This window comes from Rhizobium sp. YTUHZ045, assembly GCF_051124255.1.
Classification (GTDB): domain Bacteria; phylum Pseudomonadota; class Alphaproteobacteria; order Rhizobiales; family Rhizobiaceae; genus Rhizobium.
Genome location: NZ_CP101432.1, coordinates 336,423 through 1,247,301, shown reverse-complemented (window position 1 = coordinate 1,247,301; position 910,879 = coordinate 336,423). Strand labels below are relative to the sequence as shown.

Genomic DNA, 910,879 nt, shown 5'->3' with positions numbered 1-910,879 from the left:
CTGGAAGGTCACGAGATTGGCGCCCGGCTGCAACAGGCCGGAGGGAACTTCGAAAGTGACGGCGGAAGAGCCGTCCGCCGAGCTGACCCGCTGCTGACCGATCGGACGATTGTTGAGATAGACGGTCAGCGCGGAGGCTTCCGGCGCGACGACGATCGAATTCTGATAGGCGAAGGTGAAACTTGCCTTGGCCGCCGCCTGCTCGGGCGTCAGATAGACAGACCATGACCGGCGGTCATATTCGCCGCTGAGGCTGAATTTCGAAAAGGGCACTAGATAACGCCTGATATCGCGGTGGCGCGGTTGCGAAGCGGCATTCGCCGGTGCCCCGGGCTGGGGCGCCGCCGTCGCCGGCTGCGGCACGACAGTGATCGGCGCAGGAGCGGGCGCGGGCGCTACGGAAATGGGTGGCGTGACGGGCGCTGGCGCCGTTGCTGCAGGCGGAGCGGGCGGCGTCAATCTCGGGGCGGTGGACGCGCCGGGCGGCCGCTCGCCGGACATGTCGAAGGGCGCCGTCTGCGCCTGGGTGACAGCGGGGGTATGCAACAGGAGGAGCGCGACGGCGACGATCTTTCTCATCCGGCATTGACCTTTGCCGCTCGCTGCTGCGCCTCCCGCTCCGGCCGCATGCTGCGGAAGAGGTAAACCAGGCCGCGGCTGGTCTGATAGAGGGACAGGCCGAGAAACCAGATGGTGCCGCGAATGAGGCCCGGATTGCGGCGCCGAGATTCCTGGAACTGGGTCCACTGATCGGAATTGGCAAACATCAGATCGGCGATCAGGCGATGATCAAGCGCGCTTTTCGGCACGTACTGGCAGCCGACATTGCTGATATCGCCTGATGGCTCGATGTTGCGGACGATCAGCGGCAGGGTTTCCAGATCTGCACCGCTATAGGGCCGGAAGCGCATCTCGCCGGGGGCGCCGACGAGCAGTTCATCGAGATGCTTGTTGAAGATATGCAGCCTTGCGCCATGGACGGAGACGTCCTCGATCGAGGCCGCATACCACTTGCCGTTGGCGTAAAACTCGCAGCGCCGGTTGACGCGAACGCGGCGGGACAAAGCGCGCTCGCCACGTTCCGATACGACGCCGAGTGCGCAGCCGGCCATGATCAGATTGATAATGTTCCACCCGCCGACGACAAGCGTAACGTCGGCCTTATAGGGCTCGGCATAAATCCTGTAGAAGGTGATGACGAGCGCGATGATCTGTACCGCAAAGATTACGAAGAAAGGACGGCTGATCTCAGACAGGCGGCTGACGGCGATCGATTCATCCTTGGCGGTAACCTTGAAGGTCGGCTTCCGCGGATTGAGCATGACCGAGACGACGGCCGGCAGCAGATGTACCGTCTGGACATATTCGTAAAGCTCGGAAATCCAAGGCCAGCGGAAGGATCCGTAGAGGTAGTTCTGCATCATCAGATTCACGAGCATATAGGCAAGCGTATAGGCAAGGAATTCGCCGCCGGAGGCCGTGAAAATTTCCAGGTCGAAGAACAGGTAGAAGAGCGGCGCAAACAGGAAGATCGTGCGCGGGAACGGGAAGAGCCAGAAAAGCGTGGATGACATGTAGCACAGGCGCTGCGGGATCGACAGGCCGCGCTTCAGAAGCGGGAAGCGGAAGCGCAGGATCTGCATCATGCCCTGCGCCCACCGGCTGCGCTGGCCGATGAAGCTTGCGAAGGTGGCCGGTTGCAGCCCGGCGATCAGCGGCTTGTCGACATAGATGCTGTTCCAGCCGCTGCCATGGAGAGCCAGCGCCGTCTCGCAATCCTCGGTAATGCTGATGCCCGAAAAACCGTTCTGGGATTCGAGCGCCTTGCGGCTCAAGACTGCAGCCGAGCCGCAGAAAAAGGCGGCATTCCATTTGTCGAGGCCGCGCTGAATGATGCCGTAGAACATCTCATTCTCGCTCGGCATTTTTTCGAAAGTGCGGAGATTGCGTTCGAGCGGATCGGGATTGATGAAGAAATGCGGGGTCTGGACGAGAAAGAGCTTCGGGTCGTCTTCGAAATAGCCGACCGTCTCGAGCAGGAAATCGCGAGCCGGCGCGTGGTCCGCGTCGAAGACGGCGATGAGTTCGCCGGTCGAATGTTTCATGCCGTTGTTGAGATTGCCGGCCTTGGCATGCTCGTTGCGGTCGCGCGTGAGATAGGTGACGTCAAGATCCTGGCAGAGCTGCTTCAGCTCGACATGGCGGGCCGCCGCCGCCTGGGCCTCGAGCAACTTGCCGGAATTGCGCTTCTGCATGGTGCCGCCGTCGTCGAGCAGCCAGACATGCAGCTTGTCGGCCGGATAGTCCATCGCCTTGGCGGCAGCCAGCGTGTTTCCGAGAAGGCCGGCATCCTCGTTATAAGAAGGCACGAACACATCGACATGGGGCAAGCGCCCGGGATTGGCGGCTCGCGATGGGCGCGACGGAAGCGGTGTGGCGACGATGAAAAGGCTGAGCGCCAGCATCGCGACGCTGTACATTTCGGCAAGGTAGAGCAGCAAGCCGGGAATGAAATTCTCAGGCTGGTTCAGCGGCGGCAGGGTGTTGGTGGTGCGCCAATAGACGTAGCGCAGCACGATCGACGTTCCGAAGGCAAGCGCCACCAAGCGCCATGTCCCCTCGCCCTTCAGGATCTTAATGAGCGCCATCACCGAGACGACCGTAATGCTGGTGATGAGCTGGGTCTGCAGATTAACCGGCAGAGTGATCAGCACGATCATGCAGAGCGAAACAACGGCCCATATGAAGACACTGCGGGCTTTGCGCATCGACGTTCCTTCGAAATTGCGCCGGGGCACCGTCTGTTACCCCGGGCATGCTCTATCTCCGGCAGACGGCCGTCATGGCCGCGTCGCCTATGCAATCCGGCGAGGGCACCGTGACGCCGATCGCTCTTGCCGATTGTTCCAGCGGCGCGGCGGCCGGATCCGGCGCGGCACTCGTCTGTGGCGCCTCGCTCGGCAGCGGCACGCGCGGACCGATCGGCGTCGGCAAGGGCGCGGCGTCCTGCGCCGGTTGCTGGCTTGGGGTGCTGCGAACCGGAGCTGTCCGCGGCAGGCGGACTACGGCAGGCGCCGGCTCATAGCCGATCGGCATCGGGCTGGCGCGATATCCGCCCTCATCGGGATAGATCGGTTCACCGGTACGACCGAGCGCCGCACTGGCGGGGGGCGGGTCACCATACGGATTCCAGGTCGGGCCGTCGAAGGTGCCGGTGATGGTATAGCCGTAGACGATTCCGAGCAGTTGGCGCTCGGTTGCGCGAGCATCGCACAGGCGCAGGCGCAGCTGGATCATGCCGAAATTGCGCGCCTGGGTATTGGCGGCCGCGCTCGAGCGGATCTGCTGCCAGGCATAGATGCAGGTATCGCCGGCGCGGCTGCGGCCGGAAGCATAGCCGAAGGGGCCATAGGCGTTCTGCAGGAAGGTCGCCGATGTCGCCATCGGCACGCCGGGAGCTGAACGGGCCACCTCGCGGGCAATGCCGCTCTCGTTGATCATGCTGAAGCTGGCATTGCCCATCCCGGGATTGGCCCCGGAAGCACCGAAGAACTCGGCTTTCAGAAAATTCTGGCCGGGTACGGAAGACGAGGTGAACAGCGAGATCGTCTGCTCGACGCCATTGCCGCGCTTGCGCTCGACGACGTTGACAATCGACGGCCCGCCCGGCGGCGGGAGGACCAGCGCCTTTTCAGGCGCCACGGTCTCCGGTCCGGAAGGCTGTCGCACACCGCCTGTCGACGTGCAGCCGGCCATCAGACCCGCCACGGCCAGCAGCGATATCGTCTTCCCCAAGCGCATGTCTCGAGCCGCCGTAATCGTCTTTCCAGATATCCATTCGCAGACCGAAACGCGACGGACCGTCGAATCAACGGCCACCCGGCCGTTCACCTGACATAAATCGCCAACACGGTTAACGAAGAGTAAAGAGCCCGACCCTGATGCCACCAGACGACTCGTATTGAACGTGATTCGGACAGCTCAACCGTATGGTGCATAAACCGGTTTAGCAACAAACAATCGGCGCGCCGGCTTCTTCTCCCACGACGCCAAGGCGGTAGCGGAACTATGCGGCATGGCCGGCGTTGCCTTGGTGTCCAGAGTTCAAAAAGGAGGTTATCCCATGCGTAAGATCATACTGGCTACGGCCGCCATGCTGACCATCTGCTCGGCCGCCTTCGCACAGAGCACGGTGGTTGTCACCGATCCCGCACCAACCGGTTCCGTCGTCCTACCCGGCGAGGTGCGCACCTATGTCATGGAGCAAAACACGCCATCCGTCGTCTATGACGGCGAAATCACGGTTGGCGCGACGCTGCCGGATACTATTGAAGTCCATACCGTGCCCAATGTCGACGGCTATGCCTACACCGTTGTCAACGAGCGGCGCGTGATCGTCGAGCCGAAGACACACCGCGTGATCCAGGTTCTCGAATAAGGGATTGGGGCTGGAGACGCATAGTCCTGTACGACTTCACGTCCCCTCATCTCCCGCGCTCACCGGCACGTTCAAGAGTTCACGGATCTTATGGGCGAGTTGCTCCAGGCTGAATGGCTTGGCGAGCAGCGAGACGCCGTGGTCGAGCACGCCATTGTGGACGATGGCATTGCGCGTGTAACCCGTGGTGTAAAGAATCCGGATCGCCGGCCATTTTTCTTGAACGGCATCAGCAAGCTGACGTCCGCTCATCTGCGGCATGACAATATCGGTGAAGATCAGATCGACGTCGGGGTTCTCCTCCAAAAGGAGAAGCGCCTCCACGCCGCTTGCCGCCTGCAATACGCTGTAACCGAGTTCGTGGAGGCTTTCGGCGGTCATGGTGCGGACATGTTCGTCGTCTTCCACCACCAGGACAGTATCGTTAACGCTTCCCTGAGGAATCGGCTGGGCGCCGACGGCGGCCAGGCGAGCATCCGCCTTGCCGACATGACGCGGCAGATAGATCTTCACCGTCGTCCCCCGGTCGATCTCCGAATAGATCTTGATGTGGCCGCCGCTCTGTTTGATGTAGCCGTAGACTTGGCTCAGCCCGAGACCAGTTCCCTTGCCGGGTCCTTTGGTGGTGTAAAACGGGTCGAAGGCACGGTCGATTACATCGGCCGACATCCCGATGCCGGTGTCGGTGATACTGATCATCACATACTGGCCCGCCTCGACCTCCGAATGCATGCGCGAATATCGCTCGTCAAGTTCGGTGTTGGCGGTCTCGATCGTCAGATGACCGCCGCCGGGCATGGCGTCGCGCGCATTAACGGCAAGGTTCAGCATGGCGTTTTCGAGTTGGCTGAGATCGGCGAACGTCGGCCAGAGGCCACCGGCAAGCACGGTCTCGATTCGGATATGTTCGCCGAGCGTGCGCCGCAGCAACTCCGACATGCCGCCAACCAGCTTGTTGACGTCGATCATCTCCGGGGCCAGCGGCTGCTGACGAGAGAAGGCCAGAAGACGTGCGGTCAATACCGCGGCTCGCTGGGCGCCGTCTCTGGCGTTCTGAAGGGAGTTCAGCAGGCGCGGATCCTCGTGTCCGGTCATCCGCCGCTGAGCGAGATCGAGATTGCCGATGATGATTGCCAGCATATTGTTAAAATCATGGGCGACCCCGCCCGTGAGCTGACCGATCGTCTCCATCTTCTGCAACTGTCGCACCTGCGCCTGGGCGGCGGCATTCTCTTCCATCTCATGCCTGAGTTCGGCAGTGCGCTGCACCACCGTTTCCTCAAGGCGCGCATTGAAGCTGTTGAGCTCGCTGCGGAGGCGACTCTGCCTGCCATAGGCGACAATAATCGTTTCCATCAGACCGATTATGATCACGGCATTGATGAGAAAGGTCGCAAGACCGATCCATTGGCCGGCGCTCACCGGCCAGAAGGCATCGTGCGGCTCGACGAAAAACTGCTGGACGAGGAAACCGGCGAGCATGGCCGCCACGAAGCCAGGCCCGGCGCCGCCCATGAAACTTGCGAGCAGGATCGCCGGAAGGAAGCTCAGGAAAGGAAATCCGGAGAGGTAATCACTGGCGGCAAGTCTTAGAAGAAAGGTCAGACCGACGAAGGCAACGGCCAGCGGATAGGTATAGCCCGGCCTGTGACGCAGCCAATCCGTGGCACTCAACAAATCCATTCCACACCCCTTCTCGGCCGTCGCGGAAACGGCATCCCAGCTTTTGCACATCGAATTTCGCCGGGCAATATGCTGTTTCCAAAGCGCGGCGCGATCTTTCAGATTCGCTTGCCGCACCTTGGATTTTTATGTTTACACATATCGGCGTCTCAAAACGGCTGCACTGTTTTGTGCGACAAGTTTTCCACCACTGCGCGTGGTGTCTTGACGGGCTTCGCGAGCGGTCCACATAAATCTTCGTGCCCCGGCAGGGGAATGGGGGGACGGGATCATGAAAGACATATTCATTGTCGAGGACGATGCGCTGATCGCCATGTTGCTCGAGGACATGCTGAGCGATCTCGGCTATCGGGTTCGTGCGAGCGCGCCGGATCTGGAACGGGCGCTCGCAACCGCCAGGGACGCGGAGTTCGACGCTGCAATCCTCGACGTCTCCCTCGCCGGCCGTAGCTCGCTGCCGGTCGCAAAGCTGCTTGACGAACGCGGCAAGCCCTATCTCTACGCAACGGGATATGGCAGCGCCCCGGAAGGCAGCAGCCCCAGCGCGCTCCCGGTGCTGCGAAAGCCGTTCCAGCTCAGTGAGCTCGAACAGGCGATGAAGCAGCTTTGCGGAACCTAATCAGCGCACCTGATCGAGCAGACGCTTGCATTCCAGGAGGTCGTAGAGAGCCTCCTGAAGCAGCGCCCTATCTTCCTTGCCGACGCTCGATTTGCCGATCGAGACTTCCGGCTGCTCGTCGTCTCCGGCGACGAAATTGAAGAACCGGCGGGTGATCGGCGGCTTGGCACGGCCGACAATCTGATCCTCCTCCGCCATGCCCACACGCGGTTCCCCGGCGCCCGCCTCCTGCGCACCCGAGGCAAGCGCCTCGACACTGGCGAGATCGCCGTGGCCAACGGAGATGACGAACTTGTTGCCGTTGGTCTTCAGAAGCTTCTGCACGCCCTTGATCGTATAGCCGTGATCATAGAGCAAATGCCGGATGCCCTTGAGGAGGTCGACGTCCTCCGGCCGGTAGTAGCGACGGCCGCCGCCGCGCTTCATCGGCTTTATCTGGGGAAACCGTGTCTCCCAAAAGCGCAGCACATGCTGCGGCAGATCAAGATCGTCTGCGACTTCGCTGATGGTGCGAAAGGCATCGGGGCTCTTGTCCAACGTCATATGCTACGCAACCTCACAGGCTCAATCCAACTGCGACTCACCATATTTCAAAGGTTTGGCGTCGACAATTCAAGTCATGTCTCGACGTTGCGCACAGGGGATCGATCAGCGCGAGAAAAAAACACTGCACCAGGAAGAGGAAGTCCGATCTCAGAGAGCCGGATTCTGCGGCTTCAGCTTGATCTTGCGGGCGACATGCGCTTTGAGGATGCGCGTCTTCAGCACGTTCGAAGCCTTGAAGGTCATCACCCGGCGCGGAGAGATCGGAACCTCCTCGCCGGTTTTCGGATTGCGGCCGATCCGCTCGTTCTTATCGCGAACCTGGAAGGTGGCGAAGGAGGAAAGCTTGACGGTTTCGCCCCGCACAATGGCGTTGCAGATTTCGTCGATGACGGTTTCCACAAGTTCAGCGGATTCGGTCCGGGAAAGACCAACCTTGCGGAAAACGGATTCCGCCAGGTCTGCTCGCGTCACTGTTTTTCCGGTCATGGTTTCCCCGCCCATTACAAAATATTTTTTGAAAGCGAACGAAGAGTATTTGTCTTGCGCCTCACGGTCAAGCTCTTGTTCGCCGCCAGTTTTTTAGGATTCGTGCTTACCAGCGGAGCAGAACAGCGCCCCAGGTGAAGCCGCCGCCCATCGCTTCGAGCATCACGAGGTCGCCCTTTTTGATGCGGCCGTCGCCGGCAGCGGTCGCAAGCGCGAGCGGGATCGAGGCGGCTGAGGTATTGCCGTGCAGGTCGACGGTGACGACGACCTTGTCCGCATCGATGTTCAGCTTCTTCGCCGAACCGTCGATGATGCGTCGATTGGCCTGGTGCGGCACCAGCCAGTCGAGGTCTTCGGCAGTTGTCCCGGTCGAATCGAAAGCGGCCTGAATGACATCGGTGATCATGCCGACTGCATATTTGAAGACCTCGCGGCCTTCCATGCGCAGCTTGCCGACGCTGCCCGTCGTCGACGGTCCGCCATCGACATAAAGCTTGTCCTTGTGCGAACCGTCTGAGCGCAGATGCGCGGTCAGCACACCGCGATCGGCAGACGTCCCCTCGCCTTCTGCCGCCTCGAGCACGATTGCGCCGGCGCCATCGCCGAAAAGCACGCAGGTGGTGCGATCGTTCCAGTCGAGAATGCGCGAAAAAGTTTCGGCACCGATGACGAGAACGCGCTTTGCAAGGCCGCCGCGGATATAAGCGTCGGCGGTCGTGACCGCATAGACGAAGCCGGTGCAGACGGCTTGGACGTCGAAGGCAAAACCGTGGCTCATGCCGAGACGGCTCTGGATGTTGACCGAGGTTGCCGGAAAGGTGTTATCCGGCGTCGAGGTGGCACAGATGATAAGATCGATATCGGCAGGCGTCAGGCCGCCATTGGCAAGCGCCGCACGCGCGGCGGCTTCGCCAAGCGAGGCCGTCGTCTCGTCGTCGCCGGCTACGTAACGCTGGCGGATGCCGGTGCGCTGGACGATCCATTCGTCCGACGTATCGACGATGGCCTCCATATCACGATTGGTCATCACGCGCTTCGGAAGTGCGGCTCCGAATCCGCGAACCACTGAACGGATCATATTCGATTGAACCCCATAGCTCATGCCGCTTCCGGGCCTATGGGAGGCAGCCGCTTGGCATGATATTTCTTAAGATCGTTTTCTATTTTCTGATTGAGGCCGTTCTTAGCCATGTCGTAACCGACCTCGATGGCAGCAGCGATGCCTTCGGCGTTGGCGCCGCCATGGCTCTTGATGACGATGCCGTTCAGCCCGAGAAACACTCCGCCATTGACCTTGCTCGGATCGAGCTTCTCGCGCAGCATATCGAAGGCGCTCTTGGCGAAGAGATAGCCGATACGGGCGAGCAACGTGCGCGACATGGCGGCACGCAGATATTCGGCGATCTGCTTGGCGGTACCTTCGGCGGTCTTGAGCGCGATGTTGCCGGAGAAGCCTTCGGTGACGACAACGTCGACCGTGCCCTTGCCGAGATCGTTGCCCTCGACGAAGCCGGAATATTCGAGCGAATCAATATTCGCCTCGCGCAACAGGCGGCCGGCCTCCTTGACCTCTTCTTGGCCTTTCACCTCCTCGACACCGACGTTCAGAAGGCCTATCGTCGGGCGTTCGATCTCGAAAAGCGCGCGCGCCATGGCGCCGCCCATCAGCGCAAAATCCATCAGTTGCTGCGCATCGGCGCCGATCGTCGCACCGACATCGAGCACGATGCTCTCCCCCTTCAGCGTCGGCCAGATCGCCGCGATCGCCGGGCGCTCGATATTGGCCATCGTGCGAAGACAGAATTTCGCCATCGCCATCAGTGCGCCGGTGTTGCCGGCAGAGACAGCGACATCGGCATCGCCCGTCTTCACCGCCTCGATCGAGCGCCACATGGTCGAGACATAGCGGCCGCGGCGCAGCGCCTGGCTCGGCTTCTCTTCCATGCTGACAGCAAGCTCACAGTCGTGAAAGACCGATTTTTCCTTGAGTTTCGGGAACTTGGCGAGAAAGGGATCGCACTGTTCTTTAAGACCGTAGAAAACGAAGGAAATATCCGGATGCCGATCCAGTGCCTTTGCGGCGCCGGGGATGACAACCTGGGGACCAAAGTCGCCACCCATGAGGTCGAGAGATATTCTGATCACGCGTCCCTGATCCTTCTTTTCGCCGAGGCGCGAAATTTGGGCCAAAATACCGGTTTTGGCGTCGCATACAACTGAATTATGTCAAATGCCAGAGATGCTTCAGTCCTTTTTCCAGTCCTTGAGGACCGCGAAAGCGGAGGGTTTTTTGTCGTTTTCGCCGCTATCCTCGATATGGCCCTTGAACTCGGCACCCTGCTTGCGGGGATAGGGATCGATCGCGAGAGCGGCGAATTCGGCAACCACCTCGCCGGCATCGATCGTGTCGCCGACAAAGGTCTCGGGCAGATCGGGACCATCGGGATCGAGCAGCATCTCGCCGGCGTCGTTACCGGGCTGGCGTGCAAGCTTGGAACCCTCAGGCACGAAAATCTGCTCGAAACTTTCGTCGATCACGGCTTCGACCGGTTCCAGCGTCACGACGCAGGACTGGACGATCTTCGCCTGTACGCGACCCTTGACACGCACGCCGTCGCGTTTCCAGCGGGCGATCTGCAGATCGGCGCTGAGATCGTCGACGGAGACGACGCTCCAGGCCTCGGCAAGCGCCTTCAACTCGCTGGTATCAGCCTCGATATGAACCTCGACGGGATTGGCCGAGATGTGGCCGACCTTGACGTGATAGGAGAAGGGAACATCGTCCCGATCGTTCTTCATCGTTTCCTCCTTCAGGCGACCGGCGGCAGCGTTGCCGAACCACTCGCGATCAGCTCTTCCGGAACGGCGGACAGATGAGATTCTGCGGCGATCATCCAGCTGGCAAGGCCGGACATATCGGCCGGTGTCTCGGTTTCCGGATAGATATTGCGCGTTAATGCAAGAGCCAGCGCTTCGGCATCGCCGGCGTCCATCGCCTTCGAATAGGTTTCGAGCCGGCCGTAGAACATGCCGGCGAGCTTCTTCATGCGTTTCGGCACGCTGTTGTCGCCGATGCCGAGCTCGCGGATCGAATAATCGATGTCCTGAAAGAAGGCATCGACGATCTCCTGGGCAATCTCCTGGCCGCTGACGGCCGAGGCGCGCGTGCGGCGAAAAAACAGAATCATCACGATCGACAGCATTTCGAAGCGGCCCATGACCGTATCCGGTACATTGAGCCGCTCATAGAGATCGGGCATGCGCGCGGCTGCGGTCAGCGCCGCATATTGCCTGTCGACGATCACCTGATTGTTGTTTTTCTTGCGGAAGAGCCCGAGGATCATTGTTTTTTCCGGAAATGCCTCATTCTTCACGCCGGCTGGCGTCCGGCCTTGTTGCATGATTTCGAAAGCTGGTTTACCGAAGCAGGCGCGAATTGCAATGCCGTTCGTGGCCAGCTTCGGGACGACGCCTTCGAGGCGCCAGCGAAGCGAATTCGGGAAACTCGACCCGGAATGGCCACAATGGTTTTGCAGGAGGAAAGCGTGCAAGGCCCAAAATGGCTGCTATCGACACCCAAGGGAGTAGATGTCGTTGAAGAAACGGTATTTCAAGTCTGACATGAAACTCTTCAGCAGCGCGGCCATTGCCTTCATAATCGCCTCCACATCAGTTCTTTCAGGCTGCCAGACCGGCACAGTGCTCAACGGCGGCTATGTTGTCGATCAGCAGTCGCTCAATCTCGTTCCGGAAGGTTCCAGCCGCGAACAGGTCCTGCTTTCGCTCGGCACGCCATCGACGACGGCGACCTTTGACGGTGAGGTCTTCTATTATATTTCGCAGCGGCGCACGCGCGCCGTCGCCTTCCAGAAGCTGAAGGTCGTCGACCAGACCGTTCTGGCCATTTACTTCGACAAGAACGGCGTCGTCACCCGCCGTGCCAATTACACACTGCAGGACGGCAAGGTCTTCGATACGATCTCGCGCGTCACGCCGACCGGCGGCAAGGAACTCACCTTCCTGCAGCAGATGCTCTCCGGCGGCAGCGCAGCAAGTGCTGCCCGCAGCCTGTTCGGCGGCGGCGCCGGTGGCACGCCGCAAAATCCGAGCAGCCTGCGCTGATCGACACGCTTTCAATGAAAAACCCGCCGGAGCGATCCGGCGGGTTTTTTAGTGGATGTCATCTCGGCCGGGGCGCGCATCTCGGCCCAGTAAATTTGTCGAGGCCTGCCCCTCATCCGCCTGCCGGCACCTTCTCCCCGTTTTGACTGGGAGAAGGTGATATGCCGCACCGTCTCGACCCCCCGCAAACCTCTCGCATGGCACGTCCCCTCTCCCCGTTTTTACGGGGAGAGGGTTAGGGTGAGGGGCAGTGTTTGGTCAACTATCTAGCCGGTTGCACACATCGCCGTTGCGGCATCAGCCCGCGAGAATGGCAAGCAACAGCAGCGCAACAATGTTGGTGATCTTGATCGCCGGGTTGACGGCGGGGCCGGCGGTATCCTTGTAGGGATCACCGACGGTATCGCCGGTAACAGAGGCCTTGTGCGCATCCGAGCCCTTCATGTGACGCACGCCGTCTTTGTCGACGAACCCGTCCTCGAAGCTCTTCTTGGCATTGTCCCAGGCGCCGCCGCCCGAGGTCATCGAGATGGCGACGAAGAGGCCGTTGATGATGACGCCGAGCAGCGATGCGCCGAGGGCGGCAAAGGCCGAAGCCTTGGAGCCGGAAATCAGAAGCACGCCGAAATAAACGACGACGGGAGCGAGCACCGGCAGCAGCGAAGGCACGATCATCTCGCGGATGGCGGCCTTGGTCAGCAGGTCGACGGCCTTGCCGTAATCCGGTTTTTCCGTGCCTTGCATGATACCGGGCTTCATCTTGAACTGCCGGCGAACCTCCTCGACGATCGAACCGGCGGCGCGGCCGACGGCTGTCATGGCGATGCCGCCGAACAGATAGGGAATCAAGCCGCCGAAAAGCAGGCCGGCGACGACGTAAGGGTTCGACAGTTCGAACGAGATCGTGCCGATATTGGCGAAGTAGGGATACTGGTCGCCGTGGGCCGCAAAATACTGCAGGTCGTTGGCGTAGGCGGCAAAGAGCACCAGCGCGCCGAGACCGGCAGAACCGATCGCGTAACCCTTAGTGACCGCTTTGGTGGTGTTGCCGACGGCGTCGAGCGCGTCGGTCGACTTGCGGACTTCCGGCGGCAGATGCGACATTTCGGCGATGCCGCCGGCATTGTCGGTGACTGGGCCGAAAGCATCCAGCGCAACGATCATGCCGGCAAGGCCGAGCATGGCGGTGACGGCGATGCCGGTGCCGAAGAGGCCGCCGAGCTGGTAAGTGGCGAGAATGCCGCCGACAATGACGATCGCCGGCAGGGCGGTCGATTCTAGCGAGACCGCCAGACCCTGGATGACGTTGGTGCCGTGGCCGGTCACTGATGACTGGGCGATCGAAACAACCGGGCGCTTGCCGGTGCCGGTATAATATTCGGTGATGACGACGATCAGAGCGGTGACGACGAGGCCGACGAGACCGCAGATGAAGAGGTTCGTACCGGATATGTCGGCGCCAGCGACGGTCCCGAGCGAACCCCAGCCGACCGTCAGCGAAGTGGCCGCGCCGAGACCGATGATGGAAAGCAGGCCGGTGACGATCAGGCCCTTATAGAGTGCGCCCATGATCGAGCCGTTCGAGCCGAGCTTGACGAAGAAGGTGCCGATGATCGAGGTGATGATGCAGGCACCACAGATCGCCAGCGGATAGACCATTGCAGACTGGAGGATCGGCGCGCCGGCAAAGAAGATCGCTGCGAGAACCATGGTGGCGACGACTGAAACCGCATAGGTCTCGAAGAGGTCGGCGGCCATGCCGGCGCAGTCGCCGACATTGTCGCCGACGTTGTCGGCAATCGTCGCCGGATTGCGCGGATCGTCTTCGGGGATACCGGCCTCCACCTTGCCGACGAGATCGCCGCCGACATCGGCGCCTTTGGTGAAAATACCGCCGCCGAGACGGGCGAAGATCGAAATCAGCGAGGCGCCGAAACCGAGCGCCACCAGCGCGTCGATGACTTCGCGCGAGCCGCTCTCATGTCCGAGCCCGACCGTCAATATTGTGTAATAGATGGACACGCCGAGCAGTGCCAGGCCAGCGACCAGCATACCGGTGATCGCACCCGACTTGAAGGCGATGTCGAGACCGGCGGAAAGGCTGGCAGAAGCCGCCTGCGCGGTGCGCACGTTGGCACGGACGGAAACGTGCATGCCGATGAAACCGGCGGCACCGGATAGCACTGCGCCGATCAGGAAGCCGATGGCGGCGGTGGCGGAGAGAAGCAGCCAGGCTGCGATGAAAACAACGACGCCGACAATGGCAATGGTTCTATACTGGCGCGTCAGGTAGGCTTGGGCACCCTCGCGTATGTAGCCCGCGATCTCCTGCATCCGGCTGTTGCCCTGATCGGCGGCAAGCACCGACCGGGTTGCCCAGGCGGCATAGACCACCGAGAGCAGACCGCATGCGATTACGCACAAAAGAATGGTCATTTCGCTCTTTCCTCCATAGGCCGGAACTCACTCCTTTTCCGGCAGATACGCCGCCGACTCGCCTTCCTCTCCACAGAAATGCACAGCTAAGCGGTGGGGAGATTGCGTGGTCGATTACGTGGCGTCAAGTCCGCAAAGGCCGAAAACCATTGCGGTACGAAGAAAGACGTAGGTGAGATTGTTCGGCGGCTAAAGAGTTACTTCTTCGCTTCGCCGCGGACCTGCTTGGCGATGCGGTCGAGTACGGCGTTGACGAGCTTCGGCTCGTCGTCATCAAAAAAGGCTCGAGCGATCTCGACATATTCAGTGACGATGACCGCCACCGGGACGTCCTTGCGATCGAGGAGCTCGAAGACGCCGGCGCGCAGGATGGCGCGAACCGTGCTGTCGAGGCGCGACAGCGCCCAATCATCCTGCAGCGCTGCAGCAATTAGCGGATCTAGACGGACCTGATCACGCACGACGCCGGAGACGATCGAGCGGAACCAGGCGGCATCAGCCTTCAGATAGGTCGCGCCGTCGAGTTCCTGGCCGAGGCGGTGCGCCTCGTATTCGGCGACGATTTCCAGAACGCCGGTGCCACCGACATCCATCTGATAAAGCGCCTGAACGGCCGCCAGGCGGGCAGCGCCCCGCTGGTTCGCAGTCTTGACCGGCCGTTCCGTCTTGTCGTCGTTCATTCGTTATGCACCCAGTTTCTGCTTCAGCGCGATCATCGTCAGAGCGGCACGAGCGGCAAACCCGCCCTTGTCCTTGTCCGAACGGCGGGCGCGCGCCCAAGCCTGTTCGTCATTTTCTACGGTCAGAATGCCGTTGCCGATGGCAAGGGATTCACTAACCGCGAGGTCCATCAGAGCGCGCGAGGATTCGTTCGATACGATATCGAAATGATAGGTCTCGCCGCGAATGACCATGCCAAGAGCGACATAGCCGTCATAATGCGTGCCGCCATTGTCGTCCCCATCGAGCGCCATGGCAATCGCCGCTGGAATTTCCAACGCGCCGGGAACGGTGACGACCTCATAGGTGGCGCCGGCCTGCTCGAGCGCAAAGGTCGCGCCTTCGAGCAGCGCATCGGCCATGTCGTCATAGAAGCGGGCCTCGACGATCAAAATATGGGAAGCGGTCTCTCTCGACATTGTTTACCTTCGGTTGGCGGCACTTTTTCCACTCGACAGCCCGCGGTCAAAACATGCCTTCATCGGAATGGCAAGCACTTTCGGCCGGTGCCGCAACTGCGAAAGAGGAAATATCGACAAGGGGATAGCCGCACCATCCCTGCCGAGCCGGCCAAGCCTCCGAAATCCGCTTTTCCGGAAGCGCGGAAAACGGCAATTCGAAGGCCGTTTTCATGAAGAATTTTTAATGCGCTTTCAGTGACTTAACCTATTGAATGGCGAAAACGGCGACGCCAACTCCTTATCGTGACGCACGACGATCCCCTGCACGACAGCCGACCGTCAAAGCAGATGAAAGGATTAAATCATGAACCGCGTTGTCACAATCACCATCGCCGCAGCCCTCTCCTCTCTCGCATTTGCCGGCGTCAGCCGGGCCGAGAGCTTCGGAATGAACTCCGCCCAAGGCATCGAGCAGACGCTCAGGACCTTCCGGGGCAATAACTTCAATGTCGAGCAGGTCCGCAACTGGCACAATCTCGACGATGAGACGACAGGTCCGCGCTCGGCCCCGGAACGCTCCGGCCAGGCCATACGCGGCATCCAGGCCTCGATCGATGCCAACAGATCGCTTGCACACCGTCTGAACAACGAGGGGGTCGATGTCCGCAACATCGTCAATGCCGAACAGGCGGCGGACGGAAGCGTGACCTTCTACGTCCGCTGAGGTCACGACAGCAACAGAGCGTCCGGCGCATCCATCCGAAGCGCGGCGCTCGAAGCATGGGCGGCGTTCTCCTCTCCGCCCATGCCGAGGATTTTCCCGGATCAGCGCGCGATTGCCATTGAATTTTCCGGCAAGATGATAGCTTCTCTCCTGCAACAGGAGAACATCATGACGGCGGAATCGAAAGCGGTGATCAATATCGCTGATCTCAAGCTCGACCACTGGATACAGGGCGAACTCTACGAAGGCGCCGACGTCTCCTTCGGAGCGCTGCTCGGCCTGAGGGGCCTCGGCATCAGCTACAATGAGGTGCCATCCGGAAAATCGAGCTGCCCCTTCCACAATCACCATGTCGAAGACGAGCTGTTCTACGTAATCGCAGGCACCGGCGAATACCGTTTCGGTGACGAGCGCCAGCCGATCAAGGCAGGCGACGTGCTCGGCGCACCGGCGGGCGGACCGGAAACGGCGCACCAGATCATCAACACCGGCACGGCCACCCTCGTCTATCTCGGCATCTCGACGATGGCGAAGACCGAAATCGTCGAATATCCCGATTCCGGAAAGTTCCTCGCCAAGACCAACAGGGACGCGACAGAAACCGGGCGCTTCCGCCATATCGGAAGGACCGAAGGCGATCTCGACTATTGGGACGGTGAGCCCGGCGCCTGAACGCGACTTCCACAAGGACTCGTCGTGATCGACATACCCACCTTGGAAACAGAGCGGCTGACGCTTCGCCCTCACCGCCTCGACGATTTCGAGGCGCATGCGGCGCTATGGGCGGACGAAAAGGTCGTTCGCTTCATTACCGGTGCGCCGTCGACGCGCGAGCAGAGCTGGAGCCGCATGCTGCGCATCGCCGGCATGTGGCACCATATGGGTTTCGGCTTTCTGGCGATCGTGGAAAGGGAAAGCGGTAGGTTCATCGGCGAAGCTGGTTTCCTCGAAGCGCGGCGCGATATGGAACCGTCGATCGAGGGAACGATGGAGATCGGCTGGGCGCTGATGCCCGCGGCTCACGGCCGCGGTTATGCCACAGAGGCGCTGACGGCCCTGATCGGCTGGGCGGAAACGCACTTCCCGGGAAAGCCGATGAGCTGCATCATCAGCCCCGAGAACCAGGCCTCGCTCAGGGTCGCTGCCAAGCTCGGGTTTCGCGAGACGGTGCGCACGCAGTACAACGGCGAAGTCATTCAGTTTTCACGCTAGAAATTCCGCGGTCAACATAGCGCAGAGTCCCACCGCAGCGGCCCGATGCTCGTGGCATGATCTCACACCGCAGATACTTTCAGCTCTGCGGTGAGATGACAGTACGGGGATACCGTGGTTCAGGCCGACTTGATCAGCCCGCAGACCTTCTCGACGATCTCCATCTCCATATCAGGGTAGATGGGAAGGCAGAGCACCTGTAGTGCTGCTTCGTTTGCGACCGGCAGGTTCGACAGCTGGGCGGAAGGCAGGCTGCGATACATCGAGAAGCTTGAAATCAGCGGATAGAAATAGCGGCGCGGATGAATGCCGTTTTCCTTCAATAACTCATAGAGCCCATCTCGTGAAATGGGATAGCCGGGACGGACGAGGATCGGGAAATAAGAGAAGTTGGAGACGGTCTCGCCGGAACGGTCCAGGCATTCAATGCCCGCAACGCCGCGCAGCCGCTCGCGGTATGCACCGTCGATGAGCTCACGCCTTTCGAGTGCAAACTTGATGTATTTCAGCTGCAACAGGCCGAGCGCAGCGTTGAACTCGCTCATCTTGCCGTTCGTGCCTGGCGCCACCACGGTCACTTCATCGACGTAACCGAAGTTCTTCAGCTGGTCGATGCGGGTCTTCGTCTTGATGTCCGGGCAGATGATGGCGCCGCCTTCGAATGTGTTGAAAACTTTCGTCGCATGGAAGCTCAAGATGGAAAGGTCGCCGTGATTGAGAACACTTCCCCGTTCGTCCTCCACGCCGAAGGCATGGGCGGCATCATAGATGACCTTGAGATTGTAGAGATCGGCGATCTTCTGGATCGCATCGACGTCGCAAGGGTGGCCGTAGCAATGCACCGGCATGATCGCCGTCGTCTGCTGCGTGATCGCCGCCTCGATCTTCGCTGGATCGAGATTGAGCGTCACCGGGTCGATGTCGACGAAGACGGGTTTTAAGCCGTTCCAGAGAAGCGAGTGCGAGGTGGCCACGAAGGAATAAGGCGTGGTGATGACTTCGCCCGTGACGCGGAGTGCCTGAAGCGCCGTCAGCAGTGCAATGGTGGCGTTCGAAAAGAGGCTGATGTGCTTCACGCCGAGATGGTTGCAGAGCTCCTGCTCCAGTTGCCCGTGGAATGGCCCGCCATTGGTCAGGATGCGATTGTTCCAGATCGCTTCCAGCGAAGGAATGAATTCTTCAAGCGGCGGCAGGCTGGGCTTTGTTACATAGATCTTTTCGTTTTTCATGACGCCGTCCAGGGTTGGGCCCTATCACGGAATGGGCCTGGTACGAACATCAGGGCTTAACCTGTTGCGAAGCTGACCAGCGAAATTCCTGCCAACAGTGTGGCGCAAGCTTCACGTCCAATAGTCGGCACCCATACGAATGCCGCATCGTGAATCACGAAGACGGCAGCCATTCGCGAAGGACAACGCCTTGACGATCAATCAGCCCATTTCTTCCTTGCCGGCCGGTCTTCCCGATCTGGCGCTTCTCACGGAGAAAGCTGCCGGGACGGGATCCGTCATCATCTATCAGCCTTATCTCGACCCTTCGCAGCGCAGCCAAATCGACGCGGCGGCCATGCCGCTCGACATCTCGTTCAATACGCAGGCCACGACCCGCGAATATGAACTCTTCCGCACCCTGCATCAGCATCACGAGGCGATCGGCCTCGGCGAGGACGTATTCTGGGGACTGCTCTCCAGCAAATTCGAGATGAAGTCGGTGACGAGCTTCCCGTCCTTTGTCACGGAGGCGGAAAAGGCCAGGGCAGAAGGTGCGGACGCCTATCTTTACAATCCCCTGATCGGCCACGCGGCGATCTACAGCAACGTTTGGGAACATTCGCTGCTTGGCGGTCATCCCGGTATGGACCCGATTTTCCTGCACATCCAGGACCTCGGCTATCCGATTGCGCCGCCGCAGGACAAGACTTCCTTCGCGTTCTGCAATTATTTCTGCGGAAACCGGAAATTCTGGTCCGAGTATTTCGCCTTTTGCGAACGCATTCTCGAATCGCTGGAACACCAGGCGCGCGCCGGCACGCCGGCGGGCACCGCCTATGCCGGTACAGCCCACTATTCGCGCGATGCCAACGCGAAGATGCGCCCCTTCGTGATCGAGCGCCTGCTCGGGCTCTATGTCCAGCAGGCTGCCGCCTCCGGATTGAAAATCGCCGCCTTCGTACCGGCTCTTGCCGATTTCGAATGGAAGTTCGGTACCCGCCTCGGCCGGATGCTGCATGGCCTCTTTGCCGCCAAGGAAGCCTTTCTGAAGACCCGTGACGAGGCTCTGCTGACCTCGTGGCAGGAGGGCCGCCAGCCGCTCATCAAGCAGCCGCATCTGATCTGGATGGCTGACGATCCGCCGGGCTGGATGCCGCGCGGCCAGTTCATCGGCGGCCGCGAATTGATGCGCGCCTATGCTCCGCAGGCCGCAGGAGCCTCCCCGATGCCGCAGCAGCCGGTGCGGACGGAAAGGCCCGCTATACCAGCTGCGCCGAAAATCGAGCAGCCGCTCCGCAACCCGCTGCAGCCTTTCGCCGGCGGATGGCAGGCACACAAGGATCGTCATTGCATCTGGATCGTGACGCCCGAAAACTACAATCACAGCCACGCCTTCGACGAAGTCGCACTCGGCATGCAAGGCGCCTTCGAGGAACTCGGCGGCTCGGCACCGATCGTCCGCGACATGAATGCATTCGCCGGCCGTGCGCCGATCATCTACGGCGGCAATCTTCTCCCCGCCGAAATCGTCGGCCATCTGCCGAAGGACAGCGTCATCATCAACCTCGAGCAGGTGTCCGAGGAAAGCAGCTGGATCAATTCGCGCTATACGTCGATTCTGAGGGCGATGCCGGTGCTCGACTACAGCCCGCGCAACCGCGAAAACCTTGCCGCCAAGGGCATCGATCATGCCGGTGTGCTCGAAATCGGTTACAGCGGTTGCCTGAGCCAGATCCAGCACAACCCCGTCAAGGATATCGACGTCCTCTTCTATGGCTCGATGAACGAACGCCGCCACCATATCCTGAAGACGTTGAACGACAGCGGGCTCAAGGTCGCGCACCTCTTCAACATCTATGGTGCGGAACGCGATGCGGCGATTGCCCGCGCCAAGATCGTCATAAACATCCATCATTATGCGAGCGGCGTTTTCGAGATCGTGCGCATTTCCTATCTGCTCGCCAATCGCGTTTGCGTGCTGACGGAAGGCGACATCCGCGATCCAGACCTCCAGCCCTTCATCGGCGGGTTGGCAATTGAGCGCTATGACGACATGATCGAGCGCTGCTACAAGCTGATCGCAGATGCAGACGAGCGCGATGTCATTGCCGCGACGGGCTTTGCGGCCATGCGGAGCCGCTCGCAGGCGGAGATGCTGATGAACGTCATGAAGGCCGCAGAAAAGGTAAGTCATGCGCATTGAGACCGCGGCCATCGAGGGCATTGTTGCAATCACGCCGCCACGCTTCGGCGATCACCGCGGCTACTTCTCCGAGGTATTCAAAGATGCCTGGTTCCGGGAAAATGTGGCCGACGTCACGTTCATCCAGGACAATGAGTCGCTTTCGGCGCAGGCTGGAACCGTCCGGGGGCTGCATTTCCAGATCCCGCCCTTTGCACAGGGCAAGCTGGTGCGCTGCCTTGCCGGTCGGATCATGGATGTCGTCGTCGATATCCGCGAGGGATCGCCGAGCTTCGGCAGATGGCTCTCTCAGGAGCTCTCGCCGGAAACCGGCAAGCAGCTCTGGATACCGGCCGGTTTCGCACACGGATTCGTTACGATCGAGCCGAACAGCGTCGTCAGCTACAAGGTAACCGCACCCTACAGCCCGCAGCATGATCGGGGCATCGCGTGGAACGATCCGATGATCGGCATTCGCTGGCCGTTCGATGAGAGAGAGATGGTGTCGTCCGACAAGGACAAGACGCTGCCGCGGCTCGCCGATCTGCCAAGCCATTTTTCCTATTCAGCACAACAACCCAAGGATTGATCGTCGATGCGCATACTGGTCACGGGCGGAGCGGGCTTCATCGGATCGGCATTGGTGCGCCATCTTGTCAGCGAGATCGGCGCGGAGGTGCTGAATGTCGACGCGCTGACCTATGCCGGCAATCTGGCATCGCTGAAATCCGTCGAATCGGCGCCGAACTATCAATTCCTGCGCGCCGACATCTGCGACCATGCCAGAATGCAGGAAGCATTCGCATCCTTCCGCCCTGATATCCTCATGCATCTGGCAGCAGAGAGCCATGTCGATCGCTCTATCTCGGGCGCGGCCGATTTCATTCAGACCAACATCGTCGGTACATTCAGCCTGCTGGACGCCGCACGGCACTATTGGGACGGGCTTGACGCGCGCAGCAAGAGCGCCTTCCGCTTTCTGCATGTCTCGACGGACGAGGTGTACGGCTCGCTCGGCGACCAGGGCCTCTTCGAGGAGCCGACGCCTTACGATCCGTCATCGCCCTACTCCGCATCCAAGGCCGCGAGCGACCATCTGGCGATCGCCTGGCACCGCACCTACGGCCTGCCCGTCGTCGTCTCCAATTGCTCCAACAATTACGGTCCGTTCCATTTCCCGGAAAAGCTCATTCCGCTGATGATCCTGAACGCATTAGAGGGCAAGCCTCTTCCGGTTTACGGCAACGGCGCGAATGTTCGCGACTGGCTCTATGTCGAAGACCACGCCCGCGCGCTCTTTGCGATCGCATCCAGAGGACGCCCCGGCGAAAAATATAATGTGGGCGGCCGCAATGAGCGCAGGAACATCGATGTCGTTCATCGCATCTGCGCGATCCTCGACGGCGTCTACACTGACAAGGCACCGCATGCGCGTCTGATTACCAACGTCACGGACAGGCCCGGGCACGACGCACGCTATGCGATCGATGCCTCGAAGCTCGAAAGCGAACTCGGCTGGAAGGCGCAAGAGACCTTCGAAACCGGTATCGAGAAGACCGTGCACTGGTACTTGGAAAACGAATGGTGGTGGAGGCCTCTACGCGAAAACGTCTATTCCGGCGAACGCCTCGGCGTTTTCAAGGGACGATAAGCGATGCGCATTGCCGTCACCGGCAAACAGGGCCAGATCGTTCAGTCGCTGCTCAGACGCGGCGCCGAAACGGGCGTCGAAATCAGTGCGGTCGGCCGCCCGGAAATGGACCTCGCAAATCCCGCAAGCATCGCCGCCGCTTTCTCGGCTCTGCGCCCGGATGTGATCGTCTCGGCGGCGGCCTATACGGCGGTCGACAAGGCCGAGAGCGAAGCCGAGCTTGCTTTTTCTGTCAACGCGGCGGGCGCCGGGGCGGTTGCCGAGGCTGCCGCGCGGATCGGGGCTCCGGTCATCCACATTTCGACCGACTACGTCTTCAGCGGCGACAAGGCCTCCGCCTATTCCGAAGAGGATGCGACGGCGCCGATCTCGGTCTATGGGCGTTCGAAGCTTGCGGGCGAGACGGCCGTCGCGGCGGTGAACCCGAACCACGTCATCTTGCGCACAGCCTGGGTCTATTCGCCCTTTGGCAGCAATTTCCTGAAAACGATGCTGCGGCTTTCCGAGACGCGCGATCATCTTCGCGTTGTCGCCGATCAGACAGGATGCCCGACCTCGGCACTCGAAATCGCCGACGCGATTCTTGTGATCGCAACCCGCATCGTAGCGGATCCTGCGCCATCGCTGCGCGGCACTTTTCACCTGACCGGCAGCGGCCAAGCAAGCTGGGCGGACTTCGCCGAAGAGATATTCGCGGAGCTTCTTAAATCCGGCGGCAAAAAGGTCGAGGTCGAACGCATCCCGACGGCGGACTATCCGACACCGGCGAGGCGTCCCGCCAATTCACGTCTCAACGGCGACAAGCTCGCCAAAACATATGGAATCCGGCTCCCGGAGTGGAAGCAGTCCATGATGGTGGTCATGCAAGACCTTTTGAATAAAGGGTCTTTAAGGAGATGGGCATGAAGGGAATTATTCTCGCCGGCGGCACAGGCACACGTCTGCATCCGATCACAGAGGCTGTCTCGAAACAGTTGATGCCGGTCTACGACAAGCCGATGATCTACTATCCGCTGACGACGCTTATGCTCGCCGGCATCAGAGAGTTGCTGATCATCACCACGCCTCACGACGTCGAAGCTTTCAAGCGCCTTCTCGGCGATGGCTCGCAATGGGGAATTTCGCTGACCTATGCCGTACAGCCGAGCCCGGACGGCCTCGCCCAGGCGTTCATCATCGGCGCCGACTTCGTGCACGGCGACAGCTCGGCACTCGTTCTCGGCGACAACATCTTCTACGGGCACGGCCTGCCGGAAATCATGAAATCCGGCACGAGTCGTCGCGAAGGCGCGACGGTCTTCGCCTATCACGTCACCGATCCGGAACGCTATGGCGTCGTCGGCTTCGACGAAAAGATGAATGCGCTGTCGATCGAGGAGAAGCCGAAGGAGCCAAAATCGAACTGGGCGGTGACCGGCCTCTATTTCTACGACCAGCAGGTGGTCGATATCGCCGCCAACCTGAAGCCGTCACCGCGCGGCGAATTGGAAATCACCGATGTCAACCGTACCTATCTCGAGCGCGGCCAGCTTTTCGTGGAGTTGATGGGCCGGGGCTATGCCTGGCTCGACACCGGCACGCCGGACAGCCTGCACGATGCCGCGGGTTTCGTCAGCACGCTGGAGAAACGCCAGGGTTTCAAGATCGCTTGTCCCGAGGAAGTCGCCTGGCGCATGGGTTACATCTCGCCGGCCGAACTCGCCAAGCTCGCGGAGAAGCTCGGCAAGAGTGCCTACGGCCAGTATCTGAGGAAGCTATCCCCGGATTGGTGAACCATCTGGCTGGCGCCGCCTCGCAGACGGTAGTTGGACGTCTCAGGCGCGCAGATGATGTTCCTCGCGCCCGGCATGCCAGTCGTGGCGCGACACCGGAAAGCAGTACAGGTTTGTAATTCAGGCGCTCGGGAATTCCGCCAGCCTGGCAGCGTAACGCGCCATTGTATCGACTTCGAAATTGACGAAATCGCCGGCTTTGCGCTCACCCCACGTGGTGACGTCGAGCGTGTGGCGGATGAGCAGGACGTCGAAATCGGTGCCGTCGACCGCATTGACGGTCAGCGAAGTGCCATCGAGTGCAACCGACCCCTTGGGGGCGACGAATCTCGCCAAATGCTCGGGTGCACGCAGTCGAAAGCGGGTGGCATCGCCCTCCGATGTCACCGAGAGGATTTCCGCCTTGCCGTCGACATGGCCGGAAACGATGTGGCCGCCGAGTTCATCTCCGATCTTCAGCGACCGTTCGAGATTGATGCGGCTGCCCTGCTGCCAGGTGCCGATCGTCGTCAGCCGCAGCGCCTCTTCCCAAGCTTCCACTTCGAACCAGCGGCCATTGCTGCCTTCATCAGGCAGGCCGGTCACGGTGAGGCAGATGCCGGAATGGGAGATGGACGCGCCCATATCGATGGTCGCAGGATCGTAACTTGTTGCGACGCGCAGCTTGATGCCCTCCTTCAGGGGGGAAACGGATTCGACTATGCCGACATCGGTGACTATTCCGGTGAACATCAAAGCCCTCTTTCGTATTCGTCCAGGCGATCGTCGCCAAACATTCGCGTGCTCATATGCATGAAACCGGATGGTATGTCGGTTGCCTGCAACGGGGATTCAATACCGCCCTCACCGATGACGCCGGGCGCCTGATAAAGCAGGATGCGGTCGACGAGATCTGCCTCAAGGAAAAGCCGCGCCGTCTTTGCACCACCCTCGACCAGAAGCGAGGAAATGCCGCGTGTTGCGAGCGCCGGCAGCAGGATTTCCGGGTGATAGGGATTGCAGTAGACGATCTCAACGCCGGCGGCTTCGAGTGCGGTGCGGCGGGAGTCTATGTCGGTGGCGTCGGTGGGTGGGATACCCCCCTCTGCCCTGCCGGGCATCTCCCCCACAGGTGGGGAGATTGGCAGGGGGCTAGCCCTTTGCTCTACATCTTGCCTCGAGGCGAAATCATCATCGGAAGCTTGGGAATGCGGATCGCGCTCCTTGCCGATCTCCCCCCTTGTGGGGGAGATGCCCGGCAGGGCAGAGGGGGGTAAACCCTCGGCCTCCAATAATGATACGTCCTCTCTGGCCACCACGATGACCGGCACCTCCCGCGCCGTCTGAACCAGCTTACTCGTCAGCGGCAACGCAAGAGACGGATCAAGGACGATGCGGATCGGCGACTGTGCTTCGAGGCCTGGCGTGCGCACCGTCAGAAGCGGGTCATCCGCTATCGCGGTGCCGATGCCGACGAGGATCGCGTCGGATTCGGCGCGCAGCGCCTGAACCTCGGCGCGGGCCTCCGGACCTGTGATCGTCACTTGGCCCTCCCCCTCCCGGCCGATCATGCCATCGGCGGAAACGGCAAGTTTGAGAGTCACATAGGGGCGGTTCTTCGTCTGGCGGGTGAGATAGCCGGCCAGCGAACGCCGGCCCTCCGTCTCCAGTACGCCGGCATCCACCTCGATGCCGGCTTGGCGCAGCATGGCGATGCCTCGGCCGGAGACGCGCGGATCGGGATCGGTGACGCTGATGACCACGCGAGCCACGCCATAGGCGATCAGCGCCTCGGCGCAGGGCGGTGTCTTGCCGTGATGCGAGCAGGGTTCGAGCGTCACATAAGCGGTGGCGCCGCGGGCAAGTTCGCCGGCTTCGGCGAGCGCCTGCGGCTCGGCATGCGGACGGCCGCCGAGCGCCGTGACCGCACTGCCGACGACGACGCCATCACGAACGATGAGGCAGCCGACGGAAGGGTTGGTGGCGGTGCGGCCGAGATGCCGGCGCGACAGGCGGATCGCCGACGCCATGAAACCTTCGTCATCCGCCGTGACGCTCATGGCTCATCTGTCCAGCGGGTCGCGGGCGATCTTGGCGTTGATTTCGGAAATGACCTTCTCGAAATCCTCGGCAAGCGAGAAATCCCGATAGACCGAGGCGTAGCGCACGAAGCCGACATCGTCGAGGCTCTTCATGGCTTCCAGCACCTGCAGGCCGATCTGCTCGGAGGAGATTTCCGTCTCGCCGGAACTTTCGAGCCGGCGGACGATGCCGGAGACGGCACGCTCGATGCGATCCCGCTCGACGGGGCGCTTGCGCAACGCGACTTCGAAGGAGCGCACCAGCTTGTCACGATCGAACGGTACCTTGCGGCCGGTCTTCTTGATGACCATCAGCTCGCGCAGCTGCACACGCTCGAAGGTGGTGAAACGCCCCCCGCAATCCGGACAGATACGCCGCCGGCGGATGGACGTATTGTCCTCCGCCGGACGCGAATCCTTGACCTGGGTATCTTCCGAACCGCAATAGGGGCAGCGCATCGCTACTCCTTACCCCATGTAGCCATACATGGGGAAGCGGTCTGTGAGGTTGACCACCTTGCCGCGCACGGCGGCTTCAACGGCGGCGTTGCCGTCATCGGAATTGGCGACCTTCAGGCCGTCGAGAACCTCGACGATCAGATTGCCGATCTCGCGGAATTCGGCTTCCTTGAAGCCACGCGTCGTGCCGGCCGGTGCGCCCAAACGCACGCCTGATGTGACGAAGGGCTTTTCTGGGTCGAAGGGGATGCCGTTCTTGTTGCAGGTGATATAGGCGCGGCCGAGCGCTGCCTCGGCGCGCTTGCCGGTGGCGTTCTTCTTGCGTAGATCGACCAGCATCAGGTGGTTGTCGGTGCCGCCGGAGACGACGTCGAGGCCGCCTGCAATCAGCGTTTCGGCCAGCGCCCGGGCGTTCTTGACGATCTGAGCGGCGTATTCCTTGAATTCCGGCTGCAGCGCCTCGCCGAAGGCGACCGCCTTGGCAGCGATGATGTGCATCAGCGGACCGCCCTGCAGGCCGGGGAAGACGGCCGAATTAAACTTCTTGGCGAGATCCTCCTCATTGGTGAGGATGACGCCGCCGCGCGGGCCGCGCAGCGACTTGTGCGTTGTCGTCGTCGCGACATGGCAATGCGGGAACGGCGACGGATGCTGGCCGCCGGCAACGAGGCCGGCGATATGGGCCATGTCGACCATCAGATAGGCGCCGACGCTGTCGGCGATCTCGCGGAAGCGCTTCCAGTCCCAGATGCGGGAATAGGCGGTGCCGCCGGCGATGATCAGCTTCGGCTTGTGTTCTTCGGCCTTGCGGGCGACTTCATCCATGTCGAGAAGGTTGTCGCCTTCGCGCACGCCATAGGACACGACGTTGAACCACTTGCCGGACATGTTGACCGGCGAACCATGCGTCAGGTGGCCGCCCGAATTCAGGTCGAGACCCATGAATGTGTCGCCGGGCTGCAGCAGCGCCAGGAACACGGCCTGGTTCATCTGCGAGCCGGAATTCGGCTGGACGTTGGCGAAATTGACGCCGAATAGCTTCTTGGCGCGCTCGATCGCCAACTCCTCGGCGATGTCGACGAACTGGCAGCCGCCGTAATAGCGCTTGCCGGGGTAACCCTCGGCATATTTGTTGGTCATGATGGAGCCCTGGGCTTCCAGCACGGCGCGGGAGACGATGTTCTCGGAAGCGATCAGTTCGATCTCGTGCCGTTGGCGACCGAGTTCCTTTCCGATCGCGCCGAAGATTTCCGGATCGACGTCCGCAAGCGAGCGATTGAAGAAGGATTCGGTGGAAGCATTGGTCATGGGCGGGCTCCTCAACTGGAATGCGCTGAGGTATTAGCCTTCCGCCGGGGCAAGGGCAATACGAAGAACGACATTTGCTGGGCAAAGCGCGCGCTGCAGCTCTTTTGTGAGCACGCCTCGGCAGGACGCGGCAAACAGAGCCCTCCCCGGCATAAAAAACCGCGCCCGAAGCGCGGTTCTCAAAATCACGACGCAGAGGGCGCCGCTTATTGAACCGGCTGCTCCATGCCGGCCGTCGTGTCGAGCGCGAGCTCGGCATTGCCGTCCATCTGATAGATGTCGTCGCGGAACTGGACGATGCCGTCGGGCATGCCCCAGGCGGAGATGTAGACGAAATAAACCGGAACTTCGGTGGCGAGCTTGATCGGCGTGTTGACGCCGCTTGCGATCACCTGCTCCATCTGCTGGCGGCTCCAGCCCGGCGTCTCGCGCAACAGCCAGGTCGACAGGTCACGCACGTTCTGAACACGGACGCAGCCCGACGATTCAAAACGCATGAGCTTGTTGAACAGGCCCTGCTGCGGCGTGTCGTGCATGTACTCGCCGTTCTTGTTGTAGAAGTTGATCTTCGTCGATGCCATGGCGTTGATCTTACCCGGGTCCTGGCGGAACATCAGGTTCGGCGCCTCGCCGTTCCAATCGACAGTCTCCGGAGAAACCTCATTGCCCTTGCCGTCGATCAGACGGATCGCGTTCTTTTCGAGATAGGTCGGATCCTTGCGCATGAGCGGCATGATGTCCTTTTCGACGATCGAGCGCGGCGCGGTCCAGTAAGGGTTGAGGATGACTTCGTAGATCTTCGAATTGACGAGATGCGTCGGGCGGCTCAGACGGCCGACGACCGCGGTGTGGCGCGTCGCGACGCTGCCGTCTTCGACGGCCTCGACATAGGCGGCCGGAATATTGACCATCAGATGGCGCCGGCCGAGATCTTCCGGGAAGGTCTGCAGGCGGACCAGGTTGGTGTTCAACTGCTGCAGGCGGACATCGGCCGGAATATTCATCGCCTTCAGCGTGAACTCGCCGAGAACGCCATCGGACGGCAGGCCGTGACGCGCCTGGAAGCGTTTGACGGCGCCGTCGACATAGGAATCGAAAGCGTTCGACATGCCTGCCTCGCGCGGCAGGTCGCCGGTGATCGCAAGGCGCTGGCGCAGCGCCTGGACGGCGGGAGAGGAAACGCCGAGCTGCAGGCGCTGATCACCGGGATTGACTTCGGGCCAGCCGCCGGCTGCCGCAATCTGCTGATACTGCATGATCGCCTGCTGGGCACTCGCGACCGATTGGGGACCGAGGATCGGCGTGTTGGAAACGACGGCCGTCGCCGTGCGCGAAGCCGCCTTGGCATCGAACTGGTCATCCCAGTTGCCGCGGCGCGGTGCGTTGATCAGCGTATCGAGCGCCGACTGCGCCAATGCCGGCGCGGCCATCGCGCTGGCGCCTATCGTTGCCGCGGACGCAAGGAAAGCGCGGCGCGAGAGAGCTTCATTTCCGTTTTTCTTCGACATAGTCCCAACCACTGAATGCCGCATGCAAGGAAGCGCGGCGCTTTGCGATATCACTGCGCCTTAACGCAGATCCCATCCATTCGTTCTTCCGGCACATCGGAAAATTCCGCCCGCCGCACCGCAAGATTGCGATGCGGAAGTCTGAACGTTCCTGATCCATTGAAAGCGCCGGTTGTTAACATTCCGCTGCCACACCAATATGGCCAATTCGTGTTGTCAGGCCGAGGGCAACTGCCGAAGGCCGAGTTCATCACGAAACGAACCATATGACGGGTAAATCGTGCCGGTTAATAACGGCTAAAAAACGGCTTGGAAACCGGCCTTTGCGCTTGCCTGGCCTGCGTTGCAAAGATGCCACGCGGGCGCGAACGGCAAAACCGGACGCGCAGGGAACGCATCCGGTTTTCTTCAACCCTGAAAGGAGGTCGAGGGTCTTAGAGGCGGTACATGATCGAGTCGTTCCAGAAACGATCGAGACGCTGGAGCAGCTTGTTCATCTGGGTGAACTCGTCGGTGCCGATGCCGCCGACCTTATCGATCGAGGCGATGTGGCGTTCGTAGAGCTTGGCGACCGTTTCGGCGATGTCCTGGCCGGTTTCGGTCAGGCTGATGCGGACTGAGCGGCGGTCGATGCGGGAGCGCTGGTGGTTGATGAAACCGAGGTCGACCAGCTTCTTGACGTTGTAGGATACGTTGGAGCCGAGATAGTAACCTCGCGAGCGCAGCTCGCCGGCGGTCAGCTCGGAATTGCCGATGTTGAAAAGGAGCAGCGCCTGGACGGCGTTGACGTCACTGCGACCCTGACGGTCGAACTCGTCCTTGATGACGTCGAGAAGACGGCGATGAAGACGTTCGACAAGATGAAGGGATTCCATGTAAAGATCACGGATGCCCTGATCCTGCTGGTCACGGAAGTTGGATACCGCCTGCGGCTTGATTTTCGTGTTCATATTGACTGCCTCACTGTTTTGTTTGGCGGTGTCGTTTTCTTCCCGCCTTGAGTGAGACCCTATCGAATACATATAAAATTCGACTTAAACCGCAGGCTTAATGGAGCCTTACCGCAAACCCCACGTTGTCTCAGGGTAAATCAACACTTACCTGGCGGCGGTGCCGGCGCTTTTCCAGCCAGAGCAACAGGCGGAAAATGCAGTAGACCACGGCGACCATGAGATGCAGCAGGATGATCAGCTTATTGGGCCCGAAAATGTCAGGCAGCAGACCATACATGAGAATCTGCCCGCCCGCTGCCAGCACCCAGATAACCGGCCCCCAGGAGACGGTGAGCCAGAGGCCGAGGGAGGCGACGGGGAAAAGCACGGCAAGGCTGGTGCTTGCCACCTTCCACGGCAGGCTCAAAAGATCGAAGCGGCCGGCCCCGACCAGCGAATAACCGACGAGCATCGCCCAATATTGCAGCCCGAACCAGAAGCAGGATACGGCCACCAGTCTCAGGAACAGGATGAAGAGAAGATCCGCCAGCGTGCGTTTCGGTATTGTCGGGGAATCGATTTCCATAGCGCAAACATCGGTTCGGGATCGGATCGTTACAAGCAGTTTTTCCGCCGCGGCCATCGTCCGGTTTGGATTTTCCGGGCGCCATGATAATGAGCGCTCCGATAAATGGAATGGGCCAGGGATAGATATCATGCAGGACAAGACGCATCTCGTCGACGACATCACCGGCCATCGCCGCATGCGGCGCAATCGCAAGGCAGACTGGACTCGCCGGCTGGTGCAGGAAAACCGGCTGACGGTAGACGACCTGATCTGGCCGATCTTCGTCGTGCCGGGCTCCGGTATCATCGATCCGATCCCGGCTATGCCCGGCGTCAACCGTATGAGCATCGACAAAGCAGTCGAGGCCGCGCGCGAAGCGGCCGGCCTCGGCATTCCGGCGCTGGCGACCTTTCCCAATATCGATATGGAACTGCGCGACGAGACAGGTTCGAACAGCCTCGAGGCCAACAATCTGATCAATCAGGCCACGGCGGCGATCAAGAAGGCGGTGCCCAATATCGGCGTCATCACCGATGTCGCGCTCGACCCCTTCACCAGCCACGGCCATGACGGCATTCTGAGAGACGGCGAAATCGTCAACGACGAGACGGTCGATCAGGTGGCGCGTGCCGCGGTGATGCAGGCCGATGCCGGCGCCGACATCATCGCTCCCTCGGAGATGATGGACGGGCGCGTCGGCGCGATCCGCAGGGCGCTCGATGCCGCCGGCCATCAAGAGGTCGGCATCATGAGCTATGCGACGAAATTCGCCTCCGCCTTTTATGGCCCCTATCGCGAAGCGATCTCGACCGGCGGGCTGCTGAAGGGCGACAAGAAGACCTATTATATCGACCCGGCCAACGGCACCGAGGCGATCCGCGACGCCGCCCTCGACGTCGAGGAAGGCGCCGACATGCTGATGGTCAAGCCCGGCCTGCCCTATCTCGACATCTGCTGGCGAATGAAGGAGGCCTTCGGCCTGCCGACCTTCGCCTACCAGGTTTCCGGTGAATATACGCAGATCAAGGCCGCAGCGATGAACGGCTGGATAGACGGCGAGCGGGCGATGCTCGAAACGCTGCTGTCGTTCAAGCGGGCGGGATGCGACGGCATCCTCACCTATTTCGCAGTCGAGGTGGCGAAAATTCTCAGCAAACGGTGATTTCGGGGCGAATGATTGTATTTCGCCTCGCCGATACCATATCAGCGGCATCGCTTTTGCGAGAGGAGATTGAGATGAGCTACAACCCCAATTCGCTTTATGCCGCACCGGAGGACTGGCGCGCCTATAGCGGCGTGTTGAGCCGCCGTGTCTTTGCCTTCATCCTCGATTACCTCATCGTGGCGCTGCTGTGCATTCCCGCGGCAATCGTTCTGTTCTTCCTGTCCATCGTCACGCTCGGCCTCGGCTTCTTCCTCTACCCTGCCCTCTTCGTGATCGTCGCCGGCCTTTACTTCGGCCTGACCGTCGGCGGGCCGACCCAGGCTTCGCTCGGCATGCGGGCAATGGGGATCGCGATCGTGCGCGTCGACGGACGGCCGATGGATTTTCTGACGGCGATCGTGCATCTGGCGCTGTTCTGGATTCTCAACTCGGTGCTGACGCCCCTCATCCTGCTTGCCGGCCTGTTTATCGAGCGCAGCCGTCTCATCCACGACCTCCTGGTCGGCACGGTGACGGTGCGCACTGCCTGACAGCTGCCTGACATCTTGGCGGCGGAGACGAAAAAACTCTCCGCCTTCCCTGCATCCGGCATCACGACGCTCCATATCCAAAAATTAGAAGACTGAAATGAAGGGCGGAGACCGCCGCGCTGTTGACGTTTTCTATTCTTAGGTCATGCTGTCAGAAAACGGCACTGTCTCGACAAGGAAACTTCCGCGACAAATGAATACGCAGACGACGCCATCCCCGCAGTTTTATCTGACGGCTCCGGCTGCGTGTCCGTATCTGCCGCATGAGATGGAGCGCAAGGTCTTCACCCATCTGGTCGGCCCGCGGGCCGCGGAGATGAACGACATCCTCACCCAGGGCGGGTTCCGCCGCTCGCAGAACATCGCTTACCGACCGGCCTGCGAATCCTGTCGCGCCTGCGTTTCCGTGCGGATTCTCGCCCAGGAATTCGAACCGACGAAATCGATGAAACGGGTGCTTGCCGCCAATTCCGATGTCATCGCCACCGAATTCGCAGCCCAGCCTTCCAGCGAGCAATATTCACTCTTCCGGCGCTATCTCGATTTCCGCCACCAGCAAGGCGGCATGTCCGATATGACCGTGCTCGATTATGCGATCATGGTGGAGGACACGCATGTGAACACGCGAATCATCGAATACCGCCGGCGCGAGGAAGGCTCCGGGCTGGAGGAGCGGCCGAAGGGCGAACTGCTTGCCGCCGCACTGACCGACACGATGAGCGACGGGCTGTCGATGGTCTATTCCTATTTCAATCCGGCGCTCGAGCGGCGTTCGCTCGGCACGTTCATGATTCTCGACCATGTCAGGCGCACGAAAGCGCTCGGTCTGCCGCATGTCTACCTCGGCTATTGGGTTCAGGGGTCACGGAAAATGGACTATAAGACCCGTTTCCAGCCGCAGGAGCATCTGACCCCGCGCGGCTGGGAACGTTTCGACCCCTCCTCCATGCCCGAAAGCACGCGCGACTGAATGTTCCCCACCGCTCTTTCCGATCATCGGAAAGGCCTGCTGCTGACGGCGATCGGCGGGCTGGCACTTTCCATGGATATCCCGCTCGTCCGCCTTGGCGACGGTGACATCTGGTGGGTTCTCGGAATGCGGAGCGCAGCAACGATTGTCGCCACGCTCGTGATATTAGGAGCAATGCGCCTTGTTTCGGGCAAGTGGCCGGTCCTCGTTCCGGGGCGACCTGGTCTTATCGCCGGTCTGCTCTACGGTCTCTCTTCCCTAACTTTCGTGCTGGCCGTCTTCAATACGGCCACGGCCAATGTCGTCTTCATCGTCGCCTTCAATCCGATGTTCGGGGCGCTGCTTTCCTGGATTTTCCTCAAGGAGAAGCCCCCGGCCGCGACGCTGATCGCCATGCTGTTCATGATATCAGGCGTCGGACTGATTGTAAGCGAAGGACTTGCCAGCGGCCATATCTTTGGCGACGCCATGGCGCTTCTCAGCGCGCTCATTCTTGCCGCAGCCATTACACTCGGGCGTGCCTCGCGCCGGCAAATGGGCTTCGTGCCGCTGCTTGCCGCCATCCTGCCGGCCGCGCTCGGCCTCGCGCAAGCTCTGCCCTCAGCGTTTGCAATCGCCAATCCCGGCTGGATCCTCCTCAACGGCGCCGTCATCATGCCGGTCGCCTTCTGGTGTCTTGCGACCGGGCCGCGCTACCTCTCCGCACCTGAAGTCGGCATGTTCTATCTACTGGAAACGGTGCTGGCGCCGATCTGGGTCTGGCTGATCTTTGCCGAAACGCCCGTAACGACGACGCTCGTCGGCGGCGGCATCCTGACGGCGACAATCGCCGTGCATTCCCTCTGGATGGCGCGACGCAAGAGCGTCAGGCAAGTCTTATGATGTGAAGTTGTCGCCCCTCGGCGCCATGTTATAACGGCGTTACCACAGAGGATAGAGCGATGAACGTCACGATCCGTAAGATCGGCAACTCCGAGGGTGTCATTATTCCCAAGGAGGTCCTTGATCGCCTTGGATTAAAAACAGGCGACTCATTGGAACTGCAAATGGAAAGCGGCGGCATCAATTTGAGGCCGGCTGACGAAGATTTGTCCCGTCAGCTCGAGGCGGCGCGACATTTCATGGACAAGTATAAGGTCGCTTTGAAGAAGCTGGCCGAATAATGGCCTTCAAATTCCTGACAAGGCCATTGGTGGAGACTCTGCAGACAATGCAGATCGAGCGCTTCGGCGGGCTTGCCGGGTTGCGTGACGAAGGCGCTTTGGAATCCACCCTCGGCCGGCCGATGCATAACGCCAATTACGGTTGCGACGATGTCATCGAACTCGCCGCAGCGTTCTTTTCGGCCTTGCCCGCAACCACGCATTCGTCGACGGCGACAAACGCATCACGATCGTCCGCCGGTGTATTCCTTCTCGAAAATGGCTACGAGATCGAGACCACCGACGCCAATCTCTACGCTTTCGTCCTTGCCATCGCCGCCGGCGAGATTGACGAGGAAGGCGCGACACGCTTCCTTCGGGACTTCAGCGTGCCGCTCAACCGGTAGCCTTCAACTGTTGCTGTTCCAGTTCCCTGCCGAGCGCTTCGACGACATGCGCCCAGCCTTGCCGTGTTTTCTCCTCGTGTGCGGCCCATTCGGCGCACATTTCGTGGGTCAATGTCAGGCGGCTGCCGCCGCCGAGAGGCTCGATGTCGATTTCGACGCGATCGCAATTGTGGTCGTGCTCTTCGACGGAAAAGCTGAAGACCATGCGTTGCGGGCGCTTCAATTCAAGGAAGACGCCCTGATGAAAGGCGTCTCCGGTCGGGCGGCGGTCGACAACGAAGAAACGTCCGCCGACGCGCGGATCGATGTCGGCACGGATGACGTGACCATCATCAGTCGCAAACAGGAAGCGGCGGGCAATTTCCGGATTGAGCCAAGCGTCGTAGACGACCGCCGGCGGCGCCTTGTATGTGTGGCTGACATGCAATTTGATGGTGCTGGCGGGCATCGATTTTCCTCCGGTAGGGCGCGTGCGCCTTCCCGAGGCGCAACGAACCGCAGCCGCTCCGTCCGCCCACGCAACCGGCCTTCTCTTCATTTTGATAACAGCAATGAGATAGAGAAGTTCCCGCGCCCGCCAAGAGCCGAGAGCGGAATTTAGTTCGACAAAAAATCAAGGCCTTACGGCGTCCTTTGCGCGCCTGAACAGGCGCGCGGCGCTGTAAAGCCTCAGCCAGCGAATTTGCCACTGCGCGGGAAGCCCTTCGGCACGGTCCGTCCGGCGCTGGCGCGATCGCCCAGCCATTCGGCGAGTTCGTCCTTGTTCTTCGTGAAGGTGCGGCCGGCGCTGTCTTCCCAGACGAGGCCGTCTGATATCGCGAAGCAACGGACGTCGGAAATGCCGCCATCCTTGTAGCGCTGCAGGCGCACGCCCTTGCCACGCGACATTTCCGGCACCTGCGCGAGCGGGAAGACCAGCAGCTTGCGATTCTCGCCGACGACTGCGATGTGATCGCCGCTGACGGGCACCAGCAGCTGCGTTTCCTCCGGCAGCGCGACATTCATGATCTGCTTGCCTTTGCGCGTATTGGCGACCAGCTCCGCCTCTGGCACGACGAAGCCGTTCCCAGCCGTCGAGACGATCAGCTGCTTGCGCGAGGGATCGTGGACGAAGGCGGTCAGCACAGCCTGGTCGTTATCCATGTCGACCATGATACGCAAAGGTTCGCCGTGGCCGCGACCGCCCGGCAGCTTGTCGCCACCGAGCGTGAAGGCCTTGCCGCCTGTCGTAACGATCAGGATCTTGTCCGTCGTCTGCGCCGGGAAGGCCACTTTCAAGCCGTCGCCCTCCTTGAAGGTCAGGGTCGACGTGTCTGCGATGTGGCCCTTCAGGGCGCGGATCCAGCCCTTTTCGGAAATGACGACGGTGATCGGTTCCTTCTCGATCATCGCCTGCTGGATCGCTTCCTCGTCGGCTTCGGGCGCATCGGCGAACTGGGTGCGTCGACGGCCGACCTCGGTCGCCTTGGCGAATTTCTTCTTCACTTCGCCGATTTCCCAGGCGACCGTCTGCCACTGCTTGTCGTCGGAGGCAAGCAACGCCTCAATCTCGCTCTTTTCCTTGGTGAGTTCGTCGAACTCCTTGCGGATCTCGAATTCTTCCAGCTTGCGCAGGGCGCGCAACCGCATGTTGAGGATCGCTTCGACCTGATTGTCCGTCAGGTCCCATCGCGCCATCATGACCGGCTTCGGCTCGTCTTCCTCGCGGATGATCCGGATCACCTCGTCGATATTGAGATAGGCGATCAGAAGGCCGCCGAGGATTTCGAGACGCTTGTCGATCGCGGCCAGACGGAAGCGCGACCGGCGCTGCAGGACCTCGCGACGGTGGTCCAGCCACTCCTTCAGCACTTCGTTCAGCGCCATGACCTTGGGGATGCGCCCCATGGACAGGACGTTCATGTTGAGCGGAAAGCGGCTTTCGAGCTCCGTCAGCTTGAACATCGACTCCATCAGGATCGTCGGATCGACGCTCCGGGACTTCGGCACCAGGACGATGCGGATGTCCTCGGCCGATTCATCGCGGATGTCTTCCAGCAGCGGCAGCTTGCGGGCAATCAGCAACTCGGCGATCTTCTCGATCAGCCGCGATTTCTGCACCTGGAACGGAATTTCGGTGACGACGATCTGATAGCCGCCGCGGCCCAGATCCTCCGTCTGCCATTTCGCCCGCACGCGGAAACCGCCGCGGCCGGTGCGGTAGCTCTCGATGATGCTGTCGCGGCTGTCGATGATGATGCCGCCGGTGGGGAAATCCGGGCCGGGAATGAACTCGACGAGCTTTTCGACCGTCGCATCGGGATGCTTGATCAGATGCAGGGCGGCATCGCATAGCTCATGGGCATTGTGAGACGGGATCGAGGTCGCCATGCCGACGGCGATGCCGGAGGAGCCATTGGCGAGCAGGTTCGGGAAGGCGCCGGGAAGCACGACCGGCTCGGAATTCGATTCGTCGTAGGTGTCGCGGAAATCGACCGCATCCTGATCGATCCCTTCGAGCAGCAGTTCGGAGACCGCCGTCATCTTCGATTCGGTGTAACGCATGGCGGCAGGGCTGTCGCCGTCGATATTGCCGAAATTGCCCTGGCCGTTCACCAGCGTATAACGCTGCGAGAAATCCTGCGCGAGACGAGCCAGCGCGTCGTAGATCGACTGGTCGCCGTGCGGATGGTAGTTACCCATCACCTCGCCGACGATCTTGGCGCATTTTCTGAAGGCTGAAGTCGGCCTCAGCCCCATCTCGTTCATCGCGTAGACGATGCGGCGATGGACAGGCTTCAGCCCGTCGCGCACGTCAGGCAGCGCGCGGTGCATGATGGTCGATAACGCATAGGCGAGATAGCGCTGCTCAAGCGCCGCCTTCAGGTCGACCGGTTGGATGTTGTCGTCGTCTCCGCCGGAAGGCGGCAAAATCTCTTGTCCCATAGGTCCTGACTAGCCCAGAAGAGGCTGGCGGGCAAGGAATCCAGGCCATTGCAGCTGTGGATGAAGTCTTCCGGCTGATATCAAAGGATGAGACAAGCTCATCGCGGCAATTTGGATTTCGTTTGCCCTTCCCTTCAACAAAAAATTAGTGGGCCGCAATATAAAGCAGGCCCAATCCGTAGTAGCGTAACTGCAGATTTCCAACCGTCACACGCCACCAGAGGAATCACCCTATGAACTTTTACCGGACAACGCGGCTGATGCTGTCGGGCGCAGCCTTTTTCTCGCTCGCAGGCTCGGCTTTCGCTCTCGACGGCGCCGATCTGCTGAAGAAGCTCAATGCCGCCTATGCCGCGCAGGGCGGAACGATTTCGGCTGAAGGCATCGATATCGACGGCACGACGGTGACCTTGAAGAACGTCAGCCTCAAACCGACCGGCGGCGAAAGCCTGCCTATCGGCGAAGTCACTCTTTCCGGTGTCGAGGAAGACGAGGACGGCGGTTACTATATCGAAGAAGCGACCTTCCCCGACATCAACAAGACCGAAGATGGCGTCACTGTGACGGCGCAGCAGCTGACGCTTGGCGGCATTTCGATCCCGTCAACGCCCGGCGGCGACTCGCTCGATACGATGATGCTCTACGAAACAGCGCATACCGGCCCGCTGAAGGTGGTCAAGGACGGCGCGGAAGTCTTCTCCGTACTCGAAAGCAACATGAACCTGACATTGCGCGAAGACGAATCCGGCTTCGATTTCGACGGCGCTTTTAAGAGCATGAAGGCCGATCTCAGCAAGGCCGAGGATGCGCAGAGCAAGGACGCGATCGAGAAGCTCGCCCTGCAGCACGTCCAAGGCGACATCACCATGAAGGGCGCCTGGGAACTCGCGCCCGGCACGATCGACATTTCGGAATTCGCCTTCGACTTCACCAACATCGGCAAACTGAACCTTGGCTTCAAGATCTCGGGCTATACGATGGCCTTCATGAAGTCGATGCAGGATGCGATGAAGCAATCCGAAGCCAATCCGAACAAGGAACAGTCGCAGCAGGCGCTCGGCCTCGCCATGCTCGGCCTGATGCAGCAATTGTCCTTCGAGGGCGCAAAGGTGCGCTTCGAAGATGCCTCGATCACCAAGCGCGCGCTCGATTATGCCGGTTCGCAGCAGAACATGTCCGGCAAGCAGATGGCGGATTCGCTGAAGGCGATGACGCCGATCATGCTGGCGCAGCTCAATATCCCGGAACTGCAGAACGCCGTTTCGGCCGCCGTCAACACCTTCCTCGACGACCCCAAGAGCCTGACGGTCAGCGCCGCCCCTGAAAAGCCGGTGCCGTTCCCGACGATCGTCGGCGCTGCCATGGGCGCTCCGAACACGCTGCCCCAGGTGCTCGGCGTCAAGGTTTCGGCCAACGACTGATCGCTCAAATCTCAAGAAAGGGCCCGGCAGTTCCGCTGCCGGGCCTTTTTGTTTGCAACGGGGACGATGAGGGCAAACGAAAAGCCTGGCGATTGCGGCCGCCGGGCTTTCTCATTGGGAAACGAACTCAGTCCTTTTTGACCGGCGGAATCGGCCGGATCGCAAGCTCGCGCAGCTGCGTCGGCGTCGCCGGGCTCGGAGCGCCCATCAGCAGGTCCTGAGCCTGCTGGTTCATCGGGAAGAGCGAGATTTCGCGCAGGTTCTTCGCGCCGACGAGCAGCATGATGATGCGGTCGATGCCGAAGGCGGCGCCGCCATGCGGAGGTGCGCCATACTGGAAGGCGCGGTAGAGGCCGCCGAAACGGTCCTCGACGTCCTGCTGGCTGAGGCCGACCTTCTCGAAGGCGGCAACCATGGTTTCCGGCGACTGGTTGCGGATCGAACCCGAGGCGATCTCGAAGCCGTTGCAGACGGCGTCATATTGGAAGGCCTTGATCGTCAAAGGATCCTGGTTCTGCAGCGCGTCGAGGCCACCCTGCGGCATCGAGAACGGGTTATGAGCGAAATCGACCTTCTTTTCTTCCTCGCTCCATTCGAAGAAGGGGAAGTCGACGATCCAGCAGAGCTCGAACCGGTCGCGGTCGACGAGGTTGAGTTCTTCGCCGGCCTTGGTGCGGGCCTCGCCCGCAAACTTATAGAATTTTTCCGGCTCTCCGGCGACGAAGAAACAGGCGTCGCCGTCGTCGAGGCCGAGCTGCGTGCGGATCGCATCGGTGCGCTCCTCGCCGATGTTCTTGGCAAGCGGTCCGGCGCCTTCGAGCTTATCGCCTTCCTTGCGCCAGAAGATGTAGCCAAGGCCCGGCTGGCCCTGGCTCTGCGCCCAGGCGTTCATGCGGTCGCAGAAAGCACGCGAGCCGCCTGTTTTGGCAGGGATCGCCCAGATCTGGACCTTCGGGTTGGAGGCGATCATGCCGGCGAAGACCTTGAAGCCGGAGCCGGCGAAATGCTCGGTCACCGCTTCCATGACGATCGGGTTGCGCAGATCAGGCTTGTCGGAACCGTATTTGCGGATCGCCTCGTCATAGGGGATGCGCGGCCATTCCTTGGTGACCGGCTTGCCTTCGGCAAACTCCTCGAACACCTTGGTCATCAGCGGACCCATCGTGTTCCAGACGTCTTCCTGGGTGACGAAGCTCATTTCGAGGTCGAGCTGGTAGAATTCGCCCGGCAGGCGATCGGCGCGCGGATCTTCGTCGCGGAAGCACGGCGCGATTTGGAAGTAGCGGTCGAAGCCTGCGACCATCAGCAGCTGCTTGTACTGCTGCGGCGCCTGCGGCAGAGCGTAGAAGGTGCCGGGATGAATACGGCTCGGCACGAGGAAGTCGCGCGCACCTTCCGGCGAGGAGGCAGTCAGGATCGGCGTGGTATACTCGGTGAAGCCAGCGCTGCCCATTTCACGGCGCATGGCCGAAATCACCTGGGTGCGCTTGACGATGTTCTTGTGCAGGGTTTCGCGGCGAAGATCGAGGAAGCGATACTTGAGGCGAACGTCTTCCGGATAATCAGGCTCGCCGAAGACTGGTAGCGGCAACTCCTTGGCGGCGGAGAGCACTTCGATCTCTTGGGCGTAGAGCTCGATCTCGCCGGTCGCCATGTTCTTGTTGACGGTGTCTTCGGTACGGGCCTTGACGAGGCCGTCGATGCGGATGACCCATTCGCCACGCACCGTTTCCGCTGTCTTGAAGGCAGGGCTATCCGGGTCGGCGACCACTTGGGTGATGCCGTAATGGTCGCGAAGGTCGATGAAGAGAACGCCGCCATGGTCGCGAACGCGATGGACCCAGCCGGCGATGCGGACGGTCGAGCCGACATCCGTCTTGCGGAGGGCGGCACATGTGTGGCTGCGGTAGCGATGCATAATCTCAAATCCTGGCATGTGGCTGAAGACGGCAGCAGGGGTTCGAAGACCCTCCCGCGCCGACAAGAAAATCGGGCGGAAAAGCGCATGGACGCTCCGATTTGTCAAGGCTTGGCGCGCCCCGCCCCTGGGTTTGGCATGCGTTTATGGCGAGGCTGCGACCCACAGGCTGCGGCAGTTTGGCCGCGTTTCCCGTATTGATGAAGATGCGGCTCAACTTTAAAAGGATCGGCATTCCCATCCTGGAGCCGCCGCATGCCTCTGCTGACCCGCCGCAACCTTCTGAGGGCATCCGCCGTCGCGGGCGCCTATGGCGCCGGCGTCGCCGTTGCGGGCAAATTCGGGCTTGCCGAGGCGGCGCCGGAACCGCAGCTGCTGATGGCTGTAAAAACCGAGGCCATGCTGACCGAGGCGGGTCCGACCAGGGACATCATGAGCTGGGGCCATGACGGCATGCCGCCGGTTCTGCGGATGACCAAGGGGCGGCCCTACTCGGCAAGGCTGAAAAACGGGCTCGACGAGCCGACGACGATCCATTGGCACGGGCTTCGCATCGACAACCGCATGGATGGCGTGCCGTTCGTGACGCAGCCCTATATCTATACCGGCGACAGCTTCGATTATGCCTTCACGCCGCCGGATGCCGGTACCTTCTGGTATCATCCGCATTGCAACACGCTGACGCAGATGGGACACGGCATGACCGGCATGCTCGTCGTCGAGGATCCGGCCGATCCGGAGTTCGATGCGGAAGTGCTGCTCAATCTGCGCGACTGGCGTCTCGGAGGCGACGGGCAGTTCATCGCGCCCTTCCGGCCGCGCGACGCTGCCAAGAGCGGCACCTACGGCACAGTGCGCACGGCCAACTGGCGCCAGGAGCCGCAATATGATGCGCCGGCCGGCGGGTTGGTGCGGCTGCGCATTGCCATCACCGACGTTACGCGCATCTTCTCGCTGAAGATGGCGGGCGCAAATGCGACCGTCATCGCAATCGACGGCAATCCGGTGCCGAAACGCTTCCCCCTCGACCTCCTGCAGATCGGGCCGGGCCAGCGGCTCGATCTCGCCGTCCGCATGCCGGATGGCGAAGGCGCCGTCGTGACACTGGAAGATATTCGCGGCACGGCACCGAAGATGATCGCCAGCCTGCGTGCCGTCGGAGCATCGCTGAAGCGCGACATCGGCGATCTCGGGCCTCTTGTCCGAAATCCTGTCCCGAAGGCCGATCTTTCCGCTGCCGAACAGATCCCGCTGGTGTTGAGCGCCACTGCGGAAAATGCCGCCGTCGAGAGCATCTGCGGCACGCTCGGCTACAGCTTCTGGGCGATCAACAAGGTGCCCTGGCCCGGGGACACGCCCGATCCGACGGCGCCGCTGGCGGAACTGAAGCTCGGCAGGAGCTATGTCTTCAACCTTGAGAACACCACGCCGCACGCGCATCCGATCCACCTGCACGGAATGAGTTTCACGGTGATCTCCTCCTCGACGCGGGAGGTGATGCCACTGGTGTCCGACACCTACCTCGTCCAGCCGGATGAGAAGGTGCAATTGGCCCTCGTCGCCGACAATCCCGGCGATTGGGTGCTGCATTGCCATATCATCGAACATCAGAAGACAGGAATGACCAGCTATATCAGAGTGAGCTGAAGCATTCGCCTTGCCTCAGTTTGGACGTGATTCTTCTTCAGCAATGCTCGAAGCTTATGCTGTTGTATTGACATATCGAAGCGAAAGGAGAAGGAAGGTTCAACCGACCTTTTCCTTGCGAATGAAATGATATGATCGAAACCACCGCCGAATTGGCGGCCGCCTGCAAAGAGCTGGCCAAGTCCGACTTCATCACCATCGATACCGAATTCCTGCGTGAGACGACCTTTTGGCCGGAGCTTTGCCTGATCCAGATGGCAAGCCCGACATTGGAGGTTCTCGTCGATCCGCTGGCGAAGGGCATCGACCTCGCTCCCTTCTTTGACCTGATGGCGGACACGAAAGTGTTGAAGGTCTTTCACGCGGCGCGCCAGGACATCGAAATCATCTTCAACCGCGGCAATCTCATTCCGCATCCGATCTTCGACACGCAGGTCGCGGCCATGGTCTGCGGTTTCGGCGACAGCGTCTCCTACGACCAGCTGGTCAGCCGCATCAAGAACGTCCATATCGACAAGTCGTCGCGTTTCACCGACTGGAGCCGCCGGCCGCTCTCCGAAAAGCAGCTGGAATATGCGCTGGCCGACGTCACCCATTTGCGCGACGTCTACCTGTCGCTGAGCGCAGAACTCGACCGCGAAGGCCGCACGTCGTGGCTGCGCGAGGAAATGGACATTCTCGAAGCGCGCGAAACTTACGACATGCATCCCGACGACGCCTGGCAGCGTCTGAAGATGCGCCTGCGCAAGCCGCAGGAGTTGGCGGTCCTGAAATACGTCGCCGCCTGGCGTGAGCGCGAGGCACGGGCCCGCAATGTACCGCGTTCGCGCGTCTTGAAGGACGATGCGATCTATGAGGTCGCCCAGCAGCAGCCTAAGGATTCCGAAGCGCTCGGCCGCTTGCGCACGATTCCGAAGGGCTGGGAGCGCTCGGCCGCCGGGACGGCGGTCGTCGAAGCGGTCAACGCTGCGCTTGCCCTACCGAAAGCCGAGATGCCGCATGTGCCTCGTCAGGCACAGGCCCCGGAGGGCGCAGCTGCCGCCGTCGAACTCTTGAAGGTGCTGCTGAAGCTGATCTCCGAAAAACATGGCGTGGCGCCAAAGGTGATCGCCAACAGCGAGGATCTCGACAAGATTGCCGCCGATGGCGAGAACGCCGATGTCGCTGCCCTGCATGGCTGGCGGCGCGATCTTTTCGGCGAGCCCGCACTGCAGCTGATCCAGGGGCAGATCGGATTGCGTTTCGCTGGAAGGAAGGTTGAAACCGTCAGCCTCTGAAACCAAACTGAATTCGCTTGACGCTTTTTTCCCAGCTGAAACAATGGCTGGAGGAAACCTCAGGCGAAGAGGCGGCATGCGAGAAATATCTCCAACGCAGAACTGGATCTTGATCGCGATCGTGCTGGCTGCGAGCGGCGTCATCTACGATCTGATGTTCTACTCCAATCAGACGCCGGTCATCGGGGCGATCTTCGCGCTCTTTATCGGCATGCCGATTCTCGCCTTCGAGCGCAAGGTGCTGTTTCGCACCCTCTACCGACGGATCCAGAGGCTGCCGACCTTCGTGTTCATCATCACGGAGCTGGTGATCTACGAGATCCTGATGAGCATCGGCTTCGCCTGCGCCGGCCTCCTGCTCTGGTCGCTCGGCATGCTGAAGCCGTCGTCGTTCCTTGATCTCGTCGTCATGCCGTTCGAGGTCTTCCTCTATGCGCTTGCCGTCTGCTCGGCACTGATCTTCATCCTGCGCGTGCGGGAATTGCTCGGCCGCGAAGTATTCGTCAGCATGCTCATCAGCCGCTATCGTAATCCGGTCAAGGAAGAGCGTGTCTTCCTCTTCATCGATCTCGTCGATTCGACAGCTTTTGCGGAAAAGCACGGCGACCTCAGGGCACAGCAGTTGCTGAGCTCGCTGTTTGCGACCTTCGCGGAGCCGGTCCGGCGCCACAAGGGCATGATCAACGACTATGTCGGTGATGCGGCGATCATTACCTGGCCGCTTGCCCGCGGCGTCAAGGATGCGCGCTGCGTTCGCTGCATCTTCGATATCCTCGCCGATATCGAAGCCAATGCCGCCGGCTGGCGGAAAAATTACGGCCAGGTGCCGAAGCTTCGCGTAGCCCTTCATGGCGGCGAGATCATCACGGCGGAAGTCGGCGTCGACCACCACAAAATCAGCTATTTCGGCGATACAGTGAATACGACCGCCCGGCTGGAGACGCTCTGCCGCAGCCTGAACCGGCAGGTGCTGATCTCCGCGGAGCTGGCCCGGCGCATGACTTTTCCCGACGACATTTCCTGCGAAGATCTCGGGATCCATGCCGTCAAGGGACGCGGCCAGGCACTCGGCGTCATGGCGCTGTCCTCGCGTGCGGTGACCGTCCTGAACACGCCCGCAGTCGTTCTGCACGGCTGAGCAAGTCCATTTATCACCCGTCACCAAAGCTTCACCCAACCGTCAATTCGCTGACACGGAAGCCCTGTTAAGCGGAAGCCATTCGCATCCGTTCCATGGGGATATTATGAAGGACGTCCTTTTTGCTTCCGTATCGCTTTTCATCCTGATTGCCGGCCCCGTTTCGGCCGACCAGCAGCAGTTCCCGGCCAATCTCGCCGGCCAGGCGATCCTGCCAGCCAATACCATGGTTCCTGCTCCGGCCGACGCCCCCGAATTCCTCAAGCATTCCGGCAAGTTCACGACGCCGGACCGCAAGCGCACCGAAGCACTCGGCAGCGTTCCCGGCAAGGACGGCGCGCGCGTGACGGACCTCAAGCTTCCGTTCGACGGCCAGCCGATCCAGGGTTTCTCGGGCATCAAGACGATGGCCGACGGGACCTTTTGGACGCTCTCGGACAACGGATTCGGTTCCAAAGCCAACTCTTCCGACTCCATGCTGTTCCTGCATCAGATGAAGTTCGACTGGACTGCCAACAAAGCTGAGGTCGTCAAGAACCTCTTCCTCTCCGATCCAAACAAGATCGCGCCGTTCCCGATCGTGCTCGAAGGCACAGAAAAGCGTTACCTCACCGGTGCCGACTTCGACATCGAATCGATCCAGCCGGTTGCCGACGGCTTCTGGCTGGGCGACGAGTTCGGTCCCTATATCCTCAAAGTCGATACCGAAGGTCGCCTGACGGACGTGATCCCGACGACGCTCGACGGCAAGGCGGTGCTTTCGCCCGACAACCCGCTGATCCAGCTGCCGGGCAATCCGGCCGCCAAGATGCCGGTCTTCAACCTGAAGCGCTCGGGCGGCTTCGAAGGCCTTGCCATGTCGAAGGACGGATCCAAGCTCTACGGCCTGCTCGAAGGCGCCATCTACAAGGATGACGGCACAATGGAAACGGCTGACGGCCATACGGCCATCCGCGTCATTGAATTCGACGCTGCCTCCAAGAAGTGGACCGGCCGCAGCTGGCTTTATCCGTTCGAAGACAAGGGTGTATCGATCGGTGATTTCAACATGCTCGACGACTCCACCGCTCTCGTCATCGAGCGCGACAGCGGCGCCGGCACCAGCGATAAGGCCTGCGCCGACCCGAAGCAGCCGAAGCCGGATTGCTTCGAAGCTCCGGCGGTGCTGAAGCGCGTCTACAAGATCGAGTTCAACGACGCCAATGTCGGCAAGGCCGTCCGCAAGATCGGCTATATCGACCTCCTGAACATCCAGGACCCCGACAACAAGAAGAAGGCCGGCAACAAGGACGGCGTCTACGACATGCCGTTCGTCACGATCGAAAACGTCGACCGCGTCGACGCCACGCACATCATCATCGGTAACGACAACAACCTGCCCTTCTCGGCCGGCCGCGCCGTCGACAAGGCCGACAATAATGAGTTCAGCCTGCTTGAGGTTGGTGAGTTTTTGAACGCGAAGTAATTTGGGCTCTAATGTGAGATTGAGAGGGCGGCGCATCAGTGCCGCCTTTGTTGTTGAGGGCGTGCCGCAAATCAACCTACTCGAACCGGAACGCCAGACGCTTGTTCGTCAGCCGCGACAGCTGCTGCAGGCGACCGTCCAGGCGTTCGCCGGCGAAATCGCGGTATTCCGGCGGCACCACGAATTCGAGGTCGAAGTCCGGGTTCGACGATTTGCGGAAGGTCAGGTTCTTGACGACGCCGGGCATTGAGGCCGAGAAGAGGTAGACGACGCGCAGCATGCCGCCGAGCAGCTTGGCGCGCTCGATGAACTGCGGAGTGGCGATCTGCGCCAGCGGGCCGGTGGCGCCGTCGTCATGCAGCCCCTCGAAACGGTAATAATTGGTGAGCGCGATGAAGGCGCGACCGGGATGGCTGATGCCGACGAAGGACGAGTGGGCAATGACGTTCAGCGCCTGCAGGCCACGGTAATCAGGATGGGCGCGCCAGCTGATATCGGCGAGCAGACAGGCGGCCTGGCGATAGCGGCTTTCCTCTTCGGTTTCCTGAACGTCGAAGAAAGGCATCATACGGCCGGTCCATTCCGCCAGTTCGCGGGCGTGCTCCGGCGAACGGGCACGCAGGATCGCCAGTTCGCCTGCAGCGGCCAACAGCGGATCGGCGCGGCGCTCGGCCTCAGACAGCAGCGAATAAAGATATCCCTCGCGCACGCCCTGCGCCGAGAAGGAAATCACCGACGGCTTCATCACGCTCAGCACCTCCTTCATGGCGACGGCGCCGAAGGGCAGCAGCGAGCGGCGGTGCTTGGAAACGGCCTGCAGCGCCGGCTCGCGCGAATCGCGCGCGGTCATCACCTGTTCGAGGAACAGCATCATCGCTTCAAGCGATACCTCATAGCCCTGCATCATATGCAGCGGATAATTGGTGATCTCCATGTGCAGCTTGGCGATGTTTCGCCAGGTGCCGCCGACGGCGTAGAAGGTGCGCCCCTCGCCGTTCGCCAAAAGCTTTGCCGTCTTCAGCTGCTTGCGGGCGAAGTCACGCGCTTTGGAAAGAGAACCGCCGGCATATTCCGACAGGCGCAAACCGCCGAGGGGCAGCGTAATGCCCTTGCCGACCTCCTTGCCCTTGATGTCGATCAATTCAAGAGAGCCGCCGCCGAGGTCACCGGCAATGCCGTCAGGATTGAAGAAACCGCTGATGATGCCGAGCGAGGCGAAACGAGCCTCCTCCTCGCCCGAGAGCACCCGGACGTGGCGCTGCAGGATCGTCTCGGCCTGATGGATGAAATCGGGGCCGTTGCTCGCCTCACGGGCGGCGGCCGTCGCCAGCACATACATGGTGGCGGCCCGCGCCTGATCGGATAGGGCCTTGAAACGGTGGAGCGCCGCCAGAGCCCGAGCGACGCCCTCTTCATCCATCTTGCCGGTGACGGCTATGCCTTTGCCGAGGCCGCAGAGGACCTTTTCGTTGAAGAGGATCGTAGGCGAACGGGACAGGCCTTCGTAGACGACAAGACGAATGGAATTCGATCCGATGTCGACGACGGAGACCGGGGCGATCCCTGGAAGGCGCCCCTGGGCTTCAGATTCAACCATATGGTCCAGTTTTACTTGTTGTTGCGGCCTTCGAGCAGGCCGGCGATCAGTTTCGGCGCGCTTGATTTCAGAGCTTCACCACGGCCTGACAGGCTCGGATTAGTCATGAAATACTGTTGCGCATTGAACGGCTCCTCGCCCCTGCGCACTTCCATGCGCCGCGACGTACCGTCGGGCAATATCTCGTAGCTTTGTTGATTGTCAATCACGTTGCCGAGCATAATCTGTGACAAGACCTGCTCATGAACAGTCGGATTCGTCAGCGGAACCATGGTCTCGACGCGGCGGTCGAGATTTCTCGGCATCATGTCGGCCGAGCCGATGTAGACCAGCGCCTTGTCGGAAGGCAGGCCATGGCCGTTGCCGAAGCAGAAGATGCGGCTATGCTCGAGGAAGCGGCCGATGATCGACTTGACGCGGATCTTCTCCGAGAGACCGGGCACTTGGGGACGCAGGCAGCAGATGCCGCGCACGACGAGATCGATCTCGACGCCCGCGTGGCTGGCGCGATAGAGCGCATCGATAATGTCGGGGTCGACGAGCGCGTTCATCTTCATCCAGATCGCCGCCGGCCTGCCGTTCCTGGCGTGTTGAATCTCTTCATCGATGTGACGCAGGATGCGCGGGCGCAAGGCATTGGGAGAGACGGCGATCTGCATTCCTTCTTCAGGTTCGCCGTAGCCGGTGATGAAGTTGAAGATGTTCGCCATGTCGTGGGCGATGACGGAATTGCAGGTGAAATAGGAGAGATCCGTATAGATCTTGGCGGTGATCGGGTGGTAGTTACCGGTTCCCAAGTGACAGTAGGTTCTGAGCTTGCCTTCCTCGCGGCGGACGATCATAGACATCTTGGCGTGGGTCTTGAGCTCGATGAAACCGAAAACGACCTGCACGCCGGCGCGTTCGAGATCGCGTGCCCAGCGGATATTCGCCTCTTCGTCGAAGCGGGCCTTGAGCTCCACCAGCGCTGTCACCGACTTGCCGGCTTCAGCGGCATCGACCAGAGCGCGGACGATCGGGCTGTCGTTCGAGGTGCGGTAAAGCGTCTGCTTTATCGCCAGAACGTCAGGATCGCGCGCAGCCTGGAGAAGGAACTGGACCACCACATCGAAGGATTCATAGGGGTGATGGACGACCATGTCCTTCTCGCGGATGGCGGCGAAGCAGTCGCCGGCATGTTCGCGGACGCGCTCGGGAAATCGCGCATTGTAGGGCTGAAACCTGAGATCGTCGCGCGGCGCCTTGGTGATCTCCGACAGAGTGTTCAGCGCCAGGAGCCCCGGCAGAACGGCGACGCGATTGTCAGGGATGCTGAGTGCCTGCACGACGAACTGACGCAGCGAGGCCGGCATTTCCGAATCGGTCTCGATGCGGATGACCTTGCCGCGGCGGCGTCGCTTCAGTGCCGTTTCGAAAAAGCGCACGAGATCCTCGGCCTCTTCCTCGACTTCGATATCGCTGTCGCGGATGACGCGGAACGTACCGGAACCCTGCACCTCGTAGCCCGGATAGAGACGGTGAATGAAGATGTTGGCGACGTCTTCCAGCGTGATGTAGCGGATCGTGTTCCCATCATCGGGCAGCCGGACGAAGCGGTCGAGCGCCACCGGCAGGCGCAGCAGCGCCGTCATCGGCTCGCGGCCATTCTTGCTGACGAGCTGCAGCCCGATCGAAAAACCGAGATTGGGAATGAAGGGGAACGGATGAGCCGGATCGATGGACAGCGGCGTCAGCACCGGGAAGATCGCCTGTTCGAATTCGGCCGCCAGCCACTGGCGGTCTGCATCACTCAGGGCGCCCGGGCGCACGATCAGAATGTCTTCCTTGGCGAGATACTGCTGCAGCACGGCGAGCGAAGCCTGCTGCTCCATCTGCAGATGGTCGATCTCCTGCAGGATCGAATCGAGCTGTTCGGCCGGTGTCTTGCCGTCGGGGCTGCGGATGGCGATGTTCTGGCGCACCTGGCCCTCGAGGCCGGCAACGCGCACCATGAAGAACTCGTCGAGGTTGGCTGCCGAAATCGACAGGAAGCGAACGCGCTCGAGCAGCGGATGCTCGGTATTCAGCGTCTCTTCCAGGACGCGCCGGTTGAACTGCAGCCAGGAGAATTCGCGATTGATGAAGCGCTCGGGGCTCGCCAGCAGTTCTTCCAGCGGGGGGACATTGTCGTTGGTTTCCGGAGTGAGTTCCTGATGTTCTGCGACTGCGCTGTCCATGGTCCGCTTACCCCGTTTTCAATCGCGACGGCAATTATATCAGTTTCACGACGGATCTGTGACAGTCAATCGGCCAGTTCCGAATTTCCCAATTCATTCAATACCTCGGCAGCAAGAGACCGGGTGATTTTCGTGCCCCGCGACAGGGCCAGCCGGTCGAGCCTTTCGACGATCATCTGGGCCGCGTTCAGCGACCGCTCCATCCGGTTGACGATATAGAGCACGAGTTTGTCATCTATATAAAGCTGCCGGTCGGCGAAGAGCTTGACGATCACCTGCGACAACAGGGCATCATCCGGCTCACCGATCTCGACGACGGTGGCGGCCTTGAGGCGAGAGCGCAGATCCGGCAGCAGGACCGGCCACGACATCGGCCATAGACGGCTTGTCATCAGCAGGCTGGTGCCGTTTTCGCGCACGCTGTTGATGACGTGGAAGAGCGTGTTGTCGTCGAAGCCGAGACGATCGGCATCCTCGAACAAGACAGGGCCGTTCGCCGCCGTGACCGCGGCATTGGAGCCGACCTTGGGGTGAATGATCTCCGCTCCGCTGTGTTCTTTCCAGATCCCGGCCAGGTGCGATTTTCCGGATCCTACCGGACCGGCGAGGACAACGACCGGTGACGGCCAGTTCGGCCATGCATCGACGATCGAAACGGCGGCGGCGAGACGCTCCGAGATCAAGAGATCGTCGCGGCCGGTTGCAACATCATGTGAAAAGGCCAGGGGAAGCTGCTCTCCGGCCTTGCGCTTCGGATCAGCGTTCTTCACGTCATTCATTGGGTACTGATTTCGTCTTCCGGGCGCGGCCGCCTGATGACCCGCCAAAATAAAGATCGCTCTGAAGGTAGCGTGAAAGCGCGAAGCGGACAAGAACGCCGACGGCCGCGGCGGCCGGCACGGCGACCAGAAGCCCGACGAATCCGAAGAGCGCGCCGAAGGCAAACAGCGCAAACATCAACCAGACCGGATGCAGGCCGACGCTGGAGCCGACGAGCTTCGGCTGCAGGATGTTGCCTTCGAGGAACTGGCCGCTGAAGAAGACGGCGAGCACCAGCCCGATCCAAGGATAATCCGGCCAGAACTGCACGAGTGCCACGCCCACAGCGAGAATGAGGCCGACTAGCGAGCCGACATAGGGAATGAAGCTGATCATGCCGGCGAAGAGGCCGATCAGCAGGCCGAAATTCAGCCCGACCAGGGAGAGGCCGGCGGCATAATAGACGCCAAGGATGAGGCAGAGCGAACCCTGGCCGCGAATGAAGCCGGCGATCGCCTGATCGACTTCCTTGGCAATCTGGCGGACGTCGCCGACATAATCGCGCGGGATCCACTGGTCGACCTTGGCAACCATGCGGTCCCAATCGAGCAGGATATAGAAGGCGACGACGGGGGTGACGACGAGCAGCGATATGACGTCGACGATCGCTTTGCCGGAATTCCAGAGCTGCGCGAAAAGCCCCGTAAGGAAGCCCATGCCTTCGGAGAGGATGCCGGAGAGATTGTCCTTGATCGTGCCGGCCTGGCTCTTGACCCAGTCCGGCAGCAGCGAATTCTGCGTCTGGGTGACGAACTGCTGCAATTGGCTGATATAACCCGGCAACCGCTCGGCGAAATCATTGAACTGGCTGATGAGCACGGGAATGAGGATCATCAGCGCCAAAGCGAAGACGACAACAAAGGCAATGAGGATGACGATGGTCGCCATCATACGGCTCAGGCCGAGCCGCTGCAGCCTGTCCGCCACCGGATCCAGGAAATAGGCAATCGCCATGCCGGCGACGAAGGGCAGCAGGATCGAGCTGAAGACATAGAGGAAGGCGATGAAGAAGACGAGCACGGCCAGCCAGAAGAATATCTGGCGCTTCAGACTATTGCCGCTGACATGCTGTGGCATCGCTTCCCCGCTGATCGCTCGCCGCCGCCCAAACGCCGCGCCCGATCCGGCGCGGCCATCAAGCACATAGGATGCAGGCGCAAAGATGGTCAACCCTGTCACATCAAATCCCGGAAAGCCTCGGGGGAGACGTGGGAAATTGGGGGCTTTTGCCATGCGACGCTTGCATAAAGGCCCCTGTCATGCAATTGCGACCGGCAGATGACGCGGCGCGTCTGCCGCCCGGAAATAGCCATCGGAGACCAGCATGAGCCAGTCTGGAAAAAACGGCCTGACCTATAGCGATGCGGGCGTCGACATCGATGCCGGCAACCTCCTCGTCGAGAAGATCAAGCCGGCGGTGCGCTCGACGCGCCGGCCGGGCGCCGACGGCGAGATCGGCGGCTTCGGCGGGCTCTTCGATCTCAAGGCGGCGGGCTTCACCGACCCGGTTCTCGTCGCCGCCAATGACGGCGTCGGCACCAAGCTGAAGATCGCGATCGACGCCGACTACCACGACACCGTCGGCATCGACCTCGTCGCCATGTGCGTCAACGATCTCGTGGTCCAGGGCGCCGAGCCGCTGTTCTTCCTCGATTACTTCGCGACCGGCAAGCTCGACCCCGACCAGGGTGCTGCAATCGTCGGCGGCATTGCGGCGGGCTGCCGCGAGGCGGGCTGCGCGCTGATCGGCGGCGAGACGGCCGAGATGCCCGGCATGTATTCCTCCGGCGATTACGATCTCGCCGGCTTTGCCGTCGGTGCTGCCGAACGCGGCAAGCTGCTGCCCTCAGGCGATATCGCCGAGGGCGACGTGATCCTCGGCCTTGCCTCCTCCGGCGTCCATTCCAACGGCTTCTCGCTGGTGCGCAAGATCGTCGAACTCTCCGGCCTCGGCTGGGATGCGCCGGCGCCGTTCGCCGAAGGCAAGAAGCTCGGCGAAGCGCTGCTCGAACCGACCCGCATCTATGTGAAGCCGCTCCTGAAGGCGATCCGCGAGACGGGGGCGCTGAAGGCGCTCGCCCACATCACCGGCGGCGGCTTCCCGGAAAACATTCCGCGCGTGCTGCCGAAACATCTGGCCGCGGAGATCGATCTTGGCGCCGTCAAGGTCCCGCCGGTCTTCTCGTGGCTCGCCAAGATGGGCGGGGTCGAGGCCAAGGAAATGCTGCGCACCTTCAATTGCGGCGTCGGTATGATCGTCGTCGTCGCCAAAGAGAATGCCGCCGCGGTATCGCAGGCGCTCGAAGCCGAAGGCGAGAGCGTCATCATGCTCGGCCGCATGATTGCCCGCGCCGAAGGCGCTGCCGGCACGGTCTACAAGGGTACGCTTGCCATATGAGCGCGCCGCGCAAACGCGTCGTCGTCCTCATCTCCGGCGGCGGCTCCAACATGATGGCGCTGGTCGCGGCGGCGAAAGCGGCCGACTATCCGGCCGAAATCGTCGGCGTCATTTCCGATAAGCCGGACGCCGGCGGGCTCGCGAAGGCAGCGGCCGAGGGCATTGCCACCTTCGCCTTTCCTCGCAAGGACTATGCCAGCAAGGAGGCGCACGAGGCGGCGATTTTTTCTGCGCTCGATGAACTTTCGCCGGACATCCTCTGCCTGGCCGGCTACATGCGGCTGCTGACGGCGACCTTCATCCAGCGGTATGAAGGCCGGATGCTCAACATCCACCCTTCCCTGCTGCCGCTGTTTCCGGGCCTGCATACCCATCAGCGCGCCATCGACGCCGGCATGCGCATCGCCGGCTGCACCGTGCATTTCGTCACCGAAGGCATGGACGAAGGGCCGACGATCGGTCAGGCGGCCGTCCCGGTTCTCTCGGGCGACACGGCCGAGAGCCTTGCCGCGCGGGTGCTGACCGTTGAACACCAGATCTATCCGCAAGCGCTGCGGCTCTTTGCCGGGGGTCTGGTGACGATGGAAGGCGGCAAGGCGGTGGGTGCTGAGGTTTCGCTTGCCGTGCCGAAGGGGCAACTGATTTCTCTGATCGGCGACCGCGCATAAAAGGCATTTTCATGCCACGCGGCTCAGATTGCTAACAAAGCCCGGCACGTCGCTATGCTCGGACTTGTCTTAGTCCTGCCATTTCGAAAGCTGCCCCTCATCCGGCTGCCGCCACCTTCTCCCCGCTCGCGGGGCGAAGGGGATATGCCGCACCCTCTCCGGTCCCACTCGCTCTCGCAGGGCACGTCCCCTCGCCCCGTTTACGGGGAGAGGGTTAGGGTGAGGGGCAACCATCGGCACGAACCGCAGTTTTGGGAAAATGCATTAAGCCGCCAGCGCCCGCAGCGGATGCAGCGTGCCGTCGCTGTAGACGAAGCGGCCGGCGCGGAAGGTGGCGCGGATGCGGTTGATGTCGCCGGGCTCCACAACGACCAGATCGGCGCGTTGGCCGAGGGCGATTTCGCCACGGTCCAAGAGACCAGCGGAGCGGGCGGCGTTGCCGGTCGCCATGGCGACGGCTGCTGGCAGCCCCCCTTCCACCGTATCGGCAAGCTTGAATATGCCGGGGACGAAGGCGGCCGGATGATAGTCTGCGGCGATGATGCTGAGCAGCCCGGTCCTTGCAGCGTCGAGGGCGCTGAGATTGCCTGACATCGACTGGCCGCGCAGGGCGTTCGGCGCGCCCATCAGCGTCCAGAGGCCGCGGCGTCGCGCCTCTTCGGCTGCAGGAGCGGTGACCGGAAACTCGCTGATGGTGACGCCGAGATGGTGCATTTCGGCAACTTTCTCGACGCTGTCGTCATCGTGGGAGGCGAGCGACAGCTCGTGCTTCAGCGACAGCGCGACAATCTCCTTCAGCTTCGCTTCGATCTCGGGATTGTTGCGCATGGCGATACGCTTGGCGACGATCTCGGCGGCCATTTCCTCGGAGATGGCGCGGCGCTCGGAAATGCTGAGGATGTAGCTCTGCAGGTTGTTGTACTGGCCCTGGCCGGGCGTGTGGTCGGTCAGCGACACCATGTCGATCTGATCGGCATTCAGCAGCCGCTCGAGTGCGGGAGCGGCGCCGACATTGGTGATTTCATAGCGGGCATGAACGCGGTGGTCGATCAGGAGGTCATCACGCAGCCGGTTGATGCCCTCGATCACCGCCGACGTCGTCTCAAGCGAGCGGACGTGGCCATAAACGCTTTCCGTGGCGAAAGAGACCGCGGCAAAAGCTGTGGTCACACCGGCAGCGGCAAGCTTCTTGTCGAGTTCGTGGATGCCAAAGTCGATCGGCATGGTCGCGTTCGGCCGCGGCGCGATCTCGCGCTCGATCATGTCGCCGTGCAGGTCAACGAAGCCCGGCATCAGCAGCAGCCCGCGGCCATCGATCGCAGCGCCGGCAACCGGCTCCGGCCGGATCTCGGCGATGGCGCCGTCCTCAACACGCACGGAACCTTTGCTCACCACCTCGCCCGGGAGAACGAGGGTGAAATTGCTGAGCCACATGGGCTTTCTCCTGACCGCATCCGATGATCGACAAACCGCAGCGGATAGAACCGCTTCGTGACAAACGTATGAATTTACGCGCGCCGGCAATTTAATGCCGGAGCCGACGTGGGTGATCGAACGATCCCCCCAGACATCCAACTCGCTATCTGATCCTATCCCGGTTCAACGCGGCCCATTGCAAAAGCATGATCGTCTTGGCGTCGAAAATCTCGCCGGTCTCGATCATCCCTGCAGCGTCGTCGAGCGGGATTTCCAGAACCTCGATATCCTCATGCTCCTCGTCCAGACCGCCGCCTTCGGCGACGCGATCGGCGGTGTCGATCAGGGCTGCGAAGAAGTGGACGACTTCGCTAATGGCGCCCGGCGACATGTAGCATTTAAAGAGGAAGCGCGCCTCGCGCAGGCGATAGCCGGTCTCCTCCATCGCCTCGCGGCGTATCGCCGTCTCGGGATGATCGTTATCGAGAAGGCCGGCCGGCACTTCGATAACCCAGGCGGGATCGCCGTTCAGATGCACGGCAAGACGGAACTGGCGGACAAGGACGACCAGATCGCGTTTCGGATCATAAAGCAGAATGCAGGCGGCCGGCGTGCGGTGGTAGACCTCCCGCTTCAACCGCTGGGTCGCGCCGTTACGGTCGATATAGTCGAGCAGATAGCTGCTCAACCGCGTCCACCCATTCGACAGTATTTCCTCGCCGACGATCTTCACCCGTGATTTCGGCTGCATCATGCTGCGTCCTTGCGAAGCCAGACCTTGTTGTCGTGTACCGCCGCTCCGCCATAAGGCGCGACCGGATCGGCGCCCGTCAGGACGTTGATGCCCTCGCCGTCGACATGCGCCTTGTTCGGCCAGAGACCCTCGGCAATCAGAACGCCCGGTTTCACCTCCGTGGTGATACGGGCGTGGATGCGGAGATCGCCGCGGCTGTTGCCGATGCGGACGAGATCGCCGTGGGCGACACCGTTGGCTTCGGCATCGACAGGATTGATCATCACCTCGGGACGGCCCTCTTTCTGACGAGACGTCTTGGTCTCCGAAAAGCTCGAATTCAGGAAGTTGCGCGCCGGCGACGTGGCGAGACGGAAGGGATGCTCTGGATCGGCAACTTCGATGATATCGACCTGATCGGGGAAGGCCGGAAGCTCGGCATGCGGCCCGAGCGCGCCGATGGCGGCCGGCGGCTTGTTCGGTGCGGGCTGGTTGATCCAGTCGGGGCGGAAATGGAACTTGCTGTCGGCATGAGCAAAGCCGTTCAGGAAATGGGCGTCCTCGAAAGCCGGCTGGCGATCGAACCATTTGTGTTCGAGGAAATGATCGTAATCCGGCAGGTCGCTCGATCGGAGGATGCGGTCGATCATCTCGCGGGCGGTAAAGCCGAAGCCGGGACGATCGGCGACGCCGAGGCGTTTTGCCAGTTCCTCGATGACGAAGAGATTGGTGCGCACGGTCGGCGGCGGCTCGACCAGCTTCGGTCCCAGCAGGATGTGGTTCTGGCCGCCGGCGCGGTAGATATCGTCGTGCTCAACGAACATGGTCGCAGGAATGACGATATCGGCGATGTCGGCCGTTTCGGTCATGAACTGCTCGTGGACGGCGACGAAGAGATCGTCGCGGGCAAAGCCGCGCCTCACGAGACGCTGCTCGGGAGCGATGTTGGCGGGATTGGTGTTCTGGATCAGCATCGCCGTCACCGGACCACGATGGCGCAGCGCCACCGGATCTCCGGTCAGCACCCGGCCGATCTGCGACTGGTCGAGCATGCGGATATCGCCGTCCTTCATCAACCGGCCTGTCAGTTCCGCATTATTCATGCGGAAGATATCGCTGTTCGAATGGAAGGCGCCGCCGCCCTCATATTGCCAGGAGCCGAGAACGGTGGCGACCGACGCGGCCGCATGCATGGCGACCGCGCCGTTGCGCTGGCGGGTGAAACCGTAGCCCAAGCGGAAGAAGGTCTTCTTCGTCGTGCCGACGAGGCGGGCAAAGGCTTCGATCTCCTCGACCGACAGACCGGTGATCGCAGCGGCCCATTGCGGCGTCTTCGTCTTCAGATGCGCTTCGAGACCCTGGGGATCGTCGGCATATCTCGCCATGTAGTCACGATCGGCATAGCCATCCCGGAAGGCGATGTGCATGGTGGCGCAGGCGAGCGCAGCATCGGTGCCAGGCTTGACGATCAACGCCATGTCGGCCTGCTTCATCGTCGGATTGTCATAAATGTCGATGACGACAATCTTGGCGCCACGCTCTTTGCGTGATTTGACGGCGTGGGTCATGACGTTGACCTGGGTCGAGACCGCATTGGTGCCCCAGATGACGACGCAATCGGTGCGGCCCATCTCGCGCGGATCAGGCCCACGGAGCGTGCCGGTTGCCATGGTGAAGCCGGTCCAGGCCGGATTGGTGCAGATCGACGAGAAGAAGCCGGAATAGCGCTTGGCGTGGCGCAGCCGATCGATCGAATCGCGCTGCACCCAGCCCATCGTGCCGGCATAGAAATAGGGCCAGATGGCCTCGCTGCCGTCCCTTGCCTCGGCCTTCACGAAGGCTTCGGCGATTTCGTCAAGCGCATCGTCCCAGGAAATCTGCTGCCACTGCCCTGCCCCCTTGGCGCCGGCGCGGCGCAGGGGATGCAGCAGCCGGTCGGGATGATAGAGCCGTTCGGCATAACGGGCGACCTTGGCGCAGATGACGCCCGAGGTGTAGGAATGGTCGCCGGCGCCGCGCACGCGTCCGATGCGGCCGTCCTCCGATATCTCAACCTCCAGCGCGCAGGTGGAGGGACAGTCGTGCGGACAGGCCGTGTGGCCGATCTTGCTGTCCAGCTTCGGGGATTTGGCGTCAATGGGGGTCGCAATGTTCATGGCATTTGTATATGCCAAGGCCTGCATGGCCAAAAGCCAGAAAAACTCCCCATGACGTGAATTCATACGGACATCAGCGAAAATGAACTACCGCCATATCTACCACGCGGGCAATTTTGCCGATGTGCTGAAACATGCCGTGCTGGCGCGACTGATCCGCTACATGCAGAAGAAGGAGGGCGCCTTCCGCGTGCTCGATACGCATGCCGGCATCGGCCTCTACGACCTCTCTTCCGAGGAAGCGCAGAAAACCGGCGAGTGGCAGGCCGGCATCGGCAAACTGATGGAGGCCGAACTCGGGCCTCAGGTCTCCGAGTTGCTGGAGCCCTACCTCTCGGCGATCCGCGAACTCAATCCCGACGGCGGCATCCGTTTCTATCCCGGATCGCCGAAACTTGCGCGCATGCTGTTCCGACCGCAGGACCGGCTGTCGGCGATGGAGCTGCATCCCGAGGACTTTGCCCGCCTGCATCGGCTGTTCGAGGGCGATCACCACGCCCGCATCACCGAACTCGACGGCTGGCTGGCGCTCGGCGCGCATCTGCCGCCGAAGGAGAAGCGCGGCATCGTGCTCGTCGACCCGCCCTTCGAGGAGGAGGACGAGTATGAACGCCTGGCCAAGGGACTCGAAAAGGCCTATCGCCGCTTTCCCGGCGGTACCTACTGCCTTTGGTACCCGTTAAAGAAGGGCGCGCCGATCAAGGAATTCCACGAGGCTCTGCAGGCACTCGACATCCCGAAGATGCTTTGCGCCGAACTCACCGTGCGCAGCGACCGCGGCATGACTGGACTGACCGGCTCCGGCCTCGTCATCGTCAATCCGCCATTCACACTAAAGGATGAGTTGCACCAGATGCTTCCGGCGTTGAAGGACCATCTTGCCCAGGACCGCTTCGCCTCCCACCGCGCCTTCTGGCTGCGCGGCGAAAACAAGACGATCAAGAGCGATTGACCGGGCAAGCTGCTTCGGGAATAGTCCGTCCCACCGCCCCAGAGTCTCACCAGGTGTTCCATGAAGCTCCTCTGCTCACCGGCCTCGCCCTATTCCAGCAAGGTGCGGATGGCCGCACATTTTCTCGGAATCGAGTTGAACGCCATCCGGGTCGATACCAATACCGGGCCGGCGATCCTGGTGGACAACAATCCACTCGGGAAAATTCCGACGCTTCTGACGGAGGAAGGCGCTTCGATCTTCGACAGCGTGGCGATCATGCATTATTTCGACCGGCTGACGAAGGGTGGCCTCTATCCGTCCAAAGACGGCAAACGCACGGATGCGGAAGTGCTTGAGGCGCTCTGCGACGGTATCTGCGACTGCCTGCTTACCATCGTCTACGAGCGCCGCTTCCGTGACGAGGAGAAGGTTCACCAGCCCTGGATCGACCGGCAATGGAAGAAGGTGACGGCCGGGCTTGCTCATCTCAGCGCCAGGCCGCCGAAACTCGGCAAGAAGCTCAATGGCGGACATTTCGCCCTGGCCGCCACGCTCGACTATCTCGACCTACGCTTCAAGGACCAGTGGGAAGCCGATCACGCGACGCTGGTCGACTGGCTGGCGCAGTTCGAAAAGAAATTCCCTGCTCATCGCGAGCTCAAAGCCAGCGCCTGATCCGGAGCTGAAACGGAGCACCGGACAGCAGACAGCAAAAAGCCGGGCGATGAGCCCGGCTTCTGCATATTGGGATGTTCAATCGGCTTAGAACTTCACGCCGATACCGAGCTTGACGCTGTTCTCGTCGTAACCGCGCGAGAAGCTGCCGGAGTCGAGGTCGTAGTCCTTGCTCTGGTAGTCGGTGTAGCGATATTCCAAGCGCGTCGTGATGTTGTTTGTCACGAAGGCTTCGACACCGGCGCCGACCGTGTAACCGTAGTTCGTCTTGCTTTCGTCCGAAGTGCCGTCGGAAACCTTGACGTTGCCGAGGGCAAGACCGGCCGTGCCGTAGAGCAGGAAGGGATTCATGTCGTAGCCGACGCGGCCGCGGACGGAGCCGTTCCAACCATACTTGTTCTTGACGCCGCCCGAGGAGACGTCATCGCCGCTGTAGCCAAGATCCGATTCAACGCCGTAAACGATCTGGCCTGCTTGCCAGTTGTAACCGGTGAAGACCTGGCCGCCGAAACCATAGGTGTGGCGGTCGGAACCGAAGTCACCCATGTTGTAGGTGCCGGCGCCGCCGAGATAGAAGCCTTCCCAGTTGCCGGCCGGCTTGACCGGGGCGTCCTGGGCAACCGGTGCTTCCGGAACCTGGTCGACGGCATCAGCCGCCTGAGCTGCCGAAACGCCCGCGATTGCAAAAGCAGAGGCCATGAGGCCAGCAATGAGTACACGCATACTTTTCTCCTTTCAGTCCCGCGCCGCTTTCATCTGTCTATCAGCGAAGCATTGGCGGGGAAATTGCCAGATGTCCCTTCCGGATCGAGACTGAAATTGGAACTGAAATGCGGATTTGAAAGAGCCAAATTGTGATATCATTGTGGCTGCCGCATGGCGGAAATTCGATGTTGCTTGAGAGCAACATAGGATTCATTAACCCTACCGAATGGTTAAACTTAAAATACTTATTTTAAGAAACAACATTATTAAATAATACATAGAATATCCCGGCCATGGATGCAACTGTGGCCGCCTATTTATATAATCTCCGCCCGCCCTTATATAGGTTGCACACAGACTCGCGGGATCAGAAGGCAAGATTTTGAACCACAGAAGACTTCGCTCAGCCCTGATAACAGGGGCGGCCAAGAGAATAGGCAGGGCAATCGCCGAAGACCTTGCTGCAAATGGCTTTTCCGTCGCGATCCACGCCAACAGCTCCCTCGGCGAAGCCGAAGAGCTGGCGGCGGAATTGCGGCGAAAGGGACAAAGAGCGGTCGCGTTGCAGGCCGACCTTACCGATATCGGCGAAACGGCTGAATTGGTCGCGAAGGCGTCGGAAGCGCTCGGGCCGCTCGATCTGCTCGTCAACAATGCGTCGGTTTTCCAGCATGATTCCGCCCGTAGTTTTAACGCAGCCACATGGGCGCTGCACTTCGATCTGCATGTGCGTGCGCCCTCGATCCTCGCGGCCACCTTCGCGCAGCAGCTGTCTGCCGAGGCGGCGGGACTCATTGTCAACATTATCGACCAGCGCGTCTGGGCACTGAGACCGAGCTTCTATTCCTACACGCTCTCCAAGTCCGCGCTGTGGACGGCGACGCAGACGCTTGCCCAGGCTTTGGCGCCCCGCATCCGCGTTAATGCGATCGGCCCCGGGCCATCAATGCCGAGCGAGCGGCAGTCGTTGGAGGACTTCCAAGCGCAGGTCTCAGCCCTTATCCTGCAGCGAGGGCCGGCACTGGAGGAATTCGGACAAACGATTCGTTTCCTTTACGACACCCCCTCGATCACCGGCCAGATGATTGCCCTCGACGGCGGCCAGCACCTTGCCTGGCAGACGCCCGATGTGGCGGAGATTAAGGAATGAACGGACGAAAGCTGCCGGATGGCGGCGTTCTCTACGATGATACGGATGAGAGCGAAGACGAAATCGAGGTGGAAGGCGACGTTTCCGCCTCGCCTCTTGCGGCAGCTGTCGACTGGAACGCCGGCAGCCTCAACGAAACCGGGCTCATCGGCGCCGAACTGATCGGCGAATTCGTCAAGCGCCTGCCGAACAGCCCCGGCGTCTACCGCATGTTCAATGCCGAGGGCGACGTGCTCTATGTCGGCAAGGCGCGCAGCCTGAAGAAGCGCGTCGGCAATTACGCCGTCGGCCGTGTGCATTCCAACCGCATCGCCCAGATGGTGCGCCAGACGGCGAACATGGAATTCGTGACGACGCGCACGGAAACCGAAGCGCTACTCCTGGAAGCGAATCTGATCAAGCGCTTGCGGCCGCGCTTTAACGTGCTGCTGCGCGACGACAAGTCGTTTCCCTATATCCTCATCACCGGGGATCACCGGGCGCCGGCGATTTTCAAGCATCGCGGCGCCAGGGCGCGGAAAGGCGATTATTTCGGGCCTTTCGCTTCGGCCGGCGCGGTCGGGCGCACGATCAATTCGCTGCAGCGCGCCTTCCTGATCCGCACCTGCACCGACAGTGTCTTCGAAACGCGCACGCGACCCTGCCTGCTTTACCAGATCAAGCGCTGTTCCGGGCCCTGCACGCACGAGGTCAGCGACGAGGGGTATGCCGAGCTGGTGCAGGAGGCGAAAGATTTCCTGTCCGGCAAGAGCCAGAAGGTGAAGTCGCATATGGCGGAAGCCATGAACCAGGCGGCCCAGGACCTCGATTTCGAACGGGCGGCGATTTATCGTGACCGCCTTGCGGCACTTTCCCATGTCCAAAGCCACCAGGGCATCAACCCGGCCGGTGTCGAGGAGGCTGACGTTTTCGCAATCCAACACGAAGGCGGCGTCTCCTGCATCCAGGTGTTCTTCTTCCGCACCGGGCAGAACTGGGGCAACCGCGCCTATTTTCCGAAGGCCGACCCGCAACTATCCAGCGCCGAAGTTCTGAATGCCTTTCTCGCGCAATTCTACGACGACAAGCCGGTGCCGAAACAGATCATGCTGTCGGAGACGGTCGAGGAATTGGAGCTGCTCGCCGCAGCGCTCAGCGAAAAGGCCGGCCACAAGGTCTCCATCCTCGTGCCGCAGCGCGGCGAGAAGCGCGATCTCGTCGAGCATGTGGTCGGCAATGCGCGGGAAGCGCATGGGCGAAAGCTTGCTGAGACGGCGTCGCAGTCGCGGCTGCTCGAAGGATTCAAGGAAACCTTCGGGCTCGCCTATGCGCCGCAGCGCATCGAGATCTACGACAACTCGCATATCATGGGCACTAACGCCGTCGGCGGCATGGTGGTGGCGGGGCCGGAAGGCTTCGTGAAGAACCAATACCGCAAGTTCAACATCAAATCGACCGACATCACCCCCGGCGACGACTTCGGAATGATGAAGGAAGTGATGACCCGGCGGTTCTCGCGGCTGATCAAGGAGGAAGGCATTCCCGACCGGACGGCGCAGACAGCAGCTGCCGACGCTGCCGACATGCCCTTCCCCGCCTGGCCGGACGTGATCCTCATCGACGGCGGCCAGGGGCAGATGACGGCGGTGCGGGCCATCCTGGCCGAGCTCGGCATCACCGACAGCGTGACGGCGATCGGCGTCGCCAAGGGTGTCGACCGCGACGCCGGACGCGAGCGCTTCTTTGCGCCGGGACGCGAGAGTTTCACATTGCCGCCGCGCGATCCTGTGCTCTACTTCATCCAGCGCATGCGCGACGAGGCGCACCGGTTCGCGATCGGCTCGCACCGGGTGCGGCGCAAGAAGGAGATGGTCAAGAACCCACTCGACGAGATCGGCGGTATCGGCCCGTCGCGCAAGCGCGCGCTGCTCCAGCATTTCGGCACGGCGAAGGCGGTTTCCCGCGCCGCCCTTTCCGACCTGATGGCGGTGGAAGGTATTTCGGAAGCCGTGGCAAAGCAGGTCTATAACCATTTCCACGACGACGCCGCGAAATAAGCGGCGGCCGTCGCAAATTCCACGCAATGGCGGTGAAAAGACAGAAAGAATGTTGACGGTTCCTGGCCAAAGCCGTCATCTACATCGACCCGAAAATCGAAATCGGTTTTCGTAAAGACGCGGCGCTGCAGCGGCGCATCAATTCAGAGAAACGATCCATGGCATCGCGTGCGTACAGCCTTCCCAACCTTTTGACTTACGGCCGCATCCTCGCCGTGCCACTGATCGTTCTTTGCTTCTTCGTCGAGGGCAGGCTGTCGATCAGCAATACGGCGCGCTGGGTGGCGCTGTGGATCTTCATCATCGCCTCGATCACCGATTTTCTCGACGGCTATCTCGCACGCATCTGGAACCAGACGTCGAATATCGGTCGGATGCTCGATCCGATCGCCGACAAGCTGCTGGTCGCCTCGATCCTTCTCCTGGTCGCGGCCGACCAGACCATCGCCGGCTGGTCGATCTGGGCGGCAATCATCATTCTCTGCCGTGAGATCCTGGTTTCCGGCCTGCGTGAATATCTAGCGGCGCTGAAGGTCAGCGTGCCGGTGACACGGATCGCCAAGTGGAAGACGACGCTGCAGCTCGTCGCCATCGCCTTCCTGCTCGCGGGACCTGCCGGCGACGAGATTTTCCCCTATACGACGCAGACGGGCATTGCGCTCTTGTGGATCGCAGCACTGCTGACCATCTATACCGGCTACGACTATTTCCGTGCCGGGCTGAAACATATCGTGGATGACGAGGAATGACGCGGCTTGTCTATTTCGCCTGGGTGCGTGAGCGCATCGGCAAGGGCGAGGAGGAGATCGACCTCCCCTCCTCCGTCGTCACCGTCGCCGATCTTCTGAATCATTTGAAGGCGCTGGGCGAGGAATATGAAGCCGCACTTCAATATCCCGAGGTGATCCGCGTGGCGCTCGACATGGAGCACGTCGAGCATGACGAGCCGATTGGTGCGCCCCGTGAGATCGGGATTTTTCCGCCGATGACGGGGGGATGAGACGGTGACGGTGGTGCCGTGTCGCTACCCCCCTCTGCCCTGCCGGGCATCTCCCCCACAAGGAGGGAGATTAGCTGGGCGCACGGGCTTCCTCAAACAATTGGCGTTTCAGCCCGGCGAAGCGGTAAATGGTCAAGAAGAGCGTGCCACTTGTGATCTCCCCACACGGCACAGCCTTTCCGCATTCTTCATAGCGGCTTCAAAGCAGCGGAGGATTTCGCTGTGACCATCACCCCCACCATCCGCGTCCAGCGCGAAGACTTCGACCTGCAGGCCGAAGTCGATCTCCTCTCGAAAGGCAAAGCAGACATCGGCGCCGTCGTTACCTTCTCCGGCCTCTGCCGCGATGAAGGCGGGAGGCTGGCGGCGCTTGAACTCGAGCATTATCCCGGCATGGCCGAAGCCGAGATGACTCGCATCGGCGAACTCGCCATCACCCGTTTCGGGCTGCTCGGGCTGACCGCCATCCACCGCTACGGCAAGATCGCTCCTGGCGAGAACATCGTGCTCGTCGTTGCAGCCGCCCCGCACCGGCAGGCCGCCTTCGACGGCGCCAATCTCGTCATGGATTTCCTCAAGACCGCAGCCCCCTTCTGGAAGAAGGAGCACGGCAAGGACGGCGCCAGAGGCGACTGGGTCGCTGCGAAAAACGCCGACGACGCGGCGCGCGACAAGTGGAAATGATCAGAGCATGATGCCGAAATGTGTGCGCGGTTTTCGGCTAACATCATGCGCCATTTCTAAAGCACCACACGCTCCCTGCGGCTCATAACCAGAAGCAGGACGAGCAGCGAGAAGACCACCAGATCCCGCCAGACGAATGCGCCATAGGCGCCCCACAAGGTTTCGACAACGGCAAGCCCGGCAGCGCCGCCAGCCGAACGCAGCGGATCGGAATAGCCGCCGACGGCTGCGATCAGCAGCACCTTGAGCCCGAACATCAGTCCCGCGCCGAAATCCATCGAACCGTAATAGAAGGTGGCGAGAATGCCGCAGAGGGTGGCGACGAGAGCAGCTGCCGCATAGGCGACAAGGAAGACACGGCTGGCGCTGGTACCGCAGAGCTCGGCGGCCAGCGGATCATCGGTGACGGCTCGCCAGAGGCGACCCCAGGCCGTGCGCCTGAGGATCAGCGCACCGAACGCGACGATGGCTGACATCAGCGCCGTGTCGATCAGCTGGATATAGGTGAGAGTCACTTTGAACGGACCATCACTCCAGAAGACAACAACCTGGTTCAGGAACGGCGGCAGCCAGATCGCTCTTGTATCGGCGGCAAGGCGGGCGGTTTCCATCAGCACGATCATGATGCCGAGCGCGGCAACGATGACGGTGTTCGGCGATTTGCTGGCCAGCGGCAGCATGATGGAGCGGCCGATCCAGATGCCCGCGGCCAGTGAATAGACAAGCGCAGCGCACGCGCCGATCGCAATGGCAGCCGGCAGCACCAGCCAGAACCTGACATAGGCGAGTTCGGTAAAAAGCAGCAGGATCTGGCCTGAGAAGGCGAAGATCGCCCCATAGGTGATATCGGCCCGCTTGGTCACGCCGAAGGCAACCGCATAACCGAAGGCGAGCGCGGCATAGAGGGCGGCAAGCGGCACCGCATTCGCCAGTTGTTGCAGAAGATAGGCCATTCCGAAGACTCCGCGTCGGCAATTATAACTGGTAAAACCTATTTCACCAGTTATAATTTCCTCATGAGCTTTTCCTGGACCCCTCACCGTTTTGCCGGCGGTGCACTGGCGCTCGATGTCGCCAACAGCGTCGTTCTTCGCGACGACCCAAAGCGGCGGGTCGACCGCTTCGCGAGCCGCGAGCAGATGCGCAACTTCCCGCGCGCCGCCGCCGAATTCTGCGCCGAACGGGCCTTGTTCGGTGAGATCGCACCGGTGGCGCCGCAAGACGAAGTCGGCTTTATCGCGCTGCGCGAGGCGATCGACCGCTACTTCCGCAAGCGTATACTGGATGGCGCCGACGACCAATTGCTGGCCGAATTGCTGGAGGCGCTAGCGAAGATCTTGCGCCAGGCAAGTCCGGCAAGCTTGGCGGCGGCGACCGCCCATTCGGTGCTCAGGCTGATTGCCATGCCGGATCCCGAGCGCATGAAGATCTGCGGCAATTGCGGCTGGCTGTTCATCGACCGCAGCAAGAACAAGAGCCGCGCCTGGTGCGACATGGCGATCTGCGGCAACCGCGCCAAGGCGAACCGTCACTATCGCCGTAAGAAGGAGGAGACGCCATGAGAAAACATCTGATCGTAACAGCGGCGGCAACAAGCCTTCTGCTGTCCGCCTGCCAGCGGCAGGCCGAAAATCTCGTCGAAATCACCGGCCATCTTTTTGTCTTCAATTATCGCGTCGCGAGCGCCACCTATCTGCTGACGCTGAAGAAGACAGGTCCTATCCCCGACGGTTCGGTCATCATCGCCGAATTCGAGAACCCGCAAGGCGGCGACTCGCTGGTGCTGAACCAGAAAATCTACCCGATCGACGACAAGATCGCGCTGCAGAGCGAAAACCTGCACTGCGTGCGCAAGGACCGCCCCTATTGGGTGAATGTCCGGCTGGTCGACAAGGACGGCAAGGTGCTGCAGCAATTGAAGACGGAGTTCCGCTCCGACCTCGACCAGACGGTGCTGCCGAGCAAGCCGCTCGTCGTCGGCGCGCTTTACGACAAGAACCCGGAGGTCTTCAAGCCTGACGGCAGCGTCGATTTCTCGAACACCGACAAGTGCCCAACATAGAAAAAGCCGGGGCGAGGCCCGGCTTTCGAGAGTCAATTCAACGCATTGCGCAGCAATGCCGAAGCGCGGCCTCAGCCGACGATTTCGGTGTCGGAGAACCAGTACTTGATTTCCTGGGCAGCCGTTTCCGGAGCGTCGGAGCCGTGAACGGAATTTTCGCCGATCGACAGGGCGTGAACCTTGCGGATCGTGCCTTCGGCAGCGTTTGCCGGGTTGGTCGCGCCCATGATTTCGCGGTTCTTGAGGATCGCGCCTTCGCCTTCCAGGACCTGAACGACGGTCGGGCCGGAGGTCATGCCTTCGACGAGTTCGCCGAAGAAGGGACGGTCTTTGTGAACGGCGTAAAAGCCTTCAGCTTCGCGGCGGCTCATCCAGACGCGCTTGGAGGCGACGACGCGCAGGCCGGCATCTTCGAGCATCTTGGTGATGGCGCCCGTCAGGTTGCGCTTGGTTGCGTCAGGCTTGATCATCGAGAAGGTGCGTTCAATCGCCATAGTCAAATCCTCTGTTTTCTCGGGAAAAGTGGGCGGTCTTTACCCGCCCCAACGGCCGAAAACAAGAGGCTGGCGGCAATTTCACGCCGCTGTCACAGTCCTGCCGCGGCTTTCGTGGAGATCGAGGCAGCGTTCGAACCAGGCCATGACGGGATCGTCGGCGGCAAGCATGGCCAGTCCTGCGGACACCCGCAGCCATTGCAGCGCGCCGAAGACGATATAATCGGCAAAGAGCGGCGATTGCCCGCCGATGAAGGGCTGAAACCTCAGCATGTGACGGAGCGGCTCCAGCTTGGCGCCGAAGGCAGCCTTCTCCGCCTCGCTGTCGGCGGCAAAGACTTCCAGCGGCTTGCCGAGCCTGACCTCGCGGCTCTGACGAAAGTAGGCTTTGTCGCCTTCGTCGAGGATCGCGTGGATATCGAGAAGGGCGATCCGCATGATCGCCGGGTGGATGATCATCTGCGAATAGCCCTCAACCATGCGCGACAGCGCCTTGCCGCCCTCGCCATTGAACAGCGACGGCCGCTCCGGATATGCCTCTTCGAGATAGAGGGCGATAGCAAAACTGTCCGAGATCAGCCGGCCATCATCGTCGAGCACGGGCAGGGTCGATGATACGCCGCCGCCGATGTCGCGGATGCGGGCGTAGGTCGTCGGGATCTCCTTGAAATCGAGCCCCTTATGCGCGAGCGCCATCACCGCCTTCCAGCAATGGGGCGAAAAGAAGCGCCGTTCGTCGGCGCCGCAGAGGGAATAGAGGGCTCTAGTCATGACAATCCTTTCGAGGTCTTATCTGCCTGCATTCGACGACAGAAAGCGAACGCGATCAAATCAGGAATTTTCATGGCGCCATCACTCGGATTTCTCGGGAAAGCGGCTAGACTTCGCCAACAACGCCAGGGGACCATATGCTTAGACATTTCAGGATGCTCTCAGCCTATAACCGCTGGGCCAATGCCCAAGTCTATACGGCTGCGGCCGAACTGAGCGAGGCGGAGTTCCGCAGCGACAGCGGCGCGTTTTTCGGCTCGCTGCATCGCACGCTCAATCACCTGCTCGTCGCCGACCGCATATGGATGAAGCGCTTCACCGGCATCGGCGAAGCGCCGGTGACCCTCGATGCCGTGCTTTTCGAAAAGCTGGACGCGCTTGCAGCCGCGCGCAAGGCGGAGGACGAGCGCATCATTGCCTGGACAGGTAGTCTCGATGAGGCGAGCCTCGCCGGCAACTTCACGTATGTCCCGGTGACGCAGCCGATCCAGATCACTCAGCCGCTGTCGAGCGCGCTCGCGCATCTCTTCAATCACCAGACGCATCACCGCGGCCAGTGCCACATGACGCTGACGGCGCTGGGCAAACCGAGCCTCGGGCTGGACCTTATTTATTTTCTGCGCAGCGAAGGCGCGAGTGGCTGTGAGGCAACGGCTTCATCAAGACTGAATTAACCGCCTTCGCCGGTTCCCATCGCCAATCCGGCGCTTCCCTTCGCAAGTTCAGCTTCTTTTAAAAGCTTGAGAGCATAGCGGAAGTGACAAATCAGGCCGGGCGCGAGGGATCGTCATGCAGAATGCAAGCACAAACGCACTGGTGGCGCGCGAGGCTGTACGCCCAGGGCCAATGACGGATATCCAAAAGATCGCGCATCACATGGCGCGGCTCAACGTTGCCGCGCTGCCGCGCAACTACGAACTCTTTCATGAGGCCATCATCGGGCACAATCCTGGTCTTGCGCAGGATATCGCCGCGCTCGGACCGCAGCCGCAACAGGCGATGCTCGACGAACTCGGACTGAAATACCGGCTTGTCGGCCATTGCGGACTGGCGGGCGAGACGTCGCGCAACGAGGCCAGCCTAACGCTGCGCGCGGTGGCGGAAAGGCTTGCCGAAGGATTGCGGCACAGAGACGCCTTTGCCCGCGCCTGCGGCATGATCCTGAGATCTGTCGACGGTCATGAGGACCAGAGCCTTGCCGCCTTCATCGGCGAGGTCGATTACCTCTCCGCCTCGCTTGCAACTGTAATGTCGGCGGAGATGGAAATCAGCGCCAGACTGCAGGACGACATCAACAGGCTGGACACGCTGGAGCGCGGCATTTCGGCGATGCAATCGGCCACCGTCGCCGACAAGATCACCGGCCTTGCGAACCGCATCGCGCTGAACCGGCAGATCACCGAACTCTACGAACGTGAAGAGGGTGCCGCCGGCAGCGCGCTGATCATGGTGGATATCGACGATTTCACCGAGCTCAACGACAGATACGGCACTCAGGCAGGCAACAAGCTCTTGAAGAAGCTTGCCGCGCTGTTTCGGAAATCGGTGAAGAAGAACGACTTCGTCGCGCGCACAGAGGCCGACGAATTCGCCTTGCTGTTTGCCAATGTCGGCATGCAGGATGCGATCGCTATCGCCGAGCGCCTGCGCGCCTCGGTCGAAGAAAATCTTGTCTTCGCCACCTCAGACAAAGGTGACAGCGGCAGGCTGACCATCTCGGTCGGCGTGGCGCTCAGCGCCGATGCGGCGACACCGGGACATCTCCAGGCCAACGCCCGGGTCGCGCTGCTTGCCGCGAAATCGAACCCCCGCCTGCCGGTACAAGCTTTCGGCCGCTGAGGCGTATGACCGCTGTCGGTGCGGGCGAGCAAGCTCGCGGCCGGACGAGCAAGCTCGCCGCCGGACGAGCTCGTCGGGGGATAAGCGGTCTTGCCTTGGCGGGCGGTTTCGGCCAAAACGCCGGCCATGATCACGATTACCGATATTTCCGCCCGCATCGCCGGACGCCTGCTTCTCGACAATGCCAGCGTTTCGCTGCCTTCAGGTACGAAAGCGGGGCTGGTCGGGCGCAATGGCGCCGGCAAATCCACGCTGTTTCGCGTCATCACCGGCGAGCTCGGCTCGGAGACCGGCTCGGTGTCGATTCCGAAGGCGGCGCGTATCGGTCAGGTGGCCCAGGAAGCGCCGGGAACCGAGGATTCCCTGATCGAGATCGTGCTTGCCGCTGACAAGGAACGCGCGGCCCTGCTTGCCGAAGCAGAAACGGCAAGCGACCCGCACCGCATCGCCGAAATCCAGATGCGCCTCATCGATATCGATGCCCATTCGGCCGAGGCGCGGGCTGCGAGCATCCTCGCCGGCCTCGGCTTCGACCAGGCGGCGCAAGCCCGCCCCGCCTCCTCCTTCTCCGGCGGCTGGCGCATGCGCGTAGCGCTCGCCGCCGTGCTGTTTGCCGAGCCGGACCTGCTTCTGCTCGACGAGCCGACCAACTACCTCGACCTCGAAGGCACGATGTGGCTGGAGGACTATATCCGCCGCTATCCGCACACGGTCATCATTATCAGCCACGACCGCGATCTCCTGAACAATGCGGTCAATTCCATTGTCCATCTCGACCAGAAGAAGCTCACCTTCTACCGCGGCAATTATGACCAGTTCGAGCGGCAGAAGGCGGAAGCCGACGAGCTGCAGACGAAGGCCAAGGCGAAGAACGAGGCAGCGCGCAAACATCTGCAGAGCTTCATTGATCGCTTCAAGGCCAAGGCTTCCAAGGCCCGGCAGGCGCAATCGCGCGTCAAGGCGCTCGAGCGGATGGGGACGGTCGCAGCCGTCATCGAGGATCATGTGCAGCCGATCACCTTCCCCGAGCCGGAGAAGCAGCCGGCCTCGCCGATCGTCGCAATCCAGGGCGGCGCCGTCGGCTACGAGCCCGGCAAGCCCATCCTGAAGAACCTCAACCTGCGCATTGACAATGACGATCGCATCGCCCTGCTCGGTTCGAACGGCAACGGCAAGTCGACCTTCGCCAAATTCATCTCAGGGCGACTGTCGCCGGAGAGTGGCGAAGTGAAGCTCGCGCCGAGCCTGAAGATCGGCTTTTTCGCCCAGCATCAGCTCGACGATCTGATCCCCGAGCAGTCGGCGGTGGAACATGTGCGCCGGCTGATGCCAGCCGAACCGGAGGCCAAGGTGCGCGCCCGCGTTGCGCAGATGGGGCTTGCGACCGAAAAGATGGCTACCGCCGCCAAGGATCTTTCCGGCGGCGAGAAGGCACGCCTGCTGATGGGGCTCGCCGCCTTCCATGCGCCGAACCTGCTCATTCTCGACGAGCCGACCAACCATCTCGACATCGACAGCCGCCGTGCTCTGATCGAGGCGCTGAACGATTACAACGGCGCCGTGATCCTGATCTCGCACGACCGCCACCTCATCGAGGCGACCGTCGACCGGCTGTGGCTGGTCAACGGCGGCACTGTCACCACCTTCGAAGGCGATATGGACGAGTATCGCGACCTCATTGTCAGTTCCGGTAAAAAGAAGGAAGACAGGCCGCAGACCAGCGACGATACGACTTCGAAGGCCGACCAGCGCAAGCTCAACGCGGAAAAGCGCGCCTCGCTGACGCCGCTGAAGAAAAAGATCAACGAAATCGAATCCTTGACGGCGAAGTTGGAGAAACAGATTCAGGCTCTTGATGCGGAGCTTGCGGATCCGACTCTTTATGAGAAGACGCCCGCCAAAGCCGCCGAAAAGGCAAAACAGCGCGGCGAGGCCGCGGCAAAACTCACTGCTGCCGAGGAAGAGTGGCTGATGCTGTCGTCCGAATATGAAGAGGCAATGGCAGGATAGCCACAGTCTTTTAGGAAACGCCGCGGACTGCCACGCGTTAACGAGAATTCCTGCCGATCTCAACCGATCGTTAACCATAATTCGAAAGGTTGTCTCAACATTCACTACTGATTTGTTGAGCCCTTTCCATGCATCGATTTTTCGTTCTTTCCTGGATCGCCCTTGCGGCCGCCCTCTCCGCCTGCAGCACGACCAGACAAGCTCCCGACACCTCGATCAAAACCGCCTCCGTAGTTGCGCCCGAGGGGCGGACGCCTTCCGGCAATCCGGCCAAGGATGATGATGCAACGCCGCTCTTTGTCGGCCCGCATCACCTTTCCGGGAGGACGCTGGAGGTCTCTTCGCTTGCCGATTTCAAGCTCAACGACAAGGAAGTGATCCTGAGCTTCGACGATGGCCCGATCCCCGGCCGGACGGACAAAGTGCTGGCGATTCTCGACCAGTTCGGCGTCAAGGGCGCCTTCATGATGGTCGGCGAGATGGCCGAGATGCATCCGGCGCTGGCGCGCAAGGTGGCAATGGAGGGCAATGCGGTCGGCAGTCACACCTATGACCATGCCAACTTGACCTCGCTGAGCTTCGATGCGGCAATGGACGAGGTGCTCAAGGGCGAGCTGGCGGTGACCAAGGCGACGGGAACAGACGTCTCCTTCTTCCGCTTCCCCTATCTCGCCGAGAGCCAGAGGCTGCGCGCCGCTATCGCCATACGCGACATGGTCGTCATGGATGTCGACATCGACAGCAAGGACTATTTCACCAGCACACCCCTGTCCGTGACGCAGCGGACGATGAACCTGCTGCACAAGCGCGGCCGCGGCATCGTTCTGATGCACGACATCCACAAGCGCACCGCGAGGATGTTGCCGACCCTGCTTTCGAAACTCGAAGCCGAAGGCTACAAAGTCGTGACGCTGAAGTTCAAGAAGCCGCAGGTACCGAACGATCTCGTCGCCTCAGCCGATATGGTGATGACCCGCTAACGCGCCTTGCCAAGGCGGAGCCGGCTGCCTAGATCTGGGCGACGTCAATGCAAGCGGCAGCTCAGATATGAACCTTCATCTCGAAACGGACGAAGATCCGCGGACCCGCCAGTTCATCACTGAACACAATGCGCTCTCCGACGCGGCATTGAGAACGCAGCAATTTGCCGAAGATCGCGACGCGATCAAAGCGCTTATCGAGCGGCAGGACAGGCTGATCGTGCCGATGCGCCGCGGGGGCTGGCTGTTCGATTTCCGGCAGACCAAGGACAATCCGCTCGGCGTCTGGCTCCGCCTGCTGGCGGACCAGGCTCCCCTGCCCGATGCAGCCTGGGAGCCGGTCTTCGATCTCGATGCCTTCTGCGCCGGCGAAGGCAAGCGCTGGAACTGGCGCGGCGCCGTCACCTGCCCGTGGGAACCGACCCGCGTCCTGCTCATGCTTTCGGACGGCGGTTCCGACCTCATCCGCCTGCTCGAATTCGACGCGGAACGCAAACAGGTCGTGAAGGGCGGTTTCGACACGCCCGCCGCGCGGTCGCATGCCACGTGGCTCAGCCGCGACGAGATCTGTTACTTCGGTTCGATCGACCGATTTTCGGCGACCCGCTCGGGATGGCCGCGCGTCGGGCGGCGGTTGAAGCGCGGGCAGCGGCCGGAAGAAGCCGCCATCATGTTCGAAGCCGCTGATGAGGATGTCTATGGCTTCAATCTCGTCATCGACCCTGCCCTATCGGGCGGTTCGACAGATACCGGGCTGATCGACATTTTCGTCGCCAGCCATGAAATCGGCGTGGCCAGCGCTTTCCTCATTGCCGATGATGGCGCGCAACGGCGCATCGATCTGCCCAAGGAAGCCGATTTTCAGTTCAATCATAATCATTGCCTCTGGCGGGCTAAGACGGAGGAGCGCGTTGCGACCGGCAGCCTGGTGCTCCAACGCTTCGACCCCAGTTCGGAGACGATGCTGCTGGGGTCGGAGCGAATCCTGTTTCAGCCCGACGAAGGTCAGTCCGTCGCGCAGATGATGCTGATGCGCGAATGGTGCGTGTTCATCGTTTCCGACCGGCTGCGCCCACGTCTTATGGTGCTCGACCTGACAAAGGTAAATGCCGAACAGCGGGAAATCGCGCTGCCGGCGGAGATGCAGACGGCTTATGTCAGGCCCCTCTATGCGGATCTGCATCATGGCGACGACACACTCCACATCGTCGGCCAGGGTTTCCTGCAGCCGCCGACCTGTTACCGTCTCGAACTCTCCGATCGCAGCAGAGAGCCCGAGCCGATCTTCACAGCGACGGCGCCGAGCTATTTCGATGCGACTGATATGTCGTCGGAACTGCTGGAGGCTGTGTCCGAGGACGGAACCAAGGTCGCCTACCGGCTGGTGCTGCCGCGGCAGTGGACCAATGGCGCACTGCCGGTGCTGATCTACGGCTATGGCGGATTCGACGTCTCGATGTCGCCGAATTACTCCGGCGTAACCGGCCGCTGGCTAGAGCAAGGTGGCGCCTATGTGCAGGCCTATATCCGCGGCGGCGGTGAATTCGGGCCTGACTGGTATCGCAGCGCCAAACGGCAGGGGCGAGACCGGGCCTTTGCCGATTTCGTCGCCATCGCCCGCGATCTGGTCGCTCGCGGTTACACCATGCCATCCCGAATTGCCTGCCAGGGCGGCAGCAATGGCGGCCTGCTGACGGGCGTGATGCTGACGCGCTACCCGCATGATTTCGGCGCGGTCTGGTGCCAGGTGCCGGTGCTCGACATGACACGCTTCCACCTGTTCAGCGCCGGCCAGGCGTGGATGGATGAATATGGCGATCCAGATACGCCGGCGGACAGGGAATTCATGCTCGGCTATTCGCCGCTTCACAATATCCGGCCGGCCAGCGAGGTCACTTATCCGCCGATCTATATTGAAAGCTCCAGCAATGACGATCGCGTGCATCCCTCGCACGCACGCCGTTTTGCTGCGCGGCTGGAGGAAGCAGGACATCAACTGCTCTTCCACGAATTCGGCTTAGGCGGGCATGGCGGCGACGGCAGTTCCGAGGAGCGCGCCGCCCGCGCGGCGATGGGTTACAGCTTCCTTCGCGAGACCATCATGCGATAGGATAGAAAGGAATGGAGGAGCAGAGCTTGTCGGCGCTCTTCTTTCTGCTACAACACGCCAAATAAATCATACTTTTCATACAGGCACGAGCGAAACACATGTCCCCTATCAACCTCGCCATCGTCGGCGTCGGCAAGATCGTCCGCGACCAGCACCTCCCTTCCATCGCCAAGAACCCGGACTTCAAGCTCGTCGCCACGGCAAGCCGTCACGGCACGGTCGAAGGCATCAACAGCTACACCACGATCGACGCGATGCTCGACGCCGAGCCTTCGATCGATGCCGTGTCGCTCTGCATGCCGCCGCAATACCGCTATGAAGCCGCCTACAAGGCGCTCGTTGCCGGCAAGCATGTCTTCCTGGAAAAGCCGCCGGGTGCAACGCTGAGCGAAGTGGCCGACCTCGAGGCGCTGGCGAACAAGCAGGGTGCGTCGCTGTTTGCCAGCTGGCATTCGCGTTATGCGCCGGCCGTCGAAGCCACCAAGGCCTTTCTTGCTTCGACGACGATCAAAAGCGTGCATGTGATCTGGAAAGAGGATGTCCGCCACTGGCATCCGAACCAGGACTGGATCTGGCAGGCCGGCGGCCTCGGCGTTTTCGATCCCGGCATCAATGCGCTGTCGATCGTCACCCATATCCTGCCGCGGCAGGTCTTCATCACCGGGGCTGTGCTGGAATTCCCAGAAAATCGTGATGCGCCGATCGCCGCCGACATTCACTTCCGCGATGCAGACGGCCTGCCGGTTCATGCCGAATTCGACTGGCGCCAGACTGGCAAGCAGAGCTGGGACATCGTTGCGGAAACGGCAGCCGGCCAGATGGTCCTCTCCGAGGGCGGCGCCAAGCTTTCCATCGACGGCACGCTGACATTCGCCGAACCGGAACAGGAATATCCTTCGCTCTATCGCCGCTTCGCCGAGATCATCAAGGCGGGCAAATCGGATGTCGACCTCGCACCCCTGCGCCACGTCGCCGATGCTTTCATGCTCGGCAAGCGGAAATTCGTCGAGGCGTTCCACGACTGAGCCATTTGAGGTCCTTTCCTGTCGGCTCCGACGGCAAGGACCCGCTCAAGCCTTCTTCTCCCACCGCCCTTCCGGTGTCTGCTGCCAATAGGTGAGGTTATGCCCCTCGCCTTTCAGCTTCTTCCATTGCGCGCGGGCAGTTTCCAACTGCTCCTGATCGTGACCGTCGAACATGAACACGACGCGCTCATAGGCATCGGCCGGCGGCGGCTCGGCACCGTCGACAACGAAACGAACCGTCGCCGCATTGGCATTGTCCCCCGTCGCCGTCAAAAGCACCGGCTGGCTTTCGGCAAAATCGCCTTCGTCGGTCCCATGCGGCAGGAAACTCTCCTCCCGGAACGTCCAAAGATGCGCATCGAGTGCATCGCGCCGCGCCGCCTCGCGCGTCTGGACGACGACGCGCCAGCCGCGCTCGACACTTTTGTCGAGGAGCGGTGGAAGCGCGTCTTCCAGCCTGGTTTCGGTCAGATGATAGAAGAGAACGTCGGTCATCGGGATTCATGATGCGCGCGAACGAGCTCGTCGAGCAGGCGCACGCCGAAACCGGAACCCCAGGACTGGTTGATCTCATCCTGCGGCGAGCCCATCGCCGTGCCGGCGATATCGAGATGCGCCCAAGGCGTCTCCTGCACGAAGCGTTTGAGGAAATGCGCCGCGGTGATCGAGCCGGCCTGGCGGCCGCCGGTGTTCTTCATGTCGGCGAATTTGCTGTCGATCAGCTTGTCATAATCCTTGCCGAGCGGCAGGCGCCAGAGTTTCTCGTTTGTGGAAAGGCCGGCCGCCGTCAGCTGTGCCGAAAGCTCGTCGTCATTGGAGAACAGGCCGGCGTGCACGTTGCCAAGCGCCACCACGATTGCACCGGTCAGGGTGGCCAGATTGATCATGAACTGTGGTTTGAAGCGATCATTGCAATACCAGAGCGCATCGCAGAGCACGAGGCGGCCTTCGGCATCGGTGTTGATCACCTCGATCGTCTGGCCGGACATGGAGGTGACGATATCGCCCGGGCGCTGGGCGTTGCCATCGGGCATGTTCTCGACCAGGCCGATGATGCCGACCGCGTTGACGGCGGCTTTGCGGGCGGCGAGCACGTGCATCAGGCCGGTCACGGCGGCGGCACCGCCCATATCCCCCTTCATATCCTCCATGCCGGCGGCCGGCTTGATTGAAATGCCGCCGGTATCGAAAACGACGCCCTTGCCGATGAAGGCGACCGGACGGTCCTTGCTCTTGCCGCCCTTCCACTGCATGACCGCCAGACGCGGCGGACGCACGGAGCCCTGCGCAACGCCGAGCAACGCACCCATGCCGAGACGGCGCATTTCCTTCTCTGTTAGGATCTCCACCTCGACGCCCAGCTTTTCCAGTTCCTTCGCCTTGGCGGCGAATTCGACAGGTCCAAGCGCGTTCGGCGGTTCGTTGACAAGGTCACGGGCGAGATTGACACCGCCTGCGATCGCTTCGGAATCGGAAAACGCCTTCCTGGCGCCGTTCGCGTCGGCGGTGACGATCGTCACCTTAACGGGTTTTGCCGGCTTTTCCTCGTCATCATTCTTCTTTGTCTTATAGGTATCGAAGCTGTAGGCGCGCAGCAGCATGCCGAGCGCGAAATCAGCGGCGGCGCGCGCGTTCGTCTCAAGGCCGGGCACGTCGACGAAGATGGCGGCCTTGTCGGTATTCTTGATTTTCGACGCCGCGGCGCCGCCGGCTTTCAGCCAGTCGTGAGCGGTGAGTTCGCTGGCCTTGCCAAGCCCGACGACAACGATGCGCTCGACGGGGGCTCCTTCCGGGGCGACAATATCAAGCGCGGCCATTGATTTAGCGGAGAATCGAGCGATCTTGGCAGCCTTGGCGATCACGCCTGCCGGATCAGCCGTTTCGGTGCCTGCGGCGCTGTCGGCCTCCGCAGTTTTCAGCAGGATCGCGAGCCCGCCATTGAGCTTTACCGACTTCGAGAATGAAATTTCGAACTTTACTGACATGTCTTCTCCGCTGGGATTCTTGAAATCCGTCCCTGGCGGATAATTTCGCGTTTGGCGGGTCTGTCAATGGCTCGCGACTATTGTTAAGGTCGCCCGCGGCCGTCCAGGCTCTCGTGTTTTCGTCAGTTTCGTAGATATTCGCGTTGACAGTTTTTTCGAAAAATCGATGGCAGGGCCCTGTGATCCGCCTGCCGAAAACGACTTTCGGTGCATTCCTGTTTCTGTTCTGGGCGTGGTGGGCGCTGCTTGCCATCTTTCGCGCCTTCCCTGGAATAGACATTTATTTTTCCCAGCTTTTTTTTGTGGGCGCAGATTGTGACGCGACTGCCGCTGCCGGGAGCATCTGCGGCGGCTTTCCCTATCGCGACTCGGGGAATTTCGACCTGCTGCGAACCATCTTCTTCCGCCTGCCTTACGTCGTGGCGATCGTCATGGCGTGGAAACTGATCGAATGCTACCAGCAGCACGGCGCGACCTTCAACGCCGAGCGGGCGCGTAAGCTCAAGGTCGCGCTCGGAACGCTGCTGATCGGGCCGGTGCTGCTCGTCAATGTTATCCTGAAGGAACATTGGGGCCGGCCGCGGCCGGTGCAGACGGATATTTTCGGCGGGAGCCTGCATTTTGTCGAGGCCGGCTCACTTGCCGGCAAATGCGTCTCGAACTGCTCCTTCGTGTCCGGCGAGGCGGCGAGCGCTGGATGGCTGTTCTGCCTTCTGCTCTTCGTCCCGAAATCGCTGCGTTATGCGCTGGTGCCACCGGTCGCCGCGATCTCGCTCCTGACGCCCGCCATGCGGCTATCCTTCGGCGCGCATTATCTTTCCGACGTGACGCTCGGATGGCTCTCCTCGCTTGTCATCTTCGCAGCGCTGCTGGCGTTAACTGAGTCGCAACAGGGCCAAAAAAATTCTGAAAATTGAATGAATTTTTGACACCTGCTTGTCGCAAAAGCGCGACAAAGAGCGTAGAGGGATTCTCCTGCAAGCCGTTTTGGCGTGCAGGTGCTTTCAAGGGCCGGCATGAAACTACTCGAGACATACATATTGCGGCGCGTCGGCCAGATGTTTCTCGTGGCGCTCCTGCCCGTGTTGGCAATCATCTGGACGACACAGGTCCTGCAGCGCATCAATCTCGTCACCGACAGCGGCCAGTCGATCGGCTCGTTTGCCAAGCTGGCGACGATGATCCTGCCGTCGATCATTCCCGTGGTGCTGCCCTTCGCCCTCGTCATCGCCATCACCCAGACGCTGACGACGATGAACAACGATTCCGAGCTGACCGTCATCGACGCGGCCGGGGCACGGCGAACCATTCTGGTCCGGCCGATCCTGCTGCTTGCCGCCGTCATCAGCGTCTTTTCCTTTTTCGTCGACAACATCGTCGAGCCACGGGCAAAGACGGTGGCGCGTCAGATGATCGCCGAAACCTACGCCGATCTCCTCTCCTCGGTTATCGAAGAAAAGACCTTCCGCAAGCTCGACGAAGGTCTCTATGTGCAGATCTCACAACGCCTGGCGGGGCGGATGCTGAAGGGCCTATTCGTCGCCGACGAGCGGGACCCGGCCTACGAGCTCATCTATTACGCCAAGGAGGGCGCCGTCGACGATACCGGCACGACGCTGATCATGCACGACGGCGAGGTGCATCGCAAAACGCCCGACGGCAACGTCTCGGTCATCAATTTCGATTCCTATTCCTTCGACCTCTCCGACATGACGGAGAGCCGCGGTCAGGCGACGCTGAAAGCCAGCGACCGTGACCTGTGGTTCCTGTTCAATCCGGATCCGAACGACAAGGACTATACAATCCGCCCCCAGAGCTACCGCGCCGAATTGCATCGACGGCTGACGGACTGGATCCTGCCCGTCGTCTTTGCATTGTTCTCACTGGCGATCGCCGGCGACGCGCGCTCGCACCGGGAGGCTCGGCTGCATCCGATGGTGAGCGCGCTCGGCTATGCTTTCGCGCTACGATGGGCTGCTTTCTACGCGGCAAACCAAATCGACACCGATCCGGAATATATCGCGGTTCTCTACGCCATCCCGATCGTCAGCAGCATCATCTCGATCATCTTCCTCGGCCTTCACAAGCGACTGGTCATGCCTTCGTTCGTCTGGGACCGGATATCGGTTTCCTGGAGACGCATGCAGGAAAGACTGCTTACCGCGACCAGCAGGTCCGGCGGGGGCGCGGCCCAATGATGTTCGGGACATTGTCGCGTTATTTCTTTCGCCGGTATCTGGCGACGACCTGCTGGTTTCTGATCGGCGTATCGGCGATCGCCTTCCTGCTTGATTTCAGCGAGACGGCTGGGCGCATGTCCGGCCTGCCCGGCTACACGATCGGCGGCGGCATCGTGATGACCGCCGTGCGCCTGCCGCTCATCCTGCAGCAGACAATCCCCTTCGTCGCCCTCTTCGTCGGCATGACGGTGCTGATTGGGCTCAATCGGAAATATGAGCTCGTGGTCACGCGCGCGGCCGGCATCTCGGTCTGGCAATTCATGTTTCCGTTCATCGCCGGCTCAATTGCGCTCGGCGTGCTGACGATGACGGCGCTCAACCCGCTTGCCGCCTGGGGACAGCGCCAGGCGCTGCTGGTCGAGTCCGACTGGCGTGGTGAAAACGCGGTTCTGCGCAAGGCGCCGCAGATTCCGTGGCTGCGCCAGATCAGCGGCCGCGACGATGTCATCATAGGCGCCCAGACGGTCCAGGAGAACGGAACCAAGCTGATCGACGCCGTATTGATCCATTTCGATTCAAGCGGCCGAGTCATTCTGAGACAGGATGCCGCCACGGCAAAGTTGGAAGATGGTTACTGGCAGCTTAACGGCGTCGTCGAGCGCAAGCCTGGCGAAATCCCACTGCGCAAAGCTTCGGTCCAACTTCGCACCAATCTGAAACAGGATTTCGTTCAGGAGCGGCTGACAGCGCCGGAAACAATTGGTTTCTTTGACCTTTCCAATCGCATTGCGGCGGCCAAATCCTTCGGCATCTCGACCAAGGCCTTGGAGACGCAATTCAACTCCCTGTTGTCTCAGCCTTTGCTGCTGGTGGCCATGACTCTCATTGCTGCAACAGTGTCCCTAAAATTTAGCCGGTTCAACCAATCCCGCTCCGTGATTCTGGGTGGAATCCTGTCAGGCTTCATGCTTTATGTCGTCACCGTGCTTGTTAAAGCATTCGGAAGCAGTGGAGTCGTGCCTCCCTTCGTGGCGACCTGGATACCGGTTGTCGTCGCGTTGGCCTTGGGCGCGACTATTTTGCTTCATCAGGAGGACGGCTAGTGGCGGTAGGCGACCGCAAGTATTTTAGTAAACAGTTGGTTGCCCTGCTTGTCGGTGCGGCTCTATGTTCCTATTTCGGCAGCGCCCCGGCCTCCTATGGCCAGGCCAACACGCCTGAACAAAATATCGAGAATAAGATTCCCGAAGGGGCCAAGCTTCTGCTTTCGGCCAATGAACTCGTCTATAACCGTGACGCCGAACTCGTGTCGGCGATCGGCGGCGTGCAGATCAACTATGGCGGCTACAAAATGGTCGCGCAGAAGGTCGAGTACAACCAGAAGACCGGCCGGATGATGGCGCTCGGCAATGTCGAGCTCGTCAGTCCGGACGGTAACCGCATCTATGCCGACAACCTAGACGTGACCGACAATTTCGCCGACGGGTTCCTGAACTCGCTGCGCATCGAAACTTCCGACAATACGCGTATCGTCGCCGAAAGCGGCGAGCGGGTCGGCGGCACGAAGATGATTCTCAACAAGGGCGTCTATACCGCCTGCCTTCCCTGCGCCGAAGATCCGAAGCGCGCACCGTTCTGGCAGGTCAAGGCCAAGCGCGTGATCCAGAATGGCGAAACCCATACGATCCGCCTGGAGCGGGCGCGTTTCGAGCTGCTTGGTTACCCGATTGCCTTCGTGCCGTTCATCGAGGTTCCCGACAATACGGTGAAGCGCAAGTCCGGCTTCCTGTTCCCGACGATGAGCCTGTCGCAGAACCTCGGCTTCGGCCTTTCCATTCCTTATTATTACGTGATCTCGCCGAGCATGGATGCGACGGTCACGGCGACCGGCTACACGGCCCAGGGCTTCCTGGTCGAAGGCGAATTCCGTCAGCGATTCGAAAACGGCACGCATATCCTGCGCGTCGCCGGCATCGACCAGGCAAAGCCGGACAATTTCAGCTCGGGCACCAGCGATGCCGAAGCCGAGCAGCGCGGCATGGTGGCGTCAAAGGCGGAGTTCCGCATCAATCCGCGCTGGACGTTCGGCTGGGACGTCATGGTGCAGAGCGACAACAATTTCTCGAAAACCTACAAGCTGCGCGGCTTGAGCAGCACCGATCGCACGAACCAGATCTACCTGACGGGGCTCGGGAAACGGAATTATTTCGACATGCGGGCGTTTTATTTCGACGTCCAGGATGCCGATCGGACGAACACGGCCGAAAAGCAGCAGGCCATCGTCTATCCCGCGCTTGATTATCACTATGTCGCGCCTCAGCCGCTTGCAGGCGGTGAACTTTCTGCGGACGTCAACCTGACGAATATTTCGCGCACACACGACGACTTCTATACCGTCGACGGATTCGACCGGTTCCGTGGCCTGAAGGGCCAGACTTCGCGTCTGACGGCCGAACTTCAATGGAAACGCACCTATGTCACGCCGACCGGTCTGGTGATCACGCCGCTTCTGGCCGCGCGCGGCGACGCTTTCGCGTTGAACATGAACGACCCGACCGGTTACGCCGGCAATTATCTTGACGACGAATCCGCCACTCGCTCGATGTTCACCGCCGGGCTGGAGATGCGGTATCCGATCCTGATGACGACTGATAACAGCACGCATATTCTGGAGCCGATCGTCCAGATCTATGCGCGCCCCGACGAGCAGCTCGCCGGCCGGCTGCCGAACGAGGATGCACAGAGTTTCGTTTTCGATGCCACCTCGCTCTTCGACCGCGATAAATTCTCTGGTTACGACCGCGTCGAAGGCGGCACCCGCGCCAATGTCGGCTTCCAGTATACCGGGACGTTCGACAGTGGTTACAAGCTGCACGGCATTTTCGGCCAGTCTTATCAGATCGCCGGCCAGAACTCGTTCGCGACCGATGACCTCGTCAATGTCGGCGCGGATTCGGGCCTCGAAACCGACCGCTCCGATTATGTCGGCCTCGGCGGCGTCGAAACGCCGTACGGTGTTTCCGTTGCGGCCTCCTACCGGCTCGACGAGAAGGATTTCGAATTTCGCCGTGGCGACCTGACGACAGCCTACCAGAACGACACCTTCCAGACGCAGGTGACTTACACGCATCTCAGCGCTCAGCCGGCCTATGGCTTCGCCGAGGACAACGACGAGATCCAGACCAGCAGCAAGGTCAAGTTCAAGGACTATTGGTCGATCTTCGGCGGCATCGCCTGGGATCTGAACAACGATGTGATCAGCCGCCGGACACTCGGCCTTTCGTATGAGGACGAATGCACGATCTTCACGATCGCCTATACGGATAGCAGGGATTCCGACGACGAGTCGGCAAGCGACTGGACGATCGGCGCGCGGCTGACGTTCCGCACGCTTGGCGACATCAAGATCGGCTCCGACACTCTCTCCAACTAGCCGGCGGACGGCGTAAACATGGCCTCAAGTCATTCTTTCGCCGTAAGCCTGTGCAGGACATTGCCGCCAGTCGATATCCGAGGCATAGGAGTTTCGCACCGCGATGGAAGCGATTTCCGCGTGTCTCGCACTGTGGTAAGGACGCCGCGATCAAAGTCTCGCGGCGCTATTGGGAGGTCAACAGATGATTGACGCGAAAAAAGCTATAACCGCCCTTCTCGCCGGCGCAGCGATTGCCTTGCTGACGGGCCTTGCCGGCCCGGCGCTTGCTGCAAGCGGAGTCCAGGCCGTGGTGAACGGCACAGCCATCACCAGCGGCGACGTCGCCAAGCGTCAGGCCTTCCTGCGCCTGCAGCATACCAAGGCCGACGCCAAGACCGCCACGGAGCAATTGATCGACGAGACGCTCAAGCGCCAGGAGGTCGCCCGCGTCCATATGTCGGTTTCGCAGCAGGACGTCGATGCGTCTTTCGCACGCTTTTCGGCCGGCAACAAACTTTCCGTCGAACAGATGTCGCAGATCCTCGATCGCGCCGGCGTCGGCGTCGACCATTTCAAAGGCTTCATCGCCGTGCAGATGAGCTGGCCGCGCGTCGTCAATGCGCGCTACGGCTCGACCTCGCGGCTGTCGAATTATGATCTCGTCTCGCGCATGATGCAGAACAACAAGCAAAAGCCGGTGACGACGGAATATATGCTGCAGCAGATCATCTTCGTCATTCCTGAGGCCAAGCGCGGCGCCATCACCGGTAAGCGCAAGGGCGAGGCCGAGGCATCGCGCTCGAAATTCCCCGGCTGCGATCAGGCAAAGACCTTTGCCGCAACGATGCGCGATGTTTCCGTGCGCGATCTCGGCCGCATGCTTGCTCCCGAGATCCCGCCGGATTGGAAACCTCTGGTCGAGCAGGCCAAGGGCAACACGACAGGCACCCGCGTTACCGAGAAGGGCGTCGAATATCTGGCGATCTGCAGCCAGCGCCAGGTCTCCGACGACCAGGCCGCCGAAATGGTCTTCCGCCAGGAGGATCTCGACAAGTCCAAGGCCGGCAAGAACGGCCCACCGGAAAACGAAAACAGCAAGAAATACCTGGACGAACTGCGCAAGAAGGCGCAGATCGCCTATCGCTGACCGACGATGGCGATACCCTTCTCACGACCGCTTGCGCTGAGCCAGGGCGATCCCGCCGGCATCGGACCGGATATCACCCTGACGGCCTGGCTCCAGCGGCGTGAACTCGGGCTTCCGCCTTTTTTCCTGATCGGCGATCCGGATGTTTTGGCTCTACGGGCCCGCCAGCTCAATCTGGCGGTTTCCATACGTGAGGTCGACAGGGCCGGCGAGGCCACCGGCATATTTGCCGATGCTCTGCCCGTCATGAGCGTGCCGGCCGGCATTGAGGTGGTGGCCGGCGAGCCGCATGCGGCAACGGCGAAGGGCACGATCGCGGCGATCGAGAAAGCAGTCTCGCTTGTCATCGGCGGCGAGGCACTCGCAGTCGTCACCAATCCGATCGCCAAGGGCGTGCTCTACGAGGCGGGTTTCCGGTTTCCCGGCCATACCGAATTTCTCGCCGATCTTGCCGCCAGGGCGACCGGCAGGCCGGTGACGCCGGTCATGATGTTGTCGGGACCGAAACTGAGGGCCATTCCAGTTACCATCCACATTCCTGTCCGCGATGTGCCGCAAGCACTGACCGGCGAACTGATCATCGAAACCTGCCGGATCGCCGATGCGGATCTCAGGCAGCGCTTCGGTATCGACGCGCCGCGCCTTGCCGTCGCCGGCCTCAACCCGCATGCTGGTGAAGGCGGAGCGATCGGCACGGAGGATGAGGACATCATCCGCCCATCGATCGAGCAACTGCGTGACGAGGGTATCGACGCGATCGGCCCCCTGCCGGCCGATACGATGTTCCATGACGAGGCGCGGGCGCGATATGATGTCGCCATCTGCATGTACCACGACCAAGCGCTGATCCCCGCCAAGGCACTCGGTTTCGACGACAGCGTCAACGTGACCCTCGGACTTCCCTTCGTGCGAACCTCGCCGGACCACGGCACCGCTTTCGGCATTGCCGGCAAGGGACTGGCGCGCGAGCAGAGCCTGGTTGCAGCACTGAAGCTTGCCGCCCAGCTCGGCCGCACCGCCGAAGGCCGCCGCTGATGGCAGCACTCGATGGCCTGCCGCCGCTTCGCGACGTCATTCAGCGTCACGGCCTCGATGCGCGCAAGGCGCTCGGGCAGAACTTCCTGCTCGACCTCAACCTCACGCAGAAGGTCGCCCGCACCGCAGGCGCGCTCGAAGAGACCACCGTTTTCGAGGTCGGCCCCGGCCCCGGCGGGCTGACCCGGGCGATTCTGGCGCTCGGCGCCAAGAAGGTCATCGCCATCGAGCGGGACGCGCGCTGCCTGCCGGCGCTTGCCGAGATCGCCGACCACTATCCCGGCCGACTGGAGGTGATTGAAGGCGATGCGCTGAAGACGGATTTCGAAGCACTGGCGCCGGAAGGACCCGTCAAGATCGTCGCCAACCTGCCCTACAATGTCGGTACGCAGCTGCTGGTCAACTGGCTGCTGCCGAGGGCCTGGCCGCCATTCTGGCAATCGATGACGCTGATGTTCCAGAAGGAAGTCGGCGCCCGGATCGTTGCCGGCGAGGACGACGACCATTACGGCCGTCTCGGCGTGCTCTGCGGCTGGCGGACCGAGGCGCGCATGGCCTTCGACGTGTCGCCGCAAGCCTTCACACCGCCGCCGAAAGTGACTTCGACGGTAGTGCATCTTGTCCCCAGGGCGAACCCCATCCCGTGCGCCATCGCCAATCTGGAAAAAGTAACGCAGGCCGCTTTCGGCCAGCGCCGCAAGATGCTGCGCCAGAGCCTGAAGCCACTCGGCGGCGAGAGCCTGCTCATCAAGGCGGGAATCGATCCGGCGCGGCGGGCGGAGACCCTCTCAGTCGAAGAATTCTGCCTTCTCGCAAATAGCCTTTAGCGCCACATTTCCTTATGGAGGCACAGAGGACGCGCCTCAGAGCGACGGTGTCTCTTCCAGCAGCTCTCGGACGAAATCGAACATGCCATGGCGGCGGTCGCGGCGCAGGCGTTCGGCCTTGACGATCGACTGGACGGCGTCGAAGGCGGTGTTGAGATCGTCATTGACGATGACATAATCATATTCGCGCCAGTGGGCGATCTCGGCGCGGCTGTTGGCCAGACGCGTCTGAATCACCTCCTCGGAATCCTCGGCACGGCGATGCAGCCGCGACTGGAGCTCCGTCATGGTCGGCGGCAGCACAAAGATCGAGACGACGTCAGCCGACATCTTCTCCTGCAACTGCTGGGCGCCCTGCCAATCGATATCGAAGAGCATGTCGCGGCCTTCGGCCATGGCGTGCTCGACCGGCTCGCGCGGCGTGCCGTAGAAATTGCCATGCACTTCGGCCCATTCGAGCAGCGCGTCGCTATCGCGCAACCGCTCGAACTCGCGCACACTCTTGAAGTGGTAATGCACGCCTTCGACTTCGCTCGCGCGGCGCTGGCGCGTGGTGACGCTGACGGAGAGACCGATATGCTTATCGGTCTCCAGAAGCGTGCGCGCAATGGTGGACTTGCCGGCGCCCGACGGCGACGAAATGACAAGCATCAGACCGCGGCGGGCGATCTGCACGGGCGAGGATTTCGCCGGTTTCATGTCCTACTCCAAATTCTGGACCTGCTCGCGGAACTGGTCGATCACGACTTTCAGCTCGATGCCGGCGGCGGTGACCGCCGAGGCATTCGACTTCGAGCAGATGGTATTCGATTCGCGGTTAAATTCCTGTGCAAGGAAGTCCAGTCGGCGCCCGGCAGGCCCGCCTTTCGCCAGGAGATCGCGCGCGGCGGCGATATGCGCCTTCAGACGATCGATTTCTTCGCGCAGATCCGCCTTGGTCGCCAACAAAGCGGCCTCCGCGTGCAGCCTGTCACGGTCGAGAGCGGCCATGCCGTCCATGAGCAAGGCAACCTGTGCCGCAAGCCGGGCCGAGATCTCCGCCGGCGAACGTGAGGGATCCATCTCGATCGTCCGCGTCAGGCTCTCTATCGTTGCGACATGATCGAGAAGGATGCGGGAAAGCGCCGCCCCTTCCTGTGCGCGCATTGCCTTGAGATCGGCAAGCGCGGCGAGCAGGCCGGCGACAATATCGGTATCACGGGCGGCAAGCGCCTCCTCGCCATCCTCGCCTTCACGGAACTCCACGATGCCGCGCACGAGAAGCAGCGTATCGAGCTTCAAAGGCGCCGGATCGATCACATCAACCAGTTGCTCGCGCATGGCGAGCACGGCAGCGAGCGCCTCTTTGTTCAGAACTGCCTCGAAACGGTTCTCGTCGGCGGTGACCGACAACGATGCCTGCAGGTTGCCGCGGCTGAAGGTTTCGCCGGCAAGGCGGCGGACCTCTGCCTCCATGCGTTCGAGACCGGGCGGCAGGCGCAGGCGCAGGTCGAAACCCTTGCCGTTGACCGAGCGCAGTTCCCACGCCCAACGCCAGCGGCCGCTCGTTCCCTCGCGCCGCGCAAAACCGGTCATCGACTGCAAAGCCATGCGAGCCTCCCGAAACTGTCAGTTGATCTTCTTTTTCTTCGGCGGCACGACGGTCGCGCCATTGTCGCCCGGCTGTTCTTCCGGCTGGCCATCGACTGCGATGTTCGGGTCCGAGCCCTTGTCGGCCTCGAGCTTGCGCCAGCGCTTGACGTTGGCATTATGCTCCTCGAGCGTAGCGGCAAAGACGTGGCCGCCGGTGCCGTCGGCGACAAAATAGAGATCTTGGGTTTTCCAAGGGTTGGCGACGGCTTCCAGCGCATCCTTGCCGGGATTGGCGATCGGCGTCGGCGGCAGGCCCTTGATGACATAGGTATTGTAAGGCGTGTCCCGTTTCAGATCCGATTGGTAGATCGGCCGGTCCGCCGGTTTTCCCTCGCCACCGAACAGCCCGTAGATGATCGTCGGATCGGACTGCAGGCGCATGCCCTTGCCAAGCCGGTTCAGGAACACCGAAGCGACATGGGCACGTTCGTCGGGAATGCCGGTCTCCTTTTCGACGATCGAAGCGAGCGTCACGAATTCTTCTTTGGTTCGCAGCGGCAGCGAGGAGTCGCGCTTATCCCAGATCTGGTCGACCAGCTTCTGCTGTGCAGCCGCCATCTGTTCGATGATTTCCGAGCGCTTGGTGCCGCGCGAGAATTTGTAGGTGTCCGGACGCAGGCTGCCTTCGGCCGGCAATGCGGCCGGCAGATCGCCTTCCAGCACCGGATCCTGCAGCATGCGGTCGAACATCTGGCGGACCGTCAGGCCTTCCGGAAAGGACACCGAATAGAGGATGGACTTGCCCGATTTCAGCAGCTCCATGATATCGCTCATGGAGGCTCTCGCCTTGATCTCATATTCGCCGGCCTTCAAGCTCTCGCCGGCGGAAAGATGAGTCGCCGTTAGATATCGAAAGATACGTGCATCGGAGATGATCGCGTTGCGCTCGAGGTTCGAGGCGATTTCGGCGAGACCCGCACCGTTGCGGACGATGAAATTGGTGTTGGTCTGCAGCGGGCCCGGGCTCTGATAGGTCGAGGTCGCGTAGTAGAAGCCGATGACGGCGAGGACGCAGACCAGCACAGTCATCGTCATGATGAAGTTCAGGAAAAGGACGATCTGGCTGCGAGCGTTCTTGGAGCGTTTCGGCGGCTCGGGAACACGTTCCGGACGCAGGGCTTCGCTCGGCGACTTCGGGATGATCGGTCCCTTCTGCGCCTGGGTATCGTTGCTCTGGTTCGTCGTATCGCTCACCGGCAATCCTCTATAACTCGGCCGTCATTTCGCTATTTCGCGAAGCAATGCGGCAAAAAGCAGGTTCTGCCACCGTTCAACGAAGCCGCTGCCGGTCCCTGTGCTTTCACACGGCCTGCTACGACGGGACCCTTACTGTGCGTAGCGGCGCAGCACGAGCGATGCGTTCGTACCGCCGAATCCGAACGAGTTGGACAGCGCCACATCGATTTCTCGCTCACGAGCCTTGTGCGGAACAAGATCGATCGCTGTCTCGCGTTCGGGATTGTCGAGATTGAGCGTCGGCGGCGCAATGTTGTCACGGATTGCAAGTGTCGCGAAGATCGCCTCGATCGCGCCGGCAGCTCCGAGGAGGTGTCCCGTCGCCGACTTGGTCGAGGACATGGAGATCTTCGACGCCGCGTTGCCGACCAGGCGCTCGACCGCCTCGAGCTCGATCGTGTCGGCCATAGTCGAAGTACCGTGGGCGTTGATATAATCGATATCGGCCGGCGTCAATCCGGCGCGCTTCAGCGCCATCGCCATGCAGCGGCCGGCACCCTCGCCGTCTTCAGAAGGCGCGGTAATATGGTAGGCGTCGCCCGACAGGCCATAGCCGACGATCTCGGCGTAGATCTTGGCGCCGCGCGCCTTGGCATGCTCCAGCTCTTCGAGCACGACAATGCCGGCACCCTCGCCCATGACGAATCCGTCACGATCACGGTCATAGGGGCGCGAAGCCTTCTGCGGATCGTCATTGTGCTGGGTCGACAGCGCCTTGCAGGCGGCAAATCCTGCCAGCGAAATACGGCTGACGGGAGATTCCGTGCCGCCGGCGACCATGACGTCGGCGTCACCAAGCGCGATCAGCCGCGCGGCATCGCCGATCGCATGCGCACCTGTCGAGCAGGCGGTGACGACCGAATGATTGGGTCCGCGCAGCTTGTGGCGGATGGAAACCTGACCGGAGACGAGATTGATCAGACGCCCCGGAATGAAGAAGGGCGAGATGCGGCGCGGGCCCTTGTCGCGCAGGGTGTAACCTGCCTCGACGATACCTTCGATGCCGCCGATGCCGGAGCCGATCAACGCGCCGGTGGCAATCTGATCCTCATCCGTCTTGGGATGCCAGCCGGCATCGGCAAGCGCCATATCGGCGGCGGCCATGCCGAAGATGATGAAGGGATCGACCTTGCGCTGTTCTTTCGGCTCCATCCACTGATCGGCATTGAAGGTGCCGTCGGTACCGTCACCGATCGGGATACGGCAGGCGATCTTGGCGGGAAGGTCGTCGACTTCGAATTCGGTGACCAGACGGGCGCCGTTCTGGCCGGCAAGCAGCCGCGACCACGTCACCTCAGTTCCGCATCCCAAGGGTGATACCATGCCGGTACCGGTGATGACGACACGTCTCATCGCGTGCTTTCCCCCGTCTCTTATGTTCTATGGAGAAATATGCCGAAAAGAAAAGGGCGGACTCCAGGCCCGCCCTTTCTCAAATATATAGGATCAGGCCTGGGCCTTCTCAATAAATTTCACCGCATCGCCGACCGTCAGGATCGAGTCGGCAGCGTCGTCGGGGATTTCAACGCCGAATTCTTCTTCGAAAGCCATGACAAGTTCGACCGTGTCGAGCGAGTCAGCGCCCAGATCGTCGATAAAGCTGGCGCTCTCGACGACCTTGTCGGCATCGACGCCAAGATGATCAATAACAATTTTCTTTACGCGTTCTGCGATATCGCTCATGTCGGTTTCCTCGACCTTATGTCCTGATCGGAGTGCCGTTGCGGCACCCTTACCCTGTTTCAGCCTGCGATGTTTTCAGACATCCTCGGCAAACTCGTTTACCCGGCTTCAGAGATGTCCCAGGCTTGCGAAAAGCCCGCCGGTCCGTCTGCTTTCTCGGGACGACTGTTCACAGTCATTGGCCCGCTTAACATGGTTTAAGTCTGCCGCAAAGCCAGAAAATCAACGCTTCGTGATTGCTCAACATGCTATTGCGGGAAATATCTCCGTGCCGACAGTTTGTCGTTTCAGATCATCGCCATGCCGCCGTTTACGTGCAGCGTCTGGCCGGTCATGTAGGCGGCTTCGGAGGATGCAAGGTAAGCAACAGCCGAAGCGACCTCGCCGCCCGTGCCCATGCGCTTCATCGGGATCGCCCCCATGATCGCTTCCTTCTGCTTGTCGTTCAGCTTGCCGGTCATGGCGCTTTCGATGAAGCCGGGCGCGACGCAGTTGACCGTCACGTTACGGGTGGCAATTTCCTGCGCCAAGGACTTGGTGAAGCCGATCATGCCGGCCTTGGAGGCGCAGTAATTGGCCTGCCCCGGATTGCCGGTGACGCCGACGACGGAGGTGATGTTGATGATACGGCCATATCGGCGGCGCATCATCGGATGCGTCAACTCGCGCGTCAGGCGGAAGGTCGCCGTCAGATTGACTTCGAGGACCGCATCCCAGTCCTCGTCGCTCATGCGCACGAACAGACCGTCCTTGGTGATGCCAGCATTGTTGACGAGAATATCGACACCCTCGAGATCGGCCTCGGCCTTCTGGCCGAGCGCCTTGACCTCGTCACGGTCCGACAAGTTGGCCGGGAAGATCTTGACGCGCTCGCCGAGCTCGGCCGCCAGCGTTTCCAGCTTCTCGACACGGGTGCCGTGCAGACCGACGATGGCGCCCTGCTTATGAAGAAGGCGGGCGATTTCCTCGCCGATACCACCCGATGCGCCGGTGACGAGAGCCTTGCGGCCGGAAAGATCGAGCATGGAAAGGTTCCTTATATCTGGAGATATCAATCAGGCCATGAGGGCGGCGACGGTCGCGTCGATATCCGAAGGACCATTGACCGAGACGCCGTTGATTGTCTTGTCGATGCGGCGGGCAAGGCCGGTCAGCACTTTGCCGGAACCGAGCTCGTAAAGCGTCGTGACGCCGTTTGCCGCAAACCATTCCACGGTCTCGCGCCAGCGGACCTGACCTGTCACCTGCTCGACCAGGAGGCTGGCGATCTCGTCAGCGCCGGTCACAGGCGCCGCGCGGACATTGGCGATCAGGGGCACGGCGGGATCGGACTTGGCGACCGCTGCCAGCGCCGCGCGCATGGCCTCGGCCGCAGGCGCCATCAGCTTGGAATGGAAAGGAGCGGAGACCGGCAGCAGAATGGCGCGCTTGGCGCCCTTGTCGGTCGCAAGGCCGGCGGCCTTTTCGACGGCTGCCTTCTCGCCCGAGATGACGATCTGGCCGCCGCCATTGTCGTTGGCGATCTGGCAGGCGCCGGTAGCGGCGGCCTCCTCGCAGACGGCAACGACGTCGGCATGTTCGAGGCCGATGATCGCGGCCATGGCGCCGACGCCGACTGGGACGGCCGCCTGCATGGCATTGCCGCGAATACGCAGCAGCCGCGCCGTATCCGCGAGCGAAAAGGTGCCGGCGGCGCAAAGCGCCGAATATTCGCCAAGCGAGTGGCCGGCGACATAGGCGACCTTGGACTTAAGATCCACCCCCTTGGCCTGAAGAACACGGACGACGGCGATTGATACCGCCATCAGCGCCGGTTGGGCGTTCGCCGTCAAGGTCAACGTGTCCTCGGGACCGTTGAACATGACGTCGGAAAGCTTTTCACCGAGCGCTTCGTCGACCTCTTCGAAAACGGCGCGGGCTTCGGCGAAATTCTCGGCGAGATCCTTGCCCATGCCGACGGCCTGGCTGCCCTGGCCGGGAAAAGTGAAAGCGATGGTCATGTTCATGTCCCTGACTATGCCCCTCAAGGCTGTTTTGCCTCCAATTGACATTCTTTCCGGCAGAGTCAAGTGGCGCTCCATTCTCCGCAAAGCCTTTCGCGCCCGCGCAAAAGCCCGGATTTTGCTCTTGCGCTCCGTCAAATCCAGCCTAGATTCGCCCAGACCCTTCCAAGGCTTCCCTCTCTCTCCCAAGGTTTCTCCATGAAGTACAACTCCCTAGGCCGAACCGACATTTCCGTTTCAGAAATCTGCCTTGGCACCATGACCTGGGGCTCGCAGAACAGCGAAGCCGACGCTCATGCGCAGATGGACTACGCCGTCGAGAAGGGCGTCAATTTCTTCGATACCGCCGAACTCTACCCGACCACGCCGGTTTCGCCCGAAACGCAGGGCTGGACTGAAGACTATATCGGTAGCTGGTTCAGCAAATCCGGCAAGCGCCGAAATATCGTGCTTGCGACCAAGGTCGCCGGCCGCGGCCGCGATTATCTGCGCGGCGGCGAAGGCGCGGACGCAAAGAACATCCGCCTGGCGCTCGAGGCCAGCCTGAAGCGGCTGAGGACCGATTACATCGACCTCTATCAGGTCCACTGGCCGAACCGCGGCCATTTCCACTTCCGCCAGAACTGGAGCTACAATCCCTTCACCCAGGATCGAGACCAGGCCGTCGCCAATATGCTCGAAATCCTGGAAACACTGGGCGCGCTGGTGAAGGAAGGCAAGATCCGCGCGATCGGCCTTTCCAACGAGACTACCTGGGGCATCCAGAAATATCTGACGCTCTCAGAACAGAAGGGCCTGCCGCGCGTTGCCAGCGTCCAGAACGAGTACAATCTGCTCTACCGCCATTTCGACCTTGACCTTGCCGAACTCTCGCATCACGAGGATGTCGGGCTGCTTGCCTATTCGCCGCTCGCCGGCGGCATTCTGACCGGCAAATATGTCGATGGTCTGAGGCCGAAGGGTTCGCGCGCGTCGATCAATCCCGATATCGGTGGCCGGCTGCAGCCGCTGCAGGAGCCGGCGACCAAGGCCTATCTCGCGCTCGCGGCTCGGTACGGCATCAATCCGGCAGTCATGGCGCTCGCCTTCTGCCGATCGAGGCCCTTCATGACCTCGATCATCATCGGCGCGACGTCGATGGAGCAGCTGAAACTCGATATCAGCGCGGCCGAATTGACGCTTTCGGATGATATCCTGACGGAGATCGCCAAGGTGCATCGGCAGTATCCGCTGATGCTCTGATCTATCCCCGCATCGCCCGGACGCTGCCGATCGGCAGCGTCGGGTTCGAATCTCCGATTGCGCTTGCCTTTCGCCAAAAAATCCGTATAAGCCGCGCTGTTCGTTAACCCGGTCTTCTGGCTGGTGGCTGAACGGAGGGCCGGTTTCCTGTCTGGAAATCGTTCGGAACGGAAGCGTTCCAGCCTCCCGTGTCTCCGCTCTCGACCGTCTCGGAAACGCTTTTCTTGCCTGGGTCCGCCCAATCAGGAGCAGTCGTTGAGGCTTAGCCGCCGAATATCGGGTTGAACCAAACGCAAGAAAGGCAAAGCTGTCATGGCTCTTTATGAACATGTATTCCTTGCCCGGCAGGATATTTCCGCTCAGCAGGTCGATGCCCTCGTAGAACAGTACAAGGGTGTGATCGAAGCTAACGGCGGCAAGGTCGGGCGCATCGAAAACTGGGGCCTCAAGTCCCTCACCTATCGCATCAAGAAGAACCGCAAGGCGCATTACGCCCTGATGGACATCGATGCACCGGCAGCAGCGATCCAGGAAATGGAACGTCAGATGCGCATCAGCGAAGACGTTCTTCGCTACATGACCATCGCCGTCGAAAAGCATGAAGAAGGCCCATCTGCCATGCTGCAGAAGCGTGACCGCGACGACCGCGGCCCGCGCGAAGGCGGCGACCGCGGCCCGCGCCGCGAATTCGGCGACCGTCCGCCGCGCCGTGACGGCGAGTTCCAGCGCGCCCCTCGTCCGGACCGCGCTCCCCGCGAAGACCGTGCATAAGGAGATATAAGAATGTCTGAAGCTTCCTCCGCTCCGGTCCGCCGTCCGTTCCATCGCCGCCGCAAGACCTGCCCGTTCTCCGGCGCAAACGCTCCGCGGATCGACTACAAGGACGTACGTCTGTTGCAGCGCTACATTTCCGAGCGCGGCAAGATCGTTCCGTCCCGCATCACGGCCGTTTCCCAGAAGAAGCAGCGCGAACTCGCCCAGGCGATCAAGCGCGCCCGTTTCCTCGGCCTGCTGCCTTACGTCGTCGCTTAATCGGCCGATGTGATGACATTTAGGGGAAGGCATTCGTGCCTTCCTACTCCCTTCCGCGATGGGCGCGGATCGGAATTCTTAAAACCCATGTTGAGATGTTTCTGAATTCGATTCAGCAACGGCCTCTAACTGCTTGATGAAGCAGGACAGCGACCTTGAAACGACCTGATCTTAAAACGCTGCTGATCGGCGCACTCGCCGGATTGACCGCCGCCTTGCTGGTGCTGGGCGCGAGCATGCAGCCGTCGTTTTTCAGCGCGCTTCTCTATACGGCCTCGGCGCTGCCGATCCTGCTCGTCGGGCTTGGCTGGGGCAATGCCGCTGCAATTTCAGCCGTTGTCACGGGAGCGGCGCTTGGTGCTATCCTCATCTCCCCGTCTTTCGCGCTCATCATGACGCTGGTGACGCTGCTGCCGGCCGGCTGGCTTAGCCATCTCGCCAATCTCGCGCGTCCCGCCTCCGAAATCGGCGGCCCAGACCATCTGCTTGCCTGGTATCCGCTCTCCGATATCCTGCTGCATCTGTGCGGCCTGGTGACGCTTGCCGTCATCGTCATCGGCGTGATGATCGGCTATGGGCCTGATATCACCGACCCGATCGTCGATCTGCTGATCACCTCGGTCAAGCAGCAGCAGCCGGAATTCATGCCCGATCCGGCGGCAACCGCGCAGACCAAATCGCTGATCCTGCTGATGCTGCCGGCCGTCCAGGGCTGCATGTGGGTCAGCATGCTGTTTGCCGCCTATTATTTCGCCGTGCGCATCGTCGCCGCATCCGGCCGCGGCCTTCGGCCGCGCGAGGATATTCCTTCGTCGCTGCGCATGAACCGCAATTCGATCTTCATCTTCCTGGCCGGGCTTGGCGCCTGCTTCTTCGGCGGCGTTCCGGCGCTCGTCGGCGCGACCGTGGTCGGCACCTTCGGCGCCGGTTTCATGCTCTCCGGCTTCGCCTCGCTGCATTTCCGCACACGCGGCAAGGACTGGCGGATACCGGCCCTCATCCTCTGCTACCTGGCTTCGATGCTTATGCTGCTGCCAGCTCTCCTCATTCTGGTCGTGGGTCTTAGCGATACGCGCAAAGCGATCGCTCTGACCCCGACGAAAGATGCTGATACCTCCAAACAACCCGACACGAAAATCTGAGACACAAGAAAGGAACAAGAAAATGGAAGTCATCCTTCTCGAACGCATCTCCAAGCTCGGCCAGATGGGCGAAACCGTAAAGGTTCGCGACGGCTTTGCCCGCAACTACCTGCTGCCGCTCGGCAAGGCACTGCGCGCCAACGCCGCCAACAAGGCCCGCTTCGAATCCGAGCGTGCAACGCTCGAAGCCCGTAACCTCGAGCGCAAGTCGGAAGCCCAGAAGGTCGCCGACGTCCTCGACGGCAAGTCCTTCATCGTCGTACGCTCCGCCGGCGAAACCGGCCAGCTCTACGGCTCGGTCGCTGCCCGTGACGTTGTCGAAGTTCTCGCCGCGGAAGGCTTCAACATCGGCCGCAACCAGGTTCACCTCAACACGCCGATCAAGGCGATCGGCCTGCACAAGGTCGAGCTGCAGCTGCATGCCGAAGTCGAAATCAACATCGAGCTGAACGTTGCCCGTTCGGCCGAAGAGGCAGAGCGTCAGGCCAAGGGCGAAGAGCTCACCTCGGTCGACGCGATCTACGGCGTCGACGAAGACGCACTGCGTCCGGAAGATTTCTTCGATCCGGAAGCCGACGGCCTCGACGAAGACGAAGCATAATTCTCGACGGATATTCCTCGATAGGGAGAGCCCGGCCACCGTGCCGGGCTTTTTCTTTTCGTACGTTTCGGGTCCGCGCAGCCCTCGGGTCGCCTTTTTAGCGGGGGATTACCCGGATGTTTTTGCTGCGTTCCCGATGTCATCGGGCTAACATATCCTTCTCCGGAACGGATGAGCTGAGTCGGCTCCGTACCGTGTCCTGCAGGTGACACTGCCAGTATTTCGCATCTGTGGCGCCCGGGACTGTGGAGAAGTCGAACAATGGGCACAGCGTTCAGGATTCAGGCGGGAGACGAGCCCCGCTCCTTTGGCAGCCCCTTGATTTTCTCCATCCGGAATTGCAAATCCGGAGGTGGAAAAAGACAGAACGGATGATGATGAACGACGCCGCTCGAAAGATTGCAGCCGTTGCTCCGTCGGAGCAGCACTACCGCGAAGCACCCAACAATATCGAAGCCGAGCAGGCGCTTCTCGGCGCCATCCTGATGAACAACGACGCCTATTACCGGGTGTCGGACTTTCTGAAGCCGATCCATCTTTACGAACCGCTGCACAGGAAGATCTTCGAAGTCGCCGGCGACATCATCCGCATGGGCAAGATCGCCAATCCGGTGACGATTAAGACCTTTCTGAAGGCCGACGAGAAAGTCGGCGACATGACGGTTTCGCAATATCTGGCAAGCCTCGTCAGCAATGCCGTCACTGTCATCAATGCCGAGGATTACGGCCGGGCGATCTATGATCTCGCCCTGCGCCGGGCGCTGATCACAATCGGCGAGGATGTCGTCAACATCGCCTACGACGCGCCGCTTGACATGCCGCCGCAGTCGCAGATCGAGGATACCGAGCGCCGGCTGTTCGAGCTCGCCGAAAACGGCCGCTACGACGGCGGCTTCCAGTCCTTCAACGACGCCGTCGCGCTCGCCATCGACATGGCGGCGGTCGCCAAGGAACGCGACGGCGGCCTTTCCGGTATTTCTACCGGCATCCATTCGCTCGATGCGAAGATGGGCGGCCTGCAGCGTTCGGACTTGATCATTCTCGCCGGGCGTCCCGGCATGGGCAAGACCTCGCTTGCCACCAACATCGCCTATAACATCGCTGCCGCCTATGAGGGCGAGGTGCAGCCGGACGGCAGCATGAAAGCCAAGAACGGCGGCGTCGTCGGGTTCTACTCGCTCGAAATGTCGTCCGAACAGCTCGCCACCCGTATCATCTCGGAGCAGACGGAAGTCTCCTCCTCGAAGATCCGCCGCGGCGACATCAACGATGCCGATTTCGAAAAGCTCGTCGCCTGCTCGATGATGATGCAGAAGGTGCCGCTCTATATCGACCAGACCGGCGGCATCTCCATCGCTCAGCTTTCAGCGCGGGCGCGCCGCCTCAAGCGCCAGCGCGGCCTCGACGTGCTCGTGGTCGACTACGTGCAGCTGATGACCGGCTCGGGCAAATCAAGCGACAACCGCGTCCAGGAAATCACCCAGATCACCACCGGCCTCAAGGCGCTCGGCAAGGAACTCAATGTTCCGATCATCGCGCTGTCGCAGCTCTCGCGTCAGGTCGAAAGCCGCGACGACAAGCGTCCGCAGCTCTCCGACCTTCGCGAATCTGGTTCGATCGAACAGGATGCCGACGTCGTGCTCTTCGTGTTCCGCGAGGAGTATTACGTCAAGAACCAGGAGCCGCGCGATCCTCACGACCCGAAATATCCGGAATGGGAAGCGCTGTTCGACAAGGTGAAGGGTACGGCCGACGTCATCATCGCCAAGCAGCGCCACGGGCCGACAGGCACGGTGAAGCTCGCCTTCCAGGCGGAATTCACCCGCTTTGCCGATCTCGCAGATCCTTCCTTCATCCAGTATGAGGAACATTGACGCGCTTTCCCGCGTCGATTTTCTTCAGAGTCCAGCAGCCCGCAACAGTGCGACCGTTGCGACGCCAACCACGACGCTTGCGAGCATCGGCAGGCGGCGCGCGGCGATCGCGGTTGCCGCGCAGGCCAGCGTCTCCGCCCAGCCGGTCGCAAAGGCTGTCGGGGCGATGACGGCCATCAGCACGGCCGGCGGAATGGCTTCGATTGCCGTTCTCCGGCGCTCATCGATCTCGACATGCCGGATCAGGACGAGACCGCTGATGCGGGTAAAGACGGTTGCGGCTGCCATCGCGAGGATGGAGATGAGAATATCGAAATGCAGCGTCATGCCGCCTGCTCCCGCGCCCTGCCCTGCCAGAGGGCCATTGCCATCCCAGCCAGCGCCCCGGCGGCGATATACCAGACCCCTGGCACGAAATGGTGGACAGCAACGGAAGCGGCACCGCTTGCGGCAAGCACGGCGCCGGTTTCCGGCCCTTTCCAGAAGCCCATGACCAGCACGACGAAGACAGCCGGAAAGGCGAAGTCGAGGCCGATGACGGCCGGATTGCCGAGAAAGGCGCCAAGCAGTGCGCCTGTCAGCGAGGAACCGACCCAAGCGAGGTAAAAGGGCGTGACGATGCCGGCATACCAGGCGGGCCTCAGCCGCGTGCTGCCGGCCCGGAATTCCGCCATGGCCCAGAGCTCATCGGCGAGGAAGAGCATGGCGATATAACGTTTGATGCCGGGGAAGGACTGCATCTTGGTGCCGAGCGAGGCGCTCATCAGCACGTGGCGGATATTGACCAGCAGGGCTGCAAAGCCGACGCCGATCCAGCTTGCCGGATGCGTCCAGATGTCCATCGCCACGAATTGCGAGCCGCCTGCAAAGACAAGTGCGCTCATCAGCGTCGTTTCCAGCGGGGAAAGGCCCTTCGTGGCCGCGACTGCACCGAAGACCAGGCCGATCGGCAAGACGGCGACGACGAGCGGAAAGATGGCACGCATTCCGGCAAAAAATTCGCCAAGACGAAATTCGCCGGATGGCCGGCTGTGCTGCAACATGGCAACCTCCTGATTAAGATCGCGGAGGGTTAGCCCAGCCCACCATGGCTGTATTGAACGAAAGTGATCAGCCCAGGCGGAACTGGCCGGGCGTCACGCCCGTGCGTGCCTTGAAGTGCCGAGTAAAGTGCGCCTGATCGGCAAAACCACATTCCAGCGCGATGTCGGCTGGCATGCGACCCTGCCGCAGCAGCCGCCGGGCCACCTGCACCCGCCGATCCGTCAGGAAGGCGTGCGGTGTGATGTGATATTCCTTGCGGAAGGCGCGGATGAGATGAGCCCGGCTCAATCCCGCCACTTCGGCCAGTTCCTTGAGGCCAACATCGAGGTCGAAGTTCTCGATCAGGTATTCGCGAGCGCGGGCGACGGCGCTTCGCTCCTTGGTATCGACAGGCACGACAATCGTGCTGCCGTGACGCGCAAAGATCGCCGCCAGCACCGAGAACATTCCTTCATCGGACTCGAGAGCGCCTGCGCCGCTCTCCAGCGTTCGGTGAGCGGCATGAAAGGCATTGGCGAGCTCGGGATCGCGTGGAAGCGCGCCGGAAAAAGAGGGTGTCGCATGGAAGGCCTTGCCGGTGACATCCTCCAGAATATCGACGAACAGCTTCGTGTCGGGATAGATCATGCGGTAGCGGTAGCCTTTACCGCCCGGAGCGCCGTCATGGATGACACCGGGATCGATCAGATAAAGGTCGCCCGGACCGGTTTCCTCCCGCCTGCCGCTGAGGGTCGCGATCTGCGTGCCGCTTTCGATCGCGCCGATGCTGAACGTATCATGCGCATGCGGCGCATATTCATGGGTGAGAAAAGTGGCGCTCAGGCATTCCATGTCGCGGAAGCGGCTATCCCGCCAGAAGCGGGCCGATTCCACATTGGCGAGCGGCATGGCCTCCGCCGCCTCTTTCTGCGATACATTCTGCATCCGGCAAAATTAACGCGAAAGCCTGCATGCGTCTTGAACAAAAGTGATCGTACAAGAAGCAAAGGGTGATATGTGACCGCCTGCGCTTTTCCTTGGCCACAATGCTCTCTAGACTGAGCGGGACGGTTCCTTCCATTTCCTCACGGCGATTCATGACAGATTTTCCTATCCCCTCCGATGACGATGATCTTTTCACTTCCGCGGGCCTGCGGCTGACCGTTGATCTGAGTGCGCTCACGGAGAACTGGCGCGACATGGCGCGCCGCTCGGGTGCGGCGCGCGCCGCAGCCGTCGTCAAGGCGGACGCCTACGGCACGGGCATCGAGGACGTCGGCGAAGCGCTCTATCTCGCAGGCGCCCGGGATTTCTTCGTCGCGACCGTCGATGAGGGCGTCACCCTTCGCCTCTATGCGCCGGAGGCACGCATCTTCGTGCTCTCGGGCATATGGCCGGGCACGGAACGGCGGTTCTTCGACAATGATCTCGTACCGGTGATTTCCTCCGACGAGCAGCTCGCCTTCTGGATGGCGGTGCTTGCCGATTACGGCGATTACCCCTGCGCACTGCATGTCGATACCGGCTTCAATCGGCTCGGGCTGCACATCGACGACGCTATCGTCCTTGCCGACGACGTCTCGCGGCCGGCCAGTTTTGCGCCGGTGCTGGTCATGAGCCACCTCGCCTGCGGCGACGATCCCAGCCATGCCATGAACCGGCAGCAACTCGAATCATTCCGTAGGGTTACTGCCGCTTATGAAGGCATCGATGCAAGTCTTGCAGCCTCGGCCGGCATTTTTCTCGGAGAGGATTATCATTTCGACCTGACCCGTCCCGGCATCTCGCTCTATGGCGGAGAGGCGGTCAGCGGCATGGCGAACCCGATGCGGCCGGTCGCCACCGCGGAAGCGCGCATCATTCAGGTGCGCACCGTCGAAGCCGGCGAGACCGTCAGCTACGGCCGGGCACTGCAGCTTCGCCGCAGAAGCCGGCTGGCAATTGCGTCAGCCGGTTATGCAGACGGTTACATGCGCAGCCTGTCGAGCGCCGGCGTGCCGCTGCGCCAGGCTGTACCGCAGGGAGGGCAAGGCTTCATCGCCGGATACAAGGTGCCGGTTGCCGGCCGGATCACTATGGACCTGACGATCTTCGATATCACCGACCTGCCCGAGAACGCCGTGCGCGCCGGCGATTATGTCGAGCTGTTCGGAACGAACATGCCCCTCGACGACGTGGCACGGGCGGCGGGCACGATTGGCTACGAGATCCTCACCAGCATGGGGCTGCGCCACGAACGGCGCTACGTCGCCGAGGAATAGGCCTACGGTCATCGACTGCTGAGGGCAAGACGCACACCGAGCGCCACGAAAAGCGCGCCGAGGCTGCGATCGAGCCATCGTCCGATTTTCGCATTACGCCTGAGCGCATCGGCAAGGCGTCCTCCGAGAAGCACGAGCGGCGGTTCTATGAAGGCGGCGACGGCGATGATGAGTCCGCCGTGCAGCATCAGCTGCGCCCATGCCGGCCCTGCCCCCTCGACGACGAATTGCGGCAGGAATGCCAGGAAGAATATCGCCACTTTCGGATTGAGCAGCGACACCAATATCCCTTGCCGATAGATCCTTGCGGCCGCCATTTCCTCACCAGTCGCGTTCATCGGGCCGTTGTCGCCGCCGCGCAGAGCCTGAATACCCAGCCAGACGAGATAGGCAGCACCGAGCCATTTGACCGCAGAGAACGCCAGGGCAGAGGCGGCGAGCACGGCGGAAAGACCCAGTGCCGCCATCAGAACGTGCAGGCAGGCCTGACCAGACGCCGAACAATGCGGAAAAACCGGCGCGTTTCCCGCCTCTCATCGTATGGCCGAGGATGAAGGCGATGTCCGGGCCTGGCGAGAGGTTGAGCAAAATCGCCGCCGACAGAAATGCAAGCCAGTGCGCGAGCGAGTAGTCGAACATCTTCACCGTTCCTGATGATCAGAGGCGAAAAGCATAGGCACCGCTAGGGCTGATGGGGAAATCATTAGTTTTGATCCATTGCGATAGCCATTATCTCGGACACGACAATGATTCGGTGAAGCTTTCGACGGCTTCATTTGTGGAACGCGACTGAAAGAAAGATTGATGGCGAAGGCGAGGACACAGTTCATCTGCCAGAATTGCGGCGCGGTTCACAACCGCTGGGCCGGCAAATGCGATAATTGCGGCGAGTGGAATACGATCGTCGAGGAAGACCCGATGGGCGGCATCGGCTCCGGTCCCGGCAAGACGCCGAAGAAGGGCCGGCCGGTGGCTCTGACGGCGCTGTCGGGTGAGATCGAGGAGGCGCCGCGCATCCATACCGGCATGTCGGAACTCGACCGCGCGCTTGGCGGCGGTTTCGTGCGCGGCTCGGCGGTGCTGATCGGCGGCGATCCCGGCATCGGCAAATCGACGCTGCTGATGCAGGCAGCCGCCGCCCTTGCCCGGCGCGGCCATAAGATCATCTATGTCTCCGGCGAGGAGGCGGTGGCGCAGGTCCGCCTGCGAGCGCAGCGGCTTGCCGCCGCCGATACCGACGTGATGCTGGCGGCCGAAACCAATGTCGAGGATATTCTGGCAACGCTTGCCGAGGGTAAACGCCCCGATCTCGTCATCATCGATTCAATCCAGACCCTGTGGAGCGAACTGGCGGAGTCCGCGCCAGGAACGGTGACGCAGGTGCGCACCGGCGTGCAGTCGATGATCCGCTTCGCCAAGCAGACGGGTGCGGCCATGGTGCTCGTCGGGCATGTGACCAAGGACGGGCAGATCGCCGGGCCGCGCGTCGTCGAACACATGGTCGATGCCGTGCTTTATTTCGAAGGCGACCGCGGCCATCACTACCGAATCCTGCGCACGGTCAAGAACCGCTTCGGCCCGACCGACGAAATCGGCGTCTTCGAAATGTCCGACAGAGGGCTACGCGAGGTCGCCAATCCCTCCGAACTATTCCTCGGCGAGCGCAACGAGAAATCACCTGGCGCTGCCGTCTTCGCGGGCATGGAGGGCACCCGCCCGGTGCTGGTCGAAGTGCAGGCGCTGGTGGCGCCGACATCGCTTGGAACGCCGCGGCGCGCCGTGGTCGGCTGGGATTCAGCCCGGCTGTCGATGATCCTGGCGGTGCTGGAGGCCCATTGCGGCGTCAGGCTCGGCCAGCACGACGTCTATCTCAACATTGCCGGCGGCTACCGCATCTCCGAACCGGCGGCCGATCTCGCCGTCGCCTCGGCGCTGGTTTCGTCGCTTGCCGGTATTGCCCTTCCCGCCGATTGCGTCTATTTCGGCGAAGTCAGCCTGTCGGGCGCCATCCGGCCGGTTGCGCACACCGCCCAGCGCCTCAAGGAAGCCGAGAAGCTGGGCTTTTCCGCTGCGCTGCTTCCTTCCGCCTCCGCCGAGCTGCCGAAGGGCTCCGGCGGGCGATGGAGCGAGGTCGAAAGCCTGCCGGATCTGGTTGCGCGCATCGCCGGGTCCAAGGGAGCGCTGCGTGTGGAAGACGAGGTTTGATCCTTTCATTGCCGCGAATGGTAATGTTATAGGAGGCACACGATAAGGCCGACACGGCCGCCGAGCGGCAGTCCTGGAGTTGAATTTTCATGCCCATTACGATTTTCGACGGTATTGTCATCGGCGTCGTGCTCTTCTCCGCCGTGCTGGCAATGGTCCGCGGTTTCTCGCGCGAGATCCTTTCGATCGCGAGCTGGGGCGGTTCGGCCGCCGCCGCCTACTACCTCTATCCGTACCTGCTGCCCTATGCGAAGAAGTACACCGATGACGATCGCATCGCGATCGCCGGTTCGGCCGCCGTCGTCTTCCTGATCGCGCTCATCGTCATTTCCTTCATCACCATGAAGATTGCCGATTTCATCATCGACAGCCGCATCGGCGCTCTCGACCGCACCCTCGGCTTCCTGTTCGGCGCGGCCCGCGGCCTGCTGCTGATGGTCGTTGCCGTCGCCTTCTGGAACTGGCTGGTCGATGTCGACCACCGGCCGGCCTGGGTCAACGAGGCCAAGTCGAAGCCCTTCCTGGATTCGATGGTCGTGAAGCTGAAGGCGGTGCTGCCGGAGCAGTTTGCCCAGATGATACAGGCAAGCTTCCGTGATAAGATGCAGCCGGCACAGGGCAGCGAAGGCGCCACGCCGCCGGCGGCCGATCAAGCGCCGGCGGACGACGCGCCCGCAGGCGGCGCGCAGCAGCCGGCGAATTGACACAGTGTTCAGCAGCTTGACTCGCCTCGCGGCAATTGCCATTTGAGCGGGACGTGAAATAAGGGTCCGGCCGGGCATTCCAGCTCCGCCGGACCTAAGCCGTTTCAGAGCCCGCTGAACGGGCTTTGAAAGCAGATGTCGTTCAGCACGAAGCTCTCGGAAACCTGTGAGATTTCCGGTATCGTGCTATTGGTAATGCCGATCCATTCTTGTGAGAGCAGAGGCCCGCAGAAATGAACCAGTCCCATTCCTTCCCAATCGACGATCCGCTCGACGGAGATACGCTGCATGAGGAATGCGGCGTTTTCGGAATTCTGGGACATCCCGATGCCGCAACTCTCACAGCTCTCGGCCTGCACGCCCTGCAGCACCGCGGACAGGAGGCAGCCGGCATCGTCTCCTTCGATGGCAAGCGCTTCTATCAGGAACGCCATATGGGGCTGGTGGGAGACCACTATACCAATCCAATGACGCTGGCCCGCCTGCCCGGCAGCATAGCGATCGGCCACACACGCTATTCCACGACAGGCGAAGTAGCGATGCGCAACGTGCAGCCGCTGTTTGCTGAACTGGAAGAAGGCGGCATCGCCATCGCCCATAACGGCAATTTCACCAATGGCCTGACGCTGCGCCGCCAGATCATCGCCACCGGCGCCATCTGCCAGTCGACATCCGATACCGAAGTCGTCCTGCATCTCATCGCCCGCTCGCGCCATGCTTCCACATCCGACCGCTTCATCGACGCCATCCGCCAGATGGAAGGCGGCTATTCGATGCTCGCCATGACCCGCACGAAACTGATTGCCGCGCGCGATCCCACCGGCATTCGCCCGCTTGTCATGGGTGAACTCGACGGCAAGCCGATCTTCTGTTCGGAAACCTGCGCGCTAGACATCATCGGCGCCAAGTTCATCCGCGATGTCGAAAACGGCGAGGTCATCATCTGCGAAATCCAGCCTGACGGCTCGATCAGCATTGATGCCCGCAAGCCGAGCAAGCCACAGCCGGAGCGTCTCTGCCTGTTCGAATATGTCTATTTCGCCCGTCCGGATTCGGTCGTCGGCGGCCGCAACGTCTATACGACGCGCAAGAACATGGGCATGAACCTTGCCAAAGAATCGCCCGTCGATGCCGATGTCATCGTGCCGGTACCGGATGGCGGCACGCCCGCGGCTCTCGGCTATGCGCAGGAAAGCGGCATCCCCTTCGAATACGGCATCATCCGCAACCACTATGTCGGCCGTACCTTCATTGAGCCAACGCAGCAGATCCGCGCCTTTGGAGTCAAGCTGAAGCATTCCGCCAACCGGGCGATGATCGAAGGCAAGCGCGTGGTGCTGGTCGATGATTCCATCGTGCGCGGCACGACGTCGCTGAAGATCGTGCAGATGATCCGCGAGGCCGGTGCGCGCGAAGTCCATATCCGCGTCGCAAGCCCGATGATCTTCTTCCCGGATTTCTATGGGATCGATACGCCCGACGCCGACAAGCTGCTCGCCAACCAATATGCCGATGTCAAAGCCATGGCCAAATATATCGGAGCGGATTCGCTTGCCTTCCTGTCGATCAACGGACTTTACCGCGCCGTCGGCGGCGAGGACCGCAATCCGGCCCGCCCGCAGTTCACCGACCACTACTTCACCGGTGACTATCCGACCCGCCTGCTCGACAAGAACGGCGAGTCCATGGGCAACAAGCTTTCGATGCTTGCCAGCAACGGCTGAGCCGCTGCCGCTTTGACTTTCGCTTCCGAGGGGCCTATTGCGCCCCTCACCTTTGCAAGCAAATCCGGAACCGGACAGATGAACATCAATCTTGAGGGCAGGATCGCACTCGTCACCGGTGCGTCGCGCGGCATCGGCTACTTCACAGCCCTTGAACTTGCCAAGGCCGGCGCCCATGTGATCGCGTGCGCACGCACGGTCGGCGGACTCGAGGATCTCGACGATGCCATCAAAGCCGTCGGCGGCAGTGCGACCCTCGTGCCCTTCGACCTTGCCGATATGAATGCGATCGACGCACTCGGCGGCTCGATCTTCGAGCGCTGGGGCAAGCTCGATATCCTCGTTGCCAATGCCGGCGTGCTCGGCGTCATTTCGCCGATCGGCCATATCGAGGCGAAGGTGTTCGAGAAGGTGATGAACATCAACGTGACGGCGACATGGCGGCTGATCCGGTCGGTCGATCCGCTGCTCGCCCGCTCGGATGCCGGCCGCGCCGTAATCCTGTCTTCTGGCGCCGCCCACAAATGCCGTCCCTTCTGGGGCGCCTATTCCGCATCAAAAGCCGCTGTTGAGGCGCTGGCCCGAACCTGGGCCGGCGAGAGCCAATCGACGCCGCTGCGTATCACCAGCGTCGATCCGGGCGCGACCCGCACGGCGATGCGGGCGCAGGCTGTGCCCGGCGAAGATCCGCAGACGCTCCCGCATCCCTCCGAGGTCGCCAAGGCGATCCTGCCGCTGCTGGGCCCCGGCGTGACAGAGACGGGCAAGCTGTTCATCGTGCGCGAGAATAAGCTCGCCGATTATCGCCTGCCGGAATAAACAGACGCTTCAGTTCGCGGCAACAGCCGGGAACAGATGTGCGAACCCTGTTTCGGCGGGGCATAAGACATTGAGGTCCACTGGTCCCCGGATACCGTCCAGGGAGCCGTTGTCAGCAAATTGCCAGATCGACCAGCGACTGCAGCCTTCCTGCGTCGGCTCCTTGAAGACGCTTCGCAGCCAAAGGTAATGCTCGGGGAAGCGAGCCTCGTTGCCTTTCAGATACTGATCGAAAAATTCCCGCGTGACGTAGAAGATCGGCTTTTCCGGAAAGATCGCTTTCAGTTCGGTGACGAAGGCATTGACCTCCGTTGCCATTTCCTCGACCGTCGGGACCTTGTTGCAATTACCGACAAATTCCAGATCGATGGCGATCGGCAGGGTTCGCGGCGCCTTCGGCACGGTGGCCAGGACATTCTGCGCCTGATCCTTGCCCGGGCGGCAGAAGGTGAAGAAATGGTAGGCGCCTCTCACCAGCCCTGCATCTCCGGCACGTTGCCAGTTCTCGGCGAACCTGGAATCCTTGTGATCGCCGCCTTCGGTCGCCTTCATGATTGCGAAACGCACGTTCGGCTGGGCGGCCACCGTCTTCCAATCGATGTCGCCCTGGTGATGGCTGACATCGATGCCTTGGATCGGATAACGCGACAAGGTCGGATTGTTGAAGCGAAGCATGCCGAAATCGTATGCGAAATATGCGGCCGCGACCATCAGAATTGCAGCCGCACCGATCGTCCTTCGAACAACGCTTCCCACTCATTCCTCCCGTATTTCCAGCAGCTTCCGAACCGGCTATACGCGATTTGCGCCACGAAAATGGCAGACGAGCCTCAGGGGATGCAGCGCACCGGATAGGTCGCTCGAGTTGCCGCCGATCCTCCCCTCCCCCTCTTGACCAAACGCCATTCCCGCGCCATAAAACGCGGCATGAAAACGGTTATCTGCATTATCTGCGGAAAGATTATTCGCTAGCGCACGCGCTGGCCTGGCCGTTTTCGTCTCCCCAATTGTCAAGATGCGAAACGCCCCGGCCTGCCGGTCGCGATTTTTCTGATCGTGCATTTGGGAGAGTGAAATGGGCGGCACGCCGGAACTGAAGCTGTACAACACGCTGACGCGGGAGAAATCGGTCTTCAAGCCGATCGATGCCGAGAACGTCCGCATGTATGTGTGCGGCCCCACGGTCTATGATTTCGCCCATATCGGCAATGCCCGCCCGGTCATCGTCTTCGACGTGCTGTTCCGGCTGCTGCGCCATCTCTATGGCGAAGATCGAGTCACCTATGCCCGCAACATCACCGACGTCGACGACAAGATCAATGCGCGGGCGCTGAGAGATCATCCCGGCCTGCCGCTCAACGATGCGATCCGCGCGGTCACCGAAAAGACCGAGACGCAGTTTCACGCCGATGTCGCCGAACTCGGCTGTCTGGAGCCGAATGTCGAGCCGCGCGCCACCGATAATATCGCAGAGATGATCCAAATCATCGACAAGCTGATCGGCAACGGGCATGCCTATGTGGCGGCAGGCGAAGTGCTGTTCGACACCAAATCCATGGCCGATTACGGTCAGCTTTCGAAGCGGCCGCTCGACGAGCAGCAGGCCGGCGCCCGCGTCGCCGTCGACGCGCACAAGAAGAATCCGGGCGATTTCGTGCTCTGGAAAGTGTCGAGCCACAACGAGCCCGGCTGGGAGAGCCCCTGGGGCCGCGGCCGGCCGGGCTGGCATATCGAGTGCTCCGCGATGAGCAGGCGTTATCTCGGCGATGTCTTCGACATTCACGGTGGCGGACTGGACCTGATCTTCCCGCATCATGAAAACGAGATCGCCCAATCGCGCTGCGCCCACGGGACCGAGGTGATGGCGAATGTCTGGATGCACAACGGCTTCGTTCAGGTCGAAGGCCGCAAGATGTCGAAGTCGGAGGGCAATTTCGTCACCATCCACGATCTGCTCCACACGGAAACCTTCGGCGGCCGCAAATGGCCGGGCGAGGTGCTGCGCCTTGCCATGCTGATGACGCACTACCGCGAACCAATCGATTTCTCGATCAAGCGGTTGGAAGAGGCCGAACGCCTGCTCGCCAAATGGCCGACCTTGGAGGCCGGCGATGCCGCAGCCGATGACAGCGTGCTGAACGCGCTGGCCGATGACCTGAATACCGTCGCCGCCGTGCAGGCGCTGCATGCGCTGGCGCAATCCGGCAACGATACCGTCTTCGCCGCAAGTGCGGCGCTCCTCGGGGTGCAGCCGAAGAAAGTCGAAATCGACGAAGCCTTCGCAGCGGCGGTCGATGCGCTGGTCGCCATGCGCCTCGAAATGCTGAAGGCGAAGAACTTCGTCGAGGCCGACAAAATACGCGACGACTTGGCCGCAAAGGGCATCCAGTTGAAGGACGGCAAGGATCCGGCAACGGGCGAGCGGGTGACGACGTGGGAGGTCAAGCGGTAGGATGGATTGGGTGGTAGAGGGGCGTGTAGCCCAGAGCGAGAGGCTAAATATGTCGCATACACCAGTCCCGCCGCAACGGCGGGCGAATGCCAAGCGTATGCGCAAGGCTATGACTGATGCCGAACTAAAGCTCTGGAACGAACTTCGCGCCCATCGCCTAATGGGTCTTGGCTTTCGCAGGCAGTTGCCGATTGCGGGCTATATCGTCGATTTCGCATGCCCCAGCCATCGGCTTGTCGTGGAGGTAGACGGCTCGCAGCATGCCATTGCCGAAAATGCCTTCTACGACGACATCAGGACTGAGCGCCTGAAGGCAGATGGCTGGACCGTCCTGCGCTTCTGGAATGACGATATTCTCCGGGATCTGGACAATGTATGCAGCCATATCATCCGCACCATCGGAAAGGACCTGCCATGACCACCTACTCGGGCGGATGCCGGTGCGGCGCGATCCGCTTTCGCGTCAGCGGCGACCTCAAGGATTCGTCGATCTGTCATTGCCGCATGTGCCAGAAGGCGTTCGGAGCCTATTATGCACCGCTGGTCTCGGTGCGCGTCGCCGATTTCGAATGGACGCGGGGGGAGCGCAAAAGGTTTCGCTCGTCGAATTTCGTCGAGCGTGGTTTCTGCGGCGATTGCGGCACGCCACTGACCTATGAAGCCCCGGATGGGATGGCGATTGCGGCGGGCGCGTTCGACGATCCGTCGCAGCTGCCGCCGACCGTTCAATGGGGTTTGGAAGGCAAGATCGACTTCGTCGATCATCTGCACGAACTGCCGGGAGAACGGACCGAGGCGGATCTGACGGCGGGCTCCTTCCTGCACGAACTGATTTCCTATCAGCACCCCGACCACGACACGCAGGTCTGGCCGCCGGAGGAGCGCACTTGATGCACGAGACGAGACAGACCGGCGGGTGCCAGTGCGGCGCGGTTCGTTATCGCGCGCTGGGCGAACTCGGTTATCCCCATATCTGTCACTGCCGCATGTGCCAGAAGGCGGCCGGCAATTATTTCCTGCCGCTTGCAGCGGCCAAGCGCGAGCATTTCGAACTGACGCGCGGCGATCCCAAGTGGTTCCGCTCCTCCGATCTCGTCCGGCGCGGCTTCTGCGGCGATTGCGGCACACCGCTGTTCTACGATATTCCCGAAGAGGATTTCATCAACATCGCGCTCGGCTCGCTTGATGATCCCGATGCGGTCAGGCCCGTTATGCAATCCAACACTGGCCGCAAGATGTCCTGGTTCCATGCCATCGACGGGCTGCCGGTGGAGGCCGAGCCAGATACGCACGACCGCGAGAACGCGATCGCCGCAAGCAATCATCAGCACCCGGATCACGACACTTCCCATTGGCCACGGAGAATTCCATGACGGATAAGATCAGAACAGGCGGATGCCAATGCGGCGCCGTGCGCTTCCGCATATCAGGCCAGTTGGGACGGCCCTCGATCTGCCATTGCCGCATGTGCCAGAAGCAGTTCGGCGGCTTCTTCTCCGCACTCGTCACCGCACCCGAAGAAGGTATGGAGTGGACACGCGGCGAACCGAGCTACTTTCAATCCTCGGTCAATATCGACCGCGGCTTCTGCAGCAATTGCGGCACGCCGATGACCTATCGTCATCCGGGCGGACTGGAGCTTGCGATCGGCACCTTCGATGACCGCAGCGATCTCGCACCGCAGATCCAGGTCAATTATGACGCCCGACTGCCATGGGTCGAGACGATATTCGATGCGCCCGTGCACAAAGACCCGGATTTCTATGCCCGACAGGAGGCGATTATCTCCTTTCAGCATCCCGATCACGACACCCAGGCCTGGCCCGCAAAAGGCGTGAAAATATGACCGAAATCCTGCGCACGCTCTATCCCGAAATCGAAGCCTATGCCTCCGGCCATCTCGATGTCGGCGACGGCCATGTGATCTACTGGGAAAGGTCGGGAACGCCCGGCGCCAAACCCGCGGTCTTCCTGCATGGCGGCCCGGGGGGCGGCATCTCGCCTTCCCACCGCCGGCTTTTCGATCCCGCACTCTACGATGTCATGCTGTTCGACCAACGCGGCTGCGGCAAGTCGACACCGCATGCCGAACTGAATGCCAACACCACCTGGCACCTCGTCGCCGATATCGAGCGCCTGCGCGAAATGGCCGGCGTCGAGAAATGGCAGGTGTTCGGCGGCTCCTGGGGCTCGACGCTGGCGCTCGCCTATGCCGAGACCCATCCCGAGCGCGTGTCCGAGCTCATCCTGCGCGGCATCTACACGCTGACCAAGGCGGAGCTCGATTGGTACTACCAGTTCGGCGTGTCGGAAATGTTCCCCGACAAGTGGGAGCGTTTCGTCGCTCCCATTCCCCCGGAAGAGCGGCATGAGATGATGCATGCCTATCATCGCCGTCTGACTCACGAGGACAGGAACGTGCGCCTTCAAGCCGCGCAGGCCTGGAGCATCTGGGAAGGCGAAACGATCACGCTGCTGCCGGAACCGTCGACCAGCGGCAAATTCGAAGAGCCGGAATTCGCTTATGCATTCGCCCGCATCGAGAACCATTTCTTCGTCAATGCCGGCTGGATGGACGAGGGACAACTGATCTGCGATGCCGGCAGGCTCAGGGATATCCCGGGCGTGATCGTGCATGGGCGCTACGACATGCCCTGCCCTGCCAAATATGCCTGGCTGCTGCACAAGGCCTGGCCGAAGGCGGAGTTCCACCTGATCGAAGGTGCGGGCCATGCCTATTCGGAGCTGGGAATTCTCGATCGGCTGATTCGGGCGACGGATAAGTTCGCCGGGAAGCCGGACTGATCATTTGGGGCAGCCCCTCACCCTAGCCCTTTCCCCGCTCGCGGGGAGACGGGACGTGCCCCGCGATACGGTGCGGCATTCCCCTTCTCCCCGTCAGAACGGGGAGAAGGTGGCGGCAGCCGGATGAGGGGCAGCATCCGCAGTACAACAACACCCGCTCGCCGGGAGGAAACGACATGAAAGAACGCATCTACCTCTTCGACACGACCCTCCGGGACGGGCAGCAGACGCCCGGGATCGACTTTTCCGTCGAGGACAAGATTGCGATCGCCGCCATGCTCGACGAGTTCGGCCTCGATTACGTCGAAGGCGGATATCCCGGCGCCAACCCGACGGACACCGCCTTCTTCAGCGAGAAGCGCACCAGCGAGGCCACCTTCGTCGCCTTCGGCATGACGAAGCGAGCAGGCGTTTCGGTCTCGAACGACCCCGGTATTGCCGGCCTGCTGCAAGCCAAAAGCGATGCCATCTGTTTCGTCGCCAAGAGCTGGGATTACCATGTCGCGGTGGCGCTTGGCTGCACCAACGAGGCAAACCTCGAATCCATCGCCGAAAGCGTCAAGGCGGCGGTCGGCGCAGGCAAGGAGGCGATCGTCGACTGCGAACATTTCTTCGACGGCTTCAAGGCCAATCCGGCCTATGCGATCGCCTGCGCGAAGACGGCCTATGAAAGCGGTGCTCGCTGGGTCGTGCTCTGCGACACCAATGGAGGGACGCAGCCGCCGGAGGTGCGCGCCATTGTCGAGGCAGTGATCGCGGCCGGCGTGCCCGGCCGCTGTCTCGGCATTCACGCTCACAACGATACCGGCCAGGCCGTTGCTAATTCGCTTGCTGCCGTTGAAGCCGGCGTCCGGCAGATCCAGGGCACCTTGAACGGCATCGGCGAGCGCTGCGGCAATGCGAATCTGGTGACGCTGATCCCTACCCTGGCGCTGAAGAGCGCCTACAACACCCGTTTCGAAACGGCGATCGACGAGGAGAGGCTGCTCAACCTCACCCGGCTCTCGCACGCCTTCGATGAGCTCCTCAACCGCTCGCCGGATCACCAGATGCCTTATGTCGGCGCCTCTGCCTTCGCCACCAAGGCCGGCATTCATGCTTCCGCTCTGCTGAAAGATCCTCGCACCTACGAACACGTGCCGCCGGAAAGCGTGGGCAATTTCCGCAAGGTCATGGTCTCGGACCAGGGCGGCAAGGCGAACTTCATCAATGCGCTGAAGCGGCGCGGCATTATCGTCGCCAAGGACGATCCGAAGCTGGATCTCCTGATCTCGATCGTCAAAGATCGTGAATCGATCGGCTATGCCTATGAGGGCGCGGATGCGAGCTTCGAACTCTTGGCGCACCGCACGCTCGGCACGATCCCGGAATTTTTCACCATCGAAGGCTTCCGCGTGATGATCGAGCGCCGCTTCGACAGTCTTGGCCGTGTGAAGATCGTCTCGGAGGCGGTGGTCAAAATCACCATCGATGGCCAGACGCTGATGTCGGTCGCCGACGCCGAGGGTCCGGTCAACGCGCTCGACCTGGCGCTACGCAAGGATTTCGGAAAGTACCAGCACGAGATCGACGATCTGGTTCTCGCCGATTTCAAAGTGCGCATCCTCAATGGCGGCACGGCGGCAATCACCCGCGTGCTGATCGAATCCACCGACAGCGACGGTGTGCGCTGGTGGACGGTCGGTGTCTCCGAGAACATCATCGACGCTTCGTTCCAGGCGCTGATGGATTCCGTCATCTACAAGCTGATGAAGAACCGGCAGCTGGCGGGGAAGATCGCGGCGGAATAAGTCTGTGCCGCCGGGATTCGTCTATCGCTCGGGTTTTCGCTTCAAATCCTCTCAGCCTTCATTCAACGAAATGAATTGGCCTATTCACGGTGCTTAAGCTAGGCCGGATCAGAAGAAGAACAAACATGGAAACACCCGATGTCGACCGATGCATCCGTTCCACTGGCCAAGAACGAAGATAGTCCACGCGGTTTCGCCTTCGCGCTGACAGCCTATCTGCTCTGGGGCTTCCTGCCCTTCTACATGAAGGCGGTGGCGCATATTCCGCCGGCCGAAGTCATTGCCCACCGCATCGTCTGGTCGCTGCCGTTGGCCGGCATCGTGTTGGTCGTGCTCGGACGCACGGCGGACATCCGCGCAGCGTTGCGCTCGCCGCGCATGCTGGCGATGGGGGCCCTGACCGCATCGCTGATCACCGTCAACTGGGGCACCTATGTCTGGGCGATCGGCGCCGGCCATTCGCTTGATGCAGCACTAGGCTATTTCATCAATCCGCTGTTCAGCATTTTCCTCGGTGCGGTGCTGCTCAAGGAAAAGCTGCAGCCGCTGCAGATGGCAGCGATCGCGCTTGCGGCACTTGCCGTCGCCATTCTGGCCCTGGACAGTGGCGGCATCCCCTGGGTGGCGCTGACGCTTGCGATCAGCTGGGGTTTTTATGCCTTGCTGCGCAAGACGCTGCCGCTCGGACCCAATCAGGGCTTCTTCCTCGAGGTTCTGATCCTCAGCGGCCCCGCCCTCGTCTACATCCTCTATCTCGAATACGGCAACGGACTCGGCCATTTCTACCGTACCGGCCTTGCCGATACGACCCTACTTCTCGGCTGCGGTGTCATCACCGCCGTGCCGCTGATGATCTATGCCAACGGCGCCAAGCTCCTGAAGCTCTCGACGATCGGCATCATGCAGTATATCGCGCCGACGATGATCTTCCTGATCGCTGTCTTCGCCTTTCATGAGCCGCTCGGCACGGCGCGGATGATCGCCTTCCCGCTGATCTGGGCGGGGCTGTTCCTCTATAGCTGGTCGATGCTGAAGGGAAGCCGCGGGCGCTAAACGCGCCCGCCGCCTACATCTTCGAAATTACCTCGTCCTCGCCGTCGCGATCGGCCGCAAGCTGGGCTGCCTGGGCCATGATCGCCGGAATGATGCCGGCGACGTCGTCGACGACGAGCGGCTGCACCCGATGTGCGGTGTGCAGGAAGCCTTCTTCAGTCATATGGCGCATCAGTTCCATCATCGGATCCCAGAAACCGTTGATATTGGCAAAGACCATCGGCTTTTCATGGCGGCCGAGCTGCGCCCAGGTCATGATCTCGACGATCTCCTCCAGCGTGCCGATGCCGCCGGGCAGCGCGACGAAGGCATCGGAACGCTCGAACATCGTATGTTTGCGCGCGTGCATGTCAGGGGTTACAATAAGTTCGTTGAGCTGACCGAGCGAATGGCGAGTCGCTTCCATATCGATCAGGAATTCCGGGATGATGCCCGTGACCTGACCGCCGCCTGAAAGCACCCCGCTTGCAACCGCGCCCATGATGCCTTTGGTACCTCCGCCATAGACGAGGCGCAGGCCGTATTCGGCGATCTCTCTTCCGAGAGCCCGCCCGGCCGCCATATGGGAAGGATCGCGTCCAGGCCTTGAGCCGCAGTAAACGCAGATGGATCGAATCGATACAGATTGTTCGGTCATACGGCAAAACAACTATTCCATTTCAATGCAGTCAAGAAAATTGACTGAAAAGCAGCGTGCCGAGCTTGCGAAATTGCGTTGAATGCTTGTGAAAAGCATCGGAAATCGCTAGCAATTTCGGTTACTACGGCAAATTGCCGCCTTGGGAGACATAATGATGAAGAACCGTGCCGGCTTGCTGGCCCTTGCAGTGCTCGTAATCGCAATCCTACTGATGGTATTCTTCGTCATGCCGCGCATCGGCAGCGATGCATCCAAAGTCGGCGACGCCATCAACCAGGCGGGCACGGAGCTCAAGAACACGGTTAACGAAGCGGCAAAGACATCACGCTCTGCCGTGGCCGACTCGACTGGGGTCGCCGATCAGGTCAGACGCCTCTCGGCCGATGCCGGCGTGGCGCTCGGCGAGCTGAAGGCGCTGTTTGCGGACGGCAAAGGCCCGGCCATTGATGTCTTCACCGCCGCCAAGACCAAGGCCGTCAATGCGCTCACCGCACTTGTCGGCTTCACCGTTCCCGAGGGCATCGATCCCGCAACACAAGCCATTGCCGCCAAGGCCAAGGAAGGCGGCGCCAAGGCGCTCGCCATCGTGCAGTCGCTGCCGGAAAATATGGCGGATGCGCCTGCCGCGATTGCCAGGGCCGAAGCTGCGCTGACCGGTGCGCCCGAACCAGCCTCTGCCGCGACCCCGGCGGCCGCAAATGCCGGCCCGAAACTTCCGGCCTTCGACGTCCTGCGCGTCGAGCCTGATGGATCGACCGTCATCGCCGGCTCCGCCGAGCCGAACGGCAAGCTCGAAGTGCTCGACGGCGAAAAGGTAGTGACGACGGCCAACGTCGGTCCGAGCGGCGATTTCGCGGCCGTCCTCGACGATCCGCTCCCGGCCGGCGACCACCAGCTCGTGCTCAAGGTAACGGACAAGGATGGCAAGACCGCGCTTTCCGAAGAAGTCGCCACCGTTTCCGTGCCGAAGGACGGCAATGCCGCCAATCTGCTCGCCATGGTCTCCAAGCCCGGCGCGGCGAGCCGCATCATCACGGCGCCGACAGGGGACACCGAAGTCGCCGACGCCTCCAATCCGTTGGCGCCGGCTGCGGACAAGCCGGCAACTGGCGGGACCGCTGCAGCCGACGCGCCTGCCGCAACAGTAGCGCCAACCGGTGAGCTGGCGCTGCAGACGCCTGGTCTGCCCGACGCCTCCGCCGACGGCACAGATGCGACACCGGCCGTTCCAGGTGCTGGCGAAACCAACGAGGCCACCGCGCCCGATGTGATGGTCAACGCCGTCGAGATCGAGGGCAACAAGATCTTCATTGCCGGCACGGCGCGTGCCAACGCCAAGGTCCTCGGCTATGCCGACGACAGCCTTGTCGGCCAGGACACGGCCGGTCCCGACGGCCATTTCGTCATCGATGGCGTCGCGGCGCTTTCGGTCGGCGATCATAGGATTCGCGTCGACGTCGTCGATCCCGCGGGCAAGGTGATCGTGCGGGCCGCAGTGAACTTCAATCGCCCGGCGGGCGACCAGGTGCGGGTTGCCGCTCAAGCCGGCCCCGCCGATGCAAATGGTGCTGCCTCGATGGTGCCGCTCGACGAGGGTGAACTCGGCAAGCTCAAGGCCGAAGCCGGCAAGGCGTTCGGGCTCTTGAAGGGGCTGTTTGCCGATGGCCAGCTGCCCGGCGCCGAACAGCTGGCGGCGGCGCGCTCAGCAACGGAATTCGCGCTGCGCTCTGTCGCAGACTTCCGCCCGGCGGCGGATGCGTCCGACAGCTTCAAGCAAGCCTCAGGCGCCTCCTCGCAGGCCGCCGCCAAGGCGCTGAAACTGCTGCAGGATCTGCCGAAGGACGCAAAATCGGTCGGCGCCGGGCTCGACGGGCTTGGTGCAATCATCGGTGAATTGACCGACACGCCCGCACCGGCCGCGCCCGCCGCAAAAGGTACTGCGAGCAATCAGCCGAAGACGATCGAGCAGGCACCGCTGACGGCAAACAATGCGGCGGTCATCATCCGCCGCGGCGATACGTTGTGGCAGATCTCCCGCCGGACCTATGGGCTCGGCGTGCGTTATACGACGATCTACATCGCCAACGAGGACAAGATCATCGACCCGGATCGTATCCGTCCCGGGCAGATTTTCGGCCTGCCGAAGGACGCGCTGCCGAACGCCGAGGAGCTGCACCGCAAGCGGCTCTCCAAGCAGCACCTCTGAAAGGCCGCTCCTTAAGCGCAACGCGAGTTGATGAAGCCGGGCAGGAGAAACGCCCGGCCTCACTTTTCCCGGCCCCCGCACGTGTTGTATTCCTCGGCCCGACGCCCTATCTGCCGGTGGCGGTTCGGGATTCAGGTAAGCGCTTCAGGTGCGCCCCTGCCCCCGCCTTGCCGGAGATCGAAGAAAATCATCCGGACTGGAGACACGGCATGGCAAACGGCAAGACAGTCTCGGAATCCCACCTGCTGCGGACGCTTTTCAACCTCTGGCCCTATATGTGGCCGGCCGGGCGAACCGACCTCAGGATGCGAGTCGTCTGGGCGTCGGTCTATCTGCTGATCTCCAAGTTCGTCCTGCTGCTCGTCCCCTATTTCTTCAAATGGTCCACCGATGCGCTGAACGGCAGGATGGACCTTGCCGGCACGGTACCGCCGCTGCTTGCCGGCGCCGTAGCCCTTGTCATTGCCTATAACGTCACCCGGTTGATCCAGCTCGGCCTCAATCAGCTGCGTGACGCGCTCTTTGCCAGCGTCGGGCAACATGCGGTGCGCCAGCTCGCCTATAAGACCTTCGTGCACATGCACGAGCTGTCGCTGCGCTTCCACCTGGAGCGAAAGACCGGCGGCCTGTCACGCATCATCGAGCGCGGCACCAAGGGCATCGAGACGATCGTGCGCTTCACGATCCTCAATTCCGTTCCGACCGTGATCGAATTCCTGCTGACGGCGGTTATCTTCTGGTGGGGCTACGGCTTTTCCTATCTTGCGGTCACCGCCTTCACCGTCTGGGCCTATATCTGGTTCACGATCCGTGCATCCGACTGGCGCATCGCCATCCGCCGCTCGATGAACGACAGCGACACCGACGCCAACACCAAGGCGATCGACTCTCTCCTCAATTTCGAAACCGTCAAATATTTCGGCAATGAGGAAATGGAGGCCAAACGCTTCGACAAGTCGATGGAGCGCTACGAGAAAGCGGCGACCGAAGTCTGGACGTCGCTCGGCTGGCTGAACTTCGGCCAGGGCGTCATTTTCGGCATCGGCACGACCATCATGCTGGTGCTTTCGGCGCTGGCGGTGCAGCGCGGCGAGCAGACGGTCGGTGACTTCGTCTTCGTCAATTCGATGCTGCTGCAGCTTTCCGTGCCGCTCAATTTCATCGGTTTCGTCTACCGGGAAATCCGGCAGGGCCTAACCGATATCGAGCAGATGTTCGATTTGCTCGAGGTGAAGGCCGAGGTCAAGGACGCCCCCGACGCTGCCGAGCTTCGAATCCGCCAGGGCGCGATCTCCTTCAAGGATGTGCACTTCGCTTACGATCCGGCCCGTCCGATCCTGAAAGGCATTTCTTTCGATGTGCCGGCCGGCAAGACGATCGCCGTCGTCGGGCCGTCGGGCGCCGGCAAATCGACGCTGTCGCGCCTGCTCTATCGTTTCTACGATATCCAGAGCGGCGCGATCACCATCGATGGCGAGGATATCCGCACGGTGACGCAGAAAAGCCTGCGATCGGCGATCGGCATGGTGCCGCAGGATACCGTGCTGTTCAACGACACGGTCGCCTACAATATCCGCTACGGCCGCACATCGGCGAGCGATGGCGAGGTGTTTGCAGCGGCCGAGGTGGCGCAGATCGCCCATTTCATCGAGGCGCTGCCCGAAGGCTTCGAGACCAAGGTCGGCGAGCGCGGGCTCAAGCTTTCCGGCGGCGAGAAACAGCGTGTGGCGATCGCCCGCACCATCCTCAAGGCGCCGCCGATCCTGATCCTGGATGAGGCGACGTCGGCGCTCGACACGACGACCGAACGGGAAATCCAGACCGCCCTCGACGTGGTTTCGAAGAATAGGACGACCTTGGTCATCGCCCACCGGCTCTCGACCGTCATCGGCGCCGACGAGATCATCGTGCTCAAAAGCGGCGAGATCGCCGAGCGCGGCACCCATGCAGCCCTCCTCGAAAGGAACGGCCTCTATGCCTCGATGTGGAACCGCCAGCGCGAGGCGACGCAGGCCGAAGAGCATCTGAAGCAGGTGCGCGAAAGCGACGAGATGGGCGTGATCACCCGGCTTGCCCCGGCAAGCTGAAGCGGGAGGCGGTAGCGTTGCCAGCCACTAACGTAAAGGTGAAATTGTTGAAACGATCTCCAGCAATCGTTTTTTTTGCGGCAAGGCTTTATAGGCTGCTCGTGTCTTCCCGAACCTTCAGGATACGGTCTATAAGACCCCATTCAAGCGCTTCCTCCGCCGTCATGAAGCGATCGCGATCCATCCCGCGTTCAAAGTCTTCGTAGGAACGTCCGCAATGCTCCGCGTAGAGCCGTGTCATGCGTTGCTTGGTCTTTAGAATCTCCTCGGCATGAATCAGCATGTCGGAAGCCTGCCCTTGAAAGCCGCCGGAGGGCTGGTGAATGAGGATGCTGGCATTGGGCAATGCAGCTCTTTCGCCGGGTTCGCCTGCCATCAGCAGGAACGATCCCATTGAACGGGCTGTCCCCATGCAAAGTGTATGAACCGGCGCACGGATGAAGCGCATGGTGTCGTACATGGCCAGGCCGCTGGTCACGGCGCCGCCCGGCGAATTGATATAGAGGTTAATGGGCTTTTTGGGGTTTTCCGCTTCCAGAAACAGCAGTTGCGCACAGACGAGCGCCGAAACGGTATCGTTCACCTCGCCATTGAGGAAGATAATCCGCTCCCGCAGAAGCCTGGAATAGATGTCAAAGGATCGCTCCCCCCGGCTGGACTGTTCTATGACCATAGGGACGAGTTGCATCGCTTCACGCATCGGCGATCCTCCTGACTTTCAGAATTTAAGGGGGAGGCTCGCCGTGTCAGGCGGCGAGCATGAGGGGCGGGCTGTTGCTGTTCGCCGACGCTCTTGCCACTCCACCGAATCTTGCGTCTGTCAGTTCGTGGGCGATCCGGAGGCAGGTGCCGCCGGTGGCATTCGGGGTGATCGTGAACGTCACGGTGCTTTCGAGGAATGGCGGGTTATCGTCACGCAGCTTGTAGCGAACTTCGTGGCCGGGGGTGACGGTGATCGCATCGGGATCAGCCAATGCTGCCTTCGGCAACCACCTTTCCCGAAGTTCGGGAATGGTGACGGCACGCCAGACCTTCTGCGGCGGATCGCGCAAGTCAAACTGCAACTCGACGCCGCTATCCTGCTCCTTGGTCATCCCTTCGCTCATTGATCCATGTCCTTCAGCAAGACTTTGAGTGCTGCGATACGCTCCGGCCAATAGGCGCGGTATTTTGTGAGCCATTGGGCGATGAGAGCCAACCCATCGGGATCGACCTGGTAATTCACGAAACGTCCCTGTCGCTCTTCCCTCACGAGCTTTGCACTGCGCAGAACTGCGAGGTGTTGCGACATTGCCGGCTGGCTAATCCCCATGCCCTCGCGCAAGGCAGTAGCGTTCATGCTCCCTCCCGCCAGCTTCTCAAAGATCGCACGGCGGGTCGGGTCTGCCAAAGCTCGGAAGAAGTCATTCTCGATCATGCGAACACATAAGCACATACTTATGCGATTCGCAAGCTACTTCGAGGCAGCTTTCTGTTGCTGGTAGCGTTACCGGCTTTTGTTGTTCAGAACCACGACGGCGGAACCACGGTCAGGGTCGCAGCATTGCTCAGGAGCTGGTTTTTCGCTAACCAGCAAAAAACGACAACGCAAGGAGACCGGCAGCCATGAGCCTGTTCAACACGGTTCGCAACACGATCGTGCCCGTGCACAAGGAGGGTTACCCCTTCGTCGCCGCCTTCTTCGTCGCATCGCTGGTGCTGGGCTGGATCTTCAAGCCGCTTTTCTGGATCGGCATGGTCTTCACGCTCTGGTGCGCCTATTTCTTCCGTGATCCCGAGCGCGTGACGCCGCAGGACGACGATCTCGTGATCTCTCCCGCCGACGGCAAGGTCTCGGCGATCCAGATGGTGACCCCGCCGGCAGAGCTCGACCTCGGCTCCGAGCCGATGCTGCGCATCTCGGTCTTCATGAACGTCTTCAACTGCCATGTGAACCGGGCGCCGATGCGTGGTCGCATCGTCAGCATCAATTACCGGTCCGGCAGCTTCGTTAACGCCGAACTCGACAAGGCGAGCGAGGACAACGAGCGCAACGGACTGGTGATCGAAACACGGCACGGCCAGATCGGCGTCGTGCAGATCGCCGGCCTCGTGGCGCGGCGTATCCTCTGCTGGGCAAACACCAACGAGCCGCTGGACGCCGGCGAACGTTTCGGACTGATCCGCTTCGGTTCGCGGCTCGACGTATTCTTGCCTGCCGGTGCGGCGCCACGAGTCTCGCTCGGTCAGACGGCGATTGCCGGGGAAACGGTCATCGCTGAATTCGCCTCGGCCAAGGGTCCGGTCATCAGCCGCCGCAGCTAAGGCGCGGAACCTCCGAGCCCTTGCCGGAATTGCTCTAGGAACGATTGGAACGCGACATGGAAACACCCTTTCCGCCTTTCGAGCCAAACGGGCCGGATGATTCCGCCCGCGGTCCGCGCCTGCGCGAGATTCCGTTCCGCCTCGTCTTTCCGAATCTCATCACCATTTTGGCGATCTGCGCCGGGTTGACGGGCATCCGGCTCGCTTTCGAGAACCGTTACGAGCTCGCCGTCGCGATGGTGCTGCTCGCCGCCTTCCTCGACGGCATCGACGGGCGCGTGGCGCGGCTGATGAAGGCGACCTCGAAATTCGGCGCGCAGATGGATTCGCTTGCCGATATCGTCAATTTCGGCGTCGCGCCCGCGCTCGTCGTTTACGTTTTTGCCCTCGATCAGGCTCGTTCGCTCGGCTGGATCGCCGCCTTGATCTATGCGATTGCCGCCGGGCTTCGCCTTGCCCGCTTCAATGTCATGGCCGAGCGCGAAAACAAGGCGAGCTGGCAATCGGAATATTTCGTCGGAGTGCCAGCGCCGGCCGGCGCCATGCTGGTGCTGCTGCCAGTCTATCTCGGCTTCCTCGGTCTGGCGACGGACCGCACCTTCGCCTATCTCTCGTCGATCTACACCGTCGCCATCGCCTTCCTGCTGATCAGTCGGCTGCCGGTCTGGTCGGGCAAGTCGGAAGGCAACCGCTTGCGCCGCGATCTGGTGCTGCCGATGATGCTCGGCGTCGTGCTCTATGTGGCTCTGCTGATGAGCTACACCTGGGAGGTGATGGTCTTTACCGTTGCCGCCTATCTCATATCGCTCCCCTTCGGCGCACGCAGATGGCGGCGGAAATACGGGACCCTGACGATCGAGGAACCTGGCGTCGGCGACGACGATATCGGCCGGCACATCTGACCTGCGCGCGCTTCCGGATTCTCCGGGCCACGGAATTGCATCTCTCCCTGTTGTCAACTGTTCCCGGATATACGCCCACGTTTTCCCGGGGAAAACCGCTCTGCGGTTTTTATGGAACCGCTCCCTTCAGTAAGTATTAACCAACGTAGGCTTCAGTTAAGCCTCGCGAATTATGGTGGGCGTTCACAAATCCTGATAAGCGACGCCGCCGTTTTGTCGCTATTTCTGACCAAACAGCAAAATACAAAATACCCAGGGAAGCAACACGCAAGGAGAGTATCGTGACTTCGAAGAAGAGCATTACCGGCGAACAACAGGCGGCCAAGCCAGACCTCGCCGCCAACTATCGCCCGGTCGGCTTGAAGGCCGTTGCCGCGGCATCGCTGATGACAAAGAACAAGCCGGACAGCGTCAAGAAATCCGCTTGAGGCGCCGAGCTTCGAACGGCACATCCGCGCTTCACGTTTTGCGGCTGCCGTCATCCCAAGACTGCGGCATGCTTTGTTGACATGCCTCCGGCATTGCGGGTGAGCCGAACAGACCGCGGTACCGGAAGTGCCTACGTCGTTTTAGAAAAAACTCAGCTGGCCGTGATCCGGCCTTTGTTTCGCAGGCGCCTCAGGCGGTCTTTCGACGACAACCGGCTCTTGCAGGTCCGGCCCCATATTGGCAACCTTGTTGACCTTGTCGGAAATCGGGATCGCCTCGAAGAAATCGCCCTGAGCAGGCTGCATCAGGTCGACCACCTCGCGCGGTTCCTGCGTCTTGCAATCGAGCCAGCGCGAGAAGTCCTCCGGTTTGATGACGACAGGCATGCGATCGTGGATCGCGGAGATGTCCGCATTGGCTGACGTCGTCAGGATCGCACCGGTATCGACCTCCGAGCCATCGGCCGAGGACCATGTCTCCATCAGCCCGGCAAAGGCGACGACCCCGCCCCGGCGCGGCCTGATCCAATAGGCCTGCGACTTGCCGCCGCTCTCCTTGGAGGGGCGATGCCATTCGTAAAAACCTGAGGCCGGAATAAGCACGCGGCGATGACGCATCGCCGCTCGAAACGAGGCCTTGCCGATCGCGGTCTCGGCGCGCGCGTTGATCAGCAGCGGGAAATCCCTCGGATCCTTGACCCAACCTGGCGTGAAGCCCCATCGCACGAGAACGGCGCGACGATCGGGCAGATTGCTGCCCCGCTCCCGGCCCTCGCCTGCCATGACCACGAGGATCGGCTGCGTCGGGGCGATGTTGTAGCGCGCCGGGAAGTCCTCGAGATCGAGACCGGAGAAGGAGTCGCGCAGGTCGGCGCTGGAACTTGTCAGGGCGAAACGTCCACACATCGTCCTGTCTTTGCAGCCGGCCCGAGTCCGGTCAAGGCGCGTTGCATGCTTTTGCGTGACGGCTTCAGGCGCGCGGCGCAAAGAGGATGACGCTCGCCCCGGCAAGGCAGATCAGTCCGCCGCCGATATCATAACGATCGGGCACCCGGCCTTCGATCAGCCACAGCCAGGAGAGCGAAGCAAGAATGTAGATGCCGCCATAGGCTGCGAAGGTTCGACCGGCGGCATCGCTCGGCACTAGCGTTAGAAGCCAGGCGAAAAGCGCAAGCGAGATCATGCCCGGCGCCAGCCACCAGATCGGCTTCTCAAGCTTGAGCCACGCCCAGAAGGCGAAGCAGCCGGCGATCTCGAAAACGGCGGCAAACGCGTAAATGATATAGGTCACGCAAAGCCCTTTCGAATATTTTTTGCCTCCTTGTTGCACAGATGTCGTTATTTCGCGAACCGCTGCGCAATTTTTTGGGGCTTGTCTTGGGAGCTATCCCACAGGAAAATCGGGCCGGCCCGCAGCCGCGATCCGCAATCATCGGCCCGTCAGATCGAATAGGCCATCACAGCAAGAGCAGCCATGACCTCCACCGCCAAAGCCGCCTCCTCCGCCATTCTCGAACGCGACGGGCGATTCCTTCTGGTATTGCGACGCAACCCGCCCTCTGCCGACATGTATGCCTTTCCCGGCGGCCGCGCCGAGCCGGGCGAAACGCCGGAGCAGACCGCGCTGCGCGAGTTCCGCGAGGAAACCGGCATCTCGGCGCACGATCCGCGGCTGTTCTCTACCTATGACCTCAAGACGCATGGGCCGGATGGGAGCATCAGGAGCCATTTCTTCCTGTCAGTCTTTTGCGTCGACGCCGACCGGGAAATGGTGGCGGAAGCCGCCGACGATGCGGCGGCGCTCGGCTGGTATACGGTAGAGGAGATCCGGCGACTGCCTGTGCCGCAAAGCGTGCTCGAATGCGCGGAACGGCTGGCGGGCGGTGAATAGAAGTGGAAACTTTCAGACGCGCCTTGTTGCCGTCACGCTCAACGTATCAAGTGGAAGCATGATTCCCGTTCGACGCGTTGTCCTGTCCCTGCTCGTGCTTGCCGGGCCCACCATGGCTCAGGGCAAGAATACGGCGCCTGCGCAGGAGGAGATTGCGCCGCCGGTCGCGGCCGTGCCCGTGCCCTATGACGACAAGCTGGCGCGGCTCGCCGAAGTGCTGGGTTCGGTGCATTATCTGAGAACGCTCTGCAAGGCGGCGGGCGGCGATGAGTGGCGGGAAGGCATGAAGCAGCTGCTCGATTCGGAGACGGGTAACGAGCCGCAGCGCAAGGAAAGGTTGACCGCGGCCTTCAACCGCGGCTATCGCGCCTTCGCCTCCGTCTATACGGATTGCACCCCGGCGGCCATCGTGGCAGAAGAGCGCTACCGTAACGAAGGTGCAACACTCGCCACAGAAATTACTTCGCGCTTTGGAAATTGACATTTAATTAACCTGTTTTCGCATGCGGACGTGTCGTTTTGGGAAAAGGCTGTTAGTGTTATTAACGGTGCAGTAAGACATGAGAAGTTCTGAGGAAAAGACAATGGAAGCAAGCCTCAACGACATCGACGACATGATCGTCCACGAAAAGATGCAGGCGGCTCTGGAGTACCAGAACGAGGCTTGGGCCGACGGCATGGCCGATGGGATCGAGCCGGAGATCATAGCTGATGCCGCCATCGCGCATGCCCTGCGCGAAACCATCCGATTGCACGGGGAAAACAGCGCCGAAGCTCTGCTCGATTCGCTGCGCGACCGTATGCTTGCCGGCGAATTCTCCGCCAACCGCACCCTGCAATAAATATTCAGAGAGTTCGATGCCCATCGGTAAAGAGAAAGTTTCGCGAATTCGGCTCGCGCCGGTGTTGCTTGCGTTCAGCCTTGCCGCCGGCAACGCCTTCCTCGCGCCCTCGGCCTATGCGCTTTCCGAACTCCATAAGATCCCCGGCCAAGCCCCCAACGAGGCGCCGCCCGCACAGGGAAGTGCTGAGGGGCAGAACCAGCCCCAGGGCACCACCCCCGGCGTTCCCATGGCCGAGCCGCTGGTCAACAGCCAGAACAGTGAGGGCGTCGACAAGACGCCGGGCGCCCAGGACGCATCCAAGCCGGTCGAGGTAATTTACGACATCAACAAGGCGCCCGAGCCGGTTCGCAAAATGCGCCAACAGATTGTCGAAGCCGCCGCCTCCGGCGATCTCGAACGGTTGCGACCGCTGATGGGCACCGGCAAAGACCAGACGCAGGTGACGGTGGGTGAAGCAACCGACGACCCGATCGGCACGCTGAAAGATCTCTCCGGCGATCCCGACGGAGATGAAATTCTAGCCATCATGCTCGATATCGTCTCGACCGGTTTCGTTCATGTCGGCCAAGGCACAGCCGACGATATGTATGTCTGGCCCTATTTCGCCGAGAAGGATCTGAAGTCGCTGACACCGCCGGAACGGGTCGAGCTGTTGCGCATCGTGACCGCTGGCGACCTTTCCGACATGCAGGAATTCGGTGGCTATAATTTCTACCGCCTCGGCATTACGCCTGACGGCAAGTGGAAGTTCTTCACAGCGGGCGACTGACGCCGCCTCGCATGCGCCTTCCGCATGTCGCATGACCTTGCGATCCACTCCACGAAGTCATACCTCTGAGCGACGACCAACGCGACAGGTTCCGCCATGCCAGCCGTATTCCTGAAAGACCGCTCACTGCTCTCCGTCGGCGGCGCGGACGCCCAATCCTTCCTGCAGAACCTGATCACCACCGATATTGTTTCGCTTGCGCCCGATGAGGCGCGGCCTGGAGCACTGCTGACGCCGCAGGGGAAGATCCTGTTCGACTTCATGGTCTGGCGGGACTGCAACGGCTACCTGATTGAAACGGATGCGGCCCAGCTCGAAGGGCTGGCGAAGCGGCTGACGATGTACAGGCTGCGGGCCGCCGTTACGCTTACGCCTCAGCCTGAGAATGGCATTACCGTTTGCTGGGGCGAGGATACCGATCGCATCGGAGGTGCCCGAGACAGCCGCTTCGCCAAGGCAGGTGTCCCGCTGCGCCGCCGGGCAGGAAAGCATGGCGATGATGCGCCGTCACTCTATGAGAGCTTGCGTATCCGCCACGGTATCGTCACCTCGGGATCCGACTTTGCCCTGCAGGACGCCTTCCCGCATGACGTGCTGATGGATCTGAACGGCGGCCTCTCCTTCAAGAAAGGCTGCTATGTCGGCCAGGAGGTCGTCTCGCGCATGCAGCACCGCGGCACTGCGCGCCGGCGCGTTGTCACCGTGTCCGCCACTACGGCCTTGCCTTTAGCGGGCACGGAGATCACCGCCGCCGGCAAGCCGGTGGGGACACTCGGTTCGGTCGAGGGCGGCAGCGGGCTTGCGATCGTGCGAATCGACCGCGCCGGTGCTGCAATGGCGGAAGGCACGCCGCTGCTGGCCGGCCAAACGCCGGTTTCTCTCGCCCTGCCGCAATGGTCCGGCCTTGTCTTTCCCACCAGCGCAGACGAGGCCAGCGCGTGACGGCCAAAGCTCCGCGTGCCTGGCAACGCATGCTGTCCGGGCGCAGGCTCGACCTGCTCGACCCCTCGCCGCTCGATGTCGAACTCGCCGATATCGCCCATGGTCTCGCGCGCGTAGCACGCTGGAACGGCCAGACATCGGGCGATCATGCCTTTTCGGTGGCGCAGCACAGCCTCGTCGTCGAAGATATTTTCCGCCGTTTCAACAATGCGCGGCCGGAGGAATGTCTGATGGCGCTGCTCCATGACGCGCCTGAATATGTGATCGGCGACATGATCTCGCCGTTCAAATCCGTGGTCGGTGGCGGCTATAAGGCGGTGGAAATGCGGCTGGAGGCCGCCGTGCACCTGCGCTTCGGCCTGCCGCCTCACCCATCGCGCGATCTCAAGGACCGGATCAAGAAGGCCGACACGATCGCGGCCTATTTCGAGGCGACGGTACTTGCCGGCTTCACGCCCGCCGAGGCGCAGAAATTTTTCGGCCAGCCGCGCGGCATCAGCAAGGAGATGTTGCTGATCGAACCTTTGCCGGCGCTGGAAGCCCAGCGGCTGTTCTGCGAGCGCTTTGCGGCGATCGAGGCCGAGCGGCAGATGGTATCGTGAGCTTGATCGTCGTCTCGCCGCTCTCGCGCATCGCCGAAATGGCGGTGCGCCACAAGGCGCGTGACATGATCAGCCTGATCGCCAAAGAACAGGCCTTTCATCGGCCGGGTGTGATCGCGCCCGATCGTCACCTGACGCTTTCGATGAACGACATCACCTTCAAGGGCACGGGCGGTCTCGTGGCGCCTGACGAAACGCATGTACAGGCGATCATCGAGTTTGCCGCATCGTGGCGGCAGGAGACCCCGCTGCTCATCCATTGCTGGATGGGCGTGTCGCGATCACCGGCCGCGGCACTTATCGCCGCTCTGTCGATCGCGCCGGATCAGGACGAGGAAGAGCTTGTCCGTCGGCTGCGCGCCGCTTCACCTTTCGCAACTCCGAACACCCGGCTGATCGAGATCGGTGACACCTTGCTTAGCCGCGGCGGCCGGCTGGTTGCGGCGGTAAGGGCGATCGGGCGTGGCGCCGATGCGGACGGCAATGCGCCCTTCCTGCTGGCGATCCGGAACCCTGCCTGCGGTTGACGCTGCTGGCGTCTGCTCCATCTTGGCCTCGACCTCGCAATCTCCACAGGGCCAGATCATGGAACAACAAGCAGCCGATGTCCTTCTCGCCACCCGCACGGCACTCAGCCAGGCAAGCGCACTTGCAGTCCAATATTCCTTCTCCATTCTCGGGGCGTTGATTCTGCTCGTCATCGGCTGGACGCTGGCCGGCTTTGTCAGCCGCTGGGCCTATGAGGGCCTGTCACGCATCCATGGCATCGACGAGACACTGGCGCGTTTCTTCACTAATGTGGTGCGTTATGCGCTTCTGATTCTGGTGTTCATCACCGTGCTCGGCCAATTCGGCGTCCAGACCGCCTCGATCATCGCCGCCCTCGGCGCAGCCGGCCTGGCGATCGGGCTGGCGCTGCAAGGGACACTGCAGAATATCGCGGCCGGCATCATGCTCCTGATCCTCAGGCCGTTCCGGGTCGGCGAATATATCGAAACCAGCAGCGTGGCCGGCACGGTGCGAGAGGTCGGATTGTTTGCGACAGAACTCAGAACCGGCGACGGGCTCTATCGGCTGGCGCCAAATTCAACGCTGTGGAACACGCCGATAACCAACTTCAGCCGTGAGCCTACGCGGCAGAACGACTTGAAAATCAACATTTCTCGTGAGGACGACCTCGATCAGGCGATGGAGACGTTGATGGGCATTGCCAAAGGCAACCCAAGGGTGCTGCCGTCACCGGCACCCAGCGTTTTCATCGACGCGCTCGGTGACAGCACGATTTCGCTAACGCTACGCTACTGGGCAAAGACCGGTGACTGGTGGCAGGTCAGCCGCGATATGGTGAAGCGGGTAAAACTTGCCTTTGACGAAAAGGGCGATCCAGCCGCTGTGCGGGACGGTGGAAATTCCGCGCTGGGAAAAAGGTCCAACGGCACGGCGGCGGAAAAGCCAACACGGCAGTGAAACATTGCAGCGCGGGGCGATCGTCGGCCTATTCGACCACGCCGCAAGCAAGTCTTTCCCCGGCGCCACCGGAAGGCTGACTGCGATAATCGTCGGAATTGGCGTGCACCATCAATGCGCGGCCGCGAATGCCATCTTTCTTGCCATCGAGCGTGACCATGCCATCGAAGATCTGAGCTCTGAGCACGCCATCCTGTCCAACATACTGGTTGGGCATGTCGCCGGCATGCGGCCCCTTGGCGGCGAGAATGCCGTGTTCGGCAGAGCCCGGGTTGAAATGACCGCCTGCCGATTCGTAATGGCTTGCCGCGTCGCAGCGGCCGGTTTCGTGAACATGAAAGGCCACCCATTTATTCGCCGGCAGCCCCGATATCTCCACTTCGATTAGAACGCCGCCATTGGCGGCGGCCGTCAATTGGGCCCGACCATTTTCCTTGCCGTCCTCGCCGACGAAATTGGCGACCGCCGTCTGCTTGTCCTGGGCACTTGCCGGCAAGGCAAGGGCCAGCAGGCTCAGGGCGGCGATGATGCGCATGGCTTTCATGGAGATCTCCTTCCGTCCGGATGTCCTTCTGAACGTCTCAGCCCGGAAGGTGTTCCTCTGCGGAGCATCCAACGAGAAAAGCCGACCAACGGGCCGGCTTCAGATCACGTGAACGATGCTATCGTCAGGCGACGGCGTCGAAATCGAACTGCCCGTAGGTGTTGCGGTAGAGATCGTCGGATTGGCTGCCGGTCGCAGACGCGCTCTGCTGCAGCGGATAGGGCACGGCGATGCTGCTTGTCGTGCCGCTGTCGTGGGTATCCATCATCAGCGCAATCAGGCTGCCGGAAAATTTGGGCTGAGTCTCGCTGCCCATGTCTTCCTCCAGGAGTTCCTTGATGATGCCTGGCTTCTCATCGGCGGCACGTTCGCCGCGGCTCAATACGCCGTCGCCGTTTAGATCAAGCCGTGAAAGTGTCGCAAGATACGCATATGACGTGTCTGAAACGGATGTGGTGCGGGTCATACAAACCTCCATTCACCGCCTTTTGCCGGTGGTGTTTGTACGCAATACGAGGTGGGAAATCACTATTGACTCGGTGGTTAAACTGATTTGCGCAGTGCGTCAATAAGTTGTTAACTACTCGTTAACAATGGTTGACAGAAATTAACGGAGCGCGCTCGAACCGGGTTTCCGCCGCTGGCCGCCCCGGTATTCCAGTAATTTCCCAATATGGAAAGCAACCTGTCTGACGACGTGCACCTCTGCTGCACTGCAACCGAATATTAATCCGCCCGCTCCAAAATAGCCATCAGGCATTACCCGTACGTCACTCATAAAAATTGATTTCAATGGTTTCTCTGAGAAAGGTTTTCATGTCCGGTATTTTGAGGCACGTCCATCAGACGCGACGGCTCTTGCTATTGCCGTCAGCCAAGATGCTTTCCCATGAAGGCTGAAGCACTCTTCTGGCGGCAATGCACAGAGGCTGTCATGGCCGACGGATCAATTGACGCGCAGCGTCTGATGGAGCTGGTGATCGCAACCTATCGCGGCCATGAAAGCGACTATGATGCAATCGAGAGAAGTGCGGAAACCCTTCAAAAGGAAAACCAGACGCTGAGAGGGAATATATCGGCGCTCAGTCAAGCGTTCGACGGACAGAAAAAACTCTTCGAGATCGTCCTGAACAACCTGCCGCTCGGCCTCAGCGTTTTCGACGCCGGCCAGCGGCTGACGCTTTACAATATTCGCTTCCCTCAGCTCTTCGGCCTGACGCCGGAAGATATCGCCGCGGGCGCGACGATTGCCGAACTCATCGGCAAAATGCGCGGCAACGAAAGCACCGCCTCCAAAAGCGTCCGGCAGACAGCACGACCTTCCCTCGCCAAGGCAGAAAGCAGCAGCATCCGCCGACGCGAATGGCAGATGCATGATGGCCGCATCATTCAAAGCGTGGTGACCATCCTCTCCGACGGCAGCAGCATCGCCATTCATGCCGATATCACCGAGGATCGAAAGGCCGCCCAGCGCATCACCTATCTCGCCCATCACGATCCCCTGACGGGTCTTCCCAATCGGATGTATTTCCGCGAGCAGGTCGATGCGACGCTCGCCGAGCGCAAGCCGCACGAGCAGATCGCCCTCGTCCATCTCAATCTGGACCGCTTCAAATCGATCAACAACACGATCGGCGTATCGGTCGGCGACAAGATCCTGCAGCAGGTTGCGGAGCGCATCCGAGCTTCGGCTGGATCGGAAAACACGCTGGCGCGCCTCGGTTCGGACGAATTCGCCATCCTGCAGACGGGTAAGCAGCAGCCTAAAAACGTGACGGTGCTGGCCGACCAAATCCGCCGCGCGCTTTCCGAGCCATTCCTGAACGGCGAGAAACAGGTGACGCTCAGCGTCTCCATGGGTATTGCAATCGCTCCTGAGAACGGCGGGGAAACCGATATCCTGCTCAAAAATGCCGGCGTGGCGCTGTCGCATGCCAAGGCGGACGGACGCAAGCGCGAGCGCTTCTTCACCGGCGAAATGGAAGCGCAAATGCAGTTGCGCCATGCGCTGGAGGCAGATCTTCGAGCCGCCGTCGAGAACGGGGAATTCGAGCTGCATTACCAGCCGCTTTACGATCTTGCCGAGCGGCGGATCTGCGGTTTCGAAGCGTTGATCCGCTGGAACCATCCGTTCCGAGGCCGAGTGCCGCCGATGGATTTCATTCCGCTTGCCGAGGAGGTCGGCCTCGTCGTCGATATCGGCCGCTGGGTTTTACGCCAGGCCTGCAGGGATGCGGCCCAATGGCCGGAAAACATCAAGGTCGCAGTCAATGTTTCGGCGATCCAGTTCCGCAGCGGCAACCTGACGCAGGACGTCAGCGAAGCGCTTGCCGCCGCCGGGCTGTCGCCATCGCGGCTCGAACTGGAAATCACCGAGAGCGTGCTGATGGAAAACCTCAGCGAGGTGCTGCCGATCCTGCATGCCCTGAAGGACCGCGACATCCGCATCTCGATGGACGATTTCGGCACCGGATATTCCTCGCTGAGCTATCTCTCCAGCTTTCCCTTCGACAAGATCAAGATCGACAAATCCTTCGTCAACGACATCGTCGACAGCAAGGAAGCGCATGCGATCATGCGCGCGATCATCCTGCTCGGCGATGCGCTCGGCATGCGCGTCACCGTCGAAGGCGTCGAGACGGCGGCCCAGCTGACGCTGCTCGAAAGCGAGGAATGCGACGAGATCCAGGGCTATCACATCAGTCCGCCGCGCCCGGTCCGTGACGTGCCCCATCTTCTCTCCCCGCCGCCGAAGAGCAGCGGCGCGACAGCTTTTCAGACGCTCGAGCGCTGACCTCCCTCGATTGCGACTCGCACGTTGAGCCGCTACAAACCGGCTTCGAGATCTCCGTTTTTCGTAGCGGCGTCTTCCTGTGAAGCTCCCTTTGCTTTCGGCCGGCGCTCCTCGACGTTTTTCTTCCGACAAGAGGTGGCACAATGTTCGAGGCCGAAGCCTTCTCCCCTCATGAAACGCTCGCAGCGGCGCTGATCGCACACGCCGCCGAAGGCGACGACGGCTCACACGATCTTGCCCATATCTTGCGCGTCTTCAGGAACGCCATGCGCATCCATGCGGGAGAAGGCGGAGATGGGCGCATCCTTGCCGCCACCGTGCTGCTGCACGACTGCGTCGCCGTCGAGAAGAACTCACCCTTGCGGGCAAAAGCATCGGCCTTGGCGGCGGAAAAGGCTTCGGTGATCCTTTCCGAACTCGGCTGGAGCGAAGCGGATATCGAAGCCGCGGCCCACGCCATCACCTCTCATAGTTTTTCCGCCGGGGTGGCGCCGCAGACGCTCGAGGCGAAGATCCTGCAGGATGCCGACCGGCTGGACGCGATCGGCATGGTCGGCGTCGCACGCTGCTTCTATATCGGCGGACGAATGGGATCGGGACTCTACGATCCCTTCGACCCCGCGGCAACGAACCGGCCCTTCGACGACAAGCGTTATGCCATTGACCACTTCCAGACGAAGCTGTTCAAACTGGCGGAGGGATTCCAGACCGAGACCGGCCGCCGGATTGCGGCCGCGCGCGACAAGAGCCTGCGCGATTTTCTCGCGGCGTTCATGGATGAAATCTAGAGAACTATATCCAGGGAGAACGGCATGCGCATAAGCGACCTCTTCATATACCCGCTCAAGAGCGCTCGCGCCATTGCGCTGCCCGCCGCCGATATTGGCGCCGAGGGGCTTGCCGGCGACCGGCGGGCGATGATTATCGATTTGAACGGTCACTTCATCACCCAGCGCGAACTGCCGGACCTCGCGCGCATCGAGATCCGTCCGGAACCCGGCGCCTTTCGGCTGCTGATACAGGGAAAGTCTGAGCTAGCGGTGCCTCCGCCTCGGCCTGAAGTCCGCATGGATGTGACCGTATGGAAATCGACCGTCAGCGCCGCGGTCGCCGATCCCGACAGCAACAGGCAGCTTTCCGAATGGCTCGGCCGCGAGGTGCGGCTGGTCTTCTTCGACGGGCAGGCACGGCGGACGGCGAACGCCGAATGGGCCGGCGAAGGCTCGCCCGTCACCTTTACCGACGGATACCAGATCCTGGTGACGACGACGGGCTCACTGAAGGCGCTGAATGCCGATCTCGCCGCGCATGGCGAAGGCAGCGTCGGAATGGAACGTTTCCGTCCGAACATCGTCATAGACATCGATGAGGCATGGCCGGAGGATCGCTGGGCAGCGATCGAAATATCAGGCGTTCGTTTCGATCTCGTCAAACCTTGCTCCCGCTGCATCATGACGACGCAGGACCAGTTGACCGGTTCACGCGAGGGGCCGAACCCGATGCCGGCCATGGGTCGCATCCGCATGTCTGCCGACCGGCGTGTGCCAGGGCCGCTCTTTGGCTGGAACGTCACGCCTCGCGGCAGCGGACGGATCGCCATCGGCGACGAGGTGAAGATCATCGAGGCGCGGCCGGAGGGCTGGGCGATGAAGGTTCGCGCACGAGAGTAGGTTGAATTGCGGAAGGGCTGAGGGCGCTTTGTCCCTTATACATCGCAACATTCTCCCTCATTGCTGTGACAGGCACAGGAATGAGGGAGCGTGGGGAGAGTTTCACCGTCTCTCACCCATGCCGAGTGCGGCGTCGATAGCCGCCATGACGTCAGCCGACAGCGGTCCCTTTTCCAGTGCGCCGGCATTTTCCTCCACTTGGCTGATGGTGCGGAAGCCCGGAATGGGGAAAGTGCGCGGCGACCTCGCCAGGAGCCAGGCGAGAGCCCCCTGTGTCAGCGTGCGGCCGCCTGACGTCAGGAGATCGCGGACGGCATCGAGCCTTGCGGCAAATTCCGGAGCCATGCGCCCGTCCTTGAAATAGACCATCCAGGGGAGTGCCGCGCCGCGGACATCCTTGGCGCCCACTACCTTGTCGGAGGTGAACTTGCCGGTGAGCAGCCCCATGGCCAGCGGACCGCGATTGATGGAAATCAGGCCCTTCCCTTCGATCACAGCGATCATCTCCGGCACCGGATCGAAGACGTTCATCGTATGCTGGACCGAGACAAAGCCGGCGCGGCCGGCATGGCGGGCGGCGCGATCGGGAAAATCGGTGCTCCAGCCGAATGCGTCGATCTTGCCTTCGGCTCGCAGCGCCTCCAGCGTATCGAAGACAGCATCCGACTGTTCCAGCGGAAAATCATTGATGTGAAACTGTAGCAGATCAAGGCGATCGCGCTTGAGACGGCGCAGCGATGTCTCAACCGAGCTGCGAATGAACGCCTCATCGGCGAAGGCGCCAATTGCCTGCTTCGTCTCCGGATCGGTCGCGAAGCCGAATTTGGTGGCGACGATGATGCCGTCACGATTGCCGACCGCCCGGCCGAGCACCTCTTCCGAGTGGCCGGCGCCGTAGTTCGAGGCAGTATCGAAGAAGCGGACGCCGAGCGCGATGGCGCGATCGATCGCTTCGACGGATTCATTGTCGTCGACTTCGCCCCAACCAAGCGGCGTGTCACCAGCGAAGAAAGGGCCGCCGATTGCCCAGCACCCCATGCCGAGGCGCGGGATTTCGCGACCGTTCCAGAGCGTGATCGTCGTCGGTGATGCGGTCTTGGTCAGCATGGAATCCTCCTTGATTGGCAATCAAGAGATAGGAGCCACCGATCAGCGGGTAAACCGCCAAATCCGGAGGATATTTTGCAGCAGTAAAAAATCAGGTCAGGCGGGGACGCCGTTCGGATCGGAAAGCGTCCGCGAGGCTGGATCAAGCGCCCTGAGCGCGGCCCGCACGAAACCGTCACGGGCTGCCGCAGCCTCGATGCCGCGCGGCTCGTAAACATGGCGATGCAGGAAGAACCCGGTCAGACGGAACGCGGCAGCAAGGCTGTCGAAGTCCGCCGCGTGATTGCCTTCGACACCGAGGAAGGGCGGCAGGACCAGCATCTTGTCGGCCCACGGCGCCCCGGCGCTACGGCTCACGGCGCGGCCGGACTTCGGCGAGACATAGACGAGATCAGAGCGGGCGCCGGTCGCCGCGCATTCGGCAAGATCGAGCCCGAAGCCGAGATCGTTCAGCACCGCCAGCTCGAAACGTACGAAAAGCTCACCGGCATCGGCCGGGTTGTGCAGATGATCGAGGATCACCTCCAGCGCGTCGAAGAGATGCGGATGCGGGTCTCGCTCCGGCAGCAGCCGCAGCAGAGCGCCCATCGCCTGGACCCCGTAGACGGCGGTCGCCGTTTCCATCAGACGGGCGGCGCGCAGCGTCACAGGCTCGACGCGGAATTCGCCGAGATGTTCGTCGAGCCGGGCGCGCCAGACGACCTCGACGGCATTGCCCGCCTGCAGCACCGGCTGCATGGCGCGCGAACGGCCGGAACGCACCAGGCCGAGGTGACGGCCGCGACCACGCGTCATAACCTCGGCGATGACGCTCGTCTCGCCGTGGCGTTTGACACCCAGAATGATTGCCTGGTCCTGCCACTGCATAAGAAGTTCCTGCGACCGATTACCTTATCGTAGCGCATAAATCGGGAAACCGGAATCGATTTCCCGAAGGATTGCCCGCAGTTTCAAAGTGATAGCATCAGGCGCTCTCAAGCAGATCCCGCGTCCGTCACGGACTACGTTAGGCCGCAGCCGGCAGAAGCCTCTGCAGGAATTCGCGCATCGCCTTTTCGTCGAACGGCTTCACCAGCAGCGGTATGTGCTGAAGGTCGCACGGGAAGTCACGTATATCGGAATAGCCACTGACAAAACCGAAGGGGATGCCGGCATCGAGAAGATGGCGGGCAAATCCGAAACTCATGCCCTCGCCTAGGTTGACGTCGAGAAGAGCGAAATCATACGTCTCCGCAGCGATGGCGGCTCTTGCCTGATCGAGACTGCCGACAATATCGATGCTCTCGACACCGGCCATGCGCAGGATATCCTCCGCCTCCATCGCGATGATCAGACTGTCCTCGAGAACCAAAACACGGAGTGCGTTCATGCTTCCGCGCCCCTCGTCGGGCGCTTTTCGCAGCGCCCTGGCCCTTTCGCCAACATCATTGCCCTCCGGTGCCCCGCATGGCACGCTATCGGTGAATTGCGCCACCAGTTCTGAATAAACCATTTTTCTGCCCGGTCGATAAGAATCAAAATCGGAGGAAAGATGACGACCGACCTTATTTTCCGAAAAGCTTAACTGCATTTAAAAAAGACATAGGCCATCGGGCTAAATGAAGGGACGCTTGCCCTCTCCAAGTCCTTCCCAACCGGCGATCGCCATTAACTCCTCACCGTTTTGAACTTCGCAGCCGCGTTCCTGCCAGCGGATCAAACCGCGTTCTCCAAGCTTTCTCAGCGTCTTGTTGGTGTGAACGATGGAAAGACCGAGAGTGTCGGCGATGTGCTGTTGAGTGATGGGGATGAATTTGCGGCCGTTGAAGAGATCGAGCTTCCTGCCGCGCTCATACAAGAAAGCGATCAGATAGGCTGCTCTTTCCAATGCAGTGCGACGGCCGATGGAGAGGAGATGCTCATCCAATATTCGTTCTTCGCGCGCGGCAATCCACGTGATGTCGAAGGCGAGCGAAGGATGTTTGTTGTAGAGCGTCATCAGCCGGTCGCGCTCGAAGACGCAAAGGGAAACGGGAGACAGCGCTTCGATGGAATGCTGCATTTCGCCGGCGATCGTTCCCTGAAGACCGATCAGGTCGCCCGGCATGATGTAATTCAGAATCTGGCGGCGCCCGTCCTCCAGCATCTTGTAGCGGAAGCCCCAACCGGACAGCACGGTGAAAAGATGAGCGCTGTGGGCGCCTTCGACAAGAATGGTGGAGCCGGCATCGACGGCAAGCTCGCCGCGTTTGAAACGTGAAACGAATTCCAGCTCGTCTCGGCTGAACTCCCTGAAATGCGGCAGAGGCCGCAATGGACATAATTCGCAAGGGGTCTTGAATGAATGGATGCGTCTCGACGTCGCCATGCCTGCCCCGCGGTCGCGCAAACGACGGCCAGTCTGGCCGCCGTTGACCGAGGAATGCGCAAAGCTCGGATTCGTTCCGCAACGAGACGGATTTTTTCCTAAGAAACAAGGGGCTGGAGGCTTCTCGATAAAATCGTTGCCGTCCTTATTTAGGGAATTCGAGGCCCATTTCGCGGAAGCGCTCGGGGTCATCGCCCCAGTTCTCGCGGACCTTGACGAAGAGGAAGAGATGGACCGGCTGCTCTAATATTTCCGACAATTCCTTGCGGGAGGCAGTCGAGATCGCCTTGATGGTTTCGCCACCTTTGCCGAGGGCGATCTTCTTCTGGCTATCACGCTCGACATAGATCACCTGCTCGATCCGAACCGAGCCATCCTTACGCTCTTCCCACTTTTCCGTTTCGACATGCGAGGAATAGGGAAGCTCCTGGTGCAGGCGCAGGAACAGCTTTTCGCGGGTAATCTCCGCGGCGAGCTGACGCATGGGGAGATCGGAGATCTGGTCTTCCGGATAGTACCACGGCCCCTCCGGCAAGGTGGTGGCCAGATAGTCCATGACATCGTCGCAACCGGAACCGGTTTCGGCCGAGATCATGAAAGTGCGATCGAAAGCAATCTTCTCATTGGCGGCGGCGGCCAGCGCCAGCAGATCCTCGCGGTTGACGCGGTCGATCTTGTTGAGCACCAGGATCTTCGGCTGCTGGACTTCCTTCAGGCCCTCGAGGATGGCTTCGGCGTCGCCGCGCAAACCGCGCTCGCTGTCGATCAGCAGCATGATCAGATCGGCATCCTTGGCGCCGCCCCAGGCAGAAGTCACCATGGCCCGGTCGAGCCGACGGCGCGGCTTGAAGATGCCGGGCGTATCCATGAAGACGATCTGGGCATTGTCATGAATGGCAATGCCGCGGACGATCGCGCGCGTCGTCTGCACCTTGTGACTGACGATCGACACCTTGGCGCCGACGAGGCGGTTCACCAGCGTCGACTTGCCGGCATTAGTCGGCCCGATCAGCGCAACGAAACCCGAATGTGTCGGCCCATTGGCTTTTACGGCAGCTTCGGCCGCGATATCTTCTTCTTGTGTCATTGTCCCGTCAGTTTCCGGCAGACGATTGCTGCCAAATGCCTTCACGCTCGAGCATCTTGGTCGCCGCAACCTGTTCGGCGGCACGCTTCGACCGCTCTACGCCGGTTTCCGGCTTTATGCCAGCAACTTCTACCGTCACCTTGAAGCGCGGATCATGATCCGGTCCGCTGCGTTCATCAACCCGATAGATCGGTGTGACGCCGAATTTCGCGTGTGACCATTCCTGCAGCTCGGTCTTGGCGTCGCGCTTGGCGCCGTCGGCCCTGACCGCCCTGCCCTGCCAATAGCGCAGGATGAACCGGCGGGCGACTTCGAGACCGCCATCGAGATAGATCGCGGCGATCAGGCTCTCGACGACATCGGCGCGCACATTCATCATGCGCTTGCCGGTCAATTTCTTCACATCGGCGCCGGTGCGGATATAAAGGTGGAGATTGAGTTCGTCGGCGACCGCTGCACAGGTTTCGGCGCTGACGAGCTGGTTGAGGCGAACCGAGAGCTCGCCTTCCCCGGCCGTGCCGAAGGTGCGGAACAGAAGCTCGGCGATGCAGAGCCCGAGGACCCTGTCGCCGAGAAACTCCAGCCGTTCGTAGTTGCCGCCCTTTTCGGTACGGGCGCTGGCATGGGTCAGTGCCCGGTCCAGGCGTGCCTTTTCGGCGAAGTCATGGCCGATCAGGCTTTCGAGCTTTGCGCGGTCCGCCGCAGAAAGCGTCTGCGCCTTACTCATTCAACGACCTTGAAAAGGCGGTCCCAGCGCATGTTGGTCGGCCACTTCCAGATTTCGCGGAAAGACGTGTCGTTGCCGAGCGAGAAGAAGATGACGCTGGCGCGACCGACAAGATTTTCAGCCGGCACGAAGCCGACGTCGAAGCGGCTGTCGAGCGAGTTGTCGCGGTTGTCGCCCATCATGAAATAATGGCCTTCCGGCACGATAAACTCACGGGTGTTGTCGCCGCGCGAGACCGGCGACTGGTCGAGCGTGTCGTAAGTCTTGCCGTTATCAAGGGTTTCGCGGAAGACCGGTACGTCCTCGCCCGGATCGAGCTTGTAGTCCGAGGTGAAACTGCCATCCGCCACCTTCGGAACCGGCTTGCCGTTGACGTAGAGGACGCCGTCGGTGACCTGGATATGGTCGCCGGGCAGGCCGATGCAGCGCTTGATATAATCGACATCGGGATTCGGCGGGAAGCGGAAGACGACGATATCGCCGCGCTTCGGATCGGAGCCGAAGATGCGGCCGCTGAAGAGATCAGGCGAGAAGGGCAGCGAATACTTCGAATAGCCGTAAGCGAACTTATTGACGAAGATATAATCGCCGACGAGCAGCGTCGGCATCATTGAACCGGACGGAATGGTAAAGGGCTGGAACAGCACGGTTCTGATCACCATCGCCAAAATCAGCGCCTGAATGATGACCTTGATGTTTTCCCAGAGGGCGTTCGGCTTGGTATCGACTTTTTCGGACACGCAGTCTTATTCCTTCAAGACGCCGTAAAGGCGCAATTCCTTCTGCCGTTCTCTCTAGCGGCTTCGGCCGGTTGCGGCAATGGCGACAACATGAAAAGCGACGAGAGGTCGCGTTGAAACGCTTCTGCGGTCGCTACCAAACGCTCCCGGGGTCGCGTTGAAACGCTCCCCGGGGTCGCCATCATGGCCTTTCGGGCAACGCCTCGATGATAACGAAGGCCTGCGCCAAGGGATAATCATCGGTTATTGTCAAATGAATGGCGGGTCTATGGCCCGCGGGCAGCATCGCTTCCAGGAGCGCGGCGGCGGTACCGGTCAGTTGCATGGTCGGCTTGCCGCTCGGCAGGTTGACGACGCCCATGTCCTTCCAGAAGACGCCCTGGGCTATGCCGGTGCCGAGCGCCTTCGAACAGGCCTCCTTGGCGGCGAAACGCTTGGCATAGGATGCGGCGCGGTTTGCCCGGCGGTCGGAACGGGCGCGCTCGATCTCGGTGAAGCAGCGATGAGTGAAGCGCTCGCCGAAGCGCTCGATCGATTTTTCGACACGACGAATGTCGATCAGATCGCTGCCAATGCCGATGATCATGCCGGAACCTTCCGTCGCTCAAGAATTCTGTACCGGTTCATACGCTCGGCATGTCGCTGGCCGTACCCGCCAGGCGCAGACGTGCCCGCTCCAGCAGTCGCGTGCGGCGGCGGGCCTGAAAACCTTTGACGGTGTAGAACGTCAGCGCATAGAGCGCAACGGCGGTTACGATTCCCGGTGGGATGGCGCCGATCAACATCGGCTCCAGCACGGGCTTCCACAATTCGGTGAAGTTGAGCTTGTGAAAGAGCGCGGCGAGATCCACCGCCTGACCGGCCAGATGATCCTCACGGCTGAGCAGCAGATGGCCGATTTCCCAGGTGATACCCCAGATGAAAGGATAGGTCAGCGGATTGCCGAAGGCCGCGCAGCCGAGAGCCGCGGCCACCATATTGCCGGAGAGGAAATAGGTGATGACGAAAGCCATGACGAAATGCACGCCAATGAACGGCGTCCACGAGACAAAGACGCCGGCGGCAACACCGGCCGCAACCGCATGCGGCGAAGCGCTCAGGCGCAGAATGCGCATTGTCAGGTAACGGATCGGGCGAAGGAAACCTTTTCGGGGCCATAGAAGCTCCCGCATCTTTTCCTTGAAACCCGCAGGCTTGCGACGGCGAAACAACATGGCCGCTATTTAGTGCAGTGCACCGGACCATGACAAGAGCGGCAATGGTACCGCCCGAAACAGCCCCCTTATCTTTCTTGCAAAGGAGCATCTTCATGCCGAGGGGCGCTCATTATACGTAACGTCCCTCACTCGACAAAGTATAAAGGCGGTGTCAGCGATTGCGGAACAGACCGCGATCGACCTGACGCTGACGAAACTCGAGATCGATACGATCCAGCGAGCCGTTCAGATAGGCCATTTCACGTTCCTGCGTCGTCGGCGCGCGAAAGGCGCGAGCGATTTTCCTGATAGGATCAAACATTACCTTGTCTCATCTTCTGTTTACGTTTTCGATGACCAGAAGATAGTCCCGGCAAAGGTTAATTACCACCGCCGCAACATGGACACAGCTATGCGCTCAACGCATTCCTTGCCTTATTGCTGCGCCGTCGCGAGTAGAGACCGATGATAAAATGTGCATTTTGGTCGATCAGCTCCATGGCAGGCCTGACAAAAGCCTACTCATAGAGCCGCCGGACCGTGGCGATGCAATCCAGGTCCTTCATCTGGGCGAGCAACTGGTTGAGCTGCCGCAGGTCCCACACCTCGACTTCGAGCATCATCTCGGTGAAATCGGCTGCCACGCGCACCGTGTTCAGCATGCGAATATTGACGTCGAGCCCGGCCACGGTCTGGGCGACCTTGGCAAGCGTGCCGGGCTCATTCAATGCATTCACCATGATACGCGCCATGAAACGCGATTTGTTGGCCTCGTCGAGATCCCAGCGCACGTCGATCCAGCGATCGGGCTGATCGTCAAAACGCTGCAGGCTCGGCGACTGGATCGGATAGATGGTAATGCCCTTGCTCTGATCCATGATGCCGACGATGCGGTCGCCGGGCACGGCGCCGGTCGAGGCGAACTTGACGTCGACATTGCCGGACAGGCCGCGGATCGGGCCGACATCGACATCGGCATCGAGTTCCGAATGGCCGCCTTCGGCCCCTGTTTTAGCCTTTCCGGGAATCTTGAAGATCATGCCCGCGGCGCTGCGGACGTTGAACCAGCCGTCATCGCCGGAAGGCTTGACGGTGACGCGCTCGTCCTGGTGATCAGGATAGACGGCGCGCAGCACGTCGAGCGAGGACATCTCGCCGCGACCGACGGCGGCGATTGCATCCTCGACATCCTTCTGGCCCAGACGGTGCAGCGCCGGCTTCATCGCCTCGCGCGAGAAAATCTTGCCGGCCCGGTTGAAGGTGCGCTCGAGAATGCGGTGGCCAAGGCCTGCATATTGCTTGCGGATCGCCATGCGGGTGGCGCGGCGGATGGCAGCCCGCGCCTTGCCGGTGACAACGATTTCTTCCCACGCCGCCGGCGGAACCTGCACGCCGGAGCGGATAATCTCGACCTCGTCGCCATTCGCCAGCCGCGTCACCAGCGGCATGATGCGGCCGTTGATCTTGGCGCCCACCGTCGTGTCACCGATATTGGTGTGCACCGCATAGGCGAAATCGATCGGGGTGGCACCACGCGGCAGGGCAATCAGCTTGCCCTTCGGCGTGAAGCAGAAGACCTGATCCTGAAAGAGTTCGAGTTTGGTGTGCTCAAGGAATTCCTCCGGGCTGTCACCCTCGGCGAGCGCCTCGATCGTATGGCGCAGCCAGGAATAGGCATTGGATTCGCGCGAAAGAATGTCGCCATCGGCATTGGTGGCGCCATCCTTGTAGAGCGTGTGGGCGGCGATGCCGAACTCGGCGATTTCGTGCATGCGCTTCGTGCGGATCTGCAACTCGATGCGCTGGCTGGAGGGGCCGACGATGGTGGTGTGGAGCGAACGGTAATCGTTCTGCTTCGGCGTCGAGATATAATCTTTGAACCGGCCGGGCACGACGCGCCAGCGCGTATGGACGATGCCGAGCGCCCGGTAACAGGATGGAATGTCCTCGACGATCAGACGGAAGCCGTAGACATCGGAAAGCTGTTCGAAGGAGAGCGACTTCGACTGCATTTTGCGAAAGACCGAATAGGGCTTCTTCTGCCGGCCCTTGACATAGGCGCTCGTCAGGCCGCTTGCGACCAGCAGGTCGCGCAATTCGGCCTCGATCTTCTTGACGATGCCTTCGTTGCGTTTGGAGAGCTCTTCCAGCCTTTTCGTGACGGTCTCGTAGGCCTCCGGGTTCATGTGCCGGAAGGAAAGCTCCTCGAGTTCCTCGCGCATATCCTGCATGCCCATGCGGCCGGCGAGCGGCGCATAGATTTCCATCGTCTCCTCGGAGATGCGGGCACGCTTGTCGGCCGACATGTGATCGAGGGTACGCATATTGTGCAGGCGGTCGGCGAGCTTGACGAGGAGCACCCGCACGTCATCTGATATGGCGAGCAGCAGCTTGCGCAGGTTCTCCGCCTGCTTGGCCTTCTTGGTGACCAGATCGAGCTTCTTGATCTTCGTCAGCCCCTCGACCAGGCGGCCGATGTCCTCACCGAAGAGTTCGTCGATTTCGGCGCGCGTCGCCGTCGTATCCTCGATCGTGTCGTGCAGAAGGGCGACCGCGATCGTCGATTCATCGAGATGCATATCGGTCAGGATGGCAGCGACCTCGAGCGGATGGGAAATATATGGGTCGCCGCTCGCGCGTTTCTGCTGGCCATGTTTCTGCATGGCGTAAACATAGGCCTTGTTCAGCAGTGCTTCATTGGCATCGGGCTTGTATTGCTGAACCCGCTCCACGAGCTCGTACTGCCGCATCATTCCAAAGCCACTCCGACAAAAATAAAAGCGCGCCAATCAACGATTGGCGCACACATGGGCAATAATATGCCTAAGCAATAAAGGCGCAAGATTGACGATTGGTAATCGTCGCTCTTTTCCGGTTCAGATCCGGTCGAGACGCTTAATAATCGTCGCTCTTTTCCGGCGGCACGAGGCCCTCGATACCGGCAAGCAGCTCTTCTTCCGACATCTGGTCGAAAGTGATCGTCTCCGGCAGGTCATCCTGCTCCTCGCTATCGGCGGCAGCAGCGCCGCCGGCCGCGATCATGCTGGCCGGATCGGGCTCGGGCTCGTCGACTTCGACATGCTTCTGCAGCGAATGGATCAGATCTTCCTTGAGATCATCGGGGGAAAGCGTCTCGTCGGCGATCTCGCGCAGCGCCACGACAGGATTCTTGTCGTTGTCGCGATCGATGGTGATCGAGGCACCCTGGGAAATCAGCCGGGCGCGGTGGCTGGCGAGCAGAACCAGCTCGAAGCGGTTCTCCACCTTGTCGATGCAATCTTCAACTGTGACACGGGCCATTGCCTGTCCTTTACGGTCGTCATTTCGGGATTAGCACGCCCGATACAATTAAAACCGGGCAAATACAAGTTTTTCGTTCCGGCTCTCCTCGTCTTTATCCGGTGCCGAGCTAAATTTCCATGGAGAATGTGACAATTCTACCAAAGGTTGCTTGGAATATGCGGAATCGTGCCCTAAATCTCTCTTATATGAATAGATGGTAAAGTAAGCATCAGATCAAGGATCACAATAAGCCATTGTATTTATTGCAATTTGATGCCCTGCGAATTTCGATTTCTCTCATTGGAATTGATAAGCGATGTTTGACCCACGCGAAAAAATTGCACTCTTCATTGACGGCGCCAACCTCTACGCTGCATCCAAGAGCCTCGGTTTCGACATAGATTACCGCAAGCTCTTGAAGGCATTCCAGAAACGCGGCTACCTCCTGCGCGCCTACTATTATACGGCGTTGATCGAGGACCAAGAATATTCATCGATCCGTCCTCTGATCGACTGGCTCGACTATAACGGCTACAAAGTCGTCACCAAGCCCGCCAAGGAATTCACCGACTCCATGGGCCGGCGGAAGATCAAGGGCAACATGGACATCGAGCTGGCGATCGACGCCATGGAGCAGTCGGAAACCGTCGACCATCTCGTCATCTTCTCCGGCGACGGCGACTTCACGAACCTCGTCGAAGCGCTGCAACGCAGAGGCCGCAAAGTCTCGGTGATCTCGACCATGGCGACGCAGCCGCCGATGATCGCCGACGACCTGCGCCGGCAGGCCGATCATTTCATTGATCTCTTGTCGCTGAAGGCTGAGATCGGTCGCGATCCCGCGGAACGGGCGCCGCGCCCGGTCGAAGTCGCCCCAGCCAGCGATTTCGGGGACTAATCGAAGCGTCGCGAGCCGATCGGCTGCGGCGTGATGGGTTAGCCGTTATCCTTCAATAAGCGGCTCTTCTGCCGGTTCCAGTCGCGCTCCTTCTCGGATTCGCGCTTATCGTGCAATTTTTTGCCCTTGGCGAGCGCCAGCTCCATCTTCGCCCGACCCCGATCGTTGAAATAGATCTTCAGCGGGACCAGCGTCATGCCTTCGCGGTTGACGGCGGAGCGCAGGCGATGGATTTCACGGCCCGACAGCAGCAGCTTGCGGCGCCGGCGCGGCTCATGATTGAAACGGTTCGCCTGCAGATATTCCGGCAGGTAGGAATTGATCAGCCAGATCTCGCCGTCCTCATCCGACGCGTAGGATTCGGCGATATTGGCCTTGCCTTCGCGCAACGACTTGACCTCCGTGCCCTTCAGCACCAGACCTGCCTCATAAGTATCGATGATCTCGTAGTTGAAGCGGGCCTTGCGGTTTTCGGCCACGACCTTGTTCACCACGCGCTGGCTGCCTTTGGGGGCCATGACGATATTCCCTTCGGGGCGCGAAAAGCCGCGCCCTCATTGCTTACCCCTTATGTAAGGGAACGAGCCGGCCTTGTGAAGGCGGCCGGTCTCCTCAGTTCAGCAATCCTGCATGACGCATGGCGGCATCGATCGCTGCTTCGGTTGCCGGCTCCAGCGTCGAAAGCAGCGGCGAGCGGACGTTACGGCTCATGCGGCCGAGCTTGGAGAGACCGTATTTGGCGCCGCAGAGACCCGGCTCAAGGAAAATTGCCTTGTGCAGCGGCATCAGGCGGTCCTGATATTCGAGCGCGCGGGCGTATTCACCGGCCAACGTCGCGGCCTGAAAATCGGCGCAGAGGCGCGGGGCGACATTGGCCGTCACCGAGATGCAGCCGACGCCGCCATGGGCGTTGAAACCGAGGGCTGTCGCGTCCTCGCCGGACAATTGCCTGAAATCCTTGCCGCAGGTGATGCGCTGCTCGGAAACACGCTCGATCTTGCCCGTCGCGTCCTTGACGCCGACGATATTGCTATGTGCCTTGACGAGAGCACCCATCGTTTCGGGCGTCATATCGATCACCGAACGGCCCGGAATATTGTAGATATAGATCGGCAGGGCAACGGCCTCGGCAATCGCAGAAAAATGCGCAATCAGCCCCTTCTGCGTCGGCTTGTTGTAATAGGGCGTGACGACGAGCACGGCGTCGGCGCCGACCTTTTCGGCGTGCTGGGCGAGTTCGACCGCCTCACGCGTATTGTTCGAACCGGCGCCGGCCATGACCGGAACGCGTTTTGCCGCCACTTCGATGCAGAGTTCCACGACCTGCTTGTGCTCGGCATGCGACAGCGTCGGCGATTCGCCGGTCGTTCCCACCGGAACGAGACCGCTGCTGCCTTCCTTGATCTGCCAGTCGACATGGGCAGCGAAGCTCGCTTCGTCGATCAGTCCGGCATCGGTGAAGGGGGTGACGAGGGCGGGAATGGACCCATTGAACATGCAAAGCTCCTCACGACCAAATCCTTGCTTCGGCCGCATTCCATGAATATTTTGCGCACCATAAAGCGCTGAAATCATCGCGACAAGCGCGGAGAGTTCGGTTTAGGGCAAATTCCGATAGCAGATGTGAATGAATTTTACCTGGTACGGTAAGGTTTCGTTAAGAAGCCTCTAGCCAAATGAACAGGGCGTGTTTTCCGTTGCGAGATCCCGGATGAAGAAAGCTGTCCTGATTCTGACCGCCTTCGGCTTCGTTGCCGCCGCGTGGGGCAGCGTTGCGTCCCCGCTTCCCGGCGAAAGCATTCCGACGCCTGAAGTCAAGCCGATCGGCTTCGTCCCAGAGACCTCCATACCGGAAGCGCTGACAACCGGCGCCATCCCGCGCAATCAGGCCGTTGCGCCGGTCGCCAATGATCTGAAAACCGGACTCGACGCGCTTTCTGCCAAGAACCCGCAACTGGCTCTGTCAATCCGCGACAGCATGCGCGAGGATACGCTCGATCGCCATATCCTCACCTGGGCGATCGCCGTCTCCGGCTTGAAGGGCGTTCCCTCCTATCAAATCGCCAGTGCTGCGCAGGAGCTCAAGGGATGGCCTGGCCTTTCCAGGCTGCGCGCCTATTCCGAACGCGCGCTCTACGACGAAAACCCCGACCCGTCAGCCGTGCTCGCCGCCTTCGGCGACACCGCGCCGGAGACGATGCAGGGCGCCATCATTCTCGGGCGGGCGCTGATTGCGACAGGCAAGCAGGCGCAGGCAGCAAAGTATATCCGCAAGGTCTGGCGCACCGAGGCGCTCGACAAGGCGAGCGAAGACAAGATCCTCCTCGAGTTTTCCGCCCTGCTGACGCCAGCCGACCACAAGGCGCGGATGGACTATCTGATGTATCGTGGCCGGGTGGCGCAGGCCAAGCGCTTCGGCGACATGGGCGAGGCGCAGTCCCTCTACAAAGCCTGGGCCGCCGTCGACGCCAAAGCTGCCAATGCCGACGCGCTGCTCAATAGCGTCGAGGCGAAATGGCGTGGCGATGCCGGCCTGCTGTTCGCGCGCATCGAATATCTGCGCAGGCAGGACAAATATGCCGAAGCGGCGGCGCTTCTGGAAAAGATGCCGCGCGAGCCGGGCGAACTCGTCAATTCCGGAGAATGGTGGAACGAGCAGCGGATCGTCAGCCGCGGCCTCGTCGACCAGGGACAATTCAGACCGGCCTATCGCATCGTCGCAAGCTCCGCGGCAACCAGCCCGACTGATATCGTCGAGGCCGAATTCCATGCCGGATGGTATGCGCTGCGCGGGCTGCAGGACCCGACAACGGCGGAAAAGCATTTCCGCAAGATTCTGGCGACTTCGAACGGTCCCATCTCGGTGTCGCGCGCCTGGTACTGGCTCGGGCGAGCAGCCGAGGCCGGCGGCCCCGGCAGTTCCGGCGAATTCTACGGCAAGGCCGCGAATTTTCCCGGCACCTTCTATGGACAGCTCGCTGCCGAAAGGCTTGGACGCAAGACGCTCAACGTCAGTTATCCCACGCCGAGCGCAGCCGACCGCCAGCGTTTCCAGGCGCGCGAGGCCGTGCAGGCAATCGCCCGGCTTGAGGCAGCCGGCCACGGTTGGCGGGCCGACATCCTCTATCTCGCACTCGCCGATCAGCTGCAAAGTCCCGGTGAACTGGCGATCCTTGCGGCGCAGGCCGAGCAATCAGGCAATCATCATCTGTCACTGCAGGTCGGCAAAATCGCCTATGGCCGAGGCATCGATGTCGCCGCGCTCGCCTTTCCCGTCGGCGTAATCCCGCCGAATGCCAATATCTCCGGCTCCGGCAAGGCGCTCGCCTATGCCATTGCCCGGCAGGAAAGCGCCTTCAATCCGGCCGCCGTTTCGGCAGCGAATGCACGCGGCCTGCTGCAGCTTCTGCCCGGCACAGCTCAGGCGGTGGCCAAACGCCACAACATCACCTTTTCGAAGGACAAGCTGACGGCCGATGCGGGCTACAATGCGACCCTCGGTGCGCATTATCTCGGCGAGCAGATCGAAGCCTTCGGTGGCTCCTATATCCTCACCTTCATCGCCTATAATGCCGGGCCGAAGCGCGTGCCGGAATGGATCGGACGCTACGGCGACCCACGCGGCAGGCCGATCGACGAAATCATCGACTGGATCGAACGCATCCCCTTCCCCGAGACGCGCAATTACGTACAGCGGGTGATGGAGAATTATGAAGTCTACAAGGCCCGCCTCGGCCAGCCGACGGATATCGAGCGCGACCTGATCGGCGGACGCGGCGCCTCCTGAAGTCGTTTGGCGCGGCTTGAAAAGCAGGCTGGTCTTTGTTTTCCGCATGTCTTTATCGCAAAACCGCTGCACACTTTTGCGAGACATGCTCTACACCTTCCAGATCAGACAGGTCTCGAGGAATGCGATGCCGGACGTGGATGCAGGCGGTTTCCAGGAACGATTTTACCATTCTTCCGATGGGCTGACGCTTTATGCCCGCGACTACCGGCCCGCCGGGGCCGCAGCCGCCGAAAGGCTGCCGGTGATCTGCCTGCCCGGTCTGAGCCGCAATGCCCGGGACTTTCATCCGCTTGCGCTGCTTCTCAGCCGCGACAGAACTGGCCCGCGTAGAGTGATCGCCCTCGATTCGCGCGGGCGCGGAAATTCCGCATGGGATGAGAACAAGGCCAATTACAATCTCGCTGTCGAGACCGGCGACATCATTGCCGCCTGCACGGCATTCGGCATCGAGCGGGCGGTTTTCATCGGCACGTCGCGCGGCGGCCTGATCCTGCACTTGATCGCGGCGGCACGGCCGGATCTTCTCGAAGCCGTGGTCCTGAACGATATCGGACCGGCGATCGAGGCGGGAGGGCTGGCGCTCATTCGTGACTACCTAAACAGCGGCAGGAAGCCGGCCGACTGGAAAGAGGCGGCCGACATATTGCAGGTGAATCATGGCGCCTCGTTTACTGCGCTTACGGGCGAGGACTGGCGCGAAATGGCGCTTGCGCTATATCGCGACGTCGGCGGAAGGCCGGTCGCCGACTTCGATCCGGCTATCGCCGAGGCACTGAGATCGATCGATTTCAGCCAGCCGCTGCCCGATCTGTGGGCACAATTCGAAAGCCTGAGCCGCTTTCCGCTGATGTTGATCCGCGGTGAAAATTCACCGCTGCTGTCGCAGGAAACAGTGAACGAAATGGCCCGACTGCATCCCGGATTGGTCCTTCACACCGCCGGAGGGCAAGGACATGCGCCCCTCCTCCATCTCGGCAATATCTCTGCAGCAATTCGCGCTTTTCTGGCCACTTGCCGGTAGGCTGTATCTGCAAACGGATGCGGCTTCCGCTGATACACAGACGCTTTTGGGGGCGGCCGCCTGGAGGTCTGGCGCCACCTCCATCCCCGGCGTGTGTAGGACGCCCCTCGCCCACACCTCGTCCGCGGCCCCCTCAGTTCGGTTCCCGGATGGCATCATCCAGGCCGCGCAGCAGCGGATAGAGGAAATAGGAGATCACCGTTCTGTTGCCCACCTTGATCTCTGTGGAGACGGTCATGCCCGGCAGCAGCCTGACCGGCACGTCCGAGACGTTCAGCCTCGTATCGGCAAGCAGGATGCGAGCCTTGAAGAAGGGCGCGGCCGGCTGGCCCGGGGTGGCGGTCTGTTCCTGCTGCTGGCCGGTCATGAACGCGTCCTGGCTGATGGTGCGAACCTCGCCCGACGCGGTGCCGTATTTCTGGAAGGGATAGGCGTCCAGCTTGATGCGGGCCTCCTTACCCACGGCGATGCGGCCGATGTCGCGGGTGTTGATCGAGACTTCGGCTTCGAGCGGCACGTTGATCGGCACCAGTGTGACGATCGGTTCGGCTTCGCGTACCACGGAGCCGATGGAGCGCTGGGCGAGGTCGAGCACGACGGCGTCGGCAGGTGCTGTCAGCGACACCATGTTGCGGCGCAGCTCCATCTTCTTCAGCTCTTCATCCGCCATGTCGCGCTGGCCGCGCAGCTCGACCAGCTGTTCCATCGCGGCGCGGCGGAAATCCTCGATGAAGGCCTGCCGGTCGGCTTTGAGCTTGGCAAAGGTATGCGCGGCCTCGTCGGCCTTGCCGCGCACGGCCGTCAGATCGGACTCGACGTCGAGGCGGGCGTCGCGCGAGCCGAGCATGGTGATCAGCGATCCGCTCTGCGTGTTGAAGAGCCGCTCGCGCGCTCCTTCGATCTGCGAGAGCGTGTCGCGTCGGTCGATGAGCACGGCCTCCTGGTTCTTGGCCGCGGCAAGCGCTGCCGACTGGCCGGCGATCTGCTGCTCGAAATTCTGCAGCTGCGCCGTGTAGAAGGCCCGCCGCTGGCCGAAGAGCTGCAACTGCAGCATCTCGTCGGGCGTCGATCCGGCCATCATTGTGTAGTCATCGCCGGCAAGTTCCGCCTCGATGCGCTTCACTTGGGCGTCGAGTGCGGAGAACTTCGCCTGCTGCTGGTCGACATCGGCCTGGCTGAAAGTGGCGTCGAGCGTTGCGAGCGTTTGTCCGGCACGCACCACCTCGCCGGCCTTCACATCGATCGTGCGAATGATCGAGGTTTCCAGCGGCTGGACGACGATGGTCGGTTGCGTGGTGACGAGTTTGCCGGGCGCGATCACCACCTCGTCGATCTCAGAGACGGACGCCCAGATGATGGTCGCAGCGATCAGCGCCGTCACGCAATAGAGCGTCATGCGCGCAATGCGCGGCGGAGCACGTTCCTCGAGCTCGACGGCATCGGACTGAAATTCCGCGATAACAGGCGGCAGCGGCGGGCGGGCGACGAGCAGCCCGGTCCTTCCGTCTGGCCCCCTATTCGAGGGGCCATGGTTCGAGGAGCCCTTGTCTGATGAAATTGGCAGGTTCTCGCTGGATTTTGTCACACGCGCGTTCATGCGACCTGCCTCATTTGCTGGGCCCACAGGTGGCGATAAGTCATGCAGCGCGACACCAGCTGGTCGTGCCGGCCGATATCGGCGACCTTGCCCCGATCGATGACGAGAATGGCATCGGCATCCACAAGCGTCGAAAGCCGGTGCGACACGATGACGACGGTGCGCCCGGCGGCGATCCGGCTCAGATTTTCGCGGATGATCGCCTCGCTGTCGGGGTCGAGCGCGCTCGTCGCCTCGTCGAAGATCAGGAGCTTCGGATCGGTGATCAGCGCGCGCGCTATGGCAAGCCGCTGCCTTTGGCCGCCGGAGAGGTTGGCGGCGTTTTCTTCCAGCATCGTGTCGAATCCGCGCGGCAGGCGCTCGACGAATTCTTCCGCGCCGGCGATGCGGGCGACCTCCATGATTTCCTCGATGCTGGCATCCGGTTTGGCGGCAGCGATATTGTCGCGCACCGTGCCGCGAAACAGGAAATTATCCTGCAGCACGACGCCGATGCTGGTTCTCAGATGCACGAGATCGATTTCGCGGCTGTCGTAGCCGTCCATGCGCACCAGCCCCTCCTGGCTCTGATAGAGGCCCTGGATCAGTCGGGTGATCGTCGTCTTGCCCGAGCCGCTCTTGCCGACGACGCCGAAGACGCAGCCCGCCGGAATGGCGAAGGACACATTGTCGAGCGCAGGCGCCGCATCGGGAGCATAGCGGAAGGTGACCCTGTCGAATTCGATGCGGCCATGCAGATGCGGCCGCACACCTCGGCCGCGTCCGGCCTGTTCCGGCCGCTGGTTCATGATCTCGCCGAGCATGCGCACGGAAAGCGCCACTTCCTGATATTCGTGCACCATGGTGACGATCTGCACCAGCGGCCCCGAGACGCGGCCGGCGAGCATATTGAAGGCGACCAACGCGCCGATCGTCATGGAACCGCTGAAGACATCGAGCGCGCCGAGCCCGATGATCGCCACGCTCATCAGCTTTTCCAGAAGCCCGGTCATCGACTGGGCGATGGTGGAGATTTTTTCGACCCGGAAACGCACCGAGATCGACTGCGCCGAATAATCGTCCCAGACCTTGCGCTGTCGCGCTTCCAGCGCCAGTGATTTCACCGTGCGCATGCCGTGCACGGTTTCGACAAGCAGGGCCTGCCGGTCGCCTTCGGCTTGGTAGAGCGCCTGCAGACGGCGTTGGAACGGCCCGACGAGCATCATCACGACAAGCCCGACGAGCGCCGCGAAGCCGAGCACCACGAGCGTCAGCTTGACGCTGTAGAGGAGCAGGATCGGCACGAAGACGAAGAGCGATACGCCGTCGAGCAGCGTCAGGAACAACCGGCCGGTCAGGAATTCGCGGATCCGTCCCGTCTGCTGCATATGTTTGACGAGAACGCCGGCCGATGCCTGCTCGAAGAGCGCGATCGGCAGGTTGAGCAGATGGCCGAAGGTGCGCGTCGCCACCCGAATGTCGATCCTGTTGGTGGCGTAGAGCAGCAGATAGCGGCGCAGGAAGCTGAAGGTCGCGTCGAAGACGAGCGCCACCGCGATACCGACGGTCAGGACCGTCAATGTCGCGTAGCTCTGATGCACGAGCACCTTGTCGATGACGAGCTGGAAGAACATCGGCGTTGTCAGACCCAGCCCATAGAGCACGAAAGCTGCGAGCGCCACATCGCGGAAGAAGCTGCGCTGCCGGATGATTTCGGGGACAAACCAGCGGAAGCCGAAGGGCCGGTCCTCATCCGACATACGGTAGTTGCGCTTCAGCAGAACCACCGATCCGAGCCAGGCCTTGGCGAATTGCTCCTCGCTCAGCAGCATGACTTCGGGGCGCGTGGCGAGCGGGTCGAGAACGCGGATCCGCTCATCCTCGCCCTCCCCGAGAGCGCCGGCGATGACCACCCAGTTGCCGTTCGAAAGTTCGGCAAGCACCGGGAAAGCCTCGCCGAGTTGGAACAGGCTTCGCCAGTCGAGGGCCAGATGCCTGGCCCTCAGACCGGCATCCTTGGCCATTCTGAGCATTTGCCGCACCGCCACCGGATCGTTGCCGACGCAATAATCGTGCTGCAATCGCTCAGGAGAAAGGTCGACGCCGTGGTGACGCGCGACGAGCGCAAGACAATGCAGGTTGGTATGCAGAAAACCACTCATGGCCCACCCGAAACACTACGAGACCGAGGCTGTCCCTGTTGTCAGTTGAAATTCGGCGAGGCGTTTGAAGCGCCCTGCACCGACTGGATATCGGTGGCGGCTGCAGCCGACATGTCACCGATGCGACGGACCGCGCCCGCCTCGACCAAGCCGCCAAGCGCCTTCTGCATGAGATCAACCGCATTGGCGAAGGCGTCGACAGGCATGATGATGCGCTGGCGGAAAACCGGCTTCGGATTGTTGTTGGCGTCCCGATCGGTGGCCGAGAGCGACATCAGGTCGATGCGCACGATCGTTCCTGTGACGGTGATTTCGCCGATACCGTCTGCATAAAGTTCGCTGCTCATTGTTCTCTCCTCTGGTTGATAATCAAAACCTGTTCACCTTTGAGTCGGCGCATCGGATTATCCGAAATTCGCTTCACATTTTTCCGTTCGATGCGTGCGTATCGTGCCGCCATGGCGGAAACGGATCGCGAAGACCGACGGCGGTCTGAGGATCGAAACCCGTCTCGTCACCGGTCAAGCAATCGTCGAGCGCGATGCGGATGGCGCCCTCGTCGAAGCCGGAGCCGATGAAGACCAGCTCCTGACGGCGGTCGCCCCAGACATCGTCCCAATGCCGGTCGAGTAACTGGCGGAATTGCGGATGGCGCGGCCAGTGCGCCCGCGGCACCGAGGCCCACCAGAACCCTCTGGTGTCGATGCGGCATTGCGTACCGGCAATCGACAGCAGACCGATCTCGTCCGGCCGGGTCGCCAGCCAGAAATGGCCTTTCGCCCTGATGACGCCGGGCAATGGCTGCTTGAGCATGCGGCCCAGCCGCGCCGGATCGAAGGGGCGGCGGCTGCGATAGACGAAGCTTGTTATGCCGTATTCCTCGGTCTCCGGCACATGATCGCCCCAGCCGTAAAGCTCCTTGTGCCAGAGTGGATGGCGGGCGGCCTTGGCTTCGCTGAAAAAGCCGGTATCCAGGATCGCGCCGAGCGGCACCTGGCCGAAGACCGCCTCGATGACAAGGGCATCCGGATTGAGTGCTGCGACGACCCGGCGAACTTCGGCGAGACCGGCGCTGGGCACGTCGCCCGCCTTGTTGATGATGACGACATCAGAAAATTCGATCTGCTCGACGAGCAGTTCCACGAGCTTGCGCTCATCGTCCCCGTCACGCCTTTCGCCGCGATCGGCCAGAAACTCGTCGCTCTGGTAATCGGCAAGCAGATTGACCGCATCGACGACGCAGACCATCGTGTCGAGCCTTGCCACGTCGCAAAGGGCAGCTCCACTCTCGTCGCGGAAGGAGAATGTCGCTGCTACCGGCAGAGGCTCGGCGATCCCCGTGCCCTCGATCAGCAGATAGTCGAAACGGCCGGCGGCCGCCAGCCGCCGCACCTCGCTGAGGAGATCTTCGCGGAGCGTGCAGCAGATGCATCCATTGGTGAGCTCTACCAGAGTCTCATCGGTGCGCAGAAGGTCTGCACCTCCCTCGCGCACGAGATCCGCATCAATGTTAACCTCGCTCATATCGTTGACAATGACCGCAACCCGACGACCCTCCCGATTACTCAGGACATGATTGAGGACAGTCGTCTTCCCTGCGCCGAGAAACCCGGCGAGAACCGTAACCGGCAATCTGTTGTCTGCACGCATCATCGATACTCTCACTCTTTACTCGATGGTCGGCTTGCATCCTTGTGGGCGTTACGCCGCGAGCTGCGGTTTGAACGCCACGTCCACATAGTAGTTTGTGCTGTTGTAAGTGCTGGTCGGGAACAACCCGCTCGATCCATAGGCATAGAGGCCATTGTCGCCGCTGAACGCCCTGAGGTCGCCGCTGGTCTTCTCAGTGCTGAAATAATTGCCCGTCGCCGAGTAATTGCCGTTTGTGCTGTAGGAAACGACGTAGGTCGTATCCGCTGCGACCGCGACCTGCTGGGTGAGCGTGGCAGTCTGCCAGCCGCTTGCCGTTTCGTTGCTGAAGGTGACGGTTGCAAGCAGCGTGCCCGAGGCGGTCCAGAGATAACCATTATGCGGGCCGGTATTGTCGGCGCCCTTATAGAAGCGGATCCCTGTGACCCAGCCGGCCGTGTCCGCCTGAAATTTCATGCCGAGATTAACCGGATGATTGTCGTTCACCGAGACGACTGCAGGCGTTTCATTGGCGCTGAAGAGGTTCTGCTCGCTCCCCTGGGCGTTGACGGTAAGCCCAACCTGGGCGGATGCCGTGCCGCCCTGACCGTCGGCGATGGAATAGCTGAAGCTCGCCGGCCCGGTATATCCTGCCGTCGGCGTGAAGGTGACGGTCTGCGTCTGATTGTCGTAGGACACCGAACCGTTGACCGCGCCGCTGACGCCGGTGATGACAAGCGGGTTGCCATCCGCATCGCTGTCATTTGCGAGCAGATTTGCAGCGGCGATCGACAGAGCCGTATTAGTATAAGTCGTATAGCCGTTGTCATTGGCGGCGACCGGCACCGTATTGCCCGTCGATTGATTGAAGACGACGTCAACCCAGTAATTCGTCGACTGATAGCTTGACGTCGGGAAGATCGAGCTTGATCCGACCGAGTAGACGCCATTGCTGCCTGCAAGCGCCGTCAGCGAGCCATTGATATGTGCCGTGTTGAAATAGTTCGACGTCGCCACATAGGTGCCGGTCGTGTGGTAGGAGGCGACATAGGTCGCACCCGCCGTGATCTGTAGCGGCGTGGCGAAGTTCGCGGTCTGCCAGCCGGAGAGCGACTCGTTGGTGAAGGTGACCGTTGCGATGAGCGTGCCGTCGGCTCTCCAAATGGAGCCGGTATGCACGCTGGTATCGCCGGCAGCCTTGTAATAGCGGATGCCCGAGATCGTGCCGGTCGAGGAAGCGACGAACTTCATGCCGAGTTCCAACGCCGTATTGTCGTTGAAGCTGCCGCCGGTCGGTCCCTCACTTGCCGTAAACAGTGTCTCGCCAGCCGAACCCGTCTGGACGGTCAGGCTGACATTGCCTTGATCCGTGCCGCCGCGCCCGTCCGACAGCGTATAGCTGAAGCTCGCCGGTCCTGAATAATCGTTGGCCGGCGTGAAGGTGATGGCGCCGGTCTGCTTGTTGAGAGCGACCGTGCCATTGACGGCATTGCCGACGGCCGTGATGGTCATCGCATCGCCATTGGGATCGGTATCGTTTGCCAGGAGCGAGGCAATGGAGATAACAAGCGTTCCGTTGTGGCCGGTGATCAGCCCGCTGTCGTCGGTCGCGACCGGCTGGCTGTTGGGGCCGGCATCGAAGACCACGTCCACCCAGTAGTTGCTGCCGCCGGGGTTCTGGCCGGGGAATGTGCTGGGCGTAGTGCCGTAGGCGAAGACGCCGCCGCCATCGACGGCCTTCAGCTGGCCGCTGGCATAGGGCTCGTTGAAATAGTTCTGGGTGAGCGAGTAGTAGCCATTGCTGTGATAGGAGGCCACATAGGTCGTGCCGGCCGCGATCTGGATCGGGCTGGAGAACATCACCGTCTGCCATCCCGAGAGCGATTCCCCTGTCGCAACGCCGGTCGCCAGCAGCGTTCCGGTGCTGCTCCAGAGGCTGACGACGTGTTCGCCGATGTTATAGAAGCCCTTGTAGAAGCGGATGCCCTCCACCGAGCCTGCCGTCGTCGCTTGGAAGCGCAGGCCGAGCTCGACTGAATCGCGATCGACCGCTACTTCGGTCGCGGGCTTTTCCGCCAGCGTCCACAGGCCCTGCGTGCCCGGCAGCGTAACGGTGACCTGCTTGCCGGCCGATGGCGCCTCCAGATTGACGCTGTCGTCGACGGCGCGTGACAGGATCGTATAGGTGCCGCTCGCCTGGACGACCCAGTTATAGCTCCAGTTCTCGCGGCCCGTGGCCTTGAACCAGTGCTGGCCGCCATCGGTGGAGACCTCGACGCCGGCAATGATGCCGCCGCCGAAATCCTGCGCCGTTCCTGATATCGTCACATGCTGCCCTTCGAGGAAGCTTGCGCCGACGATGGGCGAGGTAATCGACGAGGTGGGCTTCAGCGTGTCGGTCGATTGGGTCGCGAGGATCAGGCTCGCATCGAGCGTCGTCGGCTGGATGCCCATGTCCGCGAACATGTTGACCATCGCCTGCTGCACGTTGCGATCGGTTGACGTTGCCGGCCCCTGATGCTGATCGTTCAGCCCCCAGGACCAGAAGACGGTGCCGGCGCCGAAGACGAGTGCGCCGCTTGCCGCCCGGTACATGGTCAGGCTGTGGGTCGCCACCGCATCGCCGACCGTCGAACCGTAATCGCGCAGATAAGTGTTGACCGCCACCGAGGAGAGCGACAGGTTGATCAGTCCAGCCGGACGGAATCCATTCTCGACATCCGAATCCCATTCATAGCCGAGCAGGTTCTGCACCAGATTGTAAGTCTCGCCCGGCTGCAGCTCTGCCACATCGGTATTGCGCCAGAAGCGAAGGTTCGAATAGTCGTAGGGGATGGAGATCGTATCCTGGCGGTAGCCGTCCACCTGAAACATCGTGCCCGTCAGCGAATTTTCCGGCTCCTGCCCCGGATCGGCGTAACGCGGATCGCGCCAGGTTCCGGTGCCGATATTGCTCGGGTCCGTGCTCGTGCCGTAGGTCTCCTTGTAGCAGACCATGGTGCGGTAGGCTTGGCCGCTGCCATCGATGCTGCTTTCCCAGCGAACCTTCCAATAGACTTCGTTGCCGCTCCAGAAGGCGAGGTTTACGCCGGCATCGCGCGCGGCCTCCACATTGGTGCGCTGCCCGGCCGACCAGTATTCGTCATGGCCGACCGACAGGAAGGCATCATGGTTCAGCAGCAGGCTACCGCTACGCGTCGCATCGACACCGGAAATATAGGACACGTCGTAGCCGTTCTGCTCCAGCCACTGGATGGCTGAATGCTCGACGCCAAAAATGAAGTCGTGCGAGCCGCCGACCGGGCTCGTATTGGTGATGATCGGCCTGTTGTAGCTGATCGCCGAGGCGCGACCGATTGCGGTCAGGCCGCAGCTGCAGTTCGGCGGCAAGTAGCCAATCATGTCAGCGGGATCGACGGGGACATCGCCGTAATAGAGGCTGGCGCCGCCCCAGGCATTATAGGCCTGCCACGTGGTATCCGAGGTCTGGAAAACGATATTGCTGTGCGAGGAGTCGTCGCGCACGACGAAGGGGATGATGCTGGCATCCTCGGTGCCGTCCTCACGCACCAGCTTGGCGAAATAGACCCCGGAGACGGCATCAGTCGGAATCTGCCAGCTCGCCGAGACCGACCAGTTGCCGCAGTCGATGAGACCGAGCGACATGTCGACGATCGGATGCGGCTGGATCTGCGCCGTGGTCAGCTGCTGCTCGATCGAGTCGACCTTGCGCGCACCGGCCCCGCCGTAATAACCCATCCGGTAGATATCGATGCGGTAATGCGTGGAATCGGTGGCGATCTTGAAATCGACCGTCTGGCCGATATTTGTGCTGATTTCAGTGGCGAAGCCCTGGATGGTGCCCTTGCCATCGCCCTCCAGGCCCCACTCGCTGATCGGGTTGCCCTGTTTCAGGTTTTCCAGTGCGATCTTGTTGAGCGTGACCGCAGCCGGAGCCGCCGCCGGTGCGGCCAGCGCTGAGACCGCGGTCGTATCGGCGGAAGCGTCCTGGCTCGGCTCCACCGTGAGGGATGCTATCGAGGTATGAAGCCGCAACGAAGCCGTGTCGAGACTGCTGGAAGACGTCACCGGCGCCGCCGTCGTGGCGCTTCCGGTGTCAGCATCGCTGGCAATACCCGTCAGCACGGGGGCGGCAGGCAGTGTAGCAGCCTCTTCATAGGGATCCGGGGCAAGTACGATGTCTTGCGATGCCGAGGAAGTCGTGTCGAAGATCGTCGCAGCCGACGCCGTCTTCGTGGATGTGTCCTGCGCGCCGCCATCGGCGGCAGTCGCCGACATCGGCGTCGACGATGCAGGCGACGACTGCATGTCGCCTGATGATATCAAGGAAGATGTAACCGTGCCGGTGAGGGATGATTGAACGGTTGCGCTGCCTTGATTGGCAAAGTCGGAAGAACCCTGAGTGCTCGAAGACACGACGGTCGGAGTTCCAAGCAGCGCGGCCCAGGCCGAGGTTGTGTGACTGATGCACGGCGTGCCGCCGGCAGCAGTCAAGTATTTGCGATTCCTCACATGAAATCTCAGCAAGAGCGGCGTCCCCATTCCCGTCGACCAGCATTGAATAGCTTCATCCTGCCAGCTTTCGGAGCGGAACGTACGACAGCAATCTTGGGTATGTGGGTGGTACTCCATACGCCGATATGATGATCCTCACCGCATATCCGGTTCTGGAGCCGTCTGGTGCTTCCGCTAAGCGGCGGACGCTGTGTAAGAGGAAGCTGGTCGGTCTTGTGTTGCCGGTCCGGCTGGTCGAGCCGGCAAACTCCGGCGCCGCCCGGTGCTACCAGGCCGGAAAGGGATCTTCGAGAGCCGACCAGTCCCGCGGATCCGAGCTGGCCAGGCAGTCGTCCAACGCGCTGCGGACGCCTGTCTCGTCCATGTCAACACCAATGAACACGAGTTCCTGCCGACGATCGCCCCAAGCGCTGTCCCATCGGCGCTCGATATGCTGGCGAAACTGGTGGTGGCTCGGCCAGTCCTGCCGGGGAACGGCCGCCCACCAGAGCCCCATGGGTTCACAGCGTCGTTGCGCTCCGGCCGCCGACATCAGACCCACGTGACGCGGTCGCGTGGCCAGCCAGAAATGACCTTTGGCGCGGATGACCCCTGGCCAGGGCTCGTCCAGGAATGCCCGAAACCGTATCGGGTCGAAGGGACGCCTCGTGCGATAGACAAAGCTCGATACCCCATATTCCTCCGTCTCCGGAACATGAGCACCCGGGCTGTACAGTTCCTTGTGCCATAACGGGTGAGCGGCGGCCTTTGCTTCGTCGAAGAGGCCCGTACTGAGAATGGTTGCAAGAGAAACCTTGCCGAAGTCCGTCTCCACCTGGTGCGCATCCGGGTTGAGCGCAGCCACCGTCTTGCGGACTTCTGCGCGAATTTCCTCGGTCGCGTCCGAGACCTTGTTGATCACGACTACGTCGGCAAACTCGATCTGGTCCACCAACAGGTCGATGAGTGTCCGCCGGTCCTCGCCGTCCCGCTGCATGCCGCGATCGCGAAGCAGATCGGCGCTGCCGTAATCAGCCAAGAGGCTGGCGGCGTCGACGACAGTCACCATCGTGTCAAGTTTGGCAAAATCGGAGAGCGAAACACCATTCTCGTCGCGGAAGGAAAAGGTGGCAGCGATGGGGCGCGGCTCGGCAATGCCGGTTCCCTCTATCAGCAGATAGTCGTATCGCCCCTCTTCGGCCAGTCGCCGCACTTCCGTCAGGAGGTCATCGCGCAGGGTACAGCATATGCAGCCATTGCTGAGTTCAACCAATGCCTCCGTCGTATGCGACAGGTTGCAGCCGCCGTCTCGAATGAGACTGGCGTCTATGTTCACTTCGCTCATATCGTTGACAATGACAGCGACCCTGAGGCCCTGACGATTGGTCAGCACGTGGCTGAGAAGCGTCGTCTTGCCGGCGCCGAGAAAGCCGGCGAGCACTGTCACAGGGAGCCGGCCCTTGTTCATCGCTGTCGCTTGAATGGGAGCGGAGGCCGCGTTCCTCTCTGCGATCCGCATTTGCGTCGTGTCAGCCTCATTCGAAACCGATCCCCTTTGCATCACGCGACCAGTTGCGGCCGGAAGACGACGTCGGCGTAGTAATTGGTTGAATTGTAGCTGTTGGTCGGGAAAAGACCTGCGGTGGCGGAACCGCCATAGGCATAGACGCCATTGCCGCTGGCCGGCGCCGTCAACGGACCGTTGCTGACAGCGGCCGTAAAGAAATTGCTGGTCGCCACGTAAGCGCCTGTCGTGTGATAGGAGGCGACATAGGTGGTATTGGCGGCGATGGTGACTGGGTTTGTGAAGTTCACCGTCTGCCAGCCGCTCGCGGTGGTTGTGGTGAAGGTGGCGGTGGCAAGCTTGGTGCCTGTCGCGGTCCAAAGGTCGACGACATTCTGGCCGTTGTCATTGGCGCTGCGATAGAACCTGATGCCGGTGACATCTCCGGCAACGTTCGACGTGAACTTGACGCCAAGTTCGAGCTGCTGACCATCGTTGAAGGTCCGGCTCGGCGTGCTGGAAGCAGAGAACAGGCTGTAGGTCGTCGGTGCCGTCGACACGGCGATATTAAAGGTCTCGTTGGCGGCAAGGCTGCCGAGATCGGTTGCCGTCACCTTGATGCCGTAAGTGCCTGACGTCGTCGGCGTGCCGGAGAAGGTGCGCGTCGAGGCGTTGAAGCTCAGCCAGGAAGGCAGCGCCGTGCCATCGGCGGACGTTGCCGCATAGGCCAGCGTGTCGCCGCTGTCGACATCGGTGAAGGTGGTCGTCGGCAGCGTGAAGGAGAAGGCAGAGCCGACAGTGGCGTTCTGGGTCGTCGTCTGGACGGCCAGCACCGGCGCATCGTTGGCGCCATGGATGGTGATCGTCAGATTCGCCGTGGCCGTGGCGCCAGCGCTGTCGCGCATCGTGTAGCTGAAGACATCGCTCAGCGTGTTGGTCGACTGTCGCAGCGCCTGGACGGTCGCATTGTTCTCGTTGACCGCATAGCTATAAGCGCCCGATGCATTGAGCACGAGACTGCCATAAGTGCCGTTCAGCGCCGAGCCGAGCGTGCCTGACGTCGTCCCGAAACGGACTGCCGTGACGGTCTTGGTGTCGCCGGTATCCGGATCGGTGTCGTTGGTCAGCACGTTGCCGCTGGCGGCCACGCCGCCCGAACCATTGGCCACACCGCCCTTCTCGGTCGCATCCCCCGTATCGGCAACCGCCGTCGGCGTCGTATTGCCTGATGTCGACACGGCGATATTAAAGGTCTCGTTGGCGGCAAGGCCGCCGAGGTCAGTCGCCGTGACCTTGACGCCGTATGTGCCTGACGTCGTCGGCGTGCCGGAGAAAGTGCGCGTCGAGGCGTTGAAGCTCAGCCAGGAAGGCAGCGCCGTGCCATCGGCGGACGTTGCCGCATAGGCCAGCGTCTCGCCGCTGTCCACATCGGTGAAGGTGGTCGTCGGCAGCGTGAAGGAGAAGGCAGAGCCGACAGTGGCGTTCTGGGTCGTCGTCTGGACGGCCAGCACCGGCGCATCGTTGGCGCCATGGATGGTGATCGTCAGGTTCGCCGTGGCCGTGGCGCCGGCAGCGTCGCGCATCGTGTAGCTGAAGACATCGCTCAGCGTGTTGGTCGACTGGCGCAGCGCCTGGACGGTCGCATTGTTCTCGTTGATGGCATAGCTATAGGCGCCCGATGCGTTGAGCACGAGACTGCCATAGGCGCCGGTGAGCGCCGAGCCGAGCGTGCCTGACGTCGCCCCGAAGCGGACCGCCGTGACGGTCTTGGTGTCACCGGCATCCGGATCGGTGTCGTTGGTCAGGACGTTGCCGCTGGCGGCCACGCCGCCCGAGCCATTCGCCACGCCGCCCTTCTCGGTCGCATCCCCCGTATCGGCAACCGCCGTCGGCGTCGTGTTCGAGCTCGACGTGGTAAACATCACATCGACAAAATAATTCGTCGACTGGAAGGTGCTCGTGGGGAATAGGCTGTTGCTGCCATAGGCATAGACGCCATTTCCGCTGGCCGGCGCCGTGAGCGGACCGCTGGTTACATTTGAGGTGAAGTAGCCGGTGGTCGACGAATAGTGACCGGTATTGGTATGGTAAGATGCGGTGTAGGTTTGTCCGACCGTCAGCGATACCGGACTGGTGAAATAGGCGGTCTGCCAGCCGCTGGCGGTCTCGCTTGTGAAGGTGAGGGTCGCAACACGCGTGCCGGTACTCGACCATAATGAACCTGTATGCGTGCCGGTATCCTGGCTGCCCTTATAAAAACGAATGCCGGTGACCGTGCCTGCCACGGAGGTTTGGAATTTGACGCCGAGTTCAACCGCCGAGGTATCGTTGGTGTTGACAACCGCCGGCGTCGCCGAACCGAAGAGAGAGGTGTAATTCGGCCCGCTGACGGTGACCGTTCGTCCCGCCGAGGGCGTTTCCAGGTTGACGTTATCATCGACTGCACGAGACCGGATGGTATAGGTGCCCGTGGTTTGCGGCTGCCAGGTATAAGTCCAGTTCTCATCACCCGTCGCCGGATGCCAGCTCGCCCCGTTGTCGGTCGAAACCTCGACCGCGGCGATAACCCCGCCTCCGGTATCGGCAGCGGTGCCGGTAATCGTCACGGTGGATCCAACGGTCGCCGTGGCGGGCACCGTGATGACCGATGTCGGCGCAGTGTGGTCCAACGACGCGGTCCCGGCGGTGAGCCCCGACTGCAGTGTTCCAGGCTGAATGCCCATGTCGGCAAGCAAATTGACCATTGCCTGCTGCACGCGAGGATCCGTCGGAGTCGCTGTGAGGTCGTGATTGTCGCTGAGCCCCCATGTCCAGTAGACCGTGCCAGCGCCGAACACCAGCGCACCGCTGGGGGCGCGATAGAGCGTCAGATTGTGGGTCGCGGTCGCATTGCCGGTCGTGTTTCCGTAATCGAGCAAGTAGGTGCTGACCGGAAGTGTCGTCGACGACAGCTTCACCAGGCCGGCAGGATCGAAGCCGTTATCGGGCGCCTCGTCCCATTCGTAACCGAGATAGTTCTTGGTGAGCGTCGCCGTCTGCCCGGGCTGAAGATTGGCAACGCTCGTATTGCGCCAGAAGCGAAGGTTGGCATCATCATAGCCAACGGTGATCGCGCCGAGGTTGCTGCCGACATCGTCGACCTTGAACAATTGACCGGTCAGCGAATTCTCGGGATTGCCGCCGCCAATAGCCGGTGGGCTGAAGCGTGGATCGCGGAAGGTGCCTGTCCATTGGTCGGAAGGATCGATATCGCCGCCGGCCCATGTCTCCTTGTAGGTGATCAGGGTGCGGTAAGGCGTGCCGTCGGCGCTATAGGCGTTGCCCCAGCGGGTACGCCAATAAACCTCGTTACCGCTCCAGAACATGAGGTTGACGCCCGCATCGCGCGCGGCCTCGACATTGGTTCTCTGCTGTCCCGACCAGTATTCGTCATGCCCGGCATCGATATAGGTCTTGTGATTGAGCAAGAGGCTGCCATAGCGGTCGGCGTCGACACCCGACAAGTAGGAGACGTCATAGCCGTTCTGTTCCAGCCAATAGATTCCCGCATATTCGGCGCCGAACAGATAGTCTTGGGGACCGGCGTAAGTGCCGACCCCGCCGCGGGTGGCAATCGGCCTGTTGTAGCTGACCGCATAGGCGCGACCGGCACCTTGCCCCGTCGCCGGCCCGTTGCCGCCATACAAGTTTGCGCCACCCCAGCCGTTGTAAGCTTGCCAGGTCTCATCCGCGGTCTGGAAGACGACGTCGCTGTGGCTGTCGTCGTCGCGCACGATGAACGGAATGTGGTTCGAGCCAGCGGTGCCATCCTGACGCACGAGCTTGGCGATGTAGACGCCCGAGACGGCATCATCAGGTACGGTCCATGACGCCGAGACGGCCCAGTTGCCGGCGTCCACTGTGCCGGTCGTGGCATTGCGCAACGGACTGGGCTGAGTCTGCAACCCGGTGTGCTGCATGGTCGCGACCTTGCGGGCGCCCATGCCGCCATAATAGCCGAGCCGATAGATGTCGATCCGGTAGTTGGTGGAGTTGGTATTGATCTTGAAGCTGATCGTCTTGCCGTTGTCGACGCTGATGTCAGTCGCAAAGCCTTCGATGTTGGAGCTACCGGCACCGACGATGCCCCACTCGCTCTCCGGATTGCCCTGCTTCTGGTTTTCCAGCACGATTGCGTTGCTGGCCACCGCCGCGGCCGCCAGGCTCTGCGTTGTCGATGACCCCTGCGTAGAAGGCTTAGGTGGCTTCGTCACAGAGCCGGACAGGATACCGATATCCTTGGATTTTGTTCCCGTTCCCGTCTCTCCCCCACCTGGCAGGGTTCCATTGGTGAGCGCCGCGTCCGACCATGTTGCAGTGCCGGGCCACCCCGAGAGTGGGGACAAGTCACGATCGAGAAGCGGATCGCTGACCGAGGCGCCGATGGCCTGCTTAATAGCCACATAGTCCGGCCCTTCGGTCAGCCTGGTCCCCGGCAATTGACCGTCCTGTTGAAGCAGGGCGCCGCCATGAGCCCAATCGAGAATCCGAGTGGGGGAGGTATAGTAGCCGCACCCGCACACGCCAAAGGGCATGCCGAAGGCCAGCGAATTCGCGCCGGCGTCGTGCGCTGTCGTCTGCCCTGACGGGCTCGATTCGAGAATGACGACCTTGCCCGAATGAGCACGCCCGGCCGCCACCTTAGGAGCACCTTGCCCCGAATCTGTCGGCGCAGGACTTTGCGGCAGATAGGGAGCCAGAGGATCGTCGCCCATGGAACTCATTGCGGTATAGGTGCGCTGAAGGGACGCTGCACCCCCGAACGCAACTCCGTTCGCGGGCCCCTGGAAATTCGCAAACTCCGGCATAAGATCCGACAGCGTGGCCGCATCACCGCTTCGACTTCCCATTTCGCCAGGCTTTGCGAAAGTGTCAGGCAAGGACCGCTCTTCGAGGCTGTTGTCCGCCTCGCCGTTCACGTGCGCTTTCTGCCCGCCATCATGCTCGTTGAGGGCCGCATCCGTATAGGGATCGTCGACAAGGGCGCCCTGCTTGTGTCCGTCGGCGGTTTGCGCCGATGCCGCAAGTTGAGCTCTATCCTTACTTTTTTCGGCCGGCTTGCGCGGTCTTTCCTTTCCCCCGACGGTCAGCCATCGGGGCACCAACGAATCCACCAGAAGTGAGTGCGAAATCCACCGGCGAGCGTTGCGATACATGGCGGGTACCTCTCGCTATATTTATCGGATCAAATCTATGAGGATCGTTTGAAACGACTCTGGGAAGTATAGTCGAAAAATAAGCGAGTATATCCTACGCCTTTCGCTCTACGGGCGGCATCCTTTGGGCAACGGCCGTGTTGCATGAACTAATGACGGGTGTGACGGGCCGCAAAGCTCGCTGCGCTCGGTGCAGGGCCTCAAGCCGCGGCGACGGCTTCGTCCATCATCGCCACATGGCGGCACTGACGCTGGAAACGCCCAGGCAGGAAGCAACGGACCGGATCGACCAGGCGATGACAAAGGCCGTCTGCATCTGGGGACTACAATCGGGCACGAGCATGCGATCTCAATCCTTCGATGCGAGTGCGCCTATTCCTGCGTGCATGATCGCGTGATTTTTCAGGATGATACCTCTCCGAGATATACGCTCCTGCTCGATTTAGACTGAGGCACCCACCCTATCTCATCAATAGTGATGAGGCAAAGCAAACGACCTTCACCTTCCTCAAGCCTTCGCCAGACTGCACACTAACGATGTGGCTTCGGACCTGCCGGCCGGCGGTCGAACAGCGTCAAGGGATTGGATCAGCATCCGTTGAAGAATGTTTCGCAGGCGAGATATGTATATGAATTCATCGCACCGCATCCTCCAGCTGCTCTTTCGCACGACGTTTGCCATCGGCGCACTCGCCTTTCTTGGCGGAGCGATGTCGCCGGCTCTCGCCGATAGCGCGTCCTTGCCTCCGCAAACGAAAATCCGTCTGACGATCGTCCAATGGGTGCAATCCAAAGGCCAATATGAACGATGGGATGCGCTTGGCGGCGAATACACGGTCTCGGATGAGAGCACGCTTTTCTTGCCTTTTCTCGGATCCCTTTCCGTCGGCAATCTCGAAAAAACCAATCTCATAAACGAGATCGCCAAGCGCCTGCAGGAAAAAATCGGGTTGGTTCAGCCACCCGCGGTCACGATCGAAATTCTCGAATATCCACCAATCTATGTTGTGGGAGACGTCACCACGCCCGGAGAATATAAATTTCGTCCCGGGCTTACCGTTCTGCAATCCCTGGCTATGAGCGGCGGCCCGTTTCGCTCTAAAACTCCGCTGCAAACGGAGTCGATCAAGCTCGTCGGCGAATTGCGGGAAATCGATCACTCCATCCTGCGCAGCACGGCGAAACTGTCGCGACTCCAGGCCGAGATGGCCGGTGCGAAGGAAATCACCTTCGATCAGGCGGCGGGCGCCGATCAGCAATTTTCCGCTGGGATATACAGCGAGGAGAGGGTCATTTTTCAAGCTCGTGCAAATGCGCTGGAGCGGCAGTCAAAGGCGCTCACGGAACTGCGCGAACTTTTGACCACCGAAATCTCGACTTTGGAAGAGAAACTGGTGGGCGCAGACGATAATATCAAATCAGTTGAGGACCAGCTGACCAGCGTCAAGTCCCTGGTGCAGAAAGGCCTCACGATCTCGTCGAGGCAGTTGGACCTGGAACGGTTGCTGACGACCTACCGTTCCGACAAGCTCGACCTGGTTACCGCCATCATGCGGGGTCGTCAGGCAGTTAGCGAGACAACGCGGAACCTCGAGGGCCTGTCCGACACGCGTCGGAGCGAAGTCGCGGTCGAAGCGCAGGCGGAACGGGCAAATCTCGATCAGCTCAAAATGAAGCGTGAGATGACGCAGAAGCTGCTTATCGATGAACTTGCTGCCGACGACGGCTTGAAAAACCGCAGCGTGGAGCTCCCGATCACTTTTACCGTCAGCCGGCGTAACGAAGGACGAATCGATCAATTCCAAGCCTCAGAAACGACGACGCTAGCGCCGGGTGACGTCGTGAGAGTTGTTCGGCCGCAAATTTCGGACGAGCCGTCCGAGCCCACCTCCGATCAATCTGGGGAGATGGAGCCAGAGACGCTTGCAAATCGGGCAAGCCAGTGACCTGTGGCGAAAGCACGATCACGGCGAAAGCGGCCGTGAGACCGAGAGATGTGAGATCCCGCCGCCTCGAATATCATGAGCGATATGACGGTCTCAAGAAGACCGCGCGCGCCGCGCATCTCCGAAGCTGCGTTGGGCGCCGGGCCCGGGGTAAAGCGTCGGAGATGCTGCCCGACAGGATAAAAGCTAGGGATATCTGATGACCTTGCGCATGATCCCACCCAGCGGTCAGTCTTATACCCAAATCTTGAAGTCGACGATATTGATGGGCGGTTCCTCGCTGGTGAATGTCGCTCTCAGCATCGTTCGCAACAAAGCCCTGGCTGTTCTGCTCGGGCCGGAAGGAGTGGGGCTTATCGGCCTTTACGGGGCAATCCTCGATATCGCGCAGGCAATAGCTGGTCTGGGCGTGAGCAGCAGCGGTGTGCGCCGGGTCGCCGAGGCGGCGGGGGCCGACGACGGAGAGAGGATCGCGCGGTCGGCGACAGCGCTCAGACGCATCTCGCTGGTGCTCGGGTTGTTCGGCGGGCTGTTGCTTGCGGTGCTGGCCTTTCCGGTCTCCAATCTCACCTTCGGCGACTACCAGCACGTCGGCGGCATTGTGCTGCTCTCCCTCGCCGTATTCTTTCGCATTGTGTCTGCCGGACAGGCTGCTTTGATCCAGGGCTTGCGGGGCATTGCGAATCTTGCCCGCATCAACGTGCTCTCCGGACTCTTCGGCACGATTGTCAGCATCCCGTTGATTTATCTGTTCGGCGAAAAGGCGATTGTACCCTCTCTCGTGGCGATCGCGGCCGTCTCGGTTCTTCCCACCTGGTGGTACAGCAAACAAATATCCACGCAGCCACCGCCGATGTCGGCGCGCCAGTTCGGCCGAGAAGCGAAAGCCCTGTTCAGGCTCGGCGTCGCTTTCATGGCAAGCGGACTTCTGACCTTCGGCGCGGCCTATGCTATCCGCATCATCGTGCTGAATGAAGGAGGCGTTGTGGCGGCGGGGTTGTACCAGGCAGCCTGGGCGCTTGGCGGCCTCTACGCCGGTTTCATCCTGCAGGCGATGGGGACAGACTTCTATCCGCGCTTGACCGCAATCGTGGACAACGATGTCGAGTGCAATCGGCTGGTCAATGAGCAGGCGGAAATCAGCATGCTACTGGCCGGCCCCGGTCTGATCGCCACCCTGACCCTCGCCCCGCTCGTGATGAGCATGTTCTATTCCGCGGAGTTTCATGGGGCCGTGGAGCTTCTGCGATGGATCTGCCTTGGAATGATGCTCAGGATCGTCGCTTGGCCGATGGGCTTCATCGTCCTGGCGAAGGGTGCGCAGACGATCTTCTTCTGGACCGAGGTCGCAGCAACGCTGGTGCATGTGGGGCTGGCGTGGCTCTTCGTATCAAAGTTCGGCACGACAGGAGCCGGCGCGGCGTTCTTCGGCCTCTACGTCTGGCATAGTATTCTGATTTACGTGATCGTGTATCGCCTCACCGGCTTTCGCTGGTCGCGCGCCAATCGCAGGCACGCGTTTCTCTTCCTGCCGGCATCGGGACTGGTCGTCTCAGCCTTTTTCCTGTTACCGTCATGGGCGGCGATGGTGATCGGCTGCGTCGCAGCAGTCGTGACAGGGCTTTACTCGCTACGCATGTTGGTCAAACTGCTTCCGCCGGAATCGGTGCCCGCAATCGTCAGAGGATGGATCACGAAATTCGCATGAGAAAAGCGCGCTTCAGATGATGCGCGCTTTTCTGATGTTGTATCGACATGCCGCCTCGTGCAGGCGTCACTTCAGGCAGGTACGACGTGCTCAACGGGCTGATGGGCGGCGCGCCCGGTGCTGACGTCGATGATGGCCCGGCGCAATGTGTCGACGACCCTGACGAGATCCGCCTCCGTCATCTGAGCATAAAGCGGCAGGATGACGGTTTGCTGCTGCGCAGAAACGCTTCTCGGCAGGTTGGCGGCGATGCGATGGGAGTTTTGACCGGAATAGGCGCCCTCGAGATGAATGTTCATCACGCCGCGCCGCGTCGATATTCCTTGATCGAGCAGCGCCTGCATGACGGCTCGCTGGTCGATTTCGTCCGACAATCTCACGCAGAAGCTTTGCCAGTTACTGCGAGCCCAGCGGGGCTCGGTCGGAACCGACAGACCTGGGATCGTGGATAGGCTCTCGCAATATTGCGAGGCAAATCGCCGTCGCTGTGCAACCAGCTCCGGCAGCCGCCGCAGTTGCACCCGTCCGACCGCCGCCTGTAGGTCGGTCATACGGTAGTTATAGCCGAGCTCATCATAGTCCTCGAAGATCACCTGTTTGGAGCCATGGCGGACAGCGTCGGTGACGCTCATGCCATGTTGGCGCCACAGCCGGAATTTTCGGTCATATTCCGGATTCACAGTCGTCAGCATGCCGCCATCACCGGTGGTGACGACCTTTCGGGGATGGAAAGAGAAGCAGGCAATATCGCCATGCGGTTTGCCGATCTTTTCGCAACGCCCTTCCCACAGGATTTCGCTTCCCGTCGCACAGGCCGCATCCTCGATAACCGGTATCGAATTGCGCTTGCCGATCTCCACGATCGAACGGAGATCGCAGGGCATGCCGAGTTGATGCACGCACAGGATTGCTTTGGTGCGGGGCGTGATTGCCGCTTCGATCAAGCTGGGGTCGATATTGTAGCCATCCGGCTCGATATCGACGAAGACGGGCACCGCATTGCAGTATCGAACAGCGTTCGCGGTGGCGATGAACGAATGGCTGACCGTGATGACTTCGTCACCGGAACCTACGCCAACCGCCATCAAGGCGAGATGAAGCGCGGTCGTGCAGTTGGAAACGGCGCAGGCGTGCTCAGTGCCGACGAACGCCGCGAATTCCTTCTCAAATGCCGCGACTTCCGGCCCCTGCGTGACCCACCCCGACAGGATGACCCGGCGTGCGGCCTCGGCCTCTTCCTCTCCGAGGACGGGTTTGGCGACTGGAATTGTGGATTGAGGTGAGCTCATGCTGCCGCCCCTCCCGCGGCGGTCTGCTGCTGCCACCAGGCAACGAGATCGCGAAGCCCCTGTTCCATTGATATCTCCGCCTTGAAACCGAGGAGCCGTTCGGCCTTGCTGATATCAGCGAGACGACGGGTTACGCCGTTGACGGTCCGGGCTTCTTTGTGCTGTGGCTCGAGTGAAACGCCCATGACGCTGCTCAGCATCTGAGCGAGTTCCAGGAGGCTTATTTCCTGCCCGCTCGCGACATTGAATACTTCGTCCGTGACGTCGCTCTTTGCGGCGAGAATGTTTGCGCGCGCGATGTCGCGTGCATCGACGAAGTCCATCGTCTGGCTGCCATCTCCATAAATGAGCGGCGGCATTCCAGCCGCCAGGCGCTCCATCCAACGGATCAGCACTTCCGTATAGGCGCCGTAAACGTCCATTCGCGGTCCGTAGACGTTGAAATAACGCAGCGCCACATAGCGCAGGCCATACATTTCCGCGAAGCTGCGCAGCAGCCCCTCATTGAACGTCTTCGCCGCACCATAGATCGTCCGGTTATTGTAGGGATGATGCTGCTCGGTCGTCGGGAAGCTTTCGGCCAGCCCCAGCACCGAGGCGGAGGAAGCAGCAACGACCTTCGACACGCCTGCCTTCACGGCAGCTTCGAGGACGTTGAACGTGCCCTCGGCCAGAACATCGAAGGCGAGCCGCGGTTCTTCCGCGCATTGCGTGATGCGGATCGCCGCCTGGTGAAAGACGACGTCGACGCCTTCGAAGGTTTTCGCCAGCAGTGCCCTGTCGCGGATATCACCTTCGATGATGTTGACGGAGCCGCTTGATATTGCCGTGCTGAGATTGTCCCGGCGCCCGCGCACGAAATTGTCGAGGACGATGATCTCGCGAGGTTTTTCCAATGCAACAAGATCGGCAATATGCGAACCGATCAGACCGGCACCGCCGGTGATGAGCACCCGTTTGTTTCTCATGATCTTTCCTTACGCGACATGTTCGTCATCGGATCATTCTCCGAACGCCAACGTATGAATTTCGCCGGTACACCGGCGGCAACCGAGAACGGCTCGACGTCGGAAACGACAACTGCACCCGCTCCAACGATCGCCCCCTTCCCGATGGTCACGCCGGGAAGAATGGTCGCATTCGTTCCGATATCGGCCTCGGCACAGATGCGGACCGGCTTGATTTCAAGATCCGTACGGATGATCGGCACGTCTATCGGCAGTGCGGTGTGGGTCGAGCCAAGCACCTTGGCCCCCGGCCCCCACCCGACAGAATCCTCGATCACAAGTTCGCGCGCGTCGAAATAGGCCATCGGGCCGATCCAGACATTGTCGCCGATGACGCAGGTGCCATCGTAGCGTCCCTGGATGTAGGCCTGAGCGCCGATGAACACGCCATTGCCGATTTCGAAGGTTTCCGGATGTTTGAAACCGGCGCCGCCTGCGACCTGCAGACCTTCGCCGCAGCTGCGCGTGATAGCCCGCCAGATGGCTTTGCGCATCAGCGCGTCGACGACGCCGTCGCCTGTCGCGAAGCGGCCGTAGAGTTCGATCAGGCCGGCGCGCCCATATGCTTGCCTGAGCTCTTCGGCGAGCCCCGCTTGATAGGCTGGATCTGCCGGCTTCTGGCTGCGGCCGTGGACGGCCTGCACGACACGAGCCTCGCGTGGACTAGCTGACATAGGCATACTCCAGCGCAGCCGCGACCTGATCGACGTGCTGTACGGGCATTTCAGGGTAGATCGGCAAGGAGAGAACCTCGCGTGCGGCGGCTTCCGAGACCGGGAAGTCCCCTGCTTGGTAACCGAGGTCGGCATGGGCCTTTTGCAAATGAACGGGAATAGGATAGTGCAGACCGGATGGAATGCCCTCTGCTGTGAGCACACGCTGCAGGCCGTCGCGATCGCTGCTTCTGACGGCATAGACATGGTAGACATGCCGCCGCTCGGCAGCCTCGACAGGCGTTCGCAAATGCGGCGATCCTGCAAGCAGCGAGGAGTAGCGGCGGCCATGCGAACGGCGAGCTTCGGTCCAGGCTTCGAGATGCCGGAGCTTGACGCGCAGGATTGCACCCTGGATGGCATCCATGCGGTAGTTGAAGCCCTTCAGCAGATGGTGATAGCGCTGTTCCTGACCCCAGTCGCGCAGCATGCGCATTGTCTTGGCCTGCTCATCGCTGTTCGTGACGGCGATGCCGCCCTCGCCGCAGGCGCCGAGGTTCTTACCGGGATAGAAGCTGAAGCAGCCAGACGCGCCGATGCTGCCGGCGCGCGCGCCCTTATACCACGCGCCATGTGCCTGGCAGGCGTCCTCGATGACCGGGATCCGGTGGCGATCGGCGACCGCCATGATGCCATCCATATCGGCCATCTGGCCGTAGAGATGGACGGGAATGATCGCCTTGGTCCGGGAGGTAATCTTCGCCTCGAGTTGAGCGGGATCCATCGTGAGCGTCACGGGCTCCACATCGACGAATACCGGTGTTGCGCCCGTGTAACAGATAGCCGACACAGTCGCGACGAAGGTGAATGGGACGGTGATGACTTCATCGCCGGGACCAACGCCCGCCGCAAGCAAAGACAGATGCAGGGCACTCGTCCCGGTGTTGACGGCGATCGCGTGTTTGACGTTGCAATAATCCGCAAATTCCTGCTCAAGGCGGATGACTTCCTCGCCCAGTATGTATTGCCCAGAGGCGAGCACGCCGAGCACGGCGGCGTCGATTTCGCTCTTGATCGATTGATATTGTGCTCTGAGGTCCAGAAAGGGGATCATGCGATGCGCCTCGCCTCTTCGAGCTCGACGATACGACCGCGCTGCGCGAGCGAACGGCTTGCGGCTTCAAGGACCCGAACGACACGCAACCCGGCATGCCCGTCCGTAATGGGCCGGGAATTCTGCTCAATGCACTCGACGAAGTGATCCAGTTCGCGCTTCAATGCCTCGGTCATATCGAGCTTGGGCGCCCACATATCGCCGCTGCGGTAGCCGACCAGCATCTGATGCACCTTCTCGCCGTACGCATCGGAATTGGGGCACATGGTGATGCCCTTGTCATAGACCTTGATCTTTTCGCTGGGCTCGAGATCGTCATAGACGATCATCTTGTTGCTGCCGCCGATCAGCGTGCGGCGCACCTTGACCGGCGCCAGCCAATTGACGTGGATGTGCGCGATGAGCTTGCTCTCGAAAAAGAGCGTCAGATAGGCGATGTTCTCCGGCTCGCCGAGCACGTGGCTCATGCCCGTCGCGGAAACAGCCACCGGTTTTTCCTGCAGGACGTGGTCCAGGATGGAAAGATCGTGCACCGCGAGGTCCCAGATGACGCTGACATCATGCTGAAAGAGCCCGAGATTGACCCGAACCGAGTCGTAATAATACATGTCGCCAAGGCCGCTTTCGACCAGTTCGCGCATTTTCCGGACGGCGCCGGTGTGGACGAAGGTATGATCCACGGCGAGCACGAGGCGTCGGCGCGCAGCTTCATCGACCATTCGCGACGCTTCTTCCGCCGTCGCTGCCATCGGCTTTTCGACGAAGACATGTTTTCCGGCCATCATCGCCTGCATTGAAAGCTTGAAATGCGTCGAGACCGGCGTCGCGATGGCGATCGCGTCTACTCTCGGATCGCGCAAGACTTCCTCGAAATCGTCCGTGACCGTTATTGCGGGGTACCGGCTTTTGACGGCCCCCAACCGTTCGACATTGAGATCACAGACTGAAACAAGGTGGGCGCCGGCCGCTTCAGAGATGTTACGAACCAGATTTGGACCCCAATACCCGTATCCGACAACAGCGATACCGATCATTCCATTTCTCCCAACGCAAACATGTCTACCGGTCCGTCATTGACGCGGCCGATTACCCTGGCCGGAACGCCCGCGACGATGGCGCCGTCTGGCACGTCCTTTGTTACAACCGCTCCGGCGCCGACCTGCGCAGCCTCTCCGATGGTCACGCCGGGCAGGATGGTGGCGTTGCTGCCAATCGACGCGTGGCGCTTGACGAGTGTAGGGATGAGTATCCAGTCGGTCTCCGTCTGCAGGCTGCCGTCCGGATTAATGGCGCGCGGGTAGGTGTCGTTCGTAAACATGACCCCGTGGCCGATGAACACGCCGTCTTCCAGCGTCACGCCCTCACAGAGGAAGGAATGGCTGGAAATCTTGCAGTCTCTCCCGACTACGACATTCTTCTGAATTTCGACAAAGGTGCCGATGCGCGTTCCTGCGCCGATCGTGCAGCCATACAGATTCACGAGATCTCGATGGTGGATGACGCTGCCGTCACCCAGCTTGACATTTGATGCAATCATCCCTGAAAACCCCTACTACTCCTAACAGGGCCCGATTTTCAGTTGAAACAGACAATCGGGCGATTGCGTCCAAGGTTTCAAACCAACAGGACAAATATTTCTCTCACCTCAAAGAGAATTGTTTTCGTCATCCGAGTAAAGAAACAAAACGTTTAAGCTTATTCACCCAAAGGCGTATCTACTTATGACGACTTACGCCCTGGTGTATGCCCTGCACCAGCATTGGTGGCGGGCTCATCCTCCCTACCCGTCGCCGCGCCTACGCCGAAGACAGCGATTGTTTCCATGTGTTTAGTGGCCCGCGGCAAATCGGAAATATAATAACATAGACTATCTGGAAGACATCGTAGTAAGACCTAAGTCTATACTCAGGCTTATCTTCGGATTTAAATTCGATACGGTAAGTTGTGCTGCACTTAGCCTATATTAGCTACTGTAACGTTCCGCGAATTGTGGTATTCGATTCCTACTTTAGAGTTTCCCAAACCCCCGTATTGAGAGGGGTCGGTACTCGGGTCGTAGTGAAGCGTAACGTGTTAGTGGGAGGGTGAAGCTGTGAATTCAGCACTTATACCGAATTTGGACCTCAGGCAGGAACACGTACCTCTTCATAGGATAGAAAATAACGCGCACACACTCGCGTTGTCGGCGGGACAAACGCATTCGCTTGTCATTCTCGACAATCGTGAACTTGATCGCCAATGCCTGGCGCAATGCATGGCTGCGCAAAAAGCGGACCTGCAGATTCTGGCGTTTGGATCGATTGAGGAGTGGAAGCAGAAGCGCGACGAATACGCTCCGCTTGCAGCAATCCTCTTGAACATCGGCGGCAAAAAGGTCGATGAACCAGCCGTTTCGGAGCAAATCCGCAAACTTTCTTCGGAATTCGCGTCTACACCCCTTATCGTATTGGCCGATAGCGACGACTTCGGCCAAATCGTTAGGGCTCTTGAGTACGGCGCCAAAGGGTTCATACCCGCCTCGGTCAGCGTCAGCGTCTGCATGGAGCTGATCGCGCTGTCGGTGGCAGGAGGAATATTCGTGCCTGCAAGCGCCTTGTTCGCCATGCGTCACCTGCTGGACTCGAGCAACTCGACCGCCCGTCCGCTCTCCGGCATCTTCACCGATCGTCAGGCAGAAGTGGTGGAGGCGCTCCGACGCGGAAAGGCGAACAAGATCATCGCCTACGAGCTCAATCTCAGAGAAAGCACGGTGAAGGTGCATGTCCGCAATATCATGAAAAAGGTCAAGGCGACGAACAGAACGGAAGTCGTGTTCAAGCTCAACGATCTTTTTCAAAGTAATCTTTCGGGCGGCTTAGCAGCAAACTGACGGTGCCGATGCGGTCAGCCGATAGACTTGCTTCGCATCGCCAGCACATTTTCTCTCTAGAGCCTGCTGCTTTCATACGGAAGCATATCCTGAGTTTGTGAGGTAGTTTGCGCATTCTGCTGGCGAGAAGCAGTCGAGCATTTCACCAGCCTTGCGCCATGTCGCTTCGACTGTGCGAGGCTGTTCTCTCCTAATTAGGTGCTTGAGCTTGGCAAAGACTTGCTCGATGGGATTGAGGTCCGGGCTGTAAGGCGGCAGGAAGAAGAGGTGCGCGCCTGCGGCCCGGATGGCACGACGGACAGCTTGGCCCTTATGGCTGCCGAGATTGTCGAGGATGACGATGTCGCCCTTGGCGAGCGTGGGCACGAGGATCCTCTGGATATAGAGGGTAAAGAGTTCGCCGTTGATCGGCCCATCGATGACCCAAGGGGCGTCGATGCGGTCGCAGCGCAAGGCGGCAATGAATGTCAGGGTTTTCCAGTGCCCATGCGGAACCGCGGCACATAGGCGTTGACCACGCGGTGCCCACCCCCTGAGGGGCGCCATGTTGGTCTTGATCCAGGTCTCATCGAGAAAGACCAGCCGCTGCGCTTCGATCCGCCGTTGATGGGTCTTCCAACGCAACCGTTTCCTGGCGATATCCATCCGCGTCTGCTCGGCCGGCAGAACCGTTTTTTTTGAAACTCAGGCCCTCGGCCCGGACGAACACCCAAACGGCGCGTCGCTCGGTCTTGATGCCGCGTTCGGCCAGTTCCGCCACAAGGCCTCGCGTCGTGAACGGGCCGGATCGACAGCGCTGGCGCAGCCAGTCGGCCCGTTCGCCGGACAAAGTCCGCTGCTTGCGACCGCCGACGCGGCCGGGCGTCAGAGCGCCGGTCTCCGCAAGGCGCTTCTTCCACTTCGAAACACAGGAGGGAGCAATCGCAAGTGCTGCTGCGATCGATCGTATCGTTTCTCCGGTGTTCAGGCGCGCCATCGCCCGTTCGCGAAGATCCTCAGAATATGGGTGCGTCATCCTTGCCGGCCGTCCTTTTCCGGTAGGACAGAGAATCATATTTCAGCTGATTTGCGAATCTGCGATTCTGAAAAATCGAAGCGTGCTCTAGAGGTGGCGGCACGGAAATACGCCACCGAGTCGATCATCTAAAGCGTGCCGCGATCTTCCGGATTCGCGTGTCACGCTTTAGGTGCTTGTTATCGCAGTGCCATTTCCCCACAGCTAATTGCCGGTGCCCAAAGGACGCCTGGAAAGCGCCAGCCGAATCTTGCTCAGCTGAGCTTTCTGCGAATGGGGGACCAGACGCCGCCCAAGATGCCAAAAATATCGGAACTCCGGCAGAGGCGGCACATTCGGCCTCAACCCATTCAGGCGCAGCTTGATCATTAGGCCATCTATGCCCGAATAGACTCGCAGGCGCCAACCAGCATCAGGTTTGAACTGTGGCGGTGCTACTTTCTCACCACCGCTTGCGCCAGCCCGAACCTGACGAACAACGCTTGCAAAATCTGGCTGCCGGCACTGTTCAAGAGTATCGGCGAACCAAGCAAGCCACTCGGAATCGGTTCGATCAGGAAGCTGATGAATGCTTTTCCGATCAATGCGATGCCGTCCTGAGACGACCCCATCGGCTGAGCGAGCGAGTTCAGCGATCACGAGGCGCGCGCGTCTGAACTCGTCATGCGACAGAGAAGGATAGAAGTTTTGCAGCCTCCGCGCCCGCTCAAACTGGCCTCTGCAGATCAAAGCAAGAAGGAAGTAGGCCCACTCGACCGGATCCGGATCGCGTGCCCCATATTCGATGGTGGTCACCTTGATCAGGTCCACCAGAAGGTCATAGGCGCGATCGGCGTCACCCTCCTGCAATGCGCAGACGGCAAGGCGCAATTTCGCTTCGGGCAGGTAAGATACATAGTCGAGGCAGCTGAGGTAGCAGTGCTTGGCCTCCTCCACCCTACCCTGTTGGAGAAGCAGGTCCCCCTGCTTCAGCAAGACACGATCGCTTGCTTGCCCGACGATATGGACGCTCTCTTGCTTTGAGATACGCCTGACCTTTGTAAGATCGCCGAACGGGCCGGACTGGATGATCTTTTCGCCGAATTGCAGGCCTCTGTTCAGCATGAACCACTGATATATTTGCGGCCTGTGGCTCAACGTATGACGTGAATGGATCAAGTTGAAACCGGCTGTTGTGATGCGTCTTATTTCGTCGGGATGGGCAAAAAGATAATCCAGTCGCTCGACCACGTTGCGGCCGTCAACAAAGAGGCAGTTCTCCATGTCGACAAAGCCGGCTGCCTCCACTGCTGCCGTACGCTCCGTCACGAGACAGGCCTTTGCTCCGGGGATCTCAAAATGCTTGCGTACGACCTCGCCGCCCATGGTGCCGCAGGTGGGGACGACAAAGCTCGCGTTGAGCGCCCGCGCATAAGCTTCTCCAGAGAGGAGCTGAGCAGCCAGCTTGCTCTCATACGCGTGTTGCGGCGAGACCAGACAGGGATACCGGTCGCGGATCATCGGAAAAACTGTCTGTCGCCAGGGATAAAGGCCATAGGCCTGACCCGTGAGCGTGACCGGGATGACCTTTTGCTGCCCGTAGTCGTGATAGACCTCGGGATCGATGAAATTTGGCCAGACGAACAGATTCTCCCTCACCGCCGGCATATACTCCGGCGCCATGGTTGCGATCGCGAAATACGTCTCGATGCCCCACTGCTCCATGTCGGAAAGGAAGCCGGCGCGTCGATCGCACCATGCATCTGCGTTATGAAGACCAAGTTTCGGAACGGCGAGATGGGTATTGGTGTTGCTGATTTTTATCCGACGTGAGCCATGCGATCGGTAACCGCTTTCAAACAACGTCAGATCCGGTTGGTATCTGTCGCAGATCTCGGCATAATCGCAGTCGCGGTTAACGACGAAGACATCGAAATGTGTGGCGAGGCATTTGACCTGCTGCTGCATGTGCAGCAGCAGGTAACCGGCCGCGTTCGCATTGGGCTGATGGTCCCATTGAAAGAAAACGAGCCGCGGTTTCCGATGATCGGCCTTGCTGCTCATGTCCCTATCGAATGGCTTCGGGAGCATTGACTTCGACGCTCGCAGAGGCCAGATGCGGATAGGGCACTTGCCGGGACTTGACGTTGAAACTGTTGTTTACTCCGCCGGAAAGCTTCCACTCAAAATAAGCGATCGTTCTCTCAAGCCCCTCACGAAGGTTCACCTTCGGCTGCCAGCCCAGTTGTTGCGTTGCGCGGCTGATGTCGGGCTTGCGTTGTGTCGGATCGTCAATCGGCAGAGGCTTGAAGACGATGCCCGACTTCGATCCGGTCATTTCCACCACCATTTCTGCCAATTCCCGAACCTGGAATTCTCCTGGATTGCCGAGATTGATCGGTCCTGTAACCCCGGCGGGCGCCGCCATCAATCGGATGAAACCGTCGATCAGGTCGTCCACGTAGCAGAACGACCGTGTCTGCCTGCCGTCGCCGAAGATTGTAATCGGCTCGTTGCGAAGCGCCTGAACAATGAAATTGGAGACGACACGGCCGTCATTTGTCTGCATTCGCGGACCGTAGGTATTAAATATCCGCGCCACCCGGATTTCCACGCCATATTGACGGTGATAGTCGAAGAACAGCGTCTCGGCGCAGCGCTTGCCTTCGTCATAGCATGCCCGCGGGCCTATGGGGCTGACGCTGCCGCGATACTCCTCGGGCTGCGGATGGACTGCCGGATCGCCATAGACCTCGCTTGTCGATGCCTGGAAGATCTTTGCCTTGGTGCGCTTGGCCAGGCCGAGCATATTGATCGCCCCATGCACATTGGTCTTCACGGTCTGCACGGGATCGTGCTGGTAGTGGACCGGAGATGCTGGGCAGGCGAGGTTATAGATCTCATCGACCTCCACATAAAGCGGGAATGTGATGTCGTGGCGGAGTATTTCAAAACGAGGATCGTCAAGAAGGTGCAGTACGTTATCGCGCGAGCCGGTATAGAAATTGTCCACGCAGAGAACGTCATTGCCCTCTCGCAAAAGCCTTTCGCAAAGGAATGATCCCAGAAATCCGGTGCCGCCGGTAACCATAATTCGCTTCTGTCCGTGCATTGATTTGCTCCGTTGTTAATGTTTGCCCACCGGGATGGAGAACATGTCAGCAGGCTCCCTTGCCTTTCAGGACCGCAGGAATTGTGCTGAGAAGGATGTGCCAATCGAACCACAAGGATCGATTGTCGATGTAGAACTCGTCGAGTTGCTGCTGCAGTTCGATATCCGCATTGCTTCGTTCGGATATCTGCCAAAGCCCCGTCAGCCCCGGCGTTACCGAGCGCCGCTTGGCGCGAAACTCGCTGTCCATCGCCGAAAGGTGATATTCCGGGAAGGGACGCGGTCCCACGAAGGACATCTCTCCTGCAATGATGTTCACCAGCTGCGGGAGTTCGTCGAAACTCGATGAGCGAAGGACATGCCCGATCACCGGCAGGATGCGCGGATCCTGCCGAAGCTTGAAGTGGTTCGACCACTCGGCTTGTATGTCCGGATTGTCCCGGAACAATGTTTCGAGGCGTTGTTCCGCATCTCTGTACATCGTCCTCAGTTTCAGGACGCGCACCGGCTTGCCGGACAAGCCTTCCCTGGCGTGTCTGAAGAAGACGGGACCCGGATCGATGGCATAGATCGCTGCGGCGGCAACCAGAATGCAGGGCATCAGCACCAGCGCTGCCGGGATAGCGATCACGAGATCGAGGACTCGACGAACCAGGTTCGAGCTTGCCGATCTCCCGCCGACGGCCAAGCGAACACCGATCTCTCCGCCGACGTCAGCCGGTCGCAAACCGGTTATCTTGAAGTTCGGCGTGTCGGAGAGGAGGATGACTTCGGCGAACTGGCGACGCATCGTTGCCAAGTCGGCGACAAATGAGCCCGTATCGTCAGCGATCAAGGCAATTGACGGCCCGCCGTCGGGTGATACTTCCGAGGTATCGGGAGAAGAGAATTCCGGCCGAATGCCATAGTGCCAATGCTCTGAGAAATACGCCACAAGCGCAGGGATGCGATTGCGGGCACCGACGATCACTGCCCGCTCACCCCAGATACCAAGCCTCCAGGACAGTCCTCGTGCGGCCACACGCATAAGAGGTTGAACAACCAATCCGAGGCCCATGAAGGCGATGATTGGAAGCAGCACTCCTAGTCCTTCCGGCAGAAGGATCGCCCCAAGCGCTGCGATGACCACCACCTTGAAGGACGCTGTCGTGCGGCGGCGCAGATGTTCGTGGTCGTGAAGCCGATATCCGGGATAGAGCGCGTTCGATGCATAAAGAACGATTGCTGCCAGCGCTGCGACGGCGAAAGCGCGCTCCAGCACCATGTTCTCCGAAGAGTTCGAAAGGAACGGCAGGAGAAGAAGATAGGCTATCAGGTAGCTTGCGATGTCGCCGGCAATCAGAAATGACGACGTAGCGAGCCGAGGCAACCTGCGCCTGAATGGAACCGGTATTTTCAGCTCTGCCCGCTTGCTGAATTCGGCGGTCGGTGTGGGGTTTGCCACGAAAGGTTTCGTCTTCCGCAGGTCGGACGTGATTGCTGACGGCGCAAATAGGGACATGATCGCTTCACACCTTTACGGCTGTTGCTTTTGGCGCACTCGATCCAAAAACCTCGTCTTCGATCGGAAACTTCCGAAGCCCCAGTCTCTGGAATGCTGTCAGTGAGATGAAGGTCGGCACGACGAGGGCATACCGCCGCCACAGCCGTCGCGGCTCGCACAAAAGACGAAAGGCCCATTCGAAGCCGCTTCTTTGAATGAACCTTGGAGCTTGCCGCTTAAGGCCGGCGTGAAAATCGAATGCAGCTCCGACGCCGATAAGCATCGATGCATCCAGACGGTCACGCATGCGCGCCATCCAGAGTTCCTGCTTGGGGCTGCTCAGCCCCACCCAGATGATATCGGCGCCGGATCGATTGAGCCGGTTCGCAATATCGGCTTCCTCTTGCGGTGACAGTTTATGAAAGGGCGGTGCATAGGAGCCGGCTATCTCAGCTTCCGGGAATTTCGCGAGAAGCTGCGCCTGCAAGTGCTGCAGCGTCTCGGGCGTTGCGCCATAAAGGAAGTGGCGTATTCCCTTCGATGTACCGGCCTCGAAAACAGACAACATCAGATCAGGTCCGTACACCCTGTCGCTGTCCACATGGCCAGCACGCTTCAACGCCCATACCAACGGCATGCCGTCGGGGGTCACGAGGAATGCCCGGTTATGTATCGACCGGAGCTCTGGGTTATCTTGACATCGGACGACACCGTGTGCGTCGCGAACACACACATATTCCCTCCTGCCGTCTTCAATCCCTTTTTGAATAAAACCGGTCGCGCTTTTAAGATTAACTGCCGAAATGCGAACACCAAGAACATTAGTCCATTCCAGGGAGTCCTTTTGTTTAAGAACTGAAGTTTGGCTTCTGTCTGTCGGTTGCTTTCCCATGACCTACGCTTTCGCGATTTAAACTGTCATCAGAATATGCCGGCAGAGCGATTGTCTCCATACTTTCAGTTCCAACTATTGGACGTAGAAGACACTTCATATTCCTACGCCTTCGGCCGAGATAAGTTACAATATTCGAAGTAAGGCGGCGTACCCCACGGCTTGCCGCGTTGCTCTTTTTGATGAGTGCGACCCCGAAAGAGCGGTTTGACCTTCACAAGGCCGTAGAAGATAGTCACTCTCGCGCCAAGCCCGTGCGGACCTGCGCGCGAATAAAGCGGGGGAGAGATGATTAACCCAACAGGCGAGATGACTGGGCTGACGAACCGTCAGAACTGCCCGACAAACCAACCCTAGCAGGCTTCCGCGCCGGGAACTTGATGCGCGCACCTGCGTCGGCGCAGGCTTCGTCGTGGCGCAGGATCCGTTGGAATTTTCGCTCTGGGCACGCTCGCCGAAGCCATGACGTCATAGCTCTTGCCGGCAGTAGTCATTTTCGCGTCACGATCGGGGCGCTATTGCGCCGAGCAACCGCCGGCGAGTGGTCTGAGCTTCGTGTGGAGCGCAATACTCCCGCCAGCAGCGATATAGCCCGTCACGTTGCCGTTCTTGTCAATTGGAGCGCGACGCTACGCTGCCTACGTCGATCCCAGCCTTCTGAAGATCGCTTAGACTGCCAAACTCTCCCGAAGGCATGATCTCCGGGTGTATCCTGAAGCTCTTGTCGTTCAGATTGCCGTTGTAGCGATTACGCGCAAATTGCACCGATCCAAGCTTGTGGTCAGGCACGTAAATGTATGCCGCCAACCCATTGCCGCTGTCGACCGACACGATATTATCCTCGATGCGATTGGGGCCCGCCCAAGGCGGATGCCACCCCCGGCCCGTACCGTCATCGACGCGAAAGGCAGCCCCAGATCCGCCGGCAATGATGTTCCCCGTCACCAGGTTGCTCCAGCCGCCGTTTATGCCGATCGCCGATATATTATCCGAAAGCGTATTTCCTTCGATGCGCACTCCACTGGCCTTGCCGTCGGTATAGATCGCCCAACTGATAGGAGAAGGCCATTCACTGGTATTTTCATATCCAGGGGGCCAGAATGTCCCATCGACCCTGTTCATAAGCTGACCTGTTCCGGTGACGAGATTGTAGCGAATGCTGCTGTTCAAAGGGTCGGTCTGTTCACCCATCATCTTGATGGCGCCGCCGTCTGCCGTTTGCTGATTGGCGTTGCGGACCACGTTGTGTTCGATGATCGCGTCATGAACTGCGTCCTGATCTCCCCATAGCGAGCCACCGGCGATACCGAACTGGGCTGCGTTTTCGATGAGATTATGAGCAATCCTGACATCATCGGCAGCCTGGAACCATATCCCGGCCGTTTCGAAATAGACCCTGCCGATGTCATGGATGTGGTTCGACAGGATGGTCGCACCGTGCGATTTGAGGAAGGTGCCATAGGTCGTGCCGACATAAATCCCGTTGCCGGCCACATCCGCAATCACGTTGCCGGCAATCAGGACATCTTTGCTCTCGGAAACGTGGATGCCTACGCCGACATTGTCGATGGAATTGCCGAGCAGCCGGACGCCGTCCGCCCGGTCGAGCCGTATGGCACCGAAGCTCCTGGTGTCGGTACCGAACTTGCCGCTGCCGCGCGGATCCCCATCCCTGAACTGGAGCCCGGATACAACCATTCCATCGGCTCCATCCAGCCTGAAGAATGTCGGCAGGATGCCGGCCACAGCCGTAGAGCTGATTGGCAATCCATCGGTCGGAATATAGACGAGTTGCTCCTTGGCGCGGTCATACCACCACTCGCCAGCAGCATCGAGCAGGGCCGCCGCCCCCGCCAGGAAATAGCGGCTGCCTTCCGCGGTGAAGAAGTAGGCAGTGCCTCTGGTGTTGATGGTCCGGTTGCCGGTGTCGATTGAAACTACCGGGAGGGTGTCACTGCCCCATTGGCTACCGGGGCTAAAACCACCGACAATATGGGCGACAAGCCCCGCCGTATTTTTCGAGATCGGAAGATCGCCGGCATGGAAGCAAAAGCGCGTATTGCCATGCCATATGTCGTCATCCTCTGTGCACTTGGCCGCAAAAAGCCATCCTTTGCGCGGATCTCCATCAAACGGGGCGTTGGGAAAGCGTGCCTGCGTCTGCAGCGCGCCCTTGACGAAAAGGTCGCCCACGGCCCTGCCTGGAGGCAGCTTCAGTGATGCCGTCCAGCGGCCATCGGCCTGTGCCGTCCAATTGCGTACAAGCGGGCCGCCGTGCAGAACCGGCGCTTCGTTGCACCTCGCCGTGATGACCAGACCCGCGTCGCGCGCGTCGAAGACTATCGGTTCAGAGAGATAATAGTCCCCGCCGCCCAACGCGATCGTGTTTTCGCCGCCCTTCTTGCGCGCAGCATCCTGAGCTCTCTCGATACTGAGAAAAGGACCGTCGGTATGCTGAGGGTTGGGTTTGGGAAGACGCCCACTCCAACCGTCCTTGCCATCAGGAGAAACATGGAATACCGCCCGGGCCGCAGATGTGCCCGTTGGTACATTGCTCAGTGAAGTCCCCTTCAGCCTGTCGGAAAAGGTCGCCGGCGACGCCTCCGCGCAAGTCGCTTCCCTAAGCGCCGTCTGCAGCTTATCGGGCGCATCTGCGTCCGAGGTCACTGAGGCCAGGTTGCTTGGCTGCGGAAAGAGCGTCGCAAACAGAATGCTCAAGATCGGTGCGAAATGCAGTCTCAAGTCTGCAGCTCCGCCGTTTTTCTGCGCGCCGATGCCCGCATTTTCTGGCCGGGACTCGTTGAAACAACGGGCTCGTATAGAGAGAACATGATGATGCCCGACATAAACAGAACGAAAATCGCGTCATTCTGGATCAGGAAGATGGTCTCGGTCATGTTCATCACCAAAATGACGACTGTGAAGACATTCAGCCAGAGCCAGCAATAGTGCGGGTCCCTGCATTGGAGGATCGCCCCTTGGCGCAATGCCTGTAGAAGCATCAGAGTGAACAAAATCATTCCGCTTATTCCGAAGTTCAGCAGTGTATCGCGGAATCCGCTATGGGCGTGGGGAGCCATCCATTGGATCTTCGACCAGATAATCCAGGCCTCGGGGTTCGCCTCTGTCCAAAAGGCCTGGTAGCCGAAGCCGAGCAGCAGATGATCGGCAATCTGACCATCGACCAGTTCCCACAAGGGCACTCGGCCCGTCAAAGTGGCATCCTTGCCAAGCGCCTCCAGGAATGGAACCAGGAATTCGTGAAGCAAAAGGAGGAGCCCCATGAACATTTGGACAAAAAACAGGATGAGGACTATGCGGCTGATGCCACCGATCCGCCGCAACAGGGAATAGAACCCGATCAAGCAATAGGCCGATACCGTCGCAATGATCGCGGTCATCGATCCGGAGCCCATGAGACAGGCCCCAGCCGCGATCAAGAAAAGCAAAGCGGTTCGCCGTAAACCCCGGCTACCGTCCATTAAAACGGCCGTTGACACCAGTATCATCATCGCGGCATACCAACCGAGACTGTTCTTATGGATGAATATGCCACGCACGGCGCCGTCCATCGGCATGCGAGCGAGACTCGGCGACGCCACGAAGACCAGCAGGCTGAGGACTATGCATGTTCCGAAGGTGGCAAATGCCAGCAGAAGCAACTGCCGTGGTGTGAAGCGTATCGCCAGCACGTAAGCCAGAAGCACCGTAAAGAGCAGGCCGATAGCGCGCCTGAATGTCGTTGATGGGCCCACCGACCAGAAGACGGACACAAACGGCATGGCGACTATCAGGGGGACAAACCAATTTCGCTTGAGCGCCGTTAGAAAGTGCGGAAAATTCCGTACCAGCATCAACAATGTAAAGCCGTATACGGGCAGACAAAGCAGACGCAATATAGACCTGGCGTGATCGCCAAGGGATCCGTCGGCGTCCGCCAGCATGAGCGGGAAAAGGGCGCCCGTCTGAAGGAAAAGGCAGAAGCCCGCGCCCCAGCACTCTATCGCTCGCCAACTGACGGTCGGCCCATTCGCGGCTCTAAGCGTATCGGCTCTCATTATCGGTCCCGATTTGCCTGGACAGATGAGAGGCTTTTGATCGCGGCAATTTGGAAAGACATGGGTCCCCTTTCACAGCTGCGCTGCTTACCAACGAACATCCCGCCACCCCCCCAGTCAACTGACGCAAACGAAGGCGCAGCTAAGCCTAACGCGCATACCCACCGTCCAAGGACGTTGGTTGGGTTAAAGCTCACGGCCTACCCCTCCCCCAAAAGTTGGTGCTTGGACCAACGGCATTGCCCATAAGAGCAGATGTCACCCGTGACCAATCGCCGGTAGCTTGGCTATGAAAACATACCGCGAAGATCGCGCTGAGCTGCAGTTGGTGGTGAAGCGAGGCAATAATTCTGGCGCAGCTGGCTGTTGGCAGGTGACGCTTGGAAGGGTTGGGATTCTTATGGTTCTGCGTCATGGTCCTGGTTTCGTATGCACTATAACGGAAGCGTCACGCGTTGCGGTGGTGATCCTACGAGCTCAGGGCGAAGGCCTGATCGCGCAGAATGATCCCTGTCCGCCTCTCATTTCTTTCCATCAATTCGCGTTGCCGAACGAACGAGCATTCGCAGCTCCGGCGTACCGATGTGTCGCGCAGCAACGCGCTTGAGAGGGGGTGTCATGGAGCGACCGACGATCAGCGTCCTCATCAACAACTACAACTATGGTTGTTTTCTTCCTCGGGCGATCGACAGCGCCTTGCGCCAAAGAGCGTCTGATGCCGAGATCATCGTCGTCGATGACGGCTCGAGCGATCAGTCGCGCTCGGTTCTCGAAGGTTATGAGAAGCAGGTGAAGGTGCTCTTCCAGGAGAACCAGGGACAGGCCGCCGCCATTAATGCCGCTGTGAAAGCAAGCAGTGGCGACATCCTCTGTTTTCTCGATGCCGATGACTGGTGGGCGCCTGGCAAGCTGTCGGCAACAGCCGCTGCTTTCCAGTCGAATCCTCATGCATCGCTTGTTTATCACCGACTTCAGCCAACGCAGACCGATGGCTCAATAGCTTTCAAGCCAATTCCTCGGACCTTGTGTTCGGGAGATTTGTCGTCGCGGCTTGCGAGATCGGCTGGCTGGTGGCCCTTCCCACTGACGTCAGCCATCGCCGTAAGACGCAGCGCCTGGGATGCGGCAGGAGATATTCCCGAGCAGTTCCACATTTCCGCCGATGCCTGGCTCACGGGCCTCTACCCATTTCTGGGGGATGTTGTCGCCCTGTCGGATTCACTCGGATTCTACCGGATTCACAACAATAACTGGTATCGGCCAGTCGATGACGCCGCCATGCTGCGAAAGCGGATGGCCCATTGGCGGACTGTCGTTGACGCGACGAACCAGTTTCTTTCCGCGCACGGTTTAGCCGCAAGGCTGCGTCTGACCGATCACTTTCCGTATCGGGTCGCCTCAGCCAGGCTGGAGGGCGCAGATGCACGCACCCGGTTCAGACTTGCCGCGGAAGGTTTTTTTTTCGCCGGAGAACCAAACTTGCTGAGGCGTATGCGTGAGGCATTGCGGACAGCCCGCGACCTTCCTCGACGCGGTCAGGCGGTTAGCTTGTCGGAGTCAGCACGATGAAGGCGCTGATGCTGGTTTCCGAACTCGAAGACTACACAATCTCCTTCGCCAGTGGTGTGGCGCAACACCTGCAAGTCGTGCTCGCAGTCCCGCGTCGGCGCTACGCCAACCTTGTCTCCTCTTTCGACCCGGCGGTCGATCTGCACCTTTTGGACTGGCCACGGCACCGCTCGCTCTCCAATCCCTGGTTCCTACACCAACTCACGCGTCTCATCCGGCACGAGCGGCCGAATGTCATTCACCTTCTGAGCAATTCCACGCTCTGGCTGAACTTTGCTGCGCCATTCTGGCGGCCGATCCCGCTCGTGACGACCGTCCATGATGTTGACGTGCATCCCGGCGATTCCGACACCCGAACGCTGCCTGCCTGGGCTCCGCGCTTGATCGTGCGGCAATCAGGCCATGTCGTCGTCCATGGCGAGGGGCTGAAACGAATGGTTCTCGAGCGATATTCAAAATCGCCCGAATGCGTCCATGTCCTGTCGCATCCGGCCATTCATCGCTACGCGGAACTTGCTCGACAGCACAAGATGACGCGGCGCCACGCAGATGGAACCTTGCGCGTCCTGCTTTTCGGGCGGATTTTTGCTTACAAGGGGTTGGAGCATCTGATCCGTGCCGAGGCGATGCTGAAGGACCAGCTCCCCAATCTGCGGATCACGGTCGCCGGCCGCGGCGATGATCCCTGGATCTTCCAACCTCTTATGGGCGAAGCCGGCCGCTATGATATTCGCAACCACTTTATCGAGGATATGGAGGTCGCCCAGCTTTTTCTGGACGCCGATATCGTTGTTCTTCCCTACACGGAGGCCTCGCAGAGCGGTGTACTCAACCTTGCCGCGGCATTTGGCAAACCGGTCATCGTGACCGATGTCGGCGAATTGCGCGCCACCGTTCTGCCGAACGGACTGGGAATGGTGGTTCGGCCAGGGGACGTCGAACAGCTCGCCAGCGCCATCCGAACACTAGCAGATAACAACGAACTGAGAAGCAGCTTCGGAACCAGCGCGCTCGCCTGGGCCAGAGGTCCTAATTCGCCTGAACAGGTCGGGGCGCAGGCTGCGGCCGTTTATCGTGAGGTGGTCGGAGCATGCGAATGACGACGCTCACGGAGGGGAATCGGATAGCGGTGCGGAATGCCGCAGCAACCGTGCGCCACTATGTCCCGGGTGGTTGCGAGAACGGCGGCGGAATTGGCAGGCTGGTCGGCTATATATCAAGCACGGCGAAGGAGGCTGGCGAAAAGCACCTCGTCACCGACACCAGAGGGCCTCGCTGGTCCCTGGTTACGTCGCCGATGCGCCTGCTCGGCGCCATCCTGATGATGGCCAAGGATCGGATAATTGCTCCGACACGCATTCACCATATCCATATCGCCGGTCGCGGCAGCACCGCAAGAAAACTGATCCTTACTGAGGCTGCCCGCTTCCTCGGGTGCTCTCATATATTACACCTGCACGATTACGATTATGCGAGTGACTTTGCCGCACGCTCGCCACGGCAACAAATGCTCATACGCCGGATGTTCCAACATGCCGACCAGGTGGTAGCACTGGGGCAGCGCGACCGCGTGACGCTAACGACGCTTCTGGGCGTGGACGAGCGCCGCGTTGCCGTCATCCGCAATTGTGTTCCTGACCCGGGGGCGCGCAGTGTTCACGTCGGCAAGATGCCGTTGATCGTCTTTCTCGGGCGACTGAGCGAACGCAAAGGAGTTGGGGAGCTTCTGCTTGCCTTAAGTCATCCGATTATGAAGGAGCTCCAGTGGCGGGCCGTGCTGGCCGGCGACGGACCTGTGGAAGACTACCGACGCCAAGCCGCAGCCTTGGGCCTTTCAGATCTAGTGAAAATGCCGGGCTGGCTCGGCGCCGACGAGGCGCAAGCTTTGTGTGCACGGGCAGATATCCTGGTCCTACCTTCGCATGCCGAGGGCTTGGCAATGGCTGTGGTCGAAGGGCTCGCCCACGGGCTTGCGGTCGTTACCACGCGCGTCGGCGCGCATGGCGAAGTCATCTCCGACGGTGAAACGGGCGTCTTCGTGCCTGTCGGAGACCAGGATGCCCTGGCTGCGGCGCTGGCGAAACTCGTCAGCCATCCGGAAATCCGCAACCGCCTCTCAGCCAAGGCCCGGGCTCATTATCTCAATCAGTTCAGTATGAAGGCCTACATGCGATCGCTGGAAAAACTCTATGACGCCGTCTCCGCGCAACCTCAAACGTCGGTTGGTGAATGATGACCATTTCAACTATCCCGCCAGACCGCAACACCTCGCTCTCGTCGATGCGCTACGATCCCCGGTTTCAGGTAGAAACCAGGTCGGACGACTTTGACCTCACTTCGGGCTTGCGTCTTATCCGGCGAAGGATGGTGATGATCGTGGCTATCATCACGCTGTTTATGGCGATCGCCGCAATCATGGTTTCGGGATTGAAGCCGAGTTTTCATGCCGAGTCCCGGCTGATTATCCACACGCCTCTGGCGACGAAACTCGGCCCGGAGGAATCCGGCCGCAACGATCCGCTGGACGCCACATCGGAGACCGAACGGCTTCTTTCGAGAAGCATTGCAGAGCGGGTAATCCGCGACGTGCGTCTCGATCAGTGGGCCGAATTCAATCCGGCGCTGCGGGAGAGGTCGTTTATCGACAGGATCCAAGGAATGCTGCGCGGTCTGGTTGACAATGAAAAACAATCCCGGCCGATACAAAACAGCATCGAGCCGATCATCCCGAAATACTACAAGGCATTGCGCGTATGGCGCGATGGCCAGGGTGACGTTATTCAGATCGGATTCGATGCGAGCGACCCCCAACTGGCGGCCTCGGTCCCGAACCGACTCATCAGCATCTATCTCGAAGAGCGGAAGGACGGTCTGCGGGGGCGCCTGGACGCGGCAGAAGAATGGCTTCTGCAGCGTATCGCCGAACAGAAGGAGCGCACTGCAGCAGCACGCGATGCCGCCGACGCGTATCAGAAAACGATGGACGTCGTCTCGAATGACAATGATCAGGTTGAACAGATCAAGTCGATAATGGAGCTGGGCGAGCGGCAAACGAAAATCGAACAAAGCCGCACTGAAGCAAGATCAACGATAGCTGCACTGGAAGCGGCCGACGACCTCTCGTTTGCCCTGCAGAATATGGTTATTCCCGACAGCATTGGCGCAATGCAGCGGGAGCTTCGTGCGCAGGAGCAAGATCTCGAACGCCTTCTCGAGACATATGGCAACACGGCCCAAGCCGTGATCGATATGCGGGCGAAGATTCTCAAATCCCGCAGCGATCTCAAGCTTGCCGCCGAGCGATACCTTCAATCCATCCGCTCCAAGCTTGCAGCGCTCGATCATGAAGGCGACGCGGTCCGGTCGGCCTTGGCGGCTGCTCATGAGAAACGCGCTCGCTCTGCCCTGGCGCAAACGGAGCTGGCGCGACTCCAACGCATGTCTGACAAGGAGCAGACCGCGCTTGATAAGCTCGAGGAGCAGCGCCGTGGCCTGGCTGCGCAAGCCATGCTGCCGGGAGCGGAACTGGAAGTTCTGTCACCGGCGGCAGTACCGCTGGCACCGCAGGGGCGCGGACGACTTTTCTATCTGGTCGGCGCCCTCCTGGCTTCGATATCGATCGCGGTAACAGCCGCTTTCGTGGTCGAGATGCTGGATAACTCGGTCCGCAGCTTCGATCAGATGGCCGGAATGCCTCGCGTTGCGCCGGCCGGATTCATCCCGCGCCTGAAACGGAAGGACCGGGGGGATCCATCTATGCTCTTTGGGTACATTCAAGACGGGATGTTTGACGAAGCAATTCGCTCCGTCATAACTTCGCTTAAACAGTCCAACGGCGGAAAGCTGCCTAACAGTATTGTCGTGACGTCGGCTCACAGCGGAGAGGGCAAGTCGCTTGTCGCCAGATCACTGGCAATCGATCTCGCCGCCAACGGGATTCCGGTGCTACTTGTTGATGGCGACCTCAGACACGGAAATCTCGACTCGTTTTTCAAGTCAGAGCTACAGCAGGGATTGAACGAATTCCTGTGTGGACAGGCTGGAATCCGGGACATCATCGATCACCATCCGAGCGGCATCGACTTCATTCCGGCCGGCAATGCCACTCTCCATCGGCGCGCCCGCATGACGGATGCGGCTGACATCATCTCGATGGCCGCCTCGCTGGGCCAAGTCGTCATCTTCGACAGCGCACCCGTGCTCGCCTCGGCTGATACGATGCATCTGACGGCCTTAGCAGAACGAACGCTCGTGGTGGTTAAATGGGGTAAGACGAGCCGTCGCGCCGTCGAATTTTGCTTACATCAGCTGAGGACCGCACGCAACGCGGAGCTTTGCGTTGCCATAAACAACGTCAATCCGAAACAACACGCCATGTACAACTTCAGCGATTCGGAATTGTTTGTGAAATCATTGAGGAAATACCACGAATTCACCTGAACCTGGACAGCATTCACATCTGATTCCGCCGAAACAAATTACGGAGACCGTAGTGAAGAATAAAAACAAGGTTGCGCTGATTACCGGTATAACAGGTCAGGACGGTGCGTACCTGGCCGAGTTTCTCTTGGAGAAGGGCTATATTGTTCACGGCCTCAAGCGACGCTCATCGTCCTTCAACACCAGCCGCATCGAGCATCTATACGAGGATCCGCATGTCGACAATCCCCGGTTCATCTTGCATTTCGGGGACATGACCGATTCAACGAATCTCATCCGTGTCGTTCAGGAAACGCAGCCGGACGAGATCTATAACCTCGCAGCACAGAGCCACGTTCAAGTCTCTTTCGAGACGCCGGAATATACGGCCAACGCGGATGGAACCGGCGCACTTCGGCTGCTTGAAGCAATTCGCCTCCTGGGACTGACCAGGAAGACGCGCTTCTATCAAGCGTCCACCTCAGAGCTCTACGGCAAAGTTCAGGAAGTTCCGCAAAGCGAAACGACGCCTTTCTACCCTCGATCACCCTACGCAGCGGCCAAGCTCTACGCCTATTGGATCGTGGTCAATTATCGCGAGGCATATGGCATGCACGCCTCGAACGGCATCTTGTTCAATCATGAAAGTCCGATCCGCGGCGAGACCTTCGTGACCCGTAAAATCACCCGGGCGGCGGCTGCGATCCATCTTGGACTGCAGGAGCGGCTCTATCTCGGCAATTTGGATGCACAGCGCGACTGGGGACATGCGCGCGAATATGTCCGTGGGATGTGGCTGATGCTGCAACAGGACGAACCGGAGGACTATGTCCTTGCAACCGGCGAAACGCACTCGGTTCGCTCCTTTGTCGACAAGGCCTTTGCCAAAGTGGGCATGCCGATTGATTGGCGTGGCAACGGGGTTGAGGAAAAGGGGTATGACAAGACATCCGGTCGGTGCGTGGTGGAGATCGATCCGGCTTATTTCCGCCCGACTGAAGTTGACCTTCTGATCGGTGATCCGACGAAGGCGCATACGAAGCTTGGCTGGAAACACGAGACCAGTCTTGATCAGCTGGTTACGGAGATGGTCCGCGAGGATCTGAAAGTCATGGCACGAAATGTCCCGGCAGTGAGTGTAACCAGAGCCTTTGCCTATGCCTGAGGTGATCTGTCGCCGGCCACCGCGGCGTGGCGGGCTCCGCGATCGTGCGATCGTCTCGCTTCCGACAGCTGAGAGATTCAAACACTACCCTGCACAAAACAAAAAGCCCGGCTCGAGAGCCGGGCTTTCCTGATCGACCGAAGTCAGACCAGATTAGAACGAACGCTGCAGGCGGAAGTAGCCCGAGGTGGAGTCGTCGCCGTCTTCCGGATCGAGGTACTGAACCGAAGCCTTGGCGTAGAAGTTGTCGACGATCTGGTAATCAACCGTCAGGCCAACCTTCCAGGCATCGCCGTCGGCGAAGTCGTTGCCGTCAACACCGTAGTCGCTGTAGTACTGGACGCCGGGGGTGATCTTGAGCTTGTCGGTTGCCTTGATAGCGTATTCGGCAGCGATAGCCCATTCAGCTGCGGTGTAGTAGGAGCTCGGGCCGGTGGCGTAGACGGCTGCGAGGCCGAGCGTGCCGGGACCGATGTCAACCGTACCCATAGCGCGGACGGCGCCTTCTTCGTTGTCGACGTCGTAGCCGGCAGTGATCTGGTAGCTGAAGATACCACCCTTGCCGCCGAGGCCGACGGCAACGCCGACGTTGTTCGGATCTTCGTCAGACTTGAAGAAGCCGTCTTCCAGTTCGTCGACGCTGATGCCAGCGTAGAAGGCGTCGGTTTCATACTGATAACGGATGGAGTTATGCAGCGTGACCGGAGAACCGATATCGTCGGTTTCGCCCGAAAGACCATCGTCCCACCAGCTGTAGAACAGACCAGCGCGGAAGCCTGCGATGTCGAGGTAAGCGGAGTCGAGCTTGGCGTTCTGGTCCGAAGCGTTGTCAGCATTGAACTGCATGACGATGACGCCGGTCAGCGGACCGTACTCGGTGTCGCTCTTGGCGGTGAACTGAACCTGGCCGCGAGTGACGGCATCCCAATCGGAGTCGTTACCACGATCATCGTTAGCGCCGACTTGATCGCCAACGTTAACCTGGAAACGGATGTAGCCGTTGATCTTGAGGCAGGTTTCGGTGCCCGGGATGTAGAAGTAGCCGGTGCCGTAAGCGTCGCAGACGCGAACATATTCAACCGGTTCCGGCTCGGCAGCAACAATAGCGTCAGCAGCCTGAGCACCGGAAACTACTGCGAGAGCAGCAGCGGAGCCGAGAAGAAGGCTCTTGATGTTCATAAATGACCTCCAATTCAAAGTTTCGATCGGGTTTGGGATCTTTCGCTGAGCAGCGTTCCCTGCCCCATCCCCGTGTTTTAAGAAGTGGACGATCCGTCGCCCTTGCTTCCGAGGGTGAAAATACAAGACGGCGGCCGTCACGCAATCACCAACTTACTCGAATGGGTGGTTTGCGGGAGCCTTCCCGACATTCTGTTGCCGAAAGGACACAAGTCGGGCAACCGGCCCCGATTTCCTTTATGCTTTGTTAAGAAAAGCCTGATTTTGCCGCTGCTTAGCCGAAGTCGACAAAGAGCTGGACATGCGTCTTCCGACGCATTTGCGACACGTTTTTGACAAGTTCGGGCTATTGCGGAAGAGATGGCAGTTCCGAAAGGGTAACCGGACGTTCACCGATCACAGCCTGACGGCTGAAGCGCGGGACGTGATTCCCGCCAGCGATTCTCTCTCTTCGAAGCGATTCTCCCTTGTCGCGACTGGCAGGGATAGCCGATTAAGCGGCCGTGTTTCGCCGACGGAAGTTGAGACCAGAGACACGCGGTGGAAATCAAAGTGGCGGAGAAGATGGGATTCGAACCCACGATACGCTTTTGACGTATACTCCCTTAGCAGGGGAGCGCCTTCGACCACTCGGCCACCTCTCCGGTGCGGCCTAACTAGGGTGAGCGGTCTTTGAATGCAAGGGTTTTTTCAGTTTTCACCAGAAGAAATGCAGGGGCCGGCGTTTCGGCTTTTGACGGACAGCGAGAACAATCGCTCGTCTGCGCCCGCCCCCGAAAGCTCGGCCGATCGTCCTTCAACCGCACGCGCCTGGCGGCGCGCGCTTGCGGACTCAGCTCAAGAGGCTCTTGAGATCGGCCGAGGGGTCGGCGAGGATCGCTCGATCGGGATTGGTGCCAGATTCCAGAAGCTTCTTGCCGGTCACATAAGCCTTTGCGTCATTGATCGCGTCGACCGCGATCAGCCGACCTTCCCTGAAGTACCAGATCGAATGAGCACCTTCGCGGGCGCCGGGACGCAGCAGCGTGTCGTCATAGCCGAGATTGAAGCCGGCAATCTGCAGCTTGACGTCGTACTGGTCGGACCAGAACCACGGCTTCGGCTCATAGGGCTCGCCGCCGCCGGCGATAACGGCTGCCGCAGCTTCAGCCTGGTCGACGGCGTTCTGCACCGATTCGAGTCTGATGCGCCCACCCTGCCATGGAAGTGCGGCGCAATCGCCGGCCGCAAAAATCGCCGGATCGGAGGTGCGGGCGAATTCATCGACGATGATGCCGTTGGCGACTTCGAGGCCGGCTTCCTTGGCAAGCTGGTCGTTCGGCACGACGCCGATGCCGACGACGACGAAATCGACGTCGATGACCGATCCGTCGGAAAGGGCGGCGCCGGAAACCCGACCATCCTTGCCGATCAAATGTTTCAGGCCGGTCTTCTCGCGGATCACTACGTCGTGGCTCTCGTGAATGGCGCGCATGAGGTCGGCCGTTTCCTTCGCCGCGACACGCTGCAGGATGCGATCGGCCATTTCGATGACCGTGACCTCAAGGCCGCGATGGCGGGCGACTGCCGCAGCCTCGAGGCCGATGTAACCGCCGCCGATGATGAGGACGCGCCGGCCGGGGCGCATTTCATCGGCCAGCAGATCGGCATCGCGCTTGTCGCGGGCGACATAGACGCCTTCGAGATCGCCGCCGATTGCCGCCGGCAGCCGGCGCGGCGTCGAGCCGGTGGCGAGCACCAGCGTGCCGTAGTCGAGAACGGAGCCGTCCTGCAGCAGAACTTGCTTGCTGTCCCGCTCGATCTGCTCGGCCCAGGTCGAAAGGCGAAGATCGACGTCGTTGTCGGCATACCAGTGTTCCGGGCGGAACAGCAGGCGGTCGAAGCTCATTTCGCCGAGCAGATATTTCTTCGAAAGCGGCGGGCGCTGATAGGGGGCTACATCCTCGGCGCCGATGAGGGTGATCGGGCGCGTATCCTTCAAAGCACGCAGTTTGGCCGCCAAGGCGAAACCCGCCTGTCCCGCGCCGATGATCACCACTTTATCCGTCACGATCTCACTCCTGAAACTAGGCTCGACACTTACGCCAAGGCCTATCCCCTGCCCCATGCGCCGTCAACGGAAAGCGGCTTCTTACATTCAGCCGATTTCGATCCAGCGACGCTCGTGGAAGGACTGTGCCATGGCATGCACCGACTTTTCTATCCTGAGACCGTCTTTAAATGTTACGATCGACGACGGCTCGCCCGATATTGCCCGGATCAGCTCGCGGCACTCGATGATCTTCAGATCATTGAAGCCGAGGCCATGGCCAGGAGCCGGGATGAAGCGATCATAGGGCCGATGGGCAGGCGCCGCCAGTATCTTGCGGAAGCCCTGCTCCGAACCGGGGCCTTCTGCCTGATAGAGTTCGAACTCGTTCATGCGCTCCTGGTCATAGAGGATCGAGCCTTTCGAGCCGTAAATCTGCAGGGCGATCCGCCCCTTGCGACCCCAGGCGGCGCGATTCGCCATCAACACCGCGGAGATGCCGCCGCCGAGCCGCATCAGCACATTGGCGGCATCGTGATTTTCGACGGCACGGCGGCCACCCTGGTTGAGCGGACGGTCGGCATAGGGCTTCACCATGTCTGTTATGACGGCCTCGACGTGGCCAAAAAGATACCAGAGCAACGACAGCGGGTGCACGGCGAAATCGTCAAGCGCACCATAGCCGGCGGAAAGCTCGCTCTTCCAATAAAAGAAGACGTCGGGATCGGCCATGAAATCCTCGTCCATTTCGACTCGGACATGATTGACCGTACCGATGGCACCGTCGCCGACAAGCTTCCTGATGTGCCGCATGACGGGATTCTGAATGTAATTATAGCCGAGAACGGCAACCTTGCCGGAACGCTCGGCCGTCGCCAGCATGCGCTCGGCATCGGCATAGGCGGGCGCCATCGGCTTCTCACACCAGACATGCTTGCCGGCTTCCAGGGCTGCAATCGCCATCTCGGCGTGGAACTGGTTGGGCGTGGTGACGGAAACGACGTCGACCTCGGGGTCGGCGATCAGCGCCCGCCAGTCGGCCGTTGCCTTCTCGAAGCCGAACTCGCCGGCACGGGCCTCGGCAAGCCCGGCATTGGCTTCAGCCAGGTGCACGAGCCGCGGACGCTCGACATCGCCGAACACGGTCTTCACCGCATTCCAGGCCAGCGCGTGGCACTTGCCCATATAACCCGTGCCGATCAAACCGATGCCAAGTGGCTTCATTTCCGTCTCCTCCAGAAGTGTGCGCGGATTTTTGGAATATTTGGATCATTTTGACAAGAGACCGCTGGCAGGCATATGGCCTTCATTTTTCGGTGCGATTGTATAAAACCCATTCAATTTCAGGTGATTAAAAACAATTAGGCGCGCCGTTCGAAATCGTCTATGCTCGGCGATATGGAATATTTGTTTCATCCCGTGAGCCGCAAGCATGGATAATGATCCCCAAAGGCACGCGCGCGTGCCGCGCGATTTCGAAAGCCTGCGCAGCACCATCATCGAGCGTAAGGCGAACATGCCGAAGCGGCTGGCGCAGGTCGCCGCCTTCGCGCTCGGCAATCCCGACGAAATCGCCTTTGGCACGACGGCGAGCATCGCGGCCGCCTCCGACGTCCAGCCTTCGACCCTGGTACGCCTCGCGCATCATCTCGGTTATGAAGGCTTTTCCGATCTGCAGAGCATCTTCCGCGAAAGACTGCGCGACCGGACACTGAGCTATGAAGAGCGGCTCGTCACACTGGAGCAAACGAGCGGCGACGACGAAGACGCCAACCTGCTTTCCGGATTCATTGCCGCGGCGAACCAGTCGGTCAACCGGCTGGCTGCGACGGTTCAAAGCGAGACGTTCACGAAGGCGGTGGATATCCTCGCCACCGCCGAAACGATCTACCTGATCGCCAAGCGCCGCTCCTATCCGCTGACGGCGCACATGAGCTACGCATTTTCCAAGCTCAACATCCGCCATCAGATCGTCGCCTCGCCGAACGGAGTCGATCCTGAAATGGTGCAGTTCGCATCGCCGAGGGATGCGGCGATCGCTGCGAGCTTCTCGCCCTATGCAGCCGACAGCCTCAGCCAAAGCCAGGAGCTTGCCGATCGCGGCGTCCCCGTTATTGCGATTACCGATTCGGCCTTTTCGCCGCTCGCCGCCTGCGCCACGCATTGGTTCGAGGTGGCGGAAGCGGATTTCGCCGGGTTCCGCTCGCTTTCAGCGTCGATGGCGCTCACCATGGCGCTGCCGGTTGCGATCGCCGAGCGGCGTCGCAAGCGTCAGCATCACAAAGCTGGAAAAGAGAAAATGGAATAAACATTCCGAATTGACAAAATATCGGAACCAATGTTTCATTATTGACATTCGCAGGCACTGGAAGCCGCGCAAAATCTAGCGGGAGGACATCATGGTACAATCGAATCCGGGTTCACAGCCGGAGCCGGCGCTTGATGTAATCACCATCGGCCGCTCCTCGGTCGATCTTTACGGCCAGCAGATCGGTTCGCGACTGGAGGACATCGCCTCCTTCGCCAAATCCGTCGGCGGCTGCCCGTCCAATATCGCCATCGGCACGGCGCGGCTCGGCCTCAAGTCCGGCCTCATCACCCGCGTCGGCGACGAGCAGATGGGACGCTTCATCCGCGAGCAGGCGGCACGCGAGGGCGTGGCGACCGATGGCATCGTCACCGACAAGGAACGGCTGACGGCGCTGGTGCTGCTGGCGGTCGAGGCCGAGGGCGTGTCGCCGATGATCTTTTATCGCTCCGACTGCGCCGATATGGCGCTCGAGGAAGGCGATATCGACGAGAACTTCATCAAATCGTCGCGCGCCGTTCTCGTTTCCGGCACGCATTTTTCGCGGCCCAACACCGAAGCCGCGCAACGCAAGGCAATCCGCATCGCTAAGGAGAACGGCCGCAAGGTTATCTTCGACATCGACTACCGGCCGAACCTCTGGGGCCTTGCCGGCCATGCGGAAGGCTTCGAACGCTATGTGAAATCCGACCGAGTCTCCTCGAAGATGAAGGAAACGCTGCCCGATTGCGATCTCATTGTCGGCACTGAAGAGGAAATCCTCATCGCATCCGGCGCCGATGACGTGCTCGGCGCGCTGAAGGAGATCCGGCGGCTGACGCCGGCGACGATCGTGCTCAAGCGCGGCGCCATGGGCTGCATCGTCTATGACGGGCCGATTGCCGACGATCTCGAAGCCGGCATCGTCGGCCAGGGCTTCCCCATCGAAGTATTCAACGTTCTCGGCGCCGGCGACGCCTTCATGTCCGGCTTCCTGCGCGGCTTCCTGCGCGACGAGCCGCTGCAGACCTGCGCCACCTGGGCCAATGCCTGCGGCGCCTTCGCGGTCTCTCGCCTGCTATGCTCGCCGGAATATCCGACCTGGGCCGAACTCGACTTCTTCCTGAAGACCGGCAGCAAACATCGGGCGCTGCGCAAGGACGAGTCGATCAACCATATTCACTGGGCATCCACCCGCCGCGGCGAAATCCCGCTTCTGATGGCGCTTGCGATCGACCACCGCTCGCAGCTCGTCAGCGTCGCCGACGAGCTCGGCGTCGACCACAAGAAGATCGTCGCCTTCAAGCGACTGGCGGTCGAGGCGGCAGCACGCGTTTCGAACGGCCGCGACGGCTACGGCATGCTGATCGACGAGCGATTCGGCCGCGACGCCTTCTTCGATGCGGCGACGAAGAATTTCTCCTGGATCGGCCGGCCTGTCGAACTGCCGGGCTCGAAGCCGCTGCGCTTCGAATTCAGCCAGGATATCGGCTCGCAGCTTGTCGAATGGCCGCTCAGCCATTGCATCAAGTGCCTGTGCTTCTATCATCCCGACGATCCAGCCGAATTGAAGACGGAGCAGCAGGAGAAGCTGCGCACGCTATTCGAGGCCGCACGCAAGGTCGGCCGCGAACTTCTGGTGGAAATCATCGCCGGCAAGAACGGGCCGCTCACCGACGATACGATCGCCACCGCGCTGGAGGAACTCTACGCGCTCGGCATCAAGCCTGACTGGTGGAAGCTGGAGCCACAGGCTTCCGGCGAAGCCTGGAAGAAGATCGATGCGGTGATTGCCAAAAATGATCCATGGTGCCGTGGTATCGTCCTTCTCGGGCTCGAAGCGCCCGCAGAGGAACTGATCTCCTGTTTCGAGGCGACGCTGGCGGCTCCCTCGGTGAAGGGCTTCGCCGTCGGCCGGACAATCTTTGCCGATCCGGCGCGCGCCTGGCTCTCCGGCGAGATAAGCGACGAGGCGGCAATCGCCGACATGGCCGGCCGCTTCCGGCAATTGACAGAGGCTTGGCTTAAGACGCGTGGGCTTCACTGAGAATTAGACCCCTCCCCAACCCCTCCCCACAAGGGGGAGGGACTTAAGTTGAGGCATCGCTTCACACCACAAACGAGCTCTGGTGCGGACGGAAGGTTGCGGTGAAATGCGGCGAGCCCAACGAGTGGCCCCTCCCCTTTGTGGGGAGAGGTTGGGGAGGGGAAACCAACTAGAACGAAGATTGCGGGAGGCCCCGATGGGCAAGACGATACGGTTGACGATGGCGCAGGCCGTCGCGCATTTCCTGAAAGTACAGATGACTGTTGTCGACGGCAAAAAGGTGCCGATCTTCGGCGGCGTCTGGGCGATCTTCGGCCACGGCAACGTCGCCGGCATCGGCGAGGCGCTTTATCAGGTGCGCGGGGAATTGACGACCTACCGCGCCCACAACGAGCAGGGCATGGCGCATGCCGCGATCGCCTATGCCAAGGCAAACTTCCGCACGCGCTTCATGGCCTGCACGACCTCGATCGGTCCCGGCGCACTGAACATGGTGACGGCCGCGGGCGTCGCGCATGTCAACCGCATTCCGGTTCTCTTCCTGCCCGGCGACGTCTTCGCCAACCGCGCGCCGGATCCGGTGCTGCAGCAGATCGAGGATTTCGGCGACGGCACCGTATCAGCCAATGATGCATTCCGCCCGGTTTCGCGTTACTTCGATCGGATTACCCGGCCGGAGCAGATCATCACGGCGCTGAAGCGCGCCATGCAGGTGCTGACCGATCCGCTCGATTGCGGGCCGGTGACATTGTCGCTCTGCCAGGACGTTCAGGCCGAGGCCTTCGATTATCCGGAAAGCCTGTTTCAGGAAAAGGTCTGGGCGACCCGCAGGCCGCAGCCGGATGCGGACGAACTGGCAAATGCCATCGCGCTGATCAAGGCATCTGAGAAGCCGGTGATCGTTGCCGGCGGCGGCGTGCTCTATTCGCAGGCGACGAAGGAACTCGCCGCCTTTGCCGAAACTCACGCCATCCCCGTCGTTGTCACTCAGGCCGGCAAGTCGTCGATCAACGAGACCCATCCGCTGGCGCTCGGCTCGGTCGGCGTCACCGGCACCTCGGCGGCGAACGCAATCGCCGAAGAGACGGATCTCGTCATCGCCGTCGGCACGCGCTGCCAGGATTTCACGACCGGCTCCTGGGCGCTGTTCAAAAATGACAGCCTGAAGATGGTCGGCCTCAACATCGCCGCCTATGACGCGGTGAAGCACGACAGCCACCCTGTGGTGGCTGATGCGCGCGAAGGGCTGAAGGCGCTTTCGGCAGGCCTTTCCGGCTGGAAGGCGCCGGCGGCACTTACCGAGAAGGCAACGGCGGAAAAGAAGGTCTGGATGGAGGCTGCCACCAAAGCTATGGCGGCGACCAACACCGCCCTGCCTTCCGATGCGCAGGTGATCGGCGCGGTGGCCCGCACGCTCGGCGGCGAGAACACGACCGTGCTTTGCGCCGCCGGTGGTCTGCCCGGCGAATTGCACAAGCTCTGGCCGGCGACGGCGCCGGGCAGCTATCACATGGAATACGGCTTCTCCTGCATGGGTTACGAGATCGCCGGCGGGCTCGGCGCCAAGATGGCGCGCCCTGAACGGGATGTCGTCGTCATGGTCGGCGACGGTTCCTACATGATGATGAACTCCGAGATTGCGACCTCGGTCATGGTTGGGGTGAAACTCAACATCGTCGTGCTCGACAATCGCGGCTACGGCTGCATCAACCGGTTGCAGATGGGAACCGGCGGCGCCAACTTCAACAATCTGCTCAAGGACTCCTATCACGAGGTGATGCCTGAGATCGATTTTCGCGCGCATGCCGAAAGCATGGGCGCCATCGCTGTCAAGGTTAGTTCAATCGCCGAACTCGAGCAGGCGATCGTCTCTTCTAAGAAGAACGATCGTACATCCGTCTTCGTCATCGACACCGATCCCTTGATCACCACTGAGGCCGGCGGCCATTGGTGGGATGTCGCGGTGCCGGAAGTCAGCCCGCGCGAAGAAGTCAACCAGGCGCGCAAGGGTTATGTCGAAGCCCGCGGCTCCCAGCGCATTGGCTGAACAGGTTAACCCGTTTTTCCGCAGGAGCCGACCCGCTCCTCCGCAATGTCTTTAAGGAGAATATTGATGAAGGCCAAACTCGGCATGTCGCCCATCGCATGGTGGAACGACGACCTTCCTGAGCTTAGTGACGATGTGTCGCTCGAAGAATGCCTGCGGCAATCGCGCAGCGCCGGTTTCACCGGCATGGAGCAAGGCCGCCGTTTCCCCAGTAACCCGGAAGAGATGCTGCCGATCCTGCGCGCCGCGGACGTGACGCTGTGCGGCGGCTGGTTCTCCGGCACGCTTGTCAATGAGGAGCTCTCGGCCAACAAGGACCGCATTGCGCCGATGATCGAGCTGTTCAAGGCCGTCAACGCGCCCTGCATCGTCTATGGCGAAGTTGGCCGCTCCATTCAGGGCGACCGCTCCAAGCCGCTCGCGACCAAGCCGCGCCTTTCCGACGACGAGATGAAGGCCTATGCGCGCCGCGTCACGGAATTCGGCGAATGGTGCGCTGAGAAGGGCATGCCGCTCTCCTATCACCACCACATGGCCGCCGTCGTCGAAACCGAACCGGAACTCGACGCCTTCATGCGCTCTTCGGGCGAAGGTATTCCGCTGTTGCTCGACGCCGGGCATCTGGCCTTTGCCGGCGGCGATGTGCTGCGCGCCATCGACAATCACCACGCGCGCATCAACCACGTCCACGTCAAGGACATTCGTCAATCCGTCGTGGATGGGCTCGACCGCAGCCGGCAGTCTTTCCTCGACGCCGTGGCGCTTGGCGCCTTCACAGTGCCGGGCGACGGCTCGCTCGATTTCGGCGCCATCGTCCAACGCTTCGCCGACCATGGCTATGAAGGCTGGTTCGTCGTCGAGGCCGAACAGGATCCGCGCAAGGCGCCGCCGCAGAAAATGGCCGAGATCGGCCATGCCGAACTGATGCGCGTCATGACCGCGGCTGGTTATACTGTGGAAACGGAAGGCTTTCCGAAGGGGTAACGGGCCGAAAGACCCCCCTCACAAGAGGGACGAACTGACCGGACCGCTGGAGCAAGCGGCCCCCTCATCCGCCCCCCTTCTCCCTAAGGGGAGAAGCGAAAAGCGACGGCGCGGCATATCCCTTCTCCCCTCGGGGAGAAGGTGGCGGCAGCCGGATGAGGGGGCTGCGCCCACCAACATACGAGGAGAAACACCAATGCCAAACCTCAAGGTGAAACCATCCGGCACACATGGCCGCGTCACGCATGTCACCCCGGAAAATGCCGGCTGGACCTATGTCGGCTTTGATCTGCACCGCATCAAGCCGGGCGAGACGGTTTCGGGCGAGACCGGCGATCGGGAAGTCTGCCTGGTCTGGGTGACAGGCAAAGGCAAGGCGTCGGCCGGCGCGAAGGATTTCGGGACGCTCGGCGAGCGGATGAATCCCTTCGACGGGGCGCCGCATGCGCTTTATATCCCGATGGGCTCGACGTGGTCGGTCACGGCGGAGACCGATCTGGAACTGGCTGTCTGCTCGGCGCCCGGCGGCGGCGGCTATGAGGCAAAGGCGATCCCGCCCGGCACGCATCCGCAGGTGACGCGCGGCAAGGGCACGAATGTGCGCTACGTCAACAACATCATGCCTGAGGACGATAATTCGGCGCATTCGCTGCTCGTCGTCGAGGTGATCACGCCGGGTGGCCATACCTCCTCCTATCCGCCGCACAAGCACGATCAGGACGACCTCCCGAACGAGAGCTTCCTGGAGGAGACTTACTACCACCGCCTCAACCCGCCACAGGGTTTCGGTTTCCAGCGCGTCTACACCGACGACCGCTCGCTCGACGAGGCGATGGCAATCGAGGACGGCGACGTGACGCTGGTGCCGAAGGGCTATCATCCCTGCGCGGCAACGCATGGCTATGATCTTTATTATCTCAACGTCATGGCCGGGCCGAAGCGGATCTGGAAATTCCACAATGCCGCCGAGCACGAATGGCTGCTGAAGGCATGAAGCCCGCGCTCGATCGCTAAATAATCTGACAGCGCCAAACTATCGGTGATGGTTCACTGCCTCCATCCAATGAGGATGGAGGATCATCATGCACAGCTCGCATTTCACCATACCGGCCAGCAATATCCGCTCTTCGCGGCGGCCCGGCCTTCTTTCTGCAGCCGCCACAGCAGTCCGCTGGCTGGGGCGCAAGATCAGCGAACGGCGCAACTACAATGCGCTGATGGAACTTTCCGACGATCAGTTGAAGGATGTCGGCCTCTCCCGGGGGCAGACAGAAAGCGACGTGCACGTTTACAGCCGCTACTGAAACATCAGACTCACTGTGGTACTGTGCCCCAGCGCAGCCTTGTCGGGCTGCCTGCCTGAACCGGACGATACAATGTCGCAGTTTTCAACAGCTCTGCTCCTGAAAACCAAGACCGTCACCATTCGTGACGTCGTCTGCAATGGCGAGTGCCGCCACAAGAGCGGCGAGGAATGTGCTCACAAAACAAGCCTCGTCTATCCCTATCGCGGTGTCTTTATGCGCCATGTCGGCCGCACGGATACGGTGGCTGAAGCCAATCAGGTGCTGTTCTTCAATACCGGTCAGGGCTATCGGATCAGCCATCCGATCGCGGGCGGCGACGGCTGCATCGACCTGTCGATCGACGAATCCATGCTGCAAGAGCTGGCGCCGAAGGAGCAGGCGCAGCCCGGCCCGGCCTTTTCCTTCCGCCGCCAGCGCCGGCGGATCGACCCGCGCGCGCAAGCGCTGGTCGCCCTGCTGCGCCACGGTCTCAGGCGCAACGTCGCCGAAACGCTCGAGGCGGAAACGCTGGCCCTGACGCTGGTTCGCCGCTCGCTCGGCGAGCGCACCTCGCATGCGGCCGGCGCCAGCCTCGGCCGGCAGAAACTCGTCGACCGGGCAAAGCTGGTGCTTTCCTCCGATCTCGCGCGACGCTGGACGCTTGCGGAAATCGCCTCGGAAGTCGGCGTTTCCCCTGTTTACCTCACCCAGGTCTTCCAGCAGGTCGAGGCCACGCCGCTCTATCGCTATCAGCTGAGGCTGCGGCTTGCCCGGGCGCTCGATTTGCTCGGCCAGTATGAGGATCTGACCGCGCTCGGGCTCGATCTCGGCTTTTCCAGCCACAGTCATTTCAGCGCTTCCTTCAAACAGGCCTTCGGTCAGACTCCGGCCGAATTCCAGCGCTCGGTGCAACTGCGACGCCGACCTTAGAGCCTTTCCGAGTTGATAATCGCTAAAGTTTTCGACAGCGATGACGCGGTCTTCGATGCTCTTATGATGCTGTCCCGATCCGGGGACGATCAATGGAGGATTACCCGATGAAGAAGACCACATGCGCTGCCTGCGACTGCGAACTCGGCGCCGAGACCATCACCGTCAAGCTCGGCGGCAAGACCGTCGAAGTCTGCTGCCGGGAATGCGCCGAGGCACTGAACGAGGCGGAGGCTTCGACATCGGCCGCGCAGAGCGGCAAGGAATAGAAGCCAATCGACGGAAGCCGCACAGGAAGGCGCGGCTTCCGTCTCTCAGGCGGGCAGAAGCCCGTATCGCCAGCCGCGGCGCCTGGCATTCTCAGACAGCACCAGCAAGGCAAGCACCACCATGCCTGCCTCGGCAAAAACAGGCACCATCCAGATTCCCTGCTCGCCGAAGACGAAAGGCAGCAGGAAGGTGAGAGGCAGGGTGAGAAGATAGGGTCGCGACAGACCGAAGATCGCCGCGCGCGGCGCATCGCCGATCGACTGGAAATAGGACGACAGGATCAGCATCTGCCCGAAGAGAAAATAGGCGCCGATCGTCCAAGGCAGAATTCGTCTGACCTCGGCGATAATGGCGGGATCGCCAACAAAGACGGCGCCGATGCGGCCAGCCAGCAATTCCACCGTGATCTCCACCAAGCTGCAATAGACGAGCGCCGAGAGCATGGCGATCTGCAGGCTGCGGCCGACGCGCAACCCAAGGCCGGCTCCGTGATTGTTGCCGGCGATCGTCTGTAGGGCGATGCTGAGACCAAGCAGCGGCAGATAGGCGAAGGTCAGGATACGGGTGATGATGCCGTAGGCGGCAATGGTGGCGGTATGATCACGCGTGCTCCAGAGCGAGACGTTGACCAGAATCGCGGCCGTGGCAAGCGATATGCCGATGAAACCGAGGCTCATGGGAGCGCCCAAGGCGACAATGCCGCGCCATTCGACAAGGGCGAATGCGGGAGAAGGCCTGAGCGTCGCCGGCCGGCGCCAGCGATAGACGAGCACGGCGGCGAGACAGACGAATTGCGAAGCGATGGAGCCTGCGGCCGAACCGAGCACGCCCCAATGCATCACCGCCATGAACAGCCAGTTGGCGAGGATGTTGAGCAGCGAGGCCGAGAGCGTGACCGCCGTCATGAAACCGATCCTGCCTTCACAGCGCAGCCCGTCGAGATGCAGCGACAGGAAAAAACTCACCGGCGTCGCGGCGATCATCGCGCCCATGAAAAGCATGGCGCCGTCGGCCACGGCCGTGTTCTCGGCGGCGCCGGCATCGATGATCCGCTCGCCGAGGGTCCAGTAGATCACGATGAGGATCACGACGACGGCGAGCGCCAGCGTATGGGCGCCGGAAAATACCCGGCGCGCGCCCTGGCGATCGCCGGCACCGAGCCGGCGGGCGAGGATGCTTCCCATGCCGTTTGAGACGAGCGATTGCAGGGCGACCAGCAGCATCAACCCCGGGAAGATCAGGCTGACGGCTGAGAGCGCGTCGGGGCCGACATAGGCGCCCAGGAAATAGGCGTCGACGACAGCAAAGAGGCCGTTGACGGTAGTGATCGCGACGATCGGCGCCGCAGTCCTGATGAATACGCCCGGCAGCCAGCCGGTGAGGAAGTCATTGCCTTTGGAAGGATCGGTCATGGAGAAATCCGTGTGATATCGGGCGACATCCGCTGCGCTTGAACAAGCGCATGCGGGCAGCCAGGAAAGGATGAGGAGCAAATCAGAGATCGAGCGCCAGATGAGGCACGCCGTTCGAGGTCTTCCTGGGGGAGACGCCGTCGGCATCGATCTGTGCACTCACGCGCCGCCGAAAGGCTGAAAAACTCTCGAAGGTGACCACGTCAACCGCTTCGTCGAAATGGATGGTGATCCGGTAGAGGCCACCCGGCAGAGCCGAAAGCGAGAGGATTTCGCCAGTGAACGGCTGATTGAGATAGCGGCCGCGAATATGGGCGCCGACGAAGAGCGGCGTCTTCGCAGCCGCATTGGGTTTTGCCGCCAGAGCCGCCAGCGTGTTCCAGTCACGCGCGCCGTGCTGGCGGGCGATCATTTCCAAGGCCGCACTGTGGGTCAGCGCGCTGCCGCGATCGTTCATCGCCTGGCGCAGGCGCTTGGCCTGGGCCTTCAGTTCTTCAATGCCGGGATAGGTCGTCATGGAGTGAGCCTTCGCAAGGCATGCTCTTCGACTGTCAATGGGAGCTCGCATTGCCGTCAGTCAGCATGCACAAGGGGCCGTGACCATGATCGCGAGGGCTTCACCATGGATTTTCATCCGCGAGCGGCTGGTGCCTCGAACCGGGGCTTTGTATGCGCGATCGCTGTCGGCATGTCAAGAATGGCGCGGCTGCCCCCCGAATTGCGCGAATTTGGAGCAGATCTGGACGGAATCGGTGCGATTTTCAGCCGATCTCGGCAAAAACCTTCAAACTTAACGACAATCTTCAGCAATCGTCAGCACTCTTGCATTATTCTCTGCTTACGATGAGCGGAGGCTAAAAGGGCCTTTCAGATGCACCTCGACACAGAACACCCCAAGCCGGAACGTGCTTACCGGGAATTCAATCTCGACAAGCCGGGCAATATCATCTTCGTCGGCCACCATCTCAGTACCGGGACGCAGGTACGCTGCCTGATCCGCACGATCACACTTGCCGGCGCCGTGCTCGAAGTCAGTCCGAGCCTGGAGATGCCGAGTCATTTCTTTCTCGAAATACTCGGCATCCATGACGAAATCGGCGCCACCTTGGTCAAGCGCGAAAACGAACTGGTGACGATCAGCTTCAACATGCTGCTCAATCCGGAATTCCTGCACCACGTGCTGCGACTGAGCTTCGAAAACTGAGGCGTCTTCCAATCACCGCCCGGTCCCGGCGCGGCCTCCTCGTCTCGCCTCTTGTTGCCGAGAGATGCGCGATGATCGCTATGATCCAGAGAAGTCCGCGCCATTCCGGGCCATCGAGCGGATCGGCCATGGGATCGCGGCGCATCCGGCAATTGCGGGACGCGACCTCGTTGAAGAGAACTACCCAGTTGAGAAGCATTGCCTATCCTCCATCTATTGCTGGAGTAGTTGAGCTAAGCCTTCACGCCCCCGTTATGTAGAGGCATGGAGGAAAGGGGGTTTTCATCCATGAAAGAGGCGAGCTGGGACGACCTGCAGCTTTTCTTCCATGTCGCGACCGGCGGCGGTCTATCGGCGGCGGCGGCGCGGACGGGGCTCAGTGCGCCGACGATCGGCCGGCGTATGCTGGCGCTCGAACGTGTGACCGGCCGGTCGCTGTTCAACCGCGGTCCCACAGGCTACTTGCTTGCCAAGGACGGTCAGGAGCTGCTCGATCGCGTCCGGCTGATGCAGGATGCGGCCCGGGCGATTTCCGACTGGCGCGGTGAAGTGCTGACGCTGCCGATTGTGTCGACGGTCGTCGACAGCTGGACGTCGCGCTTTATCGCCGACCACCTGGCCAGCGTCTGGACGCCGAAAGACTGTTTTCGCATGTGTTACAAGACTTGTGACGCGAGTGTCGATTTCACCTATCGCGAGGCGCATATCGCCATTCGCCACAGCCGGCCGGACGGCGGCAACGTCGCGATCCGCCGTTCAGTCAAGGTGGCGCATGCGGTTTATCAGGCGGCCCATTACGACGAGACCAATTGCAACTGGATCTCACTCGGAACGGACATCGCCATCACACCGGCGGACAAGTGGACTTTCGAACAGCCGGATTATTGGATCACCAGCTGGACGAACACGCCGCATATGCTCTTTTACCTGATCCGAGGCGGCGCCGGCCGCGGCGTGCTGCCCTGTTTCATCGGCGACCAGGAGCGCAAACTCGTCCGCGCCGGGCCTGTCATCGATGAATTGACCTACGAGATGTGGATCGTCGCGCATGACGACGAGCGGCAAAGGCCGGAAGTCAAGACGGTCATCGATCGCCTGGCCACACTGTTTGCCGATCATGAGGATCTGTTTGCCGGAGAGAGACCGTTGGTCTGAAGCGAACAAGAAATGCGGGCCAGAGGCCCGCGTCAGTTCATCGATCGGTTTCATCATGCTGCGAGATGCCGCTCGATCTCGTCGATCGGCAGATTGGTATAGTCTTTCGCCAATTCCGCCGATATCGCTGCCTGCGTCTCGGCGCTCAGCGCCGGCCGCAAGGTGCCGAGCGCCTTCGGCGGTGCGATGAGGACGATACGGCGCGCATCCTTTGCCTGCGTCAGCTCGTCCATTCGCTCCGCCACATGTTTCAGAAATTGCGCTTCGGCCTGCTCCTGCCAGCTGGTCTCTTCGACAGCGCTGCGGCTCAATCCGTCTGCGGCATGGCTGCGGCCGGGCTTGTCGGCGCCGAGTTCGCGATCGGGCTCGTTCGGCTGCGTCAGGGTTTCCAACACCTTCAGGTTCATCAGCTGGGCATCGCCGGCGTTCTGCATGATCAGGGCCTTGGCTCCATTGCAGACTACGATCCATGATTTTCCGGGGATTCTGACGTCGGTCATCTTCAACTCCTCGCTGTCGTCATCGACGCGCCCCTTGCTCGCCGATCTAGACAGAACGCCCGGCCATTGAAAGAGTTCGAGAAAACAGCGCCGGAAATGATCGCGGCGCAATCCGCCATCGAGCTTGGCATGACAGCCTGCGTGCCGATTGTGAACATCAGGAGTCCCGCTTGGGAACAAAATTTAAACTCGTTAAAATTGTCATCATATGTTTGACGAATGTGCAAAACATTCATGGGACCGTGACTGGAGCAAGATCAGCTTGCTCAGAGCAAGAACCCCAACTGTGCCCTGTCTGACGGAGAATGTAAGATGACTATGCTCCGCGCCACACACCTTGCGACGGTCAAATCCGCCATTTACGACCTGCGCTGGGAAGAGTTCCACGTCAAGCGGCCGGCCCGCATCGTCGCCGTGCGGCCGTGCCTCACCGGCGTGTCGATGCGAAGCGCCGAGATCATCGACATATCGCAGGGCGGTGCGACGTTCATCGTCTCGACAACCGCCGGTCTGCCGAAACATTATTATCTGAACATCCTCGGCCTGGCTTATCGCATCGGTTGCGCCGAGGTCTACCGCCATAAGGAACGCATCGGGGTAAGGTTCATCAACCTCCTGGATCCAGAGGTTCTGCGACGCGTCGTCCGCGCCGACTTCCTTGTCGGCAATATGGAAGCGATCGACGCCAGGCGTGCACCGATGTTCCGCGAGACGAGGCTTGCCGCCAGCCCGGTATAAGTCCCCGGATGGGAAACTGTCCGAGGAAAAATCGTCCAGCAATTCAAATCACTCGTCGCCTTGCCGATTGAAAGGGACGCATCAGGAGCGCCGTGGCTGCGGAATAATCTTGCTTGCCATGGCTGGGCCCGGGCCTATTGTTGCGCCTGATCTCAACATGTCCGGAAACCGCTTTCGCATGTCCGCCTTCTCGCGCTTTACACCCCTCATCAGCGCCCTGCCCTCCACAGTTCCCTTCGTTGGCCCCGAGGCCATCGAACGCGAGCGCGGTCGCGCCGTCCTGGCGCGAATCGGCGCCAATGAGAACGGCTTTGGCCCAGCCCCTTCCGTGCTTGCCGCGATCCGCGAAGAGACGCACGATATCTGGAAATACAACGACCCGGACAATTTCGCGCTGCGGCAAGCACTTGGCGCACATCTCGGTGTGGCGCCCGCCAATATCGCCATCGGCGGCGGCATTGACGAACTGCTCGGTCACATCGTCCGGTTGGTGATCGAGCCGGGGTCGCCCGTCGTTACCTCGCTCGGCGCCTATCCGACCTTCAACTTCCATGTCGCCGGTTTCGGCGGCCGGCTGGTGACCGTCCCTTATGTCAACGACCGCGAGGATCTGGACGGGCTGCTCGATGCCGTCAGGCGCGAGAATGCGCCGCTTGTCTATTTCGCCAATCCTGACAATCCGATGGGAAGCTGGTGGGACGCCGACAGCATCGTCGCATTCGCCCGGACGCTGCCCGAGACCACGATGATGGTGCTGGACGAGGCCTACAGCGAAACGGGGCCGGCAAATTCATTGCCGTCGATCCCCTCGCTCATCGATCTGCCGAACATCGTCCGCACCCGCACCTTTTCCAAGGCCTACGGGCTCGCCGGTTCACGCACCGGCTACGCGATCTCGACCTCGGGCACGGCACAGGCCTTCGACAAGATCCGAAATCATTTCGGCATGAACCGGCTGGCTACGGTTGCAGCGCTGGCGGCGCTCAAGGACCAGGCCTATTTGGCCGAGGTGGTCGGGAAGATCCATGCGGCACGCGAGCGGATCGGCCGCATCGCCCGGGCAAATGGTCTTGAGCCGCTGCCCTCGGCGACGAATTTCGTGGCGATCGATACCGGTCGCGACGGCGCCTATGCGCGGGCGATCGTCGATGGCCTGATGGAGCATGGCGTGTTTATCCGCATGCCTGGTGTTGCGCCGCTCAATCGCTGCATCCGCGTCAGCGTCGGACCGGAGGCTGAGATGGCGCTGTTCGAGGAAGCGCTGCCGCAGGTCCTGAAGACGCTCGCCTGAGGTTTTTATCCCTGTCCGCCGACATTGGTCGGTCTTCCCCTTTTGTCCGCGTATTGCGTTCAGCGGAGTTCCTCGGCGAGGCCGATCAGAATCCCTTCAGGTCCGCGAATGTAGCAGAGCCGATACGCATCCTTATACTGAACGACTTCCCCTACGAGCTGCGCGCCGCGCCCGCGCAGTCTCTCAAGCGTCTCGTCAATGTCATCGACTGCGAACATGACGCGGAGGTAGCCGAGGGCGTTGACCGGGGCGTTCCGGTGATCTGCGACGACAGGCGGCGCCAGAAAGCGGGAGAGCTCAAGCCGGCTGTGGCCGTCCGGTGTGCGCATCATGGCGATCTCGACACGCTGATCTCCCAGTCCGGTGATACGTCCGGCCCATTCGCCTTCGACCGTCGCCCGCCCTTCCAATTCGAGGCCGAGCTCGCGAAAGAAATCAATCGCCTCTCCGAGGTCTTCGACGACGATTCCGACATTGTCCATTCGCTTGAGCGCCATGTTTTGATCCCCAAGGTGTCGTTGCAATCGACGAGGTCTTGCCTCGTCTAACGAAGGACGTCTGAGGCGTCCCAACACCGACAACCTCAGAAAACGTCTGTTGGAGCGCCGTGGGTCCGTTTGGACACGCGGCGCTCCAACAGTTGAGGTATCGTTCTGTCCGGAATCGTTTCGGATTCTCGGTCGGTGCGTTAGTGAACCGTCATCCATTCGCGGGCAGCGCGGAGTGCTTCCACGAGCTGCATCTTGTTCATGGCGGCGGCCACGTCGGCGCGGAGCTCGGCGGCGCGGTCGTTGCCCTTGATCGCGGCGATGTTCAGCCACTTGTGGGCGGCAACGAGATCGACGGCGCAGCCGCGGCCGGTCGCATACATCAGACCCATTTCGCAGAAGACATCGGCGCTGTTGTTGTCGCCACCCATGGTGGCCATTTCAGCATTGTGCATTTCAAAGCGTGCCATCGGTTTTATCCCTGTTAGCCTGTCTACGACTTACCCTGTTTTACCTTCGGACCCTGCCGTCTACGCGGCTTTGCGGCCCTTCCGGTCCGGCGGGTTTACCCCGCTCATCTGATGGCTTGACTATGCCAAACTGCTTTCAAAAAACGCCTAAAATGCATGATTAATTTGAGACAAACAAACTGCAAACGCTTGGTAAAATTGGGTTTTTGTTAAACATCGGATTGCCTGCGATTTAAGGACTTTCGTTCGAATTTTACAAAAGATTCAGATTTGAAAATAAACGGATCGTTCATCATGAAAACAGCAGGCGACGAGTTTAAAAGCTCTACGGTCGGCTTTTCGGCTGCTTTCAGCGACCGGCAGCTGGCTCTATTTATCTTTACGTTCGCGTCAGTTATTTTCGCGGTCGGTCAGAGGACATCAGGGAGGAAAAGATGATCCGCAGTCTCATTCTTGCCGGCGCTATCGCCGTGATGGCGGGCACAGCGAATGCTGAGGAACCTATCGTCGGCAATTGGAAGACCGCCTCCGGCGAAACGGCGGTGATTGCCGCCTGCGGCGGCAGTTATTGCGTGACGCTGAAAACTGGCAAATATACCGGCCGCAAGATCGGCACACTTGCCGGGACCGGCGGCAGCTACGCCGGCGAAATCACCGACCCCGCCGCCGACAAGACCTATAGCGGCTCAGGAAAGATTTCCGGCAATTCACTGAAGATGCAGGGCTGCGTGATGAAGATCCTTTGCAAGACGCAGACCTGGACGCGGCTCTGACGAGATAAAACCAGGCGCAACAATCATCCCAAACGTATAATCATGCCGGTCGAAAAGCCGGCATGCCCTCGAAGTCTTCCCGACTTGCCAATCGTCACTGCAATCGCCAGACCCTGCCCCGCAAGCTGAACGGTGGATGAACCGGCATCTCAGCACTCGTTCAGCCGAGGTGTGGCAAAACTCATGTCACGGTTAGGTTGCGTATCGGGGGCCTGGGATGAAGTTCTATATTCTGGCAAGACGTTTCACCATCATCACGCTGTTTGCGGCGGTCTTCGCCGTCACATTTTCGGCGGTCGTCGTGCACAATGGCGGGGGCGGTACGCAGTCGCATTTCGGTGCGAACTATACCTGCCTGGAGAGAAGCGGAACCTTCTGCGCGCCCACGGTGCGGTGAGGGCAACAAGCTCGCAAGAGGATAAAAAATCGGATTCGGCCGGCGCGCGTCGTTTGCTTGTCAAAAACAACTCTCTATAATGCGTCATGAACAAACGAATCTCCCCTCTGTCGCCCCTCGACATTTCCTCTCCGCCCCCTTTCCAGCCCGAGAGCTTCGATGATCCGGCCAAGGCCGTCGAGACGCTGACAGCGCTTTATGAACGCAATACGGCGTTCCTGATCCAGAGCTTCACCGACCTTGCCCAGGGTGCTCCGATCGCCTCGCGCTACCGCGCCTTCTATCCGCAGGTCAGCATCGAGACGACGAGCTTCGGCCATGTCGATTCGCGCCTCTCCTACGGCCATGTCACGGCGCCCGGCATCTACACGACGACGGTCACCCGGCCGAAGCTCTTCAGGCATTACCTGAAGGAGCAGTTGTCGCTGCTGATCAAGAGCCATAATGTTCCGATCGTCGTCTCGGAATCGTCAACGCCGATCCCGCTGCACTTCGCCTTCGGCGAGGGCGCCCACGTCGAAGCATCGGCCTCAGCATTTGTCGACGTTCCAATGCGCGATATCTTCGACACGCCCGACCTCAACACCACCGACGACGAAATCGCCAACGGCGAATATATCCCGCCGCCAGGAGAGCCCTCGCCGCTTGCGCCGTTCACCGCCCAGCGCATCGACTATTCGCTCGCGCGGCTGTCGCATTATACGGCGACGCATGCCGAGCATTTCCAGAACTTCGTGCTGTTTACGAACTACCAGTTCTATATCGATGAATTCTGCAGCTGGGCGCGCAAGCTGATGGCGGAGGGCGGCGACGGCTACACCGCCTTCGTCGAGCCCGGCAACATCGTCACCCTGCCCGGCTCAAGCGTGCCGGAAACGGATGCGACACTTTCCCGTCTGCCGCAAATGCCGGCCTATCATCTGAAGAAGAAGGGCCATGCCGGGATCACCATGATCAATATCGGGGTCGGCCCTTCCAACGCCAAGACGATCACCGACCACGTCGCCGTGCTGCGCCCCCATGCCTGGCTGATGCTCGGCCACTGCGCCGGGCTTCGCAATAGCCAGCGGCTGGGCGATTACGTTCTCGCCCATGCCTATATGCGCGAGGACCATGTTCTCGACGACGACCTGCCGGTCTGGGTGCCGATTCCGGCGCTGGCCGAAGTGCAGGTGGCGCTGGAAGCGGCCGTCGCCGAAATCACCGGTTACGAAGGTTTCGAGCTGAAGCGCATCATGCGCACCGGCACCGTCGGCACGATCGACAACCGCAACTGGGAACTGCGCGACCAGCGCGGGCCGGTGAAGCGGCTGTCCCAGGCGCGCGCCATCGCGCTCGACATGGAATCGGCAACGATCGCCGCCAATGGCTTCCGCTTCCGCGTGCCCTACGGGACGCTCCTCTGCGTCTCCGACAAACCGCTGCATGGCGAGTTGAAGCTGCCGGGTATGGCGACCGCCTTCTACCGCACGCAAGTGAACCAGCATTTGCAGATCGGCATCCGTGCGGTCCAGAAGCTTGCGGCCATGCCGAAGGAAGCGCTGCATTCGCGCAAACTGCGCAGCTTCTTCGAGACGGCATTCCAATAAGCCGTTTCTTTATCGGCCGGTCGCAACAGGCGCCGAACTCTGCGCAAGCATCTGCGGCGTGCCGGCAGCGATGTTCAGCCCTGCAATCAACAGAGTGAAGGCGACGAAGACGAAAGCGACGCGCAGAAGGGCCTTCAGCCCAGCGCTTTCGTCGAATGCCAGCCCGCGCTTCTCATGGCGGCGCGCCCAGATCTGGCTTGCCAGCGCGATTTCAAGAATACTCATTGCCATTCTCCTCGACAGGTTTCGACGAAGCCTTGTCGAGTGCTCACTTGTCATTTCGACAGGTGACCGGCACAAAAGATTTTTCCTGACGCTGTCGAAATGCCCGCACCCCATTCGTCCAGAGGTATTGAAACCCTGCAAGGAGGCTGCCCGCAATGAAATATCTCTGCCAGGTCTGGTTCGATGGCGCGATACTCGACGCCATGACGAAAGAGGAGAAGGCCGACCTCGACGCGAATTCCCTGAACTATGACCGGGATCTCGTCGAAAGCGGGCATATGATCATTGCCCAGGCGCTGCAGCCGCCGACATCGGCGGTGACGGTCCGTGTGCGGGCCGACGAGACATCGGTAACAGACGGTCCTTTTGCCGAGACGAAGGAAGCGCTCGGCGGCTTCATTCTGATCGAGGCAAAGGACCTTAACGATGCGATCCGCGTTGCCGCCGGCATCCCGCTTGCGAAGCTCGGCGCAATCGAAGTGCGGCCAATCCATGTATTCGGAACCAAATGAGGAAAGAGCGATGAAATTTCTATGCCAGATCTGGTTCGACACGGAAAAAAGCAAGCTGGTCCCTCAGAGCGAATGGGATGCGCTCACACAGGAGTGCATCATCAGCGACAATCGCTGGCGCGAGAGCGGTCACCTCCAGGTGGCGCTCGCCTTGTATGAACCGTCAACAGCGGTCACGGTCCGCCTGCGCAATGGCGAAGTTTCTGCGACCGATGGCCCGTTTGCTGAAATCAAGGAGCACCTCGGTGGTTTTGTGCTTATCGAAGCCAACAGTATCGAGGAGGCGAAAACGATCGCGTCGAGTTTTCCGATCGTCAAATATTCCTCGATTGAAGTGCGCCCGACTTACGCGATCCAGGATGGGAAATAGCCATGCGCTATATCTGCCTAATCTACAACAGCGCCGACACGGATGGCAGGCTGACGCCTGGTGAGACCGATGAACTCATCAAAGCGCATTTCGCCTTCGATGAGGAGCTACGCCGTGACGGCATCATGATCCACGCCGATGCCTTGGAGATGCCTGACCAGGCGACGGTGCTGCGCGTTCGTAACAACACGCTCTCCGCCACCGATGGCCCCTATGTCGAGACGAAGGAACATCTCGCCGGCTTCTACGTCATCGAGGCGCCGGACCTCATGCAGGCGAAAGAGATTGCCGGACGGATCCCTTCGGCGCGTTTCGGCGCGGTCGAGCTCAGGCCCGTGCGGACACTCCCCGCGCCGTACTGAGGAGGTGCGCCGCTGGAGAGCGTGATCGAAGAGATTTATCGAACCCAGTCGCGCCGGGTGCTGGCGACGCTGATCCGCCTGCTCGGGGATTTCGACCGAGCGGAGGAAGCGCTTCAGGATGCCTTTGCCGCGGCGGCCCGGACATGGCCAACGGATGGCGTTCCCGGCAACCCGTTCGCCTGGCTCGTCTCTACAGGACGTTTCAAGGCGATCGACACAATCCGGCGGCGAGCGCGCTTCGACGCCTCGCAGCATCACATCGAGGACAGCCTCTACAGCGTCGACACAACGGAGATCGGCGATATGGAAGCGATCGAGGACGACATGCTGCGGCTGATCTTCACCTGCTGCCATCCTGCTATCCCATCCGATGCCCAGACGGCGATGGCGCTCCGCGAAATCTGCGGATTGACCACCGAAGAGATCGCCCATGCCTTTATCGTTCCGGCGCCGACGGTCGCCCAGCGGATCGTGCGCGCCAAGAACAGGATACGCGCCGCGAATATCCCCTACGAAGTGCCGGGCCGCGACGCACTGCCTCAGCGGCTCGATCAGGTGCTGCACGTCATCTATCTTGTTTTCAACGAAGGTTATTCCGCCTCATCCGGCGAGGATGTTGTCCGCGCCGACCTGACCGCCGAGGCGATTAGGCTGGCGCGGCTGCTTCTGGCGCTGCTGCCGCATCCTGACGCCCGTGGTCTTCTGGCGCTGATGCTGCTGCAGGACTCCCGCCGCTTGGCACGCAGCAACGAGCAGGGATCGCTGGTGCTGCTTGCCGACCAGGACCGGTCGCTCTGGGACCGTGCAAAAATCGCGGAAGGCCTGGCGCTGCTCGCCGAGGCGATGCGGGTGGCGGAGATCAGCGCCTATACGGCGCAGGCGGCGATCGCTGCAGAGCATGCCAGGGCGCCGACCGCCGAAGAGACCGACTGGCGGCGCATCGCCTTCTACTATGATCTGCTGCTGGCGGCGCAGCCCTCCCCGATCGTGGAACTCAACCGCGCCGTTGCGATATCAATGGCGGAAGGGCCAGCGAAGGGACTGGATCTGGTCGATGCCATTTTAGGGCGTCAGGAGCTCAGGTCCTATCACCTCGCCCATTCGGCGCGCGCCGATTTCCTGCGCAGGCTTGGCCGCACCGAAGAGGCGATCGCCGCCTATCAGACGGCACTGTCGCTCTGTCGGCAGGAGCCGGAGCAGGCTTTTTTGCGGAAACGGATTTCAGAGCTTGCCGCGGCGCCCGAGCGGCAGTGAGATTGCGGTGCCCGTCAGCGCCGAGACGATGATCAAGAGATGCGCATTGACGCTTGCCTGCGCCAGCGCGGCCAGAGCCATCCGCTCGCTGGAGGCTCCGAGCGCAATGGCGCCGGCGGTGATGCCGGCCGGATAGGTGCCGACGCCGCCCGGCGCGTGCACCGGCAGAACGGAGGAGAGTTCACCGCCGAGCGCGCCGCCGAAGCTTGCCGCCATCGGCAGCACGCCCATCAGGCCGAGCGCCCATGCGAGCACGATCACCTTCACCAGCCAGTTGACGATGGTCATCGCCCAGGCGCGCGCGAAGGCTGCGGCATCGAGCGGCAGCCCGTTTTCGATCTCAACGACGAATTTCTGCGCCTTATCAGGCAACAGCCTGGCAGCGAGCCGGAACAGCGGCTTGCGCGCGGCGAAAGCTGCGACCGGCAGCAGCAGGAAGACTGCCCAAAGCGACCATGCGACGAATGCATCGGCCGCGGCAAGCGCAAAGCCGATACCGGCGGCAGCCAGAAGCGCGTGCAGGTCGAGCAGCCGCATGACCAGGAGCGCCGAGGTTCCGCGGGTCAGCGGAATGCCGAACTCGGTGCGCATCAGCAAGGGAAAGCTGGTCTCGCCGGTGCGGAAGGGCAGCATGATGTTCAGGAGATTGTGGATCTGCGTAACGCGAAAGAGAACCGCGAAGCGGCCCGCCGTCTCCTTGGGAAAATAGTCGTAGATGCGCCAGGTACGCAGGAAATAGGTGCTCGTCAACGCCACGAGCGCGCCGATCACCGGGCCTGCCCCGACATCGGCCCATTGGCTGATGATGACGGGCCAACCCCAGAACCATTGTACGAAGAGCGCATAGGCTGCGACAATTACGACCGTCAGCGCCGTCATGCGATTGCGCATAAACCAGGACTGCTGGCTTTCAACGATCGAACTCTTCATGTAGTAGGCATTCCTCGCTTGGCGTCGGCATGAGCCTCGGCTCCATTGCCAGGCGTTTTAGGAGAAATGAAGGTTGGGCACAACGGCGGAGTTGAAGCGACGGCGGCGAGATCGCTTTAAGGCCGACCACCGCCGCGGCAGACCGACAGATCACGGCGTCTTGCCGGCTTGACTTGGAGATCGATGTTGGAGCGCATTACCAGAAACATCACGAGCGCGAGCATTTTTCTGGCAGTCTATTTCCTGCTGAACATCGTGCTCCGCATCGCATTGCCCCATACGCTTGATCTCGACGAGGCGGAACAATCGTTCTACTCGCAATATCTTCTGGCCGGCTACGGTCCGCAGCCTCCCTTCTACAACTGGATCCAATACGCCATCGTCTCGGTCACCGGAATCACGATGTGGGCGCTCTCGGTTCCGAAGAACATCATTCTCTTCGGCTGCTATCTTTTCTATGGGCTGGCTGCCCGCGAGGTGCTGAATAACCGTCTGCTCGCACCCGTCGCTATGCTGAGTCTGATTACCCTGCCACAGGTCGGCCTGATGGCGCAGCGCGAACTGACCCATACCGTTGCCCTGCTGTTTGCGACCTCGCTCTTCCTCTTCGGCTTTTTTCGCACACTTCGGCAGCCGACGATCGGGAGCTATCTCGTCATCGGCATCGCCACCGGCATCGGCCTCATCTCAAAATACAATTTCGCCATCCTGCCGTTTGCCGCCTTCGTCGCGGTCCTGGTGGACCGAAAGTGGCGCAGCCGTCTGTTGGACTGGCGTCTGCTGCCGGCGTTCGCAATCGCCATTCTGATCATTCTGCCGCATGCGCTATGGCTGCCCGATAATCTCATCAGCGCTTCGGCCCCGACCATGGAGCGGATGACCGCCGAACACGAGGCCGCCGCTGGCCTTCCCCGCATCGGTCAGGGGCTGTTGTCCCTCGTCATCGCCGTCCTCGGCTTCGTCGCACTGCCCATCGTTCTCTTCGCAGCAGCCTTCCGACGGGATTTCTTCCGTGCGCTTTCCGCGTCCAGTCCGATGATCCGGGTCATCGAGCGAATGATGATCGTGAGCCTGCTCGCCTTCGTCGGTGTCGTCATCGTCGCCGGCGCGAGCGATATCCACGAGCGCTGGCTCGACCCGTGCCTGCTCATCATGTTGATCTATCTGTTCCTGAAGCTCGAAACCGCCGGCGTCGATCTTTCCGCCGGCCTAGCACGCTTCCGGCCTGTGGTGCCGGTCTTCATGGTCGTCATACTGGCGATCCTTCTGCTCAGGATCGTCGGCATGCAATATACCGGCGTTTACACGAGAACGAACGTGCCCTTCGCGAATTTCGTTGACGAACTGACCGCGACCCGCAAGCCGGTTCTCATCGTGGCGGGAACCAAGTTCGTGGCCGGCAACATGAAGCTGGAATTCCCCGACGTCCCCGTCGTGATCCCATTCTTTCCAGGCCCCGGGGTGCCTGAATATGCGGCTGCGAAGGGTCCTGTGCTCGTCGTCTGGCGCGGAGAAACCGCAAATGACCCCACCATTTCTCCCGACTTTGCCGATGATCTCGTGAAGTCGGGTATTCATCTGCAGGAGGTGAAGACGCTGACCCTTCCCTATCTTTTCGGTGACGGCAAACATACGTTCTCGATTGGTTATTCCTGGGTAGAAGGCGGCGCGAAGTAGGGTTTCGGCAAGTCGGCCGATTGCGGGGAAAGCGGCATTGCCCGCTGGCAACGGGCGGACACTTCATGTAGTAGGCTTCCGCAAGCGCGGTGGCGGCAGTAAGATTGCAAGGCCGCCCGGCCTTTTGGAGATGCAAAGTTGCAGACAACGGTAGAGCCCATTCGCGGCACGAATGATCCGGTACAATCGCTCGAGCTGTCGCTGGTCGTGCCCGTTTTCAACGAAGAGGAAAGCGTCGGCCCGCTGGTCGAGCGCATCGTTGCGGCGATGGCCGAGTATCCTCATCGCTGGGAACTGATCCTCGTCGACGACGGCAGCACGGATGCGACGCTCGTCAACGCCCGAAAATTCGTCGGCCGCAAGGGCCTGGCGCTCCGGATCGTCGAGCTGCAGCGTAATTTCGGCCAAACCGCCGCCATGCAGGCCGGCATCGATACCGCCCGGGGGCGGCTGATCGCGACGATGGACGGCGACCTGCAGAACGACCCGAAGGACATCCCTGCGATGGTCTCGGAGCTCGAGCGGCGCGAACTCGACCTGCTGGTCGGCTGGCGCAAGAACCGCAAGGATGGTCTGTTCCTGCGCAAGATTCCCTCCTGGTGCGCCAACTACCTGATCGGCCGCATCACCGGCGTCAAGCTGCACGACTACGGCTGCAGCCTGAAGATCTACCGGGCCTCGATCATCAAGCAGGTGAAGCTGATGGGCGAGATGCACCGCTTCATCCCAGCCTGGGTCGCCGGCGTCGTCCCGAGTTCGCGCATCGGCGAGATGGCCGTCACCCACCATGCGCGCGAGCACGGTGTTTCGAAATACGGCATCTCGCGCACCTTCCGCGTTATCCTCGATCTGCTGTCGGTGATGTTCTTCATGCGCTACAAGGCGCGGCCCGGCCATTTCTTCGGCTCGCTCGGTCTCGGTCTCGGCGCGGTTGCCATCTTGATCCTGCTCTATCTCGGGTTCGACAAGTTCATCATGGGCAACGATATCGGCACACGTCCGATGCTGATGGTCGGCGTCGTGCTCCTGCTTTCGTCGGTACAGATGATCACCACCGGCATCCTGGCGGAAATGATCGCGCGCACCTACTATCGCGACGATGCCTCCCCGAACTACATCGTCCGGGAGATCTTCGACGATCAAAGCCAAGCATAAACCGGCAGCACGATGCTGAACCGGGCGACGAGGACGATCAGAACCGCGGCGCTGCTGCTTGCAGCCTATTTCGTGCTGAACATCGCGCTCAGGCTGGTACTTCCGCACGCGCTGGAACTCGACGAGGCCGAGCAGTCCTTCTTTTCGCAATATCTGCTGGCGGGTTATGGCCCGCAGCCGCCCTTCTACAACTGGATGCAATATGCCATCGTTTCGGTGACCGGCTTGTCGATGGGCGCGCTTGTCATCCCGAAGAACATCCTGCTCTTCCTGTGTTACCTCTTTTACGGCCTTGCCGGACGCGAGGCGCTGAAGGACGAGAAGCTTGCCGCCGTCGGAATGATGGCATTGATCACCCTGCCCCAGGTTTCCTACATGGCGCAGCAGGATCTGACCCATACGACGGCGCTGCTCTTTGCCAGTTCGCTCTTCCTCTACGGCTTCTTCCGCACGCTCGAGCGGCCCGACATCGGCAGTTACCTCCTGCTCGGGCTTGCGACCGGCATAGGGCTGATCTCGAAATATAATTTCGCGCTGATGCCCGTCGCGGCGCTGATCGCCGTCCTGCCCGATTCCGAATGGCGGCGCAGGGTGCTGGACTGGCGTATCCTGGCAGCGATCGCCGTCGCGCTCATCATCGTGCTGCCGCACGCGATCTGGCTGCGGAGCAACCTCGAATTCGCCTCCTCCGATACTCTGGTCAAAATGGCCGCTGGCAATGAACCGGCCGGAGCCTTGCGCATCGGCAAGGGCATTGTCGCCTTTGTCATCGCCATCATCGCCTTTGCGGCGCTGCCCATCGCCATTTTCGCCGCCGCCTTCGGCCGGAACTTTTTCAGGGCGCTCGCATCCGGAAACCGCTGGACAGGGATGATGGAGCGGATGATGCTTGCCAGCCTCGCCGGAATCCTTTTGATCGTACTGTTCACCGGCTCCACAACGGTGCGTGAACGCTGGCTCGACCCGTTCCTGCTGGTGCTGCCGATCTATTTCCTGGCAAAGATGCAGGCGGCCGGGCTTGACCTTTCCGCCGGACTGCGCCGCTTCCGACCCGTCGTGCCGGTGCTGATGGCCTGCGTCCTGGTGGCGCTCGGCTTCCGCGTCGTCGGCGCCGGGCTGATCGGCACCTACACCAGGCCGAATGTGCCGATGGCCGATCTCGCCCGCGGAATGACGCGACAGGCCGAACCTGCGCTGGTGATCGCCTCGGATACCTATGTCGGCGGGAACATGCGGCTGCAGTTTCCCGGCGTGCCCGTGGTGATCCCGGATTTCCCTGCACCCGGCATCCCGGCCTATGCGACATCGGACGGACCAGTGCTCATCGTCTGGCGCGGCAAGAAGACGGCGACGGCCGCCGATGCGGTCATGCCGGAGCGATTTTCATCGGCGCTGGCGGCGGCCGATATCGCACCGCAGGAGATCGGCGCCTTGTCGCTTCCCTATCATTTCGGTCGCCAGGGCGATAATTTCGCACTCGGCTATGCCTGGGTTCGGCCGGGAGCGAGATAGATGAGCGAGACCAGCCTTCGCGACGTCAGGTGGGTTTTCATCCTGCTGGCCGCCTATTTCGCCCTTCAGATCGGTGTGAGGCTGGCGACATCGCATTCGCTCGATCTCGACGAGGCCGAACAGGCCTTTCGCTCACAATGGCTCGCCGCCGGTTATGGCCCGCAGCCGCCCTTCTACAATTGGCTGCAGTATGCCGTCTTCCAGTTTGCCGGCGTCTCGCTTGCCGCCCTGTCCGTCGTCAAGAACCTTCTGCTCTTTATCTCCTATCTGCTGTATGGCCTGACGGCGCGGCTCGTCCTGCGTGACAAGGCGCTCGTGGTAATCGCAACACTCGGGCTGCTCACCATTCCGCAGATGGTTTTCGAGATGCAGCGTGACCTGACGCACACGGTCGCGGTCTTCTTCTCGGCCAGCATCTTCTTCTACGGTTTCATCCGCAGCCTGAAGCAGCCGAGCCTTGCCTCCTATCTGATCGCGGGCATCGGCATCGGTTTCGGTCTGCTTGCCAAGTATAATTTCGCCATCCTACCGGCCGCTGCCCTGATTGCCGCGCTGGCGGATACACGCCTGCGGCCGCGAATCTTCGACCGGCGGCTGGCGCTGACCGTGATCGTGGCCCTCGTCATCATCCTGCCGCATCTCTTCTGGCTGAAGGACAATCTCGATTTCGCAACCGCGCGCACGCTGGAGAAGATGACGGCGAGCGGCCATGCGAGCTATCCGATGCAGGTCGCCATGGGCATCGGCTCGCTCGCTCTCGCCGTCATCAGCTTCGCCGGATTGACCATCGCAGTGTTCGCGATGGTCTTCGGCAAGAAGCTTCGCTCAGCACTGACTGCCCAATCGGAATGGACACGGCTCCTCGAGCGGATGCTGCTCGTCTTCGTCATCGGCATCCTGCTGTTGATCATCTTCGGCGGCGCGGTCGGCATCAAGGATCGCTGGCTGGTGCCGATGCTCTTCATAGTGCCGCTTTATCTCTGCCTAAAGATCGAGGCGGCAGGGGTGGAGACCGACAAGGCTTTGCGGCGTTTCATGCCGATCGTTGCCATCATCATGATTGGCGTGCCGGCCGCCCTTTACGGCAGTGTGGCGAGCGCGCGCTTCTCAGGTCATTACGAGCGGCTGAACAGACCTTATGCCGGCATGCTCGAAAGCTTGCGCAGGCAGGCCGAACCGGCGGCAATCCTCGCCGGTGACAGCCTGCTCGCCGGCAATCTCAGACAGGACATTCCCGGTATTCCCGTGCTTTCGGTCGATTATCCCGGCTTCAAGCCGGATGTCTCGGGAAGCCGCCCGCTTCTCCTCGTGTGGCTCATGCTGCAGAGGGAGAAAAACGAAGGGCTGCCGCCGGCCATGGCGCAATGGCTCCAGGTCAATCTCGGCGTATCCGCGCCCGACGCCGCGGTGATCGATGTGCCATATCTCTACGGGCGCGGCGACGACCGTTATCGCTTCGGTTATGCCTGGATCAACCAGGCCAACTGAACGACTTCATGATTTCAGCTCCTTCCAGGCCGCATCCAATGCCAGCCTGGTGATTCTCGCCATCTGGTCCACCTCAGCGTGGCTGATGACGAGTGGTGGCGAGGCGAGCATGCGGTCGCCGGTGGCGCGCAGCACCAGGCCGTTCGCCAATGCGTGATTGCGGACGAGCGCGCCGACCTGATCGGGCTTTTCGTAACGGGTGCGCGCGCTCTTGTCGGCAGTAAGCTGCAGGCCGCCCATGAGGCCAATGCTGACCGCCTCGCCGACAAGATCGTGTTCGGCCAGTGCTGCCCAGGCCTTGCCGAAGTAGGGACCGATATCGTCGCGCACGCGCTCGACCAGTTTTTCCTCCTCGATGATGCGCAGGTTTTCGAGTGCGGCGGCGGCGCAGACCGGATGGCCGGAATAGGTGAAGCCGTGATTGAAATCGCCGACCTCGTTGATCAGCACATCGGCGATGCGGCCGCTGACGAGCACGCCGCCGATCGGCAGATAGCCGGAGGAAAGCCCCTTGGCGATCGGCGCGAGATCGGGTTCGACGCCGAAATGCTGATGGCCGAACCAGGCGCCCAGGCGGCCGAAACCGCAGATCACCTCGTCGGTTACCAGCAGGATATTGCGCGTCTTGCAGATGCGGTCGATCTCAGGCCAGTAAGTGTCGGGCGGAATGATGACGCCGGCAGCCCCCTGCACCGGTTCGGCGACGAAGGCCGCGACATTTTCCTCGCCGAGTTCGTCGATCTTGGCTTCGAGCTCGCGGGCGACTTTCAGGCCGAATTCGGCGGGTGAGAGATCGCCGCCCTCGCCGTACCAATAGGGCTGCCCGATATGGACAATGCCTGATATCGGCAGATCGCCTTGCTCATGCATGTACTTCATGCCGCCGAGGCTGGCGCCGGCGACGGTCGAGCCGTGATAGCCGTTCCTCCTCGCGATCACGATCTTCTTCGACGGCTTGCCGACGGCGCTCCAATAGACGCGAGCCATGCGGAACCAGGTGTCGTTCGCTTCCGAACCGGAGCCGGTGAAGAAAATATGGTTGAACCGTTCGCCCGCATGCGACGTCACCTTCTGCGCCAGCAGCGCCGTCGGCGTGGAGGTCGTGCCGAAGAAGGTGTTGTAATAGGGCAGCTCGTTCATCTGCCTTGCAACCGCTTCGGCGATCTCTCGGCGGCCGTAGCCGATGTTGACGCACCAAAGGCCGGCGAAGCCGTCGAGATATTTTCTGCCGTGACTATCGAAGATGTAGACGCCCTCGCCGCGCTGAATGATCCGCGTTCCCTCGGCGTTCAGCTTCTTCATGTCGGCGAAGGGGTGCAGATGGTGCGCGGCGTCGATCGCAGCAAGGTTGGAGGGCGGGTAAGTATCGGGCATCACTGGCAAAAGATCCTCGCGGATTGAAAGGCTGCTGTCGATGGGATAGGAGCTTGGCCTTGTCCCGGAGGATTTTCAAGGTCATGGTGAGCGACAGGATGGACGGCAAGGCCGATGGAGACCCACGTTTCGATATCCTGATCGTCGGCATGAATGGCGAGCTGCGCGGCAAACAGCTTCCGACCGGCAGCGAAGGCAAGGTCTGGGCCGGCGAGATCCGCCTGCCGACATCGACACAGTCGCTCGACATCTGGGGCGACGACAATGACGACATCACCGGCCTGTCGCTGACCATCGGCGATCCCGACGGGATGGTCGTTCCAGACCGACGCAGCCTCGCGCCAATGCCCTGGGCGCCGGAGGGCTCGATGCAGGTCCTCGCCACCATGTGCGAATTCGACGGCACCCCGAGCTTCATGGATCCGCGCGCGATCCTCGCCTCGGTGGTCGAACGCTACAGGCTGCGCGGGCTGACGCCCGTCATCGCCACCGAGCTGGAATTCTATGTGATGTCCGCAGACTGGCGCGAGACCGGACGGCCTTCCCCGCCCGAAAGCCTCACCTATCGCGGCGAGCCGAATGGTTTCCAGCTCTACGACATGAGCGCCGTCGACGCGCTCGACAGCTATCTGCGGACGCTGAGGGCCTATGCCAAGGCGCAGGGGCTGCCAGCGGACGCGACGACAGCGGAATTCGGACCCGGCCAGTTCGAGGTCAATCTCATGCACCGACCCAGTGCGCTGGCGGCAGCCGACGACTGCCTTTATTTGAAGCGCATCGCCGAACAGGCGGCGCGCCGCCACGGGCTGAAATCGACCTGCATGGCCAAGCCCTATTCCGACCATGCCGGTTCCGGCCTGCATGTGCATGTAAGCGTCACCGACGAACAGGGCCGCAACATTCTCGACGCCAAAGGCGGCGAGCCGAAGCTGCTGAAATCGGTCACGGCAGGTATGCTCGACAGCATGCGCGAGGCGCAGCTGATCTTCGCCCCCCTCGCCAATTCCTACCGGCGCTTTCAGCCGGGCTCCTTCGCGCCCGTCGATCTGAGCTGGGGCAACGGCCATCGCGGCACGGCAATCCGCATACCCGAAAAGGACGGGCCGGCCGCACGCATCGAGCATCGCGTCGCCGGCGCCGATGCCAATCCTTATCTGCTGCTGGCGGCGATCCTCGGCGGCATGCTCACCGGTCTCGACCGCGAGCTCGATCCCGGCGAGGAGACGACGCCCGCGCACACGCCCGCAGATACGACGCGACTGACGCATGATTTCCTGAGCGCGGTCGAGACCTTCCGCACCTCGCCCTTCATCGCCGATATCTTCGGCAGCCGCTATCAGGCGCTCTATGGGGACACCAAGCGCAAGGAAGCGCTGGCGCATCTTCGCACGGTCTCCGATTTCGACTATCGCACCTACCTACCGCGTCTCTGAATCCTTCCGTTACGCCGCGGGTTCGCGGCGTTCGTCCGCATCGATCTGAGCCGCCAGACCCTGCTTGACGAGAACCTTCAGTTCGCCCGGATGCAGACGGATCAAGACGTCGCGTTCGAGCGGCAGCAGCTCCCCGTCCATCACGCAATTGGCCTTGGAGCGCAGCTTCGGGAAATGCAGGCGCACCTCGGCCGGGTGCATTACCATGACGTCCGCGTTCTCGCGGACCTTACCGCGCATCATATCGAAGGCAAGGCGGACGACACCGAGCGGTTTCAGCGGATTTGCCGTATAGAAGCCGAGTTCGCCGCTTCTCAGATTATCGGCATAAAGCAGTGCATTTTCGCCAAACGGGTTGTTGGAGACCGAGACTGCCGAAACCCGGCGACGCTCGCGCATGCCGGCCGCTTCGAACTCAACCTCGAATTCGGGCGGATTGAAGATAACGCCGAGGGCCGCCTTCGTGCTTGCCCTGATCTTGCCCAGCCGCGAGCGATAGCTGTAGGAATTGCGATAGCGCACCATGCGGGCATGCAAGCCGGCGGAAAACTGATGAATGAAGGGGCGGCCGTTGGCGCTGGCAATATCGACATTGTCGATCTCGCCTGATGCAAGCACGTCGAGAGCCTGCCAGATATCGAGCGGCACGCGCAGCGAACGGGCAAAGAGGTTCATGGTGCCGGCCGGTACGACGCCTAGTGCGATACCGTTCTTCCAGGCGATCGATGCCGCCGCCGAAATCGTCCCGTCGCCGCCTCCGGCGACGATGCCGTCGATATCGTCGCGCTTGGCCGCACGTTCCATGGCCGGAATGATTTCATTTCCGGAGAAAACGATCGCGTCGAAATCGTGCCCCGCATCGCGGAACGCTGCTTCCGCCCTCTTCTCGTAGGCCAGCATATCGGTGGTCTTGAAGGTACCGCCGTCGCGATTGAAAAAGCCTACAAGCTTCATGAGGGCTCCCGTCCCTGGCGCGGAAATGGTCCTGCCTTGCTCCTCAAATGGTTGCGGCACTGACGATTTCAAGCGCCGCCCTGGCGCGGCAGAAATGACAGAAATGCAAATGTTGCAACGGACATATGCACATAGCAGGACGCTGCACTGCGAAAAATGCACTCGACGCCTGCCGGCATATTACGGATAGATCAGATATCGCCATCTTCCTTCCCGCCATTTGTCCCGATCGCCTCGTGGCCGCACTTGGCCAGTGGCCTGCCGAGCAGAAACCGTCCAGAGAGAGCTCCCATGAGTGAGATCGCCATCAACGATTCCATCGGTACCCAGCCTGCTGACGAGCTGCCGTCGGCAACGACCGTGGCTTTGGTTCAACTGGCGCTCGCTTGCGGCGGCTTCGGCATCGGCACCGGCGAATTCGCAATCATGGGGCTGCTGCCCAATGTGGCCGATACCTTCTCGGTGACGACGCCGCAGGCGGGATACGTCATCAGCGCCTATGCGCTCGGCGTCGTCGTCGGCGCGCCCGTCATCGCCGTGCTCGCCGCGAAGATGGCGCGCCGCACATTACTTTTGTCGCTGATGCTGGTCTTTGCCCTCGGCAATATCTCGAGCGCCGTGGCGCCGACCTTTGAGACCTTCACCGTCCTGCGCTTCATCACCGGCCTGCCGCATGGCGCCTATTTCGGCGTCGCCGCACTTGTGGCCGCCTCAATGGTGCCGATTCATCGGCGGGCACGCGCTGTCGGACGCGTCATGCTCGGACTGACTGTCGCAACGCTCCTCGGCACGCCGCTGACGACGCTTTTCGGCCAATCGCTGGACTGGCAGGTTGCGTTCCTGTCGGTCGGCGTCGTCGGCCTGCTGACAGTGGCCTTGATCTGGGTCTATGTTCCGAAGGACAGGGTCTCCGAAGAAGCGAGTTTCTCACGTGAACTCGGCGCCTTCCGCCGACCCCAGGTCTGGCTGACGCTCGGCATCGCCGCTGTCGGTTATGGCGGCATGTTCGCTATGTTCAGCTATATCGCCTCGACGACGACCGAGGTGGCGATGTTGTCGGAAACGGCCGTTCCGATCATGCTGGTGCTCTTCGGCGTCGGCATGAATGCCGGCAATTTCATCGGCTCGTGGCTCGCCGACAAGTCGCTGCTCGGCACGATCGGCGGCTCGCTCGTCTATAATATCGTCGTGCTGACCACCTTCTCGCTGACCGCCGCCAATCCCTATATGCTTGGCCTCTCGGTCTTCCTCGTCGGCTGCGGTTTTGCCGCCGGCCCGGCGCTGCAGACGCGGCTGATGGATGTCGCCGCCGACGCACAGACGCTGGCCGCAGCTTCCAACCATTCCGCCTTCAACATCGCCAATGCGATCGGCGCGTGGCTCGGCGGCCTCGTCATCGCCTGGGGCTACGGCTTTGCGGCCACGGGCTACGTCGGCGCAGCACTCTCCTTCCTCGGCCTCTTCGTCTTCGCCGCCTCAGCCCGCCTGGAGAGGCGCAGCCGGCGCGTGCAGCCCGCCTGAGGACATGCGCAACTCACGTCCTTCCGGGCTGCAGAAGACATAATCGTCGCCCCAGGCGGCAAGCGCATCGACGACCGGCTTCAGCGTCATGCCTAGCGGCGTCATCGCATAATCAACACGCGGCGGCACCACCGGGAAGACGGTACGCGACACCAGACCGGACCCTTCGAGTTCGCGCAACTGCTTCGTCAGCATCCGCTGGGTCACGGCCGGTAGCTTGCGGCGCAGTTCATTGAAGCGCAGCGGGCCCTTCATGAGGTGAAAGAGGATCACACCCTTCCATTTGCCGTCGACGTAGCTCAGCGTCGCCTCTACAGGGCAACCGGGAAAATTCCTGACGAGTTTGGCGCGCGGCAATGACATTTACAGTATCCTTTTTGGTACTACGTACAGAATTTGTGCATTCTTGCGTCGCTCGAACATAGTGCGCATCTAGCTTCCGTGCAAAGAACACAGGAGTTTCCCATGCGCGCCGTCGCTTATAAAACCCCACAGCCCATTACCGCCGAGACCTCGCTGATCGATGTCGACTTGCCGATGCCGGAAGCTCGCGGCCACGATCTGCTCGTCGAGATCAAGGCGGTCTCCGTCAATCCCGTCGATGTGAAGGTGCGCGCCCATTCCGCGCCACCTGCCGACGAACTGAAGGTGCTCGGTTGGGATGCCGCCGGTGTCGTCAAGGCCATCGGTGCTGACGTCACGCTGTTCAGGCCGGGCGACGAGGTGTTCTACTCCGGCGTCATCAGCCGTCCGGGCAGCAATGCCGAATTCCACCTCGTCGACGAGCGCATTGTCGGCAAAAAACCGAGGAGCCTCGATTTCGCGGCCGCAGCCGCCCTGCCGCTGACCTCGATCACCGCTTATGAGACGTTGTTCGACCGGCTGAAGGTGCAGGACCCCATTGCGGGCCCGGCACGCGCCATCCTGATCATCGGCGGCGCAGGCGGGGTCGGCTCGATCGCCATCCAGATCGCCCGTTCTCTCACCGACCTCACCGTGATCGCAACGGCATCGCGGCCGGAAACGCAGGACTGGGTGAAGGCGCTCGGCGCACATCACGTCGTCGATCACTCCAGGCCAATCGCGCCTCAGGTGGCAGCGCTTGGTATCGGCGCGCCGGGATTCGTTTTCTCGACAACCAATACCGACAGTCACGTCGGCGACGTCGTGGAAGCCATCGCGCCGCAGGGCCGCTTCGCACTGATCGACGATCCCAAGACACTCGACATCGTGCCCTTCAAACGCAAGGCCATCTCCATTCATTGGGAGCTGATGTTCACCCGCCCGCTTTATGGCACGCCTGACATGATCGAGCAGCACAAGCTGCTGAACAAGATTTCCGAACTGGTCGACGCCGGACAGATCCGCACGACGCTCACCGAGACCGTCGGTCCGATCAATGCGGCAAATCTGAAGAAGGCACATGCGATGGTGGAAAGCGGCCGTATGAAGGGCAAGGCAGTGCTTGCAGGCTTCTGATTCGCACTTGCACGAAGGATTTTTAAGCCGTCAGCCGCAAGTCATTACCACACGCCGGAATGCCGCACCGCACAGGTGCGACATTCTGGCGTTAAGCATTTATCCTGCTTGACTTTTTCGGCGTTCGGAGCCACCTAGCATGACACGTGGATGACATTCATCTTCCGCGCATTTCAACGGAGCCATCACTCAGATGCCAAGCGACAGTAACAGTCGATTGCCTTTGCCGTACGCGGCCGCCCTCGTGCGCTGACCGACTCCTGTCGGCTCGCCCGATCGGACGCTACGGCGGATCGACGGAAAGGCGAGCCTCAATGAATATCAACCGCTTCCCTCTGCGGGCAGGCCATGCCGCCCGCGCCTTCATCAACAATAGCCGCGGCGCAACGATCGCCGAACGCGTCGACGCCATGAATGCGCTCAGCGTCCAGGATGCCGGGCGGGTGCTGTCGGGCATGCCGCTCGACTATGCTGTCAATATGCTCGACCGGCCGGAGCTTCGCAACGCCGCCCAGATTCTCGCGCTGATCAGCGCCGAGGACGCCGCACGGCTGATGCACGGCATGTCCAACGACCGCGTCGCCGACGTGCTGCTCGAACTCGATGGCGAGACCCGGGCCCGGCTGTTCTCCAGCCTCGACGAGCCGGTGCGCGTCGCCATCCAGCACCTGATGGGCTATCCGCCGCGCACGGCGGGCGGCATCATGACGACGGAATTCGTCAGTGTCCCCAACAGCTGGACCGTTGCCCAGACGCTCGACCATGTACGCCAGGTCGAACGCTCACGCGAGACGGTTTACGCTATCTACGTGCTCGATGAGTTGAGCCATGCGCTGCAGCATGTGGTAACGCTGCGCCGCCTCATCACCGGCGAGCCGGATGCATCCATCCTCTCCGTGGCTCAGAAGGGCGCGCCGGTTTCGGCCGATCCGCTGATGAAGCAGGAGGACGTCGCCCGGCTGATCCGCAAACACGACCTGCTTGCACTGCCGGTCACCGACGAGCACGGGCAGGTGCTTGGCATCGTCACCGTCGACGACGTGATCGACACGATGATATCGGACACGACGGAAGCCGCCCAGAAGTTCGGCGGCATGGAGGCGCTCGGCCAGCCCTATATGAAGATCGGCTTCGCCGGCATGATCCGCAAGCGCGCCGGCTGGCTCGCCGCCCTCTTCCTCGGCGAGATGCTGACAGCAAGCGCCATGCAGCATTTCGAAGGCGAGCTCGAAAAAGCCGTGGTGCTGACGCTGTTCATCCCGCTGATCATGAGCTCGGGCGGCAATTCGGGTTCCCAGGCCACTTCGCTGATCATAAGGGCGCTGGCGCTCGGCGAATTGAAGCTTTCGGACTGGTGGAAGGTGCTGTTGCGCGAACTGCCGACCGGCATCGTGCTCGGCGCGATCCTCGGCCTCGTCGGCTTCGTCCGCATCGTCTTCTGGCAATCGGCGGGGCTCTACAATTACGGTCCGCACTGGCCGATGGTCGCCGTCACGGTGTTTGCCGCGCTGATCGGAATCGTCACCTTCGGCTCGATCTGCGGTTCGATGCTGCCATTCATGCTGCAGAAACTCCGACTCGATCCGGCCAGCGCCTCTGCGCCCTTTGTCGCCACGCTGGTCGACGTCACCGGCCTCGTCATCTACTTCTCGGTTGCGCTGCTCATCCTCAGCGGGACGCTGCTGTAGCGCGCCCGAACGGCAGGACCGAGGGGGCAGAATGGCGCCCCTCACCCTAGCCCTCTCCCCGTTTTACGGGGAGAGGGGACGTGCCTTGCGAGAGGTCGGTGGGAACGGAGAGGTTGCGGCATATCCCCTTCGCCCCGTTTACGGGGAGAAGGTGGCGGCAGCCGGATGAGGGGCCGGCATCAGCAATCTCCCGGGCCGAAGATGACCCCGAATAACCGCCGCCAAGCCCAACGAAACTATTTCCCCTCGGGCAGCTTCAACGGTCCGTGTGTCTTGATGCTGCGAATGGCGAAGTTGGAGCGTATGTCGCTGACATTCGGCAGGGTCAGCAGCGTCTCCGTCAGCAGCCGTTCATAGGCGGCGAGATCCTCCACCACCACTTCCGCTAGGAAGTCGGCCGTACCTGAGATCAGAAAGCAGGAGACGATCTCGGGAATGGCGAGCAACGCCTTCTGCTGCGCCTCGGAATTTTCGCGGCTGTGATGCACCACCTTGAATTCGACGAAAACCGTCAGGCCGAGACCGACCTCCTTGCGGTCGATATCGGCGGTGTAGCCGCGGATGATACCGGAGCGTTCGAGATTGCGGATGCGGCGCAAGCAGGGCGACGGTGAGAGGTTCACCTTCTCGGCGATCTCGACATTGGTGGCGCGCGCATCCTCCTGCAGGCATTTCAGGATGGCAATATCGAATTTATCGAGATTTGGCATTTTCGAGAGATCCATCGGCATCATTTGGCAGAAGATTGCGTATAGCACGATTTTCAAGCCACAGATAGCAAGGACATGCCCCAGCCTCCGGCGCTAATCTCTTTCTCAACCGGACAAGATTCGGACGGAGCAAAGGATTAGGACGATGAGCACGATCGCATTTTCGAACGACACGTCACCATCGCAGAGCCTCGGTTATGCCGCCGGCACCATCACCGTGCTGATCTGGGCGACCTGGTTTCTGGCGACCCGCCACAGCGCGGCGACGTCACTCGGCTCCGTCGATATCGGCCTCATCCGCTTCGGCATTCCGGCGCTCGCGCTTTCGCCCGTCTGGCTTCGCATCGGTCTGCTGCCGAAAGGCGTGCCGCTCTATCTGCTGGCGATCATGGTCGCGGGCTGCGGCGCGATCTTCTTTCTGGTCACGACGCTTGCCATCCACTCCACACCGGCCGCCGCCTCCGGCATCCTGCTCGGCGGCTCCATGCCGCTTGCAACCGCATTGATCGGCATTCTGTTGTTTCGGGAGCGGCCGGATGCCACACGCATTGCCGGGCTGGCGGCAATCGTCGGCGGCGTGATGATCCTGCTCGTCCGCAGCCTTGCCGATGCCTCCCTGCCCTGGACGAGCTTCGTCCTGCTGCCGGCCGGCGCCGTGCTCTGGGCAAGCTACACCCATGCCTTCCGCCGCTCGGGTCTGACGGCCATTCAGGCCAGCGCGCTGATTGCAGCCTGGTCCTTCCTGATCATGGCCGTGCTCGCACTCGTCTTCGGTATCTCGCTGCAGCAGGCCCCGCTTGCCGAGATCGGACTGCAGGCGTTGAGCCAGGGCATTCTGTCAGGCCTCGTCGCCATGGTCGCCTATGGCACGGCGGTCCGCATTCTCGGCGGAACGCAGGCCGCCGCCTTTACGGCATTGACGCCTGTTCTTGCGACTGTCGGCGGCGGTCTCCTCCTTGGTGAAACGATTGGTCTTGCCGAAATCAGTGCAGCAGTGATCACCGGCATCGGCGTCGCGCTTTCAACCGGTATCGCTGCACGACGCTGACCATCAGCCACAATCGACAATATCAAGCCGCCGGCAGCCATCGCTGCCGCGGCTTTTCAGTGTGTTCTCGATCGTTCAGGCCTGGATGACAACGACCCGGGCACCAACCGCGACGCGGCCATAGAGATCGATGACATCGTGATTCATCATGCGGATACAGCCGCTCGACATAGCGAGGCCGATCGATTCCGGCTGATTGGTGCCGTGAATGCGGAAATGCGTGTCATTGCCGCCGCGATAGAGATACATCGCCCGTGCGCCGAGCGGGTTGTTCGGGCCACCGCCGGCGAGCCTGCGATAGCGTTCCTCGCGACGCTGCATGTTTTCCGTCGGCGTCCAGCTCGGCCACTCGGCCTTGCGGCCGATATAGGCGTTGCCGGCAAAGGCCAGCCCCTCGCGGCCGACACCGACGCCATATCGCATCGCCCTGTCGTCACCCAGGACGTAGTAGGCGCGACGCGCCGGCGTGTCGACGACGATCGTGCCCGGCGCATGTGTGGTTTCATAGGCGACTTCCTGGCGGCGAAGTTCCGGCTTGATCTTATCGATCGGCACCTGCCTCAGCGGAAACTTTTCATCCGGAAGTGCTGCATAATTCGTCTGGCTATTGAGGCCGGTCGAGGAGCAGCCGGCGACAAAAAGCGGCAGAGCGATCAGAAAACCCCGGCGGGAGATCGTCATGAATGTGTCCTTAGTGCGTCAACAACATGTCGCAAGCTAAGGAATTTATGGTTAACGAACGGCTAACGGCAGCCGGCGAAAGGCGATCACGAAGACGTCAGCGGTCGAAATCACCGCCGATGTCGGCGATGCACCTCACATATTCGGATAGACCGGCCCCTCGCCGCCCTGCGGCGGCACCCAGTTGATGTTCTGGTTCGGGTCCTTGATGTCGCAGGTCTTGCAATGCACGCAGTTCTGGGCGTTGATGACGAAGGTCTTGTCGCCATCCTTCTCCACCCATTCGTAGACGCCGGCCGGACAGTAGCGTGTCGACGGCCCGGCATAGATGCCGAGCTCGGAGCTCTTCTGCAACGCCATATCCTTGACCTGCAGATGCACCGGCTGGTCTTCCTCGTGATTGGTGTTCGACAGGAACACTGAGGACAGGCGGTCGAAGGTCAGAACGCCATCCGGTTTCGGATAGGCGATCGGTTTGTGGTTGGCGGCCGGCTCCAGGCTCTGCGCATCGGTCTTGCCGTGACCAAGGGTGCCGAAGAAGGAGAAGCCGAACAGCGTGTTCACCCACATGTCGAGGCCGCCGAGCGCGACGCCGACGGCCGTGCCGAACTTCGACCACAGAGGCTTGACGTTGCGCACCAGCTTCAGGTCGCGGCCAATGTCTGTGGCGCGCCATTCATTCTCGATCTCGACCACTTCGTCATGGCTGCGGCCTGATACAATCGCCGCGGCTATCTTCTCGGCCGCCAGCATGCCCGACAGCACCGCATTGTGGCTGCCCTTGATGCGCGGCACGTTGACGAGACCGGCCGAACAGCCGATCAGCGCGCCGCCGGGGAAGGAAAGCTTCGGCACCGACTGATAGCCGCCCTCGGTGATCGCACGCGCCCCATAAGACAGCCGCTTGCCGCCCTCGAAGGTGGATCGGATCGCCGGATGGGTCTTGAAGCGCTGGAACTCCTCGAAGGGATAGAGATAGGGGTTCTTGTAGTTCAGGTGGACGACGAAGCCGACGGCCACCAGATTGTCTTCGAGATGATAGAGGAAGGAGCCGCCGCCGGTTTTCATGCCAAGCGGCCAGCCGAAGGAGTGCTGCACCAGACCGGGCTTGTGATTCTCCGGCTTGACCTGCCAGAGCTCCTTGATGCCGATGCCGAATTTCTGCGGCTCGCGGTCCTTCTGCAGGTCGAACTTGGCGATCAGCTGCTTGGCGAGCGAACCACGCACGCCTTCGCCGATCAGCGTATATTTGCCGCGCAGCTCCATGCCGCGGGTGTAGTTGGGACCAGGCTCGCCATTCTTCTCGATGCCCATGTCGCCGGTGGCAACGCCGATCACCGCGCCTTTGTCATCGTACAGCACTTCGACGGCGGCAAAGCCCGGATAGATCTCGACGCCGAGTTCTTCCGCTTTGCCAGCCAGCCAGCGACAGACATTGCCGAGAGAGACGATGTAGTTGCCGTGATTGTTCATCAAGGGTGGCATCAGCACATTCGGCAGACGGATCGAACCGGCGGGGCCGAGGACCAGGAAGTGATCGGCGGTCACCTCGGTCTTGAAGGGATGGTCGGCATCGTCACGCCAGCCGGGCAGCAACCTGTCGATGCCAATGGGATCGACGACGGCGCCGGAGAGGATATGGGCGCCGACCTCGGCCCCCTTCTCCAGCACCACGACGGACAGTTCCGGATTGACCTGCTTCAGCCGGATCGCCGCCGCCAGACCGGCAGGACCGGCGCCGACGATCACAACGTCGAATTCCATGCTCTCGCGTTCGGGCAGCTCAGTCGTCTCGGTCATTCACTCTTCTCCGCTTGGCCAGTGGCCATCATCCCATGGCCACTGTCTTGTCAAAACCGCGCAGCATTGTCGAGCCGGGATGCGACAGCCAATCCTCAATTCGCACAAAGACATTTCAGCCGATGCGAGACTTACAATAACGCTTACGTTAACATCAATTGTGAAACCCGCGAGATCACGGCCCTCCCTTTCCTTTTTTGTCACCCGCGCCTTATACATCCCTCGAAGACATTTGGAGGAAATCATGGATCTCGGTATCAAGGGCAAACGAGCGCTCGTTCTTGCCTCCTCGCGCGGGCTTGGCCTCGGCATTGCCACAGCACTCGCGCGCGAAGGCGCAAACGTGCTGCTGTGCGGACGCAGCGGCGAACAGCTGGAGGCCAATTGCGCGGCGATCAACAGCGAAGGCAATGGCCGGGCCGACTGGATCTGGGCCGATCTTGGCGATGAGCGCTTCGTCGAGACGGCAACGACGGCAGTGAAGGAGAAGTTCGGCGGCATCGACATCCTCGTCAACAATACCGGCGGGCCAACGCCCGGCACGACGGAGGAGATGACGGCCGAAAAGCTCGAAACCTATTTCCTCTCCATGGTCGCCCGGGTGATCACGCTCACCAATGCGCTGCTGCCAGATATGAAGGCGCAAGGCTGGGGCCGCATCCTGACGGTCGCCTCATCAGGCGTGATCGAACCGATCGCCAACCTGGCGCTGTCGAACACGCTGCGCCCGGCGCTTGCCGGCTGGAGCAAGACGCTTGCCTCCGAAGTGGCGAGCTTCGGCATCACCACCAACCTGCTTCTGCCGGGCAGCATCCTGACCAGGCGGCTCGACGACCTCGACGGCGCCGCGGCAAAGCGGACGGGCAAAAGCCTCGAGGAAATCCGCGCCGACAAGGAGGCGCGCATTCCTGTCGGCCGCTACGGCAGGGTCGAGGAATTTGCCGCAACGGCCGCCTTCCTGTGCAGCCAGCCGGCAAGCTACATTACCGGCTCGCTGATACGCTGCGACGGGGGCTCCGCACGGTCCGTCTAGAGCCGCTCAGGCCGCACGGGCTGCCGCGGCGGCCCAGGTCGCCGCGCTCCGGATCATTTGTACGACATTGGCTGGATCGTCGGCAAGTTCGGCGAGTTCGGAAAGCCGATGGAAACCCGTCAGGATCGTGATGCGCCGCCGGTCGAGCCTCCGTCCGGTCAGCATTTCATAGCCAGAGACGATGCGCGCGGTCAGATCGGGCGAGATGAAGTTCGAATAGATGAACTCCTGGTGCAACGGACCGAAACCTGAATCGGCGAAATCGTAAATGCCGTTGAGCTTACCGTGCCCGTGATCGAATGCCATATTCCAGCCGTGGCCATCGAAGAAACCAAAGACGCTGCCGAAGGGATCCGGCGGCAAGGCTTCGAAATCCGAAACAGCGCTCTCCGCAAAGCCCTTGATATCAGCCGGCAGCAGCGGCAAAGCCTTCGTCCGAACCGCCTCCGGCGATTGCCATGGCTGGATCGCTCCGGCGCCGGCCGCCCGTAGAAGATCGGCATCGAGCGCGTGCAGCTCGGCGTAAAATCGCGCGAGGTCATCCGCGAGCCGCTGACGGTCGCCCTCCCGAAGCGCATCGTAGTCTTCGGCAATAAGGTGTTCACCCTCGAGCTTGGCGTGGCTGGAGAAGATCGGCGGCCCGTCGTGAATGCGCATGTCGGGAACCGCCATCGACAGCGACGGTCGGACGACATCGAGCAAAGCGGCTTCTTTCACAAGCGCTCTTTCGGCGCCTATATGGCGGGGAAACTTGAAGATCAGCGTGTCGTCGACGTCGATCGCGATCGAATCCCAGTCCTTTGCCGCCAGCTTGAAGACGGAGCCGGTCAGTTCGGGAAATACGCTTGTGACGACAGAGCGAAATTCGCTGGCATCCAATTCAGTCATGACGAGCTGCCTTCTCTGTTTCCCCATCTTTCGCGCGTGGGGAGTGGCACCGAGCTGTTGGGAACCGCCGGATTGCAGCCTTCGAGCCCGCGCCAATTTGCACTTCACATATATTAGTATAACCTGAATATTACGGAATATTCATTACAAAAATTTAAGCCATTATAACCACTTAGTGATCGCGACACGGGAATTATGTCCTTTTTGCGCCGCAATATAAGCGGCTCAATCAAAGCATAAATTTGCACCCGTGCTCAAACCCCGGTCTCACCCATGAAGAAATTTTGGATCACCGTCAGCTTTGTCGCAATCGCCGCGGTCGGCGTTTGGCAATTCGGGAATCTCGTCCCTTATGCCGCGCACATTCCCTACCTTTCGCAGCTCATCAAGCAGCCGGCCGGCGGCAATGGCGGCAGCAGGCAGGCACAGGGCGAACAGACGCAGGCCAATCAGGCGCCGACCGACCAAGCCGGGAATGGCGGGCAACACCAGGGTGGCGGACGCAGACGTGGAGGTGGTGGCCCGACCGTCGTCAAAACAGTCGCTGCGGTGAAAACGACGCTGCCGACGGATGTCACCGCGTCCGGCTGGGCCGATGCCGACGACAATACGACCATGGCCGCACAGGAACAGGGCCTGGTCGTCAGCATCAATGCGCAGGATGGAGCCACCGTCAAAGCCGGCGACCTTATCGCCAAGCTCGACGACCGGACGGCGAAGGCGGCGGTCGACAAGGACAATGCGATGATCGTCCGGGATACGGCAACGCTTTCGGAAGCGGAGACGGCCCTGGTTCGCGCACAGGACCTGTTCGACCAGAAGGCGGGCACCCAGCAGAGCCTCGACCAGGCAAGAGCTGCCCGCGACACCGCCGCGGCCACAGTCGAGGCTGACAAGGCCACCCTGGCCTCGGATCAAATCACCCTCGAGAATACGGATATCCGGGCGCCCTTCGACGGCCGGCTCGGCGATATTGCCGTCAGCAAGGGCGCCTTCCTCAATGCCGGGTCGGCAATCGTCACCATCGCGAAATATGATCCGATCTATGTGAAATTTCACCTGCAGGAGCGCTATCTGCGCGTCCTGAAGAAAGCGCTGGCAGCTGGCCCGGTCGAGGTCAGCACAGTTCCCGCTTCCTCCAAGGGGCAGGTGCGCAAGGGCGAGGTCAGCTTCTACGACAACACGGTCGACACGGCCTCGGGCACGATCTTGGCCAAGGCGAAATTCGAGAATGCCTCCGGTGCGCTGTGGCCCGGCCAATCGGTCAATATCGTCGTGCATTTCAACAATGACGAACAGCAGGTGGTGGTGCCGACGGTTGCCGTCAGCCCCGGCCCGGACGGGTTCTTCGCCTTCGTCGCCAAGGACGGCAAATCGCATCTGACGCCGGTCACCGTCGCCCGCGCCAATGGCGGCTTCACCGCTATCGAATCGGGTCTTCAGCCGGGCGACCATGTCGTCATCGAAGGCCAGGGCCAGCTCAGCGACCAGCAGGCAATCAACGAGCAGTTCGACGACAAGACGCTTGACGTCGCGTCTGCCGAAGAGCCTCGGCAACTGCGGCAGTCTGAGACGATCGCGGTGGGAGCTCAGCAATGATCCCGAATTTCTGTATCCAGCGCCCCGTCGCAACGACGCTGCTTGCCATCGGCGTCATTCTGGCCGGTCTTGCCGGCTACCGGCTCGTGCCGGTTGCAGCCCTGCCGCAGGTTGATTTTCCGACGATCAACGTTTCGGCGCAGCTGAGCGGTGCTTCGCCGCAGACCATGGCGACCTCGGTTGCCACGCCGCTGATCAAGCAGTTCGAGACCATTCCCGGGATCAGCGAAATCAGCGCCTCGAGCTCGCTCGGCAGCACCAGCATCGTGCTGCAGTTTGATCTCAATCGCGATATCGATGCGGCTGCTGCCGATGTGCAGGCGGCGATCTCACACGCGACGCGGCAGCTGCCCGACAACCTGACGACACCACCGAGCTATCGCAAGACCAACCCGGCCGATGCGCCTGTGATGCTGCTCTCCGTGCAGAGCAACACCATGCCGCGCAGCAAGCTCGACGAGATCGCCGAGGACATCATCTCGCCATCGCTTTCGACGCTGCCCGGCGTTGCCCAGGTCAGCGTCTATGGTGCGCAGACCTATGCTGTACGAGTCGAGGTCGATCCCAACAAGCTGCTCACACGCGGCATCGGCATCGATACCGTCAACAAGGCGCTTTCTGCCGCCAACAGTCAGCAACCCGTGGGGACGCTGCAGAACAATTCACAGAGCATGACCATCACCGCGAATACGCAGCGCACCAATGCCGACCAGTTCCGCTCGCTCGTCATCGCCAATCCGAACGGCGCGCCGATCCATCTCGGCGACGTCGCCGATGTGCAGGACGGCGTCGAGAACCAATATACCGGCAGCTGGTATGACGGCCAGCGCGGCATCATCCTCGCCATCCAGCGCCAACCGGACGCCAATACGGTCGATGTCGTCGATGCAATCAACGCCAAGCTGCCGCAGTTGCACGCCGAAATTCCGTCTTCGGTCACGACCGTGGTCATGAACGACGCCGCAAAACCCATTCGCGCCGCCATCGCCGATGTGAAGTTCACACTGTTCATGACAATCGGCCTTGTCGTTCTCGTCATCTACCTTTTCACCGGTCATGCAACGGCGACGATCATTCCGGGACTTGCCGTTCCGCTCTCGCTGATTGCGACCTTCGGCATGATGTATGTGCTCGGCTACAGCATCGACAACATTTCGCTGCTCGGGCTGACACTGGCAGTGGGACTCGTGGTGGACGACGCGATTGTCATGCTCGAAAACATCCTGCGTCACGTCGAAGAAGGCATGCCGGTGCGCGAGGCGGCGATCAAAGGGGCCGGCGAAGTCAGCTACACGATCATATCCATGTCGGTTTCGCTGATTGCCGTCTTCATCCCGATCCTCTTGATGGGCGGCGTCGTAGGGCGCGTGTTCAACGAATTCGGCATGGTGGTCGCCATCGCCATCATATCGTCGGCGATCGTCTCGCTGACGGTGACGCCGATGCTCGGCTCGCGCCTTTCCAACAATCACAGCCGGCCGCCGCTCCTCATTCGCCTCTTCGATGCCGGCTTCGAGCGGACGCTCAACGGCTACGACAGGGCAGTCGGCTGGTGCCTTCGCCATCGTCTGACGATCCTCGGCGTCTTCCTGGGCTCGGTGGCATTGACGTTCTATTTCTTCATGACGCTGCCGACCAGCTTCTTCCCGCAGGAGGATATTGGCCGCCTGTCGATCAGCACGCAGGCTCGACAGGACATTTCCTATTCCGCCATGGAGGCGCTGCAGCAGCAGGCGGCTGCCGTCGTCAAGGCGAACCCGGCCGTCAACCATGTCATGTCGACGATCGGCGGCAATCCGAACAAACCGCAGAACAATGGCTCGATGTTCGTCGAACTCAAGGACAAGAAGGAGCGCCCGCCGCTTGATCAGACGTTGCGTGAGCTGCGCACCGCGATCAACAAGATCCCCGGATTGCAGGCCTTCGTGACGCCGAACCAGAGCCTGCGCTTCGGCGGCCGCCAGACCGCAAGCCAATATCAGCTGGTCATCCAGGCGCTGAGCGCCGACCAGACCAACCTCTGGGCCGGCAAGATCCAGGCGGCGATGCGTGGTGACCGCGGGCTGTTCACCGATGTGACGTCGGATGCCCAGAACAACGCCCTGCAAGCCAATATCGTCATCGATAGTGAGCGGGCGGCCGCCTATGGGATCGACAACGATACGCTGCGCACGACACTGCAGGAATCCTTCAGCGGATATACGGCGGCGGAGATCCAGTCGACCGGCGACAGCTACGACGTCATCGTCGAATACGACACCAGCAAACCCTGGGACGACCAGAAGCTGTCGGAGATTCGCGTCGCCTCGTCCAATGGCAGTCTGGTGCCGCTTTCGAACTTCGCGCACGTGCAGCGCACCACCGGCCCCGTGACGATCAACCAGACGGGCCAGCTTGTCTCGACTACCGTTTCCTTCAACCTGCCGGAAGGCGTTTCGCTCAGCGACGCGACGGCAGCGATCGACCAGATCAAGAAGGAGATCGGCCTGCCGGCCGATGTCTTCACCTCCTATGGCGGCACGGCCGAGATCTTCGAACAGTCGCAGGGCAATACGCCCTATCTGATCCTGGCGGCGGTGCTGACCATCTATGTCGTGCTCGGCGTGCTCTATGAAAGCTTCATCCATCCGCTCACCATTCTGTCCGGCTTGCCCGCGGCGGCCTTCGGTGCGCTGCTTGCCTTGAAGATCATGGGCTTCGACCTGTCGATCATTGCCCTCATCGGGCTGCTGATGCTGATCGGAATCGTCAAGAAGAACGCGATCATGATGATCGATGTGGCGGTGGAGACCATGCGCACGACCGGCGAAAAGGCGACTTCGGCGATCCACGAGGCCTGTGTGCGACGCTTCCGACCGATCATGATGACGACCTTCTGCGCCCTGCTCGGCGCGCTGCCGATCGCACTCGGCACCGGCGCCAGCTCGGAGCTGCGCCAGCCGCTCGGCATAGCCGTCGTCGGCGGCCTCGTCGTGTCGCAGTTGCTGACGCTGTTCATCACCCCTGTCATCTTCGTCGAGATGGACCGGTTCGGCCATTTCCTCGGCTGGCTGATGGGCCAGAAGAAGGTCGAGGAGCCGGTGCTGCAGGAGACAAGGGCGCTGGCCGCCGAGTAAGGCGTTCTGACGATACCGGGCCTTGCCTGTCCGCTTCTTGCCCTCCGAGCGGCGAAGAAGCGGGCGCGGCAACGGGTCTCGATCTTCAAATCCACTTGAATGTCTCACGCCCCTGTGGCATCAACCGCCCTCCTTGATCCGGGCGTCCTTACGCCTTTGCGGAGTGCTGCTCCGTCTCCAGCAACAATCGGCATGAAGAGGTGCGGGCATGGCTCAGGCGCTGGGTTTCGACTTCGGCACGACGAATACGGTTCTCGCCATGGCGGATGGCGGGACAACGGGTTCGATGACGTTCACAAGCGCGGCCGGGACGGCCGACAGCATGCGGACGGCACTCTCCTTCATGAAGGACGCCCAGCTCGGCGCCTCGGCGCTGAAAGTGGAGGCGGGCCATGCGGCGATCCGGCAATTCATCGACAATCCCGGCGAATGCCGGTTCCTGCAGTCAATCAAGACCTTTGCGGCAAGCGCACTGTTCCAGGGCACACTGATCTTCGCCAAGCGGCACAATTTCGAGGACCTGTTGGAGATCTTCGTGCGGCGCCTGCGCAACTATGCCGGCGACAGCTGGCCCTCGGATGTCAGCCGAATCGTCACCGGCCGGCCGGTTCATTTCGCCGGCGCCAGCCCCGATCCGGCGCTCGCGACCGAACGCTATAACGAAGCGCTGTCGCGCTTCGGCTTTCCCGAAATCCACTATGTCTACGAGCCGGTCGCCGCCGCCTTCTATTTCGCGCAGAACCTGAAGCAAGATGCGACGGTGCTGGTTGCCGATTTCGGCGGCGGCACGACCGACTATTCGCTGATCCGCTTCGAAAGCGTCGCCGGCAGGCTGACGGCAACGCCGATCGGCCATTCCGGCGTCGGCGTCGCCGGCGATCATTTCGACTATCGGATGATCGACAATATCGTCGCGCCGCTGATCGGGAAGGGAAGCCATTTCAAGAGCTTCGACAAGATTCTCGAAGTGCCGTCCAACTACTATTCCAGCTTCGGCCGCTGGAACCAGCTGTCGATCTTCAAGACCACGCGGGAATTCGAGGATCTGAAGAAACTGGTGCGCACCAGCCTTGAGCCGGAAAAGCTCGAAATCTTCATCGACCTCATCGATCATGACGAAGGCTATCCGCTCTACCAGGCGGTGTCGGCGACGAAGATGGCGCTCTCGGCTGCCGACGAGGCACCTTTCGAATTCGCGCCGCTTGGCCGCGGCGGACAGCGCAGCATCAAGCGCCGCGACTTCGAAAGCTGGATCGCCGAGGATCTCGCCCGCATCGAAGGCGCGCTCGACGAGGTGCTTGTCAAGACCGAGACGAAGCCTGCTGACATCGACAAGGTGTTCCTGACCGGCGGCACCTCCTTCGTGCCGGCCGTGCGCCGCATCTTCACCGAGCGCTTCGAGCGCGACCGGATCGAAAGCGGTGGCGAACTGCTGTCGATCGCCCATGGTCTGGCGCTGATCGGCGAACGCGACGACATCGCGCAATGGACTGTGCAATAAAGCGGGCAAGCGCGGCCAATGTGCCGCCCGCCCTTTCAATGCCACGATCTCTTCGCTAGATTTGCCGTATGATCTCCGCCAACGACCTTTCCCCCGCCGAGCTTGCAGCACTTCTGCATTTCCATGCGGATGCCGGTGTGGAATGGCTGCTGGAAGAAGAGGCGGTCGACCGCTTCGCCGAATTCGAGGCGATGAAGGCTGCGCGCCGTCCGGCCGCGCAGACGCAGCAGGAATCATCTCCCGCTGAGCAACGTCCGTCGCCTGGGCAGCGCCAGACATCGCCTCGTCCGAGTGCAGCAGCACGTCCGACCCCGGCCGCCGGGCCGCAGCCGGCAATCCCGGACGGCGAGGCCGTGCAGCAGGCGCGTTTCGTCGCCGAATCCGCGCGGTCGCTCAGCGAGCTGAAGACCGCAATCGAATCCTTCAACGGCTGCAATCTCAAGCACAGCGCCCGCTCGACCATCTTTGCCAGCGGCGACCCCGGCAGCGGCATCATGGTGATCGGCTCGGCGCCGAGCGCCGAAGACGATCGTGAAGGTACGCCCTTCTCGGGAAAATCCGGCCAGTTGTTCGACAAAATGCTGGCGGCGATCGGACTTAGCCGTGCCAGCGTCCTGCTGACGCAGGTCATTCCCTGGCGGCCGCCCGGCAACCGCGCGGCGTCGCCGGCCGAAATGGATATCTGCCGACCCTTCATCGAGCGGCAGATTGCGCTCGCCGAGCCGCAGGCGATCCTGCTGCTCGGCAATTTCGCGGCGCGGTTCTTCTTCGGAGAAAACGATACGATTCACGGCTTGCGTGGCCGCTGGAGGGAAATTGCCGTCGCCGAGCGCGTCATTCCCGCCATTGCCAGCCTGCATCCTCAGGATCTGTTAACCGCACCTGTCAACAAACGGTTGGCCTGGAACGACCTGCTGATCTTTCAAGCGAAGCTTAACTCGCTCTCTTTGCTTAGAAATTAGTCGAAGTGAACCATTCATAAAATGATCCATGCATATTTCGCATGGCTGCGTCGCGTTACGATGCATTGCGGAATCGATGTTGCGCTGCAATATAAAGCCGTGTCTTGGGAGGAATTACAGGAACCAAGGCCATGAACAAACGATTTCGTCCTATCCATTGCGGGTTTGAAACCCTTCGTCTCGCCGGCGACCAGATTCGTTCCACTCACGGCTATAGCCGCTTCGGTTTTGCCGCGAACGAGCAGATGGTTGCCCGCGGCACCGGCATCAACAGCCGCACGGCACGTCCGAACGCCATTTTTTCCGACTTCCAGCAATATTAAGCGGCGGGCGCTGCCGCGCCGCGCATCTTTTCGGAGGCAGAAAAGGCCTCCATTTAACGAATCGCGCAGCCGCCTGCCCGTTCATGTCAGAGCAAGCCACCATGTCGACGATCCTGCTGTCGCTTCTGCGCAATATCGAAACCTTCGAACATATCCGCGTCGCGGTCTGCGCCGCACGGGAGTATGAGCGCGAGCTGTCGGTCAGGCCTGCCGATGTCGCCTCGGATCTTGGCGCGAGTGCAGCGGCGATCGTTCTCTGATCAGACTGCCATTTCTTCGATCCGGGCTTTCGCCCATTCGAAGGCTTCGTCGACATAGGCGAACTTGACGGCCTGCCAGGCGCAATATTCATCAACAAAATCCCGCGATATCCAGAGCCGCGTCTTGCGCGGCTCGTCATGCCAGCCGACGCAGCCGCGCTGCGCCGCCTTCGCCAAGAGCCGCTGCAGGTGCGTGCGCGACATCATGAAATCGGCGGCGAGCGCGCGGGTTTCGACGCGGCCGACGACAAACCTGCCAGACGCGGTGTTCTCGATATCCATCCGGCTGATGAAGTTGTCGACGACGAGGCCGCCGGCTTCCGTCCAGAGAAATTGCGCCACCTGCTCCGGCGGCTCCCGCCAGGCGGCGTCTTCCAGGCAATGGCGTGCGATGCGCGGCTGAACAAGCTTCATCAATGCTGGATTTGCCTGGAAAAAGGCCGCCCTTTCGCCGCCGTCCAGCAGGTCGAGCGCCGCCAGATTGGCGTGAATCCAGCCAAACATTGCCTGGTGGCTGACAATGGCCGGTTCAAAATGCCGTGGGCGGCGCCGCTCGTCGCCAGGCGTGTGAGCGATGAAGCGGTAGGTGTAAAGTTCTTCGATGAAAGCGAGCACGGTGTTACGGCTCGCCACCTTGTGTGCGGTGATGCGGCCGGTCAGCCGAACGGCGGTGAAACCCGACGTCGGGTCGCGCGGATCATATTCCAGGTGGAGAGCATAGGCGGTCTGTGTCAGGAGCCAGCGCTGATGGGAGGCGAGCAGTCGCGCCAAACGTGGACCGGCGTCGAACATGCTGCGCGTCTGCCCAGCCAGAAAGCGGATGCTCATCAAAAAGGAGCAGTTCCCCGCCAATTGCTCCGCCGTGAACGCCATTATGCTTTTCTCCATCTCCGCTCGCCGGCCAGCGTTCGGAGCAGTGATATCGAAAGCCGCAAACCGGCTCATTCAGACATGCATAGCATTGAATAAATGATAGTTTTTCATGTTCAACAATCATATTCCGCAGGTCGACGCCATCCCAAGAATTCGCCATTCTTTTCGCTCACCGGAAGCAAGCCTCGCATGACGGCAATCTCGGCGTTAAATAGTGCCGGTCGGCACCTCAGGCTTGCGGCGTCGTCGCCTTGCGCGCCTCTCGCTGTTCGATGCCCAGCTGATGCTCGCGATAAATGATGAAGATACCGGCAGCAACGACGATGACGGTACCGATCAGCATTGTGACGGTCGGCACGTCGCCGAAGACGAAGTAGCCGACGATACCGCCGAGCAGGATCGACGTATATTCGAACGGCGCGATGGTGGAGACATCCGCATGGCGGTAGCTTTCCGTCAGCAGAATCTGGGCGACGCCGCCGCAAAAGCCGGCAGCGACCAGATAAAGCGCCGACGGCCATGGCAGGACGAGCCAGCCGAAAGGAAGGGAAGCCAGCGAGAAGACCGACGCGGTCAGCGAAAAATACAGCACGATCGTCGCAGTCTTCTCTTCTTCGACGAGTCGACGCACCTGGATCATCGCCATGCCGCCGAGAACGGCCGAGAGCAGCACGCAAAGCGCGCCGACGGCCTGTTCGGCTTCCATGCCGCCGTCACGAAACAGCGTCAGCTTCGGCCAGGAGACGATGGCGACGCCGACGATTCCGACGAGAACGGCGCTCCAGCGATAGATGCGCACGGTCTCACCGAGAAAAACCGCGGCGAAGATAACGGCGACGAGCGGCAAGGCGTAGCCAAGCGCGATCGCCTCCGGCAGCGGCAGATGCAGCAGGCCGTAAAAACCGAAAGCCATCGACAGGATGCCGATCGTGCCGCGCTTCAGGTGGCCGAGCGGGTTGGCGGTGTGGAAGGCTGCGCGCAGCTGGCCGATATAAGCGAGATAAGCCATGATCGGGAAGAGCGCGAAGAAGGACCGGCAGAAGGTGACCTGGCCCGGCGGGATATCCGGGCCGGCCAGCTTGATGAAGGTCTGCATGGCCAGGAAGACCACGACCGACGAGACTTTCAGCGCAATGCCTCTCATCGGGTTTCTGAGAACCGAGTGCATGATCCTGGCTCTGATGCTGACTTAAAAGGAACGGGGAGACGCATCCGACTCGGGGACGCGGCGAGTGACGTCTGTCATCCTAGCTAAAGAAAATCGAGATGGGCGAAAATTTATCGCTTTTCGCATCCGATCCGACTGGTCAGGCGGGAGAGCGGCGCTGCCGCGCTCGATCCGATATAGCGCCTTTCGGCCGACAGCCACGTTCATCCGGCTCCCATAGATATTTTGCCTGCGAACTTCGCGTTTGCGGGCAATTTGCTTTAACTTTAGTTCAGACTTTAATGTAATCATGCCCGTCAATTTAGGCAGAGTGCGCCCGCCTCTGTATCCGCGGTTGTCAAATAACGGTCTTCAGGAAACACCATGCGAACAGATACCGGCCAGGTCATTCATCTGGCAGATTACCGTCCCACCGACTTCGTGCTGGAACGCGTGGACCTGACATTCGAACTTGATCCGACCGAGACAAAGGTCGAAGCGCGTCTCATCTTTCATCGTCGTCCGGGCGCCGACATCGCGGCGCCGATCGTGCTCGACGGCGACGAGCTGACGCTGGCGGGGCTGCTGTTCGACCAAGTGGAGCTTGACCCTTCGCGTTATGATGCGACGCCGGAAAGCCTGACGGTGCGCGACCTGCCGGAAAGCGCCCCTTTCGAGCTGACGATCACCACGATCATCAATCCCGAGGCCAATACCCAGCTGATGGGCCTCTACCGCACCGGCGGCGTCTACTGCACGCAATGCGAGGCGGAGGGCTTCCGCCGCATCACCTACTTCCCCGACCGACCCGACGTGCTTGCGCCCTATACGGTCAACATCATCGCCGACAAGGACGCCAACCCGCTGCTGCTGTCGAACGGCAACTTCCTCGGCGGCGCCGGCTACGGCCCCGGCAAGCATTTCGCCGCCTGGTTCGACCCGCATCCGAAGCCTAGCTACCTTTTCGCCCTCGTGGCCGGCGATCTCGGCGTCGTCGAAGACACCTTCACCACCATGTCCGGCCGTGAAGTAGTGCTGAAGATCTATGTCGAACACGGCAAGGAGCCTCGCGCAGCCTATGCGATGGATGCGCTGAAACGCTCGATGAAGTGGGACGAAGAGCGGTTCGGGCGCGAATATGATCTCGACATCTTCATGATCGTCGCCGTCTCCGACTTCAACATGGGGGCGATGGAGAACAAGGGTCTCAACGTCTTCAACGACAGATACGTCCTTGCCGATCCCGAGACCGCGACCGATGCCGACTACGCCAATATCGAAGCGGTCATCGCGCATGAATATTTCCACAATTGGACCGGCAACCGCATCACCTGCCGTGACTGGTTCCAGCTGTGCCTCAAGGAAGGCCTGACGGTCTATCGCGACCAGGAATTCTCCTCCGACCAGCGCTCGCGCCCGGTCAAACGCATCGCCGATGTGCGCCATCTGAAATCCGAACAGTTTCCGGAGGATGGCGGCCCTCTGGCCCATCCGGTGCGGCCGACGACATATCGCGAGATCAACAACTTCTACACGCGGACTGTCTACGAGAAGGGCAGCGAAGTCACGCGGATGATCGCCACACTGCTCGGCAAAGACGCTTTCAAGCGGGGCATGGACCTCTATTTCGACCGCCATGACGGTCAGGCCGTGACGATCGAGGATTTCGTCAAATGCTTCGAGGATGCAAGCGGGCGCGACCTGACGCAATTCTCGCTCTGGTACCATCAGGCCGGCACGCCGCTCGTCACCGCGTCGGGCAGCTACGATCCGGCGGCCAGCACCTTCACCCTGTCGCTCGAACAGATGGTCCCGGCGACACCCGGCCAGTCGAGCAAGGAACCGATGCATATTCCGCTCAGCCTCGCGCTCTTCGGCGAAAACGGCGGCAAGATCGAGCCGAGCTCCGTCAGCGGTGCGGAATATGCCGGCGAGGTGCTGCACCTCACCGACCGCGCACAGACGGCGATATTCCACGGCATCGGCTCGCGCCCGGTCGTCTCGATCAACCGCAGCTTCTCGGCGCCGATCAACCTGCATTTCGATCAGAGCCCGGCCGATCTTGCCCGGCTCGCCCGTTGTGAGACGGATCACTTCGCCCGCTGGCAGGCGCTGACCGATCTGGCGCTGCCGAACCTTCTCAAGGCCGCCCGCGACGCGCGTGAGGGCAAGCCCGTCGCCTGCGAGGCGACCTTCGTCGAGACGCTGATTGCGGCTGCCGCCGACGAGAGCCTCGAGCCCGCCTTCCGCGCTCAGGCGCTAGCTCTGCCGAGCGAATCCGATATTGCCCGCGAACTCGGCAGCAACAACGATCCCGACGCCATCCATACCGGCCGGCAGGCGATCCTAAAACAGATCGCCGATGCCGGGAAGGATGTTTTCGCCAGCCTTTACGCGGCAATGACGACCTCAGACGCCTTCAGCCCGGATGCCCGAAGCGCCGGCCTGCGCGCCCTGCGCAATAGCGCGCTTACCTACCTCTCCTATGCCGAGCAGACACCGTTTCGTGCCAAGGCCGCCTTCGACGCGTCCAACAACATGACCGATCTCAGCCATGCGCTGACGATCCTCGCCCATCATTTCCCCGAGAGTGAGCAGACCAGCGAGGCGCTCACAGCCTTCCGCGACCGCTTCGCAGAAAACGCGCTCGTCATCGACAAATGGTTCGCGATCCAGGCCGGCATCCCCGGCACCAAGGCCTTGGAGCGGGTCCGCGCCCTGATGGAAAATTCGCTGTTCAAGCGGACCAATCCGAACAGGATGCGGGCGCTGGTCGGCACCTTTGCCTTCGCCAATCCGACCGGCTTCGGTCGTGCCGACGGCGAAGGCTACCACTTCCTTGCCGGTGAGATTCTCGAAATCGACGAGCGCAACCCGCAACTCGCCGCCCGAATTCTTACCTCGATGCGCTCCTGGCGTTCGTTGGAGCCGACGCGTGCCGCTCATGCTCGCGCCGCATTGAGCAAGATCGAACAGGCGCCCAACCTTTCCACTGACGTGCGCGACATCGTGGAGCGCACGCTTAAGGGGTGATTTGCTTGAGCCGGCCGCCGTGCAGGATGTGACGGCCGGCTGGCCGCTTGATTCGAATCGCTCAAAAATTCCAGAAATTTAAATAGTTAACGGATTTTTACCTTTGCCTCTGGACAAGGCGAATCACCCGTGATTCTCTAGGTCAGGTTCGAGCGAGCGGCGCGCGAATCACACGAGGGACAAGGCGAAGAGATGATGGACGTGCGGCGGGCAACCGTGGCCGGAGGACGGCTGCGTGTCGATTTTTACGGGTTGAAGGCCTGGCGAAACAGCCTTTCCGGTCACGCGACATCGGAACCGCTCCTTCGTCATCTGCCGAAGGCGGAACTCATCTTGAAGCGCACCATTCCGGCGCTGATCATTGCCTTCCTCTCCGTCGTCGCCGCCTCGCATTTCTTCGGCATGATGAATGAATATGCCCGCCTGGAGGCTTCCGCACGCCATGCCACCGCGCTCTCGGCGGCGACTGCCTCGGCGGTGTTTGCCGATGCCTCCCAGATCTTCGACAGCGGCGATATCGGCCAAGCGCAGACCCGCCTCGCCAAGTACCTGCCGCAGGATCGGCTGGACAGCGGCGCTTTCGTGCTGCTGGTGCAGGCCAGCGGCAAGGTTTTCGCCGCGACGACTGCCGGGCTCTCGCATGTCGGCAGCAATGTCGGTGACTTCTTCCCCGAGGTTTCGGCAATCCGACGTTTCGGCGATCGAGCCGGTGTCATCGAAACCACGATCGGCGGCGTGCCGCACTATGCCGAGATCACTTTGATGGGCAATGCCGGCGGCTATATCGTCGCCGCCACCTCGATCGAGGAGATCAGCCAAGTCTGGCGCGAGGAACTGGCGCTCAACGTCACGCTGTTTGCCGGCATATCCTCGATCCTGCTCGTCATCCTCTATGCCTATTACACCCAGGTGAAGCGCGCCCGCGACGCCGACGATATCTTCCTGGAATCGAACCTGCGCGTCGAGACGGCGCTGTCGCGCGGCCGTTGCGGCCTCTGGGATTTCGATTTCGAGAACCGCGAATTCTTCTGGTCGCGTTCGATGTACGACATGCTCGGCCTGCCGGGTTCGGACAAGACGCTGGGCTTCGGCGAGGCCGCGCGGCTGATGCATCCGGATGACGGCGGCCTCTATGAGATCGCCCGCGCCATCGCCAACGGCCATTCCGGTCAGGTCGACCAGATCTTCCGCATGCGCCATGCCGGCGGCCACTATGTCTGGATGCGCGCCCGTGCCCAGGTGATCCGCAGCAATTCCGGCCGCATGCACCTGATCGGCATCGCCATGGACGTGACCGAACAGCACCGGCTCGCCCAGCGCTATGCCGAAGCCGATCAGCGGCTCGCCGACGCTATCGAATGCACCTCCGAAGCCTTCGTGCTCTGGGACAAGAACGATCGGCTGGTCATGTGCAACACGCATTTCCAGGAAGCCTACGGCCTGCCGGACAGCGTGCTGGTGCCCGGCACCGAGCGCTCGATCGTCAATGCCGCCGCCGCCCGCCCCGTCATCGAGCGGCGGGTCGCCGATGCCGATGGCTCGGGGCGGACGACCGAGGTGCAGCTTGCCGACGAGCGCTGGCTGCAGATCAATGAACGCCGCACACGCGACGGTGGCAGGGTCTCAGTCGGCACCGATATCACGCTGATGAAACGTCATCAGGAGCGGCTGCGCGAATCCGAACGTCGGCTGATGGCAACGATCGGCGATCTCTCCGCCTCGCGTCAGACGCTGGAGCTCCAGAAGGCCGAGCTTTCGACGGCCAACGCCAATTACCAAGCGGAAAAGGAACGCGCCGAGGCCGCCAACAAGGCGAAGTCGGAATTCCTCGCCAACATGTCGCATGAGCTGCGCACCCCGCTCAACGCCATCCTCGGCTTCTCCGAGATCCTGCAGAACCAGATGTTCGGTCCTCTCGGCTCGCTGAAATACGACGAATATGCCCGCGATATCCATGACAGCGGCAAACATCTGCTCAACGTCATTAATGACATTCTCGACATGTCGAAGATCGAGGCCGGCCATCTGAAGCTGCACCGCGAGCGCATAGACCTCGTGCCGCTGATCGAGGAAAGCCTGCGTTTCACCGCCATTCCGGCCGCCGAAAAGAACATCGTGATCGAGCAGCGCATCTCGTCGGGCCTGACGCTGACGGCCGACCGCCGGGCGATGAAACAGGTGCTGCTTAATCTGCTCTCCAATGCGGTGAAGTTCACAGATAATGGTGGGCGCATCGCCTTGCGCACGCGCCGCGTCGACGGCGCCGTCTTCGTCACCATTGCCGATACCGGCATCGGCATTCCGCGCTCGGCGCTGTCGAAAATCGGCCAGCCGTTCGAGCAGGTGCAGAGCCAATACGCCAAGAGCAAGGGCGGCTCCGGCCTCGGACTTGCCATCTCCCGCTCGCTGACTTCGCTGCATGGCGGCCGCATGAAGATCCGCTCACGCGAAGCTGTGGGCACCGTGATCTCGCTGCGCATTCCAGATGATGTTTAGGTGAACACCTTGACCGTTTGCGAGTTGGAATGATCTGACTCGAAACTCGCCATGAAATTTTGGCCGACGCCTTCTCCAGGCTCAGATTAGACGCAACACCTTCCCCCATATTAGCCGCGCCGCGCCAAATCGGCAGTAGGCGAGACGCCGAAATGCGAACGATATTCGGCCGAAAACCGCCCCATGTGGATAAATCCCCATTGTCGCGCAATCTCGGACACCGTCGCTGACGGTGCGGCCTGAACCAGGTCACGCCGCGCACCTTCGAAGCGGAGCTGCCGCAGGAAAGACATTGGCGTCGTATTCAGGAATCTGCGGAAATTGACTTGCAGCGTGCGTGCACTCACACCGGCCGCCATAGCCATGTCCGCAATTGTTATCGGCAATGCCGCGTTTGCCTTTGCAAATTCCATCGCTCGTTTCAACTGTGCCGGTGTGATGTAGCATGTCCGAGCCGACGCCAGTTTTTGCGACAGCGAATGCTGTATGTTCTGCGTTATCAGCGAGCAAAACATCTCCTGAAACCCGGCCAGGGCAATAGGAGAGACGACGAGTTGCGAGCCGCAAATCTCCGTCCGGAAGAACCGCATCAGGTTCATCAATTGCAAAGCTGGCCCCGTCGCCAGGTCCAACGATGGAGAAAATTCGAAGTCGGCCGGTACGAAGCATTCAAAAGAATCGGCAAGCGCTTTGTGCACCAGGTGTTTCGGAACCGAAAAGCCCTCGGCGATCGAGCCTTCGCCAATTTCCACGCCGGAATATCGGTCGGCAGACGTCAACAGCCCCTGTGAGCGGCCTACATCGAATTTCGCACTCCCCGTCGCGATGGCATGGCCGTCCCCATGGTCGGCAAAGAACAGGTAGTCATCGATTTCCAAGCCAACTCGCAGCGATCGATGAACTGAACTCGACCCCGTCCATCCGACAAACTCGCCGAGTGCCTGCGCGCTGAAGGAAAAGTCGCCAACCGAATCCTTACCTACCGGACGGAACGAATTATCCGTCTTTTCAGCTGACAGGCATTCCGACACATCGCCTGTCGTCATCGCGGTTGTCGGAATGGAAAAAGTAACGGCTTTCATCTTGCCTCATAAGGACCACATGGATTTCCGCTTCCGTGCGAAGCGAGTTCATCGATGTAGACGGTTTTTGCGGTGGTGAAAATCAGCCGGGCGAGGTTCCGCTCACAATCTTCGCAGATCCCTTGCGCATGTCCTCCGCGGGATGCTCAGGCGGTCTTCACCACATTCGAGAAGATCTTCCTGACCGCTTTCGAAAGCCGTTTCACCTCCCCTTCCAACGTTCTGATGTCGGGGCAGTCGCCGGCGCGGCAGACGAGTTCAACGAGGCCGGCCGGCGCATCCTTCGGGTCGAACTCGCTCTCGATGCAGAGTCGGATCAGCTGTGAAAGACTGGTGTAGAGCGTAAAGGCTTCGAGGCATGTATCGAGGTCGGCCGCCGACATCAGCCGGTCGCCAAGCAGCTTAAGCGCCTCGCCGGTGCTCTTGCCGTTCACGGCAATGCCGACGCCCCTCGTTGGCGCGATCAACGCCAGATATTGGGCAATGAATTCGAGATCGATGACGCCGCCGGGGATCTGCTTTAAGTCCCAAAGGCCGGATGGCGGCTTCTCCTCGTCGATCAGTTCGCGCATCTCGGCAACGTCATGCGCCACCTTGGCGATGTCGCGATCTGAAGTCAGCACTTCGCGGATAATACGTTCCGCCTCGGCGATCAGGCTTTCATCGCCTGAAATCAGCCGGGCGCGGCTGAGCGCCATATGCTCCCAGGTCCAGGCCTCTTCGCGCTGGTATTTGCCGAAGGCATTGATGCGGGTGGCGACCGGGCCCTTGTTGCCGGAGGGGCGCAGCCGCATGTCGACTTCATAGAGCACGCCTTCGGCGGTCGGCGCCGACAAGGCGGCGATCAGTCGCTGAGTGATGCGGGTGAAGTAACGCGTCGCGTCGAGCGGCTTCGACCCATCGGATTCGGACGCCGCATCATCATAATCATAGAGCAGGATCAGATCGATGTCGGAACCTGCCGTCAGCTCGAAGCTGCCGAGCTTGCCCATGCCTGATATGGCGACGCGTCCACCGGGATAATCGCCATGCGCGGCCCGCATCTCGCTTACCACGGCATCGAGTGCGGCCGCAATGATGAGATCGGCGAGGTGGGTAAAGGCGCGGGCGGCCATTGCGCCATTGATTGCGCCGGTGAGCAAGCGGATGCCGATCAGGAAGCGCTGTTCAGCGGCGAAGATGCGCAGCCGGTCGAGCACCTCCTCATAATGGCGCGCCTGGACGAGCGAGCCCTTCAGGCGTTCGCCGAGATAGTCGCGCGTCGGCAGCTCGGCCATCAGGCCAGGATCGAGCATGCCGTCGAAGACATGCGGCTTGGCGGCGATTACCTCGGCCAGGCGGGGGGCGGAGGACATGATGTTGACGATCAGCGACAGGAGCGCCGGATTGCTGCCGAGCAGCGAGAAGAGCTGAATGCCGGCGGGAAGACCGGAGATGAAACTGTCGAAGCGCAGCAGCGCCTCATCAGCGCGCTTGCTTTCGCCGAAGACGCGCAGCAGCTCGGGCGTCAGCTCCGTCAACCTTTCCCGTGCCTCCACCGATTGCGTCGCACGATAGCGGCCGTAGTGCCAGGTGCGGATGATGCGCGAAATGTCGGATGGCCTGGTGAAGCCAAGCTTCTTCAGCGTCTCCAGCGTGTCCGGGTCGTCGCCCTGTCCGGTGAAGACGAGGTTTCCGGTTTCGGTGGAAAGCCTGGTCTCCTGCTCGAAAAGGCGGGCATAACGACGCTCCACCGTCTTCAGCACCCCGACCAGCCTTTCGGAGAAGCTCGGCGTGTCGGAAAACCCCATCATGAAGGCGATGCGCTTCAGGTCGGCGTCGGTCTCCGGCAGAAGGTGAGTCTGCTCGTCGCGCACCATCTGAATGCGATGCTCGACGTCACGCAGGAACCAGTAGGCCTCCGTCAGTTCGTCGCGCGTCTCCGCATCGATCCATTTCGCCTTGGTGAGTTCGCCGAGTGTCTCCTCCGTCGACCGGCCGCGTAGCGCCGGCATGCGGCCGCCGGCGATCAGCTGCTGCGTCTGAACGAAGAACTCGATCTCGCGGATGCCGCCGCGGCCAAGCTTGACATTATGGCCCTTGACCGCGATCGCCCCATGACCCTTATGCGCGTGGATCTGCCGCTTGATCGAATGGATATCGGCGATTGCCGCGTAATCGAGATATTTGCGGAAGACGAAAGGCGACAGCCCGCGCAGGAATTCCCCGCCGGCAGCAAGGTCTCCGGCCACCGCGCGCGCCTTGATGAAGGCCGCCCGCTCCCAGTTCTGGCCCCTGCCCTCATAATAGATCATCGCCGCATCAACCGGGATCGCCAGCGGCGTCGAGCCGGGATCGGGACGCAATCTGAGATCGGTGCGGAAGACGTAGCCGTCCGCCGTGCGCTCCTGCAGGATGCGCACCAGCCGGCGCATCATCCTCGGAAAGATGTCGATCGCATCATCCGGGTCGGCCACGATGCCGGCCTGTTCGTCGAAGAAGACCACGAGATCGATATCGGAGGAATAGTTGAGTTCGCACGCGCCGAGCTTGCCCATGCCGAGCACGATCAGGCCCGAGCCCTCACTTGGTTTGGCCGGATCGTGCAGCCTGAGCTTTCCCCCCTCATGCGCCGAAAGCAGCAGATGGTCGATCGCAGCCGCGACCGAAGCCTCGGCAAGCGCGCTCAGCCAGGCCGTTGTCGTCCGGCTGTCGAAAATGCGCGAGAGATCGGCGAGCGCAACGAGAAAAGCGGCCTTGCGCTTGATGATGCGCAGCCTGCTCATCACCACGGATTCCCCCGGCGCCGCCCCTTCACCGTCCCGCCGCCAGCAGCTTCGCGCCTCGGCGATCAGCGCTTCGATCTGCGGCTCCAGCGGTTCGCTGATGGCGCCGGCAAGGACGGCGGGATCGAGATTGACGATTTCACGCAGGTAGGGCGACAGCGACAGCACGGCGGCAATGAAGTCGCGCACCCGCCCGTCCGTCTTCAGCATTGCCGCAATTAACGGCTCCCTTTTGCCCGCCTCCTGCAGATCGGCCAGCGCCAGCTTCAGCTCCGTCTGGCTCAGCGGACGCAGCAGCCCTTCAGCGACATCCTTCAGGCCATGCGTCGATTTCGTCAGCATGCGCTCTCCCTGGCTTGCAGAAGGCGTGGCGATTATCTGGAATTGGGGTCGCCGCCTTCGGTTCGGAGGTAACTTAGTGTCCTGGTGGAAAACCGCCAATACGCGATTCAGCCTATCGCAATCGGACAAGACCCTCAGGCGGCCTTGGCCGGGAAGATCATGCTGACCGTCAGCCCGCGCTGTTCGGACTTGTCGGGGTTGGTGTCGGAGAGCTCCAGCCGGCCGTTATGCAGCTCCATGACTGCTTCCACCAGCGAAAGCCCGAGCCCTGTGCCTGGCTTGGAACGGCTTTCGTCGAGGCGAACGAAGCGCTTCACCACATCGTCGCGCCGGTCGGCCGGAACGCCGGGCCCATGATCGGCCACCGACAGGCAGATGCCCTCCGGATGACGGGCAAGCTTGAGGGACACTTCGCCCGCCCCTTCCGTATCGGAGGAATATTTGATCGCATTATCGAGCAGATTGAAGATCGCCTGGCCGATCAGCTCGCGATTCCCCTGCACCTCGATGCCCGGCTCGACGCTCGCCCTGAGGCCGAGACCAGCCTCCTCAGCCGCCGGTTCGTAAAGTTCGGCACTGTCGGAGACGATGGCCGAAAGCTCGACCGGCGACATCTCCGCCGCGACCGACCCGGCCTCGACGCGGGAGATCATCAGCAGGGCGTTGAAGGTGCGGATCAGCTGATCCGATTCGGAAATGATGCCTTCCAGCGCCGCGCGACGCGTATCGCCATCCGTCATATCGAGCGCATCGGCGGCCTTGTTGCGCAGCCGTGTCAGCGGTGTCTTGAGATCATGGGCAATGTTGTCTGAGACCTGCCGCAAGCCTTCATTCAACTTCTCGATACGTTCCAGCATAGTGTTCAGCGACATCGACAACCGGTCGAATTCGTCGCCGGATCCGCCGACCGGCAGGCGTTGCGACAGATCGCCTGCCATGATCTTCTTGCTCGCATCCGACATGCGGTCGATGCGTTTCAGTGCGTTGCGGCCAATGCCGAACCAGATGATGATCGCGCCGAGTCCCATGATCGCCAAAGCCACCATCAGCGCCTGGCGCACCAGCAGGCGGAAACGCTCGGGATCGCCGAGGTCGCGGCCGACCAGGATTCTCAAGCCGTTGTCGAGCACAAAAATGTTGGCGATCGCCTTATGGCGGCGCTCGATACCACCACCGTCTGTATAACGCTGATAGGCGAAAGGAGCCGAGGTCCAGCCGACCTCCTCGAAGACACCGGGCTGCACCGAGGCGACGTTGCCGGCGAGAATATCCCCCGAAGGACCGGCGATGATGTAGAGATTGGCGCCGGGCTGACGGGCACGCCGTTCCATCGTGCGCAGCAGAAGGTTCATGCCGCCGGTGTCATAGGCGCGCTGCACCTGCTCCACCTCCTGCCGGACGGCATCGCGAATCTGGCCTGTCAGCAGCCGTTCCGACATCGCCGTCACATAGAAGACGAGCGTCGCGGCGCAGATGGCGAATAGTAGAATGTAGAGTGCCGAGAGGCGAACTGCGGTGGACTTGAAGAGAACCCTGAAGCGGCTCATCCCTCATCCTTGATCATATACCCCGCGCCCCGAATGGTCTTGAGGAGCGGCTGGCTGAAGTCCTTCTCGATCTTCGAGCGCAGGCGCGAGACATGGACGTCGATGACGTTGGTCTGCGGGTCGAAGTGATAGTCCCAGACATTTTCGAGCAGCATCGTTCGGGTGACCACCTGGCCGGCATTCTTCATCAGATATTCGAGCAAGCGGAACTCGCGCGGCTGCAGCGGGATTTCCTTGCCGCCGCGGCGCACCTCGTGGGAGAGCCGGTCGAGTTCAAGATCGCCGACGCGATAGACGACGTCCTGTTCCGGCGTGCCCTTGCGGCGGCCGAGCACTTCGACGCGCGCCAGCAGCTCACTGAAGGCATAGGGCTTTGGCAGGTAATCGTCGCCGCCGGCACGAAGGCCGGTGACACGGTCGTCGACCTGGCCAAGGGCGGAGAGGATGAGGACCGGCGTGTGGATGCCCTTGCGGCGCAATTCGCTGATGACCGAAAGTCCGTCGCGGCGCGGCAGCATGCGATCGATGACGATAACGTCGTAGGTGTTCTCCGACCCCATGAACAAGCCGGCCTCGCCGTCGCTGGCGTGATCGGCGACGATACCCGCCTCACGAAAGGCTTTCGTGAGGTAGGCCGCGGCTTCGAGATCATCTTCGATGATGAGAATCTTCATGCGGCCGACATTACCCACCGGCTGCGTTTCGGCAAGGCTCAAAGCATCTTGCTGCGGGGCGGCGCTCATCGCGATCATCCTTGAAAGGTCAGAAGAAACCAGCCGCGCGGACCTTGGTCCGCACGGCTCCGATTTTCTTTACGGATCAGCCCTGGCCGTTGATCGGAAGCGCGACGAAACGGCTTCCTTCGCTGGACTGGATCTGGAACAGCGCGCGGGTACGGCCGTCCTTCTTGGCCTGATTCAGCACCTTGACGACATCGGCGGCAGTGGAAACCTCCTGATTGTTGACCGAGGTGATCTTTTCGCCTTCCTTGATGCCCTTGTCAGCGGCATCGGAGTCGGGATCAATGCCGGTGATCGCCAGGCCCTTGCCATCATCGGAAGGGCCGACGGTCAGACCGAGATCGGCAAGCGCCTTCTCGGAAGCGGGAGCCTCAGGCTGCTGCGGCTGATTATTGTTGTCATCGGCATTGGCATCCTTCTGATCCGCCGGCAGCGTGCCGAGTTCGACCGTCAGCGACTGGGCCTTGCCGGCGCGCCAGACCGAAAGCTCGGCCTTGCTGCCCGGCTGCATCGCACCGATGCGGCGGCTGAGATCACGGGCATCCTTGATCGTTTCGCCATTGAGTGCCGTGACGACGTCACCGGCCTTCATGCCGGCCTTGTCACCCGGCGATCCCGGCTGCGGGGCGACAACGAGGGCGCCGCTCGGCTCGGAAAGGCCGATGGACTCGGCGATATCCTTGGTCACCGGCTGGATCTGGACGCCCAACCAGCCGCGGGAAACCTGGCCATCCTTCATCAGATCGGCGACGACATCCTTGGCGGTCGAGGCGGGAATCGCGAAGGCGATGCCGACGCTGCCGCCCGAGGGCGAGAAGATCGCCGTGTTGATGCCGACGACCTCGCCGTTGAGATTGAAGGTCGGACCGCCGGAGTTGCCGCGGTTCACGGCCGCATCCACCTGCAGGTAATCGTCATAGGGACCGGAACCGATATCGCGGCCGCGGGCCGAGATGATGCCGGCGGTGACGGTGCCGCCGAGACCGAAGGGATTGCCGACGGCGACGACCCAGTCGCCGACGCGGACATTGTTGTCGTCGGCCCAGTTGACATAGGTGAACTTCTTGCCCTTGCCATCGACCTTCAGCACGGCGAGGTCGGTGCGCGGATCCTTGCCGATCAGCTTGGCGTCGAGTTCAGTGCCGTCATTCATGACCGCGACGAAGGCCTGACCGTCGGAAACAACGTGGTTGTTGGTGACGATGTAGCCGTCATCGGAGATGAAGAAGCCGGAGCCTTGAGCGACCGGACGCAGACGTCCCTTGCCCGGACCGTTCGGGCCGCCCGGACCACCAGGGCCGTTCTGGCCGAAGCGCCGCTGGTGGCCCTGTTGGTCGTTTGGATCCTGGCCAAACTGACGGAAGAAGCGCTTCAGCGGGTGATCGTCAGGCAGGTCATCGAAGCCGCGGCCGTTGAAATCGAAGGAGAAGCCGTCATTGTCGGCGACCGGATTGACGCGGTTTTCGACGCGAACGGAAACGACGGCGGGTGAAACGGCATCGACGACATTGGCGAAGCTCGGAACGGCAGGCGCCTGAACCTTGACCGCTTCAGCATAAGACCGGGTGATTTCGAGCGGAACGCCGGTTGCGAGCACAGCGGCTGCGATACCGGCGACGGTAGAAGCCTTGAGCACCATGGCGAGGGACGGACGTCCGTTGAAATTCTTCAGCATTGGAGCACCTTCTCTTGTTCTTAGATCTTCAGACCGGCGACGCCGGATCAGTCGATGACTAAAGATATAGGACGCCGCACCTTACTGCGAACTGTCCGGCCAATGAAAAGTTGGTAATGTTTGTGATCTCTGCTTGCCCGAATTCGGGCCATCGCGACGCAGGACGCCATCCAGCGTTACTTATCTAAAAGCTCACTCAGCTTCGCCTGCTCTTCCGGCGTCAGCTTGCTTCCCGTCGGTCTGCCTGTCCTCTTGCGCGCAAAGACGAGCAGCGACGCGCCGCCGGCAAGGACCAGCAGCACCGGGGCGCCCCAGAGCAACAGCGTCCTCACGCTGAACCTCGGCTTCAGAAGCACGAACTCGCCGTAGCGCGAGACGATATAGTTGAGCACCGCCTCATCGCTGTCGCCGTTGCTGATGCGCTCACGCACAAGCAAGCGGAGATCCTTGGCGAGCTCCGCATTGGAATCGTCGATCGACTGATTCTGGCAGACCATGCAGCGCAGTTCGGCCGATAGCGCTCGGGCGCGGGCCTCCAGCGCCGGATCGGCCAGCACCTCGTCGGGATTGACGGCGAAGGCGGAAACGGGTGCGAAGAACACGAACACGGCGACGAGGAGACGGGAGAGACGCATCATTCCGCCGGCTCCATCGCAGGAGCTGCGGCCTTCGCCTTCCGGCGCGGCGCGCCGACGCGCAGGCGCCGGTCGGAGAGCGAGACGCAGCCGCCGGCGGCCATGATCAAGGCGCCCCCCCAGATGCACAGTATGAACGGCTTCCACCAGATGCGCACGACGATACCGCCGTCCTTGGTGGCGTCGCCGAGCGAGACATAGAGCTGGCTGAGGCCGAAGGTCAGGATGCCCGCCTCCGTCGTCGGCATCTGCCGGGCGGTATAGAGCCGCTTGGCCGACCAGGTATCGGCAATGGTGACACCGGCGCGGCGGATGGTGAAGTGGCCGCGCTCCTCGGTGTAGTTCGGTCCCTTGGCCGCCCGCATGCCGTCGAACTCAAGGCTGTAGCCGCCGGCATCGACCGTGGCGCCCGGCTTCATCTCTACGACATGTTCGCTCTGGAAGGTGGTGACGGCGACGATGCCAAGCACGCTGACGCCGAGCCCGGCATGGGCGAGCGCCGTGCCGAAGGCTGAGCGCGGCAGGCCCGACAGGCGGCGCCAGGCGATGGAGCCCGCCACCTTGCCGATGCCGGCCCGATACCAGAGATCGGCAATGGCGCCGAGGATCAGGAACAGCCCGGCCGCCAGCCCCAGCACCGACAGTACCGGCCCGCCATGTTGGAGATAGAAGAAGACGACCGCGGCGGCGAAGGCGAGAGCCGCGACGGCATAGAGCCGCTGCAGCGCGCCGAGCAGATCGCCGCGCTTCCAGGCCAGCAGCGGCCCGAACGGCACGATGACGAGCAGCGGCGCCATCAGCAGGCCGAAGGTCAGGTTGAAGAAGGGCGGCCCGACGGAGATCTTGTCGCCGGTCAGCGTCTCCAACAGCAGCGGATAGAGGGTGCCGGTCAGCACCGTGCCGCAGGCGACCGTCAGGATCAGATTGTTGAGGACGAGCGCCCCTTCACGCGAGATCGGCGCAAACAGCCCGCCGGCCGCAAGCTTCGGCGCCCGCAGGGCAAACAGCGACAGCGCCCCGCCGATGAAGATCAAGAGGATCGACAGGATGAAGACGCCGCGAGTGGGATCGCTGGCAAAGGCATGCACCGAAGTCAGCACGCCGGAGCGCACCAGGAAAGTGCCCATCAGCGATAGCGAGAAGGTCAGGATGGCGAGCAGCACCGTCCAGATCTTCAGCGCCTCGCGCTTCTCCATGACGAGGGCCGAATGTAAGAGCGCCGTGCCGGCTAGCCACGGCATGAAGGAGGCGTTCTCGACCGGATCCCAGAACCACCAGCCGCCCCAGCCGAGCTCGTAATAGGCCCAGTAGGAGCCCATGGCGATGCCAAGCGTCAGACAGGTCCAGGCCGCCAGCGTCCACGGCCTGACCCAGCGCGCCCAAGCGGCGTCGATGCGGCCTTCGATCAGGGCTGCCACGGCAAAGGAGAAGCAGACGGAAAAGCCGACATAACCGAGATAGAGCAGCGGCGGATGGATGGCGAGCCCGATATCCTGCAGCACCGGATTGAGATCGCGGCCCTCGGCCGGGGCCGGATCGAGCCGCAGGAAGGGATTGGAGGTCAAGAGAATGAACAGGGTGAAGGCGAGCGAGATCCAGGCTTGCACGGCAAGTACATTGGCCTTCAGCGTCTCCGGCAGATTGGCGCCGAAGATCGCGACCAGGGCGCTGAACAGCGCCAGGATCAGCAGCCAGAGCATCATCGATCCCTCGTGATTGCCCCAGACGCCCGAATATTTGTAGATCAGCGGCACCAGCGAATGCGAATTCTCCCAGACGTTTGCGACCGAGAAGTCGGAGACGACATGGGCATAGGTCAGCACGGCGAAGGCAAAGGCGACGAGCGCAAACATGACAAGCGAACCGACGCTCGCCACATCCATCATCGCCGGATCATGGCGGCGGGCGCCGATCACCGGCACGATCGAGACGATCAGCGCCGTCGCCAGCGCCAGCACCAAAGCGTAATGGCCGATCTCGATGATCATGGCGTCGCTTTCGCCTCCTGCCCCTGCCCCGGATTTTGTTGGCTCTGTCCTTGGCCCTGGCCCTGGTCTTCCTGCCACAGCCCCTGCTGCTTCAGCTTGTCGGCCACCTCCTTCGGCATATAGGTCTCGTCATGCTTGGCCAGCACGGTGTCGGCGACAAAGACGTTGCTGCCGGCAGCAAACACGCCCTCGGTGACCACCCCCTGGCCCTCGCGGAACAGATCGGGCAGGATGCCGGTATATCTGACCTTCACCGCATTGGCGCTGCCGTCGGTGACGGAAAACTCCACCGTAGAGCCGGCGCCGCGCACGACGCTACCCGCCCCGACCAGGCCGCCGAGCCGGATGCGGGTCTCCGGTGCCACCGGCGTCCTGGCCAGATCAGCCGGCATGTAGAAATAGGCCACCGACTGGCTGAAGGCGAACATCACCAACAACACCGCCGCCAGGATGAAACTCATCCCGCCAGCAATCACCGCAAGGCGCTTCTGCTTGCGCGTCATTGCGTCATGCCCTCCGTGGCAATGCCAAGTTCCCTGGCAAGCGCCAGCAATTGCCGACCCTGCTCGCCGGACGGCGGAAAGGCGGCCAGCCCGCGCTTCAGGGCGTCGGCTGCGCGATTCTTATCGTTCAATACGGCGTAAGAACGGACGAGGCGGATCCATCCCTCGAAATTGTTGGGATCCTCGCTGAGTTTGGCATCAAGGCTTTCGACCATGCCGCGGATCATCTGCTGGCGATCGTCGGCGCTCATGTTTCCAGCCGCCGCCACATCTTCCGACGTCGGTCCGCCAGGCGCCGCCGGCTGAGCCGCGCCGCCGTTCTTGGCGATATGTTCATTGACCAGCGGCAGCCAGGGTGCATCGGCCGGCGATTGCTGCGCCAGCGCCTCGAAAGCCCGGCGGGCCTCGTCGGCCCGCCCCGCCTGTTCCATGCTGAGCGCGATGTAGAAGCGGGCACGCGGATTATCAGGCTCCAGCGTCAGCGACTGTTCCAGCGCCTGACGCGCTTCCTCCGTCACGACGCCGTCCGAAACCGCCATCAGCGTCTCGGCAAGGCCGTCGAGCCGGATCGGGCTCGGGCCTAGAAGCCGGATCGCATTGCGGTAGGCGACCTCGGCATCGGCAATCCGCATCGTGCGGAAATAGATCGGCGCCAGTACGTCCCAGCCCTTGCCGTCGTCGGGATTCTGAGCCAGATGCCGCTCCGCCTTGGCGATCAGCACCGCCACGTCGTCGCCTGGATTTTCCAGCCGCGCTTCCAGCGGCTGCGACGGCAGATCCGGCCTGCCCGTCGTCAAATAAAGACAGAGTCCGAGCACCGGCAGGATGAACAGGACGAAGACTTCGGTGAGACGGTGATGCCGTGCGGGTTTGTCTACCGTCTCCGGCTCTGCGGCAGAGACGGCGATCAGCCGCCGGCCGATTTCGGCCCTGGCGTAATCAGCCTCCTCAGGCGTGATCAGCCCGCCAGCAAGATCGCGGTCGAGTTCGCGCAACTGGTCGCTATAGACCGCCGCCTCGCCGGCGCGGCTGTTCTGCGCCGCCTTCGCACCACGCAGAAGGGGGTAAAGCAGGATGACGGCGACGGCTGCCGTCAGAACGGCAACGAGAATCCAGAACAGCATATCGGCCCAAATACGTGAAGCACACGCCTATTCCAACTGCCAAAGCCGGAATGACGAAGATTTGAGGCTATTCGCCGCATTCTAGGGCTGAAAAGACCTCAACCGAGCGGCGACCAGCTGCCGTCTTGGTTGCGGCAGGCTGCACCCCGCGCCACGGTCTCCTTGCCGTCGACCGTCAGCGTATGGGTATATTGCCGGCAATTCTGCGAGCCAACCTGATAGGGTGCGGCCGCCACGACCTTGCCTGTGGCGTCCTTGCCGCTCCAAACCACCGGTTGGCCGACCGCCGCCCCTTCCAGCGCCCGATACTCTGCTTCGAGCGCCCGCTGCTTGTTGCTATCGCTCAAGTTCACACCGCTGCGGCCGACGATGCCGCCCTGGAGCGCGGTGATGAAGGCGGCCGAGGCGGAGGGTTTGCTCGAAAAAATGCCACGCGAAGCGGCACCCTTCGTCGTCGTGCAGCCGGTGAGCGCGACGGCGAGAAGAAGGATGGAAACCATCATGCCTTGCGAGCGTAGAATCATTGCGTCGAACCACGATCAGAGGTCAAATTCAGCCGATCGAAGTGCAGCGTCCCCGTGTCAGCATTGTGGCAAAGCATGCTATACATTTGCCACTATCCTTGTGACATCAAGCAGTTGGTCATGCAACATCCTTTGTGACGCCAGGCAGTATAAGCTTCGCCTTCAGCCCGCCCCACTCGCCGCGGGACAGTTCGAGCCTTCCCTGGTATTCGTTGGAAATCTCGGTGACGATCGAAAGGCCTAAGCCGGTTCCAGGCTTGCTTTCGTCGAGCCTGCGGCCACGCTTCAGCGCCTCGCGGATCTGGTCGGGCTCAAGGCCGGGGCCGTCATCCTCGACGGCAAGCTCCACCCAGCGCCGGCGGGCGCTCGCCTCCACCCCTTTCACGTCCTCGCCAGCCTCGACGGCCGAAAGCCGCACCCTGCTCTTGGCGAAACGCGCCGCATTTTCCAGAAGATTGCCGACGGTTTCCTCGAGATCCTGCTGTTCCATGGCAACGGCAAGATGCGGCGGCGACACGACAAGATCGAATTCGGTATCGACGTTCAGCCGGCGCATGACGCGCACCAGCCGCTCCAGCGCCGGTTCGGCGTCAGTGCGGGCGAGCACGGATTCGCGCTGGGCGGCGATGCGGGCCCGATTGAGATAGGATTGCACCTGCCCCTGCATCGATTCCGCCTGGCTGCGCACCAGTTCGCCATGAGACTTTTCAAGGACGCGTGCCTCGTTGAGGAGAACGGCAATCGGCGTCTTCAGCGAATGGGCGAGATTGCCGACCTGCATGCGAGCCCGCTCGACGATGCGGCGGTTGCTGTCGATCAGCGCGTTCACCTCGTTGGCGAGCGGCAGGATTTCGCGCGGGAAGTCGCCTTTCAGCTGCTCGCTCTCGCCGGCGCGAATGCGCTCCAATGCGGCACGCGCCTTGTCGAGCGGCTTCAGGCCATAGAGAATCGCCAGCGCATTGACGATCAGGCTGCCGACGCCGAAACCGGCAAGCGCCAGATAGAGGCTGTGGGAAAAGGTGCGGACATCGTCCTCGACGACGTCGACATTGCCGGTGACACGGAAGCGCGCCGCTCGCCCGTCCGTGTCGAGCACCACTTCGGTTTCGGCCACCTGCACGCGGTTCCCGGAGGCATCCGTCACCTGGTAGTAGCGCTCATAATTCTTGTCGAAAGGCGCCTCGACGACGGAGGGTACCGGAATGAGCGCCGAGCCGAGCGAGGGCGAGACCAACGGCGCAGTGGTATAAGTGCCGAGCGGCTCCACCACCCAATACCAGCCGGTCTTCGGCTGGGCGAAACGCAGGTCGCCGAGCTGCGGGCTGCCGCTCAACGCCCCCTGATCGCCGATCGTCACCGAATTGATGACGTTATAGAGCTGCGCCCGCAGCAGATCCTGAAAACCGCGTTCGGCGCTCTTACGGTAGAGCGTCGAGATCAGTAGGCCGATCACCACCAGGGCCACCGTCGACCAGACTGTGGTCAGCAGCAACACGCGTGCGGTGAGGGACTTAATTCGCATGTTTCGGCGCTTGGATGCGGTAGCCGAGACCGCGCACCGTTTCGATCAGATCGACGCCCATCTTCTTGCGCAGACGGCCGACAAAGACCTCGATCGTGTTGGAATCGCGGTCGAAATCCTGATCGTACATGTGCTCGACGAGCTCGGTGCGCGAGACGACCTCGCCCATGTGATGCATGAGATAGGCGAGCAGGCGATATTCGTGCGAGGTCAGCTTCAGCGTCGTGCCGTTGACTGTCGCCTTCGACGATTTGGTGTCGAGCCGCACCGGCCCGCAGACGATCTCGGAGGAAGCATGCCCGGCCGCGCGCCGGATCAACGCCCGAATGCGCGCCAGAACTTCCTCGACATGGAAAGGCTTGGTGACATAGTCGTCGGCGCCGGCGTCGATGCCAGCGACCTTGTCGCTCCAGCGGTCGCGCGCCGTCAGGATCAAGACCGGCATGCCGCGGCCGGCGCCGCGCCATTTTTCCAGCACGGTGACGCCGTCCATCTCCGGCAGGCCGATATCGAGGATGATGGCGTCATAGGGCTCGGTGTCGCCGAGGAAATGGCCCTCTTCGCCGTCGAACGCCTGGTCGACGACATAACCCGCCTCCTTCAGCGTGTCGGTCAGCTGCCGGTTCAGGTTGACGTCGTCTTCGATTACCAGGATGCGCATCGGTCCGCCTTCGTCCGCTTCAAATCGATCATGTTTGAATAGACCGATTCCGCTTACATCGGAACCTTTACCGTTACCTTGCGTGGACGCTGGCCGTTGCCCGACACGAGAACGGTAATGATGCAGCTATCGCCCACCGGTTGCACGGATAGGAGCTGCCCGCCCGTCTGTTCGACGACCTGGGCTGCGGCGGCGCTGCAATCGCCAGCCACGCGCAGGACGAGGGTGCCTGCGCCATCCGGTGAGGGCGCCGATACCACCAGTCCGGCGGCCACTACTGCGACGCTCAGAGGAAAGGCCATGTCTTACGCTTTCAAGGTAATTCCAACTTGCTGCGAATATGTACTCAAGCGACCTGAATGGCAAATGAATGCGCTGTAATACAGGGCGTTTAGAACGGTTCTCGACTGCTTAGCGCAATCGATTTCAGCCCTTGGAATCGGCTGCTGCCACAAGTGCCGGCGGTCCGCCTTGCGCCTGGAAACGAGGCGTCCCGCCGCTGGAATCCGGATGCTGGCCAGCGCCTCCGGCAAGCATGCAAAACCGGGGTGATCCCACGGTGGTCATCGTTTCCGAATCGGCCGCGATTCGCGCCGAACAGCAATTACGTCAGGCCGGCTGGCAGCGGCACGCATCAGGGCGCAGCGGGTCGTCCTCAAATTGTACCGCTCTCTCATATCGTTCGTTGATCTTTTCATCCGTTCGAAAAAAACGCAGGCGGAGGCATAGCGGAATTGCCGTTCGCAGCTTTCGCTGGCTGGTTGAAACTGCTATCCCTTGCTGGCCCCGCATTTCAGACTCTATCAGCCCCGATGCCAAATTCCTTCCGCTTCCGCTCGGCGCAGACGGTCATCGTCCTCGCCGTCACCCAGCTGATCGGCTGGGGCACGACCTTCGACATGCTCGGAGTCATGGGCCGCATCGTGGCGGCCGATCTTGGCATGGCGAACGAGGTGGCGTTCGCCGGCCTGACCATCATGATGATGGTCAGTGCGATCCTCGGTCCGGTGACCGGTCGCTGCCTTGCCCACTATGGCGCCGCCCGGGTGCTTTCGGCGGCTTCTGTGACCTTTGCGCTCGGCCTCTCTCTGCTTGCCGCCGCAAACGGCGTCATTCTCTATTCCGCCGCCTGGATGGTGATCGGCGTCGGCGGCGCGCTTGGCCTGTCGGCGCCCGCCTACACTGCAGTCGTGGAGCGCGAAGGGATGAACGGCAAGCGCGTCATCGCCGTCCTGATGCTGTTCACCGGGCTCTCGAGCGCTGTCTTCTGGCCGATCCTCAGCCTGCTCAACGACACCTTCGGGTGGCGCCTGACCTTCCTCATCTGCGCGGCGCTGCAATTGTTCCTATGCCTGCCGCTGCATCTTTTCGCCCTGCCCAGCCCGATCGCCGCCCAGGTCGGCGGCGGCGCGGCCGACATCGCCCCGGTGACGCTGTCGAAGGCGGCGCGGCGCAGAGCCTTTCTGCTGATCGCCGCCTCGACGACCATCACCACCTTCATCACCTTCGGCATCTCGCCATCGCTGCTGGAGATCTTCCGCCAGTCCGGCGCCTCGCCGGCTTTCGCGCTGCAACTCGGCTCGGCCCGCGGCATTCTCGGCATCTCGGCACGGTTCCTTGACATGCTGCTCGGCCGGCGCGGTAATCCGATCCTCAGCGCCGCTACTGGCATCGGGCTGATGCTGACGGGCTTCCTGGTGATGCTGGTCGCCAGTCCTTCGACGCCGCTGCTCGTCACCTTCATCCTGTTCTACGGCTTCGGCGCCGGCGTGATGACCGTCGCCCGCGCGCTTCTGCCGCTGGCCCTGTTTTCGCCGCGCGAATTCGGCCTGCAGTCGGCCCGATTGTCGCTGCCGCAAAACCTTGCCAATGCCGTCGCTCCCGTCGTCTTCACCGCCATCCTCGATCGCGCCGGCACCAGCCCGGCGCTCTTCGCCGCAGCCGTGCTTGCGGCATTGTCGCTGGCTTTCGTGATGATGCTGATGACGCTGGTGCGTGGCGCGCAGTCATCGCAGCCGAGCCCCGCCACCTCGTAGGCAGGCGGATTTGCGAATCTTCTGAATCGCTTGCCGCGGCTTTTCTAAAAGGCGCCTTCAGTGGCTCAGAAGTTTATTCAACTGTGCGATTCTACTCCAGAAGATTGCTCAGCCAATCGAAGCTTAAGGCGAGCCAATCGATTGCGAGTTCAGAGCGGCTGCGTCACGGCCGTGCGGCTGTCGTAATCAGCAGCGATGCGTTTTTCCCGGAGGGGACGCACGCGCTCGATCGAACGCTGGTAATCGGGGTGCGCCTTGTAAGCGGCGAGAGCCGCCGCATCATCGAATTCGCCATAGACCACAAGATCGATCTCGGTGCCCAGCTGATCGGTCTTCACGTTCGTACCGATTTCCAGCAGTCGCGCGTGCGGAATGCCGGTCAGGATCGAAAGTCCCGCCCTCACCTCCTCCAGATGTTCCTCCTGCACGGTGAAGAAGACGATATGGCGGATCACGCGGAAGCTCCTGTCAGATTCCAGAGGGTTGGCCCGCGCGATAACACGCGCGCCGCAGGCCTTCAACCGCGCGGCCGGTCCTGCGCGGCATCCGGACGCAGTGCCGCATGGAAGGCCATGGCGTAACCCGCAAGCTTCTCGGCCCGGTCGGTGCCGTTGACGATGCGGCGCGCATTGACCCAATCCTCGGTCGTCGCATTCAGGTGATCGGCGAGTTTGTGACCGGTAAAGCTGCCCTGCAGCATGCCTTCGATCAGGATCGTCACCGCCGCATCCATCTCCATTGCCCGATCGGGATCGGCGACGAGATCGATGCCGGTCAGCGCACTCATAGTCTCGTAATTCCGTTTATGGGTGAGCTGCACCAGTCCGCGCCCGAGCCAGCAGCGACCATGCTCGTCCGGCCGCCAGTAGGGCGTCTTCACCCAGGAGAGCCGGCCCGCGGCAAAGGCGATTTCTAGGATCTCGACTGCGCGCAGATCGCTTTCGGCCAGCGTCTCGCGCACCGGCTGCATCGTATAGGCGGTTTCATGATAGGCCGTGGCAAGGATATAGGCGAGCCATCGGCGATCGGCCTGGGTGAACCGCTTTTCCCAGGCGTCGAGAATCGCCGTCATGCCCACCACCTGAGGCTGAGTCAGCCCGCCTTTGAAAAGCTCTTGGCGCACCGCATCAAAAAAGAATACACGGTCCATGTGGACAACCATTCCGCGCTTCCCGTAGACGTTACGGTTAAAATCGTCTTAATCGATTAAAATAAACTTAATCGTTTTAAGTGCCTAAGCCCCTGATTTACATTCCTTTTGGCTTATGCGATGCATTTTCTTGCCCTGAAGCCTTACCACCACAAGAGGAGACTTCCGATGCAGGCGCCCGCCAACACACAGCCCACTATTCCCCAGCATGTCCTCGACCAGATGGAAAATGAGTGGCGCCAGATTCGCCCTGAGCGCGAGAATACCCGTCCGAGCCAGCAGCCTCAACAGCAGCGCTGAGAAATACAGCAAAGCGGTGCGGATGTAAGGCCCGGCCTCATTGCGCTGCGGCCTCAAGCCGGTTTGCAAGCGTTTCCAGCGACTGGGTGAAGACGGCTCTATTCCTAAGTGCGCGCTATTAGCACCAGAGCACCCTGAATGCCGCAGACGCCTTCCTCAGCCAGCGTCTGCGCATCAGCACAGCCGGCCCGCATGAGGGCCGAACGCAATGCATCGATCCAGCGGATGAAATAACCGGCGATCGCCGAGAAAAACCGCTCACGGGTGTCGTGGAGCGCGAAGGCGCCGACGAGGCAGATGCGGCCGCCGGCGCGGAAGTAATCGTTCACATTGACCCACATTGCCGCGATCGCCTGACGGGCGTCGTCATGCCACAGCGGCCGATATCGCCTGCGACGCGATTTAAAGACCAAGCTCGGTCAGGCCGGGGTGGTCATCCGGCCGCCGGCCGAGCGGCCAGTGGTATTTGCGCTGCGTTTCCCGGATCGGCAGATCGTTGATGCAGGCAAAACGGCGCTGCATCAAGCCCGTCGCGTCGAATTCCCAATTCTCATTGCCGTAGGAGCGGAACCAATTGCCGCTGTCATCGTGCCATTCATAGGCAAAGCGGACGGCAATGCGATTGTCGGTAAAGGCCCAGATTTCCTTGATCAGCCGGTAATCCAGCTCCTTGGCCCATTTGCGGGTGAGGAAAGCGACGATCTCGGCGCGGCCGTTGATGAATTCGGCGCGGTTGCGCCAGCGACTATCCGGCGTATAGACGAGCGAGACGCGCTCGGGATCTCGACTGTTCCAGCCGTCCTCAGCGAGACGAACCTTCCGGGTGGCGGTCTCGAGGGTGAAGAGCGGGACGAGGCTGGACATGATCTTTCTCCTGTATTGAGTTGACTGTAGCGATTGGTAAGAACATCAGCGAGCATCATGCTCACCTACCTTCTCCGCGGTCGAGATTGCGGCTCCAGCGCAACGGCAGGGCATCCGGGCGAAGCACGATGCTCTCGGGCTTAAAACGCCACAGCCTTTCGGCCCTTTCAAAGCTGGCGAGTTCAGGCGAAGACAGCAATATTTCGGCCCTTCCGGTGATCTGCAGCATATCGCCGGTTTCGAAATCGACGAAGACCAGCCCGGCCGTCGGATTAACGAGAAGATTGCCGAGCGTGTTGAAGAACCGGTTGCCGGGAAAATCGGGGATGGTCAGCACGCCGTCGGTACCGAGCCGCGCGAAGCCGGCATTGCCGCCGCGATGGGAGACATCCACCTGCCGCTCACCATTCTCACGATCGACATAGGAGGCGACGAAAAACGTATCGGCGCTCCCGATCATCCGCCGCGCCCGGTCGTCGAGGCTGACGGAGTGAAGCGGCCGCATCGAGGTGGGCTTATCGGGATCGCGGACAAAGACGGCTGAGCGCGGCTGGATATATTGCGGGCAGTTGCCGAAGCTCTGGCCGACCCGCAGGCGGAAAGCCTCGGCATCGGTCCTGCGAATCACGCCGTTCAGCCGATTGCGCCTGCGGGTATCGAGCTGGATGCCGAGCAGCGCGATCGCGTCTCCATCTTCCATGCCTGCGTCGGCAGGATCGTCCGGGTCGCGGCGCAGATCCACGTCGAGAGCCTCCGGCACCGGCGAGGACATGAATCCCGGTCGCCCCGCCCGCACCGTCGCCCAGACATTGCCCTTGGCGTCGACCGCGCCGAGCACGACGAAAGGCAGCATCGGAAAGAAGGCGCGGTGCTGTTCGGGCATGGCCTTGCGAATGAAATTGCGCCCTGGCCCGTCCATGCGGTCGACGACGCCGATACTGCGCTGCATGGCAAGTTCGCCCTCATGCCAGGGCGATGCGGCACCCTGTCCTGTCTCATTCAGCATCATGGCCTCCTTGTGGGATCATCGGGAAGCCGGGACGACAATCCGCCCCGGCGACTGTTCATGCGGCAAGGCCGATCTTCGTCTTCCGAAAGCCGACGAAACCCGGCAGCGCCTCGATGCGCGCAAGCCATGCGCGGACGCTCGGATAGGCCGAGATATCGACATTGCCCTCCGGCGCATTGGCAATGTAGCTGTAAAGCGCGATGTCGGCGATCGTCGGCCTGTCGCCGAGCAGGAAGCTGTCGCCGGCGAGCTCCGCCTCGACCAGTGCGAGGATGCGGTGCGCCCGGGCAATCACCTCCTCCGTACGGAAATCAGCGCCGAAGACAGTGACCAGACGGGCCGCACACGGCCCGTACGCAATCTCGCCCGCGGCGACCGACAGCCATTTCTGTATCCGCGCCGCAGCAACCGCTTCCTCCGGCAGCCAATCGGTGCGGCCGTATTTGCGCGAGAGATAGACGAGGATAGCGGAGGAATCGGCAATGATCGTGCCGTCATCATCGAGAACCGGCACCTGGCCAAAGGGATTGAGCTTGAGGAACTCCGGCGCCTTGTGGGCGCCTGCCGCCAAGTCGACCTCGAACAGTTCATAGGGCACACCAAGCAGCGACAGGAAAAGATGGGCACGATGCGAATGGCCGGATAGCGGGTGATGGTAGAGTTTCATGATGGCTCCTGTGGCAACGAAGGCGATTGGCGATGGCTGCTCGGAACCATCGGCAGCGAATTTACGGCCTTCCGCTGAGTTGGAGTAGAATGCTAATCTGAAAGACAGATTTCCAATTTATGGAAGGATAGGATGGACCGCCTCGAAGCCATGACCGTGCTTCTCACCGTCGTCGAACAAGGCAGCCTGTCGGCCGCCTCGCGGCATCTGCACTCGCCGCTTGCCACCGTCAGCCGCAAGGTTTCAGAACTCGAAGCACATCTGGGCGCCCGGCTCTTGCAACGGACCAACCGGAAGATCGGGTTGACGGAGGCCGGCCGCGCCTATGTCGAGGCGGCGCGGGAGATTCTCGACCGCTTGGAAGAGGCGGAGCGGACGGCGGCCGGCGAATACCGCGCACCGAAGGGTGAACTGACGATGACGGCGCCGATCGTCTTCGGTCGGCTGCATGTCCTGCCCATCGTCGTGGATTTTCTGAAGGCCTATCCCGATATCAATCTCAGGCTGATGCTGGGCGACCGGCTGGCGAACCTCGTCGAGGATCATATCGACCTGGCGCTCAGGATCGGCAATCTGGCCGATAGCAGCCTGATCGCCACAAGGCTCGGCGCGATCCGCCGCACGGTCTATGCAAACCCGGATTATGTTGCCCGGCACGGCGCAATCCGCCACCCCAGCGATCTTTCGGTGCATGACTGCATCACGTTCGAAGGCATGGCCTCGACGCGAAGCTGGACATTCGTCGAGGGCAAACGCGACCTCGTTGTGCCGATCCGATCACGACTTGCCGTCAACACCGCCGAGGCGGCCGTGGATGCCGCCGTCGCCGGTCTTGGCATCACCCGCGTGCTCTCCTACCAGGCCGCCCGCGCCGAGAAGGCAGGCCTGCTGGCGCCACTGCTTGCCGATTTCGAACCGCAGCCGGCGCCGGTGCATCTCGTCTATCCCTCGCAGGGGCTGGTGCCACTGAAACTGCGGGCCCTCATCGATTTCGCGACGCCGCGCCTGCGCGCCGCGCTGAAGTAGCCCGCAGCTTCAGGCCAGCTTGCCCTCTTCCGCCTTATAGAAATACTGGCTGGCGACCAGCCAGCCTTTCAGTGGCCTGAGCGGCGGAATGCAGGTGGCGAGCATGAAGGGACCGGTGACGAGAAGATGCGCCCAGATCGGCGCCGAGAAAGCCACCTCCAGCCAGACGCCGAGCAACACGCTCGGGATGCAGGCGAAGCAGATGACGAAGAAGGCCGGGCCGTCAGCCGGATCGGCGAAAGAAAAATCGAGGCCGCAGGCTTCGCACTGCAGCTGCAGCGTCAGGAAGCCCTTGAACATATGACCCTGCCCACAGCGCGGGCAGCGTCCCCTGATGCCGGTCTGCATCGGAGGAAGCGGGGGATATTCCGTGTCCATGATGATTGATCCTATCTCACGGCTCATTCAATGCCGCGCAATGTATGCATTCAATACAATACATTGTACGGAAGACACCGATCAATCTGCCAGATTGCCGCAGAAGCCCCCGAACGATCAAGGGGCCGGTCGCAGATGGGCGCAAACCATTCGAAGAGCGGCCTGGCAGGCCGCGACGCAGCCGGATCAAAAGAACGAAGCCGCCATCTCCGGCGGTCCTTCCAGCGCATGGGCCATGAACTCCAATGCGCCTTGCAATTTCTGGCGTGCAATCGGGCCGCCGAGGCAGACCCGGACAGCCTCAGGCGCGGCACCCCCGACCGTGAAGGCATCGCTTGCCACCACGCCGATGCCAGCGGAATGCATATGGCTGCCGAAGGTGGAACGGGTCCAACCGTTGGTGAGAGGGAGCCAGATATTGAAGCTGATCGGATCGGCGCGGTAGCTGCCGGCGGGCAGAACGGCGGCGACCATCTGCTGGCGGGCGCCCGCCTCTGCGCGAATGAAGCGGAGGATCGCATCGGCCGTGCCATCCTCGATCCAGCGGGTGGCGAGTGCCATATTCAACGGCGAGGCCATGACATTGTTTGCGCGCATGGCGCTAACGAAGGGCCACACCGCCCTGGTGTCGGGCGCCACGACATAGGCAAGGCGCAGGCCCGCGCCGAGGCATTTCGCCAGGCCGCCAATATGCCAGGTCAGATCGGGCGCCGTCGCCGCAATCGGCGCAGGCCCTTCTTGCGGAATGAAGCCGTAGGCATCGTCCTCGACGATCGGCAGGTGATATTTGCGGGCGACGGCTGCGATTTCCTCACGGCGGCCGGCGGGAATCGTCAGCGTCGTCGGGTTCTGCAGCGTCGGATTGAGGTACAGCGCCTTCGGCTTCAACCGCTCGCAGGCCGCGGCCAAAGCATCCGGCCGGATTCCATCCCCGTCCATCGGCAGGCCGGCAAGATTGAGCCGCAACTGGGCTGCGATCGAGCGCATCCCGGGATAGGTGATGATTTCCGAAAGTACGGTCTCGCCGGGCTTGGCCAGCAGGCCGAAGATCGCCAGGAGAGCCGGATGGGCGCCCGGCGTGACGAAGAACCGCTCCTGCGAGGGCGTCAGACCGCGGCGGCCGAGCCAGGCGGCGGCGGCCTCCTTGTCCACGACTGAGCCGCCGAAGCCTTGATAACGCAAAAGCGGGATCAGACTCGCGGCTACCGCCGACATGCCTTCACGCATGCGGGCGATCAACTCCAGATCGTCCGGTTCCGGCGGTAGGTTCATCGAGAAGTCGACAACCGACGCACGGCGGGGATCGGGCGCGTAATCGGCGCCTAAGTCCTGGTGCTGCCTGACGGCAGCGCCGGTGACGAAAGTGCCTCGACCGACATGGGAATCAACGAGGCCGCGCTTCTGCGCCTCGACATATCCTCTCGCCACCGTGGTGAAATCGACGTTCAGCCGTTTGGCAAGTTCGCGCTGCGGCGGCAGCCGGTCACCTGCTACCAAGTGACCGCTGCGCAGATCCATTTCGATCAGATCGGCGATCGCCATGTAGCGCGGGCTGCTGCTGCGGCTGAGATCGGGATGCCAGTCCTTCATGTCGTGATCCGTGCACGTCTGATTCCTGGATTGACTGTATATTGTTGCGCAGCGCCCTACCACCCCCGCATAGTCCGGTATTCCTCCACGCCAGGAGAGGCGGTGGCGGAAATTCCCGCCGCTCCAACCTTGCCGCCGCCCCTTCATCTCCTTACCTATGGAAGGAGAAGTGCCGGCTTTCGGCGTTGCGCGGCGGCGCCCATCGGGATGAAAGCATGAATATCGATCCTATCTTGCGGTCAGTCGTGGCCGTCCGTTCCACCATTCCGGAAGATGCCTTCACGGCGGAGACGCTGGGCACCGTCCGCGAGGGCAGCGGCGTGGTCATTCGCGACAATGGGCTGGTGCTGACCATCGGTTATCTTATCACCGAGGCCGAGGAAGTCTGGCTGACGACCCTGGACGGCCGGGTGGTTCCCGCCCATCCGCTTGCCTATGACCAGGAGAGCGGTTTCGGACTGGTGCAGGCGCTCGGCGTCCTGAACGCGCCGGCGGTGGATTTCGGCGATGCGGCCGCGGCCAAGCCCGGCGATCCCGTCGTGCTTGCCGACGGCATCGGCGAATATGTCCAGGCAAACATCGTGGCCCGGCAGGAATTCGCCGGTTATTGGGAATATCTGCTGGATGAGGCGATTTTTACCGCGCCGGCTCATCCCGCATGGGGCGGCGCGGCGCTGATCGGCGCGGACGGCAAGCTTCTCGGCATCGGTTCGCTTCGTCTGCAGATGAGCCAGGACGGCGAGGTGGCCGATATCAACATGATCGTTCCGATCGATCTTTTGCCGCCTATCCTGGACGATCTCTTGAACCGCGGCCAGGTCAACAAGCCGCCGCGGCCCTGGCTCGGCGCATTCTCCGCCGAAAGCAGTGGCGGCGTGGTGGTGATGAGCGTCGCCGAAGGCGGCCCGGCCGCCGAGGCCGGCCTGCGTCAGGGCGATATCATTTCGGAAATCCGCGACGAAGAGGTCGATGGCCTAGCCGATTTCTACCGCAAGCTCTGGAGCAGCGGCCCAGCCGGCGCCGAGATTCCGATGCGGATTCTGCGCAACGGCCGGGAGGCCTGGCTGCGGATCAAATCCGCCGACCGCAACAGCTTCCTGAAAAAGCCGCAGCTGCAGTAGGTCGCGCCCTGCTGGCCTCGCAAGAGGGGCCGGTCATCCGGCGCGCCTGTTCGACGCATGTTCTCTCGTTGACTTGGAGCTGCCGTTGAAAGATGCTGCCGGCAGTCCTGGGATGAACGGAGTTTGCGGTCCATGTTCGATCATATCTCCATCGGCGTCAGAGATCTCGAAAGAGCCCGCCGCTTCTACGATGCGGCGCTGGCGCCGCTCGGATATGAGCGCCTGTCGAATTCCGACGGCATGATCGGCTACGGTTCCGAACAGGTCGGCCTCTGGGTGATGCAGGTTGCGCGCCCCGTTGTGGCCGACATGCAGTCCGGGCTGCATTTCTGCTTCGTCGCGCCGGACGAGGCTGCGGTCGACGCGTTCTATGCGGCTGCGATCGCCTCCGGCGGCACGGACAACGGCGAACCAGGCATCCGGCCGGATTACGGCCGCTTCTATTATGCCGCCTTCGTCATCGATCCGGACGGCTACCGCCTCGAGGCCTATTTCCACAAAGGCGAAATATAACGGCCGTCGGGCCGCAGCTCTTGAGGGGCCGAGGACAGCCCTCGCCCGTCAGCCAGCCTGTCGGACGGCGCAATGATCATCATGCCCAGCATCTCGGAGGTGCGAGCTGTGCCTGCGCCAGAGCCTCTGTCAGCCGCGAAAATCCCGTTGCGTTGCTCCGGCGAAAGGCGCATTGTTTCAGCTTCGGCAGCCATCGCACGGGCGCTGCCGACTGAGGGTTTCATAACCCCCGCCCCGACGAAAGGAGGACGTCGATGTCTTCCACTTCCGATAAGCCCTATCTGACGTCATCCGATCTCGACATGCTTCAGGGCGTGCTCGACGCCGCCGGCTATACAACAAAAATCCCGGTCGAGGACGAACAGGCCTGCAACGCCGCAGCTATGCTGTTGATCAAGCTGTTCCAGGAGGGCGTCACCTCGCCGGTCATGCTCTTACGGGCGCTCGAATACCATTTCGGCAAACCGAAGAAGCAACCGAAACCGGTCACCCCCGTCTGCAACCGCTATGCGATCCAGGGATTGCCGCGCGAACGCCGAACCAAGCCGCCGGTCAAATTCTGCAGGCGGGTAACGCGCGGCCAACAGCTTTCAATTCCAGTCCAACGGGAGATCCATCCATGGCAAAAGGACAGCTGAGAAGCAATCGCGAGGCCCGCAAGCCTAAGAAGGACAAGCTGGCGACGAAGCCGGAAACCAGCTTCGCCGGACAGATGAAGACGGCAGCCCAAACCGCGCCTCAGGGCAGCGGCGCGCCCAAGGGCGGCGGTCAGCCTCACCGGTAGCCGGTTACATCAGCCGGTTTGCCCGGCTCCTGCACTTCCAGCAGATAGCGCCAGCAATCCGGCCGCGAACCGTCGATGTCGTCGAAACCATAGGCCTTGGCCAGCCCGCCGCTCGACAGCGACTGGCCGTTCCAGCGGGCGCGGTCGGGATCGGCCGACAGCGCGGTGACCGCACGGCCGATGAAGCGCGGAGTTTCGGAAATGGCGAAATGCGGCTGCACCTTGGTCGCGTCGCGCCAATTCTCCTCGCCCACACCATAGGCCTCCAGCATCATTTCGGAGCGCAGCCAGCCAGGCGTGATCGAAACGGCGGTGGCGCCGTATTTGGCTAAGTCCTGCGCATGAGCCCAGGCCATGCGGGTAACGCCCGTCTTGACGAGGTCGTAGAAGGGCGAGAGCCGGTAATGCGTGGCATTGTATTCGGCCGTGCCGTCGGTTACCTCCACCAGCAGCCCGCCCGGCCGCTCGATCATCAGCGCCAGCGCGTAATGGGCGGTGATCAAATGCGTCTCAATGCCGAGCCGCAGCATGCGCAGGCCCTTGTCCAACGAATGCTCCCAAACCGCCTTGTCCCATTCGAACAGCCTTTCGCAGCTCCAGATGTCATTGACGAGGATGTCGAGCCGGCCGACTTTCGTCCGTATGCGCGCGACGAGCGCCTCGACCTCATGCGGAACGAGATGATCCACCTGCACGGCAATGCCCTGGCCGCCAGCCGACGTCACCAGCTCGGCCGTCTCCTCGATCGTTTCCGGCCGCATATATTCGGATTGCTCGGCGCGTGTTGTGCGACCCGTCACATAGACGGTGGCGCCGGCAGCGCCGAGTTCCACCGCAATGCCTCGGCCGGCGCCACGCGTGGCGCCCGCCACCAAGGCCACTTTCCCCCGCAAATCCGCTGTCACGTTTCCATCCTCCACGCTAGAACCGAGAGCCGGCGGACTGCCACCGGCCCTAGTTGAATATAAACGAATGTTCGTTCATATTAAAAATGAACGCAAGAGGAAATTCATGCCGCGCCGCCGCACCCTTTCCGACGAACAACTTCTCGCCATGGTGCTGGCCCTGATCCATGCCGAAGGGCCGGATGCAGCAACGTTTGCGGCGGTGGCGAAGGCGAGTGGCCTTTCCGGTTCAACACTGGTTCAGCGTTTCGCGACAAAGGCGGCGATGTTGCGCGCCGCGCTACTCTACGCCTGGGACCGGCTGGATGCGGAAACAGAGCGGCTTGCCGGCAGCGTGGCGAAAACGCCGGAGGGCGCCGTCGCGCTGCTCGTCGGCCTGTCGCAGGATTACGGCGACGATGCCGCCGCCTATGGCGAGGGATTGCTGGTCCTGCGCGAGGATTTTCGCGATCCGGTGCTGCGCGCCCGAGGTGCGGCCTGGGGAACGACGCTGACGGCGGCGATCGCACAATGTTTCGGCTCGGCGAAGGCGCCGGAAACGATCGCCCGGCTGATGCTGTCACAATGGCAGGGATCGCTCACCTGGTGGGGCTTTGGCGCCGGCGGCCCGGTGGCCGCCTATGTGGAGACCGAATTGCGGCGCTTCCTGTCAGCAGTGGAATTATGACCGCCGCTCACGCTTCTTCTTCATCCTTTTCCGCGCCCACGGTCAGCGGCCAGTCAACGACGTAATCCTCGAGATCGTCGATATCGATCTCGTTTTCATTGATCGTGCGGCCGCGGGCGGAAATGCCGGCGGCGTGGACGGTCTCGGGATCGCCGGAGACAAGCGGATGCCACCAGTAGAGATCGCGGCCCTCATTAATCAGCCGGTAGCCGCAGGTCGGCGGCAGCCAGGCGATCTCGGGCACGTTCTCCCTGGTCAGCTGCACGCAGTCCGGCACGAAATCCCAGCGGTTCTCATAGCTGGAGCAGCGGCAGCTGTGGCCGTCCAGCAATTTGCAGCTGACCGAGGTGAAATAGATATCGCCGCTATCCCATTCCTCGAGCTTGTTGAGACAGCAGAGGCCGCAGCCGTCGCAGAGGCTTTCCCATTCGGCGGCGGTCATTTCGGCAAGCGTCTTCTTCTTCCAGAAGGGCAGATCGTTCATCGTCCGTTTCTTGCAACAGCGGCCCGCAAAATCACGTGACCGCCACTCTATCTCTCTTGTTATCCGCGGCAAAATCAATCAATTCTTCACCATGCTCCTGGTATCGGAGAGCTTTCGGGCGATCGGGCCTCGCGCTTTCGTCGCTTCCGGCGACCGGACATGAGGCAAGCGCGATCAGGCGGGAATACAGGACGTGCAGGATCCGGACAACCTTGAAAAAGGGCCTGAAAAGGAAGCAGACAAGCGAACCGGTGACACGGTGGGCAGGCGGCCGACCAGGAGCCGCCACATTCTGCTGCGCATCGATTCGTGGATCGATTCGACCGTCTGGAACGCCGGCTTCCGCGCCGCAGAGATCTGGGAAGACACCACCGTCTTCTTCCGCCGCTTCCGCGTGCGCGGCTGGAAACGCATTGTCTTCGAGCTCGCCGGCGAAGGGCTGACCCTCGGGGCGGCCGGCGCGGTGCTGATGCTGGTGCTTGCCCAGCCGGCCTTCGAGGCGACCAAGGAGGACTGGCGCAATCGCGGCGATTTCGCCGTCACTTTCACCGACCGCTACGGCAACGTCATCGGCCATCGCGGCGTCATCCACCAGAATTCCGTACCGATCGACGAGCTGCCGGATTCCCTGATCAAATCCGTCCTTGCCACCGAAGACCGGCGCTTCTTCGACCATTTCGGCATCGACGTGGTCGGCCTCTTCCGCGCGATGGTGACCAACGCCCAGGCCGGCGAAGTCGTGCAGGGCGGCTCGACGCTGACCCAGCAGCTGGCCAAGAACCTCTTTCTTTCCAACGAGCGCTCGCTCGACCGCAAGATCACCGAAGCGTTCCTGGCGCTGTGGCTCGAGGCAAACCTTTCCAAGAAGGAAATCCTCTCCACCTATCTCGATCGCGCCTATATGGGCGGCGGCACCTTTGGCGCTGCTGCGGCGGCGCAGTTCTATTTCGGCAAGAATATCACCGATGTGAACCTTGCCGAGTCGGCGATGCTGGCCGGCCTGTTCAAGGCGCCGGCCAAATATGCGCCGCACGTGAACCTGCCGGCGGCGCGTGCGCGTGCCAACGAAGTGCTGACCAATCTCGTGCAGAGCGGTCTGATGACCGAAGGCCAGGTGATCGCCGCCAGACGCAATCCGGCGACCGTCGTCGATCGCAACGAGGTGGAATCGCCGGATTTCTTCCTCGACTGGGCTTTCGACGAAGTGCAGCGGCTTTCGCCGCGCTTCCACCAGCACTCGCTGATCGTGCGCACGACGATCGACACGGGCATCCAGAAGGCTGCCGAAGATGCGGTCGAGACGTCGCTGCGCGAATATGGCGAGGCTTATCACGCCAAGCAAGGCGCCATGGTGATGATCGAGAACGGCGGCGCCGTACGCGCCATGGTCGGCGGGCGGGATTACGGTGAGAGCCAGTTCAACCGCGCCACCAAGGCACTGCGTCAGCCCGGCTCCTCCTTCAAGGTCTATACCTACGCGCTGGCGATGGAGAGCGGGATGACGCCGCAGACGACGATCGTCGACGCGCCGATTTCCTGGGGCAATTGGAGCCCGCATAATTACGCCAACCGCTATGTCGGCCGCATTACGCTCGAGACGGCGATCGCCCAGTCGATCAATACCGTGCCGGTGCGGCTTGCCAAGGAAAAGCTCGGCATCCAGCCGATCCGGGCGATGGCGAAAAACCTCGGCGTCGAAACGCCGATCCGCGACGACGTCACAATCCCGATCGGAACATCGGAGGTGACGGTGCTGGATCAGGCGACAGCCTATGCCACCTTCCCGGCCGGCGGCTATCAATCGCGCCGCCACGGCATTACCCAGATCCTCGATTACGAAGGCGATGTGCTCTACGATTTCGATCGTGACGAGCCGGCGCCGAAACGCGTGCTGTCCGAGCAGGCCGATGCCTACATGAACCAGATGCTGTCGCGGGTTCCCTATGTCGGCACGGCACGAAAGGCGGCACTCGACAACGGCATCCTGACAGCCGGCAAAACCGGCACGACTCAAGCCTATCGCGATGCCTGGTTCGTCGGCTTCACCGGCAATTACACCTGCGCCGTCTGGTTCGGCAATGACGACTATACCTCGACCAACAACATGACAGGCGGCTCACTGCCTGCGATGACCTTCAAGCGCGCCATGGACTACGCCCATCAGGGTGTGACGTTGCGCCCCATCCCCGGCGTCGAAAACCCCCTGCCCTCGGAGAAGGATCTCGCCAAGACCGTCGCCGCCAAGCCGCAGGACGGACTGCCCCAGCTCATCCGGCCGCGTATGCTCTCGGTGCAATCGACAACCATTCTCAAGAAGCTCGGAGAGAAGTTGAAGGCCGCCGCGCCGCCGACGCCGCAGAAGGTGGCGAGTGCGGATTAGGAGCTGCGTGGAAGTGTCGCTTTTCTCTGTCTCCGCGAGCATGCAGACGAGACCAGCCGCCTCTGGACAGATCGGCGTTCATTCCCACCCGGCATTCCACCCTGCCAGAATCAGTGTTAACCCTGTCATCCCGGTTTCCAAGGTCATGACGTGTTTCGATTCCCCCTTTTCATCCTGATCACGCTGATCGTCGCCTTTGGCGGCGGGATCATGATTTCGCTTTATGCGCTGGATGCGACACAGGGTTTCGGCGCGATCAAGCTCGGCGCCTGGGAGGCTTTTCCGGCGTTGCAAACAGTCGATGCCGACCCTTACGCCAAGTCGCATCGGGCCCGCGCCGGCAAGCTGCTCTACGGCAGCGCCGAGGGCCTGACCTTCACGGCGAGCGTTGACGACGAAGGCGCACGGCTGAATGCCGGCTGCCGCTACCGCCTCAGCGGACAGACGCCACCCGCCCGGCTCTGGACGCTCTTTACCGCCGACAATGGCGGCAATCCGGCGGCGGTGAAGACCGGGCTTCCGGCGGCGCTTAATTCCTGGACGGTGCTGCGCCAGCCCGACAGCAGCTTTTCGATCGAGATCTCCGCCGTCGCTCGGCCGGGCAACTGGCTGGCCTTGCCGCAGGCCGGCACCTTCCGGCTGGTGCTGACGCTGTTCGATACGCCGACCGCCGGCAGCTCCGGTGTAATCGATCTCGCCATGCCGAAACTCACCAAGACCGGGTGCGGCAATGGTTAGGATCTTCTTCGCCGTCCTGACCGGGCTTTTCGGTGCGGCGCTGCTGCATCTCGTCATTATCCTGTCCCTGCCGCATTTCACCGGCAGGGATGCGGCGACTCGTGTGGCGGCAGAGGGCGATCTCAACAATTTCTATCTGCTCGGCGAGCAGTACGACGAGGCTGGGCTTGCCAATGGCGACCCCTTCCTGCGGACCGCCGTCTGCTCCTTCGATGTCGAGGATGCGCCGGTGCATTTCACCGCTAAGGGCAATGTGCCCTTCTGGTCGATCGCCATCTACGACAGCGCCTCCAACGAGGTGTTCAGCATGAACGACCGGACATCGGTCGGCGGGGCGCTCGACGTCCTGGCGGGCGGGCCGATCCAGTTGACGGACTTGCGCAAGAACCTGCCGAGGGAACTGGACCAAGCGATCCTGGTGGAAATGGCGCGGCCGGACGGTTATGCCGTGCTACGGACGCTGGCACCGCAGGCAAGCTTCGACGAAGCAGCGCGCAACTTCCTGACGGAAGCGGGCTGCGAGCAATTCACCCCCGGCAATTAAGCGGGATGTCTGTTCTCAATTTCGGCATCACGCTCCGGGGTTGAGGAAGCGCTTACTTCTTCCGGGCGCGCGGCGCGGGCGCCGGACCATGTCTAGGCTTCTCGGCGAGCCGCTCGTAGCGGACCCCGGTGAACCAGAGGATCTTGGCTTCGAGCGGTTCCTTGTCCGGGCGACGCGGCGCCCGCGGCCGCCGATCCGCCAATGCGACTACTATTGCCATTCTCGTCTCCATGCACTGCCCGAGACGGATGAACTTGCGACGGATTTCACCCTGCCCGCCAATCTGCGGGCCGGCGCGTCCTGCGGTGCCGGCATGGCCGAACCGAGGGCATTCGCGCCTTTCCCACGGCACCTGACTGAAATACCGTGATGCGGAGTTTCGACGATCCAAACACTCAAATCGCGTCGTTCCTGTCCGAATTGAGACACATGACAGTTAACAGTTTACTAATATTCGGTGGATGCCAAATACAGTTTCCGTAACTTCCTCTTCAACGCTTGAAGAGTCGATTTAGTTTCATGCCCCCGGTGAAAGATCGGAAGGCGGCCGGTAATATAAAATTGGAAACAATTCATACGGTTGACGGTATCTGCCAGCCGCAGGCGGTGCCGGTGTTGCAAATATGCGGCACAAAAATATTCGTTGCGGCACATCCGGATCGGCTTTGGTTTGTCCCGCATTGGCCACGCGTTTCGGGAGAGGGACCGATCGCAGTTCCCGCCACGCTCGAAATGGCGTAGCGGCCCGATTTTCATCTTTCTCGTTGCGGCATGTTCGAATCGCGAGAACCGATCCGAAGGGAGGAACGAGCTGTTTCAGCCGCCGCACTGGCCGCGGGAACTGCCGCAGCGCCCTTTCAAACCCGATCGCCTTTCCTTGCCGGCTAACAATTCGCCGCACGTTCCGCAGGCATATTTCTGTTTCATTTTAAGAAAATCTTCAGCATCCATTAACCGTACCGGTGTAGGATTTGTTCATATCCGTGTGGTCCGAGAGGCGCCTCCACCAGCGCTATCGGCCCGTGGTTTCCCTTGGTTCTGCGTTTTCAGGGTGTGCTTGTGCGTGACCGGTTTCGAGACCTAGAGGGCCCATTGGCCGTCAGGAAAAAGGACGTGGTGTTAATGGCGACGGTGAGCAGTTTCGAGAGCCTATCTCGTCCGACACGATCCGAGCTGCGCCAATTCGCCGAACTTTTCACACCGCTGTTCCAAGCTTCCTCCGAGGAGGCCAAGCGGCAGGCGGTCGCGGCCCTTTCCCAGTGCGAGACCATGCCGGCAGCCGTGGCGCTGTTCATCGGCAATCAGCCGATCGAGATCGCCGCACCTTTCCTTGTCGCCTCGAAGGCCATTGCCGACGACACGCTGATCACCATCGCGCGCATGCAGGGTGCGGCGCACGTCAAGGCGATCGTCAGCCGCGACTCGCTCTCGCCGAAGGTCATCGACGCGCTGGTGGCGTTGCGCCAGACCCAGCCGCGCGCCGCGGCTGCTTCGGCGCCGATCACGGAACCGGTGACCGTCCCGCTTTCGCCGGTTCAGGTGGAGAGCAACGAGGCCGAAGCGCTGGAGGAGCAGCGCGTCGCCAATGAAGAAGCCTTGCGCGGACGCATCCTCGATCTCGCCGGCCATCTCGGCCGCGATGATAAAGACAGGCTCGGCCTGCGCACCCTCACCGACGTTCAGGAGGCGCTGCTGGTGCGCTTCGCCCGGTCGCACGAGGCGACGCATTTCGCCACCGCACTTGCCGATGCGCTTTCCGCCAGCCGCTGGCTTGCCGAACGCATCATGCTCGACCTCTCCGGCCAGCAGCTCGCCATGACGCTGACGAGCCTTGGCATGGGCTTTCTCGACGCGCTCTTCGTGTTGGAACGCTTCTATCCGCATCTTGCCGAACAACAGCACAATGTGACGCGCGGCTGGATGGTGCTCGATGCGCTCGATCCGGAAGAATGCCACGAAAGGGTGGAGGCCTGGCGGCGCGCCGATCGTTACACCTACAAGGCCGAGGCACCCGATTCGGACACATCTCGGAAAACAGAAACCCACCGCTTCATCCGTCAGGCGCCGGTGCAGCGCGATATGCGCGCGCTGGGGCGGCGGTCGCGTTGAGTTGAAGAAGACCTGACCCTCAGCGATCCCCCGCCAAGGGGATCATGTCCCCCAATTCCTCCGCCTCCAGCTCGACGATCCAGAGATCGGGGTCGAAGCGGCGTTCGCGATCCAGTATCGCCCGCACCGCTTCCGGATCGCTTCGCGCGAGACGGACTTCGAACAACCGGTCTCGGATCTCGTCTTCGCCGAAGGCGGTCTGCGGCGCCGGCGCATAGAGGGTCTCCAGGCCGTCGCGGAAGTGCTGGCGGATGAAGATCGCGCCCGCCTCCTCCGCGCCCTTCTTCTCCACAGCCGCGAAATCGCCACTCGCGAAGACGCGGCGCAGAAGGGAAGATACGAAGATGTCGGCGCGTAATCTCATCGGCGCGGTATAGAGCCTTTCCGGGTTAGATTGAAGCATTCTGTTGGCTCAAACGGAGTCTGATGGTCGACCGGCCGGCGCGCGTCGTAGCGCAATTCTACGGCCAAGCCGGCCGGTCGATCAGCCGGCCCGTTTCAGCCAACCCTCCCGCAGATTTGCCAGGCAAATCTGCAAGACCTTGGAATCGCCGGACGCACTTATCACTTCGCCACGGCGAAGCGGCGCGGCCGGTGGGCCGGGCATCTCTAGCCAGGATCAAGGCGATCGGCTCGGATGTACCTGGGGTATGCCCGTCGCCAATCGCCTTTGCCCTGACGAAAACCTGCTCCGGCAGAATGCTTCAATCTAGCTCGGAAAGGCTCTAAGACCGGCGCACGAGCGCCGGCAATCCGCAGTCAAGCGTTGACGAATGCGTCAGACCCTGATCGCCAGCCGCAAGCCACCCCAATGGCGGCCCCTGACGGTGATCGGCGCGGAGATATCCTTCATCATCACGAAATTGCCGCCGCCCATGTCGCGGCGATAGGTCTGGACGAGGAAAGGTGCGGTGCTGCGGCCGGCGGCAAGGCCGACGCGATCGGCGAAGACGCGGCGATTGCGGCAATTGGCGGTGTTCCAGACGGTGTCGCCTGGCCGCTGTGGCTGCGAAAACTTCCGGTTATGGGTCGGCAGATAGCCGTTTTCGTCGACCGCCGCGCAGAAGGCGACGCGCTCGTCCAGGGCGACGACGGCCTCCTGGATCGGCGGCAGCAGGCGGTCGGTGAGCTCGGTGAAGGCGGCCATCACCTGAACCGGATCCGTGCCAGGCAGCGGCCGGTAGCGCCGGTCGAAGAGGGCATCGAAACCAATCTGACCCTCGGCGACGGCGCGTTCGAAAGCGCCTGATATCTGCCTTGCCACCGATTGTGCTTCCTCGATCCAGCGGCTGTCGGCGGTCTTTACGCCGGCGCTCGCCGTCAGCTGGATCAGCGTTTCCGAGAGGCCAACGACGCTGTCGACGCGTTTTGCCGCCTGCTGCAGCCTGACATTCGAATCGGCGACCTCGCCGGACATCTCGCCGAGCTTCTGGACGAAGCCGGCGCATTGCTGGTCGACCGCCTCGGTGGTGTTGGCCATGACGGTCGAACTGTCGAGAATGCGGGTGATGACATGTTCCATACTTTCGAAGGCGCCGCGCATCGCCTCCGACTTGTCGCGCACGCCGGCGGCGCTGTCGCGGGCATCACCGCCGACCGCCGACAGCCGGTCGATCTTCACCCGCAGCTCATCCAGCGTGTCCTGAATGGAGCCGGTCGCCTTCGACGTCTGCAGCGAAAGTGCGCGCACTTCGGCGGCAACCACGGCGAAACCCTTTCCTGCATCGCCGGCGCGCGCCGCCTCGATCGCGGCATTCAGCGCGAGAAGGTTGGTCTGGCGGGCTATGGTGCTGATCTCCTCGGCAATCTTGTCGACATCGGCAAGCGATTTCGAGAAGCCGGCGATTTCGGCGCCGATGACGTTGGAAGCCTGAACCATATGGCCGATCTCGGCAACCGAGCCGGACAAGCGGTCGGCCGATTCCTTGAGCATCTGGCGGGCTTCGGCCGCCGTGCGGTCGGTCTCGCGCAGCGACAGGGCGACCGAGCGATTGGTCTCGGCAATCGAAAGTGCGGTGCTGGTGACATGATCGAAGGCGGAGGCGTGGCGCGCCGACATCGCCGCCATGTCCTGGATGGCGCCGGCAATATCGACGAGATCGATGCCAAGGGTGGAGGCTTCTTCAGCAAGGCGCTGCAGGATGTGGCGCAATGCCTCGCGATCCGGGCTTTCCGCTTCGACCGCCGGCTCTGCGGCCAGATCGTCTTTCGCCTTCAGCGCATGCATGACCGACATTCCCCCGCCGCAATGGGCAAAGCTTCGGACAACATGGTTAACAAGTTGCAAACGGCGCTAGGGTCTTAGACTTAGGTTGTAAGCGCGAACGCCTTAGATCGCACCGATTTCCTTCAACTTCTTCAGCACCGCCTCGTTCGGTTCCCCGTTTTCGGGGAGGTTATAGTGCTTCTGGAAATGGCGGATGGCAGCGCGGGTCTGCTCGCCCGCCACACCGTCGACGCCGACATTGGCATAGGCCATGTTGGAAAGGCCCTTCTGGATTTTCAGCACCAGGTCGACGGTGGCGAGCTCGCTCGATGGAAGCTGCTTTGCGGCTGGCGGAGCCGTCTTGACGGTCTTTTCGGCGCTGCGGATCGCGGCAGCCACCGGGTCTTCCGCCGCCGCCTTCGAGGTGACATCCTCAGGCGGTTTTTCCACAGGCACAGTCGAGGGGCCGGCAGCCTCGGTTCTCAGCGCGGCCAGCACCTCCGGCGTCGCTTCCCCAGTCTGGGCCATGCCGACGGTCTCCTGGAAAAACAGGATGGCGGCGCTGGTGCGGGGACCGATGATGCCGTCGGCGGTGCCGTTATAGAGGCCGCGGCGCACCAGCTGCTGCTGAATGTCCATGACGAGTTCGCTCGGCTGTTGCGCCGGTGCAGCCGGCGCCGGCGTCGCGCTGGTGGTGGCTGCATCCTCCGGCCGTTCGATCCGGAAGGTGGTGACGTCAGCCGGCTGTTCGTCGGCTGGACGGCGCGCACCGAGTACATTGGGAGACTGCGGGTCGCGGGTGCGGAAAATCGGGTGCGGATGCAGGCCAGGCTGATACCAGAGCGCGTTGGCCGCAACGAAGGAGAAGATAACGAAGAAGGCGATCGTGCCGCCGGCGACCGACGGATTACGGCCGATGACGCCGCCGAGCGCGGACGCCCCCTGCAGCCCTAGACCACCCAGCGCGGAGGCGCCCTGCAGGCCGAGCCCCCCGAGAGCGGCCGCACCGGACACGACAAGGCCCGGCTGCTGCCGTCGCTTCTTTCCCTTAGGCGATTTTCGCTTGCGCGCGGCCATCGAAAAGCCCCTCTTCCAATTCTGCTCCGGTGCCGACCGCGTCCTTCAGCCGCGGCGGAAATTCGACGGTCGCGCCATGGCCGGCATTTTCGGCGCGCCGGGCGCCCGAGCCATCCACCGCGATCTCAACGGTGATGATCGTACCTTCGCCCGGCTGGCTGGCAATGGCAAAATTGCCGCCATGCAGCGCCACTAACCCCTTGACCAACGAGAGGCCGAGACCGCTGCCCTCGAAGCGGCGGGTGTAATCGTTCTGAATCTGGACGAAAGGTTGGCCGAGCATCGCCAGCTTTTCGGCGGCAATGCCGATGCCGGTATCGCTGACCGTCAGCTTCAGAATGCCGTCACGCGCCGCCGCATCGACCGAGACAACGCCGCCGGCTTCGGTGAATTTCACGGCATTGCCGACGAGATTGATGAGGATCTGCTGGATGGCGCGCTGATCGGCGACGATCTCGCCAAGCCCGCGCTGAATCCGGCTCGTCAGCGTGACGCCCTTGGTCTTTGCTTGCAAAGCCAGCATCGATTCGCAGGATCTGACGGAGCTTGAGATATCGAAGGCATCGAGAATCAGCTCGTAGCGCCCCGCTTCGATCTTGCTCATGTCGAGCATGGTATTGACGACGGAGAGCAGATGCGCGCCGGATTCGCGGACGAGCCCGACATATTCACGCTGGCGGTCGTTTTCGAACTTCCCGAAATATTCGCCGATCAGAATATCGGAGAAGCCGAGGATGGCATTCAGCGGCGTTCGCAGTTCGTGGCTGACGGCGGCGAGGAAGCGCGACTTGGCATCATTTGCCGACTCGGCGTCGGCCGCACGGTTCTGGGCTTCGGCCCGCAGCTGCTGCTCGACGGAGACATCGCGCAGCTGGGCGATGACGGCGGCAAGCTCGCCATCGGCATCACGGCGCGCCGTCATGTCCATCCTCAAATAGGCGAACTGGCGCTGATCGCGCGAGACCGAAGGCCGGTCGAGGCGCAGATCGACGCTTGCGGCATCTTCGCCGCGCCTGAGCTCATCGAGCGCCTGCAAGAACAGGATACGGTCTGAGACATGCACCTGCTCCAGGAAGCCCCTGCCCTTCGGATCGCGCATCCAAGCAAGGAAATCGCGCCGGTCGCGGCCGCCGATGGTGGCGACGCTGCCGTGCGGATCCAGGAAGAAGACGAGGCCGGGGGTGACGGCGAGGAAGAAATCCTCGGCCGACTGTGCGGCAATGCCGGCGGACGAGCCCTGGCGGGCCAGCGCGATGCTGCCGACGGCGGAAAAGAGAAAGGCGGCGCAGACCATGGCGACGCCGGCCGGCAGCGCGACGGCCGGACTGGTGACCGCCGAAAGACCGACAGGCGCGGCGACGAGAGCGGCCGAGGAGAGCAGCACGAGGCGGCGCAGAATCGCAAGCTCGCGCTGGCGCACGGCTTCGCCGCCGCCCGTCCGGGAAAGCCAGCTTGTCGCCGCCCGGTCTACGAGGGTCGTCACCCAGCCGCCAATGTCACTCAATACTCGCACGCAATACCCGCCCAAAGAGGCTGTCTGTCGATCCGGACAATAGGCCGCCGCGACTTAAGGAAAGGATAAGGCAAAGGCGCTGTTCACAGCCAGAAAGAGCAGAAATTCCCATTTTGGAGCATCCGCGCGCTCCTTTGCTTTTTGTGGTTAATGGCCAGTAAGCGGCGGATTTCCTTCATATTTCAGCATCGCGTTAACTCCTGTGGCAAGGCGAACCGGCAAAAGCCCTGCAATTGCAAGCAGGTGCCGCCCTGATACTTAACGACAATCGCTCGCATTCGACTTAAATGCGGCTCAAATGCACTTCGCTAAAATTCGAATTAAATTTGCCGCAAATGCGCACGAGTTTCGAAAAGCGGCATTCGCAACTTGCCGATATGGTGAAAGCACACCGGACAACCGGCCTGATTCGGCGACAAGAACCGGACGGGAAAACAGGATGGGCAACGACAATGTGGTTTCTGATCAAAGGATCCTTCTGGTTTGGCCTTGTGCTCGTGCTTCTTTCCGTCTTCAGCACGGAGGGATCCGACAAGCTCGCCGGCGGCCCGCAATTGCAGCTCTCCGATGCATTCACGGCGGCGAGCGGCGCCTATGATTATCTCACTGGCATGTGCTCGGAAAAGCCGGAGGTCTGCGCCAAAGGCGCCGAGACCCTGACGGCGCTCGGCTACCGGGCCCGTGAGGGCGCCCGCGTGGCTTACGAACTTCTCGACAGCCAATTCACGGACGAACCGACGACGACCGCAAGCCCCGCCGAACCGGCAAACCGGGTGGCAGCCGCCGCACCCTCCCTCGCCTCTCCTTCCGTTCAGGAGAAGGCACGCGAGGCAAAGGCTGCGCTCAACCAGCCGATGCCTTACCGTCCGCCGGTCGACGATGAAGCCGCGACCGTAGTAACCGGCGCGATCCCGCTGCCGACGCCGAAGCCGGCGATCTGACGAAATTGCGCGAGCAATCGGCCCGGCGCGCATGAGCAACATTCGGAGGCGGGACCGCTTCTCAATTGAATTCTAAAGCGCGGTGCGATCCTTAAGATTCGCCTGCCGCGCTTTAGGTCCTTGGTTTGCCGCATGTCTTTCACGCAAAACCGCTGCACACTTTTGCGCGACATGCTTTAGAGCTTGCATCGGTGGTCCGCATGACGCGGAAATGCCCCATGCCTGACGTGCCTGCCCTGTTTAACTCAGCAGATTGCTGCGCCGTGAGGATGCCCATCCCTCACGGCGTTTCTTTTGAGAGCATGTCGCGCAATAATGTGCGGTGGTTTTCGATAACGACGTGCGTAAAATAAAAGCTGGAGCGCGGCATCGGCAAGACGACGCGCTTTAGCGGTTCAAATCTGTTGGTCTATCACCTATATGCAGTCCTAGAGCATGTCCGGACGCAAAATTGCCGTGTCGTTTTGCCAGCATGCCAAAAGGTGAAAGGCTTTTTATGGCATCCCTCGACCAGATCATCGATGACTTCGCCTTCCTGGACGATTGGGAAGACCGCTACCGCTATGTCATCGAACTGGGCAAGGCGCTGCCCGAGCTCGCCGAGGAAAAACGCACCTCGGAGAACAAGGTGATGGGTTGCGCCAGCCAGGTGTGGCTGGTGACGCATACGTCGGGCGATCCGGAAAACCCAATCATGAGTTTCGAAGGCGATTCCGACGCGCATATCGTGCGCGGCCTCGTCGCCATCGTACTTGCAACCTATTCCGGCAAGCCGGCTTCCGAGATCGCTGCTCTCGATGCCTTCGAGATCTTCTCGAAGATCGGCTTGGTGGAGAACCTGTCGTCGCAACGCTCGAACGGGTTGCGCTCGATGGTGAAGCGAATCCGGGAAGAGGCGAAAGTCCGCGCCGCGGCCTGAACGCGATCGATTCGGTCGGTCAGCGCGGCCGATCGCGCATTTGCGGAGACGGCCAATCGACTATATTAACACTTCCTTATAGTATAGGAATACATTCTACCTCACCCTCCCAAGCGTAAGAGAGGCTTCCTGATAATATCCCGTCTCCCCAGTGCATGATTTGCGACAGCGGCGGAATAGTCAGGGAGATTATTATCCTCGTTCAGAACAGGATGAACTCTGGGCCGTTTGCACTAAAGTCTGAATCCTGCTTTCATTTAACAGGCCCGGACAGACAGCGCACGGAAACGCATCCGGTTTTCGGCATCATGTTTGCGGTACAGACAGAAAAGCCGGGCACAAGACCCGGCTTTTGTCGTTGACTGCTTCGAAAGCTCAGCCGCGGCCGCGCTTGCGGCGCTGACCCAGGCCCATCTCCTTCGCCAGGCGCGAACGCGCTTCGGCATAGGCGGGCGCTACCATCGGGTAGTCGGTCGGCAGGTCCCATTTCTCACGGTATTCTTCCGGCGAGAGACTGTGATGCGTCATGAGGTGACGCTTGAGGGACTTGAAGTTGCCGCCGCATTCCAGGCACGTAATCTGCTCGTCCTGTACGGACTTGCGGACAGAGACTGCAGGCTTCTGCTTTTCGACGACAGCCGCAGCGGGCTGCGGTACGGACGTGTTGCTCAGTGCCGAATGCACGTCGGAAATCAGATTTGCCAGGTCGCTGACCGGGACAACATGGTTGCTGACATAAGCCGCGACGATGTCGGCCGTCAGTTCCACAAGCAGCTCCGGCCCATTGCCGGTCGCCATATCCGTCATATTTTTTCTCCTGTTAGCATGCTCAAACGATCTTTGACTGTCACGCCAAAGACCCGCCTCGTAGAAGCGAACAGCAAAAGCACAGGAAGCAATCTTCTGTTTCGAAAAACGTGAAATCCACCCCTAGATTCCGAAGTCCGAGACCTGTTCTTATACTGCCTGACCGAAAACCACTACCGTCTTGCTCCAGGCGATGGCCCCAGTTAGACATTGAAAAATCAAAACTGAGGGACCTGGAAGCAGAACGATTGTAATTCACAATCAGAATTCTACTTGCATTTTCAAATACCATCGTTTGGCCGAAAGGCCAATTATTATTTGTCGTTTTTCTTGAGAAAAAATGGCTGACGAAGAATTATAGGACTTTAGGCCAAGCTTTACTCACAGCTTCCTGTGCATAAGTTCGGCGTAAAACAGGTTAAGACGCCAATAGCAGGGGTTCAGAGAGTTGCCGTGATCAGGCCAGCGAGCGGGAGAGACGCGTCAGCAGCCGGACGACCGAACCGTGCAGGATAAAGAGCAGAAGCGTCAGCGGCCAGAGCAGGCAGGCGACAAGCCCGGCGAGACGATGAAACGTCAAACCGGCATGATTCGCCCAGCCCTCCAGCAGCGTGACCGTCATGGCGGTCACGGTCACGAGGCCGTAGAGCAGGACGATTGCAGCTTCAAACACCAATGGCTCCTCAATGTACGTAACATTAACCCTAACAGAAAACCCTTAATAGATGTAAAAGCAGAGGTCTTCCCTGATAGCTGCATGCCGCCATTCCCGCGGCCCGGCGCCGGAGGCTTGATGAAACAAGGACGGCGCACCACATTTCTGGCGAAACGGAACCGCCCTTCGGCGAAAGGAGCACGTCATGTCCGAAACTGCAACCACCGCCAAGATCCATAAGTCAGACGCCGAATGGAAAGAGCAGCTCACGCCCGAGCAATACCGCATTACCCGCCAGCACGGCACCGAACGCGCCTTCACCGGCCCCTACTGGGATTCCTTCGAGACGGGGCTCTACCGCTGCGTCGGCTGCAACGCGCCGCTTTTCCGTTCTGACACGAAATTCGACGCCGGCTGCGGCTGGCCGAGCTATTTCGAAGCGGTTTCTCCCGATGCTGTGACCGAGCATCGCGACACGAGCTACGGTATGGTGCGGACCGAAATCCGCTGCGGCACCTGCGACGCCCACCTCGGCCACGTCTTTCCCGACGGCCCGCCGCCGACCGGCCTGCGCTACTGCATCAACGGCCACGCCATGGTATTCGAGCCAGGGGAATAACGCCGAGCCATGATCGGCACGATCAAAGCACTCCAGGCGGCATAGGTCGCCGCGGCGAATTAAGTTCCGGAGGCCACCTGAGCCCGGCAAAGGCCGCGCCGGCCTACGACGTCTCGGCCGCAATTGTCACCTTCTCGGCGGCCGATTGATCGTGCCGCCCACTCAAGTGGGCTGATCCGCCGCTTCGACCCTGACCAGAAGGGACCGCAAGTCGGTCTCATTTAGAGTCTCTTTTTCGAGGAGAAGCCGCGCCGCCCGTTCCAGCATGCTTTTGCGTTTCCGAAGCAATTCCACCGCCCTGCCGAACGTCTCGTCGACAATCCGTCGGACCTGTTCGTCGACCGCTGCGGCGGTTTCGTCGGAATATTCATGCTCCTGTGGTCCGTAGAACGGCTGGTCTGTCGCAAGGAATGAGCGCCGGTCCTTCTCAAGCGCGACGTGCCCCAGCTTTTCCGTCATTCCGTAGCGGGTGACCATGGCGCGGGCGATATCCGTGACCTTGACGAGGTCGTCGGCCGCACCCGTGGACAAACGGCCATAGATGATCCATTCAGCCGCGCGTCCGCCGAGCAAGACCGCCATCTTGTTCTCGAGCTCCTCGCGGGTCATCAGAAATCTATCCTCCGTTGGCCGCTGAATCGTATAGCCGAGCGCGCCAATGCCGCGCGGGATGATCGAGACCTTGTGGACAGGATCGACACCAGGCAATGCCATCGCAACCAGTGCATGGCCCATCTCGTGATGGGCGACAATCTCCCGCTCCTTGGGATTGAGCAGCCGGTTGCGCTTTTCGAGACCTGCGACAATGCGTTCTACCGCGTTGTTAAAATCCTCCATACCGACAGCATCGGCTTTCCGGCGCGTGGCGAGCAGCGTTGCCTCGTTCGCGAGATTGGCAAGGTCCGCACCCGTAAACCCTGGTGTCAGCGCGGCAATCTGCTCGATGTCGACTTCCGGCGCCAGCTTCGACTTCTTCAGATGCACGTTGAGGATCTCGATGCGTCCGGCCTTGTCAGGGCGGTCGACCAGCACCTGGCGATCGAAGCGGCCGGCCCTGAGGAGGGCGGGATCGAGGATTTCCGGCCGGTTTGTGGCGGCAAGCAATACCAGCCCCGTAGACGAGTCGAAGCCGTCGAGCTCCACGAGCAGCTGGTTGAGAGTCTGCTCCTTTTCGTCATGACCGCCCGCCATCGGACCGATGCCGCGGGCCGGCCGAGTGCATCGAGCTCATCGATGAAGATGATGGCCGGCGCCTTGGCGCGCGCCTGTTCAAAGAGATCGCGGACGCGCGCAGCACCGACGCCGACGAACATCTCGACAAATTCGGAGCCGGAAATCGAGAAAAATGGTACACCGGCCTCCCCTGCGACTGCGCGCGCCAGCAGGGTCTTGCCGGTACCAGGTGGGCCGACGAGCAGCACCCCTTTCGGCATCCGGCCACCCAGCCGGCCGTAACCTGCCGGATCCTTGAGGAAGTCGACGATTTCCTTGAGCTCCTCCTTGGCTTCGTCGACCCCGGCCACATCCTTGAACGTCACGCCGGTGTCAGACTGGACATAAATTCGTGCCTTGCTCTTGCCGATCTGCATGAGGCCGCCGCCAATCCCGCCACCCATGCGCCTCAGCACGAACATCCAGATGCCGACGAAGAGCGCCACGGGAATAAGCCAGGAAAGAAGATCACGCAGGAAGGTGCTTTCGATCTGACCGGTTACGATCACCCCATGGCTCTGAAGCTGCTGGGCGAGGCTGGGCTCCACACGCGTCGTCAGAAAAAAGGCCCGGCCGTTCTGCGGCTCCTTGTAGCGCCCCTGGATAAAGTTGTCGGAGACGGCGACTTCGGCGACCTTGCCGTCCCGGAGGTCCGTTTCGAACTGGCTGTAAGAGATCCCTGCAACTTGCGTCGTCGTCGCAAAAAGATACTGGATTGCCACGAGGACGAAGAAGGCGGCGATCCAATATCCGATGTTGAACTTTGTCTTGCTGTTCATAGCCATGAGGCCGCTCCCGGCTAGCGGATGACCAGCAGCAGCCGGCCGCCATCGCGGATCAGTTCGAGGGCGACTATAGCTGGTTTTTCGGCAATCGTCCGTCGCAAGTCGGCGATGGAAGCAACGGGAACGCGGTTTATCGCAACGATTAAGTCGCCGGCCCGAATACCGGCGCGAGCCGCGGTGCTGCCGGGAGCCACATTCTCTATCAGCACGCCGGAGACGCCCCCATCCCGCAATCCCCCTTTAGGGGCGTCCCGCATGCTGGCACCCTCCAGCGCCGTGCCGGACAGATCTGCAGGAGAGTGGTCTTCGGCAGCGATGGTGGCAGCAATCACCCTCTCGTCATCGCCACGCTTCACAGTCAAGCGGACGTTGCTGCCCGCCGGCGTAAGGCCGATCCGATTCCTGAGGTCAGTCGCGCCATGAACGGGACGCCCGTCGATCGCCGTCACCACATCGCCGGTCTTTAGTCCGGCCTGCTCGGCCGACGAGCCAGGCTCGACATTGGCAATCAGGGCGCCCCGCAAATCGCCAAGTCTTAGTGCCTCAGCCAGGTCGGGCGTTATATTCTGGATACCGATGCCGAGCCTGCCACGTCGCACTTCCCTATGGGCAATCAATTGATTCATCACCGTCACCGCCATATTGCTTGGAACGGCAAATCCGATGCCGACATTGGCGCCGGCGGGGCTGAGGATCGCTGTATTGACCCCGATCAGCTTGCCATCGAGCGTTACCAGGGCGCCCCCGGAATTTCCCGGATTGATCGAGGCATCCGTCTGAATGAAGTCCTCATAGCCTTCGATGTTCAAGCCGCTGCGTCCGAGGGCGCTGACGATGCCCGACGTAACCGTTTGACCGAGCCCGAAAGGATTCCCGATCGCGACGACATAGTCGCCCACCTTGAGGGCGTCGGAATCGCCGACCTGGATCGCCACAAGATTTTTTGCGTCGATCTGGAGCAGCGCGATATCGGTTTCCTTGTCACTGCCGATGAGTTTTGCCGGGAACTGACGCCCATCCTTCAGCGTGACGGAAATCTCCGTCCCGCCATCCACGACATGATGATTGGTGAGCACATAGCCTTTCGCAGCGTCGATGATGACCCCAGAACCGGCACTCATCCTACCCCGCCGTTGCTGCTCCGGCACATCAAAGAAGTGGCGGAAGTTCGGATCGCTGTAGAGAGGATTGTTTTCGGCTGGTGACCGCGAGACGACAGCGATATTAACGACGGCTGGGGTGATATGATCGAGCATCGGCGCTAAGCTTGGCAAGGTGGCAGCCGAAGGTACAAGCGCCGCTGTCTGTGCAATGACGGGGGTGACGGTGATCAGGACGGCTCCGGCGGCGATAGCTGCGGAAACGGCGATCGTGCGGAGCCTCGGGGCTAAATCGAACATCGGTTTGCTCCTCGACTCTCCTCGTTTGAAACTTGAATTCGGAAGAACGGGCCCGGCGGCCGGACCCGTTCTGAGCCGCTTATACGGTTGACAGCGGATGGTTATGGCTGAACCAGATGCTGCCGGCGGCCACTACGGCGACGACAACACCCCACAATCAGATGCACCCACATCGCCGCTGTCACGGCCGCAAAGCCCAGCACCCACGGTGCGACGACGGCCCATACGCCCAGGACAAGATTGACCCATTCCTCCACCTCATAGAAGGCGTAGAGAGCCGCTGCGGCGATCAGGGCGATGGCAGCGCCGACGATCCAGGCATTCCATGCGGCGCCGCTCTCGGCTGCGAAGCCGAGCAGCCATGGTGAGATCAGAAGAGCAAGACCGGCAACGATATTGACGATATCGAGAGCCGTCCGGTTGTTCGAATTCAGGGACTTCAGCATCGTTCATTTCTCCTCATCTGTTGTTTGACATCATCGATCGACCGCCTCATGCGATGAGGCGACGGGTGCGGCGGCAGTGCTTGAAAGGCCGTCGCCGCGAAGCTCGATTTTCGTGGGTGCAGGTGGTGGCAAAAAGCATGCGCCTGCTTGCGATGCGAACAGAAATGGCGCCATCTCGTCGTCGGCGAACGCACCGCAAGCAATCTCCTGCAATGCCATCTCGCTCGCGCTTGCGCACCGCGGATCAAGCCTTGGTTCGGCACCCCGCCTTAGTGCGCGGGTGCGGGCTGCTGCCGCGAGCGACAAAGCGAACCTGTTCGGAAGAATGTTCTGGCAATCGAAAACGATATGCGGATCCATGACCCACCTCATGCAGCTTCCCGATTGGCCACAGGATGTGTTTGCGCGCTCTCGACATCCCGCTCGAGGGCAAGCAGGGCCTGCTCGACCTCATGGAGACGCGACGACCGGTCGTTCTCCGGCATGCCTTCGTTTGTTGCCTGGTCGAGAAGATATTCCGTCCAAGCCCAATTCATAAGGATCGAGCGCTTCGCTTGCAGCGAAAGGGAGGGATCAACAACGATGTCCATCGGCGACGACCACGTCGCCGGACCGGAAGAATCTCCTCGACTTGTCGCACCGTCCATGGCCTGCCCGTAGCTCTCGCTCAGCGGGGCAAGGCCAAGCCGGTCCAGTGTCGCGTCAGCGAAAGCATGCGACATTTTTTCGGTTCGGCGGCCGGTCATACGCTTTGCCGTAGCAGCAGGCCGTTGCACGACATAAGTCAGACCGTGACGCTCGGCGTACCGGATGGCGGATCGCAGCGTGGGAAATTCGAGTTCCACCTGCGTCAGCATATCGCGATCACCCGTGTAACCCATCAAAGGTTCGATGAATGGGGCGCTGCTGCGCTCGAAGACGAGCCGCCAGCCCTTCGTTCGCGCTTTGCCCGACGTCGCAACGGAGCGGCACGGCTTGAAGATACGGGCAACGGCATTTTCGGGAAACAGTGATTGTCCGAACGAAAGTTTGCTCCGTTCGTTATCGTTCGACGCGCAGATAGTGTCAGATATTGGGGTTTTCCGATGTGTGTCTCTTGCGGTCTCCATGGTTCTATCCCTCCCTATCGGCGAAGGATGAGCGGCGGCCGGCCAGGTGGCCGGCCGCCGCGCTCGTCAGCTTCTGATGGCGATGCGCTTGACCTGTGACTGCGCCTTTTCGGTCTTTGGCAGAGTGACAGTCAGAACGCCGTTCTTGAAGGTGGCGTCGACCTGGTCTTCCTTGACCTCGGTGCCGAGCGGGATGCGTCGTTCGAAGCGGCCGTAGTAGCGCTCCGAAAACTGCTTCTCCTTGTCTTCCGTTTCCGAACGCTTCTCACCCTTCAGCGTGAGCACGCCGTCATTGAGAAAGACCTCGATGTCCTTTTCTTCAAGACCGGGTACTTCGGCCGTAACCTTGATTTGCTTCTCAGTGTCCGAAATCTCGACACTCGGCCAGCCTGCACCGAAGCCGCCGGCGCCGCGATGTGACGGCAGGCCGGGGCCAAAGCCGCGAAAAACGTCGTCGAACAGCCGGTTGACCTCGCGGTGAAGCGACAGGAAAGGATCGCGGTCGTCGTCGCGAAGGAGACTCGGCATCTGATTGCCGTTGTTGCGGCCCCAGGGAATCAAATCACGAACACTCATGGCTTTACTCCTTTCTGGTGGTTCTTCGGCATTCCGGTGGGCGCCAGACGACGTCTGGCGCCACGTCTGCTCCCTGCTATTGGAACGCTTAGGCCGCCACCTGTTTCTCACCTTCGATCTGCTTTGTCTCGGCCTTGGGCAGCACCCCGTCGGCCTTGATCTCGATCTGGCGCGGCTTCATCTCTTCGGGAATTTCGTGCTTGAGATCGATGGTCAGCAGACCGTTGACCAGACCCGCGTCGACAACCTTGACATGATCGGCCAGTTCGAACCGACGCTGGAACGAGCGTCCGGCAATGCCGCGATGCAGATATTGAGCATCTTCGCTGTCTGCCTTCTGCCCTGATACCATCAGCATGTTCTGCTCTTGGGTGATTGCCAGCTCGTCCTGCGAGAAGCCCGCCACTGCCATGGCAATGCGGTAGTCGTTCTCGCCGGTCTTGACGATATCGTAGGGCGGCCAGTTGTCGATTGTCTCGGCGCGGCCTGCAGCCTCAAGCGCGTTCAACATTCGCTCAAAGCCGATGCTCGACCGGAACAGGGGAGAGAAATCGAGGTTTGTCCTCATAGCCATATCCTCCTTGCAAGCAACATGGACACAAGGAGACGCCAAGAGCGACCGGCGTCTCCTGGGCTTCTGTCGATCCCTATTGGGCGATCAACAATACTAATATAATTCAGTGTCTTACGGTTTCAAGGGGATCGAATTTCTCGACGAGAAAAATTGATCTTTTCGAATACGCCACCATATGCTCTGGAGCTTGAGCGAGGAGCAATTGTTATGACAATGACTTCACACGACGTCGTCGCCGTCCTTGGGCCCGCCGACAAAACGCTTGTGGCCGAGATCATCGCAACAGGTGCAACCCAAGCCGAGCTTGCCGAGGCGTTTGCATGGGCCAACAACGACGAGGCCCTGGTGGGTGAAGGGCGGCATCTACCGACCGGCAGGGTTGCTGCGCTTGTTGACCTGCTGAGGTCGGACGAAGAGGAACCCGATTAGAAAAGGCGGTTGACCCGCCTTCCCTGCACCGTCCTTCATCAGGCCGTGGTGAGCACGCTGACATCGCCCTGTCGATTGATGACATCGACCACGACCTGGTGTCGAGACCGACGGATGGCCACGTCAGCCGAGCAATTGCCGATCAGCAGACGCCGCAAGATTACCTCGTCGAGAAACGAAGGAAGGCGCGGCACGCTGAAGCTGATCTGCAAATTATTCGGATCGAAGTCGAGGCCAAGGCAGGATTGCAGCAGCGACAAAGGGGCTGCTGCCGCCCATGCTTGCGGCGAGCAGGCAACCGGATAAGAGGTAGGACCGCGTGCCCGTTGACGTGGCAGGCCGCAGAGGAGTTCGGGAAGCCGCCGCAGGTCGATATAGGTCGCAGCGGCAAACAGCCCCTCGAAGATTCGCGCGGCTTCGGCGCGATAGCCATAGCGGGCAAGACCGCTGGCGATCATGGCATTGTCATGTGGCCAGATCGAGCCATTGTGGTAGCTCATAGGATTGTAACGTGCTTCGGTCGAGGGAATGGTCCGGATGCCCCAGCCACAGAAGGAGGAAGCATTCATAAGGGTGCGGGTCACCTGTGCGACCCGTTCAGGATAAGCAATACCGGTGAACAGAGCATGGCCGGCATTGGAGGATCGGACCCGGCAAGGCCGTTTATCCCCGTCGAGAGCCAACACATAGGTGCCGAGTTCCTCATCGAAGAAGCTCATGTCAAAGGCGTGGCGCAGTCCCTCCGCGCGCGCGAGAAAGCTCGCCGCGCGCTCCGGCTTGCCCCTCCACCGGAAGATTTCGGCAGCACTTTGCCAAGCGCCGTAGACATAGGCTTGGACTTCGGCGATCGCGATTGGGCCCCGGGCCAATGTGCCATCGGCATGGAAGACCGAGTCGTGGCTATCCTTCCACGCCTGATTGATCAGACCTTCTTCCGTCAGCCGCCCGTATTCGACGAAGCCGTCGCCATCGCGATCCCCATGTTCGTCGATCCATGTCAGCGCGGCTTCGAGATTCGGCAGGAGACGGTCGATGGTCGCAAGGTCACCAGTTCGTTTGAGATAGTCGCCGGCCAGCATCACGAAGAGCGGCGTCGAGTCGATGCTGCCATAGTAACGCCGGAATGGAACCTCGCCGAGTTCGGCCATTTCGCCGCAACGCACTTCGTGCAGGATCTTGCCCGGCTCGGCGTCTGAAGCAGGATCGACGTTCGTCGCCTGATTGGCAGCAAGATGACCCAGAACCCCGCGGGCGATCTCCGGATCGAGCCAAAGTGTCTCAAGCGCCGTGATCAGGGCATCGCGGCCGAAAACGGTGCTGAACCAGGGAATGCCGGCATAAGGATAGGGGCCTTCCGGCTTGTCGGTGATCAGCATGTAGAGGTCAGAGGCGCTGCGCCGCGCGACTTCGTTGAAGATCTCGTTGGAAGTTGTGACCGACGCTGCGCGCGAGGAGGAGGCGCGCAACGCACGGCGGGCATCCCGCAAGGTAAGAAAGAAGGAAAGGCGGCTCAGTCGATCGGCGGAGGTGTGGTCGCAGCCGATCTGGATAAAGAGCGATTTGGTCTCGTGCGGCTCCAGATGGATGTCGTAAGTGACGAGATCGCTACGAATCTCGGCCGGTTCAGGCATGAAGGAAAGGCGCGTCGACCGCTTGCGATCGTCCAGGCCAATATAGGAAAGCAGGATCCAATCCTGTTCCACGACGGCGGGAAGATGGTGCCCTCGCCTTGACCTTGCGGTGCCGCGGACTTCAAAAAGATCGGCGAAATCGGCCCCGAAAGAGATCTGAATGCGAACATGTTGCCGCCGCTCGTCATAATTCCTCACGGCCAGCCGTTCATAACAACAGGCATTCCAGAGAAAGCGTGATCTGCGCAGATGAATCACGTCATGGCCTAGAACCAGCCTTCCCTTGTCATCGAACTGATCAGGATTGGTAAGATCACAGGTCAGCGTGGCATTGTCATCCCGCAGCGTCGACGACAGAAGCATGGGCCGCTGTTCATTGATCGTCAGGTAAAGATGCGAGAGATGACGGGTGTCCCGGTGAAAAAGGCCTTCCGGACTGCCGGGACCGGAAAGAGCATCGCCATTATGATCGAAGACGGCAAAAGTATCGCCGTGCTTCAAGGTACGCGGCCGGCGCTCCTGCAGCGATGCGGCGGCCGGAATGAAGAACTGAGCGACCGGCGCCGTCAGGCCTGACGATGCCTTGGCGGGGTTGCTTTCCGCAGACACGTTCGACATGCCTCCTCCTTGCCTCAGGCAACAGCCTGCAGGTCGGGCGCTTGACTACGCGACCGGCGGATCGGCGCAGCTTTGATGCGAACACCCGGCAGGTTGCGATAGATGTTGAGATAGTCGCACGCCATTCGTTGTGCAGTGAACCGCTTTTCAAACGCGGCCCGTACCTTGTGCCGATCGAGGCGCAGCGCCCATTCGACGTTTTCGGCCGCCTCCGTGACGCTGTCGACCAGGATGCCCGAGATGCCATTGTCAATGACCTCGGGAACCGAACCACAGCCGAAAGCGATGACCGGCGTGCCGCAGGCCATGGCTTCGATCATCACCAGCCCGAAGGGCTCCGGCCAGTCGATCGGGAAGAGCAGAGCGCCTGCATTTCCAAGGAAGGCAGCTTTCTCACGTTCATCGATCTCGCCGATGAATTCAACATGCGGATTGCTCTTTATCATCGGCTGGATGACGGTTTCCCAATAGGCCTTGTCGGCATTATCGATCTTGGCGGCGATCTTCAGCTGCATTCCGACCTTTGCCGCGATCTGGATCGCGCGATCGGGGCGCTTTTCCGGAGAGATCCGACCAAGAAAAGCCAGGTAATTGCCTCCAGGGTTTTGCGTGAAGGGAAGCAGATCAGCCGGCAGTCCATGATAGACCGTTCCGCGCCAGTCGACCGGCGGCATCGGACGGCGCTGGTCGTTGGAGATCGACACCATCGGAATATCCGGGAACGCCGCGTAGAACGGCTTGAGATCCGGCAGGTCGAGCCGGCCGTGCAGTGTGGTGACAGTGCGGTCGGCGAAATCGCGGATCAGCGGGAAATGCAGCAGGTCGATGTGGAAATGCAGCACGTCGAACTCATGCGCCCGCTGACGGATCTCCTCCAGCATCAAGACCTGATGCGGCAAATGTTCCTTGACCGCAGGGTTCAGCCGCAAGGCGACGTCCGCACATGACACGAGCGTCGCCCGGGTGACGGAATCGCCGCTGGCAAAAAGCGTGACCTCATGCCCCTGTGCCACGAGTTCTTCGGTAAGGTAGGAAACGATCCGCTCCGTTCCCCCATAGAGCTTTGGCGGAACGCTCTCGGCGAGCGGCGCAATCTGAGCGATCTTCATCGGCAAAACCTCCTCAGTTGAGCAAACAGTCGTCGGCAACATCATGCCCGCGTCCTTTAGAGGCACACGGCAGGCCGGACGGAGGGTCAGGTTTCAAGTAGCGGTCGGCGCCGTCCTCCTTTCCAGTAGCTGCACAAGCCAAGGCCGGGAAGCCGGCGTACCGACGGTCTTCGACGACGCGTCCTGTGGGCACTCAAGGGAGCGGACGTATCTTGTTTCCCGGATGGTCGATCGCCTTTGTCCAAAGCCTTCAGCGCTTCGAGGATCTCGTCGTAGGATACAGCTTTTTCGGTCCCGGGGTAAAGGCGAAGGGCTGGTACGGATTCGATCGCGAAGATATCGGATGCCCATGAAGCGAGAATGGCCCGCTTCTCGTCGTTGCCGATGTCGGCGGCGGTAAGCACGTCACGCGGGTGACTGAAATGTTTCGCTGGATGAAGCAGATGTGCCGCACTGATGGCAGCCATGGCGCTCTGCTGCATGGAATTGCTGATGCTTTCCTTTCTCATAGCTCGCTCCATTGATGTTGACCGATGGAACTTGGTTCATTCGAGAGCGTGCGGCCCGCCCCGATGGCAGAGCGGGCCGAGTGGTCGCTGTTAGAAGTCCATGCCGGCGCCGGCGGGCATAGCCGGAGCAGCTTCCTTCTTGGGCTTCTCAGCGATCATCGCTTCTGTCGTCACCAGCAGGCCGGCAACGGAGGCGGCGTCCTGAAGTGCGGTGCGCACCACCTTGGCCGGATCGATGACGCCCTGCGCGTAGAGATCGCCATATTCGCCGCTCTGGGCGTTCCAGCCATAGGAGAATTCGCTCTTCTCGCGCAGCTTGCCGACAATGATGGAGCCTTCGGCGCCGGCGTTTTCGGCAATCTGGCGAACCGGGGCTTCGATCGCGCGGCGGACGATGTCGACGCCGACCCGCTGGTCGTCATTTGCCGTCTTGACGGCGTCGAGCGCCTTGACTGCACGCAGCAGCGCTACGCCGCCGCCCGGCAGAATGCCCTCCTCGACCGCTGCGCGGGTGGCATGCAGCGCGTCGTCGACGCGATCCTTCTTCTCCTTCACCTCGACCTCAGTCGAGCCGCCCACGCGGATGACGGCAACACCGCCGGCGAGCTTGGCGAGGCGTTCCTGCAGCTTCTCGCGGTCATAGTCGGAGGTGGTTTCCTCGATCTGCGCGCGGATCTGAGCGGTACGACCGTCGAGCTCCGCCTTCGAACCGGCACCGTCGATGATCGTGGTGTTTTCCTTTTCGATGGCCACCTTCTTTGCCCGGCCGAGCATGTTGAGCGTCACATTCTCAAGCTTGATGCCGAGATCTTCGGAGATGACGGTGCCGCCGGTCAGGATGGCGATGTCTTCCAGCATGGCCTTGCGGCGGTCGCCGAAGCCAGGCGCCTTGACGGCGGCTATCTTCAGGCCGCCGCGCAGCTTGTTGACGACGAGCGTTGCGAGCGCTTCGCCTTCGACGTCTTCAGCGATGATGAGGAGCGGCTTGCCCGACTGAACGACGGCTTCGAGAACCGGCAGCATCGACTGCAGGTTCGACAGCTTCTTCTCATGAATTAGGATATAGGGATCCTCCAGTTCGACCCTCATCTTGTCCTGATTGGTGACGAAGTAGGGGCTGAGATAACCGCGGTCGAACTGCATGCCTTCGACGACTTCGAGTTCGGTTTCGGCAGTCTTGGCTTCCTCGACGGTGATCACACCCTCGTTGCCGACCTTTTCCATCGCTTCGGCAAGGTAACGGCCAATCTCGGCATCGCCATTGGCGGAGATCGTGCCGACCTGGGCAATTTCGGAATTGTTGGAGATCTTGCGGGCGTTGGTCTTCAGTTCCGCCACGATAGCATCGACGGCGAGATCGATGCCGCGCTTCAGGTCCATCGGGTTCATGCCGGAGGCGACCGCCTTGGCACCCTCCTTGACGATCGCTTGGGCGAGCACCGTCGCGGTCGTGGTGCCGTCGCCGGCGAGGTCGTTCGTCTTCGACGCCACTTCGCGCAGCATCTGCGCACCCATGTTCTCGAACTTGTCTTCGAGCTCGATTTCCTTGGCGACCGAGACGCCGTCCTTGGTGATGCGCGGCGCGCCAAAGGATTTGTCGATGACGACGTTGCGGCCTTTCGGACCCAGCGTGACCTTCACGGCATTGGCCAGCACATCGACCCCACGCAGCATGCGTTCACGGGCATCGCTATGGAATTTCACTTCTTTCGCAGCCATTCTTTAACTCCTTCAATAGGCAGCTTTTTTGACTAACGCGGGGCGAACGCCTCAGGCGGCGATCTTTTTGGCCGCCTGGGCTTCGATAACACCCATGACGTCGCTTTCCTTCATGATCAGCAGGTCCTCGCCGTCGATCTTGATCTCCGTGCCGGACCATTTGCCGAACAGGATGCGATCGCCGACCTTGACGTCGAGCGCCTGGATCTGGCCGGCATCGTTGCGCGCACCGGGGCCGACGGCGATGACCTCGCCTTCCTGCGGCTTTTCCTTGGCGGTGTCGGGAATGATGATGCCGCCCTTGGTCTTTTCTTCGGAATCGACGCGGCGGACGAGAATGCGGTCATGAAGCGGTCGGAACGACATGTTTTCCTCCAATGGACAAACAATAACGATGTTGTTCCCCTGGCCGGACCAGATGACCAGTCCGGGCGGGTGCAAACCTCTGTCGAGCGTTTTGCGCGCATTGATCTGGTTTTGCGATTTTTCGATTTCAAGAGGGCGCAGAGAAAAAATTAGCACTCACCCCAAGCGGCTGCTAACACCCTGAGAAGGAACAACAAAAGCCGCCGTTGCGTTGAGAATCCCGTTGATGGACGCCAAGATATGCGCCACCTTCTCGTTGTCGTGAAACGGAGATGAAGCATGCAATTTTCATCGGATCTAGAGCGCCAGCTCAGCGGTTACGGCCTTACCACTGCCCACATCCTCTACCGCCTTCCGGATTTCGAATCCGTCCTGCAGACTTATGTCTGGCAGGATTACGATCTCGCCCCGGGCTTTCCGGAAATGCACAAGTTCCTCGATTTCTGGCAGTCCAACCTTGACGGACCGCTGCATTCCGTCCGCTATAGCCATCAGCGGCTGATCGGACCGAATGAATGGCGTCGGGTCATTGGCGAGTTAAGGCTGCACTAGTTCGAACCGGACACATTCCACGTCGGCCAGGCATTGCTGCCATAGCTTTCGTCAACCTGCACGGAATCTATGCAAAAGCCCGAGTTCACTCATGCTCGGCAGGGCATGGCCAATTTGAAGGCGCAGAAAGGCCTGCCGGCAATTTGGTCGAGGCATCGCCGCAGGCCAGGTCGATCTGCGCCTGCTCGAGGCCGGCGGCAGCCGAGAGGTCAAGGCCTTCGATGCGGGTCAGGAACATGAAGGCGCGCTCGAACGTCGCAGGGCCTTCGAAGACGGCGCTGGAGAGATCGGCGCGGGAGAGATTGGCGAAGGAGAATTTCACCCCCGTCAGTACCGCCTTATCGAAATCGGCGCGGCCGAGTTCGGCCTTTTCAAAGCTCGCGCCGGAAAGCCGGGCTCCCGCGAAATTGGCGCGCTGCAGCTCGGCCCCGGCAAAGGACGCGGCGTCCGCGACAATATTGGCGAAGCTGGCGCGATAGGCCTCGATCTTGGCGAAGTTGGCCCCTTCGGCATGTGACCCCTCAAGCGAGGCGCGCACCAAGCTCGCCTTTTCCAGATTGGCGGATTTGAAATTCGAACCGCTGAGATCGGTCAGCGAGAAATCGGTGCTGAAGAGATTGGCGCCTTGGAGATCACTGCCCTGCAGCATCAGGTTCTTCTTCGTGCATTCCTGCCAGTCGAGCTTCGGTGAGGCCGTGCTGCCGCAATCGGCACCACGCGAGGAAATCGGAGCAGCGGCGAGAAGAAGGAAGGCAAGGAGGCCGAGCGGCGATCTATGCATTACCATTGAATTGTTGATCTCCATGACGCTTATCACGCCGCCTCTCGCGAAGCAGGCGGCCTCTCTTTTCTACACAGCTCAGAATACAATAAAAAGATGGTGACCGCTCCGGCAATGATTTGCCGGTTCACTCCGTCCAGCGAGCGCTCGTCCCTCCGTCGGCCTTGGGCAGGCAGCTCAATCGGTCTCGCCGGGCAGGCGAAGCTCCATGCAGGTGAGGTCCAGCCAGCGGCCGAACTTGGTGCCAACCTCGGAAAATCTGCCGGCAATGCGGAAGCCGAGCTTTTCGTGCAGCCGGATAGAGGCTGTGTTATCAGCCTCGATGCCGGCGATCATCACATGGATATTGGCGGCCGCCGCACGCGCGATCAATTCGCGCATCAGGGCCTCGCCGATGCCGGCGCCGCGATGATCCTTGTCGACATAGACGGAATGTTCGACGGTGTGGCGATAGCCTTCGAAGGCGCGCCAGTCGCCATAGGAGGCGTAGCCCGCGACCTTGCCCGACATCTCGGCGACAATGACCGGAAAGCCGCGGCCCTTGCGCGCGCTCAGCCATTCCCGTCGGTTCTCGAGATCGACGAGCGTTTCGTTCCAGATCGCCGTCGTGTGCTCGACGGCATGATTGTAGATATCCCGGATGGCAGGAAGATCGGCTTCGGTGGCGTCGCGGAGAAGGACGGCGTCTGTCATGGGCGCTCGGTTCGGATTGACTGCGCGGGTTGGCATACGCTGCTGATCAAAAGATGTAAACGGCTGACACGCCAGAGAAAGGCTCGCGGGACGCGCTCGGCAGGCCGCAGCTCAGAAGGCTGGCATCGGCAGGCTGAAACAGGTGAAGACGGCTGAATAATGCACAGCCGCGGCGATGACGACGAAACCGTGCCAGATGGCGTTCTGGAAACGTAGTTTCTCCCAGACATGGAAGATGACGCCGAGCGAGTAGATAACGCCGCCGATAACGATCAACAGCATCGAAGCGGAGGGAATGCGCGCGGCGACAGGCCCCGCCACCAGCACGCCGCTCCAACCCATGGCTAGGTAAAGCAGGATGGCGAGGCGGTCATAGCGCCCTGGAAACACGCATTTCAGGACGATGCCGACAGCTGCGAATAGCCATATCGCCATCAGCATGAAGAAGAGCAGCGGATCGTCGGCGCCGCGTTCGAGAAAGGGCGTATAGGTGGCGGCGATCAGGATGAAGATCGCCGAATGATCGAAGCGGCGCAGGAACCATTTGGTGCGCGAGACTGGCCAGAGATTGTAGGAAAAGGAGATCGCAAGCGTCAGCACCAGTCCGACGCCATAGATCCAGGCGGCGGCGAGCGCGCCGTGGGAGCTCCAGACCGTGGCGTAGAAGATGAGAGCGGTAGCGCCGATCAGCGCCAGCACGAGACCGACGCCGTGGACGATGCCGTCGGCGATCAGCTCATATCTGTCGTAAGCCCAGCGAATACCGTTGAACTCGGTCATGCACGCCAACCCGTTTGGTACCCGATTGCGATGGTCGCACCGAACGGGCGGGGGCGCAACTGCGGCGCATCGTGCGCGCGGTAAATCTTCGTGACAGACCACACAGGCGACCTCGACGGCGGCGCAGATTCAGATCTTCTGCCGCTCGACCAGCACGGAGCACTTGGCGTGCCGCACGACGCGGTCGGCCGTGGCGCCGATAAAGTAGTTGGAAAAGTCCGGAATATGCGAGGCGAGGATGATGAGGTCGGCGCCGTGGCTTTCGGCGGCTGCGATGATGGCTTTGGCCGGCGGACCGTTGCGGATGTCGATCGTCGCCGTGACCCCGGTTGCGGCGACCAGCGCTTCCAGCTTGTCGCGGCCGTCCTTCATGGCGTCCTCGAGCATGTTGGCCGGCAGTTCGATCGCGACATAGGTCGGCACATCCTCGACGACGTTGAGCGCGACCATCTGGCCGCCCGCGTCGAGCAGCGAGGCGGCCTTGCGGAGAATGTTCTCTCCCCTGTCGAGGCTGCCGAGCGCGATCGCCACGATGATTTTCCTGTACATGGCTCCCTCCATGACTGAGATGCATAAGCTTGCTCAGATGAAGATATGGGCGCATTGACTCCGATCAAGCCGGTGAAGGTCATCGTCAACATCTGCTCAACGCTTCATCCTCAAAAACAAGCCTTCTGTGAACAATCGGGATAGGCCATATAAAGATCAAGTACGGCAGCCGAAGAGACCAGGCGCATGAACCGGCGAGACTTCCTCGGATCTGCCACGGGCGGCATGGTTGCCGCCACCGCCGGTACGCCTTCAACTGCAGAGGCAGGAGACCCATTGATGACGACAGAAACATCCTATGCGCTGACGCGGCCTGCCTATATCGACCAGTCGCATCTCGTCGTCACCGATCTCGGCCTCGTTTCCGGCTTCTATCAGTCGATGCTCGGCCTGAAGGTCATCGAGAAGACGACGAGCGGCGAAGTACTGGGTGTCGGGGGCCATCCGCTGCTGACGCTGACCACGGCAAAGGACGCGGCAGTCGCGCCACGGAATGCCGCAGGCCTTTTCCACACAGCCTTTCTGATGCCCGACCGCACCGAACTGGCGCGCTGGCTGCGCCACGCCGCCCAAAACAACGTTGTGCTCGACGGCGCCTCGGACCATCTCGTCAGCGAGGCGATCTACCTTTCCGATCCCGAGGGCAACGGCATCGAAATTTATGCCGATCGGCCACACGAGGGATGGAAATTCCTCGAGGATGGCATGGTCGAAATGGCGACGCGGCGGCTAGACCTGCAGGCCCTCTATGACAGCGCACCGGAGGATCGCTGGGGCGGCATGTCTGAGGGAACGGCAATCGGCCATCTGCACCTGCAGGTCGGCAATATCCCGCAGGCCGACGCCTTCTACCGCGACGTGCTCGGTCTCAAGCTGATGGCCCGTTATCCCGGCGCAAGCTTTTTTGCCACCGGCGGCTATCACCACCATCTCGCCGCCAACATCTGGAACAGCCAGGGCGCCACTGCCCGCGCCGACAATATGACCGGGCTGTCGGACTACCGGATCCGTTTCAACGACAAGGCGACGCTCGACGCGGCGGTTTCCAGGCTCGACGCGCTGGAGCTCAACAGCGAGAAGCGCGACGGCGGCGTCTTCCTCAAAGATCCCTGGGGCATCGGCCTGACACTTTCGACCTGAACCTGAAAACCCTATTGAACCTTCTCGGTTCCTGATGGCGTCGTCACCTGCGTCGGTCCGCCGCCGTTTCCGCTTGGCGTCGGCGACCGGTCTGTCGCTTCGGGCGGCCGTGCAGGGCCGGAGGCCGGGTCGTTGTTGAAGGCGCCGGGACCGGAGGGCTGCGTATTGATCGCATCCGGCTTGGTCGAAGCCGTCGCCGTCGGATCATTGTTGCCGGGGTCCGGCCAGATCGCAACGCTTACGCCGGCAATGATAAGAACTGCCGCGCCCGCCACAAGAACGGTCCAAACCCACCAGCGCCGCTGATCGGCGGCTTTCAGTCTCGCCTCCTCCGCATAGGGGGGATCGGTCGAATAGGTCTCGGTGGTTTTCGTCTGATCGGGATCTGCAATCATGAGCACTCTCCTTCCGAGGTCGAACGCCAGCAACCGCGAGGTTGTTCCGGCGGCAGGATCAAATCGGCGCGCGAGCCGATGAAAGGATGAATGCTTCGGCGCCCTTGCCCGCAGGCTGACCGATGTCTTTAACGACGGCGCCATGGACCGGCGGAACCGGAACCGCATCGGCGCGTTTTTGTGGCGAAGCAATGGGGCTTCAGGGACCTCACCGCATGGGCATCGCCAACGGCATCCGCAAACACGCAAAGAAGATCGCCATCGGCGAACGCCAACCCAGTGCCTGGGCCAAGTCGTTGCAGGAGGCAGCAGAGGAACTTCCCGTCCCGCCGGTGCACCGGCTCGAGAAGGACGGGCTCGACATCAGCATGGCCTGGGCGATCATCGGCATTTTCGCCATCCTCGGCCTTGCCGCCGTCTACACGATGTCGCTGATCCTCATTCCGGTCACCCTTGCCGTCGTCGTCGGCATGATTCTCGGCCTCGCCGCTGAAAATCTCAGCAAAATGGGCGTGCCAAGGCTTGCCAACGCCTTCCTTCTGTCAAGCGGCGTGGCTTTGGTCATCGTCCTGCTGGTCAGTTCGCTTGCTGATCCGCTGGCGACCCTTGCCAACGAAGCCCCGGCTTTCGTCGAACGGATGATAAGCCGCATCATGCCCTATCTGGAGCGCATCGAATGGCTGCACATCACGCCGGCGACGTTCGAAAGCGGGCCGATGTCGATCGGCGCGCTGCTCGAAAACACCGGAAATGTGCTGCATGTGGTGACAACAAGCCTGACGCCGGCGCTGGTACAGGGACTGATCTTCTTCGCCGCGCTGCTGCTCTTTCTTGCCAGCCGGGTCAATCTGCGCAAGACGATCATCATGACCTTCCGCACCCGCCCACAACGACTGGCGGCGATCCGCGTCATCAATGGCGTCGAGCAGGTGCTCGGCTTCTATTTCGCCACCGCTTCGCTGATCTACATCGGGCTTGGCGTCGTCATGACCATCATCGCCTATGCGAGCGGCTTGTCGGCGCCGGTGCTCTGGGGCTTCTTCGCCTTCCTGTCGAGCTTTATTCCGTATCTCGGCATCACGCTGATGACGCTCTCCGTCGCCATCGCCGGCATCATCACCTATGACGGCTTCATCGTCGGCCTGGTGCCGGCGGCCGCCTTCTTCACCGTGCATCTCGTCATGGAGAACCTGATCTTCCCGGCGGTGATGGGGCGGCGGCTGGAAATCAATCCCTTTATCGTCTTCCTCGCCATCCTGTTCTGGACCTGGATGTGGGGTGCCGTCGGCGCAATGCTGGCGCTGCCGCTGTCTCTGATCGTCATGACTATCATCGAGGAACTGCTGATCGAGGAAAAACCGCAGCCGCAATTGCCGAAGTGATCAAGCGAGGAGACATAAGTGGCGGCCGATCTCGATCTCGACGAATCCGATCATGACCAGATGGTCAGTGGCCGTTCGCTCTGGGGGAAGAATGCCATACGTCCGCAATGGCGGCCGCTGGCCCAGAGCTTTTCGACCGATGTTGCGGTGATCGGCGGCGGCATCACCGGCGCGCTGATCGCAGATCATCTGACGGCGCGCGGCTTTTCCGTTGTTATCATCGACCGGGAAGAGCCAGGCTTCGGCAGCACCGCCGCCAGCACCGCGATGCTGCAATGGGAAATCGACAGTACGCTCACGGAACTCGAGGCCTATTACGGCTTCGAACGAGCGGCCGGAATCTATCGCCGCAGCGCCGCTGCCGTCGCCGGTCTTTCCAAGCTGATCGCAGCGAACGGAATCGCCTGCGGCTTCCGGCCGCGCAACACACTTTTTCTCGCCTGCAACCTGGAAGGCGCCCGCAACCTCAGGGAAGAGCGCCAGCTTCGCCGGCGGGCGGGGCTGCCCGGCGTCTATCTCGAACATCCTGATCTCTTTACGCAATTCGAGTTCGATCGCGATGGCGCAATCTATTCGCCGGGTTCGGCGGAGGCCGATCCGCTGCTGCTCACCTGGGCGCTGATCGCAATGGCGGTCCGGCGCGGCGCGCAGCTGGTCAGCGCTTCCGTGACCGCGCTGCACAGCGAAGGCGATTGCGTCACGGCGGAGACGGATGGCGCCCATGTCATCGAAGCGCGGCATGCCGTGCTGGCGACCGGCTATTCGATGCCGGGCCTCGACATGCCGAAGCTGCACCGCACAAGTTCGAGCTGGGCCTTCGCCACCGTGCCGCAGGATCCCGCCACATTCTGGCGCGACCGGGCTTTGCTCTGGGAGGACAGCCATCCCTATCTCTACATGCGCACGACCGCGGACAATCGCATCGTCGCCGGCGGCGAGGACGACGGTACGATCGATGCCGCGGCGCGGGATCGAAAGCTGCCGGCCAAGATCAGCGCCGTCCGGGAGAAGATGAAGCGGCTATGGCCGAGAGCGGATACCCGCATCGCCCATGCCTGGGGCGGAACCTTCGGCGAGACGGCCGACGGCCTGCCGCTGATCGGCCCGGCGCCCGGGATGCCGCATGTCTTCGCCGCCCACGGTTATGGCGGCAACGGCATCACCTTCTCCTATCTCGCTGCCCAGATGATCGGGGCGATGATCGCGGGGATCTACCGCGACTGGTTCGAGGACTTTGCGCTCGACCGGGAAGGACCGGGGATACGGCGGTTTGGCGAGGACAGGTTGGCGGCTGGAGATGCGTTGCGGTAGAGGCTTCGCTTTGGCTATTGTGCCGCGCCACACGGTCTTCAACCGCAGCCCTACTCCGTCGTCTTGTCGTCGCCCATATCCTCGACATCCTCAAGACGAACGAACGCCGTGCCCTTCATCTTGAGATCGACCAGTGCCTTCGCCACACCCTCGCCCGCCGCATGGTTGGGCTGATTGATGTGGGAGATGACGACATCGCCGTCCTTGGCGGAGGCAATGCGCTTTTCGGTGATAACAGCGCCAAGCAGCGAACCACCGTCGCCGTTCACCGAATAGCCGGCGATGCGATAGCCCATGGCGCGGATCTCGCCGATGGCGGAAAGATCGTATTTGGCCGTGGAGCCGCGGAACCAGTGCGGCGCGGGGATGCCGGCCGTGACCATCGCGGCGGCGCCGCCTTCGACTTCCTGCTTCACCGCCCGCGGCGAGCCGGCCGAGGCGATGCCATAGACGAGCGTCGGCGCGTCGACGGCCGGAATATGGTTCTCGCCGTGGTTTTCGAGCTCGAAGAGATCCGGATTTTGCAGGAAGACGGCAAGGGCTTGCGGGTTGCGCTTCAGCCAGCGGGCGGTGACGAAGATCGTTGCCGGAATGCGCTCGCGCACGAGGGTCGAAAGGATGCGCTCGTCCGCCTGCCCCATGCAGGCGTCGAAAGTGAGCGCGATCCGGGCATGGCCCGCTATGTTCGAACGGGCAATATGCAGATGCGGCTCGACGAGCTTGACCGCCGGCGCCTTGGACGCACCAATTCGGGCCGGGGCCGAAGCGATGGGCGGCGGCATTTCGTCCGCCAATGCAGCGGAGACGGAGGCGAGAAGCAAGGCCGATGTGAGCAGGATGCGGTTCATGTCATGGACTTTACGATTCGAGCGCCGCGACTCTAGCCGCTCGCCTTGCCAGACGCCATGTGGCCGGATGTCACCGCAGCCGCCGGCGGGAGACCGCATCAATCGTAGAGATAGTACTTGTCCCACTTCTCACGCGGCACCTTCTCACCGATCTGGTAGTCGAGCTGGCGCACGTTGATATGCTGCGGGCCGGTGATGCAATTGTAGGAAAGATGATACCAGTCGCCCTTGCTGCGGAAGACCGCGCCCGGCGCCTGCAGCGAATTGTCGCCGGCGATCGGGTCCTTGAAGGTATAGGCGATCACCTTGTCGGGCTTGAAGCCGGTGCTGTCCTTGTTGATACGGCTCATCGCTTCCGTGTCGCAGCTCTGTTCCAGGCGGGTGGAGGGATCGAGTTTTTCCAGCTGCTTCTTGATTGCCGGGTCGACGGCAAAGGCGGGGGCAGCCAAGCCGGCCAGGGATACAAACAGGAGCAGACGTTTCGGCATTGCGGAGGAAATCCCTTACTGTTGTACAGTCTCATCCTGCCGCCGGCGGCTTGCCGGGGGCTGGGCGCGTGCAAAATTCGCTCTGTGATAGCGGACCTCCTTAAATATTGTGGTGACATCAAGGCAGGGCGGGCGGTGCAGTCTCCTCGACTGTGGACGGTCACCTGCACCCTTGGCGCTTGATCCGGCGGCGGCGCGCCTCTATCTCTTGCCAACCCGACATTCCCACCGGAGCCAATTCCTTGTCCGTCTTCAAGAGCCTGCCGACACCGCCCGCCGCACCGAAAAAGCCCGTCTCCGATACGCGCCACGGCATTACCCGCACGGACGATTACGCCTGGCTGCGCGCCGACAACTGGCAGGCAATGTTCAAGGACCCGTCGATCCTCGACCCCGAGATCCGCCGGCATCTGGAAGCCGAAAACGCCTATATGAACGCGGCGATGGAGGATACCAAACCGCTGCAGAAGGCGCTGTTTGCCGAAATGCGCGGCCGCATCAAGGAAGACGACAGCTCGGTACCGATGAAGGACGGCGCCTATGCCTATGGCACGTTCTATGTGACCGGCGGCGAACAGCCGCGTTATTTCCGTATTCCCCGTGACGGCGACGTTGCCGACGAGACGATCCGTACCGTGCTGCTCGACGGCGACGAAGAAGCCGCCGGCAAAGCCTATTTCCGCCTCGCCGGCCTCGACCATACAAGCGACCATAGCCGCGGCATTTGGGGCTATGACGACAAGGGATCGGAATTCTTCACCCTTAAAGTGCGCGATCTCGCGACCGGGGAAGATCTCGAGGACCGGATCGAAAATACCGGCGGTGGCGGCGTCTGGGCGCCTGATGGCAAGAGCTTCTTGTATTCGGCGCTCGATGAGAACCACCGGCCCTCGAAGGTGTTCCACCACATTGTCGGCCAGCCGCAATCGGAAGACCGGCTGGTTTATGAGGAAGCCGATGCCGGCTTCTTCATGGGTGTCGGCGGCTCGCTGCTCGACGACTTCATTTATATCGATATTCACGACCACGAGACCAGCGAATACCGGCTGCTGTCGACCAAGGATTTGACAGCCGAGCCGAAGCTGGTGGCGGCGCGCGAGGAAGGCATCGAATATTCGCTGACCGAGGGCGGGGATGTCTTCTACATCCTGACCAATGACGGCGGCGCCAAGGATTTCAAGATCATGGAAGCGCCGGTGGACAATCCGGGCAAGGAAAACTGGCGCGAAGTCGTCGCTCACAAGCCCGGCACGCTCATCATCAGCCACATGGCCTATGCCCGCCATCTTCTGTGGCTGGAGCGCAAGGACGGGCTGCCGCGGATCATGATCCGCGACCGGGCGACCGGCGAGGAACATGCGATCGCCTTTGCCGAGGAGGCCTATTCGCTCGGGCTTTCAGGCGCGGCGGAATACGATACCGACGTCATCCGCTTCTCCTATTCCTCGATGACGACGCCGTCGCAGCTTTACGACTACAATATGGTGACGCGCGAGCGCACATTGCTGAAGACTCAGGAAGTACCCTCCGGCCACAATCCTGAGGACTATGTCACCCGCCGCGTTTTCGCCCCGGCATGGGACGGCGAGACGGTGCCGGTTACCCTACTCTATCGCAAGGATACGGCGCTCGACGGCTCAGCACCCTGCCTGCTTTACGGCTACGGCGCCTACGGCATCACCATTCCGGCCGGCTTCAACACCAATTGCCTGTCGCTTGCCGACCGCGGCTTCGTCTATGCCATCGCCCATATCCGTGGCGGCAAGGACAAGGGCTTTGCCTGGTACGAAGACGGCAAGATGGACAAGAAGACGAATAGCTTCAAGGACTTCGTCGCGGCGGCGGATTATCTGAATCAACAGAAGTTCACCTCTTACGCGAAAATCATCGCCGAAGGCGGATCGGCCGGCGGCATGCTGATGGGCGCCGTCGCCAACATGGCGCCGGAGAAGTTCGCCGGTATCATCGCCGCCGTTCCGTTCGTCGACGTGCTCAACACCATGCTTGATGACACGCTGCCGCTCACCCCGCCGGAATGGCCGGAATGGGGCAACCCGATCGACAGCAAGGAGGAATACGAGCAGATCGCCGCCTATTCGCCCTATGACAATGTCGAGGCAAAGGCCTACCCGCCGATCCTGGCGCTCGGCGGCCTGACCGATCCGCGCGTCACCTATTGGGAGCCGGCCAAGTGGGTGGCGAAACTGCGCGACAAGACAACGGGCGAGGCGCCGATCCTGCTGAAGACCAATATGGACGCCGGCCATGGCGGGGCGTCGGGACGGTTCCAGCGGCTGGAGGAGATTGCGTTCGAGTATGCGTTTGCGATCAAGGTGGCGGGGAAGATGTAAGGGGTTGGATGGGGCGTGCGGTGTGGCGCCCCCCACGGCAAAGGGAGAGAGAAATGCCCGTCTACATCGCCCTCCTCCGCGCCATCAATGTCGGCGGCACCGGCTCTTTGCCGATGACCGAACTCAAAGCGATCTGCGAAGGCCTCGGCTTTACTGACGTGAAAACCTACATCCAGAGCGGCAATGTGGTTTTCCGCTCGGATGAGGCGGAAAAGACGGTGGAGGAGCGGCTCGACGAAGCGCTCGGCCGCAAGATGGGCAAACGTCCAGGCGTGATGGTGCGCAGCCGTAAAGAGCTTGACGATATCGTCGCCAACGCCCCTTTTCCCGATGCCAAGCCGAATTTCCTGCTCGTCTACTTCCTGCCCGAAAAGGCCCCGGCTGATGCGCTGGAGAAAATGTCTGCGCCCGATGGCGAGGAGGCGAAGCTCGCCGGCCGGGAGATCTATGTGCATTATCCCAATGGATCCGGCCGCTCGAAGCTGAAGCTGCCGGCGCTGAAGCCCGGGACCTCGCGCAATCTCAACACCGTCCGCAAGCTTGCGGAACTGGCCGCTGACATGGAGGGCAAGGACCGAGCGCAACGCGCATAATTTGATTCAAGCGACGCGCGTCAAGCCTTTGTTTCTCCAGGCACCTTCATCCCTCTGGCCTTATAGCCGCTGATCTCCTCGCCAGCGGTCGGCGAGAAACGCAGATTCCAGACGGTCGCGGTGATCGAGATGAGGGTGACGACAATGAAGGCAGTAGAGAAATCGTCCAGCGACGGCGTTTCGACATTGTTGAAGGCCATCGAGCCGTGCAGCGCCAAGGCGCCGACGCAGATGCCGAGCGACAGCATCAGCTGCTGGAAAGTGGTGTAGAAGCTGGTGGCCGAGCTCATCCGCTCCTTTTCGATCTCGTCATAGGCAATGGTGTTGTAGGCGGTGAACTGGAAGGACAGGAAGAAGGCGCTGAGCACCAGGACGACGAAGATCAGCGGCATCGGCCAGTCCGGCCGAAAGGCGGCGCAGAGGGCATAACCGGCCGTGCCAAGGATGCCGTTGAGGACGAGGCTTCGGCGGAAGCCGAGCCGGCTGAAGACAAACTTCGCCATCGGCTTCATGGCGAGCGCGCCGAGCGCGGTGGCAATGACGATCTGGCCGGCTGCGGCGGCCGACAGCCCGAAGCCGATCTGGAACAGCAGCGGCAGCAGGAAGGGCTGGGCCCCTTGCGTGATGCGGGTCAGCGAACCGGCGATGACCGATGTGCCGAAGCTCGGCACCTTCATCAGCGAAAAATCCATGATCGGCGAGGGATGCCGGCGGGCATGCCTCAAATAGGCAATGCCGAAGATGAGGCCGATAGCGATCAGGAAGATCGAGAAGGCGCCCTCGCCTTCGTGGCTCGACATTTCGAAGCCGAAAAGCAGCGAGCCGAGCGAGATGCCGGATAGCACGAAGCCGATCGTATCGAAGTGGCCGGCCGCCTTGCCCTTCACCTCGTCGATATAGATCGAGACGAAGATCATGCCGATAATGCCGATCGGCACGTTGATGTAGAAGATCCAGCGCCAGTCGAGATAGGTGACGATGAAGCCGCCGAGCGGCGGACCGACGATCGGGCCGATCAACGCCGGCACCAGCAGCCAGGACATGGCGCTGACCATATCCTTGCGGGCGACGCTGCGCATCAGCACCAGACGGCCGACCGGCATCATCATGGCGCCACCCATTCCCTGCAGCAGCCGCGCCAGCACCAGGAAGGGCAGCGTCGGGGCCAACGCGCAGAGGACGGAGCCGATGACGAAGACGGCGATCGCCGCCCTGAACACTGTGCGCGAACCGAAGCTGTCGGCCATCCGGCCGCTCGCCGGAATGAAGATCGCCAGGCTGAGGAGATAGGAGGTCAGTGAGATCGACATGGCCGGCGCGCTCACAGCGAAATCGCGCGCCATGGTGGGCAGCGCGGTCGCCAGCACGGTCGCGTCGATATTTTCCATCAGCATCGCACTTGCGACGATCATCGCGATCACCCGAAAATTGGGCGCGGCGCGCCGAACCATCGGCGCCTGGTAAATCTGATCCGACATCGTCCGGAATCACTCACGGTGGCGCGGCGGAGCAGAGGAAGCAGCAAGGCCGCGGGGATGACATGGCACAAAGCCAAGGGGAGACGATCTGCTATACGCCCGAGATCATGGCGGGGCTATGGCCTTTCTGGCAAAGCAGCTTTGACGAGAGGTAAAAGCAGATCACGATTCCTTGCATCAGCATGATCTGCGTGACGGCCGACCGACCGGGTGCGCAAGACCGGCTTGCGCGCGGGCCACCCCGGCCCTACCTATGAACAATGACCTCGACCCCGCAGAAAATCCGGTCCGGTGCGGCCTTTCCGTTCGACAACAGCTATGTCGGCTTGCCCGAGCGCTTCTTTGCGCCACAAACGCCGACGCCGGTGGCCGAGCCCCGGCTGATCAAGCTGAACGAACCGTTGGCCGCCGAGCTCGGCCTTGACGTCGAGACGCTACGCCGCGACGGCGCGGCGATCTTTTCCGGCAATCTCGTTCCCGAAGGGGCCGAACCGCTGGCGATGGCCTATGCCGGGCATCAGTTCGGCGGCTTCTCGCCGCAGCTCGGCGACGGCCGGGCGATCCTGCTCGGTGAGGTGGTCGACCGCAGCGGCAAGCGTTTCGATATCCAGCTGAAGGGCGCCGGGCCGACACCTTTTTCGCGCCGCGGCGACGGCCGGGCGGCAATCGGGCCGGTGCTCAGAGAATATATCATCAGCGAGGCGATGTTCGCGCTCGGCATTCCCGCCACCCGGGCGCTGGCGGCCGTGACAACGGGCGAACCGGTCTATCGCGAAGAGGTGCTGCCGGGCGCGGTCTTCACCCGGGTGGCGGCGAGCCATATCCGTGTTGGCACTTTCCAGTATTTCGCCGCAAGGGGCGACACAGACGGCGTGCGGGCGCTCGCCGATTATGTAGTCGACCGCCACTATCCCGAACTGAAGGCTGCCGAAGAACCCCATCTCGCGCTGTTTTCGGCAATCGCGGAGCGCCAGGCGGCGCTGATCGCCCGCTGGCTGCATGTCGGCTTCATCCATGGCGTGATGAATACGGATAATATGACGGTATCTGGCGAGACGATCGACTTCGGCCCTTGCGCCTTCATGGATGTCTATAACCCGGCGACCGTCTTCTCGTCGATCGACCAGCATGGCCGTTATGCCTATGCCAATCAGCCGGCCATCGGCCAGTGGAACCTTGCCCGGCTCGGCGAAACGCTGCTGCCGCTGATCGGCCCCGAGCCGGACGGCGCGGTCGACAAGGCCAATGCCATCATCCGCGCCTATGGCGAGCGGTTCCAAGCCGAGTGGCTTGCCGGCATGCGAAGAAAAATCGGCCTTGCCGGCGAAGAAGATGGCGATCTCGAGCTTGTCCAGGCGCTGCTGTCGCTGATGCAGGCACAGGGCGCCGATTTCACCCTGACCTTCCGGCGGCTCGCCGATCTGGCCGGCAACGACGGCGCAGAGCCCGCCTTTGCCCGGAGCTTCCGGGAACCGAAAGCCTGCACCCCCTGGCTCACGCAGTGGCGCGAGAGATTATCGCGCGATCCGCAGACATCGGCCCAACGCGCCAGCGCCATGCGCCGCGTCAACCCAGCCTTCATCCCCCGCAACCACCGGGTCGAACAGGCGATCGAGGCTGCGGTCGAACACGGTGATTTCTCGCTGTTCGAGGCGCTGCTCACCGTGCTGTCGAAGCCGTACGAAGACCGGCCGGAATTTGCCGCTTATATGGAACCGCCGAAGCCGGAGGAACGAGTGCTGCAGACTTTCTGCGGGACCTAAGCGGCTTCAATACAACCGTACCGTGACATCCACCTGCGGCAAATGCAGCCGTTGAAAGGCATCTCCCTCGCTCTATCTGCCTGACCGGCGGACCTTTTCCGCTGATCCCCCACCGGCTAACCCACGCGGGAGACAGCCTTATGGCGCTCGTCATCACCTCCATTCTCTTCATCATCATCGGCGTTGCGCTCGGCGGCGGCGGGCTCTGGCTCATCACGCTCGGCGGCAGCATTTTCTATCTGTTTGCCGGCCTGATGTTCCTCGTCACCGCAGCGCTGCTGCTGATGCGCAAGGCGGTTGCGCTCTGGGTCTATGCGGTGCTCGTGGTCGCCGCACTCGCCTGGGCGATCTGGGAGGTGGGATTCGACTGGTGGCAGCTCGGTCCGCGCGGCGGCGTCATCATCCTGCTCGGCCTCTGGCTGCTGACGCCCCGGATCCGTCGGCCACTCGGCTTTCGCAGCCCGACCGGCATCGTCTACGGCGCCAATCCCTGGCCGCTCGCCGTGCCGGTCATTCTCGCTATCCTCGTCGCCGTCTATTCGATGACGACGGATCCGCATGATCTGGCCGGCGATCTGCCGAAGGATGCGGTCGCCGCCAATCCAGCCTTCGGCGGCAGCGTGCCGGACGGCGAATGGCACCAATATGGCCGCACGCCGTTCGGCCAGCGCTATTCGCCGCTCGACCAGATCAATGTCGAGAATGTCTCCACCCTGAAGGAAGCCTGGCGGTACCAGACCGGCGACGTCAAGCGGCCGGAGGATATCAGCGAGACAACCTATCAGGTGACGCCGCTCAAGGTGAAGGACACGCTCTATCTCTGCACGCCGCATAACTGGGCGATCGCACTCGACGCCAAGACCGGCAAGGAGAAATGGAAATATGACTCGAACTCGGGCATGAATCCCAACCGGCAGCACCAGACCTGCCGCGGCGTCACCTATTATGCCGATCCTGATGTCGCCGCCGGCCAGCCCTGCGCCGAGCGCGTCTACCTGCCGACCTCGGACGCCCGGCTGATTGCGCTCGACGCGGCCGACGGCAAGGTCTGCACCAGCTTTGCCGATCAGGGCGTGCTGCATCTGGAAACCGGCATGCGCTTCAATCCGGCCGGCTATTATTATTCCACATCGCCACCGGTCGCGGTGGCGGGCAAGATCATCATCGGCGGGGCGGTGAACGACAATTATTCGACCGAGGAGCAATCCGGCGTCATCCGCGCCTTCGACATCAAGACCGGCGCACTGATCTGGAACTGGGATTCCGGCAATCCCGACGTGACGACGCCGATCGCCGACGGCCAGACCTACACCACCAACTCGCCGAACAGCTGGTCGGTCTTCAGCGTCGACGAGGCGCTCGGCATGGTCTACATCCCGCTCGGCAACCAGGTGCCCGACCAGATCGGCATCAACCGCAGCGACAATGTCGAGAAATTCTCTTCTTCGATCGTCGCGCTCGATATCGCCAGCGGCCAGCTGCGCTGGGTGCGCCAGACGGTGCATCACGACCTCTGGGACATGGACGTGCCGGCCCAGCCGGCGCTGATCGATCTGACGAAGCCTGACGGCAGCTTGGTTCCCGCCCTCGTCGGCCCGACCAAGCAGGGCGATCTCTATGTGCTCGACCGGCGCAGCGGCGAGCCGATCATCCCGACCAAGGAGATTCCGGCGCCCGGCGGCGCAGTCTCGGGCGATCATACGTCGCCGACGCAGCCGATCTCCGACCTCACCTTCTCGCCCGAGCCGCTTCGGGAAAAGGACATGTGGGGCGTATCGCTGTTCGACCAGCTCCTCTGCCGCATCGACTTTCACCGCTACCGCTATGAGGGCCGCTACACGCCGCCGTCGCTGAAAGGCACGATCGTCTATCCCGGCAATTTCGGCACCTTCAACTGGGGTTCGGTGGCTGTGGATCCGGAGCGGCAGATCATGTTCGGCATGCCGACCTATCTCGCCTTCACCTCGCGCCTGGTGCCGGCCGCCGACATTCCGCCGCGAGGACAGGACGAGAAGGGCAGCGAACAGGGGCTCAACCGCAATGACGGCGCACCATACGGCGTCTTCATGGGTCCCTTCCTCGGACCGCTGCAGATCCCCTGCCAGGCGCCGCCATGGGGCTATGTCGCCGGAGTCGACCTGCGCACCGGCAAGATCGCCTATATGCACAAGAACGGAACCGTCCATGACATGACGCCGCTGCCGCTGCCCTTCAAGGTGGGCGTGCCCGGCATCGGCGGGCCGATGCTGACCAAAGGAGGACTCGCCTTCCTCGGCGCGGCGGTCGACAATTACCTGCGCGCCTATGACGTGACCAACGGGCGCGAGCTCTGGCGGGCGCGCCTTCCGGCCGGCGGCCAGGCGACGCCGATGACCTATACGACCGACGACAACAAGCAATATGTCGTCATGGTCGCCGGCGGCCACGGCTCGGTCGGCACCACGCCCGGCGATTACGTGATCGCGTATACGCTACCGTGATGGGAAATCTTCTCGCGAGCTCCATGCGGCCGCCGCATGAGCCCCACGGAAAGTGGAGCGTTTCGATCACCCGCGTTTCCCTCACATTCCGTCATCGGCGGGCCTGACCCGGCGATCCATGCTGCGGGGCGCCGACTGGAGAGGTGACGTCCGGCGAAACCCACCCTGAAGTCAGGTGCATGGATGCTCGGGTCAAGCAAAAAGCGGATGCCGGGAGCCTCTATCGCCGGCCTCGGCGACATAGACGGCGGCACGACGGACACCAGCGGAGCGGAAAGCGAATGGGGCAGAGGTCTCCTTCGCCGCATGCCTACTCCGGCAACCCCGCCATACGAAGCGCCTCTATATAGCGGTTGCGGTCATCCGGTCGCCGGAACGGTGGGAGAATATCGGCGAGGTTCGAAAGCCGAAGCGCCGGATCCAGCAAGCGCAGGCGCGCAATCGTTTCCCCTGCTTCCGCTTTCCGCCCGGCCATGGCTTGGCCCGCCGCCATCACCCGCATCGCGCTCGGGTAATTCGGCTGGTGGCGCAACGATTTTGCGGCCCAGACGGCGGCGTCCTCGTAACGACCGGCGCAGAAGTGAGCCAGGCCGGTGTTGAACTGCCAGGCAAACAGGCGCGGATCCACGGGGCTCAGCCTCATGGCGAGGGCAGCATGTTCGACGGCCTTGTCCGGCTCGCCGAGGCAGGCTCGCACCCAACTGCTGACGCCCAGCGCAACGGCCAGGTACGGATTGAGGAAGAGCGCGCGATCGATGCAAGCCGCGCTGTCATCGAGGTCGCCGCCGACATAACCGAGCACATATCCGCCATAGGCGAGCGCGACTGCATCGTCCCAGCCGAGTTCGACGGCTCTTCTCGCCAGTTGGGTCGCCTCGGCAATTTCGTTGGCCGGATCGATCATCCAGCCATTGCTCTTGCGGGTCGCGTAGCATCGCGCCGCCCGGGCGTGGGCGATGGCAAAATCCGGATCGCGCTCGATTGCCTTCATGAATAGCCGCAGAGCCTCGTCGACGACTGATCTGTTGGTCACCGTCCGGTCGAAGGCCGCCAGCCCGCGGAGATAATAGTCATAGGCGTCGAGGCTCTCGGTCGGCTTGCGTTTAGCCCGCTCGATCTCCGCCTCTTCCACTTTCGGCGTTATTGCGCCGACAATGCTGGATGCGACCTGATCCTGCAGATCGAACAGGTTCGCCAAAGTTCCGTCAAAACGGTCTGCCCAGAGATGCGCGCCGGTCGAGGTGTCGATGAGTTGTCCGGCGATACGAAGCCGGTCGCCCGCGCGGCGCACGCTTCCCTCGACCACATAGTCCACGTCCAGCTCGCGCCCGACCCGCTTTATGTCGACGGCCTGCCCCTTGTAGGTAAAGCTCGAATTGCGGGCAATGACATAGAGGTGACGGAATTGCGCAAGAGCGATGGTGATATCCTCGACGATGCCGTCGGCAAAATATTCCTGCTCGACATCACCGCTCAAATTCTGAAACGGCAACACCGCAAGGGATGGCCGATCATGATGTTTCGTCGGAGCGGAGAAGACCTGCGGCTGCGGCTCGACTGCGGCCGCGGCCCGCCGATCACCGGATCGCTGCCGCGGTTGCAGCGAGGCAGCCAGGGACGACGTCTCCGCTTCGGGTTCGACATCCAGATGCTTCTTCAGGAGAGCTCGGCAGGTCTCGAACTGGCGCAAGGCCATGTTCTCGTGGCCGCGGAGAGCATGGATCCGCATCAACGCCCTGTGAGCACCCTCCGCCGTCGGGTCAGAGGCGAGAAGCCTCTCGGCAAGCGCTTCACAGGGCGGTTCTTCCGCGGAGCCTGGTTCCAAGAGAGCAAGGCTCAAACGTTCCACGAGCTGCAGCGCCTTGCGCTGATATGTGCTTCGGTACGGTGCGAACCACTCAGCCAATTCATCCGGAATGGACTCGCCTTCAAGCAGATCGCCGCGGTAGAGATCCGCTGCGGAGGCGAGATCTGCGCTCGCCCCCGTCCCCAGCTTCCGGTCGAAGAGCGAAATGTCGGCTTGATCAGGATCGACGAAAAGCGCCACCGTCTCCTGATCCCCTTCGATAGAGACGGTGGCGTCACTGCTCGCCGGGAACGACCGCCTGATGTCGACCAGCGCCTGCCGCAAACTATTGCGGGCCTGCTCATTAGCTCGTCCCGGCCAGAAGGCTTCGGACAGCACCTCCCTGCGACAGCCGCGGCGGCCTGCCAATGCCAGGGCAGCAAACAGCAGCGACGTCTTGCGCGTGGCGAAGCGGACTGGCCGGCCTTCTCCGGAGATGACCTCGAGACCGCCTAGCAACCTGATGCGCATAGAAAGCCCCCAGACTTTGAACCGCCGCTCGCAGAATAGCATTTGGGAAGACGGATTTAACACCGATTTAGCGGCGGCTTGTTGAAGTTTTCTTCCCGGTTCACGCTCAGCCGAACAGGCCGAAAACGCCCGCATGGCAGATTTCCACCCGCACATCACAAGTGGAGATCGGAAATGGCTCATACGGAAACACAGCCCATCGTCAGCGCGCCGACAAACCAGGTGGCTGGCCCCATGAACATCATCGCAAAGCTGATCGCTGGCCTGCAGGCGTGGCGACGGGCGGTCGTGAGCCGGCAACGACTGGCCGAGCTGACACCCGATCAGCTGAGAGACATCGGTCACCCGGAGGCCAATCGGCCCGTGCTCGAAATCAAAGCGGGCCTGATCACGAACTTGATGTCGATGCGATAATCAATTGCTTCTGAAGCGATTTAACACATCACACCATCTCGGTGATCATCCTGCCGACTTCGGCAAAGATCGGGTTGAGATCCTTCGTCGGCGCCGTCGCTTCGGCGATATAGACGGCAGCGACGATCGGCCCACGGTCCGGCGGCCAGATAACGGCGATGTCGCCGAGGGAGCCGTTCGGGCCGGTGCCGGTCTTGTCGCCGACCTTCCAATCGGCAGGCAGGCCCGCCCGCAGCCTTTCCTTGCCCGTGGTGCTCGCCACCAGCCAGGCGATCAGCTTGTCGCAAGAGGCCCCGGTCAACACCGAGCCGAGCGTCAGATTGCCGAGCGTATCGAGCATCGCATCCGGTGCCGTGGTGTCGCGCGGATCGTCCTTACGACCCTCGTTCAGTGTCGGTTCGGTGCGGTCGAGACGCGTGGTGCCGTCGCCGATCGAGCGCAGCCAGTCGGTCAGTGCCGGCGGGCCGCCGAAACTTTCGAGCAGCAGGTTGCCGGCGGTGTTGTCGCTGACCGTTACCGCCGCCTCGCAGAGTTCGGCGATCGTCATGCCGTCGGCACCGGCGTGTTTTTCGCTGAGCGGCGAATAGTCGACGAGCTTGTCCCTGCCGTAGGTCACCCGCCGCTCGAGGCTCTCCTGCCCCTTGTCGACGCGGGCAAGGACGAAGCCGGCCGCCAGCGCCTTGAAGGTGCTGCACATCGGAAAAGCTTCGCTGCCGCGATAGCCGAAGGAAATGCTCGTCTGGGTGTCGAGCACCGAGACGCCGAGGCGTCCGCCGGTGCGCTTTTCCAGCGCGGCCAGGCGACGCTCGATATTGTCGTCGCCCTCCCCCGCAGTTTCCTGTGCATTGGCCGCAAGCGCCAGCGTGGACAGGCCCAAAGCAGGCAGGCAGAGTGCCGAGCCGATCAGCATGCGGCGAGTAAGGCTGGGATCCATGAATTCCTCCGACGATTCGGAGAATAGAGCTAAGGACCGATTGCGGCGGCATCTCGTCCCCGCTGCAACCTTGTTGTCAGCCGCTGCACCCTTGTTGAGTAGCAGCGATTTCGTCCTCCGCCCGCAGCAATCAGGCGGCGCGCGTGACCTCGACCGTCACATGCGACAATTCTTCCAGCGCCGAAAGCCTGTCCTTGTAAAAGGCCGGATCGCGCGGCTGCGAGGTGACGACCGCGACAATCGCTGCATGATGGCCGGGGCCGACCTGCCAGACATGCAGGTCGGTGATCCGATCCTCCTCTGTCTCGATCGCCTGGCGGATTTCGCCCGGCAGGGTCTCGCCTTCGGGCATGACGTCGAGAAGGACGCCGCCCGACGATTTCAGCAGGCTCCAGGACCAATTGGCGATGACCAGGCCGCCGACGATGCCCATGATGGGATCGAGCCAGAGCCAACCATACAGGCTGCCGAGGGTCAACGCCGCGATGGCGAGCACTGACGTGAGCGCATCGGCCATCACATGCAGATAGGCGGCGCGGATATTGTTGTCGCCGGCCTCTGCGTGATGGTGGGCATGGTCGCCGTGACCGCCATGGCCGTGATGGTGTGCGTGGTGCCCATGCGCATGATGAGCATGCGCGTGCGCATGATGAGCATGCGCGGCATGACCGCCGCCGGCCAGCAGCCAGGCGCTGGCGAGATTGACGGCAAGGCCGATGACCGCGACGGCGATTGCCTGGGCAAAGCCGATCGGCACCGGATTGGAGAGGCGCAGCAGGCTCTCCCAGGCCATCAGCAGGGCGATCAGGGCAAGGACAATGGCGCTGGCGAAGCCGGCGAGATCGCCGAGCTTGCCGGTGCCGAAGGTGAAGCGCGGATTGCGCGCCTGCCGGCGGGCAAAGAGATAGGCGAGCGCAGAAATCAAAAGAGCGCTGGCATGGGTCGACATATGCCAGCCATCAGCGACGAGGGCCATGGAGCCGTAGACGGTGCCGGCGGCGATTTCCGCCACCATCATCACCGCCGTCAGCGCAATCACCAGCCAGATGCGCCGCTCGTTGCGCAAATGATCGGCCCCGAGGAACACATGATCGTGTTCGAGGGCTTTCACTTCGACTTTCCCGATCCCGGCATTCATTCCCAGGGTCCTTCTCTCATCAGCGGATATAGGTTCTCAGCACTTCAGATATTTCTTCGACCGCCTCGGCCCGGGCTCTGTCGTCCTCGGCATTGAGCACGTGCTCGCGCAGGTGATCATCCAAAACCTCGCCGGTCAGCCCGGTCAGCGCGCCCCGAATGGAGGCGAGCAGTTGCAGGATTTCGCCGCAGGGGCGTTCAGCCTCGAGCGCCCGCTCGACCGCTTCCAGCTGCCCCTTCAGGCGGCTGACGCGGGCAACAAGCTTCTTCTTCTGCAGGGTGGTGTGAGACATCGCGGACCTTCATGTAGCATAGGGGGGTATCCTATTGAGGTTCTCGGCTGGATTCAAGATCTGAGATGTTTCAGCGTCACGCACTCACGCCATTGACAAATGCCGCGTTTGCGGCGATGGATGCTGCATGATCAAGAACGTGCACCAGAGCCGCTCGTATTTTTGGCTGTACCTGTAAAGGGCGGCCGGACAGATCATATTGTCAACAAGCCGCCGTCAGGCGGCTTTGTTGTATCGGCAGCGTCCTGACGGCAGATTATCAAAGGACGCGAAGACCATGACTGAAATCGAAGACAGCGAAATTTCACTGATGCGCCCATCGGTGGTGACGATCCGCGCCGCCAAGCCGCGCGACCTGCCCGAGCTCAACGAGATGATCGCGCTGCTTGCCGCCCATCATGGCGACGCGGCCGCGACGACGCCGGAGCAATTGGAGCGCGACCTGTTCGGCCCGCTGCCCTGGATCACCGCGCTTGTTGCCGAAACCGGCGAAGGGCTGATCGGCTACGCGATTCTCGTGCCGCTCTACAGGGCGCAGGAAGGCAAACGCGGCATGGACCTGCACCATCTCTTCGTGCGCGACGGCCATCGCGGCCACGGCACCGGTCAGCTGCTCGTCGACCGCGCCCGCGAGACGGCGCGCAATGCCGGCTGCGGCTATCTCTCCGTCAGCGCCGCGACCGGCAATGTGCTCGCCCACCGCTTCTACGAACAGATGGATTTCACGCCGAGACCGGTGACCGGCATGCGTTACATGCAGTCGATCGCATAACCCGCCCCGCGAGTCTAAGTCTGTGTTGATGAGGAGATTTCATGCCTGACTTCAAACTCCATTGCTTCGCTCTCTCGGGGAACGCCTACAAGGTCGCCCTCTTCTTCGCCCTTGCCGGCATCGAGTGGGAGAGCATTTTCGTCGATTATCTCGGCGGTGAAACGCGAACCGAACAATGGCGCGAAACCATGAACGAACAGGGCGAGGCGCCCGTGCTCGAACATGGGCAAACGAAGATCAGCCAATCGGGGGTTATCCTCGACTACTTGTCAGAGGTGACGGGGCAGTTCGGGGCGCAGTCAGCCGAAGAACGGCGCGAGATCATGCGTTGGATCCTTTTCGACAACCATAAATTCACGAGCTATTACGCGACGTTGCGGTTCATCTATGGCCTTCAGAAGAGCGGCGAGACGCCGGTCGTCGAGTTTTTGAGGCTGCGGGCCAAGGCTGCCTATGCAATTGTCGACGGCCACCTTGCCCAACGAGCCTTTATGGTCGGCAACCGGCTGACAATCGCAGACCTCTCCTTGGCAGGCTACGTCTTCATGCCGGAGGAAACCGGGATCGATCACAGCGCCTATCCGGCGATCGCAGCCTGGAAAGACCGGATCAGCAGCATGCCAGGCTGGCGCCACCCCTATGATCTGATGCCGGGTCCCACCTCGCTTTAAACAATTTGAACAAGCGTCCTCGTCCGCCCGAATGGACGCACCGCGGCTTTAACGTCCCGGCACGGCCTTGAGATAGGCGGCGATCGCCTCGCGGTCGGCAGCCGGCAGGCGGGCGATATTGTGCTGCACATCGACCATCGAACCGCCGACGGAATCGAAATCGGGCGTGAAGCCGGTTTCGAGATAGTTGGCGATATCCGCCTCGCTCCAGTTGCCGATGCTCTTCGAAGCTGGGGTGATATCGGGTATGCGCCCCTTCCCCTCCGGATTAGGCGCGCCGGCGAGCCACAGATCGGCCTGGAAGCCGCCGAGCGCGTCGCGCGGCGTGTGACACTCACCGCAATGGCCGGGGCCTTCGACGAGATATTGCCCGCGCTTGATCTTGTCGTCGCTCTTGGCGAGCGCGACGCGCGGCTGATCGTTAAAATAGAGGAATTTCCAGCCGCCGAGCGCAAGGCGGATGTTGTAAGGAAAGGATAATTCATGCGCGGGCGCGACGCTGGCGCTCTTCGGCAGGGTCTTCAGGAAGGCGAAGAGATCGTTGACGTCCTTGTCGCTCATGCGGGAATAGGAGCCATAGGGAAAGGACGGGTAAAGATGCTCTCCGCCCGGGCCGACGCCGCGCTTCATCGCATTGCCGAATTGGGCGAGCGTCCAGGCGCCGATGCCGGCCTTTTCATCCGGCGAAATGTTCGGCACGTGGAAGGTGCCGAAAGGGCTCTTCAGCGCCAGACCGCCCGCCAGCGTCAGCCTGGCATCACCTTCGGAACCGGGTGCCGAATGACAACTGACGCAGCCGCCCGCCCAGAAGACCATCTCACCGTTTGCCGGATCCGGCGCGCCGAGACCGGCCCAATGGCTCTCCGGCAGCGGATCGGGCACGGTAACGACATAGACGGCGCCGCCGCCGAGAACGGCGACGCCGATCAGACAGAGCAGTAACCGGATGAACCTGCGGACCATGCGCCGCCTCCCCTGTTGCCGACGTGACCCGCCGTCGATCGCAAATCAGGCGATCCGCGCCGGCGGAGATTGCTGAGGCCGGGCTATCATTCCTTAATACGATAGGCCTTGTGACAGCCGCCGCAATTGGCGCCGAGTGTATTGAGCGCGGCACCGACACCGGCGGCATCGGCCGGGAGCTGAGCGAGGGCGGTTTCCGCGTCGGTCGAGAGCTTTGCGGCCCGCGCCTTGAAGTCATCCATGTTTTCCCAGACCTTGGGGCTGACCTCGGGATCATTCATATCGCTGCCCGGCTTGAACTGATCGGGGAAAACCTTGGCGGTGGCGGCGATCGTCGTCAGCGCCGACCTTACCGTCTCGGCATCATAGGGCTTCTCGCCCTTGGCGATGGCGGCCATGGCGCCCGCCGAACCGCCGATCTTCTTCATCAGCGCAATACGCGAATCATGGGTACCATCGGCGGCGGTCACCGAACCGAAGGCGATGGCGGCGATCGCTGCGGCGGCAGCTACTGCTTTCCAATTCATATTTCCTCTCCGTTTTCTTGAGGCCAGGGCAGCCGCTGGCCAATCTGCACCGGGAGCATGACAAAATCCATGCGTCTAGGCAGTCACGTTTTGCCGGAGGGTCATAAAAACAATGTGATAACCGGCGGCTCAGGCGGTTTTCCAGCCTTGCCAGAGGCTGAAGGCGGAGACCGCAACCAACAGCAGTCCGGCGCAGCGGCCGACAAAGGCCGTGGCGTCGGGATTTGCCACCAGCAGATCGCGGCTGCGGCCTGCCGTCATCGCCAGCGTTCCGTAAACGGCAAACTGCGTGACGACGGTCATGGCGCCCATGATCAGCCCCTGCAGCCAGATCGGGCCATATTCAGGCTTGAGAAACTGCGGGTAGACGGCGAACATGAAAATATAGGCCTTGGGATTGACGAGACAGGTTACGGCGCCCTGGCGGAAGGCGCGCCAGCCGGAGCGCGCCGTCGCCGGTCCGACCGCCTCGACGGTGATCGAACTGCGCATCAGCGAAACGCCAATCCAGATCATATAGGCGACGCCGGCAAAGAGCAGCAGGTTGAAGAGCTGCGGCAGCATGGTGACGAGCACGCCGACGCCGGCCGCACCATAGGCCGAATGCACGGCACCGCCCGCCATGATGCCGCCCGTTGCCGCGAGCCCCTGCCTGATACCGCCGGTCAGCGCGTTGGCAAGCACGAAGAGCATGTCCATGCCCGGCACGATGATGATGCCAAAGAGAAGGGTAAAGAAGAGCCAGAGGTTTTCATGGTAATTCATGTCAGTTGCCACCTTCAGTTCCACGGGCCATTTTCAAAAGACCCCGATTGATTTCAATCCGATAGGTGGCTCTATACGCAAACCCAACTGACAGTGTATTGTCAGGAGCGTGAGAAATGGAGAGGCAAAATGCGCAAGGCCTCGCGGCTTTTCGAGATCATTCAGATCCTGAGGCTCGCCAGAAAACCGATGACGGCCGCTGTCATGGCCGAGACGCTCGAAGTGACCGTGCGCTCGATCTATCGCGACATTGCCGCCCTCCAGGCAATGCGGGTGCCGATCGAAGGCGGTCGCGGCATCGGCTACATCATGCGGCCGGGCTTCGACCTGCCGCCCCTGATGTTCTCGATCGAGGAGATGGAGGCGATCGTTCTGTCACTGGCGCTGCTCGAACGCACGGCCGACGAGGAGCTGAAGCAGGCCGCCCGCAGGGTCAACCAGAAGATATCAGGCGCCGTGCCGGGGCCGCTTCGTGAGGCGATGAACAGCAAGGCGCTTTATGCCTGGGGCTCGACCGCGCAGCCGGCTGCCATCGACCTTGCGGTCGTGCGCCGGGCGATCCGCGACGAACGCAAGCTGATGCTCGCCTACCGCGACGAACTCGGCCGCGCCAGCGAACGGACGATCCAGCCGATCGCGCTGATCTACTATTCGCAGACCGCCAATATCGTCGCATGGTGCGAGTTGCGACAGGCGATCCGCAATTTCCGCAGCGACCGGGTGGAGGGTTGCGAGGAGGCCGACGATTTCTTCAAGGGCGACGGCGACCGGCTGCGGGATTTGTGGACGAGCGGCTGGACGCAGAAGGCTGTGTCTGCGTGAATCAGCCGCATGGCCGATCATCGACGCTCACATGCGCGTCGACGTGCCCCTCATCCGCCTGCCGGCACCTTCTCCCCGTAAACGGGGCGAAGGGGATATGCCGCGGCCCCTCCGTTCCTCATCAACCTCTGGTATGGCACGTCCCCTCGCCCCGTTTACGGGGAGAGGGTTAGGGTGAGCGGCAGCTATTGCACTGATCTGACGGCAGAGTGGCACAAGCCTGAGCAGGATGAAAAGACGTGCCGGCCCCGGTCGCAGCCTAATAAACCAGCGTGCGGCTTTCCTCTCGGCCGAAACCGCGGATCTCGATGCGGTTGGGGTGCAGCTCGACGATGGCGAAGGCGTTCTGGTTCTCGGTGTCGACCACGCCCCTGAAGTTGACGAAGTGGCAGGCGCCGGCCTTGCCGTAATTGCCGACATGGTCATGGCCGTTGAGATAGGCGACGACATGGGGCTGCGAGGCGAGCAGCGCGACGACGCGCTCGCTGTCCCACATGCCGTGCTCGCCGGGCGGATACACCGGATAATGGTTCATCACGATGACCTTCTCGCCGGCGGCAGCCGCGTTGGCGATCTCGTCGCCGAGCCAGGCGAACTGTTCATCGCTCAACGCTCCGTTCCAGTGATGGGCGTTCGCCGCCTCCTTGGCTTGCAGCTCCGCCAGCATCCGTGCGGCAAGAGCGCGATGAGGATGGTTTTCCGGCGGCGCGAAGGTACTGACCTCGTTGCCGTCCAGCACGATGAAGCGCCAGCCAGGACGGGAAAAACGGTAATAGGGCGCGGGCATGCCAAGACGGGCGGCGACTTCGGAAAGGTGCCCGGCGGAAACCGAGAAATCGTGATTGCCGAGCAGGAAGAGCGCCTCGTGCCTCAGCTTGCCGTAGACCGGCAGGATGTCGTCGAAGCTGGAGAAACTGCGGTCGATGACATCGCCGAGCGTCATGACGAAGCTCAACTCCTCGCCATTGAAGACCTCGATCGCCTCGGCGACCTTAACGAGGCTGTTGGCGTAATAACGGTCCATCGCCGCGTGCGGGGCAACCGCCGCATATTGCGGGTCGGCGATGATGCCGAAGCGGAACAGGGGAACAGCAGAGGACGACATGGAGCGTGATTAGGAGCGGCCGATGACAGGGCTGTGACGGCTTCACACGAAAAGAAAACACCCGGCGTTTGCGGCGCCGGGTGTCGAACTGGGTGAAGTCGCTTACTTCGTCGCTTCTTCGTAGCGTTCCAGGACGTAATCCCAGTTGATCAGGCTATCGATGAAGGCTTCGAGATATTTCGGACGGGCATTGCGGTAGTCGATGTAATAGGAGTGTTCCCAGACGTCGACGCCGAGGATCGGGGTGGCGCCGTGAACCAGCGGGTTTTCGCCGTTCGGGGTCTTGGAGATTTCGAGCTTGCCGTTCTTGACGGAAACCCAGGCCCAGCCGGAGCCGAACTGGGTGGCGCCGGCATTGGCGAAATCGGCTTTGAACTTGTCATAGCCGCCGAGATCGGAAGCGAAGGCTGCTTCGAGCTTGCCCGGCAGCTTGTTGCCGCCGCCGCCCTTCTTCATCCACTTCCAGAAATGGATGTGATTGTAGTGCTGGGCGGCGTTGTTGAAGAGCCCGGCATTGGTGCCGAAAGACTTCTTCACGACCTCTTCGAGCGAGAGATCCGAAAGGCCGGCTTCGGCGGCGAGCTTGTTGCCGTTGTCGACATAGGCCTTGTGGTGCTTGTCGTGGTGAAACTCCAGCGTTTCCTTCGACATGAAGGGGGCAAGCGCTTCGTAATCATAGGGAAGTTCAGGCAATTCGAAAGCCATGTCAGATCTCCTCTTGGCAATAGATTGCGTCCTCGGCAGGTGAGGCGGAACATAGGAGGGGAAAGGAGGAGAGGCAACCGGCGAAATATCAAAAAACGATCGGACGGAGGAAAATTTGCCTCAGTTTCAGGGCGAGATTCAAGCGCGCAAATCGCCCGCCATGCCGCCGCCAAAACCGCTTACACCGGCAACAGACACAGTGGAGATCAGATATGAAAAGGAATATAATCCCGCATCTTGCCATTGCCGCGCTTCCGTTTCTTGTCACTGCGGCCCGTGCCTCTTCGGACGAGGCCTGGGAACAGCTGGCAGCCGACGTGGAAGCCAAGTGCAGGAAGGCCGCGGTCGCGATCGAGAAGCCGAAGGCCGCCGTCGATCCCTTCGGCACCTCGCATTACGGGCTGGCCCTGGTGACGGGAAGGCCGAAAGGGGCCAAGGGGCTCATCGTCCAGATCTGCGTCTATGACAAGCAGGAGAAATCGGTCGAGATCGGCAGCGCGATGGATGCTGAGAAGCTCGGGTTCACGTCAGCGAGATAGCCGGCCACCGTGGCGGTTTGTGACTTCAGTCACATTCCGAGCGGAACCCAACCCCGCTCTCAGGAGTTGAAGTTCTCAGTTTTTGGAGCGCCGCGCCTCTGTGAGAGGCGCTCAGGCGCTCTATGTTTGCGACAAACGCATGATTTACCCCGAAAATCGATTCCGATTCTCAGGTTCATGCGCAGGGAGGGTCAGGCATGTCGGAGCGTCGCAACAGGGCGGACGATCAGCAGAAAATCTATCAGCGCTGGGCACCGGTCTACGACCGCGTCTATCGCGGCATCCTGCGCGACGGCCACCGCAAGCTGGCCGCATTTGCCGCCGCGGCCGGCACCGATATTCTTGAAATCGGCGTCGGCACCGGCCTGACGCTCGCCCACTATCCCAACCGATGCCGGGTGACAGGCATCGACATTTCCGAACATATGATCGCGCGGGCGCGCGAAAAGGTGCGGCGCGAAAATCTCCAGCATGTGCAGGCGCTCGAGGTGATGGATGCGCATGCGTTGCGCTTTGCCGACAAATCCTTCGACGTGGTCTGCCTGCCCTTCGTCATCACGCTCATTCCCGAGCCCGAGCGGGCGCTGGACGAATGTGCCCGGGTGCTACGGCCGGGCGGCGAGATCATCCTGGCGAGCAAGCTCGGCGACGGCGCGGGTCTGCAAGGTGTGATCGAGGCGGCGGTGGCGCCGCTGGTGCGCCACATCGGCTGGTCGTCCGCCTTCCGAATCCACCGCATCGTCGCCTGGGCCGAGCGCCGCGGCGATTTTTCAACAACCGATATTCTGCCGGTTTTTCCGAACGGCTTTTTCAAGATCGTCCGCCTGAAGCAGCGCGGCTTTTCCTCCTGATACCAAAAGTTTTTTCCGCATCGCCGATCCTGATGCTACCGTTCGCCTGAGGGGACTGCATGACATCGGATATCTTCTTCTTCATCGCTGTCGGCTTCTGCGCGCAGATCGTCGACGGCGCGCTCGGCATGGCCTTCGGCGTGCTGTCGACGACGAGCCTGCTGGCTTTTGGGGTGCCGGCGGCCAATGCCAGCGCCATGACGCATGTGACGGAAATGTTCACGACGGCGGCATCAGGCCTGTCGCATGCCTATCATCGCAATGTCGACTGGCGGCTGGTGGCGCGTCTCGCCCCGGCCGGCATGATCGGCGGCGCGATCGGCGCCACTCTGCTTGCCAATATCGACGGCAAGGTGATCGAGCCCTTCGTGTCGGCCTATCTGATCGCGATCGGCCTCCTGATCCTCTACAAGGCCTTCCGACCGCAGATCAGGCGCGAGGTGCGCGACTGGGCCGTGCCGCCCGTCGGCTTTTGCGGCGGCCTGCTCGATGCGATCGGCGGCGGCGGGTGGGGTCCTGTCGTCACCAGCACGCTGATCGGGCGCGGCCATGATCTGAAACGGGTGATTGGCTCGACGAATTTCACCGAATTCGCGGTGACGCTGACGATTTCGATCACCTTCGTCGTGACGCTCGGCTGGTCTGAGCTCAATTCGGCAATCGGCCTCATCATCGGCGGCGTCATCGCCGCCCCTTTCGGCGCCATCCTCGTCAAGCGCCTGCCGGTGCGGGCGCTGATGGTGGCGGTCTCGATGGTCATCATCACGACGTCGGCGTTGCGGATCTTCTAATGCCCTTTCGGCGGGTCAGAGATTGCGGCCGAAATAGACCTCTACGGCGGCGATCCTGTCGCCGCGGAAACGAAGGCTTTCCATGTTGGCGAAGCTTCCGCCGTCCAGTTTTTCAGCGCGGTAGCGGACAGCAGCCTCATCGCCGTTTATCGCCAGGAACTCGATGTGGATCGCGCGGAAGAGCGGCTCCTTTGGCCAGCAGCGCTCGAAATAGGCGGCTCGATCGATATGATCGTCGCGCGGGCTGGAAAAGGTGAAATCCTCCGTCAGCATCGCGCCGGCAATATCCTTGCGGTCAGCGAGATAGGCGGCGTAGAGATCACGGACGGTCTGCTCCCGTGTCGGGATCATGGCGTTCATGGCATGTCCTCCGATTGACTGATTGCATTACGCAATCGGATATGTCCTAGCACTTTTCCGAGAAATGATCGAGATTGCGGCGCGATTGCGCTACAGGATCGATGCAAGGAATGACAGACACACAATGGGGCGCCGGGGTTAAGCTTGGCTCGATCTACTGGAAGCGCAACCTTGCCGTCTCGCTGATCGGCTCCTTCACCACGATCGTGGCGATGACGCTGCTGCTTCCCTTCCTGCCGCTCTATGTCGAGGAACTCGGCGTGACCGACCATGCGGCGATCGTGCAATGGTCGGGCATCGCCTATGGCGCCACCTTTCTTGCCGCGGCCCTCGTTGCGCCGCTCTGGGGGCGGCTCGGCGACATCTACGGCCGCAAGCTGATGCTGGTGCGCGCCAGCCTCGGCATGACGCTGGCGATTTCGCTGATGGGCATGGCCGGCAATGTCTGGCAACTGGTGGCGCTACGCCTGTTCGTCGGGCTTGCCGGCGGCTACTCCTCCGGCTCGATGGTGCTGGTGGCGACGCAGACGCCGAAGGACCGCTCCGCCTGGGCGCTCGGCGTGCTCTCCTCCGGCATCATGGCCGGCAATCTCGTGGGGCCGCTGATCGGCGGAGCTCTGCCGCCGATCATCGGCATCCGCGGCACGTTTCTCGCCGCCGGCGGCATGATCTTTTTCGCCTTTCTCGCCACCACCTTGCTGATCAAGGAGGAGAAGTCGCCGGATCGCCGCCAGGCGGCCAAGGCGAGCGGCGGCTGGAAATCCATCGCCGACAGGCGGCCTGTTATCGCCATGCTGGCGACCGGCATGCTGCTGATGCTCGCCAATATGTCGATCGAGCCAATCATCACCGTCTATGTCGCCGAGATCGTCCCCGTCGAAGCGCAAGTGACGATGATATCCGGTCTCGTCATGTCGGCTGCCGCCCTCGGCAGCATTCTTTCGGCCTCCTGGCTCGGCAGGCTCGCCGACAGGATCGGCCACTGGCCGGTCATAGCAGGCGCGCTCGCCGTCGCGGGCCTGCTACTGATCCCGCAGGCCTTCGTCACCAGTTCCTGGCAGCTAATTCTCCTGCGTTTCCTGATGGGTGCAGCCCTCGGCGGGCTTCTGCCCTGCATCGCCGCCGTCATCCGCCATAGCGTGCCCGACAGCGCCGCCGGCAGCATTCTCGGGCTTTCGGTCTCCTCGCAATATGTCGGCCAGGTGGCCGGCCCTGTCCTCGGCGGTTTCGTCGGCGGGCATATCGGCATGCGGGCAGTTTTCCTCGGCACCTCGCTGCTGCTTGTCGCAGGCGCGGCCTATGCCTGGGCGGTGCGGCCGCGGGAGGTTAAGACATCAAACATGCGCGCTTCCGCAGATCAGCTCGACGCCTGAGCGGGCGATCGCCTCCAGCGTTTCGCGGCTGTCGCCGGCGCGGGCGCGCACGGCAAGCGAATGCATGACGGCGGAAGCGAGCCTTGCCAGCGCCAGCGGGTCGGCGCTTTCGGGAAGCTCGCCCCTTTCAACGGCAATGCGCATGCGCTTTTCGATCTCACCGTCGAAATCGTTCAGGCTGCGGCCGAGCACCTCGCGAACACGCTCATGTTCGACAGCCTCGACCGAAGCGGTGCCGATCAGCAGACAGCCGCGGGCGGCGGTTTCGCCATGCAGATAGATCGCCAAAGCACCGGCATAGACGCGCGCGAGATTGTCGCGCAGCGGCAGCGACGGATCGAGCGCCTGCTTCAGGACGTCCATGCCATCCTGCCGATAGGCCTCCAGCGCATCGAGATAGAGGGCCTCCTTATCGCCAAAGGCGCCGTAAAGGCTTGGGCGGTTGAGGTTGGTCGCGGCACTGAGATTGTCCAGCGAGGCGGCGGCAAAGCCCCTGTCCCAAAAGACATCCCGCGCCTTGCCGAGCGCTGCCTTGGCGTCGAAGGCCCGTGGGCGGCCGCGCTTCTTCTCATCCTTCATATTTGTACCACTTCGCAATAAATTCTTGACGAAGGACATTTTATGCGAAACAGTACAAATGTCCAATCATTACGGCGGGCGGAATCTCGCCGCCTCCGCAAACAGGGGAAACCGACGATGAAACTCTATATGCACGCCGCGGCCTGCTCGCTTTCGCCGCACATAATCTGCCGGGAGCTGGGACTCGACATCGAGCTCGTCCAGGTCGACCGGAAAACCCACAGAACAAGCAATGGCGAAGATTACCTTGTCATCAATGGCAACGGCTATGTCCCTGCGCTGATGCTCGACGACGGGAAGGTACTGACCGAAGGACCGGCGATCGTGCAGTTTCTGGCGGAAGGCTCGGCCCTGCTGCCGGAAGTCGGCGACATCAGGCGCAACGAGGTTCAATCCTATCTCAATTTCATCACGGCCGAACTGCACAAGCCGATGGTGCTGCTGTTCAATCCGATCTATTCCAGCGTGCATGAGGAGATCCGCGCGCTGATCTCGAAACGGCTTGCCTGGCTGAATGACCGTTTCACCGCACCCTACCTTACCGGCGATGCCTTCACCGTGGCCGACGCCTATCTATTCGTCTGCCTCAACTGGTCGCCCTGGATCGACATCGATCTGAAACAATGGCCTGATCTGCACGGCTTCATGGCTCGTGTCGCGGCGCGTCCCAAGGTGCGCGAGGCGCTGCAGGCGGAAGACCTTCAGGCGTTCGATGCCGACGGCGTCTATTTCGCCCCGCAAGCCTATCTTGCCTCGGCCGGACGGGCGGGCGAGCCAGTACGGCCGTAGCGCCGGCCGCTCTCAGAGTGCGTTGACGGCAACCGGCAGGGCGCGCTTATGCGCCGTCGCCCGATAGGCGGCAAGGATCCGGCGGCGAGCAATCTCGCCGACCGGCTTGCCTTCAAGAAAATCGTCGATCTCGTCATAGGTGACGCCATAGGCCTCCTCGTCGGGACGCAGCGGCCGCTGATCCTCGAGATCGGCGGTGGGCACCTTGAACACCAGATCGTCCGGCGCGCCGAGCCGCTTGGCCAGCAGTCGGACGCGGCGTTTGTTGAGCCCGGCAAGCGGCAGGATATCGGCCGCACCGTCGCCGAACTTGGTGAAGAAGCCCATGACGGCCTCGGCGGCATGATCGGTACCGATCACCAGCGCACCGAGCGCGCCGGCCAGCGCGAACTGGGCGATCATCCGCTGACGGGCCTTGATGTTGCCGAGGATAAAATCCTGCCGGCCGGCATCGGCGAAAGCGAGGCCGCCGTTTTGAGCGGCGGCCAGCATCGCATCCGCCGCCGCCTTGATGTTGACCACCATTGATCGGTCGGCGCCGATCGTGGCAAGCGCCCGCTCCGCATCGGCCTCGTCCACCTGGACGCCATAGGGAAGGCGCACGGCAATGAATTCTGCAGAGTGGCCGCTGTCGCGCAGCTCCCGCACGGCCTTCTGAGCGATGAGCGCCGCCGTCAGCGAATCGACGCCGCCGCTGATGCCGAGCACATAGCCGCGCATGCCGGAAGCGACGAGATAATCCTTGAGAAATTCGGTTCGCCGCTCGATCTCGTGCTCGGGATCGATCTCGGCGGCAACGCCGAGCTCGCGGATGATCTCGCCTTGTTCGTCGGACAGCACGGTCATGGGTCGTTTCCTCGGTGTTATGGAGTTCGCGGGCACTATGGCGGAAAGATGTGGGAAGGGTAAGTAAGAGGCCTCCTTCGCAGCTGCCGACTGCCCCTCTAACCCTTTCCCCGTAAATGGGGAGAAGGGACGTGCCCTGCGAGAGGTTGGTGGGGACGGCGAGATTGCGGCATGGTCCCCTTCGCCCCGCTTGCAGAAGGTGCCGGCAGGCGGATGACGGGCGGACGCGCCTACCTTGCGATCGTAAACAGCTCCACCGGCTCAACAAATCCCTTCAGCCGATGGGCTCCGACGGAGACGGCGTCCACTGCCCCCGCCTCTGTGCGGAACGGCGCCGACATCAGCATGGCCTCTCCCAACTCACTGCAGCCGGTCTGGATGCGGCTGAGCAGATTGACGTCGCGCTGATCAGGGTGAAGTCGAGACGGTTGCCGGAGCCGATATTGCCGTAGCTGACCTCGCCGTATTGCAAGGCGGTGCCGGCCTCCACGCCGATGCCTTCATATTGGAACGGTCGATCTCATCGAGAATGGCGCTGGCCGAGGCGAGAGCGGCGCCGCAGGACGACTACCGGCCGGTCGAATTCAGCATCAACGCCGTCTATCCCAACCGCAGCCATCTGGCGACGAAAGTACGACTGTTCATCGATCTGCTGGCGGAGAGATTTGCGGAGAATCGGAAGTAGATGACCTGAGGGGCAGTCATCGGGGCTATGGCTGCCCTCACAGCAAGAAAATTGCCCCTCACCCTAACCGTCTCCCCGCTCGCGGGAGAGCGGATGTGCCAAGCGAGAGGCGGGCGGGGAACGGAACGGTCGCGGAATATCCCCTATCATCTCGGCGAATGGTTCGATTGCGGGCGCTGCACATTTGCGGGCGATCTGCATTCACCGGCCCGCAACGCTTCCGCAAGGCGGAAATGACGATTGGCCGCTTCCGCGTCGCCTTTTGCCTGAGCGAGCAGAGCCAGATTGTAGTTCGTTCCCGGGTCGTCCGGTTTCAACTGGAGAGCGGCGAGGTAGTGGCGCTCTGCCGCGGGCAAGTCCCCGATCTCGTGAAGCAGGACGGCGAGATTATTATGGGCCTCCACATAGTTCGGCCTCGCACGAATGGCGGCGCGGTACTCTTCCTCCGCCCTACGCTGATCACCCGGTTCGAGCAGCATGGCATAATTGTAATGCGCCTCTGCGTAATCGGGCTGATGCTCCAACGCTCTCACATAATGGGCTTCTGCACCTGCCGTATCTCCCATCCGCTCCAAGAAGACGCCGTAGTTGTTATTGGCCTCGGCGAAGGCGGGTCGGAGACGAAGGACTTCCCGGTATTGGCAGTCGGTCTGAACCGGATCGTCATTCGCCTCGAGAAGGCCCGCATATCGCAGACGAGCATCCACAAAGTCGGGACGAAGGCGAATGGCGTCACGATAATGCATTTCCGCGCAGCCTATATCTCCCATTTCCTGCAGCAGGATCGCATAATTATAATGGCCTTCGGGATAATTCGGCCAAAGGCGGAGCGCCTCCTGGTAATGCTCGGCGGCTTCGACGGCGTCACCCAGCCTTTTCAGAAGAATTCCGAGATTGTTGTGAGCCTCCGGGTATGTGGCGCGGAGTTCCAGTGCCCTGCGATAGCAAAGCAGTTCGTCCTCCACCGCACCAGCACTTCGCGATCCGAACCCGACCCCTCTCAGGAACCAGTCCTCCGCGGTCATTTTGTCCTCGGGCCTTGCGGCAAGTGCGGCCTGGTCGACGGACACCATCCTGTAGAGCTGGCGACAGGCCAGAAAGTCGCCTTTGAGCTCGAAACTTCCAGCATCCTGGAAATTATAAACGGGAAGGTCGATAAGCTCGAGAATAGTCTGTGAGATAAACAACGAGTCCGGGTCGGCGCTCGCTTCCACACGCTTCGCGATATTGATAGCCCGGCCGATCCACGCGTCGTCGTCTGAAATCCGGTAGCATTCGCCGAAGTGGCAGCCCACGCGGATGGGAAGATCATGCCCGTACTGAGATGCGGCCAGAGAACGGCGGCGTTGCTTCCAATACGCGATAAGCTTCAGCGAGAAGTGAACCGCGACGTCCGCGGATTCGAAAAGAAAAAGGTGACCATCCCCCGTGAAGTTTTCATGCCGCCTGCCGTACTGGCTGGCCAGGGACTGCGACAGGTAGCGATATTCCGTGACGATTTCCGCTGCCGCATCCCGTGAGACATTGTTCCAGACCGCGGAGTGGCGGACGAGATCGGTGAAGATAACGGCGAAGTAGATACTCATTTCGTTTACCGCCGATCGGCGCTATCATCTTACAAAGTGAGCGCATCGAGGTTGAACTTCATCCAGTACACAGAAGGAAACCCATCATGCCACAGTATATGGTCGAAAGACACTTGCCCGGCATCACTCCGCAGCAGCTTTCAGCCGCCGCGGCACGCGCAAAGGTCGTCACTGCTGAAATGACCGCACAAGGCAAGCCGGTCAGGTATCTGCGCTCGACCTTCGTGCCATCGGAAGAGAAATCTTTCTGCCTATTCGATGCGCCTTCTGCCGAGCATGTCGAGGAAGCAAACCAGATCGCGCAAATTCCTTTGCAGCGTATTATCGAAGTCCAGCACATTGCTGCCGACGATCTGGCCTGAGATACTATTTTCAAAGGATCGACGGTCGCGACCTGCGAAACGCGGTCCAACGGGTTGAGACCCGTGGCTCGACCCACGCCAAGGTATTGGCAGGCGGATGAGGCGCAGACTTGAAACTTACCAGCTCGGACCTCCCATGCCCTACGCTTGCGCTTGGGACGTTCGCGGCTGCAATCAATTCACTGGATCGATTGCTCCCGCTTCGCCGGACCTCTCCGGCCCTGCGCTTGCGCTCCGGGCGTTCGCAGTTGCAATCGATTCACCGGATCGATTGCTTCGGCTGCGCCGAACCACTGCTCACTCCTCGCTCTCACTCCTTCCATGGGCCCAGTCCATGTAGAGTTCCAGCGCCTTGCGGGTGACGGGACCTTCCTGGAAATTGCGGTCGTCGAGGCGAGTGACGCCGACGACCTTGGAATAGTTTCCGGTGGTGAAGATCTCGTCGGCCTGCATGAAATCCTCCACCGAGAGCGTGGCTTCCACAACGTCGAATCCGGCCTTGCGCAAGAGGCCGATGACGCGGGCGCGGGTGATGCCGGCGAGGAAGGTGCGGTTGGCGGCCGGCGTCATTACCACGCCGTCGCGCACCAGGAAGACGTTGGAGGAGGCGGTTTCGACGACGTTGCCGTTGAGGTCGCGCACCAGCGCATTGTCGAAGCCGCGGCTGCGGGCCTCGGCGATCATGCGGCCGCTGTTCGGATAGAGCGAACCGGTCTTCGCCTCGGTCATCGCCGTTTCCGGCGAGGGACGGCGATAGGGCGAAACGGTGAGGCTGGTGCCGCCATGGCCGCCCATCGGCGCCTCGAACAGGCAGAGCGCGAAGCGGGTCGATTCGGCATCGACGGAGACGACGCTGCCGGGCGAACCATGTTCACCCCAATACATCGGCTTGATGTAGATCGCCGTGGCGCCATCGAATTTGGCAATACCCTCCCAGGCGAGTGCGGCGATTTCCTCGGCCGATTTCACCGGCTTCAGGCCCATGGCGAGGGCGGAACGGTTGACACGCTGGCAATGCAGGTCGAGATCCGGCGCGATGCCGTCGAACCAGCGGGCGCCGTCGAAGACCGAGGAGCCGAGCCACATGGCGTGCGAGGTCGGCCCGATCAGCGGCGGATTACCGGGGAGCCACTCCCCGTCGACATGAGTCCAGGTGGTTGAACGCGGTGATGTATCGACGGCCATGCTGCCCTCCCTATCAAATCGGGAAAGCAAAAGCCGCAGCGGCAAGCCCGGTCAAGGACAAATCCAGGTGGGAAATGCGGAAGCAAGAAAAATGCCGGACCACACCGCCGGGCCGCAATATTCGTGCGCGGCGACGCGAGCTTCGGCGATGGGTGCATCAGCAAAAATGATGGAATGAATGTTGGATCGGCCAGCTGCCGCATGCGATGATGATGAACCGCGGATAGCTGCAAGGAAGACGCCGATGAAAGCCATGTTCTACGAAGCCTTCGAACAGGCGCCCGAAATCCGCACCCTGCCCGATCCCACGCCTTCCGAAGACGGCGTCGTCATCGCGGTCGGCGCAAGCGGTCTCTGCCGCAGCGACTGGCACGGCTGGATGGGCCACGATCCCGATATCCGCCTGCCGCATGTGCCGGGACACGAGCTTGCCGGGCGGGTCGTCGCCACCGGCCGCGGCGTCATGCGCTTCAAGGTCGGCGACCGGGTGACCGTGCCCTTCGTTTCCGGCTGCGGCCATTGCGCCGAGTGCCATTCCGGCAACCAGCAGGTCTGCCCGAACCAGTTTCAGCCGGGCTTCACCCATTGGGGCTCCTTCGCCGAATATGTGGCGATCGATTATGCCGACACCAATCTGGTGCACCTGCCCGATTCGATCGAGGACGCGACGGCAGCAAGCCTCGGCTGCCGCTTCGCCACCTCGTTCCGCGCCGTCGCCGACCAGGCGCGCACCGGGCCCGGCGAATGGATCGCCGTGCATGGCTGCGGCGGCGTCGGCCTGTCGGCGATCATGATCGCCACCGCACTCGGCGCCAATGCGATCGGCATCGACATATCGGAAGAGAAACTCGCCTTCGCGCGCGAATGCGGGGCGGTGGCGACGGTCAATGCGTCTGAAGTCACCGACGTAGCCGAAGCGGTGCGCGAGATCACCAAGGGCGGCGCGCATGTCTCGATCGACGCGCTCGGCCACCCCGCCACCTGCTTCAATTCGATCAAGAATCTGCGCCGGCGCGGCCGGCATGTGCAGGTGGGGCTGATGCTCGGCGAATACGCCACCCCGCAGATTCCGATGGCGCAGGTGATTGGCCACGAACTGGAAATCTACGGCAGCCACGGCATGCAGGCCTGGCGCTATGACGCGATGCTGGCCATGCTTTCGGCCGGCAAGATTGCCCCGCAGAAACTGATCGGACGCCGCGTCAGCCTCGAGGAGGCCGTGCCGGCGCTGATGGCTCTCGACAAGGCTGAGGCGACAGGGATCAGCGTGATTACGCGGTTTTCATAGGGAGCGTTTCCCCCTCCCGGCTGGGACGAACACGAGAGGAAGCGATAACTTTCCCGGAACGACCAATGACTCCTTTGGGGCCGCTCTTTGACCGGAAAAGTCGAGAATGCGGAACAAAATTCGGAAGCACCCCAACAAGCAGAAATCGGATGAGCTTGATCTCTGCTATGGAACCTCAGCATAGCGGATGATGCTCTGATTTTGGACGTTGGCGACTAGTTCATCAGAACGAGACAAAAATCGGCGGAGCAAAGGCGAGGAATTTGAATCGTTGTATCCTAAGGCGAGATCAATTGTCGGAGGCACACCCTCAAGTGCTCTAGCAACGACATTTGGCGTCAGCATATTTTGCGCATAAAGCGGAATAAGCGTTATTCCACCTGTAGACACGACGAGCGACATTGCTGATGGTAGGACTTCGCCTTCGTACTCTGCCTTGAGTGTGATCCCAACGTTCGACGCGTAATCTTGGATCACGGATTGCAATACGGGAGAAATTCTAGCGGAACTGACGTAAGTTTCGCGGGCAAGGTCCTGCGGCCGGATCTTTTTGCGCGACGTCAAGCGATGGTCCGCCGGCAGCACGGCGATCAGTGGCTCCTTTGCTAAAAACTTGAAGGACACACCAACACTCTGCGTCTCGGGGCGAAGGAAAGCGACGTCCAGCTTGCCTCGCATCAGTGCCAGAGCAAGGTCCGGGGAAGACTGACTGGACAATATGATTTCAACCTCCGGCGCTTCCTCACGAATTATGCGCAATGCATGGGGTAGCCACACGACCTCTTGCCCTGCGAGAAAACCGATAATGAACGACTGCTTTTCCGGCCGTTCTGCCCGCCGGGCCCCTTCCGCAGCCGCCTCGACTTGCAATAACGCCAGCCGCGCGTGATCGAGAAAAACTTTGCCGGCGGCGGTGAGCGTCACGCCGCGCGACTGCCGTTCCAACAATTTTACACCGACTTCCGTTTCCAGATCGCGAATTTGCCTGCTGAGTGAGGGCTGGGAAGTGTGAAGCCGCCGCTCTGCTGCGGTCAGCAAGCTTCCCTCCTCCGCAACAGCAACAAAATAGCGCAAATGCCTGAGTTCCATTGGGCCCTCGCTATACCTTTAAGGCATAGCTCGAACGTAGAAGGTATTTGTCTTTGATAAAAGGGGAATTTAACTATCGTCGCAATTTCTGGATATAATCGAACCCGCCTCACCGAAGTACTTCTCAACCAACTCTGTCCAATCGGAGAGGAAACGCTAAATGTCGAAAGAGCCTATTGCAGTAGCTCGTCGATGAATGGCTCTAATTGATTGATTATGATCTTCAAATTAATGTTTAACCGCGCAGATGGAGCGACGCGATGCCTACAATTACAACCACGGATGGCGTAAACATCTTCTACAAGGACTGGGGCTCAGGCCAGCCGATCGTTTTCAGCCACGGCTGGCCGCTGTCGGCGGACGACTGGGACGCCCAGATGACCTTCTTCCTTCACCACGGCTACCGGGTAATCGCCCACGATCGGCGCGGCCACGGCCGGTCCGACCAGCCCGGCACCGGCAACGACATGGACCACTGGGTTGCCGACCTCGCGGCCCTGACCGAGCACCTCAACCTGCGGGACGCGATTCACATCGGCCACTCCACAGGTGGCGGTGAGGTGGCTCGCTATGTCGCCCGCCACCCGGAGCGCGTCGCGAAGGCAGTACTGGTCGCTTCCCTGACGCCGAACATGTACCGGAGCGGGGACAACCCATCCGGTCAGCCGTCGGAGTGGTTCGAAGCGATCCGCGCGGGCGTGCTGGGCAACCGGTCGCAGTTCTTCCGGTTCGTCCCTGAAAACCCGTTCTACGGCTACAATCTCGACGGGGCCGAGCCTTCGGAGGCGATCATTGCGAACTGGTGGCGCCAGGGCATGGCCGGTGGTGCCCTGGCTCACTACGCGACCGTCGACTCTTGGCTGGAAGATTATACCGAAGACCTCAAGAAGATCACCGTGCCAGTGCTGGTGATGCATGGTGAGGCCGATCAAGTCGTCCCCTTTGCAAGTTCCGTGCCGCGTGCGGTCGACCTGCTCAAAAACGGGTCGCTGAAGACCTATCCGGGCTACCCCCATGGCATGCTGACCACACATGCAGATGTCCTCAACCCCGACCTGCTCTCGTTCATCAGGTCTTGACGACATCGACCGGACCGCGGCCGTCACCCAACGTCGGCCGGACGATCTGTCACCCGGAGTGCCGGGTGACACCTGTCGCCATCGACATGCCGGCATCGCTGGTCTCATCGACCAATCGCTAGGTTCACTGCACAGGCATATGATCTGTCACTGCCTGAGGTAACGGAACGGTTCTGCGGTTGGTGGACAGTTTCCGGTATTTTGACGGTGTTAGGTTGTGGTGGCGGAGAAACACCCGGTTGAAATTTGACAGATTGCGATAGCCCACCTCGAAGCAGATGTCCGTTATCGGTAGAGAGGTATCGGTCAATAGCTGGCCCGCCTTCCAGATACGAAGCTTGTTGACGTGGTCGGTGAAGCTGTGGCCGCTGTTTTTCTTGAAGAATCGCGAGAAGGCGCTGTCGCTCATGCCGACCATGCGAGCCATATCAGGCAACCGGATATCCTCCGACAGGTTGGCGAACAGATATGCGAAGACCTGTTGCAGGGCTTCGAGCGAACCATAGCTCAGGTCCGGCACGTAAGCCTCCGAAGACAGCGTATCGAACTCGTCGGTGTCCCGCAGCAGCGAGAGCAATGACAGGAAGGTCGAAAGCCGCACCGAGCCGGACTGGAACTCCATGTCGAGTATCAGCGCCTCAGCCCGTTCCCGCGCTCGGCCCCTGAAGGAGAGCCCCCGCTTTGCGCGGGCGAAAAAGTCACGCAGCCCCGCCAGTTCCGGCAGGAAGGCCGAAGCCTGCTCCAGCTTGGCCGGCAGAAACTGGATGACGATGTCACGTCCTGGAATGCGCTCATCCGGCCCGAGCGGCGTCACCCAGTCGTGCGGCAGGTTGCTTCCGATGACGGAGATATGGCCCGGGGTGAACGCGCCGACATGATCGCCTGCAAGTAGGACGCCGCTGGCGTTGGGAATATAGTGGATTTCCACCTCCGGGTGGAAATTCCAGACGTTGCGTTCCCACGGATAGTCGTCGCGGCGCCAGAGGAACGACTCGTCCGCGCCGGTCAAGACATATTCAAATCTCGCGACCGTCGGCGAAATAACTGACATTGCGCACATCCTCCCGTGTCTCCCAGCATGCCCCATACGCCGACAATCAATATTAGATTGTGCAATGCACACAAGAAACCATGAATAAATTCGGTATTTCGCGCATGAGAGTATCAGTATTGCGCAACGGCCGCGCTTGTGTCCACCCGTTCTTTCTACAACTATTGTGGTCCGTTGGGCGTCTTGGAGGAGAGTTTAGACGCACGACCGGACCGACTTTGCGATCCAAATGGAGGAGAACAATGAACAGTTTCGTCAAAGCCGTGGGCGTCGGCTTCATTTCGCTTGGCCTTTGGAGCTCGACCGCTCTTGCTCAGGATTCCTGGTGGAAGACTGCCGCCCAGCCCTATCAGGGCGCAACCATCCGGGGCATCTCGGAATCGACCCCAGCATCGAAATATGTCGAGCAGGTGCTCGGTCCGAAGTTCACCGAAGAGACCGGCATCAAGGTCGAATTCGAGGCGACATCCTGGGACCAGATGTACGACAAGGCGATCAAGGACATGGAGGCCAATACCGGCATCTATGACTTCGTCTATATCGAGCAGGACATCGTATATACGTATCTGGCCCGGAACTTCCTGGTCGATATCACCAAGTCGCTCGCCGATAATGCGAAGATCGCTTCGCCGGACTTCAAGCCGGAGAATTTCACCACTTTCCTGAACTATTTCAGGGATCCGAAGTCGGGCAATGTCATGGGTGTTCCCATGGAAGCATTCATCAAGCCTTATCTCTACCGCAAGGATCTTTTCGATGATCCGGCGATCCAGAAAGCCTACAAGGATTCCACCGGTGCGGATCTGAAGCCCGCGACGACGCATGAAGAGTATACCCAGATCGCCAAGTTCTTCACCGAATACGGCGCAGACAAGGAGCTCTGGGGAACCACCGTACAGGCCTCGTCGAGCCACCCCGCCGCCTTCTACGAATTCTTCGAGTCGGTCGCGCCGACCTTTGGCGTGTACAACTGGGGCATCGATGGCACGACCTTCGCGGCCACCGAAGCGAATGGCGGCCAGATGAACTCCGCCGCCGCGAAAAAGGCGCTCAACTACTGGATCGGCCTGCTGAAATACGCGCCGCCGGAATCGACGTCGTCCACTTGGGACGAGGTTGCCGGGACATTTGCCGCCGGCCGCGCAGCCCAAGGTCTCGTCTACGGTGAAAACGCTGCCTGGATCGCTACCGACGAAAGCAAGTCGACCGTCGTCGGCAAGGTGGGAGTGGCATTGCCTCCGGTCGAGGCGGGTGTCATGGAGGCAGCCGAATCAGGCAAGGGATATATCGGCTATTACGATGGTGGCGCGTTCGGCATCCCCCATTCGTCCAAGAACAAGGACGCGTCGCTGCTATTCCTGCAGTATATCGGTCAGGCTTCAGTGCAGACCGACTGGGCGTTGGCCGGCTCCCGCATCGTCATGAACTCGACCTACGACGATCCCAAGATCGTCGATCAGGACAAGAAGATGAACGGCTACTACACGCTGATGCGTGAGGATGGAAAGCTGTTCGCCGGAGCGCCGCCGTTCCCGTTCCACGCGCAAGTTCTGCAGGTAGTCGCGCCGTTCATCTACAAAGCGATCGTCGGTGAGATCAAGCCGGACGATGCGTTGGACCAAGCCGCCACCGCAGCTGAGGCTGAACTCGTGAAGCTCGGCTACCGCAAGTAAAAGACCGCACCTCCCAAGCGGTTGGCGGCCGCCTTCAGCAAGGTGGCCGCCCCTTTCCTGACTGCGGTTTTCGGGCCTGCCCGCGACGCTGGTAGTCAGGCGAATTAGTTCAAGGACGATCTGACGGAGCGCAGGATGAGACAATCCAACATCGGATGGCTGTTTCTAACACCAGCCACGCTAATCCTGTTCGTCGTCGGGTTCGTCCCCTTTATCTACATTCTCTATGTCGGCTTCTTCGACTGGAACACCAACGCAGTCGACCCAACCCTGCGCTGGGCCGGCCTTCAGAACTATCGCAGCCTCGTTTTTGACACGACATTCCTGAACTCGCTTGCGCGCACGCTGGTCTTCGCATTCTTCGTCGTTGTGAGCGAACTGTTGTTAGGCTACGTCCTGGCCCGCGCGCTGATGGCGGACCGCCTGTGGGGCCGGCAGTTCTTTCGCACGATCCACACACTGCCGATCGTTGTCGCGCCCATTGCAGTCGGCGCTACCTGGCGGCTGCTTTGCGTTCCCGGCTTCGGCATCGTGCCCTATTACCTGAAACTGTGGTTCGGCATCGACTACAACATCTCGACTAATGCCTATCACGCCTTCGTCACGGCGATCATCATGGACCTGTGGCATTGGACGCCGTTCGTTACGCTGTCGCTCATGGCGGGACTGACCGCCTTGCCGAAAGAACCGCTCGAACAGGCGCAGATCGACGGCGGCAACAAGCTGCAGATTTTCTGGTACGTGATCGTTCCGATGTTGAAGCCGGTGCTGCTGACAACCGTCTTCATCCGGCTGATGGACGCATTGCGCTCGGTCGACGAAATCTGGATGCTGACCAAGGGTGGCCCGGCTGAGGCGACCCGGTTCATCGGCCTTCATATCTGGATCAACGTCTTTCCGAAGACCGATTACGGCTACGGTGCGGCCATGTCGCTGCTGACGCTATACGTCACGATCGTTCTGAGCTGGCTGCTGTTCGTTGCCATGACCGGCCGCAAGGGAGGCGCACAATGAGACGTTCCGGTATAGCGTCCTTCGTCCTTTGGATCTGTCTGACCATTCTGACACTGCTTCCGGTCTGGTGGATGCTGGTCGTTTCCATGCGCCCCCGCGTGAAGCTTTATTCGAAGTCGTTCCTCATCGACGATCTTTACTGGAACAATTTCCTGGCGGTGCTGAACAGCTCGACCTTCCTGCAGTATCTCTGGAATTCGCTGATCGTGGCGACATCGAACGCAGCGCTGGTGTGCGCGCTCGGCCTGCTCGCGGCGTTCGGGCTGTCGCGTTATAAAATCGGCGGCGGTGACAACGTGTTTTTCTGGCTGATCACCAACCGCATGGCGCCGCCAGCCGTGTTTCTGCTGCCGCTCTTCCTGCTGTTTACCAAGTGGTTCGTGTTCGGCGATTTCATGCTGTTCGACACGAAGATTGGCCTAATCCTGCTCTATTGCGTCTTCAACCTGCCCTTCGCCGTCTGGCTCTTGAAAGGCATGCTCGATGGGATCCCGCTGGAGCTTGACGAAGCGGCGCGGGTCGATGGTGCGACAACCGGCCAGGTGCTGTCCAACGTCATCCTGCCGCTGGCGCGGCCGGGGTTGGCCGTCACCTTCATCCTGACCTGGATTTTCGCCTGGAACGAGTACCTATTCGCAGCGACCCTAACGTCGTCGGCTCACGCCAGGACCGTGACGACAGCGCTTGCAGAATATGTCTCGGTGACCGGAACGAACTGGGGCGAGATGGCAGCGATGGCGTTCCTGACCACGCTCCCGGCCCTCATCGTGCTCGGCTTCGTCCAGAAGCACATCGTGACCGGCCTCACGTTCGGCGCATTGAAAGGGTAAGATGATGGCTGGCGTTCAACCCCAGAAAACCCAACGCGACGGATTCCTGCCTATCCGAACCAACGGCTTCGACAGGGGCTTCATCTCGGTCGTGATCCTAATCCTGGTGCATCTTCTCTGGATGCGCTTCCTGGAGGGCGTGTTGCCCCTATGGGTGGCGACGGTGCTCTGCCTGGCGCTGGCCGTGTTCATTATCCGAAAGGGCTGAAGACATGAGATCACTCGTCCTCGAGCGCAAAGACGAACTGCGCATTCGCGACCTGGACCCGAAGGAGGCGCTCGGTCCCACCGACGTGCGCATCGCCATCAAGACCGTCGGCGTCTGCGGATCGGACGTTCACTATTACACCCACGGCGCGATCGGCCCGTTTGTTGTGCGCGAGCCGATGATCCTCGGCCACGAAGCCGCCGGCATCATCGAAGAGGTCGGCAGCGCGGTCCAGAACCTGAAAGTGGGCGACCGCGTTTGCATGGAGCCCGGCATTCCCGACCCTCAGAGTCGCGCGTCGCGGCTGGGTCTCTACAATCTTGATCCCGCGGTGCGCTTCTGGGCGACGCCGCCGGTGCATGGCGTACTGAGACCGAGCGTGGTCCACCCGGCGGCCTTCACCTTTAAGCTTCCGGACAACGTTTCCTACGCCGCTGGCGCTATGGTCGAGCCGCTGGCTGTAGGCTTTCAAGCAGTCTCCAAGGCGAGGCTGACGCCCGGTGCGATCGCGCTGGTCACGGGCGCCGGGCCGATCGGCATGGTGACAGCGATCGCGGCGCTGTCGGCTGGTTGCGCCAGAGTTATCGTTACCGATGTTGTCGACGAAAAGCTTGCCGTGGCGCGCAAGCTCGGCCCTGCCATCATGACCGTCAATGTACGCTCGCAGGACCTGAAGAGTGTCATAGCCCGCGAAACCGACGGCTGGGGCGTCGATGTCGTCTTCGAATGTTCCGGCGCGGCCGACGTGATCGCCGACACGGCGCACCATGGTTGCCCCAGCGGCGCCATCGTCCTTGTCGGCATGCCCCTGAAGCCGGTCCCGCTCGATGTCGTCATCGCCCAGACCAAGGAGCTGCGCATCGAACACGTGTTCCGCTACGCCCATGTCTACCCGCGCATCGTCGCGCTGTTGGGATCGAACCAGATCAATGTCGACGCGCTGATCACCGATACCTACGCTTTCGAGGATTCTGTCGAGGCGTTCGATTACGCCGTGCGACCGAAGCCGTCCTCCGTGAAGATCCAGATCGAGCTTGGGAGGTAGCATGTACCTGCGGAAGTTGGATCTCAGTGGCGGATGCAGGATACACCTGGTGGTGAAGCTGCCCGTGGACCCGTCCCGAATGATCGGCGGCCAAGCCGCCACAACTGACTAAGGATTGACACATGGCGACGATCGAGCTCCACCAGGTCGACAAGCATTACGGCTCCTATCACGCACTGCGCAACATCTCGTTCGACATAGCCGACGGTGAGTTCGTCGTGCTGGTCGGTCCCTCCGGTTGCGGCAAATCCACGCTGCTGCGGTCGCTTGCCGGCCTTGAGGAGATCACCGGCGGCACGATCAAGCTTGGCGGAAATCGCGTCGACAACATCGCCGCCAAGGACCGTGACGTGGCGATGGTGTTCCAGAACTACGCGCTCTATCCGCACATGACCGTTCGGGAAAACATGGCCTTCGCGCTGAAATTGCGCGGCGAGAATCTTGCGGATCGCAATACCAAGGTCGACAAGGCTGCCGAGATGTTGCGACTTACGCCCTATCTCGACCGATATCCGAAGGCGCTTTCCGGAGGCCAGCGGCAGCGTGTTGCCATGGGGCGTGCGATGGTTCGCCGCCCAAAGGCGTTCTTTTTCGACGAGCCGCTGTCAAACCTGGACGCCGCGTTGCGCGTAGATATGCGTTCGGAAATCAAAACTCTTCACCAGCGCCTCGGCGCGACTTCCGTGTATGTCACGCATGACCAGATTGAAGCCATGACAATGGCGGACCGCATTGTCGTGCTTCGCGACGGCAAGGTGGAACAGATCGGTGCGCCACTAGAGCTTTACGACAGGCCGGCAAATATCTTCGTCGCCGGCTTCATCGGATCGCCGGCGATGAACATGCTGCCGGCCACAATCGATCTCTCCTTGAACTCAGCGCGGCTCGCTGACGGGTTGGCCCTTCCCCTTCCACAAGGCACGCGGGCGAGTAACGGCCAGGAGGTTATATACGGCGTACGTCCAGACCAGTGGATACTGTCGAATGGCGATGCGGGCGTACCGGCAACTGTCGAGTTGATCGAGCCCACGGGGGCCGAAATTCTGCTGGCAGTCCAATTGGCGGGCAAGCGGGTCTTGTGCGCCTTTCGCGAGCGCCACGCGCTGAAGCCGGGCGACAGGATACGGCTCGACGTCGATCCTGCCGCGGCTCATGTGTTCGACAGGCAAACCGAGCAAAGACTCCCGTTCTGAGCAACAGGCATCGGAAGGATCAACCATGTCGGACTTTACAGGAAAAACGGTGATCATAACCGGTGCTGGCAAGGGTATCGGTCGCGCCTGCGTTGAACTGCTCACCCACCGTGGCGCTCGAATCGTAGCCTTGTCGCGTACGCAGGCCGATCTGGATGATCTTGCGGCAAAGTTCGGCGCGACGGTAATATCAGTCAATCTCGCCGACAATGCAGCAGCACGCGCCGCCATGAAGAAGGCGGGACTGGCAGACGCGCTGATCAATTGCGCGGGAACCAACGTGCTTGAAAGCGTCATCGATATGACGGAGGAGGGCTATGAGCAGGTCCTCGGCATCAACCTGCGGGCCGCGCTGATTTGTGCGCAGGAGTTCGCGCGGGCTCGCATTTCAAACGGCGGCGGCGGTACGATCGTGAATGTGACCTCGATCGCCGGACATCGTGGTTTCGTGGATCACGTGGCTTACGCCGCTTCGAAGGCGGGACTGGAAGGCGCGACACGTGTCATGGCCAAGGAACTCGGCGCCTATGGAATCCGAGTCAATGCAGTGGCGCCTACGGTTACCATGACGGAGCTTGCCGCGAAGGCATGGTCCGAGCCTTCCAAACGTAATCCGATGATTGTTCGCCACCCGATGGGGCGCTTTGCAGAGGTCGACGATGTCGCGCGCTCGATCGCACTGCTTATTTCAGAGGACGCAGCCATGATCAGTGGCGCAGTCCTGCCAGTCGATGGCGGCTTCCTTGCTGTCTGAAAATCAAAAGGCGAGACAAGACGATGACTAAATCACTCGAAGGAAAGATCGCTGCGGTAACCGGCGCAGCTTCCGGTATTGGCCTGGCGACGACCCGTGCCCTGGTCGATGCCGGCGCCAAGGTCGTGATGGTCGACTACAACAGACAGGCGCTTGAAACATACGCTGCCGAGTTCGGCGACGCCGTAGTCATGCAGGTCACCGATCTTCTGGACGCTGCAAGTTGTGCGGCCATGGTGCCGGAAATCCTGGCAAAGGTCGATCACCTCGACATCATGCACTGCAATGCAGGATCCTACATCGGCGGGGATCTTATCGATACCGATACCGCGGCAATCGATCGGATGCTGAATCTGAACGTGAACGCCGTCATGAAGAACGTCCGCGATATCGCTCCGCATATGATCGAGCGCGGGACCGGGGACATTTTGGTCACTTGCTCCGTAGCCGGCCATGCGCCGATCCAGTGGGAGCCGGTCTATTCCAGCTCCAAATGGGCGATTACCAGTTTCGTCCAGATCATGCGCCGGCAGTTGAAAAACCACGGGATCAGGGTTAGCCAGGTCTCGCCCGGCCCGGTCGTTTCCGCTCTGCTTGCCGATTGGCCCGCGGAAAACCTTGAGAAGGCAAAAGCCAATGGGAGTCTGATCGAGCCCTCAGAGGTCTCCGATGCCATCATCTTCATGCTGACCCGCCCGCGAAACGTTACAATCCGGGACATGATTGTCTTGCCGACAAATTTCGACATCTAGGTATAGCCGCAGTGTTTTCCTCCGCTGGCGTCGTGTTGCTCTCGACCACCTCAGTGATCTCCACCCGGCTCTTCAGGGCGTGTCTCGTCAACAGCGTGAACAATCCAGCGAATAGGACTCTTGTGACCTAATCAGAACGTCGGTCGCATGGCCGCCGGAATTGGCCGGGACACCTCGAATCTAAAAGCCGGCGGTCTCGCGCACCTCGATCGCCCCCATCCGAGCGAGCGGGTCCCGCACCGCGATCGCCATTACCTCGGCAAGGTTCTTCGCTTCGATGAGCAGGAAGCCACCCAGATGCTCTTTGGTCTCTGCGAAGGGCCCGTCGGTCCAACTTGCCTTGCCGGCCCGAACGCGCAATGTCTTTGCGGTCTTTGGGTCGGCAAGAGCATTGGAGGCGAGATAGTGGCCTGATCGTTGGAGTTCTTCATTGGAAGCCAAGGACTGCCGGTCGATCTCGGCCCATTCCTCCTTGCTGGCGGCATCAGCAAGTGTTTGATCGATGTAGAAGAGACAAAGGTAGCGCATCCGTTTCCTCCATGGTGCTGCCGATACTAGTCGCATTTGGATACCGCGAATCGAGAAAGAGCAAAAAACGCTGCCAGTTAAGCTTTCCGGTGAGAGCGGCTTGCTGCTCTGCGTGACCAGTGCCTCATCGTGCCTTTTGTTCGCTTCGCTTTCCTTGCTCGCCATTCTTCTGGGATCTCTATCTCTCCGCTTGAGCTAGCGGAGGTGACCTCCGACCCATCAATCCTAGATGTGAGCCGAAGAAGAGGATATATGCGAACAGCCGCATTGCGTCTCGCCGGCACTGTCACGCGCCGACTACGGGAAGAGGGGCGACGGCGGCGCAGCTGAAGGCAAACGCACTCATACCAGCGGGGTCAGACATCGTGGACGGTTTCTGGTTCCAGCACTCTGATCATCTGGGTGGAGAGGTCATTCTCCGATCTTTCAAGTGGAGACTCTGGGGGCGCCAAGCCGATGTCACGGAGCAGGCGAGAATTAAACCGCGAGAGTTCGCTCACGCTTCGGCGGTACCTTCGCTGATGTTTCAGCAGCATCCAAACGGCTTGCAAAGTGCGCACGGCACTGAAGCGCGGCGACTGTAGTTCGACTTGCCCGGAATACATAGTGGCAGCCATACTTGTCTCTCCTTTGACTGGCTCACGGCGCTCCGTCTTAATCGAACAGGATCGGCTGAAATCGACACGCTGGATTCAGGACCTTGGTCCGAGCGGGTGACAAGACGGTGCGCGGACATGGACGTGTTTGATGAGACACGATCTTGAGGGAATAGCGCCGGCCGACCCGCAGGACTTTGTGATGGCGATTTTCATCATGAAGGCAGCGGGCGTACCCACTGTGGTTCTGTCGAAACTTCACACCAAACGATGTTCCGGCAAATTTTCGGGTGGCGGAGGGACGGCTAGAACGGGCAAGAACAGCCGCCGCATTTCTATGGGCCCTTTCTGTGTCGGCGGTATTACAGGTGGAGAGTCCTCGGAACGCGGCAGGCCCGTGTCATTTTCACGCAGGCCGCCCTGGATCGGGGACCTTGCGGAAGCGGCCCGCTGCACCGATATCGGCCGCGACGCTTCATCAGGCATTATCCGTGCCGAAGCCATCCGGCGATCTTGCCCCGGCAACGGGGCGGTTGCCAAAGGCGGCGCAAAGGTCTAACGGCTGCGCCGGCAAGAAGGCACCTACAAGAAAAGCCTCGTTAAGAAGAAGAAAGAGACATGATGTCCAACTCGTTTGTGAAAATGCCTGCCGAAAACACGAAGCGATATTTCGTGCTCGGCGAACGGATCGAGCGGCGGCTTCGGCTCCGCGGAACCTGGTTCAACATCTTCGACGTCACCGTGCCATCCGGCAGCCGGACGCCGAAACACGCGCATGCAAGCCCGGAAGTCTTCCGCATTCTCGAGGGCCGTTTGACGATCTGGCGGCTGACCGACAGTGGTCCCGAGGAGATCGAGGCCAGTGCTGGCGACATCGTCACGATCCCGCCTTTCACGGTGCACGGCTATGCCAACCGCGGGGCCGTTCCGGCTGTCTTTTCGGCCGTCGTCGATCGCGAGATGGCAGAGTTCATCGAAACGGAAGGCACGAGCGAGCCGCTGAAAGCCCCCTCGCCTGAGACGATCGCCCGGATGATGGCCGCGGCCAATGCTTATGGGATCACCATTCTGGCGGCGTGACATTCGAGCGCGTGATGCCGGAGCGTTCGGCGTTCGGCATCACGCAGGAATGAGTGAAGGCATGCTTGCCGCCGTTTTTCGAAACTGTCACATCAAGGCGCTATAAGGAATTCGCCCAGCGCCTCTTGCGCCGGACCTGTTTCACCGCCAAAATTGCGCCATGCCTGATAGCGACCCATCCAGTACAAGCTCCGCCCGTTCAAACCGGAAAGCCGCCGCAGAAGATGGCGGCGCCTGTCGTAGACGGTATGACGACGTCTGCCTGACCTCGTATCCAGCCGAGCTCACAGAAAGCTTTGCCGATGGGTGATGCGCATATATAGCGTCTCTGCGAAAGCTCCGCCGCCTCGCCTTATGCGGCATCAAAACCTCAACGAATAGGGTCCCTGTGTTTCTGGAAATTGGAATTGTGGCGTTTCTCACCATCCTGAATGGTGTGCTCGCCATGTCTGAGCTGGCTGTCGTATCTTCTCGAACAGCCCGCCTGAAGGTCCTCTCCGACAATGGGAGCAAGGGTGCAGCTCAAGCCATCAAACTTGCCGAAAACCCCGGTCGCTTTCTTTCCACGGTTCAGATCGGCATCACGCTCGTCGGTGTTCTCTCCGGCGCTTTTTCCGGGGCCACGCTTGGCGGCCGCCTGACGGCATGGCTGGAGGCGCAGGGAATGTCATCGACGGCCGCTGACGCCATTGGCGTCGGCTCCGTCGTCGTGGCGATCACCTATCTTTCCCTGATCGTCGGCGAACTTGTGCCAAAGCAGATCGCATTGCGGGAACCGGAAGCGGTTGCCGCGAGGGTCGCGCCCGCCATGGCGCTGCTTTCACGAATTGCGCTGCCGCTCGTCTGGCTTCTGAACGCGTCGGGAAATCTGATGCTCAGGCTGCTCGGCCAGACAGGAAAAGCCGGCGACAACGTCTCTGACGAGGAGATCAAGACCGTTCTGGCCGAAGCGCAGTCGGCGGGCGTCATCGAAAGCGAAGAGTCGGCGATGATATCAGGCGTCATGCGGCTGGCGGACCGCACCGCCCGGGCGCTGATGACGCCGCGGCGGGACGTCGAAATTATCGATATCGACGACAGTCTCGATGAAATCCGGGCGCAGTTGCACCGGACGAAGCGGTCTCGACTGCCGGTCCGCAAAGGCAGTTCCGACGAGGTCATCGGCATCCTGCCGGTCAAGGATTTTTACGATTCGATATCGGAACACGGCAGCGCCGATATCCAGGCTCTAACGCAGGACGTCCCGGTCGTTTCGGACCTTGCAACCGCGACCAGCGTGATCGAGGCGATCAGGAAATCGCCTGTTCACATGGTGCTGGTATTTGACGAATACGGCCATTTCGAAGGGATTGTCTCGTCAGGCGACATTCTGGAAGCGATCATGGGCGCGCTGCAGGAGGGACCGGTCGATGAGCAGGCCATCGCGCGTCGAGACGATGGTTCCTATCTCGTCTCCGGCTGGGCGCCGATCGACGAATTCGCCGAGTTCCTGAACCTCAAGCTCGAGGACGATCTCGAATATCAGACCGTGGCCGGCCTGGTGTTGGAGGAGCTGAAACATCTGCCGGAATTGGGGGAGAGCTTCACGAGAGATGGATGGCGCTTCGAGGTCATTGATCTCGATGGCAGGCGCGTGGACAAAATCCTCGTCTCTGAAGTTCGCGACTGAGCTCTACCGGCGCAACATCGAAACGATCCGCATCCGCCACAGGAAAGACGTGGCCCGACATCAGGAGGTATCGCCATGGCATGGTCCGCCAGCCAATATGTGAAGTTCGAGGACGAGCGCACGCGGCCGGCGCGCGATCTTCTGGCGCAGGTACCGCTGCAGAGCCTTCGCCGCGCCGTCGACCTCGGCTGCGGCCCGGGCAATTCGACCGAGCTCATCATTGAGCGTTATGGGGCTTCCGGCGTCTCCGGCCTCGACAGCGACATCAACATGCTGGAGGCGGCCCGCAGGCGGCTGCCGGGCACAGCCTTTGTCGAGGCGGATCTTGGCAGCTGGCAGCCGACGGAGCCCGCCGATCTGCTCTTTGCCAATGCCGTCTTCCAGTGGCTGCCCGATCATCTCGACATTTTCGAGCGGCTAATGGACGGGCTTTCCGAAGGCGGCGTTCTTGCCGTGCAGATGCCCGACAATCTCGGCGAACCCTCGCATCTGGCGATGGAAGAGACTGCCCATGCCGGCCCCTGGAAGGCCGCCTTCGAGGCGAAGAGCGTGCGTCGCCAGCCGCTGGCACCGCCGTCCACCTATTATTCCAGGCTGATTGCCAAGGCGGCGCGCGTGGATATCTGGCACACCATCTACAATCACCCGATGGCCGATGCGGGGGCGATCGTCGAATGGGTCAAGGGAACCGGACTGATGCCCTATCTCGCCCATGCCGGCGAGAGACATCGCGAGGCTTTTCTCGCCGATTATCTGGAACGGGTGGAAAAGGCCTATCCGAAGCTGTCGGACGGGCGGGTGCTGCTGCGGTTCCCACGGATTTTCATAGTAGCGGTGAAGAAATGACCGACTGCGAACGACGTGCTTTATTTGACGGCGGCCAGTCCGCCAGCCAACAGCGCATCCAGTTGGGCGATCTCCGCTGCGGTGAGGCTGATCCCTTCGGCTTCCGATTTGATGCGCGCGGCGAAGCGGCGCTGCGACGGAAGCCGCGCGCCTTGCCCGACGATCGTTTCGAAGAGCGCTTCGGCGCGCGCGAACGGATCGCCGGGGCGGCCCTTGGCAAAGGCTTCGGGTGACATCGCAATGATCAGTTCGCCATGGAAGGGCGCCAAGGTCGTCGTGCCGAGGTAGTCTAAGACCTCGGGACTGGTGAGATCGCCGATCATGATGCCGGCGAGCAGCTCTATCATGGTGGCGATGGCGGACCCCTTATGGCCGCCAAAAGGCATCATTGCGCCTTCAAGCGCGGCCGCCGGGTCAGTGGTCGGATTGCCGTCAGCGTCGATCGCCCAACCCTCCGGCAGTTGCTTGCCGGCGCGCCGGTGCAGTTCGATCTCACCGCGCGCCGCCACCGACGTGGCAAAATCGAACACGTAGGGCGGCTGGTCTTTGCGAGGCCAGCCGAAGGCAAGTGGATTGGTGCCGAGCAGAGGCTTGCTGCCTCCGGATGGGGCAACCGTCGCATAGCTCGGACACATCACCAATGCCGCCAGGCCGTGCGCGGTCAGCGCCTCGACCTCGGGCCACAGGGCCGAGAAGTGCGAGCAATCGTTGATGACCATCGCGGCGATGCCAAGCCGCTTGGCGCGTTCCGCCAGGGCGGGTACGCCCAGTTCAAACGCCGCGCTGGCGAAACCGCCCCGCGCATCGACCCTGACGATGGCGCTGCCGTCATCCGGTGCAACGACGGGAGCGGCATCAGGCATCACCTTGCCCGCCTTTACCGTGCGCAGCGCACCCTCGATGCGGTATATTCCGTGCGACTTGCAGGCATCGCGTTCTCCGGCCACGATGACATGCGCCAAAGCCGCCGCCTGCACCTTGTTCAATCCTGCGCGCTCGAAGATGGCAACAACTCGATTTTGCAGGGCTTCGACGCTCAGGGTAACGGCTTCAGTCACGCAATTCTCCATCCAAGATCAAGTTCCGCTTTCGCCCGCCCTGCTTTTGGCCGCCAGTGACACGCTGGCAAGTCCTCCACTGCCTTGCAGCCCAGCTGCGCCATCGTTGCCCTCAGTTCGGCTTTCAGGACGTTCATCAAATGATCGCCGCCGCGACGCCCGATGGCGGCGGAAGCAAACAGGAATGGCCGGCCGATCAGGACAAAATCGGCGCCGAGCGCCAGCATCCGGGCGATATCGAGGCCGGAGCGCACGCCTCCGTCTGCGAAAAGCAAGGCCTTGGGGCCAAGTCGTGCGCGGATTTCACCGATGACCTCCGCCGCCGACGGCGCGGCGTCGAGTTGGCGTCCCCCATGATTGGAGAGGATCAGACCATCGCCGCCCAAGGACATATATTCCTCCGCTTCGTCGGCGCGAAGCACACCCTTGACCAGGATCTTGCCTGGCCATGCGTCTCGGATTTTCTTGAAGCGCTCGCGCGTGACGTGACCCGTCATCACCCTGCCGACAAATTCGGCCGCTGCGGCAAGGCTCGCGCCCTTCGGGTAGTAGGGCGAGAGATTGGCAAAGTCGGGAGCGCCGTTTTGCAGAATGCCCATCGCCCATGACGGACGCATCGCCACCTGCATGATCGTCGAAAGGTCATAGACCGGCGGGATGCTCAAACCATTGCGGATGTTGCGCTCGCGCCGCGTGGACGCTGGAATGTCGACAGTCACGACAAGAACGTCGTAGCCCGCTCTGCGCGCCCGCTCCACCATGTCCTCTTCCATGGCGGGATCATTGGGTGGATAGAACTGGAACCAAGTGTGATCACCGCCTGCAGGGCGGATCGTCTCAAGCGAGGTGTTGGCGAAAGTGCTGAGGATATAGGGTAGGTTATGCTGCCTGGCAGCCTGTGCCAGCGGGAGCTCCGACCCGGGCCACAGAAGGCCGGCCAGCCCAAGCGGCGCGACGGCAAATGGCGCGTCGAAACGATGACCGAACAGGCTTGCGCCGATATCGGGCTCGTCGGCGTCGGTCAGGTAGCCCGGCATAAGCACCACCTCTTCCATGGCCGCCAGATTGCGCCGAACGGAAGCTTCGCGCCCGAGTCCGCCGGCGAGATAGTCCCAAGCGAAACGCGGCATGCGTCTTTGGGCGGCTTTTTCCATGTCGGCGACGCAGGGAAACCGTCGTTCTAGCGCTAGGTCCATCTCGGGTGCTTCGATGTTGAGGAGGAAGGGGACCGCTGATCGCCTGGCGTTTCGCGGCGGGGACTGGTTGCTTCGATCAGGGTTCGTTTGACGTCATCGCGCCAAGCAGTTTCGGCAGGTCGCCGAAGCGGGCGACGAGGCTGAAGACGATCGCTGCGGTCGCCACGAACAGGATCGTCACCGCCGCCATGGTCGGCGTGTAGCCGTATCGCAGCGAATTGAAGATCTTGATCGGCAGCGTTTCCAGCGTGAAACCGACCGTCATGTAGGCAACGATGTATTCGTTGAGCGACAGCACAAAGGCAAAAGCGTAGCCGGACACGATGTACGGCGAAATTAGCGGCAGAACGACGGTTCGGAACACAGTACGGTCGTCGCCTCCCAAGGTCGAGGCGGCCTCCACCAGTGAACGGTCGATCGCCGAAAAGCCGAGCGAAATGGTCACCAGCGGCAGCGTGACGAAGAAAATGGCGTGGCCGATCACCGCCGTCCAGGGTTGCCCGTAAAATCCGGTCGTGGCCCAGAAAGTCAGCAGGCCGAGCGCCGTGATAACCGGCGGCAAGGTAAAGGGCGCCACGCCGAGCAACTGGAAAATATTGGCCCAGGGAGCGTGGCGGCGCCAGAGGAACCAGGCGAGCGGCAAGGCGATCAGCACCGCAAGCGCCGCCGACGACAGCGCCAGCACAAGCGACGCGATCAGCGCGTTGCGCCATTCCATGTCGAGAAATATCTGGCCATACCAGCCGAGCGAGAAGCCTTGCGGCGGGAAGGTCAGGCTCTGCTTGGCATTGACCGAGACGCCGGCGACAATGATCAGCGGCAGAGCGAGAAACAGTCCGACAATCCCGAAAAGAACGTTGCGGAGAATGGTCATTTAGTCGCCCCTCCTCGGCGGCCAACGAGCAGGGTGAGCGCTACAAGGGCCAGTGTGACCAACACCAGGAAAACCGCCATCGCAGCCGCGAAGGGCATGTTCGACTGATAGATAGCCTGGTCGGTAATGTGCACGGAAAGCGTCCAGTGCTGCGGGCGGCCGAGCAGTTGCGGCAACAGATAGGACCCGAGCGCGAAGATGAAGACCATGATCAGCGTGGCGAGAATCGTGTCGCGCAACGCAGGCACGACGACGGTGAAGAAGGCCTTGACCGGCGAAGCGCCAAGCGTACGCGCGGCCTCCGAAAGCGTCGGATCGAGCCGCACCAGCGCGGGGTAGAGCACCAGGACCGTGTAGGGGAAGGCCTGATAGACCATGCCTGTGACGACCGCTCCGATGCTCGGCGTCAGGGCGACTGCCTGCTGCATGAGGCCGAGCCATACAAACAGATTGGTGATGCCGGCCGTGCGCGAAAACAGCGTCGACCAGGCGAAACCGATGATTACCTCAGACAAAGACAGGATCGAAAGGAGTGCGACCAGCCAGGCCACCTGGGTGCTCCGCTTCATGCGGATCAGCAGGTATGTGAAAGGCAGGGCCAGAACGACACAGGTCGCGGCCACCGCGATCGCAAGCAGCAGCGAGAAGCTGAGCACTCCCCCGAAGAAGGCTGAGAGGAAGCGGATATAATTGTCGAAGACGAAATCAGGCGTGTAAAAGCCGCCCTGCTGGCGTTTGAAGAAGCTGACGGAAATCATCGTGCCGAAAGGCACGACGAAGAAGACTATCAGCATGATCGCCGGGAAAGCAAGCGGGGCATAGTCGCCGAGCGTCTGCGGAGGTTCGCGTCTCATTGCTCGAGCACCACGCAATCCTTGTCGGTCAGCGCAATGCCCACCCTCTGGCCCACCGCCACGTCAGGGCGCTCGCGCGGCGTCGAGACCGCAATGAACTGCTGACCGCCGACATTGACAAAGGTTTCGACGACGCCGCCGAGATCGCGCACGAAGGTGACCTCGCCCGTCAATGCGCCGGCCTCGGGCGGCCCCAGGCGCACGTCTTCCGGCCGGATCGAAAGCGTGGCGCGCTCGATACCTGCCGACAGCGACAGGGCTGCGACCGGCTGCCCCAATATGATGACTGCGCCGCCCTCCCGCCTGGCTTCGACCAGATTTGTCTGGCCAATGAAATCCGCGACGAAGCTGTCTGCCGGCCTGCGATAAATTTCGGTCGGCGACGCCGCCTGGCGTATCTGACCGCCGTTCATGACCACGACCTTATCGGCCATGGTCATCGCCTCGCGCTGGTCGTGCGTGACGGCGATCGTGGTGATGCCGAGCCGCTGATGAAGCTGGCGAAGCTCCACCTGCATGGCTTCGCGCAGCTTGGCATCAAGCGCTGACAGCGGCTCGTCGAGCAGAAACAGTTTCGGCGAAATCGCCAGTGCCCTTGCGATTGCGACGCGTTGCCTCTGGCCGCCGGAAAGTTTCGACACGGAGCGGTCAGCGTAGCCCGGCAAATAAATCATCGCCAGCAGCTCTTCGACGCGCTTCGCCTGCTCGTCCTTGGGACGGCCGCGAATGCGCAGTGGATAGGCGATATTCTCGCCTACCGTCAGGTGCGGGAACAGCGCCAGCGACTGGAACACCATGCCAAGCTCGCGCTGGTGCGTCGGCGTCCTGGTGATGTCTTTCCCGTTGAGCGTGATGCGGCCCGAGGTCGGCAGATCGAGACCTGCGATCATGCGCAACAAGGTCGTCTTGCCGCAGCCGGAGGGGCCGAGCAGACAGACGAATGCCCCGTGCGGCACCGTCAGGTCGACATTGTCGACGGCGCGAATGACGTTGAAGTCCTTGACGATATTCTGAAGCGTGAGTCCCGACATATGCCTCTTCCCGACCGAAAGGCAGGCCCCTGAACGGGGCCTCGCGAAAGCACGATGAGCGTCAGCTGGCGATCATTTCCGTCCACTTCTCGTTCAGCCAGTCGGCCTTGGAGAGGTACATGTCGTAGTGTGGAATGATCGGTTCGATGTCGGAGGAAACCGCCGCAAATTCCTTCTCGTTCAGATCGGTCGTTTCGCGCTTGACCGTTGGCGACGTGCCCACCTTGCGTGACAGCACGGCCTGGATCGAAGGCTGACACATATAGTCGATGAAGATATGCGCCTCTTCCGTCTTCTTCGACGCCTTCGACAGCGCCCACGAACCTGCGTCCTGAATGCCGCCCTCCTTCGGGAAGGTCGAGCGAACGGGCTGGCCGTCCGCGGCGGCGAGGCCGGTCACGTCGTGATAATACTGTCCCATCGGGATTTCACCCGACTTCAGCGCCTGTTCGAACTGCGCCTCGTCGCGATACCACAGTCGGACATTCGGCTTCAGCTCGGCCAGCTTGGCGAAGACCTTGAGGATGCTCTCCTCAGTGTCGAGCGCCTGGGCGCCGCCGAAATAGGTCTTTGCCGTCACGTCGAGCAGGAAGGAGTTGGACACGAGCGCCAGCAGACCGAGCTTGTCGGCATTGGCCGGGTCCCACAACGCTGTCCAGCTGGTCGGCGCTTCCTTGTAGACGTCTGTGTTGGTGACCAGGGTGATGAACCATGAGACCGCGCCGATGCCGGCGACGCGGCCATCCGGGTATTTGTTGATGAAGCGCTCAAGCAGGTTGCTGGAATTCTTGATCTTCGCGAGATCGAGCGGAGCCCAGAGCTCTGTGGCCTGGCCCTTGCGCATCGACACCTGCGACATCATCGAAACGTCAGCCGGCGCCTGGCCCGCCTGGGCTGCCTGCTGCATCTGCACCAGCCAGGCCTCGCCGGTCGGCTCTGCGACGGATTCGACCGCGATGCCGGTCGCCTTGGTGAACTCTGGAAAGATGTTCTTGTCGAACGAGTCCTTGAAGTAGCCGCCATAAACACCGACCTTCAGCGACTTGTCCTGAGCGCGCAGCACATTGGGCATCGCCAACATGGCAACACCAGCACCTATTCCGACGCCGAGCACGGTGCGGCGGTTCATTGTCAATTTCGTCATCGTCTTTCTCCTAACCGATGCGGCACGCCGCTTCCCTCTTTCAATGTATTCGAGGCCTTTGCGGCCTTCTTGTCGTTCCTGGCCTTGTGCTGCGGCCAGGCCCGTCACGCGGTACGGCGGATTGCCGGGCTGAACGCCATCAGGCTCAATATTTCGAACAGCATCTGCGCGCCGGCATGGGCTGTGTTGGTGGTAGCGTCATACTGGGGCGCGACCTCGACGACATCGCCGCCGACCAGGTTCACGCCCTTGAAGCCGCGGATGAGCTCCAGCGCCTCGCGGGTGGTGAAGCCGCCAATCTCCGGCGTGCCGGTGCCCGGCGCGAAGGAAGGATCGAGGCTGTCGATGTCGAAGGAAAGATAGGTCGGCCCATCGCCGATGACGGCCTTCGCCTTTTCGATGATTGCAGGGATGCCCATTGCCGAGATCTCCTCGGCATGGATCACCGTCATGCCCGAGGCGTAAGAAAACTCCCAGAGATATTCAGCCGAGCCGCGAATGCCGATCTGAATCACGCGCGTCGGGTCGAGCACGCCGTCGAGCACGGCGTTGCGGAACGGTCCGCCGTGGTGGAACTTGGTCAGGTCGTAAGCACCGCCGGTGTCGCAATGGGCGTCGATATGGATCATACCGACTGGCCGCTCCTTGCCGACAGCCCTCAGAATCGGATGGGTGATCGAGTGGTCGCCGCCTACCGAGAGCGGCAGCACCCCTGCGGCAACGATCTGCGCGACGCGTTTTTCGATATCCTCATGTGACAATTCCAGCCGGTAGCGGCTCTGAAACGCTACGTCGCCAATGTCTGCCACGCGCAGTTCCTGAACCGGCGCGCAGCCGAGCACATGGTTGTAAGGACCGATGCGCTCAATGGCTCGCAACGCGCGCGGTCCAAAGCGCGAGCCCGGGCGGTTCGTCACGCCAAGATCCATGGGCACGCCGAGGATCGCCACCTGCAGATCACCGAAATCCGGATTCTCGTTGTCGACCTGCATCAGCGGGGCGGAGAGGAATGTCGGGATTCCCGAATAGGGCGCGAGCCGGGTGCCGCTCTTGTTAAAAATCTTCTCCGCTACCTTGCGGAACTCCGGATGGTGCAATTCACCGCCGTGGCTGTCGCCATATCTGGTTCGGAGTTCGGAAAGCTTGGTTTCATTCCAGGACATGACGGCCTTCTTGAGGATGACGATGCTGCGATCAGGATGGCAAATCGGTCCTCGGCTGCAGCTCTGCCGCAGAGGCCGATGGCTTCTTCAGTGATTGAACGGCAAGCTCGCTGGAAAATCAATTGATATTAATCTACAGTTTCATGCGATTTTTTCTCACAGGTCGTTGTCTCATGTCCAGCCGTCTGCCGCCCCTCAACCCGCTGCGCGCGTTTGAGGCCACTGCTCGCCATGGATCGGTTTCCGCCGCAGGCCGCGAGTTGAATGTCACCCACGGCGCGATCAGCCATCAGATACGCACCTTGGAGGAATCGCTCGGCGTGCGCCTGTTTGAGCGCGGCGGCAAATGGTTGAAGCTGACCAGCCAGGGCGCGTTGCTGATGCCGGTCGTCTCCAACGCATTTTCGGAGATCGCAGCAGCGAAAGCCGCGATGACCCGGCCGGCGACCGGCGGCACGCTGCGGATAACCTGTGTTGCGGCGGTGCTGTCGCTCTGGCTGATGCCACGGCTGCAGGAGTTCACCGATCAATACCCCGATATCCAACTCGACCTGCGCGCCTCGAATGACCCGAAAAATCTGAGTTCCCCGAATGTCGACCTGTGCATTCTCTACGGCGGCGGCAACTGGCCCAATTGTTGGTCGCGCCTCTGGAGCCGGATGGAGCTCTTCCCCGTCGCCAGCCCGGCCCTCATGAACAGGCGGCCGTTGCGTTCCCTGCGCGATCTGCGCGACCACATGCTCCTGCATGCCGATCGCGGCAATGAGTGGAACACCTGGCTCACCGCAGCCGGCGTTGCGATGCCGGCGCGCCAGCACATGATGAGCGACGCGCGCCTGTCTATCGAGGCCGCCATGTACGGTCATGGCATTGCGCTCGGCGACAACATCACCACCGCGCACATGATTGCACGGGGCGAGCTGGTCGCGCCATTCGATCTTACGGTTCCGGCCAATGACGCGGTCTATGTGGCCTGCCGATCCGAGGCTCAGGCGACGCCAATCGTCCGCGTCTTCATCGACTGGTTTTATGCTTCGCTAGTCCGCAACTGAGCATGGGTTGAGGCTGCTTGGCTGAGCGCCAACCTTGACATCGCCACGCCCGCTGCAACTCACCGGCTCTCGGCACTCCCGCCGCCCCAGTGTGTCAAATGGGCGTTACATCTCGCCACTTATGTTGCCGCGAAACCGGCAGGCAGTATAGTCGGCGGCAAAATCGGAGACGACACACAATGCACGCTGCCCCTACCCCGCCGGTCACCCTTGTCATCTTCGGCGCCACGGGCGACCTGACGCGCCGCCTCCTGGTGCCGGCGATCATCAACCTGACGCGCCAGGGCCTCGTTGGTGAGGACCTCAGCATTCTCGGCATCGGCATCGAAGCGGGCGACGACGAATTCCTGCGCGGGCGGCTCGATGCCTTCCTCAATCATCTGAACGGAGACGAGCAGACGGTCAAGGACCAAGCCTGGGAGAGCCTGCGCCGGCGCATTTCCTATATGTCGGGCGATTTTACCAAGGATGACATCTTTTTCGAAATCGGCAAGCGGCTGGGGCCGAACGCCAATGCCGCCTTCTATCTCGCGGTGCCGCCATCCTTCTTCGGCACCATCGTCGAGAAGCTTGCCGCCCATGGGCTCACCGATGAAAGCGAGGGCGTCTTCCGCCGCGTCGCGATCGAGAAGCCGTTCGGCACCGATCTCGCCTCTGCGCGGGCGCTCAATTCCCAAATCCTCGCCCAGATCGGCGAAAGCCAAGTCTACCGGCTCGACCATTTCCTCGGCAAGGAGACGGTGCAGAACCTGATGACGGCGCGTTTCGCCAACATGATCATCGAGTCCCTGTGGAACAGCCGCTATATCGACCACGTGCAGATCACCGCCGCCGAGATCGTCGATGTCGGCAGCCGCGGCAAATTCTACGATGCCACGGGGGCGCTGCGCGACATGGTGCCGAACCATCTCTTCCAGCTCTTGGCGATGATTGCCATGGAGCCGCCGAACAGCTTCGATGCCGAAGCGATCCGCAACGAGAAGAGCAAGGTGCTGAAGGCACTGCGCATCTATACGCCCGAGGAAGCAAAGAGGCATGGCGTGCGCGGCGCCTATGCGGCCGGCCCGCTCAACGGCGTCGATCTTCCCGCCTATCGCGACAGCAAGGATGTTTCGCCCGACAGCCGGACCGAGACCTATGTGGCGCTGAAGCTTTATGCCGATACCTGGCGCTGGGCCGGCGTCCCTTTCTATTTGCGAACCGGCAAGGCACTGACGGCACGCGACACCGAGATCGTCATCACCTTCCAGCCGGTGCCATTCGCGCAGTTTCGCGAGACCGAGGTCAATCGCCGCCTGCCGCCGAACCGGCTGGTGATCCAGGTACAGCCGGACGAGGGTTTGAGCATGGAAATCTCAATCAAGTCACCGGGGCTTTCGGTCGATACGACGCCCGTGTCGCTCGATTTCCGCTATGCCGACAAGTTCGATATCGGCAAGACGACCGGATATGAATCGCTGCTCTATGACCTCTTCATCGGCGACCAGACGCTGTTCCAGCGCGCCGACGGCATCGAGGCCGGCTGGGCGGCGGTGCAGCCCTTCCTTGACATCTGGAGCAAGGATCCGAGCACGCCCGAAGCTTACGCGCCGGGCAGTATGGGTCCCACCTGCGCCGACGAGCTCATCGAGCGCGACGGACGCAAATGGCACGAACTCGGGGTCATCCTGCACCGCGACAGCCAGAACGGCAAATAGGGCGTGCCTGGATCATTGACCTTCGCGGCATGCCGGGCTGACGGAGGCGCCGCTGTTGCCGCCCTGCGTGGCAAGCGCGCCGCGGGCCTTGCGCGGCGGGCAGCGCGCCCAGTCGACGCGGCCGCTCGGAGCGCCGTTGTCGACGCTGCCGGTTTCGATGGAGTCGAGCGGGATGACCAGACCGGTTTGCGGCTCGGCGCCTGGTGCGGTGCCGAGCGGCGGCGTGCCGTCGATGCGGCCGCTAGCATCCATGCCCATGTTCGATTGGGCAAGCACCGGGGCGGAAAGGCTGAGGAGAGCGATCGACGTTGCTGCAATGAACCTGCGCATGATGCTGTTCCTTCTGATGTCAACGATGCGGCAGAAACAGCAATTCTACTCCCTTGTTCCCTCTGGAGCGAGTACGGGCGATCAAAGTTTGGCGAGCAGATTCGAAACGTCACTAAGGCTCAATCACGCCATCGCGAGAGAACCGTCTCGAGGCCCGTCGGATAGAGATCGAGCCCGGCGTCACGCAGCATGTCGCGGCCGAACCAGCGCGCCGTCGCCGCCGTTTCGTCCAGTTCGCAATAGCGGATCTCGTCGCGCTCGTAGAGGCCTTGATCGGCCAGTTCGACATCGGCGGCGAAGATGAATTCGTGGCCGATCGAACCATGGTGTTCGAAGATATTTTCGAGAACATGCCAGGGGCCGACGGATTTCCGTGCCGAGCTCCTCCCGGATTTCGCGGTGCAGGGCCTGTTCGCGCGTCTCGCCGAATTCGATCGAGCCGCCGAGCGGCCGGACACCTTTGATGCGGCCACTGTCATCTTCCACTTCCGCGGCGAGCAAGCGGTTCTCTCGCCAGGCAAGGCCGATCACCTTCACCCTGATCTGCTGCGGCGGGCGCCAGATGGTCATGCAGTTCGTCCATCTTGAGAGCTTCAGGGAGCGACAAAAGTAAAGCCCCGCAGCGGCGCCGCGGGACTTTTGCCCTTCTGTCGTCGTTTAGACGAACTGGCTGAGGCCGGGGACGGAGGCGACGACTTCGTCGACGACCTCTTCGCCGGCATATTGCTTGGCGATCGCAATGGTCTCCTTGGCGAGCGAGGTGATCTCGCCCATGCCGAGGCCCTCGCCCATAAGCTGCTGGCCGAGCCCCATGATGCCGCCGCCGCCGAGCGAGCTCATCAGCCCGCCGAGCAGACCGCCGCCGCCGGCACCCGCGCCATTGAACTGGGCGACGAGATCGGCGCCGCCGGGGATGGCCTCGATCATCCGGGCGACAGGGCCGTCAGCAGCCTCGCGCTGCAGGAAGCCGAGCATCATGCCGAGCGCCTTCTCCGCCTGCTCCGGGGAAATGCCCACCCGATCGGCGATTTCAGTCACAATTCCATTCATCGTCAGCCTCCTCATATTTTTTGACGTTAACGTCAACGTTAATCGAGATTCGAATGCAACTCAAGCCAGCGGTTTCGCTTTCGATGCAAACAGTTGTCCGCATTCACCTGCCTGCTTATAACAGGGAAACAATGGTTCGATGAAGGCGACGGAAGCCGGACCTTCTCAACAAACGGCGGCAGGGCCGAAGGGAGATTGCGATGATCGAGGAAGGGAAGATTTTCATCGGCGCGAGCCGCAATCCCGACGACAGCATCAACAAGCCAGAATATCTCGACCTGAAGTTCGGAAACCGCCACGGTCTCGTCACCGGCGCCACCGGCACCGGCAAGACGGTGACGCTGCAGGTGCTGGCCGAAGGTTTTTCCCGGGCCGGCGTTCCGGTCTTTGCGGCCGATATCAAGGGCGATCTTTCCGGCATCGCCGCCAAAGGCGAGCCCAAGGATTTTCTCACCAAGCGCGCCGAGCAGATCGGTTTCACCGATTACGAATTCGACCAGTTTCCGGTGATCTTCTGGGATCTGTTCGGGCAGAAGGGCCACCGGGTGCGCACCACCGTCGCCGAGATGGGGCCGCTGCTGCTCGCCCGGCTGATGGACGCTTCCGAGCCGCAGGAAGGCGTTATCAACATCGCCTTCAAGATCGCCGATGAGGCCGGCCTGCCGCTGCTCGATCTCAAGGATTTCACCTCGCTTTTGAACTATATGGGCGAGAATGCCACCGAGCTTTCCAGCCAGTTCGGCCTGATCTCCAAGGCCTCGGTCGGCTCGATCCAGCGGGCGCTGCTCGTGCTCGAACAGCAAGGCGCCGAGCATTTCTTCGGCGAGCCGGCGCTGAAGATTTCCGACATCATGCGCACCCACACCAATGGCTACGGCCAGATCTCCGTGCTTGCCGCCGACAAGCTGATGATGAACCCGCGGCTCTATGCCACCTTCCTGCTGTGGCTGCTGTCTGAGCTGTTCGAGGAACTGCCGGAAGTCGGCGACCCCGACAAGCCGAAGCTGGTCTTCTTCTTCGACGAGGCTCATCTGCTCTTCAACGACGCGCCGAAGGTTCTGATCGAACGCGTCGAGCAGGTGGTGCGGCTGATCCGCTCCAAGGGCGTCGGCGTCTATTTCGTCACGCAGAACCCGCTCGACGTGCCGGAAACGGTGCTCGCCCAGCTCGGCAACCGCGCCCAGCATGCGCTGCGCGCCTATTCGCCGCGCGAACAGAAGGCGGTGAAGACGGCGGCCGATACCTTCCGCCCGAACCCGGCCTTCGACTGCGCCACCGTCATCACCAACCTCGGTACCGGCGAGGCGCTGGTCTCGACACTGGAGGCCAAGGGCGCACCATCAATCGTCGAGCGCACGCTGATCCGCCCGCCGTCGGGCCGCGTCGGCCCGCTGAGCGATGGCGAGCGCCAGCAAGTGATGGACAGGAGCCCCGTCCTCGGCGTCTATGACGAAGACGTCGACCGCGAATCCGCCTTCGAAATGCTGGCGGCGCGGGCAAAAAAGGCGGCGGAAGCAGAGGCCGCCAAGCGGGCGCAGGAAGACGCGGCCGAACAGCCGGGCACGACCTCCGGCTGGAACCTGCCGGGCTTCGGCAGCGATGACGACAACCGCCAGGGCCGCGGCCAATCGCGCGGTCGATCCGGCTACCAGCGGGAAACGGTGGTGGAAGCGGCGATGAAGAGCGTCGCCCGCACGGTTGCCACCCAGGTCGGCCGGGCACTGGTGCGCGGGATTTTGGGGAGCTTGAAGCGGTAGGCATTTGCCGCGGCAGCGCGCTTGAGCCCCTCATCCGCCTGCCGGCACCTTCTCCCCGCTCGCGGGGCGAAGGGACCAGGCCGCGACCTCTCGGTCCCTCACGAAGCTCTCGCGTGGCACGTCCCCTCGCCCCGTTTACGGGGAGAGGGCTAGGGTGAGGGGCAGCTATCAGGTCTGCTTGAAAGAATGCAGAATCGCCACTTTGCCTTGAACCCAACGCCTTCCTCCCCTAAATTCCCCCCATCGACCATTTCAAGAGGATGTGTGCCGCAATGGATTTCAACCCGATCGCAATGCCAGTTCGCCTTGCCAACGGGGAAATCCATAACCATGCCTGCATCCATTACTCTCTCGCAAATTTCCTGGGCGACGCCTGACGGGCGGCCGCTTTTTTCCGATCTCGATCTCAGTTTCGGCAGGGACCGCAGCGGTCTTGTCGGACGCAACGGCGTCGGCAAGACGACGCTGCTGAAGCTCATCTCCGGTCAGATCCGGCCGCATTCGGGATCGATATCGATCAACGGCAGCCTCGGCGTGCTGCGCCAGAGCGTTCAGGTTGCGGCTGACGAAACCATTGCCGATCTCTTCGGCGTGGCCGGGGCGCTCGCACTTCTGCGTCGTGCCGAAGCCGGCGCGGCAACGGCCGACGAGGTGGCCTCGGCGGACTGGTCGCTGGAGGCACGCATCGCAACCGCGCTCAACCAAACGGGACTCGACGCGGAGCCGCAGACGCCGCTTGCCGCACTCTCCGGCGGGCAACGCACACGCGCCGCGCTTGCTGCGGTCATCTTCAGCGAGCCGGATTTCCTGCTGCTCGACGAACCCACCAACAATCTCGATCGCGACGGCCGCGCGGCGGTGATCGCGTTGATTTCAGGCTGGCGGGCCGGCGCCGTCGTCGTCAGCCATGACCGGGAACTGCTCGAAAGCGTCGACCAGATCGTCGAACTGACCTCGCTCGGCGCGACGCGCTACGGCGGCAACTGGAGCCATTACCGCGAGCGCAAGGCCCTCGAGCTTGCCGCCGCAGAGCATGATCTTGCCGATGCCGAAAGGCGCATGGCGGAGGTCGCCAGGAAGGCGCAGGCGACCGTGGAGCGTCAGGCACACAGGGACAGCGCCGGGCGGAAGATGGCCGCCAAGGGGGGCATCCCGCGCATCATGCTCGGCGGCATGAAGGAGCGGAGCGAAACCACCGGGGGCGACAATGCGCGTCTTGCCGAACGACGGCGCGCCCGGGCGCTTGAAGAGGCCAAGGCGGCGCGCGAAAAGATCGAGATCCTGCAGCCATTGTCGGTGAGCCTGCCGCCGACCGGGCTGCCGGCCAGCAAGATCGTGCTGAAGATCGACGGCGTGACGGCAGGCTATCAGCCGGATGAACCCGTCATCGAGAATCTGTCATTCGACGTGACGGGACCGGAACGTATTGCCATCACCGGACCGAACGGTTCGGGCAAGACAACGCTGCTCGCGCTCATCACAGGCGAGCTCAAGCCCCGGGCAGGCACCGTCTCAATAATGACCGGTTTCGCCATGCTCGACCAGAAGGTGAGCCTTCTCGATCCGTCGACGTCGATCCGCGACAACTTCCGCCGGATCAACCCGCAAGCCGATGAAAACACCTGCCGGGCCGCGCTTGCCCGCTTCATGTTCAGGGCCGATGCGGCAATGCAGACGGTTTCGACCCTCAGCGGCGGCCAATTTCTGCGCGCCGGACTTGCCTGCACACTCGGCGCCGCACCACCGCCGCTGCTGATCCTCGACGAGCCGACTAACCATCTCGACATCGACTCGATATCAGCGGTCGAGGCGGGTCTCATCGCCTATGACGGGGCGCTGATCGTCGTCAGTCACGACGAGACATTTCTCCAGAACATCGGCATAATCCGGCGGCTGGAATTGCCGGGCGATGCGGTTGGGTGATTGCGAGGTAACAGCAGCGCCCGCCGCCGGCACCGCTCCATTCCCCACCCGCTTATGAGAGCGCGGCATCCTCCAACGTCCCTCATGCTGAGGTGCGAAGCCCCAGAGGGCGCAGCCTCGAAGCACGCCGCAACGCTGCTTCTTACATCCCTCTGACGCCGGCGCACCCGCCTCGTCCTTCGAGGCCCCTACGGGGCGCCTCAGGATGAGGCTCTCTTGGGCTCCGCGGCTCACTTGCCTCATCTTGCGCGCAATGGTATTTCCATCCTGCAACCCTTTCGAGAAAGGAGGATCACGCTATGCAGTATTATTTCCGGCATCATCGCCAGCGTGGTCCCGTCAACGCCCTGCAAATGCGTTTGCAGGGCTGACCAGAGACGCTTTTACATCTCTTCCTGGTCTGCCCTTCGTGGCCGATGCGCCGCCGTCAGTTGACTGCGCGCATTCCCTTCATTCCGGGCGCGAAAGACGCAATCCGTGATGGCCTGATGCCACCGATTTCGTCTGCTCCCGGTCAGGACCAGAGAACGAATATGACCCTCATCAATATGCACAATCTCGGCGTGACGCTGAGCAAGCCGCTGTTTTCCAACCTCAATCTCGTCGTCAATTCAGGCGACCGCATTGGCCTCGTCGCCGCCAACGGGCGCGGGAAATCCACCCTGCTTGCCTGCATCACGGGCGCGCTGGAGCCGAGCGCGGGCGAGATCACCAAGGCGCGCGGGCTGACGATCGGCCATGTCGCGCAGAATGTGCCGGCCGCCCTTTTCGATACGCCGTTCTATAATGCGGTGCTGCAGGCGCTGCCGGCCGATCAGGCCGAAAGCGAGAGCTGGCGCGTCGACCTCGTGCTGGAATCGCTCGAGGTGCCGGAGGTCATGCGCGGCCGGCCGCTGAAGCAATTGAGCGGCGGCTGGCAGCGGCTGGCGATGCTTGCCCGCAGCTGGGTCAGCGAGCCTGACGTGCTGCTGCTCGACGAGCCGACCAACCATCTCGATCTCGAAAGGATCGCGCAGCTGGAAAGCTGGCTGAATGCGCTGCCGCGCGAGGTGCCGGTCATTCTCTCCAGCCATGACCGCGCCTTTCTCGATGCGACGACCAACCGGACGTTGTTCCTGCGGCCGGAGCAATCGCCGGTCTTTGCGCTCCCCTATAGCAGGGCACGCGCCGCCCTCGACGAGATCGACGCCTCGGAGGCACGCCGGTACGAGCGCGACATGAAGGCGGCGGAGCAGTTGCGCAAGCAGGCCGCCAAGCTCACCAATATCGGCATCAATTCCGGCAGCGACCTGCTCGTCGTGAAGTCGAAGCAACTGAAGCAGCGGGCGGAGAAGCTGGAAGATGCGGCAAGACCGGCGCATCTCGAACGTTCGGCCGGCGCCATCCGGCTTGCCAACCGCGGCACTCATGCCAAGGTGCTGGTGACACTGGAAGACGCGGCGGTGACGACGCCGGACGGGACGCTGCTGTTCAAGACCGGTCGTCAGTTCATCTGCCAAGGCGACCGCATCGTGTTGCTCGGGCTCAACGGCGCCGGCAAGTCACGGCTGGTGTCGATGCTGAAGCAGGCGATCGAGAGACCGGGGACCGGGCCGGATGGGATCAAGGCGACGCCATCACTGGTTCTCGGCTATGGCGACCAGGCGCTTGCCGATCTTGCCGACAAGGATACGCCGATCGGCATGATCATCCGCCGCTTCGATGTCGGCGACCAGCGGGCGCGGGCGTTGCTCGCCGGGGCCGGCATGACGATCGATATGCAGGCGAAACCGATCGGGCAGCTTTCCGGCGGCCAGAAGGCACGGCTCGGCATGCTGGTGCTCAGGCTGACGGAGCCGAACTTCTATCTGCTCGACGAGCCTACCAACCATCTGGACATTGAAGGCCAGGAGGCGCTGGAAAGCGGGTTGATGGCGCAGGAGGCGAGTTGCCTGCTGGTATCGCACGACCGCAGTTTCGTGCGGGCAGTGGGAAACCGCTTCTGGCTGATCGAGAAGAAGCGGCTGGTGGAGGTGGAGAGCCCGGAGGGGTTTTTTGCTTCTGTCGTGAGGTGATTGTGGGATGCCTCGCAAGAGGCTGCCCCTCACCCTAACCCTCTCCCCGTTCAAACGGGGAGAGGGGACGTGCCCTGCGAGAGGCCGGTGAGGGAACGAGAGGTCGCGGCACATCCCTTCTCCCCGCAAGCGGGGAGAAGGTGCCGGCAGGCGGATGAGGGGCCCATTGCAGATCGCAACTGCGAAAACCTACCGCTTCGGCGCCACCAGGCAGAAGAAGGCGCCCTGGGGATCGGTGGCCTGGATGATCCAGCTGCCGCCGGGGACTTCCATCGGGCCGTTGACGACCTTGCCGCCGCCCGATGTGACGCGTTCGATCGCCGCGTCGATGGCGGGGACGATGAAATAGTAGCTCCAGCAGGGCATGGGCACGCTGTCGGGCTTGGTCATCATGCCGCCGATCTGCCGGCCGTCATGGGAGAAGAGGTAATAGACGCCCATCGGCCCCATATCCATCTCGCTGTCCTTCGTCCAACCGAATCGCTTGGAATAGAAGTCCAGCGCCTCTTTGCCGTTGCCGGCATAGAGTTCGTGCCAGCCGATATTGCCGGGTGCGTCGGGGGCGAGTTCCGGCCAGGTCTGTTCCATCGGCGCCGGCGTCATGATGCAGATGACGGCGCCATGCGGATCGGCGACGACAGCGAAGCGGCCGACGGTCGGGATGTCCTGGGGCGGCCGGCGGACTGCGCCGCCATTGGCGGCGAAATCTCTCGCCGTCTGATCGACATCGTCGACACCGACATAGCCCGTCCAGTTCGGCGGAATGCCCTGGCCTTCAAGCTCGGCCGGAAACTCCATCAGGCCGGCGACCCCGATGCCGTTCGCCTCGAAGACCGTATAGGTCGGCATGCCTTCCACCTTCATTTCGGAGGTGGTCCAGCCGACGACGGAGCTGTAGAATTTTGCGGCGGCTGAGGTGTCTGATGTCATCAGCTCACACCAAATGAACTTTCCATGCGTCTTGGACATCATGCTCTCCCTCTTCTGACGCCGCCTTTTCGCTTGGGCGTCGTGATTGTCAGATTTTGCGGATGTAATGCGCTTCCATGAACTGCTTCCACGAGCCGTCCTCCTGCTTGGCGCTGGAGGTGAAAGTGCGGCGATTGTCGTCGATGAAGGTGATCTGCTCGCGGTAATCGGCAAGGCCATCGCCGCTGAAGTCGGGTCCAGTGGTATAGAGGTCGAGAACATTGCCGGAGGCGTCGACCTCGCCTTCATAGACCCACATATAGTCCATCATGCTGCCGATCCAGCTGCCGACATATCTGCCTTTTTCAGCGTTGTAGCCGAGCGTCAGGATCGTGGTGGCCGGCTTGCCGTCGGGCATATGGCCGGTCCCTTCGGCGACGAACCAGATGCCGTGAAGGGAGCGGACGGTCTCCGTCCAGTCGTGGCCGTCGGACATCTCGGGTGCGGTGACGCTCCAGTCGCCGACAAGTCTTTCCAAAAAGGAATGCTCTTTCAGTACTTCGGCGGCCTTCATCATGCTCTCCTCCCTTCGAATGACGATATCCCAGATGTTTGATGGCTCAGAGACAGCAGGACGATGTCGTCGGAGCATCCTCATATTCATCATGGCGGCGTACGAAATTCATCGTGCTCTCCTCGTTGCGGCCCTTCGGCGCGCGGTCGAGGATCATCAGGGTGCCGATCAGTTCCTCCGGGCCGCGGGCGTAGCTCGAATAGGTATGAAAGACCTCGCCCCTGTCGTTGCGGTAGAAGGCGCTAAGGCCCGGCAGTTCGTCATGCGCCTCAGCCGGCTCGATAGAGGTGAAATTGTAGAAGACCTTGTCTTTGGCAAGATCCTCCGGACTGAAAGAGACGTGATAATCGAAATTGAAATCGCTGCCGAAGGACGAGACCCAGGGAAATTTCCAGCCCATGCGTCTTTTGTAGGCGGCGATCTTGTCGAGCGGAGCACGCGAAACGGCCACCCAGGTGACGTCGTGATGGTTGAGATGCGGCAGCGCGCCATCAACGTGATCCGAGAGGAAGGAGCAGCCGGGGCAGCCGGCCTGCCAGTCGGGACCGAGCATGAAATGATAGATCAGAAGCTGGCTGCGGCCGTCGAAGAGATCGGCGAGCGATTTCTTTCCCTCGGGCGTTTCGAAGACATAGTCCTTGTCGACCTTCACCCAAGGCAGCGCCATGCGCTCGGCGTTGATGCTGTCGCGCAGCTTCGTCGCCTCTTTTTCCTTCAAGAGCAGGGCACGCCGGGCCTCCAGCCATTCCTCACGGGAAACAACTTCGTTCTGCATGAAATGCGCCCTCCTCCGGCGCTGCCGGCGAGCCGGCTCATCCCCTTCTCCTTGACTAATTACATTGATATCAATATAAAATGAGCATGTCAAATTCGATCGAGATTCCCTTTTCGACGACGCTGATGGTGCGCGACACCTGCCTCTGCCTGCATGTGCAGCGCGCGGCACGCGCGCTTGCCCGGCTGTTCGACGATGCGCTGCGGCCGGCCGGCCTCACCAACGGGCAGTTTTCCCTGATGATGTCGCTGAACCGGCCGGAACCGCCGCCGATGGGGCCGGTCGCCGCCCTGCTCGCCATGGACCAGACGACGCTGACGGCGGCGCTGAAGCCCTTACAGCGCAGGGGCTGGGTGGCAGTGGTGGAGAACCCCAAGGATAGGCGCGGCCGGCTGCTCAGCCTTACCGCAGAAGGCAAGGCGGTACTGGCAAGAGCACTGCCGATCTGGGAAAGCACGCATGCGGCCCTCGACGATGAATTGCCGGGCGGCGGCGTTCTACGGCTGCGGCAGGATCTGCAGGCGCTGTCGGGGGTGACGGTGGAAGCGCCGAAGCCGGCTGAGGCGTCGGGCCGGCCGCGTCAAAGTGGACGGGCGACGGGCGATTAGGGCGACCTGCCCCTCATCCGCCTGCCGGCACCTTCTCCCCATTTTGACGGGAGAAGGGATATGCCGCAACCTCTCCGTCCCAAGCCGACCTTTCGCAGGGCACGTCCCCTCCCCCCGTCAGAACGGGGAGAGGGTTAGGGCGAGGGGCAATTCCAAGGCGCTGAATCGCCGTGATCAGGCGACGGTGACCGGAACTTCGGTCGAGGTGCGCATGGCGTGGCTGTAGGGGCAGACGATGTGGGCCGCGGCAGCAAGTTTTTCGGCGGTTTCGCGGTCGAGGCCGGGGATATTGACCGTCAGAGCCACTTCGATGCCGAAGCCGGTGCCGTCTTCGCGCGGGCCGATGCCGACCTTGGCGGAGACGGTCGTCTCTTCCGGAATCTTGACCTTCTGCTGGCCTGCAACAAATTTCAAGGCACCGAGGAAGCAGGCGGAATAGCCGGCAGCGAAGAGCTGTTCGGGATTGGTGCCGGTCGCGCCATCACCGCCGAGTTCCTTGGGAACGGTCAGTGTCACGTCCAGAACGCCGTTTTCGGAAACGGCGCGGCCGGCGCGGCCGCCGGTGGCAGAGGCTTTGGTCGTATAGAGAATAGGCATGACGATCTCCTTTGGTTGGCCCTTCGATCGGGTCGGAGTTTTACTATCGCACAATTAAATTGTACGCAAGTTAATTTTGCAAATTGCATTTCACGAATGGAAAGAGGACAATCGCGGCCTCGGGGATGACGGATATGAAAGCGCAAACGGTAAAGACGATGGAGATACCTGAGGAAGAGAAGCGGCTGGAAAAGCAGCTGTGCTTCGCCGTCTACGCGACGGCGCATGCTTTTACCCGCGCCTATAAACCGATCCTCGACAGGGTCGGCCTCACCTATCCGCAATATCTGGTAATGCTGGTGCTGTGGGAACGCAGCGCCCTACCGGTGAAGACGATCGGCGAGCAGTTGGACCTCGATTCCGGCACGCTGTCGCCGCTGTTGAAACGGCTGGAGCAGAGCGGGCTGATCAAGCGCATCCGCGATCTGCGCGACGAGCGACAGGTGATCGTGTCGCTGACGCCGAAAGGCGAAGCGATGAAGTCAGAGGTCGATACGATCATGACGGCGATCGGAAAAGCCGCCGGCTGCACGATCGAGGAAATGGCCGAGATGCGCGACATTCTGCATCGGCTGCGGGCCAATCTCGGCCGGGCCGGCGACGGCTGAAAGCCCCTGCCCCAAGCCGGTATGACGTCTGCGGCGGGATCAGGACCGCCGAGTGGCGGCCTTCGCCGTCGAGCGGCGCTTTTTTGCAGGCGCAGGTGCGGCATCCGCGTCTTCGGCGGCCTGCTGCAGACGAAGCGCCCTCAGCTTCTCCGTCTTCTTGTCACGCGCCGATGCCTCGGCGGCAATGATGGCGCGGGCCGTGTGATCGGTCGCTTCGGCCTTGTCGCGAGACGAAAGCTTGGCGGGGTTGAAGAATTCTCCCTTGGTGGCGGTCATGTGCCCCCTTTCTCGGGTAGTGCCGGCGTTTGATCCTTGCATTTCGGATGCCAACATCATTTTACGGCCGGGCCGTACTTCCACAAGGCCGAGATGTGGCGACCGGCCCGTGACATTAGGGCCGGCATGCCACGGCCGGATCAGCGAGCGCGGACAGCCTTCTTCGGCGCCGGCAGCAGGCCCTCGCGCTGCAGCTTCTTGCGGGCAAGTTTGCGCTGGCGGCGAACGGCCTCCCCCTTTTCGCGGGCACGCTTCTCGGACGGCTTCTCATAAGCGCTGCGCGCTTTCATTTCCCGAAAAAGCCCTTCACGCTGCATCTTTTTCTTAAGCACGCGCAACGCCTGATCGACATTGTTATCTCTAACGAGTACCTGCAAACGAATATCCTTCCTGTCGGCGGCGAGGCCGCTGTCATATGATAAAAACGGCGGGCTACTTGCCCATGCGGATTCCCGAAAATTTCAGCCACGGCTCGGCATCATCGGCTTTGGCGGCCGCCTCAAGTGACGCCGCCCGTGGCGATTCCCCGATGTCGATATCGTCATCGGTGATGCGGCGCTCGAAATTCTCGCCGGTGAACTGAACGCGATATTGCACGTGCCCGTGATCGTTGGGCAGGATGCTGGCGATCCGGCATCGCTTGTCTGCCTTTGCCGTGCGGGTCAGGCCGGACTTCAGCACGATCATGTCGCCGACCTTGTAACTTGGTCTGCTCATTCTGCGTCCCTCAACTCTTCGGCTGCTCAACTTCAAAACAAAAGGCCGGGCTTGAACCCGACCTCTTCCAGTCATTCAGCCACCAAGCTGCCTTTGATGGTCAGCGCGCTGCCAGTACATCCGTGGTCAGCGCGCCGCAATCTGTGGTCAGCCAAGGCGAATGACAATCATGCGGCCTGAAGGTTGTCGGCCGCGCTCTTGCCGGAACGCTTGTCGCGGACCAGATCGTAGCGGACCTTCTGGCCTTCGGTGAGTTCGCGCATGCCAGCGCGCTCGACTGCCGAAATATGGACGAAAACGTCCGTGGAGCCGTCATCAGGCTGAATGAAACCGAAACCTTTGGTGCCATTGAACCATTTGACTACGCCTGAATTCATAACGATTTCCTTTTCAACCGTTTGAGTGCACCCGTGGCAGAATATCCGCGGGAAATATCGATGCTGAGAGGAGATCTGACGAAGCGCGTTGGCGCATGGACAAAGGTCACGAGCATATTCGATAGGCACCATGTAGGCCTTTTACCGAATTAAGCAATGCTAAATCGAAAATAAAACTTTTCCGAGCGGTGAGCAGAGGCGGCCGACTGGCGACCGCCCCGGCGGCGTCACTGCCAGACGACGATCGGCGCCTTTGTCGGAACGCGGTCGTAGAGATCGATGATATCCTGGTTCAAGAGCCTGACGCAGCCCGAGGAGACGGCCTTGCCGATCGAGCGCCAGTCGGGGTTGCCGTGCAGGCGATAGAGCGTGTCCTCGCCGTTCGAGAAGATATAGAGGGCGCGGGCGCCGAGCGGGTTCTTCAGGCCCGGTTCCATGCCGCCGTTCTCGATCGAATATTTGACCAGTTCCGGCTGGCGGGCAACCATCTCGTTCGGCGGCTTCCAACGCGGCCATTTCTGACGCCACTGGATGACGCCCGATCCCTGCCAGGCGAAGCCCTCACGACCGATGCCGACGCCGTAGCGCATCGCCATGCCGTCGGCCTGGACGAGATAGAGGAAACGCGACGGCGTATCCACGACGATCGTGCCTGGCGGCTGGCCGGTAGGGTCGAGGACACGCTGGCGATAGTAGCGCGGATCGATCTCTTCATAAGGAACGGCGGGAATGAGGAAGCCGCCGTCCTCGACGGGTCCGTACATGACGGCAAGCTCCGGACCGCTCGGCACGCTCGACGCTCCCGGTGACTGGAACAGGCGCATGGGCGAGCGGTAGATGATCGACGTGTCGCCGGATGTCACGGTGTTGGCGGAGGAGGCGCAGCCGGTGAGCGCGGAGGCTGCCGTCAGAGCCGAAAGGGAAAGAAAGCTGCGGCGGGAAAGATGTCTATCGGAACTCATGACGCGGGACTGATTTCCTTTGATGCGGGAATGCTGGAATAACGACATCAAGAAATCTATCGGCTTGCGCCAAATAAACCATAGCTTCACGCAGACGTGTTCCGGCCGGAGCCGACGATATGAAGAGCGCTGTTGCAGCGCTACATCACAACGATCTCGGCCTTGGCGGGAAGCCGGTCATAGAGATCGACGACATCCTGGTTCAGCATGCGCACGCAGCCCGACGATGTCGCCTTGCCGATCGACTGCCAGTCGGGCGTGCCGTGGATGCGATAGAGCGTATCCTGGCCGTCCTTGAAGATATACATGGCGCGCGCGCCGAGCGGGTTCTGAAGCCCGGGATTCATGCCGCCGTTTTCCGCCGAAAAAGCGCGGACTTCCGGCTGGCGCGAGACCATTTCGACCGGCGGCGTCCAGCGCGGCCATTTCTGCTTCCACTGAATGACGCCGCGGCCCGACCAGGCGTAACCGTCGCGGCCGAGGCCGACGCCGTAGCGCATCGCCTTGCCGTTAGCCTCGACCAGATAGAGGAAACGCGCCTTGGTATCGACGACGATGGTGCCGGGGCGCTCGGTCGTCTGATAGTCGACCTCCTGACGCAGGAATTGCGGCTGGATCCGGCTGACCGGGATCGCCGGCAGAGTGAAGTCCTCGGCGCGCTGCTCGCCATACATCGCCATATGCACGGGATTGGTGAGCGGCAGGCCGTAGGTCTGGTGGAACTGGGTCTTGTAAAGCTCGCGCGTCTGCGGCACCGGCTGATCGGGGATCGGCCGCACCCGGCGCGGATCGACGCCCGGCGGCTGATAGAAGACCGGCGAGGTTTCCTGGACGAAGCGGGCGGGCGAATCGGCAGCGACATCGGGGATCAGGATGTTGCAGCCGCTGAGCGGCGCGACAGCAATCATAAGCCCGGCAATCGGGAAAACCCGGTGCAGAAAATTCATGGGACCACCCTAGTCAACGATCGGCGAGACAGCGATATCTGGCGCGACGATTGCATTCGCGGCTGGTGCGAGGCTGGCGTTCGTTGCAATGCACGACCATGGCTGTTCCACCGGCGGCAGAGCTTACGCCGCCACACCGTGGAAGAAGCGGATGCTCTGTTCGATCTCGGCCGGCAACGCCGAGGTGTGGTTGCCGGCGACGGTGTCGGTCTCGATATGGACGCCGGCGGCGCGGGCGCGGCGGGCGAGCAGATCGGCGCGGTCGTTGAAATGCGCCTCTTCGGTGCCGTGGACGACCCGGATGGGGCATTTGAAGCTGTGGGCGTAACAGAGCGCCGAGCGCACCTCGAATTCATGCGCATTGCTGTCGTCGAAGCGGATGTCCTGGGGATAGCGGCTGAAGAAACGGAAGGCGTTGGGATTGCCCGAAATCGGCGCGGCGGCGCGGAATTTTTGGCTGCTCATCGCCGTCAGCATGGTCAGCGTGCCGCCGATGCTATGGCCGGCGATGAACAGGCGGCCGGAATCGACGCCCGGCAGATGCGCCAGGCGCTCGGTTGCGGCAAGCACATCGTCGACCTCATCGTAGAAGCCGGAAAAATTGCCCCTCTGGCCGTTTTCGCCGCGCAGCGACGGCATCATCACGACATAGCCGGCATCCATGTAGGGCTTCATCAGCTGCCAATGGCCGATGCCCATGGCATTGCCGCCATGCAGGAAGAGCACGGCCGGCTTGGCAGTGCGCTCGCGTTTGTACCGGGAAACCCATGCCACCAGTTCGAGCTCGCCGCCATAGCCGGAGCGGTAGAATATCTTCTCGGCGTCGGCAGGCGCGGTCAGCGGTTCGTATTTATCCGGCGCCGGCCCCTTTTGCAGGAGTTTCGTGCGGAAGCGGCGGCGGACCGCGGCATAGTCGTGCTTGGCAAGGCGCGGCTCGTCGGGGACATCGAAGGCGGTCGCCATGCGCGGCAGGACGAGCGCGCCGGCAAGCCCCGCCAGCACGGCGCGGCGTTGGCGGAAAAGGGAATTTTGTTCATGCGAGCTCATGACGCGGCACCCAAATCATTTCCCCGGCACGCCAGATTTGCATCGGAAAACCGATGCCGCCAATACACATGATGTTGAAAATATTGCCCTGCGTCATTGTTGCACAGGTTGCAACGCAAAGCCTATCGCAACAATCTGCACCGGAAGTCCGATCGTAAGCGAAATAGGGAATCAATGCCGAAGCCGCAGATGGAACTCCAGGCCATCATTTCGAAGAGTCCGCTGCTCTCGACAGTGCTCGAACGCTGGGACGAAATCGACTTGCCCGATGGGCGCCTTGTCGCCGGAGCGATCGCCCAGACGGTGTGGAACCACGCCTTCGACTTCGTCCACGATCACGGCATCGATGACATCGATCTTGTCTATTTTGATGACAATGACCTGTCCGAAAGCGCGGAAGCAGACCACTCGGTCCGTATCCGGAGCTTGTTCTCCGATCTGCCTGTCTGGATCGATGTGAAGAACCAGGCGAGAGTTCATCTTTGGTATGGGCAAAAGTTCGGGCATGTGATTATGCCCTACACATCCACGGATAATGCGATCACCACCTTTCCGACAACGGCTGCCGCCGTCGGTATTCGGCCGGTGGACAACAGGCTGGATCTATACGCGCCCTACGGCTTGTCCGATTTATTAGCGCCGCTCGTCCGCGCCAACAAGAAACAGATTGGCCGGGAGATCTATGAAAGGAAGATCGCGCGCTGGCGTAAACTGTGGCCGGATCTTCAAATCATCCTCTGGGACGAGTAGGTGGCCGGCCGATGACTTTCCCAAGCCGCTGCAAGCGTTGGGGACATGCCTCGGGTCACTCCGGCTTCGCATCGATCATGGCGACCAGTGTGCGCAGCCGGTCGGCCTCGTAAGGAGGTTTGTCGGGGCGAAGGCGGGCTATGCGCGGGAAGCGCATGGCGACCCCCGATTTGTGCCGGGTCGAACGGTTGATGCCCTCGAAGGCCACTTCGACGACAAAGCCGAACTCTCTGTCGGCGCGGACGGCCCGTACCGGGCCGAAACGTTCGGTCGTGTTGTTGCGCACGAACTTGTCGAGCAGTTCGAGTTCGGCATCGGTGAAACCGAAATAAGCCTTTCCCACCGGCACCAGCTGTTCGCCGTCCTCGTCATCGGCCCAGACGCCGAAGGTGAAATCGGAATAATAGCTGGAGCGCTTTCCGTGGCCGCGCTGGGCATACATCAGCACCGCATCGACATTATAGGGATTGCGCTTCCACTTGAACCAGGGGCCTTTCATGCGGCCGGCCTGGTAGATGCTGTCGCGCCGCTTGATCATCACGCCCTCGATGACCGGATCGGGCGGGGCGGCGCGCAGAGCATCGAGCTCCTCCCATGAGGAGAAAGGCACGAGCGGCGAGAGGTCGAATCGGTCGTGGGGGGCGCGGTCGATGATATCGGAAAGGCCCTCGCGGCGATCGACATAGGTTCGGCCGCGAATATCCTCGTCGCCGTCGAAGAGCAGGTCATAGGCGCGGATGAAGGCGGGATAATCGTCGAGCATCTTCGCCGTCACCGTCTTGCGGTTCAGGCGCTGCTGCAGGTCGGAGAAGGTGCGGGTCGGGCTGTTGGAACGGGCGGTGCCGCCGACCAGCAGCTCACCGTCGACGACGCCGGAAAAATTGATCGCCTCAAGAATATCGGGAAAGGCGCCCGAAATGTCGTCGCCGGAGCGGGAATAGATCTTTCGCCTGTCGCCGGAGCGCGACAGCTGGACGCGGATGCCGTCCCATTTCCACTCGGCGGCGTAGTCGGCCGGGTCGAGACCTGCCAGGTCTCCCTCCTCCACGGCATTGGCGAGCATGACGGAATGGAAGATCGCCGGTGTCGCCAGCGCCGGTTTGTCGCCGCCGCCCGCCAGCCATTGGAACAGCGTCTCGTAAGGCGGCTGCAGGCCGTGCCAGAGAGTCTCGATCTCGGTGACGTCCTTGCCGCCGAGATCGGCCAGCGCCTGTTTGGCAAGACGGGCGGAAACGCCGATGCGCAACGCGCCGGTCGTCAGCTTGATGAAGGCGAAACGGCCGGAGGAATCCAGCCGGTCGAGCAGATCGCGGACATAGGCGCGCACTTCGGTGCGGCCGAGACCGTTCATGCGGGTGACGACCTCGCCGAGACGCGGCTGAGCAAGGGCGGAGCGGTCTATATCCCGCTCATTGTCCCAGACAAGCGAGATGGTTTCGGCGAGATCGCCGACATAGTCGTAGGAATAATGAAACAGCACTTCGTCCATGCGTTCCAGCACCAGGTCGCGCAACATAGCAGGCTTGACGTCGCGCACTTCGAGCGTGCCGGCGATGGCGGCAAGGCCGTAGCCGCGGTCCGGGTCGGGCGTATCGCGGAAATAATCGGTGAGCAGCTTGAGCTTGCCGTTGCGGCTGGGGGTCAGGACCAGGCGGTCGAGGACGTCGGCGAAGGCTTTCATGCGGGCCTCCGCATTCCGGGAGAAAATTCCTCCCCAACTTTGCGAGGAGAAGACCCCTTCCCAACCCCTCCCCACAGGTGGGAGGGGCTAACGCGCGGCACTGCCCCGCCTTCTTTCAACCACAGCGTTTGCGGCGATGATTTTGTGGCTGGACGGAGCGGCAGGTTAAGCCCCTCCTCCTTGTGGGGAGGGGTTGGGGAGGGGTTTTGACGCGTTCTCCGGCTCATCTCAATCCGCCTCATCCTCATAGCCCACGAGATGCAACGGTTTCGCCTTGATACCCTGCAGGTGGCACCAGCGCACCAGCGCCTCCTCGCGGCCATGGGTTACCCAGACTTCAGCCGGATTCAGTTCGCGGATCGTTTCGGTCAGTTCCGGCCAGTCGCAATGATCGGAGATGACGAGCGGCAGTTCGACGCCGAGCTGTTTGGCGCGTTGGCGCACCATCATCCAGCCGGAGGCGAAAGCCGGCAGCGGCTCGTTGAAGCGTCGCGCCCAGCGGTCGGCGAAGGCCGGGGACGGGCCGATGACGACGGCGCCCCGGAAGGTGGATTTGTCGCGGCTTTCGATCGTGGCGGGCTGCAGCTCGCCGAGATCTATTCCTTGGCCGACATAGTAATCACAGAGCTTTTCCATGGCGCCGTGGATATAGATGGGCTCGGCATAACCGGCATCGCGCAGCAGCCGGATGACGCGCTGGGCCTTGCCGAGCGCGTAGGCGCCGACGAGATGGGTGCGCTCCGGAAATTGCCGGAGCGAGGCCAGCAGCTTGCCGGTCTCGTCGATCGGATCTGGATGATGGAAAACCGGCAGGCCGAAGGTCGCCTCGGTGATGAAGACATCGCAGGCGACCGGCACATAGGGCGCGCAGGTCGGGTCTGGGCGGCGCTTGTAATCGCCGGAGACGACGATGCGGGTGCCGTTCCTCTCGATGGCGATCTGAGCCGAGCCGAGCACATGGCCGGCGGGGTGAAAACTCACTTTGACGCCATTGATCCCCAGCTCTTCGCCGAAATCGGCTATCTGCTCGCTGGCGCAGAAGCCCTCGCCATAACGCAGGCGCATGATGTCGAGCGTCTGACGGGTGGCTAGCACGTTCACATGCCCCGGCCGGGCGTGGTCGGAATGGCCATGGGTGACGAGCGCCCGTTCGACAGGCCGCACCGGATCGACGTAAAAGCCGCCTTCCGGGCAATAGAGCCCTTCCGGGGCGGGATAAAGCAGCGCATCAGCTCTCATGATGCAAGAGATAGCGGGAAACGGGCGCGGGGCCAGAGGAAGCGATTGTCATCACCTGATCCCGTCGAGAAAGGATAAAATCGCGGCGTTGAACTCCGCCGGCCGCTGCAGTGGCGCGAAATGGCTGACGCCGGGCAGGTAGATCATCTGAGCGTCCGGGATGCTGCCGGCAAGATATTCGGCATGCTCGGGCTTGATGAATTCATCGTGTTCGCCGAGCACGATCGCGATCGGAACGCCGATGCGGCCGAGGTCGGCCGCCCCATAATTCGGCTCGGTCCGCATCATCAGGCTGACCGCCTCGACGAAGGAATTGAAATCGTCCGGCGTGGCGGACAATGCCGCATAATCCTTGGCGTGGCGAGCGAAACATCGGTCGATGACCGGGGTCGGAACGAATTCCAGCGTGCCGCTCGGATCCATGTTGCAGGCGAAGAAGAAGACGCCCTCGACACGCGACGGCGCCGTCATGGCGAGGATCAGCGCGATGCAGGCGCCATCGCTCCAGCCGACGAACGCCGCCGTTTCCAGCCGCAGTTCGTCCATCACCGCCAACACGTCGGCAGCCATCAGCTCATAGCTGTAGGGACTGACATCGCGGGTGCTTCGTCCATGGCCGCGGCTATCGATCAGCACGACACGGCGGCCACTGGCAAGGAGCGCCGGGACCTGGTAGCCCCAGTTGCCGCTATGGCCGAGGCCGCCATGCAGCAGAATGACGGCAGGGCCTGTGCCGTAGCTCGCATACCAGATGCGGGCGCCTGCGCGCCCGACATGGCCTTCGACAGCAGCCAATGGCAGCGGGGCCGCCCCCTGCGCTTCGAAATGAATGAGCTCGTCGTCCTGTCGTTCCATAGCGGTCCCAATCCTTTCCGGCGAATAATCCCGCGCATAGAAAAGCCGGAAAACAGCCCAAGAACAACCAGAATCGCTTCCTAGCTGTTGCCTTCGTCGATGCAATCATGAGGAGCAAAGAGATGGGCAGGAAGCTTTTCTATTGCGCGGCGGCGATCGCGCTCGCGGCCGCCGGCATTTATCTCAACAATGCCAGCCGCATTGCCGAGCATCGGCCGGGAAAGCCGGTGCTGCTCGCTCATCGCGGCATCGCCCAACGGTTCGACGAGACCGACCTGAAGAACGACACCTGCACGGCGAGCCGCATGCTGCCGCCGAAACACGACTATCTGGAGAACACTATTGCCTCGATGCAGGCGGGCTTCGCCGCCGGCGCAGATGTCGTCGAGATGGACGTGCATCCGACAACGGACGGCGAATTCGCCGTCTTTCACGACTGGACGCTCGACTGCCGCACCGACGGGCACGGCGTGACCCGCAAGCATTCGATGGCTCAAATGAGAAGGCTCGACATCGGATACGGCTATACCGCCGACGGCGGCAAGACCTTTCCCTTTCGCGGCCAGGGCATCGGCATGATGCCGACGCTGGCGCAAGTACTTTCGACCTTTCCAGATCGGCGCTTTCTCATCAACATCAAGAGCCGCGATCCGTCCGAGGGGGAAAAGCTCGCCGCCGTGCTGAACGCGCTTCCGGCGGCACAGCGGGCCGGCATCATCGTCTATGGCGGCGACGAGCCGATCGACGTTCTCGGCCGGCTCGCACCGGATATCAAAACCGCCTCGCGCAAAAGCCTGAAGGGCTGCCTGTTCGGCTATATCGGCTATGGCTGGACCGGCCTCCTGCCCGAGGCCTGCAAGCATCGGATGATGCTGGTGCCGATCAATATCGCGCCTTGGCTGTGGGGCTGGCCGGACCGCTTTCTCAACCGGATGCAGGATGCCGGAACGGAGGTTTTCGTGCTCGGCCCCTATCGCGGCGGCGATTTTTCCACCGGCATCGACGATGCCGCGCAGCTGGCGCGGCTGCCGCGGGATTATGCGGCAGGCCTGTGGACGAATGAGATCGAGACGATCGGCAAGCTCATGAAATGAGGCGGAGTCTCCGCGCGCCTCAGAACTCCTCCCAATCGCCGCCGGCGACTGCCGTATTGCCGTGGAAGGCCGCGCTCACCTTCGCGGCCATTGCACGCGGTGCCGATGGAATGGGTCTGGAAGCCGCGGTTGCCACGGCGGGGCGTGATTGGCGCAAGCCCCCGCTTCCGATGTTAAACTGCCCCAGCAGCTGGAAGAGCGCGTCGGCCTCCTTGGCGAGGCTGTGGGCGGCGGCCGTCGATTCCTCGACCATGGCCGCATTTTGCTGCGTACCCTGGTCCATGGTGTTAACCGCGGTGTTGATTTCCTTCAATCCCGTCGCCTGCTCCTTGGAGCTTTCGACGATTGCCAGAACATTGCCGTTGACCTGCTGAACCTGAGCAACGATTTCTTCCAGAGCCTTGCCGGTCTCCCCGACCAGGCTCACTCCGCTCTTCACATGCTCGTTGGAGGCCCCGATCAGCTCCTTGATCTCCTTTGCCGCCTTGGCCGATCTCTGGGCAAGCTCGCGAACCTCTTGCGCGACCACCGCAAAACCCTTGCCGGCATCGCCCGCGCGTGCCGCCTCGACGCCGGCGTTCAGCGCCAACAGATTGGTCTGAAACGCGATTTCGTCGATTACGCCGATGATATTCCCGATCTCCGCCGACGATGTTTCGATCTTGCCCATCGCTTCGACGGCGTTGCGGACAACCGCGCCGGAGCGCTCGGCATTCTCGCGGGTCCTCCGCACCAGCTGGCCGGCCTCCTGTGCGCGGTTGCTGGAATCGGAGACGGTTGTGGTGATCTCTTCGAGCGCGGCGGCGGTTTCCTCGACGGAGGCCGCCTGCTGTTCCGTGCGCTTCGACAGATCGTCCGAGGCGGAACGAACCTGCTGAGCTCCGGCCGCGATGCCGGTTGCGTTTTCGGCCACGGCCTGCATCGCTGCGCGCAGCTTGCCGACGGCGGCGTTGAAGTCGGTCCGGATTTTTTCCAGCGTCGGAATGAATGGAGTTGCGACTTCCTGGGTCAGGTCACCGCCCGACAGCGCCATCAGGGATGCCGCCAGCTGATCGACGTTGTTGACGCGGGCGGTCACGTCAGTCGCGAACTTGACGACTTTGAAGACCTTGCCGTTCATGTCGAAGATCGGATTGTAGGATGCCTGGATATAGACCTTTCTGCCGCCCTTGCCGATGCGCAGAAACTCATCAGCCACGAATTCGCCACCTGACAGGCGCGTCCAGAACCGCCGGTAATCGTCAGTGTTGGCGTAAGCGCTGTCGCAAAACATCGAATGATGGCGGCCCTGGATCTCGGCCAACTGATAGCCGAGCGCCGACAGGAAATTCTCGTTTGCCGTCAGTATCTCGCCCTTCGGCGTGAATTCGATAACCGCCTGGGCGCGCGACAGCGCGCTTATCTTGCCGGCATCCTCGGCGCTCTGCATCTTCTGCTTCGTGATATCGGTCGCGAACTTCACGACCTTGTAGGGTTTCCCGCCGCTGAAGACCGGATTGTAAGAGGCTTCGATCCAGATTTCCTTGCCGCCCTTGCCGATGCGTTTATACTGGCGCTGATCGAAATCGCCTCGGTTGAGCCTCGCCCAGAACTCGCGATAATCGGCCGACGAGGCTTCTGCCGGCTCGACGAACATCCGGTGATGCTGGCCGACAATCTCGGACAAGTCGTAACCGAGGGCAGCACAGAAATTGGCATTGGCCGTGAGAATCTTGCCGGTAAGGTCGAATTCGATGATGGCCTGTGACCTGCTCATCGCGGCCAGTACGGCCTTGGCATCCGAACCGAAGCCGAATCCTATTTTCTTCATGCTGTTCCCCCTCGCTCAAATCGAGCGCATGACTGCCGCCACCCACCGCGGGCTTGCGCTGGACGGGCACCCCGGAAATAAAATCCGATAAATTCTTTAAGCTTCCTTTAACCGAGCCGTCTCGAAATCGGATGCGTGACATCCGAGCAACGCTGAAAAATAACGAAGCACAAACAGCGACTTGACCTGAGGTTTCGCCAGGGATGCTGATCTTTCGGGACGTTGTCAAACATGCCGCCACCGATTTTTTCGCCTTTGCGGGTTCGAATGGTTCGAAGATCCGTAAACTCTTTGTTAATCAACGGCCGCCCGCCCGTTGCCGACAGTCAAGGGCCTTTCCGTTTTTCTCTGCACATGCATATTTTTTCCGTCCTTCGAGCCGGCAGAATCAACTTCAGATACGAGCGGCAAGTGGACACATCAGCCGCCAAGCGCCGGATGCGAGGCAATCGGAGAAAGACATGCCGCTCGAGGCCGAGTTCAATCGAATTGAGGAAGTCGCTGCAGGCTTCAAGACGCATTACGAAGTCTTCAAATACATGAAGCGCCTCACCCAGGATCTGGGGATGACGGCCTTCCTGATCATGACGCTTCCTTCGGTCGATGTCGTCGAAATCGGCGCGACGAAGATCATCACCAACTGGCCGGCGGAAATGGTCGATTATTACGACGCCCATAACCTGATGGTCGACAGCCCGGTCATCCGAAGGATGCTGAGATCGACCAGCCCCTTCAATTATGATGTCGAGGCGATCAATACCGATCGCGGCGAAGGCAAAAAGTCCACCGTCATCGAGTTGTTCAGGCGGTACGGCATGGAAAAAGGCGCCTATTTTCCCGTTCATGATGCCGCGGCCGGACGCGGTGCGATGTCGATTTCGGGGTCTCGGAATTTCAGCATGGTCGAAATGTCGAAACTCCTGTTTATCGCGACGCTCATCTATGATCGGCTGTCCCAGCTGACATTGAACGAGAAACACAAGCCGGTTGCCTTTACGCAGAGCGAGCTGGACTGCCTGAGGATGACGGCCGGAGGCAGGAAGAGCAGCGAAATTGCGAAGCTTCTCGATCTGTCGGAAAGCGCGGTTAACAATCAGATCGGCAGCGCGATCAGGAAGCTGGGATGCACGACGAGAACGCAGGCGGTGGTCAGCGCTCTGCGTCTCAATATCATTCGAGTCTAAACCAACGATCGGCTGGCGACCGGCTTAGGAAAAGTTCAGAGAAGCTGCGCCTGCAGCAACAGCGGCACCACCTCCGGCAGGACGGGCTTGGAGAAGCGGTAGCCCTGCGCCTCCTCGCAGCGTGCCCGCCGCAGGAAATCCATCTGGGCATCGGTCTCGACGCCTTCGGCGAGAACCGAGAGCTTCAACGTCTGCGCCAGCGAGATGACGGCCGAGGCGATGGCGACGGCTGTTTCATCGCCCGGCAATGCCTCGACCAGCGAACGATCCATCTTCAGCCGGTCGAAGGGGAAAGTCTTCAGTGCCGCAAGGCTGGAATAGCCGGAGCCGAAATCGTCGATCGACAGGCGCACGCCGAGCACCCTCAGCTGCTCCATCATGGCGAGCGCACGCTCGGCATCCTGCATCACCACGCTTTCGGTGACCTCGAGCTCCAGCCAGCGGGATTGGAGGCGGTTGCGCTCCAACGCCTCGCCGACATGGCTCGCAAAATCCGGATCGGCGAACTGCTTCGCCGAAACATTGACGGCGATCGTCACCGGCGTCAGGCCCATATCCTGCCAGTTGCGCGCCTGGCGGCAGGCCTCGTTCAGCACCCAAAGGCCGAGGGGAACGATGAGGCCGGTCTCTTCGGCAATCGGGATGAAACTCGCCGGCGGCACCCTGCCCTTTGCCGGATGGTTCCAACGGACCAGCGCCTCGATGCCGGTGATGCGGCCGGTGGCGACATCGACCTGCGGCTGATATTCCAGGAACAGCTGATCGGCTGTTATCGCCTGATGGAGCTCTTCCTGCTCGCCGCGCGGCATGCCGACCCCGCTGCTGTCGCCATCATGATGCTGCAGCGTGTTGCGGCCGAATTGCTTGGCGCGATACATGGCGCGATCGGCATTGGCGAGAAGCTCTTCCGAGGTGGAGCCGTCGACGGGAAAGGCGGCGACGCCGATACTCGAGGTGATGATGATCTCACCGCTCTCGCCTTGCATCGGCCGAGTAATCGCCTTCTGCAGATCGCGAAGGCGGCGGGTGATGCCGGCATCGTGGCTCGACTGGTGGACGAGCACCACGAGGAATTCGTCTCCGCCAAGCCGCACCACCATATCCGAGGGACGGATGCTGTTGGCCATGCGGGTGGCGATCTCCTTCAACACCTCGTCGCCGGCGGCGTGGCCGCGGCCGTCATTGACGTCCTTGAAATTATCGAGATCGATATAGGCGACCGTGACTTTGCGATTGTTGCGCCGGGCCTGGTCGAGGATGCCGGCCAGCCTTTCCTTCAGAAAGGCGCGGTTCGGCAGGCCAGTGAGATCGTCATGATGCGCCATGAAATGGATGCGATCGTCGACGCGCTTGCGTTCGATGGCGATGCCGGCGATGTGGGTGGCGAGCGCCAGCAGCCTCATTTCATGCTCCGTCGGACGGCGTACCTCCCGGGAATAGAGGGCGAAGGTGCCGAGCACATTATTCTGCGAGGTCGCGATCGGCGTCGACCAGCAGGAACGAAAGCCGAAAGGCGCAACCAGCGCGCGGAAATCCTCCCACAGCGGATCGCTCAGCACGTCCTCGACGATGACGGGCTGGCCGCGCCAGGCGGCGGTGCCGCAGGAGCCGACCTTGGGGCCGATGGTGACACCGTCAATGAGCCGGCTATAGCCGCCGGGAAGATTGGGAGCCGCACCGTGATAAAGCCGGGTGCCCTCGCCGTCGAGCAGGAGAACCGAGCCGTCGATTCCCGTCAGCTGGGCTTCGATCATCAGCACCAGCGCTTCGAGGATCATCGGCAGCGGTTCATTGCGGGCGATCATCTCGAGCAGTTTCGCCTGGCCGCGATGGAGATCCTCCTGCAGCTTGCGTTCGGTGATATCGCGGGAAACGCCGATCAGCCCGACGACCTCGCCGCGATCGTTGCGCAGCGGTATTTTCGAGGTCAGCCGGCATACCGGCTTGGCGGCGCCAGGAAGGACGACCGTCTCCTCCATGTCGATGCGGGCTACGCCGCTCGCCATGATCTGCTGCTCGATATCGAAATGGCGGCGCGCCGCCTCGAAATCGAACAGGTCGAAATCACGCTTGCCGGCGATCTCTTCGGCGCTGAGGCCGAGGCTGGCCGCCGTGACGGCGTTGGCGAAGACGAAGCGGCTGTCACGATCCTTGACGTAGAGGAAGTCCGGAAGTTCGTGGATAATCGCCTTCAGGCGCAGGTTCTCAACGCCTTCCGAGAAGTGATGGGCGGTCGACGCCATCATCGCTTCGGTCGCGGCAACGAAGCGCCGTGTTTCGGCCGTCAGGGAATCGAGCGATTCCCATCGCCCGGCACTCGCTTCGTGCATAACGCCATTCTCCCGCAGCGGCTGAAGGCCCGCAACATCCGTTTATTTTCCCTTCAAAGTAGTCTCCATTCCCTTCGGGTTGCTTAAATGAAAGAGTGAATAACACACCAATATAAGCGGCGAGATCCTGCCATCGGCCCCTGTCGCAGCAAGAATTTCGGATTGATGTGACGGGCCTGTGCCAAAAGAAGACAGGCGGGCTGGCACGTTTTCTGCTACGGGCGCGTCATGACAGGAGAGCCCGGAATGCCTTTTCGCCGCGACATGCTTCTCTTTCTCGGCGCCTCCGCGCTTGCGGGCGGGACATCGCGCACGCTTGCCTCGCCGCTGACGGCTGCCAGCCAGCCGGATCTCCGCGGTACGATCGACGCGGTGGAATATCGCGCCGTTCCAGAAATTGGGGACCGCAAAATCCGCAACCTGGAGCAGATGATCAGACAGGCGGCGGCCGAGAACGTGCCGGTCTTCCTGCCGCCCGGCACCTATAAGATCTCCAACCTCAGCCTACCCGACAATACCCGCATCTCAGGCGTGCCCGGCGCCTCGCGGATCGTCTATACCGGCGACGGCCATCTGTTTGCAGCCGAAAACATCAGGCGCATCGAGCTTTCCAATCTCGTCATCGACGGCGGCAACCGCTGGCTCGGCGACTACGCCGGCGGGCTTCTGCAATTTACCGGCGTCGACGAGGTGCTGATCGACAATTGCGAGATCGGCGGCAGCCGCAAACACGGCCTGCAGCTGGAGCGCTGTGGCGGGCGGATCGAACGCAGCCGCATTTCGGGCGCCGCCCAGTCCGGCCTCTACGCTGTCGATTCCGCCAATCTTTCGATCGTGGCAAATACGGTCTCGGATTGCGGCAATGGTGGCATTCTCGTGCATCGTTGGAGACAGGCGGAGGACGGCACGGTCGTCTCCGGCAACCGGATTTCCAACATCCGCGCCAATGACGGCGGCACCGGTCAGAACGGCAACGGCATCAATGTCTTTCGCGCCGATGGGGTGATGGTGGTGAACAACCAGATTTCCGACTGCGCCTTTACCGCCATCCGCGCCAATTCGGCCTCGGACATCCAGATCACCAGCAACCAGTGCCGCCGCTCCGGGGAGACGGCGATCTATGTCGAATTCGCCTTCGAAGGCGCGGTCGTATCCGCCAATATGATCGACGGGGCGGCAAACGGGATTTCGATCGCCAATTTCGACGAAGGCGGCCGGCTCGCAAGCGTCACCGGCAATGTCGTGCGCAACCTGACGCTGAAAGGTCCCTACACTCACGAGGTCGGCTTCGGCATCGGCATTGCGGCGGAGGCCGATACGCTGGTGTCGGGCAATGTGATCGAGGGCGCGCCGCGCTGGGGCCTGCAGATCGGATGGGGGCCTTATCTCAGAAATGTCGTCGTCAGCGGCAATGTGGTGCGCAAGGCGCCGGTGGGATGCGCCGTCTCAGTCGCCGCGGGCGCTGGTGCCGCCATCATCACCGACAACATCTTCCAGGAGGTTGGCGGAGGGGCTGTCCTCGGCTTTGAGTGGGACAGACAAGTCTCCGCCGAAATGGCGGGCGGCCGCGCGCCCTATGCGCAGCTGACCGTCGAGCGAAACCGCGTGTCCTGACACGCGGCTTTTGCTCAGTGCGTCTGATAGGTGCCGGTGACGGTCGCTTCCGCCAATGCGTGTTTCTTCGCCTCCGCCCACATTGCGCTGATACCGGCGGCATCCGGAGTAGAAAGCTTCGGCACGTCGAGGGCCGCCAGGCGGAAGACGTAGTGATGCGGGCGATCGCCTGCCGGCGGCTGCGGACCGTCGTATCGGGTATTGCCGAAATCGTTCTTGTAGAAGCGGGGGGCTTGCTCCGGCGCCCTATCGACGCTTTCGGCAAGGGCGCTCCACTGCGCCGGGATATTGGCAATGCCGCAGTGGCGGAACGTGCCGCGCGGAGCATCCGGATCCTCGACCACCAGAGCGAAGCTCCGGGTCCCGGCGGGAGCACCGCTCCAGGCAAGCGGCGGAAAGAGGTTCTCGCCGGCTCGCGCATATTTCTTCGGGATCGGCTGATCCTGGGCAAAAGCCTTGCTGATCAATGTCAAGGTCATGAAACTCTCCTTTCCTGATCGGGGCTCCTTCCTAATCGGGGCTCCTTTGTGATCTGGGCTCCTTCACCGTCAGGGACGACCGCTCCCTTTTTTATGCTCGCTCTCCTGATTGCGGCCACGCATGATGCCCCGATCGTCATTGCGAGGGTCCGGATCGGCCTTCAGATCGCCTTTCCGATAGGCCTCCTTTGCCTGCGCATTGCGTTGCAGATCCGCCTTGGCGTCGAAATCCTCGCCGGCATTTGCGGTTTTCTCGCGTTTCTCGATGACACGAACCTGTTGTTCATGTGTCTTCTTGCCCGTCATTTGTTCCTCCTTTGCCTGGTGCGCGCTGCGCACGCGGGTCATCGCATTCGACGCCTCGACGGCGCCAATCTCTGGGTCCAACCCGCCGGCCCTTTCATTGTTCCCCCTGTCAGGCAATTGTGCTCGATCTGCCGCCGGGGAAGGCGCTCGCCAGATCAAAAGCTTTCATCATCCCATCAGCGGCGAGGACTTTTCCTGGGGTGATCCGGCGTTTACCTTTTCTGCGACACATCGAGGGGTATCGTCATGCTGACAATCTATGGGGTCTATCGATCGCGCGCTTCGCGCGTCTACTGGATGGCGGATGAACTCGGGCTCGAATTCCGCTCCGTGCCGGTGCTGCAGGCCAGGCGGCTTGCCGACCCGCTCGCCGAAGAGGCGCCGCTCAACACGCATTCGCCTGAATTCGCAACTCTCAACCCGATGGCGCAGATCCCCAGCATTCGCGACGGCGACCTCGTCATGCACGAGTCGCTGGCAATCAACCTTTACCTTGCGCGCAAGCATGGCGGGCCGCTTTCCGGCCAAACCGTCGAGGAAGACGGATTGCTGACGATGTGGACGATCTGGGCGGCTTCGCAAGTCGAGCCGCATTCGGTGCGCATCGTGCTGACCTATGACAACGGGCTTGAAAACAGCGAGGACGGCAAGCGGACGATCGCCGCCGCCTGCTATGGGCTGCGCCGGCCATTTGCGGCGCTCGAAGGTCACCTTGCCGGCCGTCAGTGGATCGTCGGCGAGCGCTTCACCGTCGCCGATCTCAACATCGCCGAGGTGCTGCGCTATGCCCAGAGCGAGACGGACCTTTTCGACATGCATCCGAACATCAAGGCCTGGATCGAACGCTGCCAGTCCCGCCCGGCCTACAAGGCGATGCAGGCGGCGCGCGGCAAGGAGCCGATCGAAGTCTAAGGCCTACTGGAAAAGCGCCAGCGTGCCGGCCATTTCCTCACGGATCCAGGCCTTGAAATCCTTGACCTTCTTCGGTTCGCGCGCGCCTTCGGCCGTCACAAAATAATGGCCGAAGCCGGTTTTCGCGCGAATGCCGAAGGGTGCCGCCAGCCGGCCTTCGGCCAGCGCGAAGGCGGCAAGCGTCTGCCAAGCGAGCATGACGCCCTGGCCGGCGATCGCCGCATCTAGGCAGAGCGAGGCGTCGTTGAAGACGTGGCGCGTCGACAGTGTCGCGCCCGACAGCCCTGCCTCGCGCATCCAGACTTCCCAGCTGAACATGGCAAGGCCATCAATGATGGCAGGCAAAGCGAGGATGTCGGCGGGCTGTTTCAGGTTCGCCGCCATTTCGGGCGAACAAACGGGAAAGACCTCCTGCTCTAGCAGCAGTTCGGCCTTCACATCGGGCCATTTGCCGGCGCCGACGCGGATGCCAATGTCGACGTCTGAGATCGCGGGATTGACGAGATTGGTCGTTGCATCCAGCCGCAGCTTGATGTCGGGGTAACGTTCGGCGAACCGATGAAGCCGATGGACGAGCCAGCGGGCGGCGAAGACCGGCGCCACCGAAATGGTCAGGATCGTATCGTCCTTGCGGCTTGCGATCGAGACTGCCTGCGAAAGACGGGCAAAGCCTTCGTCGAGCGCTGCAAGCACCGGCCGGCCGGCTTCGGTAGCGATCATGCCCCGGGCGGTGCGCTCGAAGATCACTTGCCCCAACTGCGCTTCGGCCTTGATCACCTGCTGGCTGACGGCGCCGACCGAGACGCCGAGCTCGTCGGCGGCCGCCTGCAGCGAGCCGAGACGACCGACGGCCTCGAGCGCGCGCAGGCCGTTTAGATGGACGCTATTCAGGTTCTTCATATAGTTTTTCTATAACGGCACCGCAGTAATCTCAATTGAAAAAGCACCGGCGCAGGCAGACATTGCAACCATCCAGGATCCCCGCTCTGCCAGCGATGGCACGATGCGCGGGAGAGCTTGTTCGGCACCAGCCGCCGGGTGATCATCTTTCCGTGCCGCTGGAGAATGCGAGGTTTGCCATGTCGTGGCTGAAGTTTTTCTTGAAATCTGCCGCGGGGACGCAGATCGGGCCGGCCTGGAAGGATGACCCGTTGCGGCATCCCGAGGTCCAACGCATGTCGCTGCGCGAAATCGCCGATCTGCCGCTGGGGGCGGAGACCGGTTTTCATGCCGAGGCCAGGCCGCAGCTGGCGAAATGCGCGTGAGCACCGCTGCCGCACATTTGCTGAATTAGACGTGGCGATCGCGCCGGTGGTGAATGCAGGAAGCAGCGCTGGAGGGCGTCCTTCGAGGCTCCGCCCTTTGGGCTGCGTGCCTCAGCAACCGTGTTGTTGCGGTTCGCTCCATGGGGTTCGTCTTTTGATGATAGTGTTGATCATGACGATGAATTTCCGCATGGCGGCGACGAGCGCGACCTTGGGTGGTTTGCCGGCAGCGCGCAGTCGTTTGTGGAAGGCCTTGATGGCCGGACTGCAGCGAATGGCCGAGAGCGTTGCCATGTAGAGGGCGCAGCGGACGGTGGCGCGGCCGCCGGCGATGTGGCGCTGGCCACGCCAGGTGCCGCTGTCGTGGGCGACCGGGGCGACGCCGACGAGGGCTGCGAGTTTCTTGTCGTCGATGGCGCCGAGTTCGGGCAGTTCGGCGATGAGCACGGCGGCGCCGACCTCGCCGATGCCCGGCACGGTCAGCAGCAGGTCGCGGCGTGCGGCCATGTCGGGTTCGGCCTCGGTGGCGAGCGCGATGGCGGCATCGACGCGGGCGAGCTGGCTTTTGAGGGCGGCGAGGGTCTCGCCGATCAGGGTGGCGACGGCTTGCGGGGCGTGTTCGAGGCGGTTCTTCTCAGCGACCGCCATGTCGATGAGCTGGCGGCGGCGGGTCACGAGGGCAGCAAGCGCGATGCGGCCGTCGTCGATATGGGGGATCTGTGCCGGACGCATCGCTCTGGCGAAGTGGAGAATGACGCGGGCGTCGACCTGATCGGTCTTGGCCAGCCGGCCGCTGGCCCTGGCGAAATCGCGCACCTGGCGGGGATTGACAACGGCGACGGCAATACCGGCGGCCATCAGCGCCCTGACGATCGCCATCTCGTAACCGCCGGTGGCCTCGACGACGGCCAGCTCGGCGCCGGCTATCGCCGTCGCCAGCGCGGCCCGGCCTGGCGCGTCGTTGTCGAAACGGACAACGGCGCGTTTGCCCTCGACGGCCACGTCGAAATGGGCTTTCGAGACATCGATGCCGACCATGAAAGCTTGCGGGATACGCATGGGTGCTCCTCCTTGCAACGCGGGCTCGAAGCCCAATCAACCGTTCGAGCGAAGACATCGCGACGGAGATGCTCGCTGAGGCACGAGTTCGAAACCCAAGGATGACACGCATCCCCGTCGCGCAGCCCGTTTATACACCAACGGCAACGTACAAGGATGAGGAGCGTTGGAGGGTGCCGCAGCCAATTGGAGGCATTGGTGGTTCCGAAGCGAAGCGCTCCGAGAGCCTTATCCTGAGGTGCCGCGCAGGGGCCTCGAAGGACGAGGCGGGCATGCTGCCGTTGAAGCATGCCGTTCATTATCTCGTCGGATTGCCCGGATCCTCGCTGACGCCGACGCGGTGGCGATAAACCATTTCCCAACCCTTCCAGCCGTTGAACAGAAGAAGGGCGGTCGCGATCAACGACAGCACCAATCCGGTCGGCACGATGAAGTCGCCGCCTTCGGCCAATCGGCGCCAGAGGTTGACGGCCTCGATCAGGACGAGGACGACATTGCCGATCATATGGAACCAGGCGTCGCGCAGGTCGCGAATGCGGCTGTCGCCGAGAAAGTCGGTCAATCCGGCAACGGCCGCCAGCGCCGCCATGACAAGGCCGGCGCCGAGCATCCAGTTGGTCGCATCTGCCCAGGCGGGATCGCCTGATCTGGCGTAGAGGATGTCGACGACCAGCGTGCCGACGAAGGCAGCGACCGGGAACGGGATCAACATCGGGTGGATCGGATGACCGGCAATACTCAGGGTGCTTTTCGGATTCATCTTATTGTCCTCCGACCTTTTTCAAAGCGTCTTCCCTATGGGCGGCTATATGATCGCTCTTGATCTCGTACTGGGGCGACGCCTCGGTCGCCCGATGGCGATGCCCTTTGTAATGGAAATCCCGGGTGTGGATCGCAATGATGCGGCCGGAGACCTGCCCGGCCTCCGAATTCCAGGTAACGTGATCTCCCCGAGCAAATTTGGCCATGTCGAACAACTCGCCGGATTCCAGTTGCATCTAACATCTGAACCGCCTTGTTTGTTCCCGTCATAATCGACATGCTGAAACCTGCGGCTGTGGAGAAGAGAGGCCGGCACAGAAGGTCCGCGCCTCGCAAAAAGCATCGCCCGGCAGAAGCCTCTCTGCCGATATGCGCTTATCCGCGTTGATCGCCAGCTCATCAGGGAGAGCCCACTATGAAAGACGTCGTCGCTTTGGTCACCGGCGGGAGCCGCGGCATAGGGCGCGGCATTGCCCTTGCTCTGCTTGCCGAAGGCGTCACCGTTCATGTGACCGGCAGGACGCGTTTCGAGGCGGAGGCAAAGCAAGCGGGATCGGCGGGATCGCTCGAGGGGCTCGAGTTTGAAGCGGCAAAACTGCCGGGGCGCCTTTCCGTCCATCGATGCGATCACGCTAGCGACGCCGACAGCGAGCGGGTGGCCGAAGCGATCCGGGCCGGCGGCAGGCTGGATATTCTGGTGAACAATGCATGGCCGGGCTACGAACGTATGGTGGAAGACGGGGAATTCACCTGGCCCAGGCCATTTTGGGAGCAGCCGGTGTGGCGGTGGGAGGCGATGATTGGCACCGCGCTCAGGGGCGCTTTCATGATGTCGCGCGCGGTCGCTCCGTTGATGATCTCGGCACGACGCGGCCTCATCGTCAACATATCCTTCTGGGCCGCCCAGCTCTACGATGGCAATGCGGTCTATGGCATCACCAAGGCCGCCGCCGACAAGATGGCCGCAGACTTCGCCCATGAGCTGCGCCCTCACAGTGTCGCCGCCGTTGCGCTTTATCCGGGGCTCGTCCGCACCGAAGCCGTTCTTGAGAACGCCGAGCATTTCGACATGAGCAATTCGGAATCACCTCAGTTCATCGGCCATGTCATTGGCGGGCTGTGGCGCGACCCGCTGCTCATGTCGAAATCCGGGCGCGTGCTGATCGCCGCGGCATTGGCGCGGGAATACGGCATCGCCGATGTCGACGGCACCCGGCCGGTTCCGCTTAGCGCTGCCGACTTTGCGGGGAACGCCGGACCCTCTGCCGGAGCCAGCGAACTGGAAGACTGTTGAAATATCGAGGGCCCGATGATAATCGCTGAGTCGGGTCTGCAGTTCACCCAGGCATCGCCGTTCTTCGGAACACGCTAAACCTGACAATAACCGAGATATGGACATCGATCCCGTGCCATGTCGGAAGGGCGATCACCGGTAATCCATCCGGAACGGCACGACCAAAGGATAGGTCATGTCCAGAAAACTCATTCCTCTCCAGGTGAGCGATGCGTCCTCATTTGCCAAGTCGCTGCGCCTCCAGCTCTCCGCCCATGAAGGGCTTCCATCTCACCTCCAATTCTTGAACATGCTGGCACGGGCTGCCGGTTACGGCAATTTCCAGAGCCTGCGTGCAAAAGCCGGTCCCGCAGAGAGCGAGGGGCAGCTACCGGCATCCGTGCCTGCCGCCTATGTCGAGATCGACCGGAAGCATATCGATCGCGTTCAGCGCAGCTTTGACGAAGAGCTCCGCCTAGTGCGCTGGCCCTCGCGGCGCATGGATCAGATCACGGCGCTTTGGCTTCTGTGGTCACAGATTCCCTCGACCACGGAGATGTCCGAGAAGGAGGTCAATGCTCTTCTTCGCGACAGGCACCTGTTTGGAGATCACGCATTGCTGCGTCGGGAACTCTGCGAGCTCGGACTGATGAGCCGGACGCGCGACGGCAGCGTCTACCGGCGCGTCGAACGGCCGATGCCGATACACGCATCGGCAATCCTCAGTCAGCGTTCCGAACGCCAAGCGAGCTGATGCCGACCTCCGCGGAAGCGCCTGATCGAAGAGAGCCTTCGATCAGGCGCCTCATTCTTCTTGCGTGTCATCATCGCCGCCCCGCCTCTTGCGGCGCGGACGGAGATTGCCGAAGCCGATATAGTGATCGGCATCCGAGGTGTTCCATCGGCCTGCGAGGAAGATGATCGCAATGGCCGCGGCAACGATGAGCAAGGCGTAGATCTTGTCCATGCCTTCAATGTAGCGCAGGCGGAGATCGGTCAAGGTCGTGGCGACACAAGGCCGAAGTGATCGATCGAAACGCAACTTCAGCTTGAACGAATCCCACTTCGCGTTAGCCTGCGTTCTCAAGCCCATCGCCGCCCGAGTCGGCTCGCTTCATATCCGAGGGAATAGACATGCCGGCTTTGATCGAAGCACGGGGCGTCAGCAAGCGCTTCCGGCAGCACAAGAGATTTCCGGGTCTCATCGGCGCCTTCAAGACGCTGGTGACCAGCGAATATACCGAGGTTCAGGCCGTTTCCGATATCAGCTTCGATATTACGGCCGGCGAGGCAGTCGGTTATCTCGGCCCGAACGGCGCCGGCAAATCGACGATGATCAAGATGATGACCGGCATTCTGGTGCCGAGTTCAGGAACGCTTTCGGTGCTCGGCCGCACGCCGCATCTCTCCCGCATGGATAATGCGCGCGAGATCGGCGTCGTCTTCGGCCAGCGCAGCCAGCTGTGGTGGGATCTGCCGCTGATCGACAGCTTCACCCTGCACCAGCGCATCTATGATATCCCGGCCGCCCGCTATACGAACAATCTGCGCCAGTTCAGCGAGCTGCTCGACCTCTCGCCCTTCCTCGACCGGGCGGTGCGCCAGCTCAGCCTCGGCCAGCGCATGCGCGCCGAGATCGTCATGTCGCTGCTGCACGATCCGAAGATCCTGTTTCTCGACGAACCGACGATCGGGCTCGATGTGGTCGCCAAGGATGCCGTGCGGCGCTTTCTCGCCGAGATCAACCGGGAACGCGGCGTCACGATCATCCTCACCACTCATGATCTGCAGGACATCGAGACGATCTGCCCGCGACTGATCATGGTCGATCACTCCAGGCTGATCTTCGACGGCGAATTGCGCAGCCTGCGCGCCGCCCTCGGCTCGGCCCGGCGGCTGACGCTGGAATTTGCCAGCGACCCGGGGCCATTGCGGCTCAGCACGGCGTCGCTCGTCAGCGATGAGGGCCTGCGCAAGGAATATCTGATCGAGCGCGAGGACGTGTCGCTGGTCAAGATCCTTTCGGAGGTCGGCAGCGACCGCGACCTCAAGGATGTAGCGCTGCACGAGCCCGACATCGAAGAGGTCATCCGCACCTTCTACCAGGGCCGCAACGCCAGGGCCCGAGCCTCATGAGCACCTATCTCGCCTTCACCCGCAACGCCCAGGCGCCCACACCATGAGCGCTTATCTGGCCTTCACACGCAGCGCCTTCCACGCGCAGCTCGCCTACCGCAACGAGGTCTGGGCCAACATCTTCGGCAAGCTGGTGCAGGTCGTCGCCCGCGTCGCCATCTGGCTCGCCGTTTATGCCGGCGTCGGCGCGACCGTCGTCGACGGCGTCTCGCTGCAGCAGATGGTGACCTACGCCCTGCTCGGCGGCGCTGTCATGGGCGCCACCCGTCCTGAAAGGGTCATCGGCGAGATCGGCCGGTCGCTCAAAACAGGCGATATCGCCGTCTGGCTGCTGAAGCCGCTTTCCTATCCGCTCTATCTCTTCGCCAATGAATGCGGCAGCTTTTCCTACCGCCTGGCGACGCAGGTGATCCCGACCGTCGCCTTCACCGCCTTGTTTTACGGCATGCTGGCGCCGGCGAGCCTGTTTCACGGTCTGATGTTTATCGCCTTCTGGGCGCTATCTTTCGTGCTGATCTTCCTGATGTCGGCGCTGTTCGGGCTGATCGCCTTCTGGCTGATGACGAGCTTCTCGCTGGACTGGATTCTCGGCGCCCTGCTGCATCTGTTCTCCGGCCTGCTGGTGCCCTTCTGGTTCTTCCCCGAGCCCTTAGCGACGATCGCCCGCCGCCTGCCCTTCGCCTGGGTCGTCTATTATCCCAATGCGGTCTATCTCGGCAGGCTTTCCGTCGCCGATACCTGGCTGCATCTCGGCCTCGGTCTCGGCTGGGCCGGACTGTTCCTTATGGGCGTGCTCTGGCTATGGCGCCTGGCCTCGCGCCGCATAACCGTGCAGGGAGGCTGATCGTGCTCCTCCATCACCTCCGCGTCATTCCGCTTCTGGTGCGCATGCATGTGCGCTCGCAAATGGAATATCGCGGCGCCTTCTGGCTCGACCGGCTTGCGCAGATCCTTTCCTATGGCAGCGTCTTTGCCACGATCGGCATCCTGCTTGCCCGCTTCCAGACGCTTGGCGGCTGGACCTGGCCGGAGCTGGCGCTGCTCTTCAGCTTTCAGCTGCTTGCCTATTCGCTGGGTGCAGCTATGAGCTTCGTCCAATTGCGCGATCTCGAGGAGCTGGTGCGACTCGGCACCTACGACACGCTCCTGGTCAAGCCGTTCAGCCCCTGGGCCTATCTCGTCTTTTCCGGCCTCAATATCGGCTATGCCGGCCATATTATCCTGGCAGTGCCGCTGCTCTGCTGGGCTGTCCTGTCGGTCGATTTCGCCTGGACGGCCGCGTCCGTGGCGTTCCTGCTTGCCGCGATCGTCAGCGCGACGCTGCTCACCGGTGCGATGATCACCATGATCGGCGCGACGGCACTGATGTGGGTACGCTCGAACCACCTCTTCTCGATCTTCTTCGGCTTCTGGGAACTGACGCGTTATCCGCTCAACATCTTTCCCGGCAGCATCCAGCTGACCCTGATCACCGCCGTGCCGCTGGCGCTGACCAGCTCGGTCCCGGTCGGCGCCCTGCTCGGAAAGCCGATCCCGATTCTCGGCGATTGGGCCGAGCCGGTCGCGCTCGCCGCCGGCCCGGTCTGGGTGCTCATCGGCATCGCCCACTGGCGCTACGCCACCCGCAAATACCAGGGCGCCGGCGGCTGATGATCGGCCAGCCGAGAACACCCTCATTGACCTGCCGCCCTTCCTCTCTTATATAGCTAGACAGTCTAGCCAGGAACAGTTTTATGGAATGGCAATTGCAGGACGCGAAGAACCAGTTCTCGAAAGTGGTGCAGAAGGCGCGAGACGAAGGACCGCAAGTGGTCACCTTGCGCGGTGAGCGCGCGGCTGTCGTATTGTCCGCCGGCGATTACGACGCCCTGCGTGCCGGCCGTCCGACGCTGGTCGATGATCTGCTGGGCGGTCCTGCCTGGGACGATGATCTCGCCGATGCGGTCGAAGCGAGGGCCAAGAGTCCCAGCCGTGGCGTGGCCTTCTGATGTATCTCGTCGATACCAATATCGTCTCTGAGGCGCGACGCAGCACGCCGCAGGCGGTTTCCTGGCTGCGCTCCGTCGATCCGCTGAGCATCCATCTGAGCGCGTTGACGCTCGGCGAGATCATGCGCGGCATTGCCCTCAAACAGAGGTCGGATCCGAAGGCCGCGACCCACTTAGCCGAGTGGCTGCGCAAGCTGCGCCACGACCATGGCAGCCGTATCCTTCCGGTGACCGATCAGATTGCCGTGGAATGGGGCCGCATCGCAGCAATCCGGCCGCGCGGCGACATTGATGGACTGATCGCTGCGACGGCGATCGTCCACGATCTCATCGTCGTCACCCGCAATGTCGGCGATTTCCGCGACACCGGTGCATCCGTAATCGACCCCTGGCAGACGTCAGCGTGAATGCAGGGGCGGCTACGACCGGCCCCGCATCACAGACGGGTTTTGACATCTCAGGGCGGATCAGCCCCGGTCATAGACCAGCGCCCGCTGGACGGCGGGGCGCTGCAGCATGCGGGCGTGATGGTCGCTGACCTTTGCGAAACGGGCGGGATCGACGCCGTCGGACGGCAGCCAGTCGGTCATGACGAAGAGATAGGGATCGGCAAGCGAATAGGTCTCGCCCATCACCCACGGGCCCTCGAACATCTTCTCTTCGATCAGCATGAAGCAATCGGCCATATTCTGCGGCACCTTCGCCTTCATCGCCTCGAGCGCCGCCGGCTCGTCGGCCCAGCGGGAGCCGCGCGGGCGGTGGGCATGGTTCACATGCACGGTCGAGCAGAGATAGCTGTTGAAGGATTGCAGCCGCGCCATTTCGAAGGCATCGCCGAGCGGCGCGAGCTTCGCGGCCGGTGCGCTTTCAGCGATGAAGCCGAGAATCGCCGGCGTTTCCGTCAGCACGCCGCGCTCGGTAACGAGCGCCGGCACCCGACCCTTCGGATTGATCTTCAGATAGTCCGGCGAACGCTGCTCGCCGTCGCGGAAGTTGAGCTTTTTTGTTTCGAATGCAAGGCCGGATTCTTCGAGAGCAATCAGGCTTGCGAGCGCGCAGGTTCCGGATGCGTAATATAATGTCAGCATGATTATCGACTCCCTTTCGGCACGTCTTATAGCGCGGGGATTGGTGCGCCGGAACCGGGGAGATGGCGGTTGCCTAGGCTTTCGGGAGCCGGACAATGAACGGCGTGCCGGGAGGCTGCCCCTCATCCGGCTGCCGCCACCTTCTCACCGTTCTGACGGGGAGAAGGGGTATGCCGCACCCGCTTCCTCTATCTCAAGGTTGCGTTTGGCACGTCCCCTCTCCCCGTCAGAACGGGGAGAGGGCTAAGTGAGGGGCGCCCCACGGGACACCCTTACTCACCCGCAGCCCGGCACATCCTCCAGCCGATGCCAGACCGGGATGCCGCGTTCCCTAGCGATGCGCACGTCGTTGTCCGCGCCCTTCGATTCACCCGGCAAGCGCAGCACGCCCTCGCAGAGCTGCAGCAGCCGGCCAGCGACCGGGTGGAAGATCTGCTCGTAGAGCGCATCGCCGACCGATCTGCCGCCGGCGGCGTGCCAGATCGGCAGGGCCACCCATTCGCCGATCATCGGCACATGGCCAGCCTCGAACAAGGCATAAGAGGGTTCTTCCAGCCGCTTCAGGTTGGCGGCCATCTTTTCCGGGTCGTCGCCCGTCCCGGACCGATAAGGCCCGGCAATCAAAATCAACATGATCCACTCCATCGCTCCGCTTCTGTGCGAGCACTCCCGGCCTCATGCACGGGATTTCCTGAAATGCACGATATTTCTTGAATGTCGAGTCATTTCGTGCAATATCATGCCATCTCGTGAATTTTCGTGCGGAGACACAATGCTGACGACGCAGCGCAAGACCCTGATTCTCGACATCTTGCGCCGCGACGGCCAGGTGATCGCCAAGCGTGTCGCCGACGATTTTTCGCTTTCGGAAGACACGATCCGGCGGGACCTCAGGGAAATGGCGGCGGAGGGACTCTTGAAACGCGTGCATGGCGGTGCGATGCCGCTGGCACCGGAGCTGCCGGATTTCACGGCGCGGCGCAGCGTCTCGTCCGAAATCAAGGCGCGGCTCGGAGCCGCGGCGGCGGCGATGGTCAAGCCGGGGCAGATGATCTTCCTCGACGGCGGCACGACGACCGCGGAAATTGCCAGGCACCTGCCACGCGACATGGCGCTGACGGTCGCGACCCACAGTCCGACGATCGCGGCCGAGCTCGAGCACCATCCGACGGCCGAGGTGATCCTGGCGGGCGGACGGCTCTACAAACATTCGATGGTGGCGACCGGCGCTGCGGCGATGGCGGCGATTTCCCAGCTGCGCCCCGATCTCTTCTTCCTCGGCGTCACCGCCGCCCACCCCGTTCACGGGCTTTCCACCGGCGATTTTGAGGAAGCCGCGATCAAGCGGCATATCGCCCGCTGCGCAGCCGAAACGCATGTGCTGCTGACGGAGGAGAAGTTCGATCTCGTCTCGCCCTGCCCGGTGCTCGGCATTGCCGAGGTGGCGGGACTGATCGTGCCGGCCGAGATTGCGGCCGAGCGGCTGAAGCCCTATCGCGACCTCAACGGCACGATCGCTGAAGCGTAACCCTGCGCAGAAAAGTCAGGGGCTCGATGGCGTACGAAAACCGTGCGCAGTTTTCCGCATCATGCCGAGAAGACAGAGGTCGCTCTGATATCGCCGACATGGATGCCGTTCCAATTGCGTATCGGCATCGCGGAGAAGGCCATCAAGGCTGCATGCACCGTCTCTTCAGTCTCGAAGAAGCGGGCGAGTGTGGCCGCCACCATGGCTTCGGCGGCGCGGGTGGCGCCATCCTCGCATTTGAGCGCGATGGCGATGCCCTTTTCCGGGATGGCGGCGCAGAAGACGCCCTCGGCGCCCGTCTTGATGAAGATGCGACCGGGAGCGATCTGCATCAGTTTGGTGCAGGCGCGGCCGGAGCCGGCGACATAGAAGGGCTCGGCCATGCAGGCCTCGATCAGGCGCCGGGATGCTTTGGCGCGCAAGGGCTCCAGACTGGTGCCGGTCGCCATCTTCGCAAAGCCGTGGGCCAAGCTGCGCAAAGGCACGGCGTAGGTCGGGATGGAGCAGCCGTCGGTGCCGCAGCTCTCGGCGCCGAGCACGGCTCCAGTCAGGCTTTCCATCACTGCTCGGATCTCGACCTGCAGCGGGTGCTCGTAGCCGACATAACCTTTCGGGTCGATATCGCGGTGGCAGCAGGCGCAGATGAAACCGGCGTGCTTCCCCGAGCAATTGTTGTGCAGCGCCGTCGGTGCGCCGAGCGTGCGGGCCTGATGGATCAGGACTTTCTGGTTCATCGACCAGTGGGCGCCGCATTCCAGCGCTTCGGCATTGCGGCCGGCACGCGACAGCATCGAGGCGGCAAGCGCCACATGTTCGTCCTCGCCATTATGCGAGGCGCAGGCGAGCGCCAGCTCCTTATCACTGAAGCCATAGGCATCGGCCGCACCGCTCTCGACAAGCGGCAGCGCCTGCATCGCCTTGCAGGCCGAGCGTGGGAAGACGGCGGCGTCGATGTCGCCGAGCGAAAAGACAAGCTTGCCGTCGCCATCGACGACCGCCACCGCGCCACGATGACGGCTTTCGACGAGCAGGCCGCGGGTGACTTCGACGGTGACGGGATTGGTCATGGGCTCTCATCCGAATGCTGGCGGGATGCGGCAGGCATAACGCGTCGGGGCGCGAAAGCCAACGGGGTTCAGATGGCACCACAATCCGGCGACGGCCGTGAGTTTGGTGCCTCCTCCGTCATCCCAGGCCCTTCAGCCCGGATCCAGCCGGGCTCGACCAGGCAGGCCGGTCGGTCGGCCATCACCTCATCCAACACCCATCACGGAAACTGACGCAAGCGATCGAAAACTATCGTTTCTCTGATGTGTCTGTTGCGGCTAAGAGTGGTGCATCAGGAACCGCCCCCATGTCATCCAGCTTCTCCCTCATCCTGCGCGACAACAGAATCCGCATTCCGGCCGTGACGCTCGTCGCGCTTGCCTTTACCTATGCCTCGACCGTGCCTTACCAGTCGATCATCGGGATCAACGAACTGGGCTTAAGCAACGGCGCCTATTCGGCGCTGGTGTTCTTCTCGGCGATCGTCAACGTTGCGACGAGTCTGACGCTCGGCATCTGGTCGGACAGGCTGAAGGAGCGCCGGCCGCTGGTGCTGGGGCTTTCGGTCGCCGGCATGCTCGGCTTCGGGTCGATCGCGATCATTCACAGCCCGGCAATCTTTATCTTTTCGACGCTGCTGCTGGTGCCGATGAGCGGCTCCACCTATTCGCTGCTCTTCGCCAGCCTGCGCGCCAGGACCAACCAGATGGAGCGTGGCGAGGGCGCGGCGGTGACGGCGACGGTGCGGGCGCTGTTTTCCGGCTCCTGGGCGCTGGCGCCGGGGCTGATCGGCCTTTATCTCGTCAATTCGCCATCGATGACGCCGGCCTATGGCATCGCGGCACTCGCCAGTTGCACCTGCTTCTGCCTGTATTTCTTCTTCGCCCCCGGCAACGGCAGCGCCGGCCCTGCTGCCGATCCGGTGGGTTTCCTCGCTTCGCTGAAACGGATCTTCATGCCGAACGTGCTGATCCGCGTCGTCATCATGTCGCTGCTCTTCGCGTTGCAGCGGCTGAACGGCATGCTTCTGCCGCTGATCATCACACGTGCGGCGGGCGGAAACGTCGCCGATGTCGGTTTCATCGCCGGGCTGACGGCGCTTCTCGAAATGCCGTTCATGATGATGTGGGGCCTAGCGCAGCGGCGCTTCCGCACCGCGCATGTGCTGGCCTTCGGCGCGCTGATCTACTGCGCCTACCTGCTGCTGCTCGGATTTGCTTCCGCGCCCTGGCACATCTATGCGCTGCTGCTCGTCAATGCCTGCGGCGCGGCGGCAATCCTCAGCGTGCCGATCACCTATCTGCAGGACCTGATCGCCGACCGGCCGGGGCTCGGAACCTCGCTGCTCTCGCTCAATACCTTCATCGGCACCGGCATCGCCGCCGGGCTCTTCGCATTCGGCACATCGCTCACCGATTATTCCGGCACCGCCTTCGTCGGCGCCGGCGCGGGTCTCGCGGCGATCGGAGCGTTGCTCCATCTGGAAAGCAGCAGGCGGCAGGCGCGGCAGCCGGCCTGAGTGCGGCGCAGGGCACACGCCCGCTTCAATCGCCAAGGCTTACCGCGTCGTGATGCGGTAGGCGCAGCGGCGGGCGCCGGTGAGGATATGTTCGCTGCGCTCGACGTCGGCGCTGAGGACAGCGCGGAACGTTTCGAGTTCGGAGCGGCAGAAGCCGGCGCAGGCGGTGGCCGCCGCGCAGATCGGACAGTGATTTTCAACCAGCATGAAGGAGCCGTCCGCCTCCTGCCAGCTGTCGGCCATATAACCCTCGCGGGTGCGGATCGCAGCCAGGCCCTCGACACGCGCGGCCAGGTCGCCTGCGTTTTCGAGCTCGTGGCGATAGCGCTTCAGCGTCTCGGCCTCGCGGGCGGAGATGACGGTGTCGAGCGCTCCCGCTCCAAGCTGATCGACGAGGGTACCGAGGAGAGCGGCCGTCAGTTCGGCATGGCCGTCGGGGAAGCGGCGATTGCCGGCCGCCGTCAGATGCCAGAGCTGACGCGGCCTGCCCCTGCCGGCAGCGGCAACGGTGACCGGCTCCACCAGCCCCTCCTCTGCCATCTTCGCCAGCTGCTGGCGGGCCGCCTCGCCGGAAATGCCAAGCGCATCGCCGATCGCCGAGCCAAGCTGCGGGCCGTCGGTCTTGAGCAGGATCAGAATTCGGTTGGCCGGGGACTGACGCATATTTTCCAAGCGAAGCCTTGTTTTAATTGGAGCGACGTGTAATTTTCCAATTTATATCTTGGAAAATAATTGCCCACCAGCAAAAACATTGGGAGCCTCCCATGTCCGATATCGACCAGACCATTGCCATTCCGAATGCCAGTTCCGTCTTCCGCCTGTTCCTGCCGGAACACCTGCCGGCGACCTTCATGCTTGCCAGCGGCGTGACGCTTTACGCGGTCGAGAGTTATATCACCGCCACCATCACCCCCTCGATCGTGCGCGATATCGGCGGCCTTGCCCTGATTTCCTGGGTGACGAGCTTGTTCGTGGCGGCCGCCATTCTCGGTTCGATCTTCGTCGCCATGCGCCCCCGGGGAATCGGGCTCCGTGTGGTCTATGTGATCGCGGCGCTGATCTTCGGCGTCGGCAGCATAGTCGCGGCAATCGGTCCCTCGATGCCGGTGGTGCTGATCGGCCGCGTTGCCCAGGGCCTGGGCACTGGAGCGCTGGCGGCCCTCGGCTATGCCTTCATCCGCTACGTCTATCCGGAACCATTATGGCCGAAAGCCTCGACACTCTATGCGGCGATCTGGGGTGTGGCGACCGTCATCGGGCCGACGCTCGGCGGCTTCTTTTCCTCAGGCAGCAATTGGCGCTACGCCTTCGTCGTGCTCGTGCCGCTCGGTCTTGCGATGGCGGCGCTGGCGCCGCGGCTTTTGCCCGAGGTCAGGGACGAACGCGAACAGGCGGGAACACCGGTCCTGCAGATCGGGCTGCTGCTTACCGCCGTGCTGATGGTCAGCACGGCCGGCGCGATCGACGTGACAGCCGTCAAGGCCGTACTGATCATCGCCTCGGTCGTCGCGGTCTCTGCCATGCTCGTTATCGAGGGCCGAAGCCGCAACCGGCTGCTGCCGTCCGGCGCCGTCAACCTTTCCCGGCCGATTTGCCGCGTCTATCTGGCGATGCTCGTCATGACCGTCGTGCTCGTCAGCGACGTCTTCATTCCCTATTTTCTGCAGGTGCTGCATGGAGTAACGCCGCTGATCTCGGGTTATCTGGTGGCGCTGGTCGCCCTCGGCTGGACCTTCGCCGCCTTCCTCAGCAGTTCGTTGAGCGGCCGACAAGCTTATCTGGCGATCATTGCCGGCGCGCTGATCGAGACGGCGGCGACCGCTTCGCTGGTTCTGTTTCTCGCCAAGGACAATCCGCAGGGGCATTTGCCGCTCATCCTGCCGGCGGCGGCCGCCATGTTCATGATGGGCTTCGGCATCGGTCTCGGCTGGGCGCATTTGGTCGCCATGGTGCTGAAGCTCGTCGCCAGCAACGAACAGGACAAGGCATCAGCGGCAATCCCGACGATGAGCTCGCTTGGCGGCGCCTTCGGCGCGGCCTTCGCGGGCGTCATCGCCAATGGCGCCGGCCTCGTCGATCCGGGCGGCATATCAGGCGCGCTGTCGGCGGCGCACTGGCTTTATCTGCTGATGGCGCTGCCCGGCGTTTTGGCGGTCGGCGTATCTATAACGCTCGGCCGACGCGCAGCATGATCTTGCCGACATGGCTGCCCTCTTCCAGCAGCCGGTGCGCCTCAACGACGTCTTCGAAGGCGAAGACCTTCTGAACGACGGGGGCGATGGTGCCCGCTTCGAGCAGCGGCCAGACCTCCGAGAGCAGATCGTCGCGGATGGCTCGTTTTTCCTCGGCCGTGCGCGGGCGCATGGTGGAGCCGGTGACCGTCAGACGCTTGACCATGATCGGCGAGAGATTGACCTTTTCGGCGACGGCCCCGCCGAGGAAGGCGATGATCGACAGGCAGCCGTCCTTTGCAAGCGAGGCGATGTTGCGCTCGAAATAGGCGGCGCCGATCATATCAAGGATGACATCGACGCCGTGACCAGTCTCGGCCTTGATCACCGCGGCGAAATCCTCGTCCCTGTAGTTGATGGCGCGTTTGGCGCCGAGCCTTTCGCAGGCCTCGCATTTTTCCTTTGAGCCTGCCGTGGCGTAGACCTCGGCGCCGAAGGCGCGGGCAAGCTGGATCGCGGTCGTGCCGATACCGCTCGTGCCGCCATGGATCAGCACGCTTTCGCCTTCGGTCAGCCCGGCCATCTGGAAGAGATTGGCCCAGACAGTGAAGAAGGTTTCGGGAAGGGCCGCGGCCTTGACCGCATCATAGCCCTTGGGAAAGGGCAGAACCTGCCCTGCCGGCAGCAGGCAATATTCGGCATAGGCGCCGCCATTGGCAAGCCCGCAGACCTTGTCGCCGACCGCGTGGCCTACGACACCCGGGCCGACGGCGACGATTTCGCCTGCCAGCTCCAGCCCGAGAATCGGGCTCGCATCCTTAGGTGGAGGATAGCTGCCCTGACGCTGGGCAATATCGGGACGGTTGACGCCGATCGCCTCGGCGCGCACGAGGACCTCGCCTTCGCCGGCCACCGGCAGCGGACGCTTGCCGATCACCATCACATCAGGCCCGCCGAAGGACTTGAGATCAATGAAACGCATTTCCTGAGGCAGTGACATGGCGCGGCCCTCCTGATCCCGGAGGTTCGGAATAGATCAGCCCGGCCGGCTTGGGAAGGCTAGAAGCGGCAAGGGCGTCAATTCGCCTCGCCCAGGAAATGGAAGGCGAGACCCTCCTCGCTCTCCTTGGCGGCCGACTTGATGACGGCAATTTCGGCGCTGACTCGGTTGATATCGTCGATGACGAGGCCTTCCGGCAGCTCGAGAACGCCAATCGAGCAGCGCATCAGCGGGAACAGAGCCTCGGTGCCGGTGCGGTCGTGGCCGAGGATGCGCCCTGCGGCGCGGTGCTCGTCGGAATAAAGATCGAGCACGTCGTCGTGGAAATCGCTGATCAGCCGGTCGAGGATCTCGGTCAGCTCCTCCTTGGTCCAGCCGACGACGCCGATGAAGAAATCGTCGCCGCCGACATGGCCGAGGAAATGGCGCTCGGCGAAGAAATAGCGACGCATCAGCGCGGCAAACAGCGAGATCGCGTGGTCACCGAGATGGAAGCCGTAAGCATCGTTGAAAGGCTTGAAATTGTCGAAGTCGCAATAGCAGAAATGCCGGACCTCATCGCCGTCGCGGCCGGACTGGCGCATGAAATCGCGGATGGCGTGGTTGCCCGGCAGGCCGGTCAGCGGGTTCTGGTCCTGGGCGGTCTTAAGTTGCTTCTCGTTGATGACCTTGATCAGCGAAGCGGCGGAAACGACGCCGGCATAACGCATATTGTCGGTCAGGATCAGGCAATCGCTGCCTTCCATATTGGCGAAGATCGCCATCAGCTGCTCGGCATCGCTGTCGAGGCCGACGATCGGCGCCATCTCGACGAAATGCGAAATCGAGCGCTCGTACATCTTGTTCTTCAGGAGGTCGCGGCCAAAGGGCTGATAGATATATTCCTTGAGATGATGCTCATGGATAACGCCGCGCGGCTCGTCATTAGCGTTGAGGACGGGAAAGAAGGCCTGGCGCGGATTGCGGCGGAAGAGCTCGAAGACGCTGTCGATGCTGTCGTTTTCGTAGACCGTCGGCAAGAGCTCGATCTGCTTGCGGATGAGGATTTCGTCGAGCGACTGGCTGCCGCGCTTGCTCTTGCCGAGCTCCTGCAGATGCGGAAAGGATGGGGCCAGCTCCGACATATGCGTCGTCGGCCGCGAGATGAACCAGCCCTGGACGAGGTCGACGCCATATTCGCGGCAGGCGATGAATTCGGCTTCGGTCTCGATGCCTTCGGCGATGACGCGCGTTCCGAGCACGTGGGCGATGTTGACGATGCTCTTCAGCAGATGGCGCTTGCGCGGGCTGCGGTCGATCTCAGCTACGAAATGGCGGTCGATCTTCAGATAGTCCACGGCATGATCGCAAAGCAGTTTCATCTCGCCGTGTCCGACGCCGAAATCGTCGATCGCCAGCTTGAAGCCGGCCTTGCGCAGCGTGGAAACCAGGGCGGCGAATTCCGGCACGCTGGTATTGTCGAAACGTTCGGAAAATTCGAAACAGATGGAGGACGGCGGAATATTGGCTGTCCGCAAATGTTGCAGCAGGCTTTCGACCAGGCGCTCGCCATTGGGGATCAACCGGACGTCGAGATTGAGGAACAGGGTCGAGGTGGAGAAATTCGACAACGTCGCGAACTTGGCGAGCGCACGGCTGGCGACCATCTGTTCGAGCTGCAGCAGTTGGCCGGTCCGATGCGCCTCGTCGAGAATGTCGGCCGGCGTGTCGTAGCCGATGCGTTCCTGGCCGCGCATAAGGGACTCGTAACCGAACACCGTACCGGTGCCGGCTTCGACGATCGGCTGGAAGGCGTTCTCGACCACGAGCTTGGCAAGAGTTACCATCTGATCGCTCGCATAGCGGCGCAGGACGCCAGGCTCGACGGCGCCAGCCAAGGATATTGCAGTGTTCATTGTGGGCCGATCTCCACTGCGACTTGTTCTTCTTGCTCAGAAACCTGCCGCAGAAGGATCAACGAACCCTTTCGCCAATATGAAAGTTTTGTGAAAGACACGGATCCCCGCCACGCGTCCCGCGTGAATTCGAATTCCCGAGCACAATCAGGCGCTTGTTCAGGCGGAGCGACGGCGCTGCGCCTCGTGATCGGCGAACATGTCGGCGACGCATCTGCCGTCGGAGGCGGCGCTCTCGTCGTCGAGGAGATCTGCCTTGATTTCGCCGAGCTTGCGGGCGGTATCCCAGAGGCGAAGCGCCTCGCGGACGACCTCACTGCTCGAGGCGTAACCACCCGTGTCGACGGCGGCACGGATGCCCGCTGCCTGTTGCGGAGAGAGGGAAACGGTGACCATCGGCATGAACTTCCTCCCTTATTTTCTTCAGGCAGTACCCTGCCTTTGGGGGACGCATGACCATTTTCGGCATTCCCGGCGCTTCAAGCCGGCGCCTTGGTGCGTTCGCACAACCATCCGGCATGCCGGACGATCCTAATCCCTAAAGTCTAATCCCCCGCCATTCCCTTGTCAAAAAAGAAAAGGTCCATCGCGGTTCAACTGCGCAAGCCAAGGCCAACGGCGATCATCGTCCACCCCTGGACCATCAGGTCGAAGGCTAGAAAAAGGCCAAGGATCCAGAGGCTGTTGACCGGCCAGCCCAGTGCGATGACAAAGCCGGCCAGCGCCGTCATGACGCCGCTTGCAGCGATCCAGCGCCAGCCCTTGAGCGGTCGCATGCGCATCCCGACCCAGAGACGGAATATGCCGGCCACCAACAGCGCAATGGCAAGAAACAGGGTCAAGGCGGCCGAGGTGAAGATGGGATTGACGAAGGCGCAGATACCGGCAAGCACGTAAAGCACGCCGCTCAAAGCCCAGAAGAGCACCTGATCCCAGCGGCGCAACTGAAAAGCGTGGACGAGGTAGATGACGCCGCCGGCCAGCATGAGCATGCCGACATAAAAAACCGAGGCGACGGTCGCCATCAGCAAATTGCTGAGGGCGATGAGTCCGCAGATAAGAAGCAGAACCCCGAGGCCGAGGAACCATACCCATTTCGACCGCAGCGAGGATTCCGGCATTTCGTTGAAGACGCTGGTCATAGCACACCTCCTGATCACTTGAATATGTTGCCCCAGCTCTTCCGGAAAAGATGTGAGCCAAATCAATTCGCCGAAGATTTTTGTTGATTGATCAGTCAATCAAAAATACCATGGCGCGGTTTTCAGAGGGTTGTCGTTTGCCGAAAGTCGGAATGGAGCCGGTGCGCCGCAAGGCGCTTGTCGATGCGGCGCTGCGGGTGATCGGCGATCACGGCTCGCTTGCCGTCACCATGTCCGACATCGCCCGCCAGGCCGGCGTCTCGCCAGCCCTTGCCCATCATTATTTCGGCAGCAAGGAACAATTGCTGATCGAGACGATCCGCTCGCTGCTGAGGCAGTTGCGCAGCGATACGGTGGCAGCGCTGAAGGCAGCGAAGACACCGCGCGAACGGCTTTCGGCGGTATTCCGTGTCAGCTTCCACGCCGACCAGTTTGCGCCGGAGACGATTGCCGCCTGGCTTGCCTTTTACGCCGAAGCGCAGCGCTCCGAGGAGACGCGGCGCTTTCTGGTGATCTATGCCAGCCGGCTGCGTTCGAACCTGCTTGCCGATCTCAAGGCGCTGCTGCCGGCCGACGCCGCAGAACGCATCGCCGAGGGCGCTGCGGCGATGATCGACGGGCTCTATATCAGGCAGAGTCTGAAATCGGCGCCGATCGGCATCGAAGCCTCGATCGCGCTGACGGAGGATTATCTGAACGCGCTTCTATCCACCACCTCCCCCAAGGACAAATGACATGAAAGCCCAGCCGAAAGCCTCGCACTTCATCGACGGCGAATATGTCGAGGATACCGACGGCACCGTCATCGAGAGCCTCTATCCCGCTACCGGCGAAGTGATCGCCCGGCTGCATGCCGCAACGCCTGCAATCGTCGAAAAGGCGATTGCAGCGGCCAAGCGCGCCCAGCCGGAATGGGCGGCAATGAGCCCGATGGCACGCGGCCGCATCTTGAAGCGCGCCGCCGAGATCATGCGGGAGCGCAACCGCGAGCTTTCCGAACTGGAGACGCTCGATACCGGCAAGCCAATCCAGGAAACGATCGTTGCCGACCCGACCTCGGGCGCTGATGCCTTCGAATTCTTCGGCGGCGTCGCGCCGGCCGGCCTCAACGGCGCTCACATTCCGCTGGGGCAGGATTTTGCCTATACCAAGCGCGTGCCCCTCGGCGTCTGCGTCGGCATCGGCGCCTGGAACTATCCGCAGCAGATCGCCTGCTGGAAAGCTGCCCCGGCGCTTGTCTGCGGTAATGCCATGGTGTTCAAGCCTTCCGAGAACACGCCGCTCGGCGCCCTGAAGATCGCCGAGATCCTGCATGAGGCGGGATTACCAAGGGGGCTCTTCAACGTGATCCAGGGCGACCGCGACACCGGGCCGCTGCTCGTCAACCATCCCGATGTCGCCAAGGTGTCGCTGACCGGCTCGGTGCCGACGGGCCGCAGGGTCGCGGCCGCCGCCGCCGGCAGCCTCAAGCATGTGACGATGGAGCTCGGCGGCAAGTCGCCGCTCATCGTCTTCGACGACGCCGATCTCGATTCGGCGGTCGGCGGGGCGATGCTCGGCAATTTCTATTCCACCGGCCAAGTCTGCTCGAACGGCACGCGCGTCTTCGTGCAGAAGGCGATCAAGTCCGAATTCCTGAAGCGGCTGAAGGCGCGCACCGAGGCGATGCTGATCGGCGACCCGCTTGATGAGGCGACGCAGGTCGGGCCGATGGTCTCCTGGGCGCAGCGCGAGAAGGTGATCGCCTATATCGAGAAGGGCAAGGCCGAAGGCGCGACGCTTGTTGCCGGCGGCGGCATTCCGAACAACGTTTCGGGAGAAGGATATTACGTGCAGCCGACCGTCTTTGCCGATGTCACCGACAATATGACCATCGCCCGCGAGGAGATCTTCGGGCCGGTCATGTCGGTGCTCAATTTCGACGATGAGGACGAGGTGATCGCGCGCGCCAATGCCAGCGAATTCGGCCTCTCCGGCGGCGTCTTCACCGCCGACCTCACCCGCGCCCACCGCGTCGTCGACCGGCTGGAGGCCGGCACGCTGTGGATCAACACCTATAATCTCTGCCCGGTGGAAATCCCCTTCGGCGGCTCGAAACAATCCGGCTTCGGCCGCGAGAATTCGCTGGCGGCGCTGGAGCATTATTCCGAGCTGAAGACGGTTTACGTCGGCATGGGGGCGGTGGCGGCGCCTTATTGAGAAATATGTGACCTTGCCCCTCACCCTAACCCTCTCCCCGTAAGAACGGGGAGAGGGGACGTGCCAAACGCAGCGTCAAGGTTGAGCGAAGCCGGTGCGGCATATCCCCTTCTCCCCGCAGGCGGGGAGAAGGTGCCGGCAGGCGGATGAGGGGCAGGCTCCAGGAAAAACAAGAAGCAGCCGGATGATGGCAGCTCGAGGGAAACAAATAGATGCAAGCAGATTTCGTCATCATCGGTTCGGGCTCGGCCGGCTCGGCGCTGGCCTACCGTCTCTCCGAAGACGGCAAGAACAGCGTTCTCGTCATCGAGGCGGGCGGCAGCGATTTCGGGCCGTTCATCCAGATGCCGGCAGCGCTTGCCTGGCCGATGAGCATGAAGCGCTATAATTGGGGCTATCTCTCCGAGCCGGAGCCGAACCTCAACAACCGGCGCATCACTGCGCCGCGCGGCAAGGTGATCGGCGGCTCCTCCTCGATCAACGGCATGGTCTATGTGCGCGGCCATGCCGAGGACTTCAACCGTTGGGAGGAGCTCGGCGCCAGCGGCTGGGCCTATGCCGATGTCCTCCCGTATTTCAAGCGGATGGAGCATTCGCATGGCGGCGAAGAGGGCTGGCGCGGCACGGACGGGCCGCTGCACGTGCAGCGCGGCGGCTTCACCAATCCGCTCTTTCGGGCTTTCATCGAGGCCGGCAAGCAGGCGGGCTTCGAGACGACGGAGGATTATAACGGCAGCAAACAGGAAGGCTTCGGGCTGATGGAGCAGACCATCTTTGCCGGCCGCCGCTGGTCTGCCGCCAATGCCTATCTGAAACCGGCGCTGAAGCGCCACAATGTCGGGATCGTCTATGGCCTGGCGAGCAAGATCGTCATCGAGAACGGGCGGGCGACCGGCGTGGAGATCGAACGCGGCGGCAGGACAGAGGTGGTGAAGGCCAACCGCGAGGTGATCGTCTCCGCCTCCTCCTTCAATTCGCCGAAGCTTCTGATGCTGTCGGGCATCGGCCCGGCCGAGCATCTGAAGGAAATGGGCATCGAGGTGAAGGCGGACCGGCCGGGCGTCGGCGCCAATCTGCAGGACCATATGGAATTCTATTTTCAGCAGGTGAGCACCAAGCCGGTGTCGCTCTACTCCTGGCTGCCCTGGTTCTGGCAGGGCGTGGCGGGCGCGCAATGGCTGCTCTCCAAGGGTGGGCTCGGGGCCTCCAACCAGTTCGAGGCCTGCGCCTTCCTGCGCTCGGCACCTGGGCTGAAGCAGCCCGATATTCAGTATCATTTCCTGCCGGTGGCGATCAGCTATGACGGCAAGGCCGCGGCCAAGAGCCACGGCTTCCAGGTGCATGTCGGCTACAATCTGTCGAAATCGCGCGGCAGCGTGACGCTGCGCTCACCCGATCCCAAGGCCGATCCGGTGCTGCGCTTCAACTATATGAGCCATCCGGAGGACTGGGAGAAATTCCGCCACTGCGTTCGGCTGACCCGCGAGATCTTCGGGCAGAAGGCCTTCGACGCCTATCGCGGCCCGGAGATCCAGCCGGGCGAAGGAGTGCAGAGCGACGATCAGATCGATGCCTTCCTGCGCGAACATCTGGAAAGCGCCTATCACCCCTGCGGCACCTGCAAGATGGGCGCCAAGGACGATCCGATGGCTGTGGTCGATCCGCAGACGCGGGTGATCGGCGTCGACGGCCTGAGGGTCGCCGACAGCTCGATCTTCCCGCACGTCACCTACGGCAACCTCAATGGCCCCTCGATCATGACCGGCGAGAAGGCGGCAGACCATATCCTCGGCAAGCAGCCGCTGGCGCGCTCGAACCAGGAGCCGTGGGTCAACCCGCGGGCGGCGGTCAGCGATCGCTGATATCGAGTCGTTGGGTCTCAGAGAAATCCGATCCACCGTCCCGCCAATACAGCGGCGATCCAGATCGCGATAGACAGGGCTGCGGAGAAACGCAGGCTTGACCGTATCAGGCCAGTAGCGATGAGTGTTTTCCACCCTTGCCCGGAATGAACCATCACTAGGTTGAGCAGGCCCAGCCCAATCAGCCCGAGCTTGGCGAGAAAGGCGGGGTTCACGGCATATTCGACCGCCCGCACGCTGAAGAGGCAGAAGCCGGTCGCGATCGCCAGGACGAGGCCGACTCCGGCCGAATGGGAGAGAAACGGCGCGACGACCTCGACGGGTACCTTGCGGAAGCAGCCGGCAAGCCTGAGATCAAGCGGCAGAATGGCGCCGACCAGGAGGCCGATCGACAGAATGTGAGCGGCATTGACGATCATATAGAGCGTCCCCGAGCGCCTCAGAGCAACCGCGGGTGCCGTGGCCGACAGCCATTCGAGAATGTCGATCACGACAGCTCAGTTCGTCCGGATGCGGTCGGGATAGATATCGTAGCGCTTCTCGCCGATCGTGATGCGGACTGCCTTCATCCGCTTTTCCTTCGGATCCTGGGAACGGTTTCCGAGCGCCACGACCTGATCGCCGGGCTTTGCGACGCCTTCGACGAAGCCGGAGCGTTCCGTCTGCCGCGGATTGCCGAGTTCGACGCGCCAGACACCGTCATCGGCGGTAGCGACATCGAGTGTCGGATGCGGCCAGCCCATCGATATTCTCTGGATGGTGCCGCGCAGCTCGATCTGGTCCGCCTCGGCCCACGACCAGCCGTGATGGGCGGCAGCACCCGTGGCGAAAACCGCCAAGAGCATTGCCGCGGCTAGTACCCGCTTTACTGAAACTATCGGCATGATGGTTCTCCCTACCCGAATGGGCAGGCAGGTGGAGCATGCCGGCGGGAAGGAAAGGTATTTCACCAAATCTTGAAGAAAGAGGTGGTTCCCTTCCAGCAAACCGGTTTAGGAAGAGGCCTTATCCAATATTCCCAGGCCTGCCAGTGTCCTATCGCAAGTCCAGACTTCTTCGCAGATCCCGTGTCCTCTGGGGCTCCTTTTCGCTGTGGCGTCCGCGGCTGATCTTCTGGTTCGGCGCCTTCGCGATCGGCATCATCAGCGTCGGCTTCGCCAGGCTTGCCGATCTGGCGCAGCGCGGCTTTGCCGGCGTAACCGCCTCCGGCCAATGGGGTTTTTTGCTGCCGCTCATCATCACCCCGCTCGGCTTCATGCTGTCGGCCTATCTCGCGGCAACATTCTTCCCGAACGCGCAGGGCAGCGGCATTCCGCAGGCGATTGCCGCGCGCCATCTGCGCGATGCGGAGGACCGCACGCGGCTGCTGTCGCTGCGGCTCGTCGTCGGCAAGATCCTGCTGACCGTTCTGGGGCTCGCGAGAGGCGCATCGATCGGCCGTGAGGGACCGACCGTGCAGGTGGGCGCATCGATCATGCTGGCCGTCGCCCGCTTCGGTGGCATGGCGCAGGCGCGCGGGCTTATCCTCGCCGGTTCGGCGGCCGGCATCGCCGCGGCCTTCAACACGCCGCTCGCCGGCATCGTCTTCGCCATCGAGGAAATGAGCCGGACCTATGAGTCCCGAGCGAACGGCCTTGTTTTAACGGCCGTCATCCTTTCGGGTCTTGCCGCCCTCGGACTTGCCGGCAGCTACAATTATTTCGGGTCCACCGCGGTCGCCCCGGCCTCGGTGGGCGACTGGGAACTGGTGCTCATCTGCGGCATCGGCGGCGGCGCACTGGGTGCGGCTTTCAGCGGGCTTGCGCTCCATCTCGGACAGCAGGTTCGCCGGTGGGCACATCCGCAGCCGCTGCCGCGGATGGTGATGCTGGCAGCGGCCTGCGGGCTTGTCGTCGCGGCGATCGGCATCCTCTCGGGCGGCATGACCTTCGGAACGGGCTACGACCAGGCGAAAGGCGCCGTCGAGGGCAATCCCCTGCCCCTGCTGTTCTTCCTCGAAAAGCTTCTTGCGGGCTTTCTGTCGATGATGTCGGGGATTCCGGGCGGCATCTTCGCGCCCTCGCTCTCCGTCGGCGCCGGCTTCGGCAGCACGATCGGCCAGATCATGGGCAGCAGCATAGCGCTTGCGGCTATTCTCGGCATGGCCGGATATTTCTCCGGCGTGGTGCAGGCACCGATGACCGCCTTCGTCATCATTCTGGAAATGACCGGCGACCATCAGGCCGCAATTCCGATCATGGCGGTATCGATGATCGGCTACATCACCTCGCGCATCCTGTCGCGCGAGCCGCTCTATCACGGCCTGTCACGCGTCTTCATCGCCGCAGCGATCCGAGCCCGGCGCGCCAGGGAAACGGCTGAGAGCTGATCAGGCGAGCAGGCGGGTGACTTCGGCGCCTTGCCGCGGGGCGACGGCATCGGCGATCGTAGTCGAGAACAGCACCTTGCGTGTGGCGTCGGCCACTTTGGCGAAGACGTGTCTGATTTCGCAATTCTGTTCGCCGTCGCAATCGTCGCACCTGCGATAGGCGGTGATCGACAGGCACGGCAGCGGGGCGATCGGACCATCGATGATGCGCAGGATTTCGCCGAAGGTGATGGTGTGGGCGGGCTTGAGCAGGAGATAGCCACCCTGCTTGCCCCGGCGGCTGACGACGATGCCGTGATGTTTGAGGTCTAGCAGGATCTGTTCGAGGAACTTCTTCGGGATCTTCTGCTGCGCGGCGATATCGGAAATCATCACCGGTTCGTCGGCATCGGCATCCGCCAGAACCGTCAGCGCCCGCAGAGCATATTTCGCCTTTTGCGTAATCATCTCAGACCGTCAACACACACAGGCAGCGCGAATCTTCGCACCGCTTCAAGATTACTTTCGCCTCTATTGCACAACCAGCATGAACGGAATTTGAACGCGCCGGAGAAAGACTTGAGAGACAAGCACTTCGGCCTTGTTTTTCATTCTTGGCCAAGCTCAAGCAATTTATGCTAAAACAGCGCGTCCCGCACCTTTTTCAGCATCAATTCAGATTTCCGATTGACAGGCTGCGTGTAACTCTACTAATTTTATAGACATTCAAGCTGCCAGTGCCGATTTCCATCCGCGGGCGGCTGCTTTTCTGCATCGCGGCAGCTTCGGAGAGATATTTGCTCCTGTGGCCGCAGCTTTCGAAATCCCTTTTTCTGTCCGATCCAGGCTTGAACTGCGATACTCCGGTCAACTAAGGACAGGATTCTCATGACTGTTATCAATCCGAATGCAGAAGCCGAGGCGCTGAACGACAAGCTGGCAGGCCTCGACCTTGCCGGACGTCTGTCGCTGGTGGCAGGCCTTGGCGGCCGCGTGGTGTTCACCACCTCGCTCGGGATCGAGGACCAGGTGATCACCGCCGAAATCGGCACGCACCGCCTGCCGATCGACATTGCGACGCTGGAAACCGGCCGCCTGTTTGCCGAGACGCTTGATCTGATTACCGAGACGGAAGCCCATTACGACATCCATATCCAGCGCTTCGGGCCTGAGAAGGCCGATATCGACGCCTATGCTGCGCAATACGGCCTCAATGGTTTCTACGACAGCGTCGAGGCCAGGCATGCCTGTTGCGGCGTGCGCAAGCTGAAGCCGCTTGCGCGTGCGCTCGAAGGGGCGACGATCTGGATCACCGGCCTGCGCCGCGGGCAATCGGCCAACCGCGCCGAAACGCCCTTTGCCGAATATGACGCCGAACGGCACCTCCTGAAGGTCAATCCGCTGGCCGATTGGGACATCGAGGCGATCAAGGCCTTCGTTTCCGAAAACGGCGTGCCGGTCAATCCGCTGCATGCGCGCGGCTACCCCTCGATCGGCTGCGAGCCCTGCACGAGGGCGATCAAGCCCGGCGAGCCGGAACGCGCCGGCCGCTGGTGGTGGGAGCAGGACGAGAAGCGCGAATGCGGCCTGCATGTCGCCGAAGAGGCCGCGGCGATCGCCGCACAATAACCATCTTCACGGCTTTTCGGATCAGGGCGCGGCGATCGCCGCAGGCCCCGAAGAGCCACAATCGAGAAAGCCCTGCGGGCAGCCGCAAGGACCGACAGTCTGGAGTAAGACATGCCCGATAGCCGTCCGGATACGGAACTCAGCAATCCCCAGAGCGCCAAGGCGCCGCTCGACCCGCATCTGAAAGCGCTCGAAAACGAATCCATCCACATCTTCCGCGAAGTCGCAGCCGAATTCGAGCGTCCCGTCATGCTCTATTCGATCGGCAAGGATTCCTCGGTGCTGCTGCACCTGGCGCGCAAGGCTTTCTATCCCGGCCGCGTGCCCTTCCCGCTCTTACATGTGAACACCGGCTGGAAGTTCCGCGAGATGATCGCCTTCCGCGACGAGACCGCGAAGAAGTACGATCTCGATCTCATCGAGCATATCAATCCTCGAGGCGCGGCCGAAAACATCACGCCCTTCACCCATGGCTCGGCCGCCTTCACGGACATCATGAAGACCGAAAGCCTGCGCCAGGCGCTCGATGCCGGCCAGTTCGACGCCGCTTTCGGCGGCGCCCGGCGCGACGAGGAGGCAAGCCGCGCCAAGGAGCGCATCTATTCCTTCCGCACTCCGGACCATCGCTGGGATCCGCGCAACCAGCGACCGGAACTCTGGAACATCTACAACGGCATGATCCGCAAGGGCGAGAGCGTGCGCGCCTTCCCGCTGTCGAATTGGACCGAGGTCGATATCTGGCGCTACATCCAGGCCGAGGACATCCCGCTCGTGCCGCTCTACTACGCCCGCAAGCGCAAGTTCGTCGAGCGCGACGGCATGATCATCCTTGCCGAGGATCCGCGCCTCGAGCTGCTGCCCGGCGAAGTGCGCCAGGAGGGCATGATCCGCTTCCGCACGCTCGGCGACTTCCCGCTGACCGGCGCCATTCGTTCCGAGGCGAGCACGCTCGAAGAGGTGATCGCCGAACTCGAAATCGCAACGGTGTCCGAACGCCAGGGCCGCGCCATCGACCGCGACCAGTCCGGCTCCATGGAAAAGAAGAAGCGTGAAGGATATTTCTGAGATGACCGCAGCCAACACCGCCGTCTCGGCCGCAACCGTCGCCAGCCTGCCCGCCGCCGAGCCGCAGAAGGCTCAACGCGACTCGCGCCCGCTGCGCCTGATTACCTGCGGCAGCGTCGATGACGGCAAGTCGACCCTGATCGGCCGCCTGCTGTGGGACACCAAGGCCGTCAAGGAAGACCAGGCCGCCACGCTGCAGCGCGATTCCACCGGTAAGCAGAACGACCTCGGCCTGCCCGACTTCGCGCTCTTGCTCGACGGCCTGCAGGCCGAACGCGAGCAGGGCATCACCATCGATGTCGCCTATCGCTATTTCTCGACCGACAAGCGCTCCTTCATCGTCGCCGACACGCCCGGTCACGAGCAATATACCCGCAACATGGCGACCGGCGCATCGACGGCCGATCTCGCCATCCTGCTCGTCGACGCGCGTCTCGGCATCCTCGAACAGACGCGCCGCCACGCTACGATCGCCTCGCTGCTCGGCATCAGGCAGTTCGTGCTTGCCGTCAATAAGATCGACCTGACGGGCTATGACCGCGCCGGCTTCGAGAAGATCAGCCACGAATTCCGCGAATTCGCTCTGTCGCTCGGCGTCAAGCAGATCACCGCCATTCCGATGTCGGCGCTGAAGGGCGAAAATGTCGTCTATACCGGCCAGGGCGCCATGCCCTGGTACACTGGCCCGACGCTGGTGGAAACTTTGGAGCTTGCGACCGTGCGCTCGTCGCAGACCGTCGGCTTCCGCCTGTCGGTGCAGCGTGTGTCGCGTCCGGGCGAAAGCTTCCGCGGCTATCAGGGCACGGTTGCCGGCGGCTCGGTCAAGCCGGGCGACAGCGTCATGATCCTGCCGTCGGGCATGGTCGCCAATGTCTCCAAGATCGTCACCTTCGATCTCGTGCGCAACGCCGCCGTTGCCGGCGACGCGATAACGCTGGTGCTCGACCGCCAGGTCGACGTGGCACGCGGCGACATGATCGTCTCGATCGACGCCCAGCCGCAGGTCGGCCTGGCCTTCGACGCGCAGATCGTCGCGCTGCAGCCCGAAGGCATCGAGCCCGGCAAGCGCTACTGGCTGAAGAGCGGCAGCCGCCGCCAGCGCGTCCAGGTGCAGCCGCTCAGCCAGCTCGAATTGAAGACCGGCACCTGGAACCCCGCCCAGCGGCTCTACATGAACGCCATCGGCAAGGTCCGGCTTGCCTTTGACGAAGCGGCGATCTTCGATCCTTACGAGCAGAACCGCCAGTCCGGCTCCTTCATCCTGATCGATCCGGAGACCAACAACACGGTCGCCGGCGGCATGGTGACCGGCAAACGCACCGAACTCGGCGGCCTGCACAATGGCGAAGCCCGCGTCATCCTCTCGCTGCCGGCCGACTTGGCCGAGCAGATCATGGCCAGCGAACTCTTCGCCAGCCGCAGCCACGAGGCCGAGGTCCGGCGGATGACGGCAGCCGAGGCGGCCGAGTTGTGGTCGAGCGCCGCAAGCGATATTTGATCATGGTTCAAGAGGCCAGCCAGACTGGCCTCTTTTCCAACACGCGGACTCCCCAAGCAGACCTCCGCCGAGAGGTTGCAGCCCTGAGAACAGTCACTTGACCGCCCTGCGAACGGTTTCGATGAGAAGACCGAAATCAGTGGGCTTTTCCAGGATGACCGCGCCCGCGAGGACTGGGTCAGATGCAAGTTCATGGGCAGGACTTGCTGTCGCCAGAACGATCGGGACATTCAACTGGCGAAGCTTCGCAGCTACCGCGGTCACTCTTGCCTCGCCGAGATGAACGTCAAGGACAGCAACGTCAGGTCGATCCTGCTCCAGCAGATCGAGAGCGCGCTCGTTCGATGACACCGGGCCAAGCACCTGCAATCCGGCAGCGGTCAGTTTACGCCGGAGTTCATCGGCGATGAAGAACTCGTCCTCGACGACGAGGACCTTGGTCGCGCCTGCCCTCGTGTCGACAATATCGCTCACATGACCTCACATCGGGAATTTGATCGTCGCAGTGAAACCACTGGGAGGATAGTTAAGTTCCACGCTTCCACCCATATGGGCGGCGAAGCCTTCGATTAGTTCGGTCCCGTAGCCCTGGCGTACAGACTCATGAATAGGCGGCCCTGCTTCCTCGCGCCACTGACATACGAGCCACGTCCGGTCCCGCGGCCCGGCTTCCATTTCCCACGTCACCCGTATCTTTCCGCCGGGCACCGAGGCAGCACCATGCTTCAACGCGTTCGTGCCGAGCTCGTGCAGGATCATGCTGACCGGGAGAACCTTTGAACTTCCAAATTCTACGGACGGTCCAGAGCATTCGAGCCGTTCCCAAACCGTCGCACCGACCGCGCCTCGCAGCAATGCTTCGAACTCAGTCAGCCCGCCAATGGCAGCAACTTCCTGAGCTCGAAAGGTGATATCCAGCCTTCCAAGCAGCGCTTCCTTGAAGCTTGCCACAGCCGGATCGTCGGTCCTGGTGTTGTTCACGACCGACTGAACGACGGCCGACAGGTTCCTCAGCCGATGCCGCATCTCGGCCACGATGAAGTCCATCTCGGCATCGTGGCGCCGGCGCTCCGTCACGTCGTCGAAGATGACCAGGATGTTGGGACTGTTGTTATCCGGATGAACGAGGCGGCGGGCATCGACAAGGAATGTACGCTGGCCGATCGTCGGGAATTCATGCTTCACTTCGAAGGCAATGACGGCGGCCGCCCGTGGGATCACCGAGGCTATGAGCTGCCGAAGCTCCGGAATATCCCATTGCCCATTTCCAAGCCGGAAGAAGTTCTGTGAGAGGATGTCGTCCCGCTCGACTTCGAAAGTCTTGATGAACGCATTGTTTGCGGTCGTCACACAGAAATTCTGATCCAGCACGACAACGGGCTGGGTCATCGTGTCGACGATGCCTTGGGCCTGTACGTGTCCGGTCTTCATCAGGCGATACAAATCTTCCAGCAACATAGATGCCATTCCCTCCTCACCACCGCACGCCTAACGAGTCGACAATATGAAGGCCCCCACAGCCCCTGCGTCTAAAGTAATCTTTTCTGCATGGCTGGCAATGTCCGCCAGATGGCGGCCCGGTCGAGCCCGGTGACAGCGTCATGGGCTGCCACCGGCTGCCCTGCCACCGAGACTATGTTTGCCATCCGTTGCTTTCTCCCGGTCGGATGCTTGGAACTAATGACGGGCGAGACTGTTTCAGCTGTGACTTTGGCATGACGTTGACACGCCCTCCTGGCTGGGTAAGCCTCGATTTTGAGGAGACTTGCATCATGAAATTTTCGTCCAGATTTCGTTCAGTCGCGGCTGCGGTTATCGCGGCAGCGGGAGTAAGCTTCGCCGGCTCCGCGCATGCCGACAGCGGTACGATCAGCTTCTCGGTCTACAAGGCTGCCTTCTTTGTGGGTGGTACTGGAGGCGAAGGCACATTGACCTTCCATGGTCGCCGCTATCCCATCACTGTCGGCGGCATCTCGGGTGGCCTCGCCTTCGGGGCTTCTAAGACCAATTTTCATGGTACCGTTCGCCATATCCGCCGCGCTCAAGATGTGACGGGGGTCTACGGTGCGGCGGGCGGTGGCGGCGCGGTCGGCAAAGGTGCCCAGATGATCGTCATGACCAATGAGAAGGGCGCCGAACTCGAACTCTCGGGCAAGCAGGTAGGCCTGCAAGTCAACGCCGATCTCAGCGGCATTGCCATCACGGTAAAGTAAGGGCCGTCCCGAAGTGGTCGCGATGCGCAGAGTTGCTAGCGGCTGGCGGCCCGGTCAGTGTGCGATAATTCACAGACTGGCCGCTAAAAAACAGTGGTGCAGAAAACGGACTTTCTCAATTCACGATTCGCAGTTACCGCTTGCCCGCGGGCTCATGTGAGCACATTCTTATAATTGGATCCTGGCGGTGCGGTGAGACGAGAGGTCAGGCCTGAAACGCTCAATCTCGACCTCGCAGTACTTCACGTGGCGCCTTTGCTCGACTGATCCCGAGCGAGGAGGTTATCCATGTCCACAAACCATGTCGACCATCCGCTACAACCGGGCGACCGGGTCCCGAACGTTGTGTTTGATGCAATCTCGCACGAGGGGAAGATCGCACTTGATGATTTTCGTGGCCGCAGCCCGTTGTTGATCGGTTTGTTTCGAGGCCTGCATTGCCCATTCTGCCGGCGCCACGTCGCCGCCATGTCATATCTCAACCCGGTACTGCGTGAGAAAGGCGTCCAATCGCTGGCTGTTGTAAACACCCCGGTCGAACGCGCGCGGCTCTACTTCCGTTACCATCCGATACCCGATCTTCTTGCTGCTTCCGATCCGGTACGGGCTTCGCACCAAGCCTTCGGCTTACGCGAGGTCGGGATCGATACGCTCATGGCGATACGGATCGATCTTCCGGGCGAGTTGCCCGAGCCTATGGGCGTGAGGGCAATGGACGAATTTCTCAACGAGAAGGAAGGATATCAAATGACGGAAGCCGATCAGCAGATGATGACCGCCGACCATGGGCAGCTTGTCGGTCAGTTCCTCATCGACCGGGAGGGCATCGTACGGTGGAGCTTCACTGAAGCTCTGGAGCCCGGGCTACAAACATTCAAGGCACCGAATTCCCAGGAATTGATGTCGGTAGCTTCCCAAGTCGCACCTTGAGAGGAAAACTCGCTCGACGCCCACCGCCGGGGTGGTGAGTTCCGGAACTGCTGCGACCTTTTGCGGTAGAACACTCCGCATCACGCGGATATATAGATCATGCTGCGTTGGCTTTTTAGCGGTACCCGATGCCCCATTTTCCCGATTCCCCAGGTGAAAGCGTTAGCAGCTCGATCTCGGGTCGCAATCAGACAGCAGATCCGGCAGCGCAAGCGGCCGCCTCGGATCCACCAGACATTACCAAAGTCGACGACCCGCAACCGCCCGACGGATCCTTCGGCCAAACCAGACAGGCCGCGAGCAATCTATTCCGGGCACTGCGTCACGATTTGCGGGCAAGCGCCGCCTTGGCGAAGAGCAGAACGGCCGCTTCGGTTTTGAGGCGGAAGCTCAGGAGGTCGATGCGGCGGGCAGCCACATCGGCTCCAACTCAGTGGATGACCACCGCTCTGGCCAGAACCCGCCGCAGGATTCGCGATCGGCGCACCAATCCGGCTGAAAGCAGCCAGCCCCGGTCCCTTCTGGCGGGCTGGCGGAAATACGCTCTCGGGTCGATCCTTCTTGTCTGCCTCCTCGTCGGAAGCGTGCTGGTGTGGGCATTGAAAGACGTGCCCTGGAGCGAGATCCGGGATGGAACGCTGAAGCCGGTCGTGGTGCTGGAAACCGCCGATGGCGCGCCATTGGTGAGACAGGGGCCTTATCAAGGTCCCTATGCGCGATACGACCAGTTTCCACCCCATCTGATCGATGCCGTGCTGTCGATCGAGGACCGCCGGTTCATGGATCATTTCGGCGTCGACCCCAGGGGCATCGGCAGGGCGTTTCTGCGGAACTTGGAGGCCGGCTCGGTGGTGGAGGGCGGCAGCACCATCACCCAGCAACTCATCAAGCTGCAATATCTCGACAGCGACCGGACGATAAAACGAAAGATACAGGAGCTTGTCATCGCCGTCTGGCTGGAGTGGAAGCTCGGCAAGCATGAAATTCTGACGCGCTATCTCAACAGCGTCTATCTTGGCGCCGGTGCGACCGGCATGCCCGCCGCCGCGCGCATCTATTTCAACAAGGATATCGGCGCCCTCAACCTTCCGGAGTCGGCGATGCTGGCGGGGCTGCTGCGAGCGCCGAGCCAATGGAACCCCATCGACAATTTCGAAGGCGCCCGGCAGCGCACCCTGGTCGTTCTCGACGCGATGACGGCCAATGGCAAGATCACCGCGCCACAGGCTACGGAGGCCAAGACGAGCTTTGCCAAGCTGCACCCAACAACGCCGACGCCGCGCTCCGGCAGCTGGTTTGCAGACTGGATTTCGCCGCAGGCGAGCGAAATCGCCGGCTCCTCGCCAGGGTCGACGACGGTGCGCACCACGCTGGTGCCGCAGTTACAGCAGATCGCCGAGAGGATCGTGAAACGGTCTTTGGACGGCGAAGGAAAATCCGCAGGAGCATCGCAGGCTGCGCTGGTTGCGATGACACCGGACGGCGCTGTCGTTGCGATGGTTGGCGGGCGCGACTACAAGGCGAGCCAGTTCAACCGCGCCGTCACTGCGATGCGCCAGCCGGGCTCCACCTTCAAGCTGTTCGTCTACTACGCAGCATTGAAGGCTGGGCTCACCTTGTCCGACCAGATTCTGGACGCACCAATTGAAATCGACGGCTGGTCGCCGGAAAATTCCGGCGGCAACTATAGTGGGTGGGTGACGCTCGCCGAGGCGTTCGCGAGATCGCTCAATGCCGCGTCGGTATCGCTTGCCCAAGAGGTCGGTCTGGACAATGTGATTGCCGCGGCGCGCGAACTCGGCATCGATGCGCCACTGGCCGACACGCCGTCGTTGGCGCTCGGTACCTCCGAAGTCAATCTGCTCAATCTCACCAGCGCCTATGCCTCCGTCCAGCTCGGCAAGGCCCCCGTCAAGCCCTGGGGTATCATCGATTTCCAAGCGGCAGGGCAGCCAAAGGCCTTTCGCGTTGGCGCCCAATCGAAGCCGAATGTCGATCTTTCGCCTTACCAGTCCGACCTCCTCGGGCTCCTGCAGTTGGTGGTCGAGCGCGGCACTGGACGTGGTGCAGATCCCGGCACCTTTGCGGCCGGCAAGACCGGCACCAGCCAGAACAATCGTGATGCCTGGTTCGTCGGCTTCACGGACGCCCTCGTCGTTGGCGTCTGGGTTGGTAATGATGATGACGCGCCGATGAAGGGGGTGACGGGCGGCGCCCTGCCCGCCCATATCTGGCGGGACTTCATCCGCGAGGCGACGATCGAGCCGACGCTCAACGGAGTGCGGTCGAGCGAAGCGGTCGTCGACGGTCAAGCCGCCCCGCAGTCCTGCAACATCACCGCCTGCTCGCGCAGCTACCGCTCCTTTCGCCCATCCGATTGTACCTATCAGCCCTATTCGGGCGGCCGAAGGCTTTGCGAAAAGTGATCTGGTTCGGCAGAGATCCAACCGCAGGGACTACCTGCCAAAAGCGTTTTTCAGCGCATCGACGACGACGCGGACGGAGGGGACGTCCTTGATATCGGCATGGACCACCAGCCAGACCTCTCTCGTCAACGGCTGTTCGGTCTCGATGCGCTGGAGACCGCTGGACTCCGCGACGGCGAAATCGGGGAGCATGACGACACCTGCACCAAGGCTTGCAGTTGCAGCCTGAAACTCCAAAACGGACGATCTCACAGCGATCGGCCGGCCGGCGGCCAGTTCGATCAGCCGCAATTGCTGCGGTGAGGCATTCATGGTTTCGTCGTAACCGATGAAGGTCCAGTCCGTCGGCGGAACCGTTTCGAGATAGGCCTTCGATGCGTAGAGATGAAAGCTTGTCTCACCGAGCTTGGCGATCGCGTAATCTCCGTCCTCAGGACGCGACATTCGCACGGCCACATCCGCCTCCCGCCTGTTGAGGGAGGCGAGGCGCTTTTCTCCGACAAGCGTGATCTCAACGCCGGGATGGTCTCGCCTGGCGGCTGCGATGGGTTTTGCAAGCAGCATGCTCGAGAGCGCGGGAGGGGCACTGATCCTGACATGGCCGCGCAAATCCGTGGCGCTGCTGCGACCGAGTTGCTCGATGGCCGCTGTCTGGACGGCGACGAGAGCGGCGTATCTCGCAACCTGCTCTCCGTCCGACGTCATGATGATGCGGCGTCCGCGGCGGTCCACGAGTTTACGTCCGAGACTGTCTTCAAGCGACGAAACGCGCCGGCTGACGGTCGCATGTTCGACGCCGAGTTGCTTTGCTGCACTCAGCAAGGTTCCCGATTGCGCGAGGGCCAGGAAATGCCGAAGGTCGTCCCAATCGATTTTTGTGAAATCTCTCCCAATCATTGTGCAGTAATAGGCAATTTTCACTCATACCGCCATCGCTTAATTTGCCCGGATCAAGGAGATCACGAGCGATGACTGACCAGATTGTATGGCTGAATGTCCCCGGCGACATCACCCAATTCCATGTTGAGCAGCACCAGTGGGAAGGCCCCGGCCCTGGCGAGATCCGAATCCGTCACGAAGCGGTCGGGACGAACTTTCTCGATGTTTACCACCGAAAAGGTATCTACCCGATGCCGTCCTACCCCGCGGTGATCGGCGCCGAAGCGGCTGGAATCGTCGAGGCTGTCGGTTCGGGCGTCTCGATGTTCGAAAGAGGTGATCGCGTCGCCTATGCCGGGCCTCCGGTCGGCGCCTATCGCTCCGCGCGCAACATCGCCGCTGAAAGGGCGATCAAGCTGCCGGATACCCTTTCGGCAAAAACGGCGGCGAGTTCGCTCCTCAAAGGCATGACCGCCTACATGCTGTTGAAGAAGACCTATGATGTGCGTGCAGGAAACCACGTTCTGATCCATGCGGCTGCCGGCGGGCTCGGCAGCATCCTCGTTCGCTGGGCCGCGTCGCTCGGAGCCACGGTGATCGGAACGGTCGGCTCCTCCGAAAAGGCAGCCCTCGCCAGATCTTGTGGAGCCGATCACCTGATCGTCGGGCGCGGCGCCGATTTGGTCGCGGAAGTGAAGCGGCTGACGAACGGGCTCGGCGTCGACGTCGCCTATGACGGGATCGGCGGGGATACGCTTCTCAAAAGCATACACTCTGTCCGCCCATTCGGCATGGCTGTCACCATCGGTCAGGCCGCCGGCGCCATTCCACCGGTGCCTGTCGAGGAACTTCGCCCGGGCAAGGCGCTCTGCCATCCGAGCATCATGGCCTGGTGCGCTGACGTCAGACAATATCGCGAGGCTGCTCTCGCTGCGATCGGGGCGATGGAATCGGGGATCGTTTCGCAGATCGGCGCCGAATACCGTTTGGCCGATGTTGCGAAGGCGCACGAAGAGATGGAATCCGGGCGCGCGGCGGGCAGTATCCTGCTGATCCCTTGATGGGCTCGAGAAAGAACACCGGCAGAAATCATGGATCGCCAGCGCTTCCGATCCGCGCGGCGGCCTTCGATGGTCTGATCCGGTCGGTCGATCCGCAGCGACCGGCTGGACGCGTCTATCCAAAAAATGGCATTATCTTATCCATTCCGGCCATCTAGAGCGGGAAAACCTATTTCGATAGAGTGCCGCCATCGAGGTGGGCGATCGGCAACGGACCGGCCGCCCTGCCTCGTAAGCACGCCGGCTGTCTCGCCGGCGTTGAGTGACGGGAAAGGATGAAAAACATGTCTACAGACAACAAGCCACTGATCGCAGTCACGGGCGCAACGAGCAAACAGGGGCGGAGCGTCGTTGCGACGCTTCTTGAAAGCCAACGTTTTCGGGTGCGTGCTCTCACTCGACGAAAGGATTCGCCCGAAGCTTTGCGTCTGGAAAAACTCGGCGCGGAAATCGCCGTCGTGCCCCTCGAACTCGGCCTTCAGAAGGAATTCGCTGCGGCATTCAAGGGCGCGGATGGCGCGTTTCTGATGACGCCGCCGATCGCCCCGCCAGAGACGACCGAAGCACCTCTCGGCCGGCAACTGGCGGATGCGGCCGTGGAGGCCGGCGTAGGACACATCGTCTTCAGCACGCTCGAGAATGTCGACAAGATCACCGGTGGGACGAAATATGCGCCGCATTTTACCGACAAGGCGCGGGTTGCCGATTACATTCGCGGCCTGCCGATTTCTCATTCCTTCGTCATGCTGGCGTTCTTCTACACAAACCTTATCGAGTATTATGCGCCGCGGATGGAAGGCGACACCCTGCTCTTGCCGATTTACCTTCCGGAAGATTTCCGCGCGCCTTTCGTCGATCCGCTGACGGCGACGGGGCCTGCCGTCCTGGAGATTTTCTCAAATCCTGAGCGCTACAACGGCAAAACGCTGCCGATCGTCGGCGATATCATTTCTCCGAGGGAGATGGTCGAAACCTTCCGACGCGTCACCGGCCTCAAGGCCGAGTATCGAAATGCTTTCACCAGGGATGGCCTGCTGCGCTATTTCCCGGAACTTGCCGCCAACGAATTTCTGGTTCGAGAGCTTCTCGGAATGGTCGAATATGCGGTCGAATATGGCTATTTCGGCAAGGAACACGATCTCGAATGGAGCCGCCGGCTCAATCCAGAGACGCTCAACTGGGAGCAGTTTCTGCGGACGACGGGATGGCGCGGCGACAAGCGGTCTTTCGGAAGTTGAATCAGCGGCTTACGACGGCCGGATTCCCGGCAGCTTGGCAATCTCTGCGGCAAGAAAGTCGACTAGCAGCCGAACGCGGGCAATGGCTGCACGCTCCGGAACAATCAGCAAGCTTAGCGGAACCGGCGAAGGCCGATAGTCGCCAAGCACCACTTCAAGCCGGCCGTCGTCCAGCAGATCTTGAACCAGCCAGAGATGTGTAGGACCGATGCCGCGTCCGGCGGCAAGAGCTTCGCGCGCCGCAAGCCCGTGATCGACACGCAGCCGACCGCCGACCGGGATCATCAATCTGGCGCCATCGGGGGCGGAAAGAACGAGCTGGTTGCTGCCTGCCACATTGGACATCACGATGGTTTCGTAGCGTGACAGATCGGCCGGACGCTCCGGCCGCCCCCGGGCGGACAAATAGGCCGGAGCGCCAACCAGCAGCCGCTGGCTCTCTCCGACCGCATGAAGTTTCATCGAGCTGTCGGCGAGAGGTCCAAGGCGAAGCGCCACGTCAACGCCTTCGCGAACCAGGTCGATGCGTTCGTCCGTCAGGTTGAGGTCGATGCGGATGTCCGGATGCCTGTCTTGGAAGTCGAAGATCATACGCGTGACATGCATCACACCGAGCGCTGCCGTACAGGAAAGCCGAACAGCCCCCGCCGGAGCCTGACGGGCATCTCTGGCTTCCTCAGCGGCCTGTTCGACCAGGCGCAGGATCTGAAGGCAGGTGGTATAATAGCGACTGCCCTCCTCCGTCAGGGTGACGCGGCGGGTGGTGCGGCTGAGCAGCGGCACGCCGACAGCCTCCTCGAGTTCATTGAGGTGCCGCGTCACGGTGGATTGGCCGAGGCCCAGCTCCTTTGCGACCATTGACAGGTTGCCGCGCTCAGCGACCCGCACGAAGGTGCGCATCCTGTCGAAAGACAATCCGGTCTTATCCATTCTTAAGCACAGTGGTGGCCATCCGCTCCATATACGGAATAATCCTGACTGTGCCCAGACCTCAAGGCGCCCCACTTCCATTATGGCGGCACGTGCCAGATTATCGCGTCGAACCGCGCGGCACGATGGAAAAGCCGCAATTGACCCTGTCTTCCCGGGGCGGCTCACCATGAATGGCATGCAGCAGCATGTCGGCGACGCGGTAGCCGATGTCCTGGCGCGGGATGTGCACCGTCGTCAGCGACGGCTCGATGAAGGGCGAAAATTCCAGGTCGTTGAAGCCACAAATGCCGACATCCTCCGGCACGCGGATGCCGCGCGCCTTGCATTCGATCAGCACGCCGAAGGCCAGTTCGTCGCTCTGGGCAAAGACGGCATCGACATTGGGCACGCGCTCAAGCAGGCGGGAAAACAGCTCTCTGCCGAGACCGATACGGCTCGGCGCATCGCCGCCGATGATGAGATCCTCGTGGAAAAGGCCGGCTTCCCGCATCACCGCCTCATAACCCTCAATGCGCCGGCGCGAGCGGACATCGGCGCCGCGACCGATGAAGGCGATCCGACTATAGCCCCTCGACAATAGGAACCGGGTGGGCTCGGCGCCCGCCATATAATGATCGAGGCCGACGACCAGGCTTTGCGGCTCCTGACTAAGATCGGTGACATGGGCGATGGGACAGGGGGCGCTCGCCAGCAGCGGCAGAAGATCGCCGTAGTCCTCGGCGCCGGCGATGATGACGCCGGCCGGCTTCTGGGTCAGGATGGATTTCAGCAGGCCGGCTTCACCCTCGCCATGGTGCAGCGTGCTCGAATATTGCACGGTGAACTCCGTGCCGCGGAAACAATCCTCGATACCGATCATCAGGGCGGCGAAGCCGTACTGGTGCAAGGCGGGGGTGATGACGCCGACAATACCGTTGTGGCGGCCGGCCAGCGCCCGGGCGGCAAGATTGGGGATATAGCCCATCTCCTCGACCGTGCGCAGAATCTCCTCGCGCAGATCCTCCGAGACGATTTCCGGATTGCGCAATGCACGCGAAATGGTGATCGGGCTCACGCCCACCTTCTTCGCCACGTCGCTCAGCTTCACATGCATCCCGCGCTCGGCTTTCCGCCCCCGCTCAACCGAATTCTTCATCGCCCCTCATATACCGTGGGCCAGACGCGCCTGCGGCCGATTCCCCGGTCATGACTTCCTGACGAAGAAATATTTTAGAGTCCACTAACTTTTATAGCCGCAACGGGTTCCGGAGATCCGACTTTGCCGAAGCGAGCGGGACCGCCTTTATCAGGCGAGACGGCCGACAGTTTGGCGGGGAACGCGGCGGCTGGCGCCGGCATCGGCGACGGATGTTAAACTTCAGTAATGTCTTACAAATCGGCAATATAAACATGATCAATATTTAATTTGTAAAGCCCTCCGGCGTGATCATATTTAATCCCGAGCGCGAATTCTTCTCCCCTCCCCGATCGTCGCCTCCCGACGATCCGCGCCGGCGAACGGAGGAATTGGCGCACCTCATCCGACGCCAGGTCCCAGACATGGAACTGCGACGCCATCACAAGCCAACGTTCTCGCAAGGGATAACCACCATGTCACATATTCTCAGCAAACATCGCACAGCAGCACTTGTCGGGGCCGCCATCATCGCCGGCGCGGCATGCCTTCCCTTCGCCGTCAATTCGCCCAGCGCCTTTGCCGCACCATCGGACACGGGCGGTATTCTCGCCCCGAGCGGCTCCTTCGCCTCCGTCGTCGACGCCGACAAGCCTGCCGTCGTCACCATCACCACGACGATGAAGACGACGGATGTCAGCGCCGAGCAGGAATCGCCGATGGACGAGCAGTTCCGCCAGTTCTTCGAGGATCAGGGCATTCCCCTGCCACGCCCGGCCCCGCAACAGCGCGGCTCCCAGCATGCGATGGCGCTCGGCTCCGGCTTCATCGTCAACCCGGACGGCGTGATCGTCACCAACAACCATGTCATCGACAATGCGCTCGACATCAAGGTGACGCTCGACGACGGCACCGAGCTGCCGGCCAAGCTGATCGGCGCCGATCCGAAATCCGATGTCGCCGTTCTGAAGGTCGAGGCAGGCAAGCCGCTGCAGACCGTCGCCTGGGGCGATTCCGACAGGCTGAAGCTCGGAGATCAGATCCTGGCGATCGGCAACCCCTTCGGCATCGGCACGACGGTAACGGCAGGCATCGTCTCGGCCCGCGGCCGCGACCTGCATAGCGGGCCCTATGACGATTTCATCCAGATCGATGCGCCGATCAACCACGGCAATTCAGGCGGTCCGCTCGTCGATCGCGAGGGCAAGGTCGTCGGCATCAACACCGCCATCTACTCGCCGAACGGCGGCAGCGTCGGCGTCGGATTCGCCATTCCCTCCGACGAGGCCAAGGCGATCGTCGCCAAGCTCGAGAAGGATGGTTCGATCAATCACGGCTATCTCGGCGTGCAGATCCAGCCGGTCACGAAAGATGTCGCCGACGCCGTGGGCCTCGACAAGACAGGCGGCGCGCTGGTGGCTGCCGTCTCCGCCGATACGCCGGCTGCCCATGCCGGCCTGAAGCCCGGCGACATCGTCACCTCGGTCGGCGGCGAGACCGTCAAGACGCCGAAGGACCTGTCGCGTCTCGTCGCCGATCTTTCGCCGGGCACGCAGAAATCGCTTGGCGTCTGGCGCGACGGCAAGGCGATCGATCTCAACGTCACCGTCGGAGCCAATGCGGATGGCCGGAAGCAGGCTGCGGCGACAAGCCCGGAAGCGCAGGGCCACGCCTCCGGCCAGCCGAGCCTCGGCATCGGCCTTGCCGACCTGACGCCCGATGTGCGCCAGCAGCTCAACCTGCCGCGCTCCGTCAGCGGCGCGGTGGTCGCCAGCGTCAATCCGGATAAATCGGCCGCCGCCGCCGGCATCCAGTCGGGCGACGTCATCGTCTCGGTCAACGACCGGCCGGTGCACAATGCCCGCGACGTCAAGGCCGCAATCGCCGAAGCCGGCAAGGCCGGCCGCAAATCCGTGCTGCTGCTCGTCGAACGCGACGGCAATAAAACCTTCGTCGCCGTACCCTTCAACGCGGCCTGAGGGCCGCGTCCGGCAGATCTTCATCGCCGTGCCTTTGCCGCGGCCACCGCCCCTCATCCGGCTGCCGCCACCTTCTCCCCGTAAACGGGGCGAAGGGGACAAGCCGCGACCTCTCGGTCTCTCGCCAAAAGTCTCGTAGGGCACGTCCCCTCTCCCCGTCAGAACGGGGAGCGGGTTAGGGTGAGGGGCAAGCCATCGACGCGGACCGGACAGTCGTGGCACAAGGCCGAGGATGGCGTCGGAATCTATGGCTGTCCGGCTCCGGTACAGAGCTGCGACCAGCCCTCGTAGCGCATGGTAAATGCCGGCATTTCTCATGAAAAACCAACAGACCGCCGGCTTTTTCGCGCCGGAAAGCGACACGGAAACAAGCAGTTGCGCCATTCCCTGACATTCCGGCTAACGGGCCTTCAACTGCCGCTGGACGAATTAACCCTACTGCCTTACCTTAATATCAGCATCAACTTGAATACATCCCGCCCTGTGACATCGTATTTTTCATGATCGCTAATTTGTTCCGGCACGGCGCGCCGGAACGGTGACCCGCCTTTCCCGAAAGGACCGGCTTCATGCAACAAGCAGCGCCGCAACATCAAACGGAGGGGTATGCCATGAATAACGTTGTGGAATTTCGTGCCAAATGCCCGAATGACAAAAGTCTGGCCGACTGTCGGGAAGCGCTTGAGCCGCAGGTGATGAAGCTCGTCGCCGAAGCCGTCGCCAGGGGCTACCCGCCGGCCGAAGCGGCCATGGTGGTCGCCGATATCGCCGACGACTATATCCTCATGCTGTCGCGCGAGCTGCGGCATTGATGTCGGCGTGCATAAGCATCCGCACGCCGATAAGCCGGTAGCAAGGGAATCAGTGGACCGCGCAGCGCCTGCCGGGGTAGCAGGGGGTACAGGAGACGAGACCAGCCGCGCGGCCCGGCGATCCAAACGCCGGATAGTGCCGGAAGTTCCGGCCCCGGCGTTATCGCCATTTCGGCAGGCGCGGCGGCGCGTTGGCCTGAATCTCGTGCAGCGGCGCATGAGACCCGAGCAGCTTCTTCAGCTTCTTCTCCTCCGCCGGGCCAATCCCAAACTTGCGGCAATGCTCGGCAACATCATGTTCCCGAGGCCCGGGAATACGAACTTGGCGATTGCTCATGCTCTTCATGTCTGTTTCCTCCTTGAAGAGGATAACAAACAGGCGGCGGTTTTGTTCGTTAGCAAAGTCTAATTTTAAGTAAGGCATCGGAGGCGGCAATATATCAGCCGAGCTGGCGCCGTTTTGCTGCGTATGACTTGCCCGGCCAAACAGCGCAAAGACGGCGCACCGCTCAACTGATCTTCAGCCAATGCCTGAGTGCCGCCACAGCCCCGTCGCTGGCATAGGCAATGACCCCACCCGTCGTCAGCCCGGCGAAGGCAATCAGCCCTGAGATGCCATAGCCGATCGATTTCATCCGTTTCCACTCTTCGAGCGCCGGGCCGACCGTCTCCTGGTTCTTCTCGACGGTATCCTTGAGCGTCCCGATCTCGGCGCGGATCTGCGCATCCGCTCCGCCTGTCATCGCCACCCTGGTATCGAGATGGGCGATCTGCCTTGCCTGTTCGTCGAGCCGCTTGTGGACCACGGCTCGGCCCTCATGGGCATTGGCTTTTTCGTCGCTCATCTCCTGGCGCAGCAGCGCGACGTTTTCCTCGATGCCGGTCAGCCTTCCCTCCACGCGCCCGAGGGCGCGCAGGATATCGTCATTGGATGTCATGGCGTGGCCACCTCAGGAATTGAATTTCAGCTTTTCGGACTGGGCAATGCCGTTCGAAATCCGGTCGATCATGACCGGCTGCGGATGGATGAAGGAGACCGGCGAAAGCTCCCCGACAGACGGCGCCGGACGCACTACGGAGCCAACCGGCATGACGACGGCGCTCACGCCTTGATAGGTGATGACGTTGCCGGCGATGCTGGCGACGACCTGCGTGCTCATGCGCGCCAGGCCGTCCGGGCCGGAATAGATGTGCAGCGTCTGCTCGGGCCTGAAGATGCTCGCATCCGCGACGACAATCTGGTTATAGGTGGCAACGCCGTCAGTTCCGGCCTGCGCGGTCAATGTCGTGCTCGCAAGCTCCAGCATGCCTGGCCAGACACCGCCTCTGGAGGGGGAGACCCAGGCTGCGTAAGTATCGATTGCAGCATCGCAGCAGGCCGATGACTGCGCAAGAATATCATCGCGAAGCCGCCATTTGCCCGAAGCGTCGGTTCCGTCCGACGGCCAGCTGTTGTTGGTTCCATAGACCTGATACTCGGCCCTGAGGCCGAGATCGTTGCAGGTGATCGTCCCGGTCGCCGGCGAAGTGCCGCCGGCGAAACTGTAGGTGAAGGTGTTGGCGTCGACGACCGATATTACATAGCTTCCATTGTAAGCGGTCGGCGTTGCTCCCGAGATACCGACGGTCTGGCCTGTCGCAAGTCCGTTGAGGCCGCTTGCGATGGTCGCCGTGGCAACCGTGCCGACCGAGGTCAGCGTGATGTTGCGTGTGATCGTCGTCCGCCCGAGCGGCGGGAAGGCGACGATTCTGACGCCAGAATATTCGGCGCGCAGGCGGGTGACCAGGGAGCGGTAATTGGTGGTGAAGAACTGCGTATAGGTCGAGGCCGTGTCGTTCTGCCCCATCTGGTTTGTTATGACCGTGAACGGCCATTTATTGCCGTTGAAGGCGATGATTTCGCGGATGATGTCTCGGCGCCTGGTCGCGATCGAGGAGCCGCTGCCGGTATATTCGCGGACGGAGCCGGCGCCGGGCATGCCGATCAGGCAATGGGGGATGCGGCCAGGGCCGCCGTCCCTGTCAAGCCAGCGGCGCAGCCAGCCGAGGTTGCCGCGCGCATCGGCAGCGGAGGAATATTCCTGGCGCGCCTCTCCGATGCTGTCGACGAAAGCCAGCGCGACCGGCCTTCCATCCCAGTCGCCCTTGGCGACCATGAAATCGGCCCCCCAATATTGCGGCTGCGCCTGCGTGCCGTAGCCGGTATCGAGGCTGACGGTGCTGTCGGCGAGCGGGCTATCCTTGAAGGCGAGAAGCGTGGCGAGATCGCCGGCGCCCCAGACGCGTTCGCCGCGATGTTTCTGGATGCGGTAGACCGGCCAGATCTTCTCGCCGACGGCGGTGTGATAAAACAGCCAGATTTCGATTTCGCTTTCCGGCGCGACGTCGGGGATGATGAGCTCGTCCGTCCAGGCGCCATTCGTCTGGTCGGCAACGGTCACCGTGTTCGCCCCGGCGAAGGTGCAGGGGTAGAAGACGCCGGCGACGCGGACGAACATGGCGTCGGCGACCACGGAATTGCCCGGCGTGCCGATCGTGCCGGTGACGACGGTTTCCTGCGGCGAATTTCCGCCTTCCGTCGAGGCGAACCCGGAGAGATGGAAGCGGAAGGTCCGCGTCTTATATTGCGGCGAGTTGACGACGATCTTGGTGCAGACATAGTTCGTGCCGGAGGCGGCGGTGACGATCGTGCCCGAAGGCATGCGGTTGCGGGTGGCGAAGAACATGTAGCGGTCGAGGTCTCCGGCGCTCCCGCCCGCGCCGCGCGGCATCGGATTGGCAAGGGCGAGCGAAATGGCATTCATCATCGGCGTGTTCCGTATCGGCTGGTGAGGTCATCATAGAATTTGACGCTGCGCTCCTGGCGGGCGTTGGCGCGGTCGAGCGCCTGGCGCTCGCGGGCGAGGATCGCGATCAGCGGCTCGCCCTCGCGGACAGGCGCATGCGCTTCCTGCCTTCTGAGATCGTCGGGCAGCGGCGGCAGCACGATGCCGGCGGCGACCTGCCCTTTGGCGACCGCCGCCGTGTTCAGGCGCTCAGTGGCGGAGCAGCCAGTCACGATCAGCAGCAGTGACAGCGCAAGCACGGTTCTTTTGCGAAAGCTCGAGTTCATAGGATCGGATCTCGTTTTCCAAGGTGTCTCTGGCGGCCTGTTCGGCGGCCTTGGCCGCCTCCAGGCGCTTGCGGTGCTCCTCACCGGCGCCGGCCGCCGCATCCCGCTGGCGCTCCATCTCGGCCGCCCTGGCTTCGGCGGCGGTCTTTTCGGACGTGAGGACGTAGCCGGCGCGCGCCTGGCGCGCCGCCGAGGGGTAACCGATCGAGACGGCATAAAGGTAATAGAGCACGAGGCCGGCAGCGATGCCGGCGCCCATTTTCAGCGTATCGAGAAGGCCGAACATCAGATGCCCTCCAGGCAGAAGGCGCGCTCCTTCTGCCGGCGGCGGGTCAGGCCGGGAAAGGTGATGCCGGCGGCGCGATTCCATTTGAGGAGAGCCTCGCAGCCCTCCGCCGTCCTGCCCTGATTGATCAGCTTGACCGCGCTCGAGCCGCAGGCCGCCCTGACGCCGACATTGTAGGCGAAGGAGGTCAGCGCCACGAAGCGGGCATCCGGCAGCGGGGCCGTGACGCACCGCTCTATGCCATCGGCATAGTGCTGCAGCTCGAGCGAAAGCAGCGCCTTGCACTGCTCGATCGTCTTATAGTCGCCCGGCTTCACACCATTGGTGCTGCCGTAGCAGATCGTCCACGGCTGGCCTTGAGTGGCCGGGTCCGGATAAGCGTGCTGCCGAAGCCCTTCGAAACTTCCGACCAAAGCAACGGCCATCGCGGCCGCGGCGCTACCTTTCTGCAGGCGGTTTGCCATTCAGTTCTCCTGAGATTTTCTGCTGGACGAAGATGCGGGCGACGATTGCCGCCGCGGCGAAGAGCCCCGATGCCGTGGACATGGCGAGCTGGATGTAGAGGTTGCCGGACACCCAGGTCGCGGCGAGGACATTGGAGACGGGCTCGAGGACGATGAAGAGCAGCGCCAGCCCCATGAGGCGGACGCTCCAGGCGCGCCTCAGCACCGTGCGCCAGTTGTGGACGAGCATGGGGGACTCCGGAGGGCTGTGGAAAAACCCGCCTCCCGAATGGAGACGAGTGTTGAACTGTGGCTCCCCGGCGACCCAATAAAAGTACCGCGCAGTACACTAATAGTTGTCTATTGCTAAAGTTTTCTCTTAAGGGTAGTCGAGGGCCGGAATACGGCTAAAGCGGTGCCGCTCTGTATGTCGTGTTCCCAGATTTGCTTGGGCCAGTGGCAGGAGTCACGGCCTGTCTAGCCTTCAAGGCTCTCAGGTTTCGAAGATCGAATTAGATGGCCGCACAAGCTCGTTCAAAAATAAGTGCTCGCACTTTTTTCGCTTATCTTGTGAGCCTCGCACTGCTTGCGTTTCTGGTTAGCTCAATCAACTGGCAAGATACTATTCGTATACTTAAGGACGGCGTTCACCCAGCCTCTCTGTGGCCATTTTCGATTACGGCTCTTTTGATCGCCGTGATATACGGTTGCCGTTGGCAGCTGCTGATAGGTGGAAAACTTAAGAAGAGCACCTCTCTTATAGCCTCCATTCTCTGCCTCGGAGGCAATATGTTTCTCCCTGCAAGAGGTGGAGATCTGTTGCGAGTCCACTACAGCCATGTTGTAGGCCGGATAGCTCAAGCCGAGGTGTTTGGCAGCCTGATGGTCGAAAAGGTAATCGATCTCATTACGATCGCTGCCGTCGGCGTACTAGCTGCTGTAATCCTAACACTATCAATGGATTCCGCCCACACTAACGTATTATTTGTTTCAATATCTTCGGCTCTCGGACTTGCGTTCGGTGCCATTGTCCTGGTGAAATACTTTAACGCGCTTCTCCTGAGATGGGCCAGCGCGGTATTCTCTTATTTCGGGCATGAATCCTTCTTCAATAGACACGTCGCAGTGCTAATACGCAGCGTGGGTGAGCAAATGACGCTCAACAACCTGTTCTCTCCCGGTATTCTTACATTGTTAATGTGGTTGTCGGCGTACGCTCTCTCGTATGTGTTTGCCGCACAGTTTGTGGGAGTGGCACTCAGCTACGAAGAGGCGCTCGTCGTGTTGTTCGCAGGGGCTCTAGGGCTGATGCTTCCTGCTGCACCCTCTGGTGTCGGAACTTTTCATGCTTCAGTAGTTTCTGCATTCCTTCTCCTGGGGCGCTCCTCCGCTGAAGGCTTTCTTGTAGCGACAGCTATCCATCTCCTATTTTTCACAGCTTATGTCCTGCCGGCAGCGATCCTTTACGGCCGGTGGCGCTTGGCGCGCGTCTTGCAAAGTTAGAACTCATGAGAGAATATTTCTATTCCCTTCTCCGGAAGTACCTGGAGCTTTTTATACTTCCTCAGAATTCCGTCGTAGAAATCGACCCTGCTTCGTCACTTCTAATAGGTGCGATGCCCCAAGGTCGAGTCGCGTTCCGTTCAGAGTCTAGTGAAAACTCCTCCGCTGAGAGCTTTCTAGAAAATGCAGTACTTCCTTATCAACAGCTTAAGCAAACCTGCGCTGAATACTTAGTGATTGGTGGACTTATTCACTACGAACGTGACATTCAAAAGCTATTCGCCGATCTGCATAAGGCGTGCAATCCGGAAACTCGCCTCGTGCTTACTTATTACAGCGCCCTATGGCGACCTTTGGTTAATCTCGCGTCGGCCCTGGGCTGGCGAGGCAACTTACCTGAGGCGAACTGGTTAGCGCATGAGGACGTTCGAAACCTACTGGAACTCGAAAATTTCGAGTTGATCAGCTTAGATCAAAAAGTCCTAGTCCCGCTGTATATTCCGCTGGTGAGCAACTTCATCAATCGCTACATCGCCCCTCTGCCGGTATTCAGAAATCTTTGTCTTTTGAACATCGCTGTCGCAAGACCTATAGCGATGAAAGAAGTCGACGCGCCATCCGTCTCAATAATCGTGCCCGCGCGAAATGAGGCCGGCAATATTGACGCGATCGTCAGGCGCATTCCATCCATGGGGCCCAAAGACGAAATCATCTTTGTCGAGGGCAATTCAACGGATGAGACCTGGAGTGCGATCCAGGCCGCACAAGCCCTCTATGGATCAGAGCGCAGAATTCTAATTGACCAACAAGAGGGAAAGGGAAAAGGGGACGCCGTTCGGAAGGGGTTCAGCCTTGCTTCGAACGAAATCCTTATGATTCTTGATGCAGACATGACCGTTCCACCCGAGGATCTTCCCAAGTTCTACGCTGCGATCAAAGACAACAAGGGCGAATTCATCAACGGAACCCGGCTTGTGTATCCAATGGAGAAGAAAGCGATGCGTTTCTTCAACCTGCTAGGAAACAAGTTTTTCGCTATGGCCTTCTCGTTCGTTCTCGGCCAACGGTTCAAAGACACCCTCTGCGGAACAAAGGTAATCAGTCGGGCCAATTATCTAAAGCTCGCCAGAAACCGTTCTTACTTCGGCGATTTCGATCCGTTTGGAGATTTCGATCTAATTTTCGGCGCAGCAAGAATGGGGCTGAAGATAGTTGAGGTTCCGATCTGCTATCGCCAGCGCCTCTATGGAGAAACAAATATTTCTCGTTGGCGCCATGGCGTTATCTTGCTGGCGATGCTCGCATTTTCCGCTCGGCGAATAAAGTTCATCTGAGATGAAGATCGAGAATACAGAACTCTACGATTATGATTTGGCAACGACTTTGGAGAATCGTGACCGACTCCAAAAAAATCGCAACCTAATGCTTTGGTATCGCGAGCTGTACTCACAGTTGTTCGACCATATCCCAAACTTTGCTCAGAAGAAGGTACTAGAGATAGGTAGCGGCACGTCACCACTGAAATTATTTCAGCCGCATGTAACCACCACAGACGTCCTCAATCTTGATTATTTAGATATCGTTTTTGATTGTCATAACATAGCAGATCTACAGGACATCCCAGACCGCAGTATTGATGTGATCACCATGACAAATGTACTACATCACCTGCGCGATCCTATTTTCTTTCTCAGCGGCGCAAGCCGCAAACTTAAAAAAGGGGGGCAGCTCGTACTCGTTGAACCTTTTTTCTCCGCCGTTTCCTTTCCCTTGCTTAAGTTCCTGCATCATGAACCGGTTAATTTCAAAATTTCGCAACCGCTTCTGGATACAATTGAAGGCCCCTTATCGTCTTCAAACCAAGCAATGCCCTATATGATGTTCTTTTCGCGTCGTGATTGGCTGACACGATTGTCAGACCAATACGATTTAAAGGCGACCAAATTAGGTTATTTCACGAGTATTGCCTACATGGCGACGGGAGGGATCTCCAGGGTATTGCCGATACCACACTGGCTTTATCGGCTCTATCTCCCAATTGACAGGCGGCTTGCCCGTACGTTTCCGAGACTGTTCGCGTCGTTCTTTAGCGCGCACCTGATCGCAAAGTAACAACGATGAACACGACGATCATCTCCATCGCTAATCTTCTATATAGGTATTGTTATCCGCTCTACTATCCAATCTATTGCGTATGGAAGAGCTATTCAGATCGGACTGAGCGAGCGCTATTACGAGAGCTTGTTGGGCCTGACATGACGATTGTGGATGTGGGTGCAAATATCGGGGTTTACACTCGCTTTCTGTCTGGTCTTGTCGGCAGCCGTGGGATTGTGCATGCTTTTGAGCCCGCCCCCGCGAACTATCATAGACTAAGAGAAAATTTGCGGAACCTGGCCAATGTTCGATTGAATCATGCTGCGGTTGGGGACCGAAGCGGAGCTATCAAGCTCTTCATATCTGACGAGTTAAATGTCGATCATCGTACCTTTGACAGCGGTGACGGTCGACAGGCAATCAGTGTCCCACTCATGAACCTCGATCAGTATTTCCCAAGCGGAACGCGCGTAGATCTGATTAAAATCGATGTCCAAGGCTACGAACTTAGCGTGTTGCGGGGCGCTGAGCGCGTGCTGCAGGAAAACGTGAATATCAAGATTTTGATGGAGTATTGGCCTTACGGCCTCTCAAAGGCCGGAGTGGATGCGGCAGATCTCCTCGCCTTTATCGGTCGACTTGATCTGGAAATACAAATGATTGGCGGTGCTGCTTTGCATAAGTTTGACGGCGCTCAGTTTGACCCGCAGGACGCCAGCCAATACTGCAATCTGATCCTCAGCAGACGCTCGCGTCCGTGAGGCCACCAACAACTTAGGACGAAATCACATGCTGTCGACCAGCAACAAAATCAGGATTGCCCGCTCTATTTCAACGGCAATTCTTTGGGGCCGCGGTCTTTTTCACCTTCCGTCAGAGCTTATCGCCGTGCGGAGGGGAGTGACTTGGTCTATCGACCTAAAGGAAGGGATAGATCTGGCAATCTACGTCCTGGGTGGCTTTGAGGTGCAAACTCTGAAGCTCTATGCGCGGCTAGTCAACGAAGGCGATGTCGTTCTCGATATCGGCGCAAACATCGGAGCACATACTTTGCCGTTGGCACAACTTGTCGGAGCAAGCGGCAAGGTGTTTTCCTTTGAACCAACCGCTTTTGCATTCGGAAAACAGAAGGCGAATATCGCACTCAATCCAATGTTAGCGCCGCGTATCAGCGCCCATCAGATGATGCTCATGGCAACAACTGACACTAAATTGCCTGACGCGGTGTATTCGAGTTGGCCGTTAGAAACTACAGGCGATCTGCATCTTGAACATCACGGGCGCCTGATGGGTACAGTTGGCGCGGCTATGAGTACCCTTGATGAATTTGTTGCAGCGAACAGGATCGATCGCATTGATTTCGTTAAGTTGGACGTTGACGGACACGAAAGCGATGTGTTGCTTGGCTCCAAGAAAACAATAGAAAAGTACCAGCCTAAAATCCTGTTGGAGCTTGCGCCGTACGTATACAAATCGCAGCCAGAAAAATTTGATGAGATTCTGAATTCACTCTGGAGCATGGGATATGAGATATCCGACGTTGCTAGAAATCGAAAACTGCCGCGAAACCCGGACTTTGTTAGATCGGTCATCCCCACAGGCGGAGGATTGAACGTGCTCGCTACTAGAGATTGATACCGCGTAAAGCATTTCCGCAGCCAGTTGTTGGGGAATTTGGAATCTCAGGAGACATCATGAGCGACTACATTCAACGCGTGCCCAGAGTCAGCAGCTTGGTTCTTCTGACTATTTCAGTTTTGTGCACGCACTGGATGGCCTTCTTGAATGAAGGGATATTTGCGGAAGACGCCGGCCTGTTCTCGTCACTATTTTTTAGAGACTGGAACGCAATCATGAACATGTATTCGTCCGCAGCTGTACCAATGTTCACATATTACGTGTGGCCGTTATCTTATATTCCAAATGTTTTTCTTCTTAAATCCGTAGTGATTTTCGGCGTATACGTAGCTGTTATTTTTTCTTATCTTATCGCCTTGAGATGCGGGTTTCTCAATGAAAGAGAAGCTTTTTATATTGCGCTTTTTTCGAACCTACTACCAATAACGACCGTCACAGTAATAATAACATACTCAACTTACTTCAACGCGTATGCGCTATTCCTGGTGGCGACGTACCTATTTGTCTCAGGTGAACGGATTCACGGAGGCCTTCACTACCTCTCCAGAGGGGCGTCTCTCTTTATCTACTTTGTGTCATTTACACTTAATTCTTTGCTTGTACTTTACGCCGCTGCTTTCCTCCTTGCATACCTCGTCCACATTAACGAAGCGGGCCGGCAGGTTGGCCTAGGAGGGTTCAGATCCACATTTTTTTCATTCTGCAGATCAAAACTGGATTATGCAACTCTTCCTATCGTATATTGGGTGCATAAAGGATTATATTATGAGAAAACCGGGCTTTACAAGAATTATAACAGCTTTGATATAAATCTCCCGAGCATCGCATATAATGCTTACCGATTCTTGGTTGACGGAATTATAAAGCCTATTGCGTTTAGACCTATTGCAATCGGGGTTGAGTTCAATTTTTATGTATTTTTCGTTGTTTTCTTATATTCGATATTCTTTGTCACTTTATTTTTTCTCTTGAGAACACCGCCCGCCGAGAATCCGGACATCGACAATCGGAGTTTAGACGGCGGCCTTAAGATAGTAAGCTTTGGGCTCTTCTCACTTCTTTGCGGAACTCTTCCCTATATCCTTGTCGGAAAGAGTCCTGAGCTTGGCGTGTTGATGAGAAATGGGATTTTGATGCCCCTCCCCCTAGCCGTGATCGCGGTCGGTGTTTTCCGATTTCTGAAACGAAAAACGCCTAGCTTGCAGGGCAAGAGAGCTTCGTTCGTGCTTCTTCTGGTCGTTCTTACATTATTTACAAATCGCTGGTGGGGAAGTTACGCAGCTTGGCAGGCACGAGCGGCAAAAGACTTGGCGGTCTCGCAATATTTTATTGATAATCCACAATGGTCGACTTTTTCGAATTATTGGATCACCGATAAGTTTCCGATGCCGGGCGAGGCCTCCGAATATGGGTTTGCTGATTATACTTCGAAATTTCACATAATTTGGGGCGGACAGACCAGGATGGCATTTACGCCTCATCACATAGAGTTCTTCGGCATCGACTCGGCGCCAGGCGTAAAGCCAGTTCATTCGACGAACCCCACACGTATCGCCTTTTTCTGCGACGCCTGGGCCAGCGCAAAAGATATCGATCTGAGTGGATCGCAAGCTGAGCTTGAAATATCATCCAAAAAAAACTCTTGGGATAATGCATCTCTCGCATACGAGTATCTATATTTTCGCTTTATCAGACCTAGCGAGTTGAAAGCCCACTTAAGTGGCTTGGTAAATGTGACGCTGCGAGCACTTTGACAGTATAGGGGTGTGTGAGATGCCGAGACGCCGGCATTTCCTCACACCGATTTAGCTGCGGTATTTAATGACCTTCGCCGGTGAACCAACTGCAATTGCATAGTCCGGGATGTCCGTAGTTACCACGGAATTTGCCCCGATTACCGCTCCCGTCCCTATCGTCACGTTCATCAATATTTTGGCGCCAGCGCCAATCCAAACATCGTCACCAATTTCGACAAAACCGATTTCGGCCTTCTGAAGCCTGATTGGCGTATCGCGCCTCATGCCGTGGCCGTGATCGATGATCTGGACATCAGAGCCGATCAGGACATCATTGCCGATTGATATCCGGTTTTTCGCCGTAATGATGTTGCGCCGGCCAATTACGGTGTTGTTGCCGATAAAGACTTTGGGCTCTGGCATTGTAAGTTGAAAGAACGACTGATCTTGGATGGTGACGTTGTCGCCGACCTCAAGGACGGCATGACCGACCATGCGAAACTCAGCGCTTTGCTTCACCACGAGATTTTCGCCGGCGGCGGTGAAGTAGCGGAAACGTTTATAAGCAGTGACGAGCCGCTGGATTACGCCGCCTCGATTGCGATATGATGCCTTGTCGACCTGTGCCATTTCTACTCCTGGCGTGATGCCAGCATGTCAAACATAGGTGTGGAGCTTATTCAAGAGCTCCTTCCGCAAGGGAAATGGAAGCCATCGGTCCAGATCCAGATGCTACCGGTAGAGCCGCCCAACGTCATACGAATTTGCCGACTTGTATTTGTCCATATCTCCTGCGACCCCACTGCGAAACCGCTTGCCACCTGGATAGAGCCAACGTTGGCCCCATCGCCTCCGGCGCCGGCAACAAGTGCGCCTTGGGCAGGATCGGATAGCAGAGCTGCGTTGGTCGTTGCCGACGATGTGAACTCGAAACGCAGCTTAGCTTTGGCTTTGACTCCATTTGGCACTGTTAGCGCCAGAAGTGTCGAGGTCGTAGAAATGGCGGCACCCACGGCATCCTTGACCGGCGTCACAAAGGTATATTCGTCACGTGGATACAGAACAAACGGCCGAATGTTCGAACTTCCGTCCGTCAGTACCACGCCGACACATTTGACGATCGTATAGCCGGTAAGCAGTGTCGTAGTGATGCCGCCGATGGTCGGTGAGGTCGAGAAAACCACGTCGAAAGACAGGTCGGCATCCTTGCGCAAGGCGTAGGCAAAGTATGTCGCATTTGCTGCGACGGCACCGGCATCGAGGCCGCCCGCGCCCGTTCCGGCCGCAAATGTTCCCGTCACCCTCTTGGTGAACGCCGCTGCGCTGGAAACGAAGCTCGACCCTGTTCTGGCCGAGCCGGAGGCAAAGTCGATATGGGTGTTCGGGTTGCTGCTGTTGGTGGAAAGGATGAGGCCGACAACGAAATCGCCTACAGCCGAGCTGTCGGCTTTACTCTGGATCCTGGAATAGACCTTATCGGTGAAGAAAGCGGCGCCCGAACATATGATGTTGACGCTATGGCCGTTCTTGAGGACAAGCGTCGCCGCACCGTCGATCGTCTCCGAGCCTGTGGGATCAATCGTCACGTCGCCACCGTCGGCAATGACGCAATAGTGCCAGTTTGCGCCGAGCGTTGCCGCTGCGCCGAGGGTGAGCATCGCGGCCTGGGTAAAGCGATGGACCGCATTGTCGTCGGACGCCACCGCCGTGTAATCGCCTGACTTTGCCGCATAAACCAACGTCTTGTCGAACCCGACGTCGACGCCGTTCTGCGTGAACCCTAGGAGGCCGCCGCCCTTCAGATACAGGCCGGTCTGCGGGTTGGTGGCGAAACCGATGCCGGGCGCCGAAACCGTGCCGCTTGCCGCTTTGAGTGGCGCGGTCATGGGCGCCGAGCCGTCGCGCGGCAGCGAGTTGGTGATTTCGTTGCCGAGGTCGGTGGTCAGCGTGTTCCAGGGTGCCGGGTCGATGACCTGGCCGACAGAAGGCGTCGTTCCGGCGGGTTTCGCATAGACGCCGGTTGATGGATTTCTGGGCATTCATCGTCTCCAAAGAAAAAGGCCCCGCGATTGCGAGGCCATTGTGGCGTGTGTAGCGATGCCAGGTGACGGGCGGCCGCATTTTTGCGCGGGTTGATTAGCCAAGTCGAGAGATCGACTGCCCCGGTCCGACACCTCAAGATCGCGGATATGGAAATGCAGCGTCCTCCCTTAAGACGGGCACTTGAGTTTGTCCGCTGTTGAGATCAGGCAACGCGGGAAAAGACGGCTCGAAAGAGACGCCCTGTTTTCCGCTTTGTTTTCTAAACGTCGGCCTATCGTCTCTTGAACAAGAGGTCGGCTCCATAGACATCCGCGCGGGTGCCGATCACGCCGCTGTTACGGCCTTCAAAGCGAGCAGCGAGATCAAAGCCCATTTCGTCGGCTATTCCCCTTAATGATGCTTCTGAAATGGTCTGGTGCGGATATCGTATCTCTATGTTGTCGAATCCTTCAGGAACCGGGCCAGCGCCATTATCGAAGAGTCGGGACGACTGGATGGTGAAACGCTTCTTTTTCGAGAAGGCATTCCGCGCCAGATAGGCGTAACGAGTTGTCCGGCTCAGCGCCTCCCGCCACAATTGTTCCGGATCGGCCAAATATTGCAGCGTGCCGCTGCTGTAGAATACGTCAAACTTAGCCGGTAATTGGTCGGAGTACGATATCGCCGGCCTCAACGCCTGCGCGGCGTCAGCCACGGATTTTGTCTCTACCACTGTGAATGACCAGGCCGGGAACTGCTTTTGCAAAACGGCGCACAGTTCACCAGCGGATCCGCCAAAATCAACGAATCGGCCGGACGGGATATCCATGGCCGGCAGAAGTTCCGCGGGTGTTTGGACATAGGACTCTTCCTTCCCAATCAATTGTCGCGACCGTTCTATCCGGAATGCTGTGAGACGCTCATCTCCATACGCGGGAGCTGCCGCGGCGGCTCTTCTCCATGATCTGTACGACCTCTCACGCGTCCGCCACTGCTTTACGGCTGCAATTGCGGAACCAGGTAGAACCTTTTTGACGAGAAGTTTGAGCATAGAGGCCTGCATTTGGAATATGGCAAGTGGCAGTCGAAGATGAACTGACCGTCTACAGCACAAACAGGCCGCACGCTACCCACAGTTTTACCGCGGCAAGATCTCAATTTATAGTACTAACAAGTCTCCTATTTCCAGCTCGTACCGGCTTGTTTATTCCGGCGCGACCGTCGGCGCCGAGCCGTCACGCGGCAGCGGATTGGTGATTTCGTTGCCGAGGTCGGTCAGCGCCTTCCGGGGCACCGGTCGATGACGTGGCCGACGGAAGGTGTCGTGCCGGCGGGTTTGGAATAGACGCCAGTTGATTGGTTTTGGGCATTGGTCTTCTCCGGAAGAACGACTGCTGGCGTGTTACGCTACAGATTTGGTTGTTGCTGCCCTTGAGCGGCTTGCTGCGAAAGAAGGGCTTGAGCAAGCGCAGCGGCCCGCGGGTTAGTAAGACGCGTGGGCTGGATCAGTTGATTCTGGAGGTAAGCGCGAACCGGGGGAGATAAAAGAAGTCTTCCGGCCAAATAGGGGGCAGCGCCGCCGGCTATGGTGCCGAGCATTGCTCCATGACTACCGGCCAACTTACTGCCTACGCCGGCGCTCACAAGGGCCGGAATGCCTTTTTGGATAAAACTGCGCACCGGTGAGCCACCGGAACTGGAAAGCGGTTTGAGGACCTCTTGCCCTGCCTTTACCAGGGCGGTGAAATCCCCATCCTCTGGGGCGGATGCGCGAGGGCTCTGCGGTCTCATGGCGCTTTGCAAGTGCGATGGAGAGATGATGCCTTTCGGAGCATCCTCGCCCGCAGCGGCGACGGCCTTTTCCAGATCCAGATAATTGCGGTACTGACGCTTTGCCTCCTGCCAGGCGTTCAGGCTATTCGTGTTCTGCGCCGCAATCGATCGCTCCATGGCATCATCCAGAGCGTTGCGGATACCGGACAATGCTTTCAAAAGTTTCGGATCGTTCGCGCTGTCCGCTTGCGCATCTTCGAGCCGAGAGCGGATCGCTTTGTAGGTTTCCCCTTGGTGGCCTCCCTTCGCCAGACGTTCAATACCGATTATCGAATTCTCGAGGATCGGCACACGCACGCCGTCCCCCACAAGATCATGGTAGCGGCGCATGGCTGTCGTGATGTCGTTGGCGAGTTGCGGATCAGCGATCAGGCTGTTATTCGCGGCGGTCGCATCCAAGTCATCGCCGATGCGTGTTAATGCCTGATGCATCACCTCATGCGTGGCACGGTCTGCGTCGATGCCTGCACGCGAAAGTGCCGCGTGCGTGTGTTGCTCGCCTTGCATTTTGTTGAATTTCTTCGCCGCTGCTCCACCAAGGTCGCCTTCGGCGTTGAGTAAGGCGGCGCTGCCAGACGCCTGTCCCCCCGTCAGCTCAATCCCCTCGTTTCTCAGCGTTTGATTCATCAGCTGCCGTTCGGCGGAAACCGGCAGCGGCGTAATTAAGCGTTCTCCAGCCGAAATAATACCGGGGCCGAGAAGCGCGCCGACGAGGCGAGCATATGGCTCCAATTTCGTGTCTTTGGTGAACTGCCCCGCAGCTTCGCTGGCAACCGCAGGGATCACGGCGAATTTGCCGATGTTCGTCAGCAAGTTGCTGGATCCACCAGTAAACACGCCGGGAACGAACTCGCCAACCGTTTCCGCATATTCTCCGGGGAGTGTCTTTGGCGCATATAGATTGTCATCCATCGCGCCACGGAAGTAGTCTTGGGCGCCGTAGACGGCTTTATCCAGGCCCCCCGTCCCCTCGTTTCCGAAACTGTCTAGAATGGCCCGTTGTTCCTCGTTCATCGGCGGTAGCCCGAAGGCTGATCGCACCAGCGCATCGCCTTGGCCGTAGAGATACGCCGCGCCCTTCTCGCCAAGACGTTTTGCGGTCACCGGCAGCATGACGAGCTCGACACCACCACGGACAACGCCGCTGCCGAAGCTCTTCGCCACATCGCCAATGATCGAAGGCTCTTCGGGCGTCTGCGGCTCGCCAGTGATCAGCTTCTCGAGCGGGTTATGCTCGCGCTTCTGTCCTGTCTGCTCGCCGGACTGCCCCGCATTGGGGGCGGCCCCAAGGCGGGGCATTTTCTTCAATGCCGGGGCTTCTTTAAAGTTTGACATCAAAGCTCCTATGGATTTGGGGATCGATGTAAGATTTTCGGACAGCCGCTTGCTGACGTCTACTTCAACCGCGGACGGGCAGGTTGGGCGAAAGCGGCTCAGGGGCTCCGGCCTCAGAACGCTGACTTAATTCTGGACTGCCAAGTCCAGGCGCTGTTCATAGAACATTGCGCTGGCCGCTAAACAGCGATGAGAGGAAGCCCGAAGCCTTCGCCGGCGGAGTTGAAGGCGTGCCCGTCGGCACAGCGGGAGCTTCAGCTGTAGCCGCCTTCTGCTCCTGATCTGCTTGCCTGATCGCCAGCCCACCCATCAGGGCCTGCGCCAGCCGCGCCGCGCCCTGCCAGGGTGATTGTACCGGACTCGCATCCATGCCCTGCTGCAGCATGGCGTAGGCAAGCCGCTTGCGCTGACCTTTGGCGTCGCTCTGCGTCTTTCCGGCATCGCCGCCGAAGATATATGCCATCAGCCCACCGCCTTTCCGTAATCGACGCGGTCGAAGCCGTCTGCATGTTCGAACACCGCGTCGGGGTGAATCTTGCGCACGTCGTCGGACATCAGGCCGATCTGCATCGGGCCGCCATCCTTGTAGCGGAAGGCGTAGACCGGCAGGCCGTTGTCCAGTGTGCCGACGCGGCGGCTGTCTTCCTTCAGCCGCCGGTCGGATTTCGCCCAGCCGCCGAGTAGTGTGCCGCCGAGACCGAAGAGGCCGCCCATGGCGGCATTCGCCTGGGAGACCTGGCGGTCGTAGAGGCCCATCTTCTGGTTAAAATTCTCGTTGATCAGGCCGGCCTGGTCGACGGTCGGCAGCTGCGTCGTCGGCGTATTGACGTAGCTCGGCTGGTGCACCTGCGAGCCAGACATCAGCGCCGAGATTTCGTTCAGCGGCTGGTTGCGCTCGGTCAGGATCGAATTCTGCGCATTCGAATACATGTCGCCGAGATACTGATTGGAGGCGGCCTGCTTGCGGGTGGAGAAATCGCGCATGGCGTTGTCGTAAGCCGCCGAGCCCATGGCGATGCCCTTGTCTGCCAGGCTCTGCTCGAGGCTCGCCTGATCGCGGTTCCATTGGTTGTCGAAGCCGGAGCGCCAGTGATCGTTGACGTATTTGTCGACATTGCCGGCGCTGAGATCGACATTGGTGCCGAGGATGCCGGAGACCTTGGCGGTCTGGTCGTTGGCGAGCCTGGCCAGGCCGAGCTGCGTCTGCTGCGTCTGGTCGTAGATCGCCTGGTTCTCGGGCGAATAGGACTGATAGGCGGAATAGGTCGGCAGCTTGTAGGTCTTGCCGTTCTGGTCGGTCATCGTCTGGTAGCCGCTGACCTTGTATTCCAGCGAACCATCCGGCGTGTACTGGTTGGTGTGGCTCAACCCCGCATTGGCGACGGCGGTGTCGACGTTGGTGGCCGTCTGCGCCGCTGCGGTCTGGGTCGGATCAGGCGTCTTGGGGGCCTTTGGCGTGGAGACCATAGGGAAAATCCTCTTTCATGATGGCGTAAAGCAGCGCGTCGCAATCGCCGAAATAGCCGCGCTGGCGGCCTTCCAGCTCAGCGCCCACTCTGGCGAGCAGCCTCTGGGCGCGGCTGTTGTCGGCGCGGGTGCGGCAGGTGGCGCGGCGGCAGCCGAGCTGGTGGAAGACGTAGTCGAAGACTGCGCGCATCAGCGTCAGCGACAGCCGGTCGGCGGCAAGCGAGATCTCGATATCGTGCTCGGTCCAGACGTTGAAGACCAAGCCGGCGAGAATCCCGCCGCGGTTGACATGGGCAAGCGTCGTGTAGGGCGGGTGAAAGGTGACGCCGATCCTCGCCCCCACCCAGGCGGCGATCTCGGCGCTGGGTTCGCAGACGATCAAATCGGCGCGCCCCTCTCGTAAAGCAGCGAACCGCCGACGACGGCGGCTTCCGAGACGGAGCCCGACGAGCCCGAGATCAACGCGCGGATCGTCGGCGCCAAGGCCGAACCCGCGCCGCCGGCGGAGGCGAATTTGCGCACCAGCGAAATGCCGGGGAATTTCGAAACACCCCAGATTGCCGTTCCCCATTTCGCCGCCGCATTGTTCTCGACGGACGACAGAAGCGCTGTCGGCACCTTCGTCTGGTAGTCGACCGAGATGCCGCCATACATCAGCGTTGACACGCCGATCTCGGCCGTCACCCCGATCAGCTTCGAAAGCTTGGTCGAGAGCCCGTCGCCGAAGCGGCTCCAGGCGCCGACCATCAGCGCGTCGATCGCCGCGCCATTGTCGTTTGCCCCGACCTCGGCCTCGTAAAGCGTGCCGTCGGCGGCGCCGAAGAACAGCCGGTCCTGCCATGTCGCCCAGCAGGAGGCGGGCATGCCGACGAAGCGGCACCAGGCGCCGGTCTCGGTGTTCATCACATATTGATAGGGGCCGAAGGAGGACGGCAGGTTGACGATCGCCATCTGTCGCGCCGGGAAGCTCGAAAGCTGCCACTCCAGCGAGCTCGTGCCGGTCGCCGCCACGGTCGCCCGCCATGTCGGGCCGATCCTGGCGGTAATGGCGCCGAGGCTGGTGGCGCCGCGATCGAGCTGCACCGCCTTGGTGATCGGCACGATGCCATCGGTGGTCATGATCGCGAGATCGGCGCCGACCGAAAGCAGGCACCGATCGAGCCCAAGCGGCCGGCCGAGCTTGAAGGTGCCGATCAGGCCCCAATTCGAAGCACTGGAAGGATCGGAGCCCTGGAAGACAATCACCTCGCCTTCCGAAGAAATCAGCACCAGGCACTGCTGCAGGCCCGTCGATACCGGGATCGTCCAGACGTTGATCGCAACCAGCGTGCCGCCATATTTCATGTTGCCGCCGACCGGCAGCACCGTCGCCGCGCCGCTGACGGCGTCGGTGGCGAGGTACCAGACATTGGTCGAGTTCTTTTCGATGAACCACAGGCGCGAGCGATAGGCGGTGACGGCGCTGAGCAGCGAGGCATCCGGTATGCCTGTTATCATCGTCGAGGCGACATAGGGCGTGGCGGCCGAGCCCTTTTCCAGCTGGGCATTGGTCACCGTTCCCGTCACGGTGACGGTGAGCGTGCCCGCCGCCGACGTGAAGGTGAGCGACACCCGATTGCCGGCGCCCGTCCCGTTCAGCGTGCCGGCGAAGGCGCCGGAGAGCGTCACGGAACCGGTGCCGAAGAAGCTCAGCGTATAGGCCACATTCTTGACGGCGACATTCTGGGTGGCGAGCGTTGCCGTGCCCACCAGGAAATTATTCGTCCAGGAGCTGCCGTTGAAGATCAGCGGCGTGTCGAGGCCGTTGACGAGGCGCAGGAATTCCTGGCCAGCGGGGTTGGTATATTGCTGCACCGACCAATGGGCGCTGGCGAGGCCTGAAACGACAGGCGCGCCGGCCGCACCGCCCACCGTGACGTCGAAGATCTTGTCGCCGGCGGCGGCAAACAGCCTGTTGGCCACCCCGGAATAGGGAATGACGGTCTGCACATCGGCGCCGAGACCTGTGGCAAAGGCGAGGAAGCCGTAGCGGGCGCGCACACGGTTGGCCTCGGGAAAGAAATTGTCGAGCTGGAAGGCCGCATCTTCGGGCATGTCGGCCATCTCGACATCAGTTCGCCAGCCGCCGATCGGCGCGATCCAGTCTTTGCCCGGCGAAACGCGGCGGGTGCGCCCATTCGGGGGGACAGGTCTGCGGGTCATGGCGTCACCGTGATCGTGCCGGGCCAATAATTCTCGAGCGCCTGTCCCCTCGCCGGCAGCGAGAGGTCGACAGGCCCAGCGGCGCGGTCGGCGCCGATGGCGGCTTCCTTGGATCGTTCGAAACTGGCGAGCTCCTCGCCGTAATCGAGGCCCTTGGCCCGTTTCCAGCGCCAGATCAGCGACAGTTCGAGCAGCTCTTCGGGAAAGAGCGCCGTGTCGGTGTCGCCAACCCAGTTGGCGGCAGTGGTCGCGCCGCCATTCACGGCCACCCAGAAGCCGGAGACATAGGCATACTCGATCGTCTCACCCGCAACATTCGGGTAGATATCGAGCCTGCCCGCCGCCATTCGCCAGATCTGCGGCACCGGGGTGGCATTGAGGATGGTGTGGCGCTGCCATGCCTGCGGCTCCACCGGGCCGTTGAGCGCTGAGAGACGGGAGACGTTCCAGATCCGCGCATTGGCGGCGAAGCGATCCCAGTCGCCGGGCGGTTCGGCCGGCTCGGGGGCAGCACCCGTCGCTTCGAATTGCCGCCGCACCATCAGCGCCGACCAGTCATGGGCCCGCATCAGGTCGCGGCCGGCGCGGGTGGAAAGGATGCGCAGCTGCATGATCTGCGGATCCGCAGACGACATGACGGCCGTCGGCGGATCGAGATCGATCTCCGCGCAGACGTTCTGAATGATGGTCAGCAGCGACATGCGGGGATCTCCGGTTCAAAGCAGCTGAGTGTGTGGCGGATAGGCGAATTGAGGTTGTGACGCGTGGCCCCCTCATCCGCCTGCCGGCACCTATGCCTGGGCCGAGCCACTGGTCTCGGCGCGTCCTTCGAACACCCGCTGGGGAGAAGAGGGTATCGAGACGTCGCGGCAAATCCCTTCGCCCCGTTTACAGGGAGAAGGTGCCGGCAGGCGGATGAGGGGCAGCTTGTTTTCAGGGGTCTTCAGCGCGTCTTCAGGCCCCTTGCCGGCCACGGCCCCTGCCGTCGTCCTCCTTTTCAAGCGCCTCGAAGCGCAAGGCCATCTCCTTCATCTGCTCCTGCAGACGGCCGACCTCTTCCTTCAGCCTTTCGTTTTCGGCGGCGAAGGCCGAGGCGGCGCTGGAGTTTTCGGCGGTCGCCAGATAGGCGCGGGCGGCGGCGGTCAGCTCGTTGGCGCCCATGCCGACCTTCTGTTTGGCCGTATCGGAAAGCGCGGCGAGCTGCTCGACGGTGTAGATGTTGATCGCCTCCAGCTCCTTGATCTGGCTGGGCTTCAGATAGGGCCATTGCGATAGCGGTGTGCCGGTCAGTTGCTCGCGCGCGGCAGCGCCGTCCTTAAAGCGCTTGTAGGCGTCGGCGAAACGTTGTTTGTCGTTCTCGGTCACCTCGCGGTAGACCTCGGTGTGCTTGTCACCTGCGATGAAGATCCGGACGAATTCCTTGTCGGCAAAGATCGGCCGGCCCTCCTTCTCGGTCAGAAAGGTCTGTTCGACCGGCTCGAGGCTGAAGGAGGCATAAATTCCGGTGTTGCTGTCGGGCATGGTGTTTGCTCGCTGTTGATGGCGGGGAAATGGGGGATGGCGATGTCGTGCGGATGGCTGCCCCTCACCCTAGCCCTCTCCCCGCTCGCGGGGAGAGGGGACGTGTCCCACGATCGGTCCGAGGGGAACGGAGAGGTTGCCGCATATCCCCTTCGCCCCGCACAAGCGGGGAGAAGGTGCCGGCAGGCGGATGAGGGGCACACCGCACACGAAGAGGTCAGCGAAACGGGCGCCAAAGCGCCCGTTGGCTTGTTTTAATTCACCTTCGACAGAAACGGCCGCATCAGCGTCGCCTCCAGCACCCCCGTCGCCGTGATGGTGATGCCGGTGCCGTTGGCCGTCGCATTGGCCGAGAGCGTAATGCTCTGGACAATGCCGTTCGGACTGTAGGTGATGCCCGCAATCGTCGTGCCGCCCGGAATGCCGGTGCCGGCAACGGCCGCGCCGATGAACGGACCGGAACCGGCATTAAGGCCGGTTAGGTTCGTCAGCACTGGGGAAGCGTTGACGGTGGTTGCCGCAAACGTCTGGTTGGCGGCGGCAAAGTTGACATTGGCGATCGCCTTGGTGCCGACGGTCGCCGAAGCCGGGGCGCTCGCCTGGCCTGCGGTGGTGGTGGTTTCGGCAACGACGAGGGCCGCCGTTGCACTCGCCACCTGGGCCGGCGCCTGGCCGTTGCGCTGCAGCCAGATGTAGTAGGTGCCGGGTGCGAGCGTGATGGCACTGAGCGGGCCACCGGTCAGCGTCGGCGGCTGGGCGGCGCCGGAGAAGACGCCGCAGCGCTGGCCGACGACGGCGGCGGCCGTGGTCAGCAGCGAGGCGACATAATCCCGGCTCCACTGGAACCACTGGCCGGGCTGCAGGGTGGTCTGCGAGGCGAGCACCAGCTGGCAATAGACCCATTCGGATTCGCGGTCTCCGCCGGCGATGGCGCCGAGGGCGAAGTTCGGCCCCGGAATGCCGGAGCCGGCGACGATCGGGCCTTCGACGACGAACGGGTTCGCGCCAAGACGATCGGTCTGGGAAATTGCGATGGTCATGGATGTTGATCCTTTCGTTCGATCAGGCGAACAGCACGCCCTGCAGGAAGGCGTTGTTCATGGTGAGGTTGCCGGCAAAGCCCATCAGCTGGACGAAGGCATCCTGGTTCGTGTTCATGCGCTCATCACCGATCGGCGCCATGTCGCGGTCGCGGTGCGGGCGGTAGAACAGGTATTTGGTGTTGAGGAAGAACATCTGGTTGGAAGGCGCGCCGCCGCCGAAGCCGCCGTCGAAGATCACGTCGGCGCCCATATATTGCAGCGACTGGAAGCCGGCCATGCCCTTGTCGGCGGAGGTGATGCGCTGGATCGCCTGCAGCGATTCCCAGTAGAGGCGGAAGAAGTTGTTGTCGGCGACGACGAGATCGGGCGCGTCGGAGCCGCGCACGCAGGACATATAGAGCCGGTTCATATAGCTCTGGATGTTGGCATTGGTGGCGGCTGCACCGCCATCGGCCGAAGCCGAGAATTTCTGGTTGCGCCAGAAACCCCAGGTGGCGCGCGAAATGCCGCCGACCGTGCCCGAAGTCGGCGAGGTCGAGATCAAGAGCTGCAGCCCGCCGATCTGCCGCCCGCCGTCGGCCGTGCCGTCGGAATAGCAGTCGAGGGCGATGTTGTTCTTCAGCGTCGTCTCGGCATTCTCGATGCGCTGCTCGAGCAGATCGAGGATCGCATCCTCGCCGGAGTTCTGCAGCTGTTCGAGGCCGGACATGGAGACGGCGACCGCGGCCTGCTTGAGGTCGTATTCGGCAGCGGTGATGACGTCGGAGGGCTGGACGTTCAGGATGTCGTAGCCGGAATAGCGCTTGAAGGTCGAGTTTTCCTGGTACTGCAGTTCCTGGACGATGGTGCGGCCGCCGGAGACGGGCTTCTTGCGGCCGCGGCTGTTGAGACGGGTGAGAAGACCGTTGTTCTTCGTCACGTCGTCGGCGACCGTGCCGCTGCGGTTGCGCAGCGTCGTGGTGACGATTTCAGAGAGGTTGGGCGAAATGGGCATTGATGATTCCTTTGATCAGAATTGGCCTTTGATCAGACTTGACCGCGCGCGGAGCGCATGGCGTCGCGAAGCGAGTCTCGGATTGACGTGGGCTGGCCTCTTGCCGCATCGCGGGTCGGGCCCGGAGCGGAAGATCCAGAGATGGATCGCGAGGCGCGGCGGGCTTGATCTGCCGCTGCGGCCCTCTGGGCTTGCTGGTCTCGGACGAAGGCGGGCGCAGTCTGGCTGATCAACTGCTGGCGAATGTCCGGGCGCATCCAGCATGCGGCGTCGTAGGCGTCCTGCAGTGTCGATGCCCGCCCCGAATTGATGAGGGCGACCATGTCGTCGAGAACGTCTTGGGCATGCGCATTGGCCGGATCGGAAAGAAAGGCATCGACTTGAGTTTCGGTGTCCCTCTTCCTCAGTACATGTTCGACCGTGGCCTCGACATTGATAGGCCCGGTCTGGCGTTGGGGCTGCGGTCCTGCCTGCTCATGGCGCTGCATCGCCTCCCCCGCCCGGCCGTTGACCAGGGCGTGAAGATTGACGCCGGCCACCTTGGCGACGTGCAGGACGGTGTTGACGGGATCGCGGATCAGCGCGTTTTCCCATTCGATCGCCCGGCGCATGACATCGGCATGGGTCATGCCGGCCTGGCGGACGATCGGAGTAAACTCCTCGAGGCCCTTGTAATCCTGCAGGACGCGGAAGCCGCGATCGACCTCCTGCTCGCGCTTGGCGATCGCCGCCTGCACCTCGTGCGGCAGGCTTGCAAACTGCGCCTTGGCTTCCGCCGACCAGCCGGGCGGCACCCGGCTGACGGTGGTGGCGGGCTGCTGGCGGCTGTCGATCTCGCCTGTCTGCTGTACGCCATGAGCCTCGGCAGCCTGCCCTACCCTGGCGGCAACAGTCTGCTCCTGCCCCTTGGCCAGGAAGGGGCCGTTTTCGCCGTCGCGCGGCTGGCCCGGCAGATCGCCCGGTCCGCCTTCGACGGTGTCGATCGCCGCTTTCAGGCTGTCGCGGACGCTGACCGGCTTGTCCGCGCCAAAATCTTCGCTGCCGTTGCCGGCCTCGTTCAGGTCTTCCATATCCATCTTGGGGATTTCCTATTTCGGGGATTGATGCCCGTTCAGGTTCAGGCGTTGTATTCGGCGTAGACCCGCCGCAATTCGTTGCGGATCGCCGTTCGATCTGCCTTCGGCCTTTCGATCGGCTGCGGCCTCTCATTGCCGATCTCGACCACGCCGGCCGCCCGGTAGGCGGAGCGCAGCTTGGCTTTCGAGGTGTAATGCCGGCCGTCATGCATCGACTGGATCTCGATCGTGTCGCTGACGAAATGCGGTGCCGGCAGGTCCGACTGCGCCAGGTTTCTCACCCGCATGCAGTTGTGCGGCCACGCGTCGAGCGCGTGCCAGCCGCCGCAGACGCGGCAATAACGTTCTCTCATCTTTGCCTCTCGGGATTATTGATAGGCCGGCTGCGCCTGGAACTGCTGCAGCGCCTGCGCCGCCGCCTCGCCGCGCGCCTGGTCCAGGGTGGCGCGATGCTCGATTTGGGCTTGCGCCACGCCAAGCTCGGCCTTGCGCCGTTCGGCGCCGGCCTTCACTTCGGCTGTCTTCAGCTTCAGCATCTCCACGGGCGAAGGCTGCGGTTCCGGTTTCGGCGCGCTGGCCGCCTCGGAGAGCTGCGCGCCCACCTGCTCCAGCATGCTTTCAAGCTGGCGGCCGGCCCGGAAGCCGCGGGCGGCAAAGAGCAGCGTCTCGACCATCACGGGCACCAGCATCGGGTTCTGCTGCGCCATGGCGCCGGCCTGCTGCATGAAGCCGCCGACCATCTGGACGAATTCCATGCGCCGCTGCTTTTCGGCGTCCTCGTCGGGTTCGATCGTCGAATCCGTTTCGATGTCGATCTGGAAGCCGCGAATGCTGTCGTTGCGCAGGAGCTGCACCACCTCGTCGATGCTGGGCTGCGCCATCATCTGCTGCAGCTGCGGCGGCAATTCGGGCGCTGCCATTTCGGGGAGCGATTGGGCCGGTTGACCCATCTGCTGCGCCCGCATCGCCGCCTGCCCGGCTGCCATCTCAATCTGCTGCATCTGCATTTGCACCTGCTGCTTCTCGGCCATGGACGGCAGCTTGATACCGCTCACCAGCATCAGCGTTTCCGGCTGGAACTGGTCGCAGATGATTTCGCCGGCAAGGCGGATGATGTCGCGGGCAAAGCGCGCCAGTTCGGCCTGGCGGTCGCGGATGCGGATCGAGCCCCACTGGCTCTTGATGCGCTGCGCCGTCGCCGTCTCCGACGCTTGCGTGTCGCCGCGCACGATGTCGGAGATGCCGGTGATCTGGTAGACGTCCTCGATCAGCTGCTTGCGCGCCGCCATGCAGGCGACGATCACCTTCTGCACCTCGTCGATCGGCAGCGTCACCACCGCCTTCGAGCCGCCCTTGTCGGTGAATGCCGCCCATTCCGGGATCGGCACCATCACCATGTCGTTTTCGGGCCGCATCGCCTTTTCGATCGCCGGCGAGACCGCGCCGTCGCCGGAGGGATAGAAGACTTTCAGCCGCAGCTGGTCGGTCAGCTTGTTGATGCGCCTGGTCAGCAGGTCGATCTCGTCACATTGCTGCTGGTAATAAACGTAATCGGGAACTGGGATCAGGGAGCTCGTCGACATCGTGCCATAGGCCGGGCGCGGGCAAGGCCAGAAATGCGTCAACTCCAGCGGCGGCTCGGAAACTTCCAGCGCCACCGGCGAGCCATCGGCGATCCAGACGGTGTAATTCTCGCTCTTGCACCAGATTTCCCAGACATGGGTCTTGCCCTCGTTCTCGGCACGCTCGGCCTGGCTTTCGCCCTTGCAGCTGCCGGCAGCCTCGGCCGCGCCCGAGACCATGGCCTCACGGCCGAAGCGTTTTTCCATCTCCTCGCCGCTCATCGGCACGCGCCGCGCCACCCAGGTGACATCCTTCCAGCGGCGGGCCGGCGAATGCAGGAAATCCGACCAGTGCACATAATCGATGCAGACGCGTTCGTCGGCGATCGTTTCGAGGGCTGCACCCATCTCGCCGGGCAAGCCACCGACCGGCAGGTTCGAGGGCGCGACGCCCATGTCGAGCGGCTCGAAATCGGCCTCATAACGCAGCCACACCGTGCCGCGGGCGCAGAGCAGGAAATCGTCGCGCACCGCCCGCATGATGGAGTCGAGATCGGCCTCGTCGCCTGTGTAGGCGAGATTGCGCTCGACAATTTCCGAAGCGATGCGCGCGACGGGATCCGCGTCCTTGAAGCGGCGCTCGACGACCGGCTGCGGCACGCGGGCATAGACGGCCGGCTGCAGCACCGCGGTATTGGCCCAGAGCATAGGAAAGCGGCGCTTGGCGGCGCTCGTCTGGTCGGACTGCTGGTCGAGATAGATCTTCTCGATCTTGACGCAGCGGTCGTGCCAGGACTTGAAGTAGCGCTGGGCGCGCTCGAGCTCCTGCTGCCAATGGGCGCCGACCTTCGCCGGATTCCAGTGCTGCCCGCCCTCCAAATCAGTTGACTCGTCTTCCATCAAACACGCTCGCTGTATTCAGGGGTGGAATCGGCAAATTGGTTGAATGTCATGGTCTGCAATGTCGGCAGCGGCTTGCGCTCGGGCTTCAGTGGCTCGGGCGCGAGGCCGCTGAAGATGATCGCCAGGCCGCCGAAGGCGTCGGCGCCGTGCGAGGCCCAGTTGTGCAAGGGCTCGTCGCGGAAGACGCTCAGATCCTCGTCCCATTCCTTGCGGTAGTTGCGTAGGCATTTGATGCCCTCGGCGCAGCCGGCCTGGTCGAACTCGACCTTTGCAAGGATGCGCCGGGTGCCGTTGATGCGGTCATGCACATAGGCGCGCTCGACCTTGCGGACGGTGCCGAGGCCGCGCGCCTTGACCTCTCTCAGCATCACCTCGATCCGGGTCATGCCGCCGCGCGTCCATTCCCTGACCTTGATATCATGCGGCATGTTGTGGACGCCGTAGACATAGCCATGTTCGCCCGCCCGCCGCTCCAGCTCGTCGAGCATGCCGTCCATGCCGGTGCCGGTATGCTCGAAATAGCCGATCATCCTCACCCGGCCGGGCAGCACCTGGAACAGCCAGACGCTGTTGGCATCATCCATGCCGATGTCGGAGATGGTGTGAACGGGGTAGCCTTCCACATGCGGGAAGACGCCGATGCGCTCCTCGGCATCCGCCACCGCCATCTGATCGGCGTAATAGGCGCCCTCGACGCTCGCTTCGAAGGCTTCGGCGGGTGTCGAGGGATATTCGCGCTTCATGTCGCCGAGCTGGGTTTCGGCCTTCTTGACGTACCAGGCCTTCTGCGCCGCGGTCAGGGTGATCCCCTGCTCGGCAAGCTGGCGGAAATATTTGACGAAAGCGTCGCTGATGATGACGCCTTCGGGGGCGATCGAATATTGCGGCTCCTTCCACCAGGGGAAGAAGTGGAACTTGAAGTCGAGTTCGCTCAGGACAAGTGCCTGGCGCTGCTTGACCTGGGCATCTTCGCAGAGCGAATAGAAATGCCCTTCCTGGCCTTCCGCCGTGCTTTCGATGAAGACCAGCTGGCCGGCCTGCACCGTGTTCAAGGCGCCGGTCCGGACTTCCCGCGCCTTGTCGGGATATTTGGCGCAGAGCTTTCCATATTCGGAGATATGCAGATATTGCAGTGTGCCCGAGCGCAGCGACGTGCCGACGCGGATGCTCGAATTGTTGGCGAGCAGCAATTCGCTCAGGTTGGTCCTGACGACAGGCACGGCGTTGCGGATGCCCTCCGGCAGGTTGTCATAGGGATATTTGATCTTGTCCCGAAAGATCGTCTGCACGTCGCCAAGCGTATGGGCGATGGTGCCGGCTCTTATATCCCGGTTGAAGACGCAGGCATCGAGCATGAATATCTGGATGAAGGTGGTCAGCCCAAGCTGGCGGGCTTTCAAGAGCACGTTGAGATAATGCATCTCGTCGAAGAAGCTCGTCTGCATCAGGTTCATCTCGAACCGGACGCGCCTGCCCGCCTTGTCGGTGATCCAGTAGAGATTGTTCAGCCGCCAGCGCCAGTCGGAAAACTGGTCAACCGCCGCTTGGAAGTCCGCGCGTCCTGCCATTGACCGCCTCCAGCAATTGCGAGACTTCGCCGGTCACGCCCTGTTCAGGCTCGACCTTGGCGCCGTATTTCTTCGGCCTGAGCTTCTCGGCGACCCATTGACGGGTGGCGATGCGCAGCTGCGAGCGCCTTATCGCCTCGCCGTTCTCCTGCCAGCCGGTGGTCTCGCCGCTAGCATTCTTCTTTTCGATCCAATCGTCGCTGCTGTTGTCGGCGATCTCGACCATCTCGTCGACGAAGCTGTCGGCCATGATCTCGCGCGCCAGCGCATATCGCGCCCGGAACGCCGCCTTGTCCTCATCCGCCAGCCAGGAGAGCACCGTCGATTTCGCCGGCATGTCCTCATCCCGGCAGATCGAGCGCAGGCTTTCCCGGTCGGCGATGCGCGCACAGATTTTTTCCGCCAGCGCCTGGCTGAACTTGCTCGGCCTGCCCATTCGGTCGGCCTGACGCTCAGAACAAGGCGATGATATTGGAGGCCGTCGTCCCCGTCAGCGCCACGATCGCCGCGTGCACGGGAAGGATCGTCCCGGCCGGCACGCTCTTGAAGATGACGGGATCCATATCCCGCCGCGGCGCAATCGCCACATCACCGGCCGTGCCGATATAAAGCGCACGCGCCCCGACGATGGCGGTATCGTTCGGCGTCACCACCGCGGCCCGCGAGGCCGGAGCAATCGAAGGGTCCATTGCAGTTCTCCTTGGAAAAGGCGGCTCTTGATCCCGACGCAGCTGCATCAGGCGCTGTTTCGGTAGATTGCGACAGAACGCACTCCCCACCCTCCGTCATCCCAGGGCCTGACCCTGGGATCCATGCCCGTTGCCGCTAGTGGAGGCCGACGTGGATCCTCGGGTCAAGCCCGAGGAAGACGGAGCAAGAGGTGCGCGCTGTGCCAAACCCGCGTTGTGTTCGATGACGCCGGCCAGAAAGCCCTGCCGAATGACGCACACCATCGAAGCGTCGCCGGCCTTCACCGCCGGCATCACCTCTGAATTCAAATTTCGCAGCTTGGATTTACGGTAGGATTAAATGATCCGCCGGGGGGTGATCAAGAACTTTCCAGCGCAGAAATTCACTCCGATGCCGATTCGAAATCGTCGAAGACGAATTGTTCAAACGTTGGGCCGAACGTCCCTCCACTCTCCGTCATCCCAGGCCTTGAGCCTGGGATCCATGCTCGCGTCTGGTAGAGACCAGCCGTGGCTTCTCGTCAAGGGTAAGCCCGGCCCCTCACCCTAACCCTCTCCCCGCTCGCGGGGCGAGGGGACGTGCCCTTTTGAGAGGTCGGAGAGGACGGAGAGGTCGCGGCATATCCCCTTCGCCCCGCGTGCGGGGAGAAGGTGGCGGCAGCCGGATGAGGGGCGGGAGCGTCGACAAATCTAGCAGCTTGGATTTACGGTAGGGATTAAGTGATCCACCGGGCGGTGATCAAGGACTTTCGACCGCAGAAATTCACTCCAATGCCGATTCGAAATCTGCGAAGACGAATTGTTCAAACGTCGGTCCAAAACGTCCCTCCACCCTCCGTCATCCCAGGCCTTGATCCTGGGATCCATGCTCGCGTCTGGTAGAGACCAGCCGTGGCTTCTCGTCAAGGGTAAGCCCGGCCCCTCACCCTAACCCTCTCCCCGCTCGCGGGGCGAGGGGACGTGCCCTTTTGAGAGGTCGGAGAGGACGGAGAGGTCGCGGCATATCCCCTTCGCCCCGCGTGCGGGGAGAAGGTGGCGGCAGCCGGATGAGGGGCGGGAGCGTCGACTGCGAACAAATCTAGCAGCTTGGATTTACGATAGGGATTAAGTGATCCACCGGGCGGTGATCAAGGACTTTCGACCGCAGAAATTCACTCCAATGCCGATTCGAAATCTGCGAAGACGAATTGTTCAAACGTCGGTCCAAAACGTCCCTCCACCCTCCGTCATCCCAGGCCTTGATCCTGGGATCCATGCTCGCGTCTGGTAGAGACCAGCCGTGGCTTCTCGTCAAGGGTAAGCCCGGCCCCTCACCCTAACCCTCTCCCCGCTCGCGGGGCGAGGGGACGTGCCCTTTTGAGAGGTCGGAGAGGACGGAGAGGTCGCGGCATATCCCCTTCGCCCCGCGTGCGGGGAGAAGGTGGCGGCAGCCGGATGAGGGGCGGGAGCGTCGACTGCGAACAAATCTAGCAGCTTGGATTTACGATAGGGATTAAGTGATCCACCGGGCGGTGATCAAGGACTTTCGACCGCAGAAATTCACTCCAATGCCGATTCGAAATCTGCGAAGACAAATTGTTCAAACGTCGGTCCAAAACGCCCCTCCACCCTCCGTCATCCCAGGCCTTGATCCTGGGATCCATGCCCGTCCCTGGTGGAGACCGGCCGTGGATCCTCGGGTCAAGCCCGAGGAGGACGGAGCAAGAGGTGAGCGCTGTGCCACACCACGTGGTGTTCGATGACGCCGGCCGGAAAGCTGCCGAATGACGCACGCCATCGAAGCATCGCCGGCCTTCGCCGCCGGCATCACCTCTGGACTCAAATTTCGCAGCTTGGATTTACGGCAGTGATAACTGATGTGACGGGGGGTGATCAAGAACTGATTGTGGCTCTGCCGCCAGTTCGAAATCTAGCCTTCTCGTGCCAGATTCCTCCACCCCGCGCGGACGCCGGATTTGGCAAAACGCGCTTCCCCCACCCTCCGTCATCCCAGGGCTTGACCCACTGCTGTCCGGTTTAAATTTGGTCACCATTGGAGGCTCATCTGGTGGGGATTGGCTGGTGGAATACCGGCGGGTTGTAACAGGCGGTCGATCCTGCGGCGATGCATGAGATTGGCGCCCACCAGGCGGGCGAAGGCGAGCGGGCTTGTGACGGTGGTCTGGTCTGCCTTGGCCATCTGCAGCAGCAGATAGGCGATCAGGGCGACGGCGATCTGGATGCGCACGGCATTCTCGCTGTTGCCGAGGAAATGGCGGATCTTCAGCGTCTGCTTGACCCAGCGGAAGAACAGCTCGATCGCCCAGCGGCGCTTGTAGAGCGCGGCGATCTCTTCTGCCGGGGCATCGAGATCGTTGGAGAAGATGCGCAATACCTTGCCGGTTTCGATCTGCACGCCGATCTCCCGAACCGGCCCGCTCATCGGGTTCCTGCGGCTTTTGGCCATGCGCTGCGGCAGGAGGCCGACCCGATCCGACAGGATGGTTCCATCCGGGCTAACCGCTCTTTCCTCCGTGACGGCCAATTTTGTATGGGATTTGAGGCGCGTGACGATGCGGCAGCCGGCGGCATTGAGCTTTGCCCACCAGCCGAAATCGTAGTAGCCGAGGTCGAAGACATAGGTGGCGCCCGCCTCGATGGGCATTACCTTGGCGGCGGTGATGTCGTTGACATTGGCCGGCGTCACCGCCGCATAGATCGGCCGTTCGGCGTTGGCATCGTAGATGACGTGAACCTTGGCGCCGCAGGCCTGATCGGAAAAGCGTGCCCAGTCCGATCCCGCTCCGGAAAGGCGCAGACTGCTGCTGTCGATCAGATGCACCGCCTCGCCGACGGCCCGCTTGAGCCCACGCCCAGCGCGTGACACCATCTGCGCGAACAGCTCGGCGAAGACCGCACTCGGACGCAGGCCATTGGCGTCGGCAAGGGTCGAACGGGACACCGGTTGAGCGCCGAGATGGTAAAGACCGCTGCTGTGGCTTTGCAGACCGCCGACGATCTCGCGCAGGCTGACGGCCCCGGAGAGCTGGCCATAGAGCAGCGCGACCAACTGGCTCTTCGTCGACAGCCGCCGCACGTGCTTGTCGGCCTGATGCTCCTCCACAAGTCTTTCGAAGGCCGTCCACGGAATCCGCTTCAACAGATCATGAAAGACGCTATTCTCATGCCGCACGGTGTTGCTCCTCTTTCGTGTCCGGGATTGTCGCCAAACATCCGAATACGAGTAGAATCAACACCGTGCGCCATGTCCACCAAATTTAAACCGGACAGCAGTGGGCTTGACCCTGGGATCCATGCCCGCTGCTGGTGGAGACCGGCCGCGGATCCTCGGGTCAAGCCCGAGGAGGACGGAGCAAGGGGTGGGCTCCGCGGCAAACCGCTTCGCCTCCACCCCTCTTCTATGGCCGCGTCAGGACCGACGTCTCGACCCAGGTGTTCAAGAGGTCGTTCCGCTTGCCGACGACGACGACCTTCATCCAGGTGTTCTTGCCTTCGATCAGATAGGCCGTGCCGCTTTCCTTGCGGTCCGTCGTTACTGAACCTACCGAGGCCGCCGAAAGGCCGGCCTCAAAGGCTTCGAACTCCGCGCTTGAACACCGCAAATCCTCCGAACGATCGTCCGCCAGGACACCGAAATAATTGAGCTCGCAGGTAGCAGAGAACAGGCTTCGATATTCCTGAAAATGGAAGTGGAACTGCAGCCCACTCGGCATCTGGTAGGTCCCGCCGCCAGTTCGAGGCTCAGAGGTTGGATTAACGACAGGAGAAGGCCTGTCGACGGTCCAATCGCCTCGATCAAGTCCGCTGTGCAGGGCAGCCAGGTTTTGACCATTCAACACGCAAAGCTTCAAGGTGTCATTGAGAGGGCACGCGGCTGTCCCATTCCCACTCACCAGGATCGCAATTACCAACGCTGCCGGAAAACGCACTTGACCATCCAAAACCATCGCCATCGAACCCACCGGCACCTTAGGTCGTATGCCGGAGAAGGCAAGACGGCGCCCCTCCTGAAATCGGAAGAAAACTAAATGCGTTGAATGCCTGGATAGAGCCACCAAGCGATTCCATCCAACGTGAGCGAGGAATATACTATCAACAGGCCGCCGATCACAGATGGAGGAGTCTGTGAAAACCACCATCTCAGCACTTCTTCTTTGCCTCGTCACTTTTATCGGCGTGCACCTGTCCGCGAACCCCGCCGATGCCGAGGAACTGGTGCGGTTCGAAAGCGCCCCCGTCAAGCTCAGCCCGTTTCGCATCCGCAAGGCCCTCGAACAGGGAGAAATTCTCTCCCAACCGCAGGGCACACCGTTGCTCGGCTATCTATCCCGCCCTGCCGGCGATGGCCCCTTCCCGGCGGTCGTCGTCATGCATGGCTGCGATCGCCTGCGTTTGAGCGTCAAGGAGCTTTGGCCGAAACGGCTGGTGAGATGGGGCTATGTCGTGCTTGTCGTCGACAGTTTCACCACCCGCAAGCTCGACGACACCTGCCGAAGCACGCTTCCAGAACGCGTCTTCGATGCCTATGGCGCCTTGGATTTTTTGTCGAAATCAGGCTTCGTCGATATCAGCCGCGTCGCCTTGATGGGCTTTGCGGCCGGCGCCACCGCGGCGATGGACGCCACGAAGATCGACGGGAACGAGCAGCTTATGGAGCGCAAGTTCAGGGCGGCGGTCGCCTATTATCCCGCCTGTGACGCAGATCGTGGCGATCCGAAGGTACCGACCTTGATCATGACCGGCGAACGCGACAATTGGAGCCGGGCCGAGCGATGCCAGAAGCGGCTTGCCCGCCTCAGCGACAATGCCCCGCCCGTCGAGCTCAATGTCTACAAGGGCATTTATCACAATTTCGATGCGCCGGAGTTCATGGTGGGAAGGAGGGTGCTGGGTCATATCGAAAAATACGACCCCGACGCCGCGGCGAAGTCCATGCGCAGCGTTTACGCCTTTCTACGCAAGTACCTGGCAAACTAAGCCTGCCTGATCTCAGGAGGATCGATCGCGGCGCAGCTCCCCCAACCTCCGCCATTCCAGGGCCTTAGAGCCTGGATGCCTCCCGCCGGTTGCCCGGCATTTACCGGCTCCCCAACCTCCGTCATCCCAGGCCTTGAGCCTGGGATCCATGTCCGCTGCCGACGTGGGGCCGGTGTGGATCCTCGGGTCAAGCCCGAGGAGGACGGAGTGTGAGGCGATCTCTGCGGCAAATTAATCCAGGGCGCTATTTACGCCCCGAACTGAACGCCTAAACGTCGCTCGGCCGCCCTGACGTTGCCTGGCTCGCCGAGGACGTGAACGCTTCTTCGGCGCTCGGCACTTTCCCCTCCGGCGTCAGATCGTCGACGGCCTTCGGAAGATCGCGGCTCAGCCGCCCGAGGATCTCCTGATGCGAGAGGCCGGTATTCCTGGCGATCTCGTCCAGGACATCCGGGCCGAGGGCTGTGGCAAGTTCGCCGTCATTGATGTCGGCATTCTGCCCGCGGCGCACCCAGGATTCCATCTTGTCGCCCTGGCCGTTCTGCTGGAACGTCTTCAGGAGGTCGCCGAGACCGCCGCTAACGATGCTGCCGGACGTCAATCCACCGAGAAGGCCGCCCAAGCCGCCCAAACCACCGCCGGAGCCGGCCAGCCCGCCGAGAATACTGCCGAGCCCGCCTGATGGCTGGCCACCTCCGGCGCCTGCCTGCTGCGGGTTCTGGAGGCCGCGCAGGAGTTCCCGGATCTTGTCCCTGTTCTGGTAACCGGCAACCGCAAGAACGGCGAGAAGCGCCTTCATTTGACCGCTCATCATGATGAAATCCTCCTGTGGTGCTCCGTGGGTTCAAGCCAGCCGGAGCGCTGTATGGGCGCAATGTTCACAAGGTTGGAAAGCTCCCCGCCGGCGCGCGGAAGATCCCGTGCCGGCGGCATTGTTCGACTGTCTCAAGGCCGCATCAGATTTCCGGGCAACCGCGCCGGTTAGCAAAGATCATCCGATCCGGCCCGCGGCGGGTCATGCCCTCGACGACGATGCTGCGCGGCGACATGCGCACGATTCGGGCCCGCCGCAGGCCTTCGCTGCGGGCGATGTCGAGCGCATCGTCGGGATCGCAGCGGCGCGGCCCCCGGCGGTCGTAGCGGTCGTAATCGCGATCACGGTCACGGTCGTAGACGCCGACGCCGCCGGGGCCGATGCGCAGTTCCATATCCTGGGCGGCGGCAATCGTCGGTGCGATCGTCAGGCCGGTCATGGAGGCCAGGCCGATCAACACGAACTGAAGAGACTTATGCATGGATTCCTCCCATGGCCTTTGTTTGCTTATCGCCATACCAACATCGCCATCGGGATTTTGTTCCGTGAGGCCGGAGGAGCCTGCGGGGAGAAAGCAAGGGCCTGCACGACAGCGCGGAGCCGCTCAGCGTGCTCGGGCGTGATGCCCCAGCCAGGCGACTGCGAAGCTGCAGATCGAGGCCGCATCAACCAGCACCGATGGCGCGTCTCCAACCAGGCCCTGTGCGCCCTGCCCGCCGGCGAGAAAGGCGCTGACGACCCCGGCGAAGTAATCGCTTTCGAGGCCGGGCACGACCGGGTCGCCGGTCTCGAATTCCTCGAGCATGCGCCATACCACGCCTGCTGGCGTGGCAAAGGGCACCTCGTAGCGGCGCAGGCGCTTGTTCGGGATTTCAGCCAGGTGCTCGGCATGGTGGAGAAGGGTCATCGTGTCGAGCGGGGCTCCGGCCATGAGGACCTTGCCGCCGGCCGCCACGAGTTTGGCGAGCGGCGAGCCATCGCCATAGCCGTAATCGAGTGGATGATCGGCAGTGAGCCAGTCGGCCCTGGCGCCGATCGCCGCGACCGAGGCGCCCGGATTGCCGCTGCGCCGCGCCCCTGGCGTGGTTCGAAGGAATTCCGGGAAGATGCCGTTATCGCGGATTGCCCGGGAGCTCATGGGATCGAAAGGCGCAATGTGGTCGCGCCAATCGAAAGGAACGCGGCCGTTCTCGTCAAGCAGTTCGTCATAGGCGCCGTTCCAGTCCGCATAGGCGACGATGGTGCCCGACGGGCCGACGACATCGCGCAGCGCATCGATGAACATGTCGGGACCGTTGAGCAACCGCCCCAGCCTGCTCATGGCGGCATGAACCATGACCATGTCGCCGGCGCGAAGTCCGAGCTTTTCCAGATCCTGGCTGAGCGAGAGACGGGTGTGAAAGTGCGGAGCGGTCATCGGCCAACGATCAGCAGGACACGACCCGGAGTCAATGCTCCCGGGCGGACTCAGGGCACCATCGCTCGCAATACCCTGCTGCCGCTCACGCGCCTCGTGCCTCCGCGCCCGCGGCGGGCTTCCGTATGGTGCACCGCTTTCAAGGACATGAACCTGGTGGACCCTCTACCGCCGATCGGTGCCCCCTGGGCCATCCTTGCGATCTATGAAAGCTTCGGCTTCATCCACCACGCGTTCCTTGATGGCATCATGAGCATCGGACGCAACGTCCACGGCCTTGTGATAGACTTCCGACGCTACCTCTTTGCCTTGCGCGACGACGTCCTGGGCCTGATGGCTGAGGCTATCTCTCGTGCTATCTGCGGCTTCGCCGACCAACTCATCCTCGGTATCGGTATGGGGCAGCGCCGCGCCGATCGCTGCACCGACCGCGAAAGCCAGGGCACCGCCGACGAGCGGCTGGTCGCGGAAATGGGTGAGGATCGACTCGTTGAGTCTGCTCGTTTGCTCCTGAAGACTGGTCGCCGCCGAAGAGGATCGGCTCGACAGCGAGCTCGCCGCGTCAGACGCGCGGGCGCTGAGGTCGCTCGCGGCGCTTTTCGCCTGCTCCCATTTCTCCGCCGCCCAGCCGGTTGCCGCGTCGAGCATTGCACCAGTCTCGTCGGCGATCTGATTGATCTGCTTTCCGCTAGCGTCGGCGAAGCCACGATAGGTCTTGCCCGCCTCGTCCATGAAATGGCCGGCACGACCTCCTGTTTCGTCTGTCAACGCTTTCAACCTCTTGCCGGATTCATCGGCAAAATGGCTGTAACGGGCTCCGTTTTCCATTGCCGGCGGGCCAATCCGGCGAACCCGTCCAGTCGCCGGGTAAAGCGGGTATTCAGGATCCTTGCTCCAGGTCGCCGTGTCGCCTGATGAAGGACTGCCTTTTGCCATGAGCCAGGCGAGGCTCACGCCCATTAGCGCGACCGGCAGAGGGTTCGCCTTGAGGGCGTGGCCAAGATTGCTGACATACTCTGCGCCGCCGCTTCCCTTGGCATATGCGATGACCTCATCGATGAGCTGGCCCGGCGACATCCGTTCCTGAATCGCGTCAATCCGATCTCCTATGCGGCGGCGGTCTTGGTCGATCTCCCACTGAAGCTCGGCCGATGTTTTTTCCGTTGAATTTTCCATCAGATTTTGTCCTTCACAACATCAACGTCGCGGCGAAGCGAAGTCGCAGTACGATCCAGTTTCATGTTGTTGGCGCGAAGCGCGGCGAGGCCCCGGGAGACCAAGCCCCAAGCGATCCCGGCAATGATGATGCCGACGATCAGAGAGGCGAGCGCACCTGCAGTGGTTTGGGTAAAACCCTGTGTCACGAGGAAGGCCGCGAGACCGCCGACAAGCGCACTCAGCAGGACGCCGACTGCCCCGATCGCCAGGACCAATCCGAATAGGAGAACCTCCACGCCGCTGAGCGCCTGCGAAAGTTTTTCCGAGGCTTCCGTCTTGGCAAGGTCGATTTCCTTGCGGAGCAGGCCCGTGACATCACCCAAGAGGCCACTGACGAGCTCGGAGAGGGGTGTGTTCTCTGAAGTTTTAGCCATTGTTCTCGCCTCCGGTCGTTGCGGCGCCGGGGCGCAGGCCAATCGACGGTTCGCGCGCCGCGGCAGCTGTTTGCCTTTTCGCGGAGGCTGTCAGGAAGCGGCTTGCCGCCAGGCCCGCAAGTGCGGCGATCCCGAGAAAGGCCAGCGGTTGCCTGCGCCCGAAATCCTCGGCCATAGTGGCGATTTCGCCGATGTCCTTGCCTTCCATCCGCCGAGCGACGGTCTGCACGCTCCGCCCGATTTGCCTGGCGTATCGCCCGACCTCAGCCTGACCGGAGCTCTCCATTTCGGCGCCAGCTTTCTCAAGTGCCGTTGCAACGCCGCCAACCTGGCGAGCAGCGAAGCTGGTGCGTTCGGAAATGACTTCCTTGGCTTTCTCGACGGCCGTGTCGGCGCCTTCCTTGATCGCTTCCTTGGCGGCGGAAATGTCTTCGCTCACCTTCGTTTCCAGATCGGAAACGGACGTGCGCGTTCCCGGCGAAGAACCAAAAGCTGGGGATGAGGACGGTGTCTGCGCCGTTGCGCTTCTTCCTGCCGGATCTGTGAAATCGTTTTGCATGTCTAACCTCCCATGCCGTGGCGGCGACTGCCGCAGCCCCGAACCACGGGTGCCCCGCTTTGTTCCGCGAATGCGCTTCAAACGTTCCGCTTCGGCATGGCTCAGATCTGCGACTGCAATGAAGCAGCGCCGTCCTCGGCTCCTTCTTGATCTTTGGCAGGCGTGACAATGGACGCTGCGACGTAACGCTCCTCCCTGTCGCCATCGTTGAAGTAGTAGACGGCGAGCAGGGATCCCTCACCGCATTTTACCATTCTGGGATAACCGAGATCAGCCGTGCCGCCGTCGCTGCGGATGACCTTCTCGGCGCCCCATGTCTCGCCGTCATCGAAACTCGTGCGCATCCGGATACCAAATGGCGGATCACGATAGCCGTAGACGAGCAGCAGCATGCCTTCGATACGTCCGAGCGCTGGCGGGTTGCCATTGCTGCCGGTGTCGCCGACAATGCAGCCTTTCCGTGTCCAGGTCTTCCCTTCGTCGTCGGAGGTGAAGGCTTCTATCCAACCCTTGCCACCGCCCCTCCCCATGCAGCGCGTCAAGGTCAGCATGGCGCCACCGGAAAGCGCCACCGATGCCGGCATGATCGAATAGCCCTCAGGTTCCGGGCCGACAAAGCCTTGAAGGACGAAGCTGCGCCCGCCGTCCGCAGTGCGCGCGCAGAACACCCTGCCTTCCGAACCGTCCTCTTTGGAGGTGCTGAGCATGAAGAGCGCATGTTCCCTGCCAAGAGGCACGATATCGGTGCGCGCCGAGATCGGAAGGTGCAAACCGGTGAAACGATACGGACCCTGCCATGTCAGGCATCGATCCCGGCTGACATAGAACCAGCTGACCGCATCGCCCCCTACATCGGTTCTGGCGCACATGACGATCGTCTCGGGATCGAGAAAGTCTATGGGTTCATCCAGACGGCCGAGGTCAGCACGAACCGACAGATGCGGACGGATCTTGAGATCGGCGTTCAGGTGCTCATCGGCCGAAAGCGAGAGCCCACCCGGGACCCGGCCGCAGAACGGCTCGTCCATCCATGTCAGTCCGCCGTCCAGGCTGCGTGCCTGCCAGGGTACGAATGGATAATCACGGTCCAGTTCGTGCAATTCCCCCTTCGCTCCGAGTTTGCCGCGCGCGAAGACGACAACGATTTCGTTACGCCAGGACCAGAGGCCATAATTTGCCGGCCAGGCTGCGAACTCGCCCTGTCTCCTGTAGATTTCAATATGGCGGAATTGCATGTCCATTGGGGCTTCCGCTGTCATAGCGTCTCGACTGGAAGTGCCCGCACGAGCAGTTCATCCTGGCCGAGCAGCCGTTCGAGTTCGCGACGGTATTGGCGCCACCACGCCCGATCGAGACTGCCCACCATGACTTCGATCACGATGACGGTATCTTCTTCAGTGCCCTCGTCATTGGACCAAAGCCCTTTTGCGGGGGAATTGAGATAGGCCGTCACACCGCCATGGCGCTCCGTCATCTCGCGCTGAATTGTCGCGATAATGTCTCCGATGTCGATCGTCGCTTGCGGCGCTGCCGGAATAAACAACTGAATCAAATGCATGTGGAATTCTCCTCGTCTCGCAAACTTCGCAGGTCTGACGAGGTTCCAGCCCGGCTCTAAATCTGGTGCGATGTCATGGTGTCGGCTCCGCGCCGAAATCGCCGATATCCGTCGGACGACAAGGAAAGCGGCAGCAGGCGGTGGTCGCCGTCGTGCAAGGTGCACCGGGCCGCGGTGGCGAGCCCAGACGCAAGGTGCCGTCATAGGGCTGATCAAGCATCCCTTTTCAGTTCATCCCGAAGACAGATACCAATTAGTATTGACTCATCAATTAGTCACGGCTATTGTGTTTGCATGATCGAGACCACCCCAATTACCACTGTCATGCGCGCGCTTGCCGATCCTACCCGGCGGGCGGTGTTCGAGCAGATCGTCCTCTCCAAGGAGATCACCGTCGTCGAACTGACACGGGCGAGCACCGTCACGCAGGGCGCCGTCTCGCAGCACCTCAAGGCGCTGAAGCAGGCGGGCCTCGTCGCCGAGCGCCCCGAGGGCCGCAATGTCTATTACCGCGCCGAGCCCGAAGGCCTTGCGCCGCTTGTCGACTGGATGAGCCATTACGGCACCTTCTGGCGCGAACGTTTTGCCGATCTCAGAACCTTGCTGAAGGAAATCGATCCATGACCGACACCGCATTGAAGCCCGACACGCAGGAGATCGTCGTCGACGAAGTGTTCCCGCACGCGCCGGAAACAATCTGGAAAACGCTGACGTCAGCCGAGTTGATGGGCCGCTGGCTGATGATGCCGGCGGGCTTCGAGCCGGTCGAAGGCAAGCGCTTCACCTACCAGACGACGCCGGCCGGCGCCTGGGACGGCACCATTCACTGTGAGGTGCTGGAGGTGAAGCCGAATGAGCGTCTCTCCTATGCCTGGAAAGGCGGACATGCCGAGAATGCCGGCTACGGCTCGCCGCTCGATACCGTCGTCACCTTCCTTCTCTCCAGGACGGAAAACGGCACACGGCTGCGCCTCGTTCATTCCGGCTTCCTGCTTCCGAGGAATGAAACCGCCTTCCAGAAGATGGGCGAAGGCTGGAAGAAGGTCGTGAAGAATATCGGCACCCTCGCCGGCAGCGAGGACTGATCCGCACGAGCCACATCACAAATTTGTTCAGGAGAAAGCAATGAGCAAGCCTTATACCGGCGGCTGCGCCTGCGGCGCCATCCATTACGAGATCTCGGCCGAGCCGATTGCGATGAACGACTGCCAGTGCCGCGATTGCCAGCGGACGAGCGGCACCGGCCACGGATCCTATCTGACCTTCCCGAGCCGGCAGGCGGTGAAGCTTGAAGGAGTGGCCAGCCACTGGCAGATGGTCGCCGACAACGGCAATGTCAAAACCCGCGGCTTCTGCCCGGCCTGCGGCGCGCCTGTTTACCTGACCTTCTCCTACATGCCCGATTTCTTCACCATCCACGCAGCCAGCCTCGACGAGCCCGAGCGATATCAGCCGCAAATGGCAACCTACACCGTGCGCGGACTCGCCTGGGATCGGGTCGATCCTGACGTGGCGAAATTCGAAAAGATGCCGCCGATGTGATGCTCGGGAAGCGCCCGCAAAATGGTCTCTCGGGTGCTCGGTCGCGAGCGGGGAAGATTCCGCTCACGACATCGTTGCTTGCCCACCGGGGGTCGAGTTTCTTCCTGCCATTGCGGAGTCCATAAATTATCTTTGACATTTCTACGCATAGAATATAACCATTTGGCTATATAGCTGATTGGTGATTTATGGACGACAGGCTTGATGCGATTTTTTCCGCCCTCTCCGACCCCACACGCAGAGCAATTCTCGCGCGGCTTGCCAACGGCAAGGCGACCGTAGCCGAACTCGCGGACCCCTTCGAGCTGTCTCAACCCGCCATCTCAAAGCATCTCAAAGTCCTGGAACAGGCCGGGTTGATCCGCTCCGGCCGGGAAGCGAATTCGCGTCCCCGCATCCTCGAGCCGGCAGCCTTGAAGACAATTGCGGATTGGATCGCCGATTACAGGCGCTTCTGGGATGAAAGCTTCGATCGTCTCGATGACTACCTCTCCAAGGTACAAGGAAACGAAAATGACCAATCCCGAGACCGAAACAGACAATAGCCGTGACTTGGTTCTCGTGCGAAGGTTCGATGCCCCCTGCGATCTCGTTTTCAAGGCATGGACCGACCCGAAAGCCCTGGTGCAATGGTGTGGCCCTCACGGCTTCACGGCGGTCGGCGACAGGCTGGAAGCCTGGCCAGGCGGCAGACACCGCGCCTGTCTGATTGCACCGGATGGAGAAGAGCATTGGGTCGGCGGAAGATATCTGGAGGTCGAGCCGCCGCACAGGCTTGTCTTCACCCATGCCTGGGAGACCGCAACCGGCGAAACCCGCCCCGAAACGATCGTCACGATCACCTTCAGGGAAAGCGACGGAGGCACGGAAATGACTTTTCGGCAGAGCGGATTTGCCAGCGCATCCTCGCTTGAGGGTCATGAATCCGGTTGGTCTCAAAGTTTCGAACGATTGAACTCTTTTCTGGGAACCGCCGAAGGGCAAAATCATGGGTAAGGCGACAATGAAGCTTTACTATTGCGAGACGCTCAATCCGCGAAAGGCATGCGCCGCCGCGCGTTTTCTTCAAGCCGACGTGGAGTTCGTCAGGGTTGACCTGGCCAGCGGAGAGCAGCGAACCGCGGAATTCCTGGCGCTAAACCCGAACGGGAAAGTCCCGGTGCTGCAGGAGGAGGCCGGAACCTTATGGGAAGCGAACGCCATCATGTGCAGGCTGTCCGACACAGTCGCGTCGGATTTCTGGCCGCATGACCATCGGCAGATCGACGTGCTGCGCTGGTTGAGCTGGGATGCCAGCCATTTCACGCGGCATGGAGCAACGCTGTGGTTTGAAAGTTTGATCAAGCCGTTGTTCGGCGGGAAGCCTGACGTCGCCGTGATCGAAGACGCGAAGACGAGTTTTCGGCTCCATGCCCGGGTGCTCGACGATCATTTGGCCGAGAACAGCGTCGCCGTCGGGAAGACACTGACCGTTGCCGATTTCGCACTGGCAGTTGCACTTCCTTATGCAACCGCTGCCGACATACCACTCGCCGAATTCCGGCATATCCAAAAGTGGTACGCACGGCTTGAAGAACTGGATGCTTGGCAAAACCCTTTTCCAGCCTGAGAGGCACGCGCCAAGGGCTATTGCGGTTTGATAGGTGTTATCGCCGAAGCCCCGCTGAGGACATCGTCGTCTTCGACCTCTTCTCCGCAGCAACGATTCGTGCCTATATTGCCGCTATGCCGAGCACACCACGCCATAACGGGGCGCGTTGCTGCAAAGCGTCCTGGGCATTGCCAAACCGGCGGGTACATTCTGTCGTGAGCACCACAAAGTACTTGCTGATCTTGCCGCTGATGGCGGTCATCGCCTACATGGCGATCGTGGCTCTGGTTTATTTTTCGCAGGCAAGACTGCTTTATCCCGGAGCCGGCGCCACACCTGCTCCGGACCACCCGAGTTGGGGCGAGTCGGTCCACGTCAAGACGCCCGACGGCGAGATGCTTCAAGGATTGTACAGCCAGAGCGACAGCGACAAGCCTTGCGTGCTCCTGTTTTTCGGAAACGGTGACCGCGTCGACAATTACGCGTTTCTCGCTCAGGCGCTGGCCGCGCACGGGATCGGCTTGCTGGCGATTTCCTATCGCGGCTATCCCGGATCGACCGGCTCACCTAGCGAACAGGGGCTGCTGACCGACGGCATCGCCGCATTCGACTGGCTTTCGGCACACGCCGGAAGCGAGATCGTCGTGCTCGGCCGGTCACTTGGCACCGGCGTCGCCGTGAACACCGCCGCGAAGAGGCCGGCCGCCGGGGTCATTCTTGTATCGCCGTACCTGTCGGTTCTGTCGGTTGCGCAGGCGCGCTATCCGTTCCTCCCGGCTGAAATTCTTCTCAAGGATCCGTTTCGCTCGGACCTCAACATAGGCAAGGTCAGACAACCGAAGTTGTTCCTCCACGGCAGGCTTGATGACAGCATCCCACTGTCTTCAGGGCAGGCGCTGTACGAGATCGCACCCGAACCCAAGCGAATGGTGATCTATGACAGTGCGGGTCACAACGACATCTTCAGCGATAGCCTGATCGGCGACGTGGTCCGTTTCGTGGAAGCGCTGAAAGGAAGCGGTCCCAGATCCCGTCAGGAACAGGAGCCGGTTCCCGGCGTGATCGAGCGATAGATGGCTTGACTGTGTGATCAGCAGACAGTTAGCGCTTTTGGCGTCACGCACCGCCACCACATAATCGTTTCGCTTTTTCAGATTGAGGGCCACGCATGCGCGGCCTACGCATGCGCCGGCCGCCAATGCGGATAGGTGACATAGGCGGTGAGCGCGCCCTCCTCATGCGAGCGGATCGTCACGGTCTCGCCCTTCGGCATGTAGACGATCTCGCCCGGCCCGGCGCTGACCGTCCCCGCCTCTGTCGAAACCGAAAGCCGTCCTTCCAGGACGATCATGACATCGTCGACCGCAATCGTTTCGGTCAGGCTCTGGCCCGGCGCGTAACGTCCGTAACCGATGGTGATCGGCCCGCCATGCCGCTCATCGACGAGATTGCCGACGCGGATATCTGCCTCCTGCCCGGGGGAACGCTCCAGCGAAGCGTCAGCAATCGTGAATTTCTGTATCTTCATCGTCCACCTCCATGCCGCCGGCTTAGGTAACGCGGAAATCTCCTGCGCCAAGTCCGCAGCTTGGCGCGAGCCACGAAAGCCCCGACTTCATCGGCACATAGAGTGGCAAAGGCCGCGTCGTCCGCACCCATTAGCCAGCCTGCAGCTGAGCTCCAGTGCACCAAGGGCGTGTGAGGAGTGACAGAGTTCTACCAACAAAGAGCTAATTGGAAAGTCCAAAGGATCGGAGCATAGTCCGCGCAGTGGAGTTCAGCGCGCGTGGGGAAAAGCGGGACACTGGACTCCCGCAGCCACGCCTCGACGACTTAGCAGACAACATCGACAGGTTGATGCGGAGGTAGCGTGATGGCGCAGGGCGTTGTTTCTCTCAGCGGGACTCTGACTCAGAATCAGACCTTGGCGGCAAACGTCACCGATGTTGACGGGTTGCCGTCAGGGACGGTCATTACCTATCAGTGGCAGCAGAGCAGCGATAACGGTGTCACATGGAGCAACATAACGGGCGCAGCCACAGCCGCCCTGACCTTGCAGCAGGCTCAAGTCGGAAAGCGGGTGCGGGCAACCGCTGCTTACACCGATGCTTTGGGTAACCAGGAACTGGTTGCCAGCACCACCAATACCGCCGTCGCCAACGTGAGCGACATAGGCGTAGTCGCGATCACCGGTACACCTGTACAAGGCCAAGCCCTGACCGCCGCGGTCTTGGATCTGGATGGGCTCGCCAATGTATCGATCAGCTATCGCTGGCAGCAACTGATCGGAAACACCTGGAGCAACATCGCAAACGCCACCGGCTCGACGTGGACGCTTCAGGCAGCGCAGGTCGGCAGGCAGGTCCGCGTCCAGGTAACCTATACCGATCAGTCGGGAGGAACCGAAAACAATCGAACCAGCCTGGCCACATCCCCGATCGTCGCGAGCAATCCTGCCGGCAACGACATTGGCGTCGTCTCCATCATCGGGGCCGCAAATCAAAATCGCACGATCGCGGCGGGTGTTACCGATGTCGACGGGCTCCCGGCCGGGACCATCGTCGCTTACCAATGGCAGCAAAGCGGCGATGGCGGCGGCACGTGGGGCAACATTGCCGGCGCCACTGCGAAAACCCTCAGCCTGCAGCAAGCACTGGTTGGGAAGCAGGTTCGAGCGACCGCCACCTATACCGATGCCCTTGGCAACAACGAGGCGGTCGCAAGCGGTCCGACGACGGCAGTCGCCAACGTGAACGACGCAGGCGTGGCGACGATCACCGGTACGCCCGTTCAGGGCCAGGCCCTGACCGCGGCCGTTACCGACCTCGATGGGCTCGCCAACGTGTCGATCACCTATCGCTGGCAGCAGCTGATCGGGACGACCTGGACCGACATCGCCGGAGCCACCGGTCCGAGCTGGACACTCCAGGCAGCGCAGGTGGGCAGGCAAGTCCGTGTGAGGACCACTTACACCGATCAGCTGGGTGGTGTCGAAACCAACCGGGCGAGCGCGCCGACCGCAGCGATTGTCAGTGCCAACAACCGTCCGGGTGTGCTTGGCATCAGCGGGACCGCGACGCAAGGTCAGGTGCTGACGGCCGCTGTCACCGACGCGGACGGTGTGCCGGGATCGGTGAGCTATCAGTGGCAGCAGAGCAGCAACGGCACCACGTGGAGCAATATTGGCGGAGCGACTGCCAACACGCTGACCCTGCAGCAGGCCCAGGTCGGCAATTTCGTGCGGGCAACAGCCAGTTACATCGACAACCTCGGCAACAGCGAGAATGTCACCAGCCCGGCGACGTCCTCGGCAGTCGCCAATGTCAACGATCCCGGCGTGATCTCGATCACTGGCATAGCGAGCCAGGGCCAGACCCTGACCGCCAGCCTCAGTGACATCGATGGCCTGCCGGCAAGCGTCACCTATCTGTGGCAGAGCAGCGACAACGGCAGTACGTGGAGTGACGTCGCCGGCGGGCAAAGCCTGACCCTCGGCAGCAGTCTCGTCGGCAAGCGCGTGCGGGTGAATGCCACCTATACCGACCTGCGTGGCACTGGCGAGACCGTCGTGAGCGCGGCGACTGCGCCGATTACCTCAGTAAGTTCCAGCCCCGTCAGCCTCTTCACCACCCAGACACCGGCCCAACCCAACTTCACCGACGGGCCGGGAGTGGACTGGGAAGTCGGGATGCGCTTCGTCAGCAGCAATACCGGTTCGATCCAGGCGGTCCGCTATTACAAGTCTCCCAGCGAGACCGGCACGCATGTCGGCCGCATCTGGTCGGCTACCGGGCAGCAGCTGGCAAGCGTCACCTTCACCAATGAGACCGCCTCAGGCTGGCAGCAGCAGACCTTGGCAAGCCCGCTGGTCATCAATGCCGGCACCACCTATGTCGTCTCGGTCAATGCCAACAGCTACTATTCGCTGACCTCGAACGGCTTCGCCAACCCGATCAGCAATGGCGGATTGACCGCCCCGGTCGGCGCCGGTGTCTACAACGAAACCATTGGCACGTTTCCAGCCCTGGTCTACCAGAACGAAAACTACTTCCGCGATGTCGTGTTTTCTGCCGCGGCGGCCAATCCCGACAACCACCCGGGTGTGCTTGGCATCAGCGGGACGGCGACGCAGGGTCAGGTGTTGACGGCCACTGTCACCGACGCGGACGGTGTGCCGGGATCGGTGAGCTATCAATGGCAGCAGAGCAGCAACGGCACCACCTGGAGCAATATCGGCGGAGCGACTGCCAATACGCTGACCCTGCAGCAGGCCCAGGTCGGCAATTTCGTGCGGGCAACAGCCAGTTACATCGACAACCTCGGCAACAGCGAAAATGTCACCAGCCCGGCGACGCCCTCGGCAGTCGCCAATGTCAACGATCCCGGCGTGATCTCGATCACTGGCACAGCGAGCCAGGGCCAGACCCTGACCGCCAGCCTCAGTGACATCGATGGCCTGCCGGCAAGCGTCACCTATCTGTGGCAGAGCAGCGACAACGGCACTACGTGGAGTGACGTCGCGGCCGGGCAAAGCCTGACCCTCGGCAGCAGTCTCGTCGGCAAGCGCGTGCGGGTGAATGCCACCTATACCGACCTGCGTGGCACTGGCGAGACCGTCGTGAGCGCGGCGACTGCGCCGATTACCTCAGTAAGTTCCAGCCCCGTCAGCCTCTTCACCACCCAGACACCGGCCCAACCCAACTTCACCGACGGGCCGGGAGTGGACTGGGAAGTCGGGATGCGCTTCGTCAGCAGCAATACCGGTTCGATCCAGGCGGTCCGCTATTACAAGTCTCCCAGCGAGACCGGCACGCATGTCGGCCGCATCTGGTCGGCTACCGGGCAGCAGCTGGCAAGCGTCACCTTCACCAATGAGACCGCCTCAGGCTGGCAGCAGCAGACCTTGGCAAGCCCGCTGGTCATCAATGCCGGCACCACCTATGTCGTCTCGGTCAATGCCAACAGCTACTATTCGCTGACCTCGAACGGCTTCGCCAATCCGATCAGCAATGGCGGATTGACCGCCCCGGTCGGCGCCGGTGTCTACAACGAAACCATCGGCATGTTTCCAGCCCTCGTCTACCAGAACGAAAACTACTTCCGCGACGTCGTCTTCTCTGCTGGATCAAGCGTTGCCTTGCGGGACAACGCCACCATCTACGTCAGTGAAACAGCGGGCGCTGCAACAATCACCGTCGTTCGCACAGGCAGTACGAGCGGACAGCTGACACTGGAGTACACGACCAACGAGATCGGCGGAGCCGGAGCGGCACAGGCTGGAGCGGACTATACGTTGCCGACCTTCAATGGCCGAGCCAATACGGGCCAAGTTGTTTTCGAGGACGGCGAGAGCAGCAAGACGTTTGCCATCCCAATCGTCAATGATCCTGATGCCGAAGGAACCGAGACATTTTCTGTCGGCATCCAGAATCCCGGGCCTGGTGGCTCCCTGGCAGCGCCGCGGACTGTCCTGGTCTCCATCGTCGACAACGATTCCGCACCAACCATCTCCCTGAACAATCCGGTCATCACCTTGTCGGAGGCGGCCGCCGCCGCCACCATCACGGTTCAGCGCAGCGGAAACATCGATGCCACGGCCACCGTCGCATATGCAACGAGCAATGGCAGCGCGATCGCGGGCTCCGATTATACGACAACAACGGGCGTGCTCACCTTTGCCGCAGGGCAAGCGATCCAGACCATTTCTGTTCCGCTGCTCAACAACACGACGGCCGAGAGCAACGAAAGCTTCACTTTAACCTTGAGCAACCCGACAGGTGCTGTCCTGGGGAGCCAAACGACTGCGACCGTCAACATCCTGGACGACGACAGCAACCTCGGCAATCTGGTCCGACAGACCGTCGTGTCCGGCTTGACCGAGCCAACGGCCCTCGATTGGACCCCCGATGGCCGCTATATGATTGTCGCGCAGCAGAATGGCATTGTGCGGGTGGTGGACAACGGCACGCTCAGATCGACGCCGCTTGTCGATTTGTCCAGCCAGGTCAACTATACGCCCGGAGACCGGGGGATGCTGGGGCTGGCAATTCATCCGAACTTCGCGGCAAATCCATACGTCTATCTGCTCTACACCTACGATCCGCCGGAAACCGCGAATGGAACCGGCCTGGCGGGACCGGATACCAAAGGGAACCGTCCTTCGCGCCTCATTCGGCTTACGGTCAACCCCAACACGATGATTGCCGATCCGGCCAGCATGGTCGTGCTGGCCGGTACCAACAGCACCTGGGCATACACCAGCCGTCCGGATCTCGACAGTACCGGTGCTGTGAACATCCCGCCGTCCGGCATCGTCAACGGCACCACCATTACCGCCCCTGCAAGCCAGATCGAGGTGGGAACGCAGGACAACGATCCAGATCGCGCCGGAATCCAGAACCAGAATATTCGGGACTATCTGGCGACGGACAGCGACTCCCATTCCAATGGAGCACTCCATTTCGGGCCCGACGGCATGCTGTACTTCAGCAACGGAGACGGCACCTCATACAATTTCATGGACCCTCGCACGGTTCGCGCTCAAGACGTTCACAATCTGTCCGGCAAAGTCCTGAGGATAGATCCGATGACCGGCGCGGGTGTTCCTGGGAACCCCTTCTATGACCCCGCAGATCCGAACAGCAATCAGTCCAAGGTATTCTATTCGGGCGTGCGCAACGCCTATCGCTTCACCTTCGATCCAGTGACCAACCTGCCCGTGCTCGGAGATGTCGGCTGGACCACTTGGGAGGAAATAAATACCGGCCCTGCAGGATCGAATTTCGGTTGGCCGTATCTGGAAGGTCCTGGCCGAACAGGCGGCTACCAGGATCTCCCTCAAGCGATCAGCTTCTACAACAATGGGAACCGAAACAGCCCTTCTGATCAGGCTGCTGTTTTTCCGCTGCTATCGAGAAGCCACGGTTCGCCCGACAACGCCACTGCGATCACCGTCGGGGACTTCTACAACGACAACACCCTGATGTTTGCGGATCTTGTCAATGGAAATGTCTACACCGCAACGATGAACGCAAGCCGGCAGATCTCGAACGTACAGGTCTTCGATACGGGCGTCCCCTATCTGGTAGACATTCAGAAGGGACCGGACGGCTGGCTTTACGGCGCTGATTTGGGCACCGGCACTATCCGTCGCTGGGCAGACCCCAATGCGCCGACCGGCGCGACCCTGTTGACACCGACTTGAGCCGCAGCATTCAGGATGGGATTGGTGGCGCGGCTCAATCGGTCGTCGTGAACAAGGCTGCCAGCGTGACCGGTGTTTCACACCCCACCTTGAACGATTCATTTGATAAGCAGATGTTTACCGTCGCGACGCATGGATAGGTGTTCATGTCAATTTGATTGCAAACTGCTATATAGCTTCCCACTCTCATCGGCACGGACGGCGATCTGCCCCTGGACCCGAACGCTCCACACGTCGTTGGCAACTCCACCCGCCAGCCGTTCGACGCGAACCGCGTCTTCACCCCAATGCCTGAGTGCGTCCCATCCCATCGGCAATATCCCTAGCGGACCGTTTTTGAAATCAGTGGGAGAAGTAAGGAAGGTTTGCGCCGCCGCAATGGCTGTTCGTCCTCTTCAATACGGCGGATTTCGGATGGTCCCGAAGTTGAATGTCTCAACCATGGTGCTGATAGGTCAGGGAAGTAGGGGTGGCAACGGGTTTGTCTTTCACGACATACTCGTTTTGCTCCTCGTCACCTTTCCTTGAATTAGTTCTGATGACCGCAATTGGCGGACGGCGGGCCTGAACGGCCTTTGGATCACTAATGATAATAGGGGCATATATGGGCAAGGTTATCGACTTCGATCCGCGAAAGCGTCGGAAGTAGAAGGCGAGAGGCAAACCGCCGCACGGACCGCAGAGGCGCTATGCCCGCAAAGGTCCAAACAACAGTCACTGGGAGAGCTTGCACGAACAATCTGTCGTTCGATACCAGTGAAACACAAACAGCGACCCGCAGCGGGAAACAAAATGCGCCCAGCTTTTAGAATATTGCAGCAGCAATTGGATCTGTCGTTCTCATCAGCGTTGGCGTGGTCGTGAAGGGGCTGCTTGATGCCAATGACCACATTGACCGCTTTCGGTTATGCAATTGAACCCGGAAATGGCACGGAGTGTGGTTGCTGCGACTCGTTCGCGCCACTCTAGTGCTTTTCCCCAGAGGAGTCGGACGACCCGGTTGGTCAGAAGCGACAGGACGTGATGGTCACTCGCTCGATGAGCGCGGCCGCGCCTTCATAGTCGTAGGCGTCCGCTATCCCAGAAACTATGAGATCAGAAAACGCGGCGGTTACGTTGCTTTCTTGCGCTTCGCAGGGAATATTCCTTTAAATGCTCTATCAATACGCAAGAAATTAGAATGTTAAACATCGTGAACGTTGTAAGTGGGAAGTCACCCTATCGGTCTGAATTCTGTTTCTTATGATCTAAATGCCCACGTACATGTCCAAAGTTCGGCGCATGCGCGCTCTTGACGGCTTGCGCGGCCTGGCAGCGCTCGGTGTCGTGGCCTATCACTATCTCGACACACCCGCTTACTATGGTCTCCTCGGCGTCGAGCTGTTCTTTGTCATCAGCGGCTTCGTAATCCTGATGACGCTGGAGCGCGTTCGCTCGCTTTCTCAATTTGCCATGGGCCGTGCCTGCCGCCTGTATCCCGCTTACTGGCTTTCCGTCGCGGCAGCCGGCCTATTCTTGTGGGCAACCAACCAGACTCCCGGGCAAACCGTCCTCATCAATGCCACGATGCTACAGGCTTTCCTCTACGCGCCCAATCTCATCAGCCCATATTGGACCCTGGCGTACGAACTCGTGTTCTACGCTGCGATGGCCATCGTGTTTGCGGCCAAACGCCTTCGGAATATCGACGTTGTTGCGGTTGCTTGGCTGGCCCTCATGATCCTGGTCAGAAGCCTCATGCTCCTGACTGGACATGGCTTTCGCCTCTACAACGACTGGATGGTGCAGTCGCTGCTCATGCCGCAGTTCGGCCACCTGTTCATCGCCGGCATGATGCTCTACCGGATCAATACCGGCCGGGCGACGATGTTGACCCGGGTGGCGCTCGTCCTTTCCGTTCTTTACTCGCTCTTCGGCCGTCCGGATTGGGCGCATATCGGTCCGCTCCTCTATTTCTCAGTCAATGCGGCGTTCGTCGTCGCCGTGTGGGCCGCCTCGACGGGCCGGGCACGAGCTTTGGCCACACCATTGCTGGCGGAGCTGGGGGTCTGCTCCTATTCGCTCTACCTGTTGCACTTGCCCGTGAAGCTGATTTTGAGCCATCTTTTCGGTCAACTGAGCGAGCAGCCGTGGTTCCCCTTCATTGTCCTTTTCCCAGCCGCCGTCGGGGCCGCGCTTCTTTCACGGAGATACGTCGAACAACCTGCTCAGCTGTGGGCCAGGAAGCGGCTCGAGCCTGCCCCTGCGACGGCCGAAAAAACTGTTTGAATCGCGCAAGCTGCGGAGACGGTGCGGTTTTTCAGCTCAAGCAAGAGAAGACGAGACGGGCGTCACCAATGTCGTCGTCTGGCCCAGGCTATTCGAGCGTTCACAACGGGTTGCGCTCGTGCCTCGACGGTGGCGGTCAACGGTCGCATCCAGCGGGAGTTTGAAGGCCACATTCGGCCCGAACTGTCGGGCCGTGCGGAGCGTCGCTTGGGAGCGGACCGGAAAATTGCCTCCGCACGACCCAACTCTGAGATGGGTGGATCGCAAGCTGAAAGGCGTGTGCGATCCGAAGTAACTGCCTCTCTGCCGCGATCCGGTGACTTAACATCACTGTGCTGCCTGTGGTTCCCGTACACTACCGGACAAAGAAGCCCTCGCAAGGGGGCAAGTCTTGGCAGGCGGCGCCAGGCATTGTGGACATTGGAACATGAGCCGCCGCCAAACATTATGTGCTTGCAACCTGGCTCATTCCCATTGAAGGAGATTCCACGTGAATAACTTAATCTGGCTCGTCGGCGCCGTCGTCATCGTGCTCGCTATCCTGAGCTTCTTCGGCTTCCGTTGAGAAAGAAGTGCGGCGGCTCAACTGCACCATCCATGAACGCAGGAGCACGCCGCTACGCCGGACGAAGAACCCGACCGGCGCAGCATGTTATATGGGGAGCATTAGCAGGGACTTAAATGTCTGCTGTCGTACCCACTGTGGATCGAGGCTGTCCGGTCGAACTCGCGAACTGGATGCGTCCGCGTTTGATGGCGCCTCACATGGAAACGGCGCCATGAGGCCGCGGGCGTTAGAACCCCTCACCTTGATACGATCCGAGGATGAATTCGATTGAACATCACTCGGCGATTTCTTTCGAATTGTCTTGGAAGTGGGCTCGAACAGTCTCGTCAAGATCGATCAGCTTGTCGATCGCTTCCTCAACAGCGGCGGGGTGATCGGGCATAGTGCGGTTCCCGTACGATGCCGGACAAAAAAAGCCCCGCCGAAACGGGGCAAGTCTTGACAACACGGATCGCACAGGAGGAACACCCGTGCTTTCCTGTTGCCTCAACGAACGAGGGACCGGCTAGGTTCCGTTACAGCGTTGGAGATAGTTAAACTCAGCTTCGGCCTTCTTAATTAGGCCAATCTCCGCTTGCTACGGTTTCGATTTTCGCCAGCCGGCCGCTCAAGTCGTCTGTGATCCGGAACGGCCTGCAGTGGAAGGATGTGCTGTTTATCCGAGCTCGTCGATCTCGCAATCACGAGATGAGGTGTTGAATGGCCCTTCCGACGAGCCGCAGCTCGTCGAACTGCGTCACAAATTCATAGGATATGACAAAGAAACCAGAGAAGAACAGACCTGGAAAGCGTTCCTCAGCCGTTAGCACAGACGGCATCAATAGCTTCTGAAGAGGGCGTGCAACCAGAAGGGCTGTGCACACGCCTACAAAAGCGCCACCCAGGATGTCGGTCGCATAATGATAGCCAGCATAGATGCGCGGCAGGCAAATCACGAACGTCGACCAGATGAAGCAGGCCGCACCAAGCGGTCGGGATGCACGCCACATCGTTGTCGATACCGCGAAGGTCAGCGCGGCATGGTCACTGGGGAAGGAACTCCAATGCTCAAGCGCTTTCGGATCAACGCCCAAAGGCAGCACGAAGTCGGGATTGCCTGAATGCAGCGGCCTGAGACGCTCTGGCAGAAACAGTTGTATAAATCGCGATATGCCAATTCCGAAGAACATGTCGATGATGCATTCGACAACAACCTGCTTCCACTTCTTTCGAAAAAACCATAAAAACCATAATAATATAAATAGAGTCAGAAATTTTACAGTGTTCAAGTCAAGAAAATGAATAATGAACTTATTCGCTATAATCGACTTGGATGAATATTGACCCATCAGCTTCATCACGAAGGTGTCGAGACCGTTCAGCATTTGAGAAGCCAGCCAATTTCTTTGGTTTGGAATGATCTATGATGTATAGTTATGTCATCATCCCATTAAGACCACTCCGCGCAGCCGGCGACACAGCAATAGTGCTCGATAATCAGGTTAGCGCCCGGCGCCGATGATGCCTTTATGCCCTTGTCCACTCACGGTGATTACAGCAAACTCGTTTGCACCGGCTCCCCGTCGTTGCTGATGATGGTGGAGCCATAGGCCTCGCGCGAGATCACCCTGATTGCATCGTTCGGCAGCGGGCGGGCGAGCGCCTTCGCCTCTTCCCAAGGGGCGCGCATCCACACGTCGACTTCTTCTTGCGTCAGCAGCAAGACCGGCATCGCCTTTCCATGGATCGGTTTGACGACATCGTTGGGGTCGGTGGTCAAGAAGCCGTAGAGGTCGTCGGTCGTAAGACCATCCTTGACTTTCCGAACGCTTTGCCATTGCGGAACGTGGATCCCAGCGAAGAACATCAACGGCCTACTGTCGTCACGGGCGAACCACGCGTTCGGCGTGCTTCCACCGTCCTGTTTGCTGGCGGGATCGGGTTCGGCAAAACTGGTCACCGGCACTATGCAACGGCTCTGGACGCCGAACCATTTCTTCCAGTGCGAAACATTGAGGTTGCGGACGTTGGTGACGCCCTTATCCGGCTCCGTCCGGATGAGCATGTCCATGTCGACGGGCTTGCCCTTCTGGCGCAATTTCTCTGCCCGGGCCTCAGCTGCCTGTTTGATCACGAAGAATGGCGAAGGAAGACCCCATCTCGCATGGACAAGCTGCTTGCGGCCATCTGCTGTGTTGCGGACGATCGGGCCCAATTGGTCCGGGTTCATCTGGTAGGCCGGCATCAAGTTGACCAGACTCTCGACGTCTTGAGCCCACTTATTGACCCAATCCTTCGCATCCATCCGGTATAGATTGCACACATCTCCCTCCTTCGGCGTCCAGGCCCCATTGCGGGCCACTTCGTCCGTATCGATAAACTGGCCGTCCCAGCGATCCCTGAATTGCTCTGCAGCTTCGCGGCTGCTGAAGCAAAAGACAAGATAGCTATCCCACTCGATCGACGCCCTACAGCTCTTCGATCTGCTGTCCAGTGCGAGCGCGGAGGTGATGACCGTACCCCGATCGTGAACGGAATAGGGGTGTTCGCCGGAGTGATAGTTGCCCCACCAGAGTATGACATGATGAGGAAGATCAGTTTTTAGGCGCCATCGGGCGCTAGGGTTATCTCGGCGCGACGCCATCCTACAAAACTCCGTCTTCCCAGATTGGTTTTTTGACCGACGTCACTTTGACCAGTCGGCGCACTGGAAGCTTGCCGATTTCAGCCCCCCAGATCTGAACGACCTTCAGGTTCATGTATTCCCTTCGGTCGCAGAGCTGACACCGGAACCGGCCGACCAAGCGATCGAGGCTCACGTCCTTCGTCAGCTTCAACAGATCTCGCGGAAAAAACCGGTAAGTCCTTCGACACAGCTGGCACGTTACCTCGAGCAATTGGTTAGCATCAGCCGCGTCGCGCAGGGTCCACCCGCGCAACTTCTTGGAATAGTTGATTTCCGGCATGGTCAGTCTCGGTCGTATCTCGGCCGCCACCCACGCGTGATCCCTCGGCCCATAGCGCCTTCGGTCAGCACTAGCTGCCAGCGAAGGTGACGGATGTCTGCCAGGAGCGTTCCTATCGCCGCTTGCACATCGCCTTTGTGATAGGCAAGCACCTCGGCAATCTCATCATCAACCATGGCTTCGCCAATCGGCTGCTCGCGCATCCCGTGCTCCATACTTTAGTTTTCAGATTGGCGGCCGCACGCCGATGTTCTCATTATGTTCACGCGGGCGATGGAGTCAATAATCCTCTGTTTCTTTTCGAGGGCGGCTGATGTCGTGGCAGTGTGGAGGGCGGTTCCGCCTCTCAGCGAAGCTGACGAGTCAGAGGACGCTGCGGACCGAGATTAACCGGGCTGATGATCTCGGGGCCGGTATTCTTCAGATTGTCAACGCCCGTGCCGATCGGCCACATGGTCAAAAGGTCGGCCGAGTATGGCTTCATCAGGTCGGATGGATTTGGATCAGGAGATAGCCAGCGCTCATAGTCTTGCCGACGGAGAATGACCGGCATTCGTTCACTGATTGTCGTCATCATCTCATTCGGCGCGCAGGTGACGACGGCGAAGGTGCGGATATCGATGCCGGCTGGGTGGCGCCAGAGCTCCCAAATGCCTGCGAGGGCAAACAGAACGTCCGTCTTCATCGCGATAGCATAGGGTTGCTTGTCTCGGCTGTGGGCGGAGATCAACTTCCACTCAAAGAATCCGTTGACTGGGATCAAGCAGCGCCGAGACCGGTAGGCAGGCCCGGCGAGTCTATGTGCGGCAATCTTTTCGCAGCGAACATCGACCAACGGGCGACGCCGGTCGGTAGGCGTTCTAGATGCCGGCGCCAGTCCCCACTTTGCTATTGCAAAGACCGGGGCAACGATACCGGTTCCCGGCGCTGCTTCTTGGATGATGATCGGATAGACTTGGCCTGGTGAGCCGTTGTATCGAGGGATGCGGTCAACCAAGCCGTCAAGCTCGCCGTATCCGGCGAAAGAGAAACTACGCGCGAGCTCGTGAAGCGATTCTTTGATGTAAACGCGACTACACATTCGGTATTCCATGGGGAGACTACTTATTTAGATATAACCCTCCCTCAGCAGGTCAAGGCAGCAGAAATGTTTTCCTCGCCGCGACTTATGAAGTGTCAATACTCAATATGGGTCAATTGCATTTTAAGATATGGCTGTTCAACTTGCGGTATGACAACGGCGCCTTTTTGCTATCATTGGCTATCAGAAGTCCAGCTCGGCATTCGGGAATATCGGGGCGCTGCTGCTTGCTGCGCGAAAAGAGGGCCAGTTGGTCTACGTCGGATCGGTCGGAACTGGCTCCAGGGCAAACGACGCGCTGGAGCTCCGCGCTGCGATGGACAAGCGTAAGGCGTCAGCGCCTGCTGTGAAGTCTACCGGCCGTCGCCGCAACCTGGTTTGGATCAAGCCTACACTCGTCGCCGAAATCGAACATCGAGCATGGACACATGATGGAAAGCTGCGCCACCCGTCATACAAGGGATTGCGGGACGCTGCTGATAGTGCGGCAATTTTTGATTTATAGGAGATGGCGATTGATGGTGATAGGCTGCCACCAAGTCAGCGAGATGGCGCACTTTCTTTGACATTCATGCTGAGCACTGGATTCTTTGGGAGGCTAGGGTGACGAAGCGCCTGTGTATCAATTGTCTAGTAGGTTTCGTTCTCTGTTTACTTGGTGCGTACGCCCTAAGTATTTTCAGCGGTGGCGTGGAACATATAAATGGATTCGCGAGATACATATACAATATTCTTTGGGCGCTTCTTGCGATACTGTTCCTGCCGGGGCCAGCGAGTTATTTATTCTCGCGGTCGTGGCCGGAGGTATGCAAGGATGAAGCCAATAGGGAATTTGTGCGCAAGAACCCCTTGTTGATGTTTTTCGTCTGGCGCGAAATCAGGGACGAGGGATTGGAAGTGCAGCATTAGTGGCAGTATGCCGTTAACCTGCAGGAAATCGCGCTCGCGAAGAAACCGCAGATCACGCGGTGCCATCAACATCGCCATCTTCGTGCAGCTCATTCACCGGCAGATCATTAAGGGGCTGCGCGAGGTGCAGGATAACGCGGCCGCTTTTGACTTGAAAGGGCAAGGCTAAATAGTTCCCGCCAGGCCAAAAACTATGAAAATCAACATGACAGAGGTCACTACCACGAAAGAAGGTCCGGCGATAAAGAACTTCTCTTTTGGCTTCATCAACACGCAATCATCATCACCCCCGCGATCGGCCCAGTGGGCCTCGGGCCCGAAATCTTCGGTGAAATTGAAGCCGTTTCTACTGTAGAAGATGATCGATCTGATGAACCAATACCAGTAGTAGGCGCAAAAGGGGCCGACAATGCAGAGGGCAATCCATAGCTGAATTCGATCTTCGCTCAATCAAGCTTCCCCATCAACATCGCCATCTTCGTCCAGTTCGTGCACCGGAAGTATTCTTCTCCGTCCTCTCCCAGGCGATGAACCTGATGGCGTCGCAACGCCGTTGCTTTCATCAAGGACGTCCGCCTCGTGGCAACTATTGTAAAACGAAGCGCTTCTGCTCTTGCTCGACACGTTCCGGTGGATAGCAACCCTTCGCCCAGCTATAGCTGAATGCGACTCTATCAAACTTCCCTTGGAATTCGTTGACGGACCACTGCAGCAAAGCTCCTCGCCAAAACATACCTGCCAGCTTCTGGCAACCGAACCGAACACATCGGAGGTAGACGGCATCGGAGGGCGTACAAGTAAAGCCAAATGCCTGCAGCTTACTGGCGAGGAGAGCTGGATTGCCGTTCGCTTCACTTACAAGGCTATCCACCCATCGCTCATATTCCTTGACGAGAAGCGGCGGTTGGCTGTCAGCGCGTAAGGCCGCCGCTTTGGCGGGGTAACACCAGGCAGAAATACAAAGTATGATCAGCAACCGATAGACACGATAATTGCTCAAGAGGCGCTCCTAAGTCGCGGCTTTCAGCCGAGAGGTTTCCATCTATCAAAATAGCAGCGAAACCTCCAATCCGAGTGTCACATTGGTGGGACAAGGTAGCTTAGGAGAAAAGCGCATAGAAAGCTGCGGGAGCCGGGCCGTTGTCATACGCACCTGCGCGTGCAATTCTGTCGCGTAGACTGTTTGGGCAAGGTGCACATGGCGGCAACAACATTCGCATCTCCACCCTGGTGGAGAATTGCAGTTGCACTAATTGTAGTGCCTTTGGTGGCATCCTTCGCATATGCCGTTTACGCACCAGCCTATCAGGGCCTGCCGGATATGATAGAGCGCGTTGTCCAAACGACTGCAGTTGTCGCGTTCTTCGGTGCGTATCCGCCAACCGTTGCATTAGGGATACCATTGATCCTCTACCTCAGGGGACGAGTACGGGCATCTCTTGCAAATTGTGCGATGGTCGGGGCCTCCATTGCGACCTTCCCGTGGTTTTGCCTAGCTATATTTTTCGGCCCCGACGAGGCCTACACGAATGATCACATGACCTACCAACACGGGATGATGACGTGGTGGGGATTGCTGGAAGCAATCGAATTGCTCACAGAAACAGCTGTATTCGGAATTGCCGCGGGGGGATTGTTCTGGCTGATCGCCGCGGCCGGCATCGAAAAACAGCCCCCTTCTAAAGTGTTTGAATAGCGGCTCTCGGTATCGCCTGATGACGGTGCCGGACAGGGTCATGGGGTCTCGGCTGCCGTAACCGTTATTCCGACGGGTTGGAGAAGCCGCGGTAGAAGCGCGTCGGCTGCAGCAGCGAACTGGTGATGTTGGCGATGATCGGCCCATCCGCCTCGCTCTTCGCCTTCGCTTCCTTCCACTCCGGATCGGCGATGAACTCGGACCATTTTTGCTCGCGCTCCGCCAGCGACCGCCATTCGAGCAGATAGGTCAGATCGTTGCTGGAAGAACCGATCATCGTTGTCCAGAAGCCGAGTGAGCGGATGCCGAGCCGTTCCCAGATCGCCAGCGTCGCGGTCTCGAAACGCTGTTGCAGTGCCGGCAGCCTCTCCGGCAGACAAGTATAGATGCGCAATTCGTGGATCATCGGATGCCCCTCATGAATGCCCTTTGGAGCGTCCTCAAGCCGCTCACGGTAATGAGGGGCAGCTTATAAAGTTTCGCAAGGTAATCAATGGTTCCGCGGCGCGCCATCCTCGAAAGCGAGGATCGGAGCTCGGGCGCATTCCGAAAACCAGTGCGAACTGACCGGCCCCGGCCGCATGCTGCTCCCCGGCCGTCGAGGTAGTGGCGGGAAGATTTCAGTGTGCGCCGCCCGTTTCCTCCTGTGCCCTCACGATGGCGTCCGCTTCCTTGCCGTATAGCTCCTCGAAGTGATCGAAGGTCTTGGAAAAGTAACCAATGCCCTGCGTCGCCGAGCGCAGCGCCCGCGCCAGATCGTCAAGTGCGCCGCCCGGAACAAGTGCCCGGAAGATGTCCCATCCCTTGGCGTTTTCATCCCGGTCGAAGCCGAGAACCTGACCCTTGAGAGCCGACACGATCTGGACGAGGCTGCCGGAATAGATCGACGGAATGTGAATTTCGCTGCGGAAGACTGGTTGCATTAAAACGGCCGAGCCTTCGGAAAGCGCCTGTCGCACTCCCATTTTCGAAGCAGTCCTGAAGGCGTGTTCCGAACTGTCGACGGCATGGTGCTGACCATCGAACAGCGTTACGCCGACATCGATGACCTGGAAGCCGAGCGGCCCTTTCTCCATCGCTTCGCGCGCGCCTGCTTCGACGGCAGGGATGTAGTTGCGCGGAACGACGCCACCCTTGACGGTTTCGCTGAAGGTGAAGCCCCGGCCGCGCTCGTTGGGGCGAATGCTGAGCTTCACATCCGCGAATTGCCCGGCGCCGCCGGTCTGTTTGCGATGCCGGTAGTGAACCTCGGACGGCTTCGCGATGGTTTCACGATAGATCGGGCGGGGCGTTCGATCTGTTACCTCGATGTGGAAGACGTCGGACAGGGTTCGGCAGAGATCGCGCAGATGTACCGGGCCCTGGGCGCGGACGAGCTGGGCGCCGGTGCCTTCCTCCTGCAGAACGACAAGACCGCGATCCGTCTCGGCAAGTTTTGCCAGCGTTTCGGAGAGTTTGTTTTCATCGCGTTCGCTGCCCGGGACCAGGATCCTTTCAAGCATCGGCGTCGGTGGCTGGGTCCATTCGGGCGGGGCGACCGCCGCGTTTGATGTCAACAGCGACGGGACGGGCAAGTGGTCGGACTTGACTGTTGCGAAGACATCCCCCGGTGCAGGCGTGATCGCCGAGCTGGACCGTCCGTTTGCGGGATCCTGCACGGCGCCGAGGCCGGAGCCGCCGAGTGATGCGCCTTGCCGCAGTCCCTCGCCAAACGCACGCACCAGCACAGTCTTGCCGATATTCTGACGATGATAGGCATGGAAGCTCACGGCGGTCAGCTTGTTTTCATCGACATTGCCCGCACGAGCCAGGCGCTGTCGAAGAGCCGTGACCTGCGGCGCCTCGTGGCGCAGCGCTTTCATCAGCCTCATCATGCCGTTGCCGTGACTTGCGGCGCCGATCAGGACCGGAATAATCCTGTTTTCGCTCAGAACCCGCGATGAAATGGCATAGAGCGCGTCGCTGGGCGGCTCGCGATCTTCGATCAGTTCCTCAAGAAGCCAGTCATCGAATTCGGACAGGTGTTCCAAAAGCTCGCTGCGCGCTTCGTGCTCGCGCTCGGCAGCACTTTCGGGGATTGCGATCAGCGCCGAAGTCTGGCCTTCCCGGTAGCGCCACGCCCGTTCGGAAATCAGATCGCAACTGCCGACGATCTTGTCTCCCTCGCGGATCGGGATCTGGCGAAGCAAAAGCGTGTGGTTGGCGTAGTCTTGAAGCGCGGCGATCACGTCCCTCAGCCGCCCTCTCGGTTCGTCCATCCGGTTGACGAAAAGGATGCAAGGCGTCCCCGAGGCTTCGACTATCCGCAGATAGGGCGCGGCGAGCACAGCCTCCTCGGGTGCCGGAGAAACACACAGAATGCAGGCGTCGCTGGCAAGAAGCGCATGCTGCACATGCGCCAAGGCTTCGTTGGGTCCTGGCGCATCAAGCGCGCACCACGCCTCATTTCCAAAGGTGAATTCCGTGAGGTTCAGTCCATAAGGGGAGCTGGATTTTCTCGGCGTTCCCTCCAACGAGCCGAGCTTTTCGACGACCGTCGATTTTCCAGTCTGCGAGGGTCCAAGTACGGTAAAGCAACGCATCGGCATTCCTCCAACTGCCATAGACACAACTTTCAGCCATCATAGGATGCCCTGAACCGCGGCAAGGCGCCAGAGGCGTTCAGTTTCACAACGCTTTGACCTAAAGACGTAGGAGCTGTTCTCGAATTGCCAGCGGGACTGACCGCAGGGGCTGCAGACGCATCCAAAACGATCGATCCTGTAGTGATTTGTCAGATGCTGCGCCGCCGGCGAGTTGGGCGGAAACGCACCCTCAACCTCCGTCATTCCAGGCCTTGAGCCTGGAATCCATGGCCACAGCCGATGATGCCGGCGTGGGTCCTCGGGTCAAGCCAAAGAGGGAAGACGGCTTGATGGAGGTGGAGGTCGCCGGGGCATTACCGCTTACCTTTTGTTGACTCACCCGCGCTTGAACAATAACTTGGGAACTTGGTCGTGGGGCTTGTCCTCAAATGACGGATCATTCTCTTCAGCGTCGCCTTGCCGTCATCGTCGTTGCCGATGTGGTGGGATATTCACGCCTGATGGAGGCTGATGAAGTCGCAACGCTTGAGAACCTCAGGGAACTCCGTTCGGGCACTATCGAGCCGGCTGTGATGCGTCATAACGGTCGCATCTTCAAGGTCGTGGGCGACGGCTTCCTGATCGAATTCGGCAGCGCGGTGGACGCGGTCGCAGCAGCGTTGGAAATGCAACGAGCCACCACAGCTGTTGAGGCTTCCGAAGACAGGCGCCTGCTTTTGCGCGTGGGCGTCAATCTGGGAGATGTCATCGACGACGGTTCAGACGTCCTCGGCGACGGGGTCAATGTCGCGGCGCGCCTCCAGACGCAGGCAGCGCCGGGAGGTATCTGCATTTCAGCCAGCGTTCACGGCGAGATCGTCGGCGAGATCGCCGATCAGTTCTTCGATGCAGGCGAACGCTACCTGAAGAACCTGACCCGCCCGGTCCACGTGTGGCATTGGCCGGATGCGCTGCAAAGCATATTGCCGCTGCCGGAAAATCCCTCGATCGCTGTATTGCCGTTCACGAATATGAGTGGGAATGAAGCGGACGAGCCTTTCGTCGACGGCTTGACCGAAGACCTGATCACCGACCTTTCCCGCACGGCTGGCCTGTTCGTCATCGCGCGCAATTCCGTCTACGGCTACAAGGGCAAGCCGATCGACGTCCGGCTCGTCGCCCAGGAACTCGGCGTCCGCTACGTCCTCGAGGGGAGCGCCAGACGCGCAATGGGCCGTGTCCGCATCAATGCTCAATTGGTCGACGCGCTTGGCGGCCAGCACTTGTGGGCCGAACGGTTTGACAGGACGTTGGAAGATGTTTTCGAGTTGCAGGATGAGGTCAACGCCAAGATTGTTGAAGCTCTCGTCGGCCGGCTGACCATTCCGACGCCGCGCAATCGGCCGAAGAACTTTGAGGCCTACGACCTGTGTGTGCGCGCCCGCCTGCTGACGGAAGAGTCGCCGCAAACCGAGCGTGAGGCCTATATGCTGCTCCAACGCGCGGTCAAGCTCGAGCCATCCTATGCCGAGGCGCTCGGTCTGCTCGCCTATAACCGTTGGCTTGCCTGGACTCATTTCGGCGAGCCCGAAGATCCGAACCGTCGGATGGCGGTGACATCAGCGCAGAAGGCAGTCGACCTCGATCCCAACGATGCCGGCTGCCGTTACGTTCTGGGGACCATTCTGGCTTATGAGCGGCGATGGGAAGAATCCGAGGCCGCCTTCGCCATGGCCCTGAAACTCGACCCCAACCACGCCGACACCTGGGCCGCCATGTCTGATATGTCCGTGCTGGACGGCAGGATTGCCGACGGACTGGCGCAGATCGAAAAAGCTCTGCGGCTCAATCCCTATCCGGCCTGCTGGTATCTTTGTCACCTTGGGCAGGCGCAATACGCTGCGCGTGACTATGAGGCGGCAACCGCTACACTGCGCAGGAAAGAAACGTATCGCACCAACTCACGCAAATTCCTGGCTGCTGCGCTTGCGCAGTTGGGCCACCATGAGGAGGCGCGGCGAGAAGCGGAATTGTTCCTGATCGCCCACCCTCATTTCACGATCAGTCATTGGCTCAGTTCCCAGCCGCTGCGCGACGCATCTGTACGAGACCACTTTGTCGACGGCTTCCGAAAGGCTGGCCTGCCGGAGACGTGACAGTGGGCGGGGACTGTCCCGACGCGTTTGTGACAATCGCTCCTTTCGACAGCCCAATTGCCGTGCAACATTGATCGTCGTGAATACGTCTAACGAGCCTAATGATCGGATCCCGGCGCCGCGCACACAGCACCTGCCGGCAGCATCCTTCGCACACTTGACCTCGTCACAGGAGAACGAAATGTCCAAATCCATCCTCGACATGTCAATGTCCCTCGATGGCTACATCGCCGACGATAACGATTATCTTGGAGGCGAGGATGGAGAGCGGCTGCACCACTGGGCGAGCGCGGACGGGGAATCCGCTCAAGCCGGGCCTGTCCGTGAATTTGAAGCCGAATGGAAGGCGGCCGGCTCAGTCCTTGCCGGCCGGCGGACCGCCGAGCTCATGGATCACTGGGGAGGCAGTCATGACGGCGCCCCGATCTTCGTGCCCAGTCACCGGCCTCCGCCGCCCGCCGCGCGTTGGGGTTATCCGTTGGTGACCTACGTGAATGACGGAATCGAGAGCGCGATGGCGCTGGCGAAGGCTGCGGCCGGCGATCGGGACGTGCAACTGCGGGGCGGTTACACGGCGCAAGAAGCACTCCGGGCCGGGGTGCTGGACGAGATCCAGATCCATCTGATCCCAGTGCTGCTCGGTCGCGGCCGCCGGCTGTTCGATGTTTTGCCGTCAGAGATCGAGCTGGAGCTTGTCAGGGTAATCGACACGCCGCAGGCGACACACATCCGGTATCGTGTCCGTCGCCCAGCCAGTTCCTAAGGGTCTGGCGCGGGCGCATTTCTGCCAGCTCTGTCCCCACGCTATTATTCGAACGGCAATACGCGCCTAGTCAAGGTGCGAAGCAAACAGCGCTCGCGATGATTGCGCAAGAGCCGATAATCGTAGCGATTTGCGAGGCGCCGCGCTGCCGGCGAGTTGGGCGGAAACGCACCCTCATTCTCGGTCATTCCAGTCCTTGAGCCTGGAATTCCTAGCCACAGCCGAGGAGGCCGGCCTGGGTCCTCGGGTCAGGCCCGAGGACGACGGAGGGGGGACCTTCTGCCGATACAGTATGCGCGCGCCAAAGGCGCACGCACCGCCATCGCAGGCCTCAGCGGAAACCGCGGCAACGGCGAGGCACCAACAGCGCGAACATTGCCACTTCTACTTGTCTTCCCCTTCCGCCTGGATGCGATCCAACACGGCTTCCGGCGCGATGTCCTTCTTCAGCTCTTCGACCTCATGGTCCGCCTCGGTCGGGACTTCAAGCTTCTTTGCAATGGCTTCGACCATGGCGATCAGGCGTGTCGTCTCGTGTTCGTTTAACAAGCTGATCTGGAGGTCGAGGTCGGCGCGGATATTGTCTTGTGCAGCCATTCGGTTCTGGTTGATCAAGACGAACGTCGAGAGAAAGATCGCCTCGACCGAAGCCTCCATAGCGAGAATCACCAAAGAGGGGTCCCAGGGTGGAACCTGCGGGAGCAATCCTACATTGGCGATGATCCAGACTCCGTAAAACACGATGTGAATGTAGACGAACATCATGGAACCGGCGAACTTGCTGATCAAAGCAGCGGAACGCTCCTGAGCAGACGCTGCATTTTGGCTCTGCCGGCGGCGCTGCATGATAGCTTCGATGTTACGGGTTAACGCAGGCGTTAATCCTTCCGCGGGCGGTGTTGTCGGGCTTTTGCGCTCCGGATGGTCGTCGTTCATTCCGCAATCCTCGGATCTGTAATTGATGGTTTCCACCTTTGCCGAAAACTGCCCTACGAAGATCCGGTTCAATGTTGGCTGCAATTCCCTGGTGCGAACGTCGCCCCGGCAATTTGCGCTAAGCGTTGCCACCGTCGTTCTGCAATATCTCGCTTTGAGTGGAGTTGACTGTGGGCGCGGCGAACTCAGACAGCAATCAAGTGTCATGCGGCAACTCTGCGCTGGCGAGTAGGCTTGACCGAAAGATTGCACGCGCTTGACGACCGGGTGACTAGCTACCTCCTCCGCCGCACAGTGTGGAACATTCACCACCGAGCGCGGTTATGGGCCAGTTCAAAGGAGGACGCGGCATGTATCATCACGTCAAAAAGCTCATGTACACCGTTCGGGTGGATGAGCCTGATCCCCGATTCGGAAATATGCTCCTTGAGCAGTTCGGCGGCGCCAACGGCGAACTCGCGGCGGCGATGCAATACTCGATCCAAGGCCTGAACTGCGAGGATCCCGGGCGGAAAGACCTGCTGATGGATATCGGCACCGAGGAACTCAGCCATCTCGAAATCGTCGGCACGCTTGCCAGAATGCACCTAAAACCCTTGAAGTCCGTTCGCGAGGAGGCTGAAGCCGATCCTTTGATTGCCATTGCTGGAGGCGGCGGCGTGAACCTCTTCAATTCCATGGGCAACCCCTGGACGGCCGACTATCTGAAGATAACCGGCGAGCTCGACGTGGATTTGCGAAGCAACATCGCAGCCGAAGCCCGTGCGAAGATCGTCTATGAACGCCTGATCGACTTCTGCCGCGATTCCGGCACGAAGGACGCTCTGCAATTTCTCATGACAAGAGAGATCACCCATATGCGGGCATTCCAGCTCGCACTCGAAAGCATGGGTAGACCTCCCCTCAGTGTTGGAAGAATCGCTCCCACACCGGGGCTCGTCGACCAATTCTTCAACGACTCGACGGGCGAAGGCGACCTCGGCGAGGTCGATGTTCGCGGCCCGTGGAACGAAGGAGAGCCCTGGAAATTCGTCGAGGCTCCGGCGTTCCAGGGGTTCAAGGGCGGCGACGAGACTGCACCGGCAATCGAAGCGCGAAGCGCGCCGCCGGAAAGATCGGAAGGGATCGAGGCGGTGCTCGTGGACGAGCTTCGCGACCTGCTGCATGCCGAAAAGCAGTTGCTCAAAGCGCTCCCCAAGCTGCAGAAGGCAGCCCGCTCCCAGCAACTGCAGACCTTGCTGCAGAAACATCTTGCCGAGACAGAAGCGCAGGTCGAACGGCTGAACGAGTGTCTGCGAATACTCGGCTCCGCGGCAAGAGCAAAACCTTGCAAGGGAATGGCTGGCCTGATCGAGGAGGGTGAAGAGGTGATGGCGGAAGGCAAGAAGAGAGAAGACGCTCCTGCAGATCTAGCTCTCATCAGTGCAGCATTGCGCGTCGAACATTACGAAATTGCCGCTTACACCACCGCGCGTAATCTTGCCCTTCAGCTTGCACAGCCGGCGGTCGCTCGATTGCTGACATTGTCGCTGGGTGAGGAACAGAATGCGGGCCATCTCTTGGATCAGCTTGCTCAACCCCTTATGTCGGCGGCAAGAATGCCTGCCAGCGTCCGTTGACGTGGCTGGTAATCGTGGCACCCGCGGAGGCGTCAGAGGCGCCGCCGGCGGGTGCCGCTTTACGGCAGAAATTGGGCTAAGGCTCTATCGCACGCCTCCCCGTCGAGCTTCCTGGCAGCGGCTCAACTTTGATTTGCGAGATCGTGAGCGCCGACGTAGAGCAAGGCTCAGGCTCAACCGGGGCCAAGCAACGACGGCATCCCTTAGCGTGCTAGAGGGCTAGCCTCGTTCAGATCGTTTCGAATCGCAGTGGCCGCTATGCCCGCCTGCCCCATTGCGGTCCCGATCTGGTCCAAGCCGATGACCACGTCTCCCGCTGCATAAAGGCCAGGAAGGCTTGACCTTTGGTGACCGTCGACGATGACGCAGCCGTTCTCCGACAATTCTGCGCCGACCATAGCTGCCAGTTCCGACCGAACGTCCGATCCTAGCGCCGGGTAAATAGACGAAAACACGCCGATGCTCGAAGCTGTTGCGACTGTGATCCTATCGCGCTCAGGGTCGATAGATTTTATCGGACCTTTCTGGAGGCCGATCCGCAAGTCCCGCAGCCGATTGAGCTCAATCTCCGAGAGCTCGTGTTCCTCTTGCGGAGTAATGATCGTTACGTGTGTCGTATAACTCCGCAGGAACAGCGCCTCTGCAAACGCTCTCGATCCGCAACCGATGACGGCGACAGGCTTGTCGGTGATCTCGAACCCGTCGCAGACAGGGCAGTAGCGGATAAGGCCGCGCGCAACAGCCCCGTCATGACGCTCGGCCAACATCGGTGGTTTGCGGTCCACGACGCCGGTGGCGAGAAGGACTGTTCGCGCTCGCATGCCGCCACGGCTGGAAACAACGTGAAAGCCGTCATGCTCCTGCTGAAGCTGTCTGATGCCCTCACTGCGGATCTCAACTTTGTACCTTTGAAGCTGCGTGCGCATCCTGGCGAGAAGCTCCCTTCCGCTGATACCCTCCGGGAACCCTGCGAGGTTATGGGAAATCGGAATGGCGGCGGCACGACTGCTATGGTCGTCGAATACGGTTGTCGAAAGGTGATAGCGCGCAAGATAAACGGCCGCAGTCAAGCCAGCAGGTCCACCTCCGATGATAATGCAGTCGCGCATCGTGTCTCCAGACCGTCGCCGCTCAAGATGTCGTAAGGCGTTGGAATAACTCACATCGCCTGCATCGACCAGGTAGATCGCTCCGAGGAAGCCGTCCGGCGTCTGCTGCTCTTCAGGCGGATACCAAGATGGTAATCATCGCTAGTGCAAAGCCAACGCCGGCCCCAGCGAGGCCCGGTGTCATATAACCGGTAAATCTCCCGGCTTGACCGTGCCTGATCTCCTCAGCCGTCCCGAGAACGGCCGCCAGGCCGGCAGCAATCCAGCATGCAAGCGTCAACGTCCCCAAAAGTATCGCCCAGTGCGGTGCGTCGATTGAAAGCACGGTCATGCGAATACCCTCGCGGCGAGCGCCGCCTCCATGAACGCCCTGCGGGCTCCCTCGGCACTTCCACGGCGAGCGATGGCATCGACGCATCTGCGCTTGGCGATGCCGAACTCACGAGAATTGGTCGACGGCCAGCGATGGAGAAGCGCCGCAAGCGCCGCATCCGGGCCCTCAATGCGCTCACGCATGCCGTCGCCGATCCGGATGTATACCGGTGGCTTCCAAGTGAGATGGAAGTCGACGTCGATAACGTTTTCCATTGCAGACCTCATTGCCAGGCTTTCCCCGACAACCGGCTTCAGGTGTCCGGGTTCCCAAGCCGTAATGGTTGGTCCGTTATCGGACAGCTTGGAAGAGAGGATGGGAGAAGACGAACCGCTCGGAGGACATCATGAATCTGTTCAGCGCCGCCGACGAGCGCTTCGGCGGGACCGACATACTGGTCAACAATGCCGGCATCATAAAGCTGGCTCCGATTGCCGATATCGGCGACGCGAGTTTCGAGCAGCAGATCGCCACAAACTTCACAGGGACATTCCGCGCCGTTCGCGAAACAGCCCGTCGGCTCCACGATGGTGGGCGCATCATCAATTTTTCTTCCGTCGTCGGCGCTTACGGGCCGACTTACGGCGTCTATGCGGCAAGCAAAGCCGCCGTCGAGGCGATCACGCACGTCGGCTCGAAGGAGCTCGGCCGGCGCGGCATTACCGTCAATGCGGTGGCGCCCGGTCCCGTTGAGACCGAACTGTTCATGTCCGGCAAGCCCGACGAGCTGGTCCAGAGAATCGTCGGTACCATTCCGCTCGGGCGCCTGGGCCAACCGGATGACATTGCCTCAGTCGTTTCCTTCCTGGCCGGCCCGGAAGGCGGTTGGGTGAACGGTCAGGTGTTACGCGCCAATGGCGGCATGATCTGAAGCAGAACCCACAAGAAGGGAGATTCCAATGCCATTCATTAATATAAAGACACCTGAGGGCGCGCTTAGCCGCTCCCAGAAGGAAGAAATCGTGCACCGCGCCACCGACATGCTGGTGGAGTACTTCTCCGAGGCGGCACGGCCACACACAATGGTACTGATCGAGGAAGTGAAGGACGGCGGATACGGGCGTGCCGACGAGATTTTCATCCTTCCGGATGCCTATCGCGTCAAAGGAGACGGTTGATCCCGGAGTGCTCGGAGCTGGTGCGGAGGTTCCCCACCAGCTTGCATAACCAGGCAGAGAGCGCCGGTCTGGAGACGCGAGCAGCGTGATCTGCCACGCCATTTTCGCGCAGCGGGCGGTGTCCGGATTTATGAGGGGATGATCGCACCAGGGATACGGTGGCAGCAATCTAGTTGGCGGGCGGATTGGTTACTCTTGCAGGTTGCTCAGCAGGTTTCGACTGCCTCATGTTCTTATTGGTATGGTCCGCGACGAAGGAACAAACACAAGGCCCGGGGAGTTAATGCGGTAGTCGGGCGTAAGCGTAATCGGAGCGTGGCGCTCTCCCCATCCCTCGGGTGTCCGAGGTTGCTTCCAGCTTTCGAGCTGTGACGCGGGGTTCGAATCCCTGCCCCGACAGCCATATCCGCTCAATCGAACAAAGCCTGCGATTTCTCGTCAGGATACCTAACCTATAGCACTCCTTCTCTGAGGGATGCCTGATCACCTCGCCATCGAACTGCACCACTAACCTGCGGGTACAAGCTGGCTAAGCCCACGATCCCTCGAAACAAAGATAGCTGAAATCATGCAGTCTCCTCCATCAGTGATGGATGCTTCCCTCCGGCCACAGTGCTTTCACCCTCGCAGCCTTCTCCTCGTGAGTGTTTCTGTCATCCAATGCATAGTTCGGCACGACCCGGTTCGAAAACTTTTCATTTAGACCGAAGAAGGCCTCTATGTGCAAATGGTCGTCGTCCGCCAATCGCACGGCGACAGAATGCGTCTTTCGAGAATCGAAGGAGAGCTTCTTTCGATGGCGCTGGGATCGTTTTCCTCACAAGACGCCAGGATGCTACCTGTCTCGAGGTCCAAACGACTCGTTTGCGCGGCGCAACTTATCCGGGCGCTGACCACTAGCTCTGACTGTGCCTCAGGCTTTCTAATTAGCCCGGCGGTCGTATCAGCCGCCTTGCGGGCGGAAACGACGCCTCATGAAATTCGATGCGTTGAAGAGTTTGAAGGAGTTCACGGAGCGTCAAACCCATCTCGTTGATCCTCATCAGCCAAGGAACCGTCGCGGCGCCCCGATTCAACCTTTCAGACCAATTCGGCTAATGGAAAAGGATTACGGAACGCGGCGCATCAGTTCAGGTTAGATGATTGCGCGGCATCCCTCGGAGGATACGAGCTGGTACTAAACGTCAAATCTTTGCTCATTGGAGGAGGCTTTCCGATGAAGATCGCCCAGATCGCACCCCTTGCTGAAAGCGTCCCACCGAAGCTTTACGGCGGAACGGAGCGCATTGTCTCTTATCTGACAGACGAGCTGGTCCGTCAGGGCCACCAGGTAGCGCTTTTCGCCAGCGGCGACTCTGTTACTGACGCCAAACTGGTAGCGTGCTCGCGCATCGCCCTGCGTCTCAATCCTGCAGTCAGGGACCACGTGCCGCACCATATTGTCATGCTGGAGGAGGTACGCCGCCGGGCACACGAATTCGATGTCCTACACTTCCACATTGATCTGCTGCATTTCCCATTGATTATGGACTTCGCGGACCGAACCGTGACGACGCTGCACGGACGGTTGGATCTACCGGACCTTCGAACATTCTACCAAGCTTTCCCGGACATACCGCTGGTGTCGATCTCAAACAATCAGCGGCAGCCGATGCCGCCGGTCAACTGGGCAGGCACCGTTTACCATGGGCTCTCGGACGAGATTCTACCCTTCACCGCAAAGCCGAAAGGAAACTATCTTGCTTTCCTCGGGCGCATCTCGCCGGAGAAGCGACCCGATCGAGCCATACAGATTGCTGCTAAAGCAGGGATCCCCCTGAAGATCGCGGCGAAGATCGACAATGTCGACAAGCATTACTGGGAAACGGTGATCGAGCCTCTGGTGAAGAGCCATAGAAACGTGGAGTTCATCGGAGAGATCAACGAACATCAGAAGGCGGATTTTCTCGGAAATGCCGGTGCATTGCTCTTCCCGATCGACTGGCCAGAGCCCTTCGGAGTGGTGATGATCGAGTCAATGGCATGCGGAACCCCAGTCATTGCGTTCGGCTGCGGTTCCGTCCCGGAAGTGATTGACGTCGGTATTTCCGGTATAATCGTCGATACAGTCACCGAAGCCGTGGAAAACATCGACCGAGCGCTGCGCCTGGACCGCCGCAGAGTTCGCGCAACGTTCGAAAAGCGCTTTTCTGCAAAGCGCATGGCGCGCGATTATCTCGATATCTACCGAACTCTGCCAGGTGTACGTACCCATGGTGCACGCATGCGCCGTGCGACCAGGGCTGCTCTCGGGGTGCAGACCGCTGCATGATGGCGAAGATGGTGGCTGCGACACCGTTTGAAGATCAACTGATTACCGGCGCTATCGATCTCGGTTTCGATTTACGATTTGGGGTATCGCTGCATCAATATCTACTTCGGCAGCCAGTTGACCGTGGGCGTCCCAAATCTCGATTGCCTGCGGGAAGGATACCAGGAACAAGTTGCTGCGAAGGCTTCCTGAGGAGGTTTTTGAACATATCGCATCGGACCTGAAGCGTGTTGATCTTCCAGTCCGCCGCTCGCTTGTTGAACCTAATCGACCAATTGAGCACGTTTGTTTTATCGAGAGCGGTCTGGCTTCAATGGTGGCCGTGGCTTCGAACGGAATAGGCATTGAGGTGGGTCAGATTGGATACGAGGGGATGAGCGGATATCCGGTGGTGCTCGGCGTCTATCGGATGCCAAACCGCGCTTTCATGCAAATTTAAGGGGTCGGGCTAGACTGCCCACCAGCCGCTTCCTGCCGCTCTTGCGCGACGAAGCAACTCGTCTAATGTTTCTCCGCTACGTTCACACGCGGGAGCTGCAACTGGCTTACTCGGCTTTGGCGGCGGGCCCCATACAACATGCACCAGCGCCTCGCGAGATGGCTGCTCATGTGCCATGACCGTCTTCTTGTTGACGATATGCCTGTTACTCACGAGTTTTCGGCGTTGATGCTTGGCGTCAGGCTTTGCAGAGGGCCACTTCAGCATGATTCAATGCGCTCTGGGTTTGGAATACTTCGGACAGGATCATAACGCCTCACTCTCCTATGCTAAAGGGAGGGGGAACGCGACGGTTCAATCTGGCAGGATGTCTTGAGGCGTCGGGCCGTGCGGAGCGTCGCTTGGGAGCTGACCGGTAAATTGACTCCGCACGACCCAACAGTGGACCGTAAGAGGAAGGCATTACGCGAACTGGAACTAACTGGCTTTCTCCCGCGATCCGGTGAGTCAACCTCATTGTCCCAATGTGGTTCCGGTACGATGCCGGACACAAAAAAGCCCCGCCGAAACGGGGCAAGTCTGGACAACACGGATCGCACAGGAGGAACACCCGTGCTTTCCTGTTACTTCGACGAAAGAGGGGCTGGCTAGGTTCCGTTACGGCGTTGGAGAAAGTTGAACTCAGTTCGGCATCTGGCACAGTTAGTCGCATCAACGGACGGATTTGCTGGAGAGTGCAATCTGAGCATATTTCGACGGCGTCGGCGATGACGCCAAGTTCGTCAGCGGCGGTGGCGCTGGCCCGCCGAATGGGCGGCCGGTCTAAATTTTCCGGTCGGAAGGCGGCACAGAGATCGGAGAGGCAGGCCGAGGCGGGAGGTTGGTCGAAGAGCCGGAACTCCGGGGACTTTTCACCGGCTCGGTACAAATCGCAAACGAGAGTCAAACCCGAATTAAAACGGCTGGAATATTCAAGGTGCATCTCACCGCGATTGTCATAGTGAGCCTGCAACAAATGCACCCCGATTATCCAACCGGGCGGGTGATCATCAGCCAGAGAATTCCCAGCACCGCCGCGAAAGCCGGAAAGCCGAAATAAAACCAGGTCCAGAACAGCCGATGGTATCGCGCCGGCAGCGGCTCACCATTTGCAGCTGCTTCTTTCGCAATCTTGCGCATCTCCATCTGCATCCAAACGACCGGCAGCCAAAAAGCACCCGTGATGAGATAAAGAACGATCGACCAAACGATCCAGCGCTCCCAAAGGGAATAGCCGACATACCAGGCGAGCGCTATGCCGGTGACCGGCTGAGCGATCACGGCGGTTGTGGTGAAGACGAAATCCGCAAAGACAACGATCCGCGCGACGGCGGCCACGGTCGCTGCATGGCCGGTGCGATGCGCGACCAACATGAAAAAGGCGATGCCCGCGCCGGTGCCGAGGAGAACGGTGGCGCCGATGATATGCAGGAATTTCAGCACGAAATAGGTCATCGCTCCTCCAAGATTGCGAGAGCAACCAGGTGCAACACGAGGATCGGCCATATCTTTGTCAACGGGCCAAGCGGCTCATTCCATAACTCCGGCAATATCGCGGTGGCGGCCGCCGCATAGAAGAGTGACAGCAGGACAGCTGCGTAAAGGCCCCACCGCGCAGTGCGGCGTATGGCGATGGCGCATCCTATCGCGATGTCTGCAAGTGCCCCGGCAATAACGGTTGATGCGGCCAAACTACCTGCCCCGCCCCCCATCATCAGTTCGACACCCTGCTCGAAACCCGATGTCAGCGAGATTATTCCCGTCGATATCCAGAAGAGGGGCAGCAGCACAAAAGTGACGGGCTTCAGGAAGTAGAGTTTTGCAAACCAACGCTCCTGAACCGAAACAGGCCGACGCGCCAGAGCTTCGTCCAACGATGACGGCCGGATACCCGTAGCGGCTATCCATTCGCTGGGATCACCGACAGCGCCGCGCGCGATCTCCCTTGCGGCCGTGCTTCGAACCGGCGGCCGCCAGCCCAGCAATCCCGCAATATCGCCCAACCAATAGAGAAGGCTGGCGAGCGGGCGGGGCAGCAGATAACGCTTGGCCGGACGCCAGCCAAGCCATCTGCGGTATCGCGTCACAATCTCTTCAAACTCGAGCGCCTGCGGGCCGACGACTTCGAGCGAGATTTTCGACGGGGCCGTTTTGTCGAGCAGCCGAATGACGGTTTCGGCGACGTCTTCGAGCTGCACCACCTGAAGTTTCCCAGTCGATGGCATCACTGGCAGAAACGGCAGCGCCGCAAGTCCGCGAAATAACGCACTGGAGCCGAAGGCAGCATCACCAAGGATCACGGATGGACGCAGTATTACCCAGTCGAGATCCGTCTCCATTAAGGCCATGTCGCCGGAAAGTTTCGTCCGCGAGAACGTCGATGGCTGTTGCCGATCCACTCCAATTGCCGAGAAATGAATCACACGGCGCACGCCGGATTGCTCGCATGCGCGGAACAGCGCTCCCGGTCCCTGCGCGTGGACGCCCGCCATGTTGTGGGTCACTCCGTCCTGCAATGCCCCGGCGCAATTGACGACGGCGTCCATTCCCTCGAGATGATGCAGCCAGGCAGACGGCGCCACTGCTTTGGCCACATCGATTTCAACCCAACTGCCGGTGCTTTCAACCGGCCGTTTTCCAGGACGCACCACACGGATGATATCATGTCCGCATGCCGCTAGCCGGGCGCAGACGGCACTGCCAACAAGTCCTGTTGCGCCGGTAACAAGGATTTTCATATGGACGACCTTCGCATTCAAAAGCCCGAAACTGTGCGTGCAGGATTTCGTTCCAGCGCCCTTCGTGACAATGCCGGGATAACTTTTGAATTGCGTCGACCCAGCCATTCCGAGTGCTTGAGTTCCTGGATCGCGTCGGCTCAAGGCGGCGAGTTGGGTGGAAACGCACCCTCATTCTCCGTCATCCCAATGACGATGGCCATAGCCGAGGACGCCGGCGTGGGTCCTCGGGTCAAGCCCGAGGACGACGGAGGGGTGAACCTTCTGCCGACACAGTATGCGCGCGCCTCCATAAAGGCGCACGCACCGCCATCGCAAGCCTTAGCGGAAACCGCCGCTCGCGACCAGCCGTTCGCCGGTCAGCCAGCGGGCATCGTCGGAAGCGAGGAAGACGGCAACATCGGCGATATCGTCCGGCTGGCCGATGCGGCCGAGCGGCGTCTGGTCGGCCATGTTCTGTTCGAGATCGGAGCCGATGACGCCGGCCGTGTGGGTGCCCTCGGTCTCGACCATGCCCGGCAGAATGGCGTTGACGCGGATCTTGCGCGGGCCAAGCTCCTTGGCAAGCACGCTGTTGATGCCCTCGACGGCGCCCTTGGTGCCGGTGTAGACGGCAGTGGCCGGCAGCCCGATGCTGGTGACCACCGAGGAGATGTTGATGATGCTGCCGCCCTCGCCGAGATGCTTGGCCGCTGCCTGGGTGGTCAGGAGAACGCCGAGAACATTGACGTCGAACATGCGGCGATAGTGCTCCTCGGTCACCTCGCCGATCGGGGCGAATTCATAGACGCCTGAGTTGTTGACCAGCACGTCGAGCTTGCCGAATTCCTTGACCGCGGCATCGACCACGCCCTGCGCCTGTTCGGCCTTGGAAACATCGCCCTGCACCGCGATGGCCTTGCCGCCGGCCGCGCCGATCGCCTCGACCACGGCGTCGGCTCCGGCCTTGCTCGAGGCGTAATTCACCACCACTTCAGCACCTTCAGCCGCCATCGCTTTGGCAATCGCGGCGCCGATGCCCTTGGAGGCTCCCGTGACCACTGCGACCTTTCCTGTGAGCTTAGCCATTTCTTGTTCCTTCTGATCCGGATGGCCGCCGGAATTAGCGGCCTTGTTCCGTAGTTCAGAAATTCGGAACTGTTGATCTCGATGTCAAGTGGCCCTATATAAAATTCATGCGACCGATTTTTCACCCCGCCCTGGAGGACATAAAACCCGAGGCGATCCTCTATGCGCTCTCTGATCCGGAGCGCGTCGCGATCTTCGCCAAGCTCGCCGGCACCGCCTGCGGCGGCACCTGTTCAGCGCTCGCCGATCTCGGCGACCGCGTCATTCCGAAATCGTCGCTGTCGAACCATTTCAAGGTGCTGCGCGAATCCGGGCTGATCCGCAGCGAGCGCCAGGGGGTGGAGATGCGCAACCAGACCCGCTGCGCCGAGCTCGACGAGCGCTTTCCCGGGCTGGTCAGGGCGATTCTGACGGCTTATGGCCAGCTTCCCGAACAATTGAAGACGGGTTGACGGTCCTTGAATACCTTCGATGGGTGCTGCCGGTGCAGGCCTGGGTCCTCGGGTCAAGCCAGAGGACGACGGAGGGTGGGGAGGCGATTGCGGCAAAGCAGACCCCTGGCAAAACCAAGACATCGCGCTTTCTGATCTCACCGCCAAACTTCATCACTCACCGTTAGCCGACGCGCCATCCGCTGCGAATTTGGCAGAACGTACCTTCAAACTCCGTCATCCCGGCCTTGCGCCTCAGTCCCTGAGTCTGGGATCCATGCCCGGCTGATCGAGACTTGCCGACGCGTTATAAGGCTTTGGCAGAAACTTATAACGAAGTGAAATGAGGACTTCGCAGCCTATGCAATATGGAAGTCATGTTGCCCTCCTGAAGCCATTGTGATGTCGCTGCCATTGCCGGCCAACGGCTACGCAGCCCTGCCGGCGCGGCCTAAGGCGGTTGCCATTCGTCGTCGCGCAAAAAGTTAACGAGATCGCGCACTCGGCTTGCGTCACCCCGGGGCTTTGAGCCATGGGTCCCGGTTGCGTGTGCCCCTCACCCTAACCCTCTCCCCGTAGTGACGGGGAGAGGGGACGTGCCCTGCGAAAGGTCGGCGTGGGACGGAGAGCATGCGGCATATCCCCTTCTCCCCGTCAGAACGGGGAGAAGGTGCCGGCAGGCGGATGAGGGGCAACACGCATCGTCCGGCTTTTTTCACACCTCAGCGGACGCGACCGCGGCGCTGATGGCGTCTGCGAGTTCCCGCGCAATTTAGTTAGAACACAACCATACGTATTTGCCTTTGGTTTAAGTTCCGCTGTTAGTGATTGCGCATCGCGATCGGGTTGTGACACAGCCACCACGGGAAGGCCGCCTTTGCATGTTGCATCATTTCATTGCTAACCGATCCGCCAATTTCGGAATCATGGAGGCGGCACAGGGATGATCAGAGTTTGTTCGTTGGTCGTAGGGTGTCTGCTGGCCGTGTCCGGCGTGCTGTTCAGATCTTTCTGGTTGTCCGAATGGGGTGTGCCCAGCTTCATCTTCCTCGCGTGGCTCCTGGCCCTCGGCTTGGGGTGGGGAGCAAAGGACAAGCCGTACTCGATCCGCTTCGGGTTCATCTGCGCCAGCGGCATCGCGCTCGTCCTTCTGGCCACGGTCTACGTCCACCGCTATTTCGGCATCGCCCTGTTGCTCGCGCTCGTTTATCTTGGCGCCAAGACGAAATTCTTTGAACGCCAGTGGGGAGCCGCTCCGACCGGCCGGACGGGCAACCAGCAGCAATGAGCCCCTAGTTGCAGCGAGGCATCGTCACACTCGAGTCGAACTTCACGGTGGAGCACCCTGCCCGTCCTCCCTTACCAATCCGTAAGTTGCCGCCAGACTGTCGTCTCGGCTAGATCTGGCCACTCCAGGCATGTCGGGAGCGGCCGATGCGAATCCTGCTGATCGAGGACGATAGCAAGACGTCCGATTATATCGCCAAGGGCTTCTCCGAGGCCGGGCATGTCTGTGACGTCATCGGCGACGGCCGCGACGGGCTGTTTCAGGCGCAGCGCGAGGCCTATGACGTCATCGTCGTCGATCGCATGCTGCCGGGCCTCGACGGGCTGGCGATCGTGCGTTCCCTCAGGGCTGCCAAGGTCGGCACGCCGGCGCTGTTCCTGACCTCGATCGGCGGCGTCGACGATCGGGTCGAAGGGTTGGAGGCCGGCGGCGACGATTATCTCACCAAACCCTTCGCCTTCTCCGAGCTTCTGGCGCGCGTCAATGCGCTCGGCCGCCGCCCGCCGGTGCAGGAGCAGCGCACCGTCTTGAAGGTCGCCGATCTCGAGCTCGATCTGATCCGGCGGGAGGCGCGGCGCGCCGGCCAGGTGATCGAGCTGCAGCCGCGCGAATTCACCCTGCTCGAGGTGCTGATGCGCGGCGAAGGCCGGGTCATCACCAAGACGATGCTCTTGGAGCGGGTCTGGGATTTCCACTTCGACCCGAAGACCAGCGTCGTCGAGACCCATATCAGCCGCCTCAGGGCCAAGGTCGACAAGCCGTTCCAGGCTCAGCTGCTGCACACGATCCGCAACACCGGATACAGCCTGCATGCCCCTCGAACAGGATGATTTCAGGCCCATCGGCCTGAAAATCTCAAATCCTGTTCGCAATTTAAAGAGTAAGAGCATGATGCCGTCCGAAAACCGCGCACACTTTTCGGCATCATGCTCTAGCCTGCGCAGGAGCACGCCGTTTCGCCTGGCCGTCACCTTCGGCGTGCTCTTCGTCGTCGCCTTCGTCTTCAGCGGCGCGATCATCTATCACATGCTCAGCCTCGGCCTCGGCCGCGATGTCGACCAGTCGCTGAGCGAGCTGAATTCACTGATTGTCTCGACCTATCAGCCCGGCGACACCGAAGATCTGATCAACACGCTGAATAATTATGCAAGCTTCCAGTCGACCTCCGACGGGCTCTATTCGCTGACCGATGCCGGCGGGCGCAAGCTTGCCGGCAATTTCACAGCACCCCGCATCCCGAACGGCGTCTATACCGTCACCTCGGGCGATGTCGGGCTCAAGGGGCATGAACGCTACCGGATGCAGGTCTCGAAGATCGGCCCCTACAGCCTTGTCGTGGCCGAGAACTTCAACGATGCCGACGAGATGCTGCGGATCGTGCTGGTGAGCTTCGAATGGGCGGCCGCCATCGTCGTGGCGACGGCGATCGGCGGCGGCGTCTTTCTCGCCGTTCGCGCCCAGGCGAGACTGGACCGGGTCGCCAACACCATGAACGAGGTCTCCCACGGCGCGCTCGACGCCCGCATTCCGATCACCGGCAACGGCGACGATCTCGATACGGTGGCGATCCAGATCAATGCGGCGCTGGAGCGGCTGCAGCGATTGGTCGAGAGCATGCGGCAGGTGAGCGCCGATATCGCCCATGATCTGAAAACGCCTCTCAACAGGCTGCGCCTGACGCTCGATGCTGCCGCGGCCGAGAATGACCGGCAGGCGGATGTCTCGGCTCTGCTCGACGAAGCCAGAAACGAGAGCGACCGGATCAATCTCACCTTCGAGGCGCTGCTGCGCATTTCCCAGATCGAGGCCGGCGCCCGCAAGGAGCGTTTCCAGGCGACAGATCTCGACGCCGTGCTGAGCGTCATCTCCGAGGTCTATGGCGATGTCGCCGAAGATGCGGGGCAGTCGTTCCGGATCGCCGCGCGCGCTGCCGCCGTCATCTGGGGCGACCGCGATCTCCTGACGCAGTTGATCGCCAATCTGGTGGAGAACGCGATCAACCACTGCCCGGCCGGAACCGGCATCACGCTTTCGCTCCGCCGCCAGAAAGACCGCGTCGTCCTTCTCTCGGTCGCGGATACCGGCCCCGGCATACCCGCCGAGGAAAGGGAAAAAGTCTTCCGGCGCCTCTATCGGATCGACAAGAGCCGCACGACGCCGGGAAGCGGCCTCGGCCTCAGCCTCGTCAAGGCGATCGCCGAGCTGCATTCGGCCGAGATCTCCCTGGCGGAGAATCATCCCGGCCTCCGCGTTTCGATCGCCTTCCCATTGATGCCGGAGAAATCCTGAGCCGCCATGCCGCGAGCCTGATGAAGCGGGCAACAAAACGGCGGATTTCGGCCGCAGCGCGAAAGGGCAGCACGCTCCACGGCCTGCGGCGGCCGAGCCGGTAGGCCGAAAGCCCCGCCTGGATCTGCGAGCAGGGATCGGCCCTTTGGCTCACCGGCAGCGGATCGACGAAGCAGGCGCGCAGCCCCTCATCGAACTCCAGGTCGAAGGCGAGATCATAGGGCAGCCGCATCGGCAGCATCGCCCCAACAATCCAGCCCGCCGCCTTGCGGTTGATCAGATAGGCGCCGGAGCCCTTCTCGCGGGTCAGCGCGATGGCGAGCGAGCGGGCGGCGGTCAGCGGCTCAACCCGGTGCTTCCGCCCGGAATTGACCGTCGAGAGCCGCAGAATGTCCCACTGCGCCTCGTGCTGGAGGGCTGCCTCGAGCAGCTCGGCGAAATCATCGTCGAAGTCGAGGTCGTCTTCGAGAATGAGGGCGAATTCGGCATTGCTGCCGAGGAAGCGCCTGGCGCATACGACATGGCTGAGATAGCAGCCGATCTCGAAAAGGTTCGGCCGGCGGCCGTGCCGGCGGAGATAGGATCTCTCGTCGAAGTCGGGATGCGGCAGGCTCAGCCCCGCCCCGTCGACCGCCGCCACGCGCTCATAGGCAAGGCCGAAGCCTGACAGCAGCCGTTCCATCCGGAACCGGCGCAACGGCGCGCGGTCGAGATTGATGAGATAGGTATTCACCCGCAGGCTGACCGGATGAAAGGCCGGCATAAGGGCGGCAGGCGTGGCGCGCATATTCATGAGACTTGGCCTCGACTTGGCAATGACGGCGCCAAACCTGCACTGCCAATCTCACCGGGACTTCGCCTGAATCATACATTTTCGTAAGCTGCGCCATCGCCGGCCGAGCGATGCATTCTTACGGATTGGTATTGTCCCGGCAAAAAGCCCGTAAGAATGCCGCGCTACATCTCGCTTGCTGCACGCAATGGGTCACTTCCCTTCCCGCGATCATGACGACATCAATCACGCCTTCGATGACGACGGCGACCCATTGCGTGCCGCGCCGGAGTCAGAAACTCGCGTCGGCCGGAACCCCTAATTTCCGGCATGACGCTCGATCGAGTGGGCGAGGTCGATCCATTGAGGGCGATTGTCCCACCAATGAACGTGATCGGGCGCAGGAAAGGACGGATCGGCGAATGTGCCGGCCGCGATGACGACGGTGCCGGGGAAGTATGCGCCGGATCTGGAAAACCCGCCGCCACCGCAGATCCGGCAGAAGGCTTTCATCACATCCGGCACGGCTTCGCCCTGCGGAAACCATAGGGAATAGTCTCCCGAAACGATCCGGACATCTTCCTCACGGAACCATACATTGTGGGCGAGAGCGCTACCGGATGCGCGCTGGCAGCGCGTGCACGTGCAGACGTGATTGTGCACCGGATCGCCATCGACCTCCAGGCACAGGGCGCCGCAGTTGCACTTGGCATGAAAGACTGGCATTTGGCTCATTCCCTGTTCATCTCACGGCGGAGTGCCGTTGTTCAGATCGTTCTGACGCGCCTCGCATCCAAAATACTTCGTCGGTTCGGGAACAACGGGCTTCGCCGATCGTAAGGTCTGCGGGCCGTGCGGAGGTGCTTATAACACAGCCATGCACTTCGATACTCTGTGCGGCCCACTCCGGTCAAAGCCAGGCCCGCATTCTTGCCCACTTCTGATCCGCATCGCGATTGGAGCCGCACCCGCACCCTCGGTCATCCCAGGCCTTGAGCCTGGGATCCATGCCACATCTGATGAGGCCAAACGTGAATCCTCGGGTCAAGCCCGCCGCTCACAGCCGCGATGTCTCGACGCGCAACGCGAAGGCAATCGCGCGCCGGTGAGCCCCACGACGCGACCTGTTACAGAGCGATAAAGGACGCCCCCGGCCGGCCTTTATGATATCCCCGATCCCTAGTAGGGAGGGCTGAAGCCCCAGGCAGCAGGCTCGAGGTAATCACGGGGTGGCTGCATTTCATCCATACCCACCGGCCGGCGCGTCAGCGTCACTATTTTGAACCTCTCGCTGTCTCCCCAGCCAGACCAGTGGTCGTCAATCAGCGGTATGCCGTCCGAAGTCAAGCATTGTCTTAGACCCATATCAGCCATATTTGGTGTCCGGTCATACCATGCGCAGTCCTCGCCGAGCAGCTGATCCTGCTGTCTCATGTCGACCATCCCATAAATCTCGTCGAATCTCCTGAACTTCGGCGCGGGAATCGAGGAGGAGCGGACAGCTTCGAACATGCGCTCCCCCTTGGATGCGGAATATCGAAGCCCCTGGTCTTCAAGCTCGTTCCAGACGGTGATCAGGATCGATCCATCTCCACCGTCGCGCTGTCGGAGCCACCAGGGATAATGACGCAACAGCCTCTCTTTGGATCTGTGGCTAACCAGCTCCGCCTCGAAGTCTCCAGGATTTGGGGTGTAATCGTCGTAACGTGGCCAGGGCGCGAGCCAGGTGCCGGCTTCGAGAAGCTGCATAGGCGGTCGTACCACCGCTTCCGGCACAGGCCCGCGCCGCAGATCCGTCAGCCGCGTCTCGGACATGACCTCCCCGCTGGAGAAAAGGACTTTCGTCGCGATCTCTATTCCGTCCTCGGTCAGGCAAGTCATCCAATTGGGACGGGTCTCGTCCCTGTCCATGCGCCGGACGATCTGCCGCCAGCGACACTGCTCACCGCCGACGGTCTCGACCTCATCCGTTTCCCTGACTTTCGTGATGCCGTCATAGTCTTGAGATGGTTCGACCTGCCTGACCTGAAATGACAAGATTTCACCATTCCTCCTGGTTGCCCTCAGAACCACGTTCTTGAAGAAATGTCCGTAAGAAAGGTCCGTTTCTTCGTTTCGTTGCTCTTCAACACGTGTCCAGCCTTTGTGATGCTGGACGACCCGCTGGCGGTCCCCTTTGGCACTATGGCCGTCACGCACGATCATCTTTGCGGTATAGTCGGGCACATCAGGACTGGCGAAAAACGGAACCTCGCTCGCAAAGGCGGAACCGGCCGCAATCGTGATCACTGCGAAAACAATCAATCTGTACATGATACTCCTCAGCGGGAAGGCGCACACAACCAGTGGAATGACAGGCGCAGCGACATATCAGCCGCAGCTGAACTGCTCGAGCGAGGTCCCCGCCGGAACGAATCCGACCTCCTCGCCTCGTCCTCGGCCTTTTGTCGTCGCCACCAACCCAAACCTGCCAAGGTATTTGAGGCCGGCATAGTACCTCGACGCGGGTGGCGAGCCACGAATCTCTCCGCTCGCTTCGTTTGCTCGTACGTATTCGAAGAGGCGGGGCGCGCCGGGATCGATGCCCTCGTCGGCGGGGTCAGATCCAAAGAATGACAGGCGTTCTGCAAGCGGCGTCCGTTTTGGAATGCTGCCGTTATGACAAGTCGTCCAATAGGCATCTCGTTCCGGCTGGAAGAAATGCAGCCGGTAGCCGGTTCCGAAATAGTATGTCTTTCCGTCATCGCTGACATAGACAACCATCCCGGAATTATAGGGCTTTTTCCAAATCTTGGTCCACTCGCTCGATTGCGACGGCCAAACTGCGCCGAGCTTTTTAAGGGCAAATCGCTCTTCCATGCCCAGACCCCACGCCACGCTGTAGGTCAATTGATAGCCAGCAGGCTCAAGCCGAATGGTGGTCGACCGCACCATCGCCGCATGCCAGGCGGCGTAAACGAGACAGACTGCCCCGATCATCACCAAAACGTAGCGCATACTGCCCCTTGGAGTTCCTCATCTACTGCAATTTTTAGCTGCAGTCTCTCGTTTGTGGAACCACCAATTTTGGATGGCCGAATGGCACATCCCGGTTTGCCTGACGTAAACGCAGGCCGGTGTCGTTCCATTCGGCTTCGACCGCCACGTCCGGCGAAAACACCCGCCCCGACCTCCGTCATCCCAGGCCTTGAGCCTGGGATGCATGGCCACATCTGACGGAGCCAGCGTGGATCCTCGGGTCAAGCCCATTGCTGTCCGGTTCGGACCGCGGACTTGCCCCTCACCCTAACCCTCTCCCCGTAAACGGGGCGAGGGGACGTGCCCTGCGAGACTGCTTGGGGACGGAGCGGCTGCGGCTCAGTCCCTTCGCCCCGCGAGCGGGGAGAAGGTGGCGGCAGCCGGATGAGGGGCCGTGTTCACCGGTCTCCTGGGGATGTCGCCTGACATTGAATTTCCGCTCGTGTCTCGGTTGGAGGGAAGCGTCTGAAAGTAAAAAGAATCAACCCCATCCACCCAGTCCATATTTTAAAGCGGACAGCAGTGGGTCAAGCCCTGGAATGACGGAGGGTGGGGCATGCTCTCCGGCGGCCCCCATCACCCAGCCTTCGCCCTGCGCAGCGCGATCAAACCCCGCCGCAGCCACAGCAATTGCTGCGGCGGCATCTGGCGCAGGTGTTCGTAATCCATCACCGCGACGTTGTAGACGGTGCTGCGCACCTGCGGCCCGTCCTCGCAGCGCAGAAGGACGGCCTGCAGTTCCATCATGCGGTTGCTGGCCTTGCGGGCGCGGTCGGCGAGGCTCTCGGTCACCTCGCCTTCGTGGCCCTTGACGGCAAAGAGCGACTGGGCCCGCGGGCTCGGGGCCGGGATGCCGGTCGTCTTGTGGTAGCGGGCCATGACCTCGGCATAGTCGTCGCCGGCCTGGCGCTGTTCGTCTGATATCAGCCCGTCGAGGAACATGCGGCCGAGGGTATAACCGGCATAGGGGCTTCTGACCGTCTGGTCATCAACCGTCCTGCCGAAGCCGTGAATGCGCCGGCGCGCTGCCATCGCCACGCTGATATTCTCCTTCTCGGTTTCGAAGGGCTTGATCTTGCCGCAGGGGAAACGCTCGACATTGGCCTTGCGCGGCCGGCCGGCGCCCTTGTTAACCCGCTGTATCTTCACCTTGGTGGCCTTGCCGCCCATGCTGATTATCCTTCTTATCGAATGATGCCGTTTCGCAGTGCGGCGGCGACCAGGGCGGTCTCCTTGAACACGCCGAGTTTCGCCTTGGCATTGGCAATGTGAGTGTTGACGGTGATCGGCGAGATGCCGAGGATGGTGCCGATCTCGGCGGCGGTCTTGCCTTGCGCCATCCAACCGATGATCTCTCGCTCGCGCGGGGTCACGGCACTGGTCACGGCACTCATGGCGCCGGCCCGTCGATCGTCGGCACGCGCGGCATCGTCACCTCGGCGCCCGACAGCGTCACCCGCCGCACCCGGTCGGGATGGCTTATCGGTGCGGGCGCCTCGCCGGCGACCGCCAGCGTCTTGCGCGGGTCCTGCCTCGGCGGAAACCGGTCGCGGTTGCGATGCGCCATGTTGATGACGGTGTTCTTCTTCGAGCCGAAGAGTTCGGCGATTTGACGTGCCGACAACCCCTCCTGCCAGAGCTTCTGCGCCTTGACGATCTTGTCTTCCGTCCAGAACAAATCTCTCATCCCACTGCCTCCTGTGCGTCTCGTGCGGCCCTTGCGATGACCGGATTGTCGGGAAACATCTCAGCCAGCGCCCGCTTGGCGCTGAGGCTGCCGTTTGCCGCCTGTCTCAGAAGCCGCATCTTGTGGGCGGCCACCTTCGGCTGCGGCGGTTCGGGCGGCGCCTCGACGCGCGGGCGGCTTTGCGCTTCCATCACCGCCTGCTGCTGGCGGGCGATTTCGGCAAAGGTCGCAGCACTCGGGGCGAAGGCGCGGTTATGATCGCGGACCTTGCCTGACAGGAACAGCTTGGCGGCGCGCCAGACCGCCTCTGCCGGAATGCCGTCGATGGCGACGAGATAGGCGCGGATCTGCATATCGGGATCAATGCCGGCGGAGGCCGGAAAGCCCGAAAGCATCCCCGCTATGATCTTGACCGGAGAGGAAATCTCTTGCGGCATCGACCGTTGTCCTTCTGCCCGTGCTTGCATTGATCGACCCGGCTTCCCTCGCCTTTTCATTGAAATACCAATCGGATTTGATCGCCCGCCAGCCGCGCAGGATCTGCATCTCGGCGGCTTCGACCGGGTTGCCGGTCTTGAGATATTCCTTGAGCTGGATCCTCGCCGCATAGGCCGTCAGCGGCTTTTTCAGCGTGCGGCTGCGATGCTCGATGATTGCCGCCGCCAGCTCCTGCCCCAGCACGGGGCTGAGGATCTCCATGATGTCCTTGCTCATCTCTGCCTTTTCCATGTGATTGCTTTTCCGCTCGCGACGTGTTGCCGTCGTCATACCGCAGCCTCGGCCGCCCTCGGGCGAAGTTGACCAGGGCGCCCGGCCTTAAAGCGCGGCCGGGAAAGCGCCTGACATCGCGGCCGTCATGATCATGCTGGGCGGTGTCGCCCCTCTCGGCGCTGCGAAGACGGTGGATCTCGCTTTCCACCGCAGGCACCGGCACGCCGAGGATGGCTGCGATTTCGATATAATCCCGGCCGGAGCGGAAGAGCTCGAGGGCGTTCATGTGAGCGCCTTGATGCGCCGGGGCAGTGCTCATTCGTTTGATCTCTTTTCCATACGATCCGCGGCCGGGCCCTTCCCGCAAAGCGGGCGCCGGCGAGATTGTTTGTCTCAAATCTTGTGGAAGGTGCCGGCGTCGCCGAGGGAGCGCGGCGACGCCAGCTGCCGATAGCCTTCAGGGAGGAGTGAGGCTGCCGGATTTGCTGTTCGGCCGAGAGCCGGGCAAGACCGGCGTCTGCCGCATCTCTTCGGGCTCGGTCTGCCGGCCGCAATTCTCGCAATGGCGCTCGATCACCTCGGCGATCGACAGCGCCCTGCCGCAGCGTGGGCAGCCGGTGTAGCGGGCATTGTCAATGCCCGAAAGCCGGGGCCGGTTGTTGATGTAATCAGTGCTTGTCATGGGCATAAGGGTACGTAAAATACCTCGCACGTCAAGCGATTTAGGGGATTACATGTACCTTTTTTTAGGGTATTATTTATATCATGTTGAAAGATCAGGAACAATTTGAGCGCGAGGAACGCGCAAAGCGTCTGGTCATGGCCAGGAAGAACGCGGGCTTTGCCGGGCCGAAGGCGATCGTCGATCGTTTCGGCTGGAACGCCAATGTTTACAAGGCGCACGAGTCGGGCCGGAACGGCTTCGGCATCGCCGACGCGAAGAAATACGCCAAGGCGTTCAGGGTCAATCTCAACTGGCTGCAGTTCGGAACCGGCGATGCGCTCGATCCGGAGGAGCGGCCGGTCTCCGTCGCCGACGTGCCGAAGATTTCCTGGGTCAGCGCCGGGCAGCTGACCGAGCAGGCGCCGATCACCGACTTCTCGGAATTCCCGACCGTCGCCGCGCTCGATCTGCCCGATGGCGACTGGATCGCGCTCGAGGTCGAGGGCAATTCGATGAACAAGATCTCGCCGCCAGGCTCGATCATTTTCGTCAACCGCCGCGACAAGCGCCTGGCGCCGAACGCGCTTTACGTCGTCGCCGACGAGACCGGGGCTGCGACCTACAAGCGCTATCGCCCGAACGACAATCCGCCCTTCCAGCCCGCCTCCTACGAGGACGTGCCGCCGCCGGAATTCCACGGCGCCGTCACCATCGTCGGCCGCGTCCGCCGGTCGGTGATCGAGATGTGAGAGCAAGGCTCTTCAAAAAAAATATGAATCTAATCTGTGACTTAACGCTTATCGTTCCAGCAAAATTCCAACGACTTCCCAAAAGATTCAAGATCATCCGCCCGTCCTCACGAGCCGGCAGGATCTGGTCCCAAATCGCGACACTTGCCGTGCTGATCACCGCTTTCGGCGCCACGCAGGCGATCCTGCTTTGAGGTGAACCCCTCACAACGAAGACGGCTCTCAAGACCGAAGCCCGCTCTACCCGGGCTCCAATCGCCCCGCGCAAGGTGCCTGCAGCGACCTCGCGACTGACGCCTGCAAACAACCGCTTCGAGCGCAGGCGTCCAATCTGAAGGCCGCGACGCGCCGCAGAGCGGATCATCGCCCGCCCCGCGCGCCCGCGATATCCTGATCTCTCTCACTCCCTCTCTCCTCTATCTCCTTCCTGTTCCTGAAGGCTGGTGAGGGAGGGTTCCGGCCAAAGCTTCCCCCTACCCCATGAGCAAGGCCCATGAAGCCGGGAGAGCATTGGCCATGTCCTGAAGGCCGGAGCCGGGATGGGACACGTGCCAGAGGGGCCATTCGCTTCGCCCTCGTCCTGATTTTCTGACAGCGCACTTAAGGACTTTCGCTTCCCGCGCCGCTGGGCTTCGTCAGCTCGGGAGTTGCACCCGGTCGCCCAATCATCTGGTCGAGACTACGCCTACGATTCGTACCTCGTCAATCTTTAAGGTATTTTTTATACCTTTTTCGATTGACGATTTGGGGTATGTTATGTACCTTTTCCGATATGCCGACCGGCCGGCACGAGAGGGCAGAGCAATGCAGCATATCCGCAGGATCGAGACCGAGCAGAGCCGGCGGGACACCCGCTGGAATGCGGTGCGAGGGCTCGACGACTGCGATGCCTATATGGCCAACGAGGCCCAGCGCATGGGCGCCCTCGGCTTTGCCTATCTCGGCCGCCCCGAACATTCGGTGCGCGGCCCGTCATGGCTGCGCGGCGCCACGGCCAGCGTCGAGGCGCATTACCGCTATGCCCGCGAGATCATGGGCATCACCGATCGCGATCAGCTCTATGCCTGAGGGAGAAACCGACATGTCCGCCGATTGCAGCGTCAAAGCCTTTTCCGGCTGCGCCTGCCTGCCCGGCCAATGCGGAGAGAAGCCCATTATCCCGGCACCGGTCACCTTCGTCTCCTGGCGGCTCCAGGCAATCACCTGCATCGCCTTCGGCTTTCTGACGGCGATCGTCTCGTCCGCCTGGATGCAGCCGCAACTCAAGAATCCCGACCTCGATAATCGGAAGCAAGCATCATGGAAGTAAGCGAATGGTTTTCGAAGCGCCGCCAGTCAGGAGCTGAACTTGATGTCGCTTGCCCTGGCCGCGGTGATGAATGCCCGCCGCACCTGCTCGGGCTCAGCGACATCGTTGAACACATCGAGCACCAGCAGCTCGGCGGCCTTGGCCGCCGGCGTCTGCTCCGGCCAGTCGTTCAGCAAGGCATTGCCGGCCTGAACGACGTTGTAAACGGTCCTGGTCTTGCCGTTGATGGTGATCTTCACCGGCTTGAAGCTTCGTCGCCTGCTCATGATGCAGCCCCTCACGCGGAACACGCGACTCAACGAGCGGCGGTCGGACTCGTTCCGGTTGCGATGACTATCTCACATGTAATAGTCGCCGAGCGAATCAACTTGCCGGCAGCCGGACGTTCGAGAGCCAGAAAAAGGTGGCGACCGGTTTTTGGGTCGACCGCCTAACGCACGGGAGACGGGGGTTTTAGAAAATCTCGTTGGAGAGCCCCCTCTGAATACATATCAGTCTCGAGTTGTAGATAATTTGCTCCTCGGAGAATAAACCTACAATCTTACGGCTACTCATCTCTATATAGCCGCTAGACTAGCATTCACGATAGTATTAATCATTGCAATAAATATTGATTTGTGTAAAGTAACTGCACAGCGCCCAGACGCGCTATGCCTAAGGAAACACCCCCCTTTCTTAATCCCCGCTTTTCGCGGGGCTTTCTTTATCAAGTTGAATCTCCGGAGGCGGTTGGACCTATTCCGGTTTTTCCTTGGAGCGTGGAGTGCTGTTACCGCGGCAGCTCCGCCTTTCCATCACGCATATTGGCTCCACGAAATCATGACCACGGAAGAGATCAAACGGTGTTGTGCGCATGCAAGCGCGGAGCTTACAGCAGGCAGCAAACGCTTTCTAAGCGGTCCGCATGATCACTCGATCCGAAAATGAAAAACCCCGCCGTGGCGGGGTTTCTAGCTGGTCGGAGTGGAGTGATTCGAACACTCGACCCCCACGTCCCGAACGTGGTGCGCTACCAGACTGCGCTACACTCCGTGACCAGCGGCGCTTCTATAGAACAGCCTATCTGGTTGCACAAGCGCCAAATTTCAAAAAGCCGAGGGATTTTTTGACGGGTTGATGACAGAGGCCGGAATGGGGCGCTGCTGCAAAAAGACACACTCTGAGCAAATCGAACGGAAGTGCAAAAGGGGCAATTTTCTTTTGCCGGGTTCCGCGCTAAAGGGCTCGGCGGGACAGGCGAAACCGTCGCGACGGCGGCTTCGCAGCCATTGCGCTAGAGATCAGGGACGACACGATGAAACTCCGCACCATTACCGCGGCCGGGCTTGCAATTGCGCTTGCCGGATGCACGACCATTCCTTCCGCCGGCAATCCGATCGAGGCCCGCTGGGTCGGCAAATCGGCCGGCGTCTTCTTTGCCGCCTACGGGCCGCCGATCAGCGATCGCGAGGAAGGTGCGAGCACCATCTACACCTGGCGCGGCGGCTACAAGACCGTGCGCATTCCGGCGAAATATGCCGAGGGCGCCGACGGCAAGCGCGGCAAGCAGATCGCCGCCGCCCGCACCGCCTATCTGCGCTGCCAGGCCGAAATCACCACCAATTCCGATTACACGATCCGCGACATCCGCACCGTCGCCGACATTCCCGGCGTTAACGGCCCGTCCTATTGCGCCGAGTTCCTGGCGCCCGAACAGAAATAAGGACGGTTCGTCCGGCATATGGAGACAGGCGGCAAGGGTGCCGCCTGTGACCGCCCGTAACGCGTGGATACCCCCCTCTGCCCTGCCGGGCATCTCCCCCACAAGGGGGGAGATCGGCTGGGCTTTAGGGTTTCCGCAAACAATTTCCGTTTACAACGCCGCTCGTCTTTTCAGACGAATCTGCGCATCGCTCAGCGAGGGACGAAGTCTTCGCCTCCTGCCAATCTCCCCCCGTGTGGGGGAGATGCCCGGCAGGGCAGAGGGGGGTTCCACAGGATGCGACGCCCACGTCTGCCACGCGCCGCGTGATCTCGATAATCGCGATCGTCTTGCCGCGTCCCGTCATTCCGATAACGACAGGAGACCATCGCCGCCCGCCGCGCCGCTCCTAATCACCTCTCCGCCGGACCGTAGAGGCCGAGCTGGTCGAGAAGCGCCCGCTGCCGGTCGGCATTTTCGACCAGGAGGCCGGTGTAGCGCTCGACGATCCGCTGGCGGTGAGCCGGATCGGAAACGGCAGAGAGCGCGCCTGATATGGCGGCGATCTTTTCCGAGGCCTGGCGCAGCTCTTCCAGAAGCTTGGACTTGCCGGCTTCCGCAACCACCTGCTTCGTCACCTTGCCGATGCCGGCCGGCGTGCGGCTGCCGGCCGAGACGTAACCCGCCGGCAGGTCGCCCTTCAGATTGACGACCGACTTGAAGCGGATGACGTCGAAGATCTGGTCGACCGCCTGCTTGGCGCCGGTCACCCGTGAGGGATGGTCGGTGTCGGCAGCGGCATGCGGCAGCAGCTCGAGCTTACCCTTGTGGCGCTGTTCGAGCGGCAGGTAGGGCAGCATCGGGCCGCTCAGCGTGCCGGTCGCAGCGTCCCGGAACAGGTCGGCGTCGATTGCCGCATGCGCGATCTTGCCGGATGCCAGTGCTGCATCGAGCGCATTGGGATCGACGACTTCGCCGCGGTCGTAATTGACGAGCACCGCGCCGTCCTTCATGGCGGAGAGCACTTCTGCATCGACGGTGCCGGCATTCGAATAGACGCCGGTCGATGCATCCAGGCGGCCGAGACCGATATGGACGGAGAGCACATCGGCGCCGCCAGCCGCTTCGACCGGGCTTGCGGCATAGTCGAAACCCTCAGCCTCGATCCAGCGCTTGTGGTGCTCGCGGGCATAGATCGCCACATTCATGCCGAAGGCCTTGGCGAGCTTGGCGACTTCACGGCCGATATTGCCGTATCCGAGCACGGCAAGCTTGCGGCCCTCGAGCTTTGCCGTCGGGAAATCCTTCAGCTGACGGCCGGTGTCGAAATCGCCGTCGGCGACCATGCGGTGCAATCTCTCGACCGGCAGGTCGGGAACGACCTTCAGGATCGCCTTCATCACCATCTGGGCGGTCGCCCGGCTGTTGATGCCGGGCGTGTTCATCAGGGCCGCAGTGCCGCCCTCGCCATTGCCGCCGCCCCAGGAAGCCGAGCCCATATTGCCGGTGCCGGCACCAACGCGCACGCCGCCGAGCGGGAAGACCGAGGCCTTGGGAATGAAGGTCGCCGCCGCGATCAGCGCGTCGTACTGGCCTTTGTCGGTCTGCGGCAGGATCTCCGCCTCGGTGCTGAGGTTCGGCTGATAGAAGAAGTGGATGCGGCCCTTTTCGAGGCCGGCACGATCACTGAGCGGACCGAGATGGAAGACCCCACCCTTCTCCTCGATATAGGCCTTGACCTCGCTGTAATCAGGCTCGCCGTCGGCGCCGAAACGCAGGCCCACCAGGTCGGCGATCAGCACCGTGTAAGCGCGGTTCGGATCGTCCTTGCGCACAGCGCCTTCGGCTTTGACCGGCGCCTCGAAGGTCACGCCGTGCTTTTCCAGCTCCTCCTCGAGAACGACGATCTTGGCTCTGAGATAGGCATATTGCAGATTTTCCAGCAGTGCCACGACATCGTCCGGCTCGCGGATGCCGCCGACCCAGGCGCGGTAATCGCCCGGCGTGCCCGGGAAGGCATTGACGTAGCGGGCCGCGTCGAGGCCGGGCTCGTATTCGCCGTTCGGATGGGTGATGCCCTCATAACCCAGCAGCTGCTTCGACCGGGCGATGATCCGGGCGTGGATGCCGGCGTCGGTGATGCCGTCGTCCTCGACCTTCAGCAGCGTCACCGCAGCACCGCGGCGATCGGCATCGGTAACGGTCAGCGACAGCAGCGGATGCGACTTGACCCATTCGTCGATCACGGCGCGATTGGCGGCGGAGCGGCGGTTGAGCTCGACGACGGAGCCGACCCGGGCTTCCGACTGCAGCAGGCCGAAAGTGGTTTCGGCAAAGGCAAGCGCGCTGTAGGTGTTGATGACGCCGCCGAGCATGCGGTCTTCGGCCGGATCGTAGAACGGGCCGGCATCGACGGAGCGCTTGGCCGAAAACGGCTGGCGGGGATCGATCGGCGGGGCGATCTTCAGCTGCCGCGGGATCGCCCAGGCGGGATCCTGCTGGTTCTTCTCGATCAGCGCCAGCGCATGCGGCGTGAAGGAGGCGACGAAATAACCCGAAATGCCGCCGATCGCCTTCTGGAACGGCATGAACAGGCAGCATTTCGCCATGACGGCGCTCACCAGCTCAGGCTCCCACGGCATGGCGCCGAGCATCGAGGTGGCGTCGAACACCGCATGGCGGTTGGCCGGGTCGCCGTCGAGCCAGCTCAAGAGTTCGCGGATCTCGCGGCTGGTATAGGCGTTCGCCCCCGTCGTCTCGTGGCCGACGCCGACGAAGATCGAAACGCCGAGGGCCGTCAGTTCAGCCGCCGTCGGGATCACGCCCTCGGAGGCGGCGAAATGGATGCGGCTCTCGCAGCCCTTTTCGGCGAAGCGCTGCATCTCGATCAGCTGCGTCGCCCACGACTGGCGGAAGAAGCCGGCGGCCTTGGACGGATCGCTTTCCGGCCACGGCGTGTCGACATAGACGCGCTGGCCGGCGTCGTTGGCATTCATCAGGTGCTGGATGCAGACGGTGAAGCCGCTATGGCCGCCGCCGAGCCCGACCGCCATGCGGTTGACCTTCGGAAAGCCGAAATAGCGATGGATCGCCCGCATCATGTCGGTCAGGATCTTATCGGCCGGGTAGCCGCGATGCATGCTGCGGGAAATCTCGGCCGTGGTGAAGCCGCCGATATCGTTGCCCCGGTCGTCGAACTTGCGATAGGTCTTTTCGATCCAGGCGTCGAAGGCGATGCGCCGCAGGCGGCTGTCCACCTCGTCGGTCGTCGCATCGGTGATCGGCCCGACGCCGAAGAACGGGTTGGACGGCAGCTTCGGCGCACCCGAGGCGGTCTGCCGAAGGGCGATCAGTCGCTGTTCCTGCATCTGCGCAATATCTGTCATTGCCTGCCTGCCTGTTTCCGGAGCTGAAGTTGCCTTCATGGTGAAGCGAGTGCTCCGGCTCGACAACCTCATATGCGCCGAACGACAGGCGAAACGCGCCATTGCTATGGCTGCGGTGATGTTCGCGCGGTTGGCAGCAGGCGAGACGCTCCGATGCCAGCCCCTCATCCGCCTGCCGGCACCTTCTCCCCGTTCTGACGGGGAGAAGGGGATATGCCGCACGCCCTCCGTTCCCACCAACCTCTCGCAGGGCACGTCCCCTCTCCCCGTTTTACGGGGAGAGGGTTAGGGTGAGGGGCAACTCTCTGCTCGGATCCGAGGTCTATTGCCCGTCGACATCGCAACCCGCAGTCGCTCACCTCACTCACAAAACAGACTTGCCGCACGCAACCATCCAGCGTATGTCTTTGCCGTCGCGAAAAGCGACTGCCTCCCTTGATCCGCTCAGTGGCGGAGTAAACAGGTGGACGAATGGGTCGTCCAGGCGGTCGAGCACACGCCGGCCATGCGCATCAGCCATGGTTCGGCCAGCACTCCCTGAAACCAACGCCTGACGAGATCAGGCCTCATCGTGAGCCCTCGGCGTCGCGACGCAATTCCATGATTTGAACGAAATCAGGGATGCGCTGGCGAGCCTCCCGGCTTGCGTCGACCACGGAACGCACCCATGACCAGATCCCTCATCGTCATCTTTACGGCTATTGTCCTCGATGCCGTCGGCATCGGCCTCATCTTTCCCATCCTGCCGCAGCTCCTGCAGGACATCACCCACAGCGGCGACGTCGCCCCCACTATCGGCGCGATGACCGCGCTCTACGCGGTGATGCAGTTCATCTTCGCGCCGGTGCTCGGGGCGCTGAGCGACCGGCTCGGCCGCCGGCCCGTGCTGCTGATTTCGCTTGCCGGTGCAGCCGTCAACTACCTGTTCCTGGCGCTCGCGCCCAACCTGCTGCTGCTCTTCATCGGCCGGGCGATCGCCGGGCTGACGAGCGCTAACGTCTCGGTGGCCACCGCCTATATCACCGACATCTCGCCGGAGGAGAAACGCGCCCGCCGGTTCGGCCTGTTCAACGCCATGTTCGGCCTCGGCTTCATCATCGGCCCGGTCCTCGGCGGCGTGCTCGGCGATCATTGGCTGCGGCTGCCCTTCATCGCAGCCGCCGCGCTCAACGGCGCCAACCTGCTGCTCGCCTTCTTCGTCCTGCCGGAATCGCGGCCTGGCAGCCGCGAGAGGATCGACCTTGCCGCGCTCAATCCGCTGAAGCCGCTGAGCGCGGTGCTGGAGATCAAGAACCTGCTGCCCGTCATCATCCTCTTCTTCCTCTTCAGTGCCACCGGCGAGGCCTATGGCACCTGCTGGGCGCTCTGGGGCAGCGACGCCTTTCACTGGAACGGGCTTGCGATCGGCCTGTCGCTCGGCGCCTTCGGCCTCTGCCAGGCGCTGGCCCAGGCCTTCCTGCCGGGACCGGCGGTCCGGCTGCTCGGCGAACGCGGGGCGATCCTGACCGGCATCGCCGGCGTCTCGATCGCGCTTTGCACCATGGCCTTTGCCGACCGGAGCTGGATGATCTTCGCCATCATGCCGGTCTTCACGCTCGGCGGCATCGGCGTGCCGGCGCTGCAGTCGCTGGCGACCCGGCAGGTCGATGAAAACAGCCAAGGCCGGTTCCAGGGCGTGCTCACCTCCGCCGTCAGCCTCGCCTCGATCGTCGCGCCGCTTGGCTTTTCCGGCCTCTACTTCCTCGTCCGGCAGCAATGGCCGGGCGCCATCTGGCTCTCGGTCGTCGCCGTCTATGCGCTCGCCGTGCCGCTGATTCTGGGTTTCGGGCTGAGGAAGCCGGCGGCTGCGGCGGGCTGACATGGGCTCCCCCTTCGGGTCAAAGCCCTAAGACGGGAATGCCGGAGGTTGTGGTGACGCTTCTTAGCCTGCGTGGCGGCACGGAGCACCCCCCTCTGTCCTGCCGGACATCTCCCCCACAAGGGGGGAGATTGGCAAGAGGCAAACACTTCGCCCTCTCTGTCGATATACGGATGCAAGCGATTTTGTTTGGGGAAGCCCGTGCCGCCAGCCGATCTCCCTCCTTGTGGGGGAGATGCCCGGCAGGGCAGAGGGGGTGTCCACAAGACGGGCGCTTGCCAATCCCCACACCGCCTCCCCCGCCTGCACCGCGCTTGTCGAAATCGCCTTCACGATGACCGGCTGTTCTTCCACGTCAACTCGAACACGCGCAGCCAGTTGTCGAAGGCGAATTTCGACAGGCTCTGCCCGTCGAAGCCGCGCTTGCGCATTGCTTCGAACAGATGCGGCAGACCGCTGGCATCCTTGATCCCGCGGGGGATCACCGCGCCGTCCAAATCCGAGCCGAGGGCGACCCGGTCTTCGCCGACGCGGTTGACGAGATATTCGATATGGCGAACGACGAGATCGAGCGGTGTATCCTCGTTCAGGTCACCATCGGCGCGGATATCGTTGACCGAGAGGTTGAAACCGATCACTCCATCGGTGTCGCGGATCGCATCGAGCTGCCTGTCGGTAAGATTTCGGGTCGACGGGCAGATGGCGTGGGCGCAGGCATGGGTGGCGACGAGAGGGGCATCGCTCAGCGCCGCCACATCCCAGAAACCCCGTTCGTTCAGATGTGCCAGATCGATCATGATGCCGAGCCGATTGCAGGTTCTGACCAACTCCTTGCCGATCTCCGTCAGCCCTGGCCCCGTATCTGGCGACTTGGGATAGGCGAAGGGAACACCGTAGCCGAAGATATTCGGACGGCTCCAGACCGGACCCAGCGACCGCAGGCCCGCCGCATAAAGCCGATGGAGATAGTCGAAACCGCCATCCAGCGCTTCGGCCCCCTCCATATGAAGCACGACGGCAAAGGCGCCGTCGGCCCTCGCCGCCCTGATCTCCTCGACATCGATCGCCAGGCGCATCTGGCCGGCGGAGCGGCGGATCAAGCTTTCCAGCGCCAGCCGCTGGGCTTCGATCTGCCGGCGGGCATAGGCCGGATCGACGGCCTCGGCATAGATCACCTCATAGCCGTTTTCGTTGATGATCAGGTCATTTTCCGGCTGGCGCTCCGGGCCCGCATGCAGCGCAAACAACCCGCCGGCCATGCCGCCCTCGCGTGCCCTCGGCAAATCAAGATGGCCGCTTTCCGAGCGCACGAGAAAATCCCGGCCGGCGGATGTGTACTCCCCCATGAACTGAACCGCGTCATTGTGCCCGTCGAAGACATCGATTTCGGCCATGTCGGTTTTCTCCGGGATCGCGAGATCGTTTATCCATTTTGGCGAGATTTATCTGTCGGCTAAAGCCAGCGGAGGGCCGGGAGATCGGCGAGAGCGGCCCCTCATCCGGCTGCCGCCACCTTCTCCCCGCTTGCGGGGCGAAGGGACCATGCCGCGACCTCTCGGTTCCCCACTAACTCCTCGCAGGGCACGTCCCCTCGCCCCGCGAGCGGGGAGAGGGTTAGGGTGAGGGGCAAGTCGCGATCTCATCGGCCGCGGACAATCACGCCGCCTCTTCCTTCTCAGCCGCCCCCTCCGCCAGCTTGCGCGCCGCGACGAAATCGACCTTGCCGGAGCCCAGCACAGGCACCTTGCCGACGGTGACCTCGGCCGGCACCATCATGTCCATCGCCCCCCTGGATTTGGCGAAGGCGAGGAATTCGGCGCGGGTGGCGGTTTCGGCGTCGGTGAGCAGCACCAGGCGCTCGCCCTTCTTCGGGTCGGGCAGCGAAGAGACGACCGAGAGGGCGCCCGGCCAGAGCTCGGCGGCGAGCGCCTCGATTGCCGCCAGTGACACCATTTCGCCGCCGATCTTGGCGAAGCGTTTGGCGCGGCCGCGGATCTTGACGAAGCCGTCCTCGTCGATGCTGACGATGTCGCCGGTGTCGTGCCAGCCATCGGCCAGCGGTTCGAGCACGCCGGGCTTTTCGGCACGGAGGTATCCGGCCATGACATTGGCGCCGCGCACATGCAGCCTGCCGCCCTCGTCGATGCCCGGCACCGGTTCGAGCTTCCATTCCATGCCCGGCAGGATTTTGCCGACCGTGCCGGAGCGGTTGTACATCGGCGTGTTGATTGAGATGACCGGCGCGGTCTCGGTGACGCCGTAGCCTTCGAGGATGCGCAGGCCGAATTTTTCCATATAGGTCTGGCGGGTTGCCGCCTTCACTGGCTCGGCGCCGGCGAAGATATAGCGGATCGAGCGGAAATCATAAGGGTGCGCCGTCCTCGCATAGCCGTTGAGGAAGGTATCGGTGCCGAAGATGATCGTGGCATTGGAGACATAGATCAGTTCCGGCACGATGCGGTAATGCAGCGGCGAGGGATAGAAATAGACCGGCACGCCCGAGATCAGCGGCAGCACGGTGCCGGCCGTCAGCCCGAAGGAATGGAAGACGGGCAGGATATTGAACACCTTGTCGCCGCTGTGGAAATCGATGCGGGCGGCGGCCTGGGCGGCGTTCGACAGCACGTTGCGGTGGGTCAGCACCACACCCTTCGGCGTGCCTTCCGAGCCGGAGGTGAAGAGGATGACGGCCGGGTCGTCGGCCTGGCGTTTGACGAGCGGCCGCGCCTTTCGCAGAAGGCCGATGAGCTTGTCCTTGAATGAGATTTCGGCTCTGAGATCATCGAGCCAGACGATCGCCAGCTGCTTTTCCAGCTCCTCGATGACAGGGCCGAGCTTGGCCTGGGTGACGAAGGCGCGCGAGGTCAGCACGTGTTTGACTTCGGCCGCCTTGCAGGCGGAAAGGATGTTGGCGGCACCTGATGTGAAGTTCAGCATGGCCGGCACCTTGCCTGATGTCATGACGCCGAGAATGGTCGCGGCGGCGCCATTGGCATTCGGCAGCATGACGCCGAGGTTCTGTTCCGGGAAGCGGGCGCGGAATTTGGCGCCGAGCACGGCGGCCCCCGTCAACAGCTTGCCATAGGTCAGCCGGCCGGTGACCGGATCTTCGACCGCGAGTTTTTTCATGCCGAATTCGTGGCCGGCCCGGATGACGCGCTCGAGCACGGTCGACGAGGTATCGGCGGTGCGGAACAGCAGGTTCGACATCACCTGATAAAGCGCTGCCCCCGCCGCCGTGCGGCGCTTGCGGCCTTTCAGCTCCGGCGGCACTTCGAGCTTCACCGGCTCGAGAATGGTGACCTTGACCTTGGGAAACAGCCGGCGGCGGATCTTGCCGTTGTCGAGATAGGAGAAATAGGTCTTCTCCAGCCCGTCGATCTTGACCGGCACCACCATCGAGCCTGTTTTGTCGGCGACCATGGCGGCGCCGTCATAGACCTTCATCAGCGTGCCGGTCACCGTCAGCCGGCCTTCGGGGAAGATACCGATCGGGTTGCCCTCCTGCGCCACCTTGATCAGCGAGCGCGTCGCCATCGGCTTGGTCGGGTCGAGCGGCAGGAATTTGCACATTTTCAGGAAGGGCCGCACCCACCAGGCCTGGGCGATCTTGTAATCGACGGCAAAGACCGGCTCCTCCTCGGTGATGGCGAGCGCCAGCGCGCCGTCGAGCAGGCTGACGTGGTTCAGCGCAATGATCGGCGCCGGGCCGGCCTTCTTGATGTTCTCCAGCCCCTCGACCTCGAGGCGCATGAAGGCGCGGAACAGGATGGAGATGAAATCGCGGAAGGCATTGGTCGGCAGCATCTTCAGCATCAGCCAGGCGACCGCGAAATTGACGATGCCGAGGCCGATCAGGATCTCAGGGATGGACGCACCGAGCGCCTGGATGACGGCGACGAGGCCGAGGCCGACGGTGATGAACAGCGCCGACAGCACGTTGGCCGCACCGATTACGCGGGCGCGGCGGTCCTCATGCGCCCAGCTCTGCAGGCCGGCGAAGGTCGGCACGGCGATGAAGGCGCCCGAGATCGCCAGGCCGGCAAGATCGATGGCGACGCGGATGGTATTTTGCCCGGCGAAGAACGCAAGGATGGTCGTCGCGTGCGACGTCGAAGCCAGGCCCCAGAGGTTCCAGGCGAGATCGAGGCTGAAGAGGCCGAGCAGCGCGGTGCCAACCGGCGCCGGCAGAAGCACGACGCGGCCCGCCGACATCCAGGCGGCAATGCCCGAACCGACGGCGACGGCAATCGCGAAGACCGTGAGATAGGCCGGCACGACGAGCTCGGAGCCGCCGAGCAGCTCGGTCACCATGGTCGGCAGGATGGAGAGAATGAAGGCGCCGACCAGCCAGAACCAGCAATTCATCAGCGCCGAACGCCACAGCCGCTTATCCTCACGGATTTCCATGACCAGCGTGTAGCTGGAGCGGATGACGTTGCGGTCGATCTCAAGATCCGGCGCCTTGGAGCCGGTCGCCGGGATCATCCGGGCCGACAGCCAGCAGAGCACCGACAGCCCCATCATCATCGAGCCGAAGAGCAGCACATTGTCGCCGCTGGAAAAGGCCAGGGCTGCGATGATCGTGCCGCCGAGAATGGCGATGAAGGTGCCGCCCTCGATCCAGGCATTGGCCTTCGGCAGGTCGCGGCGTTCGAGATGATCGGGCAGGATGCCGTATTTGATCGGCCCGAACAGCGCCGAGACGACGCCGAAGCCGAAGAGCGCCGCCATCAGGACGAAGATGGAGGAGAAGGCCAGCCCGACGACCGCAAGCGCCGCGATGCCGATCTCGCAGCGTTTCAAGAGCTCGGCCACCTCAGCCTTGTCGTGCTTGTCGGCGATTTCGCCGCCGAGTGCCGAGAGCAGCAGGAAGGGCACGATGAGGATGACGCCAGCCAGCGTCACCAGCGCTGCCCCCTCGCTCGCCGACATCTTGTAGAGAATGAGGAAAACGAGCGTATTCTTGAGGAAATTGTCGTTGAAGGCGGTCAGGAATTGTGTCCAGAACAGCGGCGCGAATTTCCGCGATGTCATCAGATTGGTTTGCACGGCGGGACCCTCTTTCGATCGGCAGAGAAGGCCACAGAGTTGTTACGCAAAAGTTGAGCGCGATAACAACTCTGCGATGTGGTTAAGGAAGATCAATCTTCACCGTTACGATTGAATTTGACCAGCAGCTTTTCGGTGCGGGCATCTTCGACCTTGCGGATCAGCTTCTCGGATTCGGCATTGTCGCGCAGCGTCTTGGTGATGTTCACCGTCGTCTGCACCAGCATCAATATGCCCATGGCGAGATAGCCCTTCCCCCAGAGATCGAGCGGCATCATGTAAAGGCCGAGCGCCAGCATGAAGGCGGCGGCGCCGAAGGAGATGTAGGAGAAGCTGACCCAGCTGGCGGAATGTTTCTGGAAACTGTCGTTCATTTCAGTGACCCTTTAATTTCTAGGGGTGGATGGTGGGATGACGATGTCAGGCGGCCGGCGTGATGCGGCTCTTCAGCCGGGCGAGCACGTCATCGGCCGATGAGGTGAGCGGCGCGCCGCAACCGGCATTGGCAAGCTTTTCGATGATGCCGGCCGGCCGCGTGGCGCTTTCCATCTCCTTCAGCGCCGCCGCCGTCAGCTCGTTCTGGCTCTGGCGCAGGCGAAGCCGGGCCAGCGTCTCCTCGGCCTCGTCGAGCGTCGCAAGGCCGGGGCCGGCGACGGCGATATCGAGCTTCTGCGCCTCCTGCGTGGCACGCGCGAGCCGCTCGCCGCGCTGCAGCGCCTGCAGCCGCGCCTCGGCATCCCTGACGATACCCTTCAGCTTGGCGATCGCAGTGGTGAACTGGCTTTGCGCCTGTTCCGACGCGTCGCGCTCGGCCTCGAGAAAGGCGATCGCTTCGGCGGCTTCCCGCGCCAGGCCCTCATTGCCCTTTGTGAGCGCCGCGGTGGCGCGGGTCTCGAGATCGGCGATGCGGGCGAGGATCGTCGCGTGCTGGCCCTTTTCCTGTTCGTTCTGGGCGATGGCGACGGCAACACTGCGCCGCGCCGACTGGATCGATTGCGCCGCATCACGGATCTGCTGGGCCAGCAGCGGCACGGCGTTGCGATCGGCGAAAGCCTGCTCGGCATCATGCGCCCTGCCCCGCAGCAATGTGGAAATCAATTTGAACATTTCTGTCCTCCGGTTTATGAACGTTGTTCACGAGATGAGTTATGGCAGAATCATGAACGACGTTCAAGATATTTTTTGAACGTCGTTCAGAAATTCGAAGGGAAATGGTTAATGGCCGGCAGACGAGAAGAAAAACGCGAGGACCTAAAGACCCGGCTGATCGAGGCGGCGCGCGAGCGCATCGCCCGCGACGGGCTTGCCAACCTGCGCGCCCGCGACATCACCCAGGATGCCGGCTGCGCGCTCGGCGGCCTCTACACCGTCTTTTCCGACCTCGCCGAGCTCGTCATCCATGTGAATTCCGCGACGCTGAAGGCGCTGGAGGCGAGGCTGACGCTTGACGAGGCCAAAGGCAAAAGCCCGACCGATCGCCTGCGCAACCTCGCCCAGGGCTACCTCGCCTTTGCGGTGGAACACCGCAATCTCTGGAAGGCCCTGTTCGACCACTTCCCCCCCGCCACCAGCCCGACGCCGCAATGGCACCTCGACGAACACCTCTTCCTGATGGACGTGATCGCCGAACCGCTCGCCGAACTGCAGCCCGACATGCCCCCCGAAGACCGCGCCATCCGCGCCCGCACATTGTTCGGCGCCGTCCACGGCGTCGTCAGCATCAGCCTGGAGGGCCGCTTCGTCGGCCTGCCGCTGGAGCGGCTGGCAAGAGAGGTGGACGAGTTGGTGCAGACGATTGCAGCGGGGGCGGAGCAGCGGCGGCAGGGGATATGAGGTGGTGTGGGCTGGAGTGGCGTAGACTGACGTCGCGGTTTTTCGCGAAGCCCACCTCATACTCCGTCATCCTCGGGCTTGACCCGAGGATCCACGCCCGCCGACGGGCGCTGGCGTCAAACCATTGAAATTACCGCAGGAAAGGCCCCTCATCCGCCTGCCGGCACCTTCTCCCCGCTTGCGGGGCGAAGGGGGATAGCCGCAACCTCTCCGTTCCCCACCAACCTCTCGCAGGGCACGTCCCCTCGCCCCGTTTTTACGGGGAGAGGGTTAGGGTGAGGGGCAATCATCCCCACGAACGACACCGCCCAAACGCCCCGCCGGGAACCCACACCCCAACTCCAGCATTGAGCCCCCAACCAGAACCTGCTTCACTCCCCCACCCCAAGCCCCCGCGAAAGGAACCCCCATGAGCCGCATCTTCATCACCGGTTCCACCGACGGCCTCGGCCTCGCCGCCGCCCGCACCCTCATCCGCGAAGGCCACGAGGTCGTCCTCCACGCCCGCTCCCACGAGCGCGCCGCGGCCATCGCCGAGACCTCAGCCGCCGCCCTCGGCCTCGTCATCGGCGATCTCGCCAGCGCCGCTGAAACCCGCTCGATTGCCAAGCAGCTCAACACCATCGGCCGCATGGACGCCGTCATCCACAATGCCGGCATCTACCTCGAGCGCAGCCGCGGCGAAACGCCCGAAGGCCACGCCAAGACGCTGGCGGTCAACACGCTCGCCCCCTATCTGCTCACCGTCTGGATCACGCGGCCTGACCGCCTGATCTATCTCACCAGCGGCATGCACCGAAGCGGCGGCAGCACGCTTGACGACATTGACTGGAAGAAGCGGCCATGGAGCGCCAGCCAGGCCTATTCGGAAAGCAAGCTCTACATCGCCACCCTTTCCGCCGCCATCGCCCGCCACTGGCCGGATGTGCTGAGCAACGCGGTGGACCCCGGCTGGGTGCCGACAAAGATGGGCGGCGCCGGCGCGCCTGACGATCTGGAGATGGGGCATCTGACGCAGACGTGGCTTGCGACGAGCGAGAACGAAGCTGCAAAGGTGAGCGGCGGGTATTGGTATCACCGGCAGCAGCGGGAGGCGGCGGCGGAGGTTGGTGATGTTGGGTTTCAGGAGGCGCTGGTGGAGAGGATGGCGGGGTTGACGGGTGTTCAGTTGTTTGCACAGAAGGCATAGGGCAAGACCGGCCGCTATCGGGTGTTGCCGTGTAGGGGTCGATGTCGGTAGGCTTGGCTTAAGCAGTCGCGCCGCCAGGCCGGCAGGGCTGTCTTTAGCAAACTGTGGCCGCTTTGCGCCGTTTGGCATAATCTAGCCTGGTGCTATCCAACGACCTCTGCAAACAGCCCATCCACATCCCTATCCGATGTTGGAGGCGCAAGCATATCCCTAGATAAGCTCCGCTTCCGTTCAAGCAAATCATGGAGCCGCTGGTCAAAGGATCCGTCCTGATGTACGGGATGAATTGCCATAGGCAGGTGGATCGTCACATCCTTCGTTTGCCCGATGCGGAAAGCACGATCGTTGCACTGGTCCTCGACAGCCGGATTCCACCACCTGCTCAAATGAATGACATGGTTTGCAGCGGTTATGGTCAGGCCGATTCCGGCCGCCTTTGGAGACAGGATCAAGAGATCGAAGCCCGCCGGAGCTTGTTGAAAAGTATCGACTACCTCCTGCCGTTGACGCCCGGCCATAGCCCCATTGATGATTTGCGGACGGACAGCCAAGCCGAAATGCTCTGATATCGCTGCAGCAAATGTCCGTTGCATAGCGCGATCTTCCAAGAAGACCAGCGCCTTTTCCGATCGGCGGCGGATATCTTCGAGAAGCGCGACGGTTTTTTGCAGCCGGGCAGAACTGTTGATCCATGATGCGCGCCAAGTGGGATCGTACGCATTGGTGTCATCCCCACGTTCCGGATGAAGTGAGATACCGCGCAGGCGGTGCAAAGTTTCGAGCATGCTTTTGCGAGTCTTCGATCCGGCTTTCGCGATCGCGACGGCGTCGTCGTATGCTCGCGCCTGCGCTGAGGGCATCGTGACCGGATAGGTTGCGATGTGTTTATCCGGCAAGTCCTTTGCAACATCATCCTTCATCCGGCGCAGCATGATCGCGGGCGCGCCACCCTGAGGACGGTCCATTTTCGCCTTCAACTCAGTAAGCGCGGAAGGATCCTCATCGCCATAGAGGTTGGAGAAACTCTTCAGATCGCCGAGATATCCCGGTGCAACCCGGTCCATGATGCACCAAAGATCCTCAAGCCGGTTCTCAATTGGAGTTCCGGTCATCCCGAGAACGAAGTCAATGTTCATCGTCTTAGCAGTATGGCTATTGATGGAATCGGGAGACTTGACCTTCTGCATTTCATCGAAAATCGCAACGGAATAAGCAATGCGCGCAAAGCTCCGGTGGTACAGCGCAAGGGTTTCATAGGTTGTCAGAATCCAATCCACCTGACGGATATAGTCAACGTCGAGCGCGTCTTCCTCTGTCCACCCTGCGCTCTTCGGTCTTTTGAGCGTCTTGAGCCCTGGGCCAAAAGCCTCAGCACAACTGCCAAGCTTGCCCGATTTCAAGTGAATGCTGGCTTCCTTCTTCCAATTGTCGAGAAGTGAAGTTGGAGCGACGATCAGAAACGGTCCTTGTAGTGGGCGGTACATGCCGCGCCGGGCGGCCATGTTGTCCTTGATCCATGCAAGAAAAGCCAGCCCTTGGAATGTCTTTCCGAGACCCATGTCGTCGGCCAGCAGCGCGCCTGGCCAACCCTCCTTCCAGCAATTGCAGAGCCACTCAAAGCCCTGCAGCTGGTGTTCCTTCGGCACTGTTCCGTTAATGCTTTGAGCCGGAAAGGTAAGAGGGATGAGGTTGCCGCGCTTAGCCAACCTAGAATGATAGTCGAGGCCTTCGAGGTTTTCCTTGATGATAAGCACATCATGGTTCGCAGCTGGGAGGGGTTGCCCCTTATCTTGCGCTCCGCCCGAGTATGAGACGCCCTCCTCTCCAAGATGCGTTAGCGTCGTCCTTACATCGGAAGTCCTGTAGGGCTCGTCTTCGAAGTTGACCAAGTCGGAGCCGTCTTGCTCCGCCTGATCACAAAGGACATGGAGTTCCTCAATTTTTTCCGGTGTTGCGTTGATTGTTTTACTGCCAATTTTGACGACGAACTCTTCCGGCAACCAGTGGTTGGATTTTCGGCTTATCCACGGAAGGCTGGGTTTTTCCCATAAACCCAGACCTTCGATGCGGTCTGAGTACTGCACGGTTTCAACGAAGAGACTTGCTGCGAGCGCATCCCCGTCTTCGCCAAGGGCCGACGCGATGCGAGTGCGAGGATTCTTGAGAAAGGCCTTGCGCTCCTCGACAGACGCGCCTCGCAATTGCTTCACGACGTCGAGGGCCGTGCGTAGTGCCGGATCCACGAGCAGATAAGTGTTGCGTGCAATAACGTAGGCTGCGTCGGTTCTGCCAGGGCGTGAAAGAGCGCGTTGGTGAAATTCGTCTTGAAGCTGGGGCGGCAGCAGGGCGTCCGCGTCGTTGCTGCGCTTTTCGGCGCTCGACGTCCATGCAGCGGCGTCGTCCCCATCTGTTTCGGGCGCGTCGTTGCCGTCATCGACCTCGCCAAACTCCGGCTCAGCCAGCCTCGCCATCAGGATTGGCAAAAAGTGGGGTCCATGCGATGTCTCGCGGACGTCGAGCCCGAATGCGCCCGCCTGATAGATTGTTAGAGAACCGACAAATTTGTCGGCCTGCACTTCGTCGCCGAGATATTTTTGCAGTGCTTCCTGAACCTGCTGCCACAGGGGCAAGCGCTCGGAGAAGGGTTTGCCAGAGGTATTGTTGTAATCACGTGCTGCAATATGGATCTCGTAGAGTGGTCGTGACAAACGACCCCACTCTCCTCCTACGCGTAAAAAAGGACCTTGGAAGTCCGGTGCTATTGCGCGCGAATTCTGGTCTTGCCAGCTAAGTAATAGGATGCTGTCGGAACTATCGATACGCCCGCGCATGGAAACGGTAACTGATAGGCCAATCTGTTTCGGAATTCCTAGGAGTTCGACCTGCGACGCCGACAAAGAAAGAATGAATTCGGGCGTGGCAAACACCCCATTACCGGAAGGGACCAACTCGCCCGCTGCGACCGCATGAGAAATGAAGCGAAAACTGGAAGCCGAGCCTGAAGCTGTATCTCCCCATTGCCCGTAGGGAACTGTCTTCTTGCCGAGAAGGCCGCGCTGTTCGAATTCGATGACCGCGCCGTTGTGTTGCGGGACGCATCTGAAGCTCATGACCAACCTTTATTTGTAATCACTAGGCTGCAACCTCGTATTTGTCATCCGGTAGATCCGATCGGCGACGACGCGTTGCCAACTGTATGTTTTCGGCGAGCTATGAGTCTTGACGAGATATCGCGAAGTGTCGGTATCATCCTTCGAAATCGTTACGTCATCCGAACTATAGCTTTTCTGATAAAGTTTCGGAGCGCTCCGCTCTGAAGCGTCTGACCAAATGTTGACTTTGCCGTTGTGACTCCAGTCGGCCACAACGCCTTGCCCGACCTCAAGGAGTAGAACGGCATGTGTGCGCTGGATCTGTTTAGAGCCGGCGCCGTTGAATGTTCCAAAGTCTACGTTCTTGCCGAAGCGGCTACGCGCGAAACGGGCGCCATCGTCCGCAAAGACTACCCACGCGCCCTGGATGATACCCTTGCGATACGCCGCCTCCCAGAAAGCGCGCCGATAGCGCCACATCTCGGCGTCACTTGGATCATTTACCGTGAGGCCGACGATATCGAGGAACTGCCGAAGCGACTGTTCCGTCAACCACGAAACGACCAAAGCCTTGATTTGTGGGAAGCGTTCCCAGCGGCCAGGATAGGTTCGCGGGTCTTTGAAAATCGAAACTATGAAATTGAGGAAAATATCTTTGATCGCTTTCTCAGGAGACTTGCCGAGAAACGGCTTCATCAGTGCTTCGGCAATCTCGAGATCAAGTCCCTTGAATACCAGTTCATTTCGACTGTCGAGCGCATACGATCTGACCATATCTAGGCGCTTCATATGGTCGGGTTCCGCTCCGCTGCCGAGTTCGATCAACAGATTTCGCGTGATCGCCTCCGTAAATCCAGACTGCGCGTCAAGCGCGCTGAACCCCAGCGATCGCATCGCATCCGAAGGCGACATATTCTGCTGCAACGCCAAAGCGGCGATCTTCCTGGGACCGAGCACCGGATCGTAGAGCGCGTAATCCCGTTGATACACGGCAAAAGGCGCACCCCAACGATGACTACCTCGTTGCAGTGCAGAACTGACGAGGTCGAGCCCCGGTCTGTCGGCACGAAACTGAATCAAGTATACGGTGGCTAACGTTCGATACAGCTTGCGCTTGTCGCTTCGGCCAATCTCTTCGATAATTCGGCTAAGAGCATGTGGATTCTCGGCGAGTGAAGGTTTCGCTTCCCACAGACACCAGATGGCGTCTCGGAATTCCATTGTCGACAAGGAGCTGTCCACTTGCAGTAACGGCAGCAATCGTGCGGCTATGTCGTTCAAGGAGGCGGTGTCGCGTCGTGTTCGATCGTCCATGCCCGTTGCGCCGATTGCTTGCGCGGCTTGTTGCGCGTAGGCATACTTGGGTATGACGTCGTGGCCTGAAAAACCGGCCGCGCGTGCCGAGGTCGCCGTGCAGGCATCACGGAACAGGGCAGTCATCTTGCTTTAGCCGCCTCCTGCAGTTTTCCGATTTGCTCTTCCATATCGTCGGTGAGTCGCAGCACGTCCTTCAGCCGGTCTGAGGGATCGACCTGCATCACAAATCGCATGTCGATGCGGCGGTTCTTTTCAAGGGCCTGCCTGGCGATTTCGGGCCCTTCATTGGGCATTTCCGTTCCGGGTATCGGGCGTGTTGAGGAATAGCCGGAGACAGAGAGGATTTCTTTCTTTTCCGGGTTTCTAAGCGTTCTCAACGATGGCTGGAAAGCAGTCAGGGTTCGATAAGTCTCGACCGCCCGCTCGGTCGAAAGTTGCCAATTCCGGCTGTCGCCGGCCGCGGTCTCCGAGCCTTGTTGGTCGGTATGTCCCTCAATGAAAACCGTGTCAATCGCAGCACCCGGTGCAAGCTGCTGGCAATCCGTTGTGCTGTTCGCGACGACGCAACCGGTATAGCGCGGCAGGACCCGAGCAAGAACGGCCGCAAGCTTCCTAACGTTATCCGATGCCTGGGCGTTCAGGTTGGACTTGTCTGTTGCAAAACGAATGGCGTTTTCCGTCAATCGTAGAACGCCGTTTTCCCGGTCGATTTGGACGTCGAGGCCAGTGGCCTTCAACTCACGTTCAAGATCGTTGAGCAGGGCGGTTCGCTCTTTTTGGGACTGGCTAAGGTTTTCCAGCTCTCTGTTGATCTCAAACCGCAAGCCATTCAGTTGCTCGCTCACCTGCCTAATCTTTTCGAGGACCTCTTCTATCTGAACCTTCGATTTATTTGCCTGCTGTTCGGATTCGTCCGTCTGCTTTTGGAATTGCAAAGCGAAGACCATCAGCATGATGATGAAGATGAAAAGTATGCCAACCATCATGTCGGTCATCGACACGAAATAGTTTTCCTCTTCTTCTTCGACCGCCGGACGACCGGCAGCATCGTCAAACGCCAGCATCGCTCACCTATTCTGCCGCTGGCCGGACAGACGATCGCAGATCCGAGATCGAGCCGGAAAATTCGTCAAATGAATCGCTCATCTCCTTCACCGAAGAGGAGAGCGTATTGACCGCGTTGGCCAGCCCCCGATCGACGTCGGTGGCATAGCGGCTCAGTGTATCGCCCTGCCGCTCCGTTGCGGTGGCTAGGTCGCTGATTGATTTTGCTAGCGCTTCATCGATGCGGGCGAAGCGCACTTCGTAGTTCCGCCAAATCTCGGCCATGCTGGTTGATTGCTCGCGCAACGCCGTGTTCAGCTTTTCTGATGCAAACTGGCTGGCGGTCAATGCTTCGACGGCCGAGCGAAGCGAGTCTTCGAAATTTGATGTTGCCGAAGCGATCTTTTCTCCCGACTGCAGCAGCGGCCCCGATGCGGAACGGATATCGGTTGCGGTCTTTGAAAACGCATCTGAAACACTGCGGGTTTGTGACGTTGCTTCACCAAGAGCACTGGTCTGCGAAGAGAGCGCGGAATTGGACCCACGAAGCGCACTCTCAAAGCGTTCTACTTCCTGACGGATAGTGGCAATCGCTTCGGCAAGGCCCGATTTGATGGCCTCGGCGGCTCCCGCTGCAACTGCGCTGACGGTCGAAACGGCGCTTTCCTGTGCGGCTCTAATTTGTTCTTGGGTCTTCGCCACGCCATTACGCAGGTCGCCGTCGAGAGAGACCATGCTGCCTGTGAGCGTAGTAACCTGGCTTTCCAGCTTTTCCATCACCCGGCCCATTGCGGCCTCGATCCGTTCCGAAGCTCCGCCAGCGGCGCGCCCGAGCTCCGTGTCGACCTGTTCGCTCGCCTTGTCGAAAGTGGCTTTCATCGCCGCTAGAATTTCTGCAAGGCCATCACGGTTGCGGTTGGCGCCGTCGTCCATCGAGCGCGCAGCCTCTCCAACCAAGCGGTTGAGATTTTCGGCAGCCTCACTCATGCGGCGGGCGAAGTCCTCGCCTGATCCCCTGACGCCAGTTTGCATGTCGGCAAGGGTCGCCTGCATGGCACCCAGCGTTTCCGCGAGCTGGCGCAGTTCGATGCCTGCGCTGCCCTGTACGCTCGACGAAAATTGCGCGAGCATGTCGTTGATGCCGCTCTGGCTCGTTTCCGTTATTTTGCCGAGCACGCCTGTAATACTGTCGTTGATCGGCGCCATGGCTGATGCGAAAGCCGACTGGATCTGCGGCTCCAGTTGACGGCCCATCTGGGCGAAGAACTTGTCGCTGTTGATCTCCTTGAGCTGATCACGTTGCTCCTTAGCCGCCTCGGCAATCTCAATCGCAACAGCCTGAGGCGGAACGTATTTCAACTTGCTTTCAACTGTCTCACAGAACTTGTGGGCGCTAGCTTCCAGCCAGATTGTATAGACTTTGAACACGATCGACAGGATAAGCGAGCAGCCAAGACCAGCGATCGACGTCGCAAATTTGAAAGCAGCGATCTTAAGCAGTTCGGTCATTGCGTTCTGCATAACGCTCACGTCCTGAGCAGCGGATGCAGCTCCCGCTTTATAGAGCGCCAATACGATGCCCATGAACGTCAGCAGCAGGCCGGCGGCTACGAAATAGCCGGGAATGCTTGACATCATCTTCAGACCAAAAAACTGTTCACGAATGGCGCCGAAACTAATGAAGCTCTGCGGACGCACCGTATTTCTGATGAGTGTCAAATCGCCGACAGATGGCTTCAGGAGCGTTTCGTCAAATTCCCGCCAACCATGACCTATTAGATGGCTATCTCTGAGTTGATGGTAAATCGATTGATCATATTCTTGGGCAAAATCCTCTCGGCTACGCTGCCGCGCGATCACCCGACGCAGGCGATATATGGAGCCGATGATTGTAAGAATGTGAAGAACCAAGAACGTCGCCGCTAACGCGAACGCGACGGCGAAGATAAAAGAAGCTAGGCTTAAGATGAAGTCCGTCTGACTGAGCGCGTCCAGCGCGATCTTCGCTTCTTCTTCGCCCACATGCCCGCCGAGCAAAGCCAAACCGCCACGGACCCGATGGACAACGAGGCCTATATCCAGCGGCGGCAACGCTAGATCTAGCGCGTAGACCAGTCCGATTGTTAAAAACCAAAACGCCACCAGCCTGGTCAGCCAGTGCCAGCCCAAAAACCCGATAGATTTCATTCCCCAGCCCGTCGTCTCGTCGACTTGGAAGCCCACAACCGTGCTTAATCGACCGATGCCCCTAACCGATGCGAATGCGCCGGTTGTTTTTATTCTCTTATAAATGCAGAGATTGTCTAGTGTGACAGGGCAACTCCAGTGTTGAAATTAACGGTCTGAACACTACAGTCGCGCCAAAATCGATTTGGTGAAGGAATACGCATGCTCACAGGTGAAATTCGCTCGAAGGTCGATCAGGTCTGGAATGCTTTCTGGGCCGGCGGCATCGCCAATCCGCTCGAAGTAATCGAGCAGATCACTTACCTGCTCTTCATGCGCGGCCTGGACGACATCCAGACGCGCGCGGAAAATAAGGCCAATATGCTAGGCCGGCCGATCGAGCGGGTGATCTTTCCCGAGGGCGTCTATCGGCAGGATCGCGAGGGTAAGGATGTCACCTATGCCGAACTGCGCTGGTCGCGGCTGAAGAATGAAGATCCGGCGCGGATGTTCCTGCTCGTCTCAGAATTCGTCTTCCCCTTCCTGCGCGAGATGGCCGAGGCCGGCACCGCGCATTCGGAGCACATGAAGGGCGCGCGCTTCACCATTCCGACGCCCGGTCTGCTCGCCAAGGTGGTCGACATGCTGGCGGAAATTCCGCTGGAGGATCGCGATACCAAGGGTGATCTTTATGAATATATGCTCGGCAAGATCGCCTCGGCCGGCCAGAACGGCCAGTTCCGCACGCCGCGCCACATCATCAAGCTGATGGTCGAGCTGATGAAGCCGACGCCGCAGGACGTGATCTGCGATCCGGCGAGCGGCACCTGCGGCTTTCTGGTGGCGGCCGGCGAATACCTGCGCGAAAACCACAAGGGCCTGTTCCGCGACGCCGCGCTCAACCGGCATTTCCACGAGGGCATGTTCCACGGCTATGATTTCGACCAGACCATGCTGCGTATCGGCTCGATGAACATGCAATTGCACGGCGTCGAGGGCGCCGATGTCCGCTACCGGGATTCGCTTTCCTCCAGCCATGGCGACGATGCCGACAAATATTCACTGATCCTTGCCAATCCGCCCTTTGCCGGCTCGCTGGATTACGAGACGACCGCCAACGACCTGCTCGCCATTGTCAAAACGAAGAAGACCGAGCTTCTGTTCATGGCGCTGTTCCTGAAGCTACTCAAACCCGGCGGTCGGGCGGCGGTGATCGTTCCGGACGGCGTGCTGTTCGGCTCGTCGACGGCGCACAAGGCGATCCGCAAGATGCTGGTAGACGATCACAAGCTCGACGCGATCGTCAAGCTGCCATCCGGCGTGTTCCGGCCCTATGCCGGTGTCTCCACAGCGATTGTCTTCTTCACCAAGACTAATTCCGGCGGCACGGATCATGTCTGGTTCTACGACCTGCAGGCCGACGGCATGAGCCTAGACGACAAGCGCCAGATGCTGGTGCCGGAGGAGAAATTCGGCCCGGTGCCAAAGCGAGAACTCGCCGAAGACGAGCACGCGAAGAACAATCTGCCGGATGTCGTTGCCCGCTGGGCCACGCGCAACGGCACCGAGCGCGCCAACCCTCGCACCGGACAGAGCTTTACGGTGAGTAGAGAGGATATCGCGGCGGCGCATTATGACCTTTCGCTCAACCGCTACAAGGAAGTGGTGCATGAGGCGGCAGAGCATCGACCGCCGAAGCAGATCGTAGCGGAGCTGTTGGAGCTCGAGGATCAGATTGCGGCGGGGCTGAAAGAGTTGGAGGCGATGCTGTGACCGCCAAATTAGTCCCAATAGGTGACATTGCGGAATTTATAAATGGCTTTGCTTTCAAGCCCGAAGACTGGAGTGAAAATGGCCTCCCGATTATTCGCATACAAAATCTGACAGGAAGCGGGCGCGAACTCAATCGTACTTTGAGAGATGTGCCCGCAAAGTTTATGGTTCGCAAAGGGGATTTATTGGTCTCTTGGTCGGCGACGTTGGGGGTCTTCGCTTGGCAAGGGCCAGATGCTCTTGTGAATCAACACATTTTCAAGGTGGAACCTCGATTAGATCGCGTGGACATAGATTATCTGCGCCACGCTATCGATGAATCCATTCATAGGATGGAGCGCTTCACACACGGTTCCACGATGAAGCATATTAATCGAAGGGAGTTCCTAGAACACAAAATCTCCCTCCCGCCCCTTGACGAGCAGAAGCGAATTGTGGCGATCCTGGATAAGGCCGATCAGCTGCGCCAGAAGCGCCGCCAGGCGATTTCGTTGCTCGACAGCCTCACCCAGTCGATCTTTCTGGAGATGTTTGGGGATCCAACTGAAAATAGGAAGCTCGAGAGTGCTGTCACGCTTGGTGAAGTCTGCAGCAAGATCACAGATGGAGAGCACCAGAACCCGAATTTTACTGAAGATGGCATGCCGATAGTAATGGCTTCTCAGGTGGGAGAGCGATTTGTCGACCTCAATAATGCCAAATTCGTATCTAGCGCCGATGGATCACGGTTCAGAAAGAAATGTGGCCCTGAACTAGGAGATTTGTTGATTGTTGGTCGCGGTGCAACCATTGGTCGAGCCACTATAGTCGACGCAGACACCCCCTTTTGTTTGATGGGTTCAGTGATTCTTTTGAAACCTAACCGACAGCTCATATTGCCGCAGGTACTTCAAGCATGGATTAAAAACCCAAAAATTCGAGCTCAGCTCTACAAAACGTCAAGTTCATCAGCGCAACAAGCTATTTACTTATCCCACATCAAGAAACTAGATATTTGGATACCTCCGATGAGGGAGCAGTCCATTTTCTCGGAGAGGATCTCGAAGTTGTTGGCGCTAACTAAACAGTTGGACGCTCGCGCAACAGATGACGAAGCTCTCTTCTCCTCGCTCCAACACCGTGCCTTCTCTGGCAAGCTCTGAGGCTCCATGTCCAACTTCGCCTTCCTCGCCGCCGAATTTCCCGAGATCTTCGACAGCGCAAAGCGGGCGGAGGCTCTGGCCGAGGGCGATCCGCGGGCGGCGGCGTTTTACGCGCGGCGTACGGTGGAACTCGCCGTGCAATGGGCCTACAAGCATGATCCCTCGCTCAAGTTTCCCTATCAGAGCAATATTTCGGCGCTGATCCATGAGCCGAGCTTCCAGAAGCTCGCCGGCCAGGCGGTGTTTTCCAAAGCCCGCGTCATCATCAAGATCGGCAATCAGGCCGTTCATGAGAGCCGCGAGACCAAGCCCGCGGAAGCCGCCAATGCCGTGCGCGAGCTGTTCCATCTCTGCTTCTGGCTGGCCCGCACTTACGCGCGCAAGGACCATCCTGCCGACACTCTCGCCTTCGACCCCGCACATCTGAGCCGCAAGCAAGATGTGGTGAAACGCGCTTTCGCCGAGCTCACCCGCATGAAGGGCGAGATGGAGGCGAAGGATGCCGCCTTCGAGACCATGCTGCGCGACAAGGCCGATCTTGACGCCGAACTGAAACGTCTGCGCGCCGAAGTGGCTGCCGCCCGCCGCGAGAACGAGGCGAAGCCCGACCATCATGATTATTCCGAAGCCGAGACCCGTGACCTCTATATCGACCTGTTGCTCAAGGAAGCCGGCTGGAAACTGGACAGTCCTCGCGACCGCGAATTTCCAGTGGACGGCATGCCGAACAGCGAGGGCAAGGGCTTCGTCGATTACGTGCTGTGGGGCGACGACGGCAAGCCGCTGGCGCTGATCGAGGCCAAGCGCACCAAGCGCGATCCGCGCGCCGGCCAGCAACAGGCCAAGCTCTATGCCGATTGCCTGGAAAGGCAATTCGGCCAGCGGCCAGTCATTTTCACCTCCAACGGCTACGAGCATTGGATCTGGGACGATACCGCCTATCCGCAGCGCGCGGTTTCCGGCTTCTACAAGAAAGACGAGCTGGCGCTAATGATCCAGCGGCGCGTGAGCCGCAAGCCGATCGCGGGCCTTGCCGTCAACAAGCAGATCGCCGGCCGCTATTACCAGACCCGCGCCATCTCGCGCGTCGCCGAGGCTTTCGAGGCTCACAAGCAGCGCAAGAGCCTGCTTGTTATGGCGACCGGCTCCGGCAAGACGCGCACGGTGATCGCGCTGGTCGATCTGCTGATGCGGGCCGGCTGGGTGAAACGCGTGCTCTTCCTCGCCGACCGGGTGGCGCTGGTGAACCAGGCGGTGCGCGAATTCAAGCGGCAACTGCCGGAGACTTCGCCGGTCAACCTGGTGACCGAGAAGAATGCCGAAGGCCGCGTCTTCCTCTCCACCTATCCGACGATGATGAACCTGATCGACGAACGGCAAGCGGGGCAAGCGCGTTTCGGCCCCGGCCATTTCGATCTCGTCATCATCGACGAGGCGCATCGCTCGGTCTATCAGCGCTATGGGGCGATCTTCGACTATTTCGACAGCCTGCTCGTCGGCCTTACCGCCACGCCGAAGGACGAGATCGACCACAACACTTATAACCTGTTCGACCTTGAGGACGGCGTTCCCACCGACGCCTATTCGCTCGACAAGGCGGTGGAGGACGAATATCTCGTGCCGCCGCATTCGGTCTCGGTACCGCTGAAATTCCAGCGCGAGGGCATCCGCTACGACGATCTTTCCGAGACCGAGAAAGAGCAGTGGGACATGCTGGAATGGGACGAGGAGGATGGCGGTCCACCGGATAGCGTCGATAGCCAGGCGGTCAACAAATGGCTGTTCAATGCCGACACCGTCGACAAGGTGCTGGCGCATGTGATGACGGAGGGCCTGAAGGTCACCGGTGGCGACAGGCTCGGCAAGACCATCATCTTCGCCAAGAACCAGGATCATGCAGAGTTCATCGAGGAGCGGTTCAACCGCGCCTATCCGCATCTCGCCGGTCATTTCGCCCGCGTCATTACTTTCAAGACGGAATATGCCCAGAGCCTGATCGACGACTTTTCGAAGAAGGATGGCAATCCGCATGTCGCCATCTCGGTCGACATGCTCGACACCGGCATCGACGTGCCTGAAGTGGTCAACCTGGTGCTGTTCAAGCTGATCCGATCGAAGACCAAGTTCTGGCAGATCATCGGCCGCGGCACCCGTCTTTGCCCGGATCTCTTCGGCCCCGGCGAGGACAAGGAATTCTTCCGTGTCTTCGACTATTGCCAGAACCTCGAATTCTTCCGCCAGAACCCGCAGCCGGACGACGGCCGCAACGGCAAGAGCCTGAACGAGCGCCTGTTTGCCGCCCGTTTCGACATCGTCCGTGCGCTCGACGAGAAGCACAGGCTCGACGTCCCTGGCGTGGCCGAACCTCGACAGGAGGGCTACGATGCCGGCGGCGGCAAGCCGCTCGACGAGGTGACAATCCGCAACGAGGCCCTCGATGCGCTGCGGACCTACGTTGCCGGCATGAACCTTGACAACTTCATCGTGCGCGGAAAGCGACGCGCGGTGGAGAAATACAAAACCGCCGACGCCTGGAACGAGCTCACCGACGCCGTGCGCGAGGAACTGCTTGACGAGGTCGCGCCGCTACCGAGCGAAGTCAAGGGCGAGCCGGAAGAGGCGAAACGCTTCGACCTGCTGATCTTCGGGCTGGAGCTGGCGCTGCTCAAAGGCTCGAAGAGCTTCGACCGCCTGAAGAAGCAGCTGATCGAGATCGCCTCGGCCCTCGATGAACAGACGGCCATCCCGATCATTGCCGCCCAGCATCCGCTGATCCTCGACATCCTCTCCGATCCCTGGTGGGAAGGGATCACCGTGCCCCAGCTCGAACTGGCGCGGCTCAGGCTTCGCGGCCTCGTCCAGCACATCGAGAAGGGCAAGCGCAAGATCGTCTACACCAATTTTGAGGACGAGTTGGGCCTTGGTGCCGATATCGATTTGCCGGAGGTCGGCGAAGTCGATTTTGCCCGCTTCAAGCGCAAGGCCCGGCACTTCCTGCGCGAGCATGAAGACCACATCGCCATCGCCAAGCTGCGCCACGGCAGACCGCTGACGCCGACCGACGTCGAGGAACTGCAGTCCATGCTGCTTTCCGCCGGCATCGGCGACGCCAAGCACCTGGAGAAAGCAACGGAAGTGGCACACGGTTTCGGCGCCTTCGTTCGCTCGCTGGTCGGCCTCGACCGCGCCTCCGTCGCCGACGCCTTCTCCGACTTCATTTCAGACGGCGGCGCAACGGCCGACCAGATCGAATTCATCGAAATGGTCATCGAGCACCTGACCGAAAGGGGCGTCATGGACCCTGCCCTTCTCTACGAAAGCCCGTTCATCGACGTAGCGCCGGAAGGACCGCAACAGGTCTTCGATTTCGAGAAGACGAAGAAGCTGGTCGAGGTCATTAGAGGATTGAACGAGAGCGCGACGGGGTGAGGCATCCCCCAGGCAACCTGTACTCTGGCGCAAGGTATCGGGGGAATTTCAGGCCGACATGGCGCGAATCTCGAAGCCGAACTCCTCGCACGCTTCCTCCACCTCAAGCCATCTGCCCCTCAGCGCCACTAGCCGGTGAAGCAAGCGATGGCAGTTCGCGCAAAGCAAGGCCATATCTTTGATCGTTACGGCGCGCTCTCCGGATGTAGAGAAAGGCTCTTTATCGTGATGAGCTTCGAAAATGGAATCGCGCATATCATCTGGGAGGTGAGAACCGGTCGATTTGCAGATGTCGCACGACAGACCTACACGTTTTCGCGCCCTGAGAAGATCACGTCTCAGACCGGCCTTTCGCTCGCGGAATAGATGCTCACGTCGCTCGGCTCTACCTTCAATGAACTGTTTGTCTTCTTCGCTGGTAATTGGCGCAACAGCGTCGGCAATCTCCCACTCGGCGACGATACCCGTGCCCCACCCCTTTTCAGATGGCACGAAATCACGCCGAACAACCAGGGAGTTACGTGCTTTGTCATTGAGATAGTTGTATAAAATATTCGAAGGCGAATAGTAGTTGCCACTCCCTTTTCCGCCCTTCCCATATCGCTCAACCAGCTTTGCCCATACTCGTGGTGCATGCTGTTCTAAGGCATTACGAAATGTTTGGGTGGTAAATTTGCCCCCGAGATAGGGTTGCAGCGCCTCCCATTCATCGTCCAGCATTCCAAACAATTCGGCCATAATATTCCAATATCGACCGATACTTAACTTGCCTCGTGACTCGCGGCAACAGTTAAACCCTCGTGCAAACTGGGATGGGCCTAAAATACTATCTCGGAGAGCAAACGAAAAATGGCTGGGGCGCCTGGATTCGAACCAGGGGATGGCGGTACCAAAAACCGCTGCCTTACCGCTTGGCTACGCCCCACCAGAGCTTGAGCGGCGAACCGCTTGCTCAGAAATCGACGCCTGATTAGCAAAGCTCTTTGCCTGTCACAATGACTAAGTTTAAGCCTCGTGCAGATTTATGCGCGCGAAGCGGCGGGCGGCGTGCTAGCATGAGGCGATAAAATCAACCTGAGATCATCGTTCCGCATGGAAAGTCCCGCATTCGACCTTGTTTTCGAGCCGGCCTATGGGAGGGCTGTGCCGGTTGCTCCTGATATCTTGCGCATCACGGCGGAAAACCCAGGGCCGTTTACCTTTTTCGGCACCAACAGCTATCTCGTCGGCTCCTCCTCGCTTGCGGTCATCGATCCCGGGCCGGAGGACGAGGCGCATTATCAGGCGTTGATTGCGGCGATCGGCGGGCGTCATGTGACGCATATCCTCGTCAGCCATACCCATCGCGATCACTCGCCGCTTGCCCGCCGGCTGCAGGCGGAAACGGGGGCGGTGACGGTGGGGCAAGGGCCGCATCGGCCGGCGCGGCCGCTGCGGGAGGGCGAGGTCAATCCCTTTGCCGAAAGCTCGGATATGGAGTTCGTGCCGGATATCGCGCTCGGCGACGGTCAGACGATAACGGGCGACGGCTGGGCGCTGACAGCGGTGCTGACGCCGGGGCATACGGCCAACCATGCCGCCTTCGCGCTCGAAGGCCGCGACATCCTCTTCTCAGGCGATCATGTCATGGCCTGGTCGACCTCGATCGTCGCGCCGCCGGATGGGGCAATGGCCGATTACATGGCCTCGCTCGACAGACTGATTACGCGCGAGGACGGCCTGCTGCTGCCCGGCCATGGCGGGCCGGTCAACGAACCGAAGACTTTCCTGCCGGCGCTGAAGGCGCATCGGCTCAGGCGCGAGCAGGCGGTGCTGGCGCGGGTTGCTGCCGGCGATCGGGAGATCGCGGAGATGGTGAAGACGATCTATCGCGATACCGATCCGAAGCTGCATGGCGCGGCAGCCCTTTCGGTGCTCGCCCATATCGAGCATCTCATGGAGCGCGGCGAGATTGCAGCGGATGGGCCGCCCTCGCTTGCCGCGCGCTATTGGCCGGGGTAATGAAAGGCGGAGGGAGATCAGCATGGGCCGCGCCGATTACAGCTATCGCACCGATCCCGCCGTTCCCGCGTTTGCCGATGACCGGCCGCTCATCGTCTTCGATGGCGAATGCGTCTTCTGCTCCGGCTGGGTGAAATTCGTGCTGAAGCACGACAGGCAGCGGCGATACCGGTTCCTCGCGGCGCAGACGCCGCTCGGCGAAGCGCTTTACCGGCATTACGGCCTCGATACGCGCGACTACGAAACCAATATCCTCATCGAAGGCGGCCGCGCCTTCTTCAAATCCGACGGCACGATCCGCATGGTGGCAAGCCTCGGCTTTCCCTATTCGCTGGCGAAGCTCTTTCGGCTCCTGCCGCGGCGCGCCGCCGACGCACTTTATGAATTCATTGCCCGCAACAGGCTGAAGATCGCCGGACGCCAGAGCTGCATGGTGCCGACACCGGAGCAGCGCAGCCGCTTCATCGCATGAGCGGCGGCACCTTTTCCCTGCTGATCATCGGCGGCTACGGCGCCTTTGGCGGCCGGCTCGCCCGGCTGCTCGGCGAGGAGCCGCGGCTCAGGCTGCTGATCGCCGGCCGCTCGCTCGAAAAGGCCGATGATTTCGTCTTCGATCTCCGCTCGCCGAAAGGCGGCGCCGGGCGGCTCGGCAGCAACGATCTCGGCGCCTGGCTGCAGGCGGTGACCTTCGATCGCGACGGCGACCTCCGGGAGCAGCTGACGCGGCTGAGACCCGATCTCGTCGTCGATGCCTCCGGGCCGTTCCAGAGCTTCACCGGCGATGGCTACAAGGTGGTGCGGGCCTGCATCGAGCTCGGCATCGATTATGCCGATCTCGCCGACAGCAGCGGCTTCGTCGCCGGCATAAGCGGGCTCGATGCTGAGGCGAAGGCGAAGGGCACCTTCGTTCTCTCGGGGCTCAGCAGCCTGCCGGCGCTTTCCTTTGCGGCGCTGGAGGCGATGGCGCCGCATTTCTCCCGCGTCGACAGCGTCGCCGCCGGCATTGCGCCCTCGGCGCATGTCAGGATCGGCCTCAATGTCGTCAGAGCCATCACCAGTTATGCCGGCAGGCCGGTGGCGCTGCTGCGCGAAGGCCGGCCGGCCGAGGGGCGCGGGCTGATCGACGAGATGCGGGTGACGATCGCGCCGCCCGATGTGGCGCCGCTCGCCAGCCGGACTTTCCTGCTGGTCGATGCGCCCGACCTGGCGCTGCTGCCCGGCCGCTTTGCCGGCCTGCAATCCACCTTCACCGGCGTCGGCACCGAGCCGCAGGCGCTGCAGCGGCTCTTGAGATTTGCCGCCCGGCTGGTGGAGGTCGGGCTCTTACCCTCGCTCACGCCGTTCGCCCGGGCGCTGCAGGCGGCCAGCCATCGCTTCGCCGCCGGCGCCCATCGCGGCGGCATGTTCGTGCGCCTGGGCGGCCTCGATCATGAGGGGCGGCGGCTGACGGCGGATTGGTCTCTGATTGCCGAAGGTGATGACGGGCCGTTCATTCCGGTTCTCGGCGTCGAGCTGCTGGTGCGCCGGCTGCTCGAAGGCAAGCGGCCGCAAAGCGGCGCGCGGCCGGCGGCCGGCGAATTGTCGCTTGCGGATTTCGAAGCGGCCTTCAGCCAGTTCTCGATCGCCTCAGGCATCCGGCTGGATTACCAGGAAGAGGCCCAGCCGCTCTACCGGCGCATCCTCGGCGACGCCTGGGAGAAGCTGCCGCCGGCGCTGGCGGCGATCCATGCGGGCGGCACGCGGCTTGCCTCCGGCCGCGCGCGGATCGAGCGCGGCAGCGGGCTCCTCGCCAGGCTGATCGCCGGCCTCATCGGCTTTCCCGCCGCCGGCGAGGATGTGCCGGTCGCGGTGCGCTTTGCCGCCGATGGCGAAAGGGAGATCTGGACGCGGTCTTTCGGCAGCAAGACCTTTCGCAGCTGGCAGGCCGCCGACCCCGGCCGCGACCGCCACCTGCTCGTCGAGGTGTTCGGGCCGTTCCGGGTGCTGCTGGCGCTGGTGCCGGAGGGGCAGAAGCTCAGGCTTGTGGTGCGCGGCTGGCGGTTTTGCGGCATTCCGCTGCCGCTGTCCCTGGCGCCGGGCGGCGATACCTACGAGGAGGAGCGTGACGGGCGCTTCCATTTCCACGTCGAGATCGGCGGGCGGCTGACGGGGCTGGTGGTGCGCTATTCGGGGTGGCTGGTGTTGGAGTGAGGGGTGGCGGCAAGCGCGCTGCTGTCCCGTTCGTGCTGGGACAGCCCCTCACCCTAACCCTCTCCCCGTAAAACGGGGCGAGGGGACGTGCCCCGCGTGAGTTTGGTGGGGAACAAAAAGGTTGCGGCATGTCCCCTTCGCCCCGCGCGCGGGGAGAAGGTGGCGGCAGCCGGATGAGGGGCACGCGGCGTTCTCCGTGGGTTTGCAGGCGGCCGATCAATGGCCGGCGAAACGCCGCCTGGCGGCTTCGGTGACGGGCGTATAGAGGGCGACGCGAGTCCCCTCGGGATCGGCAAACTGCGCGGTCCGATTGCCCCATGGCAGATCCTTGGGCGGGTGCACCACCGTGACCAGGTCCTTGAGCCGCGCGAATTCCGCATCGACATCAGAGACCATGAATTCGAGAATGGCCGTCCGGTTGGCGCCCGGCTCGGCGCTGCCCTCGCTGAACAAGGCGACCGTTTGGGCGCTGCCGATGGCGAGCGTCGCGCCTGGTGTGACGATCTCGGCGAAGACGGGCGCAAGCCATTCGGCGCGACAGCCCGTCACCAGTTCATAAAAGGCCACCATGCTTTTGATGTCAGCGGCGATCAGGCGGGTGGATGCGAATTTCATGATCTTCTCCCTGGCGCGATGATGGCTGCGCACGATCTGTTGGCTTGCCTTTGTCACACAGCCGTGCTGACAGCGTTGTGGCAGCAGGAGTCAGCAGGCATGCGAAAAGCGGAGCGGCTTTTTCAGATCATCCAGATTCTTCGCCGGTCGAGCCGCCCGGTGACCTCGTCGGCGCTCGCGGAGGAACTGGAGGTCGCCAGGCGCACCGTCTACCGCGACATCGCGCATCTGATTGCCCAGCGTGTGCCGATCGAAGGCGAAGCGGGGTTCGGCTACGTGCTCGATCCGCGATACGACATGCCGCCGCTGATGCTGACGCCCGAGGAGATCGAGGCGGTCGTGCTCGGCGTGCAGATGGTGGCAAGGCTGAATGATGCGGCCATGCGCACTGCCGCCAGCGATGTTATGGCGAAGATCACATCGGTCATGCCGCCGGACCTGCTTCCCTATATGGCCGAGCCGGCGGTCGGCATCAGACCGCAGGATATCGGCGGCGATGCGACGATCGACACGCGGCCGCTGAGGTCGGCGATCAGGGAAGGCCGCAAACTTGAACTCGATTATCGCGCGGCGGATGGGACGGTCAGCAGCCGCATCGTCTGGCCGGTGCTGCTCGGCTATGCCGAGGCGCACAGCCTACTGATCGGCTGGTGCCAATCGAAACAGGCCTTCCGCCACTTCCGCACCGAACGGATCCTCAAGGTCGAGATTCTGGCTGAATCCATCGGCATGTCCAGGAGCCGGTTGCGGCAGCAATGGCAGCGGTGGCGCGATGCCGAAATGCGCAAGCCGGGTGGGCTGCCGTAACTGCCTCCGGCCGACGAGCGACGTCACTGCCTTGTCCGGTTTTCGCAAAAGATCGGAACCAACGACGGCATTGCGGCTTCTTGTGACGGTCGGTCTCGGACGACAACTTGAACTCCGGCTGCCAAAGGAAACAACTCGATGCGGACCAGACTGTCACGGCTCGATGCTACAGCTCTGATGAAAGACGGGAAAAATCGAAAACAGCTATGCTCCACGGTGACGATCAACCCAACTCAACAATCGCAACCGATGTTCCGCAGGCGGGTGCGATCTGTTATCGAAGAAACGGAAGCGGGCAGCTTCGCATCCTTCTCGTGGGAAGTCGTCGGCATGGACGATGGGGCGTTCCGAAAGGCAATCTCGACCCCGGCGAGACGACATCGGCAGCAGCAAGGCGGGAATCTTTCGAGGAAGCGGGCGTCGTGGGCGACGTGGAGGCGACAGCCTTCGGTTCATTCAGCTACCACAAAGACAGCTCGCCGCATCACTACCATGTCACCGTTCACCTGCTGCACGTCGTCGAGGCGCAAGCTGATTTCCCGGAGAAGGGCATGCGCAAACAGAAATGGTTTCCTTTGAAAGTCGCGATCCGAGATGCCGCGCAGCCCGGCTTGAAGGCTCTGCTTTCCAGGCTTGAAGGCGTGGCCCTTTGAAGCTCGGCTTCACCAAATCGCTGTCGAGATTGTTGAAGACGCGACGGCGAGCCGTACGTCTGCTGGAGAAGACATGGAGTCCGCTTCGCCACAAGCCATCCAGGCAGGAGCGACCGAGACTCCAGACGACCTCCGCATTTGGCAGCAACCCCGGAAGGCTTGTGATGAAGACCTTCGTGCCCGCCGATCTGCCAGGCAAGCCGGCCCTTGTGGTGGTGCTTCATGGATGCCGGCAGACGCCGGAAAGCCTGGACGCCGCCAGCGGCTTCTCGAGACTGGCCAGGGAGAGAGGCTTCGTGGTGCTTTACCCGCAGCAGACCCACGCCAACAATGCCCAGAAATGCTTCAACTGGTTCCGTCCGAGCGAGGTCGCTCGCGATCGCGGCGAAGTGCTTTCCATCAAGCAGATGATTGACCATGCCCTCAAACGACACCGAGCCGATCGCACGCGCGTTTACATTGTCGGCCTTTCTGCCGGCGGAGCGATGACAGGTTCATTGGTCGCCAACTATCCCGATATGTTTGCAGGCGCCGCTATCGTCGCCGGAATGCCGGTTGGCGCCGTGCGCGATGCAATGTCGGCGCTCCATGCGATGAAGTCCGGCGCTGCACTGCCCGCGGATGGCTGGGGCGCAAGGATTGCCGAAATCTCCCCCCGCCAACGGTCCTGGCCGCCAATCAGCATCTGGCAGGGGACTGCGGATCGCACGGTCAACCCGGCAAATGCGAGGGCTTGCGTCGATCAATGGCTTGAAGCGAACGCTGTCGATCGAAGCAGCGTCCGTGTCGAGAAGAAGCCCTGGGGCGAGTTGTCCTCTTGGAACGTCGCAGGCGCCCGCCCGGTATCGCTCTATTCGATCCATGGCATGGGGCACGGTCTTCCCGTCAAGAGTCGAAAGCCGGCCCCCTCAGGAGCGACAGACCCATTCGTGTTGGCAGCGGAGATCTCGGCTCCGATCGAACTGATGCGTTTGTGGCGTCTGCCGAGGCGGTAAGCATGCCTGGCCACTCCAGCCGATCTCAACACCGGGCGCTGGGTCTTCTTGCAACGAGTGCTATATTCAATTCCGGTCGTTTCACCTGAGACGATCCGGGAAAGGAATTCTTCCATGGGAGACCAGAAGCGCCCGCTGCAACCCGGAAACACCGCGCCCGCGTTCGAACTCGCCACGGCCAATTTCGACGGAACGGTTTCCTTGGCCGACTTGAGCGGTCGGCCGTTCCTGATCGGCTTCTTTCGCGGGCTGCACTGTCCATTCTGCCGGCGCCAGCTCGAACAGCTTGCCGGCATAGCGCCCATCCTCAGCGCCGCCGGGGTGAAGACCGTGGCTGTTATCAACACGCCGGTGGAACGCGCTCGCCTGTATGTCCGCCACCGTCCGACGCCGGTGACGCTCTTATGCGATCCCGACTGCCACACGCATCGCGCCTACGGCGTGCCGCATGCCGAGTTCCTGCCCGATGGCAGCGGCGAGCAGCCGGAATGGCCTTATCGCGCGACGATGGCGCAGTTCCAGGCGGCGCGCATCAACCCCACGGGCGAGTTCCCGGAACCGCTCCAGCCGATGGAAGCCAACACGGTGCTCAACGCCAAGGACCGCTTCGCGCTTAATGAAGCCGATCATGCGATCTTCGCGAAACACGCCACCCAGCTCGTCGGGCACTTCCTGGTCGATCAGAACGGCACCATCGCCTGGGCACAAATCGAGGCGCTGGACGGACCCAGCAGCCTTTGCATTTTCCCGACTGCAGCGGAGATCATCGCCGCCGTGGGTGAGCTTGGACGCCAGGTTGCAGGGGCGTAGCTGGATGATTGGCGGATCAGGTCGTTCGCTCCCACCTCTCCGCCCTCACCTGTGCTCGTCACAGGAATGTGGGAGGCTTGCTTGGGCGGTCTCGCAGATCTTTGCCGGCGTGCCGTGCTGCACCCCCCTCTGCCCTGCCGGGCATCTCCCCCACAAGGGGGGAGATCGGCTGGGCTTGCCGGCTTCTCCAACAATTGGCCTTGCAGCTCGGCGAAACGATAAAGAGGTAGGAAGGTCCTGCCACTGGTGATCTCCCCCCTTGTGGGGGAGATGCCCGGCAGGGCAGAGGGGGGTGTACACGGCACACCCTCCCCATCACAAAGGAGAGATAAGGGAGGCTTGCTTGGGTTATATTGCAGGGGCGTCGAGTTCGCGACACCGTACGGGTCGCGTCTGCCGCGCCCTCTCCCGGCCCTTCGCTTGGGCTCAGGGCGTTCGCCCCTGCAATCGATTCACTGGATCGATTGCTGCCGCCTCTGGCGGCACCGCGGCTCACCCACCCGCGATCCCCAGGAGTTCGGCGTCGAGCGCCTTCAGATAATCGCCGGCGATTTCAGCGCTGAGGCCGAGGTCGTGCTGGCCGTAGCGGGAGGCGACGCGGATGTCGACGAAGGTGGTTTCGGCCTCTTCGCGCAGGCGGATCATCATATCGAAGCGCAGGCCGAGGATCAGCGTGCGGGTGGTGGCCTGCAGCGTCACGCCGTTGGCGCCGCGGATCAGCTTGGCGACATCGTCGTCATAGGGGCGCGGCGTCGGCACCGGGATGATGCCGGGCGCATCGGTCACGGCGTCGTCGCCGGGGGCGGGCTTGGCCGGCCTGTCCTCGAGATCGCGGTCCGGCTCTGATGTGCCGGTGCTCCTGACGATCGTAAAGCCGCTCTGTTTGGCAACCTTGCGCACCGCTTCCAGCACGCGGTCGAGCGCGCCCTCATAACGCCGGCCGGTGAGTTCGGGATAGGCCTCCATCTGCTTCTCGCGATCTTCAGGCGTCACCACCGGATTGCGCTTCAGCCAGATCTGGTCGGATTTCGGCGGCGATAGCCAGTCCGGTGCCGAGACCGGATCGGTGGAGACATCGTAGATCGCAGGCAGGCTGATGTAGCGCTCGGCGGCCACAGCGCCAATACCAAGCGGAAAGGCGGCATAGATCAGCGCCGCCAGCGCGGCGAGCCCGCCCTCGGCGCCGGTCATCCAGAGGCTGCGCAGGCCGAGCGCGGCCAGCATTGTAGCGAGCAGCGCGCAACCGGCGGCAAAGATCAAAAGCAGCACCAGATAAGGGGTGGCGAGCCCGCCGAAGCGGTGGGCGATCAGCACGGCGAGCGCCAGAACCAGCGAAAATGCCCCGAGGAGCCGCGAAAAGCGGGCGGCGCTGGAAACGGGGCGGTCGTAGCGGATGGCCATCAAACTTACCGGTTGCTCGTCAGCGCCGCGCCATGAACCACGCAAATCGCCATAGACCTGTTTAGAGCATGATGCCGAAAAGTGTGAAGCGGTTTTCGGACGACATCATGTTCTATTTCTTTGATTTAGATCCGGATTCAGATTTCAGGCCGGCCCGGCCTAAAATCATCCGGATCTGGAGCAAGATTCGGCTGAATTGAAACTGTTGTCGCAAGCATATCCGCCGGAATCCACGGCGAAGGCGGAATGGCTATCCGTAAGCCCTTGCTGATATGCCAAAAAAAGGTCATTCTGCCGCGGTTTCATCTCCAGGGTCACGGACAGGAGAGACGGGATGATTTCACCCGAGATAGCAGCAAGGCCGCAGGCGTCTGCGCTTGGCGCGATCGATCACACCGAGCCGTCGCTGCCGATGGAGCTCGTCGAGCTCGAACTGTCGCTCGAAGGTTATGCCGGCGGTGACGCCGGCTTCTGCGAGGCGGTGCGCCAGGCAGCCGGCCGTTCCGGCGGCGAACTGCTGTTCGACCTGCCGGCCGCCGGCCTGATCGAGGATTGCCGGCGCATCGCCGTCTTGCGCATTCCCGATGGCGAGAACATGCGCGTCGTGCTGGCGCTGCTTGACCACAACGGCACCGAGATCCGCATGCAGGCGCCCGACGAGGAGACCAGCCATCTCGTGCGCTTCGCCGATGCCTTCATCGAGGTGCTGGAGCGGATCTGAGCGCGACCGAGATTTCTAGCGCCGTTCGGCCGCGGCTTCCGCCAAGCTGCGGAAGGGAAACTTGCGCCCGCATTCGCATTTGATCATGAAGCTTTCCTGGTGGTTGGAAGCCCGCTGCACGCCGAAGCCGCGCGGCAGGTGATCGACCGTGAAATCCGGATGCTTGCGCTTGGGATCGTCGATCTCCGAGGCCTCGGCAAAACCCGCATTGCCGCATTGCGGGCAGTTCAGTTTCTTCGAGAATCGATCGCGGATGGCCATGCTCGTTTCCAGTGTTTCCGGCCTCCTCATACAGAGGAATCGCCGGCGGCGAAAGTGGAACCATCTGCCTGGGCTGCCGTTCCTTTTTTCAAAAGGAGGCGATCATGCCCAACAGAGACCCGATACCGACACCGACGACTGACACACCGCGCGGCCCGACGCCGACGCCGGGCGTCCCCGACCGCACCCAGGAAAAACCGCCGCTGACCCCAGCCCAGGACCCGGGCGACACCAAGAACCCGCAAGACCCGCCGCTCGACCCGGCGCTCTTGCCGATCGGGGATCCGGCCGGGGCGGCGTGAAGATGCTGCCGTGATTTGCCCCTCACCCTAACCCTCTCCCCGTAAACGGGGCGAGGGGACGTGCCCCGCGAAAGGTTGATGGGAGCCGAGACAGTGCGGCATATCCCCTTCTCCCCGCGCGCGGGGAGAAGGTGCCGGCAGGCGGATGAGGGGCAGCTTGACGCCCTCGCCCGAATGGCATTTCCTCAGGGAAAAGCAAGGACCAACCCGATGCGCATCGCCCTTCTCCTCACCCTTCTCACCACCATGGCCGGCCTTTCCGCCTGCCAGACGATGACGCCGGAGGAGCGGCGGGCGGCGGATGAGCAGCGATGCCTGAGCTATGGTTTCCGCCGCGGCACCGATGGGTTTGCCACCTGCCTGCAGCGCATCGATCTCGACCGGCGGGCCGAATCGCGGGCTGCGAGTGCCGAGCTGATGCACAGCATGGCCTGGGATCTGAACGGGCCCTATGTCTACCGCGATCACTGGCGCTATCACCACTGACGGCAGGCCTCGCCCGGTTTTACCGGTTTTCCGAAATGACCGCCTGCGCCGCCGCCAATCTGGCGATCGGCACGCGAAACGGCGAGCAGGAGACGTAATCAAGACCGATCGTTTCGCAGAAGCGGATCGAGGCCGGATCGCCGCCATGTTCGCCGCAGATGCCGAGCTTCATGTCGTTGCGGGTGCGCCGGCCGCGTTCGGCGGCAATGCTGATCAATTCCCCCACCCCGTCGAAATCGAGCGAGATGAAGGGATCGTGCTCGATGATGCCCTTACGCTGATAGGTGGGGATGAAGGCGGAGGCATCGTCGCGCGAGATGCCGAAAGTGGTCTGCGTCAGGTCGTTAGTGCCGAAGGAGAAGAACTCGGCCGCCTCGGCGATCACATGCGCGCGAAGGGCCGCGCGCGGCAGTTCGATCATCGTGCCGACGAGATAATCGATCTTCATGCCGGCTTCGGCCATGACATTGCCGGCGATGGCGTCGATGCGGGCTTTGACGTAATCGAGCTCGGAACGGAGGCCGACGAGCGGCACCATGATTTCGGGCACGACGGCCGCCCCGGTCTCCTGGGCTGCGGCGACGGCCGCCTCGAAGATGGCGCGGGCCTGCATCTCGACGATCTCCGGATAGGAGATCGCCAGCCGGCAGCCGCGATGGCCGAGCATCGGGTTGAACTCGTGCAGCGCATCGACGCGCTGGCGCAGGACAAGCGGCTCCATGCCCATGGCAAAGGCAACCTCGGCGACCTCGTCGTCGGTCTTCGGCAGGAATTCGTGCAGCGGCGGATCGAGCAGGCGGATCGTCACTGGCAGGCCGTGCATGACGGTGAAGAGGCCGGTGAAATCCAGGCGCTGCATCGGCAAGAGCTTGTCGAGCGCCAGCCGCCTGCCCTTCTCATCCTCGGCAAGGATCATCTCGCGCATGACATGGATGCGCTCGCCCTCGAAGAACATGTGTTCGGTGCGGCAAAGGCCGATGCCCTCGGCGCCGAAGGAGCGGGCGGCGCGCGCATCGGCAGGCGTATCGGCATTGGTGCGCACTGTCATCCGCCTCGCCCGGTCGGCCCAGCCCATGATGCGGCCGAAATCGCCCGACAGCTCCGGCTGGATCATCGGCACCTCGCCCTTCAGCACCTGGCCGGCCGAACCGTCGATAGTGATGATATCGCCCTTCTTCAGGGTGACGCCGATGCCGAGCAGCCGTTCGTTGCGTTGATCGATGCGCATGGTGCCGGCGCCGACAACGCAAGGAATGCCCATGCCGCGGGCGACGACCGCCGCATGGCTGGTCATGCCGCCGCGCGTCGTCAGGATGCCTTCGGCCGCATGCATGCCGTGAATATCCTCCGGGCTGGTCTCGACCCTAAGCAGGATCACCTTGCGGCCTTCGGCTTCCGCCTCCACGGCCTCTTCCGCGGTGAAGACGATGGCGCCGGTCGCGGCCCCCGGTGAGGCCGGCAGGCCGGTGCCGATCACCTGGCGGTTGACGCGCGGATCGATCGTCGGATGCAGGAGTTGATCGAGGCTCGACGGTTCGATGCGCAGCACCGCCTCCTCCTCGGTGATCACCCCCTCGTCCACCATGTCGACGGCAATCTTCATGGCCGCGCGGGTCGAGCGCTTGCCCGAACGGGTCTGCAGCATCCAGAGCTTGCCGCGCTCGATGGTGAATTCGATATCCTGCATGTCGCGGTAATGCATCTCGAGCTCGGTACAGATGCGGGAGAGCTCGTGGAAGGCCTCCGGCATCAGCTTTTCCATGGAGGGCTTGTCGGAGCCGGAGGAAAGCCGCCCCTCCTCGGTGATGCTGTGCGGCGTGCGGATGCCGGCAACGACATCCTCCCCTTGCGCATTGACGAGGAATTCGCCGTAGAGCGCCTTCTCGCCGGTCGAGGGGTTGCGGGTAAAGGCGACGCCGGTCGCCGAGGCATTGCCGAGATTTCCGAAGACCATGGCCTGGATGTTGACCGCCGTGCCCCAGCTCTCGGGAATATTGTGCAGTTGACGATAGGTGACGGCGCGCGCGCTCTTCCAGCTGGAAAAGACCGCGCCGACCGCGCCCCAGAGCTGGATCTCCGGATCCTGCGGGAATTCCCGATCGAGCTCCTCCTCGATCAGCCTCTTGTAGAGCGAGACGATATGCTGCCATTCGGTGGCGCTGAGCTCTGTATCGAGTTCGTGGCCGAGCTTGGCCTTCTCGTCTTCGAGAATCTCCTCGAAGGCGTCGTTGCCGAGGCCCATGACGACGTCGGCATACATCTGGATGAAGCGGCGGTAGCTGTCCCAGGCAAAACGCGCATCGCCGGCATCGTGGCCGAGCGCCTGCACCGTCTCGTCGTTGAGGCCGAGGTTCAGCACCGTGTCCATCATGCCGGGCATGGAGACGCGAGCGCCGGAGCGCACGGAGAGCAGCAGCGGCTGGCTGGTGGATCCGAAATGGCGGCCGGTGATGGCCTCGATCGCAGCTATGCCGGCGCGCACCTCGGCCTTCAGCCGGTCGTCGATATGGCCGCCATTCGTGTAATAAGTGTTGCAGGCGCTGCTGACGATCGTCAGCCCCGGCGGGACGGGAAGACCGAGAGCGCACATTTCAGCGAGGTTGGCGCCTTTGCCGCCGAGTATCTCATGGTCGCGCGCGCCACCCTCAGCCTGTCCGTCGCCGAACCTATAGACCCACTTGGTCATCTTCCCCCCAACACCACAAAAGGATCAGCGTGATCCCTCAGTTTGCTGACATGTCTTGCTCCCCTCGCCGTCATCCTCGGCCTTGTGCCGAGGATCTGCTCCATATCGACTGGCTGCAGATGCTCGGGACAAGCCCGAGCATGACGAAGGAGAAGTTTAACAAACACCGCCAGCGTCTGGGAAATCAGCTTAATGCCTTGGAGTTGAAATGAAAATCGACAAATGCGGCGAAAATGCTGCGTCGCACAATATTTTCACCATCACTGGCGGCTGAAAGCCATGTAACCCCGCCTGAAGAAGGCATAAAAAAAGCTTTGCGGGACTGCAACAATGTCCCGCAAAGCCTTGTTTCCGTCCGGCCAGGAAAACCGGACGGGGGGTCCCTCAACCCAGGGCGATTCATGGAACCGCCCTGATCCTTGTTTTCCGCAACTCCTCAAGAGACGCTTCGCATTTCCAGGGATTGCTCAAACAGCTTCCAGGTCCTTGCCCTCTACCTGAAAAGCGCATCGCAAATTCGACAAATCCGCAACTTTGACCGCCCCGCTCTTCAGCAAAGTCATCAGGTTGCGTTGAAACAACTTCTAATGCAAGTCAGAGAAAAGAGCATCACCCAAATGGAGTAGGAACCGCAAGACAGCCGACCTTTTTTGGTGTTTATCGCCGAATGCGGGAAAATTGCACGCGGTCGGCTCTTCCCCCGGCCTCGGTTGAGGGTCCTGGTCGGCGCGTGCCGGCCATCAGACGACCGCTCGGTCAAGCTCCGCGAGTGCTTTCCGGCCACAAAAGAATCCATCGACGTCTGGGGGGACGGCACACCGGACACAATCAAGCGTTGCAACTATCGCAGAATACATTATCTTGTCAGGCCTCCGCAGATCCGACCCCGGACGTCCAGATGCTCGATTTTGAACCGCAATATTCCACCCCCGGGGTCGAAACGATCGGGCGGTTCATCGATCGGCATTACGGCCTCGCCGGACCTGTGGACTGCCGCCTGCTCAATCGCGGTCTCAACGACAGTTATCTGGTCATCGACAGCATCGGCGAGCGCTATGTGTTCCGGCTTTCACATCGCCGCAGCCGCGGTCCGGCCGACGTCAGGACGGAAACGGCTTTCCTCAGACATCTCCACGAGGCAGGCGTGCCGGTCGCAGCGCCCATGTCGACGCGAGACGGCTCCTTCTTTCTGCAGGGACAGGCGCCGGAGGGGCTGCGCGAGGCTGTGCTGTTCAAGGAAGTTTCCGGCCGGGAGCCGGGCGCGGCAGATGCGGGCGATGCCCGGGCGAACGGCAGGACGCTTGCCCTGCTGCACAATGCGGCGCAGACGTTCTCGTCCGAGGGAGCGCTCTATCGGCTCGACCTCGAACACCTGCTGCATCGCCCCCAGGCGCGTATCCGCGACAGCGGCCTCGTCGAAGACGCGGATGTGCTTCGCGACCTCGAAAGCATCGCCATGCGCACCGCAAAGGCGATAGACGCGTTCAGAAATCTGACCTGGACCCAATGCCACGGCGACTGTCACGGCTTCAACGCGCGCATCAATGACGCAGGCGAAGCGGTCTTTTTCGACTTCGACGACGGCGGGCCGGGATATCTCGCTTACGATCTGTCGGTCTTCCTCTGGGCAAAGGTTTCCTTTGGCCGGAGCTTGACGCCGATGTGGACGGCCTTCATCAACGGCTATCGCGCCATCCGGCCCATAACGCCTGACGATTTCGAAGCCGCTCTCCGCTTCGTGATCGTCCGCCACTTCTGGCTCATGGGCGAATATGCCAGTCGCGCGAACGAATGGGGAAGCACTGATGTCGGCTGGATCGCGCGGCAGGCGGATTTTCTCAAGACCTGGGAGGCAGAGTGCTTCGGCGATCGCCTGTTCTGACGGACGACTCGCCATGAATCCGTAGGGAAATGGGCGTCAGGAACTATCTCATCGAAGGCGTTTCCGGCAGCGGCAAGACCGCCGTGGTCGATCGCGAATAGAAGATGTCGGATTCCCGTTTGGCCGCACGTCTTCAATGCAACGAGCCATGGAGGAAACGATGACGATCACCATCACCGCCTTTGAACGTTCACCCGATCGGGGCCGCGGCCTGGCGCGCGACATGCGGGTTCGCTGGGCGCTGGAGGAAGCTGGCCAGCCCTATGAGGTTCGCCTCGTCACGTTCGAGACGATGAAGCAGCCGGCGCATCTGGCGCGCCAGCCTTTCGGCCAGATCCCGACTTATGAGGAAGGCGATCTGACCCTGTTCGAATCCGGCGCGATCGTGCTTCATATCGCCGAGCGGCATGGCGGCCTGTTGCCTGCAGATGCCAATGGCCGGGCGCGGGCGATCGCCTGGATGTTTGCCGCGCTCAACACGGTGGAGACGCCGATCTTCGAGCACAGCCTCGCCAGGATTCTCGAGCGCGACGAACCCTGGTATGAGAAGCGCCTGCGTTCCCTGGAGGGCAGCATCCGCAAACGGCTGGACAGCCTTTCGGCCCATCTCGGCGACGCCGACTGGCTCGATGGCGCATTCAGCGCCGGCGATTTGCTGATGGTGTCGGTGCTGCTGCGCCTGAAGTCGTCAAACATACTCAACGATTACCCCAGCCTTGCCGCCTATGTCGCTCGCGCTGAGGCGCGACCCGCCTATCAGCGCGCCTTCGCCGCGCAGCTCGCGGTCTTCCAGGCCGCATCGGCGGCGGACTGATCAGGGATCATGGCGGGTCGGTGAACAGCGAAGGAGTTGCACCGCAGAGAAATAGAAGCCGCCTGCTTGGTATGGATCCGAGGGTCAAGCCCTGGGATGACGGAGAGTGTGGTTGGTTTTGTTGCCAGACGCACCGGCGATGCAGCTTGCTCCGCCGCGCCTGCCGTAGCTTCATCGCGCCAGGCGCGCCCCATGGGCCTCAGCACCACCTCTCCGCCCTCAAGTTTGTACCATTTCTCGTCCGTCGCCCCGGCACCACCTCTCCTCCGTCGACGGGCACCACCTCCTCCGTCATCCCAGGGCTTGACCCTGGGATCCATGCGGCTGGCACTGGGTGAACGACGAAGGCGTCCCACGGCAGAGAAATAGAAGTCCGCGTGTTTGGCCATGGATCCCAGGGTCAAGCCCTGGGATGACGGAGAGTGTGGTTGGCGTTCTCACCACGCACCGGCGACGCAGCTTGCGGCTCTGCGCCGGCCGTAGCTTCATGGCGCCCCGCACCAACTCTCATTGGTGATCCGAGGGCTTGACCCTGGGAGCACAGCCTCCTCGCAAAACTCAGGCAATCTCGCGCAGGCGCTCGGCCGTCTGCAGGTCGACGGAGACGAGGGTGGAGACGCCTTGCTCGGCCATGGTGACGCCGAAGAGGCGGTTCATGCGCGCCATGGTGATGGGATTATGGGTGATGATGACGAAGCGGGTTTCAGTGGAAGCCGCCATTTCGTCCATCAGGTTGCAGTAGCGTTCGACATTGTGGTCGTCGAGCGGCGCGTCCACCTCGTCGAGCACGCAGATCGGCGCCGGGTTGGTGAGGAAGACGGCGAAGATCAGCGCCATCGCCGTCAGGGCCTGTTCGCCGCCGGACAGCAGCGTCATCGTCTGCGGCTTCTTGCCGGGCGGGCGGGCCAGGATTTCGAGGCCGGCCTCAAGCGGATCGTCGGATTCGATCAGCTGCAGCTCTGCGGTGCCGCCGCCGAAAAGATGGGTGAACAGCCGCTGGAACTGGCCATTGACGACGTCGAAGGCGGCGACCAGGCGCTCGCGGCCCTCGCGGTTCAGGCTCTGGATGGCGCCGCGCAGCTTGCGGATCGCGTCGATGACGTCGTCGCGCTCCTTGATCAGCGCTTCGAGCTTCTCGCTCAGCTCCTTCTGCTCCTCGTCGGCGCGCAGGTTGACGGCGCCGAGCCGTTCGCGCTCCATCTTCAGCCGCTCCAGCTCGCGCTCGACCTCGCGCGGATCAGGCAGCGCCTGCATCGGCTGCAGGCCGGCGAGCCGCAGCGCCTCATGCGGCGGCACGTTCAGCGCTTCGCGGATGCGGCTTTCGCTTTCGTGCCGTCTCTCGCGGGCCGAAACCAGGCGCTCCTCGGCGCGGCCGCGGCGTTCGCGGTATTCGGCAAGCTCGGAAAGCGCGGTCGCCGCCTTGTGATCGGCATCGCGCTGGATGCGTTCGGCTTCGGCCAGAAGATCGCCGGCATTGCGGCGCGCCTCCTCGGCCTTCTGCAATTCGCTGAGCAGGGCGCGACGCTTGTCGTCGAATTCGTCAGGCGCCATTTCGAGATCGGCCGCCTCTTCGCGCGCCTCTTCCTCGCGCTCGCGCAGTGTGGCGACATGATCCTCGCCGCTTGCCGCCCGCTGGCGCCAGGTCTCGCGCTCCTGGCCGATCGCCATGATGCGACGCTGGCGGGCTTCGTTCTCCCTCGCCAGGCTTTCATGGCGGGCGCGGGCCTCGGCGAGCGTGCCGCGGTCGGTCGCCACCTCCGCTTGCTGGAAGCGCAAACGCTCGTCGATCTCGGTCAGATCAGGCGCGTCCTCCAGCTCGATGCGGGCGTTTTCCTCCTGGACGCCGATCTCTTCCAATTGCGCGCCCAGCTGGCTCGCAGCCTCGCTGACCACATCGCGCCGGCGGATGAGATCGCCGGAAGCCCGCTCGGCCGCAGCCAGCGCCTCGCGCGCTTCGGCCAGATGACGCGCCGACAGCCGGCTCATGTCGCGGGCCTCGGCCAGCCGCCGCTCCTCGAGGCGGATCGCTTCGGCCGCCGCTGCCTGCCGCTCTTCGGCCTCGGCAAGCACATCACGGGCGATCGCCGCTTCGCTTTCGAGTTCGGCCAGGCGGTTCTTCTGGGCAAGGCGCAGCGCGGCAGCACTCGGGGCGTCGGCGCCGGTGACATGGCCGTCCCAGCGGTAGACGGCGCCCTCCTTCGTCACCAGCCGCTGGCCGGGCTTCAGCGCCGCCATCAGCGAGCGCGCCTCCGCTTCCGCGACCAGGCCGATCTGGCGCAGGCGGCGGGTGAGAGCTGATGGCGCGCTGATATGAGCGATCAGCGGCACGGCGCCTTCGGGAAGCGCGGGATCGGCGGCGCCATCCCCATTCTCCGACCAATGGGCCGGCGCCTCGGCATCGAGCGGCGATTCCAGATCGTCGCCGAGTGCTGCACCGAGCGCCGTCTCGAAGCCGCGATCGACCTTCAGCTCCTCGGCAATCGGCGGGAACTTGCCGGCCGCGGCACCGGCCGCGAGCATGCGGGAAATGGTGCGGGCTTCGGTCTCCAGCGCATTCAGGCCGGCGCGGGCCTGATCAACCGGGGCGCGCGACAGGGCCTCGGTCTGGCGGGCGCCAGCCAGCGCCTGTTCGACCGTCTGGACGGCGGCATCGGCATCGGCAAGCGCGATTTCGCCTGCCTCAACCATCGCGCGTTTTTCATCCGGATCGGGCAGGCCTGATATCTTCTCGCCGATCGCCGACAATTCCGCATTTGCTTCGTCCATCTGGCGCTCAAGGCGCATGCGGCGGTCGGCCAGATCGCGAATGGCGCGCTCCAGCTGGTTGCGGCCGGCGGCGGCTTCCGCCCGCTCGGCCGTCAGCTGCGTGAAGGTCCGTTCGCTGTCGGCAAGTTTTTCCGCCGCCGCTTCGAAGGCTTTGCGGGTCTCCTCGGCAAAACGGCCGGAATCGGCCAGGATTTCCGATATCTCGGCCTCTTCGGCATCGAGCTTGGCGAGAATGACGGCATTGTCGGCCACCAGCCGCTCCTCGCGGCGGATATCCTCGGCAAGCTGGGCGAGACGGCGGGTCAGCTCGTCGCGGCGGCGCAGGATGCGGCCGGCATCCTCCTCCAGCTGGCTTCTGGCGATCTGCAGGCGCTGCAGGGCGGCGGCGGCGCGCGCCTCGCCCTCGCGCAGCTCCGGCAGCTTCAGGCTGGCAATGCCCTGATGCTTGGCCGCCTCCATCTGCGCTTGCGCCTTTTCGGCGACGATTGATGTCGCCTGGTTCAGCGCACTGTCGGCCTCGGCCTCGGCCTCCTTGGCCTGCACCCAGCGGATATGCAGGAGCATCGCCTCGCGGGCGCGGATATCGGCCGACAGCGTCTTGAAGCGGTTGGCCTGGCGGGCCTGGCGCTTCAGGCTCTCGATCTGGCTTTCGAGCTGCGCGGTGACGTCGTCGAGCCGCTCGAGATTGGTTTCAGCGGCGCGCAGCCGCAGTTCGGCCTCGTGGCGGCGCGAATGCAGGCCCGAAATGCCGGCCGCCTCTTCCAGAAGCTGGCGGCGGGCCTGCGGCTTGGCCTGGATCAGCTCGCCGATGCGGCCCTGGCCGACCATCGAGGGCGAACGCGCGCCGGTGGAGGCGTCGGCAAACAGCAGTTGCACGTCCTTGGCGCGGCTTTCCTTGCCGTTGATGCGATAGAGCGAGCCCTGCTCACGCTCGATGCGGCGGGTGACCTGGATCTCGTCGCTGTCGTTGAAGGCGGCCGGCGCGGTGCGCTCGCCATTGTCGAGATAGAGCGCCACTTCGGCCGTGTTGCGGGCCGGGCGGTTGCCGGAACCGGAAAAAATCACGTCGTCCATGCCGGAGGCGCGCATGTTCTTGTAGGAATTTTCGCCCATCACCCAGCGCAGCGCCTCGACGAGGTTGGACTTGCCGCAGCCGTTCGGCCCGACGACGCCGGTCAGCCCCCGCTCGATGATGAATTCCGTCGGCTCGACGAAGGATTTGAAGCCGACCAGGCGCAGCTTGTTGAACTTCATGCGGTAAGATCCACGGCAGGAAGCCCCCTCATCCGCCCTACGGGCACCTTCTCCCCGCTGGGGAGAAGAGGGAATCGAGACGCTGCGGCAAATCCCCTTCGCCCCAGCGGGGAGAAGGTGCCGGCAGGCGGACGAGGGGGCCACACCCGCAAACTGCGCTGAAAATGAAAAACGGGCGCACGGCTTTCGCCGTCGCCCGTTGTGGTCGAACGATCCGGTTCAGATGAGGCTGTCGATGAGCTTCGACATGGTGTCAACCGGCATGTCTCCAGAATAGCGCTTGCCATTGATGAGGAAGGTTGGCGTGGCGTTGACGCCGAAATCCTTCGATCCCCTTTCCCGCGTGGCGTTCACTTCATCCAGAAGCTTCTGGTTCGTCAAGCATTTCGTGAAGCTATCCTCAGTAAATCCGGCAAGCTTCGACATCTGCAGCAGTGCCGCGCGGCCGTCATCGGCGGCGGCCCAGACCTGCTGCTGCTTGAACAGCATCGAAACCATCGGGAAATACTGTTCCGGCGTGCTCAACTGCTCCGGATTGGAGGAACTGCAGCGGGCGAGCATGAAGGCGGCCGCCGCACGCGGATCGAACGGGAATTCGCGGATGATGAACTGCACCTTGCCGGTGTCGACATATTTCTGCTTGATGGCGTCGAAGGTGGTGTTGTGGAAATGGGCGCAATGCGGGCAGGTCATCGACATATATTCGACGATCTTGACGGGCGCGTCGGCCTTGCCAAGCGCCATTTCCGGCAGCGCGCCGGGTTTCAGCACCTCGGCCATATCGACATCGCCGTCGGACTGCGGCATGTCCCCCGCCGAGGTGGCTGCCGTCTTGATGGTATCGACATTGGTGCCGTCGGCCATGGTCTTGCCGGAAGACGAAGCATCGGCAGCGTCCTTGCTGTCGTTGCAGGCGACAAGCACGGCGGCAGCTGCGGCGATGGCAATACCGCTGAGCAGGCGGCGTTTCGTCAGTTGCATTTCGGACATCTGCATGGGTTCCCCATAACTAATGAGATTGACGGCGTGACTGTGCGATATAACGGCTTGCGGCCGCCCACAAGGCACGGTTCGCCAACTTCCTTCAAAGAATTGTGACCGCGGGAAGACGACTAGACCAAAAATTGCAGGATTGGAGGTTTTGCTTTTCACCACGATGGATTCGGACGCTCATAGTCATCAGCCACGACTTTGCGGTTCTTGTCGACAGCTGCCCCTCACCCTAACCCTCTCCCCGTGAACGGGTAGAGGGGACGAGCCTAACGGAAGGTCGAGATAGAGGAGGCCGGCGCGGCATATCCCTTCGCCCCGTTTACGGGGAGAAGGTGGCGGCAGCCGGATGAGGGGCTGGTGCCCGCAATCTCCTGAGACTGAAGTGACGGAGGGCGAGCTTAACCGCCACTTTTGTCGGCCTTCATCCGTTCGGCATGCCGGCGTTCGAGCCGCTCGAAGACGACATCGGCATCAATATCCGAACCCGGATCCTCGATCGCCTCGTGGATTTTTCGACGCATGATTTCATCCGTCACATCTTCTTTCCGATCGAACACGCGCCGCATTCACCGTCCCCGCTTGCCCATCACCGCAGTTCCCAGTCGCTCAATCGCCTGGCGCAGCTTGTCGCCCTCTATCCCCTCCATCATGCCTTTGAGCTTGCGGGCGGCTTCGCCCTTCAGCGGCGGCGGGGTGCGGGAGCGGTGGACGGCCTGGGAGACCGGCTTCTGGACGATGCGGATCTGGTGGATGGCGGCGAAGCCGAAGAAGCTGTTGATGCGCTGGATGAGTTCGCCCTGGGCATGGGTGAGGAAGAGCGCGCGCGCCCCTTCGCAGGCAATCGTCAGCACGCCGGGGCGGAAGCTGCCGTCATCGCCGCCGCCGCGGGCCCAGGCGATTTTCTCCGGGCGGGTGCAATCGGCAAAATCCTCGCCGGCGATTTCGCTCCACGAGCCGAGCAGCGCCGTGTTGATGCCGGCGCGCCGGGCAAGGACCGGATCGATCAGCCTATTCGCCAGCTCGGAAATCTGCTTCACATCTTTGCGTGGATAACTCATCGAAAACCTTGGTCGCCCCGACCAACCGCACAGGGAATTGGCAGGGCCGACTTGATCGCGCGCCATTGCTTCGCCAAGTATAGGGCCTTCCCTCCATCGCGGCAAATCATGACGACCACGACACTCGACACGCCCTCGGCAAAGCCCCTCCTCGACTGGTACGACCGCCATCACCGCGATCTGCCCTGGCGCGTTTCGCCCGGCATGGCGGCGCGCGGCGTCCGCGCCGATCCCTACCGGGTGTGGCTGTCCGAAGTGATGCTGCAGCAGACCACGGTGCAGGCGGTCAAACCCTATTTCGAGAAGTTTCTCCGGCGCTGGCCTGACGTCACCGATCTCGCCGCGGCCGACAACGACGAGGTGATGGCCGCCTGGGCGGGCCTCGGCTATTACGCGCGCGCCCGCAATCTGAAGAAATGCGCCGAAGCGGTGGCGAGGGAACATGGCGGCGTCTTTCCCGATACAGAGGAGGATCTGAAATCGCTCCCCGGGATCGGCGACTATACGGCAGCGGCCGTCGCGGCCATCGCCTTCAACCGGCAGGCTGCCGTCATGGACGGCAATGTCGAGCGGGTGATCTCCAGGCTTTATGCGATCGAAACACCGCTTCCCGGCGCCAAGCCGCTGATGAAGGAGAAGGTGGCGCTGCTGACGCCGCCGGACCGGCCGGGCGATTTCGCCCAGGCGATGATGGATCTCGGAGCGACGATCTGCACGCCGAAGCGGCCGGCCTGTTCACTCTGTCCGTTCCGAGACGCCTGCCAGGCGCTGAAATTGTCCGATCCCGAGCTCTTTCCGGTCAAGGCGGCGAAGAAGGAAAAGCCGGTGCGCCATGGCGCGGCCTTTATCGCGGTGACCAGAGAGGGCGAAATCCTGCTCCGGCGGCGCGGTGAAAGCGGCCTGCTCGGAGGCATGACCGAGGTGCCGACGACGGCCTGGACGGCGCGGCTCGACGGCGAAACCTCGGCGGCGGCCGCTCCTTTCGCCGCCGGATGGCAGGCCAGCGGCACTGTTACCCATGTCTTCACCCATTTCGAGCTCAGGCTTGCCATCTGGCGGGCGGCGATTGCCCAAAAGCCTGACATGGATGACGGATGGTGGGAACCCGTTACAAATCTTGAAGCGCAGGCCTTGCCGACAGTCATGAAAAAAGCGATCGCAGCGGCTATTCCTCTCGCATTCAAAACATCCAGGGCATAAACATGACCACCGAAATAAAGCATATCGTTTTCGATATCGGCAAAGTCCTCATTCATTACGATCCCAATCTACCCTTCGCCCGCCTCATTCCCGACGAGGCCGAGCGCAACTGGTTCTTCGCCAATATCTGCACCCATGACTGGAACGTCGAGCAGGACCGCGGCCGTACCTGGGCGGAGGCCGAAGCGCTGCTGATCAAAGCGCATCCGACACGCGAGGAGCATATCCGCGCCTTCCGCAAATACTGGCACGAGATGGTGCCGCACGCCTATGAGGAGAGCGTCGCGATCATGGAGGGCCTGATCGAGGAGGGCTGCGACGTGACGATGCTCACCAACTTCGCCTCCGACACGTTTCGCGAGGCGCAGGTGCGTTTCCCCTTCCTGACGAAACCGCGCGGCGTCACCGTTTCCGGCGATGTCGGCCTCATCAAGCCTGACATCGCGATCTACGAGACGCATACGAAGAGCTTCGGCCTCGACCCCGCCGCGACGATCTTCATCGACGACGCGCCGGCCAATGTCGAAGGCGCCAAGGCTTTCGGCTGGAACGCGGTGCTGTTTTCGGGCGCGGATAAACTGCGCAGCGATCTCGCCGCCCACGGCGTGAAGGTCTGATATCAATGGCCTTCGACCCGGCAGAAGAAATCGAACGCTTCCACGCCGCCATCAACGCGCTGGATTTTCCCACAATCGAGGACTATTTCGCCGAGGACGCGACCTATGTCTCGAACGGCGTCGGCAGCCTTGCCGGGCGCACCGAGATCCTGGCCGCCTTCCGGCGCTATTTCGACGATTATCCCGATCAGACGGCCGAGAATTCGCTGGTGGAAAACCTGACGCCCCTCTCCGGCCGCGCCGTCTGGTCGCTCCGCGCCACCCACAGCCGCACTGGCCAGCCGCTGGTGCGCGAGGGCGAGGAGACGATCACCTTCAATGAAGACGGCCGCATCACGCGCGTCGAGGTCACCGATTACAAGGCGTTTTGACGGTGCAATCCGGACGCTGAAATAGAAGACGCCCGAGGTCGGAACCCCGGGCGCCTTGGCCTTCTTCCGCAACTGGAGGAAACCGGAAGAAGGTATTTCGATCCCGCGAAGGCGCTGCTCAATCCACCTTTGCCAGATCACTGCGGATGACGGACCTGAGCTCGTCGATCGGGCGCAGGGACTGCCCGTCTTCGAAATGCCAGAAGGTCCATCCGTTGCACGCATCGAGACCCTGCACCTTGGCGCCGAGACGATGAATGGAGCCGGCCTCGCCGCCGGAGGCGACGGTGCCGTCGGCGCGAACGATGGCGCTGTAGCGGCGCTTTGCGTCGGTCAGCACCTGGCCGGGCTTGATCAGGCCGCTTTCGACAAGCACGTTGAAGGCAACGCGCACTTCGGCCTTCTTGCCGGTCATGACGGTCAGTTCCGCCTTCCCCAGCGGCTCGACGGCGGCAATGCGGGCCGAAGCCGCATCGATGTAATCCTGCTCCCGCTCGATGCCGACGAAGTGACGGCCAAGGCGCTTGGCGACCGCACCCGTCGTTCCCGAACCGAAGAAGGGATCGAGCACGATATCGCCGGGCTTCGTCGAAGCCATGATGACGCGGGCAAGCAGCGCCTCCGGCTTCTGCGTCGGATGCACCTTCTTGCCATCCTCGCCCTTCAGCCTCTCATTGCCATTGCAGATCGGGAAGAGCCAGTCCGAGCGCATCTGCACGTCGTCATTGGCCGCCTTCATCGCATCGTAATTGAAGGTGTAGCCCTTGGCCTTGGCATTCGGGCTTGCCCAGATCATCGTCTCATGGGCGTTCTGAAAACGGCGGCCCTTGAAATTCGGCATCGGATTGGTCTTGCGCCAGATGATGTCGTTCAAGATCCAGAAATTCAGATCCTGCAACGTGGCGCCGACGCGGAAAATATTGTGGTAGGAGCCGATCACCCAGATCGAACCTGTCGGCTTCAGCACCCGGCGGCAGGCGAGCAGCCAGGCGCGGGTGAAGGCGTCATAGGCTTCGAAGGAGGCGAACTGATCCCATTCGTCGTCGACCGCATCGACCAGCGACTGGTCGGGACGGTGCAGCGTTCCGCCGAGCTGAAGATTATACGGAGGGTCGGCGAAGATCACATCAACGGAGTGGTTGGGCAAGGCTTCAAGGGCGCTCACGCAGTCGCCCTTGATGATCGTGTCAACCCAGGAGTCCGCCTTGACGGAAGCCTTGAGGTCGGCAAGCGGAAAAACTGACGCCATTCTGATACTCACTCATACGCTTTACGCTTAACTCTCCGTTATGGTTACCCAACTTAGTTACCAAAGCCTGAAGCGATGACCGAATTCGGGAATTTATTGTGGCTGCCGGGGTAACCGGGCGCAGGTCCCATCGGACCGAGGGCATCTGTCATCTTTTTATTCCAGATTTTCCCTCACATCAGAAAAACTCAGCATCGAGTCAAACATCAGTTCATATTCCAATGATATAGTATCCGTTATTTTATTACCTTTAGTTCTTCTCATCTCGCAACTAACTTTCTTCTCAAAATAACTACCATTTTCGCTACACTCACCGTCAATTTCACTTGGATTGCCGTTGATCAAACCAGCAGCATCTGAGATTGCTCGCTCCGGGAATGTAACTCCAACGCGATCAGGATATTGGATAAACGTGACAATCATCGAGATGACGTAAAATGCCAAGACAATGAAGATAAAGGAAAATATAGCCGTCCAGGCAAATTTAACGATCCTTGAAGTCCACACAGTTCGGTTTCCGGTCTGGTTTCAGATGAAGACCGTAGATAGCATTCTCTTCATCATCTGACGGATATAATTTGCTGTCACGCGCGCGCCAGTTGCGTGACTGCCAAGAGGCCATAGATAAGCAACTTTCAGGGCGCCGGTGGCCCGCCGGAGCGGCTCTGCATCATGCCGCATCATGGACTTTGCGGCTGTCGGCCGGCGCCTCGTCGCGTTCGAACATGCCGTAATCACGCACGACACTGGCGATCCGCAGGCGGTAATCGGCGAAGACGCCGCCGCGGCCGGCCTGCTGGGCGGCCCGGTGGCCCTCGCGATTGCGCCATTCCTTGACCGCCGCCTCGTCGCGGAAGAAGGACAGTGACAGCAGCTTGCCGCGATTGGTGAGGCTTTCGAACCGTTCGATCGAGATGAAGCCGTCGATGGTTTCGAGCTCGGCGCGCAGCTCGCCGGCGAGATCGAGATATTTGTGGCGTTCGCCCATATAGGGCACGACTTCGAAGATGACGGCGATCATGGCAGCTCCAGCTTGGCGTGGGGAGCGGAGACGTTTTTCAGGAAGATGCGGTCCTCCTTGAGGATGAAGCGTTCGCGTCTGGCAAATTCGTAATTCTCGCGGCCGAGTGGGTCGGCGGCCAGCCTGGCGCGATAGGCTTCGTAAGCGGCGAGGCTTTCGATGTTGTAGACGCCGAAGGCCGTCGTCGCCGAGCCCTCATGCGGGGCGAAATAGCCGATCAGATCGGCGCCGTTGCGAGGAATCGCCTGGCCCCAATTCTCGGCATATTCGGCAAAGGCTTCCTTCCTGAAGGGGTCGATCTCATAACGGATAAAGCAGGTGATCATCGGGTTCTCCTTTGTGCTTCCCGTTTTCGCACATTGCCGGACGACGATGCTTCGGTTACGATCGAAGTATGAAGGAAGGACCAGACATTGCCCACATCGGCGCGCTCATCGGTGATCCCGCTCGCGCCAACATGCTTGCGGCGCTGACCGGCGGGCGGGCGCTGACGGCGACCGAGCTTGCCGGCGTCGGCGGCATCACCGTGCAGACGGCAAGCACCCATCTCGCCAAGCTCGAAGCCGGCGGCCTGATCGCCCAGCGCAAGCAGGGGCGCCACCGCTATTTCACGCTGGCCGACGAGGCTGTCGCCCGGCTGATCGAAAGCATGATGGGCTTTGCCGCCGGCCGCGGACATCTGCGCCACCGGCCCGGTCCGAAGGAGCCGGCGCTGCGCAAGGCGCGCATCTGCTACGATCATCTCGCCGGCGATTACGGCGTGCGCATGCTCGACAGCCTGATTGCCTCAGGCGCGATCGAGGCGGTCGGAGAGGGCCTTGCGCTGACTGATAAGGGCGCGAGCGATCTCGCCCGCATCGGCATTGACATCGGCGGCCTCAGATCCTCGCGGCGTCCGCTCTGCCGCTCCTGCCTGGACTGGAGCGAAAGGCGCGCCCATCTGGCCGGCAGTCTCGGCAAGGCCCTGCTTGCAAGTTTCCTCGACAGGGGCTGGGCGCGGCGAACGACGGAAAGCCGCTCGATCCTCTTTACCCCGGAAGGCGAGCGGCAATTTCTATTGCTTTTTCCGGCTGGATAGACTGGCTGCAGATCTGCAAAAACCTGCCACGAAGTTGCGGACGGTGCTCCATTATGCCCTTGCGGTCTTTTCACCTTCCTGCCGCACATGCGCCCGCAGCGCCGCCAGCGTCAGCGCCAACGCCGCGTGATTGCTCTCGGCTTCACCCAGGACGCTTTGGCCTTCCGCCGTTTCACGCAGTTGAGCACCGTAAAGCGGATCATCCGGCGTCTGTCGGGCGCGGGCGAGGTGCCAGATCGCATCCGGCCGAATTTCCCGGCATAGATCGATGGCGTGATTCACGTCATGGGTGAACGGCCGCGCCATCAGGAAGCTGTGCTCAGACCTGATGCTGCTCGGCAGGTAGTCGCGAGGGCCGTCGAAATCCTTCGGCTCGGCCGGCCGGCCGTCGGGCATATCCGTCCTTTCCAGGGTTTCGATGATATCCTCGATCGTCATACAGTCTTCCTCTTCGTTCACTTTCGGGCATGCCGCGTCCCTCCCACGGCGGCGGTGGTTTCATCTTCCCGGAGCGCCAAAGGTAGCCCTGGCAATGTTGCTGGTTGCCGATCAACCGAATTTCATCGATTTCCCACTCGCCTCGCTTGAGTTGCCGCCCCTCAGCGCCCGCTCCGGTCGAGCCACGCTCGCATTCGGCACGAGCGCGGTCCCATCGGGCGTCCTTTGCTGGCGCGCGAAGCCATCAAGCTAGCAGCCTTTCTTTCGCATCTTCTTTTCGATCTTTGCCTTCCTTTCAGGCCCGTCGCCGGCATGTTTTCCGCCGGTCAAACCATGATCCATCATCGCCTGCAGCTGCGCACAGCTCTTGTGATTGTGGTGCTTGCCGCCCTTCGCGGTGGCATCGGCGGACGTGAATGCAAATAGCAGCGCTGCGGCCGCCGCTGATCGAAAAAGAGCTGACAGCCTCATGGTCCCTCTCCTCTTGTCGCCCATAGTAGGATCAAGCCCTTGGACCGGCAACGCTGCTCGTGTCGCGCCGCTGCAGAACAGCATTGCTAATTTCTTCGCCGCCAGCCGATCGCGATCGGGATCAGACCAAAGTCGGGGTTTTATCCGACCGAGGGCTTAAGAGAGGAACAGTGAGGTTTAACCGAAGTTTGCCATGGAGCTATCCATCCACTCCGGATGCGAAAGCGCTTCAAGAACAAACGGAGGAATATCCTATGATGAAGGTAACACATCTGGCATTGGCAGCGGCCCTTCTGGCCGGCACGGCGGCGTCCGGCTACGCCCAATCGTCAAGCACGGTCGGAACCGGCGGTTCGTCGGCAGGCGGCGGAACTGCGAGCAGCACCGTCGGTACTGGTGGCAGCTCTGCCGGGGGCACCTGCCCGGCCGGCACGACCAACTGCAATTCCGGCTCGTCCTCGACCCTCGGCACTGGCGGCTCGTCGGCTGGCGGCGGCACATCAAGCAGTTCCGTCGGCACCGGCGGTAGCGCTGCTGGTTCGGGGTCCGGCTCGGGCTCTGCTTCGACGCTCGGCACCGGCGGTTCATCGGCCGGCGGCGGCACGTCCAGCAGCAGCGTGGGAACCGGCGGTAGCGCCGCAGGTTCGGGCGATGCCAATTCCGCTTCGAGTGTCGGAACCGGCGCATCGTCGGCGGATGGAGACAAGACCGGCAGTACTGTCGGCACCGGCAGCAGTGCCGCAGGCTCTTCGCACGACAACAAAGGCAAGAAAGGCTGCGCACCGGGCCAGGTCAAGAAGGACGCCGCCGGCACTAAAGGTTGCTGACGATGTCGGCCGGCGCCTTGATGGCGCCGGCCAAAACCTTTGGAGATGAAAGCAATGACCAGATTTCCGACAATCGCATTGACGGCATCGCTCGTGGCGATCGGCGGGCAGGCCATGGCCGAGGAGATCAAGCTCGACGACGGAACGACGTGCACCGTCGTCCAGTCCCAGGCGGGCGACATGTCCACCACCGTCACCGCCGGCAACGGGCATGTGTCCTCGTCGACCACGACAGGGAGCGGTTCGGCCGGCTCCGCCTCGTCATCGGCCTCCGCCGGATCCTCGTCGAGTTCGGGAAGCGTCGACAGCTATTCGACCGCCAGCGTTACCCGGCCCGACGGCACCGTCATCACCAAACGTTCCGATGGAACCTGTTCGGTGACGAAACCAAAGAAATAGGAGATGGCAATGAAACCTATCAATGTTATTGCTGCCGCCTCGATCGCACTGCTCGCATCGAGCCCGGCCGTTCTTGCAGAAGAGTGTAATGCGGCAGGAACCGTTGGAACGGCGGGAAGCGCTGCTGTCGGCGGCACATCCGCGAGCTCCGTCGGGACGGCCGGCGCCTGCCAGACTGACGGCGGCACGACATCGTCGATCGGATCCGGCGGAAGTGCCGCGACGGTCGACGGAAAGGCGCAAAGCAAGACCCACATCAATGACAATGGCGACAAGCTGAAGGCGCAGACCAAGGCCCAGGCGGTCGACCAGGGCACGTTCAGCAAGTCGCGCACCAAGACCAGCACGGACGGCGACAGCTTGCAAAGCACAACGCGTACGATGTCGCATGTTCCCGGCGAGAAGCCGGTGAAAGGCACCACCACTCAGAAGATCATCTTGCCGCAACAATAAGGTAAGTGGGCTCACCTCTCTTGAACAAGGTGAGCCGTGCCCTTATTCCGGGCAAACGGGGAAAAGCAGTTGTCTTGGCTCGGCGCTTCCTCAGTTCATGGCGTTGTGGAAAGTCTCGAAAATCAGCGCCCGCAGCCAGCGATGGGCGGGATCTGCATCCATGCGAGGGTGCCAGGCCTGGACGATGTTGAAAACCGGCACGGCGACAGGCAGGTCAAAGGTCCTGATCCCGCTGATCGGGGAAGACTTGCAATAGGACTTCGGGATAGAGCCGATCAGATCGGAAGCCGCAGCAACGGCGATCACCGCCGGGAAACTCGGGACGATCAGCCTGACATCCCGGTAAAGGTCCAGCTCGGCGAGCGCCCTGTCGACGGGACCGGCATAGTCCGCTTGCGGCGAGAAGACCACATGACCACAGGCGGCATAGCCCGCAGCCGTTAGCCCTGCATCGAAGATCGGATGCCCCGCCCTTGCGACACCGACGAACCGGTCCTCGAAAAGACTCTGGCAACGCAGCTCCCCGCCGTCCCGCGGCAGGACACCGATATCCAAATCGATTGCCGCGTCCCGCAAAGCCTGAACGTCCTTGTCCGATCGCGGCGCAAAACGAAGCCTTATCCCCGGCGCGGCGTTGGCCACGGCGGCGCTGAGGTCGGCGGCGTAGAGAAGCACGAAGGCCTCATTGGCACGGATGGTGAAGTCGCGCCGCACTTCCCGGATTGCCACGGTCGATGGCGGACTCAGCACCGCTTTCACGGCGTCCTTCAACACCTGTACCTCTTCGGCAATCGCCAGGGCATGCGGTGTGGCGACCATGCCGCGCCCGGCCGGCACCAGGATCGGATCGCCGAGTGCCGCCCGCAAGCGCGACAGCGTCCGGCTCATGGCCGATGTGCTGAGGCCAAGCCGGCGAGCGGCGGCCGATACGCTCTGCTCGCGCAGCAACGCATCCAGCGCCACCAGAAGATTGAAATCGAGATCGGACATGGCGCTATTCTATCAGGCATGGCGCTGTATGCAACGGTCAATTGCTTCAGTTGCGTCTGGCGCAGGAGATCGACGAGGGCTAATGAATCGGCCATCCCATAAGCATCCCGGAGTTTCCATGTCCCTCACCTGCACCCCCCCGATCTCTCAAGATGGCCTGGCGTCGCCCCGACGGTACCTGGCTGTCGCCCTCCTGCTTCTGGCAATTGTTCTCGTCGTTCTGGATGGGGCGATCGCCAATGTCGCCTTGCCTTCGATCGCGCTTTCGCTGCACGCGCAAGCGGATAGCACCGTATGGGTCGTCTCCGCCTATCAGCTGGCCGTGCTCGTCGCCATTCTTCCCTGCGGGGCGCTCGGCGAGATCTACGGCGCGCGCAGGGTCTTCCTGATCGGCGTCGCGCTGTTTACCGCGGCGTCCGCAGCCTGCGCCTTGGCGGGCGATCTGCCCGTGCTGATCCTTGCTCGTTTCGCGCAGGGCCTTGGCGCGGGCGCGATCATGGCCCTCGCGATGATGAACCTGCGCCAGGTCCTGCCGCAGCACATGCTGGGTCCGATCATCGGCGTCAATGCCATGATCATCGCCATTTCCTCGGCGGCGGGCCCGGGCCTTGCCGGCGCCATCCTTTCCGTTACGAGCTGGCCCTGGCTGTTTGCGGTCAACATACCGCTAGGCATCATCGTTCTCTTCGGCGGCGGCCTGCTGGGGCAGGTCGAAGGCGCGAAGCGGAAGCTGAATGCGAAGGTGTTGCTGGCCAATACAGCGATGTTCATCCTGTTCTTTTCAGGCGCCGATCGGATTGCGACCGCGCCGGTCAGCGGCGCCGCCCTCATCATGGCGTCGCTCGCCTGCCTGTTCAGCCTGCTGCGCCTCGAACGGAACAGTGACGTCCCGCTCATTCCGACCGATCTCCTGGCCGCACCGGCATTCCGCGTATCGGTCGTCGCCTCGATTTTCTGCTTCTGCGGTCAGATGCTGGGCACCATCGCGCTCCCCTTCTACATGCAGCACAGGCTGCACATGACGCCGGTTCTGGCCGGTCTCTACATGATGGCCTGGCCGGCCGCGACTGCTGTCATTGCGCCGGTCTCCGGACGCCTGGCAAACCGAGTCAAGACGGCATGGCTTTGCGCCATCGGCGGGGCGCTGTTGGCGCTTGGTCTGCTGGTGGCGGGCCTGACGCCGCCCGATCCGCGCGGCATCGCCTTTGTCGTCGGCACCGTGGTCGCCGGCCTCGGTTTCGGATTGTTCCAGACGCCGAACAACCGCATTCTGCTTCTTTCGGCACCGAAAGCCAGAAGCGGTGCGGCCGGCGCCATGCAGGGTACCGCGCGGCTTCTCGGCCAAACCCTGGGCGGGATCTCCATGTCAATCCTATTTGCAACATTGCCGTTGTCGACGGCACTCGACTTTGCGGTGGTCATATCGGGCGGCTGCGCAGCCGCAGCCAGTTTGGTCAGCCTGAGCCGGGCGCGCTACGAAGTGGCGGGACAGCCCGGAGCGTCCTGAACGAGCTTCTGGTCATCCGGGTGGAAGCGGGCTTTACGGAGCCGGTCGCCTGCCGCATCGCAGCCATGCTTGAGATCAGGTTGAGCTTTGGCCGGCCATCGTGTAAAGCCGCAGCATCCCCGGACAAGACCAGATTTCCAGCAAGGCGTGAACAATGGACGGCTTCGATCTCATCATCTTCGACTGCGACGGTGTTCTCGTCGATTCCGAAATCATCGCGGCCGAAGTTGAATCCGCGCTTTTGACGGAGGCCGGATATCCGATCGGCGTCGAGGAAATGGGCGAGCGTTTCGCCGGCATGACCTGGCACAACATCCTGCTGCAGGTCGAGCGCGAGGCCAGCATCCCGCTTTCGGCTTCCCTGCTCGACAAGTCCGAGAAGCTGCTCGACCTCAGGCTGGCGAATGACGTCAAGGCGATCCCAGGCGTCGAATTCGCCGTCTCCAGGCTGCCGATGAAGCGCTGCATCTGCTCGAATTCGAGCATGAAGCGGCTCGACATGATGCTGGGCAAGGTCGGCCTGAAGCCGCTCTTCGCGCCCAACATCTTCTCCGCCAAGGATCTCGGCGCCGACCGCGTCAAGCCGAAGCCGGATATCTTCCTGCATGGCGCAAGCCGCATGGGCGTCTCCCCCGAGAAGACCGTCGTGGTCGAGGATTCCGTCCACGGCGTGCACGCGGCGCGCGCCGCCGGCATGCGCGTCATCGGCTTTACCGGCGCCTCGCACAGCTACCCCGCCCATGCCGACAAACTGACCGATGCCGGCGCCGAGACGGTGATCTCACGCATGAACGACCTGCCGGGCGTCGTTGCAGCGCTTGCGGCCTGGGAAGGCGTGCTTTAAGGCCTCGGCCATTCGCTCGGCTGCTGGCCCCTCAAGCCTGGGATGACGGAGTGTGTGGTTGGCTTTGTTGCCAAACGCATCGGCGTCGCAGCTTGTGAGACGTCGCTGAGGTTTGTGAAGGACGCTCCTCCCGAAGCGCTGGATCTGGCGTCGCTTCATCGCCGTAGCTGAGCCGATGTGCCCAGACACCACCTCTGATGCGGCGGCGGACTAATGCATCCGGCACCACCTCTCTGCACGCCGCGGAGTTATCGATCGCGGCACCACCTCTCCTCCGTCATCCCAGGGCTTGACCCTGGGATTCATGCGGCGGGCACGGCGTGGAAAGGCACGACATCCAACTGCAGGAAAATCACAGAAGCCGAATGCCGGGTCGTGGATCCCAGGGTCAAGCTCTGGGATGACGGAGTGTGCGATGTTGCCAAACGCACCGGCGGCGCAGCTTTTAAGACGTCGCTATTACCGAGGCTTGTGAGGGGCGCTCCTGCCGAAGCTCGTGCGAATGCAAAATCTAGCTGCTCTTCTTGCTCTTGGCTGGCTGGGTGTCGAAGCCGATGTTGACGCGCACCAGCGCGCCGGCGCCGACGGGCATCTTGATGCCTTCCTTGCGGAAGATGACCTGCGTGCCCGGCGAGCCCGCGGGGATTTCAGTCGGGAATTTAGTGACTTCGGAGTAGAGCACGTTCTCGCCGTCGAGAACGCTGACGCGGATCGGCAGCGTCACCGGGCCGGGGGCGCCGGCCGGGCCGGTGATCAGGCGCAGCTGGGCGACGACGGTCATCGTCAGATTGGTGTCGTTCAACATGCACTGGCGGGTGTAATCGCCGAAGGAGGCCTGGACGACGATCTGCTGCGGATCGTCCTTCTTGCCCTTGGCGTAAGTGCGGAAGATCGCATCCTGATCGCGCATGAAGATCTGCGGGCAGGCGCCTTGGACGACGGGGGCAGTCGTGCCCTGCGCGGTCTTGGCAGTGCCGATCGACGGATTGTTCGAGGAGGGGTTGGCGGGCGCCAGCGGCATGATCTGGGCGTTGCCGTTCGACTGGGTGGGCGCAGCCTCCGGTTTGCTGTCGCCGCCGATGCCGAGCGAATTGCAGCCGGCGAGCAGGGCGGCAAGAGAAGCGGAGACGATGAGACGCGAGACCTTGCCGAGCACGATATTCCACCCCTTGCACAAGCGTTTCTTGGTGGCCCCATGTCTTTTGCGTGAGGCCTTTCACGACGGTTTGCGATGGTCTATATCAGCGGCTCAAACAAAAATCGATTGGGTACGCGCCGTTTTGATGCACTTTTCGCCGCCGGATGCGGGCAACTTCAACAAGATAACGGCGATCATATGTCCGCAGCGCCGCGCCCACTCGGTTTCCGGCAAAGCAAGCCATGGCCGGGCCTGGCCGGATTTCTTTCAGCGATAGATCAAGGATGACCAACGTGGATTATATCTCGACCCGCGGCGAGGCCCCTTCCCTCGGCTTTTGCGACGCCCTGTTAACGGGGCTGGCGCGCGACGGCGGGCTCTACGTTCCCCGTGAATGGCCGCACTTCTCCAAGAAGGAGATCCGTGCGCTCAGGGGCAAGACCTATCAGGAGATCGCCTTCACCATTCTCTCGCCCTTCACCAATGGCGAGATCCCGGAGGCGACCTTCCGGGCAATGATCGACGAGGCCTATGGCACCTTCCGCCATCCGGCGATCGCGCCGCTCATCCAGACCGGGCCGAACAGCTTCGTCATGGAACTGTTCCACGGTACGACGCTCGCCTTCAAGGACGTGGCGATGCAGCTGCTCGCCCGGCTGATGGATTATGCGCTGGAAAAGCGCGGCGAGCGGGCGACGATCGTCGGCGCCACTTCGGGCGACACCGGCGGGGCGGCGATCGATGCCTTCGCCGGGCGCGAGCGCACCGATATCTTCATCCTCTTCCCGCACGGCAAGGTCTCGCCGGTGCAGCAGCGGCAGATGACGACCTCAACCTCTCCGAACGTGCATGCGCTCGCCGTCGAGGGCAATTTCGACGATTGCCAGAACCTGGTGAAGGCGATGTTCAACGATGCGGCCTTCCGCGACAAGGTCCGTCTCTCCGGCGTCAACTCGATCAACTGGGCCCGGATCATGGCCCAGATCGTCTATTATTTTACGACGGCGGTGGCGCTCGGCGGCCCGGACCGGAAGATCTCGTTCACGGTGCCCACCGGCAATTTCGGCGATATTTTCGCCGGCTACTGCGCCAAGCGCATGGGCCTGCCGATCGACCGGCTTGTCATCGCCACCAATGAAAACGACATCCTGACGCGGACGCTGAAGACCGGCCGCTACGATATGAAGGCGGTCAAGGCGACAAGCTCGCCGTCGATGGATATCCAGATCTCGTCGAACTTCGAGCGACTGCTGTTCGAAGCCTATGGTCGAGACGCCTCGAAGGTACGCGCGGCGATGGAAAGCCTCAAGCAATCCAACGGCTTCGAGATCGGCGGCCAAGCGCTGAAGGCGATTCGCCGCGACTTCCGGGCCGGGCGCGCGAGCGAGCGGCAGGTGGCCGAGACGATCCGCAAGACCCATGCCGAGACCGGCTACCTGCTCGATCCGCATTCGGCGATCGGCGTCTTCGTGGCAAAGAAGAAAGAGAAGCCGAACACGCCGATGGTGACGCTTGCGACCGCGCATCCGGCGAAATTCCCGGTTGCCGTAAAATCGGCCAGCGGTATTGACCCGGCGCTTCCGACGTGGCTTGCTGGTCTGATGCAAAGGGAGGAGCGCTTCCAGATCATCAAACCGGAGCTGAAAGCCGTTGAAACCTTTATCGGCCAGCACGCCCGCAGCGAGACGACAGCAGGCGCAGAAAGATAGCCAATGACAGTTGAGTGCACCCGGCTCAAATCCGGGCTGACAGTAGTCACAGAAACCATGCCGCACCTGGAAAGCGTTGCGCTCGGAGTCTGGATCAAATCGGGATCGCGCAACGAGACGGAAGACGAGCACGGCATTGCCCACCTGCTCGAACATATGGCCTTCAAGGGCACGGCGCGGCGTACGGCCCGCCAGATCGCCGAAGAGATCGAGGATGTCGGCGGCGAGGTCAACGCCGCCACCTCGACCGAGACGACCTCCTATTATGCCCGGGTGCTCAAGGACCACGTGCCGCTCGCCGTCGACATCCTCGCCGACATCCTGACGGAATCGGCCTTCGAGGAGGAGGAGCTGGAGCGTGAGAAGCAGGTGATCCTGCAGGAGATCAACGCCGCCAACGACACGCCCGACGACGTGGTGTTCGACCGTTTCTCCGAGGCCGCCTATCGCGACCAGACGCTCGGGCGCGCCATCCTCGGCACGCCGCAGACCGTCGTCTCCTTCACGCCGCAGCAGATCCGCACCTATCTCGGCCGCAACTACACGACCGACCGGATGTTCGTGGTGGCGACCGGCGCCGTCGACCACCAGGAATTTCTGCGCATGGTCGAGCAACGTTTCGCCAGCCTGCCGACGCAGCCTTCAGCGCCGCCGGTCATGGAAGCGGCGCGTTATGTCGGCGGCAGCGTGCGCGAGCCGCGCGACCTGATGGACGCGCAGATCCTGCTCGGCTTCGAGGGCAAGCCCTACCACGCGCGCGACTTCTACTGCTCGCAGATCCTCGCCAATATCCTCGGCGGCGGCATGTCCTCGAGGCTGTTCCAGGAAGTGCGCGAATTCCGCGGCCTCTGTTATTCCGTCTATGCCTTCCACTGGGGCTTTTCCGATACCGGCATCTTCGGCATCCATGCCGCAACCGGCGGTGAAAACCTGCCGGAGCTGGTGCCTGTCATCATCGACGAACTGCACAAGTCGGCCAACGAGATCCACCAGAAGGAGATCGAACGCGCCCGCGCCCAGATCCGCGCCCAGTTGCTGATGGGCCAGGAAAGCCCGGCCGCGCGTGCCGGCCAGATCGCACGGCAGATGATGCTCTACGGCCGGCCGATCTCCAATCCGGAGATGATGGAACGGCTGGAGGGCATCACCATCGAGCGGCTGACCGACCTCGCCGGCCGGCTGTTCTACGATACGGTGCCGACGCTTTCGGCGATCGGGCCGCTGGAACAGCTCGCGCCGATGGAAGACATCATCGCCTCGCTTTCGGTCCCGGCGCCGAAGACGATGCAGGCCAGCTGAGCCGACGTCCGTCTGCCGGGAGTGATCGATGCCAAAATCGGTGTTTCGGTTTCTGTCGCGGCAGCCGGATGCGGTGGAGCTGGAGAATGAGAAATACCTCTTGCGCCTGCCGCGCTATCAGGATTTCAACCAGTGGCACCGGCTGCGCGCCGAAAGCCGCAAGTTCCTCGAACCCTGGGAGCCGACCTGGCGGCGCGACGAGCTGACGGAGGGCGCCTACCGCGCCCGGGTCATTCGCGGCAAGCAGGAATATGCCTCCGGCCAGGCGATCCCGTTGTTCATCTTCCTCAAGGAGAACCGGACGCTCGTCGGCGGCATCACCATCGGCTACATCAGGCGCGGTGCGGCACAAAGCTGCATGATCGGCTACTGGATGGGCGAACGCCATGCCGGCCAGGGGCATATGTACGCTGCCCTTCAGTTGGTTATTCCTTACATCTTCTCCGGGCTTGAGTTGCACCGTATTGAAGCAGCCTGTATTCCAGATAACGCGCGCAGCATGCGTCTGCTTGAAAAGGCCGGGTTTCAGCGGGAAGGCTATCTGCGCGGATATTTGAAGATCAACGGTCAGTGGCACGACCACGTGATGTTTTCACGGCTCGCCACCGATACGGATAAAGGCAGGAAAACCGACAGCCGATGACCAGAAACAGCATGCTGCCCAAGTCACCGTCCGGACGAGTGATCGCGGTGATCGCAGCCCTTTTCCTGGCGGTCTTCGCCCTTTCAGCGGGCGTTTCGCAGGCGGCCGAACCGGTGAAGATTTCCCGCGACGATACCGCGCTCGACCTGACGGCGACGACCGAGATCTACGCCAACCAGGGCGAGGCCTTCCAGGTGTCCACGGCCGCCGGCGCCGACGGCATCCGCCGGCGCATCGAGGTCCGGGCGAGTTCGGAGAACCATCAGGGCGACTGGGCGGTGTTTGCGCTCGCCAACGTCTCGGAGGAACAGCTGGAGCGCGTGATCGTCGCGCCGCATTTCCGTCTGGTCAATTCCAAGCTGTTCTGGCCGGATCTCGGTTCGCAGCGCATTATCGCCATTACCCCGAGCGAAGGCTTTGCGCTCGACCGCCAGCCCAGCGACGAGGCCGACGTCTTCCGCATCACGCTCAATCCGGGCGCCGTCATCACCTTCGTCGCCGAACTGTCGACGCCGCAACTGCCTCAGATCTATCTCTGGGAACCGAACGCCTACAAGGATACGATCAACGCCTTCACGCTCTATCGCGGCATCGTGCTCGGCATTGCCGGCCTGCTCGCCGTGTTCCTGACCATCCTCTTCGTCGTCAAGGGCACCTCGATGCTGCCGGCAACGGCGGCGCTCGCCTGGGCAGTGCTCGGCTATATCTGCGTCGACTTCGGTTTCCTCGGAAAGCTCATCAGCGTCGCCTCGGCCGACCAGCGAATATGGCGCGCTTGCGCTGAAGTTGCGCTCGCCTCGAGTTTCGTCATCTTCCTCTTCACCTATTTGAACCTCAATCGCTGGCACGCCCATCTCGGCTACGCCACGCTCGCCTGGGTGCTCGGCCTGGCCCTGCTGTTCGGCGTGGCGATCTACGATCCGTCGATCGCCGCCGGGATCGCCCGGCTGTCCTTTGCGCTGACGGCCGCGACCGGCCTGCTGCTCATCATCTATCTCGGCTTCAATCGCTATGATCGCGCCATTCTGCTGGTGCCGGCCTGGGCGCTGACGCTCGTCTGGCTGTTCGGGGCGTGGCTGACCGTGACCGGACGGCTGGACAACGACATTATCCAGCCGGCGCTCGGCGGCGGCCTGGTGCTGATCGTGCTCTTGATCGGCTTCACCGTCATGCAGCACGCCTTTGCCGGCGGCGCCTTTCAGCAGGGACTGTTTTCCGATCTCGAGCGGCAATCCCTGGCCTTGACCGGCTCCGGCGACATGGTGTGGGACTGGGATGTGGCGCGCGATCGCGTCGTCACCATTCCCGACGTCTCGGTCAAGCTCGGCCTCTCCCCCGGCACCATGCATGGGGCGGCGCGCAACTGGCTGCCGCGGCTGCATCCCGACGACCGCGACCGCTTCCGCGCCACGCTCGACGTGCTGCTCGAACACCGGCGCGGCCGGCTGAACCACGAATTCCGCATCCGCGCCGAGGACGGGCATTTCCATTGGCTCTTGATCCGCGCCCGGCCGGTGCTCGGCTCCAACGGCGAGATCATCCGCTGTGTCGGCACGATCGTCGACGTCACCGAGCAGAAGAATTCCGTCGAGCGGCTGCTGCATGATGCGCTGCACGACAATCTGACTGGCCTGCCGAACCGGCAGGTCTTCCTCGACCGGCTGCAGTCGGTGCTGGCGCTGGCGCCGGGCGGCGAGACGCTGCGCCCGACTGTGATGGTGATCGATATCGACCGCTACAAGCTGGTCAATGATTCCCTCGGCGTTGCCGCCGGCGACAACATCCTGATTGCGCTGACGCGGCGCCTGCGGCGTCTGATGAAGCCGCAGGACACGCTGGCGCGGCTTGCCGGAGACCAGTTCGGCCTCATCCTGGTCTCCGAGCACGATCCGGCCAAGGTCGCCGATTTCGCCGATGCTGTGAGCAAGGCGATCATGGTGCCGATCAATTTCGCCAATCGTGAGATCATCCTGACGGCCTCGATCGGGCTCGCCTCCTGGGTGGACCGGCAGGAGAGCGCCAGCGGCCTGCTCAGTGATGCGGAGCTTGCCATGTATCGGGCAAAACGGGCCGGCGGCAACCGCGTCGAGCCGTTCCAGCCGGCTTTCCGCGACTTCGGCACCGACCGGCTGCAGCTCGAAACAGACCTGCGCCGCGCCATCGAGCGCAGGGAATTGTCGATGGTCTACCAGCCGATCGCCCGGCTTGAAGATGTCGAGGTCGCCGGCTTCGAGGCGCTGATGCGTTGGGAGCATCCGAAACGCGGCAATATCCCGCCGTCGGAATTCATTCCGCTTGCCGAGGCGTCCGACATCATCGGGGCGCTCGGCATGTTCGCGCTCGAACAGGCGACCAATGACCTGATGAGCTGGCAGAACCAGACCGGCGAACTGCCAATCTTCGTGTCGATCAACCTGTCGAGTGTGCAGCTGCTCAACAACGAGCTTTATGACGATGTGCGCTCGGTTCTCGCCAAGACGCATTGCACGCCCTCGCGGCTCAAGCTGGAACTGACGGAATCCATGGTGATGGAAAATCCGGAACAGGCCCGCCTCGTTCTGCAGAAGCTCAAGGAAGCCGGCATCGGGCTGGCGCTCGATGATTTCGGCACCGGCTATTCGTCGCTTGCCTATCTCACCCGCTTCCCCTTCGATACGATCAAGCTCGACAAGGCGCTGGTGCGCGACAGCAGCGACAAGAAGGCAACCGTGCTCCGATCAGTGATATCGATGGCGGCCGAGCTCGAGATGAAGGTGGTGGCCGAGGGAATCGAATCCAACGAGGATGCGATCGAGCTTGCCAAAATGGGCTGCAGCTACGGGCAGAGCTATCTCTTCGGCCCGCCGATGCCGTCGGACTCGGTGCTGCGGCTGCTTCGCGATCGGTTTCCGCTGACGAAACGGGCGTGATCACCGGCAATGATCTCCCTAGAAATGGCGATTGACCGGCGGCCGGCAATATGCGCCACTCGCTTATCATATAAGGAATTTGCGATGCTCAAACTTCTGCTCGCCCTGTCGATCGGCGTCTTTTTCGTTTCGCCGCTTCAGGCCGGTGACGTCCATCCCGTCATGAAAGCCTGCGTGACTGGGGTGAAGCATTGTGAACGATGGACCCAGGAATTCCAGACGGCGCTGGCGCTGGCACAGAAGGGCGATCATGCCGCACAGCAGACCGTGGCTTTCTGCCTGTCTTCCGGATGCCATGGCGCGGTGGTCGTCGACAAGGTCGCCTCCTGCAGCTGGCATCTCGTCATCACCAATTCAGGTGCGGCCACCGTGCTCGACCGGTCCAACCTCAGGAACACCTGCCGGCCGATGACGCCGGCTCAGAAGGACGAAGCCCGTGCTCACGCCGGCGAGCTCGTCCGCAAGATCTATAATCGTGACATGGCGGCGACCGACCAGATGTAGGCCCGGCCTCCTGCGGCGCTCGGCCAACGACACGTAAAATAAATCTCATTGCCCTTGCGGCTTTGGCCGCTATTCTCCTCTCAGGAAAATCGGGAGGACCATAATGATCCTGCATTGCGTGTTCCTGCGGCTGAAGACGGCGCTGACGATGGACGACAAGCAATCGCTGTTCGACGCGATCGTCGCGCTAAAACAGGTCATCACGGGCATATTGGATATCAAATACGGGCCGAATGTTTCGCCCGAAGGCCTGCATGCCGGCTTCGTCGACGGTTTTGCCGTAACCTTCGAAAGCGCCGAAGCCCGGGACGCCTATTTCGTCCATCCCGAACATGTGGCGGTCGGCGAGCGTATCGTCTCCTCGACGGACGGCGGCCTTGCCGGCATCCTGGTCTTCGACCTCAATCTCTAGCGTAGGAAGCGCGCCGCTTGATTCAAAGCTTCATGCGACGCCCTTTCAGAGCGGCCAGCCTTTAGCTCGATTTCGCCATGGCGGCGGCGAGTTGATCGACATTGTAGCGGAACATCTTCTCATAGGTCGGGGCCGGGCCCTTGGCGTCGGAGAGAGATTCGACATAGAGCTCGCCGCCGGGCTCGGCGCCGGTGGCCCTGGCGACCTGCTTGACGAGGCGCGGATCGTTGGAATTCTCGAAGAAATAGGCCTTCACGTGCTCGCTCTTGATCTGCTCGATCAGCTTGGCGACATCGGCGGCCGAGGCTTCGCTTTCGGTGGAAAGACCGAGCGGCGCGAGGAAGCTGATCTTATATTCGCGGCCGAAATAGCCGAAAGCGTCGTGGCTGGTCAGCACCTTGCGGCGATCGTCGGCGATCCCATCGAATTTCGCATGGGCATAGGTGTTCAGTTCATCGAGCGTCTTCGTGTATTTCTCGGCATTGGTCTTGAAGGCGGCGGCATCGGCCGGATCGGCTGAAGACAGCGCCTTTTCGATATTGGCGACCCAGATCTTGACGTTGACAGGGCTGTTCCAGACATGCGGGTCGGTGATTTCGGCGCCATCCTCTTCCATGGTGCGGGTGGCGATACCCTCGGACACCGTCACCGGCTTGCCCTTGTAGCCCGAGGCGGTGATCAGCCGGTCGATCCAGCCTTCCAGACCCTCGCCGCTGACGAAGGCGACGTCGGCCGCCTTCAAATTCTTCGCATCGGCGGGCGACGGCTCGAATTCATGGGGGTCGCCGTTCGGCCCGACCAGGCTCGTCACATGCACATGGTCGCCGCCGACCTCCTTGACGACATCGGCAAGCACGGTGAAGGACGCAACCACCTTCAGCGTTTCGGCGGAAGCCGGCGCGGCTGAGAGCGCCATCAGCGCGGGCAGTGCGGCGGCGGCAAGAAGCAGTCTGGGCGGGTTCATCGAAGTCTCCTTGAGGTCAGCCCTTCAGATGCGGGCGGGGAAAGAGGCGCCGGGCGATGCCGGAGGGCGCGAAAAGGATCGAGAAGGCGTAGATCACAGCTGCCGTCATGATGATCGTCGGGCCGGAGGCGATTTCGAGATGATAGGAGGCGATCAGGCCGAGGTAGCCGGAGGCGGCGCCGGTGGTGGTGGCAATCAGCATCATCACGGGCAGGCTGCGCGACCAGAGCTGGGCGATGGCGGCCGGTAGCATCATCAGGCCGACCGCCATCAGCGTGCCGAGCGCCTGGAAGCTGGCGACAAGGTTCAGCACCACCAGCAGCAGAAAGAGGACATGATAGACCGGGCCGCGGCCGCCGACGGCGCGCAGGAAACCCGGATCGAAACATTCGGCCACCAGCGGCCGATAGATTGCCGCGAGGACGACGAGCGTCAGCGAAGTGATCGCGCCGATCTGATAAAGCGCCGGCGCATCGATCGCAAGGATGGTGCCGAAGAGCACATGCAGCAGATCGATGTTCGAGCCGCGCAACGACACGATCAGGACGCCGAGCGCCAGCGATGCGAGGTAGAAGCTGGCAAAGCTCGCATCCTCCCGCAGCACGGTCATCCGGCTGACGGCGCCCGACAGCAGCGCCACCGACAGGCCGGCGACAAGGCCGCCGATGCCCATCGCCGTCAGCGACAGCGAGCCGGCGACGAGGTAACCGATCGCCGCCCCCGGCAGGACCGCATGGCTCATGGCGTCGCCGATCAGGCTCATGCGCCGCAGCATCAGGAAGACGCCGATCGGCCCCGAGCCGAGCCCGAGGCAGAGGCAGGCGACGAGAGCCCGGCGCATGAAACCGAAATCGGCAAAGGGCGCGAGGAAGAGATCATAGGCCGTCATGCCGCCGGCGCCTCTTGGGATTCGCAGGCCGCGGCATCCTCGTCCCAGCGCTCCGCCATGGCGCGCGCCTGCAAAAGATTGGCCGGCGACATGACCTCGGCGGTCGGGCCCCAGCCGACGAGTTCGCGGGCAAGCAGCAGGGTTTCGGGGAAATGGCCGCGGACGAGATCGAAATCGTGAAGCACGGCAATCACCGTGCGGCCCTCGCCATGCCAGCGCAGGACGAGATCGACGAGATCCCTGGTCGTGCGGGCATCGATTGCCGTGAACGGTTCGTCGAGCAGGATGATGCGGGCATCCTGCAGCAGCAGCCGGGCAAAAAGCACGCGCTGTAACTGTCCGGCCGAAAGCGAACCGACATGGCGCCGGCCGAAGCCTTCGAGGCCGACCGCCGACAGCGCCTCGCCCGCCCTTTTCACATCGGCCGCAGTGATCCGGCCGAAGGCGCCCGATGTCTTCCAGGCGCCGAGCATGACGGTGTCGATGGCCGAGATCGGAAAGCGGCGGTCGATCTCGGCCGCCTGCGGGAGATAACCGAATTCCGCCCGCCCCAGCCGGTGTTCGACCCTGCCCTCGGCCGGACGAAGCTCACCGATGATCGCCTTCAGCAGCGTCGACTTGCCCGCCCCATTCGGCCCGGCAATCGCCGTCAGGCTGCCCGGCGCAAAGGCGCCGGAGACATGATGGACGGCGGGATGCCTGTCATAGGCGACGGTGAGATCGTCGAGACGGATCAACGGCGTCATGGCAGCAGAACCGCCCAATGGATGGTGAGCCAGAGGAGGGCAATGACCAGGGTGATGCCGACTACCCTCGATAGGGCCGATTGTCCCATGAGGCTGATGGGGAGGCGATCGGGGTTTCGCGGCATGGCTCGTCCTACAATGTAATAACATTACGGTTATGTTATAACGATTGCGGCAGGATTGAGGCGGAGTTTAAAGCTGCTCACACAATTGAAAAAGGCGACCGAACGGCCGCCCTTCATGTGTCGCGATGTCTGTGTAATCTTTAGACGATGGCAGCGCTCGAGTCCGCGGCACGCCCCTCATCCGCCTGCCGGCACCTTCTCCCCGCTTGCGGGGCGAAGGGGATATGCCGCACCTCTCCATTCCCCACCAACCTCTCGCAGGGCACGTCCCCTCTCCCCGTTTTTACGGGGAGAGGGTTAGGGTGAGGGGCAGATCTTGTAGCGACATCAGCAGGTTAGGTGACGGCTTTTCGATCGCTCAGAGCTGTTCCAGCATCGCCGCCGCACCGGAAACCGTCGCCTGGCCGGGACTTTCCTCAACGTTGAGGGCTTTCACCACGCCGTCTTCGACCAGCATCGAATAGCGCTTGGAGCGCAGCCCGAGGCCGCCGGCGGAGAGGTCGGCTTCGAGACCGACGGCCTTGGTGAAGGCGGCGTCCCAATCGGCGAGGAAGTGGATCTTGCCCAGGCCGCCGGAGGATTGCGCCCAGGCGCCCATCACATGCCAGTCGTTGACGGCGAGAACGGCGATGTCGTCGACGCCCTTGCCGAGGATGGTATCGCGGTTTTCGAGATAGCCCGGCAGGTGGTTCAGCGAGCAGGTGGGCGTGAAGGCGCCCGGCACGGCAAAGAGCACGACGCGCTTGCCGGCGAAGAGCTGCTCGGTGGTGATTTCGACCGGGCCGTCGGCGGTCTTTTCCTTGAAGGTGGCGGCAGGAAGCTTGTCGCCGATCGCGATCGTCATGGTTTTCTCCTCGGGTTCTGTGGGTTCGGGCTCTGCGGCGGCCGCCGCCGGGGATGGGGCGACTATAAGTGCCGATCAGTCAAAGGCAAGCGTGGTCTCCATCGCCCTGTCGCCATCGATAACAAGCACGTCCCAGCGCTTGCCTGAAATATCGTAATCCTTGGGCAGCCTGCCGATCATCATATCAGTCTTGAAGATGGCGCCATCGCGTTTGCCGCCGCTCTGCTTGGTGAAGGCATAGCCGCTCGGGCCGGTGACGATGATATCGGGGGCGCTCTTCCCGTCACCCGGCAGAGCGAGCGTCAGCGACAGCGTCTTCCTGTCAGGTGAGATCGCATGCGCCGTCACCTTGAAATCATCCGAAGGCGGCTTCGGCAGCGTCGCATCAGCGGCCGCAAGGATCGCCTCTTCCTGCGGATGCGACTGCATGGCACGGCCGAGCTTCAGGCTCAAATTCGCCTGGAAGGGAATGCAGATATCCTTGCAGATGCCGATGAAGACGGCGGCGTCGATCTTCACCTCGCCTTTGCCGGCCGCTGTCAGGGACAGCGGCAGCGTCACCGGCGCGTCATAGGCGATATCCTCGATCCCGCCGTTGAAAAAATGCTTCGGCACGGGATAGCCAATGGCGTCGAGCGTGACGCCGGTCGCCGGCGCTATGGTGACCTGAGGCGGAATGCCACTGTTGCCGGGTTCGCGCCAGTAGGTGATCCAGCCGGGTTTCGGCTCGATCTGCAGGCCGGCGCGAATTTTGCCGCCGGCATCCGGCGCCAGCGCCACGAGGCGCATGCGGCCGCCCTCGGCCTCGGCCCAGGCGCTCATTTCCGCATGGGCCTGGCATAGGGGCATAAGAACAGCGGTCCCTGAGACGGCCGCAATTAAAAACCTACGCGGGACCAAGCTAATAATCATCATGGAACAACGGTTTACCGAAAGTGCTCTCCGGCCGCCAGAAGCCGCGCCCATTTAAATCTTCATTTTCGGTTGATTGATTTGTGACATTGGCCCATCTTTCTCTTGTCGGGGCCTTGGTGCGGTCTGGCAGCAGGAGGAATGATGTCCTTATCGACGCTGAAGAACAGACGGGAACGCGGCTTCTTCGATGGCCAGTTCCTCATCGCCATGCCAGGCATGGAGGACCGCAATTTTGCGCGCACGGTGATTTACATCTGCGCGCATTCGGATGCCGGCGCCATGGGCTTCGTCATCAACCGGCCGCAGAGCCTCACCTTCACCGACGTGCTCCTGCATCTCGACATGATCAAGCAGGAAGAACCGATCGTGCTGCCGCAGCGGGCGCGCGATTTCCCGATCCAGACGGGCGGCCCGGTAGAGAGCGGCCGCGGTTTCGTGCTGCATTCGGACGATTATGCCAGCGACTCCTCGATCCCGGTCAGCGACGACATCTGCCTGACGGCGACCCTCGATATCGTCCGCGCCATCTCCAAGGGCGCCGGGCCGAAGCGCGCGACGATGCTGCTCGGCTATTCCTCCTGGGCGGCCGGCCAGCTCGAAAACGAGGTCGCCAACAATGGCTGGCTCACCTGCCCGGCCAATGAGGAACTGATCTTTGACCGCAACCTCGACGACAAGTACGAGCGGGCGCTTGCCGGCATGGGCATCAACGCCGCCATGCTATCGGCCGAGGCCGGCCACGCCTGACGGTCGCGGCTCCCTGGCGGTCGCGGGAACGAATAGCCGCCAGTGACGTTCCCTTTCCGCGCGGACGACAGGTCCGACGCCGAAGCATGGAGACATCACAGATGGGTAGCACCAGCGACAAGATTTCAGGCAAGGCAAACGAAATTGCCGGCAAGACCAAGCAGGCCGCCGGCAAGGCCATGGGCAATCGCGACATGCAGGCCGAAGGCGACGTCCAGGAAGCCAAAGGCAAGGGACAGGTCGCAACAGGCAAGGTCAAGGACAAGCTCAAAGGCGCCGTCGACCGGCTCTGAACCACCAGCTCAGCCCGGATGAACCATGCCTGCCGCGCACGCGCGCGGCGGGCATTTTTCATCCGCCCCTGCTTTGCAGAGATCAAAACGATGAAACTCTTTGCCTGCGACAATTGCGATCAGGTCGTCCACTTCGATAACCGGCACTGCGTCCGCTGCAATCACCGTCTCGGCTTCCTCCCGGGCGACCTTGCCATGCATGCGCTGGAGCCGCGCGACGAAATGGTCTGGCAGCTCGTTTCCGACCCCGACCGGCACGTGCGCTTCTGCGCCAATGCCGGCCTCGACATCTGCAACTGGCTGGTAGACGTCGAGAGCGACGGTGAATTCTGCACCGCCTGCCGCCATAACCGGCTGGTTCCGAATACCGACACCCAGGACGGCATCGATCGCTGGCGGCGCATCGGTCAGGCGCAGCGTCATCTGTTCTATTCGCTCTTGCGCTGGAAGCTGCCGCATCCCGATCGCGGCCAGGATCCGCAAGGCGGCCTGGTCTTCGATTTCCTCGAAGATTCCCTGCAGGGCAACGGCAATGTCGTGCCGGCCATGACCGGTCATGAGGAAGGCCTGATCACCATCCGCGCCGCCGAAGCCGACGACGCGACGCGCGAACAGGCGCGCAGCTCGATGAACGAGCCCTACCGCACGCTGCTTGGCCATTTCCGCCACGAGGCCGGCCATTTCATCTGGAACAAGCTGGTGCGCGACCAGAACGGCCTCGACGATTTCCGCGCCGTCTTCGGCGACGAGCGGCAGGATTATGCGGCCGCGCTGCAAAACCACTATGCCAACGGCCCGTCTTTGGGATGGCAGGATAATTTCATCAGCGCCTATGCTTCATCGCACCCCTGGGAGGATTTCGCCGAATGCTTCGCGCATTACCTCCACATCGTCGATACGCTGGAGACGGCCCGCGCCTTCGGCATCGCCATCGATCCGCGCGGCCACGAGGAAATCGCCGGCGAGGTCGATTTTCTTCCCTATAGGGCAAAGAGCGCCGAGCAGCTCGTCAGCGCGTGGGTGCCGCTCAGCATTGCGATCAACGCCATCCAGCGCAGCATGGGTCAGCCGGATTCCTACCCCTTCGTGCTCTCTTCGCCTGTTGTGGCCAAGCTCGAATATCTGCATCGGCTGATCCAGGGGGCAGCGGCGCGGCAGCCGTGAGAGGCAAAGCCTCTCCCCGAGCTCGTCACCGAAATGAGAGAGCAGGAGGCAACCACCAGTGCAGGGGAACGCCAGATCGGCACCCTGGTTGTCGTGGCGCCCGCCATATCTCCACCCTCATTCCTGTGCTCGTCACAGGAATGAGGGAGCATGGCGAGATGCCAGCCTCCATTGCGGGCTTTGCTCTGCCCTCGAAAACAGCAAGATCCCACCATGTCCGAGACAGCAGAACTGCGTTCATGGGACGTCACCGCACATTCCGTCGTCCTCGGCCTTGAGCCGAGGATCCATGCCCAATCTGGTGGGTGTCGCGTGGATGTAGGGTCGAGCCCCAGCATGACGGGGATTGGGTTGGACCGGCGGGCTCATTCAAGCCGCGAGCGAGATGATAGGAATAGGAGCGAGACGGCAAACCGCGCACCCTTAAGACGAAACCGCCTTGCCCTTCTTGAAAGGCTCCATGCCCTTGCGGGCGAGTTCGTCGGCGCGTTCGTTTTCGGGGTGACCGGCGTGGCCCTTGACCCAGTGCAGCGTCACCTTGTGGCGGTTGCGGGCCTCTTCAAGCGCCTGCCAGAGTTCGGCATTCTTCACCGGCTTCTTGTCCGATGTCTTCCAGCCGTTTTTCTTCCAGCCGAAGATCCACTTGGAGATGCCGTCCTTGACATAGGCGCTGTCGGTATAGAGGTCGACTTCGCAAGGGCTCTTCAGGGCCTGCAGCGCCGAGATCGCCGCCATTAGTTCCATGCGATTGTTGGTCGTCTCCGCCTCGCCGCCGCAAAGCTCCTTTTCCACCTCGCCGTAGCGCAGCACCGCGCCCCAGCCGCCGGGACCGGGATTGCCGGAGCATGCGCCGTCGGTGAAGATATCGACATGTTTCATAGGCTCAACCCGTATTCGGCGGCCGAACCGATCTGGCGGTGGAAGCGCAGCTTGCGCAGATATTCGAGCGGATCTTTCTTGGTGACCATGGCGCCTTCCGGCGTCATCAGCCAGTCATAGAGCCGCGTCAGGAAGAAGCGCAGCGCCGAGCCGCGCGCGAGCACCGGCAGGGCGGCGATTTCTTCACCGCTCAACGGCCTGACGCTCTGGTAACCCTCGAGCATCGCCATGCCTTTGGTGATGTTGTAGGCGCCGTCTTTCTCGAAGCACCAGGCATTCAGGCAGATCGAGACGTCATAGGCGAGCAGGTCGTTGCAGGCGAAATAGAAATCGATCAGGCCGGAGAGCTCATCACCCAGAAAGAAGACGTTGTCGGGGAAGAGGTCGGCATGGATGACGCCGGACGGCAGGCTCTTCGGCCAGACGGCGGCGAGAAAATCCAGCTCATTGCGGATCTCGCCCTGCAGGCCGGGCTCGACCTCATCGGCACGCGCCTCGGATTTCTCCCAGAGCCCCCGCCAGCCGTCGATCGACAGCGCGTTGGGGCGCTTCAGATCGAAGCCCTCGCCCGCCACATGCATCTCGGCCAGGGCCTTGCCGACCTCGCGGCAATGCTTCGCCTCCGGCTTCCTCAGCCACATCCCTTCGAGGAAGGAAATCAGCGCGGCCGGGCGGCCGGAGAGCGAACCGAGCAGCGCGCCGTCGCGGCGCGGCAAAGGCAGCGGACAGGAGAGGCCGCGGGCCGAAAGATGCTGCATCAAGCCGAGGAAGAACGGTAGGTCGCGCTTTTCCACGCGCTTCTCATAAAGCGTCAGGATCAGCGGCGCCTTGGAAGTATGCAGCAGGAAGTTGGAGTTTTCGACGCCTTCGGCAATGCCCTTATAGGAGAGCAGCGTGCCTGCATCATATTCCGTCAGGAACCATTTCAGATCGTCTTCGGCGATATCGGTGTAGACTGCCAAGTGAGGTCTCGTCTCTGTATTGTGGATGGTAGATGACCGGGACGCGGGTGGCGGCCTAGCCGTTGACGAAGGCCATGTCGGCCGCCGTCAGCTCGATGCTGCGCAATTCGCGGTTGACCAGGAAGTTTTCGGTTTCCTGCACCGTCTCGGCCAGCTCGACGCGGGCATCGAAGCGGGCGCGGAAGGCTTCGATGATCTCGTTGACGATCACCTCAGGCGCCGAGGCGCCGGCGGAAAGGCCGAGCGTCGAAATCGCGCCGATTTCCTCCCAGTCGAGCTCGGCGGCGCGCTGCACCAGGATCGATTTCTTCGCCCCTGCCCTCAGCGCCACTTCGACGAGGCGCTTGGAATTGGACGAATTCGGCGCACCGACGATGATGAAGAGATCGCAGCCGGGGGCTGCCTGCTTCACCACTTCCTGGCGGTTTGTCGTGGCGTAACAGATCGAGTCCGCCGCCGGCGCAGTCAAATTCGGGAAGCGCTCCTGCAGGCGGGCAATGACGCCGGCCGTATCATCGACTGACAGCGTCGTCTGGGTGACATAGCCGAGGTTGTCGGGATCGGCGGGGGCGTAGGCGTCGGCATCCTCGATGGTCTCGATCAGCGAAACCGCGCCTTCCGGCAACTGCCCCATCGTGCCGATCACTTCGGGGTGGCCGGCGTGGCCGATGAGGACGACATGGCGGCCAAGGCGATTGTGGCGCATCGCCTGCTTGTGGACCTTGGAAACCAGCGGGCAGGTGGCATCGAGATAGAAGAGGTTGCGGCTCACCGCATCCTCCGGCACCGATTTCGGCACGCCATGGGCGGAGAAGACCACCGGCTGGGCGCGATGCTCGGCCGGGATCTCGTCCAGTTCCTCGACGAAGACGGCGCCCTTTGCCTCCAGTCCCTCGACGACATAACGATTGTGGACGATCTCGTGGCGTACATAGACCGGCGCGCCATAGGATTTCAGCGCCAGGACGACGATCTGGATGGCGCGGTCGACTCCGGCGCAAAAGCCGCGAGGGCCGCAGAGCCTGATCGTCAAGGGAGGTTTCGCCGCAATATTCATGTCCGTTCCGTCAAAATTCCGTCCAGCGTGGGAGTAAGGGACCTCTAGCCCAATATGGCCGGGAATTGAAGCGATACTATTGCCGAGGCGCCTTGCCGGGTTTTCGGAACCAGGAGATCGCCACCACGGCAACGAGCACGGCGGCAAGTCCGTACCAGGTCAGGGCATATTGCAGATGATCGTTCGGCAGATCGACCTGGGTGACGCCGCCGATCGGCAGGCCGGCCGGGTTGGGCGTGGAATCGGCATCGACGAAGAACGGGATGACGCGCGCCTTCTCCAGACCGACGCTCTCGGCCATGACGTCGAGATCCTTCCAGTAGAAGATATTCTTGCCGACGTCGTTGTCAGGCACCAGCCAGGAGGGCTTGCCGGCAAGTTTGGCGCGCGCCAGGCCCGTGACCGTCTGCTGATCCGTCAGCTGGCCCTGCACGCGCATTTCGGGCTCCTTGTTCTCATAGGGAACGAAGCCGCGGTTGACGAAGAGGATGCGCCCGTCGGCAAGCTCGAGCGGGGTATAGACGTAAAAGCCCGTCTGGCCGCGCCAGGTGGCGAAGAAGTGCCGTTCCTTGTTGTTGATATAGCGGCCGGTGGCAGTGACCTTGCGGTATTCGATATCGCCGCCGGAGGCCGCCAGTGCCTCGATGTCGGCGAGCGGCACCGGCGCGGCAGCCTGGCGCGCGGCGATATCGGCGAGCAGGCCTTGCTTCCAGTGGAGGCGCTGCAGCTGCCAGGTGCCGAGCGACAGCAGGATGGCCAGCGCAATCAACACAAGAATGCCGGTTATCACAGGCAGCCGGCGGCGCGGCGCGGCGCGATCGATATCAGTCACTCAGACGTCCTTCGCGGGCATTGTGGCGGTACTGCATGGCGATGAGGATGCCCTTGAACCAGCGCAGCGTCAGAAGCGACAGGATGATCGTCAGCGGCCCGAAGATGAGGATATGCACCCATATCGGCGGGCTATAATTGACCTGCAGCCACAGCACCATGCCGATGATGATGAAGCCGACGATCAGGATGACGAAGACGGCGGGACCGTCACCGGAATCGGCGAAGGAATAGTCGAGGCCGCAGGAGGCGCAGCGCGGCTGCAGGCCCAGCAGGCCATTGAAAAGTTTGCCATGGCCGCAGCGAGGGCAGCAGCCTTTGATACCGGTTTTTACCGGATCGAGAGGGGGAAATTGCGCGCTGTCGTCGCTCATGCTGCTCCTCTGTACGGCCACTTGCGGCCGCGGCATTTTCGATGCTGCCTTAACTCTCCCATAAAGTATTCGCATCCCGAATGGAAATGCCTGCGCGGTTTCGCCGCTGCATAATTCCTCCGATCGGAATCGATGTGAGGAATGATGCAGCAATTCAAGGCGTTACGGCGTCCTTTGCGTGTCTGAGAAGACACGCGGCGCTGTAATGATTCGCGCCAAACAGAAGAAGAAGACTGATGACCAATGACAGCCATGCCGGACAGATCATCATCCTGAACGGGGCGCCGAGAAGCGGCAAATCCAGCATCGCGCGCGCGATTCAGGACGAATTCGAAGGGCCGTGGATCAACCTCGGCGTCGACGCCTATAACGACATGACGCCAAAACGCTACCTGCCCGGCATCGGCCTGAGGCCCGGCGGCGAGCGCCCGGATCTCGAGGAACTCGTGCCGTTCCTCTACGCAGCCCTTTACGAATCGATCGCCATTCATGCCGGCCTGGGGCTCAATGTTGTGGCTGATCTCGGCCATCACGACAGCTACTCCCAGCCCCTAGGCATCCTTGCCGATTGCGCCCGGCGGCTGGAGGGATATCCCGTGCTGTTCGTCGGCGTCCGCTGTCCGATCGAGACGGTCATGGAGCGGCGCGAGATCAAGCAAGAGGGGCGCGAGACGCTTTATCTCAAAGCCTCCGCAGACGTGTCGGTCCCCGAACCGGTGCAGCGCTGGCAGGACGAAGTTCACCGCCCCGGCATCTACGACATCGAGGTCGACACCTCGGTGCTGACCGCACTCGAATGCGCCGAAGCGATCCGCCACCAGCTCGACCTCGGCATACCCGCCCCTTCGGCCTTCGAACGGATCGCTGGCGGACGGTGATGGCCGATGTCTCAGAGAGGATCGATCACGATGGCCATTGAACTTCGGCAGGTGAAAGAGGCCGAGGATTGGCAGGCCTATCACGCCATCCGACGGCACGTATTGTTCGAACTGCGAGGCCTTGACGGGTACGACGACAACCATCCGGATGAGTATGAAGCGAGCCATATACCGCTCCTGCTGAGGAAAGACGGCGTCGCTCTCGGCACGGTGCGCCTCGATATCTCGGATGGCGCATCCGGTATTGTGCGGCTTGTCGCCATCCTGCCGGAATATCAGAGACAGGGGCTCGGGCGGATATTGATGAACAAGGTCGAGAGCTTGTCGGCAAAGCATGGCCTCAGCCGCCTGCAGGTTCATGCCGCGCCGGATGCCGTGCCTTTCTATGAAAAGCTGGGGTGGGCCATGATTGATGCCGACAGAAGCGATCCGCTCATGGCGAAGGAAATTCAATTCCATCACGGCAGCGGATCGGGGACCGATTCCCTGTTCCCGCGCCCTTAGAGATTCGCCGATCCGGGTCGCATCGCTGCCCGCAACAGTTCAATGGTCTCAACGACCGATCGGCCTTCAACCGGCGGCGGTTCGGCGCGCTCGCAGAATTCGCGCCAGACGAACAGCGTCAGTTCCGCGCCATCTGTAGGCGTTTCTCCCGCTCCCTCCGTCAGAGTCTCAAGCACACGATACCGGCTGTCTTTCCAGAACAGTTTTTCCACCCACTCGTAGATCGGGATCACGTGGAAATGGATCGGATAGCCGGGAGAATGTCCATACCGGCCGATATAGACGCGTCCAGCATTCAATTCCCGTTTCAGTGCATTCTGAGCTCTCGCCAGGAGTGGCCCGAGTTCGCCTAAAGCAGCTTGAGGCAATTCGGACAGATCGTTCGTGTCCGTCTTGGAACTGATCATGAGATAGCCGGGAAGAGCGGAATTGATCCGGTGGTTCACCAGCCACCCGTCCGTCTCGGCAATATGGAAGCGATCGGGGATCTGCAATTGCCATTCCTTCTAGTTCCGGGCTGCGAATATGCGCGAATGCATATCGGCCGCCTTAGTGCTTCTATCCGTCGCTCAGCGCCCGATGGGCACCTCGCATCTTGCACCCTGCCTCACGCCTCTTGCCAAGCGTGCCCCTCAACCTCCGTCATGCTCGGCCCTGAGCTGCCTTGAGCCGAGCATCCATACGGAGCACTCCAAGAAATACGTCTTTCGTTCTTTCGTCGAGGCCCGTGCCCTGGTCCCTGCCACCAACCAACAAAATGCTCGCGGCGTGGGTGCTCGGGTCAAGCCCGAGCACGACGGAGTATGAGGAAGCTCGCGAGGCAAAAGCGCGAAATTGCCAACAAAAAAGGCGGGCACCGAGCCCGCCTTTTGCATTTATTCCGTCCCGATCAGCCTGCGGCCACCGGAGCGCCCCAGCCGCCCCAGACGTAGATGCAGAAGAACAGGAACAGCCAGACGACGTCGACGAAGTGCCAGTACCAGGCGGCTGCCTCGAAGCCGAAATGCTGCTTCGGGGTGAAGTCGCCGCGCAGCGCGCGCAGCAGGCAGACCAGCAGGAAGATCGTGCCGACGAGGACGTGGAAACCGTGGAAGCCGGTCGCCATGAAGAAGGTCGCGCCGTAGATCGAATTCTTGAAGTCGAACGGAGCGTGGGCATATTCGTAAGCCTGCACGCAGGAAAACAGGATGCCGAGCAGCACGGTCAGCGTCAGACCCTGAACGAGGCCCTTGCGATCATTGTGCAGCAGCGCATGGTGCGCCCAGGTGACCGTCGTGCCGGAGAGCAGCAGGATGACGGTGTTGTAGATCGGCAGGTGCCAGGGATCGAGGACTTCGATGCCCTTCGGCGGCCAGACGCCGCCGGTATAGGCCATGCGCGAGGCCTGGATCGCCTCATTCGGAAACAGGCTGGCGTCGAAATAGGCCCAGAACCAGGCGACGAAGAACATCACTTCCGAAGCGATGAACATGATCATGCCGTAACGCAGGTGCAGCGAGACGACGCGGGTGTGAGAGCCCTCATGGGCTTCCTTCACCGTATCGGCCCACCAGCCGTACATGACGTAGAGAACCAGCACGAGACCGATGTAGAAGAGCCAGGGATTGGCGAGTTCGGCGCCGGCGACCTTGAAGGAGCCGCCGTTCAGGTAACGCATGTAGCAGACACCACCGATCGCCATGATGAAGGCGCCGAGCGAGGCGAGAATCGGCCATGGGCTCGGATCGATGATGTGGTAGTCGTGGTTCTTCTGATGCGCATCGGCCATGTGGCTATCCCCGGATGTCTTCCTCACTTCGCTCCCGGCTTAGCCGGAAACGAGCCTTGATCAAAGTTTCTTTTCAATCTTTACCGCTCCACCCTCATTCGAAGCGACGGGCTTCGGACCCTCTTTCGGGTAGAACGTATATGACAGCGTCACCGTGTGGATATCCTTCGATTCCACCGCCTTGACGATTTCAGGGTCGATATAGAACACGACCGGCATTTCGAGCTTCTCGCCCGGCTTCAGGTCCGTTTCCGTAAAACAGAAACACTGCACCTTGTTGAAATAGGCGCCCGCCTCGCCCGGCGTGACGTTGAACACCGCCTGGCCGCGCTGGGTTTCGTTCGAGCGGTTCTCGGCGACGAAATTGACCTGGATGGTTTCGCCGATCTTCGGATTGACCTCGCGCTCGACCGGCTTGAAATTCCACTGCAGGCCGGGAGCGACATTGGCGTCGAAGGTCACACGCATCTTGCGGTCGAGCACGACACTCGACATCTGCTCGACGCGCTGCGTCGTGCCGTTATAGCCGGTCACCTGGCAGAAGATGCGGTAGAGCGGCACGGCGGCATAGCTCATCGCGCCCATGCCGAAGACGAAGCTCAGGCACATCAACACGACGGCGCCGTTGTTACGGCCCTGCTTCCTGGGTGCGGCGGCCTTTTCGCTCATCCGGCCATTCCTCCGCCGATCTTCACGATCGTGATCGCATAGAACAGGACGACAAGGCCGGCTAGCACGAGCCCGAGGGCGATGTTGCGGTTGCGGCGCGACTTCATCTGCTTTTCGGTGAGCTTGACGAGATCCATCAGAACGAGCCTCCTGCTTGCGAGACCAGCGTAGCGGCCAGCCGGTCGATCATCAGCGCGGAAAAGATGGCGAAGAGATAGAAGATCGAGAAGGCGAAGAGCTTCTTTGCCGGGATCATCTTCAGATCGCCGTCCGGCATCCGCCAGACGGCGATGGAACAGGTGATGAAGATCGCTCCAAGAGCGGCGGCGACGAGGCCGTAGCCGAAGCTTGCAAAACCGAGGAAGGACGGCAGCACCGCGCAGATGGCGGTCAGCACCGCATAGGCGACGATCTGATGCTTGGTCATCCGCTCGCCGGCGACGTTCGGCAGCATCGGCACGCCGACGGCCTCGTAATCGCGCATCTTGAAGAGGGCAAGCGCCCAGAAATGCGCCGGCGTCCACAGAAAGATGATCAGGAAGAGAACGGTGCTCTCGATCGTCACCGAATTCGTGACGCAGGCCCAGCCGATCATCGGCGGAAAGGCGCCGGCGGCACCTCCGATGACGATGTTCTGCGGCGTCGAGCGCTTCAGCCACATGGTGTAGATGACGGCGTAGAAAAAGATGGTGAAGGCGAGGATGCCGGCCGACAGCCAATTGACGGCAAGGCCGAGAATGACAACCGAAAAGCCCGACAACACCAAGCCGAAGGCGAGCGCTTCCGACGGCGCGACCCGGCCGGCCGGAATCGGCCGCTTGGCCGTGCGGCTCATGACGGCGTCGATATCGGCGTCGTACCACATGTTCAGCGCGCCCGAGGCACCGGCGCCGACGGCGATGCAAAGGATCGCGATCAGGCCGAGGACAGGGTTGATGTGGCCCGGCGCCAGCACCAGGCCGGCAAAGGCGGTGAAGACCACGAGCGACATGACCCGTGGCTTCAAGAGTTCGAAATAATCGCGCGCGCTCGCTTCCGACATTTCGCCGTCCTCTGCAAGCGCCTCGTGATTGTCGATAACCGTCATCATTCCGTCCTGAATTTACTTATGCCGGACGCCGTATCGAATGCGGCGTCCGGTTTTCCGCGCGCCTTACTTGATGCGCGGCAGCTGTTCCCACTGGTGATAAGGCGGCGGCGAAGGCAGCTGCCATTCCAGCGTCGTCGCACCCTCGCCCCACGGATTTTCGCCGGCGAGGCGCTTCTTGGCGAAGGCTTCGAAGACCGAGAAGAGGAAGATCAGCACGCCGAAGGCCGAGATGTAGGAGCCGATCGAGGAAACATAGTTCCAGCCGGCAAAGGCATCCGGATAATCGATGTAGCGGCGCGGCATGCCGGCGAGACCAAGGAAGTGCTGCGGGAAGAACACCAGGTTGACGCCGATGAACATGACCCAGAAATGCAGCTTGCCGAGGAACTCGTTGTACATGTAGCCGGTCATCTTCGGGAACCAGTAATACCAGCCGGCAAAGATCGCGAAGACGGCGCCGAGCGACAGAACGTAGTGGAAGTGAGCCACGACGTAATAGGTGTCATGCAGCGAGCGGTCGAGACCGGCATTGGCAAGCTGGACGCCGGTGACGCCGCCGACCGTGAACAGGAAGATGAAGCCGATCGCCCAGATCATCGGGGTGCGGAACGAGATCGAGCCGCCCCACATCGTCGCGATCCAGGAGAAGATCTTCACGCCCGTCGGGACGGCGATGACCATCGTGGCGAAGACGAAGTAGCGCTGCGCATCGAGCGACAGACCGACCGTATACATATGGTGGGCCCAGACGACGAAGCCGACGGCGCCGATCGCGACCATGGCGTAAGCCATACCGAGATAACCGAAGATCGGCTTCCTCGAGAAGGTCGAGATGATGTGGCTGATCATGCCGAAGCCCGGCAGGATGAGAATGTAGACCTCGGGATGACCGAAGAACCAGAACAGGTGCTGGTAGAGGATCGGGTCACCGCCGCCTTCCGGAGAGAAGAAGGAGGTGCCGAAGTTGCGGTCGGTCAGCAGCATGGTGATGCCGCCTGCCAGAACCGGCAGCGACAGCAAGAGCAGGAAAGCAGTGATCAGCACCGACCAGGCAAACAGCGGCATCTTGTGCAGCGTCATGCCGGGGGCGCGCATGTTGAGGATCGTTGTGATGAAGTTGATCGCGCCGAGGATCGACGAAGCGCCGGCGATATGCAGCGCGAAGATCGCCAGGTCGACCGCCGGTCCGGGCGTGCCGCTCGTTGCCAGCGGCGGATACATCGTCCAGCCGCCGCCGGTGCCGTAGGCGCCTGCCGGGCCTTCGACGAACATCGACAGCAAGAGCAGCGCGAAGGCCGGAACGATCAGCCAGAAGGAGATGTTGTTCAGGCGCGGGAAGGCCATGTCGGGGGCGCCGATCATGATCGGCACCATCCAGTTGGCGAATCCGCCGATCATCGCCGGCATGACCATGAAGAAGATCATGATCAGCGCGTGCGCCGTCGTGAACATGTTGAACATCTGCTTGGCGCCGTCGATGGCGGCATCGCCCTCATAGCCGTAGACCATCGAGGCCAGGCCATGGAAGATCTGGATGCCCGGCTCCTGCAGCTCCATGCGCATGGCCACCGACAGCGCGCCGCCGATGATGCCGGCGATGATCGCGAAGATCAGGTAGAGCGTGCCGATGTCCTTGTGGTTGGTCGAGAACAGCCAGCGATTGACAAAGCTCGGCTTGTGCCCGTGATCATGGTGATCGTGATCATCATGCGCATGATCGTGATGGGCGTGAGAATGATCGTCGTGAGCGGAAGGTCCAGCCATTGTCCCGATCCCTTTTAATTACTGTGCTTCGGCAACGTCGACGGTCTTTGCGGGACCATCGGTTGCGGCCATGAGTGTCTTGTAGGCGCCGGGCAGGTCGCTGGCGGCCGTGGTCAGCCACTGCTTGTACTTGTCCTCGGAGACGACGCGGATGGCGATCGGCATGAACGCATGGTCCTTGCCGCAAAGCTCGGAACACTGGCCATAGAACAGGCCTTCGCGCTCGGCCCTGAACCAGGTCTCGTTCAGGCGGCCCGGCACGGCGTCGATCTTGATGCCGAAGGACGGCATGGCGAAAGCGTGGATGACGTCGGTCGGTGCCGCGGTCACGAGAACGCGCACCGTCTTGTTGACCGGCAGCACCAGCTCGTTGTCGACGGCGAGCAGTCTCGGATAGACCGACTTGTCTTCCTTGCCGGCGGCCGCGCGATCCTGATCCTTCAAGAGGTAGGAATCGAAGGCGAGCGGGCTGTCGCCCGAACCTTCATATTCATAGTTCCACTGCCACTGGGTGGCGGTCGCCTTGATCGTCACGTCAGGATTTTCGGGCAGCGTCAGCTGCGCTGTCAGAAGGTTGAAGGAGGGAATGGCGAGGAAGAGCAGCACCAGGACCGGCCCCACGGTCCAGATGACCTCGATCAGCGTATTGTGGCTCGTGCGCGACGGAACAGGGTTGGCGCTGGCGCGGAACTTGAAGCAGACGACGATGAGCAGGATCAGGACGAAGAGCGTGATCGGAACGATAAACCATAGGGTATATTGTTCGAACCAATGAATTTCCCGCATGATCGGCGTCGCCGCCGGCTGCAGCGTTGCCTGCCACGGCGTCGGCTGGTCGGCATATGTGCCGGAAGCAAAAAGCAGACAGACCAGCGTGGTCAGGGCTGCATAAGCCTTCTTCATCACCTTATTATCTCCCTCGAGCGCTTGACCTGCTAAATCGAACGCAGAATCCTTGCCATCTTCAGCGCTTCAAACCACAGTTTGGCATTTGCCGCAACAGGCAGGAGCAATTGTCTATGCGGCATTTTTGCTTAAAGCACAGGCAGGCCGAACGGCAAAACATCCCAAGTTTTTCATCGGCATATGAAAAATGCCCTTTCCGGCCGATCCGCCCGCCGTACATTATATGACAAAGGTCCAATTTCTGCCGCAGTCCCCCGGTTTTCACGGGGTGGGGCTTTTCATTTCCGGTGGGCAGCTTCAACAATAGCCGCAATGATTCGATATCCAGAGGTTTCCATGGGTTTCCGTTCCCTCGCGCGGTCGCTTCTCGTGACTGCAAGCATCGCGGCCGCAGCGACGACGCCCGTCTTCGCGCAGCAACCCGCCCCCTCCCCGGCCACGCCCACCACCCCCGCACCGGCCACCCCTGCACCGGCCGCCCCTGCCCCGGCCCAGCAGCCCCCGGCTGCCAACCCGAATATCCAGGTGACGCCCGGCCAGACCCAGCCGCAGGCGCCGGGCACAGTGAAATCCAATCACGGCGCATGGTCTGTCGTCTGCGACAAGCCGGCCGGTGCGGCGACCGAGCAATGCGCGCTGATGCAGAACGTCATCGCCGAGGACCGGCCGGAGGTCGGGCTTTCCGTCGTCGTCTTGAAGACGGCCGACCGCAAATCGAAGATCCTGCGCGTGCTGGCGCCGCTCGGCGTGCTCCTGCCGAACGGCCTCGGCCTCAATGTCGACGGCAAGGATATCGGCCGCGCCTACTTCGTCCGCTGCTTCGCCGACGGCTGTTATGCCGAAGTCGTGCTGGAGGACGAACTGCTCAAGACCTTCCGCAGCGGCGCCCAGGCCACCTTCATCGTCTTCCAGACCCCGGAAGAAGGCATCGGCATCCCCGTCGACCTCAAGGGCTTCGCCGAAGGTTTTGACGCGCTGCCGTGAGGCTGGCGGCCGTCTACCATGGGTCCGCCCCTCATCCGGCTGCCGCCACCTTCTCCCCGTAAACGGGGCGAAGGGACCATGCCGGGACCTCTCGGTTCCCACCTCACCCTCGCAGGGCAAGTCCCCTCGCCCCGTTTACGGAGAGAGGGTTAGGGTGAGGGGCAGTCCTCGAGATCGTTGTCGGCCGCTAGGCCAGTCACCGGAAAAAGAAGAGCGAGAACGACTCCACTCGCACCACGTCTCATCATTTCAAGCAAATTGCCCCCCCAACTGATCATCTCAAAACAGCCGCGCCGCCACCCAGCGCGAAACGATAAAACGCTTACATCTCTTTCGAAGGCCATTCCATTTCCAAGATCGCTCTGCCCAACAAAGAATAATTCGAAGACAGGGCTTCACTCCTTATCAGGTTGAGCCCTATCTAAGGCGTAAGCGAACTCCCGGACGCATGCCATTGGAGCCAGACCATGACCACCGATCTCCTGACGCTTTTCGATGCCGACGAGGCCACGATGCGCGGCCTTGTCGCCGAAGCGCTCGCCGGCGCCGATGACGGCGAGCTGTTTATCGAGCATGCCCGGGCCGAGGCGCTGACCTTCGACAATGGCCGGCTGAAGGGCGGCAGCTTCAATACGGAACAGGGTTTCGGACTTCGCGCCGTTGCCGGCGAAGCCGTGGGTTATGCACATGCCGGCGACCTCTCGGTGGCGGCGCTGAAGCGGGCGGTCGATGCGGTCGGCGCGGTGACGCGCGGCTATTCCGGCACCTATGCCGCCGCTCCCCAGGGCACCAACAAGAAATTCTACGGCGACCAGAACCCGATCGGCCAGCCGAGCTTCGAGGAGAAGGTCAAGGTCCTGCAGGATATCGACGCCTATCTCAGGAGCAAGAACGACAAGGTGCGGCAGGTGACTGCTTCGGTCGCGGCGAGCTGGCAGGTCGTCGACATCCTGCGCGCCGACGGCCACCGTGTCCGCGACATCCGGCCGATGACGCGCATCAACATTTCCGTCGTAGTCGGTGAAGGCGAGCGGCAGGAGAGCGGCTCCTATGGCAGCGGCGGGCGCATCGGCTTTGGCGATTTCATCGCCGAGGGCAGCTGGCAATATGGCGCCGACGAGGCGCTGCGCCAGGCACTCGTCAATCTGGAGGCGATCGATGCGCCGGCCGGCACGATGGACGTCGTTCTCGGCTCCGGCTGGCCGGGCGTGATGCTGCACGAGGCCGTCGGCCACGGGCTGGAAGGCGATTTCAACCGCAAGAAGACGTCGGCCTTTGCAGGCCTTCTCGGCCAGATGGTCGCCGCGCCCGGCGTCACCGTCGTCGATGACGGCACGATCGACAACCGCCGCGGCTCGATCACCATCGACGACGAGGGTACGCCGTCCGGCTACAACGTGCTGATCGAGAACGGCAAGCTGGTCGGCTACATGCAGGATCGGCAGAATGCCCGGCTGATGGGCATGGCGCCCACCGGCAATGGCCGCCGCCAGGGCTATGCCCACGTGCCGATGCCGCGCATGACCAACACCTATATGCTCGGCGGCGACAAGACGCCCGAAGAGATCATCGCCTCGGTGAAGAAGGGCATCTATGCCGTCTCCTTCGGCGGCGGCCAGGTCGACATCACCTCCGGCAAATTCGTCTTCGGCTGCACCGAGGCCTATCTGATCGAGAACGGCAAGCTCGGCGCGCCGATCAAAGGGGCGATGCTGATCGGCAACGGCCCGGATGCGATGAAGCGGGTGTCGATGATCGGCAACGACATGAAGCTCGATACTGGCATCGGCAATTGCGGCAAGGCCGGCCAATGGGTTCCGGTCGGCGTCGGCCAGCCGCATCTGCGCATGGATCAGATCACCGTCGGCGGCACGCAGACCTGAGGCGGAGTATTTCCTCATGGCAGAGATCGAAATCAGACCCTTTGCCGCCGGCGATGCCGATGACGTGCTGTCGGTGATCCTGCCGATTCAGCGCGAGGAGTTCGGCATCGACATCACAGCCGATGCGCAGCCGGATCTCCGGGTCATCCCGGATTTCTACCAATCCGGCAAAGGTCAGTTCTGGGTCGCCGTCAAGGACGGCGCGATCGTCGGAACGCTGGGCTTGAAGGATATCGGTAACAATCAGGCAGCGCTGCGCAAGATGTTCGTCGCCGCCGAGGTTCGCGGCCGCGAGCACGGCGTGGCAGCGCGGCTTCTCGAGCGCCTGTTCGACCACGCCAGAGATGCCGGCCTCACCGACATCTTCCTCGGCACCACGGACAAATTCGTTGCCGCCCATCGCTTCTACGAGAAGAACGGCTTTACCGAGATTGCCAAGAGCGCCCTGCCCCGCTCCTTCCCGCTGATGGCCGTGGACACCAAGTTTTACCGGTATAAGGTCGGCTGACTGCGGATGCCGCAAAGGGTCGGCGGCCGATAACGGCCATGTTCCTGTCGCGCCACAACTGTCATAAAACTGTCACAAACCGAAACTCGGCCCTATCTCTTCAACGGGATAGGGTTTAGGACGGCTCGTCATCCATAGCGCAGATCAAAAATCACGAGGTGTTCATGCTGGGTTGGTTTCGGAAGTTGATGCCGCGCGAAGACCGGTTTTTCGTCCTTTTCGAACAACATTCCAGAACGATCGTCGGCGCCGCACAGGCTCTGGACAGGTTGCTGTCGGGAGTAGAGATCGAGCATCAATGCGAAACGATCGTGCGGTTGGAAGACCAGGCCGACGATATAACGCGCGAAGTCATGCAGGCTGTCCGGCGGAGCTTCATCACACCTTTCGATCGTGGAGACATCAAGGATCTCATCCAATCCATGGATGATGCGATCGACATGATGCACAAGACTGTCAAAACCATCCGGCTCTTCGAGCAGACCAGCTTCGATCCGGGGATGCAGGAGATGGGCAAGACCCTTGTGGAAGCTGCCAATCTCATCGCCGAGGCCATTCCCTTGCTCGATCGCATGAACGCCAATGCGCCGCGGCTTTCTGCCATCGTCGAGCAGGTCACGCGGGTGGAAGGGCGCTCCGACGAGTTGCACGAGCAGGGGCTCAAGGATCTGTTTCGCCGGCACGGCGCCGGCAATGCGATGGCCTATATGATCGGCAGCGAGATCTACGGCGAGCTGGAGAAGGTGGTCGACCGTTTCGAAGACGTCGCCAACGAGATCAGCGGCATCGTGATCGAGAATGTCTGATGGATGCCGCCCTCGCTCTTCCGCTTCTTGTCGGCCTCATCGGCGTCGCGCTGCTGTTCGATTTTCTCAATGGGCTGCATGATGCGGCCAATTCGATCGCCACAATCGTCTCGACACGGGTCCTGAGGCCGCAATATGCGGTCTTCTGGGCGGCATTCTTTAATTTCATCGCCTTCCTGTTCTTCGGCCTGCATGTGGCCGAGACGCTCGGGACCGGCATCATCGATCCGGCGATCGTGACACCGCAGGTGATTTTCGCGGCCTTGATCGGCGCCATCGTCTGGAATGTCGTGACCTGGATCTTCGGTATTCCCTCCAGTTCATCCCATGCCCTGGTCGGCGGGCTGGTCGGTGCGGGCCTTGCCAAAGCAGGGTTGAGCTCGATCGTCTGGAGCGGCCTTCTCAAGACCGCGAGCGCCATCGTCATGTCGCCGATGATCGGATTCCTGCTGGCATTGTTCCTGATTCTGGCGGTGACCTGGACCTTCATCCGGCAAACGCCTTTTGCCGTCGACCGGTCCTTCCGTTTTCTGCAATTCGTGTCGGCATCGCTCTATTCGCTCGGTCACGGCGGCAATGACGCCCAGAAGACCATGGGCATCATTGCCGTGCTTCTTTACTCGCAAGGCTATCTCGGTGGCAGCTTCCACGTGCCGCTCTGGGTGGTGATTTCATGCCAGGCGGCGATGGCGCTCGGCACCTTGTTCGGCGGCTGGCGCATCGTCCATACGATGGGCTCGAAGATTACGCGGCTGAACCCGATGCAAGGATTCTGCGCCGAAACGGGCGGTGCCTTGACGCTGTTCGGCGCCACCTGGCTCGGCATCCCGGTTTCGACCACCCACACCATTACCGGCGCCATCATCGGCGTCGGCGCCGCCCGGCGCGTCTCCGCCGTCAGGTGGGGGCTTGCCGGCAACATCGTGATCGCATGGATCATCACCCTGCCGGCCGCGGCAATGATTTCGGCAGTTTCGTTCTGGCTCGTGAGCCTGTTGGGCCAGCTCGCTTAGTCGATCGGACAGCTGGCGTGGCGCTTAGGCGTTGGGCGTCTGTGCCGGCTGAAACCGCCACTTCCGCTCGATCGCGGCGGCGATGTCGATGTCGTTACGGCGAGCAAACAGCAGGAGGTGACCGAGCAGGTCGGCAGTCTCGTCGGCGAGATCGCGCCTGATATCCTCGGGAGAGCGGCCTTTGGCACGGCCCCGACCGGTCAGCCGGTTCCAGGCCTGGGTGAGCTCTCCCATTTCCTCCTGCAGCTTCAAAAGGAACCAGTCGTCATCCCGCTCGATGCCGCTCTCGGCGACATGGACAGCGGAAGCGGCTTCGAACTGGTCGGCGAGACGGCGCAGCATGGATGTTCTCCTTTTGTTTATGGAGGAGACGCTGATTCCCGCTGCTTGTCCAGAGCCGAGTATGATGCCGCTGGGATCAGCTGTGGTCGGGCAGCAGCACGCAGTCATAGGAGCGCTGCTTCAGCGCATCGCAGGCGGAGGCGGCGGCGTCCTTGCTGGCGAAGCCGACGAAGCGGGCGCGATAGATCCGGTTCGCCCCCTGCCCGACCGCCTCAGTGTAGGGCGAGGCGGAAACCAGCGGTGCGCCGCCTTCCGACTGGGCCTGTGCAAGAAGCGCACGCGCCGCATCGGCGCTGGGGGCCGCCGAAATCTGGATCTGCCAGGTGCCATCGGTCTTCACGGCCGGAGCCTTGCCGGTCTTGCCGGCATTCAGGATCTCGTCCATGGCGACAGGACGCTCCAGCGGCACGACGGCGTCATCGGCAAAAGCCAGGCTCTTGGCTGCGGGATCTTCGTCCGGGCGCCGGGCGTTGAGCGGCACCGGAACATCGGAAGAGTCAGCCGCAGACGCGACTTCGACGGGTTCCCTGGCGCCGACGCTCGCCATCAGCCTGGCGCCGCCGGATGACGAGGCGCGGCCGAGATAGCGGTCGAGCAGCGCTTCCATCCTGGCGTCGCGGCTGCGGGCGGTGCGGCCGCCGAGCACGACGCCGACGACGCGGCGGTTGCCGTCTTTGACGGCGCTGACGAGGTTGAAGCCGGACGCGTTGGTGTAACCCGTCTTGATGCCGTCCATGCCCTGGTAGCGGTACATGAGATTGTTGTGGCCGCGCACGGTCTTGCCGCGGAAACTGAAGCTTGCCGTCGAGAACAGGCGGTATTCATTGGGATAATTCTTGATCAGCGCCACGGCGAGCGTCGACATGTCGCGCGCCGTCGTCACCTGGCGGCTGTCCGGCAGGCCAGAGGCATTGACGAAGACGGTGCGGCTCATGCCGAGCTGGCGGGCTTTGGCCGTCATCATCCGGGCAAAGCCGGCCTCCGAACCGCCGAGCGTCTCGCCGATCGCGGCAGCGGCGTCATTGGCGGATTTGACGATCATGCCATAAACTGCCTCGCGCACCGTTATGGTGCCCCCGGCCTTGACGCCGAGCTTGGTGGGCGGCCGCGCGGCAGCGTATTTCGACATCTGGATCGGCGTATCCCAGGCGATCTTGCCGCGTTTCAGCGCCTCGAAGGTGAGATAGAGCGTCATCATCTTCGTCAGCGAGGCCGGATGGTTCAGCGTATCGGCGTTTTCGGAGGCGAGGACCTTGCCCGTGCGGGCATCGAGGACCAGCGAGGCGCTGCCGGCAAGAGCCGCAAGCGGCGCCGAAACGGCCAGCGTTACGGTCAAAACAGCCGCCAATAGCTTTCTCATGGAGTTCCCCCTGATGCGCTGGCTCTCGATGGGCCGGCCATGTGTCGTAATGTGACAGAAGCCGGAAGTTTGGCGCGACTTTGCGGCAACGCCTACGATTTTTCTAGTCTTTTCATCGCCTTGGTTAACAGAAAACGAAAGAAGCTGTGTGAAAGCGGGATTCAGCAAGGCTTAAGCCGCCGTTGCTAGTTTGCGGCAAAGGACAATGGGCGGCGCATGACGGGGCAATTGAAGCGACTGGCAAAACGCGCGGCGATCGGCGCCGGGCTCGAGGCATCCTCGTTGATCGCCGCGGCCGGCCTGATGCGGCAGGCGCGCGGGCGCGGGGTCATCTTCACGCTGCATCATGTCCGCCCGCACGAGCCCCACGCCTTTGCGCCGAACGCGCATCTTGAAATCACGCCGCATTTTCTCGATGCGGCGCTCAGGCGACTGACGCGCGACGGCTATCGCTTAGTGCGGCTCGACCAGCTGCCGGCGCTTCTGGCCGAACCCGAGGGCGGCCGGCCGTTTGCGGCCTTTACGCTCGACGACGGCTACATCAACAACATGGAGCATGCGCTGCCGGTGTTCGAGCGGCATCGGGCGCCTTTCACCGTGTTCGTCACCAAAGGTTTTGCCGAACGTTCCCACAGCATCTGGTGGGAAACGCTCGCCGTTCTGTTGCGACGGCCAAAAGAAATCCGCTTCGATTTCGGCCACGGCAGCGAGCGGCTGGCCCTCACCAACCCGCGGCAGCAATGGGATGCCTTCGACCGCTTCGCCGGGTATATCCACCGCTTCGACGAGGCGCGCGCCGTTGCCACCCTCGATATGCTGGCCCGGGAACATGGCATCGAGCCGACCGATATCGTGCGCGATCTGGTGATGGGACCGGTGCAGTTGCAGCGGCTCGCCCGACATCCGCTTGCAACGCTCGGCGCCCATACGATCAGCCATCGCGCGCTTGCCCGCCTGCCGGAGGCCGAAGCGCGGATCGAGATGGAAGTTTCGGCCGATTATGTCGAGGCGCTGACCGGCGCCCGTCCTGCCGCGATTGCCTATCCCTACGGCACGCCAGAGGCGGCGACCGCCCGCGAGGAGACACTTGCCGGCCGGCTGGGCTTTTCGGTCGCGGTCACGACGCAGCCGGGGCTGCCGGCGACCGGCAAGATCGGCTATCTCCCGCGCATGTCGCTGAACGGCTACTACCAGAAGCGGCGCTACGTCTCGGCGCTTGCTTCCGGCATTCCGCTGAAACTGATGGGCCGGTAGAGGGTAAGCTAAGGATACATCCGTACCTTTTCCCAGGCCCCGACTGGGGATGGGCGACGAAATTCGATGCGGTCATGCAGGCGGAACTGCTGATCTTTCCAGAATTCGATCGAGGTCGGCCGGATGCGGAAGCCCGACCAATAGGGAGGCCGGGGTATCTCGCCAATGGCGTAGCGGGCGGTGTATTCCGCCACCGCCTTCTCCAGCGCGAATCGGCTTTCGAGCGGACGCGATTGTTTGGAGGCCCAGGCGCCGATGCGGCTGCCGCGCGCCCGCGTCTTGAAATAGGCGTCGGCTTCGGCGTCGCTCACGATCTCGACAGGTCCGCGCAACCGCACCTGGCGGCGCAGGCTTTTCCAGTGGAAACACATGGCGGCTTTCTTCTGCCCCAAGATTTCGCGACCTTTCTGGCTCTCGAAATTGGTGTAGAAGACGAAACCGTCATCGTCGAATCCCTTCAGGAGCACCATGCGGACATTGGGAAGACCATGCTCATCGACCGTCGCCAGCGCCACGGCATTGGGATCGTTCGGTTCGGAGGCCTCCGCTTCCTTCAGCCATTCGGCAAAGAGCTTGAAGGGCTCGCCACTTTCGGTAAAGTCACCGCTTGTTAACTCGTTTGCCGACATATTGGTTCAAATGCCCCGGATTATTCAAAACTCGCCCAGCTTTTGATAACTGGACAGGACGCAGGGTGGAAGTCATAGCAAAGTCATATCGCCATACAAAGGGCCTGCGGCAACGCAGCAGCGTCTTCCTGGTTGTCGGCGCCGCAATGCTGTCGCTTTCCGGCTGCCTCGCGGGCGGGATGGATTTCTTGAGCGAAGCCAAGGTCGACCGGTCGGTGGCCACCGGCACCGTGCCGCAGACGCCGCCGAGCACCGACACGCTTTCGGACGAGATGACAGTGCGCAACGCCGTGACCTCGGCCGATGTGCACAAGCTCGAAGGCCAGCCGCTTCCCTGGGCGAATGCATCGACCGGCAGCGCCGGCGTCATCGATACGATCGTCGAAAACAACGAATCGGGCCAGGTCTGCCGGCAGTTCCGCACGACGCGGCATTCCTATGTCGGGATCGCCAAATTCTACGGCAAGACCTGCCTCGTCGGCGGCGGCAACTGGCAGCTGCTGAGCTTCCAGCCGGAAAGTTAATTTCCGGCGGGAAAGCTAATTTCCGGCGGGAAAGTTAATTTCCGGCGGGAAATTTGATCTGCCGGAACCGATTCGGCGCGCGACAGTTAACGGCCGCCGGCTTTGTCGCGAATGCTTAGCAAAGAGCTAACCATTTACGGCAAAACACTCCCCATCTCTCCACGGAAATAAGAAGTGATTAGCAACTCGGCCGCACGATCGGTGTCGAGAGTGGCTCTGCCTGCCTTTGTGGCCGGTGGCGCCTCACATGTTGATATTGGACTTCGATATTGGGCGGGGATGCCGGGCAAGGACAGGCGTCACCCGCATCGCAACACCGGCGGTTTTGACATGCGCGATCCTTACAAAATTCTGGGCGTCAAGCGCGACGCGGCGGCAGAAGAGATCAAGGCGGCCTGGCGCAACATGGCCAAAGCAGCCCATCCCGACCACAATCAGGACGATCCGACGGCGACGGCGCGGTTCGCCGAGATCGGCCGCGCATACGAAACGCTGAGAGACCCGCGCAAACGCAGCCTGTTCGACAATGCCGTGCGGGTGGCGGAAGCCAAGAAGCAGGAACAGACGATCATGCAGCAGCGCCAGGCCGCGCGCGAGGCTGCGGCCCGCGCCAAGGCGGCGCAGGCCAATGCCGAGCGGGTGATGGAAGAGCTTGCCCGGGCTGCCCAGAAGGCCGCGGCCGAAGGCCCAAAACAGCAGGCCGGCACCGGCGAAGGTGCCGAGGAGATGGTCGAGCGCATTTTCGGCGCGCAGACACGCGCTGCGGCGGGCGGCCAGGCGCAGGGCCGCGCCCAGCAGACGCAGTCCCAGCAGACGCAGGGCCAGACACAGTCCGAAGCGGGCAAACGTGTGGATGGCGAGGCCCCCGAAGCCGAGGAGGAACCCGGCGAGACATCAAACAATGCCGCCAACCTGTCGCTGCCGCTCAGCATCCTGACATCGCTGGTGCGCCGTTTCACCGGCGCCAAGGATAGCGGCCTCGAGAAAGCGCCGGACGAGGTGACGACGGCGACGGTCACGATCGACGACGTGCTGAAAAGCGGCTGGATCAACGCGTCGTTGCCGGAGGGCCGCGAAATCGGCTTCGCGCTGCCGGCCGGCACCACGGATGGTCACGAGATCAGGCTCAAGGGACAGGGCTTCAAGCTGCCGGGCATGCAGCGCGGCGATGCCGTCGTCAATATCCGCATCGCCCCCGATCCGCGCTTCACCGTCGATGGTTTCGACCTGCACGCCGTGCTGCCGATCAGTATCGAGAATGCCGTGCTCGGCACCGAGGCGCGCATCGAAGGCCCGGCCGGGCCGCTTGATATCACCGTTCCCGCATGGTCGGGCTCGGACAAGACGATCGCGATTCCCGGCCAGGGATTGCCGCGGGAAGACGGGAGCAGAGGCGATCTCGTCGTCGAATTGCGCATCATCCTGTGGGAAAAACCCGACGATAAGATCACAGATCTCATGCGGAGCATGCGCGAAGGCCTGTTCCTGTGAAATTTTTATGACATTCGCACCCTTTGTTACGATCCCTAACAGTTGATGATCCAGGCCAAGCTTGAACCGATTAACGGCCTATGCCATAGGCAGGATCGATCAGAATCCTAGGGAGCGAAATATGGCTCAAGCATCCGGCCTCATGGCAGGCAAACGCGGCGTCATCATGGGTGTCGCCAACAATCGTTCGATTGCGTGGGGTATTGCCAAGGCCATTCATGCGCAGGGCGGAGAAGTCGCGCTCACCTATCAGGGCGATGCGCTGAAGAAGCGTGTCGAGCCGCTCGCAGCCGAGATCGACGCGACGCTCGTCGGCCACTGCGATGTCGCCGACGAATCCACCATCGACGCGGTTTTCGAAAATGTCGAAAAGCTGTGGGGCAAGATCGATTTCCTCGTGCATGCGATCGGCTTTTCCGACAAGGACGAGCTGACCGGCCGCTACATCGACACCTCGCCCGACAATTTCACCAAGACGATGCAGATTTCCGTCTACTCCTTCACCTCGGTCGCACGCCGCGCCGAGAAGCTGATGACGGACGGCGGCTCGATGCTGACGCTAACCTATTACGGCGCCGAAAAGGTCATGCCGAACTATAATGTCATGGGCGTCGCCAAGGCCGCGCTCGAAGCGAGCGTCAAATATCTCGCCGTCGATCTCGGGCCGCAGAACATCCGCGTCAACGCCGTTTCGGCCGGGCCGATCAAGACGCTCGCCGCCTCCGGCATCGGCGATTTCCGCTATATTCTGAAGTGGAACGAATATAATGCCCCGCTGCGCCGCACAGTCACGATCGAGGAAGTCGGCGATGTCGGCCTCTATCTGCTGTCCGACCTGTCGCGCTCGGTCACCGGTGAAGTGCATCACGCCGACAGCGGCTATCATGTCATCGGCATGAAGGCGGTCGACGCGCCGGATATTTCGGTCGTCAAGGACTAAGTCCCCCGGAGTCGAGACCGTGCTCATCTACGTGATCAGACACGGTCAGACCGACTGGAATGCCGAGCGTCGCCTGCAGGGCCAGAAGGATGTGCCGATGAACGCCATCGGCCTGGAACAGGCCCGGCAGAACGGCATCGAGCTGGCCAAGATCCTCGGCGATACGGTTGGCGAATTCGATTTTGTCGCAAGCCCGCTCGGACGCACGCGCGCAACGATCGAAATCATGCGCGCCGCCATGGGACTGCCGCCGCTTGCCTATCGCACCGATCCGAGGCTGGTGGAGATTTCCTTCGGAGACTGGGAGGGCTCGACGCTCAAGGAACTGAGGGCGACGCAGGCCGAGCGGGTGGCCGAACGCAATGCCTCGAAATGGGATTTCATTCCACCCGGTGACGATGCGGAGAGCTACGAGATCCTCTCCTGGCGCACAAGCGCATGGCTGCACTCCGTCGATCGCCCGACTGTCTGCGTCACCCATGGCGGCGTCATCCGCACGCTGTTCCAGGCGATTGCCGACCTGCCGAAGAGCACCGCCGCCGAAGGCGGTATACCACAGGACCGGATCGTCAGGATCGATACGCGCGAGCGGACAATCGTCTGGCTGTAGGCATCGCAGGGCGCGCCTGCGCTCAGCGTTGGCCCGGGAGATTGCCGAGACCGGCCCCTCATCCGGCTGCCGCCACCTTCTCCCCGTAAACGGGGCGAAGGGACATGTCGCGACCTCTCCGTTCCCGCTCGCTCTCGTAGGGCACGTCCCCTCGCCCCGTTTACGGGGAGAGGGTTAGGGTGAGGGGCAGCTGCCTTCTCCAGAGTCCTGCCTACTTGACGATATCGAGATCGTTGATGACGCGCTTGCCGTCGACCTCGGTGTAGAAGACGATGACCTTCACGCCGGCTTCGAGGCCGTCGAAATTGAATTCCTCCGGCGCCTGATAGGTCTTGCCATCGTCGAGCGTCAGCACGAGATTGGCCGTGTCGACCTTCTTGATCGTCGCCTCGACATCGGCGCTCTCGGCAAAACCGCTCATCGGCGACAGGAAACTTGCTGTGGCCAAAAGCGTGGCGACGACGAAACGCATGGCAACAATCCTCTTGAAACGCTGCACGAGAACACTGGCCACAGATAATCTCCTGAATATGGCGAAAATTGCCCGTAAGAATGGCTTTTCCCGCCCAATTGATGAATGGCATTTTAAACATAATCAAGGCGCTGCGTTAACCACGCGCTTCCCTCGCTGATCTCACCGCCTCTGCGGCCGGAACTGGATGGCGGCTGGCTTCGTGACGGCCATGCTGCCGCAAAGGAGCGAAACAGCATTTCCGCCGCTGCCGGTTTGACGCAAAGAAAGGCTTTTGCCCCGGCGGTTTTTTGGCCTATGAGTGTCGCGCCTTTTCAAGCAATGGCGCGGCCGGCGGCGACCGGCGCTCAGGCGCCGCCGTGGGAACACATGTCACACAATACATTCGGTCACCTCTTCCGCGTAACCACCTGGGGCGAAAGCCATGGTCCGGCGCTCGGCTGCGTCGTCGACGGCTGCCCTCCAGGTCTGCGCTTCAAGCTCGAAGACCTCCAGGTCTGGCTCGACAAGCGCAAGCCCGGCCAATCCCGCTTCGTCACGCAGCGGCGCGAGGACGACTTGGTGAAGGTGCTGTCCGGCGTCATGCTCGATGCCGACGGCGAGACGATGACGACCACAGGCACGCCGATCTCCCTGCTGATCGAGAACACCGATCAGCGCTCCAAGGATTATGGCGAGATCGCCCGGCAATACCGGCCCGGCCATGCCGACTATACCTACGATCTGAAATACGGCATCCGCGACTATCGCGGCGGCGGCCGCTCCTCGGCGCGCGAAACCGCTGCCCGGGTTGCGGCCGGCGGCATCGCCCGCCTCGTCGTGCCGGGTGTCACCGTGCGCGGCGCCCTGGTGCAGATCGGCAAACACAAGGTCGACCGCAGCAACTGGGACTGGGACCAGGTCGGACAAAACCCGTTCTTCTCGCCGGATGCGGCAATCGTGCCGGTCTGGGAGGAATATCTCGACGGCATCCGCAAGGCCGGCTCGTCCATCGGCGCTGTTATCGAAGTGATCGCCGAAGGCGTGCCCGCAGGTCTCGGCGCGCCGATCTATTCCAAGCTCGATCAGGACATAGCCTCGCTGCTGATGTCGATCAATGCCGTCAAGGGTGTGGAGATCGGCAATGGTTTTGCCGCCGCCGAAACCTCAGGCGAAGACAATGCCGACGAGATGCGCATGGGCAATGACGGCACGCCGATCTTCCTTTCCAACAATGCCGGCGGTATTCTCGGCGGGATCTCGACCGGACAGCCGATCGTGGCGCGTTTCGCCGTCAAGCCGACCTCGTCGATCCTGACCGAGCGCCAGTCGATCGACGCCGATGGCAAGAATGTCGACGTGCGCACCAAGGGCCGACACGACCCCTGCGTCGGCATTCGCGCCGTACCGATCGGCGAGGCGATGGTCGCCTGCGCCATTGCCGATCATTACCTTCGCGACCGCGGCCAGACAGGCCGTCTGAAATAGGAGCGTCCATGTCTTACGATCAGAAGCGCGTCGTCGACGCCATCAGGGCCTTCGAGGCGGGCGAAATCGTCGTCGTCATGGACGACAATGACCGCGAGAACGAGGGCGATTTGATCGTCGCCGCCGTCCACACCACGCCGGAGAAGATGGCCTTCATCGTGCGCCACACCTCAGGCATCGTCTGCGCACCCATGCCGAAGGAAGAGGCCAAGCGCCTCAACCTCAACGCCATGGTGGCGGAAAACGATTCGGCCCACACGACCGCCTTCACCGTCTCGGTGGATTTCAAGCACGGTACGACGACCGGCATCTCGGCCGACGACCGGACGCTGACGGTGCGCAACCTCGCCAATCCGAATGTCGGGGCCGCCGATTTCGTCCGTCCCGGCCATATCTTCCCGCTGGTATCGCGCGAAGGCGGCGTGCTGATGCGCTCGGGCCATACGGAAGCGGCCGTCGATCTCTGCCGGCTCGCCGGCCTGCCGCCGATCGGCGTCATCTCGGAACTGGTCAATGACGACGGCACCGTCACCCGCGGGCCGCAGGTTGTCGATTTCGCCGAGAAGCACGGGCTGAAGCTCGTCTCCGTCGCCGACCTCATCGCTTATCGCCAGCGCAAGGAAACGCTGGTCGAGCACGGCGCGAGCTTCGACATCGACACGCCGTTCGGCAAGGCCAAGGCCCACACCTATGCCCTGCCCTGGGACCCGATGCAGCATCTCGCCGTCGTCTTCGGCGACATCCGCGACGGCGTCGACATTCCGGTGCGCCTGCATCCGGAAAATGTCGCCGAGGATCTCTTCGGCAAGAACAGCCCGGTCGACTTCTACATGGAGAAGATCGCCGCCGAAGGCCGCGGCATCATCGTCTATCTGCGCGAGGGCTCCGTGGGCGTCGGCCATTACGACAATGGCCGCAAGGCCCGCAACCAGGGCCGCGAAGCCCATGCCGAGGCGCAGACGCGCGAGAGCGAATGGCTGGAAATCGGCCTCGGCGCCCAGATCCTCAAGGATCTCGGCGTCAGCTCGATCAAGCTGCTCACCAGCCGCGAGCGCCACTATGTCGGCCTGGAAGGTTTCGGCATCAAGATCAGCAAGACGGAGATCTGCTGAGGGTCAAACGAAAGCCGGATGGCAGCCCCTCATCCGCCTGCCGGCACCTTCTCCCCGCCCGCGGGGAGAAGGGGACATGTCGCACCGGCGTCCTCCATCTCAACGTTTGGCACGTCCCCTCGCCCCGTTTACGGGGAGAGGGTTAGGGTGAGGGGCAATCTGATGCTCTCTCTCGAGGAAATTATCCTCTCCACCCCTCGAGCAACACGACCTTCTCCACGCCAGCAAACCGCGCCACCCGATCCAGCTCCGCCTCCAGCCTCTCCAGCCGCCCGGCTGAAGCCTTGACACCCGGTTCCAGCCAAAGCCGCCTGACGTCGAGGGTCGATTTCTTGCGGTCCGCCTTCATGTCGATGCGGCCGATCAGGCGGTCGCCTTCGAGCAGCGGGAAGACGTAATAGCCATATTCGCGCTTGGCTTCGGGCACGAAGACCTCGATGCGATAGAAGAAGCCGAACAGGCGTTCGGTGCGATTGCGGTCGCGGATCATCGGGTCGAAGGGGCTGAGTACGCGGATGCGCGGCGGAGCGTCCGGATAGGTGTCAAGCGTCGAGAGAAAGTCGGCAAAGGCCCAGGAGGGGCGAGGCTTGCCGCCGGGCGCCGGTTCGATCAGCACTTCGGTCAGCTCGTCACGATGGGCTGATACCCAGCCCTTGGCCTCGTCGGGCGAGACCAGGTTCCAAAAGGCTGCGATCTCGCCGTGGGTGGCGAAACCGAGGCGGGCAAGCGCGCTGCGGCAGGCCCAATCGACGAAGTCTTCGCGGCTCACCTCCGGCTCACGGAATTCAGCGGGGATAACGCGCTCGGTCAGATCATAGATCTTCTGGAAATTCGAGCGGCCGGCGATGGCGAACTTGCCGGTGTGCCAGAAATATTCGAGCGCCGTCTTGTTCGGATGCCAGTTCCACCAGCCGCCGGAGACGTGGCCATCGGCCTTGACGTCGCGCGCCAGCATCGCGCCGTCGCGCCGCACACGTTCATAGGTCTCCTCGAAAGCCGCCTCGAAACCCTCGCCGCGCCACTTGCGCCAGCGCTCGATGAGGACTTTCTCCTGGTGGCGGAACTTGTGCTTCCAATAGACGAAGAAGGCGCTGGGCAGGATGGAGGCGTCGTGCGTCCAGTGCTCGAACAGCGCGCGCTCCTTTTCGAGCAGTGCCTTCAGATGCTCGCGCCGATAGGTCTGGTTGCGGGAAAACAGGATCTGATGATGCGCCCGCTCCACCGTCTGGATGCTGTCCACCTGGACGAAGCCGAGATCGTGGATCAACTGCAGCAGGCCGGCCTTGGTCAAGGCGCGGTTCGGTGAGGCGCTGAGGCCCTGCTTGGCAAGAAAGACACGGCGGGCATCGGAATTGGACAGCAGATTCGTCATGCATCCATCATAACGCGGAAAATCTTCCTAGCCACCCGATATCGACAGCGAGATTTGCTCTTTGTAGAAGCAGTGCTGGTCGGCGCCAGTGACCGCCCCTCACCCTAACCCTCTCCCCGTTAGACGGGGAGAGGGGACGGGCCCTGCGAGACGTCGGCGGGGAACCGAGAGGGCGCGGCATGGTCCCTTCGCCCCGTTTACGGGGAGAAGGTGCCGGCAGGCGGATGAGGGGCATCGGCAACCCCTCCGGTAGAAAATGCGAGGGAATTAGTTTGGATATTCGCTTCGAAGGCGCCGGTGTCAGTTTCGGGGCGCGGGTGGCGCTCGAGCCGCTGACGCTCGGCATCACCGGCAAACGGATTGGCATCATCGGACTGAATGGCTCGGGCAAGACCACCTTTGCGCGGCTGATCAATGGGCTGACCAAGCCGACCACTGGCCGCGTCATGGTCAACGGCCGCGACACGGCCGACGAGAAGACTGTTGGCGCCGATGTCGGCTTCATCTTCCAGTCGCCGCAGAACCAGATCATCCTGCCGATCGTCAAGGACGACATCGCCTTCGGGCTGAAGCGGCGCGGCTTCAGCAAGGCTGAGATCGAGGCAAGGGTGCAAGGCGTGCTGGCCCGCTTCGGCGCCGAGGCGCTAGCCGATCGCCGGGCGCACGAGCTTTCCGGCGGCGAGCTCCAGCTGGCGGCGCTCTGCTCGGTGCTGGCGACCGGCCCGGGCATTCTCATCCTTGACGAGCCGACCAACCAGCTCGATCTCAAAAACCGGGCGCTGGTCGAGAGGATCATCGCCGGACTGCCGGAAAGCGCCATCGTCATCACCCACGACCTTGAGCTGATTGCCGGTTTCGATCGGGTGCTCGTGTTTCACGAAGGGCGGCTTGCCGCCGATGCGCCTGCGGCCGAAGCGGTCGCCCGCTATCGGGAGATCGCCGCCTGATGCAGACGCTCTACGTCGAAGGCAACAGCCCGATGCACCGGCTCTCGCCGCGGGTAAAGCTCCTGTCGCTGACAGCCTTCGCCATCCTGCTGTTCATCGGCCACAATCTCCTCCTGCTCTCGGGCGCCGTGCTGGTGGCGGCGGTGCTCTACGGCACGGTCGGCCTGCCGCTCGGCGAGGCGTTGCGACGGCTGCGGCCGATCTTCCTGACGATTGCGGTCGTCGCCCTCTTCAACTTCATCTTCAATCCCTGGCAGGCGGCGCTCGTGCCCGTGCTACGGTTGACGGCGCTGATGCTTCTCGCCGCCAGCGTGACGGCGACGACTTCAATTACCGAGTTCATCGACGAGGTGACGGCGCTTGCCCGCCCGCTCGAACGCACCGGCCGGGTTCAAGCCGACGATATCGGCCTTGCTCTCGGACTGGTGCTGCGCTTCGTGCCTGAGATCGTCAAGCGTTACCAGGCGATCCGCGAGGCGCACATGGCGCGTGGGCTGAAGGTCCGGCCGACAAGTATGCTTGCGCCGCTGATCATTCTGACGCTGAAGGACGCGGATAATGTCGCCGCGGCGATTGACGCGCGCCGCATTCGGCGGCATGGAAGTTAACGATTTTTTAATACGGAGTTCATGATGAGCACCCGCGACCTCGTCCTTACCGCCCTCTTTGCCGCGATCATCGTGGCGCTCGGCCTGCTGCCGCCGATCTCGCTCGGCTTCATTCCGGTGCCGATCACCGCTCAATCGCTCGGCGTCATGATGGCCGGCGTCGTGCTCGGCGCCCGGCGCGGCGCGATCGCCGTGCTGATCGTGCTGCTGCTCGTCGCGATCGGCCTGCCGGTGCTTTCCGGCGGCCGCGGCGGCCTGGCGATCTTCGCCTCGCCGACGGCTGGCTTCCTCGTCGGCTGGATCTTTGGCGCCTTCGTCACCGGCTATCTCAGCGAGCGCTTGGTCAACCATGGGCAATCCGGCCTGGTGCAGACGGTGAGCTTCTTCCTCGCCGCCATGATCGGCGGCATCGTCGTGCTCTACGCCTTTGGCATCACCTATCTCGCGACCGTCGCAGGCCTCGGCTTCACGAAAGCCTTCGTCGGCTCCATGGCCTTCATTCCGGGCGATGTGATCAAGGCCGTCGTCGCCGCCCTGCTCGGCCGCGCCGTCATGGTCGGCTATCCCCTGCTGCCGGCGCGCGCTTGAGCGTTTAGGGCCTATCCATACCGTCAGTGGCCGCCTTCCATCGAAGGTGGCCACTGCGTATTAGAGGATGTCGCATGGATGCTCGGGGCAAGCCCGAGCAGGACGGAGAGTGGGGTCAAGGTCGAGGCAAGAGCCGAGAAGGGGGAATTCGGACATCATTGCGCCTCGGGCCTACTCCCTCTCCTCAATTTTACCCCTAGACCCGAGACTCCCTCGCCAGAAAAACGGCAGCCCGTTGCCCAAGTCGATCGAGCAATCCTCGCAAAAGGCTCCGCATCGGCGGCTCTCCCCATTTGCATACGGCAAGCGACATGGCGCAGATGATCGCGACGGCCAAAGCCAGTGCCAGCAGCGGCGCCATTCCGCGGGCGGTCAGCCAGTCGAGAAGCTGGACGCCGATGGCGAGATGCAGGAGATAGAGCGGATAGGTCATCGCGCCGAAGGTTTTCACCGATCGAAGCAACAAGGTTGGCAGACGGCTGATCCGCTTGGCATAGCCGACGCTTGCGACGATCGATATCAATCCGGCCAGCCAGATTGCGATTGCGGGAAAGGAGGAGAAAGAATGACCCGCTGCGGCGAGCGTGCGGTCGCTGCTGTTCTCTCCGGCCATGTAGATCTGGGCGCCCCCCGCCGCCAAGGCGCAGAAGAAGCCCAGCCAGGATATCCCACTCATCCGGCCTTGGGACAGCAGCCAGATATAGATGCCGACGGCAAATTGGCAGCCGTAGTAAAAGGGGATGGCCCGCCAGGCGGTCTCGGTGAACATGTCCTGTATGGCTGCATCGGGAACGGCGTAAGACAGCGCGATGAAAGCCGCGCTGGCCAGCGACAGGCCGAGCGCCAGGGCGGACATCCTCGTCTTCTGCCCGGTCGCGCACATGATGAAGACGATGGCGTAGAAGCAAATCTCGCATGCCAGGGTCCAATACTGGCCATCGATCCAGGGCCCCCCGGGATAGAGCGTGATCGAGCGCAGATAGTTCATGAGGATGCGCCAGTTGACGTCCTGTGTGGCAATGACGATCAGCGTCAGCGATGCGCAGATCCATACCGCCGGATAGAGCCGCAGAATACGCCCCTTGAGAAATGACAGGGCGCTGGCGGAAGCGGCGGAATTGACGATGACGAAGCCCGATATGACGAAGAACAATTCGACGCCGACCCATCCGGGCTGGGCGACATTCTCGATCGCCGGCATTTTGTACGGTCTGAGATATAAAGGCGAGGCCCAGGAAGTAAATCCGAGATGGAACACTGTCACCATCAGGGCACATGCAAAGCGCAGTGCGTCGATCCCGTAAATATACGGGTTTCCCGCCGCAGATTTAGCCATATTGATTGTCTCCAACACCTTCGCCCAGCCCGCCTCGACAGACATAGGGCTCAAGTTTCCTGTGACGACCCGTAAATTGGATTGCGTGTCGGATCCGTTCGTCTATTCGCCCGTCAGATCAGTTCCGCAATCCTCGAGGGGGCCTGACATTCCGGCCTATTTGGAGGCCTGGTACGGAGTGGAGTTCGGGCAACAAAAAACCGCCTTGAGGCGGTCGGGCATGCCATCGATTTCCGTTTGATCTAGTCTCCTCCACCGTCCCCGCCACCTCCGTCGCCGCCATCGCAGCCCCCGTCATCAGAGACCTCGAACCCAATTCCGCCATCGCCACCCGAATCGGGACTGCGCCTGGTATTTGCGGTGGTCTGGGCAGTTGTTCCGGCTTTTACCGCGGTTACGGCGAAAGCGAGGAGGCCTGCAACGAGCATGGTCGTCAGAAGATATGAATCCAATCAGTTTCCTTTCGTTTGCTTCAGGAAATCGCGTTTCCTGATCAAAAGGTGTAGATTATTTTTCAATCGCCGCAATAGCACCAATATGAAACTTTCATGACATTTCAGCTCGGGTCAAAACGAGCCAGGCCCCGTGGTTTCCAGCCTATTCCATGGTCGGCGGGCCGCCGGATCGACACTCCGCCGTGAACCATTCCGCAAAGCGGCGAACCGGCTTCTTCGCCCAGGAGCTGGTGATCAGGTAATAGCCTTGAGTCTCTGCCGTCGAAATGTCCGAGAGCACAACGAGGTCGCCGCGATCGATCTCTCGCCGGAACACTTCGACAGGGCATAGTGCGACGCCATGCCCAGCGATTACCGCCGTGGCAAGAATGTTGAAGTCCTGGAATATCGGCCCGCGAAGCGGGTCGGGCGCCGTTATCTCAGCCTTTCGGAACCATTCTTTCCAGCCGTCCATGGATTCATCGTGCAGCAGTTCGGCTGCCGCAAAGGGAACGCCGTCGGCCATCCAGTTTCGCTTTGCCAGATAATGAATGCTGGCCACCGGCTGGTTGCGCCTGGAGAAAAGCAGGCGGCTCTCCCGTCCCCCTGACACGTCTTCTCCCATGGTAATGAGAACATCCAGGCTTTCGTCATCGAAGCGCTCTTCCGCTTTTGCATAGACGATCCTGACATCAAGATCAGGATCGCTCTCCCGAAAAGATGGAAGTGCCGGAACCAGCCAGCGCGACGCGATCGAAGGAATGCATCCCACGGTTATCGAACGCATATTGTGGTCTCTGCGCACGTTGCCGGTGGCGTGGGCGATGGCGGCCAGCGAGCCCGAAACGGCCAGGTAATATTCGACGCCCGCCGGCGTCAGTGCAACGCCGCGTCCGGATTTTTGCAGCAGCTTGCGTCCCATCCATGTCTCCAGATGTTTGATCTGGTGACTGATCGCGGCATGGGTCACGTGCAGTTCGTCTCCGGCCTTTGAAAGACTCATGAGCCGGGCGGTTGCTTCGAAGGCTCTCAATGCGTTCAGCGGCGGCAGTTGCATATGTTCGAATTCCTCACATAAGCAGCAGGATCCATTGGCCACCCGATATGTCGAATCTTTTAGTATCACTCCGAACGTGCCGGAGAATATCCGATCGCCCTCGGCCCGCGCCAGATTATATGTAGAATATTCTAACAAGTCTCTCAAATTAGATCATTTGAAAGAGTCGCGGCTGCAGTGCCTAATGGATCACGGAGATCAAAACATCTCAGCCATTCGCGAGGAGACGAACATGTTTGTGAGAAGCCTGAGAGAAGTCGAGCAGACCGAGCGTTTCGTCGATTGGGGCAATGGCACAAGCCATCGTCTGCTGACCAGGGATGACGGGATGGGGTTTACCGTCTGCCACACCGTTGTTCGCGCCAACACCGAAGCCCTGCTGCAGTACCGCAACCATCTGGAGGCCTGCTACTGCATCCAGGGAGCAGGCGAGGTCGAGGATATGGACGGCAATGTCTTCCACATCCGCGCCGGCGATATCTACGTTCTCGACAAACACGATCGGCACTATTTGCGGGGTGGCAAGGATGAGGATCTCATCCTCGTCAGCGTCTTCAATCCACCATTGAATGGCACGGAACGTCACGATCTAAGCAATAGAAGCGGTTCGGAATACTGAGCCGGCCGCCCCGCCCGCACACCACGCCGTTCAGGTTTTTCGCCGCCGCGGGCGATGGTCCGCGGCGGAAAGCGATGGGTTCGGCGGTGGCCGTCAAACCAGCCCCGGCACGACGAACACCAACCAGGCGACGATCGGGCCGATAATGGCAATCAGCGCGCTATAGATCAGCAGTTGCTTGAGGACCTGCTCTCGCCTGTCATCCGGCGCATTGGCGACCACAAGAGCGCCATTGGTGGAGAAGGGGCTGGTGTCTACGATCGTCGTCGAGATGGCGATGGCGGCGACCACGCCTATGGCGCTGACATGTCCCTGCATGAGGAACGGAACCGCAAGCGGGATGATGGCGCCGAGCAGCGCGGTCGAGGATGCAAAGGCCGAGACGATGGCGCCGGTAAAGCAAAGCAGGAGCGCCACCAGCAGCGGCATGCCGAGACTGGATATGCCGTTCGCGACATAGTCGACCGTACCGGCCTTCTCCATGACGCCGACATAGGTGATGATGCCGGCAATCAAAAGCACGGTCGACCAGCTGACCTTGTCGATGGCCGCCTTCTGGGTCTTCGGGGACAGCAGCGCCAGCGCAACGGCGACGGTCATGGCGACCAGACCGACATTGAACTTGAAAACCAGGGCGCCGATGCCGAGCGCCGTCAGGCCGATCAGGGTGGTGATTCTCTCATTGTTCAGACGCAGCGTCGCCGCCGTATCGGCCGCCGTGCCGTAGGCATGCTCCCGGATCGGCTTTGCCGGCGTGCCGCCGTGGCCCCTGATCGAGGCCGACACGCCCTCGGGATGCAGTTCGGGCAAGGGGCCAGGTGATGTTGCCGGCGCGTGCTTCATGACCTTTGCGCCGCCGAAGGCGAAGAACACCAGCACTGATATCGCCAGGTTGAAGAAAAAGCTCGAGAGAAACAACGACGTCGGAGCGAAAGGCAGGCCGGCCTTCGCGACGATCTGGTTGGTGATGCCGCCATAGATGCTGATCGGTGAAAAGCCGCCTGCCTGGGCGCCGTGGATCACCATGAGACCCATCATCACCGGGTGAATGCGGTACTGAATGGCAAAGCTCAAGGCCACAGGGGCGAGAATGGCCACTGCGGCCGGCCCAAGCGCGCCGAAACCGGTGATGACGGCGGCGACGAGGAACATAACCCAGGGGATCAGGCCGATGCGTCCACGCACCAGGCGCACGGCGCATTCGACCAGCCAGTCGATGGTGCCGTTGATCTGCGCGATGGCGAAGAGGTAGGTGACGGCGACGAGCGTCAGGAACAGATCGCTCGGGAAGCCGGCAAAAATATCGCCGGTCTTCATGCCGATGGTCATGGAGCCGAGAAGGAAGGCGCCGGCAAAAGCAAGCGCGCCCATGTTGATCGGCTGGATCGTCGCAATGATGAACATCGCGACCAGCAGGCCTATGGCCAGTATTTCAATACCCATGATTCCCCTCCCTCCGGCGCCTCCAGCGCCGTAGCTGTTGCGTTCAAGTTTGATGCGGATGCCGACACGCCTCCTCCCAGAGGGCGGTCGCCTTACGTCCTGGTGTAAAGATCGGCGTATTGCTGCCGCAGGATGTTCTTCTGAACCTTGCCCATCGTGTTGCGCGGCAGGTCGTCGGCGAAGATGATGCGTTTGGGTTGCTTGTAGCGCGCGAGGCGGCCTTGGAGGGCGCTGACAATGCTCTTTTCATCCAGGACGGCGCCAGGCTTGCACACGACGACGGCGGTGACGCCTTCGCCGAAATCGGGGTGCGGCACGCCGATCACAGCGCTTTCGACGACACCGTCGATCTGGTCGATCTCGCTCTCGACCTCTTTCGGATAGATGTTGTAGCCGCCCGAAATCACCAGATCCTTGCCGCGGCCGACGATGTGGACATAGCCGTCCCGATCAATCTTGCCGAGATCGCCGCTGATGAAGAAGCCGTCGGCGGTGAATTCGGCCGCGGTTTTCTCCGGCATGCGCCAATAGCCCTTGAAGACGTTCGGCCCCTTGATTTCGATCATGCCGGTTTCTTCAGGCGGCAGCACCTGTCCGGTGGCGGGATCGGTCACCCGCACCGTCACGTCAGGCAGCGGCAAGCCCACCGTCCCGGCAATCCTCTTTCCGTCATAGGGGTTCGACGTGTTCATATTGGTTTCCGTCATGCCGTAGCGCTCGAGAATCGCGTGGCCTGTCCGCGCCTGGAACGCGGTATGCGTCTCTGCCAGCAGCGGCGCCGAGCCTGAGATGAACAGGCGAATGTTGGCCGCCGCCTGTTTGTCGAAGCGCGGGCTTTGCAGGAGACGCACGTAGAAGGTCGGCACGCCCATCAGCATCGTTGCCTGCGGCATCAGCGAAACGACCTCATCGGCGTCGAACTTCGGCAGCAGGAACATCGAGGCGCCGGCGAGCAGCGTGACGTTGGTGGCGACGAAGAGCCCGTGCGTGTGGAAGATCGGCAGGGCATGAATCAGCCGGTCATCTGATGTGACGCGCCAGTAGTCCCGCAGGGTCAGGGCGTTGGAGAGCAGATTTCCATGGGTGAGCATCGCTCCCTTCGAACGGCCCGTTGTTCCCGAGGTGTAGAGGATCGCGGCCAGATCATCGGCGGCGCGCGAGGCATCGACAAAGTCGGCCGGCTCGTCGCGCGCAAGATCGAGCAAAGAGCCGCTACCGTCGGAGTCGAGGGTTTCGACGATCGCGCCGTGGCGTTTGGCGATGGTCTCCACGCCTTCCCGGGCGGCCGGGGCGACGACCACCAGACGCGGCTCCGCATCACCGATGAAATAGTCGAGCTCGGCCAGCGTATAGGCGGTGTTGAGCGGCAGGTAGACGGCACCGCTGCGAAGACAGGCGAGATAGAGGATGAGCGCCTCGGCGCTTTTTTCGACCTGCACCGCAACCCGGTCGCCGGGGCGGATGCCGAGCGTGTCCATCGCGCCGGCGATGCGGCCGGAAAGAGCGAAGGCGTCGTCATAGGTCCATAGGCGGGTGCTATCGATCCGGATGAACGCTGCGTCGCCGGGCGCGGCGGCCCGCATGGCGTCGAAAAGATGGTTGCTCACTTTCGCCCTCCTCCAAGCGTGGAATTCATCAGTTGTACGAATGCTCGAGAGCCCTGCTGGCCATGGCCGCCGCGGCGGCCGTCATCGCTCTGGTTGAGCAGGTTTTTGACGGCGGGCGAGGCGATCACTTCGCCGCGCTGCGCCAGCGCCTCGTGGTTGGCGACGATGTCGTCGAGCTTGTAGAGGTAATTGACCATCAGACCGTGCGCCTGCTGGATAGCCTTGGGCGAGCGGTCGCCGAGGAAATTCAATCGTTCAAGCCGCGCGCCATTGCCGAGATGGAAGCGGGCAACGGGATCGACGGGCCGGCCCTCCGGCGTCCGCTCGGTCAGGAAGTAGCGCGCCGCAAGCGGCAGCAATATGCGCTCCACTTCGGCCGCGCCGTTCTCCTTGCCGGGCCAGTTCGGATCGTCGAGCAAGGCCAGCGTTTTCAGGGCCGCTTCGGATAGAACCAGGCCGTCTGCCGAGGCGCGCACCTTGGCAAGCCAACGGGCAAAGCCCGGGACCGGCGACAGTGTGACGAAATTCTTCAGGCCGGGCAGGTCGCGGCGCAGGTCTTCCACGACCTGCTTGATCAGGAAATTGCCGAAGGAGATGCCGCGCAAGCCATCCTGGCAGTTGGAGATCGAATAGAAGACGGCCGTCGTCGCCTCGTCGGCATTGATCTGCTCCCTGCCCTCATCGAGCACATCGGCGATCGCCTTCGGCACGGATCGGGTAAGCGCCACCTCAACGAAGACGAGCGGCTCGTCGGCCAGTCGCGGATGGAAAAAGGCAAAGCATCGACGGTCGGCCGGCGCCAAGCGACGGCGCAACTCCTCCCAGCTGGCGATCTCATGCACGGCCTCGTATTTGATGATCTTCTCCAGGATGTTTGCCGGCGTCGACCAGTCGATGGGTCGCAGCGTCAGGAAGCCGCGATTGAACCAGGAGCCGAACAGATGCGTGAAGTCGGCATCAAGCGCGTCATAGGCTTCTGATCGGTCTTTGGAAGCAAGCAGCTGCTGACGCATGCGAACGAGCGTGGCGGTGCCGTTCGGCGCGTGATTCAACCGGCGCAGAAGCTCCTGCCGCCGCGGCTCGGCTGCCTGGTGGAGCGCAATAACGGCGGCCGAACTCTTGTCGGTGCGGTAGCGTTCAATCGCCTGGTCGAGCTTGCTCGCATCAGGTCCGAATTTTTCGTGAAGCATCTGGAGGAATGTCTGCGCGCCCTCGCTGTCGAGGGCCTCCCAGCGATCAAGTATCTCGGCCGCAAGGGCCATGCCGGATGCTTCGCCCCGGCTCGACAGCAGCATTTCACAGAGGGTCTGAAGATCGGCTTTGGCGGCGGCCTGTGTGTTGCGCGAGCCGGAAAACAAAAGCTGGCGACCGTGATCCGTGATGCTTTGCAGCATGTCGGTGAAGAAAGACGCCTCGGGCATGCCATTCTCCTCTCTTCCGAAGACCAGCCGTATTGTGCGGCCATTCAGACCATCTGCTTCCCATCGCCGAGCTTCATCGGTAGTATGTAGAGTGTCATCTTTCGTACACGGCGTCAACATTCGTGTATACAAGAATGGCGCTTGTGTATGAAGGATGCGAGACAAATGTCAGAGAATGCCGTCCGGTGGCTTCGGGATGAGATTGAAAACGCGATACTTTCCTACGAGTTCGCCCCCGGTGAACGGCTTGATGAAACGGTGCTTGCCAATCGGTTCGGCGTATCGCGAACGCCGGTGCGCGAGGCGTTGATGCAGCTTGACGCCATCGGGCTGATCGAAATCCGCCCGCGCCGCGGTGCGATCGTGATAGATCCCGGCCCGCACCGGATCTATGAGATGTTCGAGGTGATGGCGGAACTCGAAGGCCTGGCGGGATCGCTCGCCGCACGCCGGCTGGACAAGGCCTCCCGTGAAGCGATCACCGCCACCCACAGCCGCTGCGAACAATCGGCCGGCGCCGGCGACAGCGATGCCTATTATTATGACAATGAGGAATTCCATAAGGCGATCTACGCGGCAAGCCGCAGCGATTTCCTTGAGGAGCAATGCCAGCAATTGCATCGACGCCTGCGGCCGTACCGCCGCCTCCAGCTGCGCGTGCGCAATCGCCTGTCGACCTCCTTCTCGGAACATTGCGCCATCGTCGACGCGATCTTTGCCGGAGATGGAGATGCCGCCCGCCGCCTGCTGCGAACGCACGTGGGCATTCAGGGCGAGAGGTTCAGCGATCTGGTGGCCAGCATGGCGTCGAGATGACGAGAGGCCCAAATTTCAGCCGGCGGAAAGCCGAGCCGCATCGCGGAGATCAAGGAAACCATCTGCGTAAAAACCGCAAGCACCGGGCTCTTACTCTTGAGGTTCATCTCCACGATGAGGGGAAACGAAAGCGTTTTTCTTATTGGGCCAGGCCGAGAGAAGTGCTTTCCAGAAATCCCGCAGCGCCAGAAGCAGCGCGGCTCTCTGTGTTCCATACATGAACGTCACGACGTCGTCGGCGTCCCACCGACCGGTCTCTCGCTCGTCCTTCATCGCTACCTGCCGCAACGCCCCTAATCCAAAAACCCATACAGCCAGTCGCGCGTTTCCTCCGGCAGGGAGGCCGGCTGCTCGTCCTCTCTGTTGCGGGCCTGCCATATGATCTCGACCTCGGCGGCGCGCTCCTCCCCCGTGTCGATCGAAACCAAAAAGCCGATGGAGCGCACGCCGATCTTGTCGATGGCGGCGGTGAAGATTGCCGGCTCGTCATGGTGCAGCGGGCGGTGAAGCATGCAGGAGATCTTGCTGGCGCTATAGAGCGGTTCGTCGTCTACATCGGGCCGTGCCGACCAGAAGCTCGCAATGACGGATTCAGCGTAAGAAATATAGGAGGCCAGGAACATCTTGCCGTTCATATCGACATCGCGAAACGGCACGCGTATTTCCGTCACCCCAGGACGCTTTGACTCACTCATCAACAATACTGCCTTACAACATTCCCCCAAACCGACATTACTGCATAATTCATTGGATCGAAACAGATTTGATTCAAAGCGTTAGAGCCTGGCTTGCAGGTTCTCGAAGGCGCGCCGCGGGTATGACGATGCGATCGGAGCAAATATTGCGAGCAACGGTTCGCGTCCCCGAGCGTGGGCAAGCGCCGCGGGAGCACTTGTTGAAATCGGCGGGCGATGCCCCATCTGCTGTGGAACATGACAGAAGCGGCCGATAGAGTGTCTCCATGAGCACCCGTCTTTACGAACACCCGATCTTCCTGGAACATGTGACGCCCGCCGGACACCCCGAGCGGTCGGACCGGATCCGCGCCATCAACGTCGCGCTGGAGCATCCGAATTTCGAACGGCTGGAGCGCCGGCAGGCGCCGCAGGCGAGCGAGGATGCGGTGCTGCTTGCCCATCCGGAGGAGCATCTTGCCGCTGTCATAAGGGAGATTCCCGAGGAAGAGGATCGGATCAACCAGCTCGAAGCCGATACCTATGCCAGCGTCAAGAGCCTGCAGGCGGCGCTGACCGGCATCGGCGGCGCGATGGCGGCGGTGGACGACGTCTTTTCCGGCCAGGCCGACAATGTCTTCGTCGCCGCCCGTCCGCCCGGGCACCATGCCGAGAAGATGACGGCGATGGGCTTCTGCTTCTTCAACAATGCGGCGATCGCCGCCCGCCATGCGCAGAAGAGGCACGGCGCCGAGCGCGTCGCCATCGTCGATTGGGACGTGCATCACGGCAACGGCACACAGGATATCTTCTGGGACGATGCCTCGGTGCTGTTCTGTTCGACGCATCAGATGCCGCTCTATCCCGGCACCGGCGCCAAGGAGGAGAAGGGCAAGCACAATACCATCGTCAATGCGCCGCTTTCGCCGAATGTCGGCAGCGACCATTTCCGCGAAGCGTTCAAATCGCGCGTGCTGCCGGCGCTCGACGATTTCCGGCCGGATCTGATCATCATCTCCGCCGGCTTCGACGCGCATCACCGTGATCCGCTGGCGCAGATCAATCTGACGGGTGAGGATTTCGACTGGGCGACGGGCAGAGTCCTGGAACTGGCCGACCGGCACGCGAAGAACCGGGTCGTCAGCCTGCTCGAAGGCGGTTATGATCTCGAGGGGCTGGCCGAATCGGCGGGCATGCATATTCTGAGAATGATGAAGGGTTGAGAATGACTGACAGCGCCAAGCCTGAAGTATCAGGCCTTTCCTTCGAAAAGGCGGTCGCCGAACTCGAAAGCATCGTTGCCCGGCTGGAACGCGGCGACGTGGCGCTTGATGAATCCATCGAGATCTATGAGCGCGGCGAAGCGCTGAAGAAACATTGCGAGACGCTGCTTTCGGCGGCCGAGAACCGCATCGAGAAGATCAGGCTCGACCGCGCCGGCAGGCCACAGGGCGTCGAGCCGCTGGACGGCGCCTGAGCGTAGCGAACTCGGCACTTGAAGACGCTTGGCGATCGGCTTTCGGTCGATCTATGATCCCCTTCCGACACCATCAGGGGACAGACAATGACGGACAGATTGAAGGGCAAGGTCGCCATCATCTCGGGCGGCGCGACCGGCATGGGGGGTGCTGCCTCGAAGCTGTTTGCGGCCGAAGGTGCGCGTGTTGCGATCATCGACCGCAATGGTCAGGCGGCCGCCGAGACCGTGAAGCAAATCCGTGATGCCGGCGGCGAGGCCGACTGCTGGACGGCCGATGTCTCGGACGAAGCCGCCGTCAATGCCGCCGTGGCCGGCGTCGAGGAACGCTATGGCGCGGTGACGGTCCTCTTCAATCATGCCGGCACCATCGTCATCAAGCCTTTCCTGGAGACGACGCTTCAGGAATGGGACTGGCTGCACGCCGTCAATGTGCGCTCGATGTTCCTGATGACCAAGGCGGTGCTGCCGAAGATGATCGCCGCCGGCGGCGGATCGATCGTCTGCACCTCGTCGATCTCGGCGGTCGCCGCCACACCGATGGAAGTGCTCTACGACACGACCAAGGGCGCGGTGCATATGTTTGCCCGGGCCATCGCCGTCGAATTCCGCGACCGCAACATCCGCTGCAACGCCGTCTGCCCCGGCTTCATCCGCACGCCGCACGGGCTGCGCGAGGTCGCCGACCTGCAGGCGCTCGGCGTCGATGTCTCGGATGCCGCCATCGCCGCGCAGCAGGGACGGATCGGCGAGCCCGAAGACGTGGCGCGGGCCGCCCTTTATCTCGCCAGCGATGAATCGAGCTTCGTCAATGGCGCTCATCTCTTCGTCGATAACGGCTTCACCGCGATCTGACATCATGGAGCCTCTTCGGCACATCCTGTTGGACGCGCGGCGCTGCAGGGACTATTTGTGGTCGACGTCCCTGCAAGCGGAGATCCCTCATGTCCTTCTTTCCCGGTAAAGATCCCCTGCCCGGCGATGCCTTCGCCTGCGATGCGATCGAGAACCTGATCATTGCGCGCAGCAGCGATATCGGCGGCTTCCAGGTGCGGCGCGCGCTGCCGACGCGGCAGCGGCGGCTGGTCGGGCCGTTCATCTTCTTCGACCGCATGGGACCGGCGATCCTGAAGCCCAATGAGGCGCTCGACGTCAAGCCGCATCCGCATATCGGCCTTTCCACCGTCACCTATCTGTTCGACGGCGAGATCCGCCATCGCGACAGCCTCGGCACGGAAAAAGTCATCCGTCCCGGCGACATCAACCTGATGACGGCAGGCCGCGGCATCGTCCATTCCGAGCGCACGCCGGACAATCTGCGCGGCCACCCGTTGCTGATGTCCGGGCTGCAGACATGGCTCGCGTTGCCCGACGACAAGGAGGAGATTGATCCTTCCTTCGCCCATACGGAAAAGACCGACATGCCGCTGATCGAGACATCAGGGGTGCGCGGCCGGGTCGTCATCGGTTCGTTCGAAGGCATGACATCGCCGGTCGGCACGTTCTCCGACACGCTCTATGTCGATCTCAACCTGCAGCCGGGCGTCCGCTTTCCCTTCGGCGCCGGCCATGAGGAGCGCGCCGTCTACGTGCTGTCGGGCGAGGTGGTCATCGCAGGCGATCGCTTCGCCGCCGATCAGTTGCTGGTCTTCCGGCCCGGCGATCCGATCACGCTGGAAGCCGGCGGCGACGGCTGTCATCTAATGCTCTTCGGCGGCGCGGCGCTGAATTCGAAACGCTATATCTGGTGGAATTTCGTCTCCTCCTCGAAGGAACGGATCGAAAAGGCCAAGGAGGAATGGCGCACCGGCCGTTTCGAAATCGTGCCGGGTGACGAAGAAGAATTCGTGCCTCTGCCGGAGGGGTGACGGCGGCGGATAGGCCGCCTGGAAATCAACCCGCCGCGAAATAGCGCGTCAGCGCCCCCTTCGTGCGATTGACGTAGCCGTCCTGCCAACTGTCGTCGACGTTGAGGAAGCCCGACCAGCCCTTCTTGCCCTGGCGCTTCAGTTCCGCCTCGACCGCACGGAAGCGGTAGTGGTCATAGACATCGAGGATATGCACCGCATAGGCCTCGGCAAGGGCGCGGTCGCCTTTGACGATCAGCATGTTCTCGTCATTGGCGTAGGAAGCCTTGAAACCGAGATTATGGCTGCCGAGGACGACGACGCACTCATCCGATAAGGGATCGATCACCAGCACCTTGTCGTGAATGATGGCGCCGACCTTCTTGGCGGTCAGTTCCTCCGCGCCGAAATCCGCCAGCAGTTGCCGGTCGTCGATGCGCGAGGCCCGGACGATCGAGACATTGGCCTCGTCGAACGTATGCGGTGAGATGGCGTCGACATCGTCGTCCTCGTCATCCGGGTCGTTCTTCCTGCCGGGAACGTAGTTAGGCATGGCCTGCGGGCTGGAAACGGCGCCGGTCACGATCAGCTTCTGGTCCTTGAGGCCGATGTCGATCGCCTCGCCGACGATGCAATCCCTGCCGGACTGTCCGGGATAGAAGGCCAGAAACAGCACCGCATGCTCGGCGCGGCGCATCAGCCGGTAGACCTCGCGAAGGTCGGGCGGTGTATCCTTGCCCTTCCTTCGGCTCTGCATGTTCGGCGAGAACCATGCTTCCACCGAAGCGCCATTGCCGGTGGGCACAATGGACGGCGTCTCGTTCGAGCGACGGAACGCCTTGCTCTGCTGGTTGTCGGGCATGCCGTCGTCGAATTCGACCGGCTCTTCCAGCGTTGCATTGTCTTCCAGCATCCGCTCCCAATAGGAGACATAGGCCGCGGCAACGGCATCGTTCCTGACGATCAGCGCATTGTTGGATTGGCCGGCAAGGCCCGTCGCCGTCCAGTTGGTGCTGCCGGTGAAGACGCTGCGATCCGCGCCGCCAGGCGGAATATGGACGACGAACTTGTTGTGGCCGATCTGACTCGAATTGTTGAACATGCGGTGGTGAATCTCGGCGCCGGCCTCGATCAACGCGTTGCGTGCATGGGCATTGCGCACATCCCAGTCGTCACCGACCTTTCCGGTATTGGCGAGGATGATGCTGAGCTTGTCCTTGTTGGCAAGCAGCAGGTCGAGCAGTTCCTCATCCTCGAGCTCGTAGAGCGCGACGAGGAAGCGGCCAGGCGCATTCATGAAGTCCTTGAGCATGGGAATGACATCGCCGGCAAGATATTTGCGGATGCCGTTTTCCGGATTGGAGATCATGTCGATCAGTTCGTTCGGCTGTTTCACGCCGTCCTCCAAGAGCACGTTTCGCAGCCACTGGGCGGCGAGAATGCCGTTGGTGAAGGTGGACTCGAACTGGCCACGCTTGCGCGTCACATGCACCGGATTGGAGGCGACGGACGGCCCGAGATAACCGAGCGGCCGCGGAGGCCCCTCATAGGCCTTGACCGCGATCTTCTCGAAGGTGCCGTCGAGCTTTTTGATCGGCCGGCCATTTTCATCCCGCTTGTTGATGTCGACGATCTCAGGCGTCGGATCGGGCGCGGCCTGCATGCCCGGCTTCAGGTCGCCGAGCGGGCGGATTTCATAGCGCACGCGGACCTCGTCCGGTCGGCGCTTCATCTCGTTGCGGCGCTTGCGCAGCGTCAGGTCGCGCCAGGACAGCTTCTGCACCGGCCAGAGCGACGTCGTCTGCGGCAGCCAATGCGGATTACGCTGCCCCTTGAAGGCGACCCAGGCGGCGCAGGTCACCCGGTCCTCGCTGCCGTCGGACCTTATCGACACGTTACCCTGTTCGTCGAGATAGACGCGGACGACTTCGAACCCGAGGCACCCGTCGATCTTGGCATCGATGTCCCAGGCCACATAGGCGACCTCGTTGTTCACATAGGCATGCGCTGCAACAATCGTTCCCATGACCCGTCCCCCAGTCAGTCCGGCAACATTGCTACCATTCCGTGTCACATTCAAGCTGTTCGCCAGCGCTTCGCGCATTCGATCGCCCGGGGAAAATCAGGCAAATGCAACTCACAGAAATAGAAAGTGATATCTTCCGAAACCGCTCACACTTTTTTCCGCCATGCTCTAAGGTGAAAACCTTCGGTTCCTGAAATGCACTTGTTTTGCCCCGATCTAATCGAATAAAGCGAAACGAGGAAAAGCAAGAAAGAGCACCCGCCCGTGACACAACTGCCGAAGACTCCCCTGCTCGACCAGGTCATCTATCCAGCCGACCTGCGCAAGCTCGAGGATCGCGAGCTGCCGCAGCTTGCCCGCGAAGTCCGGGACGAAATGATCGATGCGGTGTCGCGCACCGGCGGTCATCTCGGCGCCGGCCTCGGCGTGGTTGAGCTGACGATCGCCATCCACAGTGTCTTCGATACGCCGAACGACCGGCTGATCTTCGATGTCGGCCACCAATGCTATCCGCACAAGATCCTCACCGGCCGGCGCGACCGCATCCGCACGCTGCGCCAGGAAAACGGCCTTTCCGGTTTCACCCGCCGGGCCGAAAGCGAATATGATCCATTCGGGGCGGCGCATTCCTCGACCTCGATCTCGGCCGGCCTCGGCATGGCGATCGCCGCCGATCTGGAGAAGACCGACCGCCGCGTCATCGCCGTCATCGGCGACGGGGCGATGTCGGCCGGCATGGCCTATGAGGCGCTGAACAATGCCGGCGCCCTCGACGCCCGCCTCATCGTCATTCTCAACGACAACGACATGTCGATCGCCCCGCCGACGGGGGCGATGAGTGCCTATCTCGCCCGCCTCGCCTCGGGGCGCACCTATATGGGCTTCCGCGACTTCGGCAAGAAACTGACGGCCTATCTCGGCAAGAACATCGACCGGGCAATCACCCGCGCCGTCGAGCATGCGCGCGGCTACGTCACCGGCGGCACAATGTTCGAGGAGATGGGCTTCTACCATATCGGCCCGATCGACGGGCACTCCTTCGACCACCTGCTGCCGGTGCTGCGCAATGTGCGCGACAATGCCCGCGGACCGGTGCTGATCCACGTCGTCACCCAGAAGGGCAAGGGTTATCCGCCGGCGGAAGCCGCGGCCGACAAATACCATGGCGTCAACAAGTTCGACGTCATCACCGGCGCGCAGGCGCGGGTGAAGCCGAATGCGCCGAGCTATACCAGCGTCTTTGCCGAAGCGCTGGTGCAGGAAGCCGCACTTGACGACAAGATCGTCGGCATCACCGCGGCCATGCCGAATGGCACCGGCCTCGACAAACTCGCCGAGGCCTTTCCGTCGCGCTGTTTTGACGTCGGCATCGCCGAACAACATGCCGTGACCTTCGCCGCCGGGCTTGCGGCGGAAGGCTACAAGCCGTTCGCCGCCCTCTATTCCACCTTCCTGCAGCGCGCCTACGACCAGGTCGTGCACGACGTGGCAATCCAGGGCCTGCCGGTGCGTTTCCCGATCGATCGCGCCGGCTTCGTCGGCGCCGACGGGCCGACCCATGCCGGCTCCTTCGACACAGCCTTCCTCGCCACCCTGCCCGGCTTCGTGGTGATGGCGGCGGCCGACGAGGCTGAACTCAAACATATGGTGCGCACGGCCGCCGCCTATGACGCCGGCCCGATCTCCTTCCGCTATCCCCGCGGCGAAGGTGTGGGCGTCGACATGCCGGCGCGCGGCGAAATCCTGCAGATCGGCAAGGGCCGCATCGTCAAGGAAGGCACCAAGGTGGCGCTGCTCTCCTTCGGCACCCGGCTTGCCGACTGTCTGCTTGCCGGCGAGGATCTCGACGCCGCCGGGTTGTCGACAACGGTCGCCGACGCGCGTTTCGCCAAACCGCTCGACCACGACCTGATCCGCCAGCTCGCCCGCCACCACGAGATGCTGATCACCGTCGAGGAAGGCTCGGTCGGGGGCTTCGGCAGCCAGGTGATGCAGTACCTTTCGAGCGAAGGCCTGCTCGACAACGGGCTGAAGATCCGCTCGCTTGTTATGCCCGATATCTGGATGGAGCAGGCCAAGCCCGAGGCGATGAACGCTCATGCGGGATTGGATCGCGCCGGGATTGTTTCGACGGTGTTCCGGGCGCTTGGACGCGGGGTTGCCGTTGGAGTGGCGGGGTAAGTGATCGGCCGAGGGTGCGCCGCCCCTCATCCGCCTGCCGGCACCGACCGGGGTCGAGCCACGGGTCTCGACCCGTCCTTCGGACCCCCGTAAACGGGGCGAAGGGACCATGCCGCACCCTCTCCGTTCTCCATTAACCTTTCGCAGGGCACGTCCCCTCGCCCCGTTTACGGGGAGAGGGTAAGGGTGAGGGGCAGTTTCTTGCTCGCACCTATGCCAATCTTCTCAATAAAAAAGGGCAGCACATCACTGCGCCGCCCTCTTCCTTAGCCGTTCCTTCCGAAAGCGCGCTCTCAGAACTCCGTCCAGTCCTCCTGAACCGCAACCGCAGCGCTCGCCTGTTTGCCGCCGAAGGCCTTGGTGACCTTGCTGGCGAGTGCGCGGGCCGGTGAGGCGATGGGGCGCGAGGCCGGCGTTGCGGCTGCCGTCCTCTGGACCGGAGCGGCAGGCTCGGTTCCGAGCTTGAACTGGCGCAGCAGCTCGTCCAGGGCGCTTGCTTCCTGGGCAAGCGCATGGCTTGCAGCGGTCTGCTGCTCGACCATCGCCGCATTCTGCTGCGTGCCCTGATCCATGTTGTTGACGGCGGTGTTGATCTCCTGCAGGCCGATCGACTGTTCGCGCGTGGCGGTGACGATCGCGTTGACGTTGCGGTTGATCTCCTGCACCTCGGCGACGATGGCTTCCAGCGCCTTACCGGTCTCGCCGACCAGCGTGACGCCGGTTTGCACATGCGTGCCGGAATTGGTGATCAGGTCCTTGATTTCCTTTGCAGCCTTGGCGGAACGCTGCGCCAGCTCGCGCACTTCCTGGGCGACGACTGCAAAGCCCTTGCCTGCCTCGCCGGCGCGTGCCGCTTCGACGCCGGCGTTCAGCGCCAGGAGGTTGGTCTGGAAGGCGATGTCGTCGATGACGCCGATGATGTTGGAGATTTCGCCGGAGGATTTTTCGATCTGCTGCATGGCCGAGACCGCCTTGCGGACGACATCGCCGGATTTTTCGGCGCCGAGGCGGGTGCGCTCGACGAGATTGCCGACATCCTCGGCGCGCTTGGCGCTGTCGCGCACCGTCGTCGTCACCTGCTCGAGCGCTGCAGCGGTCTCTTCGACGGCTGCGGCTTGCTGCTCGGTGCGATGGGCAAGATCGTCGGCAGCCGAGCGGATTTCGCCAGCGCCTGCATTGATAGCCGAGGCATTGCGGCCGACCGACTGAAGTGCCGCCTGCAGCTTTTCGACGGCGTGGTTGAAGTCGTTGCGCAGGCTGTCATATTGCGGCGCGAACGGCGTCTGGATGCGGGCAGCGACATCGCCGACGGCAAGGCCGGCAAGGCCACCGGCCAGAGCGTCGACGGCATAGCGGAGCTCGCCTTCTTCGCGCGCCTTCTGCTCATCGCTTGCCTGGCGCTGGCGCTCTGCATCGTCGCGCATGCGGTCGGTTTCCCCGGCAAGACGCAGCTTCTCGATCGCCGCCTGCTTGAAGACCAGGACCGACTGGGCCATGCGGCCGATCTCGTCGCCGCGTTCGACAGCCGGAACCTCGATATCGTTCTGGCCGCCGGCGAGCCGGTCCATGGCAGCGGTCATGCCGACGACCGGGCGGACGATGGTGCGCGACATCAGCCAGGCAAGAATGGCGGCGGCTAGCGATGCGACGATGCCACCGGCAAGCAGCGTCGTCGTCAGATCGCTGTTGGCCTCGGCCCGGATCGCCGCGAGCGCATTCGACTTTTCGCGGGCGGTGGCCTTGATCTTGGCGGACGCCTGGCGGAAACCATCGAGCTGACCCTTGGCGGCGTTGACGCCGATCTTGACGACCTCTTCGATCGGCATGTCGGTTTCCTTGCGCGCCTTGGTCTGCGGTTCGGCAAGTTCATGGAAATAAAGGTCGGCCGCCTTCTGCATGCCGTCGATCATCTCGACCAGCTGCGGCTCGCCGGCCGCGGTCTGCTTGGCGGCGGCGATCGCCTTCAGCATGCGCTCGCGATTGGCGAAGACATCGCCATAGGTGCTGTCGCTGCGAAAGAGAATGAAGCCGCGCAGGTTGACCGCCTGCTCGAGCATGGCCTGCAGCGCATCGTCGATCTGGTTGACGAGCAGCTCCGATTTTTCCTGCTCGGCGGACGCGACCGCCGATGCCGTCGCCTTGGAAAAGACGAAAGCCGAAACGGACACGAAGATCAGAATGAGGGCTGCGAACGTGGCCGCAAGCTTCCCATTCAAGGATATGTTTTTAACAGACATCGGTGAGTTCTCCTGGCGACAGTCGGCGCGGCGAGAGACAGTCGCGCGCAAGGCGCAACCGCAGAGACTTGGAATTGGAAACATGATCGGCGGAAGACGCCTGCGCCTTCATGGCACGAAGCGGTTCGGACCAACCGCTGCAATCGTGCCGACCCTATGCGGACAGGCTTTAAATTTGTTTAAATTGCGGATCGCAGGAATTGCCCTGCAACCGGCAGGAATAAAATGCTTGCAAGCGGCGGCTTTGCCGGTCATTCACAGCCGATGTCCGATCAAAACAGCCAACGCCTCGACCAGCTTCTCGTCTCCCGCGGCCTCTTTGCCAGCCGCTCTCGGGCGCGCGACGCCGTGCAGCGCGGCACGGTCCGGATCGCCGGTGAGGTGGTAACCAAGGCCGGCGCGCTCTTCGGCGACGATGCCGATATCGAGATCGACGACCCGGCGCAGGCTTACGTCTCGCGCGCCGCCCTGAAGCTTGCGGCCGCTCTCGACCATTTCCGGCTTGATCCGGCCGGCCATCACTGTCTCGATATCGGCGCCTCCACCGGCGGCTTCACGGAAGTGCTGCTGCTCAGGGGCGCCCGGCACGTCACCGCAATCGATGTCGGCCATGGGCAGATGCATCCGCGGCTATCCGGCGATCCGCGGGTGACGAACCGCGAAGGCCTCAACGCCCGCAGTCTCAGCGCCGACGATATCGGCGAGCCCGCCACCTTCATCGTCTCCGATGTCTCCTTCATCTCGTTGAAGCTGGCGCTGGCTCCGGCGCTCGATCTTGCCGCGCCGGGCGCCGCCGCCGTGCTGCTGGTCAAGCCGCAGTTCGAGGCCGGGCGCGAGGCGATCGGCAAGGGCGGGCTTTTGAAGGATCCCTCGTCTGCTCCGGCCGTCGCATCCGAATTGGAGCGCTGGTTCACCGAGGACATGGGCTGGAAAAGCCTCGGCCTCATTCCCTCCCCGATATCAGGCGGCGACGGCAATCGGGAATATCTTTTGGCAGGATTGAAACCGTGAGCACCGAAACCGTCACGATCGAAAAACTCGGCGCCCAGGGCGACGGCATCGCAAGCGACGCCGGCGGGCCTGTCTACGTGCCCTTTTCCCTGCCTGGGGAAACCGTGGCGATCGCCCGCGTCAAGAGCCATGGCACGATCATGTCGATCGCAGCGCCCTCACCCGACCGGCAGGAGCCGCCCTGCCGGCATTTCGGTCCGGACGGCATCAACGGCACCTGCGGCGGCTGCACGCTGCAGCATCTGGCCGACGGCCCCTACCGCGCCTTCAAGCGCCAGCTGGTCATCGACGCGCTGAAATCCAAGGGGCTGACGCCTGAGGTCGGCGAAATCGTCCCGGCTCACCCGGGCGAGCGACGGCGCGTGGTGTTTGCGGCGCGCAGGACCGAGAAGGACATGCTGATCGGTTTCAATCAGGCCGAAAGCCACCACATCGTCGCCATCGAGGAATGTCCGATCTCATCGCCGGGCATCGTCGTCCGGCTGCCGGCGATCAAGGCGATCGCTGCGTCGCTCGCGACCAGCGCCGAAGCCTTCCGGATCGCCGTGCTTGAAACGCTCTCCGGACTCGATGTAGCGGTCGACGAAATCAAGAAACTCTCCGACCCGCAGCGGCGCAAGGCGATCGAGACGGTGCTGGCCTTGCGCGGCATTGCCCGCGTGACGGTGAATGGAGAAATCCTGGTCGAGCCATCGAAGCCGCTCCTCGATTTCGGCGGTGTCTCGGTTTCGCCGCCGGCCGGCGGCTTTGCCCAGGCGACCAAGCCGGCGGAAGAGGCGATGGCGGAGCTGGTGCTCGCCCATGCCGGCAAATCAAAACGGATCGCCGACCTCTTTGCCGGCACCGGAACGTTTTCGCTCCGGCTGGCGCGGATCGGCCGCGTGCATGCGGTCGAAGCCGAGGGCAAGGCGCTTACAGCCCTCGACCAGGCCGCCCGCAAAACTCCGGGCCTGAAGCCCGTGACGATCGATAGGCGTGATCTCTTCCGACGTCCGCTGATGACGCAGGAGCTGAAGCCCTATGACATGGTCGTCTTCGATCCGCCGCGCGCCGGCGCGGAGTTCCAGTGCAGAGAGCTCGCCCGATCGGCGGTCAAAAAGATCGCGGCCGTCAGCTGCAATCCGCTGACCTTGGCGCGCGATCTCGCGATCCTCGTCGAGGGCGGCTACCGCATCACCGGGGTGACGCCGATCGACCAGTTCCTCTGGACCTCGCATGTCGAGGTCGTGGCGACGCTGGAGAAGTAGAGTTCGCTTCAGCGACGCATGAAGGCCTCGAAAGCGGCCCGCGCCTCTGCACTTTTCAGCCGGGCGGAGAAATGGCGTGCCTCTTCGTCGATACGGGCGATGATTTCTTCCCGCGGCCCGCGGATGAGTTCACGGGCGATCCTCAGCGCTTCCGGCGGCTTGGCGGCAAGCTTTGCGGCGGCGGCCAGCGTCTGGCTTTCAACCTCTTCCGGCGTCGTCACCTTCCAGACAAGCCCGGCCTCCCGTGCCTCCTCGGCGCTGAAGGCCTCTCCGGCAGCGAGCATGGCAAAAGCCCGCTGGTGACCCATGATGCGCGGAGCAATCAAGCTCGACGCAGCTTCCGGCACCAGAGCCAGATCGACGAAGGGCGTGCGGAACTGGCTGCGGTCGGAAGCGATCGTCAGGTCACAATGCAGGTTGAGGGTCGTGCCGATGCCGATCGCCAGGCCGTCGACCCCGGAGACCAGCGGCTTTTCGGATCTGACGAGCGCGTAGAGAAAATCGATCAGTTCCTCTCCCATGCCGCCGCCCATGGCGACGGCCAGAAAATCGCCGATGTCGTTGCCGGCCGAAAAGCTGCCTTCAGTGCCGAGGAAGACCGTCACCCTGATCGTCGCGTCCGCATTGGCGGCATTCAGCGCATCGGTCATGGTGCGGTACATCGCCCGCGTAAAGGCATTCTTCTTTTCCGGTCGGTTGAAGCGGATGAGTTGGACGCCCGGATGGGCGGAAGGCTGCTCGACGACGATATGATCAGTCATGGGGATCTCCTCAGGCAAGCAGAATGCGGGCGGCGGCAAGGCTTGCCGCGCCGTTGACGACCCGGTCGCGAAGGGCTGCGGTCTCGGCAAGCAGGTTTTCAGCGGCGAAGCGGCAGAGCGCGATGCGGCCCTCGGCTTTGCCGTCGCCGCTCTCGGCCAGGCCACCCTTGGCGAGATAACAGCCGGTGAGCACCAGCCCGAACAGGCGCTGATAGGGCGTGGCGCCGGCGAGCGCTTCCGCGGTCCTGTCATCTGCCAGCGCCTTCAGAAGCCAGGTGGTGGCCTGCTCCAGGTCGGCGACGGCTGCATCGAGGCGCGCGGCCGTCTCGCCGAAACCATCGAAATTCGAGCGGCGGACATCGTCGGCGATCCCCTTCAACTCGGCGATGAAGCCTTTTACCTGATCGCCGCTTGAAAGCGGCAGCTTGCGGGTAACGAGATCGATCGCCTGGATGCCGTTGGTGCCCTCGTAGATCGGCGCGATGCGGGCGTCGCGGAGATAGCGCGCCGCACCGGTCTCCTCGATGAAGCCCATGCCGCCATGCACCTGGATGCCAAGCGAGGCGACCTCGACGCCGGCATCGGTCGAAAAGGACTTGGCGATCGGCGTCAAAAGGGCGGCACGCTCCTGCCAATGGCCGCCGTCGGGTGCCCGGCGGGACATGTCGATCGCGTGGGCGCAGGCATAGGAGATGGCGCGCGAGCCTTGGGTCAGCGCCTTCATGGTCAGGAGCATGCGGGCGACATCGGGATGTTCAATGATCGGGCTCATGCCGGCGCCTGACCAGCCCGGGGCCTTGCCCTGCGTGCGTTCGCTTGCATAGGCGATAGCCTTCTGAGTGGCGGCCTCGGCGATCGCCACGCCCTGCATGCCGACGGCGAGGCGCGCATTGTTCATCATCGTGAACATGCAGGCGAGCCCCTTGTGCTCCTCGCCGACCAGCCAGCCGATCGCCCCCTTTTCGTCGCCGAACCGGCCGTCGCCATAGATCATCGTGCAAGTCGGCGAACCGTGGATGCCGAGCTTGTGCTCCAGCGCGTGGCAGAAGAGATCGTTGCGGGGCCCAAGCGAGCCGTCGTCGTTCACCAGGAATTTCGGCACCAGGAAGAGCGAGATGCCGCGCGTGCCGGCCGGTGCATCCGGCAGCCGCGCCAGCACCAGATGGATGATGTTGTCGGCAGCGTCGTGTTCGCCCCAGGTGATGAAGATCTTCTGACCCGATATGCGATAGCTGCCGTCGGGCCTACGTTCGGCACGGGCCTTCAGGACGCCGAGATCGGAACCGGCATGCGGCTCGGTCAGGTTCATGGTGCCTGTCCACTCGCCCGACACCATCTTCGCCAGATATTTCTCCTTGAGCGCGGCGCTGCCATGGGTGCTGACCGCCTCGATGGCGCCCATGGTCAGCGTCGGAGCGAGCGCAAAGGCCATGGATCCGGAATTCCACATTTCGAGAGCCGCGACATTCAGCATGTCAGGCAAGGCCTGGCCGCCGAAAGCCTCCGGCGCCGTCAGGCCGTTCCAGCCACCGGCAATCCAGCTGCGGTAGAGATCACGCCAGCCATCCGGCAGCCGGACCTCGCCATCGACGAGGCGGGCGCCCTGGCGGTCACCGATCTCGGCGAGCGGCGCCACCTCCTCTGTGGCAAAACGTCCCGCCTCGGCCAGGATGGCGTCGACGAGATCCTCGCCGAGATCGTCAAAAAGACCGTTCGACATCGCCTCGCCCATGCCGGCTACATGCTTCAATGTGAACGCGATTTCCTCAACGGGCGCCTTGTACATGCTTTCTCCTCCGTCGGGTGCCTGCACCTCATGCAAAGCCCTCCCCGGCAAGGGCTAGTTGATTTTTACGTAAACGTCAATTTTGATTCATACGACGCAATGCGATAATTCCACCCGGCATGGCGCTTTCTCCTTGCACAGCGGCGCCCATGGACGGCATGGAGAACTGAAGACAATATATCGCCCTCGCAAAGGATCGGCGACCGATGGATACATTGCCCGTCAACATACCCGGTTTCGTCTGGGCCTATCGTTTCTCGCCGGATGAAAAGACGGCGGTGCGGCTGACCAACACCGCGACGGTAGCGGATCTGATCGCCGAGAACTGTTTCTACTGGCTGCATCTCAACCTCGTCGACGCCCGTGTGCCGGCCCTGCTTGAGACGCTCGACGGACTGACGGAGGAGGCGAGATCGGCCTTGACGACGCATGACACGCATGCGGCGCTGACCGTTGACGAGCAGATGCTCTATGGCACGCTCGTCGATTGCCAGCGCGATTTCGACCAGGACACCAACAATCTCGGCTGGCTGCATTTCGCCATGTCCGACCGCTTCATCATCACCACAAGGCTGCAGCCGCTGCGCAGCGTCGAGCGGGCGCGCACGCTGATCGAGAAGAATCCAGGCAAATTCTCGCGACCGGTCGATCTCTTCGAACTGCTTGTGATCGAATTCCAGCGGACGCTGATCGCGATCGTCATCGAACTCACCGAGGAACTCAACCAGATCGAGGATATCGTCTACGACAATGCGCCGCGCGACGAGCGCCGGCGGCTGGCGCCGGTCCGGCGAACCGTGGTGCGGCTGCACCGGCATCTGCGCACCGTGCTGGCGCTGATGCGCCGCGCCGGGGCAGCCGACGAGGACGAAATGCCCTTCGGCTTCGACGATGTGGCCCGGCGGCTGACGAGCCGGCTGGAAACGGTCGACCACGATGTCTATGCCCTGCAGGACCGGGCCCGGCTGCTGCACGAAGAAATCGATTCGAAACAATCCTCAGAGACCAACCGCCACCTCTATCTGCTGTCGATCATGACCGCCTTCCTGCTGCCGCCGACGCTGGTGACGGGTTTCTTCGGCATGAACACCGCCAACCTGCCCTTCGCCGTCGGCGATTACGGCACGGAATACGCCGTCATCCTGATCATCGCCTCGATCGTCTTCGCCTGGTGGCTGCTGCGGCGGGTGGATATTCTTTGAGGGTGAAAGGTTCGGCGTGACTCTCGGAGTGCGAGCTCGCTCCTATTCCGTCAAACGTCGCGGTACTTGCCCACAGAGCTCACCCAACGCTCCGTCATCCCAGGGCTTGACCTGGCTTGACCCGAGGATTCATGTAGGCCTCCTCCACCAGCACTGGGCATGGATCCTCTGCTCAAGGCAGCTCAAGGCCGAGAGTGGGTTAACGCTCTTGCCAATTCGCCGCCGACGCAGCGGATGGCGCGGCGTTGCGCCTATCGCATCATGCGGGACGCGGCCACTGTCAGCATTGCGACGCTTCGTCCATCTGATTATGGCCTCGGCGATGGCGGGCAACCCCGGAGATCGGTGCCCGCGTGATCAGCTGCTTCATGCCACCACCTCGCGCGGAACGGTTCTTGCACGGTTACTAATATGTTCACCGTGGGGAGGCCTGATGTCATGAAGTGGCACACACCTGGAGAATTCAGCCCGCTGATGCTCGTTGTGGACGGGCCGGAAAAATACAAGCTTGTCGCGAGCCTTTGGGAGGCGGCCCAGATGCTCACGGCTTGCTGGCCGCTCGACGACGGGGAAGAATATCTGACCGCGGTGAAGGCTTGCCGGGATGCGATCCACGGGGACCTTCCTGCTGAGGACGCACGGTACGCGCTTATCCGTGCCGCCAAGGAAGCAGGCATTCCGGTGATCACCGTCGTTCACTGAGTTGTTGCGCCGTTGCTTCGTGCCACGGCCCTCCGCTTCGCTCCCCATGTTTGGCCCTTCCCCTCTTCCGTTTGCGGGAAAGGGGAAGGGTGACGGGCAGCATTCGGGACCTATCAATAAGGCGAATAGCACTGCTGGCGCGGGCCATTATAAGGCTGGAAGGTGTTGTCGTAGGCGCGGTAGGACCGGTAGCGGTTCGCGCACCAGGCGACGTGAGCCGAACCCATGCGCGGCGCGGGCGCGGCGTAGCGCGGAGCAGCAATGACCGCGCCGGCGCCGAAGGCGGCGAGCGGATACCAGTAGCCGTTATAGCGGCGATAGCCGGGGCGGTAGTAGGAATAGCCGCGATAGCCGCCATACCAGCCGGGGCGGTAGTAGGCGCCGGGGCGATAGCCGGGCCGGTAGTAGTCGCGGCGGTAAGGCCGATAATAATCGCGGTAGTATTGGACGTTCTCGACAGCCGAGGTTTTTTCAACCTGCGGCGCGGCCGGCATCTGCATTGCTTGCGACGGCACGAAGCCCGTCAGCACGACGGCGGCGGCCAATACCGCGGTCGCAATTTTGTTTCTCAGGCCGATCATTTCTTTCTCTCCATTCAGCAGCGATAACCGCTTGGTCTTACAACGCTTTCGGGAGAAAATGGTTCCAAAAGCGGCCGGAACGGGCCGCTTTTGGATAAGCGGGGTCAACCGGCGCGCTCAGGCGACGGCGGAGATTTTCGCCGTTTCACCCTGCAGGCGGTTCACCATGAAGTTCGAATACCATTCGAGGAACTGCATGACGCCGCCCTCGTGCACGGCCGAATAGGGGCCGGGCTCATAGGCGGGCGAGTGGATGCCGAAGGCATTCTCTTCGACGATCCGGCGGTCCTGGTCGTTGGTCTCGGTCCAGACGTGCGTCAGTTCCTCGAGATTGTAATCGACGCCTTCCACGGCGTCCTTGTGGACGAGCCACTTGGTCGTCACCGCCGTCTCGTTGGCGCTGAGCGGCAGCACTCGGAAGGAGATAGCGTGGTCGCCGAGCAGATGGTTCCACGTCGTCGGATAGTGGAAGAGCAGCATCGTGCCGATACGATTGATCGAGATGTCGTCGGAGATCCGGCGCTGCACGGCCGGCTTGCCCGACATGGTGTAGCTTTCGGCATCCTCGATCAGCGGCATGCGGGCGGTGCGGAACTGGCCATCCGGCGAGATCTGGAACTTGCTCGGCAGGCCGGCGGCCTCGCAGCGCGCCCAATGGCCTGCAATCTCCGGATCGTCGGCGCCGCCGTCTGTGCCGGTGACACTCGGCGCTTCCGGATAGGTGCGGCAGAGTTCCGGGTGATTGGCGGCGCAGTGGTAGCACTCGCGGTTGTTTTCCCAGACGAGCTTCCAGTTGCCCTTCTCGATGATCGTGCTCTGGAAAGCCACCTTGGTCTCGCCGATCCGATGCGGCGCCATATAGGGCTCGATCGTGTCGCGCACCGGCTTGAAATCGGGGGCGACGTCGGCAAGGCAGATGAAAATATAGCCTGCGACGCTCTCGCAGTGGACGGGCTTCAGGTTGAAGCCGGTTTTGTCGAAATCGTCGCCCATGTGACGGGCAAAGGCAAGTTTGCCGTCGAGATCGTAAGTCCACTGATGATAGGGGCAGACGAGACGCACGGAGGAGCCGTGCTCCTTGGTGCAGACGCGCGAGCCGCGATGACGACAGCTGTTGTGGAAGGCGCGGATGACATTGTCACGGCCGCGGACTATGACGACCGGATAGGTGCCGATCTGGACGGTGAAATAGGCGCCCGGCTTCGGCAACTCGCAATCATGGCCCATGAACAGCCAGTCGCGATAGTAGATCATCTCCATGTCGAGTTTGAAATAATCCTCATCGGTGTAGAACGGCTGTTCGAGGCTGAAGCCCTCGCGGCGGTTCTTGAGCTGACGTAAAACGTTGCTGCGAATATCCATCTTCATGTCCTCGTGCACCGGCTGCCGCCTTCAGCGGAAGGCTATGGAAGCGCGCCTGCTAACCTTCTCCTGCGGGAGAATTGTTCATGGCGCCATTTAATCACCTGGCATTCCCGCCGCTTGGTTGTAATGCGACATCGGCTTCGAAATTGACGACAGGAAGCGCGGAGGCTTCAAAACAGCCCCTCCCGGTCGACCCGATGTCCGACTCTGCAGCCAATTATCGTCAATTGCGACATTGCGTAAAGACCGGATTGGCAAAGAAGGCGGCTCTCCGGTATCGGCGATTGTCGCATTTACGACATTGCCGGCTTCCGGCCGATGCGACGGCCGCATCTTAATGCTGCGTTAAGCATACGCTCTTATCCTGCTTTCGACCTCAGACCGACAAAGCATGTAGACCATGGCCAGACTCCGCTATTTCGACGCGAAAGAAGTAATCCGGCCGCAGGAGCGGCCACTGGTCGCCGCCCATTCCGAATTCTTGCGCACCGGCCGCATCCCCCGCGACCGGCGCCACTGGCTGGCCGAGGAAAGGCGCTACCTCACCCATGACGAGGTCGCCGCAAAGACCGGCCGCAAGCTGCAGGCGGCCGGCGAGAAGACGCATCAGCACATCAACGGCTTCCACCACTCGATCCAGTTTCCGAAGATGATCTTCCACCGGACTCTTGAGGACAGCCCGCATCTCGGCTATTGCCACGTCACCGCAGCGCGCACCAAATTCGCCCGCTACGAGGAGGTCAGCTGGGCTTTCTACATCGCCAATTTCTATTCCGAAATCGGCGACAACGACAACTTCTTCGAACGGATCGACGTCGGCTATTCGCGGATGTATTTTGCCGTCGCGATCAAGCCGGGCGAGGAGTCCTCCGAAAAGATGACGGTCGACCGCTCGGTGCGCGGCAACGGGCTGCTCTTTCGCACCCACAATCCGCAGGCAGCGATCCGCAACATCCTGCTGCTCGGCGCCCGCAACGAACAGCTGCGCGAAATCATCCGACAATTGTGAGCGAACAAGGCGATTGATCGCCGGCGACGGAAAGCCTAATGACTGCCGGAACCAGAGACGGGCAGCATATGGCACGCATCATCGATATCAGAGCAGACAGGCAGGCGGCGCTCGAAGCGGCCTGTGCCGCTCTTTCCCAAGGCTTTGCCGTCGCCATGCCGACGGAGACCGTCTACGGCCTTGCGGCCGACGCCACCAATCCGGCAGCCATCACCCGCATCTACGAGACCAAGGGACGGCCGCGTTTCAACCCGCTGATCTGCCATATGGCCGATCTCGATATGGCCGAGCACCATGCCGAGTTCGATCCAGTATCGCGGGCGCTCGCCGAAGCCTTCTGGCCCGGCCCGCTGACGCTGGTGCTGCCGCTGAAGGCTGAAAGCCCGATCCACGCTCTGGCGACCGCCGGTCTCGACAGCGTCGGCGTGCGTGTGCCCAAGGGCTTCGCCGGCACGCTGATCGGCGCCTTCGGGCGGCCGCTCGCAGCCCCGAGCGCCAATACGTCAGGCGCCATCAGCGCCACAAGTGCGGCCCATGTCGAAGCCGATCTCGGGGCGAAAATTCCATTGATCCTCGATGCGGGACCGAGCGCCGTCGGCGTCGAATCGACCATTGTCAAGGCGGAGGGCGGCCGGCTGCGGCTGCTTCGCCCCGGCGGGCTGGCGGCGCGCGAGATCGAGCGCGTCGCAGGCCAGCCGCTGCTGCGCGCCAAAAAGGCATCGGCGGCAATCGAGGCGCCCGGCATGCTCGCCTCGCATTATGCGCCGGGCGCCAGCGTGCGCCTCAATGCGACCAAAGTGGAACCGGGCGAAGCGCTGATCGCCTTCGGCGGTGCGGCGGTCGAAGGCGCGCGTAAGGCACGCATCGTCCTCGATCTCAGCCCACGCGGCGACCTGGCGGAAGCGGCGGCCAATCTTTTCGACTATATGAAGCGTGCCGATGCCAGCGGCGTATCGAGTATTGCCTTCTCGCCGATCCCGGACGACGGGCTCGGCGAAGCCATCAACGACCGGCTGCAAAGGGCTGCCGCGCCCCGCGCGACCAACTGACCCGATAGAAGCGATAGAGGATCGACCTGATGAGCAGCGCCGGCATTTTCACCGATCTTCTCGACCGTTTCGCAGCAATCGTCGGCGAAAAATATGCGCTGCGCGGCGAGGCCGATCTGGCGCCGCACCTGATCGAAAATCGCGGGCTCTACCATGGCTCCTCCCCTCTCCTGCTGAAGCCAGGTTCGGTCGACGAGGTCTCCGCGATCATGAAGCTTGCGACCGAGACCAAAACGGCGATCGTGCCGCAGACCGGCAATACCGGCCTCGTCGGTGGCCAGACGCCGCGCACGGGGCAGGCCGACATCATCCTGTCGCTCGAACGCATGACGAGGATCCGCGACGTCGACCCGGTGGCGAACGTGCTGGTCGCCGATGGCGGCGCGATCCTGGCCGATGTGCAGAAAGCGGCCGAAGCGCATGGGCGGCTGTTTCCGCTCTCGCTCGGCTCGGAGGGCTCCTGCCGCATCGGCGGCAATCTCTCCACCAATGCCGGCGGGACGGCCGTGCTTGCCTATGGCAATATGCGCCAGCTCTGCCTCGGCCTCGAAGTGGTGCTGCCGACCGGCGAGATCTGGGATGGCCTGCGCCGCCTGAAGAAGGACAATACCGGTTATGACCTGCGCGATCTCTTCATCGGCGCCGAAGGCACGCTCGGCATCATCACCGGCGCGGTGCTGAAGCTGTTTCCTCAGCCGCTCGGTCATCAGGTGGCGTTTGCCGGCCTCAATTCGGTCGAGGATGCGCTTGCGCTTTTCAACCTTGCCGCCAGCCTCTGCGGCACCTCGCTCACCGGTTTCGAACTGATGCCGCGCTTCGGCGTCGAGATCACCACCCGCCATATCGACGGCGTGCGCGATCCACTGGAAGCGGCCTACCCCTGGTACGTGCTGATCGACATCTCGACCTCGGATTCGGCCGAGACGGCGGAGCGGATGATGAACGGCGTGCTGGAACAGGGCTTCGAGGCCGGGCTGGTGCAGGACGCCGCGATCGCCGCCTCCGTCGCCCAGCAGAAGGCGATCTGGCATATGCGCGAGAGCATGTCGGATGCGCAGAAGCCGGAAGGCGGTTCAATCAAGCACGACGTCTCCGTGCCGGTGTCGAAGATCCCGCATTTCATGGCCGAGGCGGAGAAAGCCGTCATGGCAGCCATGCCGGGCGCCCGCATCTGCGCCTTCGGCCACATGGGCGACGGCAATATTCACTACAATATTTCCCAGCCGATCGGCGCCGACAAGGCGGCCTTCATCGCCCGCTGGCGCGAAATGAACCACATCGTGCATGGGCTGGTGCTCGCCCATGGCGGCTCGATCTCGGCCGAACACGGCATCGGCCAGCTGAAGCGCGACGAACTGGCGGCAATCCGCCCGGCGATCGAAATCGAGCTGATGCGCCGCATCAAGCGCGCCTTCGATCCGGCTGGTATCATGAACCCCGGGAAGGTGGTCAGTCTCGAGGTGTGAGGTCGGCGAGACCGGCCCCTCATCCGCCTGCCGGCACCTTCTCCCCGCTCGCGGGGCGAAGGGGATATGCCGCAGCCTCTCCGTTTCCACCTCGCTCTCGTATGGCACGTCCCCTCTCCCCGTAAAACGGGGAGAGGGTTAGGGTGAGGGGCAACGAAGGCGAAGTCTGCCGGAATTGCCTCAGGACGACTGCGTGCCGCCGCCGGTCAGGATCTGCAGGGCCGGCGACTGCTGGGTGCTGTTCTGGACGTCGTACATCGCGGTGAAGCGCCGCAGCAGCTTGTCCACCTTCTTCGGATCCTGGAGGTCCTCGAGCTTGACGAAACGATTAATGAGATCGGCCTGTTTGGCGACGTCCATGCCCGATATCTGTGACGGCAGGCTGTAAGCCGTGGTGATGACCTGATAAAGCGCCTTGTCGCCAAGGAGCGAATAGATTGAGGTGATGCTGGAGGCTTTGCGGCTGAAATAGAGCGCCAGGCGGACGCCGTCGTTGCTTTCGCCTTGCTGGGTTTCCAGCGTCTGCTGCAGGTAGAGCTCCTGGGTATTGTCCTCGGCCGCCTTGTTCTGGATGGCGCCGATCTTGGCACGGGTCAGATTGCCGTCCTTGTCGAAGTTGAAGGCAGCGACGATATCCTTGAAGCGCGCATCGGCCTTGGTGTTGAGGTAGCTCTTCTTGTCGTCGGGATCGGAAGTGAAGATCTTCTTCAGCGTCGCCTTGTCGTAATCCTTCGGGTCGAGGTTGTTCGCCTTCAACACCAGATCGGTCAGGCGGCTGTCAGCGAGGAAATCGTCGAGCGACTGCACTTTCGCCATACCCTTGGCGAAATAATCCACCTCGGCGGTTGCGTCCTTCGATGCCTTGTCCTTTACCGGGCCGGCCTTCAGCAGCATGGTCACATGCGCCTTGTAGTCGGTGGCGTATTTGGCCATGGTCGCGTCGGGCAGCGCCTGGAGGGGTGCGGCCGCCTTGCCGTCGGGGCCGAAATTGAAGGCGCGGGCGAGATTGGTAATTCGCTCGTCCTTGAGCGAGGCGATATAGCCGTCCGGATCATAGGCATCGCTCGTCAGGATCTTGCGCATCATCGAGCGCGGCACGTCCTGATCGGTCAAGCCGAAGGCCTGCAGCGCGACATGATAGAGATCCGGCAGATTGTCGTTGCTCCTGGTGAAATCGGCCGTTCGATTGGTGCGCAGGAAATCATTGACGGTCTTGACGTCGGAAAAGTTCAAGAGGCTGCTGCTGTCTGCCATCATGCTCTTGTAATTGTCGGCAACTTCTTCGATCGCCTCGTCGCGCTCGTCGTCATAGCGCGCCATGTAGTTGTCGTTGGTGGTCTGCGCCTGATCTGCGGTCTGGATCGAGCTGACGACGGGAAGCGATCCGTCGGCGGCAAAATTGAAATCGGCATAGAGGTCGGAATAGCCGGCCGCGGCGGCGGCGGTCGCATCAGTCAGGATGCTCCTGAGATCGGCGTCCGTGATATCGAACGGCAGATTGTAGGTGCTCTTCAGGAAGTTGGTGATTGCAGGATCGGCGATGAGATCATCGACATTGGAGATCGTCGCCATACGGGCGGAATAGTCGTCCGTGCGCGCCGTGGCGGCAATTTTCGTGTTGGTGATCTGGGCGGACGTCTGTGCCGCCATGCCGTCCTCGAGCGAACCGTCCGCCTTGAAGTTGAAGGCGGCAGCGACGTCGGCATAGGTGCCGGTGCCGCTCTGATCGGTCAGGATAGCGCGCAGATCGACATCGCTGACGGTCGAGGGGATGCCGTAAGCGTTGCGGATGAAATTATTCAGCCGCCGGTCGGCCAGCAGCTGGTCGACATTGGAGATGCCGGCGATGGTTGCCTGGTAATAGACGGCGGCATCGTCGGCCTTGCTTGCCGTGCTGGCGCTTTGCGCCGCGCTCTGCGTGGCATAGAGGGTCGCGACCGAGCCGTCCGTTTTGAAATTGAACAGATCGTGGACGTCGCTGTAGCCCTGGGCGCTGGCCGCCGAGGGATCGACGAGGAAGCTCCTCAGCGTTGCGTCGGAGACGCTGTCGGCGATCTGCATGCTGGTTCTGAGATAGCTGACGGCGACGGGATCTGACATGATGTCGTCGACATTGGTGACATTGCCGATCATGCTGTTGAAGTGCGTTGCGTTCGCCGCCGATTTGTCGGTGGTCGACTTGCGCTGCGCGTCGGTCTGAATCACCGACCCGTTGATCGAGCCGTCAGCCTGGAAGTTGAAGTCGGCATTGAGATCGGCATGCCCCTGGGCGGCGGCATAGGTCGAGTCCGTCAGAATGCTCTTCAGCTCGGCATTGCTGAAACTGCTGCCGAGGCCATAGGCATCCTTGATATAGCGTGCCAGAACGCTGTCGGCGAGCAGGTCGTCGACATTAGTGATGCTGCTCGACCGCGAGGTCACGCTATAATAATTGGCGGTGCTTGCCGCCGCGTCCTTCAGCTTGTTCGACTGGGCGATCGTCTGTGCACGCGCCGTTGTCGATGTCGTGCCGTCGGCCTTGAAATTGAAGGCGTTGTAGACATTGGTGAAGCCCATCAGCTGGGCGTAGCCGGGGTCGGTCAACACCATGCGCAGCGCCGGCGCGGTGAAATCGGCGCCCATGCTGTAGGCGGTCTTGATATAGGACGTCAGACGACTGTCGGCGACGAGATCGTCGACATTGGTGATCGTGCCGATCTTGGCAGTATAATAGGCCTGGTTGTATTCGGCCGCCGTCTTGCTGACATAGACGACATCGGAACCGACGGAATTGTCGATGATGACGGACTGGTTATTCAGCGTATAGGTCTCGATGATCGACGCCTTCTGCGTCGCGGTCTGGGCGCTGCCGTTGACCGTACCGTCGGCATTGAAGCTGAATTGGGCGGCAAGAGCCTTGTACTTGTCGCCGCCCTGCGCGTTCACGACGCTTGTCGGGTCGCTGAGATCGCTCGTCAGCACCTGCCGCAGGAAATCCTTCGAGGCATAGGTGGGATCGATCTTGAAGGCCTTCAGCACATAGGTGCGCAGCCGGGTGTTGTTGACCAGGTCGTCGACGGTCTGCACGCTGTCGATATTGTTGCTGTAATAGGTGCTCTCGGTGGCCGCCGCCTTGTCGGCATCGACGAAGGACTGCTTGTAGAGGCCGATGAGCTCGTCTTCCTGCGCGTCGGTCTGAACGTCCTTCTCGGGCGCATTGAAGTTGAAGGCGGCCGCGAATTCACGGTAGCGCGTATCGGAGAGCTTGTTGGCGTAGCTGTTCGGGTCCGTTAGATCGCTTTCGAGCACCTTCTTCATGAATGCCTTGGCATAGGTCATATCCTCAAGGCCATAGGCCTTCATGGCGTAGCTGTAGAGCTTGTAATCGCCGAGAAAGTCGTCGACGTCTTTGACCTTGTTGATATTGTCCGCGTAATACTGGGCATCCTTCTTGACCGTCGCCTGCGAGGCGACCTTGTTCAAGCTCGACGTCATGTCCTTCGACAGGATCGTGTAAGCGAGGGAGGCCGTGATCATGAAAAGCGCCCTTTTCGGCAAAATCTCTAAAAGAACGACAAACTGCTGGTAAGCCCATTTTGCCACGCAAAGCTTACCCGAGACTTACCTTTCGACTGCGCCATTTCAGGTCAGCCAGCCGTTCACCTTCCGGAAACCCTGCCGGATTCGGTTTTGATAACCATCAGGGGAGGCAAAGTTTTCTTAACCGCAATTTTTAAGCAGTACGGAAGGGGGGCCGCCTATTGTCGGCCATAGAGGACGAAAAGTCCCGAGGAGAAGACCGCAAACCGGCTCTCAGGTAAGACAAGGGTAGAATGAAATGAACAATCCCGTTTTGAAGCCCGTTTGGGCTGGCACGACGCTGCGTCTCGATCCGTCCCGCTTCCCGCAGCAAATCAGCTACGCCATCCATGATTGTTCGGATGATGTCAGCATCACGATAGACGAACGTGGCGCAGTGCTGCGGAAAGTCCTTCCCTCCAGCGGTCTGCCGCTCTCGATTGCCCTGCCGAGGCGCGTCTTCAAGGGTGTCGCCGCCCGCGCCATCGACCATGGCGACGGCGAGGTCACCGTCACGCTCGAACTTCACCACGCCGATCCCGAGCTCTGCATTCCGCTGCTCGTTGCCCATGATCTCAGCGACATCGCCGCCGACTGGCGCAGCTGGTCGGAGGCCTTCCGCATTCCGATGCTGATGGTCGAGGCAGATGGCGTCGCCCGGCCGCTCGAGGACCATATCGGGGCGCTGCGCACCAGTGACCTCAAGCCGCGTCGCCGTCATTCCTACTTCGCCAATCGCCGTCCGCGCTTTCTCGTGCGTCGCACCACCGGGCAGCTGGGCGTCGCCATGAAGATCGAAGGCAAGGAAATCATCGCCCGCAACTGACCGAAATCGCGACTGTGCCATCTCGGCAGGAAGATCTGGAAGAAGCCAAACCCGGCCCTCGTGCCGGGTTTATCGTTTCACGAACCATTCCATTCAGGGAATGGCAAAGAGCAGCGAAAAGAACAGCCCGGCGAATATGGTCAGGCCGACGCGGTTGTTCGACTTGAAGAGCGCCAGGCATTGGGCGGGATCGTTGATATCAAGGCGGATGATCTGCCAGGCGAACATGCCGGCCGCGCCGAACAAGGCCAGAAAGGCGATGAGATTGGCGCCGGCGAGCGCGAAGGCCGCAAACATCAGCACCAGCGTCAGCCCATAAAGGCCGATCAGCCATTGCCTCGTCTTATCGCCGAAGAGGCGCGCGGTGGAGCGGACACCGATCAGCTCGTCATCCTCCTTGTCCTGATGTGCATAGATGGTGTCGTAACCGATCGTCCAGGCGACGGAGGCGGCATAAAGCAGGATGGCGGCAAAGGAGAGGCCGCCCAGAATGCCGGCCCAGCCCATCAGCGCGCCCCAGGAAAAGGCAAGGCCGAGATAAAATTGCGGCCAGTCGGTGAAGCGCTTGGCATAGGGATAAAGTGCCACGATGCCGAGCGAAAGCAGGCCGAGAAAGACGGTGAACCAGTTGAACTGCAAGAGCACGAAGAGGCCGACCAGCGCCTGAATGCCGATGAAGATCTTCGCGCGTCCGCGGGTGACGCGGCCCGAGGGCAGCGGACGCGAACGGGTGCGCGCCACTTCCATGTCAATCTCGTGATCGACGAGATCGTTATAGGTACAGCCGGCGCCGCGCATGGCGACGGCACCGATAAAATAGAGGAAAAGGTGGGACATCAGCAGGCTGCCGGAATAGAGCCCTTGGCCGATCGTCGCATTGGAGGCGAGCGTGGCCGACCAGAAGCACGGCCACATCAAGAGCTCCCAGCCGATCGGGCGATCCCAGCGTGCAAGCTGCGCATAAGGCCAGAGCCATGGCGGCAGGGTCCGGTAAACCCAGTTATCGGAAGGTGCGTCGGAGACGCGATCGTTGAACTTGCCGGTATCTTGCATGCCATCCATCTAGCGGCGGGCTGGCGATCCGGTCAAGAAGCGATCGCGACGGCGCCAGAAGCGTGTCGCATCAAATCTGATTCCTGTGATCGCTTTGGCTCTTTGTGATGCATGACGCCCGGAACCGCGGCACACTTGCGGGCGACATGATTTGATCACTGCAGAGAGAAATTGAACCTGTAGGTCGCCGAGACACCGATGAGCACCTGGTTCTTCGAGCCGCGCTGCCGCACGAGACTGCTGTCGGCCGCCGGACCCGCCAGTCGCTTATATTCGAGGAAAGAGCTGGCCGACAGGTTTTCCGTCGCCTTCCATGTCAGAGCCGCACCGGCGCCATAGGACTGGATGCCCGATGACGGCTTGTATTGATCAAGCCCGCTCGCCGCCGCCTGTTTGGCGTTGACGCCGTAATAGGCATCATAATAGCCGCTGGTGGCGAATGTCGCGCGCGGACCGCCTGACAGTTGCAGGTTGGGGGCGATATCGGTGAAGGCATCAACGGCGAGATCGGCAACGACGCCGTCATGCGAGCGGATGCCCTGGCGAACTTCGGCGCGGGCGCGCAGGAAATCGGTCGGATAAACTTCGACGAAGCCACCGGCTTCCGCTCCCCATTTGACCTTCTTCATGCCCTTCAGCTCGTGACCGTCGCCCTCATCGCGCGAAGGCACGAATTTGCCGACGATACCGGCGCGGAAGGTGCCATTATCCATGAGGGCCAAGGACGGATTGTCGTTGCGCGAGGAAAAGCGTGGAGCCGAGCCCTGCCGGCCGGCCGAAATCAGCGGGCTGAACCGGAATTCATAACGCCGTGAACCCTCGAATTTCGGCGCTGAAAAGCCGGCGACACCAACGCTCAGATACCAGTCGCCGGACCAGAAATGCTGGCCGCTTTCCTGCGCGGTGGCCGAACCAACGGATGAAAAAGCAATAAGAAAAGAAATCGATACGACTGATCGATGAGACACGTCTGCACTCCAGGAAACGCAAAAACAAAGCCGCGGAGAGCGGCGGCCGCTAGACTTATCCTGATGTCGTTACCCCAATGTTAACCACAGTGAAACTCATGAAACTCATGCCGCACGGGCCGACGCCAGCTATGGAATTTGCCCTATCTCTGGTTCCAGCGGCGGATGACCGGCTCGGTCAGGTCGTGCTCATAACCGAGCACGCTGATGCTGGCGGTATCGAGCACGAAATGCGCGCCACCCTGCGGCGGCAGGCCGAGCCAGCGGGCGGCCAGCACGCGCAGGAAATGCGAGCTGGAAAAGATCAGGATGGGCGCTGCCGCTTGGCGCAGCGCATGGATGACGGCATCGGCGCGGGCACCGACATCGGCAGCCGTTTCGCCGTTCGGGCAGCCGTCGCGAAAGAGCTGCCAGCCGGGACGTTCCGCCAGGATCGCCTTCGTCGTGACACCTTCATAGGCGCCATAGTCCCATTCGGCGAGCTCGTCGCGGATCACCGCGTCCGCTCCGAAGCCGGCGAGCGCGCAGGTGTTGCGGGCTCGCGCCGACGGGCTCGACCAGACGGCGGAAAAGGAAAGGCCGGCCAGCCGCTCGGCAAGTTTTCGAGCGGCGGCTTCACCATTCGCCGTCAAGGGAATATCGCTGCGCCCGGTATGGCGCCCGGACAGGCTCCATTCGGTTTCACCGTGTCGAACCAGATATATTTCGGGAAACGCACTGCTCATCCGCATTCCCTTTCATTCCAAACGTTGCGGCGGTTCAGAACGTCACCTTTTCCAGCGGCGCCCGCCGCGCCTCGAATTCCTTCAGCTTGGCTTCATTCTCGGCGATGTAGTTGCGGTTGTCGGGAACGGCGAACTGGTTCTTGGCGATCTGGATCTGCAGGATGAACAGCTCATCCCAGCGGAAGCCCATTTCGGAACCGGCGAGATAGAATTCCCACATGCGGAAGAACTGTTCGTCGTAAAGGGCCACCGCCTCAGCCTTGCGCGCCACGAAACGCTCGCGCCAGTGGCGCAGCGTATAGGCGTAATGCATCGGCAGGATTTCGACATCCTTGACGAGGAGCCCGGCCTTCTCGAGCGGCGGCAAAACCTCGCCGACGGAAGGGATGTAGCCGCCCGGAAAAATATATTTCTCGATGAAGGCATTGGTGCCGAAGCTCGGCTTCGGACGGCCGATCGAATGCAGCACCATGACGCCGTTGTGGTCGAGCAGGTCCGAGACCTTGCGGAAGAAATTGCCGTAGTTGCCGATGCCGACATGCTCGAACATGCCGACCGAGACGATTCGGTCGAACTTCCGGCCGTTCATGGTGCGATAGTCCTGCAGCTCGAAACGAACACGCTCGGACAGACCGCGTTTTTCGGCGCGTGCGCGGGAGACCTTCAGCTGCTCTTCGCTCAGCGTTATACCGGTGAAATCGGCTCCCTCCGTCGCCTCCGCCAGATACATGCCCATGCCGCCCCAGCCGGAGCCGATTTCCAGGATACGCTGGTTGGGCTTAAGCAGCAGCTTGGCTGCGATATGGCGTTTCTTGGCGAGTTGCGCCTCGTCGAGACTGATGCCCGCCGGGTTAAAATAGGCACATGAATATTGCCAGTCCTCATCCAGAAATAGATCGAAGAGCTTGGCCGAGAGATCGTAATGGTGGGCGACGTTGCGTTTGTTGCGATTGACCGGCACGCGGCTCTTCAATTGCTGCCAGGCAATGCGGCCGACGAGCAGTGCAGCCATCTTGAAATCGAAGATCTCATTGGTGGTGTTCTGCTTCACCAGCGACAGGAAATCATAGATGTTGCCCTGTTCGAGAATGAACCGGCCCTGCATGTACATCTCGCCGAGCTTCATCGTCGGGTCGCGCCGGATGGCGTCTTCAGCCTCCTGATCGGCAAGCCGGGCGACCACCATATCGCCGGTGCCGTCACCGATCACATGGGTTTCGCCATTGGCGAGGGTAAGCTTCAACGAACCCTTGCGGATGATTTGCTGGACGATCGATAAGAAAGCCGACGCCATGGACGCCTCGCAAATGTGACAGGATGGTCACATCAACTTAATAGCTCTCACTCGCCTTACAAGCGCCGGATTTAGCAGTCAGCGCAGAACGCTGCCAAACTGTGGCATTTTTGCCAGAATCCCGGCTAAATCCTTATTTTCGCTTCATGGCTTCGGCGAGTGCAGCGCCGAAAGCACCCTGGCTCTCCGGTTTAGGAGCTGCGGGCCGGCGCTCGTTCTGCGGCCGGGCGCCCTGACTTGCGCGGGAATCACCCCGCGGCTGAGACGCAGAAGAACCATCGTCGCGGCGCATCGAAAGGCCGATGCGCTTGCGCTTGGCATCGACTTCCACCACCCGCACCTTGACGACATCGCCCGCCTTGACCACCTCATGCGGGTCCTTGACGAAACGATCGGCGAGCTGCGACACATGCACCAGACCGTCCTGGTGCACGCCGATATCGACGAAGGCGCCGAAGGCGGCGACATTGGTGACCGTGCCTTCCAGCACCATGCCGGGCTTGAGGTCGGAAATTTCATTGACGCCCTCGGCGAAGGTCGCGGTCTTGAAGCTCGGACGCGGGTCGCGCCCGGGCTTTTCCAGCTCGGCGATGATATCCTTCACCGTCGGCAGGCCGAATTTCTCATCGATGAACTGACGCGGATCGATCGATTTCAAGACGGCGCTGTCGCCCATCAGGGCGCGCAGGTCGCGGCCGCAGGCGGCGACGATCTTCTTAGCGACGCCGTAGGCCTCCGGGTGGACGGAGGAGGCATCGAGCGGCTCCTTGCCGTTCGGGATACGCAGGAAGCCGGCGCATTGCTCGAAGGTGCGGCCGCCGAGTCTTGCGACCTTCAGCAGATCACGGCGCGTCTCGAAGCGGCCCTCGCTGTCGCGGTGGCGGACGATGGCCTCTGCGATCGACGGGCCGAGGCCGGAGACGCGGGCGAGCAATGGCGCCGAAGCGGTGTTCAAATCAACGCCGACGGCGTTCACCGCGTCTTCGACGACGGCATCGAGCGAACGCGACAGCTTCTGCTGATCGACATCGTGCTGATACTGGCCGACGCCGATCGATTTCGGCTCGATCTTGACGAGTTCGGCGAGCGGATCCTGCAGGCGGCGTGCGATGGAGACGGCGCCGCGCAGCGATACGTCGAGATCGGGAAACTCCGCCGCACCGGTCGCGGAGGCGGAATAGACCGAGGCGCCCGCTTCCGAAACGATCACCTTGGTCGGCTTCGGCGCCGGAAGCTCGGCCAGCATGTCGGCGACCAGCTTTTCCGTTTCGCGGCTGCCGGTGCCGTTGCCGATCGAGATCAGCTCGACATTGTGCTTGCGGATCAGCGAGGCGAGTTCGATCTGGGCGCCGCGCACGTCGTTGCGCGGCTGGAAGGGATAGACGGTCGATGTCGCCACCACTTTGCCGGTGCCGTCGACGACAGCGACCTTGACGCCGGTGCGGATGCCGGGATCCAGCCCCATGGTCGCGCGCGAGCCGGCGGGTGCGGCCAACAGCAGGTCCTTGAGATTGCGGGCGAAGACGTGAATCGCCTCCTCTTCGGCCCTTTCGCGCAGCTCGCGCATCAGGTCGAGCGACAGCGACATGGAAAGCTTCACCCGCCAGGTCCAGCTGGCGACCTCCATCAGCCAGCGGTCGCCGGGACGGCTCGTGCCGATCTCGTAGGCAGCGGCGATCATCCGTTCGACCGGCTTATTCGGCGAGGCGGTCTCGGCATCGGCCTCGATGGTCAGCGTCAGCACCTCCTCGTTCCAGCCGCGCAGCATGGCAAGCGCCCGGTGGCCGGGCGCGGTCGCCCAGCGTTCCGAGTGATCGAAATAGTCGGAAAACTTCTCACCCGCCGCCTGCTTGCCGTCGACGACTTTGGCTTTCAGCAGCGAAGCCTGGCGCATATGGGCGCGCAATTTGCCGAGCAGGTCCGCATTTTCGGCAATGGCTTCGGCGATGATATCACGCGCGCCTTCAAGCGCCGTCTTCACGTCGGGCACATCAGCCGTGACGAAGCCTTCAGCGAGCACCGCTGGCTCCCGGCCGCGATCGGCAAGGATCGCCTCGGCAAGCGGGCCGAGGCCGCGTTCCCGGGCGATTTCGGCGCGGGTGCGACGCTTCGGCTTATAGGGCAAATAGAGATCTTCGAGCTCCGCCTTGGTTGCCGCACCCGCGACCTTGGCCATCAGCTCCTCAGTCATCTTGCCCTGGCCGGTGATCGATTCGACGATCGTGTCGCGCCGGGCCTCGAGCTCGCGCAGGTACACCAGCCGCTCGGCGAGATCGCGCAGCTGCGTGTCATCGAGCCCGCCCGTCACTTCTTTGCGGTAGCGGGCGATAAAGGGCACGGTGGCCCCCTCGTCGAGCAGCTCGATGGCGGCCTTGGCCTGATCGGGCCGGGCATTGATTTCGGAAGAGATGCGGGCTGCGAGAAAACGGAGGTCTGCGGCCATGGGATTCCCTATGTCGACGAAAGTTGCGGGACCATAGCGGCGAAAAGCGGCAAGGCAATGCCCGACTGGGGTTTCCACAGCGGAAGTTGACGGGTTGGGGCTACACGGCACAACGCCAACCGTTGCCCACTACCCCATTGCTCTCTTCCGTTTTTGCGGTTGTGCAGATGCGGCATTCTTTGATAGCAGAAGCAACGTTTTTGGATCGCCCTGCCCGCGGGCGCAAGGAAAAGAGTGACATGCCAAACCTTCTTCTCGAACTTCGCTCCGAAGAGATTCCGGCCCGCATGCAGCGCAAGGCTGCGGGCGACCTGAAGAAGCTCGTCACCGATGCGCTCGTCGAAGCCGGCCTGTCCTATGAAGGCGCGCGCGAATACTGGACGCCACGACGGCTGGCGCTCGACATTCACGGCCTGACGGCGCGCTCGGCCGATGTGCGCGAGGAGCGCAAAGGGCCGCGCACCGACGCCAACGAGAAGGCGATCGAGGGCTTTCTTCGCGGCGCCGGCCTTTCGTCCGTCTCCGAGGCCCAGGTGGTGAGCGACCCGAAGAAGGGCGATTTCTACGTCGCGGTGATTTCCAAACCCGGCCGCGCGACGGAAGAGATCGTCGCCGAAGTGATGCCCGGCATCATCCGCGATTTCCCCTGGCCGAAATCGATGCGCTGGGGCAAGGCTTCCTCCAAGCCCGGCGCGCTGCGCTGGGTGCGGCCGCTGCAGTCGATCGTCTGCACCTTCGGCCCCGAACATGAAGAGACCACCGTCATCCCCTTCGAGATCGACGGCATTACCGCCTCCAACATCACCTACGGCCATCGTTTCCATGCGCCCGAGGGAATCACCGTCCGGCGTTTCGACGATTACGTGGCGAGCCTGGAAAAGGCGAAAGTCATCCTCGACGCCGAGCGGCGCAAGGACATCATCCTGCATGACGCGCGCGACATCGCTTTTGCCAACGGGCTCGAACTGGTGGAAGACGAAGGCCTGCTGGAAGAAGTTTCCGGCCTCGTCGAATGGCCGCAGGTGCTGATGGGTTCCTTCGAGGAGGATTATCTCTCCATTCCCTCGGAGATCATCCGCCTGACGATCAAGACCAACCAGAAGTGTTTCGTAACCCGCAGGCAGGGTGAAGAGACGCTGTCGAACAGGTTCGTTCTCGTCTCCAACATCCAGGCGAGCGACGGCGGCAAGGAAATCGTTCACGGCAACGGCAAGGTGGTGCGCGCCCGGCTTTCGGATGCCCTGCATTTCTGGAAGCGCGACCAGGGCGATATGCCCGATCTCGAAACGCTGAAAGCATCTGCGGCAAAGTTCGGTCTCGACCTGAGCAAGCCGCTCGACCAGCGCATGGCCAAGCTCGACGCGCTCGACGTGACCTTTCATGCCAAGCTCGGCACGCAGGGCGCCCGCGTCGCCCGCATCCGGGCGCTGGCAAGGGAACTGGCGGCGATCACCGGCGCCGACCAGACCCTCGTCGATCGTGCCGCCGTGCTCGCCAAGGCGGATCTTCGCACCGAAGCCGTCGGCGAGTTCCCGGAATTGCAAGGCTTGATGGGGCGCAGATACGCGGCGCTGCAGGGCGAAAACGCCTCCGTTGCCGCAGCAATCGAGGACCATTACAAGCCGCAGGGTCCGTCGGACCGCGTGCCGGAGGACAAGGTGGCGGTTACGCTGGCGCTTGCCGACAAACTCGACACGCTGACCGGCTTCTGGGCGATCGACGAAAAGCCGACCGGTTCGAAGGATCCGTTCGCACTTCGGCGGGCGGCCCTCGGTGTCGTCCGCATCCTGCTGGAGCGACGGATCCGCCTGCCGTTGCTGGCGGCCACCAAGGACGGCGATCTACTCTCCTTCTTCCATGACCGGCTCAAGGTCTACCTGCGCGATCAGGGCGCACGACACGATCTGATCGATGCCGTGCTGACGCCTGAAGCCGACGACCTGTTGATGGTGGCGCGCCGCGTCGAAGCGCTGACGGCCTTCATCACCTCCGAAGACGGCAAGAACCTGCTTGCCGGCACCAAGCGCGCCACGCAGCTGCTCGCCGCCGAGGAGAAGAAGGGCACCGTCATCGCCGACGGCGTTTCGCCGGCGCTCTTCAGGCTCGATGCCGAAAAGGAGCTGTTCGCCGCCATAACGAGTGCCTCGAAGGATGCGGCGAACGCCGTTGCCGGCGAGGATTTCCGCTCGGCGATGGAAGCACTCTCCAAGCTGCGCGGCCCCGTCGACCGCTTCTTCGAAGACGTGCTCGTCAACGACGAGGATGCCGCGATCCGCGCCAACCGTCTTGCCCTGCTGCGGTTGATCCGCGAGGCAACGGGAACGGTGGCTGATTTCTCGAAGATTTCGGGATGAGCGGATTTTGAGCTGGGTGCTCTCGCCAGTGCTAACGCGAACGCTGTGCTTGCCGCATGGATCCTCGGGTCAAGCCCGAGGATGACGGAGTGGGTAGTGAGCACTGCGCCAAATGCGGCGCCGCAGACGCAATACGATCAGCGACTTCGAATTCAGTTTCCTAGAGCGCAGCCAGCTTTTCATGGGAAAGATGCAGACGTCCTTTCTTGCCAACAGTGCCGCCCATCTCTCCGTCATGCTCGGCCTTGACCTGCCTTGACCCGAGCATCCATGCCAAGCACTCTGCTTGTGCGGTTTGTTTTGGTCGGTCACCATACATCGATGATCCAGCCCTAGCATCACCGCCCCAATGCGGTTACTCAAGCAGCCATGCAAAACAAGATTCTCGTCAGCGCCTGCCTCGTGGGGCACGCCGTCCGTTATGACGGGCGGGCGAAGCCGTTGCTTCACCCGGCGATCGAGAGATGGCGGGCCGAAGGGCGGTTGGTGACGATCTGTCCGGAGATGTCCGCGGGCATGCCGGTGCCGCGGCCGCCGGCGGAGATCGCGGATGGAGCGACCGGCGAAGAGGTTCTGGCCGGCACGGCTCGGATTATAGAGCTGACGGGCGGCGATGTGACGGAAGAGTTCCAGCAGGCGGCCGGAAATGCCGTGGCGCTCGCACGCCAGACCGGTTGCCGCTTTGCGCTGCTCATCGACGGCAGCCCATCCTGCGGGTCTGGGTTCATCTATGACGGCACATTTTCCGGGCGCCGGCAGGCTGGCAATGGCGTGACGGCGGCGGCTCTCAAAGCGGCCGGTGTCGAAGTGTTCTCCGATCGTGAAATCGAGCGGCTGATCGAGCGCATCGCACGATAGGCCTCCAAATGACACGGCCGCCGGAGAACCGACGGCCGCTAAGAATTTCGTGATAAAAAGGCTTGTTGCCTCCGCGCCGTTTAGGCCGCGCGGCGACCCTGATGTGCAACGGGAGCAGCGCCGGCATTGCCGACCCGGAAGCCGCGGATGAGATCGATCAATTCGTCGGTGTCGCTGGCGAGCGTCTCGGCCGATGCAGTGGTCTCTTCGGCCATGGCGGCGTTCTGCTGGGTGGCGGCGTCGAGCTGGTTCACCGACGAGGAGATCGAGCGCAGCGTCGTGTCCTGTTCGGAGGCGCTGTGGGCGATCTTGGCGACGATCTCGTTGGCGGCCTTGATCTGGTCGGAGATGCGCTTCAGCGCCTCGCCTGCCTCGCCGACCAGACGGACGCCGTGTTCGACCTGGCTGGAGGAGCGGGCGATCTGGTCCTTGATCTCCTTTGCCGCGGCGGCGGAGCGCTGGGCAAGTTCGCGCACCTCCTGGGCGACGACGGCAAAACCCTTGCCGGATTCGCCGGCACGGGCAGCCTCGACGCCGGCGTTCAAAGCCAGGAGGTTGGTCTGGAAGGCGATCTCGTCGATGACGCCAATGATCTTTGATATCTCCGAAGACGATTTCTCGATGCCGCTCATCGCCTCGATCGCCTGGCTGACGATCGCATCGCTGTGGGTGGTCTCGGCACTGACGGCATGCACGCGCTTGCTCGCCTCATGGGCGCCATCGGCCGTCTGGCGGACGGCAACCGTGAGCTCATCGAGGGCGGCGGATGTTTCCTCCAGGCTTGCGGCCTGGCGCTCGGTGCGCTGCGACAACTCGTTGGAGGCGCGGCGGATCTCTTCCTTGCTGGTGCCGATATCACTGCCCTTGGCGCTGACCTTGGCCATGGCGGCCTCGAGATGCGACAGCGCATCGTTGAAGTTATCGCGAAGGGCGGCGTATTTTTGGCCGAGATCGGCGCAGCGGACCGTAAGGTCGCCGCGGGCGATCAGTTCCAGCGCCTGGCCGATCGTCGCCACGACGCGGGCCTGGAGCGCCGTCTCGTCCTGCTGCTGGCGCAGGTTGTTTTCGCGCTCGCTTTCCAGCGCCAGCTGCTGGGCCGCCTCGCGATCGGACATCTGATGGCGTTCGCGGATCTTTTCCTGCAGCGACAGCGTCGCCTTCGCCATCATGCCGACCTCATTGTTCATGCCGGTATGCGGGATGGCGATGGAAACGTCCTCTTCGGAGACCGCCTTCAGGGCGGCATGGACATTGTTGAGAGGGCCAGAAATGCCGCGAATGACGACGTAGGCGGCCGCCATGGCAAGGACGAAGAGAACGATGCTGCCGGAGAGCGCGGTCAGGATCGTGCTATTAATCTGGGCATCGAGATCATCCATATAGACGCCGGTGACAACGACGACCTTCCAGGGGTCGAAGGCCTGGCCATAGGCCGTCTTGCGATAATCGCCGGCCGGCTGGCCTGGCTTGCTGGTGGAATAAAATTCAACGAGACCGCCACCCTGCTGACCGAGCTTGACCAGCTCTTCACGATAGAGCTTGCCCTTGCTGTCCGGCTGCCCCTTCAGGTTCTGTCCGACCTTCGAGGCATCGTAGTGAAACATCATCTGGACATCGTAGCTATAGCCGAAGAAATAGCCGTCAGGATCGTATTTCATGCCGTTGACGGTGGCGTAAGCCTGCTTCTGGGCATCCTCCAGCGTCATTTCGCCTGCGGTGACCTTGGCCTGGTAAAGCTTCAGAACCGAGATCGCCGACTGAACCTCGGCTCGGAGCATGTCGTAACGCTCCTTGTAAATCGCATCGACCGAGGAGCGGATCTGCAGGGACGTCGCGATCGCAAAGGCCACCATCAAGCCGACGATCAGCAATATGAGCTGCTTCGATATTTTCAAATTTTTCATGATTCCTCGCAAAGGGAATGAGCGAATACATTCCGGTGCGGTCTTCTACCGCCTGTGCGAGCGCATCTGAGAAGGACGCGTCTACCGCTGCTAAACAACATGCTGCGACCGGCGAATAAGAATTGAAGGTGACTCAATAAGAAAGCTTTAATTTTATTCGAACTGACGCGAATTTCCCTAAAAATCAGGGGGCTGAGTTACTAAGACAAGCGGTGAGTTTCCCCTCATCGTCGAATATCGCTCGTTTTCGCTCTGCGGATCTGCCGGGGGCTCAAAGCAGGAATGCACCCCCGCTTCTCTTCGAGGGTGCATCCGCTCCACCGCAGTGGAACCCCAAGCGATCGAAACCTTGATCGGGCAGGGGCAGGGAACTGTCGCAGCGACTCAAATTGGCTTAAGGGCACACAGCCCTCTGATGCCGTGGTTTTTTAGAAACGCAGCTTGAATTCGGAAACATCGGGAGCCGGCGGCTGCTCAACCATGCCGGCGGCAACCGGCCTGGCATCGCCGCCAATGACGGCTGCAGTCGTTGCGTTCATGTCGATGCCTGGCGCGGGCGACATCGAAGGTTCGGCGGCAGCCAAGGCTTCCGGCGTTGCCTTGCTGACGAAGACGACGGGCGAACCGCCCATCCAGGCTTCGGTGCGGAAGATCTTCGTTTCGCCGCCGACGTCGCGAACTTCGCTCGCCTGGAGGACGCCGGGTTTCAGTTCCGGCACCGTATAGTCCTTGCGGCTTTGCTCGGCCTGTAGCGGCGGGCAAGCAGTGCAGCTTTCAGTGATGATGCTGCCTTCGGCACGCCCTGCCGTTTTGCCGATCACCTCGATCGAGGAGGCCATCGCCGAGCCTGCCATCAGCAGGACTGCCGCACCGAGGAAAATCTGACGCATCAACGCACCTCCGTCTCACTACGACAGCGGTATAGCGCAGCTTCGTTTCCATCCCGTCAGGGGAAAGGATAAAAATTTAAGGAACGCCACGATTTATGCGTCGTTCGAGGCTTTTTCGCGCTCGATCGCGCGCCAGCCGATGTCGCGCCGGCAGAAGCCGTTTTCCCACCGAACCCTATCCAGCAGGGCATAGGCGCGGCCCTTCGCCTCGGCAACCGTGCCGCCCGATGCCGTGACGTTGAGCACCCGGCCGCCGGTTGCGACCAGCACGTCGTCCTTCATGCCCGTGCCGGCATGAAACACCTTCTCGCCCTCGCCTGCCTCCGGCAGGAATTCGATCGGCGTGTTCTTCTCATAGGTGCCGGGATAGCCCTTCGAAGCCATGACCACCGTCAGCGCCGGATCGTCGCTCCATTCGGCCTCCACCTGATCGAGCGTGCCGTTGGCGGTGGCAAGCAGCAAGGGCAGGAGATCGCTTTTCAATCGCATCATCAGCACCTGGCATTCGGGATCGCCGAAGCGGACATTGTATTCGATGAGTTCCGGCCCCTTCTTCGTGATCATCAGGCCGGCGAAAAATACGCCGGAGAAGGGATGGCCGCTCTCGGCCATGCCGCGTATCGTCGGCTTGATGATCTCCTTCATCGTCCGCTCGACCATCTCGGCCGTCATCACAGGCGCCGGCGAATAGGCGCCCATGCCGCCGGTATTGACGCCGGTATCGCCCTCGCCCACCCGCTTGTGATCCTGGGCGGTCGCCAGCGGCAGCGCATGTTTTCCATCGCAGAGACAGAAGAAGCTCGCTTCCTCGCCATCGAGATAGGCTTCGACGACAACTTCGGCGCCAGCGGCGCCAAAAGCGCCCTCGAAGCAGTCGTCGACGGCATCGAGCGCTTCGTCGAGCGTCATCGCAACAGTCACGCCCTTGCCGGCGGCCAGCCCGTCGGCCTTGACGACGATCGGAGCGCCCTGGGCGCGAATATAGGCTTTGGCTTTCGGCGCGTTGTTGAAGCGCTGGTAAGCGCCGGTGGGGATGCCGTAGCGGGCGCAAATATCCTTGGTGAAGCCCTTGGAGCCCTCGAGCTGGGCGGCACCGGCGGAGGGCCCGAAGACTGCCAGGCCGTCGGCGCGCAGCCGGTCGGCGAGGCCGGCGACGAGCGGCGCCTCGGGCCCGACGACGACGAAGTCGATCGCCTTGTCCTTGCAGAAAGAGGTGACCGCTTCGTGATCCTCGACATTCAAGGGCGCGAGGATCGCATGTTCGCCAATGCCGGGATTGCCGGGGGCGGCGTAGAATTCGCTCATCAACGGCGATTGCGCCAGCTTCCAGGCGAGCGCGTGCTCGCGTCCGCCCGATCCGATCAACAGAACCTTCATGCGCGATCCCTTTCCTGTTCCGTCAGGCGGTTAAGGGCCGAGGGCCGAAAGGTCAAGCGGGAAAGCTTACCAGCCCCCGCCTCCGCCGCCGCCTCCACCGCCGCCGGAGGAGCCGCCGCCGGAAAAACCGGAGGATGAACTCGATGGCGGCGGCGAGGGTATCGTCGACGCGATGGTGGAGGCCATCGACGAGGAGAAGCCGCCGACGCGATCGGAGAAGCTGCCGCTGTTGAAATCGCCGGAATACCAGGAGGGCGCATAGGCTGCGGCCGCGCCGGCGGCAGCGGCCGCAAGCCAGGTCTCGAAGGTGCGCGACCAGGGCTTTTCGACGCCGAGCGCCACCGCATAGGGCAGCAGCGTCTCGAAATGCTGCGGCGACATTTGTGGGGCGCCGGCCATATTCATGCGATCCTTCTCGGCCAGCGTCAGATATTGTCGCAGGCCGTCAATGCCGTCCATCATTCTGGCGCCGAGTGGGGTCGGCGCGCCCATGATGAAGAAATAGAGGACATTGAGCAGCACGATGCCGCCGACGGCAAAGAGCATCGGCGTCTCGTGCAATTCCACCAGCGACGAGGCAAGCGTCAGGACGATAATGGAAAGAATGCCGATGCCGACAAAAACGCCGACCGCTGCGGCGATGACGGCCATGACCTTGGCGAACAGCGATCTGCCCTGGTGCAGCGACTTGACCAAACCGGCGATGAAGACGGCAATAAAGACGGAGATGCCAATCGGGATCAGCATCAGCGCGATCGTATCCGGCTCCAGTGAGCCGAAGACGAACAACGCCACCAGGGCGGCGGCGCTCAGCGCAACGCCGCCGGTGGTGTAGCCGATGTTGGAATTATAATATTTGCCGCGATGCTCCCTCTCGATCGCCGAACGGAAGGACTGGCCGATCGTTTTCACCCGCTCACCATTCGCCTCATCGATCGTCAGCGTCCGGCCTTCGCCGCCGGCGACTTTCAGGAGCTCGGCCTCGCCAGCCTGAAATTTCTCCTTGCCGAGCGGTTTGCCGGTGCCGCGGATGATGATCGAATCCTTCAGGTCTTCGAGCTTGACATAGCCGCGCACCGCAAGATTGAGCGCGGTTGCGGCAAGCGCCGTCCAGCCGCCGCCGGAGAAGCCCTTATTGTCGATATAGTTGACCAGCGCCGGCGAGATGCCGTCTGGCGCATCCCAGCGCGGCACGACGACGCCTCGGGCGGGGTCGCGGCCGACCTTCAGCCAGGATCTGAGGTAGTAGGCAAAAACCAGGATCAGGCCGCCGAAGCCGATGAAATAATTGCGGTTGTCCTTCAGCCACCAGGTGCTTTCCATGTCCGCGCCCGGCGGATCGATCGAGCCCTTCGGCATGCGGATCGCAAAGGTCAGACCTTCTTTGGGGCCAAGAGGCGCGGTGGTGGAAAAGACGATGGCGGCGCCGCTTTCGCTGACACGGGCATCCTTTCCCCTGGCGCCCTGCGGGCCGGTAAAGAAGGTCGTCTCAGCCGCGCGAACATCAGGCGGCAGGTTCACGGTTGCGGTGACTGACCGGATCGGAAAGATCCAGCCATTGCCAGTGACGTTCCAGTAGAGTTCGTCGTGATCGTCGAAGTAGCGGATCTGGCGGTTGGTCCGGTATGTGAAGACGTAGCGATGACGACCCGGCGTCACCGTCACCTCGGCGGAGCCGGCATAAATGCGGATACCGCCGGATATCGATTCCGTGTGCCAGGGCTCGTTCGCGCCATCGCGCGTGACCGAGACCATGTCGAAATCGACGCTGCGGCGACGGCCGCCGGCGTCGGTGAAATAGAGCGGGAAATCCCGGAAGATGCCGTGGTTGATCCGGTTACCCTCGGCGTTGACGGTGATGGTTTCCGTCACCGTCATCACGCCGCTCTTTTCGAGCGCGATCTCGGAGGCGAAACTGTCGATCACCTCGGCTGCAAAGGCCGCCGGGGCGGCGACCATCAGGAGCAGCGCCAAGCAAAAACCCAAAAACCGACGCCCCATCCCTGTCTCCCCGCCGGCTGCCCCGGCTGCGCCTTGCTTCAATCCTTATCCCGATAGGTCACGCCAAGCGCGGCAAGCGTCCGCCAATAGGCGGGGAAGGTCTTGCCGACGCAATCGGGGTCGAGAATAGTGATGCCGTCGATCTTGAGGCCCGCAAGTGCGAAGCTCATCGCGATGCGGTGGTCGGCAAAGGTGTCGATCTCGGCCGGCAACGTCTGACCGGCGAGAGCAGGATCGGAGTGGACGATCAGATCGTCCCCTTCTTCGACCGCCAGACCTTCGCGGATATTGTTGAGTCCGGTGGACAGGGCGCGGATGCGGTCGCATTCCTTGACGCGCAGATTGGCGATGCCGACGAAGCGGACCGGCGTCTCGTTGAAGGCGGCCAGCACGGTGATGGTCGGAACGGCATCCTGCATCTGCGAGCCGTCGATTTCAGCCGGCAGATGCGGAAATTTGGCGATCGTCTCGTAGGCCTTGGCATCCGGCTGGGTGAAGGCATCGTTCGGAACGCCGAGGTCGATCCTGCCATCGCTCAGCACTTCGGCCGCCCAGAGATAGGTCGCGGCGGATGCATCCGGCTCGATGACGAAATCGGCGGCGCGATAGCCGGTCGGCTCGACGCGCCAGGTGACGGGGCTGGTCTTTTCGACCTTGGCGCCGAAGGCCTTCATCGCCGCGGTGGTGAGATCGATATAGCCAAGCGCGCCGATATCCTCGCCGACAAGTTCGATGTCGACCGGACGGTCCCCGCCGGCCGCCATCATCAGCAGCGCCGAAACATATTGGCTGGACAGCCCACCATCGATCAGGATTCGATCGGCCTCAAAGCGGCCGGTGCCTCTGACGGTGACCGGCGGGCAGCCGGTGTCGGCGCTCGCATCGATGCCGAGCTTGCGCATCGCTTCGACCAGCGGACCGATCGGGCGCTTGCGCATGTGCTCGTCGCCATCGACGATGACGGTGCCGTCGACGAGAGCCGCAGCAGCCGTCAGGAAGCGCGTGGCCGTACCGGCATTGCCGAGGAACAGCGGCGCCTTCGGCGGCGTGAGCCTGCCGCTGCCGGTGACAACGAAGGTGGTGTCGTCGGGCTCGTCGATCGTAACACCCATGGCGCGCAGCGCATCGGCCATATAGCGCGTATCGTCGCTCTTCAGCGCGCCGGTCAGCCTGCTCGTGCCCTTGGCAAGACCGGCGAGCAGCAGGGCGCGATTGGTGATCGACTTCGAACCAGGTGGCATCGCGCGGCCCGAAAGCGGCCGGCCCGGCGGGATGATCGTGAGTTTGGCTGTGCGTGTCATGCTATGTCTTCCGTCCATGAGCGAAGCTAAATCGCGTCGCCATCTGCCTTTGCTCTTAACCGCTTTCTCGCAAAGGCAAAATGGCGGATCGTCAGAATTTGACGCTGGGGACGGCGCGATCGGCCTCGTTGGTGATTTCGAAATACTCGCGCTTGGCAAAACCGAACTGGCCGGCAACAAGATTGGAGGGGAAGCTTTCGACCTTGACGTTGAGGTCACGGGCCGCGCCATTGTAATAACGCCGCGCCATCTGCAGCTCACCTTCCATGGTTTCAAGCGACGCCTGCAGCTCGGCGAAATTCTGGTTGGCCTTGAGATCGGGATAGGCTTCGGCGAGCGCGATCACCCGGCCGAGCGCCTGGCCGAGCAGCCCTTCCGCCTGCGCCCTGCCGGCGACATCGCCCGATGGCACGGCCTGCGCCTTGTTGCGCAGCGCAACCACCTCCTCGAGCGTCGACTTTTCATGGGCGGCATAACCCTTGACTGTCTCGATCAGGTTCGGAATCAGATCGGCGCGGCGCTTCAACTGCACATCGATGCCCGACCAGGCTTCCTCCGCCGTCTGCCGAGAGCGAACCAGGCCGTTATAAATGAAGACGATGTAAAGCGCGATGACAGCGATAAGCGCGAGTATCACATACATGCAGATGGGCTCCCCGATTTGATGATCACACGTTAGTGATTCGGCGTAACAAAGTCATCGTGGTGCGGTCGTTCTCCGGCCGATTGCAATCAGACCTTTACATCACTGTTTCTCTAAGAACTGCTCCGCCAATCCGGAGCATAGGCCTCCATCTTTTCGCTTTCTCGCCAAAGATTGAACCGCTCGGTCCAGCGTTGCTCGGCGTTCAGGGCAACAGCGAAAGGAAGATAGTGCTCGTAGCATTCGACCGACATTGCCGGACCATCTATCTCGCCGTGAAAATAACGATTCAAACTAAGGATGTTATTGCGGATCCGCCGCTGCTTCGACGTTGGCATGCGCGACATCGCCAAAACGGCGATAATGCCGGCAATGTGCAGCAAGATCGCCATCAAATATGGCCACTGTTCGCTGATCACCTCAGTCGTACCGATATAGACAAGTGCGACGATCACCATCACCGGAAGACCCACCATCAAACCAAGCGCCTGTTTGAACTGCTCGGCGGTGCCGGTCGCCACGGGAAACCGCTCAGGATCGCGGAACATGGTTACAACTAGAAAAACAACGAACAATAACCCTGAGATGGCGGCGGAAAAGATCAAAAGGCCCGATAAGGAGGCGACGGCAATGCCGAGAGCCAAAATCGATGCTGCAGCCGCCAGGCTGCAGCGATCTTTGCCTCTGATCTTCTGATATTCCTCAGTGACTGTTCTGTGCAATTCATCCCTCACATCAGGCCGGGCATTTTTAACTCTGCGCCGATCGCCGGCCGACGGTTCCTTTGCAATGCCCTTGAATACCAAGCGCGTCGCAGCCGGAAGATCATACCATTTGGCGCGACCCGCCTTGCTCTTCCTTCGGTCTTGCTTCGCCAATAAGTCCGAGGCCTCGGCATCCTCACCCAGGCTGGAAATGCGAAGCGTTCGCTTGACCGCGAGATAGCAGACAGACGCCATGAAAGCCGCCTTTCCCGCGTCTGCCGTCCAATTCCGGAACAGATAGGCTGCCAGAGCGGGGGATATGCTTTGCGTTATTTTGGTGTCGGCAGTTATCGATGGTGCAGGCACAAGCCAGTACGGTCGAAATTTGAGGATAGCGACCAGACCGACGATCAGCGGCCCTAAAATGCTTATGAAGGGGAGAAAGTGGTCGGAAAGCCACCACTGTATCCGCTTGCCGCTCGTGACGGTCACAAAGGTCCCTGCGGGATATTCGATCTCGATATCAGGCAGGACTCGATCCCCTTTGCCTGCTGGAATAGACACCAAGAGCTCATTCGGTGCGCTGCGCGTGACGTCATAGGCCGCCGCCCGGTCCTGTTGCGAAGGGCGCAACGTTCCGCCCGGCGGCAGCTTCAGAGTAAGCGTTTTTTTCGCGCCCTGGCCGTGCACGCGGCCCATATAGGCCGGCAGGAAGAGAACCTCGCGGTCGCCTTCCTGACGAACCAGGCGTCCGAGCCAGTAAGCGATCTGGATCTTTGTAAGACCGGCGGGCAGATCTGCAGAGCAGTCTTTGCAGTGCTCCGCTCCTATGTAGATCGAATAGCCGGGCACATTATTTTCCCGGGAATAATATTCGTCGAGTCCGTCGCGCCGGGCTGCGGCCAATTGGAAATCTCGCCAGTGGACACCACCCGCAGCATCCACGAAACGTTGAGGGATATCGACGTAGACGCCGCCGTAATTCATCGCCAATTTTACCGCGATGTCGAAGTGCTCCGACACAAAGGCAGTGCCGTCGGTGTAGACTTCAACCGTACTGTTTGCCGACTGGACGGTGAACTCCTTGTCAAAATCGCTGCACGAGGTCAGCAGGACCAGCATCGAGCATAAGCTGAGCCATGCTAAAAGACGCAACATCCTGGCGGCGGAATTCTCATCTGAAAATTTAAAGTAAAGAAAATCGTTCTTCAAAAGAGATACCGAAGCTTGCATTGTCGCAACAGCTGACAACGTAGTGATGGTTTGCGCAATACAAAAGAAGTCTGGCCTTGGAGCGACGGAAATTTTCGAGAGTGCTTACGCCGCCTCGCTCGTCAGTTGAGGCCGCCGGCATTCTCCGCTGTCGTCAAACGCCGATATGCGTGAGAATTCGAGCCGCCGTCTGCTCGGGCGAAAGGTCCGTCGTATCAATTTCGACTGTGTGTTCAGCCAGTCCGCGCAACAGTTTATAGTTTGCCCGGAGCTGTTGCAGCTTCACCGTATCCGTCAGCTTGAGCGCCTCGGATCGGCCGGGAGAGATGAGGCGCCTGGCATTCTCCTCCGGCGCGCAATCGAGGAGAACCGCGACCAGATCCGCGCCTCTGGCGGCAGCCAGATCGCGATACCAGGAGAACATCGCACTATCATGCTCGTCATCGGCAAGAGCATCGGTAAAGACGAAACTTTCAGCCGGATCAGCGCGCACGGCATGGTCGAAAAAAGCTCGCCGAATCTGCTCACGCAGAGATAGATGCAGAGGGTTGCTGCGGGCGAAAAGCGCTTCGGCTGGATTAAGCAGCGTGTGATTGTCGATAAGCCGCGCGCCGATTCTTTTCGCCAGCAGGCGGCCGATGGTCAGCTTCCCGGTGCCTGGCCAGCCGTTGATATGGACGATACGGCCGGCAGGCTTTTGCGTCATGCCGCCTCTTTCGACAGGTTGACGCCGCCGGCGTCGGTCAGCAGGAAGGCTTCGCCGCAGGCCTTGGCGAGCGTGCGCACCCGCAGGATGTAGCTCTGGCGCTCGGTAACCGAGATGACGCCGCGTGCGTCGAGCAGGTTGAAGACGTGGCTGGCCTTGATGCACTGGTCATAGGCCGGGAAGACGCATTTGTGCAGGCGCTGATTGTCGCTTTGGCCCGGCGCGCCGGCATCGAGCAGCGCCCGGCATTCCTTCTCGGCATCGATGAAATGGCGATGCAGCATTTCGGTATTGGCGAATTCGAAATTGTGACGCGAATATTCCTGCTCGGCCTGCAGGAAGACGTCGCCATAGCTGATCTTCTCGTCGCCTTCGCGGCCGTTGAAATTGAGGTCGTAGACATTGTCAACGCCCTGGACATACATGGCGAGGCGCTCGAGACCGTAGGTCAGTTCGCCTGCGACCGGCGCGCATTCGATGCCGCAGACCTGCTGGAAATAGGTGAATTGCGAGACTTCCATGCCGTCGCACCAGCATTCCCAGCCGAGGCCCCAGGCGCCGAGCGTCGGGCTTTCCCAATCGTCCTCGACGAAACGGATGTCGTGCAGCAGCGGATCGAGGCCGATCGCCGCGAGCGAACCGAGATAGAGTTCCTGCAGATTGGGCGGATTCGGCTTCAGGATGACCTGATACTGGTAATAATGCTGCAGCCGGTTCGGGTTTTCGCCATAGCGGCCATCCGACGGGCGCCGGGAGGGCTGGACGTAAGCCGCTTTCCACGGCTTGGGGCCGAGGGCGCGCAAGGTCGTTGCCGGGTGGAAGGTGCCGGCACCGACCTCCATGTCGTAGGGCTGCAGCACCGCGCACCCCTTGTCCGCCCAGTAGCTATGCAGGGTCAGGATCAGCGCCTGAAAGGAGCGCTTCGGGTTCATATGGTCTGGGGGAGCTGACATGGGATGGCACCGCTGGCTTGGGAATTATCGGCGCGACAGGTGCCATGGAGGGCGGCAGGGGTCAAGGGTTTTGCGGCGTCAGGCGGCTGTCAGATGCTGATATGGAAGAAGACCAAAAGCTGCCCCTCACCCTAACCCTCTCCCCGTAAACGGGGCGAGGGGACGTGCCCTGCGAAAGGTTAGTGAGGAACGGAGAGGGTGCGGCACGGTCCCTTCGCCCCGCAGGCGGGGAGAAGGTGCCGGCAGGCGGATGAGGGGCCGACGCAGCCACTACTCCTGTTATTCCTCATCCCGCTTCAGCCGGTACTCCCCGGTCACGGGGTCCTTGACCAGCGTGCCGATCGCGCCGGTCTGGCGTTCCTTTTCGGCGCGGCGCGATTTTTCGGTGAGCTTGCGGGCATCGGAGACGAAGCGGCGGTAGAGCCACCAGGCTGAGAACACCAGGACCAGGATCGTGATAAGCTGTGCCATGCCCCTCTCTTGCTCCTCTCAAAGCCCGAAGCGGCTCCACAATGCTCTCTCTTCCGCCGCTTCGACAAGTCCTGTTGCGAGACCTGCCCCCGCGCCTTCGAGTGTAACAGGCGATACGCCGGGAATGCGACGGCCGAAGAGGCCGCGGCCGGCGGTGACGAGTTCCAGCCGCGTCTTCTGGCCGTAGCGCCGCTTCAATTCCTGGCGCATGTCGCCGAGGCCATCGATGAGGCCAAGCTCGAGGCCGCGGGTGCCGCTCCAGAACAAGCCGGAAAACACCGTCGCATCATCCGTCAGCTTGCCGGCGCGGCGCTCGCGCACCATTGCGATGAAGACCTGGTGGATTTCGAGCTGCAGGCTCTTGAGGTACTCGATATCCTTTTCCTTTTCCGGCTGGAACGGATCGAGGATCACCTTGTTTTCGCCGGCCGTATAGACGCGGCGCTCGACGCCGATCTTCTTCAGGAGTTCGGGAAAGCCGAAACCGCCGGAGACGACGCCGATCGAGCCGACTATCGAGGTGGCGTCGGCGATGATCTCGTCGCCGGCAAGCGCGATCATGTAACCGCCGGAAGCGGCGACATCCTCGACGAAGACCAGCACCTTCTTCTGCTTTTCCCGGGCGAGCTCGCGGATGCGGGTGAAGATCAGTCGGGACTGGACCGGCGAGCCGCCCGGCGAATTGATTGTTATGGCAACGGCCGGCGCCTCCTTCATGGCGAAGGCCTTTTCCAGGACGGGGGCGACATTGGCGAGATTGAGGGTGGGGCGGAACTGACCGCCGCCGCTGATGATCGCGCCCTGCAGCCTGACGACGGGAATGGTGAGGCCCTCTTTGCGGAACCGTTTCGGCAGCAGCTTTCTCAAGAATCCGGCCATTTCCCATCCTTCGCTTCGGGTCGCACGATCGTCATTTCGCAATCGCATCCATGTATGCGCTGGAACGACAAACGCAATGGCCGCGTTCCTGAAAAACACCGGATTGATTTTCTTGTTGCGAATGACTTGCATTATCATTCTAATCGGTCATAGTGCACGGACGATAACTAGGTGGAAATGGCATGGACGCTCTCAATCCCAATGCAAACAGCGGCTGGCGGCACGAACGCGGCGAGGCGTCGCTGTCGGATGTCTACCGCACTGTCGGAACGGGGCGTCACAGCTCGATGTGGCGACGGGCGGCAGCCTTTGCCGGGCCGGGCTACATGGTCGCAGTCGGCTACATGGACCCGGGCAACTGGGCGACCTCGCTCGCCGGCGGTTCGAAATTCGGCTATGCACTGCTCACCGTCGCACTGCTTTCCAACCTGATGGCAATCGTGCTGCAATCACTCTGCGCGCGCCTGGCGATCGCCTCCGGCCGCGACCTCGCGCAGGCCTGCCGCGACGCCTTCCCCAAATGGGTTTCAGTGCCGCTCTGGGCCTTTGCGGAAATCGCCATCATCGCGACCGACATTGCCGAGGTGATCGGCACGGCAATCGGTCTCAATCTGCTGTTCGGCATTCCGCTTGAGCTCGGCGTTCTCATCACCGCCCTCGATGTCTTTCTGATCCTCTTCCTGCAGAGGCTCGGCTTCCGCTGGGTGGAAGCCTTCATCATCGCGTTGCTTGGGGTAATCGCGCTCTGCTTCGGCGTGCAGATCTTTCTTGCCGATCCGCAATGGGGCGCCGTCATCGCCGGCTTCTTCCCGACGACCGAGATCGTCACCAACCCGGAAATGCTCTATCTGGCGCTCGGCATCCTCGGTGCGACCGTCATGCCGCACAATCTCTATCTGCACTCCGGCATCGTGCAGACGCGGGCCTATGGTCACACGATTCCTGAGAAGAAGGAGGCGCTGACCTATGCGACGATCGACTCCACCGTCGCGCTCTGTTTCGCGCTGCTGATCAATGCCTCGATCCTGATCCTTGCAGCCGCCGCCTTCAATGCCAATGGCAAGACCGATGTCGTCGAGCTCGGCAACGCCTATGCGCTGCTGTCGCCGCTGCTTGGCCTCGCCATCGCCCCGACGCTCTTCGGCATCGCGCTTCTCTGCTGCGGCCTCAACTCGACGGTGACGGCGACGCTTGCCGGCCAGATCGTCATGGAAGGCTTCCTCAAGATCCGGCTGAAACCCTGGGTGCGCCGGCTGATCACCCGCGCTATCGCCATCGTGCCGGCGGCGGTCGTCACCATCTGGTACGGCAACCAGGGCACGGCTGAACTGCTGATCCTCACGCAGGTCGTGCTCAGCCTGCAGCTTTCCTTCGCCGTCTTCCCGCTGGTGATGTTCACCGCCAGCCGGGCCAAGATGGGCGAACTCGTGGCGCCGCGCTGGCTGAGCGGCATCGCCTATGTGATTGCGGTCGTGATCGCTGGGCTGAACGTCAAGCTGCTCTTCGACTTCGTCACCGGCTAGAGGTTCGAAGCCTGGAATGGGCCGCCCGGCCATTGTTGAAATCGTCGACCAGAGGGGAGAATTTGTGGCTTCCCTCTTCGTGCATGATGAGGGCCGCGCGCAGCGACAGCCGCGCCCGTGAGCCCTTGATGGCGGTCACCAGGATACGGACGGCATTTTCCCCGGGGCGCGGATGGATGGCCGTCACCTCGATGCCGCCAAAGCGGCGGCCGCAGGCATCGATGATCTCTGCTATCGACTGGGGTCTGGCGATCAGCGACAATTGCCCGCCCGGGATCATGATGGCGCCGGCCGTGCGGATCCAGCTTTCGAACAGACCGTCGGTCATCGCATGAGCTTCGGCCTTCAGCGCATCGGGCGTGCGCCGGTCGCCGGCATCGTTGAAGGGCGGGTTCATGATCACGTGATGGAAGCTTTCATCGGCAAGGCCGGCATCGTTGCGCGCCTTGGCGGTCAGCGCTACATCGGCCTCGACGACACTGAGGCGGGCGGCGAGATGGGCGTTTTCCGGCAACAGGATGCTGCGGCGGGCATATTCGGCCATCTCGGCAGAGCGTTCGAAGAGCACCACTTGCGCCTTGGGAAGGCGCGAGGCGACGGCAAGGCCGGCGGCACCGGCGCCGGCGCCGAGATCGGCCACCCTGATCGCGCGATCGTCGGCGACGAGGGCGGCCAGCAGCATCGCATCCATGCCGGCGCGATGACCCCTGCCCTTCGGCTGCACCAGATGAAAGGCGCCGCGATGGAAGGCATCGATGGTTTCAGCCGGTCCGCCGGTCATCGTCCGCTCACGTCCTGTCGCGCAGCTCGCCGCCGAGGCCGGCATCGATCAGAATGCGGCGGGCCCGGTCGGCCATGTCCTCATCCACCAGCAGGCGGCGCGGCAGCATGCCGAGCGAGCCTTCCAGCACGCTCATGCCCTGATCGGCGATGAAGCAGTGAATTCCGGCATCCTTCATCAGGCTCTCGGCGAAGGAGAGCAGAACGGGATCGTTGGCGCGGATAAGTTCATGCATTTGCCGTCTTTTTCCTTCCAATTTCGGCTGGCGCGACAATTCACCCCTTGCCGCGTCCATCGCCCCTTTCTATTGTCAGATGCAATGAGTGAACAGGAGTCCGGGTCGTTGGGCGTGGTCATACCGCTTGAAGAAAGCAAAAACAAACTGGCATCCATCAAGCCGCTGGTCGATCTCACCCGGGCTGACATGGAGCGGGTGAACCAGCTCATTCTGTCCAAGGCCGGCTCCGACGTGCAGATGATCCCCGAAGTGGCGAACCATCTGATCTCATCAGGCGGCAAGCGGCTGCGGCCGATGCTGACGCTGGCGGCCGCCTCGCTGTTCGACTATCGCGGCGAAAACCACATCAAGCTCGCCACCTCGGTCGAATTCATGCATACGGCAACGCTGCTGCATGACGACGTCGTCGACGAAAGCGACCTGCGCCGCGGCAAATCGACTGCGCGGATGATCTGGGGCAACCAGGCAAGCGTGCTGGTCGGCGACTTCCTGCTCGGCCAGGCCTTCCGCATGATGGTCGATGTCGGCTCGCTCGATGCGCTCGACGTCCTGTCTTCCGCGGCCTGCGTGATTGCCGAAGGTGAAGTGCTGCAGCTTTCCGTCGCCAAGAACATGGAGACGACGGAGGACGATTATCTCTCCGTCATCCGCGCCAAGACGGCGGCTCTCTTTGCGGCTGCCGCCGAAGTCGGGCCGATCGTTGCCGATGCCGGCCGCTCCGGCCGCAATGCGCTGAAATCCTACGGCATGAATCTCGGCCTCGCCTTTCAGCTCGTCGACGACGCGCTCGACTATGGCGGCAAGGCCGCCGATCTCGGCAAGAATGTCGGTGACGATTTCCGCGAAGGCAAGATCACGCTGCCCGTCATCCTCGCCTATCGCCGCGGCACTGCGGAGGAGCGCGCCTTCTGGCGTGATGCGATCGAGGCCGGCAACAGCAGCGACGCCAACCTGGAAAAAGCGCTCGGGCTGATCACCAAATACGGCACGCTGAGCGACACGATCGGCCGGGCGGTCCATTACGGCACGATCGCGCGGGACGCGCTGGCGCCGCTACCCGATACGGTATGGAAATCCGCTCTGATGGAAGTGATCGACTTCTGCATCGAGCGCGTCAATTGATCGAACGCCGCGATCGAGGCTGATTTTCTTGCAGCGCCGCTCCAAAAAAGCCATCCTGTTATGACTCAGTGATGACGACTGATTTGCGACCGGCAGCGGCCGGACGCTCTCGAAGAAAGGTTTTCTAATGCGGCAGAGAATTGCCATCCGTCTCCTTACGAGCGCAGCGCTGGCGGCTGTCCTTTCGCTTGGCGGCGTCGCCGGCGTGAGTGCCGAAGATGCGGCCAAGGCGGGCGATGCCGGCAAAGCCGAGAGCTTCTTCGATGCCGATAACGTCACCACGTTCTCAGGCGCCTTCCTCGCCGCGCGCACAGCCGATGTCGATCACGATTACGAGACCGCGATCGCGCTCTACAAGAAGGCGCTGCAGATCGAACCCGGCAATCCCGAGATCCGTCAGCGGCTGATGATCTCGCTGCTGCTCAACGGCGACATCAAGGAAGGCGTCAAATACGCCAATGATCTGAAGAGCGATCCTTCGGTCGAGCGTATCACCACGATCGTGCGCGCCATGGATGCCGTGCGCCGCGACGACTACAAGACAGCCGAGTCGATCCTGAAATATAAGGGTCCGAACGATCTCGACCGGATGATGAACGACCTGCTGCTCGCCTGGGCCCGCGTCGGCGCCGGCCGCGGCAAGGAAGCGCTCGCCATGGTCGAGAAGATGAAGGGGCCGGACTGGTTCCGCATCTTTCAGAACTACAATGCCGGCGCGATCGCCGTCGTTACCGGCGATGTGAAGTCGGCCCGCCAGCATCTCAACGACGCCGTGCTCGACAAGGAAGGCGGGGCGACGGCGCCCGACACCTTCATGCGCGCGGTGATGGCGCTTGCCCGCCTGGAGGCGGCGCAGGGCAATAAGCAGAAGGCGCTCGATGCGGTTTCCGTCGGCGATAATCTGCTGCCGAACTACGCGCCGCTGAATGCGCTGCGCGACAGCATCGAGAAGGGCGAGAAGCAGGAGCAGCAGGTCAAGACGGCCGAAGAAGGCGCCGCCGGCGTGCTCTTCTCCGTCGGCGGTGCTCTGAACCGCGATGGCGCCGAGGATATCGTCTCTCTCTACCTGCAGACCGCGAAGGCGCTCGACCCCAACAGCGCCGATACACTGGTGCTGCTCGGCGGCATCGCCGAAAAGCAGAACCAGATGGACCGCGCCATCTCCCTCTATAAGAAGGTGCCGGAAGATTCGCCGATGCGGCGCATCTCCGAGCTTCAACTCGGCCTCGCCCTTGCCCAGGGCGGCAAGGTCGACGAGGCGCGCAAGCACCTGCAGGCGCTGATCGCCTCCGATCCGAAGGATATCCGCAGCTACCTCGCCTATGGCAGCGTGCTCTCCGACGCCAAGGACTACGAGGCGATGGCCGCCAATTACGACAAGGCGGTCGAAGTGATCGGCCCAATCCCCGGCCGCGCCAACTGGAGCGTCTTCTTCCAGCGCGGCATTGCCTATGAGCGGCTGAAGAAGTGGGACCAGGCCGAACCGAATTTCCGAAAAGCCCTGGAGCTCAACCCCGACCAGCCGCAGGTGCTGAACTATCTCGGCTATTCCTGGATCGACATGAACCGGAATCTCGACGAAGGCCTCGCCATGATCAAGAAGGCTGTCGATCTTCGCCCTGACGACGGCTACATCATCGATTCGCTCGGCTGGGCCTATTTCCGCCTTAACCGCTTCGACGACGCCGTCGACGAGCTGGAGCGGGCTGCGCAGATCAAGGCCGGCGACGCGACGATCAACGACCATCTCGGCGATGCCTACTGGCGGGTCGGGCGCAAGCTCGAAGCAGTCTACCAGTGGAACCGGGCGCTCGCCTCCGAGCCTGAAGCGGCCGAAATTCCGAAGATCAAGGAAAAGATCGCAAACGGCCTGCCCGCTAGCGACGATGCCAAGGCGGCCGACAAGAAGCAACCGGATCCGGCGCCGGTCACGCCGCCGCCGGTCGACAAGAAGTCCTGACGGGCGCGACCGATGCCTGAGCAGGGCTTGGCCGACGCTTTCGGCGTCACCGAAGAGGCGCGCGCGAAGATCAATCTCGCCCTGCATGTGACGGGCCAGCGGCCGGACGGCTATCACATGCTCGATATGCTGGTGACCTTCGCAGATTGCGGCGACCGGCTGGGCTTCCTGCCCGCGCAGGCCGACGCCTTCACCCTGTCGGGCCGCTTCGGAGAGACGCTTGCCGGCGACGGCGACACCAACCTTGTAATCAGAGCGCGCGATCTCCTGCGCGAGGCTGTCGGCGCCCTTGCCTTCCCTGTTCACATCCATCTCCAGAAGAACCTGCCCGTTGCATCCGGCATCGGCGGCGGCTCGGCCGATGCGGCGGCGACCCTGCGGGGGCTGATGCGCCTCTGGGGCTTGCGATTGCCGGTGGAGACGCTGGCGGCGCTGGCGCTGAAGCTCGGCGCCGACGTGCCCATGTGCCTCGAGAGCCGGCCGCTGATTGCCCGCGGCATCGGGGAGGAGATCGAAGCCGTGCCCGATCTGCCGGCCTTTGCCATGGTGCTGGCCAACCCGCTGAAGGGGGTTTCGACGCCGGAGGTTTTCCGGCGGCTCACGGCAAAGAACAATTCACCCCTGAGGCTCGCACACACCGAAGACTGGCTTGCGGCGATCGGCGCGGCTCGCAACGACCTGGAGCCACCGGCACGCCAAGCCGTGCCCGAAATCGCGGCGATCTCGGCGATGCTGCAGGCTGAGGGCGCTCTTCTTGCCCGCATGTCCGGCTCCGGCGCCACCTGCTTCGGGATCTTCGCCGATATGGCCGCCGCGCGCGATGCGACGGCGGCTCTTCACGAGGCGCAGCCCGACTGGTATTTCCAGGCGACGGAAACGGTTTCGGGAGGCATGTGATGGCAGGTTTGGACGAAAAACGGCCCTTCATCGCCGTCGGCATAGCCGTCCTCACCGTCTCGGATACGCGCACGCCGGAGACGGACAAGTCCGGCGATACGCTGGCGGTGCGGATCGCCGAGGCCGGCCACAGGCTGGTCGAGCGGGCGATCGTGCCCGACGACCGGGAGAAAATCGCCGCTCAGGTCAAAGCCTGGACCGAGCGTGATGAGATCGATGTCGTTATCACCACGGGCGGCACCGGCTTTACCGGCCGAGACGTGACGCCCGAGGCGCTGGAGCCGCTGTTCGAAAAGCGCATGGATGGCTTTTCCGCTGTCTTCCACCGTATCTCCTATGACAAGATCGGCACGGCGACCATCCAGTCGCGCGCCACCGCGGGCGTTGCCAACTCCACCTTCATCTTCGCCCTGCCCGGCTCGCCCGGAGCCTGCCGGGACGCCTGGGACGGCATATTGAAAGCACAGCTCGACTATCGGAGCGTGCCTTGCAACTTTGTCGAGATCATGCCGCGCCTGGACGAGCATCTGAAACGCGGCGCAAAGAAATAGACTGGCGCTGCCGTTACAGTGCCGCGATCGCGCCGTCGAAAACCCGATTTAGACTTTCGAGGCCGACGCGCTGGCCTTTGTTATGTGGCAATGCCCGGCAGAGCCGGCATCGAATCCCAGCTATCACCCGACAGCAGAATGCAACTTATGCCGTGGACATCCGTGACGACGAGCGTCCAGGTGCCGCTTTTGGCGGCATAGACCTCGAGAACGGCGTTTTGGTTGATCAGGCCGACGGCGGTGAGCTTCTCACCGAAATTCCTGTCGAGGAAACTGACGACGTCGGGTCGGCCTGCGCAACTGAGCATCGTCTGCGATGCTGCCGAATTCGGATGCGCGATCACCAATGTCGGCAATATGACGGCCAGCAGGCCGTAGATCCTACCGCGTACGCCGTAGATCCTACCGCGCATGCGGTAAATCCTACCGCTTGGCATGACGCACCTCCTTTCGCCGGAAACCCGGCAGAAGAGGAGATTTTTCGCCGACCTGTTCTGCCGTTCACCGGCATTCCACGGCATCCGTTGCGAAGCGCGGCGCTTCGGCGGCGCCATGTCTGAATTATAGCGCGAAATTCTATTGGACGCCATCTTTGCGCGACGAGGGGAGGAGTACAGAATTGCTTCGAAGATCCAGAGGCCCGCCCCTCATCCGCCTGCCGGCACCTTCTCCCCGTAAACGGGGCGAAGGGGATATGCCGCGACCTCTCCGTTCCCCGCTGACCTCTCGTACGGCACGTACCCTCGCCCCGTTTACGGGGAGAGGGTTAGGGTGAGGGGCAGCCGAAGGCGCGAAGGCAGCTTTGGATGACGGAGAGCAGAATTGCTTATCGGGCGGCGCGAGTGACCCAGGAAGGAATGAGCTCGCTGGCGAGTTTGCGCGGTTTCTGGCCTCTGACGAAGTCGGCAACAGGCATCCCGCTTCTGGCGGCGGCGAGCGCCAGGTTCTTCGGCATCAACAAGCCAAGCTCCAGCGGCGGTCGACCGCGGGCAACACGCTGGAAGAACGGCCGTCGATAGCCGCGCGACGCGGCAAAGCGCGCGGGTGTCTTATTCAGCGCCACATATTCGGCGATCTCATCGATCCAGCCGGCCTGCGGCCTGGCGCCCGGCTCGATAAAGAGCAGCCATTCGCCTCGGGCGGAGCGCACGATGTCCTTGATATCCCACTGTGAATGGAAACGGCAGCCAGCGGCGTCGGCGACCCGCGAGGTGCCGTCGCGCGAGCCGTGATCAAGCACGATCACATCGCTGACGAGTCCTTCCACCGCGCCTGCCACCAATACCGATAAGGTCTGCGCCAGTTCGGATTCCTGATCCTGGCATTCGAGAACAACCGTCAACATCGATTATTCATAATGCGCCGCACAATTTTTTGCCAGCACCGTTTTGCGTATTTTGTTCTTGCATTGTTCTCATTTTACCGATAGGAATTTAATCATCACAAACGGGCGGAGACAACGGCTTTCCGCTGCGGGAGAATCCGATGAGAGAGCAGTCCCTGGCAGGGCAGGCCGCATTCGCGCCTGCCAATACGGCAGATATTGCCGATGCGATGATCGTGTCCTCCGGTCTTCGGGTCGAGGTTGACCGGCGGCGCGGGCGTGGAGCGGGACTGAACCCAACAGGCCGGTTCGAAGCGCTGCAGCGGGAGACCTTCGACGACGGTTGGCAAACGCTGGAAGAACTGCCACCGTTCAAGACCGAGGTTCAGATCGAAAAGCCGCGCACCGCGATTACACGCAATGAATCGCCGGACCTTTCCTTCGACCGCTCGATCAATCCCTATCGCGGCTGCGAGCACGGCTGCATCTATTGTTTCGCCCGCCCGACGCACGCCTATATGGGGCTTTCGGCGGGGCTCGATTTCGAGACGAAGCTCTTCGCCAAGCCCGATGCGGCGAAGCTCTTGGAGCGGGAGCTCGCCAAGCCGGGGTACAAGGTGAGGGTGATCGCGATCGGCACCAATACCGACCCCTATCAACCGATCGAGAAGGAATGGCGCATTATGCGCGGCATCCTCGAGGTGCTGAACAAGGCGAACCATCCGGTGTCGATCGTCACCAAGTCGGCGATGATCCTGCGCGATCTCGACATTCTGCAGGAGATGGCCGGCAAGAACCTGGTGCGCGTCGGCATCTCGGTCACCACGCTCGACCGCAAGCTTGCCCGGGCGATGGAACCGCGCGCCGCCACGCCGCCGCGACGGTTGGAGACCATTCATGCGCTGTCTGAGGCAGGGATCCAGACTGCCGTCATGGCCGCTCCGCTGATCCCGGCGCTGAACGACCACGAATTGGAGCGCATTCTGGAATCGGCGAAGGCTGCCGGCGCGACCGAGGCGAGTTATGTCATCCTCAGGCTGCCGCTTGAAGTCAGCCCGCTCTTTCGCGACTGGTTGCTGCAGCACTATCCCGATCGTTACCGGCACGTGATGTCGCTGGTGCGCTCGATGCGCGGCGGCAAGGATTACGACGCCGAATTCGGCAAGCGCATGAAGGGCGCCGGTCCCTATGCCTGGCAGATCGCCCGGCGCTTCGAAATGGCGGCGAGACGCTTCGAGCTGACACGCCGCAGCGTGCCCTTGCGCGACGATCTGTTCGTGCCACCGGATGGCAGCGGCGTACAGCTGTCGCTGCTCTGATTTTTTAAGCTTGCGCATCGGCTGCTCAGAAAATCCGCCCTGTTTTCGAGCCCCGAGCGCAATTTCCGCGGATGGCCCTGACCGCCTCCATCCGCCGGACCGTCCCCGGCCGCCGCCCTGATCCGGGGACTTGCGGGAAATCGGGTTGGCGTGCGAGGTTCAGCCGCATGAAACGTCGCACGCCACCCGATTCTCCCCTGCTTTTCGACACGGTCCCTCTCGTGCCGGATTTCAAGCTCGAGCTCAAAGCCCGCAAGGCCGGCCACTGGCCGGTCGCCGGCGCCGACGAGGCAGGCCGCGGGCCGCTGGCGGGGCCCGTGGTGGCCGCTGCGGTCATCCTCGATCCGAAGCGCATCCCTGAAGGCCTCAACGATTCCAAGCAGCTCTCGGCCCAGCGGCGCGAAGAACTCTTCGCGCAGATCCTGGCGACGGCGACGGTTTCCATCGCCTCCTCCAGCTCGACCCGGATCGACGAAACGGACATACGCAAGGCAAGCCTTGACGCGATGCGCCGCGCCATCTGCAGCCTCGCCACTCCCGCAAGCTACGTCCTGACAGATGGGCTTGATGTGCCGCCCGGCCTCGATTGCCCAGGACAGGCCGTGGTCAAGGGTGACGCCCGCTCGGTTTCTATCGCCGCCGCCTCTATCGTCGCCAAGGTGACGCGCGATCGGATGATGGCGCGGGCGCATCATGTATTTCCCGATTACGGTTTTGCGGCCCACGCCGGCTACGGCACGGCGCAGCACCGCGCCGGCATTGAACAGCACGGCCCCTGCTCCCTGCACCGGATGAGCTTTCGGCCACTGCGGAAGGACGGCGACGAGCCTGAGATGGACGAACTGCTTTCGGAATAGTCGCCGAAAAAAGATCGGCATATTCCGCCTTTGGACTGGCGATCAGCCCCTCATCCGGCTGCCGCCACCTTCTCCCCGCATGCGGGAGAAGGGGATATACCGCACCCTCTCCGTTCCCCTCTTAGTCTAGCTCTCGCAGACACGTCCACTGTTCCCTCGGGACGGAGAGCGTAAGGCCATCCGAGAGCGAGCTGCAAAAGGACAGAGTGGAGGGGGAAGGTGGCGGCGGCCGGATGAGGGGCGGACGCCGGAGCAGGGACGCTACACTGCCTCCGCACGAGGCCAAGCAAAGAACAGGCCTTATCACCAAAGAAAAAGGCCGGGACATGCCCGGCCTTTCCTTATTCCAGTCGATACTGCTCAGTTGAGCCGTGTCTTGACCTGTCCGACGGCGTTGCCGAAGAGCTCGGACTGGACCTTGCCGTCGGCCTTCTTGGCGAGCACCGTTTCTGCGGCCGCGATGGCAAGGTCGACGGCGGCGGAACGCACCGCCTTCATCGCATCGGCCTCGGCCTGCTTGATCTTCTGCTCCGAGAGCGCCGTGCGGTTGGCGACGAATTCTTCCGTCTTCTTCTTCGCCTCGGCTGTCAGCATCTCGGCTTCGCGCTCAGCGGCGGCAACGATATGGGCCGCTTCCGCTTCCGCTTCCTTGCGCTTGCGCTGGTATTCAGCGAGCAGATGCTGGGCTTCCTCGCGCAGGCGCTTGGCTTCGGCCAATTCATTGCGGATCTGGTCGGCGCGGTCGTCAAGCGAGCGTGCCATCATGCCCGGAACCTTCAGATAGACGACCAGCGCCAGAAAGAGGACGAGGCCGACAAAGGCGAAGAAAGTCGCGTCGAAATGAAATTCCATCGATCAAGCCTCCTTCTTGGCGGCCGCGACGGCGGCGGCGACATCTGCCTGCGCAGCGCTGCTGCCGATCAGCTGTTCGACGACGGCGGCTGCCGTTTCCTCGGCAATGGTGCCGACGTCGGCGAAGGCCTTGGCCTTGATGTCGGCGATCCGGGCTTCCGCAGCCTTGATCTTTTCCGACAGGCTGGCCTCGACGGTGCGGCGATCCTCTTCGGCCTTGACCTTGGCAGCGTCGCGGGCGGCGGAACCGATCGCGTGGGATTTGGCGCGGGCAGCGGCCAGTTCACCTTCATAGGTCTCGACGGCGGCATCGGCTTCCGCCTTCAGGCGGCCTGCTTCTTCCAGGTCCTGGGAGATGCGCGTGTGGCGCTGGTCGAGGATGGCCCCGATGCGCGGCGCAATGACCTTTTGCATAAGGAGGTAGAAGACGCCGAACGTAATCACCAGCCAGAGCAGCTGGGATGCGTAGGTCGTCGAATCGAAAGGCGGGAACGGGCCGCGGGCGTGTTCGCCTTCGGCAACACCGGTCTCGGTATGGACCTCGCCTGCGGCCGGAGCGGCATGCGCATCCGTGCCGGTCGCTGCCGCCGGTGCTTCTTCAGCGTAAGCCGGGGTCACAAAAAACATGCTCACCTCCAGGTGGACTGCAAATGCAAAGGATCACGGCTTGCGGTCGCAGGCCGTGATCCATCTATTCGCCGATATCAGACAGCGAAGAGGAGGAGGAGAGCGACGAGCAGCGAGAAGATGCCCAGAGCTTCCGTAACGGCGAAGCCGAATACCAGACGGCCGAACTGGCTGTCAGCAGCAGACGGATTGCGCAGAGCGCCGGAGAGGTAGCTGCCGAAGATATTGCCGAGGCCGAGAGCCGTACCGGCCATACCAAAGCAAGCCAGGCCTGCACCGATGAACTTTGCTGCTTCCGCTTCCATGTTGAACTCCTTTGAAATGGTTGTTGCGGCGAATGACTGACGCCCTGGAGACGTCGTTGTCGTTATCCTTAGTGCCCGCCCGGATGGATTGCGTCGTTGAGGTACATGCAAGTCAGCACCGCGAAGACGTAAGCCTGAAGGAAGGCGACGAGGAACTCGAGACCGGTCAGGGCGACGGTCATGATGAGAGGAAGAACGGCGCCGCCGACACCGACCGCACCGAGGGTTCCAAGCGAGGCGACGAAGCCTGCGAACACCTTCAGCGTGATGTGACCGGCGAGCATGTTGGCGAAAAGACGAACGGAGAGCGAAATCGGACGGGACAGGAAGGAAATGATTTCGATCGAGACGACCAGCGGCAGCAATATGCCGGGCACGCCCGAGGGCACGAAGACATTCAGGAAGTGGAAGCCGTGCTTATAGAAACCGTAGGCGAGCACCGTACTGATGACGAGAATCGCCAGCGCGAAGGTGACGATGATCTGGCTGGTGATCGTGAAGAAATAGGGGAACATGCCGAGCAGGTTCGCCGTCAGCACGAACATGAAGAGCGAAAAGACCAGCGGGAAGAACTTCATCCCCTGCTTGCCCGCGCCCTCCTTCAGCATATTGGCGATGAATTCATAGGACATTTCCGCGACCGACTGCGAACGGCCGGGCACGATGGCGCGGTTCGAGGTCGAGAAGTAAAGGAAGCCTGCGGCAACGGCTGCCGAAGCGACCATGAAGAGCGATGCGTTGGTGAACGAAAAATCAATTCCGCCGATTTCGATCGGCACAATCTTCTGGATCAGGAACTGATGAGTCGGATCGTTAGACACCGCTTGTTCTCTCTCTTTGGCCCGCAGGACGCGGGGTCATTGCACTGGACCGGGACCGGCCCCCTATTTCTTGTCGTCCTTGTCCAGAGGGTGGGCCACCACCCCCGCAGAACGCAGCACGTTCAGAACGCCGGCACAGAATCCGAGAAGCAGAAGAACAATCAACCCCCAAGGCGCCGTGCCAACAAAACGGTCGAGAAGATAGCCAAGGACGGCGCCGACGACGATCGCGGAAATGAACTCGCTGGAAAGCTTCATCGCCTGGGCATAACCTTTGCGGCTTTCCTCGGCGCGGGCTTCGCTTGCCTCTTCCACTTTCGCCTCTACGCGCTTGGTCGCGAGTTCCGCTTCCAGCTGCGCACGGCGCTTCTCAAGACTTTCCTCGCGGTCGTCCGCCATGGATCTCTCCTCGCCTGCCCGTCGCCCGCACTCCCGCTACCCCGGTCATTCGGACCCCGGACGCGAAGGTTGAGAACCTTCCGGCCCGTTCTGAAGTCGCGCGCAACATAGTTTTAGGGCTTGGTATAGTCAAGGCGTAGACGGCTTCTGTCCAGCCAGAAAATAAATTTGTGAAATCAAAGGGATAAGTCGATTTCCGGCCGAGCGCGCAAATTCGACGGAAAGAATCCGCTTTTGGGGGCGGAAAATCGGCATCGCCCAACGCTTTCTCTCAGCTCCAGCCGCCGCCATAGGTGCGATAGAAGACGTGAAGACCGATGCGCCCGACCTTTTCCATGGTCTTTGCCCATTTCGGGCGGACGTAAACGGCATGGTAGTGCGTCGCCGACCCCACCTGCGGCAGCCAGATTCTGCCTGATGTCACCGCCATGGCCACGTCGCGGGCGACCCGCCAGTGATATTGCGAATTCACCCGGTCCTTAATGGCGTCGCAGGCGAAGGAAAACTGGCAGCGGTTGCGCCAATCCTCGTTCTGGTAGACGACGCCGCAGATGCTCTTGGGATAGGCGGGGTTGCGAACGCGGTTGAGTATGACCTGGGCGACGGCCGCCTGGCCCTTCACCGATTCCCCGCGCGCCTCGAAATATATGCCTGAGGCAAGGCATTGCTGCTCGCGGGCGGAAAAGACGCTCGGCGGCAGCACGCTTGCGGCCCAGGCGTGGTCGCCCGGACCGATCTGGGGGACGAAGCGGCCGCTTTCCGGTTCGTTCAGGATCGAATCGAAGGGCGACTGGCGGGCATAATCCGGTGCCGCCGGCGCATAGGCGGTGGCAAGCACGTCGGCCTTGTTGCTGGTGACGAGGCTTGCGAGCATCGCCGGCATGCCGACCTCCGGCCTCACCGGCTGTTTCCTATAGAAAGAGGTGGCGATCTCGATTTCCCTACCCTGGATCTTCGGCTTGACGAAAGCCGACCTGTCCTTGAGATCGAAATTCGGAGTGAACAGCATCTTGGTGCGCTCAAGAATGGAGCCGGCGGAAAAGTCTTTCGGCGGCTGCATCTTCTCGATGGCGACGACGCGGCCCTTCTTCGTGCCGCGAATGACCCGGTCCTCGTCCGGCGTGTCCTCGTGCCCCTTGTCCTTGGCCGTAAAAGCCACCTTGCGGCCGTCGGGCAGCACCATGCCGGCGCCCGAGGCGATCGAGCCGGTCGCTGCCGGATCGGCGAAGGCGAGCTCGGCCTGATGGATGGAGCCGGCCGGCGAATTGGTCAGCACCATGCGCCAGCTCTCCCCCTCACGGTCGAGACCGGCAAGCATGGTGGCGAGATCGGCGTGGGAGGCAACGCTCGGGAAGATCAGCCAGCCGGCAAGCCCGAAGATGGCGGGCGACACCCAGTTCTCGGGAAGAAGACGCAGCTTGCTACGGGAAGGGCTCTTTCGACGCAACACGAACTCCGGGCATGGAACGCGGGAACATGCCATCGAAAATCTCTCATTAACCTTGATGCCTGGTTAACGGGGCGTGCCGGAAAGTAGCAGTGTGAGTTTTTGGATGTTCTAATATGGCTGATAACTTCGTCCACCAGGAGCCGCTGCGCTCATGGTGGCGCTATGCCTGTTGACCTGAACCTGCGGGGCGAGTTCGACGGAAACGAATCCCCAATCTCCGTCGTCCTCGGCCTTGAGCCGAGGACCCATGCCTCAGCTGCTGGTGCGTGCGGTGTGGATGCTCGGCTCAAGGCCGAGCATGACGGAGGTTAGGTGGCGGAAGGGCAAATCCAAAGCGCGGGCGCTGAAGTCAGCAGTCACTTCCATCCATCAAATAATAACGTGCGAGCCCAGCTCCACCACGCGGTTGGCCGGCAGGCGGAAATAGTCCGAGGGGTTGGCGGCGGCGTTGGCCAGCGCGATGTAGAGCCGGTCCTGCCAGTAGGGCATGCCCGACTTGGCATCCGGCACCAGCTTGCGACGGCCGAGATAGAAGGAGGTCGACATGATGTCGAACTTCAGTCCGGTCTTGCGCAGCGTTGCGAGCGCCTGCGAGACGTTCTGCGATTCCATGAAGCCGAACAGCAGTTCGACACGGGAGAAACGCGGGGAAATCTGCTCGACCTTGTAGCGGTCCTGGCTCGCCACCCGCGGCTTATTGACGGTGCGGATCGTCAGGATGACGTTGCGGTCGTGAAGCACGTGGTTGTGCTTGAGATTGTGCAGCAAGGCGGCGGGGGCCGATTCCGGATCGCTGGTCAGGAAGATCGCCGTGCCCGGAACCTGGGCCGGCGAATGCTCGCTCTTGCGCTCGATGGAACTGACGAAGGAGGCGAGCGGAATATCGGTGTGCCGGGTCTTCTCCATCAGGATCGCGGTGCCGCGGCGCCAGGTCCACATGACGACGGTAAAGGCGGTGGCGATCAGGATCGGGATATAGCCACCATCGTGGATCTTCAGAAGGTTGGCGCCGAGGAAGATCATTTCCAGCACGACGAGTGGCGCGAGCGCGATCACGGCGACCGGCAGCGACCAGTTCCAGCGTGCGCGGACGAATTCGAAGGCCATGATCGAGGTGACGACCATGGCGCCGGTGACTGAGATGCCGTAGGCGGTCGCCAATGCGTCCGAGGTCTTGAAGCTCAGCACCAGGAAGATGACGCCGAAGAACAGCACGGCGTTGACCGACGGCACGAAGATCTGTCCCGTATTGGTTTCTGAGGTGAAAAGGATTTCCATGCGCGGCAGGAAGCCGAGGTTGATGCCCTGGCGCACCAGCGAAAAGGCGCCCGTTATGACGGCCTGGCTGGCGATGATCGTCGCCGCCGTCGCCAGGATGACGACCGGCAGCAACGCCCATTGCGGATACATCAGATAGAAGGGGTCGGACATCGTCATCGGATTGCCGAGGACGAGCGCACCCTGCCCGAGATAATTCAGCGTCAGCGCCGGAAACACCAGCAGGAACCAGGCCCATTGAATCGGGCGGCGGCCGAAATGGCCGAGGTCGGCATAAAGCGCCTCGGCACCCGTTACCGTCAGGAAGACAGCACCGAGCACGACGACGCCGTAAAAGCCCTCATGCAGCAGGAAGCTGACAGCATAATAGGGGTTGAAGGCGGCGAGGATGCCGAAATCGTCTGAGATATGGGAGATGCCGGCGGCGGCCATGACGAGGAACCAGAGAGCAGTGATCGGCCCGAAGAACTTGGCGACGGCACCGGTGCCGCGCGATTGCACGACGAAGAGCAGCGCCAGGATCACCACCGAGATCGGCACGATATATTCCGCCAGGCTGGGCGTGACGAGTTTCAGACCCTCGACGGCCGACAGCACCGAAAGTGCCGGCGTGATCATCGCATCGCCGAGGAACAGGGCAGCGCCCATCAGTCCGAGCAGCATCAGCAGTGCGGTATGGCCGTTGGCGGTCTTCATCAGAAGGGCGAGCAGCGACAGCGTGCCGCCCTCACCGTCGTTGTCGGCGCGCAGCAGGAAGAGGACGTATTTGATGGTGACGATAATGGTCAGCGCCCAGATCATCAGGGAAATAAGACTGATGATCTCGAAACGGGTGACGCCGTCATGGGCGACGGGCTTCAGCGCTTCGCGAAAAGCGTAGAGCGGGCTCGTGCCGATATCGCCGTAGACGACACCAACGGAACCGAGCGCGAGATAGAACAGCTTGCGCGGCGTCATGTGGCGTTCGTGCGGATCGCTCTCTTCGGACATGAAATTTCAACAGGCTCTTCAGAGCCAGCCTTTCCAGCGAAAAAAGAAAAAGGGGATGACGGCTGATATTACCATCAAGGCCAGCGAATAGGGATAACCCGCCGCCCAGGCCAGTTCCGGCATGACCTGAAAATTCATGCCATAGATGGAAGCGACCAATGTCGGCGGCAGGAACACGACGGAGGCGATCGAGAAAATCTTGATGATCGAGTTCTGTTCAATGTTGATGAGGCCGAGTGAGGCGTCGAGCAGGAAGGTGATGTTGCCGGCGACAAAGGAGGCATGCTCCGACAGCGATTGAATATCGCGCGAGACAGTGCGGCAGAGCTCCCTGGCCTCGTGGTCCTGCTGGATCGCCGGGACCGTGTAAAAGAACGTCAGAAGCCGGGAAAGCGAGCCGAGACTGTCGCGCAGCTTGCTGATCATGCGGTGATGACCGGCGATATCGCGCAATTTCTGCTCGAGGTAGTTCGAAGGCTTGCGGACCTTATTCGCCCTGCCGAAGACATGCGTCGACAAGATGTCGATGCGCGAGACGGAGGTTTCGAGGATTTCGGCGGTCCGGTCGACGATCGTCTCCAGCAGCTTGGCGAGAAGGGCCGCGCCGCTGCGCCAGTTTTCCGGCAGCCGGTGAAGGGCGGCGATGAACAGCGCAAAGGATTTCGGTTGGGCGTAGCGGATGGTGACCAGGCGGTTTCCGGCCAGGATGAAAGCGACATCGGTCAGCGTCGGCGCGTCGGTGTCCGCCTTCCAGACGAGCGAAGCGGTCATGAAGACGGCGTCGTTTTCGATATAAAGGCGAGCCGACGGTTCGATGTCCTTGAGATCGTCGCGAGTCGGCACCTCGATGCCGAGAACCTTCTCGACATAAAGCTCCTCCTCGCGGCTCGGCTCGAGCATATCGATCCAGACGACATCCTCGGGAAAGGATGCCGGCTGCGAGAGATCGCGGATCTCGACCGATTTGCAATTGGAACGGTAAGCGGTGATCACCGGCAGCGTCTCCGATGCTCACGACACTTCGTGGTCATCATCTTCATTGCAAGCCTTTCCATCCGTCCGCCATCGCGGCAATGCGAGGGTGGCTCGTTCCAGGCCCAAACGGAAGCGGATCAAGAAAGTTCATACAACTCCGGCTGCATCCGGCCTCGAAAGCCAGCATGCGCATTGTGCTCCACCGCATCGCAGTTACCAATCCCTTCGACCTTGCAGGCGGTCCGGGACCTTCGAAACGAAGACGGCCGTCATTGAGCATCTGCAGCAATGCCATCATGGCGCCGCGGCATATGAAGCAAAGCCGTGAAATAATCAAGACATCTTCCGTGAAGCGCGGCTTTTCACCACATTTCCCGCACAATTCGAGGTGGTCGCAACGGTGATTCGGCGCTTCAGCGCTTTGCTGTCATGCGCTCCGGCCCGGAAGTCCTGCCCATAAACCGAGACGTCATTCAAAGACGATCGCCGGCGCCGCGCGCTGGGGCTGGCCGCCGAGCTGCTGCCACACCTTCGCAGCGATGCCGCGATAGATGCCGGCGACGACGCCGTTCGGATCGGAGGCGACGAGCGGCGTGCCGGCATCGGACGTTTCGCGGATGTTCATCGTCAGCGGCACTTCGCCGAGGAAGGGCACGCCGATGCGCTCGGCCTCCTTGCGGGCGCCGCCATGACCGAAAATGTCGTAGCGGGTGCCGGTGTCGGGTGCTATGAAATAGCTCATGTTTTCGACGATGCCGAGAACCGGCACCTCGACCTTGCGGAACATGTTGAGGCCCTTGCGGGCATCGATCAGGGCGAGATCCTGCGGCGTTGAAACGATGACGGCGCCGGCAAGCGGTACCTGCTGGGCCATCGTCAATTGCGCATCGCCGGTGCCGGGCGGCATGTCGACGACGAGAACGTCGAGCTCGCCCCATGCCACTTCGCGCAGCATCTGCATCAGGGCAGACTGGACCATCGGCCCGCGCCAGATCATCGCCGTCTCCTCGTCGACGAGGAAACCCATCGACATGACCTTGAGGCCGTAATTTTCCATCGGATTGATGATACGGCCATCGATCTGCGTCGGGCGGCCGGAGATCTTCAAGAGCCGCGGCATCGACGGGCCGTAAATATCGGCATCGAGAATGCCGACCCGGAGACCGTTGGCGAGCAGGCCGAGGGCCAGGTTGACGGCGGTGGTGGACTTGCCGACACCGCCCTTGCCGGAGGCGACAGCAATGATGGCGCCGATACCGGGGACACCGATCTTGCCGGCGCGGGGCGGCTGTTGCTGCGGCGCATGCGCGTGGCTCCCATGATCATGACCGGCATGACCGTGGGGCGGGTTCGGCGCCGGGCGGGCAGCGGGCGCCGCGGCGGCCGCCTTCTTGTCGGCCGTCAGCGTGACGAGCGCACCCTTGACACCCGGCATCTCCTTGATGACGCGCTCGGCGGCGAGCCGCATCGGCTCCAGCTCCTTGGCGCGTTCGGCCGGAACGGTGATGGAAAAATAGACCTTGCCGTCGGAGATGAAGACATCGGAGACCATGCCGAGCGCGACGATGTCGTGTTCGAGATCCGGTCCGCGCACGGTCTTCAGCGTTTCGAGAACCTGTTCCTTGGTGACGTCGGTCATTCCACCCTCATTGCTTCTTCTCGCAGACTACGGCGCCACGCGTCTTTCAAGGCGCGCACATGATTTTGGCCTCGGCCAATTCCGGCCAAGGCATGAAATCATGCGGTAGAGATAGTGGAGCCGCACGTCTTCGCCAAACAAAATCATCGGGAGGAAAATCAATTTGCCGGCTGCGAAAAACGCCGGCGGGGACCCCGCGAATCCGCTGCGGCCATCAAGTCCGCCGGGCTTTTCGCCCTGATGGCCGCAACGGTCTCTCTCCCCAAGAACCGGCGCAATGCGGGGCGAATTAGCGCAAGCCGAAAAAAAGGCCAGTGAAAAGTGACCGGGAAGGGGAAATCGTAAACAGCTGCGCAAGAAGCGGTGCCAAAAGGCAACAACCGCCACCGACGCCGAAGGCCGGGAGAGAAGCGGCGTCGGCGTCGGGCAGCGGTGTGTCGGCCGCGCCATTTCCTGGCGCTGGTCATCAAAGTCCCCTCTGGACCTCTGGCAAAGGAGATGCAGAAAGCGTGCCAGATGAAAAAATCGGGAAAAGCGCCGAGAAGCGCCGCGGCAACATCCCGGTTCTGCCTAAGAGCTGAGCGGACGGCCACGGCGCGCCACCATCTTTGCGACTTATTTGATCAGGCCGATCCGCAGTGCCTTGGCGACCGCCTGGGTGCGGTTGACCGTGTCGAGCTTCTTGGTGGCGCGGTTGAGGTAATGATTGACCGTATGCTCCGACAGCGCGAGGATTTCGGCAATCTCGGCGCTGGTCTTACCGGCCGCCGTCCAGTTGAGGCAGTCGATCTCTCGGTCGGTCAGCGAATCCGTCATGCGCGTATCGAGGTTGCGGATTTCGGCAAGCCTGTCAAAGACATGGATGGCGATATAACAAAGCTCGCGCATTTCGGCGGCGCTGAAGGGTTCGCGGTCGCCGGAGAAGGAGACGGCACCGCGCAGGCCGGAGGCCTCGTGGGTTGGGAAATAGGCGCCGCGTATCATCCTGAAACGCTCGAACAACCCCGTGACCAGGACGGACTTGCCGTCGTCCCGCGCCCAGGCCTCCCGCGACATGTCGTAAAAGAAAGGCCGCGTCGATGTTCTAAGCCGCCTCAAAACCGGGCTGTTCACCATCAGCGCTTCCTGGTCGTAGAGCGCCAGAAGCTCGGCCGGCCAACTGGTGATGACGGTGTTGGCCTGCAGGTCGAGAGAGGTGATCGGCGGCAGGTTGAGAACCATGAAGGCGCGACTGCGATAGGCTTCCGTGACGCGTTTCAAGAAACGGAAAATATCGAACTGCGTCTTCAGACCGGCGATTTCGTTGATATAATCGTCTTCTTCCGTGGAGGTTTGCGACAAGGGTACCATCACAGTTTTCATCTTCGGCGCCGCGGCCGGTTCGGTTGCATCGAGGCGTGACGAGCGTGTATTGAATTACGTGGAAGCGGTCTCGGCAGACAGGCTTCAGCCAATGCGTGGTTGTAGATTCGCGGGTCATTCCACTTGGCGTGATTCGCCCCCAAATCTCAATATTTCGCTCATCATAAGCATGCTTAGCGAGCCGTCCAGCAAAGGTGATAGCGATACCGTCACCGGCGCGGGCCGAGGCGGACGCGCATGCCCTCCATAATCCTCGCAGCCGCCAGCTGTACGGGAACGGCCCACTGACGCAGAAGTTCCATCGACAGCCGGTAGGCCGGGCCCGTGACCGAAATGCCCCCGATGAAGGTGCGATCCTCCGACCAGACGGGCGCGGCGACGCAGCGGATGCCGGCCTCGTGCTCCTCGAGGTCGAAAGCATAGCCCTGTTCGGCAATCTCGCGGATTTCGGCGGCAAGCGTCTCAGGCGAAGCATGTGTCGAGGCGGTAAAGCTGGTGAAGTTCAGGCCGGCGAGGAGATCGGCAAGAGTTTCGGGCGGAAGCAGCGAAAGAGCGGCCTTGCCGACGCCGGTGCAGTAGCAGGGCGAGGCGTTGCCGATCTGCGAATACATGCGCACCGGCTGACGGCCTTCGACCTTGTCGAGATAGATGATCGACTGTCCCCGGAGAACGCCGAGATGCACCGTCTCGCCGGTCGCCTGCTGGAGTTCGCTCAGGTGCGGTTCGGCAACCAGACGGAATTCGTTGCGCGCCCAGCTGCGCGCGGCGAAATCGAGCAGGCGCAGGCCCGGCGCATAACAGCCGTCACCATCGAGCTCCAGCAACCCCTCCTCCACCAGGTGGCTGAGCTGGCGATGCAGCGTGCCGCGCGGCTGGCCGGCGAGCGTCAGGATATCGGTGAAGCGTAGTGGCGTATCCGCATGGGTGACGAGATCGAGGAGAACCATCAATTTGCCGAGGGTGCCGGTCTCGCGGGCCTGGGCCATGCCGTCGCTTGAAGTCATTGTCTATGTGCCATCGAATCGATCCGCGCCGGCAAGCGTGCGCCCTTGACAGGTAGACCAGCATAATCCGATAATTCCACATAGTCAAATTAAGTTCCGAATAATGGAACATCTGGGAGGGAGGAAACGGTGAGCGCAGTGGCAGCACAATTTCCCGAGTTCAAAGATCGCGCCGTGCTCGTGACCGGCGGCGGATCGGGCATCGGTGCCGCGATCGTCGAAGGTTTCGCACGCCAGGGCGCTAAGGTCTCCTTCATCGACATTGCCGAGACGGCCGGCAGCGAACTCGCGGAAAGACTGTCGCGGGAAACGGCGCATCCGGTGCTGTTCTACCATGCCGATCTGCGCGACATCGAGGCGATCCGGCGCACGGTCGATGTCGTCGTTCAGACATCCGGGCCGATCCGCGTGCTTGTCAACAATGCAGCGTGGGATGACCGCCACGAATTCGACGCGGTGACCGAGGCCTATTGGGACAACAATCAGGCGGTCAATCTGCGGCATGTGTTCTTCACCTCGCAGGCGGTGGCGCCGTCGATGCGGGCAGCCGGCGGCGGCGCGATCGTCAATATGTCATCGATCGCCTTCAAGCTGAACATGGGCGGCTTTCCTTCCTATGCGGCGGCGAAGGCGGCGGTCGTCGGACTGACGAAGAGCATGGCCGGCCGGCTCGGGCCGGAAAATATCCGGGTGAACTGCATTCTGCCCGGCATGGTCGTCACCGAACGGCAGATGCAGCTGTGGCTCACCGAGGAAAGCATCGCCCGCTCGGTCGAGCAGCAATGCCTGAAAGTCCCGCTCAAGGCGGATGCCATCGTCGGTCCCTGCCTGTTTCTTGCATCCGACTGCGCGGCTGCGATGACCGCTCAGTCCCTGATCGTCGATGGAGGCGTTTTGTAATGGCTAATCCCGCTTACGTCGCGGTGGACTGGGGCACCAGCAGTTTCCGGCTCTGGCTGATCGACAGGGACGGCGGCATCCTTGCCGAACGCCGCAGCGGCGAAGGCATGACGAGCGCGGCTAAGATCGGCTTTTCCCAGGTGCTGTCGGGCCATCTCACCGCTGTCGAAGCGCCGCAAGGTCTGCCTGTCATCGTTTGCGGCATGGCCGGCGCAAGGCAGGGCTGGGTCGAAGCCGGCTATATCGACGTGCCCGCGCCGCTCGCCTCGATCCTCACCGCGGCGGTCCGCGTGCCGGGTGAAAGCCGTGACATCCGCATCCTGCCGGGCCTTGCCCAGCGGGATGTGGCGAGGCCCGATGTCATGCGCGGCGAGGAGACCCAGCTTCTCGGCGCACTCAGCCGCGCGAATTCCGCGGCGCAGGCAGTCTGTATGCCCGGCACGCATTCGAAATGGGTGCATGTGGCGGACGGCAAGGTCGCCGGCTTTTCGACTTTCATGACCGGCGAACTTTTCGACGTGATCAGCAAAAACACGATCCTGTCGCATGCCGTGGCAGGTGCCGAACAACAGCCGGCGGATGCGGCTGCCTTCGAGGCGGCCGTATCGGCGGCCTTTGTCCATCCCGCACTTGCCTCCAATCTGCTGTTTACCGCCCGTTCGGGCCAGCTGCTGCACGGGGTCTCCGCCGCGGCCGCGCAGGCCCGGCTTTCCGGCACGCTGATCGGCCTCGAAATTGCCGGCGCGCTGCAGGATGCCGCCAACGGCACCGATATCACCCTCGTCGCCTCCGGACGCCTGCAGGCGCTCTACGAGCAGGCCTTCAACACCCTCTCCCTTGCCTTCACCGCCATCGACGCCGACGCGGCCGTGCGCCGCGGCCTATCGGCAGCCGCCGAAGCCATCTGGCCGAATTGAGAAAGCTGACACGATGAACCGTATCCCCTTCCCTGACATGAAGCGCCCGCTGATCGCCATCCTGCGCGGCATCCTGCCCGACGAGACCGAGAGCATCGTCGGCGCCCTGATCGAAAACGGCCTGACGGCCATCGAGATTCCGCTCAATTCGCCGGAGCCGTTCAAATCCATCGAGATCGCCGCGAAGATGGCGCCGGCCGAGGTGCTGATCGGCGCCGGCACGGTGCTGACGGTCGAGGCTGTCGACAACCTGAATGCGGCGGGCGGCAAGCTGCTGGTGACCCCGAATGTCGAACCGGACGTGATCATCCGGGCGCGCGAATATGGTATGGTGACGATGCCGGGCGTCTTTACGCCGACGGAGGCCTTAGCGGCCGCACGCGCCGGCGCCACCGGTCTCAAATTCTTCCCGGCGAGCGTGCTTGGCCCTTCCGGCATCACGGCGATCCGGGCGATCCTGCCGCCGGAACTGACGATTGCCGCCGTCGGCGGCGTGTCGGACAAGAATTTCGCCGATTACACCAGGGCCGGCATCTCAGCCTTCGGCCTCGGCACCAGCCTCTACAAGCCCGGAATGACCGCGGCAGAGGTTGCCGAGCGCGCCAAGGCGACCATTTACGCCTATGATGCAGCCATGGGAGCGTGAACGTATGACCGAGATTTACGAGTTCGAAGGCAAGACCCTTTGCAACACCAATTCCGTTCTCGGCGAAGGTCCGACCTATGATCCGGACAGCGATACAGTCTGGTGGTTCAACATCCTCGGCAAGGAGCTGCACGAGCTCAACCTTTCGACACGCGCCAAAAAGGTCCATTCGCTGCCGGTCATGGCAAGCGTGCTGGCCCGCGTCGATACCGGACGGCAGCTCATCGCGACCGAAGAAGGGCTTTTCGTGCGTGACGTGGTGAGCGGCAACCTCACCTTCTACGCCGCACTCGAAAACGACAGACCGGAGAACCGCTCAAATGACGGCCGCACCCATCCGTCGGGAGCGCTCTGGATCGGCACGATGAGCAAGCGGGCGGAGAACCAGGCCGGCGCCATCTATCATGTCGCCGGCGGCAAGGTGACAAAGATCTTCAGCGGCATCAGCATCCCGAATTCGATCTGCTTTTCCCCGGACGGCACGGTCGGCTACTACACGGATTCCCGCATCAACCGGCTGATGCGCGTCATGGTCGATCCGCAGACCGGTCTGCCTGCGGGCGAGCCGATCGTGCTCGTCGACAGCATGAACGAACCCGGCGGTATCGACGGTTCGGTGGTCGATGCCGACGGCTATATCTGGAATGCCCGCTGGGGCGCCGGCGTCGTCGATCGCTACAATCCCGATGGCTTACGTATCTCGCGCTACAAGGTTCCAGCCGTCCAGCCCTCCTGCCCGGCCTTCATCGGCGCCAATGCCGACCGGCTGGCGGTGACGACGGCCTGGGAAGGGCTTGACGAGGATGCCCGTTCGGCTCAGCCAAGCGCGGGCGCGCTTCTGGAACTCGGCATCGAGGTCAAGGGCGTGTTCGATCCCGTCTATGTGCTCTGACAGCAACTCGGCCAGCCGCCATGCAAGGCGCTCCCGAGTGGGGCGCCTTTTTCGTTTCCGGGCCGTTCGCCAATAAAAGTTCCGTGATAATCGAGAAATTTTCCGTGTTTTCAACCGGAACCAATCGGCGCACCACTCATTTTCCCTTCGAACCGGCGCGGCAAGGATGATGCATTGCCGGCTCAGCGATCACTCTAGGGAAATGAAAGTAGGTTCGAAATGACACGCAAACTTTTGACGACCGTTGCCGCTGGCGCGCTGTTTGCCACGGCTTTCGCACCGGCGGCATTTTCGCAGACGGCGCCGCAGCCTGCCGATCCCGCCGCGACCAATCAGGCAGCGCCGGCCGATCCGGCTGCCCCCAAGCCCGTCACCCCTGATGTCACTAAGCCCGCGGGCGACGCTGCACAGGCTCCGGCTGCAAAACCGAGCACGGATGTAGCTCAGGGTACCTATCTGACGGAGCAGGCTCCCGACCAGATCAGCGCCAACACTTATATCGGTCAGTCGGTCTACAACGCCAACAATGAAAGCATCGGTAGCATCAACGACCTGATCATGAAGAAAGATGGCGGCATCGTTGCTGCGATAGTCGGCGTGGGCGGCTTCCTCGGCATCGGCGAAAAGGACGTCGCCGTTCCGATCGAAAAAATCACCATCGCCCAGAACACTCAGGACGGCAGTCTCAAGCTGACAACAACCGAAACCGCTGAATCGCTGAAGGCTGCGCCCGAGTTCAAGACATTGGCAATGCAGTCTGCAGAGAAGGCCCCGGCCGCAACCGGTACCGACACGACGGCAACCGGCTCGACCACGCCGAAGTAAACCGCGCGCGGTAGTACAGCGTAGGCGATGGCGCTCCTAGGGGCGCCATTGCTTTTTGCATGTTTCACGCAGTTCACCACGCAAAACCGCTGCGCACGTGCGCTGGTATTGGCTTTTTGCTTTGCGCAATCCCGGACGCAAAACCGCTGCGCACTTTTGCTGGTATTGCTTATGCGCTGACGCGCTCGGCGGGCACCATATCGTAATAGTTCTCGTGCAGGAAGCGCAGCGTGGCGATGCCATCGGCCGGGCGGCCGAAATGGTAGCCCTGGCCCATGCCGCAGCCGAGCGTGCGCAGCTTCACGGCTTCGGCATAATCCTCGATGCCTTCGGCCACGACTTCCAGTTCCAGGCCTTCGCACATGGAAAGGATCGCCTTGATGATGTGTTCGGAGGCGCGGTCGGAATTGATGCGCGAGACGAAGGCGCGGTCGATCTTGATCTTGTCGAAGATGAAGTCGCGCAGACGACCGAGGCTCGACTGGCCCGTGCCGAAGTCGTCGAGCGAGATGCGAACGCCGGCTGCACGCAGATCGGCAATGATGCGGTGGGCGGTGTCGGCCGAACCCATCACCGCCGTCTCGGTGATTTCCAGTTCCAGGCGGTGCGGATCGAAGCCGACCCGGCCGAGGATCGACAGGATGCTGCCGCTCGTGCCGGGGTCCATCAGCTGCGCCGAAGAGAGATTGAACGACAGAAAGAGTTCACGCGGCCAGGACAAGGCTGCTTCAGCAGCCTTGCGAAGCAGGGCCTCCGACAGCGCGTCGATGAAACCACGCTCTTCGGCGAGCGGCACGAAGACGCCGGGCGCCACGAAACCGAGATCGGGATCGTTCCAGCGGGCGAGCGCCTCGAAGCCGACGACCTGATTGTTGGCGAGCGAGACGATCGGCTGGAAGTGAACGTCGATGGCGTCCGTGATGATGGCGTTTCTGAGCGCCTGCTCCAGCTGTGTTGCGCGCTTCATCTCCTGCGCGATTTCCCGCGAATAGACGGTGATCTGGCCGCGACCGCGGCGCTTGGAGCGATAGAGGGCGGTGTCGGCGCTCTTTAGCAGTTCTTCGCAGTCCTCGCCGGCGAAGGGGTAGATGGCAAAGCCGAAGGAGGCGGAGAGGCGAACGTTGCGGTCGCCGAGATCATAGGGCGCCGACAGCACCTCGCGGATCATCTGGCCGAACTTCTCGGCGCTCGCCCTTTCGAAAATCAACGGCAGCACGAAGGCGAATTCGTCGCCGTCGTGGCGGGTGACCAGCGCGCCGTCCGGAATGCAGGCCCTCAGCCGATGGGCGACCTGGCAGAGGATCTCATCGCCGGCCGAGGAGCCGAAGAGATCGTTGATCGGCTTGAAGCTGTCGAGATTGGCGATGCCGATGGTGAAAGGGGCCGGATCGCTGGCACGTTCGGCGGAGATCTGCAGGACCTTTTCGCGCATGCGATTGCGATTTCCCAATCCGGTCAGCGGATCGGTATAGGCCATCGCTTGAAGCTCATTGTGACTCACGGTCAAGGAAGCCGTTTCCGCCGATTTCATCATCCAAATCCGAGCTTTCCTCCGCAGCCGGGCAAAGAATGACCGGGATTTCTTAACAATTCGCTAGTAAATCAGCGGCGTCGGCAGCCTGATTCGCCCCAAAATTGGGGAATTGACGACACGCGCCGCCGGATACCGGTATCATCCGCTCGCTCGGACCCGTGTGGCGTCTTCCATCAGGTATTTCTGGAATATCGTCTCGAGCATGTCGGGGCTGACGGGTTTCATGATGACGTCGTCCATGCCTGATTTGGCGCATTCGGCGCGATCGCGCTCGAAGGCCTGCGTGAGCACGCCGATGATCGGGGTGCGGGCTGCGCCGCCGGCTTCCTCCATCTGGCGGATCAGGCGCGCGGCCTCGAAGCCGTTGAAGCCCGGCAGCGAAATGTCCATCATCACCACGCCGGGCCGGTGTTCGGCCCAGAGGCGCACGACCTCGTCGCCGGTCGCCGCGATCATATGACGATAGCCGAGGCCCTCGAGGATCTGTGAAAACACGATCTGGTTGATATCGTTGTCTTCGGCGACGAGAACCTGCAGGCCGGCCGTATCGTCGGAAGTACTGATTTCCCAATCCGCGTCCGCCCCGTCACCGCTATTGCGGCTGTTGCGATTGAAATGACGGGCGATCTGGAAGGTGAGCTCGTTGGCGATCTGAAAGCCGTCCATGACGAGCGCCGGGATGCCGTATTGCTCGGAAAGCTCGAGGCAGCGCATGCCCATCTGGTTGTCGATGATCAAGAGATCGAGCGAAATGCCGGAGGAGGTGGCGATTTCCAGGAACCGCTCCTCTTCATCCTCACCACGCACCGAGCAGGATTCGAAACCATATTTCGACAGCGTCCGCAGAGCGGCGGCCTCGGCGGCAAGGTCGGCGGTGACGACGAGGATCTTGCGGCCGGAGAAATTCTCCGGAACGATCGCCTCCATCGCCGCCGGCTCGCGGCGCTCCACAGCGCTCGGCACCGGCACATAGGCGCGGCGATAACTCTGGTTGGCGGAGGCGGTGATCGCCGAGGCGCGATCGAACTCCTCGAGATCGGCACCGTCGCGCGGCAGGTCCTGCATGGTCGACACCAGGAAATAGCGGCCGGGCTTGCCGATGCGATGCTTGCGGCTGACGATGTCGCGCTCGATGCCGTCGCGGGAGATCTGCCGCTGGCGGGAGATCGACATTTCGCCGGTCTCCAGCACATGACGATCGCTTTCTTCGAAGCGCTTGGCGATCTCGGGTGAGAAGAGATCGCCGCTCTTGCGCCCGAGCACCTCGTCGGCGCTCCTCTGATATTTCTCGCAAAAGGCGAGGTTCACCGCAACATAGGTGAGGTTGCGATCCTTGACGAAAAGCGGGAACGGCAGGTTATCGAGAATGTCTTCGGTGAGCTGCACCCGTTCCAGGTCCGAGCGCCACTGCGCCTCGCGCTTCTTGTCCTCGGAGATATCGGAAACGACGGTTACGCCGTAACCGCTCGGCAGCCTGCGCTTGACGAAGCGGACCCAGCTGTCGGCGCCATGTCGCTCGGCGGATTCGAAGCGCTCGCGCCAATGCGAGGCGATTTTCTGCGACAGCCAGTCCTCGCGGCTCATCGAGCCGCTCTGCCTGATATCATATTGCTGGCGAACGCCGGTATCGTAGATCGCGCCCAGGAAATCGCGCAGCCGGATGCCCGGCTTCAGCATCTCGGGCGGCAAGGGGAAGAATTCGAGAATCTGGCGGCTTGCGAAAATCAGATGATCGTTCTTGTCGTAGATGATGAACGCTGCCGAAAGGCTGTCGCACACCGCATCGAAGAGCGCCGTCTGCAGATCGGCCCCGGCGAGCGTCCCGTCGGTCTCTGATGATGTGTCCGCCTTTTCGAAGCCGGCACTCATTCCATTTCGTCCCACATCTGTTCGATTTCGCGGCTTCTGGAGGTGTGTGATTAAAAATGCCATTTTTCTGTTAAAACCGGCTTAACACTACCGATCCCCGAATGCGGGGGAGCCGCGGATCACAGTTCCACCAAGCGATCGGAAACCCCTTCCCTCCCGCCCGCGAATCCTCGAAAATAGCTCATGGCCATCAGACAGCTTTCCGAAACGCTCATCAACCAGATCGCCGCCGGCGAAGTCATCGAACGGCCGGCGAGCGCTGCCAAGGAATTGATCGAGAACGCGCTGGATGCCGGAGCGACGCGCATCGAGATCGCCACGGCAGGCGGCGGCAAGGCGCTGCTGCGGGTCAGCGATAACGGCTGCGGCATGGACGCGGCCGATCTGGAACTGGCGATCAGGCGCCACTGCACCTCGAAGATCTCCGAAACGCTCGAGGATATTAGAACGCTCGGCTTCCGCGGCGAGGCACTGCCTTCGATCGGGTCCGTGGCGAGGCTCAGCATCGCAAGCCGCAAGCGCGACAGCGCCGGCGGCCACGAGATCGCCGTTGCCGGCGGCAAGGTCTTGCATCTGAGGCCGGCCGCCGCCAATCCCGGCACGATCGTCGAAGTCCGCGACCTGTTCTTCGCCACGCCGGCGCGGCTCAAATTCCTGAAGACGGAAAAGGCCGAGGCGGGTGCGATTACCGAGATCGTCAAACGCATGGCGATCGCTTTTCCCGCCGTGCGCTTCGTGCTGTCCGGCTCCGACCGTGCGACGCTCGAATTTCCGGCAACGGGCGACGATCATCTGGCGCGCATGGCGCAGGTGCTCGGCAAAGACTTCAGCGACAACGCCATTGCGCTCGACGCCGTACGCGAGGAGATCACGCTGACCGGCTTTGCCGGCGTGCCGACCTTCAATCGCGGCAACTCCGCCCATCAATATGCCTTCGTCAACGGCCGCCCGGTGCAGGACAAGCTGATCCTGTCGGCGATCCGCGGCGCCTATGCCGAGACGATCCCGTCCGGGCGCTATCCGGTGGCGGTGCTGTCGATCGCTCTCGATCCGGCCTTCGTCGACGTCAACGTGCATCCGGCCAAATCCGACGTGCGGTTCCGCGACCCAGGCCTGGTGCGCGGCCTGATCGTCGGCGCCATTCGCGAGGCGCTCGCGCGCGACGGCAGCCGGGCGGCAACGACCGGCGCGAGCGATATGCTGCGCGCCTTCCGCCCCGGTTTCCAGCCCTTTGCCCAACGCTCGCAGGCGCCATGGTCGGCGGAGACCTCGCCCTCCCGCCCCTATCAGCCAGCAACGGGTTTCAGCGAACGATCCCAAGCCGCTTTCGACGGACTTTCGATGCCGACAGCGCGGGCCGAGACGCAGTCTTCGCCACAGCCTGCTGCGCCTGAACCGGCCGGGCGTTATCCGCTCGGCGCGGCGCGGGCCCAGATCCACGCCAATTATATTGTTGCCCAGACCGAGGACGGGCTCGTCATCGTCGACCAGCATGCGGCGCATGAGCGGCTGGTGTTCGAAGCGATGCGCAAGGCGCTGCATTCAAAGCGGCTGGCCTCGCAGGTGCTGCTGATCCCCGAGATCGTCGACATTCCGGAGGAGGATTGCGACCGGCTGATGCAACATGCGGCAGAGTTTGCCGAGCTCGGTCTGGCGATCGAGCGCTTCGGTCCCGGGGCGATCGCGGTGCGCGAAACGCCGGCCATGCTCGGCGAGGTCGACGTCCATGGCCTGATCCGCCAGCTCGCCGACGAGATTGCCGAATGGGATACGGCGTCGGGCCTGTCGGCCAAGCTCGAATATGTGGCGGCGACCATGGCCTGCCATGGATCGGTTCGCTCCGGCCGGCGGCTGCGGCCGGAGGAAATGAACGCGCTGCTGAGGGAAATGGAAGTGACGCCCGGCTCCGGCCAGTGCAATCACGGCCGGCCGACCTATATCGAATTGAAGCTCAGCGACATTGAGCGGCTTTTCGGCAGAAGCTGAAAAAGCTGGCAAAGCCGCCTTTGCGGGAGTATGGCAGACGGATGACAAGTTGCAGGGAACGGAGCGCATGAATTTGTTCGAAGGGCACGGAAACCGCGAGGCGAAGATCCGTTATCTCGACGGCGATTTCCAGATTCTCTCGCCCGGCTCCTATGTCGTCTGTGCGATGACCGGAAAAAACATCCCGCTCGACGAACTGCGCTACTGGAGCGTCGCCCGCCAGGAGCCCTATGCCGACGTTATTTCTGCAATCGAAGCCGACAAACGTGCCGGCATGCTGCCGAACCAGCGGCGTTAGCTCTTAACTTTCATTTCCCTTAAACGCCGCTCGCGACAGGCGACGATCGCCCGGTCGATGATCAGGCTCGGGGCGAGATGATCCTCGAAGACCATGTCGACTTCGATCACCCGGCATTTTTTCGCCAGTTGCTCCGCCTTGCCGTGATGGCCGGAGAGACGAACGAAATCCTTTGACGTGGTGACAATCAGGAGATCCTGGCGTTCGGCGGTCGTCAGGATGTCGTCGATCTCCTCCTCGGTCAGATGCTCGTGGTCGCCGAAGCTCTTGGCGAGGGCTATTTCGGCGCCGCGCGATTCGACGGTGCGGAAGAATTTGGCGGGATCGGCGATGCCAGCGAAGGCGAGCACTTTGATGCCGGCAAGCCGGTCGTCGCCGCGCACCTTCAGCGATGCGGTGAAATAGGGCTTTGCCGCGCGTGCCGCCATGCGGACGATCGCGTCGGCAGCATTGCCGCCGCCGACCTTCAGCAGCGCCGTCGCCGAACGCAGCTGCTGGCGGATCGGCGCACGGACCGGGCCGGCCGGCACGATATGGCCATTGCCAAGGCCGCGCGTCGCGTCGATGACGAGCAGCGCATAGTCAATCGCCAGCCGGGCGCTCTGAAAACCATCATCCATGATGATGAGATCGGCGCCTTCCGCCACCAGACGCCGAGCACCATCGACGCGCCGGCGGGAAATCACCGTCAGCGCCTCCTGGGCGAGCAACAGCGGTTCATCGCCGACGGCGACCGCCCGGTGATGATGGGGATCGACCACGGTCGTCACGTCGAGCGAGCCGCCGTAACCTCTGCTGAGAAAGCCCGGTTTCAGGCCTTTCGCCTTGGCGGCGCGGGCGAGCGTCAACGCCGTCGGCGTCTTGCCGGCGCCGCCGACTGTGAAATTGCCGACGCAGATGACTGGAACGGAAACCGAGGCGCGGCGCGCATGGACCATGCGATGGCCGGCGACACGGCCGTAGACAAAGGAAAGCGGCGCCAGCAGCCAGGCCCGCCAATCGGCTTTCCTCCACCAGAACGGCGGCGCTTCTGAAATCATTTTGCCGTCCCGCTCCCCGCCGGCCAGAGAATTTCGTCTTCCCGGCCGGATTGAGAGATTAAAATCGATGAAAATGCAAGCCTTTACCGATCAGGCCGGCTGCAGATCAGGCAGCAGCGTCTCAAGGGCGGTGATATTGTCGAGCACATGATCGGCAGCCGCAGCAAGTGAATCGCGCGAGCCGGTTCCCGTCAACACGGCGATCCTCAGTCCCGCGCCGGCATTTAGACCCATGTGCAGATCGTGATTGTTGTCGCCGACCATGGCGACCTCTTCAGGCAGAAGACCGGTCGCAGCGCAGAAGCCGAGCACCATGCCCGGCTCCGGCTTGACGCCGAAGCCGCTGTCGTAGCCGGCGATATAATCGACATAGTGGGCGAAACCGAAGCGCTCCGCCGTCTGGCGGATGGAGCGCTCATTGTCGCTGGAGGCGACACCGAGCTTGAAACCGCGCCGATGCAGCCTTGCGAAGAAGCCGGCAAGGTCGGTCACCGGCACGGAAAATTCAGCGGCGCCGGAAAAGAGATCGTCGAGACGGATCGTCAATTCGTCGATGTCGACCATCGACCCGGCGGCGACGAGTCCCTCGGCGATCTGCCTTGTATTGCCGGCGGCGAGCAGGCTGTCGGGGACGATATGGCCGCTCACCGGATCCATGCCGCAGGCGAACAGCAGCCGGTCGGCCAAAAGCGGGTCGCCCTCAGCGGCGATGCGGGCAAGCTCGCGATTGACCGGCAGCCAGCTCTCATCATAGTCGAGCAGCGTGCCGTCCTTGTCGAAGAGGATGCCTTTGATATGCGCCGGGCCGGACATCGCGTCTCCTCAAACCTGGGCTGCGGTCCTGGGCAGCAAACGCGCCTTGACCGTCAGCGGATTGATATAGGGTTCGAGCCCCTTCACCGTCGCCGACAGTGCGCCGCGCATCTCGTGCACGGTGGCGACGCCGGCCTCGATCATGTTACGGCGGGCTTCATCGTTGATCAGCAGGTAATGCACGCCCTTGGCCAGCATTTCGGTATCGCGCACCATTCGGGCGCTGCCGCTGCGGGCGAGCTTCTGATAGGCCTCGCGGAAATTCTGCACATTGCCGCCGGAGAGGATGGCGCAGCCGAGCATGGCAGGCTCCAGCGGGTTCTGACCACCCTCGGCAAAGAGCGAGCGGCCGACGAAGGCGATTTCGGTCAGACGGAGATAAAGCCCCATTTCGCCGATCGTATCGCCGAGAAAGATATCGACATCGGCGGAGAGGACATCGTCGCGGGTCCGGCGGGCGACTTTCAGCCCCTGCTTGACGAGCGCCGCCTCGATCTCGTCGCTGCGCTCGGGATGGCGGGGCACGATGATCGTCAATTGACGATCGCGCTCCTTCAGGGCGCGATGGACGATGCCGGCGGCATTTTCCTCGCCGTCAAAGGTGGAGATCGCCGCCCAGGTCTTGCGATCGCCGATCTGCTTCTTGTAGCGGGCGAAGACAGCGCTGTCATAAGGCGGCGCATCGGTATCGACCTTCAGATTGCCCGAGGTTATGACGGGAACGGCACCGAGATCGCGAAACCGCTCGGCATCGACATCGGATTGGGCGATGACGAGAGCGAGGTTCTCGAACAAGGCCTCAGCAATCGAGGGGCGGCCGCGCCAACGGGCAAAGGAGCGGTCCGACATGCGGGCATTGACCAGGATTTGCGGAATGCGGCGACGGCCGAGTTCCAGCACCGTCGCCGGCCAGATTTCGGATTCGGCGATGATCGCGCAATCGGGCTGCCAATAATCGAGGAAGCGGCTGACGGATGGCTTCAGATCCAGCGGCACATATTGATGGATCGCCTCCTGGCCGAGGCGCTCGGCGGCGAGCCTGGCGGAGGTGATGGTGCCGGTGGTTAGGATGACATGAATGTCGCGGCGGCGAATTTCGCGGATCAGCGGTATGACCGCATTGGTTTCGCCGACACTTGCGGCGTGGAACCAGACGAGCGGACCCTGGGGCCGATTAGCGCTCGGATAGCCGAAGCGTTCCAGGCGGCGCGCACGGTCTTCCTTGCCCTTGGCCGTGCGGTAGGTCAGATAGAGGCCGACGACCGGGGAAGCCACGGTCCCCGCCAGACGGTATGTGCTCAGACCGAGCCGCGCCATCCGGGAGCTCATCGCGCCAGCCTCCGACCCAAGACGATCGACATCAAACCCATTCCCTTATTATCGTTGCGGCCGGAATGGCCGATCAATTTGTTCAGAATGCGTCAAACGATCCGGATCGACGGGCGCCCGATGCACGAAGGCCCGTTCGGCTGGCTGCGGCTGCCGAGGTCAGTTGCCCCCAGCCTTTTGCTGCGGATCGAGCAGACGGTGCATGTGGACGATGAAATAGCGCATATGTGCGTTGTCGACCGTCTGCTGCGCTTTCGCCTTCCAGGCCGTCAGCGCCGAGGCATAGTCGGGAAAAATGCCGACGATATCGAGGCCGTCCAGATCACGGAACTGGACATCTTCGAGGCTTTCGAGTTCGCCGCCGAAAACGAGGTGCAAAAGCTGTTTCTTGTCACCGGAGTCAGTCATTTTCTTGTTCTCTTTCTGCCTAGTTCCTCCGCCACCTCATCTGCGGGATTTTGACGGAAACGTCAACTGTCTCGTCGCCCGGCGAAGGCCGCGAGGAACTCATCAATACGGGGCGCCGGCGCCGCACAGAGGACCTTATGGGTGACGTCGGCCCTGTTATAGACGATGGACTTGCCGTCGAGGTCTACAAGCCCGCCGCCGGCGCAAGCCAGAACGAGATCGGCGGCGGCAAGGTCCCAGTCATGCGAATTGCCCTTGACGAAGGTGGCTTCCAGACGGCCGTCTGCCACCATGGCGATGCGATAGGCCAGCGAGGGGACATATTTTTCGCGTCTCACCCGGTGACGGAACGCCGGCGGAAAGGTCTTCAACAGGTCTTCGCCGATCGCAAGCCGGCTCAACTCGTCCGGCCCGGCGGCGGAAACGGTGAAGGGCGTGCCGTTCTTCAGCGCCACGCCGCCGTCGACGGCCTCGTAGAGCTCTTCGAGCGCCGGTGCATAGAGCACGCCGGCAACCGGGCGGCCGCGATGCACGACCGCGACGCTGACACACCAGACTTGCTGCCCGCCGAGGAAGGCGCGCGTGCCGTCGATCGGATCGACGATGAAAAGCGTCTCGCGCGACAGGCGGTCTTCATCGTCCTCGGTTTCCTCAGACAGCCAGCCATAATCCGGCCGCGCCTTACGCAGGATCGTTTCAAGCGTCTTATTGGCGGCGAAATCGGCGGCGCTGACTGGAGAGCGGTCGCCGTTCTTCCACCAGACCTCGGGAGACTGGTTGAAGAAGCCGTAGGCGACCGCGCCGGCCTCCTTCGCAGCATCGGCGATCAAGGCGAGATCGCTCTGCCAGCGCAGCTTTTCCCTATCGCTCATCCCGTCATTCCATTCCTGCCCGTTTTTACTGCCCGGCGAGCGTCATGCCTTCGATCGCGAGGGTCGGAGCCGCGACGCCGAACTTGCGGTCGATGTCGTTTGCCGGCGTCAGGCGCATGAACATCTCCTTGAGGTTCGAGGCGATCGTCACCTCGGATACCGGGAAAGTGAGTTCGCCGTTCTCGATCCAGAAGCCGGTGGCGCCGCGGCTGTATTCGCCGGTGATCATGTTGACGCCGTGGCCGATTAGTTCGGTGACGTAAAAACCGTTGCCGATGCTGCGGATCAGTTCCTCCGGCGAGATCTCGCCCGGCTCCAAGGCGAGGTTGGTGGAAGACGGCGTGACGGCGCTGCCGCCGCGCACGCCGCGGCCATTAGTCTGCAGGCCGAGCTCGCGGGCCGTCGAGGCCGAGAGGAACCAGTGCTTCAGGACACCGTCTTCGATCATGACAAGCCGCTCGCCGGACACGCCCTCACCGTCGAAGGGACGCGAGGAAGGCCCGCGCACGATCAGAGGATCGTCGGTGATCGAAAGGCCCGACTTCAGCACCTGCTGACCCATCCTGTCACGCAGGAAGCTGGTCTTTCGGGCGACGGCGGCACCGTTGATCGCACCGGCGATATGGCCGACAAAACCACGGGCGACGCGCGGATCGAAGACGACGGTGACGTTCTTGCCGGTCGGCACCTGGCGCGGATTGACGCGCTTGACCACCCGTTCGCCGGCGCGGCGGCCGATTTCGGCGGGATCGTCGAGCTCGGCGTAATAAAGCCGGCTGTCGAAATCATAGTCGCGCTCCATGCCCGTGCCTTCGCCTGCGATGACGCTGACGGAATTGCCGAAACGGGAGGCCATGTAGCTGCCTTGGAAACCGTGCGACGTGGCGAGAACAAGACCGCCCATGCCGGCCGACGCGCCGGCGCCGGAGGAATTGGTGACGCCCTTGACCGCAAGTGCGGCCGCCTCGGCGGCAAGAGCCGCCTCGCGCAGCATCTCGGAGGACACGTCGGTGGCATCGAGCAATTGCAGGTCGGGATAGGACTTGGCAAGGTTCGCCTCGTCCGCCAGGCATGCGAAGGGGTCTTCCGGGGAAACCTTGGCCATGGCGACGGCACGCTCGGCCAGCGCCTGGAGATCGAAGCCCGGATTGGCCGAAACGCTGGCGACGCGCTGGCCGATGAAGACGCGCAGCGAAAAATCGTCGCTTTCCGACAATTCCGTCCCCTCGACCTTGCCAAGCCGGACGCTGACGGATTGCGAGCGAGAGCGAACGACCACGGCGTCGGCAGCGTCGGCCCCTGCCTTCCTTGCCAGATCGATCAATTGACTTGCGCGGGAAAGAAGTGTCGAAGAATCGATTTCAGAGGACATGATTTGGCCTTTCCTTCGGCTTCCATTTATTGTGCACTCTCCCTGGCATCAAGGCCGCCGCCGCCGATTCTTTGCCGGGGCTGCCAGGATGTTTCCCGCCGTCGAAAGAAATTGCCAGCATGTCAGCGCCCAACGACCTTTTCTCCGAAACGATCCTGCTGCTCGGCGGCGCGGTGGTCGCCGCTCCGATCTTCAAGAAGCTGGGGCTTGGCACGGTGCTCGGTTATCTCGCCGCCGGCATCGTCATCGGCCCGGTCTTCCACGGCATCACCGACGGCGAACAGATCCTTGCCGTCGCCGAGCTCGGCGTCGTCTTCCTGCTCTTCATCATCGGCCTGGAGCTGAAGCCAAGCCGCCTCTGGCAGATGCGGCGCGACATCTTCGGCCTCGGCACGGCGCAGGTGGTGGTGACAGGGCTGGCGCTGACCGCGCTCGCCTGGTTTTCTGAAATTCTCGATTGGCGCGGCAGCATCGTCGCCGGCTTCGGCCTGGCCCTGTCCTCGACGGCCTTCGCCATGCAGATCCTTGAGGGCGATGGCGACGTCAACACGAGATACGGGCAGCGCTCCTTCTCGATGCTGCTGTTCCAGGACCTGGCGATCGTGCCGCTGCTCGCGCTGATCACCGTTCTCGACGGCAGCGGCAAGGGCAGCAATACGCCGCTCACCGATTTTGCCGTGGCCGTCGGCGCCGTGGCGGCGATGATCGTCACCGGGCGTTATCTACTAACGCCGCTCTTCCAGATCATCGCCCGCACAGGGGCCCGCGAGGCCATGATCGCGGCCGCCCTTTTTGTCGTCATGGGATCGGCAAGCCTGATGCAGCTTGCCGGACTATCGATGGCGATGGGCGCCTTCCTCTCGGGGGTGATGCTGGCCGAATCCTCCTACCGGCACGAGTTGGAGGCCGACATCGAGCCTTTCCGCGGCGTGCTGCTCGCCATCTTCTTCATCGCCGTCGGCCTGTCGCTGGAGCTGGACGTTCTCGTCGACAATGCGCTCTTCGTCATCGTCACGGTGCCGATCGTCATGGCCGTCAAGGCGATTATCATCTATGGTCTCTGCCGGATATCGGGATCTCCGCACAATGACGCGATCCGCATCGCCTTCCTCTTGCCGCAAGGCGGCGAATTCGGCTTCGTGCTGTTCACCACTGCGGGCGTCGTCGGCTTGATGTCGACGAGCACGGCATCGCTGCTGGTGGCGATCGTCACGCTGTCCATGGCGCTGACGCCGATCGGCGCGGCGCTGTCGAAGCGGCTGCTCAACGGCGATGAACAGGAAGAGCTCGACGAGGATTTCGAAGGTGCGGGCGCCGACGTGCTGATGGTCGGCTTCTCACGTTTCGGCCAGATCGCCGCCCAGATCCTGCTTGCCGGCGGGCGCAGCGTCACCGTCATCGACTTTTCCGCCGACCGCATCCGCCAGGCCTCCTCCTTCGGCTTCCGCATTTATTTCGGCGACGGCACCCGCAAGGACGTGCTGCGCTCGGCCGGGATCGACCGGGCGAAGATCGTGCTCGTCTGCACACAGAAGAAGGAGATCACTGACAAGGTGGTCGAACTGGTGCAAGCGGACTATCCGCAGACGCGCCTTTACGTACGCTCCTATGACCGAATCCATTCGATCGAACTGCGCAACAAGGGGATTGATTACGAGCTGCGCGAAACGCTGGAATCGGGCCTGCTGTTTGGACGGCGGACGCTGGAGGCGCTCGGCGTCTCGGAGGTCGATGCCTATGAAATCGGCGAGGATATCCGCAAGCGCGACGAGGCGCGGCTGGTGCTGCAGGTCTCCGAAGGGCTGCAGGCGGGGCGCGACATGCTGTTTTCCCACCCGGTGCGGCCCGAACCGCTGGTCAAGCCGAAGCGCACGGCCGATCCTTTCGAGGACGATCCGCTGGCGGGAGTCGCGAATGCGGTGGCGGACGCATAAACCTGTTGCCGGAGCTGCGACGGTCGAGCAGTTCGAAAACAGTGGGGCTACTGCCAGAATCTGTCAGCATGTCTCTCTAAATATTCTCCTGCCCGACATACAGGAGGTTTATCGTGTTCGACAGCAACAGCATTCTACTTTTCGTAACCGACGCGCCGAAGAGCGCCAGCTTTTATGCGCGGCTGCTCGGGCAAGATCCTGTGGAGGCCAGCCCGACCTTCGCAATGTTCATTCTGCCTTCGGGCCTGGCGCTCGGACTGTGGGGCCGGACGGGCGTCCAGCCGGCGCCGGCTGCTGCGGGCGGCGGCTGCGAGGTCGGTTTCAAGGTCGCGACAGCGGACATGGTCGATAGGCTCCATATCGAATGGCAGGGCAAGAGCGCGGCGATCCTTCTGCCGCCGACCGACCTCGATTTCGGCCGCAGCTTTGTTGCTGCCGATCCCGACGGGCATCGCTTGCGCGTCTACAACGTCGCGGAGGACTGAACCATGTCCCGCAGCTGGATTGCCGTGGCATCAGCAAACCACGTCCGCATCGGGCGCGCAGCCGGGTTCATGCAAGTCTGTCACGGCAAGGCCGCTCCGCTCAAGCGGAGCGCGCCAGGGGACCGCGTGATTTACTATTCGCCGACTGAAACGTTTGGCGGCAAGGATCGCCTGCAGGCGTTCACGGCCATCGGCGTGGTCGAGGAAACGGCGGCATATCAAGTGGAGGCTCACCCCGGCTTCCGCCCTTGGAGGCGGGATGTCGTCTGGTGGCGGGCCATTGAAACGCCCATCCGTGCCGCTGCTCGATCGGCTATCTTTCACGAGCGATCGGACAGGCTGGGGCTATCGACTGCGCTTTGGTCTCTTCCAAATCGACAATGACGATGCCGAGCTCATAGCCGAAGCGATGCTCGCTGAACCGCTGGCGCATGTCTCGCGGACGCCGGCAACGGTGCCCGTGCAAGGTTCCTTAGCGTTTTAGCCGCGCTTCGATCTCGCGGTCGAGGGCGAATTTCAGATCGTCCTTTACGCCGACGGACATGGCCAGCACTTCGCGAGCCTTGAGGAAATCCATCACGCCGGTGCGGCCGACCGTCGGGCGCAGGAAGATGTGCGGCTGGCAAAGCTTCAGCTTCAGGGAGATCGCCGTCTGCATCATCAGCTGTCCGGAACCGAAGATGCTCTCCATGCGGTTCGGGATGTGGGTGCCGTCGCCCTCGGGAGCGCCGACGACATCGACGCCGACGACGATGTCGGCAAGATCCATCAGGCACTCATAAGGCACAGGATTGCTGATGCCGCCATCGATCATCACGCGGCCGCGCAGGCGCACCGGCATGAAAACGGCGGGGATGGAGGACGAGGCGGCCAGTGCGGGAAACAGCTCGCCCTCTTCGATGATCACCTCGTTCTGCCCGTAATAATCCGTGGTGATGACCTTCATCGGCACCAGCAGATCTTCAAATCGGGCCGGCAGCTCCGACGGCAGAAAAGCTTTCAGGATCCGTTCCAGATTGAACTGGCCGATGCGGATGCCCTTGGCCACCGCATCGCGCACTGTCGTCGGCCTCATGCCCCAGATGCGGGCAACGACGGCGGTCTTGTTGCCGACGGTTGCCAGCGCATGTTCACGGATTTCGGCGCCGGACATGCCGGCGGCCATGCCCGCCCCCATGATCGCGCCGATCGACGAACCTGCAATCGCCACCGGGCGGATGCCGAGTTCGTCGAGGGTTTCGATGATGTGGATATGGGACAGGCCGCGTGCGCCGCCGCCGCCGAAGGCGACAGCGACCGTCGGCAAATCGCTGATCGCAGGCAGTTTCGGACTGATGATCTCTGCCTGCTGCACGCCCCGCCCCTGCGCCTATTGCGGCTGATATCGGAAGAAATGCACCCTGGTGTCGCCAAAGATGCGGCTTTCGAGAAAAACATAGGAAGGGTGGACCGAAACGACAATGTCGGCGCGTTCTTCGAGTACCGCGATCGCGCCCGACCGCAGCCAGCCGCCAACGGCGGCCGCCGCCATCGCCTTTTCGCCGAGGCCCTTGCCATAGGGCGGGTCGGCAAAGAGCACGTCGAAAGGCTCGAGATTGCCGACGCTGCCGAGATCGGTCGCATCGCGGCGCAGGATGCGGGTGCGGCCATGCAGACCGAGCGCATCGATGTTTTCCCAGAGCAGCGCCCTGCCCTCGACGCTGTTTTCGACGAAGAGCGCATGACGACAGCCGCGCGAGACGGCTTCGAGGCCGACGGCGCCGGTTCCGGCAAAAAGATCGAGGATCCGGGTGCCGTCGACACATTCCGGATAGGCATGGCTCAAAATATTGAACAGGCTCTCGCGCGTCCGGTCGGCGGTCGGCCGGATGTCGTTGGATTTTGGCACGGCGAGAGGCCGTCCGCGAAACTCACCGCCGACGATCCGCACCGCGTGTCATTCCCTTTCCTCGAGCACCACCTCTGGACGGACCGCCCGCCGGCCTGTCCCCGGCCGGCCTTTCACCGCCTGGCTTGGCGCCCTTAGGTTTGCCTGAAAAATTCTTGGGTCCACCGGGCTTGCCAGCAAAGCCCTTGCCGCGCGGCTTATCGCCCGAAAGCTTGCCGCTCACAGCCTTGTCGCCGAACGACCTATCGCCGCGCGGACGCTCGGAACGCCCCTCGCCGGCAAAGCTTCTGGCTGTCCGCGGGCGCTCGTCACCCTCCTCGCGCGGCTTTCGATCGCCACGCGGCTTGCCGGCGAAAGGTCGATCGCCGAAGGGGCGGTCGCTGCGCGGACGCTCAGAACGACTCTCGCCGGTGGACGCTCTGGCGGCGCGGGGACGCTCATCACCATCCGCGCGCGGCTTGCGATCGCCGCGCGGCTTGTCGCCGAATGGCCGGTCGCCGCGCGAACGCTCCGCACGGCCTTCGCCACGCGCCGGGCGGTCGCCATAACCGCGGTCTTCGCGGGCCGGGCGATCGCCGAACGAGCGCTTGTGGCCGCGGCCTTCGCCCTCATCCTTGCGGTGGGGCTGCTCGCTCGAGCGGATCCATTCGCCGTCCTCTTCGCGCACACGGTTGATCGGCGTGCGCGGACGATCCTCGATGCGATCGAAAGCATTGGTCTTTGCCGCCGGCTGTTCGCCGCGCCGGCGCGCGGTCTGCGCATTCTTGGCGGCCTTGGCCGCCGCCTTCTCGCCGAGGGGCCGGGCGCCGGGCGCCATCCAGACATTGGCGCTGCGGCGCTGGCCAAGCGGCTGGGCGCGCTTGGGCTTTTCTTCATCCCTGCGGCCGCCGCGGCGATCGTCGTCTCTGCGCCCGCCGGGGCGATCGTCGCGCTTGGTATCGAGGCGGCTCAGCGCCCGTTCGCGCTTATCCTCCTCGCGTCGCGGCCGCTCGCGCTTTGCTGGTGCGGCCGGTGCCGAAGCCTCTTCCTCTTCTTCGGCAGCGACGGCGGGCACATTATAGATCGGCGCGTCGAAATTCGCCTTGGCTTCCTCGATCAGGCGCGGGCCGAGTTGGTCACGCAATGTGCGGCCGCGCACCTCGACGACATGGCCTTCCGGCAAGTCACCGAGCTGGAACGGCCCATAGGAAATGCGGATCAGACGGTTGACATCGAGACCGAGCGCGCCGAGCACATTTTTGATTTCGCGGTTCTTGCCTTCGCGAAGGCCCATGGTGATCCAGACATTCGAGCCCTGGGTGCGGTCGAGGGTCGCCTCGATCGATCCATAGAGCACGCCGTCGACGGCGATGCCGTCCTTCAATTTGTCGAGCGCTTCCTGATCGATCTCGCCATGGGCGCGGACGCGGTAGCGCCTCAGCCAACCGGTCGCCGGCAGTTCGAGGGCGCGGGCGAGGCCGCCGTCATTGGTGAGCAGCAGCAGGCCTTCGGTGTTGATGTCGAGCCGGCCGATCGACATGACGCGCGGCAGTTCTTCCGGCAGGTTGTCGAAGACGGTCGGACGGCCTTCCGGATCGGCATTGGTGGTCACCAGGCCGGCCGGCTTGTGATAGAGCCAGAGCCTGGTGCGCTCGATGCCGCGGATCGGCACGCCGTCGACCTCGATGCGGTCGGCAAGCGTGACGTTGACGACGGGGGTATCGAGAACCGTGCCGTTCAGCGTCACACGGCCTTCCATGATCATGCGTTCTATGTCGCGGCGGGAGGCGACGCCTGCGCGCGCCATCACCTTGGAAATGCGTTCGGCCTTGGTGTCGCTGTCGGCTTCGGCCGCCGCCGAGCGCGCGGTTGCGGCCTTCGCCGGCTTCGCGCCGCCCGCCTTCGGACCGGCCTTCGGCCTGATATCCCGTGAAAGGGGCTTTGCGCCCGGGCGTTTTGGCTTGTCTTTGGGTGTCATTTGCTGTTTGCCTGCCTTTTGGGCCTGTCTATCAGGTCACGCATCTGCGGTTAAGTGGAAATTCTTGCGATCGTGAAGACAAATCGTTTCATGGAGATGGCGCTTGAAGAAGCGCGTGCCGCCGGAGAACGCGGCGAGGTGCCGATCGGCGCGGTCGTCGTTGTCGACGATATTGCTGTTTCACGCTCGGGAAACCGCACGCGCGAGCTCAACGACGTTACCGCGCACGCCGAGATCGCCGCAATCCGGCTCGCCTGCGAGGCACTTGGGCAGGAGCGCCTTACCGGCGCCGATCTCTATGTGACGCTGGAGCCTTGCACCATGTGCGCGGCAGCCATCTCGTTTGCGCGCATCCGCAGGCTCTATTACGGCGCCGAGGATCCGAAGGGCGGCGCCGTCGACAATGGCGTGCGATTCTATGCGCAGCCGACCTGCCACCACGTCCCGGAGGTCTATTCCGGTTTCAACGAGGTGCAATCGGCCGAGATCTTGCGGAGATTCTTTGCGGAACGGAGAGAGGCGCCGTAATCGCTGGCATCTGTGCGCGTGCGCCGAGACAAGCTATTGCAGGAAGTTCCACCACTGCTTGCCGGAATTGGCGATTGCCGCGTCCTTCTTGCGCTTCTTCTGCTTCTTGAGCTCCGGCTCGCCGACGTCATCGAGCTTGGCCGGGTCGTCGACGGTGCGGTAACCGGGCGGCGGATCGGAAATGTAGCGACGCTGATCGACGTAGGAGCCCTTCTGCAGGGCGCGGGCCTCGCGATAGGCCTGGGTCTGGGCTTCGGTCGTTCGCCGGCCGCCTTCGATGGCGGAGCTTGCCAGCGGCGAGCGGTAATTCGGATTGTCCGAATTGGCGTCAGCCTCGGAGACGAGACGGGCACGGGTCTCCTCCGGCGATTCAAGCCATTGCGGATTGTCCTTGTTGGCCACCGTCGGCTGCGGCGCGACGAGGGTCTCTCGCTGGCCCTCAGCCGGCAGCACCAGCGTCGGGCGCGGCGTATATTTGACGCCCTTGTTCTTCGGTTCCGGTCCGGTCAGAGACACGGACTGGCCAAGATCGTCGGTCAGCTGCTCCATGGCGGTCTTGTCGGTGCCGTAGGTCGGGCTGCTGGCGCAGCCGGACACAAGGGAGCATCCCGCCATGACAACAGACAGGCAGGCGCCAATACGGAACCAATGCGTTGCGAACATGAAAACCCTTCCAGCCACCGGTGCAATCGTCGCCCTACCGGACAACCGTCCCCCTGACGCAAAAATCCGGCCATTTTCAGGCAGCTTTTACCGGATGAACGCCGCAATGGCAATTCACCCGGCAAATATCTTCAGGCGCGGATGCCGAGTTCGCGCAAGGCGGCGGCGTCGCGCGCCGAGACGTCGGGATAGTCCGGATCAGAACCGACATCGGTGGTGATGCGCCAGGAACGGGCGCATTTGACGCCTTCGGCAGGCTTCGGCACTACGGCGACGTCAGGCACCTCGGCCAAGCGGAAAGCGTCGGCCGGGCCGGCATCTGACTTGATCGTGATGCCAGAGGTGATGCAGACTTCGCTGAAATCCTGGCCCTCGAGCGCCTTGCGAAGCGCGGCATCGGCGACATAGACAACGGGCGCCGCCTCGAGCGAGGAACCGATGCGCTTATCCTTGCGCTCGATTTCGAGCGCGCCGGTCACGACGCTGCGGATCGCGCGGATCTTCCTCCACTTTTCGGCCAGCGCATCGTTGCGCCATTCCTTGGCGACCGGAGCGAACTGCTCCAGATGCACCGAGATAGCCGAGGGATTGCGTGAGAGCCATGCCTCTTCCGTTGTAAACGGCAGCATCGGCGCAAGCCAGGTCACCACGCAATCGAAGATCATGCGGATGACATAGAGCGCCGAGCGACGGCGGAGGCTGGAGGGCGCATCACAATAGAGCGCATCCTTGCGGACGTCGAAGTAGAAGGCCGAGAGCTCGACATTGGCAAAGTCGATCAATGCGCGGGCGATCTTCTTGAAGTCGAAGGCATCATAATTCTCGCGCACGAGCTGATCGAGCTCGGAGAGACGGTGCAGCATCAGCTGCTCCAGCTCCGGCAGATCGGCAAGCGCGATGACCTCCCCCTTGTCGTGAGCGAGCGTGCCGAGCATCCAGCGGATGGTATTGCGCAGCTTGCGATAGGCATCGACATTGGTCTGGATGATCGTCTTGCCGACGCGCAGGTCATCGGCATAATCGGAGGTCATGACCCAGAGGCGCAGGATGTCGGCGCCGGCATCCTTCATCACCTCCTGCGGCGAGGTGACGTTGCCCTTCGACTTCGACATCTTCTCGCCCTTCTCGTCCATGGTGAAACCATGGGTGAGGACAGCGTTATAAGGCGCGCGGCCGCGGGTGGCAGCCGATTCCAAGAGCGACGAATGGAACCAGCCGCGATGCTGATCGGACCCTTCGAGATAGAGATCGGCCGGCCATTTCAGGTCCGGGCGATCTTCCAGCGTGAAGGTGTGCGTGGAGCCCGAGTCGAACCAGACGTCGAGGATATCCATGACCTGGGTCCACTTGGCCGGGTCATGCTCGTTGCCGAGGAAGCGCTCCTTGGCGCCTTCCGCAAACCAGGCGTCTGCGCCCTCGACATCGAAAGCGTTCAGGATGCGCTGGTTGACGGCCTCGTCCTTCAGGACCTCGCCCTGCTCATCGACGAAGACGCAGATCGGCACGCCCCAGGCTCTTTGACGGGAAAGGACCCAGTCCGGGCGCTGCTCGATCATCGCGCGCAGACGGTTCTGGCCGGCGGCCGGCACGAAGCGTGTGTCGTCGATCGCTCCGAGGGCCCGGCTACGCAGCGTCGTCCCGTCCGGCAGCGTCTTGTCCATATAGACGAACCATTGCGGCGTGTTGCGGAAGATCACCGGCTTCTTCGAACGCCAGGAATGCGGATACTGGTGCTTCAAGCGGCCGCGGGCAAAGAGCGCATTGCGTTCGATCAGCGCTTTGATGACGCGATCATTGGCATCGCCCTTCTTGCCGTTATCGTCGATGACGCGCGCGCCTTCCAGGCCGGGAGCGTCGGCGGTGTAGAAGCCGCCGTCGTCGACCGGGAACGGGATCTTGGTCTCGATGCCGCGGGCCTCGATCTCCCGGGCATGCGCCATCCAGACGTCAAAGTCTTCGCGGCCGTGGCTGGGTGCGGTGTGCACGAAACCGGTGCCGGCATCGTCGGTGACGTGATCGCCCTCGAGCAGCGGGACTTCGAACTCGTAGCCGCCGCCGACGCCCTTCAGTGGGTGGGCGCAGGCGACAAATGAAAGCTCCTTGGCGGAAACATCGCGGAGGCGCTTGTATTGCAGTTTTGCTTTGGCAAACGATTCTTCGGCGAGCTTGTCGGCGAAAACAAGCTTCTCGCCCGGGCGCGGGCCAAAGTCGTTCTCGGCAGCTGTCACTTCATAAAGGCCGTAGGAGACGCGCGATGAATAGGCGATCGCCCGGTTTCCGGGGATCGTCCAAGGCGTCGTGGTCCAAATGACCACGGAAGCGTGGTCTTCAGCAAGCGAATTTGGAGACATCGGGATGTCCTCAATCGGAGCCGGCTTATCCCTGGTGACGACTACATCTACCGTTGCGGGCGCATTCACTACCGGGAATTTCACCCAGATCGTGTCGCTTTCATAGTCGTGGTACTCGACCTCGGCTTCCGCCAGCGCGGTGCGCTCGACCACCGACCACATGATCGGCTTGGAGCCGCGGTAGAGTTGGCCGCTAGCGGCGATCTTCAAGAGCTCACCAGCGATGCGGCTTTCCGCATGGAAGTTCATCGTCAGATACGGGTTTTCGAAGTCGCCCACGATGCCGAGGCGCTGGAACTCGTCACCCTGGACCTTGATCCACTTCTCGGCATAGGCGCGGCACTCGCGGCGGAAGCCGATCATCGCCGCCGGCTCGCTCAGGTCAGGCTTCGCCTTGCCCTTGGCGCGATAGTTCTCTTCCTCGATCTTCCATTCGATCGGCAGGCCGTGGCAATCCCAGCCGGGCACGTAGTTGGCGTCATAGCCGCGCATCTGGAACGAACGGTTGATGACGTCCTTGAGGATCTTGTTCAGCGCATGGCCGATATGGATGTTGCCATTGGCATAGGGCGGGCCGTCGTGCAGGACGAATTTCTCGCGGCCGGCGGCGGAGGCGCGCAGTTTCTTATAGAGATCCATCTGCTGCCAGCGGGCAACAAGCTCCGGTTCCTTCTGCGGCAGACCGGCGCGCATCGGGAAATCGGTTTCAGGCAGATAGAGGGTCTTCGAGTAATCGATCTTTTCGGCTGTTTCGGTCATGTGTGACAATCGTTTCTGGCAGCCCCGTGAGGGCGCGACGGACGTGAAAATAGGTGGCGGCGGAAGCGCCTGCTCGCAAGCGCCAAAAACCCGGACCTCCCGGCCGCTTAGCGCGCGCGGAAGGCCGGGCCGATAATTCGTATCGTCATTGCCAGCCGAGGTTTCGTCATAGCGCCGGTTCATAGGCGTTTTTGCCGGGAAAAGGAAGAGAGGAAATTGCGGCCCGCAATCGGCACCGGTGACTGGAATTGCCAGCGCCGCATCCTTCCGGGAAAGCATCGGACTGGAAAATCCTCTTCGCTCGAGATATAAATCTGACTATCTGACCAGATTCGATCGAGAGATGAATGGCATGAAAAAAATCACGAAGCAAAGCTGGAAGCTCGAGGACGCGAAAGCGCGCTTCAGCGAGGTGGTTCGCCGCGCCCGCAGCGAAGGACCACAGCGCGTGACGGTTCGCGGCCGGGACAGCGTCGTCGTCATCAGCGTCGAAGAGCTCGACCATCTGACCAAAGCTGAGCCGAAGAAGCCTTTCGTCGCTTTCATGGAAAGCCTTGACCTCAAGGAGCTCGACCTTGAGCGAGAGGCCGATTACGGGCGGGATGCCGAGCTGTGATCGGCTGGCTGCTCGATACGAACGTCATTGCCGCTCTGATCAACCCGAACGGTGCCCCCTCCGTCAAATCCTGGGCTGCGGCTCAAGACGAGGAGAGGATGTTCATCAGCATCCTCACGCTGGCGGAATACGACAAGGGCATCGAAAATCTGCCTGAGGACGATCAGAACCGCTATCGCTATGCTGCCTCCCGCGATGCACTGGAAGAGAGGTTTTCGCAACGCGTTCTTTCGCTGAGCGACACAGCCGTCAGGCATTGGGGCGCCATTTCCGGGCGCGTGAAACTGAGGACCGGACATGCACCGTCGGTTGTCGACACGATGCTGGCCGCCACGGCAATCGAGCACAATCTCTATCTGGTCACGCGAAACGTCCGAGATACGCGCTTCTCCGGCGCAGCGGTCTTCGATCCGTGGACCAACGATCCAGATCAATTTCCGCTCAGCCGGAGATAACTCGAAGCCACTCAGGCGAAGCAAAGCTTCCGATCGAGCTCGCCGAGCGGCGTAACGCCCGCCAGCAGCGCCCTCGCCTCCTCTTCGTCGCGTTTGATCTGGGCGACGAGCGGATCGAGCCCGTCGAATTTCAGCTCGGGTCTAAGATAGCCGAAGAAGGAGACGGCACAGAGCTGGCCGTAGAGATCGCCGTGAAAATCGAACAGATAGGTTTCGAGCAGCGGCGCGCCGTTTTCCGTCACCGTCGGGCGGCGGCCGTAGCTCGCGACGGCATCGTGGAGCGTTCCGTCCCGGCGGCGGAAGCGGACGGCGTAGATGCCGGCGGCGAGTTCGGCCTCCGGCGGCAGCCGCATATTGGCGGTGGGAAAACCGAGCTGCCGGCCGAGCTTTTCGCCGTCGATCACCTCGGCTTCGACCGTATAGCGGTAGCCGAGCATGCCGGCGGCTTCGCTGACATTGCCGTCCTTCAGCAGCGCCCGGATATGGCTCGACGAGACGACATCGGCGTTCTCGTCGCGGAAGGCGTCGATCAGGGTGACGCCGAAACCATAGGTCTGGCCGGCATTCATCAGGAAGGCAGGCCCGCCTTCGCGGCCGCGGCCGAAATGGAAATCGAAGCCGGTGACGACTTCGGTGGCGCCTAGCCAATCCTTGAGGATCGAATGGATGAAATCGTCGGCCGAGCGCTGCGAAAATTCGTAGTCGAAAGGATATTCGATGACTGCGTTGAAACCGAGCGTTTCCAGAATCCGGGCCTTGAGCGGCGCGGGTGTCAGCCGGAAGACCGGTGTCTGCGGCCGGAACACCGTGCGCGGATGCGGCTCGAAGGTCAGCACCAGGGCAGGAATGCCGCGCGCCTTCGCTATTTCGAGCGCGCGGTTCAGCACCGATTGATGGCCGCGATGCACGCCGTCGAAATTGCCGATGGCAATGACCCCGCCCTTCAGATGGGCAGGCAAGGCTTCGCGGGTTTCATTGCGGTGGAAGACGGTCATCGGCTGGCTTCTCTTCATGCAAGGCGCGGCATCCACCACTTCGGCGCGGCCTTCTCCCGCTCAAGATAGGCGTTGAGGATCGCCTCGTCGGTCTCGCCGTTCAAGGTGTATTCCTTGGCATGGATCCCGCCGCTGATGTAGAGAAGATCCAGGCCGAGATTCAAGGCGCCGCGCACATCCGTCGGCATACCGTCGCCGATCGCCAGCACACGGTCGGTGGAAAAATCGCCGCGAAGCTCGCGGGCGGCCGAAAGTGTCGCCTCGTAAATCGGCCGGTGCGGCTTGCCGGCAATGCGGGTTTTACCGCCGAGCTGCTCGTAATAGGCAGCCATGGCGCCGGCACAGGGGATGATGCGATGGCCGCGTTCGACGACGAGGTCGGGATTGGCGCAGATCATCGGCACGTCGCGCGCCTGGAAATCGAGGAGCATGTCGGTGTAGTCCTCGGGCTTTTCGGTCTCGTCGTCGAAAAAGCCAGTGCAGACGAGCGATTGCGCTTCACCGGCCGGCCGGCGCTCGACGCCGATGCCTTCAAGAAGCGCCTTGTCGCGCTCGGGGCCGAGCAGAAAGACCGTCTTCGGCCCCTCGGAAATCAGCCCGCGGGTGACGTCCCCCGAGGTGACGATCCGGTCATAGGCGCCGTCGGGAACGCCGATATGGCGCAGCTGCTCGACCACTTGCCAGGAAAGGCGCGGCGAATTGGTGATGAGGACGACGGCAAGGCCGCTCTCACGCGCGGATTGAAGGGCGGCGGCGGCCTTCGGAAACGGATCGACGCCGTTATGAACGACGCCCCAGACGTCGCAGAGCACCACGTCATAGCGATCTGTGATCTCCGAGAAGCTTCCTATCCGCCTGGCCATTCCAATTTCCCGATTTGCTTCAGTCACCGGTGACATTGCAAAGGCGCAAGGCGATGGCAAGGCATTTTCTTCACCTTGGCAGACAAGATCCTCGGCAATCCCGGCGAGAGGGAACGGCAAGGTCTGGCAACGTTGCCATGCCAGACAAGATTTCGGCGGGAACCTCCGATAATTCGCCGCCTCTTCACAATTCCGGCACAAAAATTCGTGATTGCTCTCATTGACTCCTCTCGGAGCCATCCCTAAATGCTCGAGCGCTAGCACTCACCAGAGAGGAGTGCTAACACTTATCCATGCGGGCCGCTCCGGTCCGCGAATGTCATTCGATCGAGGGATTAGACAATGGCAAGCACCAATTTCCGTCCGCTTCACGACCGCGTCGTCGTTCGTCGCGTCGAGTCCGAAGAAAAGACCAAGGGCGGCATCATCATTCCAGACACCGCCAAGGAGAAGCCGCAGGAAGGCGAAATCGTCGCCGTCGGCTCCGGCGCTCGTGACGAGTCCGGCAAGGTCGTCGCTCTCGACGTCAAGGCTGGCGACCGCGTTCTGTTCGGCAAGTGGTCCGGCACTGAAGTCAAGATCAACGGCGAAGACCTTCTGATCATGAAGGAAGCCGACATCATGGGCATCATCGGCTGATCGGCCGATCCGCTTTCCCGAAATGGCTGACGGGCTTTTTGCCCGAACAAATCGAATTCAGGAGACACAAACATGGCAGCTAAAGAAATCAAGTTTGGCCGCACCGCGCGCGAAAAGATGCTGCGCGGCGTCGACATTCTCGCCGATGCAGTGAAGGTCACGCTCGGCCCGAAGGGCCGTAACGTCATCATCGACAAGTCCTTCGGCGCTCCGCGCATCACCAAGGACGGCGTTTCCGTCGCCAAGGAAATCGAACTTGAAGACAAGTTCGAAAACATGGGCGCCCAGATGGTCCGCGAAGTCGCTTCGAAGACCAACGACATCGCCGGTGACGGCACCACGACTGCAACCGTTCTTGCCCAGGCGATCGTTCGCGAAGGCGCCAAGGCCGTTGCCGCCGGCATGAACCCGATGGACCTGAAGCGCGGCATCGATCTCGCCGTTGCCGAAGTCGTCAAGGATCTCCAGGCCAAGGCCAAGAAGATCAACACTTCGGAAGAAGTCGCCCAGGTCGGCACGATCTCCGCAAACGGCGAACGCCAGGTCGGTCTCGACATTGCCGAAGCCATGCAGAAGGTCGGCAACGAAGGCGTCATCACGGTTGAAGAAGCCAAGACCGCCGAAACCGAACTCGAAGTCGTCGAAGGCATGCAGTTCGACCGCGGCTACCTCAGCCCCTACTTCGTCACCAACCCGGAAAAGATGGTCGCCGACCTCGAAGACGTCTTCATTCTCCTCCACGAGAAGAAGCTCTCGAACCTGCAGTCGATGCTCCCGGTTCTCGAAGCCGTCGTCCAGACCGGCAAGCCGCTCCTCATCATCGCTGAAGACGTCGAAGGCGAAGCCCTTGCTACGCTCGTCGTCAACAAGCTGCGTGGCGGCCTGAAGATCGCTGCCGTCAAGGCACCCGGCTTCGGCGACCGCCGCAAGGCCATGCTCGAAGACATCGCCATCCTGACCGGCGGCACCGTCATCTCCGAAGACCTCGGCATCAAGCTCGAGAGCGTCACGCTCGACATGCTCGGCCGCGCCAAGAAGGTTTCGATCTCCAAGGAAAACACCACGATCGTCGACGGTTCGGGCGCCAAGTCCGACATCGAAGGCCGTGTTGCCCAGATCAAGGCCCAGATCGAAGAAACCACCTCCGACTACGACCGCGAGAAGCTGCAGGAACGTCTTGCCAAGCTCGCCGGCGGCGTTGCCGTCATCCGCGTCGGCGGCTCGACGGAAGTCGAAGTGAAGGAAAAGAAGGACCGCATCGACGACGCCCTCAACGCGACGCGCGCTGCCGTTCAGGAAGGTATCGTACCGGGCGGCGGCGTTGCCCTGCTGCGTTCTTCCGTCAAGATCTCTGCCAAGGGCGTCAACGACGACCAGGAAGCCGGCATCAACATCGTTCGCCGCGCTCTGCAGGCTCCGGCCCGCCAGATCGCTGAAAACGCTGGTGACGAAGCTTCGATCGTTGTCGGCAAGATCCTCGACAAGGATCAGGACAACTACGGCTACAACGCCCAGACCGGCGAATATGGCGACATGATCGGCATGGGCATCATCGACCCTGTCAAGGTCGTTCGCACCGCCCTGCAGGATGCCGCTTCCGTCGCATCGCTGCTGATCACCACCGAAGCCATGATCGCCGAGCTGCCGAAGAAGGACGCTCCGGCTATGCCGGGCGGCATGGGCGGCATGGGTGGAATGGACATGATGTGATAGGCGAAAGCCGTCACTGACATCCATTCCGGCACATCCGGAACAGGAAGGGCGGCCCCCGGGTCGCCCTTTTCTTTTGTCCGCTGCGATTCGTTCCGTTGCGCACTATTTTATCCCGTGCAGCGCGTCAGCCGACCTCGAAGCTTTCGTCAGGCTTGCGTCGCCGCTCTTTTTCCAATGCCGAAAAGTGCGCGGGAGATTGCTTCCGGGGGAAGGTTTCTCACGCAATAGATGCCAAACCGTTCGAAAAATGCCGAAACTGGTCACTTCTGGCTGAAGAGCGTGATGATGCCGACATCTCTCACAAATAATGCCGATCCGAACAGGCTCAAAAAGCCGTTGCCGATTGTGCAAAAGCTCCTATAAATCCGCGGCTGCAATTGATGCGCGCCCGGCGATCATTCGCTGTCAGACGAGCGCGGGAAGGCGATGCCATAAATGCGTGTTCGAAGGGCTCAGGTCCGGAGACTCGAATGGCTGCAACGATCGCCGAAGTAGGCGCGGGCATCATGCCCGCCGTCCCATGATCCTGTTTCTTTGTGTTTGCCGAGCATGCGGCGGAGGAGCCGCATCCGAACTGGGGAACGCCTTGTTTAAGATCGCCAAAGCCAATGGAGCCGTGCCCTTGATGACCGGCTCGCTGAACGACAACCATCAAAATCACCAGATGCTGGCGCAGTTGTCGGTTTCCGAAAGCTGGACCGGAGATTTTTCGAGCGGCCTGATCCGTCTCGGCAAATGGAGCGCGATGCTGCACGGCCTCTCCGCCGAGGAATGCGGGCTGCTTAACCTGATCCGCTGCTACGATAGCAAGGATCGAGCCCGCGTGCTGGAACTGTTCGAGCAGGTGGCGACGCACTGCTCCTCCTTCTGCTTTTCAACGACAATCATCATGCCGAACGGCTTGCGCCAGCCACTGTTCTGCATGGGCGAGTCGAACGGGCTCGAGGAGAAATACAGCGGCAGCATAACCGGCGTCTTCATCTTCCCTCGCTTCAAGCTCGAAGGCGCAAGGCAGATCACCAGCCGGCAATAAGACCGGCGACGCTAGATAGAGGCCGCTCATGGCCCGGCCATAACGTAAATGTGGAATCGCTAAATTTTGCGGTTCCACATTTTCAGCCCACGACCGACGGGCCCATTGCAGCTATCCGTACTATCGCATCAAGCGGTCCGGCGGCCAATTTGGATTGGGTAGCTTCATCACCCGCCCGCAAGCGGCCGCCGGCCGCAAAATCAAAGAGGAATCGCAGCGTACCCTTTGGCATAGCGGGAATAGTCATGTTTTACGAAACGTCCGCAAGTGGCCGCGCATAGCGGGCCGCGAGGAAGCACGTCTCGACCAGTATCGGTCACCGCGATGCGGCCGGCATGACATCAGCACCATCCATGACATAGGTCGCATAGCGATGGTCGCGGATAAGGCTTATCTCTTGCCCCCGCCATTCGAGCAGCATGAAATAGGAAGGCCCGCTCGCCGGTTCGGCCGAAACCAGGAATATTTCCCTGCCTTCCAGCCAGGCAGGTTCGACCCTGACGCGCGGATATTCGGCATAATAAGTGAAAAATCGACCCACATCGGCGGCACCCGAGATTTCAGGCCGTCGCGCCTGGCGAAGCCGAACGTCATCAGCCAGCAAGCGACGCAGCGTGTCCCAATCTTGGGCATTGAGAGCGCTGCAAAGTTCAGGGCCTCGGGACTTGGCAACGGCGCAACGTCAGACCGCACGTCGGAGATCGCACGCAATCTCGCCCTACCGCGCGACAGATGGGCCTTGACGGCGTCGACACTCAGTTCGAGCAGCGCTGCGATATCCGCAAGCGACTCTCCCAACACATCCTTGAGGATTACCGCGCTGCGTTGCGGCACCGGCAATTCTGCAAAATGACCCAGGGCGACTCGCACCGTGTCCCGCCGGATCAGCGCGTCCTCCGCGCCGACTGCGCTGATATCGGGCAGATCAAAGGCCATCTCAAGCGGCTCCGACCGGCGCGTACTGCGCTGGCGCAGGGAATCTATGGCTCGATTGTGGACGATGCGAAACAGCCACGGTCGCAGCGACGTGCCTGGTGGGATCGAGCCAGCCGTCGCAAATACCTTGGCAAACGCGTCCTGAATCACGTCCTCGCCGTCGATCACCGAACCCACGAGACGAGCAGCGTAACGATGCAGTTGGGGGCGAAGCGCGTCCGCTTCCCTGGCCAGGTCTGCAAGCAGAGTTTTCCTCTCTTCAGTCCCGAGAGCTGGGTCTTTCGTCATTCGATGACCGTCACACCCGTATCCCCACGCACGGCATAGACCATGGCCTCAGCGAGGCCGGAATCGCCGATCAGTTCGGCGACCGTATCACCGAAAGCCCGCGGCGTCATGTCCGGCCAGGTGGCGGCCTGTTCGGCAAATGTCCGACTCGCCTTCGCAGCATAGGCCCGGATTCCGGTATCGCCCACACCAGTTCCAACGAACATCTGCCGGGGAACGATGACCCGGAACCGCAAGCCGAGGCCGAGTTCCGCCGACAAGTCGTCGGCATATTTTGCAATGAACCACTGCGCGCGCTTGGCGCCGGCATAACCTCCCGATAGCGGCGACCCCTGCACGGCGGCTCCGCTGGAGACCAGCACGACGAGCCCGCCCGGCGCCATTGGCAAGGTCAGGGCAGCCTGTACCCAATGCAGCGCAGCCTTGACGTCTACATTCCAGTTGGTCGTGAATGCCTCCCAGCCAATCCGGTCGATCCGCTCCATGGACGGTTTCGCACCGGCATTCATGATGACGACATCAGGTCGCGTCTGCTCCATGATCCGCCACGCCGCGTCGGCATCAGTTGCATCGGCCGATATGGCGGTGACGGCCAGTTGCTCAGCTGGTCCCTGCACAGCCGTCGCGTTTCGGGCGACCACGGTGACTTCGGCCGCGCGAGCAACGAATGCCTCGGCAAGCCCACTTCCCAAGCCGCGGCTCCCGCCGACGACCACAATTCGCTTTCCTTCCAGATCCATTTCTCAGTCCTCGTTCATTCGACCGCTCGACGACGGTCGCAACAACGACGGTTCAAGAAGGTGAAAAGAGTCATCGCCATCTGCGATTTGTGGAAGCCAGCGTCAAAAAAGTCTGGCTCGACCGAATGCCGCCGTGATTGCGGTCGCCAGGCGAAGCGGATCGCGCCCTTGATACGAGGTTGCTTGTTCCGGTTGACCTATCGCGCCGATCCTCCACATCTGAGGCGATCCCGAATTTCGGCCGATGCGGGTTCTTGCAAAGGTTGACGTTCACTCCCCGGAAGGGACAGGCAATCGAAGCCGCCTTGAATGTTTGAGGAAATCTCCGGCATGAGTAATGCCCCGACCACCAGCGTTATTGGGGTTTTGCTTAAGATGGTCCTCACGATTCCACGTTAGTGGCCGGGCGGCAGGGCGGCCTTTTGCATTTTCCGGCGGATCGTCCGTTACTCCGGTTTGATAGGAATGTTGAGGCCTCTGGTGCTTGCCGGGCGCGCGATGCAGCGCTCCAGCCAATCGGAAACGGCGGGGAATTTCGCATATTCGAGAATCTCACGGCCGCCATAGAAGATATCGGCGCCGCGAATCCAGGTGAAAGTGGTGATGTCGGCAATCGTATATTGATCACCCATGATCCATTGGCGGCCTTTCAGCCGGCCTTCGAGCACGCCGAGCAGCCGCTTGGATTCATCGCGGTAGCGGTCCACCGGATAGGAATTATTGGCGACCTTGTCGGCGGCGAATTTGTGGAAATGCCCGAACTGACCGAGCATCGGACCGATCCCGGCCATCTGGAAAAACACCCACTGGATGCATTCATAGCGGCCGGCGGCATCGGCGGGGATGAGCTTTCCGGTCTTTTCGGCGAGGTAGAGCAGGATGGCGCCGGATTCGAACAGCCCGATCGGCTTTCCCCCGGGCCCGTTCGGATCGATGATCGCCGGAATGCGGCCGTTCGGATTGAGCGATTCGAATTCCGGCGACTTCTGCTCGTTGGCGGCAAAGGAAATATAGTGCGGCTCATAGGGGAGCCCGAGCTCTTCGAGGGCAACCGATACCTTCACCCCGTTCGGCGTCTGCAGTGAATAGAGCTGGATGATATTGGGATTTTCCGCCGGCCAGCGCGTGGTGATCGGAAATGCGGAAAGATCTGCCATAAGAGACTCCATATTATCGGCCGACCATAGAAGACGATGCTCCGGAAAGGCAAGCGAGGGTATTGTTCCATATTGTTGAACGAAGCGTCCCCTTCTGTTTATCTTTCCATGACAGAAGAAATAGGCGACATAGGGGTATCAGAGATCCACAGCGTGCCGGGGGCACCAAGATCTCCCGAGCCTTCAAACGGAGACAATATCCATGTCGAACGCCATCATCCTGATTGCCCGCATTCTTCTGTCATTCATGTTCATCCTTTCCGGCTTCACGAAGCTGACCGATCCCGCCGGTACTGCGGGCATGATCGCCGGTGCCGGCCTGCCGGCGGCAACCCTGTTGGCCTATGTCGCAGGCCTCTTCGAACTGCTGGCCGGCCTTGCGGTTCTCGCAGGCTTCCAGGTCCGTATTGCCGGCTGGCTGCTCGCTGGCTTCTGTGTCTTTACGGGCGTTGCCTTCCATCTGCCCTACGCTAGCGGCACGGAACTCGTGAACATTCTCAACCAGATCATGGTTATGAAGAACATCACGCTGGCCGGCGCGTACATCCTGCTCGCCACCGTCGGCGCCGGTGCCTATTCGATCGACGCACGCCGTGGTCTGCAGGCCGTCGCTGCCCGCTAATTCCATCTCCTCCCAAGCATGCAAAACCCGCCGTCATTGAACTGACGGCGGGTTTTCTTACGCGTTGATAGTAGAGATTAGAGGGCGGCGCGCACCGCGTCGACGATCGCCTGCACGACCGGCGAGTCCACGTGGCTATCCTTGCGGGCGCGCACGAGGCAGGCCTCTGAATGCAGGATGACCCCGTCCTGAAGCACCTTCAGGTGGTTGGCGCGCAGTGTCGAGCCGGTGGAGGTGATATCGACGATGATATCGGCCGAACCGGAGGCGGGAGCGCCCTCGGTCGCGCCGAGGCTTTCGACGATGCGGTAAAGCTGGATGCCGTGCTGGCTGGAAAAGAACTGCTGTGTCAGGCGCCAGTATTTGGTGGCGATGGCAAGCCGCCGGCCATGGCGGGCGCGGAAATCGGCGGCGACATCGCCGAGATCGGCCATGGTGTCGACATCGAGCCAGATCTCGGGCACCGCGACGATGACATCGGCGTGGCCGAAGCCGAGCCGGGCGCAGAATTCGACGCGCTTGTCGACCTCGGCAAAACCCTCCCGCATCAGGTCCTCGCCGGTGACGCCGAAATCGACGGTGCCATTGCCGAGTTCGCGGGAGATTTCGGAGGCCGAAAGAAAAGCGACTTCGACATCGTCCCAGCCTTCGACGCGGCCGCGATAGGAGCGATCGTTGCCGACCGCAGTGATCGGCATGCCGGCCCGCTCGAAGATCGCCGAAGCGTCGTCCTTCATCCGGCCCTTGGAGGGAAGCGCAATGGTGATGGTCATGCGGCTGCCCTTTCGGTTTCGATGCGGTCGAGCCAGAAGGAGAAGCCGACGGCCGGAATACGGTCCGTGGCGCCGAGGAAGGTCAGCAGCCGATCGAAGCGGCCGCCGCCGGCCAGAACCGCGCTCGAGCCTTCCGCCGTCACCTCGAAGACGAGGCCGGTGTAATAATCGAGCGGCCGTCCGAAGGCGGCACGGTAGTCGAGACAGGACAGATCGACGCCGGCATCGGCAAGGGCCGCGACGCGGCCGTTGAAGCGCGACAGCGCGTTGCCGAGCTTCAGGCCGGCAGCGTCGGCAAAGCCGGCAAGTGCTGCGGACGCATTGACGAGTGGCACGTGCAGCGACAGGAACTCTTCCAGCACATGGAAGGCGGCATCGTCGAGACGCGTCTCGGACAGGATGAGCTTTTCCTTGAGGCGCCGGGCGATCTCCAGCGGCGAGCGGCTGGCATTCGTCGAGTAACCCGTCGCCTGCATCTCGTGCTCGATATGGGCGACCAGCGCCTGATCGTCGCCTGATGCAACAATCCTGGCGATATCATCGTCGAGGCCGGTGACGAATTGCGGGCTGACGAGGCCGGCCAGCAGCGCCTCCAGCTGCCTCATGTTGCCGAAAGCGTGGATCAGTCGCTTCTGCCAGCCGAGCGGCAGGCCGAGCGCCTGGACGACCGCCTCGAACACCGCCTGATCGCCCAACGTCACGGCTAAGCGCCGGCCCGGCAGCAGGCGGGCGAGGATGCCGGTGGCGTCGCCGATGGCGCGCGCATCGGCGCCCGGTATGTCGATGTCGCCGAGATCCTCGATGCCGGCCTGATAGAATTCATTGGCGCCGTCGCGGCGCTGGCGGAAGACCTCGCCGAGATAGGCGTAACGCTTGGGTGTGCCGGTCGCCGTCTCGATGTGGCGCAGGCAGACGGGGATGGTGAATTCGGGCCGCAGGCAGAGGCTGGCGCCGGTTTCGCTCTCGGTCATGAAGATGCGCCGGCGCAGATCCTCGCCGGCAATATCGAGGAACGGCTCGGCCGGCTGAATGACCGGCGTATCGATGCGCTCCGCGTTGCGGGCGTCAAATTCGGCAAGCAGGTCGGCGGCGAATTCGGGGAGGTTGATCAGGGGCATGCTGAGCTCCGAACGATAGGCGAGGAGCTTGCCGCAACGCACCCCCCTCTGCCCTGCCGGGCATCTCCCCCACAAGGGGGGAGATTGGCTGGGCGTGCCGGCTTTCCGAAATATTGAGCGTGCGCCAAGTGGCTCCGGCCAAGTAAGATGTTCGATTGAGGCGAGCGGAAGCTCCCAGCCGATCTCCCCCCTTGTGGGGGAGATGCCCGGCAGGGCAGAGGGGGGTATGCCTCAGACATCACCGCCCGCCCTCTTCCGATCCTCCGCCTGGGCGGCAAGGATTTCCTTCACCTTGGCGACGAGATCGGCTTCCGCCACGGTCTCCTGCGCCACGCGGGCCTCGCGCCAGCTGGCATTGTCCTCGATTTCGCCAGAGAGCCGCTTGCCCTCGATCAGATCCTTGATCTGCACGACGCCTTGGGCGCGCTCGTCGCCGCCCTGGATGATCGCGACGGGGCAGCCGCGGCGGTCGGCATATTTCAGCTGGTTGCCGAATTTCTTCCAGTTGCCCTGGAACATCTCGGCGCGGATGCCGGCGGCGCGCAGCTGCTGGGTCATCTTCTGATAGCGGCCCATCGCCTCGACGTCGCCGTCCATCACCGTCACCAGCACCGGCTCGATCACCGCGCTCGCTCCGAGCTTGCCGAGGTTCTTCAGCGCCGTCATCAGGCGCGAGACGCCGATCGAAAAGCCGGTCGCCGGCACCGGCTGGCCCATGAAGCGTGAGACCAGGCCGTCATAACGGCCGCCGCCGCCGACCGAGCCGAAGACGACCTTCTCGCCCTTTTCATTGGTGACGTCGAAGAGAAGCTCAGCCTCATAGACCGGGCCGGTATAATATTCGAGGCCGCGTACGACCGAAGGATCGATCTTGATGCGGTCGGATCCGTAGCCGGCGCTCGTGACGAGCGCACCGATGAAATTCAACTCCTCGACGCCTTCGCCGCCCTTCGAGGTTCCCGCGACGAGTTCGGCCAGGCGGCCGGCGCTTTCGGCATAATCCTTGATGCCGACGAAGAAGAGCACCTTGTCGATCTGCTCCTGATTGAGGCCGGCGCCCTTGGTGAAGTCGCCGGATTCATCCTTGCGGCCGGGGCCGAGCAGCAGCGAGACACCTTGCGGCCCGAACTTGTCGAGCTTATCGATGGCGCGCAGAACGTTGAGCCGCTGGCCGGCCTTGTCGTCGCCGCCGAGGCCGATCGCCTCCAAAACGCCGTCCAGAACCTTGCGGTTGTTGACGCGGATGACGTAGTCGCCGCGCTTGATGCCGAGGGCCTCGAGCGTATCGGCCATCATCATGCACATTTCGGCATCGGCCTGAACACCAGGCGCGCCCACGGTATCGGCATCGAACTGCATGAATTGGCGGAAGCGGCCGGGGCCCGGCTTCTCGTTGCGGAAGACGTAACCGGCGCGATAGGTGCGGTAGGGAAGCTGGATCTCGTTGAAGTTCTCGGCGACATGACGGGCGAGCGGCGCCGTCAGGTCGTAGCGCAGCGACATCCATTGCTCGTCGTCGTCCTGCAGCGAGAAGACGCCCTCGTTCGGCCGGTCGCTGTCGGGCAGGAACTTGCCGAGCGCATCGGTATATTCGAACAGCGGCGTTTCGACAGGATCGAAACCATAATGCTCATAGACTTCCCGGATCTTTGCCGTCATCTCGTTGACGGCGCGGATATCGGCGGCCGTCCGGTCGACGAAGCCGCGCGGCAGGCGGGCCTTGAGCTTTTGCGGTTTCTTCTGCTTGTCGTTCATTTCCGGCAATTCCGCTGACTGTGACAGTGGCGGTGTCCTAGCGGATTGGGCGGGGAGCGGCAAGGGCGAAGGGCCTTGATGCCGCGGCCAGAATCGATTGAACAAGAGGCATTGTCTAGAATGCGGATAGGCTCATGATCATCGAGGCGCTTCTCTATGCCGCAACATTGCCGCTGACCGGCAAGGCCCACCGAAAATTCATCGGCTATTCCGTCAATCTCTGGTCGCGGGCCGGGCGTTGCGCCAGGGATTGGGCCGACCACGAGGAGAAGAGCCGCGACGCTATCCGCGCGGCGGCGGCCGGGCTCCGTCAGAAACGGACCGCCGTCGTGCTCGGCTCCGGCCTGCTGCGGGACGTGCCGATCGACGGGCTGGTACGCGATTTCGACACGGTCGTGCTCATCGATCTCGTTCATCTCGCCTCAGTGCGGCTGTGGCTGGCGGCCAAGGGCTATCGCAACGTCCGGCTGATCGAGCGCGATCTCTCCGGCTATGACGAACTCGCGGCCGGGCAAGAAGCCGAACCGCTCGGCTTCCTGCGTAGCGTGCCCTATCTCGATTTCGTGGTTTCCGCCAATCTCCTGTCACAGATCGGCCGCGGCGTGAAACGGCGCCACGAGGCCGAGGCGGAGCGGATGCCTGACGATACGGTGGAAAGGCTGATCGCGGCGCATTTTGACGGGCTTTCGGGCATCTCCTGCCGCAGCTGCCTGGTGACCGACATCGCCTATGCGGTCATCGACCGCAACGGCAAAACGCATGAGGAGGCCGACCTGCTGCACGGCGTTCCGCCGCCGCCGGCGACGGCCGCCTGGACATGGCCGGTCGCGCCGCTCGGCGAAGAGAGCAAGGATTATAGGATCGAACACAAGGTCGTTGCAGTCTGGTGACCAGGATGTGACCACCGCTCGGCTTGGCTTGTATCCGGCCTTCGCTTATAACGCAGCATGCGCACGCTCGCCTTCATCACGATGGTTCTCGGCTGGCTGGTCTACAGCGCCATGTCCGCATGGGCGGGCTGTCCGACATGCGCCTCGATGAATGCGCCGGTTGCCGCCGAGAGCGGCAGTCTGAACCATGAAATGGCCGGCATGCATATGCCCAAAGAAGCGGGCAAGGCCGCTCCCTCGAAAGATCCCTGCGCCAGCGGAAATGCCGCCCATATGCCGCTTTGCGCCGCCTGTCTTGTGCTGCCGCCGGCCGTGATGGTCGTGGCCGGCGGAAAGGCCGACTTCGGCTATCCCGCGCCGCCGCTTGCCCGTGCCCTCGATGACGACAGGCCGGCGCCACAGGCACCCCCTCCCCGACTGGTCTGACACCGCATTCTCCATGCAGAATGAGCAGCTTCGGCTGCCCGAAAACTCTATTGTCAGACAGAGGAAGGACCTCTCATGTCTCTGAAAATCATCGCCCTCACCGCAATGCTCGCCGCCATTGCCGCTCCCGGCCTTGCCGAAGACAAGCCCATGGATATGAGCAAGCCGATGGGCAAGCACGACGCCGCGAGCCACGCCTTCAGCGAGGCGAACGCCAAGATGCACAAGCATATGATGATCGAATATACAGGCGATGCCGATGTCGATTTCGTCCGCGGCATGATCCCTCACCATCAAGGTGCGATCGATATGGCCAAGATCGAGCTTCAATACGGCAAGGATCCGGAGATCCGCAAACTCGCCGAAGCCGTGATCAAGGCGCAGGAAGCGGAGATCGCCGAGATGAACGCCTGGCTCAAGGCTCACGGCAAGTAACCGCTCGTTTTTGAAAGGGGAACGCCGGAGATGTCAGGCGTCCCCCGCCTCTTTCGTCATGCTCGACCGCCCCTCATCCGGCTGCCGCCACCTTCTCCCCGCAAACGGGGCGAAGGGACCAAACCGCGACCTCTCCGTTCCCACTTCGCTCTCGCAAGGCACGTCCCCTCTCCCCGTTTTTACGGGGAGAGGGTTAGGGTGAGGGGCAGAACCGGACAGCGGCGACGCAACGCCGGTGATATCAATCCTTCGGTTCGAAGTCGGCCGGCCGGCGGCCGGCGCCCTGGCGTGACAGCATCCAGCCCGGATATTCGGGGGCAAGGGCGCTGACCTCGTCGAGCTTCTTCAAATCGTCTTCATCGAGCTTCAGCTTGACGGCGGCCAGATTCTGGTCGAGCTGATCGACACGCTTGGCGCCGATGATGACCGAGGTGACGAAGGGCTTTGCGAGGATATAGGCGAGCGCAACGGTCGCGACGCTGACGCCATGCTTTTCGGCAATCTCGCGCATGACGGCGACGCAGGCCCAGGCCCTGTCCTTGTCGACCGGCGGGAAGTCGAAATTGGCGCGGCGGCCCTCGCCGTTGCCGGCGGCGCCCGGACCATACTTGCCGGAGAGCAGGCCTCCGGCGAGCGGCGACCAGACCATCAGGCCGAGCTTTTCCTCCTGCATCATCGGCACGATGTCCCGTTCGAGATCACGGCCGGCGATGGAATAATAGGCCTGCACCGTTTCGAACCGGGCAAAGCCGCGGCGTTCGGAGAGACCGAGCGCCTTGGAAATGCGCCAGGCCTGCCAGTTGGAGACGCCGATATAGCGCACAAGACCACGCGAAACGAGATCGTCGAAAGCGCGCAACGTCTCCTCGATCGGCGTCACCGTATCTGTCGCGTGGATCTGATAGAGGTCGATATGATCGGTCTGCAACCGCTTGAGGCTCGCCTCGACCGAATCCATGATATGGCCGCGCGAGGCGCCGCGGTCGTTCGGCTTGTCGCCCATGACGCCATAGACCTTGGTGGCGATGACGACGTCCTTGCGGGGGATGTCGAGGTTCTTCAGCGCTTGGCCGAGCAGCCTTTCGGACTCGCCTGATGAATAGACATCGGCCGTGTCGATGAAATTGACGCCTGCTGCAAGCGAGCGCTCGACGATCCGGTCGGCGGCATTCTGGTCGACATCGGCGATAGCGCCCCACATGCTGCCTTCTTTGGCTTCGCCGAAGGTCATCGTGCCCAGGCAGATTTCCGAGACGAAAAGTCCCGTATTTCCAAGTTGATTGTAACGCATGGTCGAAAAAATCCTTTGTGTCTGCCGCAAGAGGGACTTGCGAACGGAAGTACTTCATCTTTTGATTATTGGCCTGCGCGCGACAGGCACAGCCGTGGCTGGCTGCTGGGTGAGGCCCATTCGATGTAGTGCGATGGCGGCGCTTTTCAACGCCAGGCCTTGTCGCATCGAAGGCTGACGCCCTTGTCTCGACTTAGCCCTTGTCTCGACACAGGCGGCCGATAGATTGCCGGCCATAGTTCAAGAGGTGCACATGTGACGACGCGAGCACTGACGACGATCGGCTTCGACGCCGACGACACGCTTTGGCAGAACGAACAATATTACCGACTGACGGAAGCTCATTTTACCGAGCTTCTTGCCGATTTCGCCGAAGGTCCGAAGATCTCCGAGCGGCTGCTGGAAGCCGAGAAACGCAATCTTCGCCACTACGGCTTCGGCATCAAGGGCTTCACCCTATCGATGATCGAGACGGCGATCGAGATCACCGAGGGCAAGGTGCCGGCGAGCGTCATCGCCAAGATCCTCGATACTGGCCGCGACCTGCTCAGCCATCCGGTCGAGACGATGCCGCATGCGCGCGACACGCTGGAGGCTCTCGCCGGCAAGTATCTGCTTGTCATGATCACCAAGGGCGATCTCTTCGACCAGGAGCGTAAGCTCGCCCAATCCGGGCTCGGCGACTTCTTCGATGCCGTCGAGATCGTGTCCGACAAGACTGCCGTCACCTATCGCCGCATCTTCTCCAAGGTTGGCGACGGGCCGGAGCGAGCGATGATGGTCGGCAATTCGCTGAAATCGGATATCGTGCCGGCGATCGCCGCCGGCAGCTACGGCGTCTTCGTGCCGCACGAACTCACCTGGGTGCTGGAACATGTGGACGAACCGACGGAAGCGCCGCGCTTCCGCAAGATCGGCCATCTCGGCGAATTGCGCGAACTGATTGACGGGCTCGCATAGCGCGGCCGCGCCTCACTTCGCCTTGGGAGGCGCCTTCGGAAACAGTGAGGGCGATTCCGGCTCAGCCGGCGGCTGCTGCGGGGCTGCGGTCAAGGGCTCGATCAGGATGCTGAAGGGGGCGCCGAGGCCGCGGCGCGGCGAGACCTTGGAGTAATAGGGACGCAGCAGCCAGGTGGTATTTTCCTTCACCGTCGTCTGGTAGCTCATGCCGTCCTCATCGGTGCCGAAGAAAGCTTCGTCATCGGGTTTCGACAGGTCGAAGATCGCCAGGAAGGCGAACTTGCTCTTGGTGGAAAAATCGATCTTCACGTGCTGACCGGCGCGCACCGGCAGCGTGTAAACATGGCTATTGCCGAATTTCGTCCATCCCTTGAGTTGCATCGTGACGGCCGGAAACTGCAGCTTCTCCAGCTTCTCGCCGGGATCGAGCTGCGGCGTCTGCGCCGCGGCAAATGCCGGCAAGAAGAACAGGGCAAGGGCAGCGAACAATATTTTCACGGACAGATCTTTCATGGTCGAACCAGTACGGCGCGCATCGCCTCCACCTCGGGCCGGCAGAAACAACCCTCCAGATGATCGTTGACGAGGCCCATCGCCTGCATGAAGGCATAAATTGTGGTCGGGCCGACAAAGGTCCAGCCGCGTTTCTTCAGATCCTTCGAAATGACGACCGATGTCGGCGTCGTCGGATTGGCGACGATGTGGTCGCGATCGACCACAGCCGGCCTCTCGTTGTGGCCGGGTTCGTAGCGCCAGAAATAACCGGCGAGCGAGCCGAATTCGTCCCGAAGTTCGATGGCGCGCCTGGCATTGTTGATCGTGGAGACGATCTTGCCGCGATGACGGATAATGCCGGCATCGGCCAGGCAGCGGGCCACATCCTGCTCACCGAAGAGGGCAACCTTCTCGAAATCGAAACCGGCGAAGGCGGCGCAGAAATTCTCCCGCTTGCGCAGGATGGTCAGCCAGGAAAGGCCGGACTGGAATCCTTCGAGGCAAATCTTCTCGAACAGGCGGATATCGTCGGTGACCGGCCGGCCCCATTCCTCGTCGTGGTACTTGAGATAGTCCGGCAGATTGGCGTGCCAGTGGCAGCGGCTCCTGCCGTCCTCGCCGATGATGATGCCATTCGTGCTCATGTCCGCTTCATTTTCGGGGATCCGCTTCGCTGTCCAGTCATGATTCCGGCTTTACCATTTGCAAACCGTCTTTCCAAACCGATCGGTAACCCTGACGAAAAGTTTATTCGGCCCGTCGGTTTTTCACGGATCGAAATTTACCATTCGCTGGCGGATGGGGTGGCAGCGTCTGTGCGAGCGGATCCGTCCCGCCAGTCCATTTTCGGTCATTTGTAGAGAGTTCGTCCGATGATGAAACACCTTTTTCTAACCGCAGCCTTCTGCGGCATCTTCTCCACGACCGCCGTTGCGGACGACCGCTACGCCACCCGTCCGCCAGTCATCCTCAGCCCCGATCTGACCGCACCGTGGATCAAGCAGCTCGGCGGCAAGGTCCGGCCTGTCGTCTATCAGCGCCCGGTGGTGCAGCCGCAGCAGCGTGGTCTTTTCCAGCGCCGCATCATGCGTCAGGCGCCGCAGCCGGCCCCTCAGACCGTTTCGGCGATCAATCCCGGCATACCGGCGATCCGCCATCCGATCGAGCCGCAATATCTGCCGCAGATGGTCGATTACGACACCACGGAAAAGCCCGGGACCATCGTCATCGACACCAACAACCGCTTTCTCTATCTGGTCATGGACGGCGGCAAGGCGCGGCGCTACGGTGTCGGCGTCGGCAAGCCGGGCTTCGAATGGGCGGGCGTCCATAAGATCACCCGCAAGACGGAATGGCCGGACTGGACGCCGCCTTCCGAGATGATCAGCCGCGAGGCCGCCAAGGGCCATTATCTGCCGGCGCGCATGGACGGCGGCCCGGAAAACCCGCTTGGCGCGCGCGCCATGTATCTTGGCTCGACGCTCTACCGCATCCATGGCACCAATGCGCCCTGGTCGATCGGCAGCGCCGTTTCTTCCGGCTGCATCCGCCTGCGCAACGAGGACGTCGTCGATCTCTACGACCGCGTCAACGTCGGAACCCGCGTTATCGTCATGTAACGGCACACGCTGGAGCACCCCGCAAGAGTGTTCAGCGGTTTTGCGTTGGGAATTGGGTAAAAACAATGAGATGGAGCATATTCGTGTTTCGGAGAAATACGGAAATGCTCTATGACGCCGCTAAGACAGGCGGTTTCACTCGTCAAAATTGCTTTATCCGGCCATGTCGATCTTGAATCGGGCAGAAGATCATGTAGCTTCGGGCGGACTTGCTTGAGGGGAATCGACTATGATCAAAGTGATGCCGGGACTGGCCGCGGCCGGACTTGTCCTGTCCTTGATTTCTACATCAGCCTTCGCCGCGCCGGTCGGCTCGGCTTCCGACAATGCACGGCAGCCGGCGCAGATTGTGCGCGTGGCGCAGATGCCGAAGTACGTAAAGCCGCAGTTCAAGCGCAAGAAAGTGCGCCTGGTGACGACGGAAGCGGCTGGCACCGTCATCATCGATACCAACAACAAATATCTCTACCTGGTCGAAGGCAACAACCGCGCCACCCGCTACGGCATCGGCGTCGGCCGCGACGGCTTCGGCTGGTCGGGTATCGTTAAGATCGGCCGCAAGGCCGAATGGCCGGCCTGGACGCCGCCGGCCGAAATGCGCCGCCGCGAAGCCGCCAAGGGCCACATCATACCCGCCTACCAGGAAGGCGGCGAGGACAATCCGCTCGGCGCTCGCGCCATGTATCTCTATCAGGGCGGCCGCGACACCATCTTCCGCATCCACGGCACCAACCAGCCCTGGACGATCGGCCTCAACATGTCTTCCGGCTGCATCCGCATGATGAACGAAGACGTGATGCATCTTTATGATCGCGCCCCGGTCGGCACCAAGGTGATCGTCATCGGTCCCGGCAACAAGCAGGGCAACGTGGCGTTCGAAGACAGAGGCATCGACGTGTTGCGCACGATGTTCGGCGGCTGAGCAACACTTTAGAAAAAAACGAAAGGCGCCATTGGAGGCGCCCTTTGTTTTGCTTAGACATTGCGGCGGAAAACTGCCAAAGCTGCCTCAGAGTCGACATATTGCAATTTGGGGTTATTCAATGACGTCTGCGCTGCGCTCCTCCGCCTCCCTGTTTGCGGGCATCGCGCTTTTCACCATCTGTTCAGCAGCCTCCGCCTCGGCGGAAGACCTGGAATTCTCCATTTACGGCGGCTATCAGACCGCGCCGCACAGCGGCGTCGACGTCTCAGACGGCACGCATTTCACGGCCGGCTGGGAAGGCAAATCCTTCGGCGCCCCGCCCTATTACGGCGGCCGCGTCACCTGGTGGCTCGAGAATTTCAACAAGCCGAACTGGGGTATCTCGCTCGATTATACCCATGACAAGGTCTATGCCGACGACGACACGCTCGCCAAGGCCGGCTGGTCACATTTCGAATTCACCGACGGTCTGAACCTGCTCACCGTGAACGGTCTCTATCGCTTCCAGGATCCGACTCGCCGCTGGACGCCCTATCTCGGCGCCGGCATCGGCGTCAACATTCCGCATGTCGAAGTGATTCGCCCCGAGGGCAAGACCTGGGCTTATGAATTCGGCGGCGTGACGCTGCAGGCTCAGGCCGGCGTCGACTTCAAGGTGACCGACCGCTGGTCGACCTTCGTCGAATACAAGGGCACCTATTCGCGCGTCGACGTTCCGATCGACAGCGGCGACCGGCTGAAGACCAACATCTTCACCAACGCCGTCAATGTCGGCGTATCGTTCCACTGGTAATGAATTGAAATTCAGCTGCGGCGCTATTTCGTGCCGCAGCTGACCTTGCCCTCGGCGGCGTAAGGTTTGCCGCCGCCCTCGATCGTCAGGGAATAGGTGCCGCTGAAATTCGCCGCCGGCTTGCCACGCGCGCCGGCGACCACCACCAGCTCCAGCGTTGCGCCGCCGGTGTCGTCACCGCCGCCGTCGAAGACTTCCAGGAGCAGTTCGCCATCGCGCGACCAGTGATTGCTTAGATGCTGTGATTCGAACACACGTTTTGCAAAGGCCGCTTGTGCGGGATCCTTGACAATAAGCGCGCCGCGGAAATGGTTGAGCCTGTGGCCGGCATCGCTTGCGAAACCGCTTTCGAGGGTGAACCGCGCCTGCGCGTCATCGGCGGAACAAAATAGGCGGCTGTCGGCACGGGCCGCGCCTGCCGCACCGAGCAGTCCCGCAAGTACAATCATTCCCCGCCACATCGCCCAACCTCCCGGGAGCGGCCCGAATGGGCCCGCATTCCCTTCAGCCTAACGACAAACCGGTTAATTTTTCCGGCATAGCGCCGCCATAGGCCCAATCGAGAAGTTCGACCGTATGCAGGATCGGGATCTCGGTTCCGGTGGCGATCTGGGTGATGCAGCCGATATTGCCGGTGGCGATGATATCGGCCTTGGTGGCTTCGATGTTTTTGACCTTACGCGCCTTCAGCGCCGCCGAAATCTCCGGCTGCAGGATGTTGTAGGTGCCGGCCGAGCCGCAGCAGAGATGGCCTTCGGCCGGATCGCGCACGGTGAAGCCCGCCGCCTTCAGCAGTTGCTTCGGCTGAAGGGTGATGCGCTGGCCGTGCTGCATCGAACAGGCGGAATGATAGGCGACCGTGATGCCCCTCGGCATATGGGCCGGCAGGTCGAGGGTCGCCAGATATTCGCTAATGTCCTTTGCCAGCGCCGAGACCCTGGCCGCCTTTGCTGCATAGGCGGGGTCGAGGCGCAGCATGTGACCGTAGTCCTTGATCGTCGTGCCGCAGCCCGAAACGGTGATGATGATCGCATCGAGGCCATGACTCTCGATCTCGCGCGTCCAGATATCGACGTTGGTGCGGGCGCTTGCGAGCGCCTGCTCGGCCCGGCCCATATGGTGGACCAGCGAACCGCAGCAAACCTCGCCTTCCGGCGCCACGACCTCGACGCCGAACCGCGTCAGCAGCCCGATCGCCGCCGCGTTGATGCCGGGATCGAGCACCGGCTGGGCACAGCCGGACAGGATCGCCACCCGGCCGCGCCGCTCCGCCTCGGGCCGATATGTGCCGGGTTCTGAAAAATCTGAAGGCGCGGGAACGCGGCGCGGTGCAAGCGCCAGCATGGCGGCAAAGGGTTTCAGCGCTGCCCCCCGCATCAGTGCGGCAAAGGGGCGGCCGAAACGGGCGAGATGGAGCGCCAGCCGGAAACGGCCGGGATAGGGCAGCACGGCCGCGAGAATGGCGCGCGTCAGCCGGTTCATGAACGGCCGTCTGTAAGTCTTTTCGATATGGGCGCGGGCGTGATCGACCAGATGCATATAGTCGACGCCCGAGGGACAGGTGGTGACGCAGGAAAGGCAGGAGAGACAGCGGTCGATGTGGGTGACGACCTCGGCATCGGCGGGCCGGCCGTTTTCCAGCATGTCCTTGATGAGATAGATGCGGCCGCGCGGGCTATCGAGCTCGTTGCCGAGCGTCACATAGGTGGGACAGGTGGCGGTGCAGAAACCGCAATGAACGCATTTGCGCAGGATCTGCTCCGATTCGGCGAGATGGGGATCGGCGAGCTGGGCCGGGGTGAAATTGGTTTGCATCTAGCGGGGCCTCCGCTTAGGGGGCGCTGTGCCTGGGGCACCCCCCTCTGTCCTGCCGGACATCTCCCCCACAAGGGGGGAGATCGGCAAGACGATCGGCCATCGGTCCCTCTCTGCCGTGTTCGACCGGCAGTGCCCCCGTTGTTTGGGGAAGCCGTCGCCGCGATCCGATCTCACCCCTTGTGGGGGAGATGTCCGGCAGGACAGAGGGGGGTGACCCGCGCACAGACTCATCTTCTCACCCCATCTTCCCCGGATTAAAAATCCCAGCCGGATCGAACTTTTCCCTCACCCGCCGCGACAGCATCGCCACCGCCTCCGGCTCCGGATGAAACGCCGCCGTTGCCGCCCTCGCTGCCTCCGATGCACGGATCAGTGTCGCATGGCCGCCGCCGAGCGCCTTGATGAAGCGGCGGACCAGATCTGCTTCAGGATCCGCCTCCATCCTCATCCAGACGAGACCGCCCTGCCAGTCGTAGAAGGCGTCGACGCCGGCTTCGAGGCGGAGCGCCGAGACCAGTTGATGGCCGGTTCCCGGCGCAACCGAAACGCGCCAGACCGGCCGCGTCGTGCCGTCGGCATAGGGTAATACATCACGGATTTCTCGCCAGAGTCTGCGGCTTTCCGGCTCATCCAGCCGCGTCACCGTGGCAAAGGCCGACATCGCGGCCGCAAGCTTCTCGATGCGCACGTCGACCGAACCGGGCAAGCCTTCGACGCGCAGAACCGTCGCCTCGCCCTCGGGCAATTTGCCGGCAAGGAATTTCCAGGTCACCGTCAGCGGCAGATGGGCAGCACCGGAGATCTCGACCGGCAGCGCCATCGCCGCCGCCATGGCATTGGCCGCTTCGGCATCGTTGAGGCCGGAGAGCACCAGCGTCTGTTCCGTCTTCGGGCGCGGCGGCACGCGGAAGGTCAGTTCGGTGATGAAACCCAGCGTGCCGTGCGAGCCGGCGATCAGCTTGACGAGATCGAGGCCGGTCACATTCTTCATCACCCGGCCGCCGGCCTTGATGATCTCGCCCCTGCCGTTGACGAAGCGCACGCCGAGCAGGCTGTCGCGGGCAGCCCCCGCAATGAGGCGGCGCGGGCCGGAGACATTGGCGGCAAAGACGCCGCCGATCGTCGGCTCGCCCGATCTGCGCATGATTGGCCGATGATCCATTGGCTCGAAGGCAAGCATCTGGCCGCCTCCGGACAGTGCCGCCTCGACCTCGGCAAGCGGCGTACCCGAGCGGACCGTCATGACCATCTCGCCGGGATTGTAGGCGATGATGCCGGAAAGCCTGGTCGATCGCAGCCGGTCTTCCGATGCAACGGTGTTGCCGAAACCCGAGCGCGTATCACCGCCACAGATAGCGAGCGGCCGGTTCGTCTCCGCATGTGTGAGGACGATCGCCGCCGCCTGTTCCTCGCTTGTGGGCATCAGATCGATCATTGGGCCGGGCGCCCTTCGAGCGGGAAGACCTTCGATGGGTTGAGGAGCCAGCCCGGATCGAAGGCGGCGCGCACCGCCATCTGCTGGGCGAGATCGGCCTCCGAATACTGATGGCGCATAAGGTCGCGCTTTTCGATGCCGACGCCATGCTCGCCGGTGAGGCAGCCGCCGGCGTCGACGCAGAGCTTGAGGATATCGTTGCCGGCGGCTTCGGCGCGGGCGGCATCCTCGGGGTCGTTGGCATTGAAGAGGATCAGCGGATGCATGTTGCCGTCGCCGGCATGAAAGACGTTGGCAACCCGCAGGCCGTAATGATCGACGATCTCCGTGGTCTTCTTCAGCACATGGGAAAGCTGGCTGAGCGGCACGGTGCCGTCCATGCAGATATAGTCGGCGATGCGGCCGGTGGCGCCGAAGGCGGATTTGCGCCCTTTCCAGATCAGCGCGGCCTCGGTGGCCGACTGACATTCGCGTACGGTCTTCACAGCATGGCGGCGGGCGATCTCGACGATATCCTTCAGGGTGGCGTCCATTTCGGCTTCCGAACCCTCGATCTCGACGATCAGCAGCGCCCCGACATCGAGGGGATAGCCGGCATGGGCGAAGGCCTCGCAGATCTCGATTGCCGGCTTGTCCATGAATTCGATGGCAACCGGGATGATCCCGGCGGCGATGATATCGGCAACGCAGGCGCCGGCCTCTTCCGAGCTTTCGAAGCCGAAGAGCACGGGACGGGCACCTTCCGGCTTGGCGATCAGCCGCACCGTTGCCTCGGTGACTATGCCGAGCTGGCCTTCGTGGCCGCAGACGAGGCCGAGCAGGTCGTAACCGGCCGCATCCAGCGCCTTGCCGCCGAGCTCGATCACCGTACCGTCGACCAGCACCATTCTGACGCCGAGCAGATTGTTGGTGGTAACGCCATATTTCAGGCAATGGGCGCCGCCGGAATTCATGCCGATATTGCCGCCGATGGTGCAGGCGAGCTGCGAACTCGGATCAGGCGCGTAGAAAAAGCCGTCGGCTGAGACGGATTCGGAGATGTTGAGATTGGTGACACCGGCCTGAACCACGGCGACACGGTTCGGCAGATCGATTTCGAGAATGCTGTTCATCTTCGACAGGCCGAGCACGACGGCATCCTCCTGCGGAATGGCGCCGCCGGAAAGCGAAGTGCCGGCGCCGCGCGGCACGACGGGAATGCCGTAACGATGGCAATAGCGCATGACGGCTGCCACCTCGGCAGTGGTGCGCGGCAGGGCGACGGCGAGCGGCAGGCGGCGATAGGACACGAAGGCGTCGGTTTCGAACGGCACCAGCTCGCGCGCCTCATGAACCAGGCATTCGGGCGGCAGAAGATCGGCGAGATCGGCAACGATCCGGGCGCGGCGCGCCAGCACATCGGCGCGCGGGGCGAGAAACGGAATGGCGTCGGACATGGTGTCCTCCCTGACCCTGACGACCGGAAATCGCAGCGGAAAGATGACAGCGGGACGGCCGCCAGCCTCTGCCGCCGGTGAACCGGCTTAGCACTTTCCCGAAAGTGGCGCAAATGCTAAGCACTTATGTCAAAAGGGAAAAGTCTGAAAACCTTATGACCAATCTGGGTGATCTCGAAATCTTCGCCAAGGTCGTTTCGACTGGCAGCATGTCGCTCGCCGGGCGGGCCCTCGGCTTTTCGCCCGCGGTCGTCTCCAAGCGGATCAAACGGCTGGAGGACCGGCTCGGCACCCGGCTTCTGCAGCGCACAACGCGGCAGATCTCGCTGACGGAAGCCGGACAGGGTTTTTACGACCGTGTCCTCGGTATTCTCGCCGGGTTGGAGGAGGCCGAATTCTACATTTCCGGCCGCTCGGCGCAAATGCAAGGCACTCTGAAGATCTCGGCGCCGACCTCCTTCGGCCGCATGCATATCGCGCCGCATCTGAAGGCCTTCATGCAGGCGCACCCGGAGCTTGCGATCAACCTGGTGCTGACCGACGAATTCAGCGACATCATCGGCGGCGGTTTCGATCTGGCGATCCGGATTGCCGAACTGACCGATTCCAGCCTCGTCGCCCGACGGCTGGCGCCGGTGCGCCGGCTGCTCTGCGCTTCGCCGGATTATCTCGCCGCGCATGGCGAGCCCAAGCATATCGACGACCTGAAACACCATCGCTGCCTGCCGGCGCACAACAACGATACCTGGCGGCTGAACGGGCCGGACGGCGCCCTCAGCCTGCGGCCCGAAGGCATGCTGATCACCAATTCCAGCGAGGTGATCCGCGAGGCTGTCATTGCCGGTCTTGGGATCGCGCTTCGCTCCACCTGGGACATCGGCGAGGAACTCAGGGACGGCCGCCTGGTGCAGGTGCTGCCCGCCTATGAGGGCTCGCACAATGTCGCACTCTCGGCCGTCTATCCCAGCCGGCAGTTCCTGCCGGCCAAGGTGCGGTTGTTCATCGATTATCTCACCGAGCTTTACGGGCCGGTCCCCTATTGGGAGCGCTGATAACACCCCACGACCGCGGCCCGAGAGTGCTGCAAGCAAACCAGCGATCGGACAGCGAGGCATGGTTACCACATTTTCAAAAATCCTGGTGGAACAATTGATCCCGCCGTTGATTAGGGGTCCGGACGAAGCCATATTGTACACCTGTGCAACATGGCGCATTCGAGACAGGTCGTGACGGATTTCTGAGCCTGTCCCAGCTCGATTTCCCCTATGAACGGCGGTTAATCATGTTTTGGATCGTCTGCGGCTTTGGATTGTGTAAGCGTTCCGTGATACACGTATATGAGTGATTCCTAACAACCATGCAAAGGTGACCCGACAATTGACTCTTCTCGCCCGATTGGCATCCGATGTGCAACTGATGTTCCGGCGCCCGCCGCGACAGCAATATGGTGCCATCTGTTACCGGGTGAAGAAGAAAAGCGCTGAGGTCGAAGTTCTGCTGATGACGAGCCGCGACACGGGCCGCTGGGTCATTCCCAAGGGCTGGCCGATGAACGGTAAGTGCGCTCATGAGGTCGCGGCGCAGGAAGCCCTGGAAGAAGCCGGCGTACGCGGCGCGGCCGAGGCGGAAACGCTCGGTTCCTACACCTATCAGAAGGTGCTGCGTGACGGGGTGCAGGTCGTCTGCAAGGTGCAGGTCTATCCGCTTGAGGTTACCGACTTGGCGAAGAACTTCAAGGAAAAGGGCGAGCGCACCATCGAATGGGTCTCATGCGACGAGGCGGCGAGCCGCGTCCGCGAACCAGAACTTCGCAATCTCTTCCTCGCCTTCAAGCAAAAGATGACCGATAGACTCTCGGCCAAGGCGACGAAACAAATTCCGGCGGAATGAATCCTGCCATCTTGCACTGCTAGGAAAGCAGCGTAGAAGCAGATTTCATCCTTCAGGAAAAAGAATGCCGCCCCGTCCCGCAGTTCTGACGAAACGCACGCTCGACAAGGACCTCGATAAGATTACCTATGTCGAGGACGCGGCAAAGCATGTTGCGCGGCGGCTGGTGGCGCCTGGGCTCGGGCTGATTTTCGTCGGCATCGTCATGCTCTTTGCAGGCGTCTACGTCTTCGACCGTCCGGGCGCCGTGCTCGTCGTGGCGGCAGCGGCCCTTGCCGGCTACATGGCGATGAATATCGGCGCCAATGACGTGACCAACAATGTCGGTGCGGCCGTAGGCGCACGCGCCATGACGATGGGCCAGGCGCTTGTCATCGCTGCGATCTTCGAGGTCTTGGGCGCTACGATCGCGGGCGGCGAAGTGGTCAAGACGATTTCCTCCGACATCGTCGATGCCGGCCAGGTGTCGCCGGCGGTGCTCGGCTGGATCATGATGGCGGCGCTGACCGCAGCAGCCCTTTGGATCAACCTTGCAACCTGGATGAATGCGCCGGTTTCCACCACGCATGCGATCGTCGGCGCAGTGATCGGGGCCGGCATCTCAGCTGTGGGGCCGGAGCCGGTGAATTGGCGGGTAATGTTTGAGATCACCTCGAGCTGGATCACCTCGCCGCTGCTCGGCGGACTGATCGCGGCCGGTCTGCTCTATCTCGTCAAGACCCTCATCATCTATCGCGACGACAAAATCGCAGCGGCGCGGCGCTGGGTGCCGGTGTTGGTCGCGACGATGGCCGGCGGCTTCATGGCCTATATGCTGCTGCAGCTGTCGCCGATCGGCAGATTTCCGCCCTTCACCGTCATTCTGATCGGAATCGGCATGGGGCTGGTGAGCTGGCTTGCCGTTCGGCCGCTCGTCCTCGCCCAGGCGCGGGATCTCGAAAACCGCAACAGCTCACTGCGGGTGCTGTTCCGGCTGCCGCTGATCGGCTCGGCGGCGCTGCTGTCATTCGCGCATGGCGCAAACGACGTTTCGAACGCAGTCGGGCCGCTTTCGGCGATCGTCCATTCGGTGGGTATCGGCGGCGACGGCGTCGGCCATCCGCCCCTCTGGGTAATGCTGATCGGCGCCTTCGGCATCTCCGTCGGCCTGCTGCTCTTCGGGCCGCGCCTCATCCGCCTCGTCGGCGAAGAGATCACCAAGCTTAACCCGATGCGCGCCTATTGCGTCGCGCTGTCGACCGCTTTCACCGTCATAGTCGCCTCCTGGCTCGGCCTGCCGGTCAGCACCACGCATATTGCCGTCGGCGCCGTCTTCGGCGTCGGCTTCTTCCGCGAATGGTACACCCGCCGTTCCAAGCGCCGCATCGCCTATATCAGGCGCAAGGCCGAGAGCTGGGAACTGGATGAACCGGAGGAGCCGAACATTCATGAAAGGCGGCGGCGCTACCTCGTCCGCCGCTCACATTTCATGACGATCATCGCGGCCTGGATCATCACCGTCCCGGTTTCGGCGACGCTTGCAGCGATGATTTATTGGGTTATGTTCGCGCTCTTCATCTGAGGCTCCAGGTTTTTCGAATGCGCGCCAATTTCCGCATGCAACGGCTTTTCGTCGACGCGCCCCTTTCCAGCGGCGCCGTCGTGGAGGCGAATGCCGATCAGTTCAACTATCTCGCCAATGTGCTGAGAATGGAGAACGCTGCGGAGATCCTGCTCTTCAACGGCCGGGACGGCGAGTGGAAGGCCTCCCTCTCCTTCCCCACGCGCAAACGCATCCAGCTGACGGCGATCGAGCAGACGCGGCCACAGCCGGCGCCTTGCGACCTGCATTATCTCTTCGCGCCGCTCAAAGTCGGCCGCATGGATTATCTCGTGCAGAAGGCTGTCGAAATGGGCGCCGGCTTACTGCAGCCCGTCATGACCCAGCACGTGCAGGGGAAAATCACCAATCTCGACAAACTGCGTGCCAATGTTGTCGAGGCAGCCGAGCAATGCGGCATTCTCGGCATTCCCGATGTGGCCGAGCCGGCGAAGCTTTCCGACCTGCTCGACCGCTGGCCGAAAGAACGGCGCGTCATCTATTGCGACGAGGGCGATGCCGGGCAAAACCCGCTGCCGGTGCTGGCAGCCATCCAGGAAAGGCATCTCGCTCTGCTCGTCGGGCCGGAAGGCGGCTTTTCGGAAGAAGAGCGGGCGCGGCTTCGAAGCCTCGATTTCGTCACCGCCATTCCGCTCGGGCCGCGCATCCTCAGGGCAGATACGGCGGCCGTTGCGGCGCTGGCGGTGGTCCAGGCGGCGATCGGCGACTGGACGTGACCGGGAAAACGGTTGACGCGGAAATCACTGCTGTTTTTTTGATGCGTCGTTGAAAGAATTTCACTTGCAACAAACGTGGCTTGGGTCCTAATCACCTTCCAACTGCCCGCCCCCCTGGGCGCCTTCTTGAATACAGGTACCCCGCATGGCCCGCGACACTACCGACCAGACGCCGCTCTCTTCGGTTCAGGATCTGACCGATTACATCGCCGCGGGCAACAAGCCGCGGGAGCGCTTCCGGATCGGCACCGAACATGAGAAGTTCGCCTTCTTCCGCGCCGACAACAGCCCGGTTCCCTATTTTGGCGATGAGAGCATTTCTGCCCTGCTCACCGGCCTGCAGAAAAAGAGCGGCTGGGAGCCGATCGTGGACGGCGGCAACATCATCGGCCTTGCCGAACAGAACGGCATGGGCGCGATCTCGATCGAACCCGGCGGCCAGTTCGAACTCTCCGGCGCGCCGCTGGAAACGATCCATCAGACCTGCAAGGAATCGAACCAGCACCTGGCGACGCTGCGCGAGATCGCCGAACCAATGGGCATCCGTTTCCTCGGCATCGGCGGCAGTCCGAAATGGACCTATGCCGAGACTCCGCAGATGCCGAAATCGCGCTACGAGATCATGACCCGCTATATGCCGAAGGTCGGCACCAAGGGTCTCGACATGATGTATCGCACCTGCACGATCCAGGTGAATCTCGATTTCTCCTCGGAAGACGACATGCGCAAGAAGATGCGTGTCTCGATGAAGCTGCAATCGCTGGCGACTGCGCTGTTTGCCTCCTCGCCCTTCACCGAAGGCAAGCCGAACGGTTTGCTTTCCTGGCGTGGCGATATCTGGCGCGATGTCGACAACCGACGCGCCGGCCTGCTCGACTTCACCTTCCGCGACGACTTCGGTTTCCGCGACTACGCCGAATGGGCGCTCGACGTACCGATGTATTTCATCGTCCGCAACGGGCGCTATCACGACTGCACGCACGTCACCTTCCGCCAGTTCATGAACGGCGCCTTGAAGGGCGAGGTCGCCGATCCGGAGCCGACGATGGGCGACTGGACGAACCATCTTTCGACGCTCTTCCCCGACGTGCGGCTGAAGCGTTTTCTCGAAATGCGCGGTGCGGACGGCGGCCCGTGGCGGCGCATCTGTGCACTGCCGGCCTTCTGGGTCGGCCTGCTCTATGAAGATGCAGCCCTCGAGGCAGCCGACCAGCTGACCAAGGATTGGAGCTTTGCCGAGGTCAGCGCCCTGCGCAACGCCGTTCCGGCCGAAGGGCTGCAGGCTGAATTTCACGGGCACTCGCTTCTCGAGACGGCACGCGAGGTGTTGGGCATATCGAGGGCCGGCCTCAAAGCCCGCGGCAAGCTCAACGGCGAAGGGCAGGACGAGAGCATCTTCCTGGCGCCGCTCGACGAAGTGCTCGCCAAGAAGGCGACGCTCGCCGAGGATCTGCTGTCGCTCTATCACGGCCGCTGGCAGCTTTCCGTCGAGCCGGTCTTCGAGGACTACCAGTATTAGGTTTGCCGCACCGGCACTCTCCAGCTCGGATACCTCACTCCGCGCCTTTGCCGGAACGGCTTTAAGTTCTTATGGCAAAAAGCCGTTTGCACATTACCTTTTCCGGATATAGTGGCGTTACACGCGTCACGACTCGGGGAAAGGGACCTCCATGCTGCCACTCTTCGACATGATGATGCAGGCGCAGAACGGCGCAGCGATGGAAGCGGTCGCCCGTCAATTCAACTTGGCTCAGGAGCAGGCAACGAAGGCCATGGCCGCGCTGATGCCGGCCTTTTCCGCCGGCCTGAAGCGCAGCACCAGCAATCCTTACGATTTCGTCGGATTGATGCAGGCCGTCGCCTCCGGCAATTACGCACGTTATTTCGAAGACATGAGCCGGGCTTTCACGCCTGAGGGCATTTCCGACGGCAACAATATCCTCGCCCAGCTCTTTGGCTCCAAAGAGGTTTCGCGGGCGATCGCAGCCCAGGCCGCCCAGATGACCGGGATCGGGCAGGAAATCTACAAACAAATGCTGCCGGTGCTGGCAGATACGCTGATGGGCGGGCTGTTCAAGCAGACGACCGGTCAGATGGCCGCGCCCGTCAATCCCTTCGTCAACACGGCGATGGGCGAGACCATCCAGAAATGGCTGGAAAGCACGGGCTTCGCACCGAAGCCAAAGACTGCTCCTGAAGCCAGCATCTTCGACAATCCGTTCACGCAAGCGATGCAGACGATGTTTTCGGCACCGAAGCCCGAACCGGCGCCTCAACCCAACCCCTTCCTCGACAATCCCTTCGCCAAGGCTTTCCAGGAGATGATGGCCGGCCTCAGCCAGCAGCCGGCGGCCCAAAAGCCGGCAGCGAAGACGCAGGCAGCGCCGAAGGAAGAGCAAAAACTCAATGCCGAGAGCTATGCCGAAATGCTGAACTCCATGTTCGACAGCGGGCTGGAGGTGCAGAAGAGCTATCAGAGGAATCTGGAGGCGATCTTCGAAACCTACCGGCCGAAGCCTTCGTCAGAGACCTAACGCGCGTCGCGTCCAGGCGACATCCGGCACGCATAAAAAGACCCGGCGATGGCTGGGAAAGCCGATCACCGGGTCAAGCGGCAGGGCTATTGGCTATCACCCTGCGGGGAAACTCGCGCTCCTACTCGTCGGAGGAGCGGAAGAACTGCAGGCGCCAACGATTACGCGCCGAGCGCGTCAGATGTTCCGACGGGTCCTCAAAAAAAGTCGAGGCCAGGAACGCCGAGGTCAGGTCGGCCCGGGTGAGGCCGATGTCCCTCAGCTGCGCGTCGTTCAGATCATGCAGCGCGTTGATCTCCATGCGATTGCGGAACACGCGAAAGAGGAAGGTCAACGGCGCAAGGCCTGCCGCCAGACGCTGGTAAAACGTCGGGGTAAGCTTACCGCAGTCGAGTTCTAGTGTCCGGTCTGTCGTGTGCATCGAACTCTCCTTTCTTTCGGGGCACGCAACAACCCACCCCTGCCGCGAGGTCGTGCGGAAGGGAGCAGGCTGGATTCGGCTCGGACAGGCAGGGTGTCTGTCCTTCACTTTGCTTGATTTGCATCTCGAAGATGCCAAAGACCTATTGATCAGTCCAACGAATGTTTCTAATGATTATCATCAGCTATCTTTATAGGTGAACCCATGTCCGCGCCTCTTGATCTCGACCAGTTGCAGACTTTCATCGCCATCGTCGATTCCGGCAGCTTCACCAAGGCCGCCGACAGGGTCTACAAGACCCAATCCGCCGTCTCCATGCAGATGCGCCGTCTCGAAGAGCGCATCGGCAAGCAGCTGTTCATCAAGGACGGCCGCGGTAACCGGCTGACGGTCGAGGGGGAAAAACTGCTCAATTACGCCCGCCGCATCATCCGCCTCAACAATGAGGCGATCGCCGCCTTCGACGACAACAGGCTGGAGGGGACGCTGCGCATCGGTACGCCGGACGATTATGCCGATCGCTATATGCCTGAAATCATCGGCCGCTTTGCCAAGACCCATCCGAACGTCGAGCTCTACATCGTCTGCGAGCCCTCGGTGGATCTCGCCGAGCGCATGCACAAGGGTGAGCTCGACATCGCGCTCGTCACCCACAATCCGCGCGAGCGCATGTCCGATGTGGTGAGAACCGAGCCGCTCTGCTGGGTCGGCTCGGCCAACCATCCGATCCGCGACGACGCGCCGGTGCCGCTTGCCGTCGGCCGCCGCGACTGCCAGTGGCGCCAGCTCGCCTGCTCGGCTCTCGATGCCGTCGGCCGCGAGCACCAGATCCTGTTCACCAGCTGGTCCTGCACCGTCGTCGCCGCGGCGGTGCTGGCCGGCATGGCGGTCTCGGTCATGCCGGAATCGGCGCTGCGGACGGGCATGAAGGTGCTAAGCCAGGCCGACGGTTTCCCGGCGCTGCCGCCGGTGCAGATCGGCATCATGAAGCGACCAGGCGTCTCGCTGTCGCTGATGAACGCGATTACGGCGCATATCACTGCCTGCCTCGACAACATCACGCCGGCTGTCGTCGACGACGGTCTGGACGCGGATGTCAAATCGGCTCAGGCGCGCCTTTACCCGCGGCCGAAGGCCGCCAACATGATGCCGAGCTGGTAGAAAGCCTCAGGCGGCGCTCGACGCGCTCGCGGCGAAAAGGGAAGCGCGGATGACGCGCTTCCACTCGCCGAGCATGCGCCGCGCTATGGTCTCTTCGCTGACAGCGGCAAGCCGGACGACGGCGCCGATCAGGTGGCTGAAAAGGTAAGTGCGCGCGAACATTTCCTCGTCGCAAAGGTCGGGAGCCAACCTGCTTACGGCGTCATGAAAGATGCCGGCGACGCGACCGCTATGCTCGATGTTCAGCAGAAGCAGATCCTGATCAGTTTCGGTTCCCATCCAGACGCCGCGATAGACGGGATCGTCGCGATAAGATTCGTAATACCAGTCGATGGTGGCGCAGACGCGATCGAGGGCCTCGTCGAGTGACTGCACATCGCTGAACATCGCCGCCGTCTTCGCCTGGATCGCCGAAGCGTGCTGGTCGAACAGGGCTTTTACGATCGCCGCCTTCTCGGGAAAATACTGGTAAACCGAGCCGATCGGTACCTTGGCGGCGATCGCGAGTTCCGTCATCCGCATGGCGCTGACGCCCTTTTTGGCGATGATCTTGGCGGCGGCGGCGAGGATAAGATCCAGCCTCTGGATGCTGCGCTCCTGCTTCGGTTGCCTGCGCAAGCCGATGCGATCCATGCTTTCCGCGCCCATGTCGTTCCCATTCTCATTGTTTCGCGGAGGAGCTATCTGCCACCACCGCATCGAGCGGATATGACATTGCAGGCCTTCATCAGCGGTAAATGGAAAAGTTCACATTTTAGCGACTGGCAAAAGCCTGTGAAATCAAGCCCTCGCAGCATATCGCGCTAATTGACGGGGATTGAAAAGACTTCGAAAAGTTGTGTGAGAACAGAGATAAGCGGCGGACCTACCTAGGTACAGGCGCGCGTTCGGTCAGGTGCGATCGACGCAAGTCAGTCCATCGCCATCCACACAGCGAGCCAGACCCACAGGACAGCGAGCACAAGGTAGCCTGCCGCAAAAAGAGGACTGCGATAGCGCATTTCATTGCTGGTGACGTGAACGGCGGCGTGAGCATAACGCAGCGCGACGAAGATCCACGCAAGACTGACGGTGAAGATGTTGTCGGCCTGCGTGATATAAAGGAGAATGCTGCAGGCATAGAAGAGCACCGGCAGTTCGAACTGGTTGGCGAGAGCGTTCTTCACAACGAGGCTTTCGACCGGCTCGCCGCGATTTTCTCGGTAATCCGACCGAGCGACTTTTCCGGCTCGGACCATTTTCTTTCGCCTCAAGCCAAGAAGCGCGTAGAGACCATAGACCAGGGCCACATGGGCGAGGAGTGGCCAGAAGATTTCATAGCCGGTCATGATCGCCACTTCCTTTCCGCTTTCGTATGTCATTGGCAGCATTAGCGGAAAGGATAAGCGGATGCCAGCGGCTCGCCGCCGGCATCCACAAACCCGATATCGTCTTCACACCTGGGCGCTGCCGCCATCGACGAAGAGTTCGGCACCGGTGACGAAGCTGGAATCCTCCGAAGCGAGGAAGAGTGCGGCAGCGGCAACTTCCTCGGCACGGCCGACCCTGCCCATTGGCACCTGCGCCGCCAGGACGTCAAGCAGGCCCTGCTGTTGCACTGGGTCCTTACCTGCCAATTCGACCAGTCCGGTCGTTTCCGTCGGACCAGGGCTAAGCGTGTTGACCCGAATCCCGCGATCCTTTAAGTCGAGGATCCAATTGCGCGCAAAACTGCGCAGAGCGGCTTTCGATGCAGCGTAAACGCTAAAGGCGGGTGTCCCGGTCGAGCCTGCTGTCGATCCCGTCAGGATGATCGATGATCCTGCCGAAAGCAGTGGCAAGGCCTTCTGCACCGTAAAGAGAACTCCCTTCACGTTCCGATCGAACGTGTCGTCATACTGCTCTTCGGTAATTTCGCCGAGGGGCAACATGGAGCCGCCACCCGCGTTGACGAAGAGCACGTCGACTTTCCCAGCTTCTGCCTTCACCCGTTCATAGAGGCGATCGAGGTCGGCTGGATTGGCTGAGTCAGCCTGAATTCCCACAACCCCGCCGCCGATCTCAGCGATTGCCGCATCGAGAACGTCCTTGCGACGGCCCGTGATGAAAACCCGTGCGCCCTCAGCGACGAAGCGCTTGGCCGTTGCAAGGCCAATGCCAGACGTGGCGCCGGTGATAACCGCAATCTTCGCATTCAATCGTTGTGTCATTTGTCGTCTCCTTTGGTTCGACTGAAGCTGAGATATGGACGGGGGCATTCTTTCGGAATAGAAAGAATTGAAAGCTATTGTTTCAGGATTGAAATGAACAAGTTTCCCGATTTCGAGGGTCTGGCGATGTTTGCGAAGGTCGCCGAAGAGCGTTCTTTCCTTCGGGCTGCACAGACGCTCGGCGTGTCAGTGCCGACCGTTTCGCGCGCCGTGAGCCGTCTTGAGCACAGGCTGGGGGCAAGGCTCTTTAACCGCACCTCTCGGCAGCTCGCGTTGACTGAATTCGGCCTGCGACTGGTCGACAGCGCCGCACGAATCTATGCGGAAGCCGAGATGGCAGAGGACACTGCCAGGGAGATTGCCACCCGGCCGAAGGGGCTCATCAGGCTTGCCGCACCGATGGCCTTCGGGACACGCTGGCTGGCGCTGGTCCTGCCTGAGTTTTTCGAGCTCTTTCCGGAGATTTCGATCGACCTGCACATGAGCGATGCCGTCGTCGATATCGTAGGAGACGGCTTTGATGCGGCTCTCAGAATCGCGGTGCTGCCGGATTCGTCATTGGTCGCGCGCAGGCTGACGCCGGTGGATCGCTTCATTCTCGCTGCACCCGCATATCTCGATCGGTACGGCGTGCCGGAACATCCGAGCGAACTAGCGGCTCATCATTGCCTCGGATACTCCTACAGGGCGCGGCAGGATGTCTGGCGCCTGCGCAACAGTGAAGGTAAGGAGGAGGTCATCGTACCAAGTGGCTCTCTCAAGGCCACCAATTCGCAAGCTTTGGTGCCAATGGCGCTACGTGGCCTCGGGATCATCGAGCTACCCGAGTTTCTCGCACATGACTATCTCATAGACGGCCGGCTGAAACCGGTCCTTCCCGGCTGGGCGCTGCCAACAGGCGCACTGTATTTCGTCACACCTTCTGCTCGCAACCGGCCAGCAAAGGTCGAGGTCCTTTCCGATTTCATGATGGCGAGACTGTCAAATCCGGTTTGGCGGCGAAGGAGCTGATGCCGCTTCAGTCCTGGCCTGTCGACAGCCAACGGGCGACGGCAAGCCGGGCGGCGACGATGAAGCAGATCGCGAGGCTTGCGAATTTCAACCGCGTCATCCACGGCAGCACGTGCATTGCAGGACCTGCAGACGCGCCGTTGCCGAAAGCAATCAGGCTGGAAATGTTCTCGCCGTAGTCCGAGATGCCGTAGATGAAAGGCAGCAGATAGATCGCCTTGGCTATGAGCGGATGAAGTGACCGGCCGAACCACGAGCCGACGGGGCCGAGCCTCACGAAGACAAGGAACAGCAGCGCCGTGAGCAATGCCGGAAAAATCAGCTCCGGCCCGAAATACATGGCACTGAGCAATTTGGCCGCCGTCTCGTTTTCATCGAGCAGCTTCTGCATGTGGAAGACGGCCGATTCGTCGTAACCGGCGAAATAGGTGTCGAGTACCGCCTGCCCGGTTTCGTGCTTGAAAGGCACGACGAAGCCGAAGGTCGTCCAGGCGAGCACGGCAAGGCAAAGGGCGGCGAGCAGCGCGACGATCCAGAGCGGAATTGCGCTGCCCGCCTTCATGATCAGAGGCCGGCGCCCGGATAGTTCGGGCTCTCGCGGGTGATCGTCACGTCATGGGCGTGGCTTTCGCGAAGGCCGGCGCCGGAGATGCGCACGAAGGTGGCGCGCTCCTGGAAATCCTTCAGGTCCTTGCCGCCGACATAACCCATGGCGGCCTTGAGACCGCCGGCGAGCTGGTGGACGACGGCCGAGACCGGTCCCTTGTAGGGCACCTGACCCTCGATGCCCTCTGGGACGAGCTTCAGCGTGTCGCGCACCTCAGCCTGGAAATAACGGTCGGCCGAGCCACGGGCCATCGCGCCGACGGAGCCCATGCCGCGATAGGCCTTGAAGGAACGGCCCTGGTAGAGATAGACCTCGCCCGGGCTCTCATCGGTGCCGGCGAGCAGCGAGCCAATCATGACGGCGGAGGCGCCGGCGGCGATCGCCTTGGCAAGGTCTCCGGAGAATTTGATGCCGCCGTCGGCGATAACGGGCACATCCTGATCCTGGGCGGCCTGGACGGCCGACATGATGGCGGCGAGTTGGGGAACGCCGACCCCGGCGACAATGCGCGTCGTGCAGATCGACCCCGGGCCGATACCGACCTTGACGGCGTCCGCGCCGGCATCGATCAGCGCTCGGGTGCCGTCATAGGTGGCGACGTTGCCGGCCATGATGCGCACCGAGTTGGAAAGCTTCTTGACGCGGGTCACGGCGTCGAGAACGCGCTGCGAATGGCCATGGGCGGTATCGACGACCAGGAGGTCGACGCCGGCCTCGATCAGCCGTTCGGCCCGCTCGAAGCCGTCATCGCCGACGCTGATGGCGGCGGCGGCGCGCAGCCGGCCCTGCGCATCCTTGGAGGCGTTCGGGTTCAGCTGCGACTTCTCGATATCCTTGACGGTGATGAGGCCGACGCAGCGGCCTTCGGCGTCGACGACCAGCAGCTTCTCAATGCGATGCGAATGCAGCAGGCGCTTGGCCTCCTGCTGATCGACGCTCTCCTTGACGGTGACCAGATTGTCCTTGGTCATCAGCTCATGGATCTTCTGCTCCGGATCGGAGGCGAAGCGGACGTCGCGGTTGGTGAGGATGCCGACGAGGCGGCCAGACTTCTCGACGACCGGGATGCCGGAGATGCCATGCGATTTCATCAGGGAGAGCGCTTCGGCAAGCTTCGCTTCCGGGCCGATGGTGACGGGGTTGACCACCATGCCGCTTTCGAACTTCTTCACCTGGCGGACCTCTTCGGCCTGCTCGATCGGAGTCAGGTTGCGGTGGATGACGCCGAGGCCGCCGGCCTGGGCCATGGCAATCGCCAGCCGGCTTTCGGTGACGGTATCCATGGCTGAAGAGAGGATCGGGATGTTGAGATCGAAGTCGCGGGCGATGCGGGTGGCGATGTTCGTCTGGCCGGGCATGACCTCGGAGTGCCCCGGCTGCAGCAGCACGTCGTCGAAGGTAAGCGCGTCCGCGCCGGTTGCCGTTTCAATGATGCGTGCCATGGCCAAATTCCTTCGGTTAAGAAAATGCAACCGGCCCCGGAAACGAATCGTCCGCCCCGGCGGTGTGCATGAGTTGCTTGGAAGTTGGCGAGGGCTGGTAACACGTCTATGACAGGAAGGAAATAGCAAAAAGCCCGGTACATCGGCCGGGCTCGTCATGGGTGCCATGCACGGAGAGCAATTCCCAGCTAAATCGCGAAGCAGGTTTGCCGGAAATCGCGCCAAACAAAGGGATCGAGCAGTTCCTCCTTCGGTGAAAGCTGAACCGCCCTGGATCAAATGTCGAACTGATAGGTCTTCGGCACGAAACGATAGCCGCCATCCTGCTTCTCGGCGAAACCGACCGCCGGGAAAGGCATGTGGTAACCGAGGAAGGCGATCTTGTCGGTGGCGATCATGTCGAAAACCTTGCGGCGGCTGGCTGCCGCCTGTGCCTTGTCCATATCGAAGCGCACTTCCCAATCCGGGCGCAGCAGCGACAGAATATAATGGTTGGCCGTATCGCCGGTCAGCACCAGGCGTTTACCCTCGGATTCAACATGGAACACCATGTGGCCCGGGCTGTGACCGGCTGCCAGCATCGCTGTCATGCCGGGCGCAACGCTGTCACCGTCTTTGATGAAGGTGGCTTTTTCGACGAGCGGCGTCACGTTGGCGAGCACGGCTTTGTGGCCGCCTTCGGCGGGCGTACCTTCGCGTGATTTGTTCGACCAAAAGTCATATTCCGCCTGGCCGATGACATAGCGGGCATTCTTGAAGGCAGCTGCGGCATTCTCCGTCAGGCCGCCGATATGATCGCCGTGCAGATGGGTGAGCGCCACGACGGTGACGTCGTCGGCTGAATATCCTGCGGCTTTCAAGCCTTCGGCAAGGCGGCCGGCGCCGCGCACCCGCCCGGCTGCACCGAAGCCGGTATCGACAAGAATGACATCCGAGCCGGTATCGATGAGGGCAGGCGAATATCCGTTGAGAAATTTATCTGCCGGCAGGAAGTTTGCGGTCAGCAGTGCCTTGACCGTTTCGGGGTCCTGATTGGTGCCGAAGGTTTCATGGGGCTTTTCGGAGATGTTGATGCCGTCGCGCACGACGGTAACCTTGTAGGAACCAAGCTTGAATTGATCGATTTCGGGCAAAGGCGCTGCATCCATAGTGCTGCTTTCTCCAGTCACGGCCGCTTCGGCCTTCTCTCTTAAAATCATCGGCGCCGCCAACAGTCCGAGGCTTGCGACAAAAAGCGTGCGCCGCTTTATATGCGTTGAGATTGCCATATCCACTCCCCTTTGATGCGCAGTGTGCCGCCGCGCCGCCCCGACGATGTGTCTGCCCGGATTTTCTGTCCGGAACATCTGCCAATCTTGATAGGGAAGGTTTTCGTGCAAGCCATCTCACGCAGACGTGAACCAAACGTGCGATCGAAGCAGATTGAAGGATTGGCAGACCCTGGAACTGGGTCTACACAGCAAATGCCTTTCCTGCTCCGATCCGCAGCCTATCAAGGCTCCCGCCTATGAACCGCATCGTCCCGCTGATCCTTGCCGTCGCTCTCTTCATGGAGCAGATGGACTCCACCGTGATTTCGACGGCGCTCCCGGCAATCGCCAGGGATCTCAATGTCGGGCCGATCACGCTGAAGCTCGCGCTGACCTCCTACATGGTGGCGCTGGCGGTGTTCATCCCGGTCAGCGGCTGGATGGCCGACAGGTTCGGCGCCAAGAAGATCTTCCGCCTTGCCATCTCGGTCTTCGTCATTGGCTCGATCTTCTGCGCCGTCTCCTCCAATCTTGTCGAATTCGTTTTCGCCCGGTTCCTGCAGGGCATGGGCGGCGCGATGATGACGCCGGTCGGCCGTCTCGTCCTGGTGCGCACCACGCAGCGCAGCGACCTTGTCTCCGCCATGGCGCTGCTCACCATTCCCGCCCTTGTCGGCCCGCTCACCGGCCCGCCGCTCGGCGGCTTCATCACCACCTATTTCAGCTGGCACTGGATCTTCCTGATCAACGTGCCGGTCGGCATCGCCGGTATATGGCTTGCGACGATCTTCCTGCCGGAGGTGGAAGCAATGGCGCCGCCGAAGCTCGATTTCACGGGCTTCGTGCTGACCTCGCTTTCAGCCGCGGGCGTCGTCTTCGGCCTGTCGGTGGTCAGCCTGCCGGCCCTGCCGCCGATCATCGGCATCACCGCGACCTTGGTCGGCCTTGGCTGCGGCGTCCTCTACATCAGCCATGCGAAGCGCCACCCGGCGCCGATCCTCAACCTCAATCTGTTCAAAAATCCGACGTTCCGGGCTTCGACCATGGGCGGCAATCTCTTTCGAATCTGCGTCGGCGCCATGCCGTTCCTGACACCGCTGATGCTGCAGCTCGGCTTCGGGCTGACGCCGTTCCAATCCGGTCTCATCACCTTTGCCGGAGCGATCGGTGCGATCACCACAAAGTTCATGGCCAAGCGCGTTTTCGCCGCCACCGGCTTTCGCACGACATTGGTCGGCGCCGCCATGGTGACGACACTTGTGACCGTCATTACCGGCTTCTTCACGCCGGCAACACCGCACCTCGTCATCATCGGCGTGCTGCTTCTCGGCGGTTTCTCCCGCTCCTTCATGTTCACCGGCGTCAATGCGCTTGCCTTTGCCGATATCGATGATGCCGAAGCCAGCCAGGCGACCTCGATGAGTTCGGTGATGCAGCAGATCAGCCTGGCGCTCGGCGTCGCGGTGGCTGCCGCGATCCTGGAGAGCTCGATCTATATCAGGGGCGAGCCGCTTGATGTGGCCGATTTCCATCTGGCTTTCTACATCATTGCCGGACTGACGGTGATTGCCACCATTCCCTTCATCCGCATGGATCGCAATGCTGGCGCGCTCGTTTCCGGCCACCGCTCGAGACGCGTGGCGGCATCTGCGATCGAGGCCGAGCAGCAAGCAGTGAAATGAGCTTCCTATTCAGGGCTCTCGCAGACGGCAGAGAGTTTGTTGCCGTCGAGATCGCGGACATAGGCGGCATAGAAATGGGCATGGTAGGAGCGCAGACCCGGCCCGCCTTCATCGGCGGCGCCTGCCGCAATAGCCGCCGCATGGAAGGCATCGACGGCTGCCCGCGTTTCGGCTGTGAACGCGACCATGGCGCCATTGCCTGATGTGGCCCGGCGGCGATTGAAGGGCGTCACCACCCAGAAGCGGCAGCGCGTATCGCCCGGCGCGGAATAGCCGATCTCCTCCTGCGAAAAATGCTGGCGACGATAGCCGAGCACCGGCAGAACGGCATCGTAAAAATGCCCTGCCCGGTCGAGGTCGTTGGTTCCGAGGGTGACGTAAAGAAGCATGGGATCATCATCGGCCGGGATCGCCCCGAGATCAAGCTTGCTCTGCGTCAGCTTCCGCCTTGCGGCCTTTGAAGCCCTTGGCGAGCAGGAACATCTCGACAGATTCGGCGCGTGACGAGTTCGGCTTGACATGGACGACCTGGCGGAAGTTCTGCTTCAGCATGGCAAGCAGATCACGCTCGGTACCGCCCTGGAAGGTCTTGGTGAGGAAATGCCCGCCTTCCCCCAGCACCTCGATGGCGAAATGGGCCGCGACTTCGCACAAATGCATGGTGCGCAGGTGATCGGTGCGATGGTGACCTGTGGTCGGCGCGGCCATATCCGAGATGACGAGATCGGGCGTGCCGCCGACAGCCTCCATCAGCTTTTCCGGCGCACTGGGGTCGAGGAAATCGAGCTGCAGGATCTTGACGCCGGGAAGCTGGGCCATTTCGAGGAAATCGATCGCGGCCACACGCACGTCCTCATCCGTCGAACCGGTGACTTTGGCGGCGATCTGCGACCAGCTGCCGGGAGCCGCCCCCAGGTCGATGATTCGCCTGGCGCCGCGCAGGATGTGGTATTTCTCGTCGATCTCGAGGAGCTTGAAGGCGGCGCGGGCGCGATAGCCTTCGAGCTGGGCGCGCTGCACATAGGGATCGTTGATGTGGCGCTGCAGCCATTGGCGGGAGGATGCCTTCATCTTCTTGTTCTTGACGCGCTGACCGAGCTTGCGGCCGGTGCGGTTTCCCGCGATCGGTGCCTTTGTCATGCCCTTCCCCTTATTTCGCCCGCTGGCCGCGGCGGTTGCGGTTTCGCCGCCACACGCCGTCGTCGGCCATCATGTCGGTGAGCAGGCCTTCCCTCAAGCCGCGATCGGCAACGCGCATGCGCGGGCTCGGCCAGCGGCGGCGGATCGCCTCGAGGATGGCGCAGCCAGCCAGCACCAGATCGGCCCGGTCCGGCCCGATGCAGGGATTGGCGGCGCGGCTTTCGAAATCCCAGGAGAGGAGCTTTGCCTGCATGGCGGAAACCTCGTCATCCGAGAGCCAGATGCCATCGACCTTGCGCCGGTCATAACGCGGCAGGTCGAGATGGACGCCGGCAAGCGTCGTCACCGTGCCCGACGTGCCGATGAGGTGAAAATCGCCGGTCTCAGCGATCTCGATCTCCGGGCAATCGAAGCGTCCGAGCATGACTTCGACCTCGCGCACCATGCCTTCGAATAGTTCCGGCGTGACGTCGCGCCCGCCGTGACGTTCCGACAGCGTCACAACGCCGACCGGCAGCGAGGTCCAGTGGGTGATGTGATTGGCAAGCCGGCTGAAGCGACTGTCGCCGATACGGATGACGGCGATCTCCGATGAGCCGCCGCCAATATCGAAGAGGACGACGGAACGGGTCTCGCGGCCGACAAGCGAGGAGCAGCCGGAGACCGCAAGCCGCGCCTCGGTTTCCCGGTCGATGATCTCAAGCTCGAGGCCGGTTTCGGCGACGACGCGTCCGAGGAATTCCGCACCATTGACCGCCTGACGGCAGGCTTCGGTGGCGATCAACCGCATGCGGCGGATCTCCCGGTTCCTGAGTTTGCCGGCGCAGATCCTCAGCGCCTCGATCGCCCTTTCCATCGCCTCGTCAGAGAGACGGCCGCTGGCGGCAAGACCCTCGCCGAGGCGGACGATGCGGGAAAAGGCATCGACGACGCGGAACTGACCCGGCCGGGTCGGCTGGGCAATGAGCAGGCGGCAATTATTGGTGCCGAGATCGAGCGCGGCATACAGTTCTTCCGGCCATGCGTGCTCGCCAGCCTGGCGATCCCCGTGGTGAGCGATGCTATCCTGGCGCCCTTTGCGGCCGGGGCCCGCGCCGTTCTGCATCTCGCGCTGGGCGGAACTGCGCGCCGTTTCTTCGACGCGGCTTTCCTGCAGCGGGGCATGGGCAGGTTTGGCCGACGTCAGCGGCCGGCCCTGCAGCCCGCGCTTGCCGCGATGCTTGCGGCGGTTGCGCCGGCTCGATGCCTGTTCGCCATCGGACCGGGCGGCACTGGCTGCCGCGCCTGTCTGTTCGATCGCCTGGGCTTGAAGCGAACCGTCCTGCGAAACACCTTGACCGCCGCGACGGCGGCGCTTTCGCTTGCGAGCCGGATGTCCGGCCGCATCGTCCATGGGGCGCGCCGGCTGCCCGGCACTGCCGGAGAGCTCATGCGGAGCGGCTTGAGCTGCGCTGCGGGTTTGCCCGCCGCGCTTGCCCTTGCGACGCCTGGACTTCTTGCCGTCCCTGCGCCCTGCCGCCGTCGCCCCGTCAAATTGCGGCTTTGCGCCGCCTTCGGGGTCTTCCACGTTGTTTTTCCACCGCGCCGCGCAAGTCCTTGAGATATGCAGCAGGCGCTCATTCGATTTTTGCGTTGCCGCAAGAATATCAGCGCCCGCCAAAATCACCAAATCCTTTTTTGGCAGAGGGCTTTGCGGAAGAGTTTCACCCCCAGCTGAGAAGGCCGATTTTTTTCAAAACAGGTATTTGCAATCGCCGGGCTTTTGTTTATAAGCGCCGCACACCAGCCGAACCGGCCGCCGGTTCGCTTGCTGGGGAATAGTTCAATGGTAGAACAGCGGACTCTGACTCCGTCGATCTTGGTTCGAATCCAGGTTCCCCAGCCAATTCTCCCTAAATCTCACATTGAGCTCGGTTCTGTCGACAAAATAGGACAGACTGATTTCTGCTACGGCTACTCAAAGACAATCAGGCTTGCCGGCGTCGGCGGCATCGGTTTGACCGTGACGCCGGCGAGGCCGGCCAGTTTTGCCATCTCGGTCAGCTCGCTTTGGCTATAGGCCTGGCCCGCCGGCGTGCTGGCGAGCATCTCCCACGAGAAAGCCGCGGGAAAAGGCGGTGACACGCCATCTTCGTTCGGCACGAAATCGACCGCGACGATCCGGCCATCCGCTGCAAGGCTCGCGACGATCTTTCGCAGCAGCTGAGCACATGTCGGCAAATCGAAATGGTGCAGAAAATTCGGGAGCAGGACGAGATCATAATCCGTACCCCAGTCAACGTCGAAGGCGCTGCCGGCGATCGTCCGGTAGCGGTCCGCCACGCCTGATTTTTCCGCATTCTGCCTCGACAGCTCCAAGACGGCGCCCCAGTCGACGGCGACGATCTCCGCCGATGGAAAGGCCTTGGCAATTTCGATCCCGAAGAGGCCTGGACCCGCCGCGATGTCCAACACCTTTTTTGGAGGGCTCGGCCAGCCGGAGATTTCATCAGCCAATATTTTGGCGCTGAGGCCTGTGAATGAGCCCATGCCGCGCGCAAACTTCAACCAGACGGGATTGTCCGCCGACATGTTCGCAAGACCGGCCGAACCGCCGTTTCGCACGACGGCGGCCGGATCGCGCAGAAAATTATCCAGTACCTCGGGTGCAGCGGTAAACTCGACGGCAGAGCCCATAAAAGCCGGCGAATTGCGATCAAGGAACATTCTGGTCGAGGGCGTCATTCGGTACTGTCCGCCCTCCTTGGTCAGGAAGCCATGGACCACAAGGTAATCGCAGAGAATGCGCACCCCACGCTCCGAGGCGCTTGTTGCCGACGCCAGCCCTGCCGCCGTTTTGCCCTCGCCGATATGAGTGAAGAGATCAAGCTCGATGGCCGCCCTGATCGCTGCCGTCTTTCGGCAGGCAAACAGTGCATCGACCACAAGTTCGGGCGACACGACGCCAGCATGGGCGTCCTCGACGATTGTTTCCATGGCATCCCCCAGAGCCTCGTCCGACGTGCCTGGCAGCGCGCCAGCCGCAGAATTATGCGTATATCCGCATATTCTACAATACTCCCTGCGCTAACCCTATCGGGTTCCCCGCCTCAATGACCGGGCATCGTGCCTGCCGTCGCACAGTTTTTGCGGACATGCTCCGGGTGCACATGAGGCAATTGGAGGCTGGCGACACCGCAAAATCACAAAGGACCGCGGGAATGGAGAAATGCCGGTCCTCACCGGCCCGGCATCAGGCCGCGGGATCGGCTCCATTTTCGAACTGCAGAAACCAGGCATAAGTAGCTCGGATACCATCCTCGAGCGAGATGCGCGGTTTCCAGCCCATGTCCTGCAGCTTCTTGTTGCTCATCAGCTTTCGCGGCGTGCCGTCGGGCTTGGAAAGATCATGAATGATCTCCCCCTCGTAGCCGACAACGCGGCAGACCAGACGCGTCAACTCGATAATTTCGAGATCCGTGCCCGAACCGACATTGACGTGCTGCGAGCCCGAATAGGTTCTGAGCAGAAAAACAAGGGCGTCGGCGCAGTCGTCGACGTGAAGAAACTCGCGGCGCGGGGTTCCCGTGCCCCAGACGACCATGTGCGGATCTTTGCGCAGTTTCGCAGCATGCGCCTTGCGGATAAGAGCCGGCAGAACATGACTGGAGTTCAGGTCGAAATTATCGCCGGGGCCGTATAGGTTGGTCGGCATGGCCGAAATGTAGTCGCGGCCATATTGCTTGCGATAGGCTTCCGCGAGCTTGATACCGGCGATCTTGGCGATCGCGTACCATTCGTTGGTCGGCTCGAGCGGACCGGTCAACAGAGCCTCTTCGGGAATCGGCTGGGGGGCGAGCTTCGGATAAATGCAGCTTGATCCCAGGAAGAGAAGCCGGTTCACCTCCGCCCGGTGAGCGGCTTCGAAGATGTTGGCTTCAATGATCAGATTGTCGGAGATGAATTCGGCGGGATAGCTGTCATTCGCGAGAATGCCGCCAACCTTGGCAGCGGCGAGGATGATCGCGTCAGGCCGGGTTGCTTCAACAAATTTCTCGACCTCGTGCTGGCGCTTCAAGTCTACCTCGGCGCGCGTGGCCGTGATGACCCTGCAATCTTCGGATTGAAGCCTGCGCACAAGAGCACTGCCGACCATACCGCGATGACCGGCAACCCAGATCTTCTTGTTGGATAGATCGTACACTCAGACCTCTTTCCGGCTGCCTTGAGCCTTCCAGTGCTTGATATCCTCTCGCACCATCTCCGCGGCGAGCTCGCGAACTGGGGTCTTATGGTGCCAGCCCAGATGCTGACGTGCCTTGGTCGGGTCGCCAAGCAAAAGGTCTACTTCCGTCGGGCGGAAATACCGGGGATCGATTTCCACAAGGCACTTACCGGAGGCGGAGTCATAACCCTTCTCGTCGACGCCGGATCCCCTCCATTCCAAGGTGATGCCGACGTCGGCGAAAGCCCACTCGACGAACTGGCGGACACGCGTCGTCTCACCCGTCGCCAAGACATAGTCATCGGGCTTATCCTGCTGCAGCATGAGCCACATGCCCTCGACATATTCGCGCGCATGGCCCCAGTCACGCTGGGCGTCAAGATTGCCCAGGAAAAGCTTGTCCTGAAGGCCGAGGCTGATGGCAGCCACGGCCATGGTGATCTTGCGCGTGACGAAGGTCTCGCCGCGAAGCGGGCTTTCATGGTTGAACAGAATGCCGTTCGACGCATGCATGCCGTAGGCCTCGCGATAATTCACAACGATCCAGTAGGCATAGAGCTTGGCTGCGGCATAGGGAGAGCGCGGATAGAATGGGGTCTTTTCATTCTGCGGCACTTGCTGCACGAGACCGTAGAGTTCCGATGTCGAGGCCTGGTAGAACCGGCTTTTTTTCTCAAGACCCAGGATGCGGATAGCCTCAAGCAACCTCAACGTCCCGACACCATCGGCATCGGCTGTATATTCCGGTGTTTCGAAACTGACGCCGACATGGCTTTGTGCGGCAAGGTTGTAAATCTCATCAGGCTGTGTCTGCTGCACGATCCGCAGGAGGTTAGTCGAGTCGATCATATCGCCATAGTGGAGGATGAAGCGCGGGTGAGTTTCGTGCGGATCCTGATAGATGTGCTCGATGCGGCCGGTGTTGAAAGACGAGGACCGCCGCTTGATGCCGTGCACCGTATAGCCTTTGCTCAGAAGCAATTCGGCCAGATAGGCACCGTCCTGACCAGTCACCCCAGTAATAAGCGCGGTTTTCGTCATTTTTTCACATTCGTCTTTCGATGCAATCTTTGGGAGGTGTTTATGGAAACGACCGAACCAGCGCAACCCCAATGTGACCGACACCCGGGACAAACGAAATTCAGCATTGTCGATCTCTTCGGTTGACGGCGGGTTGACGCAATGAGACTAGAGCTTTCCATTTATCAGATGTCCGAAGGGAAAAACATGATCTTGGTGACGGGAGGCGCCGGCTTTATCGGTGCGAATTTCGTGCTCGACTGGCTTGCGCTTCACGATGAGCCGGTCGTCAACCTCGATGCCCTTACCTATGCCGGCAATCTTGAGAACCTTAACTCCATATGGAGTGACCCGCGTCATGTCTTCGTCAAAGGCAGTATTGCGGACTACGACCTTGTCGACGCACTGCTCCGTTCCCATCAGCCTCGCGCAATCCTGAACTTCGCTGCCGAAAGTCATGTCGATCGATCGATCCATGGGCCAGAAGAATTTATCCAGACCAACATTGTCGGCACGTTTCGTCTGCTGGAGGCAATCCGGGGATTTCTTGCCTCACAGAGTGAAGACTTCCGGGAGAGCTTCCGCTTCCTCCACGTATCGACGGACGAGGTCTATGGTTCGCTTGCTCCCGACGAGGCCGCTTTCAGCGAACATCGCAAATACGAACCCAATAGTCCTTATTCCGCGAGCAAGGCAGCGAGTGACCATCTGGTTCGCGCCTACCATCACACCTATGGCCTACCCGTTCTGACGACGAACTGTTCGAACAATTACGGTCCCTATCATTTTCCGGAAAAGCTTATTCCCCTCGTCATCCACAATGCTCTGTCGGGGAAACAGATTCCGATCTACGGAGACGGGATGCAGGTGCGCGATTGGCTGTTCGTCAAAGATCATTGCAGCGCGATCCGGCGTGTTCTGGAGAGAGGAAAAGTCGGGGAAACCTACAATGTCGGCGGCAGGAATGAGCTGACGAACCTGTCAGTCGTCAATACGCTCTGCGAAATTCTCGATGAATTGACGCCCCTGCCCAACGGCGCAAGCTACAAGGCCCAGATTTCCTTTGTGCGTGATCGGCCAGGTCATGATCGTCGTTACGCCATCGATGCGGCAAAGATAGAAAGGGAACTGGACTGGCGCCCTGGTGAGACCTTCGAGACGGGCATTCGCAAGACCGTCGAATGGTATCTCGCCAACGATGCTTGGGTAGAAAATGTGACAAGCGGCAGCTATCGACAGTGGATCGATCGGCAGTACCAATAACGAGGCGGGGAGAAGCGAGGCTCCTCCCCGCAATTGTGACATCAGTACCTGATGAAATTGTGCAGGAAGCTTATGACCGGCCGGGGTACATTGCTTTGCACCCATCGGCGCGCCTTCACCCGGAAAAACGGGCGAATGCCGCCGGAAAAGCCGGGAGAAACCGTCCTGATCGCCTTCAGAGCTTGCCTCAGAGCGCGTTCATAGACCCTGTAAGCAGCGTCGGGCTCCTCGCAGACCGCGGTGTAGAAAGCCGACAGCCGATCGAACATGCCATTGGTCAGCAACTGAAACTGGTGGAAGTGATAGAAGATCAGAGGCGAACCATCGACCTCGATCCTGCCTGATGCATCCTGCGAAAAATGCAGCTTTTCGTAGTTCCAGGGCGCGATTCCAGCTCCGGGATGCTCGATGATATGGCAATTCGGATAGAGATCCGGCCATTCATCCAAATACTTCTGATCACCCATCTTGCCGTCTTCCAGGCGATAGTAGCACCATTCGATGCACTGCTCGCGCCAACGAGTGAGGCAGCGCATTCCCTCTTCGTCGCGCCGGAAACTCACCCATTCGACGCAGAAACGGCCGTTAATTTCCCGATTCTGCAACCGCGGAGCAAAACGGTGTTCGATAATGGCGATGGAACTATTGCCGATTTCGTCGAAAATCGGACCGAGCGGTGAATAAAACAGCAGATCGGAATCGAGGTAGGTGATGAAATCAATGTCGGGATACTGCTCCAGCAGGAAACTCGGCAGACACGGAGACAGGGTCCAGCAATATTCGGCGACGCCGCGCGATTTCTTGACTTCCAGAAGTTCCGGCGTCTCGAGATCAGCGAGTGGAATGCAGGTGATGTAGGACCTGTTGAGAGCGGTCAATATCTCCTGCGTCTGCTGGTCCATGCAAAGCACAAAAACCTGCGCATCGGGGCACCATTGGACGAGGCTCTCCATCATGGCCATTCCCTTGATGAGATAGCCGTTGTCGAAAAGGGTACAGAAATAGTTCGTCATGATTGGGTTTGTTTCCTGCACAAATAGGTGCGCATTGCATTGCCCTTACGACTGTCGTGCGGATCCACGTTCTCAGTTAGCGTGAACGTCGCCAAGACGTGCAGGCCGTGAACTCGAAACATGTCCAATAGCTGCGGCTCGGAAAAATGGATCTCTATGGTCTCGACGCCATAGGCCTGTTTGCGGAAATACTTTGTCGGCTCGCCATAGACAACAGGCGTTCGGTGAAAAATCACGTATTCCTTGGCAACACGGGCGCTCTCTGCGATCGCCGCGTCATAATCGGGGATATGCAGCAGACAACATCCTGAAACGACGACATCGAAAGCGTCATCCTGATAGTTGAGCCGCGTCGCATCCTCCACGTCGAACGACAGCCCGGGATAGATGCTCCGCGCCATATCGATGAAAGCATCGGAGTAATCGCAGCCGCGATAACGCAGCGGCAAGCCACTCACATCAAGCACTTCGGAATAATAGCCGCTGGAACAACCGATTTCGAGCAGCGAAGCATTAGCGGGAAGATCGTCGATGCTGCGCAAAGCGGCGGTAAAGACATCGAATACATCAATGGAAGCGCCATTGCGGTATTCCTTCAGCTGGCGCTCGACGAGGGCTCTCTGGCGGGCGGGCAGATCACTTGCTTTCCAGGATGCAGCAAGGCGCGAACTTTCGCTGTCTCGACGAGCCACCTCTATCTCGACATAGCTGGACGATACCGACGTCGTCGGCAACAGCCGATCATGCAATCGCTTCAATCGGCTCTTCACTCCTGGAAAACGATTGAGACTCGCGCGCAGAAACGACATCAGCCCTGTTTCTCCAGATATCGTTCGAGGATCGGCGCCAATTCTTCCATTCTCGACTTGTAGGTGTGGTCCTTCAGCGTCCTTGCCTGTCCAGCCTTTGCGATGGCGTCGGCCTCGTCGGGGTGGTCTATATAGTAGCGGACGAGTTCTGTCGCTTCTTCCGCACTGGAATACGCAACCACTTCCTTTCCAACCTCGAAAATCTCCCCGAGATTGTCCTTCCTGTCGGTTATCAGCAGCGATCCAACACCGGTCGCCTCGTAGAGCCGCATGTTATTGGCGTTGTTTTCGGCAACATTGATATGGCGGTTGACGGTGATCCGGCTGCGCGCCAGCGCGCGATACATATCCGGACCCCAGACTTCGCCATTGTGACGTTTGCGAATCGGAGAAGAGCGCGGAAGCGTCTTCGCGCCGTAGCCGAAAAACTGTATCGGCGTGGTATCGGCAAGATGTTCGAGCAAGGGAACGGCCTTGCCGTGATGACGGCTTATGCCACCGACGAAGCTCACCGGCACGTCGCGCCTGATATCGCCAAGGAGGTCGAGCACCCGAGTGTCGAAGCCAATCCTGAAATATTCGGATTTTATCCCCATCTCATGAAAACGGGGGACGAAATGGGGGAAAGACGTCAGAATAAGGTCATAAGGTCGCAGAAACTCACCCGGCGGCAGCGGGCAAGCGATCTGCCCGACAATCAACGGCACCGTCTTCTTCAACTCCGTCAAGGCATGCGGTGGAAAAAAGCTGAGATCCTGACAGTAGAGTACATCCGGCTTGAATACGCGAACCCTGGCCATTGCGACCTCCAGCAAGCCCGGGAGCGCCGCCAGGCGTGCGCCAACATAAGGCAGCCTGAAAAACCGATGCGGCAGTTTCATCGCCCAAGCGCTGAATGGCTCGTTGTTCTCTTGCGCCCAGGCCGACTGAAGCGGGACACAATTGCCGATGATGTCAATGACGTCGCAACCCAGGTCCTTCAGGTGGCGCGAGTAGAAATCGGACGTGCCGAATGCGGCAGCCAACAAAGCTTTCGTCTGCTCTGGCGAGGTCGATTTTCGGAGCTGCGGCCGCCGCGCATAGAATTGCTTCAGAAAACGGGCGTAGTAGGTGTCAAATATTGCTATTTTCATGTTCACCGTCTGGTTGATTACCGGGACGTTCCGGGGACGTTCTATAGACGCTACCGACAACCTTTGCTGGATTCCCAGCAATTATCGCCCCGGCGGGGAAATTTCCCCGGACGACCGCACCCGCAGCGACAATGCTGTCACGACCTATATCTGTGCCACGCAAGATCAAGGCATTTGTACCAATGAACACATTATCGGCAATGTTCACCGGTGCAGTCTTGATGTCCGCCTCGACATCCGAATGACGGCGCCCTTCCGGACGTATCGGATGAAAGTCCGTGTCGAAAATCGTGACATTGGCTCCCATCAACACTTCCGCGCCGATTGAAATCCGTGCAGCCGAGACGATGGTTGCACCACTGATCCCACTGTCCGCGCCAATGCTGATCTTCGATCCGGCGCGAATGGTCGCTATTTTTACCGGATGATTGAGAGCCAGGGCTGTAAATCGGGAATCAGAACACAGGACGACGCGATCACCGAGGTGAATCTCACTGTCAGGATGACGTTGCAACAGAGGGGCGCCATAGAGCACAACATCGCGGCCGACGTTTACTCCGTGGCGTTTCAGTTCGCCAAGCCGCCTTGCACGCATACGGGAAAGGACAAATTTTTTAAAGCTGATCGTGATCTTTCCTAAAAGGACGCGAGCGCAGAAGAAATAGGCCATGCGGCAAGGTGCGGTAAATCTCTGCACCGGTGAACCGACAAGCGAATAGAAGATTAGGCGTTGAAACACATTGTGAGGAGAGCGCCTGCCAAACAATCGTTTTTTCCATGAATGCCTGGAGACGTCGTTTCCATATACGGGCGGCGAATAAACGATTGCTTTTGTGCTGACGATCAGAGGCACTCCGGCGCGCGAAAAGCGCATCGCGATTTCATAATCGGCCATGTAGTGCGGCAAAAGGCGTGGCCGCATACCGCCATATTTCCGAAACAAGAGGGCTGGATATAGAGTACCTCGACCGCTCAATGCATCCACGCGGTATTGGCTCTCAGGCGACCGTTGTTGCGCTTCGCTCAATTCCGAAAGGAGATCCCAAATCGCGAACCTGTTGATGTTGATCCGAGGTCCTATACTCACAAGAGGTGGGTCTTTCCCCTCTTCATGGATAACGCTTCCGACGGCGGCTTCGCCATTCGCCTTGGATGTTTGCACCAGGGTTTCAACATAATCTTCGTCGAACCAGGTGTCATTATTCAGAAACAGGATATAGTCTTCCGCCTTGCAAGACGGAAGGACGTGTTTCAGCCCCTCCTCGACGGCACCTCCCCACCAAAGATTGCCGTCGCCTCGGATTTCGACCACATCGCCCTGCGACTGCAGGTATTCTGCCGTTCCATCGGTCGAACCGTCGTTGACAACGACGATCGTCAGCGCGTCGGCGAGCGTTTGTCTCCTGAGAGCCTCCAATACCTTCCGGGTGTGTTCCAGACGATTGAAGACAGGGATAATGACGTTAACGCGCATCGCTAGATTTCCGGCTTCTCAAGAAACCAGCCAGTATACGACCATTCGTATTGTCCCTGAGCTGGCGTAAGGCCAATGCCCCAACGCGTCAATTCCTGCAAGGGCGGCGGTGTTGCTAGTCCAAATGTCCCAGCTGGCTGGAAACTGTCCAGCACCTCGTAGCCATGCCTCGCGAAGTGATTCTGCAATTCATGCGCGTTCAAGAACCACACGGGGTAGCTCGCGCGATAGATGCGTTCCGGCACATGCTGCACAAAAGGGGCTTCGGGGATATCGAACTGCGCGCTTGTTCTGTCAACAAGGATGAACTTGACGCCTTTCGAAAGAAGTCTCTCAAGATGCCCGTGCGGATATTCGAGATACTGGAGCACGCCCGAGAGCAGAACGATGTGAGGATTCACAAGATCGATTGCTTCTTCGAGGCTATGAGAAAAGCTCAGAAGCCCGTCTTCAAATTCTACTCGTCCTGCTTCTACAAAATGAGGCTGCTCGACGACGCACCATTTCAATTCCGCGAGATGAGCCAGTTTCGAGCGGTGTTGGAAATAGGAACTTCCCAGCGCCCCCCCGAAGTCGACCACTCTCAAACGACGTTCGGACCTGGATGCAACATAGAGAAGCCAGGCAAGCAGAGGATGCGAGTAGCTTTTTTCTTTGAAGACTACAGTGTCCCGCTCATATGAGGCATGGCCCTGAACAACTGCGCGCGTCGCTTCGATGGCTTTTGCAAGAATGGCCGGCGCATCATAGCCGCCTGATTCAGCCATTGCCGAACGCCAATCAGCGTACGGTCCGTCGAAAACGATGTTGTGCCGCCGGAATTCGTTCCAGATCTCCTGTTCGCGCGCTTGCGGCGATTCTCGCGTCACCTCAAGCAGGCAGTGGATTCCCGGGAGCGCAAAATGAAGCCGTCTCATTCTTCAAACCAGGCTTGGAACGGCCGCCGCTCAAATTCGTCCAGCGCCCCACCGGGTGTGGAATTGAAGATGCGGATATCATTGGCTTTCGCGATATTTGCGATGGCTCGATATTGTCGCCACAGCCGCGCCGCCTGCTGAAAGTCGTCATGACGGTTCGTTGTCGGGGTGCCGTCCGCATTTACCGTGAAATCTTTTCCTTTTTGCACCTTGAGATCGAACGCGTATTCATAGGTTGCTGACAGAAAACGATCGTGGTCGACGCCGAGCAGGATGATCTCTTTGAAACCAACATACATCGCTATCATCAGCGCCATTACCGGCACCGAGTCGACACGCGGCACCGGTTTGGAGATATCGACGATTTCCACTGATGGTCTTTCGTCGAAGCTTTCGCCGAGCATCAGATAGCGAACCGTTCGTCCCGAAAACAGATTGTGTTTTCGAACCAGCTCCGCTTCCGTGGAGCTGAGGAACAGTTCGGCCCCTCCCAGATGCGAATGCATCTCCTCGAACCAGCGGACCACGTCCTCCGGCGTCATCAATCCGTAGGTAATTTGCGGAACACAATGATAACGAGACTGGAACTTGTCGAAATCGGAATGCAGATAGCCGTTGGAAACGGTTATGACATTTTCGCCTTGAAGCCGCGACAGATCCAAGCCCTTGACGCTCGGGCCATTTCCTAAAATGAAACAGCGGCGACCCGCATGCAGTCCGGCAAGCTCTCTATTTTCGGCCAATGCCCTCGCGACATCAGCAGGTAACTTGTGACGATTTTTTAGCCTGCGCTTCAGCTCATGCACACCATAGGGGAGCAGCATGGAGCCAAAAGTCAAAATTTTTCTCAAGGCTGCAGCCACTTCACCACCTCGAAGACTTCGGCGTATTTTACACCGATGCGCTGGCCGGCGTTCTCGGCTTCATTGCGGAAGAAGCTCACCCATTTCCGTCCCGTGCGCTCCATTTCGGATTCATGCGCCAGGATCGCTTTTTCCTTCTGGTCCCAATGGGCGGTGATGTCGACGTAGAAATTCCCCCTGAAGTCGACTGTCGAGTGATACCAGTTGCTGCGGTACATCAGCAGGCGCGGCACATGGCGGCAGCTGTGCAGCGAGGCCCGCGACAAGGCCAGATGGTCATGGTGGATGTCTCCGACCCAGTGCGTATAGACCATGTCGATCTTCAGATCCTGCACGAGCTTGAGGATCTCGATATTCAGTGGGTCGACGAATTCGATCTGGAGCGTTTTGAACTCGCCGCAAAACATCTTTTGCACGCCAAGGATTTCCATCGCAGCATCCGCTTCCGCTCTGGCGACCTGACTGCTGCGGACGGACTGATCATACTGGTTGGAAAAACCGGATACAGTCGCGACATAGACGTAAACCGTATCGCCGTTTGCTGTATGGCGGGCCAATGCACCGCCACAGCCCAGCTCAACGTCGTCAAAATGGGCACCGATCGCGAGAATATTCATTTACAACTCCAGAGCAGGTCACGCGTGCCTGCAATACCACAATTCAGCAGTGTGTCGAGAATGCTGAGATAGGGAATGAACTCCCCGAAAGGCTGTGGATAAACTGGATGGACGAAGTGCTGCCACTCGATTTCAATGCCGGCTGCCTCGAATACTTCCGGTCGCATATAATCGCGTGCGCCAAGGCCTGAGAGATATCGGGTCGCTCCCACTTTGCGCAGCAATTCGACGAGCAATTCGTTCCTGTGTCCCTCGGGGCTTAGAGTGCTTGATCGCACCGTCGGCACTCTGATTTCAAGCATATCCAGAATCCCGTCGAGGAAATGCATGTTGAAATCAGCCAGCAGTTCGAACCGTTTGGCGTAAAGGCCCTCAACGCGGGGAAAGACCTCACTCCAACCGGCAGACCTACGATAATTTTCGCGAATCAGGGAAAGATTCTGATCTATCCATCCGGTGCCAGGCGCCAGTTCCACCTCGTTGATCGGGGTACCAAAGCTCGGCTTTTTGATTCCTACAGTGAGCCAACGATCTCCCTGCGCGGTCTTTATCTTGTCACGGTGGGTCCAGCTTTTGCTCGTTCCATGAACAAACTGGACATGGTCCAGAACGATATAGAGGTCGGCGTTCAGAAAACGCTGAAAAAAGCCGAGATAGGAGGCAAAGTCCGGCTGATGAATTACTGCTGTCAGGGTCATGCCGCCAACCTCTCCAGCAAATCGGCCACGCGGCCCACCCCGCCAAGGTCGACCTTGGTCATGGCAGTCTCGCTCATGCTCCTGATGGGAATTGCCTTTTCCAGGATCCCGAGATCGAAAGCGGAGTGATGCCCAGCGAAGAACGCTGCTCCAAGCTCCTCGAGCGCACGCCCAACCGGGATTTCGAAAGGTTCGTTTGCGATCACCACACACGGCAAGCCGGCCGCACAGGCTTCGAAGGGCGTAAGACCGCCACCGGTAATTGCCAGATCGTGACCATACATCTCTGCCGCAAGCGAAGGCACCTGCTTCAACAGCCTGAACCGGTCCGGCGCAGCGGTCGCGACGACCATTTCTTCAAGCTCTGCCATGTGCTGGAAGCTAGGGCCGGTGACGATCGTCACAGGGAAGGGATTGCTGCTCAGCCATTTTGCAACGCGAACCGTCACGCCGTAAGTGTCGGCGCCGCCAAGTGTGACAAGTATGGATGCAAGCTTTTCCCGAACTCGGCGATACCTAGCGATTTCAGGATTGAGTATCATGTACTCCACCCCCAGCCGAACATCCCTGCCTTTCAAATCCTCCGTGTTTTCGAACAGGAGAGCGCAGATATTCAAGTCGGCAAGTTCCGCGCCATCACCGCGATCATCAAAGGTAACAAGCTTCGCGTCCAAGCCCTTGATCGTCTCGCTATGGAGCCGCTGCGTATTAAGGCGGTCGTTGATCCAGATCGGAGAGGAAGCAGCGGCTTCCAGGAAATCCTTCTCCCATCCCGTCACGACGGCGAGATCATAAAGCGCCACATCAAAACCGCGCTCGTGGATGATCCTCAACGAATTCGGATGATCGTTGGCCAAAAATCGGACGGTATGACCACGGGTACGCAGCTCGGAGGCGAGCGTCAGCGACCGAAACAGATGGCCCATGCCACGTGCATGCGAACTTTCTATGCAGAAGACGAACATAGTCTGATTGCTTCTTCTGTCCCGAGCCAGGTTCCACCCGCCAGCGCTGCGAGTGCACAGGCACGTCTCCAGTCTTCCTCAGTATCCACCGTCAGGCGCAGATCCGGAGCGACTTTGGCTTGGGGCACATCGAGCCGACCAATCTTGAACAATTCAGGCCGATCGGTGAAGTATTCATTCACGTGCTCGCGATGATGCGGCAGCTTCCCCTCACGATGACTGCGCGTGAGGGCTTCGAATGTGAATATCTCGGCACCGACGCCGATAGGCAGCTGGCCGAACGCATGGGTATAGTCGAATCCATGTTTTTCGTGGAAGTCGATCAGTTTCTCGAGTTCATCGATGTCGGTGAAGGGATTATCTGCGGTTAACCGCACGATATCCGACATCCCAAGTGACCTTGCACATTCGAAATAGCGGTCGAGCACATCGGCTTCGTCGCCACGAAAGCAGCTTACTCCCTGCTCAAGGCACCAGTCTTCGATGATATCGTTCTCGCTGGCCGCCGATGTCGCAACGACAACCTTGGCTGGGCGCTTCAACATCTGAAGTCTACCAAGAACATGTGCGAGAAGGGGCTTGCCGGAGATGTCGCGAAGCACTTTGCCCGGCAGCCGCGTTGATCCCATCCGCGCCTGAATAATAATTCCAAGCGTCACGCCAGATCGCTCCACTGGAGCACCGCGTCCGCATCGACGTCTTTTGCGACCCGGCGTCCTGCGAGAGCTTCGAAATGCTTCGGTTCAATTCCTGTTCCCGGCCGCTTGACGGATATGTCGCCGGCTGAGATGACATGGCCGGCCTTGAGTGGTCGATTGACGACAACGCTTTTGCGATTGTTCAATCTCGTCGTCGCTTCGCTCGCAGCCGGCTCCTTGCGGCCACTGCCTTTCATGATCTCGAACGCGCGTATCGCGTCGACGAGCCATTTCATTTCCGCCGGGTCTGCCGAAAGCATGTGGTCGGGACCGTCGGCGGCCTTGTCGTAGGTGAAATGCCGCTCTATGACCCGGGCGCCCATCGCGACCGCGCAGAGGCTCGCGACCGGTGTCAGCGTATGGTCGGAGTAACCGACGTCGAGATCCGGGAACGCTTCCATCATCGTTTGCATCGCACGCAGGTTCACATTTTCCGGATGCGTCGGATAGCTGGTGATCGCGTGCAGCAGAATGAGTTTGTCGTTGCCGGCCCCCTTGATTGCGGCGACGGACTCCCGAACTTCGTCGAGCGTCGACATCCCCGTCGATAGGATTATCGGCTTGCCGGTTTTCGCCAGATATCGGAGAAAGGGAATGTTGACCGCGTCGTCCGAACCCACCTTGTGGGCGCCGACTCCGCACTTCTCCAGCAGATCGACATCCGTTTCATGTGAGGGCGAGGAGAACCAGTCCAGCCCGTGCTCTTCGGCGTAGCGAAACACCGCTTCGTGAAGCTCGTGACCGATTTCATATTTACGGAAGAGTTCGAACTGCGAGGTAACGCCAGTGTTCTCCATATCGAACATGGCGTTGCGGCTCGACAAGGTCTCCGCGCGATAAGTCTGGAGCTTGACAGCATCTACCCCCGCCGCCTTTGCCTCGTCAATCAGGCGCTTTGCCTGATCAAACGTCGTGAAGTTCCCGCCGATCTCAGCGATGATATAGCACCGATCAGGCCGGTAATTCCGGAACATCTTGTTACTCCCTGTAATTCGACGGGCAAAGGTGTCTGGTTCTTGCGGCGATCGCAGGCCCCTAAACTGCAGGCCTGTGATGTCTGGCCGTACGGCGCGGACTTGGTCGATTACCGTCCGATTTCCTGGTTCCGGTCGACGTAATTCCGCACCGTGACCTGCCGGCCGCAAATCTCAGCCGTCTCGTCATTGGTCTGTCTCGGCAGATAACACCTGCGGCAGACTTCGCTCTTCAGGAAACCCTGCGGCTCCTTGTGCAGAGCGCGCACCGCGTTCATCTTTTCCCCGTGCCAGATTTGGTGCACGGTTTCGGTGTTCGCATTGCCGATAACCTCGCGATTCTCCTCGTCGTTCGAGCACTTCATGACCAATCCGTCGGCACCAATCACCAGGCGTTGGTACTGCTGCGGGCATGTGAAATTATCGAGATAGGCGATATCGGAATCGTTGCCGAGATAATCGATCAGCGGGTTGAAGGCGACCAGATCCACATGAGGCGCAAAAGTCTCGTAATAGAGATCCGGATTTTCCCGTATCGCCGGCCAGATGCCCTGCACCTTGATGACAGGGCGGTTGAGACCGCGCTCCTCCTTGTACTTCTTTATGTCCTTGATCTTGTCGAGCAGGGCCTCGAACTTGATCGGCTTGCGGATCTTCTCGTAGGTCTCACCGGTGCCATCGATCGAAACGGTGATCCAGTCGATGCCGGCATCGACGAGTTGCGCGAAATAGTCTCTGTTGAGCTTGAAGCCATGCGTGAGCGTCGAGACTTCCTTGATCCCGTGGTCCTTGGCATAGCGCACACAGTCGGCAAAACGTTTGTGCAGCGTCGCCTCGCCGCGCAGCGACAGACGGATGGCCGGAACCTTGCCGCCGATCTCATCGATGATGCGGCAATAGAGGTCCCAGTCCATCCGGGTCGTGTTGACGTTCTTCTTGAACTCGTCGCTGATCGTATAGCACATGGGGCAGCGCAGGTTGCAGATCGACGCCAGCTCGAGATCGACCAGAAGCGGATAATCCGAAACCTCTTGCTTCAGCGCATATTCCGACCACTTGCGACGGTATTCCGCATACTCGGCTTCCCAACCCTCGCCACGGTATTTCTCGAACGCGGCTTCGCGCTCGTCCGTGTCCATCGAGTAGTTGCCTTTGTTGATCGGAACGTAACGCTCGTTCAATTTACGACTCCTTCATCATCACGCGGATGCCGGCGGGTAGATCCCATTCCGGCCGCCATCCGAGAACGGCGCGAGCCCGCGCAATATCGGCCCGCACGTCAGGTATTTCATTCCGCCGAACAGCGCAAGACGACACTACTGGTAGATCAGTGCCGGCGGTTTCCTGCAAGATGTCGATGATTTCCTGCACCGAATACGACGTTCCCGAGCCGATGTTGATGCAATGATAGCCTTCGGAGACGTTCATGGCTTTGGCGAAGGCGCTCAGGACATCGTCAACAAAGACATAGTCCCGCCGCGGACTGAGGTCCATGACCTGTATTTCCTGCTTGGTTCTTACCTGGTTCAGAAGCGTCGGCATCAGAAATTCCGAGCGCTGCCCAACTCCATATATATTGAAAAGGCGCAATACCACTACTGGTATCTGCTCGTGTGTGGCAGCGAACTCACAGAGTTGTTCGGCAAGATGTTTGGAAAGAGCGTAGGGATTGTTCGGTCTGACGGGATCAGTCTCTTGGATCGGCAGCCGCTCCGGCACCCCGTAGACATAGGCGCTCGCAAATATGAGCTTGGCCCTGTGCCGTTTGCACCAGTTCAATGCATGCTGCGTCCCGAGAACATTGGCAGCCGTGAAGCTTGGCCCTTGCGTCCAGCTGTCGGGAACAAATGTCTTGCCGGCAAGATGAAACAGCGTGCGCGCCGGGGGAAGTACCTGCCACACCCCCTCCTCGCTGATGTCGCCGTGAGTCCGGTCCAGAGCAAGCACGTCAATGCCGGCTTGTTCAAGCCGCTCTACAAGACGCTTCCCGAGAAAGCCGCCAGCTCCGGTGACGATGGCATCAACCATTCAAGAACCTGGACTGCATGGTTTCGAACTGCTCGATCGCCAGCGCGTAATCGTCGGGCCGTCCGATATCGAGCCAATAGCCGGGAAAATCGCGAACCGTGGCCGGCTTTCCGGCCGCAAGAAGATCAAGCATCAGTTGGTCAAAGCCGTAAGCACCGCGTTGCGGTATGTGCTCGACCGCCCGTGAGGACACCATATAGACGCCCATGCTGACCTTGTACTCGGCCGTCGGCTTTTCCCGAAAGCCTGTCAGACGTCCCGCCTCGTTGGTGTCAAGGACCCCGTAGTCGATGCGATGCTGCCGTGTCTTGGACGAAATCGTGAAGATATTGCCGTCGCGGACGTGGCTATCGTGAAAATCTGCATAGTTCAGGTCCGTCAGGATGTCTCCGTTCATGACCAGGAAATTCTCCGGCAGATCCTTTATCAGCCGCAGCGGCCCCATGGTGCCAAGCGGTTCGTCCTCGAGCGAGTAATCAATGCGCACGCCCCATTTGTCGCCATCCTGGAAAAACGCCTTGATCAGTTCGGCCTGGTGGTTGACGGCAAGCGTTATGTGCTGAAACCCGCCCGATATAAGCTGACGGATGATGACCTCGAGAATGGGATAATCGCCGATCGGCATCAGCGGCTTGGGAAGCACGACGGTATAGGGCCGCAACCGCGTCCCCATCCCTCCGGCCAGGATGATCGCACGCCTAGACATTGAAAATATCCGCCTTGTATCTCGCCAGATTCTGGGGCTGACGCAGCCATTCGACGGTCGCTTTCAGTCCTTCCTCCAAGCTGTAACGCGGCGAAAATCCGGTGAGCGACTTGATCAGGCTGTTGTCGCAGCACAGGCGTTCCACTTCGCTGTTTTCAGGACGCAAACGCTGCTCGTCGCATTCGATCTCGGCGCTGACGCCGATGATGTCGGCGATCAGTCGCACGGTGTCGCCGATCGATATCTCGCTGCCCGAGCCGATATTGACCGTCTGGCCGACGGCTTGGTCGCAGGCCGCGAGCGCCAGAAAACCATCGCATGTATCCTGGACGAAATTGAAGTCCCGCGTGGGCGAAAGCGCGCCAAGCTTCAGCGTCGTCCGCCCGCTCAGAAGCTGTGAAATCACTGTCGGAATAACCGCCCTTGCCGATTGTCTCGGGCCAAAGGTGTTGAAAGGCCGTGCGATCGTCACCGGCAGATCAAAGCTCGAATGAAAGCTGTAGGCGATCGCATCGGCGCCGATTTTCGAAGCCGAATAGGGCGACTGCGCCTGCAGAGGATGACTTTCGCTGATCGGCACAAAACGCGCCGTACCGTAGACTTCACTGGTCGAAGTTTGGATGACGCGGCTTACGCCGGCATCGAGAGCGCCTTGAAGGACGTTCAGCGTCCCATGCACATTCGTATCGATGTAGCTTGAGGGCGCTTGATAGGAATAGGGAATCGCAATCAGAGCGGCGAGATGGAAAACCGTATCCACGCCTTTAGCGACGGTGCGCATTTGCGAGGGATCGCGGACGTCTCCGAGGATCACTTCGAACTGGCCGCGATGTTCGGATTGGTCAAGCCAACCCCAGCTCGAAAACGAGTTGTACTGGCATAGGGCGCGAACTTCGACGCCCGACCTGACCAGCGTCTCGACAAGATGAGAGCCGATGAATCCATCCGCCCCAGTGACAAGCACTTTCTTCATTTCAAAACACCCTCAGAATCGCGCTGGAAGAGCTTCTCCACTTCCCAAGGCAACTGGATCGCCGAAATCGACGGCTTGCGTTGCTGACCCAGCATCTGGATAATTCCGACATTGTCCTCGACGTCAAACCGAATACCCTCCGCGACGGAATAGATCGAGAACCGGCTCGATATGCCGAGCCGCAGGTAGAAGGTGCCGGTGTTGAGGAGATATCCGGGAAATCTGACGCGCGCTTTGTAATAACCGGCTGGCCGGGTATCCAGGCGCCCGACCTCGAGTTCGGGATCGGAAAGGCTGAGGAGCGTGGTGTAGCCATCCTCCATCTTGATCTGCATCCCGACCGATAGGCCGGAAAGAGGCTCCCTCAATTCGTATTCGACCTCGACCGAGAAGCCCTTTGACAGTTCCACTGTCTCAGAAACCTCGTCCTTCTCGTTCAGTACCGCGACACGGCATATCACTGCCTTTCCGTCGATGTCTTCGGGATTGACCGAGTAACTTGCCGTACCGCCGAATTCCGGGCGATCGAGATAGGCCTTTATCACATCTGCGGTATCACCTATCGCAGCAACCTTGCCATCGGCCATTAGGATCGACTTCGGGCAAATGCTGCTGATCGCAGTCATGTTGTGACTGACGAAGATGATCGTTCGACCGGCCTTCGTGACTTCTTGCATGCGTCCCATGCACTTGTTCTGGAAGTTGACGTCTCCGACGGCCAGAACTTCGTCAACCAGAAGAATCTCCGGCTCGAGATGCGCCGCGACCGAGAAAGCCAGACGCACATACATTCCAGATGAATACCGCTTGACCGGCGTGTCGATGAATTCGCCGATTTCGGCAAATTCGACGATCTCATCGAATTTGGACCTGACCTCGGCGCGGCTCATGCCAAGAATGGCGCCGTTGAGATAGACGTTCTCGCGACCGGTGAGCTCCGGATGAAATCCGGTGCCGACCTCGAGCAGGCTGGCAATCCTGCCCCGTATACCTATGAAACCCGAATTGGGCATGGTTATACGTGACATGACCTTCAACAGCGTGGATTTGCCGGCGCCATTCCTGCCGATGATACCGACTATTTCGCCGTTCCCCACCTCGAAGGAGACATCATCCAGCGCTTTGAAGATGTCGCCTTTCACTCGCGACTGCTGGCTCTTTTTGGAAGCATAGTCGGATACAGAAACATTCGGGTCGGGAAGGTTGCGCCACTTTGCCCACCAGCTTTGAAGGTCGCGATAGAGCGTGCCGTGATTGATCACTCCAAGGCGGTACAGCTTGCTGACATGCTCCGCTCGAATAACGATATCATTCATCAGACGGTATCCATCGCCGTTGCCTCAGCTCGCGCGAAAAGCATCAAGCCGCATGTCGCGATCGCGACAGTCACAGCCAGATTGGCGAGACACAGACTGGCCGGTAAAGCTGGAGCATCAAGCAGCGCCCAACGGAAGGTCTGAACCGGGGTCGTCATCGGATTGATATAAAAGAACCAGTGATACCGCTCAGGAATCTGACTGAAGGGATAGACAATCGGCGTGGCGTACATCCAGAGCTGCGTCATGAATCCGACGGCGTAAACCAAGTCACGAAAACGGACTGTTAGCGCCGAAACCACAAGCCCCGCACCGATACCCAGCACAGCAATATAGAGCAGCAGGAGCGGCGTCATAAACAGGAACCTGTAGTTCAATGCCAGATCGGGAGCGGCGATCTTCATCCCAACCGCAACCGTCAACAAGAGCAGGAACTGGATGGCAAATGCGACAAGTCCGCTCATGGCAACGGATAGCGGCACCACGAGCTTGGGGAAATAGACCTTTCCGAACAGGTTGGCGTTTTTCGAGAAGACGTCGGAGTTATTGGCCAGACAGACAGAAAAATAACTCCAGATGATCGTTCCGGACATGTAAAACAGGAAAGGCGGCAGGCCATCCGTGGACAGGTTGGCGATTTTTCCGAACACGATATAATAGGTCATCGCTGTCAGCGATGGTTGAATGATGTACCAGACCGGCCCCAGAACGGTCTGTTTATAAAACGTCGTGAAATCCCGCATGAAGAACATCCAGACGAGATCGCGATATCGCCAGACGAGCCCAAGATCCGGCGCGCTGCCCTTCGAAGGCTTGATAACGATATCCCAATCTTCCTCGCGGGTGGAGGCCGATCCCTTCAGCTGTTCTGTCATGCCGCCAACTTCAGCTTTTCCGGGAGCGCAGCAAGAAGGCTGCAGACGCGCTCGATCTCATCCTTTCGATGCCCAGACGAAATAGGCAGGCTCAGCTCGGTGGCATGCAGCTCATCGGCAATGGGATAATCGCCGGAAAGAATGCCTTGCATTGCCTTCTGCCGATGCGGGGCGATCGGATAATGTATCTCGGTCTTGACGCCGTTATCGAGCAGCCACTGACGCAATTCGTCGCGGGCCGGGTGACGTATCGCGAAGATATGAAACACGTCATACTCGGCAGGTCGACGAAGCGGCTGCGCGAGCCATTTGGGCAAATTGGCAAAATAAATGTCGGCCAGTGCCCGCTTATGTTCCGTCACCTGATCGAGGTGACGGAGTTTAACCCGCAGGAATGCCGCCTGCATCTCGTCAAGCCTCGAATTTACACCGATATAGACGTTCTCATATTTTTTCTTCGAGCCGTAGTTGCGCATATATCTCAGGCGGTCGGCAAATTCGTCATCGTCCGTGACGATCGCGCCCGCATCTCCGAGAGCTCCAAGATTCTTGGTCGGATAGAAGCTGAAGCAACCGGCAATTCCGAAGGTGCCGGTCAGCTCGCCGTCATAGCGCGCGCCGTGAGACTGTGCGCAATCCTCGATCACCTTGAGACCATGCTCGCTTGCAAACGCGGCGATCTCGATCATCCGGCAGGCTTTGCCGAAAAGATGCGTCACGCAGATTGCTTTCGTATTGCGTGTGAGCGCCGCAGGAAGGCGCTCCGGATCGATATTGAAGGTTTCGCGTTCGGGCTCCACCAGAACGGGTTTGTGGCCCGCGCGAAGAATTGCCAGGATAGTGGCTATATAGGTGTTGGAGGCAACCATGATCTCGCTGCCTTTCGGCAGGTCGAGCGCTTCGATCGACAGGATCAATGCATCCAGACCATTGGCCACGCTGATGCAATGTTTGCTTTCTGCAAAGGCGGCGAATTCGGCTTCGAATGAGGAGACCTCATTGCCAAGTATGTACCATCCGGAACGAATGATACGGGATGCAACCGCCTCCAACTCTTCCATCAGCGCGCGGTTGGCTTGCGCAAGACTTTCATACTCAATCATCTCAGAGCCGTTCATAGGGGGTGTCGATGTAGTCGTCCTTGTCGTACCCGTGAGAGGCAAAAACGAGCAGGATAGAACCAGGACCGAAGGTCATTTCATGCCAGTCCCTTGGCTCTACCAGCAGGCACTGGTCCGGCGACGACAAGGTGACCTCTTCCCTGGCTTTTCCATCATCCATCAAAACCGTCACGCTTCCCGAAATCGCCACCAATGCCTGCCGAGTCTTGTGATGACGATGGCCGCCGCGTGTGTATCCGTCAGCACCATAGATCCAGAAGCTCCTGACGACCGGAAATGGCAGTATTCCGTCCATGACGGTCAAAGCGCCTCGTCCGTCGGACATCGTCTTTAACTTAAGCAAGGTAAAAGCAGACAAGATTGGTTTCCAGTTTTGCAGGTCAGCCGGGCGGGAAATGCGGAGCTGGTTCCCGCACCAGGCTGATGAGGTATCGACCGTAAGAGCTCTTTTCAAGTGGAGCCGCCAGCCTCAGCAACTGCTCGGCATCTATGTATTCCAAATGAAAGGCGATTTCTTCAGGGCAGGCAATCTTCAGCCCCTGGCGCCGCTCGATGGTGGCAATGAACTGACTGGCTTCAAGGAGTGAATCGTGCGTGCCAGTATCTAGCCAGGCATGTCCTCTGCCCAAGACGGCAACATTCAGCCTGCCGGCCGACAGATAATGCCGATTGATGTCGGTAATTTCAGTTTCACCGCGAGGCGAGGGTTTCAAACCGGCCGCAATGTCAACCACGTCATTGTCGTAGAAATATAAGCCCGTCACTGCATAAGAAGAGCGCGGCCTGGATGGCTTTTCCTCCAGGCTGAGGACTTTGCCCTGGCCGTCAAATTCCACCACTCCATACCGTTCGGGATCGTGGACTTTGTACGCGAAGATCGTCGCTTCGTCCGACCTCGCGGAAGCCGCGGATAAATCATGAGTCAGGAGGTTGCCGTAGAAGATATTGTCCCCCAGCACGAGGGCGGTTGCTTCTCGCCCGATGAATTCCCTGCCGATCGAGAATGCCTGGGGAATTCCGTCTGGTGCGGCCTGCACGGCATATTGGAGGTTTAATCCCCATTGGGCGCCGTCACCCAGCAACTGTTCAAAACGCGGGGTGTCCTGCGGCGTGGAGATAATCAGGATATCCCGGATGCCTGCAAGCATCAGCGTTGACAGGGGATAGTAGATCATCGGCTTGTCGAAAACCGGAAGAAGTTGCTTCGAAATGGCGAGAGTCGCGGGATGAAGTCGGGTGCCCGAACCACCGGCGAGCAAGATGCCCTTGCGCAGTTTTTTATTCGAAGACAAGAGACCTCCTGCAACCGGTAAATCCGCGCGCACTCACGAGCTTGTCGTGATGACATCGCTATTCGACAGTGCTCACTACAGATAGATGGGGCCGCATGCAATGCACTTAGCAAGAGGAGCAGCCGCCGCCGCTCACCAATCAGGCGTTGATCGAGGATAATTTGCGGTACTCGATTGCGGTACTGCCTTTCCGTCTGATACGGGTTGGCTTGCTATTGCCTTTTGAAATGTAAGCAAGATACCGTTAGATGGCTGCAGACACTGCCGATCCACGCCCTCCCCGGATAAGCCTCATTACTGTTTGCTGGAACGCCGAGCGAACCATTGCCGATACGCTGCGGTCCATCGACGCGCAAACCTACCGCGATTTCGAGCACATCATCATCGACGGTGGCTCACAAGATTCGACGCTTGCCATCATCGCTTCGGCGCCGGCGGAGAACCGCCGTGTGCTTTCGGGACGAGACGGAGGTATCTATGAGGCCATGAACAAGGGGATTGGCCTTGCGAGCGGCGACATCATCGGCTTCTTGAATGCGGACGACACTTTCGAGAGCAATGACTCTCTCGGAACCATGGCGGCCGCGCTGGACGATGAAGCCTATGACGGCTGCTACGGTGATCTCGTCTATGTTTCCAACCGGCAGATCGATCGCAAGATCCGTTACTGGAAATCCCGCGCGTTCAAACCCGGTTTCTTCGCACGCGGCTGGTGTCCGCCACATCCGACATTCTACGTTCGGCGGAGCATCTATGAACGGTTCGGCCGGTTTGATCTGCGTTATCGGCTTGCAGCCGACGTCGAGCTCATGATGCGATTTTTGGAAGTCGCGCGGATCAGCACGATCTATATCCCGCGCGTCTTGGTCAGAATGCGCTTGGGGGGCGCCACGAACAAGAACGTTCAAAATATATCGCGCCAGAACAAGGAGGTGCTGCGGGCGCTTGCCGACCACGGCCTCAAGGTCTCAACATCGATGTTCTGGGCCTTCAAGATCGTGAACCGGTTAGGCCAGTTCCTGATGCGCAACCGGCCGCAGGACTGATCAGCTTAGCGCAGCCGCCAATGGCCGGTCACGCCGCCACCCTCCCCCGCACGGCGTCCGCCATCGCAGTCATCCGGTCCGCCGCAGCATGCCCGATCAGCATAAAGGCATGTGTCGCATTCGACCAGTAGACAACATTCATTCGCTTGCGGTTTTCAAGGTCCGGCGCCTTCGGCCCCGCGTCGGATTTCACGATGCAGAGCGCCATCGGCCCGGTCTCGGGATCGAGATAGGCGATCTGGGCGAGCGGCTTGCCGTCATATTGCAGCAGCAGGGCGCGTTTGAAATCGACCCCAGTGAGCGAGACGGCTTCAGGGGAGAGCGACAGGCCGAGCTTCTCGTCGAGACTGGCGAGCTGGGCGGCCTGGTCCTGCCTGCCGGGCACGGGGCCCGCAAGCGTTTCGGCGGTATAGAGCGAGATATAATCGGCGACCACGGCGCGCCATTCGCTGTTTTCGTCCTTTGCCGAAAAACCACTGCCGATGCCGATGACGGCGCGGTCAATGGCGATGCCGGCCACAAGCGAGGCGGCGAGCGCACCCAGGAAGCGACGGCGAGTGGGCGCGGGCGCAGCGACCGATCTTGCGTTCTCATGCGCAGGAATGGCGGCGAGTATCGCCTCCAGTTTTTCGCGCGGGGCTTCGGTGAGCAGCGGAGCAAAGGCCGACTCGAACGGCAGGCTGGCGCGGGCCAGGAAATCCAATCGTTCGGCGACGCTCTCATCTTCCTTGACGATGGCTTCGATGCGGGCTCTCTCTTCCGTCGTCAGCTCGCCGTCGATGAAGGCTGTGAGATCCTCGTCGGAGGGAATGGTGTGTTTCGTGCTCATGGGCGTCCCCCTGCCTGTCCGGCGCCGGAGAGCCTGGCGCGGGCGGCCGCCAGCCGGCTCATCACGGTCCCGATCGGAATATCCAATATGCCTGCGACCTCGCGATAGGATAGTCCTTCTACGTAGGCGAGGAAAACCGCCGTGCGTTGCGCCTCGGGCAACGCATTTACCTGCTTCAGCACCTGCCCCGCCATCACATGCGTTTCAGTCTCGTGCGCGCCGTCGAAGGTCAGCGCCTCGCCGGCGTCGACGAAACCTTGGCCCTGGCGCACCCGGCGCGAGCGGATCTCGTTCAGCCAGATCGAATGCAGGATCGAAAACAGCCAGCGGTCGAGCCGGGTGCCGGGAACGAACTGGCCGGCGCGCTCGAGCGCGCGAAGGCAGGTCGCCTGCACCAGATCGTCGGCGACATCGCGCTGATGCGAGAGAACGAGACCATAACGCCAGAGCCTGGCCAGGTTTTCCGTCAGACCGCTCCTGATATCCGCTTCGCTCGCGATGACCGCCTCCGCCAATCCTGCATCCCTTGGAACCGCCTGATGAACAGGCGATTCCATTCTCGCGCGACTATAGGCAGGAATTGTAGCGTGCGCGACCGACATTCGGATATCCTTTCCCGGCTCCATTCCCGCTAGTGGCCTAAGCTCAGATCTTCGATGGGTCGAGGATGACAGCGTTCAGATCCTGATATTCCTCGCAAGCCGTGCCGCAGATCGCCTTGATCGTGTTCAATTGCTCCTTTGCGAGATCGAGCCGGCCCTTGATGACATAGGCTTCGCCGAGATATTCACGGACCTTGGCGTATTGCGGATCGATTTTCACCGATTGCAGGTAGTAGGAGATGCCCTCGTCGGTGCGCCCGAGCTTGCGGGTGGCGTAACCGCGATAGTTCAGCACCTCGGCGCTGTTCTGGTCCTTGACCGTATCGAGCATGGCAAGCGCCTCTTCATAACGGCCGGCCTTGGCCAGGGAATAGGCATAGTCGGTACGGTTCTCGTCCGAGACATTGGCGCTCTGCTGCTTGACGCATTTCTTGGTCTTCTGGTCGTAGATCTCGCCCTTCTTGCAGGTCGGCATCGTGCTGTTGTCGTTGCCGACAGCAAAGACCGGGCCGGAGAAGAGCGAAGCGGCAAGGCAGCCGCCAAGAAGGACGGAAGCGATACGGGCTGTCATGATCGTCATGGAAAAACTCCTCGAAAGTGACGTTGCGGGGAGAGAACACCGCTGCCCCGGGCTTTATTCGCCGGCCTCTCTATTTTCTCCATCACTGCTTCGTGAAGTCCAAAGCCGAATAAATCATCGGGACCGGGTGTTTTCAGCATTGCGCCGGAACGACAAGGAGAATTCCGTGACCGATACCGTCAGTCTCGTCAGCCTCGCCACCGCCACGCCCGAACATGTCATCTTCCAAAACCAGGCGGCCGAAGCCTCGGCCCGGCTGTTTGCCGACCGCTACGAGGATTTCCATCATCTAGCCCGCGTCTTCGACAGCGCCGGTATCAACAAGCGCCATGCCGCGCGGCCGCTTGCCTGGTTCGACGAAACGCATGGCTGGCAGGACCGCATGCAGGCCTACGGAGAGGTGGCAGGCGCCCTTTTCGTCGAGGCGGCCAGCGCGGCGCTTCGCCGGGCCGATCTCGGAGCCGGTGATGTCGACTGTATCGTCACGGTCTCTTCCACCGGTTTTACGACGCCGAGCCTTGATGCGCAGCTTGCCCACCGCATGGGCTTCAGGGCCGATATCGAGCGGGTGCCGGTCTTCGGGCTCGGCTGCGCCGCCGGCGTCTCGGGCTTTGCCATCGCGGCGCGGCTGGCGCGCAGCCGGCCGGGCGCCGTCGTGCTTTTCGTCTCGATCGAGCTTTGCACGCTTGCCTTCCGGCTGGACGAGCTGACGCGGCCAAACATCATCGCGACAGCGCTGTTCGGCGACGGCGCGGCCGCCTGCGTGCTCCGCGCCGGCGAAGGCGGACTGGCCCAGGTGGAATCAACAGGCGAGCACCTCTTCCCGGATACGCTCGATATCATGGGCTGGAAGATCGACGATGGCGGCTTCGGCATCGTGCTGGCGCAATCATTGCCGCCCTTCGCCGAACGGGAACTCGCCCCTGCGGTGGCGGCCATTCTGGGGCGCAACGGGCTGAGACCAGCAGATATCGACCGCTTCATCTGCCATCCCGGCGGTATGAAGGTGCTGGCCGCGATGGAGAGCGCGCTTTCACTGACACCTGGCACGCTCGATCACGAACGGGCCGTACTTGCCGAATATGGCAACATGTCCTCACCGACCGTGCTGTTCGTGCTGGAGCGGGCAATCCGCGCCGGGCTGCCGGACCGGGCGGCGATGGTCGCCATGGGACCGGGTTTTTCGGCAAGCTGTGTGACGCTGCGGAGGGCGGCGTGATGTGGCCGTCCATCGCGCTCCTGTCATTCGTGACGCTGCAGCGGTTGGGCGAGCTCATGCTCGCCCGGCGCAACACCGCCGCCCTTCTCGCAAGAGGCGGCCGGGAAGTCGCCGCGGATCATTATCCCGTCATGGTGGCGCTGCATGCCGCCTGGATCATCGGCCTTTGGCTGCTGGCGCCGGGTAGGCCGGTTCAACCCTTCTGGTTTCTGCTGTTCATCGGACTACAGGGGCTGCGGCTCTGGGTGCTGGCAACGCTGAAGGACCGCTGGACGACACGCATCATCGTCCTGCCCGGCGCGCCGCTGGTGAAATCGGGACCCTATCGCCTCCTCCGGCATCCGAACTATGCGATCGTCATCGGCGAGATTGCCGCTCTTCCCTTTGCCTTCGGCCTGCCCGCCTATGCGATTGTCTTCTCGCTTTTCAATGCCGCCATCCTGCATGTGCGCGTAAAGGCCGAAAATGCCGCACTGGAAAGCGCAATGATTTTGAAATAAATACAATTTTTCGTTTGCGCCGCGGGATCGGCAGGGGCATTTTCAACATATGACAATGCGGAATGCAGGGGAATGACGAAGAACGCAATCGTGCTTGGCGCCGGTATCGTCGGGGTGTCCACCGCAATACATCTTCAGCGGCGCGGCCGGCAGGTGACGCTGATCGACCGCAAGGATCCGGGCAGCGAGACCTCCTTCGGCAATGCCGGCCTGATCCAGCGCGAAGGGGTTGCGCCTTACGGCTTCCCCCAGCAGCTCGGCATGTTGCTGCGTTATGCACTCAACAACGAAATCGATGCCCATTATCATCTCAGTGCCTTGCCTAGCCAGCTCGCCTTCCTTGCCCGTTACTGGTGGAATTCGAATGCCCGGCGCCACGCGGTCATCACACGGGCTTATGCACCGCTGATCGAAAACTCGGTTGCCGAGCACAAGGACCTGATCGAGGCCTCGCAGGCACAGGCGCTGATCCGCAAGGACGGTTGGATAAAAATCTTTCGGACGGAGGCGATGCGCGACGAGGCCCTCGCCGAGGCCACGCTTTGGCAGACCGAATTCGGCGTGACCTATGACAGCCTGACGTCGGGCGATATCGCCCGCATGGAACCCGATATTACCGTCCCTTTTGCCGGCGGTATCCGCTGGCGCGATCCCTGGTCGGTGCTCGATCCGCATGCGCTGACAGCAGCCTATCGCCGCTATTTCGAAAGCCTCGGCGGCCGCTTCGTCACGGGCGATGCCGCCTCGCTCGGCCAGTTCGGCAGTGGCTGGAAGATCATGACCAGCGAGGGCCCGCTCGAAGCGGAGGACGCGGTCCTGGCGCTCGGCCCCTGGGCAGCCGTCGCGACGCGCCGGCTCGGCTATTCCTTTCCCCTCGGCGTCAAGCGCGGCTATCACATGCATTATGCCGCCAAGGGCAATGCCATGCTCAACAACTGGATCCTCGATGCCGAACGTGGTTATTTGCTGGCGCCGATGAACCGCGGCATCCGCCTGACGACCGGAGCGGAGTTCGCAAGGCTTGACGCACCGAAGACGCCGGTGCAGCTCGACCGGGCCGAAGCCGTGGCGCGTAGCATTTTTCCGCTCGGAGGAAGGCTCGATCCCGAACCATGGATGGGCGCGCGCCCCTGCACATCAGACATGATGCCGGTCATCGGCAAGGCGCCGCGCCATCAGGGGCTATGGTTCGCCTTCGGACACGCCCATCATGGGCTGACGCTCGGGCCGGTGACCGGCCGCGTGCTTGCGGAACTCATCACCGGCGAGACGCCGTTCATCGATATTTCGGCCTACTCGCCGCAGCGCTTCAGGCCATAACACCGAGGGTGGAGAGACCCCTGAGGGCCGTTGCCGCAATGCCTTCGATGGTGTCGCCGATATCTACGGTGACGACACCGGGTTCGCCTGTCGGCACCTCGAGTGTCGCCAGCTGACTTTCGAGCAGCGAAACCGGCATGAAATGCCCCCTGCGCTCGCCCATGCGCTTGGTCAGCAGCGCCTTCGATCCTTCGAGGTAGACAAAGAGCAGATTGCCGCCGGCAGCAGTCCTCAGCCTGTCGCGATAGATGCGCTTCAGCGCCGAACAGGAGACGATGATGCCCTCGCCTTTTTCCAGCGATGCCTGCATGCGTTTGCCGATCAGGTCGAGCCAGGGCATCCGATCCTCATCGGTCAAGGGAATGCCCTTCGACATCTTCTCCACATTGGAAGCCGGATGAAGCGCATCACCTTCAACGAAGTGGAGGTGCAAGGCCTCGGCGAGTTTCTCGCCGACCGAGGACTTACCGCAGCCGCTGACCCCCATGACGATGATCGCATGAGGTTTGTTGATCCGATCGTCCTGCATGTTTCCTCTCAAACGGCGGCTTCCGCTCAGTCGAGCGGGAAATGACAGGCATATTGTTGTGCGCCTTCTCCGCTTAATTCGGGAGAAACCTGGCGACAATAGTCCTGCGCCTTCCAGCAACGCGGGTTGAAGTGGCAGCCGGACGGCGGCTTCAGAGGCGACGGCAGTTCGCCCTGCAGCCGGATGCGGGTCTTGGCGCGCTCGGGGTCGGCGATCGGGGTCGCCGACAGCAGGGCGGCCGTATAGGGATGGCGCGGCCGGGCGAAGACTTCGGCGGCGGGACCGGTTTCGATCGGGCGACCCAGATACATCACCATTATCTCGTCGGCGATGTGGTGGACCACCGAGAGGCCATGCGAGATGAAGAGGTAGGCAAGGCCCATCTCCTTCTGCAGGTCCATAAGCAAGTTCAGCACCTGCGCCTGGATCGACAGATCAAGGGCCGAAACTGGCTCGTCGAGCACCAGAACCTTCGGCCGCAGCATCAGCGCGCGGGCAATGGCGATGCGCTGGCGCTGGCCGCCGGAGAACATATGAGGGTAGCGGCCGTGATGCTCCGGGCGCAGGCCGACACGGGCCATCATCTCCTCCACTTTGCGGCGGCGGGCGCTGGCATCGAGATCGGTGTTGATCTTCAGCGGTTCTTCCAGGATCGCACCGACCTTCTGGCGCGGGTTGAGCGAGCCGTAGGGATTCTGGAAGACGATCTGCACCTGGCTGCGCAGGCTGCGGTCGCCGACCCGCGCCGGCTTGCCGTCGATCAGCAACTCGCCAGCCGTCGGATCCTCGATCATCGTGACCAGACGGGCAAGCGTCGACTTGCCGCAGCCGGATTCGCCGACGACGGCAAGGGTCTTGCCGGAATGGAGGCTGAAGCTGACGCCGTTCAGCGCCTTGACCGTGGCGTCGGCTTTGAAGAGACCGCGGTTGACGGTGTAGAAACGGGCGAGATCCCTGCCCTCGAGAACAGCGCCCGTCATACCAGGTCTCCTGCGGTTTCAACGCGCATGACGCCGGGATGGCCCAGCGGCTTGCCGTCCTTCAGTGGATAGTTGCACAGCGCCCGTCCGAGTTCAGGCCCCTGGCGCACAACACCGCGCTCGCATTCGACCGTGGCATAGCCGCAGCGGGGAGCGAACAGACAGCCCGTCGGGCGGCCATGCTGGCCGGGAACGACGCCGGCGATCGAGGGAAGGCGCTGGCCGACTTCGGCGCGCTCCGGCAAGGCGGCAAGCAGGGCTGCCGTATAGGGGTGGTGTGGATCTCGGAACAGCGCCTTCACCGGCTGCTCCTCGACCTTCTGACCGGCATATTGCACTTGCACGCGCTCGGCGGTTTCGGCGACGACGCCCATGTCGTGAGTGATCAGCACCAGCGCCATACCCTGCTCCTTCTGCAGGCGCACGAGCAGATCGAGGATCTGCGCCTGGATCGTCACGTCGAGTGCGGTCGTCGGCTCGTCGGCGATCAGGAGCTTCGGATTGCAGGCGAGCGCCATGGCGATCATGACGCGCTGGCTCATGCCGCCCGACATCTGATGCGGGAAGTTCGACAGGCGGTCTTCGGGGGCTGGAATGCCGACGAGGCTCAAGAGTTCGATCGAACGTTCGCGGCGCTCTTTCCGGTTGAGACCCATATGGACGCGCAGGGTCTCGCCGAGCTGGAAACCGACGGTGAAGCACGGGTTCAGGCTCGACATCGGCTCCTGGAAGATCATCGCCATCTCCTTGCCGACGATCCGGCGGCGTTGGCGGCCGGAGATGCCGCGCAGATCCTTGCCGTCGAACTGCATGCGGTCGGCGGTGATCCTCGCCGTCCACGGCAGGAGCCCCATCAGGGCCAGCATGGCGACGGATTTGCCCGAACCTGATTCGCCGACGACCGAGAGGATCTCGCCCTTGTCGCAGGTGAGCGATACGCCGTCGACGGCGCGGAAAAGACCTGAAGACGTCTGGAATTCGACAGTGAGATTTTCGATTTCGAGGAGCGGCATCACGACCTCTTCAGTTTGGGGTCAAGCGCATCACGCAGGCCGTCGCCCATCAGGTTGATGGCAAGAACGGTGATGAGGATTGCAAGACCCGGGAAAGTCACGACCCACCAGGCGCGCGAGATGAACTCACGGGACTCGGCAAGCATGGTGCCCCATTCGGGTGTCGGCGGCTGGGCGCCCATGCCGAGAAAGCCGAGGGCGGCGGCATCGAGGATCGCCGCCGAGAAGGCAAGTGTGGCCTGAACGATCAGGGGGCCGAGACAGTTCGGCAGGATCGTCTTGAACATCAAGCGGAGCGTGCCCGCGCCGGCGACGCGCGAGGCGATCACATATTCCTTCTCACGCTCGGAAATGACCGAGGCGCGGGTCAGCCGCACGAAATGCGGCTGGTTGACCAGCGAAATCGCGATCATCGCATTGGTAAGGCCGGGACCCAGGACCGCCACCAGCACGAGCGCGAGCAGCAGCGACGGGAAGGCCAGGATGATGTCCATCAGGCGCATGATGGCGGTATCGATCCGGCCGCGGAAATAGCCGGCGACGAGGCCGATCAGGACACCACATATGACCGAAAGTGTGACGACCACGACGCCGATGAAGAGTGAGAAGCGCGCGCCGTAGATCAGCCGCGATAGGATATCGCGGCCGACGGCATCCGTTCCGAGCGGAAAGGAGGCGTGGCCTCCTTCCATCCAGGCCGGCACTGCCAAGAGCACTTCACGATTCTGCTCGTTCGGCGCATGCGGCGCAAAAACCGGTGCAAAGATCGCAACGACGAGGATGATGACGAAAACAACGAGGCCGATGACGGCGCCCTTGTTGCGGGAAAAATAATGCCAGAATTCCGCAAGAGCGGATGGCTGGCCGGTTTTGACGGTGACCGTGCTCATGGACCGCTCCTAGTGACGAATGCGCGGATTGATGAAGCCGTAGAGGACGTCAACAACCAGATTGACCAGCATGATGACGCCGGCGATCAGGAGAAGGCCGCCCTGGACCACCGCGTAATCACGCTTGAACACCGAATCGACCATCCATTTGCCGATGCCCGGCCAGGAGAAGATCGTCTCGGTGAGAATGGCGCCTGCAAGAAGGACACCGATCTGCAGGCCAATCGTGGTGATGACGGGGATCATTGCATTGCGCAGTGCATGCACGCCGACGACGCGCAGCGGCTTCAAACCTTTCGAGCGTGCGGTGCGGACATAGTCCTCGCCGAGAACCTCGAGCATGGCCGAGCGCGTCTGGCGGGCGATGACGGCGAGCGGGATGGTCGCCAGCACGATAGTCGGCAGAATGAGATAGCTGACGGCCGAAGCAAAGGCCCCTTTCTGACCTGACAGCAGGCTGTCGATCAGCATGAAGCCGGTCACCGGCTTGAAGAAATACATCAGCGAAATGCGGCCCGATACCGGGGTCCAGCCGAGATAGCCGGAGAAGAAGATGATGAGCAGCAGACCCCACCAGAAAATCGGCATGGAATAACCGACGAGGGCGACACCCATCACGCTCTGATCGAACCACGTGCCTCGCTTGACGGCCGCAAAGACGCCGGCGGGCACGCCAAGACAGACCGCAAGGATGATGGCGCAGAAGGACAGTTCCAGCGTTGCCGGAAACAATGTCAGGAATTCGCCGAGAACGGGCCGCTTGGTGACGATCGAGGTGCCGAGATCGCCCTGCAGCACTTTTCCGAGATAGTCGAAATACTGCATATACATGGGCCGGTCGAAACCGAGATCGTGCATGATCTGGGCGTGCCGCTCCGGCGCCATCACGCGTTCGCCCGAGAGCAGCATGACGGGATCTCCGGGCAGCAGGCGGATGAACGAGAAGGCAATCAGGGAAACGCCGAGAAATGTCGGGATCAGCACCGCAAGGCGGCCGATAAAAAAACGCAACATGGCAGATGTCCAATAGTTTCCGGCGGTCAGGAGGTCCTGACCGCCGGCTGCGCCCAGCTATGCCGGGCATTCTTACATTATTCTTGTTATTCGGATACGTCGACGCCGTCGAAACGGTGAATGCCGAGCGGGTCCATCTTGAAGCCCGAGACCTTCTTGCTCATCGGAACGAAGACGAGCGAATGGTCGAGGGTTGCCCAGGGGGCTTCCTTCTTGAAGATCAGCTGCGCCTGCTCATAGGCCTTGGTGCGCTCGCCGACATCGGCGGTCAGCTTCGCCTTGGTCATGAGGTCGTCGTATTCCTTGTTGCACCACTGAGCGCGGTTGTTGCCGCCGACGGCATCGCAGCCGAGCAGCGTATCCATGAAGTTGTCGGGGTCGCCATTGTCGCCGGTCCAGCCGAGAATGACGGCGCCATCGCGCTTCACGTCGGAAGAGAGCTTCAGGTACTCGGCCCATTCATGCGTGACGATCTCGACCTTGACGCCGATCCTGGCGAAGTCGGCCTGGATCAGTTCGGCAGCGCGGCGGGCATTCAGCATGTAGGGGCGCGATACCGGCATCGCCCAGACCTTCATGCTGAGATCCTTGACGCCGGCATCGGCCAGAGCCTTCTTGGCTGCGTCCGGATCGTACTTCTCGTCCTGAACGGCGTCGTTATAAGACCACATGGTCGGCGGGATCGGGTTCTTGGCAACGGTGGCCGCACCCTGGAAGACCGCGTCGACGATCGCCTGCTTGTTGATCGCCGAATTCAGTGCGCGGCGAACTTCCGGCTTGTCGAAGGGCGCCATCTGCGTGTTGTAGGCAAGGTAGCTGACGTTGAGGCCGGGCTGCTCCAGGACGGTCAGATTTTCATCCTTCTTCAGTTCGGGAACATCGGCGGCATTCGGATAAGGGATCAGGTGGCATTCGCCGGCCTTCAGCTTCTGAGCGCGCACGGCAGCGTCAGAAGTGATGGCGAAAACCAGATCGTCGATCTTTTCCTTGCCCTTGAAATAGGTTTCGTTCGCTTTGTAGCGGATGACGGCATCCGGCTGATAGGCGACGAAGGTGTAGGGGCCGGTGCCGAGCGGCTGCTGGTTCAGCTGCGCCATCTTGCCGTCGGCGGCAAGCTTGTCGGCATATTCCTTGGACATGATGGAAGCGAAGTCCATGGCGAGGTCGGCCAGGAACGGCGCTTCGGGATGGTTGAGCGTGAACTTTACCGTAAGGTCATCGACCTTCTCGACCGACTTGATCAGTTCCGGGAAGCCCATGCCGGCGGCGTATTCGTAAGAACCGCCCTCGACATACTTGTTCCACGGATTGTCGGACTTCAGCTGGCGCTCGAAGGAGAACACGACGTCGTCAGCGTTGAAATCACGCGTCGGGGTGAAGAAGTCGGTGGTCTGGAACTTGACGCCGGGATGAAGTTTGAAAGTGTATTCCTTGCCGTCGTCCGAAACGCTCCAGCTGTCGGCCAAACCGGGTTCGATCTCGGTGCCGCCATGCTTGAATTCGACGAGGCGGCTGTAGACGGTGCGCGAGGACGCGTCGAAGGTCGTGCCTGCCGTATAGAGGCTCGGGTCGAAGCCTTCCGGCGAACCCTCGGAGCAATAAACAAGGGTCTTGGACCAGGCGGACGTCGCCATGACCGAAATCAGGGCCGTCGCTGCCAGCATGACAGAGATCTTTTTCATAATATTGTTTCCCGGTTGTTCTTTTTTGATGTCTGGAGACCCGTAGGCATCCCGATCGACGGTCGATGGAACGACATTTATCTACTGAAAGCAACGGCCTACGGAGAAAATTTTTCCAGCTGGACAATTTTAGAAATTTTTGGTCAAAAATCAGCCTTATTCGGAAATATTCGGACAAAAATGTCCGGGATTTCGTCGCATTTTGGATAATTGCGCCCTCTCAGCAGCGCATGTTGGACATTTCAGCACCCTTATGCGCAAGCGGACGGCGCAAACAAAAACCGCGATCGCCGGGGCAACCGCGGTTTCATAAGTCAGACCTGTTTCTGAAATCAGGCGGCGGGGGCAACGGCCGCCGGCTTGCGGTAGTGCTGCTCGCCGGTAATTCCCAGGAGGAAATTGATCTGAGGACGGGCTTTGACGAGGTCGTCGATCGAATATTCCGAAAGCACGCCGAAGAAGGCGTTCAACGCCTTGCGAAGCGCCGAGTTCAAGCCACAGCTGTCGACCAGCGGGCATTCGACCATGCCGTCGTCTTCGAAGCATTCGGCCATGGCGAAACTATCTTCCGTGACCCGCACGACATCGAAGAGCGTGATCTCGGGCGCCGGCTTGCCCAAACGCACGCCGCCGTTACGGCCCCGCACGGTTTCGACCAGACCCGCCTTGTTCAGCGGCTGCAGGATCTTGAAAAGAAAGAGTTCGGAAACCCCGTAGGCCTTGGCAATTTCCGGAATCCGGCTCAGCTGCCCTTCGTTGGCAGCACAATACATCAACATGCGAACCGCATAGTTGGTCTGCTTCGTCAACCGCATGCCGATCTCCTGACTCGTGCCTGTTCAGACGTATATAGGCGGTTTGGCAGTTTTGAACAATTCCAAAATATGAAATTCGCATTCAGCTTATGAGGCCATTTGCCGCGACGTCAATCCTGCTTCGCGATCGTCTGGTTATAAGCCGGAATTGCCTGCCAACGCTCAAATGAAACGGGGGCCGAAAGGCCCCCGCATTGCAGATCGATCTGTCGCGCAGATCACTTCATGGTCGGCATGACGAATTCGGCGCCGCTCTTAATGCCGGAGGGCCAGCGCGCGGTGACCGTCTTGGTCTTCGTCCAGAACTTGATCGAATCCGTGCCGTGCTGGTTGAGGTCGCCGAAGCTCGAGGCCTTCCAGCCGCCGAAGGAGTGGTAGGCGAGCGGAACCGGGATCGGAACGTTGATGCCGATCATGCCGATATTGATGCGCGAGGCAAAATCGCGGGCGGCGTCGCCGTCGCGGGTGTAGATCGCAACGCCGTTGCCATATTCGTGCTTCATCGGCAGCGACAGCGCTTCCTCATAGTTTTGCGCGCGAACGACGGAAAGAACAGGCCCGAAGATCTCGGTCTTGTAGATGTCCATCTCAGGCGTGACGTGATCGAACAGGCAGCCGCCGACGAAATAACCGTCTTCATAGCCCTGGAGCTTGAAGTCGCGGCCATCGACCACGAGCTTGGCGCCTTCCTCGACGCCACGGTCGATGAGGCCGCGAACGCGGTTATAGGCTTCCTTGGTGACGAGCGGCCCCATGTCGGCCTTGTCGTCGGTATAGGGGCCGATGCGCAGAGATTCGATCTTCGGCGTCAGCTTCTCGACGAGGCGGTTGGCGGTTTCTTCGCCGACTGGAACGGCAACCGAGATCGCCATGCAGCGCTCGCCGGCCGAACCGTAGCCTGCGCCCATCAGCGCGTTGACGGCCTGATCCATATCGGCATCCGGCATGATGATCATGTGGTTCTTGGCGCCGCCGAAGCACTGGGCACGCTTGCCGTTCATGGCTGCCGTGCCGTAGACGTAGCGGGCGATCGGCGTGGAGCCGACGAAGGAAACGGCGCCGATATCGGGATCGGTGAGGATCGCGTCGACGGCACCCTTGTCGCCGTTGACGACGTTGAGGATGCCGGCCGGCAGACCGGCTTCGATCATCAGTTCGGCAAGACGGATCGGCAGGGAGGGATCGCGCTCGGAGGGCTTCAGGATGAAGGCATTGCCGCAGGCGATCGCCGGCGCAAACATCCACATCGGGATCATGCCGGGGAAGTTGAAAGGCGTGATGCCGGCGCCGATGCCGACCGGCTGGCGGATCGAATACATGTCGATCGCCGGACCCGCGCCCTCGGTGAATTCGCCCTTGGCGAGATGCGGGATGCCGCATACGAATTCGCAGACTTCGAGGCCACGAACGACGTCGCCCTTGGCATCCTCGATCGTCTTGCCGTGTTCTTTCGAAATCAATTCGGCAAGTTCGTCCATATGCTTGTTCAGGAGCTCGACGAATTTGAAGAAGACGCGAGCGCGGCGCTGCGGGTTGGTGGCAGCCCATTTCGGCTGCGCGGCCTTGGCGTTCTCGACGGCGGCGCGAAGCTCCTCGACGCTGGCGAGGGCGACGGTCGCCTGCACTTCGCCGGTCGCCGGATTGTAGACGTTGCTGACGCGGCCGCTGGTGCCGGCGACCTGCTTGCCGCCGATGAAATGTCCAATCTCACGCATGGATGTTCCTCCTGTTTGGATGGCCTATGATCGCACTTCAATTTGCACAAATCAACGCGTTGACATAAGCAACTGTTGTGCGCATTTTATAGTTCCGAGGCAGGCGCTGCTGCTTCCGAACTTGGCGCGTCCTGCGGACAAGTCAAACTCAGAAAGGTCGACCGATGAGCCAAAATCCTGTCGTGCGAATGGCGGAGCTGGAGATCGCCGCCGAGAGGCTCGACGACTATCGGACGTTGCTTGCGGAGGAAATAGAGGCTTCGGTCGCGCTGGAAGAGGGTGTCCTTTCGCTCAGCGCCGTTTCCATGCGCCAGGTTCCAAACCGCGTTCGCATTCTCGAAGTTTACGCCGACCAAAAGGCCTATGAGGCCCATCTGCGGACACCGCATTTCCTCAAATACAAAAAGGAGACGGCCGGCATGGTGACGTCGCTGACGCTTATCGACGTCGATCCGATTGCAATGCGGGCCAAGTGATGAACTGGGATGACGTTCGCATTTTCCTGGCCGTCGCCCGAACCGGACAGATCCTTGCCGCTTCGAAGCGCCTGGGGCTCAACCACGCCACGCTTTCGCGCCGGCTGACGTCGCTCGAAGACGCGCTGAAGACGCGGCTCTTCGTGCGCCGCACGAATGGCTGCGAGCTGACGGCCGAAGGCGGCATCTTCCTTAATGCCGCCGAGCGAATGGAAACCGAAATGCTCGCGGCGCAGGCCAATCTCGGCCACACCGATACGGCAATCGCCGGGACGGTGCGCGTCGGCGCGCCCGATGGTTTCGGCGTCTCCTTTCTGGCACCGCGCATGGGCAGGCTGATCGAGCGCCACCCAGCCCTGAAGATCCAGCTTGTGCCGGTGCCGCGCTCCTTCTCGCTGTCGCAGCGTGAGGCCGATATCGCCATCACGCTGGAACGTCCCGAACAGGGCCGGCTCGTCTCCTCCAAGCTGACGGACTATACACTCGGCCTCTATGCCTCACGCGACTACCTCGGCTCAAACGGAAGACCCGGCGATGTGGAGGCACTGAAGGCGCATCCGCGCATCGGCTATGTCGAGGATTTGATCTTCACCGCCTCGCTGAATTTCTCCGGCGAGGTAATGCGCAGCTGGGACGCCGGCTTCGAAATTTCGACGGCGATCGGCCAAACGGAGGCGGTGCGATCAGGCGCCGGCATCGGCATCCTGCATGATTATATCGCGCGGCAATATCCGGAACTGCAGCGCATCCTGCCTGACATTTCGATCCGGCGCGCCTATTGGACGACCTATCACGAAACGGCGCGCGACCTGGTGCGCGTCCGCAGCGTCGTCGACTTCCTGCAGGAACTCGTCGGCGCCGAGCGCCACATTTTCCTATAAGTCCCCGCAACGTGCTTGGCCGGCTCGTCGTTTTCATCGGGATTCGGGACTGGCGCTTCATCGGGAAGTCGGTCCGGCTCCGGCTCGGTGATCGGCGGCACCGGCTTCCAGCCGGGTGCCGGCATTGGCGGCTGATCGGGAATGGGTTCGTTGGGCACGGACATGACCGCCTCCCTTTTATGTTTGCGATGTTCGTCGGGACTATTTGTCCGACTTCAGCGTCTCGGCAGCGCGCATCGGCATGCTGTCGATAATGGCGAAGAGCTCGCCACTGATGATCGGCTCGCTGACCTTGAGTTTGACGGTTCCGTCCTTGCCGACAAGGAAGGCGGCGAATTCACCCGTCTCCGGCGCATCGAGATCGCGGCGGATCATTTCGCCGTCGAGGCCATCGGCAGCGCCGAAAAGCGCCCGCACCTTGCCGCCCGAGACCTTCAGCACCACCATGTCGCGCTCATCGAGCGCGCTGCGGTCGGCCAGCAGCTGGTTTTCCTGGCGCGCCGCGCGGGCATTGTCCCTGTCGGCGAAAAGAATGAACACACGATTCTTCCACTGGAAAGCGGCCAGGCTTTCGATCGGCGAATAGGCGCCGTTCGTCTCGTCGATCTTGGTCGCGCCGTAGAGCAGGGTTTTCGACATGCGTATTCTCCCGTCACCTTGGAGAACGGTCCGAGATGGCACGGGTTCCATCTAATCGACAGGATCCTGATTTTCGTGCCCGCACCTGGAGATTGCACGCTGCACTTTTGCGCGACCTGCTCTAACCTCGCTGCCGTGCCTACCCTTGATCGAAAGAGCTACGCCCGCAACGACGTCCGTCAATTCCGCCGGAATTGACTCACGCCGTTACCGTTAGTGCCTCCCCCGCCGCGAGTTACGAGCAGAGATTACGCAAAGAAGAAGTCCCCCGAATGCAGGCTTGATAGAGCAACATTCGTTAGCGTTATGGTGTTATCGGCATCGGCTCTAATAATCGTATCATTCCCGGACTGCTCAGTTGCTGCAAAAAGCGAGTCCCAGTCGGCGAAAATGCTGTCATCGATCGAGATCAGGTCACTTGCGGAGCCGGTTGTCACGAAGTTTGTGATCGTATCGTGGCCCCAGTTCGACGAATAAATGAAGACGTCGGCTGCCGCTCCACCAGTGAGGGTATCGTTGCCGGCGCCACCCGTTAGCGAATTAGTACCACTGCCGCCGACGATAATGTTGTCCAGCGCGTTCCCTGTTCCGACGACAAACGTCCCAGTTCCGATAAAGCTCAGGTTCTCGACATTGGCGGCAAGCGTATAGCTCGCCAGCGTCGTGCGAACCGTGTCGGTCCCGGCGTCGGCGGCTTCGGTGACGATGTCGCCGGCATCGTCGACGATGTAGGTGTCATTGCCCGCACCGCCGATCAAGGTGTCCGCACCTAGCCCGCCATTCAGCGTGTCATTGCCGGCGCCGCCGGTGATCGTGTTGGCGAGCGCGTTGCCGGTGCCGGTGAAGCTGGCGGAGCCGGTGTAGATCAGGTTCTCGACATTGTTACCTAGCGTATAGCCGGCAAGCGCCGTCCGGACCGTATCCGTCCCTTCATTGACATTCTCGATCACCACGTCGGTCGCGATATCGACCACATAGATGTCGTCGCCAATCCCACCCAGCATCGTGTCGGAACCAGCCCCACCGATCAGTGTGTCGTTGCCCGCAGCCCCCATAAGCTTGTCGGCGGCGACACCACCTGTGATGATGTTGTCGAGCAGGTTCCCTGCCCCGGTAAAGGCTGCCGTTCCGATGTAGGTGAGGTTCTCGACATTCGCCGCCAATGTGTGGGCACTCAGGGTCGTGCGAACCGTGTCGGTCCCCTCATTGGCGTTCTCGGTGACGACGTCGAAAGCATTGTCGACGATGTAGGTGTCGTTGCCGGTCCCGCCGATCAGCGTGTCGGCGCCAGCCCCGCCATTCAGCGTATCGTTGCCGACGCCGCCGGAAAGCGTATCGGCGGCAGCGCCACCCGTGATCACGTTGTCGAGATCATTGCCTGTTCCGACAAAGGCTACCGTGTTGATGTAGGTGAGGTTCTCGACATCGCTGCCAAGCGTGTAGTTCGCCAGCGTCGTGCGAACCGTGTCGGTTCCCTCGTCGGCAGCTTCGGTGACGATGTCGCCGGCATGGTCGACGATGTAGGTGTCGTCACCATCACCGCCGATCAGGGTATCGGCACCGCCCCCGCCATTCAGCGTGTCGTTGAAGGCGCCGCCGGTGATCGTGTTGGCGAGCGCATTGCCGGTGCCGGTGAAGCTGGCGGAGCCCGTATATAGCAGGTTCTCGACATTGTTGCCAAGCGTATAGCCGGCAAGCGCCGTCTGGACCGTGTCCGTCCCTTCATTCACATTCTCGATCACCAGGTCGGTCGCGCTATCGACCACATAGATGTCGTCGCCCATCCCGCCCGACATCGTGTCGGAACCGGCCCCGCCGATCAATGTGTCGGTGCCGGCGCCGCCTGCCAGCGTGTCATTGCCGATGCCGCCGTCAAGCGTGTCGTTGCCGGCGCCGCCGGTGATCGTGTTGGCCAGCGCATTGCCGGTGCCGGTGAAGCTGCCGGATCCCGTATATTGCAGGTTCTCGACATTGGTGCCGAGCGTATAGGTTGAAAGCACCGTCTTGATCAGATCGGTGCCTGCATTCAGTCCTTCGGTGACCACGTCGCCAACGTCATCGACAAGATAGGTGTCGTTGCCGGCACCGCCGATCAAGCTGTCCGCACCGGCCTTCCCGTCCAGGGTATCGGCACCTGCCCCGCCCACAATGGTGTTGTCGAGATCATTGCCCGTTCCGGCAAAGGCTACCGTGCCGAGATAGCTGAGGTTCTCGACATCGCTGCCAAGCGTATAGCTTGCCAATGTCGTGCGAACCGCGTCGGTTCCCTCGTCGGCGGCTTCGGTGACGATGTCGCCGGCATTGTCGACGATATAGGTGTCGTCACCCTCACCGCCGATTAAGCTGTCCGCACCGGCCCCGCCATTCAGCGTGTCATTGCCGGCGTCGCCGGAAAGCGTATCGGCGACAGCGCCACCCGTGATCATGTTGTCGAGATTGTTACCGGTACCGGCGAAAGTTCCTGTACCGGCAAAGCTCAGGTTCTCGGCGTTGGCGGCAAGCGTATAGCTCGCCAGCGTCGTGCGAACCGTGTCGGTCCCGGCGTCGGCGGCTTCGGTGACGATGTCGCCGGCATCGTCGACGATGTAGGTGTCATTGCCCGCACCGCCGATCAAGGTGTCCGCACCTAGCCCGCCATTCAGCGTGTCATTGCCGGCGCCGCCGGTGATCGTGTTGGCGAGCGCGTTGCCGGTGCCGGTGAAGCTGGCGGAGCCGGTGTAGATCAGGTTCTCGACATTGTTACCTAGCGTATAGCCGGCAAGCGCCGTCCGGACCGTATCCGTCCCTTCATTGACATTCTCGATCACCACGTCGGTCGCGATATCGACCACATAGATGTCGTCGCCAATCCCACCCAGCATCGTGTCGGAACCAGCCCCACCGATCAGTGTGTCGTTGCCCGCAGCCCCCATAAGCTTGTCGGCGGCGACACCACCTGTGATGATGTTGTCGAGCAGGTTCCCTGCCCCGGTAAAGGCTGCCGTTCCGATGTAGGTGAGGTTCTCGACATTCGCCGCCAATGTGTGGGCACTCAGGGTCGTGCGAACCGTGTCGGTCCCCTCATTGGCGTTCTCGGTGACGACGTCGAAAGCATTGTCGACGATGTAGGTGTCGTTGCCGGTCCCGCCGATCAGCGTGTCGGCGCCAGCCCCGCCATTCAGCGTATCGTTGCCGACGCCGCCGGAAAGCGTATCGGCGGCAGCGCCACCCGTGATCACGTTGTCGAGATCATTGCCTGTTCCGACAAAGGCTACCGTGTTGATGTAGGTGAGGTTCTCGACATCGCTGCCAAGCGTGTAGTTCGCCAGCGTCGTGCGAACCGTGTCGGTTCCCTCGTCGGCAGCTTCGGTGACGATGTCGCCGGCATGGTCGACGATGTAGGTGTCGTCACCATCACCGCCGATCAGGGTATCGGCACCGCCCCCGCCATTCAGCGTGTCGTTGAAGGCGCCGCCGGTGATCGTGTTGGCGAGCGCATTGCCGGTGCCGGTGAAGCTGGCGGAGCCCGTATATAGCAGGTTCTCGACATTGTTGCCAAGCGTATAGCCGGCAAGCGCCGTCTGGACCGTGTCCGTCCCTTCATTCACATTCTCGATCACCAGGTCGGTCGCGCTATCGACCACATAGATGTCGTCGCCCATCCCGCCCGACATCGTGTCGGAACCGGCCCCGCCGATCAATGTGTCGGTGCCGGCGCCGCCTGCCAGCGTGTCATTGCCGATGCCGCCGTCAAGCGTGTCGTTGCCGGCGCCGCCGGTGATCGTGTTGGCCAGCGCATTGCCGGTGCCGGTGAAGCTGCCGGATCCCGTATATTGCAGGTTCTCGACATTGGTGCCGAGCGTATAGGTTGAAAGCACCGTCTTGATCAGATCGGTGCCTGCATTCAGTCCTTCGGTGACCACGTCGCCAACGTCATCGACAAGATAGGTGTCGTTGCCGGCACCGCCGATCAAGCTGTCCGCACCGGCCTTCCCGTCCAGGGTATCGGCACCTGCCCCGCCCACAATGGTGTTGTCGAGATCATTGCCCGTTCCGGCAAAGGCTACCGTGCCGAGATAGCTGAGGTTCTCGACATCGCTGCCAAGCGTATAGCTTGCCAATGTCGTGCGAACCGCGTCGGTTCCCTCGTCGGCGGCTTCGGTGACGATGTCGCCGGCATTGTCGACGATATAGGTGTCGTCACCCTCACCGCCGATTAAGCTGTCCGCACCGGCCCCGCCATTCAGCGTGTCATTGCCGGCGTCGCCGGAAAGCGTATCGGCGACAGCGCCACCCGTGATCATGTTGTCGAGATTGTTACCGGTACCGGCGAAAGTTCCTGTACCGGCAAAGCTCAGGTTCTCGGCGTTGGCGGCAAGCGTATAGCTCGCCAGCGTCGTGCGAACCGTGTCGGTCCCGGCGTCGGCGGCTTCGGTGACGATGTCGCCGGCATCGTCGACGATGTAGGTGTCATTGCCCGCACCGCCGATCAAGGTGTCCGCACCTAGCCCGCCATTCAGCGTGTCATTGCCGGCGCCGCCGGTGATCGTGTTGGCGAGCGCGTTGCCGGTGCCGGTGAAGCTGGCGGAGCCGGTGTAGATCAGGTTCTCGACATTGTTACCTAGCGTATAGCCGGCAAGCGCCGTCCGGACCGTATCCGTCCCTTCATTGACATTCTCGATCACCACGTCGGTCGCGATATCGACCACATAGATGTCGTCGCCAATCCCACCCAGCATCGTGTCGGAACCAGCCCCACCGATCAGTGTGTCGTTGCCCGCAGCCCCCATAAGCTTGTCGGCGGCGACACCACCTGTGATGATGTTGTCGAGCAGGTTCCCTGCCCCGGTAAAGGCTGCCGTTCCGATGTAGGTGAGGTTCTCGACATTCGCCGCCAATGTGTGGGCACTCAGGGTCGTGCGAACCGTGTCGGTCCCCTCATTGGCGTTCTCGGTGACGACGTCGAAAGCATTGTCGACGATGTAGGTGTCGTTGCCGGTCCCGCCGATCAGCGTGTCGGCGCCAGCCCCGCCATTCAGCGTATCGTTGCCGACGCCGCCGGAAAGCGTATCGGCGGCAGCGCCACCCGTGATCACGTTGTCGAGATCATTGCCTGTTCCGACAAAGGCTACCGTGTTGATGTAGGTGAGGTTCTCGACATCGCTGCCAAGCGTGTAGTTCGCCAGCGTCGTGCGAACCGTGTCGGTTCCCTCGTCGGCAGCTTCGGTGACGATGTCGCCGGCATGGTCGACGATGTAGGTGTCGTCACCATCACCGCCGATCAGGGTATCGGCACCGCCCCCGCCATTCAGCGTGTCGTTGAAGGCGCCGCCGGTGATCGTGTTGGCGAGCGCATTGCCGGTGCCGGTGAAGCTGGCGGAGCCCGTATATAGCAGGTTCTCGACATTGTTGCCAAGCGTATAGCCGGCAAGCGCCGTCTGGACCGTGTCCGTCCCTTCATTCACATTCTCGATCACCAGGTCGGTCGCGCTATCGACCACATAGATGTCGTCGCCCATCCCGCCCGACATCGTGTCGGAACCGGCCCCGCCGATCAATGTGTCGGTGCCGGCGCCGCCTGCCAGCGTGTCATTGCCGATGCCGCCGTCAAGCGTGTCGTTGCCGGCGCCGCCGGTGATCGTGTTGGCCAGCGCATTGCCGGTGCCGGTGAAGCTGCCGGATCCCGTATATTGCAGGTTCTCGACATTGGTGCCGAGCGTATAGGTTGAAAGCACCGTCTTGATCAGATCGGTGCCTGCATTCAGTCCTTCGGTGACCACGTCGCCAACGTCATCGACAAGATAGGTGTCGTTGCCGGCACCGCCGATCAAGCTGTCCGCACCGGCCTTCCCGTCCAGGGTATCGGCACCTGCCCCGCCCACAATGGTGTTGTCGAGATCATTGCCCGTTCCGGCAAAGGCTACCGTGCCGAGATAGCTGAGGTTCTCGACATCGCTGCCAAGCGTATAGCTTGCCAATGTCGTGCGAACCGCGTCGGTTCCCTCGTCGGCGGCTTCGGTGACGATGTCGCCGGCATGGTCGACGATGTAGGTGTCGTCACCATCACCGCCGATCAGGGTATCGGCACCGCCCCCGCCATTCAGCGTGTCGTTGAAGGCGCCGCCGGTGATCGTGTTGGCGAGCGCATTGCCGGTGCCGGTGAAGCTGGCGGAGCCGGTGTAGGTGAGGTTCTCGACATTGACCAAGGCGGCGATCGAGTAGGCTGCAAGCGCCGTGCGGATTTCGTCGGTGCCGGCACTGACCGCCTCGTTGATCACGTCGCCCGCACTGTCGACCATATAGATGTCGTTGCCGGCGCCGCCATTCAGCGTGTCATTGCCGGCGCCGCCGTCCAGAAGATCGTTGCCAGCGCCGCCGGTGATCGTATTGGCGATGCTGGTTCCAGTCCCGGTAAAATCGCCGGTGCCGATGAAGGCCAGGTTTTCGACATTGGCATTGATGGTCAAAGCATAGGAAGAAAGCGTCGTCTTGATCAGATCTGCTCCTTCATTCAGCCCTTCGGTGATCACGTCGGCAAGGATATCGACAATATAGGTGTCGTTGCCCGCACCGCCGATCAAGCTGTCCGCACCGCCCTTCCCGTCCAAGGTGTCGGCACCTGCCCCGCCCCTGATCGTATTGGCAAGGTCATTGCCCGTCCCGGCAAAGGCTGCCGTGCCGATATAGGTGAGGTTCTCGAGATTGGCGGCAAGCGTATAGCTTGCCGATGTCGCGCGAACAGTGTCGATCCCCTCGTTGGCGGCTTCGGTGACGCTATCGCCAACATTGTCGACGATGTAGGTGTCGTCGCCCGCACCACCGATCAAGGTGTCCGCACCAGCCCCGCCATTCAGCGTGTCGTTGAAGGCGCCGCCGGTGATCGTGTTGGCGAGCGCATTGCCGGTGCCGGTGAAGCTGGCGGACCCTGTATAGGTCAAGATCTCGACATTGTCGCGGAGCGTATAGGTTGAAAGCGCCGTCTGAACGGTGTCCGTCCCCTGGTTCGTACTCTCGATCACAAAATCGAAGTTATCGTCGACGGCATAGAGATCGTTGCCCGCCCCGCCCACCATCCAATCGGAACCAACTCCGCCAATCAATGTGTCAGCGCCGGCGCCGCCATAAAGCGAATCATTCCCGGCATTGCCCCAAAGCGTATTGTTCGCTTCATTGCCTGTGATGTTGTCGTTGCCGGAGCCGGCCTGAACGTTCTCGATCAAGGACGCAACGTTGCCCTGAAACAGAAGCGCGTTGAAAATGTTGCCACGGGCGTAGCCGTTGTTCGGCCCGCCCCACAGATCGGCCAACTGGTCCTGGGAAAAGACCGAGTATCCCCCTGCTCGCAGGTCGATCTTGAGGGCGGTGGTATAAGCACTCAAATCATAGGTATCGATACCGCCACCGTCCCAGATTGTCGCGAAGATCCGGTTGGCATCGGGCGTGATGGCCGCCACTCCGTTGACATAGGTGATGCCTTCGTCGGGATTCCACTTGTAGACGGTGTCGCCACTGTTCGTGGTGTAGTCCGCACCATACATTTCCTGCAGGGCGGCGATGTCGAGCATCATGAAGGTTTGCGGCGCACCATCATGCTCATACTTGTACCCACTCAAACTGTCTCCGACATATGTGCGGTAGGTCATGATCGTGTATTCGACCGAGTCATACGCACTCGGAACAACTGTCGTATTGGCGTCATCCGGTTCATGAGCATGCTTCAAACCGAGAGCGTGACCCAACTCATGCGCCACGGTGTGGCCCGCATAGTTGCCGAACCCCGGAAAGCGAAGGTCATCTTCTGTGCCGGCATATTCGGTTCCGAACCAGACATCGCCGCTGTAGCTGCGATTACCCGGATAATAGGTCCATGCCGTCGGAGGCAGGGACGACTGAGCGAAGCGCACGGTTGCGGTATCGGCGCTTCCCGCCTCAAAGTTCGCGTTCGTAAATCCCTCAACCGAAAAGCCGTCATTTGCCGCGTTTCCGTAGGATTGCTCCATAAGAAACAAGGCTGCAGACTGCTGTTGCGAAGAAATAGACGAGAAGTCGAAATCTTTCTCGCCATCATAGGAATACGATGTCGAAAGGGTGGGAAACGCATAGGTTATCGTGCCGTCCCAGGCAACGCCGCTGATAAGCCCGTCAACTCTCTGATCCCCAGTCGTGTCGACGTACTTAATAAAAGTAATGAGGCTCGTCATAAAATCCCCGTTTGCCTATTCCATTTCGGCCGCGCCTAATGCCGATTTCCCTCTGCTCCATTTGACGAGGAAATTCAACTAAAAGCTTTATTTCTGTCCGAGAAGGTTTTTCATATTGGTGACTAGCGCTTATGAAGCGCTTCCTCCGCAACCTTTAACCGCGCTAGAAGACATATTTCCAAGATCCTGCGCCTTGCCCGTCCGAACCTTCGCAATTGCTGGCATGACGGCACTTAAGTTGAGGTTACGGTCATCTGCTGAAATTTAGTAAGTCCCACGGTTATGGGAAAACGAGGTCCGAATTGTTTAGGCGCCCCCGAACGTTGTTTCTTGCCGCGGACCGGCCTCGCGGTTCGCATCTGCAAATTTGCTTGCGTGAGTTGACCGTTCCAGATCGAGTGGCGAATTGTCGCAATTGCGGAGCTCGCTGCTCCTGCCTGCCACACATGTAGCTCACCCAGAGGTATGGCACCATACGGACGAGTTGTGCTTCCTGAATCTTTCGAGTTGATGTGGCAAATAGGCAGCAACTTCGCCGTCGGAAGCGGAAGTCCTCTTTAGGACACCGTTCAATATCCTTTGGGATGTTGCTAGCCGATCAGGAGGCGCGCCTCGTCTGCCATTCCACGCGTGAAAGCCCGCGCTTTGGCAGGAAACGACAACATTGGACCAGGATCTTTGCAGATACTATTTAGACGTCGGTGCCGCCGATTTCGGTCGAAACAACATTCTCTAAAGGAATTTGCTGACTTGGAGAAATGGTACGGTTGAGTGGGGTCGAACCACTGACCTCAGGTGCCACAAACCTGCGCTCTAACCAACTGAGCTACAACCGCATAAATCACGTTTGGCGCGACGGGGGTCACATACGAGGACTTGGCGATGAATTCAAGTCCCATTCCTCATCAATATACAAAAAGGCTGGACGCGAGGTCCAGCCTTTTATTTTCCGGCAGGTCAAACCCGATCAAGCGACCTTGAAGGATGCCATGGCCTTTTCGGCGGCTTCCTTGGAGGGCTTTGCGAGCTTTTCGGCAACCTGCTTGGTGGTTTCCTGGATCGACTTCGCCTGATCGACGGCGAGCTCGGCCTGCTTGCGCAGGAACGAGGTCTGCAGCTCGACGAATTCGGCGACGGACTTGACGCCGAGCAGTGCTTCCATGTGCGAGAGGGAGGTTTCGGCGTTGACGCGCAGGACGTCGATCGCCTTCAGGCCGATCTCGACCGTGCCGGCCTGTGCCGTCTGGACGGTCGCCTCGAGCGTCTTGCCGGCTTCTTCGCCAGCGCTCTTCAGCTTGGCGTAGGCGTCTTTCGACTGCTGTGCGCCCTTTTCAGCGAATTCGCGGAAGGATTCAGCCAGCTTGGAGGGGTCGAAAGAAGCGATTGAAAAAACGTCATCGGTCTTTATGGTAGCCATGGGTCGCATTCCTTTGGGCTAAGGCAGTTGCTGCCTGTGATCATCGAATGACGTCTATATAAAACATCTTATTGTGCATTGCAACATAAATTGTGCAACGCACAAGTCATTAACCCTTTCGGCTGAAAGCACCCCGCTGTTCTGGACCGGCATGCGACCTGCAGTTATTAATAAGCCGTTAATTTAGAAGGCCGACAGCGACAAGGTTTGATCATGCCCGCAGTCCAGTATCCGTTCATCGATATCGCCGTGCATGCGCGGGTGCGGGAGCGCTTTTCGCGCGGCGAAGCCATGGTGCTGTTTTCATCAGATCTTGCCCGCCTGCTCTGGGCAAACGGCGCAGGTGCGGAGCTTTTCGGCCATTCGGCGATCTACGACCTGCTCGATCAGGGCGTCGATCGCACCGACATCACCTTTCGGCAGCTGGAAACGGCGGCGCGTCAGCTCGCCGATATCGGCGACAACAGAAGCCTGATGATCCGCGTTGCCAAGGGCTTTCAGCGCGTGCAGGTGCAGGCGGCAGCCGAACTGATCCGGCTTTCATCAGGCGAGAAGGCCATTCTGTTTTCCGTGCCGGTATCGGCAAGGCCGCTGACGGCTGACGCTGCGGCGGCCCAGATGCTGCAGGGTCTCGATGATCCCGATACGCATATGGCCGTCATCGGCGCCAATGGCGAAGTCATCGCGGCCTCGCCGGGCTTTGCCTCGCTCGCCATATCAGGCGAGACCGCAAAGGCCTTGATCAACCTTGCCGGCGCGCATCCCGATCGCCTGGTGAAGCGCCCGGTCGCCACCGGCAGGGGCTATCTTCCGGCTGCGGTCGGCAGGCTCAGCGACGAGCCGGCGCTCAATCTGCTCTTTGCCGTGGAAACCGCGATCGGGCATCTCGATCCGGTCGACGCGCCCGTGCTCGACGCAGCCGATGGACCGCCGCAGGCGGCTGACGTGCCGGCGGGGGAAGAAGGCACGTCGTCATCCGAACTTCCTTCGCAAGCGGCGACTCCGGCGACCGGGATCGGCGAGATCGTCGATGCGGTCTCGGAGATCGAAGAGGTCGAGGAGACGCTAGAGGAAAACGCCGACGAAAGCGGCCAGCCGGCCGAGCCGGCTGCCACAACCGCAGAGGCGGCGGTTGCCGACGAGAATCCGGCCGCAGACGAAGCGCCGGAGAACGATGACGCGACCGAGAGCCGCATGGATGAGGTCGACGAGCCCGTGGTGCCCGTTGATGACGCCGCAAGCCATTCCGCGGACGAGACGGCGGAAGCGACTGTGATGGCGGAAACACCCGCCGAAGCCAGCCAGCTGCCGCTCGATGTGGCGCCGGAAGCCGTCCGCGAACAGCCGGCCATCGCAACCACCGCAGCTTCCGACGCGCCCCCTGCCCCGTCGCTTGCGGCCGAGCCCGGTTTCGTCTTCAGGCCGAACAGCCGCGCCACGCGCTTCGTCTGGAAGATCGATGCGGAAGGACGCTTCAACGAGGTCAGCCACGAATTTGCCGAGGCCGTCGGTCCGCACGCATCCGCCATCATCGGCTCCGCCTTCAGCGACATCGCCGCTCTCTTCAATCTCGATCCCGACGGCAAGATTTCCGAGGCGCTTGCGCGCCGCGATACATGGTCGGGCAAGACGATCCTCTGGCCGGTCGAAGGCACCAGCCTCGTCGTCCCGGTCGATCTCGCCGCTCTGCCGACCTATACCCGCAACCGCGACTTCGACGGTTTCCGCGGCTTCGGCGTCGTCCGGCTTTCCGATGCGCAGGAGGATCCGCTGGCGCTCGGCCTGACGCTCGGCCCGGATGGCATCGGCCATGATGCGGCAAGCCTCGGCTTGGCGGCCGATCCCTCTGTCACCGAATCGGCACACGACATTCACGCCGGGCCCGAAGCGGCCCCGTCGGAAACGATCGCAGCGGACGCGATCGAGAACCACCCGCAGTCCGAAGAGACGCCTTTCGAAGCGACCGGAGAAGAGGCCGGCTTCGAGCCGCCCGCCCGGGAGAGCGCCGCCGAAGAGATGCAGGAGGGCGCCGGTGAAGCGCCAGCGGCCGAAGCCGCAGACGAACCCCCGGCGCTTCGCATCGTGGAAACGCCCAATCGCCGTTCGACCGACAAGGTCGTGCAGCTTCACAGCACAGGCGCCGCATTGACGGCCGCCGAACAGGCAAACTTCCGCGAAATCGCCAAGCGCCTGGAAGCCTTCGGCGCCCGCAGGCAAGAGCCTGACGCCCCGCCGACGGGCAGCACTACCGCTACGGAATCAGCATCCTTCGAAGAAAGTGCGGAAGCCATCACCGGCGAAACGCCCGCCGCCGATACGGCCGACGCCGCTTCGGTCGAGCAGACGGCGCCGCAGGAGGCAATCTTCGAGAACGCGGTCGACCCGCTGCGCGAAGACGCCGCTGAAGAACCCGACGCCATCGCCGAGGACGAGCCGACGGAAGGGCTTGAGGAGACGGTCAGCCAGATCGAGGTTCTCACAAGCTTCATCCCGCCGCGCGTGAAGATGACCGACGGGCTTTCGGCCGGAGCGGTCGACCAATTGCCGGTCGCGGTGCTGATCCATGTCGGCGATGCGCTCATCCATGCCAATCCGGAATTCATGCGGCTGACGGGCTACCACTCGCTCGACGCGCTGCGTGAGGTCGGCGGTATCGAAGCGCTTCTGCAACGCCGTGAACTTGAGGAAAAGGCAGCCGGTTCCGGCACCATGATGCTCGTCAAGGCCGACGACACGCTGACGCCGGTGACTGCCCGGCTGCAATCGGTGCGGTGGGAAGATGCCAATGCTCTGATGCTGGCGCTGATGCCGGTGGAAGGCAAGGAAGATGGCCGCGGCGACGGCAACCGCTCCGAAGCGCGTCCCGAGCGGATGGTCGAGAAGGTCGCCAAGCTTCAGGTCGAGGTCGAGGAATTGCGCTCGATCCTGGAAACGGCGACCGACGGTGTCGTCGTCATCGGCACGGAGGGTGACATCCGTTCGATGAACCGGTCGGCAAGCGCGCTGTTCAATTACGACGAGCAGGAGACGCGCGGCAAACCCTTCGTCATGCTGTTTGCCCATGAGAGCCAGAAAGCGGTCCTCGACTATCTGAACGGCCTTGCCGGCCACGGCGTGGCAAGTGTGCTGAACGACGGGCGCGAGGTGATCGGCCGCGAGGCCGGCGGCGGCTTCGTGCCGCTGTTCATGACGATGGGCCGACTTACCTCCTCGAACGGCTATTGCGCCGTCATCCGCGATATCACCCAGTGGAAACGCACCGAGGACGAGTTGCGCAACGCCAAGGGCGCGGCCGAAACCGCCAACGCCCACAAGACCGATTTCCTCGCGCGCGTCAGTCATGAAATCCGCACGCCGCTCAACGCCATCATCGGCTTTTCCGACATGATGGCTGGCGAGCGCTTCGGTCCGATCGGCCATCCCCGTTATATCGAGTATGCCAACGATATCGGCCGCTCCGGCCGGCACGTCCTCGATATCGTCAACGATCTCCTCGATATTTCGAAGATCGAGGCGGGCGAGATGGATCTTGACTTCGCCGCCGTCGGCCTCAACGAGGCGGTTTCGGAGGCCGTCGCCCTCGTCCAGCCGCAGGCAAACGGCCAGCGCGTCATCATCCGCACGGCGCTGTCGCATTCGGTGCCCGAGGTCGTAGCCGATCTGCGCTCGATCAAGCAGATCGCGCTCAACATCCTGTCGAATGCGATCCGCTTTACCCCGTCTGGCGGGCAGATCGTCGTTTCCACCTCCTACGAGGCGAATGGCAGCGTGGTGTTGAGGGTCCGCGATACCGGAATCGGTATGACGCGCGCCGAACTCGACCATGCGATGAAGCCGTTCCGCCAGGTCTCCTCGACCCAGTCACGCCATCGCGGCGACGGCACAGGGCTCGGCCTGCCGCTGACCAAGGCGATGGTGGATGCCAACCGGGCGACATTCTCGATCAATTCGGCGCCGAACGAAGGCACGCTCGTCGAGATCACCTTCCCGTCACAACGCGTGCTGGCTGGCTGATCTCTATCGACGGGGCGGAGCCGCCTGAAGGCTGCACGGCAGGCAAAAAAAAGGCAGCCGGAGGCTGCCTTGAATGGGTGCTGTTCAACAAGAGCTCAGTCGATCAACGTCATGTTTCGTAAGCCCGGAGGCTTCAGGCCGCCTCGTTCATGTGCGGCCCCCAAGTTGTTTCACCTTTGACAAAGGTTTCTTAACGAAAGGTTTCCATGACAGGTCATTGCTGAATGGTGAAAGCTTGTGGTTTACCGTTCCTTATCAGTCCCTCAGTTCGTTCAAATTGGCGAAGAGGCGCAATGCTTCGGGGTTGGCGAGCGCCTCCTGGTTTTTCACCGGCCTGCCGTGAACGACCTCGCGTACCGCAAGCTCGACGATCTTGCCTGACTTGGTGCGGGGAATATCGGCAACCGCGATGACCTTTGCCGGCACGTGCCGCGGCGAGGCGCCGGTGCGAATACGCGCCTTGATCGCCTTGATGAGATCCTCGGTCAGCGTCACACCTGGCGCAAGGCGGACGAAGAGGATGACACGGACATCATCATCCCACTCCTGGCCGATGCACAGCGCCTCGGCCACTTCGTCCATCTGTTCCACCTGGTTGTAGATTTCGGCCGTGCCGATGCGCACACCGCCGGGGTTGAGCGTCGCATCCGAACGGCCATGGATGACGAGACCGCCATGCTTGGTCCATTCGGCAAAATCGCCGTGGCACCAGACATTGTCGAACCGGTCGAAATAGGCGGCGCGATATTTGGCGCCATCAGGGTCGTTCCAGAACATGACAGGCATGGAGGGGAAGGCCTTGGTGCAGACGAGTTCGCCCTTCTCGCCGCGCACCGGCTTGCCGTCATCATTCCAGACGTCGACCGCAAGACCGAGGCCCGGCCCCTGGATCTCGCCGCGCCAGACCGGCTGCAGCGGGTTGCCGAGCACGAAACAGGAAACGATGTCGGTGCCGCCCGAGATCGAGGCGAGCTGTACATCTTCCTTGATGCCCTCATAGACGAAGGTGAAACCCTCGGGCGACAGCGGCGAACCGGTGGAGGTCATCAGCCGGAGGCTGGAGAGATCGTGGCTTTTGCGCGGCGTCAACCCGCCCTTGCGCACCGCATCGATATATTTTGCCGAGGTGCCGAAAATCGCGAATCTTTCCGCCTCAGCATAGTCGAACAACACATTGCCGTCAGGTGCAAAGGGCGAGCCGTCGAACAGGCAGAGCGTGGCTCCGCTGGCGAGCCCGCTGACCAGCCAGTTCCACATCATCCAGCCGCAGGTGGTGAAGTAAAAGAGCTTCTCGCCTGCCTCCAGGCCGCAATGCAGCCGGTGCTCCTTGAGATGCTGCAGCAGTGTGCCGCCGGCCGAATGCACGATGCATTTCGGCACCCCGGTCGTGCCTGAGGAAAAGAGGATGTAGAGCGGATGACCGAAAGAAAGCGCCGTGAAGGCGATCTCCTTGGCCTCGTAAGGAGCAATGAAGGCGTCCAGCGTCGAAGCCCCGGGCGTGCTGCCCGCCACCGCTTCGGCATCGCCGGCATAGTGAACGACGATCGTGGGAACACCGAGGCTTTTGGCCACCGCGGCAACCTTCTGGCCTACGTCCTGCAGCTTGCCGGAATACCAATAGGCGTCGCAGGCGATGAACAGCCGGGGGCCGATCTGGCCGAAGCGGTCGAGCACGCCCTGCTCGCCGAAATCGGGAGAGCAGGATGACCAGATGGCGCCGATCGAGGCGGCGGCAAGCATGGCGGCGACGGTCTCGGGCATGTTCGGCATCATAGCGGCAATGCGGTCGCCCTTGCCGATGCCGAGTGCCGCGAAGGCCTGCTGCAGCTTGGAGACCAGTGCGCGCAACCGATCCCACGACCAACGGTCTTCGGCCTTGTCCTCGCCGCGGAAGATGATGGCGTCGGCCTCACCGCGGCCAGGCAACAGGTTTTCGGCAAAATTCAGCGTCGTGTCGGGAAAGAAGCGGGCGCTGAGCATGCTGTCGCCGTCGACGAGCACCTCTGCGCCGCGCTCTCCCTTCACGCCGCAGAAATCCCAAACGGTCGACCAGAATTTCTCCCGCTCGGCGACCGACCATGCATGCAGATCATCGAAGCCTGAAAGGGAAAGCCCGAACTCGGCGTTACAGCGCTCGATGAAGGCGTGGATCGGGCTTTTGGCGACCGCCTCCGCCGAGGGCACCCAAAGTGGCTTATTATCCTGCATTCATTCCTCCTCCCCAATGCCGTCTTTATATCATGCTGCGTTGCATTATAAAGTGCGCAGCTGCCCGATCCCAATGCTAAACCGCTGGCATGAACCGGATTCATGGGACGCGGTTCGGCACTTGGTTTTATGATGTCATTGTCCCGGAACCGCTGCACGCTTCCGGGCGACATGCATTGGATTTGCATAGGCCTGATATTTCATATATCGGGCGAAATCAGCGCTTGACCGGTAAGCGGCGGAGATCATGAGTACGTCTAGACATCACAGGTGGCGCAGGAAGATCGGGCCGGTTTCGCGCTGGCTTCCGGCCTTTGCCCGCATGTCGACACTGCTTCTGCTGGTTGCGCTTGCGCTGTTCGTGGCCCTCAGGGTCGCAGCACCCTATCTCATCACGACCGGTTTCGTGCGCTCCGGCATCGAGGATGCGCTGTCGAAATGGACGGGCTACCATGCCGAGATCAAGGGTAATCCGGTTCTCGAATTCTGGCCGACGCCGCGCATCACACTGAACCAGGTCACCATCCGCCAGCCGCGCGAAAGCGGCGACAGGCTGCTCGGCAGCATCGAAAGCCTGTCGGCGGATTTCAGCCTCATCGATGCGCTGAGGGGCCGGACGAGTTTCCACGAATTCCATCTGCTGCGGCCCAACCTAGCGCTGACGCGTGACGAGAACGGCCTGATCGACTGGAGTTACGCCGGCCTGCTTGCGCGCGCGATCAGCGGCGTGCGCTACGAAAACGGGGCTGAGGTGCTCGATCCCGCTCTCGATGCCGAGATCGGTGCGGTCACCGTCGAGGACGGCACGCTTGCCGTCACCGACCTCAAGAGCGCCAAGACTTACAATTTTGACAGCGTCACGGCCGACATTGGCTGGCCACGGCTCTCGGGCGCGATCTCGGCTGTCGTGATCGCCCGTATCAACGGCGTGGACCTGAAGGTGGATTTCGCCTCGCGCCAGCCGCTGCTTGCCTTTGCCGGCAAGAGCGCGGAGACGCGGACATCGCTGACGTCAAACCTGCTGACGGCCCATTTTCAAGGGATCGCCAGCATCGCCAGCCTTTCGGCGCTGTCCGGCAATATCGCCGTCAGCATTCCCGATGTGCCGGCGTTTCTGACATGGTCGGGCAGATCGCTCCCCGGCGTCGGCACTCTGAAGAGCGCCTCGCTGGAATCCGACATCATGTCGTCGGGCAGCGGGCTGCGTTTCAACAATCTCAGCCTGTCGCTGAACGAGGCGAGCGCCACTGGCGTGATGGATCTTTCGACCACGGCCGGCAGACGGCCGAAGATCGGAGGCACGCTCGCCTTCGACCAGATGAACCTGAAGCCGTTCCTTGATGCTTTCGCCCTGAGATTGGCGGCCGGTGAGGCGGAGGACATCTCCGCCGGCATCAGCGAACCGCTGCAGTTGCTCGACGTCGACGTCAGGCTTTCGGCGCGGCGCGCCGAGATGGGCCGCTTCGAGCTTTCCGATGTCGGCGCCAGCATGATCGTCACCGGCGGCGAGGCGAAATTCGATATCGGCGACAGCGGCTTCGAAGGCGGCGAAATGACGGCGCATCTGGAGGCGACACGGCGTGACTTCGACGGTGGCGGCAAGCTGCAGCTGTCGATCCGCGACGCCGACTTCGCCGGCCTTGCCGAGCGTCTGCAGCTCAAAGGGCCGCTGCCGCTTGCGACGGGATCGCTCGATCTCGACCTGCAGTCGTCGAAAGCGATCTGGACGGCCGGTCTTGCCGACGTCACCGGCAGACTGCATTTCTGGACAAGAGAGGGCACGATTCCCGGAATCGACGTAGGAGCGCTCAGGACACAGGCGGCCCAAAAGCCGTTCTTTCCGCTGAGTGCCGCAGCGGGCGGCGCTTTCGCCTTCAACCAATTGGACCTTCAGGCCGATTTCGCCAACGGCTCCGCCGAAATCCATGACGCCCACATCGTCGGGCCGACGCAGACGCTGGCGCTTTCCGGCGTGGTCACCTATCAGTCCAACGGTCTGGCGCTTTCCGGTTCGCTGGAGACAACCGATCCGGCCAAGGCAGCCGAGCTGCCGCTTCTGCCGTTCTTCGTCGGCGGCTCATGGCCGAACCCGGTGATCTCACCGGTTCCGCTTTTTGGCGGCACGCCCCACGCGCAATAAAGAGCTCTGCGCCAATAGGACGGGAGCTCAGGCGCCGGCGACGGCCGCGCGCTCGTCGCGCTCGCGCTGCACTTCGCGCCGCTTGGTGACAATCGATGCGCAGATAACGCCGACCGCGACGATGGCGATCAGGATCGTGCAGATCGCGTTGATCTCGGGCGTCACCCCAAGGCGCACCTGGCTATAGATCTTCATCGGCAGTGTGGTTGCGCCGGGGCCGGAGGTGAAGCTTGCAATCACGAGGTCGTCGAGCGACAGCGTGAAAGCCAGGATCCAGCCCGAAAACACTGCCGGCGAGATGATCGGCAGCGTGATCTCGAAGAAGGTCCGCACCGGCGGCGCACCCAGATCCTGGGCGGCTTCCTCAATGGACTGGTCGAAGCTTAAGAGCCGTGACTGCACGACAACGGCGACGAAGCACATGGTCAGCGTCGTATGCGCCAGCGTGATCGTCCAGAAGCCGCGGTCGAAGCCGATCGCCACGAAGAGCAGCAGCAGCGACAGACCGGTGATGACTTCCGGCATGACGAGCGGCGCATAGACCATTCCCGAAAAGAGCATGCGGCCGCGGAAGCGGCTATAGCGCACCAGCGTCAGCGCCGCCATCGTGCCGAGGATGGTCGCGAAGGTGGCCGACAGCAGACCGACGCGGATCGTCACCCAGGCGGCGTCGAGCAGGGCCTGGTTCGAGAGCAGCGAGACATACCATTTGGTGGAGAAGCCACCCCAGACGGTGACGAGCTTCGATTCGTTGAAGGAAAAGACCACCAGCAGCACGATCGGCAGATAGAGGAAGGCAAAGCCGAGCACGACGGAGATGATGTTGAAACGGGTCCATCTCAGCATGGCTTACTTCCCCCGCTCTTCGGCCTTGGCCTGGACATTCTGGAAGAAAACGATCGGGATCACCAGGATCATCAGCAGGATGGTTGCGACCGCCGAGGAGACCGGCCAGTCTCTGTTCGCGTTGAATTCGTTCCAGAGCGTCTTGCCGATCATCAGCGTCTGCGAACCGCCGAGAAGATCGGGAATGACGAACTCGCCGACGGCAGGGATGAAGACCAGCATGCAGCCGGCAACCACACCGGGGATCGACAGTGGGAAGGTGACGCGCCAGAAGGCCTGGATCGGCGTGCAGCCGAGATCCTGCGCTGCCTCGATCAGCGTGCCGTCCATCTTTTCGAGCGCCGAATAGAGCGGCAGCACCATGAAGGGCAGATAGGAATAGACGATGCCGATATAGACGGCGGTGGTGGTGTTGAGGATGATCAATGGGCTGTCGATCACATGCAGCGACAGGAGAAGCTGGTTCAGCAGCCCTTCTGGCTTCAGGATAGCGATCCAGGCGTAAACGCGGATCAGGAAGCTCGTCCAGAACGGCAGGATGACGAGCATCAAAAGCGTCGGCCGGATGCGGCGCGGGGCCTGAGCCATGCCATAGGCGATCGGATAGGCGATCAGCAGCATCAGCAAGGTCGAGATCGCCGCGATGATGACGCTCGAGAGATAAGCGTTGAAATAGAGCGGATCGTCGGTGAGATAGCCGTAATTGTCGAAGGAAAAGGTCGCGACCTTGCTCCAGAAACCACTCCAGCCATCGGCAAAGGAGAAGACCGGCTCATAGGGCGGGATGGCGATTGCCGTCGTCGACAGGGAAATACGGAAGACGATGAAGAACGGCGCCAGAAAGAAGAGCAGCAGCCAAGCATAGGGGATGATGATGACGAGACGGTTGTAAAGACGAGATGCGAAAGTTTCCATAACCTCAGTCCTTCAGCAGCACGCCGCCATTCTCGTCGAACGAAACCCAGACCTCCTGATCATAGGTGAAAGGGTCTTCGACGGAACGCTGCGCGTTGAGGGAAGAGGCTCTGACGAATTTGCCGCCCGGCAGCTTAATGTGGAAGACGGTCATGTCGCCGAGATAGGCGATATCCCAGATCTCGCCCTTGGCGGCATTGACCGAGGCGTTCGCGGGGGCCGTGCGCGTCACGCGAATCTTTTCCGGGCGGATAGCAAAACCGACGGTGCTGCCGGTCGCCGGCGCCTCCGTGGCGGCAGTCCGGATCGTCAGGCCGCTTTCGACTGATATCTCGACCGCCCCGCTTCCTGACGTCGTCACCTTGCCGTCGAAGATATTCACGTCGCCGATGAAGTCCGCGACGAAGCGGCAATTCGGCGCCTCGTAGATTTCGCCCGGCGTTGCCACCTGCACGACCTGGCCGTGGCTCATGACCGCGATGCGGTCGGCCATGGTCATCGCCTCTTCCTGATCATGGGTGACCACAACGAAGGTGAGGCCGAGCGTCTGCTGCAGGTCCATCAGTTCGAACTGGGTTTCCTCGCGCAGCTTCTTGTCGAGCGCGCCGAGCGGTTCATCGAGCAGCAGCACTTTCGGGCGTTTGGCGAGCGAGCGGGCGAGCGCGACGCGCTGGCGCTGACCGCCGGAGAGCTGGTTCGGTTTGCGTGAGGCAAACTGCTCCAGCTTTACGAGCTTCAGCATCTGCGTCACGCGCTCGACCATTTCGTCCTTCCGCATGCCGTCCTGCTTGAGGCCGAAGGCGATATTCCTCTCGACGGTCATATGCGGAAAAAGCGCGTAGGACTGGAACATCATATTGACCGGCCGCTTGTAGGGCGGCGTGCCGGCGAGATCGGTGCCATCGAGGATGATTTCGCCCGAGCTCGGCTGCTCGAAGCCGGCGAGCATGCGCAGAAGCGTCGACTTGCCGCAGCCGGAGGCGCCGAGCAGCGCGAAGAACTCGCGATGATAAATGTTCAGCGACAGATCATCGACGGCGGTGAAATTGCCGAAGCGCTTGGTGACATTCTTGAAGGCTATGAAAGGTTTTGCAGAAGGATCGGTCCAGGGTGCGAAGGCGCGGCGGATATTGCCCAAAGATTTCATCATATTCCTCGAGAATAAGTTTTCAGCCGGCCTCCACCCCGGGCCGGTAATTGAAAGGCCCGGACGTTTCCGTCCGGGCCTGGCATCGACTTACTGGCCGGTCACGACCTTCGTCCAGATCCGTGTGGCCGTGCGCTGCGTCTTCGGATCCCACGGCTTGACCGTAAAGAGGTTCTTCATCACCTCGTCGGTCGGATAGACGGCCGGATCTTCCAGCACTTCCTTGCTGACGAACTGCTGCGAGGCCTTGTTGCCGTTGGCATAGAAGGTGTGGTCGCTCGCCTTGGCGATGACCTCGGGCTTCATCAGGTAGTTCAGGAATTCGTGCGCCTCGGCCACATGCTTGGCATCGGCGGGGATTGCCATCATGTCGAACCACATCTGGGCGCCCTGCACGGGGATCGAATAGTTGACCTCGACGCCGTTCTTGGCCTCGGCCGCGCGGTCGCGGGCCTGCAGCATGTCGCCGGAATAGCCGAAGGCGATGCAGATATCGCCATTGGCAAGGGCGTTGATATATTCGGAGGAGTGGAACTTGCGGATATAAGGGCGCACCGCCGTCAGCAATTCCTCGACCTTCTTGAAATCTTCGGGCTTGGTCGAGTTCGGATCGAGGCCGAGATAACGCAGCGCCGTGGTCATCACGTCCTTCGGCGTGTCGAGCACGTAGATGCCGCAATCCTTGAACTTCTCGGCCACCTTCGGGTCGAAGATCACTTCGAGACCTGGCTTGGCATCAGGCCCGAGGATTTCTGCGACCTTCTTGACGTTATAGCCGATCCCGTCGGTGCCCCACATGTAGTCGACAGCGTATTCGTTGCCCGGATCGTAGGCAGCGGTGCGCTCCTGGATCACATCCCACATGTTGGAAAGGTTCGGCAGCTTGGATTTGTCGAGTTTCTGGAAGACGCCCGCCTGGATCTGACGCTGCAGGAAGTCGGCCGTGGGAACGACGACGTCATAACCGGTGCCGCCGGCAAGCAGCTTGGTTTCGACAGTCTCATTGGAATCGAAAGTGTCGTAGACGACCTTGATGCCGGTTTCCTTGGTGAAATCGGCAAGGATGCTGTCGTCGATATAATCCGACCAGTTGTAGACGTTGACGACGCGCTCCTGCGCAACGGCCGGCGCGGCGGCAATGAGCGCGGCGATGGCTGCGGCCGTCACGGTTGCGATGGTTGACCTCATGATTTCTCCTGTTTGTTCGAAGAGCCCGCATCCCGCGAACATCTTTTCCCTCTGGTTTTGTCCGCAGACTAAGAAGGAATTTCTAAGCCCACAAGCGCAAAAACTGCGCCTTCAATCATTTCACAATCACTGGAAGTCGAAGGCGCTGAGACCCGCCACCATCTCGTCGAGCCCGAGCGGCCGCGTTACCGGCGGCTCGGCGCGGGAAAGGCAGCCGCGCCGCTCGCAGAGACGACAGGCCGCGCCGATTGCAACCGGATCGAGCGCCGCCGCCTGCCCGTAGACCACGCCGTCTGCAAGAGCGGCATCGCAGCCGACCAGGATCGCGGTGCGTCTGATTCTTTCGCCGAATTCGACGCTCGGCCCCTCCAGGGTGCGCGCGACCGTCAGGAAGGACGCGCCATCCGGCATGACCACCGTCTCGGCAAGAATCTGGCCCGGCTGCAGGAAGGCGGCGTGGATATTGAGCTTCGGACAGCCGCCGCCGAAACGGGCCTGCGGAAAGCCTTGGGCGCCAGCTCGCCGCAGCCGATGGCCGGCCGCATCGATCTCGATCAGGAAGAAGGGGATTGCTGCCGCGCCAGGTCGCTGCAGCATCGTCAGACGCGTTGCCGCATGGCCGAAGGAGACGCCGAAACGCGCCCGAAGAATATCGATGTCGTAACGCGTCGCCTTGGCCGCCGAAAGGAAGGCTTCATAGGGCATGGCCAGCGCCAGTGCCGCAATGCGGGCAAGCTCGAAGCGGGCGATGCGGCGCGCCTCGGCGGAGGAAAGTTGGAGATCGTCGAGCTCGGCATCGATGGCCGGCAGCAAAGCAAGGGTCGCTGCCTCGACCGCTATCTCGTGCGCACGATCGGCCGGCGACAGGCGTTCCGAAATGAAAAGCCGCATCGAATGGCGATCGAAACGGCGGCGCAGATCCGGCATGACGTGCACGGGTAAGACGCGCACCGCAATGCCGCGTTCGGCGCGCAGCCAGTCCTTCAGTCCCGCCGCAAGGTCGAGGCCGCCGGGCACCGTCGCAGCAAAGGCTTCCGCCGCTGCCTCGATCCGTCCGAAATAGCCGGATCGGCGCTCCAGCGCCTCGCGCAACTCGTCCAGCGGCAGTCGGCCGGCGGCAACGGGCGCATGCCCCTCGGCCGCCATCAGCACTGTCAGATCGGATAGCCGCGCGGCCTGTTCGCGGTAGGCACGATAAAGCTTGATCATGCCGCTTGCGGCATTCGGCGCCGCTTCAGCCACCTCCACCAGTTCCTGGTCACCGGGCAGTTCGCCTGATAGCAGCGGGTCGGCGAAGACCTCCTTCAGCTGACCGAGACTGCCGCCGGTCTGTCCCCGCAACTCCTCCAGATCGAGCCGGTAGACGGCCGCAAGCTTCAGGAGCAGCTGAACCGTCAACGGCCGCTGGTTGCGTTCGATCAGGTTCAGGTAGGAAGGCGAAATCTCCAGCGCCTCGGCCATGGCGGTCTGCGTCAGCGCCAGCGCATTGCGAATGCGCCGCAGTTTAGGGCCTGCGAAGATCTTCCGTTCCGCCATGTCACACCTTTGACAAAGAACAGGGGCGCTTAATTTACAAAATTTTACAACTTCACAGCGCCCCTCTGTCAATCCTCGTCATCTTAACCTCTTTCCGGCCTGCAAATCAAAGGTTTTTCTGGCCAGAACGGCGCAAATTGTCAATCTTGTCATTCATTCACGCAATGATGATTTTCAGTGAGGAAAGCCCGAATGACCGATTTTTACAAGCTTGTCCGAAATGCACCAGCAGGCCGCTTCGACGGTATCGAACGGCCCTATTCGGCCGCTGACGTGCAGCGGCTGAGAGGCTCGGTGGCGCTCAGCCATACGCTCGCCGAGATGGGGGCGGACCGGTTGTGGCGGCTCATCCACCAGGAGGACTTTGTCAATGCGCTCGGCGCGCTCTCCGGCAACCAGGCGATGCAGATGGTGCGCGCCGGGCTGAAGGCGATCTATCTCTCCGGCTGGCAGGTGGCGGCCGACGCCAATACCGCATCCGCGATGTATCCCGACCAGTCGCTTTATCCCGCCAATGCCGGGCCGGAACTCGCCAAGCGCATCAACCGCACGCTGCAGCGCGCCGATCAGATCGAGACCGCAGAGGGCAACGGCCTTTCCGTCGAGACCTGGTTTGCACCGATCGTCGCCGATGCGGAAGCCGGTTTCGGAGGACCGCTCAACGCCTTCGAGATCATGAAGGCCTATATCGAGGCGGGTGCGGCAGGCGTCCATTTCGAGGATCAACTCGCTTCGGAGAAGAAATGCGGCCATCTCGGCGGCAAGGTGCTGATTCCGACGGCCGCCCATATCCGCAATCTCGACGCCGCCCGGCTTGCTGCCGACGTCATGGGCGTGGCGACCCTGGTCATCGCCCGCACCGATGCGGAAGCAGCAAAACTGCTGACGTCTGATATCGATGAGCGCGACCAGCCCTTCGTCGACTATGATGCCGGGCGCACAGTCGAAGGCTTCTATCAGGTCAGAAACGGCATCGAGCCCTGCATCGCCCGTGCCGTCGCCTATGCGCCGCATTGCGACCTGATCTGGTGCGAGACCTCGAAGCCGGATCTGGAGCAGGCTCGCCGTTTTGCCGAGGGTGTGCACAGGGTCCATCCGGGCAAGCTGCTTGCCTATAATTGCTCGCCATCGTTCAACTGGAAGAAGAACCTCGACGAGGCGACGATCGCCAAGTTCCAGCGCGAGCTCGGCGCGATGGGCTACAAATTTCAGTTCATCACGCTCGCCGGCTTCCACCAGCTGAACTATGGCATGTACGAGCTGGCGCGCGGCTACAAGCAGCGGCAGATGTCGGCCTATTCCGAACTGCAGCAGGCCGAATTCGCCGCGGAAGTGAACGGCTATACCGCCACCAAACATCAACGCGAGGTCGGCACCGGCTATTTCGACGCCGTGTCGCTCGCCATCACCGGCGGCCGGTCTTCGACCACGGCGATGCACGATTCAACCGAACATGCGCAGTTCAAACCGGCTGCGGAATGACCCGAAGAGGAGGATAGATCATGGCATCCATCGCACGCGTCCGCGAACGGGCCGAAGAGCAGGCATCGAGCATGAGCGAGGATCAGCAGACGACGATCCGCATGCTCGCCAATGACCTGCATCGGCTGAACCAATCCGTCATGAAGGCCGTCGAGGCCGGCGTTTCTGTCGAACTGGTGCGCTCGGCCCGTCACCACGGCGGCGACGGCAACTGGGGCGACCTGTTGATCCCGGTCGTCGTCACCAATCGGCACTGACGAAATAGGCGGCAGCCCGGGCACGTCGCTCGGTTTGCGCTCGATCACAGCGTCCGCGCCGCGAAAGAATGCGCGGACGTCTTATAGTCTTTCAGTATTCCCGCCTTCGGTATCAGCCGCGGCTCGGACGCTTGCCGGCGAAAAGGTCGGCATAGCTTCTAACGAGCTTCGTCATGCGGTCGGCGACCGTGCGGATCTCCGGGCGATGGCGATCCTCGGCATTCATGACGATCCATTGACGATGACGCAATTCCGGCAATTCGCCGCCTTGGCGCTGCAATTCGGGATGGAGATCGCCGACGAAACAGGGAAGCACCGTCTTGCCGGCGCCGGCGCGCACCAGATCCGGCAGCGAGCGCGGCCGGTTGACGGTGGCGACGATATCAGCCGCGGCATGGGAATGCGGCCAGCGCAGATAGGCCGAGATCGCCTCCTCCTCGCCGACGGCAATCCAGCGCTCGTCGGTCTCGACTGCGTTTCGCCTGACATAGACGGCGTATGCCACCTCTCCAAGCTGTCGGGCGGCCAGATTGGGTTCCTCCGGCTCGAAAGCGCGAATGCCGATGTCGCTCTCGCGATAGGCAAGGCTTGCCCGCGCCTCGCCGATGGTGAGCGCAATGGCGAAGGCATCGCCCGGCATGCGGATGGCAGCGAAATTCTCCGTCAGAAGCCAGGCGACCCAGGTGCCTGCAGTGATCCTGACTGTCGTGCCGCCCTCCCCGGACTGCCGCCAGGCTTCGACCTTGCGGGCGGCGGCCTCCATTTCCTGAAGGTGATCGAGCAGCGCCTGGCCATCCCGCGTCAGCCGATAACCTGTCTGGCTGCGGGAAAACAGGGTGCGGCCGACCTCCTGTTCGAGATCGAGCATGCGTCGGCCGATGGTCGCGGGGCTAAGACCGCTTGCGGAACTCGCCCCCGTCAGGCCGCCGAGCCGGGCCACCTGCAGGAAAAGCTGATAGGAATCCCAATTCGCGTTTTTCATCAGTGAAAAACATAGCGTGGATTTCCCTGTTTATGAAGAGAAATTCGATGCTTAAATCAAGAGATGTCTTTGAGTAGGAAAGGACATCCCATGATCGACATGATCACCATCGCAGGCGTGCATGGATTTCGCCACCATCGCCCGCCGAGCAACAGCAAGGCGGATGAGGATCGATTCTATGACGAGTTCGGAGACAAGGGCACCATTCGCTTCGCCGCCTGGCTGACCTCGCTCGACCTCATCATCAGGCGCGTGGTGTCAAAGCGCCGCAAAGCTGCAGCGCAGTCTTGCGGCAGTCGCTGCCGGGTTCCTCAGGCGACTTTCCTTACGCCGAGGTGAGCGGCCGCGGGCTCGGCGCCAATACGGAAGCGTTCGATCAGCGCCATCAGCGTATCGGCCTCGCCGGCGAGCAGACGGCTTGCCTGCGTGGTCTCGGCAACCATCGACGCGTTCTTCTGGGTCATCTGGTCCATAGCGTTGACGGAGCCGTTGACCTCCTGCAGCGCGGCCGACTGATCGCGGCTGGCAGTGGCGATGGTCTCGACATGGCCGCTGATCGCGATGATCTCCTGGCTGATCGAGGCAAGAACGCCGCCGGTCTTCTGGACGAGTTCCGAGCCTGCCGTCACTTCCCGGCTCGACGTTTCGATCAACGACTTGATCTCGCGCGCCGCATCGGCCGAACGCTGGGCGAGTTCGCGGACTTCCTGGGCGACGACGGCAAAGCCTTTGCCCGCCTCGCCGGCCCGCGCCGCTTCGATGCCGGCATTCAGCGCCAGAAGGTTGGTCTGGAAGGCGATATCGTCGATCACCTCGATGATCTGCTCGATACGCTTCGAGGCCCCTTCGATACGCTCCATGGCGGCGACGGCATCGCCAACCACGGTGCCGGAATTGTCGGCCGTCTTCTTGGTCGCGGCCACGACGCTGTTGGCTTCGCGGGCACGCTCGGCGGAGGAGCGAACTGTCACTGTGATCTCCTCAACCGCTGCGGCGGTCTCCTCCAGGCTCGCCGCCTGCGCCTCGGTGCGCTTCGAAAGCTCGCCGGCGGAGGCCGAAACGGCGCTGCTGTTGCGCTGGATCGTCGAGGCGCTGTCGCGAATGCCGGAGAGCGTATCCTGAAGCCGCAGCAGCGACGCGTTGAAATCGACGCGCAGTTGTTCCAGCCGGCCGATAAAGGGCGTGCCGATCGTTTGCGAGACATCGCCCTGGGACAGGCGTCCGAGGCCGGCCGCAAGCTGGCTGACGGCAAAATCGATCTGGCTGTCGAGCGAGCGCTTGTCGGCATCGTTGCGGGCGCGTTCCGCGTCGCTCAAGGCGCGCTGTTCGACTGCTTCGGTTTCCAGATCGCGCCTGGCGCGGGCGCTGTCGCGGAAAAGGGCCAGGGCTCGGCCGATATCCCCGAACTCGTTCTTCTTCTCAAGACAAGGGATCGTCTCTTCGAGATCGCCCGAGGAGATCGAGTGGACGCTGGCGGTCAGCGCCTGCAAAGGCTTTACCGACAGGCGGATCGCATAAAAGGCGAGAACACCGACGAGCAGCATGACGATGGCGCCGATGCCGAGAATCAGGATCTGCAGCTCATTCATGCGTTGGTAATAGAATTCCATCGGAATGCCGATGAAGAGAATACCGACATTGGCATTTGATGCGTTCTTGATCGGGAAATAGCCGGTCATGAACTTGCGGCCGAATAGCTCGGCCGGGCCGTAATAGGCCTCACCCCTGGCAAGAACCGGCTGGGCCGGGTGCTCGGCTGCGAGCTTTGTGCCGACGGCGCGCTCGCCGTTTTCTTTCTTGACGTTCGTGGAGATGCGGACGTAGTCGCTGCCCTGCTTCTGGAAAATGGTCGCTACGCCGGCGATCGACTGCGCGGTGCGATCGACAAGCGAATGATCGGCAAGGGCCGGAACCGCATCCTCGGTGACGGCGGAGAGCTGATTGTCCTTCACTGCAATCTTCGCCGCCGGATCAGCCGCGCCGTAAAGGACAGCCATGGCGCGGGCGGCATCCCTGGCGTCGGAGACGGCCCCGTCCATCACATAACGGCTGAGATTGTGATAGGTTGCGCCGACAATGGCGGCCGTGCTGATCGCCAGCAGAAAGAGCGTGATCGCAACGATCTGTCGCACGATAGACGTAGAAAAAAGGCGCAGCATCGTAACCCCCGGCCGGCATGACAAATGCTAAATTAAGCCAAAAGCGTTAAGGAAAAATTTTCCGTAAATCAGAGCGGCGGGAAGCGCGATTCTGCACACAAAAGAAAACGGCCCCGGGAAGAGCCGGGGCCGTTTGGATGAGAAGGATCGCGATCAGGCGGCGCGATAGACCTCGGCTTCGGCCGCCTCGCCGTGGATCTTGAACTGCTGGATCAGACGGCGCAGCGCGTCAGCCTCGTCGGCCAGTTCGCGGCTGGCGGCCGTCGTCTCCTCGACCATGGCGGCGTTCTTCTGCGTCATCTGGTCCATCTGATTGACCGTCGAGTTGACGCTCTGCAGCGCGTTGGACTGGTCGTGGCTGGCGCGGGCGATCATCTCGACATGCTGGCTGATCGTGACGATCTGGGCGCTGATCTTCGCAAGCACGGTGCCGGTTTCCTGGACGAATTGCGAGCCGGAGCTGACCTCGCTGGTCGACTTGTTGATCAGGCCCTTGATCTCCTGCGCAGCCGCCGCGGAGCGCTGGGCAAGTTCGCGGACTTCCATGGCGACGACGGCGAAGCCCTTGCCGGCCTCGCCGGCGCGGGCCGCCTCGATGCCGGCGTTGAGCGCCAGCAAATTGGTCTGGAAGGCGATCTCGTCGATGACGCCGATGATCTGCTCGATCTGACGCGAGGCCTCCTCGATGCGGCCCATGGCGTCAATCGCATTGCTGACGACGACCGCGGAGTCGTCGGCGCTGCGCTTGGCCTGGCGGACGATCTGGTCCGCGTCCTTGGCGCGTTCGGCCGACGAACGGACCGTGACGGTGATCTGATCGACGGCTGCGGCGGTCTCTTCGAGCGAGGCAGCCTGCTGTTCCGTGCGCTTGGAGAGATCCTCGGCCGAGTGGGCCATCTGGTTGCCGTTGCCCTGGATCAATTCGACGTTGTCGCGGATCTGGCTCATTGTTGCCTGCAGGCGCAGCATCGAACCGTTGAAATCCTGACGAAGTTGTTCGAGTCGGCCGATGAAGGGGGTATCGATCGTCGTCGAGATATCGCCCTGGGACATGCGCTCGAGGCCGGCCGCAAGTGCGTTGACCGCGAACTCGATCTGACGGTCCATCTCGCGCTTTTCGGCATCGTTGCGCTGGCGCTCGTGCTCGGCGGCAGCGCGCTCCTCGTCGCTCTGTTCCTCGATGCGGATCTTCGAGATGGCATTTTCCTTGAAGATGCCGAGCGCCCGGGCCATGTCGCCGATTTCGTCATAGCGCTGCTCGCCCGATATGCTGGTATCCAGGGCTCCGTCGGCAATCCGGCGCATGGCGGCGGTGATCTGGCTGATCGGGCGCTGCAGCGTCAGCACCAGGGCGATGCCGCCGAGGATCGACAGAAGAATGCCGAGGCCAGTGGTCATGACGGAGATGCTGTTTGCCTGGGTGCGCTCGGTTCCGGCCGTCTGCTTCTGCAGTTCGGCGAAATCAGTGAGCTTCCTCCAGATCCCGTCGAGTTCCTGGCGCGCTGCGGCATAGGCCGTCACGCGCTCGCCGATCGTATCGACAATCTTCGAACCGCCGCCCGATATGACGTCAAGCGCCGGCTTGATCGCGTCCGATATGCCTTCGGCAAAGCCCATTCCCTTGGCGCTGGTGGCCAGCACCTCCATGTCCTTGCCGAGCGTGCCGGTCTGCTGCTGCAGACGGACCAGATTGTCCTTGCTTGAATTGGCGAGGAAATCGGAAAGGACGATCTGCAGCGCATAGACCGAATTTTCCAGGCGCCGCGTATCCTGAAGAACGGAATTGGTCTGGCCAATGCGGCCCTCGAGTTCAGCAAAACTCTGTGTCGCCTGACGCATCATTTGCGTCGCGGTCAACTGTGTATAAGTCGAGGTCTGACGGAAGCGCGAAATGAGGCGGCCGAGTTCGGTGATGTTCTCGTCGGTCGGGCTGGGCATCTGGGCGATCGCCTTAATGCCGTCGATGGTCGCTGCCAGCGCGTCGATGACATTCTTCTGATTGGCCGGAACCGAAATGGCGATCAAGCGCTGCGACTTAATGATCGCGGGCATCTGTTCGTTGATGAAGGCGATCTTTTCCTCAGGCGTCTGCGGCTTGGCGTAGCCGCTGGCCACGGTGCCGAAGAAATCGCCGCCCTTCAATAGGCGGTCGGCCGTGCGCAGCGTTATGGTGGCAGCGCCTTCATCGCGCTGGAGCGCGGTCTGCAATTCCTCGGCCTGATAGGAGACCGTGAAACGGGTGCTGATCAGGCTCTTCTGCGCCGTGTCGATCTGCTCATGCAGCGCCTGTTCCTGCTCGTGCAACGCCCAGAGCTTGTCGACGACGCCCGAAATCTCCTTGGTGCGGCTCGAAGCTTCCGCGAGGCTGTCCCGGCCGGCAGCCTGTTCACCGACCTGGTCGAGCGTCTGATCGAGCACGCCTTGCTGCATCTTCAGATCCGACAGCAGCTTGTCGCGCGCCTCGGGGCTGGTGACGCGCAGGAAATCATCCATCGAACCGTAAAGATCCTTGAACCCGCTCAGCGACTGCAGCACGCTGTTGGATATTTCCATGCGGCCCTGGAGAAGCCCGGATGCGTAAAGACCAGTCAAGCCCACCGCCGAAATGGTGACGACAAAGGGCAGAACGAAGATCAAAACCTTGGTCTTGATCCTGAAACGGGAAAGAATCTTGTCAATCAACATGGCGTTCCGGGCCTTTCATACACTACTCCTCCCGCCGGCAGCCATAAGGCGCGCCAGCCGAGTGCACATCGAATTATTCTATTTCCATCGGGGGACCTGGAGGCCAGGCGGCAGTCATTGCCGGTTCATGTCCAAGCAGAGTTGGAAACGCCCAAATAATCGCGGGCAATAGTGTCAGATTAGATATTAATTTTCAGATAAGCGGTAATGGTGACTTAAGCCAAGGCGGTGAAATAATTGCAAATTATGCACCGCGCGGACGCAGTGTCGCGATCGGAGGCCGGCAAGTTTGCTTTCAGATGGGCGGGCAGGATCAGATGAGGTTGGCTAGCAGCAGCGCCAGGCTGGCGGCGGTCGCGCCGGCTGCGAGCATCAGGTATCGCAGGGTGGCGATGCGGGCGTCGGGTTTTGCCTGGGCGATTGCGATGGCGCGGGCGCGTCGTGCGTTTCTGTTCATGCTCGAAACCTCACTCTTATGACACAACAGTCCAACAAAAAGGCCTGCCGGTAAAGCTTAATTTGGGAAAAGCTTTCAGAGCCGGCAATTGAGACAGGATGGCGCACCTCTCTTAAGAAGTCTTGAATCGTTATTGCGGATATTTCTAAGCAGATTCGCCGGCGGCAAAGCCGGAAGCCCAGGCCCATTGGAAATTATAGCCGCCGAGCCAGCCGGTGACGTCAACACATTCACCGACGAAATAAAGGCCGGGAACGGTCTTTGCTTCCATGCTGCGGGAATCGAGGCCCGCGGTGTCGATGCCGCCGAGCGTCACCTCGGCAGTGCGATATCCTTCCGAGCCGGATGGTTTGATGATCCAGTTCTGGGCGCAGGCGGCCAGCCGCTGCAGGGCCTTGTCCGGCAGGTCGGCCATATTACCGGCGATCTTTTCCCGCTCGACGAGAAACTGGGCCAGCCGCTTCGGCAGGATATCGCCGAGAGCTGTCTGGGCCGACTGGCGGCCATTAAGCCGCTTCGCCTTCTTCAAATGCGCCGATATGTCGACATCCGGTTCGACTGCAACGACGATTTCATCGCCCTCCCGCCAGTAGGAGGAAATCTGCAGGATGGCGGGGCCGCTTAAACCCCGGTGGGTAAACAGCAGCGCTTCACGGAAGGCAGTGCGGCCGTGGCGGATTTCGGCGGGGGCAGAGATGCCGGCAAGCGGCGCAATGCTTGCAAGCATGCCTGGATCCAGCGTCAGCGGCACGAGAGCCGGGCGGGTTTCGAGCACGGTGAGGCCGAACTGTTCGGCAAGGCGATAGGCAAAGCCGGTGGCACCCATCTTCGGGATCGATTTGCCGCCGGTCGCCACGATGAGAGAGGATGCCTCGAAGACGCCTTCGCCCGTGGAGACGCGGAAGCCTGCCTCCCTCCTCTCGACGCCGGATACTTCGGTGCCGAGATGCAGGCCCGCGCCGACCGCGCGCATCTCGTCCAGCAGCATACGAATGATGTCCTTGGCGTTATCGTCGCAGAACAACTGACCGAGCGTCTTTTCATGCCATGCAATGCCATGCCGATCGACCATGGCGATGAAATCGGCGGGCGTGAAACGGGCAAGCGCCGACTTGCAGAAATGCGGATTGGCGGAAAGGAAATTCCTCGGTCCGGCATGGATATTGGTGAAATTGCAGCGGCCGCCGCCTGATATGCGGATCTTCTCGCCAGGCGCCTTCGCATGGTCGATGACCACGACCGAGCGGCCGCGTTTGCCCGCGCGAATGGCCGCCATCATGCCGGCGGCTCCGGCGCCGATGACGATGACGTCGCTTTTGTGCTGCAAACCTTTTTCCCCGATCCAACCGGCGTCTTCTTTTCCATCAAAGGACGAAAGTCAACGTTCTCAACCCCTCGCCAATTGGCAAACTCCGGCTATGATGGCGCCACGATCAACCAAACCGGTGTGTCATGTCCCCAAAAAAGACGACGCTGAAGCCTGCCAGAAACGTACCCGCCTCGACCAAAATACCCCCGGACCCCGGATCCCTGCGCGGCGTTGCGAACTGGAAGGAAGCGGCGCAGTGGCTGAGGGCTAGGAGCATCGAAGACATCGAATGCATCACGCCGGATCTTGCCGGCGTTCCGCGCGGCAAGATGATGCCGAGTTCCAAATTCACCTCCAACACCTCACTGGCCCTGCCTTCGGCGATCTACCGACATACGATTTCAGGTGAGTATCCGGAGGAGACCGAGAGCTTCCGATACGAGCCGCGCGACAGCGATCTGAAGCTGATGCCGGATCTGTCGACGCTATCGGTCGTGCCCTGGGAGACCGACCCGACGGCGCAGGTGATCTGCGATATCGTCGATTCGGATGGCGGGGAAGTGCCCTATACGCCCCGCAACGTCTTGAAGCGGATCATGAGCCTTTATCATGATCGCGGCTGGAAGCCGATCGTCGCACCCGAGATCGAGTTCTACCTGGTCGCCAAGAATGACGACCCCGACTATCCGCTGCATCCTCCGAAAGGCCGCTCCGGCCGCTCGATCCTCGGCGGCCAAGGCTATTCGATCGCCGGCATCAACGAATTCGACGAGCTGATCGACGACATCTACCATTTCTCCGAGAAGCAGGGACTGGAGATCGATACGCTGATCCACGAAGAGGGACCGGCGCAACTCGAGATCAACCTTCGCCACGGCAATCCGATCGAGCTTGCCGACCAGGTGTTCCTGTTCAAGCGCACGATCCGTGAAGCGGCGCTGAAGCACGACATCTATGCGACCTTCATGGCCAAGCCGATGCAGGGCCAGCCGGGATCGGCGATGCACATCCACCAGTCGGTAGTCAATGTCGAGACAGGCAGAAACGTCTTCTCCAATGCGGATGGATCGGCCTCGAAGGAATTCTTCCATTTCATCGGCGGCATGCAGAAATTTGTGCCGAGCGCGATGGCGATGCTGGCGCCCTATGTGAATTCCTATCGGCGCCTGCAGCCCGACATGTCCTGCCCGGTCAACAACGCCTGGGGCTACGACAACCGGACGACCGCCTTCCGCGTTCCGGTTTCCGATCCGCAGGCGCGGCGGGTGGAAAACCGGCTGCCGAGCTCGGACGCCAATCCCTATCTGGCGCTCGCCGCCTCGCTTGCCGCCGGCCTGCTCGGCATCATGAGGCAGATCGAGCCGACGGCGCCGACCGAGGATTCGGCCAATGAGGGCTCGATCGACCTGCCGCGCGGCCTGCTGGAAGCCGTGGCGCTGATGGAGGACGAGCCCGCCTTCGAAGAGGTGTTCGGCAAGCAGTTCATCGGCCTTTACGCCGGCGTCAAGCGCGGCGAATTCGAGACCTTCATGCAGGTGATCAGTCCCTGGGAGCGGGAGTTTCTTCTGCTCAACGTGTGAGCGATATCATGGCATCGCAGGCGATGTGGCAGAGCCCGATTGCGCCCGGGCTATCCTGGTATCAGGCAACTGTCGGGGAGCGGCCGACCTACGCCGCTCTCGACGGCTCGAGAACATGCGACGTTGCAATTGTCGGCGGCGGCTATACCGGCCTGCAGGCCGCCTACAACCTCGCCAAGTCAGGCGTTTCCGTCGTGCTGATCGAGGCCTGGCGCTTCGGAGACGGAGCGTCGGGGCGCAATGGCGGCCAGCTCGGCACCGGCCAGCGATGGTGGCCGGAAGAGCTTGAGGAAAAGATCGGCTACGAACGCTCGAAAGCCCTGTTCGATGTCGCCGAGGCGGCCAAGCGCCATCTTCTCGATTTCGCCCGGGAACACCAGATCGAGATCGATTATGTGCCCGGGCAGCTCAACGTCGCGCACAAGGCAAGCTACGAACGTGACTACCGTGAGAATGCCGAAATCGCCGCTGAGCGCTATGGCTACCCGCATTTGAGCTTCATGGATGAGAAGGAAACGCAGGAGCGGCTCGGCTCGAAGCGTTTCCACTGCGGCGTGCGCGATGTCGGAACCGGCCATATTCATCCGCTCAAGCTGCTCATCGGGCTTGCCCGGGTGGCCGCCAATGCCGGCGCGTCCATTTTCGAGATGACCCAGGCAAAGGCGATCCGCCAAAGCGGCGGCAAGGTGACGATCGAAACCGAAAAGGGCACGATCACCGCCGACCGGGCGCTGATCGCCTGCAACGGCCATATCGGCAATCTTGAGCCGGTGACGGCAAGTCATGTTATGCCGATCCGCTCCTTCATCGGCGCCACTGTTCCGCTCGACGGCTACCCCGATGTGCTGCCGGGGGGCGAGGCCGTCGCCGATTCGCGCTTCGTCGTGCGCTATTTCCGCAGATTCGAAGGCCGCCTGCTGTTCGGTGGGCGCGAGGCCTATACGGCGGACAATCCGCGGGACATATCGGAGCATATCCGCCGGCAGATCGCCGAGATCTATCCCGACCTGAAGGATATCGAGATCACCCATGCCTGGGGAGGCAGCGTCGGCATCACCATGCCACGCCAGCTTTTCGTGCGCGAGGTGATGCCCGGCGTCACCTCGATCGGCGGTTATTCCGGCCATGGCGTCATGCTGTCAAACTACTGTGGCAAGCTCTACGCGGAAGCGGTGCTCGGAAAATCCGGCGATCTTGATCTGTTCAAATCGCTCGACATTCCCGCCTTTCCCGGCGGAGCCCGGATGCGGGCGCCGTTGCTTTTCCTGGCCTTGTCGTGGTTTGCGCTTCGCGACAAGTTTTAGGCCGATTGCGGATTTCCTCTTTGCGGAATTCGCTCTAAAACCGGTGCCCGACAGATTCATTGCACTGCACACTGGCTTTTTTAAATCGATTAGATTAAAAGGGCCGCCAACCAGCCTGATTGAGAGACAAGCTCATGAGCAGCCAGATCATTCCCGTTGAGCCTTTTGATTATGTCGTCTTCGGTGGCAGCGGCGACCTTGCCGAACGTAAGCTTCTGCCTGCGCTCTACCATCGCCAGATCGAAGGTCAGTTCACGGAACCGACGCGTATCATCGGCGCCTCGCGCAGCCCGCTTTCGCATGAGGAATATCGCAAGTTCGCCAAGGATGCGCTGAAGGAACACCTGAAGAAAGGCGAATACGACGACGCGGAGGTCGAAAAGTTCTGTGCCCGCCTCTACTATGTTTCGGTCGACGCCCGCACTGACACGGGCTGGGATCAGCTGAAGAAACTGCTTGACGAAAGCAGGGACCGGGTGCGCGCCTTCTATCTGGCGGTTGCGCCCGGCATCTTCGGCGATATTTCCCAGAAGATCCATGACCACAAGCTGATCACCAAATCGACCCGCATCGTCGTCGAGAAGCCGATCGGCCGTGATCTGGCCTCGGCGCTGCAACTCAACGACACGATCGGCCGCGTCTTCAAGGAAGAGCAGATCTTCCGTATCGACCACTATCTCGGCAAGGAGACGGTGCAGAACCTGATGGCCTTGCGTTTCGCCAATGCGCTCTACGAGCCGCTGTGGAACGCCAACTATATTGATCATGTGCAGATCACCGTGGCGGAATCGGTCGGCCTCGAAGGCCGCGCCGGCTATTACGATACGGCCGGCGCGCTGCGCGACATGGTGCAGAACCACATCCTGCAGCTGCTCTGCCTGACGGCGATGGAAGTACCATCGTCGATGGATTCGGAAGCCGTTCGCGACGAGAAGCTGAAGGTGCTGCGCGCCCTGAAGCCGCTCGATGCCTCCAATGTCGAGCAGGCGACGGTCCGCGGCCAGTATCGCGCCGGCGCTTCGGGAAGCGGCCCGGTCAAGGGTTATCTCGAAGAGCTGGAAGGCGGCGTCTCGAACACCGAGACTTTCGTCGCCATCAAGGCCGAGATCAATAACTGGCGCTGGGCGGGCGTTCCCTTCTACATCAGAACCGGCAAGCGGCTTACCGGACGCATGTCCGAGATCGTCATCACCTTCAAGCCGATCCCGCATGCGATCTTCGACCAGGCGGCCGGACGCATCGTCGCCAACCAGCTGATCATCCGCCTGCAGCCGGATGAGGGCGTCAAGCAGTCGCTGATGATCAAGGATCCGGGTCCGGGCGGCATGCGGTTGCGCAACGTATCGCTCGACATGAGCTTCGCCCAGGCGTTCAATGTCCGCAATCCGGACGCTTACGAGCGCCTGCTGATGGACGTGATCCGTTCCAACCAGACCCTGTTCATGCGCCGCGACGAAGTCGAAGCCGCCTGGAAATGGGTGGATCCGATCCTCAAGGGTTGGGAAACGACCGGCCAGCAGGTGCAGGGCTATACAGCCGGCACCTGGGGCCCGAGCCAGGCCATCGCGCTGATCGAGCGCGACGGCCGCACCTGGCATGACGACATCTAGGACGACATCGATGGCCTCAACCCTGCATTCCTTCGCCAGTGCCGCCGAACTCGCCGGCAGCCTCGCCGATAAGGTTGCCGATACGCTCTCGGCGTCCATCTCCGCTCGAGGTGCGGCGTCCATGGCCGTTTCCGGCGGTTCGACGCCGAAGGCCTTCTTTCAGGCGCTTTCGACACGCGACATTGCCTGGGACAAGGTGACGATCACGCTGGTGGACGAACGTTTCGTTCCGGCCGATAATGCCCGCTCGAACCATCTGCTGGTCGATACCAATCTCTTGCAGGACAAGGCGAAGGCGGCGCGTTTCGTGCCGCTTTACCAGCCGGCATCCTCAGTCGAGGAAGCGGCACGGCTTGCGACGGAAAAGAGCGCCGAAATCGGCATCCCCTTCGACGTGGTGATCCTCGGCATGGGCGGCGATGGCCACACGGCCTCGTTCTTTCCGGGCGGCAGCAATCTTGCCCAGGCGCTCGACGCATCGACGCCGCGCGGCGTCATCCCGATGGAAGCGGAAGGAGCCGGCGAGCCGCGCCTGACCTTCACCTTCTCCAGTCTTCAGGATGCCGCACTCCTGGTGCTCCATATCGAGGGCGAAGGCAAAAAAGACGTTCTCGCCAAGGCGGAAGGCAGCGGTGACGAGGCAGAGATGCCGATCCGCGCCGTTCTGCGCCGGGCCACTTCCCCGGTCGAGATTTACTGGGCTCCCTGATCGGCCCCAGACCCGGATCCGGATTCAGGCCGGAACCGCCGAGAGAGATAGAGACAACGAATAAGGCAGGGATTTTCCATGTCCGCTCATGCACGCATTTCTGCGATCACGGATCGCATCGTCGAACGCTCGAAGCCGACCCGCGAGCGCTACCTGGACCGCCTGCGCGCCGCAGCTTCAAAGGGTGTGCAGCGCTCGGTGCTCGGTTGCGCCAACCTCGCCCACGGCTTCGCCATCTGTTCCCCCGCCGATAAGGACGCGCTCGCCGGTGACCATGTCCCCAACCTCGGCATCATCACCGCCTATAATGACATGCTCTCGGCCCACCAGCCGTTCGAGACCTATCCGGCAATCATCCGCGAGGCGGCCGCCGAGGCTGGCGGTGTCGCCCAGGTGGCCGGCGGCGTGCCCGCCATGTGCGACGGCGTCACCCAAGGACAGCCTGGCATGGAGCTCTCGCTCTTCTCGCGAGACCTGATCGCCATGGCCGCGGGCGTCGGCCTATCCCACAACATGTTCGATGCCGCCCTCTTCCTCGGCGTCTGCGACAAGATCGTGCCGGGCCTCGTCATCGCGGCCCTATCCTTCGGCCATTTGCCGTCGATCTTCGTTCCGGCCGGTCCGATGACGACGGGATTGCCGAATGACGAGAAGTCGCGCGTGCGCCAGCTCTTTGCCGAGGGTAAGGTCGGCCGCGCCGAGTTGCTGGAGGCGGAATCGAAGTCCTATCATGGCCCCGGCACCTGCACTTTCTACGGCACCGCCAATTCCAACCAGATGCTGATGGAGATCATGGGTTTCCACATGCCGGGATCCTCTTTCATCAACCCCGGCACGCCGCTGCGCGAAGCGCTGACGCGCGAAGCCGCCAAGCGGGCGCTGGCGATCACGGCACTCGGCAACGAATTCACGCCGGCCGGCGAGATGATCGATGAGCGCTCCGTCGTCAACGGCGTCGTCGGCTTGCATGCGACCGGCGGCTCGACCAATCACACGCTGCACCTCGTCGCCATGGCGCGGGCAGCCGGCATTCAGCTGACTTGGCAGGACATCGCCGAGCTTTCCGAAATCGTGCCGCTGCTTGCTCGCGTCTATCCGAACGGGCTTGCCGACGTGAACCATTTCCAGGCGGCCGGCGGCATGGGTTTCCTCATCAAGGAACTCTTGAAGCACGGGCTGGTGCATGACGACGTTCGCACCGTCTTCGGCCAGGGCCTCGAAGCCTATACGGTCGATGCCCGCCTCGGCGAGAACCGCACCGTGTTACGCGAACCGTCGCCGGACAAGAGCCACGATCCGAAGGTGCTTGCCAACATCGAGACACCTTTCCAGGCGAATGGCGGGCTGAAGATGCTGCGCGGCAACCTCGGCAAGGCGGTCATCAAAATCTCGGCCGTCAAGCCGGAGCGCCACGTCATCGAGGCGCCGGCGATCATCTTCCACAGCCAGCAGGAACTGCAGGACGCCTTCAAGGAAGGCAAGCTCAACCGCGATTTCGTCGCCGTCGTGCGCTTCCAGGGGCCGAAGGCGAACGGCATGCCGGAGCTGCACAAGCTGACGCCGCCGCTCGGCGTGCTGCAGGATCGCGGCTTCCGCGTGGCGCTCCTGACCGACGGGCGCATGTCCGGCGCATCCGGAAAGGTACCGGCGGCGATCCACGTCACTCCGGAAGCCGTCGATGGCGGCCCGATCGCCCGCATCCGGGACGGCGACATCATTCGCCTCGACGCGATCAAGGGCACGCTCGAAGTGCTGGTCGACGCCGCCGACATGGCCGAGCGCGAGCCGGTGAGCATCGATCTCTCCGACAATGAATTCGGCATGGGCCGTGAACTCTTCGCCCCCTTCCGCCGCGCCGTCGGCGCTTCCGATCAGGGTGCGAGCGTGCTCTTCCACTGAGCATGAACGCCCGGAGCAAACAAAAACCCGCGGGGTGCGCACGAAGCACCCCGCGGGTTTTCTGTATCAGGTCCGGTGATATCCTTAGGCGCGGATATCGAGAACGTAATCCTTGTGCGCCGGGTGCGTGCTGTAGACGAAGATCTTGTTGAGTTCCTTCTGGGTCAGCAGTCGCAGGAAGCGCACCTCGATCGTGTTGTTGGCATTCACCTTCATCAGCAGGCAGCCGACCTTGGTGATGCGGGCATCTGGAATATCCAGATAGAACTGCTTCGGCAGGTTGAACTGGGTCAGGATGGCGAGCGTCGCGCTGCTCATCGAGATGCGGACGATATCGCAGCGGCGCGAAGCCGCGTGCATGACACCCTTTTCCGTATATTCGATGCGCGCGGCATTCATCGTGTCCTCCATCTTGAACCGCGCCTCGCGGTCATACATGAAGGATTCTTCCTTGCTCAGGAAGTGAGATCTTGGCTGTGATGGATTGGAAGCGGCCACTGCTTGTCCCCCTCGTAAATTGATGAGGAAAAGTTAGCAGCCGATCTTTAACAGAAAGTGATAATCCGGCCCGCCAAGTATAATTCTCGGAATTATTCCCCCAGAAATGGCTACCTCATTTCCGGTAAGTATGGCCGGTCGCGTCAAAGAGATGCAGCTTCTGCCGATCGGCGGCAAAGCGCATCTTCTGGCCCTTATGGACATCGTAAATGCCCGGCAACTTGACGACGATCGGCTCACCGGGAACCAGGCCCTCGATATAAAGCAGCGTCACTTCGCCGAGCGCCTCGACGATCGAGACTTCGCCCTCGAAAACATAATCGCTCCCATCGGCGATCCTCAGATCTTCGGGACGAACGCCGAAGCTCGCCTGTTTGCCTTTCTCGGAGGCTTCGGTCGCCACATCTAATGTCACCGACATGCCGCCGGTCAGCGTCACGGTCGTCTGGCTGCCGGTCCCGGCGATCGTCGCGGGAATGATGTTCATGGCGGGCGAGCCGATGAATTTTGCGACGAATAGGTTGGCGGGACGCTCGTAGAGCTCCAGCGGCGCGCCGACCTGCTCGATATTGCCGGCCGAGAGGACGACGATACGGTCGGCGAGCGTCATCGCCTCGACTTGGTCGTGGGTGACGTAGATCATCGTCGTATCGGCCATCTGCTCGTTAAGGCGGGCAATTTCGATACGGGTGGCAACGCGCAGCGCTGCATCGAGGTTGGACAGCGGCTCGTCGAACAGAAAGACCTTGGGATCGCGGCAGATGGCGCGGCCGATCGCCACGCGCTGGCGCTGGCCGCCCGACAACGCCTTCGGCAGGCGGTCGAGATATTTGGTCAGCTGCAGGCTCTCGGCCGCCGCGCGGACACGGCGGTCGATCTCCTGTTTGCTTTCGCCGGCGATCTTCATGCCGAAGGCCATATTGTCGTAGACGGTCATGTGGGGATAGAGCGCGTAGGACTGGAAGACCATTGCGATGCCGCGCTTCGATGGCGGCACGTCATTGACGAGCTGGCCGTCGATATACATCTCGCCGCCGGTAATCGCCTCGAGACCGGCAATCATGCGCAGAAGCGTGGACTTGCCGCAACCGGACGGACCGACGAAGACGATGAATTCGCCCTGCTTGATATCGAGGTCGATACCATGGAGAACATCCACGGAACCGTAGGATTTGCGGATGTCCTTCAGTGTCAGTCCAGTCATTTGTCACTCCCCTCCTGATCCTTAAGCGAGACGGGCGAAATACGCCCCCCAGGCCGGAATATCGATCTTGTCGCCATAGTTGTTGCTGGTAAAGCCATGGCCCGTCAATGCCTGCCACTCTCCCGCAGGCAGAGTGACGCCGGTCTCGGCCGGGCTCATGTTGAAAATGCAGAGCAGCTTTTCATCGCCGTATTCGCGGGTGAAGACCAGGCTGTCGCCCTGCGCCTCCTCGAATTCGATTTCACCCTTGGCAAAGGCCGGATGCAACTTGCGAAAGGCAATGAAGCGGCGATAGTGCTCCAGCACCGAAGTCTCGTCGCCCTGCTGGACGTTGACCGCGCGCAGGATGTGCTCGACCGGTACCGGCAGCCAGGGCTTGACGGTTGAAAAACCGCCCTGGGCGACGTGGCTGTCCCAGACCATCGGCGTGCGGCAGCCGTCGCGGCCCTTGAACTCAGGCCAGAACTGAATGCCATAAGGATCCTGCAGATCCTGATAGGCGAGATCGGCTTCCGTCAGCGCCAGCTCCTCGCCCTGGTAGAGGCAGACGGAGCCGCGCAGCGTCAAGAGCAGCGAGGCATAGAGTTTGGCGAAGGCGTCGTGATCGGCGACCAGCCCGCCCCAGCGGCTGACGTGACGCATGACGTCATGATTGGAGAAGGCCCAGCAGGCCCAGCCATCGGGTGCGGCAGCTTCGAAATCCTCCATCACCTCCTCGACGCGCTCCGGCGTCAGCGGATCGGGCGCCAGGAACTCGAAGGCATAACACATGTGCATCTTGTCATTGCCGGAGGTATATTCGCCAACGATTTCGAGGCCGCGCTGGCTGTCACCCACCTCGCCGACGGCGGCGATTGCCGGGAACTCTTCGAGCACGGCGCGGAAACGCTTCAGGAAGGCAAGGTTCTCCGGCCGGTTCTTGTCGTAGATATGCTCCTGGAAGTTATAGGGATTGACCGCCGGCGCCGTCGAGGCGTTGCGCCGCTCGGGCGCAAGCGCCGGGTTGTCGCGCAAGAGCGGATCGTGGAAATAGAAATTGATGGTATCGAGGCGGAAACCGTCGACGCCGCGATTGAGCCAGAAGCGCACGACATCGAGCAGACGATCCTGCACTTCCGGGTTATGCAGGTTCATATCCGGCTGCGAGGTCAGGAAATTGTGCAGGTAATACTGCATGCGCGTCGGGTCCCACGCCCATGCGGAGCCGCCGAAGATCGACAGCCAGTTATTCGGCGGCGAGCCATCGGGTTTTGCGTCGGCCCAGACATACCAATCAGCCTTGGCATTGGTCTTGCTGGAACGGCTCTGCACGAACCAGGGGTGCTGGTCCGAGCTGTGGGAGATGACGAGGTCGATCATCACGCGGATTCCGAGGCGATGGGCCTCTGATATCATCGTGTCGAAATCCACCAGCGTGCCGAAGATCGAATCGACATTCTCGTAATCGGAAACGTCGTAACCGAAATCGCGCATCGGCGAGGTGAAGAAGGGCGAGATCCAGATCGCGTCGACGCCGAGGCTCGCCACATGCGGCAGGCGGGCGGTGATGCCCTTGAGATCGCCGATGCCGTCGCCGTTCGAATCCTGGTAGGAGCGCGGATAGATCTGATAGATCACCGCGCCGCGCCACCAGTCCTTGTCGGCGGTCAAGATCGATTGGGAAGCCACGTTCATGAGATATCCTGTTCGTCACATTTCGGGGGATTGTCAGCCGCCCTTGACCGAACCCGCCAGCAGACCACGCACCAGATAACGCTGCAGTCCGAAGAAGACGAGCAGCGGCACGACGATAGTGACGAAGGCCGACGCCGTCAAAATCTCCCAATTGCCGCCGCGCGAGCCGAGCAGCGCGTTCAGCCTGCCGGTCAGCACGAGGTGATCCTGATCGGTGCCGAGGAAGACCATGGCGACGAGCAGGTCGTTCCATACCCACAGGAACTGGAAGATGGCGAAGGAGGCGAGTGCCGGGAAGGACAAGGGCAAAACGATACGGGTGAAAATCTCGAAGTCGCTCGCGCCGTCGACGCGGGCGGATTCGATGATCTCCTTCGGCAGGCCGGCAATATAGGCCCGCAGGAGAAAGATGGCGAGCGGCATGCCGAAGGCGGTGTGCGCGAACCAGATGCCGGGATAGGTCTTTGACGGCTGGCCGAGCATATTGCCGATCTCGTTGTAGAGGCGAAGCAGCGGAATCAGCGACATCTGCAGCGGCACGACGATGAGGCCGACGACGAGCGCAATCAGCAGCGCGCGGCCGGGAAACTCCATCCAGCTCAGGGCATAGGCGGCAAAAGCGGCAATCAGGATCGGGATGATCGTCGCCGGGATCGTCACCGTCAGCGAATTGATGAAGGACTGGCCGATGCCTTCGCCGGTCAGAACCGTCCTGTAGTTCTGCAGCGTGAATTGCGGCGGCGCCGAGACGGACACGTAGATGCGCCGCGGCCGCTCGTCAGGTGAAAAGGCCGTGTTCTTGGTATAGCGATAGCTGCCGTCGCTGTTGATCTGCAGCATTTCGCCATCACCGAGATCGGCGGTCTCGCCGGCTTCGAAAGCGGCCGGCTGCTGCACGCGGTTGCCGAAGGCTTTTACCGAGCGGCCGGTCTGCCCTTCCAGCACATTGCCTGAAATGACGTAAGTGGCGCCTTCCTGCTTTTGCTGATCGGGCGTGCCCAGGCGGACGGCGACGGTCTGCGTCGAGCCGACAAAGGCCGTCCACCATCCGGAGACGACGATCTGGTCCTTGTCGCGCAGCGCGCTGACGAAGATGCCGAGCGTCGGGATCAGCCAGATGATGACGATCAGCAGAACGGCGAGGTGAACGAAGAGACGGGCGGGACCGATCTTGAAGTAGCTTCCGACAGCGGTCATCTCAATGGCCCTTCAGTTCGCGGTTGGCACGGCGCACGTTCCAAATCATGATCGGCGTGACGGCAAGCATGATGATGATGGCGATGACGGCGCTTCGGCCGGAATCGCCGCCGCCGCGGAACATCCAGTCGAACATCAGGTTCGCCAGCACCATTGTCTGCCACTGGCCGTTCGTCATGGTCAGCACGATGTCGAAGACCTTGAGGACGAGGATGGTGATCGTCGTCCAAACCACGGCGATGGTGCCCCAGACCTGCGGCACCATGATGCGCCAGAAGATCTGCCAGCCATTGGCGCCGTCGATGACGGCGGCCTCGATCGTCTCTTCCGGGATGCCGCGCAGCGCCGCCGACAGGATGACCATGGCGAAACCGGTCTGGATCCAGATCAGGATGATCATCAGGAAGAAATTGTTCCAGAAAGGAACCGAGATCCAGACTTCCGGCGTGCCGCCGAAGAGCTGGACGATGGCGTTCAGCAAGCCGATCTGGACGTCGTTACCGCCGCGATATTCATAGATGAATTTCCAGATGACCGATGCGCCGACGAAGGAGATCGCCATCGGCATGAAGACGATGCTCTTGGCGATATTGCCCCACCAGATGCGGTCTGTCATCACGGCGATGACAAGGCCGAAGAAGGTGCAGGCGGCCGGCACGACGGCAAGCCAGAGGATGTTGTTGAAGATCGACTGGCGGAATTCGCGGTCCCCAATCGCCCATTTGTAGTTGGCAAGGCCGACGAACTGCAGACCGGTGCGGTCGTAGAAGGAGAGGATGAAGGTCGCGACGACGGGATAAACGAGGTAGACGAAAAGCAGGAACAGCGCCGGCCCGATGAACAACCACGGCCGGATCAGTGCGCGCCGGTTGAGGTTGCGCGATGCGGCGCGGATGTCGCCATCCTTCACCGGCAGAGCCAGATCCAGAATCTTGTTCGAAAAATAGAAATAGGCCGAGCACGCGACAACGGCCACGACCACGACGCCCAAAGCGGACACTATCTGCAACAGCATTTCGCCCTCCCCTGCTTCCCCTGATTTCATTCCGACCGGATTTTATTCTGACGGATCAAGGCCGGCCACCGTCAATCTGTTTGATTGCCCAGTCACAATATATCCCGCGAAGGCCGGGCTCTTTGAGAACCCGGCCAGTCACGAGGCCATGCCGCCGGCAAACCGGCGGCATCGTATTAACGATTATTTGATGCCGTCCCAGGCGCTCTGGATTTCGCCGGCCGCCTCTTCGGCAGTCTTGCCGCCGACGAAATCGACCATGCCCGTCCAGAAGGCGCCTGCGCCGATCTTGCCCGGCATCAGGTCGGAACCGTCAAAGCGGAAGGTGGTGGCCGACGTCAGGATCTCGCCTTCCTTCTTCATCTGCGGATTGGCATAGGCCTCCGTGCTGACGCCCTTGTAGGGTGTCAGGAAGCTCGACTGCGCCATCCAGACCTCGTGTGCGATCGGGGTCTTCAGGAAATCGATGAAGGCGCGGGCCGTCTTCGAGTCCTTGGTGATCGAGACGAGCGTGCCGGCGCCGAGCACCGGTTTGCCGAGTTCGGGATGCGAAGCATAGGTCGGCATATAGAAGAAGTCGGCGTCCTGTCCGAGCTTCGTGCCCTCAGGGAAGAAGGAGGGTATGAACGAGGCCTGATGGTGCAGGTAGCACTTCGGCGGAACGGTGAAGAGGCCCTTCGGGCTGTCGCGGAAATCGGTCGAGGCCACGGCTGCGACACCACCGTTTACATATTTCTCGTTCTTGGCGAACTTGCCGAATTCGTCGATCGCGGCAACCACGGCCGGATCGGTGAACTTCAGCTCGTTGGTCGTCCACTTGTCGTAGGCTTCCGGCGGCTGCATGCGCAGCATGATGTCCTCGACCCAATCGGTCGCCGGCCAGCCGGTCGCGCCGCCGGAACCGAGACCGATGCACCAGGGAACGCCGCCATCCTTGACGATCTGGTCGGTCAGGGCATGGAGCTCTTCCATGGTCGTCGGGATCTTATAGCCGGCTTCCTCGAAATTCTCCGGCACGTACCAGACGAGCGACTTGACGTCGGCCTTATAAGGGAAGGCGTAGAAGGCTTCCTTGCCGTCCTTGCCCTTGTATGTGCCATACCCGACCCAGCTGTCGCCGGCGCCGTAATTGTCCTTGATCCACTTGGAATTGTCGTCGCCGAGCGGCGTCAGGAAGCCCTTGCCGGCGAGATCGGCCAGCAGGCCCGGCTGCGGCAGAATGGCGACGTTCGGCGGCGAACCCGCCTGCGTGTCGATGACGATCTGCTGTTCGTAGTTTTCGGAAGAGGAGTATTTGACGTCGATGCCGGTCGCCTCGGTGAAATAGGCGAGAACGCTCCTGAAGAACGTCTCGTCCTCGCCGCGCCACGGCCCGAAGATCGTCAGCGGCTGACCCTTCAGATCGGCGTGCGTGGCCTTGAATTCGTCATAGCTCTTCCAGTTGAACTTGGCATCTTCTCCCGGCGCAAACTTCAGATCGGCCGCGGACGCAGCACCGGCAAAAAGCGTCACCACGGCAACGCTCATCAAAAATGACTTTTTCATGTGATCAACCTCCCATCACAAACTCAACAGCGCCAAACTTCTTCAACGGAAATTTTCAAAGCGCTTTGGCACCCAACTCATTCCACTTTCGGTGGATCGAAGTCAAGTCATTTCGCGAAAAGCCGCCGCAGACATGCAGAATAGTGCCGTCCACCGGTTTCTCTTGGGCAATATGGAGCGATTTTTCTTGAGTCAAGCGCGCCAACTGAATACATAATTGAAAGCGCTTTGGATGTCGCTGGGAGGCGGCTTGCCTGTCGAGGCGCCAAGCGGGCCGGGAGGAAGCATAGCAGGTGAATCTCAAACAGCTATCGGAATTGCTTGGGCTTTCGCAGACGACAGTAAGCCGGGCGCTGAACGGCTATCCCGAGGTCAACGAAGCGACCCGGGAGCGCGTGCTCCAGGCTGTCAAGGAAACCGGATACCGGCCGAACAAGGCTGCCCAGCGGCTTGCGACTGGCAAGGCAGGCTCGATTGGCCTCGTCATGCCGACGGCTCCCGGCCACCAGTCCGACGTGCATTTCGGCGAATTTCTGGCCGGGCTCGGCGAGGAGGCCGTGCGCCACGATTTCCATTTCGTCATCATGCCATCCGACCCGGACGACGAGGTGGCGGCGCTCCGGCGCCTTGCGATCAGCGGCAATGTCGATGCGCTGTTCGTCGCCTATATGCGCGGCCACGACCCGCGGCTTCCCATGCTGAAGTCGCTCTCCATGCCCTATGTCGTGCACGGTCGCTCCTTCGGCGCGGAGCTGGACTATCCCTATCTCGACATCGACAATGAAGGGGCCTTCTACGACGCAACGCGGCTCTTGCTACAGCTCGGCCATACGCGTTTTGCTTTGATGAACGGGCCGATGCATCTCGATTTCGCCATCCGCAGAAGAAACGGCGTCATCGCAGCGCTTGCCGAACGCGGCCTCACGCTTGAGGAGGATTGCATCAGCCACGCGCTGATGACCGACGAACAGGGGCTGCTGGCGATGGAACGGTTCCTGCAACTGCCGGAACGGCCGACGGCGATCCTCTGCTCCAGCACGGTGATGGCACTCGGGGCGATCCGCTCGGTCAACCAGGCGGGATTGCGGCTCGGCGAGGACATTTCACTGATCGCCCATGACGACGTGCTGCCGCTCTTGAAGCCGGAAAACTTCTCGGTGCCGCTGACGACGACGCGCTCCTCGCTGCGGGCCGCAGGCGTTCGCATCGCGCAGCGGCTGATCGGCACGGTGAAACAGGCCGGCCCCTTTCCCGAACAGGAGCTGTGGAAAACCGAACTGATCGTCAGGGCCTCGACCGGCCCTGCCCCACAGCAGCCATAATCAGAACTGCGGCGGTGTCTGCCCTGCAGCGCGATGAGCGGCGATGACGGTGTTGGCCATCAGCATAGCGATGGTCATCGGCCCGACGCCGCCGGGCACCGGCGTGATGGTGCTGGCGACTTCGGAGACTTCGCGGAAGGCCACGTCGCCGACGAGCCGGGTCTTGCCCTCGCCTTTCTCAGGAGCCGGGACGCGATTGATGCCGACGTCGATCACCATCGCGCCGGGCTTGACCCAATCGGCCTTGACCATCTCCGGCCGGCCGACGGCGGCGACCAGGATATCGGCATTGCGGCAGACCTCGGCGAGGTTCCTGGTTCTGGAGTGAGCCATCGTCACCGTCGCATTGGCGTTGAGCAGCAATTGCGCCATCGGCTTGCCGAACAGGTTGGAACGGCCGATGACGACGGCATTGAGCCCGGAGAGATCCTCGCCATGGGTGCGGCGGACGAAGACCATGGCGCCGGCCGGCGTGCAGGAGACCAGACCGGTCTTCAGGTCGCCGGTGGCGAGCTTGCCGGCATTGACGACACTGAGGCCGTCGACATCTTTTTCCGGCAGGATCGACTGGATGATCGGCTCACTGTCGAGCGGTCTCGGCAACGGCAACTGCACCAGGATGCCGTGGATCGACGGATCGGCATTAAGCGTGGCGACAAGCGCTGCGAGCTCTTCCTGCTTCGTGTCCGCCGGCAGCGTGTGCTGCACGGACTTGAAACCACATTCCTTGGCCATGCGGCTCTTGGAGCCGACATAGGCGTGGCTTGCCGGATCGTCGCCGACGATGATAACCGCAAGGCCTGTCGTAACGCCGCTCATCTTTTCCAGCGCTGCCGTCGCACTCTTGACCGTCTGAATGACCGATGCAGCTACGTTCTTGCCGTCGATTACTGTCGTCACGCGTCTCTCCGCCCTGTTTTGCGTCAATCTAGGAATAGTTGACGAGCGTCAAATGCCCGCTAACGCCCTATCCTGTCGGAAAGCGGCAAGGCAATATCAAATTTGCAAGGAAATGGGTGCTTCAGCGCCGCGGTTGCCGCGTTTCCATCACATGAACCCGAAGCCGGTCCCGCAGGCCTGAGATTTCGGAGCGCAGTAGCGCGATCTCGTCGACCGCCGCCGGGGCTGGCACGGGCAATGGCGGCGGAGAAGCAACGGGCGGAGATGCCGGCAACTCCGTTGCAGGAGACGCGACGGATTTGCGCAAGGACAGCAGGAAAGCCAGGGCAAGACCGATTGCCAGGCCCGTGGCGGCGCCGGCCAGAGCGCGGCCGGTCAGACCACTCTTTGCCGATACCGCCGATGTCAGCGGCGGTTTCAAAACGGTGATATGGCCGTCGCCGGCTGTCGCCGATGCGGACGTCGCATCATCCAGGCGCGAGCGGGCGGCATTCGCCTTCTCGCGCAGCTCGGTCAGCCGCGACAGATCGACGCCGGTATCCCGGCTCTGGGCGATCAGCGTGTTGCGGCGGTCGTTGAGGCCCTTGCGTGCATCGACCGCAGCCTTGGCGGCGGCATTGGCGACCTGTGCGAGCCGGGCAAGCTCCCTGCCCATGTTCTCCTTGAGGCCGTCGGTTTCGGCCTGCTGTTGCAACAGGCGCGGATGACGCGGGCCAAGCTCAGCCGAAAGCTGCGCAAGCGTCGTCCTGGCGACCGCATATTTGTCGCGCCAGTCCTGCATCGCCGGCGAGAGCATGTCGGAGGGCACGGAACCGTCCAGCACGCCGGCAAGCTTCGCCGCCTTCAGCCGGTCGGCCTGCGCCTTGGCCGCGAGAATGTTCTGGTCTGCCTCTTTCAGATCGGCATCAAGCCGGTCGATCTGGCGGCGAAGATCGATCGCCACCTTGACGTTGCCTTCGCCGCTCTTTGCCGTGAAGGCGGCAAGCTCCGCCTGAGCCTCGTCATAGGCCTTGCGCAAAACCGCGTCGGTTTCGGCGTTGCCGCCGCGTGCGTCGCCGCCCGCTGCCTCGGCCAGCCTTGCGGCGATGCGGGTGGATTTGGCGCCGTCGCCGGTCGTCACCCGCACCCGGATCGTGCCGGCGGCGGCATCGGGCACAATCTCGACTGCACGTCTCAGCGCGACCTCGGCGCGCGAGGCCGGATCGGCGGCAGCACCGGTCGCCGAGAGAAGATCGAGCGCAACGGCGAATGCATTGGCGCCCGTGCCGACGAATTCGGGATCGTGATCGAGCTTCAGGGTGGCGACTGTCGACGCAGCCACGCGCGCCGACAGCAGTCCCTTCGCCGCAGCCTGCGTGAAAGCGGCGCGGCTTGCGGCATCCGTTCTCACAGCAAGCGTCGTTTCGGCGCGGTAGAGGACGGGCGCAGCCGGCATCAGCATCGGCAGGCCGGCGCCCAGGATCGTTGCGGCAGCGACCGTTACCGCAAGGCCGGCCCTGTCCGCGCGGCGTTGCAGTGCTGCCGGGCGGGGATCGAGCGTTTCCTGATGAATTGCGGCAAGCGGTTCGACCGAAATCGCCGGCTCTCCGGCGGAAGCCACCGGCTCCTCATATCGCGCTGATTCCGGCGGAAGACGATGGCCGACATCATTGGCAGCCCGGAGGCGGTTGCCGAGAATTGTTTCGATGCGGTCGACGAGCGGCGCCTCGGGCGCCGCCCTCATGCGCTGCTCTTCCAGCACGCGGCCGATGGCGCGCAGCAGGTCGGCTTCGGGCGGGGCGATATCCGGTCCGTTTGATCGGGGCGGCCGATAGGGATTGTCATGGGCGCGCGGCCTTGTGGCTGCGTGATCGAGAAAACTACTTCTGGCCCTGCTATCGTACATTTGCGCCACATCTCATGCACATGATGGCCGAGTTTACTCATCCGCATGCGAAGCAGATGATTAAGTCACTCTAAATATTCATGGCAAAGAAATGGTTAACCGCAGCAGGCAAGAATTGCGGTCCGATTCTCGATAGCGCTGCTGCGCGTCAAACGCGCGGACACTCCAGGCTCAGCTCGCCTTCTTGCGATCGGCCGCCGGCTGCACGACGCTGCGGGCCTCTTCCGGATGGCTGAGCATTCTTTCGCGCCGGCGGAAGCGGTAGCGCAGGACATGAAAGAGGAAGACCGGAATGCCGACGATGTAGCGCCGCCACAGGCGCGCGGGCTCCTGTATCAGGCGATAGGCCCATTCCAGACGCATCATCCGTACGGTCTTCGGCGCCCGCGGCACGGCGCCGGACACGAAGTCGAAGAGCGCGCCCACCGTCAGCACCAGGCGCGCATGGTCGGCACGAATATTGTCATGAACCCATTTCTCCTGCAGCGGCGTCCCCATGCCGACGATCAGAATATCGAGTTTCTGGCGCTCGACCTCCTCGATGACATCCGTGGAGTCGACCTTGTCGAAAAATCCATCGGAAATAACCACAAACTCATGCCAGGGCGTGTGCTTGCGGAAATTTTCCGCCGCCGCCTCGACGACCGAGCGCTTGCCTCCGATGAGACCGATGCGGCGCGGGGTCTCCATGAAGGTGAGCAGGGCCGGCACGAAGTCGGTGCCGTTCAGATTGGCGGGAAATGGCCCACCATGGGCGATCTGCGATGCTATATTGAGGCCGATACCATCCGGCAGCACCAAGTTGTGCGACATGATCCGGTAATATTCATCGTCGCGCAGCGCCGTCAGCATGTTATGGGCGTTGACGAAGCAAACCACGGTCTGGCCGACGGGAATGGACGCCAGCTCGTTGATAAAAACGAGGGCATCGTCCCAGCCGAGATCGCAGACCGGCAGATCGAAGATCGTCCGCCGCGACGCAAGCACCGCGAAGTTTGCAATCAAATTCATTCCTACCTCCTGCCGAGGGTGCCTCATGCGCCCGAAATCCCGGAAAACAAGCCCATATTTCCGCACCCCGGAGGTCTCGAAAGAACCGGTCGCGTCACGCATGGACGGCGTCGCCCCGATCGCGGAAAACGGCGCATGCCAAGCTGTGCCACCTGATATAGCAGGACGGTTTCAAACAACCCTTAGGAAAATTCCTTGGATTTTGATGCTCGCATAAGTAGTTTGTTAACCAAAGGCGGCCCAACGACAAACGGCGCCCGAAGGCGCCGTTTGTGCATCGATGATCGGTTGCTTCAATGGGCGGGCGGGGCCGATGCTTCCTCGGCTGGGGCGCCCTCGACGATCTTGACCGGTGCGCCGAGCTTCTTCGGTTGACCGGCCGAATTTTCCTTGACCTCTTCCTTGGAGAGATAATCGAGCTGCTCCAGCATCACGTCAGCGACATACTCGCCGCCGAGGCGCTCGTTCATGCCCTTCCTGATCTCATCGCGAAAGGCTTTCGGGTCGAAGGATTTGATGTGGGCAAGATCGACCATCTTGTTGCCGACGAGCAGGCTGAAAAGTTCGTCGGTCGTCATCTCGGTGAGCGGCAAGGTCACGCCCTTCAGCATGTCCTTCTTCATCATGAAGGAAATGCGGCCGAGAAAATAACCGGTGATCGCACCGTCGCCGATGACCGGCACAGTGATCGTTTCACCCTTCACCAGTTCGAGCGCGCTCTGCTTGGAATCCGTTGCCGCGGGTGCCGGCGCCGTCGCCAGGTACACCGAAAAATAGACCGAGGCCAAGGTGATGGCGCAAACCCAGATACCGGTAAGGACGAGCTTGACCATCAGTTTCCACGCGCGGCGAATTGTTCCTGGGAATAGGTGCCGTCGGCGTCGGCGTCCTGAACCGCATTCTTCAGGAGGTCGGCCACGGCACGAACCGCTTCGAGATGCGCCTCGACACGCCTGGCGTTCAGAACCAGTTTCTTTTTCAGGCCGTGCAGCTGATCGAGATGGGCAGCGGCAAGCTCGGCCGGATCGGTATCGCGGAAAAGCATCGACAGCTCGTAGAGGCAACGGCTCTTGTGCGCGTTGGAGACCTTGAGATCAAATTGCGGATCGTTGCCGATCCGGGTGTTCTCATTGTCGATGATCATCTCGAGGCGTCCGAGAACGGATTTGATCCTGTATTCGTTCGAAACTATTTCCATTGTGTCCTCGATTATGTGTCGCTTGCTGTCTTGGAGTCGGCGGTCGGCGTGCCGAAGGTCCTGCGCTGGAAGTCGTCGATCATGCTGAGCGCTGTGTTGCGGTCGCGATCATCGGTCGAAGCGTTGACGATCTTGCCTTCCTGGCGGCGCAGCTGCTCGCTGTACATCTGCTTGGCGATGCCGATGCCGTCGCCCTTGGCCATGGTGTTGCCGAGCTGCTCGGCCATCATGCCCTTCCAGATGTCGCCGGTCGCGCCCTTGCCGTAAACGTCTTCGCTCTCGCTCGGCAGCATCGACTTGACGAAGTTCTGCAGCACCATGGCCTCGAACTTCCGGTAGCTTTCCGGAACCTCCTCGGCCTTGGTGCGGTTCTGGATGTTGGAGAGGCCGCTCTTCTGGCCGATATGATCGAGAACGTCGACCGTATTGGAGAAGCCCTTGCCGTTCTCGGCGAGGCTCGTCGCGGCAAAGGCCGCACGGTTTGCCTTCAATTTCTCCTGGGCTGCCTGAACCTCCATGGGGTCGGCAGCTTTGACCACGTCCAGGACCAGATCACTGGGGGGCGAAATAGCCACGTTACAATCCTCTGAATTAAGATCGCAACGATTATGGTTTTTGAAGCTTGCTGGAGGCTGGCGTTGCGAATTGCTGATCGATTACATCGTAAACGGCATTGTCGTCGGCCTCGCGGCGCTCAGCGTCCAAGGCCTCTTTCATGCCCTCTTCGAGCCGATCGGCCTTGGCGCGCTCGCGCGACAGCCGCATCTCGTGGATCTGCTGCATGCCGGTCAGCTGCTGATCCTTGATGGTGAGCCGGCCGAATCGATCGGCATAATTCTGCGAGAAAGCGTGGTGGACGGGATCCATCGAGCCAAGCGCGACGATGACATCGTCCATCGCCGCATTGACCTCGATGCGTTGACGGCTGGTTTCGGCCAGATCGTTTTCCGCCATCCTTTCGATATGCCGCTGCACCGACAGGAGACGCTTGAGCTTCTGGGAGCGGCTCTTCTCGATCATGACAGCCTCATCGCCCGATATAGATCGAACTGAAGGCTTGGCCGAACTGGCTGACCAGCGCCGCAATCGAGATGTAAAGAAGGAAGAGCCCGCCCATCAGGAGATAGGGCGTGGAAATGAAATAGACCGGGATCTGCGGCGCCAGCTTGTTGATGAAGCCGATCGAGACGTTGAAGATCATGCCGTAGATCAGAAAGGGGCTCGACAGCCGCAGCATGATGTAGGTCGTCTGCTCGAGCGTGTCGGTGAAGGAGATCAGCGTCGCGCGCATCTGCACCAAGCCGCCGAAAGGCATGGTCGTGTAGGAATCGATCAGGGCGCGGAAGACGATGTGATGGAAATCCATGATGAAGAGAATCATGATGCCGGCAAAGGTGATGAAGGCGGAAAGGCTGGTCTCGGGAGTGTCTTCGATGACATCGGCCGAACCCGGTTGGGTATAGCCGACCATCATGGCGAGGATCGTCGCAGCGAATTGCATGCCGAGCGTATAGAGTCTGGCCAGCATGCCGTACATCACGCCGATCAGTGATTCGCTGAAGATCAGGCCGATATAGGTCGCGGATCCCGTATGAACGGCGGGATAAACGGTATCCCAGAGCAGCGGCATGACGGCGATCGACAGCGCGAGAGCAATGAAGACGCGCAGCTGCTCAGGCACGCGCGCCGAGGAAAAACCCGGAAGAACCAGCACACAGCCGCCGATCCGGCAGAAAACCAGAAACAGCGCAAGAACCGTCCCTTGCGGGTCTGTTATCATGAAATCGAGCCCAAAATCTTTATCTCGATGCCCTTGGCCAATTCGACATGCGACAGGACCGGGAGCGTGGCGAACAGCCGTTCGATGATCATGCGCACATAGGAGCGTGTTTCCGGCGACGTGACAAGGGCGAATGGCAGGCCGCGATCCATGAACTCACGGATAACTTTGCTGGCCTGCTCGCTGAACTCCTCCAGGCTGCGCGGATCGATGTCGAATTCGATCACCTCGCCCTTGGCATCGCGCTTCAGGGCCTGGTGGAAGGCGAGATCCCATTTGCTGCCGAGGCGCAACACACGCAAGACGCCATTATCGGCGAGATCGCCGCAGAGCTGCTGGGCCATGCGGATGCGGACATGCTCGACGATCTGCTCGGTCTTCCTGACATGCGGGGCAAGCTCGGCCACCGCTTCGAGAATGAGATGCAGGTTGCGGATCGAAACGCGCTCGGCAAGTAGGAGCTTGAGCACCGCCTGCAGGCCGGAATAGGACATGTGCGATGAGCAGATCTCATCGGCAAGCTTCTTGTATTCCGGGTCGAGGCGGTCGATCAGCACCTTGACGTCCTTGTAGGATAGAAGTTGCGGCAGGTTGTTGCGGATGACCTCGCTCATGTGCGTGAGCACGACGGAGACGTTGTCGATCGGCTGGAAGCCTTCGCGTTTCAGATCGTCGGCGAAGTTTTCGAGGATCGAGACGGCCGGCATTCCGAAAGCAGGTTCGCGGATTTCGTCGCCGGGAATGCTCGGCTTGCGACCGGCGCCGGTGACGACCAGGACTTCACCTACGCGCAGCAGGTTGGATGCGACCGTCGTGCCATGGATGCGGATCTGATAGGACTTCTCGGGAATGGCGATGTCGTCCGTGACCTTGATTTCCGGCACGACGAAACCGTATTGGGTGGCGAACTTCTTGCGCATCTTGCCGACGCGGAACGCCAGCTCCTGGTGAGCGCCGAGCAGGCGGGTCGACACCATCTTGCCGAGCGCGAGCTCGATCTCGGAGGTGCGGAGCACCGACTTGACCGAATCCTTCTCCAGCTCCTTGCTCTGGACGACCTTCTTTTCCTCCTGTTCGCGGCGAAGCTTGTTTTCAGCCTCGACCTGCCGCGGAATGAACCAGGCGCCGAAGGCGAGAAGACCGCCGAGGACGGTGAAGGGAATGGTCGGCAGGCCCGGCATCAGGCCGAGAACGAACATCAAGACGGCCGAGACGGAGAGCGCGCGGGGATAGCCGCTCAGCTGGTTGACGACAGCCTGGTCCGTGGAGCCGGTCGTACCGCCGCGTGACACGAGAAGGCCGGCTGCGAGCGAAACGATGAGGGCCGGCATCTGCGAGACGAGGCCGTCGCCGACGGAGAGCTTGACGAAGACGTCGGCCGCTTCGCCGATCGGCATGCCGTGACGGAAATAGCCGATGATTATGCCGCCGAAGACGTTGATCGCGGTGATGATGAGGCCGGCGACGGCATCGCCGCGCACGAATTTCGACGCACCATCCATCGCCCCGAAGAAGGAGCTCTCCTCTTCGAGCTCCCTGCGCCGGCGCTGGGCTTCCTTTTCATCGATGATGCCGGCCGAGAGATCGGCATCGATCGACATCTGCTTGCCGGGGATGGCGTCCAGGGTGAAACGCGCGCCGACTTCGGCGATACGCGTGGCACCCTTGGTGATGACGATGAAGTTGATGGTGATGAGGATCAGGAAGACGATCAGCCCGATGACGAAGTCGCCGGACATGACGAGACTGGCGAAACCGGCAATGACGCCGCCGGCCGCATCGTGGCCTTCATTGCCGTGGGACAGGATGACGCGGGTCGTCGCGATGTTGAGCGCCAATCGTGTCATCGTTGCGATCAGCAGAATGGTCGGAAAAGACGAGAAATCGAGCGGCTTCTGAATCCATAGCGCGACCATCAGGATCAGCACCGAGAAAGCAATCGAGAAGGCCAGCCCCATATCGATCAGGAACGGCGGGATCGGCAGGAAGAGAATGCAGATGATGCCGATGATGCCGAGGGCAAAACCGATATCGCGCAGGCTCGGGGCGACTTTCGGAAGGGGGAGTGCAGGTGGTTGCGCCATGACGATTCCGTCTCTTCATGAGAGGAGGCGGACATGAGTCCGCCCAATTCGGATCGAGAATTAAATGGCGAAGCTTGCGCGAAGGTGGCTCAGAAACCCGACTGAATGCGCGAAAAGACCAGATTGGTGAAAATGGAGATCTGTGAGCCGACGAAGGGGGCGGTGATTCCGACCACGACCAGCACCGCGACAATCTTCGGCACGAAGGTCAGTGTCGCTTCCTGCACCTGGGTCAGCGCCTGGATCAAGGCAATGACGAGACCCACCACCATCGCAGCGAGAACCGCCGGACCGGAGGCAATCAGGACCGTCCAGATTGCGGCCTGAAACAGATCCAATGCATCAGCTTCATTCATCTGAAGGCAACCTCATATCGCCTCGAAGCAGCCCCGCTATGACAGGGCTGCGATTGATCGGCATTGTCAGGTGCGCTGGCGCCCCTTTGCGTCAGGAGCTGCTGCTCGGCGCCTCGTCGGCGACAGTGATTCCCGCCTGCACGAGTATCTTATCGCCATCCGTGGTCGTCGCAATGATGCCGTCGGAATAAACCTTCACGGAATCGATGACGCCTTTGACGGTGCCGTCGGCGCTTTCCATATATTTGCCGACATAGCTGCTGGCCTGGGTCAGGCTCGAACTTGCCAGGAGTGTATCCAGCTTGGTGTTAGTCTGGATCGTCTGCTCGACCTGCGAGAAGGTGGCAAGCTGAGCGACCTGTTCGCTTGCATCCATCGGATCGGTCGGATCCTGGTTCTTCATCTGCGCGATGAGCAGCTGAAGGAAGTTGTCGTAGTTCAGCGTCGCCTTGCTCTGAGTTGAGCTCGAGCTCGTCGTGGTCGAACTCGTCACGCTTGACGTTGCGTCTACCGCCATGGTGCGATCTCCCTGCGAATCTGCTCGACCATCGTCGGCGGCAGTTCGTGATTGTTGAGGATATTGTCTTCGATCGCGTAGAGACCGCGGATCGCCTTCAAGGCGTCGAAGGCGCGGCCGGTCGACACAAGCGCATCGATCCGCTTCAGCTCAGCGAGGATCTCTTCGTTCTTGAAGCAGGTGAGCAGCATGGTGATCGACTTGCGGAACATCGCCGTCGAGTGATCCTTGCCCTCGGGATTGATGAGGATCATCTGCGCGATGAAATAGAGCTGACGCAGGGGCGTCGTTGCGCCTTCCGGCTGGAGAACGTGATTCTCGAGAAGGAATGTCACATCGTTCAGGAATTCCAGCGCGACCTTGCGGTCGACACGCAGGACGGCGCCGTTGATGAAGATTCTTTCTCCGGCTTTCAGAGAAATGCGAAGTGTACTTTTCATTTAAGTCCATCCCTGATGATGGTGGTAACGTCGATGATGCCCTGGTAGTTATTAGACAGACGTTTTCTGATCCTGTCGCATTCCTTCAATATCCAGATCGCAATCGAGATGAGGTTAGCCCTGAGCTGGATATCCAGCTGGTTTTCCGGATGTTTCAGATCCTCGATAAAACTGATCCACACCCGGCGCGTATAAAACAGGGCTTCGATGGCTTCCCGACCATATTTTTCCTTGTCGCGCGCCAACGACAGCAGCTCTATGGACCGGTCAAGAACTTGCCATTCCCGCTCTTTCGCGTCGGCCACCGAGTCCTGCATGACTTCGGCATATGAGAACTGATACATTCATGCATCCTTCTTTATTGCGCGCCTTTGCTCATCAAAGGTAGTTCACAAGACTCAACTGCTGGATCTTCGAGACGATCGTGTAAGCGGTTTCAAGCTGCGTTTCCAAAGTCTTGACGAGAGTCGAAGCTTCGTACGGGTCGACGCCCTGAAGATCGACCAGCTTGTTCTTGATGATGTTCGACTGAGCGTCGAGAGCGTCATTGGACTTCTTGACGCGCTCCTGGGAGAGGCCGAGCTGGCTTGCCTGCGTCACGAGACCGCTTGTGGCTTTGGCCGTGTAGCTGATGGCCTGCTTGGACACCGTCGTCATTGCATCGGTGCTGAGGTCCTGCCCGAGCAGCGCGGTTGTCATGACCGAGGCAAGCGCCATATAACGCATGCCTTCGGAATTGGCATTGGTCGAGGATTCGATCACTTCCGAGTTGCTGATGCGGCTCGTCATATTCTGGCTCGATGCCTGCGACCAGCCGGTGGTCGTGTTGGTCCAGTTCGCTTCGCTGAACATCGGCTCAACCGTCGTCGTAATGAAGGTCTCCATTTCATCACCGGTGAGGTCGCTAACGCCCTTGCCGAGGCCGGTCGCATAAGTGTTCAGCGCAGTAACGATGGCGGCGCTCGTAGCGGTCGTCTTGTCGGTCAGCGGCTGTACGTCCGTGTTGATGCCGGAGAACAGATATTCCCCGTTCACCATGGTATTGGCCGTATCCATCATGGTCGAAAGTGCGCTGGTCGCCGACTGAATGGCGACGGTGACGCTGCCCGGATCGTGGCTGCCCTGCAACGCCGTCAGCTTCGAAACAAGGCCATCGCCCACATCCTTCATCTTGGAAAGACCGAGCTGCGAGGATTCCATGCGTGCGCTGACAAGCGAATTGCTTGATTTGATCGAGTCTATTCTGTCGGTCTCGCGAGTGAAATCCACGCTCCTGGCCGCATTGCCGCCGAGCGAGACGCCGATATCCGCATAGACTCCCGTCGTTGCTTCCATCGTCGCCTTCGTCATCTGGTTCTGCGCCTGACGGATCGTCAACCGCATCGCATTTTGAATGGCCGAACTTGAAATAAATGAGCTCTTCATGGCTTAACTCGCAATATCCAGCAATGACTTCAACATTTCGTCTACGGCGTTCAGGATCTTGGTCGCCGCTTTGTAGGACTGCTCGATATCGAGGAGCAGCGTCAGCTCCTCGTCGAGGTTGACGCCGGTCTCATTGGAATAGGCTTCGTCGGAGCGCGACAGTGCCGCCGAGGTGTTCTCCGCCGCCGTCGTGGCGTTGCTGCGGTACTGCTCGAGCCAGCCGAGGGAATTCGTGGCATATTCCATGATGCTGACGTTGGAATCGATGCCCGTCGTGGCGTCGAAGCCGACCGTCGTTCCCGTTGCCGGGTCGAAATCCATGTCGGAGCCCAAGGCAGTATAAAGACTGTCGAGGTCCGTCGTATAACCGCTGAGGTGGGTCGGATTGTTGACGACGCCGTCGGCGTTGACGCCGCCATCCCGCAGGCGCATCGGGTCGCCGCCCTGCGAGGTGATGACGGTGCTGCTGACGGTGATGGTCGAAGCCATGCCGGCAACAGCAGAGCTGCCGGCCTCCACCGTGTCGCCGCTCCAGGTGAAGAGACCGGTCACGTAGGTCGGGGTGCCCGAGATGCTCTGCTCTTTGAAGAGCGAGACCAGGCCGCGAGCGATTTCATCGAGCTGCTTCTGAAAGTTCGGGGCGATCTCGTCACGGACCTGCAGCAGCGACTGAAGGCTTCCCTGCCCCGTCGCCGTCGATCCGCTGCCGCGCGCAAGCGCGACACCGTCGATATAGACCGAATTGCCGGTGATGGAGGCGGTATAGACATCCTGGGACTTGAAGGTCACGGTGCGCGGAACCGTCTCGAAAAGGATCGTCCCGTCGGTCGTGCTCAGCACCATGTCGTTGTTGTCGCGCGTCGTCGCGCTGACGCCCACGATCTGTGAAATCTGCTTGAGAGCCTTCTCGCGCTCATCCAGAGCGCCGGATGCATCCGTACCCGAAGCCGTGGCGGTCTTCACCGCATTGTTGGCCGTCTCGAACTGGCTGAGCAGCGTATTCAGCTTCTCGACGTCGGTGGCGATCTGCTTGTCGGCGTTGGCGCGAACGTCCTGAACGGAAGTCGACGCGTTGTTCAGCGAGTTAGCGACGTCCTGGGCGGCGGTGATGGCGCCCTGGGCAGCGACGGTGCTGCCCGGCGTCGTGCGGAAGGCCTGAAGTTTCTGCTGGAAAACACCGAGATAGGTGGATGGCGCCGTTTCGTAATCGTTGCCACCCACGATCGATTTGAGATCCTCGAGACCGCTGAGCAGGGTCTGTTGGGCGCTGTCCTGAGAGGACGACTTCAAATACTGGCGCAGCAGGGCATCTTCCTGCGCCCGGTCGATCTTGACGACCTGTGCGCCGTTCAGGGACGTGGTGAGCATCGCCTGCCGGCGCACGTAATCCTTGTTGCCGGCATTCGAAATATTGTTCGATACGACACTGCTCTGCGTGCCGGTATTGTTGAATATTCCCTGCGCGGTATTAAGTGCTGACGTGAGCGACATGGCTTACCCGTTACCCTGATTATCTCTTGAGCCCGATTATCTCTTGAGGTTGACGAGGACGTCCATGATGTCGGACCCCGTCTGGAACACCTTGGAATTGGCGGTATAGCTACGCTGCGCTTCGATCATCTCTGTGAGCTCGCCGGCGAGGTCGACGTTCGAACCTTCGAGAGCGCCCGATTTGATGGTGCCGAGACCGTTGGTCTGCGCGAAGCCGGTGACGGTGACGCCCGACTGGCCGTTGGCGCTGTAGACGTTGCCGCTCATCAGCGTCAGCTTATCGGGGCTCGCCACATTGGCGAGCGGAATGCGGTAGAGCGGCTTTGTGCTGCCATCCTCGTATTTGGCGTAGACGATGCCGTCGCCGTCGATCGTGACGTCCTTGACCGGGCTCGCGGCCTGGCCGTTCGGCGTGCCGGTGCCGGCAAACTCGGAGGCGAGTTGGGTGAAGCCCGTGAGGTCCATGTCGATCGACAGGCCCGTCGTCGCCGTATCGTCGATCGTGACGGCGCCCGTCGAGTTGGTTATTTTTCCAGCGGCGTCGAAATCGAGCGTGGTCGTGCCGACAGCGGCGCTGCTGTAAGGGAAGGAGGTCGTGCCGCCCGTCGCCGCATCGGCGTTGCGGAAGATCGCAACCTCCCAGGTGCTGGCGGTACCGGTAGACGGCGGCGGCGTCGTGACTGAGGTCTTGGTGAAGTAGAAGTCGTACATCACCTTGTTGCCGAGACTGTCGTAGGCGACCATCGAGAACTTCTTGGTGTCAGTCGTCGTGGTGCCGCTAGCACCGTTATCGCTCGGGAGATTAGCCGTAACAACAGTGGCGTTGGAATTGAGGTTGCCTGTGAAGACACCTGAGGTCGAGGCGATGGCGGTCAGGCCACTCTGGGTGACGTTGATCGGAACGAGGCCGTCGAAACCGTTGACGACGACGGCGGGAGCGCCGGAGTCGTAGGAATAGCCCATCAGTTGGAAACCGGCGGAGTTGACGAGGTTGCCTTCGTCGTCCTTGGTGAAGTCGCCAGCGCGGGTCAGGACCGGCGTGCCATCGGCACCCTGAACGATGAAGAAGCCATCGCCCGAGATCGCAAGGTCGGTGCTGGAGGTGGTGTAGGAAATATCGCCCTGGTCGGAGACGGCCTGCCGGACGGAGGTTTGAACGCCGCCGGAATTGTAATTGCCGCCCGAGGAGGGAAGAACCAGCGACGAGAAGCTCGTCGACACGGCCTTGTAACCGGTCGTGTTAACGTTGGCGATGTTATCGGAGACGGTGCTGAGGCGGTTCGCCTGCGCATTCATTCCCGATACCGCCGTCTTCATGCTGCCGAAAATGCTCATCTGAAAACCTCGTTCTACCTGTTAAACTCGAAAGTATTTGTCGGGCCTTGCGTGAAGCTGTCTGTCATGGCGAGCAGCAGGGCCAATATCGAGGTTGAGCCGGGCGCCGCCACCCGGCCGGAAAATCAGGCCCAATCGATGCAGTAGCCGAGGAAGCGCTTGGAATCGACCGGATCGACGCCGAGCTTCTTACGCAGCTTCTTGCGCAGCTTCGAGATGTGGCTTTCGACGACGTTCTCCTCGACCTCCTCATCGAAGATGCCGTAGATGGCGTTGAAGATCTGGGTCTTGGTGACCCGGCGACCGCGGTTGGCGATCAAATATTCGAGGATGCGGCG

Annotated in this window: 857 protein-coding genes, 5 tRNA genes and 15 pseudogenes (2 of these 877 only partly in view); 377 read left to right on the top strand and 500 right to left on the bottom strand. The window is 61.4% G+C overall.

All coding sequences use genetic code 11. The features are described from left to right. The 3 genes in view from NMA58_RS06085 to bcsN are tightly spaced (at most 52 nt apart) and all read right to left on the bottom strand, a layout consistent with a single transcriptional unit that may run on beyond the window. A protein-coding gene (locus tag NMA58_RS06085; RefSeq protein WP_434712706.1) for a cellulose biosynthesis cyclic di-GMP-binding regulatory protein BcsB crosses the window boundary here: on the bottom strand, positions 1-579 show its 5' portion. 1,854 nt of this gene lie to the left of the window's left edge; 579 of the gene's 2,433 nt are visible here — the first part of the coding sequence; its start codon is at positions 577-579; the stop codon falls past the left edge of the window. Further along, positions 576-2,768, bottom strand: coding sequence for a UDP-forming cellulose synthase catalytic subunit (gene bcsA, locus NMA58_RS06080; protein ID WP_434712705.1), 2,193 nt, complete (start codon positions 2,766-2,768; stop codon positions 576-578). Before bcsA ends, NMA58_RS06085 begins: the two co-directional genes overlap by 4 nt. A 52-nt stretch (positions 2,769-2,820) precedes the next feature. After that, the gene (gene bcsN / locus NMA58_RS06075) at positions 2,821-3,801 is read right to left on the bottom strand and encodes a cellulose biosynthesis protein BcsN (protein WP_434712704.1); all 981 of its coding nucleotides are present in this window, start codon (positions 3,799-3,801) and stop codon (positions 2,821-2,823) included. A 322-nt stretch (positions 3,802-4,123) separates the two neighbouring features. On the opposite strand from bcsN, the gene NMA58_RS06070 reads away from it, so the two are divergent. Further along, entirely contained in the window at positions 4,124-4,438 is a 315-nt protein-coding gene (locus NMA58_RS06070) for a DUF1236 domain-containing protein (RefSeq protein ID WP_430957718.1), read from the top strand. 36 nt (positions 4,439-4,474) lie between these two features. Here NMA58_RS06070 and NMA58_RS06065 read toward each other — a convergent pair whose 3' ends face one another. Further along, positions 4,475-6,121, bottom strand: a complete 1,647-nt coding sequence (locus NMA58_RS06065) for an ATP-binding protein (RefSeq protein ID WP_430957719.1) — start codon at positions 6,119-6,121, stop codon at positions 4,475-4,477. A gap of 271 nt (positions 6,122-6,392) precedes the next feature. On the opposite strand from NMA58_RS06065, the gene NMA58_RS06060 reads away from it, so the two are divergent. Continuing rightward, positions 6,393-6,740 (top strand): response regulator, encoded by a 348-nt coding sequence (locus NMA58_RS06060; RefSeq protein WP_097598419.1) that lies wholly within the window; start codon positions 6,393-6,395, stop codon positions 6,738-6,740. Here the strand turns inward: NMA58_RS06060 and NMA58_RS06055 are convergent, their stop codons facing one another. The 6 genes from NMA58_RS06055 to NMA58_RS06030 form a co-directional block, all read right to left on the bottom strand. Continuing rightward, positions 6,741-7,283 (bottom strand): MerR family transcriptional regulator, encoded by a 543-nt coding sequence (locus tag NMA58_RS06055; RefSeq protein WP_011424865.1) that lies wholly within the window; start codon positions 7,281-7,283, stop codon positions 6,741-6,743. A 150-nt stretch (positions 7,284-7,433) separates the two neighbouring features. After that, complete coding sequence (locus NMA58_RS06050) at positions 7,434-7,772, bottom strand: integration host factor subunit alpha (RefSeq protein WP_085780035.1); 339 nt, start codon at positions 7,770-7,772, stop codon at positions 7,434-7,436. Positions 7,773-7,878: 106 nt separating this feature from the next. After that, on the bottom strand, positions 7,879-8,850 hold the full coding sequence (locus tag NMA58_RS06045) for a beta-ketoacyl-ACP synthase III (protein WP_434713515.1): 972 nt from the start codon (positions 8,848-8,850) through the stop codon (positions 7,879-7,881). Between the two features lie 20 nt (positions 8,851-8,870). Beyond that, positions 8,871-9,917 (bottom strand): phosphate acyltransferase PlsX, encoded by a 1,047-nt coding sequence (gene plsX, locus NMA58_RS06040; RefSeq protein WP_020920961.1) that lies wholly within the window; start codon positions 9,915-9,917, stop codon positions 8,871-8,873. Between the two features lie 99 nt (positions 9,918-10,016). Then, positions 10,017-10,571, bottom strand: a complete 555-nt coding sequence (locus NMA58_RS06035; RefSeq protein ID WP_434712702.1) for a YceD family protein — start codon at positions 10,569-10,571, stop codon at positions 10,017-10,019. 11 nt (positions 10,572-10,582) lie between these two features. Further along, positions 10,583-11,173, bottom strand: coding sequence for a ubiquinol-cytochrome C chaperone family protein (locus tag NMA58_RS06030; RefSeq protein WP_430957721.1), 591 nt, complete (start codon positions 11,171-11,173; stop codon positions 10,583-10,585). Positions 11,174-11,360: 187 nt separating this feature from the next. Between NMA58_RS06030 and NMA58_RS06025 the strand changes: the two genes are divergently transcribed. Next, a complete protein-coding gene (locus NMA58_RS06025; RefSeq protein WP_085777720.1) occupies positions 11,361-11,894 on the top strand; it encodes an outer membrane protein assembly factor BamE in 534 nt (177 codons plus the stop codon). A 297-nt stretch (positions 11,895-12,191) separates the two neighbouring features. Here NMA58_RS06025 and NMA58_RS06020 read toward each other — a convergent pair whose 3' ends face one another. From NMA58_RS06020 to NMA58_RS06010, 3 genes are all read right to left on the bottom strand, one after another. Continuing rightward, entirely contained in the window at positions 12,192-14,330 is a 2,139-nt protein-coding gene (locus NMA58_RS06020; protein ID WP_430957722.1) for a sodium-translocating pyrophosphatase, read from the bottom strand. Between the two features lie 197 nt (positions 14,331-14,527). Continuing rightward, complete coding sequence (gene nusB / locus NMA58_RS06015; protein ID WP_064706868.1) at positions 14,528-15,010, bottom strand: transcription antitermination factor NusB; 483 nt, start codon at positions 15,008-15,010, stop codon at positions 14,528-14,530. A gap of 3 nt (positions 15,011-15,013) precedes the next feature. Beyond that, complete coding sequence (locus tag NMA58_RS06010) at positions 15,014-15,469, bottom strand: 6,7-dimethyl-8-ribityllumazine synthase (RefSeq protein WP_434712700.1); 456 nt, start codon at positions 15,467-15,469, stop codon at positions 15,014-15,016. 346 nt (positions 15,470-15,815) lie between these two features. Here NMA58_RS06010 and NMA58_RS06005 point away from each other — a divergent pair, with 346 nt between their 5' ends. The 3 genes from NMA58_RS06005 to NMA58_RS05995 all read left to right on the top strand — a co-directional run bounded on the left by NMA58_RS06005 (position 15,816) and on the right by NMA58_RS05995 (position 17,387). Continuing rightward, positions 15,816-16,175, top strand: a complete 360-nt coding sequence (locus NMA58_RS06005; RefSeq protein ID WP_430957723.1) for a hypothetical protein — start codon at positions 15,816-15,818, stop codon at positions 16,173-16,175. A gap of 168 nt (positions 16,176-16,343) precedes the next feature. Further along, on the top strand, positions 16,344-16,847 hold the full coding sequence (locus NMA58_RS06000; protein WP_434712699.1) for a cupin domain-containing protein: 504 nt from the start codon (positions 16,344-16,346) through the stop codon (positions 16,845-16,847). Between the two features lie 24 nt (positions 16,848-16,871). Then, on the top strand, positions 16,872-17,387 hold the full coding sequence (locus tag NMA58_RS05995) for a GNAT family N-acetyltransferase (protein ID WP_434712698.1): 516 nt from the start codon (positions 16,872-16,874) through the stop codon (positions 17,385-17,387). A gap of 119 nt (positions 17,388-17,506) precedes the next feature. On the opposite strand, the gene NMA58_RS05990 is transcribed toward NMA58_RS05995, so the two are convergent. Next, the gene (locus tag NMA58_RS05990) at positions 17,507-18,616 is read right to left on the bottom strand and encodes a DegT/DnrJ/EryC1/StrS family aminotransferase (RefSeq protein ID WP_434712696.1); all 1,110 of its coding nucleotides are present in this window, start codon (positions 18,614-18,616) and stop codon (positions 17,507-17,509) included. Positions 18,617-18,806: 190 nt separating this feature from the next. Between NMA58_RS05990 and NMA58_RS05985 the strand changes: the two genes are divergently transcribed. Genes NMA58_RS05985 through rfbA (NMA58_RS05965) form a run of 5 tightly spaced genes read left to right on the top strand, consistent with a single transcriptional unit; the run spans position 18,807 to position 24,203 of the window. Further along, complete coding sequence (locus NMA58_RS05985; RefSeq protein WP_430957727.1) at positions 18,807-20,801, top strand: glycosyltransferase family 1 protein; 1,995 nt, start codon at positions 18,807-18,809, stop codon at positions 20,799-20,801. Further along, positions 20,791-21,369, top strand: coding sequence for a dTDP-4-dehydrorhamnose 3,5-epimerase (rfbC, locus tag NMA58_RS05980; protein WP_097598430.1), 579 nt, complete (start codon positions 20,791-20,793; stop codon positions 21,367-21,369). The genes NMA58_RS05985 and rfbC overlap by 11 nt, the downstream gene beginning before the upstream one ends. 6 nt (positions 21,370-21,375) lie before the next feature. After that, positions 21,376-22,431: a dTDP-glucose 4,6-dehydratase gene (gene rfbB / locus NMA58_RS05975; RefSeq protein ID WP_434712694.1), complete on the top strand. Its 1,056-nt coding sequence runs from the start codon at positions 21,376-21,378 to the stop codon at positions 22,429-22,431. A 3-nt stretch (positions 22,432-22,434) separates the two neighbouring features. Then, positions 22,435-23,337 carry a dTDP-4-dehydrorhamnose reductase gene (gene rfbD / locus NMA58_RS05970; protein ID WP_434712693.1) on the top strand — a complete coding sequence of 301 codons (903 nt, stop codon included), beginning with the start codon at positions 22,435-22,437 and terminating at the stop codon, positions 23,335-23,337. Beyond that, positions 23,334-24,203, top strand: coding sequence for a glucose-1-phosphate thymidylyltransferase RfbA (gene rfbA, locus NMA58_RS05965; RefSeq protein WP_430957730.1), 870 nt, complete (start codon positions 23,334-23,336; stop codon positions 24,201-24,203). Before rfbD ends, rfbA (NMA58_RS05965) begins: the two co-directional genes overlap by 4 nt. A gap of 120 nt (positions 24,204-24,323) precedes the next feature. Here the strand turns inward: rfbA (NMA58_RS05965) and NMA58_RS05960 are convergent, their stop codons facing one another. From NMA58_RS05960 to NMA58_RS05930, 7 genes are all read right to left on the bottom strand, one after another. Further along, entirely contained in the window at positions 24,324-24,935 is a 612-nt protein-coding gene (locus NMA58_RS05960) for a riboflavin synthase (RefSeq protein WP_434712692.1), read from the bottom strand. Beyond that, entirely contained in the window at positions 24,935-26,242 is a 1,308-nt protein-coding gene (gene ribD / locus NMA58_RS05955; RefSeq protein WP_434712691.1) for a bifunctional diaminohydroxyphosphoribosylaminopyrimidine deaminase/5-amino-6-(5-phosphoribosylamino)uracil reductase RibD, read from the bottom strand. Before ribD ends, NMA58_RS05960 begins: the two co-directional genes overlap by 1 nt. Positions 26,243-26,245: 3 nt before the next feature. Then, positions 26,246-26,722, bottom strand: a complete 477-nt coding sequence (gene nrdR / locus NMA58_RS05950) for a transcriptional regulator NrdR (RefSeq protein ID WP_003547190.1) — start codon at positions 26,720-26,722, stop codon at positions 26,246-26,248. Between the two features lie 9 nt (positions 26,723-26,731). Beyond that, positions 26,732-28,030: a serine hydroxymethyltransferase gene (glyA, locus tag NMA58_RS05945; protein ID WP_085777703.1), complete on the bottom strand. Its 1,299-nt coding sequence runs from the start codon at positions 28,028-28,030 to the stop codon at positions 26,732-26,734. 206 nt (positions 28,031-28,236) lie between these two features. Continuing rightward, the gene (locus tag NMA58_RS05940) at positions 28,237-29,538 is read right to left on the bottom strand and encodes a L,D-transpeptidase family protein (protein ID WP_064811670.1); all 1,302 of its coding nucleotides are present in this window, start codon (positions 29,536-29,538) and stop codon (positions 28,237-28,239) included. Between the two features lie 434 nt (positions 29,539-29,972). After that, positions 29,973-30,488: a transcriptional regulator LdtR gene (gene ldtR / locus NMA58_RS05935; protein WP_434712690.1), complete on the bottom strand. Its 516-nt coding sequence runs from the start codon at positions 30,486-30,488 to the stop codon at positions 29,973-29,975. A gap of 130 nt (positions 30,489-30,618) precedes the next feature. Next, positions 30,619-31,056 carry a DUF6163 family protein gene (locus tag NMA58_RS05930; RefSeq protein WP_434712689.1) on the bottom strand — a complete coding sequence of 146 codons (438 nt, stop codon included), beginning with the start codon at positions 31,054-31,056 and terminating at the stop codon, positions 30,619-30,621. Between the two features lie 130 nt (positions 31,057-31,186). On the opposite strand from NMA58_RS05930, the gene hemB reads away from it, so the two are divergent. The 6 genes and pseudogenes from hemB to NMA58_RS05900 all read left to right on the top strand — a co-directional run bounded on the left by hemB (position 31,187) and on the right by NMA58_RS05900 (position 35,252). Continuing rightward, entirely contained in the window at positions 31,187-32,200 is a 1,014-nt protein-coding gene (gene hemB / locus NMA58_RS05925) for a porphobilinogen synthase (RefSeq protein WP_434712688.1), read from the top strand. A gap of 74 nt (positions 32,201-32,274) precedes the next feature. After that, complete coding sequence (locus NMA58_RS05920; protein ID WP_434712687.1) at positions 32,275-32,733, top strand: RDD family protein; 459 nt, start codon at positions 32,275-32,277, stop codon at positions 32,731-32,733. A 193-nt stretch (positions 32,734-32,926) separates the two neighbouring features. Continuing rightward, positions 32,927-33,703 carry an arginyltransferase gene (locus NMA58_RS05915; RefSeq protein ID WP_085777700.1) on the top strand — a complete coding sequence of 259 codons (777 nt, stop codon included), beginning with the start codon at positions 32,927-32,929 and terminating at the stop codon, positions 33,701-33,703. Further along, positions 33,704-34,585, top strand: coding sequence for a DMT family transporter (locus NMA58_RS05910; protein WP_434712686.1), 882 nt, complete (start codon positions 33,704-33,706; stop codon positions 34,583-34,585). Between the two features lie 59 nt (positions 34,586-34,644). Next, positions 34,645-34,866 carry an AbrB/MazE/SpoVT family DNA-binding domain-containing protein gene (locus NMA58_RS05905; RefSeq protein WP_434712685.1) on the top strand — a complete coding sequence of 74 codons (222 nt, stop codon included), beginning with the start codon at positions 34,645-34,647 and terminating at the stop codon, positions 34,864-34,866. Next, positions 34,866-35,252 (top strand): annotated as a pseudogene (locus NMA58_RS05900) (type II toxin-antitoxin system death-on-curing family toxin). The gene NMA58_RS05905 and the pseudogene NMA58_RS05900 overlap by 1 nt, the downstream one beginning before the upstream one ends. On the opposite strand, the gene NMA58_RS05895 reads toward NMA58_RS05900, so the two are convergent. Both NMA58_RS05895 and parC read right to left on the bottom strand, forming a co-directional pair. Further along, positions 35,242-35,700, bottom strand: a complete 459-nt coding sequence (locus tag NMA58_RS05895; protein ID WP_434712683.1) for an SRPBCC family protein — start codon at positions 35,698-35,700, stop codon at positions 35,242-35,244. The pseudogene NMA58_RS05900 and the gene NMA58_RS05895 overlap by 11 nt on opposite strands. Before the next feature lie 221 nt (positions 35,701-35,921). Next, positions 35,922-38,177 carry a DNA topoisomerase IV subunit A gene (gene parC, locus NMA58_RS05890; protein ID WP_434712682.1) on the bottom strand — a complete coding sequence of 752 codons (2,256 nt, stop codon included), beginning with the start codon at positions 38,175-38,177 and terminating at the stop codon, positions 35,922-35,924. A gap of 233 nt (positions 38,178-38,410) precedes the next feature. Between parC and NMA58_RS05885 the strand changes: the two genes are divergently transcribed. Further along, on the top strand, positions 38,411-39,598 hold the full coding sequence (locus NMA58_RS05885; protein ID WP_434712681.1) for a hypothetical protein: 1,188 nt from the start codon (positions 38,411-38,413) through the stop codon (positions 39,596-39,598). A 127-nt stretch (positions 39,599-39,725) separates the two neighbouring features. Here NMA58_RS05885 and aspS read toward each other — a convergent pair whose 3' ends face one another. Then, the gene (gene aspS, locus NMA58_RS05880) at positions 39,726-41,516 is read right to left on the bottom strand and encodes an aspartate--tRNA ligase (RefSeq protein WP_085780031.1); all 1,791 of its coding nucleotides are present in this window, start codon (positions 41,514-41,516) and stop codon (positions 39,726-39,728) included. 255 nt (positions 41,517-41,771) lie between these two features. Between aspS and NMA58_RS05875 the strand changes: the two genes are divergently transcribed. The 4 genes from NMA58_RS05875 to NMA58_RS05860 all read left to right on the top strand — a co-directional run bounded on the left by NMA58_RS05875 (position 41,772) and on the right by NMA58_RS05860 (position 47,043). Continuing rightward, positions 41,772-43,163, top strand: coding sequence for a multicopper oxidase family protein (locus tag NMA58_RS05875; protein WP_434712680.1), 1,392 nt, complete (start codon positions 41,772-41,774; stop codon positions 43,161-43,163). A 131-nt stretch (positions 43,164-43,294) separates the two neighbouring features. After that, on the top strand, positions 43,295-44,440 hold the full coding sequence (gene rnd, locus NMA58_RS05870; RefSeq protein ID WP_430957740.1) for a ribonuclease D: 1,146 nt from the start codon (positions 43,295-43,297) through the stop codon (positions 44,438-44,440). A gap of 76 nt (positions 44,441-44,516) precedes the next feature. Further along, on the top strand, positions 44,517-45,578 hold the full coding sequence (locus tag NMA58_RS05865; protein WP_430957741.1) for an adenylate/guanylate cyclase domain-containing protein: 1,062 nt from the start codon (positions 44,517-44,519) through the stop codon (positions 45,576-45,578). A 106-nt stretch (positions 45,579-45,684) separates the two neighbouring features. After that, the gene (locus tag NMA58_RS05860; RefSeq protein ID WP_434712679.1) at positions 45,685-47,043 is read left to right on the top strand and encodes an esterase-like activity of phytase family protein; all 1,359 of its coding nucleotides are present in this window, start codon (positions 45,685-45,687) and stop codon (positions 47,041-47,043) included. A gap of 76 nt (positions 47,044-47,119) precedes the next feature. Here NMA58_RS05860 and ppx read toward each other — a convergent pair whose 3' ends face one another. From ppx to NMA58_RS05840, 4 genes are all read right to left on the bottom strand, one after another. Continuing rightward, positions 47,120-48,640 carry an exopolyphosphatase gene (gene ppx, locus NMA58_RS05855; RefSeq protein ID WP_434712678.1) on the bottom strand — a complete coding sequence of 507 codons (1,521 nt, stop codon included), beginning with the start codon at positions 48,638-48,640 and terminating at the stop codon, positions 47,120-47,122. Between the two features lie 11 nt (positions 48,641-48,651). After that, positions 48,652-50,856: an RNA degradosome polyphosphate kinase gene (locus NMA58_RS05850; RefSeq protein WP_430957744.1), complete on the bottom strand. Its 2,205-nt coding sequence runs from the start codon at positions 50,854-50,856 to the stop codon at positions 48,652-48,654. A 65-nt stretch (positions 50,857-50,921) separates the two neighbouring features. Beyond that, positions 50,922-51,635, bottom strand: a complete 714-nt coding sequence (gene hdaA, locus NMA58_RS05845; protein WP_434712676.1) for a DnaA regulatory inactivator HdaA — start codon at positions 51,633-51,635, stop codon at positions 50,922-50,924. Next, positions 51,628-52,752 carry an AI-2E family transporter gene (locus tag NMA58_RS05840; RefSeq protein ID WP_085780030.1) on the bottom strand — a complete coding sequence of 375 codons (1,125 nt, stop codon included), beginning with the start codon at positions 52,750-52,752 and terminating at the stop codon, positions 51,628-51,630. The genes hdaA and NMA58_RS05840 overlap by 8 nt, the downstream gene beginning before the upstream one ends. 247 nt (positions 52,753-52,999) lie before the next feature. Here NMA58_RS05840 and purM point away from each other — a divergent pair, with 247 nt between their 5' ends. Together purM and purN are read left to right on the top strand one after the other, a co-directional pair. Beyond that, complete coding sequence (gene purM, locus NMA58_RS05835) at positions 53,000-54,073, top strand: phosphoribosylformylglycinamidine cyclo-ligase (protein WP_430957746.1); 1,074 nt, start codon at positions 53,000-53,002, stop codon at positions 54,071-54,073. Further along, entirely contained in the window at positions 54,070-54,741 is a 672-nt protein-coding gene (gene purN / locus NMA58_RS05830; RefSeq protein WP_430957747.1) for a phosphoribosylglycinamide formyltransferase, read from the top strand. The genes purM and purN overlap by 4 nt, the downstream gene beginning before the upstream one ends. A 264-nt stretch (positions 54,742-55,005) precedes the next feature. Here the strand turns inward: purN and NMA58_RS05825 are convergent, their stop codons facing one another. The 3 genes from NMA58_RS05825 to NMA58_RS05815 all read right to left on the bottom strand — a co-directional run bounded on the left by NMA58_RS05825 (position 55,006) and on the right by NMA58_RS05815 (position 59,112). Beyond that, on the bottom strand, positions 55,006-56,175 hold the full coding sequence (locus NMA58_RS05825) for an alpha-D-ribose 1-methylphosphonate 5-triphosphate diphosphatase (protein WP_434712675.1): 1,170 nt from the start codon (positions 56,173-56,175) through the stop codon (positions 55,006-55,008). A 145-nt stretch (positions 56,176-56,320) separates the two neighbouring features. Further along, positions 56,321-56,911: an NUDIX domain-containing protein gene (locus tag NMA58_RS05820; protein ID WP_430957749.1), complete on the bottom strand. Its 591-nt coding sequence runs from the start codon at positions 56,909-56,911 to the stop codon at positions 56,321-56,323. After that, positions 56,908-59,112 (bottom strand): molybdopterin oxidoreductase family protein, encoded by a 2,205-nt coding sequence (locus NMA58_RS05815; RefSeq protein WP_434712674.1) that lies wholly within the window; start codon positions 59,110-59,112, stop codon positions 56,908-56,910. Before NMA58_RS05815 ends, NMA58_RS05820 begins: the two co-directional genes overlap by 4 nt. A 16-nt stretch (positions 59,113-59,128) precedes the next feature. Here NMA58_RS05815 and NMA58_RS05810 point away from each other — a divergent pair, with 16 nt between their 5' ends. Further along, positions 59,129-59,998 carry a 23S rRNA (adenine(2030)-N(6))-methyltransferase RlmJ gene (locus NMA58_RS05810; RefSeq protein ID WP_434712673.1) on the top strand — a complete coding sequence of 290 codons (870 nt, stop codon included), beginning with the start codon at positions 59,129-59,131 and terminating at the stop codon, positions 59,996-59,998. A 60-nt stretch (positions 59,999-60,058) separates the two neighbouring features. Beyond that, positions 60,059-60,655 carry a glutathione S-transferase gene (locus tag NMA58_RS05805; RefSeq protein WP_430957752.1) on the top strand — a complete coding sequence of 199 codons (597 nt, stop codon included), beginning with the start codon at positions 60,059-60,061 and terminating at the stop codon, positions 60,653-60,655. A gap of 87 nt (positions 60,656-60,742) precedes the next feature. On the opposite strand, the gene NMA58_RS05800 is transcribed toward NMA58_RS05805, so the two are convergent. Then, positions 60,743-61,378, bottom strand: coding sequence for an outer membrane protein (locus NMA58_RS05800; protein ID WP_011424814.1), 636 nt, complete (start codon positions 61,376-61,378; stop codon positions 60,743-60,745). A 364-nt stretch (positions 61,379-61,742) separates the two neighbouring features. On the opposite strand from NMA58_RS05800, the gene NMA58_RS05795 reads away from it, so the two are divergent. The 5 genes from NMA58_RS05795 to NMA58_RS05775 all read left to right on the top strand — a co-directional run bounded on the left by NMA58_RS05795 (position 61,743) and on the right by NMA58_RS05775 (position 66,230). Then, positions 61,743-62,510 (top strand): SDR family oxidoreductase, encoded by a 768-nt coding sequence (locus NMA58_RS05795; RefSeq protein ID WP_097598455.1) that lies wholly within the window; start codon positions 61,743-61,745, stop codon positions 62,508-62,510. Then, complete coding sequence (uvrC, locus tag NMA58_RS05790) at positions 62,507-64,546, top strand: excinuclease ABC subunit UvrC (protein ID WP_434712672.1); 2,040 nt, start codon at positions 62,507-62,509, stop codon at positions 64,544-64,546. Before NMA58_RS05795 ends, uvrC begins: the two co-directional genes overlap by 4 nt. 158 nt (positions 64,547-64,704) lie before the next feature. Further along, a complete protein-coding gene (pgsA, locus tag NMA58_RS05785) occupies positions 64,705-65,295 on the top strand; it encodes a CDP-diacylglycerol--glycerol-3-phosphate 3-phosphatidyltransferase (protein WP_011424811.1) in 591 nt (196 codons plus the stop codon). After that, entirely contained in the window at positions 65,292-65,546 is a 255-nt protein-coding gene (gene moaD, locus NMA58_RS05780; protein WP_434712671.1) for a molybdopterin converting factor subunit 1, read from the top strand. Before pgsA ends, moaD begins: the two co-directional genes overlap by 4 nt. 222 nt (positions 65,547-65,768) lie before the next feature. Then, on the top strand, positions 65,769-66,230 hold the full coding sequence (locus NMA58_RS05775) for a molybdenum cofactor biosynthesis protein MoaE (protein ID WP_434712670.1): 462 nt from the start codon (positions 65,769-65,771) through the stop codon (positions 66,228-66,230). Between the two features lie 56 nt (positions 66,231-66,286). Here NMA58_RS05775 and NMA58_RS05770 read toward each other — a convergent pair whose 3' ends face one another. After that, positions 66,287-67,183, bottom strand: coding sequence for an ABC transporter permease subunit (locus NMA58_RS05770; protein ID WP_434712669.1), 897 nt, complete (start codon positions 67,181-67,183; stop codon positions 66,287-66,289). Positions 67,184-67,246: 63 nt separating this feature from the next. Here NMA58_RS05770 and NMA58_RS05765 point away from each other — a divergent pair, with 63 nt between their 5' ends. Together NMA58_RS05765 and NMA58_RS05760 are read left to right on the top strand one after the other, a co-directional pair. Beyond that, complete coding sequence (locus NMA58_RS05765; protein ID WP_434712668.1) at positions 67,247-67,792, top strand: CGNR zinc finger domain-containing protein; 546 nt, start codon at positions 67,247-67,249, stop codon at positions 67,790-67,792. After that, a complete protein-coding gene (locus tag NMA58_RS05760; RefSeq protein WP_183699563.1) occupies positions 67,789-68,292 on the top strand; it encodes a hypothetical protein in 504 nt (167 codons plus the stop codon). Before NMA58_RS05765 ends, NMA58_RS05760 begins: the two co-directional genes overlap by 4 nt. A gap of 71 nt (positions 68,293-68,363) precedes the next feature. Here the strand turns inward: NMA58_RS05760 and ndk are convergent, their stop codons facing one another. Together ndk and NMA58_RS05750 are read right to left on the bottom strand one after the other, a co-directional pair. Continuing rightward, positions 68,364-68,786, bottom strand: a complete 423-nt coding sequence (ndk, locus tag NMA58_RS05755; RefSeq protein ID WP_011424805.1) for a nucleoside-diphosphate kinase — start codon at positions 68,784-68,786, stop codon at positions 68,364-68,366. Between the two features lie 81 nt (positions 68,787-68,867). Continuing rightward, entirely contained in the window at positions 68,868-69,557 is a 690-nt protein-coding gene (locus tag NMA58_RS05750; RefSeq protein WP_430957757.1) for a glutathione S-transferase family protein, read from the bottom strand. 137 nt (positions 69,558-69,694) lie between these two features. Here NMA58_RS05750 and NMA58_RS05745 point away from each other — a divergent pair, with 137 nt between their 5' ends. The 6 genes from NMA58_RS05745 (at position 69,695) to NMA58_RS05720 (ending at position 77,521) form a co-directional block, all read left to right on the top strand. After that, on the top strand, positions 69,695-70,231 hold the full coding sequence (locus tag NMA58_RS05745) for a DinB family protein (RefSeq protein WP_434712667.1): 537 nt from the start codon (positions 69,695-69,697) through the stop codon (positions 70,229-70,231). A 115-nt stretch (positions 70,232-70,346) separates the two neighbouring features. Then, positions 70,347-71,396: a GGDEF domain-containing protein gene (locus tag NMA58_RS05740; RefSeq protein WP_430957759.1), complete on the top strand. Its 1,050-nt coding sequence runs from the start codon at positions 70,347-70,349 to the stop codon at positions 71,394-71,396. Between the two features lie 126 nt (positions 71,397-71,522). Continuing rightward, complete coding sequence (locus tag NMA58_RS05735) at positions 71,523-73,406, top strand: ABC-F family ATP-binding cassette domain-containing protein (protein WP_434712665.1); 1,884 nt, start codon at positions 71,523-71,525, stop codon at positions 73,404-73,406. Positions 73,407-73,534: 128 nt separating this feature from the next. Then, positions 73,535-74,386: a polysaccharide deacetylase family protein gene (locus NMA58_RS05730; RefSeq protein ID WP_434712664.1), complete on the top strand. Its 852-nt coding sequence runs from the start codon at positions 73,535-73,537 to the stop codon at positions 74,384-74,386. 67 nt (positions 74,387-74,453) lie between these two features. Beyond that, positions 74,454-76,496, top strand: coding sequence for a prolyl oligopeptidase family serine peptidase (locus tag NMA58_RS05725; protein ID WP_434712663.1), 2,043 nt, complete (start codon positions 74,454-74,456; stop codon positions 76,494-76,496). A gap of 98 nt (positions 76,497-76,594) precedes the next feature. Beyond that, positions 76,595-77,521, top strand: a complete 927-nt coding sequence (locus tag NMA58_RS05720) for a Gfo/Idh/MocA family protein (protein ID WP_434712661.1) — start codon at positions 76,595-76,597, stop codon at positions 77,519-77,521. A 45-nt stretch (positions 77,522-77,566) separates the two neighbouring features. Here NMA58_RS05720 and NMA58_RS05715 read toward each other — a convergent pair whose 3' ends face one another. Together NMA58_RS05715 and NMA58_RS05710 are read right to left on the bottom strand one after the other, a co-directional pair. Continuing rightward, positions 77,567-78,016, bottom strand: coding sequence for a DNA polymerase III subunit chi (locus NMA58_RS05715; protein WP_285192784.1), 450 nt, complete (start codon positions 78,014-78,016; stop codon positions 77,567-77,569). After that, a complete protein-coding gene (locus NMA58_RS05710; protein WP_434712660.1) occupies positions 78,013-79,506 on the bottom strand; it encodes a leucyl aminopeptidase in 1,494 nt (497 codons plus the stop codon). Before NMA58_RS05710 ends, NMA58_RS05715 begins: the two co-directional genes overlap by 4 nt. A 143-nt stretch (positions 79,507-79,649) precedes the next feature. Between NMA58_RS05710 and lpxF the strand changes: the two genes are divergently transcribed. From lpxF to rsmA, 7 genes are all read left to right on the top strand, one after another. After that, positions 79,650-80,423 (top strand): lipid A 4'-phosphatase, encoded by a 774-nt coding sequence (gene lpxF / locus NMA58_RS05705; protein WP_097598470.1) that lies wholly within the window; start codon positions 79,650-79,652, stop codon positions 80,421-80,423. Positions 80,424-80,522: 99 nt separating this feature from the next. Next, positions 80,523-81,704, top strand: a complete 1,182-nt coding sequence (lptF, locus tag NMA58_RS05700) for an LPS export ABC transporter permease LptF (protein WP_085777662.1) — start codon at positions 80,523-80,525, stop codon at positions 81,702-81,704. Then, complete coding sequence (lptG, locus tag NMA58_RS05695) at positions 81,701-82,789, top strand: LPS export ABC transporter permease LptG (RefSeq protein ID WP_085777661.1); 1,089 nt, start codon at positions 81,701-81,703, stop codon at positions 82,787-82,789. Before lptF ends, lptG begins: the two co-directional genes overlap by 4 nt. Beyond that, on the top strand, positions 82,789-85,119 hold the full coding sequence (locus tag NMA58_RS05690) for an LPS-assembly protein LptD (RefSeq protein WP_285192779.1): 2,331 nt from the start codon (positions 82,789-82,791) through the stop codon (positions 85,117-85,119). The genes lptG and NMA58_RS05690 overlap by 1 nt, the downstream gene beginning before the upstream one ends. Positions 85,120-85,303: 184 nt before the next feature. Continuing rightward, entirely contained in the window at positions 85,304-86,248 is a 945-nt protein-coding gene (locus tag NMA58_RS05685; protein WP_434712659.1) for a peptidylprolyl isomerase, read from the top strand. Positions 86,249-86,254: 6 nt separating this feature from the next. Beyond that, entirely contained in the window at positions 86,255-87,283 is a 1,029-nt protein-coding gene (gene pdxA / locus NMA58_RS05680; protein WP_097598472.1) for a 4-hydroxythreonine-4-phosphate dehydrogenase PdxA, read from the top strand. Further along, positions 87,283-88,110, top strand: coding sequence for a 16S rRNA (adenine(1518)-N(6)/adenine(1519)-N(6))-dimethyltransferase RsmA (gene rsmA, locus NMA58_RS05675; RefSeq protein ID WP_430957768.1), 828 nt, complete (start codon positions 87,283-87,285; stop codon positions 88,108-88,110). The genes pdxA and rsmA overlap by 1 nt, the downstream gene beginning before the upstream one ends. A 36-nt stretch (positions 88,111-88,146) precedes the next feature. On the opposite strand, the gene gmk is transcribed toward rsmA, so the two are convergent. From gmk to fabD, 7 genes are all read right to left on the bottom strand, one after another. Beyond that, a complete protein-coding gene (gene gmk / locus NMA58_RS05670; protein WP_434712658.1) occupies positions 88,147-88,809 on the bottom strand; it encodes a guanylate kinase in 663 nt (220 codons plus the stop codon). Positions 88,810-88,812: 3 nt separating this feature from the next. Next, the gene (locus NMA58_RS05665) at positions 88,813-89,700 is read right to left on the bottom strand and encodes a YicC/YloC family endoribonuclease (RefSeq protein WP_430957769.1); all 888 of its coding nucleotides are present in this window, start codon (positions 89,698-89,700) and stop codon (positions 88,813-88,815) included. 18 nt (positions 89,701-89,718) lie between these two features. Then, positions 89,719-90,936 carry an endolytic transglycosylase MltG gene (gene mltG, locus NMA58_RS05660; RefSeq protein ID WP_097598475.1) on the bottom strand — a complete coding sequence of 406 codons (1,218 nt, stop codon included), beginning with the start codon at positions 90,934-90,936 and terminating at the stop codon, positions 89,719-89,721. Between the two features lie 132 nt (positions 90,937-91,068). Then, positions 91,069-92,331 carry a beta-ketoacyl-ACP synthase II gene (gene fabF, locus NMA58_RS05655; protein ID WP_434712656.1) on the bottom strand — a complete coding sequence of 421 codons (1,263 nt, stop codon included), beginning with the start codon at positions 92,329-92,331 and terminating at the stop codon, positions 91,069-91,071. A gap of 93 nt (positions 92,332-92,424) precedes the next feature. Next, a complete protein-coding gene (locus tag NMA58_RS05650) occupies positions 92,425-92,661 on the bottom strand; it encodes an acyl carrier protein (RefSeq protein ID WP_003547058.1) in 237 nt (78 codons plus the stop codon). A 287-nt stretch (positions 92,662-92,948) separates the two neighbouring features. Continuing rightward, positions 92,949-93,686, bottom strand: coding sequence for a 3-oxoacyl-[acyl-carrier-protein] reductase (gene fabG / locus NMA58_RS05645; protein WP_085777640.1), 738 nt, complete (start codon positions 93,684-93,686; stop codon positions 92,949-92,951). A 30-nt stretch (positions 93,687-93,716) separates the two neighbouring features. Beyond that, positions 93,717-94,661 carry an ACP S-malonyltransferase gene (gene fabD / locus NMA58_RS05640; RefSeq protein WP_434712655.1) on the bottom strand — a complete coding sequence of 315 codons (945 nt, stop codon included), beginning with the start codon at positions 94,659-94,661 and terminating at the stop codon, positions 93,717-93,719. Positions 94,662-94,862: 201 nt separating this feature from the next. On the opposite strand from fabD, the gene NMA58_RS05635 reads away from it, so the two are divergent. From NMA58_RS05635 to NMA58_RS05610, 6 genes are all read left to right on the top strand, one after another. After that, a complete protein-coding gene (locus tag NMA58_RS05635) occupies positions 94,863-95,906 on the top strand; it encodes an aldo/keto reductase (protein WP_434712654.1) in 1,044 nt (347 codons plus the stop codon). Positions 95,907-96,218: 312 nt separating this feature from the next. After that, positions 96,219-96,677, top strand: a complete 459-nt coding sequence (gene rpsF, locus NMA58_RS05630; protein WP_085777636.1) for a 30S ribosomal protein S6 — start codon at positions 96,219-96,221, stop codon at positions 96,675-96,677. Positions 96,678-96,689: 12 nt separating this feature from the next. Next, a complete protein-coding gene (gene rpsR / locus NMA58_RS05625) occupies positions 96,690-96,938 on the top strand; it encodes a 30S ribosomal protein S18 (protein WP_004680498.1) in 249 nt (82 codons plus the stop codon). A 155-nt stretch (positions 96,939-97,093) separates the two neighbouring features. Next, positions 97,094-98,080, top strand: coding sequence for a DUF2232 domain-containing protein (locus NMA58_RS05620; RefSeq protein ID WP_434712653.1), 987 nt, complete (start codon positions 97,094-97,096; stop codon positions 98,078-98,080). A gap of 22 nt (positions 98,081-98,102) precedes the next feature. Beyond that, positions 98,103-98,681, top strand: coding sequence for a 50S ribosomal protein L9 (rplI, locus tag NMA58_RS05615; RefSeq protein ID WP_085777634.1), 579 nt, complete (start codon positions 98,103-98,105; stop codon positions 98,679-98,681). A gap of 377 nt (positions 98,682-99,058) precedes the next feature. After that, positions 99,059-100,555, top strand: a complete 1,497-nt coding sequence (locus NMA58_RS05610) for a replicative DNA helicase (protein ID WP_011424771.1) — start codon at positions 99,059-99,061, stop codon at positions 100,553-100,555. A gap of 24 nt (positions 100,556-100,579) precedes the next feature. Here NMA58_RS05610 and NMA58_RS05605 read toward each other — a convergent pair whose 3' ends face one another. The 3 genes from NMA58_RS05605 to NMA58_RS05595 all read right to left on the bottom strand — a co-directional run bounded on the left by NMA58_RS05605 (position 100,580) and on the right by NMA58_RS05595 (position 102,487). Further along, a complete protein-coding gene (locus NMA58_RS05605) occupies positions 100,580-100,882 on the bottom strand; it encodes an AzlD family protein (protein ID WP_434712652.1) in 303 nt (100 codons plus the stop codon). Continuing rightward, a complete protein-coding gene (locus tag NMA58_RS05600; RefSeq protein ID WP_434712651.1) occupies positions 100,879-101,598 on the bottom strand; it encodes an AzlC family ABC transporter permease in 720 nt (239 codons plus the stop codon). The genes NMA58_RS05605 and NMA58_RS05600 overlap by 4 nt, the downstream gene beginning before the upstream one ends. Before the next feature lie 67 nt (positions 101,599-101,665). Further along, the gene (locus NMA58_RS05595; protein ID WP_285192913.1) at positions 101,666-102,487 is read right to left on the bottom strand and encodes an AraC family transcriptional regulator; all 822 of its coding nucleotides are present in this window, start codon (positions 102,485-102,487) and stop codon (positions 101,666-101,668) included. Positions 102,488-102,675: 188 nt separating this feature from the next. On the opposite strand from NMA58_RS05595, the gene alr reads away from it, so the two are divergent. Further along, the gene (alr, locus tag NMA58_RS05590; protein WP_434712650.1) at positions 102,676-103,839 is read left to right on the top strand and encodes an alanine racemase; all 1,164 of its coding nucleotides are present in this window, start codon (positions 102,676-102,678) and stop codon (positions 103,837-103,839) included. An 8-nt stretch (positions 103,840-103,847) separates the two neighbouring features. On the opposite strand, the pseudogene NMA58_RS05585 reads toward alr, so the two are convergent. Continuing rightward, positions 103,848-104,478: pseudogene (locus tag NMA58_RS05585) on the bottom strand (LysE family translocator). 165 nt (positions 104,479-104,643) lie between these two features. Here NMA58_RS05585 and radA point away from each other — a divergent pair. The 4 genes from radA (at position 104,644) to NMA58_RS05565 (ending at position 109,291) form a co-directional block, all read left to right on the top strand. Beyond that, positions 104,644-106,044 (top strand): DNA repair protein RadA, encoded by a 1,401-nt coding sequence (gene radA, locus NMA58_RS05580; RefSeq protein ID WP_097598486.1) that lies wholly within the window; start codon positions 104,644-104,646, stop codon positions 106,042-106,044. Between the two features lie 89 nt (positions 106,045-106,133). Then, positions 106,134-106,748 carry a CvpA family protein gene (locus NMA58_RS05575; RefSeq protein ID WP_085777628.1) on the top strand — a complete coding sequence of 205 codons (615 nt, stop codon included), beginning with the start codon at positions 106,134-106,136 and terminating at the stop codon, positions 106,746-106,748. A gap of 233 nt (positions 106,749-106,981) precedes the next feature. Further along, positions 106,982-108,472 (top strand): amidophosphoribosyltransferase, encoded by a 1,491-nt coding sequence (gene purF / locus NMA58_RS05570; RefSeq protein ID WP_434712649.1) that lies wholly within the window; start codon positions 106,982-106,984, stop codon positions 108,470-108,472. A gap of 78 nt (positions 108,473-108,550) precedes the next feature. Further along, positions 108,551-109,291, top strand: coding sequence for an SDR family NAD(P)-dependent oxidoreductase (locus tag NMA58_RS05565; RefSeq protein ID WP_434712648.1), 741 nt, complete (start codon positions 108,551-108,553; stop codon positions 109,289-109,291). 9 nt (positions 109,292-109,300) lie between these two features. On the opposite strand, the gene NMA58_RS05560 is transcribed toward NMA58_RS05565, so the two are convergent. Then, complete coding sequence (locus NMA58_RS05560; RefSeq protein ID WP_434713513.1) at positions 109,301-110,002, bottom strand: glycoside hydrolase family 25 protein; 702 nt, start codon at positions 110,000-110,002, stop codon at positions 109,301-109,303. Positions 110,003-110,366: 364 nt separating this feature from the next. On the opposite strand from NMA58_RS05560, the gene cysS reads away from it, so the two are divergent. From cysS to rarD, 8 genes are all read left to right on the top strand, one after another. Beyond that, the gene (cysS, locus tag NMA58_RS05555) at positions 110,367-111,743 is read left to right on the top strand and encodes a cysteine--tRNA ligase (RefSeq protein WP_434712647.1); all 1,377 of its coding nucleotides are present in this window, start codon (positions 110,367-110,369) and stop codon (positions 111,741-111,743) included. Positions 111,744-111,792: 49 nt separating this feature from the next. Further along, positions 111,793-112,161 (top strand): endonuclease domain-containing protein, encoded by a 369-nt coding sequence (locus NMA58_RS05550; protein ID WP_430957781.1) that lies wholly within the window; start codon positions 111,793-111,795, stop codon positions 112,159-112,161. Next, a complete protein-coding gene (locus NMA58_RS05545) occupies positions 112,158-112,634 on the top strand; it encodes a GFA family protein (protein ID WP_434712646.1) in 477 nt (158 codons plus the stop codon). The genes NMA58_RS05550 and NMA58_RS05545 overlap by 4 nt, the downstream gene beginning before the upstream one ends. Then, positions 112,634-113,116 carry a GFA family protein gene (locus NMA58_RS05540; RefSeq protein WP_430957783.1) on the top strand — a complete coding sequence of 161 codons (483 nt, stop codon included), beginning with the start codon at positions 112,634-112,636 and terminating at the stop codon, positions 113,114-113,116. Before NMA58_RS05545 ends, NMA58_RS05540 begins: the two co-directional genes overlap by 1 nt. After that, entirely contained in the window at positions 113,113-113,589 is a 477-nt protein-coding gene (locus tag NMA58_RS05535) for a GFA family protein (protein WP_430957784.1), read from the top strand. The genes NMA58_RS05540 and NMA58_RS05535 overlap by 4 nt, the downstream gene beginning before the upstream one ends. Next, on the top strand, positions 113,586-114,548 hold the full coding sequence (gene pip, locus NMA58_RS05530) for a prolyl aminopeptidase (protein WP_434712645.1): 963 nt from the start codon (positions 113,586-113,588) through the stop codon (positions 114,546-114,548). Before NMA58_RS05535 ends, pip begins: the two co-directional genes overlap by 4 nt. 176 nt (positions 114,549-114,724) lie before the next feature. Then, the gene (gene cimA / locus NMA58_RS05525; protein WP_434712644.1) at positions 114,725-116,338 is read left to right on the top strand and encodes a citramalate synthase; all 1,614 of its coding nucleotides are present in this window, start codon (positions 114,725-114,727) and stop codon (positions 116,336-116,338) included. A 138-nt stretch (positions 116,339-116,476) separates the two neighbouring features. Then, positions 116,477-117,391, top strand: a complete 915-nt coding sequence (gene rarD / locus NMA58_RS05520; protein ID WP_430957787.1) for an EamA family transporter RarD — start codon at positions 116,477-116,479, stop codon at positions 117,389-117,391. A 13-nt stretch (positions 117,392-117,404) separates the two neighbouring features. Here rarD and NMA58_RS05515 read toward each other — a convergent pair whose 3' ends face one another. Further along, positions 117,405-118,028 carry a TIGR00730 family Rossman fold protein gene (locus NMA58_RS05515; RefSeq protein ID WP_430957788.1) on the bottom strand — a complete coding sequence of 208 codons (624 nt, stop codon included), beginning with the start codon at positions 118,026-118,028 and terminating at the stop codon, positions 117,405-117,407. Positions 118,029-118,182: 154 nt separating this feature from the next. Between NMA58_RS05515 and NMA58_RS05510 the strand changes: the two genes are divergently transcribed. Together NMA58_RS05510 and NMA58_RS05505 are read left to right on the top strand one after the other, a co-directional pair. Next, the gene (locus NMA58_RS05510; protein ID WP_434712643.1) at positions 118,183-120,237 is read left to right on the top strand and encodes a LysM peptidoglycan-binding domain-containing protein; all 2,055 of its coding nucleotides are present in this window, start codon (positions 118,183-118,185) and stop codon (positions 120,235-120,237) included. Between the two features lie 209 nt (positions 120,238-120,446). Further along, entirely contained in the window at positions 120,447-122,324 is a 1,878-nt protein-coding gene (locus tag NMA58_RS05505) for an ABCB family ABC transporter ATP-binding protein/permease (RefSeq protein ID WP_434712642.1), read from the top strand. Between the two features lie 88 nt (positions 122,325-122,412). Here the strand turns inward: NMA58_RS05505 and NMA58_RS05500 are convergent, their stop codons facing one another. Genes NMA58_RS05500 through NMA58_RS05490 form a run of 3 tightly spaced genes read right to left on the bottom strand, consistent with a single transcriptional unit; the run spans position 122,413 to position 123,759 of the window. Then, positions 122,413-123,024: an ATP-dependent Clp protease proteolytic subunit gene (locus tag NMA58_RS05500; protein ID WP_434712641.1), complete on the bottom strand. Its 612-nt coding sequence runs from the start codon at positions 123,022-123,024 to the stop codon at positions 122,413-122,415. Between the two features lie 46 nt (positions 123,025-123,070). Next, the gene (locus NMA58_RS05495) at positions 123,071-123,430 is read right to left on the bottom strand and encodes an SRPBCC family protein (protein WP_434712640.1); all 360 of its coding nucleotides are present in this window, start codon (positions 123,428-123,430) and stop codon (positions 123,071-123,073) included. Further along, a complete protein-coding gene (locus NMA58_RS05490) occupies positions 123,427-123,759 on the bottom strand; it encodes an ArsR/SmtB family transcription factor (RefSeq protein WP_434712639.1) in 333 nt (110 codons plus the stop codon). The genes NMA58_RS05495 and NMA58_RS05490 overlap by 4 nt, the downstream gene beginning before the upstream one ends. A gap of 170 nt (positions 123,760-123,929) precedes the next feature. Here NMA58_RS05490 and NMA58_RS05485 point away from each other — a divergent pair, with 170 nt between their 5' ends. The 3 genes from NMA58_RS05485 (at position 123,930) to NMA58_RS05475 (ending at position 125,958) form a co-directional block, all read left to right on the top strand. Continuing rightward, on the top strand, positions 123,930-124,628 hold the full coding sequence (locus tag NMA58_RS05485; protein WP_434712638.1) for a phosphatidylserine decarboxylase: 699 nt from the start codon (positions 123,930-123,932) through the stop codon (positions 124,626-124,628). A 56-nt stretch (positions 124,629-124,684) separates the two neighbouring features. Further along, on the top strand, positions 124,685-125,530 hold the full coding sequence (pssA, locus tag NMA58_RS05480) for a CDP-diacylglycerol--serine O-phosphatidyltransferase (RefSeq protein ID WP_430957794.1): 846 nt from the start codon (positions 124,685-124,687) through the stop codon (positions 125,528-125,530). A gap of 281 nt (positions 125,531-125,811) precedes the next feature. Further along, positions 125,812-125,958, top strand: coding sequence for a hypothetical protein (locus NMA58_RS05475; RefSeq protein ID WP_434712637.1), 147 nt, complete (start codon positions 125,812-125,814; stop codon positions 125,956-125,958). Positions 125,959-126,099: 141 nt separating this feature from the next. On the opposite strand, the gene NMA58_RS05470 is transcribed toward NMA58_RS05475, so the two are convergent. Next, a complete protein-coding gene (locus tag NMA58_RS05470; RefSeq protein ID WP_434712636.1) occupies positions 126,100-126,864 on the bottom strand; it encodes an SOS response-associated peptidase in 765 nt (254 codons plus the stop codon). Positions 126,865-126,928: 64 nt separating this feature from the next. Next, positions 126,929-127,249, bottom strand: coding sequence for a YnfA family protein (locus tag NMA58_RS05465; protein WP_097598507.1), 321 nt, complete (start codon positions 127,247-127,249; stop codon positions 126,929-126,931). 183 nt (positions 127,250-127,432) lie between these two features. On the opposite strand from NMA58_RS05465, the gene NMA58_RS05460 reads away from it, so the two are divergent. From NMA58_RS05460 to NMA58_RS05425, 8 genes are all read left to right on the top strand, one after another. Beyond that, on the top strand, positions 127,433-127,849 hold the full coding sequence (locus NMA58_RS05460) for an NUDIX hydrolase (protein WP_434712635.1): 417 nt from the start codon (positions 127,433-127,435) through the stop codon (positions 127,847-127,849). 58 nt (positions 127,850-127,907) lie between these two features. Further along, entirely contained in the window at positions 127,908-128,330 is a 423-nt protein-coding gene (locus NMA58_RS05455; protein ID WP_085777606.1) for a TIGR02301 family protein, read from the top strand. 103 nt (positions 128,331-128,433) lie between these two features. Then, positions 128,434-128,691 (top strand): hypothetical protein, encoded by a 258-nt coding sequence (locus NMA58_RS05450; RefSeq protein WP_020920882.1) that lies wholly within the window; start codon positions 128,434-128,436, stop codon positions 128,689-128,691. A gap of 16 nt (positions 128,692-128,707) precedes the next feature. After that, positions 128,708-129,463, top strand: coding sequence for a hypothetical protein (locus tag NMA58_RS05445; protein WP_097598509.1), 756 nt, complete (start codon positions 128,708-128,710; stop codon positions 129,461-129,463). A 96-nt stretch (positions 129,464-129,559) separates the two neighbouring features. Next, positions 129,560-130,405 (top strand): YgfZ/GcvT domain-containing protein, encoded by an 846-nt coding sequence (locus tag NMA58_RS05440; RefSeq protein ID WP_434712634.1) that lies wholly within the window; start codon positions 129,560-129,562, stop codon positions 130,403-130,405. Between the two features lie 29 nt (positions 130,406-130,434). Further along, the gene (locus NMA58_RS05435; protein WP_434713512.1) at positions 130,435-131,007 is read left to right on the top strand and encodes a hydrolase; all 573 of its coding nucleotides are present in this window, start codon (positions 130,435-130,437) and stop codon (positions 131,005-131,007) included. Then, entirely contained in the window at positions 131,004-131,534 is a 531-nt protein-coding gene (locus NMA58_RS05430; protein ID WP_285192731.1) for a tyrosine phosphatase family protein, read from the top strand. Before NMA58_RS05435 ends, NMA58_RS05430 begins: the two co-directional genes overlap by 4 nt. Before the next feature lie 58 nt (positions 131,535-131,592). Further along, a complete protein-coding gene (locus NMA58_RS05425) occupies positions 131,593-132,474 on the top strand; it encodes a mechanosensitive ion channel family protein (RefSeq protein WP_434712633.1) in 882 nt (293 codons plus the stop codon). Between the two features lie 28 nt (positions 132,475-132,502). On the opposite strand, the gene NMA58_RS05420 is transcribed toward NMA58_RS05425, so the two are convergent. After that, positions 132,503-133,018, bottom strand: coding sequence for a superoxide dismutase family protein (locus NMA58_RS05420; RefSeq protein ID WP_183699636.1), 516 nt, complete (start codon positions 133,016-133,018; stop codon positions 132,503-132,505). A gap of 124 nt (positions 133,019-133,142) precedes the next feature. Further along, on the bottom strand, positions 133,143-133,484 hold the full coding sequence (locus NMA58_RS05415; RefSeq protein ID WP_085777601.1) for a hypothetical protein: 342 nt from the start codon (positions 133,482-133,484) through the stop codon (positions 133,143-133,145). 423 nt (positions 133,485-133,907) lie between these two features. Between NMA58_RS05415 and NMA58_RS05410 the strand changes: the two genes are divergently transcribed. The 3 genes from NMA58_RS05410 (at position 133,908) to NMA58_RS05400 (ending at position 137,482) form a co-directional block, all read left to right on the top strand. Then, on the top strand, positions 133,908-135,812 hold the full coding sequence (locus NMA58_RS05410) for a putative bifunctional diguanylate cyclase/phosphodiesterase (RefSeq protein ID WP_434712632.1): 1,905 nt from the start codon (positions 133,908-133,910) through the stop codon (positions 135,810-135,812). Positions 135,813-135,955: 143 nt separating this feature from the next. Further along, entirely contained in the window at positions 135,956-136,600 is a 645-nt protein-coding gene (locus NMA58_RS05405) for an HD domain-containing protein (RefSeq protein WP_434712631.1), read from the top strand. A 24-nt stretch (positions 136,601-136,624) separates the two neighbouring features. Then, positions 136,625-137,482 (top strand): MOSC domain-containing protein, encoded by an 858-nt coding sequence (locus NMA58_RS05400; RefSeq protein WP_434712630.1) that lies wholly within the window; start codon positions 136,625-136,627, stop codon positions 137,480-137,482. A 102-nt stretch (positions 137,483-137,584) separates the two neighbouring features. Here NMA58_RS05400 and NMA58_RS05395 read toward each other — a convergent pair whose 3' ends face one another. The 12 genes from NMA58_RS05395 to rpoZ all read right to left on the bottom strand — a co-directional run bounded on the left by NMA58_RS05395 (position 137,585) and on the right by rpoZ (position 147,986). After that, on the bottom strand, positions 137,585-138,589 hold the full coding sequence (locus NMA58_RS05395; RefSeq protein ID WP_434712629.1) for an aldo/keto reductase: 1,005 nt from the start codon (positions 138,587-138,589) through the stop codon (positions 137,585-137,587). A gap of 96 nt (positions 138,590-138,685) precedes the next feature. Then, positions 138,686-139,456: a DNA repair protein RecO gene (gene recO, locus NMA58_RS05390; RefSeq protein WP_434712628.1), complete on the bottom strand. Its 771-nt coding sequence runs from the start codon at positions 139,454-139,456 to the stop codon at positions 138,686-138,688. A gap of 139 nt (positions 139,457-139,595) precedes the next feature. Then, positions 139,596-140,081 (bottom strand): hypothetical protein, encoded by a 486-nt coding sequence (locus tag NMA58_RS05385; protein ID WP_183699649.1) that lies wholly within the window; start codon positions 140,079-140,081, stop codon positions 139,596-139,598. A gap of 102 nt (positions 140,082-140,183) precedes the next feature. Then, on the bottom strand, positions 140,184-140,936 hold the full coding sequence (locus tag NMA58_RS05380; RefSeq protein ID WP_085777594.1) for a Crp/Fnr family transcriptional regulator: 753 nt from the start codon (positions 140,934-140,936) through the stop codon (positions 140,184-140,186). A gap of 145 nt (positions 140,937-141,081) precedes the next feature. After that, positions 141,082-142,023 (bottom strand): GTPase Era, encoded by a 942-nt coding sequence (gene era / locus NMA58_RS05375; protein WP_430957805.1) that lies wholly within the window; start codon positions 142,021-142,023, stop codon positions 141,082-141,084. A gap of 7 nt (positions 142,024-142,030) precedes the next feature. Continuing rightward, positions 142,031-142,750 (bottom strand): ribonuclease III, encoded by a 720-nt coding sequence (gene rnc / locus NMA58_RS05370; protein ID WP_085777592.1) that lies wholly within the window; start codon positions 142,748-142,750, stop codon positions 142,031-142,033. Beyond that, a complete protein-coding gene (gene lepB / locus NMA58_RS05365) occupies positions 142,747-143,490 on the bottom strand; it encodes a signal peptidase I (protein ID WP_064801523.1) in 744 nt (247 codons plus the stop codon). The genes rnc and lepB overlap by 4 nt, the downstream gene beginning before the upstream one ends. 181 nt (positions 143,491-143,671) lie before the next feature. After that, positions 143,672-144,076 carry a holo-ACP synthase gene (gene acpS, locus NMA58_RS05360; protein WP_285192722.1) on the bottom strand — a complete coding sequence of 135 codons (405 nt, stop codon included), beginning with the start codon at positions 144,074-144,076 and terminating at the stop codon, positions 143,672-143,674. A gap of 37 nt (positions 144,077-144,113) precedes the next feature. After that, a complete protein-coding gene (locus NMA58_RS05355) occupies positions 144,114-144,704 on the bottom strand; it encodes a DUF2062 domain-containing protein (protein ID WP_183699653.1) in 591 nt (196 codons plus the stop codon). 154 nt (positions 144,705-144,858) lie between these two features. Then, positions 144,859-145,008, bottom strand: coding sequence for a DUF3563 family protein (locus NMA58_RS05350; RefSeq protein WP_064706756.1), 150 nt, complete (start codon positions 145,006-145,008; stop codon positions 144,859-144,861). A gap of 196 nt (positions 145,009-145,204) precedes the next feature. Continuing rightward, positions 145,205-147,439 (bottom strand): RelA/SpoT family protein, encoded by a 2,235-nt coding sequence (locus tag NMA58_RS05345; protein ID WP_085777589.1) that lies wholly within the window; start codon positions 147,437-147,439, stop codon positions 145,205-145,207. Positions 147,440-147,581: 142 nt separating this feature from the next. Next, on the bottom strand, positions 147,582-147,986 hold the full coding sequence (gene rpoZ / locus NMA58_RS05340) for a DNA-directed RNA polymerase subunit omega (protein WP_011424719.1): 405 nt from the start codon (positions 147,984-147,986) through the stop codon (positions 147,582-147,584). Between the two features lie 298 nt (positions 147,987-148,284). On the opposite strand from rpoZ, the gene NMA58_RS05335 reads away from it, so the two are divergent. After that, positions 148,285-148,866, top strand: a complete 582-nt coding sequence (locus NMA58_RS05335) for an NYN domain-containing protein (protein WP_085777588.1) — start codon at positions 148,285-148,287, stop codon at positions 148,864-148,866. Between the two features lie 38 nt (positions 148,867-148,904). Here the strand turns inward: NMA58_RS05335 and smpB are convergent, their stop codons facing one another. Continuing rightward, positions 148,905-149,384 carry an SsrA-binding protein SmpB gene (smpB, locus tag NMA58_RS05330; protein ID WP_004675044.1) on the bottom strand — a complete coding sequence of 160 codons (480 nt, stop codon included), beginning with the start codon at positions 149,382-149,384 and terminating at the stop codon, positions 148,905-148,907. 94 nt (positions 149,385-149,478) lie between these two features. Then, positions 149,479-150,363, bottom strand: coding sequence for a 4-hydroxy-tetrahydrodipicolinate synthase (gene dapA, locus NMA58_RS05325; RefSeq protein WP_085777587.1), 885 nt, complete (start codon positions 150,361-150,363; stop codon positions 149,479-149,481). Between the two features lie 214 nt (positions 150,364-150,577). On the opposite strand from dapA, the gene NMA58_RS05320 reads away from it, so the two are divergent. Both NMA58_RS05320 and NMA58_RS05315 read left to right on the top strand, forming a co-directional pair. Continuing rightward, positions 150,578-152,653: a lytic transglycosylase domain-containing protein gene (locus NMA58_RS05320; protein ID WP_434712627.1), complete on the top strand. Its 2,076-nt coding sequence runs from the start codon at positions 150,578-150,580 to the stop codon at positions 152,651-152,653. 127 nt (positions 152,654-152,780) lie between these two features. Next, positions 152,781-153,677, top strand: coding sequence for an alpha/beta fold hydrolase (locus NMA58_RS05315; protein ID WP_434712626.1), 897 nt, complete (start codon positions 152,781-152,783; stop codon positions 153,675-153,677). A gap of 133 nt (positions 153,678-153,810) precedes the next feature. Here NMA58_RS05315 and NMA58_RS05310 read toward each other — a convergent pair whose 3' ends face one another. The 7 genes from NMA58_RS05310 to NMA58_RS05280 all read right to left on the bottom strand — a co-directional run bounded on the left by NMA58_RS05310 (position 153,811) and on the right by NMA58_RS05280 (position 170,258). Then, positions 153,811-155,274 carry an HlyD family type I secretion periplasmic adaptor subunit gene (locus NMA58_RS05310; protein WP_434712625.1) on the bottom strand — a complete coding sequence of 488 codons (1,464 nt, stop codon included), beginning with the start codon at positions 155,272-155,274 and terminating at the stop codon, positions 153,811-153,813. Beyond that, the gene (locus tag NMA58_RS05305) at positions 155,271-157,415 is read right to left on the bottom strand and encodes a peptidase domain-containing ABC transporter (protein WP_434712624.1); all 2,145 of its coding nucleotides are present in this window, start codon (positions 157,413-157,415) and stop codon (positions 155,271-155,273) included. Before NMA58_RS05305 ends, NMA58_RS05310 begins: the two co-directional genes overlap by 4 nt. Positions 157,416-157,456: 41 nt before the next feature. Further along, a complete protein-coding gene (locus tag NMA58_RS05300) occupies positions 157,457-157,762 on the bottom strand; it encodes a hypothetical protein (RefSeq protein WP_183699664.1) in 306 nt (101 codons plus the stop codon). Positions 157,763-157,835: 73 nt separating this feature from the next. After that, on the bottom strand, positions 157,836-159,068 hold the full coding sequence (locus NMA58_RS05295; protein WP_434712622.1) for a GTP-binding protein: 1,233 nt from the start codon (positions 159,066-159,068) through the stop codon (positions 157,836-157,838). Positions 159,069-159,116: 48 nt separating this feature from the next. After that, the gene (locus NMA58_RS05290) at positions 159,117-163,607 is read right to left on the bottom strand and encodes a DUF4082 domain-containing protein (protein ID WP_434712621.1); all 4,491 of its coding nucleotides are present in this window, start codon (positions 163,605-163,607) and stop codon (positions 159,117-159,119) included. 238 nt (positions 163,608-163,845) lie between these two features. Then, positions 163,846-165,027, bottom strand: coding sequence for a GTP-binding protein (locus NMA58_RS05285; protein ID WP_434712620.1), 1,182 nt, complete (start codon positions 165,025-165,027; stop codon positions 163,846-163,848). 92 nt (positions 165,028-165,119) lie between these two features. Then, a complete protein-coding gene (locus NMA58_RS05280) occupies positions 165,120-170,258 on the bottom strand; it encodes a DUF4082 domain-containing protein (protein WP_434712619.1) in 5,139 nt (1,712 codons plus the stop codon). 629 nt (positions 170,259-170,887) lie between these two features. Between NMA58_RS05280 and NMA58_RS05275 the strand changes: the two genes are divergently transcribed. Further along, positions 170,888-172,204 carry an SLBB domain-containing protein gene (locus NMA58_RS05275; RefSeq protein WP_176536413.1) on the top strand — a complete coding sequence of 439 codons (1,317 nt, stop codon included), beginning with the start codon at positions 170,888-170,890 and terminating at the stop codon, positions 172,202-172,204. Positions 172,205-172,403: 199 nt separating this feature from the next. Continuing rightward, the gene (locus NMA58_RS05270; RefSeq protein ID WP_097601722.1) at positions 172,404-173,912 is read left to right on the top strand and encodes an O-antigen translocase; all 1,509 of its coding nucleotides are present in this window, start codon (positions 172,404-172,406) and stop codon (positions 173,910-173,912) included. A gap of 71 nt (positions 173,913-173,983) precedes the next feature. Here NMA58_RS05270 and NMA58_RS05265 read toward each other — a convergent pair whose 3' ends face one another. Genes NMA58_RS05265 through NMA58_RS05240 form a run of 6 tightly spaced genes read right to left on the bottom strand, consistent with a single transcriptional unit; the run spans position 173,984 to position 179,512 of the window. Further along, complete coding sequence (locus NMA58_RS05265; RefSeq protein ID WP_434712618.1) at positions 173,984-175,201, bottom strand: DegT/DnrJ/EryC1/StrS family aminotransferase; 1,218 nt, start codon at positions 175,199-175,201, stop codon at positions 173,984-173,986. After that, on the bottom strand, positions 175,198-176,169 hold the full coding sequence (locus NMA58_RS05260) for an NAD-dependent epimerase/dehydratase family protein (RefSeq protein ID WP_097601720.1): 972 nt from the start codon (positions 176,167-176,169) through the stop codon (positions 175,198-175,200). The genes NMA58_RS05265 and NMA58_RS05260 overlap by 4 nt, the downstream gene beginning before the upstream one ends. Further along, complete coding sequence (locus NMA58_RS05255; protein WP_097601719.1) at positions 176,166-176,882, bottom strand: acyltransferase; 717 nt, start codon at positions 176,880-176,882, stop codon at positions 176,166-176,168. The genes NMA58_RS05260 and NMA58_RS05255 overlap by 4 nt, the downstream gene beginning before the upstream one ends. Beyond that, on the bottom strand, positions 176,872-177,975 hold the full coding sequence (locus NMA58_RS05250) for a DegT/DnrJ/EryC1/StrS family aminotransferase (RefSeq protein WP_434712617.1): 1,104 nt from the start codon (positions 177,973-177,975) through the stop codon (positions 176,872-176,874). The genes NMA58_RS05255 and NMA58_RS05250 overlap by 11 nt, the downstream gene beginning before the upstream one ends. Then, complete coding sequence (locus NMA58_RS05245; protein ID WP_097601717.1) at positions 177,972-179,009, bottom strand: Gfo/Idh/MocA family protein; 1,038 nt, start codon at positions 179,007-179,009, stop codon at positions 177,972-177,974. Before NMA58_RS05245 ends, NMA58_RS05250 begins: the two co-directional genes overlap by 4 nt. Beyond that, positions 179,006-179,512, bottom strand: coding sequence for an acyltransferase (locus NMA58_RS05240; protein WP_085777572.1), 507 nt, complete (start codon positions 179,510-179,512; stop codon positions 179,006-179,008). Before NMA58_RS05240 ends, NMA58_RS05245 begins: the two co-directional genes overlap by 4 nt. 555 nt (positions 179,513-180,067) lie before the next feature. Here NMA58_RS05240 and NMA58_RS05235 point away from each other — a divergent pair. Further along, positions 180,068-180,844: a response regulator transcription factor gene (locus NMA58_RS05235; protein WP_097601716.1), complete on the top strand. Its 777-nt coding sequence runs from the start codon at positions 180,068-180,070 to the stop codon at positions 180,842-180,844. Positions 180,845-180,916: 72 nt separating this feature from the next. Here the strand turns inward: NMA58_RS05235 and NMA58_RS05230 are convergent. The 7 genes from NMA58_RS05230 to NMA58_RS05200 form a co-directional block, all read right to left on the bottom strand. Next, a protein-coding gene (locus tag NMA58_RS05230; RefSeq protein ID WP_176536422.1) for an IS630 family transposase occupies positions 180,917-181,859 on the bottom strand; the annotation gives its coding sequence in 2 pieces (ribosomal slippage) (positions 180,917-181,522 and positions 181,524-181,859; 942 coding nt in all). 204 nt (positions 181,860-182,063) lie between these two features. Then, the gene (locus tag NMA58_RS05225) at positions 182,064-183,902 is read right to left on the bottom strand and encodes a glycosyltransferase family protein (RefSeq protein ID WP_434712616.1); all 1,839 of its coding nucleotides are present in this window, start codon (positions 183,900-183,902) and stop codon (positions 182,064-182,066) included. 4 nt (positions 183,903-183,906) lie between these two features. Continuing rightward, positions 183,907-184,950, bottom strand: a complete 1,044-nt coding sequence (locus NMA58_RS05220; protein WP_434712615.1) for a UDP-glucuronic acid decarboxylase family protein — start codon at positions 184,948-184,950, stop codon at positions 183,907-183,909. A gap of 46 nt (positions 184,951-184,996) precedes the next feature. Beyond that, the gene (locus tag NMA58_RS05215; RefSeq protein WP_176536412.1) at positions 184,997-186,451 is read right to left on the bottom strand and encodes a sugar transferase; all 1,455 of its coding nucleotides are present in this window, start codon (positions 186,449-186,451) and stop codon (positions 184,997-184,999) included. 7 nt (positions 186,452-186,458) lie between these two features. After that, complete coding sequence (locus tag NMA58_RS05210; protein WP_434712614.1) at positions 186,459-187,325, bottom strand: WecB/TagA/CpsF family glycosyltransferase; 867 nt, start codon at positions 187,323-187,325, stop codon at positions 186,459-186,461. A 612-nt stretch (positions 187,326-187,937) separates the two neighbouring features. Next, positions 187,938-190,067, bottom strand: a complete 2,130-nt coding sequence (locus NMA58_RS05205; protein WP_434712613.1) for a right-handed parallel beta-helix repeat-containing protein — start codon at positions 190,065-190,067, stop codon at positions 187,938-187,940. Further along, complete coding sequence (locus tag NMA58_RS05200; protein WP_434712612.1) at positions 190,064-191,383, bottom strand: O-antigen ligase family protein; 1,320 nt, start codon at positions 191,381-191,383, stop codon at positions 190,064-190,066. The genes NMA58_RS05205 and NMA58_RS05200 overlap by 4 nt, the downstream gene beginning before the upstream one ends. 618 nt (positions 191,384-192,001) lie before the next feature. On the opposite strand from NMA58_RS05200, the gene NMA58_RS05195 reads away from it, so the two are divergent. From NMA58_RS05195 to gmd (NMA58_RS05175), 5 genes are read left to right on the top strand one after another with little or no spacing between them, the layout of a single operon-like run. Continuing rightward, positions 192,002-192,952 (top strand): glycosyltransferase family 2 protein, encoded by a 951-nt coding sequence (locus NMA58_RS05195; RefSeq protein WP_434712611.1) that lies wholly within the window; start codon positions 192,002-192,004, stop codon positions 192,950-192,952. After that, complete coding sequence (locus NMA58_RS05190; protein ID WP_434712610.1) at positions 192,949-194,052, top strand: glycosyltransferase family 4 protein; 1,104 nt, start codon at positions 192,949-192,951, stop codon at positions 194,050-194,052. The genes NMA58_RS05195 and NMA58_RS05190 overlap by 4 nt, the downstream gene beginning before the upstream one ends. Next, the gene (locus tag NMA58_RS05185) at positions 194,043-195,185 is read left to right on the top strand and encodes a glycosyltransferase family 4 protein (RefSeq protein WP_434712609.1); all 1,143 of its coding nucleotides are present in this window, start codon (positions 194,043-194,045) and stop codon (positions 195,183-195,185) included. The genes NMA58_RS05190 and NMA58_RS05185 overlap by 10 nt, the downstream gene beginning before the upstream one ends. Next, complete coding sequence (locus NMA58_RS05180; protein WP_434713511.1) at positions 195,185-197,392, top strand: GumC family protein; 2,208 nt, start codon at positions 195,185-195,187, stop codon at positions 197,390-197,392. The genes NMA58_RS05185 and NMA58_RS05180 overlap by 1 nt, the downstream gene beginning before the upstream one ends. 52 nt (positions 197,393-197,444) lie before the next feature. Continuing rightward, positions 197,445-198,536, top strand: a complete 1,092-nt coding sequence (gene gmd / locus NMA58_RS05175) for a GDP-mannose 4,6-dehydratase (RefSeq protein WP_434712608.1) — start codon at positions 197,445-197,447, stop codon at positions 198,534-198,536. A gap of 153 nt (positions 198,537-198,689) precedes the next feature. Here the strand turns inward: gmd (NMA58_RS05175) and NMA58_RS05170 are convergent, their stop codons facing one another. From NMA58_RS05170 to NMA58_RS05155, 4 genes are all read right to left on the bottom strand, one after another. Further along, positions 198,690-199,715 carry a porin gene (locus tag NMA58_RS05170; RefSeq protein ID WP_434712607.1) on the bottom strand — a complete coding sequence of 342 codons (1,026 nt, stop codon included), beginning with the start codon at positions 199,713-199,715 and terminating at the stop codon, positions 198,690-198,692. Positions 199,716-200,268: 553 nt separating this feature from the next. Continuing rightward, positions 200,269-200,359: transfer RNA gene (locus NMA58_RS05165), tRNA-Ser, on the bottom strand. A gap of 188 nt (positions 200,360-200,547) precedes the next feature. Beyond that, the gene (locus NMA58_RS05160; protein WP_434712606.1) at positions 200,548-201,765 is read right to left on the bottom strand and encodes an NAD(P)/FAD-dependent oxidoreductase; all 1,218 of its coding nucleotides are present in this window, start codon (positions 201,763-201,765) and stop codon (positions 200,548-200,550) included. Between the two features lie 87 nt (positions 201,766-201,852). Then, positions 201,853-202,968 (bottom strand): Gfo/Idh/MocA family protein, encoded by a 1,116-nt coding sequence (locus NMA58_RS05155; RefSeq protein ID WP_434712605.1) that lies wholly within the window; start codon positions 202,966-202,968, stop codon positions 201,853-201,855. A 208-nt stretch (positions 202,969-203,176) separates the two neighbouring features. Here NMA58_RS05155 and NMA58_RS05150 point away from each other — a divergent pair, with 208 nt between their 5' ends. From NMA58_RS05150 to NMA58_RS05115, 8 genes are all read left to right on the top strand, one after another. Beyond that, complete coding sequence (locus NMA58_RS05150; protein ID WP_097599768.1) at positions 203,177-204,052, top strand: MurR/RpiR family transcriptional regulator; 876 nt, start codon at positions 203,177-203,179, stop codon at positions 204,050-204,052. Positions 204,053-204,143: 91 nt separating this feature from the next. Continuing rightward, entirely contained in the window at positions 204,144-206,078 is a 1,935-nt protein-coding gene (locus NMA58_RS05145) for a bifunctional 5-dehydro-2-deoxygluconokinase/5-dehydro-2-deoxyphosphogluconate aldolase (protein ID WP_430957839.1), read from the top strand. Between the two features lie 196 nt (positions 206,079-206,274). Further along, a complete protein-coding gene (iolD, locus tag NMA58_RS05140; protein ID WP_434712603.1) occupies positions 206,275-208,125 on the top strand; it encodes a 3D-(3,5/4)-trihydroxycyclohexane-1,2-dione acylhydrolase (decyclizing) in 1,851 nt (616 codons plus the stop codon). A gap of 66 nt (positions 208,126-208,191) precedes the next feature. Then, positions 208,192-209,109 carry a myo-inosose-2 dehydratase gene (gene iolE / locus NMA58_RS05135; RefSeq protein ID WP_285193128.1) on the top strand — a complete coding sequence of 306 codons (918 nt, stop codon included), beginning with the start codon at positions 208,192-208,194 and terminating at the stop codon, positions 209,107-209,109. Between the two features lie 196 nt (positions 209,110-209,305). Then, positions 209,306-210,103 (top strand): 5-deoxy-glucuronate isomerase, encoded by a 798-nt coding sequence (iolB, locus tag NMA58_RS05130; RefSeq protein WP_097599772.1) that lies wholly within the window; start codon positions 209,306-209,308, stop codon positions 210,101-210,103. Positions 210,104-210,191: 88 nt separating this feature from the next. After that, positions 210,192-210,413, top strand: coding sequence for a DUF1127 domain-containing protein (locus tag NMA58_RS05125; RefSeq protein WP_097599773.1), 222 nt, complete (start codon positions 210,192-210,194; stop codon positions 210,411-210,413). A gap of 72 nt (positions 210,414-210,485) precedes the next feature. Continuing rightward, complete coding sequence (locus NMA58_RS05120; RefSeq protein ID WP_434712602.1) at positions 210,486-211,325, top strand: helix-turn-helix transcriptional regulator; 840 nt, start codon at positions 210,486-210,488, stop codon at positions 211,323-211,325. A 107-nt stretch (positions 211,326-211,432) separates the two neighbouring features. Beyond that, positions 211,433-211,594, top strand: a complete 162-nt coding sequence (locus NMA58_RS05115) for a hypothetical protein (RefSeq protein ID WP_176536305.1) — start codon at positions 211,433-211,435, stop codon at positions 211,592-211,594. Positions 211,595-211,639: 45 nt separating this feature from the next. Here the strand turns inward: NMA58_RS05115 and NMA58_RS05110 are convergent, their stop codons facing one another. Together NMA58_RS05110 and NMA58_RS05105 are read right to left on the bottom strand one after the other, a co-directional pair. Beyond that, the gene (locus NMA58_RS05110; protein ID WP_434712601.1) at positions 211,640-213,007 is read right to left on the bottom strand and encodes an MATE family efflux transporter; all 1,368 of its coding nucleotides are present in this window, start codon (positions 213,005-213,007) and stop codon (positions 211,640-211,642) included. Positions 213,008-213,089: 82 nt separating this feature from the next. Next, positions 213,090-213,524, bottom strand: a complete 435-nt coding sequence (locus NMA58_RS05105; protein ID WP_176536306.1) for a glyoxalase superfamily protein — start codon at positions 213,522-213,524, stop codon at positions 213,090-213,092. Between the two features lie 354 nt (positions 213,525-213,878). Between NMA58_RS05105 and NMA58_RS05100 the strand changes: the two genes are divergently transcribed. Continuing rightward, entirely contained in the window at positions 213,879-214,211 is a 333-nt protein-coding gene (locus tag NMA58_RS05100; protein WP_434712600.1) for a hypothetical protein, read from the top strand. Here the strand turns inward: NMA58_RS05100 and NMA58_RS05095 are convergent. Continuing rightward, positions 214,162-214,410: a hypothetical protein gene (locus NMA58_RS05095; RefSeq protein WP_085777545.1), complete on the bottom strand. Its 249-nt coding sequence runs from the start codon at positions 214,408-214,410 to the stop codon at positions 214,162-214,164. The two genes, NMA58_RS05100 and NMA58_RS05095, sit on opposite strands and share 50 nt — an antisense overlap. Positions 214,411-214,499: 89 nt before the next feature. Here NMA58_RS05095 and NMA58_RS05090 point away from each other — a divergent pair, with 89 nt between their 5' ends. Then, a complete protein-coding gene (locus NMA58_RS05090) occupies positions 214,500-215,366 on the top strand; it encodes a LysR family transcriptional regulator (protein WP_434712599.1) in 867 nt (288 codons plus the stop codon). Between the two features lie 53 nt (positions 215,367-215,419). Here the strand turns inward: NMA58_RS05090 and NMA58_RS05085 are convergent, their stop codons facing one another. Continuing rightward, on the bottom strand, positions 215,420-215,866 hold the full coding sequence (locus NMA58_RS05085) for a host attachment protein (RefSeq protein ID WP_085780021.1): 447 nt from the start codon (positions 215,864-215,866) through the stop codon (positions 215,420-215,422). Between the two features lie 312 nt (positions 215,867-216,178). Between NMA58_RS05085 and NMA58_RS05080 the strand changes: the two genes are divergently transcribed. Both NMA58_RS05080 and NMA58_RS05075 read left to right on the top strand, forming a co-directional pair. Then, positions 216,179-216,604, top strand: coding sequence for a PilZ domain-containing protein (locus tag NMA58_RS05080; RefSeq protein WP_183703864.1), 426 nt, complete (start codon positions 216,179-216,181; stop codon positions 216,602-216,604). A gap of 178 nt (positions 216,605-216,782) precedes the next feature. Next, a complete protein-coding gene (locus NMA58_RS05075) occupies positions 216,783-217,895 on the top strand; it encodes a pyridoxal phosphate-dependent aminotransferase (RefSeq protein WP_430957845.1) in 1,113 nt (370 codons plus the stop codon). Positions 217,896-217,954: 59 nt separating this feature from the next. Here NMA58_RS05075 and NMA58_RS05070 read toward each other — a convergent pair whose 3' ends face one another. Together NMA58_RS05070 and NMA58_RS05065 are read right to left on the bottom strand one after the other, a co-directional pair. Then, positions 217,955-218,392: a VOC family protein gene (locus NMA58_RS05070; RefSeq protein WP_183703858.1), complete on the bottom strand. Its 438-nt coding sequence runs from the start codon at positions 218,390-218,392 to the stop codon at positions 217,955-217,957. A 191-nt stretch (positions 218,393-218,583) separates the two neighbouring features. Next, positions 218,584-218,853 (bottom strand): sel1 repeat family protein, encoded by a 270-nt coding sequence (locus NMA58_RS05065; protein ID WP_434712598.1) that lies wholly within the window; start codon positions 218,851-218,853, stop codon positions 218,584-218,586. Positions 218,854-219,287: 434 nt separating this feature from the next. Here NMA58_RS05065 and NMA58_RS05060 point away from each other — a divergent pair, with 434 nt between their 5' ends. The 3 genes from NMA58_RS05060 to amn all read left to right on the top strand — a co-directional run bounded on the left by NMA58_RS05060 (position 219,288) and on the right by amn (position 221,612). Next, positions 219,288-219,626 (top strand): DUF2147 domain-containing protein, encoded by a 339-nt coding sequence (locus tag NMA58_RS05060; RefSeq protein ID WP_097599784.1) that lies wholly within the window; start codon positions 219,288-219,290, stop codon positions 219,624-219,626. A 217-nt stretch (positions 219,627-219,843) separates the two neighbouring features. Continuing rightward, entirely contained in the window at positions 219,844-220,023 is a 180-nt protein-coding gene (locus NMA58_RS05055; protein WP_434712597.1) for a hypothetical protein, read from the top strand. An 86-nt stretch (positions 220,024-220,109) separates the two neighbouring features. After that, positions 220,110-221,612 carry an AMP nucleosidase gene (gene amn / locus NMA58_RS05050; RefSeq protein ID WP_097599785.1) on the top strand — a complete coding sequence of 501 codons (1,503 nt, stop codon included), beginning with the start codon at positions 220,110-220,112 and terminating at the stop codon, positions 221,610-221,612. Positions 221,613-221,621: 9 nt separating this feature from the next. Here amn and NMA58_RS05045 read toward each other — a convergent pair whose 3' ends face one another. Further along, positions 221,622-221,837, bottom strand: a complete 216-nt coding sequence (locus NMA58_RS05045; RefSeq protein ID WP_259668393.1) for a hypothetical protein — start codon at positions 221,835-221,837, stop codon at positions 221,622-221,624. A gap of 155 nt (positions 221,838-221,992) precedes the next feature. On the opposite strand from NMA58_RS05045, the gene NMA58_RS05040 reads away from it, so the two are divergent. From NMA58_RS05040 to NMA58_RS05025, 4 genes are read left to right on the top strand one after another with little or no spacing between them, the layout of a single operon-like run. Further along, positions 221,993-222,349: a YciI family protein gene (locus tag NMA58_RS05040; protein ID WP_434712596.1), complete on the top strand. Its 357-nt coding sequence runs from the start codon at positions 221,993-221,995 to the stop codon at positions 222,347-222,349. Positions 222,350-222,359: 10 nt separating this feature from the next. Next, positions 222,360-222,719 carry a YciI family protein gene (locus NMA58_RS05035; protein WP_221127628.1) on the top strand — a complete coding sequence of 120 codons (360 nt, stop codon included), beginning with the start codon at positions 222,360-222,362 and terminating at the stop codon, positions 222,717-222,719. A 2-nt stretch (positions 222,720-222,721) separates the two neighbouring features. Beyond that, the gene (locus NMA58_RS05030; protein WP_085777535.1) at positions 222,722-223,081 is read left to right on the top strand and encodes a YciI family protein; all 360 of its coding nucleotides are present in this window, start codon (positions 222,722-222,724) and stop codon (positions 223,079-223,081) included. 12 nt (positions 223,082-223,093) lie between these two features. After that, a complete protein-coding gene (locus tag NMA58_RS05025) occupies positions 223,094-224,335 on the top strand; it encodes an RNA polymerase sigma factor (RefSeq protein WP_434713510.1) in 1,242 nt (413 codons plus the stop codon). Here NMA58_RS05025 and NMA58_RS05020 read toward each other — a convergent pair. Continuing rightward, entirely contained in the window at positions 224,303-225,265 is a 963-nt protein-coding gene (locus NMA58_RS05020) for a lysylphosphatidylglycerol synthase domain-containing protein (RefSeq protein ID WP_434712595.1), read from the bottom strand. The genes NMA58_RS05025 and NMA58_RS05020 overlap by 33 nt on opposite strands. 183 nt (positions 225,266-225,448) lie before the next feature. Here NMA58_RS05020 and NMA58_RS05015 point away from each other — a divergent pair, with 183 nt between their 5' ends. The 4 genes from NMA58_RS05015 (at position 225,449) to NMA58_RS05000 (ending at position 231,097) form a co-directional block, all read left to right on the top strand. Then, complete coding sequence (locus tag NMA58_RS05015) at positions 225,449-226,942, top strand: ArnT family glycosyltransferase (protein WP_434712593.1); 1,494 nt, start codon at positions 225,449-225,451, stop codon at positions 226,940-226,942. 138 nt (positions 226,943-227,080) lie between these two features. Further along, positions 227,081-228,097 (top strand): glycosyltransferase family 2 protein, encoded by a 1,017-nt coding sequence (locus NMA58_RS05010; RefSeq protein WP_085777531.1) that lies wholly within the window; start codon positions 227,081-227,083, stop codon positions 228,095-228,097. Between the two features lie 12 nt (positions 228,098-228,109). Next, entirely contained in the window at positions 228,110-229,609 is a 1,500-nt protein-coding gene (locus NMA58_RS05005) for a glycosyltransferase family 39 protein (protein WP_434712592.1), read from the top strand. Continuing rightward, positions 229,610-231,097 carry an ArnT family glycosyltransferase gene (locus NMA58_RS05000; protein ID WP_434712591.1) on the top strand — a complete coding sequence of 496 codons (1,488 nt, stop codon included), beginning with the start codon at positions 229,610-229,612 and terminating at the stop codon, positions 231,095-231,097. Between the two features lie 6 nt (positions 231,098-231,103). On the opposite strand, the gene NMA58_RS04995 is transcribed toward NMA58_RS05000, so the two are convergent. Next, positions 231,104-232,471, bottom strand: coding sequence for an aspartate aminotransferase family protein (locus NMA58_RS04995; RefSeq protein WP_434712590.1), 1,368 nt, complete (start codon positions 232,469-232,471; stop codon positions 231,104-231,106). Between the two features lie 83 nt (positions 232,472-232,554). Between NMA58_RS04995 and NMA58_RS04990 the strand changes: the two genes are divergently transcribed. Beyond that, positions 232,555-233,904: a glutamine synthetase family protein gene (locus NMA58_RS04990; protein ID WP_434713509.1), complete on the top strand. Its 1,350-nt coding sequence runs from the start codon at positions 232,555-232,557 to the stop codon at positions 233,902-233,904. A 9-nt stretch (positions 233,905-233,913) separates the two neighbouring features. On the opposite strand, the gene NMA58_RS04985 is transcribed toward NMA58_RS04990, so the two are convergent. Then, entirely contained in the window at positions 233,914-234,858 is a 945-nt protein-coding gene (locus tag NMA58_RS04985; RefSeq protein WP_434712589.1) for a diacylglycerol/lipid kinase family protein, read from the bottom strand. 291 nt (positions 234,859-235,149) lie between these two features. On the opposite strand from NMA58_RS04985, the gene NMA58_RS04980 reads away from it, so the two are divergent. Next, a complete protein-coding gene (locus NMA58_RS04980; protein ID WP_434712587.1) occupies positions 235,150-236,379 on the top strand; it encodes an MFS transporter in 1,230 nt (409 codons plus the stop codon). Here the strand turns inward: NMA58_RS04980 and NMA58_RS04975 are convergent. Continuing rightward, on the bottom strand, positions 236,335-236,742 hold the full coding sequence (locus NMA58_RS04975) for a winged helix-turn-helix transcriptional regulator (RefSeq protein ID WP_434712586.1): 408 nt from the start codon (positions 236,740-236,742) through the stop codon (positions 236,335-236,337). The two genes, NMA58_RS04980 and NMA58_RS04975, sit on opposite strands and share 45 nt — an antisense overlap. A gap of 102 nt (positions 236,743-236,844) precedes the next feature. On the opposite strand from NMA58_RS04975, the gene NMA58_RS04970 reads away from it, so the two are divergent. Next, on the top strand, positions 236,845-237,858 hold the full coding sequence (locus tag NMA58_RS04970; RefSeq protein ID WP_434712585.1) for a zinc-binding alcohol dehydrogenase family protein: 1,014 nt from the start codon (positions 236,845-236,847) through the stop codon (positions 237,856-237,858). A gap of 314 nt (positions 237,859-238,172) precedes the next feature. Beyond that, positions 238,173-239,546 (top strand): magnesium transporter, encoded by a 1,374-nt coding sequence (gene mgtE, locus NMA58_RS04965; RefSeq protein WP_434712584.1) that lies wholly within the window; start codon positions 238,173-238,175, stop codon positions 239,544-239,546. A 236-nt stretch (positions 239,547-239,782) separates the two neighbouring features. On the opposite strand, the gene NMA58_RS04960 is transcribed toward mgtE, so the two are convergent. Further along, on the bottom strand, positions 239,783-240,256 hold the full coding sequence (locus NMA58_RS04960) for an Lrp/AsnC family transcriptional regulator (RefSeq protein ID WP_003587651.1): 474 nt from the start codon (positions 240,254-240,256) through the stop codon (positions 239,783-239,785). Positions 240,257-240,401: 145 nt separating this feature from the next. Here NMA58_RS04960 and NMA58_RS04955 point away from each other — a divergent pair, with 145 nt between their 5' ends. Beyond that, on the top strand, positions 240,402-241,304 hold the full coding sequence (locus tag NMA58_RS04955) for a DMT family transporter (RefSeq protein ID WP_434712583.1): 903 nt from the start codon (positions 240,402-240,404) through the stop codon (positions 241,302-241,304). A 75-nt stretch (positions 241,305-241,379) separates the two neighbouring features. Here NMA58_RS04955 and NMA58_RS04950 read toward each other — a convergent pair whose 3' ends face one another. Beyond that, on the bottom strand, positions 241,380-241,985 hold the full coding sequence (locus NMA58_RS04950; RefSeq protein WP_434712582.1) for a L,D-transpeptidase: 606 nt from the start codon (positions 241,983-241,985) through the stop codon (positions 241,380-241,382). A 135-nt stretch (positions 241,986-242,120) separates the two neighbouring features. Next, positions 242,121-243,785, bottom strand: a complete 1,665-nt coding sequence (locus NMA58_RS04945; protein WP_434712581.1) for an electron transfer flavoprotein-ubiquinone oxidoreductase — start codon at positions 243,783-243,785, stop codon at positions 242,121-242,123. A 244-nt stretch (positions 243,786-244,029) separates the two neighbouring features. Here NMA58_RS04945 and NMA58_RS04940 point away from each other — a divergent pair, with 244 nt between their 5' ends. Continuing rightward, a complete protein-coding gene (locus NMA58_RS04940) occupies positions 244,030-244,818 on the top strand; it encodes an SDR family oxidoreductase (RefSeq protein WP_434712580.1) in 789 nt (262 codons plus the stop codon). 6 nt (positions 244,819-244,824) lie between these two features. On the opposite strand, the gene NMA58_RS04935 is transcribed toward NMA58_RS04940, so the two are convergent. Beyond that, the gene (locus NMA58_RS04935) at positions 244,825-245,706 is read right to left on the bottom strand and encodes a phosphotransferase family protein (RefSeq protein ID WP_434712579.1); all 882 of its coding nucleotides are present in this window, start codon (positions 245,704-245,706) and stop codon (positions 244,825-244,827) included. Positions 245,707-245,979: 273 nt separating this feature from the next. Between NMA58_RS04935 and NMA58_RS04930 the strand changes: the two genes are divergently transcribed. The 6 genes from NMA58_RS04930 (at position 245,980) to NMA58_RS04905 (ending at position 253,467) form a co-directional block, all read left to right on the top strand. Then, positions 245,980-247,305 carry an efflux RND transporter periplasmic adaptor subunit gene (locus tag NMA58_RS04930; protein WP_434712578.1) on the top strand — a complete coding sequence of 442 codons (1,326 nt, stop codon included), beginning with the start codon at positions 245,980-245,982 and terminating at the stop codon, positions 247,303-247,305. Further along, positions 247,302-250,421 carry an efflux RND transporter permease subunit gene (locus NMA58_RS04925; protein WP_434712576.1) on the top strand — a complete coding sequence of 1,040 codons (3,120 nt, stop codon included), beginning with the start codon at positions 247,302-247,304 and terminating at the stop codon, positions 250,419-250,421. The genes NMA58_RS04930 and NMA58_RS04925 overlap by 4 nt, the downstream gene beginning before the upstream one ends. A 208-nt stretch (positions 250,422-250,629) precedes the next feature. After that, positions 250,630-251,922, top strand: a complete 1,293-nt coding sequence (locus tag NMA58_RS04920) for an Hsp70 family protein (protein WP_434712575.1) — start codon at positions 250,630-250,632, stop codon at positions 251,920-251,922. A 68-nt stretch (positions 251,923-251,990) separates the two neighbouring features. Then, positions 251,991-252,884, top strand: a complete 894-nt coding sequence (locus tag NMA58_RS04915; protein ID WP_434712573.1) for a uracil-DNA glycosylase family protein — start codon at positions 251,991-251,993, stop codon at positions 252,882-252,884. A 131-nt stretch (positions 252,885-253,015) separates the two neighbouring features. Then, entirely contained in the window at positions 253,016-253,207 is a 192-nt protein-coding gene (locus NMA58_RS04910) for a hypothetical protein (protein WP_097599809.1), read from the top strand. A gap of 101 nt (positions 253,208-253,308) precedes the next feature. Next, positions 253,309-253,467, top strand: a complete 159-nt coding sequence (locus NMA58_RS04905) for a hypothetical protein (RefSeq protein WP_183703801.1) — start codon at positions 253,309-253,311, stop codon at positions 253,465-253,467. On the opposite strand, the gene NMA58_RS04900 is transcribed toward NMA58_RS04905, so the two are convergent. Together NMA58_RS04900 and NMA58_RS04895 are read right to left on the bottom strand one after the other, a co-directional pair. After that, positions 253,468-254,340 carry a hypothetical protein gene (locus tag NMA58_RS04900; RefSeq protein WP_434712572.1) on the bottom strand — a complete coding sequence of 291 codons (873 nt, stop codon included), beginning with the start codon at positions 254,338-254,340 and terminating at the stop codon, positions 253,468-253,470. A gap of 229 nt (positions 254,341-254,569) precedes the next feature. After that, the gene (locus NMA58_RS04895; RefSeq protein WP_097599811.1) at positions 254,570-255,508 is read right to left on the bottom strand and encodes a DMT family transporter; all 939 of its coding nucleotides are present in this window, start codon (positions 255,506-255,508) and stop codon (positions 254,570-254,572) included. A gap of 363 nt (positions 255,509-255,871) precedes the next feature. Between NMA58_RS04895 and pepN the strand changes: the two genes are divergently transcribed. Together pepN and NMA58_RS04885 are read left to right on the top strand one after the other, a co-directional pair. Further along, positions 255,872-258,520, top strand: coding sequence for an aminopeptidase N (gene pepN, locus NMA58_RS04890; protein ID WP_434712571.1), 2,649 nt, complete (start codon positions 255,872-255,874; stop codon positions 258,518-258,520). 192 nt (positions 258,521-258,712) lie between these two features. Beyond that, positions 258,713-261,016 (top strand): PAS domain-containing sensor histidine kinase, encoded by a 2,304-nt coding sequence (locus NMA58_RS04885; protein WP_434712570.1) that lies wholly within the window; start codon positions 258,713-258,715, stop codon positions 261,014-261,016. Between the two features lie 110 nt (positions 261,017-261,126). Here the strand turns inward: NMA58_RS04885 and NMA58_RS04880 are convergent, their stop codons facing one another. The 13 genes from NMA58_RS04880 to NMA58_RS04820 form a co-directional block, all read right to left on the bottom strand. After that, entirely contained in the window at positions 261,127-262,098 is a 972-nt protein-coding gene (locus tag NMA58_RS04880) for an AraC family transcriptional regulator (RefSeq protein ID WP_430957864.1), read from the bottom strand. A 146-nt stretch (positions 262,099-262,244) separates the two neighbouring features. Continuing rightward, the gene (locus NMA58_RS04875) at positions 262,245-265,205 is read right to left on the bottom strand and encodes a bifunctional [glutamine synthetase] adenylyltransferase/[glutamine synthetase]-adenylyl-L-tyrosine phosphorylase (protein WP_434712569.1); all 2,961 of its coding nucleotides are present in this window, start codon (positions 265,203-265,205) and stop codon (positions 262,245-262,247) included. Positions 265,206-265,339: 134 nt separating this feature from the next. Then, complete coding sequence (locus NMA58_RS04870) at positions 265,340-266,752, bottom strand: sensor histidine kinase (protein ID WP_430957866.1); 1,413 nt, start codon at positions 266,750-266,752, stop codon at positions 265,340-265,342. Continuing rightward, positions 266,749-267,504 carry a response regulator transcription factor gene (locus NMA58_RS04865; protein ID WP_405047712.1) on the bottom strand — a complete coding sequence of 252 codons (756 nt, stop codon included), beginning with the start codon at positions 267,502-267,504 and terminating at the stop codon, positions 266,749-266,751. Before NMA58_RS04865 ends, NMA58_RS04870 begins: the two co-directional genes overlap by 4 nt. Before the next feature lie 67 nt (positions 267,505-267,571). Next, positions 267,572-269,167 carry a Do family serine endopeptidase gene (locus NMA58_RS04860; RefSeq protein WP_434712567.1) on the bottom strand — a complete coding sequence of 532 codons (1,596 nt, stop codon included), beginning with the start codon at positions 269,165-269,167 and terminating at the stop codon, positions 267,572-267,574. A 176-nt stretch (positions 269,168-269,343) separates the two neighbouring features. Continuing rightward, on the bottom strand, positions 269,344-269,805 hold the full coding sequence (locus NMA58_RS04855; RefSeq protein WP_097599817.1) for a cytochrome c-type biogenesis protein: 462 nt from the start codon (positions 269,803-269,805) through the stop codon (positions 269,344-269,346). Beyond that, positions 269,802-271,790, bottom strand: a complete 1,989-nt coding sequence (locus NMA58_RS04850; protein WP_434712566.1) for a heme lyase CcmF/NrfE family subunit — start codon at positions 271,788-271,790, stop codon at positions 269,802-269,804. Before NMA58_RS04850 ends, NMA58_RS04855 begins: the two co-directional genes overlap by 4 nt. Continuing rightward, a complete protein-coding gene (gene ccmE / locus NMA58_RS04845; RefSeq protein ID WP_434712564.1) occupies positions 271,787-272,293 on the bottom strand; it encodes a cytochrome c maturation protein CcmE in 507 nt (168 codons plus the stop codon). Before ccmE ends, NMA58_RS04850 begins: the two co-directional genes overlap by 4 nt. Further along, on the bottom strand, positions 272,290-273,417 hold the full coding sequence (ccmI, locus tag NMA58_RS04840; protein WP_434712562.1) for a c-type cytochrome biogenesis protein CcmI: 1,128 nt from the start codon (positions 273,415-273,417) through the stop codon (positions 272,290-272,292). The genes ccmE and ccmI overlap by 4 nt, the downstream gene beginning before the upstream one ends. A gap of 98 nt (positions 273,418-273,515) precedes the next feature. Further along, positions 273,516-273,941 carry a hypothetical protein gene (locus tag NMA58_RS04835; protein ID WP_430958803.1) on the bottom strand — a complete coding sequence of 142 codons (426 nt, stop codon included), beginning with the start codon at positions 273,939-273,941 and terminating at the stop codon, positions 273,516-273,518. Positions 273,942-274,059: 118 nt separating this feature from the next. Next, on the bottom strand, positions 274,060-275,463 hold the full coding sequence (locus NMA58_RS04830) for an ATP-binding protein (RefSeq protein ID WP_430958802.1): 1,404 nt from the start codon (positions 275,461-275,463) through the stop codon (positions 274,060-274,062). Further along, positions 275,453-276,124, bottom strand: a complete 672-nt coding sequence (locus NMA58_RS04825) for a response regulator transcription factor (protein WP_085777499.1) — start codon at positions 276,122-276,124, stop codon at positions 275,453-275,455. The genes NMA58_RS04830 and NMA58_RS04825 overlap by 11 nt, the downstream gene beginning before the upstream one ends. Positions 276,125-276,177: 53 nt before the next feature. Beyond that, positions 276,178-276,426 carry a hypothetical protein gene (locus tag NMA58_RS04820; RefSeq protein ID WP_011424624.1) on the bottom strand — a complete coding sequence of 83 codons (249 nt, stop codon included), beginning with the start codon at positions 276,424-276,426 and terminating at the stop codon, positions 276,178-276,180. Positions 276,427-276,936: 510 nt separating this feature from the next. Here NMA58_RS04820 and NMA58_RS04815 point away from each other — a divergent pair. Next, positions 276,937-278,160, top strand: coding sequence for an MFS transporter (locus NMA58_RS04815; protein ID WP_434712559.1), 1,224 nt, complete (start codon positions 276,937-276,939; stop codon positions 278,158-278,160). Between the two features lie 149 nt (positions 278,161-278,309). On the opposite strand, the gene NMA58_RS04810 is transcribed toward NMA58_RS04815, so the two are convergent. Together NMA58_RS04810 and NMA58_RS04805 are read right to left on the bottom strand one after the other, a co-directional pair. Further along, complete coding sequence (locus tag NMA58_RS04810; RefSeq protein WP_085780018.1) at positions 278,310-278,615, bottom strand: Dabb family protein; 306 nt, start codon at positions 278,613-278,615, stop codon at positions 278,310-278,312. Positions 278,616-278,648: 33 nt separating this feature from the next. Further along, positions 278,649-279,322: pseudogene (locus tag NMA58_RS04805) on the bottom strand (hypothetical protein); the annotation flags it as partial. A 156-nt stretch (positions 279,323-279,478) separates the two neighbouring features. On the opposite strand from NMA58_RS04805, the gene NMA58_RS04800 reads away from it, so the two are divergent. Further along, on the top strand, positions 279,479-279,610 hold the full coding sequence (locus NMA58_RS04800) for a hypothetical protein (RefSeq protein ID WP_259668252.1): 132 nt from the start codon (positions 279,479-279,481) through the stop codon (positions 279,608-279,610). A 37-nt stretch (positions 279,611-279,647) separates the two neighbouring features. Here NMA58_RS04800 and NMA58_RS04795 read toward each other — a convergent pair. From NMA58_RS04795 to NMA58_RS04780, 4 genes and pseudogenes are all read right to left on the bottom strand, one after another. Beyond that, positions 279,648-279,996 (bottom strand): annotated as a pseudogene (locus NMA58_RS04795) (LmrA/YxaF family transcription factor); the annotation flags it as partial. Positions 279,997-280,012: 16 nt separating this feature from the next. After that, positions 280,013-280,474, bottom strand: coding sequence for a DUF1348 family protein (locus NMA58_RS04790; protein ID WP_434712558.1), 462 nt, complete (start codon positions 280,472-280,474; stop codon positions 280,013-280,015). A 61-nt stretch (positions 280,475-280,535) separates the two neighbouring features. Next, a complete protein-coding gene (locus tag NMA58_RS04785; protein WP_434712557.1) occupies positions 280,536-281,480 on the bottom strand; it encodes a flavin-nucleotide-binding protein in 945 nt (314 codons plus the stop codon). A 58-nt stretch (positions 281,481-281,538) separates the two neighbouring features. After that, complete coding sequence (locus NMA58_RS04780) at positions 281,539-282,150, bottom strand: glutathione S-transferase family protein (RefSeq protein WP_434712556.1); 612 nt, start codon at positions 282,148-282,150, stop codon at positions 281,539-281,541. Between the two features lie 132 nt (positions 282,151-282,282). On the opposite strand from NMA58_RS04780, the gene NMA58_RS04775 reads away from it, so the two are divergent. After that, positions 282,283-283,176 (top strand): LysR family transcriptional regulator, encoded by an 894-nt coding sequence (locus NMA58_RS04775; RefSeq protein WP_434712555.1) that lies wholly within the window; start codon positions 282,283-282,285, stop codon positions 283,174-283,176. Positions 283,177-283,185: 9 nt separating this feature from the next. Here NMA58_RS04775 and NMA58_RS04770 read toward each other — a convergent pair whose 3' ends face one another. Together NMA58_RS04770 and NMA58_RS04765 are read right to left on the bottom strand one after the other, a co-directional pair. Next, on the bottom strand, positions 283,186-283,554 hold the full coding sequence (locus NMA58_RS04770; RefSeq protein WP_434712554.1) for a DUF983 domain-containing protein: 369 nt from the start codon (positions 283,552-283,554) through the stop codon (positions 283,186-283,188). A 186-nt stretch (positions 283,555-283,740) separates the two neighbouring features. Then, positions 283,741-285,144 (bottom strand): PLP-dependent aminotransferase family protein, encoded by a 1,404-nt coding sequence (locus NMA58_RS04765; protein ID WP_434712553.1) that lies wholly within the window; start codon positions 285,142-285,144, stop codon positions 283,741-283,743. 215 nt (positions 285,145-285,359) lie between these two features. On the opposite strand from NMA58_RS04765, the gene NMA58_RS04760 reads away from it, so the two are divergent. The 4 genes from NMA58_RS04760 (at position 285,360) to NMA58_RS04745 (ending at position 287,562) form a co-directional block, all read left to right on the top strand. Next, on the top strand, positions 285,360-286,265 hold the full coding sequence (locus NMA58_RS04760) for a S1C family serine protease (protein ID WP_085780016.1): 906 nt from the start codon (positions 285,360-285,362) through the stop codon (positions 286,263-286,265). A 132-nt stretch (positions 286,266-286,397) separates the two neighbouring features. After that, positions 286,398-286,778: a VOC family protein gene (locus tag NMA58_RS04755; RefSeq protein ID WP_221113190.1), complete on the top strand. Its 381-nt coding sequence runs from the start codon at positions 286,398-286,400 to the stop codon at positions 286,776-286,778. A 254-nt stretch (positions 286,779-287,032) separates the two neighbouring features. Next, the gene (locus NMA58_RS04750; protein WP_259668253.1) at positions 287,033-287,416 is read left to right on the top strand and encodes a hypothetical protein; all 384 of its coding nucleotides are present in this window, start codon (positions 287,033-287,035) and stop codon (positions 287,414-287,416) included. After that, complete coding sequence (locus tag NMA58_RS04745; protein WP_171049179.1) at positions 287,398-287,562, top strand: hypothetical protein; 165 nt, start codon at positions 287,398-287,400, stop codon at positions 287,560-287,562. The genes NMA58_RS04750 and NMA58_RS04745 overlap by 19 nt, the downstream gene beginning before the upstream one ends. Here NMA58_RS04745 and NMA58_RS04740 read toward each other — a convergent pair. Then, positions 287,553-288,467 (bottom strand): SDR family oxidoreductase, encoded by a 915-nt coding sequence (locus NMA58_RS04740; RefSeq protein ID WP_434712550.1) that lies wholly within the window; start codon positions 288,465-288,467, stop codon positions 287,553-287,555. The two genes, NMA58_RS04745 and NMA58_RS04740, sit on opposite strands and share 10 nt — an antisense overlap. Before the next feature lie 106 nt (positions 288,468-288,573). On the opposite strand from NMA58_RS04740, the gene NMA58_RS04735 reads away from it, so the two are divergent. Further along, positions 288,574-289,134 carry a TetR family transcriptional regulator gene (locus NMA58_RS04735; protein WP_430958793.1) on the top strand — a complete coding sequence of 187 codons (561 nt, stop codon included), beginning with the start codon at positions 288,574-288,576 and terminating at the stop codon, positions 289,132-289,134. A 7-nt stretch (positions 289,135-289,141) separates the two neighbouring features. Here the strand turns inward: NMA58_RS04735 and NMA58_RS04730 are convergent, their stop codons facing one another. Further along, on the bottom strand, positions 289,142-289,618 hold the full coding sequence (locus tag NMA58_RS04730; RefSeq protein ID WP_285193079.1) for a YcgN family cysteine cluster protein: 477 nt from the start codon (positions 289,616-289,618) through the stop codon (positions 289,142-289,144). Between the two features lie 193 nt (positions 289,619-289,811). Here NMA58_RS04730 and NMA58_RS04725 point away from each other — a divergent pair, with 193 nt between their 5' ends. The 3 genes from NMA58_RS04725 to NMA58_RS04715 all read left to right on the top strand — a co-directional run bounded on the left by NMA58_RS04725 (position 289,812) and on the right by NMA58_RS04715 (position 293,280). Beyond that, positions 289,812-291,998, top strand: a complete 2,187-nt coding sequence (locus NMA58_RS04725; protein ID WP_434712548.1) for a transglycosylase domain-containing protein — start codon at positions 289,812-289,814, stop codon at positions 291,996-291,998. A gap of 150 nt (positions 291,999-292,148) precedes the next feature. After that, positions 292,149-292,736 carry a DUF1214 domain-containing protein gene (locus NMA58_RS04720; RefSeq protein WP_221113194.1) on the top strand — a complete coding sequence of 196 codons (588 nt, stop codon included), beginning with the start codon at positions 292,149-292,151 and terminating at the stop codon, positions 292,734-292,736. Further along, positions 292,729-293,280: a DUF1254 domain-containing protein gene (locus tag NMA58_RS04715; protein WP_097599831.1), complete on the top strand. Its 552-nt coding sequence runs from the start codon at positions 292,729-292,731 to the stop codon at positions 293,278-293,280. Before NMA58_RS04720 ends, NMA58_RS04715 begins: the two co-directional genes overlap by 8 nt. A 52-nt stretch (positions 293,281-293,332) precedes the next feature. On the opposite strand, the gene NMA58_RS04710 is transcribed toward NMA58_RS04715, so the two are convergent. Further along, entirely contained in the window at positions 293,333-293,500 is a 168-nt protein-coding gene (locus NMA58_RS04710; RefSeq protein WP_176536309.1) for a hypothetical protein, read from the bottom strand. Between the two features lie 839 nt (positions 293,501-294,339). Here NMA58_RS04710 and NMA58_RS04705 point away from each other — a divergent pair. Further along, a complete protein-coding gene (locus tag NMA58_RS04705; protein ID WP_434713507.1) occupies positions 294,340-295,389 on the top strand; it encodes a DUF2336 domain-containing protein in 1,050 nt (349 codons plus the stop codon). A 19-nt stretch (positions 295,390-295,408) separates the two neighbouring features. Here NMA58_RS04705 and NMA58_RS04700 read toward each other — a convergent pair whose 3' ends face one another. The 4 genes from NMA58_RS04700 to NMA58_RS04685 all read right to left on the bottom strand — a co-directional run bounded on the left by NMA58_RS04700 (position 295,409) and on the right by NMA58_RS04685 (position 300,185). After that, complete coding sequence (locus tag NMA58_RS04700) at positions 295,409-295,753, bottom strand: DUF1491 family protein (RefSeq protein ID WP_434713505.1); 345 nt, start codon at positions 295,751-295,753, stop codon at positions 295,409-295,411. A gap of 414 nt (positions 295,754-296,167) precedes the next feature. After that, entirely contained in the window at positions 296,168-297,616 is a 1,449-nt protein-coding gene (locus NMA58_RS04695; RefSeq protein ID WP_434713504.1) for a methyl-accepting chemotaxis protein, read from the bottom strand. Positions 297,617-297,718: 102 nt separating this feature from the next. Further along, entirely contained in the window at positions 297,719-298,672 is a 954-nt protein-coding gene (locus NMA58_RS04690; protein WP_434712547.1) for a peptidoglycan-binding domain-containing protein, read from the bottom strand. Further along, positions 298,644-300,185, bottom strand: a complete 1,542-nt coding sequence (locus tag NMA58_RS04685; RefSeq protein WP_430958787.1) for a sensor histidine kinase — start codon at positions 300,183-300,185, stop codon at positions 298,644-298,646. Before NMA58_RS04685 ends, NMA58_RS04690 begins: the two co-directional genes overlap by 29 nt. A gap of 452 nt (positions 300,186-300,637) precedes the next feature. Between NMA58_RS04685 and NMA58_RS04680 the strand changes: the two genes are divergently transcribed. Both NMA58_RS04680 and NMA58_RS04675 read left to right on the top strand, forming a co-directional pair. Beyond that, entirely contained in the window at positions 300,638-301,126 is a 489-nt protein-coding gene (locus NMA58_RS04680; RefSeq protein WP_097599836.1) for a DUF5330 domain-containing protein, read from the top strand. Positions 301,127-301,622: 496 nt separating this feature from the next. Continuing rightward, positions 301,623-302,045 carry a SufE family protein gene (locus NMA58_RS04675; RefSeq protein ID WP_064801307.1) on the top strand — a complete coding sequence of 141 codons (423 nt, stop codon included), beginning with the start codon at positions 301,623-301,625 and terminating at the stop codon, positions 302,043-302,045. A gap of 375 nt (positions 302,046-302,420) precedes the next feature. On the opposite strand, the gene NMA58_RS04670 is transcribed toward NMA58_RS04675, so the two are convergent. Together NMA58_RS04670 and NMA58_RS04665 are read right to left on the bottom strand one after the other, a co-directional pair. Next, entirely contained in the window at positions 302,421-302,852 is a 432-nt protein-coding gene (locus NMA58_RS04670; RefSeq protein WP_010060045.1) for a MucR family transcriptional regulator, read from the bottom strand. Positions 302,853-303,309: 457 nt separating this feature from the next. Continuing rightward, complete coding sequence (locus tag NMA58_RS04665; RefSeq protein WP_085780013.1) at positions 303,310-303,525, bottom strand: hypothetical protein; 216 nt, start codon at positions 303,523-303,525, stop codon at positions 303,310-303,312. A 187-nt stretch (positions 303,526-303,712) separates the two neighbouring features. Between NMA58_RS04665 and msrB the strand changes: the two genes are divergently transcribed. After that, positions 303,713-304,126, top strand: coding sequence for a peptide-methionine (R)-S-oxide reductase MsrB (gene msrB, locus NMA58_RS04660; RefSeq protein WP_064801305.1), 414 nt, complete (start codon positions 303,713-303,715; stop codon positions 304,124-304,126). Between the two features lie 162 nt (positions 304,127-304,288). On the opposite strand, the pseudogene ftsH reads toward msrB, so the two are convergent. The 7 genes and pseudogenes from ftsH to NMA58_RS04625 form a co-directional block, all read right to left on the bottom strand. Beyond that, positions 304,289-306,123 (bottom strand): annotated as a pseudogene (ftsH, locus tag NMA58_RS04655) (ATP-dependent zinc metalloprotease FtsH). A 14-nt stretch (positions 306,124-306,137) separates the two neighbouring features. Continuing rightward, positions 306,138-307,523 carry a DegQ family serine endoprotease gene (locus tag NMA58_RS04650; protein WP_434712546.1) on the bottom strand — a complete coding sequence of 462 codons (1,386 nt, stop codon included), beginning with the start codon at positions 307,521-307,523 and terminating at the stop codon, positions 306,138-306,140. Between the two features lie 79 nt (positions 307,524-307,602). Beyond that, positions 307,603-307,969: pseudogene (locus NMA58_RS04645) on the bottom strand (SPW repeat protein). Between the two features lie 30 nt (positions 307,970-307,999). Beyond that, positions 308,000-308,329: a DNA-directed RNA polymerase subunit omega gene (locus NMA58_RS04640; protein WP_430958784.1), complete on the bottom strand. Its 330-nt coding sequence runs from the start codon at positions 308,327-308,329 to the stop codon at positions 308,000-308,002. 8 nt (positions 308,330-308,337) lie between these two features. Continuing rightward, complete coding sequence (locus NMA58_RS04635) at positions 308,338-309,078, bottom strand: NADH dehydrogenase ubiquinone Fe-S protein 4 (RefSeq protein WP_434712545.1); 741 nt, start codon at positions 309,076-309,078, stop codon at positions 308,338-308,340. A 66-nt stretch (positions 309,079-309,144) separates the two neighbouring features. Further along, positions 309,145-309,654, bottom strand: coding sequence for an Hsp20/alpha crystallin family protein (locus NMA58_RS04630; protein ID WP_183703722.1), 510 nt, complete (start codon positions 309,652-309,654; stop codon positions 309,145-309,147). A gap of 88 nt (positions 309,655-309,742) precedes the next feature. Further along, positions 309,743-310,222, bottom strand: coding sequence for an Hsp20 family protein (locus NMA58_RS04625; RefSeq protein WP_183703719.1), 480 nt, complete (start codon positions 310,220-310,222; stop codon positions 309,743-309,745). Positions 310,223-310,435: 213 nt separating this feature from the next. Here NMA58_RS04625 and NMA58_RS04620 point away from each other — a divergent pair, with 213 nt between their 5' ends. Continuing rightward, positions 310,436-310,657: a hypothetical protein gene (locus NMA58_RS04620; RefSeq protein ID WP_085777474.1), complete on the top strand. Its 222-nt coding sequence runs from the start codon at positions 310,436-310,438 to the stop codon at positions 310,655-310,657. Between the two features lie 38 nt (positions 310,658-310,695). Here the strand turns inward: NMA58_RS04620 and NMA58_RS04615 are convergent, their stop codons facing one another. From NMA58_RS04615 to groES (NMA58_RS04595), 5 genes are all read right to left on the bottom strand, one after another. Next, the gene (locus NMA58_RS04615; protein WP_434712544.1) at positions 310,696-312,906 is read right to left on the bottom strand and encodes an amylo-alpha-1,6-glucosidase; all 2,211 of its coding nucleotides are present in this window, start codon (positions 312,904-312,906) and stop codon (positions 310,696-310,698) included. A 14-nt stretch (positions 312,907-312,920) separates the two neighbouring features. After that, complete coding sequence (locus NMA58_RS04610) at positions 312,921-314,015, bottom strand: glycosyltransferase family 4 protein (RefSeq protein WP_434712543.1); 1,095 nt, start codon at positions 314,013-314,015, stop codon at positions 312,921-312,923. 86 nt (positions 314,016-314,101) lie between these two features. Continuing rightward, positions 314,102-314,524, bottom strand: a complete 423-nt coding sequence (locus NMA58_RS04605; RefSeq protein ID WP_183703708.1) for a hypothetical protein — start codon at positions 314,522-314,524, stop codon at positions 314,102-314,104. A gap of 90 nt (positions 314,525-314,614) precedes the next feature. Further along, positions 314,615-316,243 carry a chaperonin GroEL gene (gene groL, locus NMA58_RS04600; protein ID WP_434712542.1) on the bottom strand — a complete coding sequence of 543 codons (1,629 nt, stop codon included), beginning with the start codon at positions 316,241-316,243 and terminating at the stop codon, positions 314,615-314,617. 51 nt (positions 316,244-316,294) lie between these two features. Continuing rightward, complete coding sequence (gene groES / locus NMA58_RS04595) at positions 316,295-316,609, bottom strand: co-chaperone GroES (RefSeq protein ID WP_097599849.1); 315 nt, start codon at positions 316,607-316,609, stop codon at positions 316,295-316,297. A gap of 279 nt (positions 316,610-316,888) precedes the next feature. Here groES (NMA58_RS04595) and NMA58_RS04590 point away from each other — a divergent pair, with 279 nt between their 5' ends. Next, a complete protein-coding gene (locus tag NMA58_RS04590; protein ID WP_085777468.1) occupies positions 316,889-317,161 on the top strand; it encodes an usg protein in 273 nt (90 codons plus the stop codon). Between the two features lie 85 nt (positions 317,162-317,246). Here the strand turns inward: NMA58_RS04590 and NMA58_RS04585 are convergent, their stop codons facing one another. The 4 genes from NMA58_RS04585 to NMA58_RS04570 all read right to left on the bottom strand — a co-directional run bounded on the left by NMA58_RS04585 (position 317,247) and on the right by NMA58_RS04570 (position 319,964). Continuing rightward, positions 317,247-317,948, bottom strand: coding sequence for a pentapeptide repeat-containing protein (locus tag NMA58_RS04585; protein ID WP_434712541.1), 702 nt, complete (start codon positions 317,946-317,948; stop codon positions 317,247-317,249). Between the two features lie 171 nt (positions 317,949-318,119). Next, positions 318,120-318,671, bottom strand: coding sequence for a GNAT family N-acetyltransferase (locus tag NMA58_RS04580; protein ID WP_434712540.1), 552 nt, complete (start codon positions 318,669-318,671; stop codon positions 318,120-318,122). A gap of 75 nt (positions 318,672-318,746) precedes the next feature. Then, on the bottom strand, positions 318,747-319,415 hold the full coding sequence (gene trhA / locus NMA58_RS04575) for a PAQR family membrane homeostasis protein TrhA (protein ID WP_434712539.1): 669 nt from the start codon (positions 319,413-319,415) through the stop codon (positions 318,747-318,749). Between the two features lie 129 nt (positions 319,416-319,544). Then, the gene (locus NMA58_RS04570) at positions 319,545-319,964 is read right to left on the bottom strand and encodes a universal stress protein (protein WP_434712538.1); all 420 of its coding nucleotides are present in this window, start codon (positions 319,962-319,964) and stop codon (positions 319,545-319,547) included. Between the two features lie 279 nt (positions 319,965-320,243). On the opposite strand from NMA58_RS04570, the gene NMA58_RS04565 reads away from it, so the two are divergent. Next, positions 320,244-321,104, top strand: a complete 861-nt coding sequence (locus tag NMA58_RS04565) for a VOC family protein (protein ID WP_434712536.1) — start codon at positions 320,244-320,246, stop codon at positions 321,102-321,104. Between the two features lie 11 nt (positions 321,105-321,115). Here the strand turns inward: NMA58_RS04565 and NMA58_RS04560 are convergent, their stop codons facing one another. Next, positions 321,116-321,499: a hypothetical protein gene (locus NMA58_RS04560; RefSeq protein WP_434712535.1), complete on the bottom strand. Its 384-nt coding sequence runs from the start codon at positions 321,497-321,499 to the stop codon at positions 321,116-321,118. 215 nt (positions 321,500-321,714) lie between these two features. Here NMA58_RS04560 and NMA58_RS04555 point away from each other — a divergent pair, with 215 nt between their 5' ends. Both NMA58_RS04555 and NMA58_RS04550 read left to right on the top strand, forming a co-directional pair. Then, entirely contained in the window at positions 321,715-322,881 is a 1,167-nt protein-coding gene (locus tag NMA58_RS04555) for an AI-2E family transporter (protein ID WP_097599853.1), read from the top strand. A gap of 18 nt (positions 322,882-322,899) precedes the next feature. Continuing rightward, on the top strand, positions 322,900-324,192 hold the full coding sequence (locus NMA58_RS04550) for an NAD(P)/FAD-dependent oxidoreductase (protein ID WP_434712533.1): 1,293 nt from the start codon (positions 322,900-322,902) through the stop codon (positions 324,190-324,192). Positions 324,193-324,242: 50 nt separating this feature from the next. On the opposite strand, the gene NMA58_RS04545 is transcribed toward NMA58_RS04550, so the two are convergent. Both NMA58_RS04545 and NMA58_RS04540 read right to left on the bottom strand, forming a co-directional pair. Then, on the bottom strand, positions 324,243-325,040 hold the full coding sequence (locus tag NMA58_RS04545) for a polysaccharide deacetylase family protein (protein ID WP_434712532.1): 798 nt from the start codon (positions 325,038-325,040) through the stop codon (positions 324,243-324,245). A gap of 98 nt (positions 325,041-325,138) precedes the next feature. After that, the gene (locus tag NMA58_RS04540) at positions 325,139-325,528 is read right to left on the bottom strand and encodes a DUF930 domain-containing protein (RefSeq protein WP_085777460.1); all 390 of its coding nucleotides are present in this window, start codon (positions 325,526-325,528) and stop codon (positions 325,139-325,141) included. Between the two features lie 242 nt (positions 325,529-325,770). Between NMA58_RS04540 and NMA58_RS04535 the strand changes: the two genes are divergently transcribed. Both NMA58_RS04535 and NMA58_RS04530 read left to right on the top strand, forming a co-directional pair. Beyond that, positions 325,771-327,879 carry a S9 family peptidase gene (locus NMA58_RS04535; RefSeq protein ID WP_434712531.1) on the top strand — a complete coding sequence of 703 codons (2,109 nt, stop codon included), beginning with the start codon at positions 325,771-325,773 and terminating at the stop codon, positions 327,877-327,879. Between the two features lie 53 nt (positions 327,880-327,932). Continuing rightward, a complete protein-coding gene (locus NMA58_RS04530) occupies positions 327,933-328,472 on the top strand; it encodes a DUF1697 domain-containing protein (RefSeq protein ID WP_434712530.1) in 540 nt (179 codons plus the stop codon). A 20-nt stretch (positions 328,473-328,492) separates the two neighbouring features. Here NMA58_RS04530 and NMA58_RS04525 read toward each other — a convergent pair whose 3' ends face one another. After that, positions 328,493-329,950 (bottom strand): MFS transporter, encoded by a 1,458-nt coding sequence (locus tag NMA58_RS04525; RefSeq protein ID WP_434712529.1) that lies wholly within the window; start codon positions 329,948-329,950, stop codon positions 328,493-328,495. Positions 329,951-330,210: 260 nt separating this feature from the next. Between NMA58_RS04525 and NMA58_RS04520 the strand changes: the two genes are divergently transcribed. Continuing rightward, positions 330,211-331,713 (top strand): protein adenylyltransferase SelO, encoded by a 1,503-nt coding sequence (locus NMA58_RS04520; protein WP_434712528.1) that lies wholly within the window; start codon positions 330,211-330,213, stop codon positions 331,711-331,713. A 140-nt stretch (positions 331,714-331,853) separates the two neighbouring features. Beyond that, on the top strand, positions 331,854-334,193 hold the full coding sequence (locus tag NMA58_RS04515; protein WP_434712527.1) for a glucose/quinate/shikimate family membrane-bound PQQ-dependent dehydrogenase: 2,340 nt from the start codon (positions 331,854-331,856) through the stop codon (positions 334,191-334,193). A gap of 310 nt (positions 334,194-334,503) precedes the next feature. On the opposite strand, the gene NMA58_RS04510 is transcribed toward NMA58_RS04515, so the two are convergent. Next, positions 334,504-336,510 carry a BTAD domain-containing putative transcriptional regulator gene (locus NMA58_RS04510; RefSeq protein WP_434712525.1) on the bottom strand — a complete coding sequence of 669 codons (2,007 nt, stop codon included), beginning with the start codon at positions 336,508-336,510 and terminating at the stop codon, positions 334,504-334,506. A 174-nt stretch (positions 336,511-336,684) separates the two neighbouring features. On the opposite strand from NMA58_RS04510, the gene NMA58_RS04505 reads away from it, so the two are divergent. Beyond that, positions 336,685-336,924 carry a DUF1127 domain-containing protein gene (locus tag NMA58_RS04505; RefSeq protein ID WP_097599862.1) on the top strand — a complete coding sequence of 80 codons (240 nt, stop codon included), beginning with the start codon at positions 336,685-336,687 and terminating at the stop codon, positions 336,922-336,924. A gap of 28 nt (positions 336,925-336,952) precedes the next feature. On the opposite strand, the gene bla is transcribed toward NMA58_RS04505, so the two are convergent. From bla to dmeR, 3 genes are all read right to left on the bottom strand, one after another. After that, on the bottom strand, positions 336,953-337,858 hold the full coding sequence (gene bla, locus NMA58_RS04500; RefSeq protein WP_434712524.1) for a class A beta-lactamase: 906 nt from the start codon (positions 337,856-337,858) through the stop codon (positions 336,953-336,955). A gap of 130 nt (positions 337,859-337,988) precedes the next feature. Then, positions 337,989-338,996 (bottom strand): CDF family Co(II)/Ni(II) efflux transporter DmeF, encoded by a 1,008-nt coding sequence (dmeF, locus tag NMA58_RS04495; RefSeq protein WP_434712523.1) that lies wholly within the window; start codon positions 338,994-338,996, stop codon positions 337,989-337,991. Positions 338,997-339,015: 19 nt separating this feature from the next. After that, a complete protein-coding gene (gene dmeR / locus NMA58_RS04490; RefSeq protein WP_430958765.1) occupies positions 339,016-339,288 on the bottom strand; it encodes a Ni(II)/Co(II)-sensing transcriptional repressor DmeR in 273 nt (90 codons plus the stop codon). Between the two features lie 277 nt (positions 339,289-339,565). Between dmeR and NMA58_RS04485 the strand changes: the two genes are divergently transcribed. Further along, the gene (locus NMA58_RS04485; RefSeq protein ID WP_434712521.1) at positions 339,566-340,060 is read left to right on the top strand and encodes a GNAT family N-acetyltransferase; all 495 of its coding nucleotides are present in this window, start codon (positions 339,566-339,568) and stop codon (positions 340,058-340,060) included. 41 nt (positions 340,061-340,101) lie between these two features. Continuing rightward, positions 340,102-340,731 carry a glutathione S-transferase family protein gene (locus tag NMA58_RS04480; protein ID WP_434712520.1) on the top strand — a complete coding sequence of 210 codons (630 nt, stop codon included), beginning with the start codon at positions 340,102-340,104 and terminating at the stop codon, positions 340,729-340,731. 48 nt (positions 340,732-340,779) lie between these two features. Here NMA58_RS04480 and NMA58_RS04475 read toward each other — a convergent pair whose 3' ends face one another. From NMA58_RS04475 to NMA58_RS04465, 3 genes are all read right to left on the bottom strand, one after another. After that, the gene (locus tag NMA58_RS04475; protein WP_434712519.1) at positions 340,780-341,694 is read right to left on the bottom strand and encodes a c-type cytochrome; all 915 of its coding nucleotides are present in this window, start codon (positions 341,692-341,694) and stop codon (positions 340,780-340,782) included. A gap of 86 nt (positions 341,695-341,780) precedes the next feature. Then, a complete protein-coding gene (locus tag NMA58_RS04470; RefSeq protein WP_085777447.1) occupies positions 341,781-342,221 on the bottom strand; it encodes a c-type cytochrome in 441 nt (146 codons plus the stop codon). 129 nt (positions 342,222-342,350) lie between these two features. Next, complete coding sequence (locus NMA58_RS04465) at positions 342,351-342,986, bottom strand: LysE family translocator (protein ID WP_434712518.1); 636 nt, start codon at positions 342,984-342,986, stop codon at positions 342,351-342,353. A gap of 129 nt (positions 342,987-343,115) precedes the next feature. Here NMA58_RS04465 and NMA58_RS04460 point away from each other — a divergent pair, with 129 nt between their 5' ends. Then, a complete protein-coding gene (locus NMA58_RS04460; RefSeq protein ID WP_434712516.1) occupies positions 343,116-343,808 on the top strand; it encodes a helix-turn-helix transcriptional regulator in 693 nt (230 codons plus the stop codon). A gap of 259 nt (positions 343,809-344,067) precedes the next feature. Here NMA58_RS04460 and NMA58_RS04455 read toward each other — a convergent pair whose 3' ends face one another. After that, positions 344,068-344,913: a metallophosphoesterase gene (locus tag NMA58_RS04455; protein ID WP_434712515.1), complete on the bottom strand. Its 846-nt coding sequence runs from the start codon at positions 344,911-344,913 to the stop codon at positions 344,068-344,070. Positions 344,914-345,015: 102 nt separating this feature from the next. Then, on the bottom strand, positions 345,016-345,618 hold the full coding sequence (locus tag NMA58_RS04450; protein ID WP_012483135.1) for a superoxide dismutase: 603 nt from the start codon (positions 345,616-345,618) through the stop codon (positions 345,016-345,018). 212 nt (positions 345,619-345,830) lie between these two features. Between NMA58_RS04450 and NMA58_RS04445 the strand changes: the two genes are divergently transcribed. The 3 genes from NMA58_RS04445 (at position 345,831) to NMA58_RS04435 (ending at position 347,799) form a co-directional block, all read left to right on the top strand. Then, positions 345,831-346,157, top strand: coding sequence for a hypothetical protein (locus tag NMA58_RS04445; RefSeq protein ID WP_434712513.1), 327 nt, complete (start codon positions 345,831-345,833; stop codon positions 346,155-346,157). A gap of 197 nt (positions 346,158-346,354) precedes the next feature. Further along, positions 346,355-347,008, top strand: coding sequence for a class I SAM-dependent methyltransferase (locus NMA58_RS04440; protein ID WP_434712512.1), 654 nt, complete (start codon positions 346,355-346,357; stop codon positions 347,006-347,008). Between the two features lie 59 nt (positions 347,009-347,067). Beyond that, positions 347,068-347,799, top strand: a complete 732-nt coding sequence (locus tag NMA58_RS04435; RefSeq protein ID WP_183706347.1) for a sulfite exporter TauE/SafE family protein — start codon at positions 347,068-347,070, stop codon at positions 347,797-347,799. Between the two features lie 15 nt (positions 347,800-347,814). Here the strand turns inward: NMA58_RS04435 and NMA58_RS04430 are convergent, their stop codons facing one another. Then, complete coding sequence (locus tag NMA58_RS04430; protein WP_221138819.1) at positions 347,815-348,159, bottom strand: nuclear transport factor 2 family protein; 345 nt, start codon at positions 348,157-348,159, stop codon at positions 347,815-347,817. Between the two features lie 110 nt (positions 348,160-348,269). Here NMA58_RS04430 and NMA58_RS04425 point away from each other — a divergent pair, with 110 nt between their 5' ends. Further along, positions 348,270-349,532 (top strand): multidrug efflux MFS transporter, encoded by a 1,263-nt coding sequence (locus NMA58_RS04425; protein WP_434712511.1) that lies wholly within the window; start codon positions 348,270-348,272, stop codon positions 349,530-349,532. On the opposite strand, the gene NMA58_RS04420 is transcribed toward NMA58_RS04425, so the two are convergent. Next, the gene (locus tag NMA58_RS04420; protein ID WP_434712510.1) at positions 349,494-350,111 is read right to left on the bottom strand and encodes a TetR/AcrR family transcriptional regulator; all 618 of its coding nucleotides are present in this window, start codon (positions 350,109-350,111) and stop codon (positions 349,494-349,496) included. The two genes, NMA58_RS04425 and NMA58_RS04420, sit on opposite strands and share 39 nt — an antisense overlap. Before the next feature lie 117 nt (positions 350,112-350,228). On the opposite strand from NMA58_RS04420, the gene NMA58_RS04415 reads away from it, so the two are divergent. Further along, positions 350,229-350,900 (top strand): glutathione S-transferase N-terminal domain-containing protein, encoded by a 672-nt coding sequence (locus NMA58_RS04415; RefSeq protein WP_097599875.1) that lies wholly within the window; start codon positions 350,229-350,231, stop codon positions 350,898-350,900. 12 nt (positions 350,901-350,912) lie between these two features. Here NMA58_RS04415 and nadE read toward each other — a convergent pair whose 3' ends face one another. Together nadE and NMA58_RS04405 are read right to left on the bottom strand one after the other, a co-directional pair. Beyond that, positions 350,913-351,746: an ammonia-dependent NAD(+) synthetase gene (gene nadE, locus NMA58_RS04410; protein ID WP_430958754.1), complete on the bottom strand. Its 834-nt coding sequence runs from the start codon at positions 351,744-351,746 to the stop codon at positions 350,913-350,915. Positions 351,747-351,976: 230 nt separating this feature from the next. Then, positions 351,977-352,310 (bottom strand): annotated as a pseudogene (locus NMA58_RS04405) (adenylate/guanylate cyclase domain-containing protein); the annotation flags it as partial. On the opposite strand from NMA58_RS04405, the pseudogene NMA58_RS04400 reads away from it, so the two are divergent. Then, positions 352,309-352,431, top strand: a pseudogene (locus NMA58_RS04400) (LysR family transcriptional regulator); the annotation flags it as partial. The pseudogenes NMA58_RS04405 and NMA58_RS04400 overlap by 2 nt on opposite strands. Before the next feature lie 146 nt (positions 352,432-352,577). On the opposite strand, the gene NMA58_RS04395 reads toward NMA58_RS04400, so the two are convergent. Further along, on the bottom strand, positions 352,578-354,017 hold the full coding sequence (locus tag NMA58_RS04395; protein WP_221127641.1) for a tetratricopeptide repeat protein: 1,440 nt from the start codon (positions 354,015-354,017) through the stop codon (positions 352,578-352,580). An 86-nt stretch (positions 354,018-354,103) separates the two neighbouring features. Here NMA58_RS04395 and NMA58_RS04390 point away from each other — a divergent pair, with 86 nt between their 5' ends. Then, positions 354,104-354,379, top strand: coding sequence for a DUF4242 domain-containing protein (locus NMA58_RS04390; protein WP_183706334.1), 276 nt, complete (start codon positions 354,104-354,106; stop codon positions 354,377-354,379). A gap of 297 nt (positions 354,380-354,676) precedes the next feature. On the opposite strand, the gene NMA58_RS04385 is transcribed toward NMA58_RS04390, so the two are convergent. Continuing rightward, positions 354,677-355,564, bottom strand: coding sequence for a branched-chain amino acid aminotransferase (locus tag NMA58_RS04385; protein ID WP_430958752.1), 888 nt, complete (start codon positions 355,562-355,564; stop codon positions 354,677-354,679). Positions 355,565-355,615: 51 nt separating this feature from the next. Continuing rightward, the gene (locus NMA58_RS04380; RefSeq protein WP_434712509.1) at positions 355,616-355,819 is read right to left on the bottom strand and encodes a hypothetical protein; all 204 of its coding nucleotides are present in this window, start codon (positions 355,817-355,819) and stop codon (positions 355,616-355,618) included. Here NMA58_RS04380 and NMA58_RS04375 point away from each other — a divergent pair. Beyond that, on the top strand, positions 355,809-356,852 hold the full coding sequence (locus tag NMA58_RS04375) for a zinc-dependent alcohol dehydrogenase family protein (RefSeq protein WP_430958751.1): 1,044 nt from the start codon (positions 355,809-355,811) through the stop codon (positions 356,850-356,852). The two genes, NMA58_RS04380 and NMA58_RS04375, sit on opposite strands and share 11 nt — an antisense overlap. A gap of 165 nt (positions 356,853-357,017) precedes the next feature. Here NMA58_RS04375 and NMA58_RS04370 read toward each other — a convergent pair whose 3' ends face one another. Continuing rightward, positions 357,018-357,941, bottom strand: a complete 924-nt coding sequence (locus NMA58_RS04370) for a LysR family transcriptional regulator (protein ID WP_434712507.1) — start codon at positions 357,939-357,941, stop codon at positions 357,018-357,020. Positions 357,942-358,201: 260 nt separating this feature from the next. Between NMA58_RS04370 and NMA58_RS04365 the strand changes: the two genes are divergently transcribed. Continuing rightward, the gene (locus tag NMA58_RS04365) at positions 358,202-359,020 is read left to right on the top strand and encodes an alpha/beta fold hydrolase (RefSeq protein ID WP_434712505.1); all 819 of its coding nucleotides are present in this window, start codon (positions 358,202-358,204) and stop codon (positions 359,018-359,020) included. Positions 359,021-359,144: 124 nt separating this feature from the next. Here the strand turns inward: NMA58_RS04365 and NMA58_RS04360 are convergent, their stop codons facing one another. Beyond that, on the bottom strand, positions 359,145-360,071 hold the full coding sequence (locus tag NMA58_RS04360) for an AraC family transcriptional regulator (protein WP_221113236.1): 927 nt from the start codon (positions 360,069-360,071) through the stop codon (positions 359,145-359,147). A gap of 242 nt (positions 360,072-360,313) precedes the next feature. Between NMA58_RS04360 and NMA58_RS04355 the strand changes: the two genes are divergently transcribed. The 8 genes from NMA58_RS04355 to NMA58_RS04320 all read left to right on the top strand — a co-directional run bounded on the left by NMA58_RS04355 (position 360,314) and on the right by NMA58_RS04320 (position 367,540). Further along, the gene (locus tag NMA58_RS04355) at positions 360,314-361,744 is read left to right on the top strand and encodes an extracellular solute-binding protein (RefSeq protein WP_434712504.1); all 1,431 of its coding nucleotides are present in this window, start codon (positions 360,314-360,316) and stop codon (positions 361,742-361,744) included. 135 nt (positions 361,745-361,879) lie between these two features. Beyond that, complete coding sequence (locus NMA58_RS04350) at positions 361,880-362,758, top strand: carbohydrate ABC transporter permease (RefSeq protein ID WP_085777432.1); 879 nt, start codon at positions 361,880-361,882, stop codon at positions 362,756-362,758. Next, positions 362,755-363,588 carry a carbohydrate ABC transporter permease gene (locus NMA58_RS04345; protein WP_085777431.1) on the top strand — a complete coding sequence of 278 codons (834 nt, stop codon included), beginning with the start codon at positions 362,755-362,757 and terminating at the stop codon, positions 363,586-363,588. The genes NMA58_RS04350 and NMA58_RS04345 overlap by 4 nt, the downstream gene beginning before the upstream one ends. Before the next feature lie 4 nt (positions 363,589-363,592). After that, positions 363,593-363,796: a DUF2160 family membrane protein gene (locus NMA58_RS04340; RefSeq protein ID WP_207241065.1), complete on the top strand. Its 204-nt coding sequence runs from the start codon at positions 363,593-363,595 to the stop codon at positions 363,794-363,796. A gap of 4 nt (positions 363,797-363,800) precedes the next feature. Then, positions 363,801-364,841, top strand: a complete 1,041-nt coding sequence (locus NMA58_RS04335; RefSeq protein WP_434712503.1) for an NAD(P)-dependent alcohol dehydrogenase — start codon at positions 363,801-363,803, stop codon at positions 364,839-364,841. Positions 364,842-364,963: 122 nt separating this feature from the next. After that, positions 364,964-366,034 (top strand): ABC transporter ATP-binding protein, encoded by a 1,071-nt coding sequence (locus NMA58_RS04330; protein ID WP_434712502.1) that lies wholly within the window; start codon positions 364,964-364,966, stop codon positions 366,032-366,034. A gap of 25 nt (positions 366,035-366,059) precedes the next feature. Continuing rightward, positions 366,060-366,788, top strand: a complete 729-nt coding sequence (locus NMA58_RS04325; protein WP_434713503.1) for an SDR family oxidoreductase — start codon at positions 366,060-366,062, stop codon at positions 366,786-366,788. Positions 366,789-366,811: 23 nt separating this feature from the next. Further along, positions 366,812-367,540, top strand: a complete 729-nt coding sequence (locus NMA58_RS04320; protein ID WP_097599886.1) for an SDR family oxidoreductase — start codon at positions 366,812-366,814, stop codon at positions 367,538-367,540. A 180-nt stretch (positions 367,541-367,720) separates the two neighbouring features. Here the strand turns inward: NMA58_RS04320 and NMA58_RS04315 are convergent, their stop codons facing one another. Together NMA58_RS04315 and NMA58_RS04310 are read right to left on the bottom strand one after the other, a co-directional pair. Continuing rightward, positions 367,721-368,068, bottom strand: coding sequence for a YciI family protein (locus tag NMA58_RS04315; protein ID WP_183706317.1), 348 nt, complete (start codon positions 368,066-368,068; stop codon positions 367,721-367,723). A 356-nt stretch (positions 368,069-368,424) separates the two neighbouring features. Then, on the bottom strand, positions 368,425-368,604 hold the full coding sequence (locus NMA58_RS04310) for a DUF1127 domain-containing protein (protein ID WP_183706352.1): 180 nt from the start codon (positions 368,602-368,604) through the stop codon (positions 368,425-368,427). A 678-nt stretch (positions 368,605-369,282) separates the two neighbouring features. On the opposite strand from NMA58_RS04310, the gene NMA58_RS04305 reads away from it, so the two are divergent. The 3 genes from NMA58_RS04305 to tam all read left to right on the top strand — a co-directional run bounded on the left by NMA58_RS04305 (position 369,283) and on the right by tam (position 372,259). Next, positions 369,283-369,744 (top strand): cupin domain-containing protein, encoded by a 462-nt coding sequence (locus NMA58_RS04305; RefSeq protein WP_434712501.1) that lies wholly within the window; start codon positions 369,283-369,285, stop codon positions 369,742-369,744. 388 nt (positions 369,745-370,132) lie between these two features. Continuing rightward, positions 370,133-371,413 (top strand): hemolysin family protein, encoded by a 1,281-nt coding sequence (locus NMA58_RS04300; RefSeq protein WP_434712500.1) that lies wholly within the window; start codon positions 370,133-370,135, stop codon positions 371,411-371,413. Between the two features lie 75 nt (positions 371,414-371,488). After that, a complete protein-coding gene (gene tam / locus NMA58_RS04295; protein WP_434712498.1) occupies positions 371,489-372,259 on the top strand; it encodes a trans-aconitate 2-methyltransferase in 771 nt (256 codons plus the stop codon). Between the two features lie 20 nt (positions 372,260-372,279). Here tam and NMA58_RS04290 read toward each other — a convergent pair whose 3' ends face one another. From NMA58_RS04290 to speB, 7 genes are all read right to left on the bottom strand, one after another. Next, complete coding sequence (locus NMA58_RS04290) at positions 372,280-373,317, bottom strand: Ldh family oxidoreductase (RefSeq protein ID WP_434712497.1); 1,038 nt, start codon at positions 373,315-373,317, stop codon at positions 372,280-372,282. Beyond that, positions 373,314-374,513 (bottom strand): alpha-hydroxy acid oxidase, encoded by a 1,200-nt coding sequence (locus tag NMA58_RS04285; protein WP_434712496.1) that lies wholly within the window; start codon positions 374,511-374,513, stop codon positions 373,314-373,316. Before NMA58_RS04285 ends, NMA58_RS04290 begins: the two co-directional genes overlap by 4 nt. 76 nt (positions 374,514-374,589) lie before the next feature. After that, the gene (locus NMA58_RS04280; protein ID WP_434712495.1) at positions 374,590-375,387 is read right to left on the bottom strand and encodes an ABC transporter permease; all 798 of its coding nucleotides are present in this window, start codon (positions 375,385-375,387) and stop codon (positions 374,590-374,592) included. After that, positions 375,384-376,241 carry an ABC transporter permease gene (locus tag NMA58_RS04275; protein ID WP_097599895.1) on the bottom strand — a complete coding sequence of 286 codons (858 nt, stop codon included), beginning with the start codon at positions 376,239-376,241 and terminating at the stop codon, positions 375,384-375,386. The genes NMA58_RS04280 and NMA58_RS04275 overlap by 4 nt, the downstream gene beginning before the upstream one ends. Further along, positions 376,238-377,272, bottom strand: coding sequence for an ABC transporter ATP-binding protein (locus tag NMA58_RS04270; protein WP_434712494.1), 1,035 nt, complete (start codon positions 377,270-377,272; stop codon positions 376,238-376,240). Before NMA58_RS04270 ends, NMA58_RS04275 begins: the two co-directional genes overlap by 4 nt. A 61-nt stretch (positions 377,273-377,333) precedes the next feature. Further along, the gene (locus NMA58_RS04265) at positions 377,334-378,416 is read right to left on the bottom strand and encodes an ABC transporter substrate-binding protein (RefSeq protein ID WP_434712492.1); all 1,083 of its coding nucleotides are present in this window, start codon (positions 378,414-378,416) and stop codon (positions 377,334-377,336) included. 104 nt (positions 378,417-378,520) lie between these two features. Beyond that, positions 378,521-379,579: an agmatinase gene (gene speB / locus NMA58_RS04260; RefSeq protein ID WP_285193021.1), complete on the bottom strand. Its 1,059-nt coding sequence runs from the start codon at positions 379,577-379,579 to the stop codon at positions 378,521-378,523. A 173-nt stretch (positions 379,580-379,752) separates the two neighbouring features. Here speB and NMA58_RS04255 point away from each other — a divergent pair, with 173 nt between their 5' ends. After that, a complete protein-coding gene (locus NMA58_RS04255; protein ID WP_430958740.1) occupies positions 379,753-380,631 on the top strand; it encodes a LysR substrate-binding domain-containing protein in 879 nt (292 codons plus the stop codon). Between the two features lie 179 nt (positions 380,632-380,810). After that, the gene (gene zwf, locus NMA58_RS04250; protein ID WP_434712490.1) at positions 380,811-382,328 is read left to right on the top strand and encodes a glucose-6-phosphate dehydrogenase; all 1,518 of its coding nucleotides are present in this window, start codon (positions 380,811-380,813) and stop codon (positions 382,326-382,328) included. 12 nt (positions 382,329-382,340) lie between these two features. Here zwf (NMA58_RS04250) and NMA58_RS04245 read toward each other — a convergent pair whose 3' ends face one another. The 3 genes and pseudogenes from NMA58_RS04245 to NMA58_RS04235 all read right to left on the bottom strand — a co-directional run bounded on the left by NMA58_RS04245 (position 382,341) and on the right by NMA58_RS04235 (position 383,708). Then, complete coding sequence (locus NMA58_RS04245) at positions 382,341-382,658, bottom strand: hypothetical protein (protein ID WP_434712488.1); 318 nt, start codon at positions 382,656-382,658, stop codon at positions 382,341-382,343. Between the two features lie 119 nt (positions 382,659-382,777). Continuing rightward, positions 382,778-383,228: pseudogene (locus NMA58_RS04240) on the bottom strand (NUDIX hydrolase). An 87-nt stretch (positions 383,229-383,315) separates the two neighbouring features. Next, on the bottom strand, positions 383,316-383,708 hold the full coding sequence (locus NMA58_RS04235; protein ID WP_085780007.1) for a hypothetical protein: 393 nt from the start codon (positions 383,706-383,708) through the stop codon (positions 383,316-383,318). 200 nt (positions 383,709-383,908) lie between these two features. On the opposite strand from NMA58_RS04235, the gene NMA58_RS04230 reads away from it, so the two are divergent. From NMA58_RS04230 to NMA58_RS04220, 3 genes are all read left to right on the top strand, one after another. Further along, entirely contained in the window at positions 383,909-385,465 is a 1,557-nt protein-coding gene (locus tag NMA58_RS04230; protein ID WP_434712486.1) for a helicase HerA-like C-terminal domain-containing protein, read from the top strand. A gap of 330 nt (positions 385,466-385,795) precedes the next feature. Next, a complete protein-coding gene (locus NMA58_RS04225) occupies positions 385,796-387,388 on the top strand; it encodes an ABC-F family ATP-binding cassette domain-containing protein (protein WP_434712485.1) in 1,593 nt (530 codons plus the stop codon). A gap of 533 nt (positions 387,389-387,921) precedes the next feature. Then, positions 387,922-389,442, top strand: a complete 1,521-nt coding sequence (locus tag NMA58_RS04220; protein ID WP_434712484.1) for an ABC-F family ATP-binding cassette domain-containing protein — start codon at positions 387,922-387,924, stop codon at positions 389,440-389,442. A 189-nt stretch (positions 389,443-389,631) separates the two neighbouring features. Here the strand turns inward: NMA58_RS04220 and NMA58_RS04215 are convergent, their stop codons facing one another. From NMA58_RS04215 to NMA58_RS04205, 3 genes are read right to left on the bottom strand one after another with little or no spacing between them, the layout of a single operon-like run. Further along, positions 389,632-390,411, bottom strand: a complete 780-nt coding sequence (locus NMA58_RS04215) for a VOC family protein (protein ID WP_434712483.1) — start codon at positions 390,409-390,411, stop codon at positions 389,632-389,634. Positions 390,412-390,460: 49 nt separating this feature from the next. After that, complete coding sequence (locus NMA58_RS04210) at positions 390,461-390,928, bottom strand: DUF1579 domain-containing protein (RefSeq protein ID WP_434712481.1); 468 nt, start codon at positions 390,926-390,928, stop codon at positions 390,461-390,463. Between the two features lie 43 nt (positions 390,929-390,971). Beyond that, positions 390,972-391,700 (bottom strand): DUF899 domain-containing protein, encoded by a 729-nt coding sequence (locus NMA58_RS04205; protein ID WP_434712479.1) that lies wholly within the window; start codon positions 391,698-391,700, stop codon positions 390,972-390,974. A gap of 86 nt (positions 391,701-391,786) precedes the next feature. Between NMA58_RS04205 and NMA58_RS04200 the strand changes: the two genes are divergently transcribed. Then, positions 391,787-392,308: a MarR family winged helix-turn-helix transcriptional regulator gene (locus NMA58_RS04200; RefSeq protein ID WP_430958812.1), complete on the top strand. Its 522-nt coding sequence runs from the start codon at positions 391,787-391,789 to the stop codon at positions 392,306-392,308. Positions 392,309-392,482: 174 nt separating this feature from the next. Here the strand turns inward: NMA58_RS04200 and NMA58_RS04195 are convergent, their stop codons facing one another. Further along, on the bottom strand, positions 392,483-392,905 hold the full coding sequence (locus NMA58_RS04195; protein WP_003569525.1) for an organic hydroperoxide resistance protein: 423 nt from the start codon (positions 392,903-392,905) through the stop codon (positions 392,483-392,485). Positions 392,906-393,030: 125 nt separating this feature from the next. Here NMA58_RS04195 and NMA58_RS04190 point away from each other — a divergent pair, with 125 nt between their 5' ends. Beyond that, positions 393,031-393,513, top strand: a complete 483-nt coding sequence (locus tag NMA58_RS04190; protein WP_434712477.1) for a MarR family winged helix-turn-helix transcriptional regulator — start codon at positions 393,031-393,033, stop codon at positions 393,511-393,513. A gap of 39 nt (positions 393,514-393,552) precedes the next feature. On the opposite strand, the gene NMA58_RS04185 is transcribed toward NMA58_RS04190, so the two are convergent. The 7 genes from NMA58_RS04185 to NMA58_RS04155 all read right to left on the bottom strand — a co-directional run bounded on the left by NMA58_RS04185 (position 393,553) and on the right by NMA58_RS04155 (position 397,839). Beyond that, positions 393,553-393,789, bottom strand: coding sequence for a hypothetical protein (locus tag NMA58_RS04185; RefSeq protein ID WP_285193011.1), 237 nt, complete (start codon positions 393,787-393,789; stop codon positions 393,553-393,555). Between the two features lie 140 nt (positions 393,790-393,929). Next, positions 393,930-394,166: a 30S ribosomal protein S21 gene (gene rpsU / locus NMA58_RS04180; RefSeq protein ID WP_011424510.1), complete on the bottom strand. Its 237-nt coding sequence runs from the start codon at positions 394,164-394,166 to the stop codon at positions 393,930-393,932. Positions 394,167-394,221: 55 nt separating this feature from the next. Beyond that, positions 394,222-394,506 carry a cold-shock protein gene (locus tag NMA58_RS04175; protein WP_085777400.1) on the bottom strand — a complete coding sequence of 95 codons (285 nt, stop codon included), beginning with the start codon at positions 394,504-394,506 and terminating at the stop codon, positions 394,222-394,224. A 167-nt stretch (positions 394,507-394,673) separates the two neighbouring features. Beyond that, a complete protein-coding gene (locus tag NMA58_RS04170) occupies positions 394,674-394,883 on the bottom strand; it encodes a cold-shock protein (RefSeq protein WP_085777399.1) in 210 nt (69 codons plus the stop codon). A 227-nt stretch (positions 394,884-395,110) separates the two neighbouring features. Beyond that, positions 395,111-395,845, bottom strand: a complete 735-nt coding sequence (locus tag NMA58_RS04165; RefSeq protein ID WP_430958733.1) for a L,D-transpeptidase family protein — start codon at positions 395,843-395,845, stop codon at positions 395,111-395,113. Positions 395,846-395,985: 140 nt separating this feature from the next. Then, positions 395,986-396,792, bottom strand: a complete 807-nt coding sequence (locus NMA58_RS04160) for a L,D-transpeptidase (protein WP_221114734.1) — start codon at positions 396,790-396,792, stop codon at positions 395,986-395,988. A 123-nt stretch (positions 396,793-396,915) separates the two neighbouring features. Then, positions 396,916-397,839 (bottom strand): alpha/beta hydrolase family protein, encoded by a 924-nt coding sequence (locus NMA58_RS04155; RefSeq protein ID WP_434712474.1) that lies wholly within the window; start codon positions 397,837-397,839, stop codon positions 396,916-396,918. Between the two features lie 189 nt (positions 397,840-398,028). Between NMA58_RS04155 and NMA58_RS04150 the strand changes: the two genes are divergently transcribed. Continuing rightward, entirely contained in the window at positions 398,029-398,589 is a 561-nt protein-coding gene (locus NMA58_RS04150; RefSeq protein ID WP_434712473.1) for a nucleotidyltransferase family protein, read from the top strand. 55 nt (positions 398,590-398,644) lie between these two features. Here NMA58_RS04150 and NMA58_RS04145 read toward each other — a convergent pair whose 3' ends face one another. The 3 genes from NMA58_RS04145 to NMA58_RS04135 form a co-directional block, all read right to left on the bottom strand. Continuing rightward, positions 398,645-400,270, bottom strand: coding sequence for a cisplatin damage response ATP-dependent DNA ligase (locus tag NMA58_RS04145; protein ID WP_434712472.1), 1,626 nt, complete (start codon positions 400,268-400,270; stop codon positions 398,645-398,647). Between the two features lie 228 nt (positions 400,271-400,498). Beyond that, entirely contained in the window at positions 400,499-401,509 is a 1,011-nt protein-coding gene (locus NMA58_RS04140; RefSeq protein ID WP_434712470.1) for a ligase-associated DNA damage response exonuclease, read from the bottom strand. 51 nt (positions 401,510-401,560) lie between these two features. Further along, positions 401,561-402,364 (bottom strand): alpha/beta fold hydrolase, encoded by an 804-nt coding sequence (locus NMA58_RS04135; RefSeq protein WP_434712469.1) that lies wholly within the window; start codon positions 402,362-402,364, stop codon positions 401,561-401,563. Between the two features lie 122 nt (positions 402,365-402,486). Here NMA58_RS04135 and NMA58_RS04130 point away from each other — a divergent pair, with 122 nt between their 5' ends. Next, positions 402,487-403,458, top strand: coding sequence for a glycerophosphodiester phosphodiesterase family protein (locus NMA58_RS04130; RefSeq protein ID WP_434712468.1), 972 nt, complete (start codon positions 402,487-402,489; stop codon positions 403,456-403,458). A gap of 19 nt (positions 403,459-403,477) precedes the next feature. On the opposite strand, the gene NMA58_RS04125 is transcribed toward NMA58_RS04130, so the two are convergent. Further along, the gene (locus NMA58_RS04125) at positions 403,478-405,268 is read right to left on the bottom strand and encodes a methyl-accepting chemotaxis protein (RefSeq protein WP_434712467.1); all 1,791 of its coding nucleotides are present in this window, start codon (positions 405,266-405,268) and stop codon (positions 403,478-403,480) included. A gap of 461 nt (positions 405,269-405,729) precedes the next feature. On the opposite strand from NMA58_RS04125, the gene NMA58_RS04120 reads away from it, so the two are divergent. Beyond that, positions 405,730-406,452, top strand: coding sequence for a helix-turn-helix transcriptional regulator (locus NMA58_RS04120; RefSeq protein WP_434712466.1), 723 nt, complete (start codon positions 405,730-405,732; stop codon positions 406,450-406,452). Positions 406,453-406,487: 35 nt separating this feature from the next. Here NMA58_RS04120 and NMA58_RS04115 read toward each other — a convergent pair whose 3' ends face one another. Beyond that, positions 406,488-408,782 carry a sensor domain-containing protein gene (locus tag NMA58_RS04115; RefSeq protein WP_434712464.1) on the bottom strand — a complete coding sequence of 765 codons (2,295 nt, stop codon included), beginning with the start codon at positions 408,780-408,782 and terminating at the stop codon, positions 406,488-406,490. Positions 408,783-409,028: 246 nt separating this feature from the next. On the opposite strand from NMA58_RS04115, the gene NMA58_RS04110 reads away from it, so the two are divergent. After that, the gene (locus tag NMA58_RS04110) at positions 409,029-410,396 is read left to right on the top strand and encodes a TIGR03808 family TAT-translocated repetitive protein (protein WP_434712463.1); all 1,368 of its coding nucleotides are present in this window, start codon (positions 409,029-409,031) and stop codon (positions 410,394-410,396) included. A gap of 14 nt (positions 410,397-410,410) precedes the next feature. On the opposite strand, the gene NMA58_RS04105 is transcribed toward NMA58_RS04110, so the two are convergent. Continuing rightward, positions 410,411-410,875 (bottom strand): YbhB/YbcL family Raf kinase inhibitor-like protein, encoded by a 465-nt coding sequence (locus tag NMA58_RS04105; protein ID WP_434712462.1) that lies wholly within the window; start codon positions 410,873-410,875, stop codon positions 410,411-410,413. A gap of 69 nt (positions 410,876-410,944) precedes the next feature. Continuing rightward, complete coding sequence (locus tag NMA58_RS04100; RefSeq protein WP_434713501.1) at positions 410,945-411,181, bottom strand: hypothetical protein; 237 nt, start codon at positions 411,179-411,181, stop codon at positions 410,945-410,947. 246 nt (positions 411,182-411,427) lie between these two features. Between NMA58_RS04100 and NMA58_RS04095 the strand changes: the two genes are divergently transcribed. Further along, positions 411,428-412,093 (top strand): glutathione S-transferase family protein, encoded by a 666-nt coding sequence (locus NMA58_RS04095; RefSeq protein ID WP_434712461.1) that lies wholly within the window; start codon positions 411,428-411,430, stop codon positions 412,091-412,093. A 3-nt stretch (positions 412,094-412,096) separates the two neighbouring features. Here NMA58_RS04095 and NMA58_RS04090 read toward each other — a convergent pair whose 3' ends face one another. Further along, positions 412,097-412,993, bottom strand: a complete 897-nt coding sequence (locus NMA58_RS04090; RefSeq protein ID WP_085777383.1) for a LysR substrate-binding domain-containing protein — start codon at positions 412,991-412,993, stop codon at positions 412,097-412,099. A gap of 179 nt (positions 412,994-413,172) precedes the next feature. Here NMA58_RS04090 and NMA58_RS04085 point away from each other — a divergent pair, with 179 nt between their 5' ends. Then, positions 413,173-413,358 carry a hypothetical protein gene (locus NMA58_RS04085; protein ID WP_434712460.1) on the top strand — a complete coding sequence of 62 codons (186 nt, stop codon included), beginning with the start codon at positions 413,173-413,175 and terminating at the stop codon, positions 413,356-413,358. Positions 413,359-413,469: 111 nt separating this feature from the next. Here NMA58_RS04085 and NMA58_RS04080 read toward each other — a convergent pair whose 3' ends face one another. The 3 genes from NMA58_RS04080 to NMA58_RS04070 all read right to left on the bottom strand — a co-directional run bounded on the left by NMA58_RS04080 (position 413,470) and on the right by NMA58_RS04070 (position 415,385). Continuing rightward, the gene (locus tag NMA58_RS04080) at positions 413,470-414,417 is read right to left on the bottom strand and encodes an IS110 family transposase (protein ID WP_434712459.1); all 948 of its coding nucleotides are present in this window, start codon (positions 414,415-414,417) and stop codon (positions 413,470-413,472) included. Positions 414,418-414,715: 298 nt separating this feature from the next. Further along, positions 414,716-415,177 carry a DUF2231 domain-containing protein gene (locus tag NMA58_RS04075; RefSeq protein ID WP_434712458.1) on the bottom strand — a complete coding sequence of 154 codons (462 nt, stop codon included), beginning with the start codon at positions 415,175-415,177 and terminating at the stop codon, positions 414,716-414,718. A 1-nt stretch (position 415,178) separates the two neighbouring features. After that, complete coding sequence (locus tag NMA58_RS04070) at positions 415,179-415,385, bottom strand: DUF2945 domain-containing protein (RefSeq protein ID WP_434713500.1); 207 nt, start codon at positions 415,383-415,385, stop codon at positions 415,179-415,181. A gap of 209 nt (positions 415,386-415,594) precedes the next feature. Here NMA58_RS04070 and NMA58_RS04065 point away from each other — a divergent pair, with 209 nt between their 5' ends. Continuing rightward, complete coding sequence (locus tag NMA58_RS04065) at positions 415,595-416,473, top strand: SDR family NAD(P)-dependent oxidoreductase (protein ID WP_434712457.1); 879 nt, start codon at positions 415,595-415,597, stop codon at positions 416,471-416,473. A gap of 175 nt (positions 416,474-416,648) precedes the next feature. Then, positions 416,649-417,206, top strand: a complete 558-nt coding sequence (locus NMA58_RS04060) for a DUF2087 domain-containing protein (protein ID WP_434712455.1) — start codon at positions 416,649-416,651, stop codon at positions 417,204-417,206. A gap of 51 nt (positions 417,207-417,257) precedes the next feature. Here NMA58_RS04060 and NMA58_RS04055 read toward each other — a convergent pair whose 3' ends face one another. Next, positions 417,258-417,452, bottom strand: a complete 195-nt coding sequence (locus NMA58_RS04055) for a hypothetical protein (protein ID WP_434712453.1) — start codon at positions 417,450-417,452, stop codon at positions 417,258-417,260. Between the two features lie 134 nt (positions 417,453-417,586). Here NMA58_RS04055 and NMA58_RS04050 point away from each other — a divergent pair, with 134 nt between their 5' ends. The 5 genes from NMA58_RS04050 (at position 417,587) to NMA58_RS04030 (ending at position 420,983) form a co-directional block, all read left to right on the top strand. Then, entirely contained in the window at positions 417,587-418,588 is a 1,002-nt protein-coding gene (locus tag NMA58_RS04050; protein ID WP_430958714.1) for an ABC transporter ATP-binding protein, read from the top strand. Between the two features lie 43 nt (positions 418,589-418,631). Then, complete coding sequence (locus tag NMA58_RS04045; protein WP_434712451.1) at positions 418,632-419,432, top strand: ABC transporter permease; 801 nt, start codon at positions 418,632-418,634, stop codon at positions 419,430-419,432. A 2-nt stretch (positions 419,433-419,434) separates the two neighbouring features. Beyond that, the gene (locus NMA58_RS04040; protein ID WP_434712449.1) at positions 419,435-420,238 is read left to right on the top strand and encodes an ABC transporter permease; all 804 of its coding nucleotides are present in this window, start codon (positions 419,435-419,437) and stop codon (positions 420,236-420,238) included. Between the two features lie 83 nt (positions 420,239-420,321). Continuing rightward, positions 420,322-420,576 (top strand): type II toxin-antitoxin system Phd/YefM family antitoxin, encoded by a 255-nt coding sequence (locus tag NMA58_RS04035; protein WP_434712448.1) that lies wholly within the window; start codon positions 420,322-420,324, stop codon positions 420,574-420,576. Beyond that, the gene (locus NMA58_RS04030; RefSeq protein WP_183703443.1) at positions 420,576-420,983 is read left to right on the top strand and encodes a type II toxin-antitoxin system VapC family toxin; all 408 of its coding nucleotides are present in this window, start codon (positions 420,576-420,578) and stop codon (positions 420,981-420,983) included. Before NMA58_RS04035 ends, NMA58_RS04030 begins: the two co-directional genes overlap by 1 nt. Positions 420,984-421,043: 60 nt before the next feature. Here NMA58_RS04030 and NMA58_RS04025 read toward each other — a convergent pair whose 3' ends face one another. Then, positions 421,044-421,664 carry a glutathione S-transferase family protein gene (locus NMA58_RS04025; protein ID WP_434712446.1) on the bottom strand — a complete coding sequence of 207 codons (621 nt, stop codon included), beginning with the start codon at positions 421,662-421,664 and terminating at the stop codon, positions 421,044-421,046. A 276-nt stretch (positions 421,665-421,940) separates the two neighbouring features. Then, positions 421,941-422,297: a DUF4406 domain-containing protein gene (locus tag NMA58_RS04020; RefSeq protein ID WP_097601544.1), complete on the bottom strand. Its 357-nt coding sequence runs from the start codon at positions 422,295-422,297 to the stop codon at positions 421,941-421,943. 139 nt (positions 422,298-422,436) lie between these two features. Here NMA58_RS04020 and NMA58_RS04015 point away from each other — a divergent pair, with 139 nt between their 5' ends. Continuing rightward, the gene (locus NMA58_RS04015; protein ID WP_434712445.1) at positions 422,437-423,192 is read left to right on the top strand and encodes a DeoR/GlpR family DNA-binding transcription regulator; all 756 of its coding nucleotides are present in this window, start codon (positions 422,437-422,439) and stop codon (positions 423,190-423,192) included. A gap of 59 nt (positions 423,193-423,251) precedes the next feature. Here the strand turns inward: NMA58_RS04015 and NMA58_RS04010 are convergent, their stop codons facing one another. Further along, entirely contained in the window at positions 423,252-424,259 is a 1,008-nt protein-coding gene (locus NMA58_RS04010; RefSeq protein WP_434712444.1) for an asparaginase, read from the bottom strand. A 245-nt stretch (positions 424,260-424,504) separates the two neighbouring features. Between NMA58_RS04010 and NMA58_RS04005 the strand changes: the two genes are divergently transcribed. Then, positions 424,505-425,758, top strand: a complete 1,254-nt coding sequence (locus NMA58_RS04005; protein WP_434712443.1) for an MFS transporter — start codon at positions 424,505-424,507, stop codon at positions 425,756-425,758. Between the two features lie 39 nt (positions 425,759-425,797). Here NMA58_RS04005 and NMA58_RS04000 read toward each other — a convergent pair whose 3' ends face one another. Then, positions 425,798-426,421 carry a helix-turn-helix transcriptional regulator gene (locus NMA58_RS04000; RefSeq protein WP_430958709.1) on the bottom strand — a complete coding sequence of 208 codons (624 nt, stop codon included), beginning with the start codon at positions 426,419-426,421 and terminating at the stop codon, positions 425,798-425,800. 101 nt (positions 426,422-426,522) lie between these two features. Between NMA58_RS04000 and NMA58_RS03995 the strand changes: the two genes are divergently transcribed. Further along, positions 426,523-427,950 carry an MFS transporter gene (locus NMA58_RS03995; RefSeq protein WP_430958708.1) on the top strand — a complete coding sequence of 476 codons (1,428 nt, stop codon included), beginning with the start codon at positions 426,523-426,525 and terminating at the stop codon, positions 427,948-427,950. Here NMA58_RS03995 and NMA58_RS03990 read toward each other — a convergent pair. From NMA58_RS03990 to NMA58_RS03975, 4 genes and pseudogenes are all read right to left on the bottom strand, one after another. Next, positions 427,922-428,929, bottom strand: a complete 1,008-nt coding sequence (locus NMA58_RS03990; RefSeq protein WP_434712441.1) for an NAD(P)H-quinone oxidoreductase — start codon at positions 428,927-428,929, stop codon at positions 427,922-427,924. The genes NMA58_RS03995 and NMA58_RS03990 overlap by 29 nt on opposite strands. A 77-nt stretch (positions 428,930-429,006) precedes the next feature. Next, positions 429,007-430,905: pseudogene (locus tag NMA58_RS03985) on the bottom strand (GGDEF domain-containing protein). 78 nt (positions 430,906-430,983) lie between these two features. Continuing rightward, on the bottom strand, positions 430,984-431,226 hold the full coding sequence (locus tag NMA58_RS03980) for a ribbon-helix-helix domain-containing protein (protein ID WP_434712440.1): 243 nt from the start codon (positions 431,224-431,226) through the stop codon (positions 430,984-430,986). 191 nt (positions 431,227-431,417) lie between these two features. Continuing rightward, a complete protein-coding gene (locus tag NMA58_RS03975) occupies positions 431,418-431,966 on the bottom strand; it encodes an HdeD family acid-resistance protein (RefSeq protein WP_085777365.1) in 549 nt (182 codons plus the stop codon). 137 nt (positions 431,967-432,103) lie between these two features. Here NMA58_RS03975 and betI point away from each other — a divergent pair, with 137 nt between their 5' ends. The 3 genes from betI to betA all read left to right on the top strand — a co-directional run bounded on the left by betI (position 432,104) and on the right by betA (position 436,027). Then, the gene (gene betI / locus NMA58_RS03970) at positions 432,104-432,700 is read left to right on the top strand and encodes a transcriptional regulator BetI (RefSeq protein WP_434712439.1); all 597 of its coding nucleotides are present in this window, start codon (positions 432,104-432,106) and stop codon (positions 432,698-432,700) included. Position 432,701: 1 nt separating this feature from the next. Beyond that, positions 432,702-434,165, top strand: coding sequence for a betaine-aldehyde dehydrogenase (betB, locus tag NMA58_RS03965; RefSeq protein WP_434712438.1), 1,464 nt, complete (start codon positions 432,702-432,704; stop codon positions 434,163-434,165). Positions 434,166-434,377: 212 nt separating this feature from the next. Next, positions 434,378-436,027 (top strand): choline dehydrogenase, encoded by a 1,650-nt coding sequence (gene betA / locus NMA58_RS03960; protein ID WP_434712437.1) that lies wholly within the window; start codon positions 434,378-434,380, stop codon positions 436,025-436,027. Positions 436,028-436,044: 17 nt separating this feature from the next. Here the strand turns inward: betA and NMA58_RS03955 are convergent, their stop codons facing one another. Next, positions 436,045-436,518, bottom strand: coding sequence for a DUF6644 family protein (locus NMA58_RS03955; RefSeq protein ID WP_221114584.1), 474 nt, complete (start codon positions 436,516-436,518; stop codon positions 436,045-436,047). Positions 436,519-436,524: 6 nt separating this feature from the next. Next, positions 436,525-436,911 carry a DUF6152 family protein gene (locus NMA58_RS03950; RefSeq protein WP_434712436.1) on the bottom strand — a complete coding sequence of 129 codons (387 nt, stop codon included), beginning with the start codon at positions 436,909-436,911 and terminating at the stop codon, positions 436,525-436,527. Positions 436,912-437,051: 140 nt separating this feature from the next. On the opposite strand from NMA58_RS03950, the gene NMA58_RS03945 reads away from it, so the two are divergent. After that, positions 437,052-438,395, top strand: a complete 1,344-nt coding sequence (locus NMA58_RS03945) for a chloride channel protein (RefSeq protein ID WP_434713499.1) — start codon at positions 437,052-437,054, stop codon at positions 438,393-438,395. On the opposite strand, the gene NMA58_RS03940 is transcribed toward NMA58_RS03945, so the two are convergent. Next, the gene (locus NMA58_RS03940) at positions 438,396-438,842 is read right to left on the bottom strand and encodes an RrF2 family transcriptional regulator (RefSeq protein ID WP_430958702.1); all 447 of its coding nucleotides are present in this window, start codon (positions 438,840-438,842) and stop codon (positions 438,396-438,398) included. 420 nt (positions 438,843-439,262) lie between these two features. On the opposite strand from NMA58_RS03940, the gene NMA58_RS03935 reads away from it, so the two are divergent. From NMA58_RS03935 to cysN, 3 genes are all read left to right on the top strand, one after another. Then, entirely contained in the window at positions 439,263-440,003 is a 741-nt protein-coding gene (locus NMA58_RS03935; protein WP_434712435.1) for a phosphoadenylyl-sulfate reductase, read from the top strand. Between the two features lie 111 nt (positions 440,004-440,114). Next, complete coding sequence (gene cysD, locus NMA58_RS03930) at positions 440,115-441,068, top strand: sulfate adenylyltransferase subunit CysD (protein ID WP_064692172.1); 954 nt, start codon at positions 440,115-440,117, stop codon at positions 441,066-441,068. A gap of 1 nt (position 441,069) precedes the next feature. After that, positions 441,070-442,566: a sulfate adenylyltransferase subunit CysN gene (gene cysN, locus NMA58_RS03925; protein ID WP_434712434.1), complete on the top strand. Its 1,497-nt coding sequence runs from the start codon at positions 441,070-441,072 to the stop codon at positions 442,564-442,566. 93 nt (positions 442,567-442,659) lie between these two features. Here cysN and NMA58_RS03920 read toward each other — a convergent pair whose 3' ends face one another. After that, positions 442,660-443,040: a response regulator gene (locus NMA58_RS03920; RefSeq protein WP_097601519.1), complete on the bottom strand. Its 381-nt coding sequence runs from the start codon at positions 443,038-443,040 to the stop codon at positions 442,660-442,662. A gap of 6 nt (positions 443,041-443,046) precedes the next feature. Then, entirely contained in the window at positions 443,047-444,033 is a 987-nt protein-coding gene (locus NMA58_RS03915) for a PAS domain-containing protein (RefSeq protein ID WP_434712433.1), read from the bottom strand. A gap of 305 nt (positions 444,034-444,338) precedes the next feature. On the opposite strand from NMA58_RS03915, the gene NMA58_RS03910 reads away from it, so the two are divergent. From NMA58_RS03910 to NMA58_RS03900, 3 genes are all read left to right on the top strand, one after another. Further along, positions 444,339-444,779, top strand: coding sequence for a hypothetical protein (locus NMA58_RS03910; protein WP_434712431.1), 441 nt, complete (start codon positions 444,339-444,341; stop codon positions 444,777-444,779). A 288-nt stretch (positions 444,780-445,067) separates the two neighbouring features. Further along, on the top strand, positions 445,068-445,709 hold the full coding sequence (locus NMA58_RS03905; protein ID WP_097601517.1) for a peroxiredoxin-like family protein: 642 nt from the start codon (positions 445,068-445,070) through the stop codon (positions 445,707-445,709). Positions 445,710-446,299: 590 nt separating this feature from the next. Then, positions 446,300-448,135, top strand: a complete 1,836-nt coding sequence (locus NMA58_RS03900) for a PBP1A family penicillin-binding protein (protein WP_434712430.1) — start codon at positions 446,300-446,302, stop codon at positions 448,133-448,135. A gap of 30 nt (positions 448,136-448,165) precedes the next feature. On the opposite strand, the gene NMA58_RS03895 is transcribed toward NMA58_RS03900, so the two are convergent. Further along, on the bottom strand, positions 448,166-449,032 hold the full coding sequence (locus NMA58_RS03895; protein WP_434713498.1) for a LysR family transcriptional regulator: 867 nt from the start codon (positions 449,030-449,032) through the stop codon (positions 448,166-448,168). Between the two features lie 71 nt (positions 449,033-449,103). On the opposite strand from NMA58_RS03895, the gene NMA58_RS03890 reads away from it, so the two are divergent. Both NMA58_RS03890 and NMA58_RS03885 read left to right on the top strand, forming a co-directional pair. Beyond that, positions 449,104-450,075, top strand: a complete 972-nt coding sequence (locus NMA58_RS03890) for a quinone oxidoreductase family protein (protein ID WP_434712429.1) — start codon at positions 449,104-449,106, stop codon at positions 450,073-450,075. Positions 450,076-450,359: 284 nt separating this feature from the next. Next, the gene (locus tag NMA58_RS03885; RefSeq protein WP_434712428.1) at positions 450,360-451,313 is read left to right on the top strand and encodes an NmrA/HSCARG family protein; all 954 of its coding nucleotides are present in this window, start codon (positions 450,360-450,362) and stop codon (positions 451,311-451,313) included. 9 nt (positions 451,314-451,322) lie between these two features. On the opposite strand, the gene NMA58_RS03880 is transcribed toward NMA58_RS03885, so the two are convergent. Together NMA58_RS03880 and NMA58_RS03875 are read right to left on the bottom strand one after the other, a co-directional pair. Next, positions 451,323-452,243, bottom strand: coding sequence for a LysR substrate-binding domain-containing protein (locus tag NMA58_RS03880; RefSeq protein ID WP_434712427.1), 921 nt, complete (start codon positions 452,241-452,243; stop codon positions 451,323-451,325). Positions 452,244-452,343: 100 nt separating this feature from the next. Further along, positions 452,344-453,381 carry a LacI family DNA-binding transcriptional regulator gene (locus NMA58_RS03875; RefSeq protein ID WP_434712426.1) on the bottom strand — a complete coding sequence of 346 codons (1,038 nt, stop codon included), beginning with the start codon at positions 453,379-453,381 and terminating at the stop codon, positions 452,344-452,346. Between the two features lie 455 nt (positions 453,382-453,836). Between NMA58_RS03875 and NMA58_RS03870 the strand changes: the two genes are divergently transcribed. Beyond that, on the top strand, positions 453,837-455,339 hold the full coding sequence (locus NMA58_RS03870; RefSeq protein ID WP_434712424.1) for a DegQ family serine endoprotease: 1,503 nt from the start codon (positions 453,837-453,839) through the stop codon (positions 455,337-455,339). Between the two features lie 611 nt (positions 455,340-455,950). Next, positions 455,951-456,151 carry a hypothetical protein gene (locus NMA58_RS03865; RefSeq protein ID WP_430958691.1) on the top strand — a complete coding sequence of 67 codons (201 nt, stop codon included), beginning with the start codon at positions 455,951-455,953 and terminating at the stop codon, positions 456,149-456,151. 160 nt (positions 456,152-456,311) lie between these two features. Here NMA58_RS03865 and NMA58_RS03860 read toward each other — a convergent pair whose 3' ends face one another. From NMA58_RS03860 to NMA58_RS03830, 7 genes are all read right to left on the bottom strand, one after another. Then, complete coding sequence (locus tag NMA58_RS03860; RefSeq protein ID WP_020920687.1) at positions 456,312-456,497, bottom strand: hypothetical protein; 186 nt, start codon at positions 456,495-456,497, stop codon at positions 456,312-456,314. 163 nt (positions 456,498-456,660) lie between these two features. Then, positions 456,661-457,089 (bottom strand): DUF1515 domain-containing protein, encoded by a 429-nt coding sequence (locus tag NMA58_RS03855; protein ID WP_434712423.1) that lies wholly within the window; start codon positions 457,087-457,089, stop codon positions 456,661-456,663. Positions 457,090-457,101: 12 nt separating this feature from the next. Next, complete coding sequence (locus NMA58_RS03850) at positions 457,102-458,958, bottom strand: hypothetical protein (RefSeq protein WP_434712422.1); 1,857 nt, start codon at positions 458,956-458,958, stop codon at positions 457,102-457,104. Beyond that, positions 458,955-459,182, bottom strand: coding sequence for a hypothetical protein (locus NMA58_RS03845; protein WP_085780001.1), 228 nt, complete (start codon positions 459,180-459,182; stop codon positions 458,955-458,957). Before NMA58_RS03845 ends, NMA58_RS03850 begins: the two co-directional genes overlap by 4 nt. A gap of 4 nt (positions 459,183-459,186) precedes the next feature. Continuing rightward, a complete protein-coding gene (locus NMA58_RS03840; protein ID WP_434712421.1) occupies positions 459,187-459,549 on the bottom strand; it encodes a hypothetical protein in 363 nt (120 codons plus the stop codon). Beyond that, positions 459,549-460,013 (bottom strand): lysozyme, encoded by a 465-nt coding sequence (locus NMA58_RS03835; protein ID WP_434712420.1) that lies wholly within the window; start codon positions 460,011-460,013, stop codon positions 459,549-459,551. The genes NMA58_RS03840 and NMA58_RS03835 overlap by 1 nt, the downstream gene beginning before the upstream one ends. Next, complete coding sequence (locus NMA58_RS03830) at positions 459,988-460,242, bottom strand: hypothetical protein (RefSeq protein ID WP_434712418.1); 255 nt, start codon at positions 460,240-460,242, stop codon at positions 459,988-459,990. Before NMA58_RS03830 ends, NMA58_RS03835 begins: the two co-directional genes overlap by 26 nt. A gap of 266 nt (positions 460,243-460,508) precedes the next feature. Between NMA58_RS03830 and NMA58_RS03825 the strand changes: the two genes are divergently transcribed. From NMA58_RS03825 to NMA58_RS03800, 6 genes are read left to right on the top strand one after another with little or no spacing between them, the layout of a single operon-like run. After that, on the top strand, positions 460,509-461,495 hold the full coding sequence (locus NMA58_RS03825) for a lysylphosphatidylglycerol synthase transmembrane domain-containing protein (RefSeq protein ID WP_434712417.1): 987 nt from the start codon (positions 460,509-460,511) through the stop codon (positions 461,493-461,495). A gap of 5 nt (positions 461,496-461,500) precedes the next feature. Beyond that, positions 461,501-462,829: a glycosyltransferase family 2 protein gene (locus NMA58_RS03820; RefSeq protein ID WP_434712416.1), complete on the top strand. Its 1,329-nt coding sequence runs from the start codon at positions 461,501-461,503 to the stop codon at positions 462,827-462,829. A gap of 1 nt (position 462,830) precedes the next feature. Next, positions 462,831-463,607, top strand: a complete 777-nt coding sequence (locus NMA58_RS03815) for a class I SAM-dependent methyltransferase (RefSeq protein ID WP_434712414.1) — start codon at positions 462,831-462,833, stop codon at positions 463,605-463,607. Positions 463,608-463,612: 5 nt separating this feature from the next. Beyond that, positions 463,613-464,353: an FkbM family methyltransferase gene (locus tag NMA58_RS03810; protein WP_434712413.1), complete on the top strand. Its 741-nt coding sequence runs from the start codon at positions 463,613-463,615 to the stop codon at positions 464,351-464,353. A gap of 28 nt (positions 464,354-464,381) precedes the next feature. Then, complete coding sequence (locus NMA58_RS03805) at positions 464,382-465,227, top strand: FkbM family methyltransferase (RefSeq protein WP_434712412.1); 846 nt, start codon at positions 464,382-464,384, stop codon at positions 465,225-465,227. Positions 465,228-465,286: 59 nt separating this feature from the next. Next, on the top strand, positions 465,287-466,984 hold the full coding sequence (locus NMA58_RS03800; protein WP_434712411.1) for a hypothetical protein: 1,698 nt from the start codon (positions 465,287-465,289) through the stop codon (positions 466,982-466,984). A gap of 51 nt (positions 466,985-467,035) precedes the next feature. On the opposite strand, the gene NMA58_RS03795 is transcribed toward NMA58_RS03800, so the two are convergent. The 20 genes from NMA58_RS03795 to NMA58_RS03700 form a co-directional block, all read right to left on the bottom strand. Beyond that, positions 467,036-467,596, bottom strand: coding sequence for an acyltransferase (locus NMA58_RS03795; protein ID WP_434712410.1), 561 nt, complete (start codon positions 467,594-467,596; stop codon positions 467,036-467,038). Between the two features lie 50 nt (positions 467,597-467,646). After that, positions 467,647-469,005: a hypothetical protein gene (locus NMA58_RS03790; protein WP_434712408.1), complete on the bottom strand. Its 1,359-nt coding sequence runs from the start codon at positions 469,003-469,005 to the stop codon at positions 467,647-467,649. Positions 469,006-469,280: 275 nt separating this feature from the next. Next, a complete protein-coding gene (locus NMA58_RS03785) occupies positions 469,281-469,817 on the bottom strand; it encodes a hypothetical protein (RefSeq protein ID WP_434712407.1) in 537 nt (178 codons plus the stop codon). A 578-nt stretch (positions 469,818-470,395) separates the two neighbouring features. Further along, positions 470,396-472,156, bottom strand: a complete 1,761-nt coding sequence (locus tag NMA58_RS03780) for a hypothetical protein (RefSeq protein WP_434712406.1) — start codon at positions 472,154-472,156, stop codon at positions 470,396-470,398. A gap of 157 nt (positions 472,157-472,313) precedes the next feature. Next, entirely contained in the window at positions 472,314-472,619 is a 306-nt protein-coding gene (locus tag NMA58_RS03775) for a hypothetical protein (protein WP_434712405.1), read from the bottom strand. After that, complete coding sequence (locus NMA58_RS03770) at positions 472,619-473,623, bottom strand: tail fiber domain-containing protein (protein WP_434712403.1); 1,005 nt, start codon at positions 473,621-473,623, stop codon at positions 472,619-472,621. The genes NMA58_RS03775 and NMA58_RS03770 overlap by 1 nt, the downstream gene beginning before the upstream one ends. After that, positions 473,589-474,005, bottom strand: coding sequence for a GNAT family N-acetyltransferase (locus tag NMA58_RS03765; RefSeq protein WP_430958679.1), 417 nt, complete (start codon positions 474,003-474,005; stop codon positions 473,589-473,591). Before NMA58_RS03765 ends, NMA58_RS03770 begins: the two co-directional genes overlap by 35 nt. Then, on the bottom strand, positions 474,002-475,825 hold the full coding sequence (locus tag NMA58_RS03760; protein WP_434712402.1) for a hypothetical protein: 1,824 nt from the start codon (positions 475,823-475,825) through the stop codon (positions 474,002-474,004). The genes NMA58_RS03765 and NMA58_RS03760 overlap by 4 nt, the downstream gene beginning before the upstream one ends. Next, positions 475,822-476,526 carry a hypothetical protein gene (locus NMA58_RS03755; RefSeq protein ID WP_434712401.1) on the bottom strand — a complete coding sequence of 235 codons (705 nt, stop codon included), beginning with the start codon at positions 476,524-476,526 and terminating at the stop codon, positions 475,822-475,824. Before NMA58_RS03755 ends, NMA58_RS03760 begins: the two co-directional genes overlap by 4 nt. A gap of 253 nt (positions 476,527-476,779) precedes the next feature. Then, entirely contained in the window at positions 476,780-477,346 is a 567-nt protein-coding gene (locus NMA58_RS03750) for a hypothetical protein (protein ID WP_434712400.1), read from the bottom strand. A gap of 254 nt (positions 477,347-477,600) precedes the next feature. After that, complete coding sequence (locus tag NMA58_RS03745; RefSeq protein WP_434712398.1) at positions 477,601-478,386, bottom strand: hypothetical protein; 786 nt, start codon at positions 478,384-478,386, stop codon at positions 477,601-477,603. Between the two features lie 22 nt (positions 478,387-478,408). Beyond that, positions 478,409-479,383: a phage major capsid protein gene (locus NMA58_RS03740; protein ID WP_011424439.1), complete on the bottom strand. Its 975-nt coding sequence runs from the start codon at positions 479,381-479,383 to the stop codon at positions 478,409-478,411. A 32-nt stretch (positions 479,384-479,415) separates the two neighbouring features. After that, a complete protein-coding gene (locus NMA58_RS03735) occupies positions 479,416-480,459 on the bottom strand; it encodes a hypothetical protein (protein WP_434712396.1) in 1,044 nt (347 codons plus the stop codon). A 41-nt stretch (positions 480,460-480,500) separates the two neighbouring features. Further along, positions 480,501-480,812, bottom strand: coding sequence for a hypothetical protein (locus NMA58_RS03730; protein ID WP_430958673.1), 312 nt, complete (start codon positions 480,810-480,812; stop codon positions 480,501-480,503). A 15-nt stretch (positions 480,813-480,827) separates the two neighbouring features. Next, positions 480,828-482,921 carry a hypothetical protein gene (locus tag NMA58_RS03725; protein ID WP_434712395.1) on the bottom strand — a complete coding sequence of 698 codons (2,094 nt, stop codon included), beginning with the start codon at positions 482,919-482,921 and terminating at the stop codon, positions 480,828-480,830. Further along, on the bottom strand, positions 482,921-484,492 hold the full coding sequence (locus tag NMA58_RS03720; RefSeq protein WP_434712394.1) for a terminase: 1,572 nt from the start codon (positions 484,490-484,492) through the stop codon (positions 482,921-482,923). Before NMA58_RS03720 ends, NMA58_RS03725 begins: the two co-directional genes overlap by 1 nt. After that, entirely contained in the window at positions 484,458-484,928 is a 471-nt protein-coding gene (locus NMA58_RS03715) for a terminase small subunit protein (protein ID WP_434712392.1), read from the bottom strand. The genes NMA58_RS03720 and NMA58_RS03715 overlap by 35 nt, the downstream gene beginning before the upstream one ends. 16 nt (positions 484,929-484,944) lie before the next feature. Then, entirely contained in the window at positions 484,945-485,181 is a 237-nt protein-coding gene (locus tag NMA58_RS03710; RefSeq protein WP_064706474.1) for a spike base protein, RCAP_Rcc01079 family, read from the bottom strand. A 2,026-nt stretch (positions 485,182-487,207) separates the two neighbouring features. Beyond that, positions 487,208-488,353 carry an IS4 family transposase gene (locus tag NMA58_RS03705; RefSeq protein ID WP_434712391.1) on the bottom strand — a complete coding sequence of 382 codons (1,146 nt, stop codon included), beginning with the start codon at positions 488,351-488,353 and terminating at the stop codon, positions 487,208-487,210. A 226-nt stretch (positions 488,354-488,579) separates the two neighbouring features. Further along, positions 488,580-489,134 carry a hypothetical protein gene (locus NMA58_RS03700; protein ID WP_434712389.1) on the bottom strand — a complete coding sequence of 185 codons (555 nt, stop codon included), beginning with the start codon at positions 489,132-489,134 and terminating at the stop codon, positions 488,580-488,582. Positions 489,135-489,294: 160 nt separating this feature from the next. Here NMA58_RS03700 and NMA58_RS03695 point away from each other — a divergent pair, with 160 nt between their 5' ends. Next, complete coding sequence (locus NMA58_RS03695) at positions 489,295-490,158, top strand: dienelactone hydrolase family protein (RefSeq protein ID WP_434712387.1); 864 nt, start codon at positions 489,295-489,297, stop codon at positions 490,156-490,158. 268 nt (positions 490,159-490,426) lie between these two features. On the opposite strand, the gene NMA58_RS03690 is transcribed toward NMA58_RS03695, so the two are convergent. The 8 genes from NMA58_RS03690 to NMA58_RS03655 all read right to left on the bottom strand — a co-directional run bounded on the left by NMA58_RS03690 (position 490,427) and on the right by NMA58_RS03655 (position 496,098). Continuing rightward, a complete protein-coding gene (locus tag NMA58_RS03690) occupies positions 490,427-490,972 on the bottom strand; it encodes a YidB family protein (RefSeq protein WP_183703493.1) in 546 nt (181 codons plus the stop codon). Positions 490,973-491,114: 142 nt separating this feature from the next. Next, complete coding sequence (locus tag NMA58_RS03685; protein WP_085777340.1) at positions 491,115-491,453, bottom strand: hypothetical protein; 339 nt, start codon at positions 491,451-491,453, stop codon at positions 491,115-491,117. A gap of 123 nt (positions 491,454-491,576) precedes the next feature. Next, entirely contained in the window at positions 491,577-492,389 is an 813-nt protein-coding gene (gene aac(3) / locus NMA58_RS03680; protein ID WP_434712386.1) for an aminoglycoside 3-N-acetyltransferase, read from the bottom strand. Between the two features lie 165 nt (positions 492,390-492,554). After that, positions 492,555-493,565 (bottom strand): DUF3618 domain-containing protein, encoded by a 1,011-nt coding sequence (locus NMA58_RS03675; protein WP_183703499.1) that lies wholly within the window; start codon positions 493,563-493,565, stop codon positions 492,555-492,557. Beyond that, positions 493,565-493,981 (bottom strand): phage holin family protein, encoded by a 417-nt coding sequence (locus NMA58_RS03670; protein WP_430958665.1) that lies wholly within the window; start codon positions 493,979-493,981, stop codon positions 493,565-493,567. Before NMA58_RS03670 ends, NMA58_RS03675 begins: the two co-directional genes overlap by 1 nt. Next, positions 493,974-494,540: a nutrient deprivation-induced protein gene (locus NMA58_RS03665; RefSeq protein ID WP_434712384.1), complete on the bottom strand. Its 567-nt coding sequence runs from the start codon at positions 494,538-494,540 to the stop codon at positions 493,974-493,976. The genes NMA58_RS03670 and NMA58_RS03665 overlap by 8 nt, the downstream gene beginning before the upstream one ends. Before the next feature lie 101 nt (positions 494,541-494,641). Continuing rightward, positions 494,642-495,781 (bottom strand): sialidase family protein, encoded by a 1,140-nt coding sequence (locus tag NMA58_RS03660; RefSeq protein WP_434712383.1) that lies wholly within the window; start codon positions 495,779-495,781, stop codon positions 494,642-494,644. 14 nt (positions 495,782-495,795) lie between these two features. Beyond that, complete coding sequence (locus tag NMA58_RS03655) at positions 495,796-496,098, bottom strand: hypothetical protein (RefSeq protein WP_085777335.1); 303 nt, start codon at positions 496,096-496,098, stop codon at positions 495,796-495,798. A 294-nt stretch (positions 496,099-496,392) separates the two neighbouring features. Here NMA58_RS03655 and NMA58_RS03650 point away from each other — a divergent pair, with 294 nt between their 5' ends. The 7 genes from NMA58_RS03650 (at position 496,393) to NMA58_RS03620 (ending at position 500,304) form a co-directional block, all read left to right on the top strand. Beyond that, on the top strand, positions 496,393-496,722 hold the full coding sequence (locus NMA58_RS03650; protein WP_097601500.1) for an ArsR/SmtB family transcription factor: 330 nt from the start codon (positions 496,393-496,395) through the stop codon (positions 496,720-496,722). Then, positions 496,719-497,183, top strand: coding sequence for an SRPBCC family protein (locus NMA58_RS03645; protein WP_434712381.1), 465 nt, complete (start codon positions 496,719-496,721; stop codon positions 497,181-497,183). The genes NMA58_RS03650 and NMA58_RS03645 overlap by 4 nt, the downstream gene beginning before the upstream one ends. Before the next feature lie 40 nt (positions 497,184-497,223). Then, the gene (locus NMA58_RS03640; RefSeq protein WP_097601498.1) at positions 497,224-497,640 is read left to right on the top strand and encodes a GFA family protein; all 417 of its coding nucleotides are present in this window, start codon (positions 497,224-497,226) and stop codon (positions 497,638-497,640) included. A gap of 188 nt (positions 497,641-497,828) precedes the next feature. Then, positions 497,829-498,185 (top strand): ArsR/SmtB family transcription factor, encoded by a 357-nt coding sequence (locus NMA58_RS03635; protein ID WP_097601497.1) that lies wholly within the window; start codon positions 497,829-497,831, stop codon positions 498,183-498,185. Next, positions 498,154-498,636: an SRPBCC family protein gene (locus NMA58_RS03630; protein WP_434712380.1), complete on the top strand. Its 483-nt coding sequence runs from the start codon at positions 498,154-498,156 to the stop codon at positions 498,634-498,636. Before NMA58_RS03635 ends, NMA58_RS03630 begins: the two co-directional genes overlap by 32 nt. Further along, positions 498,629-499,249 (top strand): glutathione S-transferase family protein, encoded by a 621-nt coding sequence (locus NMA58_RS03625; RefSeq protein WP_434712378.1) that lies wholly within the window; start codon positions 498,629-498,631, stop codon positions 499,247-499,249. The genes NMA58_RS03630 and NMA58_RS03625 overlap by 8 nt, the downstream gene beginning before the upstream one ends. Before the next feature lie 197 nt (positions 499,250-499,446). Beyond that, entirely contained in the window at positions 499,447-500,304 is an 858-nt protein-coding gene (locus NMA58_RS03620; protein WP_434712377.1) for an alpha/beta hydrolase, read from the top strand. A 104-nt stretch (positions 500,305-500,408) separates the two neighbouring features. Here the strand turns inward: NMA58_RS03620 and NMA58_RS03615 are convergent, their stop codons facing one another. After that, complete coding sequence (locus tag NMA58_RS03615) at positions 500,409-500,759, bottom strand: AraC family ligand binding domain-containing protein (protein WP_434712376.1); 351 nt, start codon at positions 500,757-500,759, stop codon at positions 500,409-500,411. Between the two features lie 345 nt (positions 500,760-501,104). Between NMA58_RS03615 and NMA58_RS03610 the strand changes: the two genes are divergently transcribed. Beyond that, on the top strand, positions 501,105-506,435 hold the full coding sequence (locus tag NMA58_RS03610) for a DUF4082 domain-containing protein (protein WP_434712374.1): 5,331 nt from the start codon (positions 501,105-501,107) through the stop codon (positions 506,433-506,435). A 197-nt stretch (positions 506,436-506,632) separates the two neighbouring features. Here NMA58_RS03610 and NMA58_RS03605 read toward each other — a convergent pair. Then, positions 506,633-506,746 (bottom strand): annotated as a pseudogene (locus NMA58_RS03605) (aminoglycoside phosphotransferase); the annotation flags it as partial. 970 nt (positions 506,747-507,716) lie between these two features. Between NMA58_RS03605 and NMA58_RS03600 the strand changes: the two are divergent. Then, positions 507,717-508,703: an acyltransferase family protein gene (locus NMA58_RS03600; protein ID WP_430958655.1), complete on the top strand. Its 987-nt coding sequence runs from the start codon at positions 507,717-507,719 to the stop codon at positions 508,701-508,703. A gap of 1,248 nt (positions 508,704-509,951) precedes the next feature. Here the strand turns inward: NMA58_RS03600 and NMA58_RS03595 are convergent. The 5 genes from NMA58_RS03595 to NMA58_RS03575 form a co-directional block, all read right to left on the bottom strand. Next, positions 509,952-510,635, bottom strand: a complete 684-nt coding sequence (locus NMA58_RS03595; RefSeq protein WP_434712372.1) for a phosphatase PAP2 family protein — start codon at positions 510,633-510,635, stop codon at positions 509,952-509,954. A 167-nt stretch (positions 510,636-510,802) separates the two neighbouring features. Beyond that, positions 510,803-511,573, bottom strand: coding sequence for an SOS response-associated peptidase (locus tag NMA58_RS03590; protein WP_434713495.1), 771 nt, complete (start codon positions 511,571-511,573; stop codon positions 510,803-510,805). A gap of 322 nt (positions 511,574-511,895) precedes the next feature. Next, on the bottom strand, positions 511,896-512,216 hold the full coding sequence (locus tag NMA58_RS03585) for a hypothetical protein (protein ID WP_434712371.1): 321 nt from the start codon (positions 512,214-512,216) through the stop codon (positions 511,896-511,898). 2 nt (positions 512,217-512,218) lie between these two features. After that, on the bottom strand, positions 512,219-512,419 hold the full coding sequence (locus NMA58_RS03580; protein ID WP_085779998.1) for a hypothetical protein: 201 nt from the start codon (positions 512,417-512,419) through the stop codon (positions 512,219-512,221). 143 nt (positions 512,420-512,562) lie between these two features. Beyond that, a complete protein-coding gene (locus NMA58_RS03575; RefSeq protein ID WP_434712370.1) occupies positions 512,563-513,297 on the bottom strand; it encodes an SOS response-associated peptidase in 735 nt (244 codons plus the stop codon). Positions 513,298-513,547: 250 nt separating this feature from the next. On the opposite strand from NMA58_RS03575, the gene NMA58_RS03570 reads away from it, so the two are divergent. Then, positions 513,548-513,802 (top strand): hypothetical protein, encoded by a 255-nt coding sequence (locus tag NMA58_RS03570; protein ID WP_434712369.1) that lies wholly within the window; start codon positions 513,548-513,550, stop codon positions 513,800-513,802. 456 nt (positions 513,803-514,258) lie between these two features. Here NMA58_RS03570 and NMA58_RS03565 read toward each other — a convergent pair whose 3' ends face one another. After that, positions 514,259-514,483 (bottom strand): hypothetical protein, encoded by a 225-nt coding sequence (locus NMA58_RS03565; protein WP_430958652.1) that lies wholly within the window; start codon positions 514,481-514,483, stop codon positions 514,259-514,261. Positions 514,484-514,792: 309 nt separating this feature from the next. Continuing rightward, a complete protein-coding gene (locus tag NMA58_RS03560) occupies positions 514,793-515,206 on the bottom strand; it encodes a hypothetical protein (RefSeq protein ID WP_183703575.1) in 414 nt (137 codons plus the stop codon). Positions 515,207-515,404: 198 nt separating this feature from the next. Between NMA58_RS03560 and NMA58_RS03555 the strand changes: the two genes are divergently transcribed. Continuing rightward, on the top strand, positions 515,405-515,902 hold the full coding sequence (locus NMA58_RS03555) for a hypothetical protein (RefSeq protein ID WP_434712367.1): 498 nt from the start codon (positions 515,405-515,407) through the stop codon (positions 515,900-515,902). Positions 515,903-515,966: 64 nt separating this feature from the next. Here NMA58_RS03555 and NMA58_RS03550 read toward each other — a convergent pair whose 3' ends face one another. Together NMA58_RS03550 and NMA58_RS03545 are read right to left on the bottom strand one after the other, a co-directional pair. Beyond that, positions 515,967-516,308, bottom strand: coding sequence for an NIPSNAP family protein (locus NMA58_RS03550; protein ID WP_085777321.1), 342 nt, complete (start codon positions 516,306-516,308; stop codon positions 515,967-515,969). A gap of 214 nt (positions 516,309-516,522) precedes the next feature. Then, positions 516,523-518,484, bottom strand: a complete 1,962-nt coding sequence (locus NMA58_RS03545) for an elongation factor G (RefSeq protein ID WP_434712365.1) — start codon at positions 518,482-518,484, stop codon at positions 516,523-516,525. Positions 518,485-518,915: 431 nt separating this feature from the next. Between NMA58_RS03545 and NMA58_RS03540 the strand changes: the two genes are divergently transcribed. After that, a complete protein-coding gene (locus NMA58_RS03540; RefSeq protein WP_434712364.1) occupies positions 518,916-520,622 on the top strand; it encodes an adenylate/guanylate cyclase domain-containing protein in 1,707 nt (568 codons plus the stop codon). Between the two features lie 181 nt (positions 520,623-520,803). Beyond that, entirely contained in the window at positions 520,804-521,385 is a 582-nt protein-coding gene (locus NMA58_RS03535) for a dihydrofolate reductase family protein (RefSeq protein WP_434712363.1), read from the top strand. Between the two features lie 384 nt (positions 521,386-521,769). On the opposite strand, the gene NMA58_RS03530 is transcribed toward NMA58_RS03535, so the two are convergent. Next, positions 521,770-522,321 carry a DUF1003 domain-containing protein gene (locus NMA58_RS03530; RefSeq protein ID WP_434712361.1) on the bottom strand — a complete coding sequence of 184 codons (552 nt, stop codon included), beginning with the start codon at positions 522,319-522,321 and terminating at the stop codon, positions 521,770-521,772. Between the two features lie 350 nt (positions 522,322-522,671). Here NMA58_RS03530 and NMA58_RS03525 point away from each other — a divergent pair, with 350 nt between their 5' ends. Beyond that, positions 522,672-523,940, top strand: a complete 1,269-nt coding sequence (locus tag NMA58_RS03525) for a DUF892 family protein (RefSeq protein ID WP_434712360.1) — start codon at positions 522,672-522,674, stop codon at positions 523,938-523,940. A gap of 203 nt (positions 523,941-524,143) precedes the next feature. On the opposite strand, the gene NMA58_RS03520 is transcribed toward NMA58_RS03525, so the two are convergent. Both NMA58_RS03520 and NMA58_RS03515 read right to left on the bottom strand, forming a co-directional pair. Then, complete coding sequence (locus NMA58_RS03520) at positions 524,144-525,049, bottom strand: NAD(P)/FAD-dependent oxidoreductase (RefSeq protein WP_434712358.1); 906 nt, start codon at positions 525,047-525,049, stop codon at positions 524,144-524,146. Positions 525,050-525,376: 327 nt separating this feature from the next. After that, positions 525,377-525,637, bottom strand: a complete 261-nt coding sequence (locus tag NMA58_RS03515; protein WP_434712357.1) for a DUF982 domain-containing protein — start codon at positions 525,635-525,637, stop codon at positions 525,377-525,379. Positions 525,638-525,798: 161 nt separating this feature from the next. On the opposite strand from NMA58_RS03515, the pseudogene NMA58_RS03510 reads away from it, so the two are divergent. Together NMA58_RS03510 and NMA58_RS03505 are read left to right on the top strand one after the other, a co-directional pair. After that, a pseudogene (locus NMA58_RS03510) lies at positions 525,799-526,293 on the top strand (SDR family oxidoreductase); the annotation flags it as partial. A gap of 28 nt (positions 526,294-526,321) precedes the next feature. Continuing rightward, on the top strand, positions 526,322-526,540 hold the full coding sequence (locus tag NMA58_RS03505) for a tautomerase family protein (protein ID WP_434712355.1): 219 nt from the start codon (positions 526,322-526,324) through the stop codon (positions 526,538-526,540). A 583-nt stretch (positions 526,541-527,123) separates the two neighbouring features. Here the strand turns inward: NMA58_RS03505 and NMA58_RS03500 are convergent. Then, positions 527,124-527,291 carry a nucleotidyltransferase family protein gene (locus NMA58_RS03500; protein ID WP_434712354.1) on the bottom strand — a complete coding sequence of 56 codons (168 nt, stop codon included), beginning with the start codon at positions 527,289-527,291 and terminating at the stop codon, positions 527,124-527,126. Positions 527,292-527,756: 465 nt separating this feature from the next. On the opposite strand from NMA58_RS03500, the gene NMA58_RS03495 reads away from it, so the two are divergent. Together NMA58_RS03495 and NMA58_RS03490 are read left to right on the top strand one after the other, a co-directional pair. After that, complete coding sequence (locus NMA58_RS03495; RefSeq protein WP_434712353.1) at positions 527,757-528,851, top strand: glycosyltransferase family 4 protein; 1,095 nt, start codon at positions 527,757-527,759, stop codon at positions 528,849-528,851. A gap of 172 nt (positions 528,852-529,023) precedes the next feature. Next, on the top strand, positions 529,024-529,290 hold the full coding sequence (locus tag NMA58_RS03490; RefSeq protein WP_434712352.1) for a hypothetical protein: 267 nt from the start codon (positions 529,024-529,026) through the stop codon (positions 529,288-529,290). Between the two features lie 1,026 nt (positions 529,291-530,316). On the opposite strand, the gene NMA58_RS03485 is transcribed toward NMA58_RS03490, so the two are convergent. The 3 genes from NMA58_RS03485 to NMA58_RS03475 all read right to left on the bottom strand — a co-directional run bounded on the left by NMA58_RS03485 (position 530,317) and on the right by NMA58_RS03475 (position 533,135). Beyond that, on the bottom strand, positions 530,317-530,784 hold the full coding sequence (locus NMA58_RS03485) for a DUF2269 family protein (RefSeq protein ID WP_434712351.1): 468 nt from the start codon (positions 530,782-530,784) through the stop codon (positions 530,317-530,319). Then, positions 530,781-532,067 carry an SDR family oxidoreductase gene (locus tag NMA58_RS03480; protein ID WP_434713494.1) on the bottom strand — a complete coding sequence of 429 codons (1,287 nt, stop codon included), beginning with the start codon at positions 532,065-532,067 and terminating at the stop codon, positions 530,781-530,783. The genes NMA58_RS03485 and NMA58_RS03480 overlap by 4 nt, the downstream gene beginning before the upstream one ends. A gap of 321 nt (positions 532,068-532,388) precedes the next feature. Continuing rightward, positions 532,389-533,135, bottom strand: a complete 747-nt coding sequence (locus NMA58_RS03475; protein WP_221126907.1) for a glucose 1-dehydrogenase — start codon at positions 533,133-533,135, stop codon at positions 532,389-532,391. 107 nt (positions 533,136-533,242) lie between these two features. Between NMA58_RS03475 and NMA58_RS03470 the strand changes: the two genes are divergently transcribed. The 4 genes from NMA58_RS03470 to NMA58_RS03455 all read left to right on the top strand — a co-directional run bounded on the left by NMA58_RS03470 (position 533,243) and on the right by NMA58_RS03455 (position 537,143). Beyond that, a complete protein-coding gene (locus NMA58_RS03470; protein ID WP_085777293.1) occupies positions 533,243-533,587 on the top strand; it encodes an ArsR/SmtB family transcription factor in 345 nt (114 codons plus the stop codon). A gap of 964 nt (positions 533,588-534,551) precedes the next feature. Continuing rightward, positions 534,552-534,854 carry a hypothetical protein gene (locus NMA58_RS03465; RefSeq protein ID WP_434712349.1) on the top strand — a complete coding sequence of 101 codons (303 nt, stop codon included), beginning with the start codon at positions 534,552-534,554 and terminating at the stop codon, positions 534,852-534,854. A gap of 146 nt (positions 534,855-535,000) precedes the next feature. Next, positions 535,001-535,684, top strand: coding sequence for a winged helix-turn-helix domain-containing protein (locus NMA58_RS03460; RefSeq protein ID WP_434712348.1), 684 nt, complete (start codon positions 535,001-535,003; stop codon positions 535,682-535,684). 58 nt (positions 535,685-535,742) lie between these two features. Then, the gene (locus NMA58_RS03455) at positions 535,743-537,143 is read left to right on the top strand and encodes a sensor histidine kinase (protein WP_434712346.1); all 1,401 of its coding nucleotides are present in this window, start codon (positions 535,743-535,745) and stop codon (positions 537,141-537,143) included. On the opposite strand, the gene NMA58_RS03450 is transcribed toward NMA58_RS03455, so the two are convergent. The 11 genes and pseudogenes from NMA58_RS03450 to NMA58_RS03400 all read right to left on the bottom strand — a co-directional run bounded on the left by NMA58_RS03450 (position 537,040) and on the right by NMA58_RS03400 (position 544,013). Further along, the gene (locus NMA58_RS03450; protein WP_434712344.1) at positions 537,040-537,936 is read right to left on the bottom strand and encodes a glycosyltransferase family 25 protein; all 897 of its coding nucleotides are present in this window, start codon (positions 537,934-537,936) and stop codon (positions 537,040-537,042) included. The genes NMA58_RS03455 and NMA58_RS03450 overlap by 104 nt on opposite strands. Before the next feature lie 297 nt (positions 537,937-538,233). Continuing rightward, positions 538,234-538,641, bottom strand: a complete 408-nt coding sequence (locus tag NMA58_RS03445; RefSeq protein WP_430957231.1) for a GFA family protein — start codon at positions 538,639-538,641, stop codon at positions 538,234-538,236. A 453-nt stretch (positions 538,642-539,094) separates the two neighbouring features. Further along, positions 539,095-540,228: a hypothetical protein gene (locus tag NMA58_RS03440; protein WP_434712343.1), complete on the bottom strand. Its 1,134-nt coding sequence runs from the start codon at positions 540,226-540,228 to the stop codon at positions 539,095-539,097. A gap of 57 nt (positions 540,229-540,285) precedes the next feature. Beyond that, positions 540,286-540,912, bottom strand: a complete 627-nt coding sequence (locus NMA58_RS03435; RefSeq protein ID WP_434712342.1) for a hypothetical protein — start codon at positions 540,910-540,912, stop codon at positions 540,286-540,288. Positions 540,913-541,509: 597 nt separating this feature from the next. Further along, complete coding sequence (locus tag NMA58_RS03430; RefSeq protein WP_434712341.1) at positions 541,510-542,103, bottom strand: hypothetical protein; 594 nt, start codon at positions 542,101-542,103, stop codon at positions 541,510-541,512. A gap of 14 nt (positions 542,104-542,117) precedes the next feature. Beyond that, complete coding sequence (locus NMA58_RS03425) at positions 542,118-542,327, bottom strand: response regulator transcription factor (RefSeq protein ID WP_097597546.1); 210 nt, start codon at positions 542,325-542,327, stop codon at positions 542,118-542,120. After that, the gene (locus tag NMA58_RS03420; RefSeq protein ID WP_434712340.1) at positions 542,324-542,620 is read right to left on the bottom strand and encodes a GcrA family cell cycle regulator; all 297 of its coding nucleotides are present in this window, start codon (positions 542,618-542,620) and stop codon (positions 542,324-542,326) included. The genes NMA58_RS03425 and NMA58_RS03420 overlap by 4 nt, the downstream gene beginning before the upstream one ends. After that, positions 542,617-543,015, bottom strand: coding sequence for a hypothetical protein (locus tag NMA58_RS03415; protein WP_434713493.1), 399 nt, complete (start codon positions 543,013-543,015; stop codon positions 542,617-542,619). The genes NMA58_RS03420 and NMA58_RS03415 overlap by 4 nt, the downstream gene beginning before the upstream one ends. Next, positions 542,981-543,349, bottom strand: coding sequence for a hypothetical protein (locus NMA58_RS03410; protein ID WP_434712339.1), 369 nt, complete (start codon positions 543,347-543,349; stop codon positions 542,981-542,983). The genes NMA58_RS03415 and NMA58_RS03410 overlap by 35 nt, the downstream gene beginning before the upstream one ends. Before the next feature lie 40 nt (positions 543,350-543,389). Then, positions 543,390-543,650: pseudogene (locus tag NMA58_RS03405) on the bottom strand (sigma-70 family RNA polymerase sigma factor); the annotation flags it as partial. Positions 543,651-543,788: 138 nt separating this feature from the next. After that, positions 543,789-544,013 carry a hypothetical protein gene (locus tag NMA58_RS03400; RefSeq protein WP_434712338.1) on the bottom strand — a complete coding sequence of 75 codons (225 nt, stop codon included), beginning with the start codon at positions 544,011-544,013 and terminating at the stop codon, positions 543,789-543,791. An 83-nt stretch (positions 544,014-544,096) separates the two neighbouring features. Between NMA58_RS03400 and NMA58_RS03395 the strand changes: the two genes are divergently transcribed. The 3 genes from NMA58_RS03395 (at position 544,097) to NMA58_RS03385 (ending at position 546,053) form a co-directional block, all read left to right on the top strand. Then, complete coding sequence (locus NMA58_RS03395; protein ID WP_085777282.1) at positions 544,097-544,744, top strand: S24 family peptidase; 648 nt, start codon at positions 544,097-544,099, stop codon at positions 544,742-544,744. A gap of 804 nt (positions 544,745-545,548) precedes the next feature. Beyond that, complete coding sequence (locus NMA58_RS03390) at positions 545,549-545,812, top strand: hypothetical protein (protein WP_430957227.1); 264 nt, start codon at positions 545,549-545,551, stop codon at positions 545,810-545,812. Between the two features lie 13 nt (positions 545,813-545,825). Beyond that, positions 545,826-546,053 carry a hypothetical protein gene (locus NMA58_RS03385; RefSeq protein ID WP_434712337.1) on the top strand — a complete coding sequence of 76 codons (228 nt, stop codon included), beginning with the start codon at positions 545,826-545,828 and terminating at the stop codon, positions 546,051-546,053. A gap of 26 nt (positions 546,054-546,079) precedes the next feature. Here the strand turns inward: NMA58_RS03385 and NMA58_RS03380 are convergent, their stop codons facing one another. Both NMA58_RS03380 and NMA58_RS03375 read right to left on the bottom strand, forming a co-directional pair. Next, the gene (locus NMA58_RS03380) at positions 546,080-546,319 is read right to left on the bottom strand and encodes a DUF982 domain-containing protein (protein WP_430957226.1); all 240 of its coding nucleotides are present in this window, start codon (positions 546,317-546,319) and stop codon (positions 546,080-546,082) included. Positions 546,320-547,008: 689 nt separating this feature from the next. Next, a tRNA-Pro gene (locus NMA58_RS03375) sits at positions 547,009-547,085 on the bottom strand. A gap of 262 nt (positions 547,086-547,347) precedes the next feature. On the opposite strand from NMA58_RS03375, the gene NMA58_RS03370 reads away from it, so the two are divergent. Next, positions 547,348-547,755, top strand: a complete 408-nt coding sequence (locus NMA58_RS03370; RefSeq protein ID WP_085777277.1) for a hypothetical protein — start codon at positions 547,348-547,350, stop codon at positions 547,753-547,755. A gap of 392 nt (positions 547,756-548,147) precedes the next feature. Here NMA58_RS03370 and NMA58_RS03365 read toward each other — a convergent pair whose 3' ends face one another. Continuing rightward, positions 548,148-551,120 carry an NAD(P)-dependent oxidoreductase gene (locus NMA58_RS03365; RefSeq protein ID WP_434712333.1) on the bottom strand — a complete coding sequence of 991 codons (2,973 nt, stop codon included), beginning with the start codon at positions 551,118-551,120 and terminating at the stop codon, positions 548,148-548,150. Between the two features lie 667 nt (positions 551,121-551,787). Between NMA58_RS03365 and NMA58_RS03360 the strand changes: the two genes are divergently transcribed. Beyond that, positions 551,788-552,978, top strand: a complete 1,191-nt coding sequence (locus tag NMA58_RS03360) for a TCR/Tet family MFS transporter (RefSeq protein WP_434712332.1) — start codon at positions 551,788-551,790, stop codon at positions 552,976-552,978. Positions 552,979-553,307: 329 nt separating this feature from the next. On the opposite strand, the gene NMA58_RS03355 is transcribed toward NMA58_RS03360, so the two are convergent. The 4 genes from NMA58_RS03355 to NMA58_RS03340 form a co-directional block, all read right to left on the bottom strand. Next, the gene (locus tag NMA58_RS03355) at positions 553,308-554,372 is read right to left on the bottom strand and encodes a dipeptidase (RefSeq protein WP_434712331.1); all 1,065 of its coding nucleotides are present in this window, start codon (positions 554,370-554,372) and stop codon (positions 553,308-553,310) included. A gap of 262 nt (positions 554,373-554,634) precedes the next feature. Further along, on the bottom strand, positions 554,635-558,030 hold the full coding sequence (locus NMA58_RS03350; RefSeq protein ID WP_434712330.1) for an acyl-[ACP]--phospholipid O-acyltransferase: 3,396 nt from the start codon (positions 558,028-558,030) through the stop codon (positions 554,635-554,637). 92 nt (positions 558,031-558,122) lie between these two features. Further along, the gene (locus NMA58_RS03345) at positions 558,123-558,404 is read right to left on the bottom strand and encodes a YiaA/YiaB family inner membrane protein (RefSeq protein ID WP_008529123.1); all 282 of its coding nucleotides are present in this window, start codon (positions 558,402-558,404) and stop codon (positions 558,123-558,125) included. A 46-nt stretch (positions 558,405-558,450) separates the two neighbouring features. Beyond that, positions 558,451-559,137 carry a PspA/IM30 family protein gene (locus tag NMA58_RS03340; RefSeq protein WP_434712328.1) on the bottom strand — a complete coding sequence of 229 codons (687 nt, stop codon included), beginning with the start codon at positions 559,135-559,137 and terminating at the stop codon, positions 558,451-558,453. A gap of 111 nt (positions 559,138-559,248) precedes the next feature. Here NMA58_RS03340 and NMA58_RS03335 point away from each other — a divergent pair, with 111 nt between their 5' ends. Both NMA58_RS03335 and NMA58_RS03330 read left to right on the top strand, forming a co-directional pair. Further along, positions 559,249-559,863, top strand: a complete 615-nt coding sequence (locus NMA58_RS03335) for a TetR/AcrR family transcriptional regulator (protein WP_434712327.1) — start codon at positions 559,249-559,251, stop codon at positions 559,861-559,863. Positions 559,864-560,272: 409 nt separating this feature from the next. Further along, positions 560,273-561,052 carry an SDR family NAD(P)-dependent oxidoreductase gene (locus NMA58_RS03330; protein WP_434712325.1) on the top strand — a complete coding sequence of 260 codons (780 nt, stop codon included), beginning with the start codon at positions 560,273-560,275 and terminating at the stop codon, positions 561,050-561,052. Positions 561,053-561,195: 143 nt separating this feature from the next. Here NMA58_RS03330 and NMA58_RS03325 read toward each other — a convergent pair whose 3' ends face one another. The 4 genes from NMA58_RS03325 to zorA are packed head-to-tail and all read right to left on the bottom strand — an operon-like array spanning position 561,196 to position 568,692. Continuing rightward, positions 561,196-564,162, bottom strand: coding sequence for a DEAD/DEAH box helicase (locus NMA58_RS03325; RefSeq protein WP_434712324.1), 2,967 nt, complete (start codon positions 564,160-564,162; stop codon positions 561,196-561,198). A gap of 9 nt (positions 564,163-564,171) precedes the next feature. Beyond that, positions 564,172-565,584, bottom strand: a complete 1,413-nt coding sequence (locus tag NMA58_RS03320) for an EH signature domain-containing protein (protein ID WP_434712323.1) — start codon at positions 565,582-565,584, stop codon at positions 564,172-564,174. Continuing rightward, positions 565,581-566,525 carry an OmpA family protein gene (locus NMA58_RS03315; protein ID WP_434712322.1) on the bottom strand — a complete coding sequence of 315 codons (945 nt, stop codon included), beginning with the start codon at positions 566,523-566,525 and terminating at the stop codon, positions 565,581-565,583. The genes NMA58_RS03320 and NMA58_RS03315 overlap by 4 nt, the downstream gene beginning before the upstream one ends. Positions 566,526-566,532: 7 nt before the next feature. Continuing rightward, the gene (zorA, locus tag NMA58_RS03310; protein WP_434712321.1) at positions 566,533-568,692 is read right to left on the bottom strand and encodes an anti-phage ZorAB system protein ZorA; all 2,160 of its coding nucleotides are present in this window, start codon (positions 568,690-568,692) and stop codon (positions 566,533-566,535) included. Positions 568,693-568,893: 201 nt separating this feature from the next. Between zorA and NMA58_RS03305 the strand changes: the two genes are divergently transcribed. Genes NMA58_RS03305 through NMA58_RS03295 form a run of 3 tightly spaced genes read left to right on the top strand, consistent with a single transcriptional unit; the run spans position 568,894 to position 575,015 of the window. Continuing rightward, on the top strand, positions 568,894-570,444 hold the full coding sequence (locus NMA58_RS03305) for a type I restriction-modification system subunit M (protein ID WP_434712320.1): 1,551 nt from the start codon (positions 568,894-568,896) through the stop codon (positions 570,442-570,444). After that, positions 570,441-571,586: a restriction endonuclease subunit S gene (locus NMA58_RS03300; RefSeq protein ID WP_434712319.1), complete on the top strand. Its 1,146-nt coding sequence runs from the start codon at positions 570,441-570,443 to the stop codon at positions 571,584-571,586. The genes NMA58_RS03305 and NMA58_RS03300 overlap by 4 nt, the downstream gene beginning before the upstream one ends. 6 nt (positions 571,587-571,592) lie before the next feature. Next, positions 571,593-575,015 (top strand): DEAD/DEAH box helicase family protein, encoded by a 3,423-nt coding sequence (locus tag NMA58_RS03295; protein WP_434712317.1) that lies wholly within the window; start codon positions 571,593-571,595, stop codon positions 575,013-575,015. A gap of 48 nt (positions 575,016-575,063) precedes the next feature. On the opposite strand, the gene NMA58_RS03290 is transcribed toward NMA58_RS03295, so the two are convergent. Both NMA58_RS03290 and NMA58_RS03285 read right to left on the bottom strand, forming a co-directional pair. Beyond that, entirely contained in the window at positions 575,064-575,753 is a 690-nt protein-coding gene (locus tag NMA58_RS03290) for an HNH endonuclease (RefSeq protein ID WP_434712315.1), read from the bottom strand. 112 nt (positions 575,754-575,865) lie between these two features. After that, positions 575,866-575,940: transfer RNA gene (locus NMA58_RS03285), tRNA-Gln, on the bottom strand. A 167-nt stretch (positions 575,941-576,107) separates the two neighbouring features. Between NMA58_RS03285 and NMA58_RS03280 the strand changes: the two genes are divergently transcribed. Genes NMA58_RS03280 through NMA58_RS03270 form a run of 3 tightly spaced genes read left to right on the top strand, consistent with a single transcriptional unit; the run spans position 576,108 to position 579,206 of the window. Beyond that, the gene (locus NMA58_RS03280; protein WP_434712314.1) at positions 576,108-577,016 is read left to right on the top strand and encodes an MBL fold metallo-hydrolase; all 909 of its coding nucleotides are present in this window, start codon (positions 576,108-576,110) and stop codon (positions 577,014-577,016) included. A gap of 22 nt (positions 577,017-577,038) precedes the next feature. Then, entirely contained in the window at positions 577,039-577,488 is a 450-nt protein-coding gene (locus NMA58_RS03275; RefSeq protein WP_430957211.1) for a thiol-disulfide oxidoreductase DCC family protein, read from the top strand. Continuing rightward, a complete protein-coding gene (locus NMA58_RS03270) occupies positions 577,485-579,206 on the top strand; it encodes a DUF4166 domain-containing protein (protein ID WP_434712313.1) in 1,722 nt (573 codons plus the stop codon). Before NMA58_RS03275 ends, NMA58_RS03270 begins: the two co-directional genes overlap by 4 nt. Positions 579,207-579,422: 216 nt before the next feature. On the opposite strand, the gene NMA58_RS03265 is transcribed toward NMA58_RS03270, so the two are convergent. Next, a complete protein-coding gene (locus NMA58_RS03265) occupies positions 579,423-579,821 on the bottom strand; it encodes a VOC family protein (protein WP_434712312.1) in 399 nt (132 codons plus the stop codon). Between the two features lie 99 nt (positions 579,822-579,920). Here NMA58_RS03265 and NMA58_RS03260 point away from each other — a divergent pair, with 99 nt between their 5' ends. The 4 genes from NMA58_RS03260 (at position 579,921) to NMA58_RS03245 (ending at position 583,086) form a co-directional block, all read left to right on the top strand. After that, positions 579,921-580,628: a helix-turn-helix transcriptional regulator gene (locus NMA58_RS03260; RefSeq protein WP_434712310.1), complete on the top strand. Its 708-nt coding sequence runs from the start codon at positions 579,921-579,923 to the stop codon at positions 580,626-580,628. Between the two features lie 206 nt (positions 580,629-580,834). Beyond that, positions 580,835-581,281 (top strand): NUDIX hydrolase, encoded by a 447-nt coding sequence (locus tag NMA58_RS03255; protein WP_434712308.1) that lies wholly within the window; start codon positions 580,835-580,837, stop codon positions 581,279-581,281. Next, positions 581,278-582,276: an extracellular catalytic domain type 1 short-chain-length polyhydroxyalkanoate depolymerase gene (locus tag NMA58_RS03250; RefSeq protein WP_285195816.1), complete on the top strand. Its 999-nt coding sequence runs from the start codon at positions 581,278-581,280 to the stop codon at positions 582,274-582,276. Before NMA58_RS03255 ends, NMA58_RS03250 begins: the two co-directional genes overlap by 4 nt. A gap of 114 nt (positions 582,277-582,390) precedes the next feature. Then, positions 582,391-583,086, top strand: a complete 696-nt coding sequence (locus tag NMA58_RS03245) for a peroxiredoxin-like family protein (RefSeq protein WP_434712307.1) — start codon at positions 582,391-582,393, stop codon at positions 583,084-583,086. A 492-nt stretch (positions 583,087-583,578) separates the two neighbouring features. Here the strand turns inward: NMA58_RS03245 and NMA58_RS03240 are convergent, their stop codons facing one another. Then, a complete protein-coding gene (locus NMA58_RS03240; protein WP_430957202.1) occupies positions 583,579-584,487 on the bottom strand; it encodes a DUF1499 domain-containing protein in 909 nt (302 codons plus the stop codon). Between the two features lie 334 nt (positions 584,488-584,821). On the opposite strand from NMA58_RS03240, the gene NMA58_RS03235 reads away from it, so the two are divergent. Then, positions 584,822-585,208 (top strand): hypothetical protein, encoded by a 387-nt coding sequence (locus NMA58_RS03235; RefSeq protein WP_434712306.1) that lies wholly within the window; start codon positions 584,822-584,824, stop codon positions 585,206-585,208. 15 nt (positions 585,209-585,223) lie between these two features. On the opposite strand, the gene NMA58_RS03230 is transcribed toward NMA58_RS03235, so the two are convergent. Beyond that, complete coding sequence (locus NMA58_RS03230; protein ID WP_097597612.1) at positions 585,224-585,469, bottom strand: hypothetical protein; 246 nt, start codon at positions 585,467-585,469, stop codon at positions 585,224-585,226. 104 nt (positions 585,470-585,573) lie between these two features. Between NMA58_RS03230 and NMA58_RS03225 the strand changes: the two genes are divergently transcribed. Together NMA58_RS03225 and NMA58_RS03220 are read left to right on the top strand one after the other, a co-directional pair. Next, complete coding sequence (locus NMA58_RS03225; protein ID WP_085777255.1) at positions 585,574-585,771, top strand: hypothetical protein; 198 nt, start codon at positions 585,574-585,576, stop codon at positions 585,769-585,771. Between the two features lie 210 nt (positions 585,772-585,981). After that, the gene (locus tag NMA58_RS03220; RefSeq protein WP_434712305.1) at positions 585,982-586,257 is read left to right on the top strand and encodes a hypothetical protein; all 276 of its coding nucleotides are present in this window, start codon (positions 585,982-585,984) and stop codon (positions 586,255-586,257) included. Between the two features lie 19 nt (positions 586,258-586,276). On the opposite strand, the gene ppdK is transcribed toward NMA58_RS03220, so the two are convergent. Beyond that, positions 586,277-588,943, bottom strand: a complete 2,667-nt coding sequence (ppdK, locus tag NMA58_RS03215; protein WP_434712303.1) for a pyruvate, phosphate dikinase — start codon at positions 588,941-588,943, stop codon at positions 586,277-586,279. A gap of 898 nt (positions 588,944-589,841) precedes the next feature. Here ppdK and NMA58_RS03210 point away from each other — a divergent pair. After that, positions 589,842-590,825: a phosphotransferase enzyme family protein gene (locus NMA58_RS03210; RefSeq protein ID WP_434712301.1), complete on the top strand. Its 984-nt coding sequence runs from the start codon at positions 589,842-589,844 to the stop codon at positions 590,823-590,825. 160 nt (positions 590,826-590,985) lie between these two features. Continuing rightward, positions 590,986-591,639, top strand: a complete 654-nt coding sequence (locus tag NMA58_RS03205) for a glutathione S-transferase family protein (protein WP_434712300.1) — start codon at positions 590,986-590,988, stop codon at positions 591,637-591,639. 558 nt (positions 591,640-592,197) lie between these two features. Here the strand turns inward: NMA58_RS03205 and NMA58_RS03200 are convergent. The 4 genes from NMA58_RS03200 to NMA58_RS03185 form a co-directional block, all read right to left on the bottom strand. Then, positions 592,198-595,659 (bottom strand): chromosome segregation SMC family protein, encoded by a 3,462-nt coding sequence (locus tag NMA58_RS03200; protein ID WP_434712298.1) that lies wholly within the window; start codon positions 595,657-595,659, stop codon positions 592,198-592,200. Between the two features lie 219 nt (positions 595,660-595,878). Further along, positions 595,879-596,649, bottom strand: a complete 771-nt coding sequence (locus tag NMA58_RS03195; protein ID WP_434713492.1) for a DsbA family protein — start codon at positions 596,647-596,649, stop codon at positions 595,879-595,881. 401 nt (positions 596,650-597,050) lie between these two features. Further along, positions 597,051-597,173 carry a hypothetical protein gene (locus NMA58_RS03190; RefSeq protein WP_434712297.1) on the bottom strand — a complete coding sequence of 41 codons (123 nt, stop codon included), beginning with the start codon at positions 597,171-597,173 and terminating at the stop codon, positions 597,051-597,053. A gap of 45 nt (positions 597,174-597,218) precedes the next feature. Beyond that, complete coding sequence (locus NMA58_RS03185) at positions 597,219-597,710, bottom strand: DUF721 domain-containing protein (protein ID WP_434712295.1); 492 nt, start codon at positions 597,708-597,710, stop codon at positions 597,219-597,221. A 108-nt stretch (positions 597,711-597,818) separates the two neighbouring features. On the opposite strand from NMA58_RS03185, the gene mutY reads away from it, so the two are divergent. Genes mutY through NMA58_RS03170 form a run of 3 tightly spaced genes read left to right on the top strand, consistent with a single transcriptional unit; the run spans position 597,819 to position 599,898 of the window. Beyond that, positions 597,819-598,910, top strand: coding sequence for an A/G-specific adenine glycosylase (gene mutY, locus NMA58_RS03180; RefSeq protein WP_434712294.1), 1,092 nt, complete (start codon positions 597,819-597,821; stop codon positions 598,908-598,910). Between the two features lie 2 nt (positions 598,911-598,912). Continuing rightward, positions 598,913-599,527, top strand: a complete 615-nt coding sequence (locus NMA58_RS03175) for an HAD family hydrolase (RefSeq protein ID WP_434712293.1) — start codon at positions 598,913-598,915, stop codon at positions 599,525-599,527. Positions 599,528-599,532: 5 nt separating this feature from the next. Beyond that, entirely contained in the window at positions 599,533-599,898 is a 366-nt protein-coding gene (locus tag NMA58_RS03170; RefSeq protein WP_434712291.1) for a nuclear transport factor 2 family protein, read from the top strand. A 118-nt stretch (positions 599,899-600,016) separates the two neighbouring features. On the opposite strand, the gene NMA58_RS03165 is transcribed toward NMA58_RS03170, so the two are convergent. The 4 genes from NMA58_RS03165 to NMA58_RS03150 all read right to left on the bottom strand — a co-directional run bounded on the left by NMA58_RS03165 (position 600,017) and on the right by NMA58_RS03150 (position 602,494). Further along, the gene (locus NMA58_RS03165; protein WP_434712289.1) at positions 600,017-601,147 is read right to left on the bottom strand and encodes a site-specific DNA-methyltransferase; all 1,131 of its coding nucleotides are present in this window, start codon (positions 601,145-601,147) and stop codon (positions 600,017-600,019) included. Between the two features lie 156 nt (positions 601,148-601,303). Beyond that, a complete protein-coding gene (locus NMA58_RS03160; protein ID WP_434712288.1) occupies positions 601,304-601,570 on the bottom strand; it encodes a hypothetical protein in 267 nt (88 codons plus the stop codon). 247 nt (positions 601,571-601,817) lie between these two features. Next, positions 601,818-602,168 (bottom strand): antibiotic biosynthesis monooxygenase family protein, encoded by a 351-nt coding sequence (locus NMA58_RS03155; RefSeq protein ID WP_434712286.1) that lies wholly within the window; start codon positions 602,166-602,168, stop codon positions 601,818-601,820. Continuing rightward, the gene (locus tag NMA58_RS03150; protein WP_434712284.1) at positions 602,165-602,494 is read right to left on the bottom strand and encodes an NIPSNAP family protein; all 330 of its coding nucleotides are present in this window, start codon (positions 602,492-602,494) and stop codon (positions 602,165-602,167) included. Before NMA58_RS03150 ends, NMA58_RS03155 begins: the two co-directional genes overlap by 4 nt. 68 nt (positions 602,495-602,562) lie before the next feature. Here NMA58_RS03150 and NMA58_RS03145 point away from each other — a divergent pair, with 68 nt between their 5' ends. After that, the gene (locus NMA58_RS03145; RefSeq protein WP_434712282.1) at positions 602,563-603,246 is read left to right on the top strand and encodes an ArsR/SmtB family transcription factor; all 684 of its coding nucleotides are present in this window, start codon (positions 602,563-602,565) and stop codon (positions 603,244-603,246) included. A gap of 51 nt (positions 603,247-603,297) precedes the next feature. On the opposite strand, the gene NMA58_RS03140 is transcribed toward NMA58_RS03145, so the two are convergent. Beyond that, positions 603,298-603,684, bottom strand: a complete 387-nt coding sequence (locus NMA58_RS03140) for a hypothetical protein (RefSeq protein WP_434712280.1) — start codon at positions 603,682-603,684, stop codon at positions 603,298-603,300. Between the two features lie 249 nt (positions 603,685-603,933). After that, positions 603,934-604,155 (bottom strand): hypothetical protein, encoded by a 222-nt coding sequence (locus NMA58_RS03135; RefSeq protein ID WP_434712279.1) that lies wholly within the window; start codon positions 604,153-604,155, stop codon positions 603,934-603,936. A 254-nt stretch (positions 604,156-604,409) separates the two neighbouring features. Here NMA58_RS03135 and NMA58_RS03130 point away from each other — a divergent pair, with 254 nt between their 5' ends. Genes NMA58_RS03130 through NMA58_RS03120 form a run of 3 tightly spaced genes read left to right on the top strand, consistent with a single transcriptional unit; the run spans position 604,410 to position 605,834 of the window. Next, positions 604,410-604,982, top strand: coding sequence for a hypothetical protein (locus NMA58_RS03130; protein ID WP_085777238.1), 573 nt, complete (start codon positions 604,410-604,412; stop codon positions 604,980-604,982). A gap of 54 nt (positions 604,983-605,036) precedes the next feature. Beyond that, on the top strand, positions 605,037-605,381 hold the full coding sequence (locus NMA58_RS03125) for a hypothetical protein (protein ID WP_434712277.1): 345 nt from the start codon (positions 605,037-605,039) through the stop codon (positions 605,379-605,381). Between the two features lie 9 nt (positions 605,382-605,390). Then, positions 605,391-605,834: a hypothetical protein gene (locus NMA58_RS03120; RefSeq protein WP_434712276.1), complete on the top strand. Its 444-nt coding sequence runs from the start codon at positions 605,391-605,393 to the stop codon at positions 605,832-605,834. 90 nt (positions 605,835-605,924) lie between these two features. Here the strand turns inward: NMA58_RS03120 and NMA58_RS03115 are convergent, their stop codons facing one another. Further along, entirely contained in the window at positions 605,925-606,824 is a 900-nt protein-coding gene (locus NMA58_RS03115; RefSeq protein WP_434712274.1) for a LysR family transcriptional regulator, read from the bottom strand. Positions 606,825-606,942: 118 nt separating this feature from the next. Between NMA58_RS03115 and NMA58_RS03110 the strand changes: the two genes are divergently transcribed. Beyond that, entirely contained in the window at positions 606,943-608,331 is a 1,389-nt protein-coding gene (locus tag NMA58_RS03110; RefSeq protein ID WP_434712273.1) for an MFS transporter, read from the top strand. Between the two features lie 154 nt (positions 608,332-608,485). Further along, on the top strand, positions 608,486-609,175 hold the full coding sequence (locus NMA58_RS03105) for an HAD-IA family hydrolase (protein ID WP_434712272.1): 690 nt from the start codon (positions 608,486-608,488) through the stop codon (positions 609,173-609,175). 511 nt (positions 609,176-609,686) lie between these two features. Here the strand turns inward: NMA58_RS03105 and NMA58_RS03100 are convergent. Continuing rightward, positions 609,687-610,334 (bottom strand): hypothetical protein, encoded by a 648-nt coding sequence (locus NMA58_RS03100; RefSeq protein ID WP_434713491.1) that lies wholly within the window; start codon positions 610,332-610,334, stop codon positions 609,687-609,689. Positions 610,335-610,406: 72 nt separating this feature from the next. Between NMA58_RS03100 and NMA58_RS03095 the strand changes: the two genes are divergently transcribed. From NMA58_RS03095 to NMA58_RS03065, 7 genes are all read left to right on the top strand, one after another. Next, on the top strand, positions 610,407-610,601 hold the full coding sequence (locus NMA58_RS03095) for a hypothetical protein (protein WP_434712271.1): 195 nt from the start codon (positions 610,407-610,409) through the stop codon (positions 610,599-610,601). Next, positions 610,598-612,022 carry a threonine synthase gene (gene thrC / locus NMA58_RS03090; protein ID WP_434712269.1) on the top strand — a complete coding sequence of 475 codons (1,425 nt, stop codon included), beginning with the start codon at positions 610,598-610,600 and terminating at the stop codon, positions 612,020-612,022. Before NMA58_RS03095 ends, thrC begins: the two co-directional genes overlap by 4 nt. Before the next feature lie 3 nt (positions 612,023-612,025). Beyond that, positions 612,026-613,321 (top strand): M16 family metallopeptidase, encoded by a 1,296-nt coding sequence (locus NMA58_RS03085; protein ID WP_434712268.1) that lies wholly within the window; start codon positions 612,026-612,028, stop codon positions 613,319-613,321. 28 nt (positions 613,322-613,349) lie between these two features. After that, the gene (locus tag NMA58_RS03080; RefSeq protein ID WP_434712266.1) at positions 613,350-613,964 is read left to right on the top strand and encodes a GNAT family N-acetyltransferase; all 615 of its coding nucleotides are present in this window, start codon (positions 613,350-613,352) and stop codon (positions 613,962-613,964) included. Beyond that, entirely contained in the window at positions 613,961-616,873 is a 2,913-nt protein-coding gene (locus NMA58_RS03075; RefSeq protein WP_221113494.1) for a sensor domain-containing phosphodiesterase, read from the top strand. Before NMA58_RS03080 ends, NMA58_RS03075 begins: the two co-directional genes overlap by 4 nt. Positions 616,874-616,957: 84 nt before the next feature. Next, positions 616,958-617,377 carry a hypothetical protein gene (locus NMA58_RS03070; RefSeq protein ID WP_434712264.1) on the top strand — a complete coding sequence of 140 codons (420 nt, stop codon included), beginning with the start codon at positions 616,958-616,960 and terminating at the stop codon, positions 617,375-617,377. Positions 617,378-617,480: 103 nt separating this feature from the next. Further along, the gene (locus tag NMA58_RS03065) at positions 617,481-617,789 is read left to right on the top strand and encodes a Dabb family protein (RefSeq protein WP_434712263.1); all 309 of its coding nucleotides are present in this window, start codon (positions 617,481-617,483) and stop codon (positions 617,787-617,789) included. Between the two features lie 61 nt (positions 617,790-617,850). Here NMA58_RS03065 and NMA58_RS03060 read toward each other — a convergent pair whose 3' ends face one another. The 5 genes from NMA58_RS03060 to NMA58_RS03040 form a co-directional block, all read right to left on the bottom strand. After that, entirely contained in the window at positions 617,851-618,753 is a 903-nt protein-coding gene (locus tag NMA58_RS03060) for a metal ABC transporter solute-binding protein, Zn/Mn family (RefSeq protein ID WP_434712261.1), read from the bottom strand. Between the two features lie 16 nt (positions 618,754-618,769). Further along, on the bottom strand, positions 618,770-619,642 hold the full coding sequence (locus tag NMA58_RS03055) for a metal ABC transporter permease (protein ID WP_434712260.1): 873 nt from the start codon (positions 619,640-619,642) through the stop codon (positions 618,770-618,772). Further along, positions 619,639-620,388 (bottom strand): metal ABC transporter ATP-binding protein, encoded by a 750-nt coding sequence (locus NMA58_RS03050; RefSeq protein WP_434712259.1) that lies wholly within the window; start codon positions 620,386-620,388, stop codon positions 619,639-619,641. The genes NMA58_RS03055 and NMA58_RS03050 overlap by 4 nt, the downstream gene beginning before the upstream one ends. A gap of 483 nt (positions 620,389-620,871) precedes the next feature. Next, the gene (locus NMA58_RS03045; RefSeq protein ID WP_434712258.1) at positions 620,872-621,357 is read right to left on the bottom strand and encodes a peroxiredoxin; all 486 of its coding nucleotides are present in this window, start codon (positions 621,355-621,357) and stop codon (positions 620,872-620,874) included. A 75-nt stretch (positions 621,358-621,432) separates the two neighbouring features. Continuing rightward, positions 621,433-622,272 carry a protein-disulfide reductase DsbD domain-containing protein gene (locus NMA58_RS03040; RefSeq protein ID WP_434712257.1) on the bottom strand — a complete coding sequence of 280 codons (840 nt, stop codon included), beginning with the start codon at positions 622,270-622,272 and terminating at the stop codon, positions 621,433-621,435. A 141-nt stretch (positions 622,273-622,413) separates the two neighbouring features. Between NMA58_RS03040 and NMA58_RS03035 the strand changes: the two genes are divergently transcribed. The 3 genes from NMA58_RS03035 (at position 622,414) to NMA58_RS03025 (ending at position 624,476) form a co-directional block, all read left to right on the top strand. After that, a complete protein-coding gene (locus NMA58_RS03035) occupies positions 622,414-623,019 on the top strand; it encodes a YqgE/AlgH family protein (RefSeq protein ID WP_011424313.1) in 606 nt (201 codons plus the stop codon). A gap of 101 nt (positions 623,020-623,120) precedes the next feature. After that, the gene (locus NMA58_RS03030; protein ID WP_430957174.1) at positions 623,121-623,312 is read left to right on the top strand and encodes a CsbD family protein; all 192 of its coding nucleotides are present in this window, start codon (positions 623,121-623,123) and stop codon (positions 623,310-623,312) included. Positions 623,313-623,402: 90 nt separating this feature from the next. Continuing rightward, a complete protein-coding gene (locus NMA58_RS03025) occupies positions 623,403-624,476 on the top strand; it encodes a zinc-binding metallopeptidase family protein (protein WP_434712255.1) in 1,074 nt (357 codons plus the stop codon). Positions 624,477-624,899: 423 nt separating this feature from the next. On the opposite strand, the gene rnhA is transcribed toward NMA58_RS03025, so the two are convergent. The 5 genes from rnhA to NMA58_RS03000 form a co-directional block, all read right to left on the bottom strand. Continuing rightward, complete coding sequence (gene rnhA, locus NMA58_RS03020; protein WP_430957171.1) at positions 624,900-625,355, bottom strand: ribonuclease HI; 456 nt, start codon at positions 625,353-625,355, stop codon at positions 624,900-624,902. Further along, positions 625,352-626,317 carry a homoserine kinase gene (locus tag NMA58_RS03015; protein ID WP_285195865.1) on the bottom strand — a complete coding sequence of 322 codons (966 nt, stop codon included), beginning with the start codon at positions 626,315-626,317 and terminating at the stop codon, positions 625,352-625,354. Before NMA58_RS03015 ends, rnhA begins: the two co-directional genes overlap by 4 nt. A 55-nt stretch (positions 626,318-626,372) precedes the next feature. Continuing rightward, entirely contained in the window at positions 626,373-627,374 is a 1,002-nt protein-coding gene (gene ispH, locus NMA58_RS03010; protein WP_097597698.1) for a 4-hydroxy-3-methylbut-2-enyl diphosphate reductase, read from the bottom strand. A gap of 76 nt (positions 627,375-627,450) precedes the next feature. Continuing rightward, positions 627,451-628,206 (bottom strand): SURF1 family protein, encoded by a 756-nt coding sequence (locus tag NMA58_RS03005; RefSeq protein WP_434712253.1) that lies wholly within the window; start codon positions 628,204-628,206, stop codon positions 627,451-627,453. Next, complete coding sequence (locus NMA58_RS03000; protein ID WP_434712252.1) at positions 628,199-628,579, bottom strand: DUF983 domain-containing protein; 381 nt, start codon at positions 628,577-628,579, stop codon at positions 628,199-628,201. The genes NMA58_RS03005 and NMA58_RS03000 overlap by 8 nt, the downstream gene beginning before the upstream one ends. A gap of 236 nt (positions 628,580-628,815) precedes the next feature. On the opposite strand from NMA58_RS03000, the gene NMA58_RS02995 reads away from it, so the two are divergent. After that, positions 628,816-629,457, top strand: coding sequence for a chloramphenicol phosphotransferase CPT family protein (locus NMA58_RS02995; protein ID WP_434712250.1), 642 nt, complete (start codon positions 628,816-628,818; stop codon positions 629,455-629,457). Between the two features lie 30 nt (positions 629,458-629,487). Further along, complete coding sequence (locus tag NMA58_RS02990) at positions 629,488-629,961, top strand: GNAT family N-acetyltransferase (protein ID WP_434712248.1); 474 nt, start codon at positions 629,488-629,490, stop codon at positions 629,959-629,961. Here NMA58_RS02990 and NMA58_RS02985 read toward each other — a convergent pair. From NMA58_RS02985 to coxB, 7 genes are all read right to left on the bottom strand, one after another. Further along, positions 629,958-630,455, bottom strand: a complete 498-nt coding sequence (locus NMA58_RS02985; RefSeq protein ID WP_434712246.1) for an HIT family protein — start codon at positions 630,453-630,455, stop codon at positions 629,958-629,960. The genes NMA58_RS02990 and NMA58_RS02985 overlap by 4 nt on opposite strands. A gap of 395 nt (positions 630,456-630,850) precedes the next feature. Continuing rightward, positions 630,851-631,729, bottom strand: a complete 879-nt coding sequence (locus NMA58_RS02980; RefSeq protein ID WP_085777208.1) for a cytochrome c oxidase subunit 3 — start codon at positions 631,727-631,729, stop codon at positions 630,851-630,853. A gap of 60 nt (positions 631,730-631,789) precedes the next feature. Then, positions 631,790-632,398 carry a cytochrome c oxidase assembly protein gene (locus NMA58_RS02975; protein WP_085777207.1) on the bottom strand — a complete coding sequence of 203 codons (609 nt, stop codon included), beginning with the start codon at positions 632,396-632,398 and terminating at the stop codon, positions 631,790-631,792. Next, positions 632,395-632,535, bottom strand: coding sequence for a hypothetical protein (locus tag NMA58_RS02970; RefSeq protein ID WP_004672998.1), 141 nt, complete (start codon positions 632,533-632,535; stop codon positions 632,395-632,397). Before NMA58_RS02970 ends, NMA58_RS02975 begins: the two co-directional genes overlap by 4 nt. Further along, on the bottom strand, positions 632,535-633,485 hold the full coding sequence (locus NMA58_RS02965; protein ID WP_183705251.1) for a heme o synthase: 951 nt from the start codon (positions 633,483-633,485) through the stop codon (positions 632,535-632,537). The genes NMA58_RS02970 and NMA58_RS02965 overlap by 1 nt, the downstream gene beginning before the upstream one ends. A gap of 66 nt (positions 633,486-633,551) precedes the next feature. After that, positions 633,552-635,252, bottom strand: coding sequence for a cytochrome c oxidase subunit I (ctaD, locus tag NMA58_RS02960; RefSeq protein WP_434712243.1), 1,701 nt, complete (start codon positions 635,250-635,252; stop codon positions 633,552-633,554). Positions 635,253-635,270: 18 nt separating this feature from the next. Further along, positions 635,271-636,155, bottom strand: coding sequence for a cytochrome c oxidase subunit II (gene coxB, locus NMA58_RS02955; protein WP_183705249.1), 885 nt, complete (start codon positions 636,153-636,155; stop codon positions 635,271-635,273). A gap of 315 nt (positions 636,156-636,470) precedes the next feature. Here coxB and NMA58_RS02950 point away from each other — a divergent pair, with 315 nt between their 5' ends. The 5 genes from NMA58_RS02950 (at position 636,471) to NMA58_RS02930 (ending at position 641,352) form a co-directional block, all read left to right on the top strand. Next, positions 636,471-637,142, top strand: coding sequence for an invasion associated locus B family protein (locus tag NMA58_RS02950; RefSeq protein WP_183705248.1), 672 nt, complete (start codon positions 636,471-636,473; stop codon positions 637,140-637,142). Positions 637,143-637,609: 467 nt separating this feature from the next. Next, positions 637,610-639,025, top strand: coding sequence for a metalloprotease TldD (tldD, locus tag NMA58_RS02945; RefSeq protein WP_434712241.1), 1,416 nt, complete (start codon positions 637,610-637,612; stop codon positions 639,023-639,025). 16 nt (positions 639,026-639,041) lie between these two features. Further along, a complete protein-coding gene (locus tag NMA58_RS02940; protein WP_097597718.1) occupies positions 639,042-639,533 on the top strand; it encodes a GNAT family N-acetyltransferase in 492 nt (163 codons plus the stop codon). A 164-nt stretch (positions 639,534-639,697) separates the two neighbouring features. Further along, positions 639,698-640,339 (top strand): DUF47 family protein, encoded by a 642-nt coding sequence (locus NMA58_RS02935; RefSeq protein WP_434712239.1) that lies wholly within the window; start codon positions 639,698-639,700, stop codon positions 640,337-640,339. Continuing rightward, a complete protein-coding gene (locus NMA58_RS02930; protein ID WP_434712237.1) occupies positions 640,339-641,352 on the top strand; it encodes an inorganic phosphate transporter in 1,014 nt (337 codons plus the stop codon). Before NMA58_RS02935 ends, NMA58_RS02930 begins: the two co-directional genes overlap by 1 nt. Before the next feature lie 24 nt (positions 641,353-641,376). Here the strand turns inward: NMA58_RS02930 and NMA58_RS02925 are convergent, their stop codons facing one another. Next, on the bottom strand, positions 641,377-641,694 hold the full coding sequence (locus tag NMA58_RS02925; RefSeq protein WP_183705241.1) for a pyrophosphatase: 318 nt from the start codon (positions 641,692-641,694) through the stop codon (positions 641,377-641,379). Between the two features lie 76 nt (positions 641,695-641,770). Continuing rightward, positions 641,771-643,054, bottom strand: a complete 1,284-nt coding sequence (locus NMA58_RS02920; protein ID WP_434712236.1) for a D-alanyl-D-alanine carboxypeptidase family protein — start codon at positions 643,052-643,054, stop codon at positions 641,771-641,773. A gap of 216 nt (positions 643,055-643,270) precedes the next feature. Between NMA58_RS02920 and NMA58_RS02915 the strand changes: the two genes are divergently transcribed. Further along, entirely contained in the window at positions 643,271-644,308 is a 1,038-nt protein-coding gene (locus NMA58_RS02915) for a polysaccharide deacetylase family protein (RefSeq protein WP_434712234.1), read from the top strand. 8 nt (positions 644,309-644,316) lie between these two features. Here NMA58_RS02915 and pdxH read toward each other — a convergent pair whose 3' ends face one another. Continuing rightward, complete coding sequence (pdxH, locus tag NMA58_RS02910) at positions 644,317-644,937, bottom strand: pyridoxamine 5'-phosphate oxidase (RefSeq protein WP_085777196.1); 621 nt, start codon at positions 644,935-644,937, stop codon at positions 644,317-644,319. A 65-nt stretch (positions 644,938-645,002) separates the two neighbouring features. Here pdxH and NMA58_RS02905 point away from each other — a divergent pair, with 65 nt between their 5' ends. The 4 genes from NMA58_RS02905 (at position 645,003) to NMA58_RS02890 (ending at position 648,502) form a co-directional block, all read left to right on the top strand. Further along, positions 645,003-645,461, top strand: a complete 459-nt coding sequence (locus NMA58_RS02905) for an RT0821/Lpp0805 family surface protein (RefSeq protein WP_064800911.1) — start codon at positions 645,003-645,005, stop codon at positions 645,459-645,461. A 330-nt stretch (positions 645,462-645,791) separates the two neighbouring features. After that, the gene (locus NMA58_RS02900) at positions 645,792-646,952 is read left to right on the top strand and encodes a DnaJ C-terminal domain-containing protein (protein WP_434712232.1); all 1,161 of its coding nucleotides are present in this window, start codon (positions 645,792-645,794) and stop codon (positions 646,950-646,952) included. A 121-nt stretch (positions 646,953-647,073) separates the two neighbouring features. After that, entirely contained in the window at positions 647,074-647,892 is an 819-nt protein-coding gene (gene fabI, locus NMA58_RS02895; RefSeq protein ID WP_064800910.1) for an enoyl-ACP reductase FabI, read from the top strand. A gap of 19 nt (positions 647,893-647,911) precedes the next feature. Beyond that, positions 647,912-648,502 (top strand): histidine phosphatase family protein, encoded by a 591-nt coding sequence (locus NMA58_RS02890; protein WP_434712230.1) that lies wholly within the window; start codon positions 647,912-647,914, stop codon positions 648,500-648,502. Between the two features lie 211 nt (positions 648,503-648,713). Here the strand turns inward: NMA58_RS02890 and NMA58_RS02885 are convergent, their stop codons facing one another. Then, a complete protein-coding gene (locus NMA58_RS02885) occupies positions 648,714-648,974 on the bottom strand; it encodes a DUF1344 domain-containing protein (protein WP_003569889.1) in 261 nt (86 codons plus the stop codon). Positions 648,975-649,343: 369 nt separating this feature from the next. Here NMA58_RS02885 and aroC point away from each other — a divergent pair, with 369 nt between their 5' ends. Further along, on the top strand, positions 649,344-650,441 hold the full coding sequence (gene aroC / locus NMA58_RS02880) for a chorismate synthase (RefSeq protein ID WP_434712229.1): 1,098 nt from the start codon (positions 649,344-649,346) through the stop codon (positions 650,439-650,441). Positions 650,442-650,449: 8 nt separating this feature from the next. Next, the gene (gene ribB, locus NMA58_RS02875; protein ID WP_085777193.1) at positions 650,450-651,553 is read left to right on the top strand and encodes a 3,4-dihydroxy-2-butanone-4-phosphate synthase; all 1,104 of its coding nucleotides are present in this window, start codon (positions 650,450-650,452) and stop codon (positions 651,551-651,553) included. A 181-nt stretch (positions 651,554-651,734) separates the two neighbouring features. Here the strand turns inward: ribB and NMA58_RS02870 are convergent, their stop codons facing one another. Beyond that, positions 651,735-652,925: a winged helix-turn-helix domain-containing protein gene (locus NMA58_RS02870; protein ID WP_434712228.1), complete on the bottom strand. Its 1,191-nt coding sequence runs from the start codon at positions 652,923-652,925 to the stop codon at positions 651,735-651,737. A gap of 272 nt (positions 652,926-653,197) precedes the next feature. Here NMA58_RS02870 and NMA58_RS02865 point away from each other — a divergent pair, with 272 nt between their 5' ends. From NMA58_RS02865 to NMA58_RS02855, 3 genes are read left to right on the top strand one after another with little or no spacing between them, the layout of a single operon-like run. After that, positions 653,198-653,872, top strand: a complete 675-nt coding sequence (locus NMA58_RS02865; protein ID WP_085777191.1) for an energy-coupling factor ABC transporter ATP-binding protein — start codon at positions 653,198-653,200, stop codon at positions 653,870-653,872. After that, entirely contained in the window at positions 653,872-654,480 is a 609-nt protein-coding gene (locus NMA58_RS02860; protein WP_434712226.1) for an energy-coupling factor transporter transmembrane component T family protein, read from the top strand. The genes NMA58_RS02865 and NMA58_RS02860 overlap by 1 nt, the downstream gene beginning before the upstream one ends. Positions 654,481-654,504: 24 nt before the next feature. Next, positions 654,505-655,068, top strand: coding sequence for a biotin transporter BioY (locus NMA58_RS02855; protein WP_011424275.1), 564 nt, complete (start codon positions 654,505-654,507; stop codon positions 655,066-655,068). A 196-nt stretch (positions 655,069-655,264) separates the two neighbouring features. Here the strand turns inward: NMA58_RS02855 and NMA58_RS02850 are convergent, their stop codons facing one another. Next, positions 655,265-656,404, bottom strand: coding sequence for an acyltransferase family protein (locus tag NMA58_RS02850; RefSeq protein WP_434712224.1), 1,140 nt, complete (start codon positions 656,402-656,404; stop codon positions 655,265-655,267). A 597-nt stretch (positions 656,405-657,001) separates the two neighbouring features. Continuing rightward, on the bottom strand, positions 657,002-657,895 hold the full coding sequence (locus tag NMA58_RS02845) for a LysR substrate-binding domain-containing protein (protein WP_434712223.1): 894 nt from the start codon (positions 657,893-657,895) through the stop codon (positions 657,002-657,004). A gap of 232 nt (positions 657,896-658,127) precedes the next feature. On the opposite strand from NMA58_RS02845, the gene NMA58_RS02840 reads away from it, so the two are divergent. Continuing rightward, the gene (locus NMA58_RS02840) at positions 658,128-658,514 is read left to right on the top strand and encodes an ectoine synthase (protein WP_434712222.1); all 387 of its coding nucleotides are present in this window, start codon (positions 658,128-658,130) and stop codon (positions 658,512-658,514) included. A 93-nt stretch (positions 658,515-658,607) separates the two neighbouring features. On the opposite strand, the gene NMA58_RS02835 is transcribed toward NMA58_RS02840, so the two are convergent. The 3 genes from NMA58_RS02835 to NMA58_RS02825 all read right to left on the bottom strand — a co-directional run bounded on the left by NMA58_RS02835 (position 658,608) and on the right by NMA58_RS02825 (position 662,985). Beyond that, positions 658,608-659,957 (bottom strand): SLC13 family permease, encoded by a 1,350-nt coding sequence (locus NMA58_RS02835; protein WP_434712221.1) that lies wholly within the window; start codon positions 659,955-659,957, stop codon positions 658,608-658,610. A 92-nt stretch (positions 659,958-660,049) separates the two neighbouring features. Then, on the bottom strand, positions 660,050-661,564 hold the full coding sequence (locus tag NMA58_RS02830) for a malonate--CoA ligase (protein WP_434712219.1): 1,515 nt from the start codon (positions 661,562-661,564) through the stop codon (positions 660,050-660,052). Beyond that, positions 661,561-662,985: a malonyl-CoA decarboxylase gene (locus NMA58_RS02825; RefSeq protein ID WP_434712217.1), complete on the bottom strand. Its 1,425-nt coding sequence runs from the start codon at positions 662,983-662,985 to the stop codon at positions 661,561-661,563. Before NMA58_RS02825 ends, NMA58_RS02830 begins: the two co-directional genes overlap by 4 nt. Positions 662,986-663,150: 165 nt before the next feature. Here NMA58_RS02825 and NMA58_RS02820 point away from each other — a divergent pair, with 165 nt between their 5' ends. Continuing rightward, positions 663,151-663,801 (top strand): GntR family transcriptional regulator, encoded by a 651-nt coding sequence (locus NMA58_RS02820; protein ID WP_434712216.1) that lies wholly within the window; start codon positions 663,151-663,153, stop codon positions 663,799-663,801. Positions 663,802-664,094: 293 nt separating this feature from the next. Here NMA58_RS02820 and NMA58_RS02815 read toward each other — a convergent pair whose 3' ends face one another. Beyond that, entirely contained in the window at positions 664,095-664,496 is a 402-nt protein-coding gene (locus NMA58_RS02815; protein WP_085777184.1) for an acyl-CoA thioesterase, read from the bottom strand. Between the two features lie 266 nt (positions 664,497-664,762). On the opposite strand from NMA58_RS02815, the gene NMA58_RS02810 reads away from it, so the two are divergent. The 4 genes from NMA58_RS02810 to NMA58_RS02795 all read left to right on the top strand — a co-directional run bounded on the left by NMA58_RS02810 (position 664,763) and on the right by NMA58_RS02795 (position 667,820). Next, entirely contained in the window at positions 664,763-665,698 is a 936-nt protein-coding gene (locus tag NMA58_RS02810) for a histone deacetylase family protein (RefSeq protein WP_085777183.1), read from the top strand. A 2-nt stretch (positions 665,699-665,700) separates the two neighbouring features. Further along, complete coding sequence (locus tag NMA58_RS02805) at positions 665,701-665,952, top strand: exodeoxyribonuclease VII small subunit (protein WP_039618216.1); 252 nt, start codon at positions 665,701-665,703, stop codon at positions 665,950-665,952. A gap of 87 nt (positions 665,953-666,039) precedes the next feature. Beyond that, on the top strand, positions 666,040-666,807 hold the full coding sequence (locus NMA58_RS02800; protein WP_430957145.1) for an SDR family NAD(P)-dependent oxidoreductase: 768 nt from the start codon (positions 666,040-666,042) through the stop codon (positions 666,805-666,807). An 89-nt stretch (positions 666,808-666,896) separates the two neighbouring features. Further along, a complete protein-coding gene (locus NMA58_RS02795; protein WP_434712215.1) occupies positions 666,897-667,820 on the top strand; it encodes a pirin family protein in 924 nt (307 codons plus the stop codon). Positions 667,821-667,845: 25 nt separating this feature from the next. On the opposite strand, the gene NMA58_RS02790 is transcribed toward NMA58_RS02795, so the two are convergent. Next, positions 667,846-669,825 carry a phospholipase D-like domain-containing protein gene (locus NMA58_RS02790; RefSeq protein WP_434712214.1) on the bottom strand — a complete coding sequence of 660 codons (1,980 nt, stop codon included), beginning with the start codon at positions 669,823-669,825 and terminating at the stop codon, positions 667,846-667,848. A 264-nt stretch (positions 669,826-670,089) separates the two neighbouring features. Between NMA58_RS02790 and dxs the strand changes: the two genes are divergently transcribed. Then, complete coding sequence (dxs, locus tag NMA58_RS02785) at positions 670,090-672,006, top strand: 1-deoxy-D-xylulose-5-phosphate synthase (RefSeq protein ID WP_085777180.1); 1,917 nt, start codon at positions 670,090-670,092, stop codon at positions 672,004-672,006. A 293-nt stretch (positions 672,007-672,299) separates the two neighbouring features. On the opposite strand, the gene NMA58_RS02780 is transcribed toward dxs, so the two are convergent. Next, positions 672,300-674,243 (bottom strand): methyl-accepting chemotaxis protein, encoded by a 1,944-nt coding sequence (locus NMA58_RS02780; protein ID WP_434712213.1) that lies wholly within the window; start codon positions 674,241-674,243, stop codon positions 672,300-672,302. A 225-nt stretch (positions 674,244-674,468) separates the two neighbouring features. On the opposite strand from NMA58_RS02780, the gene NMA58_RS02775 reads away from it, so the two are divergent. Together NMA58_RS02775 and NMA58_RS02770 are read left to right on the top strand one after the other, a co-directional pair. Then, entirely contained in the window at positions 674,469-675,254 is a 786-nt protein-coding gene (locus NMA58_RS02775) for a TlyA family RNA methyltransferase (protein ID WP_430957140.1), read from the top strand. Further along, positions 675,251-676,501, top strand: a complete 1,251-nt coding sequence (locus NMA58_RS02770) for a class I SAM-dependent RNA methyltransferase (RefSeq protein ID WP_434712211.1) — start codon at positions 675,251-675,253, stop codon at positions 676,499-676,501. Before NMA58_RS02775 ends, NMA58_RS02770 begins: the two co-directional genes overlap by 4 nt. Before the next feature lie 8 nt (positions 676,502-676,509). On the opposite strand, the gene NMA58_RS02765 is transcribed toward NMA58_RS02770, so the two are convergent. Further along, a complete protein-coding gene (locus NMA58_RS02765) occupies positions 676,510-677,262 on the bottom strand; it encodes a crotonase/enoyl-CoA hydratase family protein (RefSeq protein ID WP_434712210.1) in 753 nt (250 codons plus the stop codon). Positions 677,263-677,272: 10 nt separating this feature from the next. Next, positions 677,273-679,048 (bottom strand): acyl-CoA dehydrogenase, encoded by a 1,776-nt coding sequence (locus NMA58_RS02760; protein WP_434712208.1) that lies wholly within the window; start codon positions 679,046-679,048, stop codon positions 677,273-677,275. Between the two features lie 206 nt (positions 679,049-679,254). On the opposite strand from NMA58_RS02760, the gene NMA58_RS02755 reads away from it, so the two are divergent. After that, on the top strand, positions 679,255-680,250 hold the full coding sequence (locus NMA58_RS02755; RefSeq protein WP_221139129.1) for a transporter: 996 nt from the start codon (positions 679,255-679,257) through the stop codon (positions 680,248-680,250). A gap of 438 nt (positions 680,251-680,688) precedes the next feature. Continuing rightward, on the top strand, positions 680,689-680,952 hold the full coding sequence (locus tag NMA58_RS02750) for a DUF982 domain-containing protein (protein ID WP_434712206.1): 264 nt from the start codon (positions 680,689-680,691) through the stop codon (positions 680,950-680,952). 113 nt (positions 680,953-681,065) lie between these two features. Here the strand turns inward: NMA58_RS02750 and NMA58_RS02745 are convergent, their stop codons facing one another. Together NMA58_RS02745 and NMA58_RS02740 are read right to left on the bottom strand one after the other, a co-directional pair. Further along, the gene (locus tag NMA58_RS02745; protein ID WP_434712205.1) at positions 681,066-681,533 is read right to left on the bottom strand and encodes a BA14K family protein; all 468 of its coding nucleotides are present in this window, start codon (positions 681,531-681,533) and stop codon (positions 681,066-681,068) included. Positions 681,534-681,650: 117 nt separating this feature from the next. Beyond that, positions 681,651-682,895 (bottom strand): aromatic ring-hydroxylating oxygenase subunit alpha, encoded by a 1,245-nt coding sequence (locus NMA58_RS02740; RefSeq protein WP_085779976.1) that lies wholly within the window; start codon positions 682,893-682,895, stop codon positions 681,651-681,653. A gap of 403 nt (positions 682,896-683,298) precedes the next feature. Here NMA58_RS02740 and NMA58_RS02735 point away from each other — a divergent pair, with 403 nt between their 5' ends. The 3 genes from NMA58_RS02735 (at position 683,299) to NMA58_RS02725 (ending at position 686,422) form a co-directional block, all read left to right on the top strand. Beyond that, positions 683,299-683,907 (top strand): DUF6656 family protein, encoded by a 609-nt coding sequence (locus tag NMA58_RS02735; protein WP_434712204.1) that lies wholly within the window; start codon positions 683,299-683,301, stop codon positions 683,905-683,907. A gap of 68 nt (positions 683,908-683,975) precedes the next feature. After that, positions 683,976-684,956: an L-threonylcarbamoyladenylate synthase gene (locus NMA58_RS02730; protein ID WP_434713489.1), complete on the top strand. Its 981-nt coding sequence runs from the start codon at positions 683,976-683,978 to the stop codon at positions 684,954-684,956. Between the two features lie 29 nt (positions 684,957-684,985). Beyond that, positions 684,986-686,422: an FAD-binding oxidoreductase gene (locus tag NMA58_RS02725; protein WP_434712203.1), complete on the top strand. Its 1,437-nt coding sequence runs from the start codon at positions 684,986-684,988 to the stop codon at positions 686,420-686,422. 180 nt (positions 686,423-686,602) lie between these two features. On the opposite strand, the gene NMA58_RS02720 is transcribed toward NMA58_RS02725, so the two are convergent. Beyond that, a complete protein-coding gene (locus NMA58_RS02720; RefSeq protein WP_434712202.1) occupies positions 686,603-689,938 on the bottom strand; it encodes a DUF1217 domain-containing protein in 3,336 nt (1,111 codons plus the stop codon). 301 nt (positions 689,939-690,239) lie between these two features. Here NMA58_RS02720 and NMA58_RS02715 point away from each other — a divergent pair, with 301 nt between their 5' ends. Next, a complete protein-coding gene (locus tag NMA58_RS02715; RefSeq protein ID WP_085777167.1) occupies positions 690,240-690,806 on the top strand; it encodes a DUF6101 family protein in 567 nt (188 codons plus the stop codon). Between the two features lie 93 nt (positions 690,807-690,899). On the opposite strand, the gene ubiA is transcribed toward NMA58_RS02715, so the two are convergent. The 5 genes from ubiA to NMA58_RS02690 all read right to left on the bottom strand — a co-directional run bounded on the left by ubiA (position 690,900) and on the right by NMA58_RS02690 (position 697,289). Beyond that, positions 690,900-691,859, bottom strand: coding sequence for a 4-hydroxybenzoate octaprenyltransferase (gene ubiA / locus NMA58_RS02710; RefSeq protein ID WP_434712201.1), 960 nt, complete (start codon positions 691,857-691,859; stop codon positions 690,900-690,902). A gap of 155 nt (positions 691,860-692,014) precedes the next feature. Continuing rightward, complete coding sequence (locus NMA58_RS02705; protein ID WP_097597746.1) at positions 692,015-692,827, bottom strand: MipA/OmpV family protein; 813 nt, start codon at positions 692,825-692,827, stop codon at positions 692,015-692,017. Between the two features lie 143 nt (positions 692,828-692,970). After that, positions 692,971-693,552, bottom strand: coding sequence for a histidine phosphatase family protein (locus NMA58_RS02700; RefSeq protein ID WP_434712200.1), 582 nt, complete (start codon positions 693,550-693,552; stop codon positions 692,971-692,973). 34 nt (positions 693,553-693,586) lie between these two features. Then, the gene (locus NMA58_RS02695) at positions 693,587-694,846 is read right to left on the bottom strand and encodes a class I SAM-dependent methyltransferase (protein WP_434712199.1); all 1,260 of its coding nucleotides are present in this window, start codon (positions 694,844-694,846) and stop codon (positions 693,587-693,589) included. Between the two features lie 133 nt (positions 694,847-694,979). Next, on the bottom strand, positions 694,980-697,289 hold the full coding sequence (locus tag NMA58_RS02690) for a Tex family protein (protein WP_434712198.1): 2,310 nt from the start codon (positions 697,287-697,289) through the stop codon (positions 694,980-694,982). A 239-nt stretch (positions 697,290-697,528) separates the two neighbouring features. Between NMA58_RS02690 and glyS the strand changes: the two genes are divergently transcribed. Together glyS and NMA58_RS02680 are read left to right on the top strand one after the other, a co-directional pair. Continuing rightward, on the top strand, positions 697,529-699,643 hold the full coding sequence (gene glyS / locus NMA58_RS02685) for a glycine--tRNA ligase subunit beta (RefSeq protein WP_434712197.1): 2,115 nt from the start codon (positions 697,529-697,531) through the stop codon (positions 699,641-699,643). 369 nt (positions 699,644-700,012) lie between these two features. After that, positions 700,013-700,501, top strand: coding sequence for a DUF523 domain-containing protein (locus tag NMA58_RS02680; protein WP_434712196.1), 489 nt, complete (start codon positions 700,013-700,015; stop codon positions 700,499-700,501). A gap of 80 nt (positions 700,502-700,581) precedes the next feature. Here NMA58_RS02680 and NMA58_RS02675 read toward each other — a convergent pair whose 3' ends face one another. The 11 genes from NMA58_RS02675 to NMA58_RS02625 form a co-directional block, all read right to left on the bottom strand. Further along, positions 700,582-702,405 carry a methyl-accepting chemotaxis protein gene (locus NMA58_RS02675; protein ID WP_434712195.1) on the bottom strand — a complete coding sequence of 608 codons (1,824 nt, stop codon included), beginning with the start codon at positions 702,403-702,405 and terminating at the stop codon, positions 700,582-700,584. Between the two features lie 428 nt (positions 702,406-702,833). Next, positions 702,834-703,295 carry a plant virulence effector HPE1-like domain-containing protein gene (locus NMA58_RS02670; protein ID WP_434712194.1) on the bottom strand — a complete coding sequence of 154 codons (462 nt, stop codon included), beginning with the start codon at positions 703,293-703,295 and terminating at the stop codon, positions 702,834-702,836. A gap of 93 nt (positions 703,296-703,388) precedes the next feature. Continuing rightward, positions 703,389-704,672, bottom strand: a complete 1,284-nt coding sequence (gene purD / locus NMA58_RS02665; RefSeq protein ID WP_434712192.1) for a phosphoribosylamine--glycine ligase — start codon at positions 704,670-704,672, stop codon at positions 703,389-703,391. 66 nt (positions 704,673-704,738) lie between these two features. Further along, the gene (locus NMA58_RS02660) at positions 704,739-706,673 is read right to left on the bottom strand and encodes a DUF2207 domain-containing protein (protein WP_434712190.1); all 1,935 of its coding nucleotides are present in this window, start codon (positions 706,671-706,673) and stop codon (positions 704,739-704,741) included. 38 nt (positions 706,674-706,711) lie between these two features. Further along, positions 706,712-707,974, bottom strand: a complete 1,263-nt coding sequence (aroA, locus tag NMA58_RS02655) for a 3-phosphoshikimate 1-carboxyvinyltransferase (protein WP_434712189.1) — start codon at positions 707,972-707,974, stop codon at positions 706,712-706,714. Positions 707,975-708,065: 91 nt separating this feature from the next. After that, positions 708,066-708,617 (bottom strand): LemA family protein, encoded by a 552-nt coding sequence (locus NMA58_RS02650; protein ID WP_434712188.1) that lies wholly within the window; start codon positions 708,615-708,617, stop codon positions 708,066-708,068. Between the two features lie 113 nt (positions 708,618-708,730). Next, on the bottom strand, positions 708,731-710,479 hold the full coding sequence (locus NMA58_RS02645) for a DUF2207 family protein (protein ID WP_434713487.1): 1,749 nt from the start codon (positions 710,477-710,479) through the stop codon (positions 708,731-708,733). A gap of 208 nt (positions 710,480-710,687) precedes the next feature. Next, the gene (locus tag NMA58_RS02640) at positions 710,688-711,239 is read right to left on the bottom strand and encodes an AAA family ATPase (RefSeq protein ID WP_430957120.1); all 552 of its coding nucleotides are present in this window, start codon (positions 711,237-711,239) and stop codon (positions 710,688-710,690) included. Beyond that, positions 711,236-712,192, bottom strand: coding sequence for a glycine--tRNA ligase subunit alpha (locus NMA58_RS02635; protein WP_434712187.1), 957 nt, complete (start codon positions 712,190-712,192; stop codon positions 711,236-711,238). The genes NMA58_RS02640 and NMA58_RS02635 overlap by 4 nt, the downstream gene beginning before the upstream one ends. Positions 712,193-712,471: 279 nt before the next feature. Next, positions 712,472-712,663: a hypothetical protein gene (locus NMA58_RS02630; RefSeq protein ID WP_097663697.1), complete on the bottom strand. Its 192-nt coding sequence runs from the start codon at positions 712,661-712,663 to the stop codon at positions 712,472-712,474. 18 nt (positions 712,664-712,681) lie between these two features. Next, a complete protein-coding gene (locus tag NMA58_RS02625; RefSeq protein WP_221138976.1) occupies positions 712,682-713,542 on the bottom strand; it encodes a S49 family peptidase in 861 nt (286 codons plus the stop codon). A 182-nt stretch (positions 713,543-713,724) separates the two neighbouring features. Between NMA58_RS02625 and NMA58_RS02620 the strand changes: the two genes are divergently transcribed. Further along, on the top strand, positions 713,725-715,065 hold the full coding sequence (locus NMA58_RS02620; RefSeq protein ID WP_434712186.1) for an Nramp family divalent metal transporter: 1,341 nt from the start codon (positions 713,725-713,727) through the stop codon (positions 715,063-715,065). Here NMA58_RS02620 and NMA58_RS02615 read toward each other — a convergent pair. After that, entirely contained in the window at positions 715,055-715,846 is a 792-nt protein-coding gene (locus tag NMA58_RS02615; protein WP_434712185.1) for a tRNA1(Val) (adenine(37)-N6)-methyltransferase, read from the bottom strand. The two genes, NMA58_RS02620 and NMA58_RS02615, sit on opposite strands and share 11 nt — an antisense overlap. A 7-nt stretch (positions 715,847-715,853) precedes the next feature. Then, positions 715,854-716,081 carry a DUF2007 domain-containing protein gene (locus NMA58_RS02610; RefSeq protein ID WP_085777151.1) on the bottom strand — a complete coding sequence of 76 codons (228 nt, stop codon included), beginning with the start codon at positions 716,079-716,081 and terminating at the stop codon, positions 715,854-715,856. Positions 716,082-716,189: 108 nt separating this feature from the next. Between NMA58_RS02610 and NMA58_RS02605 the strand changes: the two genes are divergently transcribed. From NMA58_RS02605 to moaB, 4 genes are all read left to right on the top strand, one after another. Next, positions 716,190-717,206, top strand: coding sequence for a polyprenyl synthetase family protein (locus tag NMA58_RS02605; RefSeq protein ID WP_434712183.1), 1,017 nt, complete (start codon positions 716,190-716,192; stop codon positions 717,204-717,206). Positions 717,207-717,333: 127 nt separating this feature from the next. After that, the gene (locus NMA58_RS02600) at positions 717,334-719,166 is read left to right on the top strand and encodes a tetratricopeptide repeat protein (RefSeq protein WP_285194731.1); all 1,833 of its coding nucleotides are present in this window, start codon (positions 717,334-717,336) and stop codon (positions 719,164-719,166) included. A 12-nt stretch (positions 719,167-719,178) separates the two neighbouring features. After that, positions 719,179-720,063 carry a 4-(cytidine 5'-diphospho)-2-C-methyl-D-erythritol kinase gene (locus tag NMA58_RS02595; RefSeq protein WP_434712182.1) on the top strand — a complete coding sequence of 295 codons (885 nt, stop codon included), beginning with the start codon at positions 719,179-719,181 and terminating at the stop codon, positions 720,061-720,063. Next, positions 720,063-720,614 (top strand): molybdenum cofactor biosynthesis protein B, encoded by a 552-nt coding sequence (moaB, locus tag NMA58_RS02590; RefSeq protein ID WP_097597764.1) that lies wholly within the window; start codon positions 720,063-720,065, stop codon positions 720,612-720,614. Before NMA58_RS02595 ends, moaB begins: the two co-directional genes overlap by 1 nt. 80 nt (positions 720,615-720,694) lie before the next feature. Here moaB and NMA58_RS02585 read toward each other — a convergent pair whose 3' ends face one another. Both NMA58_RS02585 and NMA58_RS02580 read right to left on the bottom strand, forming a co-directional pair. Further along, entirely contained in the window at positions 720,695-721,051 is a 357-nt protein-coding gene (locus tag NMA58_RS02585) for a hypothetical protein (protein WP_434712181.1), read from the bottom strand. 389 nt (positions 721,052-721,440) lie between these two features. After that, a complete protein-coding gene (locus NMA58_RS02580) occupies positions 721,441-721,959 on the bottom strand; it encodes a glycosyltransferase family 2 protein (RefSeq protein WP_434712179.1) in 519 nt (172 codons plus the stop codon). Positions 721,960-722,099: 140 nt separating this feature from the next. Between NMA58_RS02580 and NMA58_RS02575 the strand changes: the two genes are divergently transcribed. Together NMA58_RS02575 and NMA58_RS02570 are read left to right on the top strand one after the other, a co-directional pair. Continuing rightward, entirely contained in the window at positions 722,100-723,257 is a 1,158-nt protein-coding gene (locus NMA58_RS02575; RefSeq protein ID WP_097597767.1) for a PA0069 family radical SAM protein, read from the top strand. Positions 723,258-723,424: 167 nt separating this feature from the next. Then, positions 723,425-724,114, top strand: coding sequence for a ribonuclease HII (locus tag NMA58_RS02570; protein WP_434712178.1), 690 nt, complete (start codon positions 723,425-723,427; stop codon positions 724,112-724,114). Positions 724,115-724,474: 360 nt separating this feature from the next. Here the strand turns inward: NMA58_RS02570 and NMA58_RS02565 are convergent, their stop codons facing one another. From NMA58_RS02565 to NMA58_RS02515, 11 genes are all read right to left on the bottom strand, one after another. Continuing rightward, on the bottom strand, positions 724,475-724,966 hold the full coding sequence (locus tag NMA58_RS02565) for a F0F1 ATP synthase subunit B (protein WP_085777143.1): 492 nt from the start codon (positions 724,964-724,966) through the stop codon (positions 724,475-724,477). Between the two features lie 3 nt (positions 724,967-724,969). Then, positions 724,970-725,593: a F0F1 ATP synthase subunit B gene (locus NMA58_RS02560; protein WP_085777142.1), complete on the bottom strand. Its 624-nt coding sequence runs from the start codon at positions 725,591-725,593 to the stop codon at positions 724,970-724,972. A gap of 77 nt (positions 725,594-725,670) precedes the next feature. Then, positions 725,671-725,898 (bottom strand): F0F1 ATP synthase subunit C, encoded by a 228-nt coding sequence (locus NMA58_RS02555; protein WP_003588243.1) that lies wholly within the window; start codon positions 725,896-725,898, stop codon positions 725,671-725,673. A 68-nt stretch (positions 725,899-725,966) separates the two neighbouring features. Continuing rightward, the gene (locus tag NMA58_RS02550; protein ID WP_434712177.1) at positions 725,967-726,719 is read right to left on the bottom strand and encodes a F0F1 ATP synthase subunit A; all 753 of its coding nucleotides are present in this window, start codon (positions 726,717-726,719) and stop codon (positions 725,967-725,969) included. A 63-nt stretch (positions 726,720-726,782) separates the two neighbouring features. Further along, positions 726,783-727,118 carry an AtpZ/AtpI family protein gene (locus tag NMA58_RS02545; protein WP_085777140.1) on the bottom strand — a complete coding sequence of 112 codons (336 nt, stop codon included), beginning with the start codon at positions 727,116-727,118 and terminating at the stop codon, positions 726,783-726,785. Positions 727,119-727,389: 271 nt separating this feature from the next. Beyond that, a complete protein-coding gene (locus NMA58_RS02540) occupies positions 727,390-728,601 on the bottom strand; it encodes a cell wall hydrolase (RefSeq protein WP_434712176.1) in 1,212 nt (403 codons plus the stop codon). A gap of 336 nt (positions 728,602-728,937) precedes the next feature. Continuing rightward, a complete protein-coding gene (locus NMA58_RS02535) occupies positions 728,938-730,836 on the bottom strand; it encodes a potassium transporter Kup (protein WP_085777138.1) in 1,899 nt (632 codons plus the stop codon). Between the two features lie 18 nt (positions 730,837-730,854). Further along, positions 730,855-731,829: a magnesium transporter CorA family protein gene (locus NMA58_RS02530; protein WP_434712174.1), complete on the bottom strand. Its 975-nt coding sequence runs from the start codon at positions 731,827-731,829 to the stop codon at positions 730,855-730,857. Between the two features lie 451 nt (positions 731,830-732,280). Continuing rightward, on the bottom strand, positions 732,281-733,450 hold the full coding sequence (locus NMA58_RS02525; RefSeq protein WP_430957110.1) for an Mrp/NBP35 family ATP-binding protein: 1,170 nt from the start codon (positions 733,448-733,450) through the stop codon (positions 732,281-732,283). Between the two features lie 615 nt (positions 733,451-734,065). Beyond that, the gene (locus NMA58_RS02520) at positions 734,066-734,800 is read right to left on the bottom strand and encodes a LuxR family transcriptional regulator (RefSeq protein ID WP_183703084.1); all 735 of its coding nucleotides are present in this window, start codon (positions 734,798-734,800) and stop codon (positions 734,066-734,068) included. Between the two features lie 221 nt (positions 734,801-735,021). After that, a complete protein-coding gene (locus tag NMA58_RS02515) occupies positions 735,022-735,816 on the bottom strand; it encodes an IclR family transcriptional regulator (protein WP_183702993.1) in 795 nt (264 codons plus the stop codon). 129 nt (positions 735,817-735,945) lie between these two features. On the opposite strand from NMA58_RS02515, the gene NMA58_RS02510 reads away from it, so the two are divergent. The 5 genes from NMA58_RS02510 to NMA58_RS02490 all read left to right on the top strand — a co-directional run bounded on the left by NMA58_RS02510 (position 735,946) and on the right by NMA58_RS02490 (position 739,996). After that, on the top strand, positions 735,946-736,716 hold the full coding sequence (locus NMA58_RS02510) for an SDR family NAD(P)-dependent oxidoreductase (RefSeq protein ID WP_434712173.1): 771 nt from the start codon (positions 735,946-735,948) through the stop codon (positions 736,714-736,716). Further along, positions 736,716-737,633: a 2-dehydro-3-deoxygalactonokinase gene (locus NMA58_RS02505; protein WP_434712172.1), complete on the top strand. Its 918-nt coding sequence runs from the start codon at positions 736,716-736,718 to the stop codon at positions 737,631-737,633. Before NMA58_RS02510 ends, NMA58_RS02505 begins: the two co-directional genes overlap by 1 nt. Positions 737,634-737,646: 13 nt before the next feature. Continuing rightward, on the top strand, positions 737,647-738,279 hold the full coding sequence (locus tag NMA58_RS02500; protein ID WP_434712171.1) for a 2-dehydro-3-deoxy-6-phosphogalactonate aldolase: 633 nt from the start codon (positions 737,647-737,649) through the stop codon (positions 738,277-738,279). A gap of 4 nt (positions 738,280-738,283) precedes the next feature. Beyond that, positions 738,284-739,171: an SMP-30/gluconolactonase/LRE family protein gene (locus tag NMA58_RS02495; RefSeq protein WP_430957106.1), complete on the top strand. Its 888-nt coding sequence runs from the start codon at positions 738,284-738,286 to the stop codon at positions 739,169-739,171. 219 nt (positions 739,172-739,390) lie between these two features. Further along, the gene (locus NMA58_RS02490) at positions 739,391-739,996 is read left to right on the top strand and encodes a PRC-barrel domain-containing protein (RefSeq protein ID WP_183702985.1); all 606 of its coding nucleotides are present in this window, start codon (positions 739,391-739,393) and stop codon (positions 739,994-739,996) included. A gap of 169 nt (positions 739,997-740,165) precedes the next feature. On the opposite strand, the gene NMA58_RS02485 is transcribed toward NMA58_RS02490, so the two are convergent. Both NMA58_RS02485 and NMA58_RS02480 read right to left on the bottom strand, forming a co-directional pair. Further along, positions 740,166-741,530 carry a putative bifunctional diguanylate cyclase/phosphodiesterase gene (locus NMA58_RS02485; RefSeq protein WP_434712169.1) on the bottom strand — a complete coding sequence of 455 codons (1,365 nt, stop codon included), beginning with the start codon at positions 741,528-741,530 and terminating at the stop codon, positions 740,166-740,168. 138 nt (positions 741,531-741,668) lie between these two features. Beyond that, the gene (locus tag NMA58_RS02480) at positions 741,669-743,399 is read right to left on the bottom strand and encodes a response regulator (RefSeq protein WP_434712168.1); all 1,731 of its coding nucleotides are present in this window, start codon (positions 743,397-743,399) and stop codon (positions 741,669-741,671) included. A gap of 183 nt (positions 743,400-743,582) precedes the next feature. On the opposite strand from NMA58_RS02480, the gene mutL reads away from it, so the two are divergent. Next, entirely contained in the window at positions 743,583-745,385 is a 1,803-nt protein-coding gene (gene mutL / locus NMA58_RS02475; RefSeq protein WP_434712167.1) for a DNA mismatch repair endonuclease MutL, read from the top strand. A 67-nt stretch (positions 745,386-745,452) separates the two neighbouring features. After that, positions 745,453-745,683 carry a DUF2093 domain-containing protein gene (locus tag NMA58_RS02470; RefSeq protein ID WP_011424196.1) on the top strand — a complete coding sequence of 77 codons (231 nt, stop codon included), beginning with the start codon at positions 745,453-745,455 and terminating at the stop codon, positions 745,681-745,683. Here NMA58_RS02470 and lpxK read toward each other — a convergent pair. From lpxK to NMA58_RS02440, 6 genes are all read right to left on the bottom strand, one after another. Next, on the bottom strand, positions 745,680-746,723 hold the full coding sequence (gene lpxK, locus NMA58_RS02465; protein WP_434712166.1) for a tetraacyldisaccharide 4'-kinase: 1,044 nt from the start codon (positions 746,721-746,723) through the stop codon (positions 745,680-745,682). The genes NMA58_RS02470 and lpxK overlap by 4 nt on opposite strands. A 90-nt stretch (positions 746,724-746,813) precedes the next feature. Next, positions 746,814-747,536 (bottom strand): HAD family hydrolase, encoded by a 723-nt coding sequence (locus tag NMA58_RS02460; protein WP_434712165.1) that lies wholly within the window; start codon positions 747,534-747,536, stop codon positions 746,814-746,816. Between the two features lie 9 nt (positions 747,537-747,545). Further along, positions 747,546-748,865, bottom strand: coding sequence for a lipid IV(A) 3-deoxy-D-manno-octulosonic acid transferase (gene waaA, locus NMA58_RS02455; RefSeq protein ID WP_434712164.1), 1,320 nt, complete (start codon positions 748,863-748,865; stop codon positions 747,546-747,548). A 159-nt stretch (positions 748,866-749,024) separates the two neighbouring features. Beyond that, complete coding sequence (locus NMA58_RS02450; RefSeq protein ID WP_085777121.1) at positions 749,025-749,273, bottom strand: DUF4170 domain-containing protein; 249 nt, start codon at positions 749,271-749,273, stop codon at positions 749,025-749,027. 62 nt (positions 749,274-749,335) lie between these two features. Continuing rightward, on the bottom strand, positions 749,336-750,145 hold the full coding sequence (locus tag NMA58_RS02445; protein ID WP_434712163.1) for a 3'(2'),5'-bisphosphate nucleotidase CysQ: 810 nt from the start codon (positions 750,143-750,145) through the stop codon (positions 749,336-749,338). Between the two features lie 25 nt (positions 750,146-750,170). Further along, positions 750,171-751,517, bottom strand: coding sequence for a TldD/PmbA family protein (locus NMA58_RS02440; protein ID WP_097597784.1), 1,347 nt, complete (start codon positions 751,515-751,517; stop codon positions 750,171-750,173). Positions 751,518-751,636: 119 nt separating this feature from the next. Between NMA58_RS02440 and NMA58_RS02435 the strand changes: the two genes are divergently transcribed. From NMA58_RS02435 to NMA58_RS02425, 3 genes and pseudogenes are all read left to right on the top strand, one after another. After that, positions 751,637-753,451 (top strand): monovalent cation:proton antiporter-2 (CPA2) family protein, encoded by a 1,815-nt coding sequence (locus tag NMA58_RS02435; protein ID WP_434712162.1) that lies wholly within the window; start codon positions 751,637-751,639, stop codon positions 753,449-753,451. Positions 753,452-753,564: 113 nt separating this feature from the next. Beyond that, on the top strand, positions 753,565-753,936 hold the full coding sequence (locus NMA58_RS02430) for a VOC family protein (RefSeq protein WP_085777117.1): 372 nt from the start codon (positions 753,565-753,567) through the stop codon (positions 753,934-753,936). Positions 753,937-753,939: 3 nt separating this feature from the next. Next, positions 753,940-754,420 (top strand): annotated as a pseudogene (locus tag NMA58_RS02425) (EVE domain-containing protein). Here NMA58_RS02425 and NMA58_RS02420 read toward each other — a convergent pair. The 3 genes from NMA58_RS02420 to NMA58_RS02410 are packed head-to-tail and all read right to left on the bottom strand — an operon-like array spanning position 754,409 to position 757,781. Next, entirely contained in the window at positions 754,409-755,290 is an 882-nt protein-coding gene (locus tag NMA58_RS02420) for a patatin-like phospholipase family protein (RefSeq protein ID WP_097597788.1), read from the bottom strand. The pseudogene NMA58_RS02425 and the gene NMA58_RS02420 overlap by 12 nt on opposite strands. 15 nt (positions 755,291-755,305) lie before the next feature. Then, a complete protein-coding gene (gene rsmD, locus NMA58_RS02415) occupies positions 755,306-755,866 on the bottom strand; it encodes a 16S rRNA (guanine(966)-N(2))-methyltransferase RsmD (RefSeq protein WP_064800818.1) in 561 nt (186 codons plus the stop codon). Further along, positions 755,847-757,781 (bottom strand): pseudouridine synthase, encoded by a 1,935-nt coding sequence (locus NMA58_RS02410; protein ID WP_434712161.1) that lies wholly within the window; start codon positions 757,779-757,781, stop codon positions 755,847-755,849. The genes rsmD and NMA58_RS02410 overlap by 20 nt, the downstream gene beginning before the upstream one ends. 90 nt (positions 757,782-757,871) lie before the next feature. On the opposite strand from NMA58_RS02410, the gene NMA58_RS02405 reads away from it, so the two are divergent. Further along, entirely contained in the window at positions 757,872-758,309 is a 438-nt protein-coding gene (locus NMA58_RS02405) for a nucleoside deaminase (RefSeq protein WP_434713486.1), read from the top strand. 33 nt (positions 758,310-758,342) lie between these two features. Here the strand turns inward: NMA58_RS02405 and NMA58_RS02400 are convergent, their stop codons facing one another. Both NMA58_RS02400 and ileS read right to left on the bottom strand, forming a co-directional pair. Further along, a complete protein-coding gene (locus NMA58_RS02400) occupies positions 758,343-758,972 on the bottom strand; it encodes a hypothetical protein (protein ID WP_085777111.1) in 630 nt (209 codons plus the stop codon). Positions 758,973-759,103: 131 nt separating this feature from the next. Then, the gene (ileS, locus tag NMA58_RS02395) at positions 759,104-762,082 is read right to left on the bottom strand and encodes an isoleucine--tRNA ligase (protein ID WP_434712158.1); all 2,979 of its coding nucleotides are present in this window, start codon (positions 762,080-762,082) and stop codon (positions 759,104-759,106) included. Between the two features lie 352 nt (positions 762,083-762,434). Here ileS and NMA58_RS02390 point away from each other — a divergent pair, with 352 nt between their 5' ends. Next, positions 762,435-762,698, top strand: coding sequence for a type II toxin-antitoxin system Phd/YefM family antitoxin (locus tag NMA58_RS02390; RefSeq protein WP_430957093.1), 264 nt, complete (start codon positions 762,435-762,437; stop codon positions 762,696-762,698). Further along, positions 762,695-763,153, top strand: coding sequence for a type II toxin-antitoxin system VapC family toxin (locus NMA58_RS02385; protein WP_097597791.1), 459 nt, complete (start codon positions 762,695-762,697; stop codon positions 763,151-763,153). The genes NMA58_RS02390 and NMA58_RS02385 overlap by 4 nt, the downstream gene beginning before the upstream one ends. An 11-nt stretch (positions 763,154-763,164) precedes the next feature. Here NMA58_RS02385 and NMA58_RS02380 read toward each other — a convergent pair whose 3' ends face one another. Further along, a complete protein-coding gene (locus NMA58_RS02380) occupies positions 763,165-764,148 on the bottom strand; it encodes a bifunctional riboflavin kinase/FAD synthetase (protein ID WP_434713484.1) in 984 nt (327 codons plus the stop codon). A 14-nt stretch (positions 764,149-764,162) separates the two neighbouring features. Next, entirely contained in the window at positions 764,163-765,011 is an 849-nt protein-coding gene (locus tag NMA58_RS02375; protein WP_434712157.1) for a TIGR01459 family HAD-type hydrolase, read from the bottom strand. Between the two features lie 342 nt (positions 765,012-765,353). On the opposite strand from NMA58_RS02375, the gene groES (NMA58_RS02370) reads away from it, so the two are divergent. From groES (NMA58_RS02370) to NMA58_RS02360, 3 genes are all read left to right on the top strand, one after another. Next, a complete protein-coding gene (gene groES / locus NMA58_RS02370) occupies positions 765,354-765,650 on the top strand; it encodes a co-chaperone GroES (RefSeq protein ID WP_004675403.1) in 297 nt (98 codons plus the stop codon). A gap of 72 nt (positions 765,651-765,722) precedes the next feature. Beyond that, complete coding sequence (gene groL, locus NMA58_RS02365; RefSeq protein ID WP_088396568.1) at positions 765,723-767,360, top strand: chaperonin GroEL; 1,638 nt, start codon at positions 765,723-765,725, stop codon at positions 767,358-767,360. A gap of 589 nt (positions 767,361-767,949) precedes the next feature. Further along, positions 767,950-768,396, top strand: a complete 447-nt coding sequence (locus NMA58_RS02360; RefSeq protein WP_434712154.1) for a hypothetical protein — start codon at positions 767,950-767,952, stop codon at positions 768,394-768,396. Positions 768,397-768,712: 316 nt separating this feature from the next. Here the strand turns inward: NMA58_RS02360 and NMA58_RS02355 are convergent. The 3 genes and pseudogenes from NMA58_RS02355 to NMA58_RS02345 all read right to left on the bottom strand — a co-directional run bounded on the left by NMA58_RS02355 (position 768,713) and on the right by NMA58_RS02345 (position 771,517). Further along, positions 768,713-769,620 (bottom strand): annotated as a pseudogene (locus NMA58_RS02355) (RNA polymerase sigma factor). Then, a complete protein-coding gene (locus tag NMA58_RS02350) occupies positions 769,617-770,360 on the bottom strand; it encodes an SDR family NAD(P)-dependent oxidoreductase (RefSeq protein WP_434712153.1) in 744 nt (247 codons plus the stop codon). Before NMA58_RS02350 ends, NMA58_RS02355 begins: the two are co-directional and overlap by 4 nt. A 446-nt stretch (positions 770,361-770,806) precedes the next feature. Next, positions 770,807-771,517, bottom strand: a complete 711-nt coding sequence (locus tag NMA58_RS02345) for a glutathione binding-like protein (RefSeq protein ID WP_434712152.1) — start codon at positions 771,515-771,517, stop codon at positions 770,807-770,809. Between the two features lie 202 nt (positions 771,518-771,719). On the opposite strand from NMA58_RS02345, the gene NMA58_RS02340 reads away from it, so the two are divergent. Continuing rightward, the gene (locus tag NMA58_RS02340) at positions 771,720-772,139 is read left to right on the top strand and encodes a DoxX family protein (protein ID WP_434712151.1); all 420 of its coding nucleotides are present in this window, start codon (positions 771,720-771,722) and stop codon (positions 772,137-772,139) included. Positions 772,140-772,216: 77 nt separating this feature from the next. Here the strand turns inward: NMA58_RS02340 and hisG are convergent, their stop codons facing one another. The 3 genes from hisG to hisS form a co-directional block, all read right to left on the bottom strand. Next, the gene (gene hisG, locus NMA58_RS02335; protein WP_434712150.1) at positions 772,217-772,912 is read right to left on the bottom strand and encodes an ATP phosphoribosyltransferase; all 696 of its coding nucleotides are present in this window, start codon (positions 772,910-772,912) and stop codon (positions 772,217-772,219) included. Then, positions 772,909-774,030, bottom strand: a complete 1,122-nt coding sequence (locus NMA58_RS02330) for an ATP phosphoribosyltransferase regulatory subunit (protein ID WP_434712149.1) — start codon at positions 774,028-774,030, stop codon at positions 772,909-772,911. Before NMA58_RS02330 ends, hisG begins: the two co-directional genes overlap by 4 nt. Positions 774,031-774,261: 231 nt before the next feature. Next, entirely contained in the window at positions 774,262-775,785 is a 1,524-nt protein-coding gene (hisS, locus tag NMA58_RS02325) for a histidine--tRNA ligase (protein ID WP_434712148.1), read from the bottom strand. 134 nt (positions 775,786-775,919) lie between these two features. Between hisS and NMA58_RS02320 the strand changes: the two genes are divergently transcribed. The 3 genes from NMA58_RS02320 (at position 775,920) to copM (ending at position 777,536) form a co-directional block, all read left to right on the top strand. Next, a complete protein-coding gene (locus NMA58_RS02320; RefSeq protein ID WP_434712147.1) occupies positions 775,920-776,675 on the top strand; it encodes a hypothetical protein in 756 nt (251 codons plus the stop codon). Positions 776,676-776,732: 57 nt separating this feature from the next. After that, entirely contained in the window at positions 776,733-777,101 is a 369-nt protein-coding gene (locus tag NMA58_RS02315) for a hypothetical protein (protein WP_434712146.1), read from the top strand. A 75-nt stretch (positions 777,102-777,176) separates the two neighbouring features. Continuing rightward, the gene (gene copM, locus NMA58_RS02310) at positions 777,177-777,536 is read left to right on the top strand and encodes a CopM family metallochaperone (RefSeq protein WP_126912251.1); all 360 of its coding nucleotides are present in this window, start codon (positions 777,177-777,179) and stop codon (positions 777,534-777,536) included. A 241-nt stretch (positions 777,537-777,777) separates the two neighbouring features. Here copM and NMA58_RS02305 read toward each other — a convergent pair whose 3' ends face one another. After that, complete coding sequence (locus NMA58_RS02305; protein WP_434712144.1) at positions 777,778-778,827, bottom strand: aldo/keto reductase; 1,050 nt, start codon at positions 778,825-778,827, stop codon at positions 777,778-777,780. A gap of 255 nt (positions 778,828-779,082) precedes the next feature. On the opposite strand from NMA58_RS02305, the gene NMA58_RS02300 reads away from it, so the two are divergent. Beyond that, positions 779,083-779,787, top strand: coding sequence for an HAD family hydrolase (locus tag NMA58_RS02300; protein ID WP_183702912.1), 705 nt, complete (start codon positions 779,083-779,085; stop codon positions 779,785-779,787). Positions 779,788-779,799: 12 nt separating this feature from the next. On the opposite strand, the gene NMA58_RS02295 is transcribed toward NMA58_RS02300, so the two are convergent. Beyond that, the gene (locus NMA58_RS02295; protein WP_085777095.1) at positions 779,800-780,300 is read right to left on the bottom strand and encodes a hypothetical protein; all 501 of its coding nucleotides are present in this window, start codon (positions 780,298-780,300) and stop codon (positions 779,800-779,802) included. Further along, entirely contained in the window at positions 780,297-780,926 is a 630-nt protein-coding gene (locus tag NMA58_RS02290) for a DNA-3-methyladenine glycosylase I (protein WP_434712142.1), read from the bottom strand. The genes NMA58_RS02295 and NMA58_RS02290 overlap by 4 nt, the downstream gene beginning before the upstream one ends. A 228-nt stretch (positions 780,927-781,154) precedes the next feature. Between NMA58_RS02290 and NMA58_RS02285 the strand changes: the two genes are divergently transcribed. From NMA58_RS02285 to NMA58_RS02275, 3 genes are all read left to right on the top strand, one after another. Further along, positions 781,155-781,901 (top strand): L,D-transpeptidase, encoded by a 747-nt coding sequence (locus NMA58_RS02285; RefSeq protein ID WP_434712141.1) that lies wholly within the window; start codon positions 781,155-781,157, stop codon positions 781,899-781,901. A gap of 229 nt (positions 781,902-782,130) precedes the next feature. Next, positions 782,131-782,823, top strand: a complete 693-nt coding sequence (locus NMA58_RS02280) for a L,D-transpeptidase (RefSeq protein WP_085777092.1) — start codon at positions 782,131-782,133, stop codon at positions 782,821-782,823. Between the two features lie 121 nt (positions 782,824-782,944). Then, positions 782,945-783,619 (top strand): outer membrane protein, encoded by a 675-nt coding sequence (locus tag NMA58_RS02275; protein WP_221114030.1) that lies wholly within the window; start codon positions 782,945-782,947, stop codon positions 783,617-783,619. Between the two features lie 23 nt (positions 783,620-783,642). Here NMA58_RS02275 and NMA58_RS02270 read toward each other — a convergent pair whose 3' ends face one another. The 4 genes from NMA58_RS02270 to NMA58_RS02255 form a co-directional block, all read right to left on the bottom strand. Then, a complete protein-coding gene (locus NMA58_RS02270; RefSeq protein ID WP_434712140.1) occupies positions 783,643-784,080 on the bottom strand; it encodes a hypothetical protein in 438 nt (145 codons plus the stop codon). Positions 784,081-784,123: 43 nt separating this feature from the next. Continuing rightward, positions 784,124-785,434 (bottom strand): glycolate oxidase subunit GlcF, encoded by a 1,311-nt coding sequence (gene glcF / locus NMA58_RS02265; RefSeq protein ID WP_434712139.1) that lies wholly within the window; start codon positions 785,432-785,434, stop codon positions 784,124-784,126. A 238-nt stretch (positions 785,435-785,672) separates the two neighbouring features. Beyond that, entirely contained in the window at positions 785,673-786,872 is a 1,200-nt protein-coding gene (locus NMA58_RS02260; RefSeq protein WP_434712137.1) for an FAD-binding protein, read from the bottom strand. Continuing rightward, positions 786,869-788,308, bottom strand: a complete 1,440-nt coding sequence (locus NMA58_RS02255; protein WP_434712136.1) for an FAD-linked oxidase C-terminal domain-containing protein — start codon at positions 788,306-788,308, stop codon at positions 786,869-786,871. Before NMA58_RS02255 ends, NMA58_RS02260 begins: the two co-directional genes overlap by 4 nt. 155 nt (positions 788,309-788,463) lie before the next feature. On the opposite strand from NMA58_RS02255, the gene NMA58_RS02250 reads away from it, so the two are divergent. The 6 genes from NMA58_RS02250 (at position 788,464) to NMA58_RS02225 (ending at position 795,048) form a co-directional block, all read left to right on the top strand. Then, positions 788,464-789,360, top strand: coding sequence for a LysR family transcriptional regulator (locus tag NMA58_RS02250; protein ID WP_434712135.1), 897 nt, complete (start codon positions 788,464-788,466; stop codon positions 789,358-789,360). A gap of 325 nt (positions 789,361-789,685) precedes the next feature. Further along, on the top strand, positions 789,686-790,198 hold the full coding sequence (locus tag NMA58_RS02245; RefSeq protein ID WP_430957072.1) for an NUDIX hydrolase: 513 nt from the start codon (positions 789,686-789,688) through the stop codon (positions 790,196-790,198). A 64-nt stretch (positions 790,199-790,262) separates the two neighbouring features. Beyond that, positions 790,263-791,759, top strand: coding sequence for an inorganic phosphate transporter (locus tag NMA58_RS02240; protein WP_221126939.1), 1,497 nt, complete (start codon positions 790,263-790,265; stop codon positions 791,757-791,759). A 17-nt stretch (positions 791,760-791,776) separates the two neighbouring features. Next, the gene (locus NMA58_RS02235) at positions 791,777-792,514 is read left to right on the top strand and encodes a 16S rRNA (uracil(1498)-N(3))-methyltransferase (RefSeq protein WP_430957070.1); all 738 of its coding nucleotides are present in this window, start codon (positions 791,777-791,779) and stop codon (positions 792,512-792,514) included. Between the two features lie 145 nt (positions 792,515-792,659). Then, a complete protein-coding gene (locus tag NMA58_RS02230; protein WP_430957069.1) occupies positions 792,660-794,033 on the top strand; it encodes a glutamate--cysteine ligase in 1,374 nt (457 codons plus the stop codon). Positions 794,034-794,184: 151 nt separating this feature from the next. Next, positions 794,185-795,048 carry a DUF937 domain-containing protein gene (locus tag NMA58_RS02225; RefSeq protein WP_221157154.1) on the top strand — a complete coding sequence of 288 codons (864 nt, stop codon included), beginning with the start codon at positions 794,185-794,187 and terminating at the stop codon, positions 795,046-795,048. Between the two features lie 121 nt (positions 795,049-795,169). Here NMA58_RS02225 and NMA58_RS02220 read toward each other — a convergent pair whose 3' ends face one another. Then, complete coding sequence (locus tag NMA58_RS02220; protein ID WP_097597819.1) at positions 795,170-795,469, bottom strand: DUF1127 domain-containing protein; 300 nt, start codon at positions 795,467-795,469, stop codon at positions 795,170-795,172. Between the two features lie 204 nt (positions 795,470-795,673). Between NMA58_RS02220 and NMA58_RS02215 the strand changes: the two genes are divergently transcribed. Next, on the top strand, positions 795,674-796,630 hold the full coding sequence (locus tag NMA58_RS02215) for a LysR substrate-binding domain-containing protein (protein WP_097597820.1): 957 nt from the start codon (positions 795,674-795,676) through the stop codon (positions 796,628-796,630). A 6-nt stretch (positions 796,631-796,636) separates the two neighbouring features. Here the strand turns inward: NMA58_RS02215 and NMA58_RS02210 are convergent, their stop codons facing one another. The 3 genes from NMA58_RS02210 to NMA58_RS02200 all read right to left on the bottom strand — a co-directional run bounded on the left by NMA58_RS02210 (position 796,637) and on the right by NMA58_RS02200 (position 798,819). Continuing rightward, a complete protein-coding gene (locus NMA58_RS02210; RefSeq protein ID WP_434712134.1) occupies positions 796,637-797,278 on the bottom strand; it encodes a TetR family transcriptional regulator in 642 nt (213 codons plus the stop codon). 263 nt (positions 797,279-797,541) lie between these two features. Next, entirely contained in the window at positions 797,542-797,958 is a 417-nt protein-coding gene (locus NMA58_RS02205; RefSeq protein WP_183702864.1) for an MAPEG family protein, read from the bottom strand. Positions 797,959-798,063: 105 nt separating this feature from the next. After that, positions 798,064-798,819 (bottom strand): SDR family oxidoreductase, encoded by a 756-nt coding sequence (locus NMA58_RS02200; protein ID WP_183702860.1) that lies wholly within the window; start codon positions 798,817-798,819, stop codon positions 798,064-798,066. A 93-nt stretch (positions 798,820-798,912) separates the two neighbouring features. Between NMA58_RS02200 and NMA58_RS02195 the strand changes: the two genes are divergently transcribed. After that, the gene (locus NMA58_RS02195) at positions 798,913-799,830 is read left to right on the top strand and encodes a LysR substrate-binding domain-containing protein (protein ID WP_434712133.1); all 918 of its coding nucleotides are present in this window, start codon (positions 798,913-798,915) and stop codon (positions 799,828-799,830) included. 7 nt (positions 799,831-799,837) lie between these two features. On the opposite strand, the gene NMA58_RS02190 is transcribed toward NMA58_RS02195, so the two are convergent. From NMA58_RS02190 to NMA58_RS02180, 3 genes are all read right to left on the bottom strand, one after another. Continuing rightward, entirely contained in the window at positions 799,838-800,392 is a 555-nt protein-coding gene (locus tag NMA58_RS02190) for a hypothetical protein (RefSeq protein WP_434712131.1), read from the bottom strand. A gap of 2 nt (positions 800,393-800,394) precedes the next feature. Beyond that, the gene (guaB, locus tag NMA58_RS02185) at positions 800,395-801,879 is read right to left on the bottom strand and encodes an IMP dehydrogenase (RefSeq protein WP_085777072.1); all 1,485 of its coding nucleotides are present in this window, start codon (positions 801,877-801,879) and stop codon (positions 800,395-800,397) included. Between the two features lie 275 nt (positions 801,880-802,154). Continuing rightward, positions 802,155-803,147: an MBL fold metallo-hydrolase gene (locus tag NMA58_RS02180; protein ID WP_221114024.1), complete on the bottom strand. Its 993-nt coding sequence runs from the start codon at positions 803,145-803,147 to the stop codon at positions 802,155-802,157. A 239-nt stretch (positions 803,148-803,386) separates the two neighbouring features. Between NMA58_RS02180 and NMA58_RS02175 the strand changes: the two genes are divergently transcribed. Beyond that, positions 803,387-804,811 (top strand): MFS transporter, encoded by a 1,425-nt coding sequence (locus NMA58_RS02175; protein WP_434712130.1) that lies wholly within the window; start codon positions 803,387-803,389, stop codon positions 804,809-804,811. A 5-nt stretch (positions 804,812-804,816) separates the two neighbouring features. Here NMA58_RS02175 and NMA58_RS02170 read toward each other — a convergent pair whose 3' ends face one another. The 3 genes from NMA58_RS02170 to NMA58_RS02160 are packed head-to-tail and all read right to left on the bottom strand — an operon-like array spanning position 804,817 to position 807,518. After that, entirely contained in the window at positions 804,817-805,200 is a 384-nt protein-coding gene (locus tag NMA58_RS02170; RefSeq protein ID WP_434712129.1) for a VOC family protein, read from the bottom strand. Between the two features lie 31 nt (positions 805,201-805,231). Next, positions 805,232-805,951: an RlmE family RNA methyltransferase gene (locus NMA58_RS02165; protein ID WP_064800779.1), complete on the bottom strand. Its 720-nt coding sequence runs from the start codon at positions 805,949-805,951 to the stop codon at positions 805,232-805,234. 10 nt (positions 805,952-805,961) lie between these two features. Further along, positions 805,962-807,518, bottom strand: coding sequence for a Ppx/GppA phosphatase family protein (locus tag NMA58_RS02160; protein WP_434712128.1), 1,557 nt, complete (start codon positions 807,516-807,518; stop codon positions 805,962-805,964). Positions 807,519-807,762: 244 nt separating this feature from the next. Here NMA58_RS02160 and NMA58_RS02155 point away from each other — a divergent pair. After that, positions 807,763-807,836 (top strand) — tRNA-Gln (locus NMA58_RS02155). A gap of 68 nt (positions 807,837-807,904) precedes the next feature. On the opposite strand, the gene NMA58_RS02150 is transcribed toward NMA58_RS02155, so the two are convergent. The 3 genes from NMA58_RS02150 to gmd (NMA58_RS02140) all read right to left on the bottom strand — a co-directional run bounded on the left by NMA58_RS02150 (position 807,905) and on the right by gmd (NMA58_RS02140) (position 811,196). Continuing rightward, a complete protein-coding gene (locus tag NMA58_RS02150; protein ID WP_434712127.1) occupies positions 807,905-808,927 on the bottom strand; it encodes a class I SAM-dependent methyltransferase in 1,023 nt (340 codons plus the stop codon). 256 nt (positions 808,928-809,183) lie between these two features. Then, a complete protein-coding gene (fcl, locus tag NMA58_RS02145) occupies positions 809,184-810,134 on the bottom strand; it encodes a GDP-L-fucose synthase (RefSeq protein WP_434712126.1) in 951 nt (316 codons plus the stop codon). Beyond that, entirely contained in the window at positions 810,135-811,196 is a 1,062-nt protein-coding gene (gmd, locus tag NMA58_RS02140; RefSeq protein ID WP_434712125.1) for a GDP-mannose 4,6-dehydratase, read from the bottom strand. Positions 811,197-811,382: 186 nt separating this feature from the next. On the opposite strand from gmd (NMA58_RS02140), the gene rfbB (NMA58_RS02135) reads away from it, so the two are divergent. Beyond that, positions 811,383-812,438 carry a dTDP-glucose 4,6-dehydratase gene (gene rfbB / locus NMA58_RS02135; protein ID WP_434712124.1) on the top strand — a complete coding sequence of 352 codons (1,056 nt, stop codon included), beginning with the start codon at positions 811,383-811,385 and terminating at the stop codon, positions 812,436-812,438. A gap of 41 nt (positions 812,439-812,479) precedes the next feature. On the opposite strand, the gene NMA58_RS02130 is transcribed toward rfbB (NMA58_RS02135), so the two are convergent. The 20 genes from NMA58_RS02130 to rfbA (NMA58_RS02035) form a co-directional block, all read right to left on the bottom strand. After that, positions 812,480-813,451 carry a hypothetical protein gene (locus tag NMA58_RS02130; RefSeq protein WP_434712123.1) on the bottom strand — a complete coding sequence of 324 codons (972 nt, stop codon included), beginning with the start codon at positions 813,449-813,451 and terminating at the stop codon, positions 812,480-812,482. After that, the gene (locus NMA58_RS02125; RefSeq protein WP_434712122.1) at positions 813,448-814,260 is read right to left on the bottom strand and encodes a class I SAM-dependent methyltransferase; all 813 of its coding nucleotides are present in this window, start codon (positions 814,258-814,260) and stop codon (positions 813,448-813,450) included. The genes NMA58_RS02130 and NMA58_RS02125 overlap by 4 nt, the downstream gene beginning before the upstream one ends. Beyond that, a complete protein-coding gene (locus NMA58_RS02120; RefSeq protein WP_434712121.1) occupies positions 814,260-815,474 on the bottom strand; it encodes a CgeB family protein in 1,215 nt (404 codons plus the stop codon). Before NMA58_RS02120 ends, NMA58_RS02125 begins: the two co-directional genes overlap by 1 nt. Beyond that, positions 815,374-816,867, bottom strand: coding sequence for a glycosyltransferase (locus NMA58_RS02115; RefSeq protein WP_434712120.1), 1,494 nt, complete (start codon positions 816,865-816,867; stop codon positions 815,374-815,376). Before NMA58_RS02115 ends, NMA58_RS02120 begins: the two co-directional genes overlap by 101 nt. 2 nt (positions 816,868-816,869) lie before the next feature. Then, the gene (locus NMA58_RS02110; RefSeq protein ID WP_434712119.1) at positions 816,870-817,784 is read right to left on the bottom strand and encodes a TIGR04325 family methyltransferase; all 915 of its coding nucleotides are present in this window, start codon (positions 817,782-817,784) and stop codon (positions 816,870-816,872) included. Continuing rightward, on the bottom strand, positions 817,781-818,647 hold the full coding sequence (locus NMA58_RS02105) for a hypothetical protein (RefSeq protein WP_434712118.1): 867 nt from the start codon (positions 818,645-818,647) through the stop codon (positions 817,781-817,783). The genes NMA58_RS02110 and NMA58_RS02105 overlap by 4 nt, the downstream gene beginning before the upstream one ends. Continuing rightward, positions 818,632-819,264 carry a PIG-L deacetylase family protein gene (locus NMA58_RS02100; RefSeq protein ID WP_004677164.1) on the bottom strand — a complete coding sequence of 211 codons (633 nt, stop codon included), beginning with the start codon at positions 819,262-819,264 and terminating at the stop codon, positions 818,632-818,634. The genes NMA58_RS02105 and NMA58_RS02100 overlap by 16 nt, the downstream gene beginning before the upstream one ends. Further along, the gene (locus NMA58_RS02095; protein WP_434712117.1) at positions 819,261-819,962 is read right to left on the bottom strand and encodes a WbqC family protein; all 702 of its coding nucleotides are present in this window, start codon (positions 819,960-819,962) and stop codon (positions 819,261-819,263) included. Before NMA58_RS02095 ends, NMA58_RS02100 begins: the two co-directional genes overlap by 4 nt. Next, on the bottom strand, positions 819,959-820,927 hold the full coding sequence (locus tag NMA58_RS02090) for a PseG/SpsG family protein (RefSeq protein WP_434712116.1): 969 nt from the start codon (positions 820,925-820,927) through the stop codon (positions 819,959-819,961). Before NMA58_RS02090 ends, NMA58_RS02095 begins: the two co-directional genes overlap by 4 nt. Next, a complete protein-coding gene (locus NMA58_RS02085) occupies positions 820,909-821,586 on the bottom strand; it encodes a cytidylyltransferase domain-containing protein (RefSeq protein WP_434712115.1) in 678 nt (225 codons plus the stop codon). The genes NMA58_RS02090 and NMA58_RS02085 overlap by 19 nt, the downstream gene beginning before the upstream one ends. After that, positions 821,583-822,599 carry an N-acetylneuraminate synthase family protein gene (locus NMA58_RS02080; RefSeq protein ID WP_434713483.1) on the bottom strand — a complete coding sequence of 339 codons (1,017 nt, stop codon included), beginning with the start codon at positions 822,597-822,599 and terminating at the stop codon, positions 821,583-821,585. Before NMA58_RS02080 ends, NMA58_RS02085 begins: the two co-directional genes overlap by 4 nt. 110 nt (positions 822,600-822,709) lie before the next feature. Next, complete coding sequence (locus tag NMA58_RS02075) at positions 822,710-823,780, bottom strand: radical SAM/SPASM domain-containing protein (RefSeq protein WP_434712114.1); 1,071 nt, start codon at positions 823,778-823,780, stop codon at positions 822,710-822,712. 1 nt (position 823,781) lies between these two features. Continuing rightward, positions 823,782-824,627 carry an NAD-dependent epimerase/dehydratase family protein gene (locus NMA58_RS02070; protein ID WP_434712113.1) on the bottom strand — a complete coding sequence of 282 codons (846 nt, stop codon included), beginning with the start codon at positions 824,625-824,627 and terminating at the stop codon, positions 823,782-823,784. Beyond that, positions 824,620-825,333, bottom strand: coding sequence for a nucleotidyltransferase family protein (locus NMA58_RS02065; RefSeq protein ID WP_434712112.1), 714 nt, complete (start codon positions 825,331-825,333; stop codon positions 824,620-824,622). Before NMA58_RS02065 ends, NMA58_RS02070 begins: the two co-directional genes overlap by 8 nt. Beyond that, entirely contained in the window at positions 825,326-826,306 is a 981-nt protein-coding gene (locus tag NMA58_RS02060) for an NAD-dependent 4,6-dehydratase LegB (RefSeq protein WP_434712111.1), read from the bottom strand. The genes NMA58_RS02065 and NMA58_RS02060 overlap by 8 nt, the downstream gene beginning before the upstream one ends. Continuing rightward, on the bottom strand, positions 826,303-827,622 hold the full coding sequence (locus tag NMA58_RS02055; RefSeq protein ID WP_434712110.1) for an ABC transporter ATP-binding protein: 1,320 nt from the start codon (positions 827,620-827,622) through the stop codon (positions 826,303-826,305). The genes NMA58_RS02060 and NMA58_RS02055 overlap by 4 nt, the downstream gene beginning before the upstream one ends. Continuing rightward, positions 827,622-828,497 (bottom strand): ABC transporter permease, encoded by an 876-nt coding sequence (locus NMA58_RS02050; protein WP_434712109.1) that lies wholly within the window; start codon positions 828,495-828,497, stop codon positions 827,622-827,624. The genes NMA58_RS02055 and NMA58_RS02050 overlap by 1 nt, the downstream gene beginning before the upstream one ends. Continuing rightward, positions 828,494-829,600, bottom strand: coding sequence for a DegT/DnrJ/EryC1/StrS family aminotransferase (locus NMA58_RS02045; protein WP_434712108.1), 1,107 nt, complete (start codon positions 829,598-829,600; stop codon positions 828,494-828,496). Before NMA58_RS02045 ends, NMA58_RS02050 begins: the two co-directional genes overlap by 4 nt. A 1-nt stretch (position 829,601) precedes the next feature. Further along, on the bottom strand, positions 829,602-829,976 hold the full coding sequence (locus NMA58_RS02040) for a sugar 3,4-ketoisomerase (RefSeq protein ID WP_434712107.1): 375 nt from the start codon (positions 829,974-829,976) through the stop codon (positions 829,602-829,604). Positions 829,977-829,998: 22 nt separating this feature from the next. Then, positions 829,999-830,910 carry a glucose-1-phosphate thymidylyltransferase RfbA gene (gene rfbA, locus NMA58_RS02035; RefSeq protein WP_434712106.1) on the bottom strand — a complete coding sequence of 304 codons (912 nt, stop codon included), beginning with the start codon at positions 830,908-830,910 and terminating at the stop codon, positions 829,999-830,001. 248 nt (positions 830,911-831,158) lie between these two features. Between rfbA (NMA58_RS02035) and NMA58_RS02030 the strand changes: the two genes are divergently transcribed. Continuing rightward, entirely contained in the window at positions 831,159-831,956 is a 798-nt protein-coding gene (locus NMA58_RS02030) for a glycosyltransferase family 2 protein (protein WP_434712105.1), read from the top strand. Positions 831,957-831,984: 28 nt separating this feature from the next. Here the strand turns inward: NMA58_RS02030 and NMA58_RS02025 are convergent, their stop codons facing one another. The 3 genes from NMA58_RS02025 to NMA58_RS02015 are packed head-to-tail and all read right to left on the bottom strand — an operon-like array spanning position 831,985 to position 833,967. Then, the gene (locus tag NMA58_RS02025; protein WP_434712104.1) at positions 831,985-832,785 is read right to left on the bottom strand and encodes an anti-sigma factor family protein; all 801 of its coding nucleotides are present in this window, start codon (positions 832,783-832,785) and stop codon (positions 831,985-831,987) included. Next, complete coding sequence (locus NMA58_RS02020) at positions 832,782-833,387, bottom strand: RNA polymerase sigma factor (RefSeq protein WP_430957020.1); 606 nt, start codon at positions 833,385-833,387, stop codon at positions 832,782-832,784. The genes NMA58_RS02025 and NMA58_RS02020 overlap by 4 nt, the downstream gene beginning before the upstream one ends. 43 nt (positions 833,388-833,430) lie before the next feature. Beyond that, complete coding sequence (locus NMA58_RS02015) at positions 833,431-833,967, bottom strand: tetratricopeptide repeat protein (protein ID WP_430957019.1); 537 nt, start codon at positions 833,965-833,967, stop codon at positions 833,431-833,433. Between the two features lie 166 nt (positions 833,968-834,133). Here NMA58_RS02015 and NMA58_RS02010 point away from each other — a divergent pair, with 166 nt between their 5' ends. The 3 genes from NMA58_RS02010 to NMA58_RS02000 all read left to right on the top strand — a co-directional run bounded on the left by NMA58_RS02010 (position 834,134) and on the right by NMA58_RS02000 (position 837,006). Further along, entirely contained in the window at positions 834,134-835,186 is a 1,053-nt protein-coding gene (locus NMA58_RS02010) for a type III polyketide synthase (protein WP_221157712.1), read from the top strand. Continuing rightward, a complete protein-coding gene (locus NMA58_RS02005; protein WP_434712103.1) occupies positions 835,183-835,686 on the top strand; it encodes an isoprenylcysteine carboxyl methyltransferase family protein in 504 nt (167 codons plus the stop codon). The genes NMA58_RS02010 and NMA58_RS02005 overlap by 4 nt, the downstream gene beginning before the upstream one ends. A gap of 72 nt (positions 835,687-835,758) precedes the next feature. Continuing rightward, on the top strand, positions 835,759-837,006 hold the full coding sequence (locus NMA58_RS02000) for an NAD(P)/FAD-dependent oxidoreductase (RefSeq protein WP_434712102.1): 1,248 nt from the start codon (positions 835,759-835,761) through the stop codon (positions 837,004-837,006). Here the strand turns inward: NMA58_RS02000 and NMA58_RS01995 are convergent. The 8 genes from NMA58_RS01995 to NMA58_RS01960 form a co-directional block, all read right to left on the bottom strand. After that, positions 836,996-837,535 carry a gluconokinase gene (locus NMA58_RS01995; protein WP_434712101.1) on the bottom strand — a complete coding sequence of 180 codons (540 nt, stop codon included), beginning with the start codon at positions 837,533-837,535 and terminating at the stop codon, positions 836,996-836,998. The genes NMA58_RS02000 and NMA58_RS01995 overlap by 11 nt on opposite strands. A 26-nt stretch (positions 837,536-837,561) precedes the next feature. Further along, complete coding sequence (locus NMA58_RS01990; RefSeq protein WP_085777039.1) at positions 837,562-838,515, bottom strand: peptide ABC transporter ATP-binding protein; 954 nt, start codon at positions 838,513-838,515, stop codon at positions 837,562-837,564. Beyond that, entirely contained in the window at positions 838,512-839,528 is a 1,017-nt protein-coding gene (locus NMA58_RS01985; protein WP_085777038.1) for an ABC transporter ATP-binding protein, read from the bottom strand. Before NMA58_RS01985 ends, NMA58_RS01990 begins: the two co-directional genes overlap by 4 nt. Beyond that, the gene (locus NMA58_RS01980) at positions 839,528-840,418 is read right to left on the bottom strand and encodes an ABC transporter permease subunit (protein WP_064800740.1); all 891 of its coding nucleotides are present in this window, start codon (positions 840,416-840,418) and stop codon (positions 839,528-839,530) included. Before NMA58_RS01980 ends, NMA58_RS01985 begins: the two co-directional genes overlap by 1 nt. A 9-nt stretch (positions 840,419-840,427) precedes the next feature. Continuing rightward, positions 840,428-841,432, bottom strand: coding sequence for an ABC transporter permease subunit (locus tag NMA58_RS01975; RefSeq protein WP_097598967.1), 1,005 nt, complete (start codon positions 841,430-841,432; stop codon positions 840,428-840,430). 86 nt (positions 841,433-841,518) lie between these two features. Further along, a complete protein-coding gene (locus NMA58_RS01970; protein ID WP_434712100.1) occupies positions 841,519-843,114 on the bottom strand; it encodes an ABC transporter substrate-binding protein in 1,596 nt (531 codons plus the stop codon). A gap of 332 nt (positions 843,115-843,446) precedes the next feature. Next, positions 843,447-843,929, bottom strand: coding sequence for an iron-responsive transcriptional regulator RirA (gene rirA / locus NMA58_RS01965; protein ID WP_085777035.1), 483 nt, complete (start codon positions 843,927-843,929; stop codon positions 843,447-843,449). A gap of 218 nt (positions 843,930-844,147) precedes the next feature. Next, positions 844,148-845,644, bottom strand: coding sequence for a CoA-acylating methylmalonate-semialdehyde dehydrogenase (locus tag NMA58_RS01960; RefSeq protein WP_020920434.1), 1,497 nt, complete (start codon positions 845,642-845,644; stop codon positions 844,148-844,150). Between the two features lie 164 nt (positions 845,645-845,808). On the opposite strand from NMA58_RS01960, the gene NMA58_RS01955 reads away from it, so the two are divergent. After that, positions 845,809-846,120: a putative quinol monooxygenase gene (locus tag NMA58_RS01955; RefSeq protein WP_221128563.1), complete on the top strand. Its 312-nt coding sequence runs from the start codon at positions 845,809-845,811 to the stop codon at positions 846,118-846,120. Then, positions 846,120-847,001, top strand: coding sequence for a LysR family transcriptional regulator (locus NMA58_RS01950; protein ID WP_285195948.1), 882 nt, complete (start codon positions 846,120-846,122; stop codon positions 846,999-847,001). The genes NMA58_RS01955 and NMA58_RS01950 overlap by 1 nt, the downstream gene beginning before the upstream one ends. Positions 847,002-847,202: 201 nt before the next feature. Here the strand turns inward: NMA58_RS01950 and NMA58_RS01945 are convergent, their stop codons facing one another. The 4 genes from NMA58_RS01945 to NMA58_RS01930 form a co-directional block, all read right to left on the bottom strand. After that, a complete protein-coding gene (locus NMA58_RS01945; protein WP_434712099.1) occupies positions 847,203-847,640 on the bottom strand; it encodes a DUF4174 domain-containing protein in 438 nt (145 codons plus the stop codon). 248 nt (positions 847,641-847,888) lie between these two features. Next, on the bottom strand, positions 847,889-855,820 hold the full coding sequence (locus NMA58_RS01940; RefSeq protein WP_434712098.1) for a M10 family metallopeptidase C-terminal domain-containing protein: 7,932 nt from the start codon (positions 855,818-855,820) through the stop codon (positions 847,889-847,891). 759 nt (positions 855,821-856,579) lie between these two features. Further along, positions 856,580-856,656: transfer RNA gene (locus NMA58_RS01935), tRNA-His, on the bottom strand. Positions 856,657-856,787: 131 nt separating this feature from the next. Then, positions 856,788-857,237, bottom strand: a complete 450-nt coding sequence (locus NMA58_RS01930; protein ID WP_097600366.1) for a phasin — start codon at positions 857,235-857,237, stop codon at positions 856,788-856,790. A 213-nt stretch (positions 857,238-857,450) separates the two neighbouring features. Between NMA58_RS01930 and NMA58_RS01925 the strand changes: the two genes are divergently transcribed. Then, a complete protein-coding gene (locus NMA58_RS01925; RefSeq protein ID WP_434712097.1) occupies positions 857,451-861,251 on the top strand; it encodes an ATP-binding protein in 3,801 nt (1,266 codons plus the stop codon). Between the two features lie 255 nt (positions 861,252-861,506). Here NMA58_RS01925 and NMA58_RS01920 read toward each other — a convergent pair whose 3' ends face one another. Beyond that, positions 861,507-863,459, bottom strand: coding sequence for an acetoacetate--CoA ligase (locus NMA58_RS01920; protein ID WP_434712096.1), 1,953 nt, complete (start codon positions 863,457-863,459; stop codon positions 861,507-861,509). Between the two features lie 247 nt (positions 863,460-863,706). Between NMA58_RS01920 and NMA58_RS01915 the strand changes: the two genes are divergently transcribed. After that, a complete protein-coding gene (locus tag NMA58_RS01915; protein WP_434712095.1) occupies positions 863,707-865,599 on the top strand; it encodes an AsmA family protein in 1,893 nt (630 codons plus the stop codon). Positions 865,600-865,626: 27 nt separating this feature from the next. Here NMA58_RS01915 and NMA58_RS01910 read toward each other — a convergent pair whose 3' ends face one another. From NMA58_RS01910 to NMA58_RS01890, 5 genes are all read right to left on the bottom strand, one after another. Next, positions 865,627-866,445, bottom strand: coding sequence for an ABC transporter permease (locus NMA58_RS01910; RefSeq protein ID WP_434712094.1), 819 nt, complete (start codon positions 866,443-866,445; stop codon positions 865,627-865,629). A 3-nt stretch (positions 866,446-866,448) separates the two neighbouring features. After that, positions 866,449-867,360: an ABC transporter permease subunit gene (locus tag NMA58_RS01905; RefSeq protein WP_221113106.1), complete on the bottom strand. Its 912-nt coding sequence runs from the start codon at positions 867,358-867,360 to the stop codon at positions 866,449-866,451. A gap of 4 nt (positions 867,361-867,364) precedes the next feature. Next, positions 867,365-868,507 (bottom strand): ABC transporter ATP-binding protein, encoded by a 1,143-nt coding sequence (locus NMA58_RS01900; protein WP_434712093.1) that lies wholly within the window; start codon positions 868,505-868,507, stop codon positions 867,365-867,367. Positions 868,508-868,597: 90 nt separating this feature from the next. Next, positions 868,598-869,695, bottom strand: coding sequence for a polyamine ABC transporter substrate-binding protein (locus NMA58_RS01895; RefSeq protein ID WP_434712092.1), 1,098 nt, complete (start codon positions 869,693-869,695; stop codon positions 868,598-868,600). A gap of 126 nt (positions 869,696-869,821) precedes the next feature. After that, a complete protein-coding gene (locus NMA58_RS01890; RefSeq protein WP_434712091.1) occupies positions 869,822-871,231 on the bottom strand; it encodes a helix-turn-helix domain-containing protein in 1,410 nt (469 codons plus the stop codon). Positions 871,232-871,423: 192 nt separating this feature from the next. On the opposite strand from NMA58_RS01890, the gene aceA reads away from it, so the two are divergent. After that, positions 871,424-872,713, top strand: coding sequence for an isocitrate lyase (gene aceA / locus NMA58_RS01885; RefSeq protein ID WP_434712090.1), 1,290 nt, complete (start codon positions 871,424-871,426; stop codon positions 872,711-872,713). A 20-nt stretch (positions 872,714-872,733) separates the two neighbouring features. Beyond that, the gene (locus NMA58_RS01880) at positions 872,734-872,970 is read left to right on the top strand and encodes an SMc00767 family acetate metabolism repressor (RefSeq protein WP_064800722.1); all 237 of its coding nucleotides are present in this window, start codon (positions 872,734-872,736) and stop codon (positions 872,968-872,970) included. A 112-nt stretch (positions 872,971-873,082) separates the two neighbouring features. Here the strand turns inward: NMA58_RS01880 and NMA58_RS01875 are convergent, their stop codons facing one another. Then, a complete protein-coding gene (locus NMA58_RS01875; protein WP_097600355.1) occupies positions 873,083-873,952 on the bottom strand; it encodes a LysR family transcriptional regulator in 870 nt (289 codons plus the stop codon). Positions 873,953-874,042: 90 nt separating this feature from the next. Here NMA58_RS01875 and NMA58_RS01870 point away from each other — a divergent pair, with 90 nt between their 5' ends. Further along, on the top strand, positions 874,043-874,291 hold the full coding sequence (locus tag NMA58_RS01870) for a hypothetical protein (protein WP_430956993.1): 249 nt from the start codon (positions 874,043-874,045) through the stop codon (positions 874,289-874,291). Here the strand turns inward: NMA58_RS01870 and NMA58_RS01865 are convergent. From NMA58_RS01865 to NMA58_RS01850, 4 genes are all read right to left on the bottom strand, one after another. Continuing rightward, a complete protein-coding gene (locus tag NMA58_RS01865; RefSeq protein WP_434712089.1) occupies positions 874,264-876,111 on the bottom strand; it encodes a methyl-accepting chemotaxis protein in 1,848 nt (615 codons plus the stop codon). The genes NMA58_RS01870 and NMA58_RS01865 overlap by 28 nt on opposite strands. Positions 876,112-876,264: 153 nt before the next feature. After that, complete coding sequence (locus NMA58_RS01860) at positions 876,265-878,796, bottom strand: methyl-accepting chemotaxis protein (RefSeq protein WP_434712088.1); 2,532 nt, start codon at positions 878,794-878,796, stop codon at positions 876,265-876,267. A 313-nt stretch (positions 878,797-879,109) separates the two neighbouring features. Continuing rightward, the gene (locus NMA58_RS01855) at positions 879,110-879,253 is read right to left on the bottom strand and encodes a hypothetical protein (RefSeq protein ID WP_176536335.1); all 144 of its coding nucleotides are present in this window, start codon (positions 879,251-879,253) and stop codon (positions 879,110-879,112) included. A 145-nt stretch (positions 879,254-879,398) separates the two neighbouring features. Continuing rightward, a complete protein-coding gene (locus NMA58_RS01850; RefSeq protein ID WP_434712087.1) occupies positions 879,399-880,580 on the bottom strand; it encodes an NAD(P)/FAD-dependent oxidoreductase in 1,182 nt (393 codons plus the stop codon). Between the two features lie 125 nt (positions 880,581-880,705). Between NMA58_RS01850 and NMA58_RS01845 the strand changes: the two genes are divergently transcribed. The 5 genes from NMA58_RS01845 to edd all read left to right on the top strand — a co-directional run bounded on the left by NMA58_RS01845 (position 880,706) and on the right by edd (position 887,664). Then, complete coding sequence (locus tag NMA58_RS01845) at positions 880,706-882,142, top strand: glutamine synthetase family protein (protein WP_434712086.1); 1,437 nt, start codon at positions 880,706-880,708, stop codon at positions 882,140-882,142. An 8-nt stretch (positions 882,143-882,150) separates the two neighbouring features. Continuing rightward, complete coding sequence (locus tag NMA58_RS01840; protein WP_183702726.1) at positions 882,151-883,446, top strand: NAD(P)/FAD-dependent oxidoreductase; 1,296 nt, start codon at positions 882,151-882,153, stop codon at positions 883,444-883,446. Between the two features lie 134 nt (positions 883,447-883,580). Continuing rightward, entirely contained in the window at positions 883,581-885,056 is a 1,476-nt protein-coding gene (zwf, locus tag NMA58_RS01835) for a glucose-6-phosphate dehydrogenase (RefSeq protein ID WP_085776991.1), read from the top strand. 10 nt (positions 885,057-885,066) lie between these two features. Further along, positions 885,067-885,765: a 6-phosphogluconolactonase gene (gene pgl, locus NMA58_RS01830; protein ID WP_434712085.1), complete on the top strand. Its 699-nt coding sequence runs from the start codon at positions 885,067-885,069 to the stop codon at positions 885,763-885,765. Positions 885,766-885,843: 78 nt separating this feature from the next. Next, positions 885,844-887,664: a phosphogluconate dehydratase gene (edd, locus tag NMA58_RS01825; RefSeq protein ID WP_097600348.1), complete on the top strand. Its 1,821-nt coding sequence runs from the start codon at positions 885,844-885,846 to the stop codon at positions 887,662-887,664. Positions 887,665-887,748: 84 nt separating this feature from the next. On the opposite strand, the gene NMA58_RS01820 is transcribed toward edd, so the two are convergent. The 6 genes from NMA58_RS01820 to NMA58_RS01795 all read right to left on the bottom strand — a co-directional run bounded on the left by NMA58_RS01820 (position 887,749) and on the right by NMA58_RS01795 (position 894,797). Next, positions 887,749-888,102: a hypothetical protein gene (locus NMA58_RS01820; protein WP_009996042.1), complete on the bottom strand. Its 354-nt coding sequence runs from the start codon at positions 888,100-888,102 to the stop codon at positions 887,749-887,751. A 175-nt stretch (positions 888,103-888,277) separates the two neighbouring features. After that, on the bottom strand, positions 888,278-889,366 hold the full coding sequence (locus NMA58_RS01815; protein ID WP_085776988.1) for an ABC transporter ATP-binding protein: 1,089 nt from the start codon (positions 889,364-889,366) through the stop codon (positions 888,278-888,280). A 21-nt stretch (positions 889,367-889,387) separates the two neighbouring features. Continuing rightward, positions 889,388-891,040, bottom strand: a complete 1,653-nt coding sequence (locus tag NMA58_RS01810) for an alpha-glucosidase (protein WP_085776987.1) — start codon at positions 891,038-891,040, stop codon at positions 889,388-889,390. 33 nt (positions 891,041-891,073) lie between these two features. Continuing rightward, the gene (locus NMA58_RS01805; protein ID WP_221157669.1) at positions 891,074-892,237 is read right to left on the bottom strand and encodes a carbohydrate ABC transporter permease; all 1,164 of its coding nucleotides are present in this window, start codon (positions 892,235-892,237) and stop codon (positions 891,074-891,076) included. 1 nt (position 892,238) lies between these two features. Further along, positions 892,239-893,252 carry a carbohydrate ABC transporter permease gene (locus NMA58_RS01800; RefSeq protein WP_085776985.1) on the bottom strand — a complete coding sequence of 338 codons (1,014 nt, stop codon included), beginning with the start codon at positions 893,250-893,252 and terminating at the stop codon, positions 892,239-892,241. 183 nt (positions 893,253-893,435) lie between these two features. Beyond that, positions 893,436-894,797 (bottom strand): ABC transporter substrate-binding protein, encoded by a 1,362-nt coding sequence (locus NMA58_RS01795; RefSeq protein ID WP_434712084.1) that lies wholly within the window; start codon positions 894,795-894,797, stop codon positions 893,436-893,438. Between the two features lie 293 nt (positions 894,798-895,090). On the opposite strand from NMA58_RS01795, the gene NMA58_RS01790 reads away from it, so the two are divergent. Continuing rightward, entirely contained in the window at positions 895,091-896,119 is a 1,029-nt protein-coding gene (locus NMA58_RS01790) for a LacI family DNA-binding transcriptional regulator (RefSeq protein WP_434712083.1), read from the top strand. Here NMA58_RS01790 and folD read toward each other — a convergent pair whose 3' ends face one another. The 17 genes from folD to rem all read right to left on the bottom strand — a co-directional run. Then, entirely contained in the window at positions 896,120-897,019 is a 900-nt protein-coding gene (gene folD, locus NMA58_RS01785; protein WP_434712082.1) for a bifunctional methylenetetrahydrofolate dehydrogenase/methenyltetrahydrofolate cyclohydrolase FolD, read from the bottom strand. A 121-nt stretch (positions 897,020-897,140) separates the two neighbouring features. Next, positions 897,141-898,904: a succinoglycan biosynthesis protein exop gene (locus tag NMA58_RS01780; protein WP_434712081.1), complete on the bottom strand. Its 1,764-nt coding sequence runs from the start codon at positions 898,902-898,904 to the stop codon at positions 897,141-897,143. A gap of 171 nt (positions 898,905-899,075) precedes the next feature. Then, complete coding sequence (locus NMA58_RS01775) at positions 899,076-899,915, bottom strand: WecB/TagA/CpsF family glycosyltransferase (protein ID WP_434712080.1); 840 nt, start codon at positions 899,913-899,915, stop codon at positions 899,076-899,078. A gap of 293 nt (positions 899,916-900,208) precedes the next feature. Next, positions 900,209-900,748: a hypothetical protein gene (locus NMA58_RS01770; protein WP_434712079.1), complete on the bottom strand. Its 540-nt coding sequence runs from the start codon at positions 900,746-900,748 to the stop codon at positions 900,209-900,211. Then, positions 900,748-901,113, bottom strand: a complete 366-nt coding sequence (locus tag NMA58_RS01765) for a hypothetical protein (RefSeq protein ID WP_003556590.1) — start codon at positions 901,111-901,113, stop codon at positions 900,748-900,750. The genes NMA58_RS01770 and NMA58_RS01765 overlap by 1 nt, the downstream gene beginning before the upstream one ends. An 11-nt stretch (positions 901,114-901,124) precedes the next feature. Continuing rightward, entirely contained in the window at positions 901,125-901,688 is a 564-nt protein-coding gene (locus NMA58_RS01760; RefSeq protein ID WP_430956980.1) for a rod-binding protein, read from the bottom strand. A 31-nt stretch (positions 901,689-901,719) separates the two neighbouring features. Beyond that, positions 901,720-902,133, bottom strand: coding sequence for a hypothetical protein (locus NMA58_RS01755; RefSeq protein ID WP_064800702.1), 414 nt, complete (start codon positions 902,131-902,133; stop codon positions 901,720-901,722). A 7-nt stretch (positions 902,134-902,140) separates the two neighbouring features. Next, entirely contained in the window at positions 902,141-902,893 is a 753-nt protein-coding gene (gene fliR, locus NMA58_RS01750; RefSeq protein WP_085776976.1) for a flagellar biosynthetic protein FliR, read from the bottom strand. Beyond that, complete coding sequence (gene flhA, locus NMA58_RS01745; protein WP_085776975.1) at positions 902,890-904,977, bottom strand: flagellar biosynthesis protein FlhA; 2,088 nt, start codon at positions 904,975-904,977, stop codon at positions 902,890-902,892. Before flhA ends, fliR begins: the two co-directional genes overlap by 4 nt. Positions 904,978-905,066: 89 nt before the next feature. Then, on the bottom strand, positions 905,067-905,333 hold the full coding sequence (fliQ, locus tag NMA58_RS01740; RefSeq protein WP_011424049.1) for a flagellar biosynthesis protein FliQ: 267 nt from the start codon (positions 905,331-905,333) through the stop codon (positions 905,067-905,069). A gap of 91 nt (positions 905,334-905,424) precedes the next feature. Next, positions 905,425-905,850, bottom strand: coding sequence for a flagellar hook assembly protein FlgD (flgD, locus tag NMA58_RS01735; protein ID WP_085776974.1), 426 nt, complete (start codon positions 905,848-905,850; stop codon positions 905,425-905,427). Then, complete coding sequence (flbT, locus tag NMA58_RS01730) at positions 905,841-906,290, bottom strand: flagellar biosynthesis repressor FlbT (RefSeq protein ID WP_012482697.1); 450 nt, start codon at positions 906,288-906,290, stop codon at positions 905,841-905,843. The genes flgD and flbT overlap by 10 nt, the downstream gene beginning before the upstream one ends. Next, positions 906,287-906,634 (bottom strand): flagellar biosynthesis regulator FlaF, encoded by a 348-nt coding sequence (gene flaF, locus NMA58_RS01725; protein ID WP_184457306.1) that lies wholly within the window; start codon positions 906,632-906,634, stop codon positions 906,287-906,289. Before flaF ends, flbT begins: the two co-directional genes overlap by 4 nt. A gap of 34 nt (positions 906,635-906,668) precedes the next feature. Beyond that, the gene (locus NMA58_RS01720; RefSeq protein ID WP_430956978.1) at positions 906,669-907,715 is read right to left on the bottom strand and encodes a flagellar hook-associated family protein; all 1,047 of its coding nucleotides are present in this window, start codon (positions 907,713-907,715) and stop codon (positions 906,669-906,671) included. Positions 907,716-907,718: 3 nt separating this feature from the next. After that, positions 907,719-909,206, bottom strand: a complete 1,488-nt coding sequence (gene flgK, locus NMA58_RS01715; protein WP_434712078.1) for a flagellar hook-associated protein FlgK — start codon at positions 909,204-909,206, stop codon at positions 907,719-907,721. A gap of 36 nt (positions 909,207-909,242) precedes the next feature. Beyond that, positions 909,243-910,541, bottom strand: coding sequence for a flagellar hook protein FlgE (locus tag NMA58_RS01710; RefSeq protein WP_430956976.1), 1,299 nt, complete (start codon positions 910,539-910,541; stop codon positions 909,243-909,245). A gap of 125 nt (positions 910,542-910,666) precedes the next feature. Next, positions 910,667-910,879, bottom strand: partial view of a transcriptional activator Rem gene (gene rem / locus NMA58_RS01705; RefSeq protein ID WP_064709879.1) — the 3' end only. 459 nt of this gene lie beyond the right edge of the window; only the last 213 of its 672 coding nucleotides appear in the window; its start codon lies beyond the right edge, outside the window; the stop codon is at positions 910,667-910,669.

Coding starts and splice junctions, on each gene's coding strand:
- cysN (WP_434712434.1), top strand. CDS start 441,070: ATGACCGCAGCCAACACCGCCGTCTCGGCCGCAACCGTCGCCAGCCTG.
- NMA58_RS02345 (WP_434712152.1), bottom strand. CDS start 771,517: ATGGCAGATCTTTCCGCATTTCCGATCACCACGCGCTGGCCGGCGGAA.
- NMA58_RS04555 (WP_097599853.1), top strand. CDS start 321,715: ATGGGCATCGCCAACGGCATCCGCAAACACGCAAAGAAGATCGCCATC.
- NMA58_RS03385 (WP_434712337.1), top strand. CDS start 545,826: ATGTCCGCCGATTGCAGCGTCAAAGCCTTTTCCGGCTGCGCCTGCCTG.
- moaB (WP_097597764.1), top strand. CDS start 720,063: ATGGCAGGTTTGGACGAAAAACGGCCCTTCATCGCCGTCGGCATAGCC.
- NMA58_RS04095 (WP_434712461.1), top strand. CDS start 411,428: ATGCTGACAATCTATGGGGTCTATCGATCGCGCGCTTCGCGCGTCTAC.
- NMA58_RS02560 (WP_085777142.1), bottom strand. CDS start 725,593: ATGTTTTTTGTGACCCCGGCTTACGCTGAAGAAGCACCGGCGGCAGCG.
- flaF (WP_184457306.1), bottom strand. CDS start 906,634: ATGTATCAGTTCTCATATGCCGAAGTCATGCAGGACTCGGTGGCCGAC.
- NMA58_RS03830 (WP_434712418.1), bottom strand. CDS start 460,242: ATGCTCGTCCACAACTGGCGCACGGTGCTGAGGCGCGCCTGGAGCGTC.
- NMA58_RS04925 (WP_434712576.1), top strand. CDS start 247,302: ATGATCCCGAATTTCTGTATCCAGCGCCCCGTCGCAACGACGCTGCTT.
- NMA58_RS03850 (WP_434712422.1), bottom strand. CDS start 458,958: ATGATGAATGCCATTTCGCTCGCCCTTGCCAATCCGATGCCGCGCGGC.
- groL (WP_088396568.1), top strand. CDS start 765,723: ATGGCAGCTAAAGAAATCAAGTTTGGCCGCACCGCGCGCGAAAAGATG.
- NMA58_RS02600 (WP_285194731.1), top strand. CDS start 717,334: ATGCGGCAGAGAATTGCCATCCGTCTCCTTACGAGCGCAGCGCTGGCG.
- NMA58_RS04025 (WP_434712446.1), bottom strand. CDS start 421,664: ATGCTGACATTATATTACGCATCCGGAACCTGCGCGCTCGCAAGCCTG.
- NMA58_RS04350 (WP_085777432.1), top strand. CDS start 361,880: ATGAGACAATCCAACATCGGATGGCTGTTTCTAACACCAGCCACGCTA.
- flhA (WP_085776975.1), bottom strand. CDS start 904,977: ATGGCGCAACCACCTGCACTCCCCCTTCCGAAAGTCGCCCCGAGCCTG.
- NMA58_RS05910 (WP_434712686.1), top strand. CDS start 33,704: ATGTTCCCCACCGCTCTTTCCGATCATCGGAAAGGCCTGCTGCTGACG.
- NMA58_RS01975 (WP_097598967.1), bottom strand. CDS start 841,432: ATGTTGCGTTTTTTTATCGGCCGCCTTGCGGTGCTGATCCCGACATTT.
- NMA58_RS05450 (WP_020920882.1), top strand. CDS start 128,434: ATGGAAGCAAGCCTCAACGACATCGACGACATGATCGTCCACGAAAAG.
- bcsA (WP_434712705.1), bottom strand. CDS start 2,768: ATGCGCAAAGCCCGCAGTGTCTTCATATGGGCCGTTGTTTCGCTCTGC.
- NMA58_RS05305 (WP_434712624.1), bottom strand. CDS start 157,415: ATGAGTGGTTTTCTGCATACCAACCTGCATTGTCTTGCGCTCGTCGCG.
- NMA58_RS05005 (WP_434712592.1), top strand. CDS start 228,110: ATGCTGAACCGGGCGACGAGGACGATCAGAACCGCGGCGCTGCTGCTT.
- NMA58_RS04695 (WP_434713504.1), bottom strand. CDS start 297,616: ATGCATGCGCTGAAGGCGAAAGACGATCTGGCCGCAGAGCCGGCGGTC.
- NMA58_RS04905 (WP_183703801.1), top strand. CDS start 253,309: ATGTCGACGATCCTGCTGTCGCTTCTGCGCAATATCGAAACCTTCGAA.
- ppdK (WP_434712303.1), bottom strand. CDS start 588,943: ATGACCAAGTGGGTCTATAGGTTCGGCGACGGACAGGCTGAGGGTGGC.
- NMA58_RS01860 (WP_434712088.1), bottom strand. CDS start 878,796: ATGTTGATTGACAAGATTCTTTCCCGTTTCAGGATCAAGACCAAGGTT.
- NMA58_RS04450 (WP_012483135.1), bottom strand. CDS start 345,618: ATGGCTTTCGAATTGCCTGAACTTCCCTATGATTACGAAGCGCTTGCC.
- NMA58_RS02755 (WP_221139129.1), top strand. CDS start 679,255: ATGGATACATTGCCCGTCAACATACCCGGTTTCGTCTGGGCCTATCGT.
- NMA58_RS02235 (WP_430957070.1), top strand. CDS start 791,777: ATGCGCGCCAATTTCCGCATGCAACGGCTTTTCGTCGACGCGCCCCTT.
- NMA58_RS05550 (WP_430957781.1), top strand. CDS start 111,793: ATGTCGCATACACCAGTCCCGCCGCAACGGCGGGCGAATGCCAAGCGT.
- NMA58_RS05345 (WP_085777589.1), bottom strand. CDS start 147,439: ATGATGCGGCAGTACGAGCTCGTGGAGCGGGTTCAGCAATACAAGCCC.
- alr (WP_434712650.1), top strand. CDS start 102,676: ATGACAGATTTTCCTATCCCCTCCGATGACGATGATCTTTTCACTTCC.
- NMA58_RS05425 (WP_434712633.1), top strand. CDS start 131,593: ATGGAACAACAAGCAGCCGATGTCCTTCTCGCCACCCGCACGGCACTC.
- NMA58_RS04230 (WP_434712486.1), top strand. CDS start 383,909: ATGATCGAGGAAGGGAAGATTTTCATCGGCGCGAGCCGCAATCCCGAC.
- NMA58_RS02625 (WP_221138976.1), bottom strand. CDS start 713,542: ATGGCCGGATTCTTGAGAAAGCTGCTGCCGAAACGGTTCCGCAAAGAG.
- NMA58_RS05745 (WP_434712667.1), top strand. CDS start 69,695: ATGCTTAGACATTTCAGGATGCTCTCAGCCTATAACCGCTGGGCCAAT.
- NMA58_RS05100 (WP_434712600.1), top strand. CDS start 213,879: ATGCACCTCGACACAGAACACCCCAAGCCGGAACGTGCTTACCGGGAA.
- NMA58_RS05350 (WP_064706756.1), bottom strand. CDS start 145,008: ATGTTTGATCCTATCAGGAAAATCGCTCGCGCCTTTCGCGCGCCGACG.
- NMA58_RS06045 (WP_434713515.1), bottom strand. CDS start 8,850: ATGATCCGTTCAGTGGTTCGCGGATTCGGAGCCGCACTTCCGAAGCGC.
- NMA58_RS03855 (WP_434712423.1), bottom strand. CDS start 457,089: ATGACATCCAATGACGATATCCTGCGCGCCCTCGGGCGCGTGGAGGGA.
- NMA58_RS05920 (WP_434712687.1), top strand. CDS start 32,275: ATGAGCTACAACCCCAATTCGCTTTATGCCGCACCGGAGGACTGGCGC.
- NMA58_RS04715 (WP_097599831.1), top strand. CDS start 292,729: ATGGTTAGGATCTTCTTCGCCGTCCTGACCGGGCTTTTCGGTGCGGCG.
- NMA58_RS01920 (WP_434712096.1), bottom strand. CDS start 863,459: ATGCAGGATAATAAGCCACTTTGGGTGCCCTCGGCGGAGGCGGTCGCC.
- NMA58_RS05515 (WP_430957788.1), bottom strand. CDS start 118,028: ATGACCGAACAATCTGTATCGATTCGATCCATCTGCGTTTACTGCGGC.
- NMA58_RS05960 (WP_434712692.1), bottom strand. CDS start 24,935: ATGTTCACCGGAATAGTCACCGATGTCGGCATAGTCGAATCCGTTTCC.
- NMA58_RS05115 (WP_176536305.1), top strand. CDS start 211,433: ATGAAGAAGACCACATGCGCTGCCTGCGACTGCGAACTCGGCGCCGAG.
- NMA58_RS05410 (WP_434712632.1), top strand. CDS start 133,908: ATGAAGGCTGAAGCACTCTTCTGGCGGCAATGCACAGAGGCTGTCATG.
- speB (WP_285193021.1), bottom strand. CDS start 379,579: ATGTCCTGGAATGAAACCAAGCTTTCCGAACTCCGAACCAGATATGGC.
- NMA58_RS01970 (WP_434712100.1), bottom strand. CDS start 843,114: ATGAAAAAGATCTCTGTCATGCTGGCAGCGACGGCCCTGATTTCGGTC.
- NMA58_RS03520 (WP_434712358.1), bottom strand. CDS start 525,049: ATGCGCGACTGCATTATCATCGGAGGTGGACCTGCTGGCTTGACTGCG.
- NMA58_RS02790 (WP_434712214.1), bottom strand. CDS start 669,825: ATGGGAACGATTGTTGCAGCGCATGCCTATGTGAACAACGAGGTCGCC.
- NMA58_RS02495 (WP_430957106.1), top strand. CDS start 738,284: ATGACCGAGATTTACGAGTTCGAAGGCAAGACCCTTTGCAACACCAAT.
- NMA58_RS02635 (WP_434712187.1), bottom strand. CDS start 712,192: ATGTCAGCTCCCCCAGACCATATGAACCCGAAGCGCTCCTTTCAGGCG.
- NMA58_RS02320 (WP_434712147.1), top strand. CDS start 775,920: ATGATCATCGAGGCGCTTCTCTATGCCGCAACATTGCCGCTGACCGGC.
- NMA58_RS02810 (WP_085777183.1), top strand. CDS start 664,763: ATGAGCACCCGTCTTTACGAACACCCGATCTTCCTGGAACATGTGACG.
- NMA58_RS03915 (WP_434712433.1), bottom strand. CDS start 444,033: ATGGCATCTATGTTGCTGGAAGATTTGTATCGCCTGATGAAGACCGGA.
- pgl (WP_434712085.1), top strand. CDS start 885,067: ATGGCCTCAACCCTGCATTCCTTCGCCAGTGCCGCCGAACTCGCCGGC.
- NMA58_RS06010 (WP_434712700.1), bottom strand. CDS start 15,469: ATGTCGAGAGAGACCGCTTCCCATATTTTGATCGTCGAGGCCCGCTTC.
- NMA58_RS05860 (WP_434712679.1), top strand. CDS start 45,685: ATGAAGGACGTCCTTTTTGCTTCCGTATCGCTTTTCATCCTGATTGCC.
- NMA58_RS05500 (WP_434712641.1), bottom strand. CDS start 123,024: ATGCGTGAAGCGATGCAACTCGTCCCTATGGTCATAGAACAGTCCAGC.
- NMA58_RS02410 (WP_434712161.1), bottom strand. CDS start 757,781: ATGACACCCAAAGACAAGCCAAAACGCCCGGGCGCAAAGCCCCTTTCA.
- NMA58_RS02000 (WP_434712102.1), top strand. CDS start 835,759: ATGACGAAGAACGCAATCGTGCTTGGCGCCGGTATCGTCGGGGTGTCC.
- rpsF (WP_085777636.1), top strand. CDS start 96,219: ATGGCTCTTTATGAACATGTATTCCTTGCCCGGCAGGATATTTCCGCT.
- NMA58_RS04105 (WP_434712462.1), bottom strand. CDS start 410,875: ATGACCTTGACATTGATCAGCAAGGCTTTTGCCCAGGATCAGCCGATC.
- NMA58_RS04145 (WP_434712472.1), bottom strand. CDS start 400,270: ATGAAAGCCTTCGCCGACGTCCTCGACCGCCTGGTCCTGACCCCCAGC.
- NMA58_RS05215 (WP_176536412.1), bottom strand. CDS start 186,451: ATGTCCCTATTTGCGCCGTCAGCAATCACGTCCGACCTGCGGAAGACG.
- NMA58_RS02015 (WP_430957019.1), bottom strand. CDS start 833,967: ATGACGATCATGACAGCCCGTATCGCTTCCGTCCTTCTTGGCGGCTGC.
- purD (WP_434712192.1), bottom strand. CDS start 704,672: ATGAAGGTTCTGTTGATCGGATCGGGCGGACGCGAGCACGCGCTCGCC.
- era (WP_430957805.1), bottom strand. CDS start 142,023: ATGACACAAGAAGAAGATATCGCGGCCGAAGCTGCCGTAAAAGCCAAT.
- NMA58_RS06060 (WP_097598419.1), top strand. CDS start 6,393: ATGAAAGACATATTCATTGTCGAGGACGATGCGCTGATCGCCATGTTG.
- NMA58_RS02070 (WP_434712113.1), bottom strand. CDS start 824,627: ATGGTTGATGCCATCGTCACCGGAGCTGGCGGCTTTCTCGGGAAGCGT.
- NMA58_RS02750 (WP_434712206.1), top strand. CDS start 680,689: ATGAAGTGGCACACACCTGGAGAATTCAGCCCGCTGATGCTCGTTGTG.
- NMA58_RS03075 (WP_221113494.1), top strand. CDS start 613,961: ATGACCAGAAACAGCATGCTGCCCAAGTCACCGTCCGGACGAGTGATC.
- NMA58_RS05905 (WP_434712685.1), top strand. CDS start 34,645: ATGAACGTCACGATCCGTAAGATCGGCAACTCCGAGGGTGTCATTATT.
- NMA58_RS04270 (WP_434712494.1), bottom strand. CDS start 377,272: ATGTCGGGACTCACGCTTCAGAATATCGTCAAGGACTTCAACGTCATT.
- NMA58_RS02295 (WP_085777095.1), bottom strand. CDS start 780,300: ATGAAAGATCTGTCCGTGAAAATATTGTTCGCTGCCCTTGCCCTGTTC.
- NMA58_RS01955 (WP_221128563.1), top strand. CDS start 845,809: ATGAGCCAAAATCCTGTCGTGCGAATGGCGGAGCTGGAGATCGCCGCC.
- NMA58_RS01950 (WP_285195948.1), top strand. CDS start 846,120: ATGAACTGGGATGACGTTCGCATTTTCCTGGCCGTCGCCCGAACCGGA.
- groES (WP_097599849.1), bottom strand. CDS start 316,609: ATGTCGTTCCGACCGCTTCATGACCGCATTCTCGTCCGCCGCGTCGAT.
- NMA58_RS05210 (WP_434712614.1), bottom strand. CDS start 187,325: ATGGGAAAGCAACCGACAGACAGAAGCCAAACTTCAGTTCTTAAACAA.
- bcsN (WP_434712704.1), bottom strand. CDS start 3,801: ATGCGCTTGGGGAAGACGATATCGCTGCTGGCCGTGGCGGGTCTGATG.
- NMA58_RS05470 (WP_434712636.1), bottom strand. CDS start 126,864: ATGTGTGGACGTTTCGCCCTGACAAGTTCCAGCGCCGACCTGCGCGAC.
- NMA58_RS04120 (WP_434712466.1), top strand. CDS start 405,730: ATGCCGCTCGAGGCCGAGTTCAATCGAATTGAGGAAGTCGCTGCAGGC.
- NMA58_RS02180 (WP_221114024.1), bottom strand. CDS start 803,147: ATGGCAATCTCAACGCATATAAAGCGGCGCACGCTTTTTGTCGCAAGC.
- NMA58_RS02930 (WP_434712237.1), top strand. CDS start 640,339: ATGGATGCCGCCCTCGCTCTTCCGCTTCTTGTCGGCCTCATCGGCGTC.
- NMA58_RS03885 (WP_434712428.1), top strand. CDS start 450,360: ATGTCTACAGACAACAAGCCACTGATCGCAGTCACGGGCGCAACGAGC.
- NMA58_RS03365 (WP_434712333.1), bottom strand. CDS start 551,120: ATGACAGATATTGCGCAGATGCAGGAACAGCGACTGATCGCCCTTCGG.
- NMA58_RS03690 (WP_183703493.1), bottom strand. CDS start 490,972: ATGATGAGCGGTCAAATGAAGGCGCTTCTCGCCGTTCTTGCGGTTGCC.
- NMA58_RS05545 (WP_434712646.1), top strand. CDS start 112,158: ATGACCACCTACTCGGGCGGATGCCGGTGCGGCGCGATCCGCTTTCGC.
- NMA58_RS01780 (WP_434712081.1), bottom strand. CDS start 898,904: ATGTACGATAGCAGGGCCAGAAGTAGTTTTCTCGATCACGCAGCCACA.
- NMA58_RS05805 (WP_430957752.1), top strand. CDS start 60,059: ATGAAGCTCCTCTGCTCACCGGCCTCGCCCTATTCCAGCAAGGTGCGG.
- NMA58_RS04470 (WP_085777447.1), bottom strand. CDS start 342,221: ATGAATTGGAAAGCAGTAGCTGCCGCCGCAGCGATCGCCGCCATCGCC.
- NMA58_RS04615 (WP_434712544.1), bottom strand. CDS start 312,906: ATGTCGAACGTGTCTGCGGAAAGCAACCCCGCCAAGGCATCGTCAGGC.
- NMA58_RS04110 (WP_434712463.1), top strand. CDS start 409,029: ATGCCTTTTCGCCGCGACATGCTTCTCTTTCTCGGCGCCTCCGCGCTT.
- NMA58_RS04440 (WP_434712512.1), top strand. CDS start 346,355: ATGTCGGAGCGTCGCAACAGGGCGGACGATCAGCAGAAAATCTATCAG.
- NMA58_RS02850 (WP_434712224.1), bottom strand. CDS start 656,404: ATGGCTAAATCTGCGGCGGGAAACCCGTATATTTACGGGATCGACGCA.
- NMA58_RS02980 (WP_085777208.1), bottom strand. CDS start 631,729: ATGGCCGATGCGCATCAGAAGAACCACGACTACCACATCATCGATCCG.
- NMA58_RS02735 (WP_434712204.1), top strand. CDS start 683,299: ATGGCCAGACTCCGCTATTTCGACGCGAAAGAAGTAATCCGGCCGCAG.
- NMA58_RS05395 (WP_434712629.1), bottom strand. CDS start 138,589: ATGCTGACCAAGACCGCATCACCGACGACGATCACGCTCTGGAACGGT.
- NMA58_RS03270 (WP_434712313.1), top strand. CDS start 577,485: ATGAGCGGCGGCACCTTTTCCCTGCTGATCATCGGCGGCTACGGCGCC.
- NMA58_RS03330 (WP_434712325.1), top strand. CDS start 560,273: ATGAGCCGCATCTTCATCACCGGTTCCACCGACGGCCTCGGCCTCGCC.
- NMA58_RS04200 (WP_430958812.1), top strand. CDS start 391,787: ATGTCAAATTCGATCGAGATTCCCTTTTCGACGACGCTGATGGTGCGC.
- NMA58_RS02205 (WP_183702864.1), bottom strand. CDS start 797,958: ATGACCGGCTATGAAATCTTCTGGCCACTCCTCGCCCATGTGGCCCTG.
- NMA58_RS06070 (WP_430957718.1), top strand. CDS start 4,124: ATGCGTAAGATCATACTGGCTACGGCCGCCATGCTGACCATCTGCTCG.
- NMA58_RS05990 (WP_434712696.1), bottom strand. CDS start 18,616: ATGAAAAACGAAAAGATCTATGTAACAAAGCCCAGCCTGCCGCCGCTT.
- NMA58_RS04000 (WP_430958709.1), bottom strand. CDS start 426,421: ATGCGTCAGTCCCCGGCCAACCGAATTCTGATCCTGCTCAAGACCGAC.
- NMA58_RS06000 (WP_434712699.1), top strand. CDS start 16,344: ATGACGGCGGAATCGAAAGCGGTGATCAATATCGCTGATCTCAAGCTC.
- NMA58_RS03805 (WP_434712412.1), top strand. CDS start 464,382: ATGCTGTCGACCAGCAACAAAATCAGGATTGCCCGCTCTATTTCAACG.
- NMA58_RS01980 (WP_064800740.1), bottom strand. CDS start 840,418: ATGAGCACGGTCACCGTCAAAACCGGCCAGCCATCCGCTCTTGCGGAA.
- NMA58_RS02225 (WP_221157154.1), top strand. CDS start 794,185: ATGCTGCCACTCTTCGACATGATGATGCAGGCGCAGAACGGCGCAGCG.
- NMA58_RS02925 (WP_183705241.1), bottom strand. CDS start 641,694: ATGCTGCGCCGTCTCGCCGACCAGTTCGAAGCCGCTTCCGCTGTCCAT.
- NMA58_RS04285 (WP_434712496.1), bottom strand. CDS start 374,513: ATGGACCTAGCGCTAGAACGACGGTTTCCCTGCGTCGCCGACATGGAA.
- NMA58_RS01805 (WP_221157669.1), bottom strand. CDS start 892,237: ATGACCGCTGTCGGAAGCTACTTCAAGATCGGTCCCGCCCGTCTCTTC.
- NMA58_RS05000 (WP_434712591.1), top strand. CDS start 229,610: ATGAGCGAGACCAGCCTTCGCGACGTCAGGTGGGTTTTCATCCTGCTG.
- NMA58_RS04190 (WP_434712477.1), top strand. CDS start 393,031: ATGACGGATATGAAAGCGCAAACGGTAAAGACGATGGAGATACCTGAG.
- NMA58_RS02445 (WP_434712163.1), bottom strand. CDS start 750,145: ATGAGCGATAGGGAAAAGCTGCGCTGGCAGAGCGATCTCGCCTTGATC.
- NMA58_RS03210 (WP_434712301.1), top strand. CDS start 589,842: ATGCTCGATTTTGAACCGCAATATTCCACCCCCGGGGTCGAAACGATC.
- NMA58_RS04975 (WP_434712586.1), bottom strand. CDS start 236,742: ATGTCATTGCCGCGCGCCAAACTCGTCAGGAATTTTCCCGGTTGCCCT.
- NMA58_RS05315 (WP_434712626.1), top strand. CDS start 152,781: ATGCCGGACGTGGATGCAGGCGGTTTCCAGGAACGATTTTACCATTCT.
- NMA58_RS04900 (WP_434712572.1), bottom strand. CDS start 254,340: ATGGCGTTCACGGCGGAGCAATTGGCGGGGAACTGCTCCTTTTTGATG.
- NMA58_RS03430 (WP_434712341.1), bottom strand. CDS start 542,103: ATGGGCGGCAAGGCCACCAAGGTGAAGATACAGCGGGTTAACAAGGGC.
- NMA58_RS03770 (WP_434712403.1), bottom strand. CDS start 473,623: ATGGTCTCCACGCCAAAGGCCCCCAAGACGCCTGATCCGACCCAGACC.
- NMA58_RS02730 (WP_434713489.1), top strand. CDS start 683,976: ATGGCACGCATCATCGATATCAGAGCAGACAGGCAGGCGGCGCTCGAA.
- NMA58_RS05055 (WP_434712597.1), top strand. CDS start 219,844: ATGAAGTTCTATATTCTGGCAAGACGTTTCACCATCATCACGCTGTTT.
- NMA58_RS03545 (WP_434712365.1), bottom strand. CDS start 518,484: ATGCGTTGCTTTACCGTACTTGGACCCTCGCAGACTGGAAAATCGACG.
- NMA58_RS03670 (WP_430958665.1), bottom strand. CDS start 493,981: ATGGCTAAAACTTCAGAGAACACACCCCTCTCCGAGCTCGTCAGTGGC.
- nadE (WP_430958754.1), bottom strand. CDS start 351,746: ATGACCGTGCTGTCCGACGAACAAGGCGAGATCATCCGCGAGCTCGGC.
- NMA58_RS05850 (WP_430957744.1), bottom strand. CDS start 50,856: ATGGACAGCGCAGTCGCAGAACATCAGGAACTCACTCCGGAAACCAAC.
- nusB (WP_064706868.1), bottom strand. CDS start 15,010: ATGAACGACGACAAGACGGAACGGCCGGTCAAGACTGCGAACCAGCGG.
- NMA58_RS04775 (WP_434712555.1), top strand. CDS start 282,283: ATGGACCGCCTCGAAGCCATGACCGTGCTTCTCACCGTCGTCGAACAA.
- NMA58_RS04985 (WP_434712589.1), bottom strand. CDS start 234,858: ATGAAGCTTGTAGGCTTTTTCAATCGCGACGGCGGTACCTTCAAGACC.
- glyS (WP_434712197.1), top strand. CDS start 697,529: ATGCCAAACCTTCTTCTCGAACTTCGCTCCGAAGAGATTCCGGCCCGC.
- NMA58_RS04170 (WP_085777399.1), bottom strand. CDS start 394,883: ATGAATTCAGGCGTAGTCAAATGGTTCAATGGCACCAAAGGTTTCGGT.
- NMA58_RS03150 (WP_434712284.1), bottom strand. CDS start 602,494: ATGATCACCTGCTTTATCCGTTATGAGATCGACCCCTTCAGGAAGGAA.
- pgsA (WP_011424811.1), top strand. CDS start 64,705: ATGGCATCGCGTGCGTACAGCCTTCCCAACCTTTTGACTTACGGCCGC.
- NMA58_RS04835 (WP_430958803.1), bottom strand. CDS start 273,941: ATGATTCTACGCTCGCAAGGCATGATGGTTTCCATCCTTCTTCTCGCC.
- rsmA (WP_430957768.1), top strand. CDS start 87,283: ATGGCAGCACTCGATGGCCTGCCGCCGCTTCGCGACGTCATTCAGCGT.
- NMA58_RS04625 (WP_183703719.1), bottom strand. CDS start 310,222: ATGAGGACAAACCTCGATTTCTCTCCCCTGTTCCGGTCGAGCATCGGC.
- NMA58_RS03190 (WP_434712297.1), bottom strand. CDS start 597,173: ATGCGTCGAAAAATCCACGAGGCGATCGAGGATCCGGGTTCGGATATT.
- NMA58_RS03950 (WP_434712436.1), bottom strand. CDS start 436,911: ATGCCGATAGTTTCAGTAAAGCGGGTACTAGCCGCGGCAATGCTCTTG.
- NMA58_RS03660 (WP_434712383.1), bottom strand. CDS start 495,781: ATGGACATGCAATTCCGCCATATTGAAATCTACAGGAGACAGGGCGAG.
- NMA58_RS01820 (WP_009996042.1), bottom strand. CDS start 888,102: ATGTATGACCGCGAGGCGCGGTTCAAGATGGAGGACACGATGAATGCC.
- NMA58_RS05275 (WP_176536413.1), top strand. CDS start 170,888: ATGAATTCATCGCACCGCATCCTCCAGCTGCTCTTTCGCACGACGTTT.
- NMA58_RS05295 (WP_434712622.1), bottom strand. CDS start 159,068: ATGATGCGTGCAGACAACAGATTGCCGGTTACGGTTCTCGCCGGGTTT.
- pepN (WP_434712571.1), top strand. CDS start 255,872: ATGCGAACAGATACCGGCCAGGTCATTCATCTGGCAGATTACCGTCCC.
- NMA58_RS02165 (WP_064800779.1), bottom strand. CDS start 805,951: ATGACAAAGGCACCGATCGCGGGAAACCGCACCGGCCGCAAGCTCGGT.
- NMA58_RS04370 (WP_434712507.1), bottom strand. CDS start 357,941: ATGGAACTCAGGCATTTGCGCTATTTTGTTGCTGTTGCGGAGGAGGGA.
- hdaA (WP_434712676.1), bottom strand. CDS start 51,635: ATGAATGACGTGAAGAACGCTGATCCGAAGCGCAAGGCCGGAGAGCAG.
- NMA58_RS03000 (WP_434712252.1), bottom strand. CDS start 628,579: ATGAGCGACGACAGCGCGCAATTTCCCCCTCTCGATCCGGTAAAAACC.
- NMA58_RS03205 (WP_434712300.1), top strand. CDS start 590,986: ATGACGATCACCATCACCGCCTTTGAACGTTCACCCGATCGGGGCCGC.
- NMA58_RS04130 (WP_434712468.1), top strand. CDS start 402,487: ATGGGCAGGAAGCTTTTCTATTGCGCGGCGGCGATCGCGCTCGCGGCC.
- NMA58_RS05735 (WP_434712665.1), top strand. CDS start 71,523: ATGATCACGATTACCGATATTTCCGCCCGCATCGCCGGACGCCTGCTT.
- purM (WP_430957746.1), top strand. CDS start 53,000: ATGAGCCAGTCTGGAAAAAACGGCCTGACCTATAGCGATGCGGGCGTC.
- NMA58_RS02390 (WP_430957093.1), top strand. CDS start 762,435: ATGAAAAAAATCACGAAGCAAAGCTGGAAGCTCGAGGACGCGAAAGCG.
- NMA58_RS03450 (WP_434712344.1), bottom strand. CDS start 537,936: ATGAATATGCGCGCCACGCCTGCCGCCCTTATGCCGGCCTTTCATCCG.
- NMA58_RS02485 (WP_434712169.1), bottom strand. CDS start 741,530: ATGATGAAATCGGCGGAAACGGCTTCCTTGACCGTGAGTCACAATGAG.
- rnc (WP_085777592.1), bottom strand. CDS start 142,750: ATGAGTAAGGCGCAGACGCTTTCTGCGGCGGACCGCGCAAAGCTCGAA.
- NMA58_RS02805 (WP_039618216.1), top strand. CDS start 665,701: ATGACTGACAGCGCCAAGCCTGAAGTATCAGGCCTTTCCTTCGAAAAG.
- NMA58_RS02505 (WP_434712172.1), top strand. CDS start 736,716: ATGGCTAATCCCGCTTACGTCGCGGTGGACTGGGGCACCAGCAGTTTC.
- NMA58_RS01870 (WP_430956993.1), top strand. CDS start 874,043: ATGATCGACATGATCACCATCGCAGGCGTGCATGGATTTCGCCACCAT.
- NMA58_RS05280 (WP_434712619.1), bottom strand. CDS start 170,258: ATGTATCGCAACGCTCGCCGGTGGATTTCGCACTCACTTCTGGTGGAT.
- NMA58_RS04060 (WP_434712455.1), top strand. CDS start 416,649: ATGTCCAGAAAACTCATTCCTCTCCAGGTGAGCGATGCGTCCTCATTT.
- ppx (WP_434712678.1), bottom strand. CDS start 48,640: ATGGTTGAATCTGAAGCCCAGGGGCGCCTTCCAGGGATCGCCCCGGTC.
- NMA58_RS03035 (WP_011424313.1), top strand. CDS start 622,414: ATGTCCTTATCGACGCTGAAGAACAGACGGGAACGCGGCTTCTTCGAT.
- NMA58_RS02690 (WP_434712198.1), bottom strand. CDS start 697,289: ATGGCCGCAGACCTCCGTTTTCTCGCAGCCCGCATCTCTTCCGAAATC.
- NMA58_RS03720 (WP_434712394.1), bottom strand. CDS start 484,492: ATGGCAGGACGCGCGGACTTCCAAGCGGCGGTTGACCAGTTTTCCGAC.
- NMA58_RS02540 (WP_434712176.1), bottom strand. CDS start 728,601: ATGGCATGTTCCCGCGTTCCATGCCCGGAGTTCGTGTTGCGTCGAAAG.
- NMA58_RS02990 (WP_434712248.1), top strand. CDS start 629,488: ATGGCCATTGAACTTCGGCAGGTGAAAGAGGCCGAGGATTGGCAGGCC.
- NMA58_RS02965 (WP_183705251.1), bottom strand. CDS start 633,485: ATGACGGTTATCGACAATCACGAGGCGCTTGCAGAGGACGGCGAAATG.
- NMA58_RS03050 (WP_434712259.1), bottom strand. CDS start 620,388: ATGACGCCGTTGATCCGTCTCGACGATCTCACCGTCGCCTATGACAGG.
- NMA58_RS04435 (WP_183706347.1), top strand. CDS start 347,068: ATGACATCGGATATCTTCTTCTTCATCGCTGTCGGCTTCTGCGCGCAG.
- NMA58_RS03355 (WP_434712331.1), bottom strand. CDS start 554,372: ATGGCCGAAATCGATGTCTTCGACGGGCACAATGACGCGGTTCAGTTC.
- NMA58_RS03810 (WP_434712413.1), top strand. CDS start 463,613: ATGAACACGACGATCATCTCCATCGCTAATCTTCTATATAGGTATTGT.
- NMA58_RS01985 (WP_085777038.1), bottom strand. CDS start 839,528: ATGCCGCTCCTCGAAATCGAAAATCTCACTGTCGAATTCCAGACGTCT.
- NMA58_RS01910 (WP_434712094.1), bottom strand. CDS start 866,445: ATGCTGAGATGGACCCGTTTCAACATCATCTCCGTCGTGCTCGGCTTT.
- NMA58_RS01840 (WP_183702726.1), top strand. CDS start 882,151: ATGGCATCGCAGGCGATGTGGCAGAGCCCGATTGCGCCCGGGCTATCC.
- NMA58_RS04525 (WP_434712529.1), bottom strand. CDS start 329,950: ATGTCGGATCAGATTTACCAGGCGCCGATGGTTCGGCGCGCCGCGCCC.
- NMA58_RS05265 (WP_434712618.1), bottom strand. CDS start 175,201: ATGAGCTCACCTCAATCCACAATTCCAGTCGCCAAACCCGTCCTCGGA.
- NMA58_RS02055 (WP_434712110.1), bottom strand. CDS start 827,622: ATGAATGATATCGTTATTCGAGCGGAGCATGTCAGCAAGCTGTACCGC.
- waaA (WP_434712164.1), bottom strand. CDS start 748,865: ATGAGCTCCCGGATGGCGCGGCTCGGTCTGAGCACATACCGTCTGGCG.
- NMA58_RS04415 (WP_097599875.1), top strand. CDS start 350,229: ATGAAACTCTATATGCACGCCGCGGCCTGCTCGCTTTCGCCGCACATA.
- NMA58_RS02030 (WP_434712105.1), top strand. CDS start 831,159: ATGGCTGCAGACACTGCCGATCCACGCCCTCCCCGGATAAGCCTCATT.
- NMA58_RS05875 (WP_434712680.1), top strand. CDS start 41,772: ATGCCTCTGCTGACCCGCCGCAACCTTCTGAGGGCATCCGCCGTCGCG.
- dmeR (WP_430958765.1), bottom strand. CDS start 339,288: ATGTCTCACACCACCCTGCAGAAGAAGAAGCTTGTTGCCCGCGTCAGC.
- NMA58_RS04355 (WP_434712504.1), top strand. CDS start 360,314: ATGAACAGTTTCGTCAAAGCCGTGGGCGTCGGCTTCATTTCGCTTGGC.
- uvrC (WP_434712672.1), top strand. CDS start 62,507: ATGAACGGACGAAAGCTGCCGGATGGCGGCGTTCTCTACGATGATACG.
- NMA58_RS03755 (WP_434712401.1), bottom strand. CDS start 476,526: ATGTCGCTGCTGACCATCATTCAGAACGTCTGCGCGGAGATCGATCTC.
- NMA58_RS04735 (WP_430958793.1), top strand. CDS start 288,574: ATGCCGCGCCGCCGCACCCTTTCCGACGAACAACTTCTCGCCATGGTG.
- NMA58_RS03505 (WP_434712355.1), top strand. CDS start 526,322: ATGCCATTCATTAATATAAAGACACCTGAGGGCGCGCTTAGCCGCTCC.
- trhA (WP_434712539.1), bottom strand. CDS start 319,415: ATGACCGAGTTCAACGGTATTCGCTGGGCTTACGACAGATATGAGCTG.
- NMA58_RS05270 (WP_097601722.1), top strand. CDS start 172,404: ATGACCTTGCGCATGATCCCACCCAGCGGTCAGTCTTATACCCAAATC.
- NMA58_RS04100 (WP_434713501.1), bottom strand. CDS start 411,181: ATGACGGGCAAGAAGACACATGAACAACAGGTTCGTGTCATCGAGAAA.
- fliQ (WP_011424049.1), bottom strand. CDS start 905,333: ATGAATGAAGCTGATGCATTGGATCTGTTTCAGGCCGCAATCTGGACG.
- NMA58_RS01890 (WP_434712091.1), bottom strand. CDS start 871,231: ATGGCGGAACGGAAGATCTTCGCAGGCCCTAAACTGCGGCGCATTCGC.
- mgtE (WP_434712584.1), top strand. CDS start 238,173: ATGAATATCAACCGCTTCCCTCTGCGGGCAGGCCATGCCGCCCGCGCC.
- NMA58_RS02570 (WP_434712178.1), top strand. CDS start 723,425: ATGAAACGTCGCACGCCACCCGATTCTCCCCTGCTTTTCGACACGGTC.
- NMA58_RS03325 (WP_434712324.1), bottom strand. CDS start 564,162: ATGAGCTTCAGATGCGTCCCGCAACACAACGGCGCGGTCATCGAATTC.
- NMA58_RS03555 (WP_434712367.1), top strand. CDS start 515,405: ATGGCGGCAACAACATTCGCATCTCCACCCTGGTGGAGAATTGCAGTT.
- NMA58_RS02585 (WP_434712181.1), bottom strand. CDS start 721,051: ATGCCAAGCGGTAGGATTTACCGCATGCGCGGTAGGATCTACGGCGTA.
- NMA58_RS03880 (WP_434712427.1), bottom strand. CDS start 452,243: ATGGATAAGACCGGATTGTCTTTCGACAGGATGCGCACCTTCGTGCGG.
- NMA58_RS02760 (WP_434712208.1), bottom strand. CDS start 679,048: ATGTACAAGGCGCCCGTTGAGGAAATCGCGTTCACATTGAAGCATGTA.
- NMA58_RS02765 (WP_434712210.1), bottom strand. CDS start 677,262: ATGACTGATCATATCGTCGTCGAGCAGCCTTCCGCCCATCCGGGCGTC.
- recO (WP_434712628.1), bottom strand. CDS start 139,456: ATGCAGTGGCAGGACCAGGCAATCATTCTGGGTGTCAAACGCCACGGC.
- NMA58_RS02250 (WP_434712135.1), top strand. CDS start 788,464: ATGACCAATCTGGGTGATCTCGAAATCTTCGCCAAGGTCGTTTCGACT.
- NMA58_RS04850 (WP_434712566.1), bottom strand. CDS start 271,790: ATGATCATCGAGATCGGCCATTACGCTTTGGTGCTGGCGCTGGCGACG.
- NMA58_RS05085 (WP_085780021.1), bottom strand. CDS start 215,866: ATGACCGACGTCAGAATCCCCGGAAAATCATGGATCGTAGTCTGCAAT.
- NMA58_RS05195 (WP_434712611.1), top strand. CDS start 192,002: ATGGAGCGACCGACGATCAGCGTCCTCATCAACAACTACAACTATGGT.
- NMA58_RS04155 (WP_434712474.1), bottom strand. CDS start 397,839: ATGAGCTCGCATGAACAAAATTCCCTTTTCCGCCAACGCCGCGCCGTG.
- NMA58_RS04610 (WP_434712543.1), bottom strand. CDS start 314,015: ATGAAGATCGCTCAGATTGCGCCGCTCGCCGAGAGCGTTCCGCCAAAG.
- NMA58_RS05760 (WP_183699563.1), top strand. CDS start 67,789: ATGAGAAAACATCTGATCGTAACAGCGGCGGCAACAAGCCTTCTGCTG.
- rfbA (WP_430957730.1), top strand. CDS start 23,334: ATGAAGGGAATTATTCTCGCCGGCGGCACAGGCACACGTCTGCATCCG.
- NMA58_RS02175 (WP_434712130.1), top strand. CDS start 803,387: ATGAACCGCATCGTCCCGCTGATCCTTGCCGTCGCTCTCTTCATGGAG.
- acpS (WP_285192722.1), bottom strand. CDS start 144,076: ATGATCATCGGCATTGGCAGCGATCTGATCGACATTCGTCGTGTCGAA.
- NMA58_RS02995 (WP_434712250.1), top strand. CDS start 628,816: ATGACCAATGACAGCCATGCCGGACAGATCATCATCCTGAACGGGGCG.
- NMA58_RS04150 (WP_434712473.1), top strand. CDS start 398,029: ATGGAACTCCAGGCCATCATTTCGAAGAGTCCGCTGCTCTCGACAGTG.
- NMA58_RS05885 (WP_434712681.1), top strand. CDS start 38,411: ATGAACTTTTACCGGACAACGCGGCTGATGCTGTCGGGCGCAGCCTTT.
- NMA58_RS02305 (WP_434712144.1), bottom strand. CDS start 778,827: ATGCGTTACAATCAACTTGGAAATACGGGACTTTTCGTCTCGGAAATC.
- NMA58_RS03630 (WP_434712380.1), top strand. CDS start 498,154: ATGACCAATCCCGAGACCGAAACAGACAATAGCCGTGACTTGGTTCTC.
- NMA58_RS05650 (WP_003547058.1), bottom strand. CDS start 92,661: ATGAGCGATATCGCAGAACGCGTAAAGAAAATTGTTATTGATCATCTT.
- NMA58_RS05840 (WP_085780030.1), bottom strand. CDS start 52,752: ATGCCACAGCATGTCAGCGGCAATAGTCTGAAGCGCCAGATATTCTTC.
- NMA58_RS04675 (WP_064801307.1), top strand. CDS start 301,623: ATGGCATCCCTCGACCAGATCATCGATGACTTCGCCTTCCTGGACGAT.
- NMA58_RS04650 (WP_434712546.1), bottom strand. CDS start 307,523: ATGTTCGATTTAGCCCCGAGGCTCCGCACGATCGCCGTTTCCGCAGCT.
- ndk (WP_011424805.1), bottom strand. CDS start 68,786: ATGGCGATTGAACGCACCTTCTCGATGATCAAGCCTGACGCAACCAAG.
- NMA58_RS03315 (WP_434712322.1), bottom strand. CDS start 566,525: ATGCTGGCGTTTGACGATGCTGCCGGTCGTCCGGCGGTCGAAGAAGAA.
- NMA58_RS03775 (WP_434712405.1), bottom strand. CDS start 472,619: ATGGCATATATCTTCGGCGGCGATGCCGGAAAGACGCAGAGCGACGCC.
- NMA58_RS03055 (WP_434712260.1), bottom strand. CDS start 619,642: ATGACGGCCTATGATCTCTTCCTCGCGCCCTTTGCCGATTTCGGTTTC.
- NMA58_RS02615 (WP_434712185.1), bottom strand. CDS start 715,846: ATGACCGGCGGACCGGCTGAAACCATCGATGCCTTCCATCGCGGCGCC.
- NMA58_RS05810 (WP_434712673.1), top strand. CDS start 59,129: ATGAACTACCGCCATATCTACCACGCGGGCAATTTTGCCGATGTGCTG.
- NMA58_RS02940 (WP_097597718.1), top strand. CDS start 639,042: ATGGCAGAGATCGAAATCAGACCCTTTGCCGCCGGCGATGCCGATGAC.
- NMA58_RS05180 (WP_434713511.1), top strand. CDS start 195,185: ATGACCATTTCAACTATCCCGCCAGACCGCAACACCTCGCTCTCGTCG.
- NMA58_RS01895 (WP_434712092.1), bottom strand. CDS start 869,695: ATGAGGTCAACCATCGCAACCGTGACGGCCGCAGCCATCGCCGCGCTC.
- NMA58_RS04475 (WP_434712519.1), bottom strand. CDS start 341,694: ATGGTCCGCAGGTTCATCCGGTTACTGCTCTGTCTGATCGGCGTCGCC.
- NMA58_RS04960 (WP_003587651.1), bottom strand. CDS start 240,256: ATGCCAAATCTCGATAAATTCGATATTGCCATCCTGAAATGCCTGCAG.
- NMA58_RS05765 (WP_434712668.1), top strand. CDS start 67,247: ATGAGCTTTTCCTGGACCCCTCACCGTTTTGCCGGCGGTGCACTGGCG.
- NMA58_RS04125 (WP_434712467.1), bottom strand. CDS start 405,268: ATGAAGAAAATAGGATTCGGCTTCGGTTCGGATGCCAAGGCCGTACTG.
- NMA58_RS03160 (WP_434712288.1), bottom strand. CDS start 601,570: ATGATTGTCACGTTTATCCAATATCCTGATCGCGTTGGAGTTACATTC.
- NMA58_RS02240 (WP_221126939.1), top strand. CDS start 790,263: ATGCCGCCCCGTCCCGCAGTTCTGACGAAACGCACGCTCGACAAGGAC.
- NMA58_RS03515 (WP_434712357.1), bottom strand. CDS start 525,637: ATGGAAAACGTTATCGACGTCGACTTCCATCTCACTTGGAAGCCACCG.
- NMA58_RS04455 (WP_434712515.1), bottom strand. CDS start 344,913: ATGTCGTCCTCTGCTGTTCCCCTGTTCCGCTTCGGCATCATCGCCGAC.
- rnhA (WP_430957171.1), bottom strand. CDS start 625,355: ATGAAACATGTCGATATCTTCACCGACGGCGCATGCTCCGGCAATCCC.
- NMA58_RS02150 (WP_434712127.1), bottom strand. CDS start 808,927: ATGGAAACAATCGTCGAGGACGCCCATGCTGGCGTCGTGTCGCCCGAA.
- NMA58_RS04770 (WP_434712554.1), bottom strand. CDS start 283,554: ATGGACACGGAATATCCCCCGCTTCCTCCGATGCAGACCGGCATCAGG.
- ldtR (WP_434712690.1), bottom strand. CDS start 30,488: ATGAACACGAAAATCAAGCCGCAGGCGGTATCCAACTTCCGTGACCAG.
- NMA58_RS02745 (WP_434712205.1), bottom strand. CDS start 681,533: ATGATCGGCCTGAGAAACAAAATTGCGACCGCGGTATTGGCCGCCGCC.
- NMA58_RS05220 (WP_434712615.1), bottom strand. CDS start 184,950: ATGCACGGACAGAAGCGAATTATGGTTACCGGCGGCACCGGATTTCTG.
- NMA58_RS03990 (WP_434712441.1), bottom strand. CDS start 428,929: ATGTCACTGCCTCAGGAAATGCGTTTCATTGATCTCAAGTCCTTCGGC.
- NMA58_RS05420 (WP_183699636.1), bottom strand. CDS start 133,018: ATGAAAGCCATGCGCATCATCGCCGCCCTGAGCCTGCTGGCCCTTGCC.
- NMA58_RS03175 (WP_434712293.1), top strand. CDS start 598,913: ATGACCACCGAAATAAAGCATATCGTTTTCGATATCGGCAAAGTCCTC.
- NMA58_RS05605 (WP_434712652.1), bottom strand. CDS start 100,882: ATGACGCTGCATTTCGATATTCTCATCTCCATCCTCGCGATGGCAGCC.
- NMA58_RS03435 (WP_434712342.1), bottom strand. CDS start 540,912: ATGCGCTACGTTTTGGTGATGATCGGGGCAGTCTGTCTCGTTTACGCC.
- NMA58_RS04195 (WP_003569525.1), bottom strand. CDS start 392,905: ATGCCTATTCTCTATACGACCAAAGCCTCTGCCACCGGCGGCCGCGCC.
- NMA58_RS05435 (WP_434713512.1), top strand. CDS start 130,435: ATGCTGTCCGGGCGCAGGCTCGACCTGCTCGACCCCTCGCCGCTCGAT.
- NMA58_RS03230 (WP_097597612.1), bottom strand. CDS start 585,469: ATGGCCATCCGCGATCGATTCTCGAAGAAACTGAACTGCCCGCAATGC.
- NMA58_RS02275 (WP_221114030.1), top strand. CDS start 782,945: ATGACGTCTGCGCTGCGCTCCTCCGCCTCCCTGTTTGCGGGCATCGCG.
- NMA58_RS05505 (WP_434712642.1), top strand. CDS start 120,447: ATGGCAAACGGCAAGACAGTCTCGGAATCCCACCTGCTGCGGACGCTT.
- cysD (WP_064692172.1), top strand. CDS start 440,115: ATGCCCGATAGCCGTCCGGATACGGAACTCAGCAATCCCCAGAGCGCC.
- NMA58_RS04020 (WP_097601544.1), bottom strand. CDS start 422,297: ATGTTGATTTTGATTGCCGGGCCTTATCGGTCCGGGACGGGCGACGAC.
- fabD (WP_434712655.1), bottom strand. CDS start 94,661: ATGACCATCGCTTTCACTTTTCCCGGCCAGGGCAGCCAGGCCGTCGGC.
- tam (WP_434712498.1), top strand. CDS start 371,489: ATGGCATGGTCCGCCAGCCAATATGTGAAGTTCGAGGACGAGCGCACG.
- NMA58_RS02575 (WP_097597767.1), top strand. CDS start 722,100: ATGAGAGAGCAGTCCCTGGCAGGGCAGGCCGCATTCGCGCCTGCCAAT.
- nrdR (WP_003547190.1), bottom strand. CDS start 26,722: ATGCGCTGCCCCTATTGCGGTTCGGAAGATACCCAGGTCAAGGATTCG.
- NMA58_RS04800 (WP_259668252.1), top strand. CDS start 279,479: ATGCAGGCGCCCGCCAACACACAGCCCACTATTCCCCAGCATGTCCTC.
- NMA58_RS05405 (WP_434712631.1), top strand. CDS start 135,956: ATGTTCGAGGCCGAAGCCTTCTCCCCTCATGAAACGCTCGCAGCGGCG.
- NMA58_RS04310 (WP_183706352.1), bottom strand. CDS start 368,604: ATGCTGCTGAAACATCAGCGAAGGTACCGCCGAAGCGTGAGCGAACTC.
- NMA58_RS04585 (WP_434712541.1), bottom strand. CDS start 317,948: ATGGTAATGCATAGATCGCCGCTCGGCCTCCTTGCCTTCCTTCTTCTC.
- ileS (WP_434712158.1), bottom strand. CDS start 762,082: ATGACCGAAACAGCCGAAAAGATCGATTACTCGAAGACCCTCTATCTG.
- NMA58_RS03580 (WP_085779998.1), bottom strand. CDS start 512,419: ATGCGCGAGCAGCCGATTGGCGAAGCCATGGTTGATGATGAGATTGCC.
- tldD (WP_434712241.1), top strand. CDS start 637,610: ATGACCACCGATCTCCTGACGCTTTTCGATGCCGACGAGGCCACGATG.
- NMA58_RS04480 (WP_434712520.1), top strand. CDS start 340,102: ATGCCTGACTTCAAACTCCATTGCTTCGCTCTCTCGGGGAACGCCTAC.
- rpoZ (WP_011424719.1), bottom strand. CDS start 147,986: ATGGCCCGTGTCACAGTTGAAGATTGCATCGACAAGGTGGAGAACCGC.
- NMA58_RS03085 (WP_434712268.1), top strand. CDS start 612,026: ATGACAGTTGAGTGCACCCGGCTCAAATCCGGGCTGACAGTAGTCACA.
- NMA58_RS03610 (WP_434712374.1), top strand. CDS start 501,105: ATGGCGCAGGGCGTTGTTTCTCTCAGCGGGACTCTGACTCAGAATCAG.
- NMA58_RS04090 (WP_085777383.1), bottom strand. CDS start 412,993: ATGAAGAACCTGAATAGCGTCCATCTAAACGGCCTGCGCGCGCTCGAG.
- NMA58_RS04815 (WP_434712559.1), top strand. CDS start 276,937: ATGCCAAATTCCTTCCGCTTCCGCTCGGCGCAGACGGTCATCGTCCTC.
- NMA58_RS01945 (WP_434712099.1), bottom strand. CDS start 847,640: ATGTCGAAAACCCTGCTCTACGGCGCGACCAAGATCGACGAGACGAAC.
- NMA58_RS01930 (WP_097600366.1), bottom strand. CDS start 857,237: ATGGCTACCATAAAGACCGATGACGTTTTTTCAATCGCTTCTTTCGAC.
- NMA58_RS05610 (WP_011424771.1), top strand. CDS start 99,059: ATGAACGACGCCGCTCGAAAGATTGCAGCCGTTGCTCCGTCGGAGCAG.
- NMA58_RS01875 (WP_097600355.1), bottom strand. CDS start 873,952: ATGAAAAACGCGAATTGGGATTCCTATCAGCTTTTCCTGCAGGTGGCC.
- NMA58_RS05045 (WP_259668393.1), bottom strand. CDS start 221,837: ATGAGTATTCTTGAAATCGCGCTGGCAAGCCAGATCTGGGCGCGCCGC.
- NMA58_RS03530 (WP_434712361.1), bottom strand. CDS start 522,321: ATGAACGACGACCATCCGGAGCGCAAAAGCCCGACAACACCGCCCGCG.
- NMA58_RS01795 (WP_434712084.1), bottom strand. CDS start 894,797: ATGAAAAAGTCATTTTTGATGAGCGTTGCCGTGGTGACGCTTTTTGCC.
- NMA58_RS02480 (WP_434712168.1), bottom strand. CDS start 743,399: ATGAGTGCCGGCTTCGAAAAGGCGGACACATCATCAGAGACCGACGGG.
- cysS (WP_434712647.1), top strand. CDS start 110,367: ATGGGCGGCACGCCGGAACTGAAGCTGTACAACACGCTGACGCGGGAG.
- NMA58_RS06050 (WP_085780035.1), bottom strand. CDS start 7,772: ATGACCGGAAAAACAGTGACGCGAGCAGACCTGGCGGAATCCGTTTTC.
- NMA58_RS04880 (WP_430957864.1), bottom strand. CDS start 262,098: ATGAAAGCCGTTACTTTTTCCATTCCGACAACCGCGATGACGACAGGC.
- NMA58_RS02330 (WP_434712149.1), bottom strand. CDS start 774,030: ATGCCCCTGATCAACCTCCCCGAATTCGCCGCCGACCTGCTTGCCGAA.
- NMA58_RS02100 (WP_004677164.1), bottom strand. CDS start 819,264: ATGAATATTCTCGCGATCGGTGCCCATTTTGACGACGTTGAGCTGGGC.
- NMA58_RS05185 (WP_434712609.1), top strand. CDS start 194,043: ATGCGAATGACGACGCTCACGGAGGGGAATCGGATAGCGGTGCGGAAT.
- NMA58_RS04870 (WP_430957866.1), bottom strand. CDS start 266,752: ATGAGCCGCTTCAGGGTTCTCTTCAAGTCCACCGCAGTTCGCCTCTCG.
- NMA58_RS03905 (WP_097601517.1), top strand. CDS start 445,068: ATGTCCACAAACCATGTCGACCATCCGCTACAACCGGGCGACCGGGTC.
- NMA58_RS03265 (WP_434712312.1), bottom strand. CDS start 579,821: ATGAAATTCGCATCCACCCGCCTGATCGCCGCTGACATCAAAAGCATG.
- NMA58_RS02270 (WP_434712140.1), bottom strand. CDS start 784,080: ATGTGGCGGGGAATGATTGTACTTGCGGGACTGCTCGGTGCGGCAGGC.
- NMA58_RS04255 (WP_430958740.1), top strand. CDS start 379,753: ATGTCCAGCCGTCTGCCGCCCCTCAACCCGCTGCGCGCGTTTGAGGCC.
- NMA58_RS01810 (WP_085776987.1), bottom strand. CDS start 891,040: ATGAACGTGGCTTCCCAATCGATCTTGACCGCCGACAAGGACTGGTGG.
- NMA58_RS03115 (WP_434712274.1), bottom strand. CDS start 606,824: ATGTCCGATCTCGATTTCAATCTTCTGGTGGCGCTGGATGCGTTGCTG.
- coxB (WP_183705249.1), bottom strand. CDS start 636,155: ATGAAGAAGGCTTATGCAGCCCTGACCACGCTGGTCTGTCTGCTTTTT.
- fabG (WP_085777640.1), bottom strand. CDS start 93,686: ATGCTCGATCTTTCCGGCCGCAAGGCTCTCGTCACCGGCGCATCGGGT.
- NMA58_RS02255 (WP_434712136.1), bottom strand. CDS start 788,308: ATGTCCGACGCCATTCCGTTTCTCGCCCCGCGCGCCGATGTGCTGGCG.
- NMA58_RS01865 (WP_434712089.1), bottom strand. CDS start 876,111: ATGCTGCGCCTTTTTTCTACGTCTATCGTGCGACAGATCGTTGCGATC.
- NMA58_RS04430 (WP_221138819.1), bottom strand. CDS start 348,159: ATGAACGCCATGATCCCGACACGGGAGCAGACCGTCCGTGATCTCTAC.
- NMA58_RS05155 (WP_434712605.1), bottom strand. CDS start 202,968: ATGAAGCCACTTGGCATCGGTTTGATCGGCACGGGTTATATGGGCAAG.
- NMA58_RS04445 (WP_434712513.1), top strand. CDS start 345,831: ATGAAAAGGAATATAATCCCGCATCTTGCCATTGCCGCGCTTCCGTTT.
- NMA58_RS02640 (WP_430957120.1), bottom strand. CDS start 711,239: ATGACGCAAAAGCCTGCCGGCCGTATCGTCCATATCAACGGCTGGCCA.
- NMA58_RS05320 (WP_434712627.1), top strand. CDS start 150,578: ATGAAGAAAGCTGTCCTGATTCTGACCGCCTTCGGCTTCGTTGCCGCC.
- NMA58_RS03135 (WP_434712279.1), bottom strand. CDS start 604,155: ATGAGGCTGTCAGCTCTTTTTCGATCAGCGGCGGCCGCAGCGCTGCTA.
- NMA58_RS05030 (WP_085777535.1), top strand. CDS start 222,722: ATGCGCTATATCTGCCTAATCTACAACAGCGCCGACACGGATGGCAGG.
- NMA58_RS03320 (WP_434712323.1), bottom strand. CDS start 565,584: ATGACTGCCCTGTTCCGTGATGCCTGCACGGCGACCTCGGCACGCGCG.
- NMA58_RS03870 (WP_434712424.1), top strand. CDS start 453,837: ATGTCACATATTCTCAGCAAACATCGCACAGCAGCACTTGTCGGGGCC.
- NMA58_RS04745 (WP_171049179.1), top strand. CDS start 287,398: ATGGCAAAAGGACAGCTGAGAAGCAATCGCGAGGCCCGCAAGCCTAAG.
- NMA58_RS02125 (WP_434712122.1), bottom strand. CDS start 814,260: ATGTCGTTTCTGCGCGCGAGTCTCAATCGTTTTCCAGGAGTGAAGAGC.
- NMA58_RS03195 (WP_434713492.1), bottom strand. CDS start 596,649: ATGTCCGAAATGCAACTGACGAAACGCCGCCTGCTCAGCGGTATTGCC.
- NMA58_RS02170 (WP_434712129.1), bottom strand. CDS start 805,200: ATGCTTCTTTACGTCACCCTCGGAACCAACGACCTCGACCGGGCAGGG.
- NMA58_RS04785 (WP_434712557.1), bottom strand. CDS start 281,480: ATGCTGAATGAGACAGGACAGGGTGCCGCATCGCCCTGGCATGAGGGC.
- NMA58_RS04220 (WP_434712484.1), top strand. CDS start 387,922: ATGACCCTCATCAATATGCACAATCTCGGCGTGACGCTGAGCAAGCCG.
- NMA58_RS03745 (WP_434712398.1), bottom strand. CDS start 478,386: ATGACCATCGCAATTTCCCAGACCGATCGTCTTGGCGCGAACCCGTTC.
- NMA58_RS03245 (WP_434712307.1), top strand. CDS start 582,391: ATGGGAGACCAGAAGCGCCCGCTGCAACCCGGAAACACCGCGCCCGCG.
- NMA58_RS04085 (WP_434712460.1), top strand. CDS start 413,173: ATGTCGTGGCTGAAGTTTTTCTTGAAATCTGCCGCGGGGACGCAGATC.
- NMA58_RS03425 (WP_097597546.1), bottom strand. CDS start 542,327: ATGAGTGCCGTGACCAGTGCCGTGACCCCGCGCGAGCGAGAGATCATC.
- glcF (WP_434712139.1), bottom strand. CDS start 785,434: ATGCAAACCAATTTCACCCCGGCCCAGCTCGCCGATCCCCATCTCGCC.
- NMA58_RS04950 (WP_434712582.1), bottom strand. CDS start 241,985: ATGACGATCTCCCGCCGGGGTTTTCTGATCGCTCTGCCGCTTTTTGTC.
- NMA58_RS04920 (WP_434712575.1), top strand. CDS start 250,630: ATGGCTCAGGCGCTGGGTTTCGACTTCGGCACGACGAATACGGTTCTC.
- NMA58_RS03890 (WP_434712429.1), top strand. CDS start 449,104: ATGACTGACCAGATTGTATGGCTGAATGTCCCCGGCGACATCACCCAA.
- NMA58_RS03400 (WP_434712338.1), bottom strand. CDS start 544,013: ATGACAAGCACTGATTACATCAACAACCGGCCCCGGCTTTCGGGCATT.
- NMA58_RS02380 (WP_434713484.1), bottom strand. CDS start 764,148: ATGACCGTCTTCCACCGCAATGAAACCCGCGAAGCCTTGCCTGCCCAT.
- NMA58_RS05495 (WP_434712640.1), bottom strand. CDS start 123,430: ATGAGCGAAGGGATGACCAAGGAGCAGGATAGCGGCGTCGAGTTGCAG.
- NMA58_RS03700 (WP_434712389.1), bottom strand. CDS start 489,134: ATGGCGATGGTTTTGGATGGTCAAGTGCGTTTTCCGGCAGCGTTGGTA.
- NMA58_RS02065 (WP_434712112.1), bottom strand. CDS start 825,333: ATGTCTAGGCGTGCGATCATCCTGGCCGGAGGGATGGGGACGCGGTTG.
- pip (WP_434712645.1), top strand. CDS start 113,586: ATGACCGAAATCCTGCGCACGCTCTATCCCGAAATCGAAGCCTATGCC.
- NMA58_RS03785 (WP_434712407.1), bottom strand. CDS start 469,817: ATGGATATCCCGTCCGGCCGATTCGTTGATTTTGGCGGATCCGCTGGT.
- NMA58_RS05070 (WP_183703858.1), bottom strand. CDS start 218,392: ATGGCGCTCAAGCGAATGGACAATGTCGGAATCGTCGTCGAAGACCTC.
- NMA58_RS06035 (WP_434712702.1), bottom strand. CDS start 10,571: ATGAAGAACGATCGGGACGATGTTCCCTTCTCCTATCACGTCAAGGTC.
- NMA58_RS04620 (WP_085777474.1), top strand. CDS start 310,436: ATGACAATGACTTCACACGACGTCGTCGCCGTCCTTGGGCCCGCCGAC.
- NMA58_RS03645 (WP_434712381.1), top strand. CDS start 496,719: ATGACCGACACCGCATTGAAGCCCGACACGCAGGAGATCGTCGTCGAC.
- NMA58_RS03390 (WP_430957227.1), top strand. CDS start 545,549: ATGCAGCATATCCGCAGGATCGAGACCGAGCAGAGCCGGCGGGACACC.
- NMA58_RS04205 (WP_434712479.1), bottom strand. CDS start 391,700: ATGCAGAACGAAGTTGTTTCCCGTGAGGAATGGCTGGAGGCCCGGCGT.
- NMA58_RS04015 (WP_434712445.1), top strand. CDS start 422,437: ATGCTGACGACGCAGCGCAAGACCCTGATTCTCGACATCTTGCGCCGC.
- NMA58_RS03380 (WP_430957226.1), bottom strand. CDS start 546,319: ATGAGCAGGCGACGAAGCTTCAAGCCGGTGAAGATCACCATCAACGGC.
- NMA58_RS04520 (WP_434712528.1), top strand. CDS start 330,211: ATGACCTCGACCCCGCAGAAAATCCGGTCCGGTGCGGCCTTTCCGTTC.
- NMA58_RS03910 (WP_434712431.1), top strand. CDS start 444,339: ATGAAATTTTCGTCCAGATTTCGTTCAGTCGCGGCTGCGGTTATCGCG.
- NMA58_RS04210 (WP_434712481.1), bottom strand. CDS start 390,928: ATGATGAAGGCCGCCGAAGTACTGAAAGAGCATTCCTTTTTGGAAAGA.
- rirA (WP_085777035.1), bottom strand. CDS start 843,929: ATGCGGTTGACGAAGCAGACCAACTATGCGGTTCGCATGTTGATGTAT.
- NMA58_RS04710 (WP_176536309.1), bottom strand. CDS start 293,500: ATGGCAATAGTAGTCGCATTGGCGGATCGGCGGCCGCGGGCGCCGCGT.
- NMA58_RS04910 (WP_097599809.1), top strand. CDS start 253,016: ATGAACAAACGATTTCGTCCTATCCATTGCGGGTTTGAAACCCTTCGT.
- NMA58_RS03165 (WP_434712289.1), bottom strand. CDS start 601,147: ATGGCGTCAGTTTTTCCGCTTGCCGACCTCAAGGCTTCCGTCAAGGCG.
- NMA58_RS04070 (WP_434713500.1), bottom strand. CDS start 415,385: ATGGCCAAATTTGCTCGGGGAGATCACGTTACCTGGAATTCGGAGGCC.
- NMA58_RS02680 (WP_434712196.1), top strand. CDS start 700,013: ATGCAAAACAAGATTCTCGTCAGCGCCTGCCTCGTGGGGCACGCCGTC.
- NMA58_RS05725 (WP_434712663.1), top strand. CDS start 74,454: ATGAACCTTCATCTCGAAACGGACGAAGATCCGCGGACCCGCCAGTTC.
- NMA58_RS04875 (WP_434712569.1), bottom strand. CDS start 265,205: ATGCTGACGAAATCGACGCATGGCCTGAAGGATGTCGCTGAAGGGCTG.
- fliR (WP_085776976.1), bottom strand. CDS start 902,893: ATGATAACAGACCCGCAAGGGACGGTTCTTGCGCTGTTTCTGGTTTTC.
- rfbC (WP_097598430.1), top strand. CDS start 20,791: ATGCGCATTGAGACCGCGGCCATCGAGGGCATTGTTGCAATCACGCCG.
- NMA58_RS05720 (WP_434712661.1), top strand. CDS start 76,595: ATGTCCCCTATCAACCTCGCCATCGTCGGCGTCGGCAAGATCGTCCGC.
- pdxH (WP_085777196.1), bottom strand. CDS start 644,937: ATGTCGGCAAACGAGTTAACAAGCGGTGACTTTACCGAAAGTGGCGAG.
- NMA58_RS04305 (WP_434712501.1), top strand. CDS start 369,283: ATGATGTCCAACTCGTTTGTGAAAATGCCTGCCGAAAACACGAAGCGA.
- rfbD (WP_434712693.1), top strand. CDS start 22,435: ATGCGCATTGCCGTCACCGGCAAACAGGGCCAGATCGTTCAGTCGCTG.
- NMA58_RS05240 (WP_085777572.1), bottom strand. CDS start 179,512: ATGATTGCATCAAATGTCAAGCTGGGTGACGGCAGCGTCATCCACCAT.
- NMA58_RS02050 (WP_434712109.1), bottom strand. CDS start 828,497: ATGACAGAACAGCTGAAGGGATCGGCCTCCACCCGCGAGGAAGATTGG.
- NMA58_RS05015 (WP_434712593.1), top strand. CDS start 225,449: ATGTTGGAGCGCATTACCAGAAACATCACGAGCGCGAGCATTTTTCTG.
- amn (WP_097599785.1), top strand. CDS start 220,110: ATGAACAAACGAATCTCCCCTCTGTCGCCCCTCGACATTTCCTCTCCG.
- NMA58_RS01845 (WP_434712086.1), top strand. CDS start 880,706: ATGTCCCCAAAAAAGACGACGCTGAAGCCTGCCAGAAACGTACCCGCC.
- NMA58_RS03080 (WP_434712266.1), top strand. CDS start 613,350: ATGCCAAAATCGGTGTTTCGGTTTCTGTCGCGGCAGCCGGATGCGGTG.
- NMA58_RS04360 (WP_221113236.1), bottom strand. CDS start 360,071: ATGTCAGTTATTTCGCCGACGGTCGCGAGATTTGAATATGTCTTGACC.
- NMA58_RS03865 (WP_430958691.1), top strand. CDS start 455,951: ATGAATAACGTTGTGGAATTTCGTGCCAAATGCCCGAATGACAAAAGT.
- NMA58_RS05110 (WP_434712601.1), bottom strand. CDS start 213,007: ATGACCGATCCTTCCAAAGGCAATGACTTCCTCACCGGCTGGCTGCCG.
- NMA58_RS04050 (WP_430958714.1), top strand. CDS start 417,587: ATGCCGGCTTTGATCGAAGCACGGGGCGTCAGCAAGCGCTTCCGGCAG.
- NMA58_RS04755 (WP_221113190.1), top strand. CDS start 286,398: ATGTTCGATCATATCTCCATCGGCGTCAGAGATCTCGAAAGAGCCCGC.
- dapA (WP_085777587.1), bottom strand. CDS start 150,363: ATGTTCAATGGGTCCATTCCCGCCCTCGTCACCCCCTTCACCGATGCC.
- NMA58_RS03280 (WP_434712314.1), top strand. CDS start 576,108: ATGGAAAGTCCCGCATTCGACCTTGTTTTCGAGCCGGCCTATGGGAGG.
- NMA58_RS05485 (WP_434712638.1), top strand. CDS start 123,930: ATGAGCCTGTTCAACACGGTTCGCAACACGATCGTGCCCGTGCACAAG.
- NMA58_RS03120 (WP_434712276.1), top strand. CDS start 605,391: ATGAAACCTATCAATGTTATTGCTGCCGCCTCGATCGCACTGCTCGCA.
- NMA58_RS03170 (WP_434712291.1), top strand. CDS start 599,533: ATGGCCTTCGACCCGGCAGAAGAAATCGAACGCTTCCACGCCGCCATC.
- hisS (WP_434712148.1), bottom strand. CDS start 775,785: ATGAACGACAAGCAGAAGAAACCGCAAAAGCTCAAGGCCCGCCTGCCG.
- NMA58_RS04885 (WP_434712570.1), top strand. CDS start 258,713: ATGATGGACGTGCGGCGGGCAACCGTGGCCGGAGGACGGCTGCGTGTC.
- NMA58_RS05310 (WP_434712625.1), bottom strand. CDS start 155,274: ATGAACGCGCGTGTGACAAAATCCAGCGAGAACCTGCCAATTTCATCA.
- pssA (WP_430957794.1), top strand. CDS start 124,685: ATGGAAACACCCTTTCCGCCTTTCGAGCCAAACGGGCCGGATGATTCC.
- NMA58_RS02825 (WP_434712217.1), bottom strand. CDS start 662,985: ATGCCCGAGGCGTCTTTCTTCACCGACATGCTGCAAAGCATCACGGAT.
- NMA58_RS04165 (WP_430958733.1), bottom strand. CDS start 395,845: ATGAGTTCCGATAGACATCTTTCCCGCCGCAGCTTTCTTTCCCTTTCG.
- NMA58_RS03220 (WP_434712305.1), top strand. CDS start 585,982: ATGCGCATCGCCCTTCTCCTCACCCTTCTCACCACCATGGCCGGCCTT.
- NMA58_RS02565 (WP_085777143.1), bottom strand. CDS start 724,966: ATGGAATTTCATTTCGACGCGACTTTCTTCGCCTTTGTCGGCCTCGTC.
- NMA58_RS03715 (WP_434712392.1), bottom strand. CDS start 484,928: ATGGGCAGGCCGAGCAAGTTCAGCCAGGCGCTGGCGGAAAAAATCTGT.
- NMA58_RS02220 (WP_097597819.1), bottom strand. CDS start 795,469: ATGCACACGACAGACCGGACACTAGAACTCGACTGCGGTAAGCTTACC.
- NMA58_RS04935 (WP_434712579.1), bottom strand. CDS start 245,706: ATGACTGAATTGGATGCCAGCGAATTTCGCTCTGTCGTCACAAGCGTA.
- NMA58_RS02885 (WP_003569889.1), bottom strand. CDS start 648,974: ATGCGTTTCGTCGTCGCCACGCTTTTGGCCACAGCAAGTTTCCTGTCG.
- NMA58_RS04970 (WP_434712585.1), top strand. CDS start 236,845: ATGCGCGCCGTCGCTTATAAAACCCCACAGCCCATTACCGCCGAGACC.
- thrC (WP_434712269.1), top strand. CDS start 610,598: ATGACCAACGTGGATTATATCTCGACCCGCGGCGAGGCCCCTTCCCTC.
- NMA58_RS02285 (WP_434712141.1), top strand. CDS start 781,155: ATGATGAAACACCTTTTTCTAACCGCAGCCTTCTGCGGCATCTTCTCC.
- NMA58_RS03975 (WP_085777365.1), bottom strand. CDS start 431,966: ATGACCAGCGTCTTCAACGAAATGCCGGAATCCTCGCTGCGGTCGAAA.
- NMA58_RS02820 (WP_434712216.1), top strand. CDS start 663,151: ATGTCAGAGAATGCCGTCCGGTGGCTTCGGGATGAGATTGAAAACGCG.
- NMA58_RS02260 (WP_434712137.1), bottom strand. CDS start 786,872: ATGATCGATCTGATGCCCACAAGCGAGGAACAGGCGGCGGCGATCGTC.
- NMA58_RS02110 (WP_434712119.1), bottom strand. CDS start 817,784: ATGAGACGGCTTCATTTTGCGCTCCCGGGAATCCACTGCCTGCTTGAG.
- NMA58_RS04825 (WP_085777499.1), bottom strand. CDS start 276,124: ATGCGCATCCTGGTAATCGAAGACGACGTCAACCTGAACCGGCAGCTG.
- NMA58_RS04365 (WP_434712505.1), top strand. CDS start 358,202: ATGCCTACAATTACAACCACGGATGGCGTAAACATCTTCTACAAGGAC.
- NMA58_RS05440 (WP_434712634.1), top strand. CDS start 129,560: ATGCCAGCCGTATTCCTGAAAGACCGCTCACTGCTCTCCGTCGGCGGC.
- NMA58_RS02715 (WP_085777167.1), top strand. CDS start 690,240: ATGAACAATCCCGTTTTGAAGCCCGTTTGGGCTGGCACGACGCTGCGT.
- NMA58_RS03665 (WP_434712384.1), bottom strand. CDS start 494,540: ATGCAAAACGATTTCACAGATCCGGCAGGAAGAAGCGCAACGGCGCAG.
- NMA58_RS03345 (WP_008529123.1), bottom strand. CDS start 558,404: ATGAACGACAGTTTCCAGAAACATTCCGCCAGCTGGGTCAGCTTCTCC.
- NMA58_RS05225 (WP_434712616.1), bottom strand. CDS start 183,902: ATGAGCAGCAAGGCCGATCATCGGAAACCGCGGCTCGTTTTCTTTCAA.
- NMA58_RS03225 (WP_085777255.1), top strand. CDS start 585,574: ATGCCCAACAGAGACCCGATACCGACACCGACGACTGACACACCGCGC.
- NMA58_RS04790 (WP_434712558.1), bottom strand. CDS start 280,474: ATGTCCAGCCTCGTCCCGCTCTTCACCCTCGAGACCGCCACCCGGAAG.
- NMA58_RS04035 (WP_434712448.1), top strand. CDS start 420,322: ATGGAATGGCAATTGCAGGACGCGAAGAACCAGTTCTCGAAAGTGGTG.
- NMA58_RS03625 (WP_434712378.1), top strand. CDS start 498,629: ATGGGTAAGGCGACAATGAAGCTTTACTATTGCGAGACGCTCAATCCG.
- mutL (WP_434712167.1), top strand. CDS start 743,583: ATGGCCATCAGACAGCTTTCCGAAACGCTCATCAACCAGATCGCCGCC.
- NMA58_RS03615 (WP_434712376.1), bottom strand. CDS start 500,759: ATGAAGATACAGAAATTCACGATTGCTGACGCTTCGCTGGAGCGTTCC.
- NMA58_RS05820 (WP_430957749.1), bottom strand. CDS start 56,911: ATGATGCAGCCGAAATCACGGGTGAAGATCGTCGGCGAGGAAATACTG.
- NMA58_RS03835 (WP_434712420.1), bottom strand. CDS start 460,013: ATGGCAAACCGCCTGCAGAAAGGTAGCGCCGCGGCCGCGATGGCCGTT.
- NMA58_RS01905 (WP_221113106.1), bottom strand. CDS start 867,360: ATGGAAACTTTCGCATCTCGTCTTTACAACCGTCTCGTCATCATCATC.
- rfbB (WP_434712694.1), top strand. CDS start 21,376: ATGCGCATACTGGTCACGGGCGGAGCGGGCTTCATCGGATCGGCATTG.
- NMA58_RS03550 (WP_085777321.1), bottom strand. CDS start 516,308: ATGATCCACGAATTGCGCATCTATACTTGTCTGCCGGAGAGGCTGCCG.
- NMA58_RS03595 (WP_434712372.1), bottom strand. CDS start 510,635: ATGCTGAACGGTCTCGACACCTTCGTGATGAAGCTGATGGGTCAATAT.
- lptF (WP_085777662.1), top strand. CDS start 80,523: ATGAAACTACTCGAGACATACATATTGCGGCGCGTCGGCCAGATGTTT.
- NMA58_RS03105 (WP_434712272.1), top strand. CDS start 608,486: ATGGACGGCTTCGATCTCATCATCTTCGACTGCGACGGTGTTCTCGTC.
- NMA58_RS02835 (WP_434712221.1), bottom strand. CDS start 659,957: ATGGGTATTGAAATACTGGCCATAGGCCTGCTGGTCGCGATGTTCATC.
- NMA58_RS04185 (WP_285193011.1), bottom strand. CDS start 393,789: ATGACCGCCACCAAGGGAGAATTCTTCAACCCCGCCAAGCTTTCGTCT.
- NMA58_RS05040 (WP_434712596.1), top strand. CDS start 221,993: ATGAAATATCTCTGCCAGGTCTGGTTCGATGGCGCGATACTCGACGCC.
- NMA58_RS05125 (WP_097599773.1), top strand. CDS start 210,192: ATGCACAGCTCGCATTTCACCATACCGGCCAGCAATATCCGCTCTTCG.
- NMA58_RS03650 (WP_097601500.1), top strand. CDS start 496,393: ATGATCGAGACCACCCCAATTACCACTGTCATGCGCGCGCTTGCCGAT.
- NMA58_RS02405 (WP_434713486.1), top strand. CDS start 757,872: ATGGAGATGGCGCTTGAAGAAGCGCGTGCCGCCGGAGAACGCGGCGAG.
- NMA58_RS02025 (WP_434712104.1), bottom strand. CDS start 832,785: ATGAGCACGAAACACACCATTCCCTCCGACGAGGATCTCACAGCCTTC.
- NMA58_RS05385 (WP_183699649.1), bottom strand. CDS start 140,081: ATGGTTTATTCAGAACTGGTGGCGCAATTCACCGATAGCGTGCCATGC.
- flgD (WP_085776974.1), bottom strand. CDS start 905,850: ATGGCGGTAGACGCAACGTCAAGCGTGACGAGTTCGACCACGACGAGC.
- NMA58_RS05335 (WP_085777588.1), top strand. CDS start 148,285: ATGTTTGACCCACGCGAAAAAATTGCACTCTTCATTGACGGCGCCAAC.
- flgK (WP_434712078.1), bottom strand. CDS start 909,206: ATGTCGCTCACGTCAGCACTTAATACCGCGCAGGGAATATTCAACAAT.
- iolB (WP_097599772.1), top strand. CDS start 209,306: ATGCCAAACCTCAAGGTGAAACCATCCGGCACACATGGCCGCGTCACG.
- NMA58_RS05105 (WP_176536306.1), bottom strand. CDS start 213,524: ATGACGACCTATCCCGGCATTGAAGAACTGAAGGCCCAGGCCAAGCGC.
- aceA (WP_434712090.1), top strand. CDS start 871,424: ATGACCGATTTTTACAAGCTTGTCCGAAATGCACCAGCAGGCCGCTTC.
- gmk (WP_434712658.1), bottom strand. CDS start 88,809: ATGAAACCGGCGAAATCCTCGCCCGTGCAGATCGCCCGCCGCGGTCTG.
- NMA58_RS03735 (WP_434712396.1), bottom strand. CDS start 480,459: ATGGATATGGAAGACCTGAACGAGGCCGGCAACGGCAGCGAAGATTTT.
- NMA58_RS06055 (WP_011424865.1), bottom strand. CDS start 7,283: ATGACGTTGGACAAGAGCCCCGATGCCTTTCGCACCATCAGCGAAGTC.
- aspS (WP_085780031.1), bottom strand. CDS start 41,516: ATGCATCGCTACCGCAGCCACACATGTGCCGCCCTCCGCAAGACGGAT.
- NMA58_RS05035 (WP_221127628.1), top strand. CDS start 222,360: ATGAAATTTCTATGCCAGATCTGGTTCGACACGGAAAAAAGCAAGCTG.
- NMA58_RS04325 (WP_434713503.1), top strand. CDS start 366,060: ATGTCGGACTTTACAGGAAAAACGGTGATCATAACCGGTGCTGGCAAG.
- NMA58_RS03695 (WP_434712387.1), top strand. CDS start 489,295: ATGGAGGAGTCTGTGAAAACCACCATCTCAGCACTTCTTCTTTGCCTC.
- NMA58_RS02095 (WP_434712117.1), bottom strand. CDS start 819,962: ATGACCCTGACAGCAGTAATTCATCAGCCGGACTTTGCCTCCTATCTC.
- NMA58_RS02115 (WP_434712120.1), bottom strand. CDS start 816,867: ATGCGCGTTAACGTCATTATCCCTGTCTTCAATCGTCTGGAACACACC.
- NMA58_RS02855 (WP_011424275.1), top strand. CDS start 654,505: ATGAGCACCCGCGACCTCGTCCTTACCGCCCTCTTTGCCGCGATCATC.
- NMA58_RS02490 (WP_183702985.1), top strand. CDS start 739,391: ATGACACGCAAACTTTTGACGACCGTTGCCGCTGGCGCGCTGTTTGCC.
- NMA58_RS02470 (WP_011424196.1), top strand. CDS start 745,453: ATGAATTTGTTCGAAGGGCACGGAAACCGCGAGGCGAAGATCCGTTAT.
- NMA58_RS03840 (WP_434712421.1), bottom strand. CDS start 459,549: ATGTTCGGCCTTCTCGATACGCTGAAAATGGGCGCCGGCATCGCTGCC.
- NMA58_RS03860 (WP_020920687.1), bottom strand. CDS start 456,497: ATGAAGAGCATGAGCAATCGCCAAGTTCGTATTCCCGGGCCTCGGGAA.
- NMA58_RS04320 (WP_097599886.1), top strand. CDS start 366,812: ATGACTAAATCACTCGAAGGAAAGATCGCTGCGGTAACCGGCGCAGCT.
- NMA58_RS02795 (WP_434712215.1), top strand. CDS start 666,897: ATGTCCTTCTTTCCCGGTAAAGATCCCCTGCCCGGCGATGCCTTCGCC.
- NMA58_RS04505 (WP_097599862.1), top strand. CDS start 336,685: ATGGCTCATACGGAAACACAGCCCATCGTCAGCGCGCCGACAAACCAG.
- NMA58_RS03635 (WP_097601497.1), top strand. CDS start 497,829: ATGGACGACAGGCTTGATGCGATTTTTTCCGCCCTCTCCGACCCCACA.
- NMA58_RS03145 (WP_434712282.1), top strand. CDS start 602,563: ATGAAGGAAGGACCAGACATTGCCCACATCGGCGCGCTCATCGGTGAT.
- hemB (WP_434712688.1), top strand. CDS start 31,187: ATGCAGGACAAGACGCATCTCGTCGACGACATCACCGGCCATCGCCGC.
- NMA58_RS05665 (WP_430957769.1), bottom strand. CDS start 89,700: ATGGCTTTGCAGTCGATGACCGGTTTTGCGCGGCGCGAGGGAACGAGC.
- moaD (WP_434712671.1), top strand. CDS start 65,292: ATGACGCGGCTTGTCTATTTCGCCTGGGTGCGTGAGCGCATCGGCAAG.
- NMA58_RS04175 (WP_085777400.1), bottom strand. CDS start 394,506: ATGAGCAGACCAAGTTACAAGGTCGGCGACATGATCGTGCTGAAGTCC.
- NMA58_RS01765 (WP_003556590.1), bottom strand. CDS start 901,113: ATGGAAATAGTTTCGAACGAATACAGGATCAAATCCGTTCTCGGACGC.
- NMA58_RS02060 (WP_434712111.1), bottom strand. CDS start 826,306: ATGAAGAAAGTGCTTGTCACTGGGGCGGATGGATTCATCGGCTCTCAT.
- NMA58_RS01900 (WP_434712093.1), bottom strand. CDS start 868,507: ATGAAATCTTTGGGCAATATCCGCCGCGCCTTCGCACCCTGGACCGAT.
- NMA58_RS05285 (WP_434712620.1), bottom strand. CDS start 165,027: ATGAACAAGGGCCGGCTCCCTGTGACAGTGCTCGCCGGCTTTCTCGGC.
- NMA58_RS03535 (WP_434712363.1), top strand. CDS start 520,804: ATGTCCAAATCCATCCTCGACATGTCAATGTCCCTCGATGGCTACATC.
- NMA58_RS04510 (WP_434712525.1), bottom strand. CDS start 336,510: ATGCGCATCAGGTTGCTAGGCGGTCTCGAGGTCATCTCCGGAGAAGGC.
- NMA58_RS03295 (WP_434712317.1), top strand. CDS start 571,593: ATGTCCAACTTCGCCTTCCTCGCCGCCGAATTTCCCGAGATCTTCGAC.
- NMA58_RS01855 (WP_176536335.1), bottom strand. CDS start 879,253: ATGAACAGAAACGCACGACGCGCCCGCGCCATCGCAATCGCCCAGGCA.
- NMA58_RS04635 (WP_434712545.1), bottom strand. CDS start 309,078: ATGGAGACCGCAAGAGACACACATCGGAAAACCCCAATATCTGACACT.
- NMA58_RS02210 (WP_434712134.1), bottom strand. CDS start 797,278: ATGGGCGCGGAAAGCATGGATCGCATCGGCTTGCGCAGGCAACCGAAG.
- NMA58_RS04730 (WP_285193079.1), bottom strand. CDS start 289,618: ATGAACGATCTGCCCTTCTGGAAGAAGAAGACGCTTGCCGAAATGACC.
- NMA58_RS05595 (WP_285192913.1), bottom strand. CDS start 102,487: ATGCCGCTCGCCAATGTGGAATCGGCCCGCTTCTGGCGGGATAGCCGC.
- NMA58_RS04030 (WP_183703443.1), top strand. CDS start 420,576: ATGTATCTCGTCGATACCAATATCGTCTCTGAGGCGCGACGCAGCACG.
- NMA58_RS02740 (WP_085779976.1), bottom strand. CDS start 682,895: ATGGATATTCGCAGCAACGTTTTACGTCAGCTCAAGAACCGCCGCGAG.
- NMA58_RS01775 (WP_434712080.1), bottom strand. CDS start 899,915: ATGAATTTGATTGCAAACTTCGCGGTGCTTGCGTCGCGGCGGACGATC.
- NMA58_RS05445 (WP_097598509.1), top strand. CDS start 128,708: ATGCCCATCGGTAAAGAGAAAGTTTCGCGAATTCGGCTCGCGCCGGTG.
- NMA58_RS04135 (WP_434712469.1), bottom strand. CDS start 402,364: ATGGAACGACAGGACGACGAGCTCATTCATTTCGAAGCGCAGGGGGCG.
- NMA58_RS05710 (WP_434712660.1), bottom strand. CDS start 79,506: ATGTCAGTAAAGTTCGAAATTTCATTCTCGAAGTCGGTAAAGCTCAAT.
- NMA58_RS02555 (WP_003588243.1), bottom strand. CDS start 725,898: ATGGAAGCGGAAGCAGCAAAGTTCATCGGTGCAGGCCTGGCTTGCTTT.
- NMA58_RS06030 (WP_430957721.1), bottom strand. CDS start 11,173: ATGCAACAAGGCCGGACGCCAGCCGGCGTGAAGAATGAGGCATTTCCG.
- NMA58_RS04995 (WP_434712590.1), bottom strand. CDS start 232,471: ATGCCCGATACTTACCCGCCCTCCAACCTTGCTGCGATCGACGCCGCG.
- NMA58_RS04540 (WP_085777460.1), bottom strand. CDS start 325,528: ATGCCGAAACGTCTGCTCCTGTTTGTATCCCTGGCCGGCTTGGCTGCC.
- NMA58_RS03675 (WP_183703499.1), bottom strand. CDS start 493,565: ATGGAAAATTCAACGGAAAAAACATCGGCCGAGCTTCAGTGGGAGATC.
- NMA58_RS02725 (WP_434712203.1), top strand. CDS start 684,986: ATGAGCAGCGCCGGCATTTTCACCGATCTTCTCGACCGTTTCGCAGCA.
- NMA58_RS03725 (WP_434712395.1), bottom strand. CDS start 482,921: ATGGAAGACGAGTCAACTGATTTGGAGGGCGGGCAGCACTGGAATCCG.
- NMA58_RS05685 (WP_434712659.1), top strand. CDS start 85,304: ATGATTGACGCGAAAAAAGCTATAACCGCCCTTCTCGCCGGCGCAGCG.
- NMA58_RS02845 (WP_434712223.1), bottom strand. CDS start 657,895: ATGCAACTGCCGCCGCTGAACGCATTGAGAGCCTTCGAAGCAACCGCC.
- NMA58_RS02520 (WP_183703084.1), bottom strand. CDS start 734,800: ATGGTACCCTTGTCGCAAACCTCCACGGAAGAAGACGATTATATCAAC.
- NMA58_RS04930 (WP_434712578.1), top strand. CDS start 245,980: ATGAAGAAATTTTGGATCACCGTCAGCTTTGTCGCAATCGCCGCGGTC.
- NMA58_RS02350 (WP_434712153.1), bottom strand. CDS start 770,360: ATGGATCTGGAAGGAAAGCGAATTGTGGTCGTCGGCGGGAGCCGCGGC.
- NMA58_RS01720 (WP_430956978.1), bottom strand. CDS start 907,715: ATGAAGAGCTCATTTATTTCAAGTTCGGCCATTCAAAATGCGATGCGG.
- NMA58_RS02675 (WP_434712195.1), bottom strand. CDS start 702,405: ATGAAAAATTTGAAAATATCGAAGCAGCTCATATTGCTGATCGTCGGC.
- NMA58_RS03825 (WP_434712417.1), top strand. CDS start 460,509: ATGGCCGCACAAGCTCGTTCAAAAATAAGTGCTCGCACTTTTTTCGCT.
- NMA58_RS04385 (WP_430958752.1), bottom strand. CDS start 355,564: ATGGCCGTCGATACATCACCGCGTTCAACCACCTGGACTCATGTCGAC.
- NMA58_RS04640 (WP_430958784.1), bottom strand. CDS start 308,329: ATGGATCCGCATATCGTTTTCGATTGCCAGAACATTCTTCCGAACAGG.
- NMA58_RS02215 (WP_097597820.1), top strand. CDS start 795,674: ATGTCCGCGCCTCTTGATCTCGACCAGTTGCAGACTTTCATCGCCATC.
- NMA58_RS03875 (WP_434712426.1), bottom strand. CDS start 453,381: ATGAAGAATTCGGTTGAGCGGGGGCGGAAAGCCGAGCGCGGGATGCAT.
- NMA58_RS04980 (WP_434712587.1), top strand. CDS start 235,150: ATGAGTGAGATCGCCATCAACGATTCCATCGGTACCCAGCCTGCTGAC.
- NMA58_RS03655 (WP_085777335.1), bottom strand. CDS start 496,098: ATGCATTTGATTCAGTTGTTTATTCCGGCAGCGCCGCAAGCGACGATC.
- NMA58_RS04670 (WP_010060045.1), bottom strand. CDS start 302,852: ATGACGGATATGGCGACCGGCAATGGGCCGGAGCTGCTTGTGGAACTG.
- NMA58_RS03445 (WP_430957231.1), bottom strand. CDS start 538,641: ATGCCAGTCTTTCATGCCAAGTGCAACTGCGGCGCCCTGTGCCTGGAG.
- NMA58_RS04065 (WP_434712457.1), top strand. CDS start 415,595: ATGAAAGACGTCGTCGCTTTGGTCACCGGCGGGAGCCGCGGCATAGGG.
- NMA58_RS02020 (WP_430957020.1), bottom strand. CDS start 833,387: ATGTCGGTCGCGCACGCTACAATTCCTGCCTATAGTCGCGCGAGAATG.
- NMA58_RS05535 (WP_430957784.1), top strand. CDS start 113,113: ATGACGGATAAGATCAGAACAGGCGGATGCCAATGCGGCGCCGTGCGC.
- zorA (WP_434712321.1), bottom strand. CDS start 568,692: ATGAAATCTATCGGGTTTTTGGGCTGGCACTGGCTGACCAGGCTGGTG.
- rfbB (WP_434712124.1), top strand. CDS start 811,383: ATGATCTTGGTGACGGGAGGCGCCGGCTTTATCGGTGCGAATTTCGTG.
- NMA58_RS03030 (WP_430957174.1), top strand. CDS start 623,121: ATGGGTAGCACCAGCGACAAGATTTCAGGCAAGGCAAACGAAATTGCC.
- purF (WP_434712649.1), top strand. CDS start 106,982: ATGAACCAGTCCCATTCCTTCCCAATCGACGATCCGCTCGACGGAGAT.
- NMA58_RS05565 (WP_434712648.1), top strand. CDS start 108,551: ATGAACATCAATCTTGAGGGCAGGATCGCACTCGTCACCGGTGCGTCG.
- dmeF (WP_434712523.1), bottom strand. CDS start 338,996: ATGAATGCCGGGATCGGGAAAGTCGAAGTGAAAGCCCTCGAACACGAT.
- NMA58_RS05300 (WP_183699664.1), bottom strand. CDS start 157,762: ATGAGCAGCGAACTTTATGCAGACGGTATCGGCGAAATCACCGTCACA.
- NMA58_RS05355 (WP_183699653.1), bottom strand. CDS start 144,704: ATGTTGTTTCGCCGTCGCAAGCCTGCGGGTTTCAAGGAAAAGATGCGG.
- NMA58_RS04915 (WP_434712573.1), top strand. CDS start 251,991: ATGATCTCCGCCAACGACCTTTCCCCCGCCGAGCTTGCAGCACTTCTG.
- NMA58_RS03600 (WP_430958655.1), top strand. CDS start 507,717: ATGCGCGCTCTTGACGGCTTGCGCGGCCTGGCAGCGCTCGGTGTCGTG.
- betB (WP_434712438.1), top strand. CDS start 432,702: ATGAAAGCCCAGCCGAAAGCCTCGCACTTCATCGACGGCGAATATGTC.
- NMA58_RS04420 (WP_434712510.1), bottom strand. CDS start 350,111: ATGAAGGATGAGAAGAAGCGCGGCCGCCCACGGGCCTTCGACGCCAAG.
- NMA58_RS04140 (WP_434712470.1), bottom strand. CDS start 401,509: ATGAGAGCTGATGCGCTGCTTTATCCCGCCCCGGAAGGGCTCTATTGC.
- NMA58_RS03640 (WP_097601498.1), top strand. CDS start 497,224: ATGAGCAAGCCTTATACCGGCGGCTGCGCCTGCGGCGCCATCCATTAC.
- NMA58_RS02525 (WP_430957110.1), bottom strand. CDS start 733,450: ATGACCGACGTCACCAAGGAACAGGTTCTCGAAACGCTGAAGACCGTG.
- rpsR (WP_004680498.1), top strand. CDS start 96,690: ATGTCTGAAGCTTCCTCCGCTCCGGTCCGCCGTCCGTTCCATCGCCGC.
- NMA58_RS03130 (WP_085777238.1), top strand. CDS start 604,410: ATGATGAAGGTAACACATCTGGCATTGGCAGCGGCCCTTCTGGCCGGC.
- NMA58_RS05020 (WP_434712595.1), bottom strand. CDS start 225,265: ATGAAGAGTTCGATCGTTGAAAGCCAGCAGTCCTGGTTTATGCGCAAT.
- NMA58_RS05865 (WP_430957741.1), top strand. CDS start 44,517: ATGCGAGAAATATCTCCAACGCAGAACTGGATCTTGATCGCGATCGTG.
- NMA58_RS04820 (WP_011424624.1), bottom strand. CDS start 276,426: ATGGCCTTTCCTCTGAGCGTCGCAGTAGTGGCCGCCGGACTGGTGGTA.
- NMA58_RS05730 (WP_434712664.1), top strand. CDS start 73,535: ATGCATCGATTTTTCGTTCTTTCCTGGATCGCCCTTGCGGCCGCCCTC.
- NMA58_RS05150 (WP_097599768.1), top strand. CDS start 203,177: ATGGATAATGATCCCCAAAGGCACGCGCGCGTGCCGCGCGATTTCGAA.
- NMA58_RS03480 (WP_434713494.1), bottom strand. CDS start 532,067: ATGAAAATCCTTGTTACCGGCGCAACAGGACTTGTTGGCAGTGCCGTC.
- NMA58_RS04215 (WP_434712483.1), bottom strand. CDS start 390,411: ATGTCCAAGACGCATGGAAAGTTCATTTGGTGTGAGCTGATGACATCA.
- NMA58_RS03995 (WP_430958708.1), top strand. CDS start 426,523: ATGTCCGATATCGACCAGACCATTGCCATTCCGAATGCCAGTTCCGTC.
- NMA58_RS02200 (WP_183702860.1), bottom strand. CDS start 798,819: ATGACACAACGATTGAATGCGAAGATTGCGGTTATCACCGGCGCCACG.
- flbT (WP_012482697.1), bottom strand. CDS start 906,290: ATGAAAAGTACACTTCGCATTTCTCTGAAAGCCGGAGAAAGAATCTTC.
- NMA58_RS02535 (WP_085777138.1), bottom strand. CDS start 730,836: ATGTCCGAAGAGAGCGATCCGCACGAACGCCACATGACGCCGCGCAAG.
- NMA58_RS04160 (WP_221114734.1), bottom strand. CDS start 396,792: ATGAATTTTCTGCACCGGGTTTTCCCGATTGCCGGGCTTATGATTGCT.
- NMA58_RS04380 (WP_434712509.1), bottom strand. CDS start 355,819: ATGGCTTTCATCGGCGTCTTCCTTGCAGCTATCCGCGGTTCATCATCA.
- NMA58_RS01990 (WP_085777039.1), bottom strand. CDS start 838,515: ATGACGGGCGCTGTTCTCGAGGGCAGGGATCTCGCCCGTTTCTACACC.
- aroC (WP_434712229.1), top strand. CDS start 649,344: ATGTCACACAATACATTCGGTCACCTCTTCCGCGTAACCACCTGGGGC.
- NMA58_RS01915 (WP_434712095.1), top strand. CDS start 863,707: ATGAGTACGTCTAGACATCACAGGTGGCGCAGGAAGATCGGGCCGGTT.
- NMA58_RS02435 (WP_434712162.1), top strand. CDS start 751,637: ATGTCAGCGCCCAACGACCTTTTCTCCGAAACGATCCTGCTGCTCGGC.
- NMA58_RS03460 (WP_434712348.1), top strand. CDS start 535,001: ATGCGAATCCTGCTGATCGAGGACGATAGCAAGACGTCCGATTATATC.
- NMA58_RS01800 (WP_085776985.1), bottom strand. CDS start 893,252: ATGCTGTTGCAGATAGTGTCCGCTTTGGGCGTCGTGGTCGTGGCCGTT.
- NMA58_RS02650 (WP_434712188.1), bottom strand. CDS start 708,617: ATGTATGTGATACTCGCGCTTATCGCTGTCATCGCGCTTTACATCGTC.
- NMA58_RS02290 (WP_434712142.1), bottom strand. CDS start 780,926: ATGAGCACGAATGGCATCATCATCGGCGAGGACGGCAGGAGCCGCTGC.
- NMA58_RS03045 (WP_434712258.1), bottom strand. CDS start 621,357: ATGACGATCGCGATCGGCGACAAGCTTCCTGCCGCCACCTTCAAGGAA.
- NMA58_RS05560 (WP_434713513.1), bottom strand. CDS start 110,002: ATGGTCGCGGCCGCATATTTCGCATACGATTTCGGCATGCTTCGCTTC.
- NMA58_RS04945 (WP_434712581.1), bottom strand. CDS start 243,785: ATGACCGAGACGACTGAGCTGCCCGAACGCGAGAGCATGGAATTCGAC.
- NMA58_RS03235 (WP_434712306.1), top strand. CDS start 584,822: ATGATTTCACCCGAGATAGCAGCAAGGCCGCAGGCGTCTGCGCTTGGC.
- purN (WP_430957747.1), top strand. CDS start 54,070: ATGAGCGCGCCGCGCAAACGCGTCGTCGTCCTCATCTCCGGCGGCGGC.
- NMA58_RS03125 (WP_434712277.1), top strand. CDS start 605,037: ATGACCAGATTTCCGACAATCGCATTGACGGCATCGCTCGTGGCGATC.
- radA (WP_097598486.1), top strand. CDS start 104,644: ATGGCGAAGGCGAGGACACAGTTCATCTGCCAGAATTGCGGCGCGGTT.
- NMA58_RS05455 (WP_085777606.1), top strand. CDS start 127,908: ATGATTCCCGTTCGACGCGTTGTCCTGTCCCTGCTCGTGCTTGCCGGG.
- NMA58_RS05800 (WP_011424814.1), bottom strand. CDS start 61,378: ATGCGTGTACTCATTGCTGGCCTCATGGCCTCTGCTTTTGCAATCGCG.
- NMA58_RS01925 (WP_434712097.1), top strand. CDS start 857,451: ATGCCCGCAGTCCAGTATCCGTTCATCGATATCGCCGTGCATGCGCGG.
- NMA58_RS02660 (WP_434712190.1), bottom strand. CDS start 706,673: ATGGGGCGTCGGTTTTTGGGTTTTTGCTTGGCGCTGCTCCTGATGGTC.
- NMA58_RS05080 (WP_183703864.1), top strand. CDS start 216,179: ATGACTATGCTCCGCGCCACACACCTTGCGACGGTCAAATCCGCCATT.
- NMA58_RS04570 (WP_434712538.1), bottom strand. CDS start 319,964: ATGTACAGGAAAATCATCGTGGCGATCGCGCTCGGCAGCCTCGACAGG.
- NMA58_RS02315 (WP_434712146.1), top strand. CDS start 776,733: ATGCGCACGCTCGCCTTCATCACGATGGTTCTCGGCTGGCTGGTCTAC.
- NMA58_RS03815 (WP_434712414.1), top strand. CDS start 462,831: ATGAAGATCGAGAATACAGAACTCTACGATTATGATTTGGCAACGACT.
- copM (WP_126912251.1), top strand. CDS start 777,177: ATGTCTCTGAAAATCATCGCCCTCACCGCAATGCTCGCCGCCATTGCC.
- NMA58_RS05895 (WP_434712683.1), bottom strand. CDS start 35,700: ATGCCCGCCAGCACCATCAAATTGCATGTCAGCCACACATACAAGGCG.
- NMA58_RS04075 (WP_434712458.1), bottom strand. CDS start 415,177: ATGAATCCGAAAAGCACCCTGAGTATTGCCGGTCATCCGATCCACCCG.
- NMA58_RS03575 (WP_434712370.1), bottom strand. CDS start 513,297: ATGTGTAGTCGCGTTTACATCAAAGAATCGCTTCACGAGCTCGCGCGT.
- iolD (WP_434712603.1), top strand. CDS start 206,275: ATGGGCAAGACGATACGGTTGACGATGGCGCAGGCCGTCGCGCATTTC.
- NMA58_RS02610 (WP_085777151.1), bottom strand. CDS start 716,081: ATGCATGAACTTATCCGCGCCAACGATCCCGTTCTGCTCTCCTTCGCC.
- NMA58_RS02970 (WP_004672998.1), bottom strand. CDS start 632,535: ATGGATCTCGTCAAGCTCACCGAAAAGCAGATGAAGTCGCGCCGCAAC.
- NMA58_RS05090 (WP_434712599.1), top strand. CDS start 214,500: ATGAAAGAGGCGAGCTGGGACGACCTGCAGCTTTTCTTCCATGTCGCG.
- NMA58_RS03340 (WP_434712328.1), bottom strand. CDS start 559,137: ATGTTCAAATTGATTTCCACATTGCTGCGGGGCAGGGCGCATGATGCC.
- NMA58_RS05815 (WP_434712674.1), bottom strand. CDS start 59,112: ATGAATTCACGTCATGGGGAGTTTTTCTGGCTTTTGGCCATGCAGGCC.
- NMA58_RS04700 (WP_434713505.1), bottom strand. CDS start 295,753: ATGAGATTACGCGCCGACATCTTCGTATCTTCCCTTCTGCGCCGCGTC.
- ribB (WP_085777193.1), top strand. CDS start 650,450: ATGTCTTACGATCAGAAGCGCGTCGTCGACGCCATCAGGGCCTTCGAG.
- NMA58_RS03800 (WP_434712411.1), top strand. CDS start 465,287: ATGAGCGACTACATTCAACGCGTGCCCAGAGTCAGCAGCTTGGTTCTT.
- NMA58_RS04750 (WP_259668253.1), top strand. CDS start 287,033: ATGTCTTCCACTTCCGATAAGCCCTATCTGACGTCATCCGATCTCGAC.
- NMA58_RS03750 (WP_434712400.1), bottom strand. CDS start 477,346: ATGCCCGACAGCAACACCGGAATTTATGCCTCCTTCAGCCTCGAGCCG.
- NMA58_RS03440 (WP_434712343.1), bottom strand. CDS start 540,228: ATGTACAGATTGATTGTTTTCGCAGTGATCACGATTGCGGCCGGTTCC.
- NMA58_RS04225 (WP_434712485.1), top strand. CDS start 385,796: ATGCCTGCATCCATTACTCTCTCGCAAATTTCCTGGGCGACGCCTGAC.
- NMA58_RS05510 (WP_434712643.1), top strand. CDS start 118,183: ATGATGAAGAACCGTGCCGGCTTGCTGGCCCTTGCAGTGCTCGTAATC.
- NMA58_RS02815 (WP_085777184.1), bottom strand. CDS start 664,496: ATGAGTGAGTCAAAGCGTCCTGGGGTGACGGAAATACGCGTGCCGTTT.
- NMA58_RS02515 (WP_183702993.1), bottom strand. CDS start 735,816: ATGACTTCAAGCGACGGCATGGCCCAGGCCCGCGAGACCGGCACCCTC.
- NMA58_RS05255 (WP_097601719.1), bottom strand. CDS start 176,882: ATGTCAGCTAGTCCACGCGAGGCTCGTGTCGTGCAGGCCGTCCACGGC.
- NMA58_RS02700 (WP_434712200.1), bottom strand. CDS start 693,552: ATGAGCAGTGCGTTTCCCGAAATATATCTGGTTCGACACGGTGAAACC.
- NMA58_RS02720 (WP_434712202.1), bottom strand. CDS start 689,938: ATGATCACGGCCTCCCTCGCTTACACGATCCTGTCGAAGGACATGACG.
- pdxA (WP_097598472.1), top strand. CDS start 86,255: ATGGCGATACCCTTCTCACGACCGCTTGCGCTGAGCCAGGGCGATCCC.
- NMA58_RS04765 (WP_434712553.1), bottom strand. CDS start 285,144: ATGAAGGACTGGCATCCCGATCTCAGCCGCAGCAGCAGCCCGCGCTAC.
- NMA58_RS05400 (WP_434712630.1), top strand. CDS start 136,625: ATGCGCATAAGCGACCTCTTCATATACCCGCTCAAGAGCGCTCGCGCC.
- NMA58_RS05750 (WP_430957757.1), bottom strand. CDS start 69,557: ATGACTAGAGCCCTCTATTCCCTCTGCGGCGCCGACGAACGGCGCTTC.
- NMA58_RS02460 (WP_434712165.1), bottom strand. CDS start 747,536: ATGTCCGGCCCGGCGCATATCAAAGGCATCCTCTTCGACAAGGACGGC.
- NMA58_RS03710 (WP_064706474.1), bottom strand. CDS start 485,181: ATGGACCCTTCGATTGCTCCGGCCTCGCGGGCCGCGGTGGTGACGCCG.
- NMA58_RS05250 (WP_434712617.1), bottom strand. CDS start 177,975: ATGATCCCCTTTCTGGACCTCAGAGCACAATATCAATCGATCAAGAGC.
- NMA58_RS03780 (WP_434712406.1), bottom strand. CDS start 472,156: ATGTCAAACTTTAAAGAAGCCCCGGCATTGAAGAAAATGCCCCGCCTT.
- NMA58_RS03240 (WP_430957202.1), bottom strand. CDS start 584,487: ATGGCCATCCGCTACGACCGCCCCGTTTCCAGCGCCGCCCGCTTTTCG.
- NMA58_RS04530 (WP_434712530.1), top strand. CDS start 327,933: ATGCCCGTCTACATCGCCCTCCTCCGCGCCATCAATGTCGGCGGCACC.
- NMA58_RS04515 (WP_434712527.1), top strand. CDS start 331,854: ATGGCGCTCGTCATCACCTCCATTCTCTTCATCATCATCGGCGTTGCG.
- NMA58_RS04760 (WP_085780016.1), top strand. CDS start 285,360: ATGAATATCGATCCTATCTTGCGGTCAGTCGTGGCCGTCCGTTCCACC.
- NMA58_RS02645 (WP_434713487.1), bottom strand. CDS start 710,479: ATGTTGCGTCTTTTAGCATGGCTCAGCTTATGCTCGATGCTGGTCCTG.
- NMA58_RS02775 (WP_430957140.1), top strand. CDS start 674,469: ATGCTTGCAAGCGGCGGCTTTGCCGGTCATTCACAGCCGATGTCCGAT.
- NMA58_RS02580 (WP_434712179.1), bottom strand. CDS start 721,959: ATGTTGACGGTTGTTCTCGAATGCCAGGATCAGGAATCCGAACTGGCG.
- NMA58_RS03395 (WP_085777282.1), top strand. CDS start 544,097: ATGTTGAAAGATCAGGAACAATTTGAGCGCGAGGAACGCGCAAAGCGT.
- NMA58_RS03255 (WP_434712308.1), top strand. CDS start 580,835: ATGCTCCACGGTGACGATCAACCCAACTCAACAATCGCAACCGATGTT.
- NMA58_RS03685 (WP_085777340.1), bottom strand. CDS start 491,453: ATGCATAAGTCTCTTCAGTTCGTGTTGATCGGCCTGGCCTCCATGACC.
- NMA58_RS03895 (WP_434713498.1), bottom strand. CDS start 449,032: ATGATTGGGAGAGATTTCACAAAAATCGATTGGGACGACCTTCGGCAT.
- NMA58_RS04580 (WP_434712540.1), bottom strand. CDS start 318,671: ATGCCAACCCGCGCAGTCAATCCGAACCGAGCGCCCATGACAGACGCC.
- NMA58_RS04465 (WP_434712518.1), bottom strand. CDS start 342,986: ATGAATTACCATGAAAACCTCTGGCTCTTCTTTACCCTTCTCTTTGGC.
- NMA58_RS05290 (WP_434712621.1), bottom strand. CDS start 163,607: ATGGGGACGCCGCTCTTGCTGAGATTTCATGTGAGGAATCGCAAATAC.
- mutY (WP_434712294.1), top strand. CDS start 597,819: ATGACGACCACGACACTCGACACGCCCTCGGCAAAGCCCCTCCTCGAC.
- bla (WP_434712524.1), bottom strand. CDS start 337,858: ATGGATCCCAGCCTTACTCGCCGCATGCTGATCGGCTCGGCACTCTGC.
- cimA (WP_434712644.1), top strand. CDS start 114,725: ATGAAAGAACGCATCTACCTCTTCGACACGACCCTCCGGGACGGGCAG.
- ccmI (WP_434712562.1), bottom strand. CDS start 273,417: ATGCTGTTCTGGATTCTCGTTGCCGTTCTGACGGCAGCCGTCGCCGTC.
- NMA58_RS02975 (WP_085777207.1), bottom strand. CDS start 632,398: ATGAGCGAAAAGGCCGCCGCACCCAGGAAGCAGGGCCGTAACAACGGC.
- NMA58_RS03525 (WP_434712360.1), top strand. CDS start 522,672: ATGTATCATCACGTCAAAAAGCTCATGTACACCGTTCGGGTGGATGAG.
- NMA58_RS04605 (WP_183703708.1), bottom strand. CDS start 314,524: ATGAGAAAGGAAAGCATCAGCAATTCCATGCAGCAGAGCGCCATGGCT.
- NMA58_RS04010 (WP_434712444.1), bottom strand. CDS start 424,259: ATGACCAATCCCGTCACCGTCGAAGTCACCCGCGGCCTGCTCGTCGAA.
- NMA58_RS03760 (WP_434712402.1), bottom strand. CDS start 475,825: ATGACCCGCAGACCTGTCCCCCCGAATGGGCGCACCCGCCGCGTTTCG.
- fabI (WP_064800910.1), top strand. CDS start 647,074: ATGGCTCAAGCATCCGGCCTCATGGCAGGCAAACGCGGCGTCATCATG.
- NMA58_RS03485 (WP_434712351.1), bottom strand. CDS start 530,784: ATGACCTATTTCGTGCTGAAATTCCTGCATATCATCGGCGCCACCGTT.
- NMA58_RS05715 (WP_285192784.1), bottom strand. CDS start 78,016: ATGACCGACGTTCTCTTCTATCATCTGACCGAAACCAGGCTGGAAGAC.
- NMA58_RS03305 (WP_434712320.1), top strand. CDS start 568,894: ATGCTCACAGGTGAAATTCGCTCGAAGGTCGATCAGGTCTGGAATGCT.
- NMA58_RS04315 (WP_183706317.1), bottom strand. CDS start 368,068: ATGCGCTACCTTTGTCTCTTCTACATCGATCAAACACTTGCTGATGCC.
- NMA58_RS03455 (WP_434712346.1), top strand. CDS start 535,743: ATGATGCCGTCCGAAAACCGCGCACACTTTTCGGCATCATGCTCTAGC.
- NMA58_RS03260 (WP_434712310.1), top strand. CDS start 579,921: ATGCGAAAAGCGGAGCGGCTTTTTCAGATCATCCAGATTCTTCGCCGG.
- NMA58_RS02915 (WP_434712234.1), top strand. CDS start 643,271: ATGACGGGGCAATTGAAGCGACTGGCAAAACGCGCGGCGATCGGCGCC.
- NMA58_RS05170 (WP_434712607.1), bottom strand. CDS start 199,715: ATGAACATCAAGAGCCTTCTTCTCGGCTCCGCTGCTGCTCTCGCAGTA.
- NMA58_RS05490 (WP_434712639.1), bottom strand. CDS start 123,759: ATGTGCTTATGTGTTCGCATGATCGAGAATGACTTCTTCCGAGCTTTG.
- NMA58_RS02545 (WP_085777140.1), bottom strand. CDS start 727,118: ATGGCGGACGACCGCGAGGAAAGTCTTGAGAAGCGCCGTGCGCAGCTG.
- NMA58_RS06025 (WP_085777720.1), top strand. CDS start 11,361: ATGTCGTTGAAGAAACGGTATTTCAAGTCTGACATGAAACTCTTCAGC.
- NMA58_RS04855 (WP_097599817.1), bottom strand. CDS start 269,805: ATGATGCGTCTCTCCCGTCTCCTCGTCGCCGTGTTCGTGTTCTTCGCA.
- NMA58_RS05540 (WP_430957783.1), top strand. CDS start 112,634: ATGCACGAGACGAGACAGACCGGCGGGTGCCAGTGCGGCGCGGTTCGT.
- NMA58_RS05930 (WP_434712689.1), bottom strand. CDS start 31,056: ATGGAAATCGATTCCCCGACAATACCGAAACGCACGCTGGCGGATCTT.
- NMA58_RS02840 (WP_434712222.1), top strand. CDS start 658,128: ATGTTTGTGAGAAGCCTGAGAGAAGTCGAGCAGACCGAGCGTTTCGTC.
- NMA58_RS03415 (WP_434713493.1), bottom strand. CDS start 543,015: ATGCTTTCGGGCTTTCCGGCCTCCGCCGGCATTGATCCCGATATGCAG.
- NMA58_RS04045 (WP_434712451.1), top strand. CDS start 418,632: ATGAGCGCTTATCTGGCCTTCACACGCAGCGCCTTCCACGCGCAGCTC.
- NMA58_RS02375 (WP_434712157.1), bottom strand. CDS start 765,011: ATGGCCAGGCGGATAGGAAGCTTCTCGGAGATCACAGATCGCTATGAC.
- NMA58_RS03155 (WP_434712286.1), bottom strand. CDS start 602,168: ATGATCGCCGTCATCTTCGAAGTCGTGCCCTATATGGGCGAACGCCAC.
- NMA58_RS02630 (WP_097663697.1), bottom strand. CDS start 712,663: ATGGCACAGCTTATCACGATCCTGGTCCTGGTGTTCTCAGCCTGGTGG.
- NMA58_RS04565 (WP_434712536.1), top strand. CDS start 320,244: ATGACGACAGAAACATCCTATGCGCTGACGCGGCCTGCCTATATCGAC.
- NMA58_RS03410 (WP_434712339.1), bottom strand. CDS start 543,349: ATGGAAAAGGCAGAGATGAGCAAGGACATCATGGAGATCCTCAGCCCC.
- NMA58_RS05095 (WP_085777545.1), bottom strand. CDS start 214,410: ATGCTTCTCAACTGGGTAGTTCTCTTCAACGAGGTCGCGTCCCGCAAT.
- gmd (WP_434712125.1), bottom strand. CDS start 811,196: ATGACGAAAACCGCGCTTATTACTGGGGTGACTGGTCAGGACGGTGCC.
- edd (WP_097600348.1), top strand. CDS start 885,844: ATGTCCGCTCATGCACGCATTTCTGCGATCACGGATCGCATCGTCGAA.
- NMA58_RS04830 (WP_430958802.1), bottom strand. CDS start 275,463: ATGCGAATTAAGTCCCTCACCGCACGCGTGTTGCTGCTGACCACAGTC.
- NMA58_RS01755 (WP_064800702.1), bottom strand. CDS start 902,133: ATGATCGAGAAGAGCCGCTCCCAGAAGCTCAAGCGTCTCCTGTCGGTG.
- NMA58_RS05575 (WP_085777628.1), top strand. CDS start 106,134: ATGCCCATTACGATTTTCGACGGTATTGTCATCGGCGTCGTGCTCTTC.
- NMA58_RS03475 (WP_221126907.1), bottom strand. CDS start 533,135: ATGGCTAAGCTCACAGGAAAGGTCGCAGTGGTCACGGGAGCCTCCAAG.
- NMA58_RS05915 (WP_085777700.1), top strand. CDS start 32,927: ATGAATACGCAGACGACGCCATCCCCGCAGTTTTATCTGACGGCTCCG.
- NMA58_RS03070 (WP_434712264.1), top strand. CDS start 616,958: ATGCTCAAACTTCTGCTCGCCCTGTCGATCGGCGTCTTTTTCGTTTCG.
- NMA58_RS04560 (WP_434712535.1), bottom strand. CDS start 321,499: ATGATTGCAGATCCCGATCAGACGAAAACCACCGAGACCTATTCGACC.
- NMA58_RS04895 (WP_097599811.1), bottom strand. CDS start 255,508: ATGCACTCGGTTCTCAGAAACCCGATGAGAGGCATTGCGCTGAAAGTC.
- NMA58_RS01960 (WP_020920434.1), bottom strand. CDS start 845,644: ATGCGTGAGATTGGACATTTCATCGGCGGCAAGCAGGTCGCCGGCACC.
- NMA58_RS03585 (WP_434712371.1), bottom strand. CDS start 512,216: ATGCCGGAAATCAACTATTCCAAGAAGTTGCGCGGGTGGACCCTGCGC.
- NMA58_RS06005 (WP_430957723.1), top strand. CDS start 15,816: ATGAACCGCGTTGTCACAATCACCATCGCCGCAGCCCTCTCCTCTCTC.
- NMA58_RS04860 (WP_434712567.1), bottom strand. CDS start 269,167: ATGCTGAAGAATTTCAACGGACGTCCGTCCCTCGCCATGGTGCTCAAG.
- NMA58_RS05415 (WP_085777601.1), bottom strand. CDS start 133,484: ATGACCCGCACCACATCCGTTTCAGACACGTCATATGCGTATCTTGCG.
- NMA58_RS02195 (WP_434712133.1), top strand. CDS start 798,913: ATGAACAAGTTTCCCGATTTCGAGGGTCTGGCGATGTTTGCGAAGGTC.
- NMA58_RS04425 (WP_434712511.1), top strand. CDS start 348,270: ATGACAGACACACAATGGGGCGCCGGGGTTAAGCTTGGCTCGATCTAC.
- betA (WP_434712437.1), top strand. CDS start 434,378: ATGCAAGCAGATTTCGTCATCATCGGTTCGGGCTCGGCCGGCTCGGCG.
- NMA58_RS04395 (WP_221127641.1), bottom strand. CDS start 354,017: ATGAGTATCTACTTCGCCGTTATCTTCACCGATCTCGTCCGCCACTCC.
- ribD (WP_434712691.1), bottom strand. CDS start 26,242: ATGAGCGTCACGGCGGATGACGAAGGTTTCATGGCGTCGGCGATCCGC.
- NMA58_RS03940 (WP_430958702.1), bottom strand. CDS start 438,842: ATGATTACGCAAAAGGCGAAATATGCTCTGCGGGCGCTGACGGTTCTG.
- NMA58_RS02130 (WP_434712123.1), bottom strand. CDS start 813,451: ATGACGAACTATTTCTGTACCCTTTTCGACAACGGCTATCTCATCAAG.
- NMA58_RS02860 (WP_434712226.1), top strand. CDS start 653,872: ATGCAGACGCTCTACGTCGAAGGCAACAGCCCGATGCACCGGCTCTCG.
- NMA58_RS03360 (WP_434712332.1), top strand. CDS start 551,788: ATGACCAGATCCCTCATCGTCATCTTTACGGCTATTGTCCTCGATGCC.
- NMA58_RS03495 (WP_434712353.1), top strand. CDS start 527,757: ATGAAGATCGCCCAGATCGCACCCCTTGCTGAAAGCGTCCCACCGAAG.
- NMA58_RS03025 (WP_434712255.1), top strand. CDS start 623,403: ATGAAACTCTTTGCCTGCGACAATTGCGATCAGGTCGTCCACTTCGAT.
- NMA58_RS05260 (WP_097601720.1), bottom strand. CDS start 176,169: ATGAGAAACAAACGGGTGCTCATCACCGGCGGTGCCGGTCTGATCGGT.
- NMA58_RS02920 (WP_434712236.1), bottom strand. CDS start 643,054: ATGAGAAAGCTATTGGCGGCTGTTTTGACCGTAACGCTGGCCGTTTCG.
- groES (WP_004675403.1), top strand. CDS start 765,354: ATGGCAAGCACCAATTTCCGTCCGCTTCACGACCGCGTCGTCGTTCGT.
- parC (WP_434712682.1), bottom strand. CDS start 38,177: ATGGGACAAGAGATTTTGCCGCCTTCCGGCGGAGACGACGACAACATC.
- NMA58_RS05190 (WP_434712610.1), top strand. CDS start 192,949: ATGAAGGCGCTGATGCTGGTTTCCGAACTCGAAGACTACACAATCTCC.
- NMA58_RS03420 (WP_434712340.1), bottom strand. CDS start 542,620: ATGAGAGATTTGTTCTGGACGGAAGACAAGATCGTCAAGGCGCAGAAG.
- NMA58_RS02045 (WP_434712108.1), bottom strand. CDS start 829,600: ATGATTGAGTATGAAAGTCTTGCGCAAGCCAACCGCGCGCTGATGGAA.
- NMA58_RS03370 (WP_085777277.1), top strand. CDS start 547,348: ATGAAACTCCGCACCATTACCGCGGCCGGGCTTGCAATTGCGCTTGCC.
- NMA58_RS03065 (WP_434712263.1), top strand. CDS start 617,481: ATGATCCTGCATTGCGTGTTCCTGCGGCTGAAGACGGCGCTGACGATG.
- lptG (WP_085777661.1), top strand. CDS start 81,701: ATGATGTTCGGGACATTGTCGCGTTATTTCTTTCGCCGGTATCTGGCG.
- NMA58_RS04115 (WP_434712464.1), bottom strand. CDS start 408,782: ATGCACGAAGCGAGTGCCGGGCGATGGGAATCGCTCGATTCCCTGACG.
- NMA58_RS02340 (WP_434712151.1), top strand. CDS start 771,720: ATGTCGAACGCCATCATCCTGATTGCCCGCATTCTTCTGTCATTCATG.
- NMA58_RS03935 (WP_434712435.1), top strand. CDS start 439,263: ATGACTGTTATCAATCCGAATGCAGAAGCCGAGGCGCTGAACGACAAG.
- NMA58_RS02900 (WP_434712232.1), top strand. CDS start 645,792: ATGCGCGATCCTTACAAAATTCTGGGCGTCAAGCGCGACGCGGCGGCA.
- NMA58_RS04780 (WP_434712556.1), bottom strand. CDS start 282,150: ATGAAACTCTACCATCACCCGCTATCCGGCCATTCGCATCGTGCCCAT.
- ubiA (WP_434712201.1), bottom strand. CDS start 691,859: ATGCAAGATACCGGCAAGTTCAACGATCGCGTCTCCGACGCACCTTCC.
- NMA58_RS01770 (WP_434712079.1), bottom strand. CDS start 900,748: ATGGTCAAGCTCGTCCTTACCGGTATCTGGGTTTGCGCCATCACCTTG.
- NMA58_RS02780 (WP_434712213.1), bottom strand. CDS start 674,243: ATGTCTGTTAAAAACATATCCTTGAATGGGAAGCTTGCGGCCACGTTC.
- NMA58_RS03540 (WP_434712364.1), top strand. CDS start 518,916: ATGACGGATCATTCTCTTCAGCGTCGCCTTGCCGTCATCGTCGTTGCC.
- ctaD (WP_434712243.1), bottom strand. CDS start 635,252: ATGGCTGGACCTTCCGCTCACGACGATCATTCTCACGCCCATCACGAT.
- NMA58_RS03110 (WP_434712273.1), top strand. CDS start 606,943: ATGTCCCTCACCTGCACCCCCCCGATCTCTCAAGATGGCCTGGCGTCG.
- NMA58_RS02450 (WP_085777121.1), bottom strand. CDS start 749,273: ATGACTGACTCCGGTGACAAGAAACAGCTTTTGCACCTCGTTTTCGGC.
- NMA58_RS04485 (WP_434712521.1), top strand. CDS start 339,566: ATGACTGAAATCGAAGACAGCGAAATTTCACTGATGCGCCCATCGGTG.
- zwf (WP_434712490.1), top strand. CDS start 380,811: ATGCACGCTGCCCCTACCCCGCCGGTCACCCTTGTCATCTTCGGCGCC.
- glyA (WP_085777703.1), bottom strand. CDS start 28,030: ATGACCAATGCTTCCACCGAATCCTTCTTCAATCGCTCGCTTGCGGAC.
- NMA58_RS05770 (WP_434712669.1), bottom strand. CDS start 67,183: ATGGCCTATCTTCTGCAACAACTGGCGAATGCGGTGCCGCTTGCCGCC.
- aroA (WP_434712189.1), bottom strand. CDS start 707,974: ATGACACGCACAGCCAAACTCACGATCATCCCGCCGGGCCGGCCGCTT.
- guaB (WP_085777072.1), bottom strand. CDS start 801,879: ATGGCACGCATCATTGAAACGGCAACCGGCGCGGACGCGCTTACCTTC.
- NMA58_RS05245 (WP_097601717.1), bottom strand. CDS start 179,009: ATGATCGGTATCGCTGTTGTCGGATACGGGTATTGGGGTCCAAATCTG.
- NMA58_RS02230 (WP_430957069.1), top strand. CDS start 792,660: ATGGCCCGCGACACTACCGACCAGACGCCGCTCTCTTCGGTTCAGGAT.
- NMA58_RS05825 (WP_434712675.1), bottom strand. CDS start 56,175: ATGTGGCTCAGCAATTTCACCCTCGTTCTCCCGGGCGAGGTGGTGAGC.
- NMA58_RS04865 (WP_405047712.1), bottom strand. CDS start 267,504: ATGATCGCGATGAGCGCCGCCCCGCAGCAAGATGCTTTGAGCCTTGCC.
- NMA58_RS03040 (WP_434712257.1), bottom strand. CDS start 622,272: ATGATGATTATTAGCTTGGTCCCGCGTAGGTTTTTAATTGCGGCCGTC.
- NMA58_RS05200 (WP_434712612.1), bottom strand. CDS start 191,383: ATGAGAGCCGATACGCTTAGAGCCGCGAATGGGCCGACCGTCAGTTGG.
- NMA58_RS05145 (WP_430957839.1), top strand. CDS start 204,144: ATGGTACAATCGAATCCGGGTTCACAGCCGGAGCCGGCGCTTGATGTA.
- NMA58_RS03200 (WP_434712298.1), bottom strand. CDS start 595,659: ATGAAGTTCAACAAGCTGCGCCTGGTCGGCTTCAAATCCTTCGTCGAG.
- NMA58_RS06020 (WP_430957722.1), bottom strand. CDS start 14,330: ATGACCATTCTTTTGTGCGTAATCGCATGCGGTCTGCTCTCGGTGGTC.
- NMA58_RS02090 (WP_434712116.1), bottom strand. CDS start 820,927: ATGTTCGTCTTCTGCATAGAAAGTTCGCATGCACGTGGCATGGGCCAT.
- NMA58_RS01995 (WP_434712101.1), bottom strand. CDS start 837,535: ATGCAGGACGATCGGATCAACAAACCTCATGCGATCATCGTCATGGGG.
- NMA58_RS03060 (WP_434712261.1), bottom strand. CDS start 618,753: ATGAACCCGCCCAGACTGCTTCTTGCCGCCGCCGCACTGCCCGCGCTG.
- NMA58_RS04080 (WP_434712459.1), bottom strand. CDS start 414,417: ATGCGTATCCCGCAAGCTTTCATGGTCGGCATCGATGTCTCGAAAGCC.
- NMA58_RS03095 (WP_434712271.1), top strand. CDS start 610,407: ATGGTCTATATCAGCGGCTCAAACAAAAATCGATTGGGTACGCGCCGT.
- iolE (WP_285193128.1), top strand. CDS start 208,192: ATGAAGGCCAAACTCGGCATGTCGCCCATCGCATGGTGGAACGACGAC.
- NMA58_RS04460 (WP_434712516.1), top strand. CDS start 343,116: ATGCGCAAGGCCTCGCGGCTTTTCGAGATCATTCAGATCCTGAGGCTC.
- NMA58_RS05940 (WP_064811670.1), bottom strand. CDS start 29,538: ATGTCGAAGAAAAACGGAAATGAAGCTCTCTCGCGCCGCGCTTTCCTT.
- NMA58_RS05060 (WP_097599784.1), top strand. CDS start 219,288: ATGATCCGCAGTCTCATTCTTGCCGGCGCTATCGCCGTGATGGCGGGC.
- NMA58_RS01940 (WP_434712098.1), bottom strand. CDS start 855,820: ATGACGAGCCTCATTACTTTTATTAAGTACGTCGACACGACTGGGGAT.
- rplI (WP_085777634.1), top strand. CDS start 98,103: ATGGAAGTCATCCTTCTCGAACGCATCTCCAAGCTCGGCCAGATGGGC.
- NMA58_RS04690 (WP_434712547.1), bottom strand. CDS start 298,672: ATGGCCGCGCGCAAGCGAAAATCGCCTAAGGGAAAGAAGCGACGGCAG.
- NMA58_RS03140 (WP_434712280.1), bottom strand. CDS start 603,684: ATGACGATCGAGGATATCATCGAAACCCTGGAAAGGACGGATATGCCC.
- NMA58_RS04265 (WP_434712492.1), bottom strand. CDS start 378,416: ATGACGAAATTGACAATGAACCGCCGCACCGTGCTCGGCGTCGGAATA.
- rnd (WP_430957740.1), top strand. CDS start 43,295: ATGATCGAAACCACCGCCGAATTGGCGGCCGCCTGCAAAGAGCTGGCC.
- NMA58_RS04955 (WP_434712583.1), top strand. CDS start 240,402: ATGAGCACGATCGCATTTTCGAACGACACGTCACCATCGCAGAGCCTC.
- NMA58_RS04390 (WP_183706334.1), top strand. CDS start 354,104: ATGCCACAGTATATGGTCGAAAGACACTTGCCCGGCATCACTCCGCAG.
- NMA58_RS04545 (WP_434712532.1), bottom strand. CDS start 325,040: ATGAACCGCATCCTGCTCACATCGGCCTTGCTTCTCGCCTCCGTCTCC.
- NMA58_RS01815 (WP_085776988.1), bottom strand. CDS start 889,366: ATGACTGGACTGACACTGAAGGACATCCGCAAATCCTACGGTTCCGTG.
- NMA58_RS04275 (WP_097599895.1), bottom strand. CDS start 376,241: ATGAGACGCGAACCTCCGCAGACGCTCGGCGACTATGCCCCGCTTGCT.
- NMA58_RS06065 (WP_430957719.1), bottom strand. CDS start 6,121: ATGGATTTGTTGAGTGCCACGGATTGGCTGCGTCACAGGCCGGGCTAT.
- NMA58_RS03790 (WP_434712408.1), bottom strand. CDS start 469,005: ATGCCCAGAAATCCATCAACCGGCGTCTATGCGAAACCCGCCGGAACG.
- groL (WP_434712542.1), bottom strand. CDS start 316,243: ATGGCTGCGAAAGAAGTGAAATTCCATAGCGATGCCCGTGAACGCATG.
- NMA58_RS02870 (WP_434712228.1), bottom strand. CDS start 652,925: ATGACGAATCTGCTGTCCAATTCCGATGCCCGCCGTGTCTTTCTTGCC.
- NMA58_RS01710 (WP_430956976.1), bottom strand. CDS start 910,541: ATGAGCATTTTCGGCAGCATGAAGACGGCGGTATCGGGAATGAATGCG.
- NMA58_RS04345 (WP_085777431.1), top strand. CDS start 362,755: ATGAGACGTTCCGGTATAGCGTCCTTCGTCCTTTGGATCTGTCTGACC.
- lpxK (WP_434712166.1), bottom strand. CDS start 746,723: ATGATTTCAGAAGCGCCGCCGTTCTGGTGGAGGAAAGCCGATTGGCGG.
- fabF (WP_434712656.1), bottom strand. CDS start 92,331: ATGAGACGTGTCGTCATCACCGGTACCGGCATGGTATCACCCTTGGGA.
- NMA58_RS03335 (WP_434712327.1), top strand. CDS start 559,249: ATGGCCGGCAGACGAGAAGAAAAACGCGAGGACCTAAAGACCCGGCTG.
- NMA58_RS03730 (WP_430958673.1), bottom strand. CDS start 480,812: ATGAGAGAACGTTATTGCCGCGTCTGCGGCGGCTGGCACGCGCTCGAC.
- NMA58_RS04590 (WP_085777468.1), top strand. CDS start 316,889: ATGCAATTTTCATCGGATCTAGAGCGCCAGCTCAGCGGTTACGGCCTT.
- NMA58_RS03290 (WP_434712315.1), bottom strand. CDS start 575,753: ATGGCCGAATTGTTTGGAATGCTGGACGATGAATGGGAGGCGCTGCAA.
- NMA58_RS05740 (WP_430957759.1), top strand. CDS start 70,347: ATGCAGAATGCAAGCACAAACGCACTGGTGGCGCGCGAGGCTGTACGC.
- NMA58_RS04335 (WP_434712503.1), top strand. CDS start 363,801: ATGAGATCACTCGTCCTCGAGCGCAAAGACGAACTGCGCATTCGCGAC.
- NMA58_RS05075 (WP_430957845.1), top strand. CDS start 216,783: ATGTCCGCCTTCTCGCGCTTTACACCCCTCATCAGCGCCCTGCCCTCC.
- NMA58_RS04630 (WP_183703722.1), bottom strand. CDS start 309,654: ATGAGTGTTCGTGATTTGATTCCCTGGGGCCGCAACAACGGCAATCAG.
- NMA58_RS04235 (WP_085780007.1), bottom strand. CDS start 383,708: ATGAATGGAATTGTGACTGAAATCGCCGATCGGGTGGGCATTTCCCCG.
- NMA58_RS02280 (WP_085777092.1), top strand. CDS start 782,131: ATGATCAAAGTGATGCCGGGACTGGCCGCGGCCGGACTTGTCCTGTCC.
- NMA58_RS02670 (WP_434712194.1), bottom strand. CDS start 703,295: ATGCGTCAGATTTTCCTCGGTGCGGCAGTCCTGCTGATGGCAGGCTCG.
- rarD (WP_430957787.1), top strand. CDS start 116,477: ATGTCGACCGATGCATCCGTTCCACTGGCCAAGAACGAAGATAGTCCA.
- NMA58_RS05120 (WP_434712602.1), top strand. CDS start 210,486: ATGTCGCAGTTTTCAACAGCTCTGCTCCTGAAAACCAAGACCGTCACC.
- NMA58_RS02935 (WP_434712239.1), top strand. CDS start 639,698: ATGCTGGGTTGGTTTCGGAAGTTGATGCCGCGCGAAGACCGGTTTTTC.
- NMA58_RS05635 (WP_434712654.1), top strand. CDS start 94,863: ATGAAGTACAACTCCCTAGGCCGAACCGACATTTCCGTTTCAGAAATC.
- NMA58_RS02400 (WP_085777111.1), bottom strand. CDS start 758,972: ATGTTCGCAACGCATTGGTTCCGTATTGGCGCCTGCCTGTCTGTTGTC.
- NMA58_RS02620 (WP_434712186.1), top strand. CDS start 713,725: ATGGACGCTCTCAATCCCAATGCAAACAGCGGCTGGCGGCACGAACGC.
- NMA58_RS02440 (WP_097597784.1), bottom strand. CDS start 751,517: ATGTCCTCTGAAATCGATTCTTCGACACTTCTTTCCCGCGCAAGTCAA.
- NMA58_RS02190 (WP_434712131.1), bottom strand. CDS start 800,392: ATGAAGGCGGGCAGCGCAATTCCGCTCTGGATCGTCGCGCTGCTCGCC.
- NMA58_RS04245 (WP_434712488.1), bottom strand. CDS start 382,658: ATGCGCAGGTTCATTGCAGCAACGTCGATCGCTCTCCTCAGCCTTTCC.
- NMA58_RS03820 (WP_434712416.1), top strand. CDS start 461,501: ATGAGAGAATATTTCTATTCCCTTCTCCGGAAGTACCTGGAGCTTTTT.
- NMA58_RS02080 (WP_434713483.1), bottom strand. CDS start 822,599: ATGTTCCGGAATTACCGGCCTGATCGGTGCTATATCATCGCTGAGATC.
- NMA58_RS04680 (WP_097599836.1), top strand. CDS start 300,638: ATGTGGTTTCTGATCAAAGGATCCTTCTGGTTTGGCCTTGTGCTCGTG.
- NMA58_RS04990 (WP_434713509.1), top strand. CDS start 232,555: ATGGTGAGCGACAGGATGGACGGCAAGGCCGATGGAGACCCACGTTTC.
- NMA58_RS04280 (WP_434712495.1), bottom strand. CDS start 375,387: ATGACCATTCTCCGCAACGTTCTTTTCGGGATTGTCGGACTGTTTCTC.
- NMA58_RS03185 (WP_434712295.1), bottom strand. CDS start 597,710: ATGAGTTATCCACGCAAAGATGTGAAGCAGATTTCCGAGCTGGCGAAT.
- NMA58_RS03470 (WP_085777293.1), top strand. CDS start 533,243: ATGCGACCGATTTTTCACCCCGCCCTGGAGGACATAAAACCCGAGGCG.
- hisG (WP_434712150.1), bottom strand. CDS start 772,912: ATGACCATCACCATTGCGCTTCCCTCCAAGGGCCGGATGAAGGACGAC.
- NMA58_RS05600 (WP_434712651.1), bottom strand. CDS start 101,598: ATGTTGCAGCACAGCCGGCCATCCGGCGAATTTCGTCTTGGCGAATTT.
- NMA58_RS02800 (WP_430957145.1), top strand. CDS start 666,040: ATGACGGACAGATTGAAGGGCAAGGTCGCCATCATCTCGGGCGGCGCG.
- NMA58_RS04940 (WP_434712580.1), top strand. CDS start 244,030: ATGGATCTCGGTATCAAGGGCAAACGAGCGCTCGTTCTTGCCTCCTCG.
- NMA58_RS03980 (WP_434712440.1), bottom strand. CDS start 431,226: ATGCCGATGGTCACCGTTTCCCTCTCTCCGCAACAGGCAGCGGGCATC.
- smpB (WP_004675044.1), bottom strand. CDS start 149,384: ATGGCCCCCAAAGGCAGCCAGCGCGTGGTGAACAAGGTCGTGGCCGAA.
- NMA58_RS01880 (WP_064800722.1), top strand. CDS start 872,734: ATGGCATCCATCGCACGCGTCCGCGAACGGGCCGAAGAGCAGGCATCG.
- NMA58_RS03740 (WP_011424439.1), bottom strand. CDS start 479,383: ATGCCCATTTCGCCCAACCTCTCTGAAATCGTCACCACGACGCTGCGC.
- NMA58_RS02950 (WP_183705248.1), top strand. CDS start 636,471: ATGATTCGATATCCAGAGGTTTCCATGGGTTTCCGTTCCCTCGCGCGG.
- NMA58_RS02695 (WP_434712199.1), bottom strand. CDS start 694,846: ATGGCGTCGGCTTTCTTATCGATCGTCCAGCAAATCATCCGCAAGGGT.
- ccmE (WP_434712564.1), bottom strand. CDS start 272,293: ATGACGCGCAAGCAGAAGCGCCTTGCGGTGATTGCTGGCGGGATGAGT.
- NMA58_RS02500 (WP_434712171.1), top strand. CDS start 737,647: ATGAACCGTATCCCCTTCCCTGACATGAAGCGCCCGCTGATCGCCATC.
- zwf (WP_085776991.1), top strand. CDS start 883,581: ATGAGCAGCCAGATCATTCCCGTTGAGCCTTTTGATTATGTCGTCTTC.
- NMA58_RS04340 (WP_207241065.1), top strand. CDS start 363,593: ATGGCTGGCGTTCAACCCCAGAAAACCCAACGCGACGGATTCCTGCCT.
- NMA58_RS02595 (WP_434712182.1), top strand. CDS start 719,179: ATGCCTGAGCAGGGCTTGGCCGACGCTTTCGGCGTCACCGAAGAGGCG.
- ispH (WP_097597698.1), bottom strand. CDS start 627,374: ATGAATATTGCGGCGAAACCTCCCTTGACGATCAGGCTCTGCGGCCCT.
- NMA58_RS05065 (WP_434712598.1), bottom strand. CDS start 218,853: ATGGCACGCTTTGAAATGCACAATGCTGAAATGGCCACCATGGGTGGC.
- NMA58_RS04330 (WP_434712502.1), top strand. CDS start 364,964: ATGGCGACGATCGAGCTCCACCAGGTCGACAAGCATTACGGCTCCTAT.
- msrB (WP_064801305.1), top strand. CDS start 303,713: ATGTCCGAAACTGCAACCACCGCCAAGATCCATAAGTCAGACGCCGAA.
- NMA58_RS05460 (WP_434712635.1), top strand. CDS start 127,433: ATGACCTCCACCGCCAAAGCCGCCTCCTCCGCCATTCTCGAACGCGAC.
- NMA58_RS03795 (WP_434712410.1), bottom strand. CDS start 467,596: ATGGCACAGGTCGACAAGGCATCATATCGCAATCGAGGCGGCGTAATC.
- NMA58_RS03275 (WP_430957211.1), top strand. CDS start 577,039: ATGGGCCGCGCCGATTACAGCTATCGCACCGATCCCGCCGTTCCCGCG.
- NMA58_RS04375 (WP_430958751.1), top strand. CDS start 355,809: ATGAAAGCCATGTTCTACGAAGCCTTCGAACAGGCGCCCGAAATCCGC.
- NMA58_RS05380 (WP_085777594.1), bottom strand. CDS start 140,936: ATGGCGACGTCGAGACGCATCCATTCATTCAAGACCCCTTGCGAATTA.